Annotated in this window: 875 protein-coding genes, 14 tRNA genes, 1 other RNA gene, 12 pseudogenes and 2 riboswitches (1 of these 904 cut by a window edge); of the genes and pseudogenes, 397 read left to right on the forward strand and 505 right to left on the reverse strand. The window is 34.6% G+C overall.

Features of this window, described 5'->3' with window-relative positions:
• The 8 genes in view from RA0C_RS00370 to tsaE are tightly spaced (at most 49 nt apart) and all read right to left on the reverse strand, a layout consistent with a single transcriptional unit that may run on beyond the window.
• Positions 1-508 carry the 5' portion of a lysophospholipid acyltransferase family protein gene (locus RA0C_RS00370; protein ID WP_004917734.1) on the reverse strand. It extends 299 nt beyond the left edge of the window, so 508 of the gene's 807 nt are visible here — the first part of the coding sequence; it begins with the start codon at positions 506-508; its stop codon lies beyond the left edge, outside the window.
• 28 nt (positions 509-536) lie between these two features.
• Positions 537-1157: an NUDIX hydrolase gene (locus tag RA0C_RS00375; protein WP_004917736.1), complete on the reverse strand. Its 621-nt coding sequence runs from the start codon at positions 1155-1157 to the stop codon at positions 537-539.
• A 3-nt stretch (positions 1158-1160) separates the two neighbouring features.
• Positions 1161-1853 carry a potassium channel family protein gene (locus RA0C_RS00380; protein ID WP_013447221.1) on the reverse strand — a complete coding sequence of 231 codons (693 nt, stop codon included), beginning with the start codon at positions 1851-1853 and terminating at the stop codon, positions 1161-1163.
• A 7-nt stretch (positions 1854-1860) separates the two neighbouring features.
• A complete protein-coding gene (locus tag RA0C_RS00385) occupies positions 1861-3609 on the reverse strand; it encodes a TrkH family potassium uptake protein (protein ID WP_004917741.1) in 1749 nt (582 codons plus the stop codon).
• 10 nt (positions 3610-3619) lie between these two features.
• The gene (locus RA0C_RS00390) at positions 3620-4462 is read right to left on the reverse strand and encodes a prephenate dehydrogenase (RefSeq protein WP_004917743.1); all 843 of its coding nucleotides are present in this window, start codon (positions 4460-4462) and stop codon (positions 3620-3622) included.
• Complete coding sequence (locus RA0C_RS00395; RefSeq protein WP_004917745.1) at positions 4462-4833, reverse strand: hypothetical protein; 372 nt, start codon at positions 4831-4833, stop codon at positions 4462-4464. The genes RA0C_RS00390 and RA0C_RS00395 overlap by 1 nt, the downstream gene beginning before the upstream one ends.
• Positions 4833-6023, reverse strand: a complete 1191-nt coding sequence (locus RA0C_RS00400) for an alanine dehydrogenase (RefSeq protein ID WP_004917747.1) — start codon at positions 6021-6023, stop codon at positions 4833-4835. Before RA0C_RS00400 ends, RA0C_RS00395 begins: the two co-directional genes overlap by 1 nt.
• A 49-nt stretch (positions 6024-6072) precedes the next feature.
• On the reverse strand, positions 6073-6480 hold the full coding sequence (gene tsaE, locus RA0C_RS00405) for a tRNA (adenosine(37)-N6)-threonylcarbamoyltransferase complex ATPase subunit type 1 TsaE (protein WP_004917749.1): 408 nt from the start codon (positions 6478-6480) through the stop codon (positions 6073-6075).
• A gap of 476 nt (positions 6481-6956) precedes the next feature.
• Here tsaE and RA0C_RS00410 point away from each other — a divergent pair, with 476 nt between their 5' ends.
• The 4 genes from RA0C_RS00410 to uvrA (RA0C_RS00425) all read left to right on the forward strand — a co-directional run bounded on the left by RA0C_RS00410 (position 6957) and on the right by uvrA (RA0C_RS00425) (position 12888).
• Positions 6957-7610, forward strand: coding sequence for a hypothetical protein (locus tag RA0C_RS00410; RefSeq protein WP_004917751.1), 654 nt, complete (start codon positions 6957-6959; stop codon positions 7608-7610).
• A 121-nt stretch (positions 7611-7731) separates the two neighbouring features.
• Complete coding sequence (locus RA0C_RS00415) at positions 7732-8565, forward strand: phosphatase PAP2 family protein (protein ID WP_004917755.1); 834 nt, start codon at positions 7732-7734, stop codon at positions 8563-8565.
• The gene (eptA, locus tag RA0C_RS00420; RefSeq protein ID WP_004917757.1) at positions 8552-10075 is read left to right on the forward strand and encodes a phosphoethanolamine--lipid A transferase EptA; all 1524 of its coding nucleotides are present in this window, start codon (positions 8552-8554) and stop codon (positions 10073-10075) included. Before RA0C_RS00415 ends, eptA begins: the two co-directional genes overlap by 14 nt.
• 47 nt (positions 10076-10122) lie before the next feature.
• Positions 10123-12888 carry an excinuclease ABC subunit UvrA gene (uvrA, locus tag RA0C_RS00425; RefSeq protein ID WP_004917760.1) on the forward strand — a complete coding sequence of 922 codons (2766 nt, stop codon included), beginning with the start codon at positions 10123-10125 and terminating at the stop codon, positions 12886-12888.
• A gap of 58 nt (positions 12889-12946) precedes the next feature.
• On the opposite strand, the gene RA0C_RS00430 is transcribed toward uvrA (RA0C_RS00425), so the two are convergent.
• The 4 genes from RA0C_RS00430 to RA0C_RS00445 all read right to left on the reverse strand — a co-directional run bounded on the left by RA0C_RS00430 (position 12947) and on the right by RA0C_RS00445 (position 17411).
• A complete protein-coding gene (locus tag RA0C_RS00430) occupies positions 12947-15124 on the reverse strand; it encodes a TonB-dependent receptor plug domain-containing protein (RefSeq protein WP_004917761.1) in 2178 nt (725 codons plus the stop codon).
• Positions 15125-15150: 26 nt separating this feature from the next.
• Positions 15151-15960, reverse strand: a complete 810-nt coding sequence (gene kdsA, locus RA0C_RS00435) for a 3-deoxy-8-phosphooctulonate synthase (RefSeq protein ID WP_004917762.1) — start codon at positions 15958-15960, stop codon at positions 15151-15153.
• 148 nt (positions 15961-16108) lie between these two features.
• Positions 16109-16669, reverse strand: a complete 561-nt coding sequence (locus RA0C_RS00440) for an RsmD family RNA methyltransferase (RefSeq protein ID WP_004917764.1) — start codon at positions 16667-16669, stop codon at positions 16109-16111.
• A 25-nt stretch (positions 16670-16694) separates the two neighbouring features.
• A complete protein-coding gene (locus RA0C_RS00445; RefSeq protein ID WP_004917766.1) occupies positions 16695-17411 on the reverse strand; it encodes a DUF3822 family protein in 717 nt (238 codons plus the stop codon).
• A gap of 134 nt (positions 17412-17545) precedes the next feature.
• Here RA0C_RS00445 and RA0C_RS00450 point away from each other — a divergent pair, with 134 nt between their 5' ends.
• From RA0C_RS00450 to RA0C_RS00500, 11 genes are all read left to right on the forward strand, one after another.
• Positions 17546-18265: an SDR family oxidoreductase gene (locus RA0C_RS00450; RefSeq protein WP_041404280.1), complete on the forward strand. Its 720-nt coding sequence runs from the start codon at positions 17546-17548 to the stop codon at positions 18263-18265.
• Positions 18266-18361: 96 nt separating this feature from the next.
• Positions 18362-19108 (forward strand): electron transfer flavoprotein subunit beta/FixA family protein, encoded by a 747-nt coding sequence (locus RA0C_RS00455; protein WP_004917769.1) that lies wholly within the window; start codon positions 18362-18364, stop codon positions 19106-19108.
• A 44-nt stretch (positions 19109-19152) separates the two neighbouring features.
• The gene (locus RA0C_RS00460; RefSeq protein WP_013447223.1) at positions 19153-20097 is read left to right on the forward strand and encodes an electron transfer flavoprotein subunit alpha/FixB family protein; all 945 of its coding nucleotides are present in this window, start codon (positions 19153-19155) and stop codon (positions 20095-20097) included.
• A 72-nt stretch (positions 20098-20169) separates the two neighbouring features.
• Positions 20170-20766: a bifunctional nuclease family protein gene (locus RA0C_RS00465; RefSeq protein WP_013447224.1), complete on the forward strand. Its 597-nt coding sequence runs from the start codon at positions 20170-20172 to the stop codon at positions 20764-20766.
• 11 nt (positions 20767-20777) lie between these two features.
• A complete protein-coding gene (locus tag RA0C_RS00470; RefSeq protein WP_013447225.1) occupies positions 20778-22037 on the forward strand; it encodes a nucleoside permease in 1260 nt (419 codons plus the stop codon).
• Between the two features lie 118 nt (positions 22038-22155).
• Positions 22156-22650, forward strand: coding sequence for an RNA polymerase sigma factor (locus RA0C_RS00475; RefSeq protein WP_004917778.1), 495 nt, complete (start codon positions 22156-22158; stop codon positions 22648-22650).
• The gene (locus tag RA0C_RS00480) at positions 22643-23302 is read left to right on the forward strand and encodes a hypothetical protein (protein ID WP_004917779.1); all 660 of its coding nucleotides are present in this window, start codon (positions 22643-22645) and stop codon (positions 23300-23302) included. The genes RA0C_RS00475 and RA0C_RS00480 overlap by 8 nt, the downstream gene beginning before the upstream one ends.
• A gap of 94 nt (positions 23303-23396) precedes the next feature.
• A complete protein-coding gene (locus tag RA0C_RS00485; protein ID WP_004917781.1) occupies positions 23397-23927 on the forward strand; it encodes an NAD(P)H-dependent oxidoreductase in 531 nt (176 codons plus the stop codon).
• Positions 23927-25780 carry a monovalent cation:proton antiporter-2 (CPA2) family protein gene (locus tag RA0C_RS00490; protein WP_013447226.1) on the forward strand — a complete coding sequence of 618 codons (1854 nt, stop codon included), beginning with the start codon at positions 23927-23929 and terminating at the stop codon, positions 25778-25780. Before RA0C_RS00485 ends, RA0C_RS00490 begins: the two co-directional genes overlap by 1 nt.
• 49 nt (positions 25781-25829) lie before the next feature.
• A riboswitch (cobalamin riboswitch) is annotated at positions 25830-26019 on the forward strand.
• Entirely contained in the window at positions 26009-27877 is a 1869-nt protein-coding gene (locus RA0C_RS00495; protein ID WP_004917785.1) for a TonB-dependent receptor plug domain-containing protein, read from the forward strand. It overlaps the preceding riboswitch by 11 nt.
• Before the next feature lie 12 nt (positions 27878-27889).
• Positions 27890-28936, forward strand: a complete 1047-nt coding sequence (locus RA0C_RS00500) for a YncE family protein (protein WP_004917788.1) — start codon at positions 27890-27892, stop codon at positions 28934-28936.
• On the opposite strand, the gene RA0C_RS00505 is transcribed toward RA0C_RS00500, so the two are convergent.
• Positions 28937-29842, reverse strand: a complete 906-nt coding sequence (locus RA0C_RS00505) for a YihY/virulence factor BrkB family protein (RefSeq protein ID WP_004917789.1) — start codon at positions 29840-29842, stop codon at positions 28937-28939.
• Positions 29843-29890: 48 nt separating this feature from the next.
• Here RA0C_RS00505 and rlmH point away from each other — a divergent pair, with 48 nt between their 5' ends.
• From rlmH to RA0C_RS00520, 3 genes are all read left to right on the forward strand, one after another.
• Complete coding sequence (gene rlmH / locus RA0C_RS00510) at positions 29891-30364, forward strand: 23S rRNA (pseudouridine(1915)-N(3))-methyltransferase RlmH (RefSeq protein WP_004917791.1); 474 nt, start codon at positions 29891-29893, stop codon at positions 30362-30364.
• Positions 30365-30560: 196 nt separating this feature from the next.
• A complete protein-coding gene (locus tag RA0C_RS00515) occupies positions 30561-33512 on the forward strand; it encodes a fibronectin type III domain-containing protein (protein WP_004917793.1) in 2952 nt (983 codons plus the stop codon).
• A 19-nt stretch (positions 33513-33531) separates the two neighbouring features.
• Entirely contained in the window at positions 33532-34056 is a 525-nt protein-coding gene (locus RA0C_RS00520) for a hypothetical protein (protein WP_004917795.1), read from the forward strand.
• Between the two features lie 72 nt (positions 34057-34128).
• Here RA0C_RS00520 and RA0C_RS00525 read toward each other — a convergent pair whose 3' ends face one another.
• Complete coding sequence (locus RA0C_RS00525) at positions 34129-35361, reverse strand: MFS transporter (protein WP_004917796.1); 1233 nt, start codon at positions 35359-35361, stop codon at positions 34129-34131.
• 22 nt (positions 35362-35383) lie between these two features.
• On the reverse strand, positions 35384-36886 hold the full coding sequence (locus RA0C_RS00530; protein ID WP_004917799.1) for a GH3 auxin-responsive promoter family protein: 1503 nt from the start codon (positions 36884-36886) through the stop codon (positions 35384-35386).
• A 156-nt stretch (positions 36887-37042) separates the two neighbouring features.
• On the opposite strand from RA0C_RS00530, the gene trxB reads away from it, so the two are divergent.
• The 4 genes from trxB (at position 37043) to RA0C_RS00550 (ending at position 39999) form a co-directional block, all read left to right on the forward strand.
• Entirely contained in the window at positions 37043-37990 is a 948-nt protein-coding gene (gene trxB, locus RA0C_RS00535) for a thioredoxin-disulfide reductase (protein ID WP_014411186.1), read from the forward strand.
• Positions 37991-38146: 156 nt separating this feature from the next.
• A complete protein-coding gene (gene crcB / locus RA0C_RS00540; RefSeq protein ID WP_004917802.1) occupies positions 38147-38509 on the forward strand; it encodes a fluoride efflux transporter CrcB in 363 nt (120 codons plus the stop codon).
• 126 nt (positions 38510-38635) lie between these two features.
• Positions 38636-38720: transfer RNA gene (locus RA0C_RS00545), tRNA-Ser, on the forward strand.
• 34 nt (positions 38721-38754) lie between these two features.
• A complete protein-coding gene (locus tag RA0C_RS00550; RefSeq protein ID WP_004917806.1) occupies positions 38755-39999 on the forward strand; it encodes a tyrosine-type recombinase/integrase in 1245 nt (414 codons plus the stop codon).
• Between the two features lie 38 nt (positions 40000-40037).
• Here RA0C_RS00550 and RA0C_RS00555 read toward each other — a convergent pair whose 3' ends face one another.
• The 3 genes from RA0C_RS00555 to RA0C_RS00565 form a co-directional block, all read right to left on the reverse strand.
• Positions 40038-40220 (reverse strand): helix-turn-helix domain-containing protein, encoded by a 183-nt coding sequence (locus RA0C_RS00555; protein ID WP_004917808.1) that lies wholly within the window; start codon positions 40218-40220, stop codon positions 40038-40040.
• A complete protein-coding gene (locus RA0C_RS00560) occupies positions 40220-40561 on the reverse strand; it encodes a hypothetical protein (RefSeq protein WP_004917809.1) in 342 nt (113 codons plus the stop codon). The genes RA0C_RS00555 and RA0C_RS00560 overlap by 1 nt, the downstream gene beginning before the upstream one ends.
• Positions 40562-40882: 321 nt before the next feature.
• Positions 40883-41494 (reverse strand): hypothetical protein, encoded by a 612-nt coding sequence (locus RA0C_RS00565; RefSeq protein WP_004917811.1) that lies wholly within the window; start codon positions 41492-41494, stop codon positions 40883-40885.
• Positions 41495-41859: 365 nt separating this feature from the next.
• On the opposite strand from RA0C_RS00565, the gene RA0C_RS00570 reads away from it, so the two are divergent.
• Together RA0C_RS00570 and RA0C_RS00575 are read left to right on the forward strand one after the other, a co-directional pair.
• Positions 41860-42138, forward strand: coding sequence for a helix-turn-helix domain-containing protein (locus RA0C_RS00570; RefSeq protein WP_004917814.1), 279 nt, complete (start codon positions 41860-41862; stop codon positions 42136-42138).
• Positions 42139-42159: 21 nt separating this feature from the next.
• A complete protein-coding gene (locus RA0C_RS00575) occupies positions 42160-42507 on the forward strand; it encodes a hypothetical protein (protein WP_004917816.1) in 348 nt (115 codons plus the stop codon).
• A 241-nt stretch (positions 42508-42748) separates the two neighbouring features.
• On the opposite strand, the gene RA0C_RS00580 is transcribed toward RA0C_RS00575, so the two are convergent.
• From RA0C_RS00580 to RA0C_RS00615, 8 genes are read right to left on the reverse strand one after another with little or no spacing between them, the layout of a single operon-like run.
• Entirely contained in the window at positions 42749-43303 is a 555-nt protein-coding gene (locus RA0C_RS00580; RefSeq protein WP_004917818.1) for an N-acetylmuramoyl-L-alanine amidase, read from the reverse strand.
• A 22-nt stretch (positions 43304-43325) separates the two neighbouring features.
• Positions 43326-43904, reverse strand: a complete 579-nt coding sequence (locus tag RA0C_RS00585) for a hypothetical protein (RefSeq protein WP_013447228.1) — start codon at positions 43902-43904, stop codon at positions 43326-43328.
• Complete coding sequence (locus tag RA0C_RS00590) at positions 43894-44415, reverse strand: hypothetical protein (RefSeq protein ID WP_004917822.1); 522 nt, start codon at positions 44413-44415, stop codon at positions 43894-43896. Before RA0C_RS00590 ends, RA0C_RS00585 begins: the two co-directional genes overlap by 11 nt.
• Positions 44412-44744 carry a hypothetical protein gene (locus RA0C_RS00595; RefSeq protein ID WP_004917824.1) on the reverse strand — a complete coding sequence of 111 codons (333 nt, stop codon included), beginning with the start codon at positions 44742-44744 and terminating at the stop codon, positions 44412-44414. The genes RA0C_RS00590 and RA0C_RS00595 overlap by 4 nt, the downstream gene beginning before the upstream one ends.
• The gene (locus RA0C_RS00600) at positions 44728-45051 is read right to left on the reverse strand and encodes a hypothetical protein (RefSeq protein ID WP_004917828.1); all 324 of its coding nucleotides are present in this window, start codon (positions 45049-45051) and stop codon (positions 44728-44730) included. Before RA0C_RS00600 ends, RA0C_RS00595 begins: the two co-directional genes overlap by 17 nt.
• A 26-nt stretch (positions 45052-45077) precedes the next feature.
• Positions 45078-48971 (reverse strand): phage tail spike protein, encoded by a 3894-nt coding sequence (locus RA0C_RS00605; protein ID WP_013447229.1) that lies wholly within the window; start codon positions 48969-48971, stop codon positions 45078-45080.
• Positions 48959-50062, reverse strand: coding sequence for a galactose-binding protein (locus RA0C_RS00610; protein WP_013447230.1), 1104 nt, complete (start codon positions 50060-50062; stop codon positions 48959-48961). The genes RA0C_RS00605 and RA0C_RS00610 overlap by 13 nt, the downstream gene beginning before the upstream one ends.
• Positions 50059-50490 (reverse strand): hypothetical protein, encoded by a 432-nt coding sequence (locus RA0C_RS00615; protein WP_004917834.1) that lies wholly within the window; start codon positions 50488-50490, stop codon positions 50059-50061. Before RA0C_RS00615 ends, RA0C_RS00610 begins: the two co-directional genes overlap by 4 nt.
• 56 nt (positions 50491-50546) lie before the next feature.
• Between RA0C_RS00615 and RA0C_RS00620 the strand changes: the two genes are divergently transcribed.
• Together RA0C_RS00620 and RA0C_RS00625 are read left to right on the forward strand one after the other, a co-directional pair.
• Positions 50547-50840 (forward strand): type II toxin-antitoxin system HigB family toxin, encoded by a 294-nt coding sequence (locus RA0C_RS00620; RefSeq protein ID WP_004917835.1) that lies wholly within the window; start codon positions 50547-50549, stop codon positions 50838-50840.
• Positions 50837-51199 (forward strand): helix-turn-helix domain-containing protein, encoded by a 363-nt coding sequence (locus tag RA0C_RS00625; RefSeq protein ID WP_004917838.1) that lies wholly within the window; start codon positions 50837-50839, stop codon positions 51197-51199. Before RA0C_RS00620 ends, RA0C_RS00625 begins: the two co-directional genes overlap by 4 nt.
• Positions 51200-51201: 2 nt before the next feature.
• Here the strand turns inward: RA0C_RS00625 and RA0C_RS00630 are convergent, their stop codons facing one another.
• Complete coding sequence (locus tag RA0C_RS00630) at positions 51202-55383, reverse strand: tape measure protein (protein WP_013447231.1); 4182 nt, start codon at positions 55381-55383, stop codon at positions 51202-51204.
• Between the two features lie 185 nt (positions 55384-55568).
• Between RA0C_RS00630 and RA0C_RS00635 the strand changes: the two genes are divergently transcribed.
• The gene (locus tag RA0C_RS00635; protein ID WP_013447232.1) at positions 55569-55970 is read left to right on the forward strand and encodes a hypothetical protein; all 402 of its coding nucleotides are present in this window, start codon (positions 55569-55571) and stop codon (positions 55968-55970) included.
• A 324-nt stretch (positions 55971-56294) separates the two neighbouring features.
• On the opposite strand, the gene RA0C_RS00640 is transcribed toward RA0C_RS00635, so the two are convergent.
• On the reverse strand, positions 56295-57170 hold the full coding sequence (locus tag RA0C_RS00640) for an Abi family protein (RefSeq protein WP_013447233.1): 876 nt from the start codon (positions 57168-57170) through the stop codon (positions 56295-56297).
• 238 nt (positions 57171-57408) lie between these two features.
• Between RA0C_RS00640 and RA0C_RS00645 the strand changes: the two genes are divergently transcribed.
• Both RA0C_RS00645 and RA0C_RS00650 read left to right on the forward strand, forming a co-directional pair.
• Positions 57409-57729 (forward strand): hypothetical protein, encoded by a 321-nt coding sequence (locus RA0C_RS00645; protein WP_013447234.1) that lies wholly within the window; start codon positions 57409-57411, stop codon positions 57727-57729.
• Between the two features lie 2 nt (positions 57730-57731).
• Positions 57732-58445, forward strand: a complete 714-nt coding sequence (locus RA0C_RS00650) for a phage antirepressor KilAC domain-containing protein (RefSeq protein ID WP_013447235.1) — start codon at positions 57732-57734, stop codon at positions 58443-58445.
• Positions 58446-58615: 170 nt separating this feature from the next.
• Here RA0C_RS00650 and RA0C_RS00655 read toward each other — a convergent pair whose 3' ends face one another.
• From RA0C_RS00655 to RA0C_RS00700, 10 genes are all read right to left on the reverse strand, one after another.
• A complete protein-coding gene (locus RA0C_RS00655; RefSeq protein ID WP_004917849.1) occupies positions 58616-58801 on the reverse strand; it encodes a hypothetical protein in 186 nt (61 codons plus the stop codon).
• 17 nt (positions 58802-58818) lie between these two features.
• Positions 58819-59280 carry a hypothetical protein gene (locus RA0C_RS00660; RefSeq protein ID WP_004917850.1) on the reverse strand — a complete coding sequence of 154 codons (462 nt, stop codon included), beginning with the start codon at positions 59278-59280 and terminating at the stop codon, positions 58819-58821.
• Between the two features lie 79 nt (positions 59281-59359).
• Positions 59360-59866, reverse strand: a complete 507-nt coding sequence (locus RA0C_RS00665) for a hypothetical protein (protein WP_004917852.1) — start codon at positions 59864-59866, stop codon at positions 59360-59362.
• A 27-nt stretch (positions 59867-59893) separates the two neighbouring features.
• Entirely contained in the window at positions 59894-60304 is a 411-nt protein-coding gene (locus tag RA0C_RS00670; RefSeq protein WP_004917854.1) for a hypothetical protein, read from the reverse strand.
• Positions 60301-60744: a hypothetical protein gene (locus tag RA0C_RS00675; RefSeq protein WP_013447236.1), complete on the reverse strand. Its 444-nt coding sequence runs from the start codon at positions 60742-60744 to the stop codon at positions 60301-60303. The genes RA0C_RS00670 and RA0C_RS00675 overlap by 4 nt, the downstream gene beginning before the upstream one ends.
• Positions 60735-61058 carry a hypothetical protein gene (locus tag RA0C_RS00680; RefSeq protein ID WP_013447237.1) on the reverse strand — a complete coding sequence of 108 codons (324 nt, stop codon included), beginning with the start codon at positions 61056-61058 and terminating at the stop codon, positions 60735-60737. The genes RA0C_RS00675 and RA0C_RS00680 overlap by 10 nt, the downstream gene beginning before the upstream one ends.
• Positions 61052-61375, reverse strand: coding sequence for a DUF6706 family protein (locus tag RA0C_RS00685; protein ID WP_013447238.1), 324 nt, complete (start codon positions 61373-61375; stop codon positions 61052-61054). Before RA0C_RS00685 ends, RA0C_RS00680 begins: the two co-directional genes overlap by 7 nt.
• Positions 61375-62457: a major capsid protein gene (locus tag RA0C_RS00690; protein ID WP_013447239.1), complete on the reverse strand. Its 1083-nt coding sequence runs from the start codon at positions 62455-62457 to the stop codon at positions 61375-61377. The genes RA0C_RS00685 and RA0C_RS00690 overlap by 1 nt, the downstream gene beginning before the upstream one ends.
• Positions 62458-62477: 20 nt before the next feature.
• Positions 62478-62843 carry a hypothetical protein gene (locus RA0C_RS00695; RefSeq protein ID WP_013447240.1) on the reverse strand — a complete coding sequence of 122 codons (366 nt, stop codon included), beginning with the start codon at positions 62841-62843 and terminating at the stop codon, positions 62478-62480.
• 3 nt (positions 62844-62846) lie between these two features.
• Positions 62847-63503, reverse strand: coding sequence for a hypothetical protein (locus RA0C_RS00700; protein WP_013447241.1), 657 nt, complete (start codon positions 63501-63503; stop codon positions 62847-62849).
• A 132-nt stretch (positions 63504-63635) separates the two neighbouring features.
• Here RA0C_RS00700 and RA0C_RS00705 point away from each other — a divergent pair, with 132 nt between their 5' ends.
• The 4 genes from RA0C_RS00705 to RA0C_RS00715 all read left to right on the forward strand — a co-directional run bounded on the left by RA0C_RS00705 (position 63636) and on the right by RA0C_RS00715 (position 64764).
• Positions 63636-63902, forward strand: coding sequence for a hypothetical protein (locus RA0C_RS00705; protein ID WP_004917868.1), 267 nt, complete (start codon positions 63636-63638; stop codon positions 63900-63902).
• 12 nt (positions 63903-63914) lie between these two features.
• Positions 63915-64145 carry a hypothetical protein gene (locus RA0C_RS00710; RefSeq protein ID WP_013447242.1) on the forward strand — a complete coding sequence of 77 codons (231 nt, stop codon included), beginning with the start codon at positions 63915-63917 and terminating at the stop codon, positions 64143-64145.
• A gap of 284 nt (positions 64146-64429) precedes the next feature.
• Positions 64430-64579 (forward strand): hypothetical protein, encoded by a 150-nt coding sequence (locus tag RA0C_RS10410; RefSeq protein WP_013447243.1) that lies wholly within the window; start codon positions 64430-64432, stop codon positions 64577-64579.
• On the forward strand, positions 64561-64764 hold the full coding sequence (locus RA0C_RS00715) for a hypothetical protein (RefSeq protein WP_013447244.1): 204 nt from the start codon (positions 64561-64563) through the stop codon (positions 64762-64764). Before RA0C_RS10410 ends, RA0C_RS00715 begins: the two co-directional genes overlap by 19 nt.
• On the opposite strand, the gene RA0C_RS00720 is transcribed toward RA0C_RS00715, so the two are convergent.
• The 37 genes and pseudogenes from RA0C_RS00720 to RA0C_RS00870 all read right to left on the reverse strand — a co-directional run bounded on the left by RA0C_RS00720 (position 64759) and on the right by RA0C_RS00870 (position 84484).
• A complete protein-coding gene (locus RA0C_RS00720) occupies positions 64759-65802 on the reverse strand; it encodes a hypothetical protein (RefSeq protein WP_013447245.1) in 1044 nt (347 codons plus the stop codon). The two genes, RA0C_RS00715 and RA0C_RS00720, sit on opposite strands and share 6 nt — an antisense overlap.
• On the reverse strand, positions 65802-67160 hold the full coding sequence (locus RA0C_RS00725; RefSeq protein WP_013447246.1) for a phage portal protein: 1359 nt from the start codon (positions 67158-67160) through the stop codon (positions 65802-65804). Before RA0C_RS00725 ends, RA0C_RS00720 begins: the two co-directional genes overlap by 1 nt.
• A 113-nt stretch (positions 67161-67273) precedes the next feature.
• Positions 67274-68572: a PBSX family phage terminase large subunit gene (locus tag RA0C_RS00730; protein WP_004917880.1), complete on the reverse strand. Its 1299-nt coding sequence runs from the start codon at positions 68570-68572 to the stop codon at positions 67274-67276.
• 94 nt (positions 68573-68666) lie between these two features.
• Positions 68667-69149, reverse strand: a complete 483-nt coding sequence (locus RA0C_RS00735) for a hypothetical protein (RefSeq protein WP_004917881.1) — start codon at positions 69147-69149, stop codon at positions 68667-68669.
• Complete coding sequence (locus RA0C_RS00740) at positions 69139-69864, reverse strand: ParB N-terminal domain-containing protein (RefSeq protein WP_004917883.1); 726 nt, start codon at positions 69862-69864, stop codon at positions 69139-69141. The genes RA0C_RS00735 and RA0C_RS00740 overlap by 11 nt, the downstream gene beginning before the upstream one ends.
• Positions 69839-70543 (reverse strand): phosphoadenosine phosphosulfate reductase domain-containing protein, encoded by a 705-nt coding sequence (locus tag RA0C_RS00745; protein ID WP_013447247.1) that lies wholly within the window; start codon positions 70541-70543, stop codon positions 69839-69841. Before RA0C_RS00745 ends, RA0C_RS00740 begins: the two co-directional genes overlap by 26 nt.
• Before the next feature lie 6 nt (positions 70544-70549).
• Positions 70550-70684 (reverse strand): hypothetical protein, encoded by a 135-nt coding sequence (locus RA0C_RS10605; RefSeq protein ID WP_004917887.1) that lies wholly within the window; start codon positions 70682-70684, stop codon positions 70550-70552.
• Positions 70685-70715: 31 nt separating this feature from the next.
• Entirely contained in the window at positions 70716-71174 is a 459-nt protein-coding gene (locus RA0C_RS00750) for a hypothetical protein (protein ID WP_004917890.1), read from the reverse strand.
• Positions 71171-71599, reverse strand: a complete 429-nt coding sequence (locus tag RA0C_RS00755; RefSeq protein ID WP_004917892.1) for a recombination protein NinG — start codon at positions 71597-71599, stop codon at positions 71171-71173. The genes RA0C_RS00750 and RA0C_RS00755 overlap by 4 nt, the downstream gene beginning before the upstream one ends.
• 102 nt (positions 71600-71701) lie before the next feature.
• The gene (locus tag RA0C_RS00760) at positions 71702-72016 is read right to left on the reverse strand and encodes an SH3 beta-barrel fold-containing protein (RefSeq protein WP_004917895.1); all 315 of its coding nucleotides are present in this window, start codon (positions 72014-72016) and stop codon (positions 71702-71704) included.
• Positions 72017-72078: 62 nt separating this feature from the next.
• A complete protein-coding gene (locus RA0C_RS00765) occupies positions 72079-72828 on the reverse strand; it encodes a phage antirepressor Ant (protein WP_004917897.1) in 750 nt (249 codons plus the stop codon).
• A 2-nt stretch (positions 72829-72830) separates the two neighbouring features.
• Positions 72831-73151, reverse strand: a complete 321-nt coding sequence (locus tag RA0C_RS00770; RefSeq protein WP_004917900.1) for a hypothetical protein — start codon at positions 73149-73151, stop codon at positions 72831-72833.
• A gap of 573 nt (positions 73152-73724) precedes the next feature.
• Complete coding sequence (locus RA0C_RS00775) at positions 73725-74549, reverse strand: BRO family protein (RefSeq protein ID WP_004917901.1); 825 nt, start codon at positions 74547-74549, stop codon at positions 73725-73727.
• Positions 74550-74589: 40 nt separating this feature from the next.
• Positions 74590-74790, reverse strand: a pseudogene (locus tag RA0C_RS00780) (hypothetical protein); the annotation flags it as partial.
• Positions 74791-74970, reverse strand: a complete 180-nt coding sequence (locus tag RA0C_RS00785) for a hypothetical protein (RefSeq protein WP_013447249.1) — start codon at positions 74968-74970, stop codon at positions 74791-74793.
• Positions 74971-74999: 29 nt separating this feature from the next.
• Entirely contained in the window at positions 75000-75155 is a 156-nt protein-coding gene (locus RA0C_RS10415) for a hypothetical protein (protein ID WP_013447250.1), read from the reverse strand.
• 183 nt (positions 75156-75338) lie between these two features.
• Positions 75339-76088, reverse strand: coding sequence for a hypothetical protein (locus RA0C_RS00790; RefSeq protein ID WP_004917912.1), 750 nt, complete (start codon positions 76086-76088; stop codon positions 75339-75341).
• A 23-nt stretch (positions 76089-76111) separates the two neighbouring features.
• On the reverse strand, positions 76112-76357 hold the full coding sequence (locus RA0C_RS00795; protein WP_013447251.1) for a DUF551 domain-containing protein: 246 nt from the start codon (positions 76355-76357) through the stop codon (positions 76112-76114).
• Positions 76357-76812, reverse strand: coding sequence for a hypothetical protein (locus RA0C_RS00800; protein ID WP_013447252.1), 456 nt, complete (start codon positions 76810-76812; stop codon positions 76357-76359). Before RA0C_RS00800 ends, RA0C_RS00795 begins: the two co-directional genes overlap by 1 nt.
• A gap of 1 nt (position 76813) precedes the next feature.
• Complete coding sequence (locus tag RA0C_RS00805) at positions 76814-77110, reverse strand: MazG-like family protein (RefSeq protein ID WP_013447253.1); 297 nt, start codon at positions 77108-77110, stop codon at positions 76814-76816.
• Between the two features lie 106 nt (positions 77111-77216).
• A pseudogene (locus tag RA0C_RS10500) lies at positions 77217-77534 on the reverse strand (hypothetical protein).
• Positions 77513-77644 (reverse strand): hypothetical protein, encoded by a 132-nt coding sequence (locus RA0C_RS10610; RefSeq protein ID WP_014411191.1) that lies wholly within the window; start codon positions 77642-77644, stop codon positions 77513-77515. Before RA0C_RS10610 ends, RA0C_RS10500 begins: the two are co-directional and overlap by 22 nt.
• Positions 77645-77754: 110 nt before the next feature.
• Positions 77755-78567, reverse strand: a complete 813-nt coding sequence (locus RA0C_RS00810; RefSeq protein WP_004917923.1) for an adenine nucleotide alpha hydrolase family protein — start codon at positions 78565-78567, stop codon at positions 77755-77757.
• Between the two features lie 25 nt (positions 78568-78592).
• Positions 78593-78880, reverse strand: coding sequence for a class I SAM-dependent methyltransferase (locus RA0C_RS00815; protein WP_004917925.1), 288 nt, complete (start codon positions 78878-78880; stop codon positions 78593-78595).
• Entirely contained in the window at positions 78877-79041 is a 165-nt protein-coding gene (locus RA0C_RS10430; protein WP_004917927.1) for a hypothetical protein, read from the reverse strand. The genes RA0C_RS00815 and RA0C_RS10430 overlap by 4 nt, the downstream gene beginning before the upstream one ends.
• Before the next feature lie 115 nt (positions 79042-79156).
• On the reverse strand, positions 79157-79558 hold the full coding sequence (locus RA0C_RS00820; protein WP_231919856.1) for a hypothetical protein: 402 nt from the start codon (positions 79556-79558) through the stop codon (positions 79157-79159).
• Entirely contained in the window at positions 79533-80588 is a 1056-nt protein-coding gene (locus tag RA0C_RS00825) for a P-loop NTPase family protein (protein ID WP_013447258.1), read from the reverse strand. The genes RA0C_RS00820 and RA0C_RS00825 overlap by 26 nt, the downstream gene beginning before the upstream one ends.
• A 12-nt stretch (positions 80589-80600) precedes the next feature.
• The gene (locus tag RA0C_RS00830; protein WP_013447259.1) at positions 80601-81377 is read right to left on the reverse strand and encodes a conserved phage C-terminal domain-containing protein; all 777 of its coding nucleotides are present in this window, start codon (positions 81375-81377) and stop codon (positions 80601-80603) included.
• Between the two features lie 23 nt (positions 81378-81400).
• Positions 81401-81592 (reverse strand): hypothetical protein, encoded by a 192-nt coding sequence (locus tag RA0C_RS10485; RefSeq protein WP_173003795.1) that lies wholly within the window; start codon positions 81590-81592, stop codon positions 81401-81403.
• Between the two features lie 88 nt (positions 81593-81680).
• Positions 81681-81977: a hypothetical protein gene (locus tag RA0C_RS00840; protein ID WP_004917937.1), complete on the reverse strand. Its 297-nt coding sequence runs from the start codon at positions 81975-81977 to the stop codon at positions 81681-81683.
• A 24-nt stretch (positions 81978-82001) separates the two neighbouring features.
• Positions 82002-82760 (reverse strand): YqaJ viral recombinase family protein, encoded by a 759-nt coding sequence (locus RA0C_RS00845; protein WP_004917938.1) that lies wholly within the window; start codon positions 82758-82760, stop codon positions 82002-82004.
• Complete coding sequence (locus RA0C_RS00850; RefSeq protein WP_004917939.1) at positions 82760-83332, reverse strand: ERF family protein; 573 nt, start codon at positions 83330-83332, stop codon at positions 82760-82762. The genes RA0C_RS00845 and RA0C_RS00850 overlap by 1 nt, the downstream gene beginning before the upstream one ends.
• A 114-nt stretch (positions 83333-83446) precedes the next feature.
• A complete protein-coding gene (locus tag RA0C_RS00855) occupies positions 83447-83632 on the reverse strand; it encodes a hypothetical protein (protein ID WP_004917941.1) in 186 nt (61 codons plus the stop codon).
• Positions 83629-83751 carry a hypothetical protein gene (locus tag RA0C_RS10615; protein ID WP_004917943.1) on the reverse strand — a complete coding sequence of 41 codons (123 nt, stop codon included), beginning with the start codon at positions 83749-83751 and terminating at the stop codon, positions 83629-83631. The genes RA0C_RS00855 and RA0C_RS10615 overlap by 4 nt, the downstream gene beginning before the upstream one ends.
• Positions 83729-84043 (reverse strand): hypothetical protein, encoded by a 315-nt coding sequence (locus tag RA0C_RS00860; protein WP_004917945.1) that lies wholly within the window; start codon positions 84041-84043, stop codon positions 83729-83731. The genes RA0C_RS10615 and RA0C_RS00860 overlap by 23 nt, the downstream gene beginning before the upstream one ends.
• A 55-nt stretch (positions 84044-84098) precedes the next feature.
• Entirely contained in the window at positions 84099-84308 is a 210-nt protein-coding gene (locus RA0C_RS00865) for a hypothetical protein (protein WP_004917947.1), read from the reverse strand.
• Complete coding sequence (locus RA0C_RS00870) at positions 84305-84484, reverse strand: hypothetical protein (protein WP_004917949.1); 180 nt, start codon at positions 84482-84484, stop codon at positions 84305-84307. The genes RA0C_RS00865 and RA0C_RS00870 overlap by 4 nt, the downstream gene beginning before the upstream one ends.
• A gap of 119 nt (positions 84485-84603) precedes the next feature.
• Here RA0C_RS00870 and RA0C_RS00875 point away from each other — a divergent pair, with 119 nt between their 5' ends.
• The 9 genes from RA0C_RS00875 to RA0C_RS00915 all read left to right on the forward strand — a co-directional run bounded on the left by RA0C_RS00875 (position 84604) and on the right by RA0C_RS00915 (position 91655).
• Complete coding sequence (locus tag RA0C_RS00875; protein WP_004917952.1) at positions 84604-85170, forward strand: hypothetical protein; 567 nt, start codon at positions 84604-84606, stop codon at positions 85168-85170.
• Positions 85171-85439: 269 nt separating this feature from the next.
• The gene (locus RA0C_RS00880; RefSeq protein ID WP_004917958.1) at positions 85440-86198 is read left to right on the forward strand and encodes a hypothetical protein; all 759 of its coding nucleotides are present in this window, start codon (positions 85440-85442) and stop codon (positions 86196-86198) included.
• A gap of 14 nt (positions 86199-86212) precedes the next feature.
• Entirely contained in the window at positions 86213-86665 is a 453-nt protein-coding gene (locus RA0C_RS00885) for a hypothetical protein (protein WP_004917960.1), read from the forward strand.
• Positions 86662-86931 (forward strand): hypothetical protein, encoded by a 270-nt coding sequence (locus RA0C_RS00890; RefSeq protein ID WP_004917963.1) that lies wholly within the window; start codon positions 86662-86664, stop codon positions 86929-86931. The genes RA0C_RS00885 and RA0C_RS00890 overlap by 4 nt, the downstream gene beginning before the upstream one ends.
• A 580-nt stretch (positions 86932-87511) precedes the next feature.
• A complete protein-coding gene (locus RA0C_RS00895; protein WP_013447260.1) occupies positions 87512-88522 on the forward strand; it encodes a DUF6630 family protein in 1011 nt (336 codons plus the stop codon).
• Positions 88523-88789: 267 nt separating this feature from the next.
• Positions 88790-88918 carry a hypothetical protein gene (locus tag RA0C_RS10645; protein ID WP_374096980.1) on the forward strand — a complete coding sequence of 43 codons (129 nt, stop codon included), beginning with the start codon at positions 88790-88792 and terminating at the stop codon, positions 88916-88918.
• A 536-nt stretch (positions 88919-89454) separates the two neighbouring features.
• Entirely contained in the window at positions 89455-90105 is a 651-nt protein-coding gene (locus RA0C_RS00905) for a hypothetical protein (RefSeq protein ID WP_228481915.1), read from the forward strand.
• 5 nt (positions 90106-90110) lie between these two features.
• Positions 90111-90857: a PA3715 family protein gene (locus tag RA0C_RS00910; RefSeq protein ID WP_004917980.1), complete on the forward strand. Its 747-nt coding sequence runs from the start codon at positions 90111-90113 to the stop codon at positions 90855-90857.
• Between the two features lie 36 nt (positions 90858-90893).
• The gene (locus tag RA0C_RS00915; RefSeq protein ID WP_004917982.1) at positions 90894-91655 is read left to right on the forward strand and encodes a hypothetical protein; all 762 of its coding nucleotides are present in this window, start codon (positions 90894-90896) and stop codon (positions 91653-91655) included.
• A 36-nt stretch (positions 91656-91691) separates the two neighbouring features.
• On the opposite strand, the gene frr is transcribed toward RA0C_RS00915, so the two are convergent.
• Both frr and pyrH read right to left on the reverse strand, forming a co-directional pair.
• Positions 91692-92246 (reverse strand): ribosome recycling factor, encoded by a 555-nt coding sequence (gene frr, locus RA0C_RS00920; protein ID WP_004917984.1) that lies wholly within the window; start codon positions 92244-92246, stop codon positions 91692-91694.
• A 37-nt stretch (positions 92247-92283) separates the two neighbouring features.
• Entirely contained in the window at positions 92284-92991 is a 708-nt protein-coding gene (gene pyrH, locus RA0C_RS00925) for a UMP kinase (protein WP_004917986.1), read from the reverse strand.
• Positions 92992-93197: 206 nt separating this feature from the next.
• On the opposite strand from pyrH, the gene truB reads away from it, so the two are divergent.
• Genes truB through rluF form a run of 3 tightly spaced genes read left to right on the forward strand, consistent with a single transcriptional unit; the run spans position 93198 to position 95187 of the window.
• Positions 93198-93896: a tRNA pseudouridine(55) synthase TruB gene (truB, locus tag RA0C_RS00930; protein WP_014411195.1), complete on the forward strand. Its 699-nt coding sequence runs from the start codon at positions 93198-93200 to the stop codon at positions 93894-93896.
• A 4-nt stretch (positions 93897-93900) separates the two neighbouring features.
• The gene (locus tag RA0C_RS00935; protein ID WP_013447262.1) at positions 93901-94461 is read left to right on the forward strand and encodes a hypothetical protein; all 561 of its coding nucleotides are present in this window, start codon (positions 93901-93903) and stop codon (positions 94459-94461) included.
• Positions 94462-94464: 3 nt separating this feature from the next.
• Positions 94465-95187, forward strand: a complete 723-nt coding sequence (rluF, locus tag RA0C_RS00940) for a 23S rRNA pseudouridine(2604) synthase RluF (protein WP_015345531.1) — start codon at positions 94465-94467, stop codon at positions 95185-95187.
• Here the strand turns inward: rluF and RA0C_RS00945 are convergent.
• Genes RA0C_RS00945 through RA0C_RS00955 form a run of 3 tightly spaced genes read right to left on the reverse strand, consistent with a single transcriptional unit; the run spans position 95184 to position 97795 of the window.
• Positions 95184-95639, reverse strand: coding sequence for a phosphohydrolase (locus RA0C_RS00945; protein ID WP_013447263.1), 456 nt, complete (start codon positions 95637-95639; stop codon positions 95184-95186). The genes rluF and RA0C_RS00945 overlap by 4 nt on opposite strands.
• Before the next feature lie 48 nt (positions 95640-95687).
• Positions 95688-96074, reverse strand: coding sequence for an acyl-CoA thioesterase (locus RA0C_RS00950; RefSeq protein WP_004917996.1), 387 nt, complete (start codon positions 96072-96074; stop codon positions 95688-95690).
• Positions 96075-96121: 47 nt separating this feature from the next.
• The gene (locus RA0C_RS00955; protein ID WP_004917997.1) at positions 96122-97795 is read right to left on the reverse strand and encodes an APC family permease; all 1674 of its coding nucleotides are present in this window, start codon (positions 97793-97795) and stop codon (positions 96122-96124) included.
• A gap of 124 nt (positions 97796-97919) precedes the next feature.
• Between RA0C_RS00955 and RA0C_RS00960 the strand changes: the two genes are divergently transcribed.
• Entirely contained in the window at positions 97920-101438 is a 3519-nt protein-coding gene (locus tag RA0C_RS00960; RefSeq protein ID WP_004918002.1) for a T9SS type B sorting domain-containing protein, read from the forward strand.
• 33 nt (positions 101439-101471) lie between these two features.
• On the forward strand, positions 101472-102164 hold the full coding sequence (gene pepE / locus RA0C_RS00965) for a dipeptidase PepE (RefSeq protein ID WP_004918005.1): 693 nt from the start codon (positions 101472-101474) through the stop codon (positions 102162-102164).
• 10 nt (positions 102165-102174) lie between these two features.
• Here pepE and RA0C_RS00970 read toward each other — a convergent pair whose 3' ends face one another.
• The gene (locus RA0C_RS00970; protein ID WP_004918007.1) at positions 102175-102582 is read right to left on the reverse strand and encodes an acyl-CoA thioesterase; all 408 of its coding nucleotides are present in this window, start codon (positions 102580-102582) and stop codon (positions 102175-102177) included.
• Positions 102583-102715: 133 nt separating this feature from the next.
• On the opposite strand from RA0C_RS00970, the gene dnaA reads away from it, so the two are divergent.
• The 3 genes from dnaA (at position 102716) to RA0C_RS00985 (ending at position 105438) form a co-directional block, all read left to right on the forward strand.
• Positions 102716-104194 carry a chromosomal replication initiator protein DnaA gene (dnaA, locus tag RA0C_RS00975; protein WP_004918011.1) on the forward strand — a complete coding sequence of 493 codons (1479 nt, stop codon included), beginning with the start codon at positions 102716-102718 and terminating at the stop codon, positions 104192-104194.
• A gap of 93 nt (positions 104195-104287) precedes the next feature.
• On the forward strand, positions 104288-104734 hold the full coding sequence (locus RA0C_RS00980) for a low molecular weight protein-tyrosine-phosphatase (protein ID WP_004918013.1): 447 nt from the start codon (positions 104288-104290) through the stop codon (positions 104732-104734).
• Entirely contained in the window at positions 104734-105438 is a 705-nt protein-coding gene (locus RA0C_RS00985) for an SAM-dependent methyltransferase (RefSeq protein WP_004918016.1), read from the forward strand. Before RA0C_RS00980 ends, RA0C_RS00985 begins: the two co-directional genes overlap by 1 nt.
• A 5-nt stretch (positions 105439-105443) precedes the next feature.
• Here RA0C_RS00985 and RA0C_RS00990 read toward each other — a convergent pair whose 3' ends face one another.
• The 4 genes from RA0C_RS00990 to RA0C_RS01005 all read right to left on the reverse strand — a co-directional run bounded on the left by RA0C_RS00990 (position 105444) and on the right by RA0C_RS01005 (position 111645).
• On the reverse strand, positions 105444-105878 hold the full coding sequence (locus RA0C_RS00990) for an RrF2 family transcriptional regulator (RefSeq protein ID WP_004918017.1): 435 nt from the start codon (positions 105876-105878) through the stop codon (positions 105444-105446).
• An 11-nt stretch (positions 105879-105889) separates the two neighbouring features.
• The gene (locus RA0C_RS00995) at positions 105890-106267 is read right to left on the reverse strand and encodes a hypothetical protein (protein WP_004918018.1); all 378 of its coding nucleotides are present in this window, start codon (positions 106265-106267) and stop codon (positions 105890-105892) included.
• 58 nt (positions 106268-106325) lie between these two features.
• Positions 106326-106796 (reverse strand): Lrp/AsnC family transcriptional regulator, encoded by a 471-nt coding sequence (locus RA0C_RS01000; protein ID WP_004918020.1) that lies wholly within the window; start codon positions 106794-106796, stop codon positions 106326-106328.
• A gap of 130 nt (positions 106797-106926) precedes the next feature.
• On the reverse strand, positions 106927-111645 hold the full coding sequence (locus tag RA0C_RS01005) for a translocation/assembly module TamB domain-containing protein (RefSeq protein WP_004918022.1): 4719 nt from the start codon (positions 111643-111645) through the stop codon (positions 106927-106929).
• A 4-nt stretch (positions 111646-111649) separates the two neighbouring features.
• Between RA0C_RS01005 and tsaD the strand changes: the two genes are divergently transcribed.
• Positions 111650-112675 carry a tRNA (adenosine(37)-N6)-threonylcarbamoyltransferase complex transferase subunit TsaD gene (gene tsaD, locus RA0C_RS01010; RefSeq protein WP_004918024.1) on the forward strand — a complete coding sequence of 342 codons (1026 nt, stop codon included), beginning with the start codon at positions 111650-111652 and terminating at the stop codon, positions 112673-112675.
• Positions 112676-112686: 11 nt separating this feature from the next.
• The gene (locus RA0C_RS01015; RefSeq protein WP_004918025.1) at positions 112687-113382 is read left to right on the forward strand and encodes an RsmE family RNA methyltransferase; all 696 of its coding nucleotides are present in this window, start codon (positions 112687-112689) and stop codon (positions 113380-113382) included.
• Between the two features lie 39 nt (positions 113383-113421).
• On the opposite strand, the gene RA0C_RS01020 is transcribed toward RA0C_RS01015, so the two are convergent.
• The 3 genes from RA0C_RS01020 to RA0C_RS01030 all read right to left on the reverse strand — a co-directional run bounded on the left by RA0C_RS01020 (position 113422) and on the right by RA0C_RS01030 (position 115473).
• A complete protein-coding gene (locus RA0C_RS01020; protein ID WP_004918028.1) occupies positions 113422-114234 on the reverse strand; it encodes an undecaprenyl-diphosphate phosphatase in 813 nt (270 codons plus the stop codon).
• Between the two features lie 75 nt (positions 114235-114309).
• Positions 114310-114570 (reverse strand): DUF3098 domain-containing protein, encoded by a 261-nt coding sequence (locus tag RA0C_RS01025; protein ID WP_004918031.1) that lies wholly within the window; start codon positions 114568-114570, stop codon positions 114310-114312.
• Between the two features lie 3 nt (positions 114571-114573).
• Positions 114574-115473, reverse strand: coding sequence for a cell division protein FtsX (locus RA0C_RS01030; RefSeq protein WP_004918033.1), 900 nt, complete (start codon positions 115471-115473; stop codon positions 114574-114576).
• Positions 115474-115573: 100 nt separating this feature from the next.
• Here RA0C_RS01030 and rsmA point away from each other — a divergent pair, with 100 nt between their 5' ends.
• From rsmA to RA0C_RS01070, 8 genes are all read left to right on the forward strand, one after another.
• Positions 115574-116362 (forward strand): 16S rRNA (adenine(1518)-N(6)/adenine(1519)-N(6))-dimethyltransferase RsmA, encoded by a 789-nt coding sequence (gene rsmA, locus RA0C_RS01035; protein ID WP_004918035.1) that lies wholly within the window; start codon positions 115574-115576, stop codon positions 116360-116362.
• 19 nt (positions 116363-116381) lie between these two features.
• Positions 116382-117731 carry a magnesium transporter gene (mgtE, locus tag RA0C_RS01040; protein ID WP_013446661.1) on the forward strand — a complete coding sequence of 450 codons (1350 nt, stop codon included), beginning with the start codon at positions 116382-116384 and terminating at the stop codon, positions 117729-117731.
• 86 nt (positions 117732-117817) lie between these two features.
• Positions 117818-118276: an exodeoxyribonuclease X C-terminal domain-containing protein gene (locus RA0C_RS01045; RefSeq protein ID WP_013446662.1), complete on the forward strand. Its 459-nt coding sequence runs from the start codon at positions 117818-117820 to the stop codon at positions 118274-118276.
• 240 nt (positions 118277-118516) lie between these two features.
• Positions 118517-119011: a hypothetical protein gene (locus tag RA0C_RS01050; protein WP_013446663.1), complete on the forward strand. Its 495-nt coding sequence runs from the start codon at positions 118517-118519 to the stop codon at positions 119009-119011.
• A gap of 165 nt (positions 119012-119176) precedes the next feature.
• Positions 119177-119737 carry a hypothetical protein gene (locus RA0C_RS01055; RefSeq protein ID WP_013446664.1) on the forward strand — a complete coding sequence of 187 codons (561 nt, stop codon included), beginning with the start codon at positions 119177-119179 and terminating at the stop codon, positions 119735-119737.
• A gap of 29 nt (positions 119738-119766) precedes the next feature.
• On the forward strand, positions 119767-120333 hold the full coding sequence (locus RA0C_RS01060; protein ID WP_004918041.1) for a cysteine hydrolase family protein: 567 nt from the start codon (positions 119767-119769) through the stop codon (positions 120331-120333).
• An 18-nt stretch (positions 120334-120351) separates the two neighbouring features.
• Complete coding sequence (locus RA0C_RS01065; protein ID WP_004918043.1) at positions 120352-121659, forward strand: sialidase family protein; 1308 nt, start codon at positions 120352-120354, stop codon at positions 121657-121659.
• Between the two features lie 100 nt (positions 121660-121759).
• Positions 121760-122446 carry an SIR2 family NAD-dependent protein deacylase gene (locus RA0C_RS01070; RefSeq protein ID WP_004918045.1) on the forward strand — a complete coding sequence of 229 codons (687 nt, stop codon included), beginning with the start codon at positions 121760-121762 and terminating at the stop codon, positions 122444-122446.
• Here the strand turns inward: RA0C_RS01070 and RA0C_RS01075 are convergent.
• The 3 genes from RA0C_RS01075 to dapA all read right to left on the reverse strand — a co-directional run bounded on the left by RA0C_RS01075 (position 122443) and on the right by dapA (position 125010).
• On the reverse strand, positions 122443-123096 hold the full coding sequence (locus RA0C_RS01075) for a metal-dependent transcriptional regulator (protein ID WP_004918048.1): 654 nt from the start codon (positions 123094-123096) through the stop codon (positions 122443-122445). The genes RA0C_RS01070 and RA0C_RS01075 overlap by 4 nt on opposite strands.
• A 44-nt stretch (positions 123097-123140) precedes the next feature.
• Positions 123141-124049, reverse strand: coding sequence for a magnesium transporter CorA family protein (locus RA0C_RS01080; protein ID WP_004918051.1), 909 nt, complete (start codon positions 124047-124049; stop codon positions 123141-123143).
• Between the two features lie 73 nt (positions 124050-124122).
• Entirely contained in the window at positions 124123-125010 is an 888-nt protein-coding gene (gene dapA, locus RA0C_RS01085; RefSeq protein ID WP_004918054.1) for a 4-hydroxy-tetrahydrodipicolinate synthase, read from the reverse strand.
• Positions 125011-125281: 271 nt separating this feature from the next.
• On the opposite strand from dapA, the gene RA0C_RS01090 reads away from it, so the two are divergent.
• The 4 genes from RA0C_RS01090 (at position 125282) to RA0C_RS01105 (ending at position 135270) form a co-directional block, all read left to right on the forward strand.
• Positions 125282-128005: a SusC/RagA family TonB-linked outer membrane protein gene (locus RA0C_RS01090; RefSeq protein WP_004918055.1), complete on the forward strand. Its 2724-nt coding sequence runs from the start codon at positions 125282-125284 to the stop codon at positions 128003-128005.
• A 32-nt stretch (positions 128006-128037) separates the two neighbouring features.
• Positions 128038-129630: a RagB/SusD family nutrient uptake outer membrane protein gene (locus tag RA0C_RS01095; protein WP_004918056.1), complete on the forward strand. Its 1593-nt coding sequence runs from the start codon at positions 128038-128040 to the stop codon at positions 129628-129630.
• 81 nt (positions 129631-129711) lie between these two features.
• The gene (locus RA0C_RS01100) at positions 129712-131859 is read left to right on the forward strand and encodes a glycoside hydrolase family 97 protein (RefSeq protein ID WP_013446665.1); all 2148 of its coding nucleotides are present in this window, start codon (positions 129712-129714) and stop codon (positions 131857-131859) included.
• 171 nt (positions 131860-132030) lie between these two features.
• Positions 132031-135270: a S41 family peptidase gene (locus RA0C_RS01105; RefSeq protein ID WP_004918061.1), complete on the forward strand. Its 3240-nt coding sequence runs from the start codon at positions 132031-132033 to the stop codon at positions 135268-135270.
• 200 nt (positions 135271-135470) lie between these two features.
• Here RA0C_RS01105 and RA0C_RS01110 read toward each other — a convergent pair whose 3' ends face one another.
• A complete protein-coding gene (locus RA0C_RS01110; RefSeq protein ID WP_004918508.1) occupies positions 135471-136349 on the reverse strand; it encodes an IS982-like element ISRa1 family transposase in 879 nt (292 codons plus the stop codon).
• A gap of 110 nt (positions 136350-136459) precedes the next feature.
• Here RA0C_RS01110 and RA0C_RS01115 point away from each other — a divergent pair, with 110 nt between their 5' ends.
• Positions 136460-137779 (forward strand): hypothetical protein, encoded by a 1320-nt coding sequence (locus RA0C_RS01115; protein ID WP_004919290.1) that lies wholly within the window; start codon positions 136460-136462, stop codon positions 137777-137779.
• Between the two features lie 64 nt (positions 137780-137843).
• A complete protein-coding gene (locus RA0C_RS10235; RefSeq protein WP_004919288.1) occupies positions 137844-138101 on the forward strand; it encodes a hypothetical protein in 258 nt (85 codons plus the stop codon).
• Positions 138102-138107: 6 nt separating this feature from the next.
• Here RA0C_RS10235 and RA0C_RS10635 read toward each other — a convergent pair.
• Positions 138108-138579, reverse strand: a pseudogene (locus RA0C_RS10635) (recombinase); the annotation flags it as partial.
• Positions 138580-138897: 318 nt separating this feature from the next.
• Here RA0C_RS10635 and RA0C_RS01125 point away from each other — a divergent pair.
• A complete protein-coding gene (locus tag RA0C_RS01125; RefSeq protein ID WP_004919285.1) occupies positions 138898-139806 on the forward strand; it encodes a bestrophin family protein in 909 nt (302 codons plus the stop codon).
• 11 nt (positions 139807-139817) lie between these two features.
• Complete coding sequence (locus RA0C_RS01130; RefSeq protein ID WP_004919282.1) at positions 139818-140114, forward strand: hypothetical protein; 297 nt, start codon at positions 139818-139820, stop codon at positions 140112-140114.
• On the opposite strand, the gene RA0C_RS01135 is transcribed toward RA0C_RS01130, so the two are convergent.
• The 6 genes and pseudogenes from RA0C_RS01135 to RA0C_RS01155 all read right to left on the reverse strand — a co-directional run bounded on the left by RA0C_RS01135 (position 140111) and on the right by RA0C_RS01155 (position 147215).
• Positions 140111-142141: a recombinase gene (locus RA0C_RS01135; protein WP_013446667.1), complete on the reverse strand. Its 2031-nt coding sequence runs from the start codon at positions 142139-142141 to the stop codon at positions 140111-140113. The two genes, RA0C_RS01130 and RA0C_RS01135, sit on opposite strands and share 4 nt — an antisense overlap.
• A gap of 5 nt (positions 142142-142146) precedes the next feature.
• Positions 142147-142791 (reverse strand): monofunctional biosynthetic peptidoglycan transglycosylase, encoded by a 645-nt coding sequence (mtgA, locus tag RA0C_RS01140; RefSeq protein WP_013446668.1) that lies wholly within the window; start codon positions 142789-142791, stop codon positions 142147-142149.
• A 188-nt stretch (positions 142792-142979) separates the two neighbouring features.
• On the reverse strand, positions 142980-144185 hold the full coding sequence (locus tag RA0C_RS01145) for a metallophosphoesterase (RefSeq protein ID WP_004919276.1): 1206 nt from the start codon (positions 144183-144185) through the stop codon (positions 142980-142982).
• Between the two features lie 27 nt (positions 144186-144212).
• Positions 144213-144750: pseudogene (locus tag RA0C_RS10240) on the reverse strand (IS982 family transposase); the annotation flags it as partial.
• Between the two features lie 306 nt (positions 144751-145056).
• Positions 145057-145596: an ankyrin repeat domain-containing protein gene (locus tag RA0C_RS01150; protein ID WP_004919274.1), complete on the reverse strand. Its 540-nt coding sequence runs from the start codon at positions 145594-145596 to the stop codon at positions 145057-145059.
• A gap of 89 nt (positions 145597-145685) precedes the next feature.
• Positions 145686-147215 carry a catalase gene (locus RA0C_RS01155; RefSeq protein ID WP_004919270.1) on the reverse strand — a complete coding sequence of 510 codons (1530 nt, stop codon included), beginning with the start codon at positions 147213-147215 and terminating at the stop codon, positions 145686-145688.
• Positions 147216-147346: 131 nt separating this feature from the next.
• On the opposite strand from RA0C_RS01155, the gene RA0C_RS01160 reads away from it, so the two are divergent.
• From RA0C_RS01160 to RA0C_RS01200, 10 genes and pseudogenes are all read left to right on the forward strand, one after another.
• Positions 147347-148225, forward strand: a complete 879-nt coding sequence (locus RA0C_RS01160) for an IS982-like element ISRa1 family transposase (protein WP_004918508.1) — start codon at positions 147347-147349, stop codon at positions 148223-148225.
• 586 nt (positions 148226-148811) lie between these two features.
• The gene (locus tag RA0C_RS10360) at positions 148812-149189 is read left to right on the forward strand and encodes a transposase (RefSeq protein ID WP_004919269.1); all 378 of its coding nucleotides are present in this window, start codon (positions 148812-148814) and stop codon (positions 149187-149189) included.
• A 70-nt stretch (positions 149190-149259) separates the two neighbouring features.
• Positions 149260-149519, forward strand: a pseudogene (locus RA0C_RS10365) (transposase); the annotation flags it as partial.
• 148 nt (positions 149520-149667) lie between these two features.
• Positions 149668-149934 carry a hypothetical protein gene (locus tag RA0C_RS01170; RefSeq protein ID WP_229578568.1) on the forward strand — a complete coding sequence of 89 codons (267 nt, stop codon included), beginning with the start codon at positions 149668-149670 and terminating at the stop codon, positions 149932-149934.
• A 1-nt stretch (position 149935) separates the two neighbouring features.
• Positions 149936-150442 carry a TonB-dependent receptor plug domain-containing protein gene (locus RA0C_RS01175; RefSeq protein WP_225908288.1) on the forward strand — a complete coding sequence of 169 codons (507 nt, stop codon included), beginning with the start codon at positions 149936-149938 and terminating at the stop codon, positions 150440-150442.
• 48 nt (positions 150443-150490) lie between these two features.
• The gene (locus RA0C_RS01180) at positions 150491-152641 is read left to right on the forward strand and encodes a TonB-dependent receptor (protein WP_229578570.1); all 2151 of its coding nucleotides are present in this window, start codon (positions 150491-150493) and stop codon (positions 152639-152641) included.
• 31 nt (positions 152642-152672) lie between these two features.
• Positions 152673-154121, forward strand: a complete 1449-nt coding sequence (locus RA0C_RS01185) for a RagB/SusD family nutrient uptake outer membrane protein (protein ID WP_004919265.1) — start codon at positions 152673-152675, stop codon at positions 154119-154121.
• A gap of 130 nt (positions 154122-154251) precedes the next feature.
• Entirely contained in the window at positions 154252-154686 is a 435-nt protein-coding gene (locus RA0C_RS01190) for a hypothetical protein (RefSeq protein WP_225908234.1), read from the forward strand.
• Between the two features lie 668 nt (positions 154687-155354).
• Positions 155355-155735 (forward strand): hypothetical protein, encoded by a 381-nt coding sequence (locus RA0C_RS10515; RefSeq protein ID WP_228481917.1) that lies wholly within the window; start codon positions 155355-155357, stop codon positions 155733-155735.
• Between the two features lie 283 nt (positions 155736-156018).
• Positions 156019-156750: a GLPGLI family protein gene (locus RA0C_RS01200; RefSeq protein WP_013446669.1), complete on the forward strand. Its 732-nt coding sequence runs from the start codon at positions 156019-156021 to the stop codon at positions 156748-156750.
• 21 nt (positions 156751-156771) lie between these two features.
• Here RA0C_RS01200 and RA0C_RS10435 read toward each other — a convergent pair whose 3' ends face one another.
• The 5 genes and pseudogenes from RA0C_RS10435 to RA0C_RS01220 form a co-directional block, all read right to left on the reverse strand.
• Positions 156772-156936: a hypothetical protein gene (locus RA0C_RS10435; RefSeq protein WP_004919257.1), complete on the reverse strand. Its 165-nt coding sequence runs from the start codon at positions 156934-156936 to the stop codon at positions 156772-156774.
• Positions 156894-157513, reverse strand: a pseudogene (locus RA0C_RS10250) (IS1595 family transposase). The gene RA0C_RS10435 and the pseudogene RA0C_RS10250 overlap by 43 nt, the downstream one beginning before the upstream one ends.
• A 159-nt stretch (positions 157514-157672) precedes the next feature.
• Positions 157673-158437: a type IX secretion/gliding motility protein PorT/SprT gene (porT, locus tag RA0C_RS01210; RefSeq protein ID WP_004919251.1), complete on the reverse strand. Its 765-nt coding sequence runs from the start codon at positions 158435-158437 to the stop codon at positions 157673-157675.
• 44 nt (positions 158438-158481) lie between these two features.
• Positions 158482-159204 carry a bifunctional demethylmenaquinone methyltransferase/2-methoxy-6-polyprenyl-1,4-benzoquinol methylase UbiE gene (ubiE, locus tag RA0C_RS01215; RefSeq protein ID WP_004919248.1) on the reverse strand — a complete coding sequence of 241 codons (723 nt, stop codon included), beginning with the start codon at positions 159202-159204 and terminating at the stop codon, positions 158482-158484.
• Between the two features lie 12 nt (positions 159205-159216).
• A complete protein-coding gene (locus tag RA0C_RS01220) occupies positions 159217-159786 on the reverse strand; it encodes a hypothetical protein (protein ID WP_004919246.1) in 570 nt (189 codons plus the stop codon).
• A 144-nt stretch (positions 159787-159930) separates the two neighbouring features.
• Between RA0C_RS01220 and RA0C_RS01225 the strand changes: the two genes are divergently transcribed.
• Together RA0C_RS01225 and RA0C_RS01230 are read left to right on the forward strand one after the other, a co-directional pair.
• Positions 159931-160998, forward strand: coding sequence for a 3-oxoacyl-ACP synthase III family protein (locus RA0C_RS01225; protein WP_004919245.1), 1068 nt, complete (start codon positions 159931-159933; stop codon positions 160996-160998).
• A 12-nt stretch (positions 160999-161010) separates the two neighbouring features.
• Positions 161011-161355 (forward strand): phage holin family protein, encoded by a 345-nt coding sequence (locus tag RA0C_RS01230; protein WP_004919243.1) that lies wholly within the window; start codon positions 161011-161013, stop codon positions 161353-161355.
• Between the two features lie 7 nt (positions 161356-161362).
• Here RA0C_RS01230 and RA0C_RS01235 read toward each other — a convergent pair whose 3' ends face one another.
• On the reverse strand, positions 161363-162649 hold the full coding sequence (locus RA0C_RS01235; RefSeq protein ID WP_013446671.1) for a M64 family metallopeptidase: 1287 nt from the start codon (positions 162647-162649) through the stop codon (positions 161363-161365).
• Positions 162650-162772: 123 nt separating this feature from the next.
• On the opposite strand from RA0C_RS01235, the gene ychF reads away from it, so the two are divergent.
• A complete protein-coding gene (gene ychF, locus RA0C_RS01240) occupies positions 162773-163864 on the forward strand; it encodes a redox-regulated ATPase YchF (RefSeq protein WP_004919239.1) in 1092 nt (363 codons plus the stop codon).
• Positions 163865-163940: 76 nt separating this feature from the next.
• Here the strand turns inward: ychF and fsa are convergent, their stop codons facing one another.
• Entirely contained in the window at positions 163941-164594 is a 654-nt protein-coding gene (gene fsa, locus RA0C_RS01245; protein ID WP_004919237.1) for a fructose-6-phosphate aldolase, read from the reverse strand.
• A gap of 124 nt (positions 164595-164718) precedes the next feature.
• On the opposite strand from fsa, the gene RA0C_RS01250 reads away from it, so the two are divergent.
• The 10 genes from RA0C_RS01250 (at position 164719) to RA0C_RS01295 (ending at position 176178) form a co-directional block, all read left to right on the forward strand.
• Positions 164719-165537: an enoyl-ACP reductase FabI gene (locus tag RA0C_RS01250; RefSeq protein ID WP_004919236.1), complete on the forward strand. Its 819-nt coding sequence runs from the start codon at positions 164719-164721 to the stop codon at positions 165535-165537.
• Between the two features lie 165 nt (positions 165538-165702).
• The gene (locus RA0C_RS01255; protein ID WP_004919232.1) at positions 165703-166707 is read left to right on the forward strand and encodes a peptidylprolyl isomerase; all 1005 of its coding nucleotides are present in this window, start codon (positions 165703-165705) and stop codon (positions 166705-166707) included.
• Between the two features lie 220 nt (positions 166708-166927).
• Positions 166928-167377, forward strand: a complete 450-nt coding sequence (locus RA0C_RS01260; RefSeq protein WP_004919230.1) for a MarR family winged helix-turn-helix transcriptional regulator — start codon at positions 166928-166930, stop codon at positions 167375-167377.
• Between the two features lie 23 nt (positions 167378-167400).
• Positions 167401-169806, forward strand: coding sequence for a 3-hydroxyacyl-CoA dehydrogenase/enoyl-CoA hydratase family protein (locus RA0C_RS01265; RefSeq protein ID WP_004919229.1), 2406 nt, complete (start codon positions 167401-167403; stop codon positions 169804-169806).
• A 68-nt stretch (positions 169807-169874) separates the two neighbouring features.
• A complete protein-coding gene (locus RA0C_RS01270) occupies positions 169875-171053 on the forward strand; it encodes a thiolase family protein (protein WP_004919227.1) in 1179 nt (392 codons plus the stop codon).
• Between the two features lie 51 nt (positions 171054-171104).
• A complete protein-coding gene (locus RA0C_RS01275; protein ID WP_004919226.1) occupies positions 171105-172883 on the forward strand; it encodes an acyl-CoA dehydrogenase family protein in 1779 nt (592 codons plus the stop codon).
• Positions 172884-173353: 470 nt separating this feature from the next.
• On the forward strand, positions 173354-173551 hold the full coding sequence (locus RA0C_RS01280; RefSeq protein ID WP_004919222.1) for a hypothetical protein: 198 nt from the start codon (positions 173354-173356) through the stop codon (positions 173549-173551).
• A 430-nt stretch (positions 173552-173981) separates the two neighbouring features.
• The gene (locus RA0C_RS01285; protein WP_017686146.1) at positions 173982-174764 is read left to right on the forward strand and encodes a hypothetical protein; all 783 of its coding nucleotides are present in this window, start codon (positions 173982-173984) and stop codon (positions 174762-174764) included.
• 3 nt (positions 174765-174767) lie between these two features.
• On the forward strand, positions 174768-175349 hold the full coding sequence (locus tag RA0C_RS01290; protein ID WP_004919218.1) for a hypothetical protein: 582 nt from the start codon (positions 174768-174770) through the stop codon (positions 175347-175349).
• Between the two features lie 160 nt (positions 175350-175509).
• Entirely contained in the window at positions 175510-176178 is a 669-nt protein-coding gene (locus RA0C_RS01295; protein WP_013446674.1) for a hypothetical protein, read from the forward strand.
• Between the two features lie 36 nt (positions 176179-176214).
• On the opposite strand, the gene RA0C_RS01300 is transcribed toward RA0C_RS01295, so the two are convergent.
• Genes RA0C_RS01300 through RA0C_RS01315 form a run of 4 tightly spaced genes read right to left on the reverse strand, consistent with a single transcriptional unit; the run spans position 176215 to position 179315 of the window.
• Positions 176215-176985, reverse strand: a complete 771-nt coding sequence (locus RA0C_RS01300; protein WP_004919213.1) for a TIGR02757 family protein — start codon at positions 176983-176985, stop codon at positions 176215-176217.
• On the reverse strand, positions 176985-177899 hold the full coding sequence (locus RA0C_RS01305; RefSeq protein ID WP_004919211.1) for a ribonuclease Z: 915 nt from the start codon (positions 177897-177899) through the stop codon (positions 176985-176987). The genes RA0C_RS01300 and RA0C_RS01305 overlap by 1 nt, the downstream gene beginning before the upstream one ends.
• A gap of 13 nt (positions 177900-177912) precedes the next feature.
• Positions 177913-178488 (reverse strand): RdgB/HAM1 family non-canonical purine NTP pyrophosphatase, encoded by a 576-nt coding sequence (rdgB, locus tag RA0C_RS01310; RefSeq protein WP_004919209.1) that lies wholly within the window; start codon positions 178486-178488, stop codon positions 177913-177915.
• A 14-nt stretch (positions 178489-178502) separates the two neighbouring features.
• Complete coding sequence (locus tag RA0C_RS01315; RefSeq protein WP_004919207.1) at positions 178503-179315, reverse strand: CPBP family intramembrane glutamic endopeptidase; 813 nt, start codon at positions 179313-179315, stop codon at positions 178503-178505.
• A gap of 162 nt (positions 179316-179477) precedes the next feature.
• Between RA0C_RS01315 and RA0C_RS01320 the strand changes: the two genes are divergently transcribed.
• The 4 genes from RA0C_RS01320 (at position 179478) to obgE (ending at position 182834) form a co-directional block, all read left to right on the forward strand.
• Entirely contained in the window at positions 179478-180491 is a 1014-nt protein-coding gene (locus tag RA0C_RS01320; protein ID WP_004919205.1) for a hypothetical protein, read from the forward strand.
• 53 nt (positions 180492-180544) lie between these two features.
• Positions 180545-181102 (forward strand): hypoxanthine phosphoribosyltransferase, encoded by a 558-nt coding sequence (gene hpt, locus RA0C_RS01325; protein ID WP_004919203.1) that lies wholly within the window; start codon positions 180545-180547, stop codon positions 181100-181102.
• 68 nt (positions 181103-181170) lie between these two features.
• On the forward strand, positions 181171-181752 hold the full coding sequence (locus tag RA0C_RS01330) for an adenylate kinase (protein WP_004919201.1): 582 nt from the start codon (positions 181171-181173) through the stop codon (positions 181750-181752).
• A gap of 98 nt (positions 181753-181850) precedes the next feature.
• Positions 181851-182834, forward strand: coding sequence for a GTPase ObgE (gene obgE / locus RA0C_RS01335; protein ID WP_004919200.1), 984 nt, complete (start codon positions 181851-181853; stop codon positions 182832-182834).
• Positions 182835-182856: 22 nt separating this feature from the next.
• On the opposite strand, the gene RA0C_RS01340 is transcribed toward obgE, so the two are convergent.
• From RA0C_RS01340 to RA0C_RS01365, 6 genes are all read right to left on the reverse strand, one after another.
• Entirely contained in the window at positions 182857-183624 is a 768-nt protein-coding gene (locus tag RA0C_RS01340; protein WP_013446676.1) for a TatD family hydrolase, read from the reverse strand.
• A 13-nt stretch (positions 183625-183637) separates the two neighbouring features.
• Entirely contained in the window at positions 183638-184597 is a 960-nt protein-coding gene (locus RA0C_RS01345; RefSeq protein WP_004919196.1) for a GSCFA domain-containing protein, read from the reverse strand.
• A gap of 12 nt (positions 184598-184609) precedes the next feature.
• Positions 184610-185917: an FAD-binding oxidoreductase gene (locus tag RA0C_RS01350; RefSeq protein WP_004919194.1), complete on the reverse strand. Its 1308-nt coding sequence runs from the start codon at positions 185915-185917 to the stop codon at positions 184610-184612.
• Positions 185917-186807, reverse strand: coding sequence for a UbiA prenyltransferase family protein (locus RA0C_RS01355; RefSeq protein ID WP_013446677.1), 891 nt, complete (start codon positions 186805-186807; stop codon positions 185917-185919). The genes RA0C_RS01350 and RA0C_RS01355 overlap by 1 nt, the downstream gene beginning before the upstream one ends.
• An 82-nt stretch (positions 186808-186889) precedes the next feature.
• Positions 186890-187582, reverse strand: coding sequence for an OmpA family protein (locus RA0C_RS01360; protein ID WP_004919189.1), 693 nt, complete (start codon positions 187580-187582; stop codon positions 186890-186892).
• An 8-nt stretch (positions 187583-187590) separates the two neighbouring features.
• A complete protein-coding gene (locus tag RA0C_RS01365) occupies positions 187591-188082 on the reverse strand; it encodes a lipocalin family protein (RefSeq protein ID WP_004919187.1) in 492 nt (163 codons plus the stop codon).
• 147 nt (positions 188083-188229) lie between these two features.
• On the opposite strand from RA0C_RS01365, the gene dacB (RA0C_RS01370) reads away from it, so the two are divergent.
• Both dacB (RA0C_RS01370) and RA0C_RS01375 read left to right on the forward strand, forming a co-directional pair.
• Positions 188230-189630: a D-alanyl-D-alanine carboxypeptidase/D-alanyl-D-alanine endopeptidase gene (gene dacB, locus RA0C_RS01370; protein ID WP_013446678.1), complete on the forward strand. Its 1401-nt coding sequence runs from the start codon at positions 188230-188232 to the stop codon at positions 189628-189630.
• Positions 189631-189647: 17 nt separating this feature from the next.
• Positions 189648-190808, forward strand: coding sequence for a sensor histidine kinase (locus RA0C_RS01375; protein WP_041404281.1), 1161 nt, complete (start codon positions 189648-189650; stop codon positions 190806-190808).
• A gap of 15 nt (positions 190809-190823) precedes the next feature.
• Here the strand turns inward: RA0C_RS01375 and RA0C_RS01380 are convergent, their stop codons facing one another.
• Positions 190824-191945, reverse strand: a complete 1122-nt coding sequence (locus RA0C_RS01380) for a DNA polymerase III subunit (protein WP_004919181.1) — start codon at positions 191943-191945, stop codon at positions 190824-190826.
• A gap of 141 nt (positions 191946-192086) precedes the next feature.
• Between RA0C_RS01380 and RA0C_RS01385 the strand changes: the two genes are divergently transcribed.
• Positions 192087-193358 carry a hypothetical protein gene (locus tag RA0C_RS01385; RefSeq protein ID WP_004919179.1) on the forward strand — a complete coding sequence of 424 codons (1272 nt, stop codon included), beginning with the start codon at positions 192087-192089 and terminating at the stop codon, positions 193356-193358.
• Positions 193359-193376: 18 nt separating this feature from the next.
• On the forward strand, positions 193377-193970 hold the full coding sequence (locus RA0C_RS01390; protein WP_004919177.1) for an LptA/OstA family protein: 594 nt from the start codon (positions 193377-193379) through the stop codon (positions 193968-193970).
• A gap of 48 nt (positions 193971-194018) precedes the next feature.
• Here the strand turns inward: RA0C_RS01390 and RA0C_RS01395 are convergent, their stop codons facing one another.
• Entirely contained in the window at positions 194019-194408 is a 390-nt protein-coding gene (locus RA0C_RS01395; protein ID WP_004919176.1) for a hypothetical protein, read from the reverse strand.
• Positions 194409-194442: 34 nt separating this feature from the next.
• Here RA0C_RS01395 and RA0C_RS01400 point away from each other — a divergent pair, with 34 nt between their 5' ends.
• Positions 194443-195054 (forward strand): NUDIX hydrolase, encoded by a 612-nt coding sequence (locus RA0C_RS01400; protein WP_004919174.1) that lies wholly within the window; start codon positions 194443-194445, stop codon positions 195052-195054.
• Here RA0C_RS01400 and RA0C_RS01405 read toward each other — a convergent pair.
• Together RA0C_RS01405 and gldJ are read right to left on the reverse strand one after the other, a co-directional pair.
• Entirely contained in the window at positions 195037-196311 is a 1275-nt protein-coding gene (locus RA0C_RS01405) for a UDP-N-acetylmuramoyl-tripeptide--D-alanyl-D-alanine ligase (RefSeq protein WP_004919172.1), read from the reverse strand. The two genes, RA0C_RS01400 and RA0C_RS01405, sit on opposite strands and share 18 nt — an antisense overlap.
• A gap of 61 nt (positions 196312-196372) precedes the next feature.
• Positions 196373-197986: a gliding motility lipoprotein GldJ gene (gene gldJ / locus RA0C_RS01410; RefSeq protein WP_013446680.1), complete on the reverse strand. Its 1614-nt coding sequence runs from the start codon at positions 197984-197986 to the stop codon at positions 196373-196375.
• Between the two features lie 231 nt (positions 197987-198217).
• Between gldJ and porU the strand changes: the two genes are divergently transcribed.
• From porU to gldG, 6 genes are all read left to right on the forward strand, one after another.
• Positions 198218-202105, forward strand: a complete 3888-nt coding sequence (gene porU, locus RA0C_RS01415; protein ID WP_013446681.1) for a type IX secretion system sortase PorU — start codon at positions 198218-198220, stop codon at positions 202103-202105.
• A 4-nt stretch (positions 202106-202109) separates the two neighbouring features.
• Positions 202110-203246 (forward strand): type IX secretion system outer membrane channel protein PorV, encoded by a 1137-nt coding sequence (gene porV, locus RA0C_RS01420; protein ID WP_013446682.1) that lies wholly within the window; start codon positions 202110-202112, stop codon positions 203244-203246.
• Between the two features lie 133 nt (positions 203247-203379).
• Positions 203380-204207: an SAM hydrolase/SAM-dependent halogenase family protein gene (locus RA0C_RS01425; protein WP_013446683.1), complete on the forward strand. Its 828-nt coding sequence runs from the start codon at positions 203380-203382 to the stop codon at positions 204205-204207.
• A 10-nt stretch (positions 204208-204217) separates the two neighbouring features.
• On the forward strand, positions 204218-204763 hold the full coding sequence (locus RA0C_RS01430) for a CopD family protein (protein ID WP_013446684.1): 546 nt from the start codon (positions 204218-204220) through the stop codon (positions 204761-204763).
• Positions 204764-204777: 14 nt separating this feature from the next.
• Entirely contained in the window at positions 204778-205512 is a 735-nt protein-coding gene (locus RA0C_RS01435) for an ABC transporter permease subunit (protein WP_013446685.1), read from the forward strand.
• Between the two features lie 2 nt (positions 205513-205514).
• Positions 205515-207182 (forward strand): gliding motility-associated ABC transporter substrate-binding protein GldG, encoded by a 1668-nt coding sequence (gene gldG / locus RA0C_RS01440; protein ID WP_013446686.1) that lies wholly within the window; start codon positions 205515-205517, stop codon positions 207180-207182.
• Between the two features lie 11 nt (positions 207183-207193).
• Here the strand turns inward: gldG and RA0C_RS01445 are convergent, their stop codons facing one another.
• Positions 207194-208267, reverse strand: a complete 1074-nt coding sequence (locus RA0C_RS01445; RefSeq protein ID WP_013446687.1) for a glycosyltransferase — start codon at positions 208265-208267, stop codon at positions 207194-207196.
• A gap of 4 nt (positions 208268-208271) precedes the next feature.
• On the reverse strand, positions 208272-210476 hold the full coding sequence (gene recQ / locus RA0C_RS01450; protein WP_013446688.1) for a DNA helicase RecQ: 2205 nt from the start codon (positions 210474-210476) through the stop codon (positions 208272-208274).
• Positions 210477-210616: 140 nt separating this feature from the next.
• Here recQ and RA0C_RS01455 point away from each other — a divergent pair, with 140 nt between their 5' ends.
• From RA0C_RS01455 to RA0C_RS01465, 3 genes are all read left to right on the forward strand, one after another.
• The gene (locus RA0C_RS01455) at positions 210617-211576 is read left to right on the forward strand and encodes a KpsF/GutQ family sugar-phosphate isomerase (RefSeq protein WP_013446689.1); all 960 of its coding nucleotides are present in this window, start codon (positions 210617-210619) and stop codon (positions 211574-211576) included.
• Positions 211577-211596: 20 nt separating this feature from the next.
• Complete coding sequence (tatC, locus tag RA0C_RS01460) at positions 211597-212424, forward strand: twin-arginine translocase subunit TatC (protein WP_013446690.1); 828 nt, start codon at positions 211597-211599, stop codon at positions 212422-212424.
• 124 nt (positions 212425-212548) lie between these two features.
• Positions 212549-216034 carry a protein O-mannosyl-transferase family gene (locus tag RA0C_RS01465; RefSeq protein WP_013446691.1) on the forward strand — a complete coding sequence of 1162 codons (3486 nt, stop codon included), beginning with the start codon at positions 212549-212551 and terminating at the stop codon, positions 216032-216034.
• A 103-nt stretch (positions 216035-216137) separates the two neighbouring features.
• On the opposite strand, the gene RA0C_RS01470 is transcribed toward RA0C_RS01465, so the two are convergent.
• The 4 genes from RA0C_RS01470 to RA0C_RS01485 form a co-directional block, all read right to left on the reverse strand.
• Positions 216138-216386 (reverse strand): DUF6952 family protein, encoded by a 249-nt coding sequence (locus tag RA0C_RS01470; RefSeq protein WP_004919145.1) that lies wholly within the window; start codon positions 216384-216386, stop codon positions 216138-216140.
• Positions 216387-216389: 3 nt separating this feature from the next.
• Positions 216390-216698: a thioredoxin family protein gene (locus tag RA0C_RS01475; protein ID WP_004919143.1), complete on the reverse strand. Its 309-nt coding sequence runs from the start codon at positions 216696-216698 to the stop codon at positions 216390-216392.
• A gap of 78 nt (positions 216699-216776) precedes the next feature.
• Positions 216777-217409: a peroxiredoxin gene (locus RA0C_RS01480; protein WP_004919141.1), complete on the reverse strand. Its 633-nt coding sequence runs from the start codon at positions 217407-217409 to the stop codon at positions 216777-216779.
• 124 nt (positions 217410-217533) lie between these two features.
• Complete coding sequence (locus RA0C_RS01485; protein WP_004919140.1) at positions 217534-218730, reverse strand: pyridoxal phosphate-dependent aminotransferase; 1197 nt, start codon at positions 218728-218730, stop codon at positions 217534-217536.
• A gap of 123 nt (positions 218731-218853) precedes the next feature.
• On the opposite strand from RA0C_RS01485, the gene RA0C_RS10440 reads away from it, so the two are divergent.
• The 7 genes from RA0C_RS10440 to uraH (RA0C_RS01510) all read left to right on the forward strand — a co-directional run bounded on the left by RA0C_RS10440 (position 218854) and on the right by uraH (RA0C_RS01510) (position 223726).
• Positions 218854-219000, forward strand: a complete 147-nt coding sequence (locus RA0C_RS10440; RefSeq protein ID WP_004919138.1) for a hypothetical protein — start codon at positions 218854-218856, stop codon at positions 218998-219000.
• 157 nt (positions 219001-219157) lie between these two features.
• Positions 219158-219742 carry a Crp/Fnr family transcriptional regulator gene (locus RA0C_RS01490; RefSeq protein ID WP_004919136.1) on the forward strand — a complete coding sequence of 195 codons (585 nt, stop codon included), beginning with the start codon at positions 219158-219160 and terminating at the stop codon, positions 219740-219742.
• Between the two features lie 58 nt (positions 219743-219800).
• Positions 219801-221192 carry a tRNA uridine-5-carboxymethylaminomethyl(34) synthesis GTPase MnmE gene (gene mnmE / locus RA0C_RS01495; RefSeq protein WP_013446692.1) on the forward strand — a complete coding sequence of 464 codons (1392 nt, stop codon included), beginning with the start codon at positions 219801-219803 and terminating at the stop codon, positions 221190-221192.
• 252 nt (positions 221193-221444) lie between these two features.
• On the forward strand, positions 221445-221618 hold the full coding sequence (locus RA0C_RS10445) for a hypothetical protein (RefSeq protein WP_004919133.1): 174 nt from the start codon (positions 221445-221447) through the stop codon (positions 221616-221618).
• A gap of 644 nt (positions 221619-222262) precedes the next feature.
• A complete protein-coding gene (locus tag RA0C_RS01500; protein ID WP_228481919.1) occupies positions 222263-222718 on the forward strand; it encodes a GlcG/HbpS family heme-binding protein in 456 nt (151 codons plus the stop codon).
• A complete protein-coding gene (locus RA0C_RS01505; RefSeq protein WP_004919130.1) occupies positions 222715-223221 on the forward strand; it encodes a GlcG/HbpS family heme-binding protein in 507 nt (168 codons plus the stop codon). Before RA0C_RS01500 ends, RA0C_RS01505 begins: the two co-directional genes overlap by 4 nt.
• A 94-nt stretch (positions 223222-223315) precedes the next feature.
• On the forward strand, positions 223316-223726 hold the full coding sequence (gene uraH, locus RA0C_RS01510) for a hydroxyisourate hydrolase (RefSeq protein WP_013446693.1): 411 nt from the start codon (positions 223316-223318) through the stop codon (positions 223724-223726).
• A gap of 80 nt (positions 223727-223806) precedes the next feature.
• Here the strand turns inward: uraH (RA0C_RS01510) and RA0C_RS01515 are convergent, their stop codons facing one another.
• The 17 genes from RA0C_RS01515 to RA0C_RS01595 form a co-directional block, all read right to left on the reverse strand.
• Positions 223807-224379, reverse strand: a complete 573-nt coding sequence (locus RA0C_RS01515; RefSeq protein WP_004919126.1) for a YceI family protein — start codon at positions 224377-224379, stop codon at positions 223807-223809.
• A 70-nt stretch (positions 224380-224449) separates the two neighbouring features.
• Positions 224450-225520 carry a porin family protein gene (locus RA0C_RS01520; protein ID WP_004919123.1) on the reverse strand — a complete coding sequence of 357 codons (1071 nt, stop codon included), beginning with the start codon at positions 225518-225520 and terminating at the stop codon, positions 224450-224452.
• A 31-nt stretch (positions 225521-225551) separates the two neighbouring features.
• Positions 225552-226226, reverse strand: coding sequence for a hypothetical protein (locus RA0C_RS01525; RefSeq protein ID WP_004919122.1), 675 nt, complete (start codon positions 226224-226226; stop codon positions 225552-225554).
• Positions 226216-226758, reverse strand: a complete 543-nt coding sequence (locus RA0C_RS01530; protein ID WP_004919120.1) for an RNA polymerase sigma factor — start codon at positions 226756-226758, stop codon at positions 226216-226218. The genes RA0C_RS01525 and RA0C_RS01530 overlap by 11 nt, the downstream gene beginning before the upstream one ends.
• 131 nt (positions 226759-226889) lie before the next feature.
• The gene (locus RA0C_RS01535) at positions 226890-228581 is read right to left on the reverse strand and encodes a S8 family serine peptidase (RefSeq protein WP_013446694.1); all 1692 of its coding nucleotides are present in this window, start codon (positions 228579-228581) and stop codon (positions 226890-226892) included.
• A 54-nt stretch (positions 228582-228635) separates the two neighbouring features.
• Entirely contained in the window at positions 228636-229244 is a 609-nt protein-coding gene (locus RA0C_RS01540) for a WbqC family protein (protein ID WP_004919117.1), read from the reverse strand.
• The gene (lepB, locus tag RA0C_RS01545) at positions 229245-230855 is read right to left on the reverse strand and encodes a signal peptidase I (protein WP_004919116.1); all 1611 of its coding nucleotides are present in this window, start codon (positions 230853-230855) and stop codon (positions 229245-229247) included. It lies immediately after the preceding gene.
• Positions 230856-230887: 32 nt separating this feature from the next.
• Entirely contained in the window at positions 230888-231586 is a 699-nt protein-coding gene (dapB, locus tag RA0C_RS01550) for a 4-hydroxy-tetrahydrodipicolinate reductase (protein ID WP_004919114.1), read from the reverse strand.
• A gap of 12 nt (positions 231587-231598) precedes the next feature.
• Positions 231599-232195, reverse strand: coding sequence for a DUF5683 domain-containing protein (locus RA0C_RS01555; RefSeq protein ID WP_013446695.1), 597 nt, complete (start codon positions 232193-232195; stop codon positions 231599-231601).
• Between the two features lie 4 nt (positions 232196-232199).
• The gene (locus RA0C_RS01560; RefSeq protein ID WP_004919111.1) at positions 232200-233090 is read right to left on the reverse strand and encodes a ParB/RepB/Spo0J family partition protein; all 891 of its coding nucleotides are present in this window, start codon (positions 233088-233090) and stop codon (positions 232200-232202) included.
• Between the two features lie 26 nt (positions 233091-233116).
• On the reverse strand, positions 233117-233890 hold the full coding sequence (locus tag RA0C_RS01565; protein WP_004919110.1) for a ParA family protein: 774 nt from the start codon (positions 233888-233890) through the stop codon (positions 233117-233119).
• A gap of 167 nt (positions 233891-234057) precedes the next feature.
• Positions 234058-234909, reverse strand: coding sequence for an energy transducer TonB (locus tag RA0C_RS01570; RefSeq protein WP_004919109.1), 852 nt, complete (start codon positions 234907-234909; stop codon positions 234058-234060).
• Positions 234910-235082: 173 nt separating this feature from the next.
• Positions 235083-236537: an LptF/LptG family permease gene (locus RA0C_RS01575; RefSeq protein ID WP_004919108.1), complete on the reverse strand. Its 1455-nt coding sequence runs from the start codon at positions 236535-236537 to the stop codon at positions 235083-235085.
• Between the two features lie 83 nt (positions 236538-236620).
• Positions 236621-237376, reverse strand: a complete 756-nt coding sequence (locus RA0C_RS01580; RefSeq protein ID WP_004919106.1) for a DUF4476 domain-containing protein — start codon at positions 237374-237376, stop codon at positions 236621-236623.
• A 12-nt stretch (positions 237377-237388) separates the two neighbouring features.
• Complete coding sequence (locus tag RA0C_RS01585; RefSeq protein WP_004919104.1) at positions 237389-238036, reverse strand: LolA family protein; 648 nt, start codon at positions 238034-238036, stop codon at positions 237389-237391.
• Between the two features lie 11 nt (positions 238037-238047).
• On the reverse strand, positions 238048-240543 hold the full coding sequence (locus RA0C_RS01590; RefSeq protein ID WP_004919100.1) for an FtsK/SpoIIIE family DNA translocase: 2496 nt from the start codon (positions 240541-240543) through the stop codon (positions 238048-238050).
• A 69-nt stretch (positions 240544-240612) separates the two neighbouring features.
• Positions 240613-241050 carry a type I restriction enzyme HsdR N-terminal domain-containing protein gene (locus RA0C_RS01595; RefSeq protein WP_004919098.1) on the reverse strand — a complete coding sequence of 146 codons (438 nt, stop codon included), beginning with the start codon at positions 241048-241050 and terminating at the stop codon, positions 240613-240615.
• A 4-nt stretch (positions 241051-241054) separates the two neighbouring features.
• Between RA0C_RS01595 and holA the strand changes: the two genes are divergently transcribed.
• From holA to RA0C_RS01670, 15 genes are all read left to right on the forward strand, one after another.
• Positions 241055-242092 carry a DNA polymerase III subunit delta gene (holA, locus tag RA0C_RS01600; RefSeq protein ID WP_004919096.1) on the forward strand — a complete coding sequence of 346 codons (1038 nt, stop codon included), beginning with the start codon at positions 241055-241057 and terminating at the stop codon, positions 242090-242092.
• Between the two features lie 29 nt (positions 242093-242121).
• Entirely contained in the window at positions 242122-243144 is a 1023-nt protein-coding gene (locus RA0C_RS01605) for a glutaminyl-peptide cyclotransferase (protein WP_004919094.1), read from the forward strand.
• A 9-nt stretch (positions 243145-243153) separates the two neighbouring features.
• Positions 243154-243915: a hypothetical protein gene (locus tag RA0C_RS01610; RefSeq protein WP_004919092.1), complete on the forward strand. Its 762-nt coding sequence runs from the start codon at positions 243154-243156 to the stop codon at positions 243913-243915.
• A 29-nt stretch (positions 243916-243944) separates the two neighbouring features.
• The gene (locus RA0C_RS01615) at positions 243945-244559 is read left to right on the forward strand and encodes a deoxynucleoside kinase (protein ID WP_004919090.1); all 615 of its coding nucleotides are present in this window, start codon (positions 243945-243947) and stop codon (positions 244557-244559) included.
• A 73-nt stretch (positions 244560-244632) separates the two neighbouring features.
• Positions 244633-245196 carry an outer membrane beta-barrel protein gene (locus RA0C_RS01620; RefSeq protein ID WP_004919088.1) on the forward strand — a complete coding sequence of 188 codons (564 nt, stop codon included), beginning with the start codon at positions 244633-244635 and terminating at the stop codon, positions 245194-245196.
• Positions 245197-245312: 116 nt separating this feature from the next.
• A complete protein-coding gene (locus RA0C_RS01625) occupies positions 245313-245978 on the forward strand; it encodes an IS1595-like element ISRan1 family transposase (RefSeq protein ID WP_013446696.1) in 666 nt (221 codons plus the stop codon).
• 162 nt (positions 245979-246140) lie between these two features.
• A complete protein-coding gene (locus tag RA0C_RS01630; RefSeq protein ID WP_004919390.1) occupies positions 246141-246662 on the forward strand; it encodes a C40 family peptidase in 522 nt (173 codons plus the stop codon).
• A gap of 15 nt (positions 246663-246677) precedes the next feature.
• The gene (locus RA0C_RS01635) at positions 246678-247490 is read left to right on the forward strand and encodes a 2,3,4,5-tetrahydropyridine-2,6-dicarboxylate N-succinyltransferase (protein WP_004919388.1); all 813 of its coding nucleotides are present in this window, start codon (positions 246678-246680) and stop codon (positions 247488-247490) included.
• Between the two features lie 5 nt (positions 247491-247495).
• Entirely contained in the window at positions 247496-248671 is a 1176-nt protein-coding gene (locus tag RA0C_RS01640) for a glycosyltransferase family 87 protein (protein WP_013446697.1), read from the forward strand.
• 14 nt (positions 248672-248685) lie between these two features.
• Positions 248686-249615 carry a glycosyltransferase gene (locus RA0C_RS01645; protein WP_013446698.1) on the forward strand — a complete coding sequence of 310 codons (930 nt, stop codon included), beginning with the start codon at positions 248686-248688 and terminating at the stop codon, positions 249613-249615.
• 5 nt (positions 249616-249620) lie between these two features.
• A complete protein-coding gene (locus RA0C_RS01650; RefSeq protein WP_013446699.1) occupies positions 249621-250394 on the forward strand; it encodes a polysaccharide deacetylase family protein in 774 nt (257 codons plus the stop codon).
• 5 nt (positions 250395-250399) lie between these two features.
• Positions 250400-251494, forward strand: coding sequence for a glycosyltransferase family 4 protein (locus RA0C_RS01655; protein ID WP_013446700.1), 1095 nt, complete (start codon positions 250400-250402; stop codon positions 251492-251494).
• A gap of 91 nt (positions 251495-251585) precedes the next feature.
• On the forward strand, positions 251586-252824 hold the full coding sequence (gene purD / locus RA0C_RS01660; protein WP_013446701.1) for a phosphoribosylamine--glycine ligase: 1239 nt from the start codon (positions 251586-251588) through the stop codon (positions 252822-252824).
• A 93-nt stretch (positions 252825-252917) separates the two neighbouring features.
• Positions 252918-254447, forward strand: a complete 1530-nt coding sequence (guaA, locus tag RA0C_RS01665; protein ID WP_013446702.1) for a glutamine-hydrolyzing GMP synthase — start codon at positions 252918-252920, stop codon at positions 254445-254447.
• 30 nt (positions 254448-254477) lie between these two features.
• Positions 254478-255359 carry a mechanosensitive ion channel family protein gene (locus RA0C_RS01670; protein ID WP_004919372.1) on the forward strand — a complete coding sequence of 294 codons (882 nt, stop codon included), beginning with the start codon at positions 254478-254480 and terminating at the stop codon, positions 255357-255359.
• A 44-nt stretch (positions 255360-255403) separates the two neighbouring features.
• On the opposite strand, the gene RA0C_RS01675 is transcribed toward RA0C_RS01670, so the two are convergent.
• Genes RA0C_RS01675 through RA0C_RS01690 form a run of 4 tightly spaced genes read right to left on the reverse strand, consistent with a single transcriptional unit; the run spans position 255404 to position 259105 of the window.
• Positions 255404-256642 (reverse strand): DUF1015 domain-containing protein, encoded by a 1239-nt coding sequence (locus tag RA0C_RS01675; protein ID WP_004919369.1) that lies wholly within the window; start codon positions 256640-256642, stop codon positions 255404-255406.
• A 1-nt stretch (position 256643) separates the two neighbouring features.
• A complete protein-coding gene (locus tag RA0C_RS01680; protein ID WP_004919368.1) occupies positions 256644-257597 on the reverse strand; it encodes a D-2-hydroxyacid dehydrogenase in 954 nt (317 codons plus the stop codon).
• 15 nt (positions 257598-257612) lie between these two features.
• On the reverse strand, positions 257613-258722 hold the full coding sequence (gene serC / locus RA0C_RS01685; protein ID WP_014411204.1) for a 3-phosphoserine/phosphohydroxythreonine transaminase: 1110 nt from the start codon (positions 258720-258722) through the stop codon (positions 257613-257615).
• Positions 258723-258754: 32 nt separating this feature from the next.
• Positions 258755-259105, reverse strand: coding sequence for a 4Fe-4S dicluster domain-containing protein (locus RA0C_RS01690; RefSeq protein ID WP_004919366.1), 351 nt, complete (start codon positions 259103-259105; stop codon positions 258755-258757).
• 56 nt (positions 259106-259161) lie between these two features.
• On the opposite strand from RA0C_RS01690, the gene RA0C_RS01695 reads away from it, so the two are divergent.
• Together RA0C_RS01695 and RA0C_RS01700 are read left to right on the forward strand one after the other, a co-directional pair.
• The gene (locus RA0C_RS01695) at positions 259162-260196 is read left to right on the forward strand and encodes an acyl-CoA reductase (protein WP_013446704.1); all 1035 of its coding nucleotides are present in this window, start codon (positions 259162-259164) and stop codon (positions 260194-260196) included.
• A 50-nt stretch (positions 260197-260246) separates the two neighbouring features.
• A complete protein-coding gene (locus RA0C_RS01700; protein ID WP_013446705.1) occupies positions 260247-260939 on the forward strand; it encodes a Bax inhibitor-1/YccA family protein in 693 nt (230 codons plus the stop codon).
• Positions 260940-261011: 72 nt separating this feature from the next.
• On the opposite strand, the gene RA0C_RS01705 is transcribed toward RA0C_RS01700, so the two are convergent.
• The gene (locus RA0C_RS01705; protein WP_004919360.1) at positions 261012-261668 is read right to left on the reverse strand and encodes a hypothetical protein; all 657 of its coding nucleotides are present in this window, start codon (positions 261666-261668) and stop codon (positions 261012-261014) included.
• A 272-nt stretch (positions 261669-261940) separates the two neighbouring features.
• A complete protein-coding gene (locus RA0C_RS01710) occupies positions 261941-262198 on the reverse strand; it encodes a hypothetical protein (protein ID WP_013446706.1) in 258 nt (85 codons plus the stop codon).
• Between the two features lie 224 nt (positions 262199-262422).
• Here RA0C_RS01710 and RA0C_RS01715 point away from each other — a divergent pair, with 224 nt between their 5' ends.
• Together RA0C_RS01715 and RA0C_RS01720 are read left to right on the forward strand one after the other, a co-directional pair.
• A complete protein-coding gene (locus tag RA0C_RS01715) occupies positions 262423-263778 on the forward strand; it encodes a deoxyguanosinetriphosphate triphosphohydrolase (protein WP_004919356.1) in 1356 nt (451 codons plus the stop codon).
• A gap of 57 nt (positions 263779-263835) precedes the next feature.
• Positions 263836-264135: a DUF493 domain-containing protein gene (locus tag RA0C_RS01720; protein WP_004919354.1), complete on the forward strand. Its 300-nt coding sequence runs from the start codon at positions 263836-263838 to the stop codon at positions 264133-264135.
• Between the two features lie 27 nt (positions 264136-264162).
• Here the strand turns inward: RA0C_RS01720 and RA0C_RS01725 are convergent, their stop codons facing one another.
• Positions 264163-264873, reverse strand: a complete 711-nt coding sequence (locus RA0C_RS01725; RefSeq protein ID WP_014411205.1) for a DUF4294 domain-containing protein — start codon at positions 264871-264873, stop codon at positions 264163-264165.
• A 54-nt stretch (positions 264874-264927) separates the two neighbouring features.
• Between RA0C_RS01725 and RA0C_RS01730 the strand changes: the two genes are divergently transcribed.
• From RA0C_RS01730 to gcvT, 4 genes are all read left to right on the forward strand, one after another.
• Positions 264928-266004 (forward strand): M42 family metallopeptidase, encoded by a 1077-nt coding sequence (locus RA0C_RS01730; protein ID WP_013446708.1) that lies wholly within the window; start codon positions 264928-264930, stop codon positions 266002-266004.
• Positions 266005-266104: 100 nt separating this feature from the next.
• Positions 266105-266923, forward strand: coding sequence for a GLPGLI family protein (locus tag RA0C_RS01735; protein ID WP_004919349.1), 819 nt, complete (start codon positions 266105-266107; stop codon positions 266921-266923).
• A 67-nt stretch (positions 266924-266990) separates the two neighbouring features.
• Positions 266991-267506 (forward strand): isopentenyl-diphosphate Delta-isomerase, encoded by a 516-nt coding sequence (gene idi, locus RA0C_RS01740; protein ID WP_004919347.1) that lies wholly within the window; start codon positions 266991-266993, stop codon positions 267504-267506.
• Positions 267507-267533: 27 nt separating this feature from the next.
• A complete protein-coding gene (gene gcvT / locus RA0C_RS01745; protein WP_013446709.1) occupies positions 267534-268613 on the forward strand; it encodes a glycine cleavage system aminomethyltransferase GcvT in 1080 nt (359 codons plus the stop codon).
• A gap of 31 nt (positions 268614-268644) precedes the next feature.
• Here the strand turns inward: gcvT and gpmI are convergent, their stop codons facing one another.
• Positions 268645-270174: a 2,3-bisphosphoglycerate-independent phosphoglycerate mutase gene (gene gpmI, locus RA0C_RS01750; protein WP_013446710.1), complete on the reverse strand. Its 1530-nt coding sequence runs from the start codon at positions 270172-270174 to the stop codon at positions 268645-268647.
• A 185-nt stretch (positions 270175-270359) separates the two neighbouring features.
• Between gpmI and RA0C_RS01755 the strand changes: the two genes are divergently transcribed.
• From RA0C_RS01755 to RA0C_RS01790, 8 genes are all read left to right on the forward strand, one after another.
• On the forward strand, positions 270360-273320 hold the full coding sequence (locus RA0C_RS01755) for a tetratricopeptide repeat protein (protein ID WP_004919342.1): 2961 nt from the start codon (positions 270360-270362) through the stop codon (positions 273318-273320).
• A 30-nt stretch (positions 273321-273350) separates the two neighbouring features.
• Complete coding sequence (locus RA0C_RS01760; RefSeq protein ID WP_004919339.1) at positions 273351-275120, forward strand: TonB-dependent receptor; 1770 nt, start codon at positions 273351-273353, stop codon at positions 275118-275120.
• 15 nt (positions 275121-275135) lie between these two features.
• A tRNA-Arg gene (locus RA0C_RS01765) sits at positions 275136-275207 on the forward strand.
• A 220-nt stretch (positions 275208-275427) separates the two neighbouring features.
• Positions 275428-276783: a tyrosine-type recombinase/integrase gene (locus RA0C_RS01770; RefSeq protein WP_013446712.1), complete on the forward strand. Its 1356-nt coding sequence runs from the start codon at positions 275428-275430 to the stop codon at positions 276781-276783.
• Positions 276784-276795: 12 nt separating this feature from the next.
• A complete protein-coding gene (locus tag RA0C_RS01775) occupies positions 276796-277857 on the forward strand; it encodes a Fic family protein (protein ID WP_013446713.1) in 1062 nt (353 codons plus the stop codon).
• Between the two features lie 151 nt (positions 277858-278008).
• Entirely contained in the window at positions 278009-278752 is a 744-nt protein-coding gene (locus RA0C_RS01780; RefSeq protein ID WP_013446714.1) for a hypothetical protein, read from the forward strand.
• A 135-nt stretch (positions 278753-278887) separates the two neighbouring features.
• Complete coding sequence (locus tag RA0C_RS01785; RefSeq protein WP_013446715.1) at positions 278888-279175, forward strand: helix-turn-helix domain-containing protein; 288 nt, start codon at positions 278888-278890, stop codon at positions 279173-279175.
• Between the two features lie 118 nt (positions 279176-279293).
• Complete coding sequence (locus tag RA0C_RS01790; RefSeq protein WP_013446716.1) at positions 279294-279905, forward strand: antA/AntB antirepressor family protein; 612 nt, start codon at positions 279294-279296, stop codon at positions 279903-279905.
• Here the strand turns inward: RA0C_RS01790 and RA0C_RS01795 are convergent.
• Positions 279886-280200: a helix-turn-helix domain-containing protein gene (locus RA0C_RS01795; RefSeq protein WP_013446717.1), complete on the reverse strand. Its 315-nt coding sequence runs from the start codon at positions 280198-280200 to the stop codon at positions 279886-279888. The two genes, RA0C_RS01790 and RA0C_RS01795, sit on opposite strands and share 20 nt — an antisense overlap.
• Positions 280201-280354: 154 nt before the next feature.
• On the opposite strand from RA0C_RS01795, the gene RA0C_RS01800 reads away from it, so the two are divergent.
• The 9 genes from RA0C_RS01800 (at position 280355) to RA0C_RS01840 (ending at position 286449) form a co-directional block, all read left to right on the forward strand.
• On the forward strand, positions 280355-280573 hold the full coding sequence (locus RA0C_RS01800) for a hypothetical protein (protein ID WP_013446718.1): 219 nt from the start codon (positions 280355-280357) through the stop codon (positions 280571-280573).
• Positions 280574-280584: 11 nt separating this feature from the next.
• The gene (locus RA0C_RS01805; RefSeq protein ID WP_013446719.1) at positions 280585-280893 is read left to right on the forward strand and encodes an SH3 beta-barrel fold-containing protein; all 309 of its coding nucleotides are present in this window, start codon (positions 280585-280587) and stop codon (positions 280891-280893) included.
• Between the two features lie 6 nt (positions 280894-280899).
• Positions 280900-281337 carry a hypothetical protein gene (locus RA0C_RS01810; RefSeq protein ID WP_013446720.1) on the forward strand — a complete coding sequence of 146 codons (438 nt, stop codon included), beginning with the start codon at positions 280900-280902 and terminating at the stop codon, positions 281335-281337.
• Positions 281338-281349: 12 nt separating this feature from the next.
• On the forward strand, positions 281350-281880 hold the full coding sequence (locus tag RA0C_RS01815; protein WP_013446721.1) for a hypothetical protein: 531 nt from the start codon (positions 281350-281352) through the stop codon (positions 281878-281880).
• 166 nt (positions 281881-282046) lie between these two features.
• On the forward strand, positions 282047-282469 hold the full coding sequence (locus RA0C_RS01820) for a hypothetical protein (protein ID WP_013446722.1): 423 nt from the start codon (positions 282047-282049) through the stop codon (positions 282467-282469).
• 62 nt (positions 282470-282531) lie between these two features.
• The gene (locus tag RA0C_RS01825; protein WP_013446723.1) at positions 282532-283914 is read left to right on the forward strand and encodes a hypothetical protein; all 1383 of its coding nucleotides are present in this window, start codon (positions 282532-282534) and stop codon (positions 283912-283914) included.
• Between the two features lie 502 nt (positions 283915-284416).
• Positions 284417-284698, forward strand: a complete 282-nt coding sequence (locus tag RA0C_RS01830; RefSeq protein ID WP_013446724.1) for a hypothetical protein — start codon at positions 284417-284419, stop codon at positions 284696-284698.
• Positions 284699-285268: 570 nt separating this feature from the next.
• A complete protein-coding gene (locus tag RA0C_RS01835; protein WP_004919338.1) occupies positions 285269-286093 on the forward strand; it encodes a CvfB family protein in 825 nt (274 codons plus the stop codon).
• Between the two features lie 53 nt (positions 286094-286146).
• Positions 286147-286449, forward strand: a complete 303-nt coding sequence (locus RA0C_RS01840) for an arsenate reductase family protein (protein ID WP_004919335.1) — start codon at positions 286147-286149, stop codon at positions 286447-286449.
• Positions 286450-286498: 49 nt separating this feature from the next.
• Here the strand turns inward: RA0C_RS01840 and RA0C_RS01845 are convergent, their stop codons facing one another.
• The 3 genes from RA0C_RS01845 to RA0C_RS01855 form a co-directional block, all read right to left on the reverse strand.
• Positions 286499-287035 carry a hypothetical protein gene (locus RA0C_RS01845; RefSeq protein ID WP_004919333.1) on the reverse strand — a complete coding sequence of 179 codons (537 nt, stop codon included), beginning with the start codon at positions 287033-287035 and terminating at the stop codon, positions 286499-286501.
• 28 nt (positions 287036-287063) lie between these two features.
• Positions 287064-289922, reverse strand: a complete 2859-nt coding sequence (locus RA0C_RS01850) for a hypothetical protein (protein ID WP_004919331.1) — start codon at positions 289920-289922, stop codon at positions 287064-287066.
• A 68-nt stretch (positions 289923-289990) separates the two neighbouring features.
• Positions 289991-290581 (reverse strand): Crp/Fnr family transcriptional regulator, encoded by a 591-nt coding sequence (locus RA0C_RS01855; protein WP_004919330.1) that lies wholly within the window; start codon positions 290579-290581, stop codon positions 289991-289993.
• Positions 290582-290738: 157 nt separating this feature from the next.
• Here RA0C_RS01855 and RA0C_RS01860 point away from each other — a divergent pair, with 157 nt between their 5' ends.
• Positions 290739-291167: a copper resistance protein NlpE gene (locus tag RA0C_RS01860; protein WP_004919328.1), complete on the forward strand. Its 429-nt coding sequence runs from the start codon at positions 290739-290741 to the stop codon at positions 291165-291167.
• 23 nt (positions 291168-291190) lie between these two features.
• Here RA0C_RS01860 and RA0C_RS01865 read toward each other — a convergent pair whose 3' ends face one another.
• A complete protein-coding gene (locus RA0C_RS01865) occupies positions 291191-293989 on the reverse strand; it encodes a gluzincin family metallopeptidase (protein WP_004919325.1) in 2799 nt (932 codons plus the stop codon).
• Between the two features lie 92 nt (positions 293990-294081).
• Positions 294082-295440, reverse strand: a complete 1359-nt coding sequence (pyrF, locus tag RA0C_RS01870) for an orotidine-5'-phosphate decarboxylase (RefSeq protein ID WP_004919323.1) — start codon at positions 295438-295440, stop codon at positions 294082-294084.
• A gap of 470 nt (positions 295441-295910) precedes the next feature.
• On the opposite strand from pyrF, the gene RA0C_RS01875 reads away from it, so the two are divergent.
• From RA0C_RS01875 to purN, 4 genes and pseudogenes are all read left to right on the forward strand, one after another.
• A complete protein-coding gene (locus tag RA0C_RS01875; RefSeq protein ID WP_013446727.1) occupies positions 295911-300338 on the forward strand; it encodes a S8 family serine peptidase in 4428 nt (1475 codons plus the stop codon).
• 366 nt (positions 300339-300704) lie between these two features.
• Positions 300705-301726 (forward strand): annotated as a pseudogene (locus RA0C_RS01880) (3-oxoacyl-ACP synthase III family protein).
• Positions 301727-301859: 133 nt separating this feature from the next.
• Positions 301860-302849: a phosphoribosylformylglycinamidine cyclo-ligase gene (gene purM, locus RA0C_RS01885; protein WP_004919320.1), complete on the forward strand. Its 990-nt coding sequence runs from the start codon at positions 301860-301862 to the stop codon at positions 302847-302849.
• A gap of 12 nt (positions 302850-302861) precedes the next feature.
• Positions 302862-303431: a phosphoribosylglycinamide formyltransferase gene (gene purN / locus RA0C_RS01890; protein ID WP_004919318.1), complete on the forward strand. Its 570-nt coding sequence runs from the start codon at positions 302862-302864 to the stop codon at positions 303429-303431.
• A gap of 73 nt (positions 303432-303504) precedes the next feature.
• Here purN and aspS read toward each other — a convergent pair whose 3' ends face one another.
• Positions 303505-305253, reverse strand: a complete 1749-nt coding sequence (aspS, locus tag RA0C_RS01895) for an aspartate--tRNA ligase (RefSeq protein WP_004919317.1) — start codon at positions 305251-305253, stop codon at positions 303505-303507.
• 167 nt (positions 305254-305420) lie between these two features.
• On the opposite strand from aspS, the gene asnB (RA0C_RS01900) reads away from it, so the two are divergent.
• On the forward strand, positions 305421-307091 hold the full coding sequence (gene asnB, locus RA0C_RS01900; RefSeq protein ID WP_004919316.1) for an asparagine synthase B: 1671 nt from the start codon (positions 305421-305423) through the stop codon (positions 307089-307091).
• Positions 307092-307650: 559 nt separating this feature from the next.
• On the opposite strand, the gene RA0C_RS01905 is transcribed toward asnB (RA0C_RS01900), so the two are convergent.
• The 3 genes from RA0C_RS01905 to RA0C_RS01915 form a co-directional block, all read right to left on the reverse strand.
• The gene (locus RA0C_RS01905) at positions 307651-307887 is read right to left on the reverse strand and encodes a phospholipase D-like domain-containing protein (RefSeq protein ID WP_228481920.1); all 237 of its coding nucleotides are present in this window, start codon (positions 307885-307887) and stop codon (positions 307651-307653) included.
• Positions 307888-307922: 35 nt separating this feature from the next.
• The gene (locus tag RA0C_RS01910; RefSeq protein ID WP_004919312.1) at positions 307923-308462 is read right to left on the reverse strand and encodes a phospholipase D-like domain-containing protein; all 540 of its coding nucleotides are present in this window, start codon (positions 308460-308462) and stop codon (positions 307923-307925) included.
• Between the two features lie 66 nt (positions 308463-308528).
• The gene (locus tag RA0C_RS01915) at positions 308529-309464 is read right to left on the reverse strand and encodes a pseudouridine synthase (protein ID WP_013446728.1); all 936 of its coding nucleotides are present in this window, start codon (positions 309462-309464) and stop codon (positions 308529-308531) included.
• Positions 309465-309633: 169 nt separating this feature from the next.
• Between RA0C_RS01915 and RA0C_RS01920 the strand changes: the two genes are divergently transcribed.
• Genes RA0C_RS01920 through RA0C_RS01930 form a run of 3 tightly spaced genes read left to right on the forward strand, consistent with a single transcriptional unit; the run spans position 309634 to position 314890 of the window.
• Positions 309634-310509 carry an ABC transporter ATP-binding protein gene (locus RA0C_RS01920; RefSeq protein ID WP_004919307.1) on the forward strand — a complete coding sequence of 292 codons (876 nt, stop codon included), beginning with the start codon at positions 309634-309636 and terminating at the stop codon, positions 310507-310509.
• Between the two features lie 4 nt (positions 310510-310513).
• Positions 310514-314170: an ABC transporter permease/M1 family aminopeptidase gene (locus RA0C_RS01925; RefSeq protein ID WP_004919305.1), complete on the forward strand. Its 3657-nt coding sequence runs from the start codon at positions 310514-310516 to the stop codon at positions 314168-314170.
• A gap of 54 nt (positions 314171-314224) precedes the next feature.
• Positions 314225-314890 (forward strand): IS1595-like element ISRan1 family transposase, encoded by a 666-nt coding sequence (locus RA0C_RS01930; protein ID WP_013446730.1) that lies wholly within the window; start codon positions 314225-314227, stop codon positions 314888-314890.
• Between the two features lie 177 nt (positions 314891-315067).
• Here RA0C_RS01930 and RA0C_RS01935 read toward each other — a convergent pair whose 3' ends face one another.
• A complete protein-coding gene (locus RA0C_RS01935; protein WP_004919081.1) occupies positions 315068-317284 on the reverse strand; it encodes an NADP-dependent isocitrate dehydrogenase in 2217 nt (738 codons plus the stop codon).
• Between the two features lie 541 nt (positions 317285-317825).
• Here RA0C_RS01935 and RA0C_RS10520 point away from each other — a divergent pair.
• The 4 genes from RA0C_RS10520 (at position 317826) to RA0C_RS01955 (ending at position 324040) form a co-directional block, all read left to right on the forward strand.
• Positions 317826-319583 carry a S8 family serine peptidase gene (locus RA0C_RS10520; protein WP_013446731.1) on the forward strand — a complete coding sequence of 586 codons (1758 nt, stop codon included), beginning with the start codon at positions 317826-317828 and terminating at the stop codon, positions 319581-319583.
• Positions 319583-322255, forward strand: coding sequence for a PKD domain-containing protein (locus RA0C_RS10525; protein WP_013446732.1), 2673 nt, complete (start codon positions 319583-319585; stop codon positions 322253-322255). Before RA0C_RS10520 ends, RA0C_RS10525 begins: the two co-directional genes overlap by 1 nt.
• Before the next feature lie 312 nt (positions 322256-322567).
• Positions 322568-323176, forward strand: a complete 609-nt coding sequence (gene recR, locus RA0C_RS01950) for a recombination mediator RecR (protein ID WP_004919077.1) — start codon at positions 322568-322570, stop codon at positions 323174-323176.
• Positions 323177-323182: 6 nt separating this feature from the next.
• Positions 323183-324040, forward strand: a complete 858-nt coding sequence (locus RA0C_RS01955; protein ID WP_013446733.1) for a glycosyltransferase family 2 protein — start codon at positions 323183-323185, stop codon at positions 324038-324040.
• A 38-nt stretch (positions 324041-324078) separates the two neighbouring features.
• On the opposite strand, the gene secG is transcribed toward RA0C_RS01955, so the two are convergent.
• The 3 genes from secG to RA0C_RS01970 form a co-directional block, all read right to left on the reverse strand.
• Positions 324079-324441: a preprotein translocase subunit SecG gene (gene secG / locus RA0C_RS01960; protein WP_013446734.1), complete on the reverse strand. Its 363-nt coding sequence runs from the start codon at positions 324439-324441 to the stop codon at positions 324079-324081.
• Positions 324442-324582: 141 nt separating this feature from the next.
• Complete coding sequence (locus tag RA0C_RS01965) at positions 324583-326625, reverse strand: M16 family metallopeptidase (RefSeq protein ID WP_013446735.1); 2043 nt, start codon at positions 326623-326625, stop codon at positions 324583-324585.
• Positions 326626-326637: 12 nt separating this feature from the next.
• Positions 326638-327951: a M16 family metallopeptidase gene (locus RA0C_RS01970; protein ID WP_004919072.1), complete on the reverse strand. Its 1314-nt coding sequence runs from the start codon at positions 327949-327951 to the stop codon at positions 326638-326640.
• A 651-nt stretch (positions 327952-328602) separates the two neighbouring features.
• On the opposite strand from RA0C_RS01970, the gene RA0C_RS01975 reads away from it, so the two are divergent.
• The 6 genes from RA0C_RS01975 to RA0C_RS02000 all read left to right on the forward strand — a co-directional run bounded on the left by RA0C_RS01975 (position 328603) and on the right by RA0C_RS02000 (position 337194).
• Positions 328603-330942 (forward strand): ATP-dependent helicase, encoded by a 2340-nt coding sequence (locus tag RA0C_RS01975; protein ID WP_013446737.1) that lies wholly within the window; start codon positions 328603-328605, stop codon positions 330940-330942.
• A gap of 54 nt (positions 330943-330996) precedes the next feature.
• Positions 330997-333804, forward strand: a complete 2808-nt coding sequence (gene polA / locus RA0C_RS01980) for a DNA polymerase I (RefSeq protein WP_004919066.1) — start codon at positions 330997-330999, stop codon at positions 333802-333804.
• Positions 333805-333884: 80 nt separating this feature from the next.
• The gene (locus tag RA0C_RS01985; protein ID WP_004919065.1) at positions 333885-334574 is read left to right on the forward strand and encodes a porin family protein; all 690 of its coding nucleotides are present in this window, start codon (positions 333885-333887) and stop codon (positions 334572-334574) included.
• Positions 334575-334652: 78 nt separating this feature from the next.
• A complete protein-coding gene (locus RA0C_RS01990) occupies positions 334653-335333 on the forward strand; it encodes an outer membrane beta-barrel protein (protein WP_004919064.1) in 681 nt (226 codons plus the stop codon).
• Positions 335334-335376: 43 nt separating this feature from the next.
• Positions 335377-336222 carry a glycosyltransferase family 2 protein gene (locus tag RA0C_RS01995; protein ID WP_004919063.1) on the forward strand — a complete coding sequence of 282 codons (846 nt, stop codon included), beginning with the start codon at positions 335377-335379 and terminating at the stop codon, positions 336220-336222.
• A gap of 18 nt (positions 336223-336240) precedes the next feature.
• Positions 336241-337194, forward strand: coding sequence for a PhoH family protein (locus tag RA0C_RS02000; RefSeq protein ID WP_004919058.1), 954 nt, complete (start codon positions 336241-336243; stop codon positions 337192-337194).
• A gap of 43 nt (positions 337195-337237) precedes the next feature.
• Here the strand turns inward: RA0C_RS02000 and era are convergent, their stop codons facing one another.
• On the reverse strand, positions 337238-338113 hold the full coding sequence (gene era, locus RA0C_RS02005; RefSeq protein ID WP_004919057.1) for a GTPase Era: 876 nt from the start codon (positions 338111-338113) through the stop codon (positions 337238-337240).
• Positions 338114-338217: 104 nt separating this feature from the next.
• Positions 338218-338574, reverse strand: coding sequence for a 50S ribosomal protein L19 (rplS, locus tag RA0C_RS02010; protein ID WP_004919056.1), 357 nt, complete (start codon positions 338572-338574; stop codon positions 338218-338220).
• Positions 338575-338827: 253 nt separating this feature from the next.
• On the opposite strand from rplS, the gene RA0C_RS02015 reads away from it, so the two are divergent.
• Together RA0C_RS02015 and RA0C_RS02020 are read left to right on the forward strand one after the other, a co-directional pair.
• Positions 338828-340504, forward strand: coding sequence for a formate--tetrahydrofolate ligase (locus RA0C_RS02015; RefSeq protein WP_013446738.1), 1677 nt, complete (start codon positions 338828-338830; stop codon positions 340502-340504).
• Positions 340505-340514: 10 nt separating this feature from the next.
• Positions 340515-341159, forward strand: coding sequence for a lysoplasmalogenase (locus tag RA0C_RS02020; RefSeq protein ID WP_004919053.1), 645 nt, complete (start codon positions 340515-340517; stop codon positions 341157-341159).
• 80 nt (positions 341160-341239) lie between these two features.
• Here the strand turns inward: RA0C_RS02020 and RA0C_RS02025 are convergent, their stop codons facing one another.
• The 6 genes from RA0C_RS02025 to RA0C_RS02050 form a co-directional block, all read right to left on the reverse strand.
• Complete coding sequence (locus RA0C_RS02025) at positions 341240-343057, reverse strand: metallophosphoesterase (RefSeq protein WP_004919052.1); 1818 nt, start codon at positions 343055-343057, stop codon at positions 341240-341242.
• A gap of 331 nt (positions 343058-343388) precedes the next feature.
• Positions 343389-344243, reverse strand: a complete 855-nt coding sequence (locus RA0C_RS02030; RefSeq protein WP_004919047.1) for a nucleoside phosphorylase — start codon at positions 344241-344243, stop codon at positions 343389-343391.
• An 18-nt stretch (positions 344244-344261) separates the two neighbouring features.
• Positions 344262-344591: a translation initiation factor gene (locus tag RA0C_RS02035; protein ID WP_004919044.1), complete on the reverse strand. Its 330-nt coding sequence runs from the start codon at positions 344589-344591 to the stop codon at positions 344262-344264.
• Positions 344592-344719: 128 nt separating this feature from the next.
• Positions 344720-346294 carry a ribonuclease Y gene (gene rny / locus RA0C_RS02040; RefSeq protein ID WP_004919041.1) on the reverse strand — a complete coding sequence of 525 codons (1575 nt, stop codon included), beginning with the start codon at positions 346292-346294 and terminating at the stop codon, positions 344720-344722.
• Between the two features lie 263 nt (positions 346295-346557).
• Positions 346558-346836 carry a cell division protein ZapA gene (locus tag RA0C_RS02045; protein WP_004919039.1) on the reverse strand — a complete coding sequence of 93 codons (279 nt, stop codon included), beginning with the start codon at positions 346834-346836 and terminating at the stop codon, positions 346558-346560.
• The gene (locus tag RA0C_RS02050; protein WP_004919038.1) at positions 346836-347138 is read right to left on the reverse strand and encodes a hypothetical protein; all 303 of its coding nucleotides are present in this window, start codon (positions 347136-347138) and stop codon (positions 346836-346838) included. The genes RA0C_RS02045 and RA0C_RS02050 overlap by 1 nt, the downstream gene beginning before the upstream one ends.
• A gap of 253 nt (positions 347139-347391) precedes the next feature.
• Here RA0C_RS02050 and RA0C_RS02055 point away from each other — a divergent pair, with 253 nt between their 5' ends.
• Genes RA0C_RS02055 through nhaA form a run of 5 tightly spaced genes read left to right on the forward strand, consistent with a single transcriptional unit; the run spans position 347392 to position 355973 of the window.
• The gene (locus RA0C_RS02055) at positions 347392-349251 is read left to right on the forward strand and encodes a DNA topoisomerase IV subunit B (RefSeq protein WP_013446739.1); all 1860 of its coding nucleotides are present in this window, start codon (positions 347392-347394) and stop codon (positions 349249-349251) included.
• Positions 349252-349270: 19 nt separating this feature from the next.
• On the forward strand, positions 349271-349765 hold the full coding sequence (locus RA0C_RS02060) for a hypothetical protein (RefSeq protein ID WP_013446740.1): 495 nt from the start codon (positions 349271-349273) through the stop codon (positions 349763-349765).
• 2 nt (positions 349766-349767) lie between these two features.
• A complete protein-coding gene (locus RA0C_RS02065; protein ID WP_004919022.1) occupies positions 349768-352341 on the forward strand; it encodes a DNA gyrase/topoisomerase IV subunit A in 2574 nt (857 codons plus the stop codon).
• 41 nt (positions 352342-352382) lie between these two features.
• Positions 352383-354590, forward strand: coding sequence for a RelA/SpoT family protein (locus RA0C_RS02070; RefSeq protein WP_013446741.1), 2208 nt, complete (start codon positions 352383-352385; stop codon positions 354588-354590).
• Positions 354591-354620: 30 nt separating this feature from the next.
• Positions 354621-355973, forward strand: a complete 1353-nt coding sequence (gene nhaA / locus RA0C_RS02075; RefSeq protein WP_014411209.1) for a Na+/H+ antiporter NhaA — start codon at positions 354621-354623, stop codon at positions 355971-355973.
• A gap of 152 nt (positions 355974-356125) precedes the next feature.
• Here nhaA and ggt read toward each other — a convergent pair whose 3' ends face one another.
• The 12 genes from ggt to RA0C_RS02135 all read right to left on the reverse strand — a co-directional run bounded on the left by ggt (position 356126) and on the right by RA0C_RS02135 (position 366595).
• Positions 356126-357814 (reverse strand): gamma-glutamyltransferase, encoded by a 1689-nt coding sequence (gene ggt / locus RA0C_RS02080; protein ID WP_013446743.1) that lies wholly within the window; start codon positions 357812-357814, stop codon positions 356126-356128.
• 165 nt (positions 357815-357979) lie between these two features.
• Entirely contained in the window at positions 357980-358672 is a 693-nt protein-coding gene (locus tag RA0C_RS02085) for a DUF6624 domain-containing protein (RefSeq protein ID WP_004919007.1), read from the reverse strand.
• A gap of 54 nt (positions 358673-358726) precedes the next feature.
• Positions 358727-359266 carry a hypothetical protein gene (locus RA0C_RS02090; RefSeq protein ID WP_004919005.1) on the reverse strand — a complete coding sequence of 180 codons (540 nt, stop codon included), beginning with the start codon at positions 359264-359266 and terminating at the stop codon, positions 358727-358729.
• Positions 359267-359334: 68 nt separating this feature from the next.
• The gene (trpA, locus tag RA0C_RS02095; protein ID WP_004919003.1) at positions 359335-360069 is read right to left on the reverse strand and encodes a tryptophan synthase subunit alpha; all 735 of its coding nucleotides are present in this window, start codon (positions 360067-360069) and stop codon (positions 359335-359337) included.
• 10 nt (positions 360070-360079) lie between these two features.
• A complete protein-coding gene (locus tag RA0C_RS02100; RefSeq protein WP_004919001.1) occupies positions 360080-360379 on the reverse strand; it encodes a hypothetical protein in 300 nt (99 codons plus the stop codon).
• 3 nt (positions 360380-360382) lie between these two features.
• Positions 360383-361567 carry a tryptophan synthase subunit beta gene (gene trpB, locus RA0C_RS02105; protein WP_004919000.1) on the reverse strand — a complete coding sequence of 395 codons (1185 nt, stop codon included), beginning with the start codon at positions 361565-361567 and terminating at the stop codon, positions 360383-360385.
• Between the two features lie 12 nt (positions 361568-361579).
• Positions 361580-362218, reverse strand: a complete 639-nt coding sequence (locus RA0C_RS02110) for a phosphoribosylanthranilate isomerase (RefSeq protein ID WP_004918999.1) — start codon at positions 362216-362218, stop codon at positions 361580-361582.
• Positions 362219-362221: 3 nt separating this feature from the next.
• Positions 362222-362998, reverse strand: a complete 777-nt coding sequence (trpC, locus tag RA0C_RS02115; RefSeq protein ID WP_004918997.1) for an indole-3-glycerol phosphate synthase TrpC — start codon at positions 362996-362998, stop codon at positions 362222-362224.
• Positions 362999-363577, reverse strand: a complete 579-nt coding sequence (locus RA0C_RS02120; protein WP_004918988.1) for a DNA-3-methyladenine glycosylase I — start codon at positions 363575-363577, stop codon at positions 362999-363001.
• Positions 363577-364563 (reverse strand): anthranilate phosphoribosyltransferase, encoded by a 987-nt coding sequence (gene trpD, locus RA0C_RS02125; protein WP_004918987.1) that lies wholly within the window; start codon positions 364561-364563, stop codon positions 363577-363579. The genes RA0C_RS02120 and trpD overlap by 1 nt, the downstream gene beginning before the upstream one ends.
• Before the next feature lie 25 nt (positions 364564-364588).
• Positions 364589-365161, reverse strand: coding sequence for an anthranilate synthase component II (locus tag RA0C_RS02130; protein ID WP_004918986.1), 573 nt, complete (start codon positions 365159-365161; stop codon positions 364589-364591).
• 18 nt (positions 365162-365179) lie between these two features.
• Entirely contained in the window at positions 365180-366595 is a 1416-nt protein-coding gene (locus RA0C_RS02135) for an anthranilate synthase component I family protein (protein WP_004918985.1), read from the reverse strand.
• Positions 366596-366956: 361 nt separating this feature from the next.
• On the opposite strand from RA0C_RS02135, the gene thrS reads away from it, so the two are divergent.
• The 12 genes from thrS to RA0C_RS02195 all read left to right on the forward strand — a co-directional run bounded on the left by thrS (position 366957) and on the right by RA0C_RS02195 (position 380078).
• Entirely contained in the window at positions 366957-368882 is a 1926-nt protein-coding gene (gene thrS, locus RA0C_RS02140) for a threonine--tRNA ligase (RefSeq protein WP_004918984.1), read from the forward strand.
• Between the two features lie 90 nt (positions 368883-368972).
• The gene (gene infC / locus RA0C_RS02145) at positions 368973-369470 is read left to right on the forward strand and encodes a translation initiation factor IF-3 (RefSeq protein WP_004918983.1); all 498 of its coding nucleotides are present in this window, start codon (positions 368973-368975) and stop codon (positions 369468-369470) included.
• A gap of 11 nt (positions 369471-369481) precedes the next feature.
• Positions 369482-370123 carry a hypothetical protein gene (locus RA0C_RS02150; RefSeq protein WP_004918981.1) on the forward strand — a complete coding sequence of 214 codons (642 nt, stop codon included), beginning with the start codon at positions 369482-369484 and terminating at the stop codon, positions 370121-370123.
• Between the two features lie 39 nt (positions 370124-370162).
• Positions 370163-370360 (forward strand): 50S ribosomal protein L35, encoded by a 198-nt coding sequence (gene rpmI / locus RA0C_RS02155; protein ID WP_004918979.1) that lies wholly within the window; start codon positions 370163-370165, stop codon positions 370358-370360.
• Positions 370361-370483: 123 nt separating this feature from the next.
• The gene (gene rplT / locus RA0C_RS02160) at positions 370484-370828 is read left to right on the forward strand and encodes a 50S ribosomal protein L20 (RefSeq protein WP_004918977.1); all 345 of its coding nucleotides are present in this window, start codon (positions 370484-370486) and stop codon (positions 370826-370828) included.
• 118 nt (positions 370829-370946) lie between these two features.
• A complete protein-coding gene (locus RA0C_RS02165; RefSeq protein WP_013446744.1) occupies positions 370947-371840 on the forward strand; it encodes a 3-hydroxybutyryl-CoA dehydrogenase in 894 nt (297 codons plus the stop codon).
• Positions 371841-371925: 85 nt separating this feature from the next.
• Positions 371926-372165, forward strand: coding sequence for a hypothetical protein (locus RA0C_RS02170; RefSeq protein WP_004918972.1), 240 nt, complete (start codon positions 371926-371928; stop codon positions 372163-372165).
• 181 nt (positions 372166-372346) lie between these two features.
• On the forward strand, positions 372347-376051 hold the full coding sequence (locus RA0C_RS02175; protein WP_004918971.1) for a phosphoribosylformylglycinamidine synthase: 3705 nt from the start codon (positions 372347-372349) through the stop codon (positions 376049-376051).
• Positions 376052-376101: 50 nt separating this feature from the next.
• Positions 376102-376821: a phosphoribosylaminoimidazolesuccinocarboxamide synthase gene (gene purC / locus RA0C_RS02180; RefSeq protein WP_004918970.1), complete on the forward strand. Its 720-nt coding sequence runs from the start codon at positions 376102-376104 to the stop codon at positions 376819-376821.
• Between the two features lie 28 nt (positions 376822-376849).
• Positions 376850-378325, forward strand: a complete 1476-nt coding sequence (gene purF, locus RA0C_RS02185; RefSeq protein WP_004918969.1) for an amidophosphoribosyltransferase — start codon at positions 376850-376852, stop codon at positions 378323-378325.
• 104 nt (positions 378326-378429) lie between these two features.
• Positions 378430-379263 (forward strand): helix-turn-helix transcriptional regulator, encoded by an 834-nt coding sequence (locus RA0C_RS02190; RefSeq protein WP_004918968.1) that lies wholly within the window; start codon positions 378430-378432, stop codon positions 379261-379263.
• Between the two features lie 110 nt (positions 379264-379373).
• The gene (locus RA0C_RS02195; RefSeq protein ID WP_004918967.1) at positions 379374-380078 is read left to right on the forward strand and encodes a dioxygenase family protein; all 705 of its coding nucleotides are present in this window, start codon (positions 379374-379376) and stop codon (positions 380076-380078) included.
• Between the two features lie 84 nt (positions 380079-380162).
• Here RA0C_RS02195 and lysS read toward each other — a convergent pair whose 3' ends face one another.
• From lysS to RA0C_RS02210, 3 genes are all read right to left on the reverse strand, one after another.
• Entirely contained in the window at positions 380163-381860 is a 1698-nt protein-coding gene (gene lysS / locus RA0C_RS02200; RefSeq protein ID WP_004918966.1) for a lysine--tRNA ligase, read from the reverse strand.
• Between the two features lie 139 nt (positions 381861-381999).
• A complete protein-coding gene (locus tag RA0C_RS02205; RefSeq protein ID WP_004918965.1) occupies positions 382000-383043 on the reverse strand; it encodes a cytochrome-c peroxidase in 1044 nt (347 codons plus the stop codon).
• A 207-nt stretch (positions 383044-383250) separates the two neighbouring features.
• Complete coding sequence (locus tag RA0C_RS02210; RefSeq protein WP_004918963.1) at positions 383251-384540, reverse strand: adenylosuccinate synthase; 1290 nt, start codon at positions 384538-384540, stop codon at positions 383251-383253.
• A gap of 125 nt (positions 384541-384665) precedes the next feature.
• Here RA0C_RS02210 and RA0C_RS02215 point away from each other — a divergent pair, with 125 nt between their 5' ends.
• The 3 genes from RA0C_RS02215 (at position 384666) to RA0C_RS02225 (ending at position 385609) form a co-directional block, all read left to right on the forward strand.
• The gene (locus tag RA0C_RS02215) at positions 384666-385181 is read left to right on the forward strand and encodes a TlpA family protein disulfide reductase (RefSeq protein WP_013446746.1); all 516 of its coding nucleotides are present in this window, start codon (positions 384666-384668) and stop codon (positions 385179-385181) included.
• Positions 385182-385250: 69 nt separating this feature from the next.
• Entirely contained in the window at positions 385251-385481 is a 231-nt protein-coding gene (locus RA0C_RS02220) for a DUF2007 domain-containing protein (RefSeq protein WP_004918958.1), read from the forward strand.
• Positions 385482-385535: 54 nt separating this feature from the next.
• Positions 385536-385609 (forward strand) — tRNA-Ala (locus RA0C_RS02225).
• Positions 385610-385706: 97 nt separating this feature from the next.
• Here RA0C_RS02225 and typA read toward each other — a convergent pair.
• Positions 385707-387512: a translational GTPase TypA gene (gene typA, locus RA0C_RS02230; RefSeq protein WP_004918956.1), complete on the reverse strand. Its 1806-nt coding sequence runs from the start codon at positions 387510-387512 to the stop codon at positions 385707-385709.
• A 282-nt stretch (positions 387513-387794) separates the two neighbouring features.
• The gene (locus RA0C_RS02235; RefSeq protein WP_004918955.1) at positions 387795-388034 is read right to left on the reverse strand and encodes a YdcH family protein; all 240 of its coding nucleotides are present in this window, start codon (positions 388032-388034) and stop codon (positions 387795-387797) included.
• Positions 388035-388179: 145 nt separating this feature from the next.
• Between RA0C_RS02235 and udk the strand changes: the two genes are divergently transcribed.
• The 3 genes from udk to rsgA are packed head-to-tail and all read left to right on the forward strand — an operon-like array spanning position 388180 to position 390128.
• On the forward strand, positions 388180-388800 hold the full coding sequence (gene udk, locus RA0C_RS02240) for a uridine kinase (protein ID WP_004918954.1): 621 nt from the start codon (positions 388180-388182) through the stop codon (positions 388798-388800).
• Positions 388797-389165: an FtsB family cell division protein gene (locus RA0C_RS02245; RefSeq protein WP_004918953.1), complete on the forward strand. Its 369-nt coding sequence runs from the start codon at positions 388797-388799 to the stop codon at positions 389163-389165. Before udk ends, RA0C_RS02245 begins: the two co-directional genes overlap by 4 nt.
• Positions 389166-389180: 15 nt before the next feature.
• Complete coding sequence (rsgA, locus tag RA0C_RS02250) at positions 389181-390128, forward strand: ribosome small subunit-dependent GTPase A (RefSeq protein ID WP_004918947.1); 948 nt, start codon at positions 389181-389183, stop codon at positions 390126-390128.
• A gap of 2 nt (positions 390129-390130) precedes the next feature.
• Here rsgA and RA0C_RS02255 read toward each other — a convergent pair whose 3' ends face one another.
• The 6 genes from RA0C_RS02255 to RA0C_RS02280 form a co-directional block, all read right to left on the reverse strand.
• Positions 390131-391195 (reverse strand): anhydro-N-acetylmuramic acid kinase, encoded by a 1065-nt coding sequence (locus tag RA0C_RS02255; RefSeq protein ID WP_013446748.1) that lies wholly within the window; start codon positions 391193-391195, stop codon positions 390131-390133.
• Between the two features lie 123 nt (positions 391196-391318).
• The gene (locus RA0C_RS02260) at positions 391319-391801 is read right to left on the reverse strand and encodes a PH domain-containing protein (RefSeq protein ID WP_004918941.1); all 483 of its coding nucleotides are present in this window, start codon (positions 391799-391801) and stop codon (positions 391319-391321) included.
• Positions 391802-391995: 194 nt separating this feature from the next.
• Positions 391996-392751, reverse strand: coding sequence for a triose-phosphate isomerase (tpiA, locus tag RA0C_RS02265; RefSeq protein ID WP_004918938.1), 756 nt, complete (start codon positions 392749-392751; stop codon positions 391996-391998).
• 18 nt (positions 392752-392769) lie between these two features.
• A complete protein-coding gene (locus tag RA0C_RS02270) occupies positions 392770-393120 on the reverse strand; it encodes a hypothetical protein (RefSeq protein ID WP_004918936.1) in 351 nt (116 codons plus the stop codon).
• Between the two features lie 37 nt (positions 393121-393157).
• Positions 393158-394231, reverse strand: a complete 1074-nt coding sequence (locus RA0C_RS02275) for a BT_3928 family protein (RefSeq protein WP_004918935.1) — start codon at positions 394229-394231, stop codon at positions 393158-393160.
• On the reverse strand, positions 394224-394769 hold the full coding sequence (locus RA0C_RS02280; protein ID WP_004918934.1) for a DUF1599 domain-containing protein: 546 nt from the start codon (positions 394767-394769) through the stop codon (positions 394224-394226). Before RA0C_RS02280 ends, RA0C_RS02275 begins: the two co-directional genes overlap by 8 nt.
• A gap of 180 nt (positions 394770-394949) precedes the next feature.
• Between RA0C_RS02280 and RA0C_RS02285 the strand changes: the two genes are divergently transcribed.
• The 4 genes and pseudogenes from RA0C_RS02285 to RA0C_RS02300 all read left to right on the forward strand — a co-directional run.
• Positions 394950-395258, forward strand: a complete 309-nt coding sequence (locus RA0C_RS02285; protein WP_004918933.1) for an ArsR/SmtB family transcription factor — start codon at positions 394950-394952, stop codon at positions 395256-395258.
• A 33-nt stretch (positions 395259-395291) separates the two neighbouring features.
• Positions 395292-396386, forward strand: coding sequence for a hypothetical protein (locus RA0C_RS02290; RefSeq protein ID WP_004918932.1), 1095 nt, complete (start codon positions 395292-395294; stop codon positions 396384-396386).
• 105 nt (positions 396387-396491) lie between these two features.
• On the forward strand, positions 396492-396962 hold the full coding sequence (locus RA0C_RS02295; protein WP_004918931.1) for a DUF6428 family protein: 471 nt from the start codon (positions 396492-396494) through the stop codon (positions 396960-396962).
• 188 nt (positions 396963-397150) lie between these two features.
• Positions 397151-397570 (forward strand): annotated as a pseudogene (locus RA0C_RS02300) (arsenic resistance protein); the annotation flags it as partial.
• Between the two features lie 77 nt (positions 397571-397647).
• Here RA0C_RS02300 and ffh read toward each other — a convergent pair.
• From ffh to yaaA, 4 genes are all read right to left on the reverse strand, one after another.
• Positions 397648-399012 carry a signal recognition particle protein gene (gene ffh / locus RA0C_RS02305; RefSeq protein WP_004918929.1) on the reverse strand — a complete coding sequence of 455 codons (1365 nt, stop codon included), beginning with the start codon at positions 399010-399012 and terminating at the stop codon, positions 397648-397650.
• Positions 399013-399087: 75 nt separating this feature from the next.
• The gene (locus RA0C_RS02310) at positions 399088-399774 is read right to left on the reverse strand and encodes a TrmH family RNA methyltransferase (RefSeq protein WP_013446750.1); all 687 of its coding nucleotides are present in this window, start codon (positions 399772-399774) and stop codon (positions 399088-399090) included.
• Positions 399771-400616, reverse strand: coding sequence for a peptide chain release factor N(5)-glutamine methyltransferase (gene prmC, locus RA0C_RS02315; protein WP_013446751.1), 846 nt, complete (start codon positions 400614-400616; stop codon positions 399771-399773). The genes RA0C_RS02310 and prmC overlap by 4 nt, the downstream gene beginning before the upstream one ends.
• Positions 400616-401374, reverse strand: a complete 759-nt coding sequence (gene yaaA / locus RA0C_RS02320; protein WP_013446752.1) for a peroxide stress protein YaaA — start codon at positions 401372-401374, stop codon at positions 400616-400618. Before yaaA ends, prmC begins: the two co-directional genes overlap by 1 nt.
• A gap of 122 nt (positions 401375-401496) precedes the next feature.
• Here yaaA and RA0C_RS02325 point away from each other — a divergent pair, with 122 nt between their 5' ends.
• The 3 genes from RA0C_RS02325 (at position 401497) to RA0C_RS02335 (ending at position 405929) form a co-directional block, all read left to right on the forward strand.
• The gene (locus RA0C_RS02325; protein WP_004918923.1) at positions 401497-402480 is read left to right on the forward strand and encodes a hypothetical protein; all 984 of its coding nucleotides are present in this window, start codon (positions 401497-401499) and stop codon (positions 402478-402480) included.
• 4 nt (positions 402481-402484) lie between these two features.
• Entirely contained in the window at positions 402485-405163 is a 2679-nt protein-coding gene (locus RA0C_RS02330) for a hypothetical protein (protein ID WP_004918922.1), read from the forward strand.
• A gap of 232 nt (positions 405164-405395) precedes the next feature.
• Positions 405396-405929 (forward strand): hypothetical protein, encoded by a 534-nt coding sequence (locus RA0C_RS02335; RefSeq protein ID WP_004918921.1) that lies wholly within the window; start codon positions 405396-405398, stop codon positions 405927-405929.
• 99 nt (positions 405930-406028) lie between these two features.
• Here RA0C_RS02335 and purH read toward each other — a convergent pair whose 3' ends face one another.
• The 4 genes from purH to RA0C_RS02355 all read right to left on the reverse strand — a co-directional run bounded on the left by purH (position 406029) and on the right by RA0C_RS02355 (position 412064).
• Positions 406029-407543, reverse strand: a complete 1515-nt coding sequence (gene purH, locus RA0C_RS02340; protein ID WP_004918920.1) for a bifunctional phosphoribosylaminoimidazolecarboxamide formyltransferase/IMP cyclohydrolase — start codon at positions 407541-407543, stop codon at positions 406029-406031.
• Positions 407544-407562: 19 nt separating this feature from the next.
• The gene (locus tag RA0C_RS02345) at positions 407563-408147 is read right to left on the reverse strand and encodes an outer membrane beta-barrel protein (protein WP_004918918.1); all 585 of its coding nucleotides are present in this window, start codon (positions 408145-408147) and stop codon (positions 407563-407565) included.
• 23 nt (positions 408148-408170) lie between these two features.
• Positions 408171-410996, reverse strand: coding sequence for an excinuclease ABC subunit UvrA (gene uvrA, locus RA0C_RS02350; protein ID WP_014411215.1), 2826 nt, complete (start codon positions 410994-410996; stop codon positions 408171-408173).
• Positions 410997-411119: 123 nt separating this feature from the next.
• Complete coding sequence (locus tag RA0C_RS02355; protein ID WP_004918915.1) at positions 411120-412064, reverse strand: SPFH domain-containing protein; 945 nt, start codon at positions 412062-412064, stop codon at positions 411120-411122.
• 330 nt (positions 412065-412394) lie between these two features.
• Here RA0C_RS02355 and rpsA point away from each other — a divergent pair, with 330 nt between their 5' ends.
• Positions 412395-414176, forward strand: coding sequence for a 30S ribosomal protein S1 (gene rpsA, locus RA0C_RS02360; RefSeq protein ID WP_004918909.1), 1782 nt, complete (start codon positions 412395-412397; stop codon positions 414174-414176).
• A gap of 217 nt (positions 414177-414393) precedes the next feature.
• On the opposite strand, the gene RA0C_RS02365 is transcribed toward rpsA, so the two are convergent.
• The 5 genes from RA0C_RS02365 to RA0C_RS02385 form a co-directional block, all read right to left on the reverse strand.
• A complete protein-coding gene (locus RA0C_RS02365) occupies positions 414394-415590 on the reverse strand; it encodes a C1 family peptidase (protein ID WP_004918907.1) in 1197 nt (398 codons plus the stop codon).
• 24 nt (positions 415591-415614) lie between these two features.
• Positions 415615-416466: a diacylglycerol/lipid kinase family protein gene (locus tag RA0C_RS02370; RefSeq protein WP_004918905.1), complete on the reverse strand. Its 852-nt coding sequence runs from the start codon at positions 416464-416466 to the stop codon at positions 415615-415617.
• 34 nt (positions 416467-416500) lie between these two features.
• Complete coding sequence (gene lipB / locus RA0C_RS02375) at positions 416501-417223, reverse strand: lipoyl(octanoyl) transferase LipB (protein ID WP_004918904.1); 723 nt, start codon at positions 417221-417223, stop codon at positions 416501-416503.
• A gap of 82 nt (positions 417224-417305) precedes the next feature.
• Positions 417306-417686, reverse strand: coding sequence for a c-type cytochrome (locus RA0C_RS02380; protein WP_013446754.1), 381 nt, complete (start codon positions 417684-417686; stop codon positions 417306-417308).
• 5 nt (positions 417687-417691) lie between these two features.
• On the reverse strand, positions 417692-417892 hold the full coding sequence (locus RA0C_RS02385) for a hypothetical protein (RefSeq protein WP_004918898.1): 201 nt from the start codon (positions 417890-417892) through the stop codon (positions 417692-417694).
• Positions 417893-418065: 173 nt separating this feature from the next.
• Here RA0C_RS02385 and RA0C_RS02390 point away from each other — a divergent pair, with 173 nt between their 5' ends.
• From RA0C_RS02390 to RA0C_RS02430, 9 genes are all read left to right on the forward strand, one after another.
• A complete protein-coding gene (locus RA0C_RS02390; protein WP_004918894.1) occupies positions 418066-418422 on the forward strand; it encodes a hypothetical protein in 357 nt (118 codons plus the stop codon).
• A 102-nt stretch (positions 418423-418524) separates the two neighbouring features.
• Positions 418525-421665: an efflux RND transporter permease subunit gene (locus tag RA0C_RS02395; RefSeq protein ID WP_013446755.1), complete on the forward strand. Its 3141-nt coding sequence runs from the start codon at positions 418525-418527 to the stop codon at positions 421663-421665.
• A gap of 35 nt (positions 421666-421700) precedes the next feature.
• Positions 421701-422936 (forward strand): TolC family protein, encoded by a 1236-nt coding sequence (locus tag RA0C_RS02400; RefSeq protein ID WP_013446756.1) that lies wholly within the window; start codon positions 421701-421703, stop codon positions 422934-422936.
• 5 nt (positions 422937-422941) lie between these two features.
• Complete coding sequence (locus tag RA0C_RS02405; RefSeq protein ID WP_013446757.1) at positions 422942-424078, forward strand: efflux RND transporter periplasmic adaptor subunit; 1137 nt, start codon at positions 422942-422944, stop codon at positions 424076-424078.
• Positions 424079-424100: 22 nt separating this feature from the next.
• On the forward strand, positions 424101-425147 hold the full coding sequence (locus RA0C_RS02410; protein ID WP_013446758.1) for a sulfite exporter TauE/SafE family protein: 1047 nt from the start codon (positions 424101-424103) through the stop codon (positions 425145-425147).
• Positions 425134-425862, forward strand: coding sequence for a VIT1/CCC1 transporter family protein (locus RA0C_RS02415; protein WP_013446759.1), 729 nt, complete (start codon positions 425134-425136; stop codon positions 425860-425862). Before RA0C_RS02410 ends, RA0C_RS02415 begins: the two co-directional genes overlap by 14 nt.
• Before the next feature lie 129 nt (positions 425863-425991).
• Positions 425992-426828 carry a 1,4-dihydroxy-2-naphthoyl-CoA synthase gene (locus RA0C_RS02420; protein WP_013446760.1) on the forward strand — a complete coding sequence of 279 codons (837 nt, stop codon included), beginning with the start codon at positions 425992-425994 and terminating at the stop codon, positions 426826-426828.
• Between the two features lie 30 nt (positions 426829-426858).
• Positions 426859-427785, forward strand: a complete 927-nt coding sequence (gene menA / locus RA0C_RS02425; protein WP_004918884.1) for a 1,4-dihydroxy-2-naphthoate octaprenyltransferase — start codon at positions 426859-426861, stop codon at positions 427783-427785.
• A 32-nt stretch (positions 427786-427817) separates the two neighbouring features.
• Positions 427818-428498, forward strand: a complete 681-nt coding sequence (locus tag RA0C_RS02430; protein ID WP_004918882.1) for a metal-dependent hydrolase — start codon at positions 427818-427820, stop codon at positions 428496-428498.
• Positions 428499-428559: 61 nt separating this feature from the next.
• On the opposite strand, the gene RA0C_RS02435 is transcribed toward RA0C_RS02430, so the two are convergent.
• The 3 genes from RA0C_RS02435 to RA0C_RS02445 all read right to left on the reverse strand — a co-directional run bounded on the left by RA0C_RS02435 (position 428560) and on the right by RA0C_RS02445 (position 431095).
• Complete coding sequence (locus RA0C_RS02435) at positions 428560-429255, reverse strand: outer membrane beta-barrel protein (RefSeq protein WP_004918880.1); 696 nt, start codon at positions 429253-429255, stop codon at positions 428560-428562.
• Positions 429256-429490: 235 nt separating this feature from the next.
• Entirely contained in the window at positions 429491-429940 is a 450-nt protein-coding gene (locus tag RA0C_RS02440; RefSeq protein WP_013446761.1) for a GyrI-like domain-containing protein, read from the reverse strand.
• 339 nt (positions 429941-430279) lie between these two features.
• The gene (locus RA0C_RS02445; RefSeq protein WP_004918878.1) at positions 430280-431095 is read right to left on the reverse strand and encodes a carboxypeptidase-like regulatory domain-containing protein; all 816 of its coding nucleotides are present in this window, start codon (positions 431093-431095) and stop codon (positions 430280-430282) included.
• Positions 431096-431460: 365 nt separating this feature from the next.
• Here RA0C_RS02445 and RA0C_RS02450 point away from each other — a divergent pair, with 365 nt between their 5' ends.
• Complete coding sequence (locus tag RA0C_RS02450) at positions 431461-432129, forward strand: hypothetical protein (RefSeq protein ID WP_004918876.1); 669 nt, start codon at positions 431461-431463, stop codon at positions 432127-432129.
• 94 nt (positions 432130-432223) lie between these two features.
• Here RA0C_RS02450 and RA0C_RS02455 read toward each other — a convergent pair whose 3' ends face one another.
• Entirely contained in the window at positions 432224-434362 is a 2139-nt protein-coding gene (locus tag RA0C_RS02455; RefSeq protein ID WP_004918875.1) for a M3 family metallopeptidase, read from the reverse strand.
• 160 nt (positions 434363-434522) lie between these two features.
• On the opposite strand from RA0C_RS02455, the gene RA0C_RS02460 reads away from it, so the two are divergent.
• Complete coding sequence (locus RA0C_RS02460) at positions 434523-434810, forward strand: barstar family protein (RefSeq protein ID WP_004918872.1); 288 nt, start codon at positions 434523-434525, stop codon at positions 434808-434810.
• Here RA0C_RS02460 and RA0C_RS02465 read toward each other — a convergent pair.
• Together RA0C_RS02465 and RA0C_RS02470 are read right to left on the reverse strand one after the other, a co-directional pair.
• Positions 434807-435808, reverse strand: coding sequence for a glycosyltransferase (locus tag RA0C_RS02465; protein WP_013446762.1), 1002 nt, complete (start codon positions 435806-435808; stop codon positions 434807-434809). The two genes, RA0C_RS02460 and RA0C_RS02465, sit on opposite strands and share 4 nt — an antisense overlap.
• A gap of 15 nt (positions 435809-435823) precedes the next feature.
• Positions 435824-436981 (reverse strand): THUMP domain-containing class I SAM-dependent RNA methyltransferase, encoded by a 1158-nt coding sequence (locus tag RA0C_RS02470; protein ID WP_013446763.1) that lies wholly within the window; start codon positions 436979-436981, stop codon positions 435824-435826.
• Between the two features lie 177 nt (positions 436982-437158).
• Between RA0C_RS02470 and acs the strand changes: the two genes are divergently transcribed.
• From acs to RA0C_RS02485, 3 genes are read left to right on the forward strand one after another with little or no spacing between them, the layout of a single operon-like run.
• A complete protein-coding gene (acs, locus tag RA0C_RS02475) occupies positions 437159-439069 on the forward strand; it encodes an acetate--CoA ligase (protein WP_004918868.1) in 1911 nt (636 codons plus the stop codon).
• Between the two features lie 34 nt (positions 439070-439103).
• Positions 439104-439862, forward strand: coding sequence for a CPBP family intramembrane glutamic endopeptidase (locus tag RA0C_RS02480; protein ID WP_013446764.1), 759 nt, complete (start codon positions 439104-439106; stop codon positions 439860-439862).
• 10 nt (positions 439863-439872) lie between these two features.
• Positions 439873-440337: a hypothetical protein gene (locus RA0C_RS02485; RefSeq protein WP_004918865.1), complete on the forward strand. Its 465-nt coding sequence runs from the start codon at positions 439873-439875 to the stop codon at positions 440335-440337.
• On the opposite strand, the gene RA0C_RS10650 is transcribed toward RA0C_RS02485, so the two are convergent.
• The 8 genes from RA0C_RS10650 to gyrA all read right to left on the reverse strand — a co-directional run bounded on the left by RA0C_RS10650 (position 440258) and on the right by gyrA (position 448014).
• Positions 440258-440476, reverse strand: coding sequence for a DUF898 family protein (locus RA0C_RS10650; protein ID WP_080555160.1), 219 nt, complete (start codon positions 440474-440476; stop codon positions 440258-440260). The genes RA0C_RS02485 and RA0C_RS10650 overlap by 80 nt on opposite strands.
• Before the next feature lie 200 nt (positions 440477-440676).
• Positions 440677-440742, reverse strand: a complete 66-nt coding sequence (locus RA0C_RS10655; RefSeq protein ID WP_079208568.1) for a hypothetical protein — start codon at positions 440740-440742, stop codon at positions 440677-440679.
• A 239-nt stretch (positions 440743-440981) separates the two neighbouring features.
• Positions 440982-442646, reverse strand: a complete 1665-nt coding sequence (locus RA0C_RS02490) for a DEAD/DEAH box helicase (RefSeq protein ID WP_004918863.1) — start codon at positions 442644-442646, stop codon at positions 440982-440984.
• 107 nt (positions 442647-442753) lie between these two features.
• Entirely contained in the window at positions 442754-443260 is a 507-nt protein-coding gene (locus tag RA0C_RS02495; RefSeq protein ID WP_013446765.1) for a hypothetical protein, read from the reverse strand.
• Between the two features lies 1 nt (position 443261).
• Positions 443262-443570: a phage holin family protein gene (locus RA0C_RS02500; RefSeq protein WP_004918860.1), complete on the reverse strand. Its 309-nt coding sequence runs from the start codon at positions 443568-443570 to the stop codon at positions 443262-443264.
• A gap of 72 nt (positions 443571-443642) precedes the next feature.
• A complete protein-coding gene (locus RA0C_RS02505) occupies positions 443643-443990 on the reverse strand; it encodes a YtxH domain-containing protein (RefSeq protein WP_004918858.1) in 348 nt (115 codons plus the stop codon).
• A gap of 77 nt (positions 443991-444067) precedes the next feature.
• A complete protein-coding gene (locus RA0C_RS02510) occupies positions 444068-445453 on the reverse strand; it encodes a tetratricopeptide repeat protein (RefSeq protein WP_004918856.1) in 1386 nt (461 codons plus the stop codon).
• 35 nt (positions 445454-445488) lie between these two features.
• A complete protein-coding gene (gene gyrA / locus RA0C_RS02515) occupies positions 445489-448014 on the reverse strand; it encodes a DNA gyrase subunit A (RefSeq protein ID WP_013446766.1) in 2526 nt (841 codons plus the stop codon).
• 121 nt (positions 448015-448135) lie between these two features.
• Between gyrA and RA0C_RS02520 the strand changes: the two genes are divergently transcribed.
• Entirely contained in the window at positions 448136-448450 is a 315-nt protein-coding gene (locus RA0C_RS02520) for a DUF4286 family protein (RefSeq protein WP_013446767.1), read from the forward strand.
• 125 nt (positions 448451-448575) lie between these two features.
• Positions 448576-450510, forward strand: coding sequence for a DNA topoisomerase (ATP-hydrolyzing) subunit B (gyrB, locus tag RA0C_RS02525; RefSeq protein ID WP_004918853.1), 1935 nt, complete (start codon positions 448576-448578; stop codon positions 450508-450510).
• A gap of 84 nt (positions 450511-450594) precedes the next feature.
• Here the strand turns inward: gyrB and RA0C_RS02530 are convergent, their stop codons facing one another.
• Entirely contained in the window at positions 450595-450921 is a 327-nt protein-coding gene (locus tag RA0C_RS02530) for a single-stranded DNA-binding protein (RefSeq protein WP_004918852.1), read from the reverse strand.
• 434 nt (positions 450922-451355) lie between these two features.
• Here RA0C_RS02530 and RA0C_RS02535 point away from each other — a divergent pair, with 434 nt between their 5' ends.
• Together RA0C_RS02535 and RA0C_RS02540 are read left to right on the forward strand one after the other, a co-directional pair.
• Positions 451356-451802, forward strand: a complete 447-nt coding sequence (locus tag RA0C_RS02535) for a hypothetical protein (RefSeq protein ID WP_004918851.1) — start codon at positions 451356-451358, stop codon at positions 451800-451802.
• Positions 451803-451949: 147 nt separating this feature from the next.
• Positions 451950-452297 (forward strand): hypothetical protein, encoded by a 348-nt coding sequence (locus RA0C_RS02540; RefSeq protein ID WP_004918849.1) that lies wholly within the window; start codon positions 451950-451952, stop codon positions 452295-452297.
• Between the two features lie 3 nt (positions 452298-452300).
• Here RA0C_RS02540 and RA0C_RS02545 read toward each other — a convergent pair whose 3' ends face one another.
• Together RA0C_RS02545 and RA0C_RS02550 are read right to left on the reverse strand one after the other, a co-directional pair.
• Positions 452301-453377, reverse strand: coding sequence for a tyrosine-type recombinase/integrase (locus RA0C_RS02545; RefSeq protein WP_004918847.1), 1077 nt, complete (start codon positions 453375-453377; stop codon positions 452301-452303).
• A 12-nt stretch (positions 453378-453389) separates the two neighbouring features.
• On the reverse strand, positions 453390-453593 hold the full coding sequence (locus RA0C_RS02550; protein WP_013446770.1) for a putative signal transducing protein: 204 nt from the start codon (positions 453591-453593) through the stop codon (positions 453390-453392).
• A gap of 77 nt (positions 453594-453670) precedes the next feature.
• Here RA0C_RS02550 and RA0C_RS02555 point away from each other — a divergent pair, with 77 nt between their 5' ends.
• From RA0C_RS02555 to RA0C_RS02590, 8 genes are all read left to right on the forward strand, one after another.
• Positions 453671-454852, forward strand: a complete 1182-nt coding sequence (locus tag RA0C_RS02555) for an acyl-CoA dehydrogenase family protein (protein WP_004918842.1) — start codon at positions 453671-453673, stop codon at positions 454850-454852.
• A 29-nt stretch (positions 454853-454881) separates the two neighbouring features.
• Positions 454882-455157 (forward strand): hypothetical protein, encoded by a 276-nt coding sequence (locus RA0C_RS02560; protein ID WP_004918841.1) that lies wholly within the window; start codon positions 454882-454884, stop codon positions 455155-455157.
• A 15-nt stretch (positions 455158-455172) separates the two neighbouring features.
• A complete protein-coding gene (locus RA0C_RS02565; protein ID WP_004918839.1) occupies positions 455173-455880 on the forward strand; it encodes a CoA transferase subunit A in 708 nt (235 codons plus the stop codon).
• A gap of 8 nt (positions 455881-455888) precedes the next feature.
• The gene (locus RA0C_RS02570; RefSeq protein WP_004918832.1) at positions 455889-456551 is read left to right on the forward strand and encodes a 3-oxoacid CoA-transferase subunit B; all 663 of its coding nucleotides are present in this window, start codon (positions 455889-455891) and stop codon (positions 456549-456551) included.
• 14 nt (positions 456552-456565) lie between these two features.
• Positions 456566-459121: a phosphoenolpyruvate carboxylase gene (locus RA0C_RS02575; protein ID WP_013446771.1), complete on the forward strand. Its 2556-nt coding sequence runs from the start codon at positions 456566-456568 to the stop codon at positions 459119-459121.
• Between the two features lie 54 nt (positions 459122-459175).
• Positions 459176-459769 (forward strand): hypothetical protein, encoded by a 594-nt coding sequence (locus tag RA0C_RS02580; protein WP_004918828.1) that lies wholly within the window; start codon positions 459176-459178, stop codon positions 459767-459769.
• A 139-nt stretch (positions 459770-459908) separates the two neighbouring features.
• A complete protein-coding gene (locus RA0C_RS02585; protein WP_004918826.1) occupies positions 459909-460448 on the forward strand; it encodes a hypothetical protein in 540 nt (179 codons plus the stop codon).
• Between the two features lie 4 nt (positions 460449-460452).
• Positions 460453-461580 carry an FAD-dependent monooxygenase gene (locus RA0C_RS02590; RefSeq protein WP_004918825.1) on the forward strand — a complete coding sequence of 376 codons (1128 nt, stop codon included), beginning with the start codon at positions 460453-460455 and terminating at the stop codon, positions 461578-461580.
• 163 nt (positions 461581-461743) lie between these two features.
• Here RA0C_RS02590 and RA0C_RS02595 read toward each other — a convergent pair whose 3' ends face one another.
• The 3 genes from RA0C_RS02595 to RA0C_RS02605 all read right to left on the reverse strand — a co-directional run bounded on the left by RA0C_RS02595 (position 461744) and on the right by RA0C_RS02605 (position 464922).
• Positions 461744-463057, reverse strand: a complete 1314-nt coding sequence (locus tag RA0C_RS02595) for a dihydrolipoamide acetyltransferase family protein (protein ID WP_013446772.1) — start codon at positions 463055-463057, stop codon at positions 461744-461746.
• Between the two features lie 83 nt (positions 463058-463140).
• A complete protein-coding gene (locus RA0C_RS02600) occupies positions 463141-463794 on the reverse strand; it encodes a protein-L-isoaspartate(D-aspartate) O-methyltransferase (RefSeq protein ID WP_004918821.1) in 654 nt (217 codons plus the stop codon).
• 21 nt (positions 463795-463815) lie between these two features.
• Positions 463816-464922, reverse strand: coding sequence for a M14 family zinc carboxypeptidase (locus RA0C_RS02605; RefSeq protein WP_013446773.1), 1107 nt, complete (start codon positions 464920-464922; stop codon positions 463816-463818).
• Positions 464923-465257: 335 nt separating this feature from the next.
• On the opposite strand from RA0C_RS02605, the gene RA0C_RS02610 reads away from it, so the two are divergent.
• Together RA0C_RS02610 and RA0C_RS02615 are read left to right on the forward strand one after the other, a co-directional pair.
• Entirely contained in the window at positions 465258-466313 is a 1056-nt protein-coding gene (locus tag RA0C_RS02610; protein ID WP_004918817.1) for a TerC/Alx family metal homeostasis membrane protein, read from the forward strand.
• Between the two features lie 152 nt (positions 466314-466465).
• Positions 466466-466999: a helix-turn-helix domain-containing protein gene (locus RA0C_RS02615; protein ID WP_004918816.1), complete on the forward strand. Its 534-nt coding sequence runs from the start codon at positions 466466-466468 to the stop codon at positions 466997-466999.
• 7 nt (positions 467000-467006) lie between these two features.
• Here RA0C_RS02615 and RA0C_RS02620 read toward each other — a convergent pair whose 3' ends face one another.
• The 10 genes from RA0C_RS02620 to RA0C_RS02665 form a co-directional block, all read right to left on the reverse strand.
• Positions 467007-467957 carry an alpha/beta fold hydrolase gene (locus RA0C_RS02620; RefSeq protein WP_004918814.1) on the reverse strand — a complete coding sequence of 317 codons (951 nt, stop codon included), beginning with the start codon at positions 467955-467957 and terminating at the stop codon, positions 467007-467009.
• Between the two features lie 161 nt (positions 467958-468118).
• Positions 468119-468733: a DUF4230 domain-containing protein gene (locus RA0C_RS02625; protein WP_004918812.1), complete on the reverse strand. Its 615-nt coding sequence runs from the start codon at positions 468731-468733 to the stop codon at positions 468119-468121.
• A 6-nt stretch (positions 468734-468739) separates the two neighbouring features.
• Positions 468740-469270, reverse strand: a complete 531-nt coding sequence (locus tag RA0C_RS02630; protein ID WP_004918810.1) for a thioredoxin domain-containing protein — start codon at positions 469268-469270, stop codon at positions 468740-468742.
• A gap of 11 nt (positions 469271-469281) precedes the next feature.
• A complete protein-coding gene (locus RA0C_RS02635) occupies positions 469282-469752 on the reverse strand; it encodes a pyrophosphohydrolase domain-containing protein (RefSeq protein ID WP_004918808.1) in 471 nt (156 codons plus the stop codon).
• Between the two features lie 36 nt (positions 469753-469788).
• The gene (cdd, locus tag RA0C_RS02640; protein WP_013446774.1) at positions 469789-470274 is read right to left on the reverse strand and encodes a cytidine deaminase; all 486 of its coding nucleotides are present in this window, start codon (positions 470272-470274) and stop codon (positions 469789-469791) included.
• 58 nt (positions 470275-470332) lie between these two features.
• A complete protein-coding gene (locus RA0C_RS02645; protein WP_004918804.1) occupies positions 470333-471676 on the reverse strand; it encodes a helix-hairpin-helix domain-containing protein in 1344 nt (447 codons plus the stop codon).
• 46 nt (positions 471677-471722) lie between these two features.
• Positions 471723-472121 carry a GNAT family N-acetyltransferase gene (locus tag RA0C_RS02650; protein WP_004918802.1) on the reverse strand — a complete coding sequence of 133 codons (399 nt, stop codon included), beginning with the start codon at positions 472119-472121 and terminating at the stop codon, positions 471723-471725.
• A 40-nt stretch (positions 472122-472161) separates the two neighbouring features.
• Positions 472162-472500, reverse strand: a complete 339-nt coding sequence (locus RA0C_RS02655; protein WP_004918800.1) for a MerR family transcriptional regulator — start codon at positions 472498-472500, stop codon at positions 472162-472164.
• Between the two features lie 58 nt (positions 472501-472558).
• Positions 472559-473536, reverse strand: coding sequence for a glycosyltransferase family 2 protein (locus RA0C_RS02660; RefSeq protein ID WP_013446775.1), 978 nt, complete (start codon positions 473534-473536; stop codon positions 472559-472561).
• Between the two features lie 4 nt (positions 473537-473540).
• Positions 473541-474425, reverse strand: coding sequence for a lysophospholipid acyltransferase family protein (locus RA0C_RS02665; RefSeq protein WP_013446776.1), 885 nt, complete (start codon positions 474423-474425; stop codon positions 473541-473543).
• A 98-nt stretch (positions 474426-474523) separates the two neighbouring features.
• Between RA0C_RS02665 and RA0C_RS02670 the strand changes: the two genes are divergently transcribed.
• A complete protein-coding gene (locus RA0C_RS02670; RefSeq protein ID WP_013446777.1) occupies positions 474524-475075 on the forward strand; it encodes a thioredoxin family protein in 552 nt (183 codons plus the stop codon).
• A gap of 42 nt (positions 475076-475117) precedes the next feature.
• Here the strand turns inward: RA0C_RS02670 and RA0C_RS02675 are convergent, their stop codons facing one another.
• Together RA0C_RS02675 and hisS are read right to left on the reverse strand one after the other, a co-directional pair.
• Positions 475118-475465, reverse strand: a complete 348-nt coding sequence (locus RA0C_RS02675) for an ArsC/Spx/MgsR family protein (RefSeq protein ID WP_004918791.1) — start codon at positions 475463-475465, stop codon at positions 475118-475120.
• Entirely contained in the window at positions 475462-476820 is a 1359-nt protein-coding gene (hisS, locus tag RA0C_RS02680) for a histidine--tRNA ligase (protein WP_004918789.1), read from the reverse strand. Before hisS ends, RA0C_RS02675 begins: the two co-directional genes overlap by 4 nt.
• A gap of 147 nt (positions 476821-476967) precedes the next feature.
• Between hisS and pncA the strand changes: the two genes are divergently transcribed.
• Positions 476968-477573, forward strand: coding sequence for a bifunctional nicotinamidase/pyrazinamidase (gene pncA, locus RA0C_RS02685; RefSeq protein ID WP_004918787.1), 606 nt, complete (start codon positions 476968-476970; stop codon positions 477571-477573).
• A 107-nt stretch (positions 477574-477680) separates the two neighbouring features.
• Here pncA and RA0C_RS02690 read toward each other — a convergent pair whose 3' ends face one another.
• Positions 477681-478298, reverse strand: coding sequence for a porin family protein (locus tag RA0C_RS02690; RefSeq protein WP_004918785.1), 618 nt, complete (start codon positions 478296-478298; stop codon positions 477681-477683).
• Positions 478299-478572: 274 nt separating this feature from the next.
• On the opposite strand from RA0C_RS02690, the gene RA0C_RS02695 reads away from it, so the two are divergent.
• On the forward strand, positions 478573-479004 hold the full coding sequence (locus tag RA0C_RS02695; RefSeq protein ID WP_004918783.1) for a BT0820 family HAD-type phosphatase: 432 nt from the start codon (positions 478573-478575) through the stop codon (positions 479002-479004).
• A 25-nt stretch (positions 479005-479029) separates the two neighbouring features.
• Complete coding sequence (gene map / locus RA0C_RS02700) at positions 479030-479839, forward strand: type I methionyl aminopeptidase (RefSeq protein ID WP_004918781.1); 810 nt, start codon at positions 479030-479032, stop codon at positions 479837-479839.
• A 67-nt stretch (positions 479840-479906) separates the two neighbouring features.
• Here map and pheA read toward each other — a convergent pair whose 3' ends face one another.
• The 5 genes from pheA to hemN all read right to left on the reverse strand — a co-directional run bounded on the left by pheA (position 479907) and on the right by hemN (position 487571).
• On the reverse strand, positions 479907-480749 hold the full coding sequence (gene pheA / locus RA0C_RS02705; protein ID WP_004918780.1) for a prephenate dehydratase: 843 nt from the start codon (positions 480747-480749) through the stop codon (positions 479907-479909).
• Between the two features lie 17 nt (positions 480750-480766).
• Positions 480767-481585 carry a universal stress protein gene (locus RA0C_RS02710; RefSeq protein WP_004918778.1) on the reverse strand — a complete coding sequence of 273 codons (819 nt, stop codon included), beginning with the start codon at positions 481583-481585 and terminating at the stop codon, positions 480767-480769.
• Between the two features lie 3 nt (positions 481586-481588).
• Positions 481589-483070, reverse strand: coding sequence for a potassium/proton antiporter (locus RA0C_RS02715; protein ID WP_004918776.1), 1482 nt, complete (start codon positions 483068-483070; stop codon positions 481589-481591).
• Positions 483071-483220: 150 nt separating this feature from the next.
• The gene (gene secD, locus RA0C_RS02720) at positions 483221-486097 is read right to left on the reverse strand and encodes a protein translocase subunit SecD (protein WP_004918774.1); all 2877 of its coding nucleotides are present in this window, start codon (positions 486095-486097) and stop codon (positions 483221-483223) included.
• A gap of 118 nt (positions 486098-486215) precedes the next feature.
• Positions 486216-487571 (reverse strand): oxygen-independent coproporphyrinogen III oxidase, encoded by a 1356-nt coding sequence (gene hemN / locus RA0C_RS02725; RefSeq protein ID WP_004918772.1) that lies wholly within the window; start codon positions 487569-487571, stop codon positions 486216-486218.
• A gap of 170 nt (positions 487572-487741) precedes the next feature.
• On the opposite strand from hemN, the gene RA0C_RS02730 reads away from it, so the two are divergent.
• From RA0C_RS02730 to RA0C_RS02785, 12 genes are all read left to right on the forward strand, one after another.
• The gene (locus tag RA0C_RS02730; RefSeq protein WP_004918771.1) at positions 487742-489193 is read left to right on the forward strand and encodes a sodium:solute symporter; all 1452 of its coding nucleotides are present in this window, start codon (positions 487742-487744) and stop codon (positions 489191-489193) included.
• Positions 489194-489211: 18 nt separating this feature from the next.
• Positions 489212-490063, forward strand: coding sequence for a transketolase (locus RA0C_RS02735; RefSeq protein ID WP_004918769.1), 852 nt, complete (start codon positions 489212-489214; stop codon positions 490061-490063).
• 13 nt (positions 490064-490076) lie between these two features.
• On the forward strand, positions 490077-490337 hold the full coding sequence (locus RA0C_RS02740) for a hypothetical protein (protein ID WP_004918767.1): 261 nt from the start codon (positions 490077-490079) through the stop codon (positions 490335-490337).
• A 348-nt stretch (positions 490338-490685) separates the two neighbouring features.
• Positions 490686-490997 (forward strand): hypothetical protein, encoded by a 312-nt coding sequence (locus RA0C_RS02745; protein ID WP_004918765.1) that lies wholly within the window; start codon positions 490686-490688, stop codon positions 490995-490997.
• 19 nt (positions 490998-491016) lie between these two features.
• Entirely contained in the window at positions 491017-491514 is a 498-nt protein-coding gene (locus RA0C_RS02750) for a GlcG/HbpS family heme-binding protein (protein WP_004918762.1), read from the forward strand.
• Positions 491515-491666: 152 nt separating this feature from the next.
• On the forward strand, positions 491667-492281 hold the full coding sequence (locus RA0C_RS02755) for a DUF417 family protein (protein WP_013446778.1): 615 nt from the start codon (positions 491667-491669) through the stop codon (positions 492279-492281).
• Between the two features lie 32 nt (positions 492282-492313).
• A complete protein-coding gene (locus tag RA0C_RS02760) occupies positions 492314-492805 on the forward strand; it encodes a GlcG/HbpS family heme-binding protein (RefSeq protein ID WP_013446779.1) in 492 nt (163 codons plus the stop codon).
• A 78-nt stretch (positions 492806-492883) separates the two neighbouring features.
• Entirely contained in the window at positions 492884-493294 is a 411-nt protein-coding gene (uraH, locus tag RA0C_RS02765) for a hydroxyisourate hydrolase (protein ID WP_013446780.1), read from the forward strand.
• A gap of 73 nt (positions 493295-493367) precedes the next feature.
• A complete protein-coding gene (locus RA0C_RS02770; RefSeq protein ID WP_014615187.1) occupies positions 493368-493865 on the forward strand; it encodes a GlcG/HbpS family heme-binding protein in 498 nt (165 codons plus the stop codon).
• Positions 493862-494359, forward strand: coding sequence for a GlcG/HbpS family heme-binding protein (locus RA0C_RS02775; RefSeq protein WP_014411227.1), 498 nt, complete (start codon positions 493862-493864; stop codon positions 494357-494359). Before RA0C_RS02770 ends, RA0C_RS02775 begins: the two co-directional genes overlap by 4 nt.
• 78 nt (positions 494360-494437) lie before the next feature.
• The gene (gene uraH, locus RA0C_RS02780) at positions 494438-494848 is read left to right on the forward strand and encodes a hydroxyisourate hydrolase (RefSeq protein ID WP_013446780.1); all 411 of its coding nucleotides are present in this window, start codon (positions 494438-494440) and stop codon (positions 494846-494848) included.
• A 19-nt stretch (positions 494849-494867) separates the two neighbouring features.
• Positions 494868-495812, forward strand: coding sequence for a transketolase family protein (locus RA0C_RS02785; protein ID WP_004919799.1), 945 nt, complete (start codon positions 494868-494870; stop codon positions 495810-495812).
• A gap of 39 nt (positions 495813-495851) precedes the next feature.
• On the opposite strand, the gene RA0C_RS02790 is transcribed toward RA0C_RS02785, so the two are convergent.
• On the reverse strand, positions 495852-496289 hold the full coding sequence (locus RA0C_RS02790; protein WP_015345488.1) for a GNAT family N-acetyltransferase: 438 nt from the start codon (positions 496287-496289) through the stop codon (positions 495852-495854).
• A gap of 161 nt (positions 496290-496450) precedes the next feature.
• Here RA0C_RS02790 and RA0C_RS02795 point away from each other — a divergent pair, with 161 nt between their 5' ends.
• Positions 496451-497416 carry an NAD-dependent epimerase/dehydratase family protein gene (locus RA0C_RS02795; RefSeq protein WP_004919802.1) on the forward strand — a complete coding sequence of 322 codons (966 nt, stop codon included), beginning with the start codon at positions 496451-496453 and terminating at the stop codon, positions 497414-497416.
• Between the two features lie 57 nt (positions 497417-497473).
• Here RA0C_RS02795 and RA0C_RS02800 read toward each other — a convergent pair whose 3' ends face one another.
• The 14 genes from RA0C_RS02800 to RA0C_RS02865 form a co-directional block, all read right to left on the reverse strand.
• Complete coding sequence (locus tag RA0C_RS02800) at positions 497474-498598, reverse strand: hypothetical protein (RefSeq protein ID WP_004919805.1); 1125 nt, start codon at positions 498596-498598, stop codon at positions 497474-497476.
• Between the two features lie 109 nt (positions 498599-498707).
• Positions 498708-500336, reverse strand: a complete 1629-nt coding sequence (gene groL, locus RA0C_RS02805; protein ID WP_004919809.1) for a chaperonin GroEL — start codon at positions 500334-500336, stop codon at positions 498708-498710.
• A gap of 77 nt (positions 500337-500413) precedes the next feature.
• Entirely contained in the window at positions 500414-500692 is a 279-nt protein-coding gene (locus RA0C_RS02810; protein WP_004919811.1) for a co-chaperone GroES, read from the reverse strand.
• 240 nt (positions 500693-500932) lie between these two features.
• A complete protein-coding gene (locus RA0C_RS02815; protein WP_004919814.1) occupies positions 500933-501346 on the reverse strand; it encodes an META domain-containing protein in 414 nt (137 codons plus the stop codon).
• 17 nt (positions 501347-501363) lie between these two features.
• Positions 501364-503766 (reverse strand): phenylalanine--tRNA ligase subunit beta, encoded by a 2403-nt coding sequence (pheT, locus tag RA0C_RS02820; protein ID WP_004919816.1) that lies wholly within the window; start codon positions 503764-503766, stop codon positions 501364-501366.
• A 138-nt stretch (positions 503767-503904) separates the two neighbouring features.
• The gene (dnaN, locus tag RA0C_RS02825; protein WP_004919817.1) at positions 503905-505035 is read right to left on the reverse strand and encodes a DNA polymerase III subunit beta; all 1131 of its coding nucleotides are present in this window, start codon (positions 505033-505035) and stop codon (positions 503905-503907) included.
• A 112-nt stretch (positions 505036-505147) separates the two neighbouring features.
• Positions 505148-505993 carry an HAEPLYID family protein gene (locus RA0C_RS02830; RefSeq protein ID WP_004919821.1) on the reverse strand — a complete coding sequence of 282 codons (846 nt, stop codon included), beginning with the start codon at positions 505991-505993 and terminating at the stop codon, positions 505148-505150.
• Between the two features lie 96 nt (positions 505994-506089).
• Positions 506090-506494 carry a hypothetical protein gene (locus RA0C_RS02835; protein WP_013446781.1) on the reverse strand — a complete coding sequence of 135 codons (405 nt, stop codon included), beginning with the start codon at positions 506492-506494 and terminating at the stop codon, positions 506090-506092.
• Between the two features lie 11 nt (positions 506495-506505).
• Positions 506506-509172 carry a PD-(D/E)XK nuclease family protein gene (locus tag RA0C_RS02840; protein WP_004919828.1) on the reverse strand — a complete coding sequence of 889 codons (2667 nt, stop codon included), beginning with the start codon at positions 509170-509172 and terminating at the stop codon, positions 506506-506508.
• 32 nt (positions 509173-509204) lie between these two features.
• Entirely contained in the window at positions 509205-509840 is a 636-nt protein-coding gene (gene rsmG / locus RA0C_RS02845) for a 16S rRNA (guanine(527)-N(7))-methyltransferase RsmG (RefSeq protein WP_004919831.1), read from the reverse strand.
• Entirely contained in the window at positions 509840-510190 is a 351-nt protein-coding gene (locus RA0C_RS02850) for a VOC family protein (protein ID WP_004919835.1), read from the reverse strand. The genes rsmG and RA0C_RS02850 overlap by 1 nt, the downstream gene beginning before the upstream one ends.
• Positions 510191-510194: 4 nt before the next feature.
• Complete coding sequence (galE, locus tag RA0C_RS02855; RefSeq protein WP_004919836.1) at positions 510195-511214, reverse strand: UDP-glucose 4-epimerase GalE; 1020 nt, start codon at positions 511212-511214, stop codon at positions 510195-510197.
• A gap of 9 nt (positions 511215-511223) precedes the next feature.
• Positions 511224-512351, reverse strand: coding sequence for a DegT/DnrJ/EryC1/StrS family aminotransferase (locus tag RA0C_RS02860; protein WP_004919840.1), 1128 nt, complete (start codon positions 512349-512351; stop codon positions 511224-511226).
• 75 nt (positions 512352-512426) lie between these two features.
• A complete protein-coding gene (locus RA0C_RS02865) occupies positions 512427-514856 on the reverse strand; it encodes an alpha-ketoacid dehydrogenase subunit alpha/beta (RefSeq protein WP_004919843.1) in 2430 nt (809 codons plus the stop codon).
• 472 nt (positions 514857-515328) lie between these two features.
• Here RA0C_RS02865 and RA0C_RS02870 point away from each other — a divergent pair, with 472 nt between their 5' ends.
• Positions 515329-518193, forward strand: coding sequence for a M16 family metallopeptidase (locus RA0C_RS02870; RefSeq protein ID WP_004919847.1), 2865 nt, complete (start codon positions 515329-515331; stop codon positions 518191-518193).
• A gap of 65 nt (positions 518194-518258) precedes the next feature.
• Here RA0C_RS02870 and RA0C_RS02875 read toward each other — a convergent pair whose 3' ends face one another.
• From RA0C_RS02875 to RA0C_RS02885, 3 genes are all read right to left on the reverse strand, one after another.
• Positions 518259-520379: a S46 family peptidase gene (locus RA0C_RS02875; RefSeq protein ID WP_013446782.1), complete on the reverse strand. Its 2121-nt coding sequence runs from the start codon at positions 520377-520379 to the stop codon at positions 518259-518261.
• Positions 520380-520459: 80 nt separating this feature from the next.
• A complete protein-coding gene (locus tag RA0C_RS02880) occupies positions 520460-520891 on the reverse strand; it encodes a DUF4268 domain-containing protein (protein ID WP_013446783.1) in 432 nt (143 codons plus the stop codon).
• Between the two features lie 79 nt (positions 520892-520970).
• Positions 520971-521047, reverse strand: a tRNA-Arg gene (locus RA0C_RS02885).
• A 44-nt stretch (positions 521048-521091) separates the two neighbouring features.
• Here RA0C_RS02885 and RA0C_RS02890 point away from each other — a divergent pair.
• Positions 521092-522138, forward strand: coding sequence for an ABC transporter substrate-binding protein (locus tag RA0C_RS02890; protein ID WP_013446784.1), 1047 nt, complete (start codon positions 521092-521094; stop codon positions 522136-522138).
• Positions 522139-522221: 83 nt separating this feature from the next.
• Positions 522222-523649 carry an adenylosuccinate lyase gene (gene purB / locus RA0C_RS02895; protein WP_013446785.1) on the forward strand — a complete coding sequence of 476 codons (1428 nt, stop codon included), beginning with the start codon at positions 522222-522224 and terminating at the stop codon, positions 523647-523649.
• Positions 523650-523754: 105 nt separating this feature from the next.
• Here purB and RA0C_RS10530 read toward each other — a convergent pair whose 3' ends face one another.
• Positions 523755-524387, reverse strand: a complete 633-nt coding sequence (locus tag RA0C_RS10530; RefSeq protein ID WP_238528962.1) for a hypothetical protein — start codon at positions 524385-524387, stop codon at positions 523755-523757.
• 136 nt (positions 524388-524523) lie between these two features.
• On the opposite strand from RA0C_RS10530, the gene metG reads away from it, so the two are divergent.
• The 3 genes from metG to RA0C_RS02915 all read left to right on the forward strand — a co-directional run bounded on the left by metG (position 524524) and on the right by RA0C_RS02915 (position 529347).
• Positions 524524-526557, forward strand: a complete 2034-nt coding sequence (gene metG, locus RA0C_RS02905; protein ID WP_004919862.1) for a methionine--tRNA ligase — start codon at positions 524524-524526, stop codon at positions 526555-526557.
• Between the two features lie 160 nt (positions 526558-526717).
• Positions 526718-527848 carry an acyl-CoA dehydrogenase family protein gene (locus RA0C_RS02910; protein ID WP_004919865.1) on the forward strand — a complete coding sequence of 377 codons (1131 nt, stop codon included), beginning with the start codon at positions 526718-526720 and terminating at the stop codon, positions 527846-527848.
• A 149-nt stretch (positions 527849-527997) separates the two neighbouring features.
• Positions 527998-529347: a DEAD/DEAH box helicase gene (locus RA0C_RS02915; RefSeq protein ID WP_004919867.1), complete on the forward strand. Its 1350-nt coding sequence runs from the start codon at positions 527998-528000 to the stop codon at positions 529345-529347.
• A gap of 60 nt (positions 529348-529407) precedes the next feature.
• Here the strand turns inward: RA0C_RS02915 and RA0C_RS02920 are convergent, their stop codons facing one another.
• Positions 529408-530574: an iron-containing alcohol dehydrogenase gene (locus RA0C_RS02920; RefSeq protein WP_004919870.1), complete on the reverse strand. Its 1167-nt coding sequence runs from the start codon at positions 530572-530574 to the stop codon at positions 529408-529410.
• Positions 530575-530636: 62 nt separating this feature from the next.
• The gene (locus RA0C_RS02925) at positions 530637-531776 is read right to left on the reverse strand and encodes an acyl-CoA dehydrogenase (RefSeq protein WP_004919873.1); all 1140 of its coding nucleotides are present in this window, start codon (positions 531774-531776) and stop codon (positions 530637-530639) included.
• 124 nt (positions 531777-531900) lie between these two features.
• Here RA0C_RS02925 and RA0C_RS02930 point away from each other — a divergent pair, with 124 nt between their 5' ends.
• Positions 531901-533685, forward strand: a complete 1785-nt coding sequence (locus RA0C_RS02930) for an AMP-dependent synthetase/ligase (protein WP_013446787.1) — start codon at positions 531901-531903, stop codon at positions 533683-533685.
• A 52-nt stretch (positions 533686-533737) separates the two neighbouring features.
• On the opposite strand, the gene RA0C_RS02935 is transcribed toward RA0C_RS02930, so the two are convergent.
• Together RA0C_RS02935 and RA0C_RS02940 are read right to left on the reverse strand one after the other, a co-directional pair.
• Positions 533738-535327 (reverse strand): peptide chain release factor 3, encoded by a 1590-nt coding sequence (locus RA0C_RS02935; protein WP_004919879.1) that lies wholly within the window; start codon positions 535325-535327, stop codon positions 533738-533740.
• Between the two features lie 68 nt (positions 535328-535395).
• Entirely contained in the window at positions 535396-536238 is an 843-nt protein-coding gene (locus RA0C_RS02940; protein ID WP_013446788.1) for an ion transporter, read from the reverse strand.
• A 67-nt stretch (positions 536239-536305) separates the two neighbouring features.
• Between RA0C_RS02940 and RA0C_RS02945 the strand changes: the two genes are divergently transcribed.
• The 3 genes and pseudogenes from RA0C_RS02945 (at position 536306) to RA0C_RS02955 (ending at position 540296) form a co-directional block, all read left to right on the forward strand.
• Positions 536306-537403, forward strand: a complete 1098-nt coding sequence (locus tag RA0C_RS02945; RefSeq protein ID WP_004919886.1) for a Nif3-like dinuclear metal center hexameric protein — start codon at positions 536306-536308, stop codon at positions 537401-537403.
• Between the two features lie 4 nt (positions 537404-537407).
• Positions 537408-538187: a zinc ribbon domain-containing protein gene (locus RA0C_RS02950; protein WP_004919890.1), complete on the forward strand. Its 780-nt coding sequence runs from the start codon at positions 537408-537410 to the stop codon at positions 538185-538187.
• Between the two features lie 80 nt (positions 538188-538267).
• Positions 538268-540296, forward strand: a pseudogene (locus tag RA0C_RS02955) (S9 family peptidase).
• Positions 540297-540604: 308 nt separating this feature from the next.
• On the opposite strand, the gene RA0C_RS02960 reads toward RA0C_RS02955, so the two are convergent.
• The 18 genes from RA0C_RS02960 to atpB all read right to left on the reverse strand — a co-directional run bounded on the left by RA0C_RS02960 (position 540605) and on the right by atpB (position 560830).
• Positions 540605-541030 (reverse strand): hypothetical protein, encoded by a 426-nt coding sequence (locus RA0C_RS02960; protein WP_004919896.1) that lies wholly within the window; start codon positions 541028-541030, stop codon positions 540605-540607.
• Positions 541031-541083: 53 nt separating this feature from the next.
• Complete coding sequence (locus RA0C_RS02965; protein WP_004919899.1) at positions 541084-541470, reverse strand: carboxypeptidase-like regulatory domain-containing protein; 387 nt, start codon at positions 541468-541470, stop codon at positions 541084-541086.
• 91 nt (positions 541471-541561) lie between these two features.
• The gene (recF, locus tag RA0C_RS02970) at positions 541562-542644 is read right to left on the reverse strand and encodes a DNA replication/repair protein RecF (protein ID WP_013446790.1); all 1083 of its coding nucleotides are present in this window, start codon (positions 542642-542644) and stop codon (positions 541562-541564) included.
• A gap of 14 nt (positions 542645-542658) precedes the next feature.
• Positions 542659-543360 carry a UbiA prenyltransferase family protein gene (locus RA0C_RS02975; protein WP_004919905.1) on the reverse strand — a complete coding sequence of 234 codons (702 nt, stop codon included), beginning with the start codon at positions 543358-543360 and terminating at the stop codon, positions 542659-542661.
• A gap of 64 nt (positions 543361-543424) precedes the next feature.
• Complete coding sequence (gene ccsB, locus RA0C_RS02980) at positions 543425-546598, reverse strand: c-type cytochrome biogenesis protein CcsB (RefSeq protein ID WP_004919909.1); 3174 nt, start codon at positions 546596-546598, stop codon at positions 543425-543427.
• Between the two features lie 143 nt (positions 546599-546741).
• Entirely contained in the window at positions 546742-547422 is a 681-nt protein-coding gene (trmD, locus tag RA0C_RS02985; RefSeq protein ID WP_004919912.1) for a tRNA (guanosine(37)-N1)-methyltransferase TrmD, read from the reverse strand.
• Entirely contained in the window at positions 547419-548765 is a 1347-nt protein-coding gene (locus tag RA0C_RS02990) for an NAD(P)/FAD-dependent oxidoreductase (RefSeq protein ID WP_004919915.1), read from the reverse strand. Before RA0C_RS02990 ends, trmD begins: the two co-directional genes overlap by 4 nt.
• A gap of 43 nt (positions 548766-548808) precedes the next feature.
• Positions 548809-550041 carry a 2-oxoglutarate dehydrogenase complex dihydrolipoyllysine-residue succinyltransferase gene (gene odhB, locus RA0C_RS02995; protein WP_004919918.1) on the reverse strand — a complete coding sequence of 411 codons (1233 nt, stop codon included), beginning with the start codon at positions 550039-550041 and terminating at the stop codon, positions 548809-548811.
• 54 nt (positions 550042-550095) lie between these two features.
• A complete protein-coding gene (locus RA0C_RS03000) occupies positions 550096-552855 on the reverse strand; it encodes a 2-oxoglutarate dehydrogenase E1 component (protein WP_004919922.1) in 2760 nt (919 codons plus the stop codon).
• 115 nt (positions 552856-552970) lie between these two features.
• A complete protein-coding gene (locus tag RA0C_RS03005; RefSeq protein WP_004919925.1) occupies positions 552971-554005 on the reverse strand; it encodes an SRPBCC family protein in 1035 nt (344 codons plus the stop codon).
• Between the two features lie 10 nt (positions 554006-554015).
• Positions 554016-554303, reverse strand: coding sequence for an ATP-dependent Clp protease adaptor ClpS (locus tag RA0C_RS03010; RefSeq protein WP_013446791.1), 288 nt, complete (start codon positions 554301-554303; stop codon positions 554016-554018).
• Between the two features lie 21 nt (positions 554304-554324).
• Positions 554325-555677: a hemolysin family protein gene (locus RA0C_RS03015; protein ID WP_004919934.1), complete on the reverse strand. Its 1353-nt coding sequence runs from the start codon at positions 555675-555677 to the stop codon at positions 554325-554327.
• A gap of 162 nt (positions 555678-555839) precedes the next feature.
• Positions 555840-556709, reverse strand: a complete 870-nt coding sequence (gene atpG / locus RA0C_RS03020) for an ATP synthase F1 subunit gamma (RefSeq protein WP_013446792.1) — start codon at positions 556707-556709, stop codon at positions 555840-555842.
• A gap of 71 nt (positions 556710-556780) precedes the next feature.
• Positions 556781-558358 (reverse strand): F0F1 ATP synthase subunit alpha, encoded by a 1578-nt coding sequence (gene atpA / locus RA0C_RS03025; RefSeq protein WP_004919940.1) that lies wholly within the window; start codon positions 558356-558358, stop codon positions 556781-556783.
• A gap of 17 nt (positions 558359-558375) precedes the next feature.
• A complete protein-coding gene (gene atpH / locus RA0C_RS03030; protein WP_004919942.1) occupies positions 558376-558915 on the reverse strand; it encodes an ATP synthase F1 subunit delta in 540 nt (179 codons plus the stop codon).
• 2 nt (positions 558916-558917) lie between these two features.
• Positions 558918-559412: a F0F1 ATP synthase subunit B gene (locus tag RA0C_RS03035; protein ID WP_004919945.1), complete on the reverse strand. Its 495-nt coding sequence runs from the start codon at positions 559410-559412 to the stop codon at positions 558918-558920.
• Between the two features lie 96 nt (positions 559413-559508).
• Positions 559509-559718 carry an ATP synthase F0 subunit C gene (gene atpE / locus RA0C_RS03040; protein WP_004919949.1) on the reverse strand — a complete coding sequence of 70 codons (210 nt, stop codon included), beginning with the start codon at positions 559716-559718 and terminating at the stop codon, positions 559509-559511.
• A gap of 53 nt (positions 559719-559771) precedes the next feature.
• Positions 559772-560830 carry a F0F1 ATP synthase subunit A gene (gene atpB / locus RA0C_RS03045; RefSeq protein ID WP_004919951.1) on the reverse strand — a complete coding sequence of 353 codons (1059 nt, stop codon included), beginning with the start codon at positions 560828-560830 and terminating at the stop codon, positions 559772-559774.
• Positions 560831-561404: 574 nt separating this feature from the next.
• On the opposite strand from atpB, the gene RA0C_RS03055 reads away from it, so the two are divergent.
• From RA0C_RS03055 to RA0C_RS03070, 4 genes are all read left to right on the forward strand, one after another.
• A complete protein-coding gene (locus RA0C_RS03055) occupies positions 561405-562622 on the forward strand; it encodes a TCR/Tet family MFS transporter (RefSeq protein WP_004919959.1) in 1218 nt (405 codons plus the stop codon).
• A 38-nt stretch (positions 562623-562660) separates the two neighbouring features.
• Complete coding sequence (locus RA0C_RS03060) at positions 562661-563002, forward strand: Sec-independent protein translocase subunit TatA/TatB (protein ID WP_013446793.1); 342 nt, start codon at positions 562661-562663, stop codon at positions 563000-563002.
• A 6-nt stretch (positions 563003-563008) separates the two neighbouring features.
• On the forward strand, positions 563009-563569 hold the full coding sequence (locus RA0C_RS03065) for a phosphatase PAP2 family protein (RefSeq protein ID WP_004919965.1): 561 nt from the start codon (positions 563009-563011) through the stop codon (positions 563567-563569).
• Between the two features lie 137 nt (positions 563570-563706).
• A tRNA-Met gene (locus RA0C_RS03070) sits at positions 563707-563779 on the forward strand.
• Between the two features lie 61 nt (positions 563780-563840).
• Here the strand turns inward: RA0C_RS03070 and recO are convergent.
• Genes recO through RA0C_RS03090 form a run of 4 tightly spaced genes read right to left on the reverse strand, consistent with a single transcriptional unit; the run spans position 563841 to position 568545 of the window.
• Positions 563841-564518 (reverse strand): DNA repair protein RecO, encoded by a 678-nt coding sequence (gene recO / locus RA0C_RS03075; protein ID WP_013446794.1) that lies wholly within the window; start codon positions 564516-564518, stop codon positions 563841-563843.
• A gap of 11 nt (positions 564519-564529) precedes the next feature.
• On the reverse strand, positions 564530-566764 hold the full coding sequence (gene porZ / locus RA0C_RS03080; protein ID WP_004919973.1) for a type IX secretion system anionic LPS delivery protein PorZ: 2235 nt from the start codon (positions 566762-566764) through the stop codon (positions 564530-564532).
• A 1-nt stretch (position 566765) separates the two neighbouring features.
• A complete protein-coding gene (locus RA0C_RS03085) occupies positions 566766-567713 on the reverse strand; it encodes a bifunctional metallophosphatase/5'-nucleotidase (protein WP_004919975.1) in 948 nt (315 codons plus the stop codon).
• A 7-nt stretch (positions 567714-567720) separates the two neighbouring features.
• Positions 567721-568545 carry a 5'-nucleotidase C-terminal domain-containing protein gene (locus tag RA0C_RS03090; RefSeq protein ID WP_004919978.1) on the reverse strand — a complete coding sequence of 275 codons (825 nt, stop codon included), beginning with the start codon at positions 568543-568545 and terminating at the stop codon, positions 567721-567723.
• 298 nt (positions 568546-568843) lie between these two features.
• Between RA0C_RS03090 and RA0C_RS03095 the strand changes: the two genes are divergently transcribed.
• Positions 568844-569359, forward strand: coding sequence for a methylated-DNA--[protein]-cysteine S-methyltransferase (locus tag RA0C_RS03095; RefSeq protein ID WP_004919982.1), 516 nt, complete (start codon positions 568844-568846; stop codon positions 569357-569359).
• A 32-nt stretch (positions 569360-569391) separates the two neighbouring features.
• On the opposite strand, the gene RA0C_RS03100 is transcribed toward RA0C_RS03095, so the two are convergent.
• Genes RA0C_RS03100 through dapF form a run of 3 tightly spaced genes read right to left on the reverse strand, consistent with a single transcriptional unit; the run spans position 569392 to position 573841 of the window.
• On the reverse strand, positions 569392-571986 hold the full coding sequence (locus RA0C_RS03100) for a TonB-dependent receptor (protein WP_004919985.1): 2595 nt from the start codon (positions 571984-571986) through the stop codon (positions 569392-569394).
• Between the two features lie 58 nt (positions 571987-572044).
• On the reverse strand, positions 572045-573070 hold the full coding sequence (gene mltG / locus RA0C_RS03105; RefSeq protein ID WP_004919989.1) for an endolytic transglycosylase MltG: 1026 nt from the start codon (positions 573068-573070) through the stop codon (positions 572045-572047).
• A gap of 9 nt (positions 573071-573079) precedes the next feature.
• Positions 573080-573841: a diaminopimelate epimerase gene (gene dapF, locus RA0C_RS03110; RefSeq protein ID WP_004919991.1), complete on the reverse strand. Its 762-nt coding sequence runs from the start codon at positions 573839-573841 to the stop codon at positions 573080-573082.
• A 248-nt stretch (positions 573842-574089) separates the two neighbouring features.
• Here dapF and RA0C_RS03115 point away from each other — a divergent pair, with 248 nt between their 5' ends.
• Positions 574090-575760, forward strand: coding sequence for a glutamine--tRNA ligase/YqeY domain fusion protein (locus RA0C_RS03115; RefSeq protein ID WP_004919994.1), 1671 nt, complete (start codon positions 574090-574092; stop codon positions 575758-575760).
• 76 nt (positions 575761-575836) lie between these two features.
• Here the strand turns inward: RA0C_RS03115 and RA0C_RS03120 are convergent, their stop codons facing one another.
• The 4 genes from RA0C_RS03120 to RA0C_RS03135 form a co-directional block, all read right to left on the reverse strand.
• Complete coding sequence (locus tag RA0C_RS03120; RefSeq protein ID WP_013446796.1) at positions 575837-576772, reverse strand: geranylgeranylglycerol-phosphate geranylgeranyltransferase; 936 nt, start codon at positions 576770-576772, stop codon at positions 575837-575839.
• Positions 576773-576790: 18 nt separating this feature from the next.
• Positions 576791-577717, reverse strand: coding sequence for a mevalonate kinase family protein (locus tag RA0C_RS03125; protein WP_004920000.1), 927 nt, complete (start codon positions 577715-577717; stop codon positions 576791-576793).
• Between the two features lie 83 nt (positions 577718-577800).
• Entirely contained in the window at positions 577801-578412 is a 612-nt protein-coding gene (locus tag RA0C_RS03130; RefSeq protein WP_004920002.1) for a SanA/YdcF family protein, read from the reverse strand.
• Positions 578412-579512 carry a 2Fe-2S iron-sulfur cluster-binding protein gene (locus RA0C_RS03135; protein WP_004920004.1) on the reverse strand — a complete coding sequence of 367 codons (1101 nt, stop codon included), beginning with the start codon at positions 579510-579512 and terminating at the stop codon, positions 578412-578414. The genes RA0C_RS03130 and RA0C_RS03135 overlap by 1 nt, the downstream gene beginning before the upstream one ends.
• Positions 579513-579539: 27 nt before the next feature.
• Here RA0C_RS03135 and RA0C_RS03140 point away from each other — a divergent pair, with 27 nt between their 5' ends.
• Genes RA0C_RS03140 through RA0C_RS03150 form a run of 3 tightly spaced genes read left to right on the forward strand, consistent with a single transcriptional unit; the run spans position 579540 to position 581967 of the window.
• The gene (locus RA0C_RS03140; protein WP_004920006.1) at positions 579540-580079 is read left to right on the forward strand and encodes a TlpA disulfide reductase family protein; all 540 of its coding nucleotides are present in this window, start codon (positions 579540-579542) and stop codon (positions 580077-580079) included.
• Positions 580080-580083: 4 nt separating this feature from the next.
• The gene (locus RA0C_RS03145; protein ID WP_013446798.1) at positions 580084-581061 is read left to right on the forward strand and encodes an iron ABC transporter permease; all 978 of its coding nucleotides are present in this window, start codon (positions 580084-580086) and stop codon (positions 581059-581061) included.
• 3 nt (positions 581062-581064) lie between these two features.
• Complete coding sequence (locus tag RA0C_RS03150) at positions 581065-581967, forward strand: ABC transporter ATP-binding protein (protein ID WP_004920013.1); 903 nt, start codon at positions 581065-581067, stop codon at positions 581965-581967.
• Positions 581968-581993: 26 nt separating this feature from the next.
• On the opposite strand, the gene RA0C_RS10455 is transcribed toward RA0C_RS03150, so the two are convergent.
• The 6 genes from RA0C_RS10455 to RA0C_RS03175 all read right to left on the reverse strand — a co-directional run bounded on the left by RA0C_RS10455 (position 581994) and on the right by RA0C_RS03175 (position 589279).
• Entirely contained in the window at positions 581994-582140 is a 147-nt protein-coding gene (locus tag RA0C_RS10455) for a hypothetical protein (RefSeq protein ID WP_004920017.1), read from the reverse strand.
• 133 nt (positions 582141-582273) lie between these two features.
• Entirely contained in the window at positions 582274-585456 is a 3183-nt protein-coding gene (gene carB / locus RA0C_RS03155) for a carbamoyl-phosphate synthase large subunit (protein ID WP_004920019.1), read from the reverse strand.
• Positions 585457-585694: 238 nt separating this feature from the next.
• Complete coding sequence (locus RA0C_RS03160) at positions 585695-586171, reverse strand: hypothetical protein (RefSeq protein ID WP_004920025.1); 477 nt, start codon at positions 586169-586171, stop codon at positions 585695-585697.
• Between the two features lie 626 nt (positions 586172-586797).
• Positions 586798-587226: a hypothetical protein gene (locus RA0C_RS03165; RefSeq protein ID WP_004920031.1), complete on the reverse strand. Its 429-nt coding sequence runs from the start codon at positions 587224-587226 to the stop codon at positions 586798-586800.
• 16 nt (positions 587227-587242) lie between these two features.
• Positions 587243-588319 carry a glutamine-hydrolyzing carbamoyl-phosphate synthase small subunit gene (gene carA / locus RA0C_RS03170; protein WP_004920034.1) on the reverse strand — a complete coding sequence of 359 codons (1077 nt, stop codon included), beginning with the start codon at positions 588317-588319 and terminating at the stop codon, positions 587243-587245.
• 63 nt (positions 588320-588382) lie between these two features.
• Complete coding sequence (locus RA0C_RS03175) at positions 588383-589279, reverse strand: aspartate carbamoyltransferase catalytic subunit (RefSeq protein WP_013446799.1); 897 nt, start codon at positions 589277-589279, stop codon at positions 588383-588385.
• A gap of 274 nt (positions 589280-589553) precedes the next feature.
• On the opposite strand from RA0C_RS03175, the gene RA0C_RS03180 reads away from it, so the two are divergent.
• Positions 589554-590570 (forward strand): asparaginase, encoded by a 1017-nt coding sequence (locus RA0C_RS03180; RefSeq protein ID WP_004920039.1) that lies wholly within the window; start codon positions 589554-589556, stop codon positions 590568-590570.
• A gap of 31 nt (positions 590571-590601) precedes the next feature.
• Positions 590602-590688 (forward strand) — tRNA-Ser (locus tag RA0C_RS03185).
• A gap of 1301 nt (positions 590689-591989) precedes the next feature.
• Here the strand turns inward: RA0C_RS03185 and RA0C_RS03190 are convergent.
• The 5 genes from RA0C_RS03190 to queA form a co-directional block, all read right to left on the reverse strand.
• Positions 591990-592181, reverse strand: a complete 192-nt coding sequence (locus tag RA0C_RS03190) for a cold-shock protein (protein WP_004920047.1) — start codon at positions 592179-592181, stop codon at positions 591990-591992.
• 32 nt (positions 592182-592213) lie between these two features.
• Positions 592214-592651 (reverse strand): cold-shock protein, encoded by a 438-nt coding sequence (locus tag RA0C_RS03195; RefSeq protein WP_004920050.1) that lies wholly within the window; start codon positions 592649-592651, stop codon positions 592214-592216.
• Positions 592652-592666: 15 nt separating this feature from the next.
• A complete protein-coding gene (locus RA0C_RS03200) occupies positions 592667-593782 on the reverse strand; it encodes a DEAD/DEAH box helicase (protein ID WP_004920053.1) in 1116 nt (371 codons plus the stop codon).
• Between the two features lie 335 nt (positions 593783-594117).
• Complete coding sequence (gene rlmN, locus RA0C_RS03205) at positions 594118-595155, reverse strand: 23S rRNA (adenine(2503)-C(2))-methyltransferase RlmN (RefSeq protein WP_004920056.1); 1038 nt, start codon at positions 595153-595155, stop codon at positions 594118-594120.
• An 87-nt stretch (positions 595156-595242) separates the two neighbouring features.
• Positions 595243-596292, reverse strand: coding sequence for a tRNA preQ1(34) S-adenosylmethionine ribosyltransferase-isomerase QueA (gene queA, locus RA0C_RS03210; RefSeq protein WP_013446800.1), 1050 nt, complete (start codon positions 596290-596292; stop codon positions 595243-595245).
• A 246-nt stretch (positions 596293-596538) separates the two neighbouring features.
• Here queA and RA0C_RS03215 point away from each other — a divergent pair, with 246 nt between their 5' ends.
• From RA0C_RS03215 to RA0C_RS03230, 4 genes are all read left to right on the forward strand, one after another.
• A complete protein-coding gene (locus RA0C_RS03215; RefSeq protein WP_013446801.1) occupies positions 596539-597501 on the forward strand; it encodes a Gfo/Idh/MocA family protein in 963 nt (320 codons plus the stop codon).
• A 151-nt stretch (positions 597502-597652) separates the two neighbouring features.
• On the forward strand, positions 597653-598063 hold the full coding sequence (locus RA0C_RS03220; RefSeq protein ID WP_004920065.1) for a hypothetical protein: 411 nt from the start codon (positions 597653-597655) through the stop codon (positions 598061-598063).
• Between the two features lie 389 nt (positions 598064-598452).
• Positions 598453-599514, forward strand: coding sequence for a hypothetical protein (locus tag RA0C_RS03225; protein ID WP_004920067.1), 1062 nt, complete (start codon positions 598453-598455; stop codon positions 599512-599514).
• 72 nt (positions 599515-599586) lie between these two features.
• Complete coding sequence (locus RA0C_RS03230) at positions 599587-600549, forward strand: helix-turn-helix transcriptional regulator (protein WP_004920072.1); 963 nt, start codon at positions 599587-599589, stop codon at positions 600547-600549.
• Positions 600550-600785: 236 nt separating this feature from the next.
• Here RA0C_RS03230 and rplI read toward each other — a convergent pair whose 3' ends face one another.
• From rplI to dnaK, 5 genes are all read right to left on the reverse strand, one after another.
• On the reverse strand, positions 600786-601283 hold the full coding sequence (rplI, locus tag RA0C_RS03235; RefSeq protein WP_004920078.1) for a 50S ribosomal protein L9: 498 nt from the start codon (positions 601281-601283) through the stop codon (positions 600786-600788).
• A gap of 118 nt (positions 601284-601401) precedes the next feature.
• Positions 601402-601704: a 30S ribosomal protein S18 gene (rpsR, locus tag RA0C_RS03240; RefSeq protein WP_004920080.1), complete on the reverse strand. Its 303-nt coding sequence runs from the start codon at positions 601702-601704 to the stop codon at positions 601402-601404.
• Between the two features lie 25 nt (positions 601705-601729).
• Positions 601730-602071 (reverse strand): 30S ribosomal protein S6, encoded by a 342-nt coding sequence (gene rpsF / locus RA0C_RS03245; protein WP_004920082.1) that lies wholly within the window; start codon positions 602069-602071, stop codon positions 601730-601732.
• Positions 602072-602146: 75 nt separating this feature from the next.
• The gene (locus tag RA0C_RS03250; RefSeq protein WP_004920087.1) at positions 602147-603568 is read right to left on the reverse strand and encodes a chloride channel protein; all 1422 of its coding nucleotides are present in this window, start codon (positions 603566-603568) and stop codon (positions 602147-602149) included.
• Positions 603569-603702: 134 nt separating this feature from the next.
• On the reverse strand, positions 603703-605610 hold the full coding sequence (gene dnaK, locus RA0C_RS03255; RefSeq protein ID WP_004920090.1) for a molecular chaperone DnaK: 1908 nt from the start codon (positions 605608-605610) through the stop codon (positions 603703-603705).
• Positions 605611-605907: 297 nt separating this feature from the next.
• On the opposite strand from dnaK, the gene RA0C_RS03260 reads away from it, so the two are divergent.
• The 6 genes from RA0C_RS03260 (at position 605908) to RA0C_RS03285 (ending at position 614108) form a co-directional block, all read left to right on the forward strand.
• Positions 605908-607011 (forward strand): ImmA/IrrE family metallo-endopeptidase, encoded by a 1104-nt coding sequence (locus tag RA0C_RS03260; protein WP_015345476.1) that lies wholly within the window; start codon positions 605908-605910, stop codon positions 607009-607011.
• The gene (locus RA0C_RS03265) at positions 607008-607583 is read left to right on the forward strand and encodes a DUF4411 family protein (RefSeq protein WP_004920096.1); all 576 of its coding nucleotides are present in this window, start codon (positions 607008-607010) and stop codon (positions 607581-607583) included. Before RA0C_RS03260 ends, RA0C_RS03265 begins: the two co-directional genes overlap by 4 nt.
• A 226-nt stretch (positions 607584-607809) precedes the next feature.
• Positions 607810-610257, forward strand: coding sequence for a replication restart helicase PriA (gene priA, locus RA0C_RS03270; protein WP_004920099.1), 2448 nt, complete (start codon positions 607810-607812; stop codon positions 610255-610257).
• Between the two features lie 120 nt (positions 610258-610377).
• Entirely contained in the window at positions 610378-611799 is a 1422-nt protein-coding gene (gene dacB / locus RA0C_RS03275; RefSeq protein ID WP_013446803.1) for a D-alanyl-D-alanine carboxypeptidase/D-alanyl-D-alanine endopeptidase, read from the forward strand.
• Positions 611800-611888: 89 nt separating this feature from the next.
• Complete coding sequence (kbl, locus tag RA0C_RS03280) at positions 611889-613082, forward strand: glycine C-acetyltransferase (protein WP_013446804.1); 1194 nt, start codon at positions 611889-611891, stop codon at positions 613080-613082.
• Positions 613083-613184: 102 nt separating this feature from the next.
• Positions 613185-614108 (forward strand): restriction endonuclease, encoded by a 924-nt coding sequence (locus RA0C_RS03285; protein WP_013446805.1) that lies wholly within the window; start codon positions 613185-613187, stop codon positions 614106-614108.
• A 129-nt stretch (positions 614109-614237) separates the two neighbouring features.
• Here RA0C_RS03285 and RA0C_RS03290 read toward each other — a convergent pair whose 3' ends face one another.
• A complete protein-coding gene (locus RA0C_RS03290; RefSeq protein ID WP_013446806.1) occupies positions 614238-614930 on the reverse strand; it encodes a ZIP family metal transporter in 693 nt (230 codons plus the stop codon).
• Between the two features lie 190 nt (positions 614931-615120).
• On the opposite strand from RA0C_RS03290, the gene RA0C_RS03295 reads away from it, so the two are divergent.
• Both RA0C_RS03295 and RA0C_RS03300 read left to right on the forward strand, forming a co-directional pair.
• Positions 615121-616158, forward strand: coding sequence for a PLP-dependent cysteine synthase family protein (locus RA0C_RS03295; RefSeq protein ID WP_013446807.1), 1038 nt, complete (start codon positions 615121-615123; stop codon positions 616156-616158).
• 95 nt (positions 616159-616253) lie between these two features.
• On the forward strand, positions 616254-616580 hold the full coding sequence (locus tag RA0C_RS03300; RefSeq protein WP_013446808.1) for a DMT family transporter: 327 nt from the start codon (positions 616254-616256) through the stop codon (positions 616578-616580).
• A 7-nt stretch (positions 616581-616587) separates the two neighbouring features.
• Here RA0C_RS03300 and RA0C_RS03305 read toward each other — a convergent pair whose 3' ends face one another.
• From RA0C_RS03305 to RA0C_RS03380, 16 genes are all read right to left on the reverse strand, one after another.
• The gene (locus tag RA0C_RS03305; protein ID WP_013446809.1) at positions 616588-618117 is read right to left on the reverse strand and encodes a M56 family metallopeptidase; all 1530 of its coding nucleotides are present in this window, start codon (positions 618115-618117) and stop codon (positions 616588-616590) included.
• A 6-nt stretch (positions 618118-618123) separates the two neighbouring features.
• On the reverse strand, positions 618124-618483 hold the full coding sequence (locus RA0C_RS03310) for a BlaI/MecI/CopY family transcriptional regulator (protein ID WP_004920120.1): 360 nt from the start codon (positions 618481-618483) through the stop codon (positions 618124-618126).
• Between the two features lie 146 nt (positions 618484-618629).
• Complete coding sequence (lpdA, locus tag RA0C_RS03315; RefSeq protein WP_004920121.1) at positions 618630-620033, reverse strand: dihydrolipoyl dehydrogenase; 1404 nt, start codon at positions 620031-620033, stop codon at positions 618630-618632.
• Between the two features lie 127 nt (positions 620034-620160).
• Positions 620161-620967: a polyphosphate kinase 2 gene (gene ppk2, locus RA0C_RS03320; protein ID WP_004920123.1), complete on the reverse strand. Its 807-nt coding sequence runs from the start codon at positions 620965-620967 to the stop codon at positions 620161-620163.
• A gap of 18 nt (positions 620968-620985) precedes the next feature.
• The gene (ppk2, locus tag RA0C_RS03325) at positions 620986-621840 is read right to left on the reverse strand and encodes a polyphosphate kinase 2 (protein WP_004920125.1); all 855 of its coding nucleotides are present in this window, start codon (positions 621838-621840) and stop codon (positions 620986-620988) included.
• A 147-nt stretch (positions 621841-621987) separates the two neighbouring features.
• A tRNA-Asp gene (locus RA0C_RS03330) sits at positions 621988-622061 on the reverse strand.
• A gap of 151 nt (positions 622062-622212) precedes the next feature.
• Positions 622213-622530, reverse strand: a complete 318-nt coding sequence (trxA, locus tag RA0C_RS03335) for a thioredoxin (protein ID WP_013446810.1) — start codon at positions 622528-622530, stop codon at positions 622213-622215.
• An 83-nt stretch (positions 622531-622613) separates the two neighbouring features.
• Positions 622614-623759: a cysteine desulfurase family protein gene (locus tag RA0C_RS03340; protein ID WP_013446811.1), complete on the reverse strand. Its 1146-nt coding sequence runs from the start codon at positions 623757-623759 to the stop codon at positions 622614-622616.
• A gap of 3 nt (positions 623760-623762) precedes the next feature.
• Positions 623763-624272, reverse strand: coding sequence for a hypothetical protein (locus RA0C_RS03345; protein ID WP_013446812.1), 510 nt, complete (start codon positions 624270-624272; stop codon positions 623763-623765).
• Positions 624273-624292: 20 nt separating this feature from the next.
• Complete coding sequence (locus RA0C_RS03350; RefSeq protein WP_013446813.1) at positions 624293-624880, reverse strand: HAD-IB family hydrolase; 588 nt, start codon at positions 624878-624880, stop codon at positions 624293-624295.
• 33 nt (positions 624881-624913) lie between these two features.
• The gene (locus tag RA0C_RS03355; RefSeq protein WP_013446814.1) at positions 624914-625639 is read right to left on the reverse strand and encodes an SDR family NAD(P)-dependent oxidoreductase; all 726 of its coding nucleotides are present in this window, start codon (positions 625637-625639) and stop codon (positions 624914-624916) included.
• 19 nt (positions 625640-625658) lie between these two features.
• Positions 625659-626630 (reverse strand): polyprenyl synthetase family protein, encoded by a 972-nt coding sequence (locus RA0C_RS03360; RefSeq protein WP_013446815.1) that lies wholly within the window; start codon positions 626628-626630, stop codon positions 625659-625661.
• 122 nt (positions 626631-626752) lie between these two features.
• A complete protein-coding gene (locus RA0C_RS03365) occupies positions 626753-627013 on the reverse strand; it encodes a Trm112 family protein (RefSeq protein WP_013446816.1) in 261 nt (86 codons plus the stop codon).
• 2 nt (positions 627014-627015) lie between these two features.
• Positions 627016-627639, reverse strand: a complete 624-nt coding sequence (locus RA0C_RS03370) for a thiamine phosphate synthase (RefSeq protein WP_013446817.1) — start codon at positions 627637-627639, stop codon at positions 627016-627018.
• Positions 627630-628685 (reverse strand): AIR synthase-related protein, encoded by a 1056-nt coding sequence (locus tag RA0C_RS03375; protein WP_014411239.1) that lies wholly within the window; start codon positions 628683-628685, stop codon positions 627630-627632. The genes RA0C_RS03370 and RA0C_RS03375 overlap by 10 nt, the downstream gene beginning before the upstream one ends.
• Positions 628686-629408: a class I SAM-dependent methyltransferase gene (locus RA0C_RS03380; protein ID WP_004920158.1), complete on the reverse strand. Its 723-nt coding sequence runs from the start codon at positions 629406-629408 to the stop codon at positions 628686-628688. It lies immediately after the preceding gene.
• Between the two features lie 59 nt (positions 629409-629467).
• A riboswitch (TPP riboswitch) is annotated at positions 629468-629557 on the reverse strand.
• A 118-nt stretch (positions 629558-629675) separates the two neighbouring features.
• Here RA0C_RS03380 and RA0C_RS03385 point away from each other — a divergent pair.
• Positions 629676-630440, forward strand: a complete 765-nt coding sequence (locus RA0C_RS03385; RefSeq protein WP_013446819.1) for a GIN domain-containing protein — start codon at positions 629676-629678, stop codon at positions 630438-630440.
• A gap of 83 nt (positions 630441-630523) precedes the next feature.
• On the opposite strand, the gene RA0C_RS03390 is transcribed toward RA0C_RS03385, so the two are convergent.
• From RA0C_RS03390 to RA0C_RS03405, 4 genes are all read right to left on the reverse strand, one after another.
• Positions 630524-631915, reverse strand: a complete 1392-nt coding sequence (locus tag RA0C_RS03390) for a dipeptidase (protein ID WP_004920163.1) — start codon at positions 631913-631915, stop codon at positions 630524-630526.
• A 100-nt stretch (positions 631916-632015) separates the two neighbouring features.
• The gene (locus RA0C_RS03395; protein ID WP_004920166.1) at positions 632016-632663 is read right to left on the reverse strand and encodes an OmpA family protein; all 648 of its coding nucleotides are present in this window, start codon (positions 632661-632663) and stop codon (positions 632016-632018) included.
• A gap of 66 nt (positions 632664-632729) precedes the next feature.
• Entirely contained in the window at positions 632730-633881 is a 1152-nt protein-coding gene (locus RA0C_RS03400) for a class I SAM-dependent methyltransferase (protein WP_004920167.1), read from the reverse strand.
• Positions 633882-634053: 172 nt separating this feature from the next.
• Positions 634054-634126, reverse strand: a tRNA-Lys gene (locus RA0C_RS03405).
• Between the two features lie 97 nt (positions 634127-634223).
• On the opposite strand from RA0C_RS03405, the gene RA0C_RS03410 reads away from it, so the two are divergent.
• Positions 634224-634751: a shikimate kinase gene (locus RA0C_RS03410; RefSeq protein WP_004920168.1), complete on the forward strand. Its 528-nt coding sequence runs from the start codon at positions 634224-634226 to the stop codon at positions 634749-634751.
• Here the strand turns inward: RA0C_RS03410 and RA0C_RS03415 are convergent.
• Positions 634723-635157, reverse strand: a complete 435-nt coding sequence (locus RA0C_RS03415; protein WP_004920171.1) for an RNA-binding S4 domain-containing protein — start codon at positions 635155-635157, stop codon at positions 634723-634725. The genes RA0C_RS03410 and RA0C_RS03415 overlap by 29 nt on opposite strands.
• Positions 635158-635237: 80 nt before the next feature.
• On the opposite strand from RA0C_RS03415, the gene RA0C_RS03420 reads away from it, so the two are divergent.
• Complete coding sequence (locus RA0C_RS03420; RefSeq protein WP_004920175.1) at positions 635238-635957, forward strand: hypothetical protein; 720 nt, start codon at positions 635238-635240, stop codon at positions 635955-635957.
• Between the two features lie 37 nt (positions 635958-635994).
• On the opposite strand, the gene recG is transcribed toward RA0C_RS03420, so the two are convergent.
• On the reverse strand, positions 635995-638085 hold the full coding sequence (gene recG / locus RA0C_RS03425; RefSeq protein WP_004920179.1) for an ATP-dependent DNA helicase RecG: 2091 nt from the start codon (positions 638083-638085) through the stop codon (positions 635995-635997).
• A gap of 117 nt (positions 638086-638202) precedes the next feature.
• Here recG and RA0C_RS03430 point away from each other — a divergent pair, with 117 nt between their 5' ends.
• Complete coding sequence (locus RA0C_RS03430; protein ID WP_004920181.1) at positions 638203-639144, forward strand: sulfate/molybdate ABC transporter ATP-binding protein; 942 nt, start codon at positions 638203-638205, stop codon at positions 639142-639144.
• 41 nt (positions 639145-639185) lie between these two features.
• Here RA0C_RS03430 and RA0C_RS03435 read toward each other — a convergent pair whose 3' ends face one another.
• The 5 genes from RA0C_RS03435 to RA0C_RS03455 all read right to left on the reverse strand — a co-directional run bounded on the left by RA0C_RS03435 (position 639186) and on the right by RA0C_RS03455 (position 644522).
• The gene (locus RA0C_RS03435) at positions 639186-639524 is read right to left on the reverse strand and encodes a zinc ribbon domain-containing protein YjdM (protein ID WP_004920185.1); all 339 of its coding nucleotides are present in this window, start codon (positions 639522-639524) and stop codon (positions 639186-639188) included.
• Positions 639525-639651: 127 nt separating this feature from the next.
• Positions 639652-640923: an aminotransferase class I/II-fold pyridoxal phosphate-dependent enzyme gene (locus tag RA0C_RS03440; protein ID WP_004920186.1), complete on the reverse strand. Its 1272-nt coding sequence runs from the start codon at positions 640921-640923 to the stop codon at positions 639652-639654.
• A gap of 141 nt (positions 640924-641064) precedes the next feature.
• Complete coding sequence (locus RA0C_RS03445; protein ID WP_004920188.1) at positions 641065-642555, reverse strand: M1 family aminopeptidase; 1491 nt, start codon at positions 642553-642555, stop codon at positions 641065-641067.
• A 67-nt stretch (positions 642556-642622) separates the two neighbouring features.
• Positions 642623-643600 carry a polyprenyl synthetase family protein gene (locus RA0C_RS03450; RefSeq protein ID WP_004920191.1) on the reverse strand — a complete coding sequence of 326 codons (978 nt, stop codon included), beginning with the start codon at positions 643598-643600 and terminating at the stop codon, positions 642623-642625.
• A 40-nt stretch (positions 643601-643640) separates the two neighbouring features.
• Positions 643641-644522, reverse strand: coding sequence for a hypothetical protein (locus RA0C_RS03455; protein WP_004920193.1), 882 nt, complete (start codon positions 644520-644522; stop codon positions 643641-643643).
• A 48-nt stretch (positions 644523-644570) separates the two neighbouring features.
• Here RA0C_RS03455 and RA0C_RS03460 point away from each other — a divergent pair, with 48 nt between their 5' ends.
• The 3 genes from RA0C_RS03460 (at position 644571) to RA0C_RS03470 (ending at position 647722) form a co-directional block, all read left to right on the forward strand.
• The gene (locus RA0C_RS03460) at positions 644571-644984 is read left to right on the forward strand and encodes an NUDIX hydrolase (RefSeq protein WP_004920196.1); all 414 of its coding nucleotides are present in this window, start codon (positions 644571-644573) and stop codon (positions 644982-644984) included.
• Between the two features lie 73 nt (positions 644985-645057).
• Positions 645058-645438, forward strand: a complete 381-nt coding sequence (locus RA0C_RS03465) for a BlaI/MecI/CopY family transcriptional regulator (RefSeq protein WP_004920200.1) — start codon at positions 645058-645060, stop codon at positions 645436-645438.
• 22 nt (positions 645439-645460) lie between these two features.
• The gene (locus RA0C_RS03470; RefSeq protein ID WP_013446820.1) at positions 645461-647722 is read left to right on the forward strand and encodes an FUSC family protein; all 2262 of its coding nucleotides are present in this window, start codon (positions 645461-645463) and stop codon (positions 647720-647722) included.
• Here the strand turns inward: RA0C_RS03470 and RA0C_RS03475 are convergent.
• The 3 genes from RA0C_RS03475 to RA0C_RS03485 are packed head-to-tail and all read right to left on the reverse strand — an operon-like array spanning position 647695 to position 650136.
• Positions 647695-648306, reverse strand: a complete 612-nt coding sequence (locus RA0C_RS03475; protein ID WP_004920205.1) for a 4'-phosphopantetheinyl transferase family protein — start codon at positions 648304-648306, stop codon at positions 647695-647697. The two genes, RA0C_RS03470 and RA0C_RS03475, sit on opposite strands and share 28 nt — an antisense overlap.
• A gap of 16 nt (positions 648307-648322) precedes the next feature.
• Positions 648323-649465, reverse strand: coding sequence for an inorganic phosphate transporter (locus RA0C_RS03480; RefSeq protein WP_004920207.1), 1143 nt, complete (start codon positions 649463-649465; stop codon positions 648323-648325).
• A 32-nt stretch (positions 649466-649497) separates the two neighbouring features.
• Entirely contained in the window at positions 649498-650136 is a 639-nt protein-coding gene (locus tag RA0C_RS03485) for a DUF47 domain-containing protein (RefSeq protein WP_013446821.1), read from the reverse strand.
• A gap of 281 nt (positions 650137-650417) precedes the next feature.
• On the opposite strand from RA0C_RS03485, the gene RA0C_RS03490 reads away from it, so the two are divergent.
• Positions 650418-650951, forward strand: coding sequence for a hypothetical protein (locus RA0C_RS03490; RefSeq protein ID WP_004920214.1), 534 nt, complete (start codon positions 650418-650420; stop codon positions 650949-650951).
• Between the two features lie 101 nt (positions 650952-651052).
• On the opposite strand, the gene metE is transcribed toward RA0C_RS03490, so the two are convergent.
• The 3 genes and pseudogenes from metE to RA0C_RS03505 all read right to left on the reverse strand — a co-directional run bounded on the left by metE (position 651053) and on the right by RA0C_RS03505 (position 654881).
• A complete protein-coding gene (gene metE, locus RA0C_RS03495; RefSeq protein ID WP_004920216.1) occupies positions 651053-653365 on the reverse strand; it encodes a 5-methyltetrahydropteroyltriglutamate--homocysteine S-methyltransferase in 2313 nt (770 codons plus the stop codon).
• A gap of 317 nt (positions 653366-653682) precedes the next feature.
• Positions 653683-654063, reverse strand: a pseudogene (locus RA0C_RS03500) (DUF4469 domain-containing protein); the annotation flags it as partial.
• A gap of 89 nt (positions 654064-654152) precedes the next feature.
• Positions 654153-654881 carry an RNA methyltransferase gene (locus RA0C_RS03505; RefSeq protein ID WP_004920222.1) on the reverse strand — a complete coding sequence of 243 codons (729 nt, stop codon included), beginning with the start codon at positions 654879-654881 and terminating at the stop codon, positions 654153-654155.
• Here RA0C_RS03505 and tamL point away from each other — a divergent pair.
• The gene (gene tamL, locus RA0C_RS03510; RefSeq protein WP_013446822.1) at positions 654867-657446 is read left to right on the forward strand and encodes a translocation and assembly module lipoprotein TamL; all 2580 of its coding nucleotides are present in this window, start codon (positions 654867-654869) and stop codon (positions 657444-657446) included. The genes RA0C_RS03505 and tamL overlap by 15 nt on opposite strands.
• A gap of 60 nt (positions 657447-657506) precedes the next feature.
• Here tamL and RA0C_RS03515 read toward each other — a convergent pair whose 3' ends face one another.
• The 8 genes from RA0C_RS03515 to RA0C_RS03550 all read right to left on the reverse strand — a co-directional run bounded on the left by RA0C_RS03515 (position 657507) and on the right by RA0C_RS03550 (position 665679).
• Complete coding sequence (locus RA0C_RS03515; RefSeq protein WP_013446823.1) at positions 657507-658589, reverse strand: chorismate mutase; 1083 nt, start codon at positions 658587-658589, stop codon at positions 657507-657509.
• A gap of 11 nt (positions 658590-658600) precedes the next feature.
• Positions 658601-660280, reverse strand: coding sequence for a DNA polymerase III subunit gamma/tau (gene dnaX / locus RA0C_RS03520; protein ID WP_013446824.1), 1680 nt, complete (start codon positions 660278-660280; stop codon positions 658601-658603).
• A 135-nt stretch (positions 660281-660415) separates the two neighbouring features.
• The gene (locus RA0C_RS03525) at positions 660416-661027 is read right to left on the reverse strand and encodes an inorganic pyrophosphatase (protein WP_013446825.1); all 612 of its coding nucleotides are present in this window, start codon (positions 661025-661027) and stop codon (positions 660416-660418) included.
• Between the two features lie 16 nt (positions 661028-661043).
• A complete protein-coding gene (locus RA0C_RS03530) occupies positions 661044-661550 on the reverse strand; it encodes a DUF7935 family protein (protein WP_013446826.1) in 507 nt (168 codons plus the stop codon).
• Positions 661551-661608: 58 nt separating this feature from the next.
• A complete protein-coding gene (locus RA0C_RS03535; RefSeq protein ID WP_013446827.1) occupies positions 661609-662511 on the reverse strand; it encodes a hypothetical protein in 903 nt (300 codons plus the stop codon).
• Entirely contained in the window at positions 662495-663172 is a 678-nt protein-coding gene (gene radC, locus RA0C_RS03540; protein ID WP_004920243.1) for a RadC family protein, read from the reverse strand. The genes RA0C_RS03535 and radC overlap by 17 nt, the downstream gene beginning before the upstream one ends.
• 24 nt (positions 663173-663196) lie before the next feature.
• Positions 663197-663862: an ABC transporter ATP-binding protein gene (locus tag RA0C_RS03545; protein WP_004920247.1), complete on the reverse strand. Its 666-nt coding sequence runs from the start codon at positions 663860-663862 to the stop codon at positions 663197-663199.
• Between the two features lie 101 nt (positions 663863-663963).
• Complete coding sequence (locus RA0C_RS03550) at positions 663964-665679, reverse strand: hypothetical protein (RefSeq protein ID WP_004920248.1); 1716 nt, start codon at positions 665677-665679, stop codon at positions 663964-663966.
• Between the two features lie 105 nt (positions 665680-665784).
• Between RA0C_RS03550 and RA0C_RS03555 the strand changes: the two genes are divergently transcribed.
• The 3 genes from RA0C_RS03555 to folP are packed head-to-tail and all read left to right on the forward strand — an operon-like array spanning position 665785 to position 667667.
• Positions 665785-666132 (forward strand): CidA/LrgA family protein, encoded by a 348-nt coding sequence (locus RA0C_RS03555; RefSeq protein WP_004920251.1) that lies wholly within the window; start codon positions 665785-665787, stop codon positions 666130-666132.
• A gap of 2 nt (positions 666133-666134) precedes the next feature.
• Positions 666135-666827 (forward strand): LrgB family protein, encoded by a 693-nt coding sequence (locus RA0C_RS03560; RefSeq protein WP_013446829.1) that lies wholly within the window; start codon positions 666135-666137, stop codon positions 666825-666827.
• Between the two features lie 15 nt (positions 666828-666842).
• The gene (gene folP, locus RA0C_RS03565) at positions 666843-667667 is read left to right on the forward strand and encodes a dihydropteroate synthase (RefSeq protein WP_013446830.1); all 825 of its coding nucleotides are present in this window, start codon (positions 666843-666845) and stop codon (positions 667665-667667) included.
• A gap of 29 nt (positions 667668-667696) precedes the next feature.
• Here folP and cmk read toward each other — a convergent pair whose 3' ends face one another.
• From cmk to panD, 4 genes are read right to left on the reverse strand one after another with little or no spacing between them, the layout of a single operon-like run.
• Entirely contained in the window at positions 667697-668368 is a 672-nt protein-coding gene (gene cmk, locus RA0C_RS03570; RefSeq protein ID WP_004920262.1) for a (d)CMP kinase, read from the reverse strand.
• Positions 668369-668389: 21 nt separating this feature from the next.
• Positions 668390-669385: a type IX secretion system protein PorQ gene (gene porQ / locus RA0C_RS03575; protein WP_004920266.1), complete on the reverse strand. Its 996-nt coding sequence runs from the start codon at positions 669383-669385 to the stop codon at positions 668390-668392.
• 12 nt (positions 669386-669397) lie between these two features.
• On the reverse strand, positions 669398-670438 hold the full coding sequence (locus RA0C_RS03580; RefSeq protein ID WP_004920269.1) for a lysylphosphatidylglycerol synthase transmembrane domain-containing protein: 1041 nt from the start codon (positions 670436-670438) through the stop codon (positions 669398-669400).
• On the reverse strand, positions 670439-670789 hold the full coding sequence (gene panD / locus RA0C_RS03585) for an aspartate 1-decarboxylase (protein ID WP_004920272.1): 351 nt from the start codon (positions 670787-670789) through the stop codon (positions 670439-670441). It abuts the gene before it with no gap.
• A 296-nt stretch (positions 670790-671085) separates the two neighbouring features.
• Here panD and RA0C_RS03590 point away from each other — a divergent pair, with 296 nt between their 5' ends.
• Entirely contained in the window at positions 671086-671376 is a 291-nt protein-coding gene (locus tag RA0C_RS03590; RefSeq protein ID WP_013446831.1) for an HU family DNA-binding protein, read from the forward strand.
• A gap of 136 nt (positions 671377-671512) precedes the next feature.
• Here the strand turns inward: RA0C_RS03590 and RA0C_RS03595 are convergent, their stop codons facing one another.
• Both RA0C_RS03595 and pdxH read right to left on the reverse strand, forming a co-directional pair.
• Entirely contained in the window at positions 671513-672589 is a 1077-nt protein-coding gene (locus RA0C_RS03595) for a DUF2891 domain-containing protein (RefSeq protein WP_004920277.1), read from the reverse strand.
• Positions 672590-672656: 67 nt separating this feature from the next.
• Positions 672657-673301: a pyridoxamine 5'-phosphate oxidase gene (pdxH, locus tag RA0C_RS03600; RefSeq protein WP_004920279.1), complete on the reverse strand. Its 645-nt coding sequence runs from the start codon at positions 673299-673301 to the stop codon at positions 672657-672659.
• A 22-nt stretch (positions 673302-673323) separates the two neighbouring features.
• Between pdxH and RA0C_RS03605 the strand changes: the two genes are divergently transcribed.
• From RA0C_RS03605 to RA0C_RS03635, 7 genes are all read left to right on the forward strand, one after another.
• Positions 673324-673872 carry a YqgE/AlgH family protein gene (locus tag RA0C_RS03605; protein WP_004920282.1) on the forward strand — a complete coding sequence of 183 codons (549 nt, stop codon included), beginning with the start codon at positions 673324-673326 and terminating at the stop codon, positions 673870-673872.
• A gap of 89 nt (positions 673873-673961) precedes the next feature.
• The gene (locus tag RA0C_RS03610; RefSeq protein WP_004920285.1) at positions 673962-675404 is read left to right on the forward strand and encodes an aminoacyl-histidine dipeptidase; all 1443 of its coding nucleotides are present in this window, start codon (positions 673962-673964) and stop codon (positions 675402-675404) included.
• Positions 675405-675485: 81 nt separating this feature from the next.
• On the forward strand, positions 675486-676412 hold the full coding sequence (locus RA0C_RS03615; protein WP_013446832.1) for an endonuclease/exonuclease/phosphatase family protein: 927 nt from the start codon (positions 675486-675488) through the stop codon (positions 676410-676412).
• 41 nt (positions 676413-676453) lie between these two features.
• Positions 676454-677518 carry a chorismate synthase gene (gene aroC / locus RA0C_RS03620; protein WP_004920290.1) on the forward strand — a complete coding sequence of 355 codons (1065 nt, stop codon included), beginning with the start codon at positions 676454-676456 and terminating at the stop codon, positions 677516-677518.
• A gap of 2 nt (positions 677519-677520) precedes the next feature.
• Complete coding sequence (locus RA0C_RS03625) at positions 677521-678084, forward strand: thioredoxin family protein (protein ID WP_004920292.1); 564 nt, start codon at positions 677521-677523, stop codon at positions 678082-678084.
• Positions 678085-678105: 21 nt separating this feature from the next.
• Positions 678106-678663, forward strand: coding sequence for a TlpA family protein disulfide reductase (locus RA0C_RS03630; RefSeq protein WP_014411241.1), 558 nt, complete (start codon positions 678106-678108; stop codon positions 678661-678663).
• Between the two features lie 55 nt (positions 678664-678718).
• Positions 678719-679045 (forward strand): YkvA family protein, encoded by a 327-nt coding sequence (locus RA0C_RS03635; protein WP_004920296.1) that lies wholly within the window; start codon positions 678719-678721, stop codon positions 679043-679045.
• 80 nt (positions 679046-679125) lie between these two features.
• On the opposite strand, the gene RA0C_RS03640 is transcribed toward RA0C_RS03635, so the two are convergent.
• The 5 genes from RA0C_RS03640 to RA0C_RS03660 form a co-directional block, all read right to left on the reverse strand.
• Positions 679126-679428, reverse strand: coding sequence for an Imm32 family immunity protein (locus RA0C_RS03640; RefSeq protein ID WP_004920300.1), 303 nt, complete (start codon positions 679426-679428; stop codon positions 679126-679128).
• Positions 679429-679464: 36 nt separating this feature from the next.
• The gene (locus RA0C_RS03645) at positions 679465-679998 is read right to left on the reverse strand and encodes a hypothetical protein (RefSeq protein WP_004920301.1); all 534 of its coding nucleotides are present in this window, start codon (positions 679996-679998) and stop codon (positions 679465-679467) included.
• A gap of 22 nt (positions 679999-680020) precedes the next feature.
• Positions 680021-680893, reverse strand: a complete 873-nt coding sequence (gene lipA, locus RA0C_RS03650) for a lipoyl synthase (RefSeq protein WP_004920305.1) — start codon at positions 680891-680893, stop codon at positions 680021-680023.
• A complete protein-coding gene (locus tag RA0C_RS03655) occupies positions 680883-681440 on the reverse strand; it encodes an RNA polymerase sigma factor (RefSeq protein WP_013446834.1) in 558 nt (185 codons plus the stop codon). The genes lipA and RA0C_RS03655 overlap by 11 nt, the downstream gene beginning before the upstream one ends.
• A gap of 155 nt (positions 681441-681595) precedes the next feature.
• Positions 681596-681669: transfer RNA gene (locus tag RA0C_RS03660), tRNA-Ile, on the reverse strand.
• 266 nt (positions 681670-681935) lie between these two features.
• Between RA0C_RS03660 and rbfA the strand changes: the two genes are divergently transcribed.
• From rbfA to RA0C_RS03675, 3 genes are read left to right on the forward strand one after another with little or no spacing between them, the layout of a single operon-like run.
• Complete coding sequence (rbfA, locus tag RA0C_RS03665; protein ID WP_004920310.1) at positions 681936-682295, forward strand: 30S ribosome-binding factor RbfA; 360 nt, start codon at positions 681936-681938, stop codon at positions 682293-682295.
• Between the two features lie 12 nt (positions 682296-682307).
• On the forward strand, positions 682308-683510 hold the full coding sequence (locus RA0C_RS03670) for an ABC transporter permease (protein ID WP_004920313.1): 1203 nt from the start codon (positions 682308-682310) through the stop codon (positions 683508-683510).
• Positions 683511-683551: 41 nt separating this feature from the next.
• On the forward strand, positions 683552-684601 hold the full coding sequence (locus RA0C_RS03675) for an endonuclease (RefSeq protein WP_004920317.1): 1050 nt from the start codon (positions 683552-683554) through the stop codon (positions 684599-684601).
• 417 nt (positions 684602-685018) lie between these two features.
• On the opposite strand, the gene RA0C_RS03680 is transcribed toward RA0C_RS03675, so the two are convergent.
• Positions 685019-686431, reverse strand: coding sequence for an alkaline phosphatase (locus RA0C_RS03680; protein WP_004920320.1), 1413 nt, complete (start codon positions 686429-686431; stop codon positions 685019-685021).
• A gap of 140 nt (positions 686432-686571) precedes the next feature.
• On the opposite strand from RA0C_RS03680, the gene RA0C_RS03685 reads away from it, so the two are divergent.
• From RA0C_RS03685 to RA0C_RS03725, 9 genes are all read left to right on the forward strand, one after another.
• Positions 686572-687840 carry a CinA family nicotinamide mononucleotide deamidase-related protein gene (locus tag RA0C_RS03685; RefSeq protein WP_004920323.1) on the forward strand — a complete coding sequence of 423 codons (1269 nt, stop codon included), beginning with the start codon at positions 686572-686574 and terminating at the stop codon, positions 687838-687840.
• Between the two features lie 95 nt (positions 687841-687935).
• Complete coding sequence (locus RA0C_RS03690; RefSeq protein ID WP_013446835.1) at positions 687936-690008, forward strand: M13 family metallopeptidase; 2073 nt, start codon at positions 687936-687938, stop codon at positions 690006-690008.
• A gap of 98 nt (positions 690009-690106) precedes the next feature.
• A complete protein-coding gene (locus tag RA0C_RS03695; RefSeq protein ID WP_013446836.1) occupies positions 690107-690826 on the forward strand; it encodes a CDP-alcohol phosphatidyltransferase family protein in 720 nt (239 codons plus the stop codon).
• Positions 690827-690835: 9 nt separating this feature from the next.
• The gene (locus RA0C_RS03700) at positions 690836-691600 is read left to right on the forward strand and encodes a 3'-5' exonuclease (RefSeq protein ID WP_013446837.1); all 765 of its coding nucleotides are present in this window, start codon (positions 690836-690838) and stop codon (positions 691598-691600) included.
• 25 nt (positions 691601-691625) lie between these two features.
• Positions 691626-692231, forward strand: coding sequence for a fumarylacetoacetate hydrolase family protein (locus tag RA0C_RS03705; protein ID WP_004920335.1), 606 nt, complete (start codon positions 691626-691628; stop codon positions 692229-692231).
• A gap of 62 nt (positions 692232-692293) precedes the next feature.
• Positions 692294-692737 (forward strand): universal stress protein, encoded by a 444-nt coding sequence (locus tag RA0C_RS03710; RefSeq protein WP_013446838.1) that lies wholly within the window; start codon positions 692294-692296, stop codon positions 692735-692737.
• Between the two features lie 606 nt (positions 692738-693343).
• A complete protein-coding gene (gene dndC, locus RA0C_RS03715) occupies positions 693344-694672 on the forward strand; it encodes a DNA phosphorothioation system sulfurtransferase DndC (RefSeq protein ID WP_004920339.1) in 1329 nt (442 codons plus the stop codon).
• A gap of 1 nt (position 694673) precedes the next feature.
• Positions 694674-696791 (forward strand): DNA sulfur modification protein DndD, encoded by a 2118-nt coding sequence (dndD, locus tag RA0C_RS03720; protein ID WP_004920341.1) that lies wholly within the window; start codon positions 694674-694676, stop codon positions 696789-696791.
• Positions 696781-698361 carry a DndE family protein gene (locus RA0C_RS03725; protein WP_013446839.1) on the forward strand — a complete coding sequence of 527 codons (1581 nt, stop codon included), beginning with the start codon at positions 696781-696783 and terminating at the stop codon, positions 698359-698361. The genes dndD and RA0C_RS03725 overlap by 11 nt, the downstream gene beginning before the upstream one ends.
• Before the next feature lie 189 nt (positions 698362-698550).
• Here the strand turns inward: RA0C_RS03725 and RA0C_RS03730 are convergent, their stop codons facing one another.
• Together RA0C_RS03730 and RA0C_RS03735 are read right to left on the reverse strand one after the other, a co-directional pair.
• Complete coding sequence (locus RA0C_RS03730; RefSeq protein WP_004920347.1) at positions 698551-699183, reverse strand: HmuY family protein; 633 nt, start codon at positions 699181-699183, stop codon at positions 698551-698553.
• A gap of 37 nt (positions 699184-699220) precedes the next feature.
• Positions 699221-701278 (reverse strand): TonB-dependent receptor plug domain-containing protein, encoded by a 2058-nt coding sequence (locus RA0C_RS03735; protein ID WP_013446840.1) that lies wholly within the window; start codon positions 701276-701278, stop codon positions 699221-699223.
• A gap of 122 nt (positions 701279-701400) precedes the next feature.
• Here RA0C_RS03735 and RA0C_RS03740 point away from each other — a divergent pair, with 122 nt between their 5' ends.
• Entirely contained in the window at positions 701401-702297 is an 897-nt protein-coding gene (locus RA0C_RS03740; protein ID WP_013446841.1) for a DUF6607 family protein, read from the forward strand.
• Positions 702298-702426: 129 nt separating this feature from the next.
• Here RA0C_RS03740 and RA0C_RS03745 read toward each other — a convergent pair whose 3' ends face one another.
• From RA0C_RS03745 to RA0C_RS03775, 7 genes are all read right to left on the reverse strand, one after another.
• Entirely contained in the window at positions 702427-703314 is an 888-nt protein-coding gene (locus RA0C_RS03745; protein WP_013446842.1) for a Ppx/GppA phosphatase family protein, read from the reverse strand.
• A 6-nt stretch (positions 703315-703320) separates the two neighbouring features.
• A complete protein-coding gene (gene ppk1 / locus RA0C_RS03750) occupies positions 703321-705387 on the reverse strand; it encodes a polyphosphate kinase 1 (protein ID WP_013446843.1) in 2067 nt (688 codons plus the stop codon).
• 101 nt (positions 705388-705488) lie between these two features.
• On the reverse strand, positions 705489-705821 hold the full coding sequence (locus RA0C_RS03755) for a CCC motif membrane protein (protein ID WP_004920362.1): 333 nt from the start codon (positions 705819-705821) through the stop codon (positions 705489-705491).
• 19 nt (positions 705822-705840) lie between these two features.
• Positions 705841-706119: a DUF2752 domain-containing protein gene (locus RA0C_RS03760; RefSeq protein ID WP_004920365.1), complete on the reverse strand. Its 279-nt coding sequence runs from the start codon at positions 706117-706119 to the stop codon at positions 705841-705843.
• A 109-nt stretch (positions 706120-706228) separates the two neighbouring features.
• Positions 706229-706302, reverse strand: a tRNA-Arg gene (locus tag RA0C_RS03765).
• Positions 706303-706339: 37 nt separating this feature from the next.
• A tRNA-Pro gene (locus RA0C_RS03770) sits at positions 706340-706414 on the reverse strand.
• Between the two features lie 19 nt (positions 706415-706433).
• Positions 706434-706518, reverse strand: a tRNA-Ser gene (locus RA0C_RS03775).
• 146 nt (positions 706519-706664) lie between these two features.
• Between RA0C_RS03775 and RA0C_RS03780 the strand changes: the two genes are divergently transcribed.
• A complete protein-coding gene (locus RA0C_RS03780; RefSeq protein ID WP_004920367.1) occupies positions 706665-707675 on the forward strand; it encodes an N-acetylmuramoyl-L-alanine amidase in 1011 nt (336 codons plus the stop codon).
• A gap of 25 nt (positions 707676-707700) precedes the next feature.
• Here the strand turns inward: RA0C_RS03780 and RA0C_RS03785 are convergent, their stop codons facing one another.
• A complete protein-coding gene (locus RA0C_RS03785; protein ID WP_004920369.1) occupies positions 707701-708516 on the reverse strand; it encodes an aminotransferase class IV in 816 nt (271 codons plus the stop codon).
• A 70-nt stretch (positions 708517-708586) separates the two neighbouring features.
• Positions 708587-708973 (reverse strand): START-like domain-containing protein, encoded by a 387-nt coding sequence (locus RA0C_RS03790; RefSeq protein WP_026090384.1) that lies wholly within the window; start codon positions 708971-708973, stop codon positions 708587-708589.
• 175 nt (positions 708974-709148) lie between these two features.
• On the opposite strand from RA0C_RS03790, the gene RA0C_RS03795 reads away from it, so the two are divergent.
• Complete coding sequence (locus RA0C_RS03795; protein ID WP_004920376.1) at positions 709149-711080, forward strand: LTA synthase family protein; 1932 nt, start codon at positions 709149-709151, stop codon at positions 711078-711080.
• 120 nt (positions 711081-711200) lie between these two features.
• A complete protein-coding gene (locus RA0C_RS03800; RefSeq protein WP_004920378.1) occupies positions 711201-711620 on the forward strand; it encodes a DUF2147 domain-containing protein in 420 nt (139 codons plus the stop codon).
• A 72-nt stretch (positions 711621-711692) separates the two neighbouring features.
• Here RA0C_RS03800 and RA0C_RS03805 read toward each other — a convergent pair whose 3' ends face one another.
• Genes RA0C_RS03805 through RA0C_RS03825 form a run of 5 tightly spaced genes read right to left on the reverse strand, consistent with a single transcriptional unit; the run spans position 711693 to position 716057 of the window.
• Positions 711693-712238 carry a hypothetical protein gene (locus RA0C_RS03805; protein WP_004920384.1) on the reverse strand — a complete coding sequence of 182 codons (546 nt, stop codon included), beginning with the start codon at positions 712236-712238 and terminating at the stop codon, positions 711693-711695.
• Between the two features lie 10 nt (positions 712239-712248).
• Positions 712249-713259 carry an NAD-dependent epimerase/dehydratase family protein gene (locus tag RA0C_RS03810; RefSeq protein WP_004920386.1) on the reverse strand — a complete coding sequence of 337 codons (1011 nt, stop codon included), beginning with the start codon at positions 713257-713259 and terminating at the stop codon, positions 712249-712251.
• Between the two features lie 11 nt (positions 713260-713270).
• Positions 713271-714056, reverse strand: coding sequence for an alpha/beta fold hydrolase (locus RA0C_RS03815; protein ID WP_004920388.1), 786 nt, complete (start codon positions 714054-714056; stop codon positions 713271-713273).
• The gene (locus RA0C_RS03820) at positions 714050-714769 is read right to left on the reverse strand and encodes a pyridoxine 5'-phosphate synthase (protein WP_004920391.1); all 720 of its coding nucleotides are present in this window, start codon (positions 714767-714769) and stop codon (positions 714050-714052) included. Before RA0C_RS03820 ends, RA0C_RS03815 begins: the two co-directional genes overlap by 7 nt.
• Before the next feature lie 25 nt (positions 714770-714794).
• Positions 714795-716057, reverse strand: coding sequence for a mechanosensitive ion channel family protein (locus RA0C_RS03825; RefSeq protein ID WP_014411244.1), 1263 nt, complete (start codon positions 716055-716057; stop codon positions 714795-714797).
• A gap of 73 nt (positions 716058-716130) precedes the next feature.
• On the opposite strand from RA0C_RS03825, the gene RA0C_RS03830 reads away from it, so the two are divergent.
• The gene (locus tag RA0C_RS03830; protein ID WP_004920396.1) at positions 716131-716616 is read left to right on the forward strand and encodes a DUF456 domain-containing protein; all 486 of its coding nucleotides are present in this window, start codon (positions 716131-716133) and stop codon (positions 716614-716616) included.
• Between the two features lie 80 nt (positions 716617-716696).
• Here the strand turns inward: RA0C_RS03830 and RA0C_RS03835 are convergent, their stop codons facing one another.
• The 4 genes from RA0C_RS03835 to folK all read right to left on the reverse strand — a co-directional run bounded on the left by RA0C_RS03835 (position 716697) and on the right by folK (position 722124).
• On the reverse strand, positions 716697-718718 hold the full coding sequence (locus tag RA0C_RS03835) for a M3 family metallopeptidase (protein ID WP_004920401.1): 2022 nt from the start codon (positions 718716-718718) through the stop codon (positions 716697-716699).
• 99 nt (positions 718719-718817) lie between these two features.
• Positions 718818-720239, reverse strand: coding sequence for an OmpA family protein (locus tag RA0C_RS03840; protein ID WP_013446845.1), 1422 nt, complete (start codon positions 720237-720239; stop codon positions 718818-718820).
• A 17-nt stretch (positions 720240-720256) separates the two neighbouring features.
• Positions 720257-721678 (reverse strand): OmpA family protein, encoded by a 1422-nt coding sequence (locus RA0C_RS03845; protein WP_013446846.1) that lies wholly within the window; start codon positions 721676-721678, stop codon positions 720257-720259.
• Positions 721675-722124 carry a 2-amino-4-hydroxy-6-hydroxymethyldihydropteridine diphosphokinase gene (folK, locus tag RA0C_RS03850; RefSeq protein ID WP_004916980.1) on the reverse strand — a complete coding sequence of 150 codons (450 nt, stop codon included), beginning with the start codon at positions 722122-722124 and terminating at the stop codon, positions 721675-721677. The genes RA0C_RS03845 and folK overlap by 4 nt, the downstream gene beginning before the upstream one ends.
• 21 nt (positions 722125-722145) lie before the next feature.
• Here folK and sppA point away from each other — a divergent pair, with 21 nt between their 5' ends.
• Complete coding sequence (sppA, locus tag RA0C_RS03855; RefSeq protein ID WP_004916979.1) at positions 722146-723900, forward strand: signal peptide peptidase SppA; 1755 nt, start codon at positions 722146-722148, stop codon at positions 723898-723900.
• An 84-nt stretch (positions 723901-723984) separates the two neighbouring features.
• Here the strand turns inward: sppA and dtd are convergent, their stop codons facing one another.
• Both dtd and RA0C_RS03865 read right to left on the reverse strand, forming a co-directional pair.
• Positions 723985-724431: a D-aminoacyl-tRNA deacylase gene (dtd, locus tag RA0C_RS03860; RefSeq protein WP_004916976.1), complete on the reverse strand. Its 447-nt coding sequence runs from the start codon at positions 724429-724431 to the stop codon at positions 723985-723987.
• 5 nt (positions 724432-724436) lie between these two features.
• Positions 724437-724901, reverse strand: a complete 465-nt coding sequence (locus RA0C_RS03865) for a hypothetical protein (protein ID WP_004916974.1) — start codon at positions 724899-724901, stop codon at positions 724437-724439.
• A 102-nt stretch (positions 724902-725003) separates the two neighbouring features.
• Here RA0C_RS03865 and greA point away from each other — a divergent pair, with 102 nt between their 5' ends.
• The 13 genes from greA to RA0C_RS10280 all read left to right on the forward strand — a co-directional run bounded on the left by greA (position 725004) and on the right by RA0C_RS10280 (position 736772).
• Complete coding sequence (gene greA, locus RA0C_RS03870; RefSeq protein ID WP_004916971.1) at positions 725004-725471, forward strand: transcription elongation factor GreA; 468 nt, start codon at positions 725004-725006, stop codon at positions 725469-725471.
• Between the two features lie 18 nt (positions 725472-725489).
• The gene (locus RA0C_RS03875) at positions 725490-725876 is read left to right on the forward strand and encodes an HIT family protein (protein ID WP_004916969.1); all 387 of its coding nucleotides are present in this window, start codon (positions 725490-725492) and stop codon (positions 725874-725876) included.
• Between the two features lie 37 nt (positions 725877-725913).
• Entirely contained in the window at positions 725914-727086 is a 1173-nt protein-coding gene (clpX, locus tag RA0C_RS03880; RefSeq protein ID WP_004916965.1) for an ATP-dependent Clp protease ATP-binding subunit ClpX, read from the forward strand.
• Positions 727087-727169: 83 nt separating this feature from the next.
• A complete protein-coding gene (locus RA0C_RS03885) occupies positions 727170-727535 on the forward strand; it encodes a hypothetical protein (RefSeq protein ID WP_004916962.1) in 366 nt (121 codons plus the stop codon).
• A 47-nt stretch (positions 727536-727582) separates the two neighbouring features.
• Positions 727583-729124 (forward strand): T9SS type A sorting domain-containing protein, encoded by a 1542-nt coding sequence (locus RA0C_RS03890; RefSeq protein WP_004916959.1) that lies wholly within the window; start codon positions 727583-727585, stop codon positions 729122-729124.
• A gap of 11 nt (positions 729125-729135) precedes the next feature.
• The gene (locus RA0C_RS03895; protein WP_004916956.1) at positions 729136-729387 is read left to right on the forward strand and encodes a hypothetical protein; all 252 of its coding nucleotides are present in this window, start codon (positions 729136-729138) and stop codon (positions 729385-729387) included.
• A gap of 61 nt (positions 729388-729448) precedes the next feature.
• Positions 729449-730720 (forward strand): peroxiredoxin family protein, encoded by a 1272-nt coding sequence (locus tag RA0C_RS03900; protein ID WP_228481888.1) that lies wholly within the window; start codon positions 729449-729451, stop codon positions 730718-730720.
• Between the two features lie 45 nt (positions 730721-730765).
• Positions 730766-730839: transfer RNA gene (locus RA0C_RS03905), tRNA-Met, on the forward strand.
• 90 nt (positions 730840-730929) lie between these two features.
• The gene (locus RA0C_RS03910; protein ID WP_004916946.1) at positions 730930-733077 is read left to right on the forward strand and encodes an endonuclease MutS2; all 2148 of its coding nucleotides are present in this window, start codon (positions 730930-730932) and stop codon (positions 733075-733077) included.
• Positions 733078-733144: 67 nt separating this feature from the next.
• Positions 733145-735271 (forward strand): Tex family protein, encoded by a 2127-nt coding sequence (locus RA0C_RS03915; RefSeq protein ID WP_004916945.1) that lies wholly within the window; start codon positions 733145-733147, stop codon positions 735269-735271.
• Between the two features lie 67 nt (positions 735272-735338).
• Complete coding sequence (locus tag RA0C_RS03920; RefSeq protein WP_013446847.1) at positions 735339-736322, forward strand: pyruvate dehydrogenase complex E1 component subunit beta; 984 nt, start codon at positions 735339-735341, stop codon at positions 736320-736322.
• 191 nt (positions 736323-736513) lie between these two features.
• Positions 736514-736690, forward strand: a complete 177-nt coding sequence (locus RA0C_RS10460; protein WP_162037648.1) for a hypothetical protein — start codon at positions 736514-736516, stop codon at positions 736688-736690.
• Positions 736644-736772 (forward strand): transposase, encoded by a 129-nt coding sequence (locus RA0C_RS10280; RefSeq protein WP_079206649.1) that lies wholly within the window; start codon positions 736644-736646, stop codon positions 736770-736772. The genes RA0C_RS10460 and RA0C_RS10280 overlap by 47 nt, the downstream gene beginning before the upstream one ends.
• Before the next feature lie 55 nt (positions 736773-736827).
• On the opposite strand, the gene RA0C_RS03925 is transcribed toward RA0C_RS10280, so the two are convergent.
• Positions 736828-739620, reverse strand: coding sequence for a fibronectin type III domain-containing protein (locus tag RA0C_RS03925; protein WP_004916935.1), 2793 nt, complete (start codon positions 739618-739620; stop codon positions 736828-736830).
• A gap of 212 nt (positions 739621-739832) precedes the next feature.
• The gene (locus RA0C_RS03930; protein WP_004916932.1) at positions 739833-740267 is read right to left on the reverse strand and encodes a hypothetical protein; all 435 of its coding nucleotides are present in this window, start codon (positions 740265-740267) and stop codon (positions 739833-739835) included.
• Positions 740268-740755: 488 nt separating this feature from the next.
• Here RA0C_RS03930 and RA0C_RS03935 point away from each other — a divergent pair.
• Both RA0C_RS03935 and RA0C_RS10660 read left to right on the forward strand, forming a co-directional pair.
• Positions 740756-741072 (forward strand): annotated as a pseudogene (locus RA0C_RS03935) (recombinase RecA); the annotation flags it as partial.
• A 308-nt stretch (positions 741073-741380) separates the two neighbouring features.
• A complete protein-coding gene (locus RA0C_RS10660; protein ID WP_079206653.1) occupies positions 741381-741509 on the forward strand; it encodes a transposase in 129 nt (42 codons plus the stop codon).
• Between the two features lie 104 nt (positions 741510-741613).
• Here RA0C_RS10660 and gap read toward each other — a convergent pair whose 3' ends face one another.
• Both gap and pfkA read right to left on the reverse strand, forming a co-directional pair.
• Positions 741614-742618, reverse strand: coding sequence for a type I glyceraldehyde-3-phosphate dehydrogenase (gap, locus tag RA0C_RS03940; protein WP_004916927.1), 1005 nt, complete (start codon positions 742616-742618; stop codon positions 741614-741616).
• Positions 742619-742709: 91 nt separating this feature from the next.
• Positions 742710-743696: a 6-phosphofructokinase gene (gene pfkA, locus RA0C_RS03945; RefSeq protein WP_004916922.1), complete on the reverse strand. Its 987-nt coding sequence runs from the start codon at positions 743694-743696 to the stop codon at positions 742710-742712.
• 141 nt (positions 743697-743837) lie between these two features.
• Between pfkA and RA0C_RS03950 the strand changes: the two genes are divergently transcribed.
• The 6 genes from RA0C_RS03950 (at position 743838) to RA0C_RS03975 (ending at position 750132) form a co-directional block, all read left to right on the forward strand.
• Positions 743838-744179, forward strand: coding sequence for a hypothetical protein (locus tag RA0C_RS03950; protein ID WP_004916921.1), 342 nt, complete (start codon positions 743838-743840; stop codon positions 744177-744179).
• Positions 744180-744262: 83 nt separating this feature from the next.
• Positions 744263-746614, forward strand: a complete 2352-nt coding sequence (locus tag RA0C_RS03955) for a TonB-dependent receptor (protein WP_004916917.1) — start codon at positions 744263-744265, stop codon at positions 746612-746614.
• 37 nt (positions 746615-746651) lie between these two features.
• Entirely contained in the window at positions 746652-747218 is a 567-nt protein-coding gene (locus RA0C_RS03960) for a hypothetical protein (RefSeq protein ID WP_004916914.1), read from the forward strand.
• Between the two features lie 69 nt (positions 747219-747287).
• Positions 747288-747938: a porin family protein gene (locus tag RA0C_RS03965; protein WP_004916912.1), complete on the forward strand. Its 651-nt coding sequence runs from the start codon at positions 747288-747290 to the stop codon at positions 747936-747938.
• A gap of 173 nt (positions 747939-748111) precedes the next feature.
• Complete coding sequence (locus RA0C_RS03970; RefSeq protein WP_004916910.1) at positions 748112-749446, forward strand: trigger factor; 1335 nt, start codon at positions 748112-748114, stop codon at positions 749444-749446.
• A gap of 305 nt (positions 749447-749751) precedes the next feature.
• Complete coding sequence (locus tag RA0C_RS03975; protein WP_013446848.1) at positions 749752-750132, forward strand: septal ring lytic transglycosylase RlpA family protein; 381 nt, start codon at positions 749752-749754, stop codon at positions 750130-750132.
• 65 nt (positions 750133-750197) lie between these two features.
• Here RA0C_RS03975 and RA0C_RS03980 read toward each other — a convergent pair whose 3' ends face one another.
• From RA0C_RS03980 to RA0C_RS03990, 3 genes are read right to left on the reverse strand one after another with little or no spacing between them, the layout of a single operon-like run.
• Complete coding sequence (locus tag RA0C_RS03980; protein ID WP_004916904.1) at positions 750198-750959, reverse strand: exodeoxyribonuclease III; 762 nt, start codon at positions 750957-750959, stop codon at positions 750198-750200.
• 15 nt (positions 750960-750974) lie between these two features.
• Positions 750975-751952 carry a tRNA dihydrouridine synthase DusB gene (dusB, locus tag RA0C_RS03985; protein WP_004916898.1) on the reverse strand — a complete coding sequence of 326 codons (978 nt, stop codon included), beginning with the start codon at positions 751950-751952 and terminating at the stop codon, positions 750975-750977.
• A gap of 49 nt (positions 751953-752001) precedes the next feature.
• Positions 752002-755187: a hypothetical protein gene (locus tag RA0C_RS03990; RefSeq protein WP_014411248.1), complete on the reverse strand. Its 3186-nt coding sequence runs from the start codon at positions 755185-755187 to the stop codon at positions 752002-752004.
• 183 nt (positions 755188-755370) lie between these two features.
• On the opposite strand from RA0C_RS03990, the gene RA0C_RS03995 reads away from it, so the two are divergent.
• From RA0C_RS03995 to RA0C_RS04010, 4 genes are all read left to right on the forward strand, one after another.
• On the forward strand, positions 755371-756144 hold the full coding sequence (locus RA0C_RS03995) for a T9SS type A sorting domain-containing protein (RefSeq protein ID WP_013446850.1): 774 nt from the start codon (positions 755371-755373) through the stop codon (positions 756142-756144).
• A 14-nt stretch (positions 756145-756158) separates the two neighbouring features.
• Positions 756159-756887: a T9SS type A sorting domain-containing protein gene (locus RA0C_RS04000; RefSeq protein WP_013446851.1), complete on the forward strand. Its 729-nt coding sequence runs from the start codon at positions 756159-756161 to the stop codon at positions 756885-756887.
• Between the two features lie 111 nt (positions 756888-756998).
• Positions 756999-757793, forward strand: a complete 795-nt coding sequence (locus RA0C_RS04005) for a thymidylate synthase (RefSeq protein WP_013446852.1) — start codon at positions 756999-757001, stop codon at positions 757791-757793.
• A gap of 45 nt (positions 757794-757838) precedes the next feature.
• Positions 757839-760349 (forward strand): M1 family metallopeptidase, encoded by a 2511-nt coding sequence (locus tag RA0C_RS04010; protein WP_013446853.1) that lies wholly within the window; start codon positions 757839-757841, stop codon positions 760347-760349.
• Positions 760350-760407: 58 nt separating this feature from the next.
• Here the strand turns inward: RA0C_RS04010 and RA0C_RS04015 are convergent.
• The 10 genes and pseudogenes from RA0C_RS04015 to fbp all read right to left on the reverse strand — a co-directional run bounded on the left by RA0C_RS04015 (position 760408) and on the right by fbp (position 770303).
• A pseudogene (locus RA0C_RS04015) lies at positions 760408-761081 on the reverse strand (porin family protein).
• A gap of 97 nt (positions 761082-761178) precedes the next feature.
• Positions 761179-762051 carry a succinate--CoA ligase subunit alpha gene (gene sucD, locus RA0C_RS04020; protein WP_013446854.1) on the reverse strand — a complete coding sequence of 291 codons (873 nt, stop codon included), beginning with the start codon at positions 762049-762051 and terminating at the stop codon, positions 761179-761181.
• Between the two features lie 104 nt (positions 762052-762155).
• Positions 762156-763058, reverse strand: coding sequence for a UDP-3-O-(3-hydroxymyristoyl)glucosamine N-acyltransferase (locus tag RA0C_RS04025; RefSeq protein WP_013446855.1), 903 nt, complete (start codon positions 763056-763058; stop codon positions 762156-762158).
• A gap of 63 nt (positions 763059-763121) precedes the next feature.
• Positions 763122-763685: an elongation factor P gene (gene efp / locus RA0C_RS04030; RefSeq protein WP_004918666.1), complete on the reverse strand. Its 564-nt coding sequence runs from the start codon at positions 763683-763685 to the stop codon at positions 763122-763124.
• A gap of 26 nt (positions 763686-763711) precedes the next feature.
• Positions 763712-764500, reverse strand: a complete 789-nt coding sequence (gene lpxA, locus RA0C_RS04035; RefSeq protein ID WP_004918668.1) for an acyl-ACP--UDP-N-acetylglucosamine O-acyltransferase — start codon at positions 764498-764500, stop codon at positions 763712-763714.
• Positions 764501-764509: 9 nt separating this feature from the next.
• A complete protein-coding gene (locus RA0C_RS04040; protein WP_004918670.1) occupies positions 764510-765904 on the reverse strand; it encodes a bifunctional UDP-3-O-[3-hydroxymyristoyl] N-acetylglucosamine deacetylase/3-hydroxyacyl-ACP dehydratase in 1395 nt (464 codons plus the stop codon).
• Entirely contained in the window at positions 765897-766931 is a 1035-nt protein-coding gene (gene lpxD / locus RA0C_RS04045; protein ID WP_013446856.1) for a UDP-3-O-(3-hydroxymyristoyl)glucosamine N-acyltransferase, read from the reverse strand. The genes RA0C_RS04040 and lpxD overlap by 8 nt, the downstream gene beginning before the upstream one ends.
• A gap of 83 nt (positions 766932-767014) precedes the next feature.
• Positions 767015-768226 carry an HD domain-containing protein gene (locus RA0C_RS04050; RefSeq protein ID WP_004918677.1) on the reverse strand — a complete coding sequence of 404 codons (1212 nt, stop codon included), beginning with the start codon at positions 768224-768226 and terminating at the stop codon, positions 767015-767017.
• 53 nt (positions 768227-768279) lie between these two features.
• Positions 768280-769287 carry an o-succinylbenzoate synthase gene (locus RA0C_RS04055; RefSeq protein ID WP_004918679.1) on the reverse strand — a complete coding sequence of 336 codons (1008 nt, stop codon included), beginning with the start codon at positions 769285-769287 and terminating at the stop codon, positions 768280-768282.
• On the reverse strand, positions 769287-770303 hold the full coding sequence (gene fbp, locus RA0C_RS04060; RefSeq protein ID WP_013446857.1) for a class 1 fructose-bisphosphatase: 1017 nt from the start codon (positions 770301-770303) through the stop codon (positions 769287-769289). The genes RA0C_RS04055 and fbp overlap by 1 nt, the downstream gene beginning before the upstream one ends.
• Before the next feature lie 189 nt (positions 770304-770492).
• Here fbp and RA0C_RS04065 point away from each other — a divergent pair, with 189 nt between their 5' ends.
• From RA0C_RS04065 to RA0C_RS04085, 5 genes are all read left to right on the forward strand, one after another.
• Positions 770493-771731, forward strand: coding sequence for an aspartate kinase (locus RA0C_RS04065; RefSeq protein WP_013446858.1), 1239 nt, complete (start codon positions 770493-770495; stop codon positions 771729-771731).
• 25 nt (positions 771732-771756) lie between these two features.
• Positions 771757-773586 carry a lysophospholipid acyltransferase family protein gene (locus tag RA0C_RS04070; protein WP_013446859.1) on the forward strand — a complete coding sequence of 610 codons (1830 nt, stop codon included), beginning with the start codon at positions 771757-771759 and terminating at the stop codon, positions 773584-773586.
• Positions 773587-773697: 111 nt separating this feature from the next.
• Positions 773698-773773, forward strand: a tRNA-Phe gene (locus tag RA0C_RS04075).
• 54 nt (positions 773774-773827) lie between these two features.
• Entirely contained in the window at positions 773828-774436 is a 609-nt protein-coding gene (locus RA0C_RS04080) for a DUF3575 domain-containing protein (RefSeq protein WP_004918689.1), read from the forward strand.
• Positions 774437-774440: 4 nt separating this feature from the next.
• On the forward strand, positions 774441-774647 hold the full coding sequence (locus RA0C_RS04085) for a hypothetical protein (protein ID WP_004918691.1): 207 nt from the start codon (positions 774441-774443) through the stop codon (positions 774645-774647).
• Positions 774648-774707: 60 nt separating this feature from the next.
• Here the strand turns inward: RA0C_RS04085 and dnaE are convergent, their stop codons facing one another.
• Positions 774708-779360 (reverse strand): DNA polymerase III subunit alpha, encoded by a 4653-nt coding sequence (gene dnaE / locus RA0C_RS04090; RefSeq protein ID WP_004918695.1) that lies wholly within the window; start codon positions 779358-779360, stop codon positions 774708-774710.
• Between the two features lie 178 nt (positions 779361-779538).
• Between dnaE and rpsO the strand changes: the two genes are divergently transcribed.
• The 7 genes from rpsO to murI all read left to right on the forward strand — a co-directional run bounded on the left by rpsO (position 779539) and on the right by murI (position 788188).
• Positions 779539-779808, forward strand: a complete 270-nt coding sequence (gene rpsO / locus RA0C_RS04095; RefSeq protein ID WP_004918697.1) for a 30S ribosomal protein S15 — start codon at positions 779539-779541, stop codon at positions 779806-779808.
• A gap of 211 nt (positions 779809-780019) precedes the next feature.
• The gene (locus RA0C_RS04100) at positions 780020-782155 is read left to right on the forward strand and encodes a polyribonucleotide nucleotidyltransferase (protein WP_004918699.1); all 2136 of its coding nucleotides are present in this window, start codon (positions 780020-780022) and stop codon (positions 782153-782155) included.
• Between the two features lie 133 nt (positions 782156-782288).
• On the forward strand, positions 782289-783305 hold the full coding sequence (locus RA0C_RS04105; protein ID WP_004918701.1) for a nucleoid-associated protein: 1017 nt from the start codon (positions 782289-782291) through the stop codon (positions 783303-783305).
• Between the two features lie 89 nt (positions 783306-783394).
• Entirely contained in the window at positions 783395-784321 is a 927-nt protein-coding gene (locus tag RA0C_RS04110; protein WP_004918703.1) for a malate dehydrogenase, read from the forward strand.
• 115 nt (positions 784322-784436) lie between these two features.
• Positions 784437-786341: a RecQ family ATP-dependent DNA helicase gene (locus tag RA0C_RS04115; RefSeq protein ID WP_004918706.1), complete on the forward strand. Its 1905-nt coding sequence runs from the start codon at positions 784437-784439 to the stop codon at positions 786339-786341.
• Complete coding sequence (fmt, locus tag RA0C_RS04120) at positions 786338-787291, forward strand: methionyl-tRNA formyltransferase (RefSeq protein WP_004918707.1); 954 nt, start codon at positions 786338-786340, stop codon at positions 787289-787291. The genes RA0C_RS04115 and fmt overlap by 4 nt, the downstream gene beginning before the upstream one ends.
• Before the next feature lie 81 nt (positions 787292-787372).
• Complete coding sequence (murI, locus tag RA0C_RS04125) at positions 787373-788188, forward strand: glutamate racemase (RefSeq protein WP_004918709.1); 816 nt, start codon at positions 787373-787375, stop codon at positions 788186-788188.
• Positions 788189-788227: 39 nt separating this feature from the next.
• On the opposite strand, the gene hemB is transcribed toward murI, so the two are convergent.
• Positions 788228-789220: a porphobilinogen synthase gene (hemB, locus tag RA0C_RS04130; RefSeq protein WP_004918710.1), complete on the reverse strand. Its 993-nt coding sequence runs from the start codon at positions 789218-789220 to the stop codon at positions 788228-788230.
• 107 nt (positions 789221-789327) lie between these two features.
• On the opposite strand from hemB, the gene RA0C_RS04135 reads away from it, so the two are divergent.
• The 8 genes from RA0C_RS04135 to RA0C_RS04170 all read left to right on the forward strand — a co-directional run bounded on the left by RA0C_RS04135 (position 789328) and on the right by RA0C_RS04170 (position 795176).
• The gene (locus RA0C_RS04135; RefSeq protein WP_004918713.1) at positions 789328-789684 is read left to right on the forward strand and encodes a T9SS type A sorting domain-containing protein; all 357 of its coding nucleotides are present in this window, start codon (positions 789328-789330) and stop codon (positions 789682-789684) included.
• 85 nt (positions 789685-789769) lie between these two features.
• Positions 789770-790303, forward strand: coding sequence for a 30S ribosomal protein S16 (locus RA0C_RS04140; RefSeq protein ID WP_004918715.1), 534 nt, complete (start codon positions 789770-789772; stop codon positions 790301-790303).
• Between the two features lie 17 nt (positions 790304-790320).
• The gene (rimM, locus tag RA0C_RS04145) at positions 790321-790845 is read left to right on the forward strand and encodes a ribosome maturation factor RimM (protein ID WP_004918717.1); all 525 of its coding nucleotides are present in this window, start codon (positions 790321-790323) and stop codon (positions 790843-790845) included.
• A gap of 145 nt (positions 790846-790990) precedes the next feature.
• On the forward strand, positions 790991-791623 hold the full coding sequence (locus RA0C_RS04150; protein WP_014411252.1) for a 7-carboxy-7-deazaguanine synthase QueE: 633 nt from the start codon (positions 790991-790993) through the stop codon (positions 791621-791623).
• Positions 791624-791630: 7 nt separating this feature from the next.
• Positions 791631-792962 (forward strand): exopolysaccharide biosynthesis polyprenyl glycosylphosphotransferase, encoded by a 1332-nt coding sequence (locus RA0C_RS04155; RefSeq protein WP_013446860.1) that lies wholly within the window; start codon positions 791631-791633, stop codon positions 792960-792962.
• A gap of 38 nt (positions 792963-793000) precedes the next feature.
• The gene (locus RA0C_RS04160) at positions 793001-793762 is read left to right on the forward strand and encodes an MlaE family ABC transporter permease (protein ID WP_013446861.1); all 762 of its coding nucleotides are present in this window, start codon (positions 793001-793003) and stop codon (positions 793760-793762) included.
• Positions 793762-794538 carry a multidrug efflux ABC transporter ATP-binding subunit RanA gene (locus RA0C_RS04165; protein ID WP_004918725.1) on the forward strand — a complete coding sequence of 259 codons (777 nt, stop codon included), beginning with the start codon at positions 793762-793764 and terminating at the stop codon, positions 794536-794538. Before RA0C_RS04160 ends, RA0C_RS04165 begins: the two co-directional genes overlap by 1 nt.
• Before the next feature lie 14 nt (positions 794539-794552).
• A complete protein-coding gene (locus RA0C_RS04170) occupies positions 794553-795176 on the forward strand; it encodes an outer membrane beta-barrel protein (RefSeq protein WP_004918728.1) in 624 nt (207 codons plus the stop codon).
• A gap of 35 nt (positions 795177-795211) precedes the next feature.
• Here RA0C_RS04170 and RA0C_RS04175 read toward each other — a convergent pair whose 3' ends face one another.
• Both RA0C_RS04175 and RA0C_RS04180 read right to left on the reverse strand, forming a co-directional pair.
• A complete protein-coding gene (locus RA0C_RS04175; protein ID WP_004918731.1) occupies positions 795212-795514 on the reverse strand; it encodes a hypothetical protein in 303 nt (100 codons plus the stop codon).
• Positions 795515-795568: 54 nt separating this feature from the next.
• A complete protein-coding gene (locus tag RA0C_RS04180; RefSeq protein WP_004918733.1) occupies positions 795569-796381 on the reverse strand; it encodes a M48 family metallopeptidase in 813 nt (270 codons plus the stop codon).
• A 281-nt stretch (positions 796382-796662) separates the two neighbouring features.
• On the opposite strand from RA0C_RS04180, the gene RA0C_RS04185 reads away from it, so the two are divergent.
• From RA0C_RS04185 to RA0C_RS04210, 6 genes are read left to right on the forward strand one after another with little or no spacing between them, the layout of a single operon-like run.
• Positions 796663-798420 (forward strand): AMP-dependent synthetase/ligase, encoded by a 1758-nt coding sequence (locus RA0C_RS04185; protein ID WP_013446862.1) that lies wholly within the window; start codon positions 796663-796665, stop codon positions 798418-798420.
• 35 nt (positions 798421-798455) lie between these two features.
• Complete coding sequence (locus tag RA0C_RS04190; protein ID WP_004918737.1) at positions 798456-799514, forward strand: diphosphomevalonate/mevalonate 3,5-bisphosphate decarboxylase family protein; 1059 nt, start codon at positions 798456-798458, stop codon at positions 799512-799514.
• 15 nt (positions 799515-799529) lie between these two features.
• Positions 799530-799907, forward strand: coding sequence for an SMU1112c/YaeR family gloxylase I-like metalloprotein (gene gloA2 / locus RA0C_RS04195; protein WP_004918739.1), 378 nt, complete (start codon positions 799530-799532; stop codon positions 799905-799907).
• A 34-nt stretch (positions 799908-799941) separates the two neighbouring features.
• Positions 799942-801051, forward strand: a complete 1110-nt coding sequence (locus tag RA0C_RS04200; protein ID WP_004918740.1) for a 5-(carboxyamino)imidazole ribonucleotide synthase — start codon at positions 799942-799944, stop codon at positions 801049-801051.
• 28 nt (positions 801052-801079) lie between these two features.
• On the forward strand, positions 801080-801580 hold the full coding sequence (purE, locus tag RA0C_RS04205) for a 5-(carboxyamino)imidazole ribonucleotide mutase (protein ID WP_004918743.1): 501 nt from the start codon (positions 801080-801082) through the stop codon (positions 801578-801580).
• Positions 801581-801617: 37 nt separating this feature from the next.
• Complete coding sequence (locus RA0C_RS04210; protein WP_013446863.1) at positions 801618-802331, forward strand: hypothetical protein; 714 nt, start codon at positions 801618-801620, stop codon at positions 802329-802331.
• Between the two features lie 28 nt (positions 802332-802359).
• Here RA0C_RS04210 and RA0C_RS04215 read toward each other — a convergent pair whose 3' ends face one another.
• Both RA0C_RS04215 and tyrS read right to left on the reverse strand, forming a co-directional pair.
• Positions 802360-803001: an alpha/beta hydrolase gene (locus RA0C_RS04215; protein ID WP_004918747.1), complete on the reverse strand. Its 642-nt coding sequence runs from the start codon at positions 802999-803001 to the stop codon at positions 802360-802362.
• A 7-nt stretch (positions 803002-803008) separates the two neighbouring features.
• Positions 803009-804301, reverse strand: a complete 1293-nt coding sequence (gene tyrS / locus RA0C_RS04220) for a tyrosine--tRNA ligase (protein ID WP_004918748.1) — start codon at positions 804299-804301, stop codon at positions 803009-803011.
• Positions 804302-804510: 209 nt separating this feature from the next.
• On the opposite strand from tyrS, the gene RA0C_RS04225 reads away from it, so the two are divergent.
• From RA0C_RS04225 to RA0C_RS04250, 6 genes are all read left to right on the forward strand, one after another.
• Positions 804511-805122: a hypothetical protein gene (locus RA0C_RS04225; RefSeq protein WP_013446864.1), complete on the forward strand. Its 612-nt coding sequence runs from the start codon at positions 804511-804513 to the stop codon at positions 805120-805122.
• Between the two features lie 2 nt (positions 805123-805124).
• Positions 805125-805733 carry a hypothetical protein gene (locus RA0C_RS04230; RefSeq protein ID WP_013446866.1) on the forward strand — a complete coding sequence of 203 codons (609 nt, stop codon included), beginning with the start codon at positions 805125-805127 and terminating at the stop codon, positions 805731-805733.
• Between the two features lie 2 nt (positions 805734-805735).
• The gene (locus RA0C_RS04235) at positions 805736-806284 is read left to right on the forward strand and encodes a hypothetical protein (RefSeq protein ID WP_004918484.1); all 549 of its coding nucleotides are present in this window, start codon (positions 805736-805738) and stop codon (positions 806282-806284) included.
• Positions 806285-806302: 18 nt separating this feature from the next.
• On the forward strand, positions 806303-809464 hold the full coding sequence (locus RA0C_RS04240) for a T9SS type A sorting domain-containing protein (protein WP_004918482.1): 3162 nt from the start codon (positions 806303-806305) through the stop codon (positions 809462-809464).
• An 89-nt stretch (positions 809465-809553) separates the two neighbouring features.
• The gene (locus tag RA0C_RS04245; RefSeq protein WP_004918479.1) at positions 809554-810312 is read left to right on the forward strand and encodes a hypothetical protein; all 759 of its coding nucleotides are present in this window, start codon (positions 809554-809556) and stop codon (positions 810310-810312) included.
• A gap of 345 nt (positions 810313-810657) precedes the next feature.
• Entirely contained in the window at positions 810658-811350 is a 693-nt protein-coding gene (locus tag RA0C_RS04250; RefSeq protein WP_004918475.1) for an SIMPL domain-containing protein, read from the forward strand.
• A gap of 18 nt (positions 811351-811368) precedes the next feature.
• On the opposite strand, the gene rnhA is transcribed toward RA0C_RS04250, so the two are convergent.
• The 4 genes from rnhA to lpxK form a co-directional block, all read right to left on the reverse strand.
• Entirely contained in the window at positions 811369-811848 is a 480-nt protein-coding gene (gene rnhA, locus RA0C_RS04255; RefSeq protein WP_004918471.1) for a ribonuclease HI, read from the reverse strand.
• Positions 811849-813420: a replicative DNA helicase gene (gene dnaB / locus RA0C_RS04260; RefSeq protein ID WP_004918470.1), complete on the reverse strand. Its 1572-nt coding sequence runs from the start codon at positions 813418-813420 to the stop codon at positions 811849-811851.
• A gap of 124 nt (positions 813421-813544) precedes the next feature.
• The gene (locus RA0C_RS04265) at positions 813545-814357 is read right to left on the reverse strand and encodes a purine-nucleoside phosphorylase (RefSeq protein WP_004918461.1); all 813 of its coding nucleotides are present in this window, start codon (positions 814355-814357) and stop codon (positions 813545-813547) included.
• Entirely contained in the window at positions 814341-815366 is a 1026-nt protein-coding gene (gene lpxK / locus RA0C_RS04270; protein ID WP_013446868.1) for a tetraacyldisaccharide 4'-kinase, read from the reverse strand. The genes RA0C_RS04265 and lpxK overlap by 17 nt, the downstream gene beginning before the upstream one ends.
• A gap of 197 nt (positions 815367-815563) precedes the next feature.
• Between lpxK and hppD the strand changes: the two genes are divergently transcribed.
• From hppD to fahA, 3 genes are all read left to right on the forward strand, one after another.
• Positions 815564-816694 (forward strand): 4-hydroxyphenylpyruvate dioxygenase, encoded by a 1131-nt coding sequence (gene hppD / locus RA0C_RS04275; RefSeq protein WP_004918456.1) that lies wholly within the window; start codon positions 815564-815566, stop codon positions 816692-816694.
• Between the two features lie 61 nt (positions 816695-816755).
• Positions 816756-817226, forward strand: a complete 471-nt coding sequence (locus RA0C_RS04280; protein ID WP_004918454.1) for a hypothetical protein — start codon at positions 816756-816758, stop codon at positions 817224-817226.
• A gap of 3 nt (positions 817227-817229) precedes the next feature.
• A complete protein-coding gene (gene fahA, locus RA0C_RS04285) occupies positions 817230-818480 on the forward strand; it encodes a fumarylacetoacetase (RefSeq protein WP_004918453.1) in 1251 nt (416 codons plus the stop codon).
• Positions 818481-818540: 60 nt separating this feature from the next.
• On the opposite strand, the gene RA0C_RS04290 is transcribed toward fahA, so the two are convergent.
• From RA0C_RS04290 to RA0C_RS10540, 10 genes are all read right to left on the reverse strand, one after another.
• Complete coding sequence (locus tag RA0C_RS04290) at positions 818541-819194, reverse strand: DUF2490 domain-containing protein (RefSeq protein ID WP_004918451.1); 654 nt, start codon at positions 819192-819194, stop codon at positions 818541-818543.
• A 94-nt stretch (positions 819195-819288) separates the two neighbouring features.
• A complete protein-coding gene (gene lpdA / locus RA0C_RS04295; RefSeq protein WP_004918449.1) occupies positions 819289-820674 on the reverse strand; it encodes a dihydrolipoyl dehydrogenase in 1386 nt (461 codons plus the stop codon).
• A gap of 157 nt (positions 820675-820831) precedes the next feature.
• Positions 820832-822130 (reverse strand): ABC transporter permease, encoded by a 1299-nt coding sequence (locus RA0C_RS04300; RefSeq protein WP_013446869.1) that lies wholly within the window; start codon positions 822128-822130, stop codon positions 820832-820834.
• A 6-nt stretch (positions 822131-822136) separates the two neighbouring features.
• The gene (locus tag RA0C_RS04305; RefSeq protein ID WP_004918446.1) at positions 822137-823042 is read right to left on the reverse strand and encodes an ABC transporter ATP-binding protein; all 906 of its coding nucleotides are present in this window, start codon (positions 823040-823042) and stop codon (positions 822137-822139) included.
• Between the two features lie 111 nt (positions 823043-823153).
• Positions 823154-824269, reverse strand: a complete 1116-nt coding sequence (gene dnaJ, locus RA0C_RS04310; protein ID WP_004918443.1) for a molecular chaperone DnaJ — start codon at positions 824267-824269, stop codon at positions 823154-823156.
• 50 nt (positions 824270-824319) lie between these two features.
• Positions 824320-824871, reverse strand: coding sequence for a nucleotide exchange factor GrpE (locus RA0C_RS04315; protein WP_004918441.1), 552 nt, complete (start codon positions 824869-824871; stop codon positions 824320-824322).
• 86 nt (positions 824872-824957) lie between these two features.
• Complete coding sequence (locus RA0C_RS04320; RefSeq protein WP_013446870.1) at positions 824958-826289, reverse strand: Nramp family divalent metal transporter; 1332 nt, start codon at positions 826287-826289, stop codon at positions 824958-824960.
• Between the two features lie 118 nt (positions 826290-826407).
• Positions 826408-827847: an OmpP1/FadL family transporter gene (locus RA0C_RS04325; protein WP_004918438.1), complete on the reverse strand. Its 1440-nt coding sequence runs from the start codon at positions 827845-827847 to the stop codon at positions 826408-826410.
• Between the two features lie 37 nt (positions 827848-827884).
• Positions 827885-828457, reverse strand: a complete 573-nt coding sequence (locus tag RA0C_RS10535; protein WP_014411255.1) for a hypothetical protein — start codon at positions 828455-828457, stop codon at positions 827885-827887.
• A 21-nt stretch (positions 828458-828478) separates the two neighbouring features.
• On the reverse strand, positions 828479-828928 hold the full coding sequence (locus tag RA0C_RS10540; protein WP_014411256.1) for a hypothetical protein: 450 nt from the start codon (positions 828926-828928) through the stop codon (positions 828479-828481).
• A gap of 163 nt (positions 828929-829091) precedes the next feature.
• On the opposite strand from RA0C_RS10540, the gene proS reads away from it, so the two are divergent.
• Entirely contained in the window at positions 829092-830567 is a 1476-nt protein-coding gene (gene proS / locus RA0C_RS04335) for a proline--tRNA ligase (protein WP_004918434.1), read from the forward strand.
• A gap of 27 nt (positions 830568-830594) precedes the next feature.
• Positions 830595-831788 (forward strand): DUF937 domain-containing protein, encoded by a 1194-nt coding sequence (locus RA0C_RS04340; protein ID WP_004918432.1) that lies wholly within the window; start codon positions 830595-830597, stop codon positions 831786-831788.
• 63 nt (positions 831789-831851) lie between these two features.
• On the opposite strand, the gene rpe is transcribed toward RA0C_RS04340, so the two are convergent.
• From rpe to RA0C_RS04395, 11 genes are all read right to left on the reverse strand, one after another.
• Positions 831852-832502, reverse strand: coding sequence for a ribulose-phosphate 3-epimerase (gene rpe, locus RA0C_RS04345; protein WP_004918430.1), 651 nt, complete (start codon positions 832500-832502; stop codon positions 831852-831854).
• Positions 832503-832585: 83 nt separating this feature from the next.
• Positions 832586-833452 carry a sigma-70 family RNA polymerase sigma factor gene (locus RA0C_RS04350; RefSeq protein ID WP_004918429.1) on the reverse strand — a complete coding sequence of 289 codons (867 nt, stop codon included), beginning with the start codon at positions 833450-833452 and terminating at the stop codon, positions 832586-832588.
• A 101-nt stretch (positions 833453-833553) separates the two neighbouring features.
• Positions 833554-834120 carry a glutathione peroxidase gene (locus RA0C_RS04355; protein ID WP_004918428.1) on the reverse strand — a complete coding sequence of 189 codons (567 nt, stop codon included), beginning with the start codon at positions 834118-834120 and terminating at the stop codon, positions 833554-833556.
• A 19-nt stretch (positions 834121-834139) separates the two neighbouring features.
• Positions 834140-834808 carry a LolA-like protein gene (locus tag RA0C_RS04360; RefSeq protein ID WP_004918426.1) on the reverse strand — a complete coding sequence of 223 codons (669 nt, stop codon included), beginning with the start codon at positions 834806-834808 and terminating at the stop codon, positions 834140-834142.
• A 17-nt stretch (positions 834809-834825) separates the two neighbouring features.
• On the reverse strand, positions 834826-835560 hold the full coding sequence (gene kdsB, locus RA0C_RS04365) for a 3-deoxy-manno-octulosonate cytidylyltransferase (RefSeq protein WP_004918424.1): 735 nt from the start codon (positions 835558-835560) through the stop codon (positions 834826-834828).
• Positions 835561-835570: 10 nt separating this feature from the next.
• Positions 835571-836374: an SH3 domain-containing protein gene (locus RA0C_RS04370; RefSeq protein WP_004918423.1), complete on the reverse strand. Its 804-nt coding sequence runs from the start codon at positions 836372-836374 to the stop codon at positions 835571-835573.
• 14 nt (positions 836375-836388) lie between these two features.
• Positions 836389-837642, reverse strand: coding sequence for a pyridoxal phosphate-dependent aminotransferase (locus tag RA0C_RS04375; protein WP_013446871.1), 1254 nt, complete (start codon positions 837640-837642; stop codon positions 836389-836391).
• A gap of 23 nt (positions 837643-837665) precedes the next feature.
• Positions 837666-839387, reverse strand: a complete 1722-nt coding sequence (locus RA0C_RS04380; RefSeq protein WP_013446872.1) for a phospho-sugar mutase — start codon at positions 839385-839387, stop codon at positions 837666-837668.
• 23 nt (positions 839388-839410) lie between these two features.
• Positions 839411-840115, reverse strand: coding sequence for a GIN domain-containing protein (locus tag RA0C_RS04385; protein ID WP_013446873.1), 705 nt, complete (start codon positions 840113-840115; stop codon positions 839411-839413).
• 11 nt (positions 840116-840126) lie between these two features.
• Positions 840127-841077, reverse strand: coding sequence for a glycosyltransferase family 2 protein (locus tag RA0C_RS04390; protein ID WP_013446874.1), 951 nt, complete (start codon positions 841075-841077; stop codon positions 840127-840129).
• Positions 841078-841095: 18 nt separating this feature from the next.
• Positions 841096-841677, reverse strand: coding sequence for a DUF4199 domain-containing protein (locus RA0C_RS04395; protein WP_013446875.1), 582 nt, complete (start codon positions 841675-841677; stop codon positions 841096-841098).
• 136 nt (positions 841678-841813) lie between these two features.
• On the opposite strand from RA0C_RS04395, the gene rnpB reads away from it, so the two are divergent.
• Positions 841814-842130: RNase P RNA component class A (gene rnpB, locus RA0C_RS10195), an RNA gene on the forward strand.
• Between the two features lie 65 nt (positions 842131-842195).
• Here the strand turns inward: rnpB and RA0C_RS04400 are convergent.
• Positions 842196-842567, reverse strand: a complete 372-nt coding sequence (locus RA0C_RS04400; protein WP_004918413.1) for a DUF1573 domain-containing protein — start codon at positions 842565-842567, stop codon at positions 842196-842198.
• A 215-nt stretch (positions 842568-842782) separates the two neighbouring features.
• Here RA0C_RS04400 and RA0C_RS04405 point away from each other — a divergent pair, with 215 nt between their 5' ends.
• From RA0C_RS04405 to RA0C_RS04425, 5 genes are read left to right on the forward strand one after another with little or no spacing between them, the layout of a single operon-like run.
• Complete coding sequence (locus RA0C_RS04405; protein WP_013446876.1) at positions 842783-845401, forward strand: valine--tRNA ligase; 2619 nt, start codon at positions 842783-842785, stop codon at positions 845399-845401.
• Between the two features lie 5 nt (positions 845402-845406).
• Positions 845407-846048: a DUF4241 domain-containing protein gene (locus RA0C_RS04410; RefSeq protein WP_004918409.1), complete on the forward strand. Its 642-nt coding sequence runs from the start codon at positions 845407-845409 to the stop codon at positions 846046-846048.
• Positions 846049-846063: 15 nt separating this feature from the next.
• Positions 846064-846957, forward strand: coding sequence for a ribokinase (locus tag RA0C_RS04415; protein ID WP_004918407.1), 894 nt, complete (start codon positions 846064-846066; stop codon positions 846955-846957).
• Positions 846958-846969: 12 nt separating this feature from the next.
• On the forward strand, positions 846970-847968 hold the full coding sequence (locus tag RA0C_RS04420) for a LuxE/PaaK family acyltransferase (protein WP_004918404.1): 999 nt from the start codon (positions 846970-846972) through the stop codon (positions 847966-847968).
• A 57-nt stretch (positions 847969-848025) separates the two neighbouring features.
• Entirely contained in the window at positions 848026-848616 is a 591-nt protein-coding gene (locus RA0C_RS04425) for a hypothetical protein (RefSeq protein ID WP_004918401.1), read from the forward strand.
• A gap of 73 nt (positions 848617-848689) precedes the next feature.
• Here the strand turns inward: RA0C_RS04425 and RA0C_RS04430 are convergent, their stop codons facing one another.
• The 3 genes from RA0C_RS04430 to RA0C_RS04440 form a co-directional block, all read right to left on the reverse strand.
• On the reverse strand, positions 848690-850168 hold the full coding sequence (locus tag RA0C_RS04430) for an MFS transporter (protein ID WP_004918398.1): 1479 nt from the start codon (positions 850166-850168) through the stop codon (positions 848690-848692).
• A gap of 112 nt (positions 850169-850280) precedes the next feature.
• Entirely contained in the window at positions 850281-851459 is a 1179-nt protein-coding gene (locus tag RA0C_RS04435; RefSeq protein ID WP_004918397.1) for an acetyl-CoA C-acyltransferase, read from the reverse strand.
• Positions 851460-851830: 371 nt separating this feature from the next.
• A complete protein-coding gene (locus RA0C_RS04440; RefSeq protein ID WP_004918394.1) occupies positions 851831-853597 on the reverse strand; it encodes an aminopeptidase P family protein in 1767 nt (588 codons plus the stop codon).
• Positions 853598-854066: 469 nt separating this feature from the next.
• Here RA0C_RS04440 and pruA point away from each other — a divergent pair, with 469 nt between their 5' ends.
• Positions 854067-855692 (forward strand): L-glutamate gamma-semialdehyde dehydrogenase, encoded by a 1626-nt coding sequence (pruA, locus tag RA0C_RS04445; RefSeq protein WP_004918392.1) that lies wholly within the window; start codon positions 854067-854069, stop codon positions 855690-855692.
• A gap of 60 nt (positions 855693-855752) precedes the next feature.
• Here pruA and trmB read toward each other — a convergent pair whose 3' ends face one another.
• From trmB to RA0C_RS04485, 8 genes are all read right to left on the reverse strand, one after another.
• Positions 855753-856433, reverse strand: a complete 681-nt coding sequence (gene trmB / locus RA0C_RS04450; RefSeq protein ID WP_004918390.1) for a tRNA (guanosine(46)-N7)-methyltransferase TrmB — start codon at positions 856431-856433, stop codon at positions 855753-855755.
• 40 nt (positions 856434-856473) lie between these two features.
• Complete coding sequence (locus RA0C_RS04455; protein WP_004918388.1) at positions 856474-857217, reverse strand: hypothetical protein; 744 nt, start codon at positions 857215-857217, stop codon at positions 856474-856476.
• Positions 857218-857353: 136 nt separating this feature from the next.
• Positions 857354-858010: an alpha/beta hydrolase gene (locus RA0C_RS04460; RefSeq protein ID WP_004918386.1), complete on the reverse strand. Its 657-nt coding sequence runs from the start codon at positions 858008-858010 to the stop codon at positions 857354-857356.
• Between the two features lie 48 nt (positions 858011-858058).
• Positions 858059-859069, reverse strand: coding sequence for an AMP-binding protein (locus RA0C_RS04465; protein WP_014411257.1), 1011 nt, complete (start codon positions 859067-859069; stop codon positions 858059-858061).
• A gap of 65 nt (positions 859070-859134) precedes the next feature.
• Positions 859135-860082, reverse strand: a complete 948-nt coding sequence (locus tag RA0C_RS04470; RefSeq protein WP_004918382.1) for a transporter family protein — start codon at positions 860080-860082, stop codon at positions 859135-859137.
• Positions 860083-861129, reverse strand: coding sequence for a cytochrome-c peroxidase (locus RA0C_RS04475; RefSeq protein ID WP_004918381.1), 1047 nt, complete (start codon positions 861127-861129; stop codon positions 860083-860085).
• 85 nt (positions 861130-861214) lie between these two features.
• Positions 861215-862030: an MbnP family protein gene (locus RA0C_RS04480; RefSeq protein ID WP_004918379.1), complete on the reverse strand. Its 816-nt coding sequence runs from the start codon at positions 862028-862030 to the stop codon at positions 861215-861217.
• A 160-nt stretch (positions 862031-862190) separates the two neighbouring features.
• Positions 862191-862544 carry a hypothetical protein gene (locus RA0C_RS04485; RefSeq protein ID WP_004918377.1) on the reverse strand — a complete coding sequence of 118 codons (354 nt, stop codon included), beginning with the start codon at positions 862542-862544 and terminating at the stop codon, positions 862191-862193.
• A 143-nt stretch (positions 862545-862687) separates the two neighbouring features.
• Here RA0C_RS04485 and RA0C_RS04490 point away from each other — a divergent pair, with 143 nt between their 5' ends.
• Positions 862688-864610 (forward strand): ABC-F family ATP-binding cassette domain-containing protein, encoded by a 1923-nt coding sequence (locus RA0C_RS04490; protein WP_004918375.1) that lies wholly within the window; start codon positions 862688-862690, stop codon positions 864608-864610.
• A 129-nt stretch (positions 864611-864739) separates the two neighbouring features.
• On the opposite strand, the gene gcvP is transcribed toward RA0C_RS04490, so the two are convergent.
• From gcvP to RA0C_RS04590, 21 genes are all read right to left on the reverse strand, one after another.
• A complete protein-coding gene (gcvP, locus tag RA0C_RS04495; protein WP_004918373.1) occupies positions 864740-867598 on the reverse strand; it encodes an aminomethyl-transferring glycine dehydrogenase in 2859 nt (952 codons plus the stop codon).
• 441 nt (positions 867599-868039) lie between these two features.
• Positions 868040-868666 carry a J domain-containing protein gene (locus RA0C_RS04500; protein ID WP_004918370.1) on the reverse strand — a complete coding sequence of 209 codons (627 nt, stop codon included), beginning with the start codon at positions 868664-868666 and terminating at the stop codon, positions 868040-868042.
• 1 nt (position 868667) lies between these two features.
• Positions 868668-869312, reverse strand: coding sequence for an NAD(P)H-binding protein (locus tag RA0C_RS04505; protein ID WP_004918368.1), 645 nt, complete (start codon positions 869310-869312; stop codon positions 868668-868670).
• 48 nt (positions 869313-869360) lie between these two features.
• Positions 869361-869858, reverse strand: coding sequence for a thiol peroxidase (gene tpx, locus RA0C_RS04510; protein WP_004918366.1), 498 nt, complete (start codon positions 869856-869858; stop codon positions 869361-869363).
• Between the two features lie 152 nt (positions 869859-870010).
• The gene (locus tag RA0C_RS04515) at positions 870011-871399 is read right to left on the reverse strand and encodes an NADH-quinone oxidoreductase subunit N (RefSeq protein WP_004918363.1); all 1389 of its coding nucleotides are present in this window, start codon (positions 871397-871399) and stop codon (positions 870011-870013) included.
• A gap of 20 nt (positions 871400-871419) precedes the next feature.
• The gene (locus tag RA0C_RS04520; RefSeq protein ID WP_004918361.1) at positions 871420-872904 is read right to left on the reverse strand and encodes a complex I subunit 4 family protein; all 1485 of its coding nucleotides are present in this window, start codon (positions 872902-872904) and stop codon (positions 871420-871422) included.
• 3 nt (positions 872905-872907) lie between these two features.
• Positions 872908-874800 carry an NADH-quinone oxidoreductase subunit L gene (gene nuoL, locus RA0C_RS04525; protein WP_004918359.1) on the reverse strand — a complete coding sequence of 631 codons (1893 nt, stop codon included), beginning with the start codon at positions 874798-874800 and terminating at the stop codon, positions 872908-872910.
• 7 nt (positions 874801-874807) lie between these two features.
• Positions 874808-875134 (reverse strand): NADH-quinone oxidoreductase subunit NuoK, encoded by a 327-nt coding sequence (gene nuoK / locus RA0C_RS04530; RefSeq protein WP_004918357.1) that lies wholly within the window; start codon positions 875132-875134, stop codon positions 874808-874810.
• A gap of 6 nt (positions 875135-875140) precedes the next feature.
• Positions 875141-875638, reverse strand: a complete 498-nt coding sequence (locus RA0C_RS04535; RefSeq protein WP_004918355.1) for an NADH-quinone oxidoreductase subunit J family protein — start codon at positions 875636-875638, stop codon at positions 875141-875143.
• 3 nt (positions 875639-875641) lie between these two features.
• Positions 875642-876169, reverse strand: coding sequence for a NuoI/complex I 23 kDa subunit family protein (locus RA0C_RS04540; protein WP_013446881.1), 528 nt, complete (start codon positions 876167-876169; stop codon positions 875642-875644).
• A gap of 73 nt (positions 876170-876242) precedes the next feature.
• Positions 876243-877307 carry an NADH-quinone oxidoreductase subunit NuoH gene (gene nuoH, locus RA0C_RS04545; protein WP_013446882.1) on the reverse strand — a complete coding sequence of 355 codons (1065 nt, stop codon included), beginning with the start codon at positions 877305-877307 and terminating at the stop codon, positions 876243-876245.
• Between the two features lie 3 nt (positions 877308-877310).
• The gene (locus RA0C_RS04550) at positions 877311-878330 is read right to left on the reverse strand and encodes a 2Fe-2S iron-sulfur cluster-binding protein (RefSeq protein WP_013446883.1); all 1020 of its coding nucleotides are present in this window, start codon (positions 878328-878330) and stop codon (positions 877311-877313) included.
• A gap of 51 nt (positions 878331-878381) precedes the next feature.
• Complete coding sequence (locus RA0C_RS04555) at positions 878382-879101, reverse strand: hypothetical protein (RefSeq protein ID WP_014411258.1); 720 nt, start codon at positions 879099-879101, stop codon at positions 878382-878384.
• A 97-nt stretch (positions 879102-879198) separates the two neighbouring features.
• The gene (gene nuoF, locus RA0C_RS04560) at positions 879199-880560 is read right to left on the reverse strand and encodes an NADH-quinone oxidoreductase subunit NuoF (RefSeq protein ID WP_004918345.1); all 1362 of its coding nucleotides are present in this window, start codon (positions 880558-880560) and stop codon (positions 879199-879201) included.
• Positions 880561-880572: 12 nt separating this feature from the next.
• Positions 880573-881085, reverse strand: coding sequence for an NADH-quinone oxidoreductase subunit NuoE family protein (locus RA0C_RS04565; protein ID WP_004918343.1), 513 nt, complete (start codon positions 881083-881085; stop codon positions 880573-880575).
• Positions 881086-881143: 58 nt separating this feature from the next.
• Positions 881144-882367 carry an NADH-quinone oxidoreductase subunit D gene (locus RA0C_RS04570; RefSeq protein WP_004918341.1) on the reverse strand — a complete coding sequence of 408 codons (1224 nt, stop codon included), beginning with the start codon at positions 882365-882367 and terminating at the stop codon, positions 881144-881146.
• A 35-nt stretch (positions 882368-882402) separates the two neighbouring features.
• On the reverse strand, positions 882403-882897 hold the full coding sequence (locus tag RA0C_RS04575; RefSeq protein ID WP_004918340.1) for an NADH-quinone oxidoreductase subunit C: 495 nt from the start codon (positions 882895-882897) through the stop codon (positions 882403-882405).
• An 82-nt stretch (positions 882898-882979) separates the two neighbouring features.
• Positions 882980-883534, reverse strand: a complete 555-nt coding sequence (locus tag RA0C_RS04580) for an NADH-quinone oxidoreductase subunit B (protein WP_004918338.1) — start codon at positions 883532-883534, stop codon at positions 882980-882982.
• 43 nt (positions 883535-883577) lie between these two features.
• Positions 883578-883943: an NADH-quinone oxidoreductase subunit A gene (locus tag RA0C_RS04585; protein ID WP_004918335.1), complete on the reverse strand. Its 366-nt coding sequence runs from the start codon at positions 883941-883943 to the stop codon at positions 883578-883580.
• 123 nt (positions 883944-884066) lie between these two features.
• Positions 884067-884246, reverse strand: a complete 180-nt coding sequence (locus RA0C_RS10545; RefSeq protein WP_004918333.1) for a hypothetical protein — start codon at positions 884244-884246, stop codon at positions 884067-884069.
• 10 nt (positions 884247-884256) lie between these two features.
• On the reverse strand, positions 884257-885381 hold the full coding sequence (locus RA0C_RS04590; protein WP_004918331.1) for a GNAT family N-acetyltransferase: 1125 nt from the start codon (positions 885379-885381) through the stop codon (positions 884257-884259).
• Positions 885382-885462: 81 nt separating this feature from the next.
• Here RA0C_RS04590 and RA0C_RS04595 point away from each other — a divergent pair, with 81 nt between their 5' ends.
• Positions 885463-886146 carry a zinc metallopeptidase gene (locus RA0C_RS04595; RefSeq protein WP_004918329.1) on the forward strand — a complete coding sequence of 228 codons (684 nt, stop codon included), beginning with the start codon at positions 885463-885465 and terminating at the stop codon, positions 886144-886146.
• Positions 886147-886351: 205 nt separating this feature from the next.
• Positions 886352-887452, forward strand: coding sequence for a lipid-A-disaccharide synthase (gene lpxB / locus RA0C_RS04600; protein ID WP_004918327.1), 1101 nt, complete (start codon positions 886352-886354; stop codon positions 887450-887452).
• Here lpxB and RA0C_RS04605 read toward each other — a convergent pair.
• The 5 genes from RA0C_RS04605 to RA0C_RS04625 form a co-directional block, all read right to left on the reverse strand.
• Positions 887449-888366: a TIGR01777 family oxidoreductase gene (locus RA0C_RS04605; protein ID WP_004918325.1), complete on the reverse strand. Its 918-nt coding sequence runs from the start codon at positions 888364-888366 to the stop codon at positions 887449-887451. The genes lpxB and RA0C_RS04605 overlap by 4 nt on opposite strands.
• A 60-nt stretch (positions 888367-888426) precedes the next feature.
• Complete coding sequence (locus tag RA0C_RS04610) at positions 888427-890577, reverse strand: S9 family peptidase (protein WP_004918322.1); 2151 nt, start codon at positions 890575-890577, stop codon at positions 888427-888429.
• A gap of 118 nt (positions 890578-890695) precedes the next feature.
• A complete protein-coding gene (locus RA0C_RS04615; RefSeq protein ID WP_004918319.1) occupies positions 890696-891478 on the reverse strand; it encodes a TPM domain-containing protein in 783 nt (260 codons plus the stop codon).
• Positions 891459-891890, reverse strand: coding sequence for a TPM domain-containing protein (locus tag RA0C_RS04620; protein WP_004918318.1), 432 nt, complete (start codon positions 891888-891890; stop codon positions 891459-891461). Before RA0C_RS04620 ends, RA0C_RS04615 begins: the two co-directional genes overlap by 20 nt.
• Entirely contained in the window at positions 891890-892495 is a 606-nt protein-coding gene (locus RA0C_RS04625; RefSeq protein WP_004918316.1) for a LemA family protein, read from the reverse strand. Before RA0C_RS04625 ends, RA0C_RS04620 begins: the two co-directional genes overlap by 1 nt.
• A gap of 80 nt (positions 892496-892575) precedes the next feature.
• On the opposite strand from RA0C_RS04625, the gene RA0C_RS04630 reads away from it, so the two are divergent.
• A complete protein-coding gene (locus RA0C_RS04630; protein WP_004918315.1) occupies positions 892576-893067 on the forward strand; it encodes a dihydrofolate reductase in 492 nt (163 codons plus the stop codon).
• A 10-nt stretch (positions 893068-893077) separates the two neighbouring features.
• On the opposite strand, the gene rimO is transcribed toward RA0C_RS04630, so the two are convergent.
• From rimO to RA0C_RS04770, 28 genes are all read right to left on the reverse strand, one after another.
• Positions 893078-894382: a 30S ribosomal protein S12 methylthiotransferase RimO gene (gene rimO / locus RA0C_RS04635; protein WP_004918313.1), complete on the reverse strand. Its 1305-nt coding sequence runs from the start codon at positions 894380-894382 to the stop codon at positions 893078-893080.
• 104 nt (positions 894383-894486) lie between these two features.
• Entirely contained in the window at positions 894487-895344 is an 858-nt protein-coding gene (gene rfbA / locus RA0C_RS04640) for a glucose-1-phosphate thymidylyltransferase RfbA (protein WP_004918312.1), read from the reverse strand.
• A 4-nt stretch (positions 895345-895348) separates the two neighbouring features.
• Positions 895349-896431, reverse strand: coding sequence for a dTDP-glucose 4,6-dehydratase (gene rfbB / locus RA0C_RS04645; RefSeq protein ID WP_004918309.1), 1083 nt, complete (start codon positions 896429-896431; stop codon positions 895349-895351).
• Between the two features lie 10 nt (positions 896432-896441).
• The gene (rfbC, locus tag RA0C_RS04650; protein WP_013446885.1) at positions 896442-896987 is read right to left on the reverse strand and encodes a dTDP-4-dehydrorhamnose 3,5-epimerase; all 546 of its coding nucleotides are present in this window, start codon (positions 896985-896987) and stop codon (positions 896442-896444) included.
• A 32-nt stretch (positions 896988-897019) separates the two neighbouring features.
• On the reverse strand, positions 897020-897604 hold the full coding sequence (locus tag RA0C_RS04655) for a sugar transferase (protein WP_004918306.1): 585 nt from the start codon (positions 897602-897604) through the stop codon (positions 897020-897022).
• A 155-nt stretch (positions 897605-897759) separates the two neighbouring features.
• The gene (locus tag RA0C_RS04660; protein ID WP_013446886.1) at positions 897760-898893 is read right to left on the reverse strand and encodes an aminotransferase class I/II-fold pyridoxal phosphate-dependent enzyme; all 1134 of its coding nucleotides are present in this window, start codon (positions 898891-898893) and stop codon (positions 897760-897762) included.
• A gap of 39 nt (positions 898894-898932) precedes the next feature.
• Complete coding sequence (locus RA0C_RS04665) at positions 898933-899676, reverse strand: SDR family NAD(P)-dependent oxidoreductase (RefSeq protein WP_013446887.1); 744 nt, start codon at positions 899674-899676, stop codon at positions 898933-898935.
• A gap of 7 nt (positions 899677-899683) precedes the next feature.
• The gene (locus RA0C_RS04670; protein ID WP_013446888.1) at positions 899684-899914 is read right to left on the reverse strand and encodes an acyl carrier protein; all 231 of its coding nucleotides are present in this window, start codon (positions 899912-899914) and stop codon (positions 899684-899686) included.
• Between the two features lie 8 nt (positions 899915-899922).
• Positions 899923-901509, reverse strand: coding sequence for an HAD-IIIC family phosphatase (locus tag RA0C_RS04675; RefSeq protein WP_013446889.1), 1587 nt, complete (start codon positions 901507-901509; stop codon positions 899923-899925).
• A gap of 2 nt (positions 901510-901511) precedes the next feature.
• The gene (locus RA0C_RS04680) at positions 901512-901907 is read right to left on the reverse strand and encodes a VOC family protein (protein WP_013446890.1); all 396 of its coding nucleotides are present in this window, start codon (positions 901905-901907) and stop codon (positions 901512-901514) included.
• Between the two features lie 14 nt (positions 901908-901921).
• On the reverse strand, positions 901922-902974 hold the full coding sequence (locus tag RA0C_RS04685; protein ID WP_013446891.1) for a 3-oxoacyl-ACP synthase III family protein: 1053 nt from the start codon (positions 902972-902974) through the stop codon (positions 901922-901924).
• A 2-nt stretch (positions 902975-902976) separates the two neighbouring features.
• Positions 902977-903210 (reverse strand): hypothetical protein, encoded by a 234-nt coding sequence (locus RA0C_RS04690; protein ID WP_013446892.1) that lies wholly within the window; start codon positions 903208-903210, stop codon positions 902977-902979.
• An 11-nt stretch (positions 903211-903221) separates the two neighbouring features.
• Positions 903222-903863 (reverse strand): acetyltransferase, encoded by a 642-nt coding sequence (locus RA0C_RS04695; protein WP_013446893.1) that lies wholly within the window; start codon positions 903861-903863, stop codon positions 903222-903224.
• 2 nt (positions 903864-903865) lie between these two features.
• Complete coding sequence (locus tag RA0C_RS04700; RefSeq protein ID WP_013446894.1) at positions 903866-904471, reverse strand: sugar transferase; 606 nt, start codon at positions 904469-904471, stop codon at positions 903866-903868.
• Entirely contained in the window at positions 904464-905621 is a 1158-nt protein-coding gene (locus tag RA0C_RS04705) for a glycosyltransferase family 4 protein (RefSeq protein ID WP_013446895.1), read from the reverse strand. Before RA0C_RS04705 ends, RA0C_RS04700 begins: the two co-directional genes overlap by 8 nt.
• 7 nt (positions 905622-905628) lie before the next feature.
• Complete coding sequence (asnB, locus tag RA0C_RS04710) at positions 905629-907518, reverse strand: asparagine synthase (glutamine-hydrolyzing) (protein ID WP_013446896.1); 1890 nt, start codon at positions 907516-907518, stop codon at positions 905629-905631.
• Between the two features lie 57 nt (positions 907519-907575).
• Positions 907576-908622, reverse strand: coding sequence for a hypothetical protein (locus RA0C_RS04715; protein WP_013446897.1), 1047 nt, complete (start codon positions 908620-908622; stop codon positions 907576-907578).
• Positions 908623-909669 (reverse strand): glycosyltransferase family 4 protein, encoded by a 1047-nt coding sequence (locus RA0C_RS04720; protein WP_013446898.1) that lies wholly within the window; start codon positions 909667-909669, stop codon positions 908623-908625.
• 11 nt (positions 909670-909680) lie between these two features.
• Complete coding sequence (locus RA0C_RS04725; RefSeq protein ID WP_013446899.1) at positions 909681-910553, reverse strand: glycosyltransferase family 2 protein; 873 nt, start codon at positions 910551-910553, stop codon at positions 909681-909683.
• Positions 910550-911581 (reverse strand): hypothetical protein, encoded by a 1032-nt coding sequence (locus RA0C_RS04730; RefSeq protein ID WP_014411263.1) that lies wholly within the window; start codon positions 911579-911581, stop codon positions 910550-910552. Before RA0C_RS04730 ends, RA0C_RS04725 begins: the two co-directional genes overlap by 4 nt.
• Before the next feature lie 133 nt (positions 911582-911714).
• Positions 911715-912725 carry an EpsG family protein gene (locus RA0C_RS04735; protein ID WP_231919857.1) on the reverse strand — a complete coding sequence of 337 codons (1011 nt, stop codon included), beginning with the start codon at positions 912723-912725 and terminating at the stop codon, positions 911715-911717.
• Positions 912726-912901: 176 nt separating this feature from the next.
• Positions 912902-913864 carry a glycosyltransferase family 2 protein gene (locus tag RA0C_RS04740; RefSeq protein ID WP_013446902.1) on the reverse strand — a complete coding sequence of 321 codons (963 nt, stop codon included), beginning with the start codon at positions 913862-913864 and terminating at the stop codon, positions 912902-912904.
• Positions 913839-915197: a lipopolysaccharide biosynthesis protein gene (locus RA0C_RS04745; protein WP_013446903.1), complete on the reverse strand. Its 1359-nt coding sequence runs from the start codon at positions 915195-915197 to the stop codon at positions 913839-913841. Before RA0C_RS04745 ends, RA0C_RS04740 begins: the two co-directional genes overlap by 26 nt.
• A gap of 17 nt (positions 915198-915214) precedes the next feature.
• Positions 915215-916498: a nucleotide sugar dehydrogenase gene (locus RA0C_RS04750; RefSeq protein WP_013446904.1), complete on the reverse strand. Its 1284-nt coding sequence runs from the start codon at positions 916496-916498 to the stop codon at positions 915215-915217.
• 16 nt (positions 916499-916514) lie between these two features.
• Positions 916515-917489: an SDR family oxidoreductase gene (locus RA0C_RS04755; RefSeq protein WP_013446905.1), complete on the reverse strand. Its 975-nt coding sequence runs from the start codon at positions 917487-917489 to the stop codon at positions 916515-916517.
• An 11-nt stretch (positions 917490-917500) separates the two neighbouring features.
• Positions 917501-919873, reverse strand: a complete 2373-nt coding sequence (locus RA0C_RS04760; RefSeq protein ID WP_013446906.1) for a GumC family protein — start codon at positions 919871-919873, stop codon at positions 917501-917503.
• 32 nt (positions 919874-919905) lie between these two features.
• Positions 919906-920721, reverse strand: a complete 816-nt coding sequence (locus tag RA0C_RS04765; RefSeq protein WP_014411264.1) for a polysaccharide biosynthesis/export family protein — start codon at positions 920719-920721, stop codon at positions 919906-919908.
• A 31-nt stretch (positions 920722-920752) separates the two neighbouring features.
• Positions 920753-922678, reverse strand: a complete 1926-nt coding sequence (locus tag RA0C_RS04770) for a polysaccharide biosynthesis protein (protein WP_013446908.1) — start codon at positions 922676-922678, stop codon at positions 920753-920755.
• Positions 922679-922746: the final 68 nt, after the last annotated feature.

The raw sequence follows: 922746 nt of genomic DNA on the forward strand, positions 1-922746 counted from the left end.
GTGCAAATGCCGAAGTCGTCCCTTGTGGAAAGGTAATTACCCAGCCGTTATCTAAGGCTTTAATGATGTTTTCCACCTCGCTCATATCCACCATACGGTTAACATTTTTGCCTTCGGCACGCCAAGTTCTTTTTACTGTTACGGCACCTGCTAGTTTGAAAATTCGGGCAAGGATACCTTTGTTCATTGTTTCTTCTGCGGCCACATAGTAGAAATCTACTTTAGGATTAAGTAGGTAAACAGGATTTTTTATCGTATTATGATAACCATTATTTACGGCACAAAATGCGTGATACATAGCCGCCACATCAGCAAAATAGGTCTGATGGTTAGATACAAACAAAACATTACTTTCAGGTAAATCTACCAAATGTTCAGTACCTGATATTTTAAGTTTATTAAATCCGTTGAACCTTCTGTAAGATATTATCCCTAAAATGAAAATAATAAATCTCTTAAGAAAGTATAAATTTCCGAATGAATCGGTAAATATTGTTTTTTTTGCCATCGGTTACGCCTCTGTTTAGCGTGCAAATTTACATATTTTTTAACAACTGACTAAACTCGTACAAAATCATAGAAGTAGCACCCCATATATTGTGGTTTTTGTATGGTATAACGGGGACTTCTATATTTTTGTTAAGTGGGGTTTTGATGGGTGTTTTAGGAAGGTCTAAAAGTAAGGATAGAGGTAGTTCTATCAACTCTTGGGCTTCTGACTCTTGTAAGGTAAATTTCGGATTTTTTTTGGTGTATGAAACATAAGTATGAACATAAAAATTACTAGGTGGAATATACAATGGGCTTAAACTTCGTATCAATCTCAAGTAAGGGCGAATAATGCCTAGTTCCTCTGTAGTTTCACGCAGAGCGGTGTGGGCAAATGTTTCATCAGAAACTTCTTTTTTTCCACCAGGTAAAGAGATTTGTCCACTATGTTTGTCATTAACATTGGCTGTTCTCACCATAAGTGGGATATGCCATTGGTTACCTTTAAGGTAAAGTAAAATATTAACAGCAGCTAACTTTGGTTTTTTAGCGAGTATTTCATCATAAGAGTAGACAGGTCTTTGGGGAGGAGCGTAGACTTTATGAGCATTCTCTCCTTCCAAAGGAGCGATTTTAATTCGTTTAATTAAATCTCTACCAAGTTTCATTTTTTAATCCATTTTTTGTTTTAAAAAACCTTTTAAATCTTTGTTAGAACCATAAATTACTAGTATATCATTAGTTTCTAGTAGAGTATCTGTAGCTGCCACACCTAGTACTTTGTTTTCTGTTTTGGTTTTGCCTAAAAGACTTTTAACTTCTACTTTCCTTATAATGGTAAGAACGGCTAAGTTGTATTTTTTGCGGAAATCTATCTCACGAATAGTCTTCCCAATATATTCTTCTGGTACTTTAGCTTCTATAATGCTATATTCTTGGTTTAGTTCAAAAGAATCTACAACATTGCTTAGACATAGTTTTTTTGCCCATCTTTCGGCTGTTTCTTCTTCTGGGTGTACTATTTCATCAACGCCAATGGCTTGTAATACTTTTTCGTGAAGAGGATTGATGGCACGGCTTATGAGCCGTTTTACTTGTAAGTTTTTAAGGAGAGCAGTGGTCATTACATTAGCACCTTGGTCTTCGCCAATAGCAACCACGAAAATATCAGTTTCTTTGATGGGAAGCCCCGAAACAGTAAATTCATCGGTAGAATCCATACAGATGGTATGCGATATTTTTTCTTTATAGGCATCTACTTTGGCGGCACTATTATCTATCCCGATAACTTCGTTGCCTTGAACCGTTAGTTTTTGAGCTAAAGAAGCTCCAAAGTTTCCTAATCCTACTATAATATATTTCATTTTGTTTTTAATTTATGGTTATTTCTTCTTTTGGATAGCTATAATTTTTATACTTAGATTTTTTAACGATAGCAATGGCTAAAGATAACATACTGATACGCCCTACAAACATAATGCCTATGAGTACCATTTTAGAGGCTTCGCTGAGAGAGGCGGTAATACCTAGGCTTAGCCCTACGGTACTATAAGCAGAGAAACATTCAAAAGAAATATCTAGAAGGTTTTTGTCTGGGTCAAAAAAAGTAATGAGCATAATGCCTAATCCTATCGCCATAAGAGATAAAGTCATAATAGCAAAAGCTCTTCGTATAGAAATATCTGCGATTTCTCTTCGGAAAATTTCTACTTTAGATTTACCTTTGGCAAGGCTTAATACATTAAGGAATGCTATGGCAAAAGTATTCGTTTTAATACCACCACCAGTAGATTGTGGTGAAGCTCCTACCCACATGAGTAAAAAGACAATCATAATGGTAGGGAAGGACATAGAGGCATTGTTAATGGTGTTAAACCCTGCCGTTCTAGGTGTAGTAGCACCAAATAAAGCGGTTACGAATTTCCCAAAACCTTCATGTTCTGCTAAAGTGTTGTGATATTCTAAAATGTAAAAAATAATAGTACCAACTATTGTGAGAGATACGGTAGTTACCAAAGTGATGCGGCTATCCAAGGTTAATACCCAAGGTCTGTACCTTCTTTTTTGTTCGGAGAATGGACTTATATGGGCGATTTTATATTTAATATAGTTGATGATATTTACTACGATAGGGAAGCCTAAACCTCCGAAAACAAAAGTGAAAATAACAACTAAATGTAAGTAATAATTGTATTTGTAAGCACTATCATAAAGATTAGCATCTAGCGTAGAAAACCCTGCATTACAAAAGGCAGATACGGAATGAAAAATAGAAAAAAAGATGTGCTGAAATTCCGAAGTGAACAAGGTGGAGCTTACACTCGTATATATCAAAATTCCAGAGAAGAGTTCTATCCCAAAAGTAATGAGAATAATGTTTTTTAGGGTAGAGAATACATCGCCGAGTTTTTTTGAACTCGTCATATCGCTTAGAGCCAATTGGTTTTCGTAAGAGGTGCCGCCTTTGAAAAAGTAACTGAAATAACTTGCAAAAGTTAAAATCCCTAAACCTCCAATCTGAATTAAAATAATAATGATAAGTTTACCAAAAGTTGTAAAATCACTACCCGTATTCAGTACCGATAAGCCCGTAACACAAACCGCACTAGTAGAGGTAAACAAAGCATCTAAAAACGAAATCCCGTGTGTGGTAGCTTTGGGGAGCGTGAGCAGAAAAGCTCCCATTAGTATAATCACAATAAAACTACTGATGAATAATTGGGCTGGATTGAGTATCGTCCTTTTAAAATTGATTTTCAAATCCGAAAACTCTCTTATAAAAGTAAATACCACTGCCATAATAACCCAATATCTACTTTCAAAAAAACGGTCTAGGCTACCGTACAATGGGCTTAAAAAATGAAAGTAGAAAATAACCACCGTAAATATTACCGTAGCTAAATCAAAAATGAAAGCTTTCCGATTAACAGAAGTTCTTTTCTCATAATATCTGGCAGCAGTGGAAATGAGTCCTATGGCAATAGCGAAGTGGTAGTAGCCATCAAACATCATTCTAGAATCTTTAGATTGGTTAAAACCAAAATCGCCAAAGAAAGCAACAATCCCTAGGGTGCTGATGATAAAGGAAAATATATAGAGAAGTTTAAAGTTAATAATCATTATTAAAAATTTATTTCAAAATACCTCTTATTCTGTTGGCATTTTTGATGAGTTCTTCTAGGAAATCATAATTTTCTTTCTCTAATGCGGCTTTAAATTTTCTTAATTGAGAAATATGCTCATTAAGTACATCTAGTACATTCTCTTTATTTTGTTTAAAGATAGGAACCCACATTTCGGGGTGAGATTTTGCTAACCTTACCGTGCTAGAAAATCCCGAACTGGCTAACTGGAAAATAGTATCTTCTTCCTTCTCTTTTTCTAAAACCGTATTGGCTAGAGCATAAGAGGTAATGTGTGAAATGTGCGAAATATAAGCCGTGTGTATATCGTGCTGTTCGGAAGTCATTTCCACGAGGTTCATTTCCAAAAGTTGGTAAACTTCGGATACTTTTTCCACAGCGTCTTTTGCAGAATCTTCAGCATCGCAAAGAACGGCTACTCTGCCAGAAAAAGAGTCTAATTGGGCTGACTTAGGTCCGCTGTTTTCCGTCCCCCACATAGGGTGCGAAGCTACGAAACGAGTTCTATTTCGGTGATTTTTGATAGCATTTACAATTCCCAATTTTGTAGAACCAGTATCCATTACGGTTTGATGTTGGTCTAGTAAATCCAATACACTAGGCAGTATCTTTTGGGTAGCATCTACAGGAATCGCTATGATGATGAGGTCAGCCTTTTTTACTGTATTTTCCAAATCATCAGCTTCATCTATGATGCCCAATGCTAGGGCTTCGTTGAGGTGGTCAGTAGAGTTATCTGTACCACATATTTGTATTGAAGTGTTTTTACTTTTCAGTTTTAGAGCCATTGAGCCGCCAATTAGCCCAACGCCAATTAGTCCTACAACCATTATTTAAGAGATTTAAGGTTAAAGAAACGAGCTTCTTTCTCACATTTTTCAAAACTGATTTCGTACATCGGATTTTTTTTAGGATAGTAGAGTAGATAAGAAGGGCAAGGCTTTTTTTGAGCATTACTCTTTTGGAAGTTTATCTCGCCGTGGGTAATAAGGCTATCTTTTAAAAAACTTTCGGTGATTTGTAGATGTTGCATTTGAACCTTGAACTCTTCGGAATAGCTGAACTCTTTAGACAATGTTTCTGCAATTACACGGCTGTTAGGAAGGTAGCCACTACAACTCACCCCTTTCTGATTAAGTACAAAAAATACAATAATAAATCCTGGTATAAGTCCTATTAAATAAAATTTGAGTTTTCTCATTAGAAGGTTAATAAGTTTATATCGTGGTAGTTTAATCCAAATTTTTCACAAACAATTTTCTTCGTATGTCGGCCTTTATACATATAGATAGCATCTTTGCTACTGCTATCTTTTAGGAGCATCGTTTCCAATCCACCTTCGTGGTCAGACTGTAGCAGATAGCTCAAGAAGAAATTACTAATGGCTTTGGTAGTAGTTCTAGGCGTTTTAGACGTTAGGTTCGGAATTCCAGAATGAACAATCTCGTGTTTTATAACAATAGGGTTGCTTTGGGTAGTTAGTTCTGCGGTTTCAATAGATTTACCGTAATCAATGGTAAGGTCTATAACAACGCTGCCCTTTTTCATCAGTTGTACCATCTCTTCCGTTACAACAGGAGGCAGATTGTGCCTTTGTAAGGCTCCTATTACAACATCGGCTCTTCTAAGGCTTTTCGTTAGCTCTTTAGGGTCTATAATCGAGGTAGAAACTCTATTATCTATAAAGTTGTGCAGTCGTCTTAGCTTTGCCAGAGAGTTATCAAAAACCCTAACATTAGCCCCAAGTCCAATAGCCGTTTTTGCCGCAAACTCACCTACAATACCCGCCCCTAAAACCACCACTTCGGTAGGTCTTACGCCTGTAAGACCGCCTAACATCAAGCCGTTGGACTGTGCCAAAAGTTCCGAAGCATAAAGAATAGCAACATTGCCCGCAATTTCGCCAATCAATCTTACTAATGCCAACTGCTGGTATTCATCTTTAATAAATTCAAAAGCAATGGCGGTGATTTTTCTTTCGGCTAATTTTTTAAAATAATGAGGTGTCTGAAGATTAACTTGCAACGCTGAAATTAGAAAAGAAGATGGTTTTAGATACTCAATCTCTTCTTCTGTAGGAGGATTTATCTTTAGCACAAGCTGTTGCCCAAAAGTTTCTTTAGGGTCATTGGTGATGATGGCTCCCGCCTCGGAGTATTGCAAATCGGTGAAAAACGAGCCTTCACCAGCCCCGCTTTCTATAATAACCTGATGCCCATTTTGCGTGAGAACCTGCACCGCATCGGGAGTTAGGCAGAGCCTTTTTTCGTTTAGGCAAGTTTCTTTAGGAATACCTATGAAAAGCCTTTGCCCTTTTTTTATAATTTCTAATCGTTCTTCTTTTGGTAGAAGTTGTTCTTCTTTAAATGGAGTAAATATCGTACTACTCATAGTTATTAGGAATTATTCAGTATATGAAAAATATAAGCAAATATAAGAATCATTTAAACACAATATGCCTTTCTCCGTCTATATTTTCTATTTTCATTTCGTGATAGTGGAGTTCCTCAAGTTCAGTTTCGTAGATTTCTGGCCATTCTATAATAGACAAAAACCCCGTTTCCAGATATTCTTCAATACCGATGTCAAAGGCTTCATCAGCAGATTTCATTCGGTATAAATCAAAGTGATAAATGTTGCCTTTCGGGCAAGCATACTCATTCACAATAGCATAAGTAGGAGAAGAAACCTCATCGGTACTGCCAAGTGCCTTTAGTAAAAATTGAGTGAAAGAAGTTTTACCAACCCCCAAGTTACCCTTCAATAAAAGGATAGGGTGTTTCAGTTGAGGCAAAATCTGGCGGATAACTTCCTGCCATTCTTCTATGGTAGAGATTGTAAATTCCATTTTTTTAGGGAGCAAAGTTAAGCTATATTTATGAAATTAAATAAAAAACAGGGAGATTATGGGGGGAGGAGCTAGGGGATTTTTCTGATTCGTGACAGGATTAAAACTAAAAATAAAGCAAGACAATAGTAACGAGGTAGCATTTGATAATTATTTTAAGTTTATTTCTTACAGATTTACAGAAAAATTTTTATCTTTAACGCAACTAATAAGCAGATAACCAATACTTCAATATAAAAATAAAGTCTAACCGAGCAGATATAGAAACCGACTAAGCAGATAACTAAACTAACCAAGCAGATACAGAAACCAACTAGGCAGGTAACCAAACCAACCAAGCAGATACAGAAACCAACTAGGCAGATAACTAAACTAACCGAGCAGATATAGAAACTAACCAGGTAGAAATAGAAACCAACGATGGATAATTCAAAAAACAGATAGAAAAATTATAAAATCATTAAAAATAGAAGAATATGAGCAAGTATATCAGCGAACAGAAGAGTTTACAAAACATTGGTATTTTATTTAACAATCTCACAGAAGGCACTCCTCTTGCCACCGAATTGGCGGAATATGGCTACACCAAAGATGAAATAGAAAAAGGAAAAGCCCTCTACACACAAGCCCAAAATCTCTACCAAACTAACATTCGAGAGGGGCAGGAAGAAACCCAAGCCTACGCCAACTTTAAGCAAGAGCTAGACCTACTTAATACAACCTATGCTACCGACCGAAAGAAGGCACGCATCATCTACAAAGAAAACCCAGAGGTGCTGAATAACTTACGCCTTAAAGGGCGTCCGCCTTATGCCCTTGCCTCTTTGCTAGAAAACATTGGGGTATTCTATAACACACTAAAGGCAGAAGAAAGCCTCCGTACTCCGCTCCAAAGGCTCAAAGTTACAGAAACTACCATTGAGGCACAATTAGCACAGCTCACTAAAACCGAAAAAGCCTATGCTGCCTACATTCAAGAAAAAGGCGAAAGCCAACAAGCCACCAAAGATAAAAACGAAGCACTAACAAAGGTGGATAAGTGGGTGAGAGAGTTTTATAGCATTGCCAAGATTGCCTTAGAGGATAAACCACAATTATTAGAAAGTTTGGCAAAATTCGTCAGAAGCTAGTCGTAATAAATGTTAAGGCATAAGAGCTACTAATGAACCACTACTTAAGGTTAGATTGTAATACAATACAAAATTTCATAAGGATAAAAATATCTGTATCTTTGCCAGAATAGATTTAGTAATGGTAATGAATACAAATGTTGTAAAGAACCAATCTAAGGTAGTGGTTTCATTTCTTTATTTGCCGGCAGCCTTGTTGTTGATGATAGTCTTGTGGCTTTGGAGTCAAAATGCACTATCTATCATTGGTTATACGGAGATTCAGAAGGAAGTATTTCTTTATATCAATCATCAGTTGGGGCAATATCCTAGTTTGATGATAAATCTTACACAATTCGGAAATGCATTGGTATTCTTATCGTGTTTGAGTATTTTCATTATTTATGCTCCGAAACTCTGGGAGGCTTTGATTTCGGCATCGCTTGTGTCGCTTTTATTTTCAAAAGGGCTTAAAAATTTATTTTCAGTGCCAAGGCCAGCTGCAATGTTTGATGTTGATACTTTCATCATTGTTGGCGAAAAACTTACGGGACATAGTAGTTTGCCATCGGGACATTCTATTACTGTTTTTACGATACTTACAGTGCTGATGTTCAGTTTTATGCCGAGGAATTTAATTTATAAGATGCTGTGGTCTTTCTTTATTATCATTATGGGTTTAATGCTAGTATCTACAAGGGTAGGCGTGGGAGCTCATTATCCTCTTGACACTATTGTTGGTGGTATTATAGGTTATATTTCAGGAGTTTTGGGAATACTCTTTAGCCAAAAATATAAAATCTGGAGTTGGATAGCTGATAAGAAGTATTCTCCCATTTTTATGGTACTATTTACAGCTTGTATCATCATTATTTCAAAAAATATCTTTACCGAAGGCTTAGTGGTGTTTTATCTCCCACTGGTGTGTTTAGCAATATCATTATTTAAAATAGGATTTCTCTATGTTAAAAAGTAGTTTAAAAGTAACTCACTTCGCACTTTTGATGAGTGTGTTACATTTGTTATTATTTCACATTCCGTTTTACACTTATGTGGTTAATAATATAGATTATACAAGTTTTAATGGAGTGCTGCTTATTGCAAGTTTAGTGGTGGTAATGGTAGTGGCTAATTTTTTTGCATTCTATTTATTTTTGTATTTATCACGCTTTGTGGGTAAGTTTTTATTAGTGTTATTCTTCCTTATCAATGCGGTTTCAGTCTATTTTATCACTACTTATGGTGTGATTATAGACGAAAGTATGATAAGCAATGTATTTAATACCAATTATGAAGAGTCTAGTAGTTTCTTTTCAATTAAGTTGGTGTTGTATTTAGTTCTGTTAGGCATTTTGCCGAGTATTTATATTGTTAGGACTAAAATTATCCCAAGCACCTTCAAGCAGTTTGCTAAGACGATGGCGATGGCGTTGTTGTTTATGGTGGTGATGGCTTTTGTAAACGCGAGTAATTGGCTTTGGGTGGACAAAAACTCTAAACAGTTAGGTGGTTTGGCAATGCCTTGGTCTTATAGTGTGAACACGGCGTTGTACCACATTCATCAGTACAAGAAGAATGAAAAGGAAATTCTGCTACCCGATGCCAAGATAAAAGACAACGAAAAGTCGGTGGTGGTATTGGTGATAGGAGAATCGGCGAGAAGTCAGAATTTTTCGCTTTATGGCTATAATAAAAATACCAATCCATTACTATCAAAAACGAGTAATGTTTTTCATTTTAAGGCTAATTCTTGTGCCACTTATACCACAGCAGGAGTTAAATGTATTTTAGAACATACCAATACTGATGATTTGTATGAAATACTACCCAACTATTTATATCGTAACGATGTAGAAGTGATTTGGCGAACGACCAATTGGGGCGAACCGCCACTACATATTGCGAATTATCAGAATAAAGAAGCTCTGATGAAAGACTGCAACAAGCCCGAATGTGATTATGATGAGGTGCTTGTAAATGGATTAAAGGAGCAAATATTGGCAAGTAAAAAGAATAAAGTATTGGTAGTGTTACATACAAGTACCAGCCACGGACCTACTTATAGTAAAAAATACCCATCAAAGTTTGAAGTGTTTAAACCTGTTTGCAATAGCGTAGAGTTGGGCAAATGTTCTCAAACAGAATTGGTAAACGCTTACGATAACACGATTGTTTATACAGATTATATCTTACATAATGTTATCGAGAATTTAAAAGAGTTAAAGGATTATAAAAGTACAATGTTATTTGTTTCTGACCACGGCGAGTCTTTGGGAGAGAAAAACTTATATATGCACGGAGTGCCTTTAAGTATTGCACCTAAAGAGCAGTATGAAATACCATTTATTGTTTGGTTGTCGGATAATAGCAATAAAAAACTAAAGCCAAACGAGGTGCTTTCTCAAAACCATGTATTTCACAGTGTACTTAACTTTTTAGGGGTAGAAAGCCCTATCTATAAAGAAGAAATGAATATTTTTAAATAGGTAGTTTTTCTTTTTTATTAAATTTTTTAATGTAGTCAAAGGATTTTATGAATATTAAAAATAATATTTTTGTTAAAAACGCACATCTTAACAACCTTAAAAATATAGATGTTCTCATACCTAAAAACAAACTAGTGGTAGTAACTGGCGTGTCTGGTAGTGGGAAATCGTCTTTAGCCTTTGATACTATTTATGCCGAAGGGCAGAGGCGTTATGTGGAGAGTTTAAGCTCTTATGCTAGGCAGTTTTTGGGACGATTGGAAAAGCCAAAGATAGACGATATTAAAGGTTTAGCACCATCTATCGCCATACAACAGAAAGTAATTTCTTCTAATCCAAGGTCCACAGTAGGAACTTCCACCGAAATTTACGATTATCTTAAATTATTGTTTGCTCGTGTGGGGCGTACCTATTCACCTGTGTCTGGTGATGAGGTGAAAAAGGACAGCATTTCTGATGTCATTTCTTATATAGAAGAAAATCCTAATCAAGAGTTTCTACTCACAGCACCGCTTTCTTTTGCTGATGGTGATTTTAAATCATTGTTAAATACATTGAAAGTTTCAGGATTTACTAGATTGGAAATTAACGGAAATATCGCTGAAATAGAAGATTTAGAGAGTTTCGGCTTCGTTCCTGAAAAAGAGATGTCGCTTAATTTGGTTATTGACCGCTTTGTTTACGAGGACGATGAGTATTTTCTGCAACGCTTAGCAGATTCTATCCAAACAGCTTTTTACGAAGGGCACGGCTCTTGTGCTTTAAAAAATATTGAAACACAAAAAATAAAACATTTTTCTAACCTTTTTGAAGCTGATGGTATTTCTTTTTTAGAACCAAATCTTCATTTTTTCAGTTTTAATAATCCTTACGGAGCGTGTCCTACTTGTGAGGGTTATGGTAAAGTGGTTGGGATAGATGAAGACTTAGTAATTCCTAATAAAAGGCTTTCGGTTTACGAAGATGCCGTCGCTTGTTGGAAAGGAGAAACGATGAGCGAGTGGAAAATGCATTTTATCAAAAACGCTCCAGATTTTCCAATCCATAAACCCTATTTTGAACTTACTAAAGAGCAAAAACAACTCTTATGGAGAGGAACAGGAGCTAAAAATTTCCCTTGTATAGACCAGTTTTTCCGTATGCTGGAGGAGAATTTGTATAAGATACAATACCGAGTGATGCTTTCTCGTTACAGGGGTAAAACCAAATGTCCCGACTGCGAAGGTCTAAGATTAAGAAAAGAAACCGAATGGGTAAAAGTGGGAGGGCATAACATACAATCGTTAATGGAATTACCATTAGACGAACTTCTGCCTTTAATTAAGAATCTTAAACTTACCAAACACGAGCAAGAAATTGCTAAAAGGCTACTCTACGAAATTACTACTAGACTAGAGTTTTTGTTAAAAGTAGGCTTGGGATATTTAACGTTGAACCGTACTTCTAATACTTTGTCAGGTGGAGAAAGTCAAAGGATTAACTTAGCGACTAGCTTGGGGAGTTCTTTGGTTGGGTCTATTTATATTTTGGACGAGCCTTCCATTGGGCTACATTCACAGGATACCGAGAATTTAATAGAAGTTCTAAAGAATTTAAGAGATTTAGGTAATACCGTTATTGTTGTGGAACACGATGAGGATATTATGCGTGCCGCAGATTATATTATAGATATAGGTCCAGAAGCCGGTTTCCTTGGGGGAGAGCTGGTCTTCGCAGGCGATTTTAAAGACCTCAAAGAAGCCGATACTTTAACTTCTAAATACCTTACAGGAAGGCTAGAAATAGCAGTGCCAAAAAGGAGAAGGAGAGCTAAATCGTTCATCAATATCAAAGGAGCAAGACAAAATAACCTTAAAAATATAGATGTTGATATTCCTTTGGAGAATTTGGTGGTGGTTACGGGAGTGTCGGGCTCTGGTAAATCTACATTGATGAAAGAGGTTTTGGCTAACGATATTCAAATCCAGTTAGGAATGGGAGGCAAAAAAGCCGACTACGATTATGTGGAATTTCCGCCTCAACTTGTGAAGCATATAGAGCTGATAGATCAAAATCCTATCGGAAAATCGTCTAGGTCTAATCCTGTAACCTATCTTAAGGCTTATGATGATATTAGAGATTTGTTCGCTAAGCAGCGTCATTCTAAAACTATGAATTTGAAGCCTAAGCACTTTTCGTTTAATGTAGATGGTGGGAGATGTGATGAGTGTAAAGGTGAGGGTATTATTACCATATCTATGCAGTTTATGGCAGATGTGGAACTAGAGTGTGAGCACTGTAAAGGTGCAAGATTTAAGTCCGAAATATTGGAAGTTAAATTTGATGAGAAAAACATTGCAGATATTCTACAAATGACGGTAGATGAAGCGATTGATTTCTTTAGTGATAATAAACAAGATAAAATAGTTACGAAACTAAAACCATTGCAAGAGGTAGGTTTAGGCTATCTTAAACTAGGGCAAAGTTCTTCTACGCTTTCGGGTGGGGAAGCTCAAAGGGTAAAGTTGGCTTCATTTTTAGTGAAGGGCGTAACTACGGAGAAAACGCTTTTCATCTTTGATGAACCTTCCACAGGGCTTCATTTTCACGATATACAGAAATTATTAACCTCATTACAGGCACTTATAGAGCTGGGGCATTCTGTAGTAGTTATAGAGCATCAGCCAGATATTATTAAGTCAGCAGATTGGATCATAGATATAGGTCCTAACGCAGGTAAGTATGGTGGAGAAGTGGTTTTTGCTGGAACACCTGAGGATTTAGCAAAAGATAAAAAATCCAAAACTGCTAAATTCGTAGCCGAAAAACTTTAAAATAAAAAAGGTATCTCGTTTTATAGTGAGATACCTTTTTTATTATTTGTATTGATTATTACAACTTAAACTCTAGTTTCACATTAAAGAATCGTCCTGTAAGTCTTACAGGTACTGGGTAAATGTAACCTGTATTGGCATCGTTAATCCATTGGTTAGAAATGGTATTGTTGATGTTGAATGCATTAAACACCTGAACGCCTAAAGTCAATTCTTTAAAATTTCGCCAAAAAGGAGAATGAGCTTTAAAATCTTTTTGGTCTATAAAAACTTTGGATAACCCTATATCTACTCTTTTGTAAGCAGGGAGTGTTTTTTGATATTGATAAGGGTCGGCAAAAACAGACGCTCCGTTAGGTAGTCCACTAGCGTAGATTAAAGTAAGATTGACTCTCATACTAGGGAACTTAGGCATATAGTCTTGATAGAACATAGCAACCCTAAATCTTTGGTCTGTTGGTCTTGGGATATAGCCTTTGTTATCAATGTTTTCAAACACTCTAGCATAGCTTAAAGATAGCCAAGAATCTACTCCAGGAACAAACTCTCCAAATAATCTCGTATCTATACCATAGGCATAACCTTCGGAATTGTTTTGCCCAGAATATCTTATACGAACATTATCCACATAGTAAGGGATAAGGTGGTTCATCTTTTTATAATAGGCTTCCGTAGTGAGCTTAAATAGGCGATCTTTCCATTGAAATTCGTAGTCGTTGCCTAAAATGAGTTGCAAAGACTGCTGGGCTTTTATATTAGAATTAAAATTGCCTTCCAAATCCTTTATTTCTCTATAAAAAGGAGCTTGGTAGTAAATGCCTCCTGCTAGTCTAAATAGCATATCTGTATCCCAATCAGGCTTAATGGCTATTTGTAATCTAGGAGAAATAATGGTTTGATTATTAAAGCTCCAATGTTGCGTCCTGACACCTCCATTGATGAAAACTTTGTGCGTTTGCCAAAAGAATTTTTTAGAAGCTTGTACATAAGCCGAAAGTCGGCTAGGCTGTATTTCGTTTTGACCTCTAATATTGAATTTTAACTTTAAGTCCGATGGGTCTAGCTGTCCAATAACCGCAGAAGCTCTAGGTGTACTATAACCTAAAGAGTCGGCAAGTTGCCATTCATTGGTATAGTCTTGTAGAAATTCTTTTTCGTATTTAATTCCTACCTCATAATCAGTATTTACATCAGGCGAAAATCTCGCTCTAAATTGAGACCCTAAAGTTCTTACTAATAAATCATTTCTAGCGTGGTCTATCTGTCCACCTATATCATAAGAAACGGTTGGCTCTCCAGTAACAGGATTATAAGCCTGTAATTCGTAGGCAGAAGAGATAGTATAATATTCTTTCTCTCTGTTCTGATAAGCAAAATTATCTAATGAGAACTTCCATTTTTTATTAGGTTTAAAATGAACTGAGGCCGTCCCCATCATATTTTTATAAGTATCGTTTTCTCTTCCGTTGTAAAACACGGTAAGCGTCATTGGGGCTTGCAAAGTCCCAAAATTAACTTTTCGTTGTTTAGGAAGCATCGTGTAGTCATTTTTAGCATAATATCCAATGAAAGATAATTGCCATTTAGGATTGATATGGTAATTGATGAAGGTTTGAATATCAAAGTTTTGAGGGTTGAAATCCGTATCTTCATTGAGTGTGTTAAGTACTAGATTGGTATTACGATAACGCCCTGAAACCAAAGCGGTTAATTTTTTATCTTTAGATGCACCGCCTAGCGTTAGTCTACCTCCAATAAGGCTGGCTTCTCCTGATACCTCTGTTTTTTCGGGTTCTCTATAATAAACATTAAGAGCAGACGACATCTTATCACCGTATCTAGCTTCAAAGCCACCTGAAGAAAAATTAACGGTAGAAACCATATCAGGGTTGATGATGCTCATACCTTCCTGTTGGGCATTTCTAATGAGGAAAGGACGATAAAGTTCCACATCATTGATGTAGATTAAATTTTCGTCATAATTTCCACCTCTTACCATATATTGGGAGGAGAGCTCGGTATTGGAGTTTACCGAAGGCAAAGTTTTAATAAGCCCTTCAATACCACCTGAAATAGAAGCAATTTGCTGTGCTTCTTTAGCCGAAATATTAGTATTGGTAAGGTCGGTTACTTTTTTCTTGGCTCTCTTTTGGAAAACCACTTCTTCTATCTCTTTAGTCTTCTGAGCTACTGCTAGATAGGGCAATACAGCTAAGATAAGATATATCTTTTTCAAAAGCGATATTTTTAATGATTTTGATACTAAATAATAGCCTCTCTTATTTTGGTAAGTTTAGCTAAAAGTGAGTCTAGTTGCTCTAGAGGGAGCATATTAGCACCATCAGATTTTGCGTTTTTAGGGTCTGGGTGAGTTTCTATAAATAGTCCGTCTGCACCTACGGCAATCCCTGCTTTAGCAATGGTTTCTATGAGTTGAGGTTTTCCACCAGTTACACCAGACTCTTGGTTAGGCTGTTGTAAAGAGTGGGTTACATCTAATATTACAGGAGCGTAATTTTGCATTGTAGGGATACCTCTAAAGTCCACTACCAAATCGGTATAGCCAAAAGAATTACCTCGCTCTATAATGGCAACTTTATCATTGTCGCAGTCTTTTATTTTTTGCACTGCAAATTTCATTGCCTCGGGAGAGAGGAACTGTCCTTTTTTTAGAGTAATACACTTTCCTGTTTTGGCAGCAGACACGAGTAAATCTGTTTGTCTTACTAGGAAAGCAGGTATTTGTAATACATCTACATATTGTGCGGCAAGAGTAGCGTGTTCGTTTTCGTGAATATCTGTTGTCGTGGGGATTCCGAACGTATCGCCTACTTTTTTAAGTATTTTAAGAGCTTTCTCGTCTCCTATTCCTGTAAAGGAATCTATCCTAGACCTATTGGCTTTTTTAAAACTTCCTTTAAAGATGTAAGGGATTTTATATTTGTCCGAAAGTTTTACAATATGCTCTGCTATTTTCATTGCCATATCTCCGTTTTCTATGGCACAAGGTCCTGCTACTAGGAAGAAATTAGAAGAATTTTTATGACTGATATTATCTAAATGTTGTATCATTTTTTTTTTAATTTAATTAAAGTATAAAGTTAAAGTATTTTTTTGAATGATGAAATACAGGTTTTTCTAACGGTACAAAAATAAAAACCTCAACTGTAATAATCAATTTTGAAGTTTGATAGTCAAGTTGAGGTAAATTTATTTTGCTTTAAATGGTTTCTTTTTCAAAAAAAGAGAAACTTACATTTCCATATTTTCTGGTTTCTTTCAGGTGCTGATGTTCCAATATCATTCGGCTTTGATGTTCTAGCACGAAAAGTCCGTTTTCAGCAAGAATAGGACTATCTAAAACCAGATTGATTAAATCGTAATATTTTTTTTCAGGCAAATCAAACGGCGGGTCAGCAAATATCAAATTGAATGATTTAGTATGATTTCTACTCTTTTTTAACCATTCAAAAACATCGCTTCTTTGGACATTTATTTGTAAGCCAAAACCTAATTCTTGGGCTGTAGATTGTATAAATGCAGCGTGTTTAGAATTAAACTCTACCGAAGTAATGTCTTGGCAATCTCTAGAAGCTAACTCCAACGATATAGAGCCAATCCCTGCGAAAAGGTCTAATGCAGAGATGTAAGGCAGTTCTAACCTATGTTCTAATATACTGAATAAAGCCTCTTTAGCAAAATCTGTTGTAGGGCGAACTTCAAAATTTTTTGGGGCTAATATTCGCTTAGCTTTCCACTTTCCAGAGATAATTCTATACATAATTTTAGTCGTTATTAAAGAGTATTTAGTTCATAATGAAGTTCTTTTGAGGTAAGTTATCAAAAACCACTTTTAAATTTTTGACAAACTTCCTAAGCTCCGATATAAAGGTTTCGTTTTCTGTAGTTTCTCCATACACATAAAACTGAGTGTCTGTAATATTAAATCCTATCTTACTAAGGGTAAACATAACAAAATAAAGAAAATCTACCTCCGAATTTACATCTAGATTGTTATAAAGGATTACCTTTTTTTTATCTAAAGCAAAAAACTCACACTGATGATGATATAGATTGATATGTATTTCCTTTTTATTCCCAGCTTCAAGTGTATTTAGGAACTTTTCTCCAGAGAAATTAAAATGCGTAGAAATACCTTTGCTTTTGATTTTTTTATAAAATAGGTCAGGCATCGTATAATAAAACTGAACGCCATATTTCTTATTTACAGAAAGCATTACTTCCTCTTTGTCTTTATCTACTAGAGCGTTGTAAGAGATAAGTTCGTGAGCGACATCGTGCTGAGAAAAAGTAGAAGGCATCAATGTAAAATGATTGAGGGCAGAAATTACATCTATACTTACTATAGAAGGATAGTTTAGAATTTCCTCTAACTTATTGATTAAATAATCACTAGGGGAATCTTCTGTGATAAAAAAAACTTTTTCTTCTTGTACTTCCTTACCACTAATAATTTGGTACTGGAGTCCTCCTTTAGTAAAAAGTAAAACTAATTTTTGCATAACCCATAATGAACTCGTGCAAAGTTACTAATATTTTTTTACTTAGAATAAAGCGGTAGAGCTTAATAAAAGGGTATTCTTTTTAATTATTTTCATACTCATAAAAAATAATTATCTTTAAGCACAATAAAAAAATGTCTAAAATGGATTTAAAAAACAAAGTAGCATATATCACAGGAGGTACTAAAGGTATCGGTTTTGGAATTGCAAAAGAACTCTTGAAAAATGGATTGAAAGTCGCTATTAGTGGGAGAAGTAAGGAAGCTGTGGAAAAAGCAGTTTCTGAATTATCGGAATATAAAGACAACATCATAGGCGTAGTATCTGATGTGAAAGATTTTCAGGCAGAACAAGAGGCGGTTAAGTATATAGAAACTAAACTAGGCAATATAGATGTAGTGATAGCTAATGCAGGTTTAGGTTGCTTTAAACCAGTAGACGAAATTTCTTTAGAAGAATGGAATGCTATGATAGATACTAACCTTACAGGAGCTTTCCATACGATGAAAGCAACCGTGGAGTCTCTCAAGAAAACGCAGGGGTATTATATTAGTATTGCTAGTTTGGCGGGGGCATACTTTTTTGAAAAAGCGTCAGGATATAATGCATCTAAATTTGGTCCTGTAGGCTTTACCCAAGCAGCAATGTTAGATTTAAGAAAGTATAATATTAAAGTTTCTACCATTATGCCAGGTTCTGTAGCCTCTCATTTCAATGGTAACGAACCCTCAGATAAAGATTCTTGGAAAATTCAACCAGAAGACCTAGGGGAAATAGTGGTAGATTTACTTAGAATGAATCCTCGTACTTTACCTAGCAAAATAGAGGTAAGACCGTCTAATCCAAATAAATAATTATGCAATAAATAAATTTTAATATATAGTGTTATGCATGCATAATATATTTTTGTTATATTAGCAACGATTTATAAACATAAAAATAAAGAAAATATGAAAATATTAGTTTGTATTAGTAGTGTTCCAGATACTACATCTAAAATCAACTTTACAGCAGATAAATCAGCTTTTGATAAAAACGGAATTCAGTGGGTTATCAATCCATTAGATGAGTTTGCACTTACTAAAGCGATTAAATTACAGCAATCAAACGGAGCAAAAGTAACCGTAGTTAATGTAGGAGATGCAGGTACAGAAGCAGTAATTAGAAAAGCGTTGGCAATAGGTGCAGATGATGCTATCCGTATCAATGCAGAGCCGCAGGATAGTTTTTCGGTAGCTAAAGAAATCGCAAATGTAGCTAAAGAGGGAGGCTATGATTTGGTACTTTGCGGTAAAGAGTCTATTGATTATAACGGTGGAGCAGTACCAGCAATGTTGGCTCAGTTTTTAGACCAGCCTTTCGTTAATGCTTGTGTTGGGTTAGAGGTAAACGGTTCTGAAGTTATCGCAGTAAGAGAAATTGATGGTGGTAAAGAAACAGTTTCTGTATCACTTCCATTGGTAGTTGCTGGTCAGAAAGGTTTAGTGGACGAAAAAGAACTTATTATTCCAAATATGAGAGGTATTATGTCTGCAAGAACTAAGCCTCTTAATGTGCAAGAGCCGTCTCAAAACGAAGTAAAGGTAAGTGCAGTGTCTTTTGATAGTGTTCCGCCAAGAGCTTCTGTTAAACTATTTTCACCAGACGATTTAGACGCTCTTGTAAAAGCTCTTCACGAAGAAGCTAAGGTAATCTAAGGGAGTTTTATTATAATATAATTTAACATATAAAAACAAAAATAATGGCAATATTCGTATATACAGAAAATATAAACGGTGTTTATAAAAAAGCAGCTTTTGAAGCGGTATCTTACGCTAAAGCTGTAGCAGATAAAGCAGGAACTAGCGTAACGGCAGTAAGCATCAATGCTACAGATAGTTCAGAATTATTATATAAATATGGGGCAGAGAAAGTTATCCATATTAAAGATGAAGGGTTAAAATCTTTCAGTGCTAAGGCTTATGCTAAAGCTATAGCGGAAGTGGTAGATGGAGTAGTGGTTTTTCCACATACTACTGATGCGGCTTCTGTGGCACCAATGTTGGCAGTTCTCAAAAATAGTTCTCTTATTACTAATGTGGTAGAAGCACCTACTTCGGTAACACCTTTAGAGGTTAAAAGAAAAGCTTTTTCAGGAAAGGCTTTTATGGTAGCTAAAGCTGATGGTAATGTAGTATTAACAGTTTCTCAAAACGCATTTGGAGTAAAAAAAAATCCAGTTTCAGGTTCGGAGGAAGAGAAAACTTTAGGTGTGGCTAATACAGATATAAAAGTGGTAAACCATGAACAATCTTCTGGAAAATTAGACCTTAAAGAGGCAGAAGTAGTAGTTTCAGCAGGTAGAGGAATGAAAGGTCCTGAAAATTGGGGAATGGTAGAAGAGTTGGCTCAAGTTTTAGGAGCGGCTACTGCTTGTTCTAAACCAGTTTCTGATATTGGTTGGAGACCTCACTCTGAGCACGTGGGACAAACAGGTAAAGCGATAGCACCTAATTTGTATGTTGCAATAGGTATTTCTGGAGCTATTCAGCATTTGGCTGGGGTTAATTCGTCTAAAACCATTGTGGTTATCAATAATGACCCTGAAGCACCATTCTTTAAATCTGCGGATTACGGTGTGGTAGGCGATGCTTTCCAAGTGATACCTGCTCTTACCGAAAAAATAAAAGCGATAAAAGGAGCCTAAATTTTATCATAAAATTAAAGAAAAGCCACCATACTTATTCAAGGGTATGGTGCTTTTATATATCTTTGCTCTATGGATTATAAAAAGCTAGTTATTAGAGGTATTTCTTACAGCCAAACACAATCGGGGGCTTATGCTTTGCTTTTAGAAGAGGTGGAAAGTTCTATAAAATTACCAGTAGTTATAGGTAGTTTTGAGGCTCAATCTATATCTTTAGCTTTAGAGAAAGATTTGAAGCCTGTTCGTCCTCTTACACACGACTTGTTTGCTAGTTTTATTAGAGATACCAATTATAGTTTAGAATATATTGTCATTTATCAAATTATAGATGGTGTTTTCTTTTCTCATATCCATTTCAAAAATAATTCTACAAGAGAAACCTTGTTTTTAGATGCAAGAACTTCTGATGCTGTAGCAATGGCGGTGAGATTTGGGGTGTCTATTTACACTACCAAAGAAGTTTTGGAAGAGGCGGGTATTCTTTTAGAGATACAACAACTAAACGAGGAGGACGATATAGTTACAGAATTTCATAATGAAAAACAAGATAATAGAGTGTCTTTAGAAGAGCTAAGAATGCAGCTAGACGAAGCGGTAAAAAATGAAGATTTTGACTTGGCTTTTCAGTTGCAAGAAGAAATTAAGAAACGACAAAGACCAATAGACTAAAACATACTAAAATGAATATAAAACTAAAACTTACTGTACTTAATTTTTTACAGTATTTCGTGTGGGGAGCTTGGCTTATTACGATGGCTACTTTTTGGTTTGATACTAAGCAATGGGGAGGTGCAGAGTTTGGGGTTATATTCTCCACAATGGGGATTGCCTCTATCTTTATGCCTACTTTGGCAGGGATAGTAGCAGACAGGTGGATAAATGCTGAAAAACTTTACGGGATATTACACATTGCGTATGCAGGGACGCTTTTTTATTTGCCTCATGCTTCGAACCCTACGGCTTTCTTTTGGGTGATGTTGGTAGCGATGGTGTTTTATATGCCTACAATTGCGTTGTCTAATTCAATCAATTATCATATTCTTAAAGAACATCATTATGATGTGGTTAAGGTATTCCCTAGTCTTAGAGTTTGGGGAACGGTTGGGTTTATTGCAGCGATGTGGGCTACCAATCTTACAGGAAATAAAGCGTCTGAAAATCAGTTTTATATTGCGGCGATAGTAGCGGTGTTGTTGGGTATTTATGCCTTTACACTTCCGAAGTGTCCACCACAGAACTTGATTCCTAAAGAGGCTTCTTGGCAAGAAAAAATGGGCTTCAATGCGTTTAAACTATTTAAGAGTTATAAGATGGCATTGTTCTTCTTGTTCTCTATGTTTTTAGGTGCTGCGTTACAACTTACAAATGCTTATGGAGATACTTTTTTATCAGACTTTGGTAAAAATCCATTATACAAAAATAGTTTAGTGGTGGAGCGTTCTACGATTATTATGTCTATTTCTCAAATATCCGAAACGCTGTTCATTCTGGCGATACCATTTTTCTTAAAGAAATTTGGCATCAAAAAAGTGATGTTGATGAGTATGGGAGCTTGGGTGCTTCGCTTTGGATTCTTTGCTTATGGTTCTCCAGAAGGCTTTGGATTGGTGCTTATTATTCTATCGTGTATTGTGTACGGTATGGCGTTTGACTTCTTTAATGTATCGGGTTCGTTATTTGTGGAGGCGACAACAGACGAGAAAATTCGTTCCTCAGCACAAGGGTTATTTATGATGATGACGAATGGTTTTGGGGCTATTATGGGTAGTGTAGTGAGTGGTAGAATGATAGATGCATTCTTTTTAGATGCTTCGGGTAATAAAATGTGGCAGGAGATATGGCTAGTGTTTGCGATATATGCCTTAATAATTACGGTTCTTTTTGCGGTAATGTTTAAGCATAAACATAAGCCAGAAGAAGTGGCAACAGTAAAACATTAGAATTTTATATTTATCAATACAGAAGGCAGACCAGTTGAGAAATTGGTCTGTTTTTTTATTGATTTGGATATGAGATATATGAGGGTAATTTGTTATATTCGTGCCGATAAAAGTAGTAATGTCTCAAAAAGAAAAAGACTTTTCGGAACTTATTAAAATCAATCAAGGGCTTATCATTAAAGTTTCTAGAATGTACACCAATACGCTAGAAGACGAGCAAGATTTGTTTCAAGAAATTGTGCTACAATTATGGCGTTCTTTTGATTCTTTTAATGGTCAGTCCAAAATATCTACTTGGATGTATCGGGTGTCTTTGAATACCGCCATTACACTTTTTAGAAAATCCTCAAAATCACCTAAAACAAACGAACTTAATGAAGGTTTTTATAATACTCCCGAGGATAATCAGCATGAGCAAAGGCAACAAGTAGAACTTCTTTACAAAGTGATAAAAAAGCTACCCGAGGTAGAGCGAGCTATTGTAATGATGTACTTGGATGAATTGTCCTACAAAGAAATCGCAGAAACTTTGGGGATAACAGAGGTTAATGCAAGGGTGAAGATGAACCGTCTTAAAAAAACTTTAAAAACACTAATGGAACAATATGCCTAATTTTGATATAGATAAAATGAAAGAGGTTTGGAGAGAGCAACCTAAACCTACTTACGATAATCGGCAGATAGAACAAATGCTGAATAGGAAATCTCGCAATTATGTAAAAACTATTTTTTGGATAAGTGTTGCTGAATTTCTTGTAATATTGGCTTTCAATATCTATGGGTTTTGTTCCGTTAGGAGGGAGCCAGCCTTACTGAATATTTTTGATAAAATGAATATTAAAATAGGCACACATTTAATTGAAAACTATCATAATATAGAGTTATTTATTAAAGGAGTAAGCCTTATTCTTACGCTTTTGTTTGTGTTGCTTTTTTATTACAGTTATCAAAAGATAAGTATAGAATCTAACCTTAAGAAATTTATCACTCAGATTATTAAATTTAGAAAAATAGTAAATGCTTTTATCCTAGCTAATTTAGCGATGTTTCTTGTGATTATGTTGGGGTATTTGGTAGAAATTATTTACTTGGCTTATGTACAAAATATATCATTTTCAGAGCCAAAGTTCTTGGTATTTTTGGTGAGTTATATTATATCTATCTTTTTGGGAGTTGGGTTTATATGGCTTTATTATAGACTAATTTACGGTTTTATTATTAAAAGACTAAATGAAAAACTAAGACAACTTCAAAACCTATCATAAAGAGAATGCTTTTATAATAAAACGATTGTAGTGGTTTTCCAAATTTGCTTTTTAAGTTTTAAAATATTACCTTTACGCCAAACGCTATATAAAATTGGAAAGTAAAGTAGAAAAAACCTTAGTATTATTTGCACATCCATTTTTGGAATATTCGGTATTTAATGCTCATCTTATTTCGTTTTACCAAGATAGAGAAAATGTTACTTTTAGAGATTTGTACGAAGAGTATCCTAATTTTCATATCGCTGCATTTATGGAACGAAAAAGGATTAAAAACTACGACAAACTCATCTTTCAGTTTCCGTTGATATGGTTGGGTATTCCTCCATTGCTTAATTTATGGTTAAGCGAGGTATTGGATATGAAGTGGTTGAGCAAACAAAATGAAAATCCACTCGCAGGGAAAAAAGCCATGATAATTGTAAGTGCAGGTGGCTCCGAAAATTCCTATACCCAAGGAGGAATGTATGAAAGGTCTATAGAAGATTTTATATTACCTCTTACCAAGAGTTTAGAAACTCTAGGTGTATCGGTAGAGAAAACAATTTGTGTATACGCCGCAAAGCAAAAAAAAATAGAAGAAGTTAATGAAATTCAACAGGAAATTTCTAAATTTTTGAGTTAATGTCAGAGAGTTTATTTAAGATTACATTAGTTTATCTAGGGGCAGCCATTTTTTTAGTACCCATTGTAAGGAAGTTTGGTTTTAGTTCGGTTATAGGCTATATATTAGGAGGTATTTTGGTAGGACCTTTTGCATTAAAACTTACAGGTAATGCAGAAGATGTGATGCACAGTACCGAGTTTGGAGTGGTGATGTTACTCTTCATTATTGGTTTGGAGTTAGAGCCTCGTAAATTTTGGGCTATGAGAAAAAGTATTTTAGGGCTTGGCTTTTCTCAGATGGCATTTACCTTCGGATTGATATTCCCGATATTGCATTTGGCAGGGTGGGAGGTTACCACTAATATTGTAGTTTCTATAGCATTCGCAATGTCTTCTACGGCGATTGTTCTACAAACACTAAAGGAAAAAAACCTATTTAATACCGTATCTGGAGAGGCTTCGTTTTCCACTTTGTTGTTTCAAGATATAGCAGTAATACCCATTTTAGCATTATTGCCAGTGCTTGCGGGGCAGTCTGAAGAAGGCGAAAAATCAGTGCTGATTACTTATTTACCAGAGTGGCTGCAACCCTTTTCGGTGATATTAGGTGTGGGAGTGCTTATTCTTTTAGGTAGATATCTCTTTGTACCGTTTTTAAGGTATGTATCTCGTTCAGGAATGAATGAGTTGCTTACCGCATCGTCATTATTCTTGGTGGTAGGAGTTTCCGAGTTGATGCTACTCGCAGGATTAAGCCCCGCTTTGGGAGCCTTTTTAGCAGGTGTGATGCTCGCCAATACCGAATTTAGACACGAGTTAGAAAGCCAAATAGACCCATTTAAAGGTTTACTTTTGGCGGTTTTCTTTGTGAGTGTAGGTTCTACAATTAACTTTAATGTGATACAGCAAGACCCATTATTTATATTCTCAATGGTTGTTTTGGCAACATTGGTTAAGTTCGGGGTGTTATTCTTGGTAGGGAAGATGTTTAAAATGAGTAACGACCAAAACTTCCTCTATTCCTTTGGAATGTCCCAAGTGGGAGAGTTTGCTTTTGCGATTATCACTTTTGCGGTTAAACTCAACTTGTTAGATTTAGAAATAAGCTCTCAAATGATTTCCGTTGTGGCTATTTCAATGATGATTACGCCGTTTTTACTATTATTAAATGAAAGGGTTATTGCTCCTAATTTTAATGTTAAATTTGAAGAACCTGCATCAGATTTAGTCTCAGAACCTATCAAACAGAAAAAAATAATTATTGTAGGTTTTGGGCATTTCGGGAGTACCGTAGGTCGTTTACTAAAGGTGAGTGGTATAAAAGCCACGGTCTTGGATAACGATTCTAACCGTGTGAACCTTCTTAGACAGAAAGGTTTTAAAGTATATTATGGTGATGCTAAAAGGGTTGAAATTATGAGGGCAGCAGGTGCTGAAAATGCCGAAATATTGGTGTTGTGTTTAGACGACCCTGAAAGTAACAAGTATATGATTCAGATGGCGAAATCTCATTTCCCTCATTTGCAAATATTTGTTAGAGCTAGAAACCGTTTAGATGCTTACGATTTTATTAACGATGGTATCCACAATATTTATAGAGAAACCTTGGAAACGGCGGTTAATATGGGTGTGGATATTTTAAACGCGTCGGGCTTTAGAAAATACGCTGCAAGAAGATTAGCTAATAGATTTATCGCTATAGATAACGATTCTACCATTCGTTTAGCGAAACAAGATATAGACAGTGATACCACATTTACCATCAAAGAATCCTTGGAGAGGGAAGCTCGTTTATTAGCTGATGATAATATCTCGTTTGAAGATGAACATTGGCTAGACGAAGATGAAGAGGTGGAAGAAGAAAAAAGCTAAATGGTGAATATTTTGCAGTGATTTAGAGCATAGACATCAAAAATAGAACTATCTTTGCCAAAGTTTTGGTTTAGCCTATTGGGTTAATTAAAAGGGAATCAAGTGAAAGTCTTGAACTGTCCCCGCAACTGTAAATTGCTTTAATAAAGTTTCTACATTTTATTGCCACTGTATTATTGTTATGCGGGAAGGCGTAGAAATGCAAAAGTCAGGAGACCTGCCAAACGAATGATATTTTTAATAAAAACTTTCGGAGGAAGAGTATTTTATATGATAAGATTAGTTTTGCTGACGAGTCTATCGTCGGTCTTTTTTGTGCAAGCTCAACAGAAGGAAACGGTTATAGATACCGTAGCCATCAATCTGGTGTCGCCTACTTCACTTTCTGTAGGACACGAGGTGGTTAAAATTGACTTAAAGAACAATCCAGAAACTTTTATAGAAGGGCTACTCCAAAAGCAGACGGGAGCGGTTATTAGGAACTACGGTTATGGCAATTTAGCATCGGTTTCTATAAAGGGGCTTTCGCCGTCTCAACATTTATTTACTTGGGAAGGTATTCCTATCAATTCCTCTTTAAATGGGCAGGTAGATGCCAATATTATCAGCTCTAATTTAAATAGTAATTTAACTTATCGTAGTGGCTCGGGGAGTAGTGGTTTCGGGAGTGGAGCGTTGGGTGGAGTGTTCGCTTTAGAATTTAATCCTAATTTTAATGAGCAAACGCAATACAGGTTAGAAAATACTTTAGGAAGTTTTGGACTTAGCAGAAATAGCTTTTCGGTACAGAACAATACTTCTAGATGGAGCTGGAATGCTGGAGTGAATTATCTTCGTTCGGATAACGAATTTCCGTTCCGAGATAAATTTGGTAAGAAAGGTAAAACAAGAAATTCAGGGTTTGATATTGCGGATATTTACCTTAATAGCGTCTATAAACTTAGTGGGAAGCATAAAATATCCTTTAATATTTGGAACCAGTGGGCGTCTAGAAATGTAGGAGCTACCGAAGCACAGCCCATAGCACAACAGATTCAAGATGACGAAAGCACTCGTATGCAAGTGTCTTGGTTTTATCATAATAGAGGTTTTGAACAGCAGTTGCAATCTGCCTATACCAAAGAATTTTTTAGGTTTAGAATGAATGCTAAAGATGGTGGGACGGTTAGTTTTGCCGAAAACTATTTTGCCAACTATATTGCAAAGTTAGCGTTTAGTAAATCATTGGTAAAGCTGGGGCTTCAGTCCAAATATACCACAGGAGGTGGCGATAATCTAAGGATTAGTCCGCTTAAAGAGTGGCATTCGTTTGTGAATTACCGTTATAATTTTAACGATTGGAGTGTGGTTTCTGCTAATTTGCGAAAGTCGTTTTCATCTTTGTTTAGCATTCCCATTACTTATGATGTGGGCTTGGAATTAGAGCCTCTAAAACATTTAAGTATCAAGGCTTCTTATGCCACTTCTTACAGGCTCCCTACCTTTAACGATTTGTATTGGAAACAAGGTGGAAATCCTCTACTAAAGCCCGAAGCAGGGAAGATGGGAGAGTTAAGTGTAGGCTACAAGTATAAAAATACGCAATCTATAGGAGTGTCTGTGCATTATGGTGAAGTGAAAGATTGGATATTGTGGTATCCTAATGATGTTGGTTTTTGGACACCTACTAACTTAGATTTTGTTATTACTAAAGGTGGACAAGCAAGGTCTTCTCATCGTTTTGTTTGGAATGGCGTAGGGCTTAATTTTAATAATTTATTGACTTACACTGAAACCTATAATCAGCGAACTCAAAAATCACTTATCTATATTCCTAGGTGGAACTATTCTAATACTTTTAGTTTAGATTGGAAAAAATACCACTTAGAGCTAGAACATTTATTCACTTCGGAGAGAGCCACAGACCAGATAAATAGAGATTTTTTAGCACCTTATCACTTGTGGAATGTAGGTTTAGGGTTTGATTTCAAATTAAAGAACATTAGTAATTCTCTTAACATTAGAGTTCAGAATATTCTAGACCAGTCTTATAACACAATGCAGGGCTATCCTATGCCAGGCAGGTATTTTTTAACTACTTTAAAAACTAATTTTTAATATCCATATTTTATGAAAAAATCACTAGCTTTTTTATCAGCTGTAGTATTACTTACAGCGTGTAATAGAAACGAAGACTACACTCCAAAAGGAGATTACGAAAATGGCTTTTTTATTTTGAATGAAGGCTATTTCGGTCAGAACAATGGGAGTTTAGATTATGTTTCTTATGGTTTTTCTAATACAGAAGAAAAGGTTTATCAGAAGGTAAACAGCGAAGCTCTAGGAGATACGCCACAGTCTTCTTACCGAAATGGAGACGACCTTTACATTGTTGTTAATAACAGCAATAAATTGGTAAAAGTGAACAGATACGCGATGAAGAAACAAGCCGAAGTAACCACAGGGCTTAAGAACCCTAGATATATGACGGTAGTTAATGGTAAACTTTACATTACCAACTGGGGCGAAGGTCTTGATAATACAGACGACTATATATTGGTGCTAGATGCAGCCACTTTAAAAGAAGTCGCTAAAATATCGGTAGATTATGGCGTAGAGAAGATATTCTCGTTCCAAAACAAGATTTATGCATTGCTAGAAGGGGGGTGGGGCAAAAATAACAAACTAGCCGTTATCAATCCGTCTAGCAATGTGGTGGAAAAATATTACACTATTGGTTATAATCCTAATGGTTATTTAGTAGAGGATAACAAAGTGCTTATTACTTGTAAGGGAGATGGCTTTTACGATGCTAGTGCTAACTGGGCTTACACTAGCACGGTGGACGGTAGCATTTGGACGCTTACAGCCTCTGGAGTAGAAAAAACTTACGATTGGGCTCAAACTCCTGACAAAAAGGAAAGTATTCAAGAAATTGTGAAGGTTAATCAGTCTTATTTCTTCTTAGTAGATGGCAAACTACACAAGGCAGCAGTAGGCTCTGACCTTACTAAGAGTACCCAAGTTTCCGAAACTTCTTTCTATAGATTATCTAAACTAGATGAGGTTTTTGCAGTAGGGTTAGACGGCAGAAATGCTAAGGCTTTATTCTTTAACGAAGCAGGTTTACAGAAAACCATTTCTACAGGGCTTTATCCTAACAGCGTAGTGGAGTAGTTAAGGGAGCTTATTTCTTTTCACTCGGTCTATAGCGAGGTTGAGCTCGTTGCCTAGGAGTATGAGGATAATGTTGAGATTAACCCAAATCATCGCTAAAATAATAGTTCCTATTGAGCCATAGAGTACATTGTATCTGGCGAAATTTGTAGCGTAGAAGATAAATCCATAGGTAATGAGTACAAATAATAAGGTGGTGAGTACTGCTCCAGGAACGGCAGACAGCCACCTTTTCACTTTAACGCACCCTACCCAGTAGAAAAGACTTAACAAAATAAAATAAAATAACGGGAATGAGATAAACCCAATAATTTTAGATAGATTAACAATAAGCCAGTTGAGATTGTATTTAGGCGTGAATAGTTTAAGCACCACTTCGGAGTAGTAAATCCCAAAAAGAGAGAGAAATATCAAGGTCACAAAGGCTAGAGTAACTAAGATAGAAATGGTGTATTCTCTGATGAAAGTCCTTTTGGAGTCGGTATTTTCATTAAACCCATTGATGAGGGAAAATGTACCATTAGTAGCAAACACCAAAGCAAAAAGTATGGTAAGTTTGCTAATGCTTTTCATATTGGGGATAATGCTGTTCTGTATGTACTCTGTAACATCGTGCAGCATATGTGTGGGGAGTATATTAGCCATAAATACCTCGAAAATATAGAATTGGAGTTTATCATAATGAGGCATATAAGGCAAAATGGATAGTAAAAACAGCAGGAATGGGAAAATACTCAAAAAGAAGCTCCACGAAATACTAGCGGCTTGTTTTACCACATTATTTTTAAATACCCCTTGCCCGTAGATTTCAAACATCTTCCACAAAGAAATTTCTAAAACAGGAAGGTGGATAGAATCTAAAAAGCGGTGAATTTTTAAAAGAAATTTAGGGGTCTTTAACGCCATTAAATCTATATTTGTACCGCAAATATATTAAAAATAAATCTTTTGCTTATGCAGTTCAAATTGATATGTATCGGAAAAACAGACCAAAAGGAAATGCAAAACCTCATTAGTTACTATCATAAAAGGCTACCCAAATACTATAATTTTGACATCGTAGAGCTTCCAGATATTAAAAACGCCAAAAACCTCACCCCAGAAGTGATTAAAAAAGAGGAAGCCAAACTATTTTTCAACCATATAGAAAGTACGGATACCATTATCTTGTTGGACGAGAAGGGCAAGCAGTTCACCAGTAGGGCTTTTTCGGAGCAAATCCATCATTATATGAATGCGTCTATTAAGCGGGTGTGTTTCTTGATAGGCGGGGCGTATGGCTTTTCGGAAGAGATTTACCAACGAGCCAACGATAAACTTGCTCTTTCTAAAATGACCTTTACCCACCAGATGATAAGACTATTCTTTGTAGAACAAATCTACCGTGCAGACCAAATCTTACAAGGCAAACCTTATCATAACGATTGAGGTATAGTTTTTTGAGTTTGTTTATTTGATGAGAATTTCTTCACTGTTTAGTTTTAGTATGGATTTAATTATTTGTAAAATGACCTTAAATAAAAGAAAAAAAATATAATTTAAACATTGTTTAATAATTTTTTAATATTAAGTATGTAATGCATTGTTTAAAAAGTAGTATATTTGTGCCCCTTAAAATACAGTTATGAGAAAATTTTATTGTTTGTTGATTCCTTTGCTGGTGCTTTTCTCTTTTGCTAGTCTCAGAGGGGAGTGTCTTTCGGGGGATGTGAATGCGAGCTATTCAGTTGTAGCTAACACGTGTGCGTCTAACGGAAGTGTAACGGTTAATCTTAACCAATATACTAATGTAAGGTTAGAGTTATTAAAAGATAACTTTGTGCTAAGTGTGGTGGAGATGACTGGAGCTTCTCATACTTTTGAGCGCTTGGCAGCTGGGGCATATCAGGTAAAAGCTACTTGTGTTAATGACTTGAGTAGAGTATACTTTGTTAATGATGTCCAAGTAACAGAGAACTATGTGTCAATGACAGGAGCTGATGTTTCTGTTTCAGGTGTGTGTGGAAGTTTTAAAACGGGAGGAACACTAACAGTGGATGGCGTTACAGGAGGTACAGCACCATATACCTATTCTTTTTATAAGAGTGATGACCCTGCTTATGATGATTCCCTAAGCAATTATACCACCAGCAATACAATGGAGGTAGGTGCTTTTGGTAATTATCAGATCAGAATAAAAGATGCGTGTGGTAATTATATAACAGTTACAAGAGAAGTTAAAGCTTCTTTACCACCAATAGAACTTTGGTTTAATGTCTTGCGTTCTGCTTGTGGGGAAATATCTTTGTCAGGAGTTACGGCTTATGATGCTATTACTAAAGGGGGAATTAATTTTGAAACATTCTTAGCTAGTACGGGGATTAAACTTAAAATACAGCATGATGGTTCATCGGGAACCGTAGTTTATGATGGAATTTTCAAGGGGGAAACTCTTACTTTTGCAGAATCTTCCACTGGGAAATACCTTGTAACTACAGTAAATGCGTGTGGTGAGCAGTATCAATACATTCTAGATTATAAAATTCAGTTAACACCTGAAATTTCAGCTAATCTATCATCACAGGGATGCCCACCTAGCGAAAGTCTTACGCTATTGATAAGTTCTACCAGAGGATTTATGTATCCAGTTGAATATAGTGTTGTCAATCAAGCATCTGGCGAGGTGGTAGGGACAGGTGTGTTTAATAATTATGGAGAAACAGTATCACTAAATGTACCTGTAGGATCATATAAGATTACTCATACAGATGCCTGTGGGGTATATTCGGAAAGGATATTAGATAATCCTAAAAATACAGCACCTTCATTGGCTATTACTCATAGTCTTAATTCTGTATGTGGTATAATACCGCCTCTTACACAAACAGGTGGGCAACAAATTTATGTAGGCTTTAGAGGATATGTTCCAGATTTAGATAATGCTACTTTAACTATTGTCAGTGGACCTAGTAATGTTGGGGTAAAGGCGGTTAGACTACAAGCGAATAGGTATGGATGGACCAATGTGCTTTCAGGTAATTATGTTATCTCGGTAGAATCTTGTGGAGTGATAACCAATTACAATATTACAGTAAGAGATAATAGAAATACATTGAGGCAATCTTTGTCTTCACAAGGAACTTCAGTATGTTCGGGTGGAGGAAATATTACATCTACAAAAATTTATAATGGAGGTTATTCATCTACAGTACAATTATTAGCGGCAGATAATCCAAATGTAGTATTACAAGAAAATGCAACGGGTAATTTTAGTAATTTACCAGCAGGCACATATATAACGAGAATGAAAATAACAATGCCATCGTGGTGTACAGACTATAATTATTATGTTCCAGGTAGTACTATTACTTTGACAGGAGCAGCCTCGGGACCTAGAGTTTCTGTTCTTGCAACTACTTGTGAGATAGATAATGTAGCTAGAGGTACAGCTTATTTAAGCCTTTCAGGGGTAATGCCATACACAATAAGATACAAAGAAAGTGGGACAGCTACTTGGACTGTTGTAACAAATGTTTCTGTGTCCAAATATACTATAGAGAACTTAATACCTAATAAAACTTATGATGTTAATATCACTGATGCTTGTGGTAGTTCTTTAGATGCAGGATTTAATGTTGGAGTAATTGCTGATTATCTCATAGAAAATCCTGTTCATCCATGCATAGGTTCTCCCTATACTCTAGTTGGGAAAGAATTTCCAGGAGCTACCTATGAATGGATTAATCCATCGGGAACAGTAGTGTCTACAACTAAAGATTATGCAATAGCAAGTTATAATTCTTCTTATGATGGTACTTATAAGCTGAAGATGACTTGGGATGGGTGTGTTGTCAGAACAATGGAGATATCGGTATATTCTACATTATGTGGAGGTCCTATTAGTCAGGCTAGTATTTCGGGGTATGTATTTAACGATTTAAATGGATTAGATGATAATACTGTAAATGGAACGGGTATAGGAGTAGCAGATGGAACACAACTTTATATAACAGCTTATACCGCTGATGAAAACGGAGAAAATGGAACTATTATTACTACAGTAAAAGTGAATTCCGATGGATCTTATACTATTCCAGGGTTGGTTTCAGGCAGATTTTATAAGTTGATAGTAACGACTAATCCTCTTGGAGCGGAAGACTCTACCTCTTCTTTACCTAGTGGATGGGTATCTACAGGAGAAAATATAGGTGTAGGAGTAGGTAATGATGGAAAAGTGGATGGACAATTGGTGGTTTATTCGCTTAGTGAGGATAATGCTAATTTTGGTATTAGAAAAGAGTTCTGTTTTAAGCCTGCTAATGTTTCAGGAGTGGCATTAGATTCTCATTTTGGAGTTACAACCTTGGGAAGAGCAGGCGATAATGGAGTAGGGAATAACTGGCCAATGGAGCGTAAAGGTGCTCACATGGTTTTAGAAGGTAAAGAAGTTGGTTTTGTTTTGAATAGAGTTAACCCTTCAGATATACAAAATCCTGTTGAGGGAATGTTGGTTTATGATACTGTTAAGGACTGTATAAGTTTATATGATGGTAGTAGCTGGAGATGTTTGACTAAGAAAGGATGTCCAGATTTGTAAACTATAAAAAATAATCAAAATGAGAAAAACGATAACAATTATAGGATTGCTTTCTTCTACTTTGGCATTTAGTCAAGTTATACTAGGGGAAGGGAAAACAGAACCAAGTTCTTCTTCAATATCTTTAGAATTTGGGAATGAGAGTAAAGGAATTGTATTGCCTTGGGTTAATAACTCTACTACAATGAGTAATGCAGTGAGTGGAACTTTAGTCCTGGATGTAACTGATAGAAAGGTAAAAGTTAAGTTAAATAAAGGTTGGCAGGAAGTAACACCTGCGTCTACAGTATTTATAAATACGGTTCTTCAAGATGGTATACAGGATAAAACGACTACTGGAGCAGTTATAGGAGGAGATGGTAATTCTTCTACTCCAGGAGTTTTGGTTTTAGAAGATACTAATAAAGCAATGCGATTACCTATGGTTGCATCTCCTCATTTGAATATTATTAAACCTGCTGCAGGAATGTTAGCTTACGATACAGTGTCAAAGTTAGTGTGTATATACAATGGTAGCGAATGGGCATTTTGGAAACCTGAATAATTCCCAATTAATAAATTTTATACGCGACAGGCTATCCTATATTTAGGATAGCCTTTTTTGTTGGAAAATATATTAGTACTCCATTTTTCTTAGTTTTTTGTTGGTAAGTCCTACTATAAGGGCAATGGCTAAAGTCATACTTCCCCCAAATATTACAGAACGCACCACGCCTAGAAGTTTAGCGGCTAGACCACTTTCAAATTGCCCCATCTCGTTACTAGACATAATGAAGATAGAATTAACGCTTAGAACTCTACCTCTTATTTTGTCAGGGGTTTTTAGTTGTACTATCGTCCCTCTTATCACTACAGAAATACCGTCTAACATACCGCTAAGCATCAAGAAAAAGAACGAAAGCCAGTAGAGTTTAGACAATCCAAAACCAATGATGCACAATCCAAAACCAGCCACCGCCACCAATAGTATTTTACCTTGATTTCTCCTCAACGGAATAAATGAAAGCAAAATAATAATACACATAGACCCAATATCAGATGCCGCATTAAGTAGCCCAAAGCCTTCGGCTCCTACTTTAAGAATATCACTAGCATAGACGGGTATCATCGCTACCGCTCCACCAAACAAAACCGCAAACATATCCAAGCATAAAGCTCCCAATATTTCTTTGGTTTTATAGATGTAGGTAAGTCCTTCACGCATACTTTCTAGCACCTTTACTTCTTTTTTATTGTACTCGGAATATTGCGGTTTTAATTGCCAAAAGAATACAGACGCTAAGGTCATCAGACTTACAATAACTACAAGCGTCCATTTAATAGTAATAAGTGCAATTAAAAAGCCTCCTAACGCGTGTCCAAATACTGAAGAAGTAAGGAATGTTGCCTGATTTAGGGTAACAGCATTGGCTAAGTTTTCCTTTTTTACCATTTTAGGTATCATAGAAGGGACTAATGGTCCTATAAAAGCACGGCAAATCCCTGTTAGAAATATCACTGCATAGATGAAATAAGAAATCTGGTGTCCTGTGAGATGATAAGAGTTTTCTAAGAACGCCAAAGCGACTAATGTACTAATGAGAACCACATAAACATAATTGCAGATAAGTAGCATTCGTTTTTTTTCGTTCATATCTATTACATAGCCTGCGTATAGGGCAGTAGATACGGCAGGGATAACCTCCGAAAGTCCGATGAACCCAATAGAAAGAGGGTCTTTGGTAAGCTGATAAACCCACCAACCTAGAAGCGTGGCTAACATTCTGAACGCCAAAATAAGAAAAAACCTACCAAATAGAAGGTGTCTAAACTCGATGTTTTTTAAAGTTTTTAGAGGCTCTAGGTTCATAAGGTGAATGCTGTTGTTTTCTTTAGATTATATGGTTCATTAAAAAGTCGGCTATTTTTCTATCGTTGGCAAGCCTAGGGATTTTGTTTTGCCCACCAAGTTTCCCTTCGGATTTAGCATACTCGTGGAATGCGTTTCGTTTCAGCCTACTGATTTTAAGCGGTTGTAATACCTTACCCTCTATCAAATCATCATAATAGGTATTCCTTGCTCTTAGCTCTTGGTCTAGGGTCAATCTAAAGGCTTCTAAATCTTCGGGTTCTTTTTCAAACTCAATGAACCATTCGTGGTAAGGTAGCTCGTTGTTGGGAGGAGTTACTTGTGGTGCAAGATGAAACTCCGTAATTTGAGCATAGTGCTGAGCCACGGTAGATTTCATAGCTTCTTCCACTTCATAAGCGATGACGTGCTCGCCAAATGCAGAGGTATAGTGTTTGGTTCTGCCACTTACTAAAATACGGTAAGGGTTTTTAGAAATAAACCTCACTACATCTCCAATAGAATACGCCCACAACCCAGAGTTGGTGGTGAGAATCATAGCATAATCTTGGTTGAGTTCAATATCCTTTAAAGTCAAGCGAGGAGCGTTGGGTTTGCCGTATTGCTCCAATGGTACAAACTCGTAGAAAATCCCATTGTTGGTGAGTAGTCTTAAACCTTCTTTAGTATAATCGTCCTGAAACGCAAAAAAGCCTTCACTAGCAGGGAAGGTCTGTACAATATCTACAGAACCACCAAGGAGTTCCTCCATTTTTTCTCGGTAAGGTTCATAGTTTACGCCGCCAGTTACGATAAGTTGTAAGTTAGGGAATAGTTGTTTTATTTTCTTATGGTGTCTTTCTACCAAAATTTCAAAATACATAATGAGCCAAGGCGGAATCCCAGAAATGAGTGTCATATTTTGGGTTTCAGTTTCATCAGCAATTTTATTGACTTTGGTTTCCCAATCTTCTATACAGTTGGTTTCGTAGCTCGGGAGTCTATTTTTTTGCAGATATTTAGGGATATGGTGAGCTACAATGCCCGAGAGTCGTCCTGTTTTAATCCCATTAACCTCCTCCAATTCAGGGGAACCTTGTAAGAAAATCATTTTACCATTTACAAAATCGGCATTATTCTTTTTCGCAATATAATGAAACAGAGCCGACTGTGCCGCTTTGATTTGGTAAGGCATTCCTTCTTTAGAAATAGGGATATATTTGGCTCCAGAGGTAGTACCAGAAGTCTTAGCAAAATATTCGGGTGTATCCGTCCAAAGTATGTTGGCTTGTCCTCTTTTTACCTTTTCTATATAGGGTTTAAGGTCTTCGTAATCCGCAATAGGAACTTGATTTTGAAAGTCCTCTAAAGTTTTGATTTCGTCAAAGTTGTGGCTTCTGCCAAACAGGGTCTTTTCTGCTGTTTTTACTAAATTTCTCCATAAAGCCTCTTGGTGTTCAATCGCTTTAGATTGGTCTAGTGTGGCTTGTTGAGTGTGTTTCTTCGCCCAAACGAGAGCGGCTTTCTTTTTAATCCATTTTAACATAGAGCAAAGATAAGATTTTGTTACTAACTAAGAATAACTCGTGGTATAGATTTAACCAGTCAATAAGGCTAATTGAAAATAAAGAGGTCTAAAACTTTCAGAACCCTAAAAAAATTCCGAAATTAGCCACTTTAAAATCAACATAAATTTATCAGAATGGAAGAACAAAATATTTTAGATTGTGTAATTATAGGTTCAGGACCTGCAGGATATACCGCTGCAATTTACGCCGCTAGAGCGGATTTAAAACCAGAGTTATTCACAGGATTAGAGCCAGGTGGACAATTAACTACCACTACAGAGGTAGAAAATTTCCCAGGTTATCCTAACGGTATCACAGGACCAGAAATGATGATGGACTTACAGAAACAAGCAGAAAGGTTTGAAACTAAAGTCCATTACGAAATGATTACCAGTGTGGAATTTTCTAAAGAGGTAGGTGGTATTCATAAACTATCCACAGGAAGTAGAGAGATTTTGGCTAGAACGGTAATTATATCTACAGGTGCTACCGCTAAATACTTAGGACTAGACGATGAAAAGAAATACTCTGGTGGAGGCGTTTCTGCGTGTGCTACCTGCGATGGGTTCTTTTATAAAGGGAAAGATGTTATTGTAGTAGGAGCGGGAGATACAGCGGCAGAAGAAGCTACTTATCTAGCCAATATTTGTAACAAGGTAACAATGTTAGTAAGAAAAGACCACTTTAGAGCTTCTAAAGTAATGGCACAAAGAGTGGAAAAAACACCAAATATTGAAGTAAAATATAACCACGAACTCATCGGTATCAAAGGTGAAAATAATCTAGTAGAGCGTGCAGTGGTCATCAATAACCAAACGCAAGAAACCTCTGAAATTGAAGTTCACGGGATATTCATTGCCATAGGACACAAACCTAATACTGATGTATTTAAAGGTCAAATCAACCTAGACGAAAACGGCTACATTATCACCGAAGGCAAGTCGTCTAAAACCAATCTTCCAGGAGTATTTGCGGCAGGAGATGTGCAAGACCACATTTACCGTCAGGCAATTACTGCCGCAGGAAGTGGTTGTATGGCAGACATAGATGCCGAAAGATATTTAGGGGAATTAAAAGGATAATCATTAAAAAGCGGAGCGGAAATAGGTTCTATTTTTTAGGAGCTATTTCCCGCTGTCCGCTCATACTCCTCGTTTTGCCGCTCCACTTCGTTCCGCGGCTTCACTGCGGGGTATCCGCTTCCATCGGGGCTAGTTTCAGCACTCGTTATATACAAAATGAAAACAATACTATATATATTCATAGGCGGAGGATTAGGAAGTGTATTTCGCTTCCTTGTTTCTCGTTATACCGCTCAGTTTTTCAAATTAGGGACTTTTCCTATGGGGACATTGGTGGTTAATGTATTGGGTTGTTTTTTTATTGGGCTGTTAAGCAACTCTCTTATGAAACAAGAATCTGATATTATTAGATATTTATTTATAGTGGGGCTGTGCGGAGGTTTTACTACATTTTCTACTTTTTCCTACGAGAACCTTGTGTTATGGCAAAATCAGGATTATGTAACTCTTTTTAGCTATGTGGTGGCAAGTTTAGTATTAGGATTTTGGGCAGTTTATTTAGGATTTAAAGTAGGGTAGTCTAAATTTTTATTATTGATAAATAGTAATTTATACTATTTTGGAGTTGAAAGTGAATGTAAAATTTGTGTATAATTAAAAATAGTTATATATTTGCACCACTAAAAACAACGATAGAGTTGTTAAGGAGAGATGGCAGAGCGGTCGAATGCGGCGGTCTTGAAAACCGTTGACTGTAACAGGTCCGGGGGTTCGAATCCCTCTCTCTCCGCAAAAAGGAGTTAAGCCGTTGTAAATCAACGGTTTTGCTTTATAAAACAGGTCTTAAAGCACAAAAGTGCACAAATTCCATTTCCGCTACCCCTAATGTCCAACACTTTAATTTGGACGAAATGGAAAATTATTGGACTAATCCCAAAGTGAAACATTACCCCTTAGAAACAGGTAAGGATTGGTATGTTTGGTTTCGATTTAACGGAGGTAATCCCATTAGAGTAAAGCAAGGGCTTAATCAGATTCCAGAATTTGAGGAAAGGCTGCAAGAGGCTTATGCAATGGCAGATGTCATAAGAGAAAGGCTAGAGAGTGGTTGGGTTCCTCAAAGTGCTAAAGTGAGGGTAAAAAGGATAAATCTTATAGATGCCGTTATATTTGGCTTTGAGGAAAAAAAGAAAACTCTTTCAAAAAATAGTATTGATAATTTTAGAAGCTCTGTCAATTTCTTTATTGAAGCGGTCAAGGAGTTGAAATATCACAGAATGCAGGTGTCTAGTTTTGAAAGGATACAGGCTAAAGAGGTTCTGGAACATCTAAAAAATGAGAAAGGCTGGTCTAACAAGACTTACAATAAGCATCTTGGCTTTTTAAGGTCTGTTTTTCACGAAATACTTGATGCTGACTACATAAAAAGTAATCCGTTTAGGGATATTAAGAATTTAAAGGTTTTAAAAAAAGAGGCAAATGTACCTCCGACAAATGAGGAAATGAAAGCTATATCTAACGCTTTGCAGGATTACTGTTTTGGATTCTATGTATTTTGCTCCACTATCTACTATTGCGGTATCCGTCCTGCGGAATTGGTGCAAATGAAAGTGTCAATGCTAGATTTGGGCAACGAGCTTATCAATTTACCTGCTGAAATAACCAAAACAGATGCTGATAGGGTAGTACCTATAAGCGAAAACTTGAAAAGTCTATTTTCAAAATTTGACCTTTCTAACCCTCATAACTATTTGTTTGGTACCTGCGTGCCGAATGGAGGAAGACACGGTATTAAAAATAGATATTTTGAGCCCAATGAGTTCAAAGTAAAGGAAGATACAGCTAATAAACTATGGCGTAAGCTAATAAAAGACGGCTTAGGCATTGACAAAAATATGTACTCCTTGAAGCACAAAGGAGCGGATGATAAAATACTAGCAGGAATGCCTATTGAAACTATACAGGCTATATTTGGACACTCTACCCAAAAAATGACAGAGAGATACGCTAGGATAATGAAACTACAAAGATTTGAAGAGGCTAAAAAAATAAAGTTGCCTTCTTTTTAGATAAAAACCGCGGGAATTTACAAAGTTCTCGCGGTTTTTCAATTAAAAAGTTTTTTAATATCTATTTGTAGGATTTCACACCATTTTTTTAATAAAGCAACTGTTATTTCGGTCTTGCCTTTTTTATAACGGCTTATTTGGGTTTCAGATGTATTTAAAATTGGTGCCAATTCTTTAGCTGATTTTCTACTAATTAGAATTAGTTTTTCTACTTCGTTCATTAGTTGAGAGTTGATGTTGAACTTTCGTCTATATTTTTATCCTCCCAATCAAAGTAATCGGTTAGAAATTTCCAAGCATTCTTAATTACTTCTGATTCGTCAAGCCCTAGATATTCGCAATTATTCTGAACAAAAGCAATGCCCCATCTTTCATTCTTATATGTTTTCTCATCAGCTAATCTCAAGCCGTGAGCCTTAATTTGATTGAGGTTTATAAATTCTATTAGTGATAAGGCTTTCACGCAATAGACCCAAAGTCTATCGTCATTTGGAGAACCGTCTTTTATTGGCAGTTCAGCCAGTAGAAATTCTGGTGTTTTGTGGCTTAAAAAATAACTCATATCTTTGTGCTTTAATTGTTGTGCAACTGCACACCTTTAATTTTCTATTAAGCCCCAATTAAGGGGCTTTTTTAGTTAATTTTCTTATTAAAGAAAAACAGCCCTGATAAAAGGACTGTTAATACCCCACAAATAGGCGAGGTCCTAAGTGTTTTCGCGACGGAATACTCCTTATTATGAAATGATTTATAACCATTTCATAACTAATCATACATATAACATTTAGCAAAGACAATCAAATCCCTTTTCTTTTTATAACATTCTATCGTTTTTTCGAAATCCTCAACATTTCAGCGATTTCTGAATTACTTTTTTTATTTGCTATTTGACTAATTTAGCAGGTTTTAAAAGGGCTATTTCGTTGCCATTATTTCTACCACCAGAAAATTTAATGCCGTCATAACCCAATGAAATTAATTCTTTTTTAAGAATAACACCTATTTCATAATCAACAATTGTTTGAGCATTGAAATGATTCACATCTTCAAAAAGATTTTCTTTTTTTATAATATCTTCAACAGTTGTTGAGTAAGATGTTATTTCTTCTGCCAACTTTTCATTTCTTTTTTTATCTCTTTTATTTCGGTAATATGAGAAATGCAGTAAACTTTTTGAAGCAGAAAGCCTACTCTCATTATCTTTTTCAGCTAAAATTTCAGCTATTTTAATTAACTTTCTTCTATTTTCTTCTTTTCTTAGGTCTAAAAGTTTAATATCATCACTTACTTCATAAGTAAATAACCTTGTTACCTCTCCATCTTCATCATCTATTTTATACGCTTCTGCAATTTCTATCGCATCAGCATAAAAGAAAAACTCCGCTTTATTTTTATTATCAAAATTAAACCTGCGACTTTTATCTGTCACAAATTTATCTTTTGCTTTTTCAATTAAATTTTGAAATTCAACGCTGTGGTGTCTGTAAAGCCTCATTGTTATTATCTTTAATTTTCTTATGCAAATATAAGATGAATTTTTCAAATAAACAAATTTGCTAATTATTTTTAACAAATTTTAACAATTAAAAAGAAAAAGCAACGATGACTATTTCGCTGTTTTGATATTTTTTTTATCTTTGTACCTCATTAAGCACAAAAAGTGCTTAAGTTGGTATCCCTGCTTTACGACTATTTTTAACTTTATTTTAATTTTTATAGTGCAAATATAAATATACTTAAATTATTATACAAGTAAAGAGTGTTAAAAAATGTTAAATTTTATAATGGCAGTTTATTAAAGTTAATTTTATTAAAAAATAGTTAAATTTGTACGATAGAAAAAAATTAAAGTAAAGTTAAATGATAGTAAAGCAGATTCTGAAAGATAAAGGAATGACGGCAAAGGAACTCGCCGAGAGTATCGGAATGTCAGAGACTGGGCTGTCTATTGCCCTATCCGAAAAAGGAAATCCCTCTTTATCAACTCTAAAAAAAATAGCAGAAATTTTAAATGTTTCTTTGGCTGAACTATTTGGAGGAAATGGAGGCGGTATAATGGGCTTTGTGGAATACAAAGGCATTATTTATAAGATAAAATCTTTTGAAGACCTGCAAAAAATTTTAGATTTGCGAAAATAATTTTTATTAAAAAATAAAAAAATGAAAGATTTAGACTTGTCGAAACTAAAAGGAGAAGAAATAGCCCAGTGGCTATTGAATAATAAAAAAGCAACAGCTATTCAGCTGAGTTCTGAAAGAACAGATACCGATGATGGCTTTATGCATATACTCGTCCACAAAGATGAGTATGTGGAAATCATTTACTCGTATTTGAAGATAGATGAGGACGATGTGATGCAAAACTTCACTATTTACTCGAAAAGGTGGGGAAACATCGACAATTCATATTTTGAACTTCAAACATTTGAAGGAGAAATTTTCACAGGAGAATCAGACAAAATCTTGTGTGGGGTGTTAAGTCTAGGAGATTTAACAACTTTAAAATAATAATTAAAAAACTTGCTGCAAAGCAACTATTATTGTAACTTTGTTCTACATTATTTAATTTAATAATAAATTTTTTCTCATAAATTAATTTTTTTTATTGACGAAGCCGAAAAGTCAAGGATTTAAACTAATTCTGCTGCAACAGAATTAGTTTTTTGTTATTAGATAGAAATTAAACAAATTCTTAAAAAATATTCCAAAATTATTCTATACGATAAAAACCACCGTTATGGTGGTTTTGTTATCTAATATCATCATATTTAGCAGCAATTTCTGCTATTTTCTTCATAAGAATTTCTTTCTTTAAATCCCATTGTTTCATATCGTTAGGATTGCTGATAAAACATATCTCCCAAAGCACAGCACAACCTGTACCTAAATTTAATATACCCAATCTTCCGTGTCGTGTTGTACTTTCGCACTTCACGTCTCTATTTGGAATACCTAAAATTTCAGATGTGGCTTTACTGATTTCGTCAGCCATTCGGTAACTCATAGAATTTTTGTTTACAAAATCCTTCCTATTTACTAGGCATTCAGTACCTGTTGCTGTTGTAGGTCCAGCGTTGAAATGTATATCTAACAAGACAGAACCTGCCCCAGGTTTAATTCTTCTTTGAAGCTGTGTATTAGTTTCGTTGTCTCTGTCTAGTATTAGCTCATTCTTCCCATTGGGGAAATATTTAACAAATAAATTCCTAGCTTCCTTTGTCAAATCGGCTTCTTTTCGTCCATTATACACAGCACCACTATCCGCATTGTGATGTCCTGCTATGGGAAATGTTTTCAAATACATAGTTATTAGTTTTTTTTGTTAATTAAAATAGTTTTATTCTTTTCAGATAAAAATAAAGTGCAGCCCCTACGATAATTAGGATACTACCTATAATTACCCACACCCAAGTACCGAATGTAAATCCAGATGATTTCACTTCGTTAGATACCGCCCTTATTTCATTAGCCACCTCATTTATTGTTCTTTGAGATACAGCGTTTCTTGCTAACTCCTGTACTTCATTAAGACGCTCCTTTACTTCTTTTTTCTCTGTTGTATGTTGATTGCTATTCTTGAAAGATTTAACCGAGAATTGAGCATTCCCCTTTATGATGATGCTTTGTAAAGTATCCTTACCCTCTACTTCGTGAAAGACAAAGGGCGTTTCAGGTTCGGTATTTCCAAAAATTTCAATCTTCTTTTCTTGATGTTTAGAATGTTTATCAATCTGAAGTTTATCTTGCACTTTAGTTGTTTGTTCCTGCTTAATTTCTCTAACAGAAATGCTGTCTTTTAGTTTTACTTCCACAGTTTTACTTTGGATATGTGCGTCCGTCTTCTTCCTCGTCCGACAAGAAAACAAAAGAAGTACAGCAATTATCAATAAAAATTTACTCTTCATATTTTTTAGTTTTAAAGGTTTCTAAATCTGCTTCTTCATTAAACTTGCGTAATTTTTTCATCCACCCGACTGGTGGAAACTTTCCATTGGTTAGAATTGATAAATTCCCCATTGCACTTCCCGCAGGGTAGAGTAAAACCATTAGTTGGAGCAATACTTTGAAATAGATGGCTATAAAATCAACATCTTTGACAATTTGATGCACCATTTCAAACAGAACATATCCTACAATTACGCTTGTGGTTTTCCCAAATAACCCATAGACATTTTCTTTAAATGAAAAATCCCTTTTCCTCCAATGCACCCAACTACCTAAAATATGGTCTAAAAACAACGCCACAAAAACAAAGGTCATAAAGATTTTGTTTTCTATGTACCAACCGATAAACCGCTCCGTAAGAGATATTCCTATGGCTGGTGCGGCAGCTAATTTTATCGTTCCTAGTATTTTTTGGCTTGCAGTTCCTGTATGTATATTCATCAGATTAGTGATGATAAACTCTTTAATCATAATGTGCGTCTTTTATTAAAAATTTGCCAAAGTTTTCGGTTTTTCAAATACTCTAAATCGTTTTGATTCTCATAAGCCTCTTGTTCAAATATGATATTCCGATAGGCTTCTCTATGGTTCTTATACTTTATTAAGTTCCATAGGTAGTTTAGCCCATACCAAACGAAAAAAGGCAAAATCAGTAACTCTAATTGCTGTCTTAGATGTATTTTTTCGTGATTCAACAAGTACCTGTTACTTTGATACTTTTTCTTCTTTAGAAAGATGAAAGGAAACACCGCCATTGCGGTGTAACCTCTCGGTACTAAATACTTACTTATTATTACCATCTTCTGCCTCTTTTTTTTCAACTTCAAAGCCGTTGATGATTTCTAAGATTGTATCTAAGACACTATTGACTACTTGTAAATCTTCTACATTTTTCACTCCTTGACCGTTTAATGAAAAACCTCCGCCCTTAGAGTAAGAACCTGATAGATTATTCCCGTCTTGTAATTGAGTGCTGAAATTGACCATTTGGGGAGTTTTATTATTGTAATCAGTTTCGTACTGATAATAAATTTGTTTCTCCCCAATGCTTTCCATTAGCGTTGTTGCTACTCTCTCATTTACTTTTTGTAAGTTTTTTGTTTTCATAGTTTTATTGTTTTTAAAAGTTATTATTATGAATAATTTGTTATTATACCTTTTCTAATGGTAAGCCATACTCCCCCCAAAAATAATTCTCCTGTATATCCTACCTCTCCACCCACACGAATATCTCCCGATTCTATATTTAAGGCAGTAGCATACTGTCCGTCAGCCCTTATAGATAGGGCGTTGTAGGGCGTATAATTGTTCACATCACGCCCCCAGAGCCGAAGTATATTGTTTTTATTTCCGTTTAAAATACTATCATCATTATTGATGAGAGCATAGCTTTCTCTCCCAGATGAAAGACTTTTTTTATATGAAAGTATGCTTCCAGATGACTTTATTTCTAAATAGTCGTTTGGGTCTGCTATTCCTTGCCCCGAAAGTGTATTTCCGCTAATATTGAACCTTGCTATTTTACCACCCGTAATTTCCATATCAGAGCCATAAACTTTCCCATTATCCAGCACCCTAAATGGTGCATTATGCTTATTGGCATAATTGCTACCTGCTCCAAATCTCACGCTCATTGCTCCCTCGTCGGTAATACCACTAATAAAAGCGTTTTGATTAGCTTGGTTGCTTCCGACTGACATCAAGTTAGCCATCATCAATCCGCCTTGTATAGAAGAGAAGTTGTCGGTCTTATTCTTTACATCAGATAACGAAGTCTGCATATTGCTTATCCCTTGTTTAAGGTTAGCAAATAGTGTGTCCAAGTCTTCGGGGGCAGGCGTCCAATCGGTAGCTTTGTTACCTTTCTCTAACTTCCAATTTCTATGGTAAATTTTTGCAGTTGACGGTACACTTCCCTCATTATTCCATATCGCATATATGCCCATAAAACGAGTGTTGTTATATGGACTGTTTTCTATTTTTGTCCAAACATTAGCTGGACAAAATTTTCTATTATTCTCCCAAAGACCTATATACATATCGTGAGTGGGCTTCACTTCCATTGATTGGATAGTTTCCTGCCCTGTGAGGTCTTCCGTGAAAACACTTATATTATTGAGTAAATGAAAATAGGTAGAAATATAAAAATTACCATTATTCACACTTGTTCCAGAAACCCATTTCACTCCATTTTCCTCTCCCTGTGTTAATTCCCACACTCTTCTGTTGTTGTTGAACATTCCGTATCCTTTCGAGGCGTTTTTAATATAGTTTCTACCACCAACTACTATTGAACTGATGGCACTATTCAATTGTGAGGTTGTTGCTCCTCCGCCGTTACTCACTATCGCCGAAGCGTTTAATAGCTCTGTTTTGATATAGCCTCCTTGTACTATCGTACTACCCAACATCGCTTTTTCTACCGAGTTCTGCCACGCCATTGTGCCGAGGTTATCCAATTGGTCGGCTTTCGCTTTTACAGCGTTAATTTCTGCCTGTACATCTTCAGGAGCAGGCGTCCAATCAGTAGCTTTATTACCTAGCTCTATCTTAACATTACTTACTTTGTAAGGCAAATTACTATAAGAATAAGTCTCAAATCTCAGACGACGAGGCTGTCCATTGTTTACTCCTGCAAGTTTGAAAATATGACTTATCCTTGTTTTTCCTGCACTTACAATACGACGAGAGGAAGATGCAGAAGCAACTAAACTTGTTCCGTTACTGTTATATATCGCTAAATCGTTATCTTCATTAGTTTCTATATCTGCGGAAAATACCACCTCTTTTCCTATTAGCTCTGGATTATCATTATAGATGGTATCATAAACATTATATCGTCCTGTTTTTTCAATATTTGATTTCAATACCAAATTTCTGCCTCCTACACTCACCGCATCTACCGCTTGTTGTATAGCACTCCCAACTTCCACATAACCATTACCGCTTTTGAACTTAATCGTTCCTGCTATTTCCCCACTATCCAAATCAAAATAGGTTTGTCCGTTGAGCGATTTAATTCTCCCTGCTGTTATTTGCCCTCCGTGCATAAATACATTACCGTACATTGCTTCTGCTTCTCGTTTACTGTCTTTTGGTGTGTAGAGTAAGTAACACAAGAAGTAATAATAATCTGACCGACTATCAAACCTTATCTGCTCGGTGGTGATATACCACATCGCATTACTACTTCCTCTTGAACATTTCGCATAAACGTAATAAACCTGATTCAATAAATCATTACGGCTGTATGGTAGTAAATTCCACTCTCTAATATCGTCTTCTAAAGAAAAATGAACCAACTTCCCACCACTAATAAATGTTCTTGCAGGATTACCCTCTATATTAGGATTCAGACTTATATTTTCTAATGCAAATTGTTGGCTCTTTGCTCCAACCGAAAGCATATTGGCTTCTATACTCTCTGGCTTGATATGTGTAGAGTCAAAGTAACCCTCTACATCAAAGACACTTTCTCGAAGCTCTTGCAGGTTACGATAACCGTTCAAGTAATTTCGTCGGTTAATTTGTTCCTGCGTTTTTATAACCGTTTTAGTATCTTTAATATCGGTAAGCAGACTTGCTACAAAGCTGATTTCGTAAGTGTCCGCAATGCCTATTTTGTAATTATATTCATCTAATAAGTCCCTCGTAATATCTACTATGCGTGTCGTTTTATCTATTTTAAGCGGTTCATCTATCACACGGATATAATCCCCAATTTTAAAGAAAATAGATGTACCATCACCTATCTGTTGAAGATACAGAGGGTCTAACTCTAAATTATATTTAAGGTTGTTTACCGATTGTTTTTCGTATTCCTTTTGTCCCTCTTCAAGGAGCTTGTTTTCGGAATTAGTAATGTACTGTTCAGGTAGAGCAATATCCAACAAGGTAACCTCATCGCCAACCGCAAATGAAAACACAGAACCTGCTTCTGGAAACTTTTGTCCTCTTTCGTCTGTAAATTGCTTTACTCTAAAAGTCTTAGTAGCGTGGTTATATCCTCCGTTTTTAAGCAACTCAAATTCATATCCTGCCAAATTTCCTTTGTTTATATGGAGCTTCGCGGGAGTATCGTTTAATAAATACTTTGTTCCGTTGCTGTCAGTTTCGTTCAGGTCAAAGTCCATATTAGAAACCTCTATCTCTTGCGAGCCGTTTTCCAAATTGGTAACGCCTGATACTATCCCCTTAAAAGTAGGTTTGATGTCGTCAAAATTTTTAACGCCCTCTTTTAAGCCGAACAATTTTACCTTAGCATCGTCCTGAATATATTCCTTTCCGTGAGAAATAGGCAATCGCAAACGCTGTGAATAATCTCGGTATCCGCTTTTAATATTATTCGTTGAGCCGAAAACATAAAGACGGGTAATCACATTATCATTCACATTTACTCTACTTAAAGAATAAAGCCCATTTCCTTTTCCATATTCAAAGGTTTGGTTTAAAGTTTCGCCTATTTTCTTAATGTTGAGCGTGTAAGATTTTCTCTCTAAATCTTGCTTGATTTCAAACTCGGTATCGTATTCCTGACATATTTTTTGTAAAACCGCTAAACAGTTTTCATTATTAAAAGTCAGCGTTTTAGTTTCCGTGTTTTGTGGATATTCACCCAAAACCCAAGTAAAATCTGAAATGGAATTGATATTTGTGATTAGCGTCGTAAGGAAAATGTTTATTTCTCCCGTTAAAGGAAAATCCGCCGTATTTTGGAAACCTTGAGCGTCCAAGTTGAAATACACCTTATCTCTCAATAAATACTGTACTCCCTCAAAAACTAAATCATAGGCATAATACCCTTGCTCCTTTTTTACCTTTGGTGCAGAGTTGAGAGTATATTTTCGGTTTTCATATTCTATATGGTTGCCTACTTGTAAAGCAAGAGGAGTTTTGCTTTCTACGGTGATGTTTATTACATCTTCTGATAACAAAGATTGTCTATGTTCGGCTTTGGTAACCGAACGCAAAGGCTTCCTATTATTAAGGTTAAGGGGCTTATCTCCTTGTATGACTATAAACTCCATAATTCTTCTGCATTGGTTTGTAGGTTAGTAATTTCGTCTATGTTTCCTGATATTGTAATATAATGAGTGTCTTCAGGGGCAGGCGTACAGTCAGTTGCGTTGTTGCCTTTTTCCACTTTTACATCTTTAAACCAAACTGTATTGTTGCTAAATACTCTTAGTATAAAGATGAAATAGGCAGCGTCAGACTGTGTCCTTATTGTGAAGTTCACATATTTATATTCTGAATTAACAGGGAACTCCCTGTAATTATCAGAATAAACAGCCGTATAAGTACCATTTTCTTTCATTTCTAATGCGTAGAAAAAGGCAGAACCTATCCCCTTAACAAAGGCTGATATTGTATATTCTGTGTTTTTCTCACATTTTATATTTTGGTCTATTTGATTGTAATCTTGTCCATCTATTGAGGTTATCTTAACTGCTCTTTCATTAGGTAGAAACTCTGCTTGTGGATACCCTTTGCTCCAATGTTCTCCACCGTTTTTAAATTCGGTGTTGCGAGCTAGGTTTCGACCATAAAAACCATAGCCACTTAACTCTCTACTTGGCACCGCCTTATTGATTGTTATATTCCCCTTTCTTGTTTCGTTTATTCCGTCTATGTTTATATCTACCCAAGATTGAGCATTAAAGGATAATTGCAAATCGCTACCGATAAGTTTAAATACTTTTTTGATAGGGTTGGGGTCTTTCATTTTCAAAGTGAAGAACCCCACCATTTTACCCTCTTTAAAGGATTTTTCAAGTTCTACTCCGCCAGAAAGGTAAACATCAAATACTAAAGCGTTTCCTAAGTATTCTATAACCAACCTCTGTAACCCCTCTTTGTCAAATTCTGACAAAAGGGTATCAAAATTGGTTTTCATTTGCGACCAAGTTTCGCCCTCAACCCAACCTTTCAACTCAATTTCTCTCTCGTCGTATTTGGGCTTGGCTAAATCTACCGCTTTGCCGTGATACTCCGCCCAATCGTAAGACCGTCTAGATTTTAACTTAGGTTTATCCAAAAGCCCTTTGGATTCTGAAATAAATACTCCAAAATCTTTAAAATATTTGCTATTCAGAATGTATAAAACTTCCTTTGTCATCTTCTAAATATTTTCACTTTAGCATGGTCTTGTTCTTCTACAATAACCTCTGCATTATCCAACACTGTTACAAATATGATAGCGTTATCTTTCGCCGTGATTTTCGCCTTAGAGTTCCCCCTTAAAATGAGAGAGGAAACACTAAAATCGCCGTAATTCAGCTCAACATTAGAATAGCCGAAAAACGCCATTTTAGACATTGTTTCAACTTTTCCCAAAGCATCTAAGAATAATCCGTATTGCTCTGTTTCTCCTCTGAAATAATGGAGCATTTTCTCGCTTGGAAAATTGTTTTTTAATGCCCAATCATCACCCTTGAAAAACATTCTACATAATGTCTCCAAAGTAGGATAGCATTTCATTTCATTATACCACTCTTCGCATAGCCCTTGCTTTTTAGCTTGTTGTATGATGTCTTGTAGTTTCATATTTCGTTTTTTTAAATAAAATTTCATTTTATGAAATAATTTCGTACATTTGTCTTATGGTTATTATTTCAAAAGCCCCACTAAAGAGGTATCTAAATGACCGACCTGACCATAGCATAGAGGTTTGGCGTTGGTATCTCGTTGTAAAAGATGCTGATTGGTCTAATTTCGCAGAAATGAAGCAGTCTTTTAATAGTGTAGACAGTGTAGGCAATGGTCTATTTGTCTTTAATATAAAGGGCAACCATTGTCGTATTGTTGCTAGGGTTATTTTTGGAGCAAGAACCGTATTTGTAAAATTTGTGGGTACACACGCTGAATATGACAAACTAAACTTTAAAAAGTTATGAAAATAAACACTAAAAAAGACTATCAACGCTACTTGCAAGAGGTAGACGAATTGATGAAAAAAGGAGAGGAACTTCTGACTTCTACAGAACTTAACCGTATTAGTGTTTTGTCTTCTGCTTTGGAGGAGTACGAAGATGCTTTTTATCCCATTGCACAACCTAAAACTCTTCCCGAAATGGTAGAGCTTAGATTGTTTGAGAAAAAGATGTCTCAAACCGATTTTGCAAAAGTTTCTGGAATAAGCCTTTCCAAAGTGAACCAAATTATAAAGGGAAATCGTAAGGTAGATATTCCTTTTGCTAAAGCGGTTTACCAAGTATTGGATATTCCTGCTGATTTTGTACTGTCTCATTCTTAATATCATAATCCTAGTCCTCTAGTGTCGTTAGATTTTATTTTTGCGTTCATTTCTGCGAGGTCTTTTCTCATTTGATAAAGGTTTCGGGTGTTTTCCTCTATTTTCATTAGGTTAAGTAGCGAAGATTTCGCAATGTCTAACCCAAAGCCTTGATTTTTCTGTATTTCTGCAACGTGAATACGGATTGCATTAAATTGCCCTGCGAGTATCCCTGCGGTTTCCTCACTCATTCCCCTCATTGCTCCCGCCAAGGAGTCCGGGTCTTCAAGTTCTTGGAATCCCTCATAAACATTCGACATCCCTTCCAAAAATTTCCGCCCATTCTCAGATATGGATTGCCACATACTTTTAAGGCTTTCTATCTCCCAATCCTGAAACCCATCAAAACTTCCATTGCCTTTTTCATCAAACCCGGCGTAACTCCTTGCCTTTTCATAAAATCCCTTCATCTCATCTTGAAGAAACAAATCCAACTGATGCCTCGCTATCCCCCTCAACATATTGTTGAACGCCTTATCCAAATCTTTCAAACCATCCTTCCCCCGCAAAAAAGAATCCTCCAACACATCTCCAATTTTGGCAGCCATTTCGGGAATATCGGTTTGAAGAACATCCTTTATAATGCTTTCTTCAAGGTCTTTAATCGCTCGTTCTGTCGCCTTATACTGGGCGTTGTACTCGTCAATCTTTCCCTGGTCTTTTTTCTTTTTCTGACTTTCCGCATTCTTAGCGTTTTGTATCGCCTGCTGCTGTTGCCTCAAGTTTTGGATTAGCTCCCGCTGCCCCTTTTGCTTTTGAGATCCGAAAGCCTTATCAAGAGCGTGTGATAACTCATCATACGCGTCTTTTAGCTTTCTTATGGCTTGTTCTTGGCGCCTTACCTCCCTTTCTCTTCTCTTATCGCCGTTTAGAGCTTTAAAAATGGAACCTATCAACTTCAATCCCGCACTTATCATTCCAGCGATATTTCCAGACGAAATACTTTTTGCTAAATCAAAAGCCGCATTACCGACCGCTGTAATATCCTCGATAGCATCTTTTGTAGCATCGTCCATTCCGCCAAAAGCATCTGCTAATTCTGTTACTCCTTGTATGGTAGCGTTGAATATATCCTGTCCTTTTTGCAACTGTGCATTAAGCAACTGCTTAGCTTTTATGGCTTCTTGTTCGGCATCGGTCATCTTCCTGTAAGCCTCTTGGGCTTGAGGGCTATTTTTACCGAACTTATCAACAGTAGCATTATATTCGTCTTGGGCGGTTTTTGCATCTTTATTGGCTTGTACATAGCCTTTAACTCCAGATATAATGCCTGTAAACGGATTATTTCCTGCCTTTGCTCTTAGCTTATTCAAGGTGTCGTTAAGCTCCCTTAACTCCGTAGGCTCTAGGTTCTGCTCTTTGGCTCTTTTAAAGTCTTCAAAGTTCTTGATAACCCTTTCAATGGTACTTTGACTCATATACTCCAAATCAGAGAAAGCCAACGCCCAATCGCCAGATTCTTTAAAAGCGTCCATATCTAATTTGGACTGCTCTTTCTTATAATGCTTGTCTATCTTTTTCTGCTCTTCTGGAGTGGCATTTTTGTATCTTTCTGTGGCTTTGAGGGCTGTGTATTCTTTTTGTAACTCAAGGCTTTTTTCTTCGTATGTTTTTTGTTGCTCCAAAAGGTCTCTGTAAAACTTATCGTAGTCCTTTTGGGCTTCCTTTAAAGCCGAAGCATAGGCTTTGTTTCTCTCTAAATTATCTTCTTCTGTTCCGCCTAGTTGTAAACTTTTGGCTTTTTTAAGTTTATCTATAAGCTCAGCCCCTTTATATTTTTCTTTAAGTTCTGAAATTCTATCATTAACGCCTTGCATAAAGGTTTCTGTACCATTAGCGTTTTTCAATTCATTTTCAATGAAGATTAAATCTATAGTAGTTTGTTCTGTCGCTTTTTGAGCTTCTATTAGCCCTAGATAAGCCTTTCTTTTTTCTTCTAAGACTTGGACATAAGATTTGTCCTTTAGGTCAGGAAATAGATTATTTACCGTATCCTCATTGATGAGTTCGGGTCTATTCATTCCTATTTGTAAATACTTATCCCTAAGATTGATTCTTCTTTTGAGTTCTGCTAGTTCTTCTTCTGTGGATTTTATCCTAAACTCTTCCTCAATTTTAGCTTTAGCTTCATTAAGGACTTTGAGTTCCTCTAGTGCTTTATCCTTAGAAACCACCTGCCCTGTTTCATACTCTTTTCCATACTTGTCTTTCCCTCTTACCTTAACTTGATAATTTCCGTCTTTGTCTTTAGTGGCTCTTTCTAAAGCATTATTCCAAAGGGAAATACGCTCTTCTAAATCCTTTATTGAGTTCTTAGAATAAACCTCTGCTAAGGCTTTTTGGTGTGCTTTGGCTTTTTTCTTGGTTTCGTTTGCCGTATTGGATAAACTCGTTTGTTGTTTTTTAGCTTCTTCTTCCTCTCTTTTTTGCCTATCAGCATTGTATTTGGCAGAAATTCTTTCTTGTTCTTCCGCCATATCTGCAAATACTTGAGTTTGTTTTTCTGTTTCTTTTTGATACTCCTTTAGGCGTTTATTTACATCAACGAATTGACTAGCCAAAGCCTTTTTATTATCCTCTCCTCTGAATGTTACAATGTTACTTTTTCCAAACTCATCTCTGCCATAGTTTACAGTTTCATCTTTCCAACCTTCTTTTTTACCCTTTCTGTATTTTTTTAGAATTTCTTCTTTCTTGTTGATGAGTTCTGCTTCCCCTTCTAATCTCTCTTTTTCTATTTCTTCTATTTTGGAACGAATAGCCCTTGCTTTAGCAGATGCTATGATAGCCTCACGAAGAGAATTGTATGCATTAGCAGCTTTACCTGCCATAATGATTTCAGCAGATAAGTTTCCAAAATAAGAAGGATATTCATTTTGAAGTCTTTTTGTAGCAGCTAATCTTTCCTCCCTTGATTTTTTATCATCTGTTGCAACTTTATATAATTTCCCAAGTGTAGAAATTTCTTCAGTACCCTTTTGGTCTATCTCGGATAAAGTCTCGCTTAACTCTTTATTTATCTCATCGTATTCATTAGTTATGCCGATTAGTTTTTTTATTTCATCTCCATAGGTTACATAAGTAGTAGCTAAAAGACCTATTAGAGCTATAATAGCACCTATTGGGTTAGCTGATGTAGTAAGATTAAACAAGGCTTGTGCATCTTTTGCCGTTCTGATTGATTTGGCTAACGATAGCCAATTTGATATAGCCTGTTGGGCAATTTGTGCTTTTTGTAATACAGAGGTTACAATTAACGCCGCACGATACGAGCCATAAGTCGCCACTAAAATGGTTAAAACATCTATAACATCTTCGTAATGCTCCACCAAATAGGTTGCTCCTTCAATACCGCTATTCAAAAGCCCCTCGCTACCTTCGCCAATCTTATTCAGCATTTGGTCAAAAGCGTCTTCCAAATTAGCTACTTTTCCAGATAAGGTTTTGGATTGCTCCTCCACTAGATTAAAGAATAATCCCCCCTCATCGGTCATATTCTTTATTACCGCTTGAACCTCTGGAAAACCTATTTTTCCTGCAGAAACCATATCTTTAATCTCTGCCTCGCTTTTACCTAATACTTTACCCAACTCAGAAAGAATAGGGATGCCCGCATTCATAAATTGGTAAAGGTCGTTGGTCATCATTTTGCCTTGTGCCTTTACTTGCCCATACACGTGAATAAGCTGTCCCATAGGAACTCCTAGACCAGCGGCAATATTCCCCATTCTTGTAAGGGTTTCTGTTACCTGTTCGGCAGGAACTTGAAATGCTAATAACCTTTTTGCCCCCTCTGTAACATCGTTAAGACCGAAAGGCGTTTTGGCGGCTAAATCCACCATTTGCCCCATTAACTCATTAGCCTTTTCCTTGCTTTTGAGCATTGTGGAAAAGGCAATCTCTGTCTTTTGGAACTCGCCCCTAACATTTATTAGTTCACGAGTAAAGCCAATTAATGCTTGTCCAGAAAAATAGCCTGCAATACCAATAGATAAATTTTTAAATGAAGTATCCATTTGGCGAGTTTGTTCCTGCGTTTTTTGATTAAGACCTAAAATATCTGCTTGTATCTCCCTTAGGTCTTTACGCCATTGGGTCATATCTATTGCTGCTCCAAAAAATAATCCTCCGTTATTGGTATTCATTGTAAGTTATCAGTTTACTTACAAATTTACTTTAAGTAGGGGAGGGTTAAAATAGCAAAATCAGTATGTTATGCGGAAAAATTAAGTTTTTGATTTTAAAACACGCTTTTAAAATCAAAGCGGAGGTGTTTTAGTGTAATTTACTTTTTATATCTTTGCGATATAACTAATTAAAATTTAAAACTATGAAAAAAGCGTTATTGTTTTTTGCCTTGTCCTTGGCAACATTAGGAACTTTTACATCTTGCTCAAGAGATGATGATAGTACAACGGTAGCCTCTAACCGTTATAATGTTACCGGGAATTGGAGTTTTTCCGAATACAAATCTGATGGCGTGTGGAAAAGTATGAGTATTCTAAAATACTACATTAACCTCAACGCTGACGGAACGTATACCACTAATTATTTAGGTGTTAAAGATTCAGGAACATATACTTATGATGGTAAAGATTTAGTTGTAACAAAATCCAACGCCTACGACCCAACCCACATTAGGATTATAAGTATGGAAGGAAATAGTGCTCAAGTAGAACTATTTGACCCTAAAAATCCATCGGATAAAATTGAATTCAAATTGGTAAAGTAGTAAACTTCAAAAACAAACCCACGTTGTGAATTGCTTTCAAAATTTGCTATCTTTGTGATAGTTCGCAACCTCAAAAATAAACCCATTGTTTATCAATGGGTTTTGTGTTTTTGTGAGGCAGAAATTGCTTTTTATTAGTTGTTATGATATTTTTATGTAATAAGCCTATCTATTGAGAATAAAAAAACCTCAGAATAAATCTGAGGTATACTTATTTTTTTTGAGTGCAGCACTAAAGCATTAAATAATAATGAATAGTGGGACACTTTTGATAATGCAAATTTACAAAATTATTTTATATACACAAGATAGTTTTATTAAAAATCAAATCCTATACTTAATTTTGTTCTGAATAATATCATATACATCGGTATCTTTATTACGATACTCATCAAATAATTTATCCAATTCTTCTGAAAGTTGCTTTGACCTATTTTCAGAAATTTGTTCCAAAATAAATATAATAATCTTTATACAAGAATCTAAACAATGTCTGTCGCTATCATTAAATTCATAAAATGGCAATTTTGGAATGCCATATGCATATCGTAAATCAAACATAACTCCACCGTGTGCACAATAATTTCTAACAAACACAATGGTATCAATAAGTTTAGTAAACTTATCAAAATTATTTACTTTGTATAATTTTGAAATTCTCTCCTTTATATCATTATTTAGGAGAGACTTGTATATTTTTAAATTTGTTCCAAAAGTAAAATATTCTAATGTTTTCCAAGCTGGAGCATATTTATCATTGAGATTATTTTTATGATGTTTCGCTATTACTTTATTTTTAGCTATAAAATCATCATTGTAGAAATAATCAAATTTTTCAATAAAATCTTTTGAAATTACCTTTGGGTGAATAAACCAAGTGGGTGTTGATTTATACTTATTTGAACAGTAGTAAACAAGTTTCGTTCTGAAGTTGATTTCAATTCTATTGATATATTTTATAAGCAGATGCCTTAAGTCTACATCTAAATAATAAAGATTTAAAATTGTGGAAAACTTAATATTCTCTCTAAGTTTATGAGTTTTTGTATTAGTTTCAAAAGGGTGCCAGTAAAATCCCAAACGATAATAACCTATATCCAACAAGATTTCTTTAACCTTATCCTTGTCTATGTCAAAAATCATTCCCCTTTTTTCTAATTTATCTATTTGTTCATCTATTGACGTTGCTATGCTTCCCATTATTATTAAGTTTTTCATTCTATGCACAAAAATAACTAAAAAATTTGCACAGTAAAAAAATAGTCGTATATTTGCAGTGTTAATCCAAGTGCCACACTTGTTTAAAGTGGTAAGATATTTAACGATATTATAAACTAAATCGTCAGAAGGTGTCGTGTAGTAGTAATACTATACACTAATTGCGTAAGCGCTTGGATTAACAGCACCCACTCTGACGATTTTTTAATTTTATACAATTATGTTAATCCAAGAGACAACCGCACCAACCGCAAACAATAGTAGCGAGGTGCAAAACCAAGAAACCATTGATAGAGCGAAACGCCTATCTGAGTTTAACTCTTGTTTTGGTGTAGACCAAGACAATCTATTTTACCTAGTTACAGAGCAAATGGATATGCTTACAGGCGAAATTCGCAAAGGGTATTACCAAAATGCTGAACAAAGAGTAGCCAACTTAGCCTCTTTGCTTTGGGCGATGCACAACCGATTACCTAAAGATTTTTTTGAAGATGTAGAATTGTTGACAGATGATATTTTGCTTAACACTAAATCTGCCTAACTATGAAAGCGTTAATCAAAATCACAGAACAGAACGGACAGCAAGCCGTGTCGGCGAGAGAGTTACACTCTTTTTTAGAGATAACAGAGCGTTTTAGTAGTTGGTTTGAGAGAATGTGTCAATATGGATTTGTGGAAAATATTGATTATCAAGGGTGTGAATTTTTTAACACCCTTGCAAATCAGACACTTAAAGACTACGCCCTAACCCTTGACACAGCCAAAGAAATATCGATGTTGCAAAGAAGTGAGAAAGGCAAACAAGCAAGGCGTTACTTCATAGAGTGCGAGAAGAAACTCCGCACAGGGGCTTACGCTTTACCACAGACCTTTGCAGAAGCATTGAAATTAGCCGCCCAACAAGCAGAGCGTTTAGAACTGCAACAGGCAGAACTCAAAAAACAAGCCCCGAAAGTGGCTTATTATGAAGAAGTATTGCAAAGCGAAAGCACTTATAATACCAATCAAATAGCAAAAGAGTTAGGTATGAGTGCCATTACGCTTAACAAAAAGTTACAAGATTTAAAAGTTCAGTATCGGCAAGGTGGCACTTGGCTACTCTACCACAAATATCAAAATAAAGGCTATACGAAAACTAAAACGCATACCTATACCGATACTAAAGGAGCAACCCAAACCAGTATGCAGACGGTATGGACTGAAAAAGGGCGTTTATTTATACACGAGGCTTTATCTAAACGCTTACAAAGTGCCTGATATAGAAAAGCACCCTTAATGGGTGTTTTCTTTTTTTAGCAATTCACAAAGTAGAACATTAAAAAATATTACTAAATTTGCTTTTGTAAGTAAGGGGGACTAAGTTCCCTTTGTTTCAGAATAACAGATTTGGCTTTAAGTTTCGCAACAAACTTAAAGCCTTTTTTTGTTTACCGATACTTCTCTAACATTTTTTCTAAATCTTCTGGCGTTTGTTCGGTAAGGTCAATTTCTTTCTCTTTCTTATCATCGTCGTAGTTAGGAGCATCTATAAGCATTCGCTGTACGATACGCCAATCTACTTCCCAAAGCAAATAATCTAAAGTCCAGCCGAAATGGTGGCATATTTGCCCCATAACACCGTATATAGATTTTATTTCTCTATCGGATTCGCTTTGGTTGGGCGATTTCCGTTTAACAATGCGATAGAGAGTATAAAATTTGCGTAATCAGCCTCTTTTAGTAATGTTTGGGCGAAATTCAGTATTTCTTTTGAGGTATAAGATTTTAATACTTGTCGTTGTATCCACCACGAAAGAAGTTTGTTATCCGTAACGCAAACCGCTATCACTTTGGCTACTTTACGAGCGTTTTGTAATACTGCTTGGTATTGAGCGGACAGTTGTTCTTGAAAATCTTTTGAGTTTAACGCCTCATCGTTAAGCTCCATAGTGATAAATATCTTAGATAGCCTAAGCATACGCCCCAAAGCCATTTTTTTGGCTTGGAATTTTCTTTTTTTTCCAAAAAAGGAAGTTACCTCTATTTCAAACCCTTTTCCCGTGAGTAGGTCGAGTTCCTTTTTTTCTGCTTGTATTTGTTCTGTTGTTGTCATTGTGTTTTGCTTTTAGAAAAAATACCTACCCACAAATGCAGATAGGTATTTCAACAATTAAAAAATAGAAAAATAGAAGTTATGCAACTTTAAACATAGAGAATCTTGGTTCTCCGTCTTTCGTTGGTCTTAGAACGGAAGCCGTAATATCTAACATTAACAAGTTTTCTTTTCCAATATCTGGGGTAAATTTTGCCGTAATAGACACTCTTGGAAACTTAAACCCTAATCCTTTTTTGGGAGTGATTTCCATAGAACGCTCAATGGTTACAGATTGATTAGGTGCTTTGTACACTTCTGATGGACCCGACCCAGACTTAGAGCCTCCAAATACTTTCACAATGGTATCAATATCGGGATTGGCAATTTGATATTGGATATTTATTTTACCTTGCGTGTATTCTACGTGAAAAGGGTCGTCGTATTCCTCTACGAAAAACTCTTTCTTCTCGGCATCTTCAAAGTTGATTTTGCAGGAGCCTTGATTGGTTACACCTATCTGTTCAAGAGAAGTTCCCATTCCTCCATCTGATGCAATTTCGCCAATTTTAATACTGGCAAGTCCAATGTTTACTTTATTTGACATAATAATTTAGTTTTAATGGTTATTTTTTTAGTTAAAAGTAGGGTAGGCATTAAGCTGTACCCTGAAATTGTAATAATTTTCGTTTTGTTCTTCAAAGTCCTGATGTGTTTCTACATCAAGGTTATAATCGTTTTCCCAAACATCGTTTAAAATGGCATAGACCTTATCCGCTATTTCCTTTAGACGCTTGTTGTCCTTATGCAGTTGCGTGATACCACCTACCGTTACAGACTTTTTAGGCACATAGCAGTTGATATTGAAAACGCCATTTTGTAGCATTTGGTTCGTCATCGTTAGCGAGTTAATCACAATATCCTCCTTGTTGCTGTTTACTGGGCGATTGTCTTTGTAAATTTGCCCATTGATGAACTCATTTACTTTTGCCCGAAGTAGCAAGTCTAAAATCCATTGTTTTCCGTCTAATACCGTTCTTTTCATTGCAACTGTTTTAGTAATATTGGCACTTGTATTTTCGCTAACTGTTCCGCACTTGTAAGCACTACACGCCCTTTGCTTTCTACATAGCTGGCATATTTCATTCCTGCAACCACAATTAGAGCGATACCTCTAAATTTTGGTGCTACTTGGTAGGCTAACTCTCTGCCGTATTTCAATGGGTTTTCTTTGCTTGGCACGCTTCCGTTAGCTGAAATGCTAAAATTTTCCTCAATTACCCTTCCGTCTACTACAATTATATACCCGATAGAATTTCTAAGGTTGGCTGTTTGGTCTTGGTATGTCCCGTTAGCCTTAGCTTCATTAACACACTTTTCGCCCACAAATTTTAAAACCCTTATTAACTTTTGGGTATAGTCTTCCTCTGCTTGTTTTAGAATAGCATTTATATCATTCATAGAAAACTTTGGAACTAAACCCATATTCTTGTGTGTAATTGTTCTTTAGCAAATCGCTGTACCGTAGCCTCCAGCCTTAAAACATTTCCGTTCCACACTTGGATTTTAGCCCCCGTGTTGATGCTTGGACAATGTTTTGGAGCGTAAACCACCGCTGAATAAACATAAGCCTCTCCGTCTGTTTTGGTAATCTTACTACCGCCACCGTTAATTTCATCTCTACAATAGCTGATAGTAACCCACTTCGCTTCTCCACCTTCCCATTCTGCCGTAGCTTGGTTAAAAGTCGCTTCTGCTTCTTGAAAAAGTTTCAAGATGTAAGGATACTGCTTTACCATTGGTTAGAAATGTCTTTAATTGTTGGTTTAGGCAAAAGATTAGGCTTTCCCAGTTTCTCACATAGCATTTGATAATAGCCCTCTACTGCTTTTTTATCAAAAGATATAGAGTATCCGCCCTCACTAACGCTGTTTGGGAGTAATAACATTTCAGGGAGCAAATTGTAGAAAAACAAATCTAATTTAGAGGCTGTTTCATTGTTATACTCGCTTTCCATTTGCAAGCCTAACTTTGATAATTCTGCACTAATTAAGGTGTCAGAGTAAGATACTGACCATAAATTTAGTTTCTCTTTGATATACTCCCCGATAGTCATTAGAATTTCGTCTTTAAGATTAAATTTTGTCTTGTGTTGTTCAACACAGGCACGGCAAACGCAGTTCCTTTAGTTGAAATACTAATCGGGTCTTGATGCCCAAATGTTTTCACAAGGATAAAATCGTCCTTGACCGCCTTACTCATTACATCAGGGAAGTTCATATTAAACTCCGTAGTAGTTGTATATTGTGTAGTTCCTAAGATTGGAGACACAGAAAACAAAATATTTCCAGCTTCCCAACCATTAGTGGCTTCTACTTGCCCTGCTTTGTTTTCGTGAGCGACAAACGATTCTACCAATCTGAATGTAGGCAACCCTTTTCCTTGCAGTTGGGCATTTAACTGTTCTACCGTAATATTTGGCAATACCGTAGAAGAATTTACAGGAATACCGTGTACAAACTGACGAACCAAAGGATTAGCAAGTAATACATCTAACACATCTCTTTCAAGTGTGATAGTAGTATATCTATACCCTTTGCCTCGTGCCTCGCTTTGCAAATCTGTAATTTCTTTAATAGGGTCAGCATCTGCCGCGGTAAACCAATTTTTCTTAGCATTTTGAGTTTTGATTTTAAAATCAATCTCCACATTTGCCACGCCCCCAGCGTTATTCGCAACGGTAGTTTTGAACTTTCCGTTAGAAATTAACTGTTTAGCTACCCATTCCAAACGAGCGTTCACCCCGTCCGCCACAAAGGTTACATCTTCATAAATTTTGTCGATGAGTTGGTTTTTTATCGCTTGATTTTGAGGGTAAAGAGCAACAGAGTTTCTTAGTTGTTGTATTCTAAGTAAATCCCTCTCATCTTTATCCCTTGCAATTTCAATCTTTGGAATTTCTCCTTTGATTGATTCTACAAAATCACGCCCTTTTCTTGAGGCTTTTGAGCCGATAGCTACAATATCAGCCATTATTTTAGCCCCCATTGTCCCCTCTATACTTGCAAAGTTCAAGGTTGGGTTAAACTCTAACGGGAATAAGGTTCTGTATTGAAACTCGCCCAAAGGGTAAGCATTCAAAACAGCTTCCAAATTTGCCTGACTAAATTCAGGAATAATATTATTTGCGTTTATCATAGTTTAGTTTTTTTTAAAGGTTAAACGAATGAAATTCTTGGAAGAACCGTTTTGATAAATTCTACAGCTGCTTTCTCTTTGTCAGGTAAAGCATCTTTCCTTGCAGTTCCAGCCATAACAACAGCTACTAAAGGCATATCATCAATGACCACATCGTGAGCGGTTAGCCCGATTGCTCCTACAACATTGACAGCGGATAAGTTCAAAGGCTTGAACATACCTTCTGTATCAGGAATTAAAAGCGTTCCTGCGGGAACAACACCATCTGCAAATCTCTCTTTTGCTTTTTCTGCGTCGATATGAACGCCCCCCGGATATGTTGCATCGACTTGGTCAAACACAACTATTTGACGACCAACGCCGTCGGTCTTTTTAACTTTTTTCATTTCTTAGTTCTGATTTTGATTAAACTTTGTTTTAATATAATCCTGAACATCGGCAGAGACTTGTCCCTCTACTGGTCTATTTCCAAACAATGGGTTGCTTTGGTTTTTCAGTAAATCATTGTTGATAGACTGTGCAAACGCATCTTGACTTTCTTTTAGTTGGTTTGCAAACTCGTTGATTTGCTCATCATTCTCAAAGGTTTTTCCGTCAATATGCAACTTGTAGAAGTTCTCATTTACACCTAACTCTTGAAGTTTAGCAGTTAGCTTTTCCTTATTGGATTGTTGGATTTTTTCGGATTTTAAAGCGGTGATTTCCCCTTTTAATTCTTTCAGTAATTCCAACATTGGATTTGGCTCAGGATTTCCCTCATTTGGTTTCGGTTCAGGGTTAGGGTTTGGAGTTGGATTAGGCTCGTTCTTCTCTAACTTCTCTTTCAAATCCTTAACCTCTTTTAAAAGAGTTCTGTTCCTGTCCTCAAAGGATTGATAAATACGCAATTCACTTTCCACGCTTTCAATCGCTTGGGTGATTTCCGCTTCTTCTGCTTCTTCTTTGACCGTTCTTGCCAATCTGTCGGCTGTAACTTTCAAAATGCTTTCACTTAACCCTAAATCTTTATATTTAGTTTTAAGTAATTCAAGAATTTTTTTGTTCATAGATAAATGGTTATTAGTTTTTTAGTATCTTTGTGTTACAAAACTACTTTAAGTAATAACTCCTTACAATAGGAAAACCAAACAAATAGCGTTTAAAATTAAATTTCTGATTTTAAAAGCGTGTTTTAAAATATGAACGAGATTTTACACAAGAGAATAGCCGATATGACCACCTTTGAAATGATGGAGAGTGCTTATCTTATAGAAAAGGCAAGGAGTATCACAATGTCTATTGATGATTTTGCCAAGACTATGGGGGTGGACAATCGGAAAGTTTATAAACTTTTAAAGGGCAAGATACTTCCTGAAGAAATAATAAGGGGAGGCTATGATTCTTTAAGACAACGCAAAAGACCCATATTTATAACGGAAGAGGTGTTAAAATGGATTAAAAACTAATAACCAATAACTATGAGTACATTTAATTTTTCAGAATTTCTGATGCAAAAAGGATTTACTTTTACTAATTACGGAAGCCATAATTTATACGAGCTTTCCAGAGACGGACACGATTACTGCGTGAATTTACAAGGAGAAGTAATGACCACCAATGAAAGTAAAACAAAGGATTTAAAAGTGGATATTCCTATTCCTAAAAATAAAGCGGAAGCCGAAAGGTGGTTTAAAAAAATTCTTGGATAATATTAAAAAAGCCCTTAAATAGGGGGCTTTTTATTTGTACGATTAAATAAATTATCGTAAATTTGTAGGGTAACTGAAAGTCAGTTATGCGAGTTCGCACCTCGCTTGTTTAACTTTAACCAAAAATCAATGAAATTCAGATTTGAATTGAGTTTTAGAAAGTTGAAAAGAGGTTTTAAAATCAGGTTGTTGGTCGCAATCAAAGATTTATTAAAACTAATTTTCTAATTTCTAACTCGGTGGGGTTAAAATCCCACCTCATTGATTTTTCATAAAACAAAGTTATGAAATATTTTTTAAAAAATATTCGTTCTAAATGGAAAGAAATAAACACGGAGGGTTACGAAAAAACTTTTGTTCTTGAGTTGTCTTTGGAGCAGATTATTTTAATTGGCATTGCTGTAATTGGGCTTATATGGATAATGATAAAATAAAGGAACGGATTTTAGAAATCTTAGACCTATTTGGAATGACAGGAACAAAGGCGGCAGAAATTATGGGAGTGAAAGCCTCTACCTTTAATTGTAAAAAAAATGATAATAATCCCCGCCATTGGTTTAATCAAAAAAACCTTGATGATTTGGTTGCTTTTATTAAAAGGGAGGCGGAGAAGTTATGAAATTAATTTGGCGTTATTTTCTATCCACTCGGGTTTATACTTCCAATTCTTAAAGCGGTCTTTATTGTCTTTAACCCACTGATTAAACTGCTTCGGTGTTGCTCCTATATAATATTTAGAGGTTTCAGGTGGCAGTTCTTGGTTGTTGTTGAGTTCCTTTATGAGTTCCTCATCGCTTTTTAAAATGGTTCTTCTGTGGCACATACAGCCAATATGCCACTTATTCCAGATGAAATTTTTAGGGTACCTTCCTGCTAACTCATCGCAAATGTCGTAAATCTTATGACTTGGGGATAAATGAATTTCTACGCCCACCACATCATTATTCTGCATTATTCTTATTTGTTCGCTGGTGCGGTAGGCGGTGTTAATTTCCTCCTTAGCTAATCGTAAAGCGTTTTTGTGTGCCGAACGGTAAACGCCCTGACCTGGATTATAATATTTGGCATTTTGACTTAATACTAAATTGCCGTGCTTATCTCTTATCCTGCGATATAGTCTGTCGGGTTCGTTTAGGTTCTTTTTGATTTTACGAGCGAGTTCATTGGCACCCATTCCCTCCGAAAGGCTAACATCAATCGCCATCTCTAACTCGGACTTTACTTGTTGGGTAATACTCCAAACTCTTTCGGATAGTGTAAAATCGTTTATCTTTCGTTGCTGAAAAGAATGTAAGGCTTTCAGATTGTGAGGTGTTTTTGATACCTTTTCAATCTCTCGGATATAGGTTTCCTTGCTTAGTTTATGAGCTAACCTTTCCAAAGTAGCAATTCGCAAAACATTGTATTTTTCATTTGCGAATTGCCACTGTTTCTCCGTTCCTATATTGATAGTATTAAGCGTGTTTTTGTAATAAGAATCTAAAGCCTTTTCAATCTCCAGTAGTATTTTTTTATTATTGCGGAAGCGGTAAATCTTGTCTGTAATATCAGACTTAACCACCAAATATGAAACCCTTGCAATCAAACCATTGTAGATTTGTTCAAGGGTTCTTCCGTATTCCCTTACTCGTTTCCTGTGTAGCGTATCAAAGTCCATCAGATAGCGAATGATTTGCCATTAGCCAATTCGTTAATTCTATCGTCTTCCTCTTGTATTTGCTGCATCATTTCTTTTGGATTCTTAATGCCGAGTTTTTGCATAGCATATTCTTGCGAGTAGAGAGGCTTATTGCCATTAGCTTCCATTAAGAAACGAACAAACTCCGCCTCATTATTGATGATGAAAGGTGTAATAATTGGCTCTACATCTAAGTCATCATTCTTTAGTTTTACATTGAACATTTGCAGGTGCGACTTGATGATACTTGCTCTTCTTTGAAGGGCAGGAATATAAATAGCCAGCTTGTCCATTACCTTGAGGTGTGCCGATAAAAACAAAAATTCAGCATTGCTTCCTGCTAACATATTACCCAAACCTTTCATATTGTCAAAGCTAATATTTGGTGTAGCGGTAAAGTCGTGAACATCTCGTTCTAAACGGTCGGTTTCTTCCGTGAGGCTTTGGTTAGCTTGGGGTTGATTGGCAAATTCAGCTTCCGCTCCTTCTTCTAACTGTAGTACACGCCCAGACTTGTCTTGTGATAACTGCCCTGTTACTTTGCCTTTTAGTTTTAAAATAGGAAAAGAAAAGCGGTCGTTGCTTTCTGCGGTGTTAGAATAAATGTGCTCCAATCTTTCAATGGCAGTTTGCACATCTGCCCACTCTACATTTTCCTGCTTGTAGTACACTATCGGAATTTTTCCTATTGCGTTAGGAATATCGCTTATTTTTTTCCATTCTTTTTCTTGTTCATATCTGATAATCCTTTCGTCTGTATAAACCTCAAAAATGGTTTTATTTCCATTCTTGAACTCCCGAGCAAAAGAAATAAGGTTGTCGTTTTCGTCAAATTTCGGATATAAGCTATAAATGTCAGGTGTCAAAACTTTAACCTTTAGCCTAAATTTTGCTCTAACCCCATAATGTTCGTTAGGTTCATCGGTAAAATACCAAAGCTCGGCACATTCTGTAAATCGTCCCACAGAGGTTGCGATTTCCCTATCCACAAATTTCATCTTGTTTTTTTCAATAACCTTTAAAAAGGCTTTAAATAGCTCATCGTCCTCGAGGTTATTCGTGTATTTGATAGGTTCGCCACATAAAAAGGTAGTTGCTATATTGACTATCTTTTTTTGATAGGGAAGACCGATGCGATTAAGGGGTATGGTTACTTTTTGTTTTTGCTTATTTCCTTTTTCGTCTGTATAGTCTGACACCACCGTTCTATCCGGGTATTTTACCAAATCGGTAAAAATTTTATGCTTTTTTACTTCATATTGGGAGTTGAACAGCGTAATATCAGGCAAAGTACGCTCCCCTTTATGTTTTTCTATTTCTTGAGCAATGGTATTCATAATGATATATTAGTGATAATCACAAAATTAACCATACCGAAAACCGCTAACAATAGCAACAGGGGAGGATTTGACAGAAAAACTAAATTTTCGATTTTAAAAGCGTGTTTTATTTACAAAATACTCGCAATCTGCTGTAAATCGTTTTGGATTGGTTCTTCAAGTTCTATAAAGCCGTAACGAAGAGCGTCTATCAAGTGGTTATGTTTATCAATAGGGATACCTGCTTTTTTATCGTTCCAAGCGTAATTACGGAGTTCCTTTTTGAGATTATAGCTGTTCTCGGTTACAATAATTTGATATTCTAAAATTTTTAAAATAGAGGCGGACACGATGCCAGGCTTTTTCTTTGTTGGTTTTATGTTTAATCCTTTTTTACGCAAGTCCTCAATTAGTCGTGGCTCAGCACTATCGCCTACTATTAAATCATTTTCTCGGTCTATAAGGCTTTTATTTAGCAGATACAAATCATCTGTTGAGAGTTGATTGTTTCCGTAATATTTCTCATCAGCATAGATAATTTTTCTTTTGTGGTCAATAGCTACCTTAACTAATGTATCTGGGTCTATGCTAAATCCGTAATCTTGACCATAGCAGTAAGGAATAGATGTATCAAAGTCGCCTTCCTTCCAATTAGTAAAGATAACGCCCTCTGCCATATCAGCCCACCTGCCTATGATTTTTTGAGCGTACTTGCTCTTATTAAATAGGACTTGGGCTAATTTACCGTTTATAGTACACTGCTCTATACTTTCCTGTTTTATACGTTCTATATTAGACAAGAATTGTTCCGACAAGTTCTCTATGTTGTCTAAATAGGTCGTGTGGATATGTAGGACATCGGGGTGGGTGCTTATCTGCACATCTACACCGTCAATCTGTACTATCTTGTGGGTGTTTTCAATGTATTTTTTATAAATAAAATGGTCGGAGTCGGTAGGGTTGAGTATCAGTATAACTCTTAACTGTTTATTTTTCTGACGAATGGATAGGATTAACTTTTCGTAATCTTCCTCGCTTTCCCACTCTTCCATTTCATCGCCCACGAAGGTGGTTATCCCTTGTATGGATTTAAGGTTTGCCGTTTGGTTTCCTGACGAAGTTTTTATCCCTCTAAATAAAACACTACTTCCTGAAAATTTATTTAGTATTTCATTGTTTGTTACTGTAAAATATTCCTGCACGCCCTCTTTTTCTATTTTCTCCTCAAACTCTGGAATGATAGAAATACGAGCGGAGGTCATCGTGTAACGGCTAAAGAGTATCTTATGCCCAGCTTCAAAAGATAATCGCTCTACAAAGGTAGTCGCATTGTAGGATTTTGCAGACCCTCTACCTCCTGTAAGGAGTATAATAAACTTGTCTTTGTTGGTGTAAAGTGGGTTATATACTTCTTGTGTTTTTATTGGCATTTTGTGAATTTGTCAATATAAAGGCGTGTTTTTTGCTTTGTTTTGGTCTTACGCTGGGGATTTTATTAGACTAAATTGTATTATTTATAAAAAATTATTCTTTTTCTTGTTGATTATTTATTTTGAGCCAATCCGAAATGTTGATGCTGCCTTTTTGGTTTAGCTCTATATCCTGCCTGTCTCTCCACGCTTTAGGTTGTCTATTTTTCAACCAAAATATTTGGGCTGATGTTTCAGGAGGATAATAGTCTTCTACCTCTACAACTTCTACTTTCTCTATCTGTCTATCGCGTTCGTCATATTGCTTTACTTTGATTGGTACTTGTCTTTTTTCCTTATGCCCCAAAGCTCTTTTATACAGAGTAGAAGCCACATTAGCATCGGCTTCTTCCTTTCCCTTTTTTATGGACTCTAAAAATTCGGGGTGTTCGTTCTTCCAATTATTTAAAGTCCCTTCTGTAATCTCAAATAAATTAGCCATTTGAGCATCAGTAAGCCCAGCCAAACAAAATTTTAATGCTTGTGCAGGGTGATAATTAGCGTCGTATTTCGTGGGTCTTCCTACTTTATTCTCCATTCTCTATTATTTCTGCAAATTCTTCTCCTTTTATGAACTTAGTATCTCCGTTTAAGTGAAATCGCTCTAAGAAAAACACTTTATTCTCATAGCTGTCAAAAGATAGGGTGATATAAGGGTCTCCCTCGTAAACGGCTCCTTCCTTAACTTTCGCTTTAGCTTCTTTTACGGCTTGTTTTTTTTCCTCTTGTGAGGCTTTTTCTTCACTATCTTGTGTTTTAGCCTTTTCTTTCTTTTCTTCTTGAGGTTCAAAAGTAGGCACTTCAATATTTAAGTCTTTAGGTAGTTCTACCTCTATAAAAGAAAGGTCTATATCATCTAAACCTGCCAAATCTACATCAATATCAGGAACGATTAAAGCCAATTTTTGGTAGTCCATTTCTCCTTGTACGGACTTGGAGTTAAAGAATATGTTTAGCTCTTTCTCCGTCTTTAAATCCACATTGATAACTTCTACTTTTATCTCGTAGTCGTTTTCTTTTGTAGAGGGATTGTATTTGTTTACTTCGTCAGCAATAGATAATTTTTGATGCCCCGATACTAAATTTGTGGTTAGTTCGTTCCATACCATTCCCCCTATAATTCCGTTTGCCTTGATGTTCTTTTTTAAGGCTTTTCTTGCTTCATCGGTTATCTTTCTTGGATTGTATGGAGCAGGTGTTATTTGGCTTCTTAGTATAGTTCTAGTTTCAGATTGCTTTATTTTGTTTTTCATAGTCATATTCAAATAAAATTCTTTCCGTGTCGGGAAACTCTTTTATAACTCTTTTTAAATCCTCTGGAGCGTTTGCCCTACACCATAAAAGAAAAGAAAGGTTTGTTACATCTGTTCCTTGCGACCTTGTGTTTCCTACATTTCCATATTGTAACGGTTCTATAAGTCTTTTTTTACTTATAAACTGCAAAACTTCTTTATTAGACCACTTGGATAATGGGTATATCTTTTGTGTCTCTTCGTTTGTTATTTCGTTTTCATAGGTTCGCAACATCAACCTCCTGTTGAGGCTGTCGTTTTGCTTAAACCCATACACTACCCATTGGATACCTGTTTCTTCCTTAATTTTTTCTGTAATTGTTGATAGGCTGTATTGTGCATAATTTACCTCATTAGTCCCGCAGATGCCTAATTTTTTATAGTTGTAGTAGGCGTAATGTGGGGTTTGAATAAACGAGGCATTCTTATATCTTTTTTCAGCCCAAAGAATATATTTGTTTATATGCGAAAGGTCTTTGACCATATACATATACACACACTTTACCTCTTTGAAATAAGGGCTTAACATTTCGAGTAAAGCGATGCTATCTTTGCCATTGGCAGAATGAAAGAGTAAAACCCTGTCCGTTTTTTCAGACAAGGCTTTAATACTCTTCATTGTGTCGGCTAGCAGGTTCATTTATTACTAAATTGCACCGTTAGCCTTCAATCTTCTGTTAGTTCTACCAAAAGAAGACAGTTTCCCTTTCTCGTAGTCTTTTTTTGTTCGGTAGGCTTGTCTTTTCCCGCCTGTGTAACGAACTGCATAAGGTTCTGGCATAATAATTTAAGTTTTAATGGTTAATTTTGTTTTAAATGTTTTCTCTATTGATTACTCTTGCAATAGGTATTGCGAAAATCATAGGCACTTCGTCTTCATCTGTTAGATTTTTGAATTTTGCAGGTTCTTCATCTAGCTCGTTAAATCCGTATGATTCTCTTACAAATTTAACATCTTCTTCATCTGCTGGGCTTATAATGTGCGGTGGGTATATTTCTACATCTAAGTGCCACGATTGATTATAGTTCGTGAATCTAATGTATGTTATATCTTCACGCACAATATCATCTATACCCATAGAACCGTCTGGATTTTCCAAATACTTATTAAAGGTTTTTTCCTTCTCTTTATCTACAAACATTTTATGATAAAAGTCTGAAAAATCTCTTATTTCTACCGTTTTACTACCGTTTGCGATAGCTTCTGCATAAGGCTTTCTCATTAACAGCTTGTAAGCCTCAACTTCTGTATTATTTACCTTTATTTTCATTTTTCTATTTTTTTTAATTGTTGTTTCATTCTTTCTATTAACTCAATGAGCATTATTCTATCGTGCTTAATACTCATTTTTGATAATTGCTCTAATTGTTCAAACCTCTTTTCGCCTATCTTTTTGATAAGGTTTTCTCGGTAGGGTATGAGGTTACCGTGTTGGTGCAGGTTGCACTGTATACATTGACTATGAATGTTATCTAGGTCAAATCTTACACTCGGATAACCGCCCCTACTGAAATAATGCCCTGCATTGCATTGATGATTGGGCTTATACTTGCCGCACGAAATACAAATAAAGTCGCCTCTTTCGTTTATTGCGTCTCTTTGACGCACATAAGAGTTTACTAACTTTTGAGCTTGTTCTACTAACTTACCCCTTGTCTTTGTTTTGTACTTCTGTATGGCTTTTGCTTCAATCATTACTTTACAAAAGTAGTCTTAATCTATTATATTTCAAATATTAAAGCGTGTATAAATTCAAAAAAAATAAAGATTTTGATTTTAAAACACGCTTTTAAATTATCAATACATTAAATTAAACTTTTTAAAACACCTAAACTCATTGACCTCTGTATCAAAATAGACTTGTGTGGTTGGGTTTTCTTTTCGTTCTGAACCTTTGGTTTCAGGTAGTAAATCGGCTTTCAAAGTACCCCACGCTTCTCTAATGCTACCGTCTACCTTTTGAAAGTAGAAACGAACAATACCCTGTTGCATTCTCTTTTTTAGTTTGTAATTTGCCCACGCTTTTTTTAGGCATTCGCTAAATTTTAAACCTGTTTGTTTGAAAAACTGCCACGCTAATTGCATTATTTGTTTTAAATATGTTGGGTTCATAAGTTTATAATTTTATGGTTTAGAATTGTGTAAATAGGGGCGTGTTTCAGCCCCATTTGTTGTTAGGCACTTTGTAGGTGTTTGAGAAATTTGTTTACAAAATAAACCTGCCCTTTGCCTGTTACCTTTGTGGTTATGGTGGTATGCATAACGCCACCGCTACCTGAACGAGTGCCTTTTTTGAGTTCAAAAATACCCTGTTCTACATATTTTTGATTGGGTATGTTGTAGCGTTCGCCTTTACGCCCCAAATAGCCATTTTCTCTTAGGTATTTGAACAATCGCCGTTCGCCTATCTCGTAACCGTTTTGAGTAATTACTTTGGCTAACTCGCCAATAAGACACGAGGTCTTACTACCCATTACCGCCTCTGTAAATAATACCTTTGGGGCTTGTGCTTCAAGTTGAGCTTGTTGCTCTTGATTTTGCAAGAGTAATACCTCTTTTTCTTCTTCTTTCTTGATGAGTTCAAGTAAGGCTTCTTTGTAGGTGGTGGGTAGGGTGGTTTTAAGTTTCTTCTCACACTCTATGAAGTAACGCCTCGCTTGTTTGCCTTTGTCGCTTCTCTGTAACATTGAAATCTCTTTTGCACAATCTAGCGTAAGGGCGTAATTTATTAAGGGGCGACCGCCGTTAGGTTTTTCGGAAAAATCCGATAAACTCTGATAGTCAATGTTTTCAATAAATCCATACTCAAACATTCGCTTTATCCAATCTGCGAATTTATCTTTTATCTCTAAAAAAGAGTGTAACTCTCTAGCTGACACGGCTTGTTTGCCATTTTGTTCTGTAATTTTGATTAACGCTTTCATAGTTAGGCAGATTTAGTGTTAAGCAAAATATCATCTGTCAACAATTCTACATCTTCAAAAAAATCTTTAGGTAATCGGTTGTGCATCGCCCAAAGCAAAGAGGCTAAGTTGGCTACTCTTTGTTCAGCATTTTGGTAATACCCTTTGCGAATTTCGCCTGTAAGCATATCCATTTGCTCTGTAACTAGGTAAAATAGATTGTCTTGGTCTACACCAAAACAAGAGTTAAACTCAGATAGGCGTTTTGCTCTATCAATGGTTTTTTGGTTTTGCACCTCGCTACTGTTGTTTGCGGTTGGTGCGGTTGTTTGATGGTTTAACATAATAATTAAAAATAAAATAGGCGTAAGTAGGTGCTGTTAAACCATCGTGTTCACGAAAGTGTATAATATTACTATTATACGACACCCTTACGCCTGTAAGTTTATATTTTATTTTTATTGAGTATACAACTACTCACGATGGTTTAACACTGCAAATATACGACAAAAAATCAAACCACCAAATTTTTTGTAGAAAATTTTTTATTTGAGGTATAAAAAAACTGTTATTAGAGGGTCTTGGTTTTGCACCTCGCTACTGTTGTTTGCGGTTGGTGCGGTTGTTTGGGTTTTGAACATAATAATAAAAAATAAAAAAAGCGTGAGTAGGTGCTGTTCAAAACCCGTGTTTCACGAATTTGTATAGTATTACTACTACACGACACCCTCACGCCAATGAGTTAATATCTTTATTTAAATTGAGAATATAAAAATCCTCACGGGTTTTGAACACTGCAAATATACGACAAAAAATCAAACCACCAAATTTTTTGTAGAAAATTTTTTATTTTTTTCTTTGATGCATAAAAAAAAGCCCCTACAATTGGGGCATTTTTATTACAATATATAATCGTTCTATTTTTTCTTTTTTTGCTTATCCTCCTTGAGCATTTTTTTATATCCTGCCTTAAGTTCTTTTCTTACATCAGGTAATTGTTTTTCCTGAGGAAGATTTTCAGGATTTTTACCAACATTCTTTTTGATAATTTCTCTTACCTCTTTGCCAACTTCGTAATGTGTAGCTTCAAGGTTATGCTGTCCTTGTATCCCCTTACTTTTAATTCGTTCCTCTGTCTGTGTAACACGGAATAAATTAGCTGCCAATTCAGTTCTACCCATGCTATCCATCAGCTTTTCTTTTTTCACATTGCGTTTATTAGCCAACTCCCAATTTCTCATATTGTACATTCCTAAATATCCCGCATTTGTGAACTTCGCATAATCTTGAACTTTTGCGTGTTTCAGAGTAGAATTAAGAGATTTATTCCCTTCCGTTAATTCTTCTCTAATTAAAAGCCTATCTATTTCCTGATGATTTTCTATATACAATTCAAATTTTCGTGTTTGCTGAGCAAAATATGCTTGTGCTTGTGCAACCTCTATTTTTTTGGGGTCTCCATTCATTACAACCATATAACACGCAAAACGAGTCAGTTTGAAATCTTGAAAGGTGTTATTATCTATTGTTCTTTGTTCAGGTAAAATATTATCATAGTAAGGAATATTCAATGAAACAAATGCCTTAGTAGCTCTATCTAAAACTTTTTGAAATGATTTCATATTAGGATACGCCAACATCCTCATTAAGTCTGATGCCCACCAATAAGTTATACCATTTTCTTGCTTAAAATCTTCAAAAGAAAGTCCGTCAGCATCTGTATTATGAACTAATTCACTCATATTTTATCTATACTAAATTTATACAAAAATACAAAAAAAAGTAGACTTTCTTATGTTTTGCTCTTAAAAATTCTGGCTTTTTAAACGGATTTTCATTTTCATCACAAGGAATTAACATTGATAATTTCAATGGCATTCTTAAAAATTCAGCATAGTTTGTGCATCTTTTTTTAAAAATTTTACCTTTTATGGGTTCGTATTGTTGACTTAATACAAAATCTATCATTGATTGTAACTTCATTTATTCTAAAATTTCTATCTTTTTATTATTCCCTTTTTCTATCACTTTATACATCATTTCTTTAACTTGCGGACCATAAGACCTGTAAGCCTTATTAAATGCTTCATAAGGATTGTTTGCTTCTATTTCAAAAGTCCAACCGTCCTCTTCACCCTCGTAATAAAATAAATATAAATCCATATTATTCCTCTGTTTTCTTAATATCGTCATTATTTTTCAATTAAATGTTTACATTTGCCGTCCTTAGGCTCAAACATTGATAGTGGGACTATTCCGTTCCCAGTATCTAGCCATCTTAGGCATTGTTCTTTTAATGGACACTCTTTGTTAGCACATCGGCTAATATCGTTAGGGAGTTTTCTCATTTTCTATTAAATTATATAAAAAGTCAATTACTTCTTTTGATTGGTCTTTGAGGTAGGGCTTGGATAAGTCCCATTTAATATTTTTATCATAACCTACTATAATATGTTTCGAATCATAGTCAATATTATATATTGAACCATAAAAGTCAATAGCTAAAACAAGGAAAGAGTCTAAATATTTATCTATACCTCATTTATTAGTTTTATTGCAATATTGTTGTCGTATCTTTTTGTATAATAAAAAGCCTCGCTATCGGTCATAAAGCCTTTAATGTTTAAAGGGACATCTCTTATCCAAATAGGAGTTAGCATATTGTGCAGAAACTGCTCTAGTGTTCTTAATGCTCGTCTTCTATACGAGTTCATATAATCACCATATTTTTCATAATCTTCATAAGAAACACCTACAAGGTTGTTGTTGTATTCTATTAGTTTTTCATAAAAAGCAATGCCATATTTATCCCAAATTTCTTTTTCAGAAACTTCTTTAGAAATTTTATTTTCTTGTCTAAAATCACTTAATAACTCACGATATTTATTTATTTGAAAATCACTCCAACCCTCCTCTTTGTGAAAAGGTAAATATTCGGCTATTTTTTTACTAATCTCTCTCCAAAATTTAACGTTATAGGGGGTGTTTTTTACTATTGCTGATTCTTGATATTTTCCAAATATCATAAATATTACTTTAGATGAATCTAAATTTACAGTTATTCTAAAATCCTTGACAGCAAACTCCCATATCGTTACTCTTTTATAATCATCAACCTCTATCGGGAAGCCAAATCTTTTGCTTAAATAAAAATAACTTTGGAAATATATATCCTTTGTAAACCAACCAAAATGAGTGTCCTTGTCTATCTGAAAGCCTAATGCTTTTGCAACTGTTTCAGTGATTGTTTTGTTACCTGAAAATAGGTTATATCTGCTCATAATTTTTATTTTGTTCTCATCTATTAAATTTTAGGCATATCTGGCACTGAATGCCAAAAAACAACATCTAAATCCTCCTCTAAATCTGCCTCTGTCATTATCTTGCCGTCTTTTGGGTATATTTCGCCGTTTGAAATTCCCCACAAATAACCGTCTTCAACATACGCTAAACAGCCTAACGCTACCCAACCTTTGCCATTCGTTATCCAAACAGTTTCATTTTCGTTAGGTAATTTTTCTTCTACTTTTATCCAATTGTCTGTCGTCATTATTGCTTATTTGCTGGTTGGAAATTATCAGGTAGTTGGATTATAATCCCTGTACAATAAACATGGTCATTCTCTAAGACTTTAAACTCTCTAAAGTCTATTCCTTTTTTAACAGAATAACTGAAAGCACCGCTTTCGTCTACACTGTAGCCCTCTTTTTTTAGACCTGCATCTAGAATTTCCCCACACCACCAAATCATAAGACCTAGTTGTGATGCTTCAAATTCCAACTCATCATCTTCTATACCTTGCAATGTATCGCCGTCCCAACCGTAAGGGTGTTCTATATATTCTGTTAGGTAACATTCCGCACCATAACAATACATAAGGTCGTCCGAGCCTCCTACAATAATGATAATGTTATTTTCTTTGGCTAACTTTTTAGCTTCTTCTGGGACATCTCTTGAGTATTCTATCCCATCGCACATCTGTTTTATTTTGTCTAATACTTCCATTTTATTTATCTTTTACAAATTGTCCGTTAATCATTTTTCCTGTCCTTTTGCTTATTACATCGTATGCACTTTGTACGCAGTCTATAAAGTTCAGATTCTGCATCTCACATTGAATAATTAGCGTAACTACTATATCTCCTATTGCATCTTTTATTTCTGTTCCATCATCATCTGCAATAGCTGTGAGTAGTTCTGTACATTCTTCTAATGTTTTGAGTGCTTGTTTTGTGGGCGTTGCTTTAGCTAGTATTCCCTTGTCGTCAGCCCATTGTTTGATTTGTTTGATTAGTTTTTCCATAATTTTTACTTTTTGTCATTTCTAATTGATAAATAAAATACTGTAACAATAGCTGCACAGCCAATTATATTCATTATTACTGCTTCTAAATTTTCTCCTATTTCAATCATTGTTTATTGTTTTTTAAAAAATCGTAAAGTTCATCAGGTGTTTTCAGATGTATCTTTTTATTTTCGTGTAAAATACACAGTTGCTTATTTCCGAAATCTGTTTCCCAACAGAACCACCCTATGTAATCGTATTTATCATTCATTTCTTATTGTAGGATTTTCAGTAGCATATTAGATAAATAGTGATTTTTGGGCATTAAGTCGTTTTCACTTACATCAGTAAAAACCTTACTTAAATTTTCAGCTACTTCCTTATCGTATTCGTATTGTTTCTTTATAGCCTCAATGGCTTTTATAAATGTTTGTTTTTGCATAGCTGTTGTTTTAATTGTTGTATTTGGTTATCGTTGTCTATGATTTTTTTTCTAAGCTCCTTGTATTTCTCTAATACTTTCTTTTTATGCCCTTCATAAAGTTGTTTCATATACCGTAGCTCTTCTAGCTTTTCGCGTATTGCTTCTTTGTCCCTGGCATTCAATTCTCTTAGGGTGGGGGGGTTATGTTTAGATAGTTCTGTATCATTTAATTATAGTTTTAAAAATTGCAAACACACTTGTTTTCTTCAAAGTTTAGCTCTCCTGTAAAAGGGAGCTTAGAAAGCTCTACTAAATCGTCAATACTTTTATGACCTCTAAAAGAGGTATTGCCATATTTCCCCTCCATTTTTCTATACCAGTCTATAAAACGAGTTCCCTTTCGGATAACATCTATTAGATTGGCGTCAGATTTTTTCCAACATAGTTCGCAGTTTCCATACTTGTTGTGTATTTCCAACTTGAATGGCTGACTATCCCAAAATTTATTTAGTTCCATTTGTCCTATTGGAAATTGAAAATCAGTCAAAAGTGGAAATATCCTTATTTTGTCTTCCTTGATTTCTGCCCAACTTATTCGCTTGGGCATATCTTCTTTACGAAATCCAATAGCTTTTAAGTAACTATTCACACCGAAAATATCATCTGCAATTTTTTTAGCAGGTAATGTTTTAAGCATTTCGCTACAAAAAGGGGCTTCAAGGTTGGGCATACCATTAAATGCTCCTTTATTTTTGTGTGCAATAGCATTCTCAAATGGTTTAGCAGTCATATCTAAGTTATCCCAATCTACTAGCTTGTAACTAACCCCAACACCCATTTCTGATGAATATACGCCTTCAATTTTAACAAGTGGAATATTCCAATGCTTCTCTATATTTTTGAGAAAATCTATCGTCTCTGGTCGCTCCATTCCTGTATTGCAGAAAACAAACAACTTATTGTAATCCTTATATTTTTCGGATACTTGGATATGTCGTGCCATCATAGCGGAACTTCTCCCTCCAGACACTGTTATTATTAAATTTTTCATAGTTTTTCTGGTAACACATTTTGCTTTATGAATTCACAATGATAGCTTCTACTCCTGCAACAGCTTCTGGTTTTAATTCCAAAAAGTCTGTGCCTATTTGGTTGGCTTTGTTTTTACATATTTCTGCTAAATCCTTGTTGATTTCGCAGAAAAGAACCTCCTTAGCTCCGTACTCTTTCAGATAATCTATAATATTACCTTTTCCTGCACTTGGCTCTAAAATAGTTTTGTTATTTACATCTAACTCCATAAGGTCTAAAACCTCTCTAGGAGTAGGGTAAAAGTCTTGGTTGAATAGGTTTTGGTATTTCATTTTGCTTTTTTATTAGGATTATTTCTTCTCTTGGGCTTTTGCTCTAGGCTTTGCCCTCTTTTCAGAAAGACCACAGGTCTATTGAGTTTCTTGGCTTCTTCTAATACCTCTAAGGCTTTTCTTCGTTGCTCCTTGCTTCGTTGGAGTGTAATTCCTTCCATTCTTTGGTGTCTTTTATGGTTAGTATTTCTTTTGGGAATTTCTTTTGTTTTTCAAGCTCTACAAAGTTTCTAAGCCCTTCGCTAAAAACCGTTTTCTTTTTAGCTAACTCGGCAATCATTTTGAGTGGGAGGGAGGGGTCTTTAACCTTGCAATCTCTGCTCTCAGTTGTATATTTTCTATCGAAAGCCGTTTTATCATCGTGAATAAGTCTTTGGTTTGGTAATTCACTTGTTCTGATATTTGCTGTATTTGCTGTATTCCTTTGTACCATTCTGTTTTTTTTAGTTTTTCTAATCCTTTAAGACCTTCTTCTGGACTTAAAGGGTGTTTTTGTAACACTTTCAAATCACATTCAGAGAGGTATTTATGAGACCAATCTGTAATGAATCTTATTTTATCACTCATCAACTTCTGATAATGAACATCTGTTACACTTTCTGTTTTTGCGTTGGCGTCCATTACAAAGTTTATGAACGCTTCTTTCACTTCGTCAGAAAGGCATCTCGTCTGTTTCATAATTTATTGTATTAAATGCTTCACTTGGAGTGGTTCTAAATTCTTCTATTTTAAACTCTTGATTGGGTCTTCTGTCCTTGAATTTTGTGCATTGTGCAAACTGCACTTTGTCGTCAAACATCTCATAATATCGTCTGCTTCTCCAATCGTAGTAAATGGAGTAAATCCCCCATTTAGCAACCCCTTCAGGCTTAATTTTCAGGATATGTATATTTGTCTGGTTTTCGGCTACATACTCCTCGTCTCCCTCTGGGTTTTCGTTTGGCTCTGGTCTATGGACTAAAATTTGCAACATCGCTTTTCTGTTGTTATTTTTTCCTCCATAGAACTCGTCAGCTAAAGCTGTAAGTTTTATTCTTTTTCCGCTTTTGGTTGTTACTTTAGCCGTCTCCGCCACATGGTTCACTATGATGTCGAACCTGTTATTTTCTTCTGCTTCTAAATTTATTCTGTTCAATACTCTAAGCACCTCACCCGCTTTAGGCTCAAAGTCGTCTATATCGTAAATGGGGTCTATCACAAGGCAGTCAAACTTTATCCCATAATTAGCCTCCGCCATTGCTAACTCTTTGTAGATGTTATCTAGCTTCTGATAGGAGGTGTCTTTTCTATCTTGCTTGAAAATATACAAGTGTCTTAAAATAAAATCTTCTGCCTCTGCTACTTCCTCATCTGTCATAGCGTACTTGTTGGGCTTTCCATCTGGTCTGACTTTAGTGTATGGCTTACCTTGATACATTCCGCAAAACTGTGTGAAAACTTTCTCTACATCTCCGCTTTCTGTGGTAAATAAAGCCACTTTGAAATGGTGCTTTTCAATAAGCTGCATTACCATTTCGTTAGTTACTTGTGATTTACCGTGATTGGGTTCGCCACCTATTAGCAAAGTACATTTCCTACTTCCCATTAACCATTTTCCATTGTTAAAGTCATTCCAAGTTTCAAACGAAAAATAGACTGGGTCTATCTCTCCCTTTGTGCGGAGTTTTCGCATCTTTGAATGAACCGAAGCTAAGTCTATAAACGCCATAATTCTAATTTTTTAAACGCTCCAAATTCCGTAAGTCTTCTTCTTTTCTGTGGCTTTTTGAGAGGTTGTATTTTTGTACTTATCTAGGGTTACGGGACGGCTAAAAAATTCAGGTGTTAGGTATTTATAGCCTTGTTCCATATGGTATTTGTCCTTTACCGCATTTTCGATAGCCTCAAGTATATCCTCCTTTGTGTATCCTTCTTTTAATCTAGCTTTGTACTTTCTCTTTATTTGGTCGTTTATCGTTTTAAACTTGCGTTTTGTTTTGTCGCTTATGAAGTTTAATAGCTTTTCAAAGTCTATATCGTTATTGGGCTTCGCTTTTCCCTCTTCTTCCAAATCCGAAAGAGACCCTTTTGGTTCTTTTTCTAAAAGAACATTTAGTTTAGTTTTATTTAGTTTATTGTTAGTATCAGAAACTGTATCAAGAACCGTATCAGAAACCGTGTCAATATCTGTATCAGAAACTGTATCAAGAACCGTATCACCTGTTGATACAGTTGGAAAAACATATTTAGTTTGTCCGTCTATTCCCTTGCTTCTTTTTTGCGGTGTTTTAAAGTCAATAAGTCCTAATTGCATCAATCTATTTCTAGCATCTCTAACAGTATTAACTGACATTCCAAGTGCGATACTTAAATGTCTGTCGGAATGCCCAAAGGGTTGCTTCCAGCCCAACGAATTACAAGTATGCAACAGATAGAAGTATAATCTTGTGTCGTTAGGGCTGATGCAACGCTCTAAGTTGCATTGCCAAAATTTGTTTATGAGAACTATATAATTCATATTTTTTTATTTCCTATCGTGGCTTAAAGTACCTTTACCTTTCCATTTTTTTCTTTATACTTAACTTCTGTATTTATTATCTCGTACTTCCCATTTGGCAGTCTATTGACCGCTCTTATCTTAGCGGTGAGGGTGTTTTTCTTTTTCTTTTTTGAAATGAGTACCATTTGTTTTTTCTTTTGCTTCTCTGATTGCCTCTGTGATATTTTTCGCATCTAGGTAAATGGTCCTCTCGCTATTCCAAATGAAAAAAGTGGTACCCATTTTACCTAGATTAAAATTACTCCCTTCTATTTTCATTAGTTAGAAAGGCAAATCGTCGTCGTCCTGAAAATCATCGGCATTTGCTTCCTGTATTTTAGGTGTTGATTTTCTTAGATTTCCGATGAATACAGATTTTATATTATCCTTATGATATTCTTCTTTTAATGGAGAGGATATAGAACCGTCATTTTCGTATTTGTCAGGTTCATCATTGATATATACATTGACATTGATATATCGTGTTCCGTTTTCGTGTTTAAAAGTTTTTAGTTTACCTGATTTAAGATTTTCTAATAGTTTGTCGTAGTTAATACTACCGTAAAATGATTGTACCATTGGTTTTTATATTTTTAAAAATTATTATTCAATTACTAAATAGCCTTCTCTTTCGTTTTTATAAATGAGACCTTTCCACGCTAATAGATTGCTCTTGTCTTTAAATCTTGTAATTCTATGGTCGTTCATTGCTAAATCCATATACTCTACATCTGTAATTAAAGGTGCTTCTTCTAAGTGCGATTTTATTGTGTCTCTCATCTCAAAAAAGGTTTTTGCTCGTTCCTTAATCTCTGTTTGAAATTCTATATCTGCATCAAATTCTTTGATATGGTATCTTTGGTCTAATGGAATATCAAACTCTATTTTGTTGCCCCATTCGTCCATAACATTAGAGGTAAGGTAATAGACTAAATACCCTTTGTTAAATCCCGTCGCTAACATTTGCATCTGGACTTGTGCTAAGTAGTAGGCAGGTACTTTATCAATATTTTGTTTAAAAGTGTATATAGTGTATGGACATTTTATATCCATACAATAATTGTCTATGGGGTTAATTACATCAGGAGTAGCCCATAATCCTTTGTCTATTTCAAAACTAACATCTGACTGATAAACAGTATTTTGAAAATTAGGCTGTATAATTACATTATAGGCTTCTTCTTCATTAAAAATGCCGTGTTGCATTGCTGTTGTTGTAAGATGTTTTTTTTGACCTAAAATCAACTCTAAGGCTTTTTCGTAAGCAAGGGTTTGAGCGGTCTTTGCCTTTAGCCCTTGTTGGGTAAATAACGCTCCAATTTCAGAAGCTCCAAGTCCTCCAAGTTTGTTTATTTCTTCCATTAGTTAATTCCTAATTTTTTGAGTTCAGCTTCTGTTTCTTTGGATACCTTGTATTTTTTTCTAATATCGCTAACTGTAAATGTTTTACCTTCGTCTATGCTTGATACTAATTTAGCCCATTGTTCTGTGTCTTTATTTAGCCACATTGCAGGCTCATTTGCTTTTTGTATCTTGGGTTTCGTGTCTAATACTTGCTTGTGTTCGTTAGTGTCAGCGTCTTTAGTATCATCTATTAAAAACAAACCATTTAAAGCATATTTGCGTGCATAAGATGACGACGCACCGAATGTTTGTGATATATCCATTCCTTTTTTTGTGGGGTCAATACCAGCTTGAGCTTTTACGGATATTTGTGTGTTTTTATCACTAATTGTCGCTGTTGCCTCGCAATAAATAATATCACCTATTTGCTTTATTTCATCGGTAATAACTAATGTGCAATCGTGTTTTAGTAATATTGGCTTTAAAGCCTCCAATATATCCTCACAACTTCTGTACTTGTATTTACCAAAGCTATTATATTGCCCTTTTGGGGCTTTTAGCTCTGATTGTATTTTGATGAGTTTTTCCATTTTGTATATTTTTAATTGTTGATTTTGTTTCTTGGGGGTTACGAAAAAATGCCGTAACCTTTCTTAACAGGCAATAGCCATAGGTAGTAACCTATTCGTTTTGCCTTTTGGGTTTTATATTGTTTTATCCTCGCTTTCATCTCTGAAAAAGTTTGTGATTTCTTGCTCTTTTACATTCATAAAAAGGCTTATCAATAAAAGCCCTACCGCAGACATCAAAGCCATTGTATCGTGGCTTTCTGATACGGCGAAAGCGTAAATAATCGCCGTTACTGTTGTTATTTTTGATAGTGTTTTCATTTTTTGGACTTTTTAAAGAAGTAGTCTAGTATATCTTTCTCAAACTCGGTGGCTTCTTGGTATTTTTTACCGTTGATAAGCCAATAGCCGTTTTGATTATTTATTTTTATTAAAGTCATTTTTTAGGTCTGCTAGATGATACTCTAGTTCTAGGTCTTCTTCTTGGTTTTCGTATAGCTTTTGTTTCGCTATATTTACCCAGCCTTTTTGGGCTTCTTCTGACATTTGGAGGTCTTTTAGGCAAAGATTTTCATCTGTGATATTTACCTCTCCAAATTCATCTACTGTTACTAAAACAGTGTCGTCTTCGTCTATTGCGAACCATACGGTAGGGGTAGTATTTCTACCCTCGTAATTGAACCCAAAATCGTTAAATTTTAAGGTTTCTAAGTTTTGTTGTATCTTTGCCATACTTTTGATTTTTTAAGGATTTAACATTCTTATTAAACTTGCTCTCTAATTGCCGTTAGAGGGCTTTTTTTCTTCTTTTTCTCTTTGGTTTTGGATATATTTTATACCTTTCTTTGGAATCAAACATAGCGTGCAACCTCTTCTTTCTACTTTCTTTGCTTTCCGCTACCCCTAACATCCAGCGATGAATTTTCTCTGTCTCTTTAGGGTCGCACACTAATGTTAATTGTGTTCTAAATATTGGTATAAGTTGCTCTGCTGTCATATCTCAATCTCGTCTATTTCTTTTTTTAAACATTCTTTTGCTCTTTTTCTAATGTTCTTTGCAAGTTCACTCTCTGTGAAATATTTTAGAGCGTTAGTAATAGTCTGTTGAGTTACCCCAAACTCTTCTCTTAAGATTTTGTGATATTTACTTGGTAGGCTTATTCTTTTTTTCATAACTTTAACCCGTTAAATTGATAGTGCAAATATAATACAAAATTGTATTATATAAAAATAATAATGATACAATTCTGTATTAAACAATTTAATTAACTGAAAATCAATATTAAAAATTTATGAGAAGCTTTAGATTAAGCATTATTTCCTTAGTAATTTCTCTAATCGCTATTTCTTTGGTGTATTTTAGACCTAGCCCTATTGAAATAGATATGTTTAATTCTATCATTACCATTCTGGCTCTTCTCATAACCTTACTAATAGGATATCAGATTTTCCAAATAATTGATTTTAAGCAAGAAAAAACCAACTTATTAAATGAAGTTGATAAAAAATTTAAGGCTACCCAAGAAGAGTTTGATAAGTCTATGCTAGAGATGAAAGGGGCAAATACAGTAATGTACAGCCATTTTTTTCAGTATTATATGGAGGGACAAAATGATTATGGTGTACTTTCCACATTTTCTGATATTGTAATAAATAACTCACATAATGAAGATTTGTGCAAAGTAATGCTAAGAGCTGTTTTAGAATATACAGAAACGGGAATAACATTTAAACACGAATATGAACAGAAAGAAATAATGAAATTATTTGAAGCAAAATCTATAGATTTTTTAAAAGCAATAGACAAAGAAAAATTTGAACTATTAAGAGAACGACTAGATATGTCATCAATTCGTTAGATGATTTTGACTGTTCAGTGTTATTTACTAGCGAAGTGTTATTTTCTTTGGTATGAATGGGTGTATTTTTATCAAGAAGTAAAGAACGAAAGATTGTTTCTTTAACAATATTTGAAGCTCTTTCTTGGTGTATTTTGGCTACAATTTTTTTTGATAGCTCATTTGATAAGAGAGCTTTATCATATTTCTCTTCGTTGATTGCTTTGTAAATAATTTCTAAATCGTTCATATTAGCAATGTTTAGGATGTTAAAATAATAATACAAATATATGAAAAAGATAATACAGAAAAGTATTAAAAATAATTTAAAGGATAGATTAAATACTGTTTATAACTATCTGAAAAAAACGACAGAATTTACAACGCAAACACTTTTAGCTGAGAAGATAGGATATACACGCTCTAATTTTTCAGCTGCATTAAATGGAGACGAGAGGTATCTAACAGAAGGTGTTGTTGATAAAATAGTGGAGGCTTTTCCGCAGTTAAATAGAGAGTGGTTCATAACGGGCAAAGGCGAAATGCTAAAGTCTTCAGAAGAAACTCCGATAAAAGGGGAGGGGGTAAAAGTAATTTTAGACGCAGAGATAAAAAGAACCCCATCGGAAGGCACACCTTATTATGATGTTGATTTTGCTGGAGGTTGGAACTCTGATGAGATTTTTTCACTTGGGAATCCATCATTTTATATCCAAAGTCCAGATTTTAGAAGGGCAGAGTTTGCTACTAATCTCGTGGGAAACTCTATATCAAAGATAATTCCCAGTGGAGCCATTGTAGGATTTAGACAAGTAGAGGATTGGAAAACTTATTTCCCAACAAATGAGCTGTATGGTATCATTACTAAAAACGAAATGAGAACCGTAAAAAGGGTAAAAAGAAAGAAAGGAGACTCAAATACACTTGTGTTGATTCCTGACCCATTAGAGGTTCATTCAGGATATGAGCCTGAGGAGTTGCCTATTGATTTTGTTTCAAAGATGTTTCAAGTGGTTGCTTGGGCAATGTTTGAGAGAGTAGCAATGTAATTAAAATAGAAATTATGAGTCCTACTGAAAAAGGAAAGATATTTGAGGATTATGTTCAGGATATAATGTTTCCTGTTGATAGATATATAGTCGTTAGAAAGACGCCTAATTTTGAGGACGCAAGCAAACGATTGATAGAAGATTGCAATAATCCTGATTTTACATTTAGAAGAATAAGAACAGGGAAGGAGTATAGCGTAGAGGCTAAATTCAGAATACCTAGAGGGTACAATGTTAATGTTTGTACGGAAGAACAGCTAGAGAGATATAGAAAGTATGATGAGCAAAGCCCTACTTTTATGGCTTTAGGAATAGGAGGGTGTCCGTCTAGTCCTACGATATTACTGTTTTTTCATATAAGTAAGCTGGCGAGCACCAATATTTTCTTACCTGATTTCTTTAAGGATAATTATTTCAGATTGAACAGCCCTGTATTTTCTAAGTATATGGAAAAATTATTAAGATGAAAACAGCGATAGACGAAAGAATATTGAGCCTGCCGAGATACCTAAAGAAGAACGGAGAAATAAAAAGGCTCCAAGAGTTCTACGATGAAATTGGAATTTCCAAGCAACGGTTTAATAAAATTAAAAAACAAGATATAAGTGGCATTAACGCACACTTTACCGTTGAGCAGATACACAAAATAGGAATAGTTTATGGCATTGATTTTAATTGGATTTTTGGGGTAACAGATACCCCTAGACAAAACACCAAAAGTGCACAAATTTAAAAAAAAGTCAAAACAAAACTATATTGATTATCAATAAATTAAAATTTCAAAAATGGCAAAAAATGGTCAAAAAGTTTCCCTCTCTCTCCGCAAAATTGCTCAAAACGCCGATGAATAAAGACTTTGTTCATCGGTTTTTTTATGAAATAAACAAAAGTAAACAAATTCCATTTTCGCTACTCCTAATGTCCAATATTTAAATTTTACTCAGGCTATTTATTTGCAAATGTTTTGTGGCTAAAACAACATTTTGTTTATCAATAAAGTGAATGTTTTTTTTACTTAATACCGTAATGTACAGTGGGTTTATATAAATAAGAAACTACCGCTATGTATTATTTGCAAAAGACGGAGTTTAGGTAATGATATAAATTAGGGCGTATTTCATGATAAAATGCTTTTCATTTCTGCTATTTTGCTTAATTTAGTGACGTTGAAACCTAACGAAGTGGTTCGGCGAAGCCAAAAAGTATTTGTCTTGATTAGTGCTAAATTGAACTTGCCCTTCATTTGTGACTTAGTCATCAGTGGTGGTAATTTTGACAAATGGCTACAAAAAGATAAATATTGAAACAAACTTATGGCAAGAATATATTATCACGAAGAAAAATTAACTGGAAAATCATTTGAAAATGATGTAATTAATTTACAATTATTTGATTATATTTTCAACAATACTGACACCGATAAATTTGAAATTCCTCCTGTTTCAATTAACTTTTTCTTTGGGTTACTAAAATCAAAAAAAGAAACTTTTAAAACCGTAATAATTTCAAGAGATGGAATAAATTATAATACAAAAGAAGGAAATTTTTACTTGCCCAACGCAATAATTTTTTATGATAATGATGATTACACTTTTCCTTCCGAGTTCTATTTTATTTCAAAATTAGGCGACAAAATAGAGTTAAGAAAATGTAATGGAGGAAAAGATGTAAAATGGTTTCAGATTCCTGATTTGCATAAAGAAGTTGCTGATAGTGAAATAGTTTCAAAGATAGAAAACACTATTTTAGAAGTTAAAAAACTTGTTGAAACTACATATAACAAGCAAATTGTTGTTGATAAAGAAAAAAAGAAAGAGGAAGAATTAAGAAAAATAGAAGAAAATCGTCCTTTTTTGAATGAAGCTCACAAAAATGCCTATAAAGAGTTGACAGAACTATGCATTGCTCTAAATCCTAAAAAGAAAGATGTTATTGCATTTATTGAAAGACTTAAAAATTATGACAAAGACAGTATACTGAATTACATAATGAGCTTTTTAGATAACAACAATGTTCCATTTATTTTGAGGTTGGATTGGAAAGCTGGTATTGAAGATTTAGAATGGGTATTACAATCATCATTGAAAGAGAATTATAATTTATCAATAGACTTACCTAATGAAAAAGATTATGAAGAACATGTCTCAGTTTCATGCGACAACGTTTTTGAAGATTTTGACAAACCAATAAGACAAAAAGGACTGCAAATGGGATTTATAGACACACAATCTGATGAATATGTAATTGTTTTGCATAAAATAGCAGACAAAGACAAAATAAAAAAAGTAATTAACGAGATTGGATACGGCTATTACGAGAAATAAGAGCTACTACCAATAGGGTATTATCACAAGTGGGATTTTGAAAATTTTGTTTATATTTAGAATACGGTGTTTTATACTGAGAAGTCTTGTCTTCGGTAATAAACCTCCGTTTCTGTTATAGTATAGTTATAAAAAAGTGGTTAAAAATGAAGAGAATCTTATTTTTTATTAATATTTAGTTTTTAAAATCTAAATAAAAAGAAAATCTTCGCAGATTCGGCTTTTGCAGAGATTAAAAATAGAAATATAAAAAATTTAATTATTGATATCAGAAAAAACGGTGGTGGCAATTCAATGGTTGGAGATATTTTATTACAGTATATTGCGAAAACAAACTTTAGACAATATTCTGATAATACTCTAATTGAAATAAGCAATCAAGTTATTAAAAAATAAGGTTAGAAAGAGATGGGATTTTGAAAAACAAAATAAATTCTCTAAATGATTCACTATACTTGAAACAAATCAATAGAGTTAATGAGCCATTAGAGAAGATAACCACAGCTCATTGTGCAAAAAATATAACCAAATTAGAAAAAAATAAAAATAGATTTAATGGGAATTTATTTTTGTCGACAAGCAGGATAACATATTCATAAGCAAGTGATTTTACACAAACAATTAAGGCTTATCATTTGGGTAAAGTGATTGGAGAGGAAATAGGAGGTTGGGTTGTTTGTTATGGTGATTCTGTTGAAAGTAAATTGCCCAACTCTAGTCTTAAATTATCTGTGTCAAGTGTGAAATTTGTAAATACGGGAGCAAATATAAGTGATTGAAATGGTGTAAAACCTGACAAAAAAATTAGGTCTGAAAAAGCTTTGGAATATGTAATTAAAAACATTGAAAAAATCAATACTAGCCTTACATATTGAGTAATATTTACTCTCAAAATGCTTTTTACTACCATAATTTTGTTTAATTTAGTGGTAATGAAAACACATAAAAAAATATACTATGTTGGTGGAATGATAAGTTTAATTTTTACTCCTGTTATTTTTTGGATTTATGTGAAACCAACATATGACAATCTGAGTTTAAGAGTTCTAGATTTAGTACTTCCTTATAAAGCTGAAATAGGAGAGAAAACCTTAGAGCATATAGTAATCCCAATTGATGGATATAAATATGATATTGTAAATGTTCCCAAGAATTTCAACGATGAAACTGAAAAAAACTATTTAACCTTAATTGAAAAAATTAAAAATAATAATATTGATAAAACAGGTATAAAATTCCAGCTTTCAGATAAGAATTCATACGGCGATTTAGTAAAACTCATTAATTTAATGCTGAAAGCAAATCAAGATGAGTTTGGTCTAGACACAGAAAAGACTAATACATTTTATATGATTCACAGAAAAGTTGAATCTAATGAAGTGATTTGCGGTGGTGGAATTATTGGGTGTGAATATTCTAATGAATATCTTGATGAAAATGACTATGATTATAAACATTCTAATTTTTTTAAAATAAAATATTCTCCAAAGGAAACCTATTATTTAATTTTAGGATATATAATTTTGGTTTATTTTTCTTTAAATAGAATGTTTAGACTTAATGAAAAAACACTAAAAAAATAGATAGTATGCAAACGAATTTCGGATTAAAATTTATTTTCTTGCTGAGTTTTCTATTCATCTCAACTTTTTCCTTTTCACAAGTAAAGGATGCTGTGCTTTTGGATAAAGTATTGAAGGAATTAAAACTAGATGAGAGTGAAATACATATGGAATTAGTAGCGGACAAAATTCTCCCTTTTTCCGTGGACAAAACTTTCTTTGTTATTCCAAAATACAGAACGAAAGAGAAAGACGAGTATGGCTTTTATTTTTATGAATTTGATGCCCATGTAATCATCGCTGATAATAAAAATGGGAAAATATTGAATAAGTTTTATGAACCAAATGCTTGGACTTCGGATGCTATAAATCTGAATAATATAAGTATTGATACAGGTTTGTACAATTTAAATAAAAAGACAAGAGCTGTAGGAGTAAGGGTAAATTATACAGGAAGTAGTAGACCTAACCCCTATAATCAAACGGATTTATCTCTATTTATCACAGAAAATGATAAGTTAAAGCGGGTTTTAAAGAACTTTACCGTTTCAGAATTTCATGGAGAATGGGATACCAATTGTAGTGGAAAATATGAAGAAGTTAATTCTAATATTGATATTGGTAAAACTATGAATAATGGTTTCTATAATCTAATCATCAAATCAAAAATTAAAAAGACACAAAATATTCCAACGAATAATGATTGTGTTGAAAAGATAAAAACTCATCAAAGAGTAAAAAACTTAAAGTTTAATGGAATAGAATATCATTGATAGCGTTTATATAACTGAATATACTACCAAATAGTTATGGGTGTAGATAACATGGCGGGGATAAGTAATGATATAAATTTGGTAATGTTTTATAGCAAAATGCTTTTCACTTCCACAATTTTGTTTAATTTGGTGACGGTTAAAAAATACAGCTATATGAAATTAAGAAACCTAATTATTTTTAGCATTTTAGTGTTGATGAACTCTTGTTCAACGCAGTTGACAACTTTACCAAACGGAAAACAAGTTGATAAAAGATTTGTTGGAACTTGGACGGGTTCAGAAAATGGACAACAAATTGATGGAATGAGCAAATCTTGGGAAATGAAAAGATTTGAAGATGGAACATTTATTTTAGATTTTACTTATACTCAATTTGGAGAAAGTAAAAATTTACAGGAAACTGGAAATTGGTGGGTTGAAAATGGAAAATTTAATGAATTTCATGATGAATCTGGAAAAACCGATGTGTACCAATATGAAATTATAAACAAAAATCAAATCAGATTTATTTCTGAAAGTATAAGTGTTGACATGAATACTGATAAGTATGAATTTGTTGATACTAGAAAAGCAACAAATTTGAATGATGGAAAATCTATAGAAAATGCAATAAAAGTAAATAGTGTTGCTGAAGAATATGAGTTTGTTGAAAAAAATTGTCCTAATTGCAAATTGATAAACCAAGTATTAACTGAACATAATGGAATCCCCTATGATATATTAAATTTAGAGAAGAATGATGGAACTAAAATCAGTTTTTATTTTAATATAAAATCGTTTTATGGAAAGTTTTAAAAAAACAAAGCTACCTTTTTGGGGTAGCTTTAGTTTTTATATTTTCATAATATCTACTTCTTTGTGTTTGTAGTGGTCGTCTATCGTACTAATGTACTTATCTGTAAGCTGCTGAACCTCGTTTTCGGTATCTTTAATAATATCTTCGGATACCCCATCTAGCTTCTTAAGGTCTTTCATTGCATCTTGTCTTGCATTTCTTACAGTTACTTTAGTCTGTTCCGCTTCCGCTTTAGCTTGCTTTGCAAGGTCTTTTCTTCTCTCTTCAGTTAGCGGGGGTACATTTAGGATAATAGTATCACCATTGTTAGACGGAGCAAACCCTAAGTTAGAGTTAATAATCCCTTTCTCTATATCCTTAATAGCCGATCTGTCCCAAGGCTGGATAGCAATAGTCATCGCATCAGGGATAGAAACATTCGCAACTTGGTTAAGAGGAGTAGGGCTACCATAGTATTCCACCATTACATCTTGTACCATAGCCGTAGAAGCACGCCCAGCTCTAATCTTTAAGAAAGCGTGTTCTAGGTGTTTAATCGCAGCGTCCATTTCCTGACGAGCATTGTCTAATATCAACTGTATCTCTTCCATTTTATTTAATGATTATTTTTTTAATTATATAAAACTCTTAATTTCTTACCACCGTTCCCACTTCTTCGCCCTGAACTACCTTTAGAAGGTTACCTTCCTTATTCATATCAAAAACAATGATAGGAAGTTTGTTCTCTTGGCTAAGAGTAAAGGCAGTCATATCCATTACCTTTAAATTCTTTTCATAAACTTCATCAAACGAAAGGCTGTTGAATTTCACAGCATCTTTATTCTTTTCAGGGTCGCTGTCGTAGATGCCATCTACACGAGTACCTTTAAGGATAACATCAGCCCCTATTTCTATGGCTCTTAGCGTAGCCGCAGTATCCGTAGTAAAGTAAGGGTTGCCCGTACCAGCTCCGAAGATAACTACTCGCCCTTTTTCTAAGTGTCTAGTTGCTCTTCTTTTAATAAAAGGCTCGGCTACCTTATCCATTTCAATGGCAGATTGTAGTCTTGTTTTAATGCCGATGTCTTCCAAAGCACCTTGTAGAGCCATACCATTGATGACGGTTGCCAGCATTCCCATATAGTCGCCTTGTACTCTATCCATTCCTTTGGCAGCCCCTGCTAGCCCTCTGAAAATATTGCCTCCTCCTATTACGATAGCGACCTCGCAACCTTGGTCTACTACTTTCTTAATCTCTGTGGCATATTCCTTTAGTCTGTCGTTATCTATACCGTATTGTAGGTTTCCCATAAGTGCTTCACCACTAAGTTTTAGAAGGATTCTTTTATATTTCATAGGTTTACTTTTTAATTAAATCAATATTTACTTTGGACTAAAATTTCCTCTGCAAATATAAGTATTACGATAGAATTAACTCTCATTTGAATTAATTAAATATCAAAAAAAGATTCTAGGTTTTGTTTAATTTTATGAATAAACCTTATGATGATGTTAATGAGTAAAACTTAATTGTTATTTTTGTGGCAGAGAATATAGAAGCGATGACATTAGAAGAAATACAAGCTGGACAGGTATTTTTGGTAGATAAGCCTTTGGATTGGACTTCCTTTCAGGCGGTTAACAAAATGAAATTCAAACTGAAAAGAGAGTTTAAGCTAAAGAAGATTAAAATTGGTCATGCAGGAACATTAGACCCTAGAGCCACAGGGCTTTTGGTGGTCTGCACAGGCAAAGCTACCAAGACTATCCCAGAAATACAAAATGCTCCAAAAGAGTACCACGCCGAAATAAAAATTGGAGTCCAGACGGCTTCTTATGACACCGAAGAACCAGAAATATTACCCCAAGATATTAGTACCATCACTAAAGAGCAAATTTTAGAAACTTTGGATAGCTTTGTGGGAGAGATAGACCAAACGCCACCTATATTTTCTGCGATTAAAGTAGATGGCGAAAGAGCATACAATCTTGCCAGAGCAGGTGAAGAGGTGGAACTAAAGAAACGGAAAACCACCATTTACTTTATAGACAATATAGAGGTTGATTTGCCTTTTGTGAGGTTTAGTGTAGGGTGTTCCAAAGGGACTTATATCCGAAGTTTAGCACACGATATAGGTCAGGCTTTAGGTGTAGGAGCTTATCTTACACAGCTGAGAAGGACTAAGATTGGTGATTTTTCTGTAGAACAGGCTTCGGAACAATTTTTAACAAATGAGTTTAGTTTTACCAATAATATTTAATGATATGGATAAAATTTTTGTATTCTGTTTTGCACTTACTTTTTTAGGTAGCTTTGCTCAAGAACAAAAGTCAGATAAGTTGGGAATATTCACAGGAATAAATGCTAATGTAGGGTTAGATTTAGCCTCTATTCTTAGAGGAAATAATACCGATACAAATAATAATACACTAAATAATAGCCGAAGCGATGAAAAATTTGCTTATGGGTTTGCTTCTGAATTGGGCGTACAACCTTTTAATTGGTTGGCTATTTCGGGAGGGATTAAGTATAGCTATGTTTCGGATAATTATCATTTATTGTATTACACCATCAACCCGTATATATTTGTTACCAAAGCCGAAGACCACGATTTTGGTTACATTGGACTGAAATTAGGTAAACAGTTCAATCGTTCCGCAGCCAATGATACAGCGTATTGGGGACTAAGTGTTGGTAAGTTTGATGCTTCTATTTATCGTAATTTAGGGCAAAAATTTGAGCTGTCTTTAGAAGGGTACAGTATGGGGAATTGGTTCATAGGTTTCTCTTATGGTATTGTATTTTATAGTAATAAAAATTTATAGTTGGTGGAAAAGGTTAGAATCAATAAATATTTATCGGAAGTAGGCTTTTGTTCTCGTAGAGAAGCAGATAAAATACTGGAACAAGGGAGAATTACCATCAATGGTAAAATACCAGAATTAGGGACTAAAGTAAGTGCAGAAGACGAGATAAAGGTAGATGGGAAGCTTATTACCGAGCCAAAGGAAGAGAATGTTTATATTGCATTTAATAAGCCAGTGGGCATTGTTTGTACAACGGATACTAAACGAGAAAAGAATAATATTATTGATTACATCAAATATCCCAAACGCATCTTCCCGATAGGAAGATTGGATAAACCTAGTGAGGGTTTAATATTGCTGACTTCGGACGGTGATATTGTTAATAAAATATTAAGGGCAAGAAACAACCACGAAAAGGAATATATTGTAAGGGTAGATAAGCCTATTACCAATAAATTCTTAGAACAGATGAGAGCGGGAGTGCCGATACTAGGCACAGTTACCAGAAAGTGCGAAGTGGAGCAGCTGGATAAAATGCAATTTAGGATTGTACTTACCCAGGGTCTGAATAGACAAATCCGCCGTATGTGCGAATATTTAGGATACGAAGTGAAGAAGCTAAAGCGTATCAGAATTATGAATATCCATTTAGATTTACCAATAGGAAAGTGGCGAGAGCTGACACCCAACGAGATGAAAACCCTCAACCATCTGATTAAAGATTCAGCGAAAACTTACGATTAGTATTTTTCTGTAAGATAATGGTAGGCTTTTAAGTATTTATTAAACCTTTTCAAATCTTTTTCTGTGAGTGGGCGGTTTACCCTTTTTAAATCCATATTATCGGTTAAATCGTTTATTTTAACGGCAATGGCTAGAGGCGATTGTTCAATGCGTTTAATAAAATCGTCATAGCTTTCCTCTGGGTTGGTCTTAGAAAGGCATTCTATAGCGAATAATATTTCATCTGGGTAGCCCTGTTTTTTTAGATATTCTATGCTGTATTCTGGGCAGTCTTCTACAACATCGTGTAGTACGCCTACTATTTTTTCGTCTAGAGTTTTACCGTAATTCATCACTCTCATCACATGCCCTATATAAGGAGCTTTGTATTTGTCGGTTTGTCCACGGTGGGCATTTTGGGCAATTCTAATGGCTTTGTGCAACAATTCTTCTTTCATCATTTTGTCTGTCATCTGGTAATTCTAAAAACAAAAAAGAATTAAACTATTTTTAGTGATAGATTAGTCAAGTATTTTAACAGGTTTTTTGTTCTCATCTATAGCAACGAGAGTGAAATCACCAAATACAGCTTTTTCTCTTGTATTGGCATACATTTCTTCGATAAAAACCTCCACACTTACTTTTAAGCTGGTATTTCCTACAGATTTTACCTTCCCTACAAGCTCTACTAAAGTATCTGCAGGAATGGGTTTTTTAAAATCAATTTGGTCGCAACTCACTGTTACAATGGTTTTCCTAGAAAATCTAGTTGCAGTAATGAAGGCAACTTCGTCCATTATTTTCATAATAGTACCGCCAAACATAGTATTATGGTGGTTAGTAGTGTCAGGAAATACTACCTTAAAAGTGTGCGTTTCAGATTGTTTTATTCTTTCTTCGTAAGTCATTTTAATTAAGTGTTTCTAGTCATCTTACAAATATAATCTTTTTTGACTTATTGTTGTACTCTAAGTTTACTGTTTTTGTAGCCATAACCAAAGTAAACTACCAACCCAATCCCAAACCAAACAATAAACCAGAACCAGTTTTCGTGAGTCATTCCCGTAAGGAGATAAAGGCAAGAACTTAATCCTAGTAGAGGGATAAGAGATAGATTTTTAATAAAAGCTAATAGAGACAAAACTAGGTTAATGATTAGATAAATAAATATGGCCAATCTAAATTCTCCTTCTTCAGGGTCGTTCCAATCCATCAAAGTACTGAAAAATTCAGGAATGAGATTATAGAAGAAAACGACTCCACCAGTAAATAAAACTGGGAAAATATATTTAGCATTGATGTAAGGCATCTGGAAACGACCTTCTACTTTTTCTTTTCTTGGTAAGAGAAGAACGCCACCACACACTAAAACAAAGGCAAATATGGTACCGATACTCGTAAAGTCTAAGATGAAAGATTTATCTGTAAATAAAATGGGAATGCCTACAACCAAACCTGTAATAATGGTTGCAAAAGAAGGAGTTTTTCTTGTAGGGTGTATTTGTTGAAATTTTTTTGGAAGTAATCCGTCGCGGCTCATAGAGTACCATATTCTAGGTTGCCCCATTTGAAATACAAGAAGAACGCTAGTTATCGCAATAATTGCAGTAATTGAAACCACAAGTTCCATCCACGCAACATTGGCATTAGAAGGTTCAAAAATAAATGAAAGTGGGTCACCCACACCATCAAACTTTCTATAATCTACCATACCTGTAAGTACTAGTGTAAGTACCATATAGATGGCTGTACAAAGTACTAAAGCGATTATCATACCTTTTGGAAGAGTTTTTTGAGGGTCTTTGGTTTCCTCGGATAAAACACTCAAAGCATCAAAACCTATATAGGCGAAAAATACGCCAGAAACGGCACTCATCACTCCAATAAATCCATTAGGCATCATTGTAGGCTGGTGTGTAATGTTGCTTATAGGAGTCCAATTATCTGTATTGATGTAAAATACACCTACAGCTATCACTAATATAACAACAGCAAGTTTTAAGATTACCAATAAGTTGTTAAAGTTTTTACTTTCTTTTATTCCAATGTAGCATACCCAAGTAATTAACCCATTGATAACTAAGGCAGGAATATCCACTATAAATTTTAATCCGCCAATAACAGGAGCGTTTTTCCAAGCCGAAATAAGGGCAGGGTGAGTAGACCCTTTGAAAAAGGCTTTTTTAGCTTCGGAGTAGCTACAAGTGAGGTAGTCAGGTATATTAATTCCTATTCTAGAAAGAAACGAAGTAAAGTAATCTGACCAAGAAAAGGCAACATAAATATTTCCAAAAGAATATTCCATAATTAGAGCCCAGCCTATTATCCAAGCTATAAGCTCTCCAAAACTAGCATAGGCATAGGTGTAGGCAGAACCAGCGGCAGGGATTCTACTAGCAAATTCAGCATAACATAGAGCCGTAAAACCACAAGCTACACCACAGATAATATAAAGTGTAATAACTCCAGGACCACCTCTAAAAATAGCTTCGCCTAGACTACTAAAGCTACCGGCTCCTATAATAGCTGCAATCCCAAAGAATACAATGTCCCAAACCCCTAAGGTTCTCACAAAGGAGCTTCCTAGGTCATTAGGGTTATATGATTTTGTTTTAAATAGTTGTTTCATACCTTATAAAGATGAACATTAAAAAGGGAACAAATGTAAAAGTTTTTTTCTTAAAAATGCTACTTGTTTATTTTTTTCGTATTCAAGGCAGTAGAGTTGTTTATAAATTTCGCAAATTTGTAAGATGAAAAAGTTAATACTTACCTATTTACTTCTTTGGAGTTCTGTTATTTTTAGTCAAATAATTATAAATAGTGCTGATAATACAGCTTTGCCAGCGACGGTACATTATTGTGAAGGCAGTATTTATAATTTAACTTTGAACGCTGAATCCACGAGTACGGGAGATTATAGCATTACAGAAACTACTTTAAATATAGCTAATCCCTCCACTTTTGTTCCTTTTGAAAGGAGAACAGGAAACAGTAATTTTTCTAAAGCTATAGATATTGGCTTCCCCTTTAGTTTTTATGGCAGAACTTATACTAAAGTAGTTGTGGGTAGTAACGGAAGGTTGGTTTTTGGAGATAATGCTGATTTAGAGAATTTATATCAAAGCAATTATCAAGATAAAGTTTATAGTGGTAATGGTACAGAGGCTAATCGTCAGTTGCCTAATATTATTTATAATCAGGTAGATACTTCAAACCCTTCAAGGGCTTTAAGTTTAGCTAATTTATTTTTAGGTTTTACAGATATAGGTTACTATAACTCTAGCGATTATGATAAAATAACCTATTCACAAACCATTTATAGCGGTAAAAGGGGCTTGTTAATTTCGTTTGAGAATATTATAGAACTTCATTCTGACTATAATAGAACAATTAGCTCTAAAGTGTTATTGTTAGAAGATAATTCTTTTATTGTTAGGGTAGTTAAAAGATTGGGACAAAACGCTATTCTAGGAATTCAAAATTCAGATGCAAGTAAACATAAATTTGTTCGTAACTACAACAACACCAACTGGACTGAAAGTGGAAATATAGCCTATTTATTTACGCCTAACCAAACACTTACACCGAGTGCAAAATGGTTTGTAGATGGTGTAGAACGCTCTACAGATAGAAATTTCACCTACCTGCCTGTAAATGATGCAGAAAGACTAAAAGCCGAAATCACTTTTTCAGACGGTACCACACCTGTAGGGAATCCCATTTCTCAAGAGGTTGAGTTTAAAAAAGTATTAACACCAAGTATTAGCTCTGAAAGACAAACAGGTTGTGCTGCGGGTTATAAACTTTCTGTACAAAACCCTATTACGGGTATCGTATACCAATGGTACAAAGAAGGAGAATCTTTTGCAGTGGCAACAGGCAATTCTTTTATAGCGACTACAAACGGTAATTACTATGTTAAAGCCAATGGTTGCCAAGAATCGGCTAGAACAACGGTAGATATTAGTTCTGATTTACTACCTATAGGCTTTCTAGAGAATCAGATTTTTACAGAGTGTGATGCTTTAGGGAATAATCAAAGAGAAATTAACCTTTTGGATAAGGTAGGTTACCTAGCTGGAACAGGATATACAGTAGTGTTTTTAGATGAACAAGGTAATGTAGTAGCTACAGAAGCTAATGGTTATAAGTATACCATTGCTACAGGAGTTGAAAAAACATTGCAAATGAAAGTGTCTTCTAGCAACTGTACAGAGATTAGAAGTTTTAAATTAAGTTATCTATCTTTACCTAAAGACCCAATAGCGGAGCGAGTGTGTTTTGATACAACTACTTATAACCTTAGAGAAAGTTTTGAAAATGTTTATTTCGGAGGTCGAGGTTATACCTTTCTTTATTCGGTAGATGGAGGCAATACTTATAGTGCTTTGCAAGAGGTAAATCCTAGAGTAAACACACAACTTATGGTAAAAATAAAACACCCTAATTTTAGTTGTGAAAGTGTCATAAACCTAAACTTTGAGTTTTTGGACGAAGTTAGAGTAATGCCTATAACCCCTTTTCCTGAACATTGTTTCAGTTCTACAGAATATTTTGACCTTAACCAAACTAAAAGAGAGCTAGAATATAGTCCAGATATTGAAGCTACATTTTATACAGATGCAGCTTTAACGCAACCAATTCGTAATCTTAACTATAGAGGTAGTGGCACTATTTATATTAAAATAAAGAATACAGCCACAGGGTGTGTAGCTTCTGTAGTACCTACATTAGAGCTCAAAATCTATCGTAAACCAACTATATATACTAATTTGTTAGAGCAAAAAATATCCGCTTGTGGGTCTTCTGTTTTTGATTTAACAATTACAAACACAGACCGATTTATTAGAAATAGAGGACAATGGAATGGCGATTTAGTGATAGAATATTACGATAGTAATAACCAAAGGCTTACAGAAACTGAATGGAAAAACTATAACCTAAGCACTCGTGGCAGACCGTATGCTATTTTCGTTTTTAATACTACTAATAATAGAGAATGCCTAGATAGAATTGATTATGATTTGGTAGAGCTAATAAAGCCACAAGCGATAAGTAATCAGATTTTAATTTGTACTGAAAGTAGCTATACTTTAGATGATTTTAAATCAAAGGTTATCAGCAATCCTAGTAGCTACACATTTTTAGACGAGAGTGGAAATCCACTCACTTCGGATTTTTCTTGGAGTGGCTTGCCTTATGTGGTAAAATTCTACATTAAAAATAATGAAATAGCTTGTATGTCTGATTTACAGCAAGTTTCATTTGTGCAAAATACATCTGTAACGGTTAATCATACTATCAATGCATTTGAAATATGTGACACTAACTTTGACGGAATAGCCACTTTTAACCTTAACGATTGGAAATCTCAAATTACGTCAGACAACGCTGCTATACTTGAATTTTACAGAGATGCAGCAAGAACGGATTTAATAAGTAATCCACAGAGCTATCAAAATCAAATTGCCTTTGGGGAGAAAGTTTATGGTATTGCTAGAAAAACAGGACAATGCCCAAATCATTTTGAATTTGATTTAAAGGTTAAAACCCCAACCAAAATATTGCCTATTAATGATGTGTATTTGTGTTATGGTGAACCTGTGTCTGTTTCGGTATCTAACGCGTCTGATTTTACTTCTGTTAAATGGAAATTGCCAGATGGTACTATTAAAGTAGGTACAAGCCTTAGTTTAAATTACTCTGAAGTTCAGTGGGGAATTTACACGGTAGAAGCGATTAATGTTGCAGGTTGTCCATCAATAATAACTTTCAAAGTAACAGACGAACATCAGCCTAAAATTGTAAGTGTTATAACCGATAATGATAGGATAGAAGTTACTGCCGAAGGAGGCGTTCAGCCCTATACCTACATTTTTAACGGAGTTCCGCAGCAGTCCAATATACTTTTGAACCCCGCAGATAGCCAATATACCATACAAGTAAGGTCGGCAAATGGATGTTTAGGAGCTCCTTTGTCCGTTTATTTCTTGAAATTCACTAATGTAATAACGCCTAACGGAGATGGTAAAAATGATGTTTGGACAGTGGAACATTTGGATAAAATGAAAGAAGTAAGTATGGTTATAATGGATCGCTATGGGAAACCTGTTTTTAAAGCCGAATCTGGTGGTAACTTGGTTTGGGACGGTACAGAGAAAGGAAGAGAATTACCGAGTGCTACTTATTGGTATGTCGTGAAATGGTACGACCCAGCCACTCAAAGAAACGAAGCTAAACAAGGTTGGATTTTGCTTAAAAACTATTGATACTAATCTTTATTAAACTTAAATATAATCGTAATGAATATTATTTTAGCATCTACTTCTACCTTATACGGAGGAAAATATTTAGAGTATTTAAAAGACGAAATTATAAATCTTTATCAAGGGATAGATGAGGTTTTGTTTATTCCATATGCTCGTCCAAATGGTATTTCTCACGAGGAATATACTTCTACAGCAAGAACTTTTTTTGAAAGCATAGGCATAAAGATAAAAGGACTTCACGAGTTTGAAAATGTTAAAGAAGCCATACAAAATGCAAAAGCATATTTTACAGGTGGCGGGAATACTTTTTTACTTGTAAAAACTTTACACGAATTGGATTTGATGACTACCTTGAAAGAGCAAGTACAAAGCGGAAAACCTTATCTTGGGACAAGTGCAGGAAGCAATATAGGTGGGCTTAATATGAAAAATACTAATGATATGCCGATTGTATTTACACCTAGTTTTGAGTGTATGGAATTGGTTCCGTTTAATATCAATCCGCACTATTTAGACCCAGACCCTAATTTGAAACATAATGGCGAAACTAGAGAAACAAGAATTAAAGAATTCCTTTCTCAAAATGATACTAAAGTAGTAGGACTTAGAGAAGGTAATTGGATACGCAGGATAGGAGATAAAATAACCGTGGAAGGCTCTCATCTTACTAGAATATTTGAAGCAGGAAAAGAACCTTACGAAATAGAAAGTGGTACCGAACTTTAATCTTTGATAATTAAAAATAAGGTTTCATTAAATCTAGTAGAAAATCAGGGCAGGGCATTATTCGCCCTGTCTTTGCGTTTAGGAAGAAAAGGGTGGTGGAGGCTTCCGTTATTTTCTCGCCTTTAGGATTGTAGATTTCATAGTCAAAAACAATCCTTACACCATCGGGAAGTTTTTTAATAAATGTATGAATTTCTAAAACTTCATCATAACGAGCGGGTTTCAAATACTTAGTATGATATTCAGACACAGGGAGCCAAATACCTCTGTTTTCTATCTCATCATAAGCAACCCCAATATTACGGAATAGTTCTACTCGTGCAACCTCAAAATATTCAGCATAATTTCCGTAGTAAACATACTTCATAGGGTCTGTTTCGCCATATCTTACTCGTACTGTGTGTACTGTGTGTATCATATCAAGTTTTTCTTTTATACATACAAATATATTTCTAAAAAATCAAGGGAGCAAGTGCTTTTTTTTAAAATTAAAAACTCAGATATTTGCCCTCCCATTAAAGTCAAAAATTAACTAAGTAATATTAAACAACATGGAGCAAGATTTATTCATTATTTGGGATAGATGCCTACAATTTATGAAGGATAATCTTAATGCTATGGAGCAAGGAGATGCTATGGGTAAACTAGGCAGCTCATTCCATTTGTTGTTTGATAGAGTACAGCCAATATCATTAGTTAATAACAATTTGACCATAGGTGTTCCTAGTGATTTTTATAAAGAATACATAGAGGAAAACTATTTGCCATTATTGTCAGCAGCTCTTAGAAAAAATATAGGTAAAGGTGTTAAGCTATGGTATTCTGTACTAGATAAAAAATCTCAAGAAAATCAACAGGTACAACAACAGACAGCTACTCATATTAAAGGTATGAGTATGCCAGTTCCTAAACCTCAGGAAATTATGCCACCGTCTTTGTCTAGTAAGATACAAAATCCTTTGGTAGTACCTGGTTTAAAAAAGATAAGTGTAGAGTCTAATCTCAATCCAGTACATTCATTTGATAATTTTGTGGAAGGAGAAAGTAATAAGTTTGCTTTTTCTGCTGCTAAAATTATCGCTAAAAGACCTGGAGAAACTTCTTTTAACCCCATGTTTATCTATGGTGGTGTTGGGGTAGGGAAGACGCATATTGCCCAAGCAATTGGTTTAGAAATTAAAAATACATATCCAGATAAAGTTGTACATTATTTATCATCTGAGAAGTTTATACAGCAGTTTATAAAAGCGGCTAACTCCAATAGAGGCAATGCTAATAGCAGAGAAGATTTTGCTAACTTCTATAAGATGTTAGATGTACTTATTGTAGATGATATTCAGTTTTTATCTGGTAAAAGGGCAACACAAGACTCATTCTTCCATATTTTTGACTATTTGCACCAAAATGGAAAGCAAATTATCCTTACTTCGGATAAGGCTCCAGCAGACATTATGGATATTGAGGAGCGAGTAGTATCTCGTTTCAAATGGGGGCTTACGGCGGAGATTAAATCGCCTGATTATGACACTAGAAGAAAAATTATAGTGGATAAACTCCATAGAGATGGTATTGCTCTTAGTGAGGATATGATAGATTTCTTAGCAGGTGAGGTACAATCTAATGTTAGAGAATTGATTGGTGTTATCAATGCGGTTATTGCTTATTCTACTATTTATAAGTCTGATTTAACTTTAGACTTATTGAAGGAGACAATCAATAAAATATCGGCTAACCAAAAGAAAGTTATTAGTATTCCTTACATTCAGGAGGTGGTTTGTGATTACTTTGGTATCAAGAGAGAGCAATTATTATCTAAAACTAGAAAGAGAGATATTGCATTACCAAGGCAGTTGGCTATGTATTTCGCAAAGGAATTTACAGATGCTACCTTTACGAAGATAGGTGAGGAGATGGGAGGTAAAGACCATTCTACGGTAATGTATGCTTGTGATACGGTTAAAAATACGGCAGAGGTAGATAAACAAATGCGAAAGTACATAAAAGAATTGAAGGAGAAAATAAGAAAATAATTTTGATTTTTTAGGTTAGTATTAGAAAAGGGATTATCTTAGGGCGTTCGTAGTTTTAGGGTAATCCTTTTCAATTTAGTAAAAATATTGGTTATGAAAATTTTAATGCTTTGTTTGGGTAATATATGCAGAAGTCCTTTAGCAGAAGGTATTCTAAGGGCTAAAATATCAGAAGAGTATTTTATAGATTCAGCAGGGACGAGTGCTTATCATGAAGGAGCTGAGGCAGATCCAAGATCTATCCAGACTGCCGATTTTCACGGTATTGATATTAACGGTCATAGATCTCGCCCTTTGGTGAAGGAAGATTTTGAAATTTTTGACCGAATTTACTGTATGGATAAGCAAAACTATAAAGATGCTTTGGCTTTAGCAGAAAATGAGGAGCAACGCCGAAAACTAGTACTCATTCTAGAAAATAATGCCGAAGTACCAGACCCTTATTATGGTGGTGTAGGTGGCTTTGAAAAGGTGTATCATATGTTGGATAAAGCTTGTGATAGAATAGTTTTGGAACTTAATTTAAAACCTCGTTTATAATGTTATTTCTTATACCTGCCTATTTATCAGAAGAAAGTCCAAAGGAATACTTTGCTCCTATTATAAAGGATTATATCTTAAAGACTGATTATTTTTTTGTAGAGAATGAAAAAACAGCAAGAAAGGTAATTAAGTTTTTTTGCCCTGAAAAAAAACAGTCAGAACTCAGGCTATTTTTACTCAATAAACATTCCGAAGAGAAAGATTTGCAGGAAGCAACACTCTTGATGAAACAGGGGACAGATTTTGGGCTTTTATCTGAGGCTGGATTGCCATGTATTGCCGACCCTGGTAATATTATGGTAAAATGGGCGCATCAAAATGATATTCAGGTAGTGCCTATTAGTGGACCTTCATCTATTATTTTGGCTCTTATTTCAAGTGGATTTAATGGGCAAAATTTCACTTTTAATGGCTATCTTCCTATAGATAAAGTGGAGCGAAAAAAACAAATTTTGTTTTTGGAGCAGCAGGTTCAAAAGACAGGATATACACAAATTTTTATGGAAACACCTTATAGAAACAATCAACTTTTGGAAGATTTGTGTAAGTTTCTAAATCCTAATACTAAGCTTTGTATCGCGGCTAATGTTACTCATCCTAGTGAAGAATTTATTAAAACAAAAGAAATCAAAAATTGGAAGAAAGATAAGCCTGATTTACATAAAATTCCAGCTGTGTTTGTTATTGGTGCTACTAGATAAAAAATCTAAATTTTTAGCCAAGCTAAACCTTGTTCTGTCTTTAAAGCTAAATCGTAAAGAGAGTAGCTTTTAGTAATGTTCTCTAATTTGGCTTTTATTTCTCTAAAATCATTGTGTACAGGGCAAGGATTTACAGATGAGCATTCTTTTAGTCCTAGTCCACACTTGGTAAAAAGTCCACTTCCATCTATGGCGACAATAATGTCGTAGATTTTAATTTCTTTAAGTTGTTCTATATCAATAGAAAATCCACCTTGGTGCCCTCTTACAGACTCTATGATATTAGCCTTACAGAGCTGTTGTAGTATTTTGGCAATAAAAGCTACAGGAGCATCAATAGACGCCGAAATTTCTTTTACATTAACCCTTTGATTGTTTAGTCTTTTTTGGGCAATGCAAATGGCAGACCTAATGGCATATTCGCACGCTTTAGAAAACATAACTAGATGGATTATTTAAAGTATTGCCATTTAGGGATAATCATCAATAGACCTAATCCTACATATAAAAATAGATTGGTAACATCTGTGTATAGGAAGGTAGAAAGATAAAACTGGTGTAGAATAAAATGGGCTATTACAGCCAAAGGAAATAAAAAGACACCTATTTTTCTAAACAATACGATAAGGAAAAGCCCAACTAATGCTAATAAATCTACTCCGAATATAAGGTAAAAATACCAAGTAGGTATATTGATACTTTCGTGCTGAGAGAACTCATCTATATCAATACCCAACCCCATAAGAGTAAATATAGCTAAAATCCCAATAGCTATATAAAAGCTATTAGTTTTTTTAGGCTCATCATTAAAGTAGTTTCTGTCTTCCATTCTGTAAAATTAAAAAAAGCCTTTGATAAAACAAAGGCTTCTTACAAAAAATAAGTTATTAAGCTTTAACAGCTTGTATTAGTCTGTTTTTATCACTCAGATACTCTTCCATAGAAATCATACTTTCTGTTCTGGTAACATCTTCAATGTCGTCTATTTGGTAGATGACATTCTTAGCATCTTCTGTATTTTTGGCTTTCATTTTACAGAAAATGTTGTATTTACCAGATACTACACTAGTTTCTATAATGTTAGGGATTTTTTCTAATTGTTTCAACACTTCTTGGGTTCTATTAGATTTAGTTAATAGTATTCCTATAAATGCGGTAAAAGTATAGTCTAGTTTCTCGTAATCTATTTTCAGAGAAGAGCCTAAAATAATTCCTGCGTCTTCCATTTTCTTAACTCTTACATGTATGGTCCCTGCAGAAACATTAAGATTTTTTGCTATTTCTGTAAAAGGCATTCTTGTATTTTGTACTAAATAATCTAAAATGCTTTTGTCTATTTCGTCCAAACGGTAATCCATAGTATTAAATATTTTTACTTTATTATCAAAATTTGAGTTTTATTTTTACAAAATTACGAAAAAAAACGAATAACTTAGTTATTAAATTTTGACATTTTATGTTAATTTTTTTGAGAAAAATTTAACAAATTTATTTTGTCTTAGTACTGTCCGTAGTTTCCTTAGCTTTGAAACTATCTTTTTTCTTTCTACTGAAGAAACGATTGAAACTTTTACTATAAACCACACCGCCTCCCCAAGATTGGTTAGCTCCTGCGTTTTGTCCCACAATATTAGAAATATTAGAAGGTTTAGAGTAGGCTCTTAAGATACGACTACCATCATTACTTTTAGACCAATCATACTCTATAATTCCTTCTCCAGAAAGAAAATTATTTGCTTCTGCGTTTTGGTTTCTTGCGATAGGAACACCTAATCCTGTTTTAATATTAACTCTAGGAGAAAGGGTAAAGCTTAATCTACCAGAAGCTCTATCAGCGGTATTGGTAGCTTGATCTCCGCGGATATAATCCAAATCTATTTGGAACTGATTACTAATGGTATTAAGTACCGCACCAAGCTGCTTCATTAGAAGAGCGTATCCTTGGGAAGTTACAGTACTTCCTACATCAAATGTAAGACCTCCTGTGTTAGCTACATTGAAATTGTTAAGTGCTAGAATAGAACCGAACTGAATGATTTTTTCATCTGGGGTACTCATTCTAAAAGCAAGAGCTTCTTTAATCTGACTAGAAACATCAGGTGTCTTTATATCAAACTGAATATCAGGGTTAGACAATGATTGTGTGATTTTAGTTTCTAGCATTACATTTACGGGAGGAAGCTTTCCAGTGTTAAGGTATTCTCCCAAGTTGGTTACGGTTCTGTAATAGTTAGCCGAAATATTGAGTGCTGGATTCATCACATTATTATCCCAAGAAATGCTACTTCCCTTTGCTATTTGGAAAGAGCGTTCTAGTACTGCTTTTGAAACATAAGTTCCGTTATCTACCACATAGGTTCCGTTCATAGACATTTGTCCGCTTCTATTCATTCTAAACCTCAAGTTCTCAGCGGTTCCTCTCACGCTAATATCACCTATATCATCGCCTACCAATACATTTACAGTAGAACCTCGGTCCACATCAAGAGCTAATTCTATATTCATATTCGCTCCAGATTTTTCTCGCTTACTAACGCTAAGTACACCGTCTTCATTTCGTTCTACAAAGCGAAGCATTTTAAATTCATCTACCGAAGTCGCTGAATTACTATTAAGTGTAAATACACTATTGTTAAGAACTTTTGTTTTTGCATTGATATTAAGAGCGGTAACAGCACCATCTACAAATATATCTCCTGTACCATAAACTCTCCCCCAAAATACATCAAAATCTCTTTGAGTGGTATTAAGAAGCATTAAGTTATCCGTTCTAATAATGAGGTTGAGCCCCATAGAGGCAATGTCGTCAAACTGAATTGCCCCGGAAACACTACCTTTAGAGTTATTTCTTCCATCGCTTATCCCAATATTATTAAGAACAGCAAACCCTTTTGATAAAGGAATAACAGTGTCATCAAAATAATAATCTACTCCTGAGAAATTGAGTTTAAACCCAAATTTAGATAGGGCTATATCTCCATTATAGTTGATGTTGTCTACAGTACCATTTATCTTAAGTTGCCCACTAGCATTACCTCTAAAGTTGCTAAATACAGCTTTCACAAATTCTTGTACAAATGCTAAATCAAATTTATTTAAGTCAGCGGTAAGGTCTAGGCTAGGAGAAGGCGTATTGTTATCTACTTTCCCAAAGATTCTGAGCTTATCATTACCAAAAATATCTGAAGAAGTTACTTTAAGATCTACATCAAAAATATTTGGACGCTCGGTTTTCTCTGCATTGATGAGTAAATCTCCTAAGTTTTTATCATGTATAGAGAAACCATCTACTTTTAAATCTACAATAGGTTCTATGTTATTTTTGAGGATAGCTAGTTTTATGGTTCCGTTAGCATTACCTTTAATATTTAAGTCGGAACTACCTTCTTTTAAGGCTAATACTTTAGAGAGATTAACATTCTTAACATCAATATTGGCATTGATGTTTTTAGCATCTTTATAAGTGCCATTAACTAAAACTTCACTGTCGTCAGAATAAAATTTTAGATTTTCAATGTCTATAAATCCTGTTTTTTTTCTGTAGGTAATAGAGTGATTAAGCTCTGGCGAAGTGTCTACATTCCATACAAAACTATTGAGTTTAACCTCAGTAGGCTCAAATCTTATAATATAATCACCGTTTACATTAGTGGTTTGATTAAGATTAACCGCGTAAGATTTCATAGCGTCTTCCTTCTCATCTTTATCGGTGCCATGTAAAAACCTTATGGCAAGGTGGAGATGTTCTCCATCAGGATTTTTGCCTATAATACTAGCGTTTTTAAGGATATTTTTATTGTATTCAGCACGGTTCATTTCCAAAGAGAAATTATCTTCTCTACTTTTGGTATCTATTTTAAGTGCTAGTCCATCAATCATGATGCTATCCTTTTTAGCAGGAGATTTTATATTATACTTAACATCTGTTTCTGCTAAAATTTGGTTTACCTTTTCGGTTTCTTTTTTACCAATGATATATTTTAAATAGCTAGTATCTGCATTTAATAGTAAATCATTACTATTGCCGTCATAACTTCCAGATACAGAGAGTATGTTACTTACTCTCAAATTCGGTTCAAAAAAGTTGATAAGTCCTTGTGAAATTTTGAAGTCTAAATCTAAATATTGCCCTCTATATAGGCGTTTAGGTTGATTGGTAACCAGTAGTTTACTTATACTATTTTGTACCATACCACCTATATCTCCCAGATTGAATTTTCCTGCAACTTTACCTTCTACTACATTAGGTGCGTTTACGGATACAATTCTTTTTCCGTCCTCAAAATAAGCTTTAACATCTCCTGTTGGAAGATCTATTTTTTGGTCTTTGGATAAAACTTTAACATCTCTAAGATGAGCGTTTAGTTGCATATCGTTAATGTCCTTCATAGATACTTCTGCATCTACATATCCACTTAAGATTTGTCTTTCAGGGCTTCCAGAGAAGTAGCTGGCGTTCAAATGGTTGATATCTGCTGTTACATTGGCATATAATCTAGGAGTACTAAAATCAAAAATACCTTTAACATTTGCTTGGGCATTTTCATCATTTATGTTTACAATACCTTCGTAGCGTTTTTTGTTAAGATATCCGTCTAAAACTAGATTATTGAGGGTTTTATCTAACAGCTCTATACGCCTGATGTTAGACTTAGTTCTGAGTTTCATTTGATTGATATCAAAGCTTTCTCCATCTAAATCAAATCGACCAGAAATGAGCCCAACCTGTGGATTTTTGGTAATGGTGGCTACATTCAGATTAGTAACTTCTAATAAGCCATTATACTTAGGAACTTTACTATACTCTCTTAGAGTAAAACGGTCTATTTTTGCCTGTCCAACACCTGAAATTAAATTTCCTCTTAAAGTAATTTGTTCAGGGTTGGCTTTTAGCATACCGTTGTACTTTATTCTACCAAAATCATCAGCCACATTACCCATTTTTTTTGAAATAAAGCTAGGGAACAAGCTTTTCAGCCCTTTATAAGTAAGGTCTGTAGAGATACTATTGGTTTCTACGGAGAAACTTTTATCTAGTATTTTGGCAACCTTTATAGATGATGAAACTATTTTAGAATCATTATCACCTATGGAAAATTGGTTTAGAGTAAAGTTATTAAGTACACCAGTCATATTTCCTGAAGTATTGATGGGCTTGTAGTTATCCCAATCTTTTACAAAGTAACTGATGTCATAGCCACTTATTTGGCTACCTTTTTTAAGTTGCATATCCCATTTTACCTTGTTGCCAAAGTCTGCCCAAGTACCATTGTTAAGATTAAATTTTAAACTTCCGTGTAGTAAGCTATGGTTAGTATTGATGAGCAAATCGTCTAAGAAAAGAGCCTCTTTGGTTAGAGAAAAATCCGTAGAGAAAGTATCCAAAAAGTGCTTTTTGCCCCATCTTTTAGTTGTCATTCTAAGTTGATTTACTTTAGCACTAACTTCTGGACCTTTAACTTTTAACTCTGGAATTATCAAGTTTAAATTTTCGGCATCTAGCCATCTTCCCGCGTCTCCTGTATGATTTTGATTGACGATAGAAAGTTTAGAATCTTTAATAATTATACGAGTTTTAAGTTGAAATGGAGGTCTGTTGGGGTCTGGTTTTTTACCATTATCGAAAAGCTCTACAAAACGGATAAAATTAGGTATGCTATCACCTTTGTAGGTAATCACTTTCATATCCAAGTTTTTGATAGATAGTGATTGGAACTTGATATGTCTAGAATTTGCTAAAATGGAAAACCAATCAGAATCTGCATACAACTCTTTAGCCTTAATAAAATGGTAGCCTCTGTGGTCCTTTACAGTTACTTTATGTAGCGTAACATCTCCAAAATAATTAAGGTCTATTTTTTCAAAGGCTATCTGGGTATTAAGGTCTTGGTTGAGTTTGTTTACCACTTTTTTGGTAAGCCAATTTTTAGTAACGGGTAGATTGATGGCAATAAATCCAATGGCAAATAAAGATAAAATTGTCCAAAAAAGTACCAACAAAAGTTTAGCCCACCAAGAGTAGCTAGTCACATCTTTAGTGGCTTGTTTTGCAAATTCTTCAGCGGTTTCTTTAGGGTTTTCTATAGCGTCCTTTAAAAACTCTTTGGTTTCTTGTACTTTCTTTTCTATGTGTTGTTCCGCCTCATTTATTTTGTTAGAAATAGGATTATCTTTTTTGTTATCGTTATTATTATTTAAATTTGCCATAATTATGAAACAATCTATTATCTTAGGTATAGAATCCTCTTGTGATGATACTTCCGCAGCTATTATTTCTGGTAGAAAAATTCTTTCCAATGTAGCTGCCACTCAAGCTATTCATAATGAATATGGTGGCGTAGTGCCAGAGCTAGCCTCTAGGGCACATCAGCAAAATATCATTCCTGTGGTAGAGCAATCTATACAAAAAGCAAATATACAACAAAATGAGATTTGTGCCATAGGTTTTACGAGAGGTCCTGGACTTTTAGGCTCTTTACTAGTAGGGACTTCCTTTGCGAAGTCTTTAGCGATGAGTTTGGAAGTTCCACTGATAGAGGTTAATCACCTTCAGGCTCATATTTTGGCTCATTTTATAGAAGATGCCAATCCTAATCCGCCCAAATTTCCTTTTTTATGCCTCACGGTGAGTGGTGGGCATACGATGATTGTCTTGGTTAAAGACTATTTTGATATGGAAATTATTGGGAAAACTATAGACGATGCTGCAGGAGAAGCATTTGATAAGATAGGAAAAATATTTGATTTAGATTATCCTGCTGGACCTATCATAGATAAGAAATCTCAAAATGGAAATCCTGATGCATTTGCATTTAATAAGCCTAAATTAGAGGGCTACGACTATTCTTTTAGCGGAATTAAAACTTCGGTGCTGTACTTTATACAAAAAGAATTAAAGAAAAATCCTCAATTTATTGCTGAAAATATAGATGATTTGTGTGCATCTGTTCAGAAAAATATTATTGAAATATTGATGACGAAACTAGAGAAAGCGGCTAGTGATTTAGGCATTAAAGAAATAGCGATAGCTGGTGGCGTTTCGGCTAACTCTGCCTTGAGACGGGCTATGAGAGAAAACGAACTAAAGTTAGGTTGGAATATCTATATTCCTAAATTTGAATACACTACGGATAATGCCGCAATGATAGCAATGGTAGCCCAACTAAAATACGAAAGAGGAGAGTTTGCCAACCTTTCTACAACGGCTACCGCAAGATATGAGTTAAATGCAAAGTAAAACCTTTTGATATGAAATTATTTTTTGGAGAAATTTTAAATGATAAAGTAATAATTGATAGTGATGAACAACATCATATATCAAAGGTTTTGAGGATGAAGGAAGGGGAGATGCTTTATGTAACCGATGGTAAAGGGAATGTGGCAAAAGGCAACCTCATACTTGAAGGGAAAAAAGTAGAGTTAAATATTTTAGAAATCCAAACGAAGACGCCTCCATTTTCGCCTTATTTGCATATTGCAATAGCTCCTACCAAAAATATAGACCGTACAGAGTTTTTTGTAGAAAAAGCTACCGAAATGGGTATTTCCGAAATTTCGTTTTTATTAACGGAGAAGTCCGAACGCAAACATCTCAATATAGATAAAATTCAGAAAAAAATCATAGCAGCATCTAAACAGAGTTTAAGGTATCATTTTCCAAAGGTTAATGATTTACAGAAATTCACTAGCTTTATGCAAACTCAAACTGCCGAAAATACTTTTGTAGCTCATTGTGATAAAGCATTTAAGCGAGTATCATTATCCGAAATTCCTTTAGTTGATAAAGTTTGTTTTTTAATTGGTCCCGAAGGCGATTTTAGTCTATCAGAGATAGAATTATTACTAGAAAAAGGTGTACAAGCGATATCATTAGGCAACCAAAGATTAAGAACGGAAACAGCAGGAGTCTTCGTTGCTGCGTGGAACTATCATAAAATGTTATAAAAAAAAGAGAATCAATATTTTTGATTCTCTTTTTTAGATTTATTTTACAACTGTGAAATAGATGAGTAATGCTATTCCTACAATAATTCTATACCAACCCCAAGGTTTAAAACCGTATTTTTTTATCACGCCTATAAAAAACTTAATAGCTATCACAGCAACTACAAAAGCGACTAAATTACCCGCTAAAAACAACTTTAAATTATCACCGTGTGTAAGCATTTCGTAGCCTTTTTGTTCTACACCTAAATATTCCCACTTTTTTACAAAAATAGAATATACCGTAACAGCAAGCATAGTAGGTACGGCTAGAAAGAAAGAAAACTCGGCAGCAGCTTCTCTAGAAAGTTTTTGTTGCATACCTCCAATAATAGAAGCTGCACTTCGGCTAGTACCAGGCATCATAGCTAAACATTGCCAAAAACCTATGGTAACAGCTTTTTTTATACTGATTTCTTTTTCTGTATGTATTTCAGGTGTTTTAAATACTTTATCAATAAATAGAAGAACCACGCCACCTAAAACTAAAACTACGGCGATGGGAATAGGGTTTCCTAAGACAGATTCTATCATATCATCAAATAGATAACCTAAAACCAATGCTGGAACTACGGCAAAACCAAGTTTGATATAAAAGTTGAAATTCTGAAAGTTGAAAAACTTTTTCCAATATAAAAATACCACAGCAAGGATAGCACCTAATTGTATGGATACTTGAAACATTTTAACAAATTCGTCTTCTTGTATCCCAAATATAGAACTTGTGAAAATCATATGTGCGGTAGAGGAAACAGGTAGGTATTCCGTTAAACCTTCAATAATAGCAATAATAATAGCTTCTAAAAAATTCATGACTTAAAAAGTTTAAAGCAAAAGTCAATTGCGTTATAGAACAATTGACTTTAATTTCTGTATTATAAAAAATGATTATTTTCTTTTCAAAATAGCATAGACTTGTATCACAAATCCTGTAATTACCAATAGTGGAGCAATGCGTATTCTTCTGATAGAAAAAATATCCTCATTCCAGTAGTTTGGGTCAAATTTACCATCGGGCGTTGTGTTAGCTCCAGACCCCATCATAAGAATAAATCCTAAAACAATACACACCAAGCCTATAAGCATCCACTTATAATTGTCTTTTTTGAAATAAAAACTATTTTCGTTTGTTTTATTTTGTTCTGCCATAGTTTAAGAATAGTATAAATCATCAATATTAGTTCTAAGGAACCTCCAAGTTGCAAAAATAGTGCTTAGAACAGTGATAAGGACTCCAACTCCAAAAACCGCTAAAACCAATTGTATGTACTGATTAGTATCTTGTACAAACGGAGTTCCTATTTGATTAGTAAAATAATACCAAACTCCAAATAGTGCTAAAAGCCCAATAACAGCACCAATGAGCCCTAAAATAACGGCTTCTATGATGAACGGTTTAAGGATAAAACGACGCTTAGCACCCACAAGTTGCATAGTCTTAATAATGAATCTTTTAGAAAATATTTTTAGTCTAATAGAGTTGTTAATCAGTACGATTGCTAAAATTAAAAATACCAAAGAAAATGCTAATATCCAAGTGAGGATTCTGTTAAGGTTATTGTAAACCTCAATCATTAGGTCGCTGTTATTTTTTACTTCTACAATGCCATCTACTTTTTCTAATTCTTTAACTACACCTTGTATTTCCTCAGGGCTTACGAAATTTGGCTTTAGAGAAACCTCTACTGAAGACGGGAATATGTTTTCTTCAAAAAGAGCGTCAGCATCTATACCCATACTTTTTTTAGCTTCTTTAGACGCTTGTTGTCTTGAGATAAAAGTAGTTTTTTTAACAAACGGAAGTGCTTGTATGGTCTTTATAGCTTCTTGTTCTTGTTTCGCTATTTTTAGAGAATCTTTAGCATCGTAGTTTTCGGAGAAAAAGGCGTTTACTACAAGTTGTTCTTTAATATAGTCTGAATATTTTTGAGCATTGATAAGAATAAGACCGAAAAGCCCTACCAAAAACAAAACTAATGCTATACTAATAACTACCGTGATATTGCTGGATCTCAGCCTTCTTTTGTTAAAATCGTCTACTGTATTAGCCATTAAATGAAATTTTTCGGCTAAAATAGAAAAAATCTTCCGAAATTTGCTCCCAATAAGACTAAAATCATTGTTAATAAAATCATAAAAAAATCATTTCATTTTGACAGTAAAAGCTAAAAAACACCTCGGGCAACATTTTCTTAACGACGAAAACATAGCATCTAAAATTGTAGAAGCTTTAGAGGTTGATGTTCAGGATTTTGTCTTAGAAGTAGGTCCAGGTATGGGAGTTTTAACCAAATATCTTCTTAATAAAAATTCAGAAATATTTGTGGCAGAGATAGATGTAGAGTCTATTGCTTACCTTAAAGAACATTACCCCAAATTAGAAGAAAAACACTTTGTTGGTGATTTTTTAAAAGCTAATTTGACCGAAATTTTCAATTCGGAGCAGGTTTCTGTTATAGGGAATTTTCCATACAATATTTCATCACAGATTTTATTTAAAATAATAGATAATTACGCCCAAATACCAGAAATGGTGGGAATGTTCCAAAAAGAAGTCGCTGAAAGAACTTCTGCAGAACCTCGCACTAAAAGTTATGGGATTCTGTCGGTAATGGTTCAGGCGTATTATGATGTAAAGTATCTTTTTACCGTTAGCGAAAATGTTTTTACGCCACCACCTAAAGTGAAATCTGGAGTTATCAGGCTTACCAGAAATCCTAAAAAAGGTCTAGAAGGCAACGAAGTTTTATTTAAACAAATTGTAAAAGCAGGTTTTAACCAAAGACGAAAAAAATTAAGTAACGCTCTTAAAGGACTTAATATTCCCGAAGCTTTATTAACGCATAATTTTTTAACTTTGCGAGCGGAAGAACTTAGTGTAGAAGATTTTATCATCTTTACTATTGAGTGGAAAAATGCACTAAAATCATCAGCCGTTTAACATTTAAATAAAGACTATTTTGACTGAAACCATTGCTCTTAGAGAACTGATAAAAAATCTCATCAAGGAGAAAAATGCTAAAGAGGTAGCTCTGATGCTTTCCGAAATGGAAGCACCAGACATTGCTTCTATATTTGAAGATTTAGAGGAGGAAGAACAGCATTTTCTCTACGATTTAATGAGTAATGAGAAATCTGCAGAAGTACTCTTAGAGATAGATGAAGACGAGCGAAAGAGCTTTATGAAAGGGCTCTCTTCGCAAGAGATTGCAGATGAAATTATCAATGAGATAGATTCTGACGATGCGGCGGATATTATCTCTGAACTTCCAGAACATCAGCAGACCGAAATTATCCAAAGGTTAGATGACGAGGAACACGCCCAAAGTATCGTGGACTTACTTAGGTATGATGAAGATGAGGCTGGAGGTCTTATGGCAACGGAAATGGTAAAAGTTAATCAGAACTTAACCATTATTTCGGCGGTCAAAGAGATGAGAAAGCAAGCCGAAGATTTAGATGAGGTGTATTCTATCTATGTAGTAGATGATAATGATAAACTGCTAGGGCTTTTAAGTTTAAAAAAACTACTTACAACCACTTCTTCTACTAAAGTTTCGGAGGTGTATAATCCTAAAATCCGTTCGGTGATGGATACGGATACGGCTGAAGAGGTAGCAAGATTTATGCAGAAGTACGACCTTTTTGAGGTTCCTGTGGTTGATGCTAGAGGCAACTTGGTAGGGCGTATTACGATAGATGATGTTATTGATTTCATAACCGAAGAAGCAGAGAAAGACTATCAGTTAGCGTCGGGTATATCCTTAGATGTAGACTCTACGGATACTATTTTTTCGCTTACAAAAGCACGCTTACCTTGGCTTTTTATAGGTATGGTAGGTGGTTTAATAGGTTCGCAGGTACTACAAGGAAACCAAGATGCCCTACAAAAGATACCTGCTCTTATGTTTTTTGTGCCTCTAATAGCCGCAACGGCAGGTAATATTGGGGTGCAGGCATCAGCGATTATTGTACAAGGTTTAGCTAATAATACTCTAGGAACAGATACTATTAAAACCTTGATAAAGGAGGTGAGTGTTTCCGCAGCATCAGGAGTTATTTTATCTGTGATTATTTTATCATTTAATTTGCTTGTCAATAGGCACGATATGATGGTGTCTATTGCTATTTCGGTTTCGCTGTTAGCGGTTATTTTGGTGGCAGCTGTTATTGGGACTATAGTGCCTATTCTCCTTAATAAAAATAAAATAGACCCAGCAATAGCCACAGGTCCATTTATTACAACTTCTAACGATATTTTAGGGGTTTTGATTTACTTTACCATAGCAAAACTAATGTTGCATATTTAGAGGTGTTGTCCGTAATTTTATTCCAAAACTGGACATATTTTCAAATTCAAACAACATCATAATAAAATAAAAATAGTTAATTTTTTATGGGAACGATAATAACTTTTTTTTTCAAAATATTTGAAATGATTCTATCCGCAATATTTCGAACATTATTTCCGAGAAAAATTGTTCATAAAAATAACTTAAAAAGTTATTCAAAATCCAACTACAATAAGTCTAACAGTAGAAACATAATTTTCAACTTTGGAAAATATAAAGGAAAAAAAGTGAAAGATGTATGGCTAGAAGACAAAGAATATTGCATATGGCTAATAAATTCTTCAAGATATGAAGGTTGGAGGAGTTCAGCATTACATATTTATAATGAACTTGAAAGACTGAATAACGGAAATGATATATTATTCTTTAGTTTCGGAAAATATAAAGGAGAATCAGTAAATGATATACTTAAGTCAGATAGACAGTATTGCGAATGGTTATTAAATCAAAGTTGGGCTTTTGATTATAAAGAAGTACAATATATGTCAGAAATGATTGATTAAAAAAACTTCTGCTAACAAAGTATTGCCCCGAGAGAGGCTTAGTGCATAATTTGAAATAATTGATAAAAAAATCGCAAAAACCTTTTCCATTTGGTTAAAAAATAAATAGATTGGTCAAATGAAAAGGTTTTGCTCAGTTCGGTGCTTTATTGAAAGTTTCGTTTTTCAAAAGCTCCCACCTGACGGTAATACCTCGCCGTTACCTGCAATATTTAATTAACATTGTGTTAAAGATTAAAGATGAAAAAAATCCAAAATTTAATTTTATTCTTTATTTTCACACTTATTAAGTCTCAATCGTTAAATGGATTTATAAAAGACTCAATAAACATAGAAAATAGAGTTTTTAATCTCAAATTGAAAAATATTGAAACTGAAAAAGAATATTTTTCTCATACTGAAATTGATGGAAAGTATGAATTTCAAAATATTAAAAATGGAAATTATATTCTATCTATAATTTATAATAATAATTATTCTAATAATCAATTTAAAGTAAATGTAAATGGAATTACAACTCAAAATTTCTGCTTGACAAAATACTGTAGATTTAGCGAAAATAAAGATGGAATTTGTCCAATTTGCAAGTCAAAACAAAATGTTATTCCAATTTTTTATGGTTTAACAACTAGAAAATTTATGAAGAAAAATAAAAGTAAGTATCATTTTAGAGGTTGCGAAATTTCTAGTTGTGATCCAAAATGGTATTGCAAAAATGACAAATTAGAATTCTGATAATACTGCAAATAATATAGTATTTTCAAAAGACGGAATAAAGTGTTTAGATGAAAGTTTGGTAATATTTAGTTGCTTCTACTTTTCCGCATTACTTTTTTTGTTAAATTAGTGATACGGGAAAAATATTTGTGAAGGTTGTAATATTGCTCATAAAAAATAAAGATGAAAATCATTAAGGAAATATTAAAATATTTGACATTGGTTTTTCTTCTGTTAATACTATTTAAGCTAACAAAGTATTATGGAGATTACGTAGAATCAGTTTATGATATTATAATAATTCCATTTGTAGTTTGCTTAATATTAGTTAATGGTTTGATTTTATATTTCTATCAAAAGCGAAGAAAAAAACTCAGAACTTTAAAGCTTATTTGCCTGTTTGGTATGACTGGAGTTTTGTTCAATATATTTAATAATTGCCACTCAAAAAATAGAGAAGAAGTATCAACATATTTTATTGGTACGGGAGCATATTTCATAGGTGCTGAAGAGAAAACTAAAATAACATTATTTGAAAATCAAACATTCCAAATTACAGAATACTCGCCTCATACTTTTCATCATTGGAACGGTAAGTGCAAAATTTCTAATGATACTTTGTATTTAAGAAATATTGATTTTGAAAGGCTATCTTATTTACAACTCACGGATAAATATTTATACAATACAAATACTAAAAATTTCTTTTCAGAAGGATATAGTCCTCTTATAAAAAAAGAGTAAATTAGTAGCAATTCTAAAAAATGGTTAAAATGAAATTAAGAGAAAAAAATCCAGCATTAGTTTTAATTGATGTTCAAAAGGCTTTTCTTGAAGAAGATTATTGGGGTGGAAATCGTAATAATAAAAATGCCGAAGAAATTTGTGGTAAAATTTTGAAAAAATGGAGAGAACTAAATTTACCAATCTTCCATATAAGGCATAGTTCTGATAATCCTAAATCAAAACTTCATATCACAAACGCAGGATTTGAATTTAGTGAGTATGTTATCCCAAATGATTCTGAGACTATCATTACTAAAAATGTAAATAGTGCATTCATTGGAACTACATTAAAAGAGCAAATTGATAGTTTAAATATTAACACATTGGTAATTGTGGGAATAACTACCAACCATTGCGTTTCTACAACAACTAGAATGTCTGGAAATTATGGCTATGAAACTTATCTTATTTCGGACGCTACGGCAACATTTGATAGGGTTGGAGTTAATGGGGAGAAATACGATTCAGAGTTAATCCATCAAACAACGCTTGCAAATCTGAATGAGGAATTTGCAACCGTTTGGAATTCTGAAAAATTATTTAAAGAGATTTAAAAGAATTAAAGTGTATATATGGCAAAAAAAGTTTTAAATTTTAAGTTAGTATTGATACTAATAATACTGGTGTCTTGTTCAAGAAATGACGAAATTACAAATGAATCACAATTACTAGAAGAGGTAAAGGATGTTATTATAACTTCTTATTCTAAGAACTATGCATATTCGGGGGAGGAAGTGATTATTTATGGAGAAAACTTTCCTATAAAAGAAAAGTGTAAAATATTATTTGATGATGTGTATTCTGAAATACTTAATGTAAGCAAAGACTCTAGACAAATTACTATTAAAGTTCCAAATGTAGCTAGGTCCATTCCAACATTAAAATTTATTTTTGAAAATCGAAATGTCGTCAATAACATTACAAATGATTATAACAAAAATATTGCTGTTATTAATAAGAGTATTGGAAACTGGACCTCTACAGAGTCTGCAATATTTATTTCTGATAATGATTATATTAGAGGGATACAGATAAAAAATAATGGAAAAATATATTATAATGTTTCAAAGAGAACCTACAGTTCACCTGACGATGGGATTACTTGGAAAGTATGGTATAACTCTAGTTTCTTAAGCGATTTTCATGCTACTGATAATGATGAAGGATTTGCGGATAGTGGTTTTGGTCTTGGTAAAGTCCCTAAGGGAGGAAGCCCATTATCTTTAAATATTTTTTTTACTACAGATTCAAGAACATCTGAAAAATTCGCTACTGTATTTGTTGAAAATGATATGAGAACGGGCTTATTAGTTACGACAAATAGGAATGTTTATAAAACATCGGATGGTGAAAACTTTGTTAAAGTCTATAACTCAGGCTCTACAAAGATTGATATTCAGAGAGCTCCATTTAAATTAGATTATCAAAATATTTGGACAATTGGGTATGATCAGGCAATTGAAACAGGTCTAATTTTTTATTGTAACGGTAATAACGAAAATTGGCATAGTTACTTATTTACCGCTTATCCTAAAAGTATGGTAAACAATATTTATTTTGTTAATGATAGGGTAGGATACTGTTCACTTTATACTTTTGATGCTAATCCAAAGGTTAAAATGTTTAAATCATTAGATGGTGGAGCATCATGGAATCTAATTAGTGATATTCCAAATGCTCAAAGAAATATCTCTATGGTTTTCATAAATGAATCAATAGGTTATGTCTCATCAGATAATCAAATATTTCTTACTAAAGACGGAGGAAATACTTGGTCTTTAGATTTTACTGCAGATGAAAATATTCAAAAATTGGGATATTCAAATAACTGCGTTTATGCACTAACAAATGGTAAAATAAATAGAAAATTTTTAAAATAATTTTATATATTCTCAGATTAGCATTTAATGTGTATAAATTAAACTGTTTTTTTATAGTTTGTGTTTGGAGAAATAGTAATTTCACTATAAACATTATCTCATGAAAAAAAGATTAGTAGTGCTTTCTGGGGCGGGTATTTCTGCTGAAAGCGGCATTAAAACATTTAGAGATTCTAATGGGCTGTGGGAAAACCACCGTATAGAAGATGTGGCGAGTCCAGAAGGGTTTGCAAGAAATCCGCAATTGGTTTTAGATTTTTATAATCTTAGAAGGAGGCAATTAGCTGAGGTTAAACCAAATTTGGCTCATAGCATTTTAGCAGAATTAGAAAAGTACTACGAAGTAATTATCATTACTCAAAATGTAGATGATTTACACGAAAGAGCGGGGTCTTCTCATATTATTCATCTTCACGGAGAACTTAAAAAGGCGAGACCTATAAACTCTGAAAGTGAGATTATAAATTGGGAAACCGACCTTAATCTAGGAGACAACAATGAAAAAGGCGTTCAGCTTAGACCTCATATTGTATGGTTTGGTGAGGCTGTACCTGAAATGGAAAAAGCCATAGATATAGCAACTTCGGCAGATTTATTTTTAGTGATAGGAACTTCGTTACAAGTTTATCCTGCGGCATCTTTGGTGCATTATATTCCACAACATTGCGAGTTGTTTCTCATTGACCCTCAGATTCCCGAACATTATATAAAAAAGGCTACTTGCTTCGCCACTTCGGCTACGGAAGGTATGATAAAATTAAAAGAAATACTCTTGGCTGAGTTTTAATCTAGCTTTACTAAAAGAGCATCACAAACTACTTTACTGAAGGTGTGAGAAATACCATTTACGGTTACCATCATAGAAGCGTCAAATTTTTCTTTTTTGTTTACTGTAAGTTGGCTTCCTAAATTGAGTTGTTTATCATTCAAAAAGCTAAGGAAATCTTTGGTATCTACAGTTACAGCAGCTAGTGTTACCTTAGAGCCTTCGGTACATTCGCTGAGTTTCTTTAGATTTTGCTCTATGATATTGCCCTCTTTGTCAGGGATAGGTTCTCCGTGAGGATCTACTTTAGGATAATTGAGAAGCTCGTCCATTTTATCAAAAAACTCTTCGGAGTGTATATGTTCTAGTTCCTCGGCTATTTTGTGTACATTTTCCCAACCAAAGCCCATTTTTTCTACCAAAAACATCTCTGTAAGCCTATGTTTTCTAATCACTAAAGCGGCCTCTTTTTGCCCAATTTCGGTGAGAATGATGGGTTTATAGCTTTCGGTAATTACCCAGTTCTTTTGAGCAAATTTTTTCATCATACTATTAACGCTCGGCATTTTGATGTTCAAAAACTTGCTGAGTTCGTTTACTGTAACTTCGTTGTTATCAGTTTTTAGATGAAATAAAGCCTTTAGATAATTTTCTTCTGTAAGAGAGTTCATAGACACAAAAATAAAATATTTTTCTGTTTGGAACGATAGCGATGTTAATACTTTTTCTTTTTAAAATAAATAAAAGTAGCTATAACAATAATGAGCATCACTCCCAAAGTAGCGTAATAACCATATTTCTGATGAAGCTCTGGCATAAATTCAAAATTCATTCCGTAAAGCCCAGCGATAAAGGTAATTGGTAAAAAATAGACCGAGTACATTGCCAATAGTTTCATTACTTGGTTGGCTTTTTGGTCAGATAGGGCAATGTATACTGATATGAGGTTGGTAATCTGAGCGCTAATGTGGTCAAAATCAGACATCACATCTTTTTGTTTATCTACAAGGTCTGCTATTTCAATGTCTTTTAGATTAAGTTTTTTAAAAGCACCTATCCAATCCGAAGACATGTTAAGTACTCTAGCATTAAGCCCTGCCTTTCTTTTAATTTTGTAGAGTTTTTTTATAGGGTTGAGCTGAGGGCTATTTTGCATAAAAATCTCAGTCTCTAACTTGTCAATAATCTCTATAAGTTTTTTGCTTTCGTCATCAAAGGATTTCATTATCTTGAGTCCTAAGATTAGAGCTAACTTATCTGGAGAATACTTCTTGTATTTATCAGGATTTTTGTTAAGGTCTTCTTTAATTTCTAGAATACTCTTATTATCAGTTCTATGTATAGTGATAATTATTTTTTCTATGATAAATATGCCTAATTTAGTACTTACATCATTGATGCCATTTAAGTTTTTTCTTTGAAGTTCTACATTTTCTCTAGTTAAGAAAAATTTTACGCCTTCTACTTCTTCAAATTTAGGAAGATGACTTGGGTCTACAGTATCATCTAAATGTAACTTATTGATATGAAACTGATGATGTAGGGAGTCTAAATCTTCTTTGGTAGGAGCGGTAACATCAATCCATTTACAGAGGTCGCTTTCAAAAATAGTATCTATAGGCATTATAGAGTTTTTAATGGTATAAAAGCTACCCTAAAGAGGATAGCTCTAGTTAGATTATTTGATATTCTATCAATTATTTAAAAACAGAGTTTAGTCTGTCAACCTCTGAATTTATTTTTTGTTGTAGACTTTCTGAGGCTTTAACTAAAGGTAATCTAAGGTGATTTTTAATAATGCCTTTATGTGCTAAAACAGCTTTGATACCAACAGGATTACCCTCAGCAAAAATAAGGCGTGTAATTTCTACCAATTGATTATGGATAGCATAAGCTTCTTTAACTTTCTCGTCTTTTGCGAGTTTTATCATTTCTGAAAATTCTTTAGGGTAAGCTTGTCCAATTACGGAAATTACACCATCACCTCCTGCAAGTGTTACAGGAAGAGTGTACTCGTCATCACCAGACATTAGTGAGAAATTTGCAGTTTTTTTTCTTAAAATATCAAAGTACTGCGTAAGGTTAGGAGCTGCTTCTTTTATCATAAATAGGTTAGGGAACTCCTTAGCCAATCGTAGTGTAGTTTCAGCTTCTATGTTTTGCCCCGTTCTTCCAGGTACATTATAGATAATGATGTTTTTACCTGTTTCTGCCAAAGCCTTATAATGCTGATAAAGCCCTTCTTGGTTAGGTTTATTATAGTAAGGAGAAACTGATAAAATAGCCTCAAAATCATCAAGATTAGTTTGTTCTATTTCTTTTTTTACGGCTAAAGTATTGTTGCCTCCAATACCTAGAACTAAAGGAAGTCTTTTATTGTTAATTTTAACAATGTGTTGTATAGCAGCTTCTTTTTCTTCCTTAGAAAGGGTAGCCGTTTCTGCAGTTGTACCAAGAACTACAAAAAAATCTGTTCCGTTAGTTATATTATATTCTATGAGCTTTGTAAGAGCATCAAAATCGATGGATAAATCTTCGTTAAAAGGAGTTACTAAAGCAACCCCTAGACCTGATAAATTTTTCATTTCCGTTTCTTATTCTAAAATTTAGAAGACCAAAATTAAGTTTTTTTTTGATATAAACAGAAGATTATTTCGTTTTGTACTATCCTGGAGTTATAAATAAAGCCTGCTTTTTCTGTGTTCGAGAGATGAAATTTGTTTTGTTACTCTGTAATTTATGATATTACTCAGAGTAGTTAATTATTTCATAAATATATTGTAACTTAGCCACCTCAATTTTATTGAGTTAAATAAATGTTAATTTTTTTATAATATTGATTTTTAATAAAATACAATGAAAAACTATTCAGTACTAAAGGTTGCACCCGCTTTTCTGTTGGCAGGGGCAATGCTACAAGCACAAAAGGTAGATTCTGCCAAAACCAAAAGTATAGATGAGGTAGTGCTTATAGGTTACGGAAAGAAGAAAAAATCAGATCTTACAGGGTCTGTAACATCTATTTCTTCTAAAGATTTTAATGATGGTATGTTATCTTCTCCAGAACAGCTTATTCAAGGTAAAGCGGCAGGTGTACAGATTACAACTAATGGCGGTGCTCCTGGTAGTGGCTCTACAATTAGAGTAAGAAGTGGAGCGTCTCTTAATGCATCTAATGACCCACTTATCGTTATAGACGGAATGCCATTAGATACCAAAGGTATTGATGGAGCGGCTAATCCACTAGCCCTTATTAACCCTAATGATATAGAGTCTTTTAACATTCTTAAAGACGCTTCTGCAGCAGCTATCTATGGTAATAGAGCTTCTAATGGGGTTATCATCATTACCACTAAGAAAGGAACTAGAGGAAAACTTAGAGTAGGCTATAATTCCACAACATCTGTTTCTCAAAGATTTGGAACGGTGAATATGATGGATGCTAACGAATTCAGAACTTTAGTAAAGGATAAAGCATCGGCGGATTATATTTCTAAATTAGGTAATGCAAATACCAACTGGCAAGAAGCTTTTTATCAATTAGCGACAGGCTTTGATAATAATTTAACGTTATCTGGAGGGATTGGTAAAGTGCCATTTAGACTATCTTTAGGATACCTTAACCAAGATGGTATTATTAGAACTAATAATATAGAAAGAAGCACCGCAGGTTTAAACTTAAATCCAAAATTATTTAATAATCATTTGGATATTAATTTTAACTTAAAAGGGACTTATGTAGAAAATAGGTTTACTGATGGAGAGGCCATCAATGCGGCTATTGCGTTTGATCCAACACAAAACATTTATGATGCTTCTAATCAGGCGATGGGCGGTTATTGGGAATGGATGGACAATGGAATACCTAACCAAAATGCAACGAGAAACCCTCTTTCTATGCTCTATCAAAGGAGAGATGTTTCTTATGTAAAAAGACTCTTGGGGAATGTTCAGTTTGACTATAAATTTCATTTCTTACCAGAGCTCAGAGCTAACTTAAATTTAGGTCTAGACCTATCTAACTCTAACGGAACAGTTACTACTTTACCTACATTAGCATCATCATACTTCCAAAAAGGAACGAACAGAAACTATGAACAGGAAAAGAAAAATAGGCTTTTAGAATTTTATTTAAATTATTCCAAAAAACTACCTTCTATAGACTCTGATATTGATGTAATGGCGGGGTATTCTTACCAAAAATGGAATGAAACTAAACCTTTTGCACCTACAATCTACGGAGATGGAACTAAAGACCCTGCGAGTGGTGTAGATTTCTTTACGCAAAACTTATTACTTTCTTACTATACTAGATTAAATTATACATTTAAAAATAGATACTTACTAACGGCTTCTGTGCGTAGAGATGGTTCTTCTAGGTTTAATAGTAATAATAGATGGGGCTATTTTCCATCCGTATCATTAGCTTGGAGAATTGATCAAGAGAACTTCCTTAAAGGTAACACTACAATCTCTACTTTTAAACTGAGAGGAGGTTGGGGGGTAACAGGTCAACAGGATATTTCAGGCGATTATCCTTATTTGGCAGTATATAGTATCTCTAACTCTGGAGCTAATTATCTTTTTGGAGGTGTACCTTACACTCTTTATCGTCCAGAAGGCTATGACCCAAACATTAGATGGGAAACTACAAGAACTACCAATATAGGATTAGACTTTGGTGTTTTGAAAGATAGATTACTATTTAATGTAGATGCTTACAAGAGATATACAGTAGATTTACTAAGTGAGGCTCCAACCCCAGGAGGTGCTAACTTTACCAATTTACTTTTATCAAACATAGGAAATATGGAATCTAAAGGGCTTGAAATTGGTGCATTGTGGAAGGCTATTCAAAACGAAAATTTCTCTTGGGATATTTCTGCTAATGCAACATTCCAAGATGCTAAAATTACCAATTTAGCAGCTAATGAAGGAGCTGGTCAAAGAGTGCTTGTAGGTGGTATATCAGGCATTACAGGTGGTTTGATACAAACACATTCTGTAGGTTATAAACCAAATTCTTTCTATGTTTATCAGCAGAAATATGATGCTAGTGGAAGACCAATAGAAGGCGATTATGTAGATAGAAACGGAGATGGCATTATAAACGAGCAAGATTTGTATGAATACCAATCGTCTATGCCAAAAGCCTTGTTTGCATTTACATCTAGAATGACTTATAAAAATTGGGATATGGGATTTGCACTTAGAGCAAGTTTAGGCAACTATGTTTATAACAATGCTAATGCTAGATACGGAAATCTACAAAACATAGGTACCAATGGCTATCTTCAAAATCTTACAAGAGACTATCTTAATACAGGATTTACGACATCTCAATATTTTTCAGATTATTATGTAGAAGATGCTTCATTCCTAAGAATGGATAATATCAACATAGGTTATAATTTCCCTCAGTTTATAGGAAATGCAAGACTGAGAGTGAATGCCTCTGTAAACAATGTTTTTGTGATTACCAAGTATAGCGGGGTAGATCCAGAAGTTTTCAATGGTATTGATAACAATTTCTACCAAAGACCTCGTGTGTATTCATTAGGTTTCAACCTTCAGTTTTAATTAAAAGTGATACAAGTTAAAAATTTAAAATAATGAACTTAAAATATTTAAAAATAGGAATAGCTGCTTTAGCATTTAATTTCTCTCTTACTTCGTGTGAAAGAGATTTAGATCAAGTGCATAGTAGTGATGTTACTTCTGTAAGCGTTTACTCAGATTTTGCTAATTACAAAAATGTACTAGCAAAGTGTTACGCAGGATTAGCAATAAATGGACAAGAAGGTGGTGATGGTAAGGCTGATATTAAAGGTATTGATAATGGTATGTCTAACTACTTAAGACAGTATTTCCAACTACAAGAGCTACCTACTGACGAAGCGGTGATAGCATGGAGAGATCCCAATTTACCAGAAATGAATACTATGAAATGGGGTTCTGATAACCAGTTTGTTACAGCAATGTATTATCGTGTTATGTATCAAGTAACACTTACCAGTGAATTTATTAGAGAAATGTCTGACGATAAACTATCGTCTCGTGGTATTACAGGAGTTCAGGCTGAAGAAGCTAGACTTTTCAGAAATGAAGCTCGTTTTTTAAGAGCACTGAGTTATGCACACGCCATAGATTTATTTGGTAATGTTCCTTTTGTAAATGAAAATACAGAAATAGGTTTAACACCTCCTGCGAGAATAGAAAGGAAAGCTTTATTCCAATATGTAGAAAAAGAATTAAAAGACTTAGAAGGATTATTAAAAGCGCCAAGAGCTAACGAATACGGGAGAGCAGATAAAGCTGCTGTATGGATGCTGCTTGCTAAACTTTACCTTAATGCAGAAGTTTATACAGGAGAAAAAAGATATACAGAAGCAGCTGATTATGCAGAAAAGGTAGCAACGGCAGGGTATAGCTTAAAAGGAAATTACGAGGAACTTTTTTTAGCAGATAATCATTTGGATAATAATGAGGTAGTATTTTCTATCAATTACGATGGTATTAGCTCTCGTACTTATGGAGGTACAACATATCTTATTCATGCTGCTGTAGGAGGAAAGATGACGGCTTCTAATTTTGGTATCAACGGTGGTTGGGGAGGACTTAGAGCTACTAAAAATTTAGTAGAAAAATTCCCGAATGCTTTAGGAGATATAGACAAAAGAGGTAGATTTTTCACCAATGGGCAGAATTATGAAATTAATGATATAGCATCATTTACAGATGGCTATGCGTTCATTAAGTTTAAAAATATAGATAGAGCAGGTAAAGCAGGTTCTGATGTTTCAGGAACTTTTACAGATACAGATTTCCCTCTATTCCGTTTAGGAGATGCTTATCTTATGTATGCAGAAGCAGTATTGAGAGGAGGTTCTGGAGACCTTAGCAAAGCTCTTACTTATGTAAATAAAATTAGAGAAAGAGCCTATGGCAATACTAATGGAAATATTACTGCATCACAATTAACTTTAGACTTCATCTTAGACGAAAGAGCTAGAGAGTTAGCTTGGGAAGGTACAAGAAGAACCGATTTAATTCGTTTCGGTAAATTTACTTCTGGTGCTTATCTATGGCCTTGGAAAGGTGGTGTTAAAGGTGGTGCTGCAGTAAGCGATACTAGAAATCTTTATCCAATTCCTGCAAAGGATATAATAGCTAACCCTAACTTGGTTCAAAACCCTGGTTACTAGTATAATTATAACCTAAATATAGCAAAAGTGTTGCCTAAAACAACACTTTTGCCGTTTAATTCAACTATATAAATATCAGTTATGAAGAAAAGAAATATCACCATAGCATTCTTAGGACTTTCTTTCGGAGTCTTGTCTGCACAGAGCCTAAAATCGCCTGATGGCAAGTTTGAAATGAATTTCAAACTAGAGAACGGAGTTCCGTATTATAGCCTTAGTTATGAAGGTAATCCTGTATTAGAGCCGTCAAAATTAGGTTTTGAAGTTTTTAAGAAATCAACTTATAACTATAAAGACATCAGCAATCAAGAGAGCTTAAACTTGAGTTCTGGCTTTGTAAAGATAGATGAAAAAAGAGATTCTAAAAATGAAGACTGGCAACCTGTTCTAGGTGAAAAAAAGTTCTATAAAAATCATTATAATGAACTTGCGATTACTTTAAATCAAAAGGAACAGAATAAGAATATCGTTGTTAAATTCAGGCTTTTTAACGATGGTTTAGGTTTCCGTTATGAATTTCCACAACAAGAAAATCTCAACTATTTTATCATAAAAGAAGAGCTTACCGAGTTTGATTTCCCTATGGATATGAAGGCGTGGTGGTTGGCTGGAGATTATGATACGCAAGAGTATGTTTATCAGACGAGTAATGTTTCCGAAATACCTGCTAAATGGGCTGCTGCTGTGGAAGACAATGTTTCGCAAAGTCCTATCAAAAACGGAGTTCAGACACCGTTAATGCTTAAAAGGGAAGGTAAGAAACCGCTCTATATTAACTTGGCAGAAGCTGCTGTGATAGATTACCCTGCGTCTAACCTAGATGTTAGTGCTAAAGATTACAAATTTACAATTCATCTTACACCTGATGCACAAGGAGCAAAAGGTTATGTTCAAACTTCTGCGGTTACACCTTGGAGAACCATTATTGCCTCACCAAAGGCAGAGGAAGTTTTAGCTTCTAAAATGTTATTCAACCTTAATGAACCTACCAAATACAAGGATACTTCTTGGATTAAACCTACTAAATATATGGGCGTATGGTGGGAAATGATTATAGGTAAATCTCAGTGGGCGTACTCTACGGCAGACAATGTAAAAATAGGAGAAACCGATTTCACGAAACTAACACCTAACGGAAAACACGCTGCTAATAACGAAAAGGTAAAAAACTATATAGACTTTGCCTCTAAACACGGTTTTGATGCATTGTTAATTGAAGGTTGGAACATTGGTTGGGAAGACTGGTTTGGTAAATCAAAGGAATTTGTTTTTGATTTCGTTACGCCATATCCTGATTTTGATATAAAAATGCTTAACGATTATGCTCATAAAAAAGGAATTCGTCTAATGATGCATCACGAAACATCGGGAGCAGCAACTAACTACGAAAGGTGGGCAGATGAGGCATTTAAACTAATGAATAAATACGGATATACTGCTGTTAAAAGTGGTTATGTGGGCAATATTATTCCTAGAGGCGAACATCATTATAGCCAATGGATGATTAACCATTACAACCGTATCGCAGAAAAAGCTGCGAATTACAAAATTATGGTTAACTCTCACGAGTCTGTAAGACCTTCTGGACTTAATAGAACTTACCCTAACTGGGTAGCAGCTGAAGCTGCTAGAGGTACTGAATACGAAGTTTTTGGAGGTAATCCGCCAGAACACCAAACCATATTGCCGTTTACGAGATTTATGGGTGGTCCAATGGACTATACGCCAGGTATTTTCCAAACTAAAATGAACTATTATTTCCCTAATGATACTAGATTTGTTAAAACCACTTTAGCAAAACAGTTAGGGCTTTATGTTGTGATGTATTCGCCTTTACAGATGGCTGCAGATTTACCAGAAAACTATGAGAAGCACCTAGAGGCCTTCCAGTTTATCAAAGATGTTGCTGTGGATTGGGACGATACTAAAATCTTGGCTGCAGAACCGGGAGATTACATTCATACTGCTAGAAAGGCTAAAGGAAAAGAAGAGTGGTTTGTGGGTGGTATCACAGACGAAAATGCTAGAGATTTTGTGGTAGATTTATCATTCCTTGATAAAGGTAGAAAATATGAAGCAACTATCTACGAAGATGGTAAAGATGCTGATTATGTTAATAATCCACAATCGTATCATATTTACAAAAAAGTAGTAACTAGTAAGTCTAAAATTCCTGTTAAAATGGTAAGGAGTGGAGGATATGCCATTTCTATTAAACCAGTGAAATAAATTTAAAGATTTATTCAATTTTAAAGACTGTCTTTTTTGAGGCAGTCTTTTGTTTTATACTGATTTTAAAAGGGGTAGTCTGATTTATATATTTTTTGTACTTTTGGAGAATGAGGGCTTTAGAGAGAGTTCACTTTCTACTGATTAACTAAGAATTTATTATAAAAAACGATGAGAAAGTTAAATTTTGCTTTACTATTGCTACTGGTTTGGACTAGTGCTTTTGGGAACAATTCGCCTTTGTGGTTGAGAAATATTGCCATTTCTCCTGATGGAAAAAAAATTGCGTTTACCTATATGGGAGACATTTATGCAGTCTCTACGGAGGGTGGTTCTGCAGTAAGGCTTACTACACATCCAGCTTACGATTCAGACCCTGTATGGTCACCTGATGGGAAATTTATTGCGTTTAGTAGTGATAGAGAAAATGGGTTTCAACGAATTTTTATTATGCCTTCTCAAGGTGGAGAGGCAAAGCAAGTTACCTTCCATTCTCAGGCAGCATTGCCATTAGCTTTCTCTAAAGATGGGAAAAATATTATCTATTCGGCTAATCTCCAAAATAGCCCTCAGAATGTTATTTTTCCATCGGCTTCCATACAGTTATATCAAATTTCTATTGATGGAGGACAGCCAAAGCGAATTTTCAACTCTTCTACTAAGTCTATTAGCTTGACTTCCAACGGAGAGGCGATGTATTATGAAAATATTAAAGGCAACGAAAATCAGTGGCGTAAACATCATACCTCTTCCGTTACGAGAGATATATGGAGATACGATTTTAAGTCTAAAAAGCACACTCAAATTATCAATTGGAAGGGAGAAGACCGAAATCCTGTATTGAGTTCAGACGGGAAAACTTTATATTTCCTTAGTGAAAGAGCGGGTAATTTTAATGTGTTTAAAACTTCTGTTGCACAGCCTTCTAAGATAGAACAGGTTACTTTTCATAAAGATTTTCCAGTACGTTATTTATCTGTAGCGAATAACGGCTATATAGCTTACAGTTATGATGGCGAAATTTATTTATCCAAACCGATGGGCAAACCTCAGAAGGTAAATGTAAATATCATTAGTGATGTTTCTAATCAGCAGAGTAAATTTATGGCATTCAGTTCGGGGGCAACTTCATCTTCGGTTTCTCCAGACGGTAAGCAGATAGCAATGGTAATCAGAGGAGAAGTTTTTGTAAATTCTACCGACTATAATACAACTAAACAAATCACTAAAACGGCAGCTGCAGAGCAAGGTGTAAGTTTTTCAGCAGATGGGAGAAGTCTTGTTTATGCCAGTTATAGAGATGGATATTGGGATTTGTACAAAGCAAGTATTCAAAGAAAAGAAGATCCTAACTTTTCTAATGCAACTCTAATTACCGAAGAAAAACTCATTCCTAGTGATAATTCAGAGAAAATGTATCCTCAATATTCGCCTGATGGTAAAGAGGTAGCTTTTGTTCAGAACCGAACGCATATTGCTATTTACAATTTTGAAACTAAAAAAATCAGAAAAATTACAGACCCTAAGTATCAAACAGAGAGAAATGGATATATCAATTACGAGTGGTCACCTGATGGGAAATGGCTTGTAGTACAGTATATTGCGAGGGATAGGGTACCTTATTCTGATATAGGTATCATAAGTACAGAAGGTGGTAAGGAGATTGTGAATATTACAGACTCTGGTTATTTTGATACCAATCCTCGTTGGGCGTTAGATGGTAATGCTATTATTTGGAAATCTGAACGCTACGGAATGCGTAATCATGCTTCTTGGGGTTCTATGAGCGACCAAATGATCGTGTTTCTCAATAGAGAAGCCTACGACAAATACCGTATGAACAAAGAGGAATACGAACTTTTAACTGAGGCTGAAAAGAATGAAAAGAAATCCGAAACGGAAGATGCTAAAGATGGCAAAGACGATAAAAAAGAAACGCCTAAGAAAGATAAAAAATCTAAAGATATCAATATAGAATGGGAGAATCTATCCGAACGAGTGGTAAGACTTACACCAAATTCTTCGGAGCTTGGCGATGCCATTATTAGTAAGGACGGAAAGAAACTCTATTATCTAGCTTCTTTTGAAAAAGGGTTTGATTTATGGGTACACGATTTAAGAGAAAGGTCAACAAAACTATTGTCTAAACTCAATGGTTCGTCGGCTTATTTAGATGCAAGTAAAGATGGTAAGAAAATATTTTTACTGAGTGGACAAAAAGCTAAACTTTTAGAATTGCCATCAGAAAAGATAAAAGACCTTAGTTTTTCAGCAGATATGAAGTTGGATTTAACTAAGGAGAGAGAGTTTATGTTTGATATGGTGAAAAGAGAACTCAAAGAGCGTTTTTATGTTAAAGATATGCACGGAGTTAATTGGGAAAAACTCACAGAGCAATACCGAAAATATCTTCCGTATATCAATAACAACTACGATTTTTCAGAAATGCTTAGTGAGCTTTTAGGAGAGCTTAATGTATCACATACAGGTTCTAGGTATCGTTCTCCGTCATTAAGTCAAGAGGCTACGGCGGAGCTAGGTGTATTTGTCACTCCACAGGATAATGGGCTTTTGATAGAAGAAATACCTGTGAATAGTCCGTTTGATAACTATCGTTCTAAAGCTAAGCAAGGGCATATTATTGAAAAGATAGATGGGGAAGCTATTACATCTAAAGTAGACTATTATCAGTATTTGGAAGGTAAAGCAGGAAAGAAGATTTTAATTTCTCTTTATAATCCTAAAGATGGAACACGCTGGGACGAAGAAATAAAAGGGATAAATGCGTGGAGATGGAACGAAATCCTTTATCAAAGATGGATTAAGCAAAGAGCCGCAGATGTAGAAAAATGGTCTGGCGGAAGGTTAGGCTATGTGCATATTCGTTCTATGGGAGATGATAGTTTCCGTGAGGTGTATTCTGATGTTTTAGGGAAATATAATAATAAAGAAGGTGTCGTAATAGATATTAGAAATAATGGAGGTGGGCGTTTGCACGAGGATATAGAGGTTTTCTTTAGTGCTAAAAAATACCTTACTCAGAAAGTTCAAGGTAAGAAGTATGGAGTAATGCCTAGCCGCCGTTGGACGAAACCTTCTATTATGGTAATTAACGAAGCAGACTATTCTAATGCACATGGTACGCCGTGGGTTTATAAGCACTTAAAACTGGGTAAGTTGGTAGGAGCACCAGTTCCAGGAACAATGACTTCAGTTAATTGGGTTACCTTGCAAGATTCAACATTAAATTTTGGAATTCCTGTCGTAGGCTATGAAAAAGAAGATGGTACTTATCTAGAAAACTTTGAACTTCAGCCAGATGTAGAGGTTTATTTAGATCAAGAAAAAGCCAATCAAGGCGAGGATAATCAGCTTAAACGAGCGGTAGAAGAACTACTGAAAGATTTGTAATAATTTTTTTAAATAGATATAACAAAATGGATGATATAAATTATTATAGTTTTTTTACCTTTTTAGATAATATTTACTGTCGCTCATTTGTTTTTAATGTGTATTGTTCATTAAAGTGAGATTTGTTTTTTTTCTTAGTTTTGTAGGTAGAGAAACGCAAATGTAATCCGTTTAAAATAATAAAAAACTCGTTGTGCATTTTAAATAATACTGATTTTTAGATGATTTAATTTTCTTTGGAAGATAAATTTATTGATATATTGAATAACCGTTGCGGCGGTTATTTTACTGATTATCCTTGTTTTAAAGCCTTCAAAAGTTTTAGCATAGTTTCTTTTAATCATAAATTGGTCGCAAAGTTGAGAGAAAAATGTCTCAATTCGTTTTCGCTTTTTCTTGTACAATGAAAATTGAGGAATATAATCTTTCTGATTACTTCTCATTGGTGTATCTAATTTAATATTAGCATAGTTAAATAAATCTATTTGAACTTTTGCTGATAAATAGCCTCTATCTCCAATTAAAGTACAGTTTCGCATTTGCTCACCAATATCTTTTAAATAGTGGATGTCGTGAACGGATGCAGGGCTTATATCAAAATTCTTAATCACACCATTTAAAGAACATACTGCGTGTAGTTTATAGCCATAGAAATATAATTTCTGTGAAGCACAATAACCATATGTTGGTGAAGAATAGGATTGCTCTTTACAAATTTTTGAACGAGTAGAACGAGCGTTTTCACAAACTTTCATTGGCATGCTATCAACGATAAAAATATCTTCAAACTCATTGAACTCCATCGAAATACGCTGTCTAATTTGCTCTGTTTGTAGGGATAGTCTTCGTTTTCGCTTATTGTAAACACTTCTTTCAATTTTGTTTATCAGAGAGTTTGGCAATTTTCTAAATAACTGTAATTCGCTATCAATACTCAAGTATTCAGCAGTAATATTAAGACTTATGACTTCTAAATCGCTCATTTTAGGTGTTCTTCTCTGATAACTAATCAGTTGATTTTCTGAAAAAAGTCCTAAAACTTCCAAAATTCTTTCATATATTTGCTCTAAGTTGTTCATTTATATCGTTTTATAGCAAAAACAATATACTGATTTTCAGTCTAATAAACAACTCTTGTTTTTTTCATTTCATAATGCACAACGGGTTAATAAAAACAATAAAGATAGTGATGCAATTAAGATTGATATTTTTAGTAATGCTATTATTAGTAGTAAATTTATATGCACAAGAAAAAGACTCTATTGTACAAAAAACAGATACTTTGAGAGCCATTGAAAAATTAAAGTATCAACAACAGCCTGGGTTAGCTCTTGCAGCATCTAAGATTTTTTTTTCGGATAAAAGGTACTCTATTAGTGGGTTTGGAGAGTTTAATTATGTGCCTATTCAAGATAATGTAAATACCAATGTTGGAGATTTAGAGTTATATTATTCAGGACTTTATAGATTTGCAACTTTTTTTGGTTATCGTATTACTGATAAACTTATTTGGAATTCAGAGTTTCAGATTGAGTTTTTACATCATAAAGCAGAAGAAACTCATCACGAAATTGTAATAGAAGCCTTTTTAGATTATCTTTTTAAAGATTATTTAAAAGCTCGTATGGGTTTTTATCCTTTAACTATAGGCTATGTTAATAATAATGATGAGCCTATTATGTTTTATTCTGTAAACCGTTCTGAGGTAGAAAGGCTGATTACACCATCTACTTGGATAGAATTTGGAGCTATGTTTTACGGTAATATTTCAAAAGATTGGAGCTATGCACTTGGTTTTTCTCAGGGGTTAAATAATAAAAACTATTTAAGTGGTTCATGGATAAGACAAGGAAGAGAAATAAGGTTTGATATGCCTAAATCTATTTCTACAAATCTTCAAATAAACTACACTGGTATTAAGAATTTAACATTATCAGCTTCTGGGTACTATGGCAATTCTGGTCAAGGGGAGATGGTGGAAATCAACAGCAAACAGGTTAAAGTAAATAGTAAAATTAATCTAACAACGGCTTATGCAAAGTATGATTGGAAAAACTTTAGATTTATAACACTTGGAACTTATGGACAACTTGGAGATACTGAAAAAATATTTGAACTTACTAAAAATGAGAGTGGTCAAAATGGACAAGTTTTAGGGAAGGAAGTTTATGGATACCTATTTGAGTTAGGTTGTGATGTTTTACCTTATCTAAGAGGAGGTAAGAGTAATAAACCTGCTAAAGAAACATTTTTGTATGATACTCATAAAATGAAGTTAAGTTTTTTTACTCGATATGAGAGACTAAATACTCATCAAAGTATTCATAAATTTCTTAATGCTTTGCCTAGGGTGGAAAATAATATGAATATTTGGACATTTGGTGTCAATTTTAATACTAAAGAAAATATAGTGTTTAAAACCAATTATCAGTATAGATTAAACAAATTTGCAAATGATCCTAATCCTGTGAAAAATATATTTGAAATGGGTATTGGTTTTATTTTTTAATTAAAGGAATCCTATTCTAGAATATAAAAAAACAAAAAAAGATGTGGCTTACTAATCTTCGGATTTGGTTAAGATTTTTGAGAAGAAGTTTAGGTTTGAAGAGAAGCTATTAGCTTTCCAAATCAAAGATTTTTTAGAAGATTATTTGGACGATGAACTTTTTAAAAAAATAGGAGATGTTAATCTTTTGGACAAAACTTTAACTATAAAAGTAAAATCTCCATTGCTAAAAAATGACTTTAGATTGAGGAAACCTTTTTTTATTCAAAAATTTAAAGAAGTAGCAGGTGAAAATATGGTGGAGGAAGTCTATTTTGTTTAGTGTTTTCTTTCTTTCTTTTTCTAGTTCTATTACCATTTTTTCGGCATTGGTATTAATTTTTGACTTTATAGGTATAAAGAATTTTGCAGGATTTTTAACAAATGTGTTAAAAATTTCTCTATAGATTAACTCTACTTCTCCAAATTTAACTTTTCTAGAACGAAACGCTAACGGCATCGATAATCCAAAACTTACAATAAAGTTAAAAAATCTGATTAGGAATACCGTGATGAAACTAATCCAAAAAGTTCCCATATCAATATCGAACCCTTTTCCGTATATGGTTAAAGCTAAGTTACCAGCGGCAAAGGTTAATGTGTCTAATGTCTAAATCCAATCCTAAAAAGTTACCAATAGGAGCTGAGGCACCTAAGAATACTCTGAACCAAAAGTTAGAAATAACGTTCGCCCAGTTTTTAGAATAAAATACAGATATGCTTTGTGCTGCCTTTGTATTGTTAAGATAAGCATTTAAAATGGTGCTCCAGTTCCAGAGACAATAACTTCGGTTAATTGGGTTACACTGCAAGATCCAACATTAATCTTTGGAATTCCTGCGGTAGGCTATGAAAAAGAAGATGGTACTTATTTAGAAAATTTTGAACTTCAGCCAGATGTAGAAGTTTATTTGGATCAAGAAAAAGCCAACCAAGGAGAAGATAATCAGCTTAAAAGAGCGGTAGAAGAACTGCTGAAAGATTTATAAAATAAATAAAAACTAAAATCCCTGTTATAGATTTGTAACAGGGATTTTTTATGTAAAAAACGCTATTTTTGGATATTCTTTTAACATAATATGATTAAAACAGAAAAACAGGGATTATTACAACTATTTAAAATAGCATCACCATATCTTATTTACACAACACTGTATGCTATACTTGTGTTAGGTCTAGAGGAGCTTTTTGGAGACCATATTTATAAAATATCGGGGCAAATAGGCTCTGTATTTGGTCTTGCAATTGCATTTTTCTTGGGATTTAGAATGAATTCCGCATACGACCGTTGGTGGGAAGCGAGAAAGATATTTGGAGAACTTACCAATAATTCTAGGAGCTTTGTGGCTAAAATCTATGCTTATTACAGTAATGATAAGAATATCAACTTAGCTGCTCTAGAAAAAAACGCTAAAATATATGACCTTATTCAATTGACTATCGCTTATATACGACAGTTTAAAAATGAAATTCATAATAATCCTAAACCTATCTTTGATGAAAAATCAAAGGTGTTACTAGAGAAGTATAACATCAACGAGGAACATAAAATTTCTAATGAATTGTTGGTAAGTATTTCTAAAGAAATAGAAGAAGACTTTAAGAATACGGCAAATATTGAAAAAAGCGATTTGATGCAGCATATCAATCGTTTTTATGATATACAAGGTAAGGCAGAAAGGATAAAAAATACTCCTTTTTTAATGATTTATAGTGCCTTTACTAAGATTATAGTGAGTTTTTATGTAGTTTTAATTCCTTTGTTTATAGGAGATATAGATTTGGGTGGAGAGAAAAGCGGTCTAGAATTCTTAGCTATTCCTATTATGGTGATTATCAGCACTTCTTTTTTAACTATAAATAAGTTAGCCAACCTTTACGGAGAACCTTTTTCTGAAAATAAAACATCTGTAACGGTAACCGAAATTTGTAACACTATCGAGAGCAATTGTAAAGAAGTTCAATCTAAATTATCAGTCAAAAATTAGCATATTATTTAATGAAGAATAAGAAAAAAAGGGCTTATCAGTCTTCGGATTTGGTTAAGATTCTTGCGAAGAAATTTGGTTTTGAAGAGAAGTTGTTAGCTTTCCAAATCAAAGGTTTTTTAGAAGATTACCTAGATGATGAACTTTTTAAAGAAATAGGAGATGTTAATCTTTTGGATAAAACTTTAACCATAAAAGTAAAATCCCCATTGCTAAAAAATGATTTTAGAATGAGGAAAACTTTTTTTATTCAAAAATTTAAAGAAGTAGCAGGTGAAGAAATCGTAGAGGAGGTGTATTTTGTTTAGTTTTTCCCCTCTTTTTCTAGCTCTATTACCATTTTTTCGGCATTGGTATTAATTTTTGACTTTATAGGTATAAAGAATTTTGCAGGGTTCTTAATAAAAGAATTAAAAATCTCTTTGTAGATGAGTCTTATTTCTCCAAAATTAACCTTTCTAGAACGGAACGCTAATGACATTGACAACCCAAAACTTACAATAAAGTTAAAAAATCCGATTAGGAATACCGTGATGAAACTAATCCAAAAAGTTCCCATATCAATATCGAACCCTTTTCCGTATATGGCTAAAGCTAAGTTACCAGCGGCAAAGGTAATGTGTCTAATATCTAAATCTAATCCTAAAAAGTTCCCAATAGGAGCTGTGGCACCTAAGAACACTCCAAACCAAAAATTAGAAACAACACCAGCCCAATTTTTAGAATAAAATGCAGAAATGCTTCGTGCCGCCTTAGCTCCAAAGGCTTTGTTAAGGTATGGATTTTTAATAATTCGCTGGGGAATTTGGTAAAACCTAGAATTGTTGCTGATATTTCCAGATATAATCCCTGAAATAAATAGAAATACACCAGCTATACTAGCGTGTAGAATAGCCTTAGACTCTACTGGATTTAAGTCTCTTAAAAGTTTATTAGCCTTATCTATGGCAAGGTTTTGTTGGAAGATAATATCCAATCCATAGATAATAAGCAGAGCTACAGGGAAAGCAAGTAATACATTGCCTACAAACGCAATGAATTGAGTTCTAAATAATTTTGATACTAAGTCTGCAAAATCAGTATAGTTTTTAGAAGTATTTTTATCTTCGGATAATACTTTCGCCATGGTTGCCGCAGTCATAGCAGGTTGTTTGGTTGCTAAGGTATAATGCAAAAGATAAATGAGTACAAAGCCCATAGCATAGTTGAATGAGTACAAAAATGCGTGGGTAAATTCACTACCATTACTATAGCTGTAAAGCATTTTGAGAACACATAAAAACCCTACGATGATACCACCTCCAGCAGCTTTTTTAAACATATCCATGTACTGTTTATAATTGAAAGCGATATAATGAGTCCCTGCTTGTGCGGTATGGGTAGTAATGAGGTGAGAAAGTTGTAAGGTGCTATCTGCAAATAGTTCGCTGAAATTGTTTCTGTGAGATTTGTACCTAAGAATATTTTCTACCAAAGTTTTAGATTGCTCAAGATGAGTGGTTTTTTCCTCTGTAACTAATAGCGGTAATATTTCAGAAATTCTCACTAACTGTTGTCTAATTTTCATTAAAGACTGGTTGGTCTTACTAGACAACCCATATTTAGAGGTGTTTTTAAATGCTATTTTAATAAATTCTAAACATTGGCTGAGATAAACTTTAGCTTGTTTATAATGTTCGTTTTTAGCGGAAATTTGGACTTTTGGGTCTTCTTGGAATAGCTCTAAAAGACAATCAATTTCATTTTGTAGAGCAATAAAAGGATTGTCAAAATTTTTATATTCAGGAGCCATTTTAACCACTTCTACATCTAGAGCATTTCCTATGGCTCTCCATGCTAAAATATTGACGGATAGAAACAAATCTTTCTGAACGGATTCCTGTGCAAAAAGACTCTCAAATCCCATAATTTGTAGAAAAGTATTCTTTTCTTCTTCTGAGAGGTTAAGCAGAAAATCAAAATTCTGTTTAGAACTAAGTAGTATTTTTTCTATAACGAAAGAAACAGTGTCTTCATCTTCTACTGCTGGGAGTACTTTAGCAATTACTCTCTTTTTAAACTCTGCAAAGAAAGAGTTTTCGGATAAAATATTCGCTTCCGTAAGAGCAAGAACCATTCGTCTTCCTCGGAAAATATTTTTTAGATAATGAGCGAAATTATTTTTTAAATCTTCATTTTCGGTGAGTATATTTAATAAATGGCTAAAGCCTTCCTTTTTAGTAGCTTCGAATATTTCAGACAAAGGTTCTAGTGCAGAAGTTTCGTTCTGAAATTTAAAATACTTTGTAATGAGAGATTCTAATGATTCTATAGGACGATTACTAAATATATTCATAAAAATTATTTTAAAGAGATAAAGTTCATTTGCCTCATAATCCATTTATGCTTCCTATTGAGGTAAGGTGTTGGGTTTTTAGGGTCGTATTTCTTTGGGTTAGGCAATACGGCAGCTATCCAAGCGGCTTCGCTTTTGGTAAGGTCTTTAGATGATTTATTAAAATAGTACTGCGATGCCGCTTCTACCCCAAAAACGCCCTGTCCCATTTCTATAGAATTAAGGTATCTTTCTAGAATAATATCTTTAGACCAAATCTTTTCAATAATAAAGGTATAGACAGCCTCTAGCCCTTTTCTTATCCAACTTCTGCCATTCCATAAGAAGATGTTTTTGGCAGTTTGTTGAGAAATGGTGCTGCCTCCTTGTATGCTTTTGCCTTTTTCGTTGTGTTTCATAGCCCTTTCAATAGCTTTAAAATCAAAGCCGTTGTGGGTGTAAAAATTTTGGTCTTCGGAGGCTATAACGGCTTTTTTTACATGGTTGCCCATTTCAGAAAATGCAATATAATCTCTATCTAGTTTGTGGTATTTTATCAATCCTTCTACCTGTGTAATGGTAATGATGGGATTGAAAAACCGCCCACTAATTAGCATTAGTATATTTATCAGTACAACTAAAAACAGTATTTTCTTAATGAATTTAAACATAATTGATTTCCAAAAAGTAAAAAATTTCTCACAAAAATAAGGTATAATTTTTAAATACTGCCCCGTCGTGCATTTTAAAAATGGTTTTGTTTTAATGTTATTGACTTTACTACTAAAAAATAGATAATCGCAACTGGAAACGGTATCTTATCACTAAAAAATAGATAGTCGCGATATTGCCTCTTTTCTTATTCTAAGACAAATAGGGTAATTTCTGGATTGATGCCCACTCTTCCAGAAAATCCTAATACTCCAAAACCTCTGTTTACATAGAGATATTTCCCATTGCTTTCGTAGAGGTCTGCCCATTTAGGATAGCGGTATTTTACGGGAGACCACTTGATGTTTTTTAAATCAATTCCGAACTGCATTCCGTGGGTGTGTCCAGAAAGTGTGAGCTGTATATCTTTGGGGTGATGTTTTACTATGTGGTCAAAGTGGGTAGGGTCGTGGCTCATAAGTATTTTAGTGGCTTCTTCGGGAATGCCTTTAGTCGCTAAGTCTAAATCTCCAAATTGAGGAAATGGCAATTCTCCCCAATTTTCTACACCGATAAGATACAAAGAAGCTCCATTTTTATTGATGATATGGTGTTCATTTCTTAACATTTTAAAACCAGCTTTGTTTTGTAGTTCTATTAGTTTTGGGATATTTTGGGCTTTTTCTTCTTTGGAGTTCCATTGTCCATAATCTCCGTAGTCGTGGTTTCCGAGTACAGAGTATTTACCGTCTTTGGCTTTAATTTGAGAAAATAAATCAACAAAAGGTAAAAATTCTTCTGCATAATTATTCACCATATCTCCTGTGAATAGCACCAAGTCAGGGGTTTGTGAATTGATGAGTTCAATGGCTTTTCGTAATTTTTCAGGCTGACTAAAACTACCGCTATGGACATCAGAAATTTGAATGATTTTGTAACCTTTAAATTCTTTTGGTAGATTTTTTAGTTTTAGTCTTACTTGTCTTAAAGTATGGCGGTATTTTCCGAAAATAATTCCGTCAATCACAGAGGCTGAAAACAAGGCTGCTGCACCCAAGCCAATTAAGGTAATGAAGTTTCTTCTTTCTGGATAAAATGCAGATTTAGATAAAATGCGTTTAGTCCCAAATTGTAGAACTCTTATAATATCATCAAATAAAATAAACGCCAGTAAGAGCAACTTTGGAAGCATAAAAACCATGAAAATACTAGAGATAATAAACATTTTTTTATTATTTCTAGCAGAAGCATCAAAGGTTAGTATCTCAAAAAGTAGCCAACCATATAATGCAATAGTAATAAGCCAGTAAGTAATTTTAAACCAAGAGTTAGAGTAAAGAGTTCTAATAGCATTATAAATATAGAACTCTAGCAAGAAAAAAATAACGATAAAGAGAATTATGTTTTTTAACATAGATTTAGTTTTAACCTGTTGTGCAATTTAAACTATATTGGTTTTAATATTATTAATATTTCTATTGAAAATAAACTTATTAATGTATTGTAGTTAAGGAATTTATTTTGGCAAGTATCCTTGTTTTAAAGGCTTCAAATGATTTAGCATAGTTTCTTTTAATCATAAACTGCTGACAAAGTTGAGAGAAAAATGTCTCAATTTGTTTTCGCTTTTTCTTGTATAATGAAAATTGAGGAATATCATCTTTCTGATTCCTTCTCATTGGTGCATCTAATTGAATATTAGAATAGTTAAATAAATCTATTTGAATTTTTGCTGATTAAATATCCTCTCTTTCCAACTAAAGTATAGTTTTGCATTTGCTCGCCCATATCTTTTAAATAATGGATGTGGTGAACGGAGGTAGAGCTTAAAAATTCTTAATAACACCTTTTAAGGAATATATTGCCTGTAGTTTATAGCTATAGAAATACAATTTCTAACCATATGTTGGAGAAGAATAGGATGACTCTTTACAAATTTTTGAACGAGTAAAACGAGCTTTTTCACAAACTTTCATGGGCTTACCATAAGATAAATAGTTTCGTTGGTGACTGTGATTTTGGAATTTTTTTCTCATTTTAAAAACAATATCGCTCACTGACCTTTTCTGTGCGAATGTTTAAAAAGAGAGAGTATGTGCTATCTTACTCTTATAGAAATCCCTTTGTTGTTATAGACAATTCTTTCTTCCTCATAACCATGCAAATCAATTAAGGTATCCTTAGTGATAAAAAACGTTTCCGAAAATTTTTAGTTTACATAATTTATGAGTACATTCAATTTTATTGGATACTATGGAATCCTTAAGGGCTCTTTATTTTCTATATTACTCAACTTTAAGCAATTCTACAATCTCTTTATTCCCCTGCATTATTGCATAGTCAATAGCCTGATTGCCATAATTATCTATCTGATATTTATCAACACCATAGCTTAGTAGCAGTTTTACTATATCTCTGTGACCAAAGGTGGAAGCAAAAAACAAAGCATTAGCATTGTTATAATTTAACACATTAGGATCTGTTTTTGCTAAAAGGAGTTTTTCTACTATTTTAGTATACCCTTTGAATGATGCTCCCATCAAAGCTGTATTACCACTTTTATCTTGTAAATTTGTTTGTGCTCCAGATTTTAATAAAAGATCTATGCACTCTAGAGAATTATTGTAACTGGCCAATATAAGTAAAGAATGCTTTTGTGTATTTAGTGTGTCTATATTTTGCTTTTGAGCTATATATTTTTTCAGATATTCTACATCATTATACCTTACAGCGGAAAATACATCAATAGAAGAATTTTGTTGTGAATATGTTTTTTTAACAGTGAAGAATAAAATAGAAATAAATAAAATAAAAGATAATTTCATAGTAAGAGAAAATTAATTTTAAAATTCTAACAGGGAGAAAAATAATCTCCCTGCTAGAATTATCTATAAAATATCATTATTGCTAAAGTTTATTTTTTATACTTTTTATGGAATATACTTTCCACATCCTCTCTAGTAAGCTTAAGTTCAGAGGCTATTTTTTTACCTAATGAGTTATCTGCCATATAAAAATGTCCTGTTATTATTTTTTGAATATCCTTATTTGTAACTTGTTTAAGATCTGCTAACAAATTCTTAAGAAGATTTTCTTGATTCTTTTTATCTAAACTCCTATAAAAATCTCCTGCTTGTTTAAAGTCATTAGGTTTATCAATTTTATCTTGAGTAATAAACACATTAGAATATTCTCTTTTGGATTGCTTGTACTTAGCATCATCAGGTTTATTATTTATTCTAGATGGCTGATAGTTTGTATCGCTCTTAGTACCCCTCTCACTCATAGGTCCATCTTGATTGTTAGAATTTACACTAACAATAGGCCTATTAACAGCTAATTTTTGAAAATTAGCTCCAACACGATGCCTTTGTGTATCAAAGTAAGAGAAAAGACGTCCTTGTAAAAGTTTATCTTCGGAAGGCTCAATACCTGGAATAAGAGTCCCTGGAGAAAAAGCAGATTGCTCCACATGTTCAAAGTAATTATCTGGAATTTTATTGAGTGTCATAGTTCCTATTAGCATAGGTTTAGCATCTGTCTCATTCCAAATTTTAGTTGCATCCAAAGGAAAATAATCTAATTTATCAAAATCGGAAGGTTTTAAAATCTGTACATATAAATCCCACTGAGGATAATTACCTTTCTTTATATTGTCGTATAAATCTGTTGTGGCGTGTTGAAAATCCATTCCCTGTATTTTAGAAGCCTCCTCCATGCTTAAATTTCTTTCTCCTTGTTTACTTTTCCATGTATATTTTACATACACAACCTCTCCATTATTATTAATCCATTTAAATGCATGTACACTAGAGCCGTCCATTTCTCTATAATTTGCAGGTATACCATAATCAGAATACAATCTCATTAACATATGTGTAGATTCTGGAATGTGAGAAAAAAAGTCCAAGTAACGATTTGGATCTTGCCTATTGGTTATAGGAGATGGTTTTAGAGAATGAACCATATCAGGAAATTTAATAGCATCTCTAATGAAAAATACAGGTAAATTATTTCCTACAATATCATAATTCCCCTCTTTGGTATAAAATTTTGTAGCAAACCCTCTTGGATCTCTAAGAGTTTCTGGCGAACCTGTACCATGTATTACTGTAGAAAATCTAACAAAAACAGGGGTTTTAACACCTACTTCACTAAAAAGCCTTGCCTTTGTGTAAGGAGACATATCTACTTTACATTCAAATTCACCATAAGCTCCAGCTCCTCTAGGATGCACTACTCTTTCAGGTATTCTTTCCCTATCAAAAGCTGCCAACTTTTCTACCAGGTGAATATCCTGTAAAAGTACAGCACCATTGTTGCCAACTGTAAGAGAGTTCTGATTATCTCCCACAGGAGCACCAAAATTAGTCGTGAGAGTCTGTTGCCCCATGTAGGCAGAAACACTAAGCAATAAGCCTAGGCCAATAAATGTTTTTTTCATTGTTATATACGTTTAAGGTTTAACTTAATGACGAGGCAAAGATAACCCGTTGTGCATTATGAAATGAAAAAAACAAGAGTTGTTTATTAGACTGAAAATCAGTATATTGTTTTTGCTATAAAACGATATAAATGAACAACTTAGAGCAAATATATGAAAGAATTTTGGAAGTTTTAGGACTTTTTTCAGAAAATCAACTGATTAGTTATCAGAGAAGAACACCTAAAATGAGCGATTTAGAAGTCATAAGTCTTAATATTACTGCTGAATACTTGAGTATTGATAGCGAATTACAGTTATTTAGAAAATTGCCAAACTCTCTGATAAACAAAATTGAAAGAAGTGTTTACAATAAGCGAAAACGAAGACTATCCCTACAAACAGAGCAAATTAGACAGCGTATTTCGATGGAGTTCAATGAGTTTGAAGATATTTTTATCGTTGATAGCATGCCAATGAAAGTTTGTGAAAACGCTCGTTCTACTCGTTCAAAAATTTGTAAAGAGCAATCCTATTCTTCACCAACATATGGTTATTGTGCTTCACAGAAATTATATTTCTATGGCTATAAACTACACGCAGTATGTTCTTTAAATGGTGTGATTAAGAATTTTGATATAAGCCCTGCATCCGTTCACGACATCCACTATTTAAAAGATATTGGTGAGCAAATGCGAAACTGTACTTTAATTGGAGATAGAGGCTATTTATCAGCAAAAGTTCAAATAGATTTATTTAACTATGCTAATATTAAATTAGATACACCAATGAGAAGTAATCAGAAAGATTATATTCCTCAATTTTCATTGTACAAGAAAAAGCGAAAACGAATTGAGACATTTTTCTCTCAACTTTGCGACCAATTTATGATTAAAAGAAACTATGCTAAAACTTTTGAAGGCTTTAAAACAAGGATAATCAGTAAAATAACCGCCGCAACGGTTATTCAATATATCAATAAATTTATCTTCCAAAGAAAATTAAATCATCTAAAAATCAGTATTATTTAAAATGCACAACGAGTAAAGATAATAATTTTGTTTTATGTGCACAATCTATATAGGCTATGTATAGTATTGAGAAAAATTATTATATACTTTCTTAATTCTTGTCTATAGACTGATTTAAACTTTTTCTTGAGAAATAAAAAAGGGTTGACGAAATTTGTGTTGCAAAACATAATCATTTCAAAGCCAACTCTATGATGTGTAAAATACCTGATAAAGATACAATATAAAGAGGGGTTCAAGTGACAGTTCCTTTAGAAGAAGTAGTAAATGCTATCATTTTCAAATTAAAATTGGGAACCTAGTGGTATTTATTATCCATAGAATCTTTCTTTGAGGAAAAATCACTCTCGTGGCAATCAGTCTATTATCATTATCGAAAATAGTATAAAATTGATACTTTAAAGAATCTATGGTGTCAAATATTAGAAAAATTAGACCTTTCAAACCTATCCCTTGATGGAAGCCATACCACAGCCTTCAAAGGTGGCGAAGAAGTAGGCTATCAAGGAAGGAAGACTCTTAAAACCATACAATGACTATACTTAAATGATAATCAAGGTTTCCTTTTAGCTATTTCAACCCTGTAGTGGGTAACTATAATGACCTTTATGAAATAGAAGTTCAGTTTAAAACCATTACTGATACCCTTGAGAAAGCAAATATTGCATTTGATGGACTTTTTCTCAATGCTGATGTAGGTTTTGATTCTAAAGAGTTCCGTTGCTCTTGTGAAAAGAAAGAAATACAAGGTAATATTTGTCTTAACAAAAGAAATGAAGGTGTTTCTGATAGGGATGAGTATTTTGACCCTCTTCTCTACAAAGAAAGGTATAAAATAGAAAGAACCAATGGTTGGATTGATAGTTACAGGGCTTTACTAAATAGATTTGATACAACAGTAGCTAGTTGGCTAGGATTTAATTATTTAGCTTTTATAGTCATCGCTCTTAAAAAGTTTAAATAGCTTTATTCTTAAAGTTCTGAACTAGTAAATAATTAAAATTTAGGTTTTAGATGGCCATGACGGAGAATAAATCAATGGAGCCATTAAAGAATCTGTGGATGATCAAAAGTATTGTTTTTACAGATAAGCGTACTTACTTATATTGCTATAGTCAGCTTTGTGGAATTGCATATTATGGAAAAGAGTTCCAAAGAAACAACATAAGAAACTTTAAAATGGATTCATATTACTATTAGTGATGCAGAGAGGAATTTGTTGGGCGAACATCACAAAATTAAAAGAAACGCTCTTCAATTGTGCTTAAATGAGTTTATTTATAAGTTAAATTGAAGATATTTTAGAGATAAACTCTTTGAAAATTTGTTGTTGCTAATATTTATTGCAGAACTATGATTTGCGGATATAAAAATATTTTTATATCTTCAGACAATAATTCAAAAATATATTAGATATGATTGTGGAAATGAAATTGAAAGTATTGAGTGTAGGGGTGCTCTTTTTGGGGATTCAGAGCATAGTAGCACAAGAAGCAAAAAAAGACTCTATTAGAGAAATAGAGGAAGTAGTTGTACTTGGATATACCAAGGTCAAAAAGGAAAATTACGCAGGTACAGCCACTACTGTGGATATGAAATCTGTGGAAAGTAAAAATGTCTCTAGTATATCACAAGCTTTGGTAGGAGAGGCCTGCGGGAGTTCATGTTGTTACCAGCTCTGGTCAACCTGGTACTACGCCTACTATTAGGATTAGAGGTTTTGGCTCTGTAAATGGAAATCGTAGTCCTCTTTTTGTGGTAGATGGTATTCCTTATAATGGAAATGTAACTTCTATAAATCCAGAAGATATAGAGAGTACGGTTATTTTAAAAGATGCCACGGCAACAGCTATTTATGGGGCAAGGGGTGCCAATGGAGTTGTTCTGATTAACACTAAAACAGGAAGAGGGCGCTCTGTAATAACCTATGAATCTAAATTAGGTTTTAATATGGATCTGTTACCAAGGTATGATGTTATACGCTCTCCAGAGGAATATATAGAAATATCTTGGAATGCGATGTACAACAGAGGACTTTTATCTAGCACTGAAGACCAACTTATAAACCCTGTAGATTTTGCAAATTCTAATGTTTTTAGCAGAATAGGTATCAGCCCTAGGTACAATTTATGGGGAAAAGACATTAAAGATTTAATAGATCCAGTAACGGGGAAATTCAGACCAGGGGTCAGTAGGCTGTATACTCCTGAAAATTGAGGGAGGTATGCTTTTAATACAGCTACGAGAATAGAAAACAACTTATCTATTAGCGGAGGGAACGGTAATACCTCTCACTATGCCAGTATAGGGCATTTAAAAGATGAGGGCTACTCTATAAATTCTAGCTTTGAGCGTTTTTCAGGAAGGTTAAACTTAAGCCATAGGGCTAAACCTTGGCTAAAAGGAAGCTTCAATATTGGGTATACTTTTGCAAAGATTAAAAATATAGGACAGGGACAGGATTCTAGTAATATATTTCTTTTTGTAAACAATACTCCTCCTATCTATCCTTTATTTTTGCGGGATGAAGATGGAAACTTTGTTCCAGACCCATATTATGGAGGTAATCAGTTTGATTATGGCGAGGGGGGTAGAGGATTTTCTCCATTAGCTAATGCCATTGCCGATGCGATTTATGGAGCACAACGTTCTGAGCGACATGAGATGAATGCCAATTTCTTGCTTCAGGCTAATATTACCAAAGATTTGAGTTTTGAAACTCGTTTGGGAGGTCAGTATTATAATGGTTCAGGGTTAAGTTATGCTAATCCTTATTATGGTCCATCTGCAAATGAAAAAGGTAGATTATCTAGATCTGATATAGAACGTTTTACTTATAACTTCCAAAAAATACTTAGATACGAGTCTACTTTTGATACGGAACATAAAATAAATGCTTTAGCAGCCCATGAATCTCATTATTTAAAAGATAGATCCTTCTCTGCTAGTAAATATACAATGGTAGTTCCTGATCTGTTAGAATTTAATAATTTTATCAATAACAATTCTATTGGTTCTTATGTTAGTGATTTCTCTCTGGAGAGTTATTTTACACAGGTAGATTATAGTTATTTAAACAAATATTTCTTCACTGGAAGCTGGAGAACTGATGGATCCTCCAGATTTTTGATCAATAAGTGGGATCAGTTTTATTCTCTCGGTGCTGGTTGGATACTTTCTAGAGAGAACTTTTTAAAAGATAATAAAATTTTAAAATTCCTTAAACTCAAGACCTCTTATGGAACTACAGGAGACCAAGCAGGGGTGGGTTTTTACGGAGGGTTTGATGTGTGGAATGCTTCCAATTTTGCAGGAATACCCGTAGCTACTTTCAGTAGGGTAGGGTATCCTAACCTTACTTGGGAGAAAGCTAAGATGTTTCAAACAGGAGCTGAACTTACATTGTTTAACAATAGGGCTCTAGAGATTACTTTAGATTACTACAGAAAGCTTACCACACAGCTTATATTTGACAACAGAATCCCCCCTTCCACGGGTAATGCTATTATCAAAGTAAATGATGGACTTTTACTTAATCAAGGATTAGAGTTTAATATCATTGCACATTTGATACAGAAAAAAGACTTTTTCTTGGATTTCTCCATGAATGGAGAAACCATACGTAACAGAATATTACGTATGCCTATAGATTTTGCTACAGGTAGAGAGAAAATTATTGATGGTAGTTATGTTAGAGGAAAATCTCTATTTGATTTTTATATTAGAGAATACAGAGGAGTAAATCCAGATAATGGAGAAGCTTTGTTTACGAGGTATTATCATGATAAAAATGATAATGGTAAGTTAGATGATAATGAGGGTATCCTTTCGCTTTATGAATATATGGCTAATAATCCTAACGCGAAAATCCTGGAAACTACTACTGGTGATCTTAGTCAAGCTACTCTAAAATTTATCAATAAATCTTCTATTCCAGATTTAAGAGGAGCATTTAATATCAATACTGGTTATAAAGGTTTCTCTTTGAGTGTACAAATGCTTTATAGCATAGGAGGATATAGGATAGACAATGCCTATGCAGATTTAATGTCTTCTGGAAGAATAGGCAATAATAATTATCATGTGGATATACGTGATAGATGGCAAAAACCAGGGGATAAGACAGATATTCCTAGAATTTCATCAGGGTTTGGTCAAGATGATCTTTTTAATAATAGATCCACAAGATTCTTAACCAAAGGAGATTATCTTATGCTGAATAATATAAGATTAAGTTATAGTTTGCCTAAAAAATATTGCCAGTATTTAAATCTAAATAGTTTGGTATTGTCTGTGTCTGGAGATAACCTTTGGGTGGCGTCTCATAGAAGAGGTTTTAATCCTTATTTTATAAATGGTACCTATAGCTATAACCCTCTATCAACCCTATCATTTGGATTAAAAACAAGTTTTTAAAATATTAAAGTTTCATAAAAAACCATAAAAAATGAAAAATAAAATATTAAACCTAATAGTTTTAAGTATTTGCTTAAGCTTGAGTTCTTGTAGAAAAGACTTTTTGGATACTCAACCTACTGAAACATTACCTAATCCTCCAGCAGAAGCTAGAATAGGAGGGATATATCCTCTTATGGTAACACCAGGAGTGGGAGGTACGAATAGGCATGATGATTTTGGACAAAAGGGAATTGATATTTATTCTGATATGCTTTCTTCTGATATGGTCTTATGTGGTGATAATTATAGGTGGTATTCGGAGCTAGCACAGTTAATTTCAACTCGATCTAGGCAATTTGATGAAAACTATATATCTTGGAGATATTATTATCGTTTAATTTTTGTATGTAATAATATTATCCATTCTCTAGGGGGAGAAGAGGCTATCCCAACATCTAATGAAGATAAGTATGCTATAGGGCAAGTAAAAGCCCTAAGAGCATATTGTTATTTTTATCTTTTACAGCTCTACACCAATAAGTATGAGCCCTCAGGCATGGCCATTCCTTTATCATTGAAAACAGATCTTAAAGCTTTGCCAAAATCCACTCAGAAAGAGATCTATGATAAGATTACCAAAGATCTAGAAAGTGCTGTAGATTTATTAAAAGATTTTAAAAGACCTAACAAAGGCTATATAGATCAAGACGTAGCTAAAGGTATTTTAGTTTATGTATATTCTACCACAAAGCAACATGATAAAGCTGTAAAGCTTTGCGATGAAATTATTGGAAAATATCCTCTCACTACTGAAAAGGAACTTACGGGAGGTTTTAATGATATAAATACACCCAGTTGGATGTGGGGATTCGATTCCCAAATAGAAAATAGCCATAGCCTAGCATCTTGGTGGGGGCAAATGGATATATTTACCTATTCTTATCCTGCAGCAGGGGATTATAAAGCTATAGATGATCACTTGTATAATAAAATAGATGCTGCAGATTATAGAAAAAATCAATTTCTGACTTTAGAAGATCCGGATTTTCCTGGAGTTGCTTATAATAAGTTTTACGATGCAGATAGAGAAATACAAGGTAGGAGAATTGTTATTCAGGATTATATCTTTATGAGAGTGGATGAATTTCATCTTCTAAAGGCAGAAAATTTAGCTTTCCAAGGTGATATGAAGCAAGCTAAAGATGCAATTAAATCCTTTGTGAAAACAAGAATGAAAACCCCTGAAGCTATCAAAAAAGAGGACGAAAAAATAGATAAATTATCAGCGCAAGAGTTAAAAGATTATATTTACCTACAAACAAGAATAGAACTTTGGGGAGAAGGTAAATCTTACCTTGCCATGAAGAGAAACCAGGCTACCATAACCAGAGGTAAAAATCATCTATTTTATGCAGGTATGTCCTTTCAGTATGATGCTAATGAGCTTACATTTGAAATACCAGAAGAGGAAATTTTAAATAATCCTCATATACGATAGGTATAGTATTTACTAAAATAAAGAAAAGTGTAAAGGTAAAAGTGTAAAAAATCAAAAATAATTTGTCATGAAAAATATGTTCCATATACTCAAAAGAGTTATAGTAATCGTACTGCCTATGATATTTGTGATGTCATGTGAATCCAGAGATTATATGACAAGAAATATCAATACAGTTAAGCCATTATCTAATTATTTCGTGGATAAAGATAATAATCGTTTAACTGCTAATGATTTGCTTTCTCACATCAAAAAGCAAGCTGATATCGGAGAAAATATCCAGTTAACGGACATTAGATTAAGAAAATTAAACAAGGAAGAAAAATCTCCAAAAGATGGCCTAGAAGAAATTTATGTACTTGAAGCCAAAACTCAAGATGGGTATTCTAGTATTGCAAAAACCTTTAGAGTGAGAGGTAATAATAGACTTATGCTTGAAAATAGCAGTTGTAAGTGTACATCGTCAAAATGTAATAATGGTTGCAGTGCACAAATTTTTGGAGGAGATTGTATGTGTTCGTATTGCTCTTATGAATGTAAAAAAGAATCGAGCATCACATATTAAGGATTATTTTTACACTTTTCTTTAGAAGAGGAAGAAATAGAAGTATTTCTTCCTTTTTTTGTGCTAAATATTTATTAACACAAAAGCTAAAAAGGGTTCATGTTTTTTAATGTTAATTTTTTTGTTAAATACCTCACTGAGGTATTTACTCTAACTCAAAATATTTTTTAATATTCGCAATTAATTAAGGCTCTAGACTAGCAAACGATTAAATTTTATTTATTTTTACAATGGCAAACAACAATAAATTTAATCATTTTTCTAGTATTGTGGTTAATATATATAAAAATTACATTATTTTTTTAGATTGTAAATCAATAAGTTGCATATATAGATGAAGGATTTTATGTAAAAAAAAAAATTGCAATTGTAAAAAAAGATTTGTACATTCGGCGCATAATTTTAAATTAAAAAAATGAAAAATTCACTTAAATTTAGTTTGTTGTTTTTGGTGCTTGTTTTTATCTCTGTATGGCAACAATAACGATAAAGAGCTTAGGGATATTTTTAATTCTTCGAAATTTGTTACACTTACCAAGACATTTGGCATTGCTTCTAAGGACATAAATTTAGATAATTTTGAAAAAGAGAAAATAGATAATGATTCTTCAATTTATCGTTTTACAGTTACCAGAGATAATAATAAAGATTATTTGACTGTTATAAAAATGAACAATGAGGCTACTGTTTTTATCTTTGAAAAAAATAATCTTGATGAAAATGAAAACGGATATATTGAACAGTATGATGAGAAAGGTAACTTCCTTTTAGATTATAGAGTCAATAAATTGGTAAGCGGTAAGTATTCTGTTGTATTGAATGACTTTATGATTAGTAGAAGATTGGGGTTAGATTCAACAAATAAGTTGGATACAGTTACTGAAAGTTGGGTAGAATGTGTTCAAAGAGTACGCGATGTTATTAGGGAAGCGTGTAAATCTAATAGTGTATGTACTATAACTTGTGATTTGTCAGCAAGTTGTGAGGCGTATGTATATGGTCTTGCAGCAACGAGATGTACAGTAGATAGATTGAAAGACAGATATTGATTTTATAATTATAACAACAAAATTAAAGAACTATGGGTTTATTAATCGTCATTACTATTCTTAGTCTAATTATAGGAAATTTTGTTTATGCAATTTTAAACATAAGAAAAGATGATCCTTATAGGTTGTTATGGCATCTGTTTATATGTTTTTTTCCTATAATTGGACCTTTGGTATTTCTTTCTGTTAAAGGAAGATTAAGAGAAAAACATAATTATTAATATACAAAAAATGGGAGCGGTTTTAGTTTAAAAAATGGCATCCCACTTATACTTTGTTTACTATGAAAAATGTTATTCTAATATTATGTTTCATTACTACATATACATGTACCAGTGCTCAGAAGATTAACATATCATATGAAATTAAAAATGCTAAGGCTATCGTACCCTATCTTCTTTTAATTGATCAACAAAGATCTGTATTTATTCCTAAAGCTAAATGTATGCAAAATACGGAAGATATAATTCCGATTATTTCTTCTGAGGTGATAGTTGAAAAAACTACTAATGTTAAAATTTTTGATAAAGTTGGAAAAATTGGGGTTTATTTTATGCCTAAAGTTCAAAAATTAGATTGGGAAATAGTAGATGAAATAAAGGAAGAGAATGGGTTTTATTTAAAAAAAGCGCTTACAACATTTCAAGGTAAACAATGGGTAGCATGGTTTATTGAAGAAATAATGATATCCGAAGGGCCTTTTATTTTCAAAGGTTTACCAGGGCTTATATATTCTGTAAATAGTGAAAATGACGAAGCTAATAAAATTATTTTTCAACTAACAGAAATTATAGAAAAACAAGAATTATGTGGATTAGATTTTTCTAATTATAAAGAGCTTACGGAAGAAAAATATAAAAGTACAATTAAATCCTCTGCAGAAGTAGATAGTAAGTTACTAGAAAGTTTGATGAAATTAGATATTTCTGAACTTTCTGGTGGTGATTTTGAATCACTAAATGACAAAATTTTGAAGTCAAATCTACTAAGAGATTTACTAATCCAGTTTTCTTGAGAGAGTTATTATTTTCTAGGTCTAGAAACTACAAACATAAAGTTTTAATACTTTTTTAGTTGCTGTTGTAAAAATAAAAAATGGGGGGTGACTTTTAGACGAAGTCATCAAAAAAGTTACCCCTATTTTTTTATCAATTTCCATCACTCTTTTTCCATTTCCTTTACCTCTTTTATCCACCTCCATTCGCATTCTTTTAAATGTAGGTTAAAAGTAGATTTTACCCCATTAAATTTTGTTAATCTTCCACTTCATAAAACTCCAAAAACTTTCTATTCCATTAATGTGAACACCATTCTGATTGGAAAGACTTTTACTCTTGTCAATCCTAAAATGCTTCTCCTATCCCATATTTAGAAGTCCACTATAACCTCGCCAAACCTCGGTAAACAAAATACTTTCCAATGAAACTTTTCCTCGAATAACTTTTCTTAATGTTTTATTTTTTGCATTTGGAATCAATTCGGTATAAACCCTACCCTCTCTTTCAAAAACGCTAAAAACAGGTGGTTTCCATGTTCCTATTCCTCGTTTATGCGGCATATTAGCCCCCTTTAATCTTCTTGCTCTAAAAAAATAAACTTAAATCTGCTTATTGTTTTTCAAAAATCACCTCCCTAAAAATTCTAAAATAGCGGTTAATGGTATTCCTGTTGAGTTCTAAAATTTCTGCGGTTTTAGTCGTAGCAATATTGCTACAAAAACACTTAATTATTTTTTTTATTTTATAATCGCTAATTTTACTCCTATTCATAGGACTCATCAACAAAGTTAATCATTGTTTCATAGTCTTAAGCCATAGTAATTTAAGACTTATCTAAATAGTTTTTCTGATCCCATTGAGCATTATGAAATAAAAAAGCACCCTTGAAATATTGAGTGCTTTCATTTACTTTGTTATGAGTTATTATTATTATTATTATTATTCAAATTTTAGCACAAACATAAAACTTCTTCCTTGGGTAGAGGTGAGTGCAGACGTCCAGTAAGGTGGAGTGTTGGCATTATCTCTCACGAGTTCATTACCCATAGTAAAAGTTCCTCTAAAAGCTGGTGTAAGTTTAAATTTACTGAAATAAAACTGAATACCTATCTCTGCTGAATAACCAAAGTTATGAGTGGTGCTACGGAAAGTACCGTGGGCGTTATCATCTTCACTGCCAGAGTTAGATTGTAAATTAACTAGCCAGTTGATACCAGCCGCTGCGTAAGGTCTAGAGTTAAACCATCTATCAGCGTGTATTTCTAATAAAAGTGGAATATCTATTGTAGTTGCCTTAATCTTTCTCACTTTATCTTCTTCGGTAAGTGTTTTTGGAGTGAATGGAGCCTTGGCATCAGTAGCGTAGATGCTATTAACTTGGGTGTCAAAATACAGGTCTCTTTCTATAAATTGCATACCTGGCTCTAGTCTTAAATCTAGGTTTTTGTTGAGTCTCATTCTTCCTATCAATCCTGCCCCAAAGCTATAAGTAGGTTTGGAAGAAACTAAGTTCTTATTTCCTCTAGTACCATATTTAGGGTCTAGCACCATTTTATAATCGTTTTGGCTACCATTAAGGAAAAAACCGTAGCTGAGCTTTTTATCATCAATGCCTTCCATTCTGTCCATTCTATCTTTTATTCTGAACTGTGCAGAAGCCATGGCAGAAATACTAATGAGAGTTAAAAAAAATATCTTTTTCATGGATTATATTCTTATTTCTAGTATATAACAAAGAATATTGTTTTTTATTTTGTTGCTTTGTAAATAGTGGCTATACCTAAACTTTGTTTTTTGTATTCTACCTTTTTAAAACCTACATTTAATAGGATTTTTTTCATTTTTTCACCATAAGGGAAGGCATTTACAGAATCTGGTAAATAGGTGTATGCACGGCTGTCTTTGGAGATAAGTTTGCCTATTCTAGGGAGAATGTTTTTAAAATAAAACATATAAAAAGGAGCCAAGAAGCCTTCTACCTTAGAAAACTCAAGAATGTAGATGCTAGAACCTTCTTTTACCACTCTTCGGAATTCAGATAAGCCTTTTTCTAAGTTTTCAAAGTTTCTAACTCCAAATGCAGAAGTTACAGAATCAAATTTATTATCCTCGAAAGGTAGATTTTCGGCATCGCCTTTCATCATTTTTATTTTGTCAGAAAGATTTAGCTTTTTAACCTTCTCTATTCCAATATTTAACATTTGTTGCGACAAATCTAGACCTACAATTTCGGCTTTAGTACCTTTTTCCATAGCGATGGCGAGGTCTCCTGTGCCTGTGGCAATGTCTAATATTAGTTTTGGTTGGTCTTTTTTAAGCCAATTAACTAGATTTTTTCTCCAAATTAAATCCACTTTTAGAGAGAGAGCTCTATTTAGAAAATCATACTGTGGAGCTATATTATCAAACATAGCTTCTACTTCTTTTTTCTTTCCTGCTTCGGTGTTATATGGAGTAACTTGTGTTTTCAATTTTAATGTTTTTTAAAATTTATAATATTCGTTATAATAATTTAGAAAATCTTGTTTTCTGAATAGCTTGGTTCTCGACTCTACTTTCTGTATGTTTTTTACCACAGCATCGTAATCTTCGTCTACATTATAATAGAAATCTTCTATGTATAGTTTGTTGTAATGGGTTACATCACCTAGATAATCTTTATCATCTATTACGGTTTTTCCGTGAGATAATAAAAGTGAATCCTTGTTAGGAATATAGCCATAAAACTGTCTATTAACATAATAATCTTGATGAGCGATATTAAGTAAACCTCTTAATTTATTTACTTGAAAAGCAGAGTCGTAAATGATTTTTTTGTTATTATCAAAAACCTGAATGCTGTTTTTACCTTTAGATAAATCTACTTGTACAGATTGCCCTGCACTTATAATCTGTTCAGAACCATTATTTATTTTAAAATAATAAGTGTTAGGCGTTGGGTTATCTACCAAATAGTAATTTTTCTTAGCCAAGAAAAAAAAGTAAATAGCAAAGGCTAAAATAACCGCAAGAAAGGAAAAAATAAACCCTTTTACAGGAGCAGATAAATTCATAATCTTAAAAATTTACAGCCACAAAGGTAACATAAAACCACGATTTGAGCAATTTTACTCTTAAAACATAAAACTCTTTCTCCAAAGTTAAAGTGTTTATCATTATAATTATTAAATTTGCAGTCTAATTTATCCAAAATACTTATGCCAAATACAGTCATTATAGGTTCAGGAAGTTGTGTACCAAGCAATATAATTAAAGGGTCAGATTTTTTAGATTCTATTTTTTTTGATGATAATAAAGAGCTGATTGATAAACCTGTACAGGAAGTTATAGACAAATTTGTAGAAATTACAGAAATAGAAGAACGGCGTTATAGTAATCTAGAAGAGTATAACTCTGACTTAGGACTAAAGGCTTCTCTAGAGGCTTTGGAGGACGCTGGTATAGATAAAGAAGAACTAGATTATATTATTTACGCAAGTAATTTTGGTGAGGTAAGTAATAGTGGTGTTTCTGATTTTATGCCTAGTATGTCTGCAAGACTAAAGAATAAATTAGGGATTAAAAATCTTAGTTGTATCAATTATGATATGATATTTGGTTGCCCAGGCTGGGTAGAAGCTATGATTTTGGCGGATAGCCTTATTAAGGCAGGGAGAGCTAAATATATTTTGGTTGTAGGCGGGGATACTCTAAGTAAAGTAACCGACCCTTACGATAGAAATAAAATGATTTTTGCTGATGGTGCTGGTGCTGTAGTGGTAAAGGCTGACGAAAGTAAAGATAAAGGCATTATTGCGGATAGTACTTTGTGTTTTAATGGGGAGGAACTAAGTTATTTAGAAAACTCGTCTTCGTTGAATCCAAATGTACCACAAGACAAAAATTATATCAGAATGCGTGGGAGAAAAATTTATGAATTTGCTCTCAAATATGTCCCAGATGCCATAAAATCTACAATAGATAAAGCAGGATTAAGCATTCAGGACATTGATAAAATTTTAATTCATCAAGCTAATGCTAAGATGGATCATGCTATTATTTCTCGTTTGCATCGCCTTTACGGAATGAAAACCTATGATGAGGCAATAGCACCAATGACGATTCAGAAATTTGGTAATTCTTCCGTGGCTACTGTACCTACAATGTATAATCTTATCAAGAAAGGGAAGCTAGGTAATCATCAATTTAAACAAGGAGGATACATTGTGTTCGCTTCTGTAGGAGCAGGAATGAATATCAATGCAATTCTTTATAAAATGGACTAAACTTCTGTTATTATGAAACTGATTATCAAACTTCTTATTGTAGCGGTAAGTGCCTTTGTACTTCAGTATGTACTATCTGGAGTGCATATTGCTTCATTTGGCACTGCGGTGATATTTGCAATTATTTTAGGTCTATTAGACATCACAGTAAAACCTATCTTGAAAATTTTAGGTTTTCCATTAACTATTATTACTTTGGGTTTATTTTCGTTAGTCATTAACGCCTGTATTATGCTTTTAGCAGAATATCTAGTCAATGGGGTTGTTATTGATAGTTTTTGGTGGGCATTAGGTTTTAGTATTGCTTTGTCTGTCGTTACTTCTGTGCTTAATGACTTGTTTTTGAGTAAGAAATAATATTTTTTTACTTCGTATAGAATAATATAGTTTCCAGCAAAGCATCTGTACATACAGGGCAGAAATTTTCTGGAGTGTTAGACTTCATTCTGCAATCTTGTACAGGGCTATATATACCTTTTGGAGTGTAGCCACCGCCTTCAAATACTCCAATACTATTCTTATATAACTCCGTTCTAGGCGTTGGTATAGGTGTATTTTTATTAACCTTATGCTTCCATTTTTTGCCAAAATCTACTAGAGTGGTGAGGTTAGGTTCCCAAGGTTCTATTTTTAAATTATATAAATCGGTAGTTCCACCAGAGTTGTTGTAATATTCATCTCCGAGACCAGCAAAGCCGTGTCCAAATTCGTGCACAAATACTTTTTCAGATAAGTAGTTATCCGCTGATACCAAGTTAATCACATTATAAAAACCACCGCCACCATATCTTGGTGTATTTACGATAACAAAAATTTGGTCATAAGGTACATTGGCAGCTATATCTGAAATTTTAAAAGAGGATAAAGTAGTAAGATAGCGAGGCTCTCCGAAGGTATAAAAATGAGAGTTTAAAATGGTGTTTTTATAAATATTTTCTCCAGAAATATCCGTTCCAGACTCTTGGGAGGGCGACTCTATGGTATATACATTAAAATGATTTCTATTTGATTTAAAAGGCTCTACGCTCATCATATAATCAATAAAGCGTTGAGCGTCTTTTTTAAATTTAGACATTTCTTCGGTGGTGTAGCCTTCTGCTAGAATGGCGATATCTACTGCATTTTGTGGAGGTTTATGACCGTAAATTTTAGTTGAAGGATAGAAAGAAGGCGTTTCTTTAACAATATCAAATTGATTAGGATTGATGGCTTCTGTAAGAAGATTAGAAAACGAACCATCTCTTTCTCTAGACTGTACTTCAATAATAATGTTTTGTTTAGGGAAAGGTATGGTGAAAGTGTTTTCAAAAGACTTGTATTTGTTTTTAGCTTCTTCGGTGGCTTGCCATTCGCTGAATATGGGGCTGAAGCCTTTAGAAAAAATCATTTTTTTGGAAAGCTCATCTTTTATCACAATTCTATAGTTCCCCAAATCTGGAAAAATAAGCTGTGCCGAAGTCCCACCACCGTAGTGAGGTTCTTTTTTTAGTTGATGTATGGTAGCTGTTTTGTAGGTATGGTTACCTGCGAGTAACAAATCTATGCGGAGACTTCCACTAGTGAAATAATCATCAAAATTAAGAGCTTGTGCCATACTCATCTGTGATAAGATAAGCATTGTTATAATGAGTAGATGGTATTTTATTTTCATAAAAGTAGAATATGCTTCACACAAAGTAATGAAAAAATCCTCAAATAACTTTAAAAAACAGATGTCTTATTTTTTAATCCAATCTTACTTAACTATATTTGCAAAATTATAATATATCTGATTATGAAATGTGGAATTGTAGGTTTGCCTAATGTAGGAAAATCAACCTTGTTTAACTGTCTTAGTAATGCAAAAGCACAGAGTGCTAACTATCCTTTCTGTACCATAGAGCCTAACTTAGGAACGGTATCTGTACCAGACCAGAGATTGTTTGAGTTGGAAAAATTGGTTAATCCAGAGCGAGTTCTTCCTGCAGTGGTGGAGATAGTGGATATAGCGGGACTGGTTAAAGGAGCGAGTAGAGGAGAAGGTTTAGGTAATCAGTTTTTGGCAAATATCCGTGAGTGTGAGGCTATTATCCATGTATTGAGATGTTTTGATAATGGGAATATCGTGCACGTAGAAGGTTCGGTGGACCCATTAAGAGATAAAGAAATTATAGATATAGAGCTACAACTAAAAGACATAGAAACTCTAACTAAAGCGGTAGAAAAAGCTAAAAAGTTTATAAAATCAGGGAAGAAAGAGGATGTTTTAAAATACGAAACATTAAAAAATATCTTAGAGTTTGTAGAAAGCGGAAGAAATGCTCGTGAGTTTGAAACTGACGATATTACCCAGCTTATTATAGACGAAATACAATTATTAACTAAAAAGCCTGTGCTTTATCTTTGTAATGTAGATGAAAACTCTATTAAAAATGGTAATGAATGGATAAGTAAAGTGGAGGAAATAGCTCAAAAAGAAGGAGCGGAAGTGTTGGCTTTGGCAGCACAGATAGAGGCAGATATTAATGAGCTAGAAACCTACGAAGAACGCCAAATGTTCTCAGAAGAGTTAGGGCTAGAAGAGCCAGGAGTTAACCGTCTTATCCGTAAAGCGTATGAACTTTTAAAGTTGCAAACTTATTTCACAGCAGGCGTAAAAGAGGTAAGAGCATGGACGATAGGTAAAGGTTGGACGGCGCCTCAAGCGGCAGGAGTTATCCATACTGATTTTGAGAAAGGGTTTATCCGTGCGGAAGTAATTAAGTACGAAGATTTCATCAATTACGGTTCGGAAGCTAAGGTAAAAGAAGCAGGTAAACTTTCTGTGGAAGGTAAAGAATATGTGGTACAAGACGGTGATATTATGCATTTTAGATTTAATGTTTAATATCTAAATCAAATAATAAAAAAATCCTCATAACTTAGTTGTGAGGATTTTTTGTTTTTAATTATGATGTTGTTTACTAGCCTAATTTCTGTGCATCAGCTACAAACTGTGCTAGACCATTATCCGTTAAAGGGTGTTTAAGTAAACTCAATATAGGAGCTAAAGGAGAAGTGATAACATCAGCACCTATCTTAGCACAATCTATAATGTGCATAGAGTGTCTTATAGAAGCGGCTAGAATTTCAGTTTCAAACATATAGTTATCATATATAGTTCTGATTTCTTCTATTAAATTAAGTCCGTCAGTAGAGATGTCGTCCAGTCTTCCCAAGAAAGGCGATACATAAGTCGCTCCCGCCTTAGCTGCTAAAAGAGCTTGTCCTGCCGAAAATATTAAAGTGCAGTTAGTCTTAATACCTTTATCAGAAAAATACTTTATAGCTTTTATCCCGTCTTTTATCATTGGTATTTTTACCACGATATTAGGGTGGATGGCTACTAGTTCTTCGCCTTCTTTTATCATTTCTTCATAAGTTGTAGAAAGTACCTCTGCCGAAATATCTCCGTCTACCAGTTCGCAAATAGTTTTGTAGTGGTTAATTATAGCTTCTTTCCCTTGTATACCTTCTTTAGCCATTAGGGAAGGATTGGTAGTTACGCCATCTAAAATACCTAGATTTTTAGCTTCTTTAATTTGTTCAAGATTAGCGGTGTCAATAAAAAATTTCATTTTTAAATTAGATTTTTGTTTCAGCAAAGATAGTAATTTAATGTAAGAAGTCTAGTCAAATTTAGGGTTGATTGTAATCCCAATCTTATTTTTTTTATTATTTTTGTTGCTAAATAAAATAATTATGTCATACGGATTATTAAAAGGAAAAAAGGGAATTATATTTGGAGCTCTTAACGAGCAATCTATCGCTTGGAAAGTAGCAGAAAGATGTCATGAAGAAGGTGCTGAATTTATCTTATCTAATGCACCTATCGCTATGAGAATGGGAGAATTAAACGCTTTGGCAGAAAAAACAGGAGCCGAAGTAATAGGGGCAGACGCTACTTCTATGGAAGATTTAGAAAAACTTTTTGATGCTGCGATAGAAAAATTTGGAAAGCTAGATTTTATTTTACACTCTATAGGAATGTCGGTTAATGTAAGAAAAGGAAAACCTTATACTGACCTTAATTATAGCTTTTTAGAAAAAGGTTGGGATGTGTCGGCGGTTTCTTTCCATAAAGTTATGAAAACCGCTTGGGATAAAGATTGTATGAACGAGTGGGGCTCTATTTTAGCACTTTCTTACATTGCAGCTCAGAGAACTTTCCCAGACTATAACGATATGGCAGATAACAAATCTTATTTGGAGAGTATTGCGAGAAGCTTTGGGTACTATTGGGGTGAAAGAAAAGTAAGAGTAAACACCATATCACAATCTCCAACACCTACAACAGCAGGAAGTGGGGTAAAAGGCTTTGGCGGTTTCTTGGGTTATGCAGAAGATATGTCTCCACTAGGTAACGCAACAGCTTTAGATTGTGCTAACTACTGCGTAGCTATGTTTTCTGATTTAACAAGAAAGGTAACGATGCAAAATCTTTTCAACGATGGAGGATTTAGCAATACTGGGGTTTCTCAGAAGATAGTGGATAGGTATGACGAAAGTAAAGAAGATTAATCTACTATACTTGAAATAAAAGTAATACCGAGGCCAGATACTAAAGTTTCGGTATTTCGTTTTAACCATTCCCAAATTAAATTAACGATGAAAAAAGTCTTATCTTTGTGTGTTGCTTTATTAGCAATTTTATCATTAACTAATTGTAATCCTATATACAAAAAAATGAATATCGAAAAAGAATTTTACAACGCTCTTCCAGAGGGTGTTTATGCAAAAATGGAAACTTCTAAAGGAAGTATGATTATCCAGTTTAACGACAAAGAATCTCCTGTAACTGTAGCTAACTTTGTTGGATTAGCACAAGGTACAATAGAAAATAAAGCTAAGAAAAAAGGAGAGCCTTATTATGATGGGATTATTTTCCATAGAGTTATCAAGGATTTTATGATTCAAGGAGGAGACCCTACTGGAACGGGAATGGGAGATCCTGGTTATAAATTTGATGACGAGAAGAATGACCTAAAGCATGAGGGTAAAGGTTATCTATCCATGGCTAATTCTGGTCCTAACACCAATGGTTCTCAGTTTTTTATTACAGAAGTGGCTACACCTTGGTTAGATGGTAGGCATACGGTGTTTGGTAAAGTGATACAAGGTTTAGAAGTTATAGATGCTATTGCTAATGTAGAAAAAGGAGCACAAGATAAGCCAAAGCAAGATGTAGTAATACAAAAGGTAGAGGTTTTCACTAAAGGTGATTCTTACAAAAACTATGATGCAGCAAAAATATTTAATGAAGGTAAGTCTAAAATCCAAGAAAGAAATAAAGCTTACATAGCTAAAAAAGAAGCAGAGGCAGCTAAGAAGTTAGAAGAGTTAAAGGCAGGAATGACAGCTACAGCGTCTGGACTTTTATATAAAATTACAAAATCTACTGAAGGTAAAGCTCCTAAAGCAGGTGATATGGTGGCAGTACACTATGCAGGAAGATTAACTAACGGGCAAGAGTTTGATAACTCTTTTAAAAGAGGAGAACCAATAGAGTTTCCTGTGGGGACTGGTAGAGTAATTAAAGGTTGGGACGAAGGTATTATGCTTCTTAAAGAAGGCGAGCAAGCAACATTGCTTATCCCATCTAATTTGGCTTATGGAGAAAGAGGTGCAGGAGGTGTTATTCCACCTAATGCGTGGCTATTATTTGATGTAGAATTGGTTAAAGTTAAATAACTTACATTTTATTCTCAGATATTAAGGGCTTGGTGGTTTTCATCAAGCCCTTAATTTGTTATAAATCTGATGATTAGTTTCTATGTGGAATTTATTTTGTATGTTTTGCATATTATTTATAATATTGATTATTATTGATTTAACTTAAATTTAACATTTAATTATTATGCATGCATAGTATTTGTATTATATTTGAAGTACAAAGTTTTTAGATATAAAAATGGAATCAAATAAAGACAAAATAGAAAACATAGATTTAATACTTAAATCCACTTGGTTAGCTGTTTCTAGAATGTATTCGGAGAAAGCTCAAGAGCATGATTCAACTACTGTACAGGCACTTACTTTGCTGAAAATAGACCCAAAGAACGGAACTAGAAGCACCAATTTAGGTCCTAAAATGGCGATAGAACCCACTTCGCTTACAAGGATTATTAAACTATTGGAGGATAATGGCTATATCTACAAGGATAAATCTTCTGTAGATAAAAGAGAAGTTATCATTAAGCTAACTGAAAAGGGTTTAGAGTCTAGAAATTTATCCAAGGCGATGGTACTTAACTTTAATAAATTAATTCTTGAGAGAATTTCACCCGAAAAATTAGAGGTTTTTAAAGAGGTAACTAATGATATTGTGAAGATTGCCAACGAACTCAACCGTAAAAAATAAATAAAAATAGAATTATACTTAATATGAAAAGAAGAATTAAACACATTACCGTTCTTGGTTCAGGAATTATGGGTGCTGGTATAGCGGCTCATTTTGCCAATATAGGCGTAGAGGTGCTTATGCTAGATATTGTTCCTTTTGAACTTACAGAAGCGGAACAGAAAAAAGGTCTTACTAAAGAGGATAAAGCCTTTAGAAATAGAATTGCGACTGAAAATTTGGAGAAACTTAAAAAGGCAAGTCCTGCATTGCTTTACACTCCAAAATTTGCAGATAGAATAACGGTAGGTAACTTTGATGATGATATGTCTAAAATCAAAAATACCGACTGGATTATTGAGGTGGTAGTAGAGAGATTGGATATTAAAAAATCGGTTTACGAAAAGATAGAGCAATACAGAAAAGAAGGTACTTTGGTTTCTTCTAATACATCGGGTATTCCTATCCATCTTCTTACTGAGGGCAGAAGCGATGATTTTAAGAAATATTTTGCAGGGACACACTTCTTCAATCCAGTAAGATATTTACCACTTTTAGAAATTATTCCTACTCCAGAGACCGCTCCAGAAGTGGTAGATTTCTATATGGAATACGGGGCTAAATTTTTAGGGAAAACTACAGTTTTAGCGAAAGATACACCAGCCTTTATTGCGAATAGAATAGGTGTTTTTGGTATGATGGATTTACTTCACAAAGTACAAAAACTAGGGTTAAGTGTATCTGATGTAGATAAACTAACAGGCCCAGTAATTGGTAGACCGAAATCTGCGACATTTAGAACGGCAGATGTGGTGGGGCTGGATACACTTGTACACGTGGCTAATGGAGTTAGAGAAAGTGGAGCAGAGGCGGAAGAGTTTAAGGCGGTATTCCAGTTGCCAGATTATATCCAAAAAATGATGGATAATAATTGGCTAGGTTCTAAAACAGAACAAGGTTTCTTTAAGAAAGTTAAAAATGCCGATGGCAAATCAGAGATATTAGGATTAAACTTAGATACCTTAGAATATGAGTTACAAGATAAGTCTTCTTTCCCTACTTTAGAATTAACTAAAAATATTGACAAACCTATTGATAGATTTAAAGTTTTAATAGGGGGTAAAGATAAGGCAGGCGAGTTGTATCGCAGCACTTTGGGAGCATTGTTTGCCTATGTTTCTCACAAAGTTCCAGAAATTTCAGGCGAAGTTTATAAGATAGATGATGCTATGCGTGCTGGATTTGGTTGGGAAAATGGACCTTTTGAAATTTGGGACGCTGTAGGTGTTCAAAAAGGTGTAGAATTGGCCAAGGAAGCAGGGTATGAAGTATCAGATTGGGTTAAATCTTTAGCAGAGCAAGGTAAAGCGTTTTATCAAGTGAGTGAAGAAGGTCAAACTTTATACTTTGATAAAACTAAGGCAGATTATCAGTCTATACCAGGGCAAGATGCCTTTATCATTTTAGATAATATTAGAAAAAATAAAACGCTTTGGAGCAATTCAGGTTCGGCGATACAGTATTTAGGTGATGGTATCATCAACTTTGAAATTCGTTCTAAGATGAACTCTCTTGGAGGAGAAGTTTTAGACGGTCTTAACAGAGCGATAGACCTAGCAGAAAAGGAATACGATGGTCTAGTAGTGGCTAACCAAGGAGCTAATTTCTCGGTGGGTGCTAACTTAGCTATGATTCTGATGATGGCGATTGACCAAGATTGGGACGATTTGAATATGGCGATTGCTTATTTCCAAAAGTCAATGATGAGGCTTCGTTACTCTTCAATACCAGTAGTGGTAGCTCCGTTTGGAATGACACTAGGTGGAGGTTGCGAGATGACGCTTCACGCTGACCGTGTGGTAGCTGTTGCAGAAACTTACATTGGTCTGGTAGAAGTAGGTGTAGGGGTTATCCCAGGCGGTGGTGGTACTAAAGAAATGACTTTAAGAACCATGAAACAAATGTCTAAAGACGATGTTAAAAATAACCGTCTAAGAGATGCCTTTATGAATATTGCTATGGGTAAAGTGGCTACTTCGGCTTACGAAGCCTATGATATGGATATTCTTCAGCATGGTAAAGACTTTGTGGTAGTCAATAAAAATAGACAGATTGCAGAGGCTAAAAAAGTAGCGTTACTAATGGCAGAACAAGGCTATACACAGCCTGTTTCTGAGAAAGTAAGAGTTCTAGGTAAAGATACATTAGGTATGTTCTATGTAGGTACAGACCAAATGCTTACAGGTAATTTTATTTCCGAACATGATAAGAAAATTGCAGATAAGTTAGCTTTTGTAATGGCAGGAGGAAATCTTTCTGAAGAAACTTTAGTTACAGAGCAATACCTTCTTAACTTAGAGAGAGAGACTTTCTTACAGCTTTGTGGAGAGAGAAAAACTTTAGAACGTATCCAATTTATGCTTCAAAAAGGAAAACCACTAAGAAACTAATTTAGAACTAAACAATCAATTCTGTACAAAAAGTGCTTTTAGCATAAGTACACAATACAAAGAAATATATGAAAACAGCATACATAATAAAAGGTTACAGAACAGCTGTAGGCAAGGCACCTAAAGGGTCTTTAAGATTTACAAGGCCAGATGTGATGGCAGCTAAAGTAATAGAAAAACTGATGAGCGATGTGCCTCAGTTAGATAAAGATAGAATAGATGACCTCATCGTGGGGAATGCAATGCCAGAGGCAGAACAAGGGCTTAATATAGCGAGGCTGATTTCGCTTATGGGGCTTAATACAGATAAAGTTCCAGGAGTTACGGTGAACAGATATTGTGCTTCAGGGTCTGAAGCTATTGCGATTGCTTCGGCTAAAATTCAGGCAGGTATGGCAGACTGTATCATTGCAGGGGGAACGGAATCTATGAGCTTTATTCCAATGGGTGGGTACAAGCCTGTACCAGAGACGGATATAGCTAAGTCTAACCCTGACTACTATTGGGGAATGGGCTATACAGCAGAAGCGGTGGCAAAACAATACAACATCAGTAGAGAGGAGCAAGATTTATTCGCTTTTGAATCACACCAAAAAGCATTAAAGGCATTGGCGGAAAATAAATTTGCCAATCAAATTGTGCCTATTTCAGTAGAATATACCTTCCTTGATGAAAATCAAAAGTTACAAACTAAATCTTTTGACTTCTCTGTGGACGAAGGTCCTAGAAAAGATACTTCTTTAGAAGGTTTGGCTAAACTAAGACCTGTATTTGCGAATGGAGGAAGCGTTACGGCAGGTAACTCATCACAAATGTCAGACGGAGCAGCGTTTGTTATTGTAATGTCTGAAGATATGGTAAAAGAGTTAGGCTTACAGCCTGAAGCAAGGTTAGTATCTTATGCAGCAGCAGGTCTAGAGCCGAGAATTATGGGTATGGGACCTGTTTACGCTATTCCAAAAGCACTTAAACAAGCAGGCTTACAACTTAAAGATATAGATTTAATAGAGCTGAACGAGGCATTTGCCTCTCAATCAGTAGCAATTAAAAAGGAGTTAGACCTTAATCCAGAGATTGTAAATGTGAATGGAGGTGCTATTGCATTAGGACACCCGCTAGGTTGTACAGGTACTAAACTTACCGTTCAGCTTTTAGACGAAATGAGACAAAGAGGCAGCAAATACGGTATGGTAACTATGTGCGTAGGAACAGGACAGGGAGCTGCAAGTATTTTTGAGCTTTTATAAGAGTTCAAAAATGATTTAATATTTAATAATACAACACTTAAAATTTACAAAATGAGTACAATACTAAAAGGGGGAGAATTTTTAATTAAAGAAACTCCAGCAACACAAATTTTCTCAATAGAGGAACTGTCAGAAGAACAAAAAATGCTTAGAGACTCTGCAAAGGAGTTTATAGATAGAACCGTAATCCCAAATAGGGAGCGTTTTGAAAAGAAAGATTATGCTTTTACAGAAGAGTGTATGAAAGAAATCGGAGCTATGGGCTTTTTAGGAATTTCGGTTCCTGAGTCTTATGGTGGTTTGGGTATGGGCTTTGTAACCACTATGTTGGCTTGTGATTATCTGTCGGGAGCTACGGGGTCTTTGGCTACGGCATACGGAGCACATACAGGTATCGGTACGCTGCCTATTTTACTTTACGGAACGGAAGCTCAAAAACAAAAATATCTACCAGACTTAGCTACAGGGGCTAAATTTGGAGCTTACTGCCTTACAGAGCCAGACGCAGGGTCTGATGCCAACAGCGGAAAAACTAAGGCAAGACTTTCAGAAGATGGTAAACATTATATCATCAACGGTCAAAAAATGTGGATTTCTAATGCAGGTTTTGCAGATACCTTCACTTTCTTTGCTAAAATAGATGACGACAAAAATATCACTGGGTTTGTGGTTAATCGTTCCGAGTTAGAAAATCCAGAAAGTCTAACTTTCGGGGAGGAAGAGCATAAACTTGGTATCCGTGCTTCTTCTACGCGTCAGGTATTCTTTAACGATATGAAAGTGCCTGTAGAGTGTCTTTTAGGAGAGAGAAACAATGGGTTTAAAATCGCTCTTAACGCGCTTAATGTGGGTAGAATTAAACTTGCTGCAGCTTGTTTAGATGCTCAAAGAAGAATCCTTAGCTATTCTATCCAATATGCTAACGAGAGAAAGCAGTTCGGAACTTCTATTTCTACTTTTGGGGCTATCCGTAAGAAAGTAGCGGAAATGGCAACTGGTATATTTGTGAGTGAAGCAGGTTCTTACCGTGCGGCTAAAGATGTTCAGGATAAGATAGATGAACTCGTAGCGGGAGGAATGAACCACCAAGAGGCAGAGCTTAAAGGAGTAGAGGAGTATGCAGTAGAATGTTCTATATTAAAAGTATTCGTGTCTGATTTGTTGCAACAATCGGCTGATGAGGGGATTCAGATTTTTGGAGGAATGGGCTTCTCGGAGGATACACCAATGGAAGCGGCTTGGAGAGACTCTAGAATTTCTAGAATCTACGAAGGAACCAATGAGATTAACCGATTGTTAGCCGTAGGTATGCTGATTAAAAAAGCGATGAAAGGGCAAATAGACCTAATGTCTCCAGCAATGGCAGTAGGTAAGGAGTTGATGTCTATCCCGTCTTTTGAAACGCCAGATTATTCTGCATTTATGAGTGAGGAAAAGGCGATGATTGCTAATCTTAAAAAGGTTTTCCTAATGGTTTCAGGAGCGGCTTTACAGAAGTATATGATGGATATTGAAAAACAACAGCATCTTCTACTAAATGCATCTGAAATTCTTAACCAAATTTATATGGCGGAGTCTGCTATTTTAAGAGCAGAGAAGCATTATGCACCAGATTCTGCAGAGGCAGCAATGGCACAGCTGAATCTTTATAAAGCAGTAGAGAAGATTATTGTATCTGCTAAAGAAGGTATTGTGTCTTTTGCAGAAGGCGATGAGCAAAGAATGATGCTTTCTGGTCTTAGAAGATTTACTAAATATACCAACACCCCTAATGTAATTGCCCTTACTGAAAAAGTAGCGAAACATTTTATTGAAAAAGGAGGGTATTAAGAGTAAAGTATAAGCAGTTATTGAATTTTTGAAAAATTGAGGTTTTTATAGAACCTCAATTTTTTTTGTATAAAATTATAAACAAAATATACGAATACCCTACAGTTGCTTATTGCCCTATGGTAGAAAAAGTCTTTCAAAAATATTGATAAAGAAGAAGTTATTAACTTCTTTGAAAGGTATGCTCTAGAATATTGTAACGATTTTGTTTTACCTAAAGTGATAGAGGATAACTTTTACATTAATACTGAAATAAGAGCTGATATAGAGTCTATTAAAAAATATATTGATTTCAGAAAAACTACTGAGGCTAAATGGGAGGATATAGAATAGTAGAACTTTATCTCCGTACTGAATTCAAGTGGAAGTTAATAAATGTAAAAGAGTTTTTAGTAATATGGTTGTATTCGTTAGTTTTTCCATTATCATATCAGGAATTGTAGGATTTATACTTTTTAGAACAAGATGAAATGGAAAATTATTTTGTTGCTACATTTGCTTTAGGTCTTTCTTATTTTATAGGATACTCTTTTATGGAGTCAGTTAATTCTATATTTGAGGCAAAAAGAATGGAAGATGACCTAAAAAAGTGTAACGATAACGCTGAAAAAAAATATAAGTTTACAATCTCATTGCCTTATCTAGCAATGCTGCATAAATATTTGTAAATTAAGGAGTTGTTTTTGTAGAGATTATTTCTGAAAAATAGATGAATAAGCATTTTATTTAAACTTTCTATGAATGCCTAGGCTAAAGAGAACTAAATCATACTTTGCAGGGTCTTTGGCGTCCCATTTTCTAATGGTGTGGTCTTGTAATGTTATGCTTTAATACTAAAATTGATTAAACTTAATATTTTATCTGTTATAGTATATATATTGGAGGAGGGAATGCTTGATATTTTATAAACCAGTTATAACTTAGAGTTAGAGTATTTTGAAAAAAGCAAGGATATATATAAGGGTATTTAGTATTTCTAAAGAGTATATAAAGATGTATTGTCATATGACATTGTCTAATTTCTATGGCAATTATATATATAGTATTTAATTTTATATTTGGCATATTTTTTGACATTATGGAAAGCAAAAAATAAAAATGTCGAATAATTTTATGTTTTTGGGAATGTTGTGTTTTGGGATAAACTTTTGTGATGCACAAAAAGTGGGTATAGGAACAACATCTCCAGTATATACTTTAGATATAAAAACAACTACTAATAAACCAGAAGATAAGGCTTTTAGAATCTTGAACTCAGATGATAAAATCATTATGTCAGGCAGAAATAATGGGGCGTTTGGGTTTGGTGCTACAACTACAGATAATCCTATTGCTCAAATGACTGTCTATGGTAAAGATAATACTTATCTAGATACGGTACCTACTTTTAGTATCTATGCACAAGATACTAAAGCTAGTTTTAGAACTTATATAAATCCAAAGCAGAAAGAGCTTAATCAGTCATATATGGGGACTCATTCTTGGATACTTGACAAAGATAGTAGCAAAACAACCTATAAAACCGCTAATGCAAGTGGAGCTTCCGCATACGGAGCATTCGTGGGCTTTCATTCTAACGGAACCGCTAATGGCTTTTTTCTGTTTGATTCAGGGACAACAGTTTTTGCTTCTCATAGGATAGATTCCAGTCCTGCTATCTATAGCTCTGTACTTTCTGGAGATAGGCAAATAGCTTTATTAACAAGTGGCTCCTTAAGGATAGAAGATGAAGGAAAAGCGTATTCTGCTGAATCTAGCTGTACAAATCCAGGTGTTATTGCCTTTGATAGTACTAATGACAATTTTATAGGTTGTGTGGAAATTTATTCTAATGGAGTAAAGACGGGAGAGATGAAGTGGAAAAAATTAAACAATAATTAAAATATGAGAAAATTAAATATACTTTTAGGACTTCTTATTTCTAGTTTAGCCTTTTCTCAGTTAGGAAATGTGGGGATTAATACTCTGCGACCTGAAGCCCGTTTAGAAGTTAAGAGTTTGGGAAATACTTTTGGGACAAAAGCCCTGCGATTAACTTATGGTGCTAATGCCTCTAATGTTGCTTTTTCTGTTTCTGATGATGGAATGTTTGGATTTAATAATCTTAATCCAACGGGAACTGTAGATATAATTACTAGTTCTTTTGGAGCTTTTGATAAGGGGTGGGCTTCTGAAGCTGATAAAGTGGCAGATAGTGAAGCTGCTACTAATAATACTAGCTATACATACACTCCCAAATTACAAACATTCTATTCTTATGGTGCGGGTTCGTTTGATAATAATAATTTAGGAGGAATTCTGTTTGTATTAAACCTTGGGTCAAGTGCTATATTTAATGTAAATGTACCTAAATTGGGTAACTACATACTTCCTGTGAGTGCAGCTAAAAACCCTAAATCAGGAGTTTTTTTCTCTGCTTCAGGGTTGGTTGGTGGGAGTTTCTCTCAACCGTTTACCTACCACTAAGATAGATGTAGGAGGCAGTATAAAACTAGAAGAAGTTAGTGATTTACCCGCAGCATCTACTTGCATTAATGGGGAAATGGTCTATTATAAAGGGCATTTTTATGGATGTAATGCTAAAGTGTGGAATCAGTTAGATAATAATTAAGTTAATACAGTACAAATGAAATTTTTTAAAATAACAAGTCTTTTATTGCCAATAATGGTATTTTCGCAAGGTAAATTGGGAATTAACAATTCAGAGCCAGAGGCTACATTAGATATTCAAACTCCGTCAGCGTCAGTTGCTACCACTCTATTGAGATTTAATAATGGGGATAGTGATATTTTACATATTAAGGGGAGTGGGAAGCTTTACTTTAATTATGCTACTCAAGATAATACTAAACCAGATATTTATACTTATGTGAAAAATACAAAATTGGCTGATTTTGCAGTTGTTAATAGAGATAATCCGAACTCATTTGTAAAGCATTATTCTAATGTTGATAAGCAGGGAATATTATCAGATTATGGAATTGATATAGGAAATAGGTCTGGTCATTTGTTTTTGTTTTCTACAGGGGTAGATGATGGTTTCTTTATTGGGGGATATACTGATAGAGCTAATGGTCTATATATAGGTGAGAATGGGAATAATGGCGTTTCAGCTAAGGAAAAACCTACAGAAAAACTAGTTGTGGGAGGCTCTTTGGTTATAGGAGGGGGAGACCGAGAAGGAGCAACACTTAGTTTGACTGAAGGAAGTGCTTGTACAAAAATAGGTCAGATAGCTTTTTCAGTCTCATTTTATGGTTGTACATCTAAAGGATGGAAAAAGTTAGATAATTAAATTGAGCGGGTTTTAGTATTTAGTTTAGTATCAACCCTATTTAAACTCTCCAGAAACGCCTAGTCCAAAGAGGGCAAAATCGTACTTTGCGGGGTCTTTGGCGTCCCATTTTCTAATGGTGTGGTCTAGTTCTTCCACGGTTTTCCAATCGTTTTGGGTTCTTGTAATCAGTTGGAGCTGCCTTGCTATGTTGCCCGTGTGCACATCTAGTGGGATAGACAGTAGGGCAGGGTCTAGCTGTTCCCAAATGCCAAAATCTACGCCTTTGTTGTCCTTTCTTACCATCCATCTTAGGAACATCATCAGCCGTTTAGCCGCAGATTTCTTGTAGGTAGAGCTGATGTGCTTGTGGCTACGGTGCTGGGTGGTGGTATCTAGGAATGCATTTCTAAAGCGTTCTAGTGCGTGGTAGAAATTGGTTTCGCCGTCTTGGGGAAGTAGGAGCTCTTCCATAGACGAGTGGTTTTGGTAGAGATGCTTAAATCTTTGGATAAAATAGATTAAGTCTTCCGAGTTAAAAGTGCGGTGTATGGCTCTAGTGCCTATCTTGTCTAAATCTTTATCGGTATGGTTCAGTACAAAATCCAATGGCGACTGTCCCATAAGCTCCATAATATGGTTGGCACTTTTGATAATAGATTTTCGGTTGCCCCAAGCAATGGTAGCTGCTATAAACCCTGCGATTTCAATATCCTGTTTTAGAGAAAACCGATGCGGTATTTGTATAGGGTCTTGCTCTATAAAATTGGGGTGGTTGTATAGGTCTGCCTTCTCGTTTAGGAAGTCTTTTAGCTCGTTGGAATCCATTAGATTTTTATGGTTTCTAGCATTTTGGGTAGAAAGGTATTAGGGAATACGGTTCTAGCTTCATCGGTAAAGACATTTAAGTCGGCATATCGGTTAGAAAAGTGTCCTAAAATGAGTTTTTTAACCCCTGCTTTTTGGGCAATAGTAGCTGCTTCTAGGGCGGTAGTATGCCCCGTATAGTCTGCCATTTCCTTTAAATCGTGTAAGAAAGTTGCCTCGTGGTAGAGAACATCTACACCTTTGATAATTGGGACGATACTTTCCAAATAGCGGGTATCACTACAAAAAGCATAAGATACAGAAGGTTGTGGTGGGGTGGTAAGTGCCTCATTTTTGAGTACAAAACCATCGGATAGGGTAAAGTCTTTTCCTTTTTTAAGGTTGTGATAATCGCAAGTTTCTATTTCAGGATACTTGCTGATTTCCTCCATATTCAGGTGGCGTTCCTTTGGTTTTTCTCTAAAGAGATAGCCATTGCAGTAAATCCTATGGTTGAGCGGAATGGTAAAGACTTCCACTTTGTGGTCTTCGTAGATTTTTACCGACTGATTGCCTTCTAGTTCGTGGTAAATCACTTCAAAGCCTCTTTGGGTTTCTGTAATTCTAAAAATAGTTTCTAGCATCTCTTGGATTCCCTTCGGACCATAGATGTGTAAAGGGGTTTCTCTCCCTAGCAAACGAAACGATGCAATAAGTCCTGGTAAGCCAAAACAATGGTCGCCATGTAGGTGAGAGATAAATATATGATTGATTTTAGAAAACTTGGCTTTGGCTCTTCTTAGTTGTACTTGTGCTCCTTCGCCACAATCTATTAAGAAGTAGCGTTCTTGTACCTCTAAAAGCTGAGAGGTCGTAGACGAGTTTACGGTAGGAATTGCTGAATTGAAGCCTAATATGGTTAAATGTACACTCACTGCTAGATGAAATTTATTGGGTAATGGTGGTTAAAAACTGGTCTAAGGCATTTTTTCTATGGCTAATGGCGTTCTTTTCCTCTGGAGCCATTTCTGCAAAGGTGGTTTCGTAGCCGTTAGGTACAAAGATAGGGTCGTAGCCAAAGCCCTGATGTCCTCGGTCTTCCTCTAGAAGATGCCCATGTACTTTGCCTTCAAAATAGGAAGTACCGTTTTCATCTACCAAACATAATACAGTAATGAAATGAGCTGCTCTATTAGTTTTGCCTTGCATTTCTTCTAAGACTTTAGCAATATTGGCTTTAAAGTCGTGGTTGCCAGCATATCTTGCCGAGTAAATCCCCGGTCTTCCGTCTAAGGCATCTACTACAAGTCCACTATCGTCGCCCAAACTCGGAATGCCTGTTTTTTGGAAACAATAAGAGGCTTTAATAAATGCGTTTTCCTCAAAAGTATTGCCGTCTTCCACGATTTCATCATTGAGTTGATAATCGGAAAGGCTTTTTACTATGAAGCCATCACCTAAGATTTGTTGGATTTCTTCTTTTTTATGTTGATTGTGTGTTGCTATTAAGATTTCTTTTTTCATTAGAGTATTGTTTTCTATTTGGTAAAGTGGGTTTTTCTATGCATAAACAGATAATAGGCAACTCCGAAGATAACCATGCCTATAATAAAAGATACTATTTTGTTGATACCTAAGAGTTCATAAGAGTGTTCTGTATCGGCATAGACTAGCATCAGATAAGAGATGAAATTATTAAAAGCATGTAGTAAAATAGGGATTACAATAGATTCCGTTTTGAAATAAACTAATCCCAATACCAACCCCAATAAAAACGCGCCCACAAATTGCCAAGGATTGGCGTGTACAATACCAAATACTAAAGCAGAGATAACAATGGCTTTCTTGGGAGCAACGCCTTTGTTTGTAAGTCCACCTTGTATAATACCTCTAAATAAAACTTCTTCTAATAGAGGTGCAAGGCACACTACCATAATGGCAAGTCCTACCTTATCACTAAGCATTCCTTTAAAAACTCCCATAAAAGTATCGTAAAGCTTTCCTAATATGCCTCCTTTCGTTGGGATAAAGGAAGTAAGGACTTCTGCCATCAGCACCATACCTACCATCATCATTAGAGATAAAAGAACATTAGAAGCCGTTACATTGCCTACACCTAAACGGAGCGGTTTTTTGGTCTGTGGTCTTACAATAAAAATATCAAACGCTGCAATAGGCACTCCTAATGAGAGTACAAATGAGATTAGACTCAATCCCATAGAAGTAGCAACCTCTTCCTTTAAAATAAAGACATTAGCGATAGTGTACACAGCGAGTATAAGCGAAGCAACTATATAGCTCCCTATAAGTATAGCAATGCCGTCAAGCCCCAATTTGAATTTTTGATTCATCTACTAAATATAAATAGGTTTGGATTTCGCAAAGATAATGGATTTAGAATCAAAACACCTAAATATTCCGTTTTGGCTTAGGCTATTTTTATATATTTGTTGGGTAATAAAGAAAGGAAATCTAGAGTCTTAACAGAAATGCAAGACACAAATAGTAAGGTAATGACTAAATATAAAATAGCTTATGTAGAGCTAGACACTCATGCAGAGATAGCTCTTAGTTTTAAAACATTGATGGAGGCATCTAATCGGGTAGAGGTAGATTATTTTTTCTCTAATAAAATAAAGAAGTTGTTGGGTAAAAACACGCCTAACATTATAGAAGCAAATCCTAATACAATACTTAAGCTATTGTCAGCCAAAGAGTATGATTTGGTGGTGGTGGGGACGGTACATCGCTATTTTAATATTTTTGATAAAGTGGTTAAAAACTATAAGACCGCCATCATTTGCCATAATCTCAATTTCATTAAAGCGAGTAATACAGACTTGCTAAAAGTCTTATTGAAAGAAGATACTGTTTATAGGATAAAACTCCTTTTAAAGGAAGGTCTGATGCTGAAAAATAGCGTTTACCAAAACTCGGTAAGCCGTTGGGTATTGTCGGAAGAGTTGGCTCCTTCTAAATATCAGCATATTCCGCTTTTTTATACAGAATATCAGCAGGAGTTTTCTAATAATAAGGGTTTAACATTGGTTATTCCAGGGATTGTATCACAAAAACGAAGAGATTACAAGGCGGTAGTGGAAAGTCTAAGTAGTCAATACTTTAACGAACCTACCGAAGTTGTTTTCTTAGGGAAAGCAATGGGAGAGGAGTTAGATTGGCTCAAAAGTTTAGAACAAAAAAATCTAAATAACCTGAAATTAACCTATTTTACGGAGAAAGTACCACAAGAATTATTTGATGAGTATTTACTGAAGGCTAGTTTGATTTGGGCACCTATACAGCAGAAAACTCACTTTTTTAATATTACAGAATACTACGGCAAAACGAAGGTAAGTGGTAATAATGGTGATGCAATGAAGTACGGTAAAAAGATTGTTTTTTCTAAAAACATAGAAGAAGTATTAAGCTATCAAAACATTAGAGAAGTGGAGCGTACTTCAAAACAAAAAGCATTAGAAATTACTGAAAACCTAATAGAAAGTGCCATAAACGCAAAAAAACACTAGTGATACAAAGATGAACCACTAAAAATTTCTTAAATTTGCATTTTGGAAAGACAATGGAAAAAGTAAAAATTCATGACAAAACTTTTGTTCCTTATTTAAAGAACGAAGAAATACAAACTTACATAAAAGCATTAGCTCTAAAAGTTTACGAAGATTATAAAGACGAAACACCTGTATTTATAGGAGTACTTAATGGAGTGATTATGTTTTTCTCAGACTTTTTAAAACACTATCCAGGGAAGTGTGAGGTAGCTTTTGTTCAGGTAAGTTCTTATCACGGAGGTTTGCAATCTACGGGGATTGTTTACACTAAAATGGAACTTACTAAAGAGGTAGAAGGGCGTCATATTATCCTTATGGAAGATATTGTAGATACAGGAAATACCATAGAAAGTCTTTTTGAATATTTTAAAAATACACACCGCCCTAAGTCGCTTAGAGTAGCTTCTCTTTTATTAAAGCCAGAAGTATTTAAGAAAGACTTTACCATAGACTATGTGGCAAAAGAAATCCCTAACAAGTTTGTGTTAGGCTACGGTTTAGACTATGATGAGTTAGGAAGAAATTTACCAGATTTATACCAATTAGAAGAAGGTAGAATTAACCATTAACAAAGAAAACTAACATTGATAAATCGTGTTTTTAGCGATTTTAGATATACTAAAAATTAGAAGTAAAGATGATTAACATTGTATTATTTGGTCCTCCGGGAAGTGGTAAGGGTACTCAAGCTCAAAATCTGATTGAAAAGTTCAATTTGAAACAAATATCCACAGGAGATTTGTTCCGTTATAACATGAAAAACGATACTGAGCTAGGGAAATTGGCGAAATCTTATATAGATAAAGGAGAGCTAGTTCCAGACCAAGTTACCATAGATATGTTAATAGACGAGGTGAGAAAACCTACGGATACCAAAGGATTTATATTTGATGGTTTCCCCAGAACAGCAGCACAGACAGAAGCCTTAGAAAAGATTGTGAAAGACGAACTTAATGAGGAGATAAGCATTTGTTTATCGCTAGTAGTAGAGGACGAAATTTTGGTTCAAAGACTTCTTAAGAGAGGTGAAACTAGTGGTAGAACAGATGATGCGGACGAGTCTATCATTAGAAACAGAATTAAAGAATACTATGCAAAAACTGCCGAAGTAGCAGAACTTTACAAGCAGCAAGGGAAATATGTAGAGATAAATGGAGTAGGCGAAATTTCCGAAATTGCAGAAAAACTTTTCTCAGAAGTAGAGAAGATTTTAAAATAATAACAATAGAATGATAATCAAAAAACTATCAGAGTTTTAAGCTTTGATGGTTTTTTGGTTGTTTTATATCGTGTAATAAGCATTTAATTAAATAAGATATGTCAAATTTTGTAGATTATGTAAAAATCCATTGTAAGTCGGGGCACGGAGGTGCAGGGTCAGCTCACCTCAGAAGGGAAAAATACATTCCTAAAGGCGGTCCTGATGGTGGAGATGGTGGGCGTGGTGGTCATATCATTATGAAAGGAAATGCACACGAATGGACTTTATTACCATTGCGTTACACAAGGCACGTCAAGGCAGAAAACGGTCAGCCAGGTGGTAAAAATCAGTTGACGGGTCGTTATGGAGAAGATGTTTATATAGAGGTGCCCATTGGCACTATCGCTAAAAATGAAGAGGGAGAAATCATAGGCGAAATTTTAGAAGATAGGCAAGAGATTATCTTAATGCAAGGCGGTAAGGGTGGTTTAGGAAATGAGCATTTTAAGTCGGCTACTAACCAAACGCCTCGTTATGCACAACCGGGGCTTCCTGGGGAAGAAGGGTATATCGTGTTTGAGCTAAAAGTATTAGCAGATGTAGGTTTGGTAGGCTTTCCTAATGCGGGTAAATCCACACTATTGTCTGCAGTATCTGCCGCTAAACCTAAAATTGCCGATTATGCTTTTACAACGCTTACACCTAACTTGGGGATTGTAGATTATCGTAATTACAAGTCTTTTGTGATGGCAGATATACCAGGTATTATAGAAGGAGCTGCCGAAGGTAAAGGTCTAGGGCATCGTTTTTTAAGACATATAGAGCGAAACTCAATTCTTCTTTTTTTAATTCCGGCAGATGCGGAAGATTATTTCCAAGAATTCAAAATACTTGAAAACGAGCTTAAAGAGTACAATCCTGAGTTACTAGATAAAGATTTTATCATTTCCATTTCAAAGTCTGATTTATTAGACGAAGAACTCAAGAAAGAAGTTGCAGCTAAGTTCCCTGAAAACAGACAACCCTTATTTATTTCTGGAGTTACAGGAGAAGGGCTTACAGAACTTAAAGATGCAATATGGAAAAAATTACACGGATAGATTTTCTATCCGTGTTTTTTATTTAAGCTAGTCCAAAAATTTGCTTAGCGTTGTTAGTGGTTATCCTATCTATTTCGCTGATAGGCATTTGGTAAACATCTACTAGTTTACCGATGATTTGTTCTAGATAGGCAGATTCGTTTCGTTTTCCTCTGTAAGGTACAGGTGCTAGATAAGGCGAGTCGGTTTCTAAAACGATGTACTCTAGAGGGATTTCATTTAAAAATTGGTCTATTTTACCATTTTTAAAAGTAACCACACCACCTATTCCTAAACTGAAATTGAGGTCTATGGCTTGCTTAGCGTGTTCTAATGTTCCAGTAAAACAATGGAAAATACCTCTTAATTTAGGGTGTCTTTTTTCTTCTAAAACCTCAAAAGTTTCATCAAAACTTTCTCTAGAATGTATCACGATAGGCAGGTCTTTTTCTATTGCCCAATCTATCTGTAGTCTAAAGGCTTCTTTTTGCAGTTCTAGATGGTTTTTATCCCAATAGAGATCTATCCCAATCTCTCCGATAGCACAAAAATCCCTTTGCTCCAAATAGTCTTTTACCAATTTTATTTCTTGGTCGTAAGTTTCAGGGTTTATATAAGTTGGGTGCAGACCCATCATTGTCGATATTTGGTTAGGATATTCTGCCTCTAGATGAAGCATTTTTTCATGATATTCAGAATTGATAGCTGGTAGAAAGAAATGAGTAACTCCTTTATCTAATGCCCTTTGTATCATTAAATGTCTATCTTCATCAAATTCCTCTGAATATAAATGAGTATGCGTGTCTATCATAAATAATTGAAAGTTAGAAGTTTGAAAAAATTTTAAAATTAACTTTGGCTTGTTGCTCTTGTATTTTTTGTTTGAGATTATCTGTAAACTTTAGATAATCAGGGTGTTCAGTATGGGTTGGACGATGCCTTAAAGCCGAAATGATTTTCTGATTGTCAATGATAAATTTTTGTGTGTCTTCTGTGCAGTAGGCTTTTATAAATTTATCAAAGATATAATCTATGGCTTGTTCGTTAGGGTGGATTAGGTCTGATTTGTAAAATCTGTAATCTCTTAAGTCGTCCATTAAAATCTCATAAATAGGCAGATAATGAGCATTTGGATACATTGCCACCACTTGATGCAGTGCATTGATGAGCCTTGATTTGCTAAGCTGATTTTCAACCATACCATCTTTAGTATGCCTTATGGGAGAGACTGTAAACAAAATATTTACAGTATTAAGACAGTGTTGATTGATGAGTTCTATTGCTTTTTTGATGTGGGTTTGCACTTCCTCATCAGAGAGCATTCTTTTATTAAAAAGAGTGTTTGGCATCTTATGGCAATTAGCCACCTTTTGTCCTGTGGGAAGGTACTCATAAATAAACGAAGTCCCTAAAGTGATAATAACCCAAGAAGCGTTTTTTAAAAATGAATGAGCATTGGCTAGTTCGGTGTTTATTTTATCTAAAGTAGTAGTTTCAGAGATACCGTCAAACGAGGTATGATGGTCAAACGAAAGGTAATAACCACGATGATTAACCAAATCTTTCTCTTGATAACATTCAGAATGAACTATTTTTTCTAAAGCATTGGCAATAGAAAACGGATTAAATAGCGTCCCAAAAGGATTATTCAAACATCTTATTTGTCCCTCTGACAGTCGGTTACTCATTTCCGAAGCAAAGCAAGAGCCTATAGAAAAAACTTGGTCTGTAATTTCTATTTTTTTTGAGGAAGGCGTAAGATTAACTTCGGTTCTGAATTTCAATTTAGTAAGATTTTAATTCGTAATTCTTTTTCTTTGTAAAGACCTAAATTTATGATTATCTACATTTTTGAGATAGTTAGTCAGTTGAGGATTACTCATACTATCTTTGGTAAGGTAAATTCTGCCACCCAAATCCAATACAATTTGGTCTAAATCTTCAACGAGTTTTTTGAGCTTTTTATTCACTTTAAAATCTAGTGCAAGGGTATAACCTTCAAAAGGGAAGGAGTTGTATGCTTCTGGATTATTCTTTCCAAATAACTTTAGTACCGCTAAAAAAGAGCCATTACCACTATGAGCAATAGTTTTTAAAATTCGCTCCATACCTTCTTTGCCTTTGTCTTTTGGGATTACCATTTGGTATTGTATAAAACCGTTCTTACCATAGATTTTATTCCAATTATTGATGGCATCTAGAGGATAGAAAAAAGTTTCATAATCAATGATGTTTTTGACGATTTTTTTAGACTGTTTTTTGTAATAAAGCCAATTGAAGATTTTTACAGTCCATTGGTTTAGAACAAAATTTGGGAAATAAAAAGGAACACTTGGCTTTAATTTAGACTTTAGAGCTAAAGGGTTTTTTGCTAACTTAGAAGGAAGTTCGCCCTTTAGAGCGTGTTCTCCTCTCATAAGTATAGATTTACCAATATCATCTCCTTTCTGTAAACAGTCTATCCACGCTACGGTGTAAGTCCAATCTTCACTTTCTTCAAAGAGTTGAAAGATTTCATCTAGGTTTTTTGCTTTGATGCTTTCTTGTCGGATATAAGCCGTATCTATATTTTTAAGCTGAAACTTAGCCGATAAAATAATGCCTGTAAGCCCCATTCCGCCAATAGTTGCCCAAAATAGATCTGCGTTTTCAGTTCTAGAGCAGGTGATTATTTGAGCGTTGGTATTCAGTAGTTTAAATTCTAAAACATATTCTGAAAAACATCCTTCTGAATGATGGTTTTTGCCGTGTATATCAGAAGCTATGGCTCCTCCAACGCTAATGTATTTAGTACCTGGAGTTACATACAAAAAGTAACCTTGTGGTACAATAACTTCTAAAACATCAGAAAGAAGAACACCTGCTTCGCACTCAATAATTCCGTTTAGCCTATCAAAATTAATAAATTTGTTCAATCTTTTGGTTGAGAAGATATGTTCACCTAAAGAAGCGTCTCCATAACATCTACCATTTCCTCTAGCGATAACTTCGGAACGACTTTTAACAAAATCTTTAATTTTTTCAAGATTATCTTCTGTAACTATTTCCTTTTCAACAATGGGAAAGTTTCCCCAATTAGAGACTTTTTGTATATGATTTTTCATTATTGTTTAGCGTAGATTTGGTAAAGAAAAACAACAATCCATAATACCAATGTAATTTGTATGTATCTATCTTTGTAGACTATTTTCGTTGGAGATTCAGTTCGATTATAAACTAGAGTTTGCTGTAAATATCTTAAAAATGCAAACAAGACAAAAACCACCGTATAGAAAACTCTAGGATGAAATCTAGCTTGTACTTCTGGAGATAAAGTAAACATAAGATAGCAAACGATGGCCAAAGCACAGCTAATAGAAAGTGCAATATCTGCAAACTGAATGTTATAGCCGTCTAATGCTTTCCTAGTTTTACCTGTTAGTTGGGCATTTACTAATTCGCCTCTTCTTTTTTCAATTGCAAGAACTAAAGCGAGAACAAAGGTAAGTAAGATGGCCCATTGAGTAATGATAAGTCCTGTAATATAACCTCCTGCTAGTACTCTGAGTACAAAACCAATTGCAATAATGGTAATGTCTAAAATGGCAATATGTTTAAGTTTGAAGGTATAAGCCAAATTCATTACGAAATAAAATAAAATAATACTTCCAAATTTCCATATATTACCAATATTAAATACCGAAAGTCCTATCCATAAACTTCCCAAGATTGATAAAATAAGTCCACTAAAAAGAATTTGAGCTGTAGTTTTTGAAATAGCTCCACTAGCTAGAGGTCTGTTTTTTTTCTCAGGGTGTTGTCTATCAGAATCTATATCCATATAATCGTTGATGATATAGATACTGCTTGCTGTGAGTGAAAAAATAAGAAATGCAAAAAAACTAAGATAAAATAAATCAACTTCAAGTATTTTACCTGAAAAGAAAAGAGGAACAAATACAAAAAGGTTTTTTACCCATTGTTCTACCCTAAGTAGATTAAAATATTTCTTCATAAGTTTTTGCAAAGCACAAAGATAACCATAAAAATAAAAAAACCGCAACTAAATGCGGTTTTGATTTTATATAGAGTCTAGATTAGTTCCCTTTCTGAGCCTCTTTTATCATATTTTCGTTAGCAGTGATAGCGAACTCTACTCGTCTGTTTTTTGCTCTTCCTTCGTCTGTATCGTTACTAGCGATAGGTTCTGCTTCTCCTACACCTTTAGCAATCATTCTACTAGATGCTATACCAAGAGAAGAAAGATAGCTTACTACGGCATTAGCTCTTCTTTCAGAAAGTCTTAAGTTATAATCATCAGCACCTCTACTGTCTGTGTGTCCGTAAACATTGATATTAGTGTCAGGATTATTCTTAAGCACTTGAGCTAATTTATCCAAATTGGTTTTTGCTACAGAAGTAAGGTTAGCAGAATCAAATCCGAAATTAACCGTATTTTCATTAAGGGTAATTTTAATACCCTCATTTACTCTTTCTACTTCCGCACCAGGTAAGGCTTCTTTAATTTCTTTGGCTTGTTTGTCCATTTTGCTACCGATAACATTACCTGCAACACCTCCAATGATACCGCCTAAAACAGCACCAGCAGGAGCATTTCTACCATTGCCTATATTATTACCTAGTACACCTCCTAAAACAGCACCAGCAGCAGCACCTATAGCAGTTCCTTTTTGTTGATTATTAGCGTTTTGAACAGATTCGCAACTTGTAAGTAGCAAACTTCCTGATAAAAATAATGCTGCTACATTGGTTTTATTAAATATTTTCATTTTATGGTTTATTTAGATTGATTTACTTTTTGAAATTCATAATACACTTTTATATAGTTACCCTCGAATGGAACATTCTGAACTAATGTAAATGAGTTATCTGTTTGGTTTTGGAATTCTAATACATACCCAGAAACGTTTTGTTTAGCTTTTTCTCCAGAGTGTATTTTTTTAAACTGAAACTGATTTCCGTTTACCACTTCAAATTTGATAGGTTGAGATATCGCAGGACAACCATTATTTCCATTAAGAGTGTAGTTACCAGTCCAATTATTAGGTACTAAAGACCAAGTGCTTCCCAAGAAACATTTAGCATCTACACCTTCATCAAAGGGTTTAATTTTATAGTTTTTGTCGTAATTAACACTTGCAACTTCCCAAGTTCCTTTAAGTTTCATAAAGTCTGAACGCTGATTTTGAGCTTGTTGACCTTTATGTACTGTAGAGCATGCAGACAAAGATAAAGCTCCTATAAGTCCAGTAAAAAGTAGTTTTTTCATTATTATATTATTTTATACTCTGTTAAGTAGTAAAAATTGTGCCAATTAGCTTTTAAGTATCAAATAAAATGTAATCTAAGGTGGATTTTTAAGAGAAATAAGATTTAATTTTTAAAATGATTATCTTTGAAAACATAAAATATAGAGATGACTAAATTTTTGATGTTTATATTAACATTTTTCTACTCTCTTAGTTTAGCTCAAAGTGTTAAGGATAAGTTAGATAAAGCAACTAAATCGTTTTTGAATTCCCCTAAAATGTACGCGGCTAATATGTCTTTTTATGTAGCTGATGAAAATGGGAATTTTATCTATGAATATCAAGGAAATAAAGGGCTTTCTACGGCTAGCACACAGAAGATATTTACCGCTGCTACAGCTTTGGAGCTTTTAGGGAAAGATTATAAATACAGGACTAAAGCCGTTTATGATGGCGTTTTAGAAAGGAGTGTTTTAAAGGGAAATATTTATATTACCTCCAATGGAGACCCTACTCTTGGAAGCTGGAGATATGACGGTTATAAACCCGAAGATTTTCTAGAAAAGTTCTATACAGCTTTAAAAAATCAAGGTATCAAAAAGGTAGAGGGTAATTTAATTATAGATGATACTTATTTTGACTTTCAAACCACGCCAGGAGGTTGGGCTTGGAACGATATAGGTAATTATTATGGTGCTGGAGTTTGGGGCGTTAATTGGAGAGAAAACCAGTTTGATATAGATATTGAGGGTGGAGCTTCTATTGGTAAACCTACAAAAATTAAGTCTTTTTCTTATCCTTTGGTACAAGTAAAATGGTTTAATGAGTTAACTTCGGCGGCTTCAAATTCAGGAGATAAAAGTTTAATTTATACCGCTCCATACAGTTCTGTGGCGAGTATTAACGGAACACTTCCTGCTCAAAAAACAACTAAAATTTCGGGAGCAACGCCTAATCCACCAGTTCAGTTAGGGGCAGAAGTGGTTAGTTGTATTAAATATAAAGGGATAGAGTTCTCAGGAGAAGTCATAACAGGCAGACAATTACTTTTAGATGGAAAATCTGTTCCGTCTGTTACAGGCAAGTCTTTTTTTGAATACGAATCTCCTGAGTTGAGTAAAATAGTCTATTGGTTTTTGAGAAAAAGTGTTAATCTTTACGGGGAAACCTTCATTAAAACTCTAGGAAAAGAGCAAAATAATGACTCTAGTTTTTCTAGTGGTGTTTCGGTGCTGAAAAACTTTTGGAAATCTAAAGGAATTCATTCTGCGATGATTAATTTTACGGATGGTAGTGGGTTGTCACCTCAGAACTATGCTTCGGCTAGGGCAGAAGTTCAGGCTTTACTTTGGGCTCAAAAGCAACCTTGGTTTAATGAGTTTTATAATGCATTACCTATTTATAATGATATGAAAATGAAAAGCGGTACAATAAAAGATGCTAAAGGTTATACAGGTTATCATACTTCTAAAAATGGTAAAAAGTATGTTTTTTCTATTATCGTGAATAATTATGATGGAGATGGCATCAATAATGAATTATTTTCAATACTTAATAACCTTAAATAATTGTATTGTTATTCCTAATGAAAAAAAACAGGAACATATTTTCTAAAGTCAATTTTTTAGTTGTTTTTCTGCTATTTAGTTCTGTTGTATTTGCTCTTATTATTTACTCTGTGGTTATTGTGAGAGATTTAAGGCAGAAAGAAACGGCTAATATGGCAGTTTTTGCCAAAGCTATGAGGTTTTTACAAGATGAAAATCAGGGAGATGTAAGAATGCTGGAGCTGGTTCAGGAAATTATTACCACTAATGATAATATCCCAATTATTGTAACTAATCACCAAGGAGAACCAATTAAGGAATTTATCAAAAATATTCCTGATAAAATTAAAGATAATTCAAAGGCTCTTAAGGTTCGCTTAGAAGAGATGAAAGAAGGATATCCACCTTTTGAGTTGCAAATTTCGGAAGGTAATATACAGTATCTTTATTTTGATAATTCGGATTTAATGAATAGCCTTAGATACTATCCTGCATTGCTTGGTTTTTTCATTTTATTGTATCTGTTGTTTGCTTATTGGTTTTTTAAAATCGTAAAAAAAACAGACGAAGGCTATCTTTGGGCAGGATTGGCTAAGGAAACAGCACATCAAATAGGAACGCCTCTTTCCTCTATGATAGGTTGGATAGAAATTCTAAGAATGGAGCATGAAAATAGCGTTGGAGTGCAGGAGATAGAAAAGGATATACATAGGCTTACTACAATATCAGAGCGTTTTTCTAAGGTAGGTTCAGTCCCAGAGCTTAACGATTTTAATCTCAATGAAACTCTACAGCAAAACTATGATTATCTTAAAACTCGTATTTCTAAGAAAGTGGAATTTAATATAGCTTTACCAGCTAAGGAAGTGCTGATACCTCATAATCGTATTCTGATGAGTTGGGTCATAGAAAATCTTATTAAAAATGCGGTAGATGCAATGAAAGGCGATGGTAAATTAGAATTGAAACTCTATCAAAAAAATAAAAAAGTGATTATAGATATACAAGATACAGGTTGTGGTATGTCTGCAAAACAAGTAAGGAATGTTTTCAACCCAGGATATTCTACTAAAAAGAGAGGCTGGGGGTTAGGGTTATCTCTATCTAAAAGAGTGATTAAAGACTACCATAAAGGCGATATAAAAGTTGCCCATACAGAGATTGGTAAAGGAAGTATTTTTAGGATAGAAATAGCTTAAATCTATAACTTTACGCTAAGAACTACTTTTATGAATATATCTCGTTAGTTTAATCCCCATATCCGTCCATAGAATTTTCGCATTGGCATTTCTGCTAAGGTGATAATCCGCATCAGAAATCTCAGAAAGGATATCTTCTATATTTGCACCGTGGATAAAGTTAGAAAAAGCCTCCCAATTAAAATTATTTTTCATTAGTCTTTTATAAACTAAATTTTGGACACCATAATTCTGTAACATTGCCAAGCGAAACATTTCGGTACAATATTCCAAGAAGTTTTTTTGTTTCTCTCTATTCCAATCGGAAATGCTTTTAGCCCAAATAATAAGGTCTTTTAACACTTTAGGATTTTTTTTCGCTTGGAAAGCTAATCTTACCCATTGTATAAAATAATCCTCATACTCCTCGTCAGAATTTTCTGCGGTAATGAGCTTTAAGGCTGTGTTATAGTTGCCTTGGGCTTGGTGTAGGACTTCTTTAATTTTATCTTCGTCAGAGGTAAGATGCCTGATGCCTTCTTCTAAATCTTTCTCTTCAATCCTAGGAACCTGAATGATTTGGCAACGAGAAAGTATCGTTTGGAGCATCACCTCCGAAGAGTTGGCTGTAAGGATAATAATGGTCTTTTCAGGCGGTTCTTCTAGAAATTTAAGGAATTTGTTTGCCGCGTCTTCACGCATTTTATCGGCATTCCAAATAATGAGTATCTTGGTGCCACCCTCAAAACTTTTAAGGCTAAACTTTTCGCTTTTATCTAGAATTTCATCTACAGAAATGTAGAGTTGTTTATTTTCGGCATTTAGTTGGTTTACCCAGTCGTGATGTTCGGAGTAAGGGTTTTTAAGCATCATCTCCCGCCAAGTATCAAAGAAAAAACTACTTACAGATTTCCCCTTATCATCTCTAAATACAGGAAAACTAAAATGAACATCTAAATGATTAAGATGCTCCACTTTGGTAGCGGCTTTTTCATTTTCTCGTTTTAAGATTTCTTGGGCGTAGGCTAGAGCTAGAGCTAAAGTTCCGTAACCACTTTCTCCCAAAAATAATTGAGCATGGCTTACTCTATTATTATCAATGCTTTCTAGTAGAGTTTGCTTAATTTTATTTTGACCAATAACCGCTTCCCAATTCATGTTCCAAAGATACTAAAATCTCTCTATTTTCCAATTTTTTTAGGTTCTGTAACGCCTTAACAAACTTTAACGCCTTTTAAATTTTCTCATTTCATTTATAATTAGGATATTTGCGTTCTGATTAAGATATTTATATAGATAATGAAGAAAATCATTAACGCATCGTTCATCATTTTTGCAGGATTATTGTCTGCACAGAATATAGGTAATTCGCCCTATGCTGCCTTTGGAATAGGAGATACTAAATATGATAATACTGCGGAAATAAGTGCTATGGCAGGGATTTCTACGGCTTATGTTTGGGACTTTAACAATAGTTTTAACTTTAGCAACCCAGCCGCAAATACTAACTTTGGTTTAACGGCTTTTAAAATACAGGTGAATAATGATAACCAGTACCTTAAGTCTAATTATAACAATCTAGATGTTACTAAGCATTCTTCTTATTTATCTAACATCTCTATAGCATTTCCAATTTCGGAGAAGGTTAAGTTTGGTTTAGGTTATCAGCCTTATAGTTCTAAGCGTTATGATATTCTTTCTCAAACCACAGTGAATGGAAGTGTAACACAGGCTAATTCTTTTGCAGGAGAAGGTACACTCAATACTATTCAGTCTGCTATAGGTTATCAGATTACGCCGTCTTTCTCTTTAGGTTTAAGAAGTAACTTTTACTTTGGGAAGATTATAGATAGAGAAGAAGTAGCTATTTCTGGAGCGGAACTCATCAACGGTTTTGAGACTTCTAGAAAGATAAAAAGCTGGAACTTTACCTTAGGTTCTGTATATCAAAAGAAATTGCCTAAGGATAAAAAAATGACGATAGGGGCTACCTACACCTTTGGCAATATAGGAACTATAGATGCTTCTTACCTTAATAGTACCTATTACTACTATGGTAAAGAAAAGATGGACGAAACCGTGATTTCTAAGGAAAGCTATAAGGAGAACGATATTATCCCACAAAGAGCCTCATTAGGTCTTGGTCTAGGGCATGATGCTAAGTGGTTTATCTCAGCTCAAATGGATTATACTAAAGGTGGAGCAGTAAAGTTTTCGGGAGCTCCTGCTACATTTAAAGATGCTTACCGTGTAGCAGTAGGAGGGTGGTATCTACCGAACCATAACGATTTTAGAAACTATTTTTCTAGAGTTATCTATCGTTATGGAGCTTACTATGAAAAAGGCAACCTTAACATCAATAATACCAATATCAACGAATATGGTATTAGCTTTGGAGGGACATTTCCATTCCAAAATTCTAATGTAATGAGAATGAACGGAATTGATTTAGGAATTGATTTAGGTAAGAGAGGGTCTTTGAGTAATAATCTTATCTCTGAAAGATTTATCAACTTCAAAATAGGGCTTAATTTTGCCGATAAATGGTTTAACAAACGCCAGTACGACTAATATTGGAGTTGGCTATCAATGAAACAAACAATAGCTAAAATATTAACTAAAAGTATAGCTACCCTATCTATGGGGGCTATATTTTTTGTTTTAACCTCTTGCGAGGAAGACCTTACCAAGTACAACCAAAACAAACCGACCAACTTTGCCTCTAGGATTATCTATAACGCAGATATTGTGCAAAGAGATTCTGGAGCGGTAAAAATTAGGTTTAAAGCCCCTCTTTTAGAAGAGTATGAGTTTATAGACACGCCTTATGTGGAAATTAAGAAAGGGCTTTATTTGGAATTCTATGATAAAAAGAAGCCTAAAGTACCAGGTAAACTATGGGCAAACTATGCCAAAATAATACAAAAAAAGGATTTCTACGAAGCTAAAGGTAATGTAAAAGTCATCAATAACGAGGGGCAAATATTTGTAATGCAGTCTATCTATTGGGACAAAAAGAACAATAAAATGTACACTAAAGACACTGTATTTATTACCGATAAAGACGGGAATACCTTTGTGGCTTCTGGTGGAATGAATGCCAAAGACGACTTCTCCGAATATGTTTTGTATAACAATTCTGGAAACTTTAGTGCTAAGGCAATCCCTGAAATGGGGAAATAAAAAAAATCCGTCCCAATTTAGTATTCTGAAACGGATTAAATTATAGAATTATAACTGTTCTATCTTATCCGTTAAGTTATTGATGAAGTTTTGAAGTGGTTTCTCTACCATCATTTTGATAAAAGGATTAAATTTTCCTTCAAATAAAAGCTGTACTTCTGTTTGGTTTTCATTGATAGCGTTCATCATTCCTGTAAGACCAAAATCTAAACTAGAGCTAGCAGACTTTAATACTACTTTTTCGCCTTCCTTTACTTCGTCTATTTTAAGAGCAATTTCTGGCATACCTTTAAGCCCGAACTTAAAACCATCAGCTACTGTTTCAAACTTTTGTAGTCCTTCAGGCATCAGTTCTTTGTAATCTTCTGGGCGTTTCAGCATTTCAGATAACTGTTTAGCCGATTTATTTACGATAATTTTTCTTCCTTCTAAATTCATTTCTTATTTTTGTTAAATTATTAAACTTCCGCAAATGTATAAAGTTTTTATCAATGAAAAAAGATTAATCATCAGTAATCAACCCGAAAGTACGGAGCATAACATAATATTTATTGATGAGAAAAATATAGAAGAAGGGATAGAACTACTAGAAAAAACTTCTGCAAGAGAGGTTTGTGTTTACGCTTCTAATGTAGATGAATTGTGGAAGAGCTTTAAATCTTTATTTCATATTGTAGAAGCGGCAGGAGGTTTGGTAGCGAATAAAGAAGACAAAATTTTATTTATCCATAGACTAGGGAAGTGGGATTTGCCTAAAGGTAAGCTAGAGAAAGGCGAAGGTGTAAAAGAAGCGGCTGTAAGAGAGGTGGAAGAAGAAACAGGGATTACAGACTTAGAGTTACTAGATTTCTTACAGGAAACTTATCACATTTATACCGAAAAAAAGAAAAGAATACTCAAGAAAACCTATTGGTTTACGATGAAATACAATGGCTCTGAAGTGCCTTCTCCACAGATAGAAGAAGGCATCAGCAAAGTAGAATGGAAATCTCATAAGGAAATCCAAGAATACATTTATCCTCAAACATTTAAGAATATACAGCTACTAATCAATCTTTATTTTAGATTAAACAATATCGTCTAATAATTTCTCTAGAGCAATACCTCTTGAGCCTTTTAGTAGAATGTTTTTAGTAGTTAGAGGTTGATTTTTAAGATATACGGATAGCTGTTGAGTGTTAAGAAATGCAGTGCCTTGTGTATTCACACTAGAGAAATGTTTCCCAACGGTAATAATTTTATCAAAATTGAGAGATTGTGCTTTTTGAAGAATAGTTTTGTGTTCTTCTTTGGAAGCATCGCCTAGCTCTAACATATCCCCAATGATTACGGTTTTACAGCCATTAAACAAAGCAAAATTCTCTAAAGAAACTGCCATACTACTAGGATTAGCATTGTAAGTGTCTAATACTAAAGTTTTATCTCCTTTTTGCATAATTTGAGAACGCATATTGGTAGGAGTGTACTCTTGTATGGCTTCTTTAATAAGATTTTTGTCAATACCAAAATGTAGTCCTAGAGTTACAGCTGCTGATATGTTTGTAAAGTTATAAGCTCCTGTAAGTTGCGAAATCATTTCTTCGCCTTCAAAAATAAGTCCTACTCTTTGATTATCGTAGAATAATTGGAAATCATAATCAGATTGAAGTGTTCCAAAACAAATGATTTTAGAATAGTCTTTTGTTTTTTCTACCTGTATGGTATCGTTGGCATTAACTAAGATTTGTTTATTTTCTTTTTTAAGATAATCATACAACTCTGATTTTCCTTTGATAACACCTTCTACACCTCCAAAGCCTTCGAGGTGTGCTTTGCCAAAATTGGTAACATAGCCATAGTCGGGCTGAGCTATTTGGCATAAACGTTCGATTTCTTTTTGATGATTAGCCCCCATTTCTACCACTGCGATTTCGTGCTCTGGCTTTATAGAAAGTAGAGTAAGAGGAACCCCTATATGGTTATTAAGATTACCTTTAGTAAATTGTACCTTATATTTCTTAGATAATACTGCAGCTATGAGCTCTTTAGAAGTGGTTTTTCCATTACTTCCTGTAAGAGCAATAATAGGAATGTTAAGTTTATTTCTATGAAAGATAGATAATTCTTGTAAAAATTTTAAAGTAGAAGGAACGTAAAAAATATTTTTACTGATATTTTCGTACTCCTTTTGTTCCACTATCACGGCTAAAGCTCCTTTGTTAATAGCGTCTTCTGCTAATGTTGCCGCATTAAAATTCTCGCCAGAAAAAGCAAAAAATAAATCACCTTCAGCAATAGTTCTACTATCAATGGAAACTTTATTGCTTTTTAAATATATTGGATAAAACTGTTCTATATTCATAGCCCAAAAATAAAAAAACCTTTCTAATAAAGAAAGGTTTTTTTAGAGTTTAGAAAGTTGTTTATCTTTTACTTCTTTTGTTCATATTGTCTTTAGCATCTTGTGCCACACGGAAGCCTACCCAACCGTAAGCTCTTGTTTCATCTCTATATCTTCTTTGCCCTGGGTCTAGCCAATATGCGGTATCTTTCCAGGAGCCACCTTTAACTACTCTAGAGCTATTAGAAACGTTAGAGGTTCTAAACTTTTTATCTTTCTCTAGAATAACTTTCCCTTTAGCATCTACAAAGAATCTTCTCTTGGTAGAGTTATACATGTCAAACTCTTTAGCAGCAGCGCTATCAAGTTCTCTTCCATAGCCAGCTTCTAAAGAGGACATAAAGTCCCCATCACGGAAATTTCTTTTATCCTTAACCACTTCTCTTTTGTATTGTCCAGGTAATCCTTTATATACAAGTCTTCCGTCCGCTAAAGTATCATAGGTAATGTTTGAACCATCTAGTTTAGTATAGGTTCCATCAGCATTTTTTACCATTTGTTTATTTACATTACCTCTGTAATAGTTGAAGTCACTAGCTTCATCATCTATAATAGGTCTATAAACATCAGCAGTCCATTCAGCTACATTACCATACATACCATAAATACCTAAGTCGTTAGAAGGGTATTGTCTTACATCAGAGGTTGTTGGAGAGCCGTCGTTATTCCAACCAGCAGGACCTGAATAATCTCCTCTACCATACTTAAAGTTTTCAAGGAACATACCCCTATTTCTACCCTTGTTGCCTCTCAATTTATCAATTTCTGGAGTTTTACCTGTATAAAGATTGTACTCTCTATTTTTTTGTAAACCTAGAGCTGCAAACTCCCATTCTACTTCTGTTGGAAGACGGTACTTAGTAACTACCCCCGAAGTTGCGGCTCTATTGGCAGCAAGTATCCTAGAATTGGTAGTTTTAATACCTGTTTTTTGCTTTAATCTTTGCTCGTTGATATATCCTTGCATTTCAGGATCGTTAGCTTTATACTTATCAAGTGTAAAAGAAGCTTGTCCTTGATTGTTACTTTCGTTAGTATATAAATCTTTAGATAATACCCCTTGATCCATGAGGATTCTTTCGCCCACTCTATCTGTTAACCACTCGCAATATCTATTGGCTTGTAACCAAGAAACTCCAACTACAGGATAGTTGTCAAACCCTGGTGAACGGAAATAAGTTTCAGAATAATCATTTCTAGACAATTCATTATTCCAAACTAAGGTATCAGGAAGTGCTCCGCTGTAAATATCTTTAAAGTTAGGGTCAGAAGAAGGGAAAACAAATTTTAACCAAGTTACATAATTGCGATAATCATAATTGGTAACTTCTGTTTCTCCAATGAAAAAAGAACTAACCTGCATTCTTCTAGGAGTATTGTTCCAGTCGTGCATCACATCGTCTTTCACTAGTCCCATAGTAAAAGTACCTCCTTGTACGAACACCATACCTGGCTGCCCTTTCTGCTTTTCCTCTTTTCCAGAGAAGAACCACCCTTTTTGGTCATTAGGTTTCCATCCTGTAAGACTTGTAGTTTTACCTGAACCTCCACCTTTTTTGGTATTGCTATTACCGCAACTAACTAAAGCTAGGGAAGAACCTAATACACATAATGAAAATAACTTTAGTTTTTTCATTCGATATAATATTTTTCTTTTATTAAAATTTAAACAATCAGTGATGAGAATCAACCGAGTCTCATCTCAAAACATTTTTCAGCTTACAAAGAAAGTTAATTTATTCTACTTTACAAAATAGATTTTAACCTTTTTTGCAAAACGAAGAGAATTAAATTTTATTGTTTTAATTTTTTATTTTTACTTTGCAGAGGAAATAGATTTATTCTAAATATATTAGAAATATTCATTATGAAATTATCAGTTAAGAGGAATATACTACTAGCAATAGTTTTTATATGTAATTTTTTCGGAGCTCAAACCACTCAAATACAATGGCAGGGTAGTACAGAACTGAGTTATGGTACGAATAAATCGGTTAAATTACCTAGTTTTACCAATAAAGAATTAGTATTTGATAATAATCAAATATACCTTCAAAATACCACAAAGGTAACCCAAGATGAAAGTTATAGTGTTACAAATTTGGTGTGGGAAAAACTTCAAGATAATCAGAAGTTTGATTTAGATGCTTCTTTAATCACAGTAGAGGAGGACGCAGAAGTGAATGTGCAAAAAAACTCCTTTGGAGAAGGTTTTCTTCTGAACTTGAGAATTAAAGTTATAAAAAAAGAAGGTAACGAGCTTAAAAAATTAGTTTCATACACTTTAAAAAAAGAAGACAGAGTTTTACGAGCTAATAACAATTCGAATGAGATTTTATCCACTTCGGTGACTAGTCCATTAGCTTCAGGAACTTTTTATAAAATAAAGGTAGATAAATCAGGCGTATATAAAATTACTAGTCAGTTTTTGAGAGATAATGGTATCAATCCGTCTTCTATCAATCCTAAAAATTTCAGAATATATGGTAATGGCGGGCTTATGTTGCCTGAATATAATTTAGATAAGTATTATAATACTTTACAAGAGAGTGCTATAGAAGTGGTAGGAGAAGAAGATGGACGATGGGACGAAGAAGATTATGCTCTTTTTTATGCCCAAGGTGCAGATGGTTATGCCTTCTATAATAGGAATAATCGTAAGTTTGATACTCGAATAGATAGACCTTCTCACTACAAAAATATCTACGAAGACAATGCTTATTATTTTATCAATTTTGACATAGGTGCTGGTAAGAGGATTAGTACAACTCAAGATACTACACCCACGACCGACCTTATTACAGAATACGATGCCTATCAGTTTATCAATGAGGATAAGAATAATCTTAGAGGGATAGGTAGATTGTGGGTAGATGATGCTTTTAGTAGTGCAAAGGAAGTTACTTTTAATCTAACGGACGTTCCTTCGGATTCTAGAGTGAAATTTAGAACAAGATTAATTGCTAAAGATGCTCAAAGTACTAAAATTACCTTAAACATAGGAAGTAGTACCTTTGAACAAAGTGTTTCTGGACAAGGTGGATATAATTCTATTTTATTCCTCTCTTCTATATCTTCAGACACTAATAAAGTAACGTTTAATTATACTCCAAATATAAGTGCTAATCCTAATGCTGTATTTTATCTAGATTACGCAGAGATAGAGTATAAGCAACCTTTAAGATTCAATGGTTCTCAAATGAATTTTAGAAATTTTGGGATAGCGGAGACTTCAGGACAAAACTATGGATTTCAAATTAGTAGTGCTGAGGCTATTGATAGAGTTTGGGATGTGTCTGATGTAACTAATGTTAAGAATAAAAAGAACCTTAACTCTGCGAATAACCTTTTTACTTTAGCTTATCTTGCTAATAGTGATACTTTTAACAATGAGTTCGTTGCCTTTAAGCTAGATGTAGCTTATACACCTAGTTTCATAGGTAGGATAGAAAATCAAAATTTACAGGCTCTTACAGATGTAGATTACCTTATTATTACAAGTTCTGATTTCGCAACAGAAGCCAAAAGATTGGCAGATTATCACACTCAAAAAAATGGATTTAAAACAGCGATTGTAGAGCCTGGCAAAATATATAACGAGTACAGTTCAGGTGGACAAGATCTTACCGCAATAAGAAACTTCATTTCTCATCTTAAAAATAATGGAAGATTAAAATATGTACTATTATTGGGAGACGGCTCTTACGACTATAAAAATCGTACAGGGAGTAATTCTAATATTGTACCCACTTATGAAAGTGAAAGCAGTTTAGATTTTAGTAATTCTTATGTTACTGATGATTATTTTGTAATGACTTCACCACAAAGAAGCACTTCTTTGAGTAATGTTTTACCTGACCTGCCTATTGGGAGAATTCTCGCTAAAAATATAACAGAAGCTAAAATAGGGATAGATAAAACTTTAGCATACTACAACGCTTTGCCTAACCAATCTACGCCTTTCGGAGAATGGCGAATGAATATGGATTTTGTTGTAGATGACGATAGAGATGGAGGGGCTCCTTTCCACGATGAAATTAATTCGGCTTTAGTTAATTTGTTTGAAACTAACACTTCAGATAAAAAGGAGTATCATATTAGAAAACTTTATTTAGATTCATTTTCTCCGGAAACTACTGCAGGAGGGCAGAGATTTCCTCAAATTACACAGGGGATTAACACAGCTATGGGGAACAGTTTATTTTTGTTCTATTTTGGGCATGGTGGACTTAATGGGTGGGCTCAAGAGAGAGTGCTTACACTTAATGAAGTTAATCAATTTAACAACTTTAGCAGTACTTATAGTCGTTTTCCACTTGTTTCTACTATTACTTGTGAGTTTACACTTTGGGACGACCCAAATACACCGTCTTTAGGAGAGATTTTATTTAAATTAAAATCGGGAGGTCCAGCCATGATGATTACTTCTAGTAGGGAGCTAGGAGTGTCTTACGGGAGAAGATTTACCAATTCATTCTTAGAGTCTATTTTCAAAAAAGAAAATGCAGAACGTTTCTACACTTTAGGAGATGCTTTTCTAATGGCGAAGAATAATTTTGGGGTTCACCCAGATCATCTAAAAGTTAATATGTTGGGAGACCCAGCAATGAGGCTTAGCCGACCTGCACCTAGAATTGTGATAGACCAAATAGAAAAACCAACTCAAGAGAGTTTAAGGGGGTTGGATTTTGTGAAAATTAAAGGTCGTGTCAATACTATTTCTGGGGATTTAGATGAGGCTTTTAATGGTAAAATAGTAGCTAACATTTTTGATAAAATACAAAGTAAAAAAACACGAAATAATGATGGTGGCCTAACACCGATACTTAATTATAAAGAAGAAGGAAATCCTATTGTTAAAACCTCAGGCACGGTTAAAAACGGAGTTTTTGAGATAGAGTTCTATATGCCTAAGGATATTGATTTTAGTTTGGGAGACGGAAGGCTACTCTTATATGCGGACAATAAAGAGATGGATGTTTACCAATCCAAAACGGTTAAAATTGGTGGTATCAATCCTGATGGTATTAAGGATAATGAACCTCCTAAGATTAAACTTTTTATGAATAATACCAATTTCGTTAATGGAGGTATCACAAATGAAAATCCTGTATTTTTGGCTTGTGTTACAGATGATACAGGGATTAACGCCACAGGAGCTGGTATAGGACACGATATTACAGTAATTTTAGATGGAGAAGTTATCAATACCATTGTTCTTAATGACTTCTATACTTCGGGGGAGGGAAATGGTTGTGTGAGTCCTAGTCTTAAAGATTATCAGAAGGGAATTGTAAATTATCCTTTTAGGAATTTAAAATCGGGAGAACATCAATTGGTATTTAAAGTTTGGGATATTAACAATAATTCCTCAACAGCATCGTTAAACTTTGTAGTGAGACCTCATGCGGAGGAAAACTTGGTGATAAAAAGATTATTAAATTGGCCAAACCCATTCACTAATAAAACTTACATTCAGTTTGAACATAACTGTCCTGATGTTTTAGAAGTAGGCGTTCAGATTTATACCATTACAGGGAAACTTGTTAAAACCCTACGCCATACGGTAAGTTCGGAGCCTTTTAGAGAAGGGTTTAGAACAGGAAGGCAGCAAATAGAATGGGACGGAACAGATGATTATGGTGCAAATGTGGGAAAAGGTACTTATATTTACAAAGTTTTTGTAAAAAGTACCAATCAGGAGACTTGCAAAGGTTCTTCTACTCAAATAGAAAAAATGATAATATTAAAATAAAAATATGAAAATTACAAAAAAACTACTTTTAGGATTAGGAGTAACGGCTAGTACCTTAGCATTAGCACAGCAAGAAGGGCAAGTACTTACGGGAGCTCCTTTTCTTAGAATTTCTCCAGATGCAAGAGCAGGAGGTATGGGAGACCAAGGGGTGGCGACTTCTTCAGATGCATTTTCGCAGTTTTGGAATGCAGCAAAATACCCTTTCAGCAAGACTTCTTCGTCTGTAGGTGTAAGTTACACACCTTATATGAGTAAGTTAACTAATGATGTTTTCCTTCTTTATGCTGGGTATCATACCTTTTTAGGAGAAGAAGAACGCTCTACATTAGGAGCTAGTATCTACTACTTTAATATGGGGCAGGTAGATTTAACCAAATTAGTCGGAAGTCAAGTAACAAAAGAGGGAACTGTAACTCCAAACGAATTTGCGATTGACTTATCTTATGGTTTAAAATTGTCTGATACTTACTCTATGGCGGTTACAGGGCGTTATATTCGTTCAGATTTTGGTAGCTTTAATTCAGATAATACTCTTAAGCCAGCTAATAGTTTTGCGGTAGATGTTTCTGGTTTTTATCAATCTCCTAAACATCAGAGTTTTGGTGATTATGAAGGGCAAGCTAGAGCAGGTTTTGCAATCCAAAATTTAGGTCCTAAGTTAGACTATACAGGAGATGATACTTCTCGTTCTTACTTGCCAACTACTTTTAGAATTGGTGGAGGTTATGATGTATTTTTAGACGATGTTAATAAAGTAGGACTTAGTGTAGAGGCTTCTAAACTGTTGGTGCCAGGCTCTGAAATTCCTGCAGGTAGTACCACGCCTCAAATTCCTAATGTTGGTGTAATGGAGGGGATAGGTAAGTCTTTTAGCAATCCACAAAGTTTAATGCTAAGTGGAGCGTTAGAGTATTCTTATGACAATGCCTTTGCGGTAAGAACAGGTTATTTTAGAGAAAGTCAACTTCAGGGAGGAAGACAATTTGCTACGGTAGGTATTGGTTTTAATTATCAATCTTTCGGATTAGATATTTCTTACCTTATCAATACATCTAAAGTTAATACGGCTTTAGATAACACACTACGCTTCGGGCTTACTTGGAATATAGGAGATGATACTTCTAATGCTGACCGCTAACATAGGTTAAAAAATAGATACAATTTCTTTAGGCTAATCTTTATCATAGGTTAGCCTAAATTTTTATATAAAAATCATATTTCAGAATTAAAAATAAGATAGACTACTGCCCTAAAATCCTTATCTTTGCACTATGCCAGTGATAACACTTACATCTGATTACGGACTTGTAGACCATAGGGTTGGTGCTATTAAGGGGAGTATTTTGGCTCTAAAATCTGATGCCAGACTTATAGATCTTAGCCACGATGTAGAACCTTATAATCTTCTTCAGGCGGCGTATATCGTTAGGAATGCTTATGCTTATTTTCCTAAAGGTACGGTGCATCTTATCGCGGTAGATAGTTTTTATCATAAAGATAGAAAAGCAGTAGTTTACAAAGTAGATGGGCATTATTTTGTAGCTGCTGATAATGGTATTCTTAGTTTAATTTTTTTCAACATCAATCCAGAGGAAGTTTATGAAATTACTTTGAATAATAGATTTGATGACGAAGTTAATTTTACAGCTACTGATGTTTTAGTTCCTGCAGCGGTTCATCTCCATAATGGCGGTTTGCCAGAAGTGATAGGGCGTGTTTATAATGAACCTAAAAAAATATCTTTCCCAAAGGCGATAGAAACAGATAATCTCATTGTGGGGCAAATTATGTATGTGGATAATTTTGGTAATGCTGTGTCTAACATTAGTAAAGCATTTTTTGAAAAGAAAGCAGCGGCTTACGAGGGGTTTGTAGTAAAGTTTAGGAGCTATGCTCTATCAAAAATTTATAATCAATACACAGATGTTGTAAAAGATTGGGAAAATGAGAGACAATATCACGGGAAGCCTTTAGTCTTGTTTAATGATGCAGATTTGCTAGAAATCAGTATTTATAAAGGAACTAAAAATAACGGAGCAAAAACCCTATTAGGCGTAAGTGTGGGCGAAAAAGTGTATGTAGAGTTTAACAAAAAATAAATCATAAGTTATGGCATATTTAATCGTAAAGGCATTACACATTATATTTATGGTAAGCTATTTTGCGGGGATTTTTTATTTGGTGAGATTATTTGTGTACTATAAGGATACCGATGATTTTGACGCTCCAAAGCAAACCATTCTTAGAGAACAATATTTGTTTATGATGAGGCGATTGTGGAATATTATTACCGTTCCTGCTGGAGTATTGATGCTTATTTTTGGAGTAATTCTTATCATAATGAATCCTTATCTGATGAAGATGCCGTGGTTTCATCTAAAACTAACTTTTTTAATAGGTTTAGCGGTATATCATTATTGGTGTTGGAAGAAAATTTTAGTGGTGAAAAACCTTAGTTTTTCGGAACTTTCTACTCCTAATATTAAATTAAGACAGGCAAATGAAATTGCTACTTTTTTGCTATTTTTAGTAGTATTCACGGTAATTCTAAAAGTTTTTGTGATAGATTATTGGTGGCAGTTGATAGTGGGCTTCTTGGTTCTTGTGGTTGTAATTATGCTCACGGTGAAGCTAGTTAATAAAAATAAAAAATAATCGTTTCTATAAAGATGATAGCATTATTTAAAAAAGATTTTAAAGTCTATTTTGGCGGTTGGTCAGCGTGGCTAATTATCGCTGTGTATAGTCTTATTGGAGCTTTGTTTCTGTTTTTCTTTGATAATAGTTTTAATATTTTAGAAATAGGAACTGCCTCTTTACAAAGTTACTTTGTTTTATCGCCTTGGTTGTTAATGTTTATTATTCCAGCATTGAGTATGAAATCCTTTGCAGAGGAGCAACAAAACGGTACGCTCTATTGGCTGTTTTCTCAACCTTTAAAAACTTTTGAAATTGTAGGAGGAAAGTTTTTAGCTGTTTTTTTAGTGGGGATTTTATGCTTGTTGCCATCGTTGTTTTATATGTATACGGTCTATACTCTTGGTATGGCGGAAGGTAATTTGGATTTAGGAATGACGCTAGGAGGCTACATAGGATTATCGGTTTTAATTGCTGCGTTTTCTAGTGTGGGCGTTTTGGCATCTACCTTATCGTCTAATCAAATTATGGCGTATCTGTTAGGTGTGTTTGTTAATTTCATATTGTATTTTGGGATAGAGCAACTGGCAAGTTATAAACTATTGGGAGCAGCAGATTATTGGCTTCAAAATTTAGGCTTCTATCATCATTTTATGGCATTTACGAGAGGATTGATAGATACCAAAGATGTATTTTATTTTCTATTGATAATAATGATTAGTTTGTCTCTTTCCACATTTTTTATTGATAAAAAGAAGAAGATTTGAGTATGAAAAAATGGCTTCAAAATAATATCACCATTATAGTCGTAGGAGTAGTAGTTCTATTGGGCGTTTTGGGTATATTTCAAACGAGGTTTGACCTAACAGAAGAAAAACGCTATACACTTAACGAGGCTACCATAAAGACTTTAGAATCGGTTAAGAAACCTTTGGTGATAGATGTTTATTTGGACGGAGATTTCCCTGCAGCGTTTAAACAACTCCAAAGCGAAACCAAATTTATGCTAGAAGAGTTTAGGAAAATCAATCCTAAAATTGACTATAAATTCATAGATCCTATTAAGACTAAAATGTCAAAAGATACGCTAGTGGCTATGGGAATGCAACCGTCTATTCTTCCAGATATGAAAGATGGTAAGGTATCAGAAATTGTGTTATTTCCTTATGCAGTAATGCGTTATGCAGATTATGGGACTTCTGTTCCGTTGATTATAGACCAAGTAGGATTAGATGCGAGTACTCAGCTTAATAAATCCATAGAAAATTTAGAATATAATCTTATTTCTAACATAAAAGCTCTGACCACCGAACATAGAAAAAACATTGGTATCATCGTTAATCATAGCGAACTAAAGCCTGATGCGTTCCAAGGATTTGTGGATATGGCATTAGAAAACTATAATATAGGAGCTATTATTCCTGAAAAGGAGACAGGACTTTCTGCTGCCGATATGCCTAAGCTTAAAAAGATGGATGCTCTTGTGGTTGCCAAACCTAGAAAACCTTTCTCCGACGAAGAAAAAGTACTGTTAGACCAATACATTATGAATGGTGGAAAGATGCTATGGATGCTAGATGCAGTAAATGCTGAAATGGATACGCTTTTCCAAGCAAAGAAGATTATGGCATATCCTGTAGACCTCAATCTTACCGATTTTTTCTTTAATTATGGAGTAAGAATCACGCCAGCTTTGGTGAAAGACTTTAAGAAGACGGCATTTATCAGGTTAGGAGCAGGAGAAATTGCAGGAAACCCTCAATATAAAAACTTCCTTTGGCCTTATTTTCCGTTAGGTATATCAGAAACACCTCATGTCATTACTAAAAATATCAACCCTGTAAAGTTTGAATTTCCTACTGCGATAGATACGCTCTCTAGGGAAGGTATCAAAAAACAGGTTTTGTTTGAGTCTAGCGAAAGAACTTCTAGCAAGGCAGTGCCTAACTATGTAGACTTTTCCGAAATTGTGAATGCAGACTCTCTGGGAGCAATGGAACGCCCAAGCACTCCAAAGATTTTTGCAGTAAGTTTAGAAGGTAAATTTAGGTCGGCTTATGCTAACAGAAGTGAGCGAAGTAGTTTTCCTAATTTTAAAAGTCAAAGTCCTGAAAATAAAATGCTCATAATCGCAGATGGGGATGTAGGTAGGAATCAAATTCTTAAAGGGGAGCCCTTGCCTCTAGGTGTAGATTTGCTGACCAACCAAAAATACGGTAACGAACAATTTTTGAGAAATGCTCTAGATTGGCTTTTGGACGATTCTAACCTTATGAGCCTCAGAAACCGAAACATAGAAGCCCGACTTTTAGATGCTAGAAGAATAGAACAAGAGAGAACAGAATGGCAGTGGTTTAATTTATTATCTCCTTTAGTTCTGATAGCTGCGTTGAGTGCTTTGTTTTATTGGTGGAGGAAACAGAAGTATGTAAAATAAATCTGTAATTATTATAGGCTTAATAGATTGACATATTGCTCTAAAATCACATCTTTGGAAAATAAAGAATAAATGTGGTTTCTTATATTTTCTTTAGGATAATTTCCTTGAGGTAATATGGTTTTTATTTTTTCTGAAAACTCTTTGTGATTTTCTATGTTTGCAACTTCTCCGTTTACGCCGTGTTTTATAATCTCGTTAATTCCTCCAGGGCAGTTATTGGCAAGAGCATAAGTGCCACAAGCCCCAGCCTCTAGCAATACATTAGGGAAACCCTCGTATCTTGAAGAGAGAATAAATAAGTCTGCATATTTTAGAAATTGATAAGGGTTCTTTTGTTTTCCGTGGAATATCACATTGGACAGTCCTAAATCTTCTTTCATTTGGTGGAGAAGCTCCTTATCCTTACCATCGCCTAAAATATGGAGTTTTATGGCTTTATCTTTAAGAAAAGAAAATACCTTTAGTAAATTATCAAAGCCTTTTCTTTCAGATAGATTACCTATGGCAACCACATTTTTCATTTCATTTGAGAAAAGGTTAGGTTTTTCTGAAATAGAAAGTTGCTGGTCTATAAACTCAAAATCAACAGGATTGTTGATTTTGGTAATTTTGTTAGGTTTTATATTGAAGTTTTTAATTAAATCTTCCGCCATATCATCACTTTGAGCAATAATAGTATGGAAGTTATTATAAAATTTGTAGAAAAATTTAATTTCCTTTCTTATAACATGTTTAGAAACTACATTGGTCTCCCTAGCGATAAATTTCACTTTAGGGAAAAGCCGTGTAAATATTGATAAATAAGCATTTACCTCGCCGAATCCAGAGAATACAATATCTGGCTTTCTCCTCCATATTTCCTTTAAAATAGGTTTTAGAGAATGGCGTATTCTAGGTGTTTTTAAATCTATAATCTCTATATCCTTTTTTAGAAAATCTAAATAACCGCCTTCTTTTCTAAGAAGCATTATTTTAGGAGTGAATTTTTCTCTCGGTAGATGATTAGCGATGGTGGTTACAATTCGTTCTGCACCACCCATTTCCATATCGGGAAGAATAAAAATAATCTCCTTTTTTCTCATAAAATTAGTTGGCTACATCGCTAATAAACTTAATTCTAAGCAGGCGAACTTCGTCATCGCTCAACTCTTCGCCAAACTCTGCTAAAAGGACTTTCATACTATCACTTTCAGACTCTTTCATAAACTCCATAAAGTCATCTACCATTTCCTCGTCAAAATTCTCCTCTATATAATAATCTATATTGAGTTTTGTGCCTTGGTAAACGATACTTTCCATTTCGGAAATGAGTTCGTCCATCGAAAGGTTTTTAGCATTAGCAATATCTTCTAAATCTATCTTTTTATCTGTATTCTGAATGATGAACACTTTGTGGCTAGATTTGTTTGCTACTTTTTTTAGCACCATATCATCAGGGCGTTCTATGTTGTTATCTTCAACATATTTTTTGATGAACTCGGCAAATTCTTTCCCAAACTTTTTAGCTTTACCCTCACCTACACCATAAACCTTTGCAATTTCTTCTATAGTGATAGGGTATTGCACCGTCATATCCTCTAAACTAGGGTCCATAAACACGGTGTAAGGAGGAATGCCTTGTTTTTGAGCGATTTTCTTTCTTAAATCCTTAAGCTGATTAAATAGAACTTTATCAAGTCCACCACCACCTTGGAGTTGTACTTGGTCTGAATCTGCTTTAGTTTGGGCTAAATCGTACTCTCTATCTTCAGCGATTAAGAAAGGTTCTTTGTCTTTTCCTGAAACAATTTTTTGTCCTTTATCACTTATCCTAAGTATCCCATAAGTTTCTATATCTTTGATGATATAACCTCTTACCGTAGCTTGTCTAATGATAGATTTCCAATAGTTATCCGAAGTCTCTTTACCTATACCAAAGAACTCAGATTTTTCTAACTTATAAGATTTGGTAGTTGGCGTTTCTTTGCCTACAAGGACTGCGATTAAGTCTTTAGTTTTGAATTTTTCTTCTAAACTTTTAATGAGGTTTAAAACCGTTTTAAAATCGCTTGTAACATCTTTTAGCTTAGGCGGATTTACAGAGTTGTCGTCCATTTTGGCACCAGCACCGTTAATTGGGTCAAACTCTTCACCAAAATAGTAGAGTATGTATTGTCTTCTACTCATAGAAGTTTCGGCATATCCTACTACTTCATTTAGTAACTGTAAACCAACTTCTTTCTCCGAAACCGATTTTTGAGCTAAAAATTTTTCTAATTTCTCAATATCTTTAGGGTCGTAGAATGCTAAACAATGTCCTTCGCCGCCGTCTCTACCAGCTCTACCTGTTTCTTGGTAATAACTTTCTAAAGATTTAGGGAAATCATAATGTATCACAAAACGAACATCAGGCTTATCTATACCCATACCAAAAGCGATGGTAGCTACAATCACATCGCACTCTTCCATTAAGAATTTATCTTGATTAGCCACTCTTGTTTTTTGGTCTAACCCTGCGTGATAGGGTAGAGCATTGATGCCATTAACTTGTAAAGTCTGTGCAAATTCTTCTACCTTTTTACGGCTAAGACAGTAAACTATCCCTGACTTCCCTTTATTTTTATTGATGAATTTTACAATTTCCTTTTCTACATCTACTTTTGGGCGTACTTCGTAAAATAGATTTGGTCGGTTAAAGCTTTCTTTAAAAACTACCGCATCAGACATACCCAATGTTTTCTGAATATCGTCTTGTACTTTAGGAGTAGCTGTTGCTGTGAGAGCAATAACAGGAACATTAGCTATTTTATCTATAATACCTTTTAAATTTCGATATTCTGGTCGGAAGTCGTGTCCCCATTCGGAGATACAATGTGCCTCATCTATGGCTACGAAAGAAATATTGGCTTGTTTTAAAAAATCTAAATAATCTTCTTTTATCAATGACTCAGGAGCTACATACAAGAGTTTGGTTCTTCCGCTATTGATATCATTGAAAACTTGCTTTATCTGTGTTTTATTAAGAGAAGAATTAAGTACATGTGCTACGCCTTCCTCAGAAGAAAGCCCATTAACTGCATCTACTTGGTTTTTCATCAGGGCAATAAGTGGAGATACCACAATAGCTGTACCTTCTGAAATAAGTGCAGGAAGCTGATAGCAAAGAGATTTACCCCCGCCAGTAGGCATAAGTACAAATACGTCTTTGCCTCCAAGAAGTGTACTGATAATTGCCTCTTGCTGTCCTTTAAAGGTAGAAAATCCAAAATATTTTTTGAGCTCTTCTGCTAAATTGTATGTTTTTTTAGTCATTTTTAGTTTAGTTTACTAAATTTGCAACTTACCAAAGGTAAGAAAAACTTTTGGTTTTAAATTAAATTAGTTAAATAAAACTTTGTTTTCTAATTTAAGTTAGGTTCTGAGGTACGAAAATAAATAAAAAATAATAAATAATGAAATCTACCGCTCTTATAGATATTGCTAAAAAGGCTATTGATACAGAAATAGCAGAATTGGAAAGGCTAAGAGATAATCTGAATAATAGTTTTTTAGATGCGGTAGAACTCATCAATAAATCAAGCGGTAAGTTAATTGTGGTAGGGATAGGTAAGTCTGCTCATGTAGGGAATAAGATTGTGGCAACGCTTAATTCTACAGGGACGCCTGCACAGTTTCTGCACGCAGCAGAGGCTATCCATGGAGATTTAGGAGTGGTTCAAAAAAATGATGTTGTACTATGTATTTCTAATTCTGGTAATTCGCCAGAGATAGTTAATCTAGCTCCTTATCTTAAGCAATATTCGTCTGGGCTTATAGGTATGACAGGAAATTTAAAATCCAAACTAGCAGAACATTCGGATATTGTGCTTAACACTTTTGTAGAGAAAGAAGCGTGTCCTAATAAATTGGCTCCAACAAGCTCTACTACGGTGCAAATGGCATTGGGAGATGCTTTGGCTGTGTGTCTTATGGAAATCAATCATTTTAAAGATACCGATTTTGCGAAGTTTCACCCTGGTGGAAGTTTAGGTAAGAATCTTACGGCTAAGGTAGGTCAGTTTTTATCTTCACAAAAGCCTCAAGTTTCAGAGGAGGCGTCCATTAAGGAAGTGATAATTTCCATTAGTGCTTCTACGCACGGAGTTACAGTAGTTACGGAAGGAGATGCCATAAAAGGTATTATTACTGATGGAGATTTAAGGAGAATGCTCATGAGTAATGACGATATTAAAGAGATTAAAGCTAAAGATATAATGAGTTTAACTCCCAAAACTATAGATAAAGAAGCATTAGCAAAAGAAGCTATGAAAATACTTAAACAGTATAACATAGGTCAGCTGATTGTAACGGATAAAGGTAACTATTTTGGGATTATAGATTTGCATACTTTGTTAGACGAAGGAATCTTGTAACTTTGTAAAAAATAAAACTAGTGAGTGAAGAAAAAGAAATGTCCTTTTTAGGACATATAGGAGAGCTTAGAGGGCATTTGGTGCGTTCTATAATAGCTATTGTAGTAGGTGGACTTTTAATTGGCTTTAATATCAATTGGATTATGGATCATATTATCTTCGGTCCTACTCGTCCAGATTTTCTCACTTTTAGAGTGGTTAATTATTTTTCTAGAATGTTTGTGGGCGAAGATGTTATTGTGATGCCGCATTCGTTTCCGATACAAGTAAGGCGACTGTTTGAACAGTTTAATATGATGATGGCTGTTTCTGTAGTTGGAGGGCTTATCATCGCATTTCCCTATGTTATTTGGGAGCTTTGGAAATTTATCAGTCCAGCACTTAAAGAATCTGAAAGAAAAAACTCTATTTTCATCATCAATGGAACTTGGGTGTTATTTGTGATGGGAGCATTATCAGGATACTTTTTGGTAATGCCTTTTGTTATCAATTTTGGTTATTTCTTTAGTATTTCGGATTTTGTAAGGGTGGATATAGATTTATCAAGCTATGTTACTATTTTACTTCAAGTTGTTTTAGGTATGGCTGCGATATTTTTATTTCCGATGATTGTTTATATACTTACTTCTATAGGCATACTTACTCCTATGTTTTTAAGAACTTATAGAAGACACGCTATTGTAGTGATTATGGTGGTGGCGGCTTTTATTACACCTGCAGATATTATCAGTATGTTGGCGGCAGCATTTCCACTAGTAGTTCTCTATGAAATATGCATCTTGATGTCAGCATTGGTTTACCGAAGAATTAAAAAGGAAGAAGCACTTAATTTACCGTTACCGAAGTAAGTAATGAATTTTATAAAGTAATACCAGGTAATATAAAGACAAGGATAAAAGCAAACTCTCCTTGTCTTTTTCTTTTATAAATAGATGAAAAACATTATTTTCGCACCAAAGTTTAAAAAATATGATGAAGCACTGGAGTTTTAAAAAATGGAACACCATTTTAGGCTGGATAGTTTTTGGGATAGCCTTAATAACTTATTTATCCACTATAGAACCTAATTTTAGCTTTTGGGATTGTGGCGAGTATATTTCCTCTGCCGTGAAATTAGAGGTTACACACGCTCCAGGGGCGGCATTGTTCCAATTGGTGGGAGCAGTGTTTGCGATGCTAGCCTTTGGTAATGGAGCTTATTACTCTTTGGTTATCAATGCAATGTCTGCCTTGTTTAGTGCCTTTACCATTTTATTTTTATTTTGGACAATCACTCATTTGGTTAGACGACTGTTGCGTAAAGATTTTGAGGAAGTTACTGAAAATGAAAAATGGGTTATTCTATTTTCAGGTTTGATAGGAGCTTTGTGTTTTACTTTTTCGGATACTTTTTGGTTTTCCGCTGTGGAAGGCGAGGTTTACTCTATGGCATCATTATTTATAGCGTTAATCGCTTGGCTTATAACCAAATGGGAGAACGAATATCAATCCTCTGATAACGAGAGATGGATTATCCTTATCTTTTTCCTAATAGGGCTTTCCGTGGGAGTTCATATGATGGTAATGTTGGTAGTGCCATTTATCTGTTTGGTTTATTACTCTAGAAATTATGATTTCTCTTGGAAATCTTTTGCGATAGCCAATGTAATTACATTATTTGTTCTCGCTCTTGTATTTAAAGGTATTTTTCCTTTTGTGATGAGGATGTTTGGTAATTCGGAGATATTCTTCGTTAATGGTTTAGGATTGCCTTTCCATTCAGGGACTATCTTTGCGTTTTTAGTACTCATTGCTTTAGGATATTTTGCTATTAACTACGCTCGTTCCAAAGGAAATAGATTGGTACAAATGGCGGTACTATCTATGGTTTATATGATTATTGGTTTTTCTTGTTGGTTGATGATACCTATTCGTGCCAATGCTAATCCACCAATGAACCTTAATAATCCTGATAACGCCATTGGTATGCTTGATTATTATAATCGCGAACAATATGGAGATTGGCCTACTTTGTATGGACAAAATTATACTGCCCACTTGGACTGGAACGGAATGGAAAAGAATGAAGATGGAAGTCTAAAAACGATAAAAACAGGCGAAACTTACGAAAAAGACGAAACCACAGGACGCTATATTAAAGTAGGCGATAAGACTAATTATGTTTATAACAAGGCACATGTAGGCTTTATGCCGAGAATGTTTGTGCAAGATAAGAATGTAATGTCTAATTACATTTCTATGTATGGTGCTCCGGATTTTGAGTTTAACTATGCTGATGAAGATATAGCAAATAATCCTGAAGCTCATAAGTATTTTGATGAACTAAGAAAAAAATATGATAACGGTACTATTACTGTTGATGATTATCTACAAGCAAAACAGTACCACTTAATCAATCTTAAAAAGCCTACATTTGGACAGAGTTTAGATTATTTTATTACATTCCAAAATGGACATTATTTTGTGAGATATTTAATGTGGAATTTTGTTGGTCGTCAAAATGATTTGGAAGGTCATATGGAAAACACCAACGGAAATTGGATATCAGGGATTCCTGTGATAGATAATTATCTGTACGGCAACCAATCAGACATGCCTGAAAAGTATAAAAATGAAAGTACAGTTTATTTCTTTTTCCTTCCGCTTATTTTAGGTTTATTGGGAGCGTTCTTCCAGTATACTAAAGATTTTGGAAGGTTCTATGCCTTATTATCTCTGTTCATTCTTACAAGTGTTGGCATTATTTTCTACACAGGTGTAAAACCTTTTGAACCGAGAGAAAGAGATTATGCTATGGTAGGAGCATTCTACGCCTTTACGATTTGGATAGGCTTAGGAGCAGCGTTTATCTTACAATTATTGAATCAAAAAGTTAAAAAATCTAGTGCAATTTTAGGTGCTGGAGTTTTACTTTTAGGAGTTCCGTTAATGATGGGCTTCCAAAATTACAATCCACATGACAGAAGTGGAAGATATGCCGCTTATGATTATGCTTATTCTACACTAAAATCACTTCCTAAAGACGGTATTCTCTTCGTATATGGTGATAATGATACTTATCCACTTTGGGCAATACAAGAGACGGAACAGTTTAGAGATGATGTGAAGGTGGTAAACTTTACTCTTTTAGCCACACCTTGGAATATAGATCAAGTGAAAAGACGTACTTACAATGCAATGCCTGTAGCATCGGCACTTAGACATGAGGAATATAGAGAAGGTATAAATGAGCAAATCTATACTCTAAGTACTGAAGATTGGAAAAATATATTTGCCAATTTAAAAGAAAGCGGTGCTCCTGATAATGTATTAAAAGGCTTTGAAAAGTATATGACACAAGATAGTATGACTTTAAAAGAGGCTGTAGCATTCTTAAAGAATAAGTCTCCTGAGAAGGATATGGTACTAAAAATGATTTATGGTGAAGAAAAGTACGAACAGTACAATGTTTTACCAGTGTCTAAATTCATACTTCCTGTTAATAAGCAAAATGCGGTTAAGGCTGGTATTATTAAACCTCAAGATGTAGCTTTAGCGGAGGATTATATTATGATAGACTATAGAAAATCTACACTATTCAAAAATGATTTGATGATGCTAGACATCTTAGCTAATTTTGATTGGAAAAGGTCTATCAACTTCTCTGTTGGAGGTATTTATGATGCTAGTAATATTTTCTTTTTGAAAGATTATTTACAATATGATGGTTTCAGCTACCGTCTTGTACCTATAAAAACTCCTGAAAAAGAAGATGGAGAGTTAGGTAGAGTAGATGCTGATGACCTTTATAGAATAGTTAAAAACTTTAGATGGGGTAATTTTAAAGATGTTAATGTTCATTTTGATGAAACTTGTACTTCTAATATCATCAGTTATAGAAGTTCTGCAAGTAGAGCTGCGGAGGCTCTAATGGCGAAGGGAGAAAATAAAAAAGCTCAAGAGGTATTAGACTTGGTAAATAAGGAAATTCCTGTATCTAAATATAATGACCCTCGTTCGCTTAATTCTATTGTTTATGGTTATATTGTGTCTGGGCAGGAGAAGAAAGGTTTAGAATTAGCAGAAGAGCTTAAAAAGTCTATTTTCAAAGAGTATGATTACTATTTAACTTTAACGCCAGAAAATCAAAGGTATGTTAAGAGAGAAATGAGCATTCAGCCATTGTTATACTCTATGGTAGTAGCTTCTGTGTCTGATGCTTATAAGAAGATAGGACAGGAGCAGAAAGGTTATAACTATTTAGTAAATTCTATAAAACCTATTGATAGCAGATTTAATTCGTTTATAAATCAGCTAAAAGCTATGGGGAAAGAAAAGGCATACCAAGAATCCGAAAATGTACAAAAGATAACACCTTTCTATCAGTATCTTTTTGAGGTAATGAAACCTTATGATAGTAATTATACTTCGGAAAAGATGAACCAAATTACCGATGCTGTTATAAAAGTGACAGAATAGAGGCGGTAAAATTAATATCAATATAAAACCGACTTAAATATATTTTTGAGTCGGTTTTTTGATGAAGTTTCTAAAAGTTCTTAATGTTTGTAGTGAGAGAATGTTATCTATCTATGGACCCCATTACTTTTTGTGCAAAGCTATTGAGGGCGTCTTTTTCAGACATACCTTCTTGTACATTATGATGTACTTCCATAGCTCCACAGATATTAGTTATCATTTCGCCGATTAAGTTCATTTCTTCTTCGGATACGCCTCTAAATTCGGTATAAGATTCTAAAACCTCTAGCGTTGCTGCTAAATTTTCAGCTGTATTATTTTGATAGAATTGTCTTATAATTGGTAATTTCATAGCTTATTTAATTTCGTTGAACAAATTATTAAGGCTTTCTGCTTGGTTGGTTTGCACTTGGTTTACCAATGCTCCATTTTTAAAAGCAGCAAAAGTAGGTAGGTTATCCACTTTAGCAAGCTTACGGCTCTCAGGCAGTTTTTCAGCATCTACATAGTAAAATAGTATATCTTCGTTTTCCGAAGCTAATTTTTTAAATTTAGGTTTCATTATACGGCAATTACCACACCATGAAGCACCGTATTGCACCATTACTTTTTCATTCTCGTTTACTATTTGTTGAAGTTGGTCTTCTGTTAATTCTTGATACATTGTATTATATTTTTAAGTTAAAAGTATTAAAAAAGAGGTCTGAGAAAAATCAAACCTCTTTTTATTAAATTACTATTTTTAGTGTTTTGCTAAATATTCTGCGGTTGATTTTCTATCAGCATGCATAGCCTCTTTACCTTCTTCCCAGTTAGCAGGGTAAACTTCACCGTGCTTCTGTACGTGAGTATAGGCATCTATAAGTCTTAAAAACTCTTTTACATTTCTACCTAGAGGAATGTCGTTTACTGCTTCGTGGAAAATTTTTCCTGTTTCATCTATCAAATAAGTAGCTCTGTAAGTTACATTTGAACCTGAAAGAATTTCATTTCCTTCTTCATCATAATCAAAATCTTGCTCTACAATTCCTAAAGCATTAGCTAGTTGTCTGTGAGTATCTGCTAAGATTGGGTAAGTAACGCCCTCAATACCACCATTATCTTTAGGTGTGTTTAACCAAGCAAAGTGTACTTCGTTAGTATCACAAGAAGCACCAATTACTTTAGTATTTCTCTTTTCAAACTCACCTAGAGCTTCTTGAAAAGCGTGTAATTCTGTTGGACAAACAAAAGTAAAATCTTTTGGATACCAAAATAATAATACTTTTTGTTGATTTTTTGTTGCTTCTTCTAGAATGTTAATTCTTAGATTATCTCCCATTTCAGACATTGCATCTACTGTAATGTTTGGGAAAGGTCTTCCTACTAATGACATATTTTTATATTTTTTGAGTTATTTAAATTTTTCTTTTACAAATTTTACAGATATAAAAAGATTCAGTTAATGAATTACATTATTATTGATAGTTAATATCTATCAATCAAAAAGAATTTATGAGTTAAACATTATATTTAGCTAAAGTTTCTTTGATACGCTTCATTGCTTCTATTATCTGTTCATCGGAAGTGGCGTAAGATAAGCGAATACAGTTGGTATCTCCAAATGATACACCTCCAACAGTAGCCACATGAGCTTTTTCTAAAAGGAACATCGCAAAATCATCAGAGTTATTGATGGTAGTATCCCCCAAGGTTTTTCCAAAATAGTAAGAAACATCAGGGAAAAGATAGAATGCACCTTTAGGCAGATTACATTTAAAACCTGGTATTTCGGATATAAGTTGATGAGCTAGGTTTCTTCTTTCTTTAAACTTATCTATCATAGGTTGTAGTTCTAATGGCTGCATTTCTAATGCCGTAATAGAAGCAATTTGTGCAATGGTATTAGCCCCAGAAGTTACTTGCCCTTGTATTTTATCGCAAGCAGATGCCAACCACTGTGGAGCAGCAGAGTAGCCTATTCTCCAGCCCGTCATAGCATAAGCCTTAGAAACACCATTGATGACTACCGTCTGATTAAACACTTGTGGAAACTGGGCTATAGAAGTATGTTTACCTTCGTAATTTAAAAACTCATAAATTTCGTCGGAAATTATCACAATCTCTGGATACTTAGCTAAAGTATTAGCAATAGCTTCCAATTCTTCATAGGTATAAAAACTTCCAGAAGGATTACAAGGCGAACTAAATAAAATCGCTTTAGTCTTTGGAGTAATGGCAGCTTCTATTTGTTTAGGAGTTACCTTAAAATCAGTTTCTATAGAAGTTTCTATAAAAACGGAATTCCCACCCATCATTCTTACCATTTCGTCGTAGCTTACCCAATATGGCGAAGGCAAAATGACTTCATCTTCGTCGTCTATAAGAGCGGCTAATACATTAGAAATGGACTGTTTAGCTCCCGTAGAAACACAAATTTGACTAGGAGAGTACTCCAAATTATTATCTCTTTTTAACTTATTACAAATAGCTTGTCTAAGTTCAGGAAATCCTGTTATAGGAGAGTAATGACTATAATTATCATCAATAGCTTTTTTAGCAGCTAATTTTATTTTTTCAGGAACATCAAAATCGGGTTCCCCCAAAGTCATACTAATAACATCTATACCTTTCGCTTTCATAGCACGGGCTTTATTAGACATTACAAAGGTTTGGGAATAGCTCAGTCTCTCAACGCGTTTAGATAATTTGCTCATAGTATATTTTTATTAGCAACAAAATTACGGATTTTGATTAAACATTTCACCATATTTATGGCTTAAATGTAAAGCTAAGTTAAATCAAAATAAATAATTATTTTTGCTAAAAATATCATCGCAATGAATAACACTTCTGATTCTAAATTTAAAAAATGGCTTAAACGAGTAGGTTGGGGAGGACTAATCTTCTTTACCGCAAAAGGGTTGGTTTGGTTAGCTGTATTTTATTTCGGTGCAGATGCTTTAAAGGGATGTGTGAATAATTAAACTCTGTATAAAATTTCTTTAAACTAAGTTATACTGCAAAACAGCTGTGAATTTTGAAATAAACCTAAGCTATAAAAAAGTATAATGAAACAAAAAAGCCGTTGAATAGTTTTAAAGTTTGAAATTATTTAACTACCCGTTATTGTAAATATCAAATATGATAAACTTTGAAAACCATTTGTCAGAAATTTTAGACTTACCAGATACTTGTCTTGATTTTTGTAAGGATGAATACGAAATAAAAAATGTTAAAAAAAACACCTTTTTATTAGGAGAAGGAGAGGTGGCTAAATGGGCTGTTTTTGTAGAAAACGGACTTTTAAGAATGTATTCTATAGACACCCAAGGTAAAGAACACATCATTCAGTTTGCTCCAGAAAAATGGTTGCTTTCAGACAGAAATAGTTTATTCTTTGATGAAAAATCTAAATTCTATATAGAAGCAGTGGAAGATAGTCAAGTCTTATTACTAAAACCTTCATTTTTTGCTCAAATAATAGAAAAGTTTCCACAAACAGCAGCATCACAAGAGATGTTGTTACAAAAACACATCAGAAATTTACAAAACAGAGTTAATTCCTTATTGGGTGCAACAGCCGAAGAAAGATACTTAGATTTCATAAAAATGTATCCCGATATTTTGCAACGAGTACCACAATGGATGGTGGCTTCCTATTTAGGGATTACCCCAGAAAGTTTAAGCAGAGTTAGAAAGAATATTGCAGAAAAAGGGAAACTTTAATCTAAAGATAACTTTCTTTAGAAAACCAAATTATTTTTCTAAGTCTTATATTTGCGGAATGAATCAGCAAGATACCATTTGTGCATTAGCTACAGCCAATGGAGTAGGAGCCATAGGCATTATTAGAGTTTCAGGAGATAACTCTATTAACATTACAAATACTATTTTCAAAGGGAAAGATTTAACTAAAGTTGACTCTCACACGCTTCATTACGGATTTATAGTCCAGGGCGAGGAAGTGATAGATGAAGTTATGATAAGTATTTTTAAAGCTCCAAAAAGCTTTACTACAGAGGATTCCGTAGAGATTTCGTTTCATGGGTCGCCTTTCATTGGTAAAAGGATTTTAGATTTATTGATAGCCAACGGTTGCAGAATGGCTAAGGCTGGAGAGTTTAGTATGAGAGCCTTTTTGAATGGTAGGATAGATCTTTCTCAAGCCGAGTCTATAGCAGACCTTATAGCTTCTGAAAGTGAGGCAGCAAGAAAAGTAGCCCTAAACCAACTCAAAGGTGGTATATCTAATGAGATTTCTATTTTACGGAATGATTTACTTAATTTTACTTCTCTTATAGAACTTGAGCTTGATTTTGCTGAAGAAGATGTAGAATTTGCTGACCGAACTGAATTGACTCAATTATTACAAAAATTAAAGTCTAAACTTGGTGGTTTATTAGAAAGTTTCCAATACGGAAATGCCGTTAAAAATGGAGTTCAAGTAGCTATTATTGGTAAGCCCAATGCAGGAAAATCTACCTTGCTAAATGCTTTACTAAAGGAGGAAAGAGCCATAGTTTCTGATATTGCAGGAACTACTAGAGATACTATAGAAGAAGTATTGCATATTGGTGGACACGCCTTTAGATTTATAGATACTGCAGGAATTAGAGATACCGCCGACAGAGTGGAGAGCATAGGTGTAGAAAAGGCTAAAGAAAAAATAAATACAGCAGATATTCTACTATATTTATTTGATATAAAAGACAGTACTCCTAACGAAATTATAAATTTCATTACCTCTTTAGAGCGTCCAGACCTTAAGGTTATTTTACTCCAAAATAAAATAGATTCTAGTAATGAAACAGAAATCAATGATTTTTGGAAACAGTTAAAAGAGGTTCTCGTTCCTAATTTTACTCAAACCATTTTGGGAATTTCGGCTAAGGAAGAAAAGAATATAGAAATTTTAAAAAACGAACTGGTATCTTATATAGAGGAATTAAAAACTTCTGAAAGTACCATTATTACCAATCAGCGTCATCAAGAAGCATTACAAAAATCGCTTCTTTCGGTACAAAAAGTGGAAGAAGCCATCACAAATAGAATTTCTACTGAACTTTTAGCCTACGAACTTCGTGCCGCTATGGAGTATCTTGGTGAAATTTCTGGAGAGTTTACCAATGATGAAGTGTTAGGCAATATCTTTGGGAAATTTTGTATTGGAAAATAGCCTATGTTTTTGCAATAATTTAAAAATAAACATCTTATATGTTTAATTATCTAAATTACAGTATTTTACGTTTAAAGTTTTTGATACCTTTTGATGCTTTTTGTTTTATTTTGATACTTTCTTAGGGTGTAATGTGGGGTACAGTGTTGTCTGCAAAGGTGGATTGGGGTACTTTTAGGGTGGTGATGGTGGAATTACCTAATGGCAAATACTGAGCGAAATTATTAACAGGTAACCAAACAAAAAGTGTAAATGAGTAGCAACATTAGAGTTAATAGGCTTTGTAAGCATTGTGGGAAGACATTTATAGCCTCCTCATCGTCCAAAGGAAGTGCTTATGAAAAGTTGGTTGCCGAAATTTTTAAACAATTAGATTTTGAGGTGGAAATTTTGGATCAAGGGAATGGAAGAAATTCCGATGCATAAAATTTAGAGTAGATAACACCGCTTTTTTGGTAGATCTAAGCCTATTCTAGTGGTTATAGTTTGGGAATAGATGACAGAGCGATAAAAGAGTATATCAATTATTATTGTCCAAAACTAAATAATGATGGCTATAAGAAAGTAGGATTTATTATCGTAAGTAATTAGTTTAAATCAAATTTTTATTAACGAAATTACTTGGAATACAGATATTAAACGTTTTATATTACTGACATCAGAGGCATTGTTATATCTGTTGGCATATATATAAAACAAAAGACAGAATTCCTCCTACTACGATAATTGGTACTTTGGTAAGTTTAGGTAATCCAATAGAATCCCAAAACATTATAGAAAAGTTTGATTATATTTAATTGATAACCTCAATGGTGACGAGTGATATTATCATTTAATATTTACTAAAAGTTTGTATAACTTTGACAATACATAAGGAGGAGATAACTCTTGATAATGTTTTGAAATAGTTTATAAATATTTAATTTATAGTAAATTGCTATAAAAAATATTAAGTTTCTCAATGTAAACACCTATAATTTGGTGAATACTTAGTTGAATGTATGATATAATATCTAACTCTAAATAAAGTCAAAATGAAAGCGAAGGTATTTATTGGTATGTTATTTTGGATGGTAACTAATCTATTAATTGCACAGACTACTAATGTTAGTCAACGTTTGACACAAGAGGGAGCATTAAAATTAGCTGAACAGGCAAATTTAGAAGCTCAGAAATTAAATAAAAAGATATCTATAGCTGTGCTAGACTCATCTGGAGTTACACTTCTACTATTGAAAGGAGATGATGTAGGGGTTCATAATACTGAAGCTTCACGAAGAAAGGCCTATACATCTGCTTCAACTAAGACTTCCAGTTGGGATCTGATGCAAAAAGCGGCATCTGATCCGACGGCTCAAAACTTAAACACTCTTCCTGAGCTACTATTGCTAGGGGGAGGTGTGCCAATTTGGAAAAGTGGGATTCTAGTAGGTAGTATTGGTATATCAGGAGGAGGAAGTGGAGAGAATGATCATAATATTGCTAAAAAATCAGTAGAAAATTTAGGTTTTACAATTCAACGATGAAAAATATTACTTTAAGTTTTTTTTGTTTTATATTGTTGAGCTGTAATATGCTAAATGCTCAATTAAAAGTTTTATATAAGCCCATATTAACGAGTGAAATGGCTATACAAATAGCACAAAAGTCGTTTATGGAAGCTATTAGAAATGGATATCAGATAAGTGTAACCGTCGTGGATCGATCGGGGCAGACATTAGCTGTACTTAGGCATCATAATGCTGGTATACATACCTTAAGAGCTAGTTACAAAAAAGCATTTACCGCAACTTCTCAAAAAAGAGAAACAGCTGAGATCGCTCAGGGTATCAAAAATGGAACTATACCCGAAGATATTCGTTATTTGGATGAGAATATTTTAATCTTAGACGGGGGAATCCCTATTTGGTTAGGTGGAGAAGTCGTAGGAGGAATTGGTGTAGGGGGAGCACATGGTATTGAAGATGTGAGGCTTGCAAAAGTGGGGATATTAGCAATTGAGACAAACCAAATAAATAGGTTAGATTAAAATTTCAAAAAAGGTAGATTTTTGTACTAAAAATAGCAATAAAGTATATCAATAGGGAGATTAAATGGTAACTAATTTTTTAAATTTATATATTATGAAAAAGAGTTCTTTCTTAGTATTAATACTTGCTTTTACAAGTTTTATGTTTGCACAAGAAGCAAAATACCAGTTATCAAGTCATATTTTGGATATTACTCAGGGACAACCAGCTTCTGGAGTTACGATTAGTCTGTCAAAAATGAATAATACAGGTAATTGGATAAAAGTTGATGAAAAAATAACCGATTCAAATGGGCGAATTAGAGATTTTTTGAAGGAAGAGAAAGATATAAATCATCAAGGAATTTATAGGTTAACTTATTTTACAAAACCTTATTTTGACAAATTAGGACAAAAAAGTTTTTACCCATTTATTGAAGTAGTATTTGAAATAAAAGATAATAGTCATTATCATGTTCCAATAACTTTAAGTCCATATGGCTACTCAACATATCGAGGTAATTAATAGTTATCACTATCTTAAAATTAACAAAAAATCCAAGAGTTTACTTCTTGGATTTTTTTGTTAAATTAAATTTAAAATAGTTATTTAGCTGTAAAACTTACTTGCAAATCCATATCGTCTTTGATGACTACATCTTTCATAGAAGATTGGTAAGCTATATCCCACTTTTGTCTATCAATAGAGAACTTATCCGAAGTTAAGGAAACTCCCTCTTTGTTTACGCTTACCTTTGCAGGGAAAGTTACGGTATTGGTTTTGCCCTTTACGGTAAGTGCTCCCGTAACAAGGTAGTTGTAATCTGCCTTTCCTGTCTTTTTAAGAGAAGTGATTTTAAAACTCCCCGTAGGATATTTTTCTACTTCAAAAAAATCTCCATTTTTAAGGTGGTCATTCAGTTTGGTTTGGCGTTCTCCTGTGAGATCGGTCGCGTTGATGCTTGTCATATCCAAAACGAAAGTACCTCCTGCAAGTTGGTTTTTCTTTAGTACCACAGTACCATTTTTTAGATTTAGTGTTCCATTGTGAGAGGAAGCGTCGGATTTCATCACCTTATAGCCCCACCAGTTAATATTGGCTTTTTCTACTTTTAGATTTTTGGTCTGAGCTGTAAGTAGCCCACCTGCCATAACGAATAATAATGCTATTTTTTTCATTGTTTAATGATTTTACTAATGCAAATATACATTTATTCTAATTCTAAATTATTGACCTATGTTAAGAAATTTAGAAATTGAGGTTCATAATATCTAAGCCGATTTGTATTCCGTTTTTAGAAGGGATAAGAGCGTCATCGTTGAATATTGGAGTAAAGTCTTTTTTAATAAAAAGATTGAAACTTCCATAACCTAGACTAAATTTAGCTCCGAACAAAAACGAATTTACACCATAATCCACTTTGTTTTGGTATTTTTTGAACTGTCCGCCTTCGTTGTAATATTTCACTTTAATTAAACTTCTTAGGTTGATGCCTCCGTAAGCTCCAAAGCCTATACGCCATTGTTTTTTGCTATTATCTAGATAAGATTTCCCTTTGTATTCTGTATAGCTAGGGTTCAGCACATACTGAAACTCTACAGGAAATGTAAGATAGGCGTGGCGTAGTTTGGAGCGTTTTAAAGAGCCTTCTTGGAATTCTGATAGTTGGAGATGTCTATTTTCTTGTTGAAAAACTAGAGGATGTTTCGGCATATAGGTATCTGATCTATATGCTAATCCGTAACGAATGAATAATGGACTGGTGGTATTGCCTATTTGTCTTTCCTTTCTGGCTTGTATTTCAAAGCTGTGAGAATTGCCTATACGCATATTAGAAGTGGTTTCAAACGGATTAAGACTTCCTGTATTTTCAGTTAGGTTGAGAAAGGCGTAGGAGACAGATATACTAGATTTTTTAAGCAATGACGCTGGGGTTTTCTTTTTGCTAGATTTAATATCTATGCTGTTTTTTCTTATGACAAAAAAGCCTCTTATAGTATCATTTTTAGGAGAAAGTACTCTGTGTCTTACCTGTTCTTTAGTAAATTCTTCTAAAGTTTTTTTCTCTTCTTGGATTTTGGTGTTAATGCGTTGTTCGTACTTACGGGCAATTTCTGACTTTTGGTTCAAAAGGTTTTCGTGTGAAAGTTTTTTTTCGGAATAAAGAATTTCCAAAGAATCTATTTCTTTATTCATAAGCTGTTTTTCCGATAGTACAATGCTATCTACTTTTTTGCTGTAAGTTTTCAGTTTGTTTTCCTGAGCAAATGCCATAGCAGCGCATACTATGGTGCTAAATAATAAAATTTGAGTTTTCATAATGTGATAAGTTTTTAATCTAAATTTTATATTATTTTTCTTTTGAATACACTTTTACACCGAGAATTTCCACTTCTTTGGGTTCTTTAATTTCAATAGGGAAGGCAGATTCTTTAGTGTTTTTATCATCTACTTTTCCAAGTTTAGATTTACTTTCTGATTGATTTCTCTTTTCTTTGCCTATTTCTCTGCCAAAAAGCAATAGGTCTGCTGTTACATAAGTTTCTTCCTTTTTTTGTTCAGTCGATTTAGCTAAAACTTCAGAATTAGATGGAGTATTTCCTAAATTTTTTATTCTTAAACTATCTTTATGTGCAAAGTTATTTTTAGCAATAGCTTGATAATTATTTTTTTCTACTTTTAGTTGATGTTTAATTTCTGTTTCAAAATTTCCTTCTATTAGTAAATTTTCTTGTGGAGTGGTGCTTTCGGTAGTACTTTCCACTGATGTTTTTGTAGTGGTAGTTGGATTAGAAACAATAGCGTTGTTATGCTCTGGAATGCTAGGTGTATTTAATTTCCATAATAAACTTCCAAGGCTGACTAAAACTAAAAACACAGCAGCATATCTCATCATTTTTTTGATGCTGAAGATAGGAGTTGTTTTTTCGTTTGTTTCTAATTTTTCTTCTAGCTTTTCCCATAGCATAGGAGAAGGCTTTTCGGAAAGGTTTTCGTAGCTATGCTTTAAATTTTTATTTTCCATAAGATTGTTTTTGAGTGATGAATTCTTTGAGCCACTTTTTAGCTTTATTAAATTGACTTTTGCTAGTTCCTTCTTTTATGTTGAGGATTTCTGCAATTTCGGAGTGTTTTTTTTCTTCAAACACATACAGATTAAATACAAGTTTATAGCCCAATGGCATTTCTGATAACAACTCTTCTATCGGAATATCCAATAAATGATTTTGTGTTTCTGTATCTTCTGGTTCGTCTTGTAGGTCATCGTTAATATCTTTCTCTATGTATAAAATGTGTTTCTGTTTTCGTACGATGCTAATGGCTTCATTTATAACAATTCTTCTTAACCAAAAAGGAAAAAACTCTGCTCCCTTACAAGTATCTATTTTAGTGAAAACAGTATAAAAAGCCTTTAATAAAGCATCTTCCGCATCGGATAAATTGTTAGTGTAAGATTTTGCTATGGCTAACATTTTACCCGAAAAAGCATCATAAACTTGCTTTTGTGCCAGTCGGTTGTTTTGTTTTAATAAGTTAAAAATCTCTTTTGAAATCACGGTTATTAGTTTCTTCTATTCATAAGACGGCAAAATAATAAAAAGGTTGCCTCATCTGAAAATTAAAAAATAAAAAAAGTCATCAAAAATTTTTGATGACTTCTATTGATTAAAATAAAACTAAGAAAATATTATTTTCTCACTCTCTTTTTTGTAGTTGTTTTAGTTGCTTTTGGCGTTTCTGACTTCTGAGTAGTTTTGTAGAAATTATTGTAAGCATATTCTGCAGCTTTGTAAGTATCTATAACGCCACCTGCTCTAGAAATTAAATCAAAACGATTGTTAGTATTTGAGTTAATCATAGCATTTACGGTAGATTTATTAGCCGTTTTTACTAATGACTCTATAATCTGCTCTGGAGTAAGGTTAGGCATATAAGCCAAAAGCACCGCCGCTGCACCTGCTACTACTGGCGAAGCCATAGAAGTACCTTGTAGATATTCGTATTTACCATCTGGAACTGTAGAGTAAATTTTATCTCCAGGAGCAAATACATCTACCATTTTACCATTGTAGTTAGAGAAACCAGCTCTTAGAAACTCATTGTCATTTGTACTAGCTCCAACTACTATCATGTTGTTTATGAAAGGTTTTTCATCAGTTGGTTTGTAGAAGTTAGTAGGATAGTACACATTTTCTTCTATGTTTTCGTTTTCGTTACCTGCAGCTTTTACAAGGAGTACTCCTTTTTCTTGAGCGTATTTAAAGGCGTCCCAAACATATTTTTTGCCTGGAGAAACAGGTTTCCCAAAGCTCATGTTTAAGATTTTAGCTCCATTATCTACAGCATATCTAATAGCATTAGCCACATCTTTATCTCTTTCGTCTCCGTCTGGTACCGCTCTTACGGTCATTATCTTAGCTACCTTAGATGCTACACCATACTGTACTTCTTTACCATGAGGATATCCAGCAATAATACCAGCCACATGAGTTCCGTGCTGAGCATCTGGACCTTCGTAATGGTTGTTACCGTAGTACTTTTCAGAATAGTCTTCGTAGTTATCTCCTACGATTTCTTGTCTTGTATCAAAATCTAGATTATATTGCTTGGTGGCCTGCGTTTCAAAATGCTTTAAAGCATCGTTAATCTCTTTGCTTAAAGTTTCTTCTACTTCTTTAGAAGTTTTGCCTTGCATTTCTTTAGATGCTGCCATTTGGTTGAGTATCTGCAAATACATTGCTTCCTCTTGAGAAGTAGGTTTTATAGTAGCTAAATTTTCTGCAGTTAAAGTTTTATCTCCTAGAACTTTAGCAATGGCAGAAATTCTAGATTTAAACTGAGAGTAGTATTGGAAACTTTGTTGAGCTTCAATTCCTTTTTTGTTGAAAATCTCTTTGGATTTCATATACATTTCAAACTCTTCAGGCATTTGAGCTTGATTAGCTTTGTTTTTAGAAGAGTCATCACCTTCAAAGATAGGCTTGTATTTCTTAACCACTCTAGTTACTTCTAGATTATCTACATCTACATCGGCTGTTCTTCCTCCCATAAAATTCCAACCGTGGATATCGTCTATGTAACCATTACCATCATCATCTATCCCATTATTAGGAACTTCATTAGGGTTTTTCCACATATTTTTTGCCAATCCTGGGTGGTCTACTTCTACGCCACTATCTAATACACCTACAACCACAGTTTTAGGCTTTAAACCTTTAGATTCTAAAAATTTATAGGCATTGTTGGTATTTACTCCATAAACATTAGTCGCGGAGAAATCTTTGTGATACCAAGTTTCTGTGTCTTTATCTCTTTTTTCTTGTGCTAAAGTTAAATTCAGTCCTGCTAGAAATAAAGCAGCAATCATTATTTTCTTCATTGTTTTCTATTTTTTAAGACTTATATAATACCGACTTTCAAGTATTATACCATTTTAATTTTTTAGTTTAACATTTCTAATATAAGTCGTGGCTTCTGGACCAATGTTACAGATTAAATCTAAAATAGATAAATCTTCTAAAAACCCTAACTTATCAGAAAAGGTTTGATAATATTCGTTTACTTCATAAGAAGTAGGCTGTTTGGCAGAAAAGCAGTCTCTATAATCTTCTCCTTCAATTTCTTTCTCGTAGCTTTCGGAAAGCTGAAAGGTTTTATCTGTCTTTAAAATATCTTGAATTACTTCTAGAGCCTTTAAATTAAAATCTTTTAAATAAGTTTCTTTAGATTGAAATATTTTTTCCAGTTTAGACTCATAAAACTCAAAATAAGGCGAAGTCTGGTAAGCTATTTTTATAGATTTCCAATGCAAACTCTGCCAATTTTCGTCATAGGAAATTTCCAAATCTTTCAAAGCTCTTTTCCCATTATGTTTTATTGGAATACTAAGGGATAGTTTACCATTAGCACCATAAATATTAGCTCTATTTCTGTAGGTTTGTTTTGGAAAGTTTTCGTGTTGTTCTAGAATTATAGGTTCTTCCGACAAAAACTCTGACCACCAAGAAATAGGAGGGAGGTAAAACAAAGGTAATAGTTTCATCTAGTCGTCTTTTTTCTTTTTGAATAATTTAGAAATATACTCCCAACCGAAAAATAATCCAAGAATGATAGCAGCTATCCACCAATAAGAAGTTTTGTTAGCCTCTCCTGTATTAGTAGCTTTAAACATTCTGTCCCATCTTATTTTTTTAGGTCCTTCATCAAAGACACCTTGCAAGCTCATCCAAGTAAACATTGGTTTTCCTACAATGTATTCTTCTGGTACAAATCCGAAAAATCTTGCGTCTAACGAAGCATCACGGTTATCACCCATCATAAAGTAATAATCTTGTTTGATGGTGTACTCATTAGCTTCTTTACCATTGATGTAAATTTTCCCGTTTTTGTTCTCTAGTTTATTATGTTCATATTTAGAAATAATCCATTGGTATTCAGGAAGTGTTTCTTGATTGATTTTTACCACATCACCTTTTTTAGGAATTCTAATAGGTCCGTACCAGTCTTGATTCCAGTTTTTATTGATTGGGAAAATGGTATTAGTGGTATCAATTTTAGTCTGTTGAGGATTAAGGTAAGAAATTGTTTTTTCACCTTTTTCAGAAAGTATTTCTTCCGCTTTTACAAATTCAGGGAGTTGTTTAATATCTGCTAATAACTTATCTGTAAGCCCTTGGAAATGGTAAACATAGCCATCAGTAGTAGCTCCTTCTTGTAAAGGTAAATATCCCAAACGATTCCAAAGTTGATTAACATCTATCTGCTGAGAAGTATATACAAGATAAGAAACTTGGTTTTCTTGGTCGCCCAGAATAACCTCTGGCTTACCATTGATGAAAAGTCTCCCTTTTTTAACCTCTAAGACATCACCGCCTACAGCTACACATCTTTTCACATAGGCATCTTTTCGGTCTATAGCGGTATGCACAGAATCTTGTGGATAGTTGAATACCACAATATCATTACGCTCTACTTTCTCCCAACCAGGTAGTCTAAAATAAGGTAATTTAACGGTTTCTACATAAGACTTAGGGTCGTCTTTTGGATTTTTAGGTTCTCCCGTATCTATTATTGTTCCTTGCAAAAATGGTATAGCTAAAGGTCTCATCGGCATTCTGTAGCCATAGTTGAGTTTATTAACAAACAAGAAATCTCCCACTAACAAAGTACGCTCCATAGATCCCGTAGGAATACCAAACGGCTGAGTAATGAAAGTATGTATTACTGTAGCAAACACTGCCGCAAAGGTAATAGAACCTAAGAAAGATTCTTTTTTCTCTTCTTTTTCTTCTCCACTTAGATAGAAGGTATCTTTTTCTTCAATTTCAGTTTTAGGACTGTAGTTAACCGTTGCCATATAGATAAATGGCAATACTACCGTAAGAATTTGACTTACAATATCTGTTTTCCCGAACTTCTTCATAAGATGTAAGTGAAAAACAGACATCATAATAGGACCTACAATAGGGAAGTAGGATAATACTACCCACCATTTCGGCTGTTCGGTTTCTTTTAAAACTATAAAGTAGTTATAAAATGGTATAAAAGCAAAAATAGGATTGTATCCCATTTTCTTAAACAGTTTCCATGTAGAAACACCCATTAGTACAGAAAGAATGAGTACAAAAACGGTATATTTTAATATATAATCCATTGGTTTATTTTTTTATTGAATTTAATCATTATTTATTGAAATAGAACATCTTTCATACTGAAGTTTCCTTGCTTGCCTATAATCCACTCGGAAGCAATTACAGCCCCTAGTGCAAATCCATTTCGGTTAAAAGCAGTATGTTTTATTTCAATTTCATCAACTTCGGAACGATAGAACACACTGTGAGTACCAGGTACTTCGTCTTCTCTTATGGCTGTAATGCCTAAGGCTTTATCTTTAGTTTCGTCTAGTTTCCAACTGTCAAAATCAGTATGTTTTATAATGCCTTCTGCTAAGCTAATTGCCGTGCCACTAGGAGCATCTTTTTTGTGGGTATGATGAATTTCTTCTAACTGACAACCGTATTCTCCAAAGTTATTCATTAGTTGAGCAAGTCTTTCATTTAGTTCAAAAAATAAATTAACTCCAAGACTAAAGTTAGACCCATATAAAAATGCAGTTTTGTTGCCTTCTGCTATTTTTTCTATTTCAGGCTTTCTTTCTAACCACCCTGTTGTACCACAAACTACAGGAATATTAAGTTCAAGACAAGTTTTGATATTTTCGAAAGCGACTTCTGGATTAGAAAATTCTATTACCACATCGGGCTGATTAAGATTTTCTAGGGTAGGAGATTCATTAAGCCTAGCGACCACTTGATGTCCTCTTTGGGTGGCTATTTGGTCTATAATTTTCCCCATTTTACCATATCCTACTAGTGCAATTTTCATAAGTTTTGTTTTTTAAAATCTATAATTGAGTGAAAACCCTAATTTTCCGTTTTGTAAGCCCCATTGGTCACTGAGTAGAGTAGGAGCAATGGCTAAATCTGGGTCGTTTCTTTGTTCGTGTAGATGAGCGTCCACAACGGCATCAATAATATTAAGTATGTAAATTCCTGCCGAAATGGCGATGGCATAATCTCTTTGGCGTTTCATACGGTCTTGCGTATTTCCAAGAACGGTAGCATCTACACCACTAATGCCAGAAAATTCGTGCGGCTGATTGTTAAGCTCTGCTACAAAGGCTTTTCGGTAGCGTTCGTAATTGTTTTGATTCCAAATGGCAATGCCCACGCTAGTACCTACCGCACCCCATACAATAGGGATTTTCCAATATTTTTTGTTGTAATACTGCCCTAAACCTGGTAACACCGCAGAATAAAGCCCTGAAAGTGTGGGATTGTAAGTTTTGAGAATAGATTTATTAGCATTAGCTTTTTCTATTTCTTGTACTACCTCAGTCTCTGTTTTGGAAATATGAAGAGTATCTACATTAGTGTTCTGAGCTAACCCTAGCGAAACGAATAATAAAGCTAAAAAACTAAAAACCTTAGACATTAAATTATTTTTCAAAAGCATTTAAAATTCGTTCTAGCTCTTCTTCATTATTGAAATCAAAAACTATTTTTCCTTTCTTCCCGTTGGCAGAGGCTTTAATATCTACCTTTATGTCTAGCAAATCAGAAAGGGATTTTTGAGTTCTTTTTAAATGGTTAGGAAGCTCTCTTTCTACTTTATTTTTTCTCTCTTTAGGATTTTTTAGTCCAGATGCTACGGCTTCAGCTTGGCGGACATTAAGTTGTTCTTTGATGATTTTATCAAATAACTCTTGTTGTAGCTTTTCGTCTTGAAGGCTTATAATGGCTCTTCCGTGTCCTGCTGAAATGGCTCCAGTTCTAATAGCTCCTTGTACTTCTGGGCTTAATCTTAGAAGGCGGATATAATTAGTAATCGTACTTCTTTCTTTACCAATACGCTGACTTAGGTTTTCCTGTGTCATACCTATTTCTTCAAGCAACCTTTGGTAAGTTAAAGCAATTTCAATAGCATCTAAATCTTCTCTTTGGATATTTTCCACAAGAGCCATTTCTAGGAGCTCTTGGTCGTTTACCAAACGAATATAAGCAGGTATAGTTTTTAATCCTGCTATCTGGGAAGCTCGGTATCTTCGTTCCCCTGAAATAATTTCAAATCTAGCACCGTCTTTTCTAAGCGTGATAGGTTGTATCACTCCTAGGTTTTTGATAGATTGTGCTAACTGATTAAGAGCGTCTTCGTCAAAGTAAGTTCTAGGCTGGTTAGGGTTAGGATAAATATCTTCTATGTTAATCTCTACGATACTTCCCATAATCTGCTTCGCACCTTCGTCTGTAGCAGTGTTTATGGTTGCCTTTTTTTCAGCATTTAATATCGCTCCTAAACCTCGCCCCATGGCTCTTTTTTTATCTTTCATTTAATAATGATTTAGATTTAATATTTTTAGTTTGATACTTTTTCTTCGTTTTTAAGTAAAACTTCCTCAGCAAGTTGTATGTATTGTATAGCACCTTTACTCTCGGCATCGTACATTAGGATACTTTCTCCAAAACTAGGTGCTTCACTAAGCCTTACATTACGGTTGATAACGGTTTCAAAAACCATATCAGGGAAATGGGTGTTTACCTCTTCTACGACTTGGTTGGATAGTCTAAGCCTACCATCATACATTGTTAGAAGAAGTCCTTCTATATCCAAATTAGGGTTGTGTATATTTTGGACGTTTTTGATGGTATTAAGTAGTTTACCTAAACCTTCCAGCGCATAATACTCACATTGGATAGGAATAATAACAGAGTCTGCGGAAGTAAGTGCATTGACTGTGATAAGCCCTAAGCTAGGAGCACAATCTATAATGATGTAGTCATAATCGTCTTTAACTTCTTCTAGAGCTTGTTTTAGCATGTACTCTCTGTTGTCTCTATCTACAAGCTCTATCTCGGCAGCAACTAAATCTATGTGAGACGGAATAATGTCTAAATTAGGAGAACTCGTAGGCACAATACATTCTTTAGCGGTAACGCTGTGTTCCAAAAGATTGTAAGTAGAATACTGTACTTCCTCTATGCCTAGTCCAGAAGTAGCATTGGCCTGAGGATCTGCATCTATAATCAAAACTTTTTTCTCTAAAACGCCTAATGCCGCAGCCAAATTCACGGAAGTTGTAGTTTTCCCTACACCTCCTTTCTGATTAGCAACACCTATTATTTTACCCATATTTTTGATTTAAGTCCCAAAAATACAATTTTTTTAATGCAGTCTCAATTTTCAAAATATAAAAATATGTTAATTTGTTTGTAATGAATACTTTAAACTTATAAAAAATTATCCACAATTTTAAGGTAATTGTGGATAATTGATTGGTCAAAAATTGTAATTATTTATCATTCAAACTTTATAGATACAGGAATTCTGAAGTAAGAACGTACTGCCTCTCCCTTAATTTTAGCAGGAGTCCATTTTCCTTTGACAGATTTTATGGCTTTTTCAGCTTCCTTATTAAACATATTGTTTTGTCCCTCCGCTTTCACATTGGTAATAGTACCATCTCTTTCTACCACAAATGTTACCATTGCTTTTACAAGACCTTCCTCTCCAGCCATTGCTTCATAATCAAAATTCTCGCTTACTTTAGCTCTAAAAGAATCTATACCTCCCATAAATACAGCATCTTCGTCCACTACGGTTTCTATAACATTATTGGGTTTAACTACTTCTGGCACTGTATTATTAGTAACTGTTCCATTTCCAATGTTAGGTTTGGTAGGTGCAATACTAGTGGTAGATATAATTCCTTCTTTATTTTCAAAACCAGATGCCGCTGTTTGTAGAGTTTTAACACTTGGTAAAGGTTTTTCTATAGGCGGATTAGCCGTAGGTGTAGGGACACGAGTATCCGCTGTTTTAACTTCTACTGTTTTTTCAATTTTCTTAACCGATTGTACTTTTGGTATGATGGGTTTTACTACTTTATCTTCTTTTATTACAGGGTCAATAGGTTTTATCTCTATTTCTACGCCTTTATTGGTAGTAATATGTACTTTTTTTGTTTGCAAATAAGCATAGGTTCCTCCAATGAAAACTCCAAATACAGCTACTCCTGAAAATAAAGCCTTTTTGAGATAATAATCAGCTTCTGCTCTGAGAGAATAGGCCCCATAAGCTTTATTTCTACCCGCAAATAAGAGCTCATTTAGAGCTTTTTGTTCGTTTTGGTTTTGTGAAAAAGTTATCATTTGTCATAAAATTTAAAATTAATACTAAATAAATCTACAAATGATTATTAGTTTTGAGGCTTTTTGCAAAAAGTAATTTGTGGCAATCAATTTTATTGCCAAAATTAATTTTAAATATGTAAAATGATATTCTTAAAAGTATATTTTAGATGTAAATAAACATATCTTACTATCTATTGATACCTCTTATGCTCTTGATTCTTTGAGAATTTCTGTATTATAGGTTTAAAGAAAGCTTTATACTTTTCAGCATCTAAAATTTGCGAATCTGTAAGTGCTTTTACAGTAAACCATATACCTAGAGGAGCTAGTATTAAGTTTGGGAGCCATGCTGCTAAATAAGGGTTGAGTTTCCCTTTCCAAGATAGATTTTCAACGGTTAAGTTAAGAACATAAAAAATAATGAATATGACAATCGCAATAACCACAGGAAAGCCAATGCCTCCTTTCCTAATGATGGAGCCCAAGCTAGAACCAATAAGGAAAAATATGATGCAAGTAATGGAGAATGAAAGTATCCTCTGCTGATACATAATCATCTTGCTACGTTGTTTAAGCATCTCGTATAACTCAGGGTCTTTATTGCTTTTTTTGTCCTCTTTAAGAGTGTTTATTTTTTGATATGCATTATAAAGAATCTCTATTTTCTTCTCTTTTTTTAGCGTATCAATTTTAAAAGGTTGTGTAGCTTTTTTATTTTTTGATTTATCTAAATAATTGACATAAAAATTATTCTGAGCCACTAGCTCGTTACTAATATTATCAAACCTAGTCTTTTGCTCTTTTTCTAGCTGAGCGATAGAACCATTGATGTCTAGATAGGTTTGGAATTGATAATTTTCGGTAATTTTTTCTTCTTCTATGGCTTTGTTTACAAGTTCACTTACGTCAAAATGGGCTACTAAACTATCGAATTTTATACTTTTGTTAGGTTGTTTAGTCCTTTCATTATAATTGTAGCTAGTATTTTCATCTTCATAAACATAACCTTTATATAAGATGAGTTTTAGATAGTTTCTGTTTTGTGCAGGTACAAACTTCCCTTTAGGAGCAATAATAGTTTGTTGTGGATTGTTTCCATTTACTTCTTTATGGATGATGATGCCTTCTAAATTCTCGCCATTTTCTCCAGAAATTTTATCAAATTTTACAGATGCTCCAGGTATTGCTCCGATAAATTGACCTGCAGTAAAGTTGAGTGCAGGTTTGGTAACCGCAATATTGTAGAGCATATTTTTGGCTTTTCTGTTGAAATCTGGAATTACATTATTAGAAAAGATAAATAAAATGATGGAGAGTAGCGTTACAACGAATATGAGCGGACGCATAATTCTAAATAACGAGATACCTGCCGCTTTCATTGCTGCGAGTTCATAGCGTTCACCAAATGCTCCGAAGGTCATTATGGAAGAAAGGAGTACCGTAAGAGGGAGTACCATATTAACTACGCTAACGCCCATATAGAACAAAAGTTTGCCTATTTCAAAGGGAGAAAGCCCTTTTCCTGTAAACTGATAGAGTTTAATCCAAATGATATTAACCAAGAAAATAAAAAACAATACGCTGAATATGAACAAAAACGGTCCAAAAAAAGTTTTAATGATATAGCGATCTAGTTTTTTCAGCATATGTTTATGATTACAAAATCAATTTAAAAGCCACAAAGATAAAACCTCTGTGGCAATTTTTATAGTTTTTTTAATAATAATTTTTAGCGTCTATTTTTTAGTATAAAGTCAGAAAGTTCCGTCTTAGAGTTTCTGAAAGAAAACCCTTCCGAGACTATGTAATAGTTTTGTGGGTCGGGACAATAGATGTAAGCAGCTTTGGCAACTTCTAGCCTTCCTTTATCAAAATTCATTATCTTTGTGAGTTCTAATACTTGTTGGGAAGTGAAGCTGGTGGTCTGACTTTGAACTAAAAATACCTCCTTTTTATTGTCATCAAAATTTTGTTTTTTGAAATATTCCAAAAATTGTTGAAATTCGGTGGAGTTCATTACATTTTCGTTTGGTCTCCAATTGGGATATTCAGGGTATTCCTGCTGTATAGGTATTTCATCTACTAGAAATAGACCTTCAAAAGGATAAAAATCTAATAAAGAACGCTGATTGTTTCTCAAAAATACTACAGTTTTGTAAATAGGAATACCGTTTCTAAGTACCGTAAGCTGATGTCTGCCCGCCTCCAAATCAAAGAACCTAAAGAAACCTGTCCTGTTTTCAATAGTCTGGTCAGAAATACTAATGGTGTATCTCCTATAATTAGGGTTAGGAACTCTTATAAACAACTCTGCATAAGTATTAGCTTTGCTATAATCATTATCTTTATTTCTATAAAAATCATTTTTAATACGATTGAGCTTTTGAGTCTCTATTTCATTTGGAAGCATTTCTCTCTTAAAATTATGGTTTTGCCCTAAAGCAAAGGAGGAGATAAGCCCTAATGTTAATATTAAAGATTTCATTTGTATAAATATTTAGAGTTCAGTAATGATGTAGTTTTGATATTTTGATTTATTAAAGCTAAAGATATCAACACTTAAATTTTGGTTATACTTAAAGTCTTTAATATCAATCACTGCAATATCATTATCCTTAGATTGTTGTTCTAGTTTTAAGAGTTCTTTTTTACCAGCATCTACAAAAAGATAAACATATTTTATTTCACCTTGTTTAGTGGGTTTCATTCTTATTAAGTCGGCTACTTTGCCTGTACTGATTTTCTTTTTGCCTAGATACTCAATATTGTAGCCCTTTTTGTAATCGTCTAGGTAGTTTATAGGGGAAAACATTGTTGTATCATTGTTGGGCATAGCTATGGTAACCTCTTGGTCTTCATCACTGATATTGTAAACTTTTTTCCCGTCAAATATCTGTTCGGTTCCCATTATTTTTAGTTTGTATTGAGAACCGTTGGAGTAAAAGATGCCAGTTTCTGATTTTTGAACTTTATTTTTACCGGAACCGTATAAAAATTTGAAATAAGTATTCTTTTTAGATTTATAATTAGCCGATACACCATCAAGAAGAGTCTTTGCTTTTGCATCAATTTTTTGAGCTGATAGGTAAGAAATACTTCCTAGAGATAAAACGACTAGCCCTGTTTTTTTTAGTATAGATTTCATAGATTGTTTTTTTAATTTCGTTTCATAGATTCCAAAAACTGTTCCAATGATGTTAAATCTTGGATAAGGACTTCCCTCGCTTTAGAACCATTGAAACTGCCTAAAATCCCAGATGCTTCTAGCTGGTCTACAATTCTGCCCGCTCTATTGTACCCCAACTTGAGCTGTCGTTGCAACATCGAAGTAGAGCCTTGTTGTGTGGAAACTACAATCCTTGCTGCTTCTTCGAAGAGGGCATCTTTTTCATTAGGGTCAAAATCGCTACTAGAACTGCCATTGTCTTCACCATTATATTCAGGTAATTCATAAGCGTCAGGATAACCTTTTTGCTCGCCTATGAAATCTGCTATTTTTTCAACTTCAGGTGTATCTATAAAAGCACACTGTACGCGTGTAATATCGTTCCCATTAGTATAGAGCATATCTCCTTTACCCACGAGTTGGTCGGCACCAGTAGCGTCTAATATCGTTCTAGAATCCACACTTGCATTTACACGGAAAGATACTCTAGCAGGGAAGTTAGCCTTTATCATACCTGTGATGACGTTTACCGATGGTCTTTGGGTTGCAATAATCAAATGAATCCCAACTGCACGAGCTAGCTGTGCTAGACGAGCAATAGGGTGTTCTACCTCTTTACCTGCCGTCATAATAAGGTCAGCAAACTCATCTACTACCAAAACAATATAAGGTAAATAGCGGTGCCCATTTTCTGGGTTTAGTTTTCTCTCGGTGAATTTTTTATTGTACTCTTTAAGGTTTCTACAGAAAGCATTTTTAAGTAAATCGTATCTGTTGTCCATCTCAATACACAGAGAATTTAGTGTATTGATAACCTTAGAATTATCTGTAAGTATAGCCTCCTCGGTATCAGGTAGTTTGGCTAAATAGTGTCTTTCTATTTTGGAATAAAGCGAAAGTTCCACTTTTTTAGGGTCAACCAACACTAGTTTAAGTTCGCTAGGGTGTTTTTTATAAAGTAAAGACGCTAATATCGCATTGATTCCTACAGACTTACCTTGTCCTGTAGCTCCTGCCATTAGGAGGTGAGGCATTTTGGCTAAATCTGCCATAAAGACCTCATTGGAAATGGTTTTACCGAATACAATAGGCAAATCCATATCTGTGGTTTGGAACTTTTGAGAGGCAATTACCGAACGCATAGATACCATAGAAGCATTTTTTCTAGGTACTTCTATACCTATTGTCCCTTTACCAGGCATAGGTGCAATAATACGAATCCCCAACGCCGAAAGGTTAAGAGCTATATCATCTTGTAGTTTTTTAATAGACGCTACTCTTGTACCTACTTCTGGTACTATTTCGTAGAGAGTAACGGTAGGACCGATGGTTGCTTTTATCTGTGCGATACCTACATTAAAGTTTTTTAGAAGTCCTACAATTTTATTTTTGTTTTCTTCTAGTTCTTCTTTATTGATGGTGATTTCTTCGTTACCATAATCGGCTAGTAGTTCAATGCTAGGCATTTGGAATTTAGCTAATTCTAGTCTATGGTCATACAGTCCGTGTTTTTTTACTAATTCGCTAGCGACATCTTCACTTTCTACAACTTCCACAGGAGCTACTTTCTCTATGCTGAAATCAATATCATCATCATTTAAAACCTCTTCCTTAGGAGTTGATTCTAAAGAAACTTCTACAATATTTTCCTTTTTAGTTTCCGAAGTTTTGTTAGGTGTCGCAATGATTTCGGCTGTAGATTGAGGCTCTAAATCAAAATTGATATTATCAAAGGAGATATTTTCCTTTTTAGTAGGAATTTCTACTTTTGGAGTAGAGATAATATTATTAGTGGGTTCTTCTTTAACTAAATTATCTACATCAGAGTCTAAATCTGTGGTATCCTCAGCAGAAGAATCTTCATCGTCTTCGTCATCTTGGAAACCTGTTTTAGCTTTAATATTTTCTAGAGTAGAAGTCGCTTTATCGTTAAGGTTGTCAAATTTAGCTTTAATAACGCTCGGACGAAGATTAAACTCCAAAACAAAGTACAAAGCAATACTGGTAATAAGGATAAGCCAAAGTCCAAAATCTCCGATGAATACGCTTAGATAATCATATATTTGGAAACCATATACACCACTTAAAACACCTTCGCCTTTGGTAATGGCTCCAATAAAAATAGGCAACCAACAAATAAAAAATAACGAATGAGAGAATGCTTTTAAAGGTTTAAAGTATTTCTTTTTAAGAACTAAAGTTCCTAGCATAAAGATTAAGAAAGCAATAATAAACGCACTTATTCCAAAACTTTCAAAGATGAATAGATTCCCTAGCCAATCTCCGAATTTTCCTATAAAATTAGAAGATTTTACAGATTTGTCCGTAAGCATTCCTGCTTGGCTTTGGTCAGACTTCCAACTTCCCAAATAAGAAATGAAAGAAAGAACTAAGATGGCAGAAATTAAAATTAAACTTACGCCTATAATAATACGCCCTTTGGATAAGGTTTTACTAGGAGTTTTTATATCTTGTTTTGGATTCATACTCTAAAAATTATAAGAATTGCAAATTTAACAATTAACAATGACAAAATAGGCTAGACTACTTATAAATTAGTATAACTCTCTCTTGTAGAAAGTGTAATTTTCATTCTCATATTTGGCATAGATGTGTTGCACGCCATTACTTAAAATAATTTCAGGAGATTTTACAATGCTATTGTATCTTGCAATTTGTTCAAAAGTGGTTTCGGTAAGAGGAACGGAAGGAGCTTTGCACTCTATTAAAATTTTAGGTTTTGCCTTTTCTGTAACTAGTAAATCTAGGCGTTTTGTTGTTCCGTTAAGCTCTAGTTTTTGTTCTGTGATAAGGGCAGAAAGATGATAACTTTTAGTCTTGTGGAAATAATGTATCCAGTGTTGTCGCACCCATTCTTCAGGTGTAAGCACCAACCACGATTTTCTTGGTAAATCGTAAATAAAAAATGTATCTTTGTCTTTCTTAAACTGGAAATCAAAAATTTCCTTAAAATCAAGTTTTGGAAGTTGCATTTTTATGAAAGAGTTAGAAATAATCCTCAAAAATATTAAAAATAAAGAACTTCTCCCTATTTATTTTTTTCATGGGGAAGAGCCTTATTATATAGATGTAGCGATAAAACATTTCGAAAATGAAGTCCTCACAGAAGATGAAAAAGCATTTAACCAGACCGTAGTTTATGGTAAGGATACTACTTATTCAGAAGTATTGGCACTGGCAAGGCAGTTCCCAATGATGGGCGACAGACAGCTTATTGTACTCAAAGAGGCTCAAGATATTAGACTTACGGAAAAAGAAACAGAAGCCCTAGAAGCCTATGTTAATAATCCTGTGCCGTCTACCATTTTGGTAATTGCTCATAAGCATAAAAAAGTAGATTCTAGAAAAAAGTTTGCTAAAACTTTGGCTAAGAATAAAATGCTTTTCCTTAGTGAACCTGTCAAAGATTGGAATTTACCTCAATTTATACAAGATGAAATTTCTAGAGCAGGGCTGAAAGCAGAACCTAATATTCCCACAATTTTAGCCGAATATCTAGGAAACGACCTTTCTAGAATAGCTAATGAAATCAATAAACTTAAACTGATTTTAAAGGAAGGCGAGGTACTTAATAGCCTTCTTGTAGAGAAACATATTGGGATTAGTAAAGATTATAATGTATTTGAATTACAAAAGGCATTAGGAACGAAGAATGAAGAACAAGCGATGAAAATAGCTTATTACATCGGTAAAAATCCAAAATCTAATCCGTTTGTGATGATGTTGGGTAGTTTGTACAATTATTTTTCTAACCTCATTGTTTTTCATAGTCTTAAAGGTATGTCGCCACAGAGTATTGCGGCAGAGATGGGCGTTAATCCTTATTTTATTAAAGATTATGAAACTTCGGCGAGACTTTATCCGCTAAAACACGCTACTAGAATTATATCCATTCTTAGAGAATTTGATATGAAAAGTAAAGGTCTAGGAGCGGTAAATATGACGGACGCTGAGCTTCTTAAAGAAATGGTTTATAAAATTTTGAATGTAGATAAAACAAAAGTTAAAGTATAATTAAAAACTGAAAAATAAAGATTCTAATTATGAAAAAAAATATTATTGTGGCTTGTTTAGGCTTAATGCTTTTAGCCTCTTGTAATAAAGATAAAGAGATATTAAATACACTTAATGAGTATAACCTTTCTATGGAAGAAAAAGGGTATCATTTCGGTGATGCTATTAAACTTCCAGAAGAGGTTACCAAAAACGCTGAAACAATAAGTATTAGTTTTGGAGATAAGGAAATATCAGACCTTAAGGTTACGCCTGAAGTTTTTAGCCTAGGTGATAACGAGGTATCTTTTGTTATTAAAACTAAAAGTGGAGAAACATTAACTCAAGACGCCACTATCTATGTTTTTGCTAAAAATCCAGAACAAAATTTAAGCTATACTATCGTGAACGAATATCCGCATAGTACCGAAAACTTCGTACAAGGATTTCAGTTAGAGGGTAATACCATTTACGAAAGTGATGGGCAAAATGGCAGTTCTAGAATCTTAAAATATAATTTAGGAAGTGTAACACCTTTGGCGGTAACACCACAGTCTAATGAAATTTTCTCGGAAGGTTCTACGATTGTGGGCGATAAAGTTTATCAACTTACTTGGCAAAACAAGAAAGGGTTTATTTATGATAAGGCTAGTCTAAAACTTTTATCAGAATTCCCTTATCCTGGTGCAATAGGCGAGGGGTGGGGACTTACCTATGATGGTAAAAATCTTATTTTATCAGATGGAACAAAAAATCTCTATTTCTTAAACCCTAATAACCCGTCTGAAATTACTAAACAGATTGCCGTAGCAGGAAACACCCAAGCTTATGACCGACTTAATGAACTAGAGTATCATCAAGGATTTATTTACGCTAATGTATGGCAACAACCGTATATACTGAAAATCAATCCAAACACAGGGGAAGTGGTAGGGAAATTTGATTTTTCGGAGATAGCTAAAAAACATACTGCAGGGGAAGATGATGTCTTAAATGGTATTGCCTTCAAAGGTGAAAATATGCTAGTTACAGGGAAAAATTGGGATAAAATCTACGAGGTTAAGATTAAATAATTTAGTGAAGTGCGAACCCTTGTCTTCGTTATAAGTTTTTGGGTTGCAAACCTTTCTGCACAGGTTCTTATACCTATAGATGAGGAGGTATTAAAATCTGTGCAAGATATTTTTATAGACGATTATGAAAATATCTACCTATATCAGAATAACGATTTTAGCTTTACCAAATATAACACACAAGGGCAAAAGCAAGGACGAATGATGATGGTGTTTCCGTTTAAGGTTCAATCGGTGCAAAATCCTCTTAATATCGTTTTGTTTTCCGAAAATCAGCAGGAAATAAAAATGCTAGACCAAAATCTTAACGAAATTCAAAGTCTTAAGCCTAGCCAGAGTGCTAGCTATATCAGCCATTTGTATATGGAAAATCTACAATTGATGTGGCTGCTTAATCCTATGTCTAAGACCTTGTTACAGTATCATTTCAGAGAAAATAGATTACTTAACTCTTTTGTTTTAGATATAGATTTTAACGATATTAAAGATTTCATCGTAGACAATGGCTTCTTATATTATTTGCAAAATGATTATTTAATAAAAATATCCTTAATCTCAAAAAAGGTTCAAAAAATGGAAGTGTCATTTGCTAGGAAGTTAAGACGAGAAGGAAATTCTATTTTTGTGATTACCAATACTTCTGTAATTGAGTTTCAGGAAGATAAATTAAAAACTGTTTTTTCTGAACCTAAAGCTCAAATTGTGGAAAAAAATAACAATGGATATTTGGCTTTGATAGGAGACAAACTTTATCTTTACGAACTTTTTTAAATCAATAATTTTTTTCAAAAAACAAATCCATGCATATAGCAGTAACAGGAAATATAGGAGCAGGTAAAACCACACTTACCAAGATGTTAGCAAAACATTACGGCTGGGAGGCTCAGTTTGAAGATGTAGATGATAACCCTTATTTAGACGACTTTTATCACGATATGTCTAAATGGTCTTTTGCCTTACAAATATATTTTCTAGGGAGTAGATTTCGTCAAGTTAAAGAGATTAGAGAGAGTGGTAAAAACATTATTCAAGATAGAACCATCTACGAAGACGCTCATATTTTTGCAGAAAACCTAAACGAAATGCAGCTCTTAAGTGATAGAGATTATAAAAACTACACATCGCTTTTTGAGTTGATGAAAACTTTTGTTTCCGCTCCAGATTTACTGATTTATCTAAGAGCCTCTGTACCCAAATTGGTGGGACAAATTGCCAAAAGAGGTAGAGATTATGAAGCAGAAATAAGTATAGACTACCTTTCTAAACTCAATAATAAATATGAAAGTTGGATACAAAACTATAAAGAAGGTAAGCTTTTAATTATAGAGGTTGATGATTTAGACTTCGTAGAAAGACCAGAAGATTTTGGTTCTATATTAGAAAGGATAGACGGTCAGCTTAATGGTTTATTCTAATCACTGATAAATATCATTTTTTATTAGAGGTAAATATTCTACATTTGCCGAGCAGAAATTTAAAATTAAAACAATGAAAAAACTATTTTTAGTAGGTGCTTTAGCACTTTTCGGAGCAATGAATGCTCAAACAGAAAAAGGGTCTTGGGTTGTAGAAGGTAAAACCAATTTAGGATTTAACAGCGTGTCAACTAAGGTAAAATATGATGGAAAGTCTTATGATGATGGTAAAGTTTCCACTTTTAACATTAGTCCTAGTGTTGGATATTTTGTTATGGACAATTTAGCTTTAGGATTGGAATTAAACTTCTTATCTGCTAAAAGTGGAGATGAAACTAATAGTACTTTCTCTCTTTTACCTAACGCTACTTATTATTTTTCTACAGGATCTCAATTTAGACCATACTTAGGAGCTGGAGTTGGTTATGCTAGTACAACTTCTAAATACAATAATCTTTCAGCTACTGTTGACGGTTTAGCTTGGGGGGTTAAAGGTGGTGGAGTTTACATGTTAAATAAAACTGCGGGTATAAACATAGGTTTAGGTTACAACCAATTTAGTACAACTAACAATAATGCAACTACGACTGTTGGTACATTTGGTGTTAATGCAGGTTTCTCATTATTCTTTAAATAATCTAAGATTAAATAGAAGATAGTTGGAGCAGTCGTTTTAGACTGCTCTTTCTTTTACATTCTAAATAATAAATACTTAAGACTAGGAAACAATGATTAAATTTGTTGCTAAGTCTTATGAATAGGAGTAAAATCAGCGATTATAAAATAAAAAAAATAATCAAGTGTTTTTGTAGCGATATTGACGCAACGAAAACGGCGGAAATTTTAGAGTTCAACAGAAACACCATTAACCGATATTTTAGGATTTTTCGGGAAGTGATTTTTGAAAAACAACAAGCAGATTTGAGTTTGTTTTTTGGAGAAGTTGAATTAGATGAAGCCTATTTTGGAGCAAGGAGATTACGAGGGATTAATATGCCACAAAAACTAGGAAGAGGAATTTGGAAACAACCTGTTTTTGGAGTTTTTGAAAGAGAAGGCAGGGTTTATACCGAACTGATTCCAAATGCAAAAAGTGAAACATTAAGAAAAGTTATTCGAGGAAAAGTTTCATTAGAAAGTATTTTGTTTACAGATGGTTGGCGAGGTTATAGTGGACTTTTAGATATGGGATACGAGAAGCATTTCAGGATTGACAAGAGTAAAAATTTCTCAACTCAGAATGGTGTTCACATTAATGGAATAGAAAGTTTTTGGAGTTTCACCAAGCGAAGATTAGCTAAGTTTAATGGGATAAAATCTACCTTTATATTACACTTAAAGGAATGCGAGTGGCGATGGAGAAAGGAAACTAAAGAAATGGAAAAAGAGTTATGGAAATTGATAAAAAAATATGGATAACTTTTTTAACGACTTCGTCTAAAAGTTACCCACATTTTTTTTATTTTTACAACAACAAACAACAGTGTGAAAATTATAAATTTTAAACCTTTGCTAGTCTAGAGCCTAATAAAATAGACTAACTTTAGTCTATTTTTTGTATTTTTGGGGCAAATTGGAATAATGAGAAGATTTATTGGTTTTGTGCTATTTTCTGTGCTATTAGTTAGCTGTGGAACTTCTAAGAAACCCACAACTACAAGCAAAGTTAGTAAAGTTGCATCTAAGACATTATCTTCAGAAAACTCAGGAGTAGTAACTAAAGAGGCAAAAAAAATAATTAAAACAGCCGAAAAATATTTAGGTGTTCCTTATAAGTATGCAGGGAATACTTCATCTGGTTTTGATTGCTCTGGTCTAGTTTCTAAAGTTTTTATAGAGAATAATAAAACCCTTCCTAGGCGTTCAACTGATCAAGCATTAGAAGGTAATAGCATCTCTGTTAAAGAAATTAAAGCAGGGGATTTAGTTTTTTTCGCAACTATGGGAGGTGCTAAAGTCTCTCATGTGGGTATTGTTCATACCATAGAAACTAATGGGGAAATTAAATTTATCCACGCTTCTACTTCCAAAGGAGTTATTATTTCGTCTCTAAACGAAACTTACTGGAACAAATCTTTTTTATTTGCAAAAAGAATACTTTAAATATAAAATACAAATATGTCATTACAACAAACAATAGAAAATCTTTGGGAGAACAGAGGTTTATTACAAAATGAAGAAAATCAAAAAGTAATTAGAGAAGTTATTGCTAAACTAGACAAGGGAGAACTTCGTGTAGCTGAGCCTACGGCTGACGGTTGGCAAGTAAACGAATGGGTGAAAAAGGCGGTAGTAATGTATTTCCCTATTCAAAAAATGGAAACTATCGAAGTAGGACCTTTTGAATTTCATGATAAAATGCCTTTGAAAAGAAACTACGCTGAAAAAGGGGTAAGAGTAGTGCCTCACGCGGTGGCTAGAGAAGGGGCTTATATAGCATCTGGGGTTATTATGATGCCATCTTATGTAAATATTGGGGCGTATGTAGATAGTGGTACTATGGTAGATACTTGGGCTACGGTAGGAAGTTGTGCTCAGATAGGTAAAAATGTACATCTAAGTGGTGGTGTTGGTATTGGTGGTGTTTTAGAGCCATTACAAGCGGCCCCTGTAATCATAGAAGACGATGTCTTTGTTGGGTCTAGATGCATTGTGGTAGAAGGTGTACATGTTGAAAAAGAAGCTGTTTTAGGTGCTAATGTGGTATTAACAAGTTCTACTAAGATTATAGATGTAACAGGAGAACAGCCAATTGAATATAAAGGGAGAGTACCAGCTCGTTCAGTAGTAATTCCAGGAAGTCTTACTAAAAAATTCCCTGCAGGAGAGTATCAAGTACCTTGTGCTTTAATTATCGGTAAGAGAAAAGAATCAACAGATAAGAAAACCTCTCTTAACGATGCTTTAAGAGAGAATAATGTAGCGGTATAGTCTTTATGTCTGTAAAAACAAAATTGCTAAAATGGTTCTATAATCCAAAAGTAATTTTTGGGGTTTATTCCTTGGCGGCTATTTTTTCTGCACTTAGTAAATATTTTCATGGGAAAGAGGCTTATAATAATTATTTGTTATTCAAATATGTATTCTTCCATACAGTAGATAAGAAGAATTTATATGCACAATATCCTGAACTTTACTTTGATAGCAATCATTACGGAATATTTTTTAGTACGATAATAATGCCCTTCGCATTGATGCCAGATGCAATAGGAATGGTTTTATGGAATTTAGCAAATGTATGGCTGCTGATGTACGCATTCGCTAAGCTACCCATATCTACTAATAAAAAAACATTGTTAGCATGGTTGTGTTTACAGGAATATATTACAGCAGCAGTAAGTTTTCAATTTAATGTTGGGCTTACTGCCTTGCTTATGCTATCTGCCATTTATGTTGATAACAAAAAGGAAATACATGCATCTGTAGCTATTTTGACTGGCTTTTTCGTGAAAATTTATGGGATTGCAGGGTTAGCATTTTTCCCCTTTATATCTAATAAAAAGAAGTTTATTTTTTCCTCTTTAGGAATTTTTGTTCTCTTTTTAATTCTGCCTATGCTCCTATCTGATATGCATTTTGGACTTCAGTCTTACCTAGATTGGTATCAGTCTTTAAGTGGAAAAAATCTATCTAATCAGGTTTTAGGAAATAGACAAGATTTTTCTTTAATGGGAATTGTAAGGCGAGTTCTTGGAGACCCTAATATATCAAACTTAGTATTTTTGGTACCTGGAATTATTCTCTTTGCATTGCCGTATATTAGATTTTCACAATATAAAGCCACGGCTTTCAGACTAATGATATTAGCTTCTACACTTTTGTTTATAGTTTTATTTAGTTCAGGTTCAGAATCACCTACTTATATTATTGCGGTTGCTGGAGTTATGATATGGTTTGTAATACAAAAAAATCAAACCTTTACCACAATGGCTCTTATGCTTTTCGTAATGGTACTGACTTGTTTTAGCTTTTCAGATTTATTTCCGAGGTCTATAAAAGAAGATTATGTTATTAAGTATTCTCTAAAAGCATTGCCTTGTTGTTTAGTTTGGTTTAGAATACTTTATGAATTATTGGTAAAAGATTTTGAAAAAGATTACTCATTAACCTAGTATTGTATTTATCTATGAAAACTATTTCTATTGTCATACCAGCACATAATGAGGAGAATAACATTGGACCTATATGTGCAGAGATAAAAAAAGTGATGGAAGATGTACCTGATTATGACTTTGAAATTATCTTTGTAAATGATGGGAGTAGAGATAGCACTCAACGAGTTTTAGAGGAAGTTTCTAAAGAAATAAAAGAAGTTAAATACATTGAATTTTCAAGGAACTTTGGACATCAATGTGCTGTAAAGGCGGGAATGGATTTTGCCAAAGGAAATGCCGTTGTTTCTATGGATGCGGATATGCAGCATCCTCCCAGATTGATTCCCAAAATGATAAAAAAATGGGAAGAAGGCTATGATATAGTTTATACCATAAGAGCTTATCCTAAAGAAATTTCTTTTTTCAAAAAAACAACTTCCAAATGGTTTTATAACTTTTTATCCAAAATATCGGATATTGATTTAACTAAAGGTGGTGGTTCTGATTTCAGATTGATGGACGCTTCCGTTATTGATATTATCCGAAATGTAAAAGAAGAGGATCTTTTTTTAAGAGGGTGGACGAATTGGGTTGGTTTTAAACAAACGGGCGTAAGTTTTGTTGCAGCTGAAAGATTATCGGGAGAAAGCAGCTACAATCTAAAGAAAATGATTAGTTTCGCGTTTACAGGAATAACATCATTTAGTATAAAACCGCTTTATTTGGCGGCTTATTTAGGTTTTTTCTTTTCCATATTGGCGGTATTCATTTATATACCTTATGTGGTGTATGCATTTTGGTCAGATACGGAAATTTCTGGTTGGGCATCTCTAATTATGACAATGGTCTTTTTTGGTGGGGTTCAGCTTATTATTCTTGGAATAATGGGGATTTATCTAGGGAAGATTTTTAAACAAGTTAAAGAACGCCCCAATTATATTATTAGAACAAAAAACTTTTAAACTAAATGGTTCTACTCTCATTTGATATAGAAGAATTTGATATGCCCTTAGAATACCAAGGGGATATCCCTTTTGAGGAACAACTAAAAGTATCTCAAGAGGGACTAAAAAACATACTGGGAATATTAAGAAAACATCAAATAAAAGCGACTTTTTTTTCTACAGTAGTTTTTGCAGAAAATAGTCAGGGTTTAATTCATCAGTTACTATCAGAAGGACACGAACTTGCCTCACACACTTGGTATCATTCAAAATTCAAAGATGTAGATTTAAAAAAATCAAAAGAACATCTTAGTTCCTTATTTAACACACAAGTGGTGGGACTAAGAATGCCTAGAATGCAACCTGTTAAAGAGGAAGAGGTAAGTAAAGCAGGGTATTTATACAACTCTTCTATCAATCCTACCTTTTTGCCAGGAAGATATAACAATTTACATATTTCTAAAACATACTTTAAAGAGGGAAATGTTTGGCAAATACCAGCCTCTGTTTCTTTATTAAGAGTACCTTTGTTTTGGCTTAGTTTTCATAATTTCCCGATATTTATATACCAACTGCTGGCTAATTATGCGTTAAAAAGAGATGGTTATCTTAATATCTATTTCCATCCTTGGGAATTTTCTAATATTAGTAAAAAAAGTTACAAATTACCGTCCTATACTACCAAAAATACAGGTGAATCTATGGTAAGAAGATTTGATAATTTTGTATCTTGGTTAAAGAACAAGGGTGAAACATTTGTAACTTATAAAGAATTTTTAGCTGAAAAAACAAAATAATCATTATGAAAATAGCCTTCGATGCCAAAAGATTTTTTCATAATACCTCAGGTCTAGGGAACTATTCTAGAGATTTGGTAAGAATTTTGGCTTCAGAATTTTCGCAATATCAATACTATCTTTTAGCTGAAAAAAGAAGTGAAAGAGGAAAAGATATTTTAACATTACCCAATGTTACTTTTAAAGAAATATCCAAAGGATTTTTAGCGAGGCAAAGGCAAATGGGAACTGATGCTCAGAATTTAAAAGCCAATATCTTTCACGGACTTTCTGGAGAACTCCCTCTGATATGGAATGATAGAACAATTAAAAAAGTGGTAACTATTCATGATTTAATTTTCTTGCGTTACCCTCAGTTTTATTCTTTCTTTGACAGGAAAATTCATTTTTGGAAATTTAAAAAGGCTGCTCAACAAGCAGATGTTATCATTGCCATTTCGGAACAAACAAAAAGAGACATTATTAAATACCTAAATGTTTCGGAAAGTAAGATAAAAGTGGTTTATCAAGGCTGCCATAAAGCTTTTAAGAACCCACTAAGCTCCAGCGAGCTTACTAAAATTGCTTTAAAATATCAGCTACCAAAGCGTTTTTTACTAAATGTTGGTACCATAGAAGAAAGGAAAAATTTACTCAATGTAATCAAAGCTTTAGATGGTACAAATATCCCTTTAGTGGTAGTGGGACGAAAAACAAAATATCAAAAAGAAATTGATAAAATTCTAGCTCAAACCAAAGTAGAAGTCCGTTTTTTAGAAAATGTATCTATGGAGGAACTGGCAGGGATTTATCAGTTGGCAGATATATTTATTTATCCCAGCCTTTTTGAAGGATTTGGTATTCCTGTTATAGAGGCTTTATATTCAGGCACTCCTGTTATTACGAGTAATATAAGTAGTATGCCCGAAGCTGGTGGTCCAGATTCTACTTATATCAATCCACAGAATATACCAGATATTAAATCCAAAATCCTATTTTTATGGAATAATGAAGCGGAAAGAAAACGCCGTTCAGAAAAAGGATTAGACTATGTGCAGAGGTTTAATGATGAAAATATAGCTGCCGATTTAATGAAAGTCTATAAGGAGGTACTAAGTTAACTACAAGTTAAAATTAAAAAAGAATTTAAAATATTAAGTTCAAATTTGTATTTTTGTGCAAATCGTTACTTAAATAAAAAAACAAAAAATAATGAGAATACTAATCGTTGGAAATGGAGGTAGAGAATCTGCTCTAGCTATGAAACTCAAAGATGATAAAAGAGTTACCCAAATGTATTTTGCTAAAGGCAATGCCACTACACAAGCCTTAGGTAAGACAGCACACGAAACTGATATTAAATACCTAAGAGATTTTGCTATCAAAGAAAAAATAGATTTAACCATTGTAGGTCCAGAAGCTCCACTGGTAGACGGTTTAGTAGACGAATTTAAAAAGTTGGATTTAAAAGTTTTTGGTCCTAACCAAAAGGCAGCTAGCCTAGAAGGAAGTAAAGCATTTTCTAAGAAATTTATGCAGAAACATGGCGTTAAAACGGCTGTTGCAAAAGTTTTTGATGCTTACGAAGAAGCTAAAGAATATCTAAATAACAAAAACTATCCTTTAGTAATCAAGGCAAGTGGTTTGGCTGGAGGCAAAGGTGTAGTTATTTGTGAAGACTATGATGAAGCATTGGCTACCCTTGATGATTTTATGATTAGAAGAATCTACGGAGATGCAGGGATTAGAGTCATTATAGAGGAGTATTTAAGAGGATTTGAAGCTTCTATCATTGCTTTCTCTAATGGCAAAGAACTTTTCCCGTGTATACCAGTGAAAGACTATAAGAAGGTAGGCAACGGAGATAAAGGAGCAAATACAGGAGGAATGGGTAGTGTGGCTCCAAGCCCAGAGTTTACAGAGGCTCACATGGAAGACTTCAAGAAAAATATACTCACCCCAACTATTCAAGGGCTTAAAGCTGATGAACTTGAGTTTAAAGGATTTATCTTCTTTGGTCTGATGGTAACAGCTGATGGTTGCTACTGTTTAGAATACAATATGAGATTAGGTGACCCTGAAACACAGGTGATTATGCCATTATTGGAAAATAATCTTATTGATGTTATTGAAGATTGTTTAGCAGGTAAAGAAGTGGAGCTTAAATTCAAAGACGAAAAAGCCGTATGTTTGGTAATGTGTTCTGGAGGTTATCCTAGAAATATAGAAACAGGGTACGAAATAACAGGCTTAGATAAGGTAGCTCATAGCCAAGTCCTATTTGCAGGGGCTACTAGACAAGGGGAAAGAGTCATTACTAACGGAGGGCGAGTGGTTAATTTTGTAGCCACAGCTCCAACTTATGAGGAAGCACGAAAGAAAGTTTATGCTGATGCTCATACAGTAAATTTTGATTATGCTTTTTATCGTGATGATATTGCTAAATTTTAATCAGATTATAATTATATAACTAAATATTGAAAAGTAATTATGTGAAATTTGTTAATAATTTCCATAGTTACTTTTTGTCTAAATAAACCATCTATGCAAAACGGAATTATTATATTAGACTTCGGTTCTCAGTACAACCAACTGATAGGAAGACGTATTAGAGAAATGGAAGTTTACTCTGAAGTATTGCCTTACAATACACCTATTGAAGTCATATTAGAAAAGAATCCAAAAGGAATTATCTTATCTGGTGGACCTAGCTCTGTAAATGCGGAAAATGCCCATTTAGTAGATAAAGCTTTGTTTGAACAATCAATTCCTGTATTAGGAATCTGTTATGGTATGCAGTTAACGACTCATCTACTGGGAGGTACTGTTAAAAAAGGTATCAAAGGAGAATATGGCAAAGCTGAACTTAAAATACAACAGTCTTCTAAATTATTTCAAGGAGTTTCGGAAGAGTCTATTGTTTGGATGAGCCATTTTGATGAAGTAGAAGAAGTACCAGAAGGTTTTACTATTAACGCTAAAACAGAAGTAATTTCAGCCATTTCTAACGAAGATAAAGATATTTATTGCGTTCAGTTTCACCCAGAGGTTTCTCATACAGAAGAAGGGGTTAAAATGCTAGAAAACTTTGTTTTTAATATTTGTAAGGCAGAGAAAAACTGGAAACTTACTAGCTATATAGACCGTACCATAGAAGAAATTAGACAAAAAGTTGGTAATCAAAAGGTGATATTAGGACTATCTGGAGGTGTAGATTCTTCTGTAGCAGCGGTTTTAATCCATAAAGCGATTGGCTCTCAACTGACTTGTATTTTTGTAGATACAGGTCTTTTAAGAAAAAATGAAGCACAGAAGGTAATGGAGAATTATGGCTCTCATTTCAATCTTAACATTAAGCTGATAGATGCTTCAGAGAGATTTTTATCAAAATTAAAAGGTGTTTCAGACCCTGAACAAAAACGAAAAATCATCGGAAATGAGTTTGTAGCTGTTTTTGATGAAGAATCTCATAAAATAGAAGGTGCTAAGTTTTTAGCTCAAGGAACAATCTATCCCGATGTAATAGAATCTCAATCAGTTAAAGGTCCATCTGCAGTTATAAAATCTCATCATAATGTAGGTGGTTTACCAGAAGATATGGAATTTGAACTTTTAGAACCTTTGAGAGAGCTTTTCAAAGATGAAGTAAGAAAAGTAGGAGAGGAGCTAGGCATTCCACATCATTTGGTTTACAGACATCCGTTTCCGGGACCTGGATTAGGTATTAGAATTTTGGGTGAAGTAGATGCTGAAAAAGCTAAAATATTGCAAGAAGCCGATGATATTTTTATAGAAGAACTTTATAAAAATGATTTATACGATAAGGTGTCTCAAGCGTTTGTGGTATTACTTCCTGTAAAATCGGTAGGAGTTATGGGAGACGAGAGAACTTATGAATACACAGCTGTGGTGCGTTCTGCAAATACAATAGACTTTATGACGGCAACCTTTAGTAAATTTCCTTGGGAGTTCTTAGAAAAGGTATCTAATAGAATCATCAATGAAGTTAAAGGCATCAATAGAGTAGCTTATGATATCTCTAGTAAACCACCTGCAACTATAGAATGGGAGTAAAAGTAAAATTTTTAAAAAGAACGAAATAATATGTTTTTAATTACTACGGAACAGTCATTTACAAAAAATGTTGGCTCTGCTTGGGATAAAACCTATGAGAAATTAGAAGATTGGCAACAGTCCATATTTTCTAATATCCCTAACTTTATTGTAGCAATTTTTGTTTTTACAGTCGCTCTATTTTTATCAAGAATTATTTATAGAGTTGTTGTTAGTCTACTTTACAAAACATCTTTACAAGATTCTGCTAAAAATGTAATTGCCAGAATGGTATCTATAGGAGTTATTATGCTTGGGATTATACTCGTTTTGGTAGTTCTTAACCTTAATGGTGTTTTAAATACGATTCTTGCGGGTGCGGGTGTTATGGGGTTAGCCGTAGGTCTAGCATTACAAGGAACGCTATCCAATACCTTCTCAGGAGTGGTACTTTCTTTAGTGAAAAATATCAGAATTGGCGATTGGGTATCCTCAAATAATTTCTCTGGTCAAATTATGGATATAGACTTTAGAATGACTACGATAAAAGATATAGATAATAATATTGTATTGATACCTAATAAATTAGTGTTAGACTCACCGATAAAAAATGCTTCTTTGACTCCTCAAAGAAGACTTATCTTAACCTGCGGTGTGGGGTATGAGTCTGATTTAGATAAAGTTAAAGAAATTGTTCTAGAAACAGTAAAAAAAACGGTTGAATATTTAGTAGAGGAAGAAGAAATTACTTTCCTCTATACCTCGTTTGGAGATAGTGCTATTGATTTTGAATTGAGATGTATGCTCAATGTTAGCTCTGGCTTGTTGGTAGCACAACAAAAAAGTAATCTTATTACTGCCCTAAAGAAAAGGTTTGATGAGGAAGGTATAAATATACCATTTCCTATTAGAACTTTTAAATTTGAACAATAGAATAGAAAAGCCTTGCTTCTTCTAGGATAAGAGCAAGGCTTTTTTTATTTCATATCGTACATCACCATTGCGGTCATCAGTTTTGGAGATATTAGAGTAGATTTAGGTGGCATTTTTTGATTTAAGTCGGATATTTTAACCAAATCATTAAAACTTACTGGATAAACCCCAAAAGCAACTTGATATTCGTTTGAGTCTACCTTGTCTTTTAATTTTAGTATTCCGTTAATATCAGAAGTTCCCTTTAAAAATTTAACTCTATCCGAAATCTTAGAGTTTTCTATACCTAAAATTGGTTTTAGAATAAACTTTTCTAAAAGGTAATGATCCATACTCTCCAATCCTTCTTCCGTAGGACGAAGGTCGTGTTTAATGTGTAGACTATAAAATTTCCCATCTAAATACATACTGATATGGAATTTTTTAGAAGGGAAATAAGGCGTTTCTCCCTTTTCATAGATAAGGAAATCTTGCTCCAATCGTTTTAAGAAATCTTCCTTAGAAAATCCGTTAAGGTCTTTTATCAATCTGTTGTAATCGTGTATTTTTATAGACTGATTAGATACAATGAAACTATAAACAAAGTTATAACCTTCTGTACCTAAACTCTTTTTGTTTTTCTCTCTTTGTAATTTTGCATTCAATGCAGCAGAGCCAATTCTATGGTGTCCGTCGGCTATGTAGAAAGAGTCTATTTGGTCTATAACCTCTTTAAACTGTTGGAGTTTTAGGCGGTTATCTATTTTCCAAACTTTATGACAAATATTTTGGTCATCTTTGAAATTTATGATAGGAATGTTTTTCTCCTCAAGATTCATCAACATTTCTACCTTTGAGTTTGCTGGATAGGTAAGGAGTACAGGTTCTGCTTGTAGTTCTACCTTACCAAGGTATTCGGCTAACCTTTCTTTTTTATGTGTAATAGTAGCCTCGTGCTTTTTTATTTTGCCATTCCAAAAATCTTCTACAGAAACTAATCCTAATAAACCTCTGAAAACGGTTTTGTTAGGCATTATTTGCTCGTATAAGTAGTAAGAAGCGGCATCTTGCATAAGATTACTCTTTGCTATTTCTTCGTAGTTATTTCTTACCTTTCTTAAATTTCTGTTTACATCTTTGGATTTACTGCATATATAGGGCTTTACCATATTGATGTAGCTTCCTTCTATGTTCGCTTTTTCAGCTATCACATCATCAGTATAGTTATCCAACGGACGAGTGGGAAATATGTTAATGTACTCGCTTCTTGGTCTTACTCCTTTAAATGGTTTAAATGTAGGCATTTTACGAATTAAAGTTTATAATTTGTTGAGCAAGTTCTGTTCCTATTCTTTCTTGAGCTTCAAGAGTGTTGCCTCCTAAATGAGGACTTAAAGACAAACTAGGATTCATAAGTAGAGCGAGAGAAGGTTCTGGTTCATTTTCAAAAACATCTAGAGCAGCACCTGCTATTTTACCGTTTTCAATAAATTCTAGTAATGCTTCCTCATTAAGCACACCACCTCTAGCTGTATTTACGATAAATACACCATCTTTCATGCGTTCATACTCAGCAGAATCTAGTATATATCCTTCTGTTTTAGGTGTGTTTATTGTAATGAAATCAGACGAAGACAGTAACTTAGGCAAATCGTTTGTAGTTTCTATTTCAAAATCAAGACTTCTCCCATCAAAAAAATTGAGAGAAATAGTTTCTTTTTTAGTTTTTCTAGTGTAGGCTACGATATTCATTCCTAGGGCAATGCCTATTTTAGCCACTTCTTTACCAATACTTCCTAAACCGATAATCCCTAAAGTTTTTCCTGACAGTTCTACCGCTTTGGTGTAGGCTTTTTTCAAATCTTTAAACTTGGTATCGCCTTCCAAAGGCATCATTCGGTTAGATTCGTGTAAAAATCTCGCCAAAGAGAAGAAATGAGCAAATACCATCTCTGCCACAGATTTAGACGAAGCTAAAGGGGTATTGATTACTTTAATACCTTTGGATAAAGCATAATCTACATCTATATTATCCATTCCTACACCACCTCTACCTATTATTTTGAGGCTAGGGCAGGCATCTATTAAGTCTTTTCTTACTTTGGTGGCACTTCTTACAAGAAGTACATCTATATTATTTTCATTTATAAAGTTAGCTAATTGTTCTTGAGCCACACGATGCTCAACAAACTTTATCCCTGCATTTTTTAACATGGCAATCCCTGCATTGGACATACCATCATTAGCTAATACTTTCATATTACTCATTTACTATTAGTCTAAAGATTTCATAACATTTACCAACACCTGTACACTTTCCAGCGGAAGTGCATTGTAAAGGCTGGCTCTATAACCACCAATGCTTCTATGTCCATTAAGTCCATTGATGCCTGCTTCTTTCCATAGAGCGTCAAACTTTTCTTTTTTAGACTCATCAGTCAATTTAAAGCTCACATTCATCACAGAACGGTCTTCTGTAGAAGCAAAACCTTCAAACAGAGGGTTTCTATCTATTTCGTTATAGATAAGTTCGGCTTTAGCTTTATTTTTAGTTTCGGCAGCTGCAATTCCTCCATTTTGTTCTAAATGTTGTAGCGTAAGCAATGAGGCATAAACGGCAAAAACAGGAGGTGTATTAAACATAGACTCCTTTTTGATATGTAGAGAATAATCCAAATAAGAAGGAATCTCTCTTTGTGTTCTTCCTAAAACATCTTTCTTTACAACCACTAATACCGTTCCTGCCGGTCCCATATTTTTTTGTGCTCCAGCGTAGATTAAATCAAACTTAGAAAAGTCCAGTTGTCTAGAGAAAATATCCGAACTCATATCACACACCATTGGAGCTTCCACTTGCGGAAACTCTTTCATTTGAGTACCATAAATGGTATTGTTAGAAGTACAATGGAAATAATCAAAATCTTTCCCAACAGTATAGTTTTTAGGGATATAGCTGTATTGGTCGGTTTTTGATGAGGCTACAATTTCTACATTTCCTAATTTTTGTGCTTCTTTTATTGCCCCTGCAGCCCAGGTCCCCGTATCTAGGTAAGCGGCTTTACCAGTAGTGGTAAGCAAATTAAAAGGAACCATAACAAACTGCAAACTAGCACCTCCTTGTAAAAATAAGGCTTCATAATCATCGTTAAGATTCATTAGCCTTTTTACAATGGCTCTAGCTTCATCCATTACCGCTACAAAATCTTTGGAACGGTGGGAGATTTCTAATAAAGATAAGCCTAATCCGTTAAAATCAAGCACCGCTTCCGCTGATTTTTGAAAAACCTCTTGCGGGAGTATGCACGGACCAGCACTAAAATTATGTTTTTTATTCATTTTTATTTCTATTAGATTATTTCTATTTAAAACTAAAACGCCCGCCATTTTCAGTTTAATAGCGAGCGATATTGGGGTGTCTATTCACCGTGTAGAAATGCTTTCTTAGATAATAGTTGTTCTTCTGTTTCTACATTATCTTCATCTGGGATACAACAATCTACAGGACATACAGCAGCACATTGTGGTTCTTCGTGGAAGCCTTTACATTCTGTACATTTGTCCGAAACTATAAAATAGACATCATCATTTACTGGCTCTTGTGGAGCATCTGCATCTACCGTAAGCCCAGAAGGTAGTGTTACCATTCCTTTTAGTTCTGTTCCGTCAGAAGCACGCCAATCTACAGCTCCTTCATATATTGCGTTATTAGGACATTCTGGCTCACAAGCCCCACAGTTAATGCATTCGTCAGTGATTATGATTGCCATTATTAATAAATTTTTAAATTTGCACAAAGTTATCATATTTTTATACAAAATACCAAATGAATATCAGTATTAAAATTTCAGGCTTAGCTCAACTGGGACTTTTCATAAACCAATTTTTAGAAAAAACGGAAGAGGTTTACTCAGAGGAAGAAGCTTTATTTTCAGCGAAACTAAGCCGTGCAGAAATAGAAAATCCTTGGTTTACTCAGGATAGTTTACGGTTTGCACTAAAGCAATGGGCAGATTTATTAACCGAAGAAAACCTCAATGATTGGGTAAATAGTTATCCCGAAACTAAAGGCGGTAAAAAAGTAGGGTTGATTTTAGCAGGAAATATTCCTTTAGTTGGATTTCACGATGTTATCACAGTCGTACTTAGTGGGCATACACCTGTTATTAAAATGTCCTCTAAAGATAAGCAAGTTTTACCTTTTCTTTTAGAAAAATGGGCTTCACTTTCTGAAGGTATAGAATATCAGTTGGTAGAAAAACTAGAGAATTACGACGCTGTAATTGCTACGGGAAGTAATAATACGGCGAGGTATCTAGAGTATTACTTTAAAAATAAGCCAAATATTATTCGCAAAAACCGAACTTCGGTGGCGGTTCTTTCGGGGAAAGAAACAAATGAAGAATTACAACTTTTAGCCGAAGATATTTTTAGATATTTTGGTCTAGGCTGCCGCAATGTTACGAGGCTTTTCATTCCTCAAGATTTTAAACTAGAGCGTTTGTTTGAAAACTTTGTAGGGTTTCAGGATATCATCAATCATAATAAATACGCCAACAATTACGATTATAACCGTGCGGTATATCTCCTAAATCAAGAAAATTTTTGGGATAATAATTTTGTAATGCTTAAAGAAGATACTCAACTTTTCAGTCCGCTTTCGGTAATTAACTTTAGCCGTTATGATACTATTGCAGAAGTTGAGACTTTCCTAAATGAAAACCACGAAAATATACAGTGCATTGTTAGTCATCTCCGTTTGAATAGGGGAGAAGTAGGCTTTGGCGAGGCCCAAACGCCTAGCCTAAATACTTATGCCGATGATGTAGATACTATGGCTTTTCTAAGAACCATAGACTAATTAGGAATGAATTAAATTTGTTATATTTGTCAAAATTAAAAAACAATCTTATGGAATATTCTAACGATTTACTAGTGGCACAAGCTACAGATGTTGAAAAAGCAACATTCTACAAGAAAACTTATACTCATTTAGCATTAGCGGTATTGGCTTTTGTGGTGGTGGAGAGTCTTCTTCTTAGTGTAGTGCCTGAAGAAATTATTATTTCTATGATTTCTGGGAAGTACATTTGGCTTTTGATATTAGGAGGCTTTTGGTTAGCTTCTATTTTAGCGAACAAATGGACGCTTTCACAGAATAAAAACACGCAGTATATGGGCTTAGGGGTCTATGTGTTGCTAGAGGCTGTTATTTTCTTACCGATGATTTACATTGCTATGTTTTATAGCGACCCAACTCTAATACCACAAGCGGCTATTATTACTCTAGCACTGTTTGGTGGGCTTACAGGAGTAGCATTTACTAGCAAAAGAGATTTTTCTTTCTTAAGAAATATCATTGTAGTGGGAGGATTTGTAGCTTTAGGACTTATTGTAGCTGGAGCTCTTTTTGGGTTTAACCTTGGGCTTTGGTTCTCTGTAGGTATGGTACTTTTAGCATCAGCGAGTATCTTATACGAAACACAAAAACTACAATTTACTTATACCAAAGAGCAGTATGTAGGAGCTTCTCTACAACTGTTTGCCTCTGTAATGCTTCTGTTCTGGTATGTGTTAAGAATTTTAATGTCTAGAAGAGATTAAAAGTATTTTACTTAAAAAAGATAAAAAATCCTGAACCAAACAGTTCAGGATTTTTTTTAGATTTCTTCAATTTTAACTTCTGACGAACTTGCCGATGCTTTCCAGCAGTTGTGGACGGTCGTCTAAGGCGATTTGGGCTACGGCGTAAAACTCCCGAACCCAATCGGAAAGGGTGGCAAAGGCTTTGTTTTTCTGTTGGGTGGCATCTTGGCTTTCGCCTTTTTCTTTTTCGTAAGCCGCACGGAGGGTTTCTACTTGTTGGATTTGTGCGACTTGAGCATCAACCGCCGCTTTATTGATTTTGAATTTTTCTAACAACGGTTGGGCTTCACTGTGGCTTTGGGCTTGTTCGTAAAAGGTTTTGATTTCTTGCATTGCTTTGAGATAAGCGGCAGACAAACTCCCATCGATGGCGAGGGTTTTCCAAAGTTCTGTTTTTTTCATTAGGGCAACTTTGGCTATTTTGCGGTGTTTGTTGTAAGTTTTCTTTAGAACATCAAAGGCGTCTGAAAACCGAGCATAGGCCTCTTTTTCTTCGGCGGTTTCTTGTTGGTTTTGGTTGTAGAGTTGCTGGGTTTGGTCAAATAGGGCTTTGCCTTCAGCAATTTTGGCATCATCATAACCAAACTCTGCCAGTTCGGTTTTTAAATCTTGTACCTCATCAAGGTTAGCGAATAACAGACGGTAATTCTCCAAGTATTGGAGTTCGGAAATTCTTTTTACTTTCATAAGTGTTAAATTTTAGTGATTTGTATTTAGTTTTTTAAATTATTTTCAAATTTATAAATAAAAACCACTCATTCTTCTATCGCCCTAAGCCGTTTTTGTATTTTTCATCAACAATTTGGGTTGCCCATTGTCATTCTTCTATCGCCCACCAACTTTTTGTGTCGCCCCGAGCCTTTCTTCTATTGCCCGTACTTATTCTTGTATCGCCCACACCCATTTTTGTGTCGCCCTAAGTGGTTTTTGATGGATTGTGGGTTAAAGTTAAGGATTTTTTATAATATTTCCCAATCTTCGTAGCCTTCGTTTTTTAGTTGCTTGATTTCTTTGGTGTATGCTGCCCACTTGTCCATATCTTCAAAGAGTGGTACGCCCTTGTATTTATCAAAGAAGGCTTGTTTTTCTTCTTTGGAGAGTGCTACTTTTTTATCGGGGTATATTTGGTTGTAATAGACTTCTAAAAAGTAGATGCTGTTGTTTTTTACTCTGTTGAATTCTTTTTCCCATTCGGGTAATTGTTTTTTGTTGCTCATATTTTTAAATTTATGGATTATTTTCTTCGTCAGTAGGAATAATGGGAACAACTACATTTTCTATCTCGCTAACTGCTAAGGTCATTTTAACTATTTCTTAATTATCTCTCTTACATTTTCAATAAGGCAAATATACAACTTTCAAGGGTTTTGAATGTTTTTGTAAGTAGGAGTATATTATTATTTACTTATTTTTGCTCCCTAAATTATTTGTGTGTTTTAATATGGATTTAAACCAACTTTTCACCAATCAAAGAACAGGTAACGACCCTAATACCAAAGTTTCTCGCAACGATTTCCAAAGGGATTATGATAGAATTATATTCTCTTCGGCTTTCAGAAGGTTGCAAAATAAAACGCAAGTGTTCCCTTTGCCAGGGAGTGTTTTCGTACATAATAGGCTTACGCATTCGTTGGAGGTTTCGTCTGTTGGGCGGAGTTTAGGAAGTCTAGCGGGAGCTTTCTTGGTGGAAACTTATAAGAACGATTTATCCGAGACAGCAAAACACTTCTATACCTATCAGCTAGGAGAGGTTATCGCAGCGGCTTGTCTTTGCCACGATATAGGTAACCCTGCTTTTGGACATTCGGGAGAAGATGCCATCGCAAGTTATTTCGCTAGGAATGAAAGCGAACTCAAACCTAAATTCGCACCTAACGAATGGGCAGATTTTATCAATTTTGAAGGAAATGCCAATGCGATAAGAGTGCTTACCAATAAACAAGTAGGAAAGGAAAAAGGAGGCATTCAACTTACCCATACTACTTTAGCGAGTATCGCAAAGTATCCTTGTGAGGCGATAGCTAAAGATAAAAGTGTTCTGCACCGAAAGAAGTTTGGATTCTTCCAAAGCGAAAAAGAAACTTTTAAGCACATTGCCGAAAATACAGCGATGATACAGGAAACTCAAAATCCGTTAGGCTACAAAAGACACCCTTTTGTGTGGTTGGTAGAAGCGGCAGATGATATTTGCTACAATATCATAGATATGGAAGACGCCCATAGATTGGGGATTGTAAATACTTCGGATTGTAAAAACTTGTTTTATGATTTAATAAAATCCATAGAGATTGACACTAAAAAGATAGACCAAAAACTAAGTGTAATTACGGATAGTAACGAGCAAATTTCTTATTTAAGAGCTAAAGTCATCAACTCTTTAATTAACAAGTCTATTGAAATATTTAAAGATAATGCGGTAGATTTATTAGAAGGGAATTTTGCTAGTTCTTTGCTTGGCATTTACCAAAAAGAAAATGATGCCCTCCAAAAGATAGAGAAATTTTCCGTTGAAAAAATATATAATCATAAGGCGGTAGTAGAGATTGAAAACGCGGGTTATAATGTAATGTATGAGTTGCTAAATCACTTTATTCCTTCGGCGGTTCTAGCCCCTTCGGAGCGAAAAGGTTATGATAAAAAGGCTCTTCAGCTAATTCCTAATCAGTTTAGGGTAGAGGAGGGAACTGTGTATCAAAAAGTATTGGGCGTACTAGATTTTGTAAGCGGTATGACGGATAACTACGCCACCGACCTTTACCGAAAAATTAAAGGGATTGATATTGGTATGACGATGTAGAGTGATAATAATCCTAAAACTTATTTTGTATCTTTGCTCGGCAAAATAAGTAAGACTATGGTAGAAACATTTGAAGACGACACAACTAAAGACCCTTATCATTCGTTTAGAGAAAAACTAAATGAAGCTCATGATTTTCCAACGGATTATCTTTTTAAATTTATTTTCCCTAATGATAAGGCTAAACTTACAGAAATTTATCAGATTTTTGATAATACTCAGAACTCCATATCTACTAAGGAAAGTAAGAACGGTAAATATATCTCTGCCAGTATCCAAGCGTTTGTTCTAGATGCAAATCAGGTGATTAACCTTTATAAAGAAGTTCACAAGATAGAAGGTGTAATAATGCTATAAATATTATTAAAAAAGTAAGAAAAGATTTTAATTTTTTCTTACTTTAAAATTTTTATACCCTTCATAAGGTGCAAAATAACCTAGATTCCAATAAGATTGTAGTAGAGACTCTACAAATTCATCGTGTCTATTTCTGTATGGGTCGTAAGGTTCTTTTATATCTACATCAGCAATATTACCTTTTACATTCCACCAGAAAGCACTCCAGCCTCCTCTCAATTCTTTGATAATATCATATACACTTTTTCCTGTGGCTCTGTACATTAGTTTGGCAAAAATACGACCTTCGGAGGTGGTTAAATCTCTTAGTTTTTTTTCGTAGGCTTGTGCAAGTTCTTCTTGTTTAGCTTTTATGTATTTTCTTTTTTCAGATTTATCATCAAGACGAGAGGTGTAGTTATTTATTTCGTTATATTGTTCTAAAGCAGTGATAAATAAAGGATAAACTCGGTTTAATTTTTTACTTAAAAAGAAATAATAATTTTTATCTAACTGATTATTAAATCTAGGCTTGTTTGGAATAACTACTTCATCTAAAACGATTACTGTTTCGCCTTCAATTTCGTAGATTTTGGCTTGTTGTTTCGCGTCGTAATAATAGTAATTTCCGTAGTCATCTTTCTTGAGTAATTCCTTTGGATATTGTGATAGCGCCTTTACAACAAGGGTATCCTTTTGTGCTTTAGACATAAAACCGATACACAAAAAAATAATCAGTAGATTTATTTTAAAATTCATTACTTTTACCTTCTCAAAATAAAAACTGTTTAATATCAAAAATTATTCCTTTTTATGAAATTTGAAAAGAAATCTTTAAAATTTTTAGAACAATACCTTAATACAGCTTCTCCTACAGGATATGAACACGCTGGACAGAAATTATGGATGGATTACATCAAGCCCTATGTAGATGAAGTAAGAACAGACCATTATGGGACAGCTTACGGAATCATCAATCCTGATGCATCGTTTAAAGTAGTTATAGAAGCTCACGCTGATGAAATTTCTTGGTATGTTAATTATATTACTGAAGATGGACTTATCTATGTAATTAGAAATGGTGGTTCAGACCAAAGTATTGCTCCATCTAAAGTAGTGAATATACACGGAGAAAAAGGCATTGTAAAAGGTGTTTTTGGGTGGCCCGCAATACATACTAGAGCTAAACAAGAAGAGCCTGTACCTAAAATAGAAAATATCTTTATAGATTGTGGAGCTAAGTCTAAAGAGGAGGTAGAAAAAATGGGCATCTATGTTGGTTGTATGATTACTTACCCTGATACCTTTTTTGAACTTAACGACCGCTATTTTGTCTGTCGTGCTTTGGATAATAGAATAGGCGGTTTTATGATAGCCGAAGTAGCTAGACTACTAAAAGAAAATAAAAATAAACTGCCATTTGGATTGTATATTACCAATTCTGTACAGGAGGAAGTTGGGCTTTACGGTGCCGAAATGATAGCCAATACCATTAAACCTAATATCGCTATCGTAACCGATGTTACCCACGATACTACGACGCCTTTTATTGATAAGAAAAAAGAAGGAGAGCAAAAATGTGGCGATGGACCAGTGGTTTTCTTCGCTCCTAGTGTACATCATAACATTAGAACTCTAATTACAGATACCGCTAAAGCTAAAAAAATTCCTTTCCAAAGAGCAGCTTCTAGCCGTGTTACAGGGACAGATACTGATGCTTTTGCTCATTCTAATGGTGGTGTACCGTCTGCACTTATTTCGCTTCCGTTAAGATATATGCATACAACGGTAGAGATGGTGGATAAAACTGATGTGCAAAATGTAATTAAACTCATTTATGAAACACTTCTTAAAATAACTCCTGAAATGGAACTGAAGTATCATAAGTAACCACTGAAAAATTTTTGAGACTTTATATTTTTTTGTTATAATTGTTGTCTGGCTAGTATAGTATGAAAATAGATATAACCAATTTAAAACACTAAATATTATGAAAAAAAGCATTCAGTTTGTTCTACTTTTTGTTTCGTTTGTAGTATTTTCTCAAACAACGAGGTTTATCTATGATTTTAAATATAAAACCGATTCCACAGCAACTTCTTACCAAAGTGAATCAATGGTATTGGAGTTGAATAATGACGAGATTCAGTTTTATGAACAAAAAGCGATAAGGATAGATTCACTAAATGCTCTGAATAACAATGGTTCATCAAGCTATACTTTTGAGTTTGCGAAGATTAAAAGAAAACTATCCACTTCTACCAATAAGAATTACTATTTTCTTAGAGGAGATTATTGGGTTTATGAATCTAATGACAAAATTGAATGGAAGATAGAAAATGAAACTAAAAAAATTGGTGATTGGACTGCACAGCGAGCAACTACAAACTTTGGAGGTAGAAAATGGATTGCTTGGTTTGTGGCTTCTCTTCCAATTTCCGAAGGTCCTCACAAATTTAATGGTCTTCCTGGGCTTGTTGTAGAACTTTATGATACTAAAGATAATTTTATTTATAAATTATTAAAAATAGAGAAACCTAAGACTACGAATACTAATATTGTAGAGACCGTTTTCAAAAAGAATCCAGTTTCAATTCCATACAAAAAATTTAGAGAGATGCAGATAGACAACTATAATGACCCATATTATCAATTTCGCTCAATGAGAGAGGGGACTTGGGCAATTAATGTGGGAGGGCAGAAAGTGACTACTCACGAAGGTCTTAATAAAGTAACTAGAGATTTACAAGCCTATTTAAGAAAAAATAATAATCCTATAGAACTAGATAAAATAATTTCGTATAAGTAATTTTGGGTATTAAATTCAGTTTAAACAGTTTCTTGTAAAGGAATAATACCTTAAATTTGCCACCATTATGTGTGAAAAAGTCGTTTTAGTAAATCCTAAAGATGAGGTTTTAGGTGTGATGGAAAAACTCCAAGCACATAGAAGTGGTTTTCTGCATCGTGCTTTTTCAGTTTTCTTATTCAATGCCAAAGGAGAGATGCTCCTCCAAAGGAGGGCAGATGCTAAGTATCATTCACCTAAACTTTGGACTAACGCGGTTTGTTCTCATCCAAGATTAGGAGAAAGTTACAAGGCTGGAGCTCAAAGAAGACTCATTGAAGAGCTGGGTATTGATGCTGATATTTCCGAAAAATTTAGTTTTATTTATAAAGCCGAGGTTGGTGATAATCTTTGGGAACACGAGCTAGACTATGTATTTACAGGAATTTATGAAGGTGATTTTAATCTTAATCCTGAAGAAGTTTCGGAGATAAGATACATCTCTATGGAGGCTTTGGATAAAGAGTTAGAGGCTAATCCAGAGCAATTTACAGAATGGTTCAAAATCATTCTCAAAGAGTATAAACAAAAAATGTTGAAGTAATAAAATAATTTAATAATAAAAGTAATAATGAACAAAACAGCTTTATTTAACAAACATGTTTCGCTAGGAGCAAAAATGGTTCCTTTCGCTGGGTTTGAAATGCCTGTACAATATTCTGGAGTAACAGAAGAACACTTTACTGTAAGAGAAAAAGTAGGAATTTTTGATGTTTCTCATATGGGGCAATTCTTCATAGAAGGTGCTGGTGCTAAAGAACTTCTACAATATGTTACCTCTAATAATGTAGAGGCTTTAGAGAATGGCAAGGCACAATATTCTTGTCTTCCTAACGGAAAAGGTGGAATTGTAGACGACTTAATTGTTTACAAAATGGAAGACCAAAAGTATTTTGTAGTAGTAAATGCGTCTAATATTGATAAAGATTGGCAACATATCTCTAAATACAACGAGAAATTTGGAGCTAAAATGACTAATGCTTCAGACGAAATTTCTCTCATCGCAATACAAGGTCCTAAAGCACTAGATACTTTACAAAAACTAACAGATAATCAACTAGCAGATATTCCTTACTATCATTTTACTGTAGGAAGCGTAGATGGTGTGGCTGATGTTATTATTTCTAATACAGGTTATACAGGAAGCGGAGGCTTTGAGATTTATTTCAAAAATGAATACGCTGAGCAAATTTGGGACGCCTTGACTAAAGCAGGAGAGGAGTTTGGGCTTATCCCTTGTGGGTTGGCGGCTAGAGACACCCTTCGTTTAGAAAAAGGATTCTGTCTATATGGAAACGATATTGATGACACCACTTCTCCATTAGAAGCAGGTTTAGGCTGGATTACCAAACTAGATACAGAATTTGTAGATAGAGATTTTCTTGCTCAACAAAAAGAACAAGGCATTACGAGAAAATTAGTAGGTTTTGAAATGCAAGAAAAAGCCATTCCAAGACATGACTATCCTGTTGTAGATTCAGAAGGAAATATAATTGGTAAAGTAACTTCTGGAACCATGAGTCCTATGAAGAAAATTGGTTTGGGATTAGCCTATGTTGATCAGCCTCATTTTAAATTAGGGAGTGAGATCTTTATTCAGATTAGAAATAAAAATGTACCAGCAAAAGTGGTTAAGATACCTTTTGTTTAATGAGTTATTTACCCTAAATAAAAGTATTCTTTTAAGAAAGAATTACATTCCCTGTCATTGCTTCAGGTTTCTCTATATTCATTACTTTTAAGATACTTGGTGCAATGTCGCCTAATTTCCCTGGAGTTAAATTCCATACCTTGTCTTTATCCATAACAATAAGAGGAACTAAGTTGGTAGAATGTTGAGTATTAGGACTACCATCAGGATTTATCATAACATCAGAGTTTCCATGGTCAGCTAGTATAAATACAGTATAACCATTTTCGTAAGCTGTAGTGGCTACTTTTTCTATACATTTATCTACAGTTTCGGCTGCTTTTACAGCTGCTTCAAAAACACCTGTGTGCCCTACCATATCAGTATTAGCAAAGTTAAGACAAACGAAATCTGCTGTTTTATTCTCTAGTTCAGGTACAATTTTGTTGGTAATATCATAAGCAGACATTTCTGGTTTAAGGTCGTAGGTAGCCACATCTTTAGGGCTTGGACATAAGATTCTTTTTTCAGCATTAAATTCTTTCTCTCTACCGCCTGAAAAAAAGAAAGTTACATGAGGATATTTCTCTGTTTCCGCGACTCTTATCTGTGATTTTCCATTTCGTTCTAGGACTTCTCCTAAAGTATCGCTTAAAACCTCTTCATCAAAAACAACCTTTACCTCTTTAAAATCTTTATCATAATTGGTAAGTGTGATGTAATGGAGTTTTAGTGGTGTCATACCAAAATCAGGAAATGCTTTCTGAGAAAGAACTTCGGTAATTTCTCTACCTCTATCGGTTCTAAAATTAAAACAGAATACCACATCATCGTTTTCTATCTTTGCAATAGGATTTCCGAGTTCATCTACACAAAGAATAGGTTTCAAAAACTCATCAGAAACACCTTCTTGATAAGATTTTTCTATGCTCTCTACTACATTTTTGCTAGGTTTTCCCACAGCGTTTACCATCACATCATAAGCCAATTTTACCCTTTCCCATCTGCGGTCTCTATCCATTGCATAGTATCGCCCCACAACGCTAGCAAGTTTCCCAGTTGTATTTTGCATATGTTCTGTAAGCTCTTTTATAAAGTCTTTTCCTGAGTGTGGGTCGCAATCCCTACCATCTGTAAAGGCGTGTACAAAAACATTATCTTTTAATCCAAAATCATTTGCTGCAGACAATAGTCCTTTTAAATGATTGATGTGAGAGTGAACTCCACCATTGGATACTAAACCAATAAAATGTACTTTTTTACCATTTTCTTTGGCATAACTAAAGGCTTCTAAAATAGCCTTCTCTTGACCTAAAGTCTTATTTTCCACCGCCATATTGAGCTTTACCAAATTCTGATAAACCACTCTTCCTGCTCCTAAATTCATATGACCTACTTCAGAATTTCCCATTTGTCCGTCTGGTAACCCTACGGCTAAGCCACTAGCTTCTAATGTGGTATTGGGAAATTTACTGTAACAGCTATCCATAAATGGTGTATGTGCTTGGGCAATTGCAGAAACTTTATCATCTGTACCTAATCCCCAACCGTCTAATATTGCTAAAAGTACTTTTTTTGACATAATATGTTGTATTTTCCTACAAAATTACAAATTAAAACTTTTATGATAAGATATGTTTAATATCATATTTACACATAATTCTACTAAACATAGGCTTTCTCTGACTTTGCAAGTTGTTTAAATAATAAGTTTTGCTTATTTTCGTTCCTTTAAATAAATACTAAAAACCTCATTTTAAAATCAAGATGAATAAAAATAAAATATGGATAGCTACGGCGGTACTTTTTTTTGGACTTTCAGAAGGACAACAGTCAGCTGTTTTTAATCAAAAAAATACTTTTTCTTCGGATTTAGCGAGCCAACTCTACACCACTAAAGTTTTTGCGGCTTCTCAATATCAATACACTCAGCAATATCTTTATCATCAGTCTTTAACTCAATCTCAAAAAGAGGTTGCTGGGTTTTACACTCATTTGATTGATGTTATTTTACAAAATCCTAATGCGGAAAAAGGGTTGGATACCTTCATAGCAAACCATCCTAATACAGAACATTTTGCAGAGGGACAAGCTCCTTTAGCTGATTTTTATTTAATAAAAAAAGATTTTCCAAAGGCATTAGAAATACTTAATAAATTAAATGTTAATCATTTATCATCTTCGGAACAGACCCAACATTCTTTAAAGCTAGGGTATGCTAAGTTTATGTCTGGCGATTCAAAAGCGGCTATTAAGGATTTGGAGAACGCTTACACTTCTTCTGAAGATTCAGAAAAAGGAGACATCGCCTATATGCTAGGACATTTGTACTACACAGAAGGACAAACAGGAAAGGCTTTTGAATACTTTAACGAGATTAAAGACAAGGAAAAATACAGCAAAATAGTAAAGCCTTATTTTGTTCAGATGTATTTTAATGATAAAAACTATGATTTAGCAATAGCTGAAGGAGAAATGCTTTTAAAAGAAAATTTAAGTAGTTCTTACAAATCCGAGGTTCATAAAATAATAGGAGAAAGCTATTTTATGAAAGGAGAATACAGAGCCGCATATCCTCACCTAAAGGTATTTTTAGACTCTAAAGAAGCTCCTAGTGAGTCCGATTTATACGAAATGGGGTTTGTAGCAGCACAAATGGGTTTGTATGATGAGGCGGTATCTTATTATAATCAGTTGGTTAATAGTCAGTCTGCTTTATCTCAAAATGCCTATTATCAGTTGGGAAATGCTTATTTAGAAACCAATAAAAAGCAAGAAGCTCTGTCTGCCTTCCGTTCTGCTTATCAGATGTCCTATGATGCCAAAGTTAAAAAGCTGGCTCATCTACAATATGCTAAATTAAGTTATGATATAGGAAACCCTTATGAATCTTCGTCTTCGGTGATACGGTCTTATATCCAAAATTACAAAGAGAGTTCTCCAGAAATGCAAACTTTGTTGGTGAAATCTTATCTTTATTCAGGTAATTATAAAGAGACTTTAAATGCTTTAAATCAGCTCAATACCAAAACTACTGAAACAGATAAAATAGAACAAGAAGTAGCCTATCTATTAGGAACGGAAGAATTTAATAAAGGGAATTACAAAGAAGCCGAACTATATTTTAAAAAGAGTTTAAAGTTTAATCATAATCAAGAGTTTTATCTAAAGGCTCAATATTGGTTGGCACAGACTTATTATCAGTTAGAAGATTACCCTTCGGCTATTAGTTATTTTGAAAAACTACAAAAGACAGAAGGTAGCCTTGATGAACGCTCACAAATCAATTATGATTTAGGATACGCTTACTTTAAGAATAAAGATTTCGGTAAAGCTAAGGAATGCTTTAAACTTTACCTTAAAAATCCTAAAGCAGAGTTTAAAGCTGATGCGGAACTAAGACTAGCCGACACACACTATGCTGATAACGAACTAAACGATGCTATCGCTATTTATAACAATGCCGAAACTTCCGATGAATATACGCTGTTCCAAAAGGCAATGGCGTTAGGCTTTAAAGGTGATACTGAAGCTAAAATTTCAGAAATGAAAAAGTTAGTTGCTCAGTATCCTAACTCGGAGTATAAAGATGATGCTTTGTACGAAATAGGTACTGCCTATGCTGCTAATGATGAGTTTGCTCTTTCTAGCGAATACTTTGATAAAGTGGTTAAAACCAGTACAGATACTCATTTGGTAGCCAATGCAGAAATTTATATGGTACAAAATGATATCGAACAAAACCAAGAAGCCAAAGCGTTTTCTGGAATAAAATCTTTAGCTAAAAAATATCAAAATACCGTTTATGCAGATAAGGTGTTAGCGGTAGCTCGTTCTCTTTATTTAAAAACTGGAGATACAGCAGGTTATCAAAACTTTGCTAAGAATTTAGGCGTTGGTCTAGACAAATCTGAAATAGACGAAATTAACTTATCTACTGCAAGACAGCTTTACGCCAAAAAGCAGTACGAAAAAGCAATCCCTTACTACGAGAAATATTTAGCACAAAATGTTTCTAGCAATACAGCCTTCCAAGCTCAATACGAATTAGGAGAATCTTATTATCAAAGTGGAGATGATGCTAAAGCATTGAAATCATTCAATTTCGTAACGGCTTATCCTAATGATTATCAAGAGGAAGCAAGGATTCGTTCCGCTCAAATTCTTTTATCTAAAAATAAAGGAGAAGAAGCTGCAGAACATTTAGCCAAGTTAGTAGATTCTAATAACCCAAAAATAAAATCTTTCGCTCAACAAGAGTTGATGAAATACTATGCTGATAAAAAAGACTTCGCTAAAGCAGAAACTTATGCAGGTTTAATTTTAAGTAATACCAAAAACTCACCTGCAGTGTTAGAACAGGCTAAAGTCATTAAAGCTAGAAGCCTTATGAACCAAGGGAAAGACAAAGAGGCTCAAAAATCTTATACAGATTTAGAAAAATCATCTAATCCTAGCGTAGCGGCGGAAGCCCTTTATGCTAAGGCTTATTATCAAAATAAAGCTAAAGCCTTTAAAAATAGTAATGAAAGTATCTTTAAACTCGCTAATAATTACGCTTCGGAGGAATATTGGGGAGCTAAATCTTTGGTATTGATGGCTAGAAACTATTTGGCGTTAAAGGACAAATATCAAGCGAGTTATACCTGTGACCAAGTGATAGCTAACTATCAAGACTTCCCTGATGTAGTGGCAGAAGCTAAGGAAGTCAAAAAAATGATTAAATAATTTTTAGCGATTAAAAAACTAGAATTGAAAATGAACAAACATAAAATAATAACACTAATATTGTTAGGTTGGGGAGGTATCTCGTTAGCTCAGATTAAAGAGGAAAAGCTTATCCTAGACCGCAAAAGAGAGCCCGAAGTTAAGCGTATAGAAAAAAAGAAAACTTCTGTAGCTCTAGAAAAAAATTATCCACCTGAAGAAAAACAGCAAGAGCCTATAAATTACGAAGTAGTAAATGTGCCTGTATTGTCAGATTTCAAAACTTCAGCAATACAAGGTGAAGATATTTCGCCAGAATTCAATAGAAATTATCTAAGAAACTACTTTAGAATAGGTTATGGTAATTACAATCAATTTTTAGCCGATGCTAATGTTTCTGGTAAGATGCAAGATAATTTAGAGGTAGGGGCAAATGTGCATTATCTATCTAATGAAGGTTTAAAAAAGCAATATGCTTGGGATTCCTCGCAGAAACAAGCGGAAATTTCAGGATTTCTTAATCATTTTGGAGAAAAAGGCAAGGCTAATCTTACCACTTCCGTAGGTCTTAATGATTATAATTATTATGGCATCTATGCCTTGGTGCCTAACGCTGATGCTGATTTGGGACAAAAATACAGTCGTTTTCAGATAAGTGGTAATTATGATTTTTACTCTAACGAAATTCTTAACGATATTACTGTAAAAACTTTGGCTATTAGAGATAGATTTAAAGCTAATGAAAGTCAAATAGATGCTCTTGTAAATCTGTCTAAACACCATCTAAAATTAGGTCAAGATTTAGATGTTAATTTGGATTTGGGTGTAAAAATGGATATGGTAAACACTCAGTTTAATATTTTAAATCAGCACAACTCTCGTTATTTTGGTGGTGGATTATCGCCCAAAATCACTTTTAAAAAAGGTCAATCTTACTTAAAGATTGGTTCTGGATTTAATTTGTTAAGTTCTAGTTTAACAAAACTGAATGAAACTCAACAAAAATCTAATCGTTTTTATTGGTTCCCTCAAGCGGAACTATTTGTGGCGACAACTCCAAAAGCTAATTTATATGGTGGGGTAGAGAGTGGGCTTCAATTCAATACTTATTCAAGATTATTGGAACAGAATCCGTTTTTGGTATCAGATTTAGAATTAAAACCTACACATACTAAATACCAATTTTATTTTGGGGTGAAAGGAGTTGTTTCTGAACAAATTAAGTATGATGTTAAAGCTAGTTACGGTAAATTGGATAATATGATGTTCTTTGGAGGTAACTCTTTGTTTTCTAATCTAATAGATGATAACTCAAGGCTAGGATATGATTATGCTAATACTTTTTCTACCACTTATCACAACGGTACTCTTAGCCAAATTAAAGGTGAAATAGAGTACAAACCTCTAGCCTCTCTAGTTTTAGATGGAAATATTCAGTTCCAAAAGTATAATTTAGAAAATAATGTCAATGTTTATTATAGACCATTGTTACAAGCATCAATAGGAGCAAAATATCAAACACTTAAAGATAAATTATTGTTAGGATTTAGAGGCTTTTTTGTAAGTGATAGAATGGCTAATCGTTTTTCTATCAATCCTTCAGGTATCCTAATTTCTACTCCGATATACGCAGAAGAAGAGATTGATAACCAAAAAGTAGGTGGTTATGCAGATCTTAATATTTCAGCGGAATATCAGATTAACAAGAATTTCAGTATTTTTGCACTTGGTAATAATCTTTTAGGAGCTAATTACCAAAATTATTATGGTTATAAAGTTTTAGGTATGCAAATTATGGGTGGGCTTAAAATTAAATTTTAAATAAAAAATAAGAGGGGCCCTATAGTTTAATGGATAGAATTAAAGATTCCGGTTCTTTAGGTTGAGGTTCGATTCCTCATAGGGCTACAAACTACGCTTTTAGGCACTTTTCACGAAGTGCCTTTTTTAGTACCTTTTTGTTTGTAAATCCTCTGTTTATGGTATGTTTAAAAAATTAACCTCATTGCAACAGATTGCAATAGATTTTAGTAAAATGCACTTCGGTGGTAACAACGGTGGTAACAAATTTGGAATTGTTACCACCAACTTATATATTTGCCTCGTTGAATTGTAATATCCCCCTATAATGGCAAATATCATTTTTTACCTAAGAGGCACTAAAGAGCCTAAAAAAGTTTATCTAAGGTACAGACCTAACAGGGATTTTGATTTACATATAAACACCCCCTTTGTTATCCATTCTGAAAATTGGGACGACACAACCAAGCAATGGGACACCTCCCAAATCGTTAAAGGGGCAAAAACCATAGAGACCAAAAAACAAAACGCAGAAATTTTAGATTTCAACAAGCGTATAGAGACCTTTAAGCTAGATATATCTAACCAGATAGATAATAACCTTAACCTAACCGCTCCACAACTTAAAGAGCATTTAAAGGACTTTATTTTAAAACACTACTTCGCCCACAAGCTGGAGACAAAGAAGAAATACACTATCCCTGATAAACTAGACGCACTTATAGACTACTACATACAATTTAGAAGTGTAGAGGATAAAACGCAGGGTAAAAAACCAATATCAGCAAACACCATTAAAAAATACAGAGGGCTAAAAAGTACCCTGATGAAGTTTAATAAGAACCTCATCGTAACGGATATAAATAATATCTTTCGTAACAAACTAGTAAAATGGTTTAATGAGCAAGGGTACACGGCACAAACCCAAACTAAGTATTTGAAAGATATAAAAATGTTGTGCAAGTTTGCAGAAACCGAGCATAACATTAGCAAAGATGTTTTATCCTGGAAGATAGACCGCAACCCTGATAATGTAACTAAGGGGCTTTACCTCAACTTTGATAAACTAGCTATCCTAGAAACGCTAGACCTTACAGGCAGTTTAGATGAGGTTAGAGATTGGCTTTTAATTTCGTGTTATACAGCGTTAAGGGTTTCAGAACTTTTCAGCTTAGATACTGCCAATATAGTAGAAGACCCCAACGGTCGCAAGTTTATAAAGGTTATAGAGAAGAAAAACCGCAACGCAAAAGATAAGGGTATAAAGTACACGGCATTACTCCCTAAAGTAGTGGATATAATGAGCAAAAGAGGCGGTAAATTCCCTAAAGTGATAAGCGAACCATATTATAACCGTCAATTAAAAAAACTCTGCAAAATCGCAGGATTTGATGAGGTGGTACAAAGTGCAAAGATAGAAGCCACCGAGAACGGAAACAGAAGAATAGAGGGCGAATATCCTTTTTATGAATTAGTAACCTCGCATATAGGAAGACAAACATCGGTTACTCTATTCGGGCAGTTTATGGATACCGAAACTATGCAGATGATGACTAACCACCACGACAAAACCCTCCTAGAGCATTACAACAAAATAGATATAGACACTAAACAGCTACAAAAGGCAAAAAAGGTTTACGAAGCCTTTAAAAATATGAACATTACCCCTGAACAACTAAACTAATACTTTAAGACAATGGATTTTAATTTACCTCATCTACCGCCTACCGCAGAAATAGAGACCACCGCAGTATTAAAACAACTGACAAAGTCTCATAGATACCTAGCTGAACTAAAGGGGACGGTAAAGACGATACCCAACGAGCATATTTTAATCAATACTCTAGCGTTGCAAGAGGCTAAAGATAGTAGCGAGATAGAAAATATAGTAACCACCCACGACGAACTATATAAAGAAAATATTTTAATAGAGACTAAAAACCCTGCAACAAAAGAAGTATATAACTATGCTCAAAGTTTAAAGTTAGGCTTTGAAATAGTGCGTAAAGAGGGGTTATTATTAAACAAACATATCATAGCTATACAGCAAGAATTAGAGCGAAATAATGCAGGATTTAGGACACAAGCAGGGACTAAATTAGTTAATTCTTTAGGCGAGGTAGTTTATACCCCACCGCAAGAGACTAAGGCTATTTTAGACCTAATGGCAAACCTAGAAAGGTTCATCAATGATAATAGTTTTTCAGACTTAGACCCTTTGACTAAAATGGCGATTATACACTATCAGTTTGAGAGCATACACCCATTTTATGACGGTAACGGTAGAACAGGCAGGATTATAAATATTCTATACCTAGTATTGCAGGGACTTTTAGATTTACCTGTATTGTATTTGAGCCGTTATATCACACAGAACAAACAGAAATATTATCAAGTATTGCAAGGGGTAAGAAGTGAGAACGATTGGGAAAGTCTTATTTTATACCTCATCAAAGGCGTTGAGGTTACAGCAATACAGACCATTGATTTAGTTCAAAATATAAAAACACTAATGCAGGAGACTAAATATAAACTTCGTAACGATTTACCGAAGCTGTATAGTCAGGACTTGCTGAATAACCTATTTAAAAATCCTTACACTAAAATAGAGTTTTTGGAGAAAGATTTAGGGGTATCGTACCAAACCGCAAGAAAGTATTTAGAACTACTATCAGAACATAAGTATCTAAATAAAATACAGGTAGGTAAGTACAGCTACTATATCAATGAGCCACTACTAAATTTATTTATACAATAACCCACCTTTATACAAAAACGCTGTTTTGCATAAACGAACCTCCTAACCTTTATGTAAAAACGCTGTTTTGTATAAACGAAAATAAGATAACGGTAAATAAACGCCCTTTTTTACCATATAAAAAAATTGTTGAATTGTAAACTTGAACACTATGGAAATACCCTTTTACACCTCTTTTAAAGAGTTTAAGGATAACTATAAAACCGATTTAGAAAAGTGGCTAAGTATATACCCTGACGGCAACGAAGATGAATTTTTAAAAGAAGTTAAGGAACTATACGAGCCTTTTTTAAGGTGGAACGGCAATGAATTTGAGGAATTAGATAATCATACAATGGTATGTAAACAAGATAATGGGTATCATTTAGTTGTATCACAATATGATAGTGTGTTTATTACTAAAAAACAATTCAAAAACCTAAAATTCGCACTCCCTAAAATAGTAAATCATATAGAATCCATTATAAACATTAAAAAAAGTGCAAATGTTCGTTTATTGGGTAAAGTAAACCCTACAACAGGCGAAATAATACCACTAAAAGGGGACTTACCCTATAATTTATCCGATGACTTTAAAGACGAACCCACCACGCAGGAGGGTCGCAAGGGCTACAAAAAAATAAAAGTTAAAGGTTCTTTACAATCTATTGGATATATATTTTCTGAATTGATAGATAAAGGTTGGATAATACCACCTAAAAGGAACGGTAAAATAAATAAAACTGCCGTAGCAAGACTGATATTAGAACATTTTGAACTAATAGATAGAAAGAAACCAATAACAGAAGAATATGTAAGGAGAACTATAAGTACAAAAAAAATAGATAGCGGATTTAATAAAGATAAAATGGATAGATTTAAGATACCGTCTGAAAAAAGTATAAATTCAAAATAGCATCTGTAACCACTTATTTATTAGGTGGTTATTTTATTTTTCGGATATAAAAACGGATAGTACATTTTAAAAACGGCTAACTACTGCCTAAATGAACAATATACTTTTGCCCCATAATTCTAAACCAAAAAAATTATGGAGGCAATACAATTTATAGGGACGAACCCTAACGAACTAATCAAAGCGATTTCTAACGCTATTGTTCCTGAATTGGAGCAAAGACTATCAAAACAATTTCAACCCAAAGAACCCACAACCTACCTCACACGGAAAGAGGTATGCGAATTACTGCATATAGATTACTCCACTCTGAACCGTTGGGCAAAGGGCGGTAAGCTAACGGCGTACGGTATAGGTAATAGGGTATATTACAAACGCAAAGAAGTAGAGGCATTAGTAGATAAAGGTAAAATCAAATACTAATAAAAAAAGGAAGCCCAAAAGCCCCCTTTAATTGTTGAATTGTAACACCAATAAACGGCATTTACATAGGGCAAATATAGGTAAAAAAGTTATAAATCATAAACACTAAAATATAAAAATGAACGAGTTAATCAAAATTACAGAACAAAACGGCAAACAAGCCGTGTCAGCTAGAGAGTTACACTCTTTTTTAGAAAGTAAACAAGACTTTTCAACTTGGATAAAAAACAGGATTGAGAAATACGGATTTATAGAAGAGCAAGATTTTACGCTCCATAAATTTGTGGAGCGTGGAACTTGGAAGCACGAATATGTTTTAAGTATTGACACAGCGAAAGAGTTGGCAATGGTGGAGGGTAACGAAAAAGGCAAACAAGCGAGGCAGTATTTTATAGAGTGTGAAAAACGCCTGAAAAAACCACTTTCGCAGGTGGAGATAGTGGCACAATCCGCTCAATTATTATTGCAACAATCACAGCAACTAGAAACGCTACAAAAAGAAGTTAATCATATCAAGGCGAAGATAACCACAAGCGAGGAGAGTTTTATCACAATAGCAGGTTACGCCACACTAGAGAAAAAACGAATTGATAATAAAACAGCTTCTATCATAGGGCGTAAGGTAGCGAAATACTGCCGTGATAATGATATTATCATAGGGCAAATATTTGACCCTCGTTTTGGCTATGTTAATACTTACCCTAGAGATATTATTCAGATGTTTTTTTAGGACTAAGGGTATCTATTCTAAGACTACCTACCTCTACATAATCCCCTTGCTCGTTTTGGATATATAAAGGTGTTTCGTTGTTGTTAGTATCTTTAGTAGAATTAAAAAGGTCTTTTATATCTACATTTAAAAAAGTGGCAATATCTAAAAGGGTTTGAGGTTTGGGGAAGTTCCTCCCTACTATAATATTGGAAATTGTTGTAACAGAAACGCCGATACCGTCTGCTAATTCTTTACCTGTTACCCCTTTATCTTTTAGTACTTCCTTTAATTTTAAAATATTTTCAGTTTCCATATTGTTGTTTTTATACGGCAAATATATGATAAATAAGTGATACTTATATTTTTTAAAATAAAAATTAAATAAAACTTGTATAATATTCAAATAACACTTATATTTGCAAAGTAAAAAAGTAAGTGTTATTTAATTTTATAAAAACATAAACATTATGCAAGTGGTAAGTCAAAACAGAATAGAGAAGATAGCAAGAAATATTAACGCAATGGATATTTATTATCAATATTCAGACGATGCGAGAGAGTGGAGATTTTGGAATGATTTAAACAACAAGTTAAGAAAGATATTAAAAGGGTTAAGCCCAGAAGTAAAAGAGCAAATAAGACAACTATGTAACGAGCAAGAAGCTAAATATTTTAACCTTATCTAAAATAGAATATTATGGAAAAATTCAGAACCCAAGTATTTAAGAGAGCCTACGAGATAAAGAAAGAAACAGGTAAAGCGTGGGCGGTGTGTTTATCCAAAGCGTGGCAGTTGTATAGTCTTGCAAAAAAGATGAAGAATGAAATAATCACTTTCTACTATGAGAAAAAAGACGGCTCACTAAGAAAGGCAAAGGGGACACTAAAAGATGAGGTAGTAACCTATACATCAAAAGGTGGAGCAAGTAGCCCTAAAGTATTTACTTATTACGATATAGAAGTAGGGGCATTTAGAGCCTTTAAAGTAGCAAATTTTATAAAATAAACCACTATGACAACCCAATCCAACAATGGGCAGATAAGCCCCAAAAGAACCTATTTAGAGCCTTATATGGTAAAACACCTAGAACAGTTGCTCAACAGCGAAGAGGCTTATAATAACCTACTAGCTAACCTTTGGCGAGTGCGTTCAGGACTGCACGAGGTAGCCTCTAATAATCCACAAGTAAAGGAGATGACGAACTCTATAAATGAGATTATGGGGTGTTTATTACCCTTAGAACCTCAACGATTGCAGACCATATCAGACCAAGCAAAAGGCATTTATCCACTCAAAGAGACTATACTTTACGCCAACGGTAATAAGTATAGGGTAAAACTAAAGCCCATTGATAATTTACAAGAGGGGGCAGATATTATAACGGTAGAGGGTAAACCTTACGAGGTACTAGAGCGTGAAAAACTTAATCAAATAACAGTAACTAACTAAAAAACAAATAAAATGAGAATAATAAACAGCATCAGCAGTATCTACGAAAGTGAACTGAAAAATGCAGAAAACAAAAGACCAACCTTAGTATATGATGAGGATTTTGGAACAAATACAGACTATTTTAACAGCTTTGAGTTGTCTTTGTACTTGTTAGAGATAATGGATAACACCCATAATCTAAACCTATTCTTAGAGGGGTTGGGTATGCCCAAAGTAAATGCAGATATATTTTACACTTTGCTGAGGTATATCATAGAAAACAAAGAAATTACAGAAGAACACAAACAAACCTATTTCAATACCACAAAGGAGTTGTACAGGATAAGTAATGTATTTTGGTATGTATCGCAAACTGTATCTTTTGTACCTGATTGGGATATAGACTGTTTCATTTTTGATGTAAGAAATGACCTTAACGATGACTACCCTGATATTTACGAAAGGGCAATGAAAGGGGATATAACCTATGACGAGTTTTTAGATGAGATTAAGACACTCAACAACCGAGTATTTGAGAAATTAAACCAAGATACCGCCTAAAACAAACCACTAAAAACGCAATAAAATATAGGGGTGCAGGTTGTCAGCAAACCGCTGACGAACCGCTGACAAACCAAAGGCAAACCAACGAATAACCTAACTATAACCGAAAGATAACCTAACCATAACCAAAGGATAACCAAAGGATAACCAAAATAATAAAATTATGAACGCACAAAAGGAGGGCTACAAAGCCATAATAAAAGAACTACCTGAAAGAATGACAACGGTATTAAAACAGATAGAGCAATTAGGAGAGTGCACCTATACGGAACTCGCAAACGCCTACAATATAAACACCAATCTAGTAACCAACCGTATTAGCGACCTGCAAAAGGTGGGTTTAATCCGAAAGATAGGCACGAAAGAATGCAACGGCAGACAGCAAACCATATTTAAGGTATGCAGTTTAGACGAAGCTAAAGAAATACAAAAACAGTTATACATAGAGTACCGCACCAAGCGAGAGGATTTGGAAACGGACTTTATAACCTTAGCCAATAAGACCGAAACGACAAAAGACCTCATCAGAGGCAAAATAGAATACTATAAAACTAAAATAGATTTACTGATGAGGTTTGCGGTCTAACCTCATCAGATAAACCAAATAAAACGCTAATTGTCGCTAATCATCACTTAATAAAATGTAATATGATAGATTATATCCGTGCGAAGTACGAAGCCCCTTATCAACTTAGAACCGAGTTAATGGATTTTATCACAGAGGTAAACACCACAACAGGCGAAACGAGTGGTAAAATGGTAGGGTTATACAACCAAATGAAGATAATACAATACCCCTCTAGGAGTGTATATATAGAGGGCAGTTTGCATAAGTTTTTTAATAAGGCAGATTTTAACGGTAACGATTTTAATAGTCAGGATTTATCCGTAACCCTTTACGAGATAGAAAGGGTACTAGGTTTAACACCTCAACACCTAAAGCTGACTAACTTAGAATTTGGGGTAAATGTAACGCTCCCTTTTGACCCTCAAAAGGTACTCAATAACCTACTATTTTACCAAGATAAAGAGTTTACCAAGAGCATAACGGCAGGTAACTTTAGAGAGGTGGAAAAAACGCAGTATTTCGTAAAGATATACGACAAGTACAGGCAGTATAACGGCGATGATATAGAGGTAACCATAGTTAAGAACATACAGCCGAATACTTTTCGTTTTGAAATGAAGTACAGGAAAATGGAAAAACTCAACGATGTAGGTATAACTTACCTTACGGACTTATTGGATACTGAAAAAGTGGAGCAATTAAAATACAGGCTACTAGAGTGTTTTAACGAGGTCTATTTTTACGATTTTACAATGCGTACCGATAAGATGAACAAGAGGGAGAAAGAAGCCATAAAAGACTACTGCAACCCTAATTTTTGGAGTAATATAGATGATAAGCGTAAAAAACATAAACACAAGCAGGATTATAATAAAATCGTTGTGAAACATAGCCAAAATATCAAGGCTAAAATATCCAATTTAATAGCTGAAAAATGGGACGAACTTTTGGCAAAAAGTGGTGACCAAATGACCGATATTTTAAATCAAAAGTGGCGACCAAATGACCAAGATTTAAGCAGTAAAAGTGGTGACCAAATGACCGATATTTTGGAACCCCAAAAAGCGACCAAATGCCAACTAGTATATAGTGTCATTCGGTCGCCTTTTACCCCTCTTGAAAAAACGGCTAAAAACGGAATAAAAAAAGAGGGTAAAAATGGGGCGATTGAAGACGAAAAAAAAGAGAGGGTTTGCGAGGTTACGAAATTGGATATTTCAATGCAGAAAAAAGGGAGCAAATTTTTATGTTTCACGGGGCTAAAATATTATTGGAAAAATGAGCGAAAAATATTCAACGATTTAGAGAAAAAATATCTGCCGAGAAATAAGAGGGGTGTAAATTTGGAAGACAAGATTTATTTCATCGCTCACAATATCCGAAACGCTAAGTTCAACAAGAAACACAACAGGGCTAAGTTTGAGGCTAGGCATTACCCTGATTGGCAAATGCGGTTATTTTAACCAAAAACACCTCAAAAATCAATTTAAAAACATTTCTAATGTTAGGATATTACTTAGTAAAATATAATTGATTTTTGATGCCTTAAAATCATTTTTAAAGATAAGGGTAAAATATGAACCCAATGGGCACGGTTTAATTTACTTTTAGTTTAGTCCTCTCCATATTACCAATTATTTACATTTACACTATCACTTACACTATCGGCATTTTTAGCATTGTTTGGTATGCGATTTATGCGAGTGGCATTTTTTGGTTACGCTCAATATCCGTATTTGAAAAATAAGAAGGTTTTAATCTATCTAAATACTCAAAATACAGAAAAGTAAACTAATGGTTTACTTTTAATCCGCTTAAACTTACTGTTTGTATTCCCCTTTGTGTTACCGTTTGCGTCCGTATTATGGGCACTATCTAAAATAACATCTATTTGATACAGTTTCTGACACGGTTCTTGATACGGTTGTTAATACAGTTATTGATACAGTTGTTTATATTTGTAATATGGAAGACACAAAGGGACTAGGATATACGAGTGCAGATAATAAACCTTTATTTAAACTAATGGAGACGGTGTGTATCACTCGTAAGAGTAGAAACCCCTTTATAAACTTTGAATGCTTCGCTAGTGCCTTACAAGTAAACACAAAGAAGTTACATAGTATGCTAAAAGATAGGCAAATTCCTGATGAGGTTATCGTTGGAGGGTATGAGGCTTTAAATCCAAAGAAACGCCCTTTATTCTACCGAGATAAGGCACTAGAGTATATAAAACAGTTGGGGTAAATATAGGCTAAACTAGGGTAAATATGGGGTAAAATGGGGTAAGTTAGAAAAGCGGTAATGTTCGGTAAATATTCGGTAAACTGCGGTAAAAGAGAAAGGAAAAAGGTTCATTAAATATTCACTAAACTTCACTAAAACGAAATGTTCAGTAAATATTCAGTAAACTTCAGTAAAAATAACCTCATCAAATATTTAATGTTTTTAATATCCTCTAAGGGGAATTTTTGGAGTCCATAAAAAAGGGTAACAGTTGTTACATTCTGACACTATAAAAAGGGTAGGTTGATAGGGGGTAAAAATACCCCCTTTTCATTTATTCAAAATGAGGGTTAAAATGAGTAAAACGCCCCTCGGTGGTTACAACGGTGGTAACAAATTTTCAAAAAATAAGTTAAAATATTGATTATCAATATATGGTTGTAGTCCTCATAGGGCTACAAACTACGCTTTTAGGCACTTTTCACGAAGTGCCTTTTATTTTTTCTGTAAATAATCAGAGATAGAATTAAGTGAGAACAAAGAATTTTCTGAATAGAAAGCCCTAACTTTGCAAGATATAATTTTTTTGAAATGCAAATCGGAATTACTCAAACACTCGAAATAAAAGAAAAAACAGATAATGGTTGGTTACTTGCATCAGCTAGCGGTGAACAATGCCTACTCCCTAATATTTTCACTTTACCTAATATGGAGATAGGGGACAGCCTAGAGGTATTTGTTTATCAAGATGAAGGAATCCTCAAAGCGACTACGGAAATACCTCTTTGCCAAGTTAATGAATTCGCCGTTCTCAACTGTGTGCAAGTATTGCCTAGCGGTGCTTTTATGGACTTAGGGATTATCAAAGATTTATTTGTACCTTATAAACAACAAAAGGGTAAAATGCAAGAGGGAAAACGCTATCTTATCTATGTTTATATAGATGAAGAAACAGGGTTACTTACAGGAACTACCAAATTTAAAAGAAATCCTCAATATCAAAATTTATCATTAAAGAAAGGGGAGAAGGTAAACCTTATTCTCATGAATGAAACAGAATTAGGGTGGAATGTTATTATTAACCAAAAGTACATTGGATTGGTTTATAGTTCAGATGTTTACCAAAAACTTTATCCATTAAACGAAATAGAGGGGTATATTAAAAACATCAGAGAAGATGGTAAAATAGATGTAAGTCTGCAACCTGAAGGTTATACTAATATAGATGAATTCAAACAAAAAATATTAGATAAACTAGATGAAAATTATGGATTACTCTATCTATCTGACCAGTCATCTCCAGAAGAAATAAAGACTGAACTCCAGATGAGTAAAAAGAATTTTAAAAAAGCCATTGGAGGTCTTTATAAAGACAAAGTGATAGAAATTTTAGACGATAAAATTAAACTTCTATAAAAATGACTAAGACTATTTTTTATCTAAAAACCTGTAGCACTTGCAAAAGAATTATGCAAAATTTAGATTTATCAGGTTGGAATTTAAGAGAAATCAAAAGCGAGCCTATAAACGAAGAAGAGCTTTCCCAGATGTATGCTATTACAAAGTCTTATGAAGAGCTTTTTAGTAAGCGTTCTACTCAAATTAAAACAAACAATATAGATGTAAAAAAGTTGAAAGAAGAAGACTTCAAAACACTTTTGTTACAGCATTATAGCTTCTTAAAACGACCTGTATTTCTTGTAGGGAAAGAAGATATCTATATAGGTAATAGCCCTAAAACTATAGAGGCATTACAACAAAAGTATTTTTAGAAAAAAGAAGGGGCAAAATCAGCCCCCTTTATTTAATATTGTTGTTAAGCTAGTCTTTCCAAAAGCTCCATTTAGTTCCATTAAAAACAGCCAACCTTTTAGCTCCTGATTTGTTTATAAAAACCATCATTCCTGGAGCTGGATTTATTATATTTTTAAAATCATTTACAATAGGTAATACCATTGCTTTAGATTGAGACTCCAAAACTAACACGCCATCAGCAGAAGTATTTGGATCTCCAATAATCACTTTAGAATCACTTTCATCTCCTACTCCAACAGGCTGGTATAATAAGCTAGAAGTAACATTGCCATCTTGTTGACTTAAATCAATCCAACTTCCATTGAAGTATTTCATTCTAGCTTTTTCGGGATTTTGAACATCTAAAACAATTGTTCCCTCTACTGGTGATGAAGGCAATTCTCTTACATAAGGTACTACAATCCCTCTGTTTTCATTGTTAGAGAACTGTAATAAAATAGATTCTGTATCTGTTGTGTATGTGCCTATCTCTCCTCCAATAATCACTTGTGAAAGAGATTTTACAGAAACTAAAAGACAGAATATTGCAATTATATTTTTCATATTTTTTTATTATTATAATTTATTTTATCTAAGGACAAGCTGGAATATTATAACATTTCCAAGACCCATCACTATATATTTTTAAACATTTTTCGGTGGTATCGTATACTATCATACCTTCCTTAGGTTTAGTGATTGCTGTTTCTGGCTCTGCCATTCTTGTTACAACAAATCCTTTTTTATTTGATTCTAAAACTGTCCATGCTCCTTTTCTTAACATAGGCCAGTCATCTGTTGATGCAACTTCATTATGGCTACCAGCTCTTTTTAATAGTGTAATTCCATGATTTGTAGAAAGTGCATCTCCAATAGTTGTAGGTTCTTCATAACAAGCCCCTATGAGATTAATAATAACTGTAGAAGTTGCAGTATTGGAACACGTTCCCGAAACATTATAAGTAAAGGTATAAGTTCCTGGATTAGCAAATGCACCAAACCATTCATTATCCACCAACAGATTACTATTGGTAGTTTCCTCCCAAGTTCCATAATTATCGTAAGAACCATTGAGGTATTGAAATAAATCAATACCACTCGTTATTTGATTTTTATTTAAAGTTACTGTTTGTCCCACTCCTGCGTTAGGGTTATCTTGATTAGATTCTGTTAAGTTGAATGAAATAAAATTATCAATACAAGAATTTGGGTTTGGATTATAGGATAGTTTAGCTGTATATAAACCTACATTTGTAGAAGATTGAAAAGGATTAAAATTAAGTGTATTATTACCTGTAGAGGAAGGTGAAATTTCTATCCCATCCTTATACCATGCAATATCCATAAAACTAAGCCCATCTATAAATAGCTTTCCACTTTTTCCATCGCATAAATTGCTAGGCTTTATGGTAGGTAATTTGTTCCTATTGACTCTAAGACTAGCAATAATAGAGTTTCCACAATTATCGCTAATTCTCACCTTGTAAGTACCTTCGGATAAATTAACAAATACTGGATCTATACCATTATCTATAGAAAAAGCAACATCGTCTTTTTCAAAAATTTCGTATTTCAAGGGTGCTATGCCTATAGCGTCCAAAATTAGATTATATGTATTATCAGCACAAGATACCGTATAGTAGTTCTTAAGACTAAGCCCACCAGGTGCTACCATAAAAGTGTCAACTATTTCTTCGCAAATGCTAGTAGATGTTGTACCATTGTTATATACCTCATATCTGGCCCTTGTTCTAAATTTGCCTGATAGAGTTACATTATTTAGAATACCTGTATAGTTAGATACTGCTCCCGGTCTTGATAATGTACCTATTTTTTCCCAAGTATTAGTATTCTCATTAAAATGCTCTAAATCTATATATGGATTATAGACATTAGACGTTATTTTCGCTGAATAATTAAAGCTACCACAATTATGCGTAACATTAGATGTAATCTTTATATTAGCTCCCGCCAATGTTACTGTAGCTTGCTCTGGTATTCCACAACTATTACTAGCTTCAAAAACATAAGTTCCAGCAGGTAAACTTCCCACAAATGCACTTCCATTAACAATGGCATTATCTATATTTACTGGATAGGTATTGGAATAAGAACTAGGTCCATTCAGCACTCTAAGTTCTGTGATATCTCCAACTTTAGTATTATCAGAATTTCCTGTTATTTGTAAATAGACACTCCCTGTAGCATTACAACCCTCTCTAATTCCTCTATTTCTTAAAATAAATCCTGAAGAAATTGTAAAATTTCTTATAGCTACATGACCACAAGCATCCGTTATTTTAAAAGTATAATTACCAATTGGAAGTGCTTTATTAACGTCTCCAAAATAGACAATAGGAATATCAGTCAATGTAGCTGAGTAGGAGCCCGATACAAAATTATTATTCAACTCCCAAGGTTTGAATTGAGGGGGATATTGTGTAAATTCTAGCTTATACGCGGGAGCGGTAATATAGTTTCTTATTCCTATATAATTCTGTCCACAAACACCTGCATAGGTGATAACTTCTGGATTTAATGTCCTTGCTGGTATATTGTTAATCTGTGTATGCGTATTACCACATGCATCTGTTAAGCTTGTTTCAATTTTAAAAGCTTGATTATAATAAAAAGGGATATCAGTTACATTTAATTTACCATTCTCTAAGTTGTTATTCATTGTATAATTTCGAGTGGTAATACTGCCATCAGGTGCTGTAATTTTGTAGGTTATTTGTATTGGAAATTTCTCTACAGGAATATTAGAACTTCCATTTCTTCTTATATTTATGATATGGTTATATGTATTACAAGATGATAAAAAATTAAAACCTAACTGATTAGTTGTAGCAGTAACAAATGTATAGTTATTTGTTTCAGCAGTTGTTGTAACGCTAAGACCTTTTGTATTACCACATTTGTCTGTGACAATTACATTATAAGTTCCAGCAGGTACATTATTAAAGATATTACTAGCTTGAGGCGGTCTCACTACTCCTGCAGAAGTTCTAAGCTCATAACTTATAGGAAAACCAGAAGATACATTCACTGTAATATTTGCTAATCCACAAGAATAATTAACATCATTACTGAAGTTCAACTCTTTAAATTCATTGGAGATAGAAAAACTTGCAGTTTGGCTTCTTGACTCTAATCCTCTTATTTCATTAATTTTAACTGAATAATTCCCAGCTGGTAAACTACCTTCCTCATGACTTAAAGATGTTGAATTTGCTATAACTGAATTTGTCACTCTGTACGGCGTACTAGTATTAGGTAACTTATAAGTAACAAATTCAAAAACAGAACCTACAGTTGTGTTACCGATATTTATAATAGCTTTTCCATCTCCTGTACATGTTTCTGGAACAGTTGTGATATTTATAGTAAATTGTGCCCAAAATAACATTGGTAGCAATACACCAAAAAATAACAATAATTTTCTCTTCATTTTGTAAGGTTTAAATTCGACCCACAAATTTATATAGAGAATGAAAACTATTGATATACAAATGTTAATTATTCTTTTTTTTGTGTACCACTCCTTACTCTAGAGATAGAAACAGGAGATACATTTAGCCTAGAGGCTATATGTTTAAGAGGTACTACTTCCAAATATCTAGGGTAATGTTTTTCTATAAAATAATAAGCTTCCGTAGCATCACTATATATTAATCTATTGAGAATATCAAGACTTCTCATAAAATAACTTTCCATAATCAGGACGCCAAATAATGCCCAATCATGATAGGTTTGATAAAGATTAAGTAATTCTTGTTTTTTCAAAATATAAACTTTAGAGTTCTCATATAATTGCATATAGCATTTGGATGGAATATTTTGTTTATAACTCTCAAAATCAGTTAAAAACATTCTCTCTGGCTCAATCCAAAGTGTGTTTTCTTCCCCATTATCATCTATAATATAGCATCTTACTATAGAACTTTCTGCAAAAAAAATAAAGTCACAATAATCACCTTCTAGTAAAATATGTTCTCCTGATTCTAAATATATATCATCAAATTTCTCTATGCCTAAAGATAGAATTTCCTCATTAAATCGAGGATGAAAATTTAAAATGTTACCTTTCAAAATATCATTTTTATTCATTTCTAGCTCGTTTATAGTGTACAAATATAATATTAAGTAACTATAATAGTTAAACACATGTGCAGCATATTACTTTTCCAATAGAAATTTTTATTATTTCAACTTCTGAATTAAATATTTTAACCTATTTTTGGACATAAATAAAATTAGAAGTAAAATGAAAAATTTTGGTATTGCTGTTTTGGTTTTAGGAGTATTGGCATCTTGTAATAAAAAAGAAAATGAAAAAAACTTTGTAAATCATACTTCATCAGAGGTAGTTCAAGAAGGCGTTACTGATAAAAATGAAGCTCCTGAAACTTACGAAGGAGTATTTCCTTGTGCTGATTGTAATGGGATTAAGGTTACTTTGACTTTAAACCAAAAAGATTGGTCTTATCACATGATTTCGGATTATATGGATAAAGAAAAGTTTGAAAACAACGGAACTTTTACATGGGATGTTACTAAAAAATTTATTACACTTACCGATGGAGAAGATGCTGAGGAGCAACAAGTATTCTACGTTTCTGATAAAGGTCTTTTCTTAGTTCCAGAAGTTGGTTCTAAGGATATTAAAGAAGATTATCATCTTACAAAAAAGTAAATCTAATGTTAATTTTTTTTCATTTAAAACCAGCCTCTCCTAAGTTGGTTTACTACGGCATTTAGATTGAAATTAAACATAAATCTAATTCGCTTAGAATAGTCTTTAAAAGAAGGTTCAAATCCTAGAGAAGACTGGATAGGGAAGTAGATTTCAAACAAATCAGGGATAACTTTTAGACTTGCACCTGTATCCCATATAAAGCGTGGATATTGGCTTTTGTTTTTATACAATCCTACATCTGCATATATACTAAAGAAACGGAACGAATGCAAGTCTATATTAACGCTATTTATCCACTGGTTTGCGGTATTATTTATGGCGGATTTAAATGCTCCTTCCGCCATTATAAACTGTCTTGGAGCAAGATAACTAGCATTAGATTGCCTAATAATGCTATAAGCAAAAGCATAATTGGATAAGGAAGAAATACCAAAATCAAAGTAAGAATTTCTTGTTTGATTCTGTAAAAAATAACCTCCAAAAAATCTTAAACTAAGTTTTTTATTTTGTTGATATTCCCATCTGTAAAAGGCTTCTGCTGAAATTTTGCTAAAATCTCCACCTGCTTGGAAATTGGTTGAAAATAGCTTTTCATGTATAGCTTTTCTATCAGAATAGGTATAATTTATATTGAATAGGCTATATTTATCATAATCGTTCATTTCTTGCATCAATGGGCTTAAATCTCTTGTAAGATGCTGAAATGAAGCCCCAAATCTTTGCTCTATTTGACTTCTAGCATCTTTAGGCAAAGTGATATTAGAAAAAATTGTTAGTCTTCTAAAAGCCAAGTCTTTATTATAGTGAAAATACGTAGCATTTGCTCCTATTCTCCAATTTTGAAAAAAACTGTTAGGTGGTAAAATATTATAGGAGACTCCTGCTGAGCCAGTAAGTTTATTAGTTCCTGTACTATAGTAAGGCATTACAGAATAAAGGAAAGGCTTGTCTAAAAGATTACTGTTACTTATACGAGCTCCTATAAGTACTTTATCGTAAAAATTATAATTTAACCAAGGTGAAATATAAATTTCCTCATATTCTGGGTCTGGAATATCGGTGTAAAATTTTAGCCTTGGCTTTTTCATATTATAGAATATTCCTTTGGTATAGAGGTAGTTATTTCTGACATTATATTCGGGGAGAAGATAGTCATCGTTTATTACGATTTTTTCTACATCGGTTTGTGGAATGTGGTAAATTTCTTTCTTTTTGTTTGAAGAATCATACCAATATAGACTATCTTGATTGTCAAAATTTGTAACTTTTAATTGAAATGGTACTTTTTCCTCAGTATTTTTGTGAATATGAACAAGCAGTTCATTTTCTTGTTTTTCAACCTTTTTAATTTTGAAATCTAATCTGTTTTTTTTCCTGATGAAATTAGCTGCAAAATTTGCAGAATATTTGGATTCAATAATGAGTTGATTTAAGAAATCTTCTTTATTGATAACCGTTCCGTTATGCTCAGATAAATATCTTTTAAGAAAGTTATTAAACTGATTTACGCCCATTTTTTCAGCAATAAAGTTAAATAAACTTCCTACTTCCATTTGGCTTACTGCCGTGGTGTTAAAGTTACTCATTAGTTGGAGTGGCGTGTCTATAGGCTGATCAATATTTTGGCTGGTAATGTATTGATAAGTAATCCCATACCGTTCTGTAAGCTTAAGTTTAGAAGCATTACTCCATTTTAGAGGGCTTATTTTAAAAAGAGTGAGTTTATCAGGTAATTGCCCTAAGAGCTTTTCATCGTTATAAACGGTCTTTAGATACCTTATTTCTAGGTATGTTTTTAGCCCGTTTTCAATCCAGTGAGCGTTAAGCTTATCTGTTTGTAAAAGATGTTCTACACACTTTTTTGAAATGATAGAGAAATAATGGAGGTCGTTTTTTTGAGCATCGCTGAACATTTTAAGCTTAAACTTCCCGAGCTTAAAATCATCAATTCCTGTAAAGTTATTTTCGTTTTTAGTTCTTTCACTTATGAGTATTTTATTAGGTAATTTACCTAAACTTTCTTCTATGAAATTGAGCTGAAGCGGCACATAAAAATAGAGCGATTGTTTTTCTTCTTGACTTATAGGATAGGCAAACTCTACTAAAGTATTTTTGTATATTATTTTGAAATTTTCCTCATTATTTTTTAATGAAATTGCAAATTCAGGGTCTGTATTTAGAGTTCCTGTAAAGTGGTTTGGCTGAACTTCTTGCAGATTGCTACTTGCGTTAAGTAGAGGGTTATCTAATTGTACGTCCCAAAAAACACCTATATATTGTTTTTCGTCCAAATTTTGGAAATACCTTGGTGTACCGCTGGTATTAGGAACTAGAAAAAAATACTTTAGTAAAGCTTTTTCTTTTTCTGAATACCAACCAATACCTGTGTATTTGGAATGGGGAAGTTGTAGTTCATAGGCTAGATTGAGTTCTATTTTATTATCTCTACTTTTGATATTTTCTAATGGAATAGTAATAATTTCTTGGTCAAGATTGGTATATTTTTCACCGTTGATACTTAAACCTTTTAGATAGCCTCTATCTTTTGGTTTGGAGAAATAGAGGTCAGTTTTTCGAGCTTCTAGCATTCTTTTAGCTAGGGTGGTGTTTTTAGCTTGATAAGCTGCTGTCCAATTCAGAAGCTGAAGGTTATCCGATTTTCCGTTTTGATAGTGAACGATTTTTTGATTGATAATAACCCTATTTTCTTTCGTTTCGGGAAAGGAAACTTTAACCCAAACACTATCTTGCTGAGCTTTTACAGCACAACTTAGAACAGAAAATAAAAATATTAGAATAGATGGTAACGCTTTTTTCACAACTTAAAAATGTTGCCAAAGATACATTTTTAGATGATATAAAAATAAAAAAAGAGCTATCATAGATATTTCTATAATAGCTCTTGTGATTGCTATAGAGACTCTTGATAAGCCTTCCAACCCTCTATTTTATACTTTAGAGAAGCTTGTTCTGCATCATCAGATTTGTAAATACCTCTACCTACGATTATAAAATCGGTATGGAGTTTTTTAAAGGCGTGTTCAGGCGTGTTGTATTGCTGTCCTTTAGAATCGCCTTTGTCTTCAAGATTAATACCTGGTGTGAAAAGAAGCATCTCTTCAGGTAAAGCATCTTGAGAAACGCCACCTATAACATTAGGGTGCGTTTGTGCAATTTTAATAGCTTTCTCACGGTAATTAGCATCTGTAAGTGTGCCTTCAGAGGACATTCCTAAAATGGCAATCACACCTGAATTTAAGAAATAATCTAACGAAGAAGCGCCGCCAATCACTTGTGAAGTAATTAAATCTGCCCAAGACGAAATGCGATACACTCCATAAGAATACTGTAATTCTTGAGTATTACCAATATCTGCAAACTTTCGGTCTTCCATCAATAAGAAATTATGCTTTTGTGCTAAATCTTTGAGCGGAAGTATGGTATTGTCAAAATCAAAATCGGTGATGATGTCAATGTGCGTTTTTAAAGCTACAATATTAGGCCCCACCTTGTCGGCAAAGTCTAGTAGTTCCTTAGTTGTAATAACATCAGCAGAAGCTATAAGGTTAGATTGTTTTTCTAAGGCTATTTCTAATAATCTTTTGGCAACGGGCTGTTTAGCGTGAGCAATTTTAGACTCATAAGAAAGTCTCTTTTTCTCTTGAAACTGAATCGGATTTCCGTCTAAAAACTGATTTATTTGCGTTATTTCCTCTGCTGATAATAAATTTTCTTGGTAAAGCATTTCGCACACTTCTCTTATTCCGAACAGTGTATGTACACGGTAGCCTTGCTTTTCTAACAATTCTTTTCCACCTTGTTCTCTGTCTAGCACTACTACAATATCGGTTACTTTAATCCCTTCTTTTTCAACTTCAGGGATAGTTTCAAGCAATGATTTACCGCTAGTAATTACGTCTTCTACTAAAAGACACTTTTGTCCTTCCTTATAAATTCCTTCTATTAGTTTTTTAGTACCATAGGCTTTAGCTTCTTTTCTTTTAATGATGAGCGGTATTTCACTCTCTAAAGACATTGCTGTTGCCATAGGTAGAGCTGCATAAGGTACGCCACATATCAATTCTGTATCTTGTGTATCTGTAAGATTCAGAAGGTAAGATGCTAGTTTTTTAAGAATTTTAGGGTCAGAAGCTAATGGTCTTAAATCCACATAAAATGGACTTTCTATACCACTTTTTAGTGTAAACTTTCCAAATTTAATAATTCCTAGTTGATAACATTCAAGGAAAAAGTCTTTTTTTAGATTCATTAGATTAGGTTTTTGCAAATTTAATATTTTAGACCTAAACCTAAAAATTTTCATTAAACGCTCTATAGATAAAAAAATACAGTATTTAGTTTAAATAATAATTTACTCAAAAAACACTTTTGTTAATACAAATGACAAAGTTTTAATATAATGTAGTATAGAATAATATATTTTTATTTATTTTAAAAATAGAAATCATTTCTAATAATGCTAATATATATAATGTCTCTATAGATTAAAATCCTTATTCTTAATGAATTATAATGAAAAACAATGTTGTAGTCTATTGGAAATCAAATTCCCCCCTCACCTTTTAATAATAAATTTATTATACTATTAAATAAAAGTCAATAATAATAATTTTAATTCAAAAAATGCAACCAACCAATTTAAATTATACACTTGTTTAGTTTTTTTTTGTTGAAAAAATATTTTTAATATTGTAGGACAGTTTTAAAACATTTGTATTTATGAAAAAATCTATTTTAGGGACAGAAAATTTGTTGCCAATAGCTGCAAGTTTTTTATTGTTGCCAAATTTTGTCTTTGCGCAAAATGCGGAGCAAGTAAAGAAGATTAGAGAATCTTCTAATTTGAAACAGCTGAATGTACTACAAAAGGGGTTTGGGAAATCTACCCTTAGTGTAAAAGAATTGCAGACTAAAGCTAAAAGTCTTAAAATTCCTTTTGAGGGAGAGAGTAATGGTAGGTATTACCAATTAAGAAGTTTTGACAAAAAAGGAAGACCTCTTTACTACATTACATACAACTCAGGAGCTGCCGAAGGTACAGGTACTAATAAACTCCATCCAGAAGCGGGAGTATTCAATTTGGAAGGAAGTGGAATGAAGGTACACGAATGGGATGGTGGAAAGGTAAGAGTTTCTCATAAAGAATTTGGTGGAAGAGCTACGCAAAAGGATAATTCTGCAAGCCTTAGTGAACATGCTACCCATGTAGCAGGAACAATGGTGGCTTCTGGAGTAGATGCATCTGCAAAAGGTATGGCTCCTAAAGCTACACTAGATGCTTATGATTGGAATAGTGATGAAGATGAGATGACTGCCGCCGCCGCTGATGGAGCTATCTTATCAAACCATTCTTATGGATATGTAGGAGGCTTTGCTTGGGGAAGTTGGTCAGGACAGCAAGGATGGCATTGGTTAGGTTCTGATGATGATCTTGAATTTAAAGGCTACGGAAAATATCTAGACTCCGATAGAGAGTGGGATTTGATCACTCTAAATGCACCTTACTATCTACCAGTAAAAGCTGCGGGAAACCCTAGGGGAGATGGTCCTAAAGTAGGGGAGACACATTATGTTCGTGATTCTTCTGGAAAATGGATAGCTTCGACCAAGAATAGAAAAAAGAATGGAGGTGATGATGGATTTGACTGTGTACTTTATGGTGCAACTGGGAAAAATCTGCTAGTGGTAGGTGCTGCACAGAAGATACCTGGAGGCTATAAATCTCCTACAGATGTAAAGATGGCTTCATTTAGTGCCTTTGGACCAACAGACGATGGAAGGATAAAACCAGATATTTCTGGAGTTGGAGTGGGGCTTAGGTCCTCTGTGAGTTCTGGAGATACTGATTATGCTTCCCTAAGTGGAACCTCTATGGCATCTCCCAATGTTACGGGATCGTTGCTTCTATTGCAAGAACATTATTCTAAGTTGAATGCAGGAAATATGATGAAAGCTGCAACATTGAAGGCATTAGCAATTGCAACTGCAAATGAAGCAGGAGCAGCCCCTGGACCTGATTATGCTTCTGGCTGGGGATTGTTGAACGCATTTGATGCAGCGAAAACCATATCCTTAAATGGGAAGTATTCTTTAATCCAAGAAAACACATTAAATAATGGAACCCAAACTTCATTTGATGTTGTAGCGGCAGGAGGCGCTCCTCTCAAGGTAACTGTAGTATGGGCAGACCCAGCACCTAGCACATTGAGCAACGAAGAAGTTTTAAATGATAGGTCAAAGATGTTGGTGAACGATTTGGATGTGAGAGTAGTAAAAGATGGTGTGGAAGTATTACCTTGGAGATTAAATCCTGATAATCCAGCAGCTCCAGCCGTTAAAATGGATAATGATGTGGATAACGTAGAGCAGGTAGTGATAGAAAATCCAGAAGCTGGTGCTACTTATACTATTGTTGTAAAACACAAAAGAGACTTAAAGAAAAACGAGGTAAGTCGTGATAGCGAGGGGAATCTTATAGTTAATCTTGTACCAGCTACTTCTCAAGACTATTCACTAGTAGTTACTGGTATTAATAATGGTGTAAGAAATAATTTAGCAGTTACTGATGTAAAAGTTGCGGCGACGCCTTTAGAATACAGCACTAGTACGCCTGTAGATTTTAAGATAGAAAACAAAGGTAAAGATGCGTATAGTACAGGAGCTAAGTTAGTTGTTAAACTTTTAAATAAAGATAATAATCAAGTAGAGGCAACAGGAGAATTAGATATACCATCTATTTCTCCATCAGATAAAACAGTCTTGACTCATCATTTTGATTTATCTAAATCATTTGTTAATTATTCTGTTGAAGCAGAGTTGGTTTATGCTGCAGACGAAATAAGTTTAGACAATAAGCTATCAACATCAGCTTATGGTATCGTGGCAGATTTAACACCAGATATGGCTTCGCATAAGTTCGGTTTTGAAGATGATTTTAACAAAAATGGTTGGACTTCTGAAGATAAAGATGCAGACGGAAGAACCTGGAGAAAATATGATGATAAAAGTTTAGCTTACGAAGGCAATTCATTTGCACTTAATTTCCCTGGTGAAAAAACAGATGTAGATGACTGGTTCTTTTCTAACCCTCTGAAACTTAAGAAAGATGTTCTTTATAGAGTTGTATTCTACGCAAGAAAATTCCAAGATTTTAAAGAAGTTGTAAGTGTCTCTTTAGGTAACAATCCTAATAGCTTGTCTATGACGACAGAACTTATACCTAGAGTAGAGGCTACAGGTAAGTACAATAGATATTTCTATGAGTTTAAAGTTCCAACAGATCAAGTAGCTTATATAGGATTCCGTCATAAAACAGAGGGTACAGACAAGTCTTATGCATTTGCAATGGATAATGTAAAGTTTGAGTACGCAGAAAGCAAACCAAATGTAGACTTCTCGGTTGATAAAGTACAAGCTAACTCTTACGAAACAGTAAGTTTTAAAAATGCTACGATGACGGCATCTACACTTCCTGTAAGTTCTTGGGAATGGACTTTCGCTCCAAATACAGTAACATTTAAAGATGAAACTTCTCCCAATTCTGAAGCCCCTAAGGTATCACTTGCGGAAGGCACTTACAGCGTTACTTTAAAAGCCAAAAATGGTAAAGGAGAAGATGTATTAACTAAAAATGATTACATCACAGTCAAGAATACAGCTACGGTAGCAGGTTTCAAAGCGAATACACAAGAAATATTTGAAGGGGAGGCAGTATTATTTACTAATAATTCTACGGGTAATCCAGAACCTAATAAATTTGAGTGGACTATCACACCGTCTGATGGTGTAGAATTTACAGGTGATACAAAATCTTTTACTGAGAAAGATTTGAATGTTAAGTTTACTAAGAAAGGTCTATATAAAGTAAGTCTAAAAGCGACTTCGGATCATAATTCTGATAAGGTAGAAAAAACAGACTACATCAATGTTAAAAAGGTATATAATAGTGTAGATGATTTGACTTATAATTTTGAAAACTCTACTAATTTATTAACCTTAAAATGGCAACGTCCTGACCTTAATCCTATCTATAAAGAAGGTTTTGAAGATGAAGATGGGGTCTCAATGCCTAGCGGTATGACGGTAATAGGAGATCAGGGCTCTTCTATTCTAGATTGGAATCTTACAGGGGTATATAAGAAGAGCGGAGAGTATGGTGTAAGATCTTATGCGTGGTTTATGAATCCGTTTGATGCCAATAGTATACTGATAACTCCTAAACTAAGAAAAGGAGCAGAAGTTCTTAACTTTAATGTATGGCATCGTTACAAAGAAAGATATGATGTCTATGTAGTGGAAGCTCCAGCTTCTGGAAACGCTCCTACAGCGGAGGAAGTGAAAGCTGGGCATAAAGTCTATACCTTTGAAGCCACTGGAACTAATCCTACATTTAAGTTGGAGTCTGTTAATATCAAAAACTATACAAACAAAGATTTCTTTGTAGCGTTCCACCACAGAACTAAGAAAGACGATAATGGCTTTATACTAGCATTAGATGATATAGAAGTAGGATATGATAACTCTGTGGACGGAAAAGTAGGGGCAACTGTAGGTACTCAAACTCTAAGCAAAGAGGCGCTTCCTGATTTTAAAGCCGACTTCTTAAAAGGAGATAAGCTAGTAACTAGAGAGATGCTGTTACCAGAAACTTCACTGAATAGTGGTATAGGCAGCAAAGTTTCTTTCGGAATATCTACTGTACCTCATTTAGTAGGTTACGAAGTGGTTAAAGATGGAACTAAGGTAAGTGATATAAACGATTACAACACCCGTCTATACAATGAAACAATGACCCAAAATGGTACTTATACTTACGATGTATATGCGGTATATTCTGACGGAGTTAAGTCTGATAAGCAAACGGTAGTTGTTAATATCACCACAATTGCTACATCAGAAGTTGATGCTAATACAGGATTAAAGGTGTATCCAAACCCATCTAATGGTAATTTTGTAGTAGAAGCAGTTTCTACTGTATCTGCACTGAAAGCTAGTGTTTACGATATGTCTGGAAAACAGATTTTATCCAACGAGTACAAAGGAAACAGATTTGAACTCAATTTAACCCAACAGCCTAAAGGTGTTTATATCTTAAATCTAGTAGATGATAAAGGTGTAAAACACAATGTAAAACTGATGGTTAAATAAAAATTGAGACTTTAAATAAGAATTCAATTTTAGAAAGTCGGCTCACAAGGTCGGCTTTCTTTTTGATATATATAATGAATTTTAGAAAAAATATGTATATTCGATACCAACTTTCAATCTGAAGACTCAGTATTTCACTTTAGAGTAAATTAAAAAAATATCAATATTTTTTTCAGTAGTGATTATCAGAAAAAAGTTATCCTAAGAGAAAAGCAGATAGTATGAAAATTAGAGACCTTTAATTTAAGAGGAGAGAAATATACTGATAGATAATAAACGTCTTTTTCTTATATGTAAAGAATCAAATGATTAAACATTTTGAGAGTTGCTTTTAAAAGTGTTATTTTTGCCACTTTAAATTGAACTATGCAAAGAAGTGTTATAAGAGGATTAGGTTATTATGTTCCTGATAATGTAGTAACTAATGATGATTTGTCAAAACTAATGACCACTAGTGATGAGTGGATAACAGAGAGAACGGGGATTAAAGAAAGAAGACATCGTAAAAATAGATGTGATGCAGAAGAAACTACGGCTTATCTAGGTTTTAAGGCTGCAGAAAAAGCAATTAAAAATGCAGGGTTGGAGGCTAAAGATATAGATTATATTATCTTTGCTACATTATCTCCTGATTATTATTTCCCTGGCTGTGGAGTTCTTTTGCAAGAAATGTTAGGTTGCAATACAATAGGAGCATTAGACATTAGAAACCAATGCTCTGGTTTTGTTTATGCTATGAGTGTAGCTGATGCCTTTATAAAAGCGAATGTTTACAAAAATATATTAGTAGTAGGGCAGAAATACACTCTTTTGGATTAGATTTTTCTGATGAAGGTAGAGGAGTTTCTGTTATTTTCGGAGATGGAGCAGGAGCAATGGTGTTATCAGCTGCCAACTCTGAAGAGTCAGGAGATGTTTTAGCGGTTAATATGCATTCCGAAGGAAAATATGCAGAAGAATTAGCAGTGAAATTCCCAGGTACTAAACATGGTTGGAGCGACCGTTTACTAAACGATGCAGATGCCATCACTAAGCAAGAGTTATATCCTTATATGAATGGGAACTTTGTATTTAAACACGCGGTTACTCGTTTCCCAGAAAGTATTTTGGAGGCATTGGATAAAGCAGGAAAAAAAGTAGAAGATTTAGATATGTTGATACCTCACCAAGCCAATATTAGAATTGCACAGTATGTTCAGCAATTACTTAAATTGCCTGAAGATAAGGTGTTTATCAATATACAGAAATATGGCAATACAACGGCTGCTTCTATTCCGATTGCTCTTTGCGAAGCTGTAGAAGAAGGAAGAATAAAAAGAGGTGATTTGGTTTGCCTTGCGGCTTTTGGTAGTGGGTTTACGTGGGGAAGTGTCTTATTTGAGTACTAATCAGATACTTTTTAATACATTAAAATTAAGGCTTGAAATAGATATACATTTCAAGCCTTTTTATTTGGTGCATTACTAAATAATTTCTCGTTTTTCATTATATTTGTGGACTAATAAAAATAAAAAGTTAAAAATGAGTAATACTTACAAATCTGCTGGTGTAGATAAGGAAGAAGGGTACAAAACCGTAGATAAAATAAAATCTGCCGTAGCCGAAACTCACAACAAAAATGTACTTAATAATTTAGGGAGTTTTGGGGCATTTTATGAAATTTCTAATTATAAAAATCCTGTTTTAGTAAGCGGTACAGACGGAGTAGGGACGAAGCTAAAAATCGCTTTAGATACCAAACAGTATTCATCTATAGGGATAGATTGTTTTGCGATGTGTGCCAATGATATTTTGTGTCATGGCGCTCAGCCTTTGTTCTTTTTAGACTATTTAGCTTGCGGAAAGTTAGATGCAGATGTAGCCGCAGAAATAGTTTTAGGAATGGTAAAGGCTTGTAAGGATAACAATTGTGCTTTGATTGGTGGTGAAACTGCCGAAATGCCAGGTATGTACCAAGTAGGCGATTATGATGTAGCAGGTTTTTGTGTAGGAGTTGTAGAGAAAGACCAAATTATAGATGGTTCTAAAATTGAAAAAGGTCAGACCATTATTGCTTTGCCAAGTTCTAGTTTCCATTCTAACGGTTTTTCTTTAGTAAGAAAAGTCTTCCCTGATTTTTATGAAGAGTTCAATGGAGAGCCTATTTATAAGACTCTTTTAGAACCTACAAGGTTATACTATCAGCCTATTCATAAACTAATGAAAGAGGTAGATTTAAAAGGAATTGCACACATTACAGGTGGCGGACTTATAGAGAATGTTCCTAGAATTATCCCTGATGGATTATGTGCTAAAATAGATACCTCAAGAATAAAAATCCCTGAAATTATGCTAGAATTAGAAAAAAGAGGTGGTGTAGAAAGAATGGAAATGTTCGGCACATTCAATATGGGAGTGGGTATGGTAGTTGTGGTAGATTCAGCGGATAAAGATAAGGTATTATCCCTTGTTGAAGATGCTTATGAGATAGGAGTTATAGAGGAACACTCAGAGAAAATTGTACTACACTAATTATTTTTTAATATGAAAAATATTGTAGTTCTAGTTTCTGGTTCGGGGAGTAACCTCCAAAGACTTATAGAAGCAATAGAAAACGAAGAGATTAGCAATGCTCAAATAAGTATGGTGGTTGCAGATAGAGATTGCTATGGTTTAGAACGAGCTCGTAAATACGGAATAGAAACTTTACTGATTAAAAGAGGAAAAAACTTTTCTTCTGAATTAAAAGAGCGACTTCCTAAAAATGTGGATTTGATTGTTTTAGCGGGTTTTCTGTCTATCATAAAATCACCATTAACTGAAGAGTACCAAGGTAAAATGATTAATCTGCATCCTTCATTATTACCAAAATTCGGAGGTAAAGGTATGTGGGGAATGAATGTTCATAAAGCTGTGTTAGAAGCAGGAGAGAAGGAAACTGGTGCTACGGTACATTTTGTAACCTCTGGAATAGATGAAGGAGACATTATCTTACAAGATAAAGTTGAAATATCGCCTAATGATACCGCTGACAGCATCGCCACTAAAGTACACGAGATAGAATATAAAATCCTACCAAAAGCAGTAAATATTGTACTGAACGGTTTAGTGTAAAATATTAAATGGTTTACCTACTAAAATAAATAATCCCGTCTTAAGTTTTAAGACGGGATTATTTGTTTAATTTCTAATTTCTCAATTTTAAATGCAACTCTTCTAATTGTTCTTCTGCAATGTTGCTTGGAGCATCTATCATGACATCTCTACCGCTATTATTTTTAGGGAAAGCAATGTAATCTCTAATAACTTCATTACCATCTAGAATAGCCACTAATCGGTCAAAACCAAAGGCAAGTCCGCCATGAGGTGGAGCTCCATATTTAAAGGCATTCATTAAAAATCCGAATTGTGCCTCTGCTTCTTCTTCTGTAAAACCTAGCAAATTAAACATTTTAGATTGTAGATTTCGGTCATAAATACGAATAGAACCACCACCAATTTCGTTACCATTAAGTACTAGGTCATAAGCATTGGCTCTCGCTTTATCAGCTTGATTTTCTAGTAAGTGTAAATCTTCTTTCTTTGGAGAAGTAAATGGATGATGCATTGCGTGGTAGCGTTGAGTTTCTTCGTCCCATTCCAAAAGAGGGAAGTCTATTACCCAAAGGGGTGCAAATTCATCAGGCTTTCTTAAACCTAATCTGTTACCTAATTCCATTCTTAGAGCAGAAAGTTGAGTTCTTACGGTGGAAGCCGTTCCACTCATGATAAGCATTAAATCACCTGCTTTCGCTCCGAATTTTCCAGCAATTAGTTTTAAATCTTCTTCAGTATAGAATTTATTAACCGAAGAGGTTAGTGTTCCGTCCTCTTGATATTTCACCCAAACCATTCCAGTAGCACCTATCTGTGGGCGTTTTACCCAATCTATAAGTTCATCTATCTGCTTTCTAGTATAGTTTGCACAGCCCTCTACATTGATACCAACTACCAATTCTGCTTCATCAAATATTTTAAAATCTTTTCCTTTAACGATTTCATTTAGTTCAGTAAATACCATTCCAAATCTGATGTCTGGTTTATCGTTACCATACTTCTGCATAGCTTCAGCAAAGGACATTCTAGGGAATGTTCCGAAATCTTTCCCTGTAACTTTCTTTAGGAGATGAGTCGTCATACCTTCAAACACATTCATAATATCCTCTTGCTCTACAAACGCCATTTCACAGTCTATTTGGGTGAATTCAGGCTGTCTATCTGCTCTTAAATCTTCGTCTCTAAAACATTTCACTATTTGGAAATATTTATCCATACCACCTACCATTAGGAGTTGTTTAAAGGTTTGTGGAGACTGCGGTAGCGCATAAAACTGCCCCTCATTCATACGGCTAGGCACTACAAAATCTCTAGCTCCTTCTGGAGTAGATTTAATGAGTACTGGAGTTTCTACCTCTATGAAACCTTGGTTAGAAAGATAGTTTCTCACCTCTTGTGCCATTTGACTGCGGAAAACGAGTTTATTTTTCACAGGTGTTCTTCTAATATCCAAATAGCGATATTTCATTCTAAGTTCTTCACCGCCGTCTGTTTCATCCTCTATGGTAAAAGGCGGAAGTTGAGATTCATTTAAAATATTTAGTTCTTCTACCAATATTTCTATTTCTCCTGTAGGGATTTTAGGATTTTTGTTACTTCTTTCAATAACCTTTCCTTTGGCTTGTATTACAAATTCTCTTCCCAATTTTTTAGCTTTCTCTAGTAGCTCTTTAGTAGTTCTTTCCTCATCTAAAACAAGTTGAGTGATACCATAGCGGTCTCTAAGGTCTATCCAGACTACGAAACCTTTATCTCTTATCGTCTGTACCCAGCCAGAAAGTGTTACGTTTTCATTAAGATTTTTTAGCGAAAGTTCGCCATTGGTATGTGTTCGGAACATAATATTCTTTAAGTATTATAGTTTATTTTACAATCTGTGCAAAGATACGGAATTGCCCTCAAAAAATATTTTTCTTTCACTTTTTTTATTTTTTTTGATTTAAAGAAGGTTTGGTATCGTATAAAATAATAAATTTGTCGTAGATTTATAATTTTAGGAGAATATATATGTGTGGAATTGTTTGTGCTTTTGATATAAAGCAATCGGCGGAGAGTCTTAGACCTCAGGTATTAGAAATGTCAAAAAAGATACGTCATCGTGGTCCAGATTGGAGTGGTGTGTATAGTGACGATAAAGTGGTTATCGCTCACGAGCGTCTAGCTATTGTGGATCCTACTTCTGGGAAACAGCCACTGTTCAGTCCTGACGGAAAGTTGGTTTTAGCTGTAAATGGTGAAATTTATAATCATAGAGAAATTCGTAAAAGATTTGAGGGGAAATATCAGTTTCAAACAGAATCAGACTGTGAAGTTATTTTGGCTCTTTATCAAGAGAAAGGTAAAGATTTTGTAGATGAACTTAATGGTATTTTTGGATTTGCCCTTTATGATACTGAAAAAGATGAATATTTTATCGCTCGTGATCATATGGGGATTATTCCTCTGTACATAGGTTGGGATAAAAATGGAACTTTTTATGTAGCTTCGGAACTTAAAGCTTTAGAAGGTTATTGTTCTAAAATAGAAATATTTCCTCCAGGACATTATTGGCATAGCAAAGATGCTAAGTTTGAACAGTGGTACAAAAGAGAATGGAGAGCGTTTGATAATGTAAAAGACAATACCACTAATCTATCTGAACTTAGAGATGCTTTGGAAGCTGCTGTTCATCGTCAGTTGATGTCTGATGTACCTTATGGTGTTTTACTTTCAGGTGGCTTGGACTCTTCCATTACTTCTGCCATAGCTAAAAAATATGCTGCTAAAAGAATAGAAACAGACGACCAATCTGAAGCGTGGTATCCTCAATTACATTCGTTTGCGGTAGGATTAGAAGGTTCTCCAGACCTCAAAGCAGCGAAAGAAGTAGCAAAGCATATAGGAACCATTCATCACGAAATAAAATTCACAATACAAGAAGGTTTAGATGCTATAAGAGATGTAATTTATTACCTAGAAACTTATGATATTACCACTGTAAGGGCTTCCACACCAATGTATTTAATGGCAAGAGTAATTAAATCTATGGGAATAAAAATGGTACTTTCTGGAGAAGGTTCAGATGAACTTTTTGGAGGTTATCTTTATTTCCATAAAGCTCCGAATGCAGAAGAGTTTCATAATGAAACGGTAAGAAAACTAGATAAACTTTACCAATACGACTGCTTAAGAGCTAATAAATCTCTTATGGCGTGGGGAATAGAAGGACGAGTACCTTTTTTAGATAAAGAATTTATGGATGTAGCTATGCGCATTAACCCGAAAGATAAAATGGTTACCCCAGAACGAATGGAAAAGTGGGTACTTAGAAAAGCTTTTGAAGATGTTTTGCCAGAATCAGTAGCGTGGAGACAGAAAGAGCAGTTTTCTGATGGCGTAGGCTATAGCTGGATAGATAAACTCAAAGAGTTAGTAAATGAAAAGGTAACAGATGAACAATTAGCTAATGCTAAGTTTCGTTTTCCTGTACAAACGCCTACTTCTAAAGAAGAGTATTACTATAGAAGTATTTTTGAAGAGCATTTCCCGTCAGAAGCGGCAGCACTTACTGTTCCGTCTGTACCATCTGTGGCGTGTAGTACACCTACGGCATTGGCTTGGGACGAATCTTTCAAAAATATGAACGATCCTTCTGGAAGAGCCGTAGCAAAGGTACATACAGAGGCTTACCGAAAGTAAAGATTTTATTAAAAATAAAAAGGCTTGAAGTACTTACTTCAAGCCTTTTTTGGATTTAGGGGTATTTACAAATGTTTTTTATTGCATTTTAGTTCTAAAATAACCTTTACCATTGTAATTTATATTTTAATTTTCCCTAACCTCTAATGATGAAAAACTTATATCCCCATAAACACTATCTTCTTTTTTATAATTAGCTTTATCCAATATTGTTTTTTTGATTATTGAAAAAATGTTTAGGCTTTTCTTCTCAACTTTATTGCTATTTTCATCTAAAAAATTGCAATATTATCAGAACTATGATAGAGGGTAATTTTATATTTTTTATCAATACACTGAACATTAAACCCTGTTGAATATCCAACATTTATTTATAAAAGTATCCTTTTGAGATATGCCACCTCAAAATATGTTAGTATTGCAACTTAGGATAAACAAGAAAATTAAAAATGAGCAAATTATTTTTAATAAGTTTTGATTACAAACAAAAGAGAAAGTATTTTAACTCTCTATTATTCCCCCAATTCCATCTTTTAAAAAGGTTATATTGGTAAAAATTCTAATATTTTTCTTCGGAATAGACTTGCTTCCCTAACCAATATAATTCATGTTTTCTAAAATTAATGTTATCATCCAAAACATTATGGACAAAATCTACAAGTTCTGATATTCTCTCTGGTTGTGTGATTCTTACTCGTGTTTCAAAATTTGATGTAAAACCTTTCGTTGTAAAATTCAAAGATCCCATATAGGCTATTTTCCTATCAATAATATAAATTTTTGAATGAATAAACATCTTCTCTCCATAATTATCTCTTAAATATTTGAAATTCAATTTTTCAGAATAATCAACTTATAAATTTCAATCTTTTCAATCTTAGATTTTATTTGCCATAATTTATAGCTCAAAAAAGAAAGAAAAAAAGAAAACATAATAAAGCCAAACGACAACACAGTGAAATCTTTGTTCAATAGTTTCACTATCCCACTACTAAAAAACACACAAGCGATACTAAATACAGCAATTAATAAAAATAAATATAAATTCTTCTTTTTTTCTTTTTTTTCCTTCTTCTTAATATCCGTTTCCTTATTTTGATGAATTAATTTTCTAAGAACTGTTTTATACTGTCTGTCATTTAAATCACTAAATCCCAACCTTACATTTACATTCCTATTTTTCAAAACAAATAAATCATCTAATTTACTTTCATCTATATATGGAGAAATAATTAGCACCTCGCTTTTTGCATTCAACAAATCATCTTGTAATTGTTTACCTGAACTTTGACCTATATAAATCTCTATGGCTTCATTATTTCCTAAATTGTTTCTGAAATAAAAGTTTCTTTTTGTCTCTTTTGTTTCCATTTTTTGATTTAATAATCGTCTTATAGAATTTCTATCAACAAATAAAAATTAGTAAAAAATATAAAACTACAACATTTTCAAATTATTTACCTCAAGTTCGGTAAGGATACGCCAATGTCCTCTTTTGATATTTTTCTTGGTGAGCCCTGCAAACATCACTCTATCTAACGCCTCAACTTCGTAGCCTAACCTTTGGAATATCCTCCTAATCACTCTATTCCAACCGATATGAATTTCTATCCCAATTTCATTTTTAGGTTTACCGTCTATATAAGAAATGCTATCCACCTCTGCAACACCTTCTTCCAATCTAATCCCTTTGGCTATAATCGCCATATCTTCGCCTGTAAGCTTTCTGTCTAAGGTAACATGGTAAATTTTCTTGATATTGAAAGATGGGTGGGTAAGTTTCTTGGTAAGATGCCCATCATTGGTGAGTAGAATAACGCCCGTTGTTTGCCTATCCAAACGTCCCACAGGGAAAATTCTATATGGAGAAGCATTTGCCGTTAAATCCATTACTGTTTTTCTAGCTTTCTCATCTTTTGTGGTAGAGATGTAGCCTTTAGGTTTGTTGAGAAGTACATACACAGGCTTTTCAGGTGTAATGCTTTGTCCATCAAAAACCACTTTATCTGTCTTTTGCACTTGATAGCCTAGTTCGGTTACTACTTTACCATTGATTTCAACTAAACCTTGCTGTATCAATTCGTCAGCCTCTCGTCTGCTACAAATCCCTGAATTAGCAATATATTTATTAAGTCTAATGGTGTCTTTAGGCTGTTGTACAAGTTTATTTATTCTTCTTTTTTGGACAAAAGCTCTAGCTCTGTCGGCTTCTTTATCATCAAATCTTCTTCCGCCTCTACGGTCTCCTTTTACATATTTATCTCTAGAATCAAAATCTCTACCTCCTAATTTTGAGCCACGAGAGTTCTCAGTATTCCCTCTTTTTTGATTTGTTCTTGATTTTCCTGAAAAATTTTTGCGTTCTCTGCTCATATTTGTAACTAATTATGTTTTGCAAAGATACAATTTTTTAGAGGTTATTAGAGGCTACTTATAAAATAGATGTTTGTATAAAATAATTGGATAGAGTTTTTATCATTAAATTCCACTAAAACCTGTAACATTTTTGATAATAAAGATACTTATACAAGAAAAAATTATTATGAACTTGAAAATTTCAAATTTAACTAAAGCTTATAGCAATGGAGTAAAAGCCCTTAATGGAGTTAATTTAGAAATAGGGAGCGGAATGTTTGGGCTATTAGGACCTAATGGCGCTGGTAAATCATCTTTAATGAGGACTATTGCTACCTTACAAATGCCTGATGAAGGCGAAATTTATTTTGGAGACATCAATGTTTTAGAGGACAAAATGGCCCTGAGAAAGGTACTGGGCTATCTTCCGCAAGAGTTTGGAGTTTATCCTAATATGTCGGCTCAAAGTTTATTAGATTATTTTGCTCGTTTAAAAGGAATTACCAATGCTTCCGAAAGAGAATCTATGATTAAAGAGGTACTACAAATTACCAATTTGTACGATGTGAAAGATAAAAGTGTGAGTGGATATTCTGGCGGTATGAAACAAAGATTTGGTATTGCTCAATTATTACTTAATAATCCTCAACTGATTATAGTAGATGAACCTACGGCAGGGCTAGACCCTTCAGAAAGAAGTCGTTTCCTTAATGTTTTGAGAGAAATCGGGACTAAGCATACCGTTATATTTTCTACCCATATAGTAGATGATGTAAGAGAGCTTTGTAATGATTTGGCGGTACTTAACGGCGGAAAGATACTTTTTAGAGGAACACCTAAGCAAGGGGAAGAAATGCTGAAAGGAAAAGTGTGGAGCCGTATTATCAACCGAGAGGATTATGATGATTTTAATGAAAAATACAACTTGCTTTCCTCCAAATTTAATGAAGATAATACACTCAACATAAGGGTTTATGCTGAACAGCAACCTCATGAAACCTTTGAGGAAGTGAAGCCTATGTTAGAAGATGTTTATTTTGTTTCACTAAAAAACGACCTATAGGCTTATGAAAACGATTTTTATATTTGAACTTAAAAGATGGCTGAAAAATTGGGTACTCTACCTCTATTTACTTATTTTCTTCTCTTTAGGGTTTTTAATATCTGCGATGGCGTTAGGCTATTTTGATAATTTGTCTGCCACCACTTCATCTAATAGGTTCGTAAACTCGGCTTTGAGCCTTAACGGATTATTGGGACAGCTAGGAACTTTTATCAATTTTATTATCCCTGCAGTAGTGGGTGCTACAGTATATAGAGATTATAAGTACAACTTTCATAGTATATTTTACGCTTATCCGTTCAGTAAATCTAGCTATATTTTGGGTAAGTTTTCAAGTGGAATACTCGTAACGATATTGATTTCCTTATCAATAGGTGCGGCGTTTTTATTAGCTTCTGTGTTGCCTTTCGCAAACAAAGATTTGTTAGCTCCTATTGATTTTTTTGCCTATATACAGCCTTATCTTTTGTTTATTATTCCTAATATATTTGTGATAGGAGCTTTTGTTTTTGCGTTGGTAACTTTAACGAGAAATGAATACATCGGTTTTGTTTTTGTGATAATTCTGATACTGTTTCAGTCGTTTATTTATAATATGACCAATGATGTAGATGATAAATTTTGGGTAAGTTTGCTGGACCCTTATGGTGCTATATCACTAGAATACCTTACAGAATACTGGACGATTGAAGAGCAGAATACTCTGCTTATCCCTTTCAAGAGCGCCTTGCTTTACAATAGACTTGTATGGGTTGGTCTAGGGATTTTGGTTTTTGTGGCTACCTATTTTATATTCTCGTTTAACTACACAGTGCCTAGTTTTCTTGGTAAAAAGAAGAAAGCACAAAGATTTACAAAGAATAATTTTGGAGGAATAGTTAAAATCAATTTGCCTAAAGTAAGTTATCATTACGATTTTTGGAACAGTTTTAAAACAGCCATAAGCTTATCTAAATTCGAGTTTAAGCTCATTGTAAAGAACAGAATTTTTCTTGTTTTTATTACAATACTTATGTTGTTTATTGTATTTTCGGGTTATACCTTAGGGCAAGAGTTATTTGGAACTAGAACTTATCCTGTAACTTGGAAAGTTATAGGTATGGCTAAAGGGCTTCTTGAAGTATTTTTGTTGTTAATCATTTATTTATTCGCAGGAATTAGTCTTAATAATGCTTCTAATTTTAGAATTAATCATTTGGTAGATAGTACTCCTGTTCCTAATTGGGTGCTTTTGATGTCTAAAGTTTTAGGACTTATAAAAATGGTGATACTTATTATGCTAGTAAGTATTACGTCAGGAATGCTGATTCAGTCTTATTATGGCTATTTTAAATTTGAGATAGGTCAATACCTTATAACTTTCTTAGGTTTAGAGTTATTGTATTACGTTATTGTCATCTTATATGCTGTATTTATACAAGGATTTTTCAAAAACTATCTTGTTGGCTTTTTTGTAATTATCCTAAGTATGATGTATCCACTCATATTTTCTAGGATAGGGCTAGAGCATAAATTTTATTATTTTAATAGTTCGGGAGGCGGTTATAGCTATTCTGATATGAATGTTTTTGGGGTTTATAGAACTTACCTTTACTATAAGTTGTATTGGTTGCTGTTTTGTGGCGTTCTGTATCTGCTCACTTTAGCCTTTTGGAGACGAGGCATTTTCTCTGGAGCTAAAGAGAGAATAAAAATATTTTTCTCAAGAGTAAAACAAACCAATATAGCTATTCCTATTGTATTGTTTTTGGTTTCATTTTTAGGACTAGGATATGCTTTTTATTATCAAGCCGTAAAGCTAGAACCTTATTATTCTAGGCAAGAAGAAGAAAAGATGATGATAGATTATGAAAAACAGTACAAAAAATACGAAAACTATCCACAACCAAGAATTGTAGATGTTAAAGTAGATATGGCTATTTTCCCTAAAGAAAGAAACTATAAAGCCACCGCAGAATATACTTTGGTTAATAAGACTGAAAAAGCAATAGATAGCCTATTCGTAAACTATGATAATAATCTTAAAGAGATTAACTTTAACACTGCCTCTCATTTGGTACATAAAGATAGTGTAAAATATTTTGACATTTATAAACTTAAAACGCCATTACAACCAGGAGAATCAATTAAAGTTAATTTTATGGTTCAGAATAAGCCTAACACTTGGCTCAAAGACAGGTCGCCTATATTGGAGAATGGTACTTTTATCAATAATTCTATTTTTCCTAGTTTTGGTTATAATGCTAGTGCAGAGATAAAGGATAATGATATTAGAAAAAAATATCATCTCCCTGATACCGAAATTATGGCAGACCCTAAAAATCTGAAAGCAAGAGAAAATACCTACATTGCAACAGATTCGGATTGGATAAACTTTGAGGCTACGGTAAGCACTTCAGCAGACCAAATTGCTATTGCGCCTGGCTATCTTCAAAAAGAATGGTCAAAAAATGGCAGGCGCTATTTCCATTATAAAATGGATAAAAAAATGCTTAATTTCTATGCCTTTAATTCGGGAAGATATGAAGTTAAAAAGGAAAAATATAACGGAATTAATTATGAAATCTACTATCATAAAGGACACGAATACAACCTTGATAGGATGATGGAAGCAATGAAAAAATCTATTAAATACTATTCTGAAAACTTTAGTCCTTATCAGCATAAACAAGCGAGGATTATAGAGTTTCCTAAAACCGAAGGTACTTTTGCGCAAGCATTTGCCAATACGATGCCTTTCTCCGAGGGTATAGGTTTTATAGCGATGGTGGATTTAGATAATCCTAATTCTGTGGACTATCCATTCTCTGTAGTTTCTCACGAAATGGCTCATCAATGGTGGGCTCATCAGGTTATAGGGGCTAATACTAAAGGTTCCACACTTTTATCGGAATCTTTATCAGAATACAGTTCTTTAAAAGTGCTAGAGAAAGAATATGGTAAATACCAAATGAGAAAGTTTCTAAAAGAGGCTTTGGATAAATATCTGCAAGGGAGAACTTTTGAATGGAAGGAAGAAAATCCTTTAATGTACGTAGAAAATCAGCAGTACATACACTATAACAAGGGAGCTTTAGTACTTTATGCTATGAGCGATTATTTAGGAGAGAGAAAATTCAATAATATACTGAAATCGTTTGTTGAAAAAACAGCATTTCAAGAAGCTCCTTATACTACTTCTATAGAATTTGTAGAACATTTAAAAGCCAGTACACCACCTCATTTACAGTACCTTATCCGTGATATGTTAGAAACCATTACACTTTACGATAATAGGGTAGAAGATGTTAAGGTAACACCATTGTCTAATGGTAAATATCAAGTGGATATTAAGTTTTTAGTATCTAAGTATCAAACCAATCCGAAAGGAGATGCTATTTATAAAGATGCTAAAGGTAAAGGCTTAGAAGCTCAAATTAGAAAAAGTAAGGTAAAATCGTTACCTCTGGCTGATTATATTGAAATAGGTGTTTTTGCAGAACCTATCAAGAAGAACGGTCATCAGTATGAAAATGAAATTTATAACAAAAAATATTTCATTAACAGAATAGACAATCATATTAGGATTGTTGTAGATAAAAAACCTTACGAAGTGGGAGTGGATTCCTATAATAAACTCATTGATAGAGTTTCCGAAGATAATAGGAAAAGGGTTAAATAAGTTTTAATAAGGCTTAAGACTAGGAAACAATGATTAAATTTGTTGCTAAGTCTTATGAATAGGAGTAAAATCAGCGATTATAAAATAAAAAAAATAATCAAGTGTTTTTGTAGCGATATTGACGCAACGAAAACGGCGGAAATTTTAGAGTTCAACAGAAACACCATTAACCGATATTTTAGGATTTTTCGGGAAGTGATTTTTGAAAAACAACAAGCAGATTTGAGTTTGTTTTTTGGAGAAGTTGAATTAGATGAAGCCTATTTTGGAGCAAGGCGATTACGAGGGATTAATATGCCACAAAAACGAGGAAGAGGAACTTGGAAACAACCTGTTTTTGGAGTTTTTGAAAGAGAAGGCAGGGTTTATACCGAACTGATTCCAAATGCAAAAAGTGAAACATTAAGAAAAGTTATTCGAGGAAAAGTTTCATTAGAAAGTATTTTGTTTACAGATGGTTGGCGAGGTTATAGTGGACTTTTAGATATGGGATACGAGAAGCATTTCAGGATTGACAAGAGTAAAAATTTCTCAACTCAGAATGGTGTTCACATTAATGGAATAGAAAGTTTTTGGAGTTTCACCAAGCGAAGATTAGCTAAGTTTAATGGGATAAAATCTACCTTTATATTACACTTAAAGGAATGCGAGTGGCGATGGAGAAAGGAAACTAAAGAAATGGAAAAAGAGTTATGGAAATTGATAAAAAAATATGGATAACTTTTTTAACGACTTCGTCTAAAAGTTACCCACATTTTTTTATTTTTACAACAACAAACAACAGTGTGAAAATTATAAATTTTAAACCTTTGCTAGTCTAGAGCCTTAATAAAACAAAATAGGAGGTTTTTAAGCCTCCTATTTTGTTATTAATTAAATAGTTTTGAATATAACGGATTATATTCTATCAATAATTTGATTAAGTGTTACCGAAGGACGCATTGCAGCGTAAGTTTTATCTTCGTTCGGACGATAGTAGCCTTCAATATCTTGGGCTTTACCTTGAGAAGCGATGAGCTCTTCATTGATTTTCGCCTCATTTTCTTGCATTTCTTTAGCAATAGGTTGAAACAGAGTAGATAACTCTGAATCTTGAGTCTGTGCTGCTAAAGCTTCTGCCCAATATAACGCTAAATAAAAATGAGAACCTCTATTATCTATGCTTCCTATTTTTCTAGCTGGAGATTTGTCATTAGCTAAAAACTTGGCATTAGCTTCATCTAGTGCATCTGCCAATACTTGAGCCTTCGTATTATTTTGAGTTTGTGCTAAGTGTTCTAAACTTGCCTGTAATGCTAAAAATTCTCCTAAAGAATCCCAACGTAAATAGCCTTCTTCTATAAACTGCTCTATATGTTTAGGAGCAGAACCTCCTGCACCTGTTTCAAATAGCCCACCACCGTTCATAAGAGGTACAATAGACAACATCTTAGCCGAGGTTCCTAACTCTAGGATAGGGAATAAATCCGTAAGATAATCTCTAAGAACATTGCCAGATACAGAAATAGTGTCTTTACCTTCTCTAGCTCTTTTAAGAGTTTCAGACATTGCGTCTTTAACATCTAAAATTTTAATATCAAGCCCTTGTGTATCGTAATTTTTAAGATATTGTTCTACTTTTTTGATAACTTCTCTATCGTGAGCTCTACCTTTATCTAACCAAAATATAGCTGGAGTATCCGATAAGCGAGAACGGTTAACCGCTAATTTAACCCAATCTTGTATAGGAGCATCTTTAGTTTGACACATTCTGAAAATATCTCCCGTTTCTACCTTTTGTTCTAATAAAACTTCGTTGTTTTCATTAAGGACTTTTACAGTACCTTCTGCTTCCATTTGGAAAGTCTTATCGTGAGAACCGTACTCTTCTGCCTTTTTAGCCATTAGTCCTACATTAGGTACACTACCCATAGTAGTAGGGTCTAACTTTCCGTTAGCTTTCATATCATCTATTACAGCTTGATAGAAACCAGCATAAGAACGGTCTGGAATTATGGCTAAAGTATCTTCCTCTTGTCCATCTTTATTCCACATTTTACCGCCACCACGAACTAATGCCGCCATAGAAGCATCTACAATAACATCACTAGGAACGTGGAAGTTAGTAATTCCCTTATCCGAGTTGACCATTGCTACTCTAGAACTTTCGTTTAGAACATGCTCTATATCAACTTTTATATCAGCTTCTTGAGCAATTCCTGCAATTTTATCATAAAGACTTGCCAGTCCATCGTTAGGATTAACATCTAATGATTTGAATGTTTCTGCATACTTTTCAAATACTTCTTGGAAGAATGTTTCAACAATAGCTCCGAAAATAATAGGGTCAGACACCTTCATCATAGTTGCCTTTAAATGAGCAGAAAGCAATACATTTCTACTTTTAGCTTCTTGTATCGCCTCTTTTACAAAAGTTTTTAAGGCTTTGATGTTCATCACAGACGAGTCTATAATTTCTCCTGCTTGAAGAGAAGCGTAATCTTTTAGTACTTTTTCTGAACCGTCATTTCCAAAGAATACAATTTTAAACTTACCATCTTTCTCTACAGTCGTAGAAGTTTCAGTACCGTAGAAATCTCCTTGGTTCATATGAGCTACATCTGTTTTACTATCAGACTTCCATTCGCCCATTCTATGAGGATTGGCTTTTGCATAATTTTTAACAGCCTTAGGAGCTCTTCTGTCAGAATTCCCCTCTCTAAGCACAGGGTTTACAGCCGAACCAAGTACCTTAGCATATTTAGCTTTAATTTCTTTTTCTTCTTCCGTTTTTGGTTCTGCAGGATAATTAGGTACATTGAACCCTTTTTTCTGTAGTTCCTCTATAGCCTCGTTAAGCTGAGGTATAGAAGCTGAAATATTAGGCAACTTAATAATGTTAGCTTCTGGTTTTGTAGCTAATTCTCCTAATTGAGACAAAGCATCAGGAATTCTTTGTTCTTCAGTAAGAACCTCTGGAAAGTTAGCCAATATTCTCCCTGATAAAGAAATATCCGGTACTTCTATCTGTATGTCTGCTGATTTTGCAAATGCTTTTACAATAGGTAAAAATGAATGAGTAGCTAACATAGGAGCCTCATCTGTAAGGGTGTAGTAAATTTTAGCTGTTGACATTTATTCTGTTTTTTATATTATACAACATTTAGTTTCCACAAAAATAATGAAAAAAAGTATATTATACCTCAGCTAAAAAATGATTTCTCACATCTCACCCCTCTATATTATTTAGAATAGATATAAATAATGAAAAAATTAATTATACAGTTTTTAATTAAAATATATGATATTAATCATATTTTAGAAAGAATTATTAAGACTAATTAACTGATTTAAAACTTTTTAATTAAAAAATAGAACAAAACATTTTACACTAATTTTAAATAGATATACTACGAGAGTCCCAATATATTCCTAAACAAATAAATAACTCATAAACAAATATTTATATTAAAAATACTTAACACACATACACCAAATTAAATATATCAAAATCTTATCCAAGACAAATGTTTTTATTATTTTCTTAATAATAAAACTAAAAAATTATTTTTTGTTCAAAAATAAAACACCAGCAATAAAAACCATACACTTGTTTGATTTTTTTATTGAAAAAATATTTTTAATATTGTAGGACAGTTTTAAAACATTTGTATTTATGAAAAAATCTATTTTGAGAACAGAAAATTTACTGCCAATAGCAGCAAGCTTTTTGTTACTTCCAAATTTTGTCTTTGCGCAAAATGCGGAGCAAGTAAAGAAGATTAGAGAATCTTCTAATTTGAAACAGCTGAATGTACTACAAAAGGGGTTTGGGAAATCTACCCTTAGTGTAAAAGAATTGCAGACTAAAGCCAAAAGTCTTAAAATTCCTTTTGAAGGAGAGAGTAATGGTAGATATTACCAATTAAGAGGGTTTGACAAAAACGGAAGACCTCTTTACTATATCAGTTATAATACGGGAGCTGCCGAAGGTACAGGTACTAATAAACTCCATCCAGAAGCGGGAGTATTCAATTTGGAAGGAAGTGGAATGAAGATACACGAATGGGATGGTGGAGGAGTAAGAACTTCTCATCAAGAATTTGGAGGAAGAGTGGCACAAAAGGATGTTCCTTTAAGTAGTAGCGAACACGCTACTCATGTAGCAGGAACAATGGTAGCTTCTGGAGTGGATATATCTGCAAAAGGTATGGCTCCTAAAGCGACACTAGATGCTTATGATTGGAATAACGATGAAGACGAGATGATAGCTGCTGCTACAGCTGGAGCGATTCTTTCTAACCATTCTTATGGATACATAGGTGGATTTTCTTGGGGAGATTGGTCTGGTAATCAAGGGTGGCATTGGTTTGGAAGCGATGACGATACCGAATTTAAAGGTTATGGAAAATATGCTACTCCTGATAGAGACTGGGATTTAATAGCACTTAACGCACCTTACTATCTACCAGTGAAAGCAGCAGGAAACCCTAGAGGGGATGGTCCTGAGCCTGGAGAAACACATTATGTTCGTAATTCTTCAGGACAGTGGGTAGCTTCTAATAAAGTAAGACAAAGAAATGGAGGGAATAATGGATTTGATTGTGTGCTTTATGGCTCAACTGGAAAAAATCTACTGGTAGTAGGAGCTGCGCAGAAGATATCTGGAGGGTATAAATCCCCTGCAGATGTAAGAATGGCTAGTTTTAGTGCATTTGGACCAACAGATGATGGAAGAATTAAACCAGATATTTCTGGAGTTGGGGTAGGGCTTAAATCTACTGTATCTGATGGAGATACTGCCTATGGAACAATGAGCGGGACTTCTATGGCTTCTCCTAATGTTACAGGTTCGTTATTATTACTTCAAGAACATTATTATAAAAAGTTCAACGCTCACATGAAGTCGGCTACCCTAAAGGCTTTAGCCATAGCAACAGCTAACGAAGCGGGGGAGGCTCCTGGACCTGATTATGCTTCTGGTTGGGGATTACTAAATGTATTTGAGGCTGCTAAAGCTATCTCTCTAAAGGATAAATATGCTCTAATAGAAGAAAAATCTCTACAAAACGGAGCGACAGAAGAGATACAAGTGGTAGCTTCTGGAACGGAACCTCTTAAAGTAACCATTGCGTGGACAGACCCCGTACCTACAACACTTCCTAGTTTTAATACTCTTAATGATCGTACTAAAGTGTTAGTAAACGACTTGGATGTTAGAGTAATAAAAGATGGGGCAGAAGAATTACCTTGGAGGTTAAATCCTGATAATCCTGCATCGCCAGCTATTAAAGCTGACAACGATGTAGATAATGTGGAGCAAGTTGTAATAGATAACCCTGTGCCTGGTGCAACTTATACCATAAAGGTAAGCCATAAAGGAACATTAAAGAAGAATAATGTAACTACAGAGGAGCTAATAATACAACTGTAGTGACATTAGTTGACACTGATAGCCAAGATTATGGAATAGTTGTTACTGGTATCAACAATGGAGTAACAAAAGATTTAACAGTAACCGCTGTTGATGTAAAAGTGTCTCCTGTAGAATATTCTTCCGCTACACCAGTAGAATTTAAAGTAACCAATAAGGGTACTGAAGTGGCTACAGATGCTAAAGTTATTTATAAACTCCTTAATAAAGACAGTAACAACCAAGAGGTTACTCAAGGAGAGATTTCTGTACCTTCCTTAAATCCAGGAGAAACTACCACAGTATTACAAAACATAGATTTATCTAAATCTTTTGTTAATTATACCATTGTTGCTGAGGTTATTTATGCAGGTGATGAAATAGAGCTCAATAATAAAGCTAATGCAGAAGTCTATGGTATCATAGCAGATTTAACACCAGATTTATCATCTTATGAATTTGGGTATGAAGATGACTTTGCTAAAAGTGGTTGGGTATCTGAGGATAAAGATGCTGATGGAAGAACATGGAGAAAATATGATGACGCTAGTTTAGCTTATGAAGGTAATTCTTTTGCATTGAACTTCCCAGGCAATAAGACAAATGTAAATGATTGGTTATTCTCTAATCCTTTAAGACTCAAAAAAGATGTTCTTTATAGGGTGACATTCTATGCTAGAAAGTTCCGAACTTCTGCTGAAAATATCAGTATTTTTTTAGGTTCTACAAACAGTAGTACTTCAATGACCTCTGAAATAGCTCCTAAAGTAGAGGCTCTTGGAGCTTATAATAAGTATTCTTACGAGTTTAGTGTAGATTCAGACCAAATAGCCTATATGGGATTCAATCATAAGACAGTGGGCGATGCTCAGTCTTATGCTTTCGCGATGGACAACGTGAAGTTTGAGTATGCAGAAAATAAACCTAATGTTGATTTTGCAGCTAGTAAACTAAATCCTAACTCTTTTGAAACGGTTAGCTTAACTAACAATACAGTTACAGCTTCCACATTGCCTATAAATTCTTGGGAGTGGTCTTTCAGTCCTAACACAGTAAGTTTTGTAGAGAGTACCTCTTCAGCTTCCAAGGAACCTAAAGTTGTTTTCAACCAAGAAGGTGTCTATGCTATTACTCTCAAAGCAACTAATGCCAAAGGTGAAGGTGAGTTAACTAAAGAAACTTATGTTACCGTTAAGAATACCGCTACAGTAGCAGACTTTACAGTAAATAGTCAGAGTATATATTCTGGTGAAGCAGTAGTATTTACTAACACTTCTACAGGTAATCCTAAACCAACAGAGTACAAATGGACTATCACTCCGTCTGATGGAGTAGAATATGTGGGAGGAACTACAGATACTTCTGAAAACCCTAATGTTAAATTTTCTAAAGGAGGTAAATACAAAGTGGCACTAACCGCAACATCTCCGTATAATTCAAATACATTAGAAAAAGATAATTATATCTCTGTGATAGGTATTCATAATGATGTAGAAAATCTGACACATAGTTTTGATGAGAATACTAAAAATCTAACTCTTAAATGGGATAGACCAGATATGACTCCAATGTATTCTGAAGGATTTGAAAACGCTGGAAATATGCCTGCTGATATGACTATAATTGATGGTAACTCAGATAACAAAATATGGACAGCCTCTTCGTTCTTTAAGAACAATGGAGAATATGGTGTTAGATCTTATTCTTGGTATGTTGCGGGAGGTGCTGTTGATGTTGATGATTATCTTGTAACTCCTAAATTGAGAAAAGGGGCAGAAGTATTGAAATACGCAATAAAACACCCTTGGGCAGAAAGGTATGATATTTACATTGTTGAAGCTCCAGCTTCTGGACAGGCACCTACCGTTGAAGAGATTAAAGCAGGACACAAAATTCATACATCTGAAGCAACGGAAAAGATACCTGCATTTGTTACGAAAGAATTTAATATCAAACAATATGCTGATAAGGATTTCTTTGTAGTATTCCATCACAGAACAGTAAAAGCAGATAATGCATTCTATGTTGCATTAGATGATATAGAAGTTGGTTATGATAACTCTCCATCTGGAAAGTCAGGTTCTAATGCTTTAACAGAGAAAAAATCAGTTACGTCTTCTGATTTAGACTTTAAGAAGGTACTATTAGATGGACAGAAGCTGGTTTCAGAAGATATGCTAAGAGAAGACGCTAATAAAACAAATAATGTTTCTAATTCTAAAATAACATTTGGAATTACAACATTACCACATTTAGTAGGTTACGAAGTGGTTAAAGATGGTACAAGTGTAAGCAACATTGATGATTACAACACCCGTCTGTACAATGAGACAATGACCAAAAATGGTACTTATACTTACGATGTGTACGCCTTATACTCTGACGGGGCTAAATCTAACAAACAAACGGTAGTTGTTGATATCACTACACTTTCTACATCAGATGTTAACGCTAACGGAGGATTGAAAGTTTATACTAACCCATCTAATGGTTACTTTGTTGTAGAAGCAGCTAATACAGTATCTTCTCTAAAAGCTGGTGTTTACGATATGTCTGGAAAACAGATTTTATCTAACGAGTACAAAGGCAATAAGTTTGAGCTTAATTTAACCCAAAATCCTAAAGGTGTTTATATCTTAAATCTAATAGATGATAAAGGAGTAAAACACAATGTGAAACTGATGGTTAAATAAAAATTGATTTTATCTCAAAATTAATTTTAATAAACGGAGAAAGTCGGCTTTTAGTCGGCTTTCTTTTTTGGGATATATTTGAGGTTTGGGTAAGGAATGACATATATAAAACTTAGTTATATTAGTTAGAACACAAAGATCCATTAAGAAAATATTTAATTTACTAAGTAGAAAAAAGAATTTTCTAGATAAAAAATTCAAAATTGATTATGAACTTTTAACTCCCTTTAAAGTAGAGATATCCTCTTAACGGAATAAAAAAATAGAGGAAATTGTATAATTGTAAATTGAAATAAGACTAACTTTGCATTTATGAATTTTCCAAGTAAGGTTTTAGAAAAAGCAGTAGAAGAAATATCAGGTCTCCCAGGGATAGGCAGAAAGTCGGCTCTCAGACTAGCGCTTCATTTGCTTAGACAACCGAGTTCACAAGGATTAGCTCTAGGCGATGCTATACAAAATCTAGTTACAGAGATAAAATATTGTAAAGAATGCCATAACTTTTCGGACACAGATATTTGCGAAATTTGTGCAGATGACAGTAGACACGCTGAACTCCTATGCGTTGTGGAAGATGTGAGAGATGTAATGGCGATAGAAAACACAGGAAAATTCAAAGGAAAATATTTGGTTTTAGGAGGAAAAATATCGCCTATGGAAGGTATTGGACCTCAACAATTAAATATAGAAACTTTAGAAAGCAAACTAGAAATAGGGGAGATAGAGGAGGTTATTTTTGCACTATCTGCCACTATGGAGGGCGATACCACCGTGTATTATTTGTATAAAAAGTTTAAGCATTTTGACATTAAATTCTCCAATATTGCGAGAGGGATTTCCGTAGGAGATGAACTAGAGTACGCCGATGAAGTTTCTTTGGGGAGGTCTATTTTGAACCGAATACCTTATAAAGGTCATTAAGTTTTTATGAAAAAAAAGCTAAGCATCATCATCGTTAATTATAATGTAACCGATTTGTTATCGGCTTGTATTCAGTCCATAGAAAAGTATGCAGCCAAAGTAGATTACGAAATTATAGTTATAGATAACTGCTCCACAGATAACTCTTGGAAAGAACTTAAATGCATCTTTCCAAAGGTCGTTTTTATGGAATTAGAAGAGAATTTAGGTTTCTCCAAAGCGAATAACATTGCCGCCCAAAAAGCTCAAAACGAATATATTTTATTACTAAACCCAGATACAGAGTTAGAAAGTGATGGGCTAGATAGTTTGTTAGAATTTGCTGATGGTTGTGATAATTTGGGTTGCATCGGTGTTAGAATGCATAATTTGGCGGGGGATTTTCTTCCAGAGAGCAAACGTTCTGTTCCTAATATCATCAATTCTTTTGAAAAATTATTTCTTTTCACTTCTCGGAAAAATAACCGTAAAACCTATTACAGAAACGATATCAACGAAAACGAAATTGCTTGTGTAGAAGTGATTACAGGAGCTTTTCTTTTAATGAAAAGAGAACTATATCTAGATATAGGAGGTTTAGACGAAAGATATTTTATGTACGGCGAAGATATAGATTTGTGCTATACTCTTATCTGTAAAGGCTTTCAAAACTACTATTATGGGGCTTATTCTATACTTCATTACAAAGGGCAAAGCACCGTGAAAGATTTAAAATATTTGTCAAGATTTTATGGAGCAATGTTTTTATTTTTAGAAAAATACTATAAGTCTAAAAATAGATTAAAATACCTATTGCTATTACAAGGTTTTAAACTAAAATATTTTATAGAACGCCTAAAGCTAAAAAAAGCGAAAGAAATATAATCTCTTTCGCTTTTCTATAATAAAGACTTAACAAAATCTTAGTTTCCTGTATTGCTTGGTGCTACTGGCGTAGCTGTGTTGTTTAAATCTACTTTTTGGTTTGGTGCTTGTGGAGCATTAGGTAACTCTGTTTTCTTAGGAGCTACAGGAGCCACATTCACTGTAGGTTTTGCAGTTAATACCACACTTAAAACAATTAGTAATACCACCGTAATTCCTAATGTCCAAGTAGCCTTCTCCATAAAATCATTAGTTCTTTGAACGCCGAAAGACGCCGATGACGCTCCCCCGAATGTTCCTGAAAGACCTCCACCTTTAGGGTTTTGTGCCAAAACTACTAATACCAACAACACACACACAATTACTATAAGAACCATAAATAGCGTAAAAACTGTACCCATAACTAAAAAGATAATTTTTTAAGTTCGCAAATATAAGAAGAATAATTTTATATCAAGAATAAAATAACTAAAACTTATGTAAAAAGAGGCAACTCCAAATAGAATTGCCTCTTAATGTTCAAAAAGTTATGGTTTTATTAACTATTTAAAATCTGTTTCTTGAGCTTTATTAAATTCGTAAGATTTTACTTCAAAAGTAATATCCATACCACTCATATTCTGGTTGATTTTGAACGGCATTTTAACTCCTGAAACTTCTTTATAATCAGAGAAAGTAGAAGGAATAGTCATTTCTTTATCACCCATTTTTTCTACTTTAGTTTCACCTAATTTCAATCCAGATTTTACGCTGTAGAAATAAGTGGTTTTACCTGATTTAATAGCATAAGCCTCTTCATTATTTACCTTTTCAATGCCTTTTAGTTCATAGTTACCATTGTTAGCAAACGCTAATTCTTTGAAAACTTCAGTAGATTTTTGCATCTCTTGTTTAGCCTGTTCTGGCATAGGGATTTTGTTTCCTTGAGCCATAATGTAGCCGTCTTTGCCATCAAATACAACTTTCTGCATAGAGTTGCCCATCATTTTCATATCCATCATCATTTTACCACCTTTTGCTTGTACTAAAGTCATTTCCAAAGGCATTCCCTGAACGGTAGCCGTAGCATTCATCGTAACAGAATTGATTTTACTAACCGCCTCTTTTCCACCTATGGCTTTAATGTAGTTTTGAGCAACGCTTTCTACATTTACATTAGCATCTACTTTTTTAACTTCAGGTTTTTGGCTAGGATTTGCATAGGCATCGTAGTATTTTACTGGGTAACCTAATTTTTCTAAACTATCCGCAATATCTGTTGCTTTACCAGCTATGAAAATTCTCGCTTGATTAGGCAAAATATTTTCATTAACTACCTTTTTAATATCAGCAGCTGTTACCTTTTCTATGGATTTTAAATAATTAGTATAGAAATCCGCAGGTAGATCTTGAAGTTTTTGGTTTAAAGCAAATCTGGCAATAGTTTCAGGTTTTTCTAAAGACATAATGAAATTACCTTTCAGTTTTGCCTTAGCGTTTTGTAACTCTTCTGGTTTTACAGTAGAGATGGCATTAAGCTCGTTGATGAATTCTTTTACAGCCTTATCTGTAACCTCATTTCTTACACTTGCTTCTGCACTAAAGTTAGGTGAGTATTTACTTGTAGATAGGCTAGAATATGCCCCGTAAGTAAATGCATTTTTCTCTCTAAGGTTCATAAACAATCTACCTTCGCCACCGCCGCCAAGTATATAGTTTGCCATAACTCCAGCAAAATATTGTGGGTCTTTCATTTGTAAAGTAGAAATATTACCTACTTTAATGATAGATTGTACAGCGTTTGGAACATCTACCACATTAACCTCGGTAGAGGCTAGATTTTTTGCAGGTGCAGGAGTAGGGATTTTAACATTAGATTTTTTCCAATTTTTAAATTGGCTTTCTATCTGTTTCTTTACTTCATCATATTTTACATCGCCTACAATTACAAGATAAGCATTGTTAGGTGTGTAATATTTTTGATAGAAATCCTGCACATCTTTTAGTTGAATTTTATTGATGCTTTCCGCTGTTTTAAACTCTCCTAAAGCGGTGTTTTTACCATAAATAAGTGCATCAGACACTCGGTTAGCGATAGCTTCTGCACTCTTTTCGTCTGCTTTAAGCCCTTCTAACGCTCTTTCTTTAGACTTTTGAACTTCTTCACTAGAGAATTTCGGGTTGATGATAGCATCTGCCATAAGGCTTACCACCTCTGGATAATATTTAGATAGTGTATTGGCAAATGCTCCAGAAGCGCCAAAATTTAATCTAGCTCCTAAGAAGTCTACTTTTTTATTAAATTCTTCTTTGCTAAGGGAAGTGGTTCCGTTACCTAGTTGGCTTGCCATAATGCTAGAAACTCCAGCGATATTGCCCTCATATACAGGAGGTGTGTCTATGGTAAGAGTAACATTAACTCTAGGGAGTTTATGATTTTCTACCACCATTACGGTAAGTCCGTTTTTAAGGGTGAAAGTTTTAGGCTGTGCCACATTTACCGTAGGAGTAGGTCCTGGTTTTGGCATTGCATTAAGGTCTATATTTTGAGCAGATAACATTCCTGAAACTAGAAACGCCGCTGCAATGTATTTGATATTTTTCATTGTTAATTAGAATTATTTTTTTTGAGGTAAATAATTGATGTTGATTCTTTGGTTTGGATTAAGGTATTTAATCGCTGCTTGTTTTAAGTCTTCACGGGTGATAGAACGGTAGATGTCTATCTCTTTATTGATAAGATTAGTATCTCCTTTTAAAACATAGCTATCTGCTAGAGAATGAGCAATACCTTCCACAGTAGAATTAGAATTTACAAACTGATTTTCAAACTGGTTTTGAAGTTTCTGATAGTCTTCTTCCGAAATTAGTGTAGTTTGCAGCTTTTTGATTTCAGCATCTATATCCTTTTCTAATGTAGCTTTGGTAGTAGCTCCCATAGGTATTGCAAAGAATGCGAAGATGCTATAATCTTCCATACCAATATTAGCTGCTTGTACTTGTAAAGCCTTTTTCTCCTGATCTACTAATTTTTTGTATAGAACAGAAGATTTACCACTGCTTAAATAGCTGCCCAACATTTCCAGAACATAAGCATCTTTTTCTTTATTAGATGGCGTTCTGTAAGTAAATACATAGGCTGGGATTTGGATATTATTATCATAAACCGTTACTTCTTCTTGTTTGGTAATAGGTGCTTCTTTAGGGAAGTTTCTAGTAACTTCTGCACCTCTAGGAATAGTGGCGTAGTATTCGTTAATCCACTTTTTAGTTTGTTCAGGATTGATGTCTCCAGCCACAACTAGAGTAGCATTATTGGGTACATAATACTTCTTAAAGAAACTTTGGAACTCTTCTAATTTTGCTGCATTTAAGTCTTCCATAGAGCCAATGGTAGTCCCTTTGTAAGGGTGATTTTTAAAGGCAGAAGTTAAAATACTATTAAACAGATTTCCGTAAGGTTGATTGTCTATTCTTAGCCTTTTTTCTTCTTTTACCACTTCTCTTTGAGTATCTACACCTACTTGGTTAATTACCGGTTGTCTCATTCTTTCAGCTTCCATCCAAAGTCCAAGTTGGGTATTGTTAGAAGGGAAAGTTTCGTAGTAGTAGGTTCTATCTCCAGTAGTGTTAGCATTGTTATTACCACCGTTAGACGAAACTATTTTAAACCATTCACCTCTTTTGATATTTGGAGTTCCTTCAAATAAAAGGTGTTCAAAAAAGTGAGCAAACCCTGTTCTGCCTTCCATTTCGTCTTTAGCACCTACGTGGTACATTACTGCGGTAGTAACTACAGGAGCCGAATTGTCTTGATGGAGAATTACATGAAGTCCGTTAGGGAGGTCGTACTCCTCAAATTTGATTTGTTGTGCATTTAGCAGAGCTCCCGCGAAAGTAGCCACTGCCAAAGAGAAAAACTTTTTTTTCATTACGATATTAAATTTATTTTTTTGTTTTTAATTTCTTAAAGCGATTAGTAGAATTTTCTAATGATTTGTTACAAAATTATTTTAATTTCTTCTAAATCTCTTATAATGAAATGTTAAAGTTTCAATCTGTAAAAGATAGTATTTATACAATGTACAAAGTCAGTTTCATTCAAAGAAATCTATTCTTTAAAGCTAACTTGTTTTCTTTTTTTATTGAATTTTTGATTAGTTTATAATTATTATTCATCTGTTACTAGTAGAATATTGTTTGTAACAGCTTATTATCCATTTGTTACAGTTAGGATACGATTTGTAACAGTTCATTATCCATTTGTTACAGTTAAAATACGATTTGTAACAGCTTATTATCCATTTGTTACAGTTAGGATACGATTTGTAACAGCTTATTATCCATTTGTTACAGTTAGGATACGATTTGTAACAGCTTATTATCCATTTGTTACTTGTAAAACACTATTTGTAACAAGTTGTTGTCCTTAAAATACCATTTCTATATAGTTTTTTTATATTTATCATTGCATTAAGCAAAAAAGATTTCATAGCTAAAGACCATCATCGGTATTTTTTTTAATCGTTTATAGGTTGTAAATTTGTGGGATTTTTGGAGAGACAATATTAAAAAGCATTTCTATGGTAGATTATTTGAAGGGATTAAATGAAGCTCAGTACAAAGCAGTGACTACAATACAGGGACCACTAATGGTATTGGCAGGAGCTGGTTCTGGTAAAACGCGTGTGCTTACGATGCGTATTGCACATCTAATCACCAATGGAGTAGACCCTTTTAATATACTTGCACTTACCTTTACCAACAAAGCCGCTAGAGAAATGAAAGAGAGAATTGCCAAAGTGGTCGGAGAAAGCGATGCTAAAAGTCTATGGATGGGGACTTTCCACTCGGTTTTTGCAAGAATATTGAGGAGCGAGGCTCATTACTTAGGATTTCCTTCCAACTTTACCATTTACGACTCTCAAGATGCTCTTAATGTACTTAAGAAGGTCATCAAAGACCTTAATATAGATTCAGATTTATACAAACCTAAAAAAGTACAAGCCAGAATATCTCAATACAAAAACAATCTCATCACCGTAAGGGCTTACTATAACAATCCTGAACTTATGGAAAACGATGCCCGAGCAAATATGAAACTCATTGGGCAAATTTATCAGAAATATGTGGAAGTTTGTTTTAAAAACGGAGCGATGGATTTTGATGACTTGCTTTTGAGAACCAACGAACTTCTCACTCGTTTTCCCGAAGTTCTTGCAAAATATCAAGACAGATTTAGATATATTTTAGTAGATGAGTATCAGGATACCAACCACTCTCAATATCTTATTGTAAAGGCGTTAGCCTCCAAATTTGAGAATATATGTGTCGTGGGAGATGATGCCCAATCTATCTACTCTTTTAGAGGTGCTAATATTTACAACATTCTTAACTTTAAAAAAGATTATCCAGATGCCGTAACGGTTTCACTAGAGCAAAACTACCGTTCTACACAGAATATTGTAAATGCTGCTAATGTGGTGATTGCTAAAAACCAGCAACAGTTCAAAAAGAATGTATTTAGTGCTAATGAAGAAGGCGAAAAACTTAAAGTTTACCGTTCACTTTCAGATGCCGACGAAGCCAACTTTGTTGCCGCCAACATTTGGGAACTGCACAACTCTCAACAAAGAATGTTCAATGAGTTTGCTATTTTATATAGAACAAACTCTCAAACCAGAGCTTTTGAAGATGCTTTAAGGCGAAAAAATATTCCATACCGTGTCTATGGCGGATTGTCCTTTTATCAAAGGAAAGAGGTTAAAGATTTACTAGCCTATCTAAGACTTTTGGTAAACGAAAACGATGCCGAGGCACTCACAAGAATCATCAACTATCCCGTGAGAGGCATAGGCGAAACTACACAAAATAAACTTATTGTTTACGCAGATGGGCAAGGGTTATCTTTAGCTCAAGTTCTATCAGATTTACCATTTCACACACCTAGATTAGGGCTTAATAATTCGGCTCTCAATAAGCTAAATGATTTTTGGCAAATGATAAAGGCATTCCAAGTGATGCTTAAAACCGAAAATGCTTATACCGTTGCAATGGAGGTAGCTAAAAGAAGTGGGCTCATCAAAAACCTAAAAGACGACCAAACTCCAGAAGGAATTTCTAGGTTAGAAAACATACAAGAATTGATGAACTCAATGCAAGGTTTCATTGAGGAACAGCAACAACTTGAAGAAGGTGATGCTAGTCTTTCCAATTTTTTAGAGAACATTGCCCTTTCGGCGGATACTCAAGACAAACCTGACGGTAGCGAGGATATGGTTTCTCTAATGACAATACATCTTTCCAAAGGGTTAGAGTTTCCTGTGGTACACCTTGTGGGGTTAGAGGAAAACCTGTTTCCGAGTTTTATGAGCAGTAGTTCCCGAGAAGAATTGGAGGAGGAGCGAAGACTCTTCTATGTAGCTTTAACTCGTGCCGAAAAACAAGCCTATCTTTCTTATGCGGTTTCTCGTTTCCAATGGGGAAAAATTACAGACTCGGAGCCGAGCAGATTTCTTAGCGAAATAGATGCTCAATATTTAGACTTCCTTAATGCAAGTATGGAAAGGCATTTTGTAAATCATTCAGGGATTAAATCTAATATTTTTGATGATACCCCATCAGCTCCAATTGCTTTTAAAAAGAAAGAACCTAAGAAAACTCTCAATCGTGCCGAAACGAGTCTTCAGCCCAAAGAACCTAAAAAACTAAAACCGTTAGCATCAGCTAAAATTAACAATCCTGTTGGTGGAACAACGCAAGATATACAAGTAGGCGATAGAGTAAGACACGATAGGTTTGGTATGGGAGAAGTTATTTTTATTGATGGAACTGATGCTACCAACATTAAAGCAAAAGTTCGCTTTGAACACGAAGGCGAAAAAAACTTGATTTTAAAGTTTGCTAGACTAGAGAAGCTCTAAGATTTAGTAGGAAATCTCAACTATTAGAAAAAAGATTTTGTTTATCTTTGCTCTATGACTGAGAACACCGATAAAAAACTGTATCTTGTAGATGCCTACGCAATGATTTTTAGAGGCTACTATGCCTTTATCAGAAATCCTAGACTTACCACTGGTGGATTAGACACTTCCGCTATCTATGGTTTTACTAACTCTCTTATTGAGTTAATTAAAAAGGAACGCCCTACACATTTAGCAGTCGTTTTTGATGTGGGAAGGCAAAATGTAAGACACGAAGATTTTTCTGACTATAAAGCCAACAGAGCCGAAACTCCAGAGGCTATAAAAATTGCGGTGCCTTACATTCATCGTATTTTAAAGGCAATGCATATCCCAATTTTAGGAGTAGAGGGCTACGAGGCAGATGATGTTATAGGTACTATTGCAGGCAAGGCAGAGAAGCAAGGTTACGAGGTATTTATGGTAACGCCAGATAAAGATTTTGCACAACTCGTTACAGAGCATATAAAAATCTATAAACCAGGGTTAAAAGGTGGCGATGTTGAAATCTTAGGCGTAAAGGAAGTTTTAGAAAAATACGAAATAGAAAACCCTAAGCAGATTATAGATTATCTAGGAATGATGGGCGACTCGGTGGATAATATTCCTGGGCTTGAAGGAGTGGGAGAAAAGACCGCAAAAAAATTCATCAAGGAGTATGGCTCTATGGAAAACCTTCTGGCCAATACTCATCAGCTTAAAGGGAAATTAAGAGAAAAGGTGGAAGCCTCCGCAGAGCGTGGTCTTATGTCAAAAAAACTAGCCACTATACTTTGTGATGCTCCCATAGAGTTTCATCAAGAGGAGTACGATTTAGAAACACCTAACTTTGAAGAAGTAAAACAAATTTTTGAAGAGATAGAATTCCGAAGATTGTACGAAAATCTTTACAAAGCCTTCTCTACGGAAAATTCGGCAGAGGAAAAAAAATCGGATAAAGATTCTGTTCAGTCGCCAGTACAGTTAGATTTATTTTCAGATTTTGAAGCATTAGAACAAGCTACAACTACCAAACATACCATAGAAGACCGAGAGCATCTCTATCAATATATAGATACAGAAAAAGGTCAGCTTTTGCTCCTACAAAATCTATTGAAACAAAAAGCGGTTTGTTTTGATACAGAAACCACCTCTTTAGATGAGATGGAAGCAGAGCTTATAGGCATTAGTTTCAGTTATAAAAAAGGCTTGGCTTATTACGTTCCAATCCCTGAAAATAGAGCGGAGGCACAGGCTATTGTAGAGCGTTTTCGTCCGTTTTTTGAAAAGGAAAGCATCTTAAAAATTGCTCATAATCTAAAATATGACTACAAGGTACTCCTAAATTACGGTATAGAAGTTACAGGTAATTTATTTGATACAATGATTGCCCACTACTTGCTCAATCCTGATGGCAGACACGGCATGGATTATCTTTCGGAAATGTACCTTAACTATAAGCCTATAGCATTAGAAACTTTAATTGGCAAAAAAGGAAAAGGGCAAAAAACATTACGAGAAATTGACTTACCAACACAAACACAATACGCCGCAGAAGATGCTGATATTACCTTTCAATTGTACGAAATTTTTTCGCCTCAATTAAAAAAAGAAGAGGTAGAAGAGGTATTTTATAAGATAGAAATGCCTTTAGTTAAAGTCTTAGCTAAAATGGAACTAACGGGCGTAGCTTTAGATGAAGAATGGCTAAAAGATGAAAGTATTAGCTTGGAGCAAGATTTAAAAATTTTAGAAGGACAAATATTTGAACAGGCGGGAGAAGAGTTTAATATTAACTCTCCTAAACAGTTAGGAGATATATTATTTGAAAAATTAAAATTAGACCCTAAAGCTAAGAAGACGAAAACAGGACAGTATTCCACTTCGGAAGATGTTTTGCAAAAACTTTCTCATAAACACGAGATTATCAAGTTAATTTTGGAATACCGCCAATTACAAAAGCTAAAATCTACTTATGTAGATGCTTTGCCAAATCAAATCAGTCCAATAGATGGCAGAGTGCATACCAGCTTTGCCCAAACGGTAGCCGCTACAGGAAGACTGGCTAGTAATAATCCTAATTTACAGAATATCCCTATAAGAACGGAACGAGGACAACAGGTAAGAGGTGCTTTTGTAGCTCCAAAAGGTTCTAAAATTGTTTCAGCGGATTATTCTCAAATAGAACTTCGTCTTATTGCAGAAATTTCTGGAGAGGAAACAATGATAAAGGCATTTAAGGAGGGGCAGGACATTCACGCTTCTACGGCTTCCAAATTATTTGATGTTCCTTTGAATGAAGTGTCTAAAACTCAAAGAAGCCAAGCTAAAACAGTTAATTTTGGTATTATTTATGGACAAAGTGCTTTCGCTTTAGCAGACCAAACAGGTCTTTCTAGAACTGATGCTAAACAACTCATAGACTCCTATTACGAAACTTATCCAAAGTTAAAAGCCTTTATGACAGAGCAAGTTCAAGTGGCTAGAAAAAAAGGCTATGTAGAAACTATCATGGGAAGAAAAAGACACCTTAAAGATATAAACTCTAACAATTTTGTAGTAAGAGGACATGCAGAAAGAAATGCTGTAAACGCCCCAATACAAGGTAGTGCTGCTGATATTATAAAACTGGCAATGATAAAAATAGATTCTGAAATAAAAGCTCAAGGTTTAAAAACCAAAATGCTTTTACAGGTACACGATGAATTGGTATTTGAAGTTCCAAATGAAGAGATAGAAGTTGCGACTACTTTAATAAAACAAGAAATGGAAACTGCTTATTCCACTAAAGTACCATTGCTTACAGAGGTTGGGGTAGGAGATAATTGGCTAGAAGCTCATTAAGTGTGATGAAAATCATTTGCACTCTCAAATGATTTAGGTTTATATTTGTAAAATAACGATTGAAATAAAAATTATTAAAAATGAAAAAAATTTTATTAGCTAGTGCGATTGCACTTTTTGGAGGATTGAATGCACAAGTTAAATATGGTTTAAAGGCTGGTTATAACCTATCTAATGTAAGTTTAGGTACTCCAGCAACTAGTGTTAAAGTGCTTTTAGGTAACAAGTCTGGATTCAATGCTGGAGGTTTTGTAGAATATGGTTTTGGAAAAAATCTTAGCTTACAGGGGGAAGTTCTTTATAGCAATGTAGGTGCTAAATTAACAGCTGATGTTAATAAAATTAAATCTGCAGAAGATCTTTTAGACGCTGGTTTTTCTGGATTAAACGTAAAAAAAGCTTCAGCTACTATCTCTATGCATCAAGTGTCTGTACCAGTTTCTTTGAAATATTCATTTGATAAATTTTCTATTTTAGGAGGTTTCTCAGTTAATTTCAATGCTGGTGTGAGTACTAAAATTGAAGCTGATGGAACAGATGTTAAAAAGTCTATTGAGGCTGATAGCGAAATCAAACTAGACGATACAATAAAATCAGAGTTAGCATCAGCAAACTTTGGTTTACATTTAGGTGTTGAGTACATGTTTACTAAAAATATGTTTGTAGATGCTAGATATAACTGTGGTGTATCTTCGCTTAATAAAAACTATACAGATTTTGCGAAACTTAGACAAAGATACTTCCAAATTGGCTTAGGATATAAGTTCTAATTTTTATAGTTATATTATTTAAAATAGTTTTAGGGTTGCTTTTTTACTAAGGCAACCTTATATTTTATAACAGCCATAATGAGATTATTTATAATTCTATTTATTAGTTGTGGACTTAAAGCTCAATATTTTAAGCAAAACAGAACTATTTTTGCAGGAGCTAGTCTTTCTAATATAATTGTTAATTTTGATGATGCCACTTCTTTAAAATTAGTGTCAGGGAAAAAGTTGGGATATTTTATTGGGGTTACTAAAAACTATAATATATCTGACAAATATTTTTTAGACGCTAGAATCAAACTTTCTGAAACGGGAGGCACAATAAAAAATTCTACTTATTTTATTAAGACTAAATTTCCTAATGATTTGGAAAAATACCGAAATGCATTACTCAAGATTTCTATTTACCAAATTGCAATAGAAACCAATATAGGGATACAAAGTAAATATATTAGTATTTATGGAGGGTTACAGCCTTCGCTAATTGTGTTCGGAATATATAAAGAAAACTATCTAAAATCTATTGAAGGACAACCATCTGAAACAGCTGAAGATATTAACTCCAGTGAGATAAAGAACAATATCAATTTATTCAATATAAAGGCACAAGTAGGAACAACCGTCAATATATCCAGAAACTATTTTATAGATATGAGTTATCACTTTGGACTACATAAAGTAGCTTCCATAAATACATTTAATAATTCTTTAAACTTTAATCAATCTATAATTCAAATAGGAGGAGGTGTTTATTTTTAGAGGAATCTTTATATTTGCTAAGAATTTTTATAGTTAAACCAATTTGAGATTCCTTATCATCATACCAGCACATAATGAAGAAGATAGTATTTTGCTATGTCTAAACTCTTTAGCAGAACAGACTTATCAAAACTTTAACTGCATTATTGTAAATGATGGTTCCACGGATAAAACAGAAAAATTAGTAGAAAATTTTATTAAAAAAAATACTTCTTTTAGACTTAAAAATTTAGAATCTTCATTTCACCAGCCGGGGGCAAAGGTAGTTCAAACTTTTTATCAAGGTTTAGAGGAAGTTTCTTTAGTTGATTTTGATGTTATTTGTAAATTTGATGCCGATGTTATTTTTCCACCACAATATTTAGAAAACATCAATAAAGTCTATACAGAAAATCCTAAAGCTGGTATGGTCTCTGGATTGGTGTACGTTCAAAACGATAAAGGAGAATGGATTTATGAAAATTTATCCTCAAGAAATCACGTCAGAGGTCCTATAAAATCTTACCGAAAAGATTGTTTTTTAGCAATGAATGGACTTCGCTCCGTATTGGGTTGGGATAATATAGATGTTATGTTAGCTCAAATGAATGGTTATGAAACAGTTACTATTAAAAATCTTTGGGTAAAACATTTAAGACCCACAGCTTATAAATACAAATCTCAAAAAGCTGAAAAATTGGGAGAATATTTTTACAATATAGGACTTAATTTGCCTTTAGCGATGATATCATCTGCGAAGTCGTCTTTTAAAAATAGTTCTTTTTCAGAATTTTTTATAACAATGAAGAGCTTTTTATCTCAAAATAAGCCTTTGCAATTAACTCAGGAAGAAATTAAATTCATTAGAAAATTGAGAAATCCTCTACAAAAAATATTTAACAGACAATAAATCTATCACTTAGTATATATGGAATTAACTTACGAAATCTCAGGAATAGAAATTAAAACCTTTTACGGAGTTCAAAATCAGTTTTTTAATCTGATAAAATCTTCGTTTCCTACCCTTAAAATAACAGGGAGAGACCATTTCATATTCGCTATGGGAAATCCCGAAACTTTGGAAGTATTAAAAGAAAAATTAAACGATATTGTAAAATTTATCACTAAACATAATACTATTACCATTAAAGATGTAGAAAGTATCTTGATGATAAAAGACGAAAAAGAAAAACAACTCGTCTTTGACCAAGATATTATAGTGAAAGGAGTTCAGGGGAAAATCATTAAAGCTAAAACCACTAACCTCAAAAAACTCGTAAAGGAAACAGAAACAAAAGATATGGTATTCGCCATAGGTCCTGCGGGTACAGGAAAAACTTATACCAGTGTAGCTTTGGCAGTAAGAGCTTTAAAGGAGAAACAAGTAAGACGGATTATCCTCACACGCCCTGCGGTGGAAGCGGGGGAGAGCCTTGGTTTTCTACCTGGGGACTTAAAGGAGAAGCTAGACCCATATCTACAACCGCTTTATGATGCTTTGCGAGATATGATACCACACGAAAAGCTAGAAGGATTTATTGAAAAAAAAGTGATAGAAGTAGCTCCATTAGCTTTTATGAGAGGGCGAACTTTGGACGATGCTTTTGTAATTTTAGACGAAGCACAAAATACAACTCATGCCCAAATGAAAATGTTTCTAACAAGAATGGGGATGAATGCTAAATTCATAATCACAGGTGACCCCACACAAGTAGATTTACCATATAAGCAAAAATCGGGATTGAAAGAGGCTATGCATATCCTAGAAAACATTAAGGAAATAGGTTTTGTATATCTTAACGAAGCGGACGTAGTAAGACACCCTGTGGTTAAAAAGATAATCTCTGCTTATAACGAGGAAGAAAAAAAGGCAAAGCAGTAATAAAAAATAAAAGCCGTTTCAGAAATTGAAACGGCTTTTAAATTTATCTATAACCAAAACTCTTTAAATCTCTTTCATTTTTACGCCAATCTTTTCTAACTTTTACAAAAAGATTAAGGTGAATTTTCTTATCAAAAAACTTTTCCAAATCAAGTCTCGCCTGTGTGCCTACCTTTTTTATAGCCTCGCCTTTGTGTCCTATTAAAATACCTTTTTGGCTGTCTCTTTCTACATAGATAATAGAGTCTATAAAGATAATACCTTCTTTTTCTTTAAACATTTCTGTAACCACCTCTACAGAGTAAGGAATTTCTTTTTCATAATTAAGCAAGATTTTTTCTCTAATAGCCTCATTTACAAAAAAGCGTTCAGATTTATCCGTAAATTGTTCCTTATCGTAGTATGGTGGATTTTCAGGAAGTAAAGATTTCAATTTTGGTAAAATAACATCTGTATTAAATCCTTCTAGTGCAGATATAGGCAATATTTCTGCCTTAGGGATTTGCTCATGCCAAAAATGCATTGATTTTTCTAATTCCTCTTGATTGGTTTGATCTATCTTATTGATAAGGATAAGTACAGGAACAGGAATTTTATTTAATTTTTCAATAAGGAATTCTGAAGGAGCATCTTTATCAGTTACATCTACTATAAAAAGAAAGACATCTGCATCTTGCAGAGAATCTTTTACAAAATCCATCATCTTTTCCTGAAGTCCATATTTTGGGTCTAAAACTCCTGGGGTGTCAGAAAAAACAATTTGCAAATCAGGTTCATTATAAATCCCGAATATTCTATGTCTTGTGGTTTGTGCTTTTTTAGTTACTATGGCTAGTTTTTCACCCATCAATTGATTAAGAAGAGTTGATTTGCCAGCATTTGGTTTTCCTACAATATTTACGAATCCTGCTTTGTGCATTATATTATTTTATATTCTACAAAGTTATGAAATGGTCTATAAATAAAAAAATCCCTCTAATAATTAAGAGGGATTTAGGTTTAAATCTTCTAATAAAGCCTAAATTATTTAGCAATATAAGGCTTATCTTTAATTCTAGCTTTTTTACCTCTAAGGTCACGGAAGTAGTAGATTCTAGCTCTTCTTACGCTACCTCTTCTGTCTACTGTGATTTTTTGTAGAGCAGGCATATTGATAGGGAATACTCTTTCTACGCCAACATCGCCACTCATTTTTCTGATAGTGAAAGTCTTAGTAGCTCCAGTTCCTCTTAGTTGGATAACCACTCCTTTAAAGAACTGAGTTCTTGTTTTTTGACCTTCTTTAATTTCGTAGTAAACAGTGATGGTATCACCAGCTTTGAATTCAGGGAATTCTTTTTTTGTAATGTACTTGTCTTGTACGTACTTAATTAAATCCATTTTTTAATAAATAAAATAAGTTTATGCCAAACAACATACACGGCTCTCGTCAGAGGTTGATTAACAGTCGGCAAAATTAAAATATTTTTTTTAATCAGCCTAATTTTTATGAGAAAATTTACATGTTAGATTCAATAGAGAAAATTTTGCCTCTGTATGCAAAAAACAATGACAAAATAAAGGTTTAATATCTTTTCAATTGCCTTAGGTTTTAGTAAATTTGGGCTTAGTTAAATTATTAAAAATAGGTACTATGAGTTTTCCATCAGATTTAGAAATAGCACAAGACGCAAAAATATTACCGATAAAAGAAATTGCAGCAAAAGTTAACATTCCAGAAGATAATTTAGAACTATACGGAAAATATAAAGCTAAACTTCCGTTGTCGTTAATTGACGAGAATAAAATAGAAAAATCTAAACTGATTCTTGTGACTGCAATTACGCCTACCCCAGCAGGGGAAGGTAAAACTACCGTAAGTATAGGGCTTACCGAGGGACTTAATAAAGTTGGAAAAAAAACTATAGCAGTATTAAGAGAGCCATCTTTAGGTCCTGTTTTTGGAATTAAGGGTGGAGCTGCAGGTGGTGGTTATTCCCAAGTGATTCCAATGGAAGATATTAATCTGCATTTTACGGGTGATTTTTCTGCCATAGAAAAGGCGAATAATCTATTGGCAGCAGCCATTGATAATAATATTCAAAATGCATCTCGTTCGCTTAATATAGACCCTAGAACGGTGGTTTGGAAAAGAGTAATGGATATGAATGATAGGGCTTTAAGACAAATAGTAATTGGGCTTGGAGGTTCTGCAAATGGTATTCCTAGAGAAGATGGTTTCAATATCACACCTGCTTCTGAAGTTATGGCTATTCTTTGTTTAGCTGAAAATTTCTCGGATCTCAAAAAGCGTTTAGGAAATATCTATGTAGGAAGTACTTATGATAAAAAGCCAATCTATGCTAGAGATTTAAATGTTGTAGGGGCAATGGCTATCCTTCTAAAAGATGCTATAAAACCTAATCTCGTGCAAACTCTAGAAGGCAATCCTGCTATTTTACATGGTGGACCATTTGCGAGTATAGCACAAGGTACTAATTCTGTTTTAGCGACTAAAATGGGACTTTCTTTAGCTGATTATACCGTAACTGAAGCTGGTTTTGGAGCAGATTTAGGAGCGGAAAAGTTTCTTAATATTAAATGTGTTTCTTCTGGACTAAAACCTGATGCGGTGGTTGTAGTGGCTACGGTAAGAGCTTTGAGGCATCACGGAGGAGCTAAAAAAGAGGAGTATAGCACACCTAATCTAGATTTTGTAAAAAAAGGAATAGGTAATTTAGAAAAACATCTGGAAAATGTAATGAAATTTGGATTGAAACCTATAGTAGCTATCAATCATTTTGATACAGATAGCGAGGAGGAGATAGAGTTCATTAAAGAAAAGTGTAAAGAAAAAGGCATAGAAGCTGTGGTTTCCTACGGATTTACCAAAGGCGGAGAAGGTACGAAAGAATTAGCTAAAGTAGTTGCTGAATTAGCGGAAAGCAATAATTGCAATTTTAAGCCACTTTATGCTTACACAGAAACCATACCAGAAAAAATAGAAAAAATAGCTAAAGAAATCTATGGTGCATCATCTGTTGCCTATACTTCCAAAGCTAAAACTCAATTGAAAAAGATAGAATCTTTAGGACTTTCAGGACTTCCTGTTTGTATGGTAAAAACACCGAAATCTCTTAGTGATACCGATTCTAAAATTGGCAGACCTGAAAATTTTGAAGTTACAGTAAGAGAGTTTGAATTTGCTGCTGGAGCAGGATTTGTAATCCCGTTGCTTGGGACTACTATGCGTATGCCAGGGTTGCCTAGTATCCCTGCTGCCGAAGGAATGGATATAGATGATAATGGCGTAATTACAGGGCTTAGCTAATAATTAGGAAATGAAAAAGACGGGCTACATCATACTATTGAGTATTGTTTTCATTGTAGATTTACTAGGAATCTATTTTGATAAAATAGGGGTAAGAGTATATAGTAAGCCATTACTAATTCCCATAATAGCTTTAATTTATTATCAACTTAATAAAACTGAATCGCTGAGTAATAATAAACTTTTTTTAACAGGATTATTTTTTAGTTTTTTAGGTGATGTTTTCTTACTAAAAGATTCTGGTTTTTTGTATGGGTTAGCTAGTTTTTTATTAGCACATATTTTTTACATTATCTGTTTTTATAGAATAAAGTCGCCTCGATTTTCTTTAGTAAAATTACTGCCAATAGCTATTTATTTAGCTACTTTTATTAGTTTGTTTTGGAGTCATTTAGGTGATATGAAAATCCCTGTAATTGTGTATGCTTCTGCTATATCAGTAATGCTTTATTTTTCGTTAGGCTTAAAAAATAAATACATTAAATTTGGAGCTTTGTTTTTTGTAATATCAGATACGATTCTTGCTCATTCTATTTTCTTTGAATATAATGTGTACAAAGGTCTTGCGGTAATGATAACTTATATTATAGCTCAAGTATGTTTAGTTTATGGTGTCTATAAAATTAGTAAAACCCCAAAGTATCTAAATACCTAAAACTTAATACCGCCCTTAAAGTAAAAATAGAGTTGTAGTAAATACAACTCTATTTTTCATTTGTTAGAAATAGACTATTTTTATTTTACAATTATCTTATGGTTTGAGGTTGCTCCATTAGTCTGTATTACTCTAACAACATAGGCTCCTTTATTCAAGCTTTTAACATCTATTTTATTAGTATTTGTACTCAATATTAGTTTACCATCCATACCATAAATATCAGCCTGATGTACATTTTCTGCATTGATATTTAAAATATCCGTAGCAGGTATAGGATATACAGCAATATCTGATTTACTTGATTTTGAAACAGCGTCTGTTCCTAGTGTATCATCTTGTTTTATTATTTTTATTTCATCAAAAAGGTAAGCTTCTCCCTTTTCATTTACAGCATAGGTGGTAATTTTCATACTTTCGTCTGTTACCACTACATTACTAAAAGTAGGTTCATCAGTTTGTCCTAACCTTCCCGTAAACAGGCTAAAATAATCTGGCACTCCCGTTACACTCTCAAAAGATTTCATTTCGGCCTCTGTTCTAGGTGAATATTTTTTAACTCCCGCAGAATTATTTACCATATATACAGTACCTTTTTGAACATTATAGGTGCCACCTTCTTTCCCTGTCATATTGGCCCTTGTACCTCCAGGAACTTCTTTAATATCAGTAACTGCATTAGGTACTAACTTCTTATCATAAACAGGACCTATAACTTCATAAACATGGTCGTGCCCTTGAAAATAGAAATCAATATCATTTTTATCTATGTAAGAAATCATTGCTTCTCTAATGGTTTTCAAATCTGCCTTGGCGTGATGATTAGCACCTGTGTAAATATTTCTATGCGAAGCTAAAAAACGCCATTTTACATCTGGATATTTAGCAACTTGTTCACTAATCCAATTACCCAAATGATCTAGATAACCAGGCGTTCTATACTCTTCGTAATTAAGAATAATGAACAAAGCATTTCCATAAACAAAAGAGTAATTAGTACCATCTATCTTTGTTGCAAAACTAGGATTTTCTTTATTGTAAGAATCATCAGTATTAAAGTGGCGAAAAAAGTTTTTATCTACTATACTTACATCATGATTTCCCAACACAGGTACTATAGGCATTTTCATCCAATGATTTTGCATAGTAGCAAACCATCTTTCCCATTCCCACTCAGAAGAAGAAGATTTTGTAGTAGAGGTGGACGATGTCTCTATAAAATCTCCCGTATTTAGGTTAAACCTCGCATTGGGAAACATCTCCATAGCTTTTGTTACGGTATATTGAGATACATCAAACATCATAGGAGTATTAGCCTGAGTATCTGTGGTATAATTAAATGTGAAAGAGGATGTATTAGGAGCCGTTCGGAAAGAGCCTATACTACTCCAAGCTCCTGGTTTACCTACTCTAAAAGAATATTCTGTATCTGGAGTAAGATTTTCTGCTACGGCTTTATGAGAGATATACTCCCTTGTTGCAGGATTTTGAATATCAATATATTTTGGAAATGCAAAGTTTAGGTAATCTAGTACCATTGTATTCTTATTAGCATTAAGATAATTTAAGCTAATCTTTTCTCCTAAAGCACTAAATTCTATAGCATTTACAAAATCATCTTCCTTGGCATTAGATTTTGCAACAATTTGTACAACGCTATTTTCATTCTCCACAATATCATTTGTAAACCAGCAGAAGCCAAGCCTCGTTTTGGGATCTCCATTGAGTACCATATTGATACTAAATGGCGTAGTGTTTGGTCTTAAGACTCTACTGTCTCCAAAAGATAAAAAATACTCTGTTACAGAAGGTACAGAATATTTTTCTATTTGGGAGTAAACTCGATTAGAAGCAACGCATACCGTTAACAAACTCAATAGTAATTTAATTTTTTTCATATTCACCTTAGTTTAATTTTACGGTTGCAAGTAAGCATTTATTCTTAAACAGAATATGAAGTGTATATTAAAAAAAGGTTAAACTTGATTATTATGTCATAAAAGCTTTTAGGATAGGATATAACCACATCTACTTTATGGTAAAATCTTGCGTGAGGGCGGAAAGCTTTGTGGGAGCTTTTTTGGAAGGGAAATGTTCAGGCAAAAAAGAGCAACTACCTGAAGACTGACGGCGTAGATTCAGTTTTGAACATTGGAGACCAACACGCCATAATACCAAAGGAGGCATAAGCCTCCCTCATATAGTTTTTATCATATATATCAAATGGGGTTATTTAATAATTCTATCCAACACCCATTCTATCATATTTTTTTCTGAAGTGTGGTGGTCAGCAGAAAACTCACCTCTACGGCGGTTGGCAATTACACAGTTCACGGTAAGAGCTTTATGACCAAGTAGCTTTGATAGACCATAGATTGCGGAAGTTTCCATCTCAAAGTTAGAAACTCCTAAATCGTTAAGGGTTTCTAAGAAGTTTTCATCTACGGCTTTAAGCCTTAGCTGTCTTCCTTGTGGAGCATAGAATCCAGGGAAAGTAGCGGTGTTTCCGTGGTATTTGGCATCTTTGTAATAATCTGAAATATCTTCTGCCCAATCTGAAAAATAAAGCATTGATTTTATTTTCTCATAAGGGAACTTTTCTAAGAAATTTCTAGAAAATTCATTTTCAAACTGATAGTCTTGGTAGAAATGTAACAAACCGTCAAGTCCCACCACATTTTGAGTTACCAGCATATTATCTACCTCTATATCAGGGTTTACACTACCACAAGTTCCTAAACGGAACAACTGTAACGCAGTATGTTCTGACTTGAATTCTTTATTTTTCAAATCAATATTTACCAAGGCATCTAGCTCATTCATTACGATGTCTATATTCTCAGTACCGATACCTGATGACATCACCGTAATTCTTTCCCCTCTAAGCGTTCCTGTATGTGTATAGAATTCCCTTTTGTTCTTTTTGATTTCTATTTTATCAAAATATTTAGAAACCTTAGGAACACGGTCTGGGTCTCCTACCAAAATTATTTTTTCTGCAATATCCTCTGGAAGCAAATTAAGGTGATACACACTTCCGTCTTCATTAAGCACCAGTTCTGATGCAGCTAACTTATTAAGCATAATTATATATTTTTTATTTTATCCTCCTACTCGTTTTGTTTTGTATCCCATTTCTTTAAGAATGTCCATTATCTTATCCCTGTTGTCGCCTTGTATAATGATAATGCCGTCTTTTTCGGAACCACCTATTCCTAAAGTTGTTTTAATTTTTTTAGAAATTTGTTTTAGTTCATCATCATTACCTTCAAAGCCTTCAATCAGAGTTACGGGCTTACCATTTCTCCCTTTTTTTTCATATTTACAGATAAGAGGCTCTTTTTGAATAGAAGTTTCTGTCTCCTCTTCAATTTCAAAGTCTTGCTCTATATGGTCAGGAAAAAGGTTCTTTAGTTGGTCTCTTAAATCCATGTTTCAAAGGTAGTAATTTGTTCTTAATTCTGATGCTATTTTGGAAGTGATTTTTTGCAGTTCTTCATAAAGAAAAAATCCAAACCTAGTTATTAAGTTTGGATTTTTGTATATAAAACAGTTAATGTCTATCGTGCGATATTAACGGCTCTAGTTTCTCTAATCACCGTGATTTTTACTTGACCTGGATAAGTCAGTTCATTTTGAATTTTTTCTGAAATATCGTAAGAAAGTTGAGCGGCTACACTATCATTTACTTTAGCACTTTCTACCATTACTCTAAGCTCTCTACCCGCTTGAATAGCGTAAGCACTAGACACTCCTTCAAAACTTAATGCTGCTGCTTCTAAATCTTTTAATCTTTGGATATAAGACTCTAGTACTTGTCTTCTCGCTCCAGGTCTTGCACCTGAAATTCCGTCTGCTACTTGGATAATAGGAGAGAGAAGGGAAGTCATTTCTATTTCGTCGTGGTGTGCACCTATGGCATTTACAACTTCTGGATTTTCTCCAAATTTTTCAGCCCACTGCATACCTAATAAAGCGTGAGGAAGCTCAGACTCTTGTTCTGGAACTTTACCTATATCGTGTAATAAACCAGCTCTCTTGGCTAATTTCACATTAAGACCTAGTTCTGCCGCCATAGTAGCCGCTATATTAGCCACCTCACGAGAGTGTTGTAACAAGTTTTGTCCATAAGAAGAACGGTACTTCATTCTACCTACTATTTTTACTAGCTCTGGATGTAAACCGTGTATTCCTAAATCTATAATAGTTCTTTTACCAACTTCTATAATTTCCTCTTCTATTTGCTTTCTTGTTTTTTCTACAATTTCTTCAATTCTTGCAGGGTGAATTCTACCGTCTGTAACTAATCTATGAAGAGATAGCCTTGCAATTTCTCTTCTCACAGGGTCAAAACAAGATAAAAGGATAGCCTCTGGTGTATCATCTACTATAATTTCTACACCTGTAGCTGCTTCTAAAGCACGGATATTTCTACCTTCTCTACCAATAATTCTCCCTTTAACATCATCAGATTCTATATTAAATACAGATACCGAATTTTCTATGGCCTGTTCTGTTCCTATTCTTTGGATAGTTTGGATAACTATCTTTTTAGCTTCATTCTTTGCATTAAGTTGAGCTTCCTCCATTATGTTCTGAACATAAGACTGAGCCTTAGTTTTAGCTTCAGATTTCATGGTTTCTACCAGTTCTTCTTTCGCCTCTTCAGCAGAGTAGCCTGAAACTTTTTCTAAAAGCTCTACTTTTTTAGCAATAGCGACGCTAAGTTCTTCTTGTTTCTTCTCTAATTGTTCTTCCTTTCTAGAAAGGTCGCTAAGTTTCTTGTCTAAGTCTTTTTCTAATTTACCTACTTTGCTTAGTTCGTCATTTAGTTTTTGCTCTTTATCTCTCGCTCTTTTCTCAACCTCCTGCATTTTCTTTTCTCTCTGCTGTATGTGAGCGTCATGTTCTGTTTTGAGCTCTAAAAAGCGTTCTTTAGCTTGTATGTTTTTTTCTTGCTTTATACTTTCGGCTTTTACTTTAGCCTTTTCTATTAAATTCTCTGCGTTTTTCTTAGCATCTTCCACAATGAATTTTGCCTTAGAATTTAACGAGCTTTTAGCAAAAGCAAATCCTATAGCGGCTCCCACTATAAGACTACCGAGTATACTGATGATTAAAACTACTGTATCCATTTATATATATTTATTAATTTTTAACTTTTTTCCATAAAAAAACCTACAACCATTCTGTAAGATTAAAAGAGTAAACTCCTAATCAACACGATTCAGGTTAAGTCTTACTATCTGTAATCCGTGATAAAACGGCACGCCATCTAGTAAGCATTTACCCAGTATTAGTTTAGCGTTGAGTTTACCTTAATTAGTGTTAGAACAGTTGTAGGCAAAATTTCACACAATAATGAGGAAAAGTATTTCCGTATCCTAATTATTGTTTTTTATTCGTCCAATAGTTGATTAAGATAACTTAATCTCTTTTGGACAGTTTCTATATTATTCTCTCCATTTTGTTTGGCGACTTCTGCATTAGTACCTAGCTTTAATGCACACATTGCCAAAACATCTTGTTTATCTTGAACATTAAAATTAGTTTCAAACTCCTTAATCATCATTTCTATTTGCTTTCCTACTTTACGGAGTGTTTCTTCTTCGTCGGCAGGTACATTAAGTGGGTATCTTCTACCAGCTATATTGATGTTGATTCTACGCACTTCCATTACAAGCCTTTATTTTGAAGTTGTGCAATACAAGCATCTATTTCCTTAATAAGTCTATTGATGTGGTTTTTCATCAGTCTATTATGGTTGGGATTACCCGATATTGCAGAAACTAACTTTATTTCTTTATATTTTTCCAACAATTCCTGATGAGCCTTTTTCTCTGCATCTAATTTCCTCTTCGTTTCATTATGGCTATCTAAAAGAGCTGAATAATCATCTTTAAGTTTTTGATAATCATTTTTTAAACGAATTACCTTTTGTTCAACTTCTGAAAAATGATTTTCTATCTCTTTTAGCATACCCTCAGGATGTGTTCTAACCTTGACACAAAAGTATAAAAAAAACTTCGCCTGCTAAAGGATTTTTTCACTTTTTTAATTCCTTCTCAAAACTTATATTGATGTACTTTGAGGCTTTAAATCCTTTAATATTTTGATTGTTTGAGTTTTATAAGAATCGTGGAAAATACTTTTGTTTAAAATTTTTCTTTTAAAATAGGTTTGCTTAAATTTGTGGGTTATTGTTTTTTACATTAAAAATAGAGGCTTATTTATGAGTGAAGCATTACAACAGGTTAATTATTCCGAAGATAACATTAGAACTCTCGATTGGCAAGAGCATATTAGACTTCGTCCAGGTATGTATATTGGGAAGTTGGGAGATGGTTCATCGGCTGATGATGGTATCTATATTTTATTAAAGGAAATTCTGGATAACTCCATAGATGAGTTCAGAATGAAAGCTGGTAAAAGGATAGAAATCAAGTTAGATGACAGAAAAGTCCAAATCCGAGATTATGGAAGGGGAATCCCTTTGGGGAAAGTGGTAGACGCTGTTTCTAAAATGAATACTGGGGGGAAGTACGATAGTAAGGCGTTTAAAAAATCGGTGGGACTTAACGGAGTAGGTACCAAAGCAGTTAATGCTTTATCCGAATATTTCAGGGTGAAATCGGTACGAGATAATAAGACTAAAGTTGCCGAATTTTGCAGAGGTAATATCACGGAAAACTTTCCAGAAGAAGATTCTAGCGATAGAAACGGAACTGAGATTACCTTTATTCCAGACGCTGAAATATTTTTGAATTATAAATTCAGAAAAGAGTACATCGAGCGTATGCTTAGAAATTACGCTTATCTAAACCCAGGTCTTAAAATCATTTTTAATGGAGAGACTTATTTCTCCGAAAATGGACTGAAAGATTTACTGGAAGAGGAAATGGAAAGCCAAACGCTTTACCCAATTGTACACCTTAAAGGAGATGATATAGAGGTTGCCATTACTCACTCGGATAAGTCTCAAACGGAAACTTACTTTTCGTTTGTTAATGGACAAAATACCACACAAGGTGGAACGCACCTCAATGCCTTTAGAGAAGCCTATGTAAAAACAATACGAGAATTTTTCAATAAAAACTTTGATGCTTCGGATATTAGAAAGTCTATTATTGCCGCAATTTCTATAAATGTAGAAGAGCCAGTTTTTGAATCTCAAACCAAAACCAAGTTAGGTTCTAATGACATTGGTCCACAAGGTCCAACCGTAAGAACCTTTGTAATAGATTTTCTTAAGACCAAACTAGATAATTTCCTGCATAAAAACCCAGAGGTTGCAGAAGCGGTTCATAAGAAAATTTTGGTTTCTGAAAGGGAAAGAAAAGAGCTTTCTGGAATACAAAAACTCGCTAGAGAAAGAGCCAAAAAAGTATCTTTACATAATAAAAAGCTAAGAGATTGTAGGCAACACTACAATGAGCAAAAAGCAGATAGAAAATCAGAAACTCAGATTTTTATAACGGAGGGAGATTCTGCATCAGGGTCTATTACCAAGTCTAGAGATGTGGAAACTCAAGCTGTGTTTTCTCTCAAAGGGAAACCTCTTAACTGCTACGGACTTACCAAGAAAGTAGTGTACGAAAACGAGGAGTTCAACCTTTTACAAGCCGCACTTAATATAGAGGAAAGTTTAGAAGATTTAAGATACAATCAAGTCATTATTGCCACTGATGCCGATGTGGACGGAATGCACATTAGATTATTGATGATTACTTTCTTTCTTCAGTTTTTTCCTGATTTAATTAAAAATGGACATTTATATATCTTACAAACGCCGTTGTTTAGGGTAAGGAATAAGAAAGAAACGCGTTATTGCTACACAGAGGAAGAGCGTATAAGAGCACTAAATGAACTTGGTAAAAATCCTGAAATCACAAGATTTAAAGGTCTTGGAGAAATCTCTCCAGATGAGTTTAAACACTTTATAGGTAAAGACATTAGACTTGAACCTGTGGTAATAGGGAAAGACCAAACTATAGACCAAATTCTAGAATTTTATATGGGTAAAAATACACCTGATAGACAGCAGTTTATTCTAGAAAATTTAGTTGTAGAAGAAGTTATAGAAGGAGAATAAATTTGTGTATTAAAGAATTATGAGATTAAGTAATAAGGTAAGAACTCCCTATTATCAGTTTATATTTACTTTGGCAAATATAACGTTATTGATAGGCTTAATTTTCTTTATATTACAAAACAAAGTAGCAAAGCTATTTACTATACCTATTGATATTGGTATTATAGCTTTTGCCATTTTTCTATATCTCATTTTTTATATCAGGGGAAGACAAATTTTTGAGTACGATAGTGATGGCGAAACTCTTAATTTTCAAAATAGAAATATCATTGATTTTCTAGGCAAGAATGCAAAAGATGAATTTCCAAAATATAAGTTAGATTCTTACGAAATAGTTGATGTTTTTCTTTTTAGAAAATTATATATAAGACTAAAAAATAAGAAGGGTAGTTTAACTGTACTTAAATACGATATTTCTTATCTTAATAGTAAAGAGATAAAAGATTTAAAGCTATCACTTAACAGAACCATAAAATCAAATCAAGAAAACTCTAACAATAGAGATATAAATTAGTAATGGAAGAACAATATCAGAAAGGAGAAACACTGAAAAAAGTTTCAAGATTATATAAAGATTGGTTTTTAGATTACGCATCTTATGTGATATTAGACCGTGCCATTCCTTCTATTTTTGATGGTTTCAAACCTGTACAAAGGAGGATTATGCACTCTATGAAAGAGTTAGAAGACGGTCGTTACAACAAGGTGGCGAACATCGTAGGGAATACAATGAAATATCACCCTCACGGTGATGCTTCCATTACAGATGCAATGGTTCAGATTGGTCAAAAAGAACTCCTTATAGACACACAAGGTAACTGGGGAAATGTCTATACTGGCGACTCCGCTGCTGCTGCTAGATATATAGAGGCGAGGCTAACTCCTTTTGCATTAGAAGTTGTATTCAACCCAAAAACGACTCACTGGGTAAAATCTTATGACGGCAGAAATAATGAACCTATAGATTTACCTGTTAAGTTTCCGTTACTTCTCGCTCAAGGTGTGGAAGGTATTGGTGTAGGGCTTTCTACTAAAGTGATGCCTCACAACTTTAATGAACTGATAGAAGCATCTATTGCGTATCTTAAAGGAAAGAAATTCCAGCTTTATCCAGACTTTATGACGGGCGGTATGCTAGATGTTAGCAACTATAACGATGGCGAAAGAGGTGGAAGATTAAGAGCTAGAGCTAGGATTATCCAAAAAGATAAGCATACTTTATGCATTACTGAACTTCCGTTTTCCAAAACGACTAGCGACTTGATTGACAGTATCATTAAAGCTAACGAGAAAGGGAAGATTAAAATCAAAAAGATAGAAGATAACACTTCTGACCAGGTAGAAATCAACATTCACCTTAATAATGATGTTTCGCCTGATAAGATGATAGATGCGTTGTATGCATTTACAGATTGTGAAATTTCCATTTCGCCAAATGCTTGTGTTATCGTAGGCGATAAGCCAATGTTCTTGAGTGTTTCGGAAATTTTAAAAAGAAATACAGACCACACCGTTTCTCTTCTAAAAAGAGAACTGGAAATAGAGCTTGGAGAGTTGGAAGACAAGTGGCATTTTGCCTCTCTAGAAAGAATCTTTATTGAAAACGAAATTTACCAAGAGATTAAAGGGAAAGATTCTAAAGAAGCAGTTTACGAAGCCATTAACTTAGCCCTTCAACCTTTCATTAAAAACTTAATGAGAGAGGTGGTTACCGAGGATATTATTCGTCTTACGGAGCTTCCATTTATGCGTATTTCTAGATATGATAGAGATAAAGCATTAGAAAATATTGCCGCTCTTGAAGGTAAAATGGAGGAAGTTAAGCATCACTTAGCTCATTTGGTAGAGTATGCCATCAATTATTTCCTTAATATTAAAAAGAAATTTGGTAAGGATAAAGAACGCCGAACAGAACTTAGAGTTTTTGATACTATTGATGCCACAAAAGTAGCCGTAGCTAACGAAAAATTCTATGTTAATAGGGCAGAGGGCTTTATAGGAACATCACTTCGAAAAGACGAGTATGTGTTTGATTGCTCCGATATAGACGATATTATTACCTTCAGAAAAGATGGGGTAATGCAAGTAACTAAGGTAGAACCCAAAACTTTTGTGGGCAAAGATATTATACACACAGGCGTTTGGAAGAAAAATGATAAACGCACTGTTTATAATATGATTTACCGAGAGGGCAAAACGGGACCTTATTATATGAAAAGGTTTTCCGTAACCTCCATCACAAGAAATACCGAATATCCTTTAGCTTCAGAAGTTAAAGGTTCAGAAGTGCTTTATTTTTCTGCCAACCCTAATGGAGAAGCAGAGGTGGTAACGGTTCTTTTGAAGCCTAATGCTAGAATACGAAAAAATAAAATAGAGATAGACTTTTCAGATTTGGCGATTAAGGGTAGAAACTCTAGAGGAAATCTAGTTACTAAATACGCCGTAAAAAAGGTAGATTTGAAAGAAGAGGGCGTTTCTACGTTAGCACCTAGAAAAATATGGTTTGATGAAACGGTGAGAAGGCTTAATGCTGATGCAAGAGGTACATTATTAGGCAGTTTCAAAGGAGATGATAAAATACTTACCATCAATACCAAAGGAGAAGCTAAACTAATGACTTTTGATTTGATGAATCGCTTTGATGATGAGTATCTAGTGCTTGAAAAATGGAGACCAGACCAACCTATTACTTGTATCTACTATGATGGCGAGAAGGAAATCTATTTCATTAAGAGATTTTTATTAGATAATACACTTAATCCTCAAGGGTTTATGCCTAGTGAACACCCAAAATCCTTTATTGAATTTGTGGGCGTTCAAGACGGTTGTACTGCAGAAATCATCTTTGGAAAAGACAAAACAGGCAAAGAAAAAGACCCTGAAATTGTAGATATAGACGAATTTATAGTAGTTAAAGGGATTAAAGCAATGGGGAATCAGTTTATTAAGGAAAAAGTGAAATCCATCAATATTACCATTCCAGAAAGAGAGGAGGAAGAAGAACCCGAAATGGAAGAAAAAGAGCAATCAAATGATTCTGACGATATACCAGAAGAAGGTATTATAGGAGATTTATTTGGAGGTTAAAAGTATACAAATGTTTTATGTTGGTTTTAAAGTAGAAATATATGGTTTACGATTTAGAAAAAGAAAATAAAGAGATTTTGGCAAGGTATAAGGATTTAATTTCCAATACTTACAGAACTCTCAACGAAGAGCAAAATAAGCTCATTCGTAAAGCTTTTGATATAGCGCTAGATGCACACAAAGATCAAAGGCGAAAAACAGGAGAACCATATATCTACCACCCAATCGCTGTAGCAAAGATAGTTGCCGAAGAGATAGGTTTGGGAGCAACCTCCATTGCTTGTGCTTTATTGCACGATGTTATAGAAGATAGCGATTATACCTACGAAGACATCAAAAAAATATTCGGTGAAAAAATAGCCAGTATCGTTAATGGATTAACGAAAATTTCGGTAATGAACAACCAAAATATTTCTATACAATCCGAAAATTACCGAAAGCTATTGCTTACACTATCCGAAGATTTTAGGGTTATTTTGGTTAAAATTGCAGACCGCCTACATAATATGAGGACGCTGGATAGTACGCGTCCAGACAAACAGAAAAAAATAGCTTCCGAAACGGTTTATATCTATGCTCCATTGGCTCACAGGCTAGGACTTTATAATATTAAATCAGAATTAGAAGATTTATCTTTAAAATATAATAATCCTGAGGTTTATACAGAAATTACCAGCAAACTAGATTTAGCCAAAGAACAGAGAGAAGGCTATTTAGAAGAGTTTAAAAATGAAGTTTCAGAATATTTATCCAAAGAAGGTCTCAACTTTAAAATAAAAGGAAGAACCAAAGCCATTAGCTCTATTTATAGAAAAATGTTGAAGCAAAATGTTGGCTTTGAAGAGGTTTATGATAACTACGCTATTAGGATTATTTACAAATCTGACCTTAAAAATGAGAAGTTTTTAGCGTGGAAAATCTATTCCATTGTTACAGACCTTTACAAGAGTAACCCTCAAAGAATGCGAGATTGGATTTCTGCTCCTCGTTCCACTGGGTATGAAAGTCTTCACCTCACGGTATTAGGTCCCGATAACAAATGGATAGAGGTTCAAATCCGTTCCGAAAGAATGGACGAAATTGCTGAAAAAGGGGTGGCAGCTCATTATAAATATAAGGAAGGGTTCAGACGAAATAGTGATGACACCAATTTTGAGCAATGGGTAACTCAGATTAGGGAGGTTCTTGAAAATCAGGAAATGATGTCAACCTCCGAGCTGCTAGATGATATCAAACTCAATCTCTATTCTAAAGAAGTTTTTGTTTTCACTCCAAAAGGCGAAGTTACTATTTTACCTAAAAATGCTACCGCATTAGACTTTGCATTTTCTGTGCATACAGATTTGGGTATGAAATGTTTAGGAGCTAAAATTAACGGAAAATTAGTTCCAATCAGTTATGTACTAAAAAATGGAGACCAAATAGAAATTCTATCTTCTAACAATCAAAGACCTAAACAAGACTGGCTAGATTTTGTAGTAACTTCCAAAGCTAAATCAAAGATTAAGAATGCTTTAAATATAGAAAGAAACCAGCGTGTTGCAGAAGGAAAGGAAATTCTACAAAGAAAACTGAAAAGTGCAAAAATTGCATTTAGTGAGGAGGAAGTTAATAATCTACAAAAATATTTCGCACTTAAGACCTCACAAGAGTTATTTCTTAAATTTCATGATGGTAGCCTAGATATTGGTGATTTAAAAAGATATTCGGAAAGAAAGAGTATTTTCTCATCGCTTCTTCAAAAATTCCGAAAAATCCCAACTAAATCTCAAAATATAAAAGAGGAAAATCCTTATCAAAACCTCGATTTAATTGTTTTTGGTAAAGATGAAGAAAAACTCAATCATACTTTTGCCAAATGTTGTACTGTAGTGCCGGGAGATAAGATATTTGGTTTTTTAACCATTTCTGATGGTATTAAGGTACATAATGATAACTGCCCCAACGCTGTAAATCTACGAGCTAACTATGATTATCGTGTTTTAACTGCAAAATGGGTAAATGCTGAGAGCTTTAGTAACCGCGTTAAAGTACAAGTAGAAGGCTTGGATAGAATGGGAATGATAAATGATATTACTAAAATCATTACTAATGCGATGAGTATTGATATGAGGAGCTTTAGTATCGAGTCTACCGATGGGATTTTCACAGGGCAAATAAGCCTTGAAGTTAAAAGTAAGGACCAACTAGAGGAAACTATTAAACACCTTAGAAGGATAGAGGGAGTCACTAGTGTAAAAAGAATCTAATTTTTTAATTTGATAAAAAATAAATATTTTATGGAACAACCTAAAATTCATTTAACTCCAGCAGATAAGCATATTGTAAGACCAGTAAATAAGTTTATTAGTAAATCCACAACGGGTGGTATAGTGTTATTTATTGCGGCTTTAATTGCGATATTTTTCGCTAACTCTGAATGGAGTGAAGAGTACAATCATTTTTGGCATCAGCATATAGTAATTAGTCTAGGCGAATTTTCTTTAGACCTATCATTACACCATTGGATAAATGACGGACTTATGGCCATATTTTTCTTTGTGGTAGGGTTAGAGCTCAAGCGAGAACTCACCAATGGAGAGTTAGCTTCACCAAAAAAAGCAATGCTCCCTATTATAGCAGCTATTGGAGGTATGGTTTTTCCTGCCCTTATCTATACTTTCTTTAATAACGGAACAGATGCTGCACATGGTTGGGGAATTCCTATGGCAACAGATATAGCCTTTGCACTTGGCGTAATGTACCTACTGGGGAATAAAGTGCCTTTACCATTAAAGGTATTTTTAACAGCTTTAGCCATTGTAGATGATTTGGGAGCAGTTTTGGTAATCGCTATATTTTATACTAATGAACTACATATGGGATACCTAAGCCTGGGGCTTGGTATTTTTGCATTGATGCTTTTCTCTAATAAAATGGGCGTTAAAAGTATTATTCATTATGCTATATTGGGGATAGGAGGCGTTTGGCTTTGCTTCTTGATGTCAGGAGTGCATGCTACTATTGCTGCTGTTTTAGCTGCTTTTACAATCCCTGCTAGTGCTAGAGTTAATGAAAGTTATTTTGTCTATAAAATGAGAGAACTTAGAGATAAATTTCTAAGTATAGACCCTGATGAAAAACACGAAGACTTAACTGATGAGCAAATTCGTGTGGTGGAAGATATGCATGAATTAACAAGAGAAACAATACCACCTTCTCAGCGTTTAGAACACGGTATGCATAGTTTTGTAAGCTTTATTGTGATGCCTATTTTTGCATTATGTAACGCGGCTATTCCTATCTCTTTTGATAACGGATTGAGTTTAGTTACTATTGGAGTTATTTTAGGATTATTACTCGGAAAAGTACTAGGTATATTTGGACTGTTAGGTGCTTTGATAAAACTGAAAATAGTTAAAAAAACAGAAGGTTTGTCTATGAAAAATTTGTTAGGAGTTGCTTTTTTAGCTTCTATAGGATTTACAATGTCTTTATTTATCACAGAATTAGCCTTTGACACTAAACTACACCCAGAGTATGTTCCAGAGGCTAAAATGGGGATTATTATAGCCTCTCTTATTGGAGGTATTGTAGGATATCTTATATTAAACACCAATAAAGAAGAGAAAAAAGGAGGAGAAAATATTTAGTATTCTCTAATCAATTCTTTTTATAAAAAACTTCACATAAAAACCGTTAATTTAAATGGGAAAGAGAAGTTAGCTTCTCTTTCCCATTTTTTATCCGACTAAAAAAAAGACTGTCTTCTAATAGACAGTCTTTATATAACATCATAATTTATTTACTCCACAGCTACGGCATCGTCGCCTCTGCTATCTGCTACGGCAGTGATATTACCGTTTTCATCTTTCAGAATAATTTCTGTTTTACCAATACTTCCTCGTTCTTTAAAGACATAGCCTTTTTGTTCTAAAGATTTTATCGTAGCTTTAGAGAAATCCTTTTCAACTGCAATATTTTCTGGTAGCCATTGATGATGGAACTTCGGCAAGTTAATCGCTAAGTTTGGACTTAATTTAAAATCTACAACATTTACAATAGCTTGAAATATAGAAGTAGGTATCGTAGTTCCACCCGGTGTTCCGACCACCATTACAGGCTTATTATCTTTTAATAAAATACTTGGTGTCATAGAAGACAACATTCTTTTACCAGCTTTAATAGCATTAGCTTCTCCGCCCACTGCTCCAAATAAGTTAGGAACTCCAGGTTTAATGGAGAAATCGTCCATCTCGTTATTTAAAAAGAAACCAGCACCAGAAACTACTACTTTGCTACCATAGTACCCATTAAGCGTTGTAGTTACAGAAACCGCATTTCCCTCTTTGTCTAAAATAGAAATATGGGTTGTTTGGGTACTTTCTTGATTAGGATTAACTATCTTACCAACCTCTGCACTAGGCGTTGCTTTAGACATATTGAACGATGTCCAACGCTTCTCAAGATATTCATCTGAAAGGAGCATTTCTGTTTTATCCTCAATAAAATCAGGGTCGCCCATATACTCCGCTCTGTCTGCATAGGCACGGCGTTCTGCTTCTACCATAATCTGAACCGCTTCTGGAGAGGCATATTGATATTGAGCAAGATTTTCGTAAGCCGACATTTTCAACATCTGAGCTAACAATATCCCACCGCTTGACGGTAAGGGCATAGAAACTACTTGGTGTCCTTTGTAATCAAAAGTTAAAGGCTTACGGTTTTTAACTTGATAATTCTTTAAATCTTCTAAACTAATAATGCCGTTACCTCTCTTCATTTCCTCAACTATTAGTTGAGCCGTTTTACCTTCGTAGAAGCCTTTTTTACCAAATTTTTGTATTCTCTTAAGTGTTTCTGCTAAGTCTTTTTGTACCAATATATCTCCTGCTTTCCAAGGCTTCTCTTTTACGAAAACAATGGAGCTTTTATTATGCTTTGCAAAATCTTTTTGGCATTCATTAAGTAGATTAGCTTCTTTTTCTGTTATAGCAAAGCCTTTTTCCGCCAAGTCTATAGCAGGTTGTATCAGCACTTCCATTGGAAGAGAAGCGTATTTTAGAGTTTCATAAAACCCAGCTACCGAACCTGGTATTCCTACAGCTAGTCGTCCGTTTTGTGATAAATCTGTACTAGCAACACCTTTTTTATCCAAATACATATCTCTATGTGCCTTGGCTGGTGCCGTTTCTCTAAAGTCTATGGCTATTTTTTCTCCGTTAGATTTTACCGCTACCAAAAAACCACCACCACCGATATTACCTGCCTGAGGATAAACCACAGCCAAAGCATACTGTGTAGCAATAGCAGCATCAAAAGCATTACCGCCTTTTCTTAATACTAAAACACCTGCTTCACTGGCAAGAGGGTGAGCCGAAACCACCACACTTTTATTGTGAGTTTTAACTTCTTTTACTATATCATAATCTGTAAATTGGGCAGAAATTACCACAGACCATAATGTAAATACTACAAATTTTATCTTTTTCATATATTAATTGTATATTTATAAAGAGCAGAACTTTAAAGTAAATATTCCTTAATTCTACGTTTAGTTAGGTTTTAACCGCTAAATTAAACAAATTAGTGGAAGTAAAATATTTTTTTCGGAATAAAAATGGCTACCTTTTACAAAATTATATTAGCTGTTACACCTTTATTTTTTTGTGAGTTTTTCTATTTCATCTAATGTATATTTTTTAGAATAGTCTATTCCCATAGATTTAGCGTAATCTTCTATAGATGTTTTTATATTCATTGACTTTCTTAACTCATTAACCTTTTCAGGATTTTTAATTGGCCAAATAAAATTTACCCACTCTTCTTTTTTAGTTTCAGGATTTATAAACAGTCTTCCTGCACCTTGAGTTCCATAAATTTGTTCTTTTCCTTGATACATTAGCATTCTGTCTTTCATCATCGCAATATGTTGTTTCCCTAAATCTCCACTTTCACTTGCTTTTATCATTAATGGATAATATTTCTCAATTACAGGTAGTTTTGAATGTTGAATTACATACCAAGCCGCAGTATTTAATTTTTCCCCCACAAGTTTTTTTCCTGGATAGCCATATTTCTTTATTATTTTTTCAATTTTGATTAAGTTTACGCTATCATTTTTTGTGGTTAAATTCCAACCTAATTTTTGAAATTTATCTTCAGAAATATTATAGGATTTTAGGATTTCACTTTTCCTTTCAGGTTTCAAATCAGGTGTAAAAAGTTCTCTTAATTCTTGGTCGGACTTTAAAATTAGAGATAGTTCATTTTTAAGATTTTCTTTTTGCTTTTGTGTTACAGAACAAGAAGTTAATAATAGTAAAGTTAAAATTATTGAAAAACTTTTCATGCTATTTATGTGGAATTTTTGGGATACAATAAATGACTTTTTGAATTATATATACTAGCTTTTTCTGAATAATTTCTTTAGATTTCTTTCATATTGACCATTCACATCAACTCTTGTAATATCGCCAAGTGACAAAAGTATAAACTTTCTGTCCAATGAAGACATCGTTCCAAATTCGTGAATCACAACCGAGCTGTTATCCATTTCGTGAATTTCTCCTATGAAACAAACGCTATTGTTAATATCTTGGATATGAACCGTTAGATGATTATAGAGTCGGTTTACGCTTTCTAAAACTGTCTGAATTGATTCTAAATTTATATTTACTTTACTTTTTACCCTTTGGGTTGAGTCTATAAGTTTTGTAACACTTTCAAGATCATTTCCTGACCATCTTATTCGTGTAATATTGTGCCTTAAAAGAATCGTTAAACCGTCATAATTGCATTCTTTATCAAATTTTTCAATTAACAAAAAGTCATCATTAAAGTCAATTATAAAACCATAATCAGATTCATCATAATTATCGGTATAAATATCCACCAAAATGTTTTCTGTTTTTAGTTTTTCTAAATATTTTGTGTATAAGTTCATTGTTTAGTCATTTATTTCTACATCGTTTTTTGTAATTGTACTTTGGGCTACACAAAAATAACAAAACACTAAGATTTAATACTTTGTATAAAATGTTTAGCTTTTTCTTTCCAATTCGATTCTTCTAAAAGAATTTTCACAAATACAGTCCCTATAATACCGCCATCGGCTTGTTCGGTAACTGTGGTAAAGTCGTTTTTATTTTTAATCCCAAAGCCTATCATTAGTGGATTTTTCAGTGGTAATGAGGCTAATCGGTTAAGGTAATCTTCGTTTTTCAATGTTTTGGACTGGTTGCCCGTTGTGGACGAGGAACTCACGGCATACAAAAATCCAGAACTTAAGCTATCCAAATACAAAATTCGTTCATCAGATGTTTCTGGTGTTACTAAAAAGGTAAAGTTTAGATTAAACTTTTTGAGAATGGATTGGTATTTTTTTTCAAACTCAATAGGAGGGAGGTCAGGGATAATCAATCCATTAACGCCTGTTTCTTGGCATTTCTGACAAAACTTTTCAAAGCCATAAGAAAGCACAGGATTGATGTAGCCCATCAAAATGATTGGAATGCAAATTTCGCCCTTAATTTTTGCCAATTGTTCAAAGAGTTTCTCTATTGACATTCCGTTTTCTAAGGCTTTAATGTGAGCTTGTTGTATCACCTCACCATCGGCAACAGGATCGCTATAAGGCATACCAATCTCCATCATATCAGCCCCAGCTTCTTGAATTATTTTAATGATTTCCGCAGTATCTTCCAGCTGAGGAATACCTGCTGTAAAGTATATATTTAATTTTTTCATTTAGAGTATTTTAAGGTAAAAGAGTACAAATTAAAAATAGTATAGCTAAACAACCAATTATAATAAGATTGATATTTCTTTTCACTATTTTCTTTTTCTTATTTAGTATGATAGCTTCTATAATCATTGCAATAAACCATAGGAATGAAAATAAAGTAATAAGAAAAATAATAAGTGCTGCGTCTCCCGTGCCACAACGCCTGTCAGGAGCCGTGTAATCTAAATAAGAATAAGCCATAGGAAGGGCTAAAATCCAAGATAAAATTAGAATAACTATTCTTACTACAATATGGATAATATTACTTTTCATAGATTAAATATTTAGATATTTTAAATAAGTTTCCATATCCTTATCACCTCTACCGCTTAGGCAGATGACAACAATGTCTTCTTTTCCAAACTTCTTTTTATCCAAAACCGCCAAGGCGTGGGCACTTTCTAACGCTGGAATAATACCTTCTGTTTTAGTCAAATTAAATGCGGATTTTAGAGCTTCATCATCGTTGATACTTAAAAATTCGGCTCGTTTTTGTTGGTAAAGATTGGCGTGCATCGGTCCAATCCCTGGATAGTCCAACCCCGCAGAAATAGAGTAGGGCTCAATCACTTGTCCGTCTTTGGTCTGAATAACCAAACTCTGACTGCCGTGCAAAACTCCAATACTTCCCAAAGCCGTTGTTGCAGCAGTTTCTCCAGAATGAACGCCCAAACCACCAGCTTCTGCCGCAATAATATTGACTTTCTCATTATTCACGAAATGATAAAAAGTCCCTGCGGCGTTACTACCGCCGCCCACACACGCAATGAGGTGGTCGGGATAATCTCTGCCTTCCTGTTCTTGTAACTGGACTTTAATTTCCTCTGAAATAACAGACTGAAATCTTGCCACCAAATCAGGGAAAGGGTGAGGGCCTACCACGCTACCTATAATATAATGGGTGGTTGTAGGATTATTTATCCAATCTCTCAGAGCCTCATTTACAGCGTCTTTTAAAGTTTTGGAACCCGAAGTCGCAGGAACGACTTTAGCACCTAACATTTTCATTCTGGCAACATTAGGAGCTTGTCGGTCAATATCTACTTCGCCCATATAAACAATACACTCTAAACCGAGCAAGGCACACGCCGTAGCAGTGGCAACGCCGTGTTGTCCAGCACCTGTTTCGGCTATGATACGCTGTTTACCCAACTTTTTTGCTAAGAGTGCTTGCCCCAAAGCATTATTGATTTTGTGGGCTCCCGTATGGTTTAAATCTTCTCTCTTAAGATAGATTTTAGTACCATATTGTCGGCTCAAATTAGGTGCAAAATACAATGGTGTTTCCCTTCCTACATAGTTTTTTAATAAATCTTTAAACTCCTTTTGAAAATCTTCCGAATAAATGATTTCCAAGTATTTGTCTTGTAATTCTTTAACATTAGGGTAGAGCATTTCGGCGATAAAAGCACCGCCAAATTCTCCGTAATACCCTTCTTTATCTGGATTTTGATAATTCATTTTAATCTATTTCTATTGATACAAACTTAATTTAAAATTTTTAATAAGCTCCACATCTTTATTACCTGCGGAAACTTCAAATTTACTATTGAGGTCTAAAGCGATTGGTTTTTGTTTAATGGTTGAGATTTTGCCAATGTTCTCGTTAGAAATACCGCCGCTTAAAAAATAAGGTTTTGTGAGGTTTAATTCGTTTAATAGTTGCCAATCAAAGCTTTTACCTGTTCCGCCAAAGGCTTTGCTATCCGTGTCAAAAAGTAAAAAGTCTATTTCAGATAGTTCTGAAAATTCCGAAATATCAGGCACTATTTCTCCCACCCGTATCACTTTTATAATTTGGATTTCTTGTAGAAGTTTACTCTTTAAATCACGAATAAAATCAGAGGTTTCATCGCCGTGTAGTTGAACCAAATTAAGTTGAGCTTCCGTAACGATTTGAACTATTTTTTCGGTGGTTTCATTTACGAAAACGCCCACTTTTTGCTTGTGATTTAGCGAAGCGATTTCCTTTAGTGTTAAATGATTCAACACATATCTTGGTGATTTTTCATAAAATATAAAACCGAGATAATCGATTTCTAAATCTATAATTTCCCGAATTTGATTCAAATCGGTAAGTCCACAAACTTTTATTTTAGGTGCAGGTTTCATTTTTTATTTTATTTCTTCAATAAAAGATTGTAAAGCCGCTCCAACATGGTCTTGCTTCATAAAATATTCGCCCATTAAAAAAGCCTCAAAACCATTGTTTTTTAGTTTTTTATAAATTTCAGGACTATAAATGGCACTTTCGGCAACGCTTAAAGTGTCTTCAGGCAATTGGTTTCGCATTCTAATGGCGTGCTCGTAATCCACTTCAAAAGTATTGAGGTTTCGGTTGTTAATGCCTACCATTTTTAATTTGGAATAGTATTTATCAAAATCTTCACCACTATAAAATTCTAACAAGACATCTAATCCCAAGTGGTGTGCTGTATCTGTAAGGTCTTCAATCTGGGATTTAGACAAAATGTTGGCTATAAGTAAAATACAGTCTGCACCATGAGCTTTGGCTTGGTAAATTTGATAATCATCGACAATAAAGTCTTTCCTTAGCAAAGGTATATCGTAAGCATTGGCTTCTTCCAAATCGGTTAAACTTCCCCCGAAGAAAGGCGTATCCGTCAATACAGACACACAAGCCGCTCCGTATGCCTTATATAGCGGTAAAATCGCTTGGATTTTAGCCTCTATGTTGATGTTGTTTTTAGAGGGCGATTTCCTTTTAAACTCGGCTATAATTCCATACGGATTGGATTTTAAACTCTCAATAAAACCTCGTGTAGGCTGATAGAAAAACGGAGTGTCCTTGAGTTTTTCTAACGGCGTCTGCTTTTTGGCTTGCTGAATTTCGTCCAGCTTACAATCTACTATTTTGTCTAAAATGGTCATTTAATTTAGGTTTTTAGGGTGTTTGTAACAAGTTTGCACATGGTCGTTTACCATACCGATGGCTTGCATAAAAGCATAAATAATGGTAGTCCCTACGAATTTAAACCCTCTCTTTTTTAAGTCTTTGGATATTTTATCTGATAGCGGGGTAGAGACGGGTACTTCTGATAGGTTTTTAAACTCATTTTTAATTGGCTGATGCTCCACAAAACGCCATATATACTGGGAAAAAGTGCCAAACTCTTCTCTAACTTTTATAAAAGCCTTGGCATTTTTAACCGAAGATTCTATTTTTAATCTGTTACGGATAATTCCCGTGTTATGAAGTAATTCTTCAAGTTTAGTTTGGTTGTAAGTGGCGATTTTGGTATAGTTAAAATTATCAAAGGCTTGTCTGAAATTTTCTCTCTTTTTCAAAATAGTTATCCAACTCAATCCTGCCTGAAACCCTTCTAACAAAAGCATTTCAAAGAGTTTTTTATCTTCAAAAACAGGCTCTCCCCATTCTGTATCGTGGTAATTGATGTAAATTTCATCATTGGTTACCCAGCCGCATCGTTCTTTGTTTTTTACTTCCATTAAGCAGTTATTTTATTTAGGCAATCTTTAGCTTTTCCTTCCAATAGGCTTTTCTTCGCTAATTCAAAACAGTTTTGATAATCCCCATATTTTTTAGTATTATAAAGTGCCATCGCGGCATTGGCTAAGACGACAGCGTTTTGCTCTGGAGTGCCTTTACCGTCTAATATATTAAGGAAAATAGCAGCCGCTTCTTCTTTGGTTTCGCCACCGTAAATTTGGTCTTCTGAAATATTTTTAAATCCTAATTCTTCGGCGGAATAGATGTATTCTCCATTTTTATCAAAAACTTTGGTGTCTTGAGTAAGGCTAATTTCATCATAGCCATCTAAGGCGTGGACAAGCATAAATTCGGCATTTTCTTTTTGCAATAAATACTGATAAAGCCTTGCTATTTCCAAATTGTAAACGCCTATCATACTGTATTTAGGCTGAACGGGATTAACTAAAGGCCCTAATAAATTAAAGAAAGTCTTAAGCCCCAACGCTTTTCTAAGTGGTGCTACTGATTTTAAAGCGGGATGAAACAACGGTGCGTGAAGAAAACAGATATTCCCTTTTTCTAAATCTAATTTTAGTTCCTCTGAATTATTTTTAAATTGGTATCCTAAAAGCTCCAACACATTAGACGAACCACTTACCGAAGAAACTCCATAATTACCATGTTTCGCCACTTTTTGTCCAGCTCCTGCAACGATAAAAGAGGCTAAGGTAGAAATGTTAAAGGTATTTTTGCCATCGCCGCCTGTGCCTACAATATCTACCAAATCTCGAGTTCCTAAATCTACTGGAGTAGTCAGATTGAGCAAGGCTTCTCTAAAGCCCATCAACTCTTCTAAAGTGATGGCTCTCATCACAAAAACACTTATAAACGCAGTGGCTTCGGTCTCATTAAATTTATTTTGAGCCAACTCTATCATAACAGACTTTGCCTCCGATTTACTAAGCGTCTGATGATTAAATAGATAGTTTAATATTTGTTTCATAATTTGATTTTATTTCAAATAGCTCCTACGAAGCATTTAGAAAATTACTTAAAATCGTTCTTCCTAAAGGTGTTAAAATACTCTCAGGATGAAATTGAACAGCGTGTACATCGTAAGTTTTGTGCTGAAGTGCCATAATCATACCCTCCTCATCAACGGCCGTTATTTCTAATTCTGAAGGGAAATCCTCAAGATTTACAGCCCAAGAATGATACCTGCCTATTTCTATATTTTTGGGCATATTTTGAAACAGAAGGGCATCTGACTTTATAATTTCGGCTTGTGTAGCCACACCGTGATAAATTTTATCTAAATTAACCAAGCTTCCTCCAAAAGTCTCTGCAATGGCTTGTTGCCCAAGACAAACTCCCAAAATAGATTTGGTAGATGCATAAGTTTTAATCACTTCTAACAATCGTCCTGCCTCGCTGGGAACACCAGGTCCTGGGGACAATATTATTTTATCATATTGCTCTATATCTTCTAACGGAATTTTATCATTTCTAAAAACATCTACCTCATTACCTGTAATTTGCTCGATCATTTGAACTAAATTATAGGTAAAACTATCATAATTATCAAATACTAATATTTTCATTTTTTTGTCTTTAAATTTTTAAGCTCTATTTAGAGTTTCCGCTTTTTTAATGGCTTTTTTCAAAGCATTAAGTTTGTTATTAACTTCTTGTAGTTCGCTTTCTGGAGAAGATTTTGCCACAACTCCAGCTCCTGCCTGATAATAAAGGTGATTATTCTTGGCTAAAAAAGTTCTAATCATAATCGCTTGGTTGCAAGTTCCATCAAATCCTACAAAGCCAATGCAACCGCCATAATATCCTCTTGAAGTAGGCTCGTACAAATCAATAAGTTCCATAGCTTTGTATTTAGGAGCACCACTCAATGTACCCTGTGGAAAGGTAGTCGCTATCATTTCGTATGGATTGATATTGTCGCTTAATTCGGCAGTTACTTCGCTTACCATATGTATCACTGATGAAAAAAACTGGATTTCCTTTAGTTTAGAAACACTAACATTTTTCCCTAATTTACTAAGGTCATTTCGAGCTAAATCTACCAACATCGTATGTTCTGCATTTTCTTTTGGGTCGGCTTTTAAGTCTTTTGCCGCCGCTAAATCTTCCTGAATATTTCCTGTTCTTTTAAAAGTACCCGCGATAGGGTGAATAATGGCTTTTTTATTTTTGATAATCAACTGACTTTCAGGGCTAGATCCCATCAACTTATAATCTCCATAATCAAAGAAAAAAAGATATGGCGAAGGATTGATATTCCTTAAAGCTCTATACACTTGGAATTCATCACCTCTGTATTTTTGCTGAAACCTTCGGCTAAGCACCATTTGGAAAGTATCTCCTCTGAAAGCGTGTTTTTGAGCCTGTTTTACCATTTCTAGATATTCTGCATCTTCAAGGTTAGAGGTTTCTTGTTCTACGCTTTCAAACGGATATACCGCTATAGATTTATGATTGATAATATCCTCTAAATAAGATATTTCCGAATTTAATCCCTCTATCTTATTCTCTATAATTCTCATTTCATCATTGGTGTGATTAAAAGCAATGATGTACTGATAAAATCTATATCTAAGAATTGGGATTTCCGTTTCCTTGTTTTGAGGTTTAAACTTAATAGACTCAAAGAAAGGAATAGCTTCATAACTTGTATAGCCAAAAAAGCCCTGAGCCATTTTGTCAATAGTATTTTCCACCTCTTCACATTTGAAATTTTCTGCAAAATCTTGGAGAACATCTGTTAGGAGGACACCCTCTTGAAAGTTTAATTTTTGTGGTGGCAGGTTGGGAAATTTAATTTCATAACTTTCATAATTATTTATCTCTATACCAGCAATCGCATTTACTCCTATGAAAGAGTAGCTACCGTTATCTGCATTATGTTCCGTACTCTCCAAAAGAATTGTATCTCTAAATATATCACGAAGTTTCAGATAAGTTCCCATAGGTGTGTGTAAATCTCCCATAAGAACTTTAGACTCTGTTTTAATTTTAACCATTTTTTTTAATTCAATTTAAAATAAAAAAACTCCTACGATAATCCGCAGAAGTCTTTATTGTTTATACTATCCTTAAATTTGTTTTTTTTACCCAAAAAAGCTAAATACGATAGAAGCTCAGACCCTGCTTGAGAGTTTGACACCACCACTTTTGTATTACACCATTTGCCTTCATTTAGCAAATGTAATATTTTTTTGTTAAAAGACAATGTTTAATCTAAAATTTATTTCATTCAAAGAGAAATGGCTTTAGATTATTTAAAATTTTTATTGATGGTTAATCGTAAATTTAAAGTGATAATATTTCTGTGATAAAAAACTTTTTGTAATTTTGCATTTTGTTTAAAAATATATTACAATAATGGTAAAAATCACACTCCCTGATGGAAGTATCAGAGAATTTGAAGGAGTAGTAACTCCTTTAGAAGTAGCAAAATCTATTAGTGAAGGGTTGGCTAGAAATACCATTTCAGCCATGGTAAACAACAAACAAGTGGAGGTAACCACCCCAATAACCGAAGATGCTACGGTACAACTTCTTACATGGAATGATGATATGGGAAAGAAGGCTTTTTGGCATTCTTCTGCTCACCTTTTAGCACAAGCAATATTGGCGTATTATCCAAATGCTAAACTTACCATTGGTCCTGCTATAGAGAATGGTTTCTACTACGATGTAGATTTTGGAGATGAAACTTTATCTGAAAAAGATTTTGAAAAGATAGAGCAAAAAATGCTAGAAAATGCAAAGAAAGACTCTACTTTTAAACTTTATGCTATTTCTAAAGCAGAGGCTTTGAAAGAATATGCTGACAACCCATATAAAACAGAATTGATAGAAAATCTTAATGATGGAGAAATTACTTTCTGTTCTCACGACGATTTTACAGATTTATGTAGAGGTGGGCATATACCTTCTACGGGGATTGTCAAAGCAGTTAAGATACTTAATGCTGCAGGAGCCTATTGGCGTGGTGATGAGAAAAATCCACAATTAACGAGAGTTTACGGAATATCTTTCCCTAAACAAAAAGACCTTAAAGAATACCTAGAAAGACTAGAAGAGGCTAAGCGTAGAGACCATAGAAAATTAGGAAAAGAGCTAGGCTTATTTACTTTTTCTGAAAAGGTAGGTGCAGGGTTACCTTTATGGTTACCTAAAGGAGCGGCTCTTAGAAAAAAATTAGAAAGCTTCCTTTCAGAAGCACAAAGAAAAGGCGGTTACGAATTTGTAATGACTCCACATATTGGGAATATAGAACTATATAAAACCTCTGGACATTATGAAAAATATGGAGCAGACAGCTTCCAACCAATAAAAACGCCGCATGTAGGAGAGGAGTTTTTATTAAAACCAATGAACTGTCCACATCACTGTGAAGTTTATAAAGCACAACAATGGTCTTATAAAGATTTACCTAAAAGATATGCAGAGTTCGGTACGGTATATCGTTATGAACAAAGTGGCGAATTACACGGACTTACTAGAGTAAGAGGATTTACTCAAGATGACGCCCATTTATTCTGTACACCAGACCAACTATTAGAGGAATTTGAAAAAGTAATAGATTTGGTGCTCTATGTATTTAAATCTTTAGGATTTGAAGACTTTATAGCACAGGTATCATTAAGAGATAAAGAGAATAGAGCTAAATACATTGGTTCTGAAGAGAACTGGGAGAAAGCAGAGTCTGCAATTATTACGGCAGCTAAGAACAAGGGGCTCAACACTGTTGTAGAATATGGTGAGGCTGCATTTTATGGACCTAAATTAGATTTTATGGTTAAAGATGCTTTGGGTAGAAGTTGGCAGCTCGGAACCATACAGGTGGATTATAACCTTCCCGAAAGGTTTGATTTAACCTATGTAGGTAGCGATAACGAAAGACATCGCCCTATCATGATTCACCGTGCACCTTTTGGTTCTATGGAAAGATTTATTGCTATTTTAATAGAAAATACAGCAGGTGATTTCCCACTTTGGTTAAATCCAGACCAATATATACTACTTCCAATCAGTGAAAAATATACAGATTACGCTAAAAAAGTTTCACAATTATTAGAAAATCACGATATTTGCGGACTGGTAGATGAGAGAAATGAAAAAACGGGTAAAAAAATCCGTGATGCAGAAATGAAGAAAATACCATTTATGCTCATTGTAGGAGAGAATGAAGCAGGTAACCAAACGGTATCTGTAAGAAAAAGAGGAGAAGGAGATTTAGGAGAAATGAGTATAGAAAGCTTTGTGGAATATTTTAAAAACGAAGCAAAGGTTATAAAATAAATAAGGTTTAACAATTAAAAATATAAAGCCATAGCAATTAGAAAAAAAATTAACAGGTCAGCACCGCGTCGCCAGCAGGAGGATGCGCACATGATTAATGAAAAAATCCGTGCTAAAGAGGTTCGCCTTGTAGGGGATAATGTAGAATCAGGTATATATCCGCTAGCCAAAGCTAGAGAATTGGCAGAAGAACAAGAACTAGACTTGGTAGTTATATCTGATAAAGCAGAGCCTTTCATCGCTCGTATTATGGATTATAAAAAGTTCCTTTATGAGCAGAAGAAGAAACAAAAAGAGCTTAAAGCTAAACAAGTAAAAGTAGTGGTAAAGGAGATTCGTTTTGGACCTCAAACCGATGACCACGACTACGAATTTAAGAAAAAACACGCCGAAAAGTTCTTAGAAGAAGGTTCTAAACTTAAAACCTATGTGTTTTTTAAAGGGCGTTCTATTGTTTTCAAAGATCAAGGAGAAATACTTTTATTAAAACTTGCTCAAGATTTAGAGCACGTTGGGAAAGTGGATCAGCTACCTAAATTAGAGGGCAAAAGAATGATTATGATGATGAGTCCTAAGAAAACGAAGTAAAATTATTTATTATGATTAGATATAGATTACTTTTTTTGTTATCATTAGGCTTTTGTAGTACATTTTTTTCCCAATATATGGATGGAGTAGTTATCTATAAAGATGGTAGTAAAAAGAAAGGCTATTTGAAACATCCTCAGGAAATTTCAAGGAACTCAATCGTGTTTAAAAGCAGTCTTGAAAAATCTGCAAAAAAAGAGGATATCAATTTAGAAGATGTAAAAAAACTTTCTTATTTAGAGGATGGTGGCAAGTATATAGATTTTATATCTGTACCTTACAAAAAGAAAAATATTTGGGTTTATAAATATTATACTGGTAAAGTTAAGATTTATGCTCAAGTGTTTGAAAGCAACATGAAAACCTCGGTATTAGGTGCTGGTGCATCAATGAAAGTGATTACAAATCCTGCAGAGAGTTCCACATATTACTACTTTCAGTGGGCGGATGAACCAGTAACTTTTGTAGCGGTAAATCATGTAACGCATAACGTTTCGACAATAGATTTGACTAAAAAAGGTAACGGAAAAAGAATTGTAAAATTCTTCAAGGATAAATGTCCTAAGATGGAGGAGGCATTTGAGAATAAAGAGTTGAAATTTAAAGACTCTCCTATGCCTTTTGTTGAGTATTTTGAAAAGAAGTGTAAATAAGAATATATATTGATAACAAAACAATAAAAAAGCAAAAAAATGCCAAAATTAAAAACGAAATCAGGAGCTAAGAAGCGTTTTGCTCTTACCGGAACTGGTAAAATCAAAAGAAAAAATGCTTACAAAAGTCACATTTTGACTAAGAAGGAAACTAAGCAAAAGAGAAATCTTACGCAAACTTCTTATGTTCATTCATCTGACGAGAAAAGCGTTTTGAAGCAATTAGCTATCAAGTAGTTTTTATAAATCAGTTATTCGGTTTATAAGAATTCAAAAAATTCAAACAAGTTTAACCCTGAAATGGTGCCACTAAGAAAGTTTTAAAACTTCGCCCATTTCAAAAAAACAAATTATTAAATTATGCCAAGATCAGTAAATTCTGTAGCGTCAAGAGCACGCAGAAAAAAAGTAATGAAACAAGCTAAAGGTTTTTTCGGTAGGAGAAAAAACGTTTGGACTGTTGCTAAAAATGCCGTGGAAAAGGCAATGCAATATGCCTACCGTGGTAGAAAAGAGAAGAAAAGAAATTTCAGAAGCCTTTGGATTATGCGTATTAACGCAGGATGCAGAGAATACGGAATGTCTTACTCTCAGTTTATGGGAGCTCTTAAAAAGAACAACATCGAGTTGAACAGAAAAGTTCTTGCAGACCTTGCAATGAACCACCCTGAAGCATTCAAAGCTGTTGTAGACCAAGTAAAATAAATGTTTAATTTTTTTGTTATCAATATTAAAGAGGGAGTTTAATTACTCCCTCTTTTTTATTTGTGTTTATTAAGAATTTGTATTATTTTTAGTAATTAAAATTTATAATTAAATACAAATGAAAAATATTGTAGTAATAGGGGCAGGAACAATGGGCAATGGGATAGCCCATACCTTTGCTCAAAATGGTTTTAAAGTCAATTTAGTAGATATTTCGCAGGAAGCACTAGACAGAGGTGTTAATACTATTTCTAAAAATTTAGATAGAATTATTTCTAAAGGACATCTTACCGAAGCTCAAAAAGAAGAAACGCTAAACAATATTACCAAAAACACTTCCTTAGAAAATGCTGTTAAAAGTGCTGATTTGATTGTAGAAGCCGCTACTGAAAATACAGAACTGAAGTTGAATATCTTTAAACAAATAGATGCTTTAGCTCCGGAGCATTGCATTCTCGCAACCAATACATCATCTATATCCATCACTCAGATTGCAGCGGTAACACAAAGACCTGATAAAGTTATAGGAATGCATTTTATGAATCCTGTTCCTATTATGAAATTAGTAGAAATTATCAAAGGTTATTCTACTTCTAAAGAAACTTTTGATGTGGTTTATAAAATATCAAAAGACTTGTCAAAAGTCCCTGTGGAAGTTAATGATTATCCTGGGTTTGTAGCCAATAGAATCCTGATGCCAATGATAAACGAAGCTATAGAAACTTTATACAATAATGTAGCTGGAGTAGAAGAAATAGACACCGTGATGAAGTTAGGTATGGCTCATCCTATGGGACCATTACAATTAGCAGATTTTATAGGTTTAGATGTTTGTTTAGCTATCCTTAATGTTATGTATGATGGCTTTAAAAATCCAAAGTACGCCCCGTGTCCACTATTGGTAAATATGGTAATGGCAGGAAAATTGGGGGTAAAGTCGGGAGAAGGTTTCTACGATTATACCGAAACTAAAAAGGCTGAAAAAGTAGCTCGTATGTTTTCTAAAAATTAACAAAATTTAATTCAGATTAACAGAAATAATTGTTTATCTTTGCAAAACAAGATTCTAAAGTTAGAATATCAAAATTTTAAAACCAATGAAATTACCTAAATTTTTATTAGCGGACAACACAGAGTTTCCAGAAGACTTATTCGTAGTTCACACCGAGTACCCTAGATTCATTCTTAATGTGGAAGAGGAAGAAGTAGAGTGGCTAGATGATTTAGAAGGAGATGATGAGGAAAGTATTGCGGACGAAGCTACTAAAGCTGTAGAGGCTGCATTTAAGTGGTGCGATGCTGAATTAGAAAAATATGATGACGAAGATTTAGACTAAAAATGGTTTGAACTTGTTATTAACATAAAGGCTGTTGCTAGGGGATCTAGTAGCGGCTTTTTTGTTGTATTTTTTAAGAAAAAAGCAAAATAGTTATTCTCATATTTTTAGAAAGTGTCAAAAATTGAGTATTTTTGGAACATTCTAATTTTTGAAAAAAGAAAATCTAAAAAATCTAATAATGAGTAAAAGGATTTACATAGAAAAAAGAGGGATTTTTGATGTAGAAAGTCCCAAAATTTTCGATGAAATAAAAAATATATTACCTAATATTAAGCAGGTGAAGGTTTATAACATCTACGATGTTTTTGGACTTAATGATACTGATTTTGATAAGGTAGTATATAATGTATTTGCAGACCCTGTAACCGATGTTTTGCACTATGAAAATCCTGCTAAGAGTTCATCTTTTGCTATGGAGTTTCTACCAGGTCAATATGACCAAAGGGCAGATTCTGCGCAGCAATGTATTGTATTGCTAACAGAAAATACCCAAGCTAAAGTAAGAAGCGGAAAGCTAGTAGAAATAGAGGGTATCAATAAAGAGGAACTACAAAAAGTAAAAGATTTACTCATCAATAGAGTAGAGTCGCAAGAGAAAGACCTTTCTAAATTGGAAATCCCAAAAGAGGAAATGCCTAAAGAAGTTGTAGTTTATAATGATTTTATCACTTTAAACGAATCACAACTAAAGGAGTTCTATACAGAGCAAAACTTCGCCTTTGGTTTAGACGATTTAGCTTATATACAAGATTATTTTAAGTCAGAACAGAGAAATCCAACAGAAACAGAGCTTAAAGTTTTAGATACTTATTGGAGTGACCATTGCCGACACACCACCTTTGAAACAGAACTTAAAGACATTCGTTTTGAGGGACAGTTTAAGGCTACTTTAGAACATATTTTTAAAGATTATTTAGAAAAAAGAGCGTTTTTAGGACGAGAAGCTAAACCTGTTTCGTTAATGGATTTGGCTACTATTTGTGCTAAATATTTCCATAAAATGGGAAAACTAGATAATCTTGTGGTTTCAGACGAAATCAATGCTTGTACTATCAAAATAGATGCTGAATTTGATGGTAAAAAAGAGCCTTGGTACCTTTTATTTAAAAACGAAACTCACAATCACCCTACGGAAATAGAGCCTTTTGGTGGAGCATCTACTTGTTTAGGTGGTGCTATCAGAGACCCGTTATCTGGGCGTTCGTTTGTGTATCAGGCGATGCGTCTTTCGGGAGCGGCAGATGTATTAGAGCCTATGGAAAACACGCTCAAAGGTAAACTGCCTCAAAGAACAATTACCAAACAAGCGGCTAATGGCTATTCGTCCTACGGAAATCAGATTGGTTTAGCGACGACACAAGTTTCCGAAATTTATCACGAAGGCTATCGTGCTAAGAGAATGGAAGTTGGTTTTGTAGTGGGAGCTGTGCCTGTAGATTGGGTAAAAAGAGAGCAACCTAAGGCAGGCGATTTAGTCATTATTTTAGGAGGTGCTACGGGTAGAGACGGCGTAGGAGGTGCTACTGGAAGTTCCAAAGAGCAAGACGAAACTTCTATCCATACACTATCTACCGAGGTACAAAAGGGTAATGCTGTAGAGGAGAGAAAAATACAAAGGCTTTTCAGAAATCCAGAGGTTACAAAGTTAATTAAAAAATCAAATGATTTTGGTGCTGGAGGAGTTTCGGTGGCCATAGGTGAAATAGCTGAAAGTTTGGAAGTCAATCTTGATGTTCTTCCTTTAAAATACGAAGGACTTAACGGAACCGAATTAGCTATATCTGAATCTCAAGAGAGAATGGCAGTGGTAATAGATGCCAACGATAAAGATAAATTCATCAACTTTTGTAAGGCGGAGAATATTCTAGCAGTAGAAGTTGCTAAAGTTACAGATTCTGGCAGAATGCAAATGTTTTGGAAAGGTGATAAGATTGTGGATTTAAGCCGTACATTTTTGGATACCAATGGCTGTTCTAAAAAACAAGAAGTAGCGGTTAATCACCTTCAAGAAGTACATACAGAAAGGTTAGAATTTAACGAAACTAACTTAAAAAAATTATTAGCTGACAAAAATGTGTCTTCTCAAAAAGGGTTGTTGGAAATGTTTGACTCTAGCGTGGGAGCAACTACGGTAGCGATGCCTCTAGGTGGAAAACATCAATTAACACCAATGGAGGGAAGCGTTCAAACTTTACCAATTATGGAGGCTAAGGATATAGAAACCGTTTCTTTAGCCAGTTGGGGATTTGATGCCGCTATTTCGGAACAAAACTCAATGGTGGGAGCGGCTAATGCCGTAGTGGAAAGTGTGGCTAAAATTGTAGCGATGGGTGGAGATTTCCGCAAAATTCGTTTAAGTTTCCAAGAATATTTTGAGAAACTTGGGCAAAATCCAGATAAATGGGGGAAACCATTAGCCTCGTTGCTAGGAGCTTATCATGCTCAGATGAACTTTGAGTTAGCCGCTATTGGCGGAAAAGACTCTATGTCTGGTACTTATCAAGACATCAATGTACCGCCTACACTTATTTCGTTTGCGTGTGCAGATGGTCAGAAATCAAATATCATTTCGCCTGAATTTAAAAAAGCAGGAAATTTAATTTATCATTTCTATCATCAATTTCAAGAAACAGAAGAAGCTAAAGGACTTCCTAATTATAATGATTTAAAGGAAATATACACCTATATTTTCAATCAAATTAAAGATAAAAAAATCGTTTCTATAAAAACCATAAAAGAAGGTGGTCTTGCTGTGGGATTAGCCAAAATGGCTTTTGGAAATGGGTTAGGAGCGATAGTTAATGCTAATGATACAGCTTTATTAGAAAAAAATATCGGAGGATTACTTATTGAAAGTACAGAGCCTTTATCTCACCAGTTACTACAAAAGATAGGTGAAGTTAGCAACGATAAACAATTAGTAATCAACAATGATAGTTTTGATATAGATGATTTGAAGAAAGTCTATTGTCAAACTTTTGAACCGCTTTTCCCAACAAAGGAAAAACAAAAAATAGAGCTAGAATTAGATACCCAACTCAATTCTATTGAACCTAGAACGATTATCATTAAAAAACATCATATTACCAAACCAAAGGTATTCACGCCTGTTTTCCCAGGTACTAATTGCGAATATGAAACACTTAATGCCTTCCGAAAAGAAGGAGCAGAGGTTTCTATGAAGCCACTGGTTAATCTTAACCACAATGCTTTGCAAGAGAGTATCAAAGCGTGGGCTAAGGAGATAGACCAATCCCAAATTTTGGCTTTTTCGGGTGGTTTTTCCGCCGGAGACGAACCAGATGGCTCTGCCAAATTCATCGTAAATGTGCTTAAGAATGATATAATGCGTGAGGCTGTACACCGACTTTTGGAAAGAGATGGTATGATTATCGGTATCTGTAATGGCTTCCAAGCATTGGTAAAATCAGGTCTATTACCTTATGGTGAGATTAGAGATTTAGACCAAAATTCGCCTACTTTAGCTCATAATAGCATCGGAAGACATATTTCTCAAATGGTAAATGTGGAGGTGGTTAATGAGGATAGCCCTTGGCTTAAAGGTATGAAAGGAGAGATTTATACCATTCCAATTTCCCACGGAGAGGGACGATTTATGGCATCAGAAGAAGTGATTACTCAATTATACAAGAATGGACAAATTGCGACACAATATGTAGATTTAGACGGAGCTATTGCTCACGGTATGCCATACAATCCTAACAATTCTCTATTTGCAATTGAGGGTATTACCAGCCCTTGCGGTAAGATATTCGGTAGAATGGGACACCCTGAACGCTATGCAGAAGGATTGATGAAGAATATCCCAACGGCAAACTATCATAATATATTTAAGAACGGGGTTTCTTATTTCAGAGATTAAAAATGAGTGAATGTTTTAGAAAAATAATAAAATAAATAAAAAGTATAAAAATGAGTCAGAAAGGAGCTATGCTTTACGAAGGTAAGGCGAAACAGGTATTCGCTACAGATAAAGCAGACGAGGTGATTGTTCGTTTTAAAGATGATGCTACGGCATTTAATGCTCAAAAAAAAGGACAAGTAGATAAGAAAGGGCAAATGAATAATGCCATTACAACGCTTATTTTTCAATATCTTAATGAGAAGGGAATTCCTACCCATTTTATTAAACAACTAGACGACAGAGAGCAGTTGGTGAAAAAGGTGGATATTATTCCGTTGGAAATGGTAGTGAGAAACTACTCTGCGGGAAGTATGGCACAGCGTTTAGGTATGGAAGAAGGCATTAAATCTCCTATTACTATTTTTGATATTTGCTATAAAAAAGATGAGTTGGGAGACCCACTAATCAACGATTATCACGCTATATTTCTAGGAGCTGCTACAAGAGAAGAACTAGACGAAATGTATTCGTTAACAGGTAGAATCAACCAAATTCTAATTGAATTATTTGATAAAATGAATATCATCTTGGTAGATTTTAAAATAGAACTTGGCAAAACTTCAGACGGACAAATCATTTTAGCTGATGAAATCTCTCCCGACACTTGCCGCCTTTGGGATAAAGATACAATGAAAAAATTAGATAAAGACCGTTTTAGAAGGGATTTAGGTGGTGTTACAGAGGCATACGAGGAAATTTACGAAAGACTAAAAAAAGTGTTAGCATAACTAACTCATATTTAGGATATATTAACTAATGAAAAACTTAACTGAACATAAGGAAACTTATCTAAAGCAGTTTCAACATCGTCCGTATGGAAGAAACCTGTTGAGAACGAAACAAGAAGAGGCTTTAGACGCTCCACAAGAAGAATGCGGTATTTTTGGACTGTATTCGGAAGAAAATTTGGATACCTTTTCATTATCTCAATTTGGGCTTTTTGCTCTTCAGCACAGAGGTCAAGAGGCTTGTGGTATTTCTGTAAGTAACAGCGGAAAAATCATCAATATTAAAGATGAAGGGCTTGTTCTAGATGTCTATAAAGAAATTAAAGACCCCGAAGATTTTATGGGGAATGCCGTAATAGGGCATACCAGATATACCACAGCTGGAGATAAGAAAAAATACAACTATCAGCCGTTTTTTGCTAAAAATGAGTACGACCAAATTATCCTATCCATAGCTCATAATGGTAACCTAACCAACGCTATGGAACTAAAGCAAGAGCTAGAAGCAGAGGGCGTGGTTTTTAGAGCAACTTCCGATTCTGAAGTTATCCTAAGACTTATACAAAAAAACTTAGATTTAGGGCTTCGTGGAGCGATAAAGGTAACTATGGAGAAGATAAAAGGTGCTTACTCCGTGGTGGGAATGACCCGAAATAAATTCTTTGCCTTTAGAGATTTTAACGGCATTCGTCCGTTGGTATTAGGAGAGATGAAGGAAAGTAATACCTATGTAGTCGCTTCTGAAAGTTGTGCTTTAGACGCTGTGGGAGCTACTTATGTAAGAGATATTAAACCTGGAGAAATCATCTATACAGGTGAAAACGAAGAGGGGCTGAAATCTTATATGGTTAAAAATGACTGTGAAAGAAACATTTGCTCTTTCGAGTACATCTATTTTGCACGACCAGACTCTGAGATGGAGCAGATAAATGTACACGAAATTAGAGAAAAATCTGGGGAGAAAATTTGGGAACAAGCTCCTGTAGAGGCTGATATTGTTATAGGTGTTCCTGATTCTGGAGTACCAGCCGCTATTGGGTTTTCTAAAGCATCGGGCATTCCGTTTCGTCCTGTTTTAATTAAAAATAGATACATTGGTCGCTCTTTTATCGTGCCTACACAAGAGATGAGAGAGCGAATAGTAAATCTAAAACTCAACCCTATTATTTCCGAAATTAAAGGAAAACGAGTAGTAATTATAGATGACTCTATTGTAAGAGGTACAACTTCCAAACGATTGGTGAAGATTTTAAAAGATGCTGGAGTTAAAGAAATACACTTTAGAAGCGTATCTCCGCCTATTATTGCACCGTGTTATTTGGGAATAGATACACCCACAAAAGACGATTTAATCTCTGCCAATATGAGTTTAGAAGAACTGAGAAATTATTTAGGAGTGGATACTCTAGAGTTTTTAAGCTTAGAAAATCTTAAAGCTATTTTGGGCTCGGATAAACATTGTTTCGGTTGTTTTACAGAGCGTTATCCTGTAGCTAAAGACTAAATTAAGAAAGGGTTAGCATTTTGCTAATCCTTTTTAGTTGATTTAAATTCTTACATTTTAATAAACTTGTATCTTTGTTTATTGTTTATAATAATTTATTTTAAATGTTTACAGCTTATAGTATAGAAGATTTCGTAGGACAAAAGCTAAAGCATAAAGATTTCCTTATCCATAGATTAGAAAATTTAGATTATTTACCACCTCAATCTATAAAAACGCCACATAAACATCTATTCTATGAAATTTATTTACTAAAAGAAGGCTCTGCCATACATAATGTAGATTTTAATACATTTCATATTAAAAACAATAACCTCTTTATTATCAATGAAGAGCAAGTACATCACTTAGAGAAAAATGTTAGTCAGGAGCTTAAAGGTTACAGGATTTTATTTACAAAAGACTTTATAAATAACAGTTTAATTCCTTCTAATCTTTTATTTGAAATTGTGTATTTGCATAATATTCGATACCAACCACTTATTTCAATTGCTGAACATAGTGAATTATATACTTATGCCCACTTACTTTTGTCAGAATACAATCAACAAACTCTAAGTTTAGAAAATATAAAAGCCTTATTATTTTTATTTTTAAATGAAGTTAAAAGAAATATTATATCTGATACGAACGATGATTTTATTTATACTAACAATCAAATTCGTAGTTACAAATTATTTCTAGACTTAGTAGAAACCAATTACTATAAAGATTTATCTCTAGAAGACTATGCCAAAAGAGTTAATATTTCTACCCGACAATTAAGTCGTATGATAAAGCTTATTTCTAATACTACATTAAATACTATAATATTGAATAGAAGGCTACTGCAATCTAAAAGATTGTTAAAGCATAGTGATTTATCTATTTCAGAAATAGCTTACGAAGTAGGATTTTTAGAACCATCTTATTTTTGTAAGGTTTTTAAAAAAAAATAATGGTGTTACTCCTTTTCAGTTTAGAAAAGAACAAAATGTTTTATAAAATGTCTGTATTTTACTATTTTCTGAAGTAAAGAATATTGTTCTTTGTAAGTAAAGAATAATATATGGATAGGAAAAAATTTTTACAGAAAGGTTTATTAGGGTTGGGGACTATAGTTGCAATACCATCAATAATTACCTCTTGCTCAAAAGATAGAGAATCAGGCAGTACAACAAGTACTGATTCTAGTACAGGAAACTGTAGTTTATCACCAAGTGAAACAGCAGGTCCGTTCCCAATTAAGACGCCTGCTCAATTAGTTAGAGAAAATATTGTAGGAGACCGCTCAGGTGTTACTCTCCTTATAAATTTAACGGTACAAGACCAAAGTAATAATTGCCAACCAATGGCTGGTGTTTTGGTGGATATTTGGCACTGCGACGCCGAGGGTAATTACTCACAGTATGGAGGTGGAGGTATGCAACAGGCAAATTATACTAGTAATAATTTTTTAAGGGGCAGAAGCACTACGGATAAAAACGGACAAGTATCATTTATAAGTATTTTCCCAGGTTGGTACAAAGGGCGTGCACCACACATACATTTGGAAATTCTTAATGCAAATGGAAGTTCTATTAGAGTTTCGCAGATAGCTTTCCCAAAGAGTGTTTGCGATACTGTTTATGCAACAACAGGCTACAAAGGAGTAGCTGATACACAAAACGAGAGTGATAATGTCTTCTCCGATAGTTTAAGTGGTAATATGTTAGATGACATCAAAGGAGATGTTGCTAATGGTTATACACTTACCAAAACCATTGTCGTTTAGAATATTATTGTAACTCAAAAAATAAAGCAGGCTCTATAAATTTTGAGCCTGCTTTTAATTTTATACTTTGGTAAAGTTCTATTTTTAAACTATTTGGAAATATTTATCCTCACCTTCAGTTACTAGAGAAATTAAATTATTAGAAACTAATAGTTTAGAAGACTTATCCCATTTCTTTCCACTTAAGCCTGATTGAGTTTTTAAGTCAGCTATCAGCATTTTACCGTTGTTTTTATTAAGAATACCAAGGATAATTTCTTCATTTTCTCCAATCTCTACTTTAGGCTGAGCCTTTTCTGGTCTCATTTGAGGGAAGAATAAAACCTCCTGAATAGAAGCATTATTCGTTAAGAACATCACCAACCTGTCCATACCGATACCCAAACCAGCCGTAGGCGGCATACCGTATTCTAAAGCTCTTAGGAAATCTTGGTCGATAAACATCGCTTCGTCATCACCCTTTTCTGAAAGTTTAAGTTGCTCTTCAAAACGTTCTCTTTGGTCAATAGGGTCGTTAAGCTCAGAGTAAGCATTCGCAATTTCTTTTCCACAAACCATCAACTCAAATCTTTCGGTTAAGCCCTCTTTGCTTCTGTGCTTTTTAGTAAGCGGCGACATTTCGATAGGGTAGTCAGTAATGAAGGTCGGCTGAATAAAGTTACCTTCGCACTTCTCTCCGAAAATTTCATCAATGAGCTTGCCTTTCCCCATCGTGTCATCCACTTCAATACCGATGGATTTGGCAAAGGTTCTAAGTTCCTCTTCGGTTTTTCCCGTAATATCAAACCCCGTAAATTTCCGAATGGCGTCCGTCATGGAAATTCTTGGGTAAGGGGCTTTCCAATTGATGGTATGTTCGCCAAACTGAGATTCAGGTTTCCCATTCACCGCAGTAGCACAATGCTCCAACAGTCTTTCGGTAAAATCCATCATCCAGTTGTAATCCTTGTACGCCACATAAATCTCCATGGCTGTAAACTCAGGGTTGTGAGTTCGGTCCATACCTTCGTTACGGAAGTTTTTGGAGAACTCATACACCCCATCAAACCCGCCTACGATAAGTCTTTTAAGATAAAGCTCGTTAGCAATTCTCATATATAGTGGAATATCCAAGGCATTATGATGTGTAATGAATGGTCTTGCTGAAGCTCCACCTGGAATAGCCTGTAAAATAGGCGTTTCTACCTCAAAATATCCAGCGTCATTAAAGAACCCACGCATTGCGTTAAACAATTTCGTTCTTTTTACAAAAATTTCTTTAACATGTGGGTTTACTGTAAGATCCACGTAGCGCTGTCTATAACGAAGTTCAGGGTCGTTAAAAGCATCGTGTACCACACCATTTTCATCAGTTCTTGGTTGAGGAAGTGGACGAAGAGTTTTGGTTAATAGAGTGAAATTTTTAACCATTACCGTCATTTCTCCTACTTGAGTTTTGAACAATTCTCCCTCTACGCCTATAATATCTCCAATGTCTAAAAGATGCTTATAAACTTCGTTATAAAGGGTTTTGTCTTCCTCAGGACAAATTTCATCTCTATTAAAATACACTTGTATTCTGCCTTCGCTATCTTGTAATTCGGCAAAAGAAGCTTTCCCCTGGATTCTTCTAGACATTAGCCTACCAGCGATTTTAACCTTGCTTCCTTCTTGAAAATTTTCTTTTATAGATTGTGTGGTATGTGTAATAGCATATTCGTCTGCCGGAAAGGCATTTATGCCCATTTGAGAAAGTTTTTCTAACTTTTCTCTACGGATAATTTCTTGTTCTGATAAATGCATCATTTTATTCTAAATTACGAGGTTGCAAAGTTAATAATTTAATATAGAGACACCAAAAACCTAAGATTGATATCATAAAAAAACTCAAGGCTATATAGAAAACCTTGAGTTTTTAAGTTAAAATATACTACAAAATACTTTATTTATTAGCTACTGTTTTATACTTGTTGTCTATATCTGCCGTTAACGACTTCAAGAAAGCAACTATATTTTCAACATCTTTATCACTAATATCCTTATTGTTTTGTATTTTACTCATAATTCTTACGGCTTCTTCTAATGAAGCTACAGAACCATCGTGGAAGTAAGGATAAGTTTTTTCAACATTTCTAAGACTTGGTACTTTAAATAAATATTTATCTTTCTCATCTTTAGTTACATCTTGTCTTCCCAAATCTACTTTCTTACTCTTAGTATAATTCCAATAATCTGCATAAACCCCAAACTTTTGTAAAGAGCCACCTCCTACGGCAGGACCGTTATGACAAGCTATACAAGCATTATCTATAAAGGCTTTTAGACCATCTTTTTCCTTTTGTGTTAATGCATTTTCGTCTCCGTTTAGATATTTATCAAATCTACTTTCAGGCAACAATTGTCTCTCAAAACTACCAATCGCTTTAGTTAAATTTTTATAAGTAACAGGCTGAGCTTCATTAGGAAATGCTTTTTTAAATAAAGCTTGATATTCAGGGATTTGTCTTAACCTGTCTTCTAAGAATTTCTCAGATGGGATATTGTGTTCTATCGGATTTAAGATAGGCATTCCTGCTTGTTCCTCTACATCTTTAGCTCTTCCGTCCCAAAACTGCTGACTGTGTAGCGAAGCATAAATCACGGTAGGAGAGTTTCGTCCTCCAAATACCTTAGTATCCCCAGGAGAAGTTGGCAGGTTATCTACACCAAAAGTACTTAAGTTATGACATGAGTTACAACTAATAGTTTCGTTTTTAGAAAGTCTTTTATCAAAATATAACTTCTGACCAAGATTAATCATATCCTCACTGAAATCACCTTTATCAGTTATTGATACTGGTTTGAAGTATTGATTAGCACTTCTCATTAAATCAGACATTCCAGAGGTGTCAAATACATACTCTGCTTTTCCTTTGTCCACTTGTTCAGTACAGCTTACTAACATAACTCCTAAAAGTACTGTAAAAATAGCATTACTCCTTCTCATATCACAATTATTATAATTCTTTTACAAAAAGAATAAATATTACGTGAAGTATTTTATGATAAATTATGTTTATAGAATATTTCTATTACCACTACTTTAATTATAATTTATTTTAAATATAAATAATATAAGTATTATTTTTTACAAAAAAAGTCAGTTATGAATTTTCACAACTAACTTTTATAATACTGAATGATAAAGTCTATTTTAAAATAATTCTTTTCTTATAATATTCTGAGTTCTTTCTGGCCCTACAGACACCAAATAAACATTGATACCTAAATATTTCTCTATAAATTCTATATATTTTTGAGCGTTCACGGGTAACTCATCATAAGAACGAGCTTTGGTAATGTCTTCCGTCCAACCTTCTAGGGTTTCATATATAGGCTCATAATCATAAAGTTTGGTAGTAGAAGAGGTGAAGTAATCTATAATTTTTCCGTCTTCTGTTTTGTATTTAGTTGCTACTTTTAGCTCTCCAATATTAGTTAGTACATCTAGTTTTGTTATAACTAAATTATTGATACCGTTAATCATACAAGCGTGCTTTAGCGAAACCAAATCTAGCCAACCTGTTCTTCTAGGTCTTCCTGTGGTTGCTCCAAACTCATGACCAATTTGTCTAATTTTTTCGCCTAAATCATTATCTAACTCAGTAGGAAAGGGTCCATTACCTACTCTTGTGGTATAAGCCTTAGCCACACCTATTAAATTTTTGAGAGCTGTAGGTGGCACACCCGCACCTGTACAAACCCCTCCTGTAGATGGAGATGACGAAGTAACATAAGGATAAGTACCAAAATCTATATCCAACATTAAAGCTTGAGCCCCTTCAAACAAGATATTTTTTCCGTCTTTAATCGCCTCGTTAATCTCTAGCTCTGTATCTACAATTCTGTCTTTTAGCTGTTCTCCAATAGCTAAAAACTCATTATAAATCGTGTCAAAGTCTAGAGTAGGTTTATTAAAATACTTTTCAAATAGTGAATTTTTAACCTTAAGATTTACTTTAATTTTTTCTGCTAAGACTTCTGGGTTTAGTAGGTCAATCATTCTTATTCCTACTCTTGCAATCTTATCTTCGTAGCACGGTCCTATACCTTTCTTAGTAGTTCCGATTTGCTTTTCTCCTACCAATTCTTCTTCCCTGTAAGTGTCTAAAAGAATATGATAAGGCATAATAACATGAGCTCTCCTACTGATAAAGATGTGGTCTGTACTAAGCCCTTTAGCTTCTATTTGTTTTATTTCGGAGATAAACGCTTTAGGATCTACCACTACACCATTAGCTATCACACATTTACCCTTGCATTGTAATACTCCAGAGGGCAAAAGATGTAGAACAAACTTGTCTTCACCCACATATACAGTATGCCCAGCATTGTTCCCACCTTGGAAACGCACCACATAATCTGATTTTGCAGAAAGTACATCTGTAATTTTACCTTTGCCTTCGTCTCCGTATTGGAGTCCTACTACCACATAAGTTGACATATTTTTTACTTTTTTATTAGAATGTTACAAAAATAATTTAAAAAAATGGGATATCAAAAGTCTTTTTGGTTTTGTTTTTGATAAGGAAAGTCTGTATTATTGTAATCTTAATTTATTTAAAACTTATGAAAAAAATACTCGTAATAACAGGAATGATGTTCGGAGCTTTAGCATACTCACAAGAAGCCCCTAAAGTTTTAAAGACTAGTTTTAGTGCATCTGCTCTGTCTCAAAAAGTACAAACAATAGACGGAAAGAAAGTTACAATTAAAGATGTACTAGCTAAACACAAGGGAAAAATACTTGTATTAGATATGTGGGCAAGCTGGTGTAGAGATTGTATTAACGCTTTACCTGCTGCAAGGACGCTAGAGAGCAACAATCCTAATGTAGACTTTGTATTTCTATCTTTAGATAGGAACGAAGAGGCTTGGAAAAAAGGATTAGACAAGCACGAATTAGCTAATAAAGAAAATTATTGGTTCTTTTCTGGTTGGAAAAATGATTTTAACAACTACATAGACTTAAATTGGATTCCTAGGTATATTGTGGTTAATCAAAAATCTGGCATTGCTAAATATTATGCTATTACGCCCGATGATCCTGATATTCAGAAAACGATAAATAAGCTATCAAAATAAATACGCCTTGTGGAAATTTGGTTATTACAAATAAAAGTAGTATATTGGGGTCATTAACCTAAAAAAATAATGATTATGGACGTAGTAACAAGAGTTCCCGTATTTGAGGGAGATACCATACAAGAAGTACAACTAATTAAATCAAAGTTAGAAGAAGCAGGTATCACGGCAGAAGTAGAGAATAGTTATCTTTCATTTTTATCTACGCCTACGGCAACGACTATGAAAGTTAAGGTGGAATTAAAAGATGAAAAAAAGGCTTTAGAAATTGTAGATGAATATCTAAAGTCTCAACAGTAGAAATACTATTTTGCTTTTGTGTTAAAATATTTATATCTTCGCAAAAGCAATCTTGGGGAATTGGCGCAGTTGGCTAGCGCGTTTGACTGGCAGTCAAAAGGTCATGGGTTCGAATCCCATATTCTCCACCTAAATTTATTAAAAAGCTATTCCAAATCAATGGAATAGCTTTTTTATTTAGACAAAAAAATCCCACTATAAAAACTATAATGGGATTTTGATATTTTAAGCCTTTGCCATTCTTTCGGCTCTTTTTCTATCCTCTTCAGAAAGAATCTTTTTTCTCATTCGGATAAAATTAGGTGTTACTTCTATACATTCGTCTTGTTGTATGTATTCCATACACTCCTCTAAAGTCATAAGAACTTTAGGCGCGATGCTACCATCTTTATCTTTACCCGCAGCACGCATATTGTTCAGTTGCTTACCTTCTACAATATTCACTACCAAATCTCCAGGTTTGTTCTGCTCGCCTACAATCATACCTACATAAATTTCTTCACCTGGGTCTACAAAGAAACGCCCTCTGTCTTGTAGCTTTTCGATAGAGTACGCGGTAGATGACCCTTGGTTTTTAGAAATCAATACTCCGTTACTTCTACCAGGTATCTGACCTTTAAATGGTTTATAATCCACAAATCTATGTGCCATAATTGCTTCCCCAGCTGTTGCAGTAAGCATTTGAGAACGAAGTCCAATAAGACCTCTAGAAGGAATTTCAAACTCTAAGTGTTGCATTTCTCCTTTGGTCTCCATAATGTGTAAATCTCCTTTTCTTTGGGTAGCTAAGTCTATCACTCTAGAAGCATATTCTTCGGGTACATCTACCACTAAAGACTCATAAGGTTCGCACTGTTCGCCATCTATTTCTTTAAGAATTACTTGAGGCTGACCGATAGTCATCTCGTAACCTTCTCTACGCATAGTTTCTATAAGTACAGATAAGTGCAATATCCCTCTACCAAATACTAAGAAAGTGTTTGCATCTTCTGTTTGTTGTACTCTTAAGGCTAAGTTTTTTTCAAGCTCTTTTTCTAATCTTTCCTTTAAATGGTTAGAGGTAACATATTTACCATCTTTACCAAAGAACGGAGAGTTGTTGATAGAGAAAGTCATATTAAGAGTAGGCTCATCTATAGACAATCTTGGGAGAGGTTCTGGATTTTCTAAATCTACGAAAGTATCTCCTATTTGGAAATTGTCAAAACCTACGATAGCACAAATATCTCCTGCAAATACTTCGCTTACTTTTTTCTTACCTAATCCTTCAAAAATATAAAGTTCCTTTACTTTACCTTTAACGATTTTACCGTCTTCTTGAGCTAAGCCAATCCATTGAGATTCTTTAACCGAACCTCTGATGATTTTCCCTACGGCAATTCTTCCTAAAAAAGAAGAGTAGTCTAAAGAGGTTACCTGCATTTGTAGATTACCTTCTTCTACCTTTGGTTCTGGTACATATTGTAGGATACCGTCTAGGAGTGGTAAAATATTTTCTGATTTTTCTAGGCTTGAATTAAACCAACTTTCTTTGGACGAGCCATAGAAAGTAGGGAAGTCTAGCTGTTCTTCGGTAGCGTCTAGGTTAAAGAACAAATCAAAAACTTGGTCGTGAACTTCATCTGGACGACAGTTAGGTTTGTCCACTTTATTGATAACCACAATAGGCTTTAATCCTAATTCTAATGCTTTATGCAAAACGAAACGAGTTTGTGGCATAGGTCCTTCAAAGGCATCTACAAGTAGTAACACACCGTCTGCCATTTTAAGCACTCGCTCTACCTCACCACCAAAATCGGCGTGTCCAGGCGTATCTATTACATTTATTTTAGTATCCTTGTAGGTTACCGAGATATTTTTAGAAAGAATAGTGATGCCTCGTTCTCTCTCGAGGTCATTATTATCCATAATAAGCTCACCACTTTCTTGGTTTTCTCTAAAGATGTTAGTTGCGTGGATAATTTTGTCCACTAAAGTTGTTTTTCCATGGTCAACATGGGCGATAATCGCGATGTTTCTAATATTTTGCATAAAGAAAAAATTACGCGGCAAAAATAGGAAAAAAAATGGACTTTAGAAGGTACCTAGTAGATAATAAAATAACGCAATGTGTTTACTCTATTGCGTTACTCTAAATAAATAATTTAATTTATTGATTTTTTCTTCCTACGATTGTATTTCTACCAATTACAGTTAGTGATTTCCTCCCTACAGTTCTATTTTTACTCTTTACATTTACATTTTCCTCTCCTGCAATTGTATTTCTACCAATTACAATTAGGGATTTTCCTTTTGTAGGTTCATTCTATCCTTTTACGGTTGCGTTTTTAGATACTCATAGATTTCATCTTTTAGATGTAGTCTTATTTTTCTAAGTTCCGTTAAAAATTCATCTGTAGTATGGTTTTGCTCTCCTGCTTCATAGTGTTTAATTTTACCATTAACCTCGTCATAGTCGTTGAAAAGTTTTTTGAAATGATTGTCGGTTTGTTTTAAATCTGAAATTTTTTCTGAAAATTCAGGGAATTCGTTGATTAAAATGTGATTTTCCATTAGATTATATTTTTTATAATGTGAAGTTAGCAAATTCAACCAAAATCTGCAATGTGAATTTTGTCACTAGCTAATTCGATAATAGCTTACATTATTTTTTGTTATATTATGTATCTTTGCGGAAATAAAAATAGATTGAAATAAGATGTTAGTAATAGGAATAGCAGGGGGTACTGGTTCGGGAAAGACTACAGTGGTTAATAAGATTTTGAAAAAACTAAATGTAGAGGGAGTAAATGTTCTTTCTCAAGACAACTATTATCACGACAACCAAAATCTTAGTATGGCGGAGCGAGAAGGGCTTAATTATGACCACCCAAAGTCGATAGATTTTGAACTTCTACGCGAGCACGTAAGGGCGCTTAAGAATAATGAGCCTATAAAGCAGCCTATTTATTCATTCGTTACCCATTCTCGCACGGGAGATTATGTCACTGTAGAGCCAAGAAAGGTTTTGCTTGTTGAAGGTATCTTGGTACTTACCGATAAAGAGTTGCTTAAAGAATTTGATGTAAAGATTTTTGTACACGCTGATTCGGACGAGCGCCTAATTCGCCGTATTAAAAGAGATACTCAAGAGAGAGGCAGGGATTTAGAAGAGGTGCTTTACCGCTACCAGACAACTTTGAAACCAATGCACCAAGAGTTTATAGAGCCGTCTAAAAACGAAGCGGATATCATTATTCCTAATATGAAACAAAATCCTGTAGCGATAGATTTTTTAACCACAGTCATTAGCAATTCTCTAAAAAAACAATCTGAATGAAAAAGCTCATTAAAGATATAAACCCAACAGAAGAGCCTAAAGAAACTTCTCCTAAAATGGTTTTTTTTAGGAAGTATATCCTCAATAAGTATGTTATTACTATTGTGGCTTTTTTTGTTTGGATGATTTTCTTTGATAATACTTCTTTCCTGGTGATAAGGGATTTGAATTCAGAAATTAAAAAGTACGAGGAACAGCTAGATTACTACAAAACAGAGTATGAGAAGAATGATGCTTTCTACAAAAAACTAATGTTTAATAGGGGAGAGAAAGAAAAGTTTGCTAGAGAGAACTATTTTATGAAAAAATCTAATGAAGAGATTTTCATATTAGTAGTAGATAGTGCTAATACTAATAAAAAATAACAGAATATACCTCTTATGAGCGGTAATGAAACTATAATATTTAAAGGACTGATTACTAAATCTACAGGAAGCTGGTATCAGGTTTTAGAACAGAAAACCCAACAGTTTTACGAGGCAAGAATGAGAGGTAAATTTAAACTCCAAAAGACAAGGCTTACCAATCCTCTCGCTGTGGGAGATTGGGTAGAGTTTCAACTAGAAACCGATGGCGTTGCTTGGATTACTAAAATAGAGTCAAGAAAAAACTATCTCATCAGAAAATCGGTTAATTTATCCAAAGAAGCTCATATTATAGCGTCTAATATAGATGTCGCTTGTTTTCTTTACACTTTAAATAGCCCCGAAACTTCGTTAGGTTTCCTAGACCGTTTTTTGGCTTGTTGTGAGGCTTATAATATTCGTCCACTTATATTGTTCAATAAGGCAGATATGCTGAATGAAGACGATATAGAATATGTAGAAGCTCTTAGAACTATCTATCATCATATTGGTTACGATAGTCTTTTGATTTCGTCTCGTACTCAACAGAATTTAGAGGAACTTAAAGCTATTCTTAAAGATAAAATTTCAGTATTCTTTGGGCATTCGGGTAGTGGCAAATCTACACTTGTAAATGCTCTACAACCAGGGCTTAATTTAAGGACTGGCGAAGTGTCAGAAGTTCACCTCAAGGGTAAACATACCACGACTTTTGCTCAAATGCATTTTTGGAACTTCGGCGGTAGCGTTATAGATACGCCAGGCGTTAGGGAATTTGCAATGATAGATGTTGAAAAGGAAGAAATACAACATTATTTCCCTGAAATATTTAGAACGAGAGAAGACTGTAAATTCCACAACTGTTTGCACCTTAACGAACCTAAATGTGCCGTGCTTTCTGCTATAGAAAGCGGTGATGTTCTTGAAAGCCGTTACGCTACCTATACTAAACTAATGGAAGAGTCTGAAGAACAAGGATTTTAAAGTTATAATAATGCTCCATTCAGAAATAATACTCCAGAGCTGTGGTTGTGTTTTGCCCCTGTTACAGATGCCAAAACATTGGTTTTACCTTGCCACTTCAAAAGCCCTAACAAACCAAAAATAAGAGCTTCTTTGTATTCCAAAACTTCCGAAGACGGAATAATTATTTCTATATGAGGAGCTAAAAAACTCAGTCTTTCAATAAGAAATTGATTGTAAGCTCCGCCTCCTGTAACCAAAAGTCTTTTGCCGATATCCGTATCCAAAACATTGGCTATTTGCATTGCCATATGTTCTACTAGGCTAGCTAATAAATCTTTAGGTTCTAAAGAAAATGTTTCTATAATTGGGATAAACCATTCATTCACTTGTTCAATTCCTAAAGATTTGGGGTGAGATTGTTTATAAAAGGGTAGGGCATTAAGTTCATCAACAAGAGTTTGGTATATCTTACCACTTCTAGCAATTTCTCCGTTTTTATCATAATGAAAAGAAAAATATTTTTCGGAATAATAATTCAATAGGGTATTCACGGGGCAAATATCAAAAGCCAATCTTTCCCCATTTCTTTTGTACGAAATATTAGAAAACCCTCCTAGATTAAGACAGAAATCGTAGTCCGAAAACAGTAGCTCATCACCCATAGGTACCAGCGGTGCTCCTTGCCCACCTAAACGGACATCTTGCACTCTAAAATCTCCCACTAGCGGCACTGTTATTTCTTTTGAAGCCGTGGGTAAATTACCTATTTGCAAAGTAAAACTACCTTTAGGATTGTGCCACACCGTATGTCCATGACTGGCAATTAAATCCAAATTTTCAATATTTTCCGCTTTAATAAACTTCAGTATCTCTCGGTTAAGATAGTTTGAGTATTCTGCATTTAGTAACGCTACTTCCAGCTTTGTTTGTTGAGCAGCAGACTTTAGCTTCATCTGCCATTCCTTAGGATACGGATAAGTTTGAGCCTTTATAATTTCAAAATCATAAGTACTTTCATCTATTTTAAAATAGCAAAAATCAATTCCGTCTAATGAAGTACCAGACATCACCCCAATAATGTACATTTTTTCTCTTTTATATTTTTATTATGGCATTCCCTTTTCCGTTCCTTTACCCATAAGGAAGATGGTGTTTTTTGAATTGTTTCCCAAACTAAGCTTAATAGAGCTAGGATAGCAATCTACAACCTAATCATTATTTCTATTTATAATATCCCTTATAAACTCATTGGGACTATTTACACTCAGTAAATATTTTTTCTCAGATGTAGAAATTTTTACCATATTCTTTCTATCATTAACAAAAGTTACGGTGTCATCCATTAAGGTTCCATTAAAACCAAAAAAACCTTTTGAACTGAATGTAGCTGTAAGATTTGAGAATTCAGCTGTATTAACAGACTTTATATTATTAAGAGGTATCATCTGATAACCTATATTTTTTTGTAAAATAAGGTACTTGTCTGTAATTTTAACTTTCTTCAATGAATTTGCATAAAAGTACATAGCCACTAATGAAGTTATCAACAAAATTCCGAACTTAAAATAAATATTAACTTCTTCACTTATATTATTGTAAAATAAGGTAACTATAAGTAAACTTAAAATAATTAAGGTTAATCCTGTTATGATATTTACTTCGGTAGAATTAGAGCTTTTAAAAACTTTCATAATTTTTTATTCAATTTTAGTGAGACAATAATTAAATCCTTCTTATTCTACTAAGTTAAACAAAATTTCAGAATTGGAAACTATTTCATCATTTTTCTCTTTCTTTATTTTAACAAGGAAATTTATAAAAAAACTGAGAGCCATAAAAACTCTCAGTATTCTATTTTTTTTAAGTCAAAAAATATTAGCTTCTTTTAGAAAGCCTCTATTATTTTTGAGAAGTCTTCTATATTCAAAGCTGCACCACCTATAAGACCACCATCTACATCAGGCTGAGAGAAAATTTCTTTAGCATTACTTGGCTTTACAGAACCTCCATAAAGGATAGATACTTCATCTGCCACCTCCTTGCCATATTTTTCTGCTATCATATTTCTAATAAAAGCGTGCACCTCTTGTGCTTGTTCTGCAGTGGCAGTTTCTCCAGTACCTATTGCCCATACAGGTTCGTAAGCTATAACCACTTTCTTTATTTCTTCAGCACTTAGAGTAAACAAAGCTGTTTGTGTTTGGTTTTTAATCACTTCTAAATACTTACCAGACTTTCTTTCTTCCAAATTTTCGCCATTACAGTAGATAGGTGTAAGCCCTTTATCTAATAAAGCTTTTACTTTTCTATTAGCATGGCTATCGGTTTCTCCGTGGTATTGTCTGCGTTCAGAGTGAGCAATAATGCTCCCATCTAAATTTACAGAAGCTATCATAGCAGCCGAGATTTCTCCTGTGTAAGCTCCAGATTCGTGTTCGGAAATATCCTGAGCATATACTTCTACCTCTTTATTTTTAAAAATATCTTTAGCTGTGGTAAGATAAAGAGCTGGCGGCGCTATCATTACCTTGCAGTTAGGTGTATGTGTGCTAGTATACTCGGATAGCTGTTGCATAAGTGCTTGAGCTTCCGAAAAATCTTTATTCATTTTCCAGTTTCCTGCTACAATGTTTTTTCTCATAATATCAATGCTTTAAGATTAGTCTAATTTCCAAATAGTTTTCATCAGTTTGTAGAACTGGTGTTCTCTTTCTGTAACTTCGTTATCTGCTTTAATGAGTGTTTTTGCAAACTTTGCAAATTTCTTTCTTTCGGCTTCGGTAGAATCATCTAAGAAACAGCGAGCATGGAACTCAAAATGGTCTTTCCACGCTTCTGGTTGTAGCGTTGCAATGACTTCCAACTCGTTATCTAAATTGATTCTGAACGGAAACTCATCAGCAAGATATTTCTGGATAACGATACCTTCTTCTGGTTGTACTTCGTAGTCCACCGCAGAAAGAATCATTAACAAATGATAACCTGCTATAGATTTGTTTGATTTTTGCATTTTTATTTTTTTATTAAACGGTTAATCTAATGTTTAGTTAATATATATAGTCTTTTGCACTTTTTTTATCTGTAATTTTTCCATTTTCTAAAACGAGTACGAAAGGATTACTCCTAGCTATGGTCTTGATGGCTGTGCCGTCCATCACTGCATTGGGGAGTGTTTTAAATGTATTTTGTGCCGTAGAAACTCCATAAACTACTGTTTTGCGATGTTTGGAAACTTTATTTTCTACCGCTTCTAAGAGATTAGCATCTACCTCGGTGGGCTTATAGCTAAATACCAAAACCGTTTTTGGAGCTTGTATAAGGCTATCTGTAATATCATTACCGTGCAGGTCTTCTATTTTAAATTTTACAATTTCAGACGCATAGCCTTCTTTCACTACCTCGGAAGTGGTTTTGTCTTCTTGGATTACCCAATCAGGATTTTGCCAATAGTTTTGGTTGATGTAATCGTCTTGATTAACTTTTATAATCTCTTTAGTTTTTTTATGTTCAAGGTTGTAAAATGTTTTGTATTCGGACGGATTCTCTTCAATCTTTTTCTTTTCGGACTTTAAATCTGTTCCTATTTTATAATCTCTAAAATCAATAATAGGTTCATGTTTAATCCCGTGAAGCATTATCCATAGAGAAACTATTGTTCCTAAAAACAACACAGAACTTCTTGTTCTCATGAAAGAAATAGAAGTCTTATCTCTATATGCAAAGTAGAGTAGAAGGAGTAGGGTGAGAAGTACAATGTCTTTCCAGAAGCTTTGCCAAGGCGTAAATTTAATAGCATCTCCGAAGCAACCACAATCTGTAACCACATTAAAATAAGCTGAATAGAAAGTGAGAAAGGCAAAGAATACACACAGCCCAATCAACGCTAATAGAACTTTTCTTACTGAAATTTTTAATAGCAATAAAAACCCTAAAATAAGTTCCAAAAGCACTACAAAAAAAGAGATTGGAAGAGCCCAACTCTCCAGTATAACAAGATTAAAGACCTGAGGCGAAAAATATTCTTCTAATTTGAATGAGAAACCCTTAACATCTACTGCTTTAACAAAACCTGAAGCAATAAAAATAAGAGCAACAACAATTCTTAGTAAGCGTTTAAGCATTTTGTTTGTTTATTTTTATAAGACAGAATACAGCGTAATTAAGCATATCAAAATAGTTAGCATCTAGCCCTTCTGAGACTAAGGTGTGTCCATTATTATCTTCTATTTGTTTGGTACGAAGCACCTTTTGATAGATTAAATCTGTAATAGAGGAAATTCTCATACTTCGCCATGCTTCGCCATAGTCGTGGTTTTTTCGTTGCATTAGGGCTTTTGCTTCGTTGGTGTAATGTTGATATAAGTTTAAGATTTCTTCTGCATCAGCGTCCAAATCTTCTGATAAACCTTTTTCTAATTGAATAAGACCTATGACAGCGTAATTAACTATTGCAATAAACTCTGCTTCCTCCGATTCTTCCACCATTCTTTTTTCGGTCATTTGGAGCGTTCTTATCCTATTGATTTTAATGAAAATTTGATCCGTGATAGAACTTGGGCGTAGCACTCGCCACGCTGCACCATAGTCTTGGAGTTTCTTTTCAAATAAATCTTTACAAAGGTTTATAATCTCGTCGTACTGTCTAGAAGTCTCTTGCATATACATTGGTTATAACTCCCCAAAGATAATGAAAAAAATGCATATTAAATAAGTTTATCTTGTCTATATTTAACCACAATTTATAATTCTGTAATAAAGTTTTCGTCAGTTCTAAATGATTGGAATGTCTTCCGTTTTATTTGTTTATTTAAAAACCAATCGTATATTTGCGATATACTTATGAAAAGAAATTTAGAACCTATTGATTATACAGAAAATATAGAGCTACTAGCCGACTTTGCAAAAGCCTTGGCTCATCCTACTCGCATTGCTATCCTATCTTATCTAGAGCAACAAAATTCTTGTTTTACAGGAGATTTGGTGGATATATTCCCATTAGCACAGTCTACTATTTCTCAGCATCTTAAAGAATTGAAAAGGGTAGGACTTATAAAAGGAGAGCTTAATCCTCCAAAAATAAAATATTGTATAGATGAAGAAAAATGGAATCTTGCCCAATCTTTATTTTTCAATTTTTTTGATGGCTGAAACATTACCACAACACAATCTAACAGATAGCATATGGAAGATACTTTAAAAAAATATGAAAAAACAATAAAAAGAAAGCATAGTATAAGTTTCACGCCAAAATACAAAGAGAAGTTTAGAACAAGTGTTAATAAAACTCTATTTGTAGCTATTGCTGAAAAAACAGTTGAAAAACTTGGCTGGGATTTAGTATTTAAAGATGATAGTAATATAGAAGCAAAACGAAAGGAAAAAAGTTTTGGTGTTGAATACTGGACAGAAGCAATAACAGCAAGTTATGAATATGGTACCGTGATTGTAAAAAGTGAGAGTTTAGGAAATGAAATATGGGATGTTGGAAGAAATTCAAAAAGAGTTAAATTATTCATTTATGCGTTTGAAGAAACATTAAAAACTTTTGATAAACAATCACTAAATGAGCTAGAAAAAGCAGTTGAAAAGAAAAATAATTGGGACGACTATATCATTCCCGAAATTTTGCCACAACCAATTCAAGCTAGGAAACCTAATATTTTGATTCCAATTGTTGGTGGATTAATAACTTCTTTAATTTTGGGTTTTGCAATTGCATTTGTTTCTGTGAAAGGAATGTATTTTATTGGGTTATTTGAGTTTTTGGTCGCACTTGCAATTGCATTGGCTGTGAAACAGTTAATCAAACTTTCAAATTTTACAGACTTCAATAAATTGCAATATCTATTGGCTGGAATGATTTTACTAACTTATATTTCAAACCAATATTTCCAATATGAAATCATTTTGAATGAAAATAATTATGACCGAATTGGATTTTGGGAATTTTTTAAATTGAGGTTCTCACAAGGTTTGACTATAAGGAAACTTAATACAGGTCGGATTGGCTTAATAATTAGTTGGATATTACAACTTGGATTAACAGGACTTTTTGTTTATCTGAAAATTATTTCAATTTTGACAAAATATATAATTGAAAGAGTTCCAATTGAAGTTATTGATTTTGCATATTATCACTTCGTAAAGGAAAAGACTATGGAAGAAGTGAGAATGGAGCTTGCTAAAAAAGGTTGGACTGATAAGATAAATCAAGATGAAGTCTTTGAAGCCATTGGAGGTTTTCAAAGTGCAACTGAACTAAATAGAATGAAATGAAAATACTTCTCTACAAAACGATAAAAAATCTCAATCCTCTTGTTGTGAATGACAAAAATATATAACAATTATCGTTTATTTGCGATTAACTAAAATTAAATTATTATGAAATTATCAGAATTTAAAAAAGTACTAGCTACACTAGACAGAATTGATTTTCAAATACCTAATGGAGATTTTATTCCACCTCATTTTCATATTACAGAGGTAGGTCAAATTACCAAAGATTTTATAGATTGTGGTGGAACAGTAAGAAAAGAAAAGTGGGTAAACTTTCAGCTATGGACGGCAACAGATTATGACCACAGATTGACCCCTGAAAAATTATTGGATATTATTACTCTTTCCGAAAAACAATTACAACTTACAGATGAGGAAATAGAAGTAGAATATCAAGGGGAGAGCATTCAGAAATTTGGATTAGATTTCCAAGGTAGTCATTTTGTTCTTACAACTAAGCAAACCGATTGCCTAGCTCCTGATAAATGCGGAATCCCTACCGAAAAGCCCAAATTAAAACTTTCAGAACTTCAAAATAAAACCAATTGCTGCGATCCCAACTCTGGCTGTTGCTAATTTTAAAAAATAGAACACTATGCCTTTATTATCTAAAATTCAGAATTTCATAGAGAAGTTAGAAGTCAATTCTATTTCGGAAGAGAGGAAAAAAATATTACAAACTCTCATAGACTTCATTACAAAAAAGCAAAAGAATGGAGAACCCATTAGGCTTAATTTTATTTGTACACATAACTCTCGCAGGAGTCATCTTTGTCAAAGGAGAAAACTGGTATAAAGAGGTTTTTATTCCCAAAATATCACCACTTACTTTAGTTGCTCTGTTATTTACTATTATGCTTATGTTTTCACTTAAGGGAGAACTTATTGTAACAATACCTCAAGATGTATTTATTATTTCTATTCCTTTGTTAATATATTTTGGTATTATGTTTATAACAGGTTTCTTTGTTACAAAAGCTATGGGAATAAGTTATGATAAAACAACTTCTGTAGCTTTTACCGCATCTGGAAATAATTTTGAACTTGCCATAGCTGTCTCTATTGCTGTTTTCGGACTAAATTCGGGGCAAGCATTTGTGGGAGTTATAGGTCCTTTGGTAGAAGTCCCTGCTCTTATTTTACTTGTAAAGGCCTCTCTTTGGCTAAAGAAGAAATTTTACTGATCCCAATCTTATATGAAAAAAACCGAGAGTAATCTCATACTGAACTACTCTCGGTTTATATTTTCAATTTTATTCTGCTATCTTCCGAACAAGCCTCCCATGCCTGGCATACCGCCTCCCATTTTACCCATCATTGCCATAAGTTGTTTGCCTTGAGGTCCTTGCATCATTTTCATCATTTTGCCCATTTGGTCAAACTGTTTCATAAGTTGGTTTACTTCTTCTAGTTTTCTACCACTTCCTTTGGCTATCCTCTTCTTTCTATTAACATCTATAATGCTAGGTCTTCTTCTTTCTTCTGGTGTCATAGAATGGATAATAGCCTCTATGTGTTTAAACGAGTTATCATCTATATCCACATCTTTAATGGCCTTGCCTACACCTGGTAACATACCAAGAAGGTCTTTCATGTTACCCATTTTTTTAATCTGCTGAATTTGCTTTAAGAAATCATCAAAACCAAATTCGTTTTTAGCGATTTTCTTTTGTAGTTTTTTAGCTTCCTCTTCGTCAAACTGTTCTTGAGCTCTTTCTACTAAAGACACTACATCACCCATACCTAAGATACGGTCTGCCATTCTTTCAGGATAGAAAAGGTCTAAAGCCTCCATCTTTTCTCCTGTGGAAATAAACTTAATGGGCTTATTAACTACTGAACGAATAGTAAGAGCCGCACCACCTCGGGTATCCCCATCTAATTTTGTAAGGACAACACCGTCAAAGTTTAAAGCATCATTAAAGGCTTTAGCTGTATTTACAGCATCTTGCCCCGTCATAGAGTCCACAACGAACAAAGTTTCCGTAGGCTTGATGAAATAATGAACTGATTTTATTTCGTTCATCATTTGTTCATCTATCGCTAGACGACCTGCAGTATCCACAATAACCACATCGTGCTTGTTAGCTTTGGCAAAATTAACGGCATTTTCTGCTATGGTAGAAGGGTTTTTATTTTCTTCTTCGGTATATACTGGGATTCCCGTTTGGCTTCCTAGTACTTTTAACTGGTCTATTGCAGCAGGACGATAAACATCACACGCTACCAAAAGCGGATTTTTAGCTCTTTTTTTCTTTAGATAGTTAGCTAATTTTCCAGAGAAAGTAGTTTTACCAGACCCTTGAAGCCCTGCAATTAGAATAACCGTAGGTTTCCCCGAAAGGTTGATGCCTTCTTGAGAACCACCCATAAGTTCCACCAACTCATCGTGTACTATTTTGGTCATTAGTTGCCCAGGTGTTAGGCTGGTAAGTACATTTTGTCCTAAGGCTTTCTCTTGTACTCGTTTGGTAAGGTCTTTAGCTACCTTATAATTTACATCGGCATCTACTAAAGCACGGCGGATTTCTTTAACCGTTTCAGCTACATTGATTTCCGTAATTTTACCTCTTCCCGAAAGATTATGAAGAGCCTTATCTAATTTATCTTGTAAACTATTGAACATAATCGCTTTATTTTGAATGGCAAAAATAAGGAAAATTTAGCATTCTTCCGAATAAGTGCTGTGGCTTATGGATTGTTAAAAGTTTTCTCGTAAAAATTTATGGTAAATTTCTTCTCCGCTTCTTATAGAATTTACCGCCCATCTTATTTTGGTATGCCATTTTTTATCGGAGCTAAGTTTGTAGTCTATGGTAGAATTAAGAAGTTTTTGTTTGAGTTCGTACATACATATCGCTGCCGCTACAGAAACATTAAAACTCTTAGTAAAGCCATACATTGGTATTGCTAAAGTTTCGTCTGCAAAGTCTAGTAATTCATCAGAAACGCCTTCCCATTCGGTGCCAAAAACTAGAGCAATAGGCTTTTCTACCTTATAGTCTGGGAGCATTGTTGCATTATTTTCTGGTGAAACAGCTACTATTTTATAACCTCGCTCTTTTATCTTCTCTAGGGAAGCTTTATTTCTAGGCATTTTTTCTACTTCTACCCAAGTATCTGCTCCTTTGGTAACGCTGAGGTTTGGGTCAAAAATATTATCTTTTTCTAAAGCCACTACCTTATGGAAGGCACACGCTTCCACACTTCTCACGATTGCAGCAGCATTGCGATATTGATAAACATCTTCCATCACAGGTAAAATGAAATCCGAACTTTCCTCTGCATAATGGTTGATTTTTTGCAGGCGTTCTTCAGTCAAGAATTGAGCTAAATATTGAAATATCTTTTCTAAATCTTCTAGGTTGTTGGTTAGTTCTGGCTTCATTTTTTTGCTATAATCATTCTGTCATTATTAGATAAATCTTTGATGAGTTGAGCATCGCTGAAATCTTTATACAAAGCTAAAGTTTCTGCTCCTAGTTTTTGGTTTATTTCTAAAAATAAAAATCCTCCGTTGTTAAGATAATGCTTGGCATCTGTTGCTATTTTTCGGTAAAATACTAAAGGGTCTGAACAAGGAGAGAACAGGGCCAAATGAGGCTCAAAATTCTTTACAGTATCCGAAATTTCAGAAACTTCCTCTATACCTATGTATGGCGGATTAGAAATAATCACATCATAGTGAGTTGGCAATGTATAATTGAGGTAATCATCGAGTATAAACTTAATCTCGGTGTGGTGTCTTTCTGCATTTTTTTTGGCGATGGTTAGAGCTTCTTTAGAAAAATCTATGGAGGCTACTCTAGCGTTCGGAAAATGTTTTTTCAGCACAATAGGTATCACTCCCGAGCCAGTACCTATATCTAAAATTTTAATTTCTGTTTTGGAAAACTCTTTTGAAATGGTTTTGATGGCGTAGTCTAGCAGTTCCTCTGTTTCTGGGCGAGGAATAAGCACGTGTTGGTTCACGCAAAACTTCATACCAAAAAAGTCGGCTTCACCTAAAATTTGTTGGTAAGGCTTTCCGCTTTTTAGTTGGTTGATGGCTTTGGTATATTGTGTTATTTGTTGAGCTGGAAGTTCAGTGTTTTCAGACTGTCGCAGTCCTATTTTGTCTAAACCTAAATAATGCTCTCCAAAAATTTCCCACAAACAAGAAATCTCGGAACTATCATAAATCTCTGAAAGTTCTTGCTTAAAAATAGAATGTAACTCTAGCAACTTCATTACCTCACGAATACCAGTTGGTTATCTTTGGAGCGTTCTTCATCTATAAGATAACCTTCGTAATTAAAGGCTTTAATATCATCTAAAGTTTTGGCATTGGTTTCGGCACAAAAACGGATGAGAAGCCCTCTAGCGTGTTTGGTATAGACCACGATAGTTTTTAGTTTGCCATCCTTGTATTCGTAGAATTTAACATCTATAGCCTTCGCTTTTAGTTTTTTGGTATCTACTGACTTAAAGTATTCTGTACTGGCAAGATTTAGGAGAATATCGTTTTCCTTTAATTCATCGTTAAGAGCCGTTGTAATTTTGGACTTCCAAAAAGAATATAAATTTTTATACTTATCAAACTGGAACGGACGTCCCATTTCTAAACGATACAGCATAATCCTATCCGAAGGTTTTAACAGTCCATACAGTCCTGAGAGTATTCTGTAATGTTTTTGGAGATAATCTACGGCTTTTTTATCTAGAGTAGGAGCGTCTAACCCACGATAAACCTCACCTGTAAAAGTATAGAGGGCTGCATTAGACTCCTCTTCCGAAGGTGAGGCACTCCAATTTTGGTTTCTTTCCCAGTTTTCATCTGCCAATTTGGAAGAAATTTCCATTAAATCAGAAAGGTATTGCGGTGTTTTCTCTTTCAAAAACGATTGTATAAACGCCGAATCTTCTATAAATTGAGGTTCGGTAGGTTTTAGCATATCTGATTTTAATGAGACATTCATTAACTTAGCTGGAGAAGAAAGTATAAGCATAAATCTATTTTTTTGCAAAGTTAAAAAATACTAAAGAGAAAAAGGAATCTCTTTTCTAACATACAGCAATATATAAAATCAATTAAGTTAAGCATAACAGATTTTGTTTATATTTGTACTTTATGAAAGTGAAGATTATTTTCCTATTGTTATTCGCTTTGCTTGTGTCTTGTCAAAAGAGCACGGAGCATAAATATTCTTTTTATTATTGGAAATCCCATTTTAAGTTAGACGAAAACGAGAAAGAAGCATTACAAGAGGCTTCACTAGATACGCTTTACATTCGTTTTTTTGATATAGATAAAGAGCAGCAAAAAGTGAAAATTCTAGCTCCTATTAGTGGTAATGCTCACTTGCTAGATGCAAAAAAACAATTTGTACCTACGGTATTTATTACCAATAGAACTTTCTTCAATATATCCAAAGAAGAGATTGCTCAAATGGCACAAGCCACTTTTGATAATATTTTAATAGTGCAAAAGAGTCTAGGCTTGAAGGAAAGGGAATTTGCGGAAATACAAATAGATTGTGATTGGACGGAAACTACTCGTGAAGATTTTTTCCTCTTTTTAAAGGAACTGAAAAAGGTCTCTTCAAAAAAAGTCTCGTCTACGCTCCGTTTGCATCAGGTCAAAGATAATAAGAAAATGGGCATTCCGCCTGTGGATAAAGTTTATTTGATGTGTTATTCTACCTCGTCGCCTTTAGATAACGACGGTAAAAACTCTATCTTGGAGGTAGGTTTACTTAAAAATTATCTTGCTTCCTTAGACCAATATCCTATCAAAAATATAGATGTAGCTCTACCAATTTATTCTTGGGGCATAGTTACCAATCATGTGGGTAAACATAAACTTATCAACGCTTTAAATATTAGCGATTTAAACAATAATAAATTTAAGAAAATATCAGACACCGAAGCTGTGATATTAGAAGATGGTTTCTACTTTGGATATTTTTTAAATAAAGGTTTTACCGTTAGAGTAGAGGAAATCTCAGAGGAACAACTGACTGAAGTTAAAACATTTTTAGACCAGAAATTAAAACACTATCATATTATCTACTATCATTTGGATAGTCAATTTATTAAAAATAGAAAACTTTAAAACAATGAAAAAAGCAGTTATTTCATTAGGCGTTATATTATTACTTCACCAAAATTCTAAAGCCTGTGCTTGGGAAGACTCAGACGGTGATTACTTTAACCTCTTTACGCAAACAATCATCAAAGATAAGTCTTATACACCTTTTCTTTTGTCCTACTCATCTCCTTTTTATGAAGCAGATAATATCGCTATCATTGATGATAATCTACAACTTTGGAAAAGTTTTTTCAACAATAAACTTTCCTACGATGAGGTAAAAACATTGGTTTATAAGCTCCCGTTACAAGATATTATTTCGTTTAAAGATGGGTATCAGAATCAGGCGGTTTTTCAGAAATTAGGTGCTTATCAGAACTATAGAGAAGGTTTGGATTATCTCATTGAGGCCAAAAAACTGAATAACCTTAGAATCAACCGAGTTGCTAATGATGATGACAATGCCTATAGTTTTTATTATGATGACGAAACTTATAATCTCGCGTCTACTTTGGATTATGAAAATACACTTACTACTCTTATAAATTTTTATAAAAACACCTCAAATAAAGAGATAAAACTAAGGTATGCCTATCAGATTGTTCGTTTTGAACATTACAATAGAAATTATGATAAAGCTGTAAAAGCCTTTTCTACCTATGTAGAGCCATTAGGGCTAAAAAACGCCATCTATTATATGGCTTTAGAACAAATGGCGGGAGCACAAAGTGGGCTAGGACAAAAAGAAGAAGCCAACTGGAACTTCTTCCAAGTATTTATAAATTCAAACTCTAGAAAGCAAACGGCTTATACTTCTATTAAACTGTCTAGCGAAAAGGCATTTGAAGATCTACTCTCCCGAGCTAAAAATGATAAAGAGAAGATAATGGCGTATTTTCTTCTCGGTTATCAAGGGTTTAATAATCCGCTCCCAATGATGGAGAAAATTTATGAAATAGACCCTAATTCGGAGGCTTTAAAAGTACTCCAAGCTAGAGCCATCAATGAGTTAGAAAGGTATTTTCTACCATATTACTACTATAACGGTAAGGAAACCAAAACAGTGGGTACTTCTAAAACAGCTCCTTCAGTAAGTAAGACAGAAAACAAAGCTAGTGCTTCGTTTTGGGATAAAATAGTATCGTTCTTTAAGAACCTTTTTGGAATGGAAAGTTCTGAACCGAAAGTTTTAACTGCCGAAGAAAGTAAAGGGCTTTCTGATGATGAGTTGTTAAATCACCCTAACCGTTTGCCTGTAGTTTCTTCTTTAGGAGGCGATGAGGAATACAACAAAAAAATGCAAGATTATATAGAGCAGCTAGAAAAACTGACAGAAAAAGTTAAAACCAAATCAAATGATGAGTTCTGGGCAATATCAGAGGCTTATATAAAATTTTTACAGAAAGATTATAAATCTAGCAGTAGCTTATTACAAAATATAAACACCAGCAACCAAGAATATCTTACTCAAATTGATAAAATGAAATTATTAAACGATATTCTTTCTCAACCAAGAATTGATAGCGAGTTTGAGCAACATATCATGAAAACTTACCCTGATTTAGTAACTGCTATTTCCGAGGATAGGTATAACAGCTCAGAGGCAGGTTTTATTACAGATATTTTAGCTAATAGATATTTCTTACAAGGGGAGAGAGCTAAGTCTTTCTTAATGTCTAATCAACTTTCAGGTTTGCAAGATATTTTGGATATAGATCTAGTTCGAGATATTGAAGCATTTTACAAACGAAAAAACAAAAATGCTTTTGAAAATAGCATTCTCGCTAAAAATATAGATACAGGTGAAGACACTCAAAATTTCATAAATGTACTCTATGGAGATTACGAGATGCGTTCGGCTAACTTTAAGAAAGCTTTAGATTACTACACCAAAGCAAGTGGTTTTACAGGTATTCCTAGATATGAGTTCCCATTTTCAGAAGATGGATCATTGCAAAGTAATACACCGGTAAGAATGAAAATTAAAGGCTACAACGGCTACAACAATATTTCTTCTTTAGTTTTCGGACATAATGTTTGGGTAAGTTATACTAGCCCTGAAAGCGAGTCTATGAAAGCAGAAAGCTTTATCTCTGACTTTAAATTCATCAAAAATAATATGAATAAAAAGGAACTAGCAGAAGCAGTACTAAAACTTACAGAAATAGCTAAAGGTAATGATGTTAATGCTGCCCATGCTAACCAATTGTTAGGGAACTTTTTATACAATACCTCTATATTGGGCTATTACAGACATTACTTTGTGATGGATATAGACAATAGCAATGGTGGTAAATATTATTTCTTTAGTGATACTGATATATACACGCCTCTGTACTATTACAAAAGCTTTACTTACAATAATATGGGTTTAAAATCAGATAGCTTTGATGTTGCTATTAGTTACTATAAAAAGGCTTTAGAAAAAAATACAGATAGAGAAGCTCAAGCTAGAATACTCTTCCAAATGGCAAATGCTGAACAAGGAAAATACTACCGATGGGAAGCCAATCAAACTCCAAATTGGGAGTATAGTGATGCCAATTGGGAGGAAAAACAAACCAAATTCCAGCAAGAGTTAGACAACGCTAAAAATCAGAACTACAGAAGTTATTTCACAGAGTTGAAAACAAAGTACAACGATACCGAAACGAGTAAATCTCTAATGGGAAGTTGCTCTTACTATAAGCATTTTATGCAGAAATAAAGATTTATAAAAACACGGCTGAATCAAAAGATTCAGTCGTTTTTTATATCAAGAGTTTTAGTATTATATCCTAATTTTTTATATCACAAAATGTTTTTCACTTTTACAATTTTGTTTAATTTAGTGGCATAAAAGTATTTACTTTGGTTAAGTTTAAGGTTCATTTTAGCTCCGCTTTTCGTAAATACTTGGTATTATTTCATACAATATTTGTAAAAACCTATACTAGCAAATGAACAAATTTAAAGGTTGTTTAATAATATTTATTACTTTTTCTCTACTCGTATTTGTGGGGACTTACTTTTACTTTCAAAAAGTAAATAGAAATTGTATTGAAGACCATAAAAAAGTTGAAACTTCATTCGCAGAACTAAAATCTGAATTAAATAAGCGTAATCAAATTTTACAAACTTCAAATTTTCCTGATAGTGTCAAAATTCTTTCAAAAAAATCTGACTCAATCCTTTCGGTAACAACTGATGCGAATGAATTGGTTTGGACTGAATTCCAACTTAACGAAAAAACTTTTCAAAGCGATTCCCTAAAATCTATATCTGCTAAATTAAATCTTCTTAAAAACAAATATAATTCTGAGTTAAGAACTTTTAATTTTTCTTGGATTACATTTCCTTTTAATTTGATAAAAATGCGTCAAAAGTTCTCTAAATATAATTATCTTGAAATTGATTATGGGAAGAGTAATAGAGAAAAAATGAAGCAGAGAAAAAAGACGGAACATTGGATTGAGACAGGAGAATGGAATTAAAAAAATGCTTACGAAACTCCCAAAACATAAGCATCTTTTTACAAAATGATAAGCATCAAATTTCTTTTGATGCTTATCATTTTTAGTGTTAATCATTATTTAATGAAAAAAGTGTCTCATTCCTGTGAATAGCATTGGGATATTATGCTCATTAGCTGCTTGTATGCTTTCGTCGTCTCGCATACTTCCACCAGGTTGTATAATGGCTTTTATACCTTCTTTAGCACAAGTATCTACCACATCTCTAAACGGAAAGAAAGCATCAGACGCTAAAACTAAATCTCCACTAAATTTCTCTTTCGCTCGTTCTATGGCTTGTTGGGTAGCCCATATTCTATTTACTTGTCCACCACCTACACCTAGGGCTTGTGTGCCGTTGGTAACTACAATAGCATTAGATTTTACATACTTCACAATCCTTTGGGAGAAGAGTAGAGCCTTGGTTTGTTCTTCCGTTGGCTTAACTTCTGTAACCGTTTTTATATCATCAGAGAATTGGTCATCAGCGTTTTGCACCAACATTCCACCGTCTATCTTCACCCACACTTGGCTGTCAGATACAGGATTTTTAATCTTGATAATTCTTAGATTTTTCTTTTTAGACAATACTTCTAGGGCTTCGGCATCAAAATCTGTAGCCATTACAATTTCTAGGAAAGTTTTGTTGAGTTCTTCAGCTGTGTCTTTATCCACCTTATAGTTCATCGCTACAATGCCTCCGAAGATGGAAACAGGGTCGCATTCAAATGCTTTTTTATAAGTGTCTAAAGCGGTTTCTCCAATAGCAACACCACAAGGTGTAGAATGCTTAACGGCACAACACGCTTTCTCATTTTTGAACTCATTAACCACCTTCCAACATAAATCCATATCTCTTAGATTGTTAAAAGAAAGTTCTTTACCGCCTAATTGTTCAAAATCTTTCATCGCTCCATTTTCGGTAGTAGAAACATAGTAAGCCGCTGACTGATGAGGGTTTTCGCCATATCTTAAATCGGCTACCTTTTGATACGAAGCATTAAGGTACTCTGGATATTCCTCCTCTAAAAGCATTTTAGAAATAGCAGCATCATAAGCCGAAGTTAAGTTAAATACCTTTCCAGCTAATGTTTTTCTGGTTTCCAAAGTTGTATCGCCTGCTTCCGAAATTTCGGCTTGAACTCTAGCATAGTCCCTAACATCGGTAACCACGGTAACGGCATTAAAATTCTTAGCCGCCGAGCGAAGCATTGATGGTCCACCAATGTCTATAAACTCTACCTTTTCGTCTAAAGAAATGTTTTTATTAACATTCTCAAAGAAAGGGTAGAGGTTTACTATTACCATATCTATCAGCTCTATACCGTGGTCTTTTACGGTACTCATATGCTCAGGGTTAGAGCGTACAGCTAGAAGCCCTCCGTGTACTTTTGGGTGTAGCGTTTTTACCCTACCGTCTAGCATTTCTGGGAACTTTGTAACTTCATCTATCTGAATAGGAGAAAGTCCAGCTTCCTTTAGATGTTTAAATGTGCCTCCCGTAGAAATGAGTTGATAATTGTGTTGCTCCAAAAATGTGGCAAACTCTACAAGATTGGTCTTGTCTGATACGCTAATTAAAGCTCTTTTTTTCATTTTTACTGTTTTATAGATATTAAAATTTGTCAAATAAATAGCCTACACCTATTTGTAAGAAATTGTTTTTCATTGTGATGTCGTTGGTTGGATAAAGGTTGCTAAGCCCTATATTGTATCTCGTCTCCACGAATATAGACTTGGTTATTTTATATTCTCCACCCAAAAATATAGAGTGGTTACCCTTTCTAATATCAGTAAACTCTACATCTTGTCCGTTTTGTTTCCCTAGAGCTTTGGTTACAAAACCTAAGTTAAATCCACCCAAAATCCCTAACGATTCTATTGGTGTAAACTTAACTCCCAAAGGAATATAGACCGTGGTAAGATGCAACCTTGAACGCTCATTATTATCCATAATTAGATTCTCTGCTCCAAGCCCTGCCATACCAAGTTCTCCGTGTAGAGAAACATATTTATTAACCTTATAAGATACAGGCATCGCAATGTAAACACTAGACTTAGCGTTAGGCTTGTATTGTTGCCCCATAGCTTCTAGGTGCAAAGTGGAATTTACATACCCTATTTTAAACCCTGTTTCCAATTTTTGTGCATTAGCGAAACCAACTGTTGCTACTAATGCAGAAAGTAATAGTTTTTTCATAGTGCTAAAGTTTTTGTTTTTATCTACATTTCTTTTTTCAAAAATTTACCTGTGATAGATTTTTTATTCTTTATAATTTCTTCTGGAGTACCTTCTGCCACAATGCTTCCTCCATTTTTACCACCTTCTGGACCTACATCTATAATATGGTCGGCAAGTTTTATCACGTCCATATTATGTTCAATAATGATAAAAGAGTTACCCAAATCTACTAGCTTTTGGATAACCTCCATCAGAATCTTAACATCTTCAAAATGCAGTCCTGTGGTAGGTTCATCTAAGATATAAAGTGTTTTACCTGTTTGTTTCTTAGAAAGTTCTGTAGCCAATTTTACCCTTTGAGCCTCTCCGCCTGAAAGTGTAGTAGACTGTTGTCCTAAGGTAATATAACCTAAACCAACTTCTTGTAGCGTTTTCACCTTAGAATAGATTTTGGGGATTGGCTGAAAAAATTCCACAGCTTCGTCTATAGTCATATCTAGGACATCGGATATAGATTTACCTTTATATCTTACCTCCAAGGTCTCTCTATTAAAGCGTTTGCCGTTGCAGGTTTCGCAATGTACATAGACATCAGGCAAGAAATTCATTTCAATCACTTTCAAACCACCTCCTTGACAAGTTTCGCAGCGTCCACCTTTAACATTAAACGAAAACCTCCCTGCCTTATAACCTCTGATTTTACTTTCTGGAAGGTTAGCGAACAAGGTTCGGATATCCGAAAATACACCTGTGTAAGTAGCAGGGTTAGAACGAGGCGTTCTACCGATGGGCGTTTGGTCTACATCTACTATTTTGTCTATATGCTCTATACCTTCTATCTTTTCGTAAGGTAGAGGCTCTTGCACAGCACGGTAGAAATGTCGGTTAAGAATAGGGTAGAGAGTTCCGTTGATTAGCGAGGATTTTCCACTTCCCGAAATCCCCGTAACTACAACCATCTTCCCTAAAGGAATTTTTAGAGTTACATTTTTAAGATTATTGCCCGTAGCTCCTTTGAGGACAATCTCATTACCATTGCCTTCTCTTCTCTTTTCGGGAATTTCTATTTTTCTTCTTCCTGTGAGGTAATCTGCTGTAATGGTATCAGCTTTTATTAAATCTTTTGGGCTGCCTTGCCACAAGACTTTTCCGCCATATTTACCTGCTTTAGGTCCGATGTCTAGCACTTCATCGGCTTCCAAAATCATATCCTTATCGTGTTCCACCACAAGAACAGAGTTTCCTAAATCTCGTAAACTTTTTAAAGAGTTGATAAGTCTTTCGTTATCTCTCTGGTGAAGCCCAATAGAAGGTTCGTCTAAAATATAAAGGACATTCACCAACTGCGAACCTATCTGAGTTGCCAAACGAATCCTTTGGGATTCGCCTCCAGAAAGGGTTTTACTACTTCTACTAAGACTAAGATATTCTAGCCCTACGTCTAATAAAAAGCCCAAACGAGTTTCTATCTCTTTTAAAATTTCGTGGGCGATAATTTTGTTTTTTTCGCTAAAGCTATTTTTTATTTCCGAAAGCCAATCTTTTAAGTCTAATAAGCTCATCGCATTAACTTCAGCTATATTCTTACCTTCTATTTTAAAGGCTAAACTTTCGGGTTTTAATCTTGTTCCGTTACAGTCCGTACAGATTTCTTCTACTGTAAACTCTCGTTCCACTTGTGTAGCACCGTAGTTCTCTTTATCTTCTATAACTTTTTCTAAATGAGGGATTAGCCCTTCAAAGTTAATTTTAGTTTTTTTGGAAATTCCAGCGTGTTTTAAATCTTTTACAAACTCTTTATCACAACCGTAATAGATGTAGTCTAAGGCTTCTTTAGGAATTTTGTTGAATGGTGTTTGTAGGTTAAGGTCAAATAATTCTAGAATGCTTTTAATTTGAGATAAAGCCCATTTACTAAATTTATAAGTTTCTAATGGTAATAGTGCCGACTGAAAGGGTAGAGTAGGCTCGGTAACTAGATAATCAGGATTGATTTTTTTTACAGTTCCCAAACCTTTACAATGAGGACAACTCCCTTTAGGAGAATTGAACGAAAAAGTATTTGGTTCTGGTAATGGTAGAGCCTGTCCTGTGGCGGTATCCATTAAATCTTTAGAAAAATACTGAAACTCTTCCGAATTATATTTTTGAACCATAACCACACCGCCCCCCATCTGCAAAGCTGTGGAAAGTGATTTTTGCATCCTAGCTTCAGATGCGGTTTCGCCTATAATCCAACGGTCTATAACTACTTCTATATCGTGGGTTTTGTATCGGTCTAGTTTAAGGTCGTATTCTATATCTTGCAAAGTGCCATCTATTCTTGCTTGGGAATATCCTTTTTTGGCTAATTGCACAAAAAGCTCGTGATAATGCCCCTTTCTAGCCTTTACTAGCGGTGCTAGAAGCAAGACTTTTTCATTCTGATATTGTTCTTTGATGGTTTCTAAAATTTGCTCTTCGGTATAGCTTTGTAGCTTTTTACCTGTTTCTAAGGAATAAGCTGTGGAAACTCTAGCAAATAGAAGTCTGAGAAAATCATAAAGTTCTGTAACCGTCCCTACGGTAGAACGAGGGTTTTTATTAGTGGTTTTTTGTTCAATAGCGATAACAGGGGAAAGTCCTTCTATTTTATCAACATCGGGGCGTTCTAATCCACCTAGAAACTGCCGAGCATAGGCGGAAAATGTTTCTATATAACGCCTTTGTCCTTCTGCAAAAATAGTATCAAATGCTAAAGAAGATTTCCCACTTCCTGATAGCCCTGTAATAACGACTAACTCGTTACGAGGAATTTTAACATCAATGTTTTTTAAGTTATGCTCTCTAGCACCATAGACCTCTATGAAATCTCTATTTTTCATCATTTTGCAAATTTAGTGATGAATTACGAAAGGTGAAAATAAAAATGTGTCCCAATATTTCTAAAATTTACCTTAGAATATATTGGGACTGTTTTCTTTTGATTAAAACCTCGTAAATGTAAATTTTTACGCTTCTTTATTTTTCTTTTTTATTTCTTCTCCTATAATACTTGCGGTAGAGAAAGAAGTTACCAAATTATTTAGCATATCTCCAGCCGCATTGGGTGTGTTAGGAAGTAGAATAAGATTAGACTTATTGGTAGAACCAATGGACGAAAGCGTATCATAATGCTGAGTAACTACAATAAGAGCCGAAGCCTCTTGTGAATTGATACCTACTTTGTTAAGCACATTTACAGATTCTTCTAATCCTTTAGCAATTTCTCTTCTCTGGTCGGCAATCCCTTGTCCTTGTAGTCTTTTGCTTTCCGCTTCTGCTTTAGCCTTTTCTACAATAAGAATTCTTTGAGCATCACCCTCATATTGAGCCGCTATTTTCTCTCTTTCCGAAGCATTGATACGGTTCATTGCCTGTTTTACTTGCTCATCAGGGTCGATGTCTGTTACTAAGGTTTTAATGATGTCGTAACCATAATCATTCATTGCCTCTTGTAATTCTGATTTTACGGCGATAGCAATATCATCTTTTTTCTCAAACACATCATCTAATCTAAGTTTAGGAACTTCCGCTCTTACCACATCAAAAATATAAGATGTAATCTGAGCGTGAGGATTATCCAATTTATAAAACGCATCATAAACCTTTTCTCCAATAACGAGATATTGTGTGGACACCTTTATTTTAACAAATACATCGTCTTTAGTTTTAGTTTCTACCACTACATCTAACTGCTGTATTTTTAAAGAAATTCTACCTGCGATTTGGTCTACAAAAGGTATTTTAAGATGAAAACCTGGACCTCTTACACTATGGAATTTCCCTAAACGTTCTATTATAACAGATGTTTGTTGCTTTACAATAAACCAAAGTCCAAAAAAGCTAAGGAAAATAATTCCTACAAATAGAACAGCTCCCAAAGACCCCAAAATAAAACTAAATGTTGTTATCATAAATTTTAAATTTTTCGTAAAGATAATTATTTTTCGGCAAATCATTATAGGTTAAACAAAACACTGATAATCAAATATAAAAATAGAAAAAAGTCCTTTTTTATTTTCAGACTAAATATTTTTCATTGTCTATTTTTTATAAAACTTAAGAATATGAGTCTAAAACTCTAAAAATCATATTGTCAGATAATAAATTTTACATATATTTGCACCACTTTTCACGGATTTTTTTGAGCAAAAAGTAGAAAACAACAATATTTAACCAACTTCAAAACCCATTTATCCGTTTTAGCTCAAAGGATGGTAGTTTTGGATACAAATTATTTTATTATGTCAGAACAGACAAAACAACAAGAAGAGGTTCTTTTGAACCAAAATGTAGCACCTGAAAATTTTGATTGGGATTCTTTTGAATCTGGTCTTAATGCTGAGGACAGAAACGAGAAAAAAGAACTTGAGGAAATCTACAAAGGTTCTTTAAGCGATTTAGCAGAAGATGATGTTATCGTAGGTAAAGTAGTAAGGCTTACAGATAAAGAAGCTATCGTTGACATTGATTTCAAATCAGAAGGTGTTATTTCTCTTAACGAATTCCGTTACAACCCTAACCTAAAAGTGGGAGATGAGGTAGAAGTAATGGTAGACAGAAGAGAGGACAAGACAGGACAATTACAACTTTCTCATAAAAAAGCGAGAACGCTTAAGGCTTGGGATAAAGTGAACCAATATCACGAAAGTGGTGAGGTAGTAAATGGTTTCGTTAAATCTAGAACAAAAGGTGGTATGATTGTAGATGTATTCGGCATCGAAGCATTCTTACCTGGTTCTCAAATAGATGTTAAGCCTATTAAAGATTACGACCAGTATGTAGGTAAAACTATGGAGTTCAAAGTGGTTAAAATTAACCCTGAATTCAAAAATGTAGTGGTATCTCATAAAGCTCTTATTGAGGCCGATATTGAAGATCAGAAAAAAGAAATCATTGCCCAACTTGAAAAAGGTCAGGTTCTTGAAGGAACAGTTAAAAACATCACTTCTTACGGTGTGTTTATTGACCTAGGTGGCGTTGATGGTCTAGTACACATTACAGACCTTTCTTGGTCTAGAGTAAACCACCCAACAGAAATCTTAGAAGATGGACAAACTGTGAAAGTGGTTATTCTTGACTTTGATGAGGATAAAACGAGAATTCAACTAGGTATGAAGCAACTTGAGGCTCACCCTTGGGAAGCTCTTGACCAAAACCTAAAAGTAGGAGATAAAGTAAAAGGTAAAGTAGTGGTATTGGCTGACTATGGTGCTTTCGTAGAAGTAGCTCCAGGTGTAGAAGGTCTTATCCATGTTTCTGAAATGTCTTGGAGCACACACCTTAGAAGTGCTGGGGACTTCGTAAAAGTAGGAGATGAGGTTGAAGCTCAAGTACTTACTTTGGATAAGGAAGAGAGAAAAATATCTTTAGGTATGAAACAACTTTCTGAAGATCCTTGGACTAACATTCAAGATAAATATCCATTAGGTTCTAAGCATTCTGGTACTGTAAGAAACTTTACTAACTTTGGTGTATTCTTAGAATTAGAAGAAGGAATTGATGGACTTATCTATATTTCTGACCTTTCTTGGACTAAGAAAATCAAACATCCATCTGAATTCTGCAGCGTAGGAGACAAGTTAGATGTAGTAGTTCTAGAGTTAGACGTAGATGCTAGAAGACTTTCTTTAGGTCATAAGCAACTTACAGAAAATCCTTGGGACAAATTTGAAACTAAATATGCTGAAGGTACTGTACACACAGGTGTAGCATCTGATGTTTTTGATAAAGGAGCTCAAGTTAAATTTGAAGATGTAGAGGTAGAAGCTTTCTGTCCTGCTAGATTACTTGAAAAAGAAGATGGTTCTAAAATCAAGAAAGGTGATGAAGCTGAATTTAAAGTAATTGAATTCAATAAAGAATTTAAGAGAGTGGTAGTATCTCACACAGGTCTTTTCCGTGAAGAAGAAAAGAAAAATGTAAAAGAAGCTGCTACTAAAAGCTCTGCATCTGAAGAGAAAACAACTCTAGGAGATATTGATGCTCTTGCAGAACTTAAAAAGAAAATGGAAGAAGGTAAATAATCTAAATAATTAGATTAGATACTTTTCTAAAATATCTTTAAAAACCGTCTTAGAATTGAGACGGTTTTTTTAGTTTGTTATTAAATAAGAACTTAAAAAGAATGAATGTATATAAAAGTTTATCATAATACAATAAACTTCTATTTAACATAATATAAATTATAGGAAAAATCTAAACCAAAAAAAGAGACCGACTAGTATCGGTCTCTCCGGTATTTTATAAACCTATATTAGTGTTTATTTTAAACTTCTTAGTTATATTCTTAGGAATACCATCTTTGTGAAGTAAAATTCCTGTTGTTTTATACAATACATATGGCTTAGTTACATAAAGATAACCTTCATAATCGTTGGTTGTTCCCCAAGAGTTTTTCACCATATAATATTCTTTACCTGTTTGGTCCTTAGCAATACCTACAATGTGCATACCGTGGTCGTCTGTTGTAGTAAGATTGTTAAGAGCTTCCTGACGCATTTCTTCTGTAATTTTTTTATCAGGTTTTGGACCTTTAAATAAATCTTTTTTAGTAGCTGCGTTTAGATTATCCAAATCTAAATCTGGTACATAAGCTACGCCATTTTTGTATGAGAAGTAAGGTTCAGATACATCTGTTGCCCAACCTACTGTGTGTCCGTTTTTTATAGCATAATCTATAATAGTCGTAAGATCTTCCATTGGGACATTCCACATAGTTTCGTGGCTCCAGTTGTCTGGAATAGGTACTACAAATCTCTCATAATAAGCATAATCTTTATACGACGATATACCTACATAATCTTCTGGAACAATCCCAACTACCTCTTTAGCAAAGGTTTGAGGTGTGTATTGTTTACCCTTATAAGTAAACTGAGTTGGATACTTACCTAAATAACTATCCAAAATAGCATCTATATTAGACAACCAGTTAGACGATAATTTCCCTGATGGATTTTTAACATAAGCATCTAACATTGATTTTATAATCGCTTGCATTTCAGAGAAATTATTTCTCGTTTGACCTTCCTTTAAACCAGAATATACTTCTTGCGGAACTGCACCATATTTACGATACATATTGATAACATCGTGCAATTCGCCACCATCTCCCCAAGAAATAGCTCCACCATTAAGTACATAGAGCTTGGCTTTATCGTGATAAGAATTTCTAGCAGTAAATATTTCTGCTAAATCTACAGGAGTTTTCCCCATTCTTATCATTTCAGATTCTAAGAAAGAGTTTCCTGAATAACTCCAACAAGTTCCTGAAGAACCTTGGTCTTTTACAGGCGTAGCACCGTTCTCTTTAATTACCGTAAATTTAAAATCAGGATTTTCGGATTGATTGTTTTTCAAGCTATTCACTAAACCATCTTGAGCAAACGCAAAAGTTGCACAAGATACCATCGCTAAAGCTGTTAGTTTCGTTTTTATCATAATATATAGTTAAAAGGTTAAATTTTAGTATAAAATTTTTAGTTTTTCAGTTAAAACCTTTACCGATATGGGTGAAGGTATTTCGTTATATTCACCATCTAGATGCCAATCTTTAGCATCTGCCTTAAAAGAGAAATTCTCTTTTTTCAAAAAGGTTACAAATTGGTCGTTTTTTAATTGCTTTCTAAACATTCTCACTGCAAATATAGTAGAGTACCAAAGTGGAAATTTTTTAACCAAAACTAAATCCAAAAGTCCATCATTAGCTAAAGCTTTAGGAGCGATGTAAGCGTGATTTCCAAACTGCCTAGTATTTGCAATATTGAACATCAAATATTTGCCATTATATTTTTTCAGCTCTTCTTCTTTAAAGTTAATCTGAATAGGACTATATTTAAAAAAAGTTTTAATACTCGTTTTAATATAATTGGCAAACCCTCTATTTGTATTTTCGAATGCTTTGGTAACGGCACCATCAAAACCAATACCTGAAACATTGATGGAAAGCCGACCATTTACTGTAAAAGTATCAACTTCTTTACTTTTAGGATTTTTTATTTTATTGATTAAAGAACTAATATCCTTAGTAAAATCCATTTCGTAAGCAAAACCATTACCCGACCCCGCTGGATAAATTCCTAAAATTTTATCTGTACCTATCAGTTTTTTAGCGATACTAGAAATAGTGCCATCGCCTCCTACAGCAATAAAAATATCTGCTTTTGAGAAATTATTTTCTATAAAAGCCTCTGTCCCTTTTACCGAATCTGAAATATAATATAACGCATTAGGAAATTCTTTTTCCATTTTTTCTAGAAAAGATTGATATTTCCCCTTTGCTGAAAAAGGATTGATGATAAACACTAAATTCTGCATAACCCAACAAATATAACACTTTTACCTTTAGTTTCTATATAAATTCTGAACCAAATATTTGTGTAAAGTGTTTTTTTATTTTTTCCTTTAAATCTGCTATTTCTTCATCAGTAAATTTTCGTTCTAGTTCTCGCTCCATAGAGGTTACGGATTTATCTTTTATTCCACACGGAATAATATATTCAAAATACCTTAAATCTGTATTTACATTAAGAGCAAAACCGTGCATAGTAACCCATTTAGAAGTTTTAACTCCCATGGCACATATCTTTCTAGCATAAGGTTTACCTACATCTAACCAAACGCCCGTCTCCCCTTCAGAACGCTCCCCTTTTAAGCCATACTCTGCTATTACTCTTATAATAACTTCCTCCAAACTACGCATATAGGCGTGTATGTCTGTTTTAAAATTATCCAAATCTAAAATAGGATAACCTACAATCTGCCCAAAGCCGTGATAAGTAATATCTCCTCCTCTATTCGTTTTTATAAATGTGGCATTAATTTCTTTTAACTTATCTGTATTTGCCAACATATTGTTTTCATTACCACTTTTTCCTAAAGTGTACACATGAGGGTGCTCCACAAATAAAAAATAATTTGGCGTTAATTCCTGTACTCCATCTACCCTATCTCTATTTTTGAGTTTTAGCTCTATAATTTCTTTCATAAGATTTTCTTGATACTCAAAAGCATCAGGGTAATCCATTAAACCTAAATCTCTAAATTTTAGCTGCTTATTATATTTTTTATCCATGAATTCTTTTTATAAACTAAATTAAAAAACAAAAGAAGACCTCTTTTATAGTAAGGTCTTCTCATTTGTATTAAAGTGCTATCTATTTTTTAAGACTCATGATGAATTCCACCATTTTATCTGACTCTTCCTTAGATAGTTGAGGATGTGGTTGCATCGGTATTTCGCCCCAATTACCATTACCACCCTCAATAATGTTTTTTGATAGCGTTCCTAAATCTTCTTGGGTATATCTATCTGCAATTTCTTTAAAAGAAGGACCCGCCATTTTCTTATCAATATTATGACAACTCAAACAATCTGACCCCTTTATTAACTGATATCCTTGGTGCTCCAAATTGGGTTCTACCTCAACTTTTGATACCGTTTGTGGCTTCTCCTCTACTGTTTCTATTTTTGAGGTTTCCTTTTGAGTACAGGAGAACAATGCCAAAGTTAATACTCCAAAATAAATATGTTTCATATTTCTTATTTTGTAGAGGTAGAATCAACTACTGGTGTAGCTTCCGTTGTAGCGGGTGTACTTACTGCAGTCTTAGCTGTATCGGCTACTACGGCAACCTCTGGTTCTTGAAGCATTATGTTACTTTCTGTGTTTGCATTTTCTTTTTTAGAACACGCTACTGAAACTAACCCTGACGCCAAAGCTATCATAAATATTTTTTTCATAAAATTAAATATTAAATTACATTATTCCACAAAAATAATAATTTTTAATAGATTTTGAATCTCACTATATTAAATTAAATTCATTCTAAATTTGAGGTTATAATATAATCTATTGTTTTAATGCTTACCTTTGTCCCAATATGTTCAGGAAGTATATTATATATGGTTTTATTATGTGCTATCTTATCTCTTTTTCAGAGGTAAGAGAAATTTTTAAGTTACCTATACTGATAGAACATTTTGTAGAGCATCGAAATGATAATTCTGAAATGTCTTTCGGACAGTTTATTACACTTCATTATTTTAGTGGCGATGTCCACGATGATGATTATGAAGAAGATATGAAACTTCCGTTTAAATCTCAAAACCAAAACATTTCTGCATCTATCGTGCTAGCGATGCCTGCAAGTTTTGATTTTAAAATAAAATCGTCCAAGATTTATAAAGAAAAATCCCAAAACTTCGGCTATTCCGATAGCTTTACCATTGATAATAGCGATTTGGTATTCCACCCTCCAAGGTTAGTTTAATTTTACACTAAGGAACATTTTCTTTGATAGTTCCTTATCGTTGTTTGGTTACAATTATTGTTAGCCAAACTCTATTCTTTTTTTAATCAAATACCTAGAAATATGCTAAATAAAATCATAGCGTTTTCTATCAAAAATAAACTAATAATAGGCTTATTTACATTAGCTCTTATTATCTACGGAATTTTTGAAGTTAGAAAACTCCCCATAGATGCTGTACCAGATATTACAGATAATCAGGTTCAAATCATCACTGTATCTCCTAGTTTAGGAGCTCCTGATGTAGAAAGATTCATCACTTTCCCACTAGAACAGGCGAATAATAATATACAAGGAATTAAACAAATCCGAAGTTTTTCTCGCTTTGGTTTGTCTGTAATTACCATTGTTTTTAAAGATGATGTAGATATACACTTGGCTCGTCAACAAGTATCAGAAAGGTTACAACAGGTATCCAAAGATATTCCAGCTGAGTTAGGCGTTCCTACAATGGCTCCAATTACCACTGGGTTAGGTGAAATTTACCAATATGTAGTTCGTCCTAAAAAAGGCTACGAGCACCGTTATGATGCAATGAAGCTCCGTACCATACAAGATTGGGTGGTAAGAAGACAACTCCTTGGAATAGAAGGCGTTGCCGATGTTGCCAGTTTCGGTGGTTATCTTAAACAATATGAAATAGCTATCAACCCTACTCAACTAAAGGCAATGGGCGTTACAATGCAAGAAGTTTTTAACGCTTTACAAAGTAATAACCAAAATACAGGTGGGGCTTACATAGAAAAAGGTCCTACAGTATTATTTATCCGCACAGAAGGTTTGGTAGGTAAAATTGAGGATATAGAAAACACCGTAGTAAAAACACTTCCCGATGGGACACCTATCTTAGTAAAAAATATAGGTAATGTAGGCTACGGTAGTGCCACTAGATATGGTGCTATGACCTACAACGGTAAAGGCGAAGTAGCTGGTGCAGTGGTAATGATGATGAAGGGTGCTAACTCTAACCAAGTTATCAAAAATGTAAAAGAACGCATTGATGAAATCCAAAAAACACTACCAGAAGGTGTGAAAATAGAGCCTTTCTTAGACCGTACAAAAATGGTAAACAACGCCATAGGAACAGTACAAAAGAACCTCATGGAAGGGGCTTTAATTGTAATTTTTGTATTGGTTTTATTCTTAGGAAATTTCCGTGCAGGATTTTTGGTAGCTTCAGTTATACCACTCTCTATGTTATTCGCCATTATAATGATGAATATCTTTGGTGTAAGTGGTAACTTAATGAGTTTGGGTGCATTGGACTTTGGTCTAATTGTAGATGGAGCGGTAATTATTGTGGAAGCTGTATTACATAAACTCCACGAGTTAAAGAAATCTGATAAATCTGAGCTTTCTCAACAAGAAATGAATGATGAAGTAGAATCTTCTGCTGGAAAGATGATGAATTCTGCTGTTTTCGGACAAATCATCATCTTAATAGTTTATTTACCAATACTTACACTACAAGGGATTGAAGGTAAAATGTTTAAACCTATGGCACAGACGGTAGCGTTTGCACTTTTAGGAGCGTTTATTCTATCCTTAACTTATGTACCTATGATGAGTAGTTTGGTATTGAGTAAAAAAATAAACTTCAAAAAGAATTTCTCTGACAAGATGATGGAGAAAGTGGAAGCCTTCTATGAGAAAACTTTAGCCAAAATCCTCAATCGTTCAAAAGTAGTCGTTATTGCTATTTTGGCATTGTTTGTATTCTCGGTATTCATTCTTACGCGTTTGGGTGGAGAGTTTATCCCAAGTCTTCCAGAAGGAGATTTTGCGGTAGATACCAGAGTGCTTACAGGAAGTAATCTTAAGACTTCCACAGATGCTGTACAAAAATCATCTCAAATTTTACTAAAAAAGTTCCCCGAAATAGAAAAAATTGTAGGCAAAACTGGTAGTAGCGAAATCCCTACCGACCCAATGCCTATTGATGCGAGTGATATGATGGTAATTCTAAAACCTCGTGAAGAATGGACTTCTGCTAAAACCTATGAAGAATTATCAGAAAAAATGTCTGCTGAGCTTAAAAAGAATATGCTAGGCGTAACCTACTCTTTCCAATACCCTGTTAATATGCGTTTTAACGAACTTATGACGGGAGCTAGGCAAGATGTGGTTTGTAAAATATTTGGTGAAAATTTAGATACTTTAAAGGTTTATTCTGAAAAACTAGGAGAAATATCTAAAGGTATTAAAGGAGCTCAAAATATCTATGTAGAGCCTATTTCTGGCATTCCACAGATTGTAATTTCATACAATAGAGCTAAGATAGCACAGTATGGCGTTAATATTAGTGAAATCAATCGTATTGTAAATACGGCATTTGCTGGACAGTCCACAGGCTCCGTTTATGAAGGCGAAAAGAGATTTGACCTCGTAGTAAGGCTTAGTGGAGAGCAAAGAAAGAATATAGATGATGTTAGAAACCTACTGATAAGCACTCCTTCAGGCACTGAAATCCCATTAAGCTCCATTGCTGATGTAGAATTAAAGGAAAGTGTTAACCAAATTCAAAGAGAGAACGCTCAACGAAGAATTATTGTAGGCTTTAATGTTAGAAACCGAGATATACAAACTACGGTAGCAGATTTGCAAACTCAAGTAGAGCAAAAGCTAAAATTGCCACCAGGCTACTTCATTAAATATGGAGGTACTTTTGAAAATCTTCAACAAGCTAAAGCAAGACTATCAATAGCTGTTCCTGCAAGTTTACTTATGATTTTCTTAATGCTTTATTTTGCGTTTCGTTCTATCAAATATGGTATGCTCATTTTTACGGCAATTCCGTTATCCGCTATTGGAGGAATTTTGGCTCTTTGGCTTAGAGGAATGAATTTCAGTATCTCAGCTGGTGTAGGGTTTATCGCTCTATTTGGTGTAGCGGTACTGAATGGTATTGTACTCATCGCCGAATTTAACAGGCAAAAAGCTCTGCAAACCTCTTTAAAAGATGCCGTGAGAGCTGGTGGTAAAAATAGACTTCGCCCTGTACTAATGACGGCTTTCGTGGCTTCGTTAGGATTCTTACCTATGGCAACAAGTACAGGAGAAGGTGCCGAAGTACAACGTCCGTTAGCAACAGTAGTTATCGGTGGACTTTTATTAGCTACATTTTTAACGCTTTATCTTCTACCAATACTTTACATTTGGTTTGAAAGCAAAAAAGGATTAAAAATTAAAAAATCCAAAGCCTAACCCAACTGTATTAACTTTTTAATAAACAGAAAACAATGAAACTAAATATAAAATTTGTGTTGTTATCTTCTGTGTTTTTTGGTGGTATTGCCAATGCACAGATTAAGATTAGCTTAGACGAAGCTTACCAGAAAGCTTTGGAGCACAACTTGACTCTCAAAAATGCAGAGTTAAAATCAAAATATCAAGAAAAGATAAAGAAATCTTTTTTAACAATAGACCCTCTGAATGTATCAGGAGAATATGGACAAATCAACTCATCATATAAGGATAATAGATTTTCTATCTCTCAAGGATTTAGACTTCCTAGTGTTTATCAAAAACAAAAACAACTACTACTAGAAGAATGGAAAACTAGCGTAATGCTTTCTTCATTAGAAAAGTGGCAGTTAAAAAGAGAAATCAGCCTAATCTATAACCAGTTGTGCTATTTAGATGAAAAAGAAGCTCTACTGAAAAAGATAGAACAGATTTATCAGCAGTATTTTAGCAGAGCTAATCTAAGGTTGCAGAAAGGAGAATCTAATATTTTAGAAAAAACTACCGCAGAAAACTTTAAGGCACAAGCAGAAATACAAGTAAACAACATAAAAAGAGATAGAGAAATAGCTCAAAAACAGCTAAGTTTTCTAATCAATGATGGGCAAGTATATACTAATAATTCTCAAGCTCTGTCTATGATGAGTGTTGCCAACTTATCAGAAGAACCCCAACTACAAAACAATAGAGTTTTGGAAATTATGAACCAACAAAAAAATGTGGAAATGGCTAGACTTGCTACGGAAAAGTCTAAACTCCTTCCCTCTTTTAATATTGGTTACAATACTATGACTATGTATGGTATGGGTGCTGATAACTTGCTTTATGATCACTCCACTCGCTTCCAATCGGTGGTAGTTGGGGTGTCTATTCCTATTTTTAATTCGGCTCAAAAATCTATTATTTCTGGACAAAAAATCAATCAGGAAATAGCAGAAAACCAATGGAAATTAGGTCTTAACAATCTAAAAAGACAATATGTAGAACTCAATAATGCTTACAATAAGTTAAAAGACGAAATTAATTACTACCAATCTAAAGGTTTAGAAAACTCTGAAACCATTATTAAAACTGCTAATCGCCAATTATATGAAGGGCAGATTAACTACCTAGAGTGGAGCTTGTTAATGAACCAAGCATTAGATATACAAAATATGTATATAGATAAGTTAAAGGAAATTAATGATAGAGCTATAGAAATCAATGCCATATTAGATAACTCTCAATATTAAATCTCATGAAAAAAATTATAATAATACTTAGCATAGGGAGCTTCGTTTTGTCTTGCTCTAAGAAAGAAAACACTACGGAAGAACCTGCATTTGAAGTTTCTGCCAATCAGAACGAAATTACACTTACCGATGCACAAATGAAAAGCGTTGGGATACAAACCTCTTTATTATCAGAGCAGGAAATTTCTTCTAAAATTACTCTCAATGGTAATATAGATGTTCCGCCACAAGGTATGGCTAGCGTATCTTCTCCTAGTGGAGGTTATATAAAATCGGCGAAGTTTATGCCTGGAAATTTTGTAAATAAAGGCGATGTTTTGGCGATATTAGAAGACCCTAATTTAGTTCAGCTACAGCAGGATTATTTATTAGCAAAGTCTAATTTTGGGTATGCAGAGAAAGACTATCAGCGTCAAAAAGACCTTAACCAAAGCCAAGCAAGTAGTGATAAGGCGATGCAAATGGCTCACACAGAAGCTAAAAATCAAAATATTTCTATCAACGCTTTAGCGGAAAGACTTAGAATTTTAGGCGTAAACCCTGATAAAATCACACCTCAATCTATCCAAAGAAGTGTGGCATTAAGAGCACCAATATCGGGATACATTACGAGGGTAAATGTAAATATAGGACAATATGTTTCTCCTGTAGATAAGCTATTTGAAATAGTGAACACTCAAGATACTCATCTTGTATTAAAGGCTTTTGAGAAAGATTTATCACACCTTAAAATAGGTCAGAAAGTGTATGCATACGCCAATCAAAACCCAGATAAAAAATATACTGCCTCTATCATTTTAATTGGTAAAAATTTTGATTCAGATAGAAGCGTTCCTGTACACTGCCATTTTGTTGGTGGACAGCCAGATTTGGTTCCAGGTTCTTTCATGAATGCTGATGTAGAAGCTAATGCTCAAAACAGTTTATCTGTGCCAGATGATGCCGTTCTTACTTGGGAAGGAAAGCAGTATATCTTTGAAGAAATAAAGCCAAAGACATTTAGAATGGTACCTGTTACTATAGGAAATTCAGAAAATGGTTATACCGAAATTTCAGGAGATTTAACCAAACTTATGAATAAAAAATTTGTTACTAAAGGAGCTTATAACCTCCTTATGGGACTTAAAAATGTAGAAGAATAAAAAAAGAATAGTAGGAAAATAAATGTTACTAAAAATTTCATTACTGTTTATAGGAACTATATTAGCATTTTGGGTTAGTGCGATTTGTGGTGGTGGTGCTAGCCTTATACTTATCCCGATACTCAATTTGCTATTACCTTCATCTGTAGTTCCTTTTTCATTAACTATAGGAACTTTTACCAGCTCTGCTTCTAGGATTGTGGTATTCAAAAAACATATTAGTTGGAAAATATTTTTTTGGTTTGTACCCTTTTCTATTCCTGCTGTCTTTTTGGGAGCTTTTTTCATAAAGTATATCAATCCTGTTTATTTACAACTGGTGGTAGCTTTGTTTCTTATAGCAAACCTACCCCAGCTATTCAAATCAGGAAAACAGCAAAAACAAGACGAAAAACCTTACCCTAAATACATACTAGGCATTATAGGTTTTTTAGCAGGTTTTGTATCTGGTATTACAGGAGCTATAGGGCTGTTATTTAATCGTTTTTATCTAAAATACGGATTAAGTAAAGAGGAAATTGTAGCAACTAGAGCAGCAAATGAAATTTTTTTACATCTTATTAAAATCATCATCTACATTCTATTAGGGTTATATTCTAGTACAGCAATTTGGTTGGGTGTGGTAATCGCTATTTCGGCTATCATCTCTTCCTACACTGTTAAATTTGTACTTCCCTATTTAAGTGAATTTATTTTTAAGAAAATAGGTTATGGAGCTATGGTTTTATCTGGTTTTGTTTTACTTTTGACTACCTCTCAAAAAATCATTGCTCAAGATAATATTAAACTTTCTAAAAATAATTATGACAATAAAAGTGAAATTCATTTCAAATGGCGAGAAAGTGCTTTTACACTAGAGTACGCTATAGATGGAGACTTAGAAATAGAACGCCCTATATCACCTGATGAACTTCCTCCTAACTTATTTAAAGAATATCAAAAATTATCAAAATCTTATGATTATATAGATTTGGAAAAAGTTTTTAAATTTAACAAAAAACCAAGCTACGAATTTTACTGCTATAAAGGAAATGAACTAAAAAAATATAAATTAAATGAACAAGAATAACACAAACAAAAATATGACAACTATTGAAAACTATTTAGACAGCCATTACATACACAGAAGTAACTGGCTAAGAGCAGCCGTATTGGGTGCTAATGATGGTATAATCTCTATTTCCAGTTTGGCGATAGGGGTTGCAGCCGCAAGTACTACGAGAGAACCTATCGTTCTTGCCACAGTGGCAGGTCTGGTAGCGGGAGCTCTTTCTATGGCAGCGGGAGAATATGTTTCTGTAAGTTCTCAAACGGATACCGAAAAGGCTGACATCGCTAGAGAAATTAAGGAATTAGAAGAAAACCCTGAATTAGAACTTCAAATTTTAGCTCAGATTTACGAAAAAAGAGGTCTTAAAAAAGATACCGCTTTACAAGTTGCTAAGGAATTAACGGAAGCTGATGCTTTGGCAGCACACATAAGAGACGAGCTAGGCATCAATGAGATTAGCCAAGCTAACCCTACACAGGCGGCATTAGCTTCAGGAGCTGCATTTACCGTGGGAGGCGTATTGCCTCTTCTAGTAACTTTATTTGCACCTGTGGAAAGTATGGAATATTTCCTTTACGGATTTACCATTATTTTCCTTGTTATATTAGGAACTATTTCTGCAAAAACAGGTGGTGCTAATGTAGTAAGAGCAGTGTTAAGAATTACACTTTGGGGAACTTTAGCTATGGGATTATCTGCATTAGTAGGTTATTTATTTGGGGTTAATGTATAAGTAAGTTTCATTAAAAATTATACTTAATAGACTGTCTTTTAGGCAGTCTATTTTTAGTTAGAGGATTTTCCTACTTAGAGATTTAAAAGTTTAATATTAAAATAATTATCTTTACGAAAATTTTAGAAAATGATAAACTGGAAAACAGCCAAAGAATACGAAGACATTACTTACAAAAAATGCAATGGCGTTGCTAGAATTGCTTTTAATAGACCCGAAGTGCGTAACGCCTTTCGTCCCAAAACAACATCAGAACTTTACGATGCCTTTTATGACGCTTACGAAGACCCATCTATTGGGGTGGTATTATTATCAGGTGAAGGTCCTAGTCCTAAAGATGGCGGCTGGGCATTCTGTAGCGGTGGCGACCAAAAAGCAAGAGGTCATCAAGGTTATGTAGGCGAAGACGGCAGACACAGGCTTAATATCCTTGAAGTACAAAGACTTATTAGATTTATGCCAAAAGTAGTAATTGCTGTAGTTCCAGGTTGGGCTGTCGGTGGAGGACATTCACTACATGTGGTTTGTGATTTAACTTTAGCCAGTAAAGAACACGCTATTTTCAAACAAACAGATGCTGATGTTACCAGTTTTGATGGTGGCTATGGTTCTGCCTACTTAGCTAAAATGGTAGGACAGAAAAAAGCGAGAGAAATTTTCTTTTTAGGCAGAAATTACTCTGCACAAGAAGCCTTTGAGATGGGAATGGTAAACAAAGTAGTACCCCACGAGGAGTTAGAAGATACCGCTTACGAATGGGCTCAAGAAATATTAGCAAAATCGCCTACATCTATCCGTATGCTAAAGTTTGCGATGAATCTTACGGACGACGGTATGGTAGGTCAACAAGTATTTGCTGGAGAAGCAACAAGACTTGCTTATATGACCGATGAAGCCAAAGAAGGACGAAATGCCTTTTTAGAAAAAAGAAAACCTGACTTCGGTGAAAATCAATGGATTTCTTAATAAAAAATATCACTTTTCAATAAAAATAAAATGAAGCATTGGATACAAGCCGCAAGACTGCGTACGCTTCCACTATCATTAAGCGGAATTATTACGGGAGCTTTTGTGGCTAAATGGAAACTTAAAGAAACGGGAGGTACTTGGGATATTTGGATTTTAATCCTCGCCCTTTTAGTAACCCTACTCTACCAAATCTTATCCAACTTTGCTAATGATTACGGAGACGGCGTAAAAGGTACAGATACTCATCGTTCTACCCAAGCAGAAGCTAGGGCGGTAGCCTCTGGAAAAATATCAGCCCAACAAATGAAAATGGCAGTACTCATTACAGCGGTTCTTGCTTTTTTAGCAAGTGTAGTCCTGCTATATATTGCGTTTTTTCCCAAGTATATTAAAGAATTTTGGTTCTTTATTGGGTTAGGTGTATTGTCTATCCTCGCAGCTATTGGCTATACGGTGGGCAAAAAACCTTACGGATATATGGGGCTAGGCGATATAATGGTATTTATATTCTTTGGATTAGTCTCTGTGGTTGGTAGCTATTTTCTGTTTACTAAATCTTTGGATTGGGATATTTTTCTTCCTGCTACTGCCGTGGGAATGATGAGTGTAAGCGTACTCAACCTAAATAATATGAGAGATATAGAAAGTGATAAAGCCTCTGGTAAACATACCTTAGCACTAAAACTAGGATTTAGAAAAGCCATGGTTTATCAAATGATATTGATGCAACTACCTCTCATTTTGGTACTCGCTTTTTTAATGTTAAATCAACTACACGAACGAGGGAATTACTATGCTTTCATCGTGATGATTTTGCTATTTCCTATGATGGCACTTAGGCGAAGAATTATGCAAGTAAACGAACCCAAAGAGCTGGACCCATTTTTAAAACAAGTAGGCATCATTACTCTAGTAATGTCTATACTTTTAGCAGTAGGACTTAATTATTTTTAAGCAGAAATAAATTTAACAAAAACAATACTACAATGAAAATAAAATTTCTAGGACAAAACTGTTTTCTATTTTCTTATAAGGGCATCAATATTCTTTCGGACCCTTTCTATAATTATCAAAAAGAAAAATCAGGGTTTGATATTACTAAAGAAAAAATAGACTATCTACTCATCACTCACGCTCACGGCGACCATATTGCCGATGTACAAGAAGTGCTAGACACCTACCCTAACGCTACTATTATCGGTCAGCCCGAAATTTGTGCTTACTTTAATCATCAACATAATATTGATATTAACTTAGGTGGTTCTGCTAAGATAGAAGATTTAAAAATCACAATGGTAACCGCTTCTCATACCAGCTCTTTCCCTGATGGAAGCTACGGCGGAGAGCCTTGTGGATATGTATTTAGATTTGCTGATAAAAATATTTATCTCGCGGGAGACACAGATGTGATTTCGGATATGGGACTACTAACACCTCTATACGGAACGATAGATTTGGCTATTTTGCCTATAGGTGGACATTATACTATGTGTGCTAGAAAAGCAAGTTTTGCTGCTTCGGAACTCATCAAAACAGCTAAAGTTATTGGTTGCCACTTTGATACCTTCCCTCCTATTAGTATAGACCACACTCAAGCCCAAAACCATTTTAAAGAGAATAATGTGGAACTTATTTTACCTAATTTAGGTCAAGAGTTTGATTTATAGACCTTCATTCTACAGCTAATCCCTCAACCAAAGAGGTTGAGGGATTCTTAAATTCTTCCATTTATTTCTTAAAACTATATTTTACCCCAATACTGAGCAAACTATTGTTAGGCGAATTAGGGAGTATCTCAAGGAAATCCGATTCATCTCTGTCATTCCCCAAAACAATAGCCTCATAATTCATATATAAAGCCATATATTTCGAAATAAAATAGCTGCAACCTATTCCTGCATTAAAAGAAGCATAAAGTTTATCATAATCCGTTGCCTCATTGGGCTGATAGTGGTAGTTGCTCTTCACTTCCTGATTTATGGCTAACCCTAAATTTAAGTTTCCACTAAAATTTTCTACGATTCGGTATCTCCAAACGATATTCAAAGGAACCGAAATAACGGCTCCTTCAAAAAAACCTTTTGAACCATCACTCATTGGATTTATTACCCCTGTTTCAAAATACTTTAGCCTTCCACTAACAGACCAGTTTTTCGCAAAAAAATATTCCGCTAAAAAGCCCCCTTGCATAAACGACATTTTACTCGGAGGAACCGACATTTTTGAATTCAGCCCCACCTCTGCCCCAAAAAACCATCGTCCCTTTGGGTTTATAATTTCTCTTGTTTGCGCCGTAATCGTATTTGACAACAGCGCCAATACCATCACAAATAATGTTTGATATTTAATTGAGTTTATACCTATCATAGATACAAATCTAAAACAGTCTAAACCAAAACGATGGCTAAAAATGTTCTTTTTCATAATAACAAATTTTAAAAGGTGCTTAAACAAAAATAACAAAACTTTCAAACAAAATAGCCTCAACTTGCTTCCTAAAAGACATGTATCTTTATATTTTTCAAATAAGATATATTTACCACTACTTTTAACATTACAGCTAACGGAAAAGCAGTAACGGCTAAATAATTCCTTCTTTTCAATTTAACACCTTAGCCCCGCCTTTTGCAAATACCATGTTAGCGGCAGGTGTTTTTCCTTATTTTGTTGCAATATAAATCTCCACTTCCGAATCTTGACCTTTTTGGCTGTTTCCCCCATATACTTCAAAGTCATACGTATATTTTCTATTGAGTTCTTCGTCTCTATTCCAAATGTCTATCCAAGTATTGATAACAGCGTTCGGCATTTCGCCTTTTGCTACGAATTTTTGAAAGTTCTCGGCTTCAAATTCCCGACCGACTAATCCGTTAGGGATTTCATTTAGTGTTGAAACAGGAACACCTATAATCGTAGTATATTCCTCGGTGTAGTTGCTTTTGTAATCAGTATAAATTGAAAATATTTCATCTGATACTTTATTCGGTATCTTCTCAAAAATGTTTTCCGCATAGAATTGCCCCCAAAGTTTTCCCAAATCTTCCTTCGATTTGTTGTCTTTGTTTGTTGTCCGAGTAGAAACTCCAATTACTTTAAATCCGTTTTTCATTTTATTGTTTTATCAACTGTTGTTATTCTGTATGTGTTTAATGCACTGTAATTCGAATGTTTTTTTAGAATTTGGGGGTTGTTAATGCTCATTCAAAAAATTTCTTTTCAGCCGTACCTTTTGATATACTTGCCGCTAACGGAAAAAGTATTGCTGAAGTGCGGGCTTTTACACCTAAAATTTCTATTAAAACCTGCACGAAGCAAAAAATGTTTTCCGCTGACTAAATTAATAAAAAAATGGAAGCGGAAACATTTTTTGCTACTAAATTTCACAAAACTTTCAACGCAAGAGCTTTCAGTCCCGCATTTTAGCAATACGATGTTATCTGCCGTTTTTTTATTTCTCAACTTTCACGTCTATATTTAGAGCAGGACAAACTGTTGGTGTCTTTTCCCATAGTCCAAGATTTTTTCTGTAAAATGCAGGTTTGAAAACAGTTCCGCTCAAAGCTATGGATCCTTTGAAAGAACTTAATATTTGGAAAGAAACATAAAACTTATTTTTTACCCAAATATTTTTGTCAGATACATCTAATGAAAATTCACTGTCTTTTATGTCTTTTGGATTCATTAAAATAGAAATATCTTCACCTAAAATTGAATTCCAATTTTCATCATAAACATTATATCTTACAAAAACGGGGCGGTCTGCTTCAAAATAAGCAATGTTAATGTTAATTTTTTCAATTGTCGCTCGTTTTTTTGTTTCAAACGGCAAAGCAAGTTCCTTTGAAATATCTTGCTGATTTTTCTCAGGATTATAACTAAATTGAATTTTTTTTGTTTTGTCATTAATTCCCCAATTTTTTGCAATAAATTTTTTAGGTGTAATCACAACTTGCTCTATGCTTACAACTTTCTCAGAAAGAAAAAAAGTCTTATTGTTTTCAAGCAAGAATTTTTCAATGGAATTTGAATATGGCTCATAACCTCCAACTTCAATTTTTATTTTCTGATTTTTGTCTCTATTTGACAAGTCAATTGAAAAGTTTCCATTTTCGTCCGAATTTATTCCATATTCGCTTTTTTCAATTCCAATTCTTGCGAAAGGAATTGGTAATTTTGTATCGGCAGAAACTATTTTCCCATTAATGATTTGTGAACTCAGATTTATAAATGTTAATAAAAAAAGAATAAAAATTTTGATTTTCATTTAATTTGCGAGATTTTTATAAAATGGCAGATAACGGTCGTCTTTCTGAAACAAATATATAAATTTCATAAATACAGACTACATAACACTCACATTTTTCAATATACTTTAAATAGAAATGGTATTTTACCAATAACAAATGGATAACGGGCTATTACAAATCCTATTTTAACCGTTACAAATGGATAATGAGCAGTTACAAATCCTATTTTATCAATAATAAATAAATACTATCCTCTATTTGCAAAAAAGATAATAGTAAAATTTTGTTTATCAAAAGAATAAAATTAAATTTGAGTAGTATTTAATCAAAATTTCACGCTCAAAAATTATTATTATGGAAAAAAATTTAATCGCATCAAACAATGAACAAGAAAAAAGCAAAAAAAAGACAACGCATAAGCCTTGAAGAATGGATTTCCCGAATGAAACTCGCTTTCTCAAACGCTAAATTGCCTGAAATCAATCCGCAGCTGTCGGTTTTGGGCTATACGGAAACCAAGTTGGACGAGCTTTTGAGCCAAGTATCCGCCTTGGAAGCCCTGCATCAAACGCAAAAAAAGGAATACGCCGAGCAGTACGAAGAAACCCGTAAATTGGAAGAAAAACGCAAAGCCATCGACGAGCAATACAAAACGCATCTGGCACTGTGCCGTGTGTTGTTCAAAAAAGAGGTGAAAGCCACCGCCGCATTGGAGCTTAGCGGCACACGCAAAACGGCGTACAGTGCGTGGTATCAGCAGGTATCCAATTTTTACGCCCAACTATTGCAAACGCCCGAGTTCTTGGCAAAGGTAAAGACCATCAACCTCAAGGAAGCAGATTTGGAAGCGGTAAAAACCCTGTTAAGTGAAGCTGCTGCCCTAAAAGAAAGTCAGAAAAAAGAAACCGCCGAAGCCCAAAAAGCCACCGAAACCCGCGACCAAGCCTTTGACGAGCTCTACCCTCACTACGCCGACCTCATCGCCTATGCCAAAGCCGTCCTTAGCAACGAGCAACATCTGGAAGCTATGGGGATTGTGGTGAAACGCTAATTTCTTTACCTATGTAATTTTTAAATAATTCCCCTATAAAAAAGGGTGGTCTTGAAAATGAGACCACCCTTTTATAATGATTGTAGTATTCTATCTATTTAATAAACCCTTTATCTTTTAACAAAGGTTTTAGGTCAGGAGTTCTACCTGTAAACTCTTTGTAAGCCTTATTAAGGTCTTTGGTATTTCCTATGGAAAGAATATATTTTCTGAAACGGTCGCCATTAGCACGAGTCATTCCTCCGTTATTTTTAATCCAATCCCAAGCGTCAGAATTTAGCATATCACTCCACATATAGGCATAGTACCCAGCCGAATAACCTCCTCCCCAAATATGAGCAAAATAAGGCGAATGGTATCTCGGTGGAACCTGCTCTACCAATAGACCATATTTATTAAGGGCTTCTTTTTCAAAATCCAAAGCAGGCTTAAACTGCTCCTCACTAGTTACCGAATGCCACGCCATATCCAATGTTGCTGCTGCTACCAACTCCGTTGTAGAATAACCTTGATTAAAAGCAGACGCCTTTTTAATCTTATCAATTAAAGACTGTGGCATTGGCTGTTTCGTTTGATAGTGCAGTGCATAGTTTTTAAGTATCTCTGGCTCTAAGGCAAAAAACTCATTGATTTGAGAAGGAAACTCTACGAAATCTCTAGGCACATTAGTCCCCGAAAGGCTCACATAATCTTGGTCTGCAAACAAACCGTGCAAAGTGTGTCCAAACTCGTGGAACATCGTAGTTACATCATCATAGCTAATCAGCGAAGGCTTACCTGGAGCTGGTTTTTGGTAATTAAATACATTTACAATCACTGGCTTTTGCCCTAGAGTTTTAGATTGCTCCACAAAATTACTCATCCAAGCACCACCACCTTTGTTATTACGAGTGTAGAAGTCTAAATAATAAAGCGCCATAGATTTGCCATCTCTATCAAACACTTCGTAAGCCACTACATCTGGGTGGTAAACAGGTAAATCTTTTCTTTCCTTGAACGTAATTCCGTAGAATTTTTCAGCCGCATAGAAAACTCCTTTCTCCAAAACAGTAGTTACCTCAAAATAAGGTTTGATTTCGTTTTCATCTAAATCGTATTTTGCCTTTCTTACTTGCTCTGCATAGAAATTCCAATCCCAAGGTGCTAGTTCAAACCCACCTTTTTGTTCATCAATGATTTTTTGGATTTCACTCGCTTCTCTTTTTGCGGTTTCTACTGCTGGTTTTGCTAGTTGAGCCAAAAGGTTCAGTGCCTCTTCTGGATTTTGAGCCATTTGGTCTTGAAGTTTCCACTCTGCAAAAGATTTTTTACCCAAAACTTGAGCTTTTTTCAGCCTTAATCTTGCCAATTTTTCTATAATAGAACGAGTGTCATCAGCATTACCTTTTTCCGCTCTGTACCAAGAAGCCTTGAACAGCTTTTCTCTCGTTGCTCTGTTTTTTAAATTTTGCAATAGCGGTTGTTGGGTGGTATTTAATAATGATAAAAGATACTTCCCTTCGTGCCCTGCTTCCTTAGCTGCTTGTGCTGCGGCAGCTATCTCATCAGATGAAAGTCCATCTAGTTCTTTAACACTGTCTATAACTAGCGCTCCATTCTTTCTTGCATCTAATAGCTTATTAGAAAATTGTGTTGAAAGAGAGGCTAATTCTCCGTTAATTTTTTTAAGCTCTTCTTTTTTAGCGTCAGAAAGTCCAGCTCCTGCAATATCAAAGTTTTGTTTGTAATACTCTACTAACTTTTGGCTTTCGCTATTAAGCCCTCCCCTATTTTCGTACACTTTTTTGATACGCTCATAAAGTTTAGAGTTAAGGTAAATCTTATCCGAATGCGCCGAAAAAATTGGAGCGTACTCCTGCTGCAAGGCTTGTAGTTTATCGTTAGTATTAGACCCCGTTAAGTTATAAAAGAGAGATTGTGCTCTCTTGAGTACTTCACCGCTGTTTTCTAATGCTAATACGGTATTTTCAAAAGTTGGAGCTTCTGTATTCTCACTGATTTTCTGTACTTCTAGCGCCTGTACTTTTAGACCATAATCAAAAGCAGGTTTAAAATGTTCATCTTTAATCTTATCAAATTCTGGAGCTTGATATTGTAATTTTGATTTTTCTAAAAAAGGATTACCTGCAGGTACAGGAATATCCGCTGATGTTTTCGTTTTTTCCATAGTTGTACAAGCGACTGCCGATAGTCCTGCCGAACCGTAAAGCAATACTGATGCAATATTTTTCATTGATTAAAATTTATAATTTATTCCGTAAAAGTAATAAAAATAGATGAGTTTCCGAGTATTACTCCGAATAAATTGTTAAACTAAAGGCTTTGTCTAACCTATTTTTAAGCATAATTTTTAGTAACTTTGTCGTATTATTTTTTTCAACTTAGAATTGATTATGCAAACTGTATATATAGATTTTTTTAATATTGGCGATGAGGAAGATTTCTACTCTCAATTAAAAGAAAAATTACCTCTTCCTGATTATTTCGGGAATAATCTAGACGCCCTCTACGATTCCATCAGTGGAGATATAGAACTCCCTCTACACCTAGAATTTGTAAATATGACCGTAGAACAACTAGAGGATTTTGAAGACCTCCTAACCACTCTTGAAGAGGCTGATGAGGAGATAGATGGATTTAGCTTTTCCTACTACCTTGAACAATACGAAGACGAAGATTAAAATCTATGAAAATGACTTGGGAATGCTTCTTTAGGGTCTTGTTTTAGAACATTCAGCTTTACCCAAGATTTAAGAAAGCCATAACCATACGAAAACATTTGCACATAGGTTGCCATAACTGCCATTGTAGCGATACTGATGTTTTTAGTCTTTATAAGTGCGTGCATCCAAACTATAAAGGTATATAAACCGTAAAGCCCAAGTAATAAGCCATTATGCCAAATAACATAATGTAAAAATCCTATGATATACCCTATCAAAAACAAACTAGGAAACCAAAAAGTAGGCTTTACATATTTAGGGTGTCTTTGGTTGAGAATGGGGCGAGCAATCCCAAACTGATAAACTTGTTTTGAGAATTTACCTAAATCGGTTCTGCGTTTATGATACACTCCAATGCTATCAAAAAAAGCCGTTTTATAGCCTGCCTCCCATAACGACATAGACAAGTCTGGGTCTTCTCCTATACGCATTTCTGAAAAACCTCCTACCTGCTCAAAAGCCGATTTTTTAACCCCCATATTAAAACTTCTCGGCTGAAATCTTGATACCGCTTTTTTGCTACCTCTAATCCCTCCTGTTGTAAAAACGGAAGTCATAGAGTAAGAAATGGCTTTCTGCATAAGGTTAAATCCTCTATGGGCTTTATCCGCTCCACCAAAGGCATCACAAGGCGTTTTGGAAATGTTATTTTTTATTTCTTCTATATAGTTACTTTCCACAATCACATCACTATCTACAAATACCAGCCAATCGCCTGTGGCACGCCTTGCACCGTAGTTTCGCGTTAAACCAGGACCAGAGTTTTCTTTCCTAAAAAACTGAATGTTCAGCATTTCCTCAAATAATGCTATTGTAGGTCGTAAATCTACAGCCGAACCATCATCTACTACAATCACTTCAAACGCTTTATCCGTCTGACGAGATAAGGAATTTAACAATTCAAAAAGTTCGTCTTTCCTATTATAGATAGCAATAATGATAGAAATACTAGGCATAGAAATAAAGGATATTTAGTTTCGATTTTTGGCTTTTTTACTTCCTTCATACATTTCGTATTGCAGGAATCTGGTTTCCAATTTACCGTTATACAATTTTATTTTTCGGCTAGGTCTTAACCCCAACTTTTTAACCGCTTCTAAATCTGAACTGATAAGCCACGCCAAAGTATTAGGATAATTTTGTTTAAAGGTATCTCCTATTTTTTTGTAAAATGCTTCATCATTGATGCTAATTCGCTCGTCATAAGGTGGATTAAATACCATTAAAAGCGGAAAATGCTCTTTTTCTGACTCAAAGAAATTCTGTTTCTTTAGTTCAATCACATCTTCTAGCTCTGCGGCTTCAATATTAGTTCTTGCCACAGCCAAAGCTTTTGGGTCTACATCATAACCTATGATTTTCCCTGTAAACTCCTTTATCCTATTGATTCTAAACTCTTTTATCTTAACAAAAAGTTCTTCATCGTAATTTCTCCAATTTTGGAATGCGAATTTTTTTCTAAAAAGTTGAGCTGGTAAATCCATTGCCATCATAGCAGCTTCTACTAGTAATGTACCACTACCACACATAGGGTCTAAAAAATTACCTTTGCCGTCCCAACCTGCCAAATGTAGCATTCCAGATGCCAATACTTCGTTAATTGGTGCTACCCCTTGCTCCTTTCTGTAGCCTCTTTTAAAGAGAGGGTCGCCAGAAGAATCCAAAGAAATTACCACCATATCTCTATCAATATGTAGATGGAATTTAATATCAGGATTTTTCGGAGCTACATCTGGGCGTTTATGATATTTGTGCTGAAAATAATCTACTATAGCATCTTTCATCTTGAGAGTCATAAAATGCGAATGGGTAAACCTCTCCGAATGCACCGTAGCATCTATGGCAAAGGTTTGGTTCAAGTTCATAAATTCGTCCCAAGGAAAACGAGATAATTTATCGTAAAACTTTTGCTCATTATAAGCCTTAAACTCCAAGATAGGCACTAAAACTTTAACTCCTGTACGCAAGGCATAGTTAATCTTATAGAGAAAACCCAAATCGCCTACGCAATTTACCGCTCTATTTTTAGTTTCAACCTCTCTCCCACCAAGCTTTTTTACCTCTTCCGTTAGGACGTCTTCTAATCCGTAAAAAGTTTTAATGCTTATCTTTAAATTATCCCAATTCATCTATCTTAAAATATCTATGCTACAAAGATACTAAAAGCGATTCTATTTGCTCAAAATTAAAAAGACGATAGGACTAAAAATATCAAATTCATACGGTTTAATATTTTTTATTATATTAGTGAACTCATAAACACGATATTAAATAATTTTTATAAACCTAACAAAAGTATAAAGTATATGAAAAATTATGTTATTGAAAATCTACCTGATTACTTTAAACAGTACAAAAAGTCTATAAAAAACCCTAAAAAGTTTTGGGATAAAGTAGCCGATGAAAATTTTGTTTGGTATCAAAGATGGAGCAAAGTCGTAGAGTACGATATGCATGAGGCTAAAATAAAATGGTTTAAAAATGCCAAGCTCAACATTACCAAAAACTGCATAGACCGACATCTTGCCGAAAGAGGCGATAAAAATGCCATTATTTGGGAGCCTAACAATCCCGAAGAAGCTACACAATACATTACCTATAACGATTTGTATGAAAGAGTAGGCAAAATGGCCAATGTACTGAGAGCTCAAGGCATACAGAAAGGGGACAGAGTATGTATTTATCTCCCTATGATTCCAGAGTTAGCTATTGCTATGTTGGCGTGTGCTAGAATAGGTGCTATACACTCGGTTATTTTTGCAGGGTTTTCGGCTTCTGCCATAGCCTCCAGAGTTAATGACTGCCAAGCTAAAATGATGATTTGTTCCGATGGAAGTTACAGAGGTAGTAAAGTGTTAGACTTAAAATCTATCGTAGATGAAGCCACCGAGCAAACACCTACTGTTGAGAAAATTCTTGTGGTTAAAAGGACACATAACTCCATCAATATGAAAGAAGGTAGAGACCTTTGGTTAGAACCTTTGTATAATGCCGCTCCTGTGGACAACATTCCTCAAATTATGGATGCCGAAGACCCTCTTTTTATCCTTTACACTTCAGGTTCTACTGGTAAGCCTAAAGGTATGCTTCATACTTGTGCTGGATATATGGTTTACTCGGCTTATACCTTTAAAAATGTATTTAATTACAGGGAAAACGACATCTATTGGTGTACTGCCGATATAGGTTGGATTACAGGACATTCTTATATTTTATACGGTCCTTTAGCTAATGGAGCAACAACTGTCATCTTTGAAGGCGTGCCTACTTACCCTCAACCCAACCGATTTTGGGAAGTTATAGAAAAACATAAAGTTACTCAGTTTTACACCGCTCCTACGGCTATCCGTTCTTTAGCAAAGGAATCTTCGGATTGGGTAGAAAAACACGATTTATCTAGTTTAAGAGTAATTGGTTCAGTAGGCGAACCTATTAACGACGAGGCTTGGCATTGGTACAACGACCATGTAGGTAAGAAAAAATGCCCTATTGTAGATACTTGGTGGCAAACCGAAACGGGAGGAATTATGATTGCTCCTATTCCATTTGTTACTCCTACTAAGCCTACTTATGCTACCCTACCTCTTCCAGGAATACAACCCGTACTTATGGATGAAAAAAGAAACGAGATTACAGGAAACCAAGTTGATGGTAGTCTGTGCATTAGATTCCCTTGGCCTGGTATAGCACGAAGCATCTGGGGAGACCACGAGAGGTACAAACAGACCTATTTCTCAGCTTTCCCAGGTAAATATTTTACTGGAGATGGAGCACTAAGGGACGAAGTTGGCTATTACAGAATTACAGGGCGTGTAGATGATGTTATTATAGTATCTGGACACAATCTAGGTACTGCACCAATAGAGGATAGCATTAACATACACCCTGCCGTGGCAGAATCTGCTATTGTAGGTTATCCTCACGAGGTTAAAGGAAACGCCTTATATGGTTTTGTGATACTAAAAGATGCTGGAGAAAGTAGAGATAAAGAAAATTTAAGAAAAGAAATCAATCACCTGATAGCAGATACCATAGGTCCTATCGCTAAGTTAGATAAAATTCAGTTTGTATCTGCCTTACCTAAAACAAGAAGTGGAAAGATTATGCGTAGAATTTTAAGAAAAATAGCCGAAGGTGATTTTAGTAATTTTGGAGACACCTCTACTCTATTAAACCCTGAAATTATAAATGAGATTAAAGACCAGCGTATTGATTAGTCCATTTTTCTAAAAGTCTTTACGAGCTGAATAAATGAAAAAACAGAACATAAAATTAGGATTAATTCTATTATGTTTGGGAATGATAGGGGTATTTTCAATTCTCACAATGGAAATACCCTTACCTCCTGAAGTAGAAATAGTACTACGGAAGAGTTTTAGCCCTCTGCAAATAAAATTGCTTGCATTAGTAAACCCTACTATAATGCTCATTGTTGCTGTGGTTCTAGGAACTATTCTTCATCAAAAGGTAAATCTAAAAGTTCCCATTATTGAACACATAGTAGGAATTAAAAGTTGTCATAGTCCCAACCTCTATCATATTCTGAAATATGGTATTTGGGGAGGTATCATTTCAGGGATTTTATTAAGTTTTATAGGATTTCTATTTAAGCCTATTCTTCCAAAAGAATTTATAGTCTTAGGAGAAACTCTGCAACCTACCTTGGTTGCTAGATTTCTGTACGGTGGACTGACCGAAGAAATCTTAATGCGATTTGGCGTAATGAGTTTAGTTACTTGGATTGCCTCCAAAATATTTGACGGGGCTCACCCCATTGTGTATTGGATTGGTATTATTATAGCTTCAGTCATTTTTGCTATTGGACACTTCCCTATCACCTATCAAGCCGTTGAAAATCCTTCTTTTGGATTATTAAGTTATGTATTTATTGGAAATTCAGTTGGAGGTCTAATATTTGGTTGGCTATATTGGAAGAAAGGATTAGAAAGTGCCTTTATTGCTCATATATGTACTCATACTATTATGGTAATGGTAGAGAAAATGATATAAAAAAGCTCAAATGACATCTGGGAACAATTTTATAGAAATCTTCAAATGTAAATATTTAGTAAACTCTGAATATTTAAAAGATATTTTATCTGAAAACAAAATGGGAGCCCACATTAAAAATGGAATTTTAGTTAAAAACTCTGATATTAAAATTGCTCTAGAGATTATCTCAACTCAAGACATTGATGAAAGTGAAACAATAGACCAAGAAAACTTTATGACCGAGTATAAAGAATGGAATGATAACAACCTTAACCCAGGTCATTATCTAGGAGGTAATATTCCATTTTTTATAAAAACCCGTTCAAATCATCTTTTTTGGGGAATTGCTACCTTGGGATTTTTTATTTTACAAGCTGTAACACTTATTTATTCTTCAAATTTTAGTTTATGGTTTAATTACCAAAATGAGAAGAAACGCAAAAAAATAACAAATAATAATAGTGGAACCAAGCCGCATAAATACCAAATGTAACAATCGTAAATAAAGTCCATTTCAAAAACTTTTTTATAAATTCCTTTCTATTTCCACGATAGCCAAATCTTATTCCACGATACGAAGTTCTACTCATTCTATAACGAAACGATCCATGTATTGCAAAAGGTATAATCATAAAAATAATTAGATACAAAATAGGATAGCTAACAAAGGAGATTTAAGAGCAAATAGAAACAAAGAATAAAAAGTCATTACAATAATATAGAATAAAATGAGCCTAGTAAAACCTCGGAACATTTCGTTCCCTGTTCCCGAAAAATGAAAGCGCTCGTTATTTAAATATCGTTTGTCCATAGATATAGCTTAATTTCTTAGCTATTGCCCAAGCCAAGGGTAATAGAGCTCCAATGTAATAACTGTTAACAGCCAATTAAAAATCATTATTGAAAAACATTCTGAGCCTTTACCAAAAAATTCTAAATGATAACTTTATTGTTGATTTGAGTTTTGTGTCACTAAGTTTTCCATTTATATAAATTATTTATTATCAAAACTTTAATATATTATTATCAATCTAGAAAATATAATATTTTTTCCATGTAAAAATAAAAAAGGGACACTCATTCTGAATATCCCTTTTTCTGTATGAATTATTTATTCAATAAAATAATTTAAAGAATTTAATTAGCCACTTCAGCTCTCATTTCTTTGCCTTTAAATTTCATAGAAGAAATGTTATTAAGGATTTCGTTTTTGAATGATTTCTCTACTTCAAAGAATGTGAACTTATCCAAAATTTCAATATCCCCAATATCAGCTCTTTTCTTGGATTTTTTAGTTGATTTATTAATAATATCCAACATATCTACTTTCTTTAATTGGTCTCTTTTTCCTAAATTAAAGAAAAATCTTACCATGTCAGAATTGGATTTTTTACCTTTTCTTCCTCCTCTATCTCTACTTCTTTCTCCCTTATCTCTTCTACCCTCTCTACGGCTTTCCTTGATATCACCTTCTTTTTTTAATTTTTGGTCTGATAAGTCGTTCCTATTTTTATAGTATAAAGCTAAATCTCTCAACTGAAATTGTAACAACTGATGCACCAGTTCCTCTTTTGAAAACTGCGATAAATCAGGAATAAGACTATCATCAAAATCAAAATAAGTTTCATGTTCTGTAAACAAATGCTCAAATACTCCTGCTACTTGGGCTTTAATGATATCTTCTCCTTTAGGGATTGGTTTTTCTTTAAGTTCTATCTGAGTTTGAACTTTAATATGTTTCAGCTTTCTTGTTTCTTCAGGCTTTATAAGAGCCATAGAAATACCATCTTTCCCTGCACGCCCCGTTCTACCACTTCTATGAACAAAAACTTCAGGGTCATCAGGTAAAGAATAGTGAATCACATGAGTAAGTGAGTCCACATCCAACCCTCTAGCCGCCACATCTGTAGCTACTAAAATATCAATATTTTTAAGTCTAAACTTCAGCATCACTGTATCTCTTTGTGCTTGAGATAAATCTCCATGTAAAGCATCAGCGGCATAGCCATTCTGCATTAGATAGTCAGCTACTTCTTTAGCTTCCATTCTAGTACGACAGAAAATAATGGAATATTGATTAGGATTAGCATCTATAAGGCGCTTAAGTGCTTCTTTCTTCTGTCTATAATTTACCACGTAATATTCGTGGCTGATATTCTTCTTAACAGCATTGATAGAACCTACAGAAATACGATGAGGATTGGTAAGGTAACTTTTAGAAATCCTTTCAACTTCTTTATTCATCGTAGCTGAAAAGAGTAAAGTCTGTTTGGTTTCTGGTGTTTCGCTTAGAATGGTTTCTAAATCGTCTTTAAAGCCCATAGAGAGCATCTCATCAGCCTCGTCTAATACCAACCAATGGATACTTGAAAAATCTAATGCTTTTCTGTTAATTAGGTCTATCACTCTACCTGGTGTTCCTACAATAATCTGAGGCTTATCTCTAAGGCTACGAATTTGGTCTGTAATACTACTACCACCGTAAACCGCTACAGATTTAATATTAGGTTGATATTTGGAGTAATTTTTTATGTCTTTTGCTATTTGTAAGCAAAGCTCTCTAGTAGGACAAAGTACCAAAAGTTGGATTTTTCTACTAGTGTCATCTATCATATCTAAGATAGGTAATGAAAACGCTGCTGTCTTCCCCGTTCCTGTTTGCGCTAGCGCTATCAGATCTCTAACATCTGATAAAATAAAAGGAATACTTTGTTTTTGGATCTCCGTAGGAGTTTCAAACCCCATTTCGCCAACTGCCTTAAGAATTTCAGGACTTAAATTGGACTCGCTAAATAAATTCATTAAATATTATAAAATTTCTGCAAAGATACGGATTTTTTATTTGATACTTAATTCTAATATTCAGTCTAAGTTTGAATGAATAGGACTTATCCTTCAATAAAAATAGATTATATCAATCTATTGATACTCTTGGCAGTTTGTTTTCGTTGATAATCGTCTAGGAATGTTCTTAACTGCCTAATAACTAGCGGTGCTACATAAACAAGAAGTAAGCCTATAGCTCTTTTCTTCCAATTAGGATTTTTAAGATTTTTTTTAGCATAGTTGCTGACTGTACCTACTAAGCCAACTTTGAGAAAGCCATCCACTACACTTTCTGCTAACCCTTCATTTTTCAATGTTAAAAATGAAGAGTCTGAGTTTCTGTTAGATACTCTATTTTTAATTTCTTTTGTGAACTCTTTTACAATATTACCTGTATTTATAGAAATTTTGTTAGTGCCACCTTCGTTACTTCTCTCTTCTATAAACTTATCGGTAAATCCTTTAGTTATTAAGCTTAAAGAACTTTTAGGATTTTTGAAAGCAATTACTTTTTCCATATCGGAAATTTCATTTTTCAACAAGGATTTTTGAGCTCTTAATTCGGAAAGACTTCTATATTTAGTACCCATATTATTTGTTTATAGATTTTATAATTATATTAGCAATCCCCTCTTTTATAGAATTTTTGAGTAGTAAAAGTAGAATTATTAAAAATAAGTATATCCCAGAGATTATTAGAAAAGCATAAGCCATATTTTGTATATAATAGCCTAGTAGTATAGCTAATCCTATATTGAGAAATATAAATAAAAATAAGAAGAAAATACTTAAAATAACTAAGAAAGCTATATTACTTGCTTTAATAGACATTTTTTCGGTAGCTTCCATTTTTATTAAATCAAGCCTTTTTTGTGCGTAATTCTTAAAGAAGTTTATCATCAATCTTATTTTTGTCTAATTTTTATGAAAAAGGAACTGTATTTCAAGTTCCTTTTTTTATTCGTGTATTTTTTACTTCAAGCCATCTAATTCTGACTCTACATCTTTAGCTACTTCATTAGCTTTATCTACTACTTGACCTTTGTATTTATCATAAGTTTCTTTAACATTAGAAACCACTTTATCTACATTAGATTTAGTTTTTTCTGATAAATCTTGATATTGGTCTCTTACTTTTTCATAGGCTTTTTTGTATTCTTTTCCTGCTTGATCCTTTAAATCCTCAGCCTTTCTTTTCAATTTTTTTCTAGTAGTCTTTCCTTCTTCCGGAGCATAGAGCATTCCCAAAGCTACCCCTACAGCCGCTCCAGCTAAAAGACCTACTAACACACCTACTGAATTATTTCCTCTTTTTGACATAATAATTTATTTTTATGGTTAATAATTTAAGCTACAATGATATGATTATCATAACAACAATCATACCATTATAACCTTTATTTTTTGAGACTATCTTCTACAGCCTTCATTTCCTTTACTTTATCTTCTTTACGTAACGTTTGGTAAACTCCTTTTAATAAACTTACAATTTCAGAATTTTTAGGCTCTAAAGAATACCATTTTTCTAAATAAGGTAGCCCCTTAGCAAATCTATCTCTTCTATCTTGTAAGATTTTATTAAACTCGTCCATTTTTTTTGCTTTTCTAGCAGCTTCTGCTTTCTCTATAATTTTACCGTCATCACCTAACATATAAACATTATAGAATATACCTTGAATAGCAGGAATATAATCAGGGTCTATTTCTAAAGCTCTTTTAAATGCACCTTCTGCTTCATTTAATTTAGCCTCATCTTTACTTAAAAGAACTCCTAAATTATACCAACTTACTTTATCATTTGGATTAGCCTCCAACTGCTTCTTAAGATTGTTAACAAACTCGTTAGTTTTTCCAGATTTATAGTAAGCAGTTCCTTGAAGCTCTGATAGCTTATTACTTTTAGGAAATTTTTTTATCCCTTTATCTAACAAAACTAAAGCATCATCATATTTTTCGGAGTCAATGAGCAAAGCTGCATTCGTTTCATATAACTCCTGCTCTATACTAGGCGTTTGCTCTGTTTTAAAATCAGTATAATCACCAGCTCCACCTAATTTCTTGAAGGTTTCAAAGGTATTTTTATCTAAATTTTCCTCCTGTCCTGTTTTCTTATTTTTAGCCTTATACAGCGTAGTTACTCCTGTATATCCACTATTAATAAGCTTAGAATAAACATCTATAGCTTTAGATTTATTGTCTGCTAATGCATAGTTAAGAGCACCATAATATTCATACAGTTTATCATCTGTCCCCACGGCTTTCAATAAATTATAAACTTCCAAATATCTCTCCGCAGCTTTATTATGATCCTTAGCCTGATATGCTTTATACGCTTCATCACCTGCTGTTTTAAGAATAGGATTTATAATTTGAGGTAACTTATCTGATAATTTTGACGCATAAACCTCTTCCTTCAACCCTGATATACCACTAGTGTCAGCAGCTTCTTTTCCTACGAAATAAACTTTATTTTTTTCAGCATCTTTTCCTGTATAGATTTTAGACTTACTTAAATCTCCTATTTTACCTAGCCAAGTAGCTCCTTCTGTAGTTTTACCAGACTTTATAAGAGCTACTCCTTTAGAGTAATAATATTGTTCTAATAAACTAGGCTCTACTAAATATGATTTGCTACCAATAAGAACTTCTGCTTTTGAAAGTTCTGCATTAGTAACTGCGATATCACCTGACTCTATTGCTTTGAACGCATTTTGAATTTCCTTTTTTTGTGAAAATGCTAGTGTTGTTGAAAACACAGCAATACTTAAAATAACTTTTTTCATACTATTTTAATATATTTATTATTTTATTTTGAATACTATTCCTCTGAATTTCCTTCAGACGGATTTACAGCTTCATCATTAGATTCTTCTATCTCCTCGTCCTCTACATCTTTTTCTGCCTCCACTTTTGCTACGGCTGCTATTTCATCATTATTTTTAAGATTAATTAGCCTTACACCTTGGGTATTTCTACCCATAACACGCATATTATCTACCGACATTCTTATTGCAACTCCTGATTTATTGATAATCATTAAATCGTTACCATCTACTACTGATTGTATCGCAATAAGTTGTCCCGTTTTTTCGGTAATATTGAGGGTAATCACTCCTTTACCTCCACGGTTAGTCACACGATAATCCTCTACCGCAGTTCTCTTACCATAGCCCTTTTCAGAAACTACTAAAACCGTTTCGTTCTCCATATCGTTTACAACTATCATACCAATTACCTCATCGTTGTCTTCCAGAGAAATACCTCTTACGCCAATGGAAGTTCTACCTACTGCTCTAGCTTTCTCTTCTGGGAAACGGATACATTTACCATTTTTAGTCGCTATCATTATTTCGGAGTTACCGTTAGTAAGTCTTGCTCCTAAAAGCTGGTCGTCCTCTCTAATTTCTATGGCGTGGATACCATTGGTTCTAGGTCTAGAATAAGCCTCTAATGAAGTTTTCTTGATAGTTCCGTTTTTGGTAATCATTACCACATACATCTGCTTAACATACTCAGAGTCCTTTAAATCATTGGTTCTAATGTAAGCCTTGATTTTATCATCAGGTTCTATATTGATTAAGTTCTGTATTGCTCTACCTTTAGCTGTTTTGGAGCCTTCAGGAATTTCAAATACTCTCAACCAGTAGCACTTACCTTTTTCCGTAAAGAATAGCATATACTGGTGATTGGTAGCAGAAACAATGTATTCTAAGAAATCTTCGTCTCTTGTAGATGCCGCACGGTTGCCCACTCCACCTCTACTCTGAGTTTTGTATTCTGAAAGGAGGGTTCTCTTGATGTATCCAGCGTGAGAAATAGTAAGTACCACTTCTTCATTAGGAATAAAGTCTTCTATGGACATTTCACCTCCAGAATAGTCTATTTCCGTTCTTCTTTCATCACCATATTTTTCTTTAACTTCTAGCAACTCATCTTTAATGATTTGGTAGCATCTAGCTTCGTTAGCAAGGATATCTTCCAAGTCGTTAATTAAATCCATAATAGCTTTGTACTCATCACGGATTTTATCTAACTCCATACCTGTAAGCCTAGCTAATCTTAAATCTAAGATGGCTTGAGCCTGTATGTCCGAAAGTTCAAACTCTGCAATCAATCCTTCTTTAGCAGCCTGTGGCGTTGCTGAATGTCTAATGATAGAAATTGCTTTATCTAAAGTGTCTTGAGTTGCAATAACCTTCATAAAACCTTCTAAAATATGAGCTCTTTCTCTTGCTTTTTTAAGCTCATACTGGGTTCTACGAATTACAATCTCGTGGCGGTGCTCCACAAAGTGAACGATAATATCTTTTAGGTTAAGCTGTTGTGGTCTACCCTTTACTAAAGCAATATTATTAACACTAAACGAAGTTTGTAACGCCGTATATTTATACAATAGGTTAAGAACTACATTAGGTATTGCATCGTTTTTAAGTTCGTAAACCACACGCATACCTCTCCTATCAGACTCATCTCTAATCTCGTGAATACCTTGTATTTTATCTTCTTTTACCAACTCTGATGTTCTAGCTATCATTTCAGCTTTATTCACCAAATAAGGGATTTCGGTAACGATAATAGCATTACGGTTTCCAATCTCTTCAAAAGCGACTTTAGCTCTTAATACAATTCGCCCTCTTCCTGTATGGAACGCATCTCTAACTCCATCATAGCCGTAGATAATTCCTCCCGTAGGGAAGTCAGGAGCGATGATGTATTTCATCAACTCATCTATTTCTATATTCTTATTATCTATGTAGGCACAGATAGCATCTACCGATTCCGATAAGTTATGAGGCGCCATATTAGTTGCCATACCTACCGCAATACCAGAAGTACCATTTACTAAAAGGTTAGGTATTTTAGTAGGCAACACTGTAGGCTCCTGTAAACTATCATCGAAGTTATTTTGAAAATCAACAGTTTCTTTATCTAAGTCTGATAGAATTTCATCGGATATTTTTTTCAGCCTGGCTTCGGTATAACGCATAGCTGCTGGTGGGTCACCGTCCATAGAACCAAAGTTACCTTGACCATCTACTTGCGGATACCTTAAACTCCACGGTTGTGCCATACGCACCATAGCGTCATAAACGGAGCTATCACCATGTGGGTGATATTTACCCAAAACATCTCCTACAATTCTGGCAGATTTTAAATATTTTTTATTTGAAAAAACTCCCAATCCATACATACCATACAAAACCCTACGATGTACAGGCTTTAATCCGTCCCTTACATCTGGCAAGGCACGAGATACAATAACGGACATTGAGTAGTCAATATAAGAGGACTTCATTTCGTCCACAATATTGATAGGTATCAACCTTTCTCCTTCTTTATGCATAAGTCTTTTTTATTATACTAAATTATTACTTCAATTTTACATTAAAATCAAAGGGCTAATTTACAAAAAAATACCGATTTTTGCAGGATATTTTACCAATTTATTTATAACACACTTAGAAATGAGTATATTAAGTTTAACATTCCATTGTGAACAAGGAAGCATACCCGAATGGAAAACATACTTCAACGAAAGTATCATAAACTATTACAGAAAAACACAAAATTTAAAACACTATATCGCTTCCGAAGTAGAAACTGAAAGACTACAAGAAGGGACTAATTTTAATCTGTTACTTATTTTTGAAACTGTAGAAGACAGAACTATCTTTATTAAAAATGAGTTACCTAACATTACTATGGAAGTAGAAAAAATATTTGGAGAGAGAGTTTTAGTTTTTGCTACATTATTAAACCCAACAAGTTTTAATCTTTAAAAGTTTCAGAATTTCAATAAATAAAGATTTTATCAAATAAACTTAACACGGATTATCACGAATTTTATTTTTATCTCTTTTTTTTAATTTGTATATTTGTAATCTTTAAAAAATCATAAAGAATAATGAGTAATAAACAATATACAGCTAGTAGTATCCAATCTTTAGAAGGAATTGAACATGTGAGGTTAAGACCCTCTATGTACATTGGAGACGTAGGAGTAAGAGGTTTGCACCATTTGGTATATGAGGTTGTAGATAACTCTATAGATGAGGCTTTAGCAGGATACTGCGATACCATTACGGTTACCATTCATGAGGGTAATGCTATTAGTGTAAAGGATAACGGACGAGGAATCCCTGTAGATTTTCACGAAAAAGAACAAAAATCTGCCCTAGAGGTAGTAATGACGAAAATAGGTGCTGGTGGTAAATTTGATAAAGATTCTTACAAGGTATCTGGTGGACTTCACGGTGTAGGGGTTTCATGTGTTAATGCTTTATCTACGAGTACCATTGCTACCGTTTACAGAGAAGGAAAAATTTATCAACAAAAATATTCTAAAGGTAGAGCTTTAGAAGATGTTCAAGAAATAGGAACTACCGACTATAGAGGTACAGAGGTTTTCTTTCAGCCAGATGACAGTATTTTCAATGAATTAGTTTACAATTACGATACTCTTTCTGCTAGACTTAGAGAGTTAGCATTTTTGAATAAAGGTATCAATATCACTATTACAGACGAGAGAGTAAAAGACGAAAAAGGAGAGTTCTTAACAGAAACTTTCCTATCCGAAGGTGGTCTTAAAGAGTTTGTAGAGTTCATAGATGGTAACAGAGAATCCATTATGGAGAATGTTATCTTTATGGAAGGCGAAAGAGATGATATTCCTGTGGAAGTTGCAATGAGATACAATACTTCTTTCACGGAAAACTTACACTCGTATGTCAATAATATAAATACCCACGAAGGAGGTACACATCTCACTGGATTTAGACGAGCTCTTACAAGAACTCTGAAAAAATATGCAGACGACTTAGGTATTCCTCAAAAGGAGAAGGTAGAAATTACAGGTGATGACTTCCGTGAAGGACTTACAGCTGTAATCTCTGTAAAAGTAATGGAGCCTCAGTTTGAAGGACAAACCAAAACAAAACTTGGTAACTCCGAGGTGTCTGGTGCAGTGGATAAAATAGTAGGTGAAATGCTTACCAACTTCCTAGAAGAAAACCCAACCGAGGCTAAACAGATTGTACAAAAAGTAGTTCTAGCAGCTAAGGCAAGGCAGGCAGCTAAGAAAGCTAGAGAAATGGTACAGCGTAAATCTCCTATGGGAGGAGCGGGACTACCTGGTAAACTTTCGGATTGTTCATCAAAAGACCCAGCCGAATCAGAAATATTCCTTGTAGAGGGAGACTCTGCAGGAGGTACCGCAAAACAAGGAAGAGATAGGCATTTCCAAGCCATTCTACCATTAAGAGGTAAAATTCTTAATGTAGAAAAATCTATGATACACAAAGTTTACGAAAACGAAGAAATAAAAAATATCTATACTGCTCTAGGTGTAAGTGTAGGTACAGAAGAAGATAGCAAGGCTCTTAATTTAAGCAAACTTCGTTATCATAAAATTGTAATTATGACCGATGCCGATATTGATGGTTCTCACATCTCTACACTTATACTTACCTTCTTCTTCCGTTATATGAAGGAACTTATTGAACAAGGTTATGTTTACATTGCATCACCACCTTTATATCTTCTTAAAAAAGGTAACAAAAAGGTATATGCTTGGAATGAGAAAGAGCGAGAAGAAAAAACCTTAGAAATGTCTGCCGATGGTAAAGGCGTAGAAGTACAAAGGTATAAAGGTCTTGGGGAAATGAACCCAGAACAACTTTGGGAAACTACACTTAACCCTGAAAACAGAATTCTAAAGCAAGTGAACATAGAAAATGCAGGTGAAGCAGATAGAATCTTCTCTATGCTTATGGGAGACGAAGTTCCTCCAAGGAGAGAATTTATAGAGAAAAATGCAGTTTATGCCAAAATTGATGCATAATCAAAAACTGTTTTTCCAAAGTAATAATAAATAAAAAAGCCAAGTTTAATTCTTGGCTTTTTTCATTTCTATATAACCTCCATTTTATTTAGCTCTTCCCAAAAGCAGGATATCATTAGCTATAATTTCGGTAACATAGCGTTTATTTCCTTCTTTATCATCATAACTTCGGTAGGTTAACTTCCCCTCAACAGCTATCTCTTTACCTTTGGTAACATACTTTTCTATAATTTCTGCTAGTCCTCCCCAAGCCACCACTTTATGCCATTCCGTCTGCTCTATCCTCTCTCCTTGTGCATTTTTGTAAATTTCGTTAGTAGCTATAGAAAGATGAGCTACTTTAGTATTATTAACCTCTTTAATTTCTGGCGTGTTACCCACATTACCAATAAGTTGAACCTTGTTTTTCATAATAGATTTATTTTTAAATTATATTTTAGTTTCTACGATTAAAAGTCTTTTACATTCACAAGGCAAAGATGAGCTATCGTCAGAATAATACTCGGTATAAAATTATTTACTTTCGACTAAAACCATTTGTAATTATTTGTAATCGGATAATAAGTTTTGTTTATACATTATTTTGCTTAAATTTCCACTTAGAATTAATGAGTCCAAATGAACAGAATGAATATAAAATTAACAAGGCTACTACTCATACTTAACTACAAAAATTTTGACGGTACGAAAACAATTCTTAAATTAGAAAAAAGTTGAATAAAGGTACCGCTAATAACAGTAGTTTTGCAAAAAGCGGGGTTGAATTGCTTTTGTGTTAAACTTAATATCCGCAAAATATTTATCTTCGACCTAAAATTTTATGAAAACGAAATGCGTTAAAGATTATGAAAATGTTTATAAACCTTAATACTATTGTTTCCGTTATATCACTTTTTACATTACTTGGATGTTCAATTAGAACGGATTTTTTTATTCAGAATTTAACAAATGTAAATCAAATTATAAGAATAAAATATCTCTATAACATTTCTAATGAAATTCAAGAGGATAATTTTGAGAAATTTAGTTTTGATTACGAGAATGAAATCATAGAACCATCAAACTTTAACAAAAGTACAAATCTAAAATCTCTAAAAAAAATTGAAGTCAAAGATTCGGTTATTATTATTGATATTCCAAAACATTCCACAGTAAGAATTGATAAAACTCATAATTTTAGATGGACGTCGTTAATAGATTTTATTGAAATTAAAGGGAAAAAGCATAATATAAAGGACATAGAAATAAAATCCATAAAGCTCAGAAATGATTATGTTTATAAAATTGAATAAAAAACTAGTATCTAAAAAACTCAGTAATATTTATATGCAAAACGCTTTTATTTCTACAAATTTACTTAATTTCGAGTTCTTAAAAGTATTTGTTATGATTAAGATTCTCCTCTGCAAATACTCAGCCATCTAAGCTAATAATGCACTATGAAACAATGTCTTGAATGTAACGAAACAATAGTAGGTAGAGAAGATAAAAAATTTTGCTCTGATAGTTGCCGAAATTCCTACAACAACCGTATGAATAAGGATCATACCAATCTTATGCGAAATACAAACAATCAACTAAGAAAAAATTATAGGATATTATCTGAACTAAATATAGAGGAAAAAACTAAAGTTCCTAAAATAAAACTCTCTAACAAAGGATTTAATTTTGATTTAATTACCTCTATCATCAATACCCAAAACGGCAAAACCTACTTTTTTGTTTATGACCAAGGCTACCTGCCATTAGATGAAGAATGGCTTCTTTTGGTAAAAAAGAAACAATAACTATTACTTTAAACCATCCAATGGGCTTTTTATTGTCCGCTGATGTTCGGAAGTAACCTGCGTATAGATTTGAGTAGTCTTGATATTATTATGTCCCAAAAACTCTTGTATATATCTTATATCTGTCCCCATTTCCAAAAGATGAGTAGCATAGCTATGCCTTAAACCGTGTATGCCTACTGTCTTATTTATACCTGCCTTTCTCATCGCAGTCTTAAAAACCGACTGAACCGACCTTACCGAATACATACCTCCATACTGTCCTTCAAATAGATACTTTTTAGGTTTATACTCTCGATAGTAGGCTCTAAGTTCAGGCAAAATACTTTCAGGCAAAGGCACCATACGGTCTTTTTTACCTTTAGCATTCTCAATCCGTACACGCATAGTTTCGCTACATATATCCTCTAGTTTTAAATTAACAATCTCACTTACTCGCAAACCCATACCATAGCAAAGTTGTAACATACATCTATGTTTGAGGTTGGTGGTTACTTCAAATATTTTTAAAATCTGCTTTTTATTTAAACTCTTTGGTAACTGTTTTTTCTTTTTGGGGCGAGGAATATCAAAAAACATTTTTTTGCGATGTAAGGCTTGCTCAAAGTAAAATTTAATAGCATTGATACGACTGTTTATTTCTGCCTCCGAAAGTTTTAAATTCTCAAAACAATAGAGAAAATAAGACCTTAAGCGTTCTTCGGACAATTCATCTACTGGAAAATCTTTTAGAACATAAAGCAGTTGGGCAAACTCTACGGCATAAGTTCTAAGCGTATTTCGACTGTATCCTTTTAGTTTTAAATGCTCCTGAAAAAGCTCAAAAGCAGGGCGATTAACCGCTTTTATTTTTGAAAATACCATTTTGCCAACCAATGGCTCTTCTGTAATACTAAAAAGGGTTCTATAATGTCTATTGTTAGGTACATACCAACTTTTTTGACTAGCCGACCAACGGGCAGTGGTATGTTCTTTAAGAAGGTCAATAAGCTCCTTCTGATACGGAAAAGAAATCCATATCACATTTTTCTCACGGTGTTCTCCAACTTTCGTTTGGTATAAGGAGCTATTCCAGTGCATATCTTTTTTAATTTACTCTTCTATTCTATCCAATATTTCTCTTGCTTGGTCAGCATTACTCTCGTCTACCATAAGGATATAGTTTTGGTTTACAGGCATTACAGCTACATTATTAACATACTCATTTTTAATATAGCTTTCTATACCTTCAGATAAAAGTTTAGATTTCATAATCTCTACTTCGTATAGAAATCCTGACTCAAATATTTTTACCATAACCAAATTTATTTTATTCAAATATAATAATTTTTAACTATATTAGTAGCGTTTAAACATAACCTTATCACATTAGTATGAGTTATTATCCACTTAATAGTATCCCAGACTATTACATGCTAGATAACCTTCTTACCGAAGAGCATAAATTGGTTAGAAATTCTGTGAGACAATGGGTGCAAAGTTCTGTAATTCCTCAGATAGATAACGCTGCACAAACACATAAAGAAATCCCCAACCTAATGCAACAATTGGGTACAATAGGAGCTCTAGGAGCCTATATTCCAAAAGAGTATGGTGGTGCTGGGCTAGACCAAATTTCCTACGGCATCATTATGCAAGAGTTAGAAAGAGGAGACTCTGCGGTGCGTTCTGCGGCTTCGGTGCAAGCATCATTAGTAATGTATCCTATTTTTGAATTCGGAACAGAGGAACAAAAAAGAAAATTCCTACCTTTACTCGGAGCGGGTGAAATTACAGGAGCTTTCGGGCTTACCGAACCCAACCACGGCTCTAATCCGTCTGATATGGAAACTCGCATTAAAGATATGGGCGATTATTTTTTGCTTAATGGAGCTAAAATGTGGATTACCAATGCTCCTACTTGCGACATTGCTATTGTTTGGGCTAAAGATGAAACCAATACTATTAGAGGGTTAATTGTAGAAAGAGGAATGGAAGGTTTCACTACTCCAGAAACACTCAATAAATGGAGTTTAAGAGCCTCTAGAACAGGAGAATTGGTATTTCAAAATGTGAAAGTCCCTAAAGAAAATCTCCTACCGAATGTAAAAGGAATTAAAGGTCCATTATCCTGTCTTAACTCTGCTAGATATGGAATTTCTTGGGGCGTTATAGGTGCTGCTATAGATTGCTATTGCACCGCAGTACAATACGCCAAAGAGCGTACACAGTTTGGGAAACCTATTGGTAGTTTTCAACTTCAACAAAAGAAATTAGCCGAGTTTCTCACAGAAATTACTAAAGCTCAACTTCTTTCGTGGCGTTTAGGTTTGCTTAAAAATGAAAACAAAGCTACTCCAGCACAAATCTCTATGGCTAAAAGAAATAATGTAAAAATGGCATTAGACATTGCTAGGGAAAGCAGGCAAATACTAGGTGCTATGGGGATTATGGGAGACTTCCCTATGATGCGACACGCCGCCAATCTAGAATCTGTAATTACTTACGAAGGTACTCACGATATTCATCTTTTAATAACAGGTATGGATATCACGAGTATTAGTGCTTTCTCATAAAAATAAACTATAAAAACAAAATTTAAACTATGAACGAAAAAGACAAACGATTTATCGCTTTATGGCAAAACTTACGACAAAGTAGGCTTAAGTTTTCGGTAAGGCAAGGCGTCGTAATCGCCTTTATGTTTATACTTATTGCTGCTCCTATCAATTATTTCATTACTCAACCTGATGATTTTAAAGCCTTTTTAGGAAAAAATGGGATTATTTGGTTGGCAGCTTCGGCTATTCTTAGCCTGTACTACTACTTTGTGGGCTTTAATAAGTATGAAAAAAGGTATAAAAGTTTAATAAATCAATAGAATTAAATCTGAACAATGATAGATAAAACAGTTAAAAATGTACAAGAAGCCTGCGAAGGTATCAAAGACGGAATGACCATTATGCTTGGCGGATTTGGGCTATGCGGAATCCCAGAGAATAGCATTGCTGAGCTGGTAAGAAAAAATGTAAAAAATCTCACTTGTATTTCTAATAATGCAGGTGTTGATGATTTTGGACTAGGACTTTTACTTCAAAATAAACAAATAAAAAAAATGATTTCTTCCTATGTGGGAGAAAATGCCGAATTTGAAAGACAACTACTAAGCGGAGAGTTAGAGGTAGAACTTATCCCACAGGGGACTCTAGCGACTAGATGTTTGGCTGCGGGGTATGGTATGCCTGCTTTTTTCACACCTGCTGGCGTAGGGACAGAAGTTGCCGAAGGTAAAGAGGTCAGAAACTTTAATGGTAAAGATTATCTTTTAGAATATGCTTTTGATGCTGATTTTGCCATCGTTAAAGCTTGGAAAGGCGACACAGCAGGAAATTTAATATATCGTTCTACTGCTAGAAATTTTAATCCACCAATGGCAATGGCTGGTAAAATTACGATTGCAGAGGTAGAAGAACTTGTACCTGCAGGAACATTAGACCCTGACCAAATACATACTCCTGGAATTTATGTACACCGTATTTTCCAAGGAGAAAATTACGAGAAGAGAATAGAGCAAAGAACCGTAAGAAAAACCAATCAAGACTAAACTTAATTATGGCTTTAACAAAAGAACAAATAGCACAAAGAATTGCTAAAGAAATAAAAAATAATTCCTATGTTAATCTAGGCATAGGTATCCCTACCCTAGTTGCCAACTACATTCCGAAAGGCATAAATGTTGTATTGCAATCCGAAAATGGGTTACTCGGAATGGGACCCTTTCCAGAGGAAGGCAAAGAGGATGCAGATTTAATAAACGCAGGTAAGCAAACCATCACTACTTTACCAGGTTCAGTAGTTTTTGATTCAGCGATGAGTTTCGGTATGATTAGAGCTCAAAAAGTAGATTTAACCATACTAGGAGCGATGGAAGTTTCCGAAAGCGGAGACATCGCTAACTGGAAAATACCGGGTAAAATGGTAAAAGGTATGGGAGGTGCGATGGATTTAGTTGCTTCCGCAAAGAATATTATTGTGGCAATGCAACAGGTGAATAAACACGGCGAGTCTAAACTTCTCCAAAAATGTAGCTTACCTCTTACAGGAGTTAAATGTATCAAAAAAGTAGTTACAGAGCTTGGCGTTTACGAAATAGTACCCGAAGGAGGCTTTAAATTATTAGAAAAAGCACCTAATGTAAGCCTAGACGATATTAAAAAGGCAACAGCTGGGAAACTCATTATAGAAGGAGAAATCCCAGAAATAGTTTTAGATTAAAACAAATATATATTATGGAGGATAGAAAAACAAAACTAGAGCGTTTTGAAGAAAGTGTGTTATCTAAATATCAGATTTACAACAGTATTTTTATGACATTACCTTTCAGTGGTGTGTCTAATGTGGGGAGATTTTTGCCTCTGTTTGGCGAAGAATGTAAAAAAGGCTATCAAGATAATAAAACACCTACCGAAATCGTAGAAGAGTTTTTCAAAAAATACGCTCCACAATCCTCCGAAAAAGAAACTAACGACCTTCTGTTTAGGTTTATACAATATATTGAAAGGCAAGTAGTTTTATTTGATGCCATAGAAGATGCCGCCTTTTCCACAGTAAATAATATGGACGGACTGGGCAGTATCCGAAATATGAAAGAGAAAGCCGAAGCTCGTAACAAGGTTACTGAACTTAAAGCTACTCTACAAAAACTTAAAGTAAGACCTGTACTTACTGCTCACCCAACTCAATTCTATCCAGACTCTGTATTGGTTATCATTAACGATTTAACCCAAGCGATTAAAGATAATGACTTAACCACCATCAAAAAACTTCTAGCACAGCTAGGTAAAACGCCTTTCTATAAAAAGGAAAAACCAAGTCCGTTAGATGAAGCTATTGGGCTTATTTGGTATTTAGAAAATGTATTTTACCATTCTATGGGGAATATTTACAGCTATCTTAAAAAACATATTTTGAAAGATGAAGCTCTTAAAAACCCCGTGGTAGAACTAGGCTTTTGGCCCGGAGGCGATAGAGATGGTAACCCTTTTGTAAAACCAGAAACCACTCTAAAAGTAGCAGAGAGACTCAAAAAAAGTATTCTAAAAAACTACTATAAAGACATCAGAGTCCTAAAAAGAAGACTCACTTTTAAAGGAGTGGAACATTTAGTAAAAAATCTAGAAGACCAACTCTATAAAGCAGCATTTTTAGAAGAAGAAAACACTCTAACGCTTCAAGAGTTCAGACAATCTCTTGAAGAAATACGAGCCATTTTAATCTCAGAACATCAATCTCTATTTGTAGATGAGCTAGATGCTTTACTCTATAAAGTTGATATCTTTGGATTCTATTTTGCAAGTCTAGACATCAGACAAGATTCTAGAATCCATCGAATTGTGATAGAAGATATTGCAAAATCTACCTCTGGAAAAATTATTCCCGAGAACTATTCAAGCCTTTCCTGTGAAGAACAAATCCAAGTTTTATCACAAGTAAATGGTGTGTTAGACCTAACCTCATTTAACCAAGAAATCACTAAAGATACCTTAGGTTCTATCCTAATGATGATGGCTATCCAAAAAGAAAATGGAGAAAAAGGTTGCAACAGGTATATTATTAGTAATAATCAAAACGCAGCTAATGTACTAGAGGTATATACCTTACTGAAGCTTTGTGGTTGGCAGAACCCTACCGTAGATATTGTACCACTTTTTGAGACCATAGATGATTTGGACAATGCCGAAGAGGTAATGACAACGCTTTACCAAAATAAAGATTACAAAGAACACCTTAAATCTAGAGGCTATCAACAAACCATTATGCTCGGTTTTTCTGACGGAACTAAAGACGGTGGCTATCTAAAAGCCAACTGGAGCATCTATACCGCTAAAGAAAGACTTACCAAAATCTCTAGAGAATATGGTATAGAAGTTCTGTTTTTTGATGGGCGTGGTGGACCTCCAGCTAGAGGTGGTGGCAAATCTCACCAGTTCTATGCTTCTTTTGGTAAAGATATAGAGTCTGACGCTATACAAATTACAATACAAGGGCAAACCATTAGCTCTAACTTTGGGACTTTAGACTCTTCACAGTATAATTTAGAACAGCTTATTAGTGCTGGTGTTAATAATAAAATTTTCACTAGTGAACAAGCTAGTATTTCTTCTGAAGAGAAAGAAATTTTACAAGATTTAGCAGACATTAGCTATCAAAAATATACGGAATTTAAAAATCATCCTAAGTTTATCCCGTACCTCGAAAAGATGAGTACGCTAAAGTATTATGCTAAAGCCAATATAGGAAGTAGGCCTTCCAAAAGAGGTAATTCAGATACACTCAACTTTAGTGATTTAAGAGCCATTCCGTTTGTGGGTAGCTGGAGCCAACTAAAACAAAATGTACCTGGTTTTTATGGTGTGGGTACTGCTTTGGCTCATTATGATGCTAATGGAAATTTTGAAAAACTAAAGGCACTATATAAAAAATCTCTATTTTTCAGAACTTTACTAGAAAATAGTATGATGAGCCTTACCAAATCTTTCTTTAAACTCACGGAGTATATGAAAGACGATGTGGAATTTGGTGCTTTTTGGCAAGAAATTTATCAAGAATACCAACTTTCTAAAGAAATGCTCCTAAAACTTACAGAGTTTAAAAGCCTTATGGAAGACCACCCAGCTGGTAAAGCCTCTATACAAATGAGAGAAGAAATGGTTCTGCCTCTACTTACCATACAACAATATGCTCTAAAAAAAGTGCAAGACGGAAGTCCTCTTTCTGAAGTTTATGAAAATATGGTGGTAAGGTCTCTATTTGGAAACATTAATGCGAGTAGAAATTCTGCGTAGATATAGTTGTTTTATCTGCAAGTTTATCACAAATTTCGTTTAATAAAGAAAATTATGAAAAAAATTACAATTTTACTATTTGGTTTACTAATGTTTGGATTAACATATTCTCAAAAAATAAATGGCTTAAAAATATATAAACAGAATGAACAATATTCTGAGAATGATTCTATTCCCAAAATAATTAATCCGCAAAAATGGGAATTAGAAAAGCCAATTATACTTCTAAATGACAAATATGTAGCAAGTGAAGTTTTGAACACAATAAATCCTAAAAAAATTGAATCCATAAAAATTGAGAAGAATAAAGTTCAAATTGACGGAACTGAATATAACGGTAAAATCATTGTAAAAACAAAAGCAAACTACGATTTAAGTTTATTGAAAATAAAAGATTTTATTGAGAAATATGCTAGAATAAAGAATGGGGAGTATATATATTTTATTGATGGAGAAGTTCTAAATACTGATGAGAACTTAATGTATGTTGATGAAAAAAATATTATGCAAGTGAAAGTTACTAAACTCGATAAAACAGAAAAGTCAAAAAAATTATATTTTGTAAAATTATTGACACGAACAAAAGAAAATTTAAAAAAAGGAGATACAATATATATTCGTGGAAATGAATTGAGTGTAAATAATTAAAAAAACTGCAGCTAACATAGTATTTGCAAAGGGCGGGGTTAGGGAATGATAGGAGATTTTTTAATAATATTTCATCGTAAAATACTTTTCACTTCCACGATTTTGTTTAATCTAACATTTTTCCAAAAGACGGTCACAAATGAAATTAGTTTTATCAATTGTTTTTGTAATTTATTCTACATCTAAGTTTCAATCACAAACTATTGTAAATGACAATAAAGAAGTTAGTATAATATTTCCTTTTGAATATGTAAAGTATTCTCTTGCAACTTATTATCTTTTTACAATTAAGAACAATTCAAATTTTAATTATTTTATTGATACATCCGTGAATTCATTTTGGGGTAGAGCATTAATTTTAAAAAATGGGAAATACCTTCCTCAAAAATCATATTATTCAAGTGGTTATCCCGCTGAAAGAGAATATAGTGAATGTGAAAAAGATTTTCAAATCATTATGAAAGGAGAATCTAAAAATGTTCTATTACCAATATTTCAATATAATGGAACCTATGATTTTGATAGCAATAATAATTACAGGGTTGTAATAAGTAATCAAAAATTTTCAAGAACTATTTCTTCAGAAATGGGATGTAAAAAATATATTGAACAAATGGAAAACAAAGGCTATAAACTTTTGGAAGGAAATATAAATTTGAGTCTTAAAATTGTTGAGTAAAAAAATGGCGGAAACAATAAGCATAATTGGTGCAGGAATTGGCGGACTAACAACCGCCTTGATGCTGAAAAATAAAGGTTTCAATATAGAGGTTTTTGAAAGTTCAAAAGAAATAAAACCTGTTGGAGCAGGAATAATAATTGCAAATAATGCGATGCAGGTTTTTAAAAAGTTAGGCATTCAGGATAAAATTGAGAAGGCTGGCAACAGAATTTCCTGTATGAAAATTACGGATACACAACTAAAAAGTATCTCTGTAGTTGACCTGACCGAATACGAAAAAAAATATGGTGTACACAATATCGCAATACACCGAGGAGAATTGCAAAAAATACTTGTAAATGAAGTGGGCTATGACAATATAAGGCTCTCAAAACGGCTTATAAAAGTTCAAAAGTCTGAACCGTTTAAATTAACTTTTGAGGACTACTCAACCATGGAAAGTAAAATATTGATTGGTGCAGACGGTATAAACTCGGTAGTTAGAAAAGACTTATTTGAAGAAAGCAAATTACGAAATGCAAACCAAAAGTGTTGGAGAGGAATTTGTGAAATGAATTTACCTCAAAAATATCATAATGAACTTAATGAGGCATGGGGGAAAGGAAAACGATTTGGTTTCGTGAAAATTAGTGATAGAAAAGTATATTGGTATGCTTTAACAAATTCAAAAAACATAAAGCCTAACGAAATAAATTTATGTGAATTATTTAGTGAGTTTCACAGCGATATTTTGAAAATTATTTCTGCAACAGACAGAAATCAAATAGTAGTGAGTGATATTATTGATCTTAAACCAATTGATAAATGGCAAAAAAGAAATGTTTGCTTAGTTGGTGATGCAGCTCATGCTACAACACCGAATTTAGGACAAGGGGCTTGCCAAGCTATTGAAGATGCATATGTTCTAGGAAAGCTACTTGACAAAGGGATTAGTATAGAAAATACTTTTGAAAAATATGAAAATTTAAGACATAAAAAAGCTCACAAAATAGTAAATACAAGTTGGATACTTGGGAAAATAGCACATTTAGACAACCCATTTTTAGTCTGTTTAAGAAATAACATTTTAAGATTTACACCAAAATTTGTAAACAAAATACAAACGGATAAAATATTTAAACTAAACTAACAAAAGTGAGGCAAAAAATAGCTTCAATTGAACTTTGATGCTAAAGTTTCCAGTCTTCATCAATATCTAAAACATTATATAACATTTCATTCACAAATATTAAAAAAGCTACCTCAATTTTGAGATAGCTTTTTTAGTATTTAATCTTAGAAAATTTTACAATTTAAATCTCTGTATCCAAATCCCAATTCTCTAGATAATCGTGAACTGCTTTTAAGAACATTCCGCCCAGAGAACCATCTACCACACGGTGGTCATAAGAATGGCTCATAAACATTTTCTGTCTAATTGCAATTACATCGCCCTCTGGAGTTTCTAGTACCGCAGGTTTTTTAACAATAGCTCCTACTGCCAAAATAGCCACCTGAGGCAAAGGAATAATTGGTGTACCCATTAAATTACCAAAAGAACCAATATTAGAAATAGTATAAGTAGCTCCTTGAGTATCTTCTGGTTTTAGTTTTTTATTTCTCGCACGATGAGCCAAATCATTGATAGCTTTAGCTAAGCCACTTAAAGATAATTGGTCTGCGTTTTTAATTACAGGCACAATAAGATTTCCATCTGGTAAAGCTGTTGCCATACCTATATTGATATTTTTCTTCTTAATAATTTTATCTCCATCTACAGAGACATTAATCATTGGATAATCCTGAATAGCCTTCACTACCGCTCTTACAAAAATAGGCATAAACGTAAGCTTTTCGCCCTCTCTCTGTTGGAAAACATTTTTATACTTATTTCTCCATTTCACCACATTGGTAACATCACTCTCAATAAACGAACTTACGTGAGGAGCCGTGTGTTTACTACGCACCATAGAATCAGCAATAATTTTTCTAACTCTATCCATTTGTATCACTTCGTCTCCCTCAGAAGTGCTTACAGGTACAGAAGATACCGCAGACGCACTACTAGATGCTACCACCTGAGGCACTTCCTGCTTCATAACAGATGACGAAGATTGACCTCTATTCTCCACATATTTTAATATATCTTCTTTAGTAATTCTACCTTCTAGACCTGTACCTTGTATAGTTTTTAATTCAGCTTCCGAAATATTTTCTTCCTGAGCAATAGATTTCACTAAAGGCGACAAATATAAATCTCCTGAAAACTCTACTTTCAACTCATTTAGAGGTGCTTCTATTGTTTTTATAACATCAGCACTAGGAACTTCCTCTGCAGTTTCAACTACTTTTGGTACTTCTTGAATAGTATCTGATACGGCACCGCCCTCTGTTTCTAATATCGCAATAGCCTCTCCTACTTGTGCTACTTCGTCTTTTTGTTTTAAAATTTTAACAATCTTCCCCGAAACAGGAGTAGGAACATCTGAGTCTACTTTGTCTGTTGCTATTTCCACTACACTATCATCCTCGTTTACGAAGTCACCCTCATCAAATAGCCAAGAAATAATAGTTGCTTCCATAACGCCTTCTCCCATTGAAGGAAGTAATAATTTATATTCTGCCATTGTTTTATTGGTTTTTAGCAAAGATAATATTTTTTTAAACTTTCACACGAATTTCATCGTTCAATTTTTCAACGATAGCCTATTTAAACGCCATCTGTATCTCCCAACATTGGAACAAACTTATACACTCCAAAAGTTTCCTTTTCTATTTCTGTTTCAGAAATTTTGGTAAATCTATAAAGTATCTGCTCTTCTAAAGCCCCTAGCGGAATGACCATTTTACCTCCTACTTTAAGTTGCTTTAACAATTCCACAGGCAAAGTTTCAGCCCCGCAGGTTACAATAATTTTATCAAACGGAGCAAAAGTAGGCAATCCTAAAAAACCATCTCCAAAACTTTGAAAATGTGGACGAAGCCCTAAAATTTTAAACATCTTTTTAGAAAAATCAAATAGTTTTTTCTGTCTTTCAATAGTGTAAACTTTCGCTCCCATCACCATAAGAACTGCTGCTTGATAGCCGCTACCTGTGCCTATTTCTAATATTTTTTCTCCTTTCTCTACCTGTAATAATTCTGTTTGCTCAGCCACAGTAGAAGGGTGAGAAATCGTTTGATGTGCAGCAATAGGAAATGCTCTATCTTCGTAGGCATAATCCTCAAAAACACTTTCCAAAAAAAAATGACGAGGCAATGCTCCTATCGCTGATAGCACATTTTCATCACAAATACCCAATTTTTCTCTTAGATATTCTACCAATATTTTTCGTTTTCCTTTATGTACAAATGTATCTTTCATTTTATTTTTGGAAAAAGAAAGTTATTCTACTTTAAAATCAACAACAGCGTCTAATTTAGGATATTTTTTATCACTCACAAAGCGTTTACCTGTACAATCTATTTCCTTCCAACCTTTCTTTCTACTACAATCGCCCACCTCTACCACATAAGGCACAAAGCTAATTTCCTCATCTCCTTCATTATAAACTTCCTTATATTGTACTGCCACATCTAACACACAAGGGAAATTAGTATTTAGTTTTACATTCCTATAAATAATGTCATAATGAGTTTCTCTATTTTCTGGAATCTCAAAATACTTCTCATATCCGCCAGTTTCTCCTTTTAAATCAGCCATTGCCATCAAAGCATAGTAAAGAGCTTTAGTGTAGTAGTGTCTCGTATTTGCACGAGTATAATCATCAAAGAAATGCCCACCTTCAAACAAAACAGTAGGAATTCCTGCCTTCATAAAATTATCTCCCGTAGAAGTTGGGTAAAACTCATCTGAATAACGCCCTATTTGATTTGGAATTTCTAATGATAACTTGCTAAAAATCTCAGCAATCACCGCCATACTTTTCTTTCTATTTTCTGTAACTTCTCTCTCTACATTTTCAGATGGTGCTAAAAAAGATAAAGTCGCAGGATGAACCGCATCCGTTGTAAAAATAGTCCTTTGGTCGTGCAAATTAAGAGCATAGTGATAATCACCTCTCAAAACGATTTCTTTTAGAAGTCTCATTTCTAAAGAAGATTCTTTAATAAAGTCTCTGTTAATATCTATATCTAAAGCGTTTCTTCTCGTCCAAACTGCTGAACCATCAGGATTAAGCATCCAAATAAAATCCAATTTTATCTCTTGCCAAAGTTCTTCAGATAAAGATGGATTATATTCTAAAGATTCTAATAAATCCAACATAGCTAAAGTTGCAGTAGATTCATTACCGTGCATCTGACTCCAAGCGACTATATTGGTTCTCCCTTTTCCTATACTCATCATATAAATGGGTCTTCCCATAGGAGAAGTTCCTATCTGTTCTAAAACACTCCCATACTTCTCTTTTAGAAAAACAAACAATTTTTCGGGCGAAATATATCTATTTTTAAAGTTTACATTTTTAACATACGAAAACACATTTGTCATAACAAATATTTTTACTTCCACAAAGATAATACTAAAAAAGCAAAAACAATATTTTACTTTTGTAAATTATTTAAACACTCCTATATGACTAAATGTCTGTTGATAAAATTGTGGATTAAATACAATTCAATTAAAAATCATTAAATATTTAAAATCAGTGTTTTATAAATTTTATATAAAGTTATTTTTCAAATTAACTTTAATTATATATACAGCCATTTATCTTCATTTGTAGAAACTAACATTAAACACTTACAAATGTATATTTTACCGAAAACATACTTTTGTTTACATTTATAAATAGCTGGGATTTTTTATTTTCATATCTTTGCTTTATGACAAACGAAACTATATTTCTACTAGGATTTTTAATATTCATTGGGATTGTTATGGCTCTAGATTTAGGAGTACTTAGCAAAACAAAAAATAAAAAAACGGAAGGTATTTCCTTTAAGAAAGCCTTGCTGATGAGTGTTTTTGTAGTCTGCCTTTCTATGGTCTTCTACTCTATTCTGTTAGGATTTGGGCATCAATTACACGGCATTGATAGTATTGAAAAACTAGAAACCATTGTTCAGAAACATAGACATCCTATAAAAATAATCCCAAATGATTTGGAAACGAGCATCCAGATTTATAACCAAAATTTAGGACTAGAATATCTTACAGGCTATGTTGTAGAATACGCTTTATCGGTAGATAATATATTTGTAATTGTACTAATATTTACAGCTTTTGGCGTTGAGAAAAGGAATTACCACAGAGTGCTATTTTGGGGAATTCTAGGAGCTGTTGTTATGAGGTTTATGTTTATTTTCATAGGAGCGGCACTTATAGAAAGATTTGCTTGGATAATGTATGTTTTTGGAGCATTTCTAGTGTTTACAGGTATTAAAATGTTCCTTTCAAAAGAGGAAGAAGAAAGTATAGATACTGAAAAACATCCTGTAGTAAAGTTTGCTAATAAGTACTTTAAAGTTCATAATCAGTTTGTAGGAAATAAATTCTTTGTAAATATAGACGGAGTAAAAAAAATGACCCCTCTATTTCTAGTACTTATCATTATAGAATTTACCGACTTAATCTTTGCCGTAGATAGTATTCCTGCTATCTTCTCTGTTACTAAAGACCCTTACATAGTGTTCTTTTCTAATATTTTTGCAATCATAGGTCTTAGGTCTATGTTCTTCCTATTGGCAGGAATTATAGATAAATTTAGATTCTTAAAAATAGGTCTAGCGGTATTGCTTACCTTCATAGGAGCGAAAATGCTTCTGCATCATCAGCTAGATGAGCTTGGCTTTACCACTACACATTCACTTATCATAATTGTAAGTATTTTGGCTGTAAGCATTCTTACCTCTTTAATTCCAGCGAGAAAAACAGATTAAATTCTACGAATATTTACATATTTAAAATTAAATAAAGTGCTTATAATGAATTATTTATAAGCACTTTTTATTTTTGTAAATTTTAGTTTTTATCTTTACTTTACAAATGTTTATTGTTAACTCATTTATTTATTTTACTTTTGTAAAATTCAATGATTAACAATTGTAATCTCTATTTTATGAGTTTAAATGAAAGAATATCCAAAGTTATAGCTTATTCGGAACTTACCGCCTCTGATTTTGCTGACGAAATAGAAGTACAGCGTTCTAGTATTTCTCATATCACTTCAGGGAGAAACAAACCCTCTCTTGACTTTATTATAAAAATAAAAGACCGATTTCCAGAAATTGAATGGGATTGGCTCATCAATGGAGAAGGCGAAATGCTAAAAAGCGGTAATCCCTCCGAAAGTGATAATAAAGAGCAGCCCGCTTCTCCCCTCCCCGATTTATTTAGTTTTGAGGATAATTTTATCAGTGAGGAAAAAAAACAAGTTTTCCCTAATCCACGAGAATATCATAAAACGGAATTAGACACAGAAGCTGAACTTATACGAGAATCTCAGCCATTAGAAAATTCAGACTCCGAAAAGATTATTAACATTGAAAAAGAACCTAGCACTCCAAAAGTTAAAAGAGTGGTTTTATTTTTTGATAATGGAAAGTTTGAGAGCTACGAAATGTAATTACATTTTACTCTTTACTCAACCATTTATCTATCTCTTCAAAAGTTACTTCTCTTTGTTCAATCCAAGGAAAATGACCTGCTTTATCAATTATTACTAATGTTGATTTTGGCAAGTTGGTATGTAATTCTTTTGCATATTTAGGAGGATTATTGGTATCGTATTTACCATTGATAATCAATATTTTTGTATTGATACCTTTAAACTTGCTTTGAAATTCCAAATATTTTGAACGTTCTTCTACACTTTCTTGATAAAATTCATTATTGATAGGCAATCTTCTTCCTGCTTTTGATATTTCTTTAACAATTGGTATCACCTTTTGTGAACTATCTTCATTATAAGTCCACCATTTTAGTGGAGCATTAGAAATATCATTTCCTTTATCATCTTGGTTGGTTTTGTGCAATATCATATAATCCCAATCTTTAACTACCTTCGCAAACCATTGAGATTCGGCTATTCGCTTATTTTCAGACTGCTTCCTTCTTTCTATGGACTCGTCCTGTGTACCCACATAGCTAGTTCCCGATAAAATCATTCCCGAAACATTTTTAGGATACTCAACAGCATATTGTAATGCTATACCACTTTGATCAGAATGACCAAATAGCCAAATTTTATTAACTCCAATTTTCTGCCTTAACAATTCTATTTCCCTCACAGAATAAGAAGGGCTGTATTCCTTTAAACTTGCTGGAGTGTCAGAACCACCTGTTCCTCTAGAATTGTAATAAACCATCGTAAATTTATCTTCTAAAGGTTTTAAGGTTAGTTCATATCCAATTTTTCCCGAGCTAGGATGCCCTACTATCATTATTGGACCTTTTCCTTTAACTACAAAGTTGATGTTTAGTCCATCTATCTTTTCAGTATAACTTCCACTCTCAATTATAGGAGTTGATACACAAGAAATAAATAGAACTGACCATAAAAAAACACTAATAAGTCTTTTCATAAAATAACTTCTAACAGAAAAAATCTAATTACAACTAAAAGTCCCTGATTTTATTATGAAATCCACAATTCACTCATTCCAAGTATTTTCAATTTTAATAAAGTATGCCAAATAGCCAATACCTAATAAATACACTGAAGATCAATTAAATATAAATCATTTTAATATCTCCCGAGAGGAATCATTTTGGTTTCATCTACAATCTCGTATTTTAAGGCTTTAGCAAGAACAAATATTTCGTTAAGGTTAGTCATAAGTTGCTTTTCGCCTTGTTTCTTTAAATCTTCTTGATTAACCCTTTTATATGCTTCGTCTTTAGCATTTTGAGTTATTTTTTTGATGTCCTTCTCATCAAAACGGTCAAAGAAAGAGTCATCTAGAGATTGTATTTCTACACTTGGTATAATCCTAACTTGTGGCTGTGGTAACTCTTTTATAATTAATTTCTTATCAGTGCTATCTACCTCTATCTTCATTTTGGTTAAATCATAGGACACCTGTGCCATAGTCTTGGTAAAAGTGATGATTTTCTTCTCCGTAGATGGCAAGAGACTACTTCCTAAAAGCTCAGATTTAATAGTAGTTTTCTGCATACTAGAAAAGTTTTGCTCCATAACCACCATTTTATTCATTTTAGAAATTTGGTTGTTAATAAGGTAATAATCACTTACGATTTCATCTCCTTTTTTGGTTGTAAATCCCTTCCATGCAAAGAAAATAAGGAGCATTACTAAAACGCCCCCTACAAATCCTATAATAACTTTAATATTTTTCAATTTAGGTTACTTTTTCTTTACCAAATTATACAAATCTTGTTCCAAAAAGCCCGTAGATGGTGTTTCTACAATACGCCCAACCTCTCTTCCGTAGCGTTCTACAACAATAGTTGGTACTTTTTTCACATGATAATCTAACTCTTCACTTTCTGGTGATTCCATACGTCTAGAAAGAGCTATTATTTTCATTTTAGACAACGGATAACCTACCTCTTTTAATATTTTAACTAGCCTAGGAAACTCTCTATGGCTATCTTCACACCAAGTGCCTACAAAAACGGTAAGACCGTATTTATTAAGTTCTTTGCTTTTTTTAAGTAGTGCTATAGTATTTTTGTCTGTTTCGTAGTTAGCATACTCCTCATCATACCATGTTTTAAACGGCTCTTGTTGAAATTGACTCAATGTTTGCTTCCCTAGTAAAACTTTCCCATACTGTTCTGACTCTACTTGACGATTAACAACTGTTTTCTCAACTACTCCACAAGAAGCTATCCCCAGTAAAAATACGGTACTTAGAGCAATTTTTTTTATCATGATATTATTTTTTATTTTTCTATTATTGATTTTAAATCTGCTGGAGAGTAATACTTGTTTTTCAATACTTTATCATCAGAAACTCTGTGTACATTGTATTTTTCTCCTGATTTTTCGTAATAAGCCTCCTCGCCTTTTGTTTCCTTATAGAAAGCTACAGTTTCCTCTGCTTGTTGTTCGTTTTCACAAGCTTTAGACATGTTAGACCTTTGTACTTCGTTAAATAACTCTACAAACTTTTCGCCTAATCCAAACTCTAAAACAGCTCCACTTAGCACATACTGCAAATCGCATAAGGCATCTGCTATTTCTACTATATTTTGGTCTTCTATCGCTTGTTTTAGTTCATTTAATTCTTCCTGTAAAAGGCTCACTCTTAACTCACACCTTTCCTTAGACGGAATTTGAGGTTGGTCTAATATAGGAGCATTAAAAGTTCTATGAAATTCTGCTACTTGATTAAGGCTATCTATTTTTTCCATATTTAATTATCTTATAATTCTATTATTTCCTTTTGACTATAAAAATGATTTATCAAAAGAAAACGGCAATAAATCTCTTATGCACTTTGTTTTATAAATTTCGCCAGAAACAGAAGCAAAATAAATTTCTATCGGTTCTTCTTGGAGAGCCTCATACTCTAAAATACTCTGTCTGCAAGCCCCACACGGAGGAATTGCTACCGATGAAAAACTATCTTTAGGTGCTCCTATTACAAATAACTTCTTCATTTTAACACCAGGATAATTGGCAGACGCCCAATAAATGGTGGTTCTCTCCGCACACAACCCTGATGGATAAGCCGCATTTTCTTGGTTACTTCCCGTTACAATTTCCCCATTTTCTAAAAGGATAGCACAGCCCACCAAAAAATTAGAATAAGGAGCATAAGCCTTTTCTCTAACTGCCTTCGCTGCTTCGTATAGTTTTTTTTCTGTATCATTTAAAGACTCTATACTTTCAAAGACTTCAAATGAAATATGAAGTGATTTTTCCATTTTCATTAGGTAAAATAATGAGGGTAAAAGTACGAATTTTTATCAAAAAAAACAATTAAAGCCCTTATTCCTCCATATACCAAGTCATTTTTTCTAAATACTCTGGTTTAGGTTTGATAAATTTTATGATTTTTTTATCATTGGGTGTGGTAAGTCTGTAAAAAATAATTTTATCTGCGTGATATTTAAAATAAGGATGTTTCTTAAGCCACTCTTCGGGAGCGTTAGATAAACTATATTTCTTTACTTTAGAAGCATCTAAATATGCCGTTTCTATCAACTTTTGAGTTAAATCAGGGTCTATATAGTAGGCTTCTAGAATTTGTTTTTTGTTAGCAAACCCACCGAGTAGCCCTCTAAACGAAATATAACTTTTAGCTGCCTTAGGTGTAAAACCAAACTCAACTAATTGCTCATAAGAAATCTCGTTAAGGTCCACCGAAGCAAAATTAGTCTTTATCTGAGGTTTTGTAGTTTCTACTACCGAAGGTTCCTCATTTTTAATTCTAATATAAGGACTTAATGCTTGGAATTTTTCATCAGAAATCACAAAACATTTCTTAACCTCGTCTAATGTTTTAAATCTTCCTTTGAGTATTTTCTGCTTATAGTTTACAATAACAGCAGCTTGTTTTTCCGAGAAACCTAATTTTTGCCAACCTTCTAAATCCAAGTCGTTAGGATCAAAAGGTTGATATACAACACTTTCTTTTTTCTCTCTAATTTCGTTGGTCGTACTAGGATTTACTTTATTTGGCAAAAGAACATACGGCGCTATAATGGCATAATTTTCAGGACTTAAGGTATAACAATCTCTTAATTTTTCTTTACTAATGAAACTTCCACCCAAATAATTTTTATACTTGATAAAAGATTGAGCCTGCTTTTCTGAAAAGCCGAGTTTCACCCAATCCGAAACGGAGTATAAATCTGGATTAAAAGGCTTATTTACATTAATTTTAGACTTATAAAACGACTGATGAGATGAATTTTCATGAGATTTAGCTATTTTATCAGGAAGCATTATAAATTCTGACAATTCGCTAAATTTCTCTGCCGAGATTACATAACATTTAGATAGTTCTTCTTTAGACGAAAAAGAACCTCCCAACAAATCTTTATACTTTAGGATTGTTTCGGACTGCCGTTCAGAAAACCCTAAATTTTGCCAATCTTGCAAACTTAGTTGATTAGGATTAAATGGAGTAAGATTTAATTTTTCTCTATCCTGATGTTCGTGTTCTACCGAGGTGGTAAAAGTTAGTTCAGGTAATGGCTGTTCTTCTTTTTGTTTTTTATAAAAGTAAAAAAATATCTGAATCCCTAAAAGCAACACTGCTATAACAGACCACCCTAACACTTGCTTTTTTATCATACTGAACTCTAGTCTAGAGAATGGCTTTTTCATAGCAAATTATAGTATTTTAATTTATACAGCAAAGCACTTTATAGCCTCACTCTTCTCGTTTTATAATAAATCCATTATCAATCTTTTTCATTCCAATTCTTGGATAATAATCCATCGCAGAAGGAGCAGAAAGTAGAATTAGAGCTACCTGCTTCCCAATTTTACTTTTTGTTAGTTCAATCAACTTTTTCCCTATTCCCCTAGACTGATATTCTTTTTTAACAGCAAGATCAGACAAATAACAACAATAGGAAAAATCAGTTAAAGAACGAGAAACACCAACAAGCTCATCTCCTTCCCAAGCAGTCAAAATAAGATTTGAATTAGAGTACATTTTCTCTATTCTCTCTTTATCTACTGTTGGTCGATTAATACCTGAGCTGTTATAAACTTCAATAATTTGCTCTACATTTGGTATTATATCACTTTTATATGCTATTTCCATATACCTTTAAGCCACTAAAAATTTATCAATAAAATACACTCTACTCCTTGTCCACCAAAGCATCTTTAAGTTTGGTAAGTTCTGATTTTATAAACTCTAGGCGGTCTATTATTTCTACCGTTTCGCTTACTTTTTCATTGGTAGCCAATGCCACTCTTGCACCATCTAAGGTGTAGCCTTTTTCCTTTACTAAGTGATAAATCATCTTTAGGTTATCAATATCCTTTGGCGTGAAATATCGGTTACCTTTTTTATTTTTTTTAGGCTTTATTACAGGAAATTCTTTTTCCCAATACCTTATGAGTGATGTATTTACATCAAACGCTTTGGCAACTTCACCTATGGAATAATATAGTTTTTCTGGAAGATTAAGTTTCATGTTTATACCAAATTAGAACCACAATTACAGTGGGTTAAAGCAAAAATACAAATAATCTCTAAACCTTAGTCTGGTTGAACAAAAAATATTTGAATATTAGCCACTTGGACTGATAATATTTACTAAGTTGATTTTTATCTCTCCTACGCCAAGTTCTGTACGCTTGAGCATAGAAACCAAAATGAGCCCTTACCACTGCCCAAAGATGAGGAAAACCGTTTTTAACCCCAAAATAAAGCCCTGCCACACCATCTAAACACAACCGAACGAAAATAATCCACAACAGATAGACAGGTAGATTTTTAAGCAGCATAGAAAGATTATTCCTTATATTAAGATAAGTCTTATAAGGACTTTGTTTATTAAGAGTACCACCTCCCACATGATACACTCTAGAAAGCCCTGTATAGTAGATTTTCTTTCCTAAATTTCTCAATCGCCAACAAAGGTCTATCTCTTCCTGATGGGCAAAAAAACGCTCGTCAAAACCACCTATACCAAAAAAACTTTCACTTCTAATAAACAAACAGCACCCCGAAGCCCAATGTATCTCACATACATCATCATATTGCCCCTCATCTTTCTCCAGCGTATCAAAAACCCGACCTCTACAGTAAGGATAACCTAGGTTGTCTATCATTCCGCCACCAGCACCTGCAAATTCAAAATACTTTTCATTATTAAAGTCTAATATTTTAGGCTGTACCGCAACGATATTCTCATCTGATTTGAATAGTGCTAAAACAGGCTCTAACCAACCAGAACTCACCTCTACATCAGAGTTTAAAAGACAAAAAATATCTGCCTTTATAGCCTTTAAACCTTCGTTATATCCACCTGCAAAGCCGTTATTTTTTAAGTTTTTCACCACTTTAACCTCTGGAAAGTTTTGCTCTAAAAAAACGACAGAATCATCTGTGGAAGCATTATCTATCACCCAAATATCTGCTCCTTGAGAATGCTTAATTACATTAGGCAAAAATCTTTTAAGCCAATGCTTTCCGTTCCAATTAAGTATTGCTATTGCTAATTTCATAATTTTATTGTTTAGCAAAAGTTTTAATGGCGTCTTGATACTTCCATCGCCTATGACTCCAAAGCCAATTGTCAGGTCGTTTTTTAATAGTGGTTTCTAGCATTTTATGAAATTTATTAACCACTTCGTACGGCTGAAATCGTTCTCCATCAGGGTAAATTCTGTAATAATTAACTTGATAAAACCCTCGTTTAACCTTTTTCATTTCGCAATAAATAAAGATTAAATCCATTTTGGTAGAAAGTTTATCATACCCAATAAAGGCAGGTGTTTTTTGATTTAAAAATTCTAAACCATAATCTACATCTAACACATAAGGCGACTGGTCTGCTACAAACATATACACCGAATTACCATCGTTAGGCTGCTTCAATATATGCCTTACCACTTGCTTAGCTTCTAGTGCTGTATTACCAAAACGACCTCTAATGAGTTTAACTTTTTCTTCCCAAAAAGCACTCTGCATTTTTCTATATACAGGAAAGCAATATTTTTGTGGAACTACCTCTGCAAGGGCATTAAACCATTCCCAATTAAAGATGTGTCCAGAAAGCATTATGATATTTTTCTGCTCTTCTAACGCCTCCGAAAACAAATGTTGATTGATATGCTGAACCCTTACTCTTAATTCATTATTAGATACAGTAAAGGTTTTTAGTGTTTCTACAATATAGTCTGCAAAGTTTTGATAAAACTTTTTACAAATTGCATTGATTTCCGTTTCGGACTTCTCAGGGAAAGATTTTCTTAAATTCTCCAAGACTACTTTTTTTCGGTAACCTACTACATAGTAGCTTAGTACAAAAATAAGGTCAGAGAAAATATAAAGCACCCTTAAAGGAAGTTTAGAGATGATATAAACGGTTCTAAAAAGGATATTATTTAGCATTGATTTTTCTTAACGACTGCAAATTTACAAATTACAAAACAGATGAGATGTCAGAATTATTCTTTATTTTTGGGATTTAAACTTAAAATCAAAAAATTATGAAATACCGCTATTTAACAATAGGATTGATGAGTGCTACACTCGCTATTTTATCTTGCAACAAAAATGCAGAGAACCCAGCTAGCAATACCAATGATAGTACAGAAATTAAACAACAACTAGCCGAGCAAGAAAAGGATAAGCTAGAAAAACCTTATCACCCAGAAGATAACGCTGAAGAGAAGATTGCAGCCTTAATTTCCCAAGCTCAAAAAGAGAATAAAAACATCATTCTACAGGCAGGTGGCAACTGGTGCATTTGGTGTCTTAGATTTAATGATTACATCAACAAAACACCTGAAATAAAAGAAATTATAGACCAAAATTACCTCTACTATCATTTGAATTATTCAAAAGAAAACGAGAACAAAGCTCTATTTGAAAAATATGGCAACCCTGGTGAGAAATATGGTTATCCTGTATTTATTGTTTTAGACCAAACAGGCAAAGTAATCCATATACAAGACAGTGCCGTATTAGAAGAGAACAAAGGCTACAGCCTAGATAAAGTGAAGGCATTCTTCAACGAATGGAAGCCTAAAAAACTCTAAAAACAAATTGAGGTTATCTTTTTTATAGATAACCTCAATTATTTATTTTTTCAAAAAATCAGTGATGAGTTCTGTTGGTCTACCTATAATGGCTTTTTTGCCTTTAACCACTATTGGGCGTTCTATCAGACGAGGATTATTCAGCATTATTTCTAAGTATTCTTCCTCTATATAGCTTTTATCTCCATAGTTTTCTTTAAAGAATGTGTCTTTCTTTCGGATAAGTTCAGATGGCTTCATTTCTAAAAATGAAAGTATTTCTTCTAAATGTTCCTTAGTCAAAGAATCTTTGAGGAGGTCAAAAACCTCTACATTTTCATTAGTAGAGTTTAGCAGTTCTAAAGCCCCTCTTGACTTAGAACATCTGTTATTATGGTATAATTTTATCATAAATTTTGGTTAAAAAAATCCTCTAAAGTTAGCGAGTTTTGCTCTCCTGTCTCTAAATTTTTAATAGAAACTTGCTTATTTTTAATTTCTTCTTCCCCCACAAATACAATATATGGAATCCCTTTTTTCTCCGCATAAGTGAATTGTTTTTTCAACTTAGCAGCTTCTGGATAAAGCTCCGCAGAAACACCTTTAGTTCTTAATTGCTGTATAATATCCATAGCATAAAAAGCCTCCTGCTCGCCATAATTAGCAAAAAGATACTGCACATTTTGAGACACCTCTTGTGGGAAGCGATTTAATTCCTCCATAACAAGGTAAATTCTATCTAAACCAAAAGAAATCCCTATCCCAGGAATATTTTTAACACCAAAAACTTCTGTTAGATTGTCATATCTACCACCGCCACCAATGGAGCCTAACTGTACCTCATTAGACTTAACTTCAAAGATAGCACCTGTATAATAATCTAACCCTCTCGCTAAAGTAATATCAAATTGAAGCACCTCTGGAGAAACACCCAAAGCAAGACATTGTTTAATCACAAACTCCACTTCCTCAACACCTTTCAACCCTATTTCTATATCAGAAAAACGCTCTTTAAGTGCCGATAGATATTCTAAATTATCTTCCAGTGGGTGGAATAGAAACTCCAATTTTTCTATCGCTTCACTAGGTATATTTTTACTTTTAAGTTCCTCAATAACGCCTTCTTTACCGATTTTATCTAACTTGTCCAAAGCCACAGTAAAATCTACCAGTTGTTCTGCTATCCCTGCATAAGTAGCTAATCCTGAAAGTATTTTCCTATTATTGATATGGATTTTAACATCTAAATTAAGCTCTGCAAAAGACTTTAAATAAAGCTGAACCAATTCTACTTCTTGCCAAAGACTTTCGCTACCTACCACATCGGCATCGCATTGATAAAATTCTCTAAAACGACCTTTCTGTGGTCTATCTGCACGCCATACAGGTTGAATTTGGTATCGCTTATACGGAAAGACAAGCTGACCGTGATTCATAGCCACAAACCTCGCAAATGGAACGGTAAGGTCGTACCTCAGTGCCTTATCGGATACTTTAGGCGTGAGTTTTTTATGGTCTTTTTCTATTAAATCTTGTTCTGATATCTTACTCAAATAATCTCCAGAATTCAAAATTTTAAAAATAAGCCTATCTCCTTCCTCCCCATATTTCCCTGTAAGAGTTGATAAATTTTCAAAACTAGGTGTCTCTAATGGAGAAAACCCAAACAGCTCAAAATTCTTTTGTAAAACACTAATGATATATCTTCTACGATAAACTTCTAATGCCGAAAAATCTCTTGTTCCCTTTGCTAAACTAGGCTTCATAAATTTGTTATTTTTAACACAACAAAAGTACGGAAAAATAAGTTGTCCACAATATTAGTGTAAAATCTTGTAAAATATGTCTATTTGTCAGTAATTTTAATTTGGCGAAAAATTTGTTTTGAGATGAAATTATAAAAGATTTAAAATATGAAAAAAGCACTTATCGTGGTAGATGTTCAAAATGATTTCTGTGAAGGAGGAGCTTTGGCTGTACCTAACGCTAATGAAATTATCCCTTACATCAACCTTTTAATTGAGGAAAACCAATATGATAAAATAATTTTCACACAAGATTGGCACCCTGCAAATCACAAATCATTTGCATCTAATAATGATAAAAAAGTAGGTGAAACTATATCACTGAACGGCGTTCCACAATTTATGTGGCCAGATCATTGTGTAGAAAATTCTTTTGGTGCAGAATTCCATAAAGACCTAGATATTAGTAAAGTAGATTACATTGTAAAAAAAGGTAAAAACCCTGAAATAGATAGTTATAGTGCTTTTCAGGACAATAATCATTTTATGAAAACGGGGTTAGCTGACTATCTTAAAGAAAACGATATACAATTAGTAGAAATTGTTGGCTTAGCACTAGATTATTGCGTTAAATATACTTGTTTAGATGCTGTTAAAGAAGGATTCTTAACCTGTTTACACTTTAATGGTACTCGTGCTGTAAATGTAAAACCTGAAAACGGAAGAGATGCCATCTACGAAATGTTAGAAAATGGTGTTACCATTTTAGGTTAAAAAAATAAAACACTTATAACTATTTATAAGTGTTTTTTCTTTCATATCAATATAAATAAAAAAGCTGAAAAGTTTCCCTCTCAGCTTTCCTTTTGCTAAAATATTTCTTAGAATTTAACTCCTAAACCTACTTGGAAAGTGTTGTTTTTGTTAGTTGCATTATCTGCTGCAGAAGTTTCTCCATTTTTAGAAATATCTGTAAAACCAGCTACATATCTAGCATTAACACCTATGTTTGGCGTAATATTAAACCCTAGACCTAACCCCATACCAAAGTTGAAGCTATTAAAGTTATCCTTATTAAGTTCTTTAGGAAGTTGCCCTGAACCAAGAGGAGTCTCATAAGAAGTCTTAGCATTTGCTCCCACTAAAAAGCTAAACTCTGGTCCAGCCTCCAAATAAAACTCAGGAGTTGCTTTATACTGGAACATCACAGGAACCGAGATATAATCTAAATTTAATTTTGTTTCTGATTTACCTAATATCCCTTCATTCATAGTAGTTTTAGAACCTAAATTGTTATAAAGTACCTCAGGCTGAATACTAAAACTCTCCGATACAGGAGCGTTTAGAAATACCCCCGCATAGTAACCTACTTTAGCCTTAGTGTCATCATAGCCTCCCTTAGAAATAGAAGACACATTTAAACCTGCTTTTGCTCCAAATTGTTGTCCGAATGCAAATGAACCAGCTACTACCGCTAATCCTAAAAATAATTTTTTCATAATTTCAATTTTTAATTTTATAAAATTTGTTTTTACAATAACACTCTAATCAAAAGGCTTGCCAAAAGTTAAACGATTGATTAGATTTTGGTAAAACGACAAGAGCCTAGTTTTATTATATTACTATCTTATTTCCAAATAGAAACATCAAAATTTTTTATTTAATCAAGAAAAAAACAAAACTTACTACTCTTTTAATATAAGAGATAATGTTTGAAACAATCTACATTTATAACTATATTTGTGGCTTATTAAGATTTTAATATCTAAGTATATGCTTAACAATAAAAAATTAGCCATAGATTTTGATGGCACTATTGTAGAAGACGCCTACCCAGGAATAGGTAAGCCTAAAGTTTTTGCATTTGAAACCTTAAAAAAACTCCAAATGGAAGGCTATAGACTAATACTATGGACTTACCGTAGCGGAAAAGCTCTAGACGAAGCCGTAGAATTCTGCAGAAAACATGGACTAGAATTTTATGCTATCAACTCAAGTTTTGAAGGAGAAGTTTTTGATAGTGCGACACAAAGTAGAAAACTTGATGCAGATTTATTTATTGATGATAGAAACCTTGGTGGTTTCCCAGGTTGGGGCGAAGTTTATAATATCATTAAAGATAAAATAGAATTTAGAGTAGAAGGAAAAGAAGTTTTGGCATATTCTAAACTAAAAAAAGAAAAGAAAAAAGGGCTTTTTTGGTAAAAAGTTCATAAAAAATAATCATTTTATGATACAACTTAAGACGATTGAGGAGCTAAGATTGATGAAGGAGAGTGCCCAATTGGTTTCCAAAACTTTGGGTATGTTGGCAAAGGAAATAAAACCAGGTGTTACCACCAATCATTTGGATACTCTAGCAGCGGAATACATAAAAGACCACGGCGGCGAACCTGCTTTCCTAGGAATGTATGGTTTCCCTAAAAACCTTTGTATTTCACCGAATTCAGAGGTGGTACACGGTATTCCTAATGATACTCCTCTTAAAGAGGGCGATATACTTTCTGTAGATTGTGGCGTCTATATGAATGGATTTTACGGCGACCACGCTTACTCTTTTGAAGTAGGAGAAGTAGCTCCAGAAACAAAAAAATTATTAAAAGTAACCAAAGAATCTTTATACAAAGGGATAGAACAATGCGTAAGAGGAAAACGCGTTGGCGATATTTCTCACGCTATACAAAGCCATTGCGAAGCTCATGGTTATGGTGTGGTGAGAGAGCTTGTAGGGCATGGTTTGGGCAGAAAAATGCACGAAGACCCACAAGTACCTAACTACGGCAGAAAAGGAAGTGGAAAGGTATTAAAAGACGGTATTGCTCTAGCTATAGAACCCATGATTAACATGGGAACTCACGAAGTAGTTTTCCATAGCGATGGTTGGACGGTAACTACTAAAGACAACCTTCCTTCAGCACACTTTGAACATAATGTATGTATTATTGGAGGGAAACCAGTTTTACTTTCTACCTTTAAATATATCTACGAAGCACTAGGTATTAGTAGTACAGAGGAAGAACCCTTTAATATAGATTTTTAAATAAATTTTAAAAGCGGCCTGATAAAAAATCAAACCGCTTTTTTGTTTTCATAATAAAGTTTTCTTTCTATCCGTCTAAAAGATACTCGTTATAATCTCCTAGAAACTTAACTTTAACTCCTATAGACTCTAGTTCTTCCAATGCATTTTGATAAAGGATATTTCCCCAATCTCCTACAACATTGATAAAGAAGAAATAATTACCAAGTCCTGTTTTTAGAGTGCGGCTTTCTATTTTAGATAAATTCATCTTACGCCACGCAAATACCGATAAAATCTGATGCAACCCTCCAGCATAGTCTGTTGGTAAAGTAACCAATAAACTGGATTTTTGAGCTAAAGACTGATATGGTAGCTCTAACTTATTTCCTCCTTTCTTTGAAACCACCACAAAACGAGTGTGGTTTTGTTCAAAATCCTGTATGTTAGAGTGTAAAATTTTAAGGTTATAAAGTTTTGCTGCATAAGTATTAGCAATAGCTGCCCAAGGTTCATCTGGGTTTTCTGAAACTAGTTTTGCCGCCGCTGCTGTAGAAGTATAATCTGTGGTCAAAACTTCTTTGAATTGATTTCTTCTAAAATGAAAAGTTTGGGCTAATGCCTGTGGGTGAGAAATAATATTCTCTACCGAAGTATTATTAGAGTGTACCATTAAATGATGAGAAATAGGCATCACTACTTCCGTATTGATAGCAATATCTTTAAAATCGTATAAATAATCCAGGGTTACTGAAACGGTACCCTCTATGGAATTTTCTAAAGGAACTACAATTTTATCTACTTTACCCTCGTCTAAAGCTATAAAACAGTCTAATATACTGGTTTGAGGCAATAATTCCCCATTCAAAAAAACCTGAGAGGCAGCTAACTGAGTGAAAGAAGCCTGTGGTCCTAAAAACGCTATTTTCATACTATGATTACTCTATTCTAAGGCAATACTACCAGTGGAATGTCACCTACATATACCAACTCGTTAACTAAAAACTTTCTAAATATATGATCTGTTACAAATCTATTCCCTTTCTGTAATACAAGAATTTCTGTTTCATTATTATTGATGACTTTCTTTATTCCTTCAGAGGGAACATTAGACTCATATATAGCATAGTCTACTTGGTAATTATCAGCGTAAAGTTCTACTAATTTCTCCAAATTTCTTTTGTGCTCTTCCACATTTTCTTCTGGCTTCGCTATATAGAAAAAAACAATTTCTGTTTCTTTTTCATTTATAAACTTAAAAAAATGGTTCAGTTCTAGAATATTCAGCGGATACTTCTGCTTTACTGCTACAAATATTTTATTTACGGAGAATGAATCAATTTCCCCTGGAAGCACAACAGCACTATTTTTAATTTTATCAATTATATGTACTGCTTTACTTCCTAAAAATATTTTCTTTAAAATACCTGCATTTTTTGTCCCTAAAAGAATCATATTATGATATGGCTCAGTAAGTAACTTTTCTAATATTTCTTGCAAATCTAACTCCGAAGCTAAATAAGAAACCTCTAAAGTAGATGATATAATAGGTTTGGCAAAATCTCTAAGTTTATCAAAGGTTTCCGAATTGGAATTCCTAATAATTTTATTCCTATCCTGTATATCTGCCAATGATGGTACTAAAACATTGTTCTGATGAACTAACACCAGCTCTGCATCAACCTTGCTCCCCCAATCACTGGCATATTTCAATAGGTTTTCAGAATATTCGGAAAAATCTACCAATACAATAATTCGTTTTTTCATATGCTATCCTGTATTTATTGGGTTACGCAAACATTGTTTTACTTCTTCTAAATCACTATTCTTATTTGCTAAAACAATAAGAGTATCATTTTCTTTTATAGCAGTAGAACCTCCTGGACGAAGATACTTCCCTTCCCTCTTTATCATCACTATAAACGCTGACTTAGGAAAATGTAAATCTACTATTCGTTTTTCTTTAGCATAATAATCTGCCTCTATATTATATTCTTGCAAAAGAGATTTAGGGATGTTTGCCATCTCGCTTTCGTCTTCTTCCACTATATTTTTCTTTTCTTCCTCTGGTAGTGCAACATTAAGCCATTTAGCAAAAATGGAAAGTGTAGTCCCTTGAATAAGAACAGAAGTAACTGATATAAAGAATACAATATTAAATATAATGTGAGCTTTATCTATCCCTGCTAATAAAGGGTAAGTTGCAAATACGATAGGTACTGCACCTCTAAGCCCTACCCATGATATATAAAGTCTTCTTCTCATTTTCATTTTGAAAAAGGCAAGACTAATAAGCACACTTGCTGGACGAGCTACTAATATTAAAAACAATGATATTACTAAGCCTATACCTATGTAAGGAACTATTTGAGTTGGATAAACCAAAAGCCCCAAAGTAAGGAACAGAACAATTTGCATAAGCCAAGCCAAACCGTCATACATTCCTAGAATGGTATTCTTGTGGATAATATCTTGATTACCTAAATACACCGCACATATATAAATAGCCAAAAACCCATTACCATCTATTGCATCTGTTGCAGAGAATACAATAAACATAATGGCTATTACTAAAACTGGATAAAGTCCCTCAAAACCTAGTTTAATATTATTTATAATAAACTTACTTAATTTCCCAAACAAAATCCCCGCAATACCACCTATTATCATTTGTCTAAAAAACAACGGTATAATAGAAGTTATACTTTGGTCTTGATTGATAACTAAGGTTAAGAAAGCTATTGTGAGTACATACGCCATCGGGTCATTACTCCCACTTTCTAGCTCTAGAGTTGGTCTAAGATTAGTTCTTAATGCTAAATTCTTTGACCTAAGAATAGAAAATACCGCAGCCGCATCTGTGGAAGACACTATCGACCCTAAAAGCATACTCTCATAGATGGTAAAATCTGTAACATACCATACGAATAGACCCAAACATAATGCTGTAAGTAAAACCCCTACCGTAGATAACACTAAACCCTCTTTTATGACAGGTTTTATAGATTTCCAATTAGTGTCTAAACCTCCCGAAAATAATATAAAATTAAGAGAAACTATCCCTATAAATTGAGCCGTTTTAGAATTATCAAAATGAATTCCTCCAAAACCATCAGACCCTGCCAGCATTCCTATAGCCAAAAATAATAACAATGTGGGCACTCCAAATCTATATGATGTTTTTCCAACAATGATACTTATGAAAAGTAGTATAGAGCCAATAAGTAGTATATTTTCCGTCGTTAAAGCCATTTATTCTGCAAAATTTTCCTATCCAAGCAAAGATACAGAAATACGGCTTAAAAAACAACTATTCCAGTAATCAACACTTAAACAATACATTACAAAAGAAGCTACCTCAAGTTGAGATAGCTTCTTTTTATTATGAATAATTTATATCAATTAAATTTTGATATCTTCCTGTTTTTTGCCTTTTAAGAAATCATACGCAATACCCGATGCTATAAATATAGATGAATAAGTACCAAAACCTATACCTAGCAACAATGCAAACATAAATCCTCTCAAACTATCTCCACCAAATATAAATATAGCTAAAATCACCATTAGTACAGTAAGTGAGGTATTGATTGTTCTACCCAAAGTACTGCTGATAGAATCATTGAACAGCCCTGCCAAAGTAGTAGATTTTCTCTCTCTTAGATATTCACGAATACGGTCAAATACAATTACAGTATCATTGATAGAATATCCTAGCACCGTAAGTATCGCTGCGATAAAGTCCTGATTAATTTCCATGTTGAAAGGAGAAACTTTATAGAATAAAGAATAAGCTCCTAAAATAATAATAGCATCATGGAACAATGCCAACACAGCACCTAAAGAGAACTGCCATCTTCTGAAACGGAATAAGATATAAATAAATATTCCTAATAAAGAGGCTAGTACTGCAAAAGTACCACCTATCTTGATATCATCTGCTACAGATGGTCCTACTTTAGTAGATGAAACTATACCTAAATTATCCCCTTCAGCACTCTTAAATTTATCTAGCGTATAACCAGTTGGATAATTAGACTTCAATCCTTCAAACAATTTAGCCTCAATCTCTTGGTCTGCCGCTAATGATTCATCATCAATCTTATAGTCAGTTGTGATTTTTAACTGGTTAGAAGTACCAAATGTTTTTACATCTACTGAATTATTCTTTCCATCCTTAGTTTGAAATAATTGTGATAGACTAGCTTCCGCTTGTGCAGCATCTACCGTTTTATCAAATTTAACTACATAGTTTCTTCCTCCTTCAAAATCTACACCTAGCTTAAAGCCGTTTACCACTATAGAAGCTAAACATATTACAGTAAGAATACCCGAGATAATATAAGCAAACTTTCTCTTCTCTATAAAAGCCACCCATACATTTCTGAATATATTTTTAGTAGCAGGAGTCCATACAGAAAGCCCTTTACCTTTATTAAGCCTACTAAATATCATTACTCTAGAAAGTAATACAGATGTAAAGAAAGTCATAATAAGACCTATAATCAGCGTAACTGCAAAACCTTGGATAGGGCCTGTACCAAAGATGTAAAGCACCACCGCTGTAAGCAATGTAGTTAAATGCCCATCTACAATAGCAGAAAGTGCATGTTTGAAACCATCATGGTAAGCCTCTCTGATGTTTTTACCTGCAAAAAGCTCTTCTTTAGTTCTTTCATAGATGATTACATTGGTATCCACTGCCATCGCCATCGTTAAAACAATACCAGCAATACCTGGTAAAGTAAGCGTAGCGTCCATAGAATCCATAATACCGAAGATATAGAACAAATTGATAATCATAGCAATTACCGCAAAAACACCTGCTCCTCCATAGTAAAATATAATATAAACTACAATGAAAACAAATGCAATAATAAATGACCACATACCAGCGTCAATAGAAGCTTGACCTAAAGATGGCCCTACAACATCTGCCTGTACAATTTTAGCGCTTGCAGGCAACTTACCTGTATTTAAAACATTTACTAAATCTTGAGCTTCGTCTTGAGTAAAGTTACCCGAAATTTGTGTACGCCCGTTAGGTATCGCATTTACAACATTAGGAGCTGTATATACCTTATCATCTAAAGTAACCGCTACTGGTTTACCTACATTTTTTTCAGTTAGAATCTTCCAGTCTTTAGTACCCTCACTATCCATCTGCATATCTACCACTACTCTACCTATTTGGTCGTAGCTGATATTTGCCTTATCTACCGCACCATCTACTGGAGCTTTACCTGAAATATTAGAACGAATAGCATACAATACCAAGTGGTCAGGATCTGTAGATTCTGGCTTATAAGCCCACAGAAACTTAGTGTATTTAATATTACCTGGTCTAGCGTTTAAAGCTACTGAACTATTAAGAATTTTGTTAACAGTAGCTGTGTCGCTTAACTTAATGTTACCAACTCCATTACTTCTAAGCGTATTTAGATTGAGCAACGCTGGGAAATTAGTTGTTTTAGCAACTCCCATAGAATCTCCTTTAGCCAACACTAATTTTGAAAGTTGTTCAAAGTAAGGAGCAACTTCTGGCACTTGCTGAACTTCCCAAAACTGAAGCTTAGCAGAAGTCTGAAGCATTTTCTTTACTCTATCAATATCTTTAATACCTGGCATCTCAACCAATATTCTACCTGTACCAGGTACTCTCTGAACATTAGGCTGAGTAACCCCCATTTTGTCTATACGAGTTCTAATAACTTCGTAAGCAGAACCTACCGCAGCATCTATTTTCTTTCTAATGATAGACTTAACCTCGTCATCAGTTGTATTAAATTTGATTTCGCCACTTAATTTTTGAGTTCCAAATATTTCTGGACTCGCTAACTTTAAGTTTGCTGCTTTGCTCTTGTTTACATTATCAAACTGAACAAAGAAGTCCTCTATATAAGATTTAGTAGAATTTCTCTGAGCTACATCTGTTTTATCTAGTGCTTCTATGAGTATTGGGTTAGATGAATAGTTAGTTAAATCCATCACCAAATCTCTTTGGTTAATCTCTAAAAGCACATTGATACCACCTTTTAAGTCTAGACCTAACTTCATTTCACGCTCTTTAGCAGCCGTGTAGTAAAGCTTAGTAAACCCTAAATTAAGCGTATCTTTAGACAGACGATCTATCTCTTTTTGATACTTTACCTGATTGTCTCCTGCTATAGCTCTAGCTTCTTTCTCTACCTTGCTCGCATAAAAAGTAGGGAGCATTTCGTTAAGACAAATAAGCCCTAGAACAATCGCAACAACTGTAATAAGTCCTTTTCCTTGCATTTTCAGTAATTTACAACATTAAAAATTATAGTCGGCAAATATAATGTTTTTCAGTATAATTATAAACTTTATTTGCTATTGTTTTCATTTTAAACAAATGAGAAATATCAATACTCTTCTAAACAGTCATAGAAAAAATTCTAGTTTCTGGAGCTTTTCTTAACATTCTCAAATCAAAAGTCATCGCTACATTTCGTGTGAACGCCTTACCAGCTTGTGTAATTCTGATTTTATTTTCTGATATTTCCACAAGACCGTCTGCCTCCATCTCTTTAAGCTTCTCTATGGTAGTTTCTAGCTCTGGAAAAGCCGTTGCATCCGTCCAAGAAGTCTCTAGCTGACACATAATATTGAGTATATGTCGACGAATTTTCAAATCTTCATCAGTTAGGATATGCCCTCTAAACACAGGGATTTCTCCTTTCTCTACTCTCTGCTGATAGGCTTCTACTGTTTTTTCGTTTTGAGCGAAAGCATACCAAGAATCAGAAATAGCACTCATACCCAAACCTACCATAAGTTGAGTTTTCCCTGAAGTATAACCCATAAAATTCCTATGGATTTTCTTGTTAAGCATCGATTGGTAAAGGTCATCGTGCTCTAGTGAGAAATGGTCCATTCCTATCTCTTTGTAGCCCAGCTCTTCCAAAAGTTGCTTCCCATTCTCGTAGAGTTTTCTTTTTTCTTCGCCTGACGGAAGGTCATTCTCATCAAAACCTCTCTGCCCTACTCCTTTAATCCAAGGCACATGGGCATAAGAATAAAACGCCAGTCTATCAGGTTTCAAAGTCATTGTTTTTCTTATGGTATATTCCATTTTTTCCCAAGTATGAAACGGAAGCCCAAAAACTAAATCGTGAGAAACACTTTCGTAGCCTATTTCTCTAGCCCATTGGGTTACTTTTTCTACATTCTCAAAAGGCTGAACTCTATTGATGGCTTTTTGTACTTTTTCATCATAATCTTGCACCCCAAAACTCACTCTTCTAAACCCTAAATCGTAAAGCACTTGCAAATGCTCTCTAGTAGTATTGTTAGGGTGTCCTTCAAAAGAAAATTCGGGTTTTTCTGCTATTGTTCCACCTGAAAGAATTTCCTCTATCAATATTTTCAAGTTTTCAGGCGAGAAAAAAGTAGGCGTTCCTCCACCTAAATGTAATTCCTTAATTTTAGGTTTTTCGTCAAAAAGAGCCAAGTACAATTGCCACTCTTTAATCACCGATTGCAAATAAGGTGTTTCTACAGAGTGCTGTTTTGTAATCCTTTTATGACAGGCACAAAAGGTACATAATTGCTCACAAAATGGCAGATGTATGTAGATGGAAATTCCTTCGTCTTTAGACTCCTTAAATGATTTTATCACCGTATGTTCCCAAGATTGATGTGTAAAACTCTCCTCTTCCCAATAAGGTACTGTAGGATATGAAGTATATCTAGGACCTGGTATATTATATTTATCTATTAGTGAATTCATTTTGCAAAAATAATGTTTTTTAAACTCACTGTAAAAATTATACTTAGGTATTTATTTCTCTTACGGTAACATTTTTCATCTCTTATTTTTGGGAAATTTCTAAAGCCTCTATTTTTTTACCCCACAAGAAAAAGTTATATTTGCGATGTTTATAGAAAAATGATTTTTGTATGTCGCCAATTCTCTTACTAGGAATTATTATTGCCTATTTTGGCATTCTGCTATGGGTAGCTTATAGAACAGGTAAAGGAAGTAATAATGATAGCTTTTTTATAGGCAATAGGAGTAGTAATTGGGTTTTGGTAGCATTCGGTATGATAGGGACTTCTCTATCTGGAGTTACCTTTGTAAGTGTCCCTGGACAGGTGGGAAAAGACAGTTTCCACTATCTACAAGTTACCATAGGATACCTCATAGGATACATTGTCATTGCGTATGTTTTATTACCTCTTTATTACAGACTAAAACTAACCTCCATCTATGGATACCTTCAGCAGAGAATGGGAGCTTTATCTTATAAATCAGGAGCTTCTATTTTTATTGTATCTCGTTTGGTAGGTGCTACGGCGAGGCTTTATCTAGTGGTAAATATTTTACAAATGACTATCTTGGATAGCCTTGGCGTTCCTTTTATTGTAACTACTCTCATTATTTTAGTAATGATTATCCTCTACACCTACGAAGGCGGCGTAAAAACCATCGTATGGACAGACACTCTACAAACCACAGGAATGCTTTTAGGACTTATTGTCTGTACGTTCTATATGCTTAATCACTTGGGGCTAAATATCGCAGATAGTTTCGCCGCAATGAGCGAACAAGGTTATACTAAAGTATTTGACACCGATGTTAATGATAAAGGGTTCTTCATTAAACAAATCTTAGCAGGAGCTTTCATTACCATTACAATGACTGGGATTGACCAAGAAATGATGCAAAAATCCATCTCAGTAACCAACCTAAAAGATAGTCAGAAAAATATGGTAACTCTAGGAGTTATATTGCTAGGAGTTATTTCATTATTCCTTTATATGGGTGGGTTGTTACATCTTTACGGCATACAAGAGAATATTTCTAGCACTGGAGACCAGCTATTCCCAGATGTAGCTCTTAACCATATGCCTCCATTTATTTCTATTATTTTCATTATTGCTCTTATTTCTGCTCTATTTCCTAGTGCTGATGGAGCTATGACAGCACTTACTTCATCTCTTTGTATTGATATATTTGGACTGAAAGAAAAAAATATCTCCGCTTCCGAAAAAGAAAAATTCAGAAAGAGAGTACACCTTTGGGTAGCAGTATCATTTTTAATAATGGTACTCATTTTTAAATGGATTAACGATAATTCTATGATAGGGCTTATCCTTAAATTAGCAGGCTTTACCTATGGACCTCTACTTGGGCTTTTCGCTTTTGGGATTTTCACTAAAAGAACGGTTAAAGATAAGCTAGTGCCTTACATCTGTATTACCGCTCCTATCTTATCATTTTTAATAGATAAATATCAAAGTCTTGTTTTTGGCGATTTCCAAATCGGGTTAGAATTACTTATCATCAACGGATTACTTACCTTTGTAGGGCTTTGGTTCATCAGTAGTAAAAAACAATCATTTCAATAAAATTAAACCTATATTATAATGGCAAAATCAGTAGAAGAATTAAAACATCTCACCACACAAATCAGAAGAGATATTTTGAGAATGGTACACGCAGTAAACTCTGGACACCCTGGTGGGTCTTTGGGTTGTGTAGAATACTTTACAGCTCTTTACGGAAAGGTAATGAACTACTCGCTCCCATTTAAAATGGAAGGCAAAAACGAAGATTTATTCTTCCTTTCTAATGGGCATATTTCTCCTGTGTATTACAGTACACTTGCTAGGTTCAACTTCTTTCCAGTGGAAGAATTGGCTACTTTCAGAAAACTAGACACTAGATTACAAGGACACCCTACCACACACGAAGGTTTACCTGGAGTAAGAATTGCTTCTGGTTCTCTAGGGCAAGGGCTTTCTGTTGCTGTAGGTGCAGCTCTAGGTAAAAAGCTAGATGGTGATAAAGGCATCGTATTCTCTCTACACGGCGATGGAGAACTACAAGAAGGGCAAATTTGGGAAGCTCTTATGTACGCTAGCCATAATAAAGTAGATAACCTCATTGCAACTATAGACTACAACAACCGACAAATAGATGGTGATGTGTCTGATGTACTTTCTTTAGGGAACTTAAAAGCTAAACTAGAAGCCTTTGATTGGCAAGTATTGGAAGTTAAAGAAGGTAACAACCTAGAAGCTGTAATTGCGGTGCTAGAAGAAGCCAAAGCACAGACAGGAAAAGGGAAACCTATCGCTATCATTATGCATACCGAAATGGGTAACGGTGTAGATTTTATGATGGGAACTCACGCTTGGCACGGTAAGGCACCTAACGATGAGCAACTAGAAAAAGCCTTAGCTCAACTTTCTACAGATAATTTGGCTGATTATTAAATTTTTAAATAAAATGGAAAATTCAAATAAAGCAGAAAAAATCGTTGTAGTAGCCCCTACTAAAAGTGTAGGGATTAGCCTATTGCTCACTTTCTTTTTCGGTCCGTTGGGAATGCTTTATTCCACCGTAGTAGGAGCACTAGTAATGCTACTCGTATCGGGTGTGGCGGCGTTTCTCACGCTAGGAATTAGTATCTTCTTTACCCAGCCTATCTGTATGATTTGGGGTGCAATGGCAGCACATCGCCATAACAAAAAAATCATTATTCAATAGATAGTGAACAGAAGTCTGATTGCAAGACAACTGAAGAAAACTTAATTTTGGATAAAAAAGAGATTATGAAAAAGAAACTGTTCTCCTTAATTTGGCATTTATATTGAGACGGACTTACACCTTCCTAACTGGGACAGCACATTTCCCAACTCGGACAAAAGAATTCCTAAGTAGGACAGAGGATTTCCCAAGTGGGACGAACGCCGTCCAATGTAGTACCAAAAATATCCTAACCTGGACGATAAATTTCCTACACGGGACAAATCTTTTCCTAGATAAACTCAATAAATTTTTATCTAAATTTTTAATAAATTCATAATTTTAGTATCACAATTAAAACTTATCACTATGGCAAAGAAATCATATTCAGAAAACATCACCTCGGCTAAGGTAATGGCCGACGGGCTCAGCCGATATAAAAGTAACCTCCCCGCAGGTGTTCAGGAAAGTCAAATATCAGAATTGGAGACCCTAAGACAAACCATAGAAACCCTCAACAGCGAACAAGAAAAACTAAAAGCTGACCTCAAAACCAAAACCCAAGCCCTGGATGCCAAATTGAACGAACTGCAAAAACTCTATGCTCAACTCAAAAAACGCATCAAAATCGATATAGAACAAAGCCAATGGAAAGAGTTCGGGATTGAGGATAAAAAGTAATTTTTAAAAAATCATCATTATGAAAAAAATTATCATTTTATTTGCTTTAATAGTAACAAATTTCGGGTGGGCACAGCAAAAGGATGCCTCGCTGAATCAGGCACTAAGTATCAACCAAAACGGTGCATTAAAACTAGCCGAACAAGCCAACCTTGAAGCGGCTAAACTTAATAAACAGGTTTCTATTGCCGTACTTAATAACTCGGGGGTTGTTATCCTACTCTTGAAAGGGGATACCGTAGGACCTCACAATACAGAAGCCTCTCGTAGAAAAGCCTATACCGCACTTTCTACCAAAACCCCTAGCTTTATCTTGATGAAAAAAGCCGCCGATAATCCCACCGCTCAAAACTTAAATACATTACCAGAGTTACTCCTATTAGGCGGTGGCGTTCCCATTTGGAAAGACGGAGAATTAATAGGCAGTATAGGCATATCGGGAGGCGGTAGTGGCGAAAACGACCACAATATCGCTCAAAAAGCGGCAGAGAATTTAGGATTTAGCACTTCTAAATGATACCTGTGAATGGTTATTTACCAAAGAAGACGAAGCATTTTTGGAACAAATTAATCGGTTAGTTGCCACACTTTTTGAGAAAGAACCCTGTCTTTTGGAGGAATTTATTTTCTCTTTAGTTGATAGAAAAAATTATGAAAATTAAAACTCTTATGAAAAATTTATTACAAATCTTAGTCAATCTACAACCAAAGTTCATTCATTTTGTACGGATTGCCATAGCTGTAGTTATGCTATGGATTGGGGGATTAAAGGCGTTCCAATATGAAGCCGATGGTATTGTTCCTTTTGTTACGAACAGTCCTTTTATGAGTTTTTTCTATAATAACACGGGAAAAACTTATATCCAAGAAGACGGGACAGAAATAGCCCAATACAAAAAACACCGAAACCCAGAGGGTAAAATGGTAGCCGAAAATATAGCTTGGCACAAAACCAACGGTACTTATCCGTTTTCTTATGGGTTGGGAATGGTAATTGTAAGCATAGGAATTTTAACACTTTTAGGAATTTGGAGTCCTAAAATAGGGTTGATAGGAGGGTTGTTAACCTTCGGAATGTCGGTGATTACGCTTTCTTTTCTAATCACAACCCCAGAGGTGTATGTTCCAAAATTAGATGGTGATTTTCTAACTCCGCAATATGGCTTTCCATATTTGTCGGGTGCAGGGCGTTTGGTTTTAAAAGATGTAATTATGATGGCAGCGGGACTTATTTGTGCCTCTGACTGTGCGAAAAGGATTTTAAATACCGAAAAATCTGTGTAATTTTGGGATTTGAAACCAAATTATAATTCAATATGAAATCGGTTACTTTATTTTTCACATTATTTCTGGTCTTTATGAAGGTAAATGCTCAAACCAAAAATCTATACGAACCTGTATTAACGGGTGATGCAGCAATGAAAATAGCACAAAAAGCCTTTGACGAAGCCAATAAAAGTGGGCATCATATCAGTGTTACGGTGGCAGATCAATCAGGGCAAACCCTCGCCGTACTTAGGCATCACAATGCCGGGGTACATACCTTGCGAGCTAGTTATAAAAAAGCCTTTACTGCCAATTCTCAAAAAAGAGAAACCGCCGAAATTGCACAAGGCATTAAAAATGGGACAATCCCCGAAGATGTTCGTTATTTGGACGAAAATATTTTAATTTTGGACGGAGGAGTGCCCATTTATATAGACGGAAAAGTAGTTGGCGGTATTGGTGTAGGCGGTGCACACGGAAGCGAAGATGTACGGATTGCAAAAGCGGGAATTTCTGCCATTGAAGTAAATACGAACCAATAATCATCTTAATAGGTTTTGCAACCCAAATAGAGGAGGATTACAACTGAAAACAATTACTAATTTTTAAATTTTATACCTATGAAAAGAACATTTTTTTTAATGTTAATGCTTGCCTTTGCAAGTCTAACTTTTGCACAAGAAGCAAAATACCAATTGTCAAGTCATATTTTGGACATTACAAAAGGACAGCCTGCACCCAATGTAAGCATTCGCCTTTCCAAATTGCAGCATAAAGACCATTGGGTAACAGTTGATGAAAAGACAACTGACCAAAACGGGCGTATCAAAGACTTTTTAAAAGAAGGAAAAGGCGTAAACCACAAGGGAATTTACAAACTCACTTATTTTACAAAACCTTATTTTGAGAAATTGGGACAAGACACTTTCTACCCGTACATAGAGGTGGTTTTTGAAATAAAAGATAATAATCATTATCATGTACCTATAACTCTTTCACCTTACGGATATTCTACTTATAGAGGAAACTAAAAGTGAAAAATAAATTAAAATGAAATATACTTATACCGAAAAAAAATCGTTAAGTAAATTAAAAATAATCATTATGAAAAATGTAATCATTCTATTTGCTTTGATATTAGGAAATTTCGGATTAGCACAGCAAAAAGAATCCTCATTAGAACATACATTAAGTATCAACCAAAACGGTGCATTAAAATTGGCCGAACAAGCCAACCTTGAAGCGGCTAAACTTAATAAACAGATCTCTATTGCGATACTTAACAACTCGGGGGTTGTTATCCTACTCTTGAAAGGGGATACCGTAGGACCTCACAACACAGAGGCCTCTCGTAGAAAAGCCTATACCGCACTTTCTACAAAAACCCCTAGTTTTATCTTAATGCAAAAAGCCGCCGCTAACCCTACTGCTCAAAATTTGAATACCCTACCCGAATTACTCCTATTAGGAGGTGGTGTTCCTATCTGGAAAGATGGGGTTTTGGTGGGGAGCATCGGTATATCTGGAGGCGGTAGTGGCGAAAACGACCACAATATCGCTCAAAAAGTGGCAGAGAATTTAGGATTTAATACCCAACAATGAAAATATCTATTCATATTTTACTATTCGTAAGCCTACTGATAAATATCCCTCTACAAGCCCAGAGCAAAACTTTATATGAGCCTGTATTAACAGGTGATGCAGCAATGAAAATGGCACAAAAAGCCTTTAACGAAGCCAATAAAAGTGGGCATCGTATCAGTGTTACGGTGGTCGATCAGTCGGGGCAAACGCTCGCTGTACTTAGGCATCACAACGCTGGGGTGCATACCTTACGAGCCAGTTATAAAAAAGCCTTTACTGCCAATTCTCAAAAAAGAGAAACCGCCGAAATTGCACAAGGCATTAAAAATGGGACAATCCCCGAAGATGTTCGTTATTTGGACGAAAATATTTTAATTTTGGACGGAGGAGTGCCCATTTATATAGACGGAAAAGTAGTTGGCGGTATTGGTGTAGGCGGTGCACACGGAAGCGAAGATGTACGGATTGCAAAAGCGGGAATTTCTGCCATTGAAGTAAATACGAACCAATAATCATCTTAATAGGTTTTGCAACCCAAATAGAGGAGGATTACAACTGAAAACAATTACTAATTTTTAAATTTTATACCTATGAAAAGAACATTTTTTTTAATGTTAATGCTTGCCTTTGCAAGTCTAACTTTTGCACAAGAAGCAAAATACCAATTGTCAAGTCATATTTTGGACATTACAAAAGGACAGCCTGCACCCAATGTAAGCATTCGCCTTTCCAAATTGCAGCATAAAGACCATTGGGTAACAGTTGATGAAAAGACAACTGACCAAAACGGGCGTATCAAAGACTTTTTAAAAGAAGGAAAAGGCGTAAACCACAAGGGAATTTACAAACTCACTTATTTTACAAAACCTTATTTTGAGAAATTGGGACAAGACACTTTCTACCCGTACATAGAGGTGGTTTTTGAAATAAAAGATAATAATCATTATCATGTACCTATAACTCTTTCACCTTACGGATATTCTACTTATAGAGGAAACTAAAAGTGAAAAATAAATTAAAATGAAATATACTTATACCGAAAAAAAAGATACAAGAAGTGGTTTTGGTGCTGGGCTAGCAGAACTTGCTGACAAAAATCCAAATGTAGTAGCACTCTGTGCCGACCTTATCGGCTCTCTAAAAATGGAGAAATTTATAGAGAAAGCTCCAGAAAGATTTTTCCAAGTGGGCATCGCCGAAGCGAATATGATAGGCATCGCTGCAGGGCTTAGCATCAATGGTAAAATACCATTTACGGGTACTTTTGCTAACTTTTCTACTTCGAGAGTTTACGACCAAATTCGTCAATCTGTGGCTTACTCTGGTAAAAATGTTAAGATATGTGCGTCTCACGCAGGACTTACCTTAGGAGAAGACGGTGCAACTCACCAAGTGCTAGAAGATATTGGTATGATGAAAATGTTGCCAGGTATGGTAGTTATCAACCCGTGCGACTATAACCAAACTAAAGCGGCTACCATTGCCATTGCAGACTACAACGGTCCTGTCTATCTAAGATTCGGGAGACCTGCCGTACCTGTATTTATGCCAGAAGATATGCCTTTTGAAATCGGTAAAGGGATTTTGTTGCAAGAAGGTAAAGATGTAACCATTGTAGCAACAGGGCATTTGGTTTGGGAGTCTCTAGTAGCTGCAGAACAACTAGAAAAAGAAGGTATCTCTTGCGAGGTAATCAATATCCACACGATTAAACCTTTGGACGAAGAAATCATTTTAAATTCTGTAAAGAAAACAGGAAAGATTGTAACGGCAGAAGAACATAACTACCTTGGAGGACTTGGCGAGTCTGTGGCAGGACTACTTGCAAGAAAGCACCCTACAAGACAAGAATTTGTTGCCGTAAACGATACTTTCGGTGAGTCTGCCACACCAGCCGAGCTGATGAAAAAATACGGAATAGATGCAGAAGCAGTGAAAAAAGCAGTAAAAAAGCTAATGCAGTAAAATTATTTAGTCTTTGCTATAATAAAAATAGCCATAGAATTAAATTTCTATGGCTATTTTCATAATATAATCGTCCATTACAAAACTTTCGCCTACTTCCAACACCACTTCTTTATCTACCTCAAACCCTTGGCTTTTATAAAAATTAAACGATGGGTTTTTCCTATTAACATTTAGTACGATAGACTTATCTTTGTGGCTTTTCTCTTCTCTTTTTAAAAAGCCTATTGCTTCCTTTCCCAATCCTCTTCCTTTAGCCTCTGCCAAAAGATAAAGCTGGTGTAATTTGGTGGTTTGAGGTTCGTAGCCTATTTCAAACCCCATAAATCCTACCTCTACACCACCATTCAACATCAGATAATAATGATAGTTAGGATTCTCAAAATGTTGGTTTAACTCTTCATCGGAGTACATCATACCCAACATATAATCTATCTGCTCTTGCGAGATAATGGCTATTCCACGATTGCTTTGCAAGACTTTGTATCAATGGTATATCTTCCCTTTGGGCTTTTCTAATCATTTTATCACTTTAATTTGGATACAAATCTAATCATTAAATTAAAATTTCTAACCAAAAACATTTCCAAAAAATAGGCATATTTAGTACCTTTGTAAAAACGAAATCGGAACAAACTATGGAAAGTAAAAATGAAAAAATACTCATCACAGGAGCTTTAGGGCAAATCGGTACCGAACTTACAGCAAAGTTGGTGGAAATCTACGGTAAAGATAATGTTATTGCTTCTGGAATTGATAAATGGAGAGAAGGCATTACTACTGCTGGACACTACGAAAGAATAGATGTAACCAACTTTAAACTATTGGAAGATTTTATCAAAGAAAATAAAATCACTACGGTTTATCACTTGGCATCTCTCTTATCTGGAACTTCGGAGAAACAACCACTTTTTGCTTGGAAACTCAATCTAGAGCCACTACTCCACCTCTGCGAATTAGCAAAAGAAGGCTATTTAAAAAAGATATTTTGGCCAAGTTCCATCGCTGTATTTGGTAAAGGTATTCCAAAGCACAATGTTGGGCAAGATGTGGTGCTTAACCCTACCACCGTGTATGGTATTTCTAAAATGGCTGGAGAAAAATGGTGTGAATATTACCACGATAAATATGGTGTAGATGTGCGTAGTATAAGATACCCTGGTCTTATTTCTTGGAAAGCTCCTGCAGGTGGAGGTACTACCGATTATGCCGTGGAAATCTTCTATGAAGCGGTAGAAAAAGGCGAGTACCAATGTTTTATTTCGGAAAACACTGCCATGCCTATGCTCTATATGGACGATGCTATAAACGCTACCATAAAACTAATGCAAGAACCTGCAGAAAACATCAGTGTTTGGGGCTCTTATAATCTAGGAGGTATGTCTTTTACACCTGCAGAACTAACAAATGAAATTAAAAAAGTAATGCCTAATTTCAAAATCTCTTACCAACCCGATTTCAGACAAAGCATCGCTGACTCTTGGCCTGCTTCCATAGACGATAGCAAAGCTAAAGAAGATTGGGGACTTTCTTATGAGTTTGACATCAAAATGATGACCGAAGAAATGATAAAAAATCTGAAAGTTAAGCTAGGGAAAAGTTAGTTATCTCTTTTTCAAATTATACACTAGGGGCTAGCTTAATTTTTCGGCTAGTCCTTTTTATTCATAATATTCTATCTTTCTCACCCACTTATACAAAGCTATTCCGTTAACTGCTTTGGTAATTTCAGTCCAATTATTTTTATCATCAAATACATAATCAAAAGAAATATCATATTTATTTTCTCCAGCGAGAAGATTTAAATGGATAATCTTATCATTTTGTAATTTGTAACTTCCTATCCTAGAGGATTTATTTTTAGATTTACTACAACAATAATGGATAGATACCTGATGCTGTTCATCATATGAAAAATGTTCATAGTATTTTACTCCACTATTATATTTTTTTTCAACTCTAATTAAATTACCTTTCTGATAGTAATATTTAGTTTGTTCATACAAATTTGGAAATTTGTTCTTTGTATCATTTTCAAACAATCCAAATTTTTGGTTTTTAACAAGTCTTTTTTCAGAATCGTAGTAATTCACTATATCTTTATAGATACTTGGAGGAATACCATATATACCATAACTCCAAGCTCCATATTGGTCTTGTTTCCAAGAATATGGATTTTTATAAACTCTATATTTCAGTAATCCATTATCATCATATACATAATTATACTCACTTACAGCTTCATCACTGTGAAATATCTTTTGAACCTTTAATTTACCATTTTCAGTTTTTTCATAACTATGATGAGCGTAATTAGTCCTCAGATTTTTCTTGATAATATTTACTTCGTTATCATTCAGATAATCATAACGAGTTTCAAGAATAGTAGATTGGACAGAGTCCAATTTTCCGATGATTCTATTTTTAGAATCGTAGTTTCTTTGATAAGAAGCAATACAAGTGTCTTTTTTATCAAACCAAGTTTCTTTAATCATATTACCACGATTATCAAAAACCTTTTTATAGTTTAAATAATGACAAAAATCATAGGTATACCATACCTTTCTAAAGCTTTCTAAGGTCTCTTTAGCTCCTCTAAATCCTGTGTGTCCATAATCATCTTCGTAATCTAAAAACTGTGGAGTTGTAATTTCTGTTAAAAATATTACTTTTTCTCTTAAGGTCTTAACCTTACCATAGAGTGTATCTTTAGGCAAATATTGTTGAGATTTTCCTACAACAAAAGCCAAAACTGAAACCATATAAATAAGCTTTCTAATTCTCATCTTACATAATTTTCATTGAAAAATATTGACTATACGAAATCCCATTTTATTAACTAAAAAAACCGCCTAAAAAAGCGGTTTTTTTATTTTAGTTAAATTGCAATGAAAATTACATCATACCTGGCATTCCGCCTCCCATTGGTGGCATTGCAGATTCTTCTTTAGGTAGTTCTGTAATTACACACTCCGTAGTTAATAGCATACCAGCCACAGAAGCTGCATTTTCTAATGCTACTCTAGTCACTTTGGTAGGGTCTATAATCCCTGCTTCTAGCATATTAACATACTCATCTGTTTTAGCATTGTATCCGAAGTCTCCTTTACCTTCTGAAACTTTAGCCACCACTACAGAACCTTCGCCACCTGCATTAGCTACGATTTGTCTCAATGGTTCTTCTATAGCTCTTTTAACTATTTTAATACCTGTGTTTTCATCTTGGTTAGCACCGTTAAGGTTCTCAAGAGAAGCAATGCTTCTTACCAAAGCTACACCTCCACCAGCTACGATACCTTCTTCCACTGCCGCTCTAGTAGCATGTAATGCGTCATCTACTCTATCCTTCTTCTCCTTCATTTCTACTTCAGAAGCTGCACCTACATAAAGAACTGCTACACCACCAGCTAATTTAGCCAATCTTTCTTGTAATTTTTCTCTATCGTAGTCAGAAGTAGTGCTTTCCATTTGAGCTTTGATTTGATTTACTCTAGCTTTAATTTGAGCCTCATCTCCAGCACCATTTACTACCGTAGTATTGTCTTTATCTATAACTACTTTTTCTGCTCTACCTAACATATCAATAGTTACATTATCCATAGTAAAGCCTCTTTCTTCAGAAACTACTTGTCCACCCGTTAAGATAGCAATATCTTCTAACATTGCCTTTCTTCTATCTCCAAATCCTGGAGCTTTTACTGCAGCGATTTTTAAAGAACCTCTTAGTTTGTTAACCACTAATGTTGCCAACGCCTCACCTTCTACCTCTTCTGAAATGATAAGTAAAGCTTTACCTTGCTGGGCTACTGGCTCTAAAACAGGCAATAATTCTTTCATAGAAGAAATTTTCTTCTCTACTAAAAGAATATACGGATTGTCTAACTCCGCTACCATTTTGTCTGGATTTGTAACGAAATAAGGCGACTGATAACCTCTGTCAAACTGCATACCTTCTACCACATCTACCGTAGTATCTGTACCTTTAGCCTCTTCCACAGTAATTACACCTTCTTTACCTACTTTACCAAAAGCTTCAGCGATAAGGCTACCTATTGCATCATCGTTATTTGCAGAAATAGAAGCTACTTGCTTGATTTTTTCAGAAGAATCTCCTACTGCTTGAGATTGAGATTTTAAGTTTTCTATTACAGTAGAAACTGCCTTGTCAATCCCTCTTTTTAAATCCATAGGATTAGCTCCAGCAGCCACATTTTTAAGACCTTCTCTCACGATAGCTTGCGCTAATACGGTAGCTGTAGTGGTACCATCTCCTGCCAAATCGTTGGTTTTAGATGCTACTTCTTTTACCATTTGAGCTCCCATATTTTCTACTTTGTCCTCTAGCTCTATCTCTTTAGCCACAGAAACCCCATCTTTAGTTACATGTGGAGCACCGAAAGATTTTTCTATAACCACATTTCTACCTTTAGGTCCTAAAGTTACCTTAACTGCATTTGCTAATGCATCTACACCTCTTTTAAGTGCGTCTCTTGATTCTATATCAAATTTAATATCTTTTGCCATTTTGTTTATTTAATTAAATTATTGTTATGAAAACACAGATTAAACCTATGTATTACTTTATTTTTATTGATTGATTTTTAACCTAAAATACCTAAAAGATCTCCTTCTCTTACGATAAGATAATCTTTACCATCAAGTTTAAGTTCTGTACCAGAATACTTGCCATAAAGCACTTTATCTCCTACTTTTACAGTCATAGGCTCATCTTTTTTCCCTGCACCTACAGCTACTACTACACCTTCTTGAGGTTTCTCTTTCGCTGTATCTGGGATAATAATTCCTGATGCCGTTTTAGTTTCAGCTGCTGCTGGTTCTACCAAAACTCTGTCTGATAACGGTTTAAAATTTACTGACATATCGTTTTAAATTTTTAATTGTTTAATTTTAACTTCTACTCTAGACACGAAAAAAATGCCAAACACCATACGGCAACAATCATAAGACATTTTGACACATTAAAATGACAAAGATTTATAAAATATGACAAGAATTAAAACAGTAGTGATAAAAAATTTCCTATTGCCTCTCTATATAAACAAAAAACGGATTGAAATATTTTCTTTTCAATCCGTTTTATATTATTTAATAAAAACAATCTACTTCTTACTAAATTTCATTAGTGGTAGTTGGTCTTTGTAAAGTGTAAGAGTAATGCCATCACTTTCGTATCTATTGGCTTTTTCCAACATTTTTAGAAAGTTTTGTTCCACCAACATATCCTTACAAGCCATTCTAGTAGAACCCACATTCTCTACCGAGAAAGCTCCCGTTTGTGCATCTATTTTAAGCTGTCCAAAATAATTGTTACACCCAGAGTTTCCTGATACTTTCTCTGTTTCTACTGTTAAAGTAGGTACTTTACTAGAGCCGAGTCTGCTTTCCGCTAAAACCCACTCTGTTGATAATAGACTAACTTGATTCTTTTTACTCTTAGTTGTAGTTGTATTACCAACCGTGGCACAAGAAAACATCAGCAAACCTATACCTAATGTTAATATTATATTTTTCATAACCTTTTTATTTGTATTTACGAGCGTAGCTCTGCATTAAAATTTTTCTCAAAGAGTGTGATTAGCCCTCCCATTATTTCTGAAATTTCTTTTTCTTCTAATGTTTTTTCTTCATTAAGAAGTTCAAAACTCAAAGCGTAAGATTTCTTACCCTCTGGCAAATTCTTACCTTCGTAAACATCAAACAGATTAACCGATTTAAGATACGGCGACGGCTTCTTCATCACCTCTTGATATAAATCTGAATAAGTGATGTTTTTATCTAAAAGTAACGCTAAATCTCTTCTTATCTTATTAAATTTAGGTATTTCTCTAAACTTAAAGTTACCTTTAGTTCTCAATTCTTGACAAGCCTCTACTTCTATCTCTGCATAAAAAGCCTCCTGCTCCATATCTGCTGATTTAAGATATTCTGGTGCTACCTTACCCAATCTTGCCAATACCTTACCATCAGAAACAAATTCTAACCCATCACTGAAACGAGCATCTTGCAAAGGTTTCTCCTGAATAGTAATTCCTAAAACTTCTAACGCCAATTTAACATACGACTTTAAATGATAGAAATCTGTACTAGATTTCGGTACAAGCCAATTTTCAGATTGATGTCTACCAGAAATCAGCATTGCTAGTTGCTTTCTTTCTTTATAAGTTTCAAATTTATGATAGATTTTACCTAACTCAAAAAACTTAATATCCGTATTTTTACGATTGATATTATAGACTGCATTCTGTAATAAACCTTCTAATAAAGAAGTTCTCATAAATGCCAAATCATTACTCAATGGATTAAGCAATTTAACTGCATTGGTTTCATCTTTCACCGTAGTAAGTGAGTTGTTCATCACTTCATTAAACCCGTTAGACTGTAACAATCTAGCCCAAGTATTTTCTAAAGCATCTTGGTCTTCAAAACTCAATTTTACTGGTGAAAACGCAATCTTTTGAGGACTATCTATTTTGTTATATCCATAGATTCTAAGCACTTCCTCTATCACATCTATCTCTCTAGTAACATCTGCCCTATAGGTTGGCACAGAAAGCTCTAGACCGTCTGGAATTTCGTTAAGAATTTCTATTTCAAGCGATTTTAATATCTTCTTTACCGTCTCACGATGGATTTTAACTCCTAGAATTTGGTCTAGCTTAGAATATCTAAATAGCACATAGTGAGGATTTATTTTCTCAGGATAAACTTCTATTAAATCTCCTACAAGTTCTGCTTCTGCCACTTCTTTAAGGAGACTTATCGCTTTGGTAATGGCAATCCTAACCGCATTAACATCTACACCTCTTTCAAAACGGAAAGATGCATCTGTATTTAAACCATGAGCTTTCGCCGCTTTTCTTACTGATACTGGATTGAAATAAGCACTTTCTAGGAAAACTTTTGTCGTTGAATCTGAAACGCCAGAATCTGATCCACCAAATACTCCTGCGATACACATTGGTTTATCCGAAGCATCTTTTATCATAATTTCTGTACCGTTAAGCGTTCGCTCCACACCATCTAAAGTAGTAAATCTAGTTCCAGAATTACAAACACCTACGACTATTTTTTGTCTAGAAATTTTATCCGCATCAAATGCGTGTAGAGGTTGCCCCAAACCGTGTAAAATATAATTGGTAACATCTACCACATTATTGATAGGATTTAACCCTATGGCTTTAAGTTTATTCTTTAACCACTCTGGAGAAGGCTTTACCTTAACATTATCTAAAACAGCTCCTATATATCTAGAACAAAGCTCTGCATCCTCTACTTCTATAGAAAATCCATGCTCACCTTCTGGCTGAAAAATATCAGACGATACCTTTTCAAACTCTGTTTCTGTGATATTAGACGCGTACAGAAAAGCATTCAAATCCCTAGCCACACCATAATGAGACATTGCATCTGTTCTATTAGGCGTTAGCCCTATTTCATAGACTTCATCTTTAGTTATTTCAAAATAATCTGCAAAAGGCTTCCCTACTTCGTGAGTTTCGTCTAAAACCATAATTCCATCATGGCTATTCCCTAACCCTAATTCATCTTCAGCACATATCATTCCTTCGGATACCTCTCCTCTTATTTTAGCCTTTTTGATTTCAAAACTATTCCCTTCCTTATCATAAAGCGTTGTTCCTACTACTGCCACAGGTACTAATTGCCCAGCCTCTACATTAGGTGCTCCACATACAATTTCTAAAACCTTACCTCCTCCTACATCTACGGTTGTTTTTTTGAGTTTATCTGCGTTTGGATGTTTTTCACAAGCTAAAACTTTACCTACCACAATACCCTCTAAACTTCCTTTTATACTTTCAAAAATTTCTATACCCTCTACTTCTAGCCCTATGTCCGTAAGGTAAGCTCCTATCTTCTCTGAACTCAAGTCGGTTTTGATGTAGTTTTTTAACCAATTATTTGATATTTTCATTCTTTAAATATGTGTTTGAAAATCTTATTATTTTTAAAACATTGACTTAAATTTTCCTTAAAACAAAATTTGAGATTTGTATTTCAAATCTCAAATTCTGAAAGTAATTTAATATACAATCACTTTAGTTATCATTAATTACATTCCTATGACAGGCATAGAAAGCATTAAAATATGTTCGTTTTCATCTAGCCCATCTATTGGTTCTAAAATACCTGGACGGTTAGGCTGAGACATTCTCATCAATACATCATCAGAACTCAAAACTGATAACATTTCTGTTAAAAATTTAGAACTGAAACCAATGTTGATGTCTTCTCCTTTATAATCGCAAGGAATCTGCATATCTGCTTTATTAGCAAACTCAGTATCCTCCGCATGTAGATGAAGGATATTACCCGATAACTTAAATCTTACTTGATTAGTAGATTTGTTAGATAAAATAGATGCTCTCCTAATAGAACTAAGTAGTAAATTTCTATTTACTGTAAGCAAATTAGGGTTTTCTTGAGGGATTACCGCAGAATAATTAGGATATTTACCATCTATTAAACGACAAATCCAAATATGATTACCAAAGGTAAATTTAGCCATATTCTCATTAAACTCAATAACAACTTCTTCCTCCGTATTGGCTAAAATATTTTTAAAAATACTCAATGGTTTTTTAGGCATAATGAACTCTATAGGCTCACTATTTTTAATGTCTTTTCTCTTGTAAACTACCAATCTATGAGAATCTGTAGATACAAAATTAGCTTCGTTTTCTCCAAATTGGAATAAAACTCCCGTCATTACAGGGCGAAGCGTATCATTACTTGTAGCAAACAAAGTATTTACCAACGCTTCTGCTAATACCCCTGAAGGTATCGTAACACTTTGTGAAGCATCAAACTCTGGTAACTCTGGGTAATCTTCTGCATTATCTAGAGCCACCTCATAGTTATCTCTATCATCTAGAATTTCCAGTAAAGCTCCCATTTCATTAGCAGACTCCTTTACTGTAAAAGTTAAAGGCTGTTCCCCAAAGGTCTTTATTAATTCCTGAAAAGTTTTCGCAGGAACTGCTATTTTACCTTGATCTTCAGACATTACCTCTAGAGAAGTTACCAAAGTAGTTTCTCCGTCAGATGAAGTAATTTTAAGATTTTGATTATCTAGTTCGAACAAATAGTTTTCTAGAATAGGGCGTGATTGTGAACTGGAAATCACACCACTTACCACTTGTAAAGCCTTTTGTAACTCGCTACTTGCTACGATAAATTTCATAAATAAAAATTATTTGGATACAAATATAAGTAATTGTAACAAAACAATGAAAAAAAGTAACCTTTTTTGAACTTTCAGCCTTAAAAAGTTACTAACAAACACCGTATTTAACTTAATGTTTAGGCTCCCATATCAATCTTAGAAAAGAACTCAATCGTTCATTTTCTCTACTTACAGGAATCCCCACAACAACACCTAACATCAACTGCTCCGAAATCCCCAAACGCATCTGAGGACGCATAACCATATCAAAATTACCTCTATCAAAGGTTTTATTAAATTCCACTCCCACAAAATTCCTCGTTCCCGAAATCATATAATGAAAACTAGAATGCACATCATACACCATATGAAATTTATTGGTGATAAAATTCTGCTCTATCATTGGTCCTGTATAAACCAAAGTATGGAAATTATTTCCCCAGCGTTTAGCCACCACAAAAAACGGATTGTAAACATTTCCTTTAATTAAAGGTTTTCCAAAACGTCCAAAATCTGAAAACTCTAACTCATTGATGTAGCCTAAAGCCATTGTAGTCGCTTTTTCTTCATTTACCAAAAACGACCATTGTAAAGCCAATTTCAAACTATTAAGTTTACTAGACGGAGCCTGCACTTTCTCGTTTCCCGTAGGAGAATAGAATGTAAACGGTAGCTCTACTTCTAACCCTAACCTATCAATAGGAGCCCATTCGTACTCTACCAATGCTTCATAGGCATCAAAATTGAGTTTATCTGTTAATCCAAGTCCTAAATTCCATTCTTTTTCGCCTTTTCTCGCTCCTAAATCCCTTATCAAATCTATATACAAAGGCTCTGCGTGTAAAACTTTAGCAGGTTCTTTCCTTTCTTCCACCTCTGCTATATAGAGACTATCTTTTTCATTATTATGATTTTGAGAAAACACATTGCCAAAAATTAGCCCTAAAGCTAATAGCATTATTTTTTTAAAATTCATATTATTTTTGATTTTAACCTTAATTTATTTTACAACTCTAGATAATCCTTAATTTATTAAGAACCATCATTATCATAAACCATTTATAAATTAAAATCAAATTTTAGGCGGAGGCACATCAAATTGAGAAAAGCCGTTAAGGAGCTTGGATACTCCAACGGTGCAAATATATTTTGAGAAATAAAACTCAACCATTTGAACTGATTTACACGGAGAAAATAATCCGAAAAACCAATTATATTTAGATTTTTTAGTATAATTATCCAAATCGCACTCCTCGGATTCTTCTATGGCATTTTCATACTTAAATACTTTTTCTACAATAACTTCTATAATGCTTTCCATATCATTATAATTTGAAGTTTCCGAGAAATAGTATCTATCATCATCTGGAGTATCTATGCTTATATTCATAAAATAAACGCCCAAAATTCCCCAGAGAAATTTTAGAAAAGTTTTATTTCTGAAATTATTCATTTTAATGATACTCTTTTTCGCCATAATATATCTTTCTAAACACTTTCCTCAAAATCTATATCAGGGTTGAGAATTTCTGTAATAATGCTTGATATTGAAACCATAGCATCAGACAAATCGCCGTCTATTTCTAGCATTTGCACTCCACGACTTACCTCTGCAAAACTCCATATCCCACAACTAATATCCTTACCCAAAAACTCCGAAAGTTGCCCCATAGCATAGGCATAAATACAAAGCTGAAGTGCTTGCTTATAATCTTTATTTTTAAGGAGTGTTTCTCTGTTTTTATCTGAAATTTTTAGCCTTAGATTTTTAGTTTTAGCCGTTTTATAATCTATCACTCTTAGATTTCCGTTAAGTCTATCAATCCTATCTATAAAACCTTTAAAAGCCACTTCTAACTCATCTGAAACCTTAAATTTAACATCCTTAATTTCTTTTTCTAAATCTAGTATTTCTAAAGTATTTCCACTAGAAACCAGCTCTAAATCTAACTTTAAAATATCTCCTATGACTTTTTTAGCCATCTGCTGATGTACGAAATTCATACCTCTTTCGTAAAATTCGGGCTGATGTTTCAGCGTTTTTATTGCAAACTCAACACTTTCATCTATTTGAGTTATTGCCCATTCTAAATCCTGCGGAGTTAATATCTTCCCCTTTAATTTATCATATAAAAACTCCAACGCATAATGCACTAAATTACCATAGTTCCTAAGAGAAAGTTCCTCTTCTATTTCGGAGGTTTCCTTTATCTTTAAAACTACTTTAGCATAAAAATCAATAGGATTATAGAGATAAGTGGTAAGGTGTGATGCCGCAATATTATGTTTCCATTCTTTGAGCCGTTCCATTACCTGTGGAGTTTTAGAAACCACCATCGGAAGGACCTCTACGGGTTGCGACTCATTCTCCACCATAATTTTTTGCACTTGATGAGGACTTTCCATTTCTATTTGGGTGATAAATCTACTTTTCTCTCCCGTATTAACGCCCGAAGACAAGGCATTATAAAGCAAGTGGATATGATGAGCGTCCTGCAACAATCGGTAGAAATGATAGGCATAAATACCATCGTTCTCCAAGAAAGTATTAAGACCGAAGTTCTTTCTTACATCAAAAGGCAGATAGGTATTTTGTGAGTTCCCTAGCGGAAGTTTACCTTCGTTAGTAGAAAGCAAAATGATGTTTTCAAAATTGAGCAATCTGGTTTCTAGCAATCCCATAACCTGCAAACCAGACAAAGGTTCGCCCTGAAAATCCACAGATTCTGTACTTACCATCTGATTAACCAAAACCTCTAAATCTTCTATACTTACATCAAATTGATAAGGTTCTAATTGATTTTTAACGATTTTAAAACTCTTTTCAAAATAAGAAATATTCTCGTACTGAATATCATCTATAGGCTTGTATTTCAACTGATAACAAAAAGCTATCAATATCTCTAACAACTCCTTAACACTTTGTTTTTCAAAGATGTTAAAGAAATTCAATCCACCCAAGTATTCTTTTAAAAGAGAGTAGGAAACATAAACAATATTATGCTCCGAAATGTAGTTTACAAACGCTCTAATGACCTTATCCTCCTGCTCATCGGTTGGCAAAGTTTCCAAAATCCCTACAACATCGTGATGATAATAAGTTGATGATTTTTTCTCTAGCTGTTTGTGCAGATAAAAAATCTGTTTCATAGCGTTGCTAAAAGATAAATTTTTAAGCGGAAGCCCCATCGTAATATTAACTTTAGGCACTTCTGATAAGACTTCCAAACAAGCGGGAAGCAAGTTCTCGTCTAGTAAAACCAACGCTGTCTTAGAATAGTCTGACTCTTTATAATCTTTGAATATTTTAGGAATCACCTGCGTTTGGGTAACATTGCCCGAAACCTCATAAACATTGATGTTTTTAGATTGAGAAAACTGATTCTCTACCCAACTAAAGTTTCTGTAATCATTAAACTCCGCCCAATCTATATAACGCCTTAAAAACTGCCCTGCTTCTTGCCTTTTATCTTTAATATAGTACTCGTCTGCTTGGAAAAAACATTGTGCCTTGTCCCATTGTAACAACTGCCTTACCAGCAATTCTTCAACCGGCGTAAAGGCATTAAAACCACAAAAAACATATTGCTCCGATGTCTGCTCTGCAAATAATTTAATTTTAGATTTGGCTTCCTGATGAAGCATTCCAGAGGTTGCCCATTGCTTAGCTTTAAGTTCTTTTTTTAGTAATGGCAAAAAGGTAGTCATTTTTCGCCAAAAGTTGAGATTTCTCTGCCTTGCATTGTCTTCTTCACCTAAAGTTTCTCCCCAGTTTTTAATGCGTTCCTCATCAAACATATATTCCAACACCGCCTCATCAGAATCAGAAAACTTTAAAATATCGTCCCAATCCTTCAATAATGTTGGAAACCATTTTAAAAACTGACCAAAATCCTCTGCTGGAAATAGCTGCCTATAAACATTATAAGCAAATAGCCATAAGGAAATACCTTTGATTTCTTGATAGCCAGAAATATCCCTAATGAGCTCCTCAATAGTAGAAAATTGCGGAAGTAGCCCCGAATATTTTTTTTGTTTTTTTAGAATATCCTTAATAAACACCACCGGTCTTTTACCTGGTAAAACGATGTTAAACCGAGATAAATCCGATGATTGTACTAATAATTCATCTATAATTTTATTAAGGAAATTCATTGGTATTTTTTGCTAAATCTATGTTTTTAACTTTATGAGTTGAAATTACCTTTAGAAAGATACACTACCTTTTTTGTATCAAAAAACTCTTCTTCAAAGTAATTTTTAAGATTGAAAATCTCGCATTTAAGTCCTGCCAATTCCTCCGCCAAATCGCCGCCTTTTAGGTAAAGTACGCCATTATGTTTAGGATTAAATTGTTCTTTTTCAAACTTTCCTTTTAGCCATCGCAAAAACACTGGCATTTGCGTAACCGCCCTACTGACTACAAAATGGTATTTATCCTTAAGTTTTTCGGCTCTTCCGTGTACGGCTATTAAATTCTTTAACTCTAATGCCTCTGATACCGCTTGTACCACTTTTATCTTCTTCCCGATAGAATCTATTAAAGTAAACTCTACTTCTGGAAACATTATTGCCAAAGGTATCCCTGGAAATCCACCGCCAGTACCAATATCCAGAACTTTTGTTCCTTCCGAAAAAGGCATTACCTTAGCGATACCCAAAGAATGCAATATATGCTTTTCATAAAGGCTATCCGTATCTTTCCTAGAAATTACATTTATTTTCTCGTTCCACTCTTTATAGAGAGGCTCTAGCAACGCAAACTGATGTTGCTGCTGCTCGGTAAGCTCTGGGAAATATTTTAGTATTAAATCTTTTTTCATCAAACCTTCTTTTCAAAGAATTCTAACCAATGTCCATCAATATCTTCAAAAGTGAGTAAATTGCCATAACTTTCTTTCTTAATACCTCCTATCATTTTTACACTTTTCTCACTCAAAATATTATATATGGAAAAAATATCATCAACTTCAAACATAATTCTCGTTTTTGTGGGTACAACCTTACCTTTTTCAATTGGTCTCCTTAACAAAGCAAAACTGCCTCCATTGAATTCAAATTCAGCCCAATCTCCCTCTATCAATTTTAGGTTAAAACCTATTTCTTGATAAAATCTTATGGATAATTCTAAATTACTTACATAAATCCAACAAGCATATATTCCCTTTATCATCTAGCTAATGGTTTCTCTGTTCTAGATATTTTTGCCATTCCCAAGTCGTTCTAAGAGCTTCTTCTAAAGAGGTTTCAGCTTTCCAACCGAGTTCTCTCTCTGCTTTATCAGCATTGGCATAAGCTATGGTAATATCACCTTCTCTACGACTGCATATTTGATACGGTACTTCTACCCGATTGGCATTTTCAAAAGCTTTAACGACTTCTAAAACCGAAGAACCTTGCCCTGTTCCCAAATTATAAATATCCAAAACAGTCTCTTCTTTTGCATTGATGAGCTTTTTAAGTGCTGCCAAATGAGCCTTAGCTAAATCTACCACATAAATATAATCTCTAATCGCGGTACCATCTGGCGTTGGATAATCGTCTCCCCAAATACTAAGTTTCTCTCTAATCCCTGCCGCTGTTTGTGTAACATAAGGCACCAAATTGTTAGGTACTCCCAACGGTAACTCTCCTATTTTGCCCGAAGGATGTGCCCCAATGGGATTAAAGTACCTCAACAAAGACACTTTTTTAGCGTGAGCTCTAGAAAAATCCTTTAAAATCTCCTCTCCCATCTGCTTGGTTTTACCATAGGAAGATTCTGGAGTTTTAAGTGATGTATTTTCGTCTATTGGCATTTCGTCTGCCTGACCATAAACCGTACACGACGAAGAAAATATAAAGTTAGATATATTTCGTTCTTTAAATTCTTGTAATATATTGATTAAGGAAAATAGATTGTTCTCATAGTAATCTATCGGTTTCACTTGGCTTTCTCCCACCGCTTTAAAAGCAGCAAAGTTGATACAACCTTCTATATTATGAGCATCTAAAACTTGGCTTAATAATTCTCTTCGTTTTAAATCAAAAGGATAGAAAATAGGTTTTTTGCCTGTAATTTCTTCAATGTTTTTAAGCACAAACCTCTCCGAATTAGACATATCATCTACAATCACAACATCAAAACCGTCATTCAGTAGTTCAACCACTGTGTGAGAGCCTATATAGCCTAAACCTCCCGTTACTAATATTGTCATAACTCTTTCTTATTTATTTACAAACTCTAAAACAGTTTCCGTAATATATTTTAACTGTTCGTCATCTAACTCGGTGTGCATTGGTAATGAAATTACTTCGGATAACAAACGGTCTGTATTTACAAAATCGGCATCATTACTTTCTTGGTAGTAAGCCTTCTGTTTTCTAAGTGCCACAGGATAGTATATCATCGCAGGAATTTCTTTTTCCGCCAAATACTGCTGAAGTTCATTTCTTTTCCCATTAAGGATTCTAAGAGTGTATTGATGAAATACGTGCGTTGAGTTTCCTGCTCTTTTTGGTGTCAAAATATGAGGACAATCTTTAAAAGCCTCATCGTAAAAATCCGCAGCTTTGCGTCTAGCCTCGTTATAGTTATCCAGATGTGGTAATTTTTTTCTTAGAACCGCCGCTTGTATACTATCTAGTCTTGAATTAACACCCACCTCATCGTGATAATAGCGTTCGTACATTCCGTGGTTTACAATTCCTCTTAGACGGTGTGCCAAAGCATCATCATTAGTAAAGATAGCACCTCCATCTCCGTAACACCCTAAATTTTTAGACGGGAAGAATGAAGTCGTTCCTATGCTTCCCATTGTGCCAGATTTTTTAGTCGTTCCATCGGCAAAAGTGTATTCCGCACCTATAGCTTGTGCATTGTCTTCTACTACAAAAATGTTGTGTTCCTTTGCTATTTTTAGAATCTCTTCCATATTAGCACATTGTCCAAATAAATGCACAGGAATTATCGCTTTAGTCTTTGGAGTAATGGCTTCCTTTAACTTCTCTGTATTTATAGTAAAGGTATCATAGTCCACATCTACCAAAACGGCTTTCAACTTTAATAAATGTATCACTTCTACCGTTGCAGCAAAGGTAAAATCTGCAGTAATTACCTCATCTCCTTCTTTTAAACCTAAAGCCATTAAAGCTATTTGGAGTGCATCTGTACCGTTAGCACAAGGGATTACGTGTTTTACATCTAAATATTCTTCTAACTCGGATTGGAAAGATTTAACCTCCGAGCCATTGATGAATTGTGCCGACTGCATTACATTAAGCACTGCATTATCCACTTCATTTTTAATTTTAAAATACTGGCTCTGCAAATCTACCATTTGTATCTTTCTCATAATATTGAGTTTTATGTATTAAATAGGTTGAGCGACTGCCGTTAAACAATCGCTCTTATCAATTTTTATTATTGTTTATATTTTAGGGAATTTACTTGGATTGGTTTCGTGAAACACCGCATAAACTTCCTCCACTATATCATCCACAGAAGGTTTACTAAAGTAATCTCCATCACTAGCATAAGCTGGTCTGTGGTTTTTAGCCGTAATGGTTACTGGGTCGCTATCCAAATATCTAAAGGCTTTTTGTTTTTCTAAAATTTGCTGAAGAATAAAGGCAGAAGTTCCTCCTTCCACATCTTCATCTATCACCACCAAACGATTGGTTTTCTGAAGACTTTTTGCAATTTCGTGCTCTAAGTCAAACGGAATTAATGACTGAACATCTATCACTTCCGCTGAAATGCCTAACTGTTCTAGTTCTTTAGCTGCCTCCATCACCACACGCCAAGTAGAACCATAAGTAACAAGGGTAACATCTGCCCCTTCTTTAGTTACCTCTATTTTACCCACAGGCACGGTAAACTCGCCTAAGTTGTCTGGTTGTTTTTCTTTTAAACGATAACCATTAAGACACTCCACAATTACCGCAGGTTCATCACTTTGTAACATCGTGTTGTAAAACCCTGCTGCTTTAGTTAAGTTTCTAGGAACTAATACCAAAATTCCTTTGGACAAGTTAAGTATCCCCGCCATAGGAGAGCCTGAATGCCAAATTCCTTCTAATCTATGCCCTCTAGTTCTTATAATTACTGGAGCTTTTTGTCCCCCTTTAGTTCTGTATTGCACTGTTGCCAAATCATCACTCATACCTTGCAAACAGTAGAGAATATAGTCTAAATATTGAATCTCTGCAATTGGACGAAGCCCTCTCATCGCCATACCAATCCCTTGACCTAAAATAGTAGCTTCTCTAATCCCTGTATCTGCCACTCTCGTAGCTCCATACTTCTCTTGCATTCCTTCCAAACCTTGGTTTACATCACCTATGTTCCCCGTGTCTTCTCCAAAGACTAAGGTTTGTGGATATTTTTCAAATATTTTATCAAAGTTGTTTCTTACCACTACCCTTCCGTCCACTTCTTCGGAATTATCACTATAAACAGGCTTTACTTCTTTTACATTAGTTGCCTTCCATTGAGATTGAGAGTAAAGATGAGATGAATAATGGTCTTGCTCCTGCAATAAAAGTTCTTGATAAGTCTTTTCTAAATCTTTTCTTTCCGCAGAGACTTGCCCTCTTGTAAGCCATAGTGCTTTTCTCATCAGATGGAACACTTCTCTCTTTCCAACCGATATGATTTTACCGAAATCTTGCAATAAAGACTCTACTTGAGTATTTTGAGCTTTAAGTTTTTCTACCGCTGACAGCCCTTTTTCTTTAACAGATTTAATAGCATTTTGGTAGGCTTCCCACGCTCTTTTTTGTCCTTCTTTAACTTCTTTCTTTGCTTCTTTATCTAAGGCATCTAATTCTTCTGCCGTAGCAAGAATTTCCGTTTGTCCGTCTATTTCTATGCTATAATTGAGTATCCATTCTCTAAACTGTTTAAGACCATCGTACTCTGCTTCCCAATTCAATCGCTCTTCTGATTTGTATCTTTCGTGAGAACCCGATGTGGAGTGCCCTTGTGGCTGCGTAACTTCTTTAACGTGAACTACCACTGGAATGCTTTGATTCCTTGCAAAATCTTCTGCTCTAGCATAAGCGTCTAACAAAGCTGGATAATCCCACGCCTTTACGGTAATGATTTCGCAACCTTCAGCTTTACCTTCTTTTCTTTGGAAACCTGATAGCATTTCAGTAATATCTGCTTTGGCTCTTTGGTTGTGCGTAGGCACAGAAATACCATACCCATCGTCCCAAATACTTACAATCATAGGGACTTGCAAGGCACACGCGGCATTAAGGGTTTCCCAAAAATGACCTTCCGCAGTGGAGGCATCTCCTATCGTCCCAAAAGCTACTTCGTTGCCATTACGAGAGAATTTTTCTGAGCCTTCAAATTGGATTTCTTTATAAATTTTGGAGGCTTGTGCCAAACCTAAAAGTCTAGGCATCTGCCCCGCCGTAGGTGATATATCGGAAGAAATGTTTTTTTGTTCTGTTAAGTTTTTCCAACTGCCATCTTCGTTAAGGCTTCTGGTGGCGTAATGTCCGTTCATTTGTCTTCCTGCCGATGCGGGCTCTCTTTCTACACTTGTATCTGCATAAAGCTGTGCGAAAAAACTCTCTACACTTACGGCTTGTATCGCTAAGGCAAAAGTTTGGTCTCTGTAATACCCCGACCTAAAATCGCCATTTCTAAACACCCTTGCCATCGCCAACTGTGGCAACTCTTTACCATCACCAAAGATACCAAATTTCGCTTTTCCTGTAAGCACCTCTCTCCTACCTAGATAGGACATCTCTCGGGAAATTCTCCCTAGTTTATAATCGTTTAAAATACTATTTTTAAAATCCTCAAAAGACACTTTTTGAGACTCTATGTAAGTTGTACTCATAACTCGTTTTGAATTTTGACAAATATAATAATTCTAAATGAAATATTTTAGGGTACTCTACTTTATTCGTATTGAAAAAAATCATCTCCCTCCAATCGTAGATATTTGTTAAGAGAGAAAATGAGTTTGTTGCTATTAAAGGAGGCTATTGATAGGATAATTCTGTAAGGTTATAAGGCTTACTAAAGTATTTTTTGAATTATTTTCAATTTTATGAATAAAAACTGTTCATTCTTCTATTCCTCAAAGCCGTTTTTTAATTCCTCATTAAAATAATGAGCTCCTCACAATCATTCTTCTATTCCTCACGGTCATTCTTGTATTCCTACGAGCCTTTATTGTATTCCTCATCGGAAAGAATATTGTTCTTTCCGACTTTTTTGTACCCAAAGTCTTTGGTATAATAAAATATTTTACCAATTATTACTCTAACTAAGGTATCTTTGCACCTCAATAAAGATTTTTGAAAGTGATGAAATATGATGTAATATCCCACACCGATAAGAATGGGCTAGAATACCTATCGGTAACTAACGACGACAACCAAGTAAGAATATACACGCTAAAAAACGGTCTTAAAGTTTACCTCTCCAAAAATTCTGATGCTCCCAGAATACAAACTTATATCCCCGTAAGAACAGGAAGTAATAACGACCCCAAAGACAATACTGGTCTTGCCCACTATCTGGAGCATATGATGTTTAAAGGTACTTCTAAAATAGGTAGCCTTGACTGGGAAAAAGAACGACCTCTTTTACAGAAATTATCTGATTTGTTTGAGCAGCACAAAGCCACCCAAAACGAGGAAGAAAAAAAGCAAATTTACAAAGAGATAGACACTATTTCTCAAGAGGCAGCACAGTATGCTATCCCCAACGAATACGACAAAATTTTATCTTCTCTAGGGGCTTCTGGCACTAACGCCCACACTTGGCTAGACGAAACGGTGTATAAAAACAACATTCCGTCCAACGAGTTGGAAAAATGGTTTAAAGTAGAAAAAGAACGCTTTTCGGAGCTAGCTTTAAGGCTATTCCATACCGAGTTAGAATCGGTTTATGAAGAGTTCAATAGAGCCCAAGATAACGATTTTAGATTGGTGCATTATGAAATTATGGACGCTCTTTTCCCTAATCACCCCAACGGACAACAAACCACCCTCGGTAAAGCCGAACATCTAAAAAATCCGTCTATGGAAGCCCTACATAAGTATTTTAACGAATACTATGTTCCTAACAATTATGCCCTTATTTTGGTGGGAGATTTAGATTTTGAACCAACTATTGCTTTAGCTGAACGCTATTTTGGCACTTTTTCTTTTAGAGAATTGCCTCCAAAAACACCTATTATAGAGCAACCTATAAGCAACATTATTAAAAGAACTATTAAAAGTCCTTCTGCACCTAGACTTCAGATGGCATGGCGTTCTCATAGCTATGGTACTCAAGAAGCTAGACTTACCGAGATATGCACTCAAATCCTTTCAAACAACGGTGAGGTAGGACTTATTGATTTAAACATCAATCAAAAACAAACCGCATTAAGAGCGTCGGCGTTTCACTCTCCATTTAAGTCCTATGGATTTTTGTCTATCGTCATCGTTCCGAAGGAAAATCAAACTTTGGACGAAGCGAAGGATTTAATTCTATCCCAAATAGAAGCCTTGAAAAAAGGAGATTTCCCAGATTGGCTTATCCCTGCCATCATCAACGATATTAAAAAAGGAAGATTAAAACAACTAGAAACTGCCGATGGACTCGCCACACTCCTTTACGAAACCTTTATTAAAGAAAGAGAATGGAACGAGGAACTAAACGAACTCAATCTGTACGAAACCATTACTAAAGAGGAAGTCATTAGTTTTGCCAACGAGTTTTTTGGCGAAAATTATGTGGTAGTTTATAAAGAAAGAGGCGAAAATGATAAACTCATACGCGTAGAAAACCCTAAAATAACGCCTATTAAAATCAATAAGGAAGCTCAATCTGAATTTTTAACGCAACTCCTCGCAGAGAAAACTCACGATATAGCTCCTGTTTTTGCCGATTATTCTAAAGAAATTTTAGAGGATAACCTCAATGGGATTAAACTCAGTTCCATTAGAAACACCCAAAACAACCTCGCTCAAATGAATTTTATTTTCCCTATGGGTACGGATAATGATAAAGAGCTAGGTTTGGTGCTAGAAGTTTTGGAATATATGGGAACCGACCGCTATTCTCCCGAAGAAATTAAACAAGAGTTTTACAAGATAGGAATTAATTACAGCTTCCAAGTTGGTACAGATAATATTAGTATTATGTTAGGCGGTTTGGAGGAAAATCTTGCTACAGGAGTTGCACTAATGGTGCATTGGCTAAGGAATATACAGTCTGATAATTCCATTTATCAAACTATGGTAGCCTCCATCTTAGATGCTCGTGAAATAAGTAAGAAGGACAAAAACCAAATTACGAGAGCCTTAGTAAATTATGCTAAATATGGAGAACACTCTCGTTTCCGAGATGTTATCACCAAAGAAAGGTTACAAACGGCTAAGGCGGAAGATTTCACACAAAGAACTCGGATGTTGTTGGATTACCCATATGAGTTGTTTTTCTATGGGCAGGATATTGAAGCGTTTAAATCAGCATTATTAAATATAGGTCTTACCAAAGGAAACCTTACACCTCCAACTCCGAAAAACTACCCAGAGCCACTCACTAACCAAAACAAAGTCTATCTAGTAGATTATGATATGGTACAGGTGGAAATAATGAAGGTAGGACGAGGCGAAGAAATCAATCCTAAAAATTTTGGGCGAATAAGCGTCTTTAATGAATATTTTGGGCGTGGGCTATCTTCTATTGTGTTTCAGGAAATACGAGAATCTAAATCGTTGGCATATTCAGCTTATGTGTCTTACACCTACCCTAGCCAACTCAAAAAGTATGATTATGTAACATCTTACCTTGGCACTCAAGCAGACAAAATGGAAATCGCTCTAAACTCTATAAACGAACTGATGAGCGAACTCCCACAAGTCAAGTCGCAATTCAATAATGCTAAAAGTTCTGCTCTGAAGCAAATTGCTTCGCAAAGGCTTACGAAGCAGAATTTATATTTCAATTATCTTGCGATGCAAAAATGGGGATACAGCTACGACATTAGAAAGGATATTTATGACGAGATAAACTCGCTTAGCTTAGACGATTTAACTAATTTTTATAATCAAAACATAAAACCGATACCGTACCACACCGCCATTATAGGGCAAACCAAAAGCCTTGACTTAAATTATCTAAAAAGTTTAGGAACAGTGCAAGAGTTAAGCATAGAAGATTTGTTCGGTTATTAAAAACAAGAAAAAAGTCAGACAAGTTGTCTGACTTTTTCTATTTTGAAAGAAATGGAATTATACTCTTATTTTATAATTTTCATTTCGTCTAAAAGCCATTTGGCATTAGCGAATTTATCGACAATAAATAGAATATATTTAGTATCCACCATAATATTTCTACTGAATTTAGGGTCATAATTGATATCGCTCATCGTGCCTTCCCATTGACGGTCAAAATTAAGTCCTATCAAATTACCGTAAGCGTCTAATGCTGGACTTCCAGAGTTACCTCCTGTAGTATGATTAGTTGCTGTAAAATTAACAGGCACCTCTCCTGTTTCATCTTTGTAAATGCCATAATCTTTGTTTTGATAAAGATTGATAAGACGAGCAGGAACATCAAATTCATAATCTCCTGGGATATATTTCTCCATAATTCCCGAAGTGTGAGTCTTATATCCGTAATATACAGCATCTCTAGGATTAGAGCCTTGCATCGTTCCGTAAGTTACCCTAAGTGTAGAGTTAGCATCTGGGAAGAATTTTCTATCCTTATCCGTCGCCATTTGCTGTGCCATAAAAGTTTTAAGTTGAACATCTATTTGGGTTTGATAGTCGTTATATTTAGCCAAAGTTCCTTGTATATAACTATCCTGTAATATAGCTAATATTCCCAAAAATGGATCAGAATTAAGCTCTTTTACTAAAGCTTCTTTATTTTGAAATACCTTATCTAAGTCAGAAGTGACATAAGCTCCATTAAGTGCTTTCCTTCCTGTAATCACCGAGTTTTTGCTCCATTCTTCTATTGCTTTGAGATTAGCTTCCTCATCTTTAAACTCTGCAAAACCTTTAGGTAGAAATTCCGCAGGTGTTTTATGAGTATACAAAGCCAATAATTTTGCTGTTACTTTAGCATCTAATGCACCATCATAATCTTTGTAAAAAGATTTTAAACTCTCAAAAAACTTAGGTTCTACATTCTTACCTTTCTCTACATTGAATAAATAATCTAAGTAGCGGTTAGCCAGATTAAGTGTTTCTGCATTCCTTAAAAGTTCGTTATAATACGCTCTATTCAATGCATAGGCAGATTGCTCTGTATAAAGCCTATTAAGCTCATCTATAGTTTTCTTTATTTCAGGATTCTTTTTGATAAGTTCTGCTTCATAAGCTCGTTTTTTATCTACCGCTTTAGACTTTTTAAGTCCTTCCACCTCGCCTATCCATTTTTTCCAATAGTTGGCTACCGAGGCATATTTAGAAGCATACTTTATTCTTGTTGCATCATCTACACGCATTTTTTCGTCCAAAGTTTTAAGAGCCACCTCTCGCATAGAAATCATTGCAGGGTCTATCTCTTTCATGATTTTTTCTACAGCGATAGATGGTAGATACTCCTGTGTTCTCCCTGGAAAACCAAATACGAAAGTAAAATCGTTTTCTTTTTTATCTTTAATGGAAATTGGTAAAAAATGTTTTGGTTTGTATGGAACGTTATCTTTAGAATACTCTGCAGGTTTGTTATTTTTATCTGCATAAACACGGAACATAGAGAAATCTCCCGTATGTCTAGGCCAAACCCAGTTATCTGTATCACTACCAAACTTACCAATAGAAGACGGTGGTGCTCCTACCAAACGAACGTCTTTGAACGTTTCTATAACATAAGCATAATATTGGTTACCATAATACACTGGCTTCACCACAATATGCTGATAAGGCTCTAACTTAAACGACTTTTTTAAAGCCTCTATATTATCCTTAATACTTCGTTCAGAAAGATTTGGGTTTCCTTTTAAAACTTCGTTGGTTACATTTTTAATATCTACGATAAAATCTACAGTTACCCCAGGATTAGGCAACTCTTCTCCCATATTTTTAGCCCAAAAACCATCTTTTAGGTAATCTTTTTCTACACTAGAGTGAGATTGTATCTGCCCATAACCACAGTGATGATTGGTAAGAATGAGCCCTTTAGGAGAAATAACTTCCGCAGTACACCCCCCGTTGAACTGTACTACCGCATCTTTAATACTAGGTTTTTCTGGATTGAAGATATCTTTTGCAGATATTTTCATCCCTAGTTTTTTCATTTCTTTTTCATTGAGTTCTGTAGGCATCCACATTCCTCCATATTGCTGTGCAAACGCCATTACAGCAGGCAGTACTACGGCAGATAGTATCAGAGGTTTCTTTATCATTTTAATCATTATTAAAAAATTTGCCCTAAAAATAAGAAAAATGAAAAAACCAACCTAATTTATAAAACAACTATTCTTCCTTAAATATCCTTTATAAAGTCTTCGTATTCATAAAATACGGTTTCAAATGCCGTCATTTTTTCTACAAAAAACTCAAATATTTTTTGCCAACTTTCTTTATTAAAAATACTTACGCCACCACACTCTACCCATACTCGGCTAATTTCTTTACCATTGTCTAAGTATAGTGTTTCTTCAAAAAAAGCCTCCTCACCAAGCGCTTCATCTAAAATAGATTGTAAAGATTGTATTTTCTCAAAGTAAGCATTTCTGAAAAGTTCCTCCTTCATCTCTATATCTAAACACACCATTGCCCTTTTGTTATCAGCAAAAAACTTAAATGAAAAGTCTTTGATTTTGGTATTATATAGAAGCCATTTTCTAGGAAAAGATTTCCCAAAGGCGATCCAGAATTCTTTTTTAAGTTGTGCAGCTTCTTGTTTGCTAAACATATTTCATTTTATTTTATTAGCACTAAATCTAGGATAATCAATTTTGTTATAAACAAAAAACCGCCCTAAAAAAGGCGGTTGGTGAACGCGAAGGGAGTCGAACCCCTAACCTTCAGAGCCGTAATCTGATGCTCTATCCAATTGAGCTACGCGTCCGTTTTGAGTTTGCAAATATAGAAAATTTTTTATTATTTTTGAAAATGAAAACACATTTTTTTATTCTCATAAGCAGTTTAGCCCTTCTGTCTTGTAAAAAAGAGGCTAATAATTTTTCAAAAGAACAAGTTATCATTTCAAAAAACACTTATTATCAAGAAGATAACAATAAAGTAATTATCAACACAAAAAATTTTTCCTCCGAAATATCCGCCGCCAAATTACCATTAAAAAAAGTAGTATTATTAAGTTCTTCTATGCTAGGCTATATGCTAGAGCTAGGTTTAGAGAGCCATATCATTGGGATTTCTAGCGAAGAATATATTTATTCTGAAAAGGTAAAAGCACTTATCCAATCTAAAAAAATACACACCGTAGGCAACGAGCAAAAATACGATTTAGAAAAAATCATCAGTTTAAAACCCGATGCCGTAATCACTAACCATATCCCTAATTTTGAAAACACTTATGACCTACTCCGAAAAAATAATATAGAAGTTATCTTCCTAAACGAATATCTAGAAAACGAACCACTAGAAAAAACCGCCTATCTAAAAATTTTTGGAAAACTATTCGGTATTGAGAAACAGGCTTCTGAACGCTATTTAAACATCAAACAAAACTATGATAATTTAAAACTTCAAGCACAGAAAATCTCACATAAACCTCAAGTCCTTTGCAATGAAATCTATGGCAACCAATGGTTCTTACCAGGAAACAAGACCTTTGCTGCCAAATACTTTAACGATGCAGGAGGCAATTATATATTCAACGATTTGGATAAAGACCAATCTGTACCTTTAAGTTTTGAGGAAGTTTATGCTAAATCAAAACAGGCTGAATATTGGGTCAATCTTTCCAACTATCAATACAAAAAGGAATTATTAGCGATAAATCCGTCTTATTCTAAAATGGACATCTTCAAAAAAGGAAAACTTTATAACATCGCCAAAAGACAAAAAGGCAAAGCCAACGATTACTTTGAAAGTGGTGTTGTAAGAGCCGATTTAGTTTTAAAAGACTATATTAAAATCTTCCACCCTGCTTTACTTCCTAAAGACACTCTTACTTATATGAATGCTTTAAAGTAAAGCACAAACATATAACTCTCTAATAAATAAAACAATTCAATTTTTAAAAATTTCCTTATTTTTGTGAAAGTAAAAAAGTAAAGATGAATACCTACAAAAACCCTTTAGAAGAACGCTATTCTAGCGAAGAGATGCTTTTTAATTTTTCTCACGACAACAAATTTCAAAATTGGAGAAAACTATGGATTGCTCTAGCCGAAATAGAAAAAGATTTAGGTCTAGACATTTCCGAAGAGCAAATCAACCAAATGAAAAACAAGGCTAAAGATATAGATTATACCAAAGCCGCAGAATACGAAAAGCGTTTCCGCCACGATGTAATGGCTCACGTGCACACCTACGGAGATGTAGCACCACTTGCCAAGCCCATTATCCACTTAGGAGCTACTTCGGCTTTTGTGGGCGACAATACGGATTTAATCCAAATGCGAGACGGACTCCTTATCCTTAAAAAAAAGCTAGTTAATGTAATTAAAGGCTTGTCCGACTTCGCCTTAAAATACAAAGATTTACCAACTTTAGGCTTCACTCACTTCCAACCCGCACAGCTAACTACCGTGGGCAAAAGAGCCACCCTTTGGTTACAATCTTTAATTCTAGATTTTGAAGAACTAGAATTTTTCTTAGACACGCTCCGTTTCAGAGGAGTAAAGGGAACAACAGGAACTGCGGCTAGTTTCCTAGAACTTTTCAACGGAGATTACGAAAAAGTAAAAACACTTGACAAAGAGCTATCCAAAAGATTCGGGTTTGATAAAGTTTTTGGCGTTTCTGGACAGACCTACGACAGAAAAATAGACGCTAAAGTAGTGGCTTTATTATCCAACATCGCCCAATCGGCTCACAAATTTACTAACGATTTAAGACTGTTACAAAATCTAAAAGAGATTGAAGAACCTTTTGAGAAAGACCAAATTGGTTCATCGGCAATGGCATATAAGAGAAACCCAATGCGTTCGGAGCGAATAGGGGCTTTGGCTAAATATGTAATGTCGCTATCTTCTAGTTCTGCAATGGTGGCTGCAACGCAATGGTTTGAAAGAACCCTAGACGACTCGGCTAACAAAAGACTAAGCATTCCACAAGCCTTCCTTGCGGTAGATGCTATCTTATTGATTTGGAACAACATTATGAACGGACTGGTAGTTTACGAAAACAGAATCAACAAGCATATTATGGAGGAGCTTCCTTTTATGGCTACCGAGTACATTATTATGGAAGAAGTAAAGGCTGGAGGCGACAGACAGGAAATCCACGAAATCATCAGAGTTCACTCTATGGAAGCGAGCAAAAAGGTAAAAATGGAAGGTAAGGACAACGATTTGATAGAAAGAATAATGAACGATAATAGCTTAAAGCTAGACAAATCAAAACTTGCAGAAGTTTTAGACCCTAAAAACTTTATTGGATTTGCGCCTATACAAACCGAAGAATTTATCAAAAATGAAGTTCAGCCAATATTAGATAAATATTCGGATATGGTGGGATTAAAGGCAGAACTGAAAGTCTAAAATAGTATCCGTAGAAGTTTAGTTTACATAAGGTCTAAAAGTGAGGCTTAGTGTAAAACCTAAATTCTAAATAAATCCTCCCTCACTAAACAAAAAAATACTACCCTATCCCAAGAGTAGTATTTTTTTATTATTGATGCACCAACGCTCTGCAAACCCTACAACCTCAACATTACTCCCTTTAGGGTCTATTTTTGAACCTATAACCTCCAATTTTAACCCTGCAACCTCAACATTACTCCCTCTAGGGTCTATTTTTGAACCCACAACCTCTAATTTTAACCCTGCAACCTCAATATTACTCCCTTTAGGGTCTATTTTTGAACCCACAACCTCTAATTTTAACCCTGCAACCTCAATATTACTCCCTTTAGGGTCTATTTTTGAACCCACAACCTCTAATTTTAACCCTGCAACCTCAATATTACTCCCTTTAGGGTCTATTTTTGAACCCACAACCTCTAATTTTAGCCCCGCAACCTCAACATTACTCCCTTTAGGGTCTGTTTTTGAACCCACAACCTCTAATTTTAACCCTACAACCTCAATATTACTCCCTTTAGGGTCTATTTTTGAACCTATAACCTCTAGAAACAGCTTGTCTTGTTGCTCAAAGCCAACATTGGTACTCACTCTATATCCGCCATACACTTGGGTATCTGGTGGTAAGGCAAGTCGTTTGGTTTTAATACTTTCAGCAGATTGTTTGTAATTGCCTTTTTTAATAAAACGGGTCAATAATACAAGGCTTTGCGATATTCATTACAATGCGACACTCAACAGAGCTGCATTTTTTGTATTTGGATACATTTAGCAATCGCCCTTATTATCGAATATCACAATAAAATTTTATCTTTGCAAAAAATAATTGAGAATGGCAGAGAGAAAGTTAATTACCGCAGCATTACCTTATGCTAATGGTCCCGTACATATAGGACACCTTGCTGGCGTATACATACCGGCAGATGTTTACGCTAGATTCCAAAGAAGAACAGGCAAAGAGGTTGCCTTTATATGTGGGTCTGATGAACACGGCATTCCCATTACTATTAGAGCTAAAAAAGAAGGCGTTACGCCTCAAGATATTGTAGATAAATACCACTTAATCATAAAAAAATCTTTTGAAGATTTAGGAATTTCTTTTGACGAGTATTCCAGAACTACCAGTGCAAAGCACTACGAAACCGCCTCTGAATTTTTCCTTAAAATGTACGAGAACGGAAAGTTTACCGAGGAGGTTTCCGAACAGTTTTATGATGAACAAGCAGGAGAGTTTCTAGCCGATAGATACATCGTGGGAACTTGCCCAAAATGTAGTAATAACAATGCCTATGGCGACCAATGCGAAAAATGTGGCTCTACCCTTTCTCCTACGGAACTTCTCAATCCTAAATCTATGCTCAGTGGGAATAGCCCTGTGCTAAAACCTACTAAAAACTGGTATCTTCCGCTAAACGAATACGAAGGATTTTTGAACCAATGGATTATTGAAGGACACCAGCACGATTGGAAACCTAATGTATACGGGCAAGTAAAATCTTGGCTTAACGAAGGCTTAAAACCTCGTGCAATGACCAGAGACCTCAACTGGGGTGTGCCTGTACCATTGCCAGATGCGGAGGGCAAAGTGCTTTATGTTTGGTTTGATGCTCCTATCGGATACATTTCGTTCACAAAAGAATGGGCAGAGAAGAACAATAAAGATTGGAAAGACTATTGGCAGTCAGAAAATTCAGATTTAGTACATTTCATTGGGAAAGATAATATAGTCTTCCATTGTATTATTTTCCCTTCTATGATGAAGGCTCACGGCGACTACATTATGCCAAACAATGTCCCTGCATTTGAGTTTCTTAATCTAGAAAATGATAAAATTTCTACCTCTAGAAACTGGGCAGTGTGGGCTCACGAATATGTGGCAGACTTCCCTGGACAACAAGATGTGCTTCGCTATGCATTATTGTCGTCTGCTCCCGAAACTAAAGATAATAACTTTACTTGGAAGGAATTTCAAACCAAAAACAACTCGGAATTGGTGGGTATTTTAGGAAACTTTATCAACCGAGTAGCCGTGCTTACCCACAAATATTACAACGGACGAGTGCCTAAAGGCAACACCAATGCAACAGAACTAGAGGAAATAAACAAAGCTGCAACAGAAATAAAAGACTATCTAGAGAAATTTGAGTTTAGAAACGCCCTGTCTGCACTTATGAATTTAGCGCGTTTTGGAAACCAATATCTACAAACCGAAGAGCCTTGGAAAACCATCAAAACTGATGAAGCCAAAACAGCCAACACCCTGTTTATAGGAACTCAAATTGCAATAGCTTTAGCCCAACTGTCAGAGCCTTTTATGCCGTTCAGTTCGGAGAAGTTGCTTAATATGTTTAATACCAAACTTTGCAACTGGTCTGAATTGGAGAACAAAAAAGTGCTTTTAGCAGAAGGACACCAAATTAACGAGCCAAGTTTACTATTCTCTAAAATAGAAGACGAAACCATAGAAGCTCAAATCCAAAAATTAGAGCAAACCAAAATCAATAATAAAAAAACAAACCCTAACGCCAAGCCAATGAAAGACGAGATTACTTTTGACGATTTCACCAAAATAGACTTAAGAACCGCTACCATACTAGAAGCCGAAAAAGTAGAAAAAGCGGATAAGCTCCTCAAATTTAAGGTAGATACTGGGGTGGATATAAGAACTGTAGTTTCTGGTATTGCAGAGAGCTTTACACCTGAAGAATGTGTAGGCAAGCAAGTGATGATTTTATTAAATCTAGCGCCTAGAAAAATAAGAGGTATCGAAAGCCAAGGTATGCTACTACTTACCACGAAGCCAGACGGCAAACTTTCTTTTGTTACGCCAGATGAGTCAGTAGATAACGGAGTAGAGATAGGATAAAATAAAAAGCGGTTTCAAAAATTTTTGAAATCGCTTTTTTTATACGGAATGTTACCTCAACAAAATATTTCTCTAAGCAAAAAATTAAGACAACTCTAATAAAATATTTTTCAACCTCAACAAAATTATTTATATTTGGAGGAACGATAATAACACTACTATGAATACAGAAAACCTAAAAATGATAGCTGAAACAGCTCGTGAGTTTGCAGAAAAAAATATCCGCCCATACATTATGGAATGGGACGAAAGCCAAACCTTCCCTGTGGAACTCTTCCACCAGTTAGGAGAAATGGGCTTTATGGGTATTGTAATTCCCGAAGAATACGGAGGCTCTGGATTATCTTACCATGAGTATGTGGCTATTTTAGATGAAATTTCTCAAGTAGATCCGTCTATTGGGCTTTCTGTAGCGGCACACAACTCTTTATGCACCAACCATATCTACGAGTTTGGTAACGAAGAGCAAAGAAAAAAATGGCTCCCGAAACTCGCTTCTGGTCAAGTTATCGGAGCTTGGGGGCTTACTGAACACAATACAGGTTCTGATGCTGGAGGTATGAATACCACCGCTGTAAAAGACGGCGACGAGTGGGTCATCAATGGAGCTAAAAACTTCATCACTCACGCTATTTCTGGAGATATTGCCGTGGTTATGACAAGAACTGGAGAAAAAAACACCTCTAATAATGCTACTGCTTTTGTTTTGGAAAAAGGTATGCCTGGGTTTAGTTCTGGGAAGAAAGAAAACAAACTAGGTATGAGGGCTTCTGAAACGGCAGAACTTATCTTTGATAATGTTCGTGTTCCAGACTCGCATCGTTTAGGGCAAGTAGGCGAAGGATTTAAACAAGCTCTTAAAATATTAGATGGCGGGAGAATCTCCATCGCTGCTTTAAGTTTGGGTATCGCTAAAGGAGCTTACAAAGCTGCTCTAAAGTACGCCAAAGAAAGGCATCAATTCGGACAGGCAATCGCCAACTTCCAAGCCATCAATTTTATGCTCGCTGATATGGCAACAGAGATAGATGCAGCCGAACTTCTTATACAAAGAGCCGCTACCCTAAAGAATGCTAAACAAAAAATGACGCGTGAGGGTGCTATGGCAAAACTCTACGCTTCGGAAGCGTGTGTAAGGATATCCAACAATGCATTGCAAATATTTGGAGGTTATGGCTATACCAAAGATTTCCCTGCTGAAAAATATTACAGAGATTCTAAACTGTGTACCATTGGCGAGGGGACTTCCGAAATACAAAAGCTAGTTATCGGTAGAGATATTATTAAATAAAAGAGTATTCAAAAAAGTAACTCTAAAAGCTCTCACCCACACACGTGAGGGCTTTTTTTAACCCTTTTTATTACCTCTCTCTTCTGTTTATTCAAATATAGTTATCTTTGCCTGTTGGTTATTCTTTTAGACCTTAATTTTATCAAATTATGAACATTACTTTTGCAGATTTTGAACTTCCCGAAAAAATACTAGATATTTTAGCCGATTTGGAGCTATTTGAACCTACACCTATCCAACAGAAAAGCTTTAAACCAATACTTTCTGGTAGAGATATTATGGGGATAGCCCAAACAGGTACTGGTAAAACCCTAGCCTACCTATTACCTGTACTCAAAAATTGGAAATACAATAAATCGGGAAACCCTACTGTTTTAGTTTTAGTTCCCACTAGAGAACTTGTAGTTCAGGTAGCTGAAATTTTGGAGAAACTATGTGAAAAACTAAGTACAAGAATTATTGGCGTGTATGGTGGAAAAAACATCAACACCCAAAAGCTACTTTTTGATAACGGTTGTGATATTTTGGTAGGAACACCAGGGCGAGTGATGGATTTAGCCATAGACAACGCTATTTCTTTAAAAGAAGTCCAAAAACTAATTATTGATGAGTTTGATGAGATGCTTAACTTAGGTTTTCGTCCTCAACTCACACACATCTTCGAAATGATGAGAGAAAAGCGACAAAACATTCTTTTCTCTGCAACAATGACTGATGCTGTTGATGAAATGCTAGATGAATATTTTGCCAATCCGATAGAAATTTCTTTAGCCAAATCGGGGACGCCACTGGAAAAAATACAGCAAATCGCTTTTAAGGTAACTAACTTTAATACTAAAATCAACTTCTTACAGCATCTTCTTGATAAAGATAAATCTATGTCTAAAGTGTTGATATTTTGTAACAATAAAAAACACGCCGACTATCTTTTCACTAAAATAGACGAAATCTACCCCGAAAGTTTTGATGTGATACACTCTAACAAGTCTCAAAACTATCGTCTAAGAGCGATGAAAAAATTTGAACAAGAAGAAGTCAGAGGGCTCATCACTACCGATGTAATGGCTAGAGGGCTAGATATATCAGACATCAGCCACGTGATTAATTTTGAAATCCCAGACATTCCAGAGCAATACATTCACCGTATTGGGCGTACAGGTAGGGCGGATAAAGACGGTATTGCACTTTCTTTCATCACAGAAAAAGAAGAAGCCTTATTTCTTGACATTGAAATCTTGATGAAAAAAGAAGTGGAAGTTCAGCCTATGCCAGAGGAAGTTAAAATCAATCCACAGAAAATAGCTTCGGAAAAAGAGGAAGTCAAAATGAAAAATCCTGTGGTGATAAAGCTTAATGAAGGAGGCGGTGCTTTCCACGAAAAGAAAGCCAAAAACAAGAAAGAAAATTGGGGCGGACCTAGTAAAAGAAAACCACCTAAAAAAATTGGAGCTAATAGAGCTCAACAAAAGGCAAAAACCAAAGCTAGAAAAAAGAAATAATATAAAAACTCCCTTGAGAATAGTGTTCTCAAGGGGGCTTCATAAATATACTAACCGATTCTAATAACTCATCTTCACGATGTTCTTAGCGTCTTCGGGCGTGAGTTTGCGGTGCTCTCCTAAACCTAACCAGTTTCTATCTATAAATGCTTTTTCTACTTTCTCGGCTGTACCTTCAAACTGCGAAGTATATTCTGACAATTTCGTTTGAATCCCTATAGAATGGAAGAAATGCTCCATTTTTTGAATCCCCTTTTGTGCCTTTTCCTCCAAGTTCATTTCAGAAGAAACGTTCCAAACGCGTTCGGCGTACTGAGCTAATTTTTGCTTCTTAGTTTCAAAATTATAACGGTAATGAGACGGTGCTATAATCGCTAAAGTTCTCGCATGGTCGATACCGAAATAAGCCGTAAGTTCGTGTCCCATAGCGTGTACCGCCCAATCGGTAGCCACGCCTAAACGCAACAGTCCGTTAAGAGCCATCGTGCAACACCACATATAATTAGCCGCAGAATCATAGTCAAAATCCTCTTGAAGCACTTTAGGAGCCATCTCCTGAAGCGTTACCAAGATACTTTCTGCCATTCGTTCTTGAAGCGTTGCCGCTGTAGGGAAGGTCATATATTGTTCCAAAACATGCGTGTAAGCATCTGCAATACCATTGGCTATTTGATTTTTAGGAATACTTCTTATCACTTCTGGGTCTAGCACCGAAAATTTAGGAAACAAACCATTACCTCCTCCACCGAGTTTTTGTTCGGTTTCTCTTCTAGAAATTACATAGCCCGAGTTCATTTCAGAGCCTGTAGCTGGTAGAGTAAGCACAGACCCAAAGCTCAACGCTTCGCCTTCTTCAGGACGAATAGTTTTAGTTAAAATATCCCAAGGTTCTCCCTCATACTTAGCTGCCGCAGCCAAGAATTTAGTTCCATCAATAACGGAACCACCACCTACTGCTAGTAGAAAATCAACATTTTCTGACTTGATGACTTTCAATGCTTCCATTAGAACCTCGTATTCTGGATTGGCTGGTATTCCTCCAAATTCCAAAATATTAAAGCCTTTCAGAGCATTTTTAACCTGCTCATACACTCCATTAGACTTGATACTTCCACCTCCGTAGAGCATCAGTATTTTAGCGTTTTGTGGAATTTCTTTTGATATTTTTTCTATTTCACCTTTACCGAATAGGATTTTTGTGGGATTTTTAAATTCAAAATTAAGCATACATTATTATATTTAATAAATTAGACAAAAAAGAGAAGCGTTTGCTCCTCTTTATATTCATTTTATTTAGCAATACTTCTAGAAATTACTATTTTTTGGATTTCAGATGTTCCTTCATAAATCTGAGTGATTTTAGCATCTCTCATCATTCTTTCCACATGGTATTCTCTCACATAGCCGTAACCACCGTGTATTTGTACAGCTTCTATTGTGGTATCCATAGCCGTTTTAGAAGCAAATAACTTCGCCATAGCTCCACTTTCAGAAATATCTTTCCCTTGGTCTTTCTCAGCCGCCGCTTTTAGACAAAGCATTCTAGCTGCTGTGATTTGAGTCGCCATATCCGCCAACTTAAATGCTACCGCTTGATGATTGATAATTTCCGTTCCGAAAGCCTTTCTCTCTTTAGCATATTTTAAAGCTAATTCGTAAGCACCACTAGCTATCCCTAGTGCTTGAGAAGCAATACCAATCCTACCACCATTAAGAACTGCCATAGCAAATTTAAACCCAAAGCCATCTTCTCCTATCCTATTTTCTTTAGGCACTTTCACATCGGTAAATAATAGAGAATGGGTATCACTTCCTCTAATGCCCATTTTATCCTCTTTTGGACCAATTTCAAAACCTTCCCAACCTCTTTCTACAATAAATGCATTGATGCCTTTATGACCTTTTTCTGGGTGTGTCTGTGCAATTACAATATAGTAAGTGGCTGTACTACCGTTGGTAATCCAGTTTTTGGTTCCGTTCAGAAGATAATAGTCACCTTTGTCTTCGGCTGTTGTTTTTTGAGAAGTAGCGTCAGAACCTGCTTCTGGTTCAGAAAGTGCAAATGCCCCAATAACCTCTCCACTAGCTAATGGTACTAGATATTTTTGCTTTTGCTCCTCACTTGCATATTTTTCTAATCCTGCACAAACTAAAGAATTATTTACCGACATAATTACAGCCGCAGAAGCATCAACTTTAGCAATCTCTTCCATAGCTAAAACATAGGATACACTGTCCATACCTGCACCTCCGTATTTAGGGTCTACCATCATACCTAGAAACCCTAACTCTCCCATCTTTTTTACCTGTTCTTCTGGGAATTTTTGATTTTTATCTCTCTCTATAACTTCTGGCAACAATTCGTTTTGAGCAAAATCTCTAGCTGCCTGTTGTATCATTAGTTGTTCTTCCGTTAAATTAAAATCCATAATAGTATTTATTATTAAACTGCCTGTAAAAGTAGTATTTTAATTAAAACACTCAAAGAGTATTTTTGGTTTTTATTAAATAAATATTATATTTGGAAAAATTAAACACAGAAAAAAGAAACATATGTCAGTAACTAGGTTATTTGATTTCGCTTATAAGGCCATAGAAAATCATCCAAAAGAAGATATGCTAACCACTAAGTACAACGGTGTTTGGCAAAAGACTTCCACACTTAAGTTTATAAACATGGGAAATAAAATTTCTCGTGGACTTCTAAAGTTAGGAATAAAACCAGGAGATAAAATTTCCTTAATCTCTACTAATAACCGCACAGAATGGGCAGTGATGGATTTAGGAATTTCCCAAATAGGAGCTGTTACTGTACCTGTATACCCTACTATTTCTGTTGAAGACTACATTTACATCTTTAATAATGCGGAAATAAAATATTGCTTTGTATCAGACGAAGAACTATATCAAAAATTATTATCCGTACAGCCAAGTGTACCTTCTTTAGTGGGGATATTTACCTTTGACAAAGTAGAAGGAGCTCCTAACTGGGCTGAAATATTAGACTTAGGAGAGGACGAAGCTACTCAGATAGAAGTAGAAGATTTAAAAAAGGGAATTAAAACTGATGATTTAGCTTCAATTATCTATACTTCAGGAACCACGGGACGTCCTAAAGGAGTTATGCTAACCCACCAAAATATCGTATCTAATGTACTAACTTGTACACCTATACTTTCAGAGAAAAAACCTCAAAATACAAATTTAAAGAGTCTTAGCTTTCTTCCTATCTGCCATATCTTTGAACGAATGTTATTTTACTTCTACATCAATAGTGGCATATCTATCTACTTTGCGGAAAGTATAGATAAAATGGGTGAAAATATCAAAGAAGTTCAACCTCATTATATGACGGTAGTTCCTAGGCTTATAGAAAAGGTATACGACAAAATCTACGATAAAGGCATAAGTGCAGGCGGTCTTAAAGCTAAAATCTTCTTATGGGCACTAGGGGTTAATAAAGCTAAAAAAGGAATTGGTAAACCTAGTGGGCTTAAAGAAATTATCGCCGACAAACTCGTATTTAAAAAGTGGAGAGAAGGTTTAGGAGGAAATATCATTACCCTTATATCAGGCTCCGCAGCCTTAGCACCTAGACTTAACAGAATGTTCCAAAATGCAGGCATCAGTATATTAGAAGGTTATGGACTTACAGAAACTTCCCCTGTAATTGCAGTAAACACATTCAATAAAATGAAAGTAGGAACCGTAGGTCCTGTACTTCCAAATTTAGATGTTAAAATTCAAGGAGACGGTGAAATATCGGTAAAAGGTCCTTCGGTTACTAAAGGCTACTATAAAGATGATGAGAAAACTCAAGAAGCTTTTACAGAAGATGGCTACTTTAAAACTGGAGATATAGGACATATAGATGATGAAGGATTTTTACACATTACCGACAGAAAGAAAGAGATGTTTAAAACATCTGGTGGTAAATACATCGCTCCTCAGATGATAGAAAATATGGCGAAAGCCTCCAAATTCATAGAGCAAATAATGGTTGTAGGTGAAGGTGAAAAAATGCCTTGTGCTTTGGTACAACCAGACTTTCACTTCGCTGTAAATTGGGCAGAAAGACACAACATCAATATTGGTACAACTCCAGAAGAAATTGCTAAAAGCCCTCAATTAAAAGCTCGTATAGAAAAAGAAATAGAGCATCTAAATACCAAACTAGGAAGCTGGGAGAAAATAAAGAAAATAGAGCTTACACCTGAAGTTTGGTCTATCGACAGCGGACTACTTACTCCTACTCTAAAACTAAAACGAAAAATGATTAAACAAAGATTTATAGAATTGTATAATAATATGTACGGACATATAGACGGAGAAGAATAATATAAAAGCCCTAAAAATTAAATTTTTAGGGCTTTTTAACATAACATAATCTCTATCTGTTAAACTCACTGATAAAATGTAGCTTTACATTAGGGAATTTCTCTTGTGTCATTGTAATTGTAAACGAAGAATCTGCTAAGAAAACCAACTGATTGTATTTATCTCTAGCTAAAAAGCGTTGTTTTAACCTTGCAAATTCTTGGAATTCCGCCGACTTCTCATCAGCCTCAACCCAACATGCTTTGTGTATGCTTATAGGTTCATAAGAACATTTGGCTCCATACTCGTGTTCTAATCGATATTGGATAACCTCATACTGTAACGCTCCTACTGTACCGATAATTTTTCTGCCGTTCATCTCCAAAGTAAATAGCTGTGCCACACCTTCGTCCATCAGTTGGTCTATACCCTTAGCCAATTGCTTTGCTTTAAGAGGGTCGTTATTATTTATATATCGGAAATGTTCTGGCGAGAAGCTTGGTATGCCTCTAAAGTTAAGTTTTTCCCCAGCCGTTAAAGTATCTCCAATACGGAAATTACCCGTATCGTGCAAACCTACAATATCTCCTGGGTAGCTCTCATCTACTACCTCTTTTTTATCCGCAAAGAACGCATTTGGAGAAGAAAACTTCATCTTTTTATTTTCTCTTACCAAAAGGTAGTTTTCATTTCTTTTGAATGTTCCCGAAACAATCTTTACGAAAGCTAAACGGTCTCTGTGCTTAGGGTCCATATTCGCGTGGATTTTAAATACAAATCCTGTAAAGTTTTTCTCCTCTGGCTTTACCACCCTCACATCAGACTCTTTAGGCTGCGGCATTGGAGCTATATCTATAAAGGCATCTAGGAGTTCTCTTACTCCAAAATTGTTAAGTGCAGAACCAAAAAACACAGGTTGCTGCTCTCCTTTCATATAAAGCTCTCTATCAAATTCAGGATAAACAGATTCTATAAGCTCCAACTCTTCTCTTAAGGTTTCTGCTGCTTTTGCACCTATCGCATCGTCTATTGCTTTATCTTGAATATCATCAAAAGTAATGCTCTCACCTACTTTTTGTTTCTTTTCCTCTAAAAACAGTTGGATATTTTTCTCCCAAATATTATAAATCCCTTGGAACTGAGCTCCCATACCTATTGGTAAAGAAAGAGGCACTACACTAAGTCCTAACTTCTGTTCAACCTCATCTAGTAAATCAAAGGCATCTTTACCCTCTCTATCCAATTTATTGATGAATACCAACATTGGGATATTTCTCATACGGCACACCTGAACTAGTTTCTCCGTCTGCTCTTCTACCCCTTTAGCTACGTCTATCACAACGATTACAGAGTCTACCGCTGTAAGAGTTCTATAAGTATCCTCTGCGAAATCTTTGTGTCCAGGCGTATCTAGTATGTTTATTTTATGATTCCTATATTCAAATGCTAGTACCGAAGTCGCTACTGATATACCTCTCTGGCGTTCTATTTCCATAAAATCCGAGGTTGCTCCTTTCTTTATTTTGTTTGATTTTACGGCTCCTGCTTCTTGTATCGCCCCACCAAATAAAAGTAATTTCTCAGTAAGTGTGGTTTTACCCGCATCGGGGTGAGAGATAATCCCAAAGGTTTTTCTTTTTGCAATTTCTTTTTCTAAAGACATTAGTAAACTGTTTTTTGAGACTGCAAAAATCGGTATAATTTTTTGATTAGAAAAACACCTTTCTCAATTTAGTCTTTTAATCTTTCTCCACAGATTTTACAATATCTAGCATCATCATCATTACTAGAGTTTCCACAGCGTTCACAATCGTTATCCTTTTTCGTTCTTAACTTCATTTCGGAAGTTACAATTCCTGTAGGAACTGCTATAATGCTATAACCACAAAGCATCAAAATAACCGATAAAAACTTACCTAAAGGAGTTACAGGTGATATATCTCCATAACCTACCGTAGTCAAAGTAACCACCGCCCAATAAATACAAGTAGGAATATCCACAAAACCGTTTTCGCCCCCTTCTATCACATACATTACAGAACCTAACAATACCACTATAATGATGATGAATAACATAAATATATGTATCTTACGAGAGCTTTTCCTAAGTGCTTGCACAATGTATTGTCCGTCGTGCATATAATCCATCAAATTAAGTATCCTGAAAACCCTCAGCATTCTTAACAGTCGGATAATCATAAAGAACTTAGTCTGTGGGAAAAACAAGCTCAAAAAGAATGGTATTATCGATAAGAAATCAATAATACCCATAAAGCTAAAAATATAGTCTTTTTTATTTTTGACAATTACAATTCTCAAGATATATTCTATCGTAAAGAAGATAGAAATAGTCCATTCAATAGCTAAAAGAAGATGATGATATTGCTTATCTACAGGTCTTAAACTTTCCGAAACAACGGTAAGTGTACTAATTAAAATAAGGATAAGAAGTACAATATCAAAAAGTTTTCCCAAAGGGGTATCTGCCCCATAGATAATGCGAAATAGCTCTTTCTTCCAACCTTTTTCTGGAACGAGATTATGCTCTTTTTTTATTCTGACCCTATGTATCATAGCCGCTGCGAAAATAACAAATAAATAATAAATTCTTATTTTCGTGGAAAAATAATTCAGTTTTTAAATGAAAATAAAAGAACTAGTAGCAGAACTTAATCGCCTAATACCCTTCGCACAAGCAGAAAATTTTGACAATGTAGGTCTTCTTTGTGGCAATCCTGAAAGGGAAGTTACAGGCGTTCTTATATCTCACGACACACTAGAACACATTGTAGATGAAGCCATTGAGAAAAACACCAATGTTATTCTATCATTTCACCCCATTATATTCTCTGGCTTAAAAAGTATCACGGGCAAAAACTATGTGGAAAGAAGTGTGATGAAAGCCCTAGAAAACAAAATTGCCATTATTGCCATACACACCGCTCTGGATAACGATTTTATGGGCGTTAATCATAGAATTGGAAAAGAACTAGGATTAAAGAACCTTAAAACTTTAATGCCTAAGAATCATGATTTGCAACAACTTTCCGTCTATGTACCTAAAGACTACGAAGAGAAAGTAAAAGAGGCTTTATTTTCGGCTGGAGCAGGAAGTATTGGCTTTTATAACGAATGTAGTTTTAATATCAAAGGAACAGGCACCTTTAAACCCCAAGAAGGTTCTCAACCATTTATAGGACAACAAGGCACAAGGGAAAGCGTAGAGGAAACTTTAATCTCCGTTATTTTTGAAAAGTATAAAAAGAACGCCATCATTTCAGCGATGAAAACAGCCCACCCATACGAAGAAGTGGCTTATCAAATCTATAACCTTGAAAATGAAAATCAATATCTAGGTTTAGGCCAGTATGGTGAGTTTGAAACTGAAATATCCGAAGAAGCCTTTTTAAATTTAGTAAAGAAAACTTTTGGATTACAAGTCATTAGACACAGCCAAAAACTCAATAAACCTATCCGAAAAGTAGCAATGCTAGGCGGAAGCGGTGCTGATGGTATTAAAGCCGCACTTGCCAACAGATGTGATGCTTATCTAACGGCTGACCTTAAATACCACGACTTTTTTCAAGCGGAAAATCAATTATTGTTATGCGATATAGGACACTTTGAGTCTGAACAATTTATCATACAACAATTATTTGAACTTTTATCAGAAAATTTTACTAAATTTGCAACCTTGAAAACCACTCAAAGTACTAACCCTGTAAATTACTTTATATAAAGATATGGCTAAGAAAACAAACGACATTTCTGTAGAAGAGAAACTAAGAGCATTGTATGATTTACAATTTATAGACTCTCGTTTAGACGAAATTAGAAATACAAGAGGTGAACTTCCTATTGAAGTAGAAGATTTGGAAATAGAAATAGAAGGTTTAGGAAAAAGAGCCGAAAAGTTTGCTACCGAAATCAAAGAGCAAGAAGTTGAAATAAAAAATAAAAAAGAACTCATCTCTCACGCACAAGGGCTTATAGAGAAATATAAATCTCAACAAGACAATGTGAGAAACAACAAAGAGTTTGAAGCTCTAGCTAAAGAAATAGAATATCAGGAACTAGAAATCCAATTAGCGGAGAAGAAGATTAAAGAGTTTGGTGCTAAAAAAGACCACAAAACAGAATCTTTAAACAATCTAGAAGCTAAGATTGAAGAGTTACAAAACCACCTTACTTTTAAAAAGAACGAACTAGAAAGCCTTATCGCAGAAACTCAAAAAGAAGAAGAGTTTTTACTAGAAAAATCTCAAGAGTTCGCAGATAAGATAGACCAAAGGCTTCTAGCATCTTACCAAAGAATTAGAAAAGGGTCATCTAACGGTCTTGCAGTGGTAGGTATAGAGAGAGGAGCTCCTAAAGGGTCTTACTTTACTATCCCTCCACAGAAGCAGATGGAAATTGCTCAAAGAAAAAAGATTATTATAGATGAACATTCTGGTAAAATCTTAGTAGATGACGATTTGGTGATTGAAGAAACAGAAAAAATGAAGGAAATAATCAAATTCTAAGAAAATAAATCTTATCTATCCGCTCTTTTAGGGCGGATTTTTTTATTTTTGGGCTTTACTTAACCTATAATGCTTAATTTATGATAAACTTAAAACAAAAAATGCTGGCTGTGGCGACCAGTCTCCCGATGCTCATCAGTGCTCAAAACCTTATGACACCAGAGAAATTGTGGACGCTCAAAAGAATGAGCGTTCAAGTAGTTGCTCCAGACCAATCGGGGTTAATCTATAAAGTAGGACAAACCGACTTAAAGACAGAAAAAACCAATTCCGAAAACTACTTTCTCAATTTAAAAAACAATCTTTCGTCTAAAGTTAATTTTAACGGAAAAAACATCTTCCAATGGGATAAGAATGGTATCTATGCCACGGAAGGTAAGCAGATATTCCTTTCAAAAGACCAAGGTAAAACGTGGAGTTCGTTCTATACTCTACCTGATGATGCCGATAATGTTATCGTCTCTCCTAATGGAAAAAAGATAGCTTACAGTAAAGAAGTGCTTGTAGAAAAGGTGCTTGGTAAAGAAAAATATAATGATGTACCTAATACAACAGCTCATGTTTACTCTGACCTAAACCACCGCCATTGGGATTACTTTAACCAAGGAAGATACAACCATATTTTTGTGATAGATTTGGACAAAAATAGCTCTCCTAAAGATTTACTAGAAGGTAAAAAGTGGGACAGTCCACAAAGACCTTTTGGAGGAGCAGAAGATTTTGTATTCAGCCCTGATTCCTCTCAATTATTATTTGTAATGAAGCCTTTGGAAGGAGCGGAATATGCCAAATCTACCAATACAGATATTTTCTCTTATCATTTTGATAGTGAAACTATAAAGAATCTTACGGAAGCAAATAAGGGCTATGATGTAAGCCCTAAGTTCAGCCCTGATGGCAATTATCTTACTTGGTTAAGTATGGCAAGGGACGGCTATGAGGCAGATAAAAACGACCTCAAAATAATGGATTGGAAAACAGGAGTAATAACCAACCTTACCAAAGATTGGGACGAGTCTGTTACTGGAGATTTCTTTTGGAGCCAAAACAATCAGTTGCTTTACTTTACAGCAGCTTACAGAGGTACTAAACAGCTTTTTAGCATCAGTCCTAAATCTAAAAAGGTAACTAAAATCACAGAAGGAACTTTTGATGTAAACGATATTATCACAGAAACCAAAAACCAACTTTTAGTTACTAGAACAGACATCAACCACAACGCCGACTTATTCTCCGTAAACACCAAAAGCGGAGCAATGAAGCAAGTTACCGAAGTTAATAAAGAGATGTACCAAAACATCGCCACTTCTAAATCTGAACTTAGAATGGTAAAAACTTCGGACGGCAAAGAGATGGGCGTATGGTTCCACTACCCACCTAACTTCGACCCTAACAAAAAATATCCTGCACTACTCTATTGTCAGGGAGGTCCGCAGTCTGCATTAACGCAATATTTCTCGCTTAGATGGAACTTTGCACTAATGACGGCTAACGGCTATATCGTTATCGCTCCTAACAGAAGAGGTATGCAAGGCTGGGGTGTAGAATGGAACGAAGCTATTTCTAAAGATTGGGGCGGACAACCTATGAGAGATTATCTTTCTGCCACAGATTACGCTAAAACACTTCCGTTTGTAGATGGGGACAGGATAGCTGCCGTAGGGCTGCCGTAGGGCTGCCGTAGGGGCTAGTTATGGTGGCTACAGTGTATTGATGCTGGCAGGGATACATCAAAACAGATTTAAGACCTTTATTTCTCACAATGGTCTATTTGATATGAAATCTTGGTATCTTAATACCGAGGAACTTTGGTTTGCGAACTGGGATTTGGGTGGTTCTCCTTACGACAACCCTCTACCAAGAGCTTATACAGAGTTTAATCCGAGTAACTATGTCCAAAATTGGAACAAGCCTATGATGATTATACAAGGGCACAAAGATTACCGAGTGCCTTATGAGCAAGGGCAAGGTGCCTTCCAAGCGGCAAGACTAAAAGGGCTAAAAGCCAAACTACTCTACTACCCTAACGAAAACCATTGGATACTAAAACCTCACAACGGTTTAGTATGGCAAAGAGAATTCTTTGATTGGTTAAAAGAAACGCTTTAAGGATACTAACATAGGATATAATAAGGATAGGTTTATAAGCCTATCCTTTATTGTTTTTAATCAACTGAATTAAAAGTGTTTTACATTACAATAATTTGAAAATATCAAATCTTCATTTCGGGAAAGAGCTTTGCTAAGGTGGAGCTAAGAAGCACGAAACCTTCTATAAACACCAACCTAAGCAAAAACCATTTTCGCTTTTGTAAGATTACAAAAAATTGAATTTTTTGTGACTAAAAATTACAAAATTTTCAATGCTAGGGAGCTTTACCTCCGCTTTTGCAAAACCGATGTTGTCTGCAGTGTTTTTATTTCTCTGATTTTACGTCAATGTTTATCGCAGGAACAATACTTGCAGGAAATTTTCTCCATTTTTCAACAAAGCTTCTCTTATATGAACTTCCTAAAAAACCTGCGCTAATAAAAAAACTCCCTGAAAAATTTCTGTCAAGTGGTTGAAAACTAACGAAGATTTTACCTTTAAACCATATATTTTTATCAGAAACATCCAATGTAAAGACATTATTTTTAACATTTTCATTCTCAATAGAAAATAAAATATCTTCTGAATTTAGAATTTTATCAGGCTTTCCTTCTGACTCAGAATAAATAATAAATCTTGCAGGCATCGGTTTGTTAATCTCAAACTTTGCAAAATTAATATTGATTTTAGTAATTTTAGATTTTGAATTTGATTGAATGGGCACTGCAATTTCCGCTTGTGGTTTTTCCAATTCTTCAACAGTATATTTTTTTATTGCTGTTTGAGAATTTCTTGAGAGATAATCTATATGTATGCTTTTGACCGAGAATTATAACCTAAATTCTTTGCAACATACTTTTTGCTAGAAATTGTAACTTCTTCAAAATTTACAAATCTTGGATTTAAAGCAATTTTTGTAGAGTTAAGTTGTATAAGATTTTTCACAGTATTTTCATAAGTTTGAAAACCTGCAATCTCAATTTTGACCTTCAAGTTTATATCAACATTTGTCAAGTCTATTTTGAAATTTCCTTTCTCATCGCTGAAAGTCCCTTTCTCAATGTTTTCAAACCCAATTTTGGCGTAAGAAATCGGAGAATTATCCTCACTTGAAATTAAAGTTCCTGAAATTACTTGACAAAAATGCAAATTCGCAATAAAGACTAGGAGTAGGAAAAAAAAATTCTTCATGTGTTTATAAGTAATAGGTTGATTTTATAAGTATTTTTCTTTTATGCGGTAGTTTTGGTAACATTGCAGACAACAATTCTGTTTATAAATCTTAAGTTATCTCAAAAATACGGCTTTCTTCATTGATATTTTTCACTACAGCTTCCGTTCGTTCTTTATGGGTATCTGTAATGAATATCTGTCCAAAATGTTCTTTGTTCACTAATTCTATAAGTTGAGCCACACGGCGGTCGTCCAGCTTATCAAATATATCATCTAACAGCAACAGAGGAGTCTTACCTGTAATTTCCTTAATACGGTTGATTTGAGCCAATTTTAACGCAATTAAAAACGATTTCTGCTGTCCTTGAGAACCAATTTTCTTTATCAAATCTCCACTCATTTCAAAACGGAGTTCGTCTTTATGAATTCCTTTAGAAGTGTAGGTAAGCACTCGGTCTTTTTCTACATTTTGAGATAGAACTTCTGCCATTGTTTGCTCTTCCAAATCCGATTGGTAAACAATATCCACCTCCTCTTTACCATTAGAAATCATATTATAAAAATGCAAAAAAGTAGGCAGTAGCTGTGTGATAAATAGGCTCCTCTTTTCAAAAATCACCCCTGCATATTGGCACAAAGGCTCATCATAAATCTCTAGCGAATCTTTATCAAAATATCTATTTTTAGCGAAAGACTTTAGTAAGGCATTTCTTTGTTTAAGTGCTTTTTGGTATTGCATAATAGAGTGCAAATACTCTGCATCTACCTGCGAAATCATTGCATCTAAAAATCGTCTTCTGCTCTCCCCAGAATCAGAGATAAGATTGGCATCATAGGGAGAAATCATCACACTTGGCAAAAACCCAATATGGTCTGACAAACGAGCGTAAGACTTATCGTTCTTCTTTACCAATTTTTTAGCGTCTTTGCTTTGGATAATTTTTAATATCGTTTCTTTTTCGCCATCATCTACCACTGCCTCCAATGTGAAAAAGTCTTCCCCCGTCAAAATATTATTAACATCAGAATTCCCTAGAAAACTTTTACCTACGGACAAATAGTGCAAAGCGTCCAAAATATTGGTCTTCCCTACTCCATTATTTCCTACGAAACTATTGATCTCGGAGGAAAAATCAAATACTCGCTCTTGATGATTTTTGAAATTTGTTAAATATAATTTTTTGATAATCATTACTGAAAAATTGGTCAAAAATACTCCAATAAAATCAGAAATAAAAGCGGAAGCCCACAACAAGTTTCTACCCACAAAGAAAAATACCAATCGGGCTTACTTTCAGACGCACCATAAACCAAAGCTAAAGCCACCACGATGGCTCCACCAAACGCCACCGCATAAAGTGTATTAAAATAAATAAACGATAGCCCTCCGCTAAAAACAAGTAAAACATAAGCCAGCCTTTTAGTCGCTACTACGCCTATAAACTTAGGGAATGTTATCACTTTATCACTAGATTTATCTCGTATATCAAAAGGTAATACCAATGCCGAAACATAAAGAAAACCCACCCAAAAAATAGCTTCATCTATCTTAGGTAAAAACAGCCAAGCACTTACCAAAGCCCAACTCAACCCCACATAAAATATCTTTAGTAATGGTATTTTTCGGACAAAAGTATTCAAAAAACGAGAGTTATAAGCCAAGCCTAACAATAAAATCGTAAGCCATTTCAGTAAAACATCAACATTATAAAAAGACAAAATCAGTATGACGCCGAGTGCAAAACTAACCGCATTAACTACTAATATTCTACCAATGATTGGCTTTCTATATTGATATTTAGTATAGAGATAACCATTAAAATAAGTGAGAAAAACCAAACTCAATAGCTCAACTGAAATCTGAACTTTGGTATTATTGACAAAAAAGACAGTCAGAGCCGTTCCCATTACGGAAACATAAATCTGACTGTCTATAATATATTTTTTAAATTGTGTAAAAATGATTTTACTCTTAGTTTTTGGAGTTCAGTTTTTTATATTTAAACCACGCCGCTAAAGAAATGGTAATCATACTCGCCCCTGTAATATAAACCCACGCTGGTACAGGGATAGGGTCTCCTGCCGCATAAGAGTGTAACCCTGAAAGATAGTAATTAACCCCAAAGTAAGTCATAATAACCGAACTAAAAGCAAACATCGTTACCATATGAAAGGCATAACGCCCTCTAAGCCCTGGCACCAAACGCATATGTAATACAAAAGCATACACCATAACCGATATAAATGCCCAAGTTTCTTTAGGGTCCCAAGACCAATATCTTCCCCAAGATTCGTTAGCCCAAACTCCACCTAAAAAAGTACCTATCGTAAGTGCAAAAAGCCCTATCGTAAGCGACATTTCCGAAACGGCAGTAAGCTCTTTTATCGTGGTATCATTATGTTCTTGGAAAGTAGCTTTACTAGAAACAATGTAAAACAACAGTACCATAATTCCTATAATAAAGGACAACGCAAAGAATCCGTAACTAGAGGTAATAATAGCCACATGTATTACTAACCAATAAGATTTAAGCACTGGTACCAAAGGTGTAATTTGCGGGTCTAGACTTACCGCACCATGAGCAAAGCCCATCAGCAATACCGCCACTAAGAAACCTGCCGAAGGTATCAAAGCATTATTATTTCTGTAAAGTAATAACCCTGCACTAATGCCTACCCAAGAAATAAACATAATCGCCTCATAGCCGTTACTCCACGGAGCGTGTCCTGAAATGTACCATCTGATACCCAAGCCTACAAAATGAACAAGATAGCCCAATATCCCTGCTGCTAAAATCACTTTAATAACTTTATGTAGCCAACGACTAGGTTTAAATAATTCTACAAAACCAAGTACCAATAATAATGCAGCAACAACGCTATAAAAAATCATCAACTTAAAGTTGAGATTAAGTTTGTTCATTAAAATTTCTAAGTCTATCTTAGTTTGAGGCGGAATAACATTTTTACCCCATTTTGCTTGATAGCTCTTTACTTTATCTAGTTCTTTATCAGCAGTTGCCCACTTATCGCTTTGTGTAGCCATCAGTACCGAAGAAAGGTAAGGACCTAACACCTCCTGTGCATTAGTATCTATTTGGAAGTTAGCGTCCATTACAGAATTCCATTTGTGATTAGGGTCGTTCTGTACGGGTATCACTCGGAAATATTGCCAAGACATTAGGGCATTCATCACTTGTACTTTATCATTAAGTTTGATGACTGCTTGGTCGTACTTAGATTGTTCGGCTGGTTTTTTGTTAAAAGCCTCATTGTAATCATCTTCTAAAACAAAACGAAGATTACCAAACTTATCCGCAGGGAAAAGATTTACAAGACTAGTATAACCTTCGTCATTCGCCTTGGTTTTTTTCTTTAATTCTTCTCCTACTTTCCCTCTAGTCTCTACCTTAATAATATGTACTTGTGCCCAAAACATTGGGTCTATAGTCGCTGACAAAAACCACTGGTTAGCATCTAGTTGTTTAAAAGATTCTTTACCCGTAAGTTTTCTTAAAATATCTAGTGCTTGTGTATTTACTGGCTGTATTCTCCCATCATAACTCTGCACTAACAAAGAACCAAATTTCTCTGCATGAGCCTTATCTATATTGATGTGCTGTACCATATCATCGGCAGAAAGCACTTTTTGAGTAGAAGGTTTGGCTGTTGGCGTTTTTGGTTGTGCTTGTAGAAAACCAAAGCTCAACACCAGTAATAATATTCCTAACGCTTTTTTCTTACTAATATCTTTTAGCATTTTATTTAAAGACCAAAAACGAGTTCCCTTCCAAAACAGAGTAATAAACATTGCAATAAACATAAGTGTATAGCCTATATAGGTAATAAGTGTTCCCCAATAGTCGTGATTAACCGATAGTATCGTGCCGTGTCTATCTGGGTCAAAACTAGATTGAAAGAAACGGTACCCACGATAATTAAGTACATTATTCATATAAATTTTGTATGGTGTTTGTTTACCATTATCTATAATCTGAACATGGCTCTCATAAGCAGATGGCGAAGAACTACCTGGGTAAGTTTCCATCACAAAATCGTCTAACTTCAATGCAAATGGCGTTGTGTAAACTTTAGCACCAAACCCCAACATCATATTCATACCATCTAACGAAATTTGTTTTACCAAGTTAGGATTGCCTTCCTGTACTTGTAGGCTAACTTGCTGCTTAGTTTTAGGACCTTCTACCTCTAGTAAAAGCTCATCAGGTATATTTTTATCCTTCTTTTTATCCCCAGAATAAGATACTATTTCGCCTCTTTTCAGTCCTTCAGGCACTACAATTCTCATTTGGTTAATCGTGTATAAACTTCTAAGAGATAACGGCGTGTATTCGTCTTTAGGAGATGCCCCCACTTCTTGACTCGCCATTACCATATAAGTAGCATCTACAGGAGTTTTAATGTAAAGTTTTCCGTCTTGTTTTTTAAACTCCACCGCTCCATCTATCGGTCTGTTATAAGTTACTAATGTACCACCGATATTTTTAACCTCTCCTTCTGACAAATAATACTCTAACCTTCCTGCATCGTCTGTGGTTACAAAATGAAGATACTCCTTACCGTTAGGCGTTACCTTTATACTATCTTTCTTCCTAGGCGTGTAAGCCAATTGCTTTACCTTTATTTTTTTACCATTAAAGTCGTAAGCCGCTTTAAAGTAATGATTGGTAACTTTAGACCAAAAAGGCACTTCTGGCGTCATCAAGAATGGAATATCCTTATAATTAAGCACTTCTCCTTTTTCTTCTATTTGGATTTTAAAGAAATTTTTGCTAGTTACTATTTCGTTAGAAGTTTCTCCCTCACGAATGTGCATCGTTCCTTCGTAACTGATATATCTAGTAATAGCTCCTCCTATAAACAACAAAATAAATGATAAATGGAAAACCAATAAAGGACACTTTTCTCGTTTCCATAAGCGATACCTGCCAATATTGCCTATAAAATTGATGATAAGCAAAAACATAATTGCCTCGAACCATTTAGACTCATAGATAAAAGCCTTTGCCGTAGGCGTGCCATAATCGTTTTCCATAAAAGTGGCATACGCCATAGATAAAGCATAAACCAACAGCAACACCGCCATAGTACGGGTGGATACAAGAATATTTTGGATTTTTTTCATAATAATTTAATCATCAATAATGAAAAGTTCATCATTAGCTCCGCAAAAATAAGGAGGATATTTTAAATAAAAGAATATACCTAGATAGTTTTTGTAAATTATGATATTCAGAGAAATACCATCTCCTAAAACTTACCTATCTTCTAATCTTCTCCTAACAAATCAGGTCTTTTAGTTCTAGTGATTTGTAGTGCTTGTTCGTAACGCCAATCATCTATTTTAGGAAAGTTACCACTCAATAAGACTTCGGGAACTTTCAGCCCTTTGTAATTTTCAGGACGAGTGTAAATGGGTGGGGCTAACAAATCGTCTTGAAAACTATCTGTAAGAGCCGATTGCTCATCGTTAAGAACACCTGGCAATAGCCTTATAACAGCATCTGCCAAGACACAAGCTGCAAGTTCGCCTCCCGTTAAAACAAAATCTCCAATAGAAATTTCTTTAGTGATATGTAAATCTCTCACCCTTTGGTCTATACCTTTATAATGCCCACACAAAAGAATAAGATTTTCTTTGATAGAAAGTGTGTTGGCTATTTTTTGATTTAAAGTTTCTCCATCAGGTGTAAGGTAAATTACCTCGTCGTATTCTCGTTCAGATTTTAGTTTAGAAATGCACAAGTCTATCGGTTCTACCATCATTACCATACCTGCACCGCCACCATAAGGCTCGTCATCTACTTGGCGATGTTTACCTACACCCCACTCTCTTAAATGATGAAAGTGGACTTCTGCAATGCCTTTCTCCATAGCTCTTTTAAGAATAGAAGTCTTAAAAGGACTTTCCATTAGCTCTGGTACTACACTTATAATATCTATTCTCATTGTTCTGTTCTGTTTTTTTTGTTAGGCAGTATAATCAATCTTAAAGAAGAATCTCCATTGAGATAGCTCCACATCCAGTTGAAAAATATAGCGATTTTATTTCTCACCGAAAGAATCAGCATTAAATGTAAAAACATCCAAAAAAACCATGCAAAAAAGCCTTGAAACTTCATATATGGTAAATCTACTACAGCTCTATGTTTCCCTATCGTTGCCATAGAACCTTTATCAAAATATTCGTACTCTTTCCAATCGTTTTCGGAGCGTTTGTTTAGATTATCACCTAAGTTTCTTCCTTGATTTATGGCTACATTAGCTACCTGAGGGTGCCCTTTAGGATATTTAGGAGTTTCCATATAAGCGATGTCTCCTATCGCAAATATATTGCTGTAACCTTTTACTCTATTGTAGCGGTCTACTCTATATCTATTGTTAATGATTTGCTCTTCTGATAATCCCTCAATGATATTTCCTGTTACACCAGCTGCCCATATCACATTATTAGACGGAATTTCTTTACCACTTTTTAGATAAACTTTATTTCCATCGTAGTTTACCACTCTGTCATCACTGATAAATTTAACTCCCAACTTATTAAGATATTCCTCCGATTTATTCTGTGCTTCTTCGCTCATTACAGCGAGTGGCTTTTTGGTGGAACTTACCAAAATTATTTCTAAATCTTTGAAATTCATCTTAGGATAATCTCTAGGCAAAATATCTGCCTTCATTTCCGCAAATGCCCCTGCTAATTCTACCCCCGTAGGACCACTCCCTACAATTACGATATTCCAATTGCCATCATCAGACCTCTTTCTTTCTATAATAAGTTTCTCAAAAGTGAGTAAAATATGATTTCTAATACTGATAGCTTCCTGAGTATTTTTCATACCGTAACTCAATTGCTCCATTTGTTCGTTACCAAAAAAATTGGTTCTGCACCCTGTAGCTATAATCAGTTTATCATAAGAAAACTCGGAATCTTCTGTAATGATTTTATTTTCTTCAGGAAGTATTTTGGTAACCTCCGTCATTCTGTATTGTATATTTTTAGACTTTTGGAATATCTTTCTAAAAGGAAACGATATGTTGGAAGGTTCTATCCTCCCACACGCCACCTGATAAAATAAAGGCTGAAACATGTGATGATTTACCTTATCTATCACCATTACTTTTTTCCTTTTACCATTGAGTTTTCTTGCGAGTTGCAACCCAGCAAAACCGCCTCCTATGATGATTATTTTCTCTCTTGTCTCCACAAAGTCTAAATTTAAAGATACAAATTTAAAGATTTTAATTACAACTACTACCCCTATAAGTAATAATAAAAAACTCCTACCCAAAAAGAATTGAGTGGGAGTTTTTAAATTATTTTAATGTGATTGATTAAAGCTCTAGTCCTCTTCTTTCATCACCTCCTAGCAAGTGTTCTACAGGATTATCAATAGCTTCTTTTACCGCTACTAAGAAACCTACAGATTCTCTTCCGTCTATAATTCTATGGTCATAAGATAATGCTAGATACATCATTGGACGAATAACTACTTGCCCATCTACTGCCACTGGTCTTTGGATAATGTTGTGCATTCCTAAAATTGCAGATTGAGGCGGATTGATAATCGGTGTTGAAAGCATAGACCCAAATACCCCACCATTAGTGATAGTAAAAGTTCCTCCTGTCATTTCATCTACCGTAATTTTCCCGTTTCTTGCCTTCTCTGCTAGTTCCTTAATGCTAGCCTCTACACCACGGAAAGACATTGTTTCTGCATTTCTAAGTACAGGAACCATAAGCCCTTTAGGACCAGATACAGCCACAGAAACATCGCAGAAATCATAAGTAATCATTTGATTGCCGTCTATCATAGAGTTTACCTCTGGATACATTTGTAACGCTCTAGTAACCGCCTTTGTAAAGAAAGACATAAAGCCTAAACCTACACCGTGCTTCGCTGCAAACTCCTCTTTATATTGTTTTCTAATTCTGAAAATCTCACTCATATCTACCTCATTGAAAGTAGTAAGCATCGCCGTCTCATTCTTAACAGAAACTAAACGCTGAGCTAATTTTCTTCTCAATGAAGATAATTTAGTTGTCTTAGAAGATCTAGACCCATTAGTAGCAAATACAGAACCCATAGCCGGTACAGAAGCCTGTTCTGCATCTTCTTTAGTAATTCTACCATCTCTACCTGTTCCTTTTACTTGAGATGCCTCTACCCCTTTTTCATCTAGAATTTTCTTAGCTGCAGGAGACGGTGTTCCTGTAGCATAGGTTGCAGGAGAAGCCTCTTGTTTTGGAGCTTCTGCTTTAACTTCTTCTTTATTTTCTTCTACTTTAGCAGTCTCTTGCTTAGCTGCACCACCTTCTGGTTTAGCCGCACTCATATCAATTAGACAAACCACTTGTCCTACTTCTACTACGTCGCCTTCTTCTGCCTTTAGCGTAATGATACCACTTTCTTCAGCTGGAAGTTCTAGCGTTGCCTTATCAGAATCTACTTCTGCAATAGGCTGATCTTTTTCTACATAATCACCATCTTGAACCAACCAAGTAGCGATTTCTACTTCTGTAATAGACTCTCCCGGAGAGGGAACTTTCATTTCTAATATTGACATATTGGGGTATTTTTTTATTATTCGTTGATTTTTATTTTTAATATTACTCTATTTCTAGATACCAAATGTTTGGTTAATTACATTAGTTTGGTTAATCTCATACTTCTTATGGCTACCTGGTGCTGGCGTTCCACTAGGAACTGGTGCAATTACTTGTACATCATACTTGCGGAAATTTCTCAAAATATAAGACCAAGCTCCCATATTCTCTGGCTCTTCTTGAACCCATACAAAATCTTTTCTGTTAGAATATTTAGACAACACAGTCTCTATTTTCTCTGAATCCAAAGGATATAACTGCTCCAGCCTTACTAAAGCTACTTTCTCATCTCCCAATTCCTCTTTTTTAGCCAATAAATCGTAGTAAACCTTACCAGAACACATCACTAATCTCTCCACCTTAGAAGCATCAGCCGTAGCATCATCAATCACTGGTTGGAAACTTCCGTTTGCTAACTCTTCCATAGAAGAAATAACCTTAGGGTGTCTTAGTAACGACTTAGGTGTCATTACCACTAACGGTTTTCTAAACGGAAACTTCATTTGCCTTCTCAATAAATGGAAATAATTGGCTGGAACTGTACAGTTAGCTACGAAAATATTATTATTAGCACAAAGCGTTAAAAATCTCTCTAACCTAGCCGAAGAGTGTTCTGCACCTTGCCCTTCAGAGCCGTGAGGTAACAACATTACCAAACCATTTTGCAGCTTCCATTTTTCTTCTGCAGCTACCAAATATTGGTCCACAATAATTTGAGCGCCATTCACGAAATCTCCAAACTGTGCTTCCCAAATGGTTAAAGTATCAGGCGATGCCATAGCATAACCATAATCAAACCCTAAAACAGCGTACTCTGATAGTAATGAGTTATAAATATGAAACTGCTGACTTTCGTTGATATGTTGTAATGGTACATATTCCTCCTCTGCATCTTCTGTTTTTACCACTGCATGACGGTGAGAGAAAGTACCTCTCTCCACATCTTCCCCAGAAATTCTCACATTGTACCCTTCTGCAAGAAGCGTAGCATAAGCTAAAAGTTCTGCCATTGCCCAATCTAACTTATCCTCTTCTATCATTTTTAGCCTTTGTTCAAAAAGTCTAGTGATTTTTCTTATGAACGCCTTGTCTTTAGGTAAAGAAGACATCTTAACTGCCAACTCTTTTAACTGTTCAGCATTGTATTGAGTTTCTACAGCCTTTAGAACTTTTTGTTTATTTGCAGGGTCTAGATACTTAATCCAAACCTGTTCCATAAATACATCTAAAGTATTTTTTTGAATTTCTTTAGATGCATCAAAATCTTTATCAAGAAGGGTTTTAAATTCTTCCTCCATCTTCTTCAACACTCCTTCAGAAAGCACTCCTTCTTTCTCTAGTTTTACTTTATATATTTCTCTAGGATTAGGGTGTTTCGCAATGGTATTATAAAGTTTAGGCTGCGTAAAACGAGGCTCATCACCTTCGTTATGTCCGTACTTTCTGTATCCTAACAAATCTATATAAACATCTTTGCCAAACGCTGCTCTATAATCTGCCGCAAATCTAATTGCATGTACCACAGCCTCTACATCATCTGCATTTACATGCATCACAGGCGAGTCTGTTACCTTAGCAATATCCGTACAATAAGTAGAAGACCTCGCATCTAGATAGTTGGTTGTAAATCCTACCTGATTATTAACTACAATATGAACCGTTCCTCCTGTCTTGTAGCCGTCTAAAGTCATCATTTGTGCAATCTCGTAGACAATTCCTTGTCCTGCAATAGCTGCATCTCCATGGATAACAATCGGTAATACTTTTTTAAAATTATTACCGTAAGTATGGTCTATTTTAGCTCTAGAAATACCTTGTACTAAAGAAGCTACAGTTTCTAAGTGAGACGGGTTAGGCGTTAAATTGATAATTACCTCTTCTCCTGCAGCCGTTTTTATTTTCGTAGTAGAACCTAAGTGATACTTAACATCTCCAGAAAATACATCTTCCTCAAATTCTTTACCTTCAAATTCAGAGAAGATTTGCTTGTATGATTTCCCAAAGATATTAGTTAATACATTAAGCCTCCCTCTGTGTGCCATACCCAAAACCACTTCATCTACACCATGTTTTGAAGAACGACTAATAAGCTGGTCTAAAGCAGGGATTAAAGACTCTCCTCCTTCCAGTGAAAATCTCTTTTGTCCTACGAATTTAGTATGAAGATAGTTTTCAAATGCTACCGCTTGATTGAGCTTAGATAAAATCTGTATTTTTTCGTCTGCCGAAAGTTCTGGGTGATTTTCATTCTTAGAAATCCACTGGCGAATAAATTCCTTCTCCTCCACCTCACGAATATGCATATATTCTATACCGATAGAGTCGCAATAAATTTGGTCTAAATGACGAATAATGTCTGCCAAAGTAGCAGCTCCCAGCATTCCTGTTTCTGTAGCAGAGTTAAATTTAGTATCTAAATCTGACTTTGATAATCCAAAATTCTCTATAGATAAATCAGGGAGATAAGTTCTTCTCTCTCTAACAGGGTTAGTTCTAGTAAACAAATGACCTCTAGTTCTATAAGCCTCTATTAAGTTAAGAACTTTAAACTCCTTTATAATATCATCTGGGACACCTACTTGCTGAGATAAAGAAGACGCACCTACTTTTTCTGTAAAAGAATCGTCTTCACCAAAATTTTCTAGAGCAAAATCAAACCCTTGAAAAAAAGCTTTCCAAGATGGCTCTAAACTATCTGGGTATTTTAAGTACTGCTGGTACATGCTATCTATGAAATCAGCATGTGTTGCATTTAAGAATGAAAATTTATCCATTATGACAGATTTATCTGTTTTTTAAATTTAACTTTTTATACGATGCACAAATTTATTAAAAAAAAACGATTCAGAAAACTCCAATAACCAAAGTTTATTTTTTCCTTCATATCTTTTAAGACGATACTGGTAATGCTATTTTTAGCAATACTGGTTTATTCTCTACAGGTGTTTCTATAAAGACCTCTTGTAATTTACCAGTCCTTAAGCTGTCTTCCTCTGCTTTTTTTAATAACTTATTGATAACCGAAACTCTATTAGCATAATCTCCCTTATAATACATCACATACAATCTAGAAGCGTCCTGCATATGATAAGTAAAGTTGTTATCTGTAATCTCTGATTTTTTAGACAGCGGTATTCCATAAAAATAGCTTACCTCTTTATCCTTATAACTTTTAGCTTGAGTGATGAGCATAGGAAAACCAAACTCATCTTCCTTTTTATCCAAGTCATTCATCACAAAATTGACTACCTTATGATGATTTTTAACTAAATCTTTAAAATAAATAGTTTTGTTTTTATTCTGAGTATTGGCATTTATTCCTACTAAAATGGCTGCTTCTTGATTTTCTACCATAAGGCTATCATATTTGATATTGGTTAAAATTTCCATTTTATCCACCTTATTACTCAATACTGCTTTTAAATTTCGAAGGCTCTCATCTACCATTCCCTCAAAATTTTCTACTGAAAACAGATTAACGTAACGTTCTAGAAGTGCTTTCTTCGGTGTAGTTACCATCCATATCAATCTCGTTTTTTCTCCCTTTGGCAAAAATTTAATATCTACTTTGAGAGGTGCATTAGTATCCGCATCAAAAAACTCGTATCTCAGAGTTTTTTCGAAGTTTTCATATCTAATAAATACCATTCCTACCCCTTCTTTAGCATCTACAAAGTTCATAGAACTTCCCTGCCCTTCATAAGGTAGGAAATATTCAAATTTCAATTTAGGATTTTGGGTAAAGTACTGATACCATCTGGTAAGATTCTGAAAGTTACTAAATTGTGGATAAACTTTATCTATGGGATAATCAATCTCTCTTTCTACTTTAAAGGATTTGCTCTCATCAACAAACAACATGGAGACCGCGTAAATACCTGCCAACAGCACCCCTAAAACTAAAACAAACTTCAACCAACGCATGAGATTATTTTTAGATTATTTCACTAGATAGCCCTCTTAAAAGTAGTTTTTTGTGCATAGGCTCAATCAGTTCTAAATTACCTGTTTTCACAGTACATTTACCTTTATAATGTACCAAGAACGTACATTGTTCTGCCTGTTCTAATGTATGAGCACATACTTCCATAAGAGACTCTATAACGAAATCAAAGGTGTTAAAATCATCATTATGCAATACAAGTTTATGCTTCGCTTCAGTGGAAGACAAAACGCTAACCTCTTCTTCGTTCTCTTTATTAGGGATATTTTGAAAAACCATTTTCATAGTTTGAAATAACTATTAGTTAGCATTAGTACCTTCCCCCGATTCTCCAAAAAAGCTATCATCATAGGTAAGCTCTACCATTTCTACACTTTTATTATTCATTTTCAGTATTTTAAAATGGTAATTTTCAAAATCAAACTCTTGATTTTCCTCTGGAATTTCTTCCAAACGATGAAGTATAAAACCTGCTAAAGTATTAAACTCACCCTCTTCAGGTAATGGTTTTGGTAAAAAATCGTTAATTTCTTCGAGTGGTTGAGTGGCTTTAACCCAATAAGTATTTTCTCCTATTTTATCTACTATCTTTTCTTCTTCATCTTCCTCATCTTGTATCTCTCCCACCAACTCTTCTAATATATCCTCTAGCGTGATGATACCTTCCGTACCTCCAAACTCATCTATCACGATAGCAATATGCTGTTTTTTAAGCTGGAAACTCTTCAATAAGTCAGAAATCTTTTTGCTTCCAACTACAAAATAAGCCTCTCTTAAAAAGCCTCTTAAATCTTCATGAGTAAGCTGCCCTTTAGTTTTAATATAGTTTCTAATAATTTCCTTAGTATAAAATATACCTATCACATTGTCTATAGAACCTTCATAAACAGGAATACGAGAGTAACCACTTTCCATTATAATTTCTATAATTTCATCTATCGAAGTTTCTATATCAATAGATAAAATATTCTGACGTGGCACCATAATCTGCTTTGCAGAATGGTCTGTAAAATCAAAAGCGTTCTTTATAATTTCGTAATTTTCCTCTTCTATCTCACCACCATCAGCACTTTGCTTTACTAGAAGCTGTAATTCTTCAGTAGAATGAATTTCATGCTCTGAGGCAGGGTTTATCTTTATCAATCTTAAAAAAGCATTAGAAATAGAGTTCATCAACCATATAAATGGTCTAAAAATATTATAGAACAATTTGAGCGGTGCCGCAATGAACAAGGTAGTTTCTTCTGCCTTTCGTATCGCTATAGATTTGGGAACCAACTCTCCAAATACTATATGCATCACAGTAATAATAAGGAAACTAAGCACCAAAGATACTGTGGTAACCGTAGTAGTATCTACACTGATACTAAAGTACTTAAACAAGCCTTCTATAATGTGATGAAGTGCACTTTCTCCCACCCAACCTAATGCTAAAGAGGCTAAAGTAATACCCAACTGAGTAGCAGAAAGATAGGCATCTAAGTTTTTGATAATGTCTTCTGCCTGCTTTGCCATAGCATTACCCTCGGCAGCTTTAATTTGAATTTGAGAATAGCGTACTTTAACTATTGAGAACTCTGCGGCTACAAAAAAGCCATTTAGTAGAACTAAGAAAATTGCGATAAAAATTTTGACTATACTGTCGGGATCCATTTAATTTTATAAATTATAGTGATATGCAAAGATAAATATTTTTTTAACAACAATATATAATCTCTATAATTTTCAGCAATATTGTATTGGTAACATCATATAATGCAAAAAGGTACTAGAAAAATTTCTAATACCTTTTTATTATTCATTTTAAACCGATTATTATCCGTTCTTAAGAGCCTCAGCACCAGAAACAATCTCTAAAATTTCATTAGTAATAGCAGCCTGACGTGCTTTATTATAGTAAATTACTAATTCATTCTTAAGAGCTTGAGCATTATCTGTTGCCTTATGCATCGCCGTCATTCTAGCCCCATGTTCTGAAGCAATAGAATCCAAAACAGCTTTATAAACTTGAGTTTTGATAGACTTCGGGATAAGTACATCTAAAATCTCATTTCTATTTGGCTCAAAAAGATAGTCAATCTCTATAGCTTTATCACCTTCTTCAGAATCCTTAATTGCTATAGGCAAAAGTTTTTCCGTTTGTACTGTTTGGGTAGCAGCATTTAAGAATTTGTTATAAATAAGATACACTTCATCAAATCTCTCCTCACGGAAATCTTTCATCACTCCATAAACAATATTAGCAACCGCCTCAAAGCTAAGATTATCAAAGATATGGCTTTCATTACTATATGGAGTTCTAATCTTCTTTACTGCATCATAAACCTTCTTACCTATAGTAATCACCTCTACCTTCTTATCAGAATTTTGTGATAACTGAGCATTAAGCTCTTTAATAATAGAAGAGTTAAATGCTCCTGCTAAACCTCTGTTAGAAGATATTGCAATATACAATACTCTCTTTACTTCTCTTTGTTTAGCGTAGATAGAAACCTTATCTGCATCTGAACTTGTATTTACATTCTCAATAATTTCCTGTAGCTTTTCAGAATAAGGTCTCAACATCACGATGGCATCTTGTGCTTTCTTTAGTTTCGCAGCGGAAACCATTTTCATCGCACTTGTAATCTGCATCGTAGAAGAGATGGAAGTTATTCGCCCTCGTATTTCTTTTAAATTTGCCATATTTTATGGATTCAAAATTTAAAACTCCGAGTTTAAAAATTATTTTCTAAACTCGGAATTATGAGTTATTTTTAGTTATACTTAGATGCTAAATCATTAGCAGCCTGTCTTAGCACACCTGTAATTTCGTCATCAATTTTACCAGCCTTAATTTTAGCCATAGTGTCTGGGTGCTTAGATCTCAAGAATTCCACATATTCTTTTTGGAACTCTTTAACCTTATTTACAGGTACATTTCTCAATAAGTTTTCTGTACCAGCATAAATCATCGCCACTTGGCTATCTACAGGTAGTGGAGAGTTTACTGGTTGCTTAAGAATTTCCACATTTTTCTCACCTTTTGTGATTACCGCTAAAGTTGCAGCATCAAGGTCAGAACCGAACTTAGCAAACGCTTCTAATTCTTTATATTGTGCTTGGTCTAACTTAAGTGTACCTGATACTTTCTTCATTGACTTAATCTGAGCGTTACCTCCTACTCTTGATACAGAGATACCCACGTTAATTGCAGGACGCACCCCAGAGTTAAATAAATCTGACTCTAAGAATATCTGTCCATCTGTAATAGAGATTACGTTAGTAGGGATATAAGCAGATACGTCTCCCGCCTGAGTCTCAATAATTGGTAATGCAGTAAGAGAACCTCCTCCTTTAACGATTGGTTTTAAAGAATCAGGAAGGTCGTTCATTTGCTTAGCAATGCTATCATCAGCAATTACCTTAGCAGCTCTTTCTAAAAGTCTAGAGTGTAAGTAGAATACGTCCCCTGGATAAGCCTCACGACCTGGTGGTCTTCTTAATAAAAGTGAAAGCTCACGATAAGCTACGGCTTGCTTAGATAAATCATCATAAACGATAAGAGCAGGACGACCTGTATCACGGAAGTACTCCCCAATAGCAGCACCTGCCATAGGAGCATATACCTGCATAGGTGAAGGGTCTGAAGCATTAGCTGCTACTACTACGGTATAAGCCATAGCTCCTTTATCCTCTAATGTTTTAACAATTTGTGCTACAGTAGAACCTTTTTGACCTACTGCAACATAAATACAGAATACAGGCTCACCAGCATCATAAAACTCTTTTTGGTTAAGAATAGTATCTATCGCTACAGTAGTTTTACCTGTTTGACGGTCACCAATGATAAGCTCTCTCTGACCTCTTCCGATAGGAATCATAGAGTCTACCGCTACGATACCTGTTTGTAAAGGTTCGTTAACTGGCTGTCTGTAGATAACCCCTGGAGCTTTTCTTTCCAAAGGCATCTCATAAAGCTCTCCTCCGATAGGACCTTTACCATCTATAGGGTTACCTAAAGTATCTACAACTCTTCCTAACATACCCTCTCCTACTTTGATAGAAGAAATTCTGTTGGTTCTTTTAACTGTATCCCCTTCTTTTACTTGTTTAGACTCTCCTAGTAGAGCAACCCCTACATTATCTTCTTCTAAGTTTAATACAATTCCTTCAATACCACTTTCAAATTTAACAAGCTCACCGTATTGTACATTTTCTAGTCCATATACACGAGCAATACCGTCTCCTATTTGAAGTACTGTACCTACCTCCTCAACATTAGATTGAGTATCAAAATTTGCTAATTGCTGTTTTAAAATTGCAGATACTTCTGCTGGATTTATTTCTGCCATTGTATGGTTATTTTTTCTTAATTCAACTGAAATTCTTTTTTCATCTGAGCCAACTTAGTTCTTACTGAAGTATCTAACTGTTGATCTCCTACTCTCAAAACATACCCACCTAATAAATCTGGATTTACATTGACTTTTAAATCATGAGATGCTCCAGAATTCACAAGACTAGATGATTTTAATATTTTATCAATATTTTCTTGAGAAAGAGAAGCCGCAGTTGTCAAAGTAATTCTTTGCACTCCGTTGATATCTTCTACTTTATCTATAAAGTCTTGTGCTATAAACTTAAGCTGAGCTTCTCTACCTTGACGGATAACTAATGAAATTAAATTTTGACTAGTAGCACTAAGTCCTTTAAAAATTTCTTTAGCTACCGCTATTTTTTTCTTATAGTCAATGAAAGGTGTTTGTAAAAAACGGTTAAGTTCTTTACTCTCACTCATAATCTTAACTACGGCTTTCATATCAGAAAACACAGTAGAGGTTTGCTGAGACTCTTGGGCAAAATCCAAAAGACCCTTAGCATATCTTTTGGCTACTTTAGATGTTCTCATTTTTAGTTAAGATTAGATTTATTCAACATGTTCTCTACTAAAGCATTTTGAGCTTCAGTGCTATCTAATTTTTGTTTAAGAATAGTTTCGGCTATATTTAGAGATAAAGCACCCACTTGGTTTTTAATATCAGCCATAGCCGCAGATTTTTCTGCTGCTATTGATTGCTTCGCAGCTGCAATCATTTTATCACCTTCTACTTTAGCCACCTCTTTAGCTTCATTTACAATTCTATCCTTAATCTCTCTAGCTTCTTTTAGTATAGCATCTCTTTCTACCTTAGCTTCACGAATAATTCTCTCATTATCCGCTTTTAAATCTTCCATCTCCTTTTTAGCTAATTTTGCTTGGTTCAAAGCATCTACGATAGAAGTCTCTCTATCATTAACCGTTTTAAGGATAGGTTTCCATGCGAACTTAGATAGTAAAAGTACTAAAATAAGGAAAACCACTAAAGACCATATAAGGTTACCTTCTGAAGGAATTAATAAATCCATATTATTTAAGATATTAATTTATATTGTTATTTAATTTTTCTTAAAATCAAAAGAAAAGCGACAGACCAACCGTCTGTACGCTTTTCAGTTTTTAGATTATCCGTTTCCTAGTAATGCTACTACGATACCGAATAGACCAGCACCCTCGATAAGAGCTGCTGCGATAATCATTGCAGTTTGGATTTTTCCTGATTGCTCTGGTTGTCTAGCAATAGCGTCCATTGCGTGACCACCAATTTTACCAATTCCTAATCCTACACCTAGAACTGCTAAACCAGCTCCGATTGCTGCGATACTACCTGTCATAACTTTAAATTTAAAAGGTTGATATTAATTATTTTTATTTCTTTAACTTAATTTTAATGATGTCCTTCTTCCACTGCCATTCCTATAAACAGAGCCGTAAGTAGTGTAAATATGTACGCTTGTAAAGCTGCTACCAATAGCTCTAATGTGTTTATAAAAAGAGTTAGCATGATAGAAACTGGTGCAATAGCATAAGTTTCCATAATGAATATAAGGGAAATCAAACTCAAGATTACGATGTGCCCAGCAGTCATATTCGCAAAAAGACGAATCATCAACGCAAAAGGCTTAGTAAACATACCTAAAATCTCTACTGGTACCAAGATAACATAAACTAAAGCTTTACCTGCCCATGGCATATTGTTCCCTAGTGGGTCAAATATGTGCGACCAATAAGTCTTTTTACCACTAAAGGTTACTATAATAAATGTAAGAACTGCCAGCACCATTGTAAAGGCGATATTACCTGAAACATTGGCTGCACCTGGAATAAGCCCAAGTAAGTTAACAATCCATATAAATAAGAACAGCGTCACTAAGTACGGCGTATACTTTAGATACTTTTTAGTCCCAATATTTTCTAAAGCAATATCATCTCTCACGAAAAGCACTAAAGGCTCTAAAAATTTAGCTATTCCTTTAGGAACTCCATTAGAAGTGTAGCTAGACTTAGTAGCAAAAGCTAAAATAATTAGTAAAACTGCCGCTAATAAAGTTTGTGCTACATTTTTAGTTATAGAAAAGTCCAATGGTCTTTCATTAGTTGGATGTCCATCATGCATTTCTAGAATACCATTGGCATCAGTTTTGTATACTTTGTTATGGTATAACTTATAGTAGTTACCATCTACTTGAGCTACCTCATCCTCATGATGACCAAAATGAGATGAAGAAAAAATCTTCAATCCATTATCCCAAAGTATTACAGGTAAAGAAAACCCGATACTTTTATCTCCTTCTCCCCAAAGATGCCAACTGTGGGAGTCTGAGATGTGATGCATAATGTCTGGAACTGGATTATACTTCTCTCCAGGTTGTTTAGTCTCGGTAGAGGCATTAGCCCAACCCATCATAAAAATGGTCAACAATAAAATAACTCTCTTGAAGTGCATTTTCTTCAGTTTATAATTTCTGCAAAAGTAGGAAATTGATTTTATATTTTCAAATTAAAAAAAATTAAAATTTTATGATTTTTGTTGGCTTTTAAAATTTTTAGAAATTAGACTGATTATCAAAACTGTTTCTGTTAAAAGATAGAAAAAATAAAGCCCCACAGATACCATAAGTTGTTTTTTCAGGTCAGGAAAAACATAAAAAAGATATAAAAAAGCACCCATTTTCAATATCATAAATGCCATGTAGACAAATCCCATAATATCCTTTTTAAAGAAACCTACCCCTCCTACCGTTATAAGACCTAAAAAGTGTAGAAAAGCAATTAGAAAATGTAGTGATAATGGATACTGAAGCAATAGAGATTGTCCTAGAATACCAAAAACAACCACTATACAATATACTAGAATAGATAGTAAAATTTGACGCGAATATTTCATTCGACAAAAATAGTCTATTACACAATGATTCCAAAAAAATAATTCAATACAAAAATACCTACTTAAATAATAACTCTTATATTTTGATTTTTGAAGGCAATTTTTATTTAATTTTGCTCCTCATTTTGACAATATGGAAAAGCCTCATAAGTCTGCTGCTATTAGCTTTATTTTTATCACTCTTCTTATAGACATTACAGGTTGGGGCATCATTATACCAGTAGTACCCAAATTGATAGAAGAACTCATCAGTGGAGATATTAGTCTTGCTTCTAAGTATGGAGGCTGGTTAAGTTTCGCTTATGCGGTTATGCAATTTATTTTTGCTCCAATATTGGGTAATTTAAGTGACCAGTTTGGACGGCGTCCTATTATCCTATTCTCGCTATTAGGTTTTTCAGCAAACTTTTTTCTACAAGCTTGGGCACCTAGCATTTTGTGGTTGTTTATAGGTCGTCTTCTATCTGGTATTACAGGAGCAAGCATCACAACCGCCAGTGCCTACATTGCAGATATTAGTACAGAACAAGATCGTTCAAAAAATTTTGGAGTTATTGGAGCTGCATTTGGGCTAGGCTTTATTATTGGTCCCGTACTTGGAGGTGTATTAGGACATTACGGTGCCAGAATACCTTTTTTAGCAGCAGGTGTACTTTGCCTTGTTAACTTTCTATACGGTTTTTTTATACTACCTGAAAGTCTTTCCAAAGAACACAGACGGAAATTTAATTGGAAAAGAGCTAACCCCATAGGCTCTCTTCTACAGCTAAGAAAATACCCTGAGTTGTATAAACTTATCTTAGCCTGGTTCTTGGTCTATATTGCCTCCCATGCAGTACAAACTAACTGGGCTTATTTTGGTATTTATAGATTTGGTTGGAGTGAAAAAACAGTGGGGATTTCACTAGGTGTAATGGGAGGATTAACAGCTTTGGTGCAAGGCGTTATACTAAGAAAAGTAAATCCTAAAATAGGTAATGAAAGAAGTATCTTTTATGGCATTGGTATGTACAGCTTAGGAATGTTACTCTTTTCATTTGCTGGAAACAGTTGGATGATGTTTGCCATTCTTGGGATTTATTGTTTCGGAGGGATTGCAGGACCTTCATTACAATCCGTTATTTCCACAAAAGTATCTGCGAGTGAGCAAGGCGACCTACAAGGAGCTCTTACCAGCATTATTAGCCTCACGAGTATTATTGGTCCGCCTCTTATGACGAATATTTTTTACTATTTCACTCATAACGATGCACCTTTTAAGTTTGCTGGTGCTCCTTTCTTTGTTGGATTTATTTTAATGAGTATTAGCACCTATATAGTTTACCATGGATTTTATAAAAATAAAAAATAATTTTTTTCGTTTCATACTTTTATTTGTAATTTAGCAGAATGGATTTTAGTTTTAGTGAAATGTTAGTAATAGCACTAGTAGTATTAGTGCTTTTTGGACCTAAAAAGATCCCGGAAATAGCTCGTGGGTTAGGTGAAGGTGTTAGAAAAATGAAGTCTGCAATGGAAGACATCAAAACCGAAATCATGAAGGAGACAGACAACCCTGTATCTGAAATAAAAAAGGAAATTGAGCAGGTAAAACAATCTGTACAAGAAGTAAATCCTTTGAACGATATTAAGAAAGACCTTACCGAGGCGACCAACGATATTGTAAATCTAGATAAAAAAACTAGTATATCACAACTAGACGACGCTCACGAAGGGCCTGTAAGCAGATAGAGTAATATGCACAAAATCATAGAGCTTGACCAATCTCTCTTTCTTTATCTAAATGGATTAGGTAATGCCTATTTTGACACCTTTTGGGTTATGGTATCAGGCAAACTTACTTGGTTGCCTCTCTATTTTATATTTTTATATCTCATCATAAAAAACTACGAGAAGAAAAAAGTCATTTATATCCTTCTATTTATTACTCTAGGAATTATTACTTCCGACCAGATTGCTAATATTTTTAAAATAGGAGTTCATAGATTTCGTCCGTGCCACGAACCACTCTTAGAGGGATTAGTAAGAGAAGTAAAGTGCGGTGGACCTTTTGGTTTTTATTCAGCACACGCTTCTAACAGCTTCTTTATAGCTTCTTTTATGAATCTTCTTTTTTCAAAAAAGATTAGATTTTTCGGTTTAATGGTATTTGCTTGGGCATCTTTTGTAGCTTATAGTAGAATCTATTTAGGAGTTCATTATCCATTAGATATTATTTACGGAGCAATGGTAGGTTTTCTCTTAGGTGGCTTTTTTGGAAGCTTGGCACTTTATGCGAGCAGACCTAAAAAGCTTTAATCACTCTTTTTCTTTTAGAAATTAAGTAAGAATACAAAAAAACAAAACTAATAATCAGTTAGTTACAAAAAATAAAAATATTTCAACTCTATTTTTTTGGTAAATAAAAAAATCGTCGTATATTTGCACCACAATATCGCGGGGTGGAGCAGTAGGTAGCTCGCAGGGCTCATAACCCTGAGGTCGCACGTTCGAGTCGTGTCCCCGCTACTACTGAGAAAAAGGATGATAAATTATCGTCCTTTTTTTATTTTTATGATTACCTCTTAATTTAAAAAACTTCTCTAAAAATATCTAACGATTTAGGTTTATTAAATTCAGGGATATGATACTTACAATACTTCATCAAAATATCTATCACATTTCTTCTCTCATCAGTATCTATCAAAGTTTTAATAAACTCTGAGTTTCCTATTTTTTTTAATGTATCTGACAAAACTCTATTGATAGTAAACTCATTTTCTCTCTCTTGAAAGCATCCATTTTTTAAATCAAAGAAGGCTCCTTCTGTAAATAAAAATCCATAGCCAATATTCTTTATTATGGAGTAAATAGTAAATATCAGTGAATTTTTATTATCTATATTGATATAAAAATCTTCCACACACTGATAAAGACTATCCTCTACAACCTCATAAGGAACCGTTTTTAGAATAAACTCTGCCAAAAGAGTCATTTGAGCATTATTAACCAAAGTGAAATCTATCATCTTTGATATTTCTGAAAGAGAAATTTGGTTTACTAATGGTAATGCTCCACTTTTGGTTTTGGAAACATTAAAATCCACCCCCATTAAAGGCATAAGATACACTTTCTGCTTATTCCGAGCTAGATAAATATTCTTAACAAAATAAGACTGAATACCCGCTTCTCTTTCTAAAACACGAAGCACCGCACCAGAATCATTATATTTAGTATAAGATAGTATAAACCCTTGTAAAGATTGCAATTTTAGTGTATTTAATTAACCACTGCTATTTTCGCTGTTGCTTTATCTGTACCGTCTTCGTTGGTCATCAATACAAAATAAATCCCTGAAGCCACACGAGAACCTCTTTGATTTTGTAGATTCCATTCGTAATAACCATTTCTAGAAACCGCTTGATGAATTAAATTACCCGCAGCATCTGTAATACGAATATTGGTTTTTTCAGCCAGTCCTTTTATTTTTACATTTCCCTTAAACTGGCTATAAACCACAGGGTTAGGATAAACTACTACTTCCCCAAATTTTGAGGTTACATTAGCTACATCGCCTTTATAAACCACTATACCATTACTAGTTGCAAAATAAACCTGTCCTGTTTTATCGTTTATTTTAATATCTGTAACTTCGTCCGAAGGAAGAGGAGAATTAGCTTTGGTAAAATGATTGTAAACCTTCTGTCCATCAGCACTTAGAAAGAACACACCTCCTCCATTTACAGATACCCACTTATTATTACCAGAATCTACCGCTATACTCAAAATTTCTGCATCTTTAAAAAGCTCTTCCGCTATGCCATTTTGAGTAATAACTATGGGATTTACTTTTACTTTAGTTCCGTACAAATCGCTCAGAGCATTCGGAAGAATTCTAAGTCCCGTTGTAGAACCCAGCCAAAGACTATTGTTTTTATCCATTGCCATCGCTGTTACCGATGCCGAAGGTAACCCTTCTTCAACTCTTAGAATTTGTCTCAAATCATCATCAAAACGAGTGGGTGTATTATTAAAATAATAAATTAACAGCCCTCCCTCTGATGCTCTAGGTCCACCTATAAAAAGTCTATCATTAAAAGCTAGTATACCCGACGAGCTGGTTTTTATATTTGCTGTTTTTATAGTTTCAAATCTAGAGCCATCTCGAGAAATAAAGTACATTCCTCCAAAATTTACATCTCCTTCGAAAAAAGAAAAAGTGGCAAATAAATTATTATTTTTATCGAAGACCAAGTACTCTGGAACATTATACCATTGAGCACTAGAAGTATTAAAAACTTTTGAGAGCTTATTATCAATCATTTTATAAACTCCCTTGGAATTTCTCTGCACATAATTAGTAAAATAGATTTCGCTTAGGTTAGAAGGATTAACAGCAACATCTAAAATATTAAAGGCTAATTGTGGGTTATCTAAAAAATATTGTGGATACTCCCAACGTGTTCCGTTGTAGTAATAATATCCTAAATTATTATCATAAATTGCCTGATAATAACTCCCCTTTTTACCCGTAGCTACCCATATTTTATCATCAACGAGAGTCATTCTAGAAGCTACATTACTGTACGGTCCGTCAGGTTTTACACTAGTATAATTTTGATCTAGAATGCCTGAAAAAGCACTTCCTGCAAATAACTTCCCATTATATAGAGCTCCTGTTGTAAGCTGGTAAGATGAGAAATCATATGTGCTTTGTAAACTACCGTCAGTAGAAAACTGATAAATTTTATTTACATCACAAACTAAGAAATCATTAGCTTGCCATACCACATCTTTAATATCAGTAAAAGAATACGGCAAACGCTGAAAAGCCTCTCCTAAATAAACCTCTTTTTTTGTAGCAACCAAATAATTCTGCCCATTAGTATCAGACTGTGATAAATTAAGTGCATTAAGTTTCTGCCATGTAGAATAAATTGGAAACTCTAGGTCAATTTTATGCGAGTATAACCCCTGATTGGTAGCTGCATATACCACATTATCTTTTACAAACGCTTCATTAGAAGCAATAAAGTTAGTTCCCTCCTGAAAAAATACGGTTTCTCCAAACTCTTTCTTATCCAAATTAAAGATAGAAACCCCATAACCTGCCGAAATTATCGCTAGATTATCTTTTATAAAAATGTGATTAATTTTTTTTGAACCTTGATAACTTCTTGCTATAGGAATATCTACTATTAAAGTTACCCCATTAGGTGTAACAATATCTAAAGCTCCTGTTTCGTAGCCTATCAACCCTATTTTAGTATCAGGATTATAGTCAAACGCCGTAATACCAACCTCATGAAGCCCATTAGCTTTTGACAATTTTCTAATCTCTCCAGAAGCTACATTATAGTAAAATAAACCACTCTTAGTAACTACAATAAGTTCTTTATCATCTTGCTTTATCTTGATAATATGATTGTAAGAAAACAAATCTTGCCATTTGCCTTCTTGAGCAAAAAACAAAAAACTTATACTGAAAATTAAAATTTGAAATATTTTTTTCATCTTAGACCATTATCTTATCATCTATCACTTGGTTGTTCCAAGCTATATTTTTAATTTTCTTTTGGCTATCAAAATAGAAGTCTATTCTTCCTAGCAATAGACCAGCCCAGCCTACTTGATTTACCAAAACTTTAGTTCCTTTTCTATTGATAAAAGACTGTGGTTCTGGTAAAAAAGTATGCGTATGTCCTCCCAAAATCAAATCTATATTATCTGTTTTTTGAGCTAATTCTACATCGCATATCTTGTTTGTATGCTCTCCTTTGTAAGAATAACCAATATGGGACAAACAAATTACTAAATCACATTTCTTTTCATTTCTAAGCATATCAGCGTATTGCTGAGCTATTTCCACAGGATGATGCCAAACAGTTTCTTTATATTGTTTTTTACCTACAAGCCCTTCTAACTCTATGCCTACTCCAAAAACCCCAATTCTGATTCCGTCTTTATTAAAAATTTTATACGGTTGCGTTTTTCCGTCTAGTATGGTGTTTTTAAAATCATAGTTAGAGCATATAAACGGAAATTTAGCGTTAGGTAAAGCCTTTAAAAACCCTTCTAAACCATTATCAAAATCATGGTTACCCATTGTAGCGGCATCATACCCCATCATAGACATCAGTTTAAACTCTAACTCTCCACCAAACATATTAAAGTAAGGCGTCCCTTGAAAAATATCACCACTATCAAATAGCAATACATTTCGCTCCTGTTGTCTAATTTCTTTTACCAAATGAGCTCGCCTTGCAAAACCTCCTTGATTAGGATTTCTGGTATAATTAGCATCAAAAGGTTCTATTCTACTATGTTGGTCGTTAGTATGAAGAATTGTTATTTTTTTGTCTGAACTATTAAGTAGTGTGGTATTAGCCAAGAAAGTATTAGGTACTAATGATAATGCTAAAGTCCCACCTCCTATTGTTTTTATAAAATCTTTACGGTTCATAGTTTTTTTAATTATTAAAAATTAATCTTACATCATTTGGAGCTTTCACTTCAGGGTTTTGTTTGAATTTTTCAATGAATAAATCTCTAAGTTTGATCCCAGTAGAGATTAGTTCCCCTTTACTGAAAAACCACATATTATCTCCACCCAGTGCTAAGTAGTCCGATGTAACGATGTAATAATCTTTCCCCAAATCCAACTCCTTACCGTTTACAAGACCTTTGGTAACTTTACCTTTATTAGTCTCTAAAAACAAATGTGATACAGGATTATTCTTTTGAGTTTCGGCATAATAGTCAAACATGCCTAGTAAATCTTTCCCCTTCATTTTAACAATTACCACCTCGTTTTCAAAAGGCATTACCTCAAAAACATGTTTAAGTAAAATATCACCCTTTCCTATGGTAGATCTAATCCCTCCTATATTGATAACTGCCGCATCTACATTTTGTTTCAAATTTTGCTTCGCCCAAACATCGGCTCCTTCGTAAGTATAATCTGCCAACAATCCTCCCAAATTACTATTATCTCCTGTTTTTGTAAGCTCCACAGGTGTGTAAGATATTTTGGTATTCATCTGTCGTTCCATTTCCTTTTTGTAAGGTTGGATTAGCATATCCATCTCTCCATCAGAAGGAATAGATGAAGCTATACTAATATTTTCGTAGGGTTTAACCTCCGAAACAGACATTGCTGTTTTACAACTTGTTAACCACAATAAAGGGATTAAAACTAAGTGTGAGTATTTTATTTTTTTCATCAAATCAATTTTTAACCTATGATTAAATATTAAATCTGTTGCAAATATAAAAAAGCCTTTGATAATAGCCATTATTTAATGAGGCAAACTATTACCATTTAAGCACGGATGCTTGTTCTACTTTTAAATACCTTTTTCTATCACAGAGGCTCTACTGTACTTCTCATTACATTCGGCATCAAATTTTTATTGTAAAAATAAAATCTTATGGCTATATCTTTTAGTATTTTTATTGGTTAATAATTTATTTCTAATTATTACTCATTTTTCAGACATAAAATACCATTTCCAAAATGAATAAATGAACAGCGTATAGTTGTGTTTTTTTTACTTATTTTTGCTTCCTAAGTTTAATTTAAACTGATTAGAGATGCTTTACTCCAAAAATATTGATACTCCTTTAGGTGAAATGATTGCTATTGCTGATGATAATGGGATATATCTATTAGAATTCACAGATAAAAAATATTTAGACATAGAACTAAAAAAACTATGTTCTACTCTAAATAGTAATATCAGAGAAGCATCAAACTTACATCTAGAAACATTAGAGAAAGAACTAAATCTCTACTTTAGTCAAAAATTGAAGGAATTTTCTGTTCCTATACAACTATTGGGGACTCCTTTCCAAAAACAAGTTTGGCAAACTCTACTTAAAATACCTTACGGAACCACCAAAAGCTACCTACAACAAGCCATAATGATGGATAGCCCAAAAGCAGTGAGAGCTGTAGCTAACGCTAACAGCCTCAATAAGATTGCTATTATAGTACCTTGCCACCGTGTTATTGGGAGCAATGGTACACTCACAGGCTATGCTGGTGGACTTTGGCGTAAGGAGAAATTACTACAACTTGAAAAAAACCTTGCCCACCAACAAAATTAATACTTATCTAACTCATAGCACATCAGTCTCAATTAGAGCATACCGCCACCACCTTCAAAGTCTTCCGAATAGTTACCCTCTCTTTTTCGTTTAGGCTGTTCTATCTTTTCTCCTTGTTTGAAACGGTAAGTTAAAGATAAATTGATTTGTCTCGGTTGCCATTGCATATAAGACTCTCTAGTGGTATTTTCGGTAAAAGTATGTACCGTTCTGTTTCTGGTATTAAATATATCCTGAACATTAAACGCTAAAGTACCATTGCCATTCCAAATAGTTTTAGAAGCTCCGAAATTAAGGGCATACATTGCTTTTCTGTCTTGAAACTCGGTTCTAGTACCACCTCTGTAAAATCCTTGCAACTGAATGCTCAATGTCCTATCTATTCTAAAAGTAGAATTAAGTCGCATTATACTAGAAAAACCTTTCCCTACAAACGAGGCATTTCTCAACGCCGATGCTCCATTTTTATCTATTACAGAATAAGAAGTTTGTCCGTCTAATTTATAAGCGAATAGATTAACACTCGCCATAATTTTCCACCAAGGGCAAAGGTCTGCCGTACCGTTAAGATCTAACCCATATCTAGTATCCGTACCTAAATTGATAGGCGTTACAAAAAAGATATTGGTTCTTTCGTCTTCCCTATACACCAACATTTTATTATCATCTGTCGTGCGTCTTAAATAAAGAGTTGGATTAATGGTAAATTTTTTCTTCTGTATGCTATAACCTAGTTCGTATGAGTCCACATAAGATGGGTTCAAATCCATATTTCCTCTAAAGACATTTTGGTCATCTGTTAATGAAAAATATGGGACTAAGAAAAAGGCTCTAGGGCGGTCTATCCTTCTAGAATAATTAACCAATAACTGATTATTTTTAGCAAAATCATAACTCAAATATACACTAGGGAAAAGATTATTGTAATTTTTGATTTTGTTATCAATAATTTTACCCTCCGACATATTCTGATAATCTATTTTAATGTTAGAAAATTCGTCTCTCAATCCTACTTGATAGCCTAAATTCCCTATTTTACTCTTGAACTGAACATACGCTGCATTGAACAACTCATTATAAACTGTATTATTAGTAAACATGCCCAACGGCGAAAACGCTCCACCAGCCCCTAGACTTCTATTCGCTGTATTATCATATTGGTTATTATTACTATCCAAACGGTAGCCTAGTTCTAATTTAGAATTTTCACCAATGTTAAGTTCATAATCTGCCTTAGCTATAATGGTCTGATTCTTTGAAGCTTGAGAGTTGTCATTAGTTTGAAAACTAAGATAAGGTCTAGATGAATCTGCCAAGAACAACGCATCAAAAATATTATTAGACTCTTGACCAATAATAGTATAAGCATCGTTTTTACTTTTTTGATAACTCAATGATAAGGAAAGGTTGTCTTTATCACTAAATTTATGGTCTACACCAAAATCTCCTTGAAACGCCAAATTATCATTAGTCCCTTTACTATTCCTTACTGTGTAAGGTGTTGGCAAAGTAGTATTATTGTAAAGATAATTAAAATTATTAAAGGCATCTTCCGTCCCTTTAATACTTCTTATCGTACCCGAAGCATTGATGGAGGTATTTTTACCCAAATCATAGACTATACCTGTAGTAGCATTATAGGTTTTCATTGCGGTATTTCGCTCTCCATTCTGTCTAGACTCTAGCAACTGATTAACTTGGGTATCATTTTTCTTATAAAAGTTGTTATTCCTCGTAGTTCCTTTAGATTCTCTATAACCGCCGCCGCCATTAACAAACCAAGTAAAATTACCTTTTCTCCAACTCAAATTAGCATTAAGGTTAGTCTGTGGCAAATAACCAATAGCCCCAATAACGCTACCATTAAATCCTGTTTTTTTATTTTTTTTCAGAATAATATTGAGAATCCCAGAAGTACCCGAAGCTTCAAATTTAGAAGACGGATTTGTGATAACCTCAATTTTTTCTATTTGTTCCGCAGGGATTGATTGTAATGCATTAGCACCATCATCTATACCCAACATAGATGAAGGTTTACCATTGATTAAAAATCTCACATTAGAGCTTCCTCTCATAGAGACCGTTCCATCTGTATCCACATCTACCGAAGGTACATTTTGCAGTACATCTTGTAAACTCCCTCCCTTACTTACCAAATCAGAAGATACATCATAAGTCTTCTTGTCTAGCTCTACTTTGTATGGCTTAGGAGCATTCACAGTAATGGTAACTCCTTCTATTTCCTTAGTCTTAGCATGGGTTACAGTAGTCTCCTTTTCTATTTTAAAATCACCTAAACTTCCACCTGAAAGAATTTCTTTAGTGAGGATTTTTTGTTTAAAATCTATAGCTTCGATAGTAATTTTATAAACTCCTGCATTAAGTGGCAATTTATAATTCCCCTTTTCATCTGTTAACGTAGCATCACTATAAAGTTTATTAGACTGGTGCTCAAAACTTACAGAAGCATAAGGTATTGGCTGGTTATAGGCATCTACTACTCTACCCAAAACTATATTTTTTTGTTGAGCAAAAGAAAAACTCGCCACTCCCACTGTAAGGGTCAGAGCTAAGGTTCTTTTTTTAATAATGCTAACAATTTCTATGTTGTGATTAGGTATTTTCATTTCTAAATATCTTAAATTAATTGTATGATTATATTATTCATAAAGCATAAAGCATTTTTTACTTTATCTGTTTTTCATTAAGCCAATCTTGATATGCTTTTGCGTTTTTTGCATGCTCTACATCGCTGCTTGTAAATTTATGAAAACCCATTCTCTGTGGGTCTGCACACATATAGATGTAATCGTGGTTTTCGGCATTTAGCACTGCATCTACTGAGTTTTTATCTGTTACACAAATAGGTCCAGGAGGAATCCCGACATTAGCATAAGTATTGTATGGCGAGGGCGTTTTTAAATCCTTATAATACACCCTTTTAATAACCTTATTAAAACCACTTGATTGGTTAATAGCATAAATCACCGTAGGGTCAGACTGTAGTTTCATACCCTTTTTATAACGGTTAAGATACAGTCCTGCAATGGTTTTTTGTTCATCTACCCTCCCGCCAGACTCTTTATACACAATAGAAGCCAAAGCATAAATTTGATTTCTATCTAAACCTAATTTCTTTTCTTTCTCTAGACGTTCAGCGTTCCAAAAATCGTTGTATTGTTTTTCAAAAACGCCAAAAAATTCTTTCGGACTTACCGTCCAAAAAAACTGATAAGTATCTATAAAGAAATATTTTTTTAAGTCTTCCGCCTCTGACAAACCTTTGGACTGAGCAATTTGGTTAAACTCTTTTATAAAAGCTAAAGAGTCTGCCTCCGTTTTTTTGGCTACACGCCCCATCATTTGGTAAACATTATCAAAAGCAATAATTCTAAAATTATCAGGCGACTGATTGCCTGCTTTTATCATATTTACCAAAGCGGTATTATCCATACCTTCGGTAATTTTATAGCGTCCCGTATGGAAAAAACGATTCATATTTTTGCTCAATGCTACCTGTTTAAAGCTTTCTTTATCTTTAAGATAAGGAGCAATAGAATCTAATATTTGTTCAAAACGAGCCTCTTTTGGGATATAAAAAACACCTTCTTTTGAAACATTATTCCCATAGTATTTCTTATAAAAACTGTATCCGAAATAACCACCCACCACAAGAACAATAGCTAATATAAATCCGATTATTTTTTTCATTTTTTAATTTCAAATAGTTCCTTTAAAAACCTGTACTGCAGGACCTTCTAACCACACATTACAAAAACCTGCATCTTTCTTTTCAGCATAAACTTTGAGATTACCTCCTAGAGTTTTAATATTTACAGAATTTTTATCCTTATCCTGAATAAAAGACAATGCAGATGCCGTTACTCCTGTACCACAACTATAAGTTTCGTCTTCCACACCTCGCTCATAAGTACGCACAAAAAGAGTCTCATCATCTATTTTCTCAACAAAATTGACATTGATACCTTCCTGCTGATATTTTTCAGAGTACCTCACTTGTTTACCTTCTTTATAAACATCTAACTTTTCTACCTCCGAAACAAATCTCACATAATGAGGCGAACCTGTATTAAGCACAAAATCAGACGCATCTCTACTTATATTAGAAACATCTATCATTTTAAGTTTTACCACATTTCCATTTACTTCAGCTTCGTGCAGTCCATCTATTGCATTGAAGGTACATTTATTTTCAAAAACACCTAGAAAATGCGCAAAAGCCACCAAACAACGCCCACCGTTACCACACATTGTGCTTTCTGCTCCATCTGCATTATAATACACCATTCTAAAATCAGTATCAGGGCAATTTTCTAGCAAAATGAGACCATCTGCTCCCACCCCAAAACGCCTATGGCAAAGATGTGCTATATTTTCTTTGCTTTTATCAAAATTCATTTGGCGGTTATTCACCATAATAAAATCATTACCAGTCCCTTGATATTTATAAAAAGTAAGCATAAAGATATTTTAGTATTGCAAATGTAACCTTTTTATACCAATCAACATAAAAATAAGATAAGGCTGACTTCTATTAAAACAATAGATGAGCAGCCTAATCTTTCTTCAGCATTTGTGTTTTGAAAAAACTATTTATGATGGAGTTCTATATACACAATCTATGCCAAAACTATACACAAATAAGAAAAAACAAAGTTTTTAACTCACAAAAAATTTCTAAATTTGCATCTTAAGTTATTACAACCCTTATGGAAGAAAAGAAATCACTCAATTTTATTGAACAAATTATAGAAAACGATTTAGAAAACGGACTCCCTAAAGAGAAACTAAGATTTCGTTTTCCACCAGAACCTAATGGTTATTTACATATTGGACATACTAAAGCCATCTGCATCAATTTTGGTTTAGGCGAAAAATACAACGCTCCCGTAAACCTAAGATTTGATGATACTAACCCAGAGAAAGAAGAACAAGAGTTTGTAGATTCTATAAAGAAAGATGTAGAATGGCTGGGCTTTAAGTGGGACAAAGAGCTGTATGCGTCTGACTACTTCCAACAACTCTACGAATGGGCAGTAGAAATGATAAAACAAGGCAAGGCTTATGTAGATGAACAGCCTTCGGAAGAAATTACAGCTCAAAGAAAAACACCTTTTGAAGACGGAGTAGAATCTCCTTACAGAGATAGACCAATAGAAGAGTCGTTAGACTTGTTTGAAAGAATGAAAAACGGGGAGTTCCCAGAAGGTAGCATGAGTCTTCGTGCTAAAATAGATATGACTTCTCCAAATATGAACATGAGAGATCCTGTGATGTACCGTATCTTGAAAAGACCACACCACAGAACAGGCGAGCAGTGGAAAATCTACCCTATGTATGACTGGGCTCATGGTGAAAGTGATTATTTGGAGCAAATCTCTCACTCGCTATGTTCATTGGAGTTTGAAAATCATCGCCCATTGTACGAATGGTACTTATCTAATGTCTATGAGAAAGGAAAAAACGCTCCTAAGCAAAGAGAATTCGCCAGAATGAATGTCTCTTATATGATTACTTCTAAAAGGAAATTACAGCGTCTAGTAGCCGAAAAAGTAGTTACCGGTTGGGATGACCCTAGAATGCCTACCATCTCTGGTATGAGACGATTAGGTTATCCACCTATTGCCATTAAAAACTTTATTGAGCGAGTAGGCGTTACCAAAAGAGAAAATTTAATAGATGTACAGTTACTAGAATTTTTTGTAAGAGAAGAACTTAACAAAAAAGCCAAAAGAGTAATGGCAGTGGTAGATCCTGTAAAACTTATCATAGAAAACTACCCTGAAAACGAGGAAGAATGGCTAGAAACAGAAAACAATCCTGAAGATGAAAATGCAGGGACTAGAACTGTTCCTTTCGCTAGAGAGCTTTATATAGAGAGAGAAGACTTTAAAGAAGAGGCTAACAAGAAGTTCTTTAGACTAAAATTGGGTGGTGAGGTACGTTTAAAATCAGCTTATATAATTAAAGCAGAGCGTGTAGAAAAAAACGAAAATGGGGAAATTACTACGATATACGCCTCTTACGACCCTAAATCAAAATCTGGAAGTGGCACGGAAGAAAGCCTTAGAAAGGTAAAAGGAACCCTACATTGGGTTTCTGCAAAACACGCTTTGCCTATTGAAGTGAGAATTTACGACCGCCTATTTACCACGGCACAGCCAGATGCAGAAAAAGAAACCGATTTCTTAGAATACCTTAATCCTGATTCTCTAAAAGTAGTACAAGGCTATGGTGAGCCTTCCCTAAAAGAAGTGGATACAGAAGCACCGCTTCAATTCCAAAGGATAGGATATTTTACGAAAGACCAAGATTCCACAGAAGAGAAACTAGTTTTCAATAGAACGGTTACTCTTAAAGATTCTTATAAGCCTGAGTAAATAACATTACATCAGCATCATAAAAAAGGGTCAAATTCATGAAATTGTATTTGACCTTTTTATTTTTATAAATTTATCATATTCTTTCAAAAATACCATTGAGTAACATAAAAACCACACCTATAAAAACCCACACTCTAAGAGCGTTGATAAGCCTAGACATTTTAGAGTATCTGAAAAAATACAGTGAAATTCCAACTAATAAATAAACCAAAATAGATACTGAAAAATAATAAGCAACTAGATTAAAATATTTTAATTTGTTTACTATTAAATACGAGGTCAATGAGTTAATTATCAATAATAAATATAACCAATATACTGTTTTAGTTTTCCCAAATAATACAGGTATAGTAGCATATCCAAAGAGTTTATCAGCCGCTCTAGTTACAATATCTTTAATAACATCTATTATCAAAAGTAACACAAACAAGAAAACAGACATTAGAAACAACAAACCTGAAAAATGCTGATAGTAAACCAATAATCCAAAAAAAGGATATAATGATAACGATACATAAGTTAGATTATTCACTACCGCTATTCGGCTCAGTTTATGACTATAAAACCATATCAGAAACTGATAAACAAGAAAAAATATTAAAATTCGATAAGAAAGAACCAAGGCTATCCCCAACGACAATACATTAAGTAATAAATAAGAGTAAAGAATATATTTCTCTTTAACAAAAGACTGAAAATAACTTCTAAAAGGTTTAGTAATTTGGTCTTTTTCCTTATCGTAAAACTGATTGATAAGCCCTCCTGCCGCTATGGAAAGCATAGAACAAACAATAATCCCGTGGACTTTATAATCAAAGACAAAAACCCTAAGACTTTCTTCTTGATTAAATAAAAAAAAGGTGGATACATAAAGTGTAAATACATAAAAAGCCAAAACAAAAACCCTCGCTCCAAGCATTAGACTAACTAGCTGCGAGGCTCTGTAAAGCCATCTACGGCGTTCTAATTTAGACCTTAAATTTTGAAAATCGGAGTTAGATAGTCGCATTTAGATTATCATTACTCATCAAAAACGATAAATTACTTCTTTTTTGAAGCCTTCCAACATTTTCTCCGCCTTATCATAATCTTGAGTAAAACCTAATATATAGCCACCACCGCCACTACCACAAAGTTTGAGGTAATAAGTATTGGTATCCAAACCTTTTTTCCAAGCATTAAAGATGCTTTCTGGAATCATCGGTCTAAAGTGTTCGTAAGCCCATAGAGATAACTTCCTTAAATTCTTAAAAAACGGACTCATATCCTTTTTTAGAAAGGCTTCTATACAAGCATTATTATAACGAATAAACTCTTCTTTTAAAGTCTTCCTAAATCCTTCTTGCTTTAACTTTTCAAAGAAAATCTGAACCATTGGTCCCGTTTCACCTACCACACCAGAGTCTATAAGAAAAATCGCTCCTTTACCTTGCTGTTCTTTAGGAATAGAAACTCTGTCTACATTTTCTTTGTTTTCTATGAGGATAGGCAGATTCATATAACAGATTAGTGGGTCTATCCCCGAACTTTTACCATGAAAATAGCTTTCTAGTTCTCCAAAGACTTTTTTCAACTGCTTTAAATCCTCTTTGCTAATGTGTTCTGGATTATATTTTTTAAGAGAATAACGCTCAAAAATAGCCGCCACCAACGCACCCGAACTCCCCACTCCATATCCTTGTGGAATATTAGAATCAAAGAATAAACCTTTATTTATATCCTTTTTAAGCTCAGATACATTTAGTTCAAAGTCTTTTGGCAAAGCTAAACTCTGAAGATAATCAGTATATTTTAATAACGATTGGTTAGATTGGCGTTCAAAATCAGAGGATAAATCAGAAAATTTTAAAGTCCCCTTATAAAAACTGTAAGGTAGCGTAAGCCCTTGAGAATTTTCTATAATGCCATATTCTCCAAAAAGTAAGATTTTAGCATAAAAAAGTGGGTTAGCCATTCGTTATCATATTTTGTGATGCAAAGATATAAATTTATTAAAAGTTTTTAAATAAATCTTAAAATATTCTTAGTGCTTGTGATTTAGTCTATCCCTAAAATAAAATAAGCCACTGCTTGTACCCTTGCCAAAAACTCCCGAGTATGATTTCTATAAAAACTTTCTGGTTTGGTAACATCTTGAGCACCAAAAGCTAAAGCATTCATATTCAAGTTTCTTGCAATAAATAAAGCTCTCAAATTATGAAATCCTTGAGAAATGATGATGACCTCATTTTTCTTATAATTGTTCTTACATCTTACAATGCTTTCCTTTGTACTAAAGCCTTTAGGGTCTTGTATAATGACACCTTCTGGGATACCTTCGGTTCTAATGAGATAATTAGCCATAGCTTGAGGTTCATCGTAATACGGGCTTTTTTCGCCACTTACTATAATTTTCTTTATTTTCCCATAATGATAAAGTGCTGAAACAGCCTCCATTCGTTTTGTAAAGTAAGGGTTGGCAATTCCCGACCTCATCTTAGGCGACGTCCCCAAAACCAAAGCTACCTCTCTAGCTGGGATTTTACTAACCTTAGTATAAGTTCTACCGTTGGTAAGGGCATACACCCACAGATTAGCTAGCATCATAGCCAATACCATCAGCTCTGCCAATCCTAAAATAGTTTTAATTATGCCCTTTAGTAGCCTCACTAATCAAAATTAAGTTTTATTTTATCCGACAGAACAACCGAAGTACAAGTTAATATCTTCCCTTGCGAAAGTTCTTTATCGGTAAGATATTCATTTTCGGTCATTTCTACTTCGCCTTCTTCTAGCATACATCTACACGCCCCACATCTACCCGACTTGCAAGAATATGGCAAACGATAACCTTTATCTAAAATCTGTTGCAATAGCTTCCCATTATTATTTTCTAGCACCACTCCAGAGAAAGAATTTCCATCTATTTTCCATTCCACCTTAATATTTTCTACTTTAGGGAAAGTTTCTTCTTCAGGGAAGATAGTTCCTTCGTAAGTATCAAAAAATTCAAAATGAATATTCTTCTTACGAATACCATTTTCATAACTTCCTATTGCCACTTCCTTTATCATTTCCGCAGGACCACAAATCAAAATTTCGTCCACAGCGTCCCAAATAGTAGATTCTTCATCATCTTCGTCCAAATGTAATATTTGATTGATGATAAGGTTCATTTTATGTCTATCTATCCTACCCGAAAATAAAGCGTTGGCATCTTCTTGAGTATAGAAATAATAAACTTGCAATCTATCTCCGTAGAGTTGCTCTAAAGCCTCCAATTCCTCCTTAAGAATAACCTCCGACTTAGTTTTATTAGAATAGAAAAGGTAAAAACGAGTGCCTTTTTCTGTATGTAAAATATGCTTTAAATGCGAAATAATAGGCGTAATTCCTACACCTCCTGCATAGCCTAATATAGTACGCTTTTCACTCGGTTTATCTGCCAAAGTAAAGCGTCCTTTGGGAGCAGAAACCTCAATAATATCCCCAACTGAGTAATGGTTAAATATCTTCTGCGTAAAAGATTGAGGACTATGGATTTTAAGCACTAGCTCTAGCTTACCCTCATAAGGAGCATTGATAATACTATAATCATTCATTTCTCCCTCATGCCTTAGCTTTACATACTGCCCAGATTTAAAACAGAAATGCTCTTTATCCTCATACTCTAACGCTAGAAGGAAGGCATTTTTGGTAATTTCTTCTTTTTTAATTATCTTTAGCCCTTTGAATTCGGGAGTTTTAGTCTTCGGATTTAATTCATTCATAATAGTGGACAAATTTATAAAAAAATTATGAGAAAAATCTTAGTAACACTCGCACTTACGGCTCTAGTAATAAGCTGCAACGACAAAAAAACAGAAACTGTAACTACTCCATCTTCTAGCGATAGCACCAAGGTAGAACAAACTCTTAAGGAAGTATCTAAAGACAAACTTAGCCAACTACTAAAGGCTAAAGAAAACGACACTATCTATGTAACTAATTTCTTTGCAACTTGGTGTGGACCGTGTATGATGGAAATCCCTCATTTCAAAGAAAAAATGAAGGAACTAGACGGTAAACCCGTTAAATTTACTTTTGTGAGTATAGATGATAAGAAAGATTGGGACACAGAGGTTAAAAAATTCGGAGAAGAACAACAACTTTCTAAACATATCCTTTTATTTGACGGACAACAATTTGATGATGCCTTTTTCAGTCAGAATTTTAAAGTTTGGCAAGGGCAAGGCATTCCGTTCACTCTAGTTAGAAAAGGTAACAAAACTGAAGAAATAGAAGGCAGTATGTCTAAGGAAGACCTAGACCAGCTCCTTGCTGGATTCTTAAAATAAACTGATGCTTAGAGGCAAATTCGGTATTTTAATGGTTAGTATTCTATTGGCGATAATCGTTTTGGTTATCGTCAATTTGAATGTAGGCTATCTAGATTTAAGCCTAAAAGATTTCTTCCAAAACACACCTCAATCGGATATTGCTTCGTTGAGAATCAATAGGACTTTAGCCGTTCTCCTCGCTGGTATGGCGATACCTACCTCTGGCTTTCTGCTGCAAGAATATTTCCAAAATCCGTTGGCAGGACCATCAGTATTGGGCATTACTTCCATCGCCAGTTTGAGTGTGGCATTTTATATCTTTTTTTCGCATCAACTTCTCATTCCCGAATTTTTACAAAACGGATTTATCAGCCTCGTGGCCATTATAGGCAGTTTGGGACTGATGTTCTTCCTTATACTCCTCTCTAATAGATTTCGAGACAATACCTTTCTTGTGATTTTTGGATTTTTAATCTCCGCTTTGGCAGGAGCCATCATTTCCATTCTGCAAGTGTACGCCGAAAATCAAAGCCTAAAAAACTACATTCTTTGGAGCTTTGGTGCAAATAACCAACTTAGCTATAACCAGATTATAATCCTTGTTACCCTTATCGGTATTGGGTTATTTTTTAGCTTCAGAAGTATAAAACCGCTCATCGGTAGCTCTCTAGGAACTGCTTATGCCAAAAGTTTCGGCATCAATACCAATGCTCTTAAAGTATCAGTGATTTTAGCCTCATCTCTACTTTCTGCTAGTGTAACGGCTTTCCTTGGACCTATCCTCTTTATAGGTATCGTAGTGCCTCATTTTTGTAGAATGATTTTCAGTCCCGCCCTGCTTTGGCATCAGTGGGTGCTTAACCTCACGCTAGGCATTGCTATTATGGAGTTATTTTCTATCCTATCCGAAATCAGTAAATTGCCTTTAAATATCATCACTTCCTTATTCGGAATCCCAGTGATTTTAGTAATGATGATGAAGCAACGCTCTAAGTATTAAACTATGTTTTTGGAACTCCGCAACCTCAACATTGGCTACCAGCAGCCACTCATCCAAGGCATCAACGCCCAAGCCCATCTAGGCGAAGTGGTTCTCATTATGGGAAATAATGGCATTGGTAAAACCACTTTAATAAAATCTATACTCAACCAGCTCAAGCCTTTAGCAGGGCAGATTTTCATCAATCATAGCTCTATTGCCACTTTAACTCCAAAGGAAATGGCACAGCTAGTTTCCATTGTTTTTTCTAAATACACCCTTCCCGAAAATTATACTGTAACCGATTTGGTGGCTTTAGGCAAACTCATTCACTACCCATATTATTTTCAATTGACCTCGCAAGACCAAGCCGAAATACAAAACATCATTACCCATCTTGGGCTGGAGCATTATAAAAATCAAAAACTTACCACCCTATCTGATGGCAACTTGCAGAAGGCTTTTATAGGCAGAGCTTTGGCTCAAAACACGCCTGTAATGGTACTAGACGAGCCCACCACCCATCTAGACGAATACAATAAAACGGCTATCCTGACGCTCTTACGAGAATTGGCTCAACAGCACCGTAAACTTGTTTTATTCTCATCCCACGATTGGCGATTAGCAAAGGATTTCTCTGACCAAATTTGGTTTCTAGAACACGGCAAACTAACGGCAGGTATGGCAGAAGATGTCTTGTTAAAGCTACCACTACACACTCCACTAGCCGAAACTTACGCAATGCCACTCATCAACGCCCCAGAAAGAGAAAAAGAACTGCTATTAAGTTTCATTAAAAAACACACCAAAGCCAACCTTTCTTGCTATGAGTTTACCTATACCTCTACCGAATGGCTCATCACTACCCCACTTGCCACGCACCGCTGCGGCTCCTTTGCAGAAATGTTACCACTATTTAAAGCCTAGATTGAGGGCTTTAATCCTAAACTTCGCTAAAAATCAAAAGAATTTATAGGGTCTAATTTACGGTCTAAAGGGTCTAATTTAATATCCAAAACCTCTACTTTAATACCTAGAGGGTCTAATGTAAGACCTAAAGGGTCTAATTTAATACCTAAAACCTCTACTTTAATACCCATAGGCTCAAATGTAAGACCTAAAGGATTGATTTTAATATCTAGTAGAAATTGTCAAATAGCCCAAGGGATTTATTCTAAAATCTAATTGAATTAAACTAAAAAAGCGAGGAAATTCTCCTCGCTTTTGGTTCATTTACATTGCCTGCATCTTGAAACTCATAGACTCAATCACCTTTAGGATAGCTTCCACCGTATCCATAGAAGTGAGGCAAGGCACCCCATTTTCTACCGACATACGGCGAATTTGGAACCCATCTCGCTCCGTTTTCTTACCTATGGTAGTGGTATTAACCACATATTGCACTTTTCCTTTTTGGATAAGGTCTATCAAATTCACTTCCTCCTCGCCTATCTTATAACCTATTTTGGCTGGTATGCCTTTAGCTTCAAAGTATTTCGCCGTTCCTTCCGTTGCCCAGATTCTAAAGCCTACCTCGTGGAACCTCCTCGCAAAAACAGCCGCTTCTTCTTTGTGCTTATCTGCTACCGTAAAGAGTATCGCTCCGTGGGTTGGTACTTTTCTACCTGCGGCTATCATTCCCTTATAAAGGGCTTTTTCTAAGGTAACATCTTTCCCCATCACTTCACCTGTGGATTTCATCTCTGGTCCCAAAGAAATATCCACTTTAGTCAGTTTAGAGAACGAGAATACCGGTACTTTCACAAAAACGCCGTCCTTATTCGGCACGAGCCCATTAGTATAACCTTGCGAGGCTAAAGATTTGCCCAATATCGCCTTAGTGGCAAGGTTCGCCATAGGCACATCGGTAATTTTAGAAAGGAAAGGCACCGTTCTGGAGGAGCGAGGATTGACCTCAATCACAAACACCTCTCCGCTTTGGTCTATCACATACTGAATGTTCATCAATCCCACGACATTAAGCCCCTTCGCTAATCGTATGGTATAATCTTCTAAATCGTGGATTTGTTTTTCCGTAAGATTTTGTGGCGGATACACCGCAATAGAGTCGCCAGAGTGTACCCCTGCCCTTTCAATATGCTCCATAATCCCTGGAATTACCACCGTTTCGCCATCAGAAATGGCATCTACCTCTACCTCTTTGCCCGTTACATAGCGGTCTATCAGTACAGGGTGTTCTGGGCTGGCATCTACGGCGTGTTCCATATAATGGGTAAGCTCTTGCTCGGTATAGACAATCTCCATCGCCCTACCGCCCAATACATAGCTCGGACGCACCAAAACAGGATAACCAATTTCATTCGCTATGGCAATCGCCTCCTCTTTTGAAGTGGAAGTTTTACCCAAAGGCTGAGGAATACCCAATTCTTGAAGGGCTTTTTCAAACTTATCTCGGTTTTCTGCACGGTCTAAATCTTCCAAAGAGGTTCCTAAAATTTTAACCCCGTGAGCCGATAGTTTGTCCGCTAAGTTAATTGCGGTTTGCCCACCGAACTGAACCACCACTCCTTTAGGCTTTTCAAGTTCTATAATGTTCATCACATCTTCCTCTGTGAGGGGTTCAAAGTAGAGTTTATCCGAAATAGAGAAATCGGTGGATACGGTTTCGGGATTGTTGTTGATGATAATGGCTTCGTAGCCCATCTCTTTAATCGCCCAAACGGAATGCACGGTGGCATAGTCAAACTCCACCCCTTGCCCAATACGGATAGGTCCTGAACCTAAGACCACAATACTCTCTTTTTCCGTTACTACGCTTTCATTTTCCTCCTCGTAAGTACCATAGAAGTAAGGCGTTTCGCTCTCAAACTCTGCCGCACAAGTATCTACCATTTTATAGACTGGCATAATGGCGTTTTCTTTTCGGAAATTGAAAACTTCCCTCTGAGTAACGCCCCAAAGGTGTGCAATGTTTAAATCCGAGAAGCCTAACTTTTTAGCCTCTTTAAGCGTTTCGGCATTGAATTTATTTTCGGCAATGACTTTCTCAAAGTCCACCAATTTTTTAAGTTTCCAAATGAAGAATTTATCAATCTTGCTCCATTCCACAATTTGCTCCCAATCGTAGCCTCTTCTCAATGCATCACCAATGATGAACAATCGCTCGTCATCGCAAACTCTGATGCGTCTTTCTATTTCTTCTGGCGTAAGCTGTGCCGCTTGTTTGGTTTTTAATCCTAAGTGTCTGATGCCTGTCTCCAACGAGCGAATAGCCTTCTGTAAAGACTCCTCGAAGTTTCGCCCAATCGCCATTACTTCGCCAGTGGCTTTCATTTGAGTGGAAAGGCGGCGGTCTGCCGTTTCAAATTTATCAAATGGAAATCTTGGGATTTTGGTAACCACATAGTCTAATGCCGGTTCAAAACACGCATAAGTTTTGCCCGTAACGGGGTTCATAATTTCGTCTAAGGTAAGCCCCACCGCTATTTTAGCCGCTATCTTGGCAATTGGATAGCCCGTTGCCTTACTCGCCAACGCCGAAGAACGAGACACCCTCGGATTAACCTCAATGATATAATAATTGAACGAATGTGGGTCTAAAGCCAACTGGACATTACAGCCGCCCTCAATCCCCAAAGCTCTAATAATCTTCAGCGAGGCGTTTCTCAACAGTTGATACTCTCTATCTGAAAGCGTCTGAGAAGGAGCTACCACAATAGAGTCGCCTGTATGTACGCCCACAGGGTCTATGTTTTCCATATTACATACTACAATGGCGTTATCGTTGGCATCACGCATCACTTCATACTCTATCTCTTTAAATCCTGCAATGGATTTCTCAATCAAACATTGGGTTACGGGGCTGTATTTAAGCCCATTCGCTACAATTTCTTTAAGCTCTGTTTCATCGGAAGCGATACCGCCCCCCGTTCCACCCATCGTAAAAGCAGGGCGAACAATCACCGGATAGCCAATCGTATTAGCAAAGTTAAGGGCTTGTTCTACCGTATTCACAATATCCGATTCTGGGACTGGCTCTCCGAGTTCTCGCATCAGTTCACGGAATAAGTCTCGGTCTTCGGCTTGGTTAATCGCTGAAAGTTTAGTTCCTAAAACTTCTACTTTGCATTCTTCTAATATCCCTGATTTTTCTAATTCTACCGCCATATTAAGCCCTGTTTGTCCGCCTAATGTAGGCAACAAAGCATCTGGTCTTTCTTTGCGAATAATCTGGCTGACAAACTCCAAAGAAATAGGCTCTATATAAACTTTATCGGCTATTTCTACATCGGTCATTATGGTGGCAGGATTGGAGTTGATGAGTATCACGCGGTAGCCTTCCTCCTTTAGGGAAAGACACGCCTGTGTCCCCGAATAATCAAACTCGGCAGCTTGTCCGATGATAATTGGCCCTGAACCTATTACCAAAATCGTTTTTAGGTCTGTTCTTTTCACTTTTACAATGTATTTATAGATTTAATTTTCAACTTTCACTCATTTCCTACTTTAAAAAAAATACGAAGCCCGAAGACTCCGTATCTTTCAAATATACCGTTTTTATTTTTTGTCCTAAAAGATAATGTACCATTCCTTTCATTGCCCACAAAAATATGAAATTAATACGAATATTTAAAAACCATAGCCAAAAGAAAAGTATTGGCAAAGGAGAACCTTAGAGAGGCCAGTTTTGTTTTCATTGTACTTCTATTTTGGTTAAGGTTATGTGTTCATATGTAATATCAGCCGGAGAAAAAATTTTTTCACAAACCTCTTTTAATTGTCCCGAAAATTTTACAGATAAATTTCCACCTGTTTTTTTTAAATCCAATACTTCCCGGGGAAGTAAACTTTCATTACAAACAATCATGTGATGCACACAATTGCTACAGTTTCGCTCCGTATAGGTAATCCAAAATTTGTTATTATAATAGTTATCATCAGGCGTAGTCTGTACGCTATACCTTATCGTTGCTATTAAATTCGCAGATTCTGGAATGGTTTTTAACACTTTGGATTCGCAACCACAATCGGGGGTTTGGGGTTCTTCTTCTCTGCTTTTGCAATGGTTTAACGATAAAAAAAGAAGAGAAAAGAAGAAAAATTGCAATGTTTTTCTAATATTGGAGCTAATAAAAACAATAGAATTAGAAGTCGTACCTATTTTTTTCATAATTATAGCTTTATGATGTTAATAATTTTAACTTTTTTAGGATTGCCCCCACAAGAGTTTTCAGTCTCGCCCATGTAAGTAAAGGTAACCCTGACATTCAAATCTTGTTGTAAATACTTATCTTCTAAATTTACAGGTTTAATGAAGTTTACCTTCTCTTTTTCAACATAAATTAAACCTCCAAAAATAGCTCAACTTTACCATCATAAACATATTGCTTTTCATTTTCCGGAGCACTTCTTTCACACGAGTAGTGAATAAGTAAAATTGAAAGTAAAAACAAATTTTTCTTGAATTTTTCATATTTATTTCAAATTATGGTTTACAGTCTCCTTATTAGAGCTTCGGGTAAAGTCGTCCCATAGCATTTTTTATTTTATCTGATTATTTCTTAAAATTTTCACGACACTCTATCATAACTGCGAACATCAAACCATTTTTCTTATTTTGGTGATAAAAATTCAATAAATTATTTTCTTTGCTAATGTAAGAAAAAAAAGAAAAGAAAAATTAAGTCGCCTAATTTATACTAATTCTAAATAAAACTATTATTTAATTCAAGATAGGGTATTATTCTCCCCTTAATACAACTGCAAAAAGTTCATAAATACTTTAACCTAAAATCATTAACAATCGTGATTTTCGTAATTCAAGTTTTCTAACTTTTGTTCATAAACTTCCTTTTCTTTAGGCTGAAGTTTCTCTTGAACCAACTCCACTTTTAATTGCTTTTTGGTATCTGGGCTTATCCACAAACCACTAAAACCTTTTTTTGTTTTTTGTAACATCAGTACCCCAGTGAGCCCTTCCTCCACCAAAACAAACTGATTTCTATCATTGTTGTTTATATCCAGTTGTATCCATCTATCACTACCATAGCTGTACATTCCCATATAATAAAGGTCTCCTGTACATCCGTTATCTTCTGATTGCAGATACATAGTTATTGGAGTTTTACGGTCCATCATTCCCTTATACAAATAGAAATTCTTTTTTTGCCCAAAAACTTGAAAAGAAGTTCCTAAAAGGAATACTAATGCTATTATTATTCTCATTTTTGTTTATTTATAACTATTGTTTTTTCCATTCTTTCATCATCTCCACAAACTCATCAAACAGATAGTTGGCATCTTCTGGTCCCGGACTGGCTTCGGGGTGATACTGCACCGAGAAACAAGGGTATTTTTTATGACGCACGCCTTCGTTGGTTCTATCATTAAGAGCGATATGGGTTTCTTCTAAATCGGTATTTTTAAGGCTTTCTTGGTCAATAGCGTAGCCGTGATTTTGGGAAGTAATAGCCACCTTATTGGTTCTCAAGTCTAAAACAGGGTGGTTGCCTCCCCTATGCCCAAATTTCAGTTTGAACGTTTTAGCCCCACAAGCCAAACCTACCACCTGATGCCCCATACATATCCCGAAAATAGGCACTTTACCCAAAAGTTTTCGCACCGTTTCGTGAGCGTGAGGCACATCTTGCGGGTCGCCCGGACCATTGGAAAGCATAATGCCATCTGGTGCCATTAGTAGGATTTCTTCCGCCGTAGTATCGTGAGAAACCACCGTAATATCGCAGTTTCTTTGGGACAGTTCTCTAATAATTCCCAACTTGGCTCCGAAGTCGATTAGTACCACTTTAAACCCTCGCCCCGGTGCAGAAAAAGGCGTTTTGGTAGATACCGTTTCGATTTGGTTGGTCGGTAGCGATTGGGCTTTTAGTTCGGCTATTATTTGGTTTTCATCGGCCTCTATATCGACAATTCTGCCTTTAAGGACTCCGTGATTACGGATAATTCGGGTTAGTTTTCTAGTATCAATCCCAGAAATTCCTGCAATGCCTTTTTTACTGAAAAACTCATCTAAAGACATTTGAGAACGAAAGTTGGAAGGCAAATCGCACACCTCTTTCACGATAAGTCCTTTAATGGAATGCTCTATGCATTCGTAGTCATCACGATTGATGCCGTAATTCCCAATAAGCGGATAGGTCATACACACCATTTGTCCGCAATACGATGGGTCAGAAATTAGCTCCTGATAGCCCGTCATTCCTGTATTGAAAACCACTTCGCCTTCGGTTTCAAGGTTTGCACCAAATCCCCAACCGTGAAGCACTTCTCCTGATTCTAAAATTAGTTTCTTTTTCATTTTTAACTTTTAGATTTAATATTTAATTCTAAAAACCAGCTTTACACTAGTCTATTAGATAAATTACATTGTTTTAAACTTAATACCTTTGTCTTCTAAAGCCTGTTTTAGGATTGCCATTCGGGCGTAAACACCATTCTCCATTTGCTTAAATATTCTGGATTGAGGACTTTCCACCAAATCCGTATCTATCTCCACTCCTCTATTGATAGGAGCTGGATGCATAATGATAGTAGTTGGTTTCATTTGAGTGGCTCTTTCTTTAGTAAGACCATATTTTTGATGGTATTTATCTAAAGATAATTTCATTTTCTCCCCATGTCTTTCGTGCTGAATGCGAAGAAGCATCACTACATCTACCTCTTTTACAAGTGTATCTATAGGCAGATAAGTCCCGTTGATAAATTCGGCTTCATCAAACCAATCTTCTGGTCCAGAAAAATAGACTTTAGCTCCGAGCCTTCTGAGTGCCTCTGCGTTAGAATTAGCCACCCTGCTGTGTTTAACATCGCCTACAATCCCCACTTTTAATCCTTCAAACTTTTTAAATTCTTGATAAATCGTCATCAAATCCAACAAAGATTGCGAAGGGTGATTGCCTGTGCCATCTCCTCCGTTAATTATAGGAATGTTAATAGTTTCCAACTCCCTAAAATAAAAGTCCTGACTATGACGAATGACCACTAAATCAACTCCAATACTCTCCAAAGTTTTTACCGTATCGTAAAGGGTTTCTCCTTTGTTTACCGAACTTGTAGATACATCAAAAGGAACAACATTAAATCCCAATTTCCTTTCGGCTACATCAAAACTTGTTTTGGTTCTCGTACTATTTTCAAAGAAAAGATTAGACACATAAACTTCTTGTTGGCACTTGGCTATTTTACCATTAGTAAACCCTTGAGCCTCTTCTAAAAGAGACATAATTTTCTCTGTAGATAAATCTGAAATTGTAAGCATAACTTAAAAAAATTACAAAAAAAAACGAAGCCAATGGCTTCGTTCTAATAATAACAATATCTCTGTGAAGGACCTTGCCCTTCGGTTTTTAAATTAAATATGTTCTCTAAACGACACATTAAGCGCAAATATATAACTTTTTTTTCATTCCCCAATAGAGGTAAAAGGAGAAAAGTCTTATATACCTGATAAACAAAACTATAATAATTATCCACATCTAAGATGTTTGTTTAAAATTTATCTAATTATATTTGCACGAGCGTTTTAATTAGTTATGAGAAGAAAAATATCACTCATCTATACTGGAGGGACAATAGGTATGGAAAAAAACTATACCACTGGTAGTCTACACCCTTTTAATTTTAATCATATTTTTGATAAAATCCCTGAAATTAACTTACTGGAATGTGAAGTGCATGTAACTTCTTTTGAGACTCCAGTAGATTCCTCCGATATGGGCATAAAAGAATGGAAAACTATTGCTAAATACATAGAAGAACAGTATTCTGAATTTGATGGTTTTTTGATTCTACACGGTACAGATACTATGTCTTATACAGCATCTGCTCTTAGTTTTATGCTCAAAAACCTTGACAAACCTGTTATTTTAACTGGTTCACAACTGCCCATTGGAGACCTTAGAACAGATGCCAAAGAAAATTTACTAACTAGCCTCTACTACGCCAGTTTGTACGAAAATGACAAAGCAGTAATACAAGAAGTAGCCATCTATTTTGAATATAAACTCCTACGAGGTAATAGAACTCTTAAATACTCCGCTGAATATTTTGACGCTTACCACAGTCCTAACTACCCAATACTTGGGCAGTCTGGCGTACATCTTAATGTGGATAAAGAGGTACTTTTAAGACCGAAATCTGAAATTTTTAGTGTAGATTATCATCTATCAGAAGAGGTGTTTTTCCTTAGGATTTTCCCTGGTATGAACTGGAACTATCTGCCCAATTTAGATAATGTTAAAGTACTTATTCTTCAAGTTTTTGGCTCTGGAACTATCTTCAACAATAAACAAACCATAGAGACTCTCAAAAGAATTAGAAATAATAATACCGAAATCGTGATTATTAGCCAATGTATTTCGGGAGAAATCTCCTTTGGAAAGTACGAAAACAGCAATATATTTAGTGAAATAGGAGCTATCAGTGGTAAGGATATGACCGCTGAAGCCGCAATTACTAAAGCAATGCATATTGTAGGTAATCCTATGTATTCTAACGAAAGTTTTAGCAATGTTTTTTCCAAAAATATTTGTGGAGAAATGGCAGAATAGATTATTTTTTCTATATTTGCAACTCAATTTTAGAGAGGTGTCCGAGTGGTTGAAGGAGCTACCCTGGAAAGGTAGTATACGGGTAACTGTATCGAGGGTTCGAATCCCTTCCTCTCTGCGGAGTGATTTATTTGTAGTCTAAGAAAGGGAGTTCTGAACAGCTCCCTTTTTTTGTATTTATAAAGGATAGTAGCTCTACTCGGTAAGACTAATACATTGCTATTTCTATAACAAAGGTGACTTTATATTACCCCAATAGTCTGTGTAATGATATGCATAATGCTTATCTCAATAAGCATTATGCTCTTCAGCTATTGGAAGAATTTGCCACTTTGGCAGTCTTTTTTTTATTGCGTATCGCTCCGTCGTGTCTCCGTCGTAGGTTCGACAAAACTCCGAAACTTATTTTTACTTTTTATGACAGTTTGACAGTATATTTTTAATTCGTTTTAGTATCATTATTTGATACACAATTTTTCTATTAGTTTCTTAAAATATGGTATCTGTCCCAAAACTAAGGGACTTATGAAAGTTGCTATACATGTTACATAAAACATTGTTCCCTCTGGTGGCAACGGAATATTTTTACCCCAAATAACTCTTGTTAAAATTGATAAACCAACATAAACAAATAGGTTAAATAGAGAGAATGATAATGGTTTGTATATGTTAATATTCCTAATATACTTAAATAATAGAAAATACAGTATTATAAACGGAACCCCATAAAATAATACTCTCCAAACATTCCATAAAATAGTAATACTAAAACTTCCTTTCAAATTAAATTCTTCAAAACTGCAATAAAAAAAAACTAAAAAAAAAACTACTCGTTATCTCAACTATAAAAAGACTTATATATAAAATCAGAACTTTATTCATTGTAAACATATTTGTATTACTATAATTGTAAAGGCTTCTATAAAAATGTTCTTTGCAACAACACAGAAGATATAAAATAATGGATAACTTTTTTTTTCATAATTCATTTTTTCAATTTCATTTAAAATTTTAGGGATTTTTTTATCCAAATACTAAACTAAATTCTTCTGTTACATTTTAGCTAGCTACGACTACCAATTTATCTAGTTTTTCTCTTGATAAAGTGTCTGTAATAATTCAAACGCAACTAAAAAACACTTTTAATTTTAGCTGTTCTCTATTTTTTTAAATATTTTCTAATAGTTCTATAAATTTGATATATAACTGGAACAAGGCTAATAGCTACTAAAAATAAAATAACGTAACCTAAACACGAGATATTTATATCAATAGATACTTCTCCAAAGGAATTCATAATCTACTATTTTTTGTACTAAAATAAAAAAACCGTCTCAAAAAATGAAACGGTTCTCACTAGCTATATTTTATTTAATCCTGTTTGTGTTGCTATTTTTTCAGGATAAAAAGAAGATGATACTATGCTAATTTTACATTAACAGCGTTAATCCCTTTTTTACCTTGTTGTAATTCGTAAACTACTTTATCATTTTCATGAACTTTAGTTTTTAAACCACTTGTGTGTACAAACACATCTTCTCCTCCGTTAGATGGAGTAATAAATCCGAAACCTTTTGTTTCGTTGAAAAATTTTACGGTGCCTTCTTGCATTGTAATTGAATTTAAGTTAATTATATTATTTTTTATTTTATCTTGATAACATTAGTGGCTACATAGCCTTTTGGTCCTTTTTCTTTTTCGTAGCTTACTTTATCGTCTTTCTTTAAGACTTCGGATAATTGGTTAGCGTGTACGAAAATACTTTCTTTGGAGCGGTGGTCGTTGATAAATCCATAGCCTTTTTCTTCGTTATAGAAAGTTACCGTACCTTTGTTAAAGGTTTCATCTACATCGTGAGGGGCTGCTCCTAGCTGAATATCTTCTAACGAAATTTCTACTTTTTCTGATAAATCTGGTGGTGTATTTGTAATTTGCCCGTTGGCATCTACATATACTAACATATCATCTAGGCTTTTACCTTTATTGTTATTATGTTTTCTTTCTTCTCTTCTAAGTGCTTTCTCTTTAAGCTTCTGAAGTTTTTTCTTATCGTTCTCTTTTTTAGAATAAGTATCTCCCATAGTTTTGTTTTTTTATTAGATTGCAGGTGCAGTGTTCATCGTGAAGCCTATCAGCTTTTGTATATTCTTCAAATCCTTTCTTTCTTCCGTTCCACAAAACGAAATGGCATTCCCTGAAGTTCCTGCTCTACCTGTTCTACCTATTCTATGCACATAAGTTTCTGGCACATTGGGAAGCTCGTAGTTAATTACCTGTGGTAGCTCATCTATATCTATCCCTCTGGCAGCGATGTCTGTAGCGATTAAGACACTGATACGGTTATCTTTAAAATCTTTAAGTGCTTTTTGACGGGCGTTTTGAGATTTGTTGCCGTGTATTGCTGCTGCAAAAATTCCTGTTCTACCTAATTGTTTTACTAATCTATCTGCCCCGTGTTTGGTTCTTGTAAAAATAAGCGACCTTAGCTCTGATGTATCTTTTAAAATATTTATCAGTAGGTTGGTTTTATCATTTTTTTCTACAAAATAAACAGATTGTTCTATTGTTTTAGCCGTAGAAGATACTGGAGTTACTGTAACTTCAGCGGGGTTATCTAAGATAGTTTCTGCAAATTGTCTTATAGAATTAGGCATCGTAGCCGAGAAAAATAAGGTTTGTCTTTTCTTAGGCACTTTGGTAAGGATTTTTTTAACATCGTTTACAAATCCCATATCTAGCATACGGTCGGCTTCGTCTAAAACTAAAATTTCTATTTGAGATAGGCTAAGCAATCCTTGTTGCATTAGGTCTAATAACCGCCCTGGAGTTGCTATTAAAATATCTACGCCTTGGTTCAAGGCTCTTTCTTGTTTCCCTTGAGGTACTCCTCCAAAAATTGACAGATGTTTTATATTCAAAAACTTGCTATACTGTTCTATATTTTCTTGAATTTGAATAGCTAGTTCTCTTGTTGGTGTTAAAATCAACGCTCTAACAGACTTGCCTTTTTTAGGTGTTTCTGACAATATTTGCAATAATGGAATTGAGAAAGCAGCTGTTTTACCAGTTCCCGTTTGAGCACACCCTATAAGGTCTCTACCTTCTAAAATGGTTGGAATTGCTTTTTCTTGAATTGCAGTAGGGGTTGTGTAACCAGCGTCAGATATTGCCTTTAAAATAGGGCTTGATAATGATAATTGTGTAAAATTCATAAATAATTTTGCCAAAGAACTATTGGCGTAAAGTAAACACTACCTTCGCATAATAATAAGGTTGTGTTAAATGTTTTTTTAGATTGTTATTTGTTTTAATATGCTATTATTTATTATTGATAATGGCAACTAAAAACACAAAAACTGAGGGAGTATTAAGAATAATTCTTCTAAAAAACTTTAATCAGAAAGTGGCATAAGGAGCCGTTTTCATTAAATGATGGTACAAAGGTAAAGCAAATAATATAGAATATACCATAATTTGGCAAATAAAAAAAATAATCACCTTAAACTACTGGTTATTAAGGTGATTATTTTTATTAAATATTTTTCTACTACTCCTGTGTGGACTTATTAGCTAATTGCCCACAAGCGGCATCTATATCTCCTCCTCTGCTTCTTCTAATCATAACCGTGATGCCGTGTCGTTCTAATTGTTCTACATAGTTTTGAGTGGCTTTAGGATTACTCCTATCATATTTGCCATCGCCTATTGAGTTGTATTCTATCAGATTAACCTTGGTAGGTACTTTTTTACAGAATTTTATAAGTGCTTTTATATCTTCATCGGTATCGTTAATCCCTTTCCAAATACAGTATTCTAAGGTAATAATAGAGCCTGTTTTTTCATACCAATACTGTAAAGATTCCATAATATCCGTCAGTGGAAATTTGGTGGAAAAAGGCATTATTTCGTTTCGTTTAGATTCTATTGCTGAATGTAGAGAAAGGGCTAATTTAACCTTAAGATTTTCATCTGCCAACATTTTTATCATCTTAGGTATTCCAGAAGTAGATACCGTAATTCTTCGTGGCGACATACCCAAACCTTCAGGCTCTGTAATTTTTCTGATGGCTTCCACTACATTTTTATAGTTCATCATAGGCTCTCCCATCCCCATAAACACAATGTTAGACAGCGGTCTATCAAAATACGCCTTACTCTGCTGGTCTATAAGTGCCACCTGATCTACAATCTCTGCAACTTCTAAATTTCGCATTCGTTTTAGCCTTGCTGTGGCACAAAACTCACAATTAAGCGAACACCCTACTTGGGACGAAACACAAGCTGTGGTACGTGTATCGGTAGGGATAAGCACACTCTCTACCATAAGCCCATCGTGTAATTTAACGCCGTTTTTTATGGTTCCGTCTTTACTTTTCTGGAGCAAATCTACTTTTACGGGTTTAATTACAAAGTCTTGAGCTATCCTTTCTCTAAGGTTTTTGGAAAGGTTTGTCATTTCCTCAATAGAATGCCCGTTTTTACTCCACAACCAATCATAAACCTGTTTGGCACGAAACGGCTTCTCACCAATGGAAATAAAATAATCTTTAAGCTCGTCTAAGCTAAGGGTACGAATGTCTTTCATCAATCAGAAATGAATGGTAATAAAAAAGTAACAAGCCTCTATAAAAGGCTCATTACCTTATTTTAAGTTAATTATATTTATATATTTTTAAAGGATTAGCATCGCATCTCCATAGGAGTAGAACTTATACTTTTCTTTAACTGCCTCTTCGTAGGCGTGCATTACAAAATCTTTACCTGCAAATGCAGCAATCATCATAATAAGGGTAGATTTGGGTGTGTGGAAATTGGTAATCATAGAATCTGCTACCGCAAAATCGTACGGAGGATAAATAAACTTGTTCGTCCAACCGTGATAAGCACTTAGCTTTCTATTAGACGAAACCGAAGTTTCTATGGTTCTCATCGTAGTAGTTCCTACTGCACAGATGCGTCTATCTTCATCTATAGCTTTGTTGATAATATCCGCATTTTTTTGGTCGATGAACGCCTCTTCACACTCCATTTTGTGCTTTGATAAATCTTCTACCTCTATTGGGTTAAAAGTCCCTAAGCCCACATGTAGCGTTACTTCGGCAAAGTTAATTCCTTTTATCTCTAATCTTTTCATTAGATGTTTAGAGAAATGAAGCCCCGCAGTAGGCGCTGCTACCGCTCCCTCCTTTTTAGCATAGATTGTTTGGTATCTTTCTGCATCTTCTGGCTCTACTTCTCTTTTGATATATTTCGGTAGAGGTGTTTCTCCTAGCTCCTTTAATTTAGCACGAAACTCCTCGTAGCTTCCATCGTACAAGAATCTTAATGTTCTTCCTCTAGAAGTTGTATTATCTATAACCTCAGCTACTAAAGACTCATCTTCGTCAAAGAATAACTTATTTCCAATTCTTATTTTTCTAGCAGGGTCTACCAATACGTCCCAAACACGAGTTTCTTTATCTAGCTCTCTTAAAAGGAAAACCTCTATTTTAGCTCCTGTTTTTTCTTTATTTCCGTATAGTCTCGCTGGGAAAACTTTAGTATTATTAAAGATAAACAAATCATTTTCATCAAAATAATCTATAACATCTTTAAAAAGTTTATGCTCTATGGTTTGATTTTTTCTATTAAGAACCATAAGTCTTGCCTCGTCTCTGTGCTCCGAAGGGTGTTCCGCAAGAAGCTCTGGTGGTAGATTGAAATTAAAATCAGAAGTTTTCATTTTATATAAATATGTTTAAATTTTAAATACAAAAACGGAAAATGATTTTCCGTTTGCGGTTGCAAATATACAACTTACGAAACCCCTTTGTCAAGTCAAGCAGACCACACTAAACATAAACGACTAAATTACAATACTTTAAATATCAATTATTTTTTACAATTCACTAATAATGATAAAAACTGTAATTATTCTTTTCACTATAAATAAATAGATTAGTATCTTTGAAGTACTTAAATTTTGGTTATGATAAACGCTGGACTAGTAGGTGCAGGACACCTTGGGAAGATACATCTAAGATTATTACAACAGTCAGAAAAGTATAATTTGGTAGGGTTTTACGATGCTGATACAGAAAATGGTAAACGACTAGAAGCCGAATTTGGCTATAAATACTATCCGAATTTTGAGGATTTACTCAACGATATTGAGATGTTGGACATTGTAACGCCTACTCTATTTCACTATGATTATGCCCAAAAAGCAATAGACCACGGTAAGCATTTTTTTATAGAGAAACCTGTAACTCAAACTTTAGAACAAGCCGAAGACATCATCCGTAGATGTACCGAAAAAGGTATTAAAGCACAGGTAGGGCACGTGGAACGCTACAATCCTGCTTTTATTGCTACCAAACCCTACATACAAAACCCTATGTTTATAGAAATACATAGGTTAGCAGAGTTTAATCCTAGAGGTACCGATGTTTCTGTTGTGCTAGACTTGATGATTCACGACTTGGACATTCTCTTAAGTCTTGTAAAATCTAAGGTTAAAAATATCCACGCTAGCGGTGTATGTATTGTAAGCAAAACGCCTGATATTACTAACGCTAGAATAGAGTTTGAAAATGGTTGTGTTGCTAATTTAACCACCTCCAGAATCTCTATGAAAGCGATGAGAAAAAGCAGATTTTTCCAAAAAGATGCCTATATTTCCGTGGATTTTCTAGAGAAAAAAGCGGAGGTTATTAGAATGAAAGACGCACCTGAAAACCCTTCTGACTTTGATATGATTATTGAAAATGCCGAAGGCGAAAAATCCCAAATTATTTTTGAATATCCTAACATACAGCCTAACAATGCCATCTTAGACGAACTAGAAAGTTTTGCAGAAGCCATTACCAATAACAAAGAGGTGGAAGTCTCTCTACAAGACGGTACAGAAGCCTTAAGAGTTGCTTTGGAGATTATGAGACTTATCAGCTAGGTTAAACTTATGAAACTACACAAACTAAATTCAATCATTCTAACAGTCTTTATATTTTATTTTTATTGGCTGTAATCATGATAATTTCTATCAAACAAAAAGAATAATTGAAACAGACAAGACTGAGTATAAAATTGGAGATACAATCCATTTGACATTAAAAATAATTCCTCTAGAAAAGTCAAAAGAAATAAAAGTCTATAAAAACTACAAAAATTTTGAAATTTCTTTTTCTCTAGTGAATAGTAAAACAGGCGTTCATAACGAACAGTGGAGTGAAAAAAGTGGTGAGAATTTACCCAAAACTGAACATAAAATCATTCCAATAACAAAAGAATCTCCATTCGTTAAAACATTTTTAGTTTTTATATCTCAAAAAAATGAAAAAATTTTATTAGAAATTCCAGAATTAAAACTGATTACCAAATATGATTTATATGCAGTTAAAAATAACAGCATCAGAATTCACACATTTTGTAATCCAATAAATCCAGAATATGGAGCTTCTCTTGAAGAATATTTTGAAACAAAAGATATAAAAATAAACACCGCTAATAATTAAAAAGGCGAAATTGAAGAAATAATGGAATTTCTCTGTGATATTTTTTCGCAAAATACTTTTCACTTCTATAGTTTTATTTTAATTTAGCAGCATTGAAAAATATTTGCTACAATTGTTCTAAGCTAAACCATCAATTCAAACTAATCCACGCTTCACAAATACTTTCCCTATCAGCAGAAATGTTAAAAACCAAATCTCAGCAAAAATTTCAACATTTAAAAAAGTTAAATTTCTTTGAATTAAAATTTTAAGCGGACTTATTTCGTCCGTTTAATAATTTATATTTGCAGTAATCACAGATAAAACTAAAAAAGAAATATTGAAAAATATTGAATTAAGCGACAGCAAATACAGAGAAACCTATTTTGAAATTTAAAAAAAATAACGGTATGAATACAGAATTAAATGTTTGGGCTGATAAAGTAAAAAACTCAGCAAAACCAATTTTAGAAAAATACAAACTTGATTTTTATCCTTTTCAGGCAAAATTAAATTTGAAATCTAATGTTTTAATCATTGGTTTAAATCCTGCTAGTCAAGATGGTTATGATGGAACAAAAGTTTTAAACACAGAACCTCAAGAAATAGAGTTGACAAATGAAAAAATATTTCAGGGAAATCCTGAGTATAATAACAATAAAAATACATGGAGAATATATCAGAATCTGATGAAAATAGATTTTTTCAAAAGTATTTCTGATGATTTCAACTTTATGAATTATGTGTATTTTCCTACTCCTAAATTTTATGATATTAAAAACATTAAAGATTTTGATATTATAAATATCTGCAAATCTCTAACTTTAGATTTCATTAAAATCATTAATCCTCAAATCATTATTGTCTTAGGCACTAGTACTGGAATAGATCCTATTGCTAAAAACACAAAGACCATCCTACAAGGATATAAAAAACGCCTAATAGTCAAAGGCGAAATAGACGGCACTACAGCATATGGTATTCCACATCCGTCATATAATAATTTCCACGAAGAAAACCAAGCCATAAGTAATATGTTGAAAAAAATTTTTAGTGATGAAGATATAGAACCCTATTCTTTATCGAAAAATTCAGAAGTAAAAAACAGAAATATAAGCAACAGAAGTAAATTTGATATCGAAAAATTTAAACGAAAATTTGGCAATTTGAGAATTAACGAAACTAAAAAGTGGCTAGACATTATCTATGACGGAATTAACAATGATGAAATTCTCATAAGGGTTAATCCACATAATGGGGAATTCGGTGTGAGAAAAAATGGTAATTCAAACTTCAAAGATTTGAAAGAAGCACATTTTTATAATCAAATTTTTGATGAAACATATGATAGATCGCACAGTAGCTGGTTTATTCGTAAAGAATTCAAAAACTATACTGATATTAATTCTGAACTATTGAATGATTTGGAAAATTTCATATCCAAACTAGATAAGCAAAAAAATAGAAATTAAACCGTCAAAGATATTTTGTGCTTGTTGGAGTTGGTATCAGATATCAATTTATTATAAACTAATACTTAATGAATGGCAAAAATTGAACAAATATATCGCTTACTTTACATTGCCGAACTATTAAAAAACAAAAAGCAAGGTATTTCTTACGAAGAAACTAAAATTTTTCTTGAAGATAAGTTCAGAGAAAAAGGTCTTGATCTAAAATTCAGCGAGAAGACATTCAAAAGAGACCGAGTTTTAATTGCTGAATTTTTAGGTTTAGAAACTCAATACAAAAAATCTTTTGGTACATTTACCATTAGTAAAGATGAATTTGAACAAGAAAAAGAATATGATTTAGAAAACATTCTTCTTATTGAAGCCTATAGAAAATCCAAGAAAAATTCAAAATTTATTTTATTTGAAAAACGAAAACCTAACGGTTTATATCATTTTTCAACTTTTATTAAAGCTATTAAAGGTGGTAGAGTTGTGTCTTTATATTATCATAAATATACAGAAAACAAACCTAAAAAAAGAGTACTTGTTCCTTACGCAATTAAAGAGTATCAAAACAGATGGTATCTTTTAGCGACTGATTTTTCAGTTAATAATAAAACAAATCTTGAAAATTTCCTTGCTACAAGGAAAAAACCAAAATTAGAAATGCCTAAAATCAAAAGCTTTGCATTTGACCGCATTTCCAATGTTGAAATACATCACACAAGACAATTACGCTATACTCATCTTATAGAAGATTCTTTCGTCCATTCTTTTGGGGTTTCTTCTACAATAGACGAAACTCCTCAAGAAATAATTTTATCATTCACACCACATCAAGGAAAATACATTAAATCTCTGCCGCTTCATCATTCACAAGAGATTTTAGTAGAAAATGATAAAGAGTTAACAATTAAAGTAAAACTTTTTCCAACTTATGATTTTACACAAGAAATTCTCTCTCATGGAAGTAATGTTATTGTTACTTCACCAAAATCTTACAGAGATGAAATCGCTAAAATAATTAATGAAATGGCAGAAAAATACAAATGATAAAGAAGTACTATCACCAACATCCGTTTTGTGAAATGACAGATTAAGGGAAATATAGAGAAATATAGAATATTTATGCATTTTTTTATTCGCTACCACAAAACCGTGGCTCGTCCGCTAAGTATAGCTATTAAATTAGTTTTGGGGGATTATGACGCAGACACAATATCAAAAATAAAAACGGTTGCATCATTTTGGATACAACCGTTTTTCTATTATAAAAAAAACTTTACTAATTAAGCCTCTTCAGTTTTAGTTTCTTTAGCCTTAGGAGCTTCTACTACAGGAGCATCAGATACTACTTCAAATTCGTAGTCGTGCTCTACTTCTCTATGAAGTCTTACTTTAGCAGTAAACTTACCTAATCTCTTAATAGTATTTCCAGGGATTTTGATGTATTTTTTATCTACCTCAACACCTGCTTTTGCCAATTCTTCAGCTAAGTTAGCATTGTTGATAGAACCGAATAATTTATCACCAGAACCTACTTTAGCAGCGATAGAAACAGAAGTCTTTTTAAGTTGCTCTACAATATTGTTAGCCGCAGCTACTAATTTAGCTTCTTCTTCTTTTCTAGCTTCTAATACTTCAGCTAAAACCGCTCTATTTTTAGGTGTTGCTAAAACTGCATATCCTTGAGGGATTAAGAAGTTTCTAGCGTATCCTGGCTTTACATCTACTGTATCAAACTCTAATCCTAAGTTTTCTACGTCTTTTTTAAGAATAATTTCCATTGTTTGTTGTTGTCTTGTTTAGGTTTTAGAAGTTTAGAATCCAAACTCAATAGTTGACTTTCCAAATATCCTAAAACAGTTAGAATTTTTAATTTTACTAATTCAGCAACTTATATAATTACTTCAATAAGTCTGCTACATACGGCATAAGTGCCAAATGCCTTGCTCTTTTGATAGCAGCAGATACTTTTCTTTGGTATTTTAAAGAAGTTCCTGTGTATCTTCTTGGTAAAATTTTACCTTGCTCGTTAACGAACTGAAGAAGGAAATCTGCATCTTTATAATCTACATATTTGATACCGTATTTTTTAAATCTACAGTATTTTTTTTCAGATTTAGTATTGATATCTAGTGGTGTAAGGAATTTTACCTCAGACTCCCCACCTTGTGCGGCTTGTTGTGCCATTTCATCTATTGCCATAGTTTCTTTTTTTAGGGGTTAAAAATTAAGCTTTTTTAGATTTTAGTTTTGCTCTTCTCTTTTCAGCATACTCTACAGCGTGCTTGTCTAACTTTGTAGTTAAGTAACGGATAACTCTCTCGTCTCTTTTGAAAGCAAGTTCTAAATCTGCCACGATAGTTCCTTCACCTTTGAATTCTATCAAAGTATAGAAACCATTTTTCTTCAATTGAATAGGGTAAGCTAACTTTTTTAGTCCCCAATTTTCTTTGGCTACGATTTCGCAATTTTGATCTTTTAAAAGATCTTCAAATTTTTTCACTGCTTCCTCCACCTGAGCGTCAGACAGAACGGGAGTTAAAATGAAAACAGTTTCGTAATGATTCATAATGTTAATATTATATGTTAAAATTCAAGGTGCAAAACTAATATTTTTTTTTCACATACACAAACACTATATCGTTCAATCTGATAAAGTATTCTTTTTACCTAAATCAGACATTTGGATTTTTTGTTTTTGATTAGAAACAGGGGTTCCAAATTTATTTTCTAATTCGTCTAAGTAATTCTCTTTAAGCTCGTCATAAAGAGAATTTCTACTCACGAGCAAAGCAGATATTGAGGAAATCATTCCCGAAAGCATTAGATAAAAAATGAGCGAATGCCTATCCGTCATTTCCAACACCAATATTGCAGAAGTAAACGGAGCTCTCGTAATGCCTGTAAGAAATGAAACCATTCCTGCCAAAATAATTACATTGGTTTCATTGGCTGTTAGATTTAAAAGTGATGAAATAAATGCACCACAACTCGCTCCCGCACTAAGAGCAGGTGCAAATATTCCACCTGCACCACCACTGGTAAATGCAATGGCTGGACCTAACATTCTAAATAAAGGGATATACCACAGTTCTGTTTTATCATTGCTGAAAAGCAATCGTTCTATAATACCCTTCCCAGAACCCAAGATTTCTCTATTTATAAAGTAAGCACAAAAGGCTATCAATAAAGCACTTAAAACTAAAAACACCAACTGTTGCCTAGTATTTTTGAATTTAGCTCTAAACTTACTCAATGCCAACATAAAACGGGAAAATTTACTACTTAAAATTCCACAAATAAAAGAAACCAAAATTACAGGAAGTATAATCTCTAGACCTACCCCACTCGTCTTAGGATACCCTAAATAAAGGTAAGAACCTGCCAAAGTTTGAGCCGTCAGGCCTGCAACAATAACCGCAGTGAAAAGAGCCGTTTTAAAGTTATTGATGTGTGTTTTGGCTAATTCTTCTACCGCAAAAACCACTCCTCCTAACGGAGTATTAAATGCAGCCGAAAGTCCCGCTGCTGCTCCCGTCATTATCATATTTTTAATAGATAATTTAGGCCACCATTTCGGTAATACTTGATTGATAAACCTAAACACAGAGCCTGCTATCTGTATCGTAGGCCCTTCCCTTCCAATAGCTCCTCCTCCCAATACCAAAATAATGCTTGATAATATTTTAATAATGATAATTTTATAACTTAATAAATACTTTATTTTTCGTCTTTGTCTCGGCGTGGCTAATGATACCGAAGCCATCACTTGAGGTATCCCACTGCCTTTGGAATACGGAGCGTATCTCTGAACCAACCACCACGAAAGAACAAAACCAATCGGGGCGAGTATAAATATGAGCCAACCTTGCCAAGCTAATAGAGAGAACAACAAATGTTCACTCCACTCAAACAATTTGGCGTACATTACCGCCAAACCTCCCGTAAGCAAAGAGGCTATCCAAAAGGGAATTGCTTGTAACAGATTATACTTAAGACGCTCATTCTGAATATTATCAAAAGAATGTTTAAGACGCTTACGAATGTATTCTAATATAGATTTCATTATCACGAGGATATAAAACAGACTTTATATAGTGACATTGTGCAAAGTTAAAATTTCTATACATCATACAAAACAAAACCGCCGTGAAAATTATATTTCACAGCGGATTATTATTAATTGTTAGTAATCAACTATTATTTTACTTCTTCGAAATCTGCATCTTGTACATCATCTGTAGCATTACCTGTATTAGCTTGTGCTTGTTCTGCTCCTCCTTGAGCTTCAGCTTGTGCTTTATACAACTCTTCTGATGCTGCCATCCAAGCTGCATCTAAAGCCTCAGATTTAGTTTTAATATTTGCCATATCTTTAGCTTCATAAGCTGTTTTTAGTTCAGCTAAAGCTGTTTCTATCGCTGATTTTTTATCTGCAGAAATCTTATCTCCAAATTCTTTTATTTGCTTTTCAGTTTGGAAGATTTGTCCATCTGCTTTGTTGATAAGGTCAGCTTCTTCTTTTTTCTTAGCATCTGCTGCTGAGTTTTCTTCAGCTTCTCTCTTCATTCTTTCAATTTCTTCATCGGAAAGACCAGACGATGCTTGAATTTTGATAGATTGCTCTTTACCTGTACCTTTATCTTTTGCAGAAACGCTCAAAATACCGTTAGCATCTATATCAAAAGTTACCTCAATTTGTGGTACACCTCTAGGTGCTGGTGGAATATCTGTAAGCTCAAATCTACCGATTTCTTTGTTATCGTTAAACATTGGTCTTTCCCCTTGTCCTACTCTGATGGTAACTGCAGGCTGGTTATCTACCGCAGTAGAGAACACTTCTGATTTTTTAGTAGGAATGGTGGTATTAGCCTCTATCAACTTAGTAAATACAGAACCCATAGTTTCTATACCTAAAGAAAGAGGTGTAACGTCTAATAACAATACATCTTTAACATCTCCTGTAAGAACTCCCCCTTGGATAGCCGCACCTATAGCCACTACCTCATCTGGGTTTACCCCTTTAGATGGAGCTTTACCGAAGAATTTTTCTACCGCTTCTTGTATCGCTGGGATTCTTGTAGAACCTCCTACTAGGATAATCTCATCAATATCAGAAACGCTCATACCTGCATTTTTAAGAGCAGACTTACAAGGCTCGATAGTTCTTTGAATTAAATCTCCTGCTAATTGTTCAAACTTAGCTCTAGTTAATGTTTTAACTAAGTGTTTTGGACCTGAAGCTGTAGCTGTGATATATGGTAAATTGATTTCTGTTTGAGTAGAAGATGATAATTCAACTTTTGCTTTTTCTGCTGCTTCTTTCAATCTTTGAAGAGCAATAGCATCAGATTTTAAATCTACACCTTCTTCCGCTTGGAATTCAGCCGCCATCCAGTCGATAATTACATTATCAAAGTCGTCCCCTCCTAAGTGTGTATCACCATCGGTAGCCTTTACTTCGAAAGATGCGTTACCATCTACCTCATACATTTCTAGTACAGAAACGTCGTGAGTACCACCACCACAGTCGAACACCACTACATTCATATCCTTCTTACCTACCTTATCTAGACCATAAGCTAAAGCTGCTGCCGTAGGCTCATTGATAATTCTTTCTACCTTAAGCCCTGCAATTTCTCCAGCTTCTTTAGTCGCTTGTCTTTGTGCATCGTTAAAATAAGCAGGTACAGTAATTACCGCACGAGAAACTTCTTGACCTAAATAGTCTTCAGCCGTTTTCTTCATTTTTTGAAGAATCATTGCAGAAATTTCTTGAGGCGTGTATTCTCTATCTCCAATTTTAACTTTAACAGTATCGTTAGAACCTTCTACCACTTGATACGGAACTCTAGACACCTCGTTAGCATCTGTTTTAAAATTAGCTCCGATAAATCTCTTGATAGAATAAACTGTATTTTTAGGGTTTGTAACCGCTTGTCTTTTAGCAGGGTCTCCCACTTTTCTCTCACCATCTTCAGTGAAAGCTACGATAGAAGGCGTTGTTCTTTTTCCTTCTGCATTAGGGATTACCACAGGGTCTTTACCCTCCATTACTGCCACACAAGAGTTAGTAGTACCTAAGTCAATTCCTATAATTTTACTCATTTTAATTATGTATTTTTTTGTTAATATTCATTTTTAGTACACCTCCAATTTTACCAAGAATATGCCACTCCTATTTTTATGACAAAATGACAGCATCAAACATTATCACTTGCTTAGATATGGCTTTTCAGTCAGTAGCATTGTACTTTTTGCATAAAGACATTTTTTAGACGTAAGTTTACTAATGCTAGTATTAAAAAAAATAATTTGTAATTTCGCACAATTAAATAATTATTTCGATTCTTGAAAGTAGAACAAAACATAAAAAGACTTGATTACCTTCTATCATTATTCAATATGACGATAGATGAGCTTCTTATGTCAATTAGTGATGGGTTAAAAAAACCTATCACTAGAGAAGAAATTTTAACTGAGAATATAAAGATAAGTCATTTAAAAAGAATTGATAGAGTTTTTAATAAAGGGCTACACTTCTATTTAGACCCTAAGTCTCCAGAAATATCTAAAGATGCTAGTATATTTTTTAGAAAGTCAAAATTTGATGCAGATTTAAATATTGGAGCAAAAAAAATAGTAAATCAATTTGAGGAATTTAAAATTTCTCTATCAGCAATTTCAAAATTAGCTGAAATAAATACTGATAGAGTATTACCTGTTTTTAAAACTAGTGAAAGTCCTAAAAAGACTGCTTTAGAAATTCGTAAAATTTTATATCCAGAATTTCAACAAAATCTAAGAGAGTTTTTAAAATCTTTGATTTCAAAATTTGCTGAAAAAAACATTTTAGTTTTTGAATTCATTGAAACTTGGAATAAAAAAGAAAAAGCAAACATTGATGGTTTTTTTCTAAATCCGAATGTAATCGTATTAAAAAGACAGCAAAGTTCCTTTAGACGTGAAATTTTTACATTGGCTCACGAATTAGGTCATTATCTTTTAAATATTGAAGAGGTTGATAACTTAGAAATAGCTGATTTAGCCAACCACAATTTATCAAAAATTGAAAAATGGTGTAATGATTTTGCTTTCTATTTTATTGCAGGAGAATATGGTAATGTAATTGATAAGCTGGAAAAAGCAAGTAGTGCAAATGATTATAATTTTAAAATAATTGAAAAAATATCACAAAATACACATTTAAGTCAAATAGCTATTTTCACAAGACTTTTACTTAATAATCAAATATCTCCTAAAGATTATAACAATGTAAAGTCTGATTTTGAGGAACAGTTTAGATTAAAACAATTAGAGGAGCAAAGACAAAAAGAATTAGACAAACAAAATGGAGTTAAAAGGGGTGGTTCAGTACCCAAACCTATAAATTCCCCATTACTAATTTCTACTATTCAAACAGCTTTTTATGAAGGAGTTATAAATGAATTTGATGTTTGTAAAACCTTAAATATAACCCCAGATAAACTAAATAAATATATTCAATGAAAGTAATAATTGACACTAACTCACTTTTGTCGTTGGTTCGATATTACTTACCATTTGACAAAGAAAATTTGCTATTCAATTTCATAAAAGAAAAAATAGAAATTGGAGAGATAATCATAATAGATAAGGTTTACGAACAATGCACATACAACGCTAAAGGATTAGTTTTAAATCAATTGGCATTTTTGACAGATAAAACATTTTTAAAGAAGTCAAAAACTCCATACAAAACGGGTACTTTATTTGCTCCATCTCCAGCAAAATTCTTAAGGATGCTTGAAAACCAATTTGTAGTTACCGTACAAAGAAAAAAAATTACAGATGTAGAGTTTGAAGTTAGTAAAAACAAACATCTCGAAGACGCTGACATAAAGCAGATAATTTTATGTCTTAATTTAATGAAATCTGAACCTGATGTTTATCTTGTTACTGAAGAGACCGCCGAAAGTAATGATAATAAGCTATTTAAAAAGATTCCAGCAATGTGTAATGAATTAAATATCCAATGCATAGCTCTTCCAAAATTATTAAAAATATACGAAAAAGATATAAGTGTTCTGTTTAAAAAATAAAATATACACCTAACATCGTATTGGCAAAATGGCGGTTTATGGGATAAATTGAAAGTTGCTCTTTTTTGTTATTACAATGGACTTTCACATTCCTTTTTTTTATAAATTTAGAAAATAATAAAAATCTGTTGTTTAGGTTAATACAAGATTGAATGTTTATACTTTCTAAATCCGCCTCTATCACCAATATCCGACCGTTAAAAATCACTTATTTTTGTTCCCCTCTATGCTTTACGCTCAAGTCATACTGCCACTTAATCTAAAAGGAACTTTCACTTACAAAGTTCCCATTGATTTACAGGATAAAATAGCGTTGGGTATGCGCGTTCTTGTTCCGTTTAGAGGAAAGAAAATCTATACTGGAATCATCTCAGACCTACACCAAAACACTCCCGAAGAGTTTTCTCCAAAGGAAATTTACAGCATTTTAGACGACACTCCTATTTTACCTCTCCCACAGCTTGAGTTTTGGCAATGGCTATCTTCTTACTATCTGTGTAATTTAGGCGAAATTTACCGTTTAGCATTTCCTTCATCATTAAAATTGGAGAGTGAGACTTATCTAAAACTCAAACCAAATGTTAACATAGATTATGAACTTCTAGATGCCAACGAAATACTTTTAATACAGGCATTGGAAGTTCAGCAATTAGTCAATCTTTCTGAAATGGAAGTCTTTATTCCGAAGAAAAATTTAATTAAAACCATCAACGCTCTTATAGATATGCACTATATAGAGATAGATGAAAAAGTGGCAGAAAAGTACAAAGTAAAGGAGGTAGCTTATGTAAAAATTAAAGAGGAATTGCTAGGCAATCAGTCTTTAGCAGAGGTCATTTCTAGCCTTAATAGAGCGGAAAAACAAAAAGAACTTTTCCTGCTCATTTTGTCTAAACAAACGACTTCGCCTGAAGTTCCTATTAAAAAATCTATTTTGTTTGAGGAAGGTAATTTCGCTCACGCCCAAATGAAAGCTCTGATAGATAAAGGTCTAGTAGATGAATATTACCTCCAGCACGACCGACTAGAGACTTACAATGGTGATATAGAAGACATTGAACCTCTTACTGAAACTCAAAACAACACATTTAAAGCAATAGAACAGTCTTTTGCTCAAAATCAGAAAGTATTATTACACGGCGTAACTTCTTCGGGGAAAACCCACATCTATATCCACTTGATAGAGCAACTCATCAAAGAGAATAAAAACACATTATTATTACTACCAGAAATTGCATTAACCAAGCAAATTATCCGCAGATTAGAAAAAAAATACGGCGATTTAATTGGCTTTTATCATCAAAAACTCACCGATTTTGAACGAGTGGAAGTTTGGAGAAAAGTAAAACTCAACAAGATTAAAGTCCTTATTGGAACTAGAAACGCATTGTTTCTGCCCTACCAAAATTTAGATTTAGTGATTGTAGATGAAGAACACGATTCTGCCTACAAACCTAGAGAAGCTAGCCCTTACTTTAATGCTAAAGATGCAGCTCAAATCCTAGCTTATCATTATAAAGCTCATCTACTGCTCGGCTCTGCCACGCCATCTTTAGAATCTTATTACACTGCCCAAAAAGGAAAACTTAAGTACCTTTATTTAGGCGAACGATACGGCAATGTAGATTTACCAGATTTTGAAATCATCAATATTAAAGAAGAACAAGAGACTAAAACTATAAATGGGAATTTTTCGGCAGCGTTAATTCAAAAAATTCAGGAAAATTTAGAGAAGAACAAACAAATTATTATCCTCCATAACAGAAGAGGCTATGCCAATGTAGTAGAATGTGAGGCTTGTGGATACGTAACCTATTGCTCTAACTGTGATGTGGTAATGACCTATCACAAATCTTCTAACGAAATGAAGTGCCATTATTGCGGACAAAGAGCTTCTAAACCCAACCAATGTCCTAGGTGCCAGTCTCAACAACTCAATACCAAAGGCATCGGAGTAGAACAAGTGGCGGAGGAAATCAAAAGATTGTTTCCAGAGGCAGAAGTGGACAGAATGGACATAGACTCTATGAGAAAAAAGTTCGCTTATGAAAAGCTCTACGAAAAAATAGAGAATAGAGAAACCGACTTCATTGTTGGCACACAGATGATTTCTAAAGGTTTAGACTTTGACCATATAGACCTAGTGGCAATTCCCAAGGCTGATGCACTCCTATATGTACAAGATTTCCGAGCGGAAGAAAAAGCCTACCAGCTCATCACTCAAGTATCTGGGAGAGCAGGCAGAACTTCGGGAAAAGGTAAAGTAGTTATACAAACTTACAACCCAACACACCCTTTATTTAGCTTGATTAAACACAATAGCACTCAAGAAATTTATGAGTATTTCTTAAATGATAGAAAAAAATTCCTCTATCCACCATTTACCAAAGTAGTGCTTATAGAAATTAAACATACCAAAGAAGGAAAAGCAGATAGAGCCTCACAATTCTTAGGTTCTATCCTTAGGAAATACTTACCTTTAGACTGTGTTTTAGGTCCAGAAAAAGCACCTATCGCAAAGTTGAAAAACAAATATCAGTTCCAAATATTACTCAAACTGCCTAGAAATAATAAATACTTCACTTTCAAAGAGTACATTTCACAATCATTGGACGAGTTCAGAGAAATCTCCGCTTATCAATCTGTGAAAATAGAGGTGTTTGTAGATTTTTAACTCTTTTTAACATAATTTAAGTCTATTTACCAACTCTACATAGGTCTAGACTTACAATATTTTTTACCTTTGTTTCGTTGTTTTCTAATGGAAAGCCTCAATGTAACAAAATTTCAAAGTATGAATTTAACCAAAAAAGGGCTTTTAATAGCCTGTATATCTATATTTTTCGTTTCATTTGCTCAATACTCTAGTTCGTATCCCACCTACGAAACACCAACTGCTGAAAAAGTAACTCTTTCGGCTAAAGAGGAATTAGATATTGCTATCAATCAGTTAGCAAGCGACCCAATGGTGAGAAACGGACAATGGGGATTTGTAGTGTACGACCCAAAAAGTAAACAAATCATAAGTTCTTGTAATGAGGCTACTCCATTAGTTCCTGCATCTACCACAAAACTATTAACTACAGATGCCGCCATGAATATTATGGGGTCTAAATTCAAATATAATACACAGCTAGAATATTCTGGTAAAATCTCTGACGATGGAGTTCTAGAAGGCAACCTATATATTGTAAGTAGTGGCGACCCTACTTTAGGCACAGGGACAGCAGGGTCTTCTAGCTATGGTAGCATATCCTCCGATTTTATCTATGCCATAAAAAACTTAGGAATCACCAAAATCAATGGCAATATTTTCATACAAACTGCTGTTTTTAAAGGCAATAATGATAGCCTCCCAGCCAACATTGTTTGGTTAGAGAGAGAAAACTATTACCTCCCCGTAGGCAGAACTGCCAATATAGACCCTACCAAGGAACGAAAAGTAATTAAGCGTAGGTTTAGAGATGACGAGAAAAGATTTTTCTATGTCTCTCCGTACACCAATCAAATGGCTTATACAGATTCTTTTGAAGGTAATACAGTAACAGGTAAAATCCCCTCTGCACCTTATTCCCTTGCCAATACATTAAGAGCTTCTTTACTTAAAAGTGGTGTAGCAGTAACAGGTAAAGTAGAAGGCAAAACCATTGATATAGAACCCGAAAACAGAACTTTTATCACTAAATACCAATCACCTAGTTTAGATGAGATTGTGTATTTCGTTAATCAAACAAGTAATAATAGATTTGCAGAAGCCCTACTTCGTTCAGTAGGATTTTACAAAAACGGAGACGAATCCCTAGAAACAGGCAGACAAACAATCGTAGAACATCTAAATGCTAACGGCTATGATTTCAATGGATTAAATCTAATGGACGGTAGTGGTTTATCTAGAAGCAACTTAGTAACACCTATTTCACAGGTTAAGTTTTTGGCAGGTCTTATGAAAGAAAGATATTACAAATCCTACTTTGATTCATTACCTATTGCAGGACAAACAGGTACATTAAAGAAAATGTTTCTCTACAACGAAGGCTACGGACAAATCTTCGCTAAAACAGGTACTCTAAGAGCTGTAAAATGTCTAGCAGGTTACATCAATACCAAATCTGGCAGAACCCTTACATTCTCATTGTTAATCAATAATTACACAGGGTCTGTGCATCAGATTAAAGCTAAAATGGAAAAACTACTAGAGCCGGCACTCAATCTCTAATATTTATAAAATAATCTATAAAGTCTTCCAACAGTGAAGGCTTTTTTTATTAAATTAGCCAACGATTTTATAACCAAAATAAACTAAATATGATTTCTAAAAATTACCTAGAGTATTTACAAACCGAACTTCAAAACATCAAAAACGAAGGTCTTTATAAAAACGAACGCATTATTACCTCTCAACAATCGGCTGAAATTGTAGCCAATGGTAAAAAACTACTTAACTTCTGTGCCAATAACTACCTCGGGCTATCCAACCACCCCGAAGTTATGAAAGCCTCACAAGACGCTATTGCTTCTCACGGTTACGGTATGTCTTCTGTGCGTTTTATATGTGGTACACAAGACATTCATAAAAATCTAGAGGCTAAAATATCTGAGTTTTTGGGTATGGAAGACACCATTCTCTATGCCGCTTGTTTTGATGCCAACGGAGGGGTTTTTGAACCATTATTTACAGCAGAAGATGCCATCATCTCTGACGAACTCAACCACGCTTCTATTATTGATGGAGTAAGACTTTGCAAAGCGGCAAGGTATCGCTACAAAAACAATGATATGGCAGATTTGGAAGCTCAGCTTATTGAAGCGAGTAAACACAACCACAGATTTAAAATCATTGTTACCGATGGAGTGTTCTCTATGGACGGTATCGTAGCCGACTTAAAAGGCGTTTGTGATTTAGCTGAAAAATACGATGCTCTAGTGATGGTGGACGACTCCCACGCCACAGGTTTTATCGGCAAAACAGGAAGAGGTACTCACGAAGCAAACGAAGTTATGGGAAGAGTGGACATCATTACTTCTACACTAGGGAAAGCACTAGGTGGAGCGTTGGGTGGCTTTACTTCTGGTAAAAAAGAAATTATAGATATGTTAAGGCAGCGTTCTAGACCTTATCTGTTTTCTAACTCTTTAGCCCCTGGCATTGTAGGTGCAGCAACCAAAGTTCTAGAAATGATTTCCGAAGACACCAGCCTAAGAGACAAGGTAATGGATAACGCTCAATATTTTAGAACCCAAATGAAAGCCAAAGGCTTTGACATTCCTGATGGCGATGCCGCTATTGTACCTGTAATGCTTTATGATGCCCCTCTATCACAAAAAATGGCAGAAAAACTTATGGACGAAGGCATCTATGTTATCGGATTTTTCTATCCTGTGGTTCCTAAAGGCAAGGCTAGAATTAGAGTACAATTGTCCGCTGCACACACGAGAGAACATTTAGATAAGGCTATAGCTGCCTTTGAAAAAGTAGGAAAGGAGTTAGGGGTTATCTAAAACATTAAGACCAACTCTTTATATACAAAACTACATTAAAGCATTACATAAATTAAAATATTTACTTTGGTCGGTAACCTTTAAAACCAAGCTGAAAAGAGTATGTCAATACCAAAATATAATGAGATACAAGTTCCTGCTCTAAAACTTTTAGAAGACGGGAAAATTTTAAAACTGAGAGATTTTATTGAACCTATTGCATTACACTTTAACTTGTCAAATGATGAAATAAATCAAATGTATCCATCAGGCAATGGATATATATTTTATGACAGAATATCTTGGGCTTTGAGCTATCTGAATATGGCTGGTTTGTTAGATAAACCAAGAAGAGGATTATTTAAAATCAGTCAGAAAGGTATTGAACTCTTAAAAACTCCCGAAAAGATTGTCCGTTTTGTTGAAAAAGAAGTTCAAAAATCAGATAAAGTTAAGAAGGAAAGAGAACCTTCTAAAATAGAAATCATTGATACTAAGAGTGAAAACCTTACTCCTCAAGAAAAACTGTATAATTCTTTTAATAAAATTAGACAAACTGTTTACGATGAAATTATCAATACAATCTTAAGTAAAAGTCCAACCGCGTTTGAAAAACTTGTAGTTTTATTACTTCAAAAAATGGGTTATGGTGGAGAAATTAAAGATTCTGGATTGGTAACAAAAAGAACAAATGACGGTGGAATTGATGGTATAATTAAAGAGGATATATTAGGATTTGGTCGTATAAACATACAAGCTAAAAGATACAGAAGAGATATTGGTATTGGAAGAGAGGAAATTCAAAAGTTTGTTGGAGCTTTGATGGTAGCACAATCCAATAAAGGTGTTTTCATTACTACTTCATATTTTTCGAATGGAGCGAGAGAATATGTGGAAAATTTATTTGGTAACACTACCATCGTTTTAATTGATGGCAACCAGTTAGCTGAATATATTTACAATTATGGACTCGGAATGCAAGTGGAGCAACTCATAGAAATAAAGAAAATGGATAGTGATTTCTGGGACTCAATGTCAGACGAATAATGAGACTATACTAACACAGCATCCACAAAAAACAAATTTCGTGGGAATGATAAAATTTTCATCATTTCCACGAATTCTTTTTGATTTTAATAGCGTTAAAATCCAACGCAATAATTTAACAAAATTAACTTAATGATGATGGAATAAATGCCCTAGCAAAGCAATCAAAATTCCTGATACTACTAGCAGGAGCTTCATCCGATCCATTTTGTGGTTTTTGTTACTTTCAAATATAATTACAGCGGAAATATGCAGAAATATCCCTCCCACTATGGCTAGAAAATAAGACTGCCACTCCATTGGGATATATTTACCCAAAAGCACTCCAAGAGGAGAAGCCAAAGCGAAAATGCTAATAATACTCCACGAATAACGCTTTGATGACCCTTTACCAAACAAATACGCTCCCAAAACAAAAGAAATAGGAAGGTTATGGAACAAAATACCTGTAAGATAAGGCGACAAAACCTCCGTTTCGTTAGCTAAAGGGATACCTTCTATAAAAGCATGAAAAAACAAACCCACCATAAGTGCCACAGGCAGTATATTTTTAGTTTCGCTGTGATGGTGGATATGCCCATGCTCAAAGCCTTTGGTAAGGCTTTCTAAAACCATCTGCAACAGGACTCCTAATACAATCCAAACACCTATGTTGTGATTATGTTCGTGGTAGACTTGAGGAAAGACTTCGTTAAGACAAATCGTAATAAGAAACCCCGCACTTAGAATAAGTAAATTCTTTGCTAGCTTCTCTTTAGCCCCAAAAAATTTACCCAACAATACCCCCAGTATTACACTTAGAATGAGAAGAACAATAATCATAGAATTAAAAATAGAACCGCAAAAATATTAAAAAACCTTGGGAGTATAGCTATAAAATAGAAGCTTGAAGTAAAAAAGCAAATCAACTATAACTAATAATATAAAACACCACCAAAACTAAACAGATATTTAAGTCTTATATTCCTTATTTTTTTATTAACTTTGCACCCAGTTTTTGAGAAAATGTAATATGGCGACTAATGTTTATGATAATATTCTCGGTTTAATAGGAAATACTCCTCTTGTTAGATTAAATAAAATTACCGAAAATATAGCAGCTACAGTCTATGCGAAGATAGAGTCTTCTAACCCAGGGCACTCTACTAAAGATAGGATAGCTCTGCATATTATAGAACAAGCAGAAAAAAAAGGATTACTAAAACCAGGTGCTACTATTGTAGAGACCACCTCTGGTAACACAGGGTTCTCCATTGCAATGGTAAACATTATCAAAGGGTACAAGTGCATCTTATCTGTAAGCGATAAAACCAAGCCTGAAAAAATAGCTTATCTAAAGGCATTAGGTGCTACCGTATATGTTTGCCCTGCAAATGTACCTGCGGACGACCCTCGCTCTTATTACGAAGTCGCTAAGAGAATTGCTAAAGAAACACCTAACTCTATCTACATCAACCAATATTTTAACGAATTAAATATAGATGCTCACTACTCCTCTACTGGTCCTGAAATATGGGAACAGACCCAAGGGAAAATCACGCATCTAATAGCGTGTACTGGTACTGGCGGAACACTTTCTGGCTCTGCTAAATATCTTAAAGAGCAAAATCCTGATATCAAAATTATTGGAGTAGATGCAGATGGTTCTATACTTAAAACTTACCACGAAACAGGAGCTATCAATAAAGAGGATATTCACCCCTATCAAATAGAAGGATTGGGCAAAAATTTAATCCCAACTGCTCTTAGGTTTGATTTAATAGACGAATTTGTACGAGTAAACGATGAACAAAGTGCTTACCGCACAAGAGAAATTGCTATAAAAGAAGGCATTATGGGAGGCTACACTACAGGAGCCGTTACCCAAGCTCTTATGCAGTATGCGGAGGAGAATCCGTTTAAAGAAGATGATTTAGTAGTGCTTATCTACCCAGACCACGGTTCTAGATACATCAGCAAAGTCTATAATGATGAGTGGATGGAATCTCAAGGTTTTACCAATAACGAACTTCATAACTACGACAAGCTCTTTAAAACAGAGCATATATAAACTAAAATTATAGGTAAAAACTGTTTCTACAACAGATGTAGAAACAGTTTTTTTATTTTACAGCAACTCATCAAAACCCTTTTTATACCATTAAGATGAATTGGATTATTTTAATCATTGCAGGACTCTTTGAAGCCTTATTTGCATTTTGCTTAGGGAAAGCCAAAACTTCGGAAAATACAGAAGCGATTTGGTGGTATCTAGGCTTTTTAGTTGCTCTTACTACAAGTATGGGGTTACTCATTAAAGCCACCCAAACGCTCCCCATAGGAACCGCCTACGCTGTATGGACAGGAATAGGAGCAGTAGGCACTGTACTGATTGGCATCTTTGTATTTAAAGAACCTGCCACCACACTAAGACTCTTTTTCTTAGTCACTCTTATAGGCTCCATTATTGGGCTAAAAGCCGTATCAAGCTAACAATCATTTAATTCTCATTAATCGCCTTAACAACTTCTAAAGCGACACGGCGAGCTTCCTCTGCTTTTTTAGCAACATCCTTAGATATTTTTGAGGCTTCTTCAGCCGCTCTTCTACTTTCATTAGCCAATTGTTCCACAACTTTTGCTTCTTTTTCTCGTAATTTAGAAAGACTTTCCCTCTGCTTTGCGTCTTTGGAAGAAGATTGATAATATTCTCTTATTTTGGAAGAAGACTGCTTTATATCTTCTAAAATACGCTTATAACGAGGAGCATCATGAATTCTGTCCAACTGACTATACAAGCGTTCCAATTCTTTAAACTGCTCTTCAGTATTTGATTTTGCAGAAATAGGACTTCTCAACTTTTCTATTTTAGTTCTTATTTTTTCTTCCTTTTTTCGTTCCAATTCCAAGGCTTTTCTATACTTATCAATCTTTTTTCGCTCCTTTTGAATAATCTTTCTAAAATCTTCATTGGGCTTTCTCAAAGTATCTATTTTAACTTCTGTACTTTTATTCTCAACTTCATACACAAAATCTTGTGATATCACCTTATCATTACTTCTATTTTTACTCTTTTGTGAAACTGACTTTCTAGCTTCTTCTTTAGGATTGTTATGATTTTTCAAATCATTAACCTTATGTTCTATGACTTCGTTTAAGGTTGCAATCTCTTTGTTTTTGGTATTAACAGCATAGATAAATACCATACTAAACACTAACGGTAAGACTAACACTTTTCTAATGTAAGCAAACTTTGTTTTTGATTTTTTTAACATAATAATTCTTTTTTTAAGGTTAGATGACATAAATGGATTGGTTGCTGGAAAAACTTTCCCCGAGAAATGATGCTCTAAAATCACTTTCGCAAACGACTGAGTATCGCCCTTCTTTATAGATTGACTATCTGCTAAATACTCGTGAATTAAACTCAATTCTTTTTTTATTAAATAAAAAATAGGATTGAACCAAAATATAGATTGAAATAAAGAAACTATAAACTTATCCCAAGAATGACCTTGCTCTATATGTACCATCTCGTGCTTTAGGATTTGACGCCCTAAATCCGTATCAATAGCAATACTATTCTTCCAAAATAAATTTTTAAAGTATGAAAATGGAGCTTCTTCTAAATCGGTTTTATAAAAGTTAATCCCTTGAAAATTAATTTTTTCATATTTATTTTTTAGCTTTGACAATCGCCACATTCCCAACAGTAATCTAAATAAAAATATTACTGACTCAAAAGCTACTATTATCCCTAAAAAGTAAAACAAAACAGTGTAAGATTCTTGTTTATACTTTGATGAATAACTCTTAAATTCACTCATTAGCATAAGTACCTTTGGATTTACTTCAATGGTAAAATACTCTACTTTAAGCAAAGGAAGTAATACGCTTATGAATAATGTAAGCATTAAATAAAACCTATTATAACGATGAAAAGTCTTATCTTTCAAAAAGATAAAATAATAAGTGTATAAAACCCCCGAACAAACCAAAGATTTTATAATATAGGTCATTAGAGAATCCATAGCTAGTTATTTTTTAAGTTCTTTTAATAATAACTCTAAATCTTCCACTGACATCTGTTTTTCTTCTACTAAAAAAGAAACAGCTTCTTTATAAGACCCTCCAAAATAGTTTTTAATAATACCTCCAAAAGATTTTTTACTGTACTCTTTTTGGGAAATTATAGGGAAATACTCATGTTGTCTACCATACACACGATAATCTACAAAGCCTTTCTCCTTAAGAACCTTAAGTATTGTGGATACTGTATTGGTATGAGGCTTAGGCTCTGGAAAAAATTCTAATATATCTTTTAAAAAACCCTTTTCTAATTGCCACAGATATTGCATTACCTGTTCTTCTGCTTTGGTAAGTTGCTTTATTTCCATATCACTATAAATTTAGTGATACAAATATATAACTATATTTTAAATATACAACTATTTTTTTAGTGATAATTTTATTTTACAAAAAAAATCGCTGTTAGAGAAATTTCTCTAACAGCGATTTTCATATTAATTTATCTATAAATCAATTACATATGCAATGCTCTTTTTCCTGTAGCATCTAAAGCCGCTTCTTTAATAGCTTCTGTAAATGTTGGGTGAGCGTGAGAAATTCTTGAAATATCTTCGGCACTCGCACGGAATTCCATAGCTACTACAGCTTCTGCAATCATATCCGCAGCACGAGCTCCTATCATATGAACTCCTAAAATTTCGTCTGTTTTTTCATCAGCCAATACCTTAATTAGTCCATCAATATCTCCACTCGCACGGCTTCTACCCAAAGCTCTCATTGGGAAACTTCCCACTTTATAAGAAACGCCTTCTTCTTTAAGCTGCTCTTCTGTCTTCCCTACTCCAGCTACTTCTGGCCAAGTGTAAACCACCCCTGGTATTAGATTGTAGTTAATATGAGGTTTTTGCCCTGCTAAAGTTTCTGCTACAAAAACACCTTCTTCTTCCGCCTTGTGAGCCAACATAGCTCCCTTAACCACATCACCAATCGCATAGATATTAGATACATTAGTCTGAAGGTGGTCATTTACTTTTACTCTTCCTCTTTCATCTAAATCCACACCTGCATTCTCTAAGCCTAAACCTTCCGTATAAGGTCTTCTTCCCACTGATACTAAGCAATAATCTCCCTCTACACTTACTTCTGCCCCCTTCTTATCTTTAGCTGTTACTACCACGGCATCGCCTTTTCTTTCCACCGCAGAAACTGCTGTAGAAAGCATAAATTTCATTCCTTGTTTTTTAAGAACTTTTTGTAATTCTTTAGACAAAGAACCGTCCATTCCTGGGATAATTTTATCTAAATACTCTACCACTGTTACCTCAGAACCTAGTCTTTTGTAAACAGAACCAAGCTCTAGCCCTATAACACCACCACCGATTACGATAAGGTGCTTAGGTATTTCTTTCAAATTAAGAGCCTCCGTAGAAGTTATGATTCTTTCTTTATCTAAACTAATGAAAGGCAAAGAAGACGGCTTAGACCCCGTAGCTATAATGGTATATTTGGACTCAATAGACTCTGTAGAGCCATCATTTTTTATTACTTTAATTTTAGTTGCTGTTTCAAAACTTCCTACTCCTTCAAAAACTGTAATTTTGTTTTTGTCCATTAGGAAATTAATCCCCTTGGTCGTTTGCTCTACCACTTCGTTTTTTCTTTCTACCATTCTAGCCAAATCCGCTTTAGGCTCGTTGATAACAATTCCGTGGTTTGCAAAGTTATGCTTAGCATTTTCAAAATGCTCTGAACTATCCAAAAGTGCCTTAGACGGAATACACCCTACATTAAGACATGTCCCTCCCAAGGTAGGATATTTCTCTATAATAGCTGTTTTAAAACCTAATTGTGCACAACGAATAGCTGCCACATAACCTCCAGGTCCAGAACCGATAACAGTAACATCAAATTGACTCATTATAATTCAAATTTATTTTTGTTTTTACCCTGACAAATGTACTAATTTTTATATGAACCACCAACCCAGATATTCCGCAAACCTAAAACAAAAAAGGCGACTAATAAGCCACCTTTTGTAAACTACCCTAATCTTCTAACTCTTCGTGAGTTATCACCTCTGAGTTCTTCGGTTCGTACGGAATTTTATCTAATATATACTCTAATGCCTCTACTCTTGCCTTAGATTTTTTATTGGCTTTTAATACTTTCCACGGTGCAATTTCTGTATCCGAAACCTCAAACATTTTTTCCTTATATTCCGTATAAACATCCCATAAATCTAAAGCCTTAGCATCTACAGGGCTATATTTCCATTTTTTAAGAGGATTTTCTATAATATCAGCAAACCTTTTCGCTTGTTCTTCTTTTGAAATGGAAAAATACAATTTGAGCAAATAAGTACCCGAGTTTACTAGCATTTTTTCAAACTCATTGACTTGCGACATAAAAATATCATACTCTTCTTTTGTACAAAACCCATTAACAGGCTCTACCACTGCACGGTTGTACCAACTTCTATCGAAAAATACAATTTCCCCAGCTTTTGGCAACTGACTGATGTATCGCTGAAAATACCATTGACCTTGCTCTACCTCATTAGGCTTTGGAAGAGCAACCACACGATGCTCTCTAGGGTTAAGATGCTCAGTAATTCTTCTTATCGCTCCTCCTTTACCAGCGGCATCTCTACCTTCAAAAATAATGATTACCCTCTGTTTATTTTCTACTACCCAATTTTGCATTTTGATAAGCTCTTCTTGCAATGTAGCCAATCTTTTCTCGTACTTTATCGTACGCAATGCTTTGTCTGGATTAAGCGTATCCGACTGCAATAGAGCATAAAGCCCCTTTTTAGTATCTAGTTTTTTATATTGTATATCTGTAAGTTCCATATTGATGTTTATTTATAGTTAAAAGTCTATTTGCTTAATCATTCTAAAGTATCTTTGTACCACACTAGGGTCTGGGTTAAGGGAAACCTCATTCTCTCCTTTCCCTTCGTAATTAAACTGACTAAGCACATATCTTATTGCCTCTAATCTCGCTCTCTTTTTATTATCAGACTTCACCACTACCCAAGGCGAAAAAGCATTGTGAGTTCTAGAAAACATCTGATTTTTGTATTTTGTGAACTCGTCCCATAGTTCCTGTCCTTTTTCATCTACGGGGCTGTATTTCCATTTTTTCAGTGGATTTTGAAGCCTACTATTAAAACGGAATAACTGCTCATCTTTACTTACAGAAAACCAAAACTTAATAATATGTGTCCCCGATTCGTAAAGCATATGCTCAAACTCTGGCACCTGAACCATATATTCCTCATATTGCTCTGGCGTACAGAATCCCATCACAGGCTCTACTACCGCTCTATTATACCAACTTCTATCAAAGAAAACAATCTCACCAGAATTAGGAAGTTCTTTAATATATCTACGAAAATACCACTGCCCTCGTTCCACATCTGTAGGTTTATTAAGAGCTACAATACGCATAGCACGAGGGTTAAGATGTTCCGCAAAACGCTTAATAGTCCCTCCTTTACCAGAAGCATCTCTCCCTTCAAAAATAATAGCAACTTTTTTACCCGTATTTTTAATCCAGTTCTGAAGATTTACAAGTTCTGCTTGTAATAATTTTAATTCATCTTCATACTCTATCTTTTCTATAAGGGCAGCATATCTGGAATCTTCATCTTGATGTTTGTAGAGGTACTTCATCAAATCCTCTTTGGTTTTCATTTTCTCTAAATCAGTCTTTGGTATCATATAATAATCTTACTTTTATTTTTCTCTATAAAGTTAAGATTATTTGGTTAAACATAAAAAGTTTATAAGGTGATTTTTAACAGTAAGAAAAGGATTAAAAACAAAAAAACCTCTAGTAGCTACTAGAGGTTCTAACCATAAATATTGCGATCCGGACGGGGCTCGAACCCGCGACCACCTGCGTGACAGGCAGGTATTCTAACCAGCTGAACTACCGGATCTTTTTATAAGAACATTATTCTTAATTATGTATCAGAACGCTTATCTGAATAATGTGGTTGCAAAAGTATAACTTTTTTCAATACAAACAAAATTTTATATAAAAAAAAGCACCTTCATTTTAGAAAGTGCTTATAAATCAATTTATTTTTTTTATAAATGCGCTGATAATTTTTCTGCAATAACCTCCTTAGGAGACACGCCTACTAGCTTATCTACCACTTCTCCATTCTTGAAGATAAGAACTGTAGGTATATTTCTAATACCGTACTCCATAGCTACCTGCTGGTTGTTATCTACGTCTACTTTACCTACAACTGCTTTACCTTCAAAATCATTTGCTAATTCTTCTACGATAGGTCCTAGCATTCTGCATGGTCCACACCATACTGCCCAAAAGTCTACTAATACAGGCTTGTCTGAGTTTATTACTACTTCTTTAAAATTGCTGTCTGTAATTTCTAATGCCATAATTTTACATTTTTAGTCTGCAAATATATTACTTTATTCTTTTATTTTAGTATTTATATATCGATAGTTAATATCGTTTATTTCTATAATTCTTGCTGTATTTCTTTAAGAGCCTTTACCAATGCATCTATATCAGCCTTAGTCGTAAGATGGCTAAAAGATACTCTTAGAGGTGTGGTATACTCCATATCTTCTTCATCTACTACCATCATCATTACCATAGAAGGCTTACTAGCCCCAGAACTACACGCACTTCCTTGAGAAACAGCAATACCTTTCATATCCAACTGCAAGCTCAATAACGGATTTTTAAATGGCAGTAGAACACTCAATACCGTATAAAGGCTACTATCCTGCTCAGCGCTTCTTCCGTTAAATTTAACTCCTGAAATATTTCCAGATAATTGCTCTATTGCGTAATTCTTTATGTCTTTAATATGAGAAGTATAATTTTCTAGGTTGCTCATTGCAATTTCTAAAGCCTTGCCAAGTCCTACAATGCCACTCACATTTTCTGTGCCTGCACGAAGACTTCTCTCCTGAGGCCCTCCTGTTATAAGCGACTGAAGCCCTGAAGCTTTCCTAACAAAAGCAAACCCCACTCCTTTAGGTCCGTGGAATTTATGAGCACTACAAGAGGCAAAATCCAAAGGCACTTCTTGAAAATCTAAATCTAAATGAGCTACCGTTTGCACCGTATCCGAATGGAATAAAGCTCCATTTTCTTTACATAGTGCAGATACCTTTTTGATATCTAAAATATTACCTATCTCATTATTGGCGTGCATTAGAGTAACCAAAGTTTTTTTATCCGATTTCTTTAATTCTTGCTCTAGTTTTACCAAATCTATATCACCCTGTGCATTAGGACGAAGATATACCAACTCCACACCCTTGCGTTTCTTCATATCCAAGCAAGTCTCCGCCACGCATTTGTGCTCTATAGGAGAAGTAATAATTCGCTCCACACCCAAATGCTCCACACAAGATTTAATAATCATATTATTAGACTCTGTACCGCACGAAGTAAAGATAATTTCGCCAGGTTGCACCTTTAAATAATCAGCGATTTGGCGTCTCACAGCTTCTATCCTAGTTTTAGCCTCTTGCCCTATACTATGCGTAGAAGAAGGGTTACCATAACAAAATTTCATAGAGTTTACCATTTCCTCTATTACTTCGTCTAAAAGTGGCGTAGTAGCCGCATTATCTAAATATATTTTACTCATTTTTTATTTCAGTATAATATTATTAAACTTTAAATCTTTAGAAACTGAAAAAACCATCCACGGTGTGGTAATGACCTGCACTTGCATTTCTGGTTCTCTAATAGGTGCTTTTGAAAGCGAAGAAGGCTGATTTTTTTTCATATAAACTTCCAAAGTATCGCCTACTAATTTAACACTATCAATACCTTGAGGCTTATGCATACCTGCTCTAAAAGTTCCTAAATGATAAAGAATTACTTGTTGATTTTTAGGAAATATTAACTTGGGTTCTCTATTCTTCTCCTCGTTTGGGTTTAAAACTACAAATTGATTTACAGATAAAACCCTATTAAGTTCCTCTTGAGAGTTTATAAGTCTAAAGCCTCTCTTTTCTTCCCCTCCAGAAGCTTCCGAATAAAACAATCTTTCCTCTTGTTTTTGCTGATTACTAATCTCTTGCTTCATAACTTTCCGCTTTTGAGGAGTACACATTATAAAGATGCCTAAACCTAAGGTTAAAAGTAAATTTTTCATCACCAATATTTTTGGCTAATTTAATGAAAAAATTGAAACAAACCTTCATTAGCCCATTTTAGCATTGCGTGGTCTCCTGCTGTATCTCCGAAAGCTATACTTTTATCATATTTAAGCCCTTCCGTAGCCTGTTTTATCCTTTTCACCTTTTCTTCTCCGTTGCAATTTTTGGTTTTAAACTTACCTGTAAATTTACCATCTTTAAATTCGGCTTCCGTAGCCAAAAGCCCCATACCAAAATGCTCCGCAAAAGGACGAACCCAAATATCCAACGATGCTGTTACAATGAACGCCACCGTCTTCTCTTTATCTATTTTTTCTATAAATTCCAAAGCATTAGTCCTGAAAAGTTTTGGATAATATTCTTCAAAAAAGGCTTTAGACTTCTTCTCTATTCGCTCTTTAGATTCTCCTTCAAGTATAGAAGCAATAAAGCTCTCTTTGACCTTCTCTGCTTTGAGAAGTTTCATTTTCAAAAGAATAAAAAGTGGAATGTACCTTAAAAATTGTATTCTATATTTACTGCTGTTATAGAATTTAAGATATAGAAATAAAGTGTCCTCTGTGGTAAGTGTACCATCAAAGTCGAATAGATATAGTTTTTTCATAAATAAAGAAAGGTACTTTTTAGAAACTCATTTTTAAAGTTTCAGTTTTTTAAATATAAATTCAGGAATATTTTTTATAATCAGCATAATAGCCCACCATATAGGCAGTACATACGCTACATTCCTTTTCGCTTTGTAGGCTTTATATATAGAAGCCGCAGCTTGTTTAGGTGTTGCAGTGAGTTTTGGATTAAGTGGCATACCTTCCGTCATTTTAGTAGCCATAAAGCCTGGTTTCACCGTCATTACATGCACTTTTCTGTGGAACAAATAATTTCTAAGTCCACTTAGATAAGCGGTTAATCCCGCCTTAGCACTCCCGTAAATAAAATTACTCTGCCTGCCTCTATCTCCTGCTACCGAAGACAAAACCACCATAATTCCCGCTCTTCTAGACGCCATTTTTTCGGCAAAATAATTGAGTAACGGAATAAGTTTAGCGTAGTTAATATCAATAATAGCTTCTGTATTTTTGTGATTTAATAATCCCTCTTCAGTTCCTTTACCTAAGTAACCAGAAGCACAGAATAAAAGCTCCGAATCTACCTCTTCTAATGATTTGAAATCAATAGGTTGCATTAAATCCAACATGATAACTTGGCTATGCTGAAGATATTTTACTTCTATATGTTTTGCAAATTTCTCTGCACTCTCTCTATTAGAAGTGAAAAGATAAAGATTTCTAAATCTTTGTCCTTCAGACAACACCTTTTCTAAAAAGGCTTGTGCGACTTCCGAATTACTACCTAGTACAATCATATTTTAAGATTTTGGATAACTAAGACTCTCTTTTCAAAAGGTAATTAGCCAACTCTATAAAAGGTTGTTTCTTATCCTCTGGGAGGTTAATCGTTTTTAAACAATCTTGACCAATTTGGTTGTGCTTTTGTATCAATCTCAATACTTTTTCATCTACTTTTGTTCTTCTAAAAATCTTCTCTACACAGTAGATTTTATCTATATTATCCGTCTTTTTAGAGTACCAATAGTTAAGCTCTTTTCGTTCTTCCTCTGTCGCATTTTCCATTGCTAATAGATAGAGGACCGTCTTTTTATTTTCAAAAATATCACCCGCGTGTTTCTTACCAAACTGCTCCTGATTTCCGAAGACATCTAAATAGTCGTCCATAATCTGGAATGCAATCCCAATATGTTTACCAAATTGATACAATGCCTCCGCTTCCTGTTCGGTAGCTCCCGCTATCATAGCCCCTATCTTAAACGAAGCTGCACTAAGCACCCCCGTTTTATAGGTTATCATTTTTATATAATCTTCATAGGTAACATTGGAATTGGTTTCAAAATTAACGTCCATCTGCTGTCCCTCGCAAAGCACTGCTCCCGTTTCGGAAAATAAAGTGATACACTTTTTAAATAGTTCTGGCTCTAAATCTTCAAAAAACTGATAGGCTTTAATGAGCAATGCATCTCCCGACAGAATACCTACATTGATGCCGTGTAGCGTATGTATTGTAGGTTTATTTCTTCTAAGTGGCGCATCGTCCATAATATCGTCGTGGATAAGCGTGAAATTATGAAAAAACTCTATAGCCAAAGCTGGTTTCATCGCTTTTTCTAAACTACCCCCAAAAAGCTCGCACCCCATTAGTACCATAATAGGCCTCAGGCGTTTTCCTCCGTGAGAAATGATATAATTCATAGGCTCATAGAGTTCTTTTGGTTCGTTTTTAAATTGATGCTTTTCTATTGCTTCTGCTACTAAGTCTTGATATCTGTCTAAGAATTTCATAAGTCTTTTTTATCCGTGAATATTGCCACAAAAATAATGATTTATACAGACAAAAGCACAAGTTTTTATTCTTTATTAAAGAATAAATAGGAATTTAAAACATAAACTGGTTATAACTATATCTATCCTTCAATGAGGCGGAATTGAGTATCTACTTTATTATCTAGCCAACGATTTAATAAAGGTCTCTCTAACTCAAACTCCCTATATTCATCAGGACTCATAATAGGAATACCTGAAACTATAGGATAAACCCTTCTACAATTATTACAAAGCAAATATCCTTCCTCTACACTTTCTTCAGTCTCTTGCTTTACTATCGTTAATTCTAACTCTTGTTTATCAAAAGGACAACAGAGTTTCTCTATCGTTTTTAATCTCATATTCAGGTCTTTTTTAATTTTAGTTTATACTTTTTAATTTCTTGAATTGGTTGTTCAGAATCCATTATACCAGAAACCACAGCTATACCAGAGCAATTTAAGTAGGTTAATTCTCCTACATTTTCAGGTGTTATACCCCCAGCTAAAAAGATTGGTATTTGCGTTATTTTTTGGGCTTCACGAACTGTATCAAATCTTACAAATTCGCAACTATTTGCTGTAGATGACGGAAATATAGAACAAAATGAAATATAGTCCATCTTTTGTTTATTAGCCCATTGCACATGTTCCAAATCGTTATTACAGGTAATACCCATAATAACTTTACGCCCTAACTCCCGCCTTATTGCTTCAATATCATTTGGTTGCACATCAAAATGAACTCCATCTATATTTACCTCCCTTAACAGTTCCCAACGGTTATTAATCAATACAGGAATATTTTCTTTGTGACAAATCTCAATAATTCTATTTATGATGTCTAAAATATTATCATTGTCATTAAAATTATCCCAGATCTGAACCGCTACAATCCCCTCTGAAATAATCTTTTCCAATTTTATCAACAAGGTATCACGATGCATTGACGGATTTACGATAAGATAAATCCCATTTTTTATTTCCATCCTCTTTTTAATGCTTTAAAAAATGCTTCCCAATAAGGGTCTTTTTCTAAATACTCAAATTCCGTTACCTCATCATTTTTAATAAGTTTCATACCATATTCTTTGCCACATAGCTCCCCTACAGGCACACACGGTATACCACGAGCTTCCAAACGAGAAACTACATTAGTCACAAATTCTTTTTTACAGGTAATAATCATAGAACCTGCACCTATGCAATTTCTAGGGTCTATATCAAACAGATTACATATTTCCGTTTGTACTTCCGCCAGTGGCAATTGGTCATAGTAAATCGCCGCTCCATTATCCGAAGCTTTTGTTAATTCATAGATAGCCCCTAAAACACCACCCTCCGTTACATCATGCATAGCTGTAACTTCCTGAAAATCTAAATCCTGACCCACCGCAACCAGAGCATCTTGTAACGATGAGGTCTTATAAAAAGACTCACAAGCTAGTTTATAAATTTCGTTACCAACTTTATCAATCACTACTTTAGGAAAACTCATTGCAAGAATTGCTGCGGAAGAGATGGCACAAGACTTAGTTACTAATATGATATCTCCTGCATTCGCATATTTTGACAATAATATTTTGGACTTAGGTGCAATGGTAACAAAAGTTCCTCCCCCTGCAATGGTTGAGTTTTGTCCTTCAATAAATCCTGTATGCCCTCCTGTAATAGCTACTTTTATTTCTGATGAAAACTTATGCACATATTGCCAATATTCTTGAAAATCGTTTTTAGAAAGTGTAGGTGGAAGATTTAATACAAACTGACCGTACATAGGTGCGAACCCCGTAGTTGCCATATCATTAGCCATAAGATGAACTGACAACCACGCCGATTCCTGCAAACCTAGTGATGGAATTAGTGATAACGGATCACTAGTGAGTGCCATTGCCATTTCTGTATGCAAATCAATAAGAGAGACATCTACGCCGAATTGTGGACCAGCCAACACCTCAGTTCTAGGATAACCACAATTATTAAAAATAAATTGCTCAAATGAACCTTGTCCTATTTTCCCCATTTCATCAATCATTTAATCCACATCTTTAAACTGTATGTATAATCCGAAAAAATCTCCAAACGGCACTTCCCATTGCTGTATCGGAAACCATTGAGGCAATCCTGTACATTTCCACTCAATCGTATATTCTCTGCCTTTAAGTGCTTCATCAATAATACTCATCAGCATTTTAGGTGAATAAAATGTAGCCGTTATATAAAATGGATTTTTGCCAAAAATCTGCTGAATTCTCCTCCTAATAACTTTGGTAGAATATCTATTCATCATCCCCATAGCAATACCATATCTACTTACCCTAGCCGCCTCTCTAATAACCTTAACTGGATCTTTATAATACTCAAAAGTGGTGATGAAAGCGAGTGCATCAAAGGTATTGTCTTTAAAAGGCATATTATGTGAATCTGCCATTACTAAATCTCCACCAAAAAGATGTTTAGCTTGCGACAACATCAGTGGGGAAATATCTCCTCCTGTAGCTTCAATTCCTATTTTTTTCCACCAACGGGTAAATCGTCCCGTTCCACAACCAAACTCCAGCAATGTTTTCACACGCCTATCTTTGGTTATCAAGTGCTCCATGACCTTTTTCTGCCAAATTTCTGCTCGTTTGTAGCGTCCTTCGTACCACAACTCATAGGTATCTGTATGTTCACGATTAAAAAACCACTCTGGTCTACCTTGCCAGTTTTGATGATTCAGAGGAATCAATCCTGTTGAGAATTTTTCCATTTTCATATACTTGTTTTTTAGCATAACCTCATGAAAAATGCGACAAGTATAGAATTGAAAATATACAAAGATTCACATTGCAATCCCTACGTTGGCATTATCCAAATCAGGTATCGGGTATAATCTCAGCCATAACGGCACCCCGTGCTTTTGTTTGCACAAATATAATGGATTATTTTTAATTAGCCATCTAAAAATATCAATAGAAAGTATTTAGAATTTATTTGATCATTTTTATTATATTTGAAACATAACAATCTAAAAAAGTATATTATGAAAAATTTAAAAAATTGGATCTTATTGTTCCTTACCTTGTTTGTAGCTAGTGTGTATTCGCAGAAAGTAAATCTCACCAACGCTCCTACCAAAACCCAAACGTTTGATGTAGCTAGTTTTAATCAGCTCAAAGTTCAGTCCAATATAGGAGTTAAATTAGTAAAGTCTAATCAGGAGAAAGTAGAGGTAACTTCTAACGCTTTAGATTACCTTACCGTTGTTTCTAGTAATGGTGTGCTTACATTAAAATACAAGCCTAACACCTCTCTAAAAAATGCTAAAACCAAAGCCATCGTCTATACCAAAAACATCAACAAAATGGAATTGAGCGGTGCTTCTTCGGTAGAAAGTCAAGATACATTCAGTACTAGTGATATTCGTATGAACGGAGCCTCTAATGTTTCTGGAAACTTTAATGCTAAAAACATCAACCTTAGTTGCAGTGGTGCAAGTAACTTTAAAGGCAACCTAAATGCCGATAGCACTACCATTGAAATCAGTGGTGCAAGTAACACTTCTGGAACTATTACCGCTAAGAGTGCTAAAATTGAAGCGAGCGGAGCGTCTAACATCAATAGTCAAATAAACGCTACCAATGTAACTACTTTGGAAGTTTCTGGTGCTTCTAAAGCCGTTCTAAAAGGAAGTTCTAACAAAATAATAGCTAATGCTAGTGGAGCTTCTAAAATAGATTTGTCTGACTTGTCTTACAGCAGTATAGAAAAAGAAAGCCACTCTATGAGTAAAATAATCTCTAAGTAACTTATCTTAATATTAACTAAATATGGCTACTCCTAAAAGAGTAGCCATATTTTTTTATAATGTTATACCAAGTATAGTTATATTTACTTAGTTTTCATCTCTGTATAGTATTGAAAGAAATACGGAATACTTTCTATCCCCTTATAGAAGTTATACAAGCCATAATGTTCGTTAGGAGAATGTATTGCATCTGTATCTAAACCAAAGCCCATCAATACACATTTAGCTCCTAAAACTTCCTCAAACAACGCCGTAATTGGGATACTACCACCACTTCTAAACGGCAAAACCTCTTTTCCAAAAGCTTTCTCCATTGCTTTTTTAGCAGCTAAAAACTCATTGGTATCGCTCTTTAAGACATAAGGCATTCCCCCGTGATGCGGCGTTACTTTCACTTTAACGCTATCTGGTGCTATTTTCTTAAAGTGATTTACAAATTTCTCCGTAATTTCTTCTGGTGTTTGGTTAGGTACTAACCTCATTGAAATTTTAGCAAATGCCTTAGATGGTATTACCGTTTTGGCACCTTCTCCAATATAACCTCCCCACATACCATTAACATCTAAGGTTGGTCTAATAGAAGTTCTCTCCAAAGTCGTATAGCCTTCTTCTCCTTGTATGCCATTAAGCCCAATGGACTTTTTAAAAGACTCTACATCGTCTTTCAACTTATTCATTTCCGCTCTTTCCTCAAGGGAAACTATTTCAACATTATCATAGAAACCTTCCACTGTTATTCTCCCTTTGTCGTCTATAAGACTACCTATCATTTTAGACAATACATTGATAGGGTTAGGAACAGCCCCTCCATAAAGTCCAGAATGTAAATCTCGGTTAGGACCTTCTACCTCTACTTCCACATAGCTAAGACCTCTAAGCCCCGTAGTTACCGTAGGTTGCTCCATAGAGTAAAGCCCTGTATCCGAAATCAGAATAACATCACAAGACAGTTTAGATTGGTTTTCTTTAAGGAAATCCGCCAAGCTAGCCGAACCAACTTCCTCTTCTCCTTCTATGATAAATTTAACATTACAAGGGAGAACATTAGTCTTCATCATCGCTTCAAATGCCTTTAAATGCATAAAAAACTGACCTTTATCGTCTGCCGCTCCTCTTGCAAAAATTGCTCCTTCTGGGTGCAACGGAGTTTCTTTAACTACAGGCTCAAAAGGACCACTTTCCCACAATTCCAAAGGGTCTGGTGGCTGCACATCGTAATGCCCATAAACCAATACCGTAGGAAGTGATGGGTCTATAATTTTCTCACCAAATACAATAGGATAACCTTTGGTCTCACACACCTCAACCGCATCCGCTCCCGCATTAGCTAGGTGTTTTGCTACCTCTTCAGCACAGTTAAGCACATCTTGATTATAAGCTGGGTCTGCACTAATAGAAGCTATTTTAAGCAATTCTATAAGTTCGTCTAAAAATCTTTTCTTGTGGTTTTGAATGTAATTTTGTGTTTCTTGCATCAGTTTATTTTTGATGTAGTAAAAGTAATTATTTTTAATGAAATAAAAAAACGTCCCTCCTAAAGCGAGGAGAGACGCAGATTATGTACTTGTACTTTTCTTATTTTGTGAATCTTACAGACATCTTTCTGTCCGAAGCTCTTTCCTCATCAGAGGCATCTGCTGCTACTTTAGCAAATTTACTTCCGTACCCTTCTGCTGATACTACTTGAGCTCCCACACCTGCTTTTTCTAACTGAGCCTTAATAAATTCTGCTCTAGCTTGAGATATTTTAACATTAGTTTCCTCGCTACCTGTTTTATCTGTATAACCTCCAATTTTAATTTTAGCGTCTGGGTACGCCTTTAATATTTTTGCTAAGTTATCTATTTGCTCTGCACCAGACTCTAACTGATTGGTAGAACCCATTTTAAAGTTAACATGGTCAAAATCATACCAAACATTCTTAAGAACATCATCTGAAGAAGATGCATACTTCCCCGACTTAAGGAAAGATAACATCGTATCTTCCATTCCACCTTTATATCCTTTTAGCGTAACACCTTCCAAGTCTATAGTTACTTCTTCTTTAACTCCTGAAGCATGATGACCTTCCGCGTGAGCAGAATGCCCATTACCTTGTGCATCATCTGTATATCTTTCTACTCCTTCTTCTAGTTTAAGAATATTCTTATTGCCTCCTGGCTGAATCTTCTTACAAGATACCATAAACGAAATAGCAGCTACTGCAAAAATATATTTTTTCATTCTTTTAAATTTTGTCCCAAAGTTAATAAATCTCTTTTTAATAGCCTAAATATTTATTTTTAATTTTTATTTAGACCTCAAAATCACTTTACCTTTTATGGTTTGAGTAAAAATAAGATAGTTCTGCCCCCCATCTTTAAGTTTATATTTTTTCTTAATTTCCACTGGATTTAGCGGATAATTTTTTGAAACAAGGTTATACTGCTCTCCTTTTTTTATTTCCTTAGATGAAACCTCTTCTACCTCCAAAACTCGCCCTGGAAAATCTAATATTTTTTCTTCCGAAGTATAGAGGTGTGTGTTAATATGTAGCTTATTCAGTTGATATTTTCTTGCAACACTCTTGAATGCTCCCGATTTAAGTATAGCCCCATTAGGAATATACAGATATTTCTTCGCTTCAGAAAAATAGACTTGAGTATTCTCTTCATCTTTTATAATGAACGAAAAATCAGGTTCATTTGTTTCTAAATTAAAGCATCTGCAAAGTGGAAAAGTATTTTCTGCCACACTTCTGTCCATCAAAACTAAAACTTCTTTTACTTCATTTTTTACCGCTATAACATCTATGGAAACGATATGAGACAAAACGGAAATCAAGTATTTAATATCAATAAGAGGAGAAAGTTTAACCAACACCTTTGGAGAAATCTCCAAAAGTTGATTTTTAATCTCTAAGATATTAGGCGATAAATCCTCTAAAAGAAATTTTTTATTTTTATTATTATCTCTTCTAGCAGGGTCTAAATAGACCAAGTCATACAGCTTTTGGTTATTTTCTAAAAAAGTTTCCAGATTTGTATTGATGAAATCAGCCTCTCTACCAAGTTCCGTCCAATTATGTTCAACTAATGATAAAAGAGAGCTATTTTGCTCCACAAGAGTTACTTTTTTAAAGTTTTGAGACAGAAAAAAAGCATCTATCCCGAAGCCACTAGTTAAATCCAAAAAGTTATTTCCACTAAACCATTCTCCTTTAAAAGAAGCCGTAGATTGCGAAGAGGATTGTTCTAAATTAAGATGAGGAGGAAACAAAATACCACTTCTATCCAAAAAAGGGAATTTTTTACGAGCTATCCTACGCCCTTCTATCTGCTGAACTAAATCTTGATTATTAACTCCTTCAAAAATCGTTTTTTTTAAAAGAATTTTCATCACATCTTCTTCGAGGTGTGCTTCTATAAAATCTTTCACTTCCTTTCTCTGTAGACATTCCATTCTGTTTTTAGTTTAGCTGCACAAAGGTAAAGTTTTATCACTAGTAACAAAAACTAGAAATCAGATAAGAAATTATATAAAAACCAAAAGTCTCCTTATAATAAACAAGGAGACTTCTGAACACCAAATCACAAAATATTAATATGAAAAAAATTTACTTTTCAGCAAATTGTGACTCGGCTGGGATTCGAACCCAGGACCCATACATTAAAAGTGTATTGCTCTACCAGCTGAGCTACCGAGTCATTTGAGTTAGGATAATTCCGTCCTCAAAAGTGGTGCAAAGATACGGCTTTTTTTGTTTTCTCAAAATTTTTCTGCAATTTTGTTTAAAAATAAATCATGATTATTTCTCTAATAGGCTACATGGGAAGCGGTAAATCACTAATTTCCAAAAAATTATCAGAAAAAATAAATTTTAATTTATTAGACCTAGATAAGGTAATTTCTGAGCAAGAAATGAGAGAAATCCCTCAAATTTTTAAAGAAAAGGGTGAAATTTATTTCAGAAAAAGAGAAAAAGAAATCTTAGAACACCTACTCAACACTCAAAAATCCACTATCCTTAGTTTGGGAGGTGGCACACCTGTTTATTATAATAACATAGATGTCATTAACGCCCTTTCTGAAAGTATTTATCTAAGAACTTCTGTAAAAAATCTTCATAAAAGGTTAATAAAAGAAAAAAGCAGCCGACCACTTATCGCTCATATAAAAGACAATGACCAACTGCTAGAATTTATTGCAAAACACTTGTTTGAAAGACAAGCCTACTACTCAAAAGCAAAATATATTGTAGATACTGATGATAAATCTCCCGACGAAATCGCAGATGAAATTATTAGTCTTCTAAATCTTCAGCATCATTAAAAAACGAATCCCAATCGTCTTCATCAAAGAAAGTCTCATCGTCTGTGTTAATAAATTCGGTCATATCTCTACGGTCTTTCTTTGTAGGTCTTCCCTCTCCTTTTTGGCGATAGTAGTCCTGTGATAATTTTCGCATTTTTAGGATTTCGTATTGCTCTTTATCTGTCATATCTTTGATATGAAGTGGAACTAACTTAGCTCCTATCCTACTTTTAGGGATTTGAATTACCTTTATTTTATAATCAATTTGATTTTTTCTAATTTTAATTATATCGCCCTCCATCACTTCTCTAGAAGGCTTTGCAACTTGCTCTCCCACCGAAACTCTATTCTTTTTTATTTCTTCTGCCGCAATACTTCTTGTCTTAAAAAACCTCACACTCCACAAAAATTTATCTATTCTCATATTTTATTTATATTTTTGTCGTTACTAAAAAATAAAATCGCAATTTAAGAAAATTGCTTATTAAGCAAAAAGATATTCTAATGAAAAAAAGCATTGCACTCAGCCTTTTGGCTATAGGACTTACCACTACCTCTTGCAAAAGAGATACTACCACTACTACCACTACAACAGTAGATATTAGTGTACAAAATGATTATGATGCACAAGCCATTCAGCAATTTTTAAAGGACAATTATTTTGATTCTAGAGGAAATATTGTGGCTTTCGACTCTAGTAGTACAACTGATGATAATGAAAAGCCTTTATCTGATTATAACCCTCAAACTTTAGAATCTGGAGTAGTATACATTGTAAGACCAAACGCACAACCTGACAATGGCACCACTATAGGTGCTACGGACAACATAAACCTAATGCATAAGACAATGACCTATGTTGCTACTAAAGAAAATGAAAGTGTAAAACTCAGAAGTCCGTATACTTTTTATAACACTATTAGCGGTACAGGGACACCACAGGAAGATCCTTCTTTCTATTATGTTAAAAACTCGGTACTAACAAGTAGCGGAAAGACTAGAAGCTACTACGAAATAGAAGGTTTCCAGGAGGCTTTGAAATATTTTAAAAGTTTTAATCAAGAAGCTGAAGTAGATTACAACTTACAAGGAGTAATTATAGTGCCATCAAAAGCAGCTTTTGCTAGAGATGCTCATTTTAATTATGCTGGTTACTCTCTAAACGACAGAACTTTTGTATTCAACTTCCAAGTTTATAAAACTTCTGCTAGAACTAGCGACTAATTTTAAAAGAAATAAAACATTTAATACTGGGGAAAAATCAACTGATTTTTCCCCATTTGTTTTTACCTTTATATTGCTTTATGTAGTAATTTCTTAATTGAGCGTGTGCTGGGTGAGTTAAATTAGGGTCGCTTTGAACCAATAGGGTTACTATTTTCTGTGCTACTTTAATCACCGAAGCATCTTTAGTTAAATCCAACTTTTTAAAATCTACAATACCACTTTGCTGAGTTCCCAATATATCCCCAGGACCTCTAAGTTGCATATCTACCTCCGAGATTTTAAATCCATCATTAGTTTCGCACATCGTTTTAATTCGTTTTCTCCCTTCCGTGGATAGTTTATCCGAGGACATCAAAATACAATAGCTCTGCTCTGCCCCTCGTCCCACTCTACCTCTAAGTTGGTGCAACTGTGAAAGTCCAAACCTTTCGGCACTTTCTATTACCATTACCGAAGCATTGGGTACATTTACCCCCACTTCTATAACCGTAGTAGCTACCATAATTTGAGCCTTACCTGAAGCAAAATAATTCATTGCTTCATCTTTTTCGTGAGGTTTCATTTTGCCGTGTAGCATGGTAACTTCGTAATCTTTAAAATAGTCTAGCACTATTTCAAAGCCTTCCATCAAGTTTTTATAGTCTAAAGTTTCTGACTCTTCTATTAGTGGATACACAAAATAAATTTGCCTTCCTTTTTGGATTTCTTCCTTTGCAAACTGGTAAACCGAAAGTCTGTCCTTTTCTCTCCTATGAGCCGTAATGATAGGCTTTCTCCCCGTCGGCAACTCATCTATTACCGAAACATCTAAATCTGAATAAAAACTCATCGCTAAAGTTCTAGGAATGGGCGTTGCCGTCATAATTAAAATATGCGGTGGAATTTTATTTTTAGACCAAAGTTTCGCTCTTTGTGCCACCCCAAAACGATGTTGCTCGTCTATAATGCCCAAGCCCAAATTTTTAAACTTAACCGCATCTTCTAATATGGCGTGAGTTCCTACCAAGATAGACAATCTCCCAGACTCTAATCCTTCGTGAATATCTTTTCGTTCCGATTTTTTTGTAGAACCTGTTAAGAGCCTTATTTCGATGCCTGTTCCTTCCAAAAGTTGAACGATGCTATTATAATGTTGTTGAGCCAAAATTTCCGTGGGAGCCATAAGGCACGCCTGCGTCCCATTATCCAACGCCAATAGCATTGAAAGCAACGCCACCATAGTTTTACCCGAACCTACATCGCCCTGCAAAAGCCTGTTCATTTGGATAGGCTTTTTCATATCATTTCTAATTTCTTTTAGAACTCGCTTTTGGGCGTTAGTGAGTTCAAAAGGTAATTTATTTTGATAAAAATTATTAAAATAATCTCCCACTAACGGAAAGGGAATTCCTACATTGGATACTTTTTGATATTGTTTTTTAAGACCATATCCTAGCTGAAAGAAAAAGGCTTCCTCAAATTTCAGGCGTTTATTAGCCTCATTTATCCAACTTATATTTTGAGGAAAATGGATATTTTGATAAGCTTCTCTTCTACCAATTAGTTTAAGCGAACTAAGGATATTACTCGGCAAATTTTCTTCTAAAAAGAACGAAGCCTGTTTAATAACCTCCCTGATAATAGTTTGGAAAAATTTATTATTAACCCCTCTTTTAATAAGCTTTTCACTCCCTGAATAGATGGGTAATAGAGTTTCAGACAGAGCTTTTTTTTCGTCCAGCTCTATCTCTGGATGAGGCATAGAAAAAACTCCATTAAACCAATTGACCTTACCAAAAATAAATACTTCTTTATTGATAGGCATCTGCTCCACCATCCATTTGGTATATCTAAACCAAACCAGTTCTATCACGCCTGTTTCATCGTAGAATTTTGCAGACAATCGTTTTTGTCCCTTACCATAAACCACCTCCTGCAATTCTCTTATCTTACCCTTTAACTGCATCTCTACATCTGCATTTTTCTGCAAATCTGCTACTCTATACAGTCGGCTTTTATCTAAATATCTTATTGGATAGAATGTAAGCAAATCTTCCACTGTACTTATTCCCAGCAGATTTTTGATGAGTTTTGCCCGCTCTGGACCTACTCCTTTAAGGTATTCTATGGAAGTTTCTAAAGTCAATTATAAGAAAGCTATTAGACTGCTAAAATAGGGGTTTTGAAACTAATATGAAATTTCAACACTCAAAAACCTACAATAACCTCATCTCCGAAGGTAAAAATCCTTACTTTTGCCCTTATGTTTTTAGAAATAAAGAATCTATCTTTTTCGTATCATTCGGAACGCTCTATTTTCACTAATTTCAATTGGAGTTTTGAGAAAGGGAAAATTATTGCCATAGCTGGAGAAAGCGGTTGCGGAAAATCCACTCTCCTAAGCCTTATTTATGGTCTTATAGATTGGCAAGAAGGGCACATCTATTTTGAAGGCAAACCCTTATTTGGTCCAAAAGCCAACATTGTCCCTGGTGAAAAAGAAATGAAACTGGTAGCTCAAAACTACGATTTGATGCCCTACGGAACGGTGTATGATAATGTGGGTAAATTTATTTCTAACATCAATCTTGAAGAGAAAAAAAATAAAGTCAATCAACTTTTGGACATTGTGGGTCTTAGTAATGAAATAGATAAAAAGCCCAAATTCCTCAGTGGTGGACAGCAACAGAGAGTTGCCATTGCAAGAGCCCTCTCTCTATTACCGAAACTCTTGCTACTAGACGAACCTTTCAGTAATTTAGATGTCTCTAGAACAATAGATATTAGAAAAAAACTGTTTGATTATGTTAAAGAACAAAACATCACGCTTCTAATCTCTACCCACGATTTACAGGAGGTGATGCCTTGGTTAGATGAAATTTTAATTTTAAAAGATGGACAAATTGTTCAAAATGGCACACCACAAGAGCTATATAAAAAGCCTAGCAACAGCTATGTTGCCAAATTATTTGGAGAAGTAAATATCCTAACCGAACAAGAAAAAGAAATTCTACAATGTTCTAAAAACTTCTATTATCCTAACGAAATCAAAGAATCCCCAAACGGAACATACACCGCCACAGTGCTAGAAAGCAGATTTTCTGGAGGATTCTATTGGAACAAAATTGATATTATGAATGTAGAACTCATTATGTACTCCGAAGAGGAATTAACTGCAAAAAAAATCAGTGTAAGCCTAGATTAATTTATCCTTTCTTACACTGTATTTTTTAATTATTTCTAAATTTAAGCCTTTCTTACAAACTCTGACTTTAAGCCCATAGCTCCAAATCCGTCTATTTTACAACTGATATTATGGTCGCTATCATAATTTAGTCTGATATTCTTCACTTTAGTCCCTGCCTTTACTGGTTTTGGCGCTCCTTTTACTGGCAAATCTTTTATTACTACCACAGTATCACCATCTTGCAACTCATTACCATTAGAATCTAATATTTTCTCTCCATCAGAAACAGAAACCTCCGCAGGATTCCACTCGTGAAAACATTGTGAACACACCATCAAATCATCTTGTGGATAAGTAAACTCTGAACCACATTTAGGACATAAAACTACTTCACTCATAACTCTTTGTTTATTTTACTGCAAAGATAATCATTTTTATCTGTTAGAAAGTTTAATTCCATTTACAAAAAACAAAGAGAGACTTTTAATTAAGCCCCTCTTATTAAATATCTATTCTCAATAAGTCTTATAGAGGTTTAAATGAAAAACCTTTTTCTTCCAAAAGTTGTTTTTCTTGCTCCTTGTAGTAACCTTTTACCAACTTATCGTGTATCGCTTCAAACGCTGCAATAGTTTCGTTAATTTCAGCATCTGTATGAGAAGCCGTAGGGATAAGTCTTAGTAAAATCATTCCTTTAGGAATCACAGGATAAACTACTACGGAAGTAAAGATACCATAATTCTCTCTTAAATCTTTTACCAATAGGGTAGCCTCCACAGGGCTTCCCTCTATAAATACAGGCGTTACACAAGTATTGGTATCTCCTAGATTAAAGCCTCTTTCTTTAAGACCGTTTTGTAATTTATTTACATTTTCCCAAAGTTTAGCTTTAATCTCTGGACGACTTCTAAGTAGCTCCAATCTTTTCAAACCTCCTATAACCATAGGCATAGTAAGGGATTTTGCAAAAATTTGAGAACGCATATTGTACTTTAAATAACGGATAATCTCCTTATCTCCTGCTACAAACGCTCCAAAACCTGCCATAGATTTTGCAAAAGTAGAGAAATAAACATCTATCTCATCTTGACACCCTTGCTCTTCTCCAGCTCCAGCTCCTGTTTTACCTAATGTACCAAAACCGTGAGCATCGTCCACCAACATTCTAAATTTATATTTCTTTTTAAGAGCGGCTATTTCTTTCAGTTTACCTTGCTGTCCTCTCATACCGAAAACACCTTCTGTAATCAGCAAAATACCGCCACCTGTTTCTTCTGCTACTTTTGTAGCTCTTTGTAGGTTTTTCTCTACACTTTCTATATCATTGTGGCGATAAGTAAATCTCTTACCCATATGAAGGCGAACTCCGTCTATAATACAAGCGTGAGAGTCTACATCGTAAACAATAACATCATTTTTTGATACCAAAGCATCTATAATGGATACCATACCTTGATAGCCAAAGTTTAGCAAATAAGAAGCCTCTTTACCTACAAACTCTGCCAACTCTTGCTCCAACTGCTGGTGATAAGGCGTTTCGCCAGACATTGCTCTAGCTCCCATAGGGTAAAACATACCGTATTCCTCTGCTGCTTTGGCATCAGCTTCTTTTACTTCTGGGTGATTGCAAAGCCCTAAATAGTCGTTTGCACTCCAAAAAATAACTTCTTTACCCTGAAATTTCATTCTAGGACCTATAGGACCTTCTAATTTTGGGAACACAAAATAGCCTTCTCCATAATCAGCAAACTGACCAAGTGGACCAGGATTTTGTTTTATTCTATCAAAAATATCCATTGATTTATTTTTATAAAAATTTTAAGGTACAAATTTAGCTAAAAAATAAAAACTTCCATAAGATATAGAAGGTTTTATTAGTATTTTAACACTTTGATTTTTATTACTAAAGGAGAAAGTAACTTAAATAACAACTGTTTTTTATTTCAAAATATATTTCTTCAACACTTCTTTTTCAGCTACTATTTTGGGAACTTTCTCAACATATTCAATTTGAAATCCGTCTATCAAGTCTTCATTTTTTAACTCAAAATCTAATCCATTGATGATATGCTTCTGAAAAAAGTATGCTATATCTTTATCAAGGTATTTTTGTGCAATTTCTAAAAACAGTTCATCGGTAAACTTTCTGTTTTCAGTTGTGCAAATTTTTAAAATATCCCTCATTAAATCGTCTAAAGATTTTGTACAATTACTTTTCTTTAAAATTTGATTGTCTAGCCAAAAAGCAAAAATAGCTCCTCTTCTGTAAGGTATTTTTTCTACATTTTCGCTCTTCCAAAAGTCATCTTTAATTACATAGTTTGGTTTGTTTCTTTCTGGATTCTCCCAATGCGCTTTTATAACTTCTGTGTTAAAACTATCAAGCCACTCCTTCAAAGTTAGGTCGTTATTTCGCAGTCTATTTTTGTAAGCATAATAATCTGTAAATCCTTCACTGAACCAATAATTTAGTTCTTCGTGTTTTATTGAAATTTTACCACCAATCCAATCGTGCATCATTTCGTGATTGAAAACATATTTCATTGTAGAAAAATCATTAAAAGGATTGTTTGATGACCGAATGATAAACCCGTTTTTAATCCCTGTCCCTGTAAGGCCTTGTCCTTTATAAATACTGTCAGTTTTTGTGATGGTTGGTGTGATGATAACCGTGTAATAATCAAAATCATTGTCCTTCCAAAATTCTCTTTGAGTTGGAATTGTCTTTTTTAATGCTTCAAAAAGGTTGTCATCAGTATATTCTCCTAACCATTTTCCTCTAATTGCAAAATACACTGGTTTCTTCAAATAATTAAATGATTTAATTCTATAATCACCGCCAACAAATAGTGAATGATAAAATTCGCTCCAAAGTTTTACTTTTAGGTTTTGTTTTAATTGTTGTGAACCAAATGTGTTATGAATGAGGAAGTTTTTAGGAAAATTCAACCATTCAATATTTGCAGTAATTTTTGGGTCGTCAATTTTTCCATCAAATATTTCTTCAGGTACAATGAAAAGACTTTGCCCTAAAATATGGAAATATTCCTTTTGTAAAATTGGTCTATATCCAGATTTAAAACCTTCCTCTTTTATATCTTGAATGATGCGATATGAAAAACTAATACTTTTTTCTTTTGGATGATAAACAACAATTCTACTACTATCCGCTACAATTTTAAATTTGTATTTAGGGTTTTCTTTTTCTACCAATTTCAAACAATTTGTAAGGTTGGTTTCTCCCCAAACTTCATTTGAATATTGAAAATATGTAGAATCAGACGCTTTCTTTGAAGAAAATGAAACTTTTATTTTTAAACCTTCATTTTGAAGATTTTCTGAATAAAATACTTTGTAATTTACTTTGGTTTGTCCAAATGACAACGATATTGTTAAAATTAGGATTAAAAATATAAGACCTTTTTTCATTTATTTATTTGGTTTTTATTTGTCGTAAAATAAGTATAATGGCTAATCCTAAATCTCCCTTTTCAACCTAAAACTTCCGTTCTATAACATAATCTAGCATCAAATTGAGCGAAGTCTTGGCTTCAGAATCTGGAAATTCCTCTAGTATATCTTTTGCCTTTTGCTGAAAATCTTTCATAACACCCATAGCATAATCTAACCCACCCGACTGTTTCACAAAATCAATCAGTTCTTTAACTCTCTTTGGATTATGATTGTGGCGTTTTATGGTATCAAAGTAGTATTTACGGTCTTTTTCGTTGGCACTTTTTAAAGTATAGATAAGTGGAAGTGTCATTTTCTGTTCCTTTATATCTATCCCTACTGGTTTTCCTATGATATTTTTAGATAAATAATCAAACAAGTCATCTTTTATTTGAAATGCCATTCCGGTGTAAGTTCCGAAATCTCGCATCTTTTTAGCCATAGTTTCATCTACACCATTGGACAAAACTCCTATCTCGCAACAAGCTGCTATCAGAGTGGCTGTTTTCTGTCTGATAATTTCATAATAAACTTCCTCTGTAATATCTAGTTTCCTAGCTTTTTCTAACTGAAGTAACTCTCCTTCAGACATTTCTCTAATGGTGGTAGATATTACGGATAGTAAATCAAAGTCTTTATTGTCAGTAGATAACAACACTGATTTAGACAAAAGATAATCTCCCACCAAAACGGCTATTTTATTCTTCCATAAGGCATTGATTGAAAAGAAGTTTCGTCTTTTGAAACTTTCGTCCACCACATCATCGTGCACCAGCGTTGCGGTATGGATAAGCTCTATCATAGAAGCTCCTCTGTAAGTTTTCTCATTAACATCACCTACGAGCTTGGCACACAGAAACGCAAACATCGGACGCATCTGCTTGCCTTTAGTAGTTACAATAAAGCGAGTTACCTTATCCAACAAAGGTACTTTACTCTGCATAGACTCATAAAACTTCTGTTCAAAAAGTTTCATTTCCGCACCAATTGGTCGCTTTATTTCCTCTACAATATTTGCCACAGATTACTTAAATATTATTAAATTATGCTACAAATATAAGCTATTTCAGTTTATTATAAGGCACAAAATACAGCGGTTGTTTTACATCTTTTATTTTGGTTTTGAAACGCTCTCCAGAAATGTAAAGACCTTTTTCTGTAGCGGTAATCCCTTCTATTTGACCCAATTTGAAACTCATACCTAAATAATATTTCTGTGGTTTAGCTTCAAAAAATCTGTTTGGAGCTGTTTCTTGAAATACCGTAAGATAAACTTCCGCCTTTTTGGTATAACCTATAATGTAAAGTTTACCATCTTTGTAGGTAGCATCAGTAGCCAAATAGCCCAGCGGATACTCCTCCAGAAGAACCGCAGGTTGTCTTTCTTCCGTATCGGTTTTTATTTCGTAATGTCTTGTATTATAGCTAGCCCACTCTTTAGAAAAGATTTGGATATTGCCTTGATGGTAAATCATAGATTCAGCATCAAAGTTATTTTTCCTATTAAGTGGAACAAATTCTTCTTGGTTAGGATAATAGAACCTCAACATTTTCTCGTACTTAAGAGATGGCTCTCCATCGTGAAACGGAATTTTGTACACCATTAGATTACTTCTAGTCCCCATATTGTTCCCAAAATCGCCAATGTAAAGGTTTTTACCATCGGTGCTAATGGCTTCCCAATCAAAATTGGTAGCATTAGTGGATATTTTTTTAACATCGCCATTCTCTCTATCAATTTCGTAAATATCTGCCGAGTTCCCACTATCATTAAAGGATAGTAATTTCCCTTCTATTTCTGTAAGCCCCGAAGTTTCATTAAGTTGTTTGTCTAGAGTAGCTACTTTGTATTTTTTAAGTTTTAGAAATTTAAGGTCTTGTGCATTGGCATTGTAAAAACCTAAAAATACTAGAATGATAAGAATGATTTGTTTTCTGAACATCTATGAAATAATTTAACTTTGTGGTACAAAATTAAGAAAAAAGAACCTATGAAAATAGATAAGATTAACATTCGTGTTTACGGCATCTGCCTGAATAGTGAATCCGAAATTTTAGCTTTGGAAGAAAAATATGTTGGCGAAGACCTCACTAAACTCCCTGGTGGTGGACTAGAATACGGAGAAGGACTGCTAGATTGCCTCCGAAGAGAATTTTGGGAAGAATTAAATTTAACAGTAGAATCAGCCCAACATTTCTACACACAGGAAGATTTTCTAGTTTCTAAGTTCAGAGATAACGAACAATTACTTACAGTCTATTATTTGGTAGAAATAGAAGATTTAACATCGCTAAAAATAAAAGAGCCTAGTATAGAAAACATCAAATGGGTAGCTCTAAAAGACCAATGCCCTTTTAAGCTCCCCATTGATAAAAGAGTTTTTGAAAAACTAAAACATTATTAACTTATAATTAAAACTACTTTCTGCTATGGCATTTTAATATCATTTCGTTACTTTTGTAGCAAACTATTTATCAATGATAACACCACTCACTACCGCTGAGGAGCAACTAATGCAAGTTGTATGGGAATTACAAGGAGCTTTCCTTAAAGACATTGTGGAAGCCTATCCAGAACCCAAACCTCACCAAAACACCATTTCTACCTTCCTTAAAATATTAGTAGAAAAGAGATTCATAAGCACAGAGAAAGAAGGTCGGATTTTTTTCTACAAAATAGAAATTTCTAAACAGGAATATGAGCTTTTCTTACTCAAAAATTTTGTAGAAACTTATTATATCAATAACAAAAAACTCCTTATAGAAAGGCTTTTAAACGAAGAACTCATCACTACCAAAGACCTTTCTAAATTCTGTAAAAAAGAAAAAAAGAAGAAGAAAAAAAAGAAAGAAAAATAAAACCTACCTCGATGTTAGCCGTATGAGATATACCACAGAACTCAAAAACTTCTTTTCTAGTCAATATTTATATGCTGGGGTAAGAATTTCTTTGGCTATTGTTATACCGTCTATTATTTTTAGCTATTTAGGAGTTTTCAAAGATTTCTTCCTATTTCCTTTAGGTACGAGTTTTATTGCCTTGGTAGATTTACCTGGCTCATTCGTGAGAAGACGAAACACTTTAATTGCTGCCATCATTGCTTTTTTAGTGGTATCTACTACCGCTAGCTTGCTCAAAGATTATAGTCTGCTGGTGTTTTTAGAAATTATCATTTTTGGAATGTTTTTCAATATGATAGGAGTCTATGGTGCTAGACTGGCTTCCGTTGGTGGACTTTCTTTGGTGGTATTAGCTATTTTTATTGACGGACATCTTACTGGCAATCATATAGTTAAAAGCCTGTTTATCTTCACACTAGGAACGCTTTGGTACTTACTTTTATTACTATTACTATCTAGACTACAACCTTATAAACTCGCCAAACAACTCGTAGGCGAAAATTACTTAGAACTCGCTAAGTTCTTAGAACAGAAGTCTAAATTCTATTCCAAAGATTCAGATTTAGACCAACTGGTGACACAACTTACCACGCAACAAATTTTCATTAAAAATATTCAGGAAGAAACAAGGGAGCTCCTTTTCAAAACTAGAAAGTTTGTTAATGAATCTACCACTGCTAGCCGACTTTTAATGATGAATTTCATTAGTAGTATTGATTTGTACGAAAAACTCCTCACTTCCGATAATGATTATTCTAAAATAAGACAATTTTTTGGCAACGAAGAAGTATTTAACAAGATACAAAGAATGCTGTTTATACTTTCCATTGAGCTTAAAAATATTGGTATAAGCATACAAACAAGCAGCACTCCAAAACCAAAACACGCTCTTACACTAGAGTTAGAAGATTGCTTTAACATCTACTTTGATTTAAGAAACCAGAAGCTATCGGCAGAAACTTTAGACTATTTCTTACTCCTGCGACAAAGTATGATGAGACTAGCGGAACTTACTGAAAGTATCAATCAGATTTACAAAGTTTCATCACAAGATACCAAACTCGCTAAGAGTTTATCTTCTGGATTGGATTTATCAAAATTTCTACCAAATGAAAATCCTATCAATTTTAAGGTGTTTAAAAACAATCTTTCCTTAGATTCTGCACAATTTAGATACTCTATTAGAGTAACTATAGCTATGCTGATAGGCTACGCAGTTTCTAAAATAGAAGCTCTCAGCATAGGACACTCTTACTGGATTCTCATTACTATTGTCGCCATTATGCGTCCTGCATACAGCATTACTAAAAGCAGAAATCTTCTTAGACTTTATGGCACTTTAGTAGGTGCTTTTTTAGGAACAGCGGCTATCTATTGGGTTACCCACCCCGTTGCACAAGTTTCCGTATTATTTGTTTCTATGGTATTCTGCTTTGCAACTTTCAGAACACGCTATTTTTGGGCAGTTCTTTTCATGACGGTTTATATCTTTTTGGCATTCAACTTTTTAAATCCAGGCAACTTTGAAACTATCTTAAAGGATAGAATTATAGATACTATCATCGCTGGGATTATCGCTCTTTTCACTTCGTACTTTATCTTTCCTGTTTGGGAACACACCCAGAACCAAACCCTTATGCTCAATGCCATCAACCATAACAAAGCCTATTTTGAAGAAATTATAAAAACGCTACAGCACAAAAATATTACCGATGAAAAATACCGTTTGCTGAGAAAAAATGCGACCATTGCTTTGGCCAATTTATCCGACAATTTCCAAAGAATGTTATCTGACCCCAAAAACCAGCGAAAAAAGCTAGAACATATCCATCAATTCGTTAATACCTCACATCTATTAACGGCTTATATTGCTTCTTTATCACAATACGCTAAAACCAAGAAGGATTATCCTGAAATAGATTTTGAAGCGTGGAACACCAAAATAAATGCTGAACTAAGCAAAATAGAAATCGCTCTAAATAATGAATTCTACGATGAAACATTAGATGAGCAAAGCCAACTGACACCTGAAGATTATGTACACCAACTTCTAAACAAAAGGAAAACAGAAATATCCGAAAACGAGTTTTATAATATACGAGATTCTAAAAAGGTAACTTACCTCACCGAACTTAAAAGCATACAAGAACTCCTAGAACTGATTTTCAGTACCGCCAAAAAACAAAGAAAAGTAAGTTTAGAACTAAGAAAGTATTACACTTCTTCTACTACGGCTAAGTAATAATCTTCATCTATAACTTCCAACTTTGCTCTGTATATATCTGCACTATCGGTTGGGCTATTAAGCACTTTACACTCCACTGAAGATAGGTTATCCAAAGAAAAAGGCAGCACTTCGTAATGTTCTCTAAAAGACCAATATTTAGCCGAATGAATTTTATATAAACTCTCCTTAATCGTCCATAGTGCCGTCAGATAAGATTCTTCATCTTCGGAAGAAACCCAAAGTTTTTCGGAAGGATAGAGTATTTTCTCCTTTAAACGAACTAATTTATCAGATTTCTTTTCTATATCCACACCTATTTTTCTAGGAGCGATTGCCAAAACTGCATAAGGATATGAATGACTGATTGAAATAAATGCAGACGAAGGCTCTAAATAAGGCGTTCCGTCCTCCAAATAAAGCAACTGATGGCAAGGCAATGCCGAATTGAGCATTCTCCTTACCATCAGTCGTTCGTATTGTTTTTTTAGTGATATTTTAGATTGAGTATCTATTTCCTCACTCCATACCTCTTTTTGTTCATCGTGTTTCCAAACTAAAACGGCTGTTTCTTTCGTAGAAAACTCTTTATAAAGAGGCATGTATCAATTTTATATTTTAAAACATTATCACAATAAGATAAGTAATCCCCGCTACTATCGCACTAATTGGGATTGTAAGTATCCATGCCCAAAGCAAACTCACTGTAACACCCCAACGCACGGCAGAAACTCTCTTTGTAAGACCAACCCCGATAATAGACCCAGTAATCGTGTGGGTAGTAGATACAGGAATACCAAAATGGTCAGTCAAAAATAAAGTAACCGCACCTGCTGTTTCTGCACTTACTCCTTCTAAAGGCGTTACCTTCGTGATACGAGTTCCCATTGTTTTTACAATTTTCCAACCACCACTCATAGTTCCTAACGCAATAGCCACAAACGATGCTAGCGGAACCCACACATAGTCTTTTGCAAAATAGTTAAATCTATCACTAGGAAGCATTTGTGTGTATATATCCGTACCGCCTACCATATCTACATGGTAGAAAATCACCGCTGCTCCGATAATCCCCATTACCTTTTGAGCATCATTAAGACCATGCCCTAAGCTAAACAAAGCTGAAGAAACTAACTGAAGTTGTTTAAACGCTTTTTCTGCTTTATGAGGATTAGATTTTTTACAAATATTGATGATGATAAGTGTAATAATAATAGATACTACCATACCAATAAACGGTGCCATAAAAATAAATAAGAATATTGGTATTACCTTACTGTATTTTACTACATCTTGAGAAAACAACTGTTTAAAAGCCAGTTTCATTGTTTCGAAAGTAGACAATTCTGGTTGTGCTGATACAATCTCATGATAATCCAAAACCAAAGCGTGCATAAGAGCGGCTCCTAAAAACCCACCTATAAGCGTATGTGAAGAAGATGATGGTATCCCAAACCACCAAGTTAGAAGATTCCAAGCGATGGCTGCTATCAATCCTGAAAAAATCACTTCCAGATTGATGAAGTCTTCGTTCACCGTCTTGGCAATAGTGTTACCTATCTTAAACTCTCCTACAATGTAGAAGGCGATAAAGAAAGCGGCAAAATTCCACACAGCAGCCCAAAGCACTGCTTGAAAAGGAGTTAAAACTTTAGTAGAAACAATAGTTGCTATAGAGTTAGCGGCATCGTGAAAGCCATTGATATAGTCAAAAATAAGTGCTAACGCAATAATGACAATCAACAGTATAGGAAAATCCATACTTTTTTTGTTTTAAGTTAATTAAAAAACCTCTAAGCGTATTTAATAATAATGTTATCCAAGATATTAGCTACATCTTCAGCCTTATCTGTTACCTCCTCTAGGTAGTTAAGCACTTGGCTTACCTTAATAACATTGATAGGATCTCCAGACTCAAACAGCTTTATCATCGCTTGGCTATGTACATCATCAGCAATGTTCTCAATGCTATTTATTTTGATAGTAGCCTCTTTAACCGCTGCTGGATTTTTAAACTCTTTAAGGTTTTCTATTGCTACTTTTATTTGTAAGCAAGATTTATGAATGAGCAATGAAAGTTCTTGGAATGCATTAGTTTCAGGGCTTTTGTATAAGAATATATACTTTGCAGAAGCATAGATATAGTCTGCAATATCATCTAAACCACTTGCTAAATAACGGATATCTTCTCTATCAAAAGGCGTAATAAAGTTTTTACCTAGTTCTACATAAATTTCGTGAGTAATATTATCATTTTGATGTTCAAAATCACTCATTTTCTTTAATAAAGAATCATCATTGATATCAAAATCTTTAATACCTTCATGGAATAATCTAGACATTTCCACTAAGTTATCAGCTACTTTATCAAACAGCACAAAAAACACTTTATCTTTCGGCTGAAAAGCTTTGAATATATTACCTATTCCCATTTTATTTTTATTTTACAGGTGGCAAATATCTGCATAAACTCGGAACTAGAGAAATTCTAATGTTAATTTTTCTTAACATTTGATAAAAATCATCACATAATCATTTTAAGGTACGTCTTATTTTTCCAATTTCTAAGGACATCCGTCACATAACTTTCTAACTAACAAGTATCTTCTGAATTAATAAATGGGAAAACTATCACAAATGCTTAATAAAAATTTAATCTACTTATAAACATATAATGCTAACTTTGGCAATAAACATTAAATACTAACAGATTATGAAAAAAATTCTTTTAGCCGTATTTCTAATGGCAACGGTAACAGTGAGTAAAGCCCAGTCAATTTTAGGAAAATATGAACAATCTGCATTAGATGCTCCTGATGAATATAAGCACAGTGAAGATGATGTAGTAATTACTAGAGATGCCAAAGCATCAAAGAAAATATGGATAGCCAACCTCATTCCCAATAGTAGATTTTATGCCATACTAGATACAAAAGGTGAGAGAGGTTCGAGCTACTCTGTACCAAAACAAACTGCAGGTTCGTATAGAATAAACTTAGGGTGCATCGTTTTTAATAATGATGACGAAGATGGTGGAAGATTAACCATATCTCTAAACAATAAAGCGGATTGTTTAGATAATTATGGACCTGTAAGTGTAGGAAAAGATGGTGTGAGTGTAGGCGGAATAAAAATTGGAAGTAATGGAACCGTACGTGCCAAAGGTGTGGATATAGGAAGAAATCGCATAAAGGTAGATGCCAAAGAGGTAATAGTAGGAATCCAGTACATAGGACATAAAAAATAGAATATAAAACAAAATATTGCCACCTAATAGGGAATTATTATTTATTATCCCTAGAAAGGTGGCAATATCTTTTTTAGACGGATATACTTCTGTCTGTACTATTAGTTAGAATACTTCGCTCTTAATTCTTTCGCTGTTTCTACCATCGCTACAAGAGCGGCTTTGGTTTCTTCCCAATGGCGTGTCTTAAGCCCACAGTCTGGGTTTACCCAAAGTTGTTCTTTAGGGACTACCGCTACTGCTTTATCCATCAGTCCAGACATCTCCTCAACCGAGGGTACACGAGGCGAATGGATATCGTACACACCAGGACCTATCTCGTTAGGATACTTAAAATCTGCAAATACATCTAAAAGCTCCATTTGCGAACGAGAACACTCTATCGTAATCACATCGGCGTCCATATCAGCGATATTAGAAATAATATCGTTGAACTCCGAGTAGCACATATGGGTATGTATCTGGGTAGCATCTTGCACTCCCGAAGCAGAAATACGAAAAGCTCTAATTGCCCACTGCAGATAATCTTGCCAATCTTTTTTTCTTAACGGCAAACCTTCTCTAATTGCAGGTTCATCTATCTGAATCACTTTAATACCCGCCTTTTCTAAATCTACCACTTCGTCTCTAATTGCTAAAGCAATTTGGGTACAAGTAGCAGAACGAGGCTGGTCGTCCCTTACAAAAGACCATTGCAAAATAGTAACAGGACCCGTAAGCATACCCTTTACAGGAACTTCCGTTAAAGACTGGGCAAACTTAGACCAACGCACCGTCATTGGTACTGGGCGAGATACATCTCCAAAGATAATAGGTGGCTTTACACAACGAGAGCCATAACTCTGCACCCAACCAAACTTAGTAAATACAAAACCTTCTAGCTGCTCTCCAAAGTATTCCACCATATCATTACGCTCAAACTCCCCGTGAACTAGCACATCTATACCTGCGTCCTCTTGAAAACGGATAGACTCTTCTATCTCCTTCTCCAAAAGCCCATCATACTCTGCTTGGGTTAGCTGTCCTTTTTTAAACTGTGCTCTCCAGCTACGAACTTCTGGAGTCTGCGGGAACGAGCCTATAGTAGTTGTAGGGAACAATGGTAAATTTAACGACTGATGTTGTAGCTCTCTACGATGAGCAAAAGTACTATTACGCTGCGCCTCTTTATCTGTAATCTTAGAAAGACGCTCCTTAACCCCTTTGTTATGAATAAGCTCTGATACCTTTCTACTTTCTGCGGCTTTTTTATTTTCTGCTATAAGTTTTTGTGCCGATTCTGAAACTACCCCATTAACGATAGAAGTAAGTGTAGCCACCTCGGTAACTTTTTGTTTAGCAAACGCCAACCACTGTTTAATTTCTGGGGTCAAGACAGCTTCGTTATCCTCCAGCTCCAAATTACAAGGCGAATGTAATAATGACGACGAACTTGCGACAAATACACGCTCTGCTCCTAACTTTTCTTTAGCTTTATTGATAAGCGTAAGCGAATCTTCAAAATCATTTTTCCATACATTTCGTCCGTTTACCACCCCTACCGATAAAATCTTATCCTCTGGGAACTTGTCTAAAACAAGCTCTAATTGCTGCGGTGCTCTCACCAAGTCGATATGGAGTGCCTTTGTAGGAAGAGAAAGTGCTAACTCTAAATTATCTCCCAAGGCTTCAAAATAAGTAGTTAAAATAATCTTGAGCTTAGGAAACTCTTCTTGAAACTTCTGATAAACCTCTCTATAGGCTTTCTGTGCCTTCTCATCTAAATCTAATACCAATAGAGGCTCATCTATCTGCACCCACTCTACCCCTGCCTCTTGCAGCTCGGCTAAAATCTTACGATAAACCTCCAGTAGAGAAGGTAACAACTCTAGACGGTGGAAACCTTCCTCCTTCTCTTTACCTAATAAAAGATAAGTTACAGCCCCTATCAAAACTGGTTTAGTTTCAATCCCTAAATCTTTTGCCTCTTTGTAATACTCTAGAGCAAAGTTCTTACGCAACGAGAACGATTGGTCTTTAGTAAATTCAGGAACGATATAGTGATAATTAGTATCAAACCACTTGGTCATTTCCATTGCAGTAATATCTATCCCCTCCTTCTGATACCCCCTAGCCAAAGCAAAATACAGTTCTAAATCTGTTTTTTTAGCTTTTTCTAACTCCAAATAACGCGTAGGGATAGCATTAAAGCTAAAAGTAGCATCTAATACTTGGTCGTACAACGAAAAATCGTTAGACGGAACCAAATCTACTCCTGCCTCTTGTTGCAGTTTCCAGTTGTGAGTACGAATTTCTTTCGCTACCTTCTGTAGCTCGTCTTCGGTTATCTTACCTGCCCAAAATTGCTCATTAGCCTTTTTGAGTTCTCTTTTCTCCCCAATACGAGGATACCCTAAAATGTTTGATTTTACCATGTTTATTAGTATTTCATTTATTACACGCAAACAAAGTTCTGTAAAAAAATAGAATAAAAAAAATTTTTTTACTGTAAAATTTTAAAATCACACTATTTTAACACAACATTTACTATAATATACAGATAAAAATACACACATACACCCAAAATAATAGTAAAATATCTAACCTTATTTATTTAGTAAATCTGAAGGTAGTTCACTCGTACGAGTGAAGAGGCTTCGCCTTAGGCAGTGAAGTGCCTTCCCCTTATAAGAGGAATGCCCTTCCTTAGTGATAAGGAAGGGCATTCGTTATTAGAAGTACCAAAAATACACTACACAATAGTAATAGGCGTGTTTAGAGTTTCGGTTCTTGGCTCTTTTAATAAAACAGAACCTTTACTACTTTGTGTGGTGATGCTTAGCTCGTAATTACCTGCCCCCAAATCCGAAGACACAAGGATAAGTAGCCTTGATGGCTCGTTGATTACGATACTATCTTTAGCCAACTTGACCTCGTTTTGAGTGTCTAAGTTTTTAAAGATGATGCCGTTCTTAGGGTTGTCCCCGTCTATTTTAATGAATATGCCTTTGATTTCCGCATTCTTACCTTTGATGAGTGTACCATCTGCTTTGCCAGTGGCTTTGTAGGTAATGCTAAACACACTCATTGGGCTGGATTGCTCGCCTAAGATCTCTACTTTGGTATCGTTGGCATAACGATTTTTGTTTTAATGATAAAAGCCTAAAAATTTTCTAAATAATCTAACACATACCTCCCTCTCAAAGTCTTTATAACACTAATTTATTTATCAGAAAATATTTGTCCTAAAATAATCCCCGCCGCCATAGATACATTAAGACTTTCTGTAGCTCTGTGATTGCCAAAACGAGGAATAGTGATATTCCGTTTCATCAATCGTTCTACGCTAGGTCGCATTCCGTTGCCTTCGTTTCCTAACACTAGATTGAACTTTTTGGGAAAATTAGTTTTGTATAGATTTTCGCCCTCCATATCTGTACCGATATTTTCTGCAGGAGAATTCAATAAAAATTGTTCTATATCACTATACACCACATTCACTCTAGTAAAAGAGCCCATGGTAGCTTGTATTACTTTGGGGTTGTAAACATCTACGGTATCTGTACTACAGACTATCTGCTCTATGCCAAACCAATCCGCCAAACGGATAATAGTCCCTAAATTACCTGGGTCTTGAAGCCCATCTAAAACTAAATTAATATTGTTATCTTCTGTGATTTTTGGAGTAGGCAAATAACAAACCGCTAAACTATCTTTAGGAGTTTTAAGAAAACTCACCTTTTTTAGTTCCTTTTCCGTAATGGGAACTAAAACATCAGCTAAAAATTCTATTCCATCACTATTTACAGAGTAAACAGACTCTATTTCTATATTGGTGTTTTTTAATTCTTTGATGATTTTGTTACCTTCAACCAAAAACAAATTGTATTTTTGTCTGAATTTTTTCTTATCCAAAGATTGTAAAATTTTAACTTTATGACTCGTAAGCATATCAGAAAATATTTTCAAAAGTATTATTTATTTTCCGCACTTGCAATTCTACTTGCTTTTTTGTACGCTTGTAGTAGCACCAAAAAAGTACCTCACGGTGAAGCCTTACTTACGAAAAACACTATAATTTACGAAGATAAAAAGCTATTTGCCAGCGAAATATCTAATTACATACAACAGAAACCTAATAAGAAAGTTCTTTTTGTGGTTCCGTTTGGATTATGGCTTTATAATGCTGCTAATCCTAAATATGATACTATTCTCACAGAATATATGACCTACCCTAACCAAATGAGAAATCAGAGTTTGAGGGACTCTCTATTTGTTAAATACGGTCACCCTGAATATGTAGGAAAATCTTTAACCGTAGACCGTTTTCTACACACCGTAGGCGAAGCTCCTAAAATTTTGGAGCAAGGAAAAACCATTGCTAGTGCAAAAAATATGAGGCAATTTATGCGTTATAGAGGTTATTGGGACGCCAAGGTGGATTACAAACAAGATATTGATACTGCAAAACAAAAAGCCCAAGTAACTTATAAGCTCACCTTTAACGAGCCGACAAAAATAAAAAACTATTATTACTCTATCCCAGATAGCAATATTAGGGGGATTTATGAAGGGGAATTTCATAAAAGTAAAATAAAAACAGGAGATATTCTTGATCAAAAAAAATTGGAAGAGGAAGTCAAAAGAATTACCGAGCGTATGAGAGAGATGGGCTACTATAGTTTCAATAGAACTAATGAGGAAATTTACTTTACCGCAGATACACTAGAAAGCAACAAAAGTGTACCTCTCACAATGGATATACATAAAGGTAATAAGAATAGTCCTTATAAAAAAACAACTATAGGAAAGGTAGACGTATTCGTTGTAAACCACATTAGTGACACCCTAAATACTCAACCGTACCGTTTTGATAAACTCTCTGAAGACGACAGTGTAAGAATACACAAACTTGACCAACAATATACAACCCGCTCTCTATGGCTCCCCACCATTCTTAAAAGTGGAGAAGTTTACAAGCAAAAATGGCTAGACCTTACTAAAAGGAACATCAATGCGATGAATAATTTCAGTATTATAGATTACAAAGAAAGTTTAAGAAAAAATAACGACAGTATTTTAGATGTAAGGTATATCTTAAAACCACTTTCTAAATACGAGTTTAAAGCCGCCTTTGATGCTCATTATTCTCAAATATTAAACTTTGGTTTCTCTCCTTCTATAGAGCTTATTACAAGAAATGTATTTGGTGGTGCAGAAAATCTATCTACAAGTTTTTCAGGTATTATTGGTACTACCAAAAACGGCAAAGACCCTGGTAAAATATTCAACGCTTACGAACTTTCTGCACAGATGGCTCTTAATATCCCAAGGCTTTTACTCCCTTTTAAACACCACAAATTAATTCCTAAACGCTATTCTCCCACAACTTCTATTGTTTTAGGAACTTCTGTACAGAATAACATTGGTATGGATAGAATTAACTTTAATGGAAGTCTCAACTATACTGCTAATGTAAATGATGTGGTTTCTCACAGACTTTCTCTATTCAACACACAGCTAAGTTTAACTAGAAATAAAGACAGCTATTATGACCTATTCCGTGGAGATAATGAGGCAAGACAAAATATCTTTAATCTGTATCAGGCTTTTAACCCCTCCTATGATACAAATGCCTATCCCTACGATGAAGTTTCTAAAACTATAATTTCCGATGGAACCTTTTTAAGCTCTTTAAATACAGAGAATAGAAATATGTATAATACATTCTTACAGTCGCTACTTAATAGAGATAGACAGACGCAAAATATACTTATTTCTTCTCTAAACTATCAGTTTTTATACAACGAAATTGGTAAAGAATACTACAAACATCCATTCTATTTTAATGGAAAAATGGAATTTGCAGGAAACCTCATTAGTTTACTCGGAAAAACCAAAGATTCCAAAAGTATTTTAACCAACAACGAAAAAACAATATTCGATATTCCTTATTCACAGTTTGCAAAGTTTGATGCCGATGTGAGAAAATACCTTAACATCAATTCAAAATCTACACTTGTTTTTAGGCAGTTTATTGGAGTAGGTATTCCTTATGGAAACTCAACCAATATGCCATTTGTGAGATCTTATTTTAATGGAGGCTCTAATGATATTCGTGCGTGGATTGCCTTTGGGGGGCTTGGTCCTGCCGATTCTCAAATAAATGAAAAAGTAAGGTCTTTTATTATGGGAAATGTAAAACTAACTTCTAATATAGAATACAGATTCCCTATAAATAATATGTTTGAAGGGGCTTTGTTTACAGATGCAGGAAACATTTGGTCGCTTAAAGATACAGGATTAGGAGATGCCTTTAAGTTCAATAAATTTTATAAACAGCTAGGCGTTGGTAGTGGCTTTGGGGTAAGAATAAATGTTGCCTATGTTACCCTCAGAGTAGATTTTGCCTACAAAATGTACGACCCTAACCAACCAGAAGGAGAACGCTGGAGAATCAATAAGATACAACCACTTAAACCTACACTCAACTTTGCCTTTGGTTATCCGTTCTAAAGACGATAATAATATTTAATAAAAAAATCGGTTGTCAATTATTACACAACCGATTTTTATTTATTTTGAACCTATCATCACTTTATTTTGTACTTCGATAGACTCTTCGTGAATAGCTTTAAATATTTTTTCTATAAAATCCTGACTCATACCCGTTTCATCAGCTTTTTTCCTAGCATACTCCGTAATTTCTTTCCATCTTTCGGGTTGGAAAATAGCAATATTATTTTCTTTCTTTAAAGTCCCTATTTTCTCCGATATTCGCATTCGGTTAGAAAGAAGTTCCATCAACTGAAAGTCTATATCAGAAATTAAAGCCCTATGTTTCCCCATATCATCTTCGTAGCCAGAAATATCCGAAGTCCTTACCTTTAAACGACTTATCATTTCATCTAAAACCGATGGCGTAATCTGTTGTGAAGCATCGCTCCACGCCTTATCTGGTGTACAATGAGTTTCTATCATCGCTCCTTCGTAGCCTACATTAAGTGCTTCTTGAGTAATATCAAACAAACCTTCTCTATTCCCACAAATGTGTGAAGGGTCCACAAACATTGGTATATTAGGAAACTGATTTTTAAAATCTAATGCGATATGCCAGTTAGGTATGTTACGATATTGCGTTTTCTGATAAGTAGAAAACCCTCTATGGATTGCTCCTAAATTTTTAACATCTTGTGCCAAAAGCCTCTCTAAAGCACCCACCCACAAAGCTAAATCTGGATTAACAGGGTTCTTAACCAACACAGGTTTATCTGTCCCCTTTAGAGCCACCGCAATTTCTTGTACCGTAAAAGGATTTACCGTAGAACGAGCTCCTACCCAAAGAATATCTACATCTGCCTCCAAAGCCGCATATACATGGTGAGCATTAGCCACTTCGGTAGCGGTTTTAAAGCCAAATTCTTCTTTAACTTTTTTAAGCCAGCTAAGCCCTATTACCCCTACTCCTTCAAATGAGCCTGGTTTAGTTCTTGGCTTCCAAATACCTGCACGGAAAACATCTATCTTTGTATTAGCTTCTTTAATTCCTCTTGCTGTTTCTAGCATCTGCTCCTCACTTTCTGCACTGCAAGGTCCTGCTATCACCATTGGCTGCGGATAGTTTTGCAACCAATCGTTTTTTAAATCTCTTAAATTCATTGTATTTACACTTAATTAAAATCAAACTGCATCAGTTCCTGCAAGTCTTTCAATAATGGATTTACCTCCACCATTTTATTAAATAAATCTCGTTTCGTTTCTTTTTTAATGATTACTCGCTCCGCTTTTTCAAAATCAAACTTCACACGATAATTATTAAACTTATGCTTAAAATCATTAAAAAACTGAGGACTAACCTTCTCAAACTCTACCCTAGCCGATTCAGATGTATATCTGATACAAATCTTATTTTCTTCTGCTTTTTCTATGGTAAAATTTTGTACGGCATTAAAGGTTACCATATCCTCACGAGCTAATTTTTTCAAAAAATGTTTCCATTCTTTTTGTAAATCGGTTTCACTAAAATGTCCATCTGGTAGCTCCTCTTCTTTTATTTCCTCTTCTACCTGTAGCTCTTCTGTTTTGTTTATAGCCTCTTTAATGCTAAATGAAGACTTTACAGATTCTTTCAAAATAGGCTCTTTAGCCTTTTTGATTTCTATCTCTGGTACTTCGGAAATGTTTTTGGAATTTTCTTTATGAACTGTGGAAGCCTTTTCACTAGCTTTCTGAACTGCTCCTTCTTTAACGAGAGGTGCTAAAATCAGAAACTTTTTTTTTTTAGCTCCTTCTATCTCTTGAGTAAGACTAGCCAGTTGCATCAGGGCTATTTCTACCGTAAGACGAGGATTTTTGGAACTCTTGTAATTGATGTCTGCATAGTTGCAAATTTCTATTGCATCTACCAACTGCTGAGCTGTCCATTTTTGGCTTTGTTCTGCATATTTGGCTTTCGTTTTCTCGCCTACCTCTATCAAGTTTAAAGTAGATGAATTTTGAGCCATCATTAAATCTCGGTAGTGATTCCCCAACCCTGCAATGAAAATATGAGGGTCAAAACCCTTTTTCACAATTTCGTTAAACGCTACCAAAACATTAGGAATATCATTAGTGTGGATTAAACCTACTATTTTAATGTATTGGTCATAGTCCAAAATGTTAAGTACCTCCGCTGCTTTTGCAAGGGTAATATTCTTTTGGGTAAATGTTACCAATCTATCAAAAATAGACAAAGCATCTCTAAGAGCTCCATCTGCCTTTTGAGCGATAAGGAAAAGTGCGTCATCTTCGTAGCTAATACCTTCTTTATCTGCTATTTTCCTAAGATGTCCTTGTATGTCCTCTATGGTAATTCTCTTGAAATCATAAATTTGACATCTAGACAAAATGGTAGGGATAATCTTATGTTTCTCCGTAGTTGCTAAAATAAAAATAGCGTGTGCAGGTGGCTCTTCTAAAGTTTTAAGAAATGCATTAAAAGCCTGTGAAGACAACATATGCACCTCATCTATAATATATACCTTATATTTACCTACTTGCGGTGCATAACGCACTTGGTCGGTAAGCTCTCGTATATCATCTACAGAGTTGTTAGACGCGGCATCTAGTTCAAAGATATTATAAGAAAAACCATCTTCGCTCGTAGCGCCATCTTTTTCGTTAATCTTTCTTGCTAAAATCCTTGCACAAGTTGTTTTACCTACGCCACGAGGTCCACAGAATAATAATGCCTGAGCCAACTGATTTTCGGCAATGGCGTGCTCCAAAGTATCTGTAATATGCGACTGCCCCACAACAGTGTCAAACTCTTGTGGACGATATTTTCTCGCAGATACTATGAAATTTTCCATTGGTCAAAAATAAGTAAAAATGAATTTATAAAACAAATATTTACTCGTTTATTTAAAAATAGAAAAAGAACCTCCACCGAATATTATTCAGTTTTTAGGTTCTTCTTCCTTAGTTTTCACTATAAGTCTTAAAAATTATTCTCCGTAGTTTGTTTGATAATCTTTAAGAGATGCCTCTACTACCTTTTTAGCGTATTCTGCTCCGTAAGTTTCATCTATTCTGCATGATGCTTCTTCGTAAGGTAGATTTTTATAAGTCAAAAAGTAGTGTTTTAGCCTTTTAATCTCCGCCTCTGGAAGTTCAGAAATATCTCTAATGTGCCCATAAGACTGGTCGCCCACCATTACTGCTATAATTTTATCATCAGCTTCACCTTTGTCTATCATCTTAAACCCACCGATTGGAATAGCGTCCATCAATAAGTTTCCTGACTGAATATGATGCGAACTCAATACACAAATGTCAAGCGGGTCGTGGTCTCCCATAGTAACATCTTTAGCACCGCTTTCTACTGCCAATTTCTTTACTTCCTCATCACAATAAGTTCTTGGGATAAAACCATACAAAGCTGGAATAATGTTAGAAAACTTCTGTGGTCTATCTACTTTTAAGTAGCCACTTTCTTTATCCACTTCGTATTTAATGGTATCCGAAGGTACAATCTCTACATATACCGTTACCACTTCTGGTGCTTTTTCTCCCGCAGAAATACCGTGCCACGGGTGTGCTTTAAAACTTGGAATCATTTGATTATATTTAATTTTATTTTACTTTTAATATTTCTTTTCTCAACTCGTCTAGGCAAAGACCGATGTAGTCTTCACCATTGATATAGCTCATCAGAAAAACGGTTTTAAACTCTTCTAAACTAGCCTCATTAAGCCCTTGATAAGTATCTTTGAGTAACTTAATTATACTATTTTTAGCATCGGTTATATTTTCCCAAATCACTTTATCTATATAGATTTGTTGAGAGATATTGTATTCAAACTCTTGATTGATGTTTTTCTCCGTTAAATACAAAAACTCGTGGGTAGCTAAGTTTTTATCAAAATTTTGGATAAGATAAGCAGGTTTTATACGCTCCAAAAAAATCGCCATTCTCTCGTGAGCCTGTGTATTTATTTCTTTTCCTTTTTTTAGAGTTAAAAGTTCCAATTCCTTTGCTTTCGCTTTCATATAGTAATGGAGACCCTGTCTAATAAAAACTAAAAAGGGAAACACCAAAACCAAAGCAAATGCATACGGTAAAAATTCCTTATAACTCATTTTTCAGAAAAAATAAGGACAAAGTTAGTGATTTAAACTGATTTTAAAAACAGTCTTTCTAACGCAACCCTATAAATTGTAAAAGAAGTTGTTTTTTGGATTGATGATAGACTGGGTATTTCTCTAAAACCGCTCCAAACCGCTGATTAAACTGCTCCACAGAAGGAATATTACTCCCAAAGAAATTAAACTGATGAGTTTCAATAGACTGTTTTATGATTTCATCTAAAACTACCGAAGGCGCATTGGTCTTTTGATTTTTATCATTTGTGAAACAAAGCAAAGCCTTCTCACCACTCAAATTAGAAATTACCGCTACGGAAAGCAAAGCCCCTTGCAAATCTCTAGCTGCATAAATTTCTAGCAGGTTCTTTTGGTCTAGATATTCTAAGTGTTTGAAATACTTTTCTTTCAGTCTATCCGATGATAACCATTCTACGAACTGAAAAAAGAAAGGTTTTATTTCAGATAAATTTTCTGGTGAGGAAATTTTAATTTCATTGTTTTTGGGGGATTTAAGATTTCTCTTTCGGCTGGTGGAATAGTTACTAAACACTTCTACATAAGAGGATTGATGAAGTTTATAGTTCTTTCTCCATAACTTTGAATTCAATTTATTTTTAGCATTAAATGCATAATAAATTACTCTATAATTATTTTTCAAAAAGCTAAAAAACAACTCGTTAATCTCCAAATTATCCTTTTTTGAAAAAACGCCCAACTGCTGTAAAAACGGAGGAAATAACACCCATTTAACTCCAAACTTTTTGATAATTGGTACAGGCATTACCGCTTCATAATCCCCTAGTACTATAACTTCCCAATTCCCACCATTTAAGGTATTAAGGTAAACCGCTTCGGCTTGAAAATGATACTGCTCAGAAGCTCTTAAACATTGAGTATATCTCTCAATATCAATCTGATAATTTTTCAGCAATCTCATCTTATAACACGCCTTCATCTGCGAAACTGAAATATTTATTTTTAGCAATAATGATATGGTCTAACAATCTAATATCCAACAAGACTCCCGCTTCTTTTATTTTCTTGGTAATTTCCAAATCTTGTTCACTAGGCGAAGCATTCCCCGATGGATGATTATGCACTACTATAATAGCTGTAGCGTAATGCTCTAACGCCATTTTGAACATCAATCTTACATCTACCACCGTACCTGATATTCCACCTTTGGATAAAGGTTTCTTCTGTAAAACTTTATTGCTTTGATTAAGAAATATCACCCAAAATTCCTCATTGTGTAAATCGCTTAAAAGCGGCGCCATCATTTCAAATATATCCGAACTTTGCGTAATCTGTAACCTTTTAGGTTGTTCCTGTACCGCTCGCCGTCTGCCTATTTCGAGAGCCGTTGCAATACTAATGGCTTTGGCTTCTCCTACCCCTCTAAACTTCATTAAAGCTGCAACGCTTACCTCGCTCAACGCATTCCAATTATGCCCATAAGTTTGCAAAATTCTTCTCGCTAAATCTACCGCCGACTCTTCCCTATTACCACTTCCCATAATAATCGCTAATAGTTCTGCATCAGATAAAGCATCTCTGCCTTTGGTTAAGAATTTCTCTCTGGGGCGGTCGTCTTCTGATAGATTTTTTATGGACATCTAAGTCTAGGTTTAAATAATTTTTTATAGTATCAACCCATCTTTCATAACGAGTTTTCTGTCTGTGCTATCTGCAAGTGTGTTATTATGCGTTACAATGATGAATGTCTGCTGATATTTGTCTCTAAGGTCAAAAAATAATTGATGTAACGCATCGGCGTTTTTAGAGTCTAAATTCCCCGTAGGTTCATCAGCAAAAATAACTTTAGGACTGCCTATTAACGCCCTAATTACCGCTACTCTTTGTGCTTCTCCTCCAGAAAGTTGTTTAGGTTTATGGTTAATTCTCTCTGCTATTTTGAGTTCTTCAAATAATGTGTGTGCCTTCTCTATATAATCTTTTTCAGACTTCCCTGCTATTTTAATAGGTAATAGAACATTTTCCAAAGCGGTAAATTCTGGCAACAACTGGTGGCTTTGGAACACAAAACCTATATTTTCGTTTCTAAATTTAGACAAATCTTTGTCGCTCATCGTGAGAAAAGATTGCCCAGCAATGCTTATTTCTGTACCATATATCCCCACATCAGATGGCATATCCAGCGTTCCCAAAATATGCAATAGTGTAGATTTCCCTGCACCAGACTCTCCCACTATAGAGACCACCTCTGCAGATTTTATCTCAATATCTACTCCTTTTAGCACTTCTAAATCACCGTAGTATTTATGTATCTTTTTTGCCTTTATCATAGCCCCAAATTTACATAATATTTTAAAATTCACACATTACAAAAAAGAAAAAGCTACCCAAAGTCTGGATAGCCTTTTCTAATAAAATTTTGTATGCGTTTCTAATTTGAAAGCATCTTAGCACAAAAAGTATATACTTTATTCCCACCTGCATTAAGAGTTAATACTCTGTATTCAAATGCTTGTCCTGTAACCTCCACAATAAACTGCCCTGTACCTGAGTAACTAGTTTGAAAAGCAACAGACATAACATTAGTCCAGTTTTGAGTAACATCAAAGTTTCCAGCATCATATAAAGTAGTTCCTCCAATTTTCTCATTTTTTGCCCAACGACTAGGTAATGTAGTTTTTCTAACCTCTATATTTCCCGTACCCCAACCAACATCTCTATATCTAAACTCATAATCATAAAATGTTATAATTTGTGAAGCATTATTAACCCCATCCCCTATAGGCCCTTTAGTACACTTCTCATAAGATCTATTAACCAAAGTATTAGAGGAGTCTTCAACCGTAGGTAATCCACTTACTGTTCCCAAAACCCCATTTGCATCCACTACTACAGTTTTAACCGCCGTAAAAGTTTGGTCTTTAGCTGTAGAAACTGTACCATCTGTTTTGGTATTTATAGCAGAAGTAGCTCCATTTAAAGGTAAGTCAGTTATTCGAGCAGTACCATTAACATGAAATGTTTCTGTAGCTGGTGTTTCTTTACTAGTAGCAATACCTACCTTTTTCTCTGTCTGTGCTACACCAGAACCAGCCCCTGCACCAAAAATAACATTACCTATATTTATCTGCCCATCCTTAGCATCTAAAAGACTAGAAGCTGTGCCTATAGCTATATTGCTATTACCTGTTAGAGTACCAAAGCCTGAGTCTTTACCTATAAAAATATTATTACTACCGCTTTTAAAATTATCCCCTTGATTATTAATAGCAGTAAAATTTTTCAAAAAAACATTATCTCTACCTCCTGTCATATTTTCTGCAACCCTATACCCCAAAGCTATATTCCCCCAGTTATCCGCAGCACTTAAACTATGAAGAGCATTAACCCCTATTGCTATATTAGAGTTACCTACAGTAGCATTTTGCATTGCTTTATTCCCTATTGCAATATTTGTTCCTCCTTGTTGTAAAGATCTTAAAGTTCTATCTCCAACCGCTATATTTTGGATTAGCGGTCCAGTAACTGTAGTTGTACCTAAAGCTTGCCAACCTAGTGCCACATTCTGACGAATAGCTCCTGTAGCTGGCGAAGTGGCTGGCACAGTAGGAACCAATGGTAAAGATTCGTATCCTAATGAAACATTCGCACCTGACGGAGTAGTTGTATTATCTTTAAACTGAGAAATAAAGCCAGAATTTACCATATTCACCTTAAACATCAAAGCAACATCATCCCTTGTTCCAACAAAATTTTTCCCAGCTACAGTACCGTTATTCCCATCAACATGCCAATCTACAGGACTACTACCTGGATTAACCACCCTCACCCATTTATTAACAGAAGCAGCACCATCAAAATAGTAATAACCACTAGCTGTCACATCAATAGTCTGCCCTGCAGGATTGGGGTCTGCAAGTGTTACGTAAACCAAAGCTCCTGTCTGATTGCTTGTATAAGTTTTAGCTCTCAGTTGCTCTCCTGTAAGTCTTGGAGCAATAATACCATCCAAACTCTGTGCATTAGTAGGAGCTCCCACTACATCCAAAGTGGCATTAGGGTTTTCCGTATTTATCCCTACATTCCCCGTCTGAGATAAAGCCATCCCCATAGAAAGAGAAGCCACCAATAAATAAACTTTTTTCATCTTTTATAAGATGTTTTATACATGCAAATATACATTTTTTTAATTATAAATCTGTAATTTATTTACAACTAATAAATATTATATTTGCCAAAAAACAAAATCAACATGATTTTAGCCAGATATTGTGCCATTATTTTAGGATTTTTAGCATTGGGAGAGTTGGTGGTTTTCCTTACCGGAACTAAATTCCCCTCTAGCCTTATCGGTATGTTTCTACTCACTTTTGCGCTCCACAAAAAATGGATAAAATTAGAATGGGTCAAAGGTATTTCGGACTTTCTTTTAGGTAATCTAGGATTATTCTTCATCCCTGTATGTGTCGCAATAATGCTCTATTTTGATTTGTTATGGGAAAACCTTATTCCTATTATGGTATCTATTATCATCAGTAGTGCTTTGGTAATTTTAGTAACGGGCAAGGTTTACCAGTTCATTCGTAAAAAATCAAAGTAGTGATGATTAGTTTTTTAGAAAATCCACTCTGGCTATTAGGACTTACTTTTGTGATATACTACGGCACCATTATGCTCAACCGAAGAATACAATCGCCTTTTCTTAATCCCGTGCTTGTAGCGTCAGCTATCATCATAGGTTATCTGATGGTATTCAACATCCCCTATGATAAGTATGCCGTAGCAGGTAACTATATAGATTTTTGGCTTAAACCTTCTGTAGTAGCCCTTGCAGTACCACTTTATTTACAACTGGAAAGAATTAAGAAACAACTCATTCCTATTCTTATCTCACATTTGTTTGGAAGTATCGTGGGCATCCTAAGCGTTTGTTCCATAGCTAAACTTTTGGGTGCTAAAAGAGAGGTAATAATTTCGTTAGCCCCAAAATCCATCACTACACCGCTTGCCATAGAGGTTTCTAACACCGTGGGAGGCATTGTTCCGCTTACGGTAGCTTCCGTTATCATTACAGGATTGGTAGGTGGCATTATAGGATTGCATGTTCTGAAATACACCAAAATCAACAGTCCTATGGGGCAAAGTATCTCTCTAGGAGCTTCTTCGCACGGCTTAGGCGTAATGATGGCGATAGAAATGAGCGAAAAACATGCAGGATTTGCAAGTTTAGGACTGATACTTAATGGGATTTTCACGGCATTATTAGCTCCTATTATCGTAAATTGGTTGTTCTAAAATAAATTATTATTGATGAAAACTCATTCTATCAACTGCAGGGGAAGACTTGTAGATTTTTCTACTCCAAAAATTATGGGAATCCTTAACCTTACCCCAGATTCTTTTTCTGATGGCGGAAAATTTAATACAGAAACTTCCGCTTTAATTCAAACTGAAAAAATGCTTAAAGAAGGGGCTTCGTTTATTGATTTAGGGGCTCAATCTACACGCCCTAATGCCCAATTAGTTTCAGCACAAGAAGAAATTAAACGTATAGGAAACCTCATCAGTCTTATAAAAAAAGAATTCCCTGAGGCACTCATTTCTTTAGATACCTTTTATAGTGAGGTAATGCGTTTTGGTTACGAGGCAGGTATAGACCTCATCAATGATATTTCTGGTGGACAGTTTGATCCCAAAGTATGGGAGACCGTAGCCCAGCTAAAACTCCCTTATGTACTGATGCACATTAACCCAGAATATCAAGCTATGCACGAGAAAATAGCCTACGATGATATTACTAAAAGTATCAATTTCTATTTTTCCGAAAAAATAAATCAGTTGAAAGCACTAGGCATTCACGATGTGATATTAGACCCTGGATTTGGGTTCGGTAAAACCATAGAAGACCAAATGACAATGATAGACGAGGTAGAACACATCGGATTTGGAAAATATCCCCTACTGATTGGCATTTCTAGAAAATCATTTATCTATAAACCTTTGGGCAAATCGCCCTTGGAAATAGACGAAGAAACGCAACAACTACATTTAAAAGTGCTCCAACAAGGTGCTAGTATTCTGCGAGTACACGATGTTGCTTCGGCTAAAAGAACGCTAGACCAATACTTATCATAAACACAAAAGAGAGGAAAAACCTCTCTTTTTTATTTTTTAATATAGCTTAAGATAGCTTCTATCGTTTGCTCCTTGTCTAAATTGGTATTGTCTATACAAATAGCATCTTCCGTTTGGATTAAAGGAGCCACTGCCCTCTCCGAATCTTTTTTATCTCGTTCAATAAGGTTAGTTCTCACTTCGTCCATTGTAGTTTCTGTACCAGAAGCCTTTAGTTCTAGAAACCTTCGTTTAGTTCTTTCTTCAACACTCGCCGTGAGGAAAAACTTATAATCAGCATTCGGAAGTACCACACTACCTATGTCCCTACCGTCCATTACCACGCCCCCGTTAGCCGCAATGTCCCTTTGGGTTTGTAACAGAAAATTTCTTACTTCGGGCATTTTAGCAACATCACTCACTTTTTGATTCACCTCCATAGAGCGAATTTTCTCTGCCACATTCTCCCCATTAAGGAAAAGAGATAACTGATGCTGTTCTTCCTTAAATTCTAAATGAATATTAGGCAACTGCTCCACCAACGCCTCAGTATTAAACCCATCAGAGGAAGGACAGTTCTGAAGGGCAAAATAAGTAATGGCTCTATACAAAGCCCCTGTATCTAAATGGATAATCCCCAATCTTTTGGCTATCTCTTTGGAAATAGAACTTTTCCCTGTGGAAGAATAGCCATCTATAGCGATTACGGGTAATTTTGTCATCATAGTTGTTTTTAATTTTTATTATCTTCTGTAGCCACTTAATTCTACTAAATCCAACGAAACGCCCAACAAATTAAAGTTAGACGCATTGTGATAACGACTATGGGTATAATCAAAACGGAAGTAAGACACCTTTAATCCAAATCCAAAAGATAATCCTGTGAAACTCCTTTGTTCCTCTATACTTAACTCATTCCCTCGTTTCACATTATACCCCAAACGAAGGTTAAAACTTTGTTCAGGAAACAGCTCTGCTCCAAACGAAAAGTGGTCAAACAATTTCCTCGTCCATCTAGTTTCTTGTCCGTTTCTGTTATAATCTTGAGAAATATTCCATTTTTGTAGATTTTGTGCAGTAATAGTAAATGCTAAAGGAAATTCGTCTAGTTGTTTGGTATAGCCTAAATCTATCCTCAATGGCAACTTTTCCCTAACCCCATTATAAGTCTTGAATTGATAGCCAAAATTTCTTATGACTAGACCCACGGTTTCTTTAGATTTATCATTATGATAAGCCACTCCTAGACTCCCAACTACCGCCATAGAATTATAATTGTCTATTTTGGAAGTTACTAGATTAAGATTAGAGCCTATCGTCCAATTATCTTCAAACTGATAGGCATAACCCAGACCTAAAGAGGCGTCTATCGCAGAAAAATCGCCATTGATATTCCCAAACTCATCTGTTCTAGGCATATTACCATAATCCAAATACCTTACATTGGCAGAAACTAAATGCCCATATTCCAAGTCTTTAGCATAGCTCACTGTACCATAATGAGCACCAGCCAAATAGCTAGCGTAGTTTACGGATAATCTAGAATCCATCTCCACATTAAGCAACGCTGGATTAACTGCCGCCAAGTTTTGGTCGTAATCTCTTACCGAAACCGCCTCTCCTAAAACAGCTTGTCTTGCAGAAAAAGGCATATTAAGGAAGTTATAAACCGTAGTACCGTCTTGAGCCGATACCAACACATTTATAACTAATCCTAAAAATAAGAATACCTTTTTCAAAATATTAAATCATTATTTGAATGCTATTTTCTTAGCCTTCGCTAACATAGGAATTGCGATAAGCCCCATCACTAGCATAATTACCAACTGCATTGTATGAGATATAAATGCATAAGATAAACCTACCTCACCACCTTTTTCTGGCGACAACCCAAACGATAGAAACAACGCCATAAACCCTATCTTAAGTGCGAAATGGAAAGCTCCTATCCCACCACTTGCGGGAACCATCATTCCTAATGTTCCTACCACAATTATAAAGAAACCATCTGCTATACCTAAGTTAGATGTTTCGGGCAAAGCAAAACAAACCAAATATGCTGCTAGATAGTAGCATACCCAAATCCCTAAAGATAAAAGGATAAACTTCAACCTTTGCCTGATTTGAAAGATGGTCTTTAATCCGTCTATAATTCCTTTAATAAAACTTATTACTTTCTGATATATTGTAGTCTGCTGTATCTTTTCTCTAAAAAGAACTAAAAACAACGCTCCCAACATCAATAAAACTAAAGAAATAATCATACTATATGAGTTTCCTTCTTGTAGTGATTGCTGTTCTTGTTTTTGTGCCGATGCCATCTTGTAGAAAGAAAGTATAGCATCGTATTTAAACAATAGAGTCAATACTAAAAAAAGCCCCATACACACTAAATCTACCACTCTCTCTAAAATAATCGTCCCAAACGATTTATCTACGGGTACTTTTTCAACACCGTAGAGGGCAGTTGCTCTTGCCACTTCGCCACTTCTAGGAATGGTAAGGTTCATTAAATAACCAAAGGATAAAGTCCAAAGTGCATTGGCATTAGAAATAGTATATCCCATAGGTTCTAGCAGTAAATTCCAACGTATCGCTCTTACCCAATAGGCCAGCACTCCAAAAAAAGCAGCCACGGCTACCCAAAAATAATTTGCTTTAGCGAGAGATTGCTTGATGCTTTCCAAATCTAGTCCCTTTACCGCTAACCACATAAACAATCCCGCAAAACCAATAGATACAACTATGGTAAGTAATGTCTTAAACGGATTATGATTACTTTTAGCAGTCATCTAAGTAAGTAGATTCGTTTCTTCGTTGGGGAAAACGATTTTAGGTTGGAAATTCTGTGCTTCTTCTGGAGTCATCTGTGCATAAGAAATAATGATAATGATATCTCCTTTCTGCACCTTTCTCGCCGCAGGACCGTTGAGGCAAACTTCTCCAGATTTCCTCTTACCTTTAATTACATAGGTATCAAAACGCTCACCATTGTTCACATTTACAATATAAACTCTTTCACCAACTACAATACCTGCCGCTTCTATAAGCTCCTCATCTATTGTAATGCTACCCATATAGTGAAGGTCAGACTCTGTTACCTTTACTCTATGAATCTTTGATTTAAATACTTCTATTAACATGCTGCAAATTTAAACCAAATTATCAAAACAGTCTCTATTTTTAGATGTGGTATTTTTTTGTATTATTCAATTTAACAACAATTAAATTAAAAATAATTAAACCACTATAAAACAATAATTTAAAAATAAAATACAGCCTATAAAGCCTATATAAACCAAAAAATGAGTTTAAAAAATTTGGAAGAAAAAGGGTAGATTTTATCAATTTAAAATTATTTTTTGATAAAAAATTTGTAAACTTCAAAAAAACTTTTATATTTGCTATCAATAAGAACTTAACTTTTAATTATAACATTATGAACAAGTCTGAATTAATCGACGTAATGGCAAAAGATGCCGAAATTACAAAAGCTGCTGCAAAGAAAGCTCTAGAATCTTTTGTTAACGCTGTAACTGAAACTCTTAAGAAAAAAGATGGTAAAGTTTCTTTAGTTGGTTTTGGAACTTTTTCTGTAGCTGAAAGAGCTGCTAGACAAGGTATCAACCCTGCAACTAAAAAGGCTATTAAAATCCCTGCTAAAAAAGTAGCTAAATTTAAAGCTGGTTCTGAGCTTGCTGATGCTGTAGCAGGTGCTAAGAAAAAATAATTTATTTCATCAAAGAAATAATAGGTCGCTTTTGTTTTACAGAAGCGACTTTTATTTTGTAACAAAATTTTCACCATATAAAAAAAGCCTCTCAAAATATGAAAAGGCTTTTTGAGATATTATATAAATCTAGTTTCTATTCCTCCATAGCCATTAAAGCAAAAGACGCTAGCCAGTGGTCACCACCGTAATCACTTTCAAAAATCAGGGGCAATCCGTTAGATAACAATTCTTTAGAAGCTACTTTAAATTTCTCTTTTAAAGGGTGGTTCTTCGGAAGTGCTTTAGAAATACGCTTCATACACCATGATTTAGAAAACGAAAGCCCTACTAAATGTACAATTTGGTAATCTTTAACATCACTAATAATAGGAGCTTTTATAATGTTATCTACCCCTCTTCTATCAAAAAATTGACCAAGCCACTTTACATATTCCTTTTGAGGTAAAATTCTAGACATCAATGCTGCTGTTTCTAAACTTGGAGAGAAAAAATCCGAGCCATTAGGTTCTAAATGAGCTGGAATTAAACGGTCTTCCAAAAAAAATTGCTTGGACTTTTGTATCAATTCTTGTTCAAAAATGCTATTGTTTGTTGCTCTAGCCCAATCAATCGCAAAACCTAGAGCAAACGCCGTGTTAGGGTGCGTCCCTACTCTATTAGGATAAGTTTGTTTCGGGAGATAATCTTTCCAAAGAGAGACTATTTTTCGTGTTAATGGTTGTAATTTCTCGTGCCATTGTTTCCCTAGAGGGCTATCCCACGTGGCTAATTCTTGGTCTAATTTAAGTAGCCACGCCCAACCATAAGTCCTTTCAAATACATTAGAGCCTTTATATTTATTAAAATAATTCGCCTCTGCTTCTATCTTTTCTAAATTGAAAGATTCATCTAATATTTTCACAATTTCCTGATAATTAGAAACATTAGATCTTGTTTTAATGAGTTTCACTAACATCCAATGCCCGTGAACACTACTATGCCAATCTAAACAACCATAAAATACAGGGTGTAATTGGCGAGGCGTTAAAGCAACATCTTGCTCTCCATTTATCATATGTCCTGTTTTATTAGGATACTCACAACGAATACAATGCAATGGTAAATTAGATAGCTTAACCAATATTTCGTCCGAGTTTTTTTGAGTTTCCTGTGCTAACGCATTTCCAAAAAGACCGAAAGCTAGTGCTAAAGAAAACAATTTATATTTCATAAAATTGAGTTTTGATTATACTTAACAGTGCCAAATCTACACTATTTTGATTGGATTCTCAAAATTTTTAAGGTGCTAATCTAACTATTTGCCAATCAAAATCATCAGTTAATTTATAGACTATTCTATCGTGTAACCTGTTGGGTCTTCCTTGCCAAAACTCTATTTCGTAAGGCTTTGCCAAGTAGCCACCCCAGTTTTCGGGTCTTGGGATTTCCTTTCCTTCTAGTTCTTTTTCTAGTAATTGAAGTTTATTTTCTAGAAAATTTCTATCAGGTATCACTTGACTTTGTGGCGATACTACCGCTCCCAACTGGCTCCCTCTAGGACGAGAATGGAAGTAACCATCACTTAAATTTTTCGCCAAGCGTTCTATATTGGCTTTAATTATAATCTGACGCTCCAGCGGTGGATAAAAGAAGTGTAAACACGCCTTATGATGCTCCTCTATGGCTTTCCCTTTTTGGCTATCATAGTTGGTGTAAAAAATAAAACCTTCCCAAGTGTACGCCTTTAACAGTACCATTCTCGTTCTAGGACAACCGTCTTTATCTATGGTAGAAATACTCATAGCATTAGCCTCAGCAATGGCAGGGTGTTCCTCAGCATCAGAAAACCAATCTCTAAACTGCTCTATTGGGTTAGATTTCACTTGCTCTTCTAACAAAGCACCTTTATCATAAACTTTTCTTTTATCGTGCAGATTTTCCATAAATTTTATTTACTTTTGGGTTATGAATCGGTCTTACAAAGGTAAAATTTTAATTTCTACTCCTGATGTTTCTGGGGATATATTTTCTCGTTCGGTCGTTTTAATCATCAATCACGACGAGGAAGGAGCGTTTGGACTTATCCTCAACAAGAAAAACCCCGTGTTAAGTCATCATTTTCAAAAATCCTTATCACCAAATTTAGAAGTTTATTCAGGTGGTCCTGTGGGTACTACTCAAATGTTTTTTATTATTAAAGGAAACGAGCCTGCTCTAGACGCCGAAAAGATTGCAAAAGGCTACACCTTTACAGAAAACGCCTCCAAAGTCATCGGTGCAATAATGATGGGAACCCTTGCTCCTGAAGATATAAAGATATTTTACGGTTATTCTGGTTGGGGAGCTATGCAATTGGACACAGAAATAAAGAATAGATATTGGATTCCCGTAGAAAACTATGAGGTAGATTTAACTGCAAGTTTCAGCCACACTCTTTGGAAGAATATTATGGAGAACTTGGGAGGGCTTCATCTAATTTGGGCAAACACGCCCGAAGATGTTTCCCTGAACTAATCGTTTAGTATCATCTCATTTCAACTAGAACATCTAGACATCAGCGGATTTTTTGTAACTTTGGAAAAATAAAAAAAGATATATCAATTATGAGTTTATCACAAATAGAACCACAAATAATTTGGAAAAATTTCTCTGCTCTTAATGCAGTTCCTAGACCTTCTAAAAAGGAAGAAAGGGTTATAAATTTCATCAAAAGTTTTGGAGAAAACTTAGGCTTAGAAACTTCTGTAGATAAAACAGGAAACGTCATCATTAGAAAACCTGCTACACAAGGTATGGAGAACAGACAGCCTATTATACTCCAATCTCACCTAGATATGGTTTGCCAAAAAAATAACGATGTTAATTTTGATTTTGACAACCAAGGGATTGAAATGTATGTAGATGGTGATTGGGTAAGAGCCAAAGGCACGACTCTAGGAGCAGATAATGGACTAGGTGTTGCAGCAATGATGAGTATCCTCGAAAGTACAGATATTGCCCACCCTGCATTAGAAGCTCTATTTACAATAGATGAAGAAACAGGTATGACTGGAGCGTTTGGGCTAGAACCTAACATTCTGAATGGAGAGATTCTCCTCAACCTAGATACGGAGGAAGACGATGAGATTGACATAGGCTGCGCTGGAGGGATAGATGTTACCGCCACTCAAAAATACAATACTCAAAAAGTAACAGAAAACGGCTTCAGAATTACCGTAAAAGGGCTGAAAGGTGGACATTCTGGAATGGATATACACAAAGGTTTAGGTAACGCCAACAAGATTTTGGCAAGATTCTTAATGTTAGCCGTTAATAACGAACCTAGATTAGTAAGTATAGACGCAGGAAGCCTTAGAAATGCTATCCCAAGAGAAGGCAGCGTGTCTGTTTTAGTCGCTAATAAAGAGGCATTTTCTACTGAATTTGAGGTTTTAAAATCTGAAATCTTAGAGGAATTTGCTACACTAGAAAAAGATTTAAACATCAGTATAGAATCTTGTGATATAGAAGGTAACGCTCTAAGCGTAGAAGATAGCACTAATGTCATTTTAGCCCTTAATGCTGCTCACAATGGCGTTTATCGTATGTCTCCAGACGTAGAAGATTTGGTGGAAGCTTCTAATAATATCGCTAGAGTAGAACTCAAAGATGGAGCTTTACAAATCCTCAACCTTTCTCGCTCATCTGTGGAATCTAGCAAATTAGCAGTAGCTAACCAACTCCGAGCAAGTTTTGAACTGGCAGGAATGGAAGTAAAATTCAGTGGTTCATATCCTGGATGGAAGCCAAAGCCAGGAGCGGAAATCATTAAAGTAATGGAAGAAATCTACCAAAGAGAATTTAATTCTAAACCTAATGTAGTGGCTTGCCACGCTGGTCTAGAGTGCGGAATTATTGGTGCTAATTACCCTAAAATGGAAATGGTAAGTTTTGGACCAACCATCAAAGGGGCTCACTCTCCTGATGAAAGAGCAAGCATTTCTTCAACACAGAAGTTTTGGAAGTTTCTGAAAGAAATTTTAGCCAATATCCCAGAAAAGAAATAATCAAACTAAAAAAGCTCTCGATGATTTGAGGGCTTTTTTAAACTTTTCACTTAGTCATAAGACCACTAAAGTCTTTAAATAATGAACACAAAAAAAGAAATTGTTGCTTTTTATAATGTGGAAAATTTTTTTCCACCACACACACCATATTTACCTCATTGGGATAATTACAAATACCACAACAAACTCCATAAAACAGCACACATTTTTGAACTTATAAATCAATACCACAACACACTTCCTATATTAGTGGGACTAGCCGAAATAGGAAATAAAACAGTGCTAGAAGACTTATTAGCGAAACCTGTTTTTGGTGGAAACTATCACTATCTGCACTACGAATCTCCTGACGAAAGAGGCATAGATGTCGCTCTTCTTTACGATAAAAACAAAATCACGGTGAAGCACTCTGAACCCATCAGGTTTAAGTTTGAAATGAAAAACGAACAAGGAGAACTTTATGAAGACACCACCAGAGATGTTCTACATTCTGTATTAGAATATAACGGAGAAACATTCCATTGTTTTGTAATGCATCTACCTTCCAAAAGAGAGCAAGACATTAACCTCCCTAAACGAAATGAAATTTTAGAAAACATCAACGCTTTGATAGAAAACATCATCATCAAAGATAAAGAAGCGGTACTCGTATTGGGAGATTTTAATGAAAACCCTAACGAAGACAACCTCATTCAGTTTACTTACCACGAGGGTATTTTAGAGCTATTACACAATCCGTTTTCGGCATTGTATTATTTAGGGGACTACTCCACTTACCACAAAAAAGAAGGATTGCTATTTGACCAAATTATGTTTTCAAGAGATTTTTTTCAAACTTCCTTCGGACTAACCTATAAAAAAGCGGAAGTATTTAACCCAACCGAGATAAAAAACTGGGATAAAATGAAAAACAGACCTTTCAGAACCTACTCTGGAACGAGGTATTTGGGTGGTTATAGCGACCATTTTCCTGTATTAGTAGAGTTTGAATCTTTAGCCAAAGGATAAATATCCTTAATTATAACCTCATAAAATATTAACTTTGCAATATGCATAATCAATTAGGTAATTTTCTTTCTTTGAATACCTTTGGAGAAAGTCACGGTTTAGCTTACGGAGGCATCATCACCAATTTTCCTGCGGGGATAGAAGTAGATTTAGACGCCGTACAGAAAGAATTAGACAGAAGAAAACCTGGGCAGTCTGCCATTGTAACCCAAAGAAAGGAAAGCGATACGGTGAAATTTCTGTCTGGTATTTTTGAAGGTAAAACCACAGGCACTCCAATAGGCTTTATTATAGAAAATGAAAATCAAAAAAGTAAAGATTACGACCACTTAGCGGTAGCTTATCGCCCTAGCCACGCCGATTTTACCTACGACCAAAAATTCGGACATAGAGACCACCGTGGCGGAGGCAAATCCTCGGCTAGAGAAACCATCAATTGGGTAGCCGCTGGAGCTTTAGCAAAAAACATTCTCCCTAAAGAGGTGGAAATACACGCCTATGTGTCTTCTGTAGGAAATATCTTTTGCGAAAAACCTTATCAAGATTTGGATTTTTCTAAAACAGAAAGCAACGAAATCCGTTGCCCAGACGAGAATGTCGCAAAGAAAATGATTGACCGAATTAAAGAGATTAAAAAAGAAGGCAACACTATAGGAGGCACCATTACTTGCGTAATTAAAAATCTACCTGTAGGCATAGGCGAACCTGTGTTTGGCAAACTTCAGGCAGAACTTGCTAAGGCGATGCTCAACATCAATGCAGCTAAGGGCTTTGAGTATGGCAGTGGATTTTGCGGAGCTGCTATGACGGGTAAAGAACACAACGATTTATTTAACACTGATTTTTCTACCAAAACCAATCTATCAGGTGGCATACAGGGCGGTATTTCCAACGGAATGGATATTTATTTCCGTGTGGCTTTTAAACCTGTAGCAACTATTTTAAGACCGCAAGAAAGCGTGGATAAACTAGGCAATAAAGTAACGGTGGAAGGCAAAGGCAGACACGACCCTTGCGTACTTCCTCGTGCAGTACCTGTGGTAGAAAATCTTACCGCTTTTGTACTTGCCGATTTATTTTTAATTAACCAAATAAGAAGACGGTAGTTATGAAAAACTATTGGGACAAAGCCGTTTCTTTTGAGGCTTATTTAGAAGAAACTCACCACAGAATAGACCACCCCAAAACAGAAGAAGAGGCAGAGAAAAAGCCTTACTACGAACTGGGACTCCAAAGAATGAACCGTATGCTAAAGGTATTTAAGCCTACGGACGAAGATTTCAAAACTTTGGAAGCTAAGAAATTCAATGGTAAAATACTCATTATTTCGGAGCCTTGGTGTGGAGATGCCAGTCAGCTCGTGCCTGTATTGGCTCGTTTTTTTGAAGGCAGAAACGATGTAAGACTATTTTATAGAGATTCTGACACTTCTCTTATCGACCAATTTTTAACCAACGGAGGTAGGTCTATCCCAAAAGTCTTAATTTTAGATGAAAACTTTAATGTGATTAAAACTTGGGGACCTCGACCTAAATACGGTGTAGAGCTGTTTGAAAAGTTTAAAGCCTCTTCTGAAACTTATTCTAAAGAGGAGTTCTACAACGATTTACAAGTCTACTATGCCAAAAACAAAGGTAAAGATACCCTAAACGAAATTTTAGAACTACTGTAATTTAATCAAATACTACTTACTATGAATTTTCTAAAAAAGAATTTCATTTTCTTACTGCTCACCGCCTTGCTATTGTCGGTATTTTTATTTTCTAAATTCGGAGATTTTGTGAGGAGTCAGCTTCTTATGAACCCAGCCATAGAAAAGCTAGACAATGCTTTACTCATCACTGATGAAGAGTTTGACATTAGTCTAAAAGGTGTAAATGTACCTGATACCAATCTAAAAAACTTTAAAGGTAAAACGCTATTTCTTAACTTTTGGGGGAGCTGGTGCCCGCCTTGCCGTGCAGAGTGGGGTTCTATCCAAAAACTCTACGATAAACAAAACGACAAAATGAGTTTTGTACTTATCGCTATGCAAGACGACGAGGAAAAAGTGAAGCAATTTCTAGCAGATAACCACTATACCGCCCCTGTCTATATTGCCCAAAGCCCTATTTTGGACAAGCTACTGCCCAAATCCTTCCCTACCACTTTTATTATAGACAAAACGGGGAGAATTGTAGAAAAGGACGATACCGCCAACGATTGGAACTCTGCCAATGTACACCAACTGGTAGAAACAATAGCCAAATAATATTTTGGAACGGATTTTGAGTATTCTGCTCCCGAATTATTTAATCATATAAAAAATGAAATCTAGATTAAAGTTTTTAGGATTGGCTTTGTTTCAGCATAAAGGGCTTTTAAGAAGAATGCCCGAGCTTTTACGAATGATAAAAGCCATCATTAGCAAACAGTATAAACCTTCGGTTAAGAACGTTTTACTCCCTGCCATAGCCTTAGTTTATATTATTTCGCCTATAGACATTTTACCAGATTTTATACCTGCTATTGGTGTTGTGGACGACATGGGTATTTTGGCATTGGTGCTTCCGCTCCTAATGAAAGAGCTCAACCAATTCTCCGAATGGGAGGCAAATAAAAAAATGATAAAAACAATAGTTATAGAAAACTAGAAACTACACATATTTATAAAACGTAAAAGGTGAAAGCTAACGCTTCACCTTTTTTAATTTTAAAAACGAATTCCAAATTTTTAGTGTTTTTTCTTTGGGATGAATCTTTCATAAAAATCCCCACTTCCCTTCGCATCAAGTCTGCCAACTATAACATTGGTAGAGCTTTTAGATAAATCTACATTTGGTATAAGACGATAATGCTCCCGAGCTCCGACAGGTAGAGATACATCATCTATCTCACTTTGATTTAGTTCAGCAAGTTGTAGAAGAACTTTGGCGAACGACTTTAATCCTTTTGGAGTTCCATGAATTAAAACTTCATTAGCCTCTTTATCAATAAATATATCTAGTTCTCCTTGTATTTGAGTTTGTTTTTCCATTAGGATTTAACTATTTGTATTCTGTTAGTTTAAATCTTACCTCCATTCTTCTCTCAATTTTTGCCACTCTCTCCAAAACGCTAAATATCCTTTTTTCTCCAAATCATCAGCTGGGATTATCTTTGGTAAACTTGATTTATAAAAATCTTCAACTTTATCTGCAAAGTTCAAAACTAATTCTTTATACCTTTCTCTATCAATTATAGCTTCTTCACCATTATCTGTGATATGCTTAACTTTAACATCATCAGTGTGAATGATAGTCCAATCAATTCCATTTGGACACCCTATGATTGAAACTCTCTCATTATCTGTATCAGCTACAAAAAAATGTCCACAACAAGGAAGCAATTGACTAGCAAAATCATCTTTTTTATAATTATTTTTAAGAGTTCTTAACAGATATAATGCTGTGGTGCTAACAGCTACTTCTAAATCATCTTTATTCGCAACCACTTCGTTTCCTATTTTCACAAATACATATCCGTGAGCGCAAAGGTCTGTAGGGTCGTCAGTATTGTTTATCCAATGAAGGTCTAATAACTCTAGTTCAAAATTATTGTTTGACATTTTTTTTAGAGCGATATAAATCTTAATGGATATGCTTTTCTGCATGGTAAGAACTTCTTACAAGTGGAGAACTTTCCACATGGCGAAATCCTAGACTCTTTGCAAACACGCCATACTCTTCAAACTCTTCTGGAGTGATAAATCTTTTTACAGGTAAATGTTTTTTTGTGGGTTGTAAATACTGTCCAAGTGTGATAACATCTACATTGGCATTTCTAATATCCTCAATAGTTTGGAAAACTTCATCTTTCTCTTCCCCTAAACCTAGCATTATCCCTGTTTTGGTACGGCGTTGTCCTGCTTCTTTCAGATATCTTAAAACTTCTAAGCTTCTTTCATATTTTGCCTGTATCCTTACTTCTCTGGTAAGTCTTTTTACCGTTTCCATATTGTGTGAAACTACTTCTGGAGCTACCTCTACTATACGGTCGATATGCTTTGTAATTCCTTGGAAGTCTGGGATAAGAGTTTCCATTGTAGTAGTTGGTGAAATCCTACGAACGGCATTTACCGTCTCAGCCCATAAAATAGACCCCATATCTTTCAAATCATCTCTATCTACAGAAGTAAGTACAGCGTGTTTTATTTTCATAAGTTTTATAGAACGAGCTACTTTCTCTGGTTCGTCCCAGTTAACATCTAAAGGCTTCCCTGTTTTAACTCCACAAAAACCACAGCTTCTAGTACAGATATTTCCTAAAATCATAAAAGTGGCAGTACCTTCTCCCCAACATTCACCCATATTAGGACAAGAACCACTCTGGCAAATAGTATTGAGTTTATATTTGTCTACAAGAGTTCTTAACTCACGGTAGTTTTTACCTGTGGGAAGCTTTACTCTTATCCATTTTGGTTTTTGCGTTACAGTATTGTTTTCTTGTATATTATTTTCCATTGATGTTGTTTTTGAGTAGTTCTTTTAATACTTTTTTAGCCCTCATTATTCTCACTTTAGTATTAGAAACCGAAATATTCAATATATCCGAAACTTCTTTAATACTCTTTTCTTCAAAAAATCTTAGATTGATAATTTCTTGATAATTAGCCTCTAAAGTTTCTATAGCTTTAACAATTTCTTTATCTTCTTCTTCTGAAATCATCAATTCTTCGGGAGATTTAGCCAAGGTATTTCTAAACTCTTCCATATATTCTGTTGGTGTTTCACTCTCTCTACTTTTTTTTCTCCAATAGTCTATTATGGTATTTTGAGCTATGGTAAGTACCCAAGTTTTAAATTGAAAATTAGGGTCGTAAAGGTCTATTTTTGACAACACTTTAGAGAATACATTTACTGTAATTTCGTCGGCTTCGGTTTCATTCTTCACTTTCTTCATCACAAAGGAAAACACACTTACCCAAAACTTATTGATAAGCCTTGTTTGGGATTTTTGATCCTTATTTTTTGCTTTTTCTATAAGAACTAATAAAGCCTCTTCTTCCACTGTACTGAAAATATCGCACAAATATAAAGAACAAATAGCCAATAAAAAAGAGTCTCCTAAGTTTTACCGAAATTAAAAAGATTTTTATAGTTTCCAAAAACTTTTAATCATATAAACAAAAAAGTTCAAACGATTTGTTTGAACTTCCAAAGTTGTGGTCCCACCTGGGCTCGAACCAGGGACCACCTGATTATGAGTCAGGTGCTCTAACCAACTGAGCTATAGGACCCATAAAATTCAGCGGTTGAATTTTGTGTTTGCAAAAATACGCTTTTTTATTTAATCTCCAAATTTTTTATTACTTTATTTAATGTATTTTTACTGAAAATCTATAAGTATAGTAAGTAATGGATATATAATTATTTTATTATCAGTTTTTTATTTGATGCTGTAGCTAAAATAAAAATTATACATTAAGTAGCTGATTTGCTATTGTAGGTTCATTTTGGCAATTTTCCGTATATTTAAAACAAATGTACTAACTTTGCACTAGTTATGGAAAGTAATAGACAAAGAAAGATAGCTCAAATTATACAGGAAGATTTTTCCGAGCTTTTTAGAAAACAAGCGGCTGATAGTAAAGCACAATTTTTAATATCTGTTTCTGATGTAAAGGTAACAGCTGATTTAGGAATTGCTAAGATTTATCTAAGTATTTTTCCTCAGAATTATCGTGAAGCAATAATGAAAGAGATTGAAGCAAATAAATCTCAATACCGTCATTTTATAGGTAATAAAATGGCAAAGCAGGTTCGTGTAATACCTCAGTTAAGTTTTTATTTAGACACTAGTTTAGACGAAGTTGAAAGGATAGAAAAAGAACTAAAAGGCGAAGGCGATAATCCTGTACTCTAAAAAGGTAAAACATTGAAAAACACTCCTTTTTATATAGCAAAACGTTATCTATTGGCAAAAAAAGGCAGTCAAGCGGTAAGTTTTATTACTGGTTTGGCAGCTATAGCTATGATGGTAGCGGTAGCAGCTATGTTTATTATTGTGTCCGTTTTTTCAGGTTTAGAAGAGCTCAATAAGGATTTAGTAGAAGATTTACACGCCGATTTAACCATTACTAGCACTCGTGGAAAAACCTTAGAGAATATAGATAAAATTACTGATGTACTAGGACAGAATAAATCCATATCATCTTTTTCTAAAGTTATAGAAGAAAAGGTCTATCTAGACTATAATAATAATGGAGAAATAGCCTATATAAGAGGCGTAGATTCGGTTTATGCTAAGGTTAATCCTATACAGAATAGTATTTTTTTCGGAAGTTATCTTTCGTTTGACTATACCAATGATATTGTCATGGAGAATGGACTCAATTCTAGATTATCCATTCCAGTAGGTTCTGATAAAGATTATGCACAGCTTTTTATGCCTAAGCCGGGGAAAGGTATTATAAACAAAGAGTCTGATATATTTAACAAAAAAGAGGTTTTTGCAATAGGGGTTTTTAATGGTAAAGACCAACTTAATAGTTATGTCATAGCTCCTATAGAGCTGACTCAGGAACTCCTAAACCTGCCCAAAGGTACCGCTTATAGCATTGTGATTAAACTGAAAGATAGTGCTAACGCCAATGTCGTTAAAAAAGATTTAGAGGGTAAGCTTACGCATGTTAAGATAAGCACCAAAGAGGAAGAAAATGCAGCTTTTTGGAAGATGATAAACACCGAAAAATTGATGATTTATCTCATTTTCGGACTGGTGATTTTTATTACAACATTCAATTTGGCTGGAGCAATTATTATTCTTCAGTTAGATAAAAAGGAACAATCCAAGGTTTTAATTTCTTTAGGCATGACTAAGCAAAGTCTTAGAAAAATTTATTTCTATACAGGAGGTCTTGTAGTTATTTTTGGCGTTTTAGCGGGACTTATCATAGGTACTTTAATTTGTTTATTTCAAATTCAGACAGGACTATTCAAAGCAGGAGAACTATTACCTTTCCCAGTAAAGATAGAAATGAGAAACTACTTAGTAGTAATGGGTACAGCCCTATTCTTAGGACTTGGAGTATCTTATGTATTCTCAAAAATAAATAAGAGCTACTTAAGTTTTAGGTAACTTATAATTATTAACTTTGTACAAAATAAATTTAATTGATTATGAAAAACATTTATTTAATGGTAACTCTTTTAATCGGAGGACTTGGGTTAGCTCAAATCCCAAATGGTTATTATGACGGCACAGAAGGACTTTCGGGATATACTCTTAAAAGTAAGTTGAGTGAGATTATTACTAATGGACATAGAGACAGAGGGTATAACGGACTTTGGACAGCTTACGCAACCACAGACAGAGATTTATATTATGAAAATGATAATACAATTTTAGATATTTACTCTGAAAATCCTAACGGAAAAGATCCTTATTCATATAGATATAAAACTAACCAATGTGGCAATTATTCTGGAGAAGGAAGCTGTTATAATAGAGAACACATTATACCTCAAAGTTTGTTTAGTAAAGCGTCTCCTATGAGAAATGATGCTCATTTTGTAGTTCCCACAGATGGTTATGTTAATGGTAAAAGAGATAGCTATCCATTTAGTGTAGTAGGCACCGCTACTTGGACTTCTAAAAATGGCTCTAAACTAGGTAAAAATAGCACCACTGGATATAGTGGAACAGTTTTTGAACCTATAGATGAGTTTAAAGGTGATGTAGCAAGAATGATACTATACTTTGTAACGAGGTATGAAAAACGAATTCCTAGTTTCCAATCAGGCAATATATTTAATGGAACTACAACACAAGGCTTAGAGGATTGGCAACTAGATATTTTACTTACTTGGCACAACCAAGACCCTGTGAGCCAAAGGGAAATAGACAGAAATAATGCTGTTTACAATCATCAAAGTAACAGAAATCCTTTCATAGACCATCCAGAATGGGTTAATAAAATTTGGAAGACCGAACTTTCTACCAAAGAAACACATAAAAATAAAGATTTAAAAATTTATCCAAATCCAGTTACTGGAGGCAAGTTGTATCTTTCTAATTGGAAAGATTTGGATAAAATAGATATTTTCAGTATGGATGGGAAGAAAGTGAAATCAGTTAAATCTTCTAATGAAATAGATGTATCTGAGCTTCCTAAGGGTGTATATCTATTGAAAGTAGATTCAAGGACTATAAAATTCATTATTAGGTAATGTTTTTAATATATTAAAGCTACATAGTACACCACCTTATTATGTAGCTTTTGCTATTTAAGTAATAATATAAAACCTCACAATAATACCTCTTTGAATAACAAAATTAAAAGGTTTTTCAGTATTTTTTTCAAAAAACTTGTATACTTCCGCCCATCAATAAAGTGAATACAATTCACGGTCTAAGACAAAACATCTAATGTAGTTTCCTTTTATAAAAAGGAAAAATAAATTGTTGTTATTTTCTCTATCTAGAGGCTAAGTAAAGTTGATTTATAATCCTCCTCCGCTCGTACGAGCAAACCGCATCTGTCCATTCATATTAAAAGATAGTATAGTAATTACTGTACACCAATTACTATAACAAAAGCCTCCAAATAATTTTGGAAGCTTTTATATTATTAAATCAAAACACCACTAAAACTTATTTTCTACTTCAGCAGCGTCTAGTAAGAATGTATGTATATCTGTATTTCTCATCAGCGGTTTTAAGCGTTCGCTTCCTGGTCCAAACATCGCAAGTTCTGTATAGTCCGAGGAGTGGTCCATACTTATCCACCCCACAGAGGTATAGTCTTTTTGCATCTCGGAAAGGAGCTTAAACGGCAAGTGGCGAGGGTTATACAAACCATCTTCTTGCTTTGCTTTAGAGTAGTAGGATAATAGCTGCTTCGCTTGGTCATCAGACAACACCATATCTCCACACGCCTTGGCTATTCTCTCTTTAACGAAAGAAACAGTGCTATCAGGCTGTATCCCTTGCAATATCCATTCGTTAGAGTTTTTAAAGTTTTGTATATGGTCAAAATTATCATTACAAGTTTTACCATAGATAAGCCCTGGGTTAGCATTTCCGTGGTCAGAAGTAATTACCACCAAAGTATTACCGTCTTTCTTTGCAAAATCTATAGCGACCTTCACCGCCTCATCAAAAGCCAACTGGTCGTATAGCAGAGCCGCCACATCATTACCGTGTGCCGCCCAGTCCACCTTACCGCCTTCTACTTGCATTACAAAGCCTTTAGGGTGGTCTTTCATCTGCGATATAGCCTTCTCCGTCATCTCTGCCAAAGTAGGGATATTGGCTTTCATTTTATCACAACTATTATGGTCTACAGTATACGGCAATGCCTCCTCATCAAAAGTACCTAGGATAGGTTTATTTTTAGGAGCGGACAACATCTCTGCTTTATTTTTTACCACCGTATAACCTTTAGAGCGGAACTTAGCATCTAAGTCTACGGCGTCTTTTCTTTTATCTGCTTCAAAATATTTAGTTCCTCCTCCCATCATCACATCAAAACCTAAATCTAAATAGTCCATCGCAATATCATCCATCGCACTTCTCTTTTTAGAAGTTACACAAAACCCCGCTGGTGTAGCGTGGTTGATAGGAACCGTAGTTACACAACCTACCTTTTTACCTGCCTTTTTAAACTTTTGGAGTATCGGCATATTTTCTTTTCCATCTGGGCTAATGTTAAGGCTCCCGTTATTTACACGCACTCCCCCACCCCACGAAGAACTTGCTGCCGCAGAATCGGTAACAATAGAACTCGCCGATGCCATATCCATCATCGCTCTTTGTACTAAATTATTTTCGTACAAACTAAGCCAATGAGAAGCTCTACCTAATTTTCTTCTAGAGTAAATATCTGCCATATGTAGGGTTCCCACGCTCATACCATCACTCACCATAAAGATGATGTTTTTGGCTTTTTTCCCTCCAAATTCTTCTTTTATCGTATTGGCTTTTAAACCAAACGGACTGATAAGCATACTTCCTAAAGCCGCTATAGACCCGCTCTTTAAAAAATCTCTTCTTTTCATTTATTAAAACCTTATAGGGGCAAATATAGGATTTATATCTTATACCATTGTAAACTTAAAGTTAAAAAACCAAGCTATTCTCTTCTATATTTAATTTCCTCTCATTATTTACTAACTTTGTGTTTCGTTAATATTAGACTATGACCGTAACAAACGCTGCAATCATTATAATAGGTGATGAAGTTTTAGCTGGAAACACCATTGATACCAATTCTAACTTTATTGCTAAAGAACTTCATAATATAGGGATTAAAGTCGCTGAAATCTTTACCATTTCAGATGATACCGACTGTATCAAACAGGCTTTAAACGATGCCTTCAAAATCACCAACCTAGTTATAACTACAGGCGGTCTAGGACCTACCAAAGACGACAAAACTAAAAAAGCCATTGCTCATTTTTTTGATGACAACCTCATCACAGACCCTGAAACTTTGGCTCATCTGGAGCAAATTTTAATCAACCGAAACAGAGCTCACCTCTTTGATATTAACCGCCCACAGGCAAAAATCCCTTCAAAAGCCAAAGTCATACAAAATCACAATGGTACCGCTCCTTGCCTAATGATGGAAGAAAACGAAAAAATCGCCTTTGTTCTCCCTGGTGTACCTTATGAAGTAAAACCCTTGATTAAAGACCAAATCATTCCATTATTAGCCGAAAGGTTTTCGTTATCGCATCTAGTGGTAAAAATCATCTCTGTGGTTGATTTCCCCGAAAGCCTTTTAGCCCAGACCATAGAAGATTGGGAAAGCCATCTGCCCGAAAATATCAAACTAGCCTACCTCCCTATCGGAAACAGAGTAAAGCTAAAACTCACCGCCATTGGGAATAATAAAACCGATTTAGAAGCCCAACTCAACCATATTATAGAGCCGCTAAAACCTTTAATCCAAGACAAAGTCATTTCTTGGGATAATGAGGATATAGCGTCTATCCTTAAATTCATTCTTACCAAAAGAGGACTTAGTATTTCCACTGCCGAAAGCTGTACTGGCGGCGGTATTTCAAGGTTAATCACCTCTATATCGGGCAGCTCTGCTTATTTCCAAGGAGGCATTACTGCCTATGCGGTCAATCAAAAAATCAATATTTTAAAAGTTCCCAAACAACTGATAAACCAACACACGGTAGTTTCGGAGCAAGTAGCCGAAGCGATGGCGATAGGTTGTCAAGAGTTGTTTAAAACAGATATTTCTATCTCTACCACAGGCGTTGCAGGTCCACAAACCGACCAATATCAAAACGAAATAGGCTCTGTCTATTATTCCGTAAGAGTAAAAAACAAAAGCTACAACTATCATTTGCACCTGCCTCATTTGGATAGAGAGGACTTTATGAATTTCGTTTCTCAAAGAGTTTTACAGTCTGTTGTGGAAGTTCTTGTTTTTAATCCAAACGAATCTTAAACATTTTTAGCAAAAAAAATTGTAGCTTTGTAGAGTCAGCTTAAAAACTGTTACTATACTAAAGTTAAAAATAAACGACAAAAATATCTATTCAAATGAAGAAAATTACATTAAGCCTATTGGCACTTTCTGGAGCATTAGTTTTTCAGTCTTGTTCTGTAAATAAGAAAGTTGCTCACACAGAGCATACCTCTCACGCTGGACATCACCACCACGAAGAACACGGGATTAGCCTAGAATATATGGATACCAATGTTCGCCCTCAAGACGATTTTTACAATTTCGTAAATGGAGGTTGGATGCGTACCGCTGTTATTCCTTCGGATAAAGCCTCTTGGGGAAGTTTCAACGAATTGCGTGAAAAAACAGACGAGGCGTCTCTTACCATTCTTAAAAATATCCTTTCTGAAACCTATGCCGAAGGTACTGAAGGTAAAAAAATCCAGACCCTCTACGCTTCTTTTATGGATATGGATAAAAGAAATGCAGAAGGCATCAGCCCTATCAAAAATGATTTAGCTAAAATTGAGGCTATCAAAAATTTAGCAGATTTACAAACTTATCTTACTGCAGCAGTTCGTACAGGAGATAACCCTCTTTACAGTTGGTACGCCTATACCGACCTTAAAAACTCTAAGATGAACACCATCTATCTAGGTGGACCTCGTCTAGGGTTAGGAAGAGATTACTACCAAAAAGAGAATGCAGAGAACACCAAAACGCTTAACGAGTACCAAAAATATGTGGCTTCTCTATTAGATGTTTTAGGATATAAAAACTCTAATGATACAGCTAAAAAAATAGTAGATTTAGAGAAAACAATGGCAAAAACGCTACTTACCAACGAGGAAGGTAGAGATGCTAACAAGCGTTACAACCCTAAAAACACTTCTGAATTACCAAGTTTAGTGAAAAATGTAAACCTTTCTACTTATCTTAAAGAGGCTGGTGTAAACACAGATAGAGTCATTTTAGGAGAGCTAGGCTATTATCAAAACTTAGATAAATTCATCAATAATGCTAACCTACCTCTAATTAAAGATTATCTTAAATTGAGATTAATTTCTGGCAATGCAGATAATTTAGATAAGAGATTAGACGACATCAGCTTCAATTTTTATAGCAAATACCTTCAAGGGCAAAAAGAGCAAAGAGCTATGGAAAAGAGAGGACTTAGCCTCATCAATGGCGTTCTTGGTGAAGCTTTCGGTAAACTGTATGTAGATAAGTATTTCCCTGCTGAAGCTAAAACAGAAATGGAAACGCTTATCAGCTACCTTAAAAAGTCTTACAAGCATCATATAGAAAACCTAGATTGGATGTCTGCTGAAACTAAAGTTAAAGCATTAGACAAACTAAATAAGTTTACTGTAAAAGTGGCTTATCCTGACAAATGGGAAGACTACTCTAAACTTAACTTCAATAACGGTTCTTCTCTTTATGACAACTTAAAGCAGGTTTCTCTTTGGGCTTACGAAAAAACTTTAGCAGAAAAAGTGAATAAACCTGTGGATAAATCTAAATGGGGAATGACACCGCAGACCGTAAACGCTTACTATAACCCAACCAACAACGAGATTGTATTCCCAGCAGCGATATTACAACCACCATTCTTCAACTTTAAGGCAGACCCTGCGGTTAATTTTGGAGGTATTGGTGCAGTAATCGGTCACGAAATTTCTCACGGATTTGATGATGGTGGTTCTCGCTTTGATGGTGATGGAAACCTTAGCAACTGGTGGACAGATGCAGACCGTAAAAACTTTGATATCAAAGTAAAACAGCTGGCGGACCAATACAGCAAGTACGAGCCTGTAAAAGGAAGTTTCGTAAATGGAGTCTTCACTAGTGGCGAAAACATTGCGGACTTAGGTGGTGTAGCCATTGCTTATGATGCGTTAAAAATGTATCTTAAAGATAAAGGTAACCCAGGAGAAATCAGCGGTTATAACCAAGACCAAAGATTCTTTTTGAGCTGGGCAACCGTATGGAGAACTAAATCTACCGAGCAATATATGATTAACCAAGTAAAAACTGACCCACACTCTCCAGGCTACTTCCGTAGTTTTGGACCGTTGGTAAATGTAGATGCTTGGTATGATGCCTTTAAAGTAGAAGCAAAAGACAAACACTACAAAAAACCAGAGGATAGAATTAAAATCTGGTAATAAAGTTTACAAAACGATGAGTGAGGCTATCTTTAATAGGATAGCCTCACTTTTATTTCTTCAAAGACACCTTCAAAAGAAATCCTTATCTTTGCTCTATGAATTTTATTAAAAATAATCTCGCTAATGCCTTTACTTTAGGCAATCTGTTTTCGGGGTGTGTAGGAGCTATCCATTTAGTTAACGGAGCTTACGAAATTACCGCTATATGCATTATTATTTCTTTAGTATTAGATTTTTTTGACGGATTTATAGCCCGTGCCTTACACGCCAACTCGCCTTTGGGGGTTCAGCTAGATTCTTTGGCAGATATGGTAAGTTTTGGGCTAATACCAGGGTTGGCAATGTATAAACTCCTAGAACCTTATGGCGTAAACATTGGCAGTTTTGCCTTTCCATTTGAAATAAAATACTTGGGGCTTTTCATTACCCTATTCTCTTGTCTAAGACTGGCTATTTTCAACATTGATGAAGAACAGAAATACTATTTCAAAGGACTAAATACACCTAGTAATACCGTTTTAATTTTCGGTATTTACTATATCGTAGCTAATGTATTTTCGTTAAAAATATTAGAGCCACCTCACTACGGTTGGGGACTTTTAGCTTTAACTGCACTTAGCTCGTGGCTACTAGTTAGCCCTATCAAAATGATAGCAATGAAGTTTAAATCTAAAAAACTAAGTGATAATTACCCTAAAATAGCCTTATTAGTAGGCGGGTTACTCATTCTAGCATTCTTTAAAATATACGCCATTCCTTTAATCGTGGTGTATTATATTTTAGTTTCTTTAATATTTCAAAAACAACTCAACTAATTTTCAATAATGAATTTAAAACTACATAAACCCCTGTGCATATTTGATTTGGAAACCACAGGTACTAATATTTCTAAAGACCGAATCGTAGAGATTTGTATTTTAAAAGTAAATACAGACGCTTCTAGAGAAACCAAAACTTGGCTTGTAAACCCAGAAATGCACATTCCGGCGTTTGCAACTGCGGTACACGGTATTTCCGATGAAGATGTAAAGGACGCCCCTACCCTTAAAGAAATTGCTCCAAAAATTATGGAAATGATTTCAGGAGCAGACTTAGGCGGATTTAACTCTAACCGATTTGATGTCCCACTTCTTGCCGAAGAAATGCTAAGAGCAGGCGTAGATTTTGACCTTAGTAAAATGAAACTGGTGGATGCCCAAGTGATTTTCCATAAAATGGAACCTAGAAATTTAAGTGCCGCTTATCAGTTCTATTGCAACAAAACCCTAGAAGACGCCCATTCCGCAGAGGCAGACACCCTCGCTACTTTTGAAGTACTAGATGCCCAAGTAGGCAAATATGAGGAGCTACCTAAAGACATCAATGGTCTAAGCGAGTTTTCTTACCATCAAAAATTTGCAGACTTAGCAGGTTTTATTGCTTTTGATGACAAAGGACAAGAGATTTTCACCTTTGGTAAATATAAAGGACAACTGGTAGAAGAGGTTTTAGCCAAAGACGCAGGTTATTTCGGTTGGGTACAAAATGCTGACTTCCCGCTTTACACCAAGAAAGTGCTTACCAGCATACAGCTAAGACGAAAATTTTAATCGTTCAATCTAAAATAGTTGATTTATGAAAATCCTTTGCATCGGAAGAAACTATACCGAACACGCCAAAGAACTCGGCAATGCGATACCAGAAGAGCCTGTTATTTTTATAAAACCCGACACTGCACTGCTTAAAGGAAACGATTTCTATATCCCCGAATTTTCTAACGAAATACACTACGAGCTGGAAGTTGTCCTAAAAATATCCAAAGGTGGAAAGTATATCCAAAAGGAAAACGCCCACAAACACTTTGATGAAATAGGTTTAGGGATAGATTTTACGGCGAGAGATTTACAATCTAAACTCAAATCCAAAGGACTTCCTTGGGAGCTTTCCAAAGGGTTTGATGGTTCGGCGGTGGTAAGCTCATTTCATAAAAAGGAAAACTTTAATTTAAACAACATTAACTTTTCTCTTTTTCAAAATAAAGTCCAGAAGCAAAACGGAGCCACTCAACATATGATGTTTGGCTTTGATGATATCATTGCCTTTGTATCAAAATATTTTACTCTAAGAGTGGGCGATTTAATATTTACAGGAACGCCCGAAGGTGTAGGCAAGGTGCAAGAAAACGACCTTTTGGAAGGCTATCTAGAAGACCAAAAAGTTTTAGATATTAGGATATTGTAGGCTTTTAGACTTTAATAATTCAACATTTTTTTGTAACTTTAGAGAACTAAAAATCAGTAGTTATGACTAATATTATTCTTCCCGTTGATTTCGGCGAAAGCACAGATTTCCTTCTTGATGAGACTGTAAAGTTTGCAAAAAAGACTAATGGTAAAATATACCTCATCCACGTGGCGCCTTCGGATATAGGCTTTGCGATTGGCGATATGGGCTTCCAGTATTTCCCTGAAATTGAAAAAAATGAAATACAGCAAGAAGCTCTACAACTCAACGAGCTACAGCAGAGAGTTGTTGCCCAAGATGTGGACTGCGAGCATATCCTAAAGCAAGGCATCGCCAAAGATGTTATTTTGGACTATGTGCAAGAGAAAAAGGCTGATTATATTGTGATGGGCTCTCACGGTAGAAGCGGCATCTATGATGTTTTTGTAGGCAGCTTGACTAAAGAACTTACCAAAAGTGCCCCAGTGCCTGTTTTGGTAATTCCTTGCCACCAGCATAAATAACTATTACATAATACCACAAAAGGAGTTTTTAGAAATTTAAAAACTCCTTTTTTTTATTTCTCTTTAAAGCATATTTGTTTATTAGGGCGTGCCCCAAGCCACCGCTATTCCCTAGGCTGCTGGGTCGGTCTTCGGGCAGTCGCTCTTTTTTGCCAAAGCCTTCTCCCCTTGCCAAAAAAAGGAGCTCCAACAATGCCCTCCGCCCTCACGCAATGAACTTCTGTAAATGGGAATATAAAAGTTTAGATTTACTGAAGGTTATTATACACAATTCTTCTAAAAAGAAGGGACAACAAATCTAATGAAATAAAAATCAGAAACACTAAAATTTGAAAAGAACAAGTAATATAAAGCATCCTTACCTTAATGTTATTAATTCTCTATCGAAAATAAATTTATTGATACATTGTATTGTGATTAAAGAAGTTATTTTAGTAACCATCCTCTTTTAAATTTTCTATTCTTTTAAACTCTTAAGTTGACAAAGGATTATTCTTTTTTGTAAAAAATCATCATATAAGTGCTATCAAAAGATTTCATATGTTTAATCTATCGAAGCTCTAATAAACTACTAATAATTTGACTATATTTGTAGTCTTATAGAATATGGCAAAATTTATACAAAATATAATTGATGAAATAATAGACCAATATATTTTTGCGGACGATACTAAACGTCCCTGGATTATTGGTTTTAGCGGTGGTAAAGATTCTACTGTAATGCTTCAATTGGTATGGGAAGCATTAAAGCAAATAAAAGATTTACACAGTGTAGTAAGCAGGGATATTTATGTTGTTTGTAACGACACAATGGTTGAAAATCCTGTAATTACCGAATATGTTCATCGAGTTTTAGACAAAATTGAACAAGCTGCAGTGGAACAAGATATTCCTATTAGAGTAGTAAAAACCATTCCAAGATTAGAAGATTCTTTTTGGGTAAATTTAATTGGCAAGGGTTATCCTGCACCTAACAATGCTTTTCGGTGGTGTACAGAACGTCTTAAAATAAAACCAACTTCTCGATTTATTCTTGAACAAGTTAGTGAATTTGGCGAGGCAATTATTTTGATTGGCACTCGTTCTGCAGAATCTGCCAATCGTGCAAAATCAATGAAAAAACATGCGATTAAAGGAAAACGATTAACCAAGCATCCGACACAACCCAATACTTTTATGTACGCCCCAATAAGACATTTAATGTTGGAGGAAGTTTGGTATATCATCAATACAATGCCTTCACCTTGGGGTGCAGATAATAATGAATTATTTCAGATTTATTTAGATGCAAGTGCTGATGATTATGAATGTCCAACAGTAGTAACTGACAAACAACATAAGTCTTGTGGACAAAGCCGTTTTGGTTGTTGGACATGTACAGTTGTAAAACAGGATAAATCAATGTCTGCATTGATTGAAAATGGTTTAACTTGGCTAACCCCACTATTAAAGTTGAGAAATGAATTAGCAATAGAGCGAAATATTATAGAGAATCGTATGCCACAGCGCAGAAATGGAACTGACGCGGTGAATGGAATGGGTCCTTATTTTCCATGGTATCGTGCATCTGTGTTATATCGTTTACTAAAAACACAAAGAGAAGTACAAAAACACAAGCCTCACATTGAATTGATTACAAATCAAGAACTAATTGCTATTCAAACAATTTGGTATCGTGATTTTGTTTTTGATCAGAAAGTTTCAGAAATTTATCACAAAGCATATAAAACGGATTTGGATATGAAAGATCAAAATGAGAAAAAGGAAAAAGAATTGGAATTACTGAGAAAAACTTGTGAGAAGAATCCGCGAGATTTTGAGTTAATTCAAGAGCTTTTGACCTTACAAAAAAATAAATCACTTTTGAATCGCAAGCGTGGTTTAAAAGAAGATATTGAAACAAGAATCGAAGAATATCTAAAAAAGGAGAAATAAGATGTTCATAAAAGAAATAGAGCTTAATAACTTCCGCATTTATAAAGGGATCAATAAGATAAATTTGTTACCACAGGATGGGAAAAACATTATCGTTGTAAGTGGTAAAAACGGATTTGGTAAAACAACATTTTTAATGTCGTTAGTTTGGTGTTTGTATGGTAAACAAATGGAAAAAGTTGATGAACTTTATCAAAAAGAAATTGCCGACAAAGGCGGTTACGGAAAATACATCGGAAATAGTTTAAACCGATTAGCAAAATCAAACGGAGAAACAAAATTTTCAGTTTCGGTAACTTTTACTAATGTAAAAATACCTGAAATCACTTGTAATGAAATCAAAATTACAAGAATATACGATATCATAACAAGCTCAAGTGATAAAGTTGAAGTTCTGATAGACGGCTATCAAAATGAATTAATTCAAGACCTAACAACAGATGGAAAACAAGACGGAGAAGAAATTTTCATTCGTGATTTTATCTTGCCAATTGAGATAGCCAAATTCTTTTTCTTTGATGCTGAAAAAATTGTTTCACTTGCCGAAATTAATTCGCCAGAACAAAGACGACTTTTAAGTAAAGCTTATACAGAGGTTTTGGGAATCAAAAAATACGAAGATTTAAAAGACCAACTTGAAACAATTCAAGACGATTACAGAAAAAAATCAGCAAAACCACAAGAATTAGCAGAATTTAATCAAATTGAAACCGACATTAAAAATAAACAAATTTCCATTAATGCACTTGAACAACAAATACAGGATTTGAATCAAGAAAAAATTGAAAAACAAAGTGAATCTAACGAAATTCAAATGAAGTTAATCCAAGAAGGAAATATGATGACCTTGGAACAACTTAATGAATTAAAAAAGGAGGAAATATCTTTAACAGAAAAAATAAGTGATATTCAAGATGGTTTAAAAGATTTGTTTGATTTAATTCCTTTCGGTTTATCAGGAGAAACTTTAATGGAAATTTCCAACCAATTGGAAAAAGAGAAAAATTATAAAGAAAATAAGTTCAAACAGGAAAATGTTGGAGATAAAACTAATTTGATTTTAGACGACCTTGAAATTGAAAAGAAAAATTTTAAGGGGGTTATTACAACTGATATTCGTAATTTTTATGAAACTCAAATTAGGAATTTAATCAAAAAACATTTTTTTTCTGATGTTCCTGAATTACCAAAAAATTTCGAATCATTGCACAATTTCTCAGATTCGGAGACAAATGAATTAAACACATTAATTAATTCTCTAAAAAACACATTTAGAGATACTTTCTCAAGATTTAACGACAATTATTCACGTTCCAAAAATGACCTTGATTCTATTCGTAGAAAAATCCGAGCAGCAGAAAAAGATGCAGAAGATGAATACATTGCTAATTTGAGAAATGAAAAAACACGCCTAGATAATCGAGTTTATTCGATTGATAAGGAGGTTTACGATTTGAGCGAAAAAATAGGTTCTTTCAAGAATGAAATAAAAACATTAAAACAACGTCAAGAAGAATTAAGAAAAAAAATTGACGACTCAAGACGTTATTCTGATAAAGACAAAATTACACAAAGACAAATTGAGAATTTACGCAATTTCATCAAGGACTTTAAAGATGCAACCAAGAAAAAATTGGAAGAAAACATCTTAAACGAATTGAGTGGTTTAATGCATAAAAAAGGATTCATTAAAAAAGTTGCTGTAGATATTAATCAAGCAGGTGATGATGTTGATATTAATCTTTTCAATTCTCGAAATGAGAAAATAGATAAAGGTTCTTTGTCTATGGGAGAACGTCAAATGTATGCTTCTGCTCTATTGAAAGCATTGGTTGATGAATCAGATATTTCATTTCCTGTTTTCATTGATTCACCTATGCAGAAATTTGACAAAGATCACGCAGAAAATGTAATCAAAGAATTTTATCCAAACGTTTCAGATCAGGTTGTTTTATTCCCCCTAATTCATAAAGAATTAACAGAAAGTGAGTTTGAATTATTAAAGCCTAATATCAGTAAATCCTATATTATCCACAATGTGAGCACAGATGCTTCAACATTTGAATATACTGAACCGAACAATTTAATCAAAAAGTACAACGAGCTTTATGCAAATTAACATAAGAACATCAGAGGCAAATCAGGAAATAGTTAGAAAACTAACGTCAAAATTACCTGTCGGTACAAAAGAAAATGTAATTGCAAGAATAGCATTAGGGTATTCTTTGCAAAATGGAAAATATTTCACATCATCGGAATTTAATCTATACGATTCCAAAGGAAAAGAATACAAAGACCATATTTTGTTTGATGCAAAATACAGGGATTTTTTCATAGCTTTGATTTGCCAACATTATGGAATTTATAAAACAGACGACAATATTCCAAAGTACATAAAATTACATATTGACCACGGTTTGGAGTTAATGGATAATTTATTTTCAAATCAACATAATTATACGTTTTTCGATTTTTTAACTGAACATTTAGACAAAGGAATTTCATTCTTAGATACTGTAAAAGTGAGTTTAGATGCTGTGAAAAACAATAATCAAAATATTGAAAAATCCTACTTCGGAGAACCAATTAAAATTTTGGTTGGAAATAAGTTAGATGAAAAAACTGAAGATATTGTATTAAATTTCAACGATACTAATTCATACAATAATAATCACATAGCAGTTGCAGGAAGTTCAGGAACAGGAAAAACACAATTTGCATTGCAAATTTTGAAAGAAATATCAGAGAAATCAAATTATCATGTCAATTTTATTTACTTGGATTTTAAGGGTTTGAAAGATGATGATTTAATTCAAATGCAACCTTTTTTTGAAAAGACAAGAGCTCAATTTATTGATGCCCCCAATACGCCATTTCCTATAAACCCTTTGTCATTTATTGATAGTATCAATGACATAAATAAGCAAATGGGAATTGATAAATTTGTAGATATTATCTGTAAATATTCAAATATAGGAATCAAACAACGAGGAAAACTAAGAGAAGCAACAAACGAAGCGTTTATCTCTAAAAAGCCTGGAGAACATCCAAGTTTTAGAGAGATTAATGAGCAACTTTTAGAAATTGTTGGAGATAAACGAGACATACTAACGGAAATCATTGAAGAATTAAGCCGTTACAATGTATTCCAAGAGGACAAAAAAGTGAAAATTTTTTTGAATCAGAATATTTATTTGTCTTTGTCTGGCGATTTATCAAATTCTGTTCGTTTTACTTCATTATTTTTAATTATAAATTACATTTACAATGTATTTATGAATATGGAAAGTACACCAACAGAAAACGGTTATCGTGCTATGCGTTATGTTTTGTTAATTGATGAAGCACATGTTATATTCAAAGAGAAAAAGTATCAAGATATTTTAGAGAAAATTTTGCGTGAGATACGTTCAAAAGGTGTTTCGGTTGTACTTTTATCACAAGGGATTGAAGAATTTAACCAACCAACTTTTGACTTTTCAAGTATGTGTGAAATATCATTTTTACTAAATGTAAAAGATAAAAATAACACAAAAGCAATTAATAAATTTTTAGGATTTAGCGACAAAGACGGAACAAAAGCATATAGAAGTCTTGAAAAAATCCAAAAGGGGCAAGCTATTTCGAATATTAAAGAGTTTTCTAAGGGGGAGCTTTTTGAGATTAAACAGTTTTATAATACCCCATAAAGAAGAACAACCATTTAAACAATCACTATAAGGAATTTTTTTTGAAAATTTTTCTATAATATAAGTTTTGTGTATTTCTTGAAAGTCAACATCAAGAAGTGCATTATCTACAAATAATCACAAAATAAAAACTCGCTTTCTTAAGTGATAAGAAAACGAGCAAAATAAAATGTGATTGAAAAACTTATTCTATTTACTAAATACCTTACTTCCGCTGGTCTGATAAGAATACGAAAAAGTATAATATCCCATATTGGTATTGTCTGTACCTGGGTTATCTGGGGCTCCTTTGTAATAGCTCTTTATTTGAATTTTGGCGTACTTGGCATCTGCTGTTTTAATCAAGATGGTTCGCCCTTTAATCGGCATAATGGTATGGGTAGACATATCATAGGTGTACCAGCCATTGTTGCTCCCCGTAGGAATGGCTAAAGTGAGTTTACCTTCTTTAAGCTCATCTCCTTTAAATTCTGTATCCGCAGGAGCTTCCTTTACATCTGCATAGGCTTTGTCCAAAACTAGACCACCGCCTTTACCTTTTCTCGCACTCCCTCCGTTTACAATAATGGTAGTCCCATTAAAACCTATATCCCACTCTGTGGTATCCAATTTTTCGGAAGCCACTTCTTTGGCATCTTTTAGATTGAAAAGAATGTACTTTTGGGGGTCGTAATCCTTAGACATTCTTGAAGGAACATACAAATCCGAAACTGTTTGTACTTTTACACTAGCTTCTGGATTTTCTACCACAACCTCATCTCTATCTTTTGAACAAGAAAGAATGGTAGCTACCGTTAGAAATCCTAATAAGATTTTTTTCATAGTAATTTTAATTTAATTGTTTATTATATCTTTTATACTAAAAACTAAAATTGATACTTGCCCACCACAATCTCCCAAAAAATTCGGGATTGTATTGAGGGTTAGTATGCCCCAAAACATTATCTATCCCCATTTGAAATGTATATTTTGAGGCAAAGGTTTTGCCTGTAGAAAAATTTAATAAAAAATACCCTGGAGCTAGCTCTTTGCTGTTATTTATAATGCCATTTCCATCTAGGTCTGCAAAACCATATTTCCCTCTATAAATAGCTCTTAGGTTAGCAAAGAAACCGCTCTTGTCTTGATAAAAAATTTTAGAATTAAAACTATGCTTACTCCTACCTATAATCCCAAAATAGTTGTGCTTTCTAATTTTTATGGTTTCCCCTTGGTCGTTCTCGCCACTTTTTATCGTTCCATTTTTTATCTTATCCAATACTTCTCTATCTTTGGCTTCTAAATATTGGTATCCAAGGGAAAAATTAAAATTCTGTAGAAACTTCCAAGCCAACTCTGTTTCTAGCCCTTGAGTATAGATTTGGTTGAGGTTCTGATAAGAGAAAATATTTTGTCCATTAGATTTTCTAGCGACTGCAGCTACATTGATGAGGTTTTCTATATTATTTCTAAATGCATTAACCCCAAATTTGAAACAACCGAAAGCTTTAAAATCCACTCCCATATTGAAAGCCCACGAACTCTCTGCTTTAAGATTGGACATCTGATGAGGATTCATAAAAATCTGACTTATACTTCCCTGTTGCCACATCTCCTCTACCATTGCCTCTACCTCTTGAGTGCCTACCACCGAATATCCCACCAAATTATTGGTAAAATTAAGATAGAGTTGCCTTAAATCTGGTGCCTTAAAACCTCTCCCCACAGAAGCTCTCAGGGTAAGTGCCTCTGTAAATTTAAAATCGGTTGCTAATTTCGGATTCCATTGTGCCCCAAAAACATTATTATAATCGTACCTTACACCTGCCAAAATTTGCCATCTATCAGTCGCTTTATAATTAGCCTGTGCCAAGCCATACAGTTGGTGCATTTCTTTCTTATTACTATAACGAGAAGCCTCTACTCCCTGAAAAATAGCTCCTGCCCCTAGTGTGGTTTGTAGTTTAGGGTGCCATTTAATTTCAGTAAAGTTTTCCACCCTTTTATACTGCTCTCTATAAAAAGTTTCGTCAAAGGTTTTCTTAGTTTCAAGAAATTTAAGGTTTGTGTCATTTTTAAAATCAGACCAATACCACCTCACCACAGAGGTTAAACGCTCCGTAGGTTTCCAAATAATCTCTGGAGAAATATTATAATCTAATGTTTTAGCAAACCCTGTAAGTTTCTCTTTTTGATAAAGTGTTTTAGTATCAATAGTTTCATTATAAAGCCTAGAGAATAGAGCTAATTCCCACTTTGGGCTTAATTTATATTTCAACTTAGAAGAGTAGGTATAAATCTGGAAAGGGTTTACCACTTGTGCAAATTCATTATTATTAAATCCGTACCCTTCGGAACTGTAACGATTGGCTGAAAAATGAGCCGAAAAATTATTTTTAACTATACTAAAATCGCCTCCAAAATCTATGGTTGTATTAGTTCCTGCTCTTAAATTTAGGCTACCTTTAGTCGTTTCTGCATCTTCTGTAATGATATTGATAACTCCCGCCAAAGCATCTGAACCATACAAAGATGAGCTTGGACCTTTAAGAACTTCAATCCTTTTAATATCATTAACCGTAATTCTAGATAAATCCAAAGTTCCTGCCGTACGACCCAACAAGGGCATTCCATTTACCAAGATCAAAGTATATTCGGCCCCCATACCTTGTATTTGTACACCAGTCCCATGGTTGTGGGTAATCACTAGCCCTGTTTGCTCCATTAAAATATCATTAAGCCGAAGACTGCCTACTTGTTTTATTTGTTTTTTTTCTACGCTATGAATTGGCAATGGGACGTCTGATACCTTCTGTACAAAGGTATTACCAGAAAGCACAACCGCTTCTATAGTCCTAATACTATCTTTAGAACTTTGCCCCAATAGAGGTAATCCTAGAAATAATATCCCCGCCGAAATTATAGTTCTTTTGTTCATAGTACTCAAAAACTTTGCAAATCTAAATCATTATTTTTAACAATTCTAAATAAATTTTAATGATAAATATCAGTTTTTATTTAGAATAATTTTAAATAGATTTGCAAAGAAAATAATTAAAGATGAAATCAAAGACATTACTCCCTGCTATTGCTTTGTTATATCTAACAGCGAACGCACAAGATAAAAGAGATATTACAGCCATTAAGAATATGGCGGGTTGCTATGAAGTTTCCTTTAATTTCTCCGAAACTTTCTCTCCTAACAAAGAGTACAAAAAGAAAGACAACTACCACTCTAAAGCTCTAGAATGGATAGCTATAGTGGAGGAACAGCCTAACAAAATAGCTCTACAACATCTACTTGTTGTAAACCCAAAAGGCGAAGGTAAAAATGCTATTGTAAAACATTGGAGACAAGATTGGCTCTATAAAAATACAGACCTTTATGTTTTTAATAAAGAAAATCACTGGAAATATAAATCTCTAAATCCTAAACAGGTTAAAGGACAATGGACACAAATTGTGTATCAAGTAGATGATGCTCCTAGGTACTCTGGCTCTGGAACATGGATACACTTAGACGAAAGAACATTCTGGGAAAGTACCGCAGATGCTCCGCTCCCTAGAAGAGAATATACCACACGAACAGACTATAATGTTTTAAACAGGACTAATAGACACGAGATTACAGAATGGGGTTGGCTCCATTTCCAAGACAATAAGAAAATCTTAAGGCAAGATAACCAAGAAGATACTATAGTAGCAGAAGAAATTGGTAAAGAATACTACAAAAAAGTAGAAGATAAGAAATGCCTAACTGCACAAAACTATTGGAAAGAATATGCTCCACTATGGGCAGCAGTAAGAGAAGAATGGGCAAACAAAATGAACAAAAAGCAAGACCTTTATGTAAAACCCAAAGTGCAAGACACTTACCTCTATTCCGAACTTATGAAGCTAGAGCCCCAACAAACTACAGAAGCCAAAGAATTGGTAAAAGAATATATCGTTAAATAATAATCATATCGTTACTTATAAGCAGTTCTTACCGGGCAACTGCTATTATATAGAAGCCTCGACCATAGTATCGAGGCTTCGCCAATTTTTGGCATCACTAAAAAATATAAAACATGGCTTTGGTAAAACTTATTTTTTCTCGTTCACCGTTTCATAGATGTGGTGTATAAGCCCATCAGCAACAGATATTTTAGGGACAAATATTTTAGAAATATCTGCCCAGTTTAAAATATTATTAAAAATTTTAAGTGCTGGTACAATTACATCAGCTCGGTCTTCACGGATTTTGTACTTTACCATTCTTTCCTCTACGCTTAGTTGAGAAAATTCTTTGTAATATTTCTTCAGTTTAGAAGTTGCCAAAGCCTTACCATCTTTAGTTTTACTCATAGAAAATACCTTATTGATATTTCCTCCAGAGCCTATCGCTACTATCGGTTTTTTGCCCGTAATATGGCTCTTGATTAAGTCTTTCATTTCCTCCCAATGGGCATCGGTTACCAAATGATTTAGAAGCCTAATTGTCCCTATATTAAACGAATGAGAGAATTTAGCCTTTCCGTTTTCATAAAAGGTAACCTCCGTAGAACCTCCACCCACATCTATATAAAGATAGTCGTAATCTTCGTCTAAGCCTTCAGCTATATGATTTTCGTAAACCAAGTTTGCCTCTTCAGTTCCTGAAATAATTTCTATCTCAATCCCAGAAGTTTTTGCCACTTGTTCTATTATTTCTTGTCCGTTTTTAGCATCACGCATTGCACTTGTGGCACAAGCACGGTAATGTTCTACCTTGTAGATTTTCATTAAATCACTAAAAACTTTCATTGTATCTACCACCATTTTAGACCGCTCCTCTCCTATTTCTCCTTTAACAAAGACGTCCATACCCAACCTCAACGGAATTCTCAATAAATTAAGTTTGGTAAATTCGGGTTGATGATTGGCGTTCAAAACCACTTCATTGATGAGAAGTCTGGCGGCATTACTGCCTATATCTATAGCTGCTAATTTCATACGATTTTAATATTTTTTGTTTTTAAGATAATGATAAATCTCTATCTGTGAACGAATTTTATTCTTTTTAGCTCCTTTTTTCACATAATCATTATTGAGAGCGTTATCTAAAACTCGTGCTTTAACATTATCACTCAACTGAATTTGGAGTAAATCTTTCAGTTCTTCTTTCAGTTCAGGCTGATTAATTTTAACGGCGGCTTCTACCCTATAATCTAAATTACGCGTCATCCAATCCGCAGAAGATATGTAAATATCCTCATTGCCTTTATTATAAAAATACATCACCCTAGCGTGTTCTAGATACTCATCTACAATGCTGATGGCTTCTATTTTAGTTTTGAATTTTTTCTGTTGCACCACACAGAAAATCCCTCTTACTATGGTCTGTATTTTCACTCCAGCTTCGGCGGCTTGGTAGAGTTTTTTTATCAACCCTTTATCGCTTAACGAATTGACTTTAAGTATAATTTTAGCTTTTCTTCCCGCCTTAGCTTCTGCTATTTCCCTATCTATTAGTTCTTCTATTTTTGCTCTCATATAATGAGGACACACCAGTAGCGTTTTGCAATTTTTAAGGGCTAGAATAGGGTCTTCCGTTGGTTTCCTAAAGTAATTAAACACTTTATTGATGTCCGCCATTATCGCTCTATTGCTAGTCATTAAGAGGTGGTCTCCATAGACTTTGGCTGTTTTTTCGTTAAAGTTGCCTGTACTCACAAAACCATATTGAATGGTTTTACCTCCCACCCTTTTTTTAATCACGCAGAGTTTTGCGTGGACTTTTTTATCTGGAATACCCACCAAAATTTTGATACCTTCCACCTCTAGGCGTTCTTTCCATTTGAGGTTAGCTTCTTCATCAAACCTTGCTCTAAGCTCTATCATTACCGTAACCTCTTTTCCGTTTCTAGCGGCATTGATGAGGGCATTGGCTATTTTAGAATTGGACGCCAAACGATAAGCCGTGATTTGAATAGATTTAACATCTGGGTCCATAGCTGCCTCTCTAAGCAAATCTATCACAGGCATATAGCTATGATAAGGAAAAGTAAGCAAGACCTCTCTTTGGGTAATCACATCGGTAACCCTCTGCTGCCCTTCAAAATAAGGGTGATTAAACGAGGTTCTTTCCTCTGGGGTTTTATACGTTTTAAAGACATTAGGAAAATCCATAAAATGTTTGAAATTATGAATTTTATGCCCTGGTATAATGCTGTCTTTCTTCGTAAGTTCTAACTTTCGAATTAAAAGCTCAAGCAAGGCTTTATCCATATCCTTATCAAACACAAAACGAGTGGGTTTGCCTTTTCTTCTACTTTTAACACCTTTTTTAATTTTCTCCGCTAAAGTGGTGTTAATATCATTATCAAGGTCAAATTCGGCATCTTTAGTTACTTTAAAGGAGTGAGCTTCAAAAACATCATACCCGAAATAAGAAAAAATATGAGGAAGATTAAAACTAATCACGTCTTCTAGCAACATCACGCTAGTTTCCTCTCCTTCAGATGGCAAAATAACAAAACGCCCCATTACCCTAGAAGGCACTTCTATAATGGCATAGTTGCTCTCATATTCCCATTCTTTTTTACGCATCGCCACTCCTAAATAAAGACTTTTGTCCCTTAGATAGGGCATCGGTGTCTCCTCCCGAAGAAGGATTGGAATTACGTTAGCTTCCACCTCTTCATCAAAATAATCTTTTACAAACTGCTTTTGGGCTTCGGATAAATCCTTCGGAGTTCTAATGAATACCTTTTCGGCAGCCATTTCTTTTTGGATTTCTTCCCAAGTGGTATTAAAATCGTTTTGTTGCTTAATCACCACTTTATTGATTTTATCTAAAATCTTTTGTGGCTCATCAAAAAAGGAGTTTTCTCTGTATTTAGGTTTAAAACTCATTGCTCTTTTCAACCCCGCCACACGAACGCGGAAAAACTCATCTAAATTATTAGAGAAAATTCCTAAAAATTTAATTCGTAAATGGAGCGGAACAGTCTTATCCATAGCCTCTTGCATTACCCTTTCGTTAAAGGCAAGCCAAGTAATATCTCTAGGATTAAATTGCGGCATAGCGAAACATTTTAGTAATTCCAAAAGTAAGAAAAACAAAGCATAAAAAAAACTCTTTGGACTTCTCCAAAGAGTTTAAATTATTAAAAACTAAAGTTATCTTAGTTCTGTATCATCTCCTGAATTCTTTCTTGTAAAAGTTCTTGGTCTATTAAAGCTTCAAAGCCAAACAATACTATCAATACTACATAAGCTAAAACATTTAAGGCACTCAATATAATACCGATAATAGCCAATATACGCCCTGTACTTAGATTGCTATAATTAGCATACAATTCTGGATTAGCTAAATAAAGCTGGCTGTCTTTCTTATACATTACTAAAGCAACTACACCTAAGATAATTCCAGGAACTCCATAACAGCAACAACCTAGAATAGATAAAATCCCAAAGACAAGCACTAGTGTAGCGTTTGGTAAATTTTGTTTCATCATAACAATTCAAATTTTAAGTTTAGAAATTTTTACAAAAATAAGAAATAATCATAGTGATTACACTAACAAGAGCCCAAAAAATCATTGCTTTGCCGTAATGTCTCTTTTTATCTATAAAGTTAATCGCACTCACCAAAACAAATAATATCAAAGGATAGATAGCTGGAAACATATAGAACGCCTCTACAAATTTACCTTCGGAAATAAGCAATAAAGCTCTCTGTGAGCCACAACCAAAGCACTCCATTCCAAATAATTTCTTGTTAGGACAAGAAAGCATATAATCTTCTATCGCCATTTTAAATAAAAATATTACACCACAAATATGGTAATTATATCTTATAAATCCTACGTTTTATTAACACTATAAAAAACAAAAAACCTCACTTTTTCAAGTGAGGTTTCTGTGAGCGCGCCAGGATTCGAACCTGGGACCGTCTGCTTAGAAGGCAGATGCTCTATCCAGCTGAGCTACGCACCCATTTAGAATTTTTAGTGTAAAATTCCGAAAAACATTGTCGGGGCGGCAGGATTCGAACCTGCGACCTCCTGGTCCCAAACCAGGCGCGATGACCGGACTACGCTACGCCCCGAATATTATTCTCTGAGTTGCGGAGGGTATGGGATTCGAACCCATGCGACCCTTGCGAGTCGACAGTTTAGCAAACTGCTCCGTTAACCACTCCGGCAACCCTCCTTTTCGCTGTTATTTTAAGTACTTCTGTTCTGTAATTGCGAGTGCAAATATAGAGCGTTTTTTTGAAACCTCCAAATAAAATGCAAAAAAAATCTAAAATTTTTATCACTATCTTTGGCAGTCAATTTTAAAAATAAAAGTGAATAATGCGTAATATTTTGTTTATTATAAGTTTAGGTGCTGTGGTGACTTCTTGTAGCACTCAGCAAAAAATAGTTGCACCTCAACCACAATTACAACCAAAGACAAAAATAGCCCCCCCCCTTTCCCAAAACAAACCTAAAGTAGAGCCATCTACTAAAGGGGATTTCTATTACAAAACTAATATTGGCGATATTACAAAAAACGATAATACCACCAGCTATGGTTCTGTAGTTACTGCTAAACCTAAAGGTTATAAGGTGAATTATGAGAATTTTCCATCTGTAGCTCAAAATTTTAGACAGCGTTTTCTTATTCTCCATTATACCGCTCTTGATAACGAGACATCAGTACGAGTGCTTACTCAAAGAGGAGTGAGTGCCCACTATCTTGTAAGTGATTTACCTGACGATGATATTTGGCAACTTGTTGATGAAAATAAAAGAGCCTACCATGCAGGTATTAGCTTTTGGAGAAATACCACCGAAATGAATGATAATTCCATAGGGATAGAAATTGTTAATAAAGGTTATACTACTGGGACAGCAGGAGAGAAAGTCTTTTATCCATTTCCTGAACATCAGTTTAAGAAGGTGGCTGCTTTGGCAAAAGATATTGTAGAGCGTTATAATATTCCTCCAACTCAAATTTTAGCCCACTCTGATATTGCTCCAACTAGAAAGCAAGACCCAGGTCCATTTTTTCCATGGAAACGCCTCTATGATGAGTATAATCTAGGAATGTGGTATGATGCAACTACCAAGCAAAATTTTCATGAAACTGCTTTAAGCGATTTAGATTTTAATTATAACAATTCTACTTTTATTTCAAAAGTGCAAAATACTTTAAGAAGTTTTGGGTATGACATTACTCCTACTGGAACTTGGGATAAACCTTCTCAAAAGGTTATAGAAGCTTTCCAGTACCACTTTCGTCCAGAGAAATGCGATGGTGTTTTAGATGCAGAAACTTGGGCTATATTACAAGCTCTTATAGTGAAGTACCCTGGTAAGTAAGACTATAATGGAATTTGACTCTGATTTAAACCAAAGTCAAATTCCATTTTTCTATCATTTCTGAAAAACGAGAGTTAGGAAATTCTTTATTTCTGATTTTATTTACTGAGAAAATACCCTTTTCGTCAGAAATCATTAAAATTTCATCAGCTTTTTGACTTTCAAAAGCAATCATTTCCACTTGCTCTATTTCCGCTAAACGATTTTTATGAACATAGGTAATAAAGCTTTCCATCAATGGGGAAATATATGCCCCTTCCGTTTGCTTAGGAACTTTAATAGTATTGCCTTCTAAAAACAAAAGATTGCCATAAATACTTCTAGCAATACGCTTACTAGGATTGAGCAGAATAACATCATCTAAATCATTCTCTTGGGCGTAAATTTCAGCATAAATATTTTCTGGACAATGGGTGTGTATATTGCTTAAAATATGTGTATTAACACTTATTTCCTTAATAATGTCCAGCTCTATATTTTTATTTATTTGAAATAAGCTGTCCTCTCTAACCACTTCGTAAACAAAATGAACTGGAGTTTTAGCGGAAAAAGTATCTTCTATTTTTCTAAATGCTAACACTTTAATATAACCATTATCGAATGGAAGATTTTGGATAGCTTGAGAAAAAATGTCTGTGAAAAATTCTAAAGTAAAACCTAATGGAATGTTCATTCTCATTTTTCTCATAGAAGACATCAGAAAGAAATAAACATCTTCTGCTAAAATCACTTTTTTATTTTTGAAAAAAAAGTAAACTTTTACAGCGTCTCCGTTCATAAAAGCTCTATTAGCGTAGGCTAATGATTGTTCCTGAGAAAGTAAGTTGCCATCTAAATACATGTTGTTCTATTTTAATAAAGAAAAAATGAACGATAAAAATCGCTCATTGTAATTTGTTAAGTATCAAAAACTAAGCCGCACCTAGTTTTATTTTTAGGTTTTCTACAAGATTTTCCCAATAAAGTCGGTTTTCTTCCTCATCTCCTTTGTCGCAAAAATCTGTAATATTTAGGGATAAATCCTCTGTAATCTCATCTATTACAATAGACATTTCAAAGAAACTTTTAGTACCTTCATCCTCTTCCCATCTAAAACGAACAAAACTTTCAGGCTTATATCTTATAAGCGTCGCCTTTTCAGCAGGACCACCACCCCAACTGAAATAAAAATCATCCCCTCTCTCCTCAACCTCATCAGCAAACCACTCCGCTAAACCTTCCGCAGTCGCTAGATATTCATACAAAATCTCTGATAAGCAATGCATTGCAAACTCGTAAGTTACCTTATGTTTCGCCATAATATTATCATCTTTTATAAAGTTCTGCAATATAGAAATTATTTTTTTATTCACAAGATTTTTAATATTAGATTTTTGATAATTATGATTTTTTTTAGTTTATTACTGAGGACTATATGATGCAGTACTTTCGTTTTTCATAAATTTGCAAACATCATTCAATTCGTAAATAAATATGAAACATCTCCGCATAAGAGAAATATTGGTTTTATTATATAGAGTTTTACTGGTATTTATTTTCTTTCAAATTGCTAGATCTCTATTTTGGAGTTTCAATAAAGATTTAATAAAAATCGATAGCTTTTCTCAATACTTTAAATTGGCATATTACGGTACCGCGTTTGATACTACGGCGATATTGTATGTTAATTCGTTATTTATACTGCTAAGCCTTATTCCACTCACCATCAATACTAAAAAAGGATATCAAAAATTACTCTTTTGGGTATATTTTATTACCAATGGCATTGCGTATTCTATGAATTTTGGCGACTTTATCTATTATCGGTTTAGTCAATCTAGATTAACCTCTGCAGTGCTAGATGTGGTAGAACATGAGTCTAATCTTTTAAAAGTATTTGGAGTTTCTTTAATAGAAAATCCTTTAATTCTTTTGTTGTTCATTGCTCTATTAGTGATATGGATTTGGCTTTACAAAAAGGTAAGTATATCTTACCAAAAACCTCAAAAGTTACTACCTTATTTTATAGGCTCTGTGGTAATTTTGTGTATAGTGGCTACACTTACGGTAGGTGGTATAAGAGGCGATTTTAAACATAGTACCCGACCTATCAACTTGGTAGATGCTAATAGACATACAGAGAATCCAATTCATGCTAATGTTGTGCTTAATAGTACTTTTTCGTTTTTGAGAACTTTAGGTTCTAACAATTTTAAAGAAGTTCACTTTGTGGAGGAAAACTTTATTAAAGAGCATATAAAACCTTATAAATTATACCAAAGAGATGTGCCTAAAGAAAGACCAAATATTGTGATTTTTATTGTAGAAAGTTTTGGTAAAGAATATTCTGGTGCATTTAATAGTTCTAGTAAAATTAAAGACTATGTTTCGTACACTCCTTTTATAGATAGCTTAGCTAAAGAAAGTCTTATTTTTACCAATGCTTTCGCTAACGGAAGACAATCTATACACGGTATGAGTAGTATTTTGGCAGGTATTCCAAGTTTGAAAGATGCTTTTACAAGCTCTCCATATTCTAATCAAAAAATACAATCTATTGTATCTGTGTGTAATGAATTAGGATATGATACTTCCTTCTATCATGGAGCTCCTAATGGTTCCATGGGCTTTTTGGGATTTGGGAATATCCTTGGGTTTCAAAAATATTATGGCAAAACCGAATATAATAATGATGATGACTTTGATGGTATGTGGGCAATTTGGGACGAACCTTTTTTACAATATTTTGCTAAAAATGTGCAGAAAAAAAGTCCAGAAAAACCTTTTATGACGACTGTATTCACGGCATCGTCTCATCACCCTTTTAAAATCCCTGAAAAATACAATGGAAAATTTAAAAAAGGTCATATCCCAATGCACGAACCTATACAATACACCGATTATGCCATAAAAAAATACTTTGAAACAGCTAAAAAACAGCCTTGGTTTCAAAATACCATTTTTGTAATTACGGGAGACCATACCAATCAACCTTTTTATCCAGAGTACGAAAAGGCGATGAACCGATTTGCACTTCCCCTCATTTTCTACTCTCCTAACCCTAAATATAACCTCAAAGGAATAGATGAAAGACTGGCACAACAGTCTGATATCTATCCTACATTAGCCGATATAATAGCTTATAACAAGCCTATAAGAAGTTGGGGAAGAAGTTTAGTTTCTCCTAAAAATGAAGAAGCTATCATTATAAATTCGGACGGGATACAAGAACAATTTATTATTGGTAATTATATTTACCTTTTTAATGGTAAAGACATTATAGGTGTTTATAATAAAACTGATTTAGGTTTAGAAAATAACCTTATAAAAGGCATCAATAAACCTGAGGTGGATTATGGCAAAAAACTCTGTATGGCGTGGTATCAAGACTATATGTATAGAGTTATCAATAGAAAACTGAATTAAATACCGTTTAATTTTTTTTAACAATATAAAATATTGTTTTATATGTGTAAAAATGGAATGTTATATTGTTTGTTTAATTAAATTTTATATCTTTAACCCATATTTAAATTTAATAAAGCTATGAAAAAATTAATTTTTGCCACCATGGCTCTAATGTTTAGTGCGATGTCTCATGCTCAAATAGAAGGAAAATGGAAAACTATTGATGATGAAACTGGACAAGCTAAATCTATTGTAGAAATTTTCAAAAAGTCTGACGGAAAATACTATGGTAAGGTGGTACAGCTACTTATTAAGCCTGCTGACCCTAACTGCTCTTTATGTAAAGACGATAGAAAAGGAAAGCCTATTTTGGGAATGGAAGTGATTAGAGGCATCAAAAAAGATGGTAATACCTTTGACGGAGGAACTATTACTAATCCTAAAAACGGTAAAGTTTACAAATGTTCTATCGAAAGGGAAGGTAATAAACTAAATGTGAGAGGTTACATAGGTATCTCTATAGCTGGACGTACCCAAGTTTGGCATAAAGTAGATTAAAAATTACAACTTAATAGAACCCATATAAGCTATCTTAAAAAAGGGATAGCTTATTTATATATGCTTCTACTTTTACTCTAAGTTTTGTTTATATAACACCCTTCCTATCTTATTTTGAAAAATTACAAATACAAAACCAAGTAAAGTTTTGATAGATTCAACTATTATTTCAGAATTCATTCCTATTGTTGTTAAATCATCATTTATATTTCTATTCATATTTTTAAGTTTTAGAAAAATAAATAATTTATTTATCAATTCTGGAAGTGAGTCAAACAAAACCAGTATCCCAATTGAAAGAATTGCTATTTGTAAAAGATTTTCGGAGTTAAGATTGCCAAAATCTATTTTTTCATCAAGAAATTTTGAAGGCTTAAATCTTTTTATAATTAAATCTGGGTTGATAATTAAAAAATAGAATACTAAAACAGTAAAAACTAAAGTGATAAACAAATAAATCCAAGTTTGTATAATTCCATTTTCTATATCAAAAGGAAAGAAAATATCAGCATTTATCAAATAATTGATTGACTGAGGAAAGATATTAAACGATAAGTTCACAACAGAATACAATCCAAATACTCTAAAAATAACTCTTAATAAATTTCTGATTTCCATAGTGATATTATTATTTCCTACTCTTAATCCAATTTTTTAAATGAAAATCTATACTTTCCTCAACAGAAATAAATTTGTATTGAAGAAGACTTTTTATCTTTTCATTAGAAATGAGTATTTTTGAGTTTAAGGCATCAGTATTAGCTTTATTAAACAATTTCAATACTGGCAAAGCCCATCCTATAATTTTAGATAGAAAGCACCCTAAACGCCACAAATAAGATGGGAATATTTTAGCCGAAGACAAACCTAACCTTTTACGAACTAAATTAGCAACTTCAATGTAAGTTTTATTTTCAGAAATAAGTATAAATCTCTGCCCTGATGCTTTAGTTTCTTCCGCAAAAAGTTTTATGGCAATATCAGCAACATCTCTCACATCTACATAGCCCGTACTCCCTTTAAAACTAAAAGGTAATTTTTTAATATTATCAAATAAAACGCCACTACTCTGCTCCCAATTTCCAGAACCTATGATAACTCCTGGATTTATCACCACCACATTCATTCCTTCCGCAGAAGCACGCCAAACTTCCATCTCCGAAAAATGCTTAGAAATAGCATAGCTAGAATGAGCCAATTTAGGATTAAAGTTAGATTCTTCATCAATGGCTTCAAACTCATTGGCAGCGTCTAAAACAGCGATGGAACTCACATATAAAAATTGCTCTACTGTTTTTTCTTCAGCAATGTAAAGAAGATTTTTAGTCCCCTGTATATTAGTCTTATACATAGACTTTTTATCTCTAGGATGAAAACTTACCTTTGCAGCGGTATGATAGACTTGCTTAACACCTTCTAAAGCCACTCTTAAAGAATCTAAATCCTCAAAATCTACCTCTACCCACTCTATTTTTTGATAATAATAATCTGCTTTATCCGTATAGAAAGAAAAAATATCTTTCAGTTTTTCTACTTGAGAACCACAACGCTTGGTAGCACGAACCTCTTGCTCTTGCTGAAGAAGTTTTAGAACAATAAGACTTCCCAAAATCCCTGTAGCTCCTGTAACTAATACCATAATTTTCTATATTAAACTAAAAATTCTTTAACCACAGCGGCAAAATCTTTAGGGTTTTCGGCTTGTACCCAATGTCCTGCATTAGAAATTTTAATAATTTTAGCCTTTGGAAATTGTTGTTTTATCAAGAATTCATCTTGAGACAAGATATAATTAGACAAAGCCCCTCCAATGAAAAGTGTTTCTCCCTCAAATACACCAAATTTAATAGCATTCCCCACAAAATCACCATATTTTTCTGCTAAAGTGGCCAAATTAAACCTCCAATTAAGTTTTTTAGCTTCCGTCCAATAGAGGTTTTTAGCCAAGAACTGTATTACTGGTTTTTCTTTGATGTATTGAGCCAAATGTTCCTCTACCTCTTGGCGTGTACTCACGGTATCAAAATCTACCGTTTGCAATGCCTTAATAATCCCTTGATGGTGCGGTGGGTAAGATTTAGGTGCTATATCTACCACAATAAGTCGCTCTACTTTTTCGGGATATTTTACAGCAAACTGCATCACCGCCTTCCCTCCAAGAGAATGTCCTAAAAGATTTACTTTCTGCAAATTATGAGCAGACATATAATTAAGAATGTCCTCTGCCAAATCATCGTGAGACATATTTTCGGAATGAAAACTTTTGCCATGATTTCTTAAATCTATCAAGTGAGTTGGCATTACTTCACCAAAATCTCTCCCAAAGCCACCCCAATTATCTAGCATTCCAAATAAACCATGAAATACTAAAAGAGGTGTTGCTGATAGCTCTCCGCCGTATATTTTAGAATGTAATATTTCTGTTTGATTTACCATTTTGCTAATCTTTTAAGGTAACTTTGAATTGTATTTTCTAGTCCCAAATAAAGAGCTTCTGAGATAAGGGCATGTCCAATGGAAACCTCTAACAAGTTAGGTATTTCATCTGAAAAATACTTTAAGTTTTCTAAACTCAAATCGTGCCCCGCATTGATGCCCAAACCGTTATTTATCGCTTCTTCTGCTGTTTTGATATAAGGCAATATGGCTTGTTCTCTATTTTTAGTATAACCTTTGGCATAAGCCTCTGTGTAGAGTTCTATCCTATCCGTGCCTGTCTCAGCCGCGTATTTTACCATCTCTGGATTAGGGTCTAAAAAGATAGAAGTTCTTATCCCTTCTGCTTTAAATTCAGCTATAACATTTTTTAAAAAATCTAAATGCATTTTACAATCCCACCCTGCATTAGAAGTAATGGCATCATCTGCATCTGGCACCAATGTTACCTGCTCTGGCTTTACCTCCAACACCATATCTATAAACGGACGATGAGGATTCCCTTCAATGTTAAACTCGGTAGTTACCAATGGTTTCAAATCGTACACATCTTTTCTTGTAATATGTCTTTCATCTGGTCTTGGATGTATGGTAATTCCTTGTGCTCCAAATTTTTGAGCATCTATCGCCACCTGAGTTACACTCGGCACATCGCCACCTCTAGCATTTCTAAGAGTGGCTATTTTATTTATATTTACGCTTAGTTTGGTCATTATTTTATATTATTGATATTTAACATTATACTTTGATACTGACTTGCATTACCTCCAAATCAAACACCTGTGCAGCCACGAGAAGATGGTCAAAAATATCAGCTTGTATCTGCTCGTAATTTTCCCACTTAGAATTATTGGTAAAACAGTAAATTTCCAAAGGAAGTCCTTGGGCTGTAATTTCTAACTGTCTTACCATCAGCGGACTTTCTTGTTCTATATTATCATTATTTTTTAAATAATTAAGAGCGTACACTCTAAATGTACCAATATTGGTAAGTTGTGGCCCATTGATAATTTCAGAAGAGTTAGCAATTCTCTTTTTTGCTTCTGAAATTTTAGCATTTTTTTCTTCTAAATAGTCTTTAACTAGGTTAATTTTAGACAGCTTCGCCATCATTTCATCATCTATAAACTTGAATGATTTAATATTGAAAATAATGGCTTTTTTTATTCTCCTAGTATTAGTTTCAGACATTATCTGAAGATTCTTAATCTCTGTAGAAAGCAGGTCGTAAGTAGGTATGGTAGATACTGTTTTATCAAAATTCTGAATCTTTGTTGTCAATAGGTTAATGTCTTCTATTGTACCTTCAATGTTATACTTCGGGATTCCTATCCAATCACCTACTTTTAGATTTCTAGAGGTAGACACATGAATGCCTGTAACAAAACCCAAAATAGTATCTCTAAAGACAAGAAGTATTACCGCCGTCATTGCCCCTAAACTACCTAAAATAGTAGACGCCTTGATATGAAATAGCACCGAAACTCCTACAAAAATAAATATAATATAACCTAATATTTTGAGGGATTGTGTAACGGCTCTAATACCTGTAATTCGATAAAAATCTCCTTTAAAAACATAGTATTTTTCGGTGGTTTTAAGCAGCCTAAAATACAGTATAGCAAACGCTAGTACAAACATTAACGAAAAGAATGTTTCTAAAATACTATGACTTTTAGGGTGTCTATAGAAAATAGAATAAATCATTTCCTGAGTAATTCTAATAGCAAAAAAATGAGCTACCGAATTTAAAATTTTACTCTCATAAAAAGCTCTAAGAATTGGTTTTTGTGTGTACTTTCTAAAAACTAAAAATAAAGCGTTAAATGAAATTTTAAATAAAAAATCCAAGGCAACCAATATCACTAAAAGTAAGAATAGTTTTGCTGTTATTTGACACAACAAAATAAATCCATCAGGCATCTCTGCCTTTATCCAAAAATGAATTTGATCACTTATTTTTTGTAAAAAATCTTTGGTATCTTTTATCTCCTCATTCATATTGGCAAAAATAAGAAAATAGGTTTGTTTAGATGGTACTAAATATGTACTTTTAACCAAATTTTATAGTATTATGACAACTCAAGATTGGGTAACTATTATTAGTATCATTATGGTCATTATTGGTATACTAGGAACTATACTTCCTGTATTACCTGGTATTTTATTAAGTTTTGCAGGAGTACTACTCTACAAATTTGGTACTGATGCCAATCTATCCATGATATATATTTGGACTTTTGGACTTCTATCTTTAGCCTCTTTAGTTCTAAATTACTTTATTCCAGCAAAGCTAAACAAACGCTATGGAGGCACTAAATGGGGTAGCATTGGCTCTATTGTAGGAACTTTAGTAGGATTTTTTCTACCAATCCCTTTTGGGTTTTTAATTGGTATGTTTCTAGGAGTTTTTATTGGGGAAATGTTACATGATAGCAAAAACTACCTCAAAGCCTACAATTCTACCAAAGGGGCTTTTATAGGGTTTCTTGCGAGTAGTTTATTTAATTTCTCCCTTGGGGTAGCTATGCTATTTGTAGTGCTATGGGATTACTTTTAAAATTTAGTGTAAAAGCCTTTTAAGTTTTTAATAAATGGAAACTCAAAAGGCTATTTATGATACATTAAATTTTAATCATTCTATCCAAAAGCTCTTTTCAATAAACTTTCAACTTTAGGCTCTCTTCCTCTAAAGTTTTTATACAAAATCATAGGATTTATAGTGCCTCCACTGGATAAAAGTTGTTTGTACTTTTGGGCTATCTCTTGATTAAAAATCCCATTTTCTTTAAAATATTGAAACGCATCTGCATCTAAAACTTCTGCCCATTTGTAGGAATAATAACCCGCTGCATAACCTCCTTGAAAAATATGAGAGAAGCTAGGGCTTACTGCTGTTTCAGAATGAATTGGATAAAGCTGAGTAACAGCCATTACCTTATCTTCAAAGTCTTTTATTTTCAACTTCTTCTCGCCCGAAAAATGAGTTGTATGATAATGCATATCCAACAATCCAAAGCCTAACTGTCTAAGTGTCTGATAGCCTTCCATAAAGTTTTTAGATTGAGCTATTTTATCTATCTTTTCATTAGATAGAACCTCTCCTGTTTTATAATGTTTAGCAAAAGTTTTAAGAAACTCTGCCTCGTAACAATAATTTTCTAAAAACTGAGAGGGTAACTCTACAAAATCCCATTTCACAGAAGTTCCAGATAAATTAGGATATTGTGTATTAGCTAAAATACCGTGCAAAGCATGTCCAAACTCATGGAATAAAGTAGTAACCTCTTGAAAAGTAAGTAAACTAGGTGTATCAGCCGCAGGTTTAGTAAAGTTACACACTACCGAAATATGTGGACGATGATTCTCATTCCCCTCTTTATATTGATTTCTATAACTCGTCATCCACGCTCCAGCTCGCTTGCCTTTTCTTGGATGATAATCTACATAAAGAAGTGCTTTATAAACACCTTGTTCTGTAACTTTATAAGTCTTTATTTCAGGATGATACTTTGAAATATCAGTTATTTCTTCAAACTCTAATCCAAATATATTTTTTGATAAATCAAACACCGCTTGTTCTACTTTATCTAACTGAAAATAAGGTTTGAGTTCCTCATCACTCAAGTCAAACTTTTGCTTTCTTAATTTTTCAGCATAGAAAGCGTGGTCGTAATTTTGAATATCAGTAATCCCATCTTTTTCGGCTAAAACTTTTAATTCTTCTATTTCTTTTAAAGCATAGGGTTTTGCCTTTTCTAAAAGTTCATTCAGAAAAGAAAACACCTCTACTGAAGACTTAGCCATTCTCTCTTCCAAAACATAGGTCGCATAATTTTCATACCCTAATAGATTCGCCTTTTTTTGCCTTAGAAGCACAATCTCTTCGATCAATTTTTGATTATCAAACTCTCCCTCATCAAAAGCTTTTTTACCATTAGCTACAGCTAACTCCTTTCTTAAAGCTCTATCTTCTGCATAGGTCATCAGTGGTAAATAACTAGGATATTGTAGTGTAATTACATAGCCTTCCAATCCTCTACTTTTAGCCTCTTCTTGATACTGATTTAAAACATCATGGGGAATTCCCTTAAGCTTATCTACATCTGTAATATGTTTAAAATAATCGTTAGTAGCTGCTAATACATTTTGCCCAAATTTCAAAGATTTTATAGCCAAATCTTTATTGATGACCTCTAACTTCTTTTTATCCACCTCACTCAATAAAGCTCCATTACGAACAAACCCTTTATAGGTTTGTTCTAACAACATCGTTTGTTCCTCATTCAAATCTAAATTCTGCTTAGAGTCATACACAGACTTAACTCGTAAAAAAAGTCTGTGATTTTGAAAAATTTTAGATGAAAACTCTGTAAGAAGAGGAGAAACCTCTTGCGCTATCTTTTGTAACTCATCATTTGTTTCTGCCGAATTAAGATTGAAAAACAAATTAGACACTACATCTAACTGTTTTCCAGAATAAGACATAGCTTCTATAGTATTTTCAAAACTAGGAGCTTCACTATTGTCAGTGATATTTTTTATTTCTTCTTCAGTAGATTTTATCAACTCAATAAATGCTGGCAGAAAGTCAGCTTCTTTTATTAAATCAAAAGGTACTGATTGGTAGTTTGTATTAAACTCTTTTAAAAGTAGATTCATTTTTATACTATTAATTCTATTGTTACAAAGTTACAACTAAAAAAGAAAAGCTGTCTCACGATTGTGAGACAGCTTTCCATATTTTTAACATAGTTAAATTTATTTTACTTCAAAATAGACTCTTCTATTAGCTTCATTCTTCCATTCTGGACACTTCGTAGCTGGGTTACATTCTGGATATTTAAGATCATTCTTACCTCTACCCTCTGCTTTCAAGACAGATGCAGAAACTCCTTTATTAACCAAATATTTCACTACTGAATTAGCTCTTCTCTTAGAAAGATTTAAATTATATGAAGCCGAACCCCTAGTATCTGTAGCTCCTACTACCACCAAATACTGCTTACTTAAACCCATTCCTTTTATGATATTCGCTGCATTATCCAACTTACCAAAAGACTGTGGTCTAATAACATCACTGTTTAATGCAAACTCTATACCTTCAAAATCTCTATTAACTTCCTTAACCTGTTGTGACTCCTCTGGACAACCATTGTTAGAAACTGGACCCGGTACTGTTACACACTTATCGTATAAATCTATTACACCATCTAAATCCACATCTAATGCTACCCCTGCTCCATCTACTCTTGCTCCTGCCGGTGTATCTAATTGTCTGTCCCAATCATCACATACACCATCATTATCAGAATCACCACTCTTACATACTTCTACTGCCGGGGCTACCGTCGCTAAGTCTAACTTATTGTAAATCTCTTGTAATGGATCATGCCACATCAAATGAGAAACATGCTTACCTAACTTAAGAGACATACCCAACGTAGCATTGAAGAAATTATCAGAAACCTGATCTTCTCTTTTATTTCTTTCACTATATTGAGATCCTCCTCCATCAAACTCATCATCTCCTGTCACCACATACATTAATCTAGTCTCTAGGTCAACCCTTCTTGACACCTTAAACTTAACGCCTGCTCCTGCCTGTCCAAATAATGAAGTAAATCTAAACGGTTTAACCTCTGTCATCAGTCTTTGATTACCTCCATTAACCTCTGAATATGCTCTATAAGCCAACGTCCCTACTCCTGCATAACCGTGAATCGCCCATCTATAATTAGAATGATTATCTACTCTCCTTAAAATATTAGAAAAATTAATATCTCCTAATAAAGATATTGCATCATATTGAGTTCTAGCCGCATATCCTGTGCCTGTATTCTTTGTGTTGTATGCTCCCTGTCTAGTCTCTCCTCTATCATACTGAAGGTTTAAACCAAAGGCATGAGTAATTGCCTTATCTACACTCACATAAGCCGAATATCCAAAAAGGTTCTTACCGTTTCCATTCTTAATAGAAGTTACATCCGCAGATTGTACAAATGGTACACCAGCTCCTGCTGATATAGACCAATCATTAAATCTCTTAACTTTTTGCGTAAAAGGTTCTACATGACTAGACCCTGAAGAAAAGGTATTAGGATATTTATTTGTCGTTTCTTGTGCTCCTAATAACATCGGTAAACTTAATGCTAAAGCAACACTTGCTATATTTCTTCTCATAATTTTATTTTATTAATTTATTTTTCTGAGAAGTATACTCTTCTGTTAGCTTCATTCTTCCATTCTGGACACTTCGTAGCTGGGTTACATTCTGGATATTTAAGATCTTCTTGACCTCTACCTTCTGCCACCAACATTGATGTAGAAACTCCCTTGTTAACCAAATATTTCACTACTGCATCAGCTCTCCTTTGAGATAACTTCTTATTGTAAGATGCTGAACCCCTCGTATCTGTAGCACCTATAACTAAATACTGCTTAGAAGTATTCATCCCCTTTATGATATTAGCTGCATTATCCAACTTGCCAAAAGACTGTGGTCTAATAACGTCACTGTTTAATGCAAACTCTATACCTTCAAAGTTCTTGTTAACTTCTGCTACTTGTGCAACTTCGTTTCTCTCCTCTGGACAACCATTGTTAGAAACTGGACCCGGTACTGTTACACACTTATCGTATAAATCTATTACACCATCTAAATCCACATCTAATGCTACCCCTGCTCCATCTACTCTTGCTCCTGCCGGTGTATCTAATTGTCTGTCCCAATCATCACATACACCATCATTATCCTTGTCACCATTTTCACAAACAGTATAGTCTAAAGGAGCTCCTAATGCATTAACTCTAGACTCTAAATATTCCAAAGGATCATGCCAAGTTAAATGAGACACATGCTTACCTAGCTTAAATGTAAGTCCTAAATTAGCCGTAAACATATTGTCTGAGTTAGTTCTTCTTATATTATTATATGGATAGTCAGAAGACGTGTTATTCCAGCCTCCTCCATCAAACTCATCATCTCCTGACATTATGTACATTAACCTTGCTTCTATATCTACCAGTTTAGACACTTTATACTTAAGACCAGCTCCTGCCTGATAAAAGAAAGAAGCTATATCCAAATTTTGCTCAATAACCTCCCGATTATTCCATCTTGAAGATTTATCTTCCAAGTAAGTTTTATACCCTTGTAAACCAATACCTGCATAACCGTGTAATGCCCATCTGTACGGAGAATTATTATCCACTCTTCTTAAGAGATTAGAAAAATTAAAATCACCCAGTAAAGACACCTGCTTATACTTAGTATTTGCTTCAGCAACACCATATTCCGGTTTAAGCATTGCTTTTTGATTCGTTTGCCCTTGCTGATACTGAAGACTTAGCCCAAATGTATGAGAAATCTGCTTATCTAAACTCACATAAGCATTCCAACCAAAATTAACTTTATTTCCATAGAAAGAAGTTAAGTCAGCAGATTGCATAAAGGCTCCACCTCCTCCGACAGAGATAGACCAATCGTTAAATAAACGAGATTTGTTGTCAAACTTTTTTACAGAAGTTGCCCCTGAAGAAAAAGTGTTAGGATACTTAACCGTATCCTGAGAATACATCACGGCAGGAAGAGCCAATAACGCTAATAAATTAAATTTCATATTTGAATGTTTTTATATTTTTCAATATTCTCTCCCAAATCTTCTAGAATTTTCCTAGAAAAATTACGCACAAAAAGATGCCTATGATGGGGTAAATTTAACATTTTTGACTGATACGAAAGATTGCCTATGGCAACTATATCAACATCTATAACTCTATCTTCATAACCTCCCAAATCCCTAGAATCAAGAACCCTTCCCATATACCTTTCTATTTCTTTTGCTTTCTTCAAAATTTGAATAGGCGAAAAATCAGTCTCCAACGAGAGTGCAATATTACAAAAATTATTAGAACTAACAAACTCCACAGGCTCTGTTTCTAGCATTTTACTCTTTTTTATCACATTTCCTAGATGCTTGTTTATCAATAAAATAGCTTCTTCTATATTTTTTTTAGGATTTTTTATATTGCTTCCTAGTAACAAAATAACCTTTCTTTGCGACATATTAACAAAATTATTTACAGTATGCGTAGTTTTATTAAAAGTGTATTAGCCAATATCACGGCTATAACCATCGTTTTTTTTACTTTCTTTGGTTTCATTATTATTGCTATGATTAGCAGTGCTATTGGAGACAAAGATAGTGTAAAAATTAAAAGTAACTCAATATTAACGCTAGATTCTAAATTCAGAGTTATCGAAAGCGAAACTGAAAAAGATCTAAATATCTTTGATTTTAAAAACCAAGTACGAGATGTTGCTCTATACGATTTTATCAGAGCTATAGAGAAAGCTAAAACAGACGACAATATTAAAGGGATTAGCATAGAAAATGACAACATCAACGCAGGCATCACTCAAATTGAAAGCATAAGAAACGCTATAGAAGATTTCAAAAAAAGTGGAAAATTTGTGTATTCTTATGGTAATTCAGTTTCTCAACCATCCTATTTCTTAGGTTCTGTTGCAGACAAGTTCTACCTCAACCCCGCAGGAGGAATAGAACTGAAAGGTATGGCATCAGAAGTAATATTTTTAAAAGATTTTGCTGAACAATACGGCATCGGCATCAACATTATAAGACACGGCAAGTACAAAGCTGCTGTAGAACCTTTCTTAAGAAATGATATTTCTCCTGAAAATAAAGAACAATTAAGCACTCTACTTTCTGACTTATGGAATAGAGTTTCTAATAAAATTGCTTCATCTAGAAAAATTAGCATAGAAAACTTCCAATCCATTACAGATGGGCTTTACGGAATGATACCTGATTTTAGCTTAAAGTATGGTTTAGTAGATAAGCTGATGCAAAAGGGAGAATACGAGCTATTATTAAAACAAAAAATAGGTATAGATACAGATAAAAAACTTAATAAAGTATCTATAAGAAAATACATTAAATCCATCAAAGACGAAAGCAAGTCTAGTGAAAAAATCGCAGTTTTATATGCTTCAGGAAACATCATCAATGGTGATGAAGCTACCAATATTTCTGACGAAAAATACATAGAATACATCAGAGATTTAAAAGATGATGACGATATCAAAGCAGTAGTTTTAAGAATCAACTCTCCTGGAGGAAGTGCCAATGCTTCTGACCAAATACTATTTGAACTACAACAACTTAAACTTAAAAAACCGTTAATTGTTTCCTTTGGAGATTATGCTGCCTCTGGAGGTTATTATATTGCAATGGCTGGAGATAAAATCTATTCAGAACCTAACACTATTACAGGGTCTATTGGTGTATTTGGTATGATACCTGACTTTAAAAATTTGGCTAACAAAAACGGAATTCGCTCCGATGTGGTTTCTACAAACACCAACTCACAAATGATGTCTCCTATAAGTGGTATCACTGAAGGCACTAAAAATATGCTTCAAAATAGTGTGGAACAAACTTACAAGAGATTTGTCTATTTCGTAACTAAAAACAGAAATAAAACTTTTGAGCAAGTAGACGAAATCGCAGGTGGTAGAGTTTGGTCTGGTAAAAAAGCCAAAGAACTAGGATTGGTAGATGAACTAGGAAGTCTTAATGATGCTATTACTTTTGCTATTAAAAAAGCAAAAGTAAAAAATTACAACATCGTTTCTTATCCTTCAGAAATAAATCCTTTAGAAGAGTTTTTTAAAGGTATGGACGAAGAAAGCATCTCTACTTATTTTATGAAACAAAAAATGGGAAGCGAGCAATACTATATTTATGAAACCATCAACAACTTCAAGAAAAATAATTCTAAAGTAATGATGCAATCACCAGTAAAAATAGCTTTCTAAAAAACTAATAACATCAATTATATAACAAAAACGAGCGAATATACTATATGTATTCCGCTCGTTTTTCATTATTTATAGAAACCGCTATCTTATTTTAGAGTTCATAATTATAGTTACTGGACCATCATTAGTTAAGCTCACTTTCATATCCGCTCCAAAAATGCCAGAACTAACGGGAACACCATATTCAGCCATTTCTGATTTAAAATATTCAAACATAGGAACCGCCAAATCTGGTCTAGCTGCAGTAATAAAAGAAGGCCTATTCCCTTTTTTATAGTCCGCCATAAGTGTAAACTGGCTCACACAAAGCACTTCTCCATCAACTTCTTTTATAGACAAATTCATTTTACCTTCATCATCACTAAAAATTCTAAGATTAACAATCTTTTTCACAAGCCAATCCGCATCAGCCTTTTCATCAGTTTCTTCCACGCCTACTAATAATAAGTATCCTTTGCTTATTTTTGACACTTCCACTCCTTCTACCACTACAGAAGCAGAGGAAACTCTTTGTACAACTACTTTCATTTGTGTTAATTTCTTATAGTTAAAACATTAGATGCAGTATCGTAATAAGTGAAATAAGTTTTAGGCGGAACTTGCGAAATTTTAGTAGGTTGTCCAGATAAGGAAGCTAAAAGATACCATTCCGCCCCATCTTTAGGACAAACTATTTTAATATCATCTTTAACTTCCAATGTGGTATCAGATGCAGGGCAAATATGTGGAGCATTTCTATCATACGCTTTAAATGTAGCAGTTCCAGTTCTTACCAAAATTAATCCTCTAGTACCCGAGTTTTGCTCATTCACATAAATCCAGCCACCAACATTCATTAACTTTTGATACAAAGGTAAATTTAGGTTAAGAGTAACATTAATCATTGTATTGGGAAAGCAAGATACCGTTTCTTCTCTATTTTTACACGAATTAGTAAAAACTAAACTACTGATTACTAATATTTTTAAAACTAATAACCCCCAAAAAGTTCTTTTCATTTAAAATAAAATTTATATATTTGCATCAAAATTATTAAACACAAAACATTGTCCGGCAAATGTCGGATTATTTTTTTATACTAACGCTAAATTAACGAAATTATGGCATATGTAACGAAAGAAGGCTTAGAAAAAATGAAAGCCGAGCTAGAGCAACTAGAAAGCGTGGAAAGACCAAAAATAACGCAACAAATAGCCGAAGCTAGAGATAAAGGCGACCTTTCTGAAAATGCTGAATACGATGCTGCGAAGGAGGCTCAAGGGCTTTTAGAGATGAAAATTTCTAAACTAAAAGATTTAATAGCTACTTCTAAAGTTATAGATGAAAGTCAACTAGATATTTCTAAAGTTTCTATATTGACGACTGTAAAGCTATTTAATAAAGCCACAAAAAAAGAGCAAGTATTCACGCTAGTTCCAGATAACGAAAGTGATTTAAAATCAGGGAAAATCTCTGTAAACACACCTATCGCTAAAGGTTTATTAGGTAAAAAAGTGGGCGAAACAGCAGAAATCACATTACCTAATGGCAACCAACTGACATTTGAAGTGTTAGATATTTCTCTATAATTTTAAAATTTAATAGTTATGGCTTCTATTTTCACCAAAATCATCAACGGAGAAATCCCTGCATATAAAATAGCCGAGGACGAAAACCATTTAGCCTTTCTAGACGTGATGCCTTTAGCGGAGGGACACACCTTGGTAATTCCTAAAAAGGAAGTTGACCTTATTTTTGATTTAGACACGGAAGAGTTTAAAAATCTTTGGGCGTTTGCACAGCAAGTAGCCAAAAAAATTGAGAAAAACATTCCTTGTGAAAGAGTGAGTATAGCTGTTATCGGACTAGAAGTACCACACGCTCATATTCACCTAGTACCTATCAACAAGATAGAAGACCTTAATTTTAAGAAAGAAAGAGTAAAATTTTCGGCAGAAGATTTCAAAGAAATACAGCAAAAAATTTTAAAATAAAACACCAATAATTTACCTACACATTCAACACTAAATTATGAATAATAACCAGTGTTCTTTTTGCGGAAGACATCGTAAAGAAGTTCAAATGTTAGTTTCGGGACAAAACGGACTTATCTGCGAACATTGTATAGAACAAGCTCACGCATTTGTTAAAGACAATATTCAGAAAGAAGAATTCTCTCCTATAAGTACCCTCTCCGAACTAAAGAAACCTAGAGAAATTAAAAAAACTCTAGACGAATATGTCATCGGACAAGACCAAGCTAAAAAACAACTTTCCATCGCAGTCTATAACCATTATAAAAGACTTCTTCACTCTTCAACAAAAAAAGACAATGATGTTGAAATAGAAAAATCTAACATCATTATGATAGGTGAAACAGGCACAGGAAAAACCCTTTTAGCGAAAACCATTGCAAGAGAACTTAATGTCCCTTTTTGTATTGTAGACGCTACTATACTTACCGAAGCTGGTTATGTAGGCGAAGATGTAGAGAGTATTTTATCTAGACTTCTTATGGTCGCTGATTACGATGTAGAGAAAGCCGAAAAAGGCATTGTATTCATAGATGAAATAGATAAAATAGCGAGAAAATCAGATAATCCAAGCATCACAAGAGATGTATCAGGAGAAGGTGTACAACAAGGATTATTAAAGTTATTGGAAGGAAGCATTGTAAATGTACCGCCTCAAGGAGGAAGAAAACACCCTGACCAAAAATACATACAAGTAAACACACAAAATATCCTATTCATTGCTGGAGGGGCTTTTGATGGTATAAAAGAAATTATAGAAAGGAGACTAAACAAACAAGCCATAGGCTTTAGTAAAGAAAAACTAGATTCCGAAAAAGATTTGGCACAGATATTGCCACAAGTAAACTCAACGGATTTGAGAAAGTTCGGATTAATTCCAGAACTTTTAGGTAGATTCCCTGTAATTACTTATTTAGACCAACTAACCAAAAAGACCATGGTAAGAATAATGAAAGAGCCAAAAAACTCTATTGTTAATCAATTCAAAGCTCTTTTCAAAATAGACGGTATAGATTTAGAGTTCACAGACGAAGCCTTAGAGAAAATTGTAGATGAAACTTTTGAAAAAGGATTAGGTGCAAGAGGACTTAGAGGCACTACAGAAAAGGTTTTAGAAGATTACATGTTTGATATAGATATAATATCCAAGAATAAAATTACAATAAATTAATACTAACAACATGTACATTAAGTTTTTTTTGTAAATTTGCGGCGATTATATCCATATAATATTGAAAGAAAAACATAAAAATAATGAAAAGAAATTTATTCTTACTGGGAGCTCTATCATTGGTATCTTCCCTAAAAGCACAATTTATAACCTATGTTGGTGATAAGGCTAGTGTTTATGTTAAAGAGAATGCACTAGTTTATAGCGGAGGCGGAGTGAAAGTGGTGGGCACTGGAGTTGTAGATAATTCAGGTAACATAATGATAGTTGGAGATGCAAACTCTAAGTTTGCAACTGTGACAACCGATGGAAGCAACAAGTTAGACGGGGGCAACTTTATCCTTCGTATGACTCAATCCACCATTACAGATGGGCAGCCAACCTTAGGTTTAAGATATGGGCAACTTTATATACAAGGGTTACTCAAGGTAACATCACAGGTATTGTAGACAAACAATACAAAGATATAAAGCATGGTACATATCAACAAGTTGCATTGCCTTTCTTTGGAAAAACCTTAGGCTCTTTAAGTAATGAACTTGAAAAAACTTTCACTAACACTAGACGGTCTAGAAATGAAATTTTAGTGTTCAATAATGCCTTGGTTGTATCGGATAATATTGCTACTAGTGCTACTACTTCAAAAGGGACCTCTTACTTTATGTTAGGTTCTAACAATTTGGATGTATCGTCAAAAGTCTTTACCATCAAAGGAATTCCTTACGCTAATGGCATTACTGAATCTTTGACAGGTGCTGCTGCAGGGATTAATTTTGGAACAAATGGTACAGCAACTAATAAATACAGAGAGAGATACAATTCATATTGGCAGGATTATTTTGCTATAGCAGACGGTACTGCCGCTTGGACAGATAATTTTGGAAAGAATATTTATCAATATGGTAATCCGTTCTTCACAAATCTAGATTTAGGTCAATTAGGTAAAATAATAACTAACATAAGAGGGGTTAGAATTGAACCATCAGGAGTTACTTCCACTGCACAGGGGGCTACTTGGTCCGCTACAGCAAAATACATAACCTATGCTTCGGGAGTGGCTACAGGAGATGTAAATGCGGTTATAAGACCTATGCAAACATTTGTAATCAAATTAACAGACAGTAACACTGCTACTTTAAATTTTGATGGGTTAAGGAGGTTTGCTTACACCCCTAGATTAGAGGGTACCCCTTACTCTGTTACAGTTCAATCTGTTAAGCAAGATGATAAATTAGCAACACTTTCTAATAGTACATTATCGTCTAGTAAATCTATAAATAACACTTCGTCTACTTCATCTACAGTTAAGCAGTTAGGGCTAATTGCTTTAGACGCTAATGGCGTGGAGCTAGACAGAACTTATTATGTAGTTTACGGTGATGCACAGACAGGACAACCATCAGGTGCTAGCACCCAAGTAGCTGCATCAGGAAACCTTATGGGTACATTTGAAGAAATTCCTACTGGAGGAATTGATGAGAGTTTATCATCCACTTATTGGTTATATATAAACGAAGCCAATGAAGTAACTTACAAGGGTAAAGAAATACCAATGTACACTTTTAGTGATAAAATTCACTCTTTCAAAGTAGATATTAAAGAAAATGCAAAACCTATAGAGGAAGGAGCTAGCAAATTAACATCTAACGAGTCTTTCTATATTAAAGTGGGGGATAAGTTTACAGAACTTAGACAAGGGGCTACTCTACCAGTAACACCTTCATCTCAATCAGCTTATTTCGGATTATACTATGGTAAGCCAGCAAATGAAGTACTAAGTTCTGTAGAAGTACAAAAACCATCATCTACAGTAGTTGTATTTGACTCTAGTTCTAACACACACAGAGTTCTATTTGATCAAACATGGGCTAAAGCAGATGTTGTTGTTTATGATATGAGTGGAAGAACTATCGCTTCTCAAAAGGATGTAGATGCATCTACTGCTTTTGAAATCAAATTACCTGCAGGACAGGCTACTTATTTGGTAACTGCTGTATCTGAAAAAGGTGTTAAATTTTCACAAAAAATAATCAAGTAAAAAATAAAAAAATGAAAATAAAGTTAAATCTTCAAAATTATATAGGTAAGCTTACTTATCTCATGCTTTTCTTAGCTGGTGTTTGGGTTAACGCTCAACCCACTCCTCCAACAGCTCCTCCAGAAGGAGGTGTGGGTGCTGTAGGACCAGGTGCTCCTGCTACACCGATAGATATATATGTTTTAATACTTTCTGTGATAGCTGTTTTAATGATATTTGGCTATCATTTCTACACAAGAAGAATTAGAACTCAAGGGATATAGTACTGATAATTATAGTAAAAAACTCATAGAAAATTCTATGAGTTTTTTTATTTTTGTTCCTATGAAAAAAACAATTTTATTAGGAGGTATATTTCTGTATGGAATAACCTCTGCTCAATTTAAAGTAAATATAGAAGCATCTGATACTTTCAGTAATCAAGAGGTCATTTTATATACCCTCAATGGTTCAAAAGATTATATAGCAGGAAAGGCTAAGAAAACTAATGGTAAATGGAGTTATACTATTCCTAACAGCTATATAGGAATGATGCGTGCTTATTTCCCAGAAAATGATAAATCATTCAGTTTTATTTCTGAAAATAAAGATATAAGTGTAAAACTAGATACAGATAACAAAACTATAAACAAAATAAACTTTCTAGATGAGGCTAACAATACTATGCAGTATCTCATCAAAGAAAAGCAAAAAAAAGAAAAAATCTTACCTGTATTAGTGCAAATTAGAGATATATACAATGATAATTCTTCATTTAATGAAGCTCTAAAGTTAGAAATAAAAAAGCTAGAACAAAGTGATCTTAAGGACTACTCTAATCACCCTTTTATAAGCTATTACTGGGATAATGCTAAGTATCTCAATCGTGAAGATCCTAAAAATGATTATATAAACTTTTTAGCGAATACAGGAGAGCTGCTAGAGACTTCTTCTTTACTCAAACCTGTACTAATTAATTTTATTTCTTCCGTTCCTAGAAATCAGGTTATTTCTCAAACAAACGCCCTACTAGATAAGGTAAATATAGAGTCTCCAAGAGGACAAACCATTTTGGCAGAACTATTGGATATATTTGATGCTTATGGATTTAATACCGAAAAAGAAAAATACTTTCAATTAGCTTCCAATTTGAAATGTTCTATAAACAAAAATTTAGAGTCTAGTTTAGAAAATATAAAAAGTACCCTAGTAGGGAGTACCTTTAAAGAATACACCTTCTCCAAAAGTGTAATAAATACTAAATCAAAGAAACTAAGCGATATTAAATCAAACAAAAAACTCATCTTGTTTTGGTCTTCAGAGTGTCCTCACTGCGTTGCAGAATTGCCTCTAATTTTAGAAAATTACAATAAATTGAAAAGCAATAATATAGAAGTTATAGGTCTATCATTAGATACCAATGCAGAGTCTTATCAGGAGACTGTAAAAAATCTCCCATGGATTAACGATTCTGAACTAAAAGGTTGGAGCTCTAGCTATACAGAGACTTACAATATCAATGCAACACCGTCTTATTTCCTATTAGACAGTAATAATAAAATATTGAGTAAGCCGAACAATTTTGGTGCATTTTTACACGAAAATAATTTAAAATAATTTTGTAGTTATTGTAATTATTTACTATATTTGCACCACTCTAATGGCGAGGTAGCTCAGATGGTTAGAGCGCAGGATTCATAACCCTGAGGTCACGGGTTCAATTCCCGTCTTCGCTACTAAAAACACTCCTTTTCTAAGGAGTGTTTTTTATTTTCTATTCAAATTACTCTATATATTGAAAACCTAATTTTTCTTATTTTTGTGCCGTGCATATTACTAAAGACAGTTTACAAGAATTAGAGTTTCCGCAGCTATTAGCGGAAATTATTCCATACGCCTATTCCTCAAAAATAGCTCAAAAAATTTCGGATTTAAAGCCTCTTAAAAAAGAGGAAGCCTTAATTTCATTAAAAAAAACTTCTGAATTTTTAAGCAGTTTTGAAAGTGAAAATATTATTCCTTTCAATGAATATGAAGATGTGGAAACAGAGCTAAAACTGATGCTTATTGAAAATTTCCGATTAGAAAATAGGGCTTTTATAAAGATTAAAAATATCACTTCTCAAATCGGAAAACTCCAAAAGTTCTTTCCACAATATTCGGAGATTTTTCCTGAATTATTGAAAGGTATAGAAACTCTTGATTTCAAAAAAGAAATTATTGAGAAAATAGATCACGTCTTTAACCGATTTGAAGAGGTTAAAAGTGATGCCTCTCCTACTTTAAAAGAACTCCGATATGAAATCCAAAAAGCTAAAAAAGCCATAAATGAAAATTTCAATAGGGCTTTAGGAGTCTATTCTCAAAGTGATTTTTTAGACGAAATCCGAGAAACCATTATAGAGGATCAAAGGGTATTAGCTGTAAAATCGGGCTTCAAAAAAAGGGTGCAAGGTAGAGTTTTAGGTGTTTCAAAGACAGGTTCTATCACCTACATTCAACCAGAAACTGTAGTAAAACATTATTTTAAACTAAAAGAAAGTTTAGAAGAAGAAAAAAAAGAAATAGACCGTATTTTAAGAAAGCTAACCGCTGAAATAGCTGTATTTCAACCTGAAATAGCGTCTTATCAAAACTATATTTTTGACCTAGACCTTACAAGAGCTAAGGCTAAGTTTGCAGAAAAAGTAAATGCGGTGCTTCCTAAAATTAATGACCACCAAACACTAAAACTAAGAGATGCCTATCATCCTCTATTATGGTTACAAAACAAGGCGGAGAACAAAGAAATTTTCCCACAAACCCTTGCTCTTACCGAACATAATAGAATCATTTGTATTTCTGGTCCAAATGCTGGTGGTAAATCAATTACATTAAAAACAGTAGGGTTGTTACAGCTTATGCTCCAATCGGGGATTTTAGTTCCTGTACACCCAAAATCCGAGATGTTTTTCTTTGATAAAGTAATGACAGATATTGGTGATAATCAATCTATTGAAAACCATCTTTCTACCTATTCGTCTAGACTTAAGAAAATGTCGCACATTATCAGAAAAGCGGATAAAAATACATTACTACTCATAGACGAATTTGGAACTGGCTCCGACCCCGAACTTGGTGGTGCGTTGGCGGAAAGTTTTTTGGAGTTTTTCTACGAAAAAAAATCCTTTGCTATTATTACTACTCACTATACCAACATTAAGCTAGTAGTAGAACAACTCCCTAATGCCCAAAATGCAGCAATGCTTTTTGATGAAAACAGCCTAGAACCCCTCTATAAATTAGAAATAGGACAGGCAGGAAGTTCGTTTACTTTTGAAGTGGCAGAAAAAAATAAAATTCCACCTTTCATCATTCGCTCGGCGAAAAGAAAAGTAGAGAAAGATGTGGTTAATTTAGATAAAACCATCGTAAAACTTCAACAAGAAAAATTTGAGGTAGAAAAACTAAAAACAGATTTGTCTCAGAAAAAAGAATCGGTAGAAGATAAACGAGACAATCTGCAAAAACTTAACGAGCAACTACAGCAGAAACTTTTTAACTTCCAAAAACTCTACGAAGAAGAACACCGAAAATTACAATTTGGGAATAAGGTAGAAAATTTTATTAAAGACTATATCAATGGGCGTTCTAGAAAAGAACTTGTCAAAGATTTTGTAAAAATATTAGAACAGGAGAAATACCGAAAGTTAGGCTCTGATAAAGATGAGTCTAAGAAATTACAAGTGATAAAACGCAAAATCACTCAACAGCTCAAAAGGAAAGAAGTCAAAGAGAAAATAGAAGAAACCAATCAAAAATTGGAAGAAAAAAAACAAAAAGAAAGAGCTGTTTGGTTAAAAGTGGGACAACGAGTGAGAATTACAGGAAGTACCAGCGTAGGCACTATTGAGAGTATTTCTAAAAATAAAGTAACCGTAAATTATGGTTTATTTAAAACTCAAATCAATCCTGACGAACTAGAACGCGTATAAAGTTCTATCTTTATTTCAACCAAATAATTGATTCAGTTGAATCTCAACCAATTCAAAAATAAAAACAATGACTCTAGTACAATATATACAGGCTCTATCGCAACTGCAACCCAAATCTATAGAAAACACACTAACTCTTCTTGCCGAAGGTGGAACTATTCCCTTTATTTCTCGCTACCGAAAAGATGCAACAGGCAACTTAGACGAAGTTGCCATAGAACAAATTCAGAAACTTCAAAAACAGTACGAGGAAATCGTCAAGAGAAAAGAAAGTATTTTAAAATCAATAGAAGAGCAGAATAGCCTTACGCCTGAACTTCAACAAAAAATTGAACAATCATTTAGCCTACAAGAATTAGAAGATTTATATCTACCTTACAAAAAGAGAAGAAAAACTAAAGCGGATACTGCTAGAGAAAGCGGATTAGAGCCTTTGGCTAAAATCATTATGGCTCAAAACGCTAATCACTTAGAACACACCGCACAAAAGTATATTTCTGATAAAATATCCACCGCCCAAGAATCCTTGGATGGAGCTTGTAATATTATCGCAGAATGGATTAACGAAAATCTATTCATAAGAAAACGCCTAAGACAACTGTTTCAACGACAGGCTAAAATTACTAGTAAAATCACAAAAAAAGCCAAAGAAAACGAGGACGAAGCTCAGAAATATCAACAATATTTTGATTGGAGCGAAGTTTTACTCAAAGCTCCCTCCCATAGGTTGTTAGCTCTATTAAGAGCAGAAAACGAGGGCTTCATCAAACTTAAAATTGAAATAGATAATGATGAAGCAATTGATTTTATAGAAAAAAGCATCATTAAAAATAATAACGAAACTGCTCACTACATCAGCACCGCCATAAAAGATGCCTATAAACGCCTTTTAGAACCTTCTATCGCTAACGAAATTTTACAAGAAGCCAAAAGCAAAGCAGATGATAAGGCCATTAGTATATTTTCGGAAAACCTTAAGCAACTGCTACTTGCCGCTCCACTCGGTGAAAAAAGAATTTTAGCCATAGACCCTGGCTACCGTACAGGTTGTAAAGTGGTGTGTTTAGATGAAAAGGGAGATTTGCTTTACAACGAAACTATTTACCCTCACGCTCCTCAAAATGAGACAGGAGTTGCAATGAAAAAAATCCGTAGTATGGTTAATGCTTACCAAGTAGAAGCCATCGCCATAGGAAATGGAACTGCGAGTAGAGAAACAGAAGCATTCATCAAAAAAATAGCCTTTGATAAAGATTTACAGGTGTTTGTAGTATCAGAAGCAGGTGCTTCAGTCTATTCGGCAAGCAAAATTGCTAGAGAAGAGTTTCCTAACTATGATATTACCGTTCGTGGGGCTGTATCCATCGGAAGACGACTTTCTGACCCATTAGCAGAACTTGTAAAAATAGACCCCAAAAGTATCGGAGTTGGGCAGTATCAGCACGATGTGGATAGCACCAAACTTAAAGAAGAGCTAGACAACACGGTAATCCACTGTGTAAATGCCGTAGGCGTTAACCTGAACACCGCTAGCCAATCTCTACTGAGCTATGTGTCTGGCATTGGAGAAAAAATAGCAGAGAATATCGTAAAATATCGCTCGGAAAACGGGGCTTTTAGAACAAGAGCAGAACTGAAAAAAGTCCCTCGTTTGGGAGAAAAAGCATTCCAACAAGCGGCAGCTTTTGTACGCATTAAAGACTCAGAAAACCCGTTAGACAATTCGGCTGTACACCCAGAATCTTACGTTACTGTAGAAAAAATGGCTAAAGATTTAGGACTAAAAACCAAGGAGCTCATTGCCAACAAAGAGCAAATCCAAAAAATAATCCCAGAGAAATATACGACTCCAGAAGTGGGAATTTTAGGAATTAAAGATATTTTAAAAGAATTAGAAAAACCAGGGTTAGACCCTCGCCAACAAGCTAAAGTATTTGAATTTAATCCTAATATTAAAACAATTGCCGATATAAAAGTAGGTCTGTCTCTACCTGGAATTGTAAACAATATTACGGCGTTTGGTTGCTTTGTTGATATTGGTATTAAGGAAAGTGGACTTATACATATCTCCCAACTTACCGATGGTTTTGTATCTGATGTTAATGAGGTAGTAAAACTTCACCAAACTGTAGAAGTACAAGTTTTAGAAATAGACGAAGTACGAAAAAGGATTGGGCTAAAACTTATTAAGTAGATAATGTTTACAAAAATTTCCTTATCAAATAAAAATAACTATTTTTGCATATCAATACTTAAAGACAATGAAAGAATATACATTTAGAGAAGTCATCGCACAAGCTATGAGCGAGGAGATGCGTAAAGATGAATCTATCTACCTTATAGGAGAAGAAGTAGCAGAATACAACGGAGCTTATAAAGCATCTAAAGGAATGCTAGATGAGTTTGGTCCTAAAAGAGTAATAGATGCACCTATTGCAGAAGGTGGTTTTGCGGGGATTTCTGTGGGTGCAGCGATGAATGGTAACCGCCCTATTGTAGAATTTATGACTTTCAATTTCTCTTTAGTAGCTATAGACCAAATCATTAGTAACGCTGCTAAAATGTATCAAATGAGTGGTGGACAATGGAATATACCAATCGTGTTTAGAGGTCCTACAGGTTCTGCGGGACAGCTAGGAGCTACACACTCACAAGCATTTGAAAGCTGGTATGCTAACTGCCCTGGTCTAAAGGTGGTAGTACCATCTAACCCTTATGATGCTAAAGGATTACTTAAAACCGCTATACAAGATAACGACCCTGTAATTTTTATGGAGTCTGAACAAATGTATGGTGATAAAATGGAGATTCCAGAGGAAGAATACTATATTCCAATAGGTAAAGCTGACATTAAAAAAGAAGGTAAAGATGTTACTTTAGTTTCTTTCGGTAAAATTATGAAATTGGCTTTACAAGCAGCTGAAGAACTAGAAAAAGAAGGTATTTCTGTAGAAGTGATAGACTTAAGAACGGTTCGTCCTTTAGATTATGATACTGTTTTAGCATCCGTTAAAAAGACCAATCGTTTGGTAGTACTAGAAGAGGCTTGGCCATTTGGTTCAGTAGCTTCAGAAATCACTTATATGGTTCAGCAAAAAGCGTTTGACTACCTGGATGCTCCTATCAAGAGAATTACAACTCCTGATGCTCCTGCACCATATTCGGCAGCGTTATTCGCGGAGTGGTTCCCTAAATTAGAAAAAGTAAAAGAGGAAATTAAAAAAGCGCTTTACATTAAAAACTAAAAAGCCTACCTCAATATCAAATTTGATAGAATCCGTCTCACGACTGAGGCGGATTTTTTTTATATAATGGGGTTCAATAATTTTGGATACATGGAATTATTTTCATGTATTTATCTGGATTCATGTGAATGTATAAATTTTAAAGCATATAATCAGTCGTAGTTGTTTTTATTTCCTCCACTTTTGAGAAATTGATTCCCCAGAGCCATCCCGTGCGTGTCGTCAGTAATATCATCGACAAAATTTCTATTGAACCTTTACTTAAGGCGTGTAAAAAAGAAGGCAATCCAAGTTATCATCTTAAAATGATGCTTAGCCTATATGGAGAATACCTACTCCAGCAGAAGGATAGAGAAACTCACTCGTGAAAATGTCAACTTTATGTGGCTCTCGGGCATGCAGAGAGTGGATCATAACACCATTGCCCGTTTTAGAAGCCAGTGCCTATAAAAAATCCGCCTCAATAAGTTGTGAGACGGATTCATAAAAGGGATTAGTTATCAAACTAATTAATTATTAACTTATAAGAAAATCTTTTTCTACCCTCTATCACAATTATGTAAACACCTTTTGGTAGATTTTGATTTATTAAGGAAAACTTTTGGTTGTTCACATTATTGGTTTCGTATAATAATTTTCCTGACAAATCAAACAAAGAAACTTTAGATATTGGAAATCTGGACTCTATGATAGTAGGCTCACCTTGTCTGGAGGGATTTGGATACATTCTTATTTCATCAGAAGTTTGAGTTTCTTTCGTACCGAGTGTGGTATCGTTTACTTCAAAGTATACTCTATTGGATACCTCTGTATAAGAATCATTGGTAAAGATTACCGCAAAGTACTGACCTGCTTCAGAGGGCAAAGCATCATCTGATATAGTCTTTTGTCCTTCCGGCTGTCCATCAAAGTATGTATAGCTGTATCCTGATTCCTCTGTAGAGTCTGTGCTAGGATTATCCCCTTTTTTATAGATTCCTATCCAGTCTTTTGCAATTCCGGGGGCATCCGTCCAGCTTGCTACAATACTTTCGCCTAGTTCGTACTGAGGTTTATTGAGCATAAGATTTGTAACAAGATTTCCCACTTTAAAGAAAACCTTATTCCCAATAGTCATATCTGTATTCTCTACATAATATTCTGCATAGTAGTATCCAGGATTGAGGTTCGGCACACTTACAGTAGCAGAACTAGCTGTAACAGGAATCTCTGCCCCCGGAAGTCCGTTTCCGTAATTTTTGCCTACTTTAAATATTGCAATTTTATCTGTTGGGAGTTTATCTGAGTTTTCGTAAGACAGTATAACGGTTTCTCCCGCAGCGTACTCTGTTTTATCCGTACTTAAAACAGGTTTTTTTCCTACATAAAATAAATCACTTTGTGCAAGAATGGTATATCCTGAATTTTTAAATAATGCTGCGTAATACCGCCCTGGCAGAAATGAATACTTTACATTTCCTCCAGCTACTCCCACATTTTCAAAAGAAATAGTTCCCGCAATATTGCCATTAGTATATTCCCATGCCCATGAATAATTTGATGAACCCAAAGCTCCAGGGGTCTGTGACGGCTGATATATCCCAACCCAAGCAGAAGAGGATGGTGATCCATTTGAAAATGTAATCTTTATATTATCTGTCAATTTATAATAATCAGAATTTGAAGCGATGGAAGGAGCCTCAGTTGCTGTACTTCCTATTATTTGAAATTTCTTTGCCTCGCTCCATGGAGACCATTCTAAATTTTGATCTCTATGTCTCGTTTTGACATAATAATAACCATTGCTAAGCTGATTTTCTGCTAAGTGAAGTTTCATCAAATCTTCTCCCGCATTAATATCCGCAGATTCATCTTCCTGACCATTTAATTTCCCGAAAAGATTTTCATAATCTCTGTACAGTTCTAAAACTGGATTAGAAAAATCTTCTGTTTTAGAGACAAGAAACTCGGAAGTATTGATGGGTTCTGACGAAGGCGAAGAATAAGCCGATGAAAATATATCCGCCGGCTGAGTGATAGGCGTAGAAAAATCGGTAATGATGGAAGGCTTATTTGGTTTTGGCTGGTTTTTCTTATGATGAAAGCTATCTACCAGCACATTATTTTTTTCTCCGTTTCTGCTGCCTATGGAGTAAGCTTCTACTGAAAACTCCTTATTAATGACATCTATATCAATGATTTGATATATCCAATTTGGAAGTGTTTTTTGAATTTCAGGAAAATCCTTTTCTGTACTCATTCCCCAGTATTGATCCCAAGCCGTTCCCCCAGATATGATGTTATAGACTTTATGATTTTTTATCTGTCCTCTAGAATACAGATGGTGGTGTGCCCCTATATGGAGTATAAATTTTTCAGACTCTAAAAGCTCAGGAAAAGCTCTTGTTCTTATCCATTCAGATACATCTCCTACATATTGCTCTGCTTGATAGGGACGATGTCCAAGAGAGACAATCCACTCCACCGTGGTATCATCTTTAGCTTTGCTAAGAATGGTTTTAAGCCAAGCAAGCTGTTCTTCACCATTTGTTGATGTATATTCAGTATCAAAACAAATAAAAAGTACATTTCCAGCCTGTCTAGCATAGTATTTTTCCGTACCAGAAAAAACACCTTGATAGGACATCTCATCTAATATAAAATGTTTTTCATAGGCTTGTATACCGAGCGTTCCGTAAGTCTCATGATTCCCAACCAGTGTCTGGATAGGAAGATACCCAGAAAGTGCCCTGTTTTTCTTAAAATGAACATTCCTGTAATGATCTAGTGTACCGGTATCTACCTGATCACCAACCATTACTGTCATTGCAACATTATCACAAGGATCGTTTGCCGCGCCCCATTTTTCTGCTATTTTGTTTTTTGCAGCCGCTACAAGTCTATCAAAACGATCTACATAGCGCAACTGATTGTCACCTAAAACCAAAAATCTAATGTGACCATCTGAAGTAGCCGCCTGTCCGTTTATTGGTAATGTCTTAAAACTCAGTATCTCGCCGATATTGTTACCATACTTTACACGGTAATAGTATTTTGTATTAGGCTGAAGTCCGGTAAGCTTTACCGTATAATAATGATAAGATCCTACTCCAGAAAAGGTAGTATAGAACCCCGTAGAAGAGACATCTAAAGAGGACGGATCTGTTCCAAACTCAACTAAAGATACTGGATCTGGAGTATCTGCTATCCAATTTACATAGACAGAATTTTGTGTCACTGCCTGTAGGTAAGGTTCTATTGTCTGAGCTCCAAAATATGAACCCAGAAAAACTAAACAAAAAAGGATACTTTTTTTCATAATTAAAATTTTTCACAAAAGTATCCTCTTAGTATTAACTACATTTTAAGCACTTGTTATAATTAGATTAATTATTAAACTCAAAATGCACCTATCTAAGTAGATTTATAATTGTAATAAACTAACTTTCAATATTTTAAAATACTTATTTAATGGATAATTAGGGGACACCATTATTAATAATTTTATACACAAGGTGGAAGGCAACAGAGCTAGGGAGTAAGTCTATTTTGAAAAAGAATATAGGATTTAATAAATGCCTCTTTTTCTTTATCTGTCCAGCTCATGAGTTCATTAAACAAGTTTTCAAATTCGTTTGGATTTTCAACAGGTATACCTATGAGTCTTCTGTTCTTTGTTATTCTATTCTCCATCACTAGAGCATACCCAACAAAACAATTATTTTTTTCTTTGGAGTAGACAGGTGTGTAGGTAAAGAAATATTTATTTTCTATATGATTGGTAAAAGGTTTGCCCTGTGCATATTGGTCATGAATATCTAGCCTTGGCTGATCAAAAGCCCAAGACATATACTGAAAGTCTTCAAGGCTAGTGATACATTTATTATTTTGACCGAAAAAATATGGACCAATAAGTATAGATAACGCAAAAGCTATCTTTAGTCCTGTTTGTTTTAAGTTTTTCATGTGATATTATTATCTAGTGGTTTTTCAGTTCCGTGAGTGTATATAGCTTGCTTTTTAGCACATCTATTTCGGATTGCAAGTATTTCAGTTCAGCATTATTCGTGGCAGACGAACAGGTATAGTGCCTCCTCAGCTTTATATCTTTCTGAAGCATATCGTGCTTATTCAGCCTGAAGCAAAAAAAGCAGCATTGCAATTAATATAATGATTTCCAATATATTATTCATTCCATTATTCTTCTTTAAAAATGCTCGGAAGGAGAATCGCCACGGAAAGAATAGCTGCCTGAATGCTTGCACCCCTAGTTTTTCAGGTGTTTGTTTTTTTAACAATAACTTTCGTCGCCTAGCACAAGGCTAGCATCCAGATTCCCATCCCGATGAATATACAATTATACGATAAAAAAAATACAGCGACAAATCTGGAAGTGCAGTACCTATCATGATTAGCCCGTTTCTGAAAGAAGGGCGTACTATGTACGGTCTTTGATAAACATCAGAAAAGCCAGTGCACCCATCAAAAACAGCGATGAAGCCATCGGCAGCCGAATGAAGGTGGAAATCATTAAAAACAAAATTGCTCCGCCCTTCAAACAAGCAGAGTTTGATATCATGTACGGAGAAGGTATTTCTAAAACTGGAGAAATTCTGGTTCAAGCCGTAGAACTTGGTATTGTGAAGAAAAGCGGCTCTTGGTTCAGTTATAAAGATACCAAATTAGACCAAGAAGAGACGCCGTAAAAGAAGTCCTGAGAGATAATCCTGAATTGGCAGACCAAATCAAAGAAATAATAGTCAATAAATAAATTCAGGAATCCGTCTCAGTTGTGAGACGGATTTTTTTATATAATGGGGTTCAATAATTTTGGATACATGGAATTATTTTCATGTATTTATCTGGTATTCATGCGAATATATAAACTTTAAAGCATACAATCAATCTTAGTTGTTTTTATTTCCTCCACTTTTGAGGAATTGATTTCCCAGAGCCATCCCGTGTGTGTCGTCAGTAATATCATCGACAAGATTTCTATTGAACCTTTACTTAAGGCGTATAAAAAAGAAGGCAATCCAAATTATCATCCTAAAATGATGCTTAAGATTATGCACCTATATGGAGAATACCTACTCCAGCAGAAGGATAGAGAAACTCACTCGTGAAAATGTCAACTTTATGTGGCTCTCGGGCATGCAGAGGGTGGATCATAACACCATTACCCGTTTTAGAAGCCAGCGCCTATAAAAATCTGCCTCAATAAGTTGTGAGACGGATTCTTTTTGTTTTGATAAAAAAATAAACCGCCTCACACTGAGACGGCTTATCTTTATTGTATTTTTATTCTTTAATTATAAAGAAGCAGAGTGTACTAATAAGTCTGTTAATTTATTAGAATAACCTGTTTCGTTATCGTACCAAGATACTAATTTAACAAAGTTAGGAGAAAGCATAATACCTGCATCTTTATCAAAGATAGAAGTTCTCTTATCTCCAATAAAGTCTTGAGATACTACTAAATCTTCTGTATAACCAAGGATACCTTTAAGTTCTCCCTCTGATGCTGCTTTAATAGCGGCACAAATCTCATCATAAGAAGCACCTTTCTCTAATCTCACTGTTAAATCCACTACAGAAACATCAGCCGTTGGTACACGGAAAGACATACCTGTAAGTTTACCATTAAGCGAAGGGATTACCTTACCTACCGCTTTAGCAGCACCTGTAGAAGAAGGGATAATGTTAAGAAGTGCTGAACGACCACCTCTCCAATCTTTCATAGAAGGACCATCTACCGTTCTTTGTGTTGCAGTAGTAGCGTGTACCGTAGTCATTAACCCTTCTACGATACCAAAGTTATCGTGAACCACCTTTGCTAAAGGTGCAAGGCAGTTAGTAGTACAAGAAGCGTTAGAGAATATTTTTTGGTCAGCAGTTAAATCTTTATGGTTAACTCCCATTACAAACATTGGAGTATCATCTTTAGAAGGAGCAGATAGAACTACTTTTTTAGCACCTGCATTGATGTGAGCCTGAGCTGTTTCTTTAGTTAAGAACAATCCTGTAGATTCCACGATATAGTCCGCACCTACTTCATTCCATTTTAGATTGTTTGGGTCTTTTTCTGCAGTTACTCTGATTCTTTTACCATTTACCACTAAATCGTTCCCCTCTACAGAAACTTCTCCATCAAATTTTCCGTGAACAGAGTCGTATTTCAACATATACGCCATATATTCCGCATTGATAAGGTCATTGATACCCACCACTTCGATGTTATCTCTTTCCATCATTGCGTTGAACACTAAACTTCCGATTCTTCCGAAACCGTTAATTCCTACTTTGATTGTTGACATTGTTTTTTATTTTTAAAATTAAATTTTCGTACTTACTTCTTTCTAAATTTATTGGGTATAAAGGTACATTTTTTTAACCGTATCCCAAAAATTACATCGCCAAAATTTCTGATATCTTCAGTAAATCTTGATTGATTTCGTTGTGCTTTTTAATAGCATCTTCTATTGGAGTAAAAACTAGCTGATTGGCTCTTATACCTGCCATCACATTAGTAAGACCTTTTCTAAGCCCTTCTACTGCTCCATAACCTAATCTACTCGCCAATACTCTATCAGCACAGCTAGGCATTCCGCCTCTTTGGATATGCCCTAGAATAGCCACTCTGATATCATAATCAGGGAATTCTTTTTGAGTTTTCTCGGCTAACTCATAGGTAGAAGCCAACTGCTCCCCCTCTGCTACTACTACAATAGACGATGTTTTACCTCGTTTTTGAGCATTATGGAAATTCTCAAACATTTCCTCTAGACTATCCTTTCTCTCTGGTATCAAAATATCTATAGCTCCTGAAGCAATACCGCTATTAAGTGCTATAAAACCTGCATCTCTCCCCATCACTTCCACAAAAAACACTCTGTTATGAGAGGTTGCCGTATCTCTTATTTTGTCTATAGCTTCCACCGCGGTGTTAAGAGCTGTGTCATATCCTATCGTAAAATCAGTACCGAAGATATCATTATCAATAGTTCCAGGTACACCCACCACCTTGATACCATACTCTTCGCTGAAAACTTTTGCTCCTGTAAAAGTACCATCTCCACCAATACAAACCAAAGCTCCTATTTCATTCTTTTGGCATTGTTCAAAAGCCTTTAATCTCCCCTCTACTGTTCTAAACTCTTTAGACCTTGCTGATTTTAGAATTGTACCACCTTGGTTAATAATATTCTTAACAGATCTAGGTCCCATTTTAATCATGTTCCCTTCTATAAGCCCATTGTACCCTTCTCTAATCCCCATACATTCTATACCATAATAATGAGCTGTTCTTACCACTGCCCTTATCGCCGCATTCATACCTGGAGAATCCCCTCCAGAAGTAAGAACCCCTATCCTTTTCAACTTTGATTCTGACATAATTAAATACTTTTTAGCCTAGCAAATATAAGAAATTTTAACTACATTATTTTAAGATTTATATCATATTATTACTTCTACATCTATTCATTACAGTTGATTTATACCCTAACTAAATAAAAGTTTTTTTACCTTTGCAAAATGTTTTCAGGGAAACCTCTTTTCAGAAAAGTTACAAGTGTAAGCCTTGCATGGGTTTATGCATTAGCTTTACTGATGGCTAGTGTATTCCACTCGCATCAAGAGACTTTTAATAGTAATTATAATTCTTTCCAAAAACAGAATCACAAGATAATCAATTTAAAGGGAGATGATTGTTCTATCTGTCATTTTTTCATTTCAGGACATTCTCTACTTCCCAAAAAGGTAAACTTTGAAGTTTTAGTATCAGTAGCTACTACACTTATAACAAGCTACAAGACACTGGGCATCCTTCAGAATCAAATTGTTTATTTCTTACTTAGAGGACCGCCTTCTATTTAACAGAAATAATATCGTTATTTTGTTAGGACACGGTTTTAACCTTTTAATTTTCATATCTTTAAATGAAATCAATTTGGATTGGAATGATGCTGTTTTTCAGCACCGTTCTAAATGCACAGCTTTACTTCATAGAAGGACAGATAAGAGATTTGCACGACAATACGCCTTTGGCTAACGCTAAAATAAGCATTAACGGAAAACTCATTATTACTTCTGATACTCAAGGAAATTTTAATTTTTCTTACAAAAAAGGCACTCATCATCTTTTGATAACCCACTTAGATTGTGAACCTTTTACTAAGAAGATAACGCTTGATAGCAATATTAAAATCAATATTTTCCTTGAACATCATACTAATGAAATAGAAACCGTAGTAGTACACGGCATTCATAAAAAGTCAGGGACGGCGGTTATCAAAACATTAGAACAGTCTTTTTTAGAACAAAAAACTACCGAAAATTTAGGCAATATATTGTCTGAAATTTCTGGAGTAAATAGTATTAAAACAGGAAATAACATTTCTAAACCTGTTATACAAGGGCTTTACGGTAGTAGAGTATTAGTGATGAACAACGGCATCAAAATGGCAGAACAAGAATGGGGCATAGAACACGCTCCTAGCGTGGACCCCAATGCTTTTGACCATATAGATGTTGTAAAGGGAGCGTCTGCACTAAAGTATGGTGGAGATGCCATAGGTGGCGTTATACTACTAGAAAGTCCTAAATATCCTAAAAAAGACACCCTTATGGGTAAAGTAGCTTTATCAGGCATCAGCAACGGTAAAGGCTTGGCTCTGAATACGGACATTACAAAGACTTGGCAAAACGGTTGGGCTTTGCGTACGCAAGGTTCTGCCAAAAAGCTAGGAGATTTGGAAACGCCCAATTATAGTTTACAAAATACAGGTGCAGATGAAAACGCCTTCCACTTTTCCCTACAAAAAAGAGAATACGAATACGGAATCACAGCTAAATATTCTTTCATCAACCAAAATTTTGGAATTTATAAAGGAGCTCATATCAGTAATGCAAGAAACTTTGCCGATGCCATCAATAACGGACAATCCTACTTTACAGGTAATTTTGGTTATAAAATAGAGAACCCTAAACAAGAAGTTAGCCATCACATTACTAAATTGGAGGCTTACAAAAGGTTAGGAAAGCTAGGGAAATTTACTTTAGAGTATGCCTTTCAGCAAAATCACAGATTTGAATATGATATTCGTAGAGGAGCCTACAATGATAAACCTGCTACCGATCTACTACTAACTACCCAAAGTTTGGCTCTTTATCATCTATTAGAAAGACCCAACTGGCAGTGGGAAACAGGTCTATCAGGAAATTATCAGGTTAATTTTCCCGACCCAAAAACGGAGCGTTCTCGTTTAATACCAGATTACCACAGGTATGATGCTGGTGCTTTTTCTATTTTCAAGTATCAAAAAAATCTTTGGAAATGGGAAGCAGCTTTGCGGTACGATATGAATTTCTACGATGTTTATAAATATTACCTTAATAAAGATTGGGCAGCTTACAACCAAGCATTTCAGCAGTTTGTAATTGAAAGCAAAGGTGTGAAAACATTGGTGCGTCCAAAACTTTATTATCATAATATATCAGCATCGTTGGGTATGGAATATCAGCCCACTCGCTTTCTTACTACCAAATTTAACTTGATAAGAAACAGCCGAAGTCCTAATGTTGCAGAGTTATTCGCTGATGGGCTACACCACGCTGCTGCCATTATTGAAAAGGGAGATATGAGCATCAAAAACGAGGAAACCTACCAAGCCCACCTAAGCATTGGTATTAAAGCCTCCGTTCTTAATGGCTTTAAACTTAATGTTAATCCGTATTATTTCACTTCCGATAGTTTTATTAACCAAACGCCTAACGGAGTGGAAAGTACCATTCGTGGGAATTTTCCCGTATGGCAATATCAACAGATTAAAGCCAAAATGTATGGGATAGACATAGATTCAGAGCTTAACATCACTCCAAAATTACAATGGAATGGAGCAATGAGCTATGTGTACGGACAAGATTTAACCCACAAAGAACCTCTGATACTTATGCCTCCAATGCAGATTAAAAACGCCCTAAGATATGATAACAAAGGTAAAAAACCGTGGCATATTCAAATAGAAAACCTAGTGGTATTTAAGCAGAAAAGATTTCCTATGAGGCTTTTATCCTACGATGTATATGAGAACAATACAATAACCAAAGAGTGGCTAGACATTAGCACGCCACCCGCAGGTTATCAAATTTGGAATCTCAATGCTGGAGCAAAACTCACTAAAAACATTCAGCTTAATTTGAGTGTTAATAATATATTCAACACAACTTACAGAGAATATCTTAACCGTTTAAGATTTTTCTCTGATGCTTTGGGACGAAATATTATTTTCACTTGTCAATTTAATTTTTAACTATTAACATTTTTAATTTAAACAATTTTAAAACATTATGAAACATTCATTTTTAAAAACTGTAGTATTATCTGTAGTAAGTATTTTAGCACTCAACTCTTGTAGAGACAATGATGAAGCACCTGCCGATGTACACAACCATGACGAAGTACAATATCTCACCATTACACTTACCAATACTGCTGATAATAGTACACAAACCGCTACATTTAGTGCAGAAGGAGCTGATAAAGAGTTGGTTTTAAAAGAAAACAATACTTATGATGTCCAATTATCATTAGTAGCTCCTCATGACGACCATACCCACGATGTTACTGATGAAATCATAGAACTAAAAGAGGAACATTTTTTCACTTATAATTTCTCTAATGTAGATGTTAAAGTTACTAGAAAAGATGAAGCTGAAAGCACTAGAAAAGATGGGTCTAAAATAGGTCTAAAAACACAGTGGCAAGTAACATCTGCACCAAAAACAGGAGCTAAAGCTAACATTAGACTTTACCACCTTCCTACCTCTGTGAAAATGAGCGGTGCTAATGGAGACGAAGCAGGAACTGTAACAGGTGGTGAAGAGGATATTGATGCTACTTTTAATGTTAAATAATGAAATATATCTATGTAGACACAGATATTGATACTTTAATATGATGTTTAACTCAAAAAATCAAACAAAATGAAAAAAGTATTTTTACTAGGAGCATTAGCTCTGTACAGTACTACAAATGCACAACTTAAATTTGGTGGAAAAGCAGGATACGCCTTATCTGAAATCGGAGATACAGGAGCTGTACGCTCTCTCAGTATAGGTAATACTAGTATTTCTTCTTCTAGTACATCTACATTTTATGCAGGTTTTCTTGCAGAATACAAATTTACCAACAAATGGGCAGTTCAAGGAGAAATCCTATACTCTCCCTTAAAAGGAGTAGAGGAATTCAACAGTAAAACAGGTAGTATCTATACTAATGAAAAACTAACTTATACCTTGAATAATTTGCTAGTTCCTGTATCTGCTAAATACTATGCGCTAAATAATTTAGCTTTATCTGGAGGTTTTAATCTTGGAGTTATTTTATCGGCTAAAGTTAAAGAAAACTCTGAAACCAACATATCTGGTTCTGTAGAAAAAACGAACAATACAACTAACATTAAAAAAGACACCAACTCTTTTGATTTTTCACCGTTTATAGGAGCTGAATATAATTTCAGCAATGGGTTGTTCTTAGATACAAGGTACAATATCGGAGTTACCGATTTATCCAAATCTAAAGATGATAACATTAAAAGTAGATTTTGGCAAATAGGGATTGGCTACAAGTTCTAGCATTATCTTCCGCAAAAAGAGGCTATTTCATTTTTTGAAATAGCCTCTTTATTTATTTCATAGCATTACTTTCACAATCATTCTAGAGCGAAATATTTTACACCGATTTTTTCATAATATTACCCAAAAGCCAGTTATTTTTATTATTTTTGCCATCATAAAAATTTCAATTAATGAAGGTTACGAGTAAAAATCACGATGAAGTAAGCGCTTTGCTTACAGTAACTTTGGATAAAAAAGATTACAAAGACAAAGTTGAAAAACAGTTAATTAACTACGCTAAAAACGCTACTATTCCTGGTTTTAGAAAAGGTAAAGCTCCACTAGGAATGATTAAAAGACAGTACGAAGCTGGATTAACTTACGAGGAAATCAACAAGCAAGTTTCAGAAGGTCTTAATAACTATATCAGCGAAAATAAACTAAGACTATTAGGACAGCCTGTACCAGTTCCAGTAGAGGAATTGGACACTAACCAGGAGCAATTAGAACTTTCTTTTGAAGTAGGTTTTGAGCCAAGTTTCAATATTGATTTAGCAAAATACGAAGCTCCTCACTACAAGATAGAAGCTTCTGACAAAGAAGTAGGGCAAAGCATAGAGAATATGCAAAAGAGATTTGCAGAAAGAGAAGCTCAAGAAAAAGTAACTAAAGATTCTTACATCTCTCTAGAAGTTTCTCAAGTAGTGGAAGAAGATGCGGAAGGAGAACACAACCACGCTCCTAAGCATGTGGTCATCAATGCAGAGAATAAAGCAGCTTTTGAATTAGTTAAAAAACTTAAAAAAGATGAGTCTGTAAAAGTTTCTAAAGAAGAGCTTACAAAAGACGAAGATTTAGCTAAGTTTTTAGGATTTGCTAAAGAAGAAGCAGAACATCTACATCATAATGAGGTTGAAGTAACTGTAAAAGATATTTACAAACTTAACTTAGCTGAACTAAACCAAGAGCTGTTTGATTCTGTTTACGGTAAGGATACTGTAAAATCTGAAGAAGAGCTTAAAGCTAAAGTAAAATCTGAATTAGATGAATATTTCCAACAGAATGCAGATGTACACTTTGTAAATAAGGTATTAGAGCAAATCACCGAGAAAGAAGAAGTAAAACTTCCAGAAGCATTCTTAATCAAGTGGTTAATGTTCTCTAATCCAAACATTGCAACAGAAGAGCAAGCTAAGGAGATATTTGAAGCGGAAAAGAACCAAATTAAATATCAAGTTATTGAAGGTAAGCTAATGTCTGACAATGATGTTAAGATAGATTATGCTGATGTTTTAGCTCAAGCTGAACAACTAGTAAGAAATCAGTTAGCTATTTACGGTATCCACCATCTTTCTGATGAGGAAATCCAAAAGTACGCTGTAGAAATGCTTAAAAACCAAGAGCAAGTAAGACAAATATCTTCAGAGGTAGCTATGACTAAACTAAAAGATGTTATCTTAGAGAAAGCATCTAAAAAGGAAAGTAAAATCTCTCATGATGATTTCTTAAAAGAAATCCAAGGTTAATATTCCCCTTGAATTTGATATAATTTTCAAAACCTCACTTTATATAAAGTGAGGTTTTTTATTTCTCATAATCAACCACTTAAACAAATACAATATAAATTCTATTCGATGCATTATTAAAATAATTAACATTGAATACTCTTTTTTAACACTTTTTAACAATCTTTTAAAATCGCTTTAAATAAAGGGTTTAGAAATTATTTTAACATTCTATTAACATAAAATTAACTATTATTAACATATAAATATGGTGAGTAAGGAGACTAAGTATAAATTTGCCCCCGTAAAACAAATAAAAATTCAAAATGATGAAAAGAACAATTCTCGTAATCATAATGATTATTTCTTTTGTAGGAGTTTATTCGTTTAAAAGTAATAATGATGAAACAGGCAGTAGCTATGCATCTTACTACCACGACAAATTCAACGGAAAGAAAACAGCAAGTGGCGAAATTTTCAACAATAATGAACTCACTGCCGCTCATAAGAGATTACCATTCGGAACATTGGTAGAAATAACCAACCTTAGAACTGGTAAAAGTGTAGTAGTTAGGGTAAATGATAGAGGACCTTATGTTAAAGGACGTTCCTTTGACCTCAGTAAAGCCGCTTACAACGCCATAGGAGATCACAAAAGAGGAACAATGCCCATTACTTATAAAGTTCTAGACGAAGACGAAATTTAATTAAGCTTAAAAGAAAATAAAAAACTCATCTTATTTTGAATAATAAGATGAGTTTTTTTAACTTTTTATTTTAACTCCACTAAAACGGGACAATGATCCGAGTGATAAGCATCACTAAGGATAAGCCCTCTAGACAAACGACTTTCCAACGAGTCCGACACAAAATGATAGTCTAACCTCCAACCCTTATTATTAGCTCGTGCATTTTGTCTATAACTCCACCACGAGTATTGGTTGGGTTCAGTATTAAAATAACGGAAACTATCTATTAACCCACATTCTTTTAAAAACTCTGTCATCCATTCTCGTTCTATAGGAAGAAAACCAGATACATTTTTTAATCTTACAGGGTCGTGGATATCTATTGCTTGATGACAGATATTAAAATCTCCCGAAATAATTAAATTAGGAATGGTTTTTCTTAGCTCTTTTATATAAGCTAAAAAATCGTAACAAAACTGCATTTTAAAATCCAACCTATCTATATTGGTAGCAGAAGGCACATATACAGATATTACCGAAAAATCCTCAAAATCAACTCTTATCACTCGCCCTTCTTTATCGTATAGCTCCATATCACAACCATATTCTACGTGCTTAGGCTGAATTTTAGTAGCGATACCTACCCCGCTATACCCTTTCTTTTCCGCAGAAAACCAATAGGTATGGTAGCCCTCTTTCTCGAAACTTGCTATATCTATTTGGTCTTTTTGAGCCTTGCTTTCCTGAAAACAAATAACATCGGGAGCAGCATGTCCTAACCAACCGATTAAATCCTTATTAAAAGCTGCCCGAATACCATTGACGTTATAAGATATTATCTTCATTATTTTGTTTTAGCTTTAATTATTTGCCTCTATGATTTGACTGATGAGGCTATCCATTTCCTCCAAAGTAAGTATTTCTAAAAACCTTTTTCTATACTCCTTAAAATGTGGCACCCCACGGAAATAATTACTGTAATGTTGTCTCATTTCTATCAATCCAAGGCGTTCACCTTTCCATTCAGCACTCCATTCGGCGTGTTGTCTTACTGCGGTTAAACGGTCTTGTAATGTAGGTTCTGGAAGTAACTTTCCTGTTTGGAAAAAATGTTTTACTTCATTAAAAATCCAAGGATAACCAATGGCAGCCCTACCAATCATAACTCCATCACAAGCATATTTGTTTTTATAATCTAAGGCTTTTTGGGGCGAGTCTATATCTCCGTTCCCAAAAATAGGAATCTCAATATTAGGGTTTTGTTTAATGCGAGAAATATGCTCCCAGTCGGCTTCTCCTTTATACATTTGAGCCCTCGTTCTTGCGTGTATTGTAAGTGCTTTAATACCTGCCTCTTGCAGTCGTTCCGCTACTTCATCTATATTGATACTGTTTGTATCCCAGCCCAACCTTGTCTTAACTGTTACAGGTAAATGGGTAGAATTTACTACGGCTTTGGTAAGCCTTACCATTAGGTCTATATCTTTCAAAACCCCTGCTCCTGCCCCTTTGCAAACTACTTTCTTCACAGGACACCCAAAGTTAATATCTACCAAATCGGGTTGTACCGTTTCTACTATTTTGGCGGACATCGCCATAGCTTCCTCATCTCCCCCAAAAATTTGGATACCAATAGGTCTTTCATAATCAAAAATATCTAACTTCTTTTTAGACTTTATAGCATCTCTGATAAGCCCTTCCGAAGAGATAAACTCCGAATACATTAAATCTGCACCGTGCATTTTACAAAGCCTACGAAACGGAGGGTCGCTCACATCTTCCATAGGAGCCAGCAATAAAGGAAAATCTGGCAATTCTATATTCCCTATTTTTACCATTCTGCAAAAGTAAGTGTTTTTATTTTAAATCAAATCCGTTTTTAAGAAATCAAAACCCTGCCCTCACTTGTACACTTCCTATGTGTATAGTTCTGTCTCCAGAGTTTCGTCCCTCATAGTTGAGGTTAAGTTTTATAAATGAATTTATCGACTGTTGCAAAAACACCGTCCATACCTGGTTTTTGCCCACTTTAAGTCCTTCCAACATTTGGTTGCCTACCAAACTAAAACTATTGCCTTTAAAATCATTATTGATGAACGAAAAACTTCCCCTAACCGAAGTCTTAGAACGCTCCCATTGTAAACTTCCTGTGAGGTCAAAGGTTTTTAAATGCTCTTCTCCGTCCAGCCTTTGTTTTTGCTTTAAAGCAGAAGATAATTCTGCTTGTATAGCCTCTGTAAGTTTATAGGTTAATTTTGGGCGTGTTTCTAGATGAATTAAATGATAATCTCTAGACTTAAACATCTCCGAAGCATTAGTTAAACTCTGATACTGATTTTCCCAATCCGCTCTAAGATTTTTATTAAACCAATAGCCAATATTCACAAAGTGAGAAGACTGCTTTTTAGACTCTAAACTAAAATTAGCATTTATTAAGTTATCGTTTAATATCAATCGGTAAGTGCCATTCCACCCCGAAACTTCATTAGGTAAAAATTGTGCCGTTGCCAAGAAGCTTTGATTTTTTAGAATTTGATTTTGTTGTTTTTCAAACGGATTCCAAACCAAAACACGGTCTTTTTTATAAAAAGAATTTTGAGATAAAAGCGAAAGATTAAAATTCCACCTTTTCACAAAACGACTTTGAGAGTTAAATATCTGTGCTGGACTGATGAATAACGACAGCTGAAGTTTGTTTTTATTAGAAGGTAAATATTTTATTGTATTGGTATAAACCCTGATGTATCGAGCTAAATCAGCATATTCCGCTACTTCAAACTCGTCTAACTGCTGTACCCCATCGCCGTTGTAGTCTGTCCATTTGTAAATCCCTTGTCCATCGGTTACTTTTAAATACTGAAATTCCCTTTGTGCCTCTTGCCCATTACCCAACTCATAAAAGGCTTGGAGCCTCGCTCCATTATTAAACAACTGCTGATGATATAAAATATTCCCCACTACAAAATCCTGATTTTGATTCTGAACCAACGATTCCGAAGTATGATAAAACTTACGATAATGAGCCAATGCCGTAAGAGTTGTTTTTTCATTTTTAATAATTTGGCTCTCCACCATTGCCCCCAAAATCTGATTAACCTTTTCTAAACCTGCATTTCTCACAGAATCGTTCTCTCTTAGATAGAGTTTTGTTAGAAGTAAAGTTCTGTTTTCATTACCTATTTTTTTCTGTACAAATAGTTCTCGCCACGCAAAACTCGTAGCATCTGTTTTTTGGATATTGTTGAAGTTTTTAAGATTATGTTCCATTTGCCCACCCAATGTCCAACTTCCTTTTTCGCCTAAATATGAAGTGGAAGCAAGACCTCTTACAAAACGAGTATCCTGTAAGTCCGAATTGGTGTTAAGGTACGATACATTACCTTCTGTAAGCCATTTATTTTTTATCCATTTAAAATTCAAATCATTTTTAATCCCTTGATAAGTACCAGCTTCGTTGAGGAAATTAAGCGTATAGTTGAGTGCAGAGCCTTGCTTCCATTCATTTAAAAAACCAAATGTAAGTCTGTTTTGTGTTCTGTGATTAAACTCTTGAGAAAGATTAAAATCCCTAGCAAACTCCACATTATTGAGACGGTCTAAGATATGAAACTGCTTATTGATATGCTGAAACTCAAAACTTGACGTCCCCTTCCATTGACCTTTAGTAAAGGTTTTTGCCCCTACTATTCGTGCAGCGTAGCCTTTATTTTCATCATTATTTTTGGAAGAAAATAAATTAACATCGTAATGACTTAACGAAACATCAGCTCCCACATAGCCTTGATTCAGCAAATAAGAAACATTAGCCGAAAGCACCTGTGTTTTTTGAGGTGCTGGTAACTTTCGCAACGCAGAATAGTCGCCTCTACCCTGCCCTACATACTCAAAAACCCGACCATTATTCGTGGTTTGTTTCAGTATATAATCGCCTACATTTTGCCCTGTGTAAGAAAAGGAAACTTGATAAAGTTTTTCATTAGCATCGGTAGAAAACTCATAGTAATCTCCATTAGCATCGCTTACTTTTCGATAAAGAATTTTATTAACATCGTAAGCCGTTTCAACCCCAGACGGAGCCACCATCAAAACCGAATTACTCCCTGCCTGTGCCAATATTTTTTGGTCTTCTTCGCTTAAATTAAGCGATAAAGGAGCGTTTTTGTTATCACTTTCAAGAAACCAATTAAGCCCAAGTTTCAATTTCTCTCGCTGATGTTCCACTCCTCCAGTAACTAAAAAACGTGTGTAGTTTCGGTTGGTATAGTTGTATGAAATGGTGATGAAGTTTTGATTGTAAATAGGTCTAAAGCTCGTAAAGGTAACCTCTCCCGTATTGTAGTTAATGATATAATCTAAGTTCTCTCCTCTCTTCATTAAAACGCCATCAATAAACACCTGTTCGGAACCAGATATAATGGTGATAAAGGTTTCTCCATTCTTGCCTGACAACCTATAAGGACCTTGGTTACCTTCCACTCCTTGAAACCTAATTCTATGAAATTCGCTACGAGCCACCCCAGCCGATAAATGTATAGAAGTTGGATTTTCTTTTCCCATTTTGGTTTGAAACTCTAGCCCTAGACTTCGTCTTTGATATCTCCCGAAGTAAGTCGTTTCATCATTCAAATCCAAATGTCCCGCTCGAAGGATTGATTTTTTTTTGATGTTGAGCTGTACAAAAATTTTATCAAACTCGTCTAATGTTTGCGTATAACCATCTGCCTGTATCGGAAGATTATGGTCCGAGATACTGGCTAAAATAGATACCTCTTGGCTTAATTGACCCGAAATCTGTAAATCCATAGAACTTTGCACCGATGAGCCTTGGGCATTACCAAAAGAAATACCTCTGATAATAGCCCCTTGAGTATTAAGGTTACCTAAATCTAGTTGAGATTTACTGGCAGACGGAAGCTCTAACTTCTCTACAATACTTCTCTGTGGTAACTTTATAAAATCCAAAGTATCTCTTGTAAAAACCTCCTTGTTGATATTAGCTATAATAAGGCTATCCTTCTTTGTAGAGTCTTTAAGATAAGGGTTATGCCAAGAAAATACCTGCCCATATACCATATATGAGTTAAACCAAACTATGAGCAAAGCGACTATATACTTCAAGATATGACTAACAAGAAATTGCAAATTTACATAACGGAATATTAACAAAACTTAATATAAATCATATTGGCTTTTTCTTCTTTTCTGTAATAAAGTTTTTAACTTTGGGGCAGATAGTAACTTTAAAAAAAATAATATATGAGAAAATTTTATTCTTTAATGGCTGCAGTAGCTTTGGTAACAACAGTTTCTGCACAGAATTTGGTGCAAAATCCAGGTCTAGAAAATTGGAACGATGCTGGTAAAGCTGTAGATTGGTTTCACGATTCAAATAGCTCAAAAGCTGATACTAAAAAGCATAGTGGTTCTTTTTCTGGACAAATAAAATCACCAAGTAAAGGAAGTAACAGTATGGGAATGAAAGACATTGCTGTTACTCCTGGAAAAACTTATGTCTATTCTGGCTGGTATCTTCAAGAAACAGCTTCAACTAGAGTTAGACATTGGGGACAGTGGAGAACCGCCACAGGACTACTTAGCGATACGAGTTTACAATCAGAATTTATTGATACTACTTCTTCTGAATGGAAACAATTTAAAATAGAAGCCGTTGCTCCAGAAGGTGCAGAAGTTGCTAGATTGTCTTTCAGAGTGTATAAAGGGAACGATGCTGCTGAAGGTGCGGTCTATATAGACGATTTTTTCTTTGCGGACAAAGAAACTCTTTCTGTAACGGATATTAAAGATTTCAATAATAGCGTAAAATTCAACACTTTAGCAGATGATGTATTAACATTTAGTTTACCAAATAAAGCTACTGTAAATATCTATTCTCTAGATGGTAAACTACTTTCTTCTAGTAGAGTATCTTCTGGAGAATCAATCAATATATCTCATCTAGCTAAAGGGAATTATATTGTAACCGTACAGGATAATTACAACAAAATCAGCAGAAAAATCATTAAAAAATAAAAATTATATTAAAAATGAAAAAATTACTCTCTCTAATTACTAGTATAATAGTTTCAGCTTGCATCAATGCTCAAGTTTTCCAAGAAAACTTTAATGACATTAATGGTACAGGTGGTAATGATGGTGTTTTTAGTGGTAATGTAGCCTCTGCACCTCTCAATTCTTATGGAGACTGGACTCTAAACAGAACTTACGAAGCTAATGCGTGTATTAAAATAGGAACAGGAAGTGGTTTAGGAAGTGTAACCACCCCAACTATCGCATTAACAGGAAACGGAAAACTTTCCTTTAAAGCAGCCGCTTGGGATACTAAAACAGAACAAACCTCTCTTAAAATTTCAGCAACTGGAGGAACTCTAAGTGTTTCAGAAGTTACATTAGACAAAGGAGCTTTTAAGATCTATACAGTAGATATCACTAACGCAACGGGAGATTTAAAGATTACCTTTGAAGGTTTTCAGGCTGCTAGATCAAGATTTTTTTTGGACGATATAGTAGTTACAGAAACCACTATGTCTGTATCTAACATCAATGCTAAAAAAATCAACTTGGTTAAAAATACTGTAGTGGATACACAATTACTATTTGGAGCAGACGCTGACATTAAAAATGGGCAGTTAGTAAAATCTGCTAAAGTAAATAACGGTGGGGCTCTTAACCTGTCTTCTCTACCTAAAGGAGTTTACATTGTTTCTGGAGAAGTAAACGGTGAGAAAGTTTCTCAAAAAATTATCAAGAAATAAGTCAAATTTATTTTTAATTTATCATTAAAGTCTCGGATAATCCGAGACTTTTTTGTTACATAGTTTTCATACTTCCCAAAAAACATTAAATTTGGGATTTAAAAGATTATAATGCAAAACTATCTAGACTTACTTCAACATATACTAGACCACGGGACAGACAAAACCGACAGAACAGGCACAGGTACAAGGAGTGTCTTTGGCTATCAACTTAGATACGACCTTTCTAAGGGCTTCCCACTAGTTACTACAAAAAAGGTACACCTCAAATCTATTATTTACGAACTCCTTTGGTTTCTAAAAGGAGATACTAATATTAAATATCTTAACGATAATGGCGTAAGCATTTGGGACGAATGGGCAGACGATAATGGCAATTTAGGTCCCGTCTATGGTGCCCAATGGCGAAGCTGGAAGGGTGCTAATGGTAAAGTTATAGACCAAATTTCGGAGGTTATACACCAAATTAAAACTAATCCTGATAGCAGAAGACTCATTGTATCTGCGTGGAATGCTGCCGAAATCCCTAATATGGCACTAGCACCTTGCCACGCTTTGTTTCAGTTTTATGTTGCTGATGGTAGGTTATCACTACAACTTTATCAAAGGAGTGCCGATGTTTTTCTAGGTGTTCCTTTCAATATTGCTAGCTATGCATTGCTGACTATGATGGTAGCCCAAGTATGTGGCTTACAAGTAGGTGAGTACATTCACTCGTTTGGAGATGTGCATATTTATAACAATCATTTTGAGCAAGTACAAAAACAACTCTCCAGAGAGCCTAGACCGCTTCCTACTATGAAACTAAACCCTAGCGTAAAAGACCTTTTTGACTTTAAATTTGAGGATTTTACACTAGAAAATTATCACCCACATTCGGGCATTAAAGCACCTGTTGCCGTATAACCAACAATCAATTAGTAAAATGTTTAAAATCTAAATTAAGTATATATGAAAAAAATTATCATCACCGCTTTAGCTTTAGGCTGTATTATTTCTACCCAATACAGTTTCGCTCAAACCGAAACTTCTGGAAGAGAAACCGTCTATCGTGCTACACATACTAAAACTACCGAACTTAAACATACCAAACTAAAAGTAAGTTTTGACTTTGAAAAAGAGCAGCTTCACGGAGAAGAATGGCTTACTGCTTCGCCTTATTTCTATCCATCGGACTCTTTAGTTCTTAATGCTAAAGCAATGCTCATACACGAAGTGGCTTTAGATAAAAATGGAAGCAAAGCTCCTCTAAAATACAGTTACAAAGACGATATTCTGCACATTTCTTTAGATAAAACTTATCAGAAAAATCAAGATTATACAGTTTATATTAAATATACCTCCAGACCTAACGAGGTAAAACAAAAAGGAAGTAAAGCTATAAATGATGCTAAGGGTCTTTACTTCATCAATGCTCAAGGCAAAGACCCTGACAAACCTACTCAAGTGTGGACTCAAGGAGAAACCGAATCTAATTCGGCTTGGTTCCCTACTATTGATAAGCCTAATCAAAAAACTACTCAGGAAATTTATATGACCGTTCCTGATAAATTTGTTACTCTTTCTAATGGGCTTCTAAAATCTTCCACCAAAGAGGCTAATAATCTAAGAACTGACCATTGGGTTATGGACAAAAAACACGCTCCGTACCTCTTCTTTATGGGCGTTGGAGAATATGCCGTAATTAAGGATAAATGGAGAAATATTCCTGTGGATTACTATGTAGAGAAAGAATATGCAGATTACGCCAAACAAATCTTTGGAAATACACCTGAAATGATGGAATTTTTCTCCAAAAAGCTAGGCTACGATTATCCTTGGGCAAAATACGCCCAACTAGTGGGGAGAGATTTTGTAAGTGGCGCAATGGAGAACACTACCGCCGTTATCCACGCCGAAAACGCTCAGCAAAAACCAGGAGATTTGATAGACGACAACCGTTGGGAAAGCACTATCGCACACGAGCTGTTCCACCATTGGTTTGGAGATTTGGTAACCACAGAAAGCTGGAGTAATCTTACTGTAAATGAAAGTTTTGCTAACTATTCTGAATACCTTTGGGAAGAATATAAGTACGGAAAAGATGCCGCAGATTATCACCTCAATAATAATAGTAGCAGATATATACACAACCCTTCCGACTTCAACAAAGACCTTGTAAGGTTTGATTACGAAAGCAGAGAAGATATGTTTGATTTAGTATCCTACAACAAAGGAGGAGCTATCCTACATATGTTAAGAAATTATTTAGGAGACGATGCCTTCTTTGCAGGTGTAACAGATTATCTCAAAACTCATGAGTACGGCACTGGGGAAGCTCACCAGTTAAGACTTTCGTTTGAAAAAATTTCTGGTAAAGACTTAAATTGGTTCTTCAACCAATGGTACTTTAATAGTGGAAATCCAAAATTAAACATACAATACAGCTACGAGCCTGTAAAAAAAGAAGTAACAGTATCTGTTGTACAAAATCAAGAAAAGCCATTTCAATTCCCCCTTACTATAGATTTACACGAAGGAAACTCTGTAAAACGCCAAGATGTATGGGTAAATGCAAAAGCTGAAAATGATTTTACTTTTAGTGTGAATAAAAATCCTGATTTAATAAATGTAGATCCTGCTGGAGTTCTTTTAGCTGAAATAAACAACAGTAAAACTCCCGAACAACTCTACTTACAATACACTAAGTCTAAAGAATACAAAAGCAGATATTTAGCACTAAAAGGGGCTTCAGAAACTGCGACTTACCCTGAATCAGTAAAAACAATAGTAGCCGCACTAAAAGATGATTTTTTTAGATTGAGAATCCAGGCGCTTAATGCTTTAGATTTATCTAACCCTGCACACGCAAAGGTAGCATTAGCTGAAGTTGAAAAAATCGCTAACAATGATCCTAAAACTTTAGTAAGAGCAGCCGCAATATTAGCTTTATCTAAAACAAAAAACAAAAAATATCTACCTCTATATGAAAAGAATATTGATGTAGTATCTAACTCCATTAAAGGAAGTGCATTGGCTGCCATTGCACAAACCGAGCCTGAGCGCGTTAAAAGTCTAGCAGACAAAATAGACCTTTCTGGTGCTTCAGAGGAATTAATTACCACATTACTACCTACCATCGTTAAAAACAAGATAGAATCTCAGATGCCACACATAGGTGGATTGGTCGCTTTTTATCCTTTCTTAAAATTTCAAAATCCTGAGTTAGGTAGTGTAGCAGAAGAAGGGTTCAACTGGATTATGACTTCTGATAATTTAAAAGCCACAGAATCTATCACCAAAATTTTAGGTCAAGCCAAGTCTGAGATTCCTGACAATCCTCAAGTTAAAATGATGATTATACAAATGCTTCAAAACGGAGTTTCCAAAAAAATGGAACTGCTAAAAGCTCAACCTAGTAGTGATAGTCTTCATAAACAAATAGACAAAATAAATAAAATCATTGAGCTTTATAAAAACTAAGGCAACAAAAAAGAGAGATGAAATTCATCTCTCTTTTTTATTATAAACTATTTTTGGATTATTCAAAAATATAATTAAGTGTTACACTTAGTACTTGTTCTGATTTTTTCTTCTCTGTGTTCAAGTCTCCTGTGTATGATTCCACCATATGACGATAAGTATTAGACAACCCCAAATCATACTTCACTGCTACTTCTAATTGTCTTTTATAACTAAATCCTAAACCCACTCCTAAACCAAAATTAAAGCTACTTGCCTTTTTCCATTAAGATGAGGATATCTAGGATCGTTTCCCTCTATTGTATAAACCTGTCTAGATGGGCTTTCTACAGTTTGATTAATTAGAAAATTAAATCTAGGACCAAACATTCCAAAGAATTCAGACTCTGCTTCTGAAAAATAACCTTTTACATAAATAGGTACACTAATATAATCGTTGTAATATTTGGTATTCTTGTCACCTCCTCCTTTTTTAGTATAACCGGTTTCTCCCGCTTGGTAATATTGTATTTCTGGCTGTAAATATAATTGATCATCGTTATCAGCAGGGATTAACGCTAAAGCACCCACTTGAAAACCAAGTCTTTTACCCGATGGGTTATGTGCATTTTTAACTCCAGAATAGTTAACACCACCACTTACCCCAAAACGAGTATTTTCAAACTGAATATTGATTTGTGCAGAAGACAACCCAAAGACTAAACCTAATCCTACTAAAACTATTTTTTTCATAATCATATTTTTAAGAATAAAACTCCAATGATAGCAATCTATCATCAGAGTTTTTACCATTGTAATTAAAATTTTAATATTTATTTTTCAAAAAATACTACCCTAAAACCTTTGCAATAGTAACTCCTATATCAGCTGGAGAATCTACCACATTAATTCCGTTTTCTCTCATGATAGCCATTTTTGCTTGAGCAGTATCTTCAGCACCACCTACAATAGCACCAGCGTGTCCCATAGTTCTTCCTTTAGGTGCTGTTTGCCCCGCAATAAAACCAACTACTGGCTTCTTAGAACCACTAGCTTTATACCATTTAGCAGCTTCCGCTTCAAGGTTACCACCAATCTCACCAATCATTACCACAGCTTCAGTTTCTGGGTCGTTAATAAACATTTCTAAAGCCTCTTTAGTAGTAGTTCCAATGATAGGGTCTCCACCAATACCTATTGCCGTAGAAATACCATAACCTGCTCTTACCACTTGGTCTGCTGCTTCATAAGTAAGTGTTCCTGATTTAGATACAATACCTACTTTACCTTTCTTGAATACAAATCCCGGCATAATACCAATCTTAGCTTCATCAGAAGTGATGATACCTGGACAGTTAGGTCCAATTAGACGGCAATCTTTATCTGCAATATAATTTTTCACTTTAGTCATATCAGCTACTGGGATTCCTTCCGTGATACAAACAATCACTTTAATCCCTGCATCTGCAGCTTCCATAATAGCATCTGCAGCAAATGCTGGTGGTACAAAAATGATACTTACATTAGCATCTGCTTTTTCCACAGCGTCTGCTACGGTATTAAATACAGGCTTACCTAAATGCTCTGTACCTCCTTTTCCTGGAGTTACACCTCCCACTACATTTGTTCCGTAGTCTATCATTTGACCTGCATGGAAAGTTCCTTCGTTTCCTGTAAACCCTTGTACTATTACTCTAGAATCTTTGTTAACTAATACTGACATATTATATTTATTTATTTTTCTTTTTGATTATAATTACCCTTCTCTAAAAAGGTTTTTTATTTTTCGGTAAATTTAAGAATTTTTAAATTGATGAAAAAATTATTTTATTTCAAATTTTTCAACCTAACTTCCTTCCTTAAATAATCACGGAATTCTTCTGCTATAGTGCCAAAATAAGTTCCTTTCTTTAAATCTCTATTTATACCACATTTAGCGAGTAGTACCGTGCCTTTTTCTACTCTAACTCCAGAAGCCATACCTACTTGTCCCCAAATGGTAACCTCATCTTCAATCACGCAACACCCCGCAATACCTGTTTGGGAAGCAATAAGACACTTTTTACCAATAATGGTATCATGCCCTATCTGGATTTGATTATCCAACACAGAACCTTCGCCTATCACTGTAGAAGCAGTAACTCCTCTATCTATAGTACACCCATTGCCTATTTCTACATTATTCTCTATCACTACATTACCCACCGAAATCAATCTATCAAAATTCCCATTGAGTTTTCTATAATAAAATGCATCTCCTCCTAAAACGGTATTAGACTGAATGATAACATTATCTCCTATTTCTGTTCTATCACCAATAACCACATTAGGGAAAATATGGCAGTTCTTGCCGATTTTAACTTGATTTCCTAACACTACAGAAGGATGAATAAAAGTTCCCTCTCCTATCTGAGCATCATTTAAATCTTTTTTAAAATTATAAATCTGCGTAAAGTGAGTATTTATTTTATTAAAATCTCTAAAAGGATCATCAGAAATTAGTAACGCTTTTCCCTCTGGGCAAGCTACTTCTTTGTCTATTAAAATAATAGTAGCAGCAGAGTTTAATGCTTTATCGTAGTATTTTGGGTGATTTACAAAGACAATATCACCTGGACGCACCATGTGAATCTCGTTAGTTCCTAAAACAGGAAAACTCTCATCTCCAACAAATTGAGCTCCTATAATGTCGGCAATCACTTTAAGCGTTTGCTGCTCTGAAAATGTCATAATTGAATAGAATTAAAAAATGAAATTCGGAGAGAACAACTCCCTCCGAATTTATTAGACTAATTATTTAACTCTCTCTAAGTAAGAGCCGTCTTCTGTATTTACTTTTATTTTATCTCCTGGTTCTATAAATAAAGGCACCATTACTCTAGCTCCTGTTTCCACGATAGCATTTTTAAGAGCATTAGTTGCAGTGTTACCCTTTACACCTGGGTCAGCCTCTACCACTTCTAGATAAACTGTAGGCGGAATCTCCGCAGAAAGAGGCGTTTCATCTTCCTCCTTCATAATGATAGTAACTTCTTCTCCTGCCTTCATAAACTGAGCATTCTCAATCATTTCTTTACCGATATAGATTTGAGAAAAGTCATCATTATTCATAAAGTGGAACCCATTATCATCATCATAAAGGTACTGAAATTTACGAGTAATTACCTTTACCTCGTCTATCTTATGCCCTGCTGAGAAAGTGTTATCAATCACTTTACCATTAGTTACAGACTTAAGTTTAGTTCTCACAAAAGCAGGTCCTTTACCTGGTTTTACATGTAAAAACTCGATTACCTTGTAAATGTCGTTGCTATAATTGATGCAAAGACCCTTTTTAATATCAGCTGTTGTTGCCATCTATATAATATGTTATTTATTTTTATTTAATCTTTACCTGTACCGTAACCTTTTACAATACCTCTAGGTGAGTTTTGTATAAATTGTAGGATTTCATCTCGTTCTGCCGTAGGAAGCATTTCTTTTTCTATATAAGAAACAGCTTGAGAAACATTCATTTTCATTTGGAAGATGATACGATAGATTTTTTGTATCTCAAATATTTTTTCATTAGAAAAACCTCTTCTTCTCAACCCTACAGAATTGATACCAGCATAGCTCATAGGCTCTCTAGCCACTTTAACATAAGGCGGAATATCCTTTCTTACCAATGTACCTCCAGACACCATTACATGTTTGCCTATTTTACCAAATTGATGAACTGCAGAAAGCCCACCCATAACGGTAAAATCTCCTATTTCTACATGTCCTGCTATACCACACCCATTCACAATAATTACATGGTCTCCTAAAACACAATCGTGAGCAATGTGTGAGGTAGCCATTATCAGGCAGTTACTACCTATCTTGGTATATCCCAATGCTTTAGTACCTCTATTGATGGTAACTGATTCTCTGATTGTAGTATTATCACCTATAATCACTTGAGTATCTTCACCTTCAAATTTTAAATCTTGTGGTATTGCTGAAATTACTGTCCCTGGGAAAATTCTACAATTTTTACCAATTCTAGCCCCATTCATAATCGTTACATTAGGACCTATCCAAGTACCTTCCCCAATTTCCACATCTGCAGCTATCGTGGTAAATGGCTCTACTACCACATTTTTATCTATTTTAGCCCGTCTATCTACGGCTGCTAACTGATGAATCATTTTTTAAATTTAGATTTTAGTTTTTGCTACTTGAGCCATAAGCTCTGCCTCTACCACTACACTATCTCCTACATAACCATACCCTTGCATATGCACAATACCTCTTCTAATAGGTTCTATAAGGTCTATTTTGAAGATAAGTGTATCTCCAGGAACTACCTTTTTCTTAAACTTAACCTTGTCTATTTTAACAAAGTAAGTAGAATAGTTTTCTGGGTCAGGCACATTAGCCAATACCAAAATACCGCCTGTCTGTGCCATTGCCTCTATCTGTAAAACCCCTGGCATTACAGGTTCTTTTGGGAAGTGTCCTGTAAAGAATGGCTCATTCATTGATACATTTTTAAGCCCTACCACATGAGTATCAGACAATTCTAAAATTTTATCTACTAATAAAAATGGTGGACGGTGCGGAAGCAACCCCATAATCCCATTGATGTCGTAAACAGGCTCTTTAGTTAAATCAAAATCAGGCACATTTTTTTTCTTTTGTAATTTCCATTGGCGATTCAGTTTTTTAGCAAACTGAGTATTAACAAAGTGCCCTGGTTTGTTAGCAATAACTTTACCTTTTATTTTAACTCCTACCAATGCCAAATCTCCAATTACATCTAGTAACTTGTGTCTAGCCGCTTCATTAGGATAGTTTAAAGTTAAATTATCCAAAACTCCATTAGGACGGATAGATATTTCTTCTCTACCAAATGCCTTTTTGAGTTTTTCTGTAGTTTCTGGTGTGAGTTCCTTATCCACATAAACAATGGCATTGCTAATATCTCCACCCTTGATAAGTCCGTGGTCTAAAAGCATTTCCAACTCATGTAAGAAACTAAAAGTTCTAGCACTAGCAAATTCTTCCTTAAACTCAGAAATATGCTTCATGGTCGCATTTTGAGTACCCAATACCTTAGTACCAAAATCCACCATAGTTGTAATTTCATAAGTATCGGAAGGGATAATCGTAATATCAGCCCCCGAATTTGGGTCAGTATAACTCATTACCTCTTTTATCACTAGGTACTCTCTCGCTTTCTCTTGCTCTACGATACCTGCTTTCTCTATTGCTTCTACAAAAAACTTAGAAGAACCATCTAAAATTGGTGGTTCCGCACTATCTAATTCTAATATTGCATTATCTAAATCCATACCTACTAGAGCCGCCAAAAGGTGCTCACAAGTATGTATTTTAACCCCTAATTTTTCTAATGTAGTTCCCCTTTCGGTAGTGGTAACATAGTTTACATCTGCTTCCACTTGAGGATTTCCTTCCAAATCTGTTCTTACAAATACAAAACCTGTATTTTCCTTAGCCGGTTTTATAGTAAGATTAACTTGTTTACCTGTATGAAGACCTATCCCTGAAAGAGAAACTTCTTCTTTTAAAGTTTTTTGCTTATCACTCATTAGTATTATCTTTTGAGTTTTTTTCTAGTTGATTTAACTTTTGAACAATCTTATTAAAGTTTCGGAAGTGAACATAATTTCTTCTGAAATCACTTGCCGAAATTGCTGGAGAACCATATAGAATTTCCCCATCAGACACACTATTATTTACGCCACTTTGGGCTTGTATTTTAACTTGATTACCAATGTTAATATGCCCTACAATACCTACTTGTCCACCCACCTGGTTCCAATCGCCTATAGTAGTGGACCCCGCAATACCTGCTTGAGCCGCAATTACATTATGTTTGCCTATCTTAACATTATGAGCAATCTGGATTAGATTATCTATCTTGGTTCCTTCCCCTATAATGGTAGAGCCTATCGTTGCTCTATCTATACTACAGTTAGAACCAATCTCTACATTGTTCTCTATAATTACATTTCCTAATTGCGGAATTTTTTTAAAACCTTCTGCTGTTGGCTGGAAACCAAAACCATCGCCTCCTATTACTGTATTAGAGTGTATGATGCAATTATCTCCTATCACACAACCATCATAAATCCTAGCACCACTATCTATTTTACAATTCTTACCAATCTTGACTCTCTTACCTATATATACCTGAGGCGCAATCTGAGAACCTTCTCCCACCTTAGTTTTCTCCGAAATATAGGTAAACGCTCCTACAAAAACATTCTCTCCTAAGACAGCCGTCTGATGAATAAATGCTCCTTCTTCTACACCTGATTTTCTATCTTGAACCATCTCGTTGTAAAGGTTCATTAGCACTTGAAAAGATAGGTAAGCATCTTCTACGGCTATAATGGTAGCCTTATAATCTTTTTTATCTAAAAGTTTTTTGGATACTATAAGAACCGAGCATTTAGTTTCCTCTATAAAATGAGAAAATTTCTCCTGAGCGACAAAAGACAAATGCCCTTCTTCACCGCTTTCTATAGGAGAGACCCCTGTAATTAAAGTATTTTCGTTACCGATGATTTCCCCTTCAATAAAACCTGCAATCTGAGAAGCTGTAAATTCCATAATGTGCAAAGATAGTAATTTATAATATTTCTCTTGCAATTTATACTACAAAACATCATCAAACCTAGTCATCATAGCCATATTTACCTAGGAAATGCCAAAATATATTTCTGTGTAGGACGCTTAAGGCTCGTGGATAAAACTGATAATTCAGATTCATCTAAAGGTACTTTACCACCTTTTTTTTCCAACAAATAGATAGGCTGTTTTTCGCTATCATAAGGTAACAAATATCGGGAAATTTCATCAACAAAATCTACCCCAAAATCTATATACATTCGCTTATTAACAGTCTCTACTTTATCATCTATAAAATCTTGAGAAAACCCTTCTGAAGACCAAATAGTTTGAGGAAACTTTCGCGTTATAATTGCCTTACAATAATAAGAAAGAACCAAATCTCTCTCATTTTGCCAAAGCTTTATTGCCTGTAATACATCAGTATCATCTAGATTTATAAATCTGCTTAAATCTTCCTCCGACATAGAACTAAAATCTTTCTTATAAAGGAAATATTTTAGGTTTTCCGATGCCTCCAAATTAACTCCTTGAGAAATTAAAAATTTGGCTCTTTTCAAAATTTTAACCAACATAAATTCTGCCAAAGACGCTGTTTTATGGTAATACACCTGCCAATACATCAGCATCCTTGCTGTGAGATAGTTTTCTACGGAATAAATCCCTTTAGCATCTATTACCAACTCATCATCTGCTACATTCATCATTGAAATCAGTCGTTGAGCATTGATATTACCTTCTGAAACTCCTGTAAAAAAGCTATCCCTTTTCAAGTAATCTAACCTATCTACATCTAATTGAGACGAAACCAACTGATTGAAAAACTTACGATGATAATTCCCCTGAAACATTTCTATCGCTACCGACAAAGCTCCTGAAAATTCATCATTCAATCGGCTCATAATCAGCAATGACAGTTTTTCATGATGCCAATCCTCCATAAGAACCGATTCTAACGCGTGGGAGAACGGTCCGTGCCCAACATCATGCAACAAAATAGCCAACATTGCCGACTGTTCCTCTTCTTTACTTATCTTCACACCTTTAAGCTTAAGCGTTTCCAAGGCTAAAAACATCAAGTGCATCGCTCCCAATGCGTGATGAAACCTCGTATGTGTAGCCCCAGGAAAAACAAGATTAAGAAGCCCAGTTTGCGAAATTCTCCTCAAACGCTGAAAATAAGGGTGCTCTATAACATCAAATAGTATTTCGTAAGGAATTTTAATAAACCCATGTACTGGGTCGTTTATGATTTTGAGTTTATTGATTTTACTCATTCTCTTTTTAAAATTTCGGCAAATTTAGAGCTAATTTCTTAATTGACAATAAACTAAAACTTGACAAACCTCAATCTATCTCCATTAAGAATAATAGGGGTTTCTAGATTATTGGTAAATAACCCTCCAGTCCCTAAACCTTGAGGCATCTTACTTTGTTTAGTATAAGTGTATTGGGCAATAGCATTAAGACCGATATTACTTTCTAAAGCAGAAGTTATCCACCAACCTATACCTAAAGTTTCCGCTAAATTTATCCATTCATCAGTCCCAGAAAAACCGCCTACTAGAGAAGGTTTCAAAATAATGTATTGAGGTTTTATTTTTTCTAATAATTTTTGTTTCTCTTCTACCTGCACCACGCCTATCAGTTCTTCATCCAAAGCTATGGGTGTAGGCGTATTCTGACACAGTTTTGCCATTTCTTCTAATTGCCCTGCCTTTATGGGTTGTTCAATAGAATGAATTTCTAAATCAGAAAGTTGTTGTAATACCGTTTTCGCTTCTTCCACTGTAAAAGCTCCATTGGCATCTACTCTTATTTCTAGTTGATTTTTAGGATAAATATGCCTTAACTCGGAAATAATTTGCCTCTCGGAAGCCCAATCAACTCCTATTTTTAATTTAATACAATCAAAACCTTGAGAAAGTTTATCTTCTATCTGTTTTTGCATAAATTCTACCGACCCCATCCATATCAACCCATTGATTTTGATAAAATCTTTACCTTCTGTAAAATCTGACGGAAAATAAATATATTTATCCTGAACCAAGTTCAACATCGCCTGTTCATAACCTATCCATATAGACGGATAGTGACGAAGGTGTTCCCTCAAAACTTCAGGAGCTAAATGTATATTTTCGCACAACCAACTCAGCTTTCCCTCATAATCAGGAACATCATCATAACTCAACCCTCTAAACAAACCACACTCTCCCAGCCCTTTGTTTATACCGTCTGTAACCTCTAGAAAATAAGTTTCCTTAGTAGTCAAAACACCCCGCGAAGTACCGCTGGGTGTTTTGAATTTGAGTGTATATTTATTATAATTAGCCCTCATTAAGCATCTTTAACTTGAGCCATAAACTCCTCTGCTTTTTTTACCATTTCTTCGCTTCCACAGAAAAACGGCACTCTTTGGTGCAACTCTGTAGGCTCTATTTCCAAAATTCTTTGAAAACCATTAGACGCTCTACCTCCCGCTTGTTCTGCTAAAAACGCCATAGGATTACACTCATATAGAAGTCTTAATTTTCCGTTAGGAGCCTGTGAATAAGACGGATAGATATAAATTCCACCTTTAATCATATTTCTATGAAAATCCGAAACCAAAGAGCCTATATAACGAGAAGTGTAAGGACGGTCTCCTTCTTCCATTTGGCAGTATTTTAAATAATCTTTAACCCCTTGCGGAAATTTAATATAATTACCCTCATTTATGGAGTATATTTTTCCTTTTTTAGGAAACTGCATATTAGGGTGAGAGAGATAATAAGTACCTAAACTTGGGTCTAATGTGAAACCATTAACCCCATTCCCTGTGGTGTAAACAATCATTGTGGAAGAACCATACACTACATAACCTGCTGCCACTTGATTAACACCTTTTTGTAGGAAATCTTCTAGCTGTACAGGAGTACCTGGCTCTGTAACTCTTCTATAAATAGAGAAAATCGTCCCTACCGATACATTAACATCTATATTAGACGACCCATCCAAAGGGTCTATCAACACCACATATTTACTCAAATGCCCATTCTCACCTGATTTTATTTCTACAAAATCATCACTTTCTTCTGAAGCAATGCCACATACCACCTCTCTCTGAGAAAGTGCATTGATGAAAATATCATTAGCCAAGACATCTAGCTTCTGCTGGTCTTCCCCTTGTATATTGGTGTTTCCTGCCTTACCAATGATATCTGCAATCCCAGCTTTATTCACTTCTCTGTTCACTACTTTAGAAGCCAACCTTATAGCACTTAAAAGCCTAGAAAGCTCCCCCGTAGAATACTGAAAATCATCTTGTTTATCAATTATAAACTCGCCTAATGTTTGTAATGATTGTTGTGACATCTTTAGATTTATTAGTTAGAGCCACAAATTTCGGAATTTTACTCGAATTTTCACAACTAAGGAAACTTTTTTATCCAAATTAAATTTTTGTATTTCTTTTTTCAACTGATTTTAATACTTTTGAAAATTGTTTTAGTCTGTCGGAAGACCTTAACTCCAAGAATTATTGAGCTTTTAATAACACATTGTATGAAAATATTTAAGTTTGGAGGAGCCTCGGTAAAAGACTCCGAAAGTGTTAAAAATGTAGCATTTGTACTAGAGAGCCAAGGCTTTAAAGAGTGTTTACTCGTAGTTTCTGCTATGGGGAAAACCACTAATGCTTTAGAGAAAGTTGTAGAAGTCTACTTCCAGAAAGGAAATTATAATGAAGAAATTCAAAAAATAAAAACATCACATATAGAAATAGCCTCTGGGCTTTTTGATAAAAACCACCCTGTTTTTGATGAAATTTCACTATTTTTTGATGATGTACAAGCTTTTTTAAGAAGAAACAAATCACCTAATTATAATTTCGTCTATGACCAAGTGGTGAGTTGCGGAGAAATGATTTCTTCTAAAATCCTTAGCGAATACCTCAATTCTAGAAATTTTAGTAATGAATGGATTGATGCTAGAGATTTCATTAAAACCAACGATACTTACCGTGAGGGTGTAGTAGATTGGACAGAAACCGAAACCAATATCTCTCAACTTAATAAAGAGAAATGCTATGTAACACAAGGATTCATTGGTTCTGACGCCAACAATTTCACTGTAACGCTAGGGCGTGAAGGCTCCGATTATTCCGCAGCTATTTTCGCTTATTGCCTTAATGCTAACGCAATGACCATTTGGAAAGATGTACCAGGTGTTATGACGGGAGACCCTAGAAAGTTTAAAGATGTTAAATTACTTTCTAACATTTCCTATGAAGAAGCCATAGAAATGGCATACTATGGAGCCTCTGTAATCCACCCAAAAACTTTGCAACCTTTAAAGCAAAAGAATATTCCGTTCTTTGTAAAATCTTTTGTAGAACCACAAAAAGCAGGTACTAAAGTAGGCATTTCAGACGAAAACCAAAAAGAAGAAAGTTTTATCCTTAAGGAAAATCAAAACCTAATTAAAATATCTACACGAGATTTTTCTTTCATCGCAGAAGACCATATTAGCTTTATTTTCAATCTTTTATCTCAACTAAAGATAAAAGTATCGTTGATGCAAAACTCTGCTATATCATTGGCTCTTTGTTTAGAGGATAAATTTGCAAAACTAGACGAACTTAACGAAGCTCTACAAGCTAATTTTAAAACAGAAGTTTCTAAAAATGTATCCTTATTTACTATAAGAAATGCCAACATGGATAAACTTGATAGACTGTACGAAGGGAAAAACATTCTATTAGAACAAATTGCTAAAAACACGGTTCAAATTGTAATTCTCTAGAATTCAGAAAAAAAAACAATAACTAATGAGTCTCATTTCTAAAAAGGATTTAATAAAAGCTGCTGGTTTAGATAAAGTAGGATTTTTAAAATCTCCTATCGCTTCTATAATTATGCGTTTGACGAGGATTAATCAAGTTAATGCTCTTTATGACAAAATAAAACATACTGAGGGCAAAGACTTCTTTAAAGCTTTTGTTAAGGAAAGAAATTTAAAGTATATCGTCTTTGAGGAAGATTTACAAAAAATCCCTAAAACAGGACCTTTCATATTAGTTGCTAATCACCCTCTAGGAGCGATAGACGGCATACTAATGTGTAAAATCTTAACCGAAATTCGTCCTGATTTTAAAATTATGGGCAATTTTCTCTTAGAGAAAATTGAACCTATGAAGCCTTTTGTAATCCCTGTAAATCCTTTTGAAGGCAGAAAAGAAATCCGTAGTAGTTTGCAAGGAATGAAAGCTACCTTAAAACATCTAGAAGAAGGTGGTTGTGTAGGTATATTCCCAGCGGGAGAAGTTTCTAACAAGAATAACTCTTTTGCTCAAATCATGGATAAAGAATGGGAAAAACCAGCTCTTAAGCTTATGAAAAAGGCTAAAGTCCCCATAGTCCCAATGTATTTTCATGCTAAAAACAGCAAACTTTTTTACGCAATGTCTAAAATACACCCTGATTTACAAACTCTAATGCTTCCATCTGAAATGATGAACAAAAGAGAAAAGCCTATTAGAGTAAGAATTGGGAAACCTGTTTCTGTAAAAACCATAGAAGACTGCGACTCTGTGGAGGAAATGGAGCATCTGCTACAAAAGAAAATTTGCCTTATGAAAACTTATTATGACAAAAGGCAATCGTTGGCAGATTTAATGAAACTCCCAAACCTCAATTTGAAAATTCCAAACAAGTCGGAAAACATCGTTCAAAACATCATAGACGAAACACCTCAGGAAGATCTAATTAAGGAAATAGAAACACTGAAAAGTGAAGGAAAAATGCTCTTTGATAGCGGAAACTATGAAGTCTTTTTCAGTTCTTATCAAGAGATACCTTCCATTATGAGAGAAATAGGTAGACAAAGAGAACTTACCTTCCGTGCAGTAGGAGAAGGCAGCAACCTTCCTTTTGATTTAGATGAATACGATAAACATTATCACCATCTTTTCTTATGGGATAAAGAAGCCCAAAAACTCGCGGGTGCTTACAGAATGGCTCTAGGTAAGGAGGTGATGAAAAAACACGGCATTAAAGGTTTCTATACCAGCTCCCTTTTCGAGTTTGACCAAGAACTACAACCATTCTTCCGAAAAGTGATAGAAATGGGAAGAGCTTATATCTCTATGGAGTACCAGCAAAAACCTTTCCCTCTATTTCTTCTTTGGAAGGGCATCGTGCATGTTTGTTTAAGAAACCCTGATCACAAATTTCTAATGGGTGGTGTAAGTATCAGCAACAAATTTTCGGAATTTTCTAAATCACTTATGATAGACTTTATGCGTTCTCATTACTATGATTCCGCTGTTGCCCAATACATACACCCAAGAAATGAATTTAAAATTAAACTAAAAGAAAGAGACAAAAATCTATTTTTTGATGGTATAGACTCAGATTTAGGAAAGCTAGACAAACTCATTGATGATTTGGAACCAGAAATGAGATTACCTGTATTGATAAAGAAGTACATTAAACAAAATGCTAAGGTTATTTCCTTTAATGTAGACCCAAACTTTAATGACGCTATTGATGGATTGATGTATATTCGTATCAGCGACCTCCCTGAAAGCACCATTAAGCCTGTATTGGAAGAAATGAGCGAACAACTAGGTCCCGAAGAACAAAAAAAACAAAACTGATTATCAATTTTTTAACTATAAAACTATTAAAAATTTCAAAATAGGTTTGGTTTATATTGATAATATATATATCTTTGCACCACTAAAAAAACAACTGATAGAAGCAGTTATGGTGCCTTAGCTCAGTTGGTAGAGCAAAGGACTGAAAATCCTTGTGTCCCTGGTTCGATTCCTGGAGGCACCACCATAAAAGCCACTCCGTTTGAGAGTGGTTTTTGTTTTATTGTTATATATTTGCGTTATGAAAAATATAGCCATTATACTTTTTTTAGGTTTAACAACTCTAACATCAGCACAGTCTACCCAAGAAGAGACAAACACAACAAAGCCTAAATCTTTATATATTAAAGGAAATGTTCTCACTCTACCGCTATCCATCATCAATGGAGGACTAGAGTATCAATTAGCACCCAAGTATACCATACAGGGAGATATCCTTATTTCACCTTGGAAATCTGCGTTTGGCAATCATATGCAAATTTATATGGGACATTTGGAGGGTAGATATTATTTTAAGGAAGCATTTAATGGTTGGTATGTTGGAGCAAATGTTGGAGGTGGAGTTTTTGATATGACCAAATGGAATTACCTTGACACAAAAAAATTTCAAAGAGGGTTTAATTATATGATAGGGGCTGTAGTTGGATATCAGTACCAATGGAAAGATAAATGGAATATTGACTTTTTCTTAGGTGGAGGAACTTCACAAGGTTTTTATCACGGCTACGAACCAACAGAAGAACCACCACATTTCTTGAAAAGATACGAAAGTCATCCAGACTATTGGAATAAAAGTGGAGAATGGATTCCTTATAGAGGTGGTATTATGATTTCATACAAATTAAGATAAAAATATGGATTTTAAAAACCCTAAATTTTACCTCATCGTTATCATTACATTTGTTGTTGTATTTTTAATGAACTATCTTGGTAACTCTAATGCTCCAGACCAACTAGAGAGAGCTTTAATGAACGGGATTGCTGGAGCAGTAGGCATTACCATAGGTCTATGGATTTGGAACAAAAATAAAAACGATGATACTCATCACAATTTTGATTAAAATTTGATATAAAAAATAGGGAAGCTAATGCTTCCCTATTTTTATTTTAACTCCAACCTTCTAGTTAAGAAATATCTGATACTTATTATACTCCTGAATTTTATACAAAAGCTCCGCACTTATATTGATTTTCCTCTGTATTGACGGTAGCTCTAGCTTCGTTTCATCATTAGGGTTTTTAAGATAAAAACTTAACTTATGTTCTCCTTGATGAGAGAGTAAATCGTTTTGGAAGAATTCAATATCTGCTCTTCTAATATCAGTAATATCCGCCACAATGGATAGTGATTTTGCATATTTTTCAAAAGCGTCCTTAAGGTCTATCACTTCATTTATATTCACAAAAACCCTACCGTCTTTGGAAATTACCATTTTTATCTTAATAATCACAAACCTTTGTAAAGCCAATTTTTCCCTAAGACGCATATAATCTCTATCGCCTAAACGGAAACCATACGACCCACTATAATCTTCCAAAGTTAAAAATGCAATTTTCTCGCCACTATTTTTACCATCTCTTATGGTATATTCTGTAATTAGCCCTGCCACGGTATATTCTTTAGCAGCATCATTAATTTTCCTTAACTCTTTCCAAGCCTCTTTCTCAGAGAATAAATTAGGATTGATACCACTCGCAATACTGTCTTTAAAGGCTTCCACTTCATCTAAATTTAAAAAATTAAAACTGCCTTTAGGTTCTACATTTTTAACTTCCTCCTCTATTATTTCGCCATCTTCACCTTCTACCAAATCTAAATCTACCGCTAAATCTGGCTCATCTTCTGTATCTTCTATTAAAACAGATTCTTTCGGGATAGATTGCAACTCTTCTAAGATTTCATCTTTTTGAGATAAAACCTCTTTTTTACTCAACTCACCTTGTATAAAGCGAAACTGATATTTATACTCATCTAAAGGATGAGCCGATAGATAGAACCCAATAATTTCTTTCTCCTTATTGAGTTTATGCATATTTTGCCACTCCATAGCTGGTGCTATTTTAGGCTGTTCTATTTGTATTTCCTCTGCGAAATCTGCAAAAAGAGAGTTTTCCACCTCATTTTTGCTTTCTTGGAAACTTTGTCCGTATCTAATAAGCTTCTCTATATTGGTTTTGCCAGAATTATCAATATCAAAATATTGTGCTCTATGGTAAGTATCTACCTCATCAAACGCTCCTGCCATTACCAAACTCTCCACCACTCTTTTATTCACTTGTGACGGTGTTACTCTTTCAAAGAAGTCATAGATATTTTTAAATTTTCCTTTCGCTCTTTCTTGGCTAATCGCTTCACTAGGACCTTCACCAATTCCCTTTATCGCTCCTAAACCAAACCTTATCTGCCCTTTATCATTCACCGAAAACTTATACTGACTTTCATTAACATCTGGTCCTAAAACATCTACGCCCATAGCTCTACAATCCTCCATAAACATTGTGATTTGTGCCGTGTTGTTAATGTTATTACTCATCACACTCGCCATATACTCGGCTGGATAATTTGCCTTTAAAAACGCCGTTTGATAAGCAATAAGTGCATAACAAGTAGAGTGAGATTTGTTAAATGCATATTCCGCAAACGCCTTCCAATCGTTCCAGATTTTATTAAGTTTTTCTTCGTCTAGATTATTCTTTTTACCACCTTCTATAAATTTAGGATACATCTTATTAAGAACATCTATCTGCTTTTTCCCCATAGCCTTCCTCAATGTATCTGCTTCACCTTTAGTAAAGTTTGCCAATTTTTGAGACAAAAGCATTACCTGCTCCTGATAAACAGTAATTCCGTAAGTTTCTTTAAGGTATTCTTCGGTCTCTGGGAGGTCGTAAATAATTTCTTCAACCCCGTGTTTACGATTGATAAAGTTAGGAATATACTTAATTGGACCTGGACGATACAAGGCATTCATCGCAATTAAATCCGCAAAAACGGTAGGCTTTAATTCCCTCATATATTTTTGCATACCAGGACTTTCGTATTGGAAAATCCCTATGGTTCTTCCCTCTTTAAAAAGTTGATAAGTCTTAGCATCATCTAAAGAAATTTCATCTGGATTGATGTCTATACCGTGCCTTTCTTTTACGAGTTTAAGCGCATCTTTAATAATGGTTAAAGTCCTCAACCCTAAAAAGTCCATTTTTAAAAGCCCCGCACTTTCTGCCACCGAGTTATCAAACTGAGAGACCAAAATATCGGCATCTTTAGCCGCTATCGAGATAGGCACCAAATTAGAAATATCTTCAGGTGTAATAATCACCCCACAGGCATGGATTCCCGTATTTCTAATACAACCTTCCATTTTTTTTGCCGAATCCAACACAGGGAAACGCTGGTCGTTAGGATTATCTAAAACTGCTTTCATTTCATCAACCAAAACTTTATCTTCATCTTTAAGTTTATCGTATTTAGACAAAGCCTTAGCAATGTTCATTCCTGGGACAGAAGGTACAAGTTTCGCAATATTATTGGTTTCTGGAATAGGCACATCTAGCACCCTACCCGCATCTTTAATCGCCGATTTACCTCCCAAAACGGAGTAAGTAATAATCTGTGCTACATTAGATTTACCGTATTTATCAATAACCCATTTAATGATTCTGTCCCGTCCTTCATCATCAAAATCAATATCAATATCGGGCATTGAAATTCTTTCAGGATTTAAAAAACGCTCAAAAAGGAGGTCATATTTTATAGGGTCTACATTGGTAATCCCAATACAATAAGCCACCGCCGAACCTGCCGCCGAACCCCTACCAGGACCTACCCATACCCCCATCTTTCTAGCTTCGTTACAAAAATCTTGAACAATCAAGAAATATCCTGGGTAGCCTGTATTAGCAATAATTTCTAGCTCAAAGTCTAACCTTTCTCTTATATCATCCGTAATTTCATCATAACGCTTCTTCGCTCCTTCATAAGTAAGATGTCGCAGGTATGCATTTTCTCCTCTTTTGCCACCGTCTTTCAAATCTTCCTCAGATTGAAACTCTTCTGGAATATCAAATTTAGGCAATAAGACATCTCTCTTTAGAGTATAAGGTTCAAATTTTGACAACAGCTCTGTATAAGCCTCAAAAGCGTCTGGATACTGCCTAAAGCACTGCTTGAGTTCCTCCGCATCTTTGATATAAAACTCTTGAGACCTCAATCCTTTTCTCTTGCCAAAGCCTTTTCCTACTGGTGTGGACAGCTTTTCGCCATCTTTGATACAACTTACAATATCTTGAATGTTAGCATCAGATTTATCGGTATAAAAAGTTTCATTTTGGGCTAAAATTTTCACATTGTATCTATCCGCAAAATCTAACAAAACTTCATTCAAATGCTCCTCTTCTTGCAAACCGTGATTTTGAAGCTGAACATAAAAATCCTCACCGAAAGTTTCCTTCCACCACTTAAATCGTTCTTCTCCTTTTTGCTCTCCGAAATTTAAAATAGCATCTGGAATATCTCCATAAATACCCGATGTTACCGCAATAACATCGTCTTTATACTGTGCCACCATTTCCCTAGACACCCTAGGTACACCAAAATAAAAACCATTAACATATCCTAAACTGGACAGCTTCGCTAAGTTTTTATAACCATTGAAGTTTTTAGCGAGAAGCACAACATTAGTTCTTCTGTCAGGGTCGTCTTTAGTAAATTGTTTTTGCTCTGGACGGTCAGAAATATAGAATTCGCAGCCCAATACTGCCATAAGTTCTTTAGATTCTGGAGCATTTTCATTGAAATCTGCACCCTCTTCTTCCGCTTTTTGTTTATTAGCTAAATATTCTTGATGGGCTTTTTTAACACCAGAATTGTATTTTTCTACATCAGAAACGAATTTGAAAGCCCCCATCATATTACCCAAATCCACCATACCAACAGCAGGAAACTGATTACTTTTAGCCTTATCAATCAAATCTCCTATGGAAGTGGTAGACTGTAAAGATGAAAAGATACTATGATTATGAAAATTGAAATAATCACCGAGTTCAATCTCACTAATATCGCCAAAATCGGTTCTTTTTTTCTTTTTATTAAAATCCTCTACTTGCCTCCTGATAACAATCGCAAACGGACGAATAGGACTCGGGTGGTTTTCTTGATAAACCTTAAGCTGCTCTTCCGAAATTTTAAGCGTTTCCGCAGGAATAATCCCAACACGCATCATTTCAAAAAAGACTTGCGCCGTGGCATTTACATCGGCAGCAGCATTGTGAGCTTCATCAAATTTTTCACCATAGAGTTTTTCGTAAAGTTCTTCCAATTTAGGCGGTTTATACTTTCCATTCCTACCTCCTCCAAGCTGACAGTAGTCTGTCCCAAGTGCCATAGTATCGGCAGACGGAATTTTTTCTAACACATTTTCTATGGACTTTCTATAAAATTCCGCCCCCACAATATTATAATCAAACTCAATATTGTGTCCAGCGACTATTTTTGTTTTTTTAAGAACCTCTTTAAATTCTTCTAAAATTTCCACCAAATCTCGTCCCTGCTCGTGAGCCATTTTAGTAGAAATCCCATGTATCCTAGTAGCATTGAACGGAATATCATAACCCTCGGGCTTGATGATATAATCTTGATTTTCCACTAAATTACCCTCTTCATCGTGCAACTGCCAAGCAATCTGCACCATTCTCGGCCAGTTATCCGAATCTGATAATGGAGCATTAAAATTCTTTGGCAATCCCGTAGTTTCCGTGTCAAAAATAAGATACATACGCCTTTGATTTTAGAGCGTAAAAATAGAGAAAATAAAATAAAAATAAAGTACAGAAATAGGTCTAAAAAAGGATTTTAAAAACTAAAAAGACTCTACTTCAAATACTTCTTGTGCGATACAAAAAAAAATACTAAATTTGCAGCCTCATACATAATAATCATTAAATAATATTGGAATGTATTTAACTAAAGAAAAAAAGGCAGAAATCTTCGCAAAGCACGGAAAATCTGCGCAGGACACAGGTAGTGCAGAAGGGCAAATCGCTCTTTTCACTTACAGAATTAACCACCTATCTCAGCACTTAAAGTCTAATCACAAAGACTTCGCTACTGAGAAATCACTTGTTAAAATGGTAGGTAAAAGAAAGAGATTATTAGATTATCTTAAAAACAAAGATATCGAAAGATATAGAGCAATTATTGCTGAACTAGGATTAAGAAAATAATCAGTCCAAAAAGACATCAGAAGCAACTCTTATTTGAGTTGCTTTTGTTTTTAGTATAACTAAAGTTCTAAGAACTTGTAATATTAGTCTGTAAAAAAAGTATTAACTTTGCAAACAGGACATTTAAAAGAATATTAACCATATCTGCCTAAAGAAGTAACGCAGATAAACATTGGAGACAACGCTCCAATACATTAACATTTTAATTTTTATGAATGCACCACAAGCAATCACCGAAACCATTCTGCTGAAAGACGGCAGAGAAATCACTATTGAAACAGGTAAATTAGCTAAACAAGCTGATGGAGCCGTAGTTGTAAAAATGGGAGGCACTATGCTACTAGCGACGGTAGTAGCCGCTAAGGAAGCTAATCCTGGCGTAGATTTCTTGCCTCTTACTGTAGATTACAGAGAAAAATTTGGAGCAGCAGGAAGAATCCCTGGTAACTTTTTCAGAAGAGAAGCTAAACCTTCTGATGATGAAGTTCTTACAATGCGTCTAGTGGACAGAGTTATCAGACCATTATTCCCTAGCGATTTCCATGCGGAGGTTCAAGTAATGATTTCTCTTATCTCTTACGACGAAAAAGTAATGCCAGACTCATTAGCTGGTCTTGCTGCATCAGCCGCTATTGCGATTACAGATATTCCTTTCAACGGACCATTTTCGGAAGTTAGAGTCATCAAAAAAGACGGCGTTCTTAGCATCAATCCTAGCTGGGAAACTTTACAAAGTGGCGTGGAACTAGATATTATGGTAGGAGCTACTAAAGACTCTATCGTAATGGTAGAAGGTGAGATGGACGAAATTACCGAGCAGGAAATGCTAGAAGCTATTACTTTTGCTCATCAAGAAATTAAAACACAAGTAGAAGCTCAAGAAAGATTGGCTCAAAAAGTGGGCAAAGCCTTCCCAAAAAGAGAATATTGCCACGAAACCCACGATGAAGAATTAAAAAAACAAATCTGGGATTACGCTTACCAAAAGTATTACGACATTGCTAAAAACCCTAGTGCAAAAGAAGAAAGAGGAGAGAAATTCTCCGCAGTAGTAGAGGAATTTTTAGCACAATATACAGAAGAAGAATTAGAAGAAAAAGCAGATTTAGCTAAAGTTTACTTCCACGATGTACAAAAAGAAGCTGTACGCCAACTTATCTTAAACGAGAACATACGTTTAGATGGAAGAAACAACCAACAAATTCGTCCTATTTGGAGTGAAGTAGATTATCTTCCTGCCGCACACGGTTCTTCTGTATTTACTAGAGGCGAAACTCAATCGCTTACTACGGTTACTTTAGGCTCTCTTATGGACGCTAACAGAATTGACAGCGTTATCACTCAACACGACGAAAGATTTTATCTACACTATAACTTCCCACCATTTTCAACAGGTGAAGCTAGACCACTTAGAGGTACTTCCAGAAGAGAAGTTGGACACGGTAACTTAGCTCAAAGAGCTTTAAAAGTGATGATTCCGGAAGAAACACCATATACTATTCGTATTGTTTCAGACATTTTAGAATCTAATGGTTCGTCTTCTATGGCTACGGTATGTGCTGGTACACTAGCTCTTATGGACGCAGGTATCCCGATGAGAAAACCTGTTTCTGGTATCGCTATGGGACTTATTACCGATAAAGAGTCTGGAAAATGGACGGTATTATCTGACATCTTAGGCGACGAAGACCATCTAGGAGATATGGACTTTAAAGTAACTGGTACAGAAAACGGTATTACTGCTTGCCAAATGGACATTAAAATCCAAGGGCTTACGATGGATATTATGGAGCAAGCTCTAATGCAAGCTAAAAACGGAAGACTTCATATCCTTGGAGAAATGCTTAAAACAATTTCTGAACCTAGAGCAGATGTTAAACCTCACGCACCTAAGATGGTAATGATGGAAATCCCTAAAGACTTCATTGGTGCTGTAATAGGACCTGGTGGTAAGGTAATCCAGCAGATGCAAAAAGAAACAGGCACTGTAATTACCATAGAGGAAAAGGGTGAAATAGGCTACATAGAAATATCTGGAACTGATAGAGAAAAGATAAATGCAGCTATCGCTCAAATCAACGAAATCACTTTCATTCCAATAGTTGGAGAAGTTTACCAGGGTAAAGTAGTAAAAGTGATGGATTTTGGTGCTTTCGTTCAGCTAGCTAAAGGTACAGAGGGACTTTTACACATTTCGGAGATTGATTGGAAGAGAACCGACAAAGTACCTTACAAAGAAGGAGATATTGTAGAAGTGAAATTTATGGGATACGATGACCGTAAGAAAATGAAACTTTCTAGAAAAGTACTCCTCCCAAAACCTCCAAGAGAAGAGAAATCTAAATAAAAATACATCTAAAAAACGGTTGCTCTAGGGCAGCCGTTTTTCGTTTAAAAAAGGCTATTTTAAGAGTATTTTAACCACATAAAATAAAAACTCTAATTCTATAAGTGTATATTTGCATTAAAAATTAGAGCGAATGTTTTCAAAAATTATTGTTCATAAAGTAGGAAATAAAATCAATCAGGAAAATCTGTTTTTATCTTCGCAATGTTTGGAGCTAGAAGATGATATGAAAGAGCAATTAGAAGAGTTTTTTTTAAAGGCTTTTAAATCCGAAGAGCAATTTCAGTTTTATAGTGATACTTATCTTTCTAACAACCCGGTATACAGTTCTATTTCGGAAATTTTTGAAGACCCTGCAAAATTTCAGTGGGAATCCGAAAATATAGCAAAACACCTCTACGAAATTACTGAAAACCCTCGTGTACAAAGTGGCGAACTCTTTATTGTTTATTTTGAAGGCGAAGAAACCGATGCAGGAAAAATAGACTCCATAGGGATTTTTAAAACAGAACGAAAAGAGCCTTTCCTTAAAATAAATGCTAACGAAGACGATGACTACCTCATTGAAAAAGACTACGGCATCGGACTTTCTAAACTAGACAAAGGAGCTATTATCTACAACAATAATAAAGAATTAGGCTATGTAGTTTCTGTAGTGGATAACAACAAAAATGGAGATTTGTACTATTGGTTTGAAGATTTTTTAAAGGTAAGACAAAGAGAAGACGACTATTTTCACACTCAAGAAACGCTTTCCGTCTACAAAGATTACATTACCAAACAACTGCCTCAAGAGTTTGAAGTAACTAAAGCAGACCAAGCCGATTTCCTTAACAAATCCATCAATTTCTTTAAAGAAAAGGAGCAATTTGATTTTGAAGAATTCAGTCAAGAAGTATTGCAAGACGAAAACATTGTGGAGAGTTTCATCAACTTTAAAACCGACTATGAGCAAGACACCCAAATGTCTATTTCCGAAGCCTTCCCTATCAACCCTACCGCTGTAAAAAAACAACAAAGACACTTTAAAAGCGTGATAAAATTAGATAAAAATTTCCATATCTATGTACACGGCGACCGTAAAATGATAGAAACAGGGCAAGATGAAAAAGGAAAATTCTACCGCCTTTACTTTGAGGAAGAACAATAAGCCTCTTTATTTTTTGGCTATAAAAACTAATAGTTGTAAATTTGGGAACTCTCAAAAAGAACAAATTATAAATCAAAAATAAAAATATTATGAAAGTTACCGTAGTAGGAGCAGGAGCTGTAGGAGCTAGCTGTGCTGAGTATATCGCAATGAAAAACTTCTGTTCAGAAGTTGTATTAGTGGACATCAAAGAAGGTTTTGCAGAGGGTAAAGCAATGGATTTGATGCAGACCGCATCACTTAATGGTTTTGATACTAAAATTACAGGCTCTACTTCTGATTATTCTAAAACAGCAGGGTCTCAAGTGGCTGTAATCACTTCTGGTATTCCTAGAAAGCCAGGTATGACGAGAGAGGAGCTTATCGGCATCAATGCTGGTATCGTTAAAGAAGTTACAGAAAACTTAATTAAGCACTCTCCTAATGTAATTATTATCGTAGTATCTAACCCTATGGATACTATGGCTTACCTTGTTCACAAAACTTCTGGTCTTCCTAAAGAGAGAATCATCGGTATGGGTGGTGCTTTGGATAGTGCTAGATTCAAATACAGATTGGCAGAAGCCCTAGAATGCCCTATCTCTGATGTAGATGGTATGGTTATCGCAGCTCACTCTGACACAGGTATGCTTCCTCTAATGAGCAAAGCTACAAGAAACGGAGTACCTGTTTCTGAATTCTTAAGCGAAGAAAAACAAAACTATGTAGTAGAAGAAACTAAAGTAGGTGGTGCTACCCTTACTAAATTATTAGGAACTTCCGCTTGGTATGCACCAGGAGCGGCAGTATCTACTATCGTTCAAGCTATTGCTTGCGACCAGAAAAAAATGATTCCGTGTTCTGTAATGCTTAACGGAGAATACGAACAAAACGACATCTGCCTAGGTGTACCTGTAATTATTGGTAAAAACGGTATTGAAAAAATCGTAGAAGTATCTTTAACAGATGCTGAAAAAGAAAAATTCGCTACTGCGGCTAATGCAGTAAGAGAAATCAATGGTGATTTAAAATTCTAAATTCCATAATATAAATTTTCTTGATATAAGGATTGAAGTTCTAGTAATTTCAATCCTTATATTTTTTGTAAGAGTAGGTATTTTAGCGTAATTTTGAGGCAGAATAGATTACACAATGCCTCTCCTACCCGAACATATCACTAAACTACTCTATGATACACTTGCCCATTTTTGGGGCTACCAAGAGTTTAGAGAACCGCAGGAAGAAATTATCAGCTCTATCATTATGGGGCAAGATACTTTTGCTCTCTTACCCACAGGAGGTGGAAAATCTTTGTGCTATCAGCTCCCTGCATTAGTTTTAGAAGGTACTTGCATTGTGGTTTCTCCTCTTTTGGCTTTGATGAAAGACCAAGTGTATCAACTAAAAAGCAAAGGCATAGAAGCAGAGTATCTAAGTTCAGAATTAGACGAAGCCCAAGCAGAACAAATCTATTCACTTTGTATTGAGGGAACTACCAAAATACTATTTGTATCTCCCGAAAGGCTTACCAACAGCCTTTTTCTTCAAAAAATAGAAGAAATTAAAGTTTCTTTTTTAGCGGTGGACGAAGCCCATTGTATCTCCGAGTGGGGACAAGACTTTCGCCCAAGCTACCAAAATATTCATAAGTTTAGAAAAGACCGACTGAAAGATTTGCCCGTTTTAGCTCTTACGGCTACGGCTACTCCGAAGGTATTGGAGGATATTAAATCTAAACTCAATCTGAAAACACCACAGATATTTCAAAAGAGTTTTGAACGGACGAATATTAAAATACACACAGAAGAATGTTCCGACAAGTATTCTAGAATTTTAAACTTGGTAAAAAACCACCCTTATTCGGGAATTATATACGCTTCTACGAGAAAGGAAACTCAACAACTCACCGAGTTCTTGCAACACAACGGAATTCCTAATGTTGATTTTTACCACGCAGGACTGCCACTTAAAGAAAAACACCAAAAACAGAATCAGTGGCTACATTCTAACAATGGAGTTCTAGTGGCTACCAATGCTTTTGGTATGGGTATAGACAAAGATGATGTACGATATGTGATACACCTCTCTCCGCCTAGTTCGGTAGAAAACTATTACCAAGAAATTGGGAGAGGAGGTAGAGATGGTGAATCTGCCCTCGCTTATTTGTTATGGAACAAGTATGAACTTTCTAATTCTGACGAAACTCTTAAACAACAAATTCCTAACAAAGAGAGTTTTAAAAAGGCTATATCTTATCTCTATTCTTTATTTCAGATAGCTGATTTTGAACTTCCTGAACAGACTTTTCAATTTGATATTAGACAATGGCAACGGGTTACCAAAATGCCTTTAGCCTCGCTTAAAAATATTTTGAGTTTCCTACATAATCAAGAAATCATCTATTATAATAACCTTAAATCTAAATCTAGCATAGAGCTAAACATAGAGGTAGAAGACTTTGAAAGTCTAGCTCCACAAGATGCCTATTTTATAGAAATATTGTTAAGACATCTATCTGGATTTTCGCATCATAAAGTTAGCTTTAGAGAAGAACATTTAGCTCATAAAATCAACACCAACTCTACCGAACTAAAAAAACGACTCCTAGAACTTGCCAATAAAGGCTATATTAACTATATAGATGGGGCTTTAGCTAGTATTAAATTTCTTATTCCTAGAGATAATGCAAGTTTTGGTGGTAAATGGTGGCATCTTTTTCTAGAAATACAAAAAAACAAAGTTCAGAAATGGGAAGAAATGAAGTTTTTTATTCAATCCGAAAAGTATTGCAAAATGAAAATGATATTATCTTATTTCGGAGAGAAAAAGGCTCAAAATTGCGGACAATGCTCGGTTTGTTTGTCTCGTAAAACTTCGCTGTCTTCCGCCCATAACCCTATACTTAAAGTTTTAGCAGTAGAACCTTGTACTTTAGAAGACCTCTCAGCACAGATACCACATCTATCGAGAGAAAAGCTATTAGAACAAGTGATTCTTCTGCTAGATACCGATAAAATTAAAATGCTTAACTATAAAACTTATACAATAAACTCATGACAAAACCTTTAAAAGTAGTATTCTTCGGAACGCCAGATTTTGCGAAACACAGCTTAGAAGCCATACATCACTCCCAACATCAAGTAGTGGGCGTGGTTACAGTAGCCGATAAAGCCAGCGGAAGAGGTCAAAAAATAACAGCTTCACCTGTTAAAGAATATGCACTAGAGCAAGGTCTGCCCATATATCAGCCAGAAAAACTTAGAAATCCTGATTTTCTAGAGGCAATGAAACAACTAGAAGCCGATGTTTTCGTAGTGGTGGCGTTCCGTATGATGCCGAAAGTTTTGTTTGAAATTCCTCGTTTGGGTACTTTTAACCTACACGCTTCATTATTGCCTGATTATAGAGGTGCGGCTCCTATCAATTTCGCTATTATCAATGGAGAAACCACAACGGGTGTTACTACTTTTTTCATCAACGAAAAAATAGATGAAGGTAACATTCTCCTACAAAAAGAACTAAGTATTGCTCCTGATGAAGACGCAGGAAGCCTACACGACAGACTTATGACCATAGGTGGCGAACTCATTGTAGAAACCCTAGACGGCTTATCTGCTAATAGTATTACAGAGCAACCTCAACCCATTGTAGCCGAACCTAAAAATGCTTTCAAAATCTTTAAAGAAGACACCAAAATCAATTGGAATGACACGGGAGTGAATCTGCATAACTTTGTACGAGGTCTATCTCCCTACCCTACTGCTTTTACCAACATCAAAATTGGAGAAGAAGAAAAATCGCTTAAAATTTACAAAGGTTATTTTCAACCATCTGAACACTCTCACCAAGCTGGAGAGATTGAAATAACTAAAAATAGTTTTAAAATCTATACTAAAGATGGAATTTATTTCCCTGAAGAACTACAACTGCAAGGCAAAAAAAGAATGCCTGTGAAAGATTTCCTCAACGGTTTTAGGGATTTTGATAATATAAAACTCTTCTCATAATTTTCAATAAACAATATTCAACCCTAAAAATCCTTATTTTTGTAATCTAAAGAATTAGCATTGAAACATACGAATCATTTAATGTTGGTAGATAACCTCTCTCCTCAGCAACCTATAGGTGTGTTTGATTCTGGTGTGGGAGGACTTACCGTAGCCAAAGAAATCAAAAGGCAAATGCCCCACGAAAACATCATCTATTTTGGGGATACCAAACATTTACCTTACGGAGATAAATCTAAAGAAGCCATCGTTAGGTTTTCAGAAAAAATAGCCGAGTTTTTACTAGAGCAAAACTGTAAAGCCATCGTAATCGCTTGTAACTCTGCCACGGCTAATGCCCTGAAAGAAGTTAAAGAATTGGTAGGAAATAGAGCGATTGTTTTTGATGTGGTTAATCCTGTTGCGGAGAAAATAGCTTATGAAATCCACACCAATGTAGGCGTTATTGCAACTAAAGCTACCGTAAATGCTGGGATTTATAAGAAAAGCATCAGACGCTTTAACAAATTTATAAAGGTAGATGAGCTAGCCACACCACTTTTAGTTCCAGCGATAGAAGAGGGTTTTAAAAACCACCCTATTACTCATTCTATTTTATATCATTATTTGAGTAATAGTAAGCTAAAGAACATTGAAACACTGATTTTAGGGTGCACACATTATCCGCTATTATTAGAGGAAATTAAGCAATATTATGGCAGTAGAGTAAGAGTGATTGATTCGCCTAGTATTGTAGCAAATTACATTAAAATTTCTTTAGAAAAACACCACTTACTTAATTCTGAACAGAAAACAACGGAGATGAAGTTTTATCTTTCGGATTTAACCAAAAATTTTGAAAAAATATCTAAAAAGTTTTTTGGGAAGAGTATAGATTTAGAACTTAAAATACTTTAAAAAAATAGCGACCTCAATCTGAAAGGTCGCTATTTTGTTTTATTTTTGTAGAAGCATTGCGGCTTCTTTTGCTGCATAGGTGAAAATCATATCAGCCCCAGCTCTCTTAAAGCAAGTAAGACTTTCTATTAAGACTTTATCATTGTCTAGCCAACCATTCTGCGAAGCAGCTTTTAGCATGGCATATTCTCCACTTACTTGATACACCGCAATAGGAATATCTATTAGCTCTCTAACTTTAGAAACAATGTCTAAATAAGGCATACCTGGCTTTATCATAATAATATCAGCTCCTTCCTCTACATCTCTAATCACTTCATTTATAGCTTCTCTAGTATTATGAAAATCCATTTGATAAGTTTTTTTATCCTTCGGAATGTTTGCGGTTTCCTTCGGAGCACTATCCAACGCACTTCTGAAAGGTCCATAGAAAGAACTTGCATATTTCGCCGCATAAGACAAAATACCTACATTATGAAACCCATTTTCCTCTAATCCTTCTCTTATAGCCATTACTCTGCCGTCCATCATATCACTTGGTGCTACAATATCCGCTCCAGCTTCAGCTTGAGAAATAGACATCTTAACCAAAGCTTCCACTGTAGCATCATTATCCACTTCACCATTAGTTACAATACCATCGTGTCCGTAGATAGAATAAGGGTCTAAAGCTACATCAGGCATCACTACCATTTCTGGAACAGCTTCTTTAATAGCTCTTATGGTGTTTTGCATCAACCCATTAGGATTCCATGCTTCTGTTCCTGCATTATCTTTGAGATGGTCTGAAACCTTCATATAGATATTAACTGCTTTCACACCCAAAGCGAATAGCTCTTTACATTCTTCTACCGTTAAATCTATACTTCTGCGATAGATACCAGGCATAGAAGGGATAGCCTCTTGTTTCTTTTCTCCTTCCATCACAAACATAGGCATTACAAAATCAGATGTTGAAAGATGGTTCTCTCTTACAAGACTTCTAAGGCTGTCATTTCGTCTTAATCTTCTATTTCTTGAATATATAATCATTTTTGGAATTGTATTTGTTATGCAAATTTAACAAGACTTTAGCAGAATTAAATCTTGTAAGCTGATTTTATTTTAGATATATTTGTAAATATTTTTAAATCAATACTATGAAACAACTTTTATTTTCTATATTTTTCTTAATTACATTTTTGGGACTATCTTCCTCAACGCTGAAGGCTCAGAATGTAAGAGATTATATTGGTAATCAACAAAAATCTGATGATGCTCTTGTGGTAGCTTACCCTAACCCAGCGAAGGATTTCATTGTATTAAAAACTAAAAATCCATTAACTAGGGTTAAAAGTGTTACTTTTTACTCTATAGTTGGAGCTCAGGTGATGGAGGTTTTTCCTAATTCAAACTATGTGGAAATTAGATTAGATAAACTTATATACGGTAAGTATCTTATAAAATATACTCTAAGTGATAATACTCAACAGGTTACACAAATTATAAAACAGTAAATTTTGTATTGGCTAATTCAAAAAAAAATATTACTTTTGCCAACTAATTATTAACAGGGACGAGTTCCCATAAAATCAATATTTTATGTCAGTAAAAATTAGATTACAAAGACACGGTAAAAAAGGAAAACCGTTTTACCACATCGTGGTTGCAGATTCTAGAGCTAAAAGAGATGGTAGATTCATCCAAAAACTAGGAACTTACAACCCAATTACTAACCCAGCTACTATTGATTTAGATGTAAATGCAGCGGTAGATTGGTTAAACAAAGGGGCTCAGCCTACAGATACTGCTAGAGCTATCCTATCTTACAAAGGAGCTCTTTACAAGAAACACTTACTTGGAGGAGTTGCTAAAGGTGCTTTTGATGAGGCTGAAGCAGAGAAGAGATTCAATGCTTGGTTAGAAGAAAAAGAAGCTAAAGTACAAGGTAAAAAAGAAAACTTAGCTAAATCTAAAGAGGAAGCTAAGAAAGCTGCATTAGAAGCTGAGCAAAAAGTAAGCGAAGCTAGACTAAATGCAAGAAAAGAAGCTGAAGCTACTGCAGAACCAGTAGAAGAAGTTGCTGAAGAAAGTACAGAAGCTCCTGCAGCTGAAGAAAACGAAGCAGAAGCTTAAGAATTAAAAATTTAATCATGCGAAAGGAGGATTGCTATTTTCTTGGAAAAATCACTCGTAAGCATGGTCTTTCGGGAAATGTTATCTTAAAATTAGATACAGACCAACCCGAATTTTACAACAAATTGGAATCAATATTCGTTGAAATCAACGGATTATTGGTTCCTTTTTTTATAGAAAAACAACAGTGGCAAAAATTAGACTCTAAAATCATTACTTTTAAAAATGTGTCTGATGCTATGGTAGAGCAAGCACTGGGTAAAAGTGTTTTTTTACCACTTTCTACTTTACCTCCATTGGAGGGTAATCAGTTTTATTACCACGAAGTAATAGGTTTTGATGTTTTTGATGAGGCTGAAAACTTTTGTGGTTCAATCAAAGAGATTAACGACCAAACAGCACAGCACTATTTTATCCTTAATAATAAAGGTAAAGAGGTTATCATTCCTATTATCAAAGATTGGATTCTGAAAGTTAATAGAGATGAAAAGATAATTTCTATGCAATTACCAGAAGGACTTCTAGAGGTATTTGAGGTGTAAGTCTTCTATTTATACGATATTATTGCGTTTTTCCTTAATATTTCCTAGTGGCTTAAGTTAAAATCACTACTTTTGTAGCGGATTTGTGTTTATAATCTTCTATGGAAGTTTTTATAATTTACATATTCAAAAGAATAGGTTTTTAATGATGACTAATACTGAAAAAGAATTACTAAAGTTAGGGAAACTACTCCCTGTAATGGAGCATTTCTATACGATACAAGGTGAAGGTGCATATACTGGCAAAGCGGCATATTTTATTCGTTTAGGAGGTTGCGATGTTGGTTGTCATTGGTGCGATGTTAAAGAAAGTTGGGATCCTAACTTGCACCCTTTAATGGACGCAGAAGAAGTTGCCCAAATAGCAGCAAACCATTCTAAGACCATTGTTTTGACAGGTGGAGAGCCACTTATGTGGAATTTAGAAATACTTACCAAAAAATTAAAAGACTTAGGTTGCACTATACACATAGAGACTTCTGGTGCTTATGAAATATCTGGGCATATAGATTGGGTGTGCCTTTCTCCTAAGAAAACAGGTCTGCCTAAAGAAAGTATATATGCAAAGGCAAATGAGTTAAAAGTAATTATTTTCAACAATCACGATTTTAAGTTTGCCGAAGAACAAGCCTCTAAAGTATCTCAAAATTGTAAATTTTATCTCCAAAGCGAATGGAGTAAAAGAGATGAAATGTATCCTAAAATAACCGATTATATTTTAGAAAATCCTAAATGGCAGGCTTCGGTACAAACACACAAATATCTTAATATCCCATAGTATACGAATGCAGAATATCCGCTATTCTAGATATTTGAAATTTTTATTTATAGGAGCAGATATTTTTGCTATACTTACTTGTTTTTATATACTTTTCCCTAACAAAGAGGGAGAGTGGTTGTGGAAAACTGAAAACCTTATATTCTTATTTATTGTTTGTGTATTTTGGGGATTATTAAGTGGTTACACTCGTTTGTATCATGCTCCTCGTACACTTACTTATACGCTTCATTTAGAAAGAATTTTAAAGCATGCTCTGTTTTTCTTTTTAGGGATATGGATGTTGGAGTTACTGTCCACAAAAGTAAATTTCAGTCAAAATGAATTAACTTTTTGGGGGTATTTCTTGATTTTGATATTATCATTTAAGTCGTTTACTTTCTTTCTTCTTAAATATTACAGAAGTTTGGGTAAAAATCACAGAAATGTGATGTTTTTTTCAGATGATAATCTTTCTACTATTTTAAAACAAACTCTTCTAGAGCGTAAGGATTATGGCTATAAAGTATATAGTTTTAATGGAAATGTCACTGAACAAGAGCTTACTCTTTTTTGGAAAACCAATGGTATAGATACATTATTTTTATCTTCAGAAAATGAAGCAAGTCAAATAAAAGAAATTCTAAAATTGGCGGAAATACATAAGGTTAATGTAAATCTTGTACCCAACACCTTTAACCAAAGTTTTTTTAACTACCATCTACAATATTTTGGAGTATCGCCTGTGCTTATTCCAGAAAGATATCCGCTAAGTTTTGTTAGTAATCAAATAATTAAAAGGTTATTTGATATCTTGTTTTCATCTTTAGTATTGGTGTTTGTGGGTATTTGGCTTTTCCCTATTATCTCATTTTTTATTTGGTTAGAAAGCGGCAGCCCTATCTCATTTATACAAAAAAGATATGGTTACCGGGAGAAAGTCTTCCAATGTTTTAAATTCAGAACAATGGTTGATGACCATCAATCCTGTGAGAAACGAGTTACAAAAGTGGGGAGGTTTCTTAGAAAAACCAGCCTTGATGAGATGCCTCAATTTATAAATGTTCTGTTTGGAGATATGTCTGTGGTAGGTCCACGTCCTCATATGCTTTCTGTAGATGATTTTTATAAATCCCAAATAGAGCAATACAGTACACGAAGTTTAGTAAAACCAGGGATAACAGGGCTAGCTCAAGTAAATGGTTTGAGAGGCGATGGCGGAGAAAATCTAGATGAAAAGATGAAAAAAAGGCTACTAGCCGATGTTTTTTATATTAAAAATTGGAGCATAAGTTTAGATATCGTAATTATATTAAAAACCATTTTTTTGATTATCAGAGGCGACGAAAATGCTCAGTAGTTACTGAAAATATCAATTAAAAATATTAACTTCGCAGAATGTTAAAGTTGTCAAAAAGAATGCTTACCTCTGTGGGAGAGTATGTTTTGTTACTAGGAAAAGTAATAAAACGCCCGCAGAAGCATAATATTTTTTTTAAACTCTTGATGAGAGAGATTAACGATTTAGGCGTTAACTCCTTTGGTTTGGTCTTATTTACTTCCATATTTGTGGGAGCTGTAGTCGCAATACAAATGTATAATAACTTTAAGGCTTCTACCATTCCCATTCCACTGTACTTCATAGGTTATGCTACTAAGGTGGTGCTTATTTTAGAGTTTTCGCCTACTATCATTAGTCTTATTTTGGCAGGTAAAGTAGGGTCTTACATCGCGTCTAGTATAGGAACGATGAGAGTGACGGAGCAGATAGACGCTTTAGATATTATGGGTGTTAATTCCCCCAACTTTTTGATTCTTCCAAAGATAGTAGCTAATGTTATTTTTAATCCGTTACTCATAGCCATTAGTATTGTTTTCGGTATTTATGGAGGTTATTTAGCAGGAGTTGCCACGGGCAATTGGACAGAAGCCGACTATATTACAGGGATACAAAGATATATTCCAGACTACTTTATATGGTATGCTTTTTTTAAAACGGTGGTGTTTGCGTTCCTTATTGCTACAATTCCAGCTTATTTTGGTTATAATGTAAAGGGAGGCTCTTTAGAAGTAGGTAGAGCTAGTACCCAAGCGGTAGTTTGGACTATGGTGGCAATTATTATTGCCGAACTTGTATCAACCCAATTATTTTTAAGCTAATGATTGAAGTTAAAGATTTAAGAAAAAGTTTTAATGATGTAGAGGTTCTCAAAGGGATTACTACTACTTTTGAAACAGGAAAAATAAACCTTGTCATTGGTCAATCGGGTTCTGGTAAGACGGTATTTTTGAAGTGTTTACTCAATGTTTTTGACCCTTCTTCAGGAGATATTTTATTTGATGGAAGAAATCTAAGCATTATGGGACGAACGGAAAAACAAGAAATTCGTTCTGAGATAGGCACGGTATTTCAAGGGAGTGCTTTATTTGACTCTATGACGGTAGAAGAAAATATATCTTTTCCTTTGGATATGTTTACCAATCTCACTTATACCGAAAAAAGAAAAAGAGTAAAAGAAGTAATTGGAAGAGTTCATTTAGAAAATGCTAACACCAAGTTTCCTTCTGAAATATCAGGCGGAATGCAAAAAAGAGTGGCAATAGCTCGTGCAATTGTGAACAATCCAAAATATCTCTTTTGTGACGAACCAAATTCTGGTTTAGACCCTAACACAGCCATTGTAATAGATGAGCTTATAAAAGAAATTACAGAGGAATATAATACTACGACGATTATCAACACCCACGATATGAACTCTGTACTTACTATAGGTGAGAAAATAGTTTATTTAAGAAAAGGTGTTAAAGAGTGGGAAGGTAACAAAGACCTTATTATCAAAGCAGAAAATGAGCATTTAATAGATTTTGTTTACTCTTCAGCTTTGTTTAAGCAAGTAAGGGAAACAATGTTAAGAAATAATCAAACTAATTTATAAAAAAATAAAACATTATGAAAAAAGTATTCGTAGGTTTAGCTATTGCAGCTTCATCTTTGATGATGGGGCAAGTGAGTTTTGGAGTAAGAGCTAATGCATTACTTAACGCTAGTTCTCCAAGCTGGTCAGATTTAAAGGATAATATCTCTGAATCACTAAATACTAAAGGTAATAACATTACAGGTTTTAATATTGGTTTATCTGCTAAAATTAATTTACCTATTACCTCTTTATTTTTAATGCCAGAGGTTTACTATACACAATTTGGTAGCAAGACATCTTTAGGTAACTTAGAACTAAAAGCTAAAAGTGATAGACTAGATGTTCCTGTTCTAGTAGGTTATAATATTTTGGGCGAAAAGCTAAGTTTGTTTACAGGACCTGTAGCTTCTTATAACTTGACTTCAGAGCAAACTTTTAAAGATTTTAAAGAGAATATTTCTAAAACATTTACAGTAGGCTATCAGATAGGTGCTAATGTAAGAGTATCAGATTTTGTTTTCAATGCTCGTTACGAAGGAGCTTTCTCTAAAGATCAAAGAGATTTTATAAGAACAATATCTAGTAGTACAGACGAAGTGGTAAGATATGATAACCGTCCTAGTTTCTTTATAGTAGGTTTAGGTTATCAGTTTTAATACTTTTTTAATAAGAAACAAAAAATACTCAGAGATTAACTCTGAGTATTTTTGTTATAAGTATTTTGTTGTGCTGCTAATTCTGCAGCTTGTCTTTCTATTTCAATTTTCTCTTTTTGTAGTCGCTCAAACTCTTTTCTTTTAGCAGCTTCTCTCACTGCACTACCTTTGCTAATATAGCCTATAACCCCACCAATAATAAGACCGATACCTACACCACCCATAATTCCCATAAAATGAGAGAGTGTTATTTTTTCTACACTAAAATCGGTAGTAAGATAAAACAAAAGAGCTGCAACAGCTAAAAGTAGAATCCCTACAGTTGTTAAACTTTTCATAATCAATCAGATTTATATATTTATCTCCCAAAGATAAGAAAATTAACCTGAATATTATATTTTACCTCCTGCTGCTTTATAGTATTCTAGAGCTTTTGGCAGATGTTTTTGTATATCAGCTCTTCTATGTTCAGGATTTGGGTGGGTAGATAGAAACTCTGGCTGTCTAGATGCACTTCCTCCAGATGCAGACTCCATTCTTTGCCAGAAAGGCTGTGCTTCTCTTGGGTCATACCCTGCCATAGCCATAATGTATAATCCCATTTCATCAGCCTCCAGCTCTTGTTTTCTTCCATAAGCAAGTTGTGCTGCTTGAGAGCCTAGAGGATAAGCTACCGAGAATACTTGTCTTAAAGCTTGATTTTTTATACTTGCTCCAGCTACCATTCCTAATCCTTGTGCTACCATTGCTGATGATATTCTTTCATTTCCGTGTCCTGCTAATGCATGAGCTACTTCGTGTCCCATAACTACAGCTACCCCAGTTTCGTTTTTACATACAGGCATAATCCCTGTATAAAAAGCCACCTTTCCACCAGGCATACACCAAGCATTAAGTTGTTTATCGTCTATTAAATTAAATTCCCACTGATAAGATGATAAATCCCCTTCTCTTCCAATTGAGCGGTAATAATTCTCTGCAGCATTTTTAATTCTTAATCCTACATTTTTCACTTGTCTAGCCTCTGTAGTTCCTGATATAACTTTGGCTTTTGATAGTGTAGATTGGTACTGTTCTAACGACATGCTAGCCAACTGGCTATTATTCATAAACTGCAAAGATTTTCTTCCTGTAAGAGGATTGGTGGCACATGCTACTAATCCTAAAGTTAATACACTCGCTCCTAATAAAGTTTTAATTTTCATAGGTGTTGTTTTGATAAATTATTGTAGTGCAAAGTAAACAATTATTATTCCAAACTAAGGAATAAAATAGTACTTTGTTAAATTCAAGTTTTTATAAGATACTCTAATTAAATTTAATTTATTGAATGTTAATTATTTAAAATCAAAAATAGTAAAGCGTTGTTTTTATAACTTTTGTTAGTTCTTACATCAATAAATTGAAATTTAAAAGGACTATTTTTGAAAAAAAAATCATTATCTTTAGGCACTGATTTGAACACACAACTTTAAAATTATTTTAAATGAATTTAGCTGCATTTGTAAGTGTTAATGCCGAGAAATACCTCTCTAAACCTGCCATAGGTTTTAAGAAATATGATGAGTGGAAATCGCTTAGTTGGACTATGTTTAAAAGAACCATCTTTAAAACCGCTAATGCCCTTAAAGAGAAAGAGGTGAAGGAAGGTTCTAAAGTTGCTATTTATTCTGATAATTCAGCAGAGTGGATTATCTTCGATTTGGCGGTTTTATCCTTAGGTGCTATAAGTGTGCCCATCTATAGTACCAACGGAAAGCAGCAAGTACAATATTGCTTACAAGATTCTGAAGCCTCAGTAGTACTAGTTGGGAATCAGGAGCAGTACGATATTTGTTCTGAGATAATGAACGAAGTGTCTTCTTTGAAATTTATCGTGGCAGCAAAAAAACACATAGTATTAAGGCATACCAATAGTATTCATTTAGAAAATTTAACTCAAAAAGGAAGCGAAGATTTTGAAGTTTGCCCGAGAGATAAAAGCGACCTTTCCACAATACTTTACACTTCAGGTACTTCAGGTACACCTAAAGGAGTAATGCTTACTCACGGAAACTTGATAGATTGTTTTCAAGCTCATACTGATTTTTTCAAATTTAAAAATTTTGAAAATGAAACTTCTTTAGCCTTTTTACCACTAAGCCACATTTTTGAAAGAAGTTGGACTTTATATTGTTTAAGCAGAGGAGCTAAAGTTTCTTTTTTAGAAAATACAAAACTAATAGCTCACGCTCTAGAAGAAGTAAAACCAACAATGATGTGTGCTGTACCTAGATTTTATCAGAAAATTTATGGGGCCCTCAGAGAAATGGTGGAGAAAGGCTCTTCTACCAAAAAGAAAATTTTCAATTGGGCACTTAATGTAGGCACCCAATGTAGTGAATACAGACGACAAGGGAAGTCTGTACCATTTGGATTGGGGCTTAAAAATAAAATAGCCAATAAATTGGTATTTAGTAAAATAAAACAAAAGTTAGGTGGTAATCTTTGGTTTATGCCTTGTGGTGGTGCGGCTATTTCTCCCGAAATACTCAAATTTTTTGATGCTATGGGAGTCCATATTACTGTAGGTTATGGTCTTACTGAAACTACAGCTACTTTAACTTGTTTCCCTGCATACAATTACGAATACGAAACTGCAGGTATCCCGATAGGCGACACACAGATAAAAATAGGCGAAAACAACGAAATTTTAGTTAAAGGTAGTGGCGTGATGAAAGGATACTATAACCTTCCCGAAGAGACAGCCAAAGCCTTTACTGAGGACGGTTGGTTCAGAACAGGAGACGCTGGAGTTATAGAGAATGGCACTTTGAAAATTACTGACCGTATCAAAGATTTAATGAAGACCTCTAATGGCAAATACATCACTCCACAAGTGATAGAGAATATATTAACCAACAGTAACTATATACAACAAGCTATGGTAGCAGCAGAAGGTAAACCTTTTGTAACAGCAGTTATAGTTCCTAACTTTGAAGCTCTAAAGGAAAAGGTAAAAGCCATGAAGCTGTCTATGACAGATTGGAATGAGATTGTATCGTCAGAAAAAATAACTCAGTTTTATCATGATATATTACATGATATTCAAAAAGAGTTATCTGCATTTGAGAGAGTTAAAAAATTTGTATTACTTCCTAGTGAGTTTGAAATTCATACAGGAGAGATTACTCCAACGCTTAAGGTTAAAAGAAATGTAGTAATGTCTAAATACAGTAACTTAATAGAGCAGTTGTATGCTTAATTTTTAAAGTATTTTAACTTTAATAATTAAATTTTATGTTAGAACAATTTTTAGGAACGCCAAATTTTGAGGTTAAAAACATACAAGTTTCGGAGACTTGTCCGTCCAATATTGCTTTGATAAAATATTGGGGAAAGTATGCACAACAAATACCTGCTAACCCTAGCATCAGTTTTACACTGAATAATGCTAAAACAACTACCAATATCGTTTTTAATGCTAATAAACCTTTTGGAGTAAAGACTTACTTGGCAGGAAAGGAAGAAACTCAATTTTCATCTAAAATAGAAAAATATTTTAAAACTATTGAATCTTATCTCCCTTGGATTCTTAGTGGAAGCTACGAAATTAGAACCGAAAACACTTTTCCTCATAGTTCAGGAATTGCCAGTTCTGCATCGGGGTTCGGAGCGATAGCCAAATGTCTAATGAAGATAGATGAGGCTTTTTCTAAAGAAGCTACAACCCACGATTTTAGGTTGAAAAAAGCCAGTTTTTTAGCTAGATTAGGAAGCGGAAGTGCTTGTAGGAGTTTGTACAACGGCTTAGTGGTTTGGGGAGAAACACCAGAAGTAGAAGGTAGTTCTGATTTATTTGCTGTACCTTATACTACGGAAGAAGTTGCTGAAGTATTTAGAAAGTTTAACGACTGGGTATTACTTATTCACGAAGGGCAAAAGAGTGTATCCTCTACCATAGGACACGGACTAATGAACACCAACCCTTATGCTGAAAGACGCTTTCAGGAGGCTAGAGAAAACTTTGTTCCACTAAAAGAAATTTTAAAATCTGGAGATTTAGAAAAATTTATTACCCTAGTAGAACACGAAGCTCTAACATTACATGCTATGATGATGATGAGTGAGCCTGCATTTATCCTTATGAAAACAGGTACTTTAGAGGTCATCAATAAAATTTGGGAGTTTAGAAAATCAACAGGACTGCCGTTATTCTTTACCCTAGACGCTGGTGCTAATGTGCATTTGCTTTTCCCTGAAAATCAAGAGACAGAAAAAATAACTGCTTTTATTGAAAAAGAATTGTTACCTCACACCCAAAACGGAAAAGTAGTAAAAGACAGTATAGATTTTTAAATATTTAAAAATTAAATGAAACTTCATCACATTGCCATTATTTGCTCTGATTATTCAGTTTCAAAATCTTTTTATACCGAAGTTTTAGGGTTAAATATTCTACGAGAAGTGTACAGAGTAGAAAGAAGCTCTTACAAACTAGATTTAGGCATTGGTAATGATTATGTTATTGAACTTTTTTCTTTCCCTAATCCTCCTAAAAGGCTTACCAGACCAGAGGCGTGTGGATTAAGACATTTGGCTTTTTCTGTGGACTCTGTGGAGGAGCAAAGAGAGAAGTTACTAAAATTAAATATCAGTTGTGAAGCTATTCGGGTAGATGAATGGACGAATAAAAAGTTCTTTTTCACGCAAGACCCAGATGGACTTCCGATAGAATTCTACGAAAAGTAAAATATCCAAATAAATTATAATAAAAAGTAATAAAATGAAAATAGGAATTTTAGGTGGCGGACAGCTAGGAAGAATGTTGATACAAGAAGCTCTGAAATACGATGATGATTTTTATACTTTAGACCCCAGCCTTGAATGTTCTTGTGCGTCTATTTCAAATCTTATGCAAGGTGATTTTAATGATTACGAAACCGTACTCAATTTTGGTAAAGATAAAGATATTGTTACCATAGAGATAGAACACATCAATACAAAGGCTCTAGAACAACTAGAACAGCAGGGTGTTAAGGTAGTTCCTAGCTCTAGCATTATTAAAATTATACAACATAAAACGCTTCAAAAATTATTTTACCAAAAACATCAAATTCCAACACCTGATTTTCAAATCATTCAGAATGCTTCGGAAGTAGATTTTCCATTTCCTTTTGTTCAGAAATTAGACAAAGGAGGTTACGATGGTAAAGGAGTACAAGTCATTAAAAATGAGAACGATTTAACGAGACTTTGGGACGCACCTTCTGTTTTAGAAAAATTGGTAGATATTGATAAAGAGTTTTCCGTCATCGTTGCTAAAAACGAAAGTGGAGAAATAAAAACTTTCCCTGTAACCGAAATGGTGGCGGACCCTAAGCTCAACCTTTTAGATTTTAATATTTGTCCTGCATTTATATCAGAAGACACTCAATTACAAATAGATGCTATTGTTTCTAAGTTTATATCTGCCGCTGATTCTGCTGGGCTTTTTGCCATAGAATTATTCTTAGATAAAGAAGGAAAAGTATGGGTAAATGAAACGGCTCCTCGCTTGCATAATAGCGGACATCAAACTCAAGAAGGGAATTACAACTCACAGTTTGAACAATTTTACAGAGTGATAAAAAACTTACCACTCGCTGAAGTTACCACTAGAGGATTTTCGGGTATGCTGAATTTAGTAGGGGAAGAAAACGCTTCTGGAACAGTAGTTTATAAAGGTTTAGAGGAAGTGCTAAAACGCCCCAACACCTATGTTCATCTTTATGGAAAAAAAGAAACCAAGCCTGGTAGAAAAATGGGACACATCAATGTCTTATCTGATAATAGAGAACAGTTGATACAAGAATTAACTGAAATTAAAGCATTAGTAAAAGTAAGTGCTAAATAAATCTAATTTTATATAAAAAGAATAAAAAATGGTAGGAATTATTATGGGCAGCCAAAGTGATTTGCCAATAATGCAACAAGCAGCAGATTTTTTACAATCTATGGCGATACCGTATGAGCTTACGGTAGTATCCGCACACAGAACTCCAGAAAGAATGTTTGATTATGCTAAAACCGCTAAAGAAAGAGGTCTTAAAGTTATTATAGCAGGAGCTGGTGGGGCGGCTCACCTCCCAGGTATGGTGGCAAGTTGTACCACACTCCCTGTAATTGGAGTACCAATACTCAGTAGTAATTCTATTGATGGTTGGGATTCGGTGCTATCTATATTACAAATGCCTTCGGGAATACCTGTAGCAACGGTAGCTCTTAACGGAGCCACTAATGCTGGAATACTAGCTGCCAAAATTTTAGGTTCGGCGGACGAGAGTATTTCTAATTCATTAGAAAACTATCAAGAAAGTTTAAAAAATAAAGTATTGGATAGTATAGAGTACATTAAAACTCAACACCCTAATCAATTTGATTAAAAAAAGCCAACTCATCTTTATCTATAAAAAAGCATATATGAAGACTGTATTTAAACTCATAATATTCTTTTTTGTTTTACAATCTTGTGATAATAAAACGGTCTTAAATAAAGAAAAGCATAAGACTCAAGAGACAAAAATAAATACAGATAAAGCTAATAAAAAGAGTGAACTTTATACAGACACTTTTGAGTTTGAATATTATGATGATAATGGAGATTATACATGGTTATCAGCAAAAAAAGATCATGTTAAATATGATTTCGTAAATGACAACAATACTCAAAGAAATCTACTGCGAGGAGATGTATGTGAAATTACATGGGAAAAAGATACTATATATATTGCTGGTGAGGGGGAAATCCCAAAAATTGAGAATTGGTTAGTTTCTATTAAGAAAATTAAAGATGGGAATGTTTCTAAATTCAGAAAAGATTATAAAAAAGAATTGAAGTATTATTATTCTGATGAAGGTTATACACAAAGTACTTTGGACGATTTATATCTTTCTGCAGAATACTATATTGCAAATACAAAAAATGAACTGATAAAGCTGGCTATACAAAATAGAGAACAATTAGAATATTCTATTGAAAGCAGAACAGAAAATAATAGAGATTATCAAGTTTTGGGTATTGGATATACTTTTGAACATAAGTTTAACGTAATACAATGGCTATATATTGATATTGAAACACAAAAAATTTATGAATATGATGTAGCTAATGACAAGTTGGTTGAATTTAAGTAGAAACTACCTAAAATAAAAATGGGAACGCCTAAGGTGTTCCCATAAATTCCATTAAATCTATATAATTTTTTTGATTGATGCCGTGTCCACTCATATACTCTCTAAAGGTAAAATAAGCCCCCAAATCATAGAGTAAATCGGCTGCCTTTCGTCCCCATTCCAAAGGAATAATAACATCATCTGTACCGTGCGAAACAAAAAATCTAAGATGTTCTATCTCCTTTTTTGATTTTGGATAGCCTTCCAATAATTTTAGTTCAGGATAGCAACTCATACAAGCCACCTTACTAAATAACGGAGGAAACCTAAATGCCAAAGCATAGCTTAGCATACCGCCCTGACTAAACCCACATAAATGCACTTTAGAACTAATGCCATAATGCTGTTTTAAAGCCTGTATATTAGTATAAAGTTCTTCTATTGCTACTTTTGCCTGTTCTACATCTATAAGGTTATTTTCGTCCATAAGGTTAATATCAAACCAAGCGTAACCTTGATAAGGCGTAGACTTAGGAGCTCTAAAACTCACGATAAGCCAATCTTCTGGCAGATTGGGCACGAATGAAAATAAATCCTCCTCATTACTACCATATCCATGCAGAAGAACAAGCATTGGAGTTTCAGAAGTGATATTCTGAGGCTCTCTAACTAAGTGGTACAAATCCATCATTTAAAAATTAAATGGCTTTTACTATGAAATAACTCTTTTTGCCCTTTTGTAAAAGAATAAACTTATCATCTATAAAATCCTTTTCAGATAAGCAAAACTCCTCATTTACTTTAGACTTGTTTACAGAAATGGCATTTCCTTTTAGTTCTCTTTTAGCCTCTCCTTTTGATTTTAAAAATCCTGAATCCGCTAATAAGTCGGTAATATTCATTCCAACAAGTTCCTTTCTAGATAGTTCCTGCTGAGGTACACCATCAAAAATATCTAAAAAGGTTGCCTCATCTAGTGCCACCAAATCCTCTGCTGTAGAACGTCCAAAGAGAATTTCAGAAGCCTTAACCACTTTTTGATACTCTGCTTCTCCGTGTACCCAAGAGGTTACTTCTTGTGCCAGTTTCTTTTGTAGTTTTCTTTCGTGAGGAGCTTCTCTATGCTCGTTTATGAGGGCTTCTATTTCCTCTTTATTAAGGAAAGTATAGAATTTAATAAAGCGTTCTGCATCTTCATCAGTAGCATTAAGCCAAAACTGATAAAAACGGTACGGAGAAGTCTTTTTAGCATCTAACCAAATATTCTCACCAGATTCACTCTTTCCGAATTTGGTGCCATCGGCTTTCGTAATTAGCGGAACTGTAAGAGCATAAGCTTCACCTTGTGCTTTTCTCCTAATGAGTTCAGTACCTGTAGTAATATTTCCCCACTGGTCTGAGCCTCCCATCTGAAGTTTAACACCTTGATTCTGGTAAAGATGAAGAAAATCATACCCTTGTAGAAGCTGATAGGTAAACTCCGTAAAGCTCATACCTTCAACACCTGCATCGCCAGAAAACCTTTTCTTTACAGAATCTTTTGCCATCATATAATTTACGGTGATGTGCTTTCCGATATCTCTAGCAAATTCAAGGAAAGAGATAGATTTCATCCAATCGTAATTATTTACGAGTTCTGCCTTGTTAGGGCTATCACTTTCAAAATCTAATAAACGAGAAAGCTGACCTTTGATACATTCTTCATAATGTTTTAATGTAGCTTCATCTAAAAGATTTCTTTCTGCAGACTTTCCAGAAGGGTCTCCAATCATTCCCGTAGCACCACCTACTAGTGCGATAGGCTTGTGCCCATGTTTCTGAAAATGAGCCAATATTTTAATAGGAATTAAACTTCCGATATGCAGTGAGTCGGCTGTAGGGTCAAAACCGATATAAGCCTTCGTCATTTCTTTATTTAGCAAATCTTCTGTGCCAGGCATCATATCGTGGACTAAACCACGCCATTTAAGTTCTTCTATAAAAGGGTTCATAGTTGTATTTTTCGCAAATATAATGATTTTTAGGTTTATGGTTTTAAGAGATAAAAGAACAATTAATCTCTATTTACTATTAAATAATAGGCATTTAACAAATATACCTTTTATAATAATTTCTAACCTATCTTACTAAAAATCAGACTTAATTATTTGGTGGCTACAATTTTTTTTTTAATTTCACCATAACCTAAATACATGATAATATGAAAACTATTTTAAAACTGTTAGTAATTTCCATCGGTTTAAACGCAATGAGCTGCACAGACAGAACCGCCCGAGAGGTCTATACCCCTCAGCTACCACCCATTACCCAAACCGGTGCCAATACCTTTGGGGCTATTATCAATGGTAAGGTCATGATACCCAGAAATTCTATAGGATACCAACCGCCAGGACCAAACACCCATTATGCTATTAAATATGTTAATGCTGATGATTATAATTTGATTACTGCATCAAATAGCCGTGAATATAACATTGGTGATGTATATATATTTTTAAGAAAAACAACAATAAATACAAATTTACCCGTGTCTTCATATCCAATATTAGAGGGGGTTTATTCGTTTAATATGGATGAATTACCTGACTATATGATTAGGGTGATCATCAATGATAATAATACAGCATTCAAAACCTATTTATCAATAGCTAACACTGGAAGCATAATATTAACAAGAAATGATTCCAATATAATTTCGGGGACTTTTTCCTGTAAACTAAAAAACAAAGAAAATCCAGAGGATATCATTGAGGTAAAGGACGGACGCTTTGATTTTAATAAACAAACCATTAACACCACTAATTTCCCATAATTATGAAAAAATTACTTTACGTAGCACTCATCGGTTTAAACGCAATGAGCTGCACAGACAGAACCGCCCGAGAGGTCTATACCCCTCAGCTCCCACCCATTACCCAAACAGGAGCCAATACCTTTGGGGCTATTATCAATGGTAAGGTCATGATACCCAGAAACTCCATTGGCTATATACCACCAGGCAACAGCCATTATGCCGTAAGGTATTACACATCATCTAATTATGAAGAAATACAAGCTTCAGATGCAAAGGATGGTACAGGTAATATTTATATATATATTGAAAAACAATCAAATTCTCCGGAATTTATTACAGGGAATTTTATTTTTCAAGATAGTAATGGTTCTTCAGAAAGCTCCTTTGCTAAGGGTATTATGATGACTGTTTATTTAAAAAATAACACGAGTCCTTTTAACAAGTATCTTTCTTTAGCCAATACTGGTAGCATCACGATAACAAGAAATGATTCTAATGTAATTTCGGGGACTTTTTCTTGTAAACTAAAAAACAAAGACAATCCAGAGGATATCATTGAGGTAAAAGACGGACGCTTTGATTTTAATAAACAAACTATTAACACTACTAATTTCCCTTATTTTCCATAATTATGAAAAAACTACTACTCGCAGCACTCATCGGCTTAAATGCAATGAGCTGCACAGACAGAAACAAAGATGATTACAACCCGCAGCTTCCTCCTATTACCCAGACGGGAGCTTGGACTTTTGGTTGTAAGATTAACGGCGAGGTAATGATACCCCAAGATGCCACACAACAAGGTCCACCGGGAGGAGGTCCGTTAAAAGGGCTGGTATTTGGGAATGCAATTGATAGCAGAGCTATTGTAGCAATTGATGCCCGACACGGTAGAGGTGGCATTATTATAAAAATCCCCAATGAAATTATGGGAAAGGTAGGCACATTTAATTTTGAAGAAATTTATGGAGGATTTTCTGTACACAATGAAAATAAATTATATATGGGAGCAGAAAAAAATAACCGTTTCTATGATTCTATGAAAGATAGTGGTAGGATTACTTTTACGAGAAATGACAGTATCGTAGCAGGTACCTTCTACTGTACGCTAAGAAATAAAGACAATCCCAATGACATTATAGAAGTCACAGAAGGTAGATTTGATTTAACTAAATTTTGATTTAACTAAATAAAAACCATGAAATCATTTTTAAAACTTTTAGCAATTGGGGTAGTTGCCAACTTCAATGCCCAGCTCATTCCGTCTGCACAGCAAATGCGCCAACAAGAGCAAGCATTCTATAATAATGCTACCGTGCTAGTAAAGCAACAGATAAACCCTCAGACCGGTGTCCCTTACCTTTCCACAGGTATTAATCTCAGTATGGTAGACTCCTTTGCCAATTTATATCAGTTTAATGATGTGGATTACAACACTGCAGATGCAGACCTGTTTTTACAGGCAATGTCTGAACTCCATAATGCAAGTGCAGAATCTCAGTTTTTAAGTGCATCAGAACTGGAAGCAAAAAGAGACTCACAAATATCATTGCAAAATTTTAGTACCAGTGCTCCCATGCAAAATACGGTACAGATTGGTATCATCAACACCGATTTCGATTTTCTGTTTTACGATGCCGAAAACGAGAGCAACGGTGGGCTAACTTTACAGAATGGCGTTTTCCAGCCCATAGCAGGGAAACCATCTGCCTTCACCAAACATTTGGTAATGATTGCTCCGCAGAAAAGCACCGTTTCTGCGGAAGGAGGCATGGTTAGTTTTCATGTTAACCCAGACATTTATTTCAACAAGGGTAAGAAAATTACTCACTTAACAGCAAACTTTGGAGACGGCGTTATTCGTAATCTTATAACCAACGGCTTAGCCAATACCTCCAAATTTTCAGTAAATTATTCCTCACCCGGAAAGAAAGTAATCTCCTTTAATGTAGTGTACGAAGATGGTTCTACATTTACCACTTATGGTTCTATTCTCGTAACTTTCCCTACAAGTCCCCTCACTACTTTTGCTGCTAACTCTTGTACTGCGAAAACAGCTGTGATTTCTTATATCTCTAAAATTCCTTATCAGGCGTGGACAGAATCTGCACCTAAATACGGAAAGATGGAATATAAAATCTTCTATGCCGATAATAACCAGTCTGGCGTCTGTGGCATAGACCGCGTGAAAAAGCCCTTTATTGTAATTGATGGCTTTGATCCCGGGGATAAGAGAAGGATAGAAGCCATTGACTGTGATGAGAATTGCAAAACACTTTTAGACGAAGATATCCGCAATCATTTCAATAGTAAATACCAATCCATTTACGACTTAATGACCTACAAAATCAATCCGAACGATCCAAATGAAACACCTAAGTGGATAACAAAGATATTAAATGAAAAAGGCTACGATGTTATTATCATCAACCTGCCAACAGAGCGGGCTCCTTATGATTTTAATAGAATTATTCATGATTACGGTGCAGACTTTATCGAAAGAAACGCCATGTCTTTTGTAAGTTTTCTGCAAGATCTCAACGCTTCTATGCGCAATAGAGGTATTACAGAAAAAGCCGTAGTGGTAGGACCTAGTATGGGAGGGCAAATTACGCGTTATGCCCTAGCCTATATGGAAAAGAAACAGCAGGAAACTGGCTCTATAAACTGGAATCACAATACCAAACTATGGATTAGTATGGACAGCCCACATCAAGGAGCCAATATTCCTTTAGCTTTACAGGGAAGCATTGCATTTTTAGGCTATAATAGAGGTTTGGAAGATGCTAAAAGCAATTATGAGAAGCAACTCATGGCACCCGCCGCCAGACAAATGCTTATAGAACACGCTGAGGAAAAATTATATGGAAAAAATGGTGGTGTATCTCCTTATTTCACTAAATATCAGCAAAACCTACATAATAACGGTGTCCAAGGGTCTAATGGGTATCCCCTAAATCTTAAAAAGATAGCCATAGTAAATGGCTCTATCACAGGAACGAAAAATGTTAATGCTGGACAAACTATTTTAGACATGCGAGGATATATTGATATGTCTTGGTTATTTTTTAAATGGACAATTAACACCTTTAGATCTACGCAGCTTGCTCAGCCAGAGTATCAGCAATCAAAATTATTATATCATATTGGTGCGGCAAAGCCAGGATTACCCGTATGGTCGTCATCAGAGTTGTCAAGACCCAATAGTTTCAGCAAGGGCTCGCTAGATGCAGTTCCGGGAGGATATTACAATGCCATCAATGACTTTAAAGATCAATCTGCCCAAACACTTAGGAAAAAGAAGCAACGCAGAAGATATTATGTTCCACATAGTGAAGAAACACCAACCGCACCTCTATCTTTCATCCCCACACACTCTGCTTTAGATACATCTGGTTTTAGTGATTGGTATCAACCTATTGATAAAAATTTGGTATGTGCTGGACAAACACCATTTGACAGCTACTACGGAGAAACTACCAATATGGAACATATCTCCTTTACACCTAACATGGTACAATGGTTATTAAGTTGGCTGAATGGGAATGAATTAACCCCTCCTTCCAATTTAACTTTAAATGGTAATTCTGTAATTTGTGAAAACACAGAAGAATTTTACAGCTTTTCAAATATTTGTGAAGTTCCCACAGGAACCAATTTCTCCACCTCTCCTTCATTATCTGTGGTGAATGTTTCCTCATCAGGAATAACAGTGAAGGGGGTTAAAAACGGTCTAGGATTCATTTATATAAATTTGCCAAATAAACAAACTATTGCCAAAAAAATCTGGGTAGGTAAACCTCAATTACGCATAAAGCCAGAAGAAGGAAGCACAAACTATGTGGTTCAGAGTATAGAATCTCTAGACACAGGAGCTACCTTAGAAGACCAAGGCCTAACACCAGCAGATGTTACTTGGAGAAGAAAAGACACAGGAGCCATAAGAACGGGCTATACTTACTTTGCAAATGGGCGTGGGTACAACTGGCATTTAGATTTAGAAGTAAACGCTAAAAATAAATGTGGCAGTACTACCTATGCTACTACTATAACTCCACCCCCTCCTGGTATGTGCGAGTACACCTACACAGTGTCAAAAGTTCAAAATGACGACTATACCATTGCCAGAATAATGGAGCCAGTATGTCCGAAACAATCTCCTGAAGATAACAATCTAATCCATAGTCAAAGCACTTCTAGCGAAACCTATTACATTACAGTAGTAAACAGCTTAGGGAATACCGTAATTCAAAAAACAGGTAAAGATTTCAGCCTTTCTAACCTCCCTACAGGAAGCTATTTTGTAAAAATCATAAAAGATGGGCAGATGCTTGTTGGGCAAACACTTATTAAAAAATAAATCTTAAAAGAGGCGGTCTCAAAAATATTGAGAACAGCCTCTTTTTTTATTACATTCGCTATATTATAACCCAAAAAAATCAATAGATAATGAAACCTGAAGACAACAATCCACAACCCTCAAACAAAAACTCTATAAGCGAAACAGGACACGCCAAAAATGTGGCAAACCTGCAAAAACTTACAGAACAGGTAAAAGTGTATACCCTCTACAATCCACCTGTAGATACTTTAAAAGTTGCAAATCTACAAACCCTTTACAGGGAGGCTTCCGCAAAACTAAACGAGGTAGAAGACAAACGAAACGCCAACAAAAATGCAATTACATTACGCCAATCTACCTTTGAAAACCTAAAACCTACTTGCACAAAAATCGTCAACCACTTAGCTATTTTAGGCTTACCGCAGGGAACAGTTAATCAAGCTAAATCCTTAAATCGTCTCATTCAAGGCGGACAAAAGAAAGTAGCTACCCCAGTTGAAGAAGGCAAAGAAACACCAAAAACAGTCTCTACTTCTAGACAATCCTACACCCAACAAGCCGAAAATTTCGGGATTTTATTACAGTTGTTAGGCACAATCCCTACTTACACTCCAAACGAAGACGATTTGAAGTTAGCCAACCTTAACACTTATAAAGAATCATTGATGAGTGCCACCCAATCCGTTGACAAAACCGAAGCAGAACTCAACAACAAAATCATAGAAAGAAACCAAATACTCTATGCAGACGGAACGGGGCTTTATACCATTGCACAAAATGTAAAAAAATATGTTAAGAGTGTTTACGGAGCCTCTTCCTCCGAATATGCTACGGTATCAGCCATCAAATTCACCTCTCCGTCTTAATATTGGAGCGGTCTGTTTTTCAATTAAAGCAACTTAATTTTACATTCCTATATCCTAACTAAATATTTGGTTAGGATATTTTTATATTCTTCAATTTGAAAAATAAATTAAAGCATATAAAAAGTATATTTTAATGATTGTAATTTACATTTTCTCTTTCTAAAATAATATTATAGCGTTTGTAATTTATATTCTTACGATTATGAAATAAAATCTTGGTTATATAAATAATATTCTTCCACAAATACCACCTAAATTTAAAAAAGAATTACTATCGATAGCTATATAAAAAGTAAGCCCAAGTCATCGGCATATTATTTGATACGGAGGAGCTAAAACAAAATTATGAAACATTTATTTTTAATCCTTATGCTATTCTTCGGACAGCTTATTTTTGGGCAGAAGAACTTTTTAGACCAACCTTATTTAGAAACTTCGGGCAAAGCAGATACGCTAGTAATACCTGATAAAATAACCATTAACATCAACCTCAACGAAGCAGATACCAAAAACAAAATATCGGTAGAAGAACAAGAAAAAAGAATGGAAAGTGCCCTTAAAAAACTAGGCATAAACACCGAGAAAGATTTATCTCTTAATGGTTTATCTAGTGGGTTTAAAACTTACTTCTTAAAAGGTCAAAACATTATTAAACAAAAGAACTACTCTCTCATTGTACGTAATGCGGTTACCGCGGGTAAAGTCTTGATGGCACTAGAGGAGCAAGGCATTTCTAATGTGAACATCTCTAAACTAGAATACACCAAAGAAGAAGAGCTTTTATTAGCCCTAAAAAGTAAAGCCGTTTTAAAATCTAAACTAACAGCAGAACGAATGGTAAAGGCTTTAAATCAAAAATTGGGTAAAGCTATCTTTATTTCCGATGAAAATAATGCCTATCCTCAAGTAACTCCTATGATGATGCGTTCCACAAAAGCAATGGAAAGCTATGATGCTACTTCAGAAGCTCCTATTGATATAGAGTTTAATAAAATCAAGTACGAAACTTTTGTTAATGTTAAGTTTCAATTAGATTAAATTATAAAGGATAAAATACTAAAACAATGAGTCAAGGGTTGCGTTTTCTTCGTAACCCTTGTCTATTTCTAGTTTAGAAGCATTTGCAGCGGCTACGGCTAGCTTATCGCATCGCTCATTGTCGGGGTGTCCGTTATGCCCTTTAATCCAATGGAAAGTTGGGTTGTGCATTCTCATCAAAGGGACTAACCTTTGCCACAAATCAGGATTTTTAACTTTATTAAATCCTTTTTTTATCCAACCATACAGCCACTTTTGGTTAATGGCATCGGCGACATACTTGCTATCGGTGTAGATATGAACTTCGTTTTCGTTGTTTTTAAGTTTTTCTAATGCCACAATAACCGCCAATAGTTCCATACGGTTATTGGTGGTTTTTCTAAACCCTTGCGAAAATGCTTTCTCATAATTCAGTCCAGAAACTCGCATAATAATTCCATAGCCACCTTTGCCCGGATTTCCGCTACAGGCTCCGTCTGTGTAGATATCAATCTTCATTTAGAATGGCATATCATCATAATCGTCAATCTCATTCATAGAAGACCCAGAAATATTATCTGGAATATCAAATGCAGCACTTGGTTGTATGGTAGTTTTGATGCTTTCAAATCCGCTAGGATTATTATCCATTTGTCCAAAATTAGAACTTTCGTAACCACCGTATAAATCTAAATCCGCAAACTTGGCAATTTCTTTAAAGAAAGAAAGCCTTACTTCGCCCGTGGCACCATTACGGTGTTTTGCTAAAATAATTTCGGCTTGGTTGGTAGTGCTGGTTTGTGCTCCTTCTTCATCATTATCCCAAAAATCTATCTTGTAATATTCTGGACGGAAGATAAAAGATACAATATCCGCATCTTGCTCTATCGCACCAGATTCTCTTAAATCAGAAAGTTGAGGGCGTTTATTAGGGCGGGTTTCTACCGTTCTAGAAAGCTGTGATAAAGCAATAATAGGCACATTAAGTTCCTTTGCAATGGCTTTTAATGAACGAGATATGGTAGAAATTTCTTGTTCCCTTGTACCCCCTTTTCCAGAGTTTGCAGTCATCAGCTGTAAATAATCCACCATAATGATTCTCACGCCGTGCTGCATTACAAGTCTTCGGCACTTTGCTCTAAAGTCAAAAATGGAGAGAGCAGGTGTTTCATCTATATAAAGTGGAGCGTTTTCTAAAGCAGCAACATTGTTAAAGAGGCGTTGCCATTCTTCATCGCTCATTTGTCCTTTTCTTAATTTTTCAGAGGAAATCCCTGTCTCGGAAGAAATCATTCTGGTAATAAGCTGCACTGATGCCATCTCTAACGAAAATACAGCAATAGGAATTTGATGTTCCACCGCTATATTTCTAGCCATAGAAAGGATAAACGCCGTTTTACCCATACCAGGACGAGCCGCTATGATAATCAAATCCGAGTTTTGCCAACCTCCTGTTTCCTTATCAAGTTGGGTAAATCCCGAAGGAATACCTGAAAGCCCTTCTTTATCTTTAAGAGATTTAATTTTTTCAATGGCTTCACTTACTAAAGAACTAGCGGTATCAAAGCCCTTTTTTATCGTTCCGTTGGTGATTTCAAAAAAAGATTGTTCGGCACGGTCTAAAAGCTCAAATACATCTGTAGATTCTTTGTAAGAATTGTCTATCACATTTGCAGACACATTGATGAGCGACCTCAAAATGTATTTTTCTAGGATAACTCTCGCGTGGTATTCTATATGGGCAGAAGAACTGATGCCTGTGGTTAAATCTATGATATAAGCGTCCCCACCAGCCAAATTAAGTTTTTCTTGCTTCTTTAATTCTTGGATTACCGTTAGAATGTCTATCGGTGTATTGTCGCCAAATAACTTAATGATGATACGGTAAATCTCTTGATGTCTAGGGTCGTAAAATACCTCAGGCGTGAGTAAATCGTAAGTATTATCAAGTGCCTTTTTATCAATAAGAAAAGCTCCTATAACCAGTCTTTCTAAATCTACTGCATTGGGTGGCATTTTGCCTTGAGAAATAGAGAGTTCCTTCGCAAAATTACCGTTGACTAAAGATGATAATGTTTCTTTCTGTGCCATAGGGCAAAGATAGTGGTTTTATGTTTTATGAAGCTACAATGTTAAAAACTTGTTATTATCTTTTTATCAATAAAAAAAGAGACTGCAACAAGTACAGTCTCTTAGTTAATCATTTATGTTTTTCTTAGTAATTCTTTACTAAACCTTTTACGATTTTGATTACATTAGGCATAGCCTTGTTAGCCGCTTCTAAAACTTCCTCGTGAGAAACATTGAACGCAATTTCTGGTCCACCTAAGTCAGTAATGATAGAAATACCAAATACATCCATACCTTGATGTTTCGCTACGATAACTTCAGGCACGGTACTCATACCTACGGCATCACCACCAATAGCACGGATTAGTCCATATTCAGCAGGTGTTTCAAAAGTAGGTCCTTGTAGAGCTACATAAACCCCTTGATGTACCGTGATGTTATTCTCTTTTGCTACTTCTTCAGCGATGCTTAACATTTTTCTATTATAAGGCTCGCTCATATCCACGAAACGAGGTCCTAATTCATCTATATTTTTACCTCTTAATGGGTGTTCTGGCATCATATTGATGTGGTCGTTAATCAGCATCACATCAGCCACTTTAAAGTTAGGGTTTACACCACCTGAAGCATTAGAAACGATTAGATTTTTAATTCCTAATAAGTGGAACACACGGAACGGGAAAGTTACCGTTTCAATAGAATGTCCCTCGTAGTAGTGGAATCTTCCACTCATCATAAGCACCTTCTTACCTTCTAGTGTGCCGTAGATTAAGCTACCGCCGTGCCCAACTACCGTAGTTTGAGGGAAGTTAGGAATATCAGCATAGTCTAAAGTGTGGATTGCCTCTACTTCGTCTTTTAATTTACCTAATCCAGAACCTAGCACGATAGCAAAGTCCGGTGTATCTCCAATAATGTTCTTAATGAACGCTGCAGTTTCTTTAAATTTTTCTAACATAATTCAGTATTATTTTGTTAAACTCCTCTAGCTTATCCATTTCTACATTGATAGGCCAGTAATATAATTTATCACTTAGATATTCAAAAGTTTTTAGCCTTACAAAATCTTTTTCTGTGGTGAGTATCATCTTATAATCTCCCATTTTTTTATACTCAGAGATTATCTTTTGTACATCAGCATCTGTAAAGCTGTGGTGGTCTTTAAATTTAAGGTGCTTTACCTTCTTGGCAAATCTATTCAGATGTTCTAGGAAAGGCGTTGGGTTAGCAATTCCTGTAATGACTAATATATCGTAATAAGCCAAATTGTTATCAGGCAAAGATTGCGTTTTGGAGAACACCGTTTCATCATAATTGATGGTGGAGAAAAACACTTTTTGATAATGCTTAGGGCTTATTCTAGAAATGTAGTATTGTTTTTTCTCCTCCGTAATATTAGCAGGACACTTAGAAACTACGATGATATGAGCCCTTTTCATTCCGTTTCGGCTCTCTCTTAGATTTCCTGCGGGAAGAATAAAATCTTTAAAGTAAGGGTCGTTATAGTCGGTCATTAAGATGTTAAGCCCTGTATTGATTCGGCGGTGCTGAAATGCATCATCTAGCACTAGCACATCTAAATCCATATCAGAAATAAGTTTTTTAGCACCGAAAACCCTGTCCTCACTTACCCCAATTACGAAACGATTTTTAAATCGTTCAAAAAGTTGCATGGCTTCATCGCCCACCGTTCTATAGTTACTATTGTAGTTTACAACTCCATAGCCTCTGGTAGTACGCCCATAGCCTCTAGAAAGCACTCCAGTACGATGATTTTTTGAAAGAAGCTCTGCAATATGCATTACCATAGGAGATTTCCCGCTACCGCCCACGGAGAGGTTACCTACATTGATGATAGGTGTGTTAAATTTCGTAGAAGGCAACAATCCCCAATCATACATTTTGTTTCTTACAGAAGTCCCTAGATGATAGATTAAGGAAAAAGGATAGAGATACCATCTTTTCATATAGTCCGCTTGCAAATTTCCGTGTGCAAAAGTACGCTTTTTTTACGAGGAACGAAAGAAAGCTAAAATGGAAAATAACTTTAGCCATACCAAAATATTAAACTCTCATTGCATATTTATACGAAATAGCATACCCATTTAATAAACAAAAAATTGTATCTTGGCTCATTGAAATTAAAAATCTAAAAAGTAAAAATATGTCGGAACTAACATTTGCTGAAAAAATAGCGAAAGCACAAAATTTCTTACCCATCAATGGGACAGATTACATAGAACTTTATGTAGGTAATGCTAAACAAGCTGCTCACTTCTACAAAACAGCGTTTGGGTTTCAGTCTGTAGCTTATGCTGGACCAGAAACGGGCGTAAGAGATAGAGCTTCTTATGTCTTACAACAAGGAAAAATTAGATTGGTTTTAACTTCTGGGTTAAATTCTAACTCGCCTATCTGCGAACATCAAAAAAAGCACGGAGATGGGGTTAAAGTACTAGCTCTTTGGGTAGATGACGCTTACGCTGCATTTGAAGAAACTACCAAAAGAGGAGGCAAGCCATATCTAGAACCGGTTACCCTTACTGATGAGTTTGGAGAAGTAAGAATGTCGGGCATCTATACTTATGGGGAAACGGTGCATATGTTCGTGGAAAGGAAAAATTATACAGGTCCATTTATGCCAGGATACGAAAAATGGGAAAGCGATTATAACCCTTCAGATGTAGGCTTACTTTATGTGGACCACTGTGTGGGAAATGTAGATTGGAACAGAATGCTTCCAGTAGTTAAGTGGTACGAAGATGTGTTAGGCTTTGTTAATATTCTTAGTTTTGATGACAAACAAATCAATACGGAATATTCAGCGTTGATGTCTAAAGTAATGGCAAATGGTAATGGCTATGCTAAATTCCCAATTAACGAACCAGCCGAGGGTAAAAAGAAATCTCAAGTAGAGGAATATCTAGACTTCTACGAAGGCGAAGGGGTACAACATATTGCAGTCGCTACCAAAGATATTATAAAAACCGTTTCCGAACTTAAAGCTAGAGGGGTAGAGTTTCTATCAGCACCACCAAATGCCTATTACGAAATGGTGCCAGAGCGTGTGGGGCATATAGACGAAGACCTTAAAAAATTACAAGAACTAGGCATCTTAATAGACCACGATGAGGAAGGCTACCTTCTCCAAATATTTACTAAACCTGTGGAAGACCGACCAACACTCTTCTTTGAAATTATTGAAAGACACGGAGCGCAGAGCTTTGGAGCAGGTAATTTCAAAGCCCTTTTTGAAGCCTTAGAAAAAGAACAAGCGAGAAGAGGTAATCTCTAAAATAGACATCAATACAGTACACACTAATCTGTGTACTGTGTTTTTTAAAATGATATAAATAATGAAAAAAATAATTGCATTAGGCTTTGTTATAGTCTCTTTCGGTATTAAAGCACAAAACTTCGGTACACTTAACGCTATTTTAGACCGTTTAGAAGAAAGGAGAGGCTTTAACCAAGATTTAAGTGGAGTAAGTCTGGACGGAAAAAAGTTTGTTTCTATAAAAGATTTTGAAGACAGAACAGAGCGAGAGTTTATTGTGTTTACCAATGATAAAGTGAATTATATAGAACTATTAGATGCCAAGTCTGATAATAAAACCTCTTCCAAAGTGTATGATGGTGATTTTATTAGAAAGAAAAACATTGTTTCTATAAGAGCCGATAAATTAGAAGGAAAAAAGATACCTATTGCGGTTACTAAAACCCTAATGCTAAATAGAGAGAAAGAAATTCTCTACCTAATAGACATCAACACAAAACAACGCTGGATAGATGAACAGTCTATCACAAAACAACCTGTAAAAAAATAAACTATGAAATCATTTGTAAATTATAACGAACAGTCCGATTTTTCCATTTATAACATTCCGTTTGGGGTGGCGGTTTTCAATCACGAGTATATTGCTTGTGCTACTAGAATAGGCGATTTGGTAATAGACCTAGCCTCACTTTACGATTATGGCTACTTTGACGATATAGAAGGCTTAACCGAAAATGTTTTTGAAGGCTATACTCTAAACGATTTTATAGAGCTAGGCAAACCTGTAACTACCGTTGTTAGAGAAAGAATACAAGCATTACTTTTAGAAGGTTCTAAACTTTCTAAAGACGAAAAAGTGATAGAAGAGTGCTTTTATGATTTAGACGAGGTGGAAATGCTAATGCCAGTGCATATCCCTAACTATACTGATTTTTACAGTAGTATAGAACACGCTACTAATGTCGGAAAGATGTTCCGCGACCCAGAAAATGCCCTTTTACCTAATTGGAAACATATTCCAGTAGGGTATCACGGCAGGGCTTCATCTATTGTAACTTCGGGAGTGGATTTCCATAGACCAAAAGGGCAAATGAAACCTGCGGACGCCAACCAACCGATATTTGGAGCGTCTAAACAGTTAGATTTTGAGTTAGAGATGGCTTTTATAGTTAATAAAAACACAGAAATGGGCGAAAGCATTTCTACCAAAGAAGCAGAGGATTCTATTTTCGGAATGGTGTTGTTTAATGACTGGTCAGCTAGGGATATTCAGAGTTGGGAGTATGTGCCGCTAGGCCCGTTTTTAGGGAAAAACTTCTGTTCGTCCATATCGCCTTGGGTGGTTACGTTAGAGGCTTTAGAGCCGTTTAGAACCACATCTCCTAAGCAAGAACCAGAGGTATTACCTTACCTAAAGTTTGAAGGCGATAAAAACTTTGATATTGCTTTAGCGGTTTATTTAACCCCTGAAAATGGAGCGGAAAATCTTATCTGCCAGTCTAATTTCAAGTATATGTATTGGAATATGGCTCAGCAGTTGGCACATCATACCATCAATGGTTGTAATGTAGAAGTGGGAGATATGTATGCATCGGGAACTATTTCGGGTAAAGAGCCGAGTAGCTTTGGTTCTATGCTAGAACTTACGTGGAGAGGGCAAAATCCTTTAACGCTTTCAGACGGCAGCGAAAGAAAATTTATAGAAGATGGGGATACCATCACAATGAGAGGCTTCGCCCAAAAAGAACATATTAGAGTAGGTTTTGGTGAGGTTAAAACCAAAGTGTTACCAGCTAAATTATAAAATACAATAAGCCGTTTCAAAGTTTTTTGAAACGGCTTAATTTTATTTACAAGAACGGTATTAAAAGTTAAAAAATGTAATCAAATTTAATTGATTTCTAGACACAGTACTTGTGGACTGATTCATCACCCCAACTTCGGTTCTCACATTTTTAGAAAATCTATATCCTAAACCACCATAAAGCCTGTTTCTATCAAATATATTGTTTTCAGTATTTATAAATATCTCATTATAAGCAGATAAATAGACTGCTTTATCCATCATTTGCTTTTTGTTCAGAGCTACATTAAGACCTATAAAATAACGCAACCTCAACCTAAAATCTTTCTCAAAAAAACGTTGCTCAAACCTATATCTGTGTTGCAAAGATACCGCTCCAAAAGTCTGCCTTGTGATAAACTGCTGATAAATACGATGCTCGTTAAAACTAGTCTTAGTATCGCTGTTTGCCAAATAAGGTTCGCTGTAAATGAATGCTGCACCTAGCAAAATATTATTATTATTTTCGGTAAGATTATAACCAAGCCCTGTTCTAATGAGTACCTGCTCTGTATCTCCTATAAAATTAAAATTTCTATATTGCACCTCGTGATGCCAATTCCATCGATTATCAATCTTTTTATTTCCAAAATAGATAAACCAATTCCCCAAATTATTGGTTTGCGAAAACGCAACCATAGGTAATAAAAGAATAAATATAAATATCGCTCTCATCTATAAATTTATGTTATAATACAAAAACAAAACACCTCACTAGACTTATCACATCTAGGAGGTGCTATTATTTTATAACTAAAGTTTACTATAATTAAATATGTATTACCTCCCCATAAGCCGCAGCTACTGCTTCCATAACTGCTTCTGACAATGTAGGGTGTGGGTGAACAGATTTCAAAATCTCGTGTCCTGTAGTTTCTAATTTTCTAGCAACTACTGCCTCTGCTATCATTTCGGTAACGCCATTACCTATCATATGACAACCTAACCACTCACCATATTTAGCATCAAAAATTACTTTTACAAAACCATCTGTATCTCCGTTTGCAGTCGCTTTTCCACTAGCAGAGAATGGGAATTTCCCAACCTTAATATCATAGCCTTTTTCTTTGGCTTGTTTTTCGGTAAGACCCACTGATGCTATTTCAGGAAGGCAATATGTACACCCTGGAATATTACCATAGTCTATAGTTTCTGTATGTAGCCCTTTAATTTTTTCCACACAAGTAATTCCTTCCGCAGAAGCCACATGAGCCAAGGCTTGAGTAGGAATAATATCTCCTATCGCATAATAACCTGGCACTGAAGTTTGATACCATTCATTTACTAAAACTCTACCTTTATCTGTTTTAATTCCGACTTCTTCTAGTCCTATATTTTCAATATTAGCCGTAATACCAACTGCTGAAAGCACTACATCAGCCTCTAATGTTACATTACCTTTAGCTGTTTTTACATTAGCTTTAACGCCGTTACCAGAAGTATCCACAGATTCTACAGAAGCGTTAGTCATTACCTCTATACCTGCTTTCTTAAGAGATTTTTCTAAATGTTTAGAAACCTCCTCGTCCTCCACAGGTACGATGTTTGGCATAAACTCTACAATAGTTACTTTAGTCCCCATAGTAGCGTAGAAATATGCAAACTCTACTCCGATAGCCCCAGAACCTACGACTATCATAGATTTAGGCTGTTCTGGTAAAGAAAGGGCTTGTCTATACCCTATTACTTTTTTACCGTCTTGAGGAAGGTTTGGAAGCTCTCTAGAACGAGCCCCTGTTGCCAAGATGATGTGCTCAGCAGAATATTCTTTTGTAGCACCATCTTTTTCCACTAAAACTTTTTTACCTTTTTGAACTTTAGCGGTACCGAAGATAACATCTATCTTATTCTTTTTCATAAGGAACTCAATCCCTTTACTCATCTTACTCGCCACCCCACGGCTTCTCTGAATTACATTAGGAAATTCAAAACTTGCTTCTACTTTATTAAGACCGAAATCTTCTGCATGGTTGATGTACTTAAACACTTGTGCCGATTTCAATAATGCCTTTGTAGGAATACAACCCCAGTTAAGGCAGATACCTCCTAAGTTTTCCTTTTCTACAATAGCTGTTTTGAAACCTAACTGTGCTGCTCTAATGGCTGTTACATAACCACCAGGACCACTTCCTATAACTATAATATCGTAATTCATTGATTAAAAATTTAGTGCGAATTTACAAAAAATTATTGATATTAAAATTTCTAAAAAAATACACTCCCACACCTCATTCATTTCAAATATTAACTTTAAACAAAAAGCCGAAAGAAAAAATATTCTCTCGGCTTTTTATAATAATTACTCCCAATACTTACGAATGTCTAATCCACTTCCAAAGTTCTTTTAGAGTTGCTTTATTACCGTGCATTAGTATGCCTACACGGTATATTTTTGCAGCAATAAAGACCATCAGTAATGTAGTAATAAATAATAACGCAACCGACAATACCAACTCCCAAATAGGCACTCCAAAGGGTATCCTTGCAATCATAGCTACAGGAGAAGTTAACGGAATCATAGAAAGCCAAAAGCCCATAGGTCCATCTGGATTATTCATAATAGAAATGCTACCATAAAGCCCCAACATCAACGGAATGGTTACAAATAAAGTAAACTGTTGAGTTTCGGTATCGTTATCTACCGCAGAACCGATAGCAGCATAGATAGAACTATAAAAAATATAACCTAAAAGGAAAAACACAAGGAACACCCCAATAATAAGCCCATAATTGAGTTCCAACAAAGTATGAGATATATGAGCCACTACCTCCTGTATATTTTCCATTTGTTCCAAAGTGTTTCCAGTAGACATTGGGCTAAAACTTTGATTAAAAAACACTGCCGCTGTTACCGCCATACCTATCCATATAACAAATTGGGTAAGTGCCACTAAAGTAACCCCTAAGATTTTACCCATCATTAAATCAAACGGTTTAACCGAAGAAATAATAATCTCTACCACACGATTATTTTTTTCCTCCAAAACACTCCGCATCACTCTTACGCCATAAATTAAAATAAACATAAAAGTGGCGTACATCAGTAGCATACTCAAACCAGATTTTACACCAAACGCAAGGCTATCGTCCTGCTTATGATTATCTAAAACATTGGTAGTCTTAAGCTCAAAAGATTTATCTAAGTCGTTCACTTGAGTTTCGGTGATTCCAAGTGCTTTTATTTTTTCTTTCTTAATGACTTCCGACATAGAAGACGCTAAGGCTTTCCTTACATCAAAACCTATTTTCTTGTTTACCAATAACTGAACTTGGTTCTGTAAAGTTTCATAATCTTGTCCTTGCATAGGAGGAATAATCAACACGCCATCAATAGCTTCAGAAGTCTTTAATCCTTCCTTCAAAGATGCCTCGGTGTTAGGAGATGCATACACAAGAGAAACATCTTGCGGAGCTTTCATTCGGTTTTCAAACACGCCACTTTTGTCTATAACAGAAAACTGATACTCCGTTTCGTTAGCTTTAAACATCAATCCTATAACAGCCCCGAAAACTATCATTAAAATCGGGGCTAGCAAAGTGAGTATAATAAAAGATTTCTTTTTAACCTGAGTAAGAAATTCTCTTTTGGTTATGATAATAATATTTTTCATACGATATTAGTTTTGTACAGCAGTAATGAACACTTCGTTCATACTAGGTATTTTCTCATTAAAACTTCTAATGCTTCCTAACGGCATTAGCTTTGACAACAGCTGATTTTGTTCGCCTTGATATTTTAGATTGAAACTAATAAGTCCGTCTTTTTCTTGCCAATCAGAAGGCGAAAATTCCGATTTAAAGTTTTCCAACAGTTCAGAATTAGAGTGAGCGAGTACAACTTCGTAAACATTTTGTTTAAAACGCTCTCTTACTTCAAATACTTTTCCGTCTAAGATTTTTTTTGAATGATTAACCAACGCTACATAATCGCACATTTCTTCCACGCTTTCCATTCTATGTGTAGAAAGTATGATGGTTGTCCCATTATTTTTAAGATTGATAATTTGGTCTTTGATAAGATTAGCGTTTACAGGGTCAAATCCAGAGAAAGGCTCGTCTAAAATAAGTAATTTAGGGCGGTGCAATACCGTTACCACAAACTGTATTTTCTGTGCCATACCTTTGGAAAGTTCAGAAAGTTTCTTTTTCCACCATTGGTCTATATTTAGGCGTTCAAACCAATATTTAGCTTGAGTAAGAGCCTCATTTTTAGACATACCTTTAAGCTCCCCAAAATAGAGAATTTGGTCGCCCACCGTCATATTTTTATAAAGACCTCTTTCCTCTGGCATATAACCAATCGCCTTAATATGGTGAGGGCTTAAAATTTCGTTATCTATAAAAACTTTACCACTATCCGCTTGAGTAATCTGGTTGATGATTCTAATAAAAGAAGTCTTGCCTGCTCCATTAGGTCCTAACAGCCCGTAGATACTTCCTGTAGGGACTTCTATACTAAAGTCAGACAAAGCCACTTTTCTACCTGCATCATAGGTTTTTGTAATATGTTCTGCTCTAAGCATTTTTATGTTTTTATTTTAGTTAGTACAAAGAAAAGAGTTTTTGTTACAATTATCCTAATCGCTCATAAAAAAAGAGACCTTCAAAAGTCTCTTTTTATCATTATTATAATTTTAGTTAAACAAATCTCTTACTTTATCAAAGAATGTCTTTTCCTTCCCTGAAGGTTCGGCCTTCATTTCGCCACTGTTCAGTTGTTTTTCAAAAAATTCTTTTTGTTCCTTTGTAAGATTTTGTGGCGTCCATACATTGATGTGTATAAACATATCTCCCCTACCATAGCTATCTATGCTAGGAAGCCCTTTACCCGCAAGCCGTAGAATCTTACCCGATTGCGTACCTGCATCTACTTTTATTTTAACTTTACCACCTACTATTGGGATTTCTTTAGAAGTACCTAATGCTGCTTCTGCGAAGGAAATATATAACTCTTGATGAAGGTTATCTCCTTCCCTTTTAATGTTTGCATCTTCCTCTTCCTCCACCACCATAAGTAAATCACCTGAAGTTCCGCCGAAAGGTGCGTCGTTACCTTTACCTCTTACACTTAGTTGTATACCATCTCTAGCTCCAGCAGGGATATTGATACTCACTTCTTCATCAGCCTTAATAAGCCCTTGAGCATTTGCTCCCGCTGGTATTTTATCTGCTACCTTACCGATGCCATTACACGCCCCACAAGTGGTTTGCGTTTGCATTTGTCCAAACATTGTGTTCATCACTTTCATTTGGACACCATTACCGTTACAAGTAGGACAAGTCTTAGAAGTTACCCCAGGGGCAAGTTTCATTTTTTTGATTTTGATGGTTTTCTGTGTTCCATTCATCATCTCCTCTAGGCTTAGCTTGATACGAACTCTAAGGTTAGTACCTCTAGACTCTTGTCTCCTAGCTCCACCGCCGAAACCTCCAAAATGACCTCCAAAGATATCTCCAAACTGACTGAAAATATCTTCCATATTCATACCGCCACCGAAGCCTCCACCACCGAAGCCTCCGCTACCACCTACTCCCGCATGACCATATTGGTCATATCTAGCTCTTTTATTCTCATCGCTAAGAACTTCGTAGGCTTCCGCTGCTTCTTTAAATTTTTCCTCAGCCTCTTTATCTCCTGGATTTTTATCGGGGTGATATTTAAGTGCTTGTCTTCGGTAGGCTTTTTTAATAGCGTCTGCCGTTGCATTTTTTTCTACCCCTAATATCTCGTAGTAATCTCTTTTTGACATTCTTTATTTTAGTTTTATAATAAATGAAAGTTTCATTTATAATGTAAGATTTATTGCCCTGTAACTACTTTAGTAAATCTAATGACTCTATCGTGCAGCATATATCCAGACTCTATTACATCTACAATTTTGCCTTTTAAATCTTCGGTAGGAGCTGGTATTTGAGTAATAGCTTCGTGGAAATCTACATTAAAGTCGTCTCCTGCATTTACCTCTATAGGCTTTAATCCTTTTTCTACCAGTTTATTTTTGAATTTTTGATAGATAAGTTCTACTCCTTTTAAGTCTTCTTCTTTACCTGTTTTTGCTATTTCTTTTAAGGCTCTTTCAAAATCATCTAAAATAGCGAGCATACTCACCATCATATCCTGATTAGCATATTGGAAAAACTCCATTCGCTCTTTAGAAGTTCTTTTTTTATAGTTTTCAAACTCAGCATATAGACGAATGTAACGGTCTTTCTCCTCTGCCAAAAGTTCTTCTGTTGTAGGTTCTTTTGTCAGATTTTCTTCAGTGTCAGTATTTATATTTTGAGTTTCTTCGTTTAGTTTTTCTTCAGAAACATTAAGTTTTTCTTCGTGCAAATCTTTATTCTCTTCCATTCTTTTTTGGTTTTATTACTCAGATATCGTCAAAGATATTGCCAAATTAAGATTTAGGACAAATTGACAGACCTAAGAAACTTACTCTAACCCATTTCGGTATAAACCAAATAAATATTCAGTACAATAATGATAAAACTAATGATAATAGCGGTGTATTTCAAAAAACCTTGATTAGCAAATGCTCCCATCTTAAGTTTATTATTAGTTAGCATTACCAGCGGTACTACTGCAAAACTCAACTGTAAGGAAAGTATAACTTGACTTAATATTAAAAGGTCAGTAGTTCCTTTTTCACCATAGATAGTAGCGACTATCAACGCTGGTATTACAGCTATCAATCTTGTAATCAATCGTCTTAACCAAGGTTTTAATTTAATATTGAGAAAACCCTCCATTACAATCTGCCCAGCCAAAGTGCCTGTAAGGGTTGAGTTTTGCCCAGAAGCCAACAAAGCTATAGCAAACACAATACTAGCGAGGCTCGTTCCTAAAATTGGAGACAAAAGTTGATGAGCGTCTGTAATGTCAGCAACATCTTGATAGCCTGTGTGATGAAATGCCGCCGATGAAATAATAAGTATAGCCGCATTGATTAAAAATGCTAACAACAAAGAAATATTACTATCCAAAGTAGCGAATTTAATAGCTTCCCTCTTCCCCTTATCATCTCTAGAATAGTTTCTAGTCTGTACAATACTGCTATGCAAGTACAAGTTATGAGGCATTACAGTAGCTCCTAAAATACCTATTGCTATATAGAGCATACTTGGATTAAATACAATTTCTTTCTGTGGTACTAAACCTTTCAAAATAGGAAACCACTCAGGATTACTTACGACTATTTCATATAAAAAACAAAAGAAAATAATTGCTATCAGACCACCCACGACACTTTCTAGCCATCTAAAACCTTTGGCTTGAAGCATCAAAATAACAAATACATCTACTACCGTAATGGCTATCCCAATGGTAAGTGGTATCCCAAACAAAAGATTAAGAGCTATGGCAGCCCCTATTACCTCCGCAAGGTCTGTAGCCGCAATGGCTATTTCAGCAAAAATCCAAAGTAGAAAATTAACAGGTCGAGAATAACTATCTCTACAGGCTTGAGCCAAATCTCTTTCGGCAACGATACCTAACTTTAAAGACAAATGCTGTAATAACATCGCAAAAAGATTAGAGATAAGTATTACCGATAGTAAAGTATATCCAAACTTAGCACCTCCTGCGATACCTGTCGCCCAATTGCCTGGGTCCATATATCCCACTGCTACCATCAGCCCTGGACCTACAAACGCTAAGAATTTCTTCCAAAAACCTACATCTTTAGGTACCTCAATACTAGAAAACGATTCTGACAAAGAATTACCAGAACGCTCTTTTTTCCACATTTTATCTTTGAAGTATTTTTTCATCACTCAAACAAAAGTTAGATAAGACTAACAAAATTATGAAAAATATCTAATTCTACAAAAAAATAAGAGACTACTTAATAATAAGCAGCCTCTCTATTTCTATTTTAAATGTAGTTTTTTAAAATCTCCAACCGACTGTAAACACAAAATTATTTCTCACTGTTTTAACATCAGAAACAATGCTATCATACTGCTCATCTACAATATGTCCTTCTTTAAACACACTATTTTCCATTGGAGAAGCATAATCTCCTGCATAAAATGGATTAGCAAACTTAGAGCTTGTATTCTGATAGGCTGCATCTACATAGAAAGACTTAAAATTATATCCTAGTCCCATACCAAAAGTCTGTCTATTAGAAAGGTATAGGTTGTTAAATTTTCTATCTGAATATAAATTACTTGTTGGATCAATAACACTCAAAGATGAACTATAAAAAGGGTTAGACTGATAAGCATAACCTCCTCTAAATCTCCAGTTATCTAACCTATATTCCGCTCCCAATCTTAACTCAGAAGTGTTAGAATACACTTTGCTAAAAAACTCATTCAGCTGCTTTTCTACCTCTCCTTGAACATTATACTGTGGTTTTGTAACACCTAAAGTATAATCCACATTTACTGCAAAATTCTTGTTAGCTATATAAGCACCACTCAGCGTAGCCTTCATTGGTGTGCTCAATCTTCTATTCTCATTAGCTAGTACCGTTACTACAACCCCATTATTATCAATATCATAATAGTTATAAGCCCTCTCTATATTCCACCAAGTAGGAGACTCTAGTGCTAAACCTACACGGAAGTTTTTATCTATTTTACCAATAACCCCCGCAGAGATAGCCACCCCATCTGAAGATTCTTGAAAAGGAGTTTCTTGTTTTTGGTAAAGCCCCTTAGTACCTGCCGTTTGAGATTGCATTCTAAAAAAATCGCCTTGCTCTATATTTGCCGAATGGAAGTGCACTCCACCACCTACATACCATTTATGGTCGTAATTTCCACCAAATGCGAAGGATAATTTTGAAGTGTGCCCTACTCTATTATAAGCATGCCCATCATAGAGTAACATATCTGTTTGTTTATTACCTTTTTCATCTGTATAATTTACAGCCTCATTTATAGTGTGATTTTCAGGAGTTCTGATATAGCTATCAATATCCTTAGCACTATAATTAAACCCTAGGTTAATAAACTTCCATTTAGAATTATTACTAGTTTGCATTACAACAACACCTCCTAAATGTCCTAAATTAGCTTTCTTATAAACCTCATCATAAGATTTATTTGCCAAAGTTGAAGTATTTTTATTTCCCAAAGCATTAAGCGTTCCAGAAAATTCACCTACAATATTAACAGCTATACCTGCAGGATTAACATTTATAGAGGAAGCATCTCCTCCCATTGCTCCCATTGCTCCTGCCATACCCATATATTTTGCAGAACCATTAGGTTGTGTATCAGAATAAACATCTACCGTATTCCTGATTACAGACACATCCTGAGAGTAAAATAAAGCCCCAACAGACAGCCCTAATATTGAAAATATTTTCTTATTCATTATCTTATTTTATTTATTAACATTCAATTAAATTAAACTATCTAAAACCACCTGTTCTAAAACCTCCCCCTGATCTCATACCACCTCCTGAACTACCAGAACCAAAACCGCCACTTCTATTGGAACCTCCGCCCCAGCCAGAATTGTTTCTAAATCCATCGTTTCTTGGTATAGATTGTGTGCGAGGAGTCATTCCTCTATCCTGATAATTATAGTTGGGTTCAGATCTTCTTAATGTTCTTGTTTGAGGCACTGAATAGCCATTATTACTATTATTGCGGTTAATCCTGTTATCTCCTCTTCCAAAACCTGAATCTCTAAATCCACCAAAGTTTCTTCCTGAATTACTATTACTATTTGGATTTCTATAAACCGGGTTATTAAACCCTCCGTTATTATATCTAGTAATGCTGTCTACACCACTTCTTCTATAATTGTACTGACGAGGAGCTACTCCCCAATAAGGATTACCCCATGCACCATAGCCACCCCAATATGGGTTGCCCCAACCTGTTCCCCAGTAAGGGTTCCAACCAAATCTTCCACCCCAATAAGGATTTCCCCAACCCCATCTGTTCCAACCTAATCCCCAGCCCATGCCGAAGCCCATATTCCAACCCCAGCCTGAACTTCAACCAAAACCCATATTCCAGCTATTCCAGCCGCCAAAACCTCCCCAATAAGGATCCCAGCCAAAGCCTGTTCCCCAGAAAGGCGTATTCCAGCCCCAGCCAGTATAGCGTCTTTCAACTCCTGCAAAAGCACCCCAATCTGAATCGGATTGTACAGGAGTATCCGTCCATTCTTGATATTTGTTATTTTGATTTTGCTGTAATTGTCTAGAGTTTTCTACCACTCTATAATCATTACTATAGTCGTAGTAATCGCCTACATTATTACGGTCATTCACAACTATCCCTTCCGGAATTACATCTTTATTTGGATCATAGTAAACACCATCAGTCTCTGTATAGCCTCCCATTTGTGCTCCACAAGAAGTCAACAAAAAACTAACAGAAGTGGCTAATGCTAGTCTAACAGCCCATTTTCTTTTTAAGAAATTATAATCTATTTTTTTCATAATCTTATGTAGGTTTTATTTATCTTTGTGCTTGAATTGAAGTGGATATAGCTAAAACTATACCAAAAAAATCTCTCAAATTACAAATCATAACTTAGGTGTTATTTAACCATTTAACTAGATACACCTACAAAATTATAAAATAAAAGTTAAAAGTAAATTTATGGCAAAATTAACATCAAGAAGTGAGGACTATAGCAAGTGGTATAATGAGTTGGTAGTGAAGGCAGATTTAGCCGAAAACTCAGGTGTAAGAGGCTGTATGGTAATTAAGCCCTATGGCTATGCTATTTGGGAAAAAATGCGTGACGAACTAGATAAAAAATTTAAAGAAACTGGTCACGAAAATGCTTACTTCCCTATTTTTGTTCCTAAAAGTCTTTTTGAAGCGGAGGAAAAAAATGCAGAAGGTTTTGCCAAAGAATGTGCTGTAGTAACTCATTACCGTCTAAAAACAGACCCTGAAAATCCACAAAAACTTATGGTGGATCCTGAGGCTAAATTAGAAGAAGAACTTATTGTAAGACCAACTTCTGAGGCTATTATTTGGAATACTTATAAAAATTGGGTGCAATCTTACAGAGATTTACCTATCCTCATCAACCAATGGGCTAATGTGGTAAGATGGGAAATGAGAACAAGACTTTTCTTAAGAACCGCCGAATTTTTATGGCAAGAAGGTCATACCGCCCACGCTACCAAAGAAGAAGCTATTGCAGAAACAGAGCAAATGCTAAATGTTTATGCTGATTTTGCTGAAAAATTTATGGCTGTACCTGTGGTAAGAGGCATAAAATCACCTAGTGAAAGATTTGCAGGTGCAGAAGAAACTTACTGTATAGAAGCTCTTATGCAAGACGGAAAAGCTTTACAAGCAGGAACTTCTCACTTTTTAGGTCAAAACTTTGCCGAAGCATTTGATGTTAAATTCACTAATAAAGAAGGCAAAATAGAGTATGCTTGGGCAACCTCTTGGGGCGTTTCTACAAGACTTATGGGTGCTTTGATTATGTCTCATTCTGATGATAATGGTTTGGTACTTCCGCCATCTTTAGCTCCTATACAAGTGGTTATTGTTCCTATATTTAAAGGCGAAGAACAGCTTAAACAAATAGACGAAGTAGCCTATGAACTACAATCTAAACTAAAAGCCCTTGGCATTTCTGTAAAATATGATAACAGAGATACCCATAAGCCAGGGTGGAAATTCGCAGAATATGAGATGAAAGGTGTCCCTGTAAGAATAGCAATGGGAGCAAGAGATTTAGAAAACAAAACCGTAGAAATAGCTAGAAGAGATACTCTTTCTAAAGAGGTTAAACCTTTGGATAATATAGAAGTTTATATCCAAGAACTTTTAGAAGAAATCCAAAAAGCTATTTATAACAAAGCTCTTAAGTTTAGAGACGAAAACATCACTAAGGTTGATTCTTACGAAGAATTTAAAGAAGTTTTAGAAACCAAAGGAGGCTTTATTTTAGCACACTGGGACGGAACGGAAGAAGAAGAAGAAAGAATAAAAGAAGAAACTAAAGCTACTATCCGTTGTATTCCTCTAGAAGGAGAAAAAGAAGAGGGCGTTTCTATGATTTCAGGAAAACCATCTAAACAAAGAGTGCTTTTTGCTAAAGCCTACTAATTATTAACTCATTAAAAATTTAAAATTATGTCAATCAACATTATAGAGCTCATTAAAGGACAATTCGGACACGGTGTCACTAGCCAACTGGCTTCTCAATTAGGCGAAAAAGAAGAAGCTGTCTCTAAAGCTACCAATGCACTTATCCCAACTGTATTAGGTGGAATTGTGTCTCAGTCCGACAAATCGTCTCTTTTACAAGAAATTACACAATTAGCAGATACTAACACTTTATCTAAACTAAGCCAAGAAAGTTCTTTTGCCAACGAGCTACTTAGCAAATTACTAACCATGGTTTTTGGAGATAAAATAAAAAGTATTACTTCTGGAATTTCCTCCTTTGCAGGAATTAAAGAGTCTTCTGCCGATGCCCTTTTAGGCTTTACCTCACTAACATCTTTAGCAACCATAGGAAGATATGCTAAAGACCAAAATTTAGACAGTAACGGACTTGAAACTCTTTTAAATAAAGAGAAAACTAATATTTCTAACCTTATTCCTGCAGGTTTCTCATTGGGAGCTATAGGACTTGGAAATCTAGACAGCAAAACAGAAGAGACTAAAGCTACCTTAACTGAAAATATTCAAGATAAAGTTTCGGACATTAAAGATGGATTTTCTGAAAAATTAGACGAGTCTAAAGAAAAGCTCTCTCAGCTGAAAGATAATACTGCTGAAAAGTTGTCTGAAACTTCAAATATGATTAAAGACAAGGTTTCAGACCTTAAGGAGGATTTATCTGAAAAGCTAGATGAATCTAAAGAGAAACTTTCTCAGCTTAAAGATAATGCTTCTGAAAAATTATCTGAAACTTCGGATATGATTAAAGATAAGGTTTCAGACTTGAAAGATGATTTATCTGAAAAGTTAGATGAGTCTAAAGAAAAACTTGCACAGTTTAAAGACAATGCTTCTGAAAAGTTATCTGAGACTTCAGATTCAATTAAAAAAGGGTTTTCTGATTTCAAAGAAAGTGCTTCTAACAAATTAGATGACTTGAAAGAAAAGGTAGAAGAAAAGACAGGGGAAGATGTTAAAGAAGTTTCTGTATGGAAATGGCTTCTCCCGCTAATCCTTCTTCTGCTTATGGGGTGGTTTGTTTGGAAACAAATTAACAAAAGTAACCAAGAGGCGACTCCTAGAGAAGTCCCTGTTGAAAAAATAGACTCTATAAATAACGCTAACGCTCAACAAAATATAGATTCTGTAAACTCAAAATAAATCTAAAAAAGCCGTTTCAATCAATTTTGAAGCGGCTTTTTCATTTTAAACTAAAACTACTCCTTAACTTTTAAGAAGTTCTATTACACTTTCTGGATTTTCTGCAGAGAAGACTGCATTTCCTGCAACAAGAACATCAGCGCCTACCTCAAACAACTTAGAAGCATTATCTGTATTTACTCCACCATCTATTTGAATTAAAGCTGTAGCATTTTGGTCTAAAATTAAATCTTTAGTTTGCTTTATTTTTTTGTAGGTATTTTCTATAAATTTCTGTCCACCAAACCCAGGATTAACACTCATCAGCAATACCAAATCTATCTCTCCTATAATATCCTCTAATACGCTTACAGGTGTAGATGGATTAAGCACCACTCCTGCTTTAGCTCCCTTACTTTGTATTAGTTTAATTGTTCGATGTAGATGAGTACACGCCTCATAATGCACTGAGACCAAATCAGCTCCGTTATCAATAAATTCTTCCACATATTTCTCTGGCTCTACAATCATAAGATGCACATCTACAAACTTTCTAGCGTGCTCCTTTATCGTTTTCATTATAGGGAAACCGAAAGATATATTAGGCACAAACCTACCATCCATCACATCTACATGAAACCAATCGGCTTGGCTACGGTTAAGCATTTCTATATCTCTTTGGAGGTTACCAAAGTCAGCGGAAAGTAAAGATGGAGCAATTAGTTTTGTTTTCATTTCTAAATTTTAAAATTAATTGGTATTTAATTATTTACAACAAAAAAGGATAACGCTAACAATGCATTATCCTTTTATAGTTTTTATTTTCCTAAATAAGACTTCAAAATCTTACTTCTTGAGTTGTGTTTTAACCTTTTGATAGCCTTTTCTTTAATCTGACGAACACGCTCTCTCGTAAGGTCAAAAGTTTCGCCTATTTCCTCTAAAGTCATAGGGTGTTTGCCGTTAAGCCCGAAGTAAAGCCTTACTAAATCTGCTTCTCTAGGCGTAAGTGTTTGTAATGCTCTTTCAATCTCTATTTGTAAAGATTCTAGCATCAACTCTTTGTCTGGGCTAGGAGATTCCCCTGAACGAAGAACATCGTAAAGGTTAGAGTCTTCTCCTTCTACCAGCGGAGCGTCCATAGAAAGGTGTCTTCCGCTGTTTTTCATAGACTCTTTAATATCCTCCTCACTCATATCTAGAACTTCAGCTAATTCTTCTGGTGAAGGCGGTCTTTCATTCTCTTGCTCTAAATGAGCGTATGCTTTGTTAATTTTATTGATTGACCCAATCTTGTTCAATGGTAAACGAACGATTCTAGACTGCTCTGCTAAAGCCTGTAAGATAGATTGTCTAATCCACCACACCGCATAAGATATAAATTTGAAACCTCTCGTTTCGTCATATCTTTTAGCGGCTTTCATCAATCCTAAATTACCTTCGTTGATTAAATCTGGTAATGACAAGCCTTGATTTTGATATTGTTTAGACACAGAAACTACGAAACGAAGGTTGGCTTTGATTAGCTTTTCTAAAGCAACCTTATCCCCAGCACGAATCTTTTGTGCCAATTCTACCTCCTCATCTGCAGTAATTAGGTCTACTTTACCTATCTCTTGCAAATACTTATCTAATGATGCCGTTTCCCTATTGGTAACCTGCTTGGTAATTTTAAGTTGTCTCATAATATTTTTTGCTCAAAAAAAGAGTTACGGTATAGTGTACGACTATACCACTAAAAAGGTTACACTAAAAATGAAAAAAGTTTTCAGTTTTCCTTTTTTATTTATTTTAAATGTTTTGTAATCGCTTCGCTATCAGGCTTAGTAGTACTTAGATAGCTTTCTATTATTTTTCCGTTTTCGTCTAGAAGAAATTTGGTAAAATTCCAAAGTATGGTGGTATCTTTAACTCCGTTTAATTCCTTTTTAGTAAGAAACTGAAAAATAGGTGCTATATCTTCTCCTTTCACAGAAACCTTAGCTGCCATAGGAAAAGTTACTCCATAGTTCACTTGACAAAAAGTTTTAATCTCGGTATTAGTTCCTGGCTCTTGTCCTCCAAAGTTATTAGCAGGGAAGCCTACTACCACTAGCCTATCTTTATATTTTTGATAGAGCTTTTCCAAGGCTTCATACTGAGGTGTAAAACCACACTCAGACGCTGTATTTACAATAAGTATTTTTTTGCCTTTGAAATCCGCAAAATTAATTTCTCCACCGTCTAAACTTTCCACTTTATAATCGTAGATACTTTTAGAAAGCTTAGATGTATCCTGTTGAACCTCTCTTTTTTTACTAGAACATTGCACTAAAGCGAGTGCGGAAAGTATGAATATAAAGAGTTTTTTCATTGTAATTTTTTAGTTAAATTTATTTAATTTTAAATGTGTTTTCAGGAAATACTTTATTAACTTCTATTTTATTAAGTAACATCACATAATCTCCTTCTTTTTTAGGAGTAGAAGCCTCTATTCTAAAAGGCATTGTAAGCCCATTTACCTTTTTAAAGTCTGAATATAAAAGCGTTTCTCCTTTCTTCACCTCTTTGAGAAGCATATAGTTTTCAGCATCAAAATAATACAGAGTTTTATTCACATTTTTGGTCAGTTCTACCTTATAGCACAATCTTTCCCCTATTTTATCCTTACCCAAAATCACAGCTGTGAATCCTTTAGCCTCAAAATCAATAAAATCAGTATCAAAACTTTGAGGTTGGTAGCTTTCAAATTCTTGTAATTTATTGTTGGCATAATTCATTGCATAGCCTTTTTTGCCATCATAAGCCTCTATGACACTCTCTTTATTATTGATAATGATAGATGTTTTGGTAAGATTAGGACGCTGCTGATAAATTTTAATAGGATATTCCTCCTGTATTCCCAATACTACTTTACCTTGTAACATAATGGAATTTAGCAACTTCCACTTGGTAAGCCCTCCTGTTAGCTCTATATTTTTGTCTATAATTTCTTTAGCTGTTTGCGTGTAAAAAACCTGTGCTAAAGCTAATAATACAACTAATGCTATTTTCTTTATCATTATTTTCTTTTTTTATATTAAAGTCTAAGCAATTGCTTCGCTTTTTCTAAATCTTCTGGAACATCTATACCCACACCAACGAAATCAGTTTCTATCATTTTAATTTTCATACCATATTCCAAATATCTGATGCATTCTATTTTTTCTGCTATTTCCAAAGGCTTCATCGGTAAACTAGAAAACTCTAGCAACGCTTCCCTTCTAAAAGCATAAACGCCAATATGTTTAAAATATTGCAAATCATCTGTTTTCTCTCTAGGAAAAGGAACAACGGAACGACTGAAATAAAGAGCAAAGCCATTATTATCCGTAATTACTTTTACATTATTAGGATTTTCTATATCGTCCCACTGTTCTAGTTTTATTTTAAGCGAAGCCAGAGAAATACTCTTATCCTTATCTTCATCAAAAATTGAAATCAATTGTTTTAGAGGTTCTTTTTTAAGAAACGGCTCATCACCTTGCACATTTACAACAATATCACACTCAATATCTTTTACGGCTTCGGCTATTCTATCACTTCCCGTTTCGTGTGTACCTGTCATTACTGCCTTTCCACCGTTTTCCTTAATTTCATTAAAAATAACCTCGGAATCTGTTGCTACAAAAACTTCGTCAAAAAGCCCCGTTTCCACCACATTTTGATAAGTTGTAGAAATAACGGTTTTATCTCCCAACAATTCCATTAGCTTGCCAGGAAATCTACTTGCTTGATAACGAGCAGGAATTACAGCAATTATTTTTTGTTTCATTCTTTTTTATTTATAATTGAGAAACATTTCCGTCTTTGAAAAGATAGATTTTTTTGGATTTTCTAATATGCTCTTTATCCTTCTCATCTTTTTCCATCTCTTCAGTTTTCATGATAATCTTACCTTTAACTCCTCCCTTATCTTTTGGAAAAACATACTCTTCTGAATGATAAAAAACATCAGCATCAGCAACAGATATCAGCATTGGTAACGCCACCATTTTACTTCCATTTAATAGTATATACTGCTCATAGTTAGGAATACCACACGCCTCTCCAGAAACACTCGCCAACAGAACATCTGACACTCCATCTAACCCTTTGTTTCCTTGCCATTTAAATGCTACCGAAGTCAAACTTTCTGTCCCTACATTAAATGAAACTTTTTGTATGCTTTGTTTATCCTTTAGCATCACAACATCTAGTTTAACCTCATCTTGCTCCGTAGCAGAAGCTCCAAAAAGAAAATCATAACCATCTCTAGACCTATATCCTAAACTTAAATTAGCTCCCCAAATATACCCAGACTTGGTTTCGCCTTCTTTGATGTAATTTATTCTATACCAACTTGCAGAGCGTTTACCCAAAGACAATACTTGCTCTGTCTTTTGGACAATTTTTACCACTTGTCCTATATCTAAACTATCTACCTTAGGCGATTGTAAATTAGGTTCAGCCCTTACATTGGTCTTATCTATCAAAACTTTTTGGCTGCTATTTTCTTCAAACATAAATATCCATTGCTCTTCTTGAGCAAGAAGAAAAGAACTTATACTGAAGAAAACCAGTAAGAATAATCTAGAAAAGCTTTTCATTATTCAAGTTTATATTATTTAAGCTTCGACAAAGCTCCTTCTAATATAGGTAACATATTTTTAATATCCTCCAAAGAACAACCTCCCACAGAAGCTCTAAACCAAGGCATCTCTCTAGAATTACCAAATGCTGAAAATGGCACTAACGCCATACCTGCCTCTCGGATAAGGTAAAATACGACATCTGTGGTATCCTTCAATACCTCTCCATCTGGAGTAGTCTTCCCTACATAATCCATCTTAATAGTAAGATACAATGCTCCCATAGGCTCTATACTATCTACCGCAAAACCCTTATTTTTAAGCTCCTGAATACCTTGATGCAAAGTATTTAGACTTAACTGTATTTTACCTTTAAAATCGTTTACATAAGCATCTACTTCACCCATTTTAGATAAAAACTTAGATGTAGCTTCCTGCTCTGGTTTAGGTGCCCATGCTCCGATGTGAGTTAAGAAAGTCTTCATCTTATCAACTATTGTTGAAGGTCCAAACCCCCAACCTACCCTTACTCCTGTAGCTGCAAAACATTTAGATGAACCATCTATAAATATGGTATAATCTTTCATTTCTGGCACTAGACTTACAGGATTAAAGTGCTTTTGCCCAAAAAATAACATTGCATAAATCTGATCGTATAGTAGATACAATGGTTTTTCGTTTTCTCCTCTTTTTTTATTTTCAGCAACTACTACCTCACAGATTTCTCTAAGCTGTTGCTCGGTAAACATAGTCCCTGTAGGGTTTGAAGGAGAACAGAGCGCTAATAATACAGCTCCTTCTAAGTGAGGTTTGAGCTCTTCTGCGGTAGGCAAAAAGTTATTTTCTTTTCTAGTTTCTACTTCCACCTTTTCTGCAGAAGTTAGATAGGAATAATGGTTGTTATTCCAAGAGGGAGTAGGGTAAACCACCTTATCTCCAGGGTCTACAACACTCATATAAGCTGTATAAATAAGTGGACGCGAACCACCTGCTATCAATATTTCTTCTGGTGAGTAATCCAACTGATAACGCTTCTTTAAATCCAAAGAAATAGTTTCCCTAAGATTTAATAAACCACTGGCTGGAGGATAGTTAGTTAAATTGTTTTCGTAAGCCTTTTGTATTTCTTCTTTTAGAAGAGAAGGGATAGGATAAATATCAGCGTTCAAATCCCCTATAGTAAGATTGGCGATTTGAGCTCCCTTAGCTTTGAGTTCATTAACCTCATTTCCTATTTTTACTATTTCTGACGCCACTAAATTAGTTGCCAAACGAGATACTTTCATAAGAATTTATATATTTTAACAGTTTATACTAGACCTAAATCTTTTTTGATAACTTCTATTTTCGCATTAAGAGTTTCTATCTTAGATTTGAAATCTTTTTCTGACTCTATTTTGTCTAATGCACTAAAATAGAATTTAATTTTAGGTTCTGTTCCCGAAGGTCTTATCGCTACCTTTGTGCCATCTTCTGTATAGTAAATAAGCACATTAGACTTAGGAATATCCGTCATTGGTCGTTTTTCGTTTTTGTTCAAATTCCAAGCGGTTTGCTCTTGATAATCTTTAACCAAAACCACTTTAGAACCCGCCAACAAGGTTACAGGATTATTTCTAAAATCTGTCATCATTTTTTTGATTTGCTCCGCACCTTCTTTACCCTTTTTCACCACATTTACAAGAGCCTCTTGATAAAGACCTAATCTTTGGTAGATTTCTATCATATACTGATACATCGTTTTACCTTGAGCCTTACACCACGCTGCTACTTCACAAGCCAATAATATAGAACCACAAGAGTCTTTATCTCTCACAAAATCTCCCGTCATAAAGCCAAAGCTTTCCTCTCCTCCACAGATAAATTTCTGATTACCTTCTACTTCTCTTATCATTTTACCTATCCATTTAAAGCCTGTAAGTCCCACCTTACATTCAACTCCATAGGATTTTGCCAAATCAAAAAACACATCAGAAGTTACAATGGTAGAACCTATAAACTCTGTACCTGTGATACGACCTTGTTTTTGCCATTGAGACAAAATATAGTCTGTAAGAATCATATTAGTCTGATTACCATTGAGGAGTTGCATTTCTCCATCTAAATTTCTTACCGCTATCCCTAATCTATCTCCGTCTGGGTCTGTACCTATTACAATGTCTGCATTGGTAACCTTTGCTAAATCCATTGCCATAGTTAGTGCCGCTGGCTCTTCGGGATTTGGACTTTCTACCGTAGGGAAGTTTCCGCTAGGAATCATTTGTTCTTTTACTAAATCTACCTTGGTAAAACCTGCCTTTGCTAAAGCCTGTGGAATGGTAGTGTAAGTAGTCCCATGAATAGAGGTAAATACAATATTAAGATTATCATACCCCAACTTATCTTCTTGATAAAGAGAGTTCTCTATACATGTTCTTATATAAACTTCATCTTGCTCCTCTCCTACCCATTCTATAAGGCTATCATTACCATTAAAGTTGATGTCTTCATATTTAGTATTAAGTACTTCATTGATGATTTCTGCATCATTAGGTGGTACTATCTGAGCTCCATCGTTCCAATATACTTTATACCCATTGTACTCTGGTGGATTGTGTGAAGCGGTAAGCACAATACCTGCGTTACATTTTTTATCTCTCACCGTAAACGAAAGCTCTGGTGTAGGACGGTGTTCCTTAAACAACAATACTTTAATCCCATTAGCAGTAAGTACATCTGCTACTATTTTACCAAATTCTTTAGAGTTATTTCTTACATCATACGCTATGGCTACCTTTATCTCTTGGTTAGGGAACTGCTGATGCAAATAGTTAGCAAGACCCTGTGTTGCTTGTCCTAAAGTATATTTGTTAAGTCTATTAGTTCCAACGCCCATAATGCCACGCATTCCACCTGTACCAAACTCCAAGTTTTTATAAAATGCATCTTCTAACTCTGGTGAGTTAGTATCTATCAATTGTTTTACAGTCTGTCTAGTTTCTTCATCAAATGCCTCTGTAAGCCAAAGTTTAGCTTTATCCACTGTATTCATATCTTTATATTTTTATGTTAAAATTAAGGTTTTTCTTTATTTTCTACTTTTGTGTCTTTATCTATTTTGAGCTTTCTTATTGGATTTCCGTAATAGACCAACTTAGCTGTATTTTCTACCTTTCCAGAAATTTCTTCTTTAGTATTGATTTCTGCATAGTTCCCATTTTTAGACTGAATATCAAAATAATCTACCGTCCAATAAGGAGCTATAATACTCGCTGTATCCGAGATTTTAAGCACAGCCTCTTTAGTAACGCCTGAAAAATTAGCTCTTGATTTCTCCGTCATTTGCACTTCTGCTTTAGAAGCCTTTATTGCACCTATAAATTTCCCCTGATTCTTTAGATTGATTTTCAAAGTAGGCGTTTTAATATCTCCAGAAACATTCATTTCCACAGAGTCAGAAATACTTATCTGTTTCAATGGTGTTTTGGAGTAAACCGTTACTGTGTAAAAATCTACATTTCCAGTAGGTCTTTTCTCAATGATTTTGAGTGTACTGTCTTCAACTTTAATTTTTAAATTGCTAATAAGATTAGGATAAGTTTCTACATTAACAAAGTTCTCCTCTCCTTGAGTGAAAAACAACCTGTATTTACCTTCTAGCTCAAGTTTATTAAAGACTTCCAAAGGAGTGTCTTCAGATTTTATCTCACCTTCTGGAGTTACCTTTCCACAAGAACTCCATAAGAATACTGATACCAAAAGATAAATATAATGTTTCATCTTACTCACAATTAAATAATTTCTTCTATGTGATAATTTTTATGTTCTCTATTAGTCCTGATAATCAGTTCTCCTAAAAAACCTGCTATAAAGAGTAAAGTCCCCATTATCATCATCGTTAAAGCTATATAAAACCAAGGATTATCAGCTATTAAATGCCCATAAACACCTTTGGAGATATCTATTAGTTTAGACACACCTAGCCAAAGGGACGATAAAAAACCAATAATAAACATCAGTGTACCTACCGCTCCAAAGAAATGCATTGGTCTACCTCCAAATCTACTTACAAACCAAAGTGTTACCAAATCCAAGAAACCTCTTATAAATCTTTCTGTGCCAAATTTTGAACTTCCGTAAGGTCTTGCCTGGTGTTGTACTTCTTTCTCTGTAATTTTCCTAAAACCTGCATTAGCCGCTAGTACAGGGATATATCTATGCATATCTCCATACACATCTATGGACTTCACCACTTGCTTTCGGTACGCTTTAAGTCCGCAGTTAAAATCGTGTAAAAATACCCCTGAAACCTTTCTCGCTGCTGCATTGAATAGTTTAGATGGAATATTTTTGGTCATTACATTATCGTAGCGTTTCTTTTTCCAGCCACTCACAATATCATAACCTTCATTAACCACCTTATGATATAAAGCTGGTATCTCTTCCGGAAAATCTTGTAAATCCGCATCCATAGTAATTACCACTTCTCCTTTCACCCTCGCGAAAGCCGCATGAAGTGCTTGAGACTTCCCATAGTTTCTAGAAAATTTAATCCCTTGTATATTAGGATTTCTATTTTTAAGAAACATTATTGTCCCCCAAGAGCTATCAGTACTCCCATCGTCTACAAACCAAATTTCGTAAGATAAACCAGCCTCACTGCAGACATTTTCTATCCTATTATAAAGTTCTTCTAAAGATTGTTCCTCATTAAGAAGAGGTATAACAATAGATAAATCCATTTTTTCTAAAAAAATAAGTTAATAAACCGTTTTGCTTCTAAAGAAACTTCCAAAGAAAACAGACAATATCAAAAAGAAAGCACAATATCCTGCAAACACCAAAGAGAAATGGTATAAAGAAAACATATCTTCTTTTTTCTTTACTTTCTCTTCAATTCGCTTTTTGCCTTCTTCATATTTTTGTTCTAGTTCCTTTGCTTCTTCTGTATTGGGTTTGGTAATTTGTTTCGCTTTGGTATATTCTTCTTCCAAAGAAGCTCTAAAACTCTCTATATACTGATGATTTAAAAGCGATTTAACATCTTTATCAACGTAACTTATAAATACAAAAATACTGGAAATAGATAAAAACCCTGCCAAAAACATCGGAGCAAATGCTTTTCCAAAAGCTTCCTTAAAGGTAAGCCTAACTTTTTCTTTCTTGTATGAATAAACAGAAATAAACGCCCCAACACCAAAAATAAGAGGTAGAACGAAAGAATTAGCTATCATCGTAGTGTGAAAATAATTAACATCCATAAAGAAAAAATACACTACAAAAAACACCAATAGGATTGCCACACTCATCGCTAATCCGTTATTGATTGTACTTTTACCCATCTATTACTTAGTTTAAATTACAATTTTGAACTGGTAAAATTACGGATTATTTTTGAGAAACTTTCGCTTATTCTCTTGCATTTCTAATTTAACTAGGTAAGTCTTCTTCTAAATATTTCTCTATCTTTGCAGACAATAACAAAGGCGGCTTGTTGCTTTGTTTTTTCAACTAAACAAAGAGGAAAGTCTGGACACCATAGAGCAGCATAGCGGCTAACCGCCGTCCACAGTGATGTGAGGACTAGTGCAACAGAAAGCAAGTACAGTACGGCTGTAGTGAAATCAGGTAAACTCTATGCGGTGCAATGCTAAGTATATCGGCAACTAAGGGTAGCTCGTCCAATGCCGAGGGGTAAGCAGCTAAAGCTTAATAGCAATATTAAGCGTAGATAAATAACAAGCGTTCTAAATTTGTTTAGAATACAGAATCCAGCTTATAGCCTTTGTTATTTTTTTCAAAACAAAAATCCGCTCTTTTAAAAAGCGGATTTTTTTATTCATTTTGATACTAAATATTTCTATTTACTCGTTTCCACTACCTCTCCCTGAATCCAAATAACACTTCTGTTAGCTTTAGGGTCGTTAGAGAAAACTTCTATAAGCTTCTTGAATGGATTTACTAAATTAGTGTTATAACCTACTTTAATTTTAGAAGTTTTACCTGGTAAAATAGGCGTTTTGTCCCATTCTGGAGTTGTACACCCACAAGATGCTTTTACATTACTAATTACTAAAGGTTTATCACCTGTATTAGTTACTGTAAAATAGCGGTGTCCTTCTGAACCTTTTTCTACTTTACCATAATCTACTGTTGTTTTATCGAAGCTAATAGTTTGGGCAGAAGCCATAAAACCTACCGCTAAAACTAGCCCTGTTAAAATCTTTTTCATAATTCTTATACTTTTAAAGTTATGCAAAGTTAAAATTATTTTTCAACTTTAGCTATTTTCTATTCTTTAACTACAAATTACACGCCAAACTACAATTTATTTTCCACTTAAAATTTGTCCCTACAAATTTGTATCGAAAAGTTAGCTTCCTTACTATCTTTATCTTATTTTTGCAGAACAAAGCAAAAATAACGATTATAAATAGACATAAAAATATGCAGATTTCAGAGAAATATACCCCTTCCTCTACCGAACAAAAATGGTACAACTACTGGTTAGAAAACAAATATTTTCATTCTGAACCTAATCATAAACCACCCTACACCATTGTAATTCCACCGCCTAATGTAACGGGAATTTTGCACATGGGGCATATGCTGAATAACACCATTCAAGATGTGTTGATTAGACGAGCAAGAATGAGAGGTTACAATGCTTGTTGGGTACCAGGAACCGACCACGCCTCTATTGCTACGGAAGCTAAAGTGGTGGCTAAACTTAAAGCAGAAGGCATTAACAAATCGGATATTTCTCGTGAAGAATTTCTGAAACACGCTTGGGAATGGACGCATAAATATGGTGGAACAATTTTAGAACAACTAAAAAAATTAGGCTGTTCTTGTGATTGGGATAGAACCCGCTTTACGATGGAGGATAAACTCTCCGAACAAGTGATAAAATCTTTTGTAGATTTATATAACAAAGGGCTTATCTACAGAGGTTACCGTATGGTTAACTGGGACCCAGAAGCCAAAACCAACATTTCCGATGAGGAAGTTATCTTTAAAGAGCAAAACGGAAAACTCTATCACTTAAAATATCAGATTGAGGGAACACAAGATTTTCTTACCGTGGCTACCACGCGTCCTGAAACTATTTTCGGTGATGTAGCCGTATGCGTAAACCCTAACGACGAACGCTACCAAAAACTTATCGGCAAGACCGTTATCGTGCCTATCGTCAATCGTTCAGTGCCAATTATTGCCGATGAATATGTAGATATTGAATTCGGAACAGGAACTTTAAAAATAACGCCTGCCCATGATGTTAATGATTACGAAATTGGTCAAAAACATCAGCTTCAAATCATTGATGCTATTGATGATGATGGCAAACTAAATCATCACGGAATGCACTACGAAGGGAAAGACCGTTTCGTGGTTCGTAAAGAAATTGCAAAAGAGTTAGAAGAGAAAGGTCTCCTCGCCAAGGCGGAAGACTATGTAAACAAGGTGGGAACTTCCGAAAGAACAGGAGCGGTGATAGAGCCTAAAATCTCTCAACAATGGTTCTTAAAAATGTCCGAAATTGCAAAACCCGCTTTAGAGGTGGTAATGAACGATGAGATTAAATTCTATCCTGATAAATTTAAAAACACCTATAAATATTGGATGGAAAACATCCGAGATTGGAACATCTCTCGTCAGCTTTGGTGGGGACAACAAATCCCTGCCTACTACTACGGAGAAGGCGAAAACGATTTTGTAGTGGCGGAAAACGCTGAAAAAGCATTGGAATTAGCAAGAGAAAAAGCTCAAAATCCAAACCTAGGCCTTGCCGACTTAAAACAAGACGAAGACGCTTTAGACACTTGGTTCTCTTCTTGGCTGTGGCCAATGTCTGTATTTGACGGATTATTAAACCCTAACAGTAAAGAGATCAACTATTATTATCCTACCACCGACCTCGTTACAGGTCCAGACATTATTTTCTTTTGGGTAGCCAGAATGATTATGGCAGGATTGGAATGGAGAGGTAAAGTTCCTTTTAAAAATGTGTATTTCACAGGGATTGTAAGGGATAAACAAAGACGCAAAATGTCTAAATCTTTAGGCAATTCGCCTGACCCAATAGAATTGATTGACAAATACGGCGCAGACAGCGTAAGAGTAGGAATTCTATTGAGTTCTGCGGCTGGAAACGACCTTCTGTTCGACGAAGACTTAATGTTACAAGGGCGAAATTTTGCCACTAAAATATGGAATGCTTTCCGTCTGGTACAAGGTTGGAAACAAGAAAATAAACCTGCTGGTGCGGTTGAAAACCAAACGATAGAATGGTTTGGGCATCTATTAGATAAAACCGTAAAAGAGATTAACGAACAGTTTGAAAAATTCAGAATATCAGACGCCTTACATCTTATTTATAAATTAATTTGGGACGATTTCTGTTCTTGGTATTTGGAAGCCATTAAACCAAATTACGGCGAAGGCATTTCTAAGGAGGTTTACGACAAAACCATTGCTTATTTTGAAGAGTTGATGAAATTGCTCCACCCTTTTATGCCTTTCTTAACCGAGGAACTTTGGCAAAACATTACTTCAAGAAATACAGACGAAGCCCTCATCATCGCTCAACAGAAAGAAGCATCAGAGTTTGATGTAAATATTATCAACCAATTTGATATTGCTAAAGAATGGATTTCTGGTGTGAGAAATTACAGACAAAGCAAAGGTATTTCTCCTAAAGAAACCGTAGAGCTCTACACCAATGCTCTCGAAAACAGCAACGAAGCACTTATAAAGAAGCTTGCTAATGTCTCTGATATTTATTTCAATGAAAAAACAGACAAACCAAGTTTCTCTTTCTTAGTTGGTTCTACAGAGCTTTCTATACCACTTAGTGAAACACTTGATTTAGAAGAAGAGAAGAAGAAAACAGAGGAGGAACTTTCTTACCTTAAAGGCTTTTTAGCTTCGGTTGAGAAAAAGCTAAGCAATGAAAAATTCGTTAGTGGAGCTCCTGAAAAAGTGGTAGAAATGGAGCGAAAAAAACAAAAAGATGCTCAAGATAAAATAGCTCTTCTGGAAGAAAAATTAAAAACATTGGGATAGAAATAATGAATCACATTAAAAACATCGCAAAACTATTTTCTAAGCCATTTGTAGAAAGCCCTTTGTTAGAAACTTTCAATGGCGGAATGATACACCTTTCCTCTGGAGAATTGGTAGCTTGCGACCCACTCATAACCCCTGATAAAGAGCCTTTTAGTTTCATTTTTCCAAAAGGTGAATTCTCTGTTTTAATACATAAAGAACAGGCGAGTAACTGCATCGCCTATGCGGAGATTGCATTCTCCGAGGAAACCGTTTCTAAATGGGAACTTGCCGTATGCAACGGACAAAACATTAAAGATTTAAAAGAAGATGAAATCTTTGGATTCCCTGTAGAAACAGGAATGGGCTGCCTTATGGATAAAGACACTCAGAAATATCTTAATCAATTAGAGCTAGAATTATTCCAAAAGAAAGGCGATGATTTTATGGGTATTTATGAAGAATTTTTCCACGCTCATTTTTTTGATGAAAACGGAGCCATAGACCAATTTGCTTCTTTGATACCTAACGAGCATCATAAGAATAATATTATCGCTTTTGAAACAGGCTACGGAGAAGGTTTTTATGCCTCGTATATAGGTTTTAATGAAAACCATCAACCCGTGAAAATTATTTCAGAATTTATAGAAATACAAGTTGACTAAAAAATTACAATAAATATGAAACTTAGTAAAGAACAACCTAGAATCCTTGTAGTAGGAAGCTCATCTGTGGATTTGGTTTTAAAAACAGAACACTATCCTGAGCTGGGAGAAACAGTGATGGCTAACTCCTCCGAAAATTTCTTCGGTGGAAAAGGGGCTAATCAAGCCGTGGGAACTGCAAGACTAGGAGCTAGTGTTTACTTTGTAGGATGTGTAGGTATGGATCCTTATGGGCAACAAATATTAAGAAATCTTGTAGAAGAAAATGTAAATGTAGGATTTGTTGTAGAAAACCCTGATATAGAAACTGGTACGGCATATGTTACCACTTCTAAAGGTAAAAATGCCATTGTTGTAGTCCCATCAGCTAACTATGCCTTGAGTCCTAAACATCTAGAAAATCCCAAACACCTGTTTGAAACCGCTGATTTAGTTTTGGTTCAACTAGAAATCACGGATACGGTTATAGAAAAAGTATTAGAGCTTTGCAAAAAAAACGGCACTAAACTTGGCATATATGCGGCTCCCGCAAGACCACTTTCCAAAGAACTAATAGAATATGCTAGTTTTATAGTCGCCAAAAGCAACGATTTATCTACACTTTTTGGAGATGACCACAGAGATGCGGTTTTACAAAAATTGCCTAATAAACTTTTTGTAAGAGATGATACCAATTCTACCATATATTACAACGGTTCTGAAATGAAATATTTCCGTAACGACCCAGAAGAAGCGGCTTACAGAATGGGAATGGGTGATGCCTTTACTTCAGGATTTGCTGTTGCTCTATGTCACGGAAATCCCATCAACGAATGTGTAAAATTTGGCAACGATGTTTCACTAAAAGTATCTCAACATAGAGGTTCGCAAAAAGGATTGCCTTATTTAAAAGATTTTAATTTGGCTTAAAAACATTTATTGATGCCTTCTATTTTTGATATTAACACAGAAAAAGCTTTTAAAGAAGCCTGTATAGAAACCTTTTTGTACCAATATGAAAAGGTAGAAATTTATCAGAAATTCGTGGATTTTCTCAATATCAATCCTAAAAAAATAGAGCATATAGAAGATATTCCTTTTCTTCCAATAGAAATGTTTAAAAATCATACAGTGTTAGAAAAAGGATTAACACCTTCTTTATATTTCCAAAGTTCAGGCACTACCCAGATGAATTTATCTAAACATTGGATTGCGAATGAAGAGTTATATCAACATAGCATTTATAAAAGTTTTAAACAATTTATAGGCACTCCCGAAGATTTTGTTTTTTTAGGATTGCTACCCAATTATCTAGAACGCCAAAACTCATCTTTAGTTTATATGGTTGATTTTCTGATGAAAACCTCATCTAAAGAAGAAAACGGCTATTTTTTATACAACCATCAAGAGCTGTACAAACTTCTTAATGACTTACAACGACAAAACAAGAAGGTAATTCTCTTTGGAGTTTCGTTTGCCTTACTTGATTTTTTGGACACTCTAGCGGATAACAAATGGGAGCTTTCTTATCATCAACACCTTACCATAATAGAAACTGGTGGTATGAAAGGACGAAAAGAGGAAATGACTAAAGACGAACTGCTACACCTACTAAAAAAAGGATTTAAAACTCAGAGAATTTACTCGGAATACTCTATGACGGAACTTCTGTCTCAGGCCTACTCATTAGGAGATAATCTTTATCAAACACCACATTGGATGAGGATTTTAATTCGCAATACAGAAGACCCGCTGTCGTATGTTGAAAATGGGAGAACAGGAGCTATTAACATTATAGATTTAGCCAACCGCCATAGTTGTAGCTTTATTGCTACACAAGATTTAGGTAAAACAATGCATTTACAAGGTTCTGATTATTTTCAAGTTTTGGGGCGAATAGACCATTCCGACATTAGAGGTTGTAGCCTTTTGGTTTCTTAGGTTCAAACTTTGGCATTATTTTTGAAACTTTCCCAACCAATAAAATTAAACTCAATTATGAAAATCAAAAATGTTTTATTGCCTGTTGCGGCATTAGTATTATTCTCTTGTAACACAGATAAAAACAAAGTAACAGAAACTCCTGCTAATGATAGTATTTCTACGGTAGAAACTCCTGTAGCAGATTCTCTAACAACAGAAACAAATGAAGCTTTAGCGCTTCGAGTGAAAGACTATCTTAACAATAGTTTTTTAACAAAAGAAGATGCTAAAACCATTGCACCAGAAGACAAAAAGTTTAAGTTAGCTCAAGTAGATTTAAACAATGATGGCAAGAATGAAATTTTTGTACATCTAACCTCTTCTTCTTTTTGTGGTAGTGGTGGTTGTACCGTGTTGCTTTTACAAAATGATTTAAAGCCTATTACCACGTTTACTGTTACTACACCTCCATTCTGGGTACAGTCTAAAGAAGAAAATGGCTGGAAGGTATTATCTGTCCAAGATAGGGAAGGCTGGAAAACACTAACATTCAATAACGGAACTTATCCTAGCAATCCTTCGTTATTAGATGCTTCCAAAGAGCCTAATAAAGCTGAAGCAACCGAAGTATTAAGTGAAACCAATACAGAAGTTTATACTTTCTAATATCTAGATTTATTATAACAAAAAAGCTCCGTAAATTACGGAGCAATTTTTTTATTATGTATCTTATTAAATACTAACCAACCTTTTTTTCGTTCAAGAATCTTATAAATACAATCCCCAAGAAAAAGAAAACAACCATAGACAAAGCTGCATATCTCATATTATTAAAATGCTCTATAAGAGTCGCAAAAATAAATGTTCCTAAAATAATAGCTACCTTCTCTAAAACATCATAAAAACTGAAATAGGTTGTATTTTCCATACCATTTTCTGGCAATAGCTTAGAATATGTGGAACGAGACATTGCTTGTAAACCACCCATTACTAAGCCAATAATACCCGCTACTCCGTAGAATTTATATTCTGCATCAGGGCTATGCTTATCTATCATATACGCAGCTACACACGCTACAATCCATAAAAAAACGGCTATTGAAATCACATTTTTATTGCCTATTTTTTTAGATAATCTAGAAAACAATACAGCTCCCATAATCGCTTCAATCTGAATAACTAAAAGAACTAGAATAAGTTTTTCTTGAGGCAAGTTAATTTCGCTTTTTCCGAACAAAGTCGCCATTAGGAAAATCGTCTGCATTCCTACACTGTAAAAGAAAAAACTAGTAAGGAAAAACTTAAGATTAGGCGTTTTAAATAATTGTGTCCCAACTTTATGCAGTTCTCTAAAACTCTCTTTTACAATCTCTATATAGAATATGATATTACTTTTAAAAACCACCCAGAAACCACCTTGTTCTTTATGGCTTTTAAAAACATTCTTTAAATTTAGAAGTACCAAATCTTTAGGCAGTTGTTCTTTAACATTCCCAAACTTCGGCAAATGCTTAAATGTATAATATGAAAAACCAAACCACCACGCTCCTGTAAGTAAGAAACTTACACGTGTCATTATAAGAGCTTGTTTAGGTGTTTCAGCAAGAACTTGAATGAGTAGTAAGCATATAATCACTAATATTACAGAACCAATATAACCATATACATAACCTCTTGCAGAAAGTGCGTCTTGCTTATCTGGTGTGGCAATATCTGGCAGAAATGAGTTATAAAAAACTAAACTCCCCCAAAATCCTACACTAGCAGTAATGCTAAAAAGAAGTCCTAAGAATACCGTATGCATATTAACGAACATCGCTAAGCCCATACACGAAGTTGCTCCTAGATAGCAAAAAAACTGTAAAAAAGATTTTTTATTACCAATAGTATCCGCCAAAGAGGACAATATAGGCGATAAGAAAACCACGATAAGAAAGGAAATGGTAAGCGAATATCCATAAATAGCATCTGGGTGATAATTTTCCCCAAATATTTTAATACTATTTCTTACAGGTACTTTTACCCATTGTCCTGTTTCGTTGATATATTCATTTTTTTCGTAGGCTGTGGTAATAATACTATAATAAATCGGAAAAATAGTAGAAGTAATCACTAAAGAATATACAGAGTTAGCCCAGTCGTACACCGCCCAAGCCCTCATTACTTTAGGATTATTTTTAATATTTTTACTAGGGTGATTTTCCTTTATGTTTGACATACTATAACTAAATTTAATCTCGCAAAAATAACAAAACCATTAAGAACTTAGATATAAATCGTATGATTTATTCTTAATGGTTTTTTATAATTAATTTGAACAATAGCAAATACTAGCAATTCTCTATCACTAAGGCAGAAGCACCACCACCTCCGTTACAAATAGCAGCCGCTCCTATTTTACCATTATTCTGTTTAAGTACATTGATAAGTGTAACCAAAATTCTAGAACCCGAACTTCCTAGAGGGTGTCCTAATGCCACTGCTCCCCCATTTACATTAACCTTAGATTCGTCTAAACCAAGAATTTTATTATTTGCCAAACCTACCACAGAAAACGCTTCGTTGAATTCAAAAAAATCTACCTCCGACAGACTAACCTCTGCTTTATCTAAGGCTTTTGGTAAGGCTTTAGCTGGTGCTGTTGTAAACCATTCTGGCTCTTGTGCTGCATCTGCATAACCTATAATTTTAGCCAAAGGTTTTAATCCTAGTTCTTCCATTTTTTCTTTAGACATCAAAATAAGAGCAGAAGCACCATCATTAAGTGTAGAAGCGTTAGCCGCTGTTACAGTACCATTTTCTCTTTGGAATACTGTTGGTAAGGTAGGTATCCTATCAAAGTTCACATTTTTATATTCTTCGTCTTCGGTAAAAAGAATTGGTTCTCCCTTCCTTTGTGGAATTTCCACTGGTACTATTTCATCTGAGAACTTACCTTCTTTCCAAGCACTGGCTGCTCGTTGGTAAGATTGTACCGCAAATTTATCTTGAGCTTCCCTAGAAAAACCGTACTCCGAAGCACATTTCTCGGCACATACGCCCATATGCACTTTGTTATATACATCGGTAAGACCGTCTAAAACCATTCCGTCCTGCATTTTTACATCACCTAACTTTACGGCTTGTCTAGCATTATAATAGTGAGGCACCAAACTCATATTCTCCATACCTCCTGCTACGACCACATCAGCATCTCCTGCTTTTATCGCTTGTGTTGCCATCATCACGGCTTTCATACCAGAAGCACAAACTTTATTGATAGTAGTACACGGGGTTTCTTTAGAAAGCCCTGCTCCCAAAGCCGCTTGCCTAGCGGGTGCTTGTCCCTCTCCCGCTTGCAATACATTCCCCATATAAACTTCCTGAACTTCTTTAGGGTCTAGATTTATTTTAGCTAAAGCTCCCTTAATAGCTGTTGCTCCCAATTGTGGTGCTGGTACATTAGATAACGAACCTAAAAAACTTCCCATCGGTGTTCTTACTGCCGATACTATAAATACTTCTTTCATTTTATTTCATATTAAAATTTACTTTGCCAAAGTACGAAAAAAAATATAGCCCTAAAAGTAAATACCATTAAAATTAGTATTTTGAATGTTTGAATAGAGGTATATAAGGTTCTATAACAAATATTATTGTATTAATTTTTTGGTTACAAACTATACATTCGCATATATTGAACGCTGCTACATCTCATTATTATCCATGATATATTGTCCTAGTTGACCTAAAAATTACACAATGAAAAAAATTCAGTTACCTACAAAAACCTTTGAATACACACCACACTCTAGAAATTCTTATTTTTTTTAGATAAAAAAAACCTCCTAACGATAGTTTAGGAGGCTATTGGGTTAAAATAATTTCAAAATAATTCCTTTTATAAAGGCTTCACCAAATCCAAAAACCAATCTTTAACAGCTCCTTCTAAATAAGAGCCTAGCTTTTCTTCGCAAGTTTTATGATAGGTATTCAACCAATTTTTCTCTTCCTCGGTAAGTAGTTCTACATTGATAACTTCTCTAAAAAACGGACAAAGTGTGAGAGTTTCAAATCCGTAGAATACGCCATAAGGCGTTGTCTCCAACTCTTTTACCGCTACTAAATTTTCGTGTCTAATACCATACTCGTTTTCTACATAAAAACCTGGCTCGTTAGAACAAACCATACCAGGAAGTAGCTCTTGTGGGTTCATATCCTTTCTAATATTCTGAGGTCCTTCGTGTACATTCATAAAGCTCCCCACACCATGCCCCGTCCCGTGAGCATAATCTTTACCTTTTTGCCAAAGTGGCAACCTCGCAATAGTATCTAAATGGAAACCTCTAGTTCCTTTCGGAAACTTGGCTATACTCAAATCTATCATTCCCTTGAGTGCCAAAGTACAATCATCTATAAAAGATTGAGATACCGCTCCTAACGCTAATGTTCTCGTAATATCAGTAGTACCTTCTAAATATTGCCCTCCAGAATCAATTAAAATACTTCCTTCATTGGTAACTTCTTTACTTCCTTCTGCTTTTGCAGAGTAATGCACTATCGCTCCATTACCCTTATAGCCTATAATACTTCCAAAACTTTCGCCCACAAAATTTTCTCCTTCGGCACGAAACGCTCTTAACTTCTTCCCTATGGAATATTCCGTCATAGGTTCTTTACCTACATTATGTTTCAGCCAGTATAGAAATTTAACCATCGCCACTCCATCTCTCACCATTACCGTTCTAAAACCTTCTAATTCCGTACTGTTTTTAACCGCTTTCATTAGATTAGCAGGTACATGAGCTACAACAAAACTATTTCCTTCCAAAGCATTATATATGGCTTGATTAGCATTAGGAGACACCAATATTTTCTCGTTTTTTAATTGCGATAAATAATCAAAGAAAGATTCGTAAGGCATTAGTTTCACCCCTGAAACTTCCATTTGTTCTTTAGCTTCGTCATTAAGTTTTTCCAAATCAACAAAAAGAACCGCTTCCGCTTCGCCAATCACTAAATAGCTTAAAAAAACAGGATTACAATCCACATCGCTACCTCGCAAATTAAGCGTCCAAGCCACATCGTCTAAACTAGACATAATATGCACAGAAGCCTCCTTTTCTTTCATTTTTTGTCTAATGGCAGCCACCTTATCCTGCACAGATTGCCCTGCCCATTTTAAAGGGTGAACAAAGACTTCGTTTTTTGAAGGCACCCCTCTATCCGTCCATATTTCCTCTAATAAAGGCTGATTGACCAAAGAAATATGCTGCTGTTCTAATTTATTTTCTAAATCCACCCAATTCGCATGAGCCGTAGCCAAAGCATTCACTGCCACTTTTCCATTCTGTGGAATTTGCGATGCTATCCAATCTATATAGTTTGGAGTACCTTCCACTCCTTCTTTCATTAGTTCTATCCCAGACCCCGCCAACTCTTGCGGAGCTTGTACGAAGTAACGCCCATCAGTCCAAAGCGCCGCTTTAGATTTAGTAACCACCACAAAACCTGCCGAACCTGTAAACCCTGTAAGCCAAACTCTCTCTTGCCATTCTTCGGGCAGATACTCACTCATATGTGGGTCTGCCGAGTACACCACGAATGCATCTATATTATATTCTTCCATTTTAGAGCGTAACGCTCCTAATTTTTCTGTAACTGTCATAACACTTCTGAAATTTTGAGGTAAAGTTAAGAAAATCTTTTCTTAAATAAAGATTAAGACCTCTTCCATTTGAGATAACAAATACTACTAGTAAAAAAAAGAAAACTACCAATAAAATAATGACACCTACCTAGAAGACACCCACCACTACCAACAAAACAAAGAAAACTACCAATAAAATAACGACACCTACCTAGAAGATACCCACCACTACCGACAAAACAAAGAAAACTACCAATAGAATAACAACACCTACCTAGAAGACACCCACCACTACTAACAAAACAAAGAAAACTACCAATAAAATAACGACACCTACCTAGAAGACAATCAACATTTCTTAATTATTTTTAACTAAACTTTGGTTATTTAGAGTAGCATTACTTCCAAAATAGAATCAAAATTGGTAGTTTATTTTAATTATAGTAACTTTGTGGAAAATCGTTTTCAACATAAAAAATATATTACAATGTCAAAAGCTATTTCGCAAGTACCATTTGCAACCAACGAGCCCGTAAGAGCTTACGCTCCAGGGTCTGACGAAGTAAACTCTCTAATTGCCACTTATAAGAAAATGTGGGCAGAGAAAGTGGAAGTCCCAATGATTATCAACGGAAAAGAGGTGAAAACAGACCATAAGGTAGAAATGTTTTCTCCACAAGACCACCAGCATAGTTTAGGTTTCTACTACCAGGGAGATATGAAAACCGTAGATGAGGCTATAGAAACCGCTCTTGCTGCTAAAGAAAAGTGGAACGCACTAGGTTGGGAGCAAAGAGCCTCTATTTTCTTAAAGGCTGCAGACCTCATCGCTGGTCCTTACAGAGATAAACTGAATGCGGCTACAATGATTGCCCAGTCTAAAAATGTACATCAGGCAGAAATAGACTCTGCGTGTGAATTTATAGACTTTTTAAGATTTAATGTAGAGTTTATGACAGAACTTTACTCCGAACAACCTGTTTCTGATAATGGGATTTGGAACCGTTCAGAGTACCGTCCGTTAGAAGGGTTCTGCTTTGCCGTAACGCCATTCAACTTTACTGCTATTTCTGGTAACCTACCTACTTGTATGGCAATGCTAGGAAATGTAGTAGTATGGAAACCTTCGGACAAACAAATCTACTCTGCAAAAGTAATTATGGAGGTACTAAAAGAGGCTGGTTTACCAGACGGTGTTATCAATATGATTTTCACTGACGGAAAAGAAACAGCAGAAAAAGTATTAGCACACCCTGATTTTGCAGGTCTCCACTTCACAGGTTCTACTAAAGTATTCCAAGGTATGTGGAAACTGATTGGAGACAATATCCACAACTATAAATCTTACCCAAGAATTGTTGGAGAAACAGGAGGTAAAGATTTCGTAATTGCTCACCCATCTGCTAATGTAGAAGCCGTAGCCACTGCCCTAGTAAGAGGTGCTTTTGAATATCAAGGACAAAAATGTTCGGCAGCCTCTCGTGCTTACATTCCTAAATCTATCTGGAATGATGTAAAAGCGGTAATGGAAGCTCAACTTAGCACTGTAAAGGTAGGTTCTCCAGAAGACCCATCTAACTTTGTAAACGCCGTAATAGACAAAAACTCATTTGAAAAATGCAAAGGCTACATTGAAAGAGCAAACCAAGCTAATGATGCTGAGGTTGTCTTAGGTGGTAAAACTGATGACAGCAAAGGTTGGTTTGTTCACCCAACTGTAATTCTTACTACCAACCCTAAATATGAAAGTATGGTAGAAGAAATCTTCGGACCTATCCTTACCGTTTATGTTTACGAAGATGCAGATTGGGCTGAAACTCTTAAATTAGTAGATAGCACTTCTCCTTATTCATTAACGGGAGCTATCTTCTCACAATGTCGTTATGCGATAGACGAGGCTTATAAAGCATTAGAAAACGCTGCTGGTAACTTCTATATCAACGACAAGCCTACAGGAGCCGTAGTGGGACAACAGCCATTCGGTGGTGGTAGAGCTTCAGGAACTAACGATAAAGCTGGTTCTAAAATGAATCTACTCCGTTGGGTTTCTGCAAGAAGTGTTAAAGAAACTTTTGTTTCTCCTAAAGATTACAAATATCCTTATTTGGGATAATATACCTTAACACATAAGCCTAAAACAAAAGCTGCTCTCTATGGGGCAGCTTTTATTATTTTATTTCTTCAATCTGAATTTAATGTAAGTAATTGTTTTACCTTTTGATGAAAACAATTCTTCATAATAAGTTCTTATGTCTCTCAATAGTGGTGTTTCAGGGTCGTATTCTGGAGCTCCGTAAATATCGTGATGAGCTGATATTATCTCGTGCCCTAGACCTTGCAACAAACCTAAAGTATAACCGTGTAGAAACTCAGAATCTGTTTTTAAATGAATCACGCCATCTTTTTTGAGTATTTTATGGTATCTGTCCAAAAATTCAGGATTAGTGAGCCTATGTTTAGTTCTACGATATTTTATTTGAGGGTCTGGAAAGGTAATCCAAATTTCGTCTATTTCATCTGTAGTGAAAAAGCGGTCAATAAGTTCAATCTGGGTTCTTAAAAAAACAACATTATCTAACCCTTTAGCCAAAGCTGCCTTAGCACCAAACCAAAACCTCGCTCCTTTAATATCTACCCCTATAAAATTTTTATTTGGAAATGCTTCTGCCAAGCCTACACTATACTCACCCTTCCCACAGCCTAACTCCAACACTATAGGATTATCATTTTTAAAAACTTTTTCTCGCCACTGTCCTGCCAAAGGATAACCTTCTAAAGCCTCCTCTCTTGTTGGCTGAAATACATTCTTAAGTATTTTATTCTCGGCAAAGCGTCCTAATTTATTTTTTCCCACAACTTATTTTTTAACGAATACAAAAATACAATTTTAAAGTCTATTTAACGACTTCCATTATGGTGGTATTTTTCATTCTCTTTTGGAATATTGGCAAGTATTTTTCAAAATAGACTTTAACTCCTTCGTACTTATTGTTTTGTACTAAAGCAAAAACACTCTCCTCCGAAGAATATACAAATTGTAGAAAATCATCTATCATATGTTTAGGAATTTTCATAGAAACAAAATAATCGTCCCCATAATAATTTCTGATAGCCGCCGTAGTTTTCATCATTTTTTCGTAGGCATATAAGCGGCGTTTTCTTTTTCTATCTCCCGAAATCACATCATAAATAGCATCTACACTAATAACCACCCCACCCCCTAAACCACCTCCTACAAATGCAATAGGTGGAGCCTCTGGTGGTGTTCCGTCTCCTTTAGATTCTGGAAGTCCTATGATTTGCTTGAGAGCCAACGGTGACTTTTTATCATCTAGTGCTATAACATCGTTTTTCAGAATACCACTAGGCTTAAATTTAGACAATTTAACTTCAGGAATTACATTATACGCCATTTTCAGCTCCACAATATTATTGTAGGTTACTAGATGTTTTTCGGTAATAGTGATATCTGTTCTATCCGTAGTAATAGAGGTAAACCTAATGACATCGCCTTTGGAAGCCGCTATTTTAAAAGCACCTTTGTAATCACACAGTACTGTCTTTCTAGTTTCCAAGTTGGTAACATAGATTGGAGTTAAATAAACCTCCGAGTGGTCTTCCACAAGAACTTCTCCCACAAAAAATTGAGACTTGACACACACGCTCACCAACAAGAGTAAAAATAATAAACTTCGATACATCAACTAAAATAATATCGGCAAAATTAAGCGTTACCCTCTAAAGCACGAGTTAATTTTTTACTAAAAATGAAAGCTAAACTTCTAAATTCTTGTTAATTTCCACCTTTAAAATTTGTGTTAATAGTTCAGATTTGTTAATAATCATAAAATGACCTCCATTATTCACTTTTATTGGGCTATCAATATTTCTATAAGGTAGGATTCGGTCTTTTGTTCCGTGAATATGTATCGTATTATCCCCTACTTGAACATTCCTCCAATGTAAAATTTCTCTAATCGCCCATTTTAAAAATTTAGGATTTGTATCTTTTATAATTTCAGAAAGCAAAATCTTATCAGAATTATTCTCTACACCAAAAACCCAATATAGCAATACATTTGGATACCTCAAGAACCTTTCAGAAATTAACCTATCAATTTTAAGTTTCCCAAACCATCTATATAATTTTGGAATTTCAAACTTTGTTTTTGCCGATGCAATCAAAATAACTTTTTCTATTGCAATATGTTTAGCCACTTCTGTTGCTACAATTCCGCCGAATGAAAGTCCAATCAAAACTGGTTTTTCTGTAATAATTTTCTCTGAAATCCTAAATGCATAATCTTCAAGGCTTTCTCTATCCTTTGGTTCAATCCAATCTATAAACTCATAATCGTAATTTGAAAAATCAATTTTTTCAAACGCTCTTTTATCCGCTCCAAGCCCACTAAAAATATAAATTTTACTCATAATTTATGTTTTGTAAATTTAAGAGCACCCTCTCCTTTAGCCTTTACATTACAATCGCTTCCTCAACTCCACACGATTGACTTTGCCATTTGGAGTTCTAGGAATTTCATCTAAAAAAACAATCTCTTTTGGTGCGTGGTAGGGCTTATCATACGCTATCTCGCCAAGTAATTTTTGAGTTTCTTGTGATGCTTTTCCTTCTATTACCAATACTAATTTTTCGCCTAAAATAGCATCAGAAACACTAGTAAATACCAACTCATTCGGGATTATTTTCTTTAATTTATCCTCTAATTGCTCTGGGATTATCTTCACTCCACCAGAGTTGATAACATTATCCACTCTACCCAAAAAGCTAAAAACTCCTCCCTCTTTTAATTCTACCAAATCATTAGTAGTGAGCTTTTCCGAAGTAAGAAGAGGCGCCTCAATACAGAGGCAACCTCGTTCATCTTGAGTTAAAAATATATTTTGCAAAGGTTTAAAATCGAGTTCCTCATTTGGCGTTATCTGTTTTAACGCAATGTGAGAAAGCGTTTCGCTCATTCCGTAAGTTTCATAGATGTGAGATGTAACACCTTTTAGCTTTGCTTTAAGAGACTCCGAAACAGCCGCACCACCAATGATTAGTTTTTTAATTAAATCTACCCTTCCCAAAGAATACTCCACTTGGAGTGGCGTCATCGCACAGAAATCAACTTCTTCGTCTAAATCTTCTAAAGGATTGATGGAAGGCGTTTTTATCAACAACTTCAAACCACGTTCCATAGCCCTTACCAACATCATTTTGCCTGATATGTATTCCACAGGTAAACAGAGTAATGCCTTATTTGACCTATTCAAACCTAAAAAATCACAGGTCATATTCGCAGATGCCTTCATTCTTTCCTTTTCTACCTCAAATACTTTAGGCACACCCGTAGAACCTGATGTTTTTACCGAAACGCAAGGCTTCTCCGAATACCAATCTTCTAAAAAATTCAGAACTTGATATTCAAAATCGGTATTAGATTGAAGCTGTTTTAAATCTACCTCTTTAGAAAAGTCAATCAACATCATAGGAGTACTTATAATTTACCTCAAAAATAAACTATAAATATCAAATGCTAAAATCCCCTCTAGAATTAAAGATTAAAATTGATGTAAACGGAATGTCTCGCGTTTATCCTAACGGAATTAATGGCTATTTCGGAACGCAAAGGCAATTGGCTTTCCAAGCCTATATTAAACTTACGAAAAGAAAACTCCGCTCCCAATTTACTCAACACCAGATAACCGCCCGTGTGAGGCACTTTTTCTCCCACCTGTACATTTTGGAAATACTTTTCCGTAGAAATTCCCAATCTAGGAGACAGTCTAAAACTATCAAAATCTTTGATATAATACCCTGTAACAGAAGTATTCCATTGGTCTCCAAAGCGATAATAATACTTATTTTGATTTTTAAAAATATAATCGGTGGAAAGTGCTACAGCCCATTGTCCTTTCATATAAGTATAATTAACAATGGCAGAATAGTCCCAACTCCCCGTTCCTCTCTGAAAACTCGGATTATAGGAGTTAGCCGTTTTCTCATCAAATTTAGCTAATGGTACTTTAACCCCAACTCCAAAATTAAGCCTATGCGAATCTTGTTTATCCAAATTAAGTTTATAAATAATAGATGCCGACGCATCTCCCACACCACTTAATTCTTGTTTGGTATCTGCTGTATATCTGCTATGAAAATGAAATGGCAAATTGGCATAAACATCTACATTTTTATGGAGTGGAATACGCCCCCAGATTTGTACCGTGTTGTAATGTTCTGGAACGGAAAAATGAGCGTCTAAAATATTACTTTTAGATTCATACGATTGGTAAAGATATTTAATCCCAATAAACTGAGGATTGAGTATGCTTTCAAAACCAGAAGCGGCATTACCTACCGCACAACCACACGCATCGCAATCTTCCTCTAACCACCTTAGAGATTGGATAGGAAAATTTGTTGGTTTAACACTAATACTATCTTTAGCCTGTAAAATCAATAGACTAAATAAATTAAAAATTAAAATTATCTGTTTCATCATCTATTCTGAAAATGCTGGGTTAGTAATAAATTGAGTATCACTTAAAGTTTTTAAAAATGAAATAAGGTCATATTTTTCTTGCTCTGTTAAAGGAATTCCTACTCTACCTTTAACCTTTCTAAATTCAGGGTCTAAGTTAGGATTATCTATAACTCCCGAATCGTAAAAATCAAGCAATGCCTTTAAGGTATAAAATCTACCATCGTGAGTATAAGGAGCGGTATATTCCACATTTCTAAGGCTAGGAACTCTAAACTTCAAAAAATCAGAATCTTTACCTGTTACTCTTTTTCTACCTTCATCTTTTAATATCGGATTATAAGGCAGCCCTGTATTTCTGTAGCTTTGGTCTGTAAACAAATCCGTGGAATGACATGCCGTACATTTTTGCTTAAAAATAGTATAACCTCTCGCCTCCTCCTCTGTAAATTTTTCTCCTTCATTCCTTACCACTTTATCGTACTTACTGTTAGCCGAAATCATTATAGACATAAACTGTGTGAGAGATTTCAAAATTCTTTCAGCCGTAACTTTGTCATCGCCATACACAATGGTAAAAAGTCTTTTATAATCTTTATCGTCTTTAATCTTTTGTGTAATATTTTCTATGGTTTCGTCCATTTCTTCGTGTGCCGAAATAGGAATAATGGGTTGCATCTCTAAATCGGTTACAGAACCGTCCCACATATATTTATCCAAAAAAATCATATTTTGAATTGGCAAAGCGTTCCTAAAACCCTCTCTACCTTCTACTCCGTGGCTTACCGTATGCCCATGATGTGTAAAGGCATCTTCTTGAATATGGCAAAAAGCACACGCTACAGCATTATCTTTGGCTAATCTTCCGTCATAAAATAGCTTTTTCCCTAACTGAACGCCATATTCCGTAGGTTTATTAGCCTGTAAATTGTACTTCACTTCTGGAAAATTAGATGGTATTCCAAATGCGTAAGGTTGGTCTATAGGATACTGAACTTCCGCCTCATCGCTCCGACAAGAAAGCACAGAAACAAGAACCACCAGCCCTGTGATAATATAGCTTTTCATTTTTCCGTAATTTATTTAAACCCTACCCAAAGACTTAACTTCAGGTAGAGTTTATAATTAAAAATAATTTATTGGAAATAGTAGCCTAGTTATTATGAACATGGTCCACACTAAACATAAGCGAAAGATTTTCCGCTGTTTCCTTTACCACAGACTTACTAGGGTGCATCGCCTGTGCATTATCATCTGATAAAACCACTTTATTCTTACCACTTAAGAATTGGTTAATATCCGCCATAATGTGTATTTGAGGAGCAATTACTTTTCTTACCTTAGCCACTTGTGGCAAGTCTAATGTGATAACTTTATAAACATCAGGAGTTTTGCTCTGCTGCGGATTCCCTATGTTACCTATATGTATTTTGAAGTTTTTGTCTAAAGCGTCAGAATAAGTTCCTTCAAAATTCACAAATTTATAGCCACTTGCCCAGCTCCAGTTCATACCATTCGTCTTAGCTTTATCCCAAAACAAAGCCTGTTTTTCTTGCCCTAAAACAAATGCGTCAGGAGAAATACCTAGCCCAAACTTAACTTGCTTATAATCTCCAGCTGGAATTTCCTCTAACACAAAATTATGTGTTATAGCTTCCTCCGACTGGTCCACGATATAAGCCCCTTTGTCTGGATTTTGGTAATGATATTTAACCTCTCCACCATCGGATTTTACTAGAATAACATCACTCACTATATATTTTAAAGTACTAAACTTATGTTTCTGAGATGATGACGAAGTATAAACTCCAGAAAGCTCATACATTGCCTGTCCGTTAAAGAAGTTTTCAAATTTTAATGTTACAGAATTTTTATCATTAGCGTCTATTGTTGGTTCTTCATCTCTGTTACAAGATACTACCAAACTTAAAATAATTGCGACATAAGCAAATACGATATATTTTTTCATAATTTTTCTATTTAGTTAAATTGATTAGATAGAACACCTGCATAAAAAGTATTCATAATTAGTTCCGAATAGATGACAATTATTATCATATCCGAAACAATACATACCACCAATCCTTTATCAAAACAAAGGAAACAATGATAGCATAAAAATAAAATGATTAAACAGCTAACGAAATAGGAGGACGAAACGATTGGTCAAAAACATCTCTTAGAACAAAGAAGTCTTTGGATATAATCTTGCGTTCAGAATTTTCGTAGAAAACCTCATCAAAGGTAGGCAACCCATTATCCAAAAGTACAAAAACAACCGTTTCATATAAAGATAGACCTACCAAAACGTCGTCTTGTTGGTTGTCTTTCAGTTCTTTTTCTAAGTAACATTTACCATGACAGCTCATCTGAGGCTTATCTTTGTTAATACAATAATTTGCCTCTATAAAGCTTTGGTTTAGCTTAAAATGAACCACAACTATACTCTGCTGGAGAGAAACCAGCATTATAATCGCTAACATTATATAAGCTAAAACCTTTTTCACGAGTACAAAACTAATATTTTTTATAATACCAATTGCCAATATGGATAAAAATCATAGTACAGTTATTTTCCTTATTTTTGCCGTTCGTTAAATTGTTAATCATTTAAAAATTAGACATTGTGCTTTCAGTTCAGAGTTTAGGATTGCATCATTCGGGGAATTACCTGTTCCGTGATGTTAATTTCACTATAAAAAAAGAAGATAAAATAGGTTTAGTTGGGAAGAATGGAGCTGGCAAATCTACACTCCTCAAAATGCTTTCGGGCGAAATAAGTTTCTACGAAGGCGAAGTAATCCCAGAAGGTAACATCAGCATAGGTTTCTTAAAGCAAGATTTAGATTTTGTAAAAGGTAGAACCGTTTGGGACGAAACGATGCAAGCCTTTGAACAAATCAACGCGATGAAAGCAGAGCTAGACGATGTTAATCACCAACTAGCCACTAGAACCGACTACGAAAACGATGCCTACCATCAGCTCATTCATCGTATGACGGAGCTTAACGACTTGCTTCATCATCACGATGCTTACAACCTAGAGGGCGATATGGAAAAAATACTTTTGGGACTAGGTTTTAAAGCGGACGACTTCCAAAAGATAACCGATGAGTTTTCTGGCGGCTGGCGTATGAGGATAGAACTCGCCAAACTACTCCTCCAAAAGAATGACCTTATGCTACTGGACGAGCCTACCAACCACTTAGATATGGAGTCCATCATTTGGTTAGAAAACTTCCTAAAAGATTACCCTGGGGCTATTGTACTGGTGAGCCACGACAAGCAATTTATGACTTCGGTATGCAACCGAACTTTTGACATCAATAATAAAAAGGTAGATGACTACAAAGCCAACTATACCAAATACCTAGAGCTCCGCAAGGAACGAAGAGAGAAACTAGAACAAGCTAAAAAGAACCAAGATGCCGAAATCAAGCAAATGGAAGACAACATCAACCGATTTCGTGCTAGTGCTACCAAAGCCTCTTTCGCTCAATCCTTGATTAAAAAATTAGAAAAAATAGAACGCATAGAAATAGATAACGAAGATGTTTCTAAGTTCAACATCAGATTTGTACAGAGTATCGTTCCTGGGAAAGTAATCTTTGAAGCTGAAAATTTAGGAAAAGCCTACGGCACAAAACAGGTTTTTGATGGTGTGGACTTTTTCGTTCAAAGAGGCGAAAAAATAGCCTTACTCGGACAAAACGGTCAAGGTAAAACCACCCTTGCCAAAATACTCGCAGGAGAGATTAAAGATTATTCGGGAAGTTGGAATTTAGGACACAATGTAAACATCGGCTACTTTGCCCAAAATCAAGAGGAGGTACTTACTCCAAACAAAACCGTACTAGAAGAAGCCGAAGAAGCCGCCACCGAAGAAACCAGACCTAGAGTAAGAGACCTTTTAGGAAGTTTTCTCTTCCAAGGCGATGCCGTAAACAAGAAAACTAAAGTACTTTCTGGAGGCGAAAGAAATAGATTAGCATTATGTAAGTTGTTGTTGCGTCCGTTCAATACTTTGATTATGGACGAACCTACCAACCACCTAGACATACAGTCCAAGGAAATTATAAAACTCGCTTTACAGAATTTTGAAGGTACACTTATCGTTATTTCTCACGACAGAGAGTTCTTGCAAGGGCTTTGCGATAAGATTTTTGAGTTTAGAGATGGTAAGATGAAGGAGTTTTTAGGTAACATAGATGAATACCTAGAATACCGACAAAAGGAAAGCATTAGAGAAATATCCGTAGAGAAATCTAAACTAGAGGAAAAAGCCAAAACACCTCCTCCAAAAGCGGAGCCTGTAGTGGTGGAGAAACCTCAGTTTATTTCTAGAGAGCAAAAGAATCTACAAAACAAAATAAAGAAGCTAGAGGAGAAAATAGCCGACTACGAAACTGAAATAGCAACTCTAGAGGATATATTTGCAAAGACTAATCCTACGGAACAGGAACTAGAAAAATACCAAACCTTACAAAAGGAACTAGAAGCTATTATGTCTGAATGGGAAAGCCTATCGGAGCAATTAGACGCTTATTAATAAATAACATTCCCTTTTTCACAGCAAGAGCCTCCTTCATTAAAAAATAAAACCTCTATCCCTAATACATAAAAAAACAAATAGCCGTATCTTAATAGATACAGCTATTTGTTTTTGGTATAAAAGATACTACATATAATTCTCTATAGGTGCACAAGTACACACTAAGTTTCTGTCTCCATAAGCCTCATCTACTCTAGATACAGATGCAAAGAATTTATGCTCTCGTACCCAATCTAAAGGATAAGCCGCCTTCTCTCTAGAGTAAGGTTTATCCCAAGAGTCAGAAAGTACCACTTGCTCTGTGTGTGGTGCATTTTTAAGCACATTATTTTGAGCATCAGCTTGTCCGTTAGCTATTTCTTCTATCTCTTTCTTAATAGAAATAAGAGCTTCTGCAAAACGGTCTAGTTCAGCCTTACTTTCAGATTCGGTTGGCTCTATCATTAGCGTACCTGCCACAGGGAAACTCACTGTAGGTGCATGGAAACCGTAGTCCATCAATCGTTTAGCAACATCGGCTACCTCTATACCTAGTGTCTTAAACTGGCGGAAGTCCACAATACACTCGTGTGCCACTCTGCCCTGAGCATTAGTATAAAGAATAGGGAAATGTTCCTTTAGAACATCTTTTAGATAATTGGCATTAAGTATGGCATGTTCCGTAGCCTTTTTAAGACCTTGAGCTCCTAACATCTTGATATAAGCATAAGAGATATTAAGCACTAATGACGACCCATAAGGTGCAGAAGAAATTGCCTGAATTGCCTGTGAACCACCTACCCCGATATTAGGATTAGACGGTAAAAACGGAACTAAATGCTCTGCCACACAGATAGGTCCTACCCCTGGACCACCTCCACCGTGAGGGATTGCAAATGTTTTATGAAGGTTAAGGTGGCACACATCTGCCCCAATAAGCCCTGGACTTGTAAAGCCTACTTGAGCGTTCATATTTGCACCGTCCATATAAACTTGTCCGCCGTATTGGTGTACTAAACTGGTAATTTGTCTGATATTAGCGTCAAAGAAACCGTAAGTAGAAGGATAGGTAATCATTACCGCAGAAAGGTTTTCGCCGTGTTCTTCTGCTTTGGCTTTAAAGTCTTCAAAATCTATTTCTCCGCTTTCTAGATTTTTCACTACAACCACTTTCATACCCGCCATTACTGCCGATGCTGGGTTAGTACCGTGAGCAGACTGAGGAATTAACACGATATTTCTATGCCCCTCTCCTCTAGATTTATGATATTCACGAATGACCATAAGCCCCGCATACTCGCCTTGAGCTCCAGAGTTAGGCTGTAAAGAAGTTCCTGCAAAACCTGTAATTTCTGCTAAATCTTTTTCTAATTCTTTAATCAATAACTGATAACCACCTGCTTGTTCTGTAGGTACAAATGGATGAACACTACCCCACTCTGCCCAAGATAATGGCAACATTTCAGTAGCAGCATTCAGTTTCATTGTACAAGACCCTAGCGAAATCATAGAGTGAGTTAGAGATAAATCCTTTCTCTCTAATCTCTTGATATAACGCATCAGCTCTGTTTCCGTATGGTACTTATTAAAGACTTCATCTTTCAATATTTCGTCTGTTCTTAATAAGTCTTTAGGTAAAGTACATTCTTCTTTTATATTGATTTTGAAACTTTGCTTCGCTTTAAAATTCGCAAAAGCATCTAATAATTTTTGTAACTTATCTTCAGTACAAGCCTCATTGAGTGCTATACTTACGATACCTTCGGTAAAGTAATTCAGGTTGATACTCTGCCCTCTCATTAGCATCATTAAGTTGAGTTTTTCTTCCTCTGACAATGCTATTTTAACAGTATCAAAACTTGCTTCTTCTACCACTTGATAACCTAATATTTTTAAAGACTCCGCAAGTGCATTCGCTTTATAGTGAATTTGGTCTGCAATAAACTCTAGACCTTTAGGTCCGTGATACACACAGTACATTCCTGCCATTACCGCCAAAAGAACCTGTGCTGTACAGATGTTAGAAGTCGCTTTTTCTCTTTTGATATGTTGTTCTCTAGTCTGTAACGCCATTCTTAACGCTCTCTTACCGTACATATCTTGAGAAACCCCTATAATTCTACCAGGTATATCTCTCTTGTAAGATTCTTGACAAGCAAAAAATGCTGCGTGTGGACCACCATATCCCATAGGAATACCAAATCTCTGTGTAGTACCTACCGCACAATCCGCCCCCATAGAGGCAGGAGATTTCAGCTTAACCAATGCCATTGGGTCACAAGCCACCGCTACTTGTAGATTGTTTTCTTTATATTTGGCAATAGACTCTGTATAGTCTAATACCACTCCGTTTTTACCTGGATACTGAAGTAGCACACCAAAAAAGCCTTCGTTTAGATTTTCTTTCTCGTGGCAACCTACTACGATTTCTATCCCTAGTCCATCTGCTTTAGTTTGAAGTACAGCTATCGTCTGTGGCAACACCAACTCTGACACAAAAAAACGATTAGCTTCTGCTTTTTTCTGCTCTCTAGTTCGGTTTTCAAAGAACATATGCATAGCCTCTGCCGCTGCTGTACCTTCATCTAATAAAGAGGCATTAGATAAAGGAAAGCCCGTTAATGAAGACACCACTGTTTGGAAGTTAAGTAGTGCTTCTAGCCTACCTTGTGCTATCTCTGCCTGATATGGAGTATAAGCCGTGTACCAACTAGGATTTTCTAAAATATTTCTCTGAATTACCGACGGTAATATTACATTGTGATAACCAAACCCAATGTAATTATCAAAAAGATAATTTTTAGAAGCTAACTCCTTAGAATGAGAAAGCATTTCGTACTCCGATAGGGGTTCTGAAATGCTTAAATCTTTATCCGCTCTAATATCTGCTGGTATGGTTTGAGAAATGAGCTCCTCTATTGAAGATACTCCTATCTTAGAAAGCATCGCCTGTGTGTCTTGCTCGTTAAGACTAATGTGACGATTAACAAAGGCTTGTGTATTCATAAATTTTCTATTGTTTTTTTATTAGATTACAGAGCGTAAATTTATTACTTTTTGGTTTTCTATACAAAGATTTTGTGTGCTTATGTACCAATATTTTGTATTTGCACCGTGCTAATAGCCCCTATAGAAGCGGATACCCCACAGCGAATAGGCGCGGAGCGAAGCGGAGCCTCTGAGCGAGGAGTATGAGCGGATAGCGGGAAATAGCTCCTAAATAAAATCTGATAAATATCAGCTAATTGATGAGTTTATTTTTATTTGTATTTAATCTAAATTATATTATATTTGCAACATGAATACAGCAGTAATTCCTTTTAAAGTACCTGTGCTTACGCCTGCGTTTTCGGCTGAACAAGAGATGTTTTGCAGCAAAAAGAAATGTTGTAAAAAGTTTAAAAAGGGTAAAAGGTGCAAAAAATGCCCTGGCAGATTGAAAATGGCTTAACGAAAAAGCCAAAATAAAAGTAGTATCACCAACAATAGAGCTAGAATATACGGAAGTTTACTAGGTCGGTTAGCAATATTAGATTGTTGTTTTGTATTGGTAAAATGAGTTTCAAAGAGAGGTGTTTCTACCTCTTGTATTTCTTTTATAGTAATGCCTTTGGCAACGGTTTTTTGCAATAGTGTATTGGTAGCGTTCAGTAAAATTTTACACTCTCCGTTGGCATCAAATTGTGTGATTTTCACCCTTTTTTCTCCATAATTTTTTACTAGACCAAAAGGGATTATTTTTATTACATCGGCGTTTTGTGTCTGCCAATTTAAAATAATTTCTTCTCCTTTTTTTACTCGGAGTTTATTTGCATGGAAAGTCTTGATATAAGGTGGCTGGTCGGATTTGATGTTTTGTTGTATTTGTGCTAGTTTTTGGTCATATAAGCTTCTACTACTTGAGTTGATAAGCACCTCGTAAGCCTCTTGAACCTCTCTAAAACGCTCCACAAAAAATGAATCGTTTTCGTTTTTATCAGGGTGATATTTAAGTGATAACTTTCGGTAAGCCTTCTTAATGTCTTCCGATGTAGCCTCTTCCGAAATCCCTAAAAAGTAATAGTAATTCTTCACTTTAAACCAATTCCAAAATTTGTTTTAGTTCTAAAATATGAGTGCCTGTTTTGTATCTTTCCACCGATTTTACCATTGCTTTACTTAAATCTTCCACTGATATAGGTTGATATTTTTTCAGTAATCCTATTTTATTAAAAGTATTTAATATAAGTAGTGAAATACGCTCTCCCAATCTCTTGGTATTAGGGCGTATAAGTAAACTTGGTCTTAAAATAATAAGGTTAGGGAAATTAAGTTCTGCAATTGCCTCCTCTAGTTTACCCTTCATTTTAGAATAGAAAATTGGCGACTTTTTATCTGCTCCCATAGAAGAAATTAAAACCAATGTAGAAATACCGCTTTCTTTGGCTATTTTAGCAAATGTGTATTGATAATCATAATCCACACGCCATTGAGCGTCCTGACTTCCAGCGTCTTTAAGCGTAGTTCCTAAACAAGAAAATGCAACATCTCCGCTAATAATAGCCGAACTTTGTTCTAAATGATTAAAATCTACTTTACAAATTTCCACTTTTGGCAACAATGAAATACCCTCTCTCCTAGATAACGCCACCACCGACTGATACGATAAATCGTTAGAAAGTGTATTTAATAGAGCCTTACCTGTAGCTCCCGTCCCACCAATAACTACTGCTTTTTTCATCTCATTAAAATACAAAAAGGGAGAACACAGACTCTCCCTTCAAAAAAATTATTTTAAGCTCGCTAAAGCGGCTTCATAGTTAGGTTCATTAGTAATTTCAGATACTTGTTCTGTATAAATCACTTTATCATTTTCATCAGTGATGACAACCGCTCTACTCAACAATCCTTTAAGCGGTGAATCTAATAAAGTAACACCAAATTCTTCTCCAAAATCACTTCTAAAATCAGATAGTGTTTCTACATTATTTAAACCTTCTGCAGCACAAAAACGCCCTAATGCAAATGGTAAATCTCTAGAGATATTTATCACTATCGTATTATCTAACTTAGATGCTTCTTCATTAAATTTTCTCGCTGAAGCGGCACATACTCCCGTGTCTATACTTGGAAAAATGTTAAGTACTTTTCTTTTTCCTGAGAAGTCATTTTTAGTTTTTTCGCTTAGATCTGAAGCTACTAGATTAAAGTCTTTTATTGTTTCTCCTAGTTTAGGAAGTTCTCCTACACTACTAATTTCATTACCTTTTAAAGTTAGTTTTGCCATTTTTAAATGTTTTAATATTTATCAAAAATAAATATAAATTTCTTATAAACCTATTTTTAGCTTTACTATCCTAATAAACACCAACAAAAAAGCGTAAACTCCGAAAAGTTTACGCTCTATATATCAACTAATTGACTCTTAGTTTTATTTTCTTAATAAAGTCCAAATTGCATAGCAAATAAATCTGGATATACTCCCATTGCTACTAGTAACAATACAAGTACTACCGCCATAATATTATAAGTAATACTTACCTTTTCACTGGTTTTAAATGAACTTTCTTGATAGAAGAACATCGCTATAATCAATCTTAAATAATAAGCGATACTCAAGGCAGAACCCAAGATGGCTACAATTACCAGTACAGTAGCATTGCCCGAAATAGCTTGACTAAAAACATTAAACTTACCTATAAACCCTGCCGTAAGCGGAATACCAGCCATTGACAACAGAGATACAGAAGCTACAACAGCTAATAAAGGTTCTGTTTTTGCCAAACCATTAAATGCCTCGAAAGAAGTTTCTCTCTTTATTTTTTCTACCCATATCAAACACATAAATACCCCAACTGTTGCTAAAGAATAAGCAAATAGGTAGAATGCTAAATTATATGCGGAAAGACTACTAAAACCGAAAAATATGAGTGCTATATATCCTGCATGAGAAACACTAGAGTAAGCCAACATCCTCTTAGCATTGGTTTGTGCTAATCCCATAATGTTAGACAGAATAAGCGTTAAGATAATAAGCACAGCTACAATGTTAATCCATGTAGAAAAACCTCCGATAAATGCTAAAGTCATCACTTTGAAAAACGCATAAAATCCTGCTATCTTAACCACCGATGCCATAAAGCCTGTAATAAGAGACGGTGCTCCTTGATATACATCTGGACTCCACATATGGAATGGTGCTAAAGAGACTTTAAATGCCATAGCCACCAACATCATTACAATTCCTAATAAAAACATTTTGCTTGTAGCTCCGTGTGCTCCTCCAAAAAGGTGGATAGTAGCTAAATCAAAACTTCCTGTACTTCCATAAATTAACGCGATACCGAAAAGCAAAAAGCCCGTAGCAAAAGCACCCATCAAAAAGTATTTCATAGACGCTTCTACAGAACGAAGATTGGTTTTAGCACTCCCCGCCATAACATAAAGCGGTATAGACAGTATCTCTATTCCTAAAAATAGAGTAACCATATTTTGGAATCCAAACAAAATAATACCTCCACAAAGAGAAAATAGCATTAAAGCATAAAGCTCCGACTGGTGACTTCTATGATTACTAAATGCAAAACCTGCAATAAAAAATAATAAAAGAGTTACCACCAAAGATATTTTGGTAAATAATGCTGTATTAGCACTATAGCTAAACATCGCATTGTATTTTTCAAAAAAAGTACAATCAGGAAGGAAACTAACATATAACGCAATTCCCAAACCAAGAATTCCTACATACCTAGCATATTTACCCTGATTAAAAACACCCGTAAACAAAGCAATAACTGCTGTGATAAATATAGTAATTAAAACACTCATCTTTTTAAAATATCATTTTGTTAACTTATCACAGATAAGTAAATAAACTTTAACGAACTTTGCACCATTTCTATAATGATGTTAGGATATACTCCCAATACTATTACAAAAACAGATAACCCTGCCAATACCGAAAATTCTACCGCTGAAAGGTCTTTAACTTGTGATAAAACAGTTTCATCTCCTTCCCCAAACATTGCTTTACCATAAAGTCTTAACATATATACTGCTGCTAAGATTACTGTTAATCCAGAAACTATTACTGCTAATGTATTGTAGCTAAATACGGCTTTTAGTAACATAAATTCTCCAATAAATCCATTTGTCAACGGAACCGCCATAGACCCTAATAAAATAACCATAAACAGAACCGCAAACTTAGGTGCTACTCTAGCCAATCCACCCATCTGACGAAGGTCTCTTGTACCAAATCTTTTGATGAGAATATCAGCACAGTAGAATAATCCTACTACATTGATACCGTGTGCAAAAGTTTGTACCATAGCACCCTCAGCACCTTCATAAGTAAACGTACCATTAAGTGTAACAATAGCAGAAGCAAAAATTCCTGCAACCATTAACCCCACATGCGATAGAGATGAATAAGCGATAATTCTCTTAACATCATTATTCACAATGGCTATCAACGCTCCATAGATGATCCCCACTATTGCCATTACCATTATTATTTTACCAGAAAGACCTAATACAGCCTCTGGAGCTATTGGTAATAGATATCTTAATACTCCATAAACTGCCATTTTAAGCATAATCCCCGACAAAAGCATAGAGCCTTGCGTTGGTGCATAAGTATAAGTATCTGGCTGCCAAGTATGGAAAGGAAACAACGGCAACTTAACCGCAAATGCCATCATAATTAACCAGAAAACAAAGGTTTGCTGTTCAGTATTTAGAGCCGCATTATACAAATCTATCAAAGCAAAAGAATCTGAATGATTGTATAAATAAACTAAACCTACCAACATGAATAAAGAACCAAAGAAAGTATAAACAAAGAACTTAGTAGTTGTTTTAATTCTTTGGTCTTCTTGCCCCCAAATTCCGCATATAAACCATATAGGAATAAGGGTAACTTCCCAAAATATATAGAATAACAGACCATCTAACGCAGTGAAAACGCCTAAAAGACCAAACTGCATCAATAAGATAAGCCCATAAAAAGTATTTCTATAAGATGTCTGCTGATTAAACGAAGACAGAATGATAAAAGGCACTAAAATATTGGTAAGCAATATCATTAGCATTCCCATACCATCTACACCGAAGCTTAAGCTACTTCTTATCAAATAACTCCAATCGTATTGTATTTGGTACTGCATTTCCCCACCTACAGAATCTGCGTAGTTGAAATTAAACAACATCACAAATGCCAGTAACAGCTGGACTAAAGCTATACCAAATGCCAAATACCTACTCTGAGAGCTCTTCCAAGCAAAAACCAATCCTGAACCTACAAGAGGTAATAGTAATAATGATAATAACATCTATTATAGAACTAAAAAGTTAATAATTAAAATAATACCTATCGCCAAAGACATAATTAAAATGTAGTTTTCTACATTTCCATTCTGAACTTTTTTGAATGCTCTACCTGAACCTACCGAACCTAAACCTACAAGCGTTACTAAACGGTCTAAAATTCCTTTATCAAACATAGAAGTCAATTTACCCAAGCCTTCCACTGGTTTTACCACAGCAGCATTGTAAATTTCGTCTATATATAATTTTTGAGCAGACAGTTTTTCCCAGCCTGTGTATTCAGCTTTAGGCTGTTTGTTTTTAGTAACATACAAATATCTTACGGCAAACCAAACTACAAAGAACATTAGTACTGTAAGCCCTAGTAAAATCATTTCTACATTAAATGGAACTTCAACCGTTTCCTTTGTGTAAACATAATATAACCCTTCTAACCAATGGTGTAAAGTTTGGTATTCTCCGTGAGCTATAAAATGAGGCAAATTCAAGAAACCACCCAACAAAGACAACACTGATAAAACCATCAATGGTAAAGTCATATTAAGTGGGCTCTCGTGAAGGTGATGTTTTTGCTCCTCTGTTCCTCTGAAAGAACCGTGGAAAGTAAGGTAATACAATCTAAACATATAAGTAGCCGTCATAGCTGCTATTACGAAAAGAATTACCCAGAATATTGGATTTTTAGCATACGCTGACACCAATATTTCATCTTTAGAAATCATACCTGAAAATAACGGCATTCCTGATATAGCCAATGTACCTATAAGAAAAGTAGCGTGAGTTATAGGAATATACTTTTTAAGTCCTCCCATAAATCTCATATCTTGCTCTCCACTCATTGCGTGGATTACAGAACCCGAACCTAAGAATAGTAATGCCTTGAAGAAAGCGTGTGTCATCAAATGAAACATAGCCGCTGTATAAGCTCCTACTCCCAAAGCTACAAACATAAACCCTAGCTGAGATACAGTAGAGTAAGCCAATACCTTTTTAATATCGTTTTGCTTTAACGCCATAAACGCTGCTAAAGCTGCTGTAAGCAATGCTATATACAAGATAACATCTAATGTTGTAGGTGCTAAAGAATATAAGAAGTTAGAACGAACTACCAAATAAATACCCGCTGTAACCATCGTAGCTGCGTGGATAAGAGCAGATACTGGAGTAGGTCCTGCCATGGCATCTGGTAACCATGTAAATAACGGCAATTGTGCTGATTTACCTACCGCTCCTACAAATAAACTCAATGTGATGAAGATAACCACTGGGCTATCAATGGCAAATTTAGATGAGTTTTGAGCTACACTTAGATAATCTACCGCATTCACTTCAGATGCTAACATAAAAATACCTATCAACAAACCTAAATCTCCTATACGGTTCATAATGAAAGCCTTTCTAGCCGCCTTACCATATTCTTGATTTTTATACCAAAAACCAATCAATAAATAAGAACAAAGACCAACACCTTCCCAACCGATAAACAGAATCAAATAGTTACTTCCCATTACTAGAAGTAACATAGAAAATATAAACAGGTTGAGGTAAGTAAAGAATTTATAGAAGCCTTCATCGTGGCTCATATAACCAATAGAATACAAATGGATTAAAGAACCAATCCCTGTAATGATCATCATCATCATTAAAGAAAGCTGGTCTACCTGAAACCCAAAATTAACCTGCATACCATTAACACGGAACCATTCAAAAGCCTTTACCACTAAAGCTGGGCTATCCGAATTGAACTGTGTAAAGATATAAACCGAAAGTAAAAATGAAACAAATACCACCGCAGTAGCCAAACCGCCTACTACAATTTTAGGTAATCTTTTCCCTAGTAACCCGTTGATTAAAAAGCCTAATAAAGGAAAAAGAACAATTGCATAAACTATATTTTCCATATTTCTTTTATCCTTTTAATTTATTTAAAATACTAATATCTACTGATTTTATATTTCGGTACATCATAGTAATAATAGCCAGTCCCACAGCTACTTCTGCCGCAGCTACCACCATAATGAAAAACACTAACATCTGCCCATGAGCATCTCCGTAATAGGTAGAAAATGCTACTAATAATAGATTTACAGAATTAAGCATAAGCTCTACACATCCCAAAATAACAATGGCATTTTTTCTTAACAAAACACCCAAAACACCCAAACAGAATAAAAATGTAGATAAAACTACATAATAATCCAAAGGAATGTTCTGTACAAAAGAATTCATTTCCATAATATTTTATAAATCTTTTTTACCAATTAGCACCGCTCCTACAATCCCCGAAAGAATTAAAATTGAAGCCAACTCAAACGGCAATACATACTCATTAAACAATAATCTTCCCAAATTTTTGGTAAGCCCTACACCTTCTGTAATCTCAGTTACAGGTAATTCATTTCCTACATAACCTCTTAAAGCTCCTACAAAACCTACTAAAAGAAGTCCTGCAGAGAAAATTCCTGCAAATTTCATTAGGTTATTCTTTTTGCCTTCGTCTTTCTCCTTTAGATTGAGCATCATAAGCACATATAAGAATAAAACCATAATAGCTCCTGCATATACTATAATCTGCACAATTCCCAAAAATTGAGCGTTAAGTAATATATACAATCCTGCTATAGAAAAAAATGTAATTACTAAAGACAATATACTATATAACGGATTTTTAGCTGCTACAAAATAGATAGCACTAATAACCGCTAAACCTGAAATAATATAAAAAACAATCTGCTCCATTACTTAATAAGATTTCTTTTGTCTTTCACTAATATCTATTCTATTGTTCATATCCTCCACTAGTTTGTCTTTTCCATAGACAAAAGAACCACGGTTAGACTCTACATCTACTAATCTATCTGTAAGATAAATCGCTGATTTAGGACAAGCCTCCTCACACAATCCGCAGAAAATACATCTCAACATATTAATTTCGTAGGTAGAAGCATATTTTTCTTCTCTATAAAGATGTTTTTCTTCCTTAGTTCTTTCAGCCGAAGTCATCGTAATGGCTTCCGCAGGGCAAGCAACCGCACAAAGTCCACAAGCGGTACATCTTTCTCTACCTTCATCATCTCTTTTAAGAACATGTCTCCCACGCCATACTTTAGCCCTTGGCTTTTCCTGTTCTGGATATTGTATCGTACTATCTTTCTTAAAAAAATGCTTTAGTGTAATGCTCATACCCTTAACTATAGCAGGGAGATAAGCCTTTTCCGCCAAAGTCATCTTTTTATTAGAAACTACTTTTGATCTATTTGTTAATTTCATTATCTATTAGATATTAGATGTTAGACATTATCTAATTGTCTTTATCTTGTATTTCAATTTTATAAACTTGGTATTAACTTCCAAACGCTAATATTACCGCTCCTGTTATCAATAAATTAACTAATGCTAATGGGATTAAAGTTTTCCAACCAAGATGCATCAGTTGGTCGTAACGGAAACGAGGAAGCGTCCATCTAATCCACATAAACAAGAAGATACCGAAGAATGTTTTGCTCAAAAATGCAACAATACTCAAAACTCCTGCTACATTTTCACCATAGGTAGTTGTTACCCATTCTATACCTGGATAATTATAACCACCAAAGAATAAAACCACCATTAAAGCATTGGATATAAACATGTTAACATACTCTCCAAACATATATAATCCTAGCTTCATCGCAGAATATTCTGTCATAAAACCAGCCACAAGTTCAGCCTCACATTCTGGTAAGTCGAACGGATGTCGGTTACACTCTGCCAATGCAGCTACCAAGAAAACTAAGAAGGCTACAGGTTGATAAAAAATATTCCAATTCATTCCAGAACCTATAGGAATTATACCCCATAGTTTGCCTGTACTTTGCACTTCTGTAATTACCTTTAAATCCAAAGAACCCGCCATCATAATGATAGATAACAATGCTAACCCCATGGCCAATTCATAAGATATCATCTGAGAAGATGCACGAATGGCACCTATAAGCGAATATTTGTTATTAGAAGCCCAACCTCCTATCATAATACCATAAACTCCCACAGATACCATACCTATAAGGTAAAGCACCCCAACATCTATGTTAGCTACTTGTAAACTAAACGATTCTCCACCGATGTTAAGGCTTTTTCCCCAAGGGATAACCGCTCCTGTAATAAGTGATATAAACATCACTAAACCAGGACCTAAAATAAATAAAAACTTCTCTGAATTTTTAGGAATAAAGTCTTCCTTAAAGAAAAATTTACCACCGTCAGCCAAAGGCTGTAATAATCCCAATGGACCAGTCCTATTAGGACCAATACGGTCTTGCATCAATGCAGCCACCTTTCTTTCTGCCCAAGTAGAATAAGCCGCTACTGTAAGAGACAGAATAAAAAGAGAGATTACCAATATCGTTTTAAAGGTCAATAAATCCATAACTTATTTTTCTTCTTCTTGATTTTTATTTTCTGTAGAGCTATCTATTTCTTTAGCTGTATTATCCTCCAAAAGCTCGTAAGCATTCGTTGAATCTTCGTAATGATTAGCAGAAATTACAGAATGTCTGCTAATATGTCTCGGTCCTTCAACATTCCAATACTTAACATCTTTCTTATGGAAACGACAATCATTACAAATAAATTCTTCTACTTCACCATACTCATCTTTTCTAGCCGTTACTCTGATAACATCATCACCCTTCATCCACAATACCGCTTTACCACTACATTTTTCGCACTTACAAGTCGCGTTCATAGGTTTTGTAAACCACACTCTACTCGCAAAACGAGACGTGTTATCCGTTAAAGCACCTACAGGACAAACATCAATCACATTTCCTATAAAATCATTCTCCAGTGCTTTATTGAGGTAAGTAGATATTTCGGCGTGATCTCCTCTAAATAATATCCCATGCTCTCTCTCTTTAGTAAGCTGATTAGCCGCTAAGACACATCTAGCACATAGGATACAACGATTCATATTGAGTTTAATATAAGGACCTATATCTTCTGGCTCAAAAGTTCGTCTTTCAAACTCCGTTCTTGTGTTTTCTACTCCATGCTCATAGCCTAAGTCTTGAAGATGACACTCTCCTGCTTGGTCACAAATTGGACAATCCAATGGGTGGTTGACAAGTAAGAATTCGGTAACGGCCTTTCTAGCCTCCTGAGTTTTCTCAGAAGTTAAATTTTTCACCTCCATACCGTCCATCACTGTTGTACGACAACTTGCCACAAGTTTAGGCATTGGTCTAGGGTCTGCTTCTGACCCTTTGGAAACCTCTACTAAACAAGTACGACATCTACCACCACTAGTTTCCAATTTACTATAATAGCACATTGCTGGTGGCACAGACTTCCCCCCGATTTGTCTAGCAGCCTCTAGGATACTAGTACCAGGAGCAACCTCTGTAGTCTGCCCATCTATAGTTACTTTAAACTTTTTAACTTCCTCACTCATAATCTTATACAATTAGTCTATTTGAATTACCAAATAAACCCTATTAGTTAATTATTTTTTAGTATTAAATGTATATCCTATCCCAAAATTAACTTGACCAAAGATAAAATCTTGCCAAGCTTTATCTGTATTATTTAAGGTAGTCTTTATATCAAACATATTTATGTATCCGTACTTCACTTCAAGCCTAGCCAAAAAATGCTTCCATAATACTAAATTCAAATTTGCTCTAACATCAGCTCCAAAACCTGCTACATGAAATCTATCACTTCTTTCATTACCAAACAATTTAGCATTAGTTTTAGGATATAAACCTCCTATTCCTCCTCCATAAGCCCAATAAATATCTACATTTTTAGTATTGACTAAAGAGTTATATTTTTCTAAACCAAGATTAACATAATTAAGTCCATCTGTATGCTCAAAAGTCAAAAACTGTCCATCACTCAAATCCACTTTACCATCTTTAACATAATAGGCATATGGGTTTTTGATTTCACCACTAAAATCAACTACTTGATTTTGCTCCATTACATACTTCATATGGTCAATAGCAAAAACCAATGCCAAATTATCTTTAACGAAGTAAGCTACTCTTGCATTAGTTTGAGGCAATGTAATTTTAGTAGGTCCAAAATAAACTCCTAAATCAAAATCTGTGGGTCTATCCGCTGCTTTTACATTGTGAAGCATAAACTTATATCTAGAACCACTGAAACCTATGTCAGAGTTTGAATACCAAGCCCTATTCCACCCCCAAAAAAGGAACATAGAACCTTTTTTAAAAGGTCTATTATCCCTAACTTGAGAGCTAACAGAACTCCAAGCAAATAAAAGCAAAAATATGTATATATACTTAGTTTTCATTCTAATTACTTTCCTCCACTTTTAAAGGAATAGGATCTGCATAGCTCCCTAAACCATAGTTTTGAGTTAATGCCAACTCTGGATTTTTAACATACCATTCAAACTCATCACGGAAATGACGAATAGCTGCAGCCACAGGCCACGCTGCCGCATCTCCTAACGGACAAATAGTATTACCCTCTATTTTTCTTTGAATATCCCACAACAAATCTATATCGGACATTTCTCCTTTACCTTCTACAATTTTTTTCAGGATACGATACATCCACCCCGTTCCTTCTCTACAAGGTGTACATTGCCCACAACTTTCGTGGTTGTAGAAACGAGCTAAAGTCATGGTGTGTTTTACCACAGATTGGTCTTCATCTAAAACAATAAAACCACCTGACCCCATCATCGTTCCCGTAGCAAAGCCCCCTTCCGAAAGGGATTCGTAATTCATATATCTTGGTTTACCATCTATAGTTCTCAGCAATAAATTAGCTGGTACAATAGGCACAGAACTACCTCCAGGAATACACGCCTTAAGACGCTTTCCGTTAGGTATTCCACCACAATATTCATCAGAATATATAAATTCTTCCACAGTAATGGTCATATCAATCTCATAAACTCCCGGCTTGTTAATATTACCACACGCTGAAATTAGCTTAGTTCCTGTAGAACGACCTACACCAATTTTAGCATACTCTGCTCCAGAAATATTGATAATAGGCACTACTGCTGCAATAGACTCCACATTGTTAACTACCGTAGGTCTTTCCCAAAGTCCTTTAACCGCTGGGAATGGAGGTTTTAGTCTAGGATTACCTCTTCTTCCTTCTAATGATTCTAGAAGAGCTGTTTCCTCTCCACAGATGTAAGCTCCACCTCCTCTTTGGACATAAATTTCCAAATCAAAACCAGAACCTAATATATTTTTACCTAAAAATCCTGCTTTTTTAGCTTCCTCAATAGCTTCCTCTAAAATATCAGGAATCCAAGAATATTCTCCTCTAATGTAAATGTAAGAAGCATTAGAGCCTAAACAGTAAGACGAAATTAACATTCCCTCGATTAAAAGATGAGGAATAAATTCCATCAAATATCTGTCCTTGAAAGTACCTGGCTCTGACTCATCGGCATTCACTACCAAGTGTCTAGGCACTCCCTCTGGCTTCGCTAAAAAGCTCCACTTAAGCCCCGTAGGGAAACCTGCTCCTCCACGACCTCTAAGTCCAGAGGTTTTTACTTCTTCTAAAATTTCTTCAGGATTCATCTTAAGCGCTTTTTCTGCCGCTTGATAGCCCCCCTGTTTGCGGTAAACATCAAAATAACGAATACCCTCTATATGTGCATCTTTAAGTAAAAGTTTTTTACTCATTTTTTCTTTTATTTAATCCAAAGCAATGGCTCCTTGTCTGCATAGCTCAAGGATTTCATCTACTTTCTCTTTAGTTAAATGTTCATGATAAAATTTTCCTAACTGCATCATCGGTGCATAGCCACAAGCCCCTAAACATTCCGCTGGTTTTAATGTAAACAAACCATCTTCCGTAGTCTCTCCATCCTTAATGTTAAGTGTTTTACGGATATGGTCTAAAATATCATCACTCCCATTGAGCATACAAGGTCCTGTTCTACACACTTCTAGCACATATTTACCTACCGGCTTCATATTAAACATCGTGTAGAAAGTAGCCACTTCGTACACCTCTATTGGCAATATGTTAAGCACCTCCGCCACATAGTCCATCACAGGAACACTAAGCCACCCTCCAAATTCCTTTTGTGCAATATGCAAAACAGGAATAAGTGCCGACTTTTGTTTCCCTTCAGGGTACCTAGCGATGATTTTATGAACCTTTTCTAAGGTTTCTGGCTTAAAAGCTATAACTGTCTCGTTCATTTTTTTATCTTGTAAAAGTACTTTGTACTCTAGTCTTTATATTAGTTTTAGCAAAATTTTAGGCGTCCAATTCTCCTGCAATTACATTCATACTACTCATAGTTACAATAGCATCAGAAATCATAGAGCCTTTTATCATCTCTGGGAACGCTTGGTAGTATATAAAACAAGGTCTTCTAAAGTGTAGTCTGTATGGCGTTCTTCCACCATCACTAATAAGATAGAAGCCTAACTCTCCGTTTCCACCCTCTACACAATGGTACACCTCTCCTTTAGGAATATCTTGCTCTCCCATCACAATTTTAAAGTGATAAATAAGAGCTTCCATTTTGGTGTAAACATCTGCCTTTGCTGGCAAATAAAATTCTGGAACATCTGCGTGATAGTCTCCTTCTGGAAGGTTTTCGTAAGCATTTTTAACCAACTTATAACTTTCCCATATCTCCTGCTGACGAACCATAAATCTGTCATAAGTATCTCCTGCCGTTCCTACCGGAATGATAAAATCAAAATCATCATAAGACGAATAAGGTTGTGCTACACGCACATCGTAATCTACCCCAGCTGCACGAAGATTCGGTCCTGTAAAGCTGTAATTAAGAGCTCTCTCTGCCGAAATAGGTCCTGCCCCGATAGTTCTATCCATAAAGATTCTGTTTCGTTCCATTAGGTTACAAAACTCTTGGAATCTTTTTGGGAAGTTTTTAATAAAATCTTTAATTAATTCATGAAATTTAGGGCTAAAATCTCTCTCAAAACCACCAATTCTACCAATATTGGTAGTCATTCTAGCACCACAGATTTGCTCGTACATTTCGTAAATACGCTCTCTGTCTTGGAACACATAGGTAAACCCTGTAATTGCTCCTGTATCTACTCCTATTACCCCGTTACATACCAAATGGTCTGCAATCCTAGCCAACTCCATAATGATGATACGCATATAATCTACTCTCTTCGGCACTTTACAACCGATGAGTTTTTCCACCGTCATATGCCATCCTAAGTTGTTGATTGGAGCAGAACAATAATTAAGACGGTCTGTAAGCGTAGTAATCTGAGCGTAAGGTCTTCTCTCTGATATTTTCTCAAAAGCACGATGAATATAACCTACCGTCTGCTCAGAGTGAAGTATCTTTTCCCCATCCATTGTTAGTACATTCTGGAATATACCGTGTGTCGCAGGGTGTGTAGGTCCTAAATTAAGGGTATATAATTCCCCATCAATTTGTTCGCTACTTTCGTATTGGCTAAGTATATTAGATAGTTCGTTATCTTTCATAATTCATTTTATTTTAGGTAAAATATCCAATAGCTCTATCTACCAAACATTTTATCATCTTTATCTTCTCTAGTACCATCTTCTAAGCGATATTGCTTAAGCATTGGGTGGTAGCCCATATCTGGGTCATTTAAGATAATTCTTAAATCAGGATGCCCCTTAAATCTAATACCGTAAAAATCAAATGTTTCCCTCTCCATCCAGTTAGCTCCTGAATATAAATCTGAAATGGTATCTACCTCTGCTTCTTCTATCGGCATAAACACTTTTAGACGAACTCTAAAATTAGTCTTCATATTATGAAGATGATAGATAACTCCTAACTCTTTAGCCTTATCTTGAGGATAATGGATACCGCATATATCTGTAAGAAAACCTATTTCTAAAGAAGAATCTTTTAGATGATGAATAAGCTTTTTTACCTCTTCTTTTTTTACCTCTAATGTTAACAGACCATGAGGCTCAGAAACTGACAATACCGCTTCTGGAAATTCTCTATTTATGGCCTCTAAAACAAATTCGTTGTTCATATCTTTTTATATGATAATTTGACAATGATTTAACTTTTTTAATTTTTTGATAATCTAGCTCTCAATTTCAAATTATCTCAGTTTATTTAACACCGTAGCTTTCTAACAATGCCTTATACTCTGGCATATCTCTTCTTCTAAGACTTTCACTCTGTGCCAATGCCTGAACCTGCATAAACCCTTCTAATATCTGCTCTGGCCTAGGCGGACATCCTGGCACATATACATCTACAGGTATAATTTTATCTATCCCTTGTAGTACCGAATAAGTATCAAAAATACCACCACTACTCGCACAAGCTCCCACCGCTATTACCCATTTAGGTTCTGCCATCTGAGAGTAAACTTGCTTAAGCACGGGTGCTAATTTTTTAGATATAGTTCCGCAAACCAAAAGACAATCTGCTTGTCTTGGAGAGAAAGACATTCTTTCCGCACCGAATCTTGCCATATCGTAAGTAGGCATCGCCATTGCCATAAACTCAATACCACAACAAGAAGTTGCAAATGGTAGTGGCCATAAGGAATAAGAACGAGCCATTCCTATAAGGCTACTTAATTTTGTTGCAAAGAACCCCTCTCCTGAATATCCTGGAGGAGCTGGTGCATCTGTTTTTATAATAGGTTTATTAGACATCTCGTTTTTCTAATTTTTAAATATAATAGTTACTTAAACATTCTTACTTATCCCAATCTAAAGCTCCTCTTTTAAGAACATAGAAAAATCCGATAAAAAATACTGCTACAAATGTAAGAACAGCTAAAAAGCCTTCTACCCCAAACTCTCTAAAATTAACCGCATAAGGGTAGAAAAAAACTATTTCTATATCAAATAAAACAAATAAAATAGCTGTAAGAAAATATTTAACAGAGAATGGTGTTCTAGCATCTCCTTCAATCTCTACCCCACACTCAAAAGCATCATCTTTAACTCCGCCATTCAGCCTAGGACCCAAATAATGAGAAGCTACCAAAGAAATCAACACAAACCCCAAGCCTACAGCAGCTTGTATTAAAATTGGAATATAATTTTCTGGAATACTCATAATAATTTTAATTCTTGACTTGCAAAGCTAAGAAATTAAACCTTAAAACTAAAAAAGCCACCTCCTTTTTAAAAGCAAAATAACTTATATTTAGTTAATTTAGAATTATTTTAAATAGATGTTTTATCTGTTTTTCATTTTCTTTAATATCACCCAAGCTATATAAGCAATATACAAAAATAGTACACTTGCAAAGACAATATTAATGATGGTGTTTATCCGCCCATCTTCTACTTTAAAAATAGTATTATACAATATAAATACAATAATTAAAATCGCATAAAGATAGAGTTGTTTTTTCATTGAAAATGCTTTAAATATCTAGTGAATAAGTCCTTCTTCGTTTGTGATTAACCGGATTATAATCCTGCCACAAAAGTTGAATATTTTTATTTTCTTCAAGCTCAGGATTGGTCTCTAAAAACCTCACCCCTTTCTGCTTAAACACTTTATAAATTTCTTCAAAGATAATAGAAGTAACGCCTCTACGCTGATAATCTGGACGAATACCTATTAGGTAAAAATTAGCTCTATCATTCTTTTTACTTGCCTGTAGAAAATGCCACCACCCAAACGGTAACAACTTACCTTTAGCCTTTTGCAAAGCTCTAGAATAAGATGGCATTGTGATAGCAAAAGCAATTAAATCATCATGTTCATCAGCAATACAAATAATATAATCTTTGTCTATAAAACCAAAATATTTCTCTTTATAAGTCTTGATTTGCTCATCTGAAATCGGCGTGTAGGTAGACAAATTTTTATAAGTTTCATCTAGTAATTTAAACATAGGCTCTACTAAGGGCAATATTTCTTTTTTATGATTAAACCTAAGAACCTTAAGCTTATATTTTTCTTTAATAAGACCACTAAACTTGGTTATTTTTTCTGGTAGTTGCTCTGGAAAATCAATTTCAAACTCTACCCATTCTTTTTCTTTTTTAAGTCCAAGTTGCTCCAAATGTGTTGGATAATAGTCAAAATTATATATCCCTATCATAGTTGCCAACTTGTCAAACCCCATCACCAACATACCTGCTTTATCCAAATTGGTAAACCCCATTGGACCTTCAATCTTGGGAAGATTTTTAGATTTAGCTACTTCTATAGCCTTATCCATCAATACTTTTGAAACCTCTATATCATCTATAAAATCCAGCCACCCAAAACGCAACTTTTTAATACCTAACTCTTTCTCCTCTTTGTAATTAACTATAAGTGCAATACGCCCAACCACTTCACCATTTCTATACGCTAAATATTGTTCTGCATCAGAATAAGATAAAGCAGGGTTTTCTTTAGCATTCCAAATATTCTTTTCGTCGTTGTTAAGTGGTGGCACGTAGTTGGAATTTTCTTTATAAAGATTATTTGGAAATTTTATAAAATCCTTTAATTCTCTGTCATTAGTTACCTTTTTTACTGCTATAGATGCCATATTTTGGGTCATTTTTTACAGCAAATATAACATAAAAGTTTGGCATAATTTTTTCTAAGTAGTGGCTAAAAATTAAATTATATGGGGTATTATATTATTTTAGGAATCATCACTCTAGTAAGTTGGTTGGTTTCGGCGAGGTTAAAATCAAAGTTTAATCACTACTCTAAAGTAATTCTTAGTAACGGACTTTCTGGTAAAGAAGTGGCAGAAAAAATGTTAAGAGACAATGGTATACACGATGTTCAGGTAGTATCTATACCTGGACAACTTACTGACCATTATAATCCTATAAACAAAACAGTAAACTTATCTGAAGCTGTCTATATGCAAAGAAATGCCGCTGCTGCTGCCGTTGCCGCTCATGAATGTGGACACGCTGTACAGCACGCCGTAGGGTATTCTATGTTACAACTTCGTTCTAAGTTAGTTCCTATCGTTAATATCAGTTCTAACTTATTACAATTTATTCTTATAGGCGGTATCGCTGTAATGGCTGCAAGCGGTAACAAAACCTTATTAGCTGTAGGAGTTGGGCTATTTGCCATCACAACACTATTTGCATTCGTTACTCTTCCTGTAGAATACGACGCTAGTAACCGTGCTTTAAAATGGTTGAAAAGCACAGGTACTGTAACTACACAAGAATATGCAGGTGCTGAAGACTCTCTAAAATGGGCTGCTAGAACTTATGTAGTCGCAGCATTGGGCTCATTAGCTCAGCTAATTTACTTTGCTTCTATGCTGATGGAGAGGAGAGATTGAATAAAAATTTAATAAACACAACTCACCCATCTCAAGTTTTTTTGAGTTGGGTGTTTTTATAGATAATTATTCCTTAATTGAATATTCCCATATAACCAAAATTCATTTCTCATATTCTATTTTTAGAGTTCTCCAACAATAATAGTTGTATATCAGAGCATAGCTTCCTATATTTTTAATTATCTTTGCCCTAAATCCTTCATAAATGAAATACTACATTATAGCAGGAGAAGCCTCTGGAGATTTGCACGGAAGCAACCTTATGAAAGCTCTAAAACAAAAAGACCCTAACGCTACTTTTAGATTTTGGGGTGGCGATTTAATGGAGCAACAAGGTGGCACTTTGGTAAAGCATTACAGAGATTTGGCATTTATGGGATTTGTAGAAGTTGTCCAAAACTTAGGGACTATACTCAGAAATATTAAATTCTGTAAAGAGGACATTCGTAATTTTCGCCCTGATGTCTTAATTCTTGTAGATTACCCTGGTTTTAATCTTAGAATTGCAAAATTTGCAAAAAAGCTAGGTATTAAAGTGGTTTATTACATTTCCCCTCAACTTTGGGCATGGAAGGAAAGCAGAGTAAATACTATAAAAAAATATGTAGATGAGATGCTCGTTATTCTGCCTTTTGAAAAGGATTTTTATAAAAAACATAAAATAGAAGCTCATTTTGTTGGACACCCCCTTTTAGATGCTTTATCTGATTTACCACCGATTGATATTCAGAATTTTAGAAAAGAACATCAACTAAGCGATAAAAAAATCATTGCACTACTACCAGGCTCTAGAGAACAAGAAGTAAAAAAAATGCTTTCAATAATGCTTTCCGTTAGAAGCGAATTTAAGGACTATCAATTTGTAATCGCTGGAGCACCTAGTTTACCTAAATCCTTCTACGAAAGTTATGTAGATAGGGAGGTTAGCTTTATTTCTAATAAAACCTATGACCTTCTCCGATGCTCCGATGCGGCACTCGTAACCTCTGGTACGGCTACTTTGGAAACTGCCTTATTAGAAGTCCCAGAAGTGGTTTGCTATCGTGGAAGTAAAATTTCCTACGAAATCGCCAAACGCCTCATTAAACATATTAAATACATTTCGCTTGTGAATTTAATTATGGATAAGGAAGTGGTTAAAGAACTCATTCAAGATGAACTCAATACGCCTAATCTTGTTAAAGAACTCAAACTGATTCTCAATGAAAATAGAGCTAGTCTTCTTTCTGACTATAAAATTCTCAAAGAAAAACTAGGAGGAAAAGGAGCTAGCGAGAAAGCCGCAGAAATCATTACTAAAATTTAGTTGCTTTTCTCTAAATCTTCAACGACATCTTTTATATTAGGATACTTAAATTTATACCCTGCTTGTTCTATTTTCTGTGAGGAGACTTTAGCACTAGAAATTAGCATATCCGATAGTTCGCCTAGCATCATTCTAAGAAAAAATTTAGAAACTTTTACAGGCAGACTATATTTCTTTTTATATTTTTGAGTTTGATTTAAAAATTCATTTTGTGTTACTGGATTAGGTGCCACCGAATTAAAAATACCTTCCACTTCGCTCTCTAATAAGTGATGGTAAATAGCACAATGGTCTTTGATATGAACCCAACTCATCATTTGTTTACCATTTCCAAGCAGAGGTTTAATACCAAAATTTAAAGGTTGAGTCATTTTAGGATAAGCCCCACCATTTGCTCCTAAAACAATACCTGTTCGTAGAATACATAATCTTTTCCCTAAATCACTGACTGGCTTTATAGAATTTTCCCACTTTTGGCATAATTGTGCTAAAAAATCTGCTGCAGCGGGCATATCTTCCATACAAAGCATATCACTAGGAATTTCTAACCCATACCAACCTATCGCAGAAGTACTAATAACCATCTTAATATGATTATCCACTTCTTGTAAAGCCTTTACTATGGTCTCATTAGCATTGATTCTACTATTGACGAGTGTTTCTTTCCTTTGAGTAGTCCAGCGTTCATCTGCAATACCTGCTCCTGCGAGGTTGATGATAGCATCTGCCATTTCAAAAGGTTTTTTATCAAAAGTTTTTAACTGAGGATTCCATTCAAAATAGCGTAAGTTGCTCTGCGGATTATGAGGTGGTAGCCTTCTAGTTAAAACAAAAATCTCATATCCCTTTGAGAGAAGATATTCGATAAGATGTTTCCCTACAAAGCCTGTTCCTCCTGAAATAATAACTTTCATCTTTGCTTCCACTTTTTTAATCAAAAAGCCCTAAGATATTTAATCCTAGAGCCTTTAGATTTAATTTTTATTATTTTTCAAATGAGCATCAAAATAATCTGTAACCTTTTGCATCAGATGCACCCTATCTTTACCTAGCACATTATGAGCATGACCTGGATAGACAAAATAATCCAATTGCACCCCTTTATCAACTGCTGCTTTCAAGAAATCAATCGTATGTTGCCATACCACTACATCATCCTGAGCTCCGTGTATCAAGAGTAAATTCCCTTTAAGATTTTGTACCTTATCTAGTAGATTAGCTTGTGCATAGCCTTCTGGATTTTGCTGTGGGGTATCCATATAACGCTCTGTGTACATAATTTCATACATCTTCCAATCTATCACAGGACCTCCTGCCACACCTACCTTAAAGACCTCTGGGTGACGAAGCATTAAACTCGTCGTTATAAACCCTCCGAAACTCCAACCATGAACGCCCATTCTTTCAGCATCTACAAAAGATAATGATTTTAAATAATCCACTCCCTTTAGTTGGTCATTCATCTCCACAGTTCCTAGCTGACGAAATGGTGCTGACTCAAACTTTAGACCTCTATTAGACGAACCTCTACCGTCCATAGTAAAGACAACATAATCCCTCTGTGCTAAATATTCGTACCAAAGATTGCCACTGGCAGGGAAAGAATTAGTAATCAACTGTAGATGTGGACCATTATATAAATAAACAATAACAGGATATTTTTTATTTGGATTAAATGAAGTTGGCAAAATCAGCTTTCCATAAAGAGGCGTACCATCATCTGCTTTTAGTGTTACATTTTTAACCTCTGGACGAAGGTATCCCTCCAAAGTATTATCTGCAGACAACAAAGTACTAGACACCATTGTATCGGTATTGATGACCTCTATTTTTCTTGGCGTAGTTGCGTTAGAATAGCTATCTAACAATACTGTCCCAGAAGGATTAAGCAATCCCCTATGAACACCCGCCGACTTGGAAAGACGCACCATTTTCTTGTTATGCCAATTAACCTTATACAAGTGTTTTTCTAAAGGGGTTTCTTTAGTTGCCTCTATATAAATTTCATTTTTCTTGGCATTGAATCCTAGAATATCACTCACTAACCAATCCCCTTCTGTAATTTGACCAACCAAACCTTTAGTTAAATGATAGTGAAACAAATGATTATATCCCGTTCTTTGGCTCTGCCAAAGAAAATCTGTATTAGAATTAGGTAAGAATACCAACGAGTGTTGTGGCTCTACATATTTATCACTTTTTTCCTCAAAAAGAGTTTTGATAAACGCTCCTGTTTTAGCGTCATATTGATTCATTTTGAGGTGATTTTGGTCTCTATTGAGAACACCTACAAAAATATATTTAGCATCTGGACTCCACGAAACAGCCGTTAAATACTGTTCTTTATCTCCTTCTATATTTAGAAAATGAGTTTTTTTAGATTTTATATCATAAACACCTAAACTCACTTGATGAGAAGTACCACCCGCCATAGGATATTTAATATTATGATTTTTTGCAGGCGTAACCGACCAATCTATCACAGGATAATCATTCACCATTGTTTGGTCCATTCTGTAAAATGCAATCATAGAATTATCAGGAGCAGAGAAAATACCTCCATCTATCCCAAACTCGTTACGGTGAACCGATTGTCCACTAATGATATTTTCGTTCTTTTCATCGGTGATTGCAAATGCTTGTCCATTTTTTTGCCAATAAAGGTTATTTTTAACCGTATAAACAAAAGTGGAATTATCCGATAACAGTGTGATATTATCCGCTTCCTCTGGCAAACGCTCCCATTCTTTAATATTCCAACCATTACTTTTTTTCTCCAACAAATAATGGGTGTTGTCCTGAGAAAAATAAGCTGTATTATTATTGATGAAATTGAGATTAGGAAAACCAAATAATTTTCTACCTCCTGTTAAATTTTGGTTGATTTGGTAAAGAGAAATTAAAGTATCCGATTTCATTGAAGGGTACTCTGTAACCATATAGGCATTCTTAACCGAATGAATATACGCTGAACCATCTTTTGCCCACTGTAATTGAGGTAAATTCTTAATTGCCAAATTAGAACGAAGCCCATTAACAGCTTCACTCATTGTAAACTTTTGTTTTTGAGCAGGTAACAACCCCACTACTAATAGGGCTAACCAATAGTTTTTATTAAATTTCATAACGATAATTTGTTCTAACTTCAAAGATACTAAAAAATGTTACACTGAAAACAAAACACCTCTAGTCTCCTTTGAATTTAAAATAAACTCCGTTATGAAAATCCTATTATAGTTGAGATTACCAACCACCACTGGCTCCTCCACCGCCAAAGCTACCACCGCCGCCAAAACCGCCGAAACCTCCTCCACTACTAGAGCCTCCTCCAAAACCTCCCCCTGGAAAAGGAAAGAATCCTCCAGAATAAGAGCGTCTTCCTCGTCTTGTAATAATTACATCTTCATCATCGTAACCACCTCTCCCATTAGAATCATGTCCTGAAAACATCAGTAAAATAAATACTATTATAATAAAAATAATGATACCTGCCGCTAATCCGCTATTTCCTTCAGGCTTCGGAATAGGTTTAAATTTACCTTGTACAGCTTCTATAATCGCAGTTGTTCCGTAATCTATACCTTCGTACCAAGCACCTCTTTTAAAACGAGGTACTACAAGATAATCTATAATTTGTCCCGCTGTGGAAGCTGTAAGATATTGCTCCACTGCACGCCCCTGCTGTATAGACACTTTCTTATCTTCCGTAGCTATAAGAAAAACTACCCCATTATCTACCTTTTTTTGACCTATTTCCCACTGTTGCCCAAACATTGTAGCCACATAGTTAATATCTTCGCCCTTAGTTGTTGGGATAATAATGACCATTATCTCGGTAGAAGTAGAATCCGCAAAGGCTATCAGTTTTTGGTTAAGCTGTTGCTTCTCTTGTACAGAAAGTAAGCCTACCTCATCGTAAACTGGATAAAGTACACTTGGCTTTTTAGGAATTTGATACTGAGCTACAAGATTTCCAAACCAAATAAAAGATAGAAGTAAGAATATTTTAAGAGAATGTAATCTCATTCGGTAATTCGTTATGATTTTGTCCTTCTATAGGAAAATATTTTTTGAGTTCTTGACCTGCCTTTAAAATAGCTTCCTTCAACCCTGAATAATATTTACCTTGAGCAAATGAGGCGGTAATTTCATCGTGCAATCCGTCCCAAAACTCTTGCTTAACCTTTTTATGAATACCCTCATCACCTATAATCGTAAGGTATTTATTATCAAAGTTAATGTGAAATAAAACTGCATTTCTGTGTTTAGTATCTTGCATACCCAACGACTGAAATACCTCAAAAGCTCTCTTAGCGTGATGATGTTCTGACTGAGTATCTATATGAACTCTAATTTCTCCTGTAGAAAAACTTTCAGCTACTTTAATGGCTTCCACAAGGGAAGCCTGTTGTTCTTCTGTAAGATAATCTTTAACCATTATTTGAAAACTTCTGGAGCTTTTTCTGCTCCTACTTCGGAACGGAAATAAGGCTTATCTCTAAAGTTAGTAAAATTAGCCAAAATGTTATTAGGGAATTTCTTAATAGTATTATTGTAATCTTTTACTGCATCATTAAAATAAACCGTTTCTGCTCTAATACTATTCTCTATTGCTATATATTCTCTTTGAAAATTAATATATTGTTGGTCTGCCTTCAAATTAGGATACTGCTCTACCACAGCCATTAGACGACTCAACGCTCCGCTCAATTCCCCTTGTGCCGACTGAAATCTTGCTAAATCAGCTTCCGTCATATTAGTAGGGTCTATAGTTACCGAAGTAGCTTTAGAACGAGCCTCAATTACTCCTGTTAGAGTTTCTTTTTCAAACTGAGCGTAAGATTTTACTGTTCTTTCCAAGTTAGGGATTAAGTTAGCTCTTTTTTGGTAAACCGTTTCTACATTAGACCATTTAGAGTTTACTTCTTGGTCTTTCTCTACAAAAGTATTATAACCTGACTTTCCCCAAAAGAAAAGCCCGACCAAAATAACTCCCAGTGCTATAAAAATAGTACTAGCACTCATACATCCTTTATTATTCATAGTTTCATTTTTTAAATTAAAATTAAATCTGCACCGAATATACAAATTATATGCTAAATTTGTCAAAAAATAGTATAAAAATGACCACCATCATTGTAGCAATGGGTAAAAATAATGAAATAGGCTTTAATAACCAACTTCTTTGGCATTTACCTAAAGATTTGAAACACTTCAAAAATTTAACCTCAGGGCACCCTATAATTATGGGGCGAAAAACCTATGAAAGCATTGGAAAACCTCTACCCAACAGAACTAATATCGTGGTTAGTCAAAAAAAAGATTGGTTTGAGGAAGGTATTCTGATTGTTGGTACTTTAAAGGAAGCTATTAAATTTGCCAAGAAAATAGACGAAAATATTTTCATCATCGGTGGTGGCAGCATTTATGAACAGACCATAGACCAAGCAGACCGACTGGAAGTAACTTTAGTGGATACCACTCTAAAGGCAGATACCTTTTTCCCAAAAATCAACCCAAAAGAATGGCTAAAAACTGATGAAATTTGCCATGAAAAGGACGAGCAAAACCCTTATAATTTTTGCTTTCAAACTTATGAAAGAGTACAGAAATAATCAAATACGATTAAACCAACTCTCCGTATAAGTCATATTCCTCTGCGGAAGTGATACGAACATTAGCAAACTCGCCGATAGAGATATAGGTATTTTCTGCCGACACCAATACAGTATTATCTACATCGGGAGAGTCAAACTCGGTTCTCCCTACAAAGTAATTACCTTCTTTTCTATCAAAAATACAACGGAATACCTGCCCTACTTTCTCTTGATTTTTCTCCCAAGAAATTTGAGATTGTAACGCCATTATTTCTTCCTCTCTAGCTTCTTTAACCTCCTGAGGTACATCATCTTCTAACTGATACGCCGTAGTATTTTCTTCGTGAGAATAAGTAAAACAACCTAACCTATCAAATCTTTGCTCTTTTACCCAGTTTTTCAATTCTTGGAAACGCTCTTCCGTCTCTCCTGGGTAGCCTACAATAAGAGTGGTACGCACCGCCATATTTGGCACTTTCTCTCTAAACTTATTTAAAAGAGCATTGGTTTTTTCATGCGTTGTCCCTCTTTTCATAGACTTTAGCAAATCAGTATTGATATGCTGCAACGGAATATCAATATAATTACATACTTTAGACTCTTCTCTGATAATATCCAATACCTCCTCTGGAAATCCCGTAGGGAAAGCATAATGTAGTCTTATCCACTCAATACCATCTACTTTTACCAACTCTTTTAAAAGGTCTCCTAGAGCTCTTTTCTTATAAATATCTAAACCATAATAAGTTAAATCTTGTGCAATCAAAATGAGCTCTTTAGTTCCTTTTTTAGCTAATTTTTTCGCTTCTTCTACCAATTTTTCTATCGGTGTAGAAACATGTCCTCCTCTCATCAACGGAATAGCACAGAACGAACACGGTCTATCACAGCCCTCTGATATTTTAAGGTAAGCATAATGCTTAGGAGTCGTCGTCAATCTTTCTCCTACTAATTCGTGCTTATAATCTGCTCCTAAATGTTTGAGTAAAATAGGTAAATCCCTCGTCCCAAAATATTGGTCTACATCAGGAATTTCCTTCAATAAATCTGGCTTATATCGCTCCGAAAGACAACCTGTTACAAAAACTTGCTCTACTTCGCCTCTGTTCTTCGCCTCTACATAATCTAATATTGTATTGATAGATTCTTCTTTCGCATTATCTATAAATCCACAAGTGTTAATTACCACAATATCTCCACGCTCTTGCTCATGCACCACTTCTTTTCCGTTGGCTTTAAGCTGCCCCATAAGCACCTCCGAGTCGTACAAATTTTTTGAACACCCTAGCGTTACTACATTGATTTTTTTCTTTCCTGTGGATTTAGTTCTCATAACATTATGGATTAAAAGCCTGCAAATTTAGGGATTTTTACACAAATAAAAAGGTACACCTCATAAAGATGTACCTTATTGATATTTATTTGTCTAAGAAATTGTCACAAAATTCTTCTTAAATATTCTCCATAACCACTTTTACCGTATTTATCCGCTGATTTTAGAAGTTGCTCTTTATTGATGAAGCCTTTTTTATAGGCAATTTCTTCAATACAAGAAATTTTGAAACCTTGACGCTTTTCTAAAACTTTCACAAACTCCGAAGCCTCATGTAAAGAATCAAATGTTCCTGTATCTAACCATGCTGTTCCTCGGCTCATTACTCCAACTTCTAACTCGCCTCTTTCTAAGTAAATTTTATTGATGTCCGTAATTTCTAATTCGCCTCTTGGTGAAGGCTTTAAATTTTTAGCAAATTCTACCACCTGATTATCGTAGAAGTACAGTCCTGGAACCGCATAATTCGATTTTGGATTCTCAGGTTTCTCCTCAATAGAAATCGCTTTGTTTTCAGAATCAAACTCTACTACTCCATATCTTTCTGGATCAGAAACTTGATAGGCAAACACACAACCTCCCTTGATTTCAGTCTTACTATTTAACAACTGCGGTAACCCTGTACCATAGAAAATATTATCACCCAATACCAAAGCTACCGAATCATCACCAATGAATTCCTCCCCTAAAATAAAGGCTTGTGCCAATCCGTCTGGGCTTGGCTGTACTTTATACTCTATTCTACAACCAATTTGTGAGCCATCACCCAAGAGTTTTTTAAAGCCTTCTCGGTCGTGCGGTGTCGTGATGATAAGGATTTCTCTAATCCCCGCCAACAACAAAGTAGAAACCGGATAGTAAATCATCGGCTTATCATAAACAGGCATTAGCTGCTTGCTCACCGCAATAGTTAATGGGTAAAGCCTTGTACCAGAACCTCCTGCAAGTATAATTCCTTTCATAGTTTTAATTTTTATACTGCTCTTTGTAATATTCTTGATAAGCTCCGCTGGTTACATTTTCCAACCAATCTTGATTATTCAAAAACCAGTCGATAGTCTTAGCCAAACCTTCTTCAAAAGTAACGCTTGGTTTCCAACCTAAATCTTTATTGAGTTTCGTAGCATCTATCGCATAGCGTTTATCATGCCCAGGACGATCTTTCACAAAAGTGATTAACTTTTCGGAATATCCCTCTGGACGACCTAACTTGGCATCCATTTGCTTGATAAGTTCTTTAATTAAATCAATATTTTGCCACTCGTTCCAACCGCCAATATTGTAAGTTTCGCCTGTTTTAGCTTCGTGGAAAATTTGGAAAATTGCCTTTGCATGATCAATTACAAACAACCAATCTCTTGTATATTTACCATCACCATAAATAGGTAACGGTTTCTCGTTGATAATATTAGATATACAAAGCGGAATTAATTTCTCAGGAAAATGATTCGGACCATAGTTGTTAGAGCAGTTAGACACAATAAAAGGCATTCCGTAAGTGTTACCATACGCTCTTACCAAATGGTCGGAAGCTGCTTTACTCGCCGAGTAAGGTGATTTCGGATCGTAAGGCGTTTCTTCAGTGAAAAATCCCGTTTCACCTAAAGCCCCATAAACCTCATCAGTAGAAACATGATAAAATAGGTTTTGCCTAGGCTCATCTGGGAAATTCCCGTGCGTATGCTCTGGATTAAGCGTCCAAAATTCACGGCAAAGATTTAATAAATTAGCCGTACCCATCACATTGGTATTGATGAAAGCGTTAGGGTCGGTAATACTTCTATCCACATGGCTCTCCGCCGCCAAATGCACCACCGCATCAGGCTGATGTTTTTCAAATACCTTTCTTAACTCTTCTACTTTGGTAATATCTGCCCTTTCAAAAGTATAGTTGGGTTCGTTTTCAATATCTTTTAAATTCTCTAAATTCCCCGCATAAGTTAGGGCATCTAAATTGATTATTTTGGTATTAGGCAAGTTTTTTACAAACTCTCTTACCACATGAGAGCCAATAAAACCTGCTCCGCCTGTTATTATAATTGATTTCATCATTTATTTTTTAAAAATTCTTTTTAGAAAATGGCAACTGTACTTTATCTTTTTCGGAAAGAATAACATCTGTCTCATCCAACTTCCAATCTATAGCTAAATCCGCATCGTTCCAAAGGATTCCGCCTTCAGACTCCTTATTGTAAAAATTATCACATTTATAGGCAAAAACTGCCATTTCACTCAACACCGCAAAGCCGTGAGCAAAGCCTCTCGGCACATAAAACTGTAACTTATTTTCTGCCGTTAATTCCACTCCATACCATTTCCCAAACGAAGGCGAATCTTCTCTTAAATCCACCGCCACATCCCAAACCTTCCCCTCTAAGCAAGATACGAGTTTCGCTTGGGCATGCTCTCCTTTCTGTAGGTGCAACCCTCTAAGAACCCCATAAGACGATTTAGAAATATTATCTTGAACAAAATGCCCATTCATTCCCGTAAGGTCCTCAAATTTTTTCTCGTTAAACTTCTCGTAAAAGTAACCTCTTTCGTCTTCAAAAATAGTAGGCTCTATGATGTAACAATCCTTTAGTGGCGTTTCTTTAATCTTCATAATTTGAATATGCTGTACAAAAGTAAAGTTTTTTATCTATTGAAAAAAATATTACAGGCTTTTAGCAACAGTCTTAGGTCTTCTTTAAAGGATAATTTCTCTAGATATTCTAAATTTAGTTTGACTTTATGTGGAAAAATAACTTCATCATTATATTTCAATGAGTCTTCCTTTTGATTCAAGAGGTACTCTTCGTTTCTGTATTCTAAACTCGCTTCTGATAAAAGTCCTGGTTTTAAAATCAGTAATTTTCTATCTTCTCCCTTGAGACCGTCATAATAGCCCGACACATCTGGACGAGGTCCGATGAAACTCATTTCTCCCTTCAAAATATTGAACAATTGGGGAAGCTCATCCAACTTAGTTTTTCTTAAAAAAGCACCTATACTTGATATTTTACGAGAAACCGGACGAATGGTTTTAAACTTATATATCCTAAATAGCTTGCCATACTGCCCTACCCTATCTTGTACAAAAATTCCGTAGGAAAATGTATCTACAGATACCAATATTAACAAAAACAAAAGTAAAGGAAATATAACAACAATAATAACACCCGCTAAGATTCTAGCGAGTGTGTATTTTATTTTCAGATAGGCGTATTGTTCTCCTTTCATAATACTCATTTATTTAACCACAGTACCCGCGTAAGGGATAGAGTGAATCCCCCGAAGGGAGGATGCCGCGGAGCGAAGCGGAGCGGCAATGACCGAGGCGTATGAACGATAGCCCGACCCCAGCGGCTGGTAATAGCGTTGGAGAGGGATACGCCCTAACTTTTCAGTTTATAAACCACTTCTGATATTCTCTGTCTATCCGCATCGGTTAAATTAGACCCCGAAGGCAAACACAATCCGTTTTCAAACAACTGCTCCGCCACCCGACCACCGTAATATGGAGCCTCAGCAAAAACAGGTTGCAAATGCATTGGCTTCCATAATGGACGAGATTCGATATTATCTTCCAAAAATTTCAAGCGTAAATCCTCTCTGGAAAAACCAGCCTTTTGAGCATCAATCACCACTGCTGACAGCCAATGGTTAGAGAAGTAATCTTCCGATGGCTCTGCGAATACCTCCACTCCTTCTATATTTTTGAACAAATCAATATAAAACTGATGATTGGCTCTACGCTGAGAAATCCTTTCATCTAAAACCTCCATTTGTCCACAGCCTATCCCTGCACAAATGTTGCTCATTCTATAATTATACCCAATTTCAGAATGCTGGTAATGTGGTGCGTTATCCCTTGCCTGAGTAGATAAAAACACCGCTTTTTCTTTCTGTGCAGAGGTCTGACAGAGCAAGGCTCCACCTCCTGAAGTCGTAATAATTTTATTACCATTGAAACTCAAAATACTCATTTCCCCGAAAGTACCGCATTTCTGTCCTTTATAGCTGCTTCCTAAAGCCTCTGCCGCATCTTCAATGATGGGAATTTCATATTTAGAAGCAACTGCCATCAGTTCATCCATTTTTGCTGGCATTCCGTAAAGGTGGACAACGATAATGGCTTTCGGCTTTTTACCTTTGGACAATCTCTCCTTAATAGCATCTTCTAAAGCTAATGGACACATATTCCAAGTCTCTTTTTCGCTATCAATAAACACAGGTGTAGCTCCTTGATAAGCAATAGGATTTGCCGATGCCGAAAAAGTCATACTCTGACAAATGACCTCATCTCCCATTTTAACCCCTAAAATAATCAAAGCTAAATGTAATGCAGCGGTGCCCGCACTGAGGGCTGCCACATCTACACTTTGTCCCAAATAGGTTTTAATACTTTCTTCAAATTGATTAACATTAGGACCTAATGGGGCTACCCAATTCTCAGCAAATGCCTCATTGATATATTTTTGTTCATTTCCTCCCATGTGTGGAGAGGATAACCATATTTTTGTGTTCATGGTATCAAATCTATTTTTTTTGCTTCGCAAAGTTTCACTTTATTGTGCACTATATCCACCATCTACGGGGATATCTACTCCAGTTATCCACTTAGAATCCTCTGAAAGTAAAAATTTAATGGTATTGGCAACATCTTCTGGCTGTCCCAATCCCAAAGGATGCATACTTTCTATCTTTTGTATATTTTCTTGGCTGATACTTTCTAGTATTTTTATAGACATATCGGTTTTTACCATTCCGGGAAGCACACAGTTTACTCGTATGTTCTTAGGAGCCAACTCTAGGGATAACGCCTTTGAAATCCCTGAAAGAGCATGTTTGGACATACAATAGGCTGTTTTTGCCGTTTGTCCCAAATGTCCCATTACCGAACTAACCAACACAAAACTTGCCCCCTGGGAAGAAAGGTAATTTTTCTTCAGCAAACATTTAGAAATTAACACTGCTGGTATGCTATTTACGGACAATACTCTTTCTAAGTATTCCTTTTTAATCAGCTTAGAGGGAATCGTGGCTTCCATGCCCGCAGAATACACAAAACCATCGTATGGAATACCATCTTGAAGACTTTCTGCTATAGCGTTATACAAGGCTTCTTCATCTGTAACATCTACTGAAAATACTTGATGCCCGTCTCCACTACATTGTTGGGATACCTCTGTTAATTTTTCAACATTACGAGACATCAAAACAAGTTGAAAACCTTGACTAGCTAACGTGATGGCAGTTGCCTTCCCGATACCTGAAGAGGCACCAACAATTAAAATCTTTTTTAGTTTCATCAATTATTTATTGTTTTCCCTGTTTTTGAAGCATTTCCAAAATCTTGTCCATAGTAATCATTTCGGAAATTTCTTCTGGCTCAAAAGATACATCAAAAGACTCTTCTATCTCTACAATAAGGTTAAGATGACGGAGCGAATCCCAATTTTCTACCGTTTCTTGTGAAATTTCTTGTGGAAAGCTATTCTCATCCATCTCAAAAACTTCTGCCATTATTTTAATTATTTTCTCTTTCATAAGGCTTTCTATTTAAATGTTATTTTGTAATAATCTTTCATTTGTAATTTTTCAGAATGCTCTAAGCGATACTTTTTAACACCGTCAGTCGTCGTTTCTATTAGAGTAAATCCTACTTTTTCTAAAAAATTAGTTGCCATTGCATTTTTTTTAGTTGGGATAAACTCTGCCGTAATATTGCTAAGCTGTTTTTCTTTTTTAATTTTATCAATCAATGCCAAAAGTACCGTTTTTTCTATCTCTCGACCTAATATTCTACAACTCAAAAGATACGAATCTAGATGTAAACACTGCTCTTTTTCTGTAATAATCGCAGCAATGGTAATACCATTATCTCCAAATTTATCCTTTACATGGGCACAATAGATAGATGCTCCCTGCGATAACATATATTGTAACTGCTCTTGTGTGTATCTTCTGGTTGTAAGATTGAACTGATTGGTTTTTTGTGTCATTTGAGCAATTCTGGAAATATTACTTTCATTGGCTTGAATAATGTCTATCTCCATGCCCAAACTCGACAAATAGTCGTCCATATCATCAAAGGCTTTCTTACTTTCGTTGCGGAAGAAATTTTGTTTATACTGTTCTGTTTTCTTCATATCCTCCGCAGAAAACTCATATGCCATAAAATAATCGTGGTATACCTGCCAAAAAAAGTTAACCAACTCATAAGGTTTATCCGGAAAATCAGGCACCGCCACCTCTGGCAAAAACTCCTTTACCAATCCTCTTTCTACAGGATTATCGTCTATAAAAACAAAACTATCCGTGCCAATATTCAACTCTTCGGCTATGGATTTAATATTCGATGCCTTATCCTGCCAATTAATTCGATACGCCGAAAGCACATTACTATTAATCAAATGATTAGGATTTTTGTCCCAAACCTCTTGTACATCTTTTAAGTTATTTTTGCTACAAACAGCCAATATCACTCCTTTCTCCGAAAGCTTTAAAAGCAGTTTCTGAAAGCTTTGAAAACAAATTCCTGGATAATCCATACCCAATTTAATACCAAAAGGACCTTCTTCGCCCACAACCCCTCCCCACAAGGTATTATCACAATCCAAAACAATACATTTTTTTCTCTTCAAATCCAACGCATGAGTTTGTTTATAAAACCAATCCTTAAATGCCTTGGAAAATTTGGGATTGTAAGGCATTTGAGAGGTAAAAAAGAAACGCCATTCTATAATAGGCAGTTTTTGTTCTTGTAAAAAGCGATTGATATCCAATATCTTCACATGACCATATTGAGCCGATTTTTCTTGCAAAAACTGTATATTAAAAGAATCTATTGCATTCAAAAGTTCGGGTGTTTTGATATTCCAATCTCGATTGGTATCTCGATACAGAGTAAAGATTATGACCCTACCTGTGAGTCCCGAATGTAGAATAAAATTAATTTTAGACTTTATATCCTCTATTTCGTTAATTTGCTCCTCTGGAGACAGTGAAGGATTTATCTGATAAAAGATTATATAATCGCTATGCCCTTGTGTAGGTTTACTAACATCTCCATACCCACTAAAAACATCTTGAGCATCAAATAGATACTCTATCGTATAGTTTCTATATATATATTTTGACATTATTATTTTTCTAAAAATTCTATTAAACCTAAATGTGTATTGTACATAAAACTAATTCTTCTATTGTTAAATGCTACTGCAGGCGTTGGGGCTAACACTAACAAAAATTTCTTTTTTTTGAAATCCTCTATTGTAACATCTAAATCCTCTACCTCATAACAAATGTGATAGAGGGAAGCTCCATTTTTTTGTAATATTTTCGTTACTGGGCTATCGTTTTTGTCCAATGGAGATACCAGCTCTATTAAATGACTCGTATCATTACCGATGAACAAAAGCTCTACCCCTTGTATGGGATCTATAATTTTTTCACTAGTCGCTGTGTAGCCTATTTTTTCAAATTCTTTTAGGCTTTTATCTATAGACTTGGTTGCAAAACCGTAATGATGTAGTTTCATTGTTCAGTGTTTTTTTAGATTTCTTGTAAATCCGAAATATGTGTCCCATCTAAGTTTAAAATAGCAGCTCCCCAAGATAATCCAGCACCAAATCCACTAATTAACACTCTTTTTCTCTCGCTTTGCCAATTTTTTAGTTCACTAACAATGGTAAGCGGTATGGTAGCAGAGCTTGTATTTCCAAATTTATCTAAACTATATGGAACATTATCTGAACGATACTTCAATTTCTTAGTAAAGAAATCCGTCATAAATTTATTGGCTTGATGAAATATGATTTTATCAATATCCTCCAATGCTATTTCGCATTTTTCCGTGATTTCTTTAATGCTTTTAGGAACTACTTTCATAGTAAAATTGAATACATCGATTCCATTCATATATATCTGAGTATCATCACCCAAACTACCGTCCTCTCTTTCATATTCTTGAAAAGACTGATGCGTGGTAGGCACTCTACATCCTCCCGCTTTTATCATAACAGCATCCCAACCTGATCCGTCGGTTTTTAGTAAACTAGAAAAATGTTCTCCCTCTTTCTTTTCTAACAAAGTAGCCGTACCTGCATCTCCGTAAAGCAACGCATTGGTTTTATCTTTAGGATTTACTATTTTAGAAAATGTTTCGCCATCTAAAAGCAACACTCTACGCACATTAGGTAGATTAAGGTAAGTAAAAGCCGTTGTTAAAGCGTATACATAGCCACTACAAGCCAAAGTAACATCAAAACAAGCACAATCTTTACTAAGTCCTAATTTTTGTTGCAATATCGGTGCTGTGGCAGGAATTTTATAATCGCTGGTTTGAGACATAAATATCAACACATCTATACTTTCTCTATCTATTTCCAAATCGGCAAATAGTTTTTCAGCAGCCTTCATGCACAAATCAGATGCCGTTATACTAGCATCAGCGATTCTTCGTTCTTTAATACCAACGGAGTTAATAATTTTCTCTAACTCTTCCTGAGGAAAAATATTTGTAAGGCTTTCATTTTTTACGACTTTTTTAGGCACACAAGCTGCGATACCCTTGATATGTACATTAGGAATTTGTAAAAATGCCATTATTATTCGGTTTTATCTTTTACTATTTCATAAATATCGCGTACCAGAGTAGCCCCTTTGATATCGTTATGTGTAAGAGTTACCTCATATTCTTCTTCCACTACAGCAAGTAATCCCAAAGCAGTAAGGGAACTCCACTCTTCAAAATTTTTGAATTCGGTATCCATGGTTATTTCTTCCAATTCAACTTCATCGAATATAGAAGCAAAATGCTCTAAAAAAGTTTGTTCATTCATTGTATTTTATTTTAAAAATTAACTCTTATAGCAGGGTTTCCAATATAAGTGGAATCGCTTTTAATACTTCTAAGTAATATGCTCCCTGCACCTAATATGTTATTGTTTCCTATCTTTTTTTGTTGAATAACCCCACAATTAAAACCTAAATAATTGAGATTACCTATTTCCACCCCTCCTGATATTTGCGCATTGGGACTCAATACATTAAAGTCTCCTACCTTGCTATCATGCCCTATGGTAACCCTAGTATTAAAAATATTAAAATTACCTATGGTTACATTACAACTTAGCATAGTATTGGGAGCAAAAATATTTCCTTTTCCCAAAACTAAATTTTCTTTGTCATAAAATACCGCTGTGGGATGTATGATATTAGGGAAAGAAATATTATTGTTATTTAATAATGTACTTATCGTACTTAGGTGTATGGGTTTCCCAACGGCAATAGCGACTTCTATGGAATAATCAATATTGTTCAAGCCCTCCACTTTTCCTAATACCTTACCATAGGCATTGCTTTTAACCAGTGTATCATCATCAAAAAAACCTATAAATTCAAAAGTTTGCTGCTGTGTAATCAACAAATCTTTCCAGATGCAAAATACCTCTTGCCCAAAACCTCCTGCTCCAATAATTGCTATTTTTTTCATAACTATTCATTCCCTTTAAATGGCTCTATAGTTGCCTGTCCTTCTTGGGAAATCCCCTCGGAGACAAAGACTTTCTTTACCGTTAATAATAAAATTTTGATATCCAAAGATAGTGAGATATTTTCTACATACCAAACATCGTATTCAAATTTTTGCTGCCACGAGATAGCGTTTCTGCCGTTGACTTGAGCCCAACCTGTAATGCCAGGACGCACATTATGTCTTTTTTTCTGTTCCTCATTATATAATGGCAAATACTGTGGTAGTAGAGGTCTTGGACCAACTAAGCTCATATCTCCCTTAATTACATTTAATAGTTGCGGAATTTCATCTAACGATGTTTTTCTAACGAATTTACCTATTGCTGTTAAGCGTTCTGCATCAGACAATAAATTACCATTAGCATCTTTTTTATCATTCATTGTTTTGAACTTAATGATACTAAAAATACGTTCATTTTTCCCAGGTCTTTTCTGAAAAAAGAAAGGCTTCCCTTGGTTTGCAAAAAACAAACCTATTGTAACTAAAATAAAAACAGGACTTAATAGCAAGAAACCAACAAGAGCCAAAGTGAAATCCATAATAGGTTTAAAAAAATCTCTATACATTCTCTCTAATTAGCTTATTATACTCTTTTAATAATTCTTCCCATACAAACTCACGCTGATAACAGCTTACAATCATTTCTCTACTATTTTCTTTTAACCGTAAATACAAATTATCATCATCTATAATGATTTGCATAGCCTTTCGAAGACTTTCTACATCTTTCGATGGAACAATTAACCCATTTTTGTTATTCTCTATAATTTCATTGCATCCATTAATGTTTGACACAATGCTTGGAAGTCCCATAGCTCCTGCCTGCATAACTACATTAGGAAAGCCTTCCCGATAACTTGGAAACACAAGAGCATCAGCAATAGCAAAGTAAGGCCTTACATCTTTTTGAAATCCAACAGCTATAATATTCTTATTCCTTTCAATTTCTTGAATAGTCTCAGTTTTTAAAGGATCTAAGTCTCTTTCTTCTGCTCCTACTAAAAGTAATTTAATATTTTGTTTCTGTATTTGTTTAAAAGCTTTTATTAACTCATTAATCCCTTTATCACCAACTAATCTACCTACAAAAATGTAAACAAAATCAGTATCTTTAATATCCAGTTCTTTCCTTAATTGCTTTTTCAATTCCTCACTTATTTGTTTGGGAGAAAAATGAGTGGTATTGATACCGTTTGAAGAACCATTCGCTATAATACTCAATTTATCTATTGAAGTATATTTTTGCTCCACAATAAAATCATACAACCCCTTAGAATTCGGATACACTTTGGTAGCACAAGCATAAGTCAATTTTTCTACAAAATCCAATAATTTACGCTTACCTCCTTTGGTTTCCATCAGAGGTAGACCCGCCACTGTATGTAAACGAATAGGAACTCCTGCTAATTTAGATGCCAACATCCCAATCAACCCTGCTTTTGGTGTATGTGTATGAACGATACAAGGCTTCTCTCTCCTAAACAAGAGCCACATTTTCCAAAGTGATTTTAAATCTTGAAAAGGCGTTATTTTTCTTGACATCTCAACTGCGGAAACACATACTTCCTCTTCCTCCTCTACCAACTGAAGTTCTTTTCCGAAAGATGAAATACCCCAAACATCAAAATGGTCAGACATATACCTCAGTTGTCCTCTCAGCAAAGCATAAAGAGAAATAGGAACTGTGGTTACTCTAAATAATTTTCTTTTCTGCATACTTAATTTACTCTAAATGCATATTAAAATACCACTTCTGAAAGCAGTAAAGCGTCCAAACACGGAATGTATTATCTTCTATTTCATTTAAATGATTGTAAACCAATTTTTGGATTTCTAGAACATTAAAAAGACCTTGTTTCTCCAATTTTTCTGTTACTACGTAAGACATTAATTCCTCTTTAAGTGTAGATTTTAACCAATCCCCAACAGGTACTCCAAAACCTTTCTTTGATTTCTCTAAAAAACCTTCTGGAAATTTATCCTCAAAAGCCTTCTTTAGTATATACTTTTTATTATTCCCATTAAGCAAATAATGCTCTGGAAGAGTGTGAGAATAATCCCAAAGTTTTTTATTTAAAAAGGGCGCCCTACATTCCAACGAAGTCAACATACTTGTCCGATCCACTTTTACAATCATATCTCCTTCCAAACTTATCATTCTATCCACATTACGAAAATCGTTAAGTGTTTTAGGATTAGGTATTCTCTCTTTGTAAAGACTCAAAGCATCTTTTACTAACCATTCTTTCCTAAGAAAACGTGATAGTTCAGGCTCTTGAAAACCTAACTTAACCATATTATAGTAAAACTCTCCCCCGTAGTCAATGGCATTAACTGCTTTTCGCACTTTAAATTTCAATCCCCGCTGATCCTCTTTTTGTTTAGTTAAAAAGTCTGACACTTTTTTTATCGTACAATGCAAAGCCTTTGGCACTATTTGCGTATATCTTTCATTTATTTTTCCTATAAGATATTTGTTATATCCTCCAAAGACTTCATCTCCTCCATCTCCTGTCAGAGCTACTTTTACATATTCACTAGTTTTTTTTGCCACAAAAAAACTAGGCAATGCAGAAGAGTCAGCAAACGGCTCGTCAAAATTCTGTAGTACAGAAGTTATTTCGTCTTCTAAATCTTGTTCTTTAAGTATAAATTGATGATGTGTAGAGCCTATCTGCTTAGCTACAATTTTTGATTTATCCGACTCGTCAAACGATTTTTTATCATAGCCAATAGAAAAAGTATTAATCTTTTGCCCCATTTCTTCAGCTAAACAAACCGTTACAATAGAAGAATCTACTCCACCAGACAAAAAAGTACCTATGGGAACATCAGAAATACTTCTAGAAAGAACACTTTCCTTTACCAAATCCCTCAATTCCTTCTTAGCATCATCAAATGAAATCTCTCTCTTATCAAATTTACCTTCAATATGTATTTTTTCTAATCTAAATTCATTCGCAACCAAATCATACTCTATAAAGTGATTGGGTTCTAACTTATAGACTCCCTCATAAATTGTAAAAGGTGCGGGTATATAAGTCAACTGAAAGTAAAGATTTAATCCTTCTTTAGAAATAACTCGTTCTTCTTCTGAAACCGACATTAAAGATTTTAACTCCGAACACCAAATAAGTCCTCCCTTTGAATTCTGATAATATAGGGGTTTCTCCCCAAAGAAGTCCCTTGCTATAAATACTTTATTAATAGACTTATCATAAATAGAGAAAGCAAACATTCCGTCTAACATTTTGAATGCCTCTTTCCCATAAACTTCATATAACCTTAGTATAACTTCGGTGTCAGAATTGGTTTTAAAGGTTTTTCCTACGGATAAAAGCTGCTTTCTTAAACTTTGATAATTATAAATTTCACCATTAAAAACGATAACCTTAGTTCCATCCTCTGAAAAAATAGGTTGCTTACCACTAGACAAGTCAATAATAGAAAGCCTACGCATAGCAAACCCTATAACATTTTGCTCTTTTTGCTCTACAAAGAACCCATCTTCATCTGGTCCACGATGAAAAATTCTTTGATTCATTATTTCCAGCTTCTTTATCGCTGAATCAGAATTTATATCTTTTAAAATAAGTCCATTAATACCGCACATCAATATTTTTTTTCAAAATTACAACTATTATCTTAATAATTAAAAAATTATATAATACTACTGCACTGGTTTGGAAGATTTAGAATACAAGATTACCCCAATGAAAATAAATGGTAAAATCATTACTTTCATTCTATTAGCTAATCCCAAATTATATATGTATACTGATATAATAATCCAAATAGCTACTCCAAGCGTTATGAATAAATTATTTTTCCGTTTTGCTCTAATAATATAAAAACCTAATATAAAAACAGTGTAAATGAGAAGTATTAGATTTTCCATGGACGCTAAATTCTGTGTGTAGCCTTTTGCATCAAAAAATAATGGACGATACATTAGCATTAAAAAACGTTCGTAAAAATAGGTTTCACCTAATCTGATAGGACTATGCCCCAAGCCATTACGCAGAAAGTTAAATTGTCCAAAACTGGTTACAAATTCCAATAAATTTTGAAGTGGAGATATCTTGAAGTGAAAAAAAATCAAAGCACAAAATATCAACATGAACACAAATATTAGAAGTGAAATTTTTTGTTTTGTACTAAGATAATAATAATACCCACGGTGATAAAACAGAGTTACAATTAGAATAACTATTGCTATATGTGGGCGAATAAACATGAGGGCTAGAAATAAAAACTGTAACCTAAATTTTTCTTTTTTTATTGAAAAAACTAAACCACAAATGAGAAAGAAGAAAACAGAATCTTTACTGATAAAACAAGTCCAATAATGTATAGATGGCAATAAAAATAAAAGTAATACGCTCAAGTATGATAAAGAATTATTACAAGTTTCCTCTTTGACTACGAGATATAAAAAATAATATCCTGCCAGAGAAATAAATGAGAAAAAAAGGGTCAAAACTTCGTAAGTTATGCCAAATTTCACAGGGATTGAGAGAGCAGCTGCTAAAATTGTAATCCCCCAGTCTCCTCCTTTTTGAAATTCAGCTCCTGCTAACTTAAAAATTCTATGTGAATCTAAATGTCCAAAATTATCAGGACTATTTAAAACTAAGCCTAAAATTATTAAATGGAATAAAATACAACATCCAAAAACAATCTTATAAAAACTTTCTCCCTTTACTTCTGTTTGCATCTAAAGTTTACTTTTTATCATATCTGCATATCTCTCCCCCCATATTTGATATGAATAGTATTCCTCAACACGCAATCTACCCTTAACTCCCATTTCCTCAGCGATTAATGGATTTTCAAGCAAGAATCTAAGGTACTTTTTCCATTCAAACAAATCATTAGCTATAAAACCGCAATCTTGAGTTATAATTTCCTCATTTGCTGGCAATTTAGAGGCTACTACAGGAATACCACTAGCCAAATATTGTATTAATTTAAACCCACATTTCCCTTTCTCCCATTCGGTTTCTTCTAAAGGCATAATCCCAATTGTACTCTCTGCTAAAAGTCGATTTTCGGACTCTGCACTCCAAGAAATATATTCAACATTTATACGAGAATCTAGCTTAATTTCCCCTCCTATAATTCTTAAAACAAAATCTATATCGCTTGACAACTCAACAAAAATAGGCTCAAGCAATTTTAAATATTTCACAGTAGATGGTGAACCTATCCAAACTATTGTCTTCGTTTTTGAAATTATATTATGAATCGGATATTTATCTAAATCAATCACCGTAGGCAAATAAATTAAATTCCCCTCCTTAAACTTAGTAAAGTACCACCTATTTCCAACAGTAGTAAATTTAGAGTGTTTAACCAACTCAGATATTTTGTTTCCTAAAATTTTATTTTTAAGTCTAGAAGATTGATAAGATGCTGCGACATGATCATCAAAATCTAATGCATAAGGTTTATGATTTAGAAAAAGCTTTTCTAGCCATAAAGGCAAAAAAGGAAACATATCCTTTTCAATAATAAAAGCATCATACCGTCTATAATTTTTTAAAAGAAATATTATACGTTTTAAGACAGCTAATAATTGTAAAAAAAATAAATAAAAACTTCTATTATTATATATTTTTTTGATATAATCGTCGTCAAAAAGTGGCTTAAACTCTATATCTAAACCTACCTTTTGAAAATATGGATAATAATTATAAAAACGGTATCTAGAGCTTGGACCCGCTACACCATATTTGGACAAGAGAAGTATCTTTTTTTTCATTCAACGCAGTATTAATTATTCAACCATAGTAATACTTTTTCTTTCATTCTAAGTGGAATATTATTAGAATACATTAACTTCCATTTAGACCACCTAGATTTTTCATTATTCACCATATCAAAATACAGTTTAAATCTACTTTTTTTATCTGGATATAGATTGACAAGAATCTCTATCAATTTCTTATCTGGTTCCAAATAAAATTTTTGTTTTAGATTAAGTCGTTTCAACTTATCTATGAATGTATTACTTCCAATAAGATTTGCACCATGCTGCCTATACCACATTGTAGGTTGTGGTATATAAACTCTTTCTCCAAATAATTCTGCCATAAAATGAATATACCTATCATGGATATAAATATTATTTGGGAATGGTAAAATCTTATTTTTTAAAGACTTATTAATCATGGACGAAGCTCCCTGTACAAAGTAGTGAAAATAAGAGTTTTCTATTCTTTTATTAGAGGCAGGATTATCATCTAAAAACAACCCTCTTTCATTTAAATCGCCATCGGTTACCATACAGTTTGAGTGTAATAAGGTAGGTGTATCTGTAGGTTTATAATAGCTGAGAAATGTTTTAATTTTATCCTCATACCAAACATCATCTTGATCTGCAAGAAAAATTAAATCCCCACTACATTTTGTTAATAGATACTCTACATTTTTGACGAGCCCAAGGTTATTATTTAAATCTTGATATAGAATAACATTCGGATATTTATTAGAAAAACTCTTGATAATATTTACCGTATCATCCTTACTCCCATCATCTCTGAGATGTATAGTAATATTTTCATAAGGCTGTTGTAATATACTTTCAATTTGCTGAGCTATATGTTCAGACCCATTGTAAGTAGGAATAATAACATCTATTTTCATTTTACATCAATCTTAAGATTTTCACCCAAATTTTTCATTTGAGACTGAAGCATAAAAACATCCTTTTTCGTAGATTTAAAATTAACTTTAATATTTGTGTTTTTATTTTCATCATAGGAGAGAAATTCAGCTCTAGAAAGCCCCCTAAATTGGAAATCTTCAATATTAATTTTCCCTTTTGGTTGCTGTATGTTACTATTATCACTAGCAAATCTTAAGCTTATCCCAAGATAACCTGTATCTACCTTTATGTTTTTGATATTTATCTGTCCAATATCATAGGTTTTACCTGATAAATTTTCTAAAACAGCTAAAAAACCATGTGTTTCGTTGTTAAATAAAACAAGATTTTTAAAATTTAAATTATAAATAACATCTGTATTCTTGTCTGGCTCTATATCAATACCTGCGTGAGGTGGTGTTCCAGATGTATTAGCTGCACAAAATTTATCAACTAACAAGTTCTGTGCTGTAATAATAGACATCCCATTTCTACGATTATTATTAACATGAGATTTAACTACTTTAATACTATCATTTAATACGCTACCGGTTACAGGAGAAATTCCTAAGTATATGCCATCTCCCCAACAATCATTAACCCTAGCTCCATAGACAAGGATATTTTTGGCTCCCCTTATAGATATTCCCATACCCCATTCTCCTCCATTTCCTAAATGAGTTTTTCGATCTCCTATAATGTTTGGAAAGTAAATTGAAACATTTTCTGCATCATGAATTCTTAAAATTTCATACTGCCCCTTATCACTAGCCTTTAAAATTAATTTAGAATTAGGATTAAAATAGATTTTCCTATTAGAAGGTATAGACAATCCTCTATCATTTATCAAAATTGGAAAATTTGGAAAAATAACATGACTATACTTATCAATAGCATTTTGTATTTGTTCTGTATAATCTACATCTCCTCTTGTTGAATAATTTTTAGGGAGTGCTCTAACCAAATTATACGGATTTAATATAGTTTTTCTTACACTGTCTCTTTCTGCTCTAGATATAAATACCATTTCCTCATAATTTTTGGGAAGATACTTATATGTGAATTTCTGACAGCTACTGAGAGAAACAGTGCAAAATATTACCAAAATTGTATACAGATTAGATTTTAACATAAGTAGTTTAAATTTGAGGTAAAAAATGTTATCTAAATATTAAATTGCTATTAAATGTTTTCTCAATTACATCAAAGTACTCTCCTTCATTCAATGATAAAAATATTAAATAAAAACTAACTCCTCCCCATAAATACAACATAAATTTCATTAAGAACACTCTTAATTTATCTTGCTTTGTTTCCCGTCTATAAAAAAATATTACGGACAAGTAGATATAGGATAGTAAGCTTAAATTCATAGTTATCCTAGAAAAATCTCTTATAAAATATTGTGCTAAGATAAGGTAGTTTGCGTATTGTACCAATTGAATAAATATTGGGAGGTATTTCTTATAAGACTCATTCACTCTACTTTCCCATAGATAAAACTTATTATAATAATGCCATAGTATAAAATTATTGATAATAAAAAAAGGTATAAAAAGAGCAATAGTCCCTAAATAAGTAGAAGTAGCCTCCAAATAATCACTATATTTAGGATTAATAGCTGTAACCAATGGCTCCGCTATAGATTTGGGAACAGCCAGTAGTATCAACATCCCAATAATTATGGCAATATTACTTTTTGAAAGCTTGTTAAAAAAGGAAAATTTTCTTACTAAAAAAAATGGTAATAAAATTAACATAGAAAAATGGCATAATACAGATAAAATATAAAATGCCCAAAAAATTATTTTCCTTTTTTCGTAGTATAAAACAGCAACTAAGAATACTGATATAGCTAAAAAGTTTCTTATTTGAATTATATTTAAAAAATAAGGAACAATAAAAAAAATGGATAATACGAAAGCTGGCGACGGGGTCGTTTTTTTTAGAAAAAACAAAAATAATATTAGAGTTAAAGCTGCATATACTCCTAAAAAATATTGAAAATCTTCATTTATGTAATGGACAAACTCAATCAGTTTGATATGTACCAGTTCTACCGCTAACCTAACATAATCTAAATCTATATTATAAAAATGAATTTCATAATTAAATAAGTCTGGAGTCCAAGTTATAAATGCCTGTATAATAAAAAAAATACTACCACTCATAATCAAGAAAATATTCTTGATTTTCATCCCTCTACAAAAAAACTCCAACACTCCTAAAAAAAATAACAATAATAAATAGTAATAGAACATACCTCTAACTTTAACATTTACTATAGATCAATCTATACAAATTTAGAACTTAATCCTCCAATCATAATATTTTTAACAAAAATCACTTATTTTTTCCTCTTAAAAAGTTCATAGCCCAATCTTACAATTCTCACAGGAATCAAGCATAGTATAAATAAAATCAATATATTAGCATTAGAAAAAGACTTTATATCTCTCTTTCGTTTCTCAAGTTGCTCCATATTAAGCATAGACTTAGCTCGCATAACTATCAGACTTTTATAGCTAAATATTCCCGTATTTAAAGAATGTTGTCTTACAACCTTATCAACATCTTCTTGTCTAAATTTATTAGGGAGATTTATAAGCATATTTTTATAATCATCTATAAAAACACTAAACTGATTGCCAGACCAATAACTTTCTTTTTTCCTATTGCCGTATATTATTTTTTTATTAATCCAATATAATTGAATTTTCTTTTTATAGGCAGCCCAAAATATTAAAGCCAATTGAGGAAAATTTTTAACTAATTGAATATTTATACATTCTGTGAATAAAGCTCTTCTATTGTAAATTATCGCTCCTGACATAGTTAAATGCCATCCTAAATCTAACAGTATGCATTTGGGATCAGTATATATATTATTATTTGGTAGAGGCTCACTACGACTCTCTGCATTAAAACATATAAAATCATAGTCCTCATTTTCTATAATTTCAAATATCATAGAAAATGCTTCCTCTCTTATTATCATAGAGTCCCCTATATACCAAATATAGTCTTCTTTTGGTAGAGACATAGTAAACAAGCAGTTATGATCATGCCCCAAAGAAGGAGTATTTTTATAATAATAGATATTATCATAGTACTCCTTTTTCAAATAATCAACTATCTCTTTTGTATCATTATTTGTGCTATCATCAGATATATAAACTGGTATATTATATCTACTTAGTTCATTTATAATCTTTAAAAGATTCTCCTTCAAAATCTCAGGACGATTGTATGTAGGAATAGCAAGAGCTAACGTTGGTTTGTGCCTATCTATATTTTGATTTTGTGCCATTCTGCCTTTTTGTTTTAAAAACATTATAAACCCATGGGAAACCTATCACTACAACAAAAAAAGTATAGCTTATAACAACCCCATCTACACCATACTTGTTACCAAAAAATAAAGTCCCTCCTCCTGTTAATATACCTAAAACAATAGAATATATTAACAATGGTTCTTTTTTGTGACATCTTAGGTATAATGCTAAAGAGGATACAACTTGATTAAAGAATGTAGCTATAGACAATAGAACAAAAAGTTCCATCGATAAAAAGCGGTTAGCGTATGAAATTTTAAAATATCTAAGAAAAGCAACAGCTATAACTACAATGAGTAATCCCACTAAAGTAGCCACTAAAGTTTGTATTAAATTTTTTTTAAAAGCTATATCTAACATTTTATATTCTCTTTTAGCAATAAAACTAGAAAACATAGGAACCTTAGTATTCATCCAACTCATAAAAATTGTTGAAACACCACCTAAGACAGCTATTGTTACTCCCATCTGCCCTGCAACAACAGCTCCACTTGTAGCAAAAACAACAGGATTGAATAATTGATATACAAAATAACCGCTAATCCAACTCAATGCTATTTTCCATTGAAGAGGGAAGATTTCTCTTTTGTAACTCACACTCCATTCACCTCTTTCTTTCCACAGAGCTAAAAAGATATTCTTATTCTTTGATAAGAAAAATAAGAATGGAAAAATTAAAGATGAAATCATCAAAGATATCGCAACAGAATAAAGTTTACACCCCATCATCAATAATGCAAAAAGTATAAAAAGCTGAACACTCTTCTGTATTAATCTAATCTGAGCCACATACTTAATCAAATTAATTCCTTCCATAAAAGAGAGAAGGGGGGAAAAAAACAAATTAATAGATGTTGCTAATGCAAGTAACATCCATGGAAAAGACCACTGTACCGTACTCTCTCCTCTGTATTTAGAAAAGAATACATTTCCTATAATGAGTAAAAGACAAAAGAGCAATAGGGAAATAATAACATACCACTTTACACAAAACCTAAATAACGACGACAACCTAGACTTATATTGTAAATCTCCTTCTATTTTAAAATCTTTTCCTATTCTAAGATATGCAAATTCATGTGCCACATACTGAGTTACTATACCAGTAAAACCTAATTCAAAAAAAACTTGTATTGCAACTAGACTGGAGAAGGTATAAAAATACCCTTGCTCTATCTTTGATAAATAGTTTGTTATAAAAAATATGGATATTAACCCTCCCCCTCCTTGAATTACCCTACCTAAAACAGTATAAAAAACAGCACCATCTAGACCTATTCGTTCTAATATATTTCTAATTTTTTGCATTCAGGGCTGTTCTTATGTTATAATCTATCATCATAGTACGAAAGAATTCCTTTCACATCGTACACCACTACATTGTCTTTTTTAAGCAGAGATAAATCCAATGTCTTAAATTCTCTATGAGCCACCCCTAAAACTACGGCATCAAACTTTTGAGATGGTAAATTCTTAGTGCTTTCAATACCATACTCATGTTTAACCTCTTCAGGACAAGCCCATGGATCATAGGTTGTTACTTTCACTCCAAAATCTTCTAAAGCTGCAATCACATCTACAATCTTAGTATTACGGACATCAGGACAATTTTCCTTAAAAGTCACCCCCAGCATCAAGACCTCCGCATTATTTACAGGAATATCTTTTTTTATCATCGCTTTTACCACTTGTTCCGCTACATATTTCCCCATAGAATCATTTAAACGACGACCAGCCAAAATAATCTCTGGATGGTAACCATATTCTTGAGCTTTTTGAGCTAAATAGTAAGGATCAACACCAATACAATGCCCTCCTACTAAGCCTGGTTTAAATGGCAAAAAATTCCATTTTGTTCCTGCTGCTTCCAAAACTGCATGAGTGTCAATACCCATGAGACTAAATATTTTTGCCAACTCATTTACAAAAGCTATGTTGATATCTCTTTGGGAATTTTCAATCACTTTAGCCGCCTCTGCAACTTTGATTGTCGGAGCCAAGTGAGTCCCTGCAGTAATAACAGATTTATACAACTCATCTACTATTCTACCTATTTCAGAAGTAGAGCCAGATGTAACCTTTAATATTTTTTCTACAGTATGCTCTTTATCACCTGGGTTAATTCGTTCGGGAGAATAGCCTGCATAAAAATCTTCATTAAACTTCAAACCAGATACTCTTTCCAATACAGGAATACAATCTTCCTCGGTTACTCCAGGATAAACTGTAGATTCATAAATCACAATATCTCCTTTTTTTAATACTTTCCCTACAGTTTCACTAGCTCTTATTAGAGGAGTCAAAACAGGACGATTATTTTTATCCACGGGTGTTGGTACGGTAATGATGTAAACATTAGCATCTTGAATATCATTCAAATCAGCAGAACAGTATAGCCCTATTTTTCCGGTTGGAAATGGATTTTCTTGAACCAATGCCGCTTGTAAAATATCATCTGCTACTTCTAAAGTGTCATCGTGCCCTTGATTGAGTTTTGCAACACGCTCCTTATTTATATCAAACCCTACCACAGAATATTTAGTAGCAAACAATCTTGCTAAAGGCAAACCTACATAGCCCAAACCGATAATAGCGATTTTATTTTTCATTTTACTTTTTATTAATTTATTTCAACCTCTTCCAATACCAATCCACTGCTTCTTCTAATCCTTGCTCAAAAATATGTGTTGGAGCATAGCCTAAATTTTCTTTTGCTTTATCAATAGATGCCAAGGAGTGAGGAATATCTCCCAATCTATTAGGACCATGCAAAATCTCCACCGCCGCTATCTTTTCATCATATTTTGACAAATATTTTTTCAGCAATTCTGCCATTTGTTTAATAGTAGTCCTATCTCCTACCGCCGTGTTATAAACGGTATTTACAGCTTCCGGATTATCGGTTAACATTGCTAACTCATTCATCTGAATCACATTATCAATATAAGTGAAATCTCTTGAGTAACTACCATCACCATTGATGGTTGGCGACTGATAATTCATCAACTGAATCACAAATTTTGGAATAACCGCTGCATAGGCTCCTTTAGGGTCTTGTCTTCTACCAAAAACATTAAAATATCTCAAGCCTATGCACTCCATACCATAAGTACGACTAAACACATCAGCATAGAGTTCATTAACATATTTAGTAATCGCATAAGGTGACAGTGGCTTTCCAATAACCTCTTCTACTTTTGGTAACGATTGGGAATCTCCATAAGTAGAAGAACTTGCTGCATACACAAAGCGTTTAACTTTAGCATCTCTAGCTGCTACCAACATATTAAGAAATCCCGAAACATTAACTTCATTACTTGTAATTGGATTTTCAATAGAGCGAGGAACAGAACCTAAAGCGGCCTGATGTAAGACATAGTCTACTCCTTCACATGCCTCATTACAAATCTCTAAGTTCCTAATATCCCCTTCAATTAATTCAAATTTTTCATTCTTAAAAAAAGGTTCTATATTGTATTTATGACCTGTGGAAAAGTTATCTAAAACTCTTACTTGATAATTTTTACTCAAAAAGTGTTCTGTAAGGTTCGAGCCAATAAAACCTGCCCCTCCAGTAATTAATATTTTCCTGTTATTCATTTCTCAGGTTTTTAAAATTTATCCTTCAATTTTTGAAACCATGTCTTTTCATCAGCATTATATCCATAGCCATATTTGTTTCCATAACCAAAATTACTTTTACTTACATCATTCAATACAAAACCTACATTCTTAATTCTATTAGCATTGATATTTTTATTAGCAAAATCTATCAATTCTTTATCTGTATACTTAGAGCGTGTTACATAAACTGTTGCATCTGCTAAATCAGCAATAAGGAATGTGTCTGTTACTAACATTAATGGTGCTGTATCTATAATGACATAATCATAATTAGGTTTAAGCTGTTCCAAAAGCTCCTCATATCTACCGTTGGTTAAGAGTTCCGTTGGGTTAGGTGGAATACTACCTGAATAAATCACATCTAAATATGGGTTAAACGAACTTTGATGAATAATAGTTTCCAACTTAGTTGTACTATCATACAAGAATTCTGTAAGTCCTGCTAATCCTCTTCTAGACTCATTATATCTCTGCAACTGAGGATTTCTGATATCTGAACCTATAATAATTACCTTTTTACTAGGAGTAGCCAATGTTAACGCTAAGTTAACAGAGGTAAAAGTTTTCCCCTCACCTTTAATAGTAGAGGTTACCTGAACCACTTTGCCCTCAGCTTTCTTAGGAAGCATAAAATTCATGTTAGTAATCAAGATACGAAACGCCTCTGCTATTGGTGTTAAGTCATTCAACTGTACAATATCAGATTGACCTTTTTCTATGCTAGGAAGCTCTGCTATGACAGGAGTGTTAGAAATTTGTTCTATATCATGCTTAGTTTCAATTTTATTATCAAGAAGTTCTTTTAAATAAATAAGTAGAAACGGAATAAGCAATCCTATTACTAATGCAACTAAAAGAACTATCATTTTCTTAGGAGCTACAGGCTTATCAGAAGCATACACATTATCCATCACTCTAGCTTTATTACCTGTAATAGCAAGAGAAATAGCTGTTTCCTCTCTTTTTTGCAGTAATAAAAGATATAATTGTTCTTTTATTTGTTGCTGTCTCTCAATCCCTCTAAACATTTTTTCTATAGCAGGAATCTTTGAAATTTTCCCTGATATTTTATTCTGTTCACCTTGCAACTCATTGCTTCTTATTTGTAAGCCTGAGCGTGTTTTTTGTAAACTTTGTAAAATAGAACCTCTAAGGTTATTAAGCTGTTTAGATAGATTTATTACAGCTGGATGTTCAGGAGTAGCAGATTCTAACAATCTATTTCTCTCCAAAACCAATTCGTTATAGGAAGCTATACCAGAAGATGCCGTAGGATTATCTAAACCTATTGCTGAAGGTAAAACTTGGTAAGATGCCTGTTTACTTAAATACGAAATAAGCCCATCTGTAAGTTGTAGTTGTGCATCTATATCAAGTTGCCTAGCTCTAGCTTCTGCAGTACTCTTTAAATCAAGTTCTGCTTCTGCCTGAATATCTGTAATTTTATTTTGAACTTTAAATTGTTCTTTTTGCGTTTCTACATCTCCTAACTCGTTAGAAATAATCTTAATTCTACTTTCTATAAACTTCATAGTCTCCTCAGACTGTGAGTTTTTATCTCCTATTGCATCAGCATTATAAGCTGTTACCAAACAATTGATAATATCTTTAGCTTTATCTATATTCGCTGATTTCATAGATAACCCTATAACTGTAACATCTTTATTAACAAGAGCCACATTAAGCTCTTTTTGTAGCTGTGTTACTCTACTATCCCTATCAAGTATAGATATCTCCAGCTCATCTATATTACCCGCTTTTTTAGAATCAAAATTTGGGTTTTTACGAATAATAATATTAGCGAATGGTAAACTAATAGTTTTTCCAAATGTAGCACTCACTTCTGACGAGAGTTCATCCGATAGCAATGTAACCTTATTATTTTCAATAGACAATTTTATTGGTTCTTCGAAAAAAGGCTCATCTTTTTTTTCTGAAACAATATTTACTATAATTGGTGAGGTTTCCCCGTAAAGTTCTTTTCTTCTAAAACCATCCTTGGCAGTAATAGAGGTTTGTAAGTTTTTTGCCTCTACTACAGTAGTCATCAGTTTTTTAGACTTAAATATTTCTATCTCATTATCTATACTGTTAGTACTCATTCCGCCTAAGCCAGATAAATCCTTCAACATATCTGCCTCCATATTTCCACTACTACTTCCTTTAGTACCTTTGATAAGAACAGATGATTCGACTTTATATACAGGAGTAGCAAATTTTAAATAAAAAAATGCTAAGACTAATGCCAAAGCAATTGAAACAACAAACCAAACCCAATTTCTCAAATAAGGCTTAAGAATCTCTCTAATGTTAATTTCATCTCCTTCTCCTATAGACAGATTAGATAGTTTTTTATCCATTGTTATTGTTTTAATTCTTATGATATAACTTATTAATTTTTCCTAATAACTAAAGCCAAAATAGTAACAACAACTGATGCTATTGATATATAAATTCCTGTTTGAGGACCAAACATTGCTGCTGATTGTCTCGTTTTATTTGGCGCTACCATTACCACATCATTTTGTTTTAAATGATAATATGGAGAATTGATAAAGTCGGATTTTGTTAAATCTATATAAGCTTTAGTTCTAACACCATCTTGCTCACGGACGACAAGCACCCTATCCCTTTTACCATAAATAGTTAAATCACCAGCCAAACCTAACGCATCCACTATTCTAGTTTTTCCATCAGGAATAATATACTGTCCAGGTCTGTTTACCTCTCCCAAAACAGTAACTTTATAGTTAGCATACTTCACGCTTACTGTAGGGTTTACAATATACCTTTTTAATTTATTGGATAGCTCTTGTTTTAAATCCTCTAAAGTTTTTCCATTAGTGTCTATTTTTCCTAACACAGGGAAATCTATGTATCCTGTATCATAAACCGTATAGGTAAATCCACTAATTGGTGCCTGATTTCCCATGGGACTATTCCCTTCTGCAAGGGAATAAGCTCCAAGTTTATTAGAAGGTGTAACTCCCTGGTTAAATGGTGCAACAACAGACATATCCTTTGCCGTTACCAATATAGATATCTCATCACCACGCTGTATAGTTGTCTGAGAAGCTCTTGTATAAGCATCTTCCGCTTGTTTTTCTATATCTTGCATATACTCTATATCATTTTTCGTTTTACACGAAAAAATAAAAAGTGACACAAACAACAACGTCAAGTAATTTCTAGCTTTCATAAATTTCATCTAATTTTGCAAATATACAACTTTTAAAGTACTATTTATCCAAACATTCAAATACCGAGTCATTACTTCTAAACTCTCTAACTATCTCCTTCAAAATTCTAACCACCTCTACTTTATCTCTACCTTTAGCTTTCTCATATATTCTAGATGTTAATTCATCTATTTCTTCATACAACATAACTGAGTCCTTAGAAATCATGATTTTCTCGTGATACGTAGGAAGGGTTTTTGTATCATCACTCAAAAGTTCTTCATACAGTTTCTCCCCTGGTCTTAGACCTGTATAAATAATTTTTATATCTACATCTGGCTCTAGACCAGACAATTTAATCATTCTTCGCGCAAGATTGAGTATCTTCACAGATTCCCCCATATCAAACACAAATATTTCTCCTCCTTTTCCCATAGTTCCTGCTTGTAAAACAAGTTCACACGCTTCAGGAATGGTCACAAAATACCTTACTATTTCAGGATGTGTAATTGTAACTGGACCACCCTTCTCTATTTGTTTTATAAAATGAGGAATTACAGAACCGTTAGAACCTAAAACATTACCAAATCTAGTGGTAATAAATTTAGTCTGATTATCTTCCTCATTTTGAAGAGCTTGCACAAAAAGCTCTGCAGCTCTTTTAGAGGCTCCCATTACATTAGTAGGATTAACAGCCTTATCCGTGGAGACCATTACAAACCTATTAACTTTAAAACGACTAGACAAAAGTGCCAAGTTCTTACTTCCTTGAATATTAACTAGAGCGGCTTCATGCGGATTGTTTTCTATCAAAGGAACATGCTTATAGGCGGCCGCATGGTACACCATAGAAAAATTATATTCTTTAAATACCGACTCTAATCTTTCCTTATTAGTTATATCAGCCAGTATAAATTCAAACTTGATATCAGGGTAGTTTTCCTCCACCTCCAACTGTATCTCATGTAAAGGAGTCTCCGCTTGGTCTAGAACAACTATTAACGAAGGTTCAAACTGTGCTACTTGCCTTACTATTTCACTCCCTATAGAACCTGCTCCTCCTGTTACTAAAACCGATTTTTGATGATGCCTCTTTTTTACTTCCTCATTTTCTATAACGATAGGCTTTCTATTAAGTAAATCTTCTATTTGAAAATTTTTAATATTACTCCCATCATTTCTCAACTTTTGAACGGTCGGAGATTTAAATACCTTTAAATCTTTCTCTAAAAACAAATTAACCCATTCTGCAATCTCCTCTATTGAGGCTGTATTACTACCAATTAAAACTCCATCTATACCTAAATATTCTCTGGTAGTCTTTTCTAAAAAATCTCTGGTATAAATTCTCTTCCCCAAGAGTTTGGCTTTCCTTGAATCCTTTCGAGCAGTAATAAACCCGACGACCTCGTATGGTAAAAAAGGATTACCCATCACCGCTTTTGCAATAGCAACCGACTCTTCTCCTATTCCCAATAGTAATATTTTTTTTCTTAAGTAGCTTCTCCTGTATTCTTTTGCCCATTGAAAAATTTCCTTCACTACCAACCTAAAAACAAAGAGAACCGTAAAAGAAATACAGAAATATATCAGAAGGATGGGAAACAGTAGTAATTTCTGTTTAAAAAAGAAAAAATATATGTAAGTAACTGTACCTAAAGTAAAAACTGTGCAAAAACTAGCTAATAAAATTTTAGATAAATCTACAAAGGTGGAATGTCTAATAATCCCCGAGTAAGTACGAAACAAGAACATAAAAAAGATATTTACACCTAAGACAACCGCATACTTCTGGTAAATACTAAGTACATAGGGATAACTTACAGAAGACAGTTTACCCACCACCCCATAGGACAACATAAGCGAAACTATCAAAAACAAAACATCTATGAGAAGTACCATCCATCTAGGCAAATACCTAATATTAGAAAGACTAATCATATTATCCCCTCCGTAGATCTTATTTTTCAGTTCACTAAAGTTCATTTTTCAACCATACTAATTTGTCGCACAAAGATAGTAAATTCAAGTATTCCCATAGATATTAAAAATCA

Origin of the sequence: Riemerella anatipestifer ATCC 11845 = DSM 15868 (genome assembly GCF_000252855.1) — a bacterium.
Lineage (GTDB): Bacteria > Bacteroidota > Bacteroidia > Flavobacteriales > Weeksellaceae > Riemerella > Riemerella anatipestifera.

What these genes read in the sequence shown, in the direction of transcription:
- RA0C_RS00375 (WP_004917736.1), bottom strand. Translation starts at nt 1,157, where the DNA reads ATGAAACTTGGTAGAGATTTAATTAAACGAATTAAAATCGCTCCTTTG.
- RA0C_RS00380 (WP_013447221.1), bottom strand. Translation starts at nt 1,853, where the DNA reads ATGAAATATATTATAGTAGGATTAGGAAACTTTGGAGCTTCTTTAGCT.
- RA0C_RS00385 (WP_004917741.1), bottom strand. Translation starts at nt 3,609, where the DNA reads ATGATTATTAACTTTAAACTTCTCTATATATTTTCCTTTATCATCAGC.
- RA0C_RS00390 (WP_004917743.1), bottom strand. Translation starts at nt 4,462, where the DNA reads ATGGTTGTAGGACTAATTGGCGTTGGGCTAATTGGCGGCTCAATGGCT.
- RA0C_RS00395 (WP_004917745.1), bottom strand. Translation starts at nt 4,833, where the DNA reads ATGAGAAAACTCAAATTTTATTTAATAGGACTTATACCAGGATTTATT.
- RA0C_RS00400 (WP_004917747.1), bottom strand. Translation starts at nt 6,023, where the DNA reads ATGAGTAGTACGATATTTACTCCATTTAAAGAAGAACAACTTCTACCA.
- tsaE (WP_004917749.1), bottom strand. Translation starts at nt 6,480, where the DNA reads ATGGAATTTACAATCTCTACCATAGAAGAATGGCAGGAAGTTATCCGC.
- RA0C_RS00410 (WP_004917751.1), top strand. Translation starts at nt 6,957, where the DNA reads ATGAGCAAGTATATCAGCGAACAGAAGAGTTTACAAAACATTGGTATT.
- RA0C_RS00415 (WP_004917755.1), top strand. Translation starts at nt 7,732, where the DNA reads ATGGTAATGAATACAAATGTTGTAAAGAACCAATCTAAGGTAGTGGTT.
- eptA (WP_004917757.1), top strand. Translation starts at nt 8,552, where the DNA reads ATGTTAAAAAGTAGTTTAAAAGTAACTCACTTCGCACTTTTGATGAGT.
- uvrA (WP_004917760.1), top strand. Translation starts at nt 10,123, where the DNA reads ATGAATATTAAAAATAATATTTTTGTTAAAAACGCACATCTTAACAAC.
- kdsA (WP_004917762.1), bottom strand. Translation starts at nt 15,960, where the DNA reads ATGATACAACATTTAGATAATATCAGTCATAAAAATTCTTCTAATTTC.
- RA0C_RS00440 (WP_004917764.1), bottom strand. Translation starts at nt 16,669, where the DNA reads ATGTATAGAATTATCTCTGGAAAGTGGAAAGCTAAGCGAATATTAGCC.
- RA0C_RS00445 (WP_004917766.1), bottom strand. Translation starts at nt 17,411, where the DNA reads ATGCAAAAATTAGTTTTACTTTTTACTAAAGGAGGACTCCAGTACCAA.
- RA0C_RS00450 (WP_041404280.1), top strand. Translation starts at nt 17,546, where the DNA reads ATGTCTAAAATGGATTTAAAAAACAAAGTAGCATATATCACAGGAGGT.
- RA0C_RS00455 (WP_004917769.1), top strand. Translation starts at nt 18,362, where the DNA reads ATGAAAATATTAGTTTGTATTAGTAGTGTTCCAGATACTACATCTAAA.
- RA0C_RS00460 (WP_013447223.1), top strand. Translation starts at nt 19,153, where the DNA reads ATGGCAATATTCGTATATACAGAAAATATAAACGGTGTTTATAAAAAA.
- RA0C_RS00465 (WP_013447224.1), top strand. Translation starts at nt 20,170, where the DNA reads ATGGATTATAAAAAGCTAGTTATTAGAGGTATTTCTTACAGCCAAACA.
- RA0C_RS00470 (WP_013447225.1), top strand. Translation starts at nt 20,778, where the DNA reads ATGAATATAAAACTAAAACTTACTGTACTTAATTTTTTACAGTATTTC.
- RA0C_RS00475 (WP_004917778.1), top strand. Translation starts at nt 22,156, where the DNA reads ATGTCTCAAAAAGAAAAAGACTTTTCGGAACTTATTAAAATCAATCAA.
- RA0C_RS00480 (WP_004917779.1), top strand. Translation starts at nt 22,643, where the DNA reads ATGCCTAATTTTGATATAGATAAAATGAAAGAGGTTTGGAGAGAGCAA.
- RA0C_RS00490 (WP_013447226.1), top strand. Translation starts at nt 23,927, where the DNA reads ATGTCAGAGAGTTTATTTAAGATTACATTAGTTTATCTAGGGGCAGCC.
- RA0C_RS00495 (WP_004917785.1), top strand. Translation starts at nt 26,009, where the DNA reads ATGATATTTTTAATAAAAACTTTCGGAGGAAGAGTATTTTATATGATA.
- RA0C_RS00500 (WP_004917788.1), top strand. Translation starts at nt 27,890, where the DNA reads ATGAAAAAATCACTAGCTTTTTTATCAGCTGTAGTATTACTTACAGCG.
- RA0C_RS00505 (WP_004917789.1), bottom strand. Translation starts at nt 29,842, where the DNA reads ATGGCGTTAAAGACCCCTAAATTTCTTTTAAAAATTCACCGCTTTTTA.
- rlmH (WP_004917791.1), top strand. Translation starts at nt 29,891, where the DNA reads ATGCAGTTCAAATTGATATGTATCGGAAAAACAGACCAAAAGGAAATG.
- RA0C_RS00515 (WP_004917793.1), top strand. Translation starts at nt 30,561, where the DNA reads ATGAGAAAATTTTATTGTTTGTTGATTCCTTTGCTGGTGCTTTTCTCT.
- RA0C_RS00520 (WP_004917795.1), top strand. Translation starts at nt 33,532, where the DNA reads ATGAGAAAAACGATAACAATTATAGGATTGCTTTCTTCTACTTTGGCA.
- RA0C_RS00525 (WP_004917796.1), bottom strand. Translation starts at nt 35,361, where the DNA reads ATGAACCTAGAGCCTCTAAAAACTTTAAAAAACATCGAGTTTAGACAC.
- RA0C_RS00530 (WP_004917799.1), bottom strand. Translation starts at nt 36,886, where the DNA reads ATGTTAAAATGGATTAAAAAGAAAGCCGCTCTCGTTTGGGCGAAGAAA.
- trxB (WP_014411186.1), top strand. Translation starts at nt 37,043, where the DNA reads ATGGAAGAACAAAATATTTTAGATTGTGTAATTATAGGTTCAGGACCT.
- crcB (WP_004917802.1), top strand. Translation starts at nt 38,147, where the DNA reads ATGAAAACAATACTATATATATTCATAGGCGGAGGATTAGGAAGTGTA.
- RA0C_RS00555 (WP_004917808.1), bottom strand. Translation starts at nt 40,220, where the DNA reads ATGAACGAAGTAGAAAAACTAATTCTAATTAGTAGAAAATCAGCTAAA.
- RA0C_RS00560 (WP_004917809.1), bottom strand. Translation starts at nt 40,561, where the DNA reads ATGAGTTATTTTTTAAGCCACAAAACACCAGAATTTCTACTGGCTGAA.
- RA0C_RS00565 (WP_004917811.1), bottom strand. Translation starts at nt 41,494, where the DNA reads ATGAGGCTTTACAGACACCACAGCGTTGAATTTCAAAATTTAATTGAA.
- RA0C_RS00570 (WP_004917814.1), top strand. Translation starts at nt 41,860, where the DNA reads ATGATAGTAAAGCAGATTCTGAAAGATAAAGGAATGACGGCAAAGGAA.
- RA0C_RS00575 (WP_004917816.1), top strand. Translation starts at nt 42,160, where the DNA reads ATGAAAGATTTAGACTTGTCGAAACTAAAAGGAGAAGAAATAGCCCAG.
- RA0C_RS00580 (WP_004917818.1), bottom strand. Translation starts at nt 43,303, where the DNA reads ATGTATTTGAAAACATTTCCCATAGCAGGACATCACAATGCGGATAGT.
- RA0C_RS00585 (WP_013447228.1), bottom strand. Translation starts at nt 43,904, where the DNA reads ATGAAGAGTAAATTTTTATTGATAATTGCTGTACTTCTTTTGTTTTCT.
- RA0C_RS00590 (WP_004917822.1), bottom strand. Translation starts at nt 44,415, where the DNA reads ATGATTAAAGAGTTTATCATCACTAATCTGATGAATATACATACAGGA.
- RA0C_RS00595 (WP_004917824.1), bottom strand. Translation starts at nt 44,744, where the DNA reads ATGGTAATAATAAGTAAGTATTTAGTACCGAGAGGTTACACCGCAATG.
- RA0C_RS00600 (WP_004917828.1), bottom strand. Translation starts at nt 45,051, where the DNA reads ATGAAAACAAAAAACTTACAAAAAGTAAATGAGAGAGTAGCAACAACG.
- RA0C_RS00605 (WP_013447229.1), bottom strand. Translation starts at nt 48,971, where the DNA reads ATGGAGTTTATAGTCATACAAGGAGATAAGCCCCTTAACCTTAATAAT.
- RA0C_RS00610 (WP_013447230.1), bottom strand. Translation starts at nt 50,062, where the DNA reads ATGACAAAGGAAGTTTTATACATTCTGAATAGCAAATATTTTAAAGAT.
- RA0C_RS00615 (WP_004917834.1), bottom strand. Translation starts at nt 50,490, where the DNA reads ATGAAACTACAAGACATCATACAACAAGCTAAAAAGCAAGGGCTATGC.
- RA0C_RS00620 (WP_004917835.1), top strand. Translation starts at nt 50,547, where the DNA reads ATGGTTATTATTTCAAAAGCCCCACTAAAGAGGTATCTAAATGACCGA.
- RA0C_RS00625 (WP_004917838.1), top strand. Translation starts at nt 50,837, where the DNA reads ATGAAAATAAACACTAAAAAAGACTATCAACGCTACTTGCAAGAGGTA.
- RA0C_RS00630 (WP_013447231.1), bottom strand. Translation starts at nt 55,383, where the DNA reads ATGAATACCAATAACGGAGGATTATTTTTTGGAGCAGCAATAGATATG.
- RA0C_RS00635 (WP_013447232.1), top strand. Translation starts at nt 55,569, where the DNA reads ATGAAAAAAGCGTTATTGTTTTTTGCCTTGTCCTTGGCAACATTAGGA.
- RA0C_RS00640 (WP_013447233.1), bottom strand. Translation starts at nt 57,170, where the DNA reads ATGGGAAGCATAGCAACGTCAATAGATGAACAAATAGATAAATTAGAA.
- RA0C_RS00645 (WP_013447234.1), top strand. Translation starts at nt 57,409, where the DNA reads ATGTTAATCCAAGAGACAACCGCACCAACCGCAAACAATAGTAGCGAG.
- RA0C_RS00650 (WP_013447235.1), top strand. Translation starts at nt 57,732, where the DNA reads ATGAAAGCGTTAATCAAAATCACAGAACAGAACGGACAGCAAGCCGTG.
- RA0C_RS00655 (WP_004917849.1), bottom strand. Translation starts at nt 58,801, where the DNA reads ATGGGGCAAATATGCCACCATTTCGGCTGGACTTTAGATTATTTGCTT.
- RA0C_RS00660 (WP_004917850.1), bottom strand. Translation starts at nt 59,280, where the DNA reads ATGACAACAACAGAACAAATACAAGCAGAAAAAAAGGAACTCGACCTA.
- RA0C_RS00665 (WP_004917852.1), bottom strand. Translation starts at nt 59,866, where the DNA reads ATGTCAAATAAAGTAAACATTGGACTTGCCAGTATTAAAATTGGCGAA.
- RA0C_RS00670 (WP_004917854.1), bottom strand. Translation starts at nt 60,304, where the DNA reads ATGAAAAGAACGGTATTAGACGGAAAACAATGGATTTTAGACTTGCTA.
- RA0C_RS00675 (WP_013447236.1), bottom strand. Translation starts at nt 60,744, where the DNA reads ATGGGTTTAGTTCCAAAGTTTTCTATGAATGATATAAATGCTATTCTA.
- RA0C_RS00680 (WP_013447237.1), bottom strand. Translation starts at nt 61,058, where the DNA reads ATGGTAAAGCAGTATCCTTACATCTTGAAACTTTTTCAAGAAGCAGAA.
- RA0C_RS00685 (WP_013447238.1), bottom strand. Translation starts at nt 61,375, where the DNA reads ATGACTATCGGGGAGTATATCAAAGAGAAACTAAATTTATGGTCAGTA.
- RA0C_RS00690 (WP_013447239.1), bottom strand. Translation starts at nt 62,457, where the DNA reads ATGATAAACGCAAATAATATTATTCCTGAATTTAGTCAGGCAAATTTG.
- RA0C_RS00695 (WP_013447240.1), bottom strand. Translation starts at nt 62,843, where the DNA reads ATGAAAAAAGTTAAAAAGACCGACGGCGTTGGTCGTCAAATAGTTGTG.
- RA0C_RS00700 (WP_013447241.1), bottom strand. Translation starts at nt 63,503, where the DNA reads ATGAACAAAAAAATTCTTGAATTACTTAAAACTAAATATAAAGATTTA.
- RA0C_RS00705 (WP_004917868.1), top strand. Translation starts at nt 63,636, where the DNA reads ATGAACGAGATTTTACACAAGAGAATAGCCGATATGACCACCTTTGAA.
- RA0C_RS00710 (WP_013447242.1), top strand. Translation starts at nt 63,915, where the DNA reads ATGAGTACATTTAATTTTTCAGAATTTCTGATGCAAAAAGGATTTACT.
- RA0C_RS10410 (WP_013447243.1), top strand. Translation starts at nt 64,430, where the DNA reads ATGAAATATTTTTTAAAAAATATTCGTTCTAAATGGAAAGAAATAAAC.
- RA0C_RS00715 (WP_013447244.1), top strand. Translation starts at nt 64,561, where the DNA reads ATGGATAATGATAAAATAAAGGAACGGATTTTAGAAATCTTAGACCTA.
- RA0C_RS00720 (WP_013447245.1), bottom strand. Translation starts at nt 65,802, where the DNA reads ATGGACTTTGATACGCTACACAGGAAACGAGTAAGGGAATACGGAAGA.
- RA0C_RS00725 (WP_013447246.1), bottom strand. Translation starts at nt 67,160, where the DNA reads ATGAATACCATTGCTCAAGAAATAGAAAAACATAAAGGGGAGCGTACT.
- RA0C_RS00730 (WP_004917880.1), bottom strand. Translation starts at nt 68,572, where the DNA reads ATGCCAATAAAAACACAAGAAGTATATAACCCACTTTACACCAACAAA.
- RA0C_RS00735 (WP_004917881.1), bottom strand. Translation starts at nt 69,149, where the DNA reads ATGGAGAATAAAGTAGGAAGACCCACGAAATACGACGCTAATTATCAC.
- RA0C_RS00740 (WP_004917883.1), bottom strand. Translation starts at nt 69,864, where the DNA reads ATGAAAAACAAAATAAAGCAATCTGAAACTAGAACTATACTAAGAAGC.
- RA0C_RS00745 (WP_013447247.1), bottom strand. Translation starts at nt 70,543, where the DNA reads ATGAACCTGCTAGCCGACACAATGAAGAGTATTAAAGCCTTGTCTGAA.
- RA0C_RS10605 (WP_004917887.1), bottom strand. Translation starts at nt 70,684, where the DNA reads ATGCCAGAACCTTATGCAGTTCGTTACACAGGCGGGAAAAGACAAGCC.
- RA0C_RS00750 (WP_004917890.1), bottom strand. Translation starts at nt 71,174, where the DNA reads ATGAAAATAAAGGTAAATAATACAGAAGTTGAGGCTTACAAGCTGTTA.
- RA0C_RS00755 (WP_004917892.1), bottom strand. Translation starts at nt 71,599, where the DNA reads ATGATTGAAGCAAAAGCCATACAGAAGTACAAAACAAAGACAAGGGGT.
- RA0C_RS00760 (WP_004917895.1), bottom strand. Translation starts at nt 72,016, where the DNA reads ATGAACCCAACATATTTAAAACAAATAATGCAATTAGCGTGGCAGTTT.
- RA0C_RS00765 (WP_004917897.1), bottom strand. Translation starts at nt 72,828, where the DNA reads ATGAAAGCGTTAATCAAAATTACAGAACAAAATGGCAAACAAGCCGTG.
- RA0C_RS00770 (WP_004917900.1), bottom strand. Translation starts at nt 73,151, where the DNA reads ATGTTAAACCATCAAACAACCGCACCAACCGCAAACAACAGTAGCGAG.
- RA0C_RS00775 (WP_004917901.1), bottom strand. Translation starts at nt 74,549, where the DNA reads ATGAGTGAATTAGTTCATAATACAGATGCTGACGGACTTTCTTTTGAA.
- RA0C_RS00785 (WP_013447249.1), bottom strand. Translation starts at nt 74,970, where the DNA reads ATGGATTTATATTTATTTTATTACGAGGGTGAAGAGGACGGTTGGACT.
- RA0C_RS10415 (WP_013447250.1), bottom strand. Translation starts at nt 75,155, where the DNA reads ATGAGAAAACTCCCTAACGATATTAGCCGATGTGCTAACAAAGAGTGT.
- RA0C_RS00790 (WP_004917912.1), bottom strand. Translation starts at nt 76,088, where the DNA reads ATGAGCAGATATAACCTATTTTCAGGTAACAAAACAATCACTGAAACA.
- RA0C_RS00795 (WP_013447251.1), bottom strand. Translation starts at nt 76,357, where the DNA reads ATGACGACAGACAATTGGATAAAAGTAGAAGAAAAATTACCTAACGAA.
- RA0C_RS00800 (WP_013447252.1), bottom strand. Translation starts at nt 76,812, where the DNA reads ATGGAAGTATTAGACAAAATAAAACAGATGTGCGATGGGATAGAATAC.
- RA0C_RS00805 (WP_013447253.1), bottom strand. Translation starts at nt 77,110, where the DNA reads ATGGAAAAACTAATCAAACAAATCAAACAATGGGCTGACGACAAGGGA.
- RA0C_RS10610 (WP_014411191.1), bottom strand. Translation starts at nt 77,644, where the DNA reads ATGAAACAACTTTATGAAGGGCATAAAAAGAAAGTATTAGAGAAATAC.
- RA0C_RS00810 (WP_004917923.1), bottom strand. Translation starts at nt 78,567, where the DNA reads ATGAAAAATTTAATAATAACAGTGTCTGGAGGGAGAAGTTCCGCTATG.
- RA0C_RS00815 (WP_004917925.1), bottom strand. Translation starts at nt 78,880, where the DNA reads ATGAAATACCAAAACCTATTCAACCAAGACTTTTACCCTACTCCTAGA.
- RA0C_RS10430 (WP_004917927.1), bottom strand. Translation starts at nt 79,041, where the DNA reads ATGGAAGGAATTACACTCCAACGAAGCAAGGAGCAACGAAGAAAAGCC.
- RA0C_RS00820 (WP_231919856.1), bottom strand. Translation starts at nt 79,558, where the DNA reads ATGAAACAGACGAGATGCCTTTCTGACGAAGTGAAAGAAGCGTTCATA.
- RA0C_RS00825 (WP_013447258.1), bottom strand. Translation starts at nt 80,588, where the DNA reads ATGGCGTTTATAGACTTAGCTTCGGTTCATTCAAAGATGCGAAAACTC.
- RA0C_RS00830 (WP_013447259.1), bottom strand. Translation starts at nt 81,377, where the DNA reads ATGAATTATATAGTTCTCATAAACAAATTTTGGCAATGCAACTTAGAG.
- RA0C_RS10485 (WP_173003795.1), bottom strand. Translation starts at nt 81,592, where the DNA reads ATGCGAAAAATATCACAGAGGCAATCAGAGAAGCAAAAGAAAAAACAA.
- RA0C_RS00840 (WP_004917937.1), bottom strand. Translation starts at nt 81,977, where the DNA reads ATGGTACAATCATTTTACGGTAGTATTAACTACGACAAACTATTAGAA.
- RA0C_RS00845 (WP_004917938.1), bottom strand. Translation starts at nt 82,760, where the DNA reads ATGGAAGAAATAAACAAACTTGGAGGACTTGGAGCTTCTGAAATTGGA.
- RA0C_RS00850 (WP_004917939.1), bottom strand. Translation starts at nt 83,332, where the DNA reads ATGGAAAAACTCATCAAAATACAATCAGAGCTAAAAGCCCCAAAAGGG.
- RA0C_RS00855 (WP_004917941.1), bottom strand. Translation starts at nt 83,632, where the DNA reads ATGAAAACACTATCAAAAATAACAACAGTAACGGCGATTATTTACGCT.
- RA0C_RS10615 (WP_004917943.1), bottom strand. Translation starts at nt 83,751, where the DNA reads ATGACTTTAATAAAAATAAATAATCAAAACGGCTATTGGCTTATCAAC.
- RA0C_RS00860 (WP_004917945.1), bottom strand. Translation starts at nt 84,043, where the DNA reads ATGGCAAAGATACAACAAAACTTAGAAACCTTAAAATTTAACGATTTT.
- RA0C_RS00865 (WP_004917947.1), bottom strand. Translation starts at nt 84,308, where the DNA reads ATGACAGCAGAGCAACTTATACCAATATTTAGAACACAATTAACATTA.
- RA0C_RS00870 (WP_004917949.1), bottom strand. Translation starts at nt 84,484, where the DNA reads ATGAAAAAAAGAATAAGCCTACCAAGTAAATATCACAAAATCTTAAGA.
- RA0C_RS00875 (WP_004917952.1), top strand. Translation starts at nt 84,604, where the DNA reads ATGAGAAGCTTTAGATTAAGCATTATTTCCTTAGTAATTTCTCTAATC.
- RA0C_RS00880 (WP_004917958.1), top strand. Translation starts at nt 85,440, where the DNA reads ATGAAAAAGATAATACAGAAAAGTATTAAAAATAATTTAAAGGATAGA.
- RA0C_RS00885 (WP_004917960.1), top strand. Translation starts at nt 86,213, where the DNA reads ATGAGTCCTACTGAAAAAGGAAAGATATTTGAGGATTATGTTCAGGAT.
- RA0C_RS00890 (WP_004917963.1), top strand. Translation starts at nt 86,662, where the DNA reads ATGAAAACAGCGATAGACGAAAGAATATTGAGCCTGCCGAGATACCTA.
- RA0C_RS00895 (WP_013447260.1), top strand. Translation starts at nt 87,512, where the DNA reads ATGGCAAGAATATATTATCACGAAGAAAAATTAACTGGAAAATCATTT.
- RA0C_RS00905 (WP_228481915.1), top strand. Translation starts at nt 89,455, where the DNA reads ATGAAAACACATAAAAAAATATACTATGTTGGTGGAATGATAAGTTTA.
- RA0C_RS00910 (WP_004917980.1), top strand. Translation starts at nt 90,111, where the DNA reads ATGCAAACGAATTTCGGATTAAAATTTATTTTCTTGCTGAGTTTTCTA.
- RA0C_RS00915 (WP_004917982.1), top strand. Translation starts at nt 90,894, where the DNA reads ATGGGTGTAGATAACATGGCGGGGATAAGTAATGATATAAATTTGGTA.
- frr (WP_004917984.1), bottom strand. Translation starts at nt 92,246, where the DNA reads ATGGAAGAGATACAGTTGATATTAGACAATGCTCGTCAGGAAATGGAC.
- pyrH (WP_004917986.1), bottom strand. Translation starts at nt 92,991, where the DNA reads ATGAAATATAAAAGAATCCTTCTAAAACTTAGTGGTGAAGCACTTATG.
- truB (WP_014411195.1), top strand. Translation starts at nt 93,198, where the DNA reads ATGACATTAGAAGAAATACAAGCTGGACAGGTATTTTTGGTAGATAAG.
- RA0C_RS00935 (WP_013447262.1), top strand. Translation starts at nt 93,901, where the DNA reads ATGGATAAAATTTTTGTATTCTGTTTTGCACTTACTTTTTTAGGTAGC.
- RA0C_RS00945 (WP_013447263.1), bottom strand. Translation starts at nt 95,639, where the DNA reads ATGACAGACAAAATGATGAAAGAAGAATTGTTGCACAAAGCCATTAGA.
- RA0C_RS00950 (WP_004917996.1), bottom strand. Translation starts at nt 96,074, where the DNA reads ATGACTTACGAAGAAAGAATAAAACAATCTGAAACGCACACTTTTAAG.
- RA0C_RS00955 (WP_004917997.1), bottom strand. Translation starts at nt 97,795, where the DNA reads ATGAAACAACTATTTAAAACAAAATCATATAACCCTAATGACCTAGGA.
- RA0C_RS00960 (WP_004918002.1), top strand. Translation starts at nt 97,920, where the DNA reads ATGAAAAAGTTAATACTTACCTATTTACTTCTTTGGAGTTCTGTTATT.
- pepE (WP_004918005.1), top strand. Translation starts at nt 101,472, where the DNA reads ATGAATATTATTTTAGCATCTACTTCTACCTTATACGGAGGAAAATAT.
- RA0C_RS00970 (WP_004918007.1), bottom strand. Translation starts at nt 102,582, where the DNA reads ATGATACACACAGTACACACAGTACGAGTAAGATATGGCGAAACAGAC.
- dnaA (WP_004918011.1), top strand. Translation starts at nt 102,716, where the DNA reads ATGGAGCAAGATTTATTCATTATTTGGGATAGATGCCTACAATTTATG.
- RA0C_RS00980 (WP_004918013.1), top strand. Translation starts at nt 104,288, where the DNA reads ATGAAAATTTTAATGCTTTGTTTGGGTAATATATGCAGAAGTCCTTTA.
- RA0C_RS00985 (WP_004918016.1), top strand. Translation starts at nt 104,734, where the DNA reads ATGTTATTTCTTATACCTGCCTATTTATCAGAAGAAAGTCCAAAGGAA.
- RA0C_RS00990 (WP_004918017.1), bottom strand. Translation starts at nt 105,878, where the DNA reads ATGTTTTCTAAAGCGTGCGAATATGCCATTAGGTCTGCCATTTGCATT.
- RA0C_RS00995 (WP_004918018.1), bottom strand. Translation starts at nt 106,267, where the DNA reads ATGGAAGACAGAAACTACTTTAATGATGAGCCTAAAAAAACTAATAGC.
- RA0C_RS01000 (WP_004918020.1), bottom strand. Translation starts at nt 106,796, where the DNA reads ATGGATTACCGTTTGGACGAAATAGACAAAAGCATTTTAGATTATTTA.
- RA0C_RS01005 (WP_004918022.1), bottom strand. Translation starts at nt 111,645, where the DNA reads ATGGCAAATTTAAATAATAATAACGATAACAAAAAAGATAATCCTATT.
- tsaD (WP_004918024.1), top strand. Translation starts at nt 111,650, where the DNA reads ATGAAACAATCTATTATCTTAGGTATAGAATCCTCTTGTGATGATACT.
- RA0C_RS01015 (WP_004918025.1), top strand. Translation starts at nt 112,687, where the DNA reads ATGAAATTATTTTTTGGAGAAATTTTAAATGATAAAGTAATAATTGAT.
- RA0C_RS01020 (WP_004918028.1), bottom strand. Translation starts at nt 114,234, where the DNA reads ATGAATTTTTTAGAAGCTATTATTATTGCTATTATTGAAGGTTTAACG.
- RA0C_RS01025 (WP_004918031.1), bottom strand. Translation starts at nt 114,570, where the DNA reads ATGGCAGAACAAAATAAAACAAACGAAAATAGTTTTTATTTCAAAAAA.
- RA0C_RS01030 (WP_004918033.1), bottom strand. Translation starts at nt 115,473, where the DNA reads ATGGCTAATACAGTAGACGATTTTAACAAAAGAAGGCTGAGATCCAGC.
- RA0C_RS01045 (WP_013446662.1), top strand. Translation starts at nt 117,818, where the DNA reads ATGGGAACGATAATAACTTTTTTTTTCAAAATATTTGAAATGATTCTA.
- RA0C_RS01050 (WP_013446663.1), top strand. Translation starts at nt 118,517, where the DNA reads ATGAAAAAAATCCAAAATTTAATTTTATTCTTTATTTTCACACTTATT.
- RA0C_RS01055 (WP_013446664.1), top strand. Translation starts at nt 119,177, where the DNA reads ATGAAAATCATTAAGGAAATATTAAAATATTTGACATTGGTTTTTCTT.
- RA0C_RS01060 (WP_004918041.1), top strand. Translation starts at nt 119,767, where the DNA reads ATGAAATTAAGAGAAAAAAATCCAGCATTAGTTTTAATTGATGTTCAA.
- RA0C_RS01065 (WP_004918043.1), top strand. Translation starts at nt 120,352, where the DNA reads ATGGCAAAAAAAGTTTTAAATTTTAAGTTAGTATTGATACTAATAATA.
- RA0C_RS01070 (WP_004918045.1), top strand. Translation starts at nt 121,760, where the DNA reads ATGAAAAAAAGATTAGTAGTGCTTTCTGGGGCGGGTATTTCTGCTGAA.
- RA0C_RS01075 (WP_004918048.1), bottom strand. Translation starts at nt 123,096, where the DNA reads ATGAACTCTCTTACAGAAGAAAATTATCTAAAGGCTTTATTTCATCTA.
- RA0C_RS01080 (WP_004918051.1), bottom strand. Translation starts at nt 124,049, where the DNA reads ATGCCTATAGATACTATTTTTGAAAGCGACCTCTGTAAATGGATTGAT.
- dapA (WP_004918054.1), bottom strand. Translation starts at nt 125,010, where the DNA reads ATGAAAAATTTATCAGGTCTAGGGGTTGCTTTAGTAACTCCTTTTAAC.
- RA0C_RS01090 (WP_004918055.1), top strand. Translation starts at nt 125,282, where the DNA reads ATGAAAAACTATTCAGTACTAAAGGTTGCACCCGCTTTTCTGTTGGCA.
- RA0C_RS01095 (WP_004918056.1), top strand. Translation starts at nt 128,038, where the DNA reads ATGAACTTAAAATATTTAAAAATAGGAATAGCTGCTTTAGCATTTAAT.
- RA0C_RS01100 (WP_013446665.1), top strand. Translation starts at nt 129,712, where the DNA reads ATGAAGAAAAGAAATATCACCATAGCATTCTTAGGACTTTCTTTCGGA.
- RA0C_RS01105 (WP_004918061.1), top strand. Translation starts at nt 132,031, where the DNA reads ATGAGAAAGTTAAATTTTGCTTTACTATTGCTACTGGTTTGGACTAGT.
- RA0C_RS01110 (WP_004918508.1), bottom strand. Translation starts at nt 136,349, where the DNA reads ATGAACAACTTAGAGCAAATATATGAAAGAATTTTGGAAGTTTTAGGA.
- RA0C_RS01115 (WP_004919290.1), top strand. Translation starts at nt 136,460, where the DNA reads ATGCAATTAAGATTGATATTTTTAGTAATGCTATTATTAGTAGTAAAT.
- RA0C_RS01125 (WP_004919285.1), top strand. Translation starts at nt 138,898, where the DNA reads ATGATTAAAACAGAAAAACAGGGATTATTACAACTATTTAAAATAGCA.
- RA0C_RS01130 (WP_004919282.1), top strand. Translation starts at nt 139,818, where the DNA reads ATGAAGAATAAGAAAAAAAGGGCTTATCAGTCTTCGGATTTGGTTAAG.
- RA0C_RS01135 (WP_013446667.1), bottom strand. Translation starts at nt 142,141, where the DNA reads ATGAATATATTTAGTAATCGTCCTATAGAATCATTAGAATCTCTCATT.
- mtgA (WP_013446668.1), bottom strand. Translation starts at nt 142,791, where the DNA reads ATGTTTAAATTCATTAAGAAAATACTGTTTTTAGTTGTACTGATAAAT.
- RA0C_RS01145 (WP_004919276.1), bottom strand. Translation starts at nt 144,185, where the DNA reads ATGTTAAAAAACATAATTCTCTTTATCGTTATTTTTTTCTTGCTAGAG.
- RA0C_RS01150 (WP_004919274.1), bottom strand. Translation starts at nt 145,596, where the DNA reads ATGAAATTATCTTTTATTTTATTTATTTCTATTTTATTCTTCACTGTT.
- RA0C_RS01155 (WP_004919270.1), bottom strand. Translation starts at nt 147,215, where the DNA reads ATGAAAAAAACATTTATTGGCCTAGGCTTATTGCTTAGTGTTTCTGCC.
- RA0C_RS01160 (WP_004918508.1), top strand. Translation starts at nt 147,347, where the DNA reads ATGAACAACTTAGAGCAAATATATGAAAGAATTTTGGAAGTTTTAGGA.
- RA0C_RS01185 (WP_004919265.1), top strand. Translation starts at nt 152,673, where the DNA reads ATGAAAAATAAAATATTAAACCTAATAGTTTTAAGTATTTGCTTAAGC.
- RA0C_RS01190 (WP_225908234.1), top strand. Translation starts at nt 154,252, where the DNA reads ATGTCATGTGAATCCAGAGATTATATGACAAGAAATATCAATACAGTT.
- RA0C_RS10515 (WP_228481917.1), top strand. Translation starts at nt 155,355, where the DNA reads ATGAACAATGAGGCTACTGTTTTTATCTTTGAAAAAAATAATCTTGAT.
- RA0C_RS01200 (WP_013446669.1), top strand. Translation starts at nt 156,019, where the DNA reads ATGAAAAATGTTATTCTAATATTATGTTTCATTACTACATATACATGT.
- RA0C_RS10435 (WP_004919257.1), bottom strand. Translation starts at nt 156,936, where the DNA reads ATGGAGGTGGATAAAAGAGGTAAAGGAAATGGAAAAAGAGTGATGGAA.
- porT (WP_004919251.1), bottom strand. Translation starts at nt 158,437, where the DNA reads ATGAAAAAGATATTTTTTTTAACTCTCATTAGTATTTCTGCCATGGCT.
- RA0C_RS01220 (WP_004919246.1), bottom strand. Translation starts at nt 159,786, where the DNA reads ATGAATTTATCTGCTCCTGTAAAAGGGTTTATTTTTTCCTTTCTTGCG.
- RA0C_RS01225 (WP_004919245.1), top strand. Translation starts at nt 159,931, where the DNA reads ATGCCAAATACAGTCATTATAGGTTCAGGAAGTTGTGTACCAAGCAAT.
- RA0C_RS01230 (WP_004919243.1), top strand. Translation starts at nt 161,011, where the DNA reads ATGAAACTGATTATCAAACTTCTTATTGTAGCGGTAAGTGCCTTTGTA.
- RA0C_RS01235 (WP_013446671.1), bottom strand. Translation starts at nt 162,649, where the DNA reads ATGAAAATAAAATACCATCTACTCATTATAACAATGCTTATCTTATCA.
- ychF (WP_004919239.1), top strand. Translation starts at nt 162,773, where the DNA reads ATGAAATGTGGAATTGTAGGTTTGCCTAATGTAGGAAAATCAACCTTG.
- fsa (WP_004919237.1), bottom strand. Translation starts at nt 164,594, where the DNA reads ATGAAATTTTTTATTGACACCGCTAATCTTGAACAAATTAAAGAAGCT.
- RA0C_RS01250 (WP_004919236.1), top strand. Translation starts at nt 164,719, where the DNA reads ATGTCATACGGATTATTAAAAGGAAAAAAGGGAATTATATTTGGAGCT.
- RA0C_RS01255 (WP_004919232.1), top strand. Translation starts at nt 165,703, where the DNA reads ATGAATATCGAAAAAGAATTTTACAACGCTCTTCCAGAGGGTGTTTAT.
- RA0C_RS01260 (WP_004919230.1), top strand. Translation starts at nt 166,928, where the DNA reads ATGGAATCAAATAAAGACAAAATAGAAAACATAGATTTAATACTTAAA.
- RA0C_RS01265 (WP_004919229.1), top strand. Translation starts at nt 167,401, where the DNA reads ATGAAAAGAAGAATTAAACACATTACCGTTCTTGGTTCAGGAATTATG.
- RA0C_RS01270 (WP_004919227.1), top strand. Translation starts at nt 169,875, where the DNA reads ATGAAAACAGCATACATAATAAAAGGTTACAGAACAGCTGTAGGCAAG.
- RA0C_RS01275 (WP_004919226.1), top strand. Translation starts at nt 171,105, where the DNA reads ATGAGTACAATACTAAAAGGGGGAGAATTTTTAATTAAAGAAACTCCA.
- RA0C_RS01280 (WP_004919222.1), top strand. Translation starts at nt 173,354, where the DNA reads ATGGAAAATTATTTTGTTGCTACATTTGCTTTAGGTCTTTCTTATTTT.
- RA0C_RS01285 (WP_017686146.1), top strand. Translation starts at nt 173,982, where the DNA reads ATGTCGAATAATTTTATGTTTTTGGGAATGTTGTGTTTTGGGATAAAC.
- RA0C_RS01290 (WP_004919218.1), top strand. Translation starts at nt 174,768, where the DNA reads ATGAGAAAATTAAATATACTTTTAGGACTTCTTATTTCTAGTTTAGCC.
- RA0C_RS01295 (WP_013446674.1), top strand. Translation starts at nt 175,510, where the DNA reads ATGAAATTTTTTAAAATAACAAGTCTTTTATTGCCAATAATGGTATTT.
- RA0C_RS01300 (WP_004919213.1), bottom strand. Translation starts at nt 176,985, where the DNA reads ATGGATTCCAACGAGCTAAAAGACTTCCTAAACGAGAAGGCAGACCTA.
- rdgB (WP_004919209.1), bottom strand. Translation starts at nt 178,488, where the DNA reads ATGAAAAAAGAAATCTTAATAGCAACACACAATCAACATAAAAAAGAA.
- RA0C_RS01315 (WP_004919207.1), bottom strand. Translation starts at nt 179,315, where the DNA reads ATGAATCAAAAATTCAAATTGGGGCTTGACGGCATTGCTATACTTATA.
- RA0C_RS01320 (WP_004919205.1), top strand. Translation starts at nt 179,478, where the DNA reads ATGACTAAATATAAAATAGCTTATGTAGAGCTAGACACTCATGCAGAG.
- hpt (WP_004919203.1), top strand. Translation starts at nt 180,545, where the DNA reads ATGGAAAAAGTAAAAATTCATGACAAAACTTTTGTTCCTTATTTAAAG.
- RA0C_RS01330 (WP_004919201.1), top strand. Translation starts at nt 181,171, where the DNA reads ATGATTAACATTGTATTATTTGGTCCTCCGGGAAGTGGTAAGGGTACT.
- obgE (WP_004919200.1), top strand. Translation starts at nt 181,851, where the DNA reads ATGTCAAATTTTGTAGATTATGTAAAAATCCATTGTAAGTCGGGGCAC.
- RA0C_RS01340 (WP_013446676.1), bottom strand. Translation starts at nt 183,624, where the DNA reads ATGATAGACACGCATACTCATTTATATTCAGAGGAATTTGATGAAGAT.
- RA0C_RS01350 (WP_004919194.1), bottom strand. Translation starts at nt 185,917, where the DNA reads ATGAAAAATCATATACAAAAAGTCTCTAATTGGGGAAACTTTCCCATT.
- RA0C_RS01355 (WP_013446677.1), bottom strand. Translation starts at nt 186,807, where the DNA reads ATGAAGAAATATTTTAATCTACTTAGGGTAGAACAATGGGTAAAAAAC.
- RA0C_RS01360 (WP_004919189.1), bottom strand. Translation starts at nt 187,582, where the DNA reads ATGAAAATATTTAATAAAACCAATGTAGCAGCATTATTTTTATCAGGA.
- RA0C_RS01365 (WP_004919187.1), bottom strand. Translation starts at nt 188,082, where the DNA reads ATGAAAAAACTACTTTTTACTGGACTTATAGGAGCTTTATCTTTGTCT.
- dacB (WP_013446678.1), top strand. Translation starts at nt 188,230, where the DNA reads ATGACTAAATTTTTGATGTTTATATTAACATTTTTCTACTCTCTTAGT.
- RA0C_RS01375 (WP_041404281.1), top strand. Translation starts at nt 189,648, where the DNA reads ATGAAAAAAAACAGGAACATATTTTCTAAAGTCAATTTTTTAGTTGTT.
- RA0C_RS01380 (WP_004919181.1), bottom strand. Translation starts at nt 191,945, where the DNA reads ATGAATTGGGAAGCGGTTATTGGTCAAAATAAAATTAAGCAAACTCTA.
- RA0C_RS01385 (WP_004919179.1), top strand. Translation starts at nt 192,087, where the DNA reads ATGAAGAAAATCATTAACGCATCGTTCATCATTTTTGCAGGATTATTG.
- RA0C_RS01390 (WP_004919177.1), top strand. Translation starts at nt 193,377, where the DNA reads ATGAAACAAACAATAGCTAAAATATTAACTAAAAGTATAGCTACCCTA.
- RA0C_RS01395 (WP_004919176.1), bottom strand. Translation starts at nt 194,408, where the DNA reads ATGAATTTAGAAGGAAGAAAAATTATCGTAAATAAATCGGCTAAACAG.
- RA0C_RS01400 (WP_004919174.1), top strand. Translation starts at nt 194,443, where the DNA reads ATGTATAAAGTTTTTATCAATGAAAAAAGATTAATCATCAGTAATCAA.
- RA0C_RS01405 (WP_004919172.1), bottom strand. Translation starts at nt 196,311, where the DNA reads ATGAATATAGAACAGTTTTATCCAATATATTTAAAAAGCAATAAAGTT.
- gldJ (WP_013446680.1), bottom strand. Translation starts at nt 197,986, where the DNA reads ATGAAAAAACTAAAGTTATTTTCATTATGTGTATTAGGTTCTTCCCTA.
- porU (WP_013446681.1), top strand. Translation starts at nt 198,218, where the DNA reads ATGAAATTATCAGTTAAGAGGAATATACTACTAGCAATAGTTTTTATA.
- porV (WP_013446682.1), top strand. Translation starts at nt 202,110, where the DNA reads ATGAAAATTACAAAAAAACTACTTTTAGGATTAGGAGTAACGGCTAGT.
- RA0C_RS01425 (WP_013446683.1), top strand. Translation starts at nt 203,380, where the DNA reads ATGCCAGTGATAACACTTACATCTGATTACGGACTTGTAGACCATAGG.
- RA0C_RS01430 (WP_013446684.1), top strand. Translation starts at nt 204,218, where the DNA reads ATGGCATATTTAATCGTAAAGGCATTACACATTATATTTATGGTAAGC.
- RA0C_RS01435 (WP_013446685.1), top strand. Translation starts at nt 204,778, where the DNA reads ATGATAGCATTATTTAAAAAAGATTTTAAAGTCTATTTTGGCGGTTGG.
- gldG (WP_013446686.1), top strand. Translation starts at nt 205,515, where the DNA reads ATGAAAAAATGGCTTCAAAATAATATCACCATTATAGTCGTAGGAGTA.
- RA0C_RS01445 (WP_013446687.1), bottom strand. Translation starts at nt 208,267, where the DNA reads ATGAGAAAAAAGGAGATTATTTTTATTCTTCCCGATATGGAAATGGGT.
- recQ (WP_013446688.1), bottom strand. Translation starts at nt 210,476, where the DNA reads ATGACTAAAAAAACATACAATTTAGCAGAAGAGCTCAAAAAATATTTT.
- RA0C_RS01455 (WP_013446689.1), top strand. Translation starts at nt 210,617, where the DNA reads ATGAAATCTACCGCTCTTATAGATATTGCTAAAAAGGCTATTGATACA.
- RA0C_RS01465 (WP_013446691.1), top strand. Translation starts at nt 212,549, where the DNA reads ATGAAGCACTGGAGTTTTAAAAAATGGAACACCATTTTAGGCTGGATA.
- RA0C_RS01470 (WP_004919145.1), bottom strand. Translation starts at nt 216,386, where the DNA reads ATGAAATTACCAATTATAAGACAATTCTATCAAAATAATACAGCTGAA.
- RA0C_RS01475 (WP_004919143.1), bottom strand. Translation starts at nt 216,698, where the DNA reads ATGTATCAAGAATTAACAGAAGACCAACTTCAACAAATAGTAAACGAG.
- RA0C_RS01480 (WP_004919141.1), bottom strand. Translation starts at nt 217,409, where the DNA reads ATGTCATTAGTAGGAAGACCTTTCCCAAACATTACAGTAGATGCAATG.
- RA0C_RS01485 (WP_004919140.1), bottom strand. Translation starts at nt 218,730, where the DNA reads ATGAGCAAATTATCTAAACGCGTTGAGAGACTGAGCTATTCCCAAACC.
- RA0C_RS10440 (WP_004919138.1), top strand. Translation starts at nt 218,854, where the DNA reads ATGAATAACACTTCTGATTCTAAATTTAAAAAATGGCTTAAACGAGTA.
- RA0C_RS01490 (WP_004919136.1), top strand. Translation starts at nt 219,158, where the DNA reads ATGATAAACTTTGAAAACCATTTGTCAGAAATTTTAGACTTACCAGAT.
- mnmE (WP_013446692.1), top strand. Translation starts at nt 219,801, where the DNA reads ATGAATCAGCAAGATACCATTTGTGCATTAGCTACAGCCAATGGAGTA.
- RA0C_RS10445 (WP_004919133.1), top strand. Translation starts at nt 221,445, where the DNA reads ATGAGTAGCAACATTAGAGTTAATAGGCTTTGTAAGCATTGTGGGAAG.
- RA0C_RS01500 (WP_228481919.1), top strand. Translation starts at nt 222,263, where the DNA reads ATGGTAACTAATCTATTAATTGCACAGACTACTAATGTTAGTCAACGT.
- RA0C_RS01505 (WP_004919130.1), top strand. Translation starts at nt 222,715, where the DNA reads ATGAAAAATATTACTTTAAGTTTTTTTTGTTTTATATTGTTGAGCTGT.
- uraH (WP_013446693.1), top strand. Translation starts at nt 223,316, where the DNA reads ATGAAAAAGAGTTCTTTCTTAGTATTAATACTTGCTTTTACAAGTTTT.
- RA0C_RS01515 (WP_004919126.1), bottom strand. Translation starts at nt 224,379, where the DNA reads ATGAAAAAAATAGCATTATTATTCGTTATGGCAGGTGGGCTACTTACA.
- RA0C_RS01520 (WP_004919123.1), bottom strand. Translation starts at nt 225,520, where the DNA reads ATGAAAACTCAAATTTTATTATTTAGCACCATAGTATGCGCTGCTATG.
- RA0C_RS01525 (WP_004919122.1), bottom strand. Translation starts at nt 226,226, where the DNA reads ATGGAAAATAAAAATTTAAAGCATAGCTACGAAAACCTTTCCGAAAAG.
- RA0C_RS01535 (WP_013446694.1), bottom strand. Translation starts at nt 228,581, where the DNA reads ATGAAGAAAATAATGATTGCTGCTTTATTTCTAGCAGGACTGAATTTA.
- RA0C_RS01540 (WP_004919117.1), bottom strand. Translation starts at nt 229,244, where the DNA reads ATGAAACTATTACCTTTGTTTTACCTCCCTCCTATTTCTTGGTGGTCA.
- lepB (WP_004919116.1), bottom strand. Translation starts at nt 230,855, where the DNA reads ATGGATTATATATTAAAATATACCGTTTTTGTACTCATTCTTTCTGTA.
- dapB (WP_004919114.1), bottom strand. Translation starts at nt 231,586, where the DNA reads ATGAAAATTGCACTAGTAGGATATGGTAAAATGGGGAAAATTATAGAC.
- RA0C_RS01555 (WP_013446695.1), bottom strand. Translation starts at nt 232,195, where the DNA reads ATGTCTAAGGTTTTTAGTTTTTTAGCTTTATTATTCGTTTCGCTAGGG.
- RA0C_RS01560 (WP_004919111.1), bottom strand. Translation starts at nt 233,090, where the DNA reads ATGAAAGATAAAAAAAGAGCCATGGGGCGAGGTTTAGGAGCGATATTA.
- RA0C_RS01565 (WP_004919110.1), bottom strand. Translation starts at nt 233,890, where the DNA reads ATGGGTAAAATAATAGGTGTTGCTAATCAGAAAGGAGGTGTAGGGAAA.
- RA0C_RS01570 (WP_004919109.1), bottom strand. Translation starts at nt 234,909, where the DNA reads ATGATAACTTTTTCACAAAACCAAAACGAACAAAAAGCTCTAAATGAG.
- RA0C_RS01575 (WP_004919108.1), bottom strand. Translation starts at nt 236,537, where the DNA reads ATGCTGAAAAAACTAGATCGCTATATCATTAAAACTTTTTTTGGACCG.
- RA0C_RS01580 (WP_004919106.1), bottom strand. Translation starts at nt 237,376, where the DNA reads ATGAAATCTTTAATATTAACATTAGGGCTTATCTCCTCCTTTGCTTTA.
- RA0C_RS01585 (WP_004919104.1), bottom strand. Translation starts at nt 238,036, where the DNA reads ATGAAATCTATACTAAAAAAAACAGGGCTAGTCGTTTTATCTCTAGGA.
- RA0C_RS01590 (WP_004919100.1), bottom strand. Translation starts at nt 240,543, where the DNA reads ATGAATCCAAAACAAGATATAAAAACTCCTAGTAAAACCTTATCCAAA.
- RA0C_RS01595 (WP_004919098.1), bottom strand. Translation starts at nt 241,050, where the DNA reads ATGCAACTTCCAAAACTTGATTTTAAGGAAATTTTTGATTTCCAGTTT.
- holA (WP_004919096.1), top strand. Translation starts at nt 241,055, where the DNA reads ATGAAAGAGTTAGAAATAATCCTCAAAAATATTAAAAATAAAGAACTT.
- RA0C_RS01605 (WP_004919094.1), top strand. Translation starts at nt 242,122, where the DNA reads ATGAAAAAAAATATTATTGTGGCTTGTTTAGGCTTAATGCTTTTAGCC.
- RA0C_RS01615 (WP_004919090.1), top strand. Translation starts at nt 243,945, where the DNA reads ATGCATATAGCAGTAACAGGAAATATAGGAGCAGGTAAAACCACACTT.
- RA0C_RS01620 (WP_004919088.1), top strand. Translation starts at nt 244,633, where the DNA reads ATGAAAAAACTATTTTTAGTAGGTGCTTTAGCACTTTTCGGAGCAATG.
- RA0C_RS01625 (WP_013446696.1), top strand. Translation starts at nt 245,313, where the DNA reads ATGAATAGGAGTAAAATCAGCGATTATAAAATAAAAAAAATAATCAAG.
- RA0C_RS01630 (WP_004919390.1), top strand. Translation starts at nt 246,141, where the DNA reads ATGAGAAGATTTATTGGTTTTGTGCTATTTTCTGTGCTATTAGTTAGC.
- RA0C_RS01635 (WP_004919388.1), top strand. Translation starts at nt 246,678, where the DNA reads ATGTCATTACAACAAACAATAGAAAATCTTTGGGAGAACAGAGGTTTA.
- RA0C_RS01640 (WP_013446697.1), top strand. Translation starts at nt 247,496, where the DNA reads ATGTCTGTAAAAACAAAATTGCTAAAATGGTTCTATAATCCAAAAGTA.
- RA0C_RS01645 (WP_013446698.1), top strand. Translation starts at nt 248,686, where the DNA reads ATGAAAACTATTTCTATTGTCATACCAGCACATAATGAGGAGAATAAC.
- RA0C_RS01650 (WP_013446699.1), top strand. Translation starts at nt 249,621, where the DNA reads ATGGTTCTACTCTCATTTGATATAGAAGAATTTGATATGCCCTTAGAA.
- RA0C_RS01655 (WP_013446700.1), top strand. Translation starts at nt 250,400, where the DNA reads ATGAAAATAGCCTTCGATGCCAAAAGATTTTTTCATAATACCTCAGGT.
- purD (WP_013446701.1), top strand. Translation starts at nt 251,586, where the DNA reads ATGAGAATACTAATCGTTGGAAATGGAGGTAGAGAATCTGCTCTAGCT.
- guaA (WP_013446702.1), top strand. Translation starts at nt 252,918, where the DNA reads ATGCAAAACGGAATTATTATATTAGACTTCGGTTCTCAGTACAACCAA.
- RA0C_RS01670 (WP_004919372.1), top strand. Translation starts at nt 254,478, where the DNA reads ATGTTTTTAATTACTACGGAACAGTCATTTACAAAAAATGTTGGCTCT.
- RA0C_RS01675 (WP_004919369.1), bottom strand. Translation starts at nt 256,642, where the DNA reads ATGCCTACATTTAAACCATTTAAAGGAGTAAGACCAAGAAGCGAGTAC.
- RA0C_RS01680 (WP_004919368.1), bottom strand. Translation starts at nt 257,597, where the DNA reads ATGAAAGTATTAGCTAATGATGGTATGTCCAATGCAGGGATTGCCATG.
- serC (WP_014411204.1), bottom strand. Translation starts at nt 258,722, where the DNA reads ATGGCGGGCGTTTTAGTTTTAAATAGAAATAATCTAATAGAAATAAAA.
- RA0C_RS01690 (WP_004919366.1), bottom strand. Translation starts at nt 259,105, where the DNA reads ATGGCAATCATAATCACTGACGAATGCATTAACTGTGGGGCTTGTGAG.
- RA0C_RS01695 (WP_013446704.1), top strand. Translation starts at nt 259,162, where the DNA reads ATGAATATCAGTATTAAAATTTCAGGCTTAGCTCAACTGGGACTTTTC.
- RA0C_RS01700 (WP_013446705.1), top strand. Translation starts at nt 260,247, where the DNA reads ATGGAATATTCTAACGATTTACTAGTGGCACAAGCTACAGATGTTGAA.
- RA0C_RS01705 (WP_004919360.1), bottom strand. Translation starts at nt 261,668, where the DNA reads ATGAAAGTAAAAAGAATTTCCGAACTCCAATACTTGGAGAATTACCGT.
- RA0C_RS01710 (WP_013446706.1), bottom strand. Translation starts at nt 262,198, where the DNA reads ATGAGCAACAAAAAACAATTACCCGAATGGGAAAAAGAATTCAACAGA.
- RA0C_RS01715 (WP_004919356.1), top strand. Translation starts at nt 262,423, where the DNA reads ATGGATTTAAACCAACTTTTCACCAATCAAAGAACAGGTAACGACCCT.
- RA0C_RS01720 (WP_004919354.1), top strand. Translation starts at nt 263,836, where the DNA reads ATGGTAGAAACATTTGAAGACGACACAACTAAAGACCCTTATCATTCG.
- RA0C_RS01725 (WP_014411205.1), bottom strand. Translation starts at nt 264,873, where the DNA reads ATGAATTTTAAAATAAATCTACTGATTATTTTTTTGTGTATCGGTTTT.
- RA0C_RS01730 (WP_013446708.1), top strand. Translation starts at nt 264,928, where the DNA reads ATGAAATTTGAAAAGAAATCTTTAAAATTTTTAGAACAATACCTTAAT.
- RA0C_RS01735 (WP_004919349.1), top strand. Translation starts at nt 266,105, where the DNA reads ATGAAAAAAAGCATTCAGTTTGTTCTACTTTTTGTTTCGTTTGTAGTA.
- idi (WP_004919347.1), top strand. Translation starts at nt 266,991, where the DNA reads ATGTGTGAAAAAGTCGTTTTAGTAAATCCTAAAGATGAGGTTTTAGGT.
- gcvT (WP_013446709.1), top strand. Translation starts at nt 267,534, where the DNA reads ATGAACAAAACAGCTTTATTTAACAAACATGTTTCGCTAGGAGCAAAA.
- gpmI (WP_013446710.1), bottom strand. Translation starts at nt 270,174, where the DNA reads ATGTCAAAAAAAGTACTTTTAGCAATATTAGACGGTTGGGGATTAGGT.
- RA0C_RS01755 (WP_004919342.1), top strand. Translation starts at nt 270,360, where the DNA reads ATGAATAAAAATAAAATATGGATAGCTACGGCGGTACTTTTTTTTGGA.
- RA0C_RS01760 (WP_004919339.1), top strand. Translation starts at nt 273,351, where the DNA reads ATGAACAAACATAAAATAATAACACTAATATTGTTAGGTTGGGGAGGT.
- RA0C_RS01770 (WP_013446712.1), top strand. Translation starts at nt 275,428, where the DNA reads ATGGCAAATATCATTTTTTACCTAAGAGGCACTAAAGAGCCTAAAAAA.
- RA0C_RS01775 (WP_013446713.1), top strand. Translation starts at nt 276,796, where the DNA reads ATGGATTTTAATTTACCTCATCTACCGCCTACCGCAGAAATAGAGACC.
- RA0C_RS01780 (WP_013446714.1), top strand. Translation starts at nt 278,009, where the DNA reads ATGGAAATACCCTTTTACACCTCTTTTAAAGAGTTTAAGGATAACTAT.
- RA0C_RS01785 (WP_013446715.1), top strand. Translation starts at nt 278,888, where the DNA reads ATGGAGGCAATACAATTTATAGGGACGAACCCTAACGAACTAATCAAA.
- RA0C_RS01790 (WP_013446716.1), top strand. Translation starts at nt 279,294, where the DNA reads ATGAACGAGTTAATCAAAATTACAGAACAAAACGGCAAACAAGCCGTG.
- RA0C_RS01795 (WP_013446717.1), bottom strand. Translation starts at nt 280,200, where the DNA reads ATGGAAACTGAAAATATTTTAAAATTAAAGGAAGTACTAAAAGATAAA.
- RA0C_RS01800 (WP_013446718.1), top strand. Translation starts at nt 280,355, where the DNA reads ATGCAAGTGGTAAGTCAAAACAGAATAGAGAAGATAGCAAGAAATATT.
- RA0C_RS01805 (WP_013446719.1), top strand. Translation starts at nt 280,585, where the DNA reads ATGGAAAAATTCAGAACCCAAGTATTTAAGAGAGCCTACGAGATAAAG.
- RA0C_RS01810 (WP_013446720.1), top strand. Translation starts at nt 280,900, where the DNA reads ATGACAACCCAATCCAACAATGGGCAGATAAGCCCCAAAAGAACCTAT.
- RA0C_RS01815 (WP_013446721.1), top strand. Translation starts at nt 281,350, where the DNA reads ATGAGAATAATAAACAGCATCAGCAGTATCTACGAAAGTGAACTGAAA.
- RA0C_RS01820 (WP_013446722.1), top strand. Translation starts at nt 282,047, where the DNA reads ATGAACGCACAAAAGGAGGGCTACAAAGCCATAATAAAAGAACTACCT.
- RA0C_RS01825 (WP_013446723.1), top strand. Translation starts at nt 282,532, where the DNA reads ATGATAGATTATATCCGTGCGAAGTACGAAGCCCCTTATCAACTTAGA.
- RA0C_RS01830 (WP_013446724.1), top strand. Translation starts at nt 284,417, where the DNA reads ATGGAAGACACAAAGGGACTAGGATATACGAGTGCAGATAATAAACCT.
- RA0C_RS01835 (WP_004919338.1), top strand. Translation starts at nt 285,269, where the DNA reads ATGCAAATCGGAATTACTCAAACACTCGAAATAAAAGAAAAAACAGAT.
- RA0C_RS01840 (WP_004919335.1), top strand. Translation starts at nt 286,147, where the DNA reads ATGCAAAATTTAGATTTATCAGGTTGGAATTTAAGAGAAATCAAAAGC.
- RA0C_RS01845 (WP_004919333.1), bottom strand. Translation starts at nt 287,035, where the DNA reads ATGAAAAATATAATTGCAATATTCTGTCTTTTAGTTTCTGTAAAATCT.
- RA0C_RS01850 (WP_004919331.1), bottom strand. Translation starts at nt 289,922, where the DNA reads ATGAAGAGAAAATTATTGTTATTTTTTGGTGTATTGCTACCAATGTTA.
- RA0C_RS01855 (WP_004919330.1), bottom strand. Translation starts at nt 290,581, where the DNA reads ATGAATAAAAATGATATTTTGAAAGGTAACATTTTAAATTTTCATCCT.
- RA0C_RS01860 (WP_004919328.1), top strand. Translation starts at nt 290,739, where the DNA reads ATGAAAAATTTTGGTATTGCTGTTTTGGTTTTAGGAGTATTGGCATCT.
- pyrF (WP_004919323.1), bottom strand. Translation starts at nt 295,440, where the DNA reads ATGAATCTAAAAAAAGACTTTTTCCTTGAATGTTATCAACTAGGAATT.
- RA0C_RS01875 (WP_013446727.1), top strand. Translation starts at nt 295,911, where the DNA reads ATGAAAAAATCTATTTTAGGGACAGAAAATTTGTTGCCAATAGCTGCA.
- purM (WP_004919320.1), top strand. Translation starts at nt 301,860, where the DNA reads ATGAGTAATACTTACAAATCTGCTGGTGTAGATAAGGAAGAAGGGTAC.
- purN (WP_004919318.1), top strand. Translation starts at nt 302,862, where the DNA reads ATGAAAAATATTGTAGTTCTAGTTTCTGGTTCGGGGAGTAACCTCCAA.
- aspS (WP_004919317.1), bottom strand. Translation starts at nt 305,253, where the DNA reads ATGTTCCGAACACATACCAATGGCGAACTTTCGCTAAAAAATCTTAAT.
- asnB (WP_004919316.1), top strand. Translation starts at nt 305,421, where the DNA reads ATGTGTGGAATTGTTTGTGCTTTTGATATAAAGCAATCGGCGGAGAGT.
- RA0C_RS01905 (WP_228481920.1), bottom strand. Translation starts at nt 307,887, where the DNA reads ATGTTTATTCATTCAAAAATTTATATTATTGATAGGAAAATAGCCTAT.
- RA0C_RS01910 (WP_004919312.1), bottom strand. Translation starts at nt 308,462, where the DNA reads ATGGAAACAAAAGAGACAAAAAGAAACTTTTATTTCAGAAACAATTTA.
- RA0C_RS01915 (WP_013446728.1), bottom strand. Translation starts at nt 309,464, where the DNA reads ATGAGCAGAGAACGCAAAAATTTTTCAGGAAAATCAAGAACAAATCAA.
- RA0C_RS01920 (WP_004919307.1), top strand. Translation starts at nt 309,634, where the DNA reads ATGAACTTGAAAATTTCAAATTTAACTAAAGCTTATAGCAATGGAGTA.
- RA0C_RS01925 (WP_004919305.1), top strand. Translation starts at nt 310,514, where the DNA reads ATGAAAACGATTTTTATATTTGAACTTAAAAGATGGCTGAAAAATTGG.
- RA0C_RS01930 (WP_013446730.1), top strand. Translation starts at nt 314,225, where the DNA reads ATGAATAGGAGTAAAATCAGCGATTATAAAATAAAAAAAATAATCAAG.
- RA0C_RS01935 (WP_004919081.1), bottom strand. Translation starts at nt 317,284, where the DNA reads ATGTCAACAGCTAAAATTTACTACACCCTTACAGATGAGGCTCCTATG.
- RA0C_RS10520 (WP_013446731.1), top strand. Translation starts at nt 317,826, where the DNA reads ATGAAAAAATCTATTTTGAGAACAGAAAATTTACTGCCAATAGCAGCA.
- recR (WP_004919077.1), top strand. Translation starts at nt 322,568, where the DNA reads ATGAATTTTCCAAGTAAGGTTTTAGAAAAAGCAGTAGAAGAAATATCA.
- RA0C_RS01955 (WP_013446733.1), top strand. Translation starts at nt 323,183, where the DNA reads ATGAAAAAAAAGCTAAGCATCATCATCGTTAATTATAATGTAACCGAT.
- secG (WP_013446734.1), bottom strand. Translation starts at nt 324,441, where the DNA reads ATGGGTACAGTTTTTACGCTATTTATGGTTCTTATAGTAATTGTGTGT.
- RA0C_RS01965 (WP_013446735.1), bottom strand. Translation starts at nt 326,625, where the DNA reads ATGAAAAATATCAAATACATTGCAGCGGCGTTTCTAGTTTCAGGAATG.
- RA0C_RS01970 (WP_004919072.1), bottom strand. Translation starts at nt 327,951, where the DNA reads ATGAAAAAAAAGTTTTTCTCTTTGGCAGTGGCTACTTTCGCGGGAGCT.
- RA0C_RS01975 (WP_013446737.1), top strand. Translation starts at nt 328,603, where the DNA reads ATGGTAGATTATTTGAAGGGATTAAATGAAGCTCAGTACAAAGCAGTG.
- polA (WP_004919066.1), top strand. Translation starts at nt 330,997, where the DNA reads ATGACTGAGAACACCGATAAAAAACTGTATCTTGTAGATGCCTACGCA.
- RA0C_RS01985 (WP_004919065.1), top strand. Translation starts at nt 333,885, where the DNA reads ATGAAAAAAATTTTATTAGCTAGTGCGATTGCACTTTTTGGAGGATTG.
- RA0C_RS01990 (WP_004919064.1), top strand. Translation starts at nt 334,653, where the DNA reads ATGAGATTATTTATAATTCTATTTATTAGTTGTGGACTTAAAGCTCAA.
- RA0C_RS02000 (WP_004919058.1), top strand. Translation starts at nt 336,241, where the DNA reads ATGGAATTAACTTACGAAATCTCAGGAATAGAAATTAAAACCTTTTAC.
- era (WP_004919057.1), bottom strand. Translation starts at nt 338,113, where the DNA reads ATGCACAAAGCAGGATTCGTAAATATTGTAGGAAAACCAAATGCTGGC.
- rplS (WP_004919056.1), bottom strand. Translation starts at nt 338,574, where the DNA reads ATGGATTTAATTAAGTACGTACAAGACAAGTACATTACAAAAAAAGAA.
- RA0C_RS02015 (WP_013446738.1), top strand. Translation starts at nt 338,828, where the DNA reads ATGAGTTTTCCATCAGATTTAGAAATAGCACAAGACGCAAAAATATTA.
- RA0C_RS02020 (WP_004919053.1), top strand. Translation starts at nt 340,515, where the DNA reads ATGAAAAAGACGGGCTACATCATACTATTGAGTATTGTTTTCATTGTA.
- RA0C_RS02025 (WP_004919052.1), bottom strand. Translation starts at nt 343,057, where the DNA reads ATGAAAAAAATTAAATTACTATTGAGTTTGTTAACGGTATGCGTTGCT.
- RA0C_RS02030 (WP_004919047.1), bottom strand. Translation starts at nt 344,243, where the DNA reads ATGCTTAATAAGTTAGCTGCATCAGAACTGGTGCTTAATGAAGACGGA.
- RA0C_RS02035 (WP_004919044.1), bottom strand. Translation starts at nt 344,591, where the DNA reads ATGGATTTAAGAGACCAACTAAAGAACCTTTTTCCTGACCATATAGAG.
- rny (WP_004919041.1), bottom strand. Translation starts at nt 346,294, where the DNA reads ATGGATACAGTAGTTTTAATCATCAGTATACTCGGTAGTCTTATAGTG.
- RA0C_RS02045 (WP_004919039.1), bottom strand. Translation starts at nt 346,836, where the DNA reads ATGGAAGTGCGTAGAATCAACATCAATATAGCTGGTAGAAGATACCCA.
- RA0C_RS02050 (WP_004919038.1), bottom strand. Translation starts at nt 347,138, where the DNA reads ATGCTAAAAGAGATAGAAAATCATTTTTCAGAAGTTGAACAAAAGGTA.
- RA0C_RS02055 (WP_013446739.1), top strand. Translation starts at nt 347,392, where the DNA reads ATGAGTGAAGCATTACAACAGGTTAATTATTCCGAAGATAACATTAGA.
- RA0C_RS02060 (WP_013446740.1), top strand. Translation starts at nt 349,271, where the DNA reads ATGAGATTAAGTAATAAGGTAAGAACTCCCTATTATCAGTTTATATTT.
- RA0C_RS02065 (WP_004919022.1), top strand. Translation starts at nt 349,768, where the DNA reads ATGGAAGAACAATATCAGAAAGGAGAAACACTGAAAAAAGTTTCAAGA.
- RA0C_RS02070 (WP_013446741.1), top strand. Translation starts at nt 352,383, where the DNA reads ATGGTTTACGATTTAGAAAAAGAAAATAAAGAGATTTTGGCAAGGTAT.
- nhaA (WP_014411209.1), top strand. Translation starts at nt 354,621, where the DNA reads ATGGAACAACCTAAAATTCATTTAACTCCAGCAGATAAGCATATTGTA.
- ggt (WP_013446743.1), bottom strand. Translation starts at nt 357,814, where the DNA reads ATGAAAAAGATAAAATTTGTAGTATTTACATTATGGTCTGTGGTAATT.
- RA0C_RS02085 (WP_004919007.1), bottom strand. Translation starts at nt 358,672, where the DNA reads ATGAAAAGTTTTTCAATAATTTTAACTTTACTATTATTAACTTCTTGT.
- RA0C_RS02090 (WP_004919005.1), bottom strand. Translation starts at nt 359,266, where the DNA reads ATGAACTTATACACAAAATATTTAGAAAAACTAAAAACAGAAAACATT.
- trpA (WP_004919003.1), bottom strand. Translation starts at nt 360,069, where the DNA reads ATGAAAAAATTAAATATATACTTTACAGCAGGTATTCCTCAGCTGGAA.
- RA0C_RS02100 (WP_004919001.1), bottom strand. Translation starts at nt 360,379, where the DNA reads ATGAAAAGTAATATTATCCATATTGTAGTAAGAATAGTTATTCTAATT.
- trpB (WP_004919000.1), bottom strand. Translation starts at nt 361,567, where the DNA reads ATGAATTATCAAAATCCAGATAAAGAAGGGTATTACGGAGAATTTGGC.
- RA0C_RS02110 (WP_004918999.1), bottom strand. Translation starts at nt 362,218, where the DNA reads ATGAAACCTGCACCTAAAATAAAAGTTTGTGGACTTACCGATTTGAAT.
- trpC (WP_004918997.1), bottom strand. Translation starts at nt 362,998, where the DNA reads ATGACCATTTTAGACAAAATAGTAGATTGTAAGCTGGACGAAATTCAG.
- RA0C_RS02120 (WP_004918988.1), bottom strand. Translation starts at nt 363,577, where the DNA reads ATGGAAGTAAAAAACAAAGAACGATGCGGCTGGGTAACCAATGATGAA.
- trpD (WP_004918987.1), bottom strand. Translation starts at nt 364,563, where the DNA reads ATGAAACAAATATTAAACTATCTATTTAATCATCAGACGCTTAGTAAA.
- RA0C_RS02130 (WP_004918986.1), bottom strand. Translation starts at nt 365,161, where the DNA reads ATGAAAATATTAGTATTTGATAATTATGATAGTTTTACCTATAATTTA.
- RA0C_RS02135 (WP_004918985.1), bottom strand. Translation starts at nt 366,595, where the DNA reads ATGGTTAAAATTAAAACAGAGTCTAAAGTTCTTATGGGAGATTTACAC.
- thrS (WP_004918984.1), top strand. Translation starts at nt 366,957, where the DNA reads ATGGTAAAAATCACACTCCCTGATGGAAGTATCAGAGAATTTGAAGGA.
- infC (WP_004918983.1), top strand. Translation starts at nt 368,973, where the DNA reads ATGATTAATGAAAAAATCCGTGCTAAAGAGGTTCGCCTTGTAGGGGAT.
- RA0C_RS02150 (WP_004918981.1), top strand. Translation starts at nt 369,482, where the DNA reads ATGATTAGATATAGATTACTTTTTTTGTTATCATTAGGCTTTTGTAGT.
- rpmI (WP_004918979.1), top strand. Translation starts at nt 370,163, where the DNA reads ATGCCAAAATTAAAAACGAAATCAGGAGCTAAGAAGCGTTTTGCTCTT.
- rplT (WP_004918977.1), top strand. Translation starts at nt 370,484, where the DNA reads ATGCCAAGATCAGTAAATTCTGTAGCGTCAAGAGCACGCAGAAAAAAA.
- RA0C_RS02165 (WP_013446744.1), top strand. Translation starts at nt 370,947, where the DNA reads ATGAAAAATATTGTAGTAATAGGGGCAGGAACAATGGGCAATGGGATA.
- RA0C_RS02170 (WP_004918972.1), top strand. Translation starts at nt 371,926, where the DNA reads ATGAAATTACCTAAATTTTTATTAGCGGACAACACAGAGTTTCCAGAA.
- RA0C_RS02175 (WP_004918971.1), top strand. Translation starts at nt 372,347, where the DNA reads ATGAGTAAAAGGATTTACATAGAAAAAAGAGGGATTTTTGATGTAGAA.
- purC (WP_004918970.1), top strand. Translation starts at nt 376,102, where the DNA reads ATGAGTCAGAAAGGAGCTATGCTTTACGAAGGTAAGGCGAAACAGGTA.
- purF (WP_004918969.1), top strand. Translation starts at nt 376,850, where the DNA reads ATGAAAAACTTAACTGAACATAAGGAAACTTATCTAAAGCAGTTTCAA.
- RA0C_RS02190 (WP_004918968.1), top strand. Translation starts at nt 378,430, where the DNA reads ATGTTTACAGCTTATAGTATAGAAGATTTCGTAGGACAAAAGCTAAAG.
- RA0C_RS02195 (WP_004918967.1), top strand. Translation starts at nt 379,374, where the DNA reads ATGGATAGGAAAAAATTTTTACAGAAAGGTTTATTAGGGTTGGGGACT.
- lysS (WP_004918966.1), bottom strand. Translation starts at nt 381,860, where the DNA reads ATGCATTTATCAGAACAAGAAATTATCCGTAGAGAAAAGTTAGAAAAA.
- RA0C_RS02205 (WP_004918965.1), bottom strand. Translation starts at nt 383,043, where the DNA reads ATGAGAAGGAGTAATGCTATTTTTACAGTACTTTTAGGAGTTATGTTA.
- RA0C_RS02210 (WP_004918963.1), bottom strand. Translation starts at nt 384,540, where the DNA reads ATGTCAACTTATGTGGTAGTAGGACTCCAATACGGAGACGAAGGCAAA.
- RA0C_RS02215 (WP_013446746.1), top strand. Translation starts at nt 384,666, where the DNA reads ATGAAAAAAATACTCGTAATAACAGGAATGATGTTCGGAGCTTTAGCA.
- RA0C_RS02220 (WP_004918958.1), top strand. Translation starts at nt 385,251, where the DNA reads ATGATTATGGACGTAGTAACAAGAGTTCCCGTATTTGAGGGAGATACC.
- typA (WP_004918956.1), bottom strand. Translation starts at nt 387,512, where the DNA reads ATGCAAAATATTAGAAACATCGCGATTATCGCCCATGTTGACCATGGA.
- RA0C_RS02235 (WP_004918955.1), bottom strand. Translation starts at nt 388,034, where the DNA reads ATGGAAAATCACATTTTAATCAACGAATTCCCTGAATTTTCAGAAAAA.
- udk (WP_004918954.1), top strand. Translation starts at nt 388,180, where the DNA reads ATGTTAGTAATAGGAATAGCAGGGGGTACTGGTTCGGGAAAGACTACA.
- RA0C_RS02245 (WP_004918953.1), top strand. Translation starts at nt 388,797, where the DNA reads ATGAAAAAGCTCATTAAAGATATAAACCCAACAGAAGAGCCTAAAGAA.
- rsgA (WP_004918947.1), top strand. Translation starts at nt 389,181, where the DNA reads ATGAGCGGTAATGAAACTATAATATTTAAAGGACTGATTACTAAATCT.
- RA0C_RS02255 (WP_013446748.1), bottom strand. Translation starts at nt 391,195, where the DNA reads ATGTACATTATTGGGGTGATGTCTGGTACTTCATTAGACGGAATTGAT.
- RA0C_RS02260 (WP_004918941.1), bottom strand. Translation starts at nt 391,801, where the DNA reads ATGAAAGTTTTTAAAAGCTCTAATTCTACCGAAGTAAATATCATAACA.
- tpiA (WP_004918938.1), bottom strand. Translation starts at nt 392,751, where the DNA reads ATGAGAAAAAACATTGTAGCAGGAAACTGGAAAATGAATAAAGATTTT.
- RA0C_RS02270 (WP_004918936.1), bottom strand. Translation starts at nt 393,120, where the DNA reads ATGCAAAAATCAAACAAATCTATAGCAGGTTATCATTTGTTAATGATT.
- RA0C_RS02275 (WP_004918935.1), bottom strand. Translation starts at nt 394,231, where the DNA reads ATGCTTAAACGCTTACTAAGAATTGTTGTTGCTCTTATTTTTATTGCT.
- RA0C_RS02280 (WP_004918934.1), bottom strand. Translation starts at nt 394,769, where the DNA reads ATGCAAGAGACTTCTAGACAGTACGACGAGATTATAAACCTTTGTAAA.
- RA0C_RS02285 (WP_004918933.1), top strand. Translation starts at nt 394,950, where the DNA reads ATGAAAAGAAATTTAGAACCTATTGATTATACAGAAAATATAGAGCTA.
- RA0C_RS02290 (WP_004918932.1), top strand. Translation starts at nt 395,292, where the DNA reads ATGGAAGATACTTTAAAAAAATATGAAAAAACAATAAAAAGAAAGCAT.
- RA0C_RS02295 (WP_004918931.1), top strand. Translation starts at nt 396,492, where the DNA reads ATGAAATTATCAGAATTTAAAAAAGTACTAGCTACACTAGACAGAATT.
- ffh (WP_004918929.1), bottom strand. Translation starts at nt 399,012, where the DNA reads ATGTTCAATAGTTTACAAGATAAATTAGATAAGGCTCTTCATAATCTT.
- RA0C_RS02310 (WP_013446750.1), bottom strand. Translation starts at nt 399,774, where the DNA reads ATGAAGCCAGAACTAACCAACAACCTAGAAGATTTAGAAAAGATATTT.
- prmC (WP_013446751.1), bottom strand. Translation starts at nt 400,616, where the DNA reads ATGAAGTTGCTAGAGTTACATTCTATTTTTAAGCAAGAACTTTCAGAG.
- yaaA (WP_013446752.1), bottom strand. Translation starts at nt 401,374, where the DNA reads ATGCTTATACTTTCTTCTCCAGCTAAGTTAATGAATGTCTCATTAAAA.
- RA0C_RS02325 (WP_004918923.1), top strand. Translation starts at nt 401,497, where the DNA reads ATGAAAGTGAAGATTATTTTCCTATTGTTATTCGCTTTGCTTGTGTCT.
- RA0C_RS02330 (WP_004918922.1), top strand. Translation starts at nt 402,485, where the DNA reads ATGAAAAAAGCAGTTATTTCATTAGGCGTTATATTATTACTTCACCAA.
- RA0C_RS02335 (WP_004918921.1), top strand. Translation starts at nt 405,396, where the DNA reads ATGAACAAATTTAAAGGTTGTTTAATAATATTTATTACTTTTTCTCTA.
- purH (WP_004918920.1), bottom strand. Translation starts at nt 407,543, where the DNA reads ATGAAAAAAAGAGCTTTAATTAGCGTATCAGACAAGACCAATCTTGTA.
- RA0C_RS02345 (WP_004918918.1), bottom strand. Translation starts at nt 408,147, where the DNA reads ATGAAAAAACTATTACTTTCTGCATTAGTAGCAACAGTTGGTTTCGCT.
- uvrA (WP_014411215.1), bottom strand. Translation starts at nt 410,996, where the DNA reads ATGATGAAAAATAGAGATTTCATAGAGGTCTATGGTGCTAGAGAGCAT.
- RA0C_RS02355 (WP_004918915.1), bottom strand. Translation starts at nt 412,064, where the DNA reads ATGATAACAACATTTAGTTTTATTTTGGGGTCTTTGGGAGCTGTTCTA.
- rpsA (WP_004918909.1), top strand. Translation starts at nt 412,395, where the DNA reads ATGTCAGAACAGACAAAACAACAAGAAGAGGTTCTTTTGAACCAAAAT.
- RA0C_RS02365 (WP_004918907.1), bottom strand. Translation starts at nt 415,590, where the DNA reads ATGATAAAAACGAAACTAACAGCTTTAGCGATGGTATCTTGTGCAACT.
- RA0C_RS02370 (WP_004918905.1), bottom strand. Translation starts at nt 416,466, where the DNA reads ATGCAGAATTTAGTGTTTATCATCAATCCTTTTTCAGCAAAGGGGAAA.
- lipB (WP_004918904.1), bottom strand. Translation starts at nt 417,223, where the DNA reads ATGGATAAAAAATATAATAAGCAGCTAAAATTTAGAGATTTAGGTTTA.
- RA0C_RS02380 (WP_013446754.1), bottom strand. Translation starts at nt 417,686, where the DNA reads ATGAAACATATTTATTTTGGAGTATTAACTTTGGCATTGTTCTCCTGT.
- RA0C_RS02385 (WP_004918898.1), bottom strand. Translation starts at nt 417,892, where the DNA reads ATGAAAAAAATATTTATGATAGCTTTGGCGTCAGGGTTAGTTTCAGTA.
- RA0C_RS02390 (WP_004918894.1), top strand. Translation starts at nt 418,066, where the DNA reads ATGTGCTATCTTATCTCTTTTTCAGAGGTAAGAGAAATTTTTAAGTTA.
- RA0C_RS02395 (WP_013446755.1), top strand. Translation starts at nt 418,525, where the DNA reads ATGCTAAATAAAATCATAGCGTTTTCTATCAAAAATAAACTAATAATA.
- RA0C_RS02400 (WP_013446756.1), top strand. Translation starts at nt 421,701, where the DNA reads ATGAAACTAAATATAAAATTTGTGTTGTTATCTTCTGTGTTTTTTGGT.
- RA0C_RS02405 (WP_013446757.1), top strand. Translation starts at nt 422,942, where the DNA reads ATGAAAAAAATTATAATAATACTTAGCATAGGGAGCTTCGTTTTGTCT.
- RA0C_RS02410 (WP_013446758.1), top strand. Translation starts at nt 424,101, where the DNA reads ATGTTACTAAAAATTTCATTACTGTTTATAGGAACTATATTAGCATTT.
- RA0C_RS02415 (WP_013446759.1), top strand. Translation starts at nt 425,134, where the DNA reads ATGAACAAGAATAACACAAACAAAAATATGACAACTATTGAAAACTAT.
- RA0C_RS02420 (WP_013446760.1), top strand. Translation starts at nt 425,992, where the DNA reads ATGATAAACTGGAAAACAGCCAAAGAATACGAAGACATTACTTACAAA.
- menA (WP_004918884.1), top strand. Translation starts at nt 426,859, where the DNA reads ATGAAGCATTGGATACAAGCCGCAAGACTGCGTACGCTTCCACTATCA.
- RA0C_RS02430 (WP_004918882.1), top strand. Translation starts at nt 427,818, where the DNA reads ATGAAAATAAAATTTCTAGGACAAAACTGTTTTCTATTTTCTTATAAG.
- RA0C_RS02435 (WP_004918880.1), bottom strand. Translation starts at nt 429,255, where the DNA reads ATGAAAAAGAACATTTTTAGCCATCGTTTTGGTTTAGACTGTTTTAGA.
- RA0C_RS02440 (WP_013446761.1), bottom strand. Translation starts at nt 429,940, where the DNA reads ATGAAAAACGGATTTAAAGTAATTGGAGTTTCTACTCGGACAACAAAC.
- RA0C_RS02445 (WP_004918878.1), bottom strand. Translation starts at nt 431,095, where the DNA reads ATGAAAATCAAAATTTTTATTCTTTTTTTATTAACATTTATAAATCTG.
- RA0C_RS02450 (WP_004918876.1), top strand. Translation starts at nt 431,461, where the DNA reads ATGAACAAGAAAAAAGCAAAAAAAAGACAACGCATAAGCCTTGAAGAA.
- RA0C_RS02455 (WP_004918875.1), bottom strand. Translation starts at nt 434,362, where the DNA reads ATGAAAAATATTGCATCAGTATTGCTTTACGGTTCGGCAGGACTATCG.
- RA0C_RS02460 (WP_004918872.1), top strand. Translation starts at nt 434,523, where the DNA reads ATGCAAACTGTATATATAGATTTTTTTAATATTGGCGATGAGGAAGAT.
- RA0C_RS02465 (WP_013446762.1), bottom strand. Translation starts at nt 435,808, where the DNA reads ATGCCTAGTATTTCTATCATTATTGCTATCTATAATAGGAAAGACGAA.
- RA0C_RS02470 (WP_013446763.1), bottom strand. Translation starts at nt 436,981, where the DNA reads ATGAATTGGGATAATTTAAAGATAAGCATTAAAACTTTTTACGGATTA.
- acs (WP_004918868.1), top strand. Translation starts at nt 437,159, where the DNA reads ATGAAAAATTATGTTATTGAAAATCTACCTGATTACTTTAAACAGTAC.
- RA0C_RS02480 (WP_013446764.1), top strand. Translation starts at nt 439,104, where the DNA reads ATGAAAAAACAGAACATAAAATTAGGATTAATTCTATTATGTTTGGGA.
- RA0C_RS02485 (WP_004918865.1), top strand. Translation starts at nt 439,873, where the DNA reads ATGACATCTGGGAACAATTTTATAGAAATCTTCAAATGTAAATATTTA.
- RA0C_RS10650 (WP_080555160.1), bottom strand. Translation starts at nt 440,476, where the DNA reads ATGATTATACCTTTTGCAATACATGGATCGTTTCGTTATAGAATGAGT.
- RA0C_RS02490 (WP_004918863.1), bottom strand. Translation starts at nt 442,646, where the DNA reads ATGAATTTATTTAGCGAGTCCAATTTAAGTCCTGAAATTCTTAAGGCA.
- RA0C_RS02495 (WP_013446765.1), bottom strand. Translation starts at nt 443,260, where the DNA reads ATGGGTACTAAATATAGAAGTCTTTCCGAATTAAGAGCTCAAAAATCC.
- RA0C_RS02500 (WP_004918860.1), bottom strand. Translation starts at nt 443,570, where the DNA reads ATGATAAACTTCTTTAAGAATTACGCACAAAAAAGGCTTGATTTAATA.
- RA0C_RS02505 (WP_004918858.1), bottom strand. Translation starts at nt 443,990, where the DNA reads ATGTCAAAAAGAGGAAATAATTCAGTAGGTGTGTTAGTAGGTCTTTTA.
- RA0C_RS02510 (WP_004918856.1), bottom strand. Translation starts at nt 445,453, where the DNA reads ATGAAAAAAGTTATTTTAAGTATTGCTGTGTTTTCAACAACACTAGCA.
- gyrA (WP_013446766.1), bottom strand. Translation starts at nt 448,014, where the DNA reads ATGCATAAAGAAGGAGAAAGGTTGATACCTATCAATATTGTGGACGAA.
- RA0C_RS02520 (WP_013446767.1), top strand. Translation starts at nt 448,136, where the DNA reads ATGAGTATATTAAGTTTAACATTCCATTGTGAACAAGGAAGCATACCC.
- gyrB (WP_004918853.1), top strand. Translation starts at nt 448,576, where the DNA reads ATGAGTAATAAACAATATACAGCTAGTAGTATCCAATCTTTAGAAGGA.
- RA0C_RS02530 (WP_004918852.1), bottom strand. Translation starts at nt 450,921, where the DNA reads ATGAAAAACAAGGTTCAACTTATTGGTAATGTGGGTAACACGCCAGAA.
- RA0C_RS02535 (WP_004918851.1), top strand. Translation starts at nt 451,356, where the DNA reads ATGAAAATGTTTATAAACCTTAATACTATTGTTTCCGTTATATCACTT.
- RA0C_RS02540 (WP_004918849.1), top strand. Translation starts at nt 451,950, where the DNA reads ATGAAACAATGTCTTGAATGTAACGAAACAATAGTAGGTAGAGAAGAT.
- RA0C_RS02545 (WP_004918847.1), bottom strand. Translation starts at nt 453,377, where the DNA reads ATGCACTGGAATAGCTCCTTATACCAAACGAAAGTTGGAGAACACCGT.
- RA0C_RS02550 (WP_013446770.1), bottom strand. Translation starts at nt 453,593, where the DNA reads ATGGTAAAAATATTTGAGTCAGGATTTCTATACGAAGTAGAGATTATG.
- RA0C_RS02555 (WP_004918842.1), top strand. Translation starts at nt 453,671, where the DNA reads ATGAGTTATTATCCACTTAATAGTATCCCAGACTATTACATGCTAGAT.
- RA0C_RS02560 (WP_004918841.1), top strand. Translation starts at nt 454,882, where the DNA reads ATGAACGAAAAAGACAAACGATTTATCGCTTTATGGCAAAACTTACGA.
- RA0C_RS02565 (WP_004918839.1), top strand. Translation starts at nt 455,173, where the DNA reads ATGATAGATAAAACAGTTAAAAATGTACAAGAAGCCTGCGAAGGTATC.
- RA0C_RS02570 (WP_004918832.1), top strand. Translation starts at nt 455,889, where the DNA reads ATGGCTTTAACAAAAGAACAAATAGCACAAAGAATTGCTAAAGAAATA.
- RA0C_RS02575 (WP_013446771.1), top strand. Translation starts at nt 456,566, where the DNA reads ATGGAGGATAGAAAAACAAAACTAGAGCGTTTTGAAGAAAGTGTGTTA.
- RA0C_RS02580 (WP_004918828.1), top strand. Translation starts at nt 459,176, where the DNA reads ATGAAAAAAATTACAATTTTACTATTTGGTTTACTAATGTTTGGATTA.
- RA0C_RS02585 (WP_004918826.1), top strand. Translation starts at nt 459,909, where the DNA reads ATGAAATTAGTTTTATCAATTGTTTTTGTAATTTATTCTACATCTAAG.
- RA0C_RS02590 (WP_004918825.1), top strand. Translation starts at nt 460,453, where the DNA reads ATGGCGGAAACAATAAGCATAATTGGTGCAGGAATTGGCGGACTAACA.
- RA0C_RS02595 (WP_013446772.1), bottom strand. Translation starts at nt 463,057, where the DNA reads ATGGCAGAATATAAATTATTACTTCCTTCAATGGGAGAAGGCGTTATG.
- RA0C_RS02600 (WP_004918821.1), bottom strand. Translation starts at nt 463,794, where the DNA reads ATGAAAGATACATTTGTACATAAAGGAAAACGAAAAATATTGGTAGAA.
- RA0C_RS02605 (WP_013446773.1), bottom strand. Translation starts at nt 464,922, where the DNA reads ATGACAAATGTGTTTTCGTATGTTAAAAATGTAAACTTTAAAAATAGA.
- RA0C_RS02610 (WP_004918817.1), top strand. Translation starts at nt 465,258, where the DNA reads ATGACAAACGAAACTATATTTCTACTAGGATTTTTAATATTCATTGGG.
- RA0C_RS02615 (WP_004918816.1), top strand. Translation starts at nt 466,466, where the DNA reads ATGATTAACAATTGTAATCTCTATTTTATGAGTTTAAATGAAAGAATA.
- RA0C_RS02620 (WP_004918814.1), bottom strand. Translation starts at nt 467,957, where the DNA reads ATGAAAAGACTTATTAGTGTTTTTTTATGGTCAGTTCTATTTATTTCT.
- RA0C_RS02630 (WP_004918810.1), bottom strand. Translation starts at nt 469,270, where the DNA reads ATGATAAAAAAAATTGCTCTAAGTACCGTATTTTTACTGGGGATAGCT.
- RA0C_RS02635 (WP_004918808.1), bottom strand. Translation starts at nt 469,752, where the DNA reads ATGGAAAAAATAGATAGCCTTAATCAAGTAGCAGAATTTCATAGAACT.
- cdd (WP_013446774.1), bottom strand. Translation starts at nt 470,274, where the DNA reads ATGAAAATGGAAAAATCACTTCATATTTCATTTGAAGTCTTTGAAAGT.
- RA0C_RS02645 (WP_004918804.1), bottom strand. Translation starts at nt 471,676, where the DNA reads ATGAAAAAGCCATTCTCTAGACTAGAGTTCAGTATGATAAAAAAGCAA.
- RA0C_RS02650 (WP_004918802.1), bottom strand. Translation starts at nt 472,121, where the DNA reads ATGGAAATAGCATATAAAAGTGATATAATACCAAATGTAGAGCAAATT.
- RA0C_RS02655 (WP_004918800.1), bottom strand. Translation starts at nt 472,500, where the DNA reads ATGAAACTTAATCTTCCAGAAAAACTATATTATTCCATAGGTGAAGTT.
- RA0C_RS02660 (WP_013446775.1), bottom strand. Translation starts at nt 473,536, where the DNA reads ATGAAATTAGCAATAGCAATACTTAATTGGAACGGAAAGCATTGGCTT.
- RA0C_RS02665 (WP_013446776.1), bottom strand. Translation starts at nt 474,425, where the DNA reads ATGCTAAATAATATCCTTTTTAGAACCGTTTATATCATCTCTAAACTT.
- RA0C_RS02670 (WP_013446777.1), top strand. Translation starts at nt 474,524, where the DNA reads ATGAAATACCGCTATTTAACAATAGGATTGATGAGTGCTACACTCGCT.
- RA0C_RS02675 (WP_004918791.1), bottom strand. Translation starts at nt 475,465, where the DNA reads ATGATAAAATTATACCATAATAACAGATGTTCTAAGTCAAGAGGGGCT.
- hisS (WP_004918789.1), bottom strand. Translation starts at nt 476,820, where the DNA reads ATGAAGCCTAGTTTAGCAAAGGGAACAAGAGATTTTTCGGCATTAGAA.
- pncA (WP_004918787.1), top strand. Translation starts at nt 476,968, where the DNA reads ATGAAAAAAGCACTTATCGTGGTAGATGTTCAAAATGATTTCTGTGAA.
- RA0C_RS02690 (WP_004918785.1), bottom strand. Translation starts at nt 478,298, where the DNA reads ATGAAAAAATTATTTTTAGGATTAGCGGTAGTAGCTGGTTCATTTGCA.
- RA0C_RS02695 (WP_004918783.1), top strand. Translation starts at nt 478,573, where the DNA reads ATGCTTAACAATAAAAAATTAGCCATAGATTTTGATGGCACTATTGTA.
- map (WP_004918781.1), top strand. Translation starts at nt 479,030, where the DNA reads ATGATACAACTTAAGACGATTGAGGAGCTAAGATTGATGAAGGAGAGT.
- pheA (WP_004918780.1), bottom strand. Translation starts at nt 480,749, where the DNA reads ATGAAAATAGCGTTTTTAGGACCACAGGCTTCTTTCACTCAGTTAGCT.
- RA0C_RS02710 (WP_004918778.1), bottom strand. Translation starts at nt 481,585, where the DNA reads ATGAAAAAACGAATTATTGTATTGGTAGATTTTTCCGAATATTCTGAA.
- RA0C_RS02715 (WP_004918776.1), bottom strand. Translation starts at nt 483,070, where the DNA reads ATGGCTTTAACGACGGAAAATATACTACTTATTGGCTCTATACTACTT.
- secD (WP_004918774.1), bottom strand. Translation starts at nt 486,097, where the DNA reads ATGCAAGGAAAAGGACTTATTACAGTTGTTGCGATTGTTCTAGGGCTT.
- hemN (WP_004918772.1), bottom strand. Translation starts at nt 487,571, where the DNA reads ATGAATTCACTAATAGATAAATATAATATACCAGGTCCTAGATATACT.
- RA0C_RS02730 (WP_004918771.1), top strand. Translation starts at nt 487,742, where the DNA reads ATGTCGCCAATTCTCTTACTAGGAATTATTATTGCCTATTTTGGCATT.
- RA0C_RS02735 (WP_004918769.1), top strand. Translation starts at nt 489,212, where the DNA reads ATGGCAAAATCAGTAGAAGAATTAAAACATCTCACCACACAAATCAGA.
- RA0C_RS02740 (WP_004918767.1), top strand. Translation starts at nt 490,077, where the DNA reads ATGGAAAATTCAAATAAAGCAGAAAAAATCGTTGTAGTAGCCCCTACT.
- RA0C_RS02745 (WP_004918765.1), top strand. Translation starts at nt 490,686, where the DNA reads ATGGCAAAGAAATCATATTCAGAAAACATCACCTCGGCTAAGGTAATG.
- RA0C_RS02750 (WP_004918762.1), top strand. Translation starts at nt 491,017, where the DNA reads ATGAAAAAAATTATCATTTTATTTGCTTTAATAGTAACAAATTTCGGG.
- RA0C_RS02755 (WP_013446778.1), top strand. Translation starts at nt 491,667, where the DNA reads ATGAAAAATTTATTACAAATCTTAGTCAATCTACAACCAAAGTTCATT.
- RA0C_RS02760 (WP_013446779.1), top strand. Translation starts at nt 492,314, where the DNA reads ATGAAATCGGTTACTTTATTTTTCACATTATTTCTGGTCTTTATGAAG.
- uraH (WP_013446780.1), top strand. Translation starts at nt 492,884, where the DNA reads ATGAAAAGAACATTTTTTTTAATGTTAATGCTTGCCTTTGCAAGTCTA.
- RA0C_RS02770 (WP_014615187.1), top strand. Translation starts at nt 493,368, where the DNA reads ATGAAAAATGTAATCATTCTATTTGCTTTGATATTAGGAAATTTCGGA.
- RA0C_RS02775 (WP_014411227.1), top strand. Translation starts at nt 493,862, where the DNA reads ATGAAAATATCTATTCATATTTTACTATTCGTAAGCCTACTGATAAAT.
- uraH (WP_013446780.1), top strand. Translation starts at nt 494,438, where the DNA reads ATGAAAAGAACATTTTTTTTAATGTTAATGCTTGCCTTTGCAAGTCTA.
- RA0C_RS02785 (WP_004919799.1), top strand. Translation starts at nt 494,868, where the DNA reads ATGAAATATACTTATACCGAAAAAAAAGATACAAGAAGTGGTTTTGGT.
- RA0C_RS02795 (WP_004919802.1), top strand. Translation starts at nt 496,451, where the DNA reads ATGGAAAGTAAAAATGAAAAAATACTCATCACAGGAGCTTTAGGGCAA.
- RA0C_RS02800 (WP_004919805.1), bottom strand. Translation starts at nt 498,598, where the DNA reads ATGAGAATTAGAAAGCTTATTTATATGGTTTCAGTTTTGGCTTTTGTT.
- groL (WP_004919809.1), bottom strand. Translation starts at nt 500,336, where the DNA reads ATGGCAAAAGATATTAAATTTGATATAGAATCAAGAGACGCACTTAAA.
- RA0C_RS02810 (WP_004919811.1), bottom strand. Translation starts at nt 500,692, where the DNA reads ATGTCAGTAAATTTTAAACCGTTATCAGACAGAGTTTTGGTAGAACCA.
- RA0C_RS02815 (WP_004919814.1), bottom strand. Translation starts at nt 501,346, where the DNA reads ATGAAAAATATAATATTAACATTAGGTATAGGTTTGCTGATGTTTTCT.
- pheT (WP_004919816.1), bottom strand. Translation starts at nt 503,766, where the DNA reads ATGAAAATATCAAATAATTGGTTAAAAAACTACATCAAAACCGACTTG.
- dnaN (WP_004919817.1), bottom strand. Translation starts at nt 505,035, where the DNA reads ATGAAATTTATCGTAGCAAGTAGCGAGTTACAAAAGGCTTTACAAGTG.
- RA0C_RS02830 (WP_004919821.1), bottom strand. Translation starts at nt 505,993, where the DNA reads ATGAATTTTAAAAAAATAATGCTATTAGCTTTAGGGCTAATTTTTGGC.
- RA0C_RS02835 (WP_013446781.1), bottom strand. Translation starts at nt 506,494, where the DNA reads ATGGCGAAAAAGAGTATCATTAAAATGAATAATTTCAGAAATAAAACT.
- RA0C_RS02840 (WP_004919828.1), bottom strand. Translation starts at nt 509,172, where the DNA reads ATGAATTTCCTTAATAAAATTATAGATGAATTATTAGTACAATCATCG.
- rsmG (WP_004919831.1), bottom strand. Translation starts at nt 509,840, where the DNA reads ATGAAAAAAGATTTAATACTAAAATATTTCCCAGAGCTTACCGAGCAG.
- RA0C_RS02850 (WP_004919835.1), bottom strand. Translation starts at nt 510,190, where the DNA reads ATGATAAAGGGAATATATGCTTGTTGGATTTATGTAAGTAATTTAGAA.
- galE (WP_004919836.1), bottom strand. Translation starts at nt 511,214, where the DNA reads ATGACAATATTAGTAACGGGAGGTTTAGGCTATATAGGCTCTCACACA.
- RA0C_RS02860 (WP_004919840.1), bottom strand. Translation starts at nt 512,351, where the DNA reads ATGAGAAAGATACAAATGGTAGATTTGCAGAGCCAGTATTTTAAAATT.
- RA0C_RS02865 (WP_004919843.1), bottom strand. Translation starts at nt 514,856, where the DNA reads ATGAGTACAACTTACATAGAGTCTCAAAAAGTGTCTTTTGAGGATTTT.
- RA0C_RS02870 (WP_004919847.1), top strand. Translation starts at nt 515,329, where the DNA reads ATGAAATATGATGTAATATCCCACACCGATAAGAATGGGCTAGAATAC.
- RA0C_RS02875 (WP_013446782.1), bottom strand. Translation starts at nt 520,379, where the DNA reads ATGATAAAGAAACCTCTGATACTATCTGCCGTAGTACTGCCTGCTGTA.
- RA0C_RS02880 (WP_013446783.1), bottom strand. Translation starts at nt 520,891, where the DNA reads ATGTTTAGCAAACAAGAAGCTGCACAACTTAAAAAAGAATTCTGGATC.
- RA0C_RS02890 (WP_013446784.1), top strand. Translation starts at nt 521,092, where the DNA reads ATGAAAACACATTTTTTTATTCTCATAAGCAGTTTAGCCCTTCTGTCT.
- purB (WP_013446785.1), top strand. Translation starts at nt 522,222, where the DNA reads ATGAATACCTACAAAAACCCTTTAGAAGAACGCTATTCTAGCGAAGAG.
- metG (WP_004919862.1), top strand. Translation starts at nt 524,524, where the DNA reads ATGGCAGAGAGAAAGTTAATTACCGCAGCATTACCTTATGCTAATGGT.
- RA0C_RS02910 (WP_004919865.1), top strand. Translation starts at nt 526,718, where the DNA reads ATGAATACAGAAAACCTAAAAATGATAGCTGAAACAGCTCGTGAGTTT.
- RA0C_RS02915 (WP_004919867.1), top strand. Translation starts at nt 527,998, where the DNA reads ATGAACATTACTTTTGCAGATTTTGAACTTCCCGAAAAAATACTAGAT.
- RA0C_RS02920 (WP_004919870.1), bottom strand. Translation starts at nt 530,574, where the DNA reads ATGCTTAATTTTGAATTTAAAAATCCCACAAAAATCCTATTCGGTAAA.
- RA0C_RS02925 (WP_004919873.1), bottom strand. Translation starts at nt 531,776, where the DNA reads ATGGATTTTAATTTAACGGAAGAACAACTAATGATACAACAGGCAGCT.
- RA0C_RS02930 (WP_013446787.1), top strand. Translation starts at nt 531,901, where the DNA reads ATGTCAGTAACTAGGTTATTTGATTTCGCTTATAAGGCCATAGAAAAT.
- RA0C_RS02935 (WP_004919879.1), bottom strand. Translation starts at nt 535,327, where the DNA reads ATGTCTTTAGAAAAAGAAATTGCAAAAAGAAAAACCTTTGGGATTATC.
- RA0C_RS02940 (WP_013446788.1), bottom strand. Translation starts at nt 536,238, where the DNA reads ATGATACATAGGGTCAGAATAAAAAAAGAGCATAATCTCGTTCCAGAA.
- RA0C_RS02945 (WP_004919886.1), top strand. Translation starts at nt 536,306, where the DNA reads ATGAAAATAAAAGAACTAGTAGCAGAACTTAATCGCCTAATACCCTTC.
- RA0C_RS02950 (WP_004919890.1), top strand. Translation starts at nt 537,408, where the DNA reads ATGGCTAAGAAAACAAACGACATTTCTGTAGAAGAGAAACTAAGAGCA.
- RA0C_RS02965 (WP_004919899.1), bottom strand. Translation starts at nt 541,470, where the DNA reads ATGAAGAATTTTTTTTTCCTACTCCTAGTCTTTATTGCGAATTTGCAT.
- recF (WP_013446790.1), bottom strand. Translation starts at nt 542,644, where the DNA reads ATGATTATCAAAAAATTATATTTAACAAATTTCAAAAATCATCAAGAG.
- RA0C_RS02975 (WP_004919905.1), bottom strand. Translation starts at nt 543,360, where the DNA reads ATGGGAACGGCTCTGACTGTCTTTTTTGTCAATAATACCAAAGTTCAG.
- ccsB (WP_004919909.1), bottom strand. Translation starts at nt 546,598, where the DNA reads ATGAAAAAAATCCAAAATATTCTTGTATCCACCCGTACTATGGCGGTG.
- trmD (WP_004919912.1), bottom strand. Translation starts at nt 547,422, where the DNA reads ATGAGAATAGATATTATAAGTGTAGTACCAGAGCTAATGGAAAGTCCT.
- odhB (WP_004919918.1), bottom strand. Translation starts at nt 550,041, where the DNA reads ATGTCAATATTAGAAATGAAAGTTCCCTCTCCGGGAGAGTCTATTACA.
- RA0C_RS03000 (WP_004919922.1), bottom strand. Translation starts at nt 552,855, where the DNA reads ATGGATAAATTTTCATTCTTAAATGCAACACATGCTGATTTCATAGAT.
- RA0C_RS03005 (WP_004919925.1), bottom strand. Translation starts at nt 554,005, where the DNA reads ATGCGTTGGTTGAAGTTTGTTTTAGTTTTAGGGGTGCTGTTGGCAGGT.
- RA0C_RS03010 (WP_013446791.1), bottom strand. Translation starts at nt 554,303, where the DNA reads ATGGTTTTTCAAAATATCCCTAATAAAGAGAACGAAGAAGAGGTTAGC.
- RA0C_RS03015 (WP_004919934.1), bottom strand. Translation starts at nt 555,677, where the DNA reads ATGGATCCCGACAGTATAGTCAAAATTTTTATCGCAATTTTCTTAGTT.
- atpG (WP_013446792.1), bottom strand. Translation starts at nt 556,709, where the DNA reads ATGGCAAATTTAAAAGAAATACGAGGGCGAATAACTTCCATCTCTTCT.
- atpA (WP_004919940.1), bottom strand. Translation starts at nt 558,358, where the DNA reads ATGGCAGAAATAAATCCAGCAGAAGTATCTGCAATTTTAAAACAGCAA.
- atpH (WP_004919942.1), bottom strand. Translation starts at nt 558,915, where the DNA reads ATGAGAACATCTAAAGTAGCCAAAAGATATGCTAAGGGTCTTTTGGAT.
- RA0C_RS03035 (WP_004919945.1), bottom strand. Translation starts at nt 559,412, where the DNA reads ATGGATTTATTAATTCCTTCAGAAGGTAACCTTATATGGTCTTTAGTG.
- atpE (WP_004919949.1), bottom strand. Translation starts at nt 559,718, where the DNA reads ATGACAGGTAGTATCGCAGCAATCGGAGCTGGTTTAGCAGTTCTAGGT.
- atpB (WP_004919951.1), bottom strand. Translation starts at nt 560,830, where the DNA reads ATGCACTTCAAGAGAGTTATTTTATTGTTGACCATTTTTATGATGGGT.
- RA0C_RS03055 (WP_004919959.1), top strand. Translation starts at nt 561,405, where the DNA reads ATGGAAAAGCCTCATAAGTCTGCTGCTATTAGCTTTATTTTTATCACT.
- RA0C_RS03060 (WP_013446793.1), top strand. Translation starts at nt 562,661, where the DNA reads ATGGATTTTAGTTTTAGTGAAATGTTAGTAATAGCACTAGTAGTATTA.
- RA0C_RS03065 (WP_004919965.1), top strand. Translation starts at nt 563,009, where the DNA reads ATGCACAAAATCATAGAGCTTGACCAATCTCTCTTTCTTTATCTAAAT.
- porZ (WP_004919973.1), bottom strand. Translation starts at nt 566,764, where the DNA reads ATGAAAAAAATATTTCAAATTTTAATTTTCAGTATAAGTTTTTTGTTT.
- RA0C_RS03085 (WP_004919975.1), bottom strand. Translation starts at nt 567,713, where the DNA reads ATGAACCGTAAAGATTTTATAAAAACAATAGGAGGTGGGACTTTAGCA.
- RA0C_RS03090 (WP_004919978.1), bottom strand. Translation starts at nt 568,545, where the DNA reads ATGGCTATTATCAAAGGCTTTTTTATATTTGCAACAGATTTAATATTT.
- RA0C_RS03095 (WP_004919982.1), top strand. Translation starts at nt 568,844, where the DNA reads ATGCTTTACTCCAAAAATATTGATACTCCTTTAGGTGAAATGATTGCT.
- RA0C_RS03100 (WP_004919985.1), bottom strand. Translation starts at nt 571,986, where the DNA reads ATGAAAATACCTAATCACAACATAGAAATTGTTAGCATTATTAAAAAA.
- mltG (WP_004919989.1), bottom strand. Translation starts at nt 573,070, where the DNA reads ATGAAAAAAATAATCGGATTTATATTAGCTATTGTTCTTGTGGTGGGT.
- dapF (WP_004919991.1), bottom strand. Translation starts at nt 573,841, where the DNA reads ATGCTTACTTTTTATAAATATCAAGGGACTGGTAATGATTTTATTATG.
- RA0C_RS03115 (WP_004919994.1), top strand. Translation starts at nt 574,090, where the DNA reads ATGGAAGAAAAGAAATCACTCAATTTTATTGAACAAATTATAGAAAAC.
- RA0C_RS03120 (WP_013446796.1), bottom strand. Translation starts at nt 576,772, where the DNA reads ATGCGACTATCTAACTCCGATTTTCAAAATTTAAGGTCTAAATTAGAA.
- RA0C_RS03125 (WP_004920000.1), bottom strand. Translation starts at nt 577,717, where the DNA reads ATGGCTAACCCACTTTTTTATGCTAAAATCTTACTTTTTGGAGAATAT.
- RA0C_RS03135 (WP_004920004.1), bottom strand. Translation starts at nt 579,512, where the DNA reads ATGAATGAATTAAATCCGAAGACTAAAACTCCCGAATTCAAAGGGCTA.
- RA0C_RS03140 (WP_004920006.1), top strand. Translation starts at nt 579,540, where the DNA reads ATGAGAAAAATCTTAGTAACACTCGCACTTACGGCTCTAGTAATAAGC.
- RA0C_RS03145 (WP_013446798.1), top strand. Translation starts at nt 580,084, where the DNA reads ATGCTTAGAGGCAAATTCGGTATTTTAATGGTTAGTATTCTATTGGCG.
- RA0C_RS03150 (WP_004920013.1), top strand. Translation starts at nt 581,065, where the DNA reads ATGTTTTTGGAACTCCGCAACCTCAACATTGGCTACCAGCAGCCACTC.
- RA0C_RS10455 (WP_004920017.1), bottom strand. Translation starts at nt 582,140, where the DNA reads ATGGGTATTAAAGTAGAGGTTTTAGGTATTAAATTAGACCCTTTAGGT.
- RA0C_RS03160 (WP_004920025.1), bottom strand. Translation starts at nt 586,171, where the DNA reads ATGAAAAAAATAGGTACGACTTCTAATTCTATTGTTTTTATTAGCTCC.
- RA0C_RS03165 (WP_004920031.1), bottom strand. Translation starts at nt 587,226, where the DNA reads ATGAGAATAATAATAGCATTAGTATTCCTTTTAGGAACTTCTTTTCAA.
- carA (WP_004920034.1), bottom strand. Translation starts at nt 588,319, where the DNA reads ATGAAAAAGAAACTAATTTTAGAATCAGGAGAAGTGCTTCACGGTTGG.
- RA0C_RS03175 (WP_013446799.1), bottom strand. Translation starts at nt 589,279, where the DNA reads ATGCTTACAATTTCAGATTTATCTACAGAGAAAATTATGTCTCTTTTA.
- RA0C_RS03180 (WP_004920039.1), top strand. Translation starts at nt 589,554, where the DNA reads ATGAGAAGAAAAATATCACTCATCTATACTGGAGGGACAATAGGTATG.
- RA0C_RS03190 (WP_004920047.1), bottom strand. Translation starts at nt 592,181, where the DNA reads ATGCAAGAAGGCACCGTAAAATTTTTCAACGAAACAAAAGGTTTCGGA.
- RA0C_RS03195 (WP_004920050.1), bottom strand. Translation starts at nt 592,651, where the DNA reads ATGGGAGATACTTATTCTAAAAAAGAGAACGATAAGAAAAAACTTCAG.
- RA0C_RS03200 (WP_004920053.1), bottom strand. Translation starts at nt 593,782, where the DNA reads ATGAATTTTACACAATTATCATTATCAAGCCCTATTTTAAAGGCAATA.
- rlmN (WP_004920056.1), bottom strand. Translation starts at nt 595,155, where the DNA reads ATGAAAGACATTCGTACCCTTAGCTTAGACGAGCTTAAAGATTATTTT.
- queA (WP_013446800.1), bottom strand. Translation starts at nt 596,292, where the DNA reads ATGAAAACTTCTGATTTTAATTTCAATCTACCACCAGAGCTTCTTGCG.
- RA0C_RS03215 (WP_013446801.1), top strand. Translation starts at nt 596,539, where the DNA reads ATGATAAACGCTGGACTAGTAGGTGCAGGACACCTTGGGAAGATACAT.
- RA0C_RS03225 (WP_004920067.1), top strand. Translation starts at nt 598,453, where the DNA reads ATGAATACAGAATTAAATGTTTGGGCTGATAAAGTAAAAAACTCAGCA.
- RA0C_RS03230 (WP_004920072.1), top strand. Translation starts at nt 599,587, where the DNA reads ATGGCAAAAATTGAACAAATATATCGCTTACTTTACATTGCCGAACTA.
- rplI (WP_004920078.1), bottom strand. Translation starts at nt 601,283, where the DNA reads ATGGAAATTATTCTTAAAAAAGACGTAGAAAACTTAGGATTAGAGTTT.
- rpsR (WP_004920080.1), bottom strand. Translation starts at nt 601,704, where the DNA reads ATGGCAATAGATGAAATGGCACAACAAGCCGCACAAGGTGGGGAGTCT.
- rpsF (WP_004920082.1), bottom strand. Translation starts at nt 602,071, where the DNA reads ATGAATCATTACGAAACTGTTTTCATTTTAACTCCCGTTCTGTCTGAC.
- RA0C_RS03250 (WP_004920087.1), bottom strand. Translation starts at nt 603,568, where the DNA reads ATGAAATCTATATTAGAATACATTCGTAAGCGTCTTAAACATTCTTTT.
- dnaK (WP_004920090.1), bottom strand. Translation starts at nt 605,610, where the DNA reads ATGAGTAAAATTATAGGAATTGACTTAGGTACTACTAACTCTTGTGTG.
- RA0C_RS03260 (WP_015345476.1), top strand. Translation starts at nt 605,908, where the DNA reads ATGACGATAGATGAGCTTCTTATGTCAATTAGTGATGGGTTAAAAAAA.
- RA0C_RS03265 (WP_004920096.1), top strand. Translation starts at nt 607,008, where the DNA reads ATGAAAGTAATAATTGACACTAACTCACTTTTGTCGTTGGTTCGATAT.
- priA (WP_004920099.1), top strand. Translation starts at nt 607,810, where the DNA reads ATGCTTTACGCTCAAGTCATACTGCCACTTAATCTAAAAGGAACTTTC.
- dacB (WP_013446803.1), top strand. Translation starts at nt 610,378, where the DNA reads ATGAATTTAACCAAAAAAGGGCTTTTAATAGCCTGTATATCTATATTT.
- kbl (WP_013446804.1), top strand. Translation starts at nt 611,889, where the DNA reads ATGATTTCTAAAAATTACCTAGAGTATTTACAAACCGAACTTCAAAAC.
- RA0C_RS03285 (WP_013446805.1), top strand. Translation starts at nt 613,185, where the DNA reads ATGTCAATACCAAAATATAATGAGATACAAGTTCCTGCTCTAAAACTT.
- RA0C_RS03290 (WP_013446806.1), bottom strand. Translation starts at nt 614,930, where the DNA reads ATGATTATTGTTCTTCTCATTCTAAGTGTAATACTGGGGGTATTGTTG.
- RA0C_RS03295 (WP_013446807.1), top strand. Translation starts at nt 615,121, where the DNA reads ATGGCGACTAATGTTTATGATAATATTCTCGGTTTAATAGGAAATACT.
- RA0C_RS03300 (WP_013446808.1), top strand. Translation starts at nt 616,254, where the DNA reads ATGAATTGGATTATTTTAATCATTGCAGGACTCTTTGAAGCCTTATTT.
- RA0C_RS03305 (WP_013446809.1), bottom strand. Translation starts at nt 618,117, where the DNA reads ATGGATTCTCTAATGACCTATATTATAAAATCTTTGGTTTGTTCGGGG.
- RA0C_RS03310 (WP_004920120.1), bottom strand. Translation starts at nt 618,483, where the DNA reads ATGGAAATAAAGCAACTTACCAAAGCAGAAGAACAGGTAATGCAATAT.
- lpdA (WP_004920121.1), bottom strand. Translation starts at nt 620,033, where the DNA reads ATGAGTCAATTTGATGTTACTGTTATCGGTTCTGGACCTGGAGGTTAT.
- ppk2 (WP_004920123.1), bottom strand. Translation starts at nt 620,967, where the DNA reads ATGGAACTTACAGATATACAATATAAAAAACTAGATACTAAAAAGGGG.
- ppk2 (WP_004920125.1), bottom strand. Translation starts at nt 621,840, where the DNA reads ATGATACCAAAGACTGATTTAGAGAAAATGAAAACCAAAGAGGATTTG.
- trxA (WP_013446810.1), bottom strand. Translation starts at nt 622,530, where the DNA reads ATGGCATTAGAAATTACAGACAGCAATTTTAAAGAAGTAGTAATAAAC.
- RA0C_RS03340 (WP_013446811.1), bottom strand. Translation starts at nt 623,759, where the DNA reads ATGAGTAAAATATATTTAGATAATGCGGCTACTACGCCACTTTTAGAC.
- RA0C_RS03345 (WP_013446812.1), bottom strand. Translation starts at nt 624,272, where the DNA reads ATGAAAAATTTACTTTTAACCTTAGGTTTAGGCATCTTTATAATGTGT.
- RA0C_RS03350 (WP_013446813.1), bottom strand. Translation starts at nt 624,880, where the DNA reads ATGAAAAAACTATATCTATTCGACTTTGATGGTACACTTACCACAGAG.
- RA0C_RS03355 (WP_013446814.1), bottom strand. Translation starts at nt 625,639, where the DNA reads ATGATTGTACTAGGTAGTAATTCGGAAGTCGCACAAGCCTTTTTAGAA.
- RA0C_RS03360 (WP_013446815.1), bottom strand. Translation starts at nt 626,630, where the DNA reads ATGAAATTCTTAGACAGATATCAAGACTTAGTAGCAGAAGCAATAGAA.
- RA0C_RS03365 (WP_013446816.1), bottom strand. Translation starts at nt 627,013, where the DNA reads ATGAGATTAAAAACGATAGAGAAACTCTGTTGTCCTTTTGATAAACAA.
- RA0C_RS03370 (WP_013446817.1), bottom strand. Translation starts at nt 627,639, where the DNA reads ATGGAAATAAAAAATGGGATTTATCTTATCGTAAATCCGTCAATGCAT.
- RA0C_RS03375 (WP_014411239.1), bottom strand. Translation starts at nt 628,685, where the DNA reads ATGATTGATGAAATGGGGAAAATAGGACAAGGTTCATTTGAGCAATTT.
- RA0C_RS03380 (WP_004920158.1), bottom strand. Translation starts at nt 629,408, where the DNA reads ATGAAAATGGAAAAATTCTCAACAGGATTGATTCCTCTGAATCATCAA.
- RA0C_RS03385 (WP_013446819.1), top strand. Translation starts at nt 629,676, where the DNA reads ATGAAAAATTTAAAAAATTGGATCTTATTGTTCCTTACCTTGTTTGTA.
- RA0C_RS03390 (WP_004920163.1), bottom strand. Translation starts at nt 631,915, where the DNA reads ATGCAAGAAACACAAAATTACATTCAAAACCACAAGAAAAGATTTTTA.
- RA0C_RS03395 (WP_004920166.1), bottom strand. Translation starts at nt 632,663, where the DNA reads ATGAAAAAATATATTTTTGCAGTAGCTGCTATTTCGTTTATGGTATCT.
- RA0C_RS03400 (WP_004920167.1), bottom strand. Translation starts at nt 633,881, where the DNA reads ATGGAATGTCTACAGAGAAAGGAAGTGAAAGATTTTATAGAAGCACAC.
- RA0C_RS03410 (WP_004920168.1), top strand. Translation starts at nt 634,224, where the DNA reads ATGATTATTTCTCTAATAGGCTACATGGGAAGCGGTAAATCACTAATT.
- RA0C_RS03415 (WP_004920171.1), bottom strand. Translation starts at nt 635,157, where the DNA reads ATGAGAATAGATAAATTTTTGTGGAGTGTGAGGTTTTTTAAGACAAGA.
- RA0C_RS03420 (WP_004920175.1), top strand. Translation starts at nt 635,238, where the DNA reads ATGAAAAAAAGCATTGCACTCAGCCTTTTGGCTATAGGACTTACCACT.
- RA0C_RS03430 (WP_004920181.1), top strand. Translation starts at nt 638,203, where the DNA reads ATGTTTTTAGAAATAAAGAATCTATCTTTTTCGTATCATTCGGAACGC.
- RA0C_RS03435 (WP_004920185.1), bottom strand. Translation starts at nt 639,524, where the DNA reads ATGAGTGAAGTAGTTTTATGTCCTAAATGTGGTTCAGAGTTTACTTAT.
- RA0C_RS03440 (WP_004920186.1), bottom strand. Translation starts at nt 640,923, where the DNA reads ATGGATATTTTTGATAGAATAAAACAAAATCCTGGTCCACTTGGTCAG.
- RA0C_RS03445 (WP_004920188.1), bottom strand. Translation starts at nt 642,555, where the DNA reads ATGAAAAAAGGTCTTATATTTTTAATCCTAATTTTAACAATATCGTTG.
- RA0C_RS03455 (WP_004920193.1), bottom strand. Translation starts at nt 644,522, where the DNA reads ATGTTCAGAAAACAAATCATTCTTATCATTCTAGTATTTTTAGGTTTT.
- RA0C_RS03460 (WP_004920196.1), top strand. Translation starts at nt 644,571, where the DNA reads ATGAAAATAGATAAGATTAACATTCGTGTTTACGGCATCTGCCTGAAT.
- RA0C_RS03465 (WP_004920200.1), top strand. Translation starts at nt 645,058, where the DNA reads ATGATAACACCACTCACTACCGCTGAGGAGCAACTAATGCAAGTTGTA.
- RA0C_RS03470 (WP_013446820.1), top strand. Translation starts at nt 645,461, where the DNA reads ATGAGATATACCACAGAACTCAAAAACTTCTTTTCTAGTCAATATTTA.
- RA0C_RS03475 (WP_004920205.1), bottom strand. Translation starts at nt 648,306, where the DNA reads ATGCCTCTTTATAAAGAGTTTTCTACGAAAGAAACAGCCGTTTTAGTT.
- RA0C_RS03480 (WP_004920207.1), bottom strand. Translation starts at nt 649,465, where the DNA reads ATGGATTTTCCTATACTGTTGATTGTCATTATTGCGTTAGCACTTATT.
- RA0C_RS03485 (WP_013446821.1), bottom strand. Translation starts at nt 650,136, where the DNA reads ATGGGAATAGGTAATATATTCAAAGCTTTTCAGCCGAAAGATAAAGTG.
- RA0C_RS03490 (WP_004920214.1), top strand. Translation starts at nt 650,418, where the DNA reads ATGAAAAAAATTCTTTTAGCCGTATTTCTAATGGCAACGGTAACAGTG.
- metE (WP_004920216.1), bottom strand. Translation starts at nt 653,365, where the DNA reads ATGGTAAAATCAAACATTTTAGGGTATCCTCGTATTGGGGAGAAAAGA.
- tamL (WP_013446822.1), top strand. Translation starts at nt 654,867, where the DNA reads ATGACTCGTAAGCATATCAGAAAATATTTTCAAAAGTATTATTTATTT.
- RA0C_RS03505 (WP_004920222.1), bottom strand. Translation starts at nt 654,881, where the DNA reads ATGCTTACGAGTCATAAAGTTAAAATTTTACAATCTTTGGATAAGAAA.
- RA0C_RS03515 (WP_013446823.1), bottom strand. Translation starts at nt 658,589, where the DNA reads ATGAATTTAAGAGATTTAAAAAACGATTGGTTGCAAAACTATCCGCAG.
- dnaX (WP_013446824.1), bottom strand. Translation starts at nt 660,280, where the DNA reads ATGGAAAATTTCATAGTATCTGCGAGAAAATATCGTCCACAAGAGTTT.
- RA0C_RS03525 (WP_013446825.1), bottom strand. Translation starts at nt 661,027, where the DNA reads ATGATTCCAAGTTTTAAAGCACACCCGTGGCACGGTATTTCTGCGGGA.
- RA0C_RS03530 (WP_013446826.1), bottom strand. Translation starts at nt 661,550, where the DNA reads ATGAGTTATAAGGAATTTTTACCGTATGCATTTGCTTTGGTTTTGGTG.
- RA0C_RS03535 (WP_013446827.1), bottom strand. Translation starts at nt 662,511, where the DNA reads ATGAAGGCGTGTTATAAGATGAGATTGCTGAAAAATTATCAGATTGAT.
- radC (WP_004920243.1), bottom strand. Translation starts at nt 663,172, where the DNA reads ATGTCCATAAAAAATCTATCAGAAGACGACCGCCCCAGAGAGAAATTC.
- RA0C_RS03545 (WP_004920247.1), bottom strand. Translation starts at nt 663,862, where the DNA reads ATGATAAAGGCAAAAAAGATACATAAATACTACGGTGATTTAGAAGTG.
- RA0C_RS03550 (WP_004920248.1), bottom strand. Translation starts at nt 665,679, where the DNA reads ATGAAAAAAGTTTATTTATTGGTGGCTTCTCTTTCTATGGGGATGGCT.
- RA0C_RS03555 (WP_004920251.1), top strand. Translation starts at nt 665,785, where the DNA reads ATGATTTTAGCCAGATATTGTGCCATTATTTTAGGATTTTTAGCATTG.
- RA0C_RS03560 (WP_013446829.1), top strand. Translation starts at nt 666,135, where the DNA reads ATGATTAGTTTTTTAGAAAATCCACTCTGGCTATTAGGACTTACTTTT.
- folP (WP_013446830.1), top strand. Translation starts at nt 666,843, where the DNA reads ATGAAAACTCATTCTATCAACTGCAGGGGAAGACTTGTAGATTTTTCT.
- cmk (WP_004920262.1), bottom strand. Translation starts at nt 668,368, where the DNA reads ATGACAAAATTACCCGTAATCGCTATAGATGGCTATTCTTCCACAGGG.
- RA0C_RS03580 (WP_004920269.1), bottom strand. Translation starts at nt 670,438, where the DNA reads ATGACTGCTAAAAGTAATCATAATCCGTTTAAGACATTACTTACCATA.
- panD (WP_004920272.1), bottom strand. Translation starts at nt 670,789, where the DNA reads ATGTTAATAGAAGTATTTAAATCAAAGATTCATAGAGTAAAGGTAACA.
- RA0C_RS03590 (WP_013446831.1), top strand. Translation starts at nt 671,086, where the DNA reads ATGAACAAGTCTGAATTAATCGACGTAATGGCAAAAGATGCCGAAATT.
- RA0C_RS03595 (WP_004920277.1), bottom strand. Translation starts at nt 672,589, where the DNA reads ATGAAATATAAATTGTTTTCTTTAGCACTAGCTTTCGGTCTTTTTGGA.
- pdxH (WP_004920279.1), bottom strand. Translation starts at nt 673,301, where the DNA reads ATGGAAAATCTGCACGATAAAAGAAAAGTTTATGATAAAGGTGCTTTG.
- RA0C_RS03605 (WP_004920282.1), top strand. Translation starts at nt 673,324, where the DNA reads ATGAATCGGTCTTACAAAGGTAAAATTTTAATTTCTACTCCTGATGTT.
- RA0C_RS03610 (WP_004920285.1), top strand. Translation starts at nt 673,962, where the DNA reads ATGAGTTTATCACAAATAGAACCACAAATAATTTGGAAAAATTTCTCT.
- RA0C_RS03615 (WP_013446832.1), top strand. Translation starts at nt 675,486, where the DNA reads ATGAACACAAAAAAAGAAATTGTTGCTTTTTATAATGTGGAAAATTTT.
- aroC (WP_004920290.1), top strand. Translation starts at nt 676,454, where the DNA reads ATGCATAATCAATTAGGTAATTTTCTTTCTTTGAATACCTTTGGAGAA.
- RA0C_RS03625 (WP_004920292.1), top strand. Translation starts at nt 677,521, where the DNA reads ATGAAAAACTATTGGGACAAAGCCGTTTCTTTTGAGGCTTATTTAGAA.
- RA0C_RS03630 (WP_014411241.1), top strand. Translation starts at nt 678,106, where the DNA reads ATGAATTTTCTAAAAAAGAATTTCATTTTCTTACTGCTCACCGCCTTG.
- RA0C_RS03635 (WP_004920296.1), top strand. Translation starts at nt 678,719, where the DNA reads ATGAAATCTAGATTAAAGTTTTTAGGATTGGCTTTGTTTCAGCATAAA.
- RA0C_RS03640 (WP_004920300.1), bottom strand. Translation starts at nt 679,428, where the DNA reads ATGGAAAAACAAACTCAAATACAAGGAGAACTAGATATATTTATTGAT.
- RA0C_RS03645 (WP_004920301.1), bottom strand. Translation starts at nt 679,998, where the DNA reads ATGTCAAACAATAATTTTGAACTAGAGTTATTAGACCTTCATTGGATA.
- lipA (WP_004920305.1), bottom strand. Translation starts at nt 680,893, where the DNA reads ATGGAAAATAATATACAAGAAAACAATACTGTAACGCAAAAACCAAAA.
- rbfA (WP_004920310.1), top strand. Translation starts at nt 681,936, where the DNA reads ATGGAAAGTAATAGACAAAGAAAGATAGCTCAAATTATACAGGAAGAT.
- RA0C_RS03675 (WP_004920317.1), top strand. Translation starts at nt 683,552, where the DNA reads ATGAAAAACATTTATTTAATGGTAACTCTTTTAATCGGAGGACTTGGG.
- RA0C_RS03680 (WP_004920320.1), bottom strand. Translation starts at nt 686,431, where the DNA reads ATGAAAAGAAGAGATTTTTTAAAGAGCGGGTCTATAGCGGCTTTAGGA.
- RA0C_RS03685 (WP_004920323.1), top strand. Translation starts at nt 686,572, where the DNA reads ATGACCGTAACAAACGCTGCAATCATTATAATAGGTGATGAAGTTTTA.
- RA0C_RS03690 (WP_013446835.1), top strand. Translation starts at nt 687,936, where the DNA reads ATGAAGAAAATTACATTAAGCCTATTGGCACTTTCTGGAGCATTAGTT.
- RA0C_RS03695 (WP_013446836.1), top strand. Translation starts at nt 690,107, where the DNA reads ATGAATTTTATTAAAAATAATCTCGCTAATGCCTTTACTTTAGGCAAT.
- RA0C_RS03700 (WP_013446837.1), top strand. Translation starts at nt 690,836, where the DNA reads ATGAATTTAAAACTACATAAACCCCTGTGCATATTTGATTTGGAAACC.
- RA0C_RS03705 (WP_004920335.1), top strand. Translation starts at nt 691,626, where the DNA reads ATGAAAATCCTTTGCATCGGAAGAAACTATACCGAACACGCCAAAGAA.
- RA0C_RS03710 (WP_013446838.1), top strand. Translation starts at nt 692,294, where the DNA reads ATGACTAATATTATTCTTCCCGTTGATTTCGGCGAAAGCACAGATTTC.
- dndC (WP_004920339.1), top strand. Translation starts at nt 693,344, where the DNA reads ATGGCAAAATTTATACAAAATATAATTGATGAAATAATAGACCAATAT.
- dndD (WP_004920341.1), top strand. Translation starts at nt 694,674, where the DNA reads ATGTTCATAAAAGAAATAGAGCTTAATAACTTCCGCATTTATAAAGGG.
- RA0C_RS03725 (WP_013446839.1), top strand. Translation starts at nt 696,781, where the DNA reads ATGCAAATTAACATAAGAACATCAGAGGCAAATCAGGAAATAGTTAGA.
- RA0C_RS03730 (WP_004920347.1), bottom strand. Translation starts at nt 699,183, where the DNA reads ATGAAAAAAATCTTATTAGGATTTCTAACGGTAGCTACCATTCTTTCT.
- RA0C_RS03735 (WP_013446840.1), bottom strand. Translation starts at nt 701,278, where the DNA reads ATGAACAAAAGAACTATAATTTCGGCGGGGATATTATTTCTAGGATTA.
- RA0C_RS03740 (WP_013446841.1), top strand. Translation starts at nt 701,401, where the DNA reads ATGAAATCAAAGACATTACTCCCTGCTATTGCTTTGTTATATCTAACA.
- RA0C_RS03745 (WP_013446842.1), bottom strand. Translation starts at nt 703,314, where the DNA reads ATGAAATTAGCAGCTATAGATATAGGCAGTAATGCCGCCAGACTTCTC.
- ppk1 (WP_013446843.1), bottom strand. Translation starts at nt 705,387, where the DNA reads ATGCCGCAATTTAATCCTAGAGATATTACTTGGCTTGCCTTTAACGAA.
- RA0C_RS03755 (WP_004920362.1), bottom strand. Translation starts at nt 705,821, where the DNA reads ATGATGAAACAAAATTTACCAAACGCTACACTAGTGCTTGTCTTTGGG.
- RA0C_RS03760 (WP_004920365.1), bottom strand. Translation starts at nt 706,119, where the DNA reads ATGGCGATAGAAGATTATATGCTTTCTTGTCCTAACAAGAAATTATTT.
- RA0C_RS03780 (WP_004920367.1), top strand. Translation starts at nt 706,665, where the DNA reads ATGCGTAATATTTTGTTTATTATAAGTTTAGGTGCTGTGGTGACTTCT.
- RA0C_RS03785 (WP_004920369.1), bottom strand. Translation starts at nt 708,516, where the DNA reads ATGTATTTAGATGGCAACTTACTTTCTCAGGAACAATCATTAGCCTAC.
- RA0C_RS03790 (WP_026090384.1), bottom strand. Translation starts at nt 708,973, where the DNA reads ATGGCGAAACATAAGGTAACTTACGAGTTTGCAATGCATTGCTTATCA.
- RA0C_RS03795 (WP_004920376.1), top strand. Translation starts at nt 709,149, where the DNA reads ATGAAACATCTCCGCATAAGAGAAATATTGGTTTTATTATATAGAGTT.
- RA0C_RS03800 (WP_004920378.1), top strand. Translation starts at nt 711,201, where the DNA reads ATGAAAAAATTAATTTTTGCCACCATGGCTCTAATGTTTAGTGCGATG.
- RA0C_RS03805 (WP_004920384.1), bottom strand. Translation starts at nt 712,238, where the DNA reads ATGGAAATCAGAAATTTATTAAGAGTTATTTTTAGAGTATTTGGATTG.
- RA0C_RS03810 (WP_004920386.1), bottom strand. Translation starts at nt 713,259, where the DNA reads ATGGTATTAGTTACAGGAGCTACAGGGATTTTGGGAAGTCTTATTGTT.
- RA0C_RS03815 (WP_004920388.1), bottom strand. Translation starts at nt 714,056, where the DNA reads ATGGTAAATCAAACAGAAATATTACATTCTAAAATATACGGCGGAGAG.
- RA0C_RS03820 (WP_004920391.1), bottom strand. Translation starts at nt 714,769, where the DNA reads ATGACCAAACTAAGCGTAAATATAAATAAAATAGCCACTCTTAGAAAT.
- RA0C_RS03825 (WP_014411244.1), bottom strand. Translation starts at nt 716,057, where the DNA reads ATGAATGAGGAGATAAAAGATACCAAAGATTTTTTACAAAAAATAAGT.
- RA0C_RS03830 (WP_004920396.1), top strand. Translation starts at nt 716,131, where the DNA reads ATGACAACTCAAGATTGGGTAACTATTATTAGTATCATTATGGTCATT.
- RA0C_RS03835 (WP_004920401.1), bottom strand. Translation starts at nt 718,718, where the DNA reads ATGAATCTACTTTTAAAAGAGTTTAATACAAACTACCAATCAGTACCT.
- RA0C_RS03840 (WP_013446845.1), bottom strand. Translation starts at nt 720,239, where the DNA reads ATGAGAAGAAATATAGCAAGTGTTGCTTTAGCATTAAGTTTACCGATG.
- RA0C_RS03845 (WP_013446846.1), bottom strand. Translation starts at nt 721,678, where the DNA reads ATGAAATTTAATTTATTAGCGTTATTGGCTCTTCCTGCCGTGATGTAT.
- folK (WP_004916980.1), bottom strand. Translation starts at nt 722,124, where the DNA reads ATGTCGCAAAGAAAGGTTATTTTGTTACTAGGAAGCAATATAAAAAAT.
- sppA (WP_004916979.1), top strand. Translation starts at nt 722,146, where the DNA reads ATGCGTAGTTTTATTAAAAGTGTATTAGCCAATATCACGGCTATAACC.
- dtd (WP_004916976.1), bottom strand. Translation starts at nt 724,431, where the DNA reads ATGAAAGTAGTTGTACAAAGAGTTTCCTCTGCTTCTGTAGTGGTAGAA.
- RA0C_RS03865 (WP_004916974.1), bottom strand. Translation starts at nt 724,901, where the DNA reads ATGAAAAGAACTTTTTGGGGGTTATTAGTTTTAAAAATATTAGTAATC.
- greA (WP_004916971.1), top strand. Translation starts at nt 725,004, where the DNA reads ATGGCATATGTAACGAAAGAAGGCTTAGAAAAAATGAAAGCCGAGCTA.
- RA0C_RS03875 (WP_004916969.1), top strand. Translation starts at nt 725,490, where the DNA reads ATGGCTTCTATTTTCACCAAAATCATCAACGGAGAAATCCCTGCATAT.
- clpX (WP_004916965.1), top strand. Translation starts at nt 725,914, where the DNA reads ATGAATAATAACCAGTGTTCTTTTTGCGGAAGACATCGTAAAGAAGTT.
- RA0C_RS03885 (WP_004916962.1), top strand. Translation starts at nt 727,170, where the DNA reads ATGAAAAGAAATTTATTCTTACTGGGAGCTCTATCATTGGTATCTTCC.
- RA0C_RS03895 (WP_004916956.1), top strand. Translation starts at nt 729,136, where the DNA reads ATGAAAATAAAGTTAAATCTTCAAAATTATATAGGTAAGCTTACTTAT.
- RA0C_RS03900 (WP_228481888.1), top strand. Translation starts at nt 729,449, where the DNA reads ATGAAAAAAACAATTTTATTAGGAGGTATATTTCTGTATGGAATAACC.
- RA0C_RS03915 (WP_004916945.1), top strand. Translation starts at nt 733,145, where the DNA reads ATGACTCTAGTACAATATATACAGGCTCTATCGCAACTGCAACCCAAA.
- RA0C_RS03920 (WP_013446847.1), top strand. Translation starts at nt 735,339, where the DNA reads ATGAAAGAATATACATTTAGAGAAGTCATCGCACAAGCTATGAGCGAG.
- RA0C_RS10280 (WP_079206649.1), top strand. Translation starts at nt 736,644, where the DNA reads ATGGAGAATACCTACTCCAGCAGAAGGATAGAGAAACTCACTCGTGAA.
- RA0C_RS03925 (WP_004916935.1), bottom strand. Translation starts at nt 739,620, where the DNA reads ATGAAAAAAAGTATCCTTTTTTGTTTAGTTTTTCTGGGTTCATATTTT.
- RA0C_RS03930 (WP_004916932.1), bottom strand. Translation starts at nt 740,267, where the DNA reads ATGAAAAACTTAAAACAAACAGGACTAAAGATAGCTTTTGCGTTATCT.
- RA0C_RS10660 (WP_079206653.1), top strand. Translation starts at nt 741,381, where the DNA reads ATGGAGAATACCTACTCCAGCAGAAGGATAGAGAAACTCACTCGTGAA.
- gap (WP_004916927.1), bottom strand. Translation starts at nt 742,618, where the DNA reads ATGTCAACAATCAAAGTAGGAATTAACGGTTTCGGAAGAATCGGAAGT.
- pfkA (WP_004916922.1), bottom strand. Translation starts at nt 743,696, where the DNA reads ATGTCAGAATCAAAGTTGAAAAGGATAGGGGTTCTTACTTCTGGAGGG.
- RA0C_RS03950 (WP_004916921.1), top strand. Translation starts at nt 743,838, where the DNA reads ATGTTTTCAGGGAAACCTCTTTTCAGAAAAGTTACAAGTGTAAGCCTT.
- RA0C_RS03955 (WP_004916917.1), top strand. Translation starts at nt 744,263, where the DNA reads ATGATGCTGTTTTTCAGCACCGTTCTAAATGCACAGCTTTACTTCATA.
- RA0C_RS03960 (WP_004916914.1), top strand. Translation starts at nt 746,652, where the DNA reads ATGAAACATTCATTTTTAAAAACTGTAGTATTATCTGTAGTAAGTATT.
- RA0C_RS03965 (WP_004916912.1), top strand. Translation starts at nt 747,288, where the DNA reads ATGAAAAAAGTATTTTTACTAGGAGCATTAGCTCTGTACAGTACTACA.
- RA0C_RS03970 (WP_004916910.1), top strand. Translation starts at nt 748,112, where the DNA reads ATGAAGGTTACGAGTAAAAATCACGATGAAGTAAGCGCTTTGCTTACA.
- RA0C_RS03975 (WP_013446848.1), top strand. Translation starts at nt 749,752, where the DNA reads ATGATGAAAAGAACAATTCTCGTAATCATAATGATTATTTCTTTTGTA.
- RA0C_RS03980 (WP_004916904.1), bottom strand. Translation starts at nt 750,959, where the DNA reads ATGAAGATAATATCTTATAACGTCAATGGTATTCGGGCAGCTTTTAAT.
- dusB (WP_004916898.1), bottom strand. Translation starts at nt 751,952, where the DNA reads ATGGTAAAAATAGGGAATATAGAATTGCCAGATTTTCCTTTATTGCTG.
- RA0C_RS03990 (WP_014411248.1), bottom strand. Translation starts at nt 755,187, where the DNA reads ATGGTATATGGGCAGGTATTTTCTTGGCATAACCCTTATCTTAAAGAC.
- RA0C_RS03995 (WP_013446850.1), top strand. Translation starts at nt 755,371, where the DNA reads ATGAGAAAATTTTATTCTTTAATGGCTGCAGTAGCTTTGGTAACAACA.
- RA0C_RS04000 (WP_013446851.1), top strand. Translation starts at nt 756,159, where the DNA reads ATGAAAAAATTACTCTCTCTAATTACTAGTATAATAGTTTCAGCTTGC.
- RA0C_RS04005 (WP_013446852.1), top strand. Translation starts at nt 756,999, where the DNA reads ATGCAAAACTATCTAGACTTACTTCAACATATACTAGACCACGGGACA.
- RA0C_RS04010 (WP_013446853.1), top strand. Translation starts at nt 757,839, where the DNA reads ATGAAAAAAATTATCATCACCGCTTTAGCTTTAGGCTGTATTATTTCT.
- sucD (WP_013446854.1), bottom strand. Translation starts at nt 762,051, where the DNA reads ATGTCAGTATTAGTTAACAAAGATTCTAGAGTAATAGTACAAGGGTTT.
- RA0C_RS04025 (WP_013446855.1), bottom strand. Translation starts at nt 763,058, where the DNA reads ATGACATTTTCAGAGCAGCAAACGCTTAAAGTGATTGCCGACATTATA.
- efp (WP_004918666.1), bottom strand. Translation starts at nt 763,685, where the DNA reads ATGGCAACAACAGCTGATATTAAAAAGGGTCTTTGCATCAATTATAGC.
- lpxA (WP_004918668.1), bottom strand. Translation starts at nt 764,500, where the DNA reads ATGATTCATCAGTTAGCAGCCGTAGATAGACGGGCTAAAATAGATAAA.
- RA0C_RS04040 (WP_004918670.1), bottom strand. Translation starts at nt 765,904, where the DNA reads ATGAGTGATAAGCAAAAAACTTTAAAAGAAGAAGTTTCTCTTTCAGGG.
- lpxD (WP_013446856.1), bottom strand. Translation starts at nt 766,931, where the DNA reads ATGGAATTTACAGCTTCTCAGATTGCAGGTTTTATTGAAGGGGAAATC.
- RA0C_RS04050 (WP_004918677.1), bottom strand. Translation starts at nt 768,226, where the DNA reads ATGAGTAAAATCAATAAACTCAAAATCATAAACGACCCAGTACATGGG.
- RA0C_RS04055 (WP_004918679.1), bottom strand. Translation starts at nt 769,287, where the DNA reads ATGAGGGCTAATTATAATAAATATACACTCAAATTCAAAACACCCAGC.
- fbp (WP_013446857.1), bottom strand. Translation starts at nt 770,303, where the DNA reads ATGTCACAACAATCATTACAAACATTAGGCGAGTTTATAATTGATAAA.
- RA0C_RS04065 (WP_013446858.1), top strand. Translation starts at nt 770,493, where the DNA reads ATGAAAATATTTAAGTTTGGAGGAGCCTCGGTAAAAGACTCCGAAAGT.
- RA0C_RS04070 (WP_013446859.1), top strand. Translation starts at nt 771,757, where the DNA reads ATGAGTCTCATTTCTAAAAAGGATTTAATAAAAGCTGCTGGTTTAGAT.
- RA0C_RS04080 (WP_004918689.1), top strand. Translation starts at nt 773,828, where the DNA reads ATGAAAAATATAGCCATTATACTTTTTTTAGGTTTAACAACTCTAACA.
- RA0C_RS04085 (WP_004918691.1), top strand. Translation starts at nt 774,441, where the DNA reads ATGGATTTTAAAAACCCTAAATTTTACCTCATCGTTATCATTACATTT.
- dnaE (WP_004918695.1), bottom strand. Translation starts at nt 779,360, where the DNA reads ATGTATCTTATTTTTGACACGGAAACTACGGGATTGCCAAAGAATTTT.
- rpsO (WP_004918697.1), top strand. Translation starts at nt 779,539, where the DNA reads ATGTATTTAACTAAAGAAAAAAAGGCAGAAATCTTCGCAAAGCACGGA.
- RA0C_RS04100 (WP_004918699.1), top strand. Translation starts at nt 780,020, where the DNA reads ATGAATGCACCACAAGCAATCACCGAAACCATTCTGCTGAAAGACGGC.
- RA0C_RS04105 (WP_004918701.1), top strand. Translation starts at nt 782,289, where the DNA reads ATGTTTTCAAAAATTATTGTTCATAAAGTAGGAAATAAAATCAATCAG.
- RA0C_RS04110 (WP_004918703.1), top strand. Translation starts at nt 783,395, where the DNA reads ATGAAAGTTACCGTAGTAGGAGCAGGAGCTGTAGGAGCTAGCTGTGCT.
- RA0C_RS04115 (WP_004918706.1), top strand. Translation starts at nt 784,437, where the DNA reads ATGCCTCTCCTACCCGAACATATCACTAAACTACTCTATGATACACTT.
- fmt (WP_004918707.1), top strand. Translation starts at nt 786,338, where the DNA reads ATGACAAAACCTTTAAAAGTAGTATTCTTCGGAACGCCAGATTTTGCG.
- murI (WP_004918709.1), top strand. Translation starts at nt 787,373, where the DNA reads ATGTTGGTAGATAACCTCTCTCCTCAGCAACCTATAGGTGTGTTTGAT.
- hemB (WP_004918710.1), bottom strand. Translation starts at nt 789,220, where the DNA reads ATGATTATATATTCAAGAAATAGAAGATTAAGACGAAATGACAGCCTT.
- RA0C_RS04135 (WP_004918713.1), top strand. Translation starts at nt 789,328, where the DNA reads ATGAAACAACTTTTATTTTCTATATTTTTCTTAATTACATTTTTGGGA.
- RA0C_RS04140 (WP_004918715.1), top strand. Translation starts at nt 789,770, where the DNA reads ATGTCAGTAAAAATTAGATTACAAAGACACGGTAAAAAAGGAAAACCG.
- rimM (WP_004918717.1), top strand. Translation starts at nt 790,321, where the DNA reads ATGCGAAAGGAGGATTGCTATTTTCTTGGAAAAATCACTCGTAAGCAT.
- RA0C_RS04150 (WP_014411252.1), top strand. Translation starts at nt 790,991, where the DNA reads ATGATGACTAATACTGAAAAAGAATTACTAAAGTTAGGGAAACTACTC.
- RA0C_RS04155 (WP_013446860.1), top strand. Translation starts at nt 791,631, where the DNA reads ATGCAGAATATCCGCTATTCTAGATATTTGAAATTTTTATTTATAGGA.
- RA0C_RS04160 (WP_013446861.1), top strand. Translation starts at nt 793,001, where the DNA reads ATGTTAAAGTTGTCAAAAAGAATGCTTACCTCTGTGGGAGAGTATGTT.
- RA0C_RS04165 (WP_004918725.1), top strand. Translation starts at nt 793,762, where the DNA reads ATGATTGAAGTTAAAGATTTAAGAAAAAGTTTTAATGATGTAGAGGTT.
- RA0C_RS04170 (WP_004918728.1), top strand. Translation starts at nt 794,553, where the DNA reads ATGAAAAAAGTATTCGTAGGTTTAGCTATTGCAGCTTCATCTTTGATG.
- RA0C_RS04175 (WP_004918731.1), bottom strand. Translation starts at nt 795,514, where the DNA reads ATGAAAAGTTTAACAACTGTAGGGATTCTACTTTTAGCTGTTGCAGCT.
- RA0C_RS04180 (WP_004918733.1), bottom strand. Translation starts at nt 796,381, where the DNA reads ATGAAAATTAAAACTTTATTAGGAGCGAGTGTATTAACTTTAGGATTA.
- RA0C_RS04185 (WP_013446862.1), top strand. Translation starts at nt 796,663, where the DNA reads ATGAATTTAGCTGCATTTGTAAGTGTTAATGCCGAGAAATACCTCTCT.
- RA0C_RS04190 (WP_004918737.1), top strand. Translation starts at nt 798,456, where the DNA reads ATGTTAGAACAATTTTTAGGAACGCCAAATTTTGAGGTTAAAAACATA.
- gloA2 (WP_004918739.1), top strand. Translation starts at nt 799,530, where the DNA reads ATGAAACTTCATCACATTGCCATTATTTGCTCTGATTATTCAGTTTCA.
- RA0C_RS04200 (WP_004918740.1), top strand. Translation starts at nt 799,942, where the DNA reads ATGAAAATAGGAATTTTAGGTGGCGGACAGCTAGGAAGAATGTTGATA.
- purE (WP_004918743.1), top strand. Translation starts at nt 801,080, where the DNA reads ATGGTAGGAATTATTATGGGCAGCCAAAGTGATTTGCCAATAATGCAA.
- RA0C_RS04210 (WP_013446863.1), top strand. Translation starts at nt 801,618, where the DNA reads ATGAAGACTGTATTTAAACTCATAATATTCTTTTTTGTTTTACAATCT.
- RA0C_RS04215 (WP_004918747.1), bottom strand. Translation starts at nt 803,001, where the DNA reads ATGATGGATTTGTACCACTTAGTTAGAGAGCCTCAGAATATCACTTCT.
- tyrS (WP_004918748.1), bottom strand. Translation starts at nt 804,301, where the DNA reads ATGAACCCTTTTATAGAAGAACTTAAATGGCGTGGTTTAGTCCACGAT.
- RA0C_RS04225 (WP_013446864.1), top strand. Translation starts at nt 804,511, where the DNA reads ATGAAAACTATTTTAAAACTGTTAGTAATTTCCATCGGTTTAAACGCA.
- RA0C_RS04230 (WP_013446866.1), top strand. Translation starts at nt 805,125, where the DNA reads ATGAAAAAATTACTTTACGTAGCACTCATCGGTTTAAACGCAATGAGC.
- RA0C_RS04235 (WP_004918484.1), top strand. Translation starts at nt 805,736, where the DNA reads ATGAAAAAACTACTACTCGCAGCACTCATCGGCTTAAATGCAATGAGC.
- RA0C_RS04240 (WP_004918482.1), top strand. Translation starts at nt 806,303, where the DNA reads ATGAAATCATTTTTAAAACTTTTAGCAATTGGGGTAGTTGCCAACTTC.
- RA0C_RS04245 (WP_004918479.1), top strand. Translation starts at nt 809,554, where the DNA reads ATGAAACCTGAAGACAACAATCCACAACCCTCAAACAAAAACTCTATA.
- RA0C_RS04250 (WP_004918475.1), top strand. Translation starts at nt 810,658, where the DNA reads ATGAAACATTTATTTTTAATCCTTATGCTATTCTTCGGACAGCTTATT.
- rnhA (WP_004918471.1), bottom strand. Translation starts at nt 811,848, where the DNA reads ATGAAGATTGATATCTACACAGACGGAGCCTGTAGCGGAAATCCGGGC.
- dnaB (WP_004918470.1), bottom strand. Translation starts at nt 813,420, where the DNA reads ATGGCACAGAAAGAAACATTATCATCTTTAGTCAACGGTAATTTTGCG.
- RA0C_RS04265 (WP_004918461.1), bottom strand. Translation starts at nt 814,357, where the DNA reads ATGTTAGAAAAATTTAAAGAAACTGCAGCGTTCATTAAGAACATTATT.
- lpxK (WP_013446868.1), bottom strand. Translation starts at nt 815,366, where the DNA reads ATGAAAAGATGGTATCTCTATCCTTTTTCCTTAATCTATCATCTAGGG.
- hppD (WP_004918456.1), top strand. Translation starts at nt 815,564, where the DNA reads ATGTCGGAACTAACATTTGCTGAAAAAATAGCGAAAGCACAAAATTTC.
- RA0C_RS04280 (WP_004918454.1), top strand. Translation starts at nt 816,756, where the DNA reads ATGAAAAAAATAATTGCATTAGGCTTTGTTATAGTCTCTTTCGGTATT.
- fahA (WP_004918453.1), top strand. Translation starts at nt 817,230, where the DNA reads ATGAAATCATTTGTAAATTATAACGAACAGTCCGATTTTTCCATTTAT.
- RA0C_RS04290 (WP_004918451.1), bottom strand. Translation starts at nt 819,194, where the DNA reads ATGAGAGCGATATTTATATTTATTCTTTTATTACCTATGGTTGCGTTT.
- lpdA (WP_004918449.1), bottom strand. Translation starts at nt 820,674, where the DNA reads ATGAATTACGATATTATAGTTATAGGAAGTGGTCCTGGTGGTTATGTA.
- RA0C_RS04300 (WP_013446869.1), bottom strand. Translation starts at nt 822,130, where the DNA reads ATGAAAAATATTATTATCATAACCAAAAGAGAATTTCTTACTCAGGTT.
- RA0C_RS04305 (WP_004918446.1), bottom strand. Translation starts at nt 823,042, where the DNA reads ATGCTTAGAGCAGAACATATTACAAAAACCTATGATGCAGGTAGAAAA.
- dnaJ (WP_004918443.1), bottom strand. Translation starts at nt 824,269, where the DNA reads ATGTCAAAAAGAGATTACTACGAGATATTAGGGGTAGAAAAAAATGCA.
- RA0C_RS04315 (WP_004918441.1), bottom strand. Translation starts at nt 824,871, where the DNA reads ATGGAAGAGAATAAAGATTTGCACGAAGAAAAACTTAATGTTTCTGAA.
- RA0C_RS04320 (WP_013446870.1), bottom strand. Translation starts at nt 826,289, where the DNA reads ATGAAAAAATACTTCAAAGATAAAATGTGGAAAAAAGAGCGTTCTGGT.
- RA0C_RS04325 (WP_004918438.1), bottom strand. Translation starts at nt 827,847, where the DNA reads ATGAATAAGAAAATATTTTCAATATTAGGGCTGTCTGTTGGGGCTTTA.
- RA0C_RS10535 (WP_014411255.1), bottom strand. Translation starts at nt 828,457, where the DNA reads ATGGGCTTCGGCATGGGCTGGGGATTAGGTTGGAACAGATGGGGTTGG.
- RA0C_RS10540 (WP_014411256.1), bottom strand. Translation starts at nt 828,928, where the DNA reads ATGAAAAAAATAGATTATAATTTCTTAAAAAGAAAATGGGCTGTTAGA.
- proS (WP_004918434.1), top strand. Translation starts at nt 829,092, where the DNA reads ATGGCAAAATTAACATCAAGAAGTGAGGACTATAGCAAGTGGTATAAT.
- RA0C_RS04340 (WP_004918432.1), top strand. Translation starts at nt 830,595, where the DNA reads ATGTCAATCAACATTATAGAGCTCATTAAAGGACAATTCGGACACGGT.
- rpe (WP_004918430.1), bottom strand. Translation starts at nt 832,502, where the DNA reads ATGAAAACAAAACTAATTGCTCCATCTTTACTTTCCGCTGACTTTGGT.
- RA0C_RS04350 (WP_004918429.1), bottom strand. Translation starts at nt 833,452, where the DNA reads ATGAGACAACTTAAAATTACCAAGCAGGTTACCAATAGGGAAACGGCA.
- RA0C_RS04355 (WP_004918428.1), bottom strand. Translation starts at nt 834,120, where the DNA reads ATGAAAAAACTCTTTATATTCATACTTTCCGCACTCGCTTTAGTGCAA.
- RA0C_RS04360 (WP_004918426.1), bottom strand. Translation starts at nt 834,808, where the DNA reads ATGATAAAGAAAATAGCATTAGTTGTATTATTAGCTTTAGCACAGGTT.
- kdsB (WP_004918424.1), bottom strand. Translation starts at nt 835,560, where the DNA reads ATGAAACAAAAAATAATTGCTGTAATTCCTGCTCGTTATCAAGCAAGT.
- RA0C_RS04370 (WP_004918423.1), bottom strand. Translation starts at nt 836,374, where the DNA reads ATGAAAAGCTTTTCTAGATTATTCTTACTGGTTTTCTTCAGTATAAGT.
- RA0C_RS04375 (WP_013446871.1), bottom strand. Translation starts at nt 837,642, where the DNA reads ATGAAAGTATCTCGTTTGGCAACTAATTTAGTGGCGTCAGAAATAGTA.
- RA0C_RS04380 (WP_013446872.1), bottom strand. Translation starts at nt 839,387, where the DNA reads ATGAATACAGTGGATAAAGCTAAACTTTGGCTTACAGAGGCATTTGAT.
- RA0C_RS04385 (WP_013446873.1), bottom strand. Translation starts at nt 840,115, where the DNA reads ATGAAACATTATATTTATCTTTTGGTATCAGTATTCTTATGGAGTTCT.
- RA0C_RS04390 (WP_013446874.1), bottom strand. Translation starts at nt 841,077, where the DNA reads ATGGATTTATCTATTGTTATACCTCTTCTTAATGAGGAACAATCTTTA.
- RA0C_RS04395 (WP_013446875.1), bottom strand. Translation starts at nt 841,677, where the DNA reads ATGGGTAAAAGTACAATCAATAACGGATTAGCGATGAGTGTGGCAATC.
- RA0C_RS04400 (WP_004918413.1), bottom strand. Translation starts at nt 842,567, where the DNA reads ATGAAAAAGATTTTAACAGGGCTAGTTTTAGCGGTAGGTTTTATGGCT.
- RA0C_RS04405 (WP_013446876.1), top strand. Translation starts at nt 842,783, where the DNA reads ATGCAGATTTCAGAGAAATATACCCCTTCCTCTACCGAACAAAAATGG.
- RA0C_RS04410 (WP_004918409.1), top strand. Translation starts at nt 845,407, where the DNA reads ATGAATCACATTAAAAACATCGCAAAACTATTTTCTAAGCCATTTGTA.
- RA0C_RS04415 (WP_004918407.1), top strand. Translation starts at nt 846,064, where the DNA reads ATGAAACTTAGTAAAGAACAACCTAGAATCCTTGTAGTAGGAAGCTCA.
- RA0C_RS04420 (WP_004918404.1), top strand. Translation starts at nt 846,970, where the DNA reads ATGCCTTCTATTTTTGATATTAACACAGAAAAAGCTTTTAAAGAAGCC.
- RA0C_RS04425 (WP_004918401.1), top strand. Translation starts at nt 848,026, where the DNA reads ATGAAAATCAAAAATGTTTTATTGCCTGTTGCGGCATTAGTATTATTC.
- RA0C_RS04430 (WP_004918398.1), bottom strand. Translation starts at nt 850,168, where the DNA reads ATGTCAAACATAAAGGAAAATCACCCTAGTAAAAATATTAAAAATAAT.
- RA0C_RS04435 (WP_004918397.1), bottom strand. Translation starts at nt 851,459, where the DNA reads ATGAAAGAAGTATTTATAGTATCGGCAGTAAGAACACCGATGGGAAGT.
- RA0C_RS04440 (WP_004918394.1), bottom strand. Translation starts at nt 853,597, where the DNA reads ATGACAGTTACAGAAAAATTAGGAGCGTTACGCTCTAAAATGGAAGAA.
- pruA (WP_004918392.1), top strand. Translation starts at nt 854,067, where the DNA reads ATGTCAAAAGCTATTTCGCAAGTACCATTTGCAACCAACGAGCCCGTA.
- RA0C_RS04460 (WP_004918386.1), bottom strand. Translation starts at nt 858,010, where the DNA reads ATGAGTAAAATTTATATTTTTAGTGGGCTTGGAGCGGATAAAAGAGCG.
- RA0C_RS04465 (WP_014411257.1), bottom strand. Translation starts at nt 859,069, where the DNA reads ATGATGTTGATTGACTTTTCTAAAGAGGTAGATTTAAAACAGCTTCAA.
- RA0C_RS04470 (WP_004918382.1), bottom strand. Translation starts at nt 860,082, where the DNA reads ATGATGAAACAGATAATTTTAATTTTTAATTTATTTAGTCTATTGATT.
- RA0C_RS04475 (WP_004918381.1), bottom strand. Translation starts at nt 861,129, where the DNA reads ATGAAAAGCTATATTATCACAGGGCTGGTGGTTCTTGTTTCTGTGCTT.
- RA0C_RS04480 (WP_004918379.1), bottom strand. Translation starts at nt 862,030, where the DNA reads ATGAAAAAATATATCGTATTTGCTTATGTCGCAATTATTTTAAGTTTG.
- RA0C_RS04485 (WP_004918377.1), bottom strand. Translation starts at nt 862,544, where the DNA reads ATGTTAGCGATTATAATGCTGGTTTCTCTCCAGCAGAGTATAGTTGTG.
- gcvP (WP_004918373.1), bottom strand. Translation starts at nt 867,598, where the DNA reads ATGAATACACAAGCCTTTGTTAATCGTCACATTAGTCTTAACGAGCAA.
- RA0C_RS04505 (WP_004918368.1), bottom strand. Translation starts at nt 869,312, where the DNA reads ATGAAAAAAGCAGTAGTTATTGGTGGGACGGGAGCTACAGGTAAGGCT.
- tpx (WP_004918366.1), bottom strand. Translation starts at nt 869,858, where the DNA reads ATGGCAAAACTAACTTTAAAAGGTAATGAAATTAGTAGTGTAGGAGAA.
- RA0C_RS04515 (WP_004918363.1), bottom strand. Translation starts at nt 871,399, where the DNA reads ATGAGTGTTTTAATTACTATATTTATCACAGCAGTTATTGCTTTGTTT.
- RA0C_RS04520 (WP_004918361.1), bottom strand. Translation starts at nt 872,904, where the DNA reads ATGTTATTATCATTATTACTATTACCTCTTGTAGGTTCAGGATTGGTT.
- nuoL (WP_004918359.1), bottom strand. Translation starts at nt 874,800, where the DNA reads ATGGAAAATATAGTTTATGCAATTGTTCTTTTTCCTTTATTAGGCTTT.
- nuoK (WP_004918357.1), bottom strand. Translation starts at nt 875,134, where the DNA reads ATGGAAATGAATTCTTTTGTACAGAACATTCCTTTGGATTATTATGTA.
- RA0C_RS04535 (WP_004918355.1), bottom strand. Translation starts at nt 875,638, where the DNA reads ATGGAGCAGATTGTTTTTTATATTATTTCAGGTTTAGCGGTTATTAGT.
- RA0C_RS04540 (WP_013446881.1), bottom strand. Translation starts at nt 876,169, where the DNA reads ATGAAATTAACAAATAGATCAAAAGTAGTTTCTAATAAAAAGATGACT.
- nuoH (WP_013446882.1), bottom strand. Translation starts at nt 877,307, where the DNA reads ATGGATTTATTGACCTTTAAAACGATATTGGTAATCTCTCTTTTTATT.
- RA0C_RS04550 (WP_013446883.1), bottom strand. Translation starts at nt 878,330, where the DNA reads ATGAGTGAGGAAGTTAAAAAGTTTAAAGTAACTATAGATGGGCAGACT.
- RA0C_RS04555 (WP_014411258.1), bottom strand. Translation starts at nt 879,101, where the DNA reads ATGTTCCTTTTTTGGGGGTGGAATAGGGCTTGGTATTCAAACTCTGAC.
- nuoF (WP_004918345.1), bottom strand. Translation starts at nt 880,560, where the DNA reads ATGAGTAAAAAACTTTTACTTAAAGATGCACATATAGAGGGTATTCGT.
- RA0C_RS04565 (WP_004918343.1), bottom strand. Translation starts at nt 881,085, where the DNA reads ATGAACGAGACAGTTATAGCTTTTAAGCCAGAAACCTTAGAAAAGGTT.
- RA0C_RS04570 (WP_004918341.1), bottom strand. Translation starts at nt 882,367, where the DNA reads ATGAAAGATAACGAACTATCTAATATACTTAGCCAATACGAAAGTAGC.
- RA0C_RS04575 (WP_004918340.1), bottom strand. Translation starts at nt 882,897, where the DNA reads ATGAACAACGAATTTGTTTTAGAGGCCATAAATAGAGAATTTCCAGAA.
- RA0C_RS04580 (WP_004918338.1), bottom strand. Translation starts at nt 883,534, where the DNA reads ATGTCTAATAAACCTATTATAAAAACAGATGCACCAGCTCCTCCAGGA.
- RA0C_RS04585 (WP_004918335.1), bottom strand. Translation starts at nt 883,943, where the DNA reads ATGAGTATTCCAGAAAATTATATTCCAATTTTAATACAAGCTGCTGTA.
- RA0C_RS10545 (WP_004918333.1), bottom strand. Translation starts at nt 884,246, where the DNA reads ATGAAAAAACAACTCTATCTTTATGCGATTTTAATTATTGTATTTATA.
- RA0C_RS04590 (WP_004918331.1), bottom strand. Translation starts at nt 885,381, where the DNA reads ATGGCATCTATAGCAGTAAAAAAGGTAACTAATGACAGAGAATTAAAG.
- RA0C_RS04595 (WP_004918329.1), top strand. Translation starts at nt 885,463, where the DNA reads ATGGGGTATTATATTATTTTAGGAATCATCACTCTAGTAAGTTGGTTG.
- lpxB (WP_004918327.1), top strand. Translation starts at nt 886,352, where the DNA reads ATGAAATACTACATTATAGCAGGAGAAGCCTCTGGAGATTTGCACGGA.
- RA0C_RS04605 (WP_004918325.1), bottom strand. Translation starts at nt 888,366, where the DNA reads ATGAAAGTTATTATTTCAGGAGGAACAGGCTTTGTAGGGAAACATCTT.
- RA0C_RS04610 (WP_004918322.1), bottom strand. Translation starts at nt 890,577, where the DNA reads ATGAAATTTAATAAAAACTATTGGTTAGCCCTATTAGTAGTGGGGTTG.
- RA0C_RS04615 (WP_004918319.1), bottom strand. Translation starts at nt 891,478, where the DNA reads ATGAGATTACATTCTCTTAAAATATTCTTACTTCTATCTTTTATTTGG.
- RA0C_RS04620 (WP_004918318.1), bottom strand. Translation starts at nt 891,890, where the DNA reads ATGGTTAAAGATTATCTTACAGAAGAACAACAGGCTTCCCTTGTGGAA.
- RA0C_RS04625 (WP_004918316.1), bottom strand. Translation starts at nt 892,495, where the DNA reads ATGAATAATAAAGGATGTATGAGTGCTAGTACTATTTTTATAGCACTG.
- RA0C_RS04630 (WP_004918315.1), top strand. Translation starts at nt 892,576, where the DNA reads ATGACCACCATCATTGTAGCAATGGGTAAAAATAATGAAATAGGCTTT.
- rimO (WP_004918313.1), bottom strand. Translation starts at nt 894,382, where the DNA reads ATGAGAACTAAATCCACAGGAAAGAAAAAAATCAATGTAGTAACGCTA.
- rfbA (WP_004918312.1), bottom strand. Translation starts at nt 895,344, where the DNA reads ATGAAAGGAATTATACTTGCAGGAGGTTCTGGTACAAGGCTTTACCCA.
- rfbB (WP_004918309.1), bottom strand. Translation starts at nt 896,431, where the DNA reads ATGAAATCAATTATAATAACAGGCGGAGCAGGTTTTATTGGCTCTCAT.
- rfbC (WP_013446885.1), bottom strand. Translation starts at nt 896,987, where the DNA reads ATGAAGATTAAAGAAACGCCACTAAAGGATTGTTACATCATAGAGCCT.
- RA0C_RS04655 (WP_004918306.1), bottom strand. Translation starts at nt 897,604, where the DNA reads ATGAAAGGAGAACAATACGCCTATCTGAAAATAAAATACACACTCGCT.
- RA0C_RS04660 (WP_013446886.1), bottom strand. Translation starts at nt 898,893, where the DNA reads ATGAACACAAAAATATGGTTATCCTCTCCACACATGGGAGGAAATGAA.
- RA0C_RS04665 (WP_013446887.1), bottom strand. Translation starts at nt 899,676, where the DNA reads ATGAAACTAAAAAAGATTTTAATTGTTGGTGCCTCTTCAGGTATCGGG.
- RA0C_RS04670 (WP_013446888.1), bottom strand. Translation starts at nt 899,914, where the DNA reads ATGAAAGAGAAAATAATTAAAATAATGGCAGAAGTTTTTGAGATGGAT.
- RA0C_RS04675 (WP_013446889.1), bottom strand. Translation starts at nt 901,509, where the DNA reads ATGTCAAAATATATATATAGAAACTATACGATAGAGTATCTATTTGAT.
- RA0C_RS04680 (WP_013446890.1), bottom strand. Translation starts at nt 901,907, where the DNA reads ATGAAACTACATCATTACGGTTTTGCAACCAAGTCTATAGATAAAAGC.
- RA0C_RS04685 (WP_013446891.1), bottom strand. Translation starts at nt 902,974, where the DNA reads ATGGCATTTTTACAAATTCCTAATGTACATATCAAGGGTATCGCAGCT.
- RA0C_RS04690 (WP_013446892.1), bottom strand. Translation starts at nt 903,210, where the DNA reads ATGAATGAACAAACTTTTTTAGAGCATTTTGCTTCTATATTCGATGAA.
- RA0C_RS04695 (WP_013446893.1), bottom strand. Translation starts at nt 903,863, where the DNA reads ATGAAAAAAATAGCAATTATTGGAGCAGGAGGTTTTGGGCAAGAGGTA.
- RA0C_RS04700 (WP_013446894.1), bottom strand. Translation starts at nt 904,471, where the DNA reads ATGTATAGAGATTTTTTTAAACCTATTATGGATTTCACTTTGGCTCTT.
- RA0C_RS04705 (WP_013446895.1), bottom strand. Translation starts at nt 905,621, where the DNA reads ATGCAGAAAAGAAAATTATTTAGAGTAACCACAGTTCCTATTTCTCTT.
- asnB (WP_013446896.1), bottom strand. Translation starts at nt 907,518, where the DNA reads ATGTGCGGTATTAATGGACTTATTTTAAAAGATATAAATTCTGATTCA.
- RA0C_RS04715 (WP_013446897.1), bottom strand. Translation starts at nt 908,622, where the DNA reads ATGCAAACAGAAGTAAAGGGAGAAAGTTTTTATAAGATTGTTTTTGGA.
- RA0C_RS04720 (WP_013446898.1), bottom strand. Translation starts at nt 909,669, where the DNA reads ATGAAAAAAAAGATACTTCTCTTGTCCAAATATGGTGTAGCGGGTCCA.
- RA0C_RS04725 (WP_013446899.1), bottom strand. Translation starts at nt 910,553, where the DNA reads ATGAAAATAGATGTTATTATTCCTACTTACAATGGGTCTGAACATATA.
- RA0C_RS04730 (WP_014411263.1), bottom strand. Translation starts at nt 911,581, where the DNA reads ATGGTATTTATATCTAGAGCAGAAAGAGACAGTGTAAGAAAAACTATA.
- RA0C_RS04735 (WP_231919857.1), bottom strand. Translation starts at nt 912,725, where the DNA reads ATGAGTGGTAGTATTTTTTTTATTATACAGGCATTTATAACTTGGACT.
- RA0C_RS04740 (WP_013446902.1), bottom strand. Translation starts at nt 913,864, where the DNA reads ATGGCACAAAATCAAAATATAGATAGGCACAAACCAACGTTAGCTCTT.
- RA0C_RS04745 (WP_013446903.1), bottom strand. Translation starts at nt 915,197, where the DNA reads ATGCAAAAAATTAGAAATATATTAGAACGAATAGGTCTAGATGGTGCT.
- RA0C_RS04750 (WP_013446904.1), bottom strand. Translation starts at nt 916,498, where the DNA reads ATGAAAAATAAAATCGCTATTATCGGTTTGGGCTATGTAGGTTTGCCT.
- RA0C_RS04755 (WP_013446905.1), bottom strand. Translation starts at nt 917,489, where the DNA reads ATGAATAACAGGAAAATATTAATTACTGGAGGGGCAGGTTTTATTGGC.
- RA0C_RS04760 (WP_013446906.1), bottom strand. Translation starts at nt 919,873, where the DNA reads ATGGATAAAAAACTATCTAATCTGTCTATAGGAGAAGGAGATGAAATT.
- RA0C_RS04765 (WP_014411264.1), bottom strand. Translation starts at nt 920,721, where the DNA reads ATGAAATTTATGAAAGCTAGAAATTACTTGACGTTGTTGTTTGTGTCA.
- RA0C_RS04770 (WP_013446908.1), bottom strand. Translation starts at nt 922,678, where the DNA reads ATGAACTTTAGTGAACTGAAAAATAAGATCTACGGAGGGGATAATATG.